Source organism: Paenarthrobacter sp. NPDC057981, assembly GCF_042886835.1.
In the GTDB taxonomy this organism is placed as follows: Bacteria; Actinomycetota; Actinomycetes; order Actinomycetales; family Micrococcaceae; genus Arthrobacter.
The window spans coordinates 1-666,294 of the sequence record NZ_JBHVQI010000001.1 but is presented as its reverse complement, the minus strand read 5'-3'; the positions used below and the strand labels follow the sequence as shown (position 1 = coordinate 666,294).

601 protein-coding genes, 7 tRNA genes, 8 pseudogenes and 1 riboswitch are annotated in these 666,294 nt (G+C 62.1%); of the genes and pseudogenes, 277 read left to right on the top strand and 339 right to left on the bottom strand.

The window, feature by feature from the left end:
- A partial coding sequence (locus ACFVSI_RS03080; RefSeq protein ID WP_387819732.1) for a DUF6895 family protein occupies positions 1-152 on the top strand: 152 nt, incomplete at its 5' end.
- Here ACFVSI_RS03080 and ACFVSI_RS03075 read toward each other — a convergent pair.
- Both ACFVSI_RS03075 and fabG read right to left on the bottom strand, forming a co-directional pair.
- Complete coding sequence (locus ACFVSI_RS03075) at positions 128-880, bottom strand: SDR family oxidoreductase (RefSeq protein WP_387819691.1); 753 nt, start codon at positions 878-880, stop codon at positions 128-130. The two genes, ACFVSI_RS03080 and ACFVSI_RS03075, sit on opposite strands and share 25 nt — an antisense overlap.
- Before the next feature lie 116 nt (positions 881-996).
- Complete coding sequence (gene fabG, locus ACFVSI_RS03070) at positions 997-1,722, bottom strand: 3-oxoacyl-ACP reductase FabG (protein ID WP_387819689.1); 726 nt, start codon at positions 1,720-1,722, stop codon at positions 997-999.
- 153 nt (positions 1,723-1,875) lie between these two features.
- Between fabG and ACFVSI_RS03065 the strand changes: the two genes are divergently transcribed.
- Genes ACFVSI_RS03065 through ACFVSI_RS03050 form a run of 4 tightly spaced genes read left to right on the top strand, consistent with a single transcriptional unit; the run spans position 1,876 to position 3,984 of the window.
- Positions 1,876-2,379, top strand: coding sequence for a DUF3099 domain-containing protein (locus ACFVSI_RS03065; protein ID WP_387819687.1), 504 nt, complete (start codon positions 1,876-1,878; stop codon positions 2,377-2,379).
- On the top strand, positions 2,376-2,648 hold the full coding sequence (locus ACFVSI_RS03060; protein ID WP_387819686.1) for a hypothetical protein: 273 nt from the start codon (positions 2,376-2,378) through the stop codon (positions 2,646-2,648). The genes ACFVSI_RS03065 and ACFVSI_RS03060 overlap by 4 nt, the downstream gene beginning before the upstream one ends.
- Positions 2,649-3,515, top strand: coding sequence for an SURF1 family protein (locus ACFVSI_RS03055; protein ID WP_387819684.1), 867 nt, complete (start codon positions 2,649-2,651; stop codon positions 3,513-3,515).
- Positions 3,499-3,984, top strand: coding sequence for a YbaK/EbsC family protein (locus ACFVSI_RS03050; RefSeq protein WP_387819683.1), 486 nt, complete (start codon positions 3,499-3,501; stop codon positions 3,982-3,984). Before ACFVSI_RS03055 ends, ACFVSI_RS03050 begins: the two co-directional genes overlap by 17 nt.
- 14 nt (positions 3,985-3,998) lie before the next feature.
- On the opposite strand, the gene ACFVSI_RS03045 is transcribed toward ACFVSI_RS03050, so the two are convergent.
- Positions 3,999-5,597 carry an ABC-F family ATP-binding cassette domain-containing protein gene (locus tag ACFVSI_RS03045; RefSeq protein ID WP_262274984.1) on the bottom strand — a complete coding sequence of 533 codons (1,599 nt, stop codon included), beginning with the start codon at positions 5,595-5,597 and terminating at the stop codon, positions 3,999-4,001.
- A 276-nt stretch (positions 5,598-5,873) separates the two neighbouring features.
- Here ACFVSI_RS03045 and ACFVSI_RS03040 point away from each other — a divergent pair, with 276 nt between their 5' ends.
- Genes ACFVSI_RS03040 through ACFVSI_RS03030 form a run of 3 tightly spaced genes read left to right on the top strand, consistent with a single transcriptional unit; the run spans position 5,874 to position 7,889 of the window.
- Positions 5,874-6,521, top strand: coding sequence for a biotin transporter BioY (locus tag ACFVSI_RS03040; protein WP_387819681.1), 648 nt, complete (start codon positions 5,874-5,876; stop codon positions 6,519-6,521).
- 4 nt (positions 6,522-6,525) lie between these two features.
- Positions 6,526-7,263 (top strand): energy-coupling factor ABC transporter ATP-binding protein, encoded by a 738-nt coding sequence (locus ACFVSI_RS03035; RefSeq protein WP_387819679.1) that lies wholly within the window; start codon positions 6,526-6,528, stop codon positions 7,261-7,263.
- Positions 7,260-7,889, top strand: a complete 630-nt coding sequence (locus ACFVSI_RS03030; protein WP_387819678.1) for an energy-coupling factor transporter transmembrane component T family protein — start codon at positions 7,260-7,262, stop codon at positions 7,887-7,889. Before ACFVSI_RS03035 ends, ACFVSI_RS03030 begins: the two co-directional genes overlap by 4 nt.
- A gap of 4 nt (positions 7,890-7,893) precedes the next feature.
- Here ACFVSI_RS03030 and ACFVSI_RS03025 read toward each other — a convergent pair whose 3' ends face one another.
- Positions 7,894-9,087, bottom strand: coding sequence for a thiolase family protein (locus tag ACFVSI_RS03025; RefSeq protein ID WP_387819677.1), 1,194 nt, complete (start codon positions 9,085-9,087; stop codon positions 7,894-7,896).
- Entirely contained in the window at positions 9,080-10,471 is a 1,392-nt protein-coding gene (locus ACFVSI_RS03020; protein ID WP_387819676.1) for a class I adenylate-forming enzyme family protein, read from the bottom strand. The genes ACFVSI_RS03025 and ACFVSI_RS03020 overlap by 8 nt, the downstream gene beginning before the upstream one ends.
- Before the next feature lie 61 nt (positions 10,472-10,532).
- On the opposite strand from ACFVSI_RS03020, the gene ACFVSI_RS03015 reads away from it, so the two are divergent.
- Positions 10,533-11,438, top strand: coding sequence for a neutral zinc metallopeptidase (locus ACFVSI_RS03015; RefSeq protein ID WP_387819674.1), 906 nt, complete (start codon positions 10,533-10,535; stop codon positions 11,436-11,438).
- Between the two features lie 87 nt (positions 11,439-11,525).
- Here ACFVSI_RS03015 and ACFVSI_RS03010 read toward each other — a convergent pair whose 3' ends face one another.
- Genes ACFVSI_RS03010 through ACFVSI_RS02985 form a run of 6 tightly spaced genes read right to left on the bottom strand, consistent with a single transcriptional unit; the run spans position 11,526 to position 16,698 of the window.
- Complete coding sequence (locus tag ACFVSI_RS03010) at positions 11,526-11,858, bottom strand: metal-sulfur cluster assembly factor (protein ID WP_144658786.1); 333 nt, start codon at positions 11,856-11,858, stop codon at positions 11,526-11,528.
- 13 nt (positions 11,859-11,871) lie between these two features.
- Complete coding sequence (sufC, locus tag ACFVSI_RS03005) at positions 11,872-12,657, bottom strand: Fe-S cluster assembly ATPase SufC (RefSeq protein WP_262274977.1); 786 nt, start codon at positions 12,655-12,657, stop codon at positions 11,872-11,874.
- A gap of 43 nt (positions 12,658-12,700) precedes the next feature.
- Entirely contained in the window at positions 12,701-13,057 is a 357-nt protein-coding gene (locus ACFVSI_RS03000; protein ID WP_144658784.1) for a non-heme iron oxygenase ferredoxin subunit, read from the bottom strand.
- A 37-nt stretch (positions 13,058-13,094) separates the two neighbouring features.
- Positions 13,095-14,399 (bottom strand): Fe-S cluster assembly protein SufD, encoded by a 1,305-nt coding sequence (gene sufD, locus ACFVSI_RS02995; protein WP_387819672.1) that lies wholly within the window; start codon positions 14,397-14,399, stop codon positions 13,095-13,097.
- A gap of 2 nt (positions 14,400-14,401) precedes the next feature.
- Positions 14,402-15,877, bottom strand: a complete 1,476-nt coding sequence (gene sufB / locus ACFVSI_RS02990; RefSeq protein WP_144658782.1) for a Fe-S cluster assembly protein SufB — start codon at positions 15,875-15,877, stop codon at positions 14,402-14,404.
- Positions 15,877-16,698, bottom strand: coding sequence for a helix-turn-helix transcriptional regulator (locus tag ACFVSI_RS02985; protein ID WP_387819669.1), 822 nt, complete (start codon positions 16,696-16,698; stop codon positions 15,877-15,879). The genes sufB and ACFVSI_RS02985 overlap by 1 nt, the downstream gene beginning before the upstream one ends.
- A 110-nt stretch (positions 16,699-16,808) precedes the next feature.
- Between ACFVSI_RS02985 and ACFVSI_RS02980 the strand changes: the two genes are divergently transcribed.
- Genes ACFVSI_RS02980 through ACFVSI_RS02970 form a run of 3 tightly spaced genes read left to right on the top strand, consistent with a single transcriptional unit; the run spans position 16,809 to position 19,514 of the window.
- The gene (locus tag ACFVSI_RS02980) at positions 16,809-17,774 is read left to right on the top strand and encodes an ABC transporter ATP-binding protein (RefSeq protein ID WP_387819667.1); all 966 of its coding nucleotides are present in this window, start codon (positions 16,809-16,811) and stop codon (positions 17,772-17,774) included.
- Positions 17,771-18,535: an ABC transporter permease gene (locus ACFVSI_RS02975; protein ID WP_387819665.1), complete on the top strand. Its 765-nt coding sequence runs from the start codon at positions 17,771-17,773 to the stop codon at positions 18,533-18,535. Before ACFVSI_RS02980 ends, ACFVSI_RS02975 begins: the two co-directional genes overlap by 4 nt.
- 34 nt (positions 18,536-18,569) lie before the next feature.
- Entirely contained in the window at positions 18,570-19,514 is a 945-nt protein-coding gene (locus ACFVSI_RS02970) for a heme A synthase (RefSeq protein WP_387819663.1), read from the top strand.
- A gap of 99 nt (positions 19,515-19,613) precedes the next feature.
- Here ACFVSI_RS02970 and ACFVSI_RS02965 read toward each other — a convergent pair whose 3' ends face one another.
- The 3 genes from ACFVSI_RS02965 to ACFVSI_RS02955 form a co-directional block, all read right to left on the bottom strand.
- Complete coding sequence (locus ACFVSI_RS02965; protein ID WP_387819662.1) at positions 19,614-20,678, bottom strand: CU044_5270 family protein; 1,065 nt, start codon at positions 20,676-20,678, stop codon at positions 19,614-19,616.
- On the bottom strand, positions 20,644-21,237 hold the full coding sequence (locus ACFVSI_RS02960; protein ID WP_387819660.1) for an RNA polymerase sigma factor: 594 nt from the start codon (positions 21,235-21,237) through the stop codon (positions 20,644-20,646). Before ACFVSI_RS02960 ends, ACFVSI_RS02965 begins: the two co-directional genes overlap by 35 nt.
- 322 nt (positions 21,238-21,559) lie before the next feature.
- The gene (locus ACFVSI_RS02955; RefSeq protein WP_387819658.1) at positions 21,560-22,522 is read right to left on the bottom strand and encodes a heme o synthase; all 963 of its coding nucleotides are present in this window, start codon (positions 22,520-22,522) and stop codon (positions 21,560-21,562) included.
- A gap of 428 nt (positions 22,523-22,950) precedes the next feature.
- Between ACFVSI_RS02955 and tkt the strand changes: the two genes are divergently transcribed.
- Genes tkt through pgl form a run of 6 tightly spaced genes read left to right on the top strand, consistent with a single transcriptional unit; the run spans position 22,951 to position 31,183 of the window.
- A complete protein-coding gene (gene tkt, locus ACFVSI_RS02950) occupies positions 22,951-25,077 on the top strand; it encodes a transketolase (protein WP_387819656.1) in 2,127 nt (708 codons plus the stop codon).
- Between the two features lie 31 nt (positions 25,078-25,108).
- On the top strand, positions 25,109-26,227 hold the full coding sequence (tal, locus tag ACFVSI_RS02945) for a transaldolase (protein ID WP_144658776.1): 1,119 nt from the start codon (positions 25,109-25,111) through the stop codon (positions 26,225-26,227).
- A gap of 6 nt (positions 26,228-26,233) precedes the next feature.
- Positions 26,234-27,865, top strand: a complete 1,632-nt coding sequence (locus ACFVSI_RS02940; protein WP_387819655.1) for a glucose-6-phosphate isomerase — start codon at positions 26,234-26,236, stop codon at positions 27,863-27,865.
- A 15-nt stretch (positions 27,866-27,880) separates the two neighbouring features.
- Positions 27,881-29,437: a glucose-6-phosphate dehydrogenase gene (gene zwf, locus ACFVSI_RS02935; RefSeq protein WP_274257833.1), complete on the top strand. Its 1,557-nt coding sequence runs from the start codon at positions 27,881-27,883 to the stop codon at positions 29,435-29,437.
- Entirely contained in the window at positions 29,434-30,375 is a 942-nt protein-coding gene (locus ACFVSI_RS02930) for a glucose-6-phosphate dehydrogenase assembly protein OpcA (RefSeq protein ID WP_144658773.1), read from the top strand. The genes zwf and ACFVSI_RS02930 overlap by 4 nt, the downstream gene beginning before the upstream one ends.
- Entirely contained in the window at positions 30,365-31,183 is an 819-nt protein-coding gene (gene pgl, locus ACFVSI_RS02925; protein ID WP_387819652.1) for a 6-phosphogluconolactonase, read from the top strand. Before ACFVSI_RS02930 ends, pgl begins: the two co-directional genes overlap by 11 nt.
- On the opposite strand, the gene ACFVSI_RS02920 is transcribed toward pgl, so the two are convergent.
- From ACFVSI_RS02920 to ACFVSI_RS02850, 15 genes are all read right to left on the bottom strand, one after another.
- On the bottom strand, positions 31,136-31,531 hold the full coding sequence (locus tag ACFVSI_RS02920) for an RNA polymerase-binding protein RbpA (protein ID WP_387819651.1): 396 nt from the start codon (positions 31,529-31,531) through the stop codon (positions 31,136-31,138). The genes pgl and ACFVSI_RS02920 overlap by 48 nt on opposite strands.
- Positions 31,532-31,698: 167 nt before the next feature.
- Positions 31,699-31,956, bottom strand: a complete 258-nt coding sequence (gene secG / locus ACFVSI_RS02915; protein WP_144658770.1) for a preprotein translocase subunit SecG — start codon at positions 31,954-31,956, stop codon at positions 31,699-31,701.
- A gap of 36 nt (positions 31,957-31,992) precedes the next feature.
- Positions 31,993-32,808 (bottom strand): triose-phosphate isomerase, encoded by an 816-nt coding sequence (gene tpiA / locus ACFVSI_RS02910; RefSeq protein ID WP_387819649.1) that lies wholly within the window; start codon positions 32,806-32,808, stop codon positions 31,993-31,995.
- Between the two features lie 75 nt (positions 32,809-32,883).
- A complete protein-coding gene (locus ACFVSI_RS02905) occupies positions 32,884-34,110 on the bottom strand; it encodes a phosphoglycerate kinase (protein WP_387819648.1) in 1,227 nt (408 codons plus the stop codon).
- 9 nt (positions 34,111-34,119) lie between these two features.
- A complete protein-coding gene (gene gap / locus ACFVSI_RS02900) occupies positions 34,120-35,130 on the bottom strand; it encodes a type I glyceraldehyde-3-phosphate dehydrogenase (RefSeq protein ID WP_144658767.1) in 1,011 nt (336 codons plus the stop codon).
- A 271-nt stretch (positions 35,131-35,401) separates the two neighbouring features.
- Positions 35,402-36,025: a superoxide dismutase gene (locus ACFVSI_RS02895; RefSeq protein ID WP_144658766.1), complete on the bottom strand. Its 624-nt coding sequence runs from the start codon at positions 36,023-36,025 to the stop codon at positions 35,402-35,404.
- Between the two features lie 174 nt (positions 36,026-36,199).
- Positions 36,200-37,180 carry a DNA-binding protein WhiA gene (gene whiA, locus ACFVSI_RS02890; protein WP_159699763.1) on the bottom strand — a complete coding sequence of 327 codons (981 nt, stop codon included), beginning with the start codon at positions 37,178-37,180 and terminating at the stop codon, positions 36,200-36,202.
- 9 nt (positions 37,181-37,189) lie between these two features.
- Positions 37,190-38,206, bottom strand: a complete 1,017-nt coding sequence (gene yvcK, locus ACFVSI_RS02885; RefSeq protein ID WP_387819646.1) for a uridine diphosphate-N-acetylglucosamine-binding protein YvcK — start codon at positions 38,204-38,206, stop codon at positions 37,190-37,192.
- Complete coding sequence (gene rapZ / locus ACFVSI_RS02880; protein ID WP_387819644.1) at positions 38,206-39,129, bottom strand: RNase adapter RapZ; 924 nt, start codon at positions 39,127-39,129, stop codon at positions 38,206-38,208. The genes yvcK and rapZ overlap by 1 nt, the downstream gene beginning before the upstream one ends.
- Positions 39,130-39,244: 115 nt before the next feature.
- Entirely contained in the window at positions 39,245-41,260 is a 2,016-nt protein-coding gene (gene uvrC, locus ACFVSI_RS02875) for an excinuclease ABC subunit UvrC (protein WP_387819643.1), read from the bottom strand.
- Between the two features lie 59 nt (positions 41,261-41,319).
- The gene (locus tag ACFVSI_RS02870) at positions 41,320-41,988 is read right to left on the bottom strand and encodes a lysophospholipid acyltransferase family protein (protein ID WP_387819642.1); all 669 of its coding nucleotides are present in this window, start codon (positions 41,986-41,988) and stop codon (positions 41,320-41,322) included.
- On the bottom strand, positions 41,975-42,691 hold the full coding sequence (locus ACFVSI_RS02865) for an HAD hydrolase-like protein (RefSeq protein WP_387819640.1): 717 nt from the start codon (positions 42,689-42,691) through the stop codon (positions 41,975-41,977). The genes ACFVSI_RS02870 and ACFVSI_RS02865 overlap by 14 nt, the downstream gene beginning before the upstream one ends.
- A gap of 62 nt (positions 42,692-42,753) precedes the next feature.
- Positions 42,754-45,681, bottom strand: coding sequence for an excinuclease ABC subunit UvrA (gene uvrA / locus ACFVSI_RS02860; protein ID WP_387819639.1), 2,928 nt, complete (start codon positions 45,679-45,681; stop codon positions 42,754-42,756).
- A gap of 65 nt (positions 45,682-45,746) precedes the next feature.
- Complete coding sequence (locus ACFVSI_RS02855; RefSeq protein ID WP_387819637.1) at positions 45,747-46,127, bottom strand: GntR family transcriptional regulator; 381 nt, start codon at positions 46,125-46,127, stop codon at positions 45,747-45,749.
- A 145-nt stretch (positions 46,128-46,272) separates the two neighbouring features.
- On the bottom strand, positions 46,273-47,052 hold the full coding sequence (locus ACFVSI_RS02850) for a trans-aconitate 2-methyltransferase (RefSeq protein ID WP_387819636.1): 780 nt from the start codon (positions 47,050-47,052) through the stop codon (positions 46,273-46,275).
- Positions 47,053-47,122: 70 nt separating this feature from the next.
- Here ACFVSI_RS02850 and ACFVSI_RS02845 point away from each other — a divergent pair, with 70 nt between their 5' ends.
- Genes ACFVSI_RS02845 through ACFVSI_RS02830 form a run of 4 tightly spaced genes read left to right on the top strand, consistent with a single transcriptional unit; the run spans position 47,123 to position 52,914 of the window.
- Positions 47,123-49,657, top strand: coding sequence for a DEAD/DEAH box helicase (locus ACFVSI_RS02845; RefSeq protein WP_387819634.1), 2,535 nt, complete (start codon positions 47,123-47,125; stop codon positions 49,655-49,657).
- A gap of 11 nt (positions 49,658-49,668) precedes the next feature.
- On the top strand, positions 49,669-51,039 hold the full coding sequence (locus tag ACFVSI_RS02840) for a CoA transferase (RefSeq protein WP_387819633.1): 1,371 nt from the start codon (positions 49,669-49,671) through the stop codon (positions 51,037-51,039).
- 32 nt (positions 51,040-51,071) lie between these two features.
- Positions 51,072-51,584 carry a GNAT family N-acetyltransferase gene (locus ACFVSI_RS02835; RefSeq protein ID WP_387819631.1) on the top strand — a complete coding sequence of 171 codons (513 nt, stop codon included), beginning with the start codon at positions 51,072-51,074 and terminating at the stop codon, positions 51,582-51,584.
- Positions 51,577-52,914: an alpha/beta fold hydrolase gene (locus ACFVSI_RS02830; RefSeq protein ID WP_387819629.1), complete on the top strand. Its 1,338-nt coding sequence runs from the start codon at positions 51,577-51,579 to the stop codon at positions 52,912-52,914. Before ACFVSI_RS02835 ends, ACFVSI_RS02830 begins: the two co-directional genes overlap by 8 nt.
- A 16-nt stretch (positions 52,915-52,930) precedes the next feature.
- Here the strand turns inward: ACFVSI_RS02830 and ACFVSI_RS02825 are convergent, their stop codons facing one another.
- The 4 genes from ACFVSI_RS02825 to coaE form a co-directional block, all read right to left on the bottom strand.
- Positions 52,931-54,256, bottom strand: coding sequence for an MFS transporter (locus ACFVSI_RS02825; protein WP_387819627.1), 1,326 nt, complete (start codon positions 54,254-54,256; stop codon positions 52,931-52,933).
- Between the two features lie 27 nt (positions 54,257-54,283).
- Positions 54,284-55,312, bottom strand: coding sequence for a TerC family protein (locus ACFVSI_RS02820; protein ID WP_144658752.1), 1,029 nt, complete (start codon positions 55,310-55,312; stop codon positions 54,284-54,286).
- A 167-nt stretch (positions 55,313-55,479) separates the two neighbouring features.
- Positions 55,480-57,579, bottom strand: a complete 2,100-nt coding sequence (gene uvrB / locus ACFVSI_RS02815) for an excinuclease ABC subunit UvrB (RefSeq protein ID WP_387819624.1) — start codon at positions 57,577-57,579, stop codon at positions 55,480-55,482.
- 29 nt (positions 57,580-57,608) lie between these two features.
- Complete coding sequence (gene coaE, locus ACFVSI_RS02810) at positions 57,609-58,844, bottom strand: dephospho-CoA kinase (protein WP_387819622.1); 1,236 nt, start codon at positions 58,842-58,844, stop codon at positions 57,609-57,611.
- 22 nt (positions 58,845-58,866) lie between these two features.
- On the opposite strand from coaE, the gene ACFVSI_RS02805 reads away from it, so the two are divergent.
- Positions 58,867-59,556: an IMPACT family protein gene (locus tag ACFVSI_RS02805; protein WP_387819620.1), complete on the top strand. Its 690-nt coding sequence runs from the start codon at positions 58,867-58,869 to the stop codon at positions 59,554-59,556.
- An 87-nt stretch (positions 59,557-59,643) separates the two neighbouring features.
- Here ACFVSI_RS02805 and rpsA read toward each other — a convergent pair whose 3' ends face one another.
- The 4 genes from rpsA to polA all read right to left on the bottom strand — a co-directional run bounded on the left by rpsA (position 59,644) and on the right by polA (position 66,369).
- On the bottom strand, positions 59,644-61,119 hold the full coding sequence (gene rpsA, locus ACFVSI_RS02800) for a 30S ribosomal protein S1 (protein WP_144658748.1): 1,476 nt from the start codon (positions 61,117-61,119) through the stop codon (positions 59,644-59,646).
- 189 nt (positions 61,120-61,308) lie between these two features.
- Complete coding sequence (locus ACFVSI_RS02795) at positions 61,309-62,259, bottom strand: polysaccharide deacetylase family protein (RefSeq protein ID WP_387819619.1); 951 nt, start codon at positions 62,257-62,259, stop codon at positions 61,309-61,311.
- Positions 62,260-62,327: 68 nt separating this feature from the next.
- Positions 62,328-63,641 carry a GNAT family N-acetyltransferase gene (locus ACFVSI_RS02790; protein ID WP_387819617.1) on the bottom strand — a complete coding sequence of 438 codons (1,314 nt, stop codon included), beginning with the start codon at positions 63,639-63,641 and terminating at the stop codon, positions 62,328-62,330.
- Between the two features lie 85 nt (positions 63,642-63,726).
- The gene (polA, locus tag ACFVSI_RS02785) at positions 63,727-66,369 is read right to left on the bottom strand and encodes a DNA polymerase I (protein ID WP_387819730.1); all 2,643 of its coding nucleotides are present in this window, start codon (positions 66,367-66,369) and stop codon (positions 63,727-63,729) included.
- A gap of 160 nt (positions 66,370-66,529) precedes the next feature.
- Here polA and ACFVSI_RS02780 point away from each other — a divergent pair, with 160 nt between their 5' ends.
- Positions 66,530-66,994: a hotdog fold thioesterase gene (locus ACFVSI_RS02780; RefSeq protein WP_262274940.1), complete on the top strand. Its 465-nt coding sequence runs from the start codon at positions 66,530-66,532 to the stop codon at positions 66,992-66,994.
- A gap of 26 nt (positions 66,995-67,020) precedes the next feature.
- On the opposite strand, the gene ACFVSI_RS02775 is transcribed toward ACFVSI_RS02780, so the two are convergent.
- From ACFVSI_RS02775 to ACFVSI_RS02750, 6 genes are all read right to left on the bottom strand, one after another.
- A complete protein-coding gene (locus ACFVSI_RS02775) occupies positions 67,021-67,572 on the bottom strand; it encodes a dihydrofolate reductase family protein (protein ID WP_387819615.1) in 552 nt (183 codons plus the stop codon).
- A gap of 13 nt (positions 67,573-67,585) precedes the next feature.
- The gene (locus tag ACFVSI_RS02770; protein WP_387819613.1) at positions 67,586-68,470 is read right to left on the bottom strand and encodes a hypothetical protein; all 885 of its coding nucleotides are present in this window, start codon (positions 68,468-68,470) and stop codon (positions 67,586-67,588) included.
- Entirely contained in the window at positions 68,467-69,372 is a 906-nt protein-coding gene (locus tag ACFVSI_RS02765) for a hypothetical protein (RefSeq protein WP_387819612.1), read from the bottom strand. Before ACFVSI_RS02765 ends, ACFVSI_RS02770 begins: the two co-directional genes overlap by 4 nt.
- A 167-nt stretch (positions 69,373-69,539) precedes the next feature.
- Complete coding sequence (locus ACFVSI_RS02760) at positions 69,540-69,761, bottom strand: hypothetical protein (RefSeq protein ID WP_262274936.1); 222 nt, start codon at positions 69,759-69,761, stop codon at positions 69,540-69,542.
- On the bottom strand, positions 69,758-70,963 hold the full coding sequence (locus ACFVSI_RS02755; RefSeq protein WP_387819610.1) for an anion permease: 1,206 nt from the start codon (positions 70,961-70,963) through the stop codon (positions 69,758-69,760). Before ACFVSI_RS02755 ends, ACFVSI_RS02760 begins: the two co-directional genes overlap by 4 nt.
- Before the next feature lie 178 nt (positions 70,964-71,141).
- On the bottom strand, positions 71,142-71,651 hold the full coding sequence (locus ACFVSI_RS02750) for an HAD domain-containing protein (protein WP_387819608.1): 510 nt from the start codon (positions 71,649-71,651) through the stop codon (positions 71,142-71,144).
- A 123-nt stretch (positions 71,652-71,774) separates the two neighbouring features.
- Here ACFVSI_RS02750 and kynA point away from each other — a divergent pair, with 123 nt between their 5' ends.
- The 3 genes from kynA to ACFVSI_RS02735 are packed head-to-tail and all read left to right on the top strand — an operon-like array spanning position 71,775 to position 74,782.
- Entirely contained in the window at positions 71,775-72,644 is an 870-nt protein-coding gene (kynA, locus tag ACFVSI_RS02745; RefSeq protein WP_387819606.1) for a tryptophan 2,3-dioxygenase, read from the top strand.
- A gap of 31 nt (positions 72,645-72,675) precedes the next feature.
- A complete protein-coding gene (locus tag ACFVSI_RS02740; RefSeq protein WP_387819604.1) occupies positions 72,676-73,914 on the top strand; it encodes a kynureninase in 1,239 nt (412 codons plus the stop codon).
- 7 nt (positions 73,915-73,921) lie between these two features.
- Complete coding sequence (locus ACFVSI_RS02735; protein ID WP_387819603.1) at positions 73,922-74,782, top strand: PaaX family transcriptional regulator C-terminal domain-containing protein; 861 nt, start codon at positions 73,922-73,924, stop codon at positions 74,780-74,782.
- An 11-nt stretch (positions 74,783-74,793) separates the two neighbouring features.
- Here ACFVSI_RS02735 and ACFVSI_RS02730 read toward each other — a convergent pair whose 3' ends face one another.
- Entirely contained in the window at positions 74,794-75,516 is a 723-nt protein-coding gene (locus ACFVSI_RS02730) for a GntR family transcriptional regulator (protein WP_387819601.1), read from the bottom strand.
- Between the two features lie 128 nt (positions 75,517-75,644).
- On the opposite strand from ACFVSI_RS02730, the gene ACFVSI_RS02725 reads away from it, so the two are divergent.
- From ACFVSI_RS02725 to ACFVSI_RS02705, 5 genes are all read left to right on the top strand, one after another.
- Positions 75,645-76,583, top strand: coding sequence for an N-acetylglucosamine kinase (locus ACFVSI_RS02725; protein WP_144658734.1), 939 nt, complete (start codon positions 75,645-75,647; stop codon positions 76,581-76,583).
- Positions 76,584-76,657: 74 nt separating this feature from the next.
- Complete coding sequence (locus ACFVSI_RS02720; RefSeq protein ID WP_387819599.1) at positions 76,658-77,764, top strand: outer membrane lipoprotein carrier protein LolA; 1,107 nt, start codon at positions 76,658-76,660, stop codon at positions 77,762-77,764.
- 30 nt (positions 77,765-77,794) lie between these two features.
- Positions 77,795-78,814, top strand: coding sequence for an ATP-binding cassette domain-containing protein (locus tag ACFVSI_RS02715; RefSeq protein ID WP_387819597.1), 1,020 nt, complete (start codon positions 77,795-77,797; stop codon positions 78,812-78,814).
- Entirely contained in the window at positions 78,804-79,670 is an 867-nt protein-coding gene (locus ACFVSI_RS02710) for an ABC transporter permease (RefSeq protein ID WP_387819595.1), read from the top strand. The genes ACFVSI_RS02715 and ACFVSI_RS02710 overlap by 11 nt, the downstream gene beginning before the upstream one ends.
- A gap of 20 nt (positions 79,671-79,690) precedes the next feature.
- Positions 79,691-80,311 carry an L-threonylcarbamoyladenylate synthase gene (locus tag ACFVSI_RS02705; RefSeq protein WP_144658731.1) on the top strand — a complete coding sequence of 207 codons (621 nt, stop codon included), beginning with the start codon at positions 79,691-79,693 and terminating at the stop codon, positions 80,309-80,311.
- 26 nt (positions 80,312-80,337) lie between these two features.
- Here the strand turns inward: ACFVSI_RS02705 and ligD (ACFVSI_RS02700) are convergent, their stop codons facing one another.
- Entirely contained in the window at positions 80,338-81,363 is a 1,026-nt protein-coding gene (gene ligD, locus ACFVSI_RS02700; RefSeq protein WP_387819593.1) for a non-homologous end-joining DNA ligase, read from the bottom strand.
- 109 nt (positions 81,364-81,472) lie between these two features.
- Between ligD (ACFVSI_RS02700) and ACFVSI_RS02695 the strand changes: the two genes are divergently transcribed.
- Positions 81,473-82,138, top strand: a complete 666-nt coding sequence (locus ACFVSI_RS02695; protein WP_387819591.1) for an alpha/beta family hydrolase — start codon at positions 81,473-81,475, stop codon at positions 82,136-82,138.
- Between the two features lie 2 nt (positions 82,139-82,140).
- On the opposite strand, the gene ACFVSI_RS02690 is transcribed toward ACFVSI_RS02695, so the two are convergent.
- The 3 genes from ACFVSI_RS02690 to ACFVSI_RS02680 form a co-directional block, all read right to left on the bottom strand.
- Entirely contained in the window at positions 82,141-84,243 is a 2,103-nt protein-coding gene (locus tag ACFVSI_RS02690) for an elongation factor G-like protein EF-G2 (protein WP_387819589.1), read from the bottom strand.
- A 120-nt stretch (positions 84,244-84,363) separates the two neighbouring features.
- Complete coding sequence (locus tag ACFVSI_RS02685; protein WP_387819587.1) at positions 84,364-85,098, bottom strand: M50 family metallopeptidase; 735 nt, start codon at positions 85,096-85,098, stop codon at positions 84,364-84,366.
- Positions 85,095-85,712: a TetR/AcrR family transcriptional regulator C-terminal domain-containing protein gene (locus ACFVSI_RS02680; protein ID WP_387819585.1), complete on the bottom strand. Its 618-nt coding sequence runs from the start codon at positions 85,710-85,712 to the stop codon at positions 85,095-85,097. Before ACFVSI_RS02680 ends, ACFVSI_RS02685 begins: the two co-directional genes overlap by 4 nt.
- 157 nt (positions 85,713-85,869) lie before the next feature.
- Here ACFVSI_RS02680 and ACFVSI_RS02675 point away from each other — a divergent pair, with 157 nt between their 5' ends.
- Positions 85,870-87,327 carry an APC family permease gene (locus tag ACFVSI_RS02675; protein ID WP_387819582.1) on the top strand — a complete coding sequence of 486 codons (1,458 nt, stop codon included), beginning with the start codon at positions 85,870-85,872 and terminating at the stop codon, positions 87,325-87,327.
- Complete coding sequence (locus tag ACFVSI_RS02670; RefSeq protein WP_387819580.1) at positions 87,317-88,951, top strand: amidohydrolase; 1,635 nt, start codon at positions 87,317-87,319, stop codon at positions 88,949-88,951. The genes ACFVSI_RS02675 and ACFVSI_RS02670 overlap by 11 nt, the downstream gene beginning before the upstream one ends.
- 4 nt (positions 88,952-88,955) lie before the next feature.
- Here ACFVSI_RS02670 and hrpB read toward each other — a convergent pair whose 3' ends face one another.
- The 6 genes from hrpB to ACFVSI_RS02640 form a co-directional block, all read right to left on the bottom strand.
- Entirely contained in the window at positions 88,956-91,559 is a 2,604-nt protein-coding gene (hrpB, locus tag ACFVSI_RS02665) for an ATP-dependent helicase HrpB (protein ID WP_387819578.1), read from the bottom strand.
- Between the two features lie 92 nt (positions 91,560-91,651).
- Positions 91,652-92,695, bottom strand: coding sequence for an NAD(P)-dependent alcohol dehydrogenase (locus ACFVSI_RS02660; RefSeq protein ID WP_387819577.1), 1,044 nt, complete (start codon positions 92,693-92,695; stop codon positions 91,652-91,654).
- A gap of 106 nt (positions 92,696-92,801) precedes the next feature.
- Positions 92,802-94,046 (bottom strand): RNA polymerase sigma factor, encoded by a 1,245-nt coding sequence (locus ACFVSI_RS02655; RefSeq protein ID WP_387819576.1) that lies wholly within the window; start codon positions 94,044-94,046, stop codon positions 92,802-92,804.
- Between the two features lie 36 nt (positions 94,047-94,082).
- Positions 94,083-94,502, bottom strand: a complete 420-nt coding sequence (locus ACFVSI_RS02650; protein ID WP_144658720.1) for a YciI family protein — start codon at positions 94,500-94,502, stop codon at positions 94,083-94,085.
- A 175-nt stretch (positions 94,503-94,677) separates the two neighbouring features.
- The gene (locus tag ACFVSI_RS02645; protein WP_262278487.1) at positions 94,678-95,235 is read right to left on the bottom strand and encodes a hypothetical protein; all 558 of its coding nucleotides are present in this window, start codon (positions 95,233-95,235) and stop codon (positions 94,678-94,680) included.
- A 137-nt stretch (positions 95,236-95,372) separates the two neighbouring features.
- Positions 95,373-96,308 carry a 5'-3' exonuclease H3TH domain-containing protein gene (locus ACFVSI_RS02640; protein ID WP_387819575.1) on the bottom strand — a complete coding sequence of 312 codons (936 nt, stop codon included), beginning with the start codon at positions 96,306-96,308 and terminating at the stop codon, positions 95,373-95,375.
- Positions 96,309-96,488: 180 nt separating this feature from the next.
- On the opposite strand from ACFVSI_RS02640, the gene ACFVSI_RS02635 reads away from it, so the two are divergent.
- From ACFVSI_RS02635 to ACFVSI_RS02605, 7 genes are all read left to right on the top strand, one after another.
- On the top strand, positions 96,489-98,423 hold the full coding sequence (locus tag ACFVSI_RS02635; RefSeq protein WP_387819573.1) for an FAD-binding monooxygenase: 1,935 nt from the start codon (positions 96,489-96,491) through the stop codon (positions 98,421-98,423).
- A gap of 85 nt (positions 98,424-98,508) precedes the next feature.
- The gene (locus ACFVSI_RS02630; RefSeq protein WP_387819572.1) at positions 98,509-99,807 is read left to right on the top strand and encodes an SWIM zinc finger family protein; all 1,299 of its coding nucleotides are present in this window, start codon (positions 98,509-98,511) and stop codon (positions 99,805-99,807) included.
- On the top strand, positions 99,804-101,243 hold the full coding sequence (locus ACFVSI_RS02625; RefSeq protein ID WP_387819570.1) for a DUF5691 domain-containing protein: 1,440 nt from the start codon (positions 99,804-99,806) through the stop codon (positions 101,241-101,243). Before ACFVSI_RS02630 ends, ACFVSI_RS02625 begins: the two co-directional genes overlap by 4 nt.
- Positions 101,240-102,352, top strand: coding sequence for an AAA family ATPase (locus tag ACFVSI_RS02620; RefSeq protein WP_387819568.1), 1,113 nt, complete (start codon positions 101,240-101,242; stop codon positions 102,350-102,352). Before ACFVSI_RS02625 ends, ACFVSI_RS02620 begins: the two co-directional genes overlap by 4 nt.
- Complete coding sequence (locus ACFVSI_RS02615) at positions 102,349-104,595, top strand: DUF5682 family protein (RefSeq protein WP_387819566.1); 2,247 nt, start codon at positions 102,349-102,351, stop codon at positions 104,593-104,595. The genes ACFVSI_RS02620 and ACFVSI_RS02615 overlap by 4 nt, the downstream gene beginning before the upstream one ends.
- Positions 104,592-105,788, top strand: a complete 1,197-nt coding sequence (locus ACFVSI_RS02610; protein ID WP_387819564.1) for a VWA domain-containing protein — start codon at positions 104,592-104,594, stop codon at positions 105,786-105,788. The genes ACFVSI_RS02615 and ACFVSI_RS02610 overlap by 4 nt, the downstream gene beginning before the upstream one ends.
- An 87-nt stretch (positions 105,789-105,875) precedes the next feature.
- Positions 105,876-107,135 carry an MFS transporter gene (locus tag ACFVSI_RS02605; protein ID WP_387819728.1) on the top strand — a complete coding sequence of 420 codons (1,260 nt, stop codon included), beginning with the start codon at positions 105,876-105,878 and terminating at the stop codon, positions 107,133-107,135.
- 7 nt (positions 107,136-107,142) lie between these two features.
- On the opposite strand, the gene ACFVSI_RS02600 is transcribed toward ACFVSI_RS02605, so the two are convergent.
- Together ACFVSI_RS02600 and ACFVSI_RS02595 are read right to left on the bottom strand one after the other, a co-directional pair.
- Positions 107,143-107,496 (bottom strand): TraR/DksA family transcriptional regulator, encoded by a 354-nt coding sequence (locus ACFVSI_RS02600; RefSeq protein ID WP_387819563.1) that lies wholly within the window; start codon positions 107,494-107,496, stop codon positions 107,143-107,145.
- A gap of 6 nt (positions 107,497-107,502) precedes the next feature.
- Positions 107,503-107,985 (bottom strand): pyridoxamine 5'-phosphate oxidase family protein, encoded by a 483-nt coding sequence (locus ACFVSI_RS02595; RefSeq protein ID WP_387819561.1) that lies wholly within the window; start codon positions 107,983-107,985, stop codon positions 107,503-107,505.
- 202 nt (positions 107,986-108,187) lie between these two features.
- Here ACFVSI_RS02595 and ACFVSI_RS02590 point away from each other — a divergent pair, with 202 nt between their 5' ends.
- Positions 108,188-108,607, top strand: a complete 420-nt coding sequence (locus tag ACFVSI_RS02590; RefSeq protein ID WP_387819560.1) for a hypothetical protein — start codon at positions 108,188-108,190, stop codon at positions 108,605-108,607.
- Between the two features lie 13 nt (positions 108,608-108,620).
- Here the strand turns inward: ACFVSI_RS02590 and ACFVSI_RS02585 are convergent, their stop codons facing one another.
- Together ACFVSI_RS02585 and ACFVSI_RS02580 are read right to left on the bottom strand one after the other, a co-directional pair.
- Positions 108,621-109,235 carry a dihydrofolate reductase family protein gene (locus tag ACFVSI_RS02585; RefSeq protein WP_387819558.1) on the bottom strand — a complete coding sequence of 205 codons (615 nt, stop codon included), beginning with the start codon at positions 109,233-109,235 and terminating at the stop codon, positions 108,621-108,623.
- Positions 109,236-109,311: 76 nt separating this feature from the next.
- The gene (locus ACFVSI_RS02580) at positions 109,312-109,707 is read right to left on the bottom strand and encodes a hypothetical protein (RefSeq protein ID WP_387819557.1); all 396 of its coding nucleotides are present in this window, start codon (positions 109,705-109,707) and stop codon (positions 109,312-109,314) included.
- 84 nt (positions 109,708-109,791) lie between these two features.
- Here ACFVSI_RS02580 and arfB point away from each other — a divergent pair, with 84 nt between their 5' ends.
- A complete protein-coding gene (arfB, locus tag ACFVSI_RS02575) occupies positions 109,792-110,211 on the top strand; it encodes an alternative ribosome rescue aminoacyl-tRNA hydrolase ArfB (protein WP_387819555.1) in 420 nt (139 codons plus the stop codon).
- A gap of 50 nt (positions 110,212-110,261) precedes the next feature.
- Here arfB and ACFVSI_RS02570 read toward each other — a convergent pair whose 3' ends face one another.
- The gene (locus tag ACFVSI_RS02570; protein WP_387819553.1) at positions 110,262-111,620 is read right to left on the bottom strand and encodes a hypothetical protein; all 1,359 of its coding nucleotides are present in this window, start codon (positions 111,618-111,620) and stop codon (positions 110,262-110,264) included.
- 157 nt (positions 111,621-111,777) lie between these two features.
- On the opposite strand from ACFVSI_RS02570, the gene uvrA (ACFVSI_RS02565) reads away from it, so the two are divergent.
- Positions 111,778-114,294: an excinuclease ABC subunit UvrA gene (gene uvrA / locus ACFVSI_RS02565; RefSeq protein ID WP_387819551.1), complete on the top strand. Its 2,517-nt coding sequence runs from the start codon at positions 111,778-111,780 to the stop codon at positions 114,292-114,294.
- Position 114,295: 1 nt separating this feature from the next.
- On the opposite strand, the gene ACFVSI_RS02560 is transcribed toward uvrA (ACFVSI_RS02565), so the two are convergent.
- Complete coding sequence (locus tag ACFVSI_RS02560; protein WP_387819549.1) at positions 114,296-116,044, bottom strand: pyruvate dehydrogenase; 1,749 nt, start codon at positions 116,042-116,044, stop codon at positions 114,296-114,298.
- A 97-nt stretch (positions 116,045-116,141) separates the two neighbouring features.
- Between ACFVSI_RS02560 and ligD (ACFVSI_RS02555) the strand changes: the two genes are divergently transcribed.
- Both ligD (ACFVSI_RS02555) and ACFVSI_RS02550 read left to right on the top strand, forming a co-directional pair.
- Complete coding sequence (gene ligD, locus ACFVSI_RS02555; RefSeq protein ID WP_387819547.1) at positions 116,142-117,380, top strand: non-homologous end-joining DNA ligase; 1,239 nt, start codon at positions 116,142-116,144, stop codon at positions 117,378-117,380.
- A 46-nt stretch (positions 117,381-117,426) separates the two neighbouring features.
- Positions 117,427-118,605, top strand: a complete 1,179-nt coding sequence (locus ACFVSI_RS02550; RefSeq protein WP_387819545.1) for a cation:proton antiporter — start codon at positions 117,427-117,429, stop codon at positions 118,603-118,605.
- Here the strand turns inward: ACFVSI_RS02550 and ACFVSI_RS02545 are convergent.
- Genes ACFVSI_RS02545 through ACFVSI_RS02530 form a run of 4 tightly spaced genes read right to left on the bottom strand, consistent with a single transcriptional unit; the run spans position 118,589 to position 123,471 of the window.
- On the bottom strand, positions 118,589-118,795 hold the full coding sequence (locus ACFVSI_RS02545; protein WP_387819543.1) for a DUF2945 domain-containing protein: 207 nt from the start codon (positions 118,793-118,795) through the stop codon (positions 118,589-118,591). The genes ACFVSI_RS02550 and ACFVSI_RS02545 overlap by 17 nt on opposite strands.
- Position 118,796: 1 nt before the next feature.
- A complete protein-coding gene (locus ACFVSI_RS02540) occupies positions 118,797-119,792 on the bottom strand; it encodes an NAD-dependent epimerase/dehydratase family protein (protein ID WP_387819541.1) in 996 nt (331 codons plus the stop codon).
- Positions 119,789-122,455: an alpha/beta fold hydrolase gene (locus tag ACFVSI_RS02535; protein ID WP_387819539.1), complete on the bottom strand. Its 2,667-nt coding sequence runs from the start codon at positions 122,453-122,455 to the stop codon at positions 119,789-119,791. Before ACFVSI_RS02535 ends, ACFVSI_RS02540 begins: the two co-directional genes overlap by 4 nt.
- Complete coding sequence (locus ACFVSI_RS02530) at positions 122,449-123,471, bottom strand: 3-oxoacyl-ACP synthase III (protein ID WP_387819537.1); 1,023 nt, start codon at positions 123,469-123,471, stop codon at positions 122,449-122,451. The genes ACFVSI_RS02535 and ACFVSI_RS02530 overlap by 7 nt, the downstream gene beginning before the upstream one ends.
- Before the next feature lie 200 nt (positions 123,472-123,671).
- Between ACFVSI_RS02530 and ACFVSI_RS02525 the strand changes: the two genes are divergently transcribed.
- Complete coding sequence (locus ACFVSI_RS02525) at positions 123,672-124,484, top strand: hydrolase (protein ID WP_387819535.1); 813 nt, start codon at positions 123,672-123,674, stop codon at positions 124,482-124,484.
- A gap of 36 nt (positions 124,485-124,520) precedes the next feature.
- Here the strand turns inward: ACFVSI_RS02525 and ACFVSI_RS02520 are convergent, their stop codons facing one another.
- Positions 124,521-125,459 (bottom strand): LysR substrate-binding domain-containing protein, encoded by a 939-nt coding sequence (locus ACFVSI_RS02520; protein ID WP_387819533.1) that lies wholly within the window; start codon positions 125,457-125,459, stop codon positions 124,521-124,523.
- Positions 125,460-125,692: 233 nt separating this feature from the next.
- Between ACFVSI_RS02520 and ACFVSI_RS02515 the strand changes: the two genes are divergently transcribed.
- Both ACFVSI_RS02515 and ACFVSI_RS02510 read left to right on the top strand, forming a co-directional pair.
- The gene (locus ACFVSI_RS02515; protein WP_387819531.1) at positions 125,693-126,811 is read left to right on the top strand and encodes a PrpF domain-containing protein; all 1,119 of its coding nucleotides are present in this window, start codon (positions 125,693-125,695) and stop codon (positions 126,809-126,811) included.
- 12 nt (positions 126,812-126,823) lie between these two features.
- Positions 126,824-128,272, top strand: a complete 1,449-nt coding sequence (locus tag ACFVSI_RS02510) for an SLC13 family permease (protein WP_387819529.1) — start codon at positions 126,824-126,826, stop codon at positions 128,270-128,272.
- Positions 128,273-128,470: 198 nt separating this feature from the next.
- Here the strand turns inward: ACFVSI_RS02510 and ACFVSI_RS02505 are convergent, their stop codons facing one another.
- The 6 genes from ACFVSI_RS02505 to ACFVSI_RS02480 all read right to left on the bottom strand — a co-directional run bounded on the left by ACFVSI_RS02505 (position 128,471) and on the right by ACFVSI_RS02480 (position 135,545).
- Complete coding sequence (locus ACFVSI_RS02505) at positions 128,471-128,932, bottom strand: hypothetical protein (protein ID WP_387819527.1); 462 nt, start codon at positions 128,930-128,932, stop codon at positions 128,471-128,473.
- Positions 128,929-131,319, bottom strand: coding sequence for a molybdopterin oxidoreductase family protein (locus tag ACFVSI_RS02500; RefSeq protein WP_387819525.1), 2,391 nt, complete (start codon positions 131,317-131,319; stop codon positions 128,929-128,931). The genes ACFVSI_RS02505 and ACFVSI_RS02500 overlap by 4 nt, the downstream gene beginning before the upstream one ends.
- A 60-nt stretch (positions 131,320-131,379) precedes the next feature.
- Positions 131,380-131,805, bottom strand: coding sequence for a ChaB family protein (locus ACFVSI_RS02495; protein ID WP_387819523.1), 426 nt, complete (start codon positions 131,803-131,805; stop codon positions 131,380-131,382).
- A gap of 133 nt (positions 131,806-131,938) precedes the next feature.
- Complete coding sequence (locus tag ACFVSI_RS02490; RefSeq protein ID WP_144658689.1) at positions 131,939-132,781, bottom strand: pyruvate, water dikinase regulatory protein; 843 nt, start codon at positions 132,779-132,781, stop codon at positions 131,939-131,941.
- On the bottom strand, positions 132,782-135,181 hold the full coding sequence (ppsA, locus tag ACFVSI_RS02485; RefSeq protein WP_387819521.1) for a phosphoenolpyruvate synthase: 2,400 nt from the start codon (positions 135,179-135,181) through the stop codon (positions 132,782-132,784).
- Positions 135,182-135,350: 169 nt separating this feature from the next.
- Entirely contained in the window at positions 135,351-135,545 is a 195-nt protein-coding gene (locus tag ACFVSI_RS02480; RefSeq protein ID WP_387819519.1) for an SDR family oxidoreductase, read from the bottom strand.
- Between ACFVSI_RS02480 and ACFVSI_RS02475 the strand changes: the two genes are divergently transcribed.
- From ACFVSI_RS02475 to ACFVSI_RS02460, 4 genes are all read left to right on the top strand, one after another.
- On the top strand, positions 135,514-136,107 hold the full coding sequence (locus ACFVSI_RS02475) for a 4-hydroxythreonine-4-phosphate dehydrogenase PdxA (protein ID WP_387819517.1): 594 nt from the start codon (positions 135,514-135,516) through the stop codon (positions 136,105-136,107). The genes ACFVSI_RS02480 and ACFVSI_RS02475 overlap by 32 nt on opposite strands.
- Positions 136,108-136,168: 61 nt before the next feature.
- On the top strand, positions 136,169-136,960 hold the full coding sequence (locus tag ACFVSI_RS02470) for a DeoR/GlpR family DNA-binding transcription regulator (protein WP_387819515.1): 792 nt from the start codon (positions 136,169-136,171) through the stop codon (positions 136,958-136,960).
- A 29-nt stretch (positions 136,961-136,989) separates the two neighbouring features.
- Entirely contained in the window at positions 136,990-137,739 is a 750-nt protein-coding gene (locus ACFVSI_RS02465) for a dienelactone hydrolase family protein (protein WP_387819513.1), read from the top strand.
- Positions 137,740-137,752: 13 nt separating this feature from the next.
- On the top strand, positions 137,753-138,376 hold the full coding sequence (locus tag ACFVSI_RS02460) for a nucleoside/nucleotide kinase family protein (RefSeq protein WP_387819726.1): 624 nt from the start codon (positions 137,753-137,755) through the stop codon (positions 138,374-138,376).
- 6 nt (positions 138,377-138,382) lie between these two features.
- Here the strand turns inward: ACFVSI_RS02460 and ACFVSI_RS02455 are convergent, their stop codons facing one another.
- The gene (locus ACFVSI_RS02455; protein WP_387819511.1) at positions 138,383-139,423 is read right to left on the bottom strand and encodes an AAA family ATPase; all 1,041 of its coding nucleotides are present in this window, start codon (positions 139,421-139,423) and stop codon (positions 138,383-138,385) included.
- Positions 139,424-139,577: 154 nt separating this feature from the next.
- Between ACFVSI_RS02455 and ACFVSI_RS02450 the strand changes: the two genes are divergently transcribed.
- The gene (locus ACFVSI_RS02450) at positions 139,578-139,949 is read left to right on the top strand and encodes a hypothetical protein (RefSeq protein WP_387819510.1); all 372 of its coding nucleotides are present in this window, start codon (positions 139,578-139,580) and stop codon (positions 139,947-139,949) included.
- Here ACFVSI_RS02450 and ACFVSI_RS02445 read toward each other — a convergent pair.
- Both ACFVSI_RS02445 and ACFVSI_RS02440 read right to left on the bottom strand, forming a co-directional pair.
- Entirely contained in the window at positions 139,942-140,712 is a 771-nt protein-coding gene (locus tag ACFVSI_RS02445; RefSeq protein ID WP_387819508.1) for a phosphatase PAP2 family protein, read from the bottom strand. The two genes, ACFVSI_RS02450 and ACFVSI_RS02445, sit on opposite strands and share 8 nt — an antisense overlap.
- 2 nt (positions 140,713-140,714) lie before the next feature.
- Positions 140,715-141,338, bottom strand: coding sequence for a DedA family protein (locus ACFVSI_RS02440; protein ID WP_387819506.1), 624 nt, complete (start codon positions 141,336-141,338; stop codon positions 140,715-140,717).
- A gap of 205 nt (positions 141,339-141,543) precedes the next feature.
- Here ACFVSI_RS02440 and ACFVSI_RS02435 point away from each other — a divergent pair, with 205 nt between their 5' ends.
- From ACFVSI_RS02435 to ACFVSI_RS02380, 12 genes and pseudogenes are all read left to right on the top strand, one after another.
- The gene (locus ACFVSI_RS02435) at positions 141,544-142,275 is read left to right on the top strand and encodes a phosphatase PAP2 family protein (protein WP_387819504.1); all 732 of its coding nucleotides are present in this window, start codon (positions 141,544-141,546) and stop codon (positions 142,273-142,275) included.
- Positions 142,275-142,940, top strand: coding sequence for a DedA family protein (locus ACFVSI_RS02430; protein WP_387819502.1), 666 nt, complete (start codon positions 142,275-142,277; stop codon positions 142,938-142,940). The genes ACFVSI_RS02435 and ACFVSI_RS02430 overlap by 1 nt, the downstream gene beginning before the upstream one ends.
- A 4-nt stretch (positions 142,941-142,944) precedes the next feature.
- Positions 142,945-143,619: a response regulator transcription factor gene (locus tag ACFVSI_RS02425; RefSeq protein WP_387819501.1), complete on the top strand. Its 675-nt coding sequence runs from the start codon at positions 142,945-142,947 to the stop codon at positions 143,617-143,619.
- The gene (locus ACFVSI_RS02420; protein ID WP_387819499.1) at positions 143,612-144,601 is read left to right on the top strand and encodes a sensor histidine kinase; all 990 of its coding nucleotides are present in this window, start codon (positions 143,612-143,614) and stop codon (positions 144,599-144,601) included. The genes ACFVSI_RS02425 and ACFVSI_RS02420 overlap by 8 nt, the downstream gene beginning before the upstream one ends.
- A 194-nt stretch (positions 144,602-144,795) precedes the next feature.
- A pseudogene (locus ACFVSI_RS02415) lies at positions 144,796-146,661 on the top strand (polysaccharide lyase family 8 super-sandwich domain-containing protein); the annotation flags it as partial.
- Positions 146,662-146,744: 83 nt separating this feature from the next.
- Positions 146,745-146,810: pseudogene (locus ACFVSI_RS02410) on the top strand (hypothetical protein); the annotation flags it as partial.
- Positions 146,811-147,479 carry a polysaccharide lyase beta-sandwich domain-containing protein gene (locus tag ACFVSI_RS02405; protein WP_387819724.1) on the top strand — a complete coding sequence of 223 codons (669 nt, stop codon included), beginning with the start codon at positions 146,811-146,813 and terminating at the stop codon, positions 147,477-147,479.
- A 92-nt stretch (positions 147,480-147,571) separates the two neighbouring features.
- Positions 147,572-148,717 (top strand): substrate-binding domain-containing protein, encoded by a 1,146-nt coding sequence (locus ACFVSI_RS02400; RefSeq protein WP_387819497.1) that lies wholly within the window; start codon positions 147,572-147,574, stop codon positions 148,715-148,717.
- 137 nt (positions 148,718-148,854) lie between these two features.
- Entirely contained in the window at positions 148,855-150,168 is a 1,314-nt protein-coding gene (locus ACFVSI_RS02395; RefSeq protein ID WP_387819496.1) for an ABC transporter substrate-binding protein, read from the top strand.
- Positions 150,169-150,238: 70 nt separating this feature from the next.
- A complete protein-coding gene (locus ACFVSI_RS02390) occupies positions 150,239-151,177 on the top strand; it encodes a carbohydrate ABC transporter permease (protein WP_387819494.1) in 939 nt (312 codons plus the stop codon).
- Positions 151,174-152,088: a carbohydrate ABC transporter permease gene (locus ACFVSI_RS02385; protein ID WP_387819492.1), complete on the top strand. Its 915-nt coding sequence runs from the start codon at positions 151,174-151,176 to the stop codon at positions 152,086-152,088. Before ACFVSI_RS02390 ends, ACFVSI_RS02385 begins: the two co-directional genes overlap by 4 nt.
- Positions 152,085-153,089 carry a hydroxyacid dehydrogenase gene (locus ACFVSI_RS02380; RefSeq protein WP_387819490.1) on the top strand — a complete coding sequence of 335 codons (1,005 nt, stop codon included), beginning with the start codon at positions 152,085-152,087 and terminating at the stop codon, positions 153,087-153,089. The genes ACFVSI_RS02385 and ACFVSI_RS02380 overlap by 4 nt, the downstream gene beginning before the upstream one ends.
- 17 nt (positions 153,090-153,106) lie before the next feature.
- On the opposite strand, the gene ACFVSI_RS02375 is transcribed toward ACFVSI_RS02380, so the two are convergent.
- The 10 genes from ACFVSI_RS02375 to ACFVSI_RS02330 all read right to left on the bottom strand — a co-directional run bounded on the left by ACFVSI_RS02375 (position 153,107) and on the right by ACFVSI_RS02330 (position 164,603).
- The gene (locus ACFVSI_RS02375) at positions 153,107-154,741 is read right to left on the bottom strand and encodes a GMC oxidoreductase (protein WP_387819489.1); all 1,635 of its coding nucleotides are present in this window, start codon (positions 154,739-154,741) and stop codon (positions 153,107-153,109) included.
- Positions 154,742-154,761: 20 nt separating this feature from the next.
- Positions 154,762-156,363 carry an MFS transporter gene (locus ACFVSI_RS02370; protein WP_387819487.1) on the bottom strand — a complete coding sequence of 534 codons (1,602 nt, stop codon included), beginning with the start codon at positions 156,361-156,363 and terminating at the stop codon, positions 154,762-154,764.
- A gap of 43 nt (positions 156,364-156,406) precedes the next feature.
- Entirely contained in the window at positions 156,407-157,372 is a 966-nt protein-coding gene (locus ACFVSI_RS02365) for a fumarylacetoacetate hydrolase family protein (protein ID WP_387819485.1), read from the bottom strand.
- Positions 157,369-158,373 carry an amidohydrolase family protein gene (locus ACFVSI_RS02360; protein ID WP_387819483.1) on the bottom strand — a complete coding sequence of 335 codons (1,005 nt, stop codon included), beginning with the start codon at positions 158,371-158,373 and terminating at the stop codon, positions 157,369-157,371. The genes ACFVSI_RS02365 and ACFVSI_RS02360 overlap by 4 nt, the downstream gene beginning before the upstream one ends.
- Complete coding sequence (locus tag ACFVSI_RS02355) at positions 158,370-159,506, bottom strand: FAD-dependent monooxygenase (protein ID WP_387819482.1); 1,137 nt, start codon at positions 159,504-159,506, stop codon at positions 158,370-158,372. The genes ACFVSI_RS02360 and ACFVSI_RS02355 overlap by 4 nt, the downstream gene beginning before the upstream one ends.
- 27 nt (positions 159,507-159,533) lie before the next feature.
- Positions 159,534-160,526, bottom strand: a complete 993-nt coding sequence (locus ACFVSI_RS02350) for a cyclase family protein (protein ID WP_387819722.1) — start codon at positions 160,524-160,526, stop codon at positions 159,534-159,536.
- Between the two features lie 5 nt (positions 160,527-160,531).
- Positions 160,532-161,497: a fumarylacetoacetate hydrolase family protein gene (locus ACFVSI_RS02345; protein ID WP_387819480.1), complete on the bottom strand. Its 966-nt coding sequence runs from the start codon at positions 161,495-161,497 to the stop codon at positions 160,532-160,534.
- Positions 161,498-161,645: 148 nt separating this feature from the next.
- Positions 161,646-162,662, bottom strand: coding sequence for a VOC family protein (locus tag ACFVSI_RS02340; protein ID WP_387819479.1), 1,017 nt, complete (start codon positions 162,660-162,662; stop codon positions 161,646-161,648).
- A 109-nt stretch (positions 162,663-162,771) separates the two neighbouring features.
- Positions 162,772-163,557 carry a hypothetical protein gene (locus ACFVSI_RS02335; RefSeq protein WP_387819478.1) on the bottom strand — a complete coding sequence of 262 codons (786 nt, stop codon included), beginning with the start codon at positions 163,555-163,557 and terminating at the stop codon, positions 162,772-162,774.
- Positions 163,554-164,603, bottom strand: a complete 1,050-nt coding sequence (locus ACFVSI_RS02330; protein WP_387819476.1) for a Gfo/Idh/MocA family protein — start codon at positions 164,601-164,603, stop codon at positions 163,554-163,556. The genes ACFVSI_RS02335 and ACFVSI_RS02330 overlap by 4 nt, the downstream gene beginning before the upstream one ends.
- Positions 164,604-164,710: 107 nt before the next feature.
- On the opposite strand from ACFVSI_RS02330, the gene ACFVSI_RS02325 reads away from it, so the two are divergent.
- Positions 164,711-165,976 carry an ROK family protein gene (locus ACFVSI_RS02325; RefSeq protein WP_387819474.1) on the top strand — a complete coding sequence of 422 codons (1,266 nt, stop codon included), beginning with the start codon at positions 164,711-164,713 and terminating at the stop codon, positions 165,974-165,976.
- Positions 165,977-166,032: 56 nt separating this feature from the next.
- Here ACFVSI_RS02325 and ACFVSI_RS02320 read toward each other — a convergent pair whose 3' ends face one another.
- Positions 166,033-166,455: a hypothetical protein gene (locus ACFVSI_RS02320; RefSeq protein WP_387819472.1), complete on the bottom strand. Its 423-nt coding sequence runs from the start codon at positions 166,453-166,455 to the stop codon at positions 166,033-166,035.
- Positions 166,456-166,554: 99 nt separating this feature from the next.
- Between ACFVSI_RS02320 and ACFVSI_RS02315 the strand changes: the two genes are divergently transcribed.
- Entirely contained in the window at positions 166,555-167,577 is a 1,023-nt protein-coding gene (locus tag ACFVSI_RS02315) for a restriction endonuclease subunit R (RefSeq protein ID WP_387819470.1), read from the top strand.
- Between the two features lie 12 nt (positions 167,578-167,589).
- On the opposite strand, the gene ACFVSI_RS02310 is transcribed toward ACFVSI_RS02315, so the two are convergent.
- From ACFVSI_RS02310 to ACFVSI_RS02245, 14 genes are read right to left on the bottom strand one after another with little or no spacing between them, the layout of a single operon-like run.
- Entirely contained in the window at positions 167,590-167,976 is a 387-nt protein-coding gene (locus ACFVSI_RS02310) for an SDR family NAD(P)-dependent oxidoreductase (RefSeq protein ID WP_387819468.1), read from the bottom strand.
- A complete protein-coding gene (locus tag ACFVSI_RS02305) occupies positions 167,922-168,182 on the bottom strand; it encodes an SDR family NAD(P)-dependent oxidoreductase (protein ID WP_387819467.1) in 261 nt (86 codons plus the stop codon). The genes ACFVSI_RS02310 and ACFVSI_RS02305 overlap by 55 nt, the downstream gene beginning before the upstream one ends.
- A 12-nt stretch (positions 168,183-168,194) precedes the next feature.
- Positions 168,195-169,199: a sugar phosphate isomerase/epimerase family protein gene (locus tag ACFVSI_RS02300; protein ID WP_387819465.1), complete on the bottom strand. Its 1,005-nt coding sequence runs from the start codon at positions 169,197-169,199 to the stop codon at positions 168,195-168,197.
- A 15-nt stretch (positions 169,200-169,214) separates the two neighbouring features.
- Positions 169,215-170,378: a Gfo/Idh/MocA family protein gene (locus tag ACFVSI_RS02295; protein WP_387819720.1), complete on the bottom strand. Its 1,164-nt coding sequence runs from the start codon at positions 170,376-170,378 to the stop codon at positions 169,215-169,217.
- Positions 170,379-170,395: 17 nt separating this feature from the next.
- Positions 170,396-170,794, bottom strand: a complete 399-nt coding sequence (locus ACFVSI_RS02290; RefSeq protein WP_387819463.1) for a DUF6379 domain-containing protein — start codon at positions 170,792-170,794, stop codon at positions 170,396-170,398.
- 8 nt (positions 170,795-170,802) lie between these two features.
- Positions 170,803-171,573: a nuclear transport factor 2 family protein gene (locus ACFVSI_RS02285; RefSeq protein WP_387819462.1), complete on the bottom strand. Its 771-nt coding sequence runs from the start codon at positions 171,571-171,573 to the stop codon at positions 170,803-170,805.
- 12 nt (positions 171,574-171,585) lie between these two features.
- Positions 171,586-172,626, bottom strand: coding sequence for a sugar phosphate isomerase/epimerase family protein (locus ACFVSI_RS02280; RefSeq protein WP_387819460.1), 1,041 nt, complete (start codon positions 172,624-172,626; stop codon positions 171,586-171,588).
- An 18-nt stretch (positions 172,627-172,644) separates the two neighbouring features.
- Positions 172,645-173,748, bottom strand: coding sequence for a sugar phosphate isomerase/epimerase family protein (locus ACFVSI_RS02275; protein WP_387819458.1), 1,104 nt, complete (start codon positions 173,746-173,748; stop codon positions 172,645-172,647).
- Positions 173,748-174,140: a DUF6379 domain-containing protein gene (locus ACFVSI_RS02270; protein WP_387819457.1), complete on the bottom strand. Its 393-nt coding sequence runs from the start codon at positions 174,138-174,140 to the stop codon at positions 173,748-173,750. Before ACFVSI_RS02270 ends, ACFVSI_RS02275 begins: the two co-directional genes overlap by 1 nt.
- A gap of 49 nt (positions 174,141-174,189) precedes the next feature.
- Positions 174,190-175,752 (bottom strand): GMC oxidoreductase, encoded by a 1,563-nt coding sequence (locus tag ACFVSI_RS02265; protein WP_387819456.1) that lies wholly within the window; start codon positions 175,750-175,752, stop codon positions 174,190-174,192.
- The gene (locus ACFVSI_RS02260; RefSeq protein WP_387819454.1) at positions 175,749-176,525 is read right to left on the bottom strand and encodes a TIM barrel protein; all 777 of its coding nucleotides are present in this window, start codon (positions 176,523-176,525) and stop codon (positions 175,749-175,751) included. The genes ACFVSI_RS02265 and ACFVSI_RS02260 overlap by 4 nt, the downstream gene beginning before the upstream one ends.
- A gap of 44 nt (positions 176,526-176,569) precedes the next feature.
- Positions 176,570-177,406, bottom strand: a complete 837-nt coding sequence (locus ACFVSI_RS02255) for a carbohydrate ABC transporter permease (protein ID WP_387819452.1) — start codon at positions 177,404-177,406, stop codon at positions 176,570-176,572.
- A 2-nt stretch (positions 177,407-177,408) separates the two neighbouring features.
- A complete protein-coding gene (locus ACFVSI_RS02250; RefSeq protein WP_387434738.1) occupies positions 177,409-178,368 on the bottom strand; it encodes a carbohydrate ABC transporter permease in 960 nt (319 codons plus the stop codon).
- A gap of 55 nt (positions 178,369-178,423) precedes the next feature.
- Positions 178,424-179,710: an ABC transporter substrate-binding protein gene (locus ACFVSI_RS02245; RefSeq protein WP_387819451.1), complete on the bottom strand. Its 1,287-nt coding sequence runs from the start codon at positions 179,708-179,710 to the stop codon at positions 178,424-178,426.
- 187 nt (positions 179,711-179,897) lie between these two features.
- On the opposite strand from ACFVSI_RS02245, the gene ACFVSI_RS02240 reads away from it, so the two are divergent.
- Positions 179,898-180,839: a LysR family transcriptional regulator gene (locus ACFVSI_RS02240; protein ID WP_387819449.1), complete on the top strand. Its 942-nt coding sequence runs from the start codon at positions 179,898-179,900 to the stop codon at positions 180,837-180,839.
- Positions 180,840-180,905: 66 nt separating this feature from the next.
- On the opposite strand, the gene ACFVSI_RS02235 is transcribed toward ACFVSI_RS02240, so the two are convergent.
- From ACFVSI_RS02235 to ACFVSI_RS02200, 8 genes are all read right to left on the bottom strand, one after another.
- On the bottom strand, positions 180,906-182,387 hold the full coding sequence (locus ACFVSI_RS02235; protein ID WP_387819447.1) for a DUF6379 domain-containing protein: 1,482 nt from the start codon (positions 182,385-182,387) through the stop codon (positions 180,906-180,908).
- Positions 182,388-182,412: 25 nt separating this feature from the next.
- Complete coding sequence (locus ACFVSI_RS02230) at positions 182,413-183,705, bottom strand: DUF6379 domain-containing protein (protein ID WP_387819445.1); 1,293 nt, start codon at positions 183,703-183,705, stop codon at positions 182,413-182,415.
- A gap of 94 nt (positions 183,706-183,799) precedes the next feature.
- A complete protein-coding gene (locus ACFVSI_RS02225) occupies positions 183,800-185,515 on the bottom strand; it encodes a thiamine pyrophosphate-binding protein (RefSeq protein ID WP_387819443.1) in 1,716 nt (571 codons plus the stop codon).
- Between the two features lie 85 nt (positions 185,516-185,600).
- Entirely contained in the window at positions 185,601-186,545 is a 945-nt protein-coding gene (locus ACFVSI_RS02220) for a LysR substrate-binding domain-containing protein (protein WP_387819439.1), read from the bottom strand.
- Between the two features lie 29 nt (positions 186,546-186,574).
- The gene (locus ACFVSI_RS02215; RefSeq protein ID WP_387819718.1) at positions 186,575-188,119 is read right to left on the bottom strand and encodes an ATP-dependent acyl-CoA ligase; all 1,545 of its coding nucleotides are present in this window, start codon (positions 188,117-188,119) and stop codon (positions 186,575-186,577) included.
- A 50-nt stretch (positions 188,120-188,169) separates the two neighbouring features.
- Entirely contained in the window at positions 188,170-188,487 is a 318-nt protein-coding gene (locus ACFVSI_RS02210; RefSeq protein ID WP_387819437.1) for a zinc ribbon domain-containing protein, read from the bottom strand.
- Positions 188,484-189,623, bottom strand: coding sequence for a thiolase family protein (locus tag ACFVSI_RS02205; RefSeq protein WP_387819435.1), 1,140 nt, complete (start codon positions 189,621-189,623; stop codon positions 188,484-188,486). The genes ACFVSI_RS02210 and ACFVSI_RS02205 overlap by 4 nt, the downstream gene beginning before the upstream one ends.
- Positions 189,624-189,666: 43 nt before the next feature.
- Entirely contained in the window at positions 189,667-191,001 is a 1,335-nt protein-coding gene (locus ACFVSI_RS02200; RefSeq protein ID WP_387819433.1) for an MFS transporter, read from the bottom strand.
- A 298-nt stretch (positions 191,002-191,299) separates the two neighbouring features.
- On the opposite strand from ACFVSI_RS02200, the gene ACFVSI_RS02195 reads away from it, so the two are divergent.
- Entirely contained in the window at positions 191,300-192,109 is an 810-nt protein-coding gene (locus ACFVSI_RS02195) for a cyclase family protein (RefSeq protein WP_387819431.1), read from the top strand.
- Here the strand turns inward: ACFVSI_RS02195 and ACFVSI_RS02190 are convergent.
- Positions 192,106-193,488 carry a M20/M25/M40 family metallo-hydrolase gene (locus ACFVSI_RS02190; RefSeq protein WP_387819429.1) on the bottom strand — a complete coding sequence of 461 codons (1,383 nt, stop codon included), beginning with the start codon at positions 193,486-193,488 and terminating at the stop codon, positions 192,106-192,108. The genes ACFVSI_RS02195 and ACFVSI_RS02190 overlap by 4 nt on opposite strands.
- Before the next feature lie 113 nt (positions 193,489-193,601).
- Here ACFVSI_RS02190 and ACFVSI_RS02185 point away from each other — a divergent pair, with 113 nt between their 5' ends.
- Both ACFVSI_RS02185 and ACFVSI_RS02180 read left to right on the top strand, forming a co-directional pair.
- The gene (locus ACFVSI_RS02185; protein ID WP_387819427.1) at positions 193,602-195,059 is read left to right on the top strand and encodes an aminotransferase class I/II-fold pyridoxal phosphate-dependent enzyme; all 1,458 of its coding nucleotides are present in this window, start codon (positions 193,602-193,604) and stop codon (positions 195,057-195,059) included.
- A gap of 246 nt (positions 195,060-195,305) precedes the next feature.
- The gene (locus ACFVSI_RS02180) at positions 195,306-195,971 is read left to right on the top strand and encodes a GAF and ANTAR domain-containing protein (RefSeq protein WP_387819425.1); all 666 of its coding nucleotides are present in this window, start codon (positions 195,306-195,308) and stop codon (positions 195,969-195,971) included.
- A 26-nt stretch (positions 195,972-195,997) separates the two neighbouring features.
- Here the strand turns inward: ACFVSI_RS02180 and ACFVSI_RS02175 are convergent, their stop codons facing one another.
- From ACFVSI_RS02175 to ACFVSI_RS02165, 3 genes are all read right to left on the bottom strand, one after another.
- Positions 195,998-196,219, bottom strand: coding sequence for a hypothetical protein (locus tag ACFVSI_RS02175; RefSeq protein ID WP_387819423.1), 222 nt, complete (start codon positions 196,217-196,219; stop codon positions 195,998-196,000).
- A gap of 78 nt (positions 196,220-196,297) precedes the next feature.
- Complete coding sequence (locus ACFVSI_RS02170) at positions 196,298-197,017, bottom strand: GAF and ANTAR domain-containing protein (RefSeq protein ID WP_387819421.1); 720 nt, start codon at positions 197,015-197,017, stop codon at positions 196,298-196,300.
- A 235-nt stretch (positions 197,018-197,252) separates the two neighbouring features.
- Entirely contained in the window at positions 197,253-197,990 is a 738-nt protein-coding gene (locus tag ACFVSI_RS02165; RefSeq protein ID WP_387819419.1) for a GAF and ANTAR domain-containing protein, read from the bottom strand.
- A gap of 206 nt (positions 197,991-198,196) precedes the next feature.
- On the opposite strand from ACFVSI_RS02165, the gene ACFVSI_RS02160 reads away from it, so the two are divergent.
- The 7 genes from ACFVSI_RS02160 (at position 198,197) to ACFVSI_RS02130 (ending at position 206,169) form a co-directional block, all read left to right on the top strand.
- The gene (locus ACFVSI_RS02160) at positions 198,197-198,889 is read left to right on the top strand and encodes a histidine phosphatase family protein (RefSeq protein WP_387819417.1); all 693 of its coding nucleotides are present in this window, start codon (positions 198,197-198,199) and stop codon (positions 198,887-198,889) included.
- Between the two features lie 24 nt (positions 198,890-198,913).
- The gene (locus tag ACFVSI_RS02155; protein ID WP_387819415.1) at positions 198,914-199,465 is read left to right on the top strand and encodes a DUF3090 domain-containing protein; all 552 of its coding nucleotides are present in this window, start codon (positions 198,914-198,916) and stop codon (positions 199,463-199,465) included.
- A complete protein-coding gene (locus tag ACFVSI_RS02150; protein ID WP_387819413.1) occupies positions 199,465-200,232 on the top strand; it encodes an SCO1664 family protein in 768 nt (255 codons plus the stop codon). Before ACFVSI_RS02155 ends, ACFVSI_RS02150 begins: the two co-directional genes overlap by 1 nt.
- 305 nt (positions 200,233-200,537) lie before the next feature.
- Positions 200,538-201,464 (top strand): EAL domain-containing protein, encoded by a 927-nt coding sequence (locus tag ACFVSI_RS02145; protein WP_387819411.1) that lies wholly within the window; start codon positions 200,538-200,540, stop codon positions 201,462-201,464.
- 240 nt (positions 201,465-201,704) lie between these two features.
- The gene (locus tag ACFVSI_RS02140) at positions 201,705-202,655 is read left to right on the top strand and encodes a helix-turn-helix domain-containing protein (protein WP_387819410.1); all 951 of its coding nucleotides are present in this window, start codon (positions 201,705-201,707) and stop codon (positions 202,653-202,655) included.
- 140 nt (positions 202,656-202,795) lie between these two features.
- Positions 202,796-205,015, top strand: a complete 2,220-nt coding sequence (locus ACFVSI_RS02135) for a catalase (RefSeq protein ID WP_387819408.1) — start codon at positions 202,796-202,798, stop codon at positions 205,013-205,015.
- Between the two features lie 149 nt (positions 205,016-205,164).
- Entirely contained in the window at positions 205,165-206,169 is a 1,005-nt protein-coding gene (locus tag ACFVSI_RS02130; RefSeq protein WP_387819406.1) for a hypothetical protein, read from the top strand.
- 20 nt (positions 206,170-206,189) lie between these two features.
- On the opposite strand, the gene ACFVSI_RS02125 is transcribed toward ACFVSI_RS02130, so the two are convergent.
- The 6 genes from ACFVSI_RS02125 to ACFVSI_RS02100 form a co-directional block, all read right to left on the bottom strand.
- Positions 206,190-206,522 carry a DUF6510 family protein gene (locus ACFVSI_RS02125; RefSeq protein WP_387819404.1) on the bottom strand — a complete coding sequence of 111 codons (333 nt, stop codon included), beginning with the start codon at positions 206,520-206,522 and terminating at the stop codon, positions 206,190-206,192.
- Positions 206,519-207,256, bottom strand: coding sequence for a ferredoxin reductase (locus ACFVSI_RS02120; RefSeq protein WP_387819403.1), 738 nt, complete (start codon positions 207,254-207,256; stop codon positions 206,519-206,521). The genes ACFVSI_RS02125 and ACFVSI_RS02120 overlap by 4 nt, the downstream gene beginning before the upstream one ends.
- 10 nt (positions 207,257-207,266) lie before the next feature.
- Positions 207,267-207,857, bottom strand: a complete 591-nt coding sequence (locus ACFVSI_RS02115) for a molybdopterin-dependent oxidoreductase (RefSeq protein WP_387819402.1) — start codon at positions 207,855-207,857, stop codon at positions 207,267-207,269.
- A 117-nt stretch (positions 207,858-207,974) separates the two neighbouring features.
- The gene (gene lepB, locus ACFVSI_RS02110; protein ID WP_387819400.1) at positions 207,975-208,469 is read right to left on the bottom strand and encodes a signal peptidase I; all 495 of its coding nucleotides are present in this window, start codon (positions 208,467-208,469) and stop codon (positions 207,975-207,977) included.
- The gene (locus tag ACFVSI_RS02105) at positions 208,466-210,076 is read right to left on the bottom strand and encodes a multicopper oxidase family protein (protein WP_387819398.1); all 1,611 of its coding nucleotides are present in this window, start codon (positions 210,074-210,076) and stop codon (positions 208,466-208,468) included. Before ACFVSI_RS02105 ends, lepB begins: the two co-directional genes overlap by 4 nt.
- 114 nt (positions 210,077-210,190) lie before the next feature.
- Entirely contained in the window at positions 210,191-210,700 is a 510-nt protein-coding gene (locus ACFVSI_RS02100) for a hypothetical protein (protein ID WP_387819396.1), read from the bottom strand.
- 189 nt (positions 210,701-210,889) lie between these two features.
- Here ACFVSI_RS02100 and ACFVSI_RS02095 point away from each other — a divergent pair, with 189 nt between their 5' ends.
- The 7 genes from ACFVSI_RS02095 (at position 210,890) to ACFVSI_RS02065 (ending at position 219,883) form a co-directional block, all read left to right on the top strand.
- Positions 210,890-213,172: a fibronectin type III domain-containing protein gene (locus tag ACFVSI_RS02095; RefSeq protein ID WP_387819394.1), complete on the top strand. Its 2,283-nt coding sequence runs from the start codon at positions 210,890-210,892 to the stop codon at positions 213,170-213,172.
- A 269-nt stretch (positions 213,173-213,441) separates the two neighbouring features.
- A complete protein-coding gene (locus ACFVSI_RS02090; RefSeq protein ID WP_387819393.1) occupies positions 213,442-214,773 on the top strand; it encodes a response regulator in 1,332 nt (443 codons plus the stop codon).
- 15 nt (positions 214,774-214,788) lie between these two features.
- Positions 214,789-216,180 (top strand): sensor histidine kinase, encoded by a 1,392-nt coding sequence (locus ACFVSI_RS02085; RefSeq protein ID WP_387819392.1) that lies wholly within the window; start codon positions 214,789-214,791, stop codon positions 216,178-216,180.
- A gap of 245 nt (positions 216,181-216,425) precedes the next feature.
- Positions 216,426-218,000 (top strand): sensor histidine kinase, encoded by a 1,575-nt coding sequence (locus ACFVSI_RS02080; RefSeq protein WP_387819390.1) that lies wholly within the window; start codon positions 216,426-216,428, stop codon positions 217,998-218,000.
- Positions 217,985-218,707: a response regulator transcription factor gene (locus tag ACFVSI_RS02075; protein ID WP_387819388.1), complete on the top strand. Its 723-nt coding sequence runs from the start codon at positions 217,985-217,987 to the stop codon at positions 218,705-218,707. The genes ACFVSI_RS02080 and ACFVSI_RS02075 overlap by 16 nt, the downstream gene beginning before the upstream one ends.
- A 79-nt stretch (positions 218,708-218,786) precedes the next feature.
- Positions 218,787-219,179, top strand: coding sequence for a hypothetical protein (locus tag ACFVSI_RS02070; RefSeq protein ID WP_387819386.1), 393 nt, complete (start codon positions 218,787-218,789; stop codon positions 219,177-219,179).
- Between the two features lie 95 nt (positions 219,180-219,274).
- Positions 219,275-219,883: a hypothetical protein gene (locus ACFVSI_RS02065; RefSeq protein WP_387819385.1), complete on the top strand. Its 609-nt coding sequence runs from the start codon at positions 219,275-219,277 to the stop codon at positions 219,881-219,883.
- 64 nt (positions 219,884-219,947) lie between these two features.
- On the opposite strand, the gene ACFVSI_RS02060 is transcribed toward ACFVSI_RS02065, so the two are convergent.
- Together ACFVSI_RS02060 and ACFVSI_RS02055 are read right to left on the bottom strand one after the other, a co-directional pair.
- On the bottom strand, positions 219,948-220,781 hold the full coding sequence (locus tag ACFVSI_RS02060; protein WP_387819383.1) for an aldo/keto reductase: 834 nt from the start codon (positions 220,779-220,781) through the stop codon (positions 219,948-219,950).
- Positions 220,782-220,946: 165 nt separating this feature from the next.
- Positions 220,947-221,762 (bottom strand): IclR family transcriptional regulator, encoded by an 816-nt coding sequence (locus ACFVSI_RS02055; protein WP_387819381.1) that lies wholly within the window; start codon positions 221,760-221,762, stop codon positions 220,947-220,949.
- Positions 221,763-221,927: 165 nt separating this feature from the next.
- Between ACFVSI_RS02055 and ACFVSI_RS02050 the strand changes: the two genes are divergently transcribed.
- Positions 221,928-222,749, top strand: a complete 822-nt coding sequence (locus ACFVSI_RS02050; protein WP_387819380.1) for an Asp/Glu racemase — start codon at positions 221,928-221,930, stop codon at positions 222,747-222,749.
- A gap of 11 nt (positions 222,750-222,760) precedes the next feature.
- On the top strand, positions 222,761-224,137 hold the full coding sequence (locus ACFVSI_RS02045; RefSeq protein ID WP_387819378.1) for an SLC13 family permease: 1,377 nt from the start codon (positions 222,761-222,763) through the stop codon (positions 224,135-224,137).
- Between the two features lie 78 nt (positions 224,138-224,215).
- Here the strand turns inward: ACFVSI_RS02045 and ACFVSI_RS02040 are convergent, their stop codons facing one another.
- A complete protein-coding gene (locus ACFVSI_RS02040; protein WP_387819376.1) occupies positions 224,216-224,836 on the bottom strand; it encodes a flavin reductase family protein in 621 nt (206 codons plus the stop codon).
- 49 nt (positions 224,837-224,885) lie between these two features.
- Entirely contained in the window at positions 224,886-225,161 is a 276-nt protein-coding gene (locus ACFVSI_RS02035) for a hypothetical protein (RefSeq protein WP_387819374.1), read from the bottom strand.
- A gap of 302 nt (positions 225,162-225,463) precedes the next feature.
- Here ACFVSI_RS02035 and ACFVSI_RS02030 point away from each other — a divergent pair, with 302 nt between their 5' ends.
- The 9 genes from ACFVSI_RS02030 to ACFVSI_RS01990 all read left to right on the top strand — a co-directional run bounded on the left by ACFVSI_RS02030 (position 225,464) and on the right by ACFVSI_RS01990 (position 235,437).
- Complete coding sequence (locus ACFVSI_RS02030; RefSeq protein WP_387819373.1) at positions 225,464-226,939, top strand: NtaA/DmoA family FMN-dependent monooxygenase; 1,476 nt, start codon at positions 225,464-225,466, stop codon at positions 226,937-226,939.
- On the top strand, positions 226,936-227,823 hold the full coding sequence (locus tag ACFVSI_RS02025) for a sulfurtransferase (protein ID WP_387819371.1): 888 nt from the start codon (positions 226,936-226,938) through the stop codon (positions 227,821-227,823). Before ACFVSI_RS02030 ends, ACFVSI_RS02025 begins: the two co-directional genes overlap by 4 nt.
- Positions 227,824-228,013: 190 nt before the next feature.
- Positions 228,014-229,678 carry a TIGR04028 family ABC transporter substrate-binding protein gene (locus tag ACFVSI_RS02020; protein WP_387819370.1) on the top strand — a complete coding sequence of 555 codons (1,665 nt, stop codon included), beginning with the start codon at positions 228,014-228,016 and terminating at the stop codon, positions 229,676-229,678.
- A 1-nt stretch (position 229,679) separates the two neighbouring features.
- On the top strand, positions 229,680-230,624 hold the full coding sequence (locus tag ACFVSI_RS02015; RefSeq protein WP_387819368.1) for an ABC transporter permease: 945 nt from the start codon (positions 229,680-229,682) through the stop codon (positions 230,622-230,624).
- Complete coding sequence (locus tag ACFVSI_RS02010; protein ID WP_387819366.1) at positions 230,621-231,487, top strand: ABC transporter permease; 867 nt, start codon at positions 230,621-230,623, stop codon at positions 231,485-231,487. The genes ACFVSI_RS02015 and ACFVSI_RS02010 overlap by 4 nt, the downstream gene beginning before the upstream one ends.
- Positions 231,484-233,142 carry a dipeptide ABC transporter ATP-binding protein gene (locus tag ACFVSI_RS02005; protein WP_387819364.1) on the top strand — a complete coding sequence of 553 codons (1,659 nt, stop codon included), beginning with the start codon at positions 231,484-231,486 and terminating at the stop codon, positions 233,140-233,142. Before ACFVSI_RS02010 ends, ACFVSI_RS02005 begins: the two co-directional genes overlap by 4 nt.
- Positions 233,139-234,188 (top strand): putative FMN-dependent luciferase-like monooxygenase, encoded by a 1,050-nt coding sequence (locus ACFVSI_RS02000; protein WP_387819362.1) that lies wholly within the window; start codon positions 233,139-233,141, stop codon positions 234,186-234,188. The genes ACFVSI_RS02005 and ACFVSI_RS02000 overlap by 4 nt, the downstream gene beginning before the upstream one ends.
- Entirely contained in the window at positions 234,185-234,838 is a 654-nt protein-coding gene (locus ACFVSI_RS01995) for a CMD domain protein (protein ID WP_387819360.1), read from the top strand. The genes ACFVSI_RS02000 and ACFVSI_RS01995 overlap by 4 nt, the downstream gene beginning before the upstream one ends.
- Positions 234,835-235,437, top strand: coding sequence for an alkylhydroperoxidase domain protein (locus tag ACFVSI_RS01990; protein ID WP_387819358.1), 603 nt, complete (start codon positions 234,835-234,837; stop codon positions 235,435-235,437). Before ACFVSI_RS01995 ends, ACFVSI_RS01990 begins: the two co-directional genes overlap by 4 nt.
- 86 nt (positions 235,438-235,523) lie before the next feature.
- Here the strand turns inward: ACFVSI_RS01990 and ACFVSI_RS01985 are convergent, their stop codons facing one another.
- The 4 genes from ACFVSI_RS01985 to ACFVSI_RS01970 all read right to left on the bottom strand — a co-directional run bounded on the left by ACFVSI_RS01985 (position 235,524) and on the right by ACFVSI_RS01970 (position 239,954).
- Positions 235,524-236,555, bottom strand: coding sequence for an aldo/keto reductase (locus ACFVSI_RS01985; protein ID WP_387819356.1), 1,032 nt, complete (start codon positions 236,553-236,555; stop codon positions 235,524-235,526).
- Between the two features lie 134 nt (positions 236,556-236,689).
- Positions 236,690-238,486, bottom strand: a complete 1,797-nt coding sequence (selB, locus tag ACFVSI_RS01980) for a selenocysteine-specific translation elongation factor (protein ID WP_387819354.1) — start codon at positions 238,484-238,486, stop codon at positions 236,690-236,692.
- A gap of 3 nt (positions 238,487-238,489) precedes the next feature.
- Entirely contained in the window at positions 238,490-239,821 is a 1,332-nt protein-coding gene (selA, locus tag ACFVSI_RS01975) for an L-seryl-tRNA(Sec) selenium transferase (protein ID WP_387819353.1), read from the bottom strand.
- Between the two features lie 38 nt (positions 239,822-239,859).
- Positions 239,860-239,954 (bottom strand) — tRNA-Sec (locus tag ACFVSI_RS01970).
- 68 nt (positions 239,955-240,022) lie between these two features.
- On the opposite strand from ACFVSI_RS01970, the gene selD reads away from it, so the two are divergent.
- Positions 240,023-241,024: a selenide, water dikinase SelD gene (selD, locus tag ACFVSI_RS01965; RefSeq protein ID WP_387819716.1), complete on the top strand. Its 1,002-nt coding sequence runs from the start codon at positions 240,023-240,025 to the stop codon at positions 241,022-241,024.
- 10 nt (positions 241,025-241,034) lie between these two features.
- On the opposite strand, the gene nrfD is transcribed toward selD, so the two are convergent.
- Genes nrfD through fdh form a run of 3 tightly spaced genes read right to left on the bottom strand, consistent with a single transcriptional unit; the run spans position 241,035 to position 246,454 of the window.
- Entirely contained in the window at positions 241,035-242,126 is a 1,092-nt protein-coding gene (gene nrfD, locus ACFVSI_RS01960) for an NrfD/PsrC family molybdoenzyme membrane anchor subunit (protein ID WP_387819352.1), read from the bottom strand.
- Positions 242,123-243,133, bottom strand: a complete 1,011-nt coding sequence (locus ACFVSI_RS01955) for a 4Fe-4S dicluster domain-containing protein (RefSeq protein ID WP_387819350.1) — start codon at positions 243,131-243,133, stop codon at positions 242,123-242,125. Before ACFVSI_RS01955 ends, nrfD begins: the two co-directional genes overlap by 4 nt.
- Positions 243,134-246,454: a formate dehydrogenase gene (gene fdh / locus ACFVSI_RS01950; RefSeq protein WP_387819348.1), complete on the bottom strand. Its 3,321-nt coding sequence runs from the start codon at positions 246,452-246,454 to the stop codon at positions 243,134-243,136. It abuts the gene before it with no gap.
- Between the two features lie 224 nt (positions 246,455-246,678).
- On the opposite strand from fdh, the gene ACFVSI_RS01945 reads away from it, so the two are divergent.
- The 3 genes from ACFVSI_RS01945 (at position 246,679) to ACFVSI_RS01935 (ending at position 248,655) form a co-directional block, all read left to right on the top strand.
- Positions 246,679-247,092, top strand: coding sequence for a rhodanese-like domain-containing protein (locus ACFVSI_RS01945; RefSeq protein ID WP_387819346.1), 414 nt, complete (start codon positions 246,679-246,681; stop codon positions 247,090-247,092).
- 143 nt (positions 247,093-247,235) lie between these two features.
- Positions 247,236-248,360, top strand: a complete 1,125-nt coding sequence (locus ACFVSI_RS01940) for a glycerophosphodiester phosphodiesterase (RefSeq protein WP_387819344.1) — start codon at positions 247,236-247,238, stop codon at positions 248,358-248,360.
- Between the two features lie 121 nt (positions 248,361-248,481).
- Positions 248,482-248,655 (top strand): CsbD family protein, encoded by a 174-nt coding sequence (locus tag ACFVSI_RS01935; RefSeq protein WP_387819714.1) that lies wholly within the window; start codon positions 248,482-248,484, stop codon positions 248,653-248,655.
- Between the two features lie 73 nt (positions 248,656-248,728).
- Here the strand turns inward: ACFVSI_RS01935 and ACFVSI_RS01930 are convergent, their stop codons facing one another.
- The 7 genes from ACFVSI_RS01930 to ACFVSI_RS01900 form a co-directional block, all read right to left on the bottom strand.
- Entirely contained in the window at positions 248,729-249,565 is an 837-nt protein-coding gene (locus tag ACFVSI_RS01930) for a hypothetical protein (RefSeq protein WP_387819342.1), read from the bottom strand.
- Between the two features lie 49 nt (positions 249,566-249,614).
- Positions 249,615-251,198, bottom strand: a complete 1,584-nt coding sequence (locus ACFVSI_RS01925; RefSeq protein WP_387819340.1) for a carbohydrate-binding domain-containing protein — start codon at positions 251,196-251,198, stop codon at positions 249,615-249,617.
- Between the two features lie 33 nt (positions 251,199-251,231).
- A complete protein-coding gene (locus ACFVSI_RS01920; RefSeq protein WP_387819338.1) occupies positions 251,232-252,020 on the bottom strand; it encodes a polyphosphate polymerase domain-containing protein in 789 nt (262 codons plus the stop codon).
- Positions 252,017-252,709, bottom strand: a complete 693-nt coding sequence (locus ACFVSI_RS01915) for a DUF4956 domain-containing protein (RefSeq protein ID WP_387819336.1) — start codon at positions 252,707-252,709, stop codon at positions 252,017-252,019. Before ACFVSI_RS01915 ends, ACFVSI_RS01920 begins: the two co-directional genes overlap by 4 nt.
- Entirely contained in the window at positions 252,706-253,872 is a 1,167-nt protein-coding gene (locus ACFVSI_RS01910) for a GtrA family protein (protein ID WP_387819334.1), read from the bottom strand. The genes ACFVSI_RS01915 and ACFVSI_RS01910 overlap by 4 nt, the downstream gene beginning before the upstream one ends.
- A gap of 2 nt (positions 253,873-253,874) precedes the next feature.
- Positions 253,875-254,837 (bottom strand): phosphodiester glycosidase family protein, encoded by a 963-nt coding sequence (locus ACFVSI_RS01905; RefSeq protein ID WP_387819332.1) that lies wholly within the window; start codon positions 254,835-254,837, stop codon positions 253,875-253,877.
- 98 nt (positions 254,838-254,935) lie between these two features.
- Positions 254,936-255,325, bottom strand: a complete 390-nt coding sequence (locus ACFVSI_RS01900; protein ID WP_387819330.1) for a VOC family protein — start codon at positions 255,323-255,325, stop codon at positions 254,936-254,938.
- A gap of 366 nt (positions 255,326-255,691) precedes the next feature.
- On the opposite strand from ACFVSI_RS01900, the gene ACFVSI_RS01895 reads away from it, so the two are divergent.
- The 3 genes from ACFVSI_RS01895 to ACFVSI_RS01885 all read left to right on the top strand — a co-directional run bounded on the left by ACFVSI_RS01895 (position 255,692) and on the right by ACFVSI_RS01885 (position 258,736).
- A complete protein-coding gene (locus ACFVSI_RS01895) occupies positions 255,692-256,276 on the top strand; it encodes a hypothetical protein (RefSeq protein ID WP_387819328.1) in 585 nt (194 codons plus the stop codon).
- A 393-nt stretch (positions 256,277-256,669) separates the two neighbouring features.
- Entirely contained in the window at positions 256,670-257,599 is a 930-nt protein-coding gene (locus ACFVSI_RS01890; protein ID WP_387819326.1) for a phosphotransferase family protein, read from the top strand.
- Between the two features lie 147 nt (positions 257,600-257,746).
- On the top strand, positions 257,747-258,736 hold the full coding sequence (locus tag ACFVSI_RS01885) for a serine hydrolase (protein WP_387819324.1): 990 nt from the start codon (positions 257,747-257,749) through the stop codon (positions 258,734-258,736).
- A 73-nt stretch (positions 258,737-258,809) separates the two neighbouring features.
- On the opposite strand, the gene ACFVSI_RS01880 is transcribed toward ACFVSI_RS01885, so the two are convergent.
- On the bottom strand, positions 258,810-262,160 hold the full coding sequence (locus ACFVSI_RS01880) for a galactose oxidase-like domain-containing protein (protein WP_387819322.1): 3,351 nt from the start codon (positions 262,158-262,160) through the stop codon (positions 258,810-258,812).
- Positions 262,161-262,893: 733 nt separating this feature from the next.
- On the opposite strand from ACFVSI_RS01880, the gene ACFVSI_RS01875 reads away from it, so the two are divergent.
- Positions 262,894-263,343: an Lrp/AsnC family transcriptional regulator gene (locus ACFVSI_RS01875; protein ID WP_387819321.1), complete on the top strand. Its 450-nt coding sequence runs from the start codon at positions 262,894-262,896 to the stop codon at positions 263,341-263,343.
- Here ACFVSI_RS01875 and ACFVSI_RS01870 read toward each other — a convergent pair.
- Genes ACFVSI_RS01870 through ACFVSI_RS01860 form a run of 3 tightly spaced genes read right to left on the bottom strand, consistent with a single transcriptional unit; the run spans position 263,340 to position 267,222 of the window.
- The gene (locus tag ACFVSI_RS01870) at positions 263,340-264,761 is read right to left on the bottom strand and encodes an aspartate ammonia-lyase (protein ID WP_387819319.1); all 1,422 of its coding nucleotides are present in this window, start codon (positions 264,759-264,761) and stop codon (positions 263,340-263,342) included. The genes ACFVSI_RS01875 and ACFVSI_RS01870 overlap by 4 nt on opposite strands.
- Positions 264,762-264,773: 12 nt before the next feature.
- Complete coding sequence (locus ACFVSI_RS01865) at positions 264,774-266,183, bottom strand: aldehyde dehydrogenase family protein (RefSeq protein WP_387819317.1); 1,410 nt, start codon at positions 266,181-266,183, stop codon at positions 264,774-264,776.
- Entirely contained in the window at positions 266,176-267,222 is a 1,047-nt protein-coding gene (locus ACFVSI_RS01860; protein WP_387819315.1) for a homoserine dehydrogenase, read from the bottom strand. Before ACFVSI_RS01860 ends, ACFVSI_RS01865 begins: the two co-directional genes overlap by 8 nt.
- A 278-nt stretch (positions 267,223-267,500) precedes the next feature.
- Between ACFVSI_RS01860 and ACFVSI_RS01855 the strand changes: the two genes are divergently transcribed.
- The 3 genes from ACFVSI_RS01855 to ACFVSI_RS01845 all read left to right on the top strand — a co-directional run bounded on the left by ACFVSI_RS01855 (position 267,501) and on the right by ACFVSI_RS01845 (position 270,973).
- Positions 267,501-268,946, top strand: a complete 1,446-nt coding sequence (locus ACFVSI_RS01855; protein ID WP_387819313.1) for an amino acid permease — start codon at positions 267,501-267,503, stop codon at positions 268,944-268,946.
- A gap of 67 nt (positions 268,947-269,013) precedes the next feature.
- Positions 269,014-270,168, top strand: a complete 1,155-nt coding sequence (gene alr / locus ACFVSI_RS01850; RefSeq protein ID WP_387819311.1) for an alanine racemase — start codon at positions 269,014-269,016, stop codon at positions 270,166-270,168.
- Between the two features lie 34 nt (positions 270,169-270,202).
- Positions 270,203-270,973: an IclR family transcriptional regulator gene (locus ACFVSI_RS01845; protein WP_387819309.1), complete on the top strand. Its 771-nt coding sequence runs from the start codon at positions 270,203-270,205 to the stop codon at positions 270,971-270,973.
- On the opposite strand, the gene ACFVSI_RS01840 is transcribed toward ACFVSI_RS01845, so the two are convergent.
- The 4 genes from ACFVSI_RS01840 to ACFVSI_RS01825 form a co-directional block, all read right to left on the bottom strand.
- A complete protein-coding gene (locus ACFVSI_RS01840; RefSeq protein WP_387819307.1) occupies positions 270,967-271,728 on the bottom strand; it encodes an IclR family transcriptional regulator in 762 nt (253 codons plus the stop codon). The genes ACFVSI_RS01845 and ACFVSI_RS01840 overlap by 7 nt on opposite strands.
- Positions 271,729-271,792: 64 nt before the next feature.
- Entirely contained in the window at positions 271,793-272,521 is a 729-nt protein-coding gene (locus ACFVSI_RS01835; RefSeq protein WP_387819712.1) for a cyclase family protein, read from the bottom strand.
- 8 nt (positions 272,522-272,529) lie between these two features.
- Positions 272,530-272,976 carry a hypothetical protein gene (locus ACFVSI_RS01830; protein WP_387819305.1) on the bottom strand — a complete coding sequence of 149 codons (447 nt, stop codon included), beginning with the start codon at positions 272,974-272,976 and terminating at the stop codon, positions 272,530-272,532.
- Positions 272,977-273,105: 129 nt separating this feature from the next.
- Complete coding sequence (locus ACFVSI_RS01825; RefSeq protein WP_387819303.1) at positions 273,106-274,047, bottom strand: LysR family transcriptional regulator; 942 nt, start codon at positions 274,045-274,047, stop codon at positions 273,106-273,108.
- A gap of 119 nt (positions 274,048-274,166) precedes the next feature.
- On the opposite strand from ACFVSI_RS01825, the gene ACFVSI_RS01820 reads away from it, so the two are divergent.
- Genes ACFVSI_RS01820 through ACFVSI_RS01810 form a run of 3 tightly spaced genes read left to right on the top strand, consistent with a single transcriptional unit; the run spans position 274,167 to position 276,801 of the window.
- A complete protein-coding gene (locus tag ACFVSI_RS01820; protein WP_387819301.1) occupies positions 274,167-275,159 on the top strand; it encodes a DUF1852 domain-containing protein in 993 nt (330 codons plus the stop codon).
- Positions 275,160-275,179: 20 nt separating this feature from the next.
- Positions 275,180-276,226, top strand: a complete 1,047-nt coding sequence (locus tag ACFVSI_RS01815) for a methionine synthase (RefSeq protein ID WP_387819299.1) — start codon at positions 275,180-275,182, stop codon at positions 276,224-276,226.
- 2 nt (positions 276,227-276,228) lie between these two features.
- Entirely contained in the window at positions 276,229-276,801 is a 573-nt protein-coding gene (locus ACFVSI_RS01810) for a flavin reductase family protein (RefSeq protein WP_387819297.1), read from the top strand.
- Between the two features lie 275 nt (positions 276,802-277,076).
- On the opposite strand, the gene ACFVSI_RS01805 is transcribed toward ACFVSI_RS01810, so the two are convergent.
- A complete protein-coding gene (locus tag ACFVSI_RS01805; protein WP_387819295.1) occupies positions 277,077-277,388 on the bottom strand; it encodes a putative quinol monooxygenase in 312 nt (103 codons plus the stop codon).
- A gap of 274 nt (positions 277,389-277,662) precedes the next feature.
- Here ACFVSI_RS01805 and ACFVSI_RS01800 point away from each other — a divergent pair, with 274 nt between their 5' ends.
- From ACFVSI_RS01800 to ACFVSI_RS01775, 6 genes and pseudogenes are all read left to right on the top strand, one after another.
- Positions 277,663-278,013 carry a helix-turn-helix domain-containing protein gene (locus tag ACFVSI_RS01800; RefSeq protein WP_387819293.1) on the top strand — a complete coding sequence of 117 codons (351 nt, stop codon included), beginning with the start codon at positions 277,663-277,665 and terminating at the stop codon, positions 278,011-278,013.
- A 26-nt stretch (positions 278,014-278,039) separates the two neighbouring features.
- A complete protein-coding gene (locus tag ACFVSI_RS01795; protein WP_387819291.1) occupies positions 278,040-278,681 on the top strand; it encodes a PAS and ANTAR domain-containing protein in 642 nt (213 codons plus the stop codon).
- An 89-nt stretch (positions 278,682-278,770) separates the two neighbouring features.
- Positions 278,771-278,914, top strand: a pseudogene (locus ACFVSI_RS01790) (TetR/AcrR family transcriptional regulator); the annotation flags it as partial.
- 9 nt (positions 278,915-278,923) lie between these two features.
- Complete coding sequence (locus tag ACFVSI_RS01785; protein ID WP_387819711.1) at positions 278,924-279,319, top strand: hypothetical protein; 396 nt, start codon at positions 278,924-278,926, stop codon at positions 279,317-279,319.
- Complete coding sequence (locus ACFVSI_RS01780; protein WP_387819290.1) at positions 279,316-279,666, top strand: DMT family transporter; 351 nt, start codon at positions 279,316-279,318, stop codon at positions 279,664-279,666. The genes ACFVSI_RS01785 and ACFVSI_RS01780 overlap by 4 nt, the downstream gene beginning before the upstream one ends.
- A 1-nt stretch (position 279,667) precedes the next feature.
- A complete protein-coding gene (locus ACFVSI_RS01775) occupies positions 279,668-279,991 on the top strand; it encodes a multidrug efflux SMR transporter (protein ID WP_144658607.1) in 324 nt (107 codons plus the stop codon).
- A 36-nt stretch (positions 279,992-280,027) separates the two neighbouring features.
- Here ACFVSI_RS01775 and ACFVSI_RS01770 read toward each other — a convergent pair whose 3' ends face one another.
- Positions 280,028-280,351: an FCD domain-containing protein gene (locus ACFVSI_RS01770; RefSeq protein ID WP_387819287.1), complete on the bottom strand. Its 324-nt coding sequence runs from the start codon at positions 280,349-280,351 to the stop codon at positions 280,028-280,030.
- A 13-nt stretch (positions 280,352-280,364) separates the two neighbouring features.
- Between ACFVSI_RS01770 and ACFVSI_RS01765 the strand changes: the two genes are divergently transcribed.
- Positions 280,365-280,487 (top strand): hypothetical protein, encoded by a 123-nt coding sequence (locus ACFVSI_RS01765; RefSeq protein WP_387819285.1) that lies wholly within the window; start codon positions 280,365-280,367, stop codon positions 280,485-280,487.
- Between the two features lie 91 nt (positions 280,488-280,578).
- Here ACFVSI_RS01765 and ACFVSI_RS01760 read toward each other — a convergent pair whose 3' ends face one another.
- From ACFVSI_RS01760 to ACFVSI_RS01695, 14 genes are all read right to left on the bottom strand, one after another.
- Positions 280,579-281,211, bottom strand: coding sequence for a LysE family translocator (locus ACFVSI_RS01760; RefSeq protein WP_387819283.1), 633 nt, complete (start codon positions 281,209-281,211; stop codon positions 280,579-280,581).
- A gap of 123 nt (positions 281,212-281,334) precedes the next feature.
- Positions 281,335-282,822 carry an aldehyde dehydrogenase family protein gene (locus ACFVSI_RS01755; RefSeq protein WP_387819281.1) on the bottom strand — a complete coding sequence of 496 codons (1,488 nt, stop codon included), beginning with the start codon at positions 282,820-282,822 and terminating at the stop codon, positions 281,335-281,337.
- A 7-nt stretch (positions 282,823-282,829) separates the two neighbouring features.
- Positions 282,830-284,341 carry an alanine/glycine:cation symporter family protein gene (locus ACFVSI_RS01750; protein ID WP_387819279.1) on the bottom strand — a complete coding sequence of 504 codons (1,512 nt, stop codon included), beginning with the start codon at positions 284,339-284,341 and terminating at the stop codon, positions 282,830-282,832.
- 3 nt (positions 284,342-284,344) lie between these two features.
- Positions 284,345-285,247 (bottom strand): 4-hydroxy-tetrahydrodipicolinate synthase, encoded by a 903-nt coding sequence (gene dapA, locus ACFVSI_RS01745; protein WP_387819277.1) that lies wholly within the window; start codon positions 285,245-285,247, stop codon positions 284,345-284,347.
- 43 nt (positions 285,248-285,290) lie between these two features.
- The gene (locus ACFVSI_RS01740; RefSeq protein ID WP_387819276.1) at positions 285,291-286,676 is read right to left on the bottom strand and encodes a protoporphyrinogen/coproporphyrinogen oxidase; all 1,386 of its coding nucleotides are present in this window, start codon (positions 286,674-286,676) and stop codon (positions 285,291-285,293) included.
- Between the two features lie 228 nt (positions 286,677-286,904).
- Positions 286,905-287,636 (bottom strand): cache domain-containing protein, encoded by a 732-nt coding sequence (locus tag ACFVSI_RS01735; protein ID WP_387819274.1) that lies wholly within the window; start codon positions 287,634-287,636, stop codon positions 286,905-286,907.
- Positions 287,629-288,405, bottom strand: a complete 777-nt coding sequence (locus ACFVSI_RS01730) for a FadR/GntR family transcriptional regulator (protein WP_387819272.1) — start codon at positions 288,403-288,405, stop codon at positions 287,629-287,631. Before ACFVSI_RS01730 ends, ACFVSI_RS01735 begins: the two co-directional genes overlap by 8 nt.
- Before the next feature lie 108 nt (positions 288,406-288,513).
- Entirely contained in the window at positions 288,514-288,936 is a 423-nt protein-coding gene (locus ACFVSI_RS01725; protein WP_387819270.1) for a Dabb family protein, read from the bottom strand.
- A 7-nt stretch (positions 288,937-288,943) separates the two neighbouring features.
- On the bottom strand, positions 288,944-289,699 hold the full coding sequence (locus tag ACFVSI_RS01720) for an SDR family NAD(P)-dependent oxidoreductase (RefSeq protein WP_387819268.1): 756 nt from the start codon (positions 289,697-289,699) through the stop codon (positions 288,944-288,946).
- A 26-nt stretch (positions 289,700-289,725) separates the two neighbouring features.
- Positions 289,726-291,405, bottom strand: a complete 1,680-nt coding sequence (locus ACFVSI_RS01715) for a hypothetical protein (protein WP_387819267.1) — start codon at positions 291,403-291,405, stop codon at positions 289,726-289,728.
- A gap of 101 nt (positions 291,406-291,506) precedes the next feature.
- Complete coding sequence (locus ACFVSI_RS01710; RefSeq protein ID WP_387819265.1) at positions 291,507-293,270, bottom strand: DUF5605 domain-containing protein; 1,764 nt, start codon at positions 293,268-293,270, stop codon at positions 291,507-291,509.
- Positions 293,271-293,309: 39 nt separating this feature from the next.
- The gene (locus tag ACFVSI_RS01705) at positions 293,310-294,194 is read right to left on the bottom strand and encodes a carbohydrate ABC transporter permease (RefSeq protein WP_387819263.1); all 885 of its coding nucleotides are present in this window, start codon (positions 294,192-294,194) and stop codon (positions 293,310-293,312) included.
- Positions 294,191-295,168, bottom strand: coding sequence for a carbohydrate ABC transporter permease (locus ACFVSI_RS01700; RefSeq protein ID WP_387819261.1), 978 nt, complete (start codon positions 295,166-295,168; stop codon positions 294,191-294,193). The genes ACFVSI_RS01705 and ACFVSI_RS01700 overlap by 4 nt, the downstream gene beginning before the upstream one ends.
- Before the next feature lie 85 nt (positions 295,169-295,253).
- A complete protein-coding gene (locus tag ACFVSI_RS01695) occupies positions 295,254-296,522 on the bottom strand; it encodes an ABC transporter substrate-binding protein (protein WP_387819259.1) in 1,269 nt (422 codons plus the stop codon).
- 257 nt (positions 296,523-296,779) lie between these two features.
- Here ACFVSI_RS01695 and ACFVSI_RS01690 point away from each other — a divergent pair, with 257 nt between their 5' ends.
- The gene (locus ACFVSI_RS01690; protein WP_387819257.1) at positions 296,780-297,826 is read left to right on the top strand and encodes a LacI family DNA-binding transcriptional regulator; all 1,047 of its coding nucleotides are present in this window, start codon (positions 296,780-296,782) and stop codon (positions 297,824-297,826) included.
- A 60-nt stretch (positions 297,827-297,886) separates the two neighbouring features.
- Here the strand turns inward: ACFVSI_RS01690 and ACFVSI_RS01685 are convergent, their stop codons facing one another.
- Positions 297,887-298,630: a FadR/GntR family transcriptional regulator gene (locus ACFVSI_RS01685; RefSeq protein WP_387819255.1), complete on the bottom strand. Its 744-nt coding sequence runs from the start codon at positions 298,628-298,630 to the stop codon at positions 297,887-297,889.
- Positions 298,631-298,811: 181 nt separating this feature from the next.
- Between ACFVSI_RS01685 and ACFVSI_RS01680 the strand changes: the two genes are divergently transcribed.
- The 7 genes from ACFVSI_RS01680 (at position 298,812) to ACFVSI_RS01650 (ending at position 305,369) form a co-directional block, all read left to right on the top strand.
- Complete coding sequence (locus ACFVSI_RS01680; RefSeq protein WP_387819253.1) at positions 298,812-300,179, top strand: MFS transporter; 1,368 nt, start codon at positions 298,812-298,814, stop codon at positions 300,177-300,179.
- Positions 300,180-300,270: 91 nt separating this feature from the next.
- The gene (locus tag ACFVSI_RS01675; protein ID WP_387819251.1) at positions 300,271-302,028 is read left to right on the top strand and encodes a dihydroxyacetone kinase family protein; all 1,758 of its coding nucleotides are present in this window, start codon (positions 300,271-300,273) and stop codon (positions 302,026-302,028) included.
- Positions 302,025-302,495 (top strand): ribose-5-phosphate isomerase, encoded by a 471-nt coding sequence (locus ACFVSI_RS01670; RefSeq protein ID WP_387819249.1) that lies wholly within the window; start codon positions 302,025-302,027, stop codon positions 302,493-302,495. Before ACFVSI_RS01675 ends, ACFVSI_RS01670 begins: the two co-directional genes overlap by 4 nt.
- Positions 302,479-303,288, top strand: a complete 810-nt coding sequence (locus ACFVSI_RS01665) for a triose-phosphate isomerase family protein (protein ID WP_387819248.1) — start codon at positions 302,479-302,481, stop codon at positions 303,286-303,288. The genes ACFVSI_RS01670 and ACFVSI_RS01665 overlap by 17 nt, the downstream gene beginning before the upstream one ends.
- Positions 303,285-304,097 carry a sugar phosphate isomerase/epimerase family protein gene (locus ACFVSI_RS01660; protein WP_387819246.1) on the top strand — a complete coding sequence of 271 codons (813 nt, stop codon included), beginning with the start codon at positions 303,285-303,287 and terminating at the stop codon, positions 304,095-304,097. The genes ACFVSI_RS01665 and ACFVSI_RS01660 overlap by 4 nt, the downstream gene beginning before the upstream one ends.
- Before the next feature lies 1 nt (position 304,098).
- Complete coding sequence (locus ACFVSI_RS01655; protein ID WP_387819244.1) at positions 304,099-304,959, top strand: phosphogluconate dehydrogenase C-terminal domain-containing protein; 861 nt, start codon at positions 304,099-304,101, stop codon at positions 304,957-304,959.
- A 119-nt stretch (positions 304,960-305,078) separates the two neighbouring features.
- On the top strand, positions 305,079-305,369 hold the full coding sequence (locus ACFVSI_RS01650; protein WP_387819242.1) for a competence protein CoiA family protein: 291 nt from the start codon (positions 305,079-305,081) through the stop codon (positions 305,367-305,369).
- A gap of 93 nt (positions 305,370-305,462) precedes the next feature.
- Here ACFVSI_RS01650 and ACFVSI_RS01645 read toward each other — a convergent pair whose 3' ends face one another.
- A complete protein-coding gene (locus tag ACFVSI_RS01645) occupies positions 305,463-306,449 on the bottom strand; it encodes an SDR family oxidoreductase (protein WP_387819241.1) in 987 nt (328 codons plus the stop codon).
- Between the two features lie 93 nt (positions 306,450-306,542).
- On the opposite strand from ACFVSI_RS01645, the gene ACFVSI_RS01640 reads away from it, so the two are divergent.
- Positions 306,543-307,382 (top strand): helix-turn-helix transcriptional regulator, encoded by an 840-nt coding sequence (locus ACFVSI_RS01640; protein ID WP_387819709.1) that lies wholly within the window; start codon positions 306,543-306,545, stop codon positions 307,380-307,382.
- Between the two features lie 131 nt (positions 307,383-307,513).
- On the opposite strand, the gene ACFVSI_RS01635 is transcribed toward ACFVSI_RS01640, so the two are convergent.
- Positions 307,514-307,765, bottom strand: coding sequence for a hypothetical protein (locus ACFVSI_RS01635; RefSeq protein WP_387819239.1), 252 nt, complete (start codon positions 307,763-307,765; stop codon positions 307,514-307,516).
- A 41-nt stretch (positions 307,766-307,806) separates the two neighbouring features.
- Here ACFVSI_RS01635 and ACFVSI_RS01630 point away from each other — a divergent pair, with 41 nt between their 5' ends.
- The 3 genes from ACFVSI_RS01630 (at position 307,807) to ACFVSI_RS01620 (ending at position 309,671) form a co-directional block, all read left to right on the top strand.
- Complete coding sequence (locus tag ACFVSI_RS01630) at positions 307,807-308,412, top strand: hypothetical protein (RefSeq protein WP_387819238.1); 606 nt, start codon at positions 307,807-307,809, stop codon at positions 308,410-308,412.
- Between the two features lie 493 nt (positions 308,413-308,905).
- Positions 308,906-309,472 (top strand): hypothetical protein, encoded by a 567-nt coding sequence (locus ACFVSI_RS01625; RefSeq protein WP_387819236.1) that lies wholly within the window; start codon positions 308,906-308,908, stop codon positions 309,470-309,472.
- Between the two features lies 1 nt (position 309,473).
- Positions 309,474-309,671, top strand: coding sequence for a hypothetical protein (locus ACFVSI_RS01620; protein WP_387819234.1), 198 nt, complete (start codon positions 309,474-309,476; stop codon positions 309,669-309,671).
- 142 nt (positions 309,672-309,813) lie between these two features.
- Here ACFVSI_RS01620 and ACFVSI_RS01615 read toward each other — a convergent pair whose 3' ends face one another.
- On the bottom strand, positions 309,814-309,984 hold the full coding sequence (locus ACFVSI_RS01615; RefSeq protein ID WP_387819233.1) for a hypothetical protein: 171 nt from the start codon (positions 309,982-309,984) through the stop codon (positions 309,814-309,816).
- A 230-nt stretch (positions 309,985-310,214) separates the two neighbouring features.
- Here ACFVSI_RS01615 and ACFVSI_RS01610 point away from each other — a divergent pair.
- A pseudogene (locus tag ACFVSI_RS01610) lies at positions 310,215-310,517 on the top strand (Ohr family peroxiredoxin); the annotation flags it as partial.
- 352 nt (positions 310,518-310,869) lie between these two features.
- Here the strand turns inward: ACFVSI_RS01610 and ACFVSI_RS01605 are convergent.
- From ACFVSI_RS01605 to ACFVSI_RS01575, 7 genes are all read right to left on the bottom strand, one after another.
- Positions 310,870-311,646 (bottom strand): HpcH/HpaI aldolase/citrate lyase family protein, encoded by a 777-nt coding sequence (locus ACFVSI_RS01605; RefSeq protein ID WP_387819231.1) that lies wholly within the window; start codon positions 311,644-311,646, stop codon positions 310,870-310,872.
- Between the two features lie 40 nt (positions 311,647-311,686).
- Positions 311,687-312,676 (bottom strand): aldo/keto reductase, encoded by a 990-nt coding sequence (locus ACFVSI_RS01600; protein WP_387819229.1) that lies wholly within the window; start codon positions 312,674-312,676, stop codon positions 311,687-311,689.
- A gap of 163 nt (positions 312,677-312,839) precedes the next feature.
- Positions 312,840-313,499, bottom strand: coding sequence for a YesL family protein (locus tag ACFVSI_RS01595; protein WP_387819228.1), 660 nt, complete (start codon positions 313,497-313,499; stop codon positions 312,840-312,842).
- Between the two features lie 4 nt (positions 313,500-313,503).
- Positions 313,504-314,430 (bottom strand): carbohydrate ABC transporter permease, encoded by a 927-nt coding sequence (locus tag ACFVSI_RS01590; protein WP_387819226.1) that lies wholly within the window; start codon positions 314,428-314,430, stop codon positions 313,504-313,506.
- On the bottom strand, positions 314,430-315,398 hold the full coding sequence (locus ACFVSI_RS01585; protein WP_387819224.1) for an ABC transporter permease: 969 nt from the start codon (positions 315,396-315,398) through the stop codon (positions 314,430-314,432). Before ACFVSI_RS01585 ends, ACFVSI_RS01590 begins: the two co-directional genes overlap by 1 nt.
- Before the next feature lie 25 nt (positions 315,399-315,423).
- Entirely contained in the window at positions 315,424-316,965 is a 1,542-nt protein-coding gene (locus ACFVSI_RS01580; RefSeq protein WP_387819222.1) for a hypothetical protein, read from the bottom strand.
- Between the two features lie 520 nt (positions 316,966-317,485).
- Positions 317,486-318,298 (bottom strand): DeoR/GlpR family DNA-binding transcription regulator, encoded by an 813-nt coding sequence (locus ACFVSI_RS01575; protein WP_387819220.1) that lies wholly within the window; start codon positions 318,296-318,298, stop codon positions 317,486-317,488.
- A gap of 101 nt (positions 318,299-318,399) precedes the next feature.
- Here ACFVSI_RS01575 and ACFVSI_RS01570 point away from each other — a divergent pair, with 101 nt between their 5' ends.
- The 3 genes from ACFVSI_RS01570 (at position 318,400) to pdxA (ending at position 322,055) form a co-directional block, all read left to right on the top strand.
- Positions 318,400-319,563, top strand: a complete 1,164-nt coding sequence (locus tag ACFVSI_RS01570; protein WP_387819218.1) for an exo-alpha-sialidase — start codon at positions 318,400-318,402, stop codon at positions 319,561-319,563.
- A 147-nt stretch (positions 319,564-319,710) separates the two neighbouring features.
- On the top strand, positions 319,711-321,030 hold the full coding sequence (locus tag ACFVSI_RS01565) for a four-carbon acid sugar kinase family protein (protein ID WP_387819216.1): 1,320 nt from the start codon (positions 319,711-319,713) through the stop codon (positions 321,028-321,030).
- Positions 321,027-322,055 carry a 4-hydroxythreonine-4-phosphate dehydrogenase PdxA gene (gene pdxA / locus ACFVSI_RS01560; protein WP_387819214.1) on the top strand — a complete coding sequence of 343 codons (1,029 nt, stop codon included), beginning with the start codon at positions 321,027-321,029 and terminating at the stop codon, positions 322,053-322,055. Before ACFVSI_RS01565 ends, pdxA begins: the two co-directional genes overlap by 4 nt.
- 1,398 nt (positions 322,056-323,453) lie before the next feature.
- Here the strand turns inward: pdxA and ACFVSI_RS01555 are convergent.
- A complete protein-coding gene (locus tag ACFVSI_RS01555; protein WP_387819213.1) occupies positions 323,454-324,095 on the bottom strand; it encodes a GntR family transcriptional regulator in 642 nt (213 codons plus the stop codon).
- A 117-nt stretch (positions 324,096-324,212) separates the two neighbouring features.
- Between ACFVSI_RS01555 and ACFVSI_RS01550 the strand changes: the two genes are divergently transcribed.
- The 5 genes from ACFVSI_RS01550 (at position 324,213) to ACFVSI_RS01530 (ending at position 327,759) form a co-directional block, all read left to right on the top strand.
- Positions 324,213-324,866 carry a GntR family transcriptional regulator gene (locus tag ACFVSI_RS01550; protein WP_387819211.1) on the top strand — a complete coding sequence of 218 codons (654 nt, stop codon included), beginning with the start codon at positions 324,213-324,215 and terminating at the stop codon, positions 324,864-324,866.
- A gap of 255 nt (positions 324,867-325,121) precedes the next feature.
- Entirely contained in the window at positions 325,122-325,925 is an 804-nt protein-coding gene (locus ACFVSI_RS01545) for a transporter substrate-binding domain-containing protein (RefSeq protein WP_387819210.1), read from the top strand.
- Positions 325,926-325,987: 62 nt separating this feature from the next.
- Positions 325,988-326,641 (top strand): amino acid ABC transporter permease, encoded by a 654-nt coding sequence (locus tag ACFVSI_RS01540; RefSeq protein WP_387819208.1) that lies wholly within the window; start codon positions 325,988-325,990, stop codon positions 326,639-326,641.
- Positions 326,642-326,714: 73 nt separating this feature from the next.
- Positions 326,715-327,479 carry an amino acid ABC transporter ATP-binding protein gene (locus ACFVSI_RS01535; RefSeq protein WP_387819707.1) on the top strand — a complete coding sequence of 255 codons (765 nt, stop codon included), beginning with the start codon at positions 326,715-326,717 and terminating at the stop codon, positions 327,477-327,479.
- A 28-nt stretch (positions 327,480-327,507) separates the two neighbouring features.
- Positions 327,508-327,759 carry a hypothetical protein gene (locus ACFVSI_RS01530; RefSeq protein WP_387819206.1) on the top strand — a complete coding sequence of 84 codons (252 nt, stop codon included), beginning with the start codon at positions 327,508-327,510 and terminating at the stop codon, positions 327,757-327,759.
- 72 nt (positions 327,760-327,831) lie between these two features.
- On the opposite strand, the gene ACFVSI_RS01525 is transcribed toward ACFVSI_RS01530, so the two are convergent.
- The 7 genes from ACFVSI_RS01525 to ACFVSI_RS01495 all read right to left on the bottom strand — a co-directional run bounded on the left by ACFVSI_RS01525 (position 327,832) and on the right by ACFVSI_RS01495 (position 333,535).
- A complete protein-coding gene (locus ACFVSI_RS01525; RefSeq protein ID WP_387819204.1) occupies positions 327,832-328,164 on the bottom strand; it encodes a tRNA-binding protein in 333 nt (110 codons plus the stop codon).
- Positions 328,165-328,215: 51 nt separating this feature from the next.
- Positions 328,216-328,983, bottom strand: a complete 768-nt coding sequence (locus ACFVSI_RS01520) for an SDR family NAD(P)-dependent oxidoreductase (protein ID WP_387819203.1) — start codon at positions 328,981-328,983, stop codon at positions 328,216-328,218.
- Positions 328,980-329,957 carry a DMT family transporter gene (locus ACFVSI_RS01515; protein ID WP_387819201.1) on the bottom strand — a complete coding sequence of 326 codons (978 nt, stop codon included), beginning with the start codon at positions 329,955-329,957 and terminating at the stop codon, positions 328,980-328,982. The genes ACFVSI_RS01520 and ACFVSI_RS01515 overlap by 4 nt, the downstream gene beginning before the upstream one ends.
- Positions 329,954-330,562 (bottom strand): TetR/AcrR family transcriptional regulator, encoded by a 609-nt coding sequence (locus ACFVSI_RS01510; RefSeq protein WP_387819199.1) that lies wholly within the window; start codon positions 330,560-330,562, stop codon positions 329,954-329,956. Before ACFVSI_RS01510 ends, ACFVSI_RS01515 begins: the two co-directional genes overlap by 4 nt.
- Positions 330,563-330,597: 35 nt before the next feature.
- Positions 330,598-330,924, bottom strand: a complete 327-nt coding sequence (locus tag ACFVSI_RS01505; protein ID WP_387819198.1) for a hypothetical protein — start codon at positions 330,922-330,924, stop codon at positions 330,598-330,600.
- 5 nt (positions 330,925-330,929) lie between these two features.
- Positions 330,930-331,829, bottom strand: coding sequence for a pyridoxal 5'-phosphate synthase lyase subunit PdxS (pdxS, locus tag ACFVSI_RS01500; RefSeq protein WP_387819196.1), 900 nt, complete (start codon positions 331,827-331,829; stop codon positions 330,930-330,932).
- A gap of 239 nt (positions 331,830-332,068) precedes the next feature.
- Positions 332,069-333,535, bottom strand: coding sequence for an amino acid permease (locus tag ACFVSI_RS01495; RefSeq protein WP_387819195.1), 1,467 nt, complete (start codon positions 333,533-333,535; stop codon positions 332,069-332,071).
- Positions 333,536-333,728: 193 nt separating this feature from the next.
- Between ACFVSI_RS01495 and ACFVSI_RS01490 the strand changes: the two genes are divergently transcribed.
- The 15 genes from ACFVSI_RS01490 to ACFVSI_RS01420 all read left to right on the top strand — a co-directional run bounded on the left by ACFVSI_RS01490 (position 333,729) and on the right by ACFVSI_RS01420 (position 359,411).
- Positions 333,729-334,418, top strand: coding sequence for a GntR family transcriptional regulator (locus tag ACFVSI_RS01490; protein WP_387819193.1), 690 nt, complete (start codon positions 333,729-333,731; stop codon positions 334,416-334,418).
- Positions 334,419-334,440: 22 nt separating this feature from the next.
- The gene (locus ACFVSI_RS01485) at positions 334,441-335,601 is read left to right on the top strand and encodes a PucR family transcriptional regulator (RefSeq protein ID WP_387819192.1); all 1,161 of its coding nucleotides are present in this window, start codon (positions 334,441-334,443) and stop codon (positions 335,599-335,601) included.
- Positions 335,602-335,625: 24 nt separating this feature from the next.
- Positions 335,626-336,003, top strand: a complete 378-nt coding sequence (locus tag ACFVSI_RS01480) for an antibiotic biosynthesis monooxygenase family protein (protein WP_387819191.1) — start codon at positions 335,626-335,628, stop codon at positions 336,001-336,003.
- A 174-nt stretch (positions 336,004-336,177) separates the two neighbouring features.
- Positions 336,178-337,407: an amidohydrolase family protein gene (locus ACFVSI_RS01475; protein ID WP_387819190.1), complete on the top strand. Its 1,230-nt coding sequence runs from the start codon at positions 336,178-336,180 to the stop codon at positions 337,405-337,407.
- A 30-nt stretch (positions 337,408-337,437) separates the two neighbouring features.
- Positions 337,438-338,688, top strand: coding sequence for an MFS transporter (locus tag ACFVSI_RS01470; RefSeq protein ID WP_387819189.1), 1,251 nt, complete (start codon positions 337,438-337,440; stop codon positions 338,686-338,688).
- Positions 338,689-338,848: 160 nt separating this feature from the next.
- Positions 338,849-339,565, top strand: a complete 717-nt coding sequence (locus ACFVSI_RS01465; RefSeq protein ID WP_387819188.1) for a haloacid dehalogenase type II — start codon at positions 338,849-338,851, stop codon at positions 339,563-339,565.
- A 96-nt stretch (positions 339,566-339,661) separates the two neighbouring features.
- Positions 339,662-340,939, top strand: a complete 1,278-nt coding sequence (locus ACFVSI_RS01460; protein ID WP_387819187.1) for an aspartate aminotransferase family protein — start codon at positions 339,662-339,664, stop codon at positions 340,937-340,939.
- Positions 340,940-340,946: 7 nt separating this feature from the next.
- Positions 340,947-343,859, top strand: a complete 2,913-nt coding sequence (locus tag ACFVSI_RS01455) for an FAD-binding and (Fe-S)-binding domain-containing protein (protein ID WP_387819186.1) — start codon at positions 340,947-340,949, stop codon at positions 343,857-343,859.
- 2 nt (positions 343,860-343,861) lie between these two features.
- A complete protein-coding gene (locus ACFVSI_RS01450) occupies positions 343,862-345,322 on the top strand; it encodes an NAD-dependent succinate-semialdehyde dehydrogenase (RefSeq protein ID WP_387819185.1) in 1,461 nt (486 codons plus the stop codon).
- Positions 345,323-345,475: 153 nt separating this feature from the next.
- Entirely contained in the window at positions 345,476-346,126 is a 651-nt protein-coding gene (locus ACFVSI_RS01445) for a carboxyltransferase domain-containing protein (protein ID WP_387819184.1), read from the top strand.
- 2,700 nt (positions 346,127-348,826) lie between these two features.
- The gene (locus ACFVSI_RS01440; RefSeq protein WP_387819183.1) at positions 348,827-350,080 is read left to right on the top strand and encodes an HNH endonuclease; all 1,254 of its coding nucleotides are present in this window, start codon (positions 348,827-348,829) and stop codon (positions 350,078-350,080) included.
- A gap of 407 nt (positions 350,081-350,487) precedes the next feature.
- Complete coding sequence (locus tag ACFVSI_RS01435; RefSeq protein ID WP_387819182.1) at positions 350,488-352,191, top strand: DUF2397 domain-containing protein; 1,704 nt, start codon at positions 350,488-350,490, stop codon at positions 352,189-352,191.
- A complete protein-coding gene (locus ACFVSI_RS01430) occupies positions 352,188-353,612 on the top strand; it encodes a DUF2398 family protein (RefSeq protein ID WP_387819181.1) in 1,425 nt (474 codons plus the stop codon). The genes ACFVSI_RS01435 and ACFVSI_RS01430 overlap by 4 nt, the downstream gene beginning before the upstream one ends.
- 544 nt (positions 353,613-354,156) lie before the next feature.
- Positions 354,157-358,095: an SbcC/MukB-like Walker B domain-containing protein gene (locus ACFVSI_RS01425; RefSeq protein ID WP_387819180.1), complete on the top strand. Its 3,939-nt coding sequence runs from the start codon at positions 354,157-354,159 to the stop codon at positions 358,093-358,095.
- A 38-nt stretch (positions 358,096-358,133) separates the two neighbouring features.
- The gene (locus ACFVSI_RS01420) at positions 358,134-359,411 is read left to right on the top strand and encodes a TIGR02679 domain-containing protein (protein ID WP_387819179.1); all 1,278 of its coding nucleotides are present in this window, start codon (positions 358,134-358,136) and stop codon (positions 359,409-359,411) included.
- A 33-nt stretch (positions 359,412-359,444) separates the two neighbouring features.
- Here the strand turns inward: ACFVSI_RS01420 and ACFVSI_RS01415 are convergent, their stop codons facing one another.
- Positions 359,445-361,265: an ATP-dependent endonuclease gene (locus ACFVSI_RS01415; RefSeq protein WP_387819178.1), complete on the bottom strand. Its 1,821-nt coding sequence runs from the start codon at positions 361,263-361,265 to the stop codon at positions 359,445-359,447.
- Between the two features lie 399 nt (positions 361,266-361,664).
- Here ACFVSI_RS01415 and ACFVSI_RS01410 point away from each other — a divergent pair, with 399 nt between their 5' ends.
- Both ACFVSI_RS01410 and ACFVSI_RS01405 read left to right on the top strand, forming a co-directional pair.
- Complete coding sequence (locus ACFVSI_RS01410) at positions 361,665-365,612, top strand: hypothetical protein (protein WP_387819177.1); 3,948 nt, start codon at positions 361,665-361,667, stop codon at positions 365,610-365,612.
- Between the two features lie 1,372 nt (positions 365,613-366,984).
- Complete coding sequence (locus ACFVSI_RS01405; RefSeq protein WP_387819176.1) at positions 366,985-367,644, top strand: hypothetical protein; 660 nt, start codon at positions 366,985-366,987, stop codon at positions 367,642-367,644.
- 1,672 nt (positions 367,645-369,316) lie between these two features.
- Here the strand turns inward: ACFVSI_RS01405 and ACFVSI_RS01400 are convergent.
- The 3 genes from ACFVSI_RS01400 to ACFVSI_RS01390 all read right to left on the bottom strand — a co-directional run bounded on the left by ACFVSI_RS01400 (position 369,317) and on the right by ACFVSI_RS01390 (position 372,767).
- A complete protein-coding gene (locus ACFVSI_RS01400) occupies positions 369,317-370,474 on the bottom strand; it encodes a hypothetical protein (RefSeq protein WP_387819175.1) in 1,158 nt (385 codons plus the stop codon).
- A gap of 256 nt (positions 370,475-370,730) precedes the next feature.
- Positions 370,731-371,612 carry a hypothetical protein gene (locus ACFVSI_RS01395; RefSeq protein ID WP_387819174.1) on the bottom strand — a complete coding sequence of 294 codons (882 nt, stop codon included), beginning with the start codon at positions 371,610-371,612 and terminating at the stop codon, positions 370,731-370,733.
- 684 nt (positions 371,613-372,296) lie between these two features.
- Complete coding sequence (locus ACFVSI_RS01390; protein WP_387819173.1) at positions 372,297-372,767, bottom strand: hypothetical protein; 471 nt, start codon at positions 372,765-372,767, stop codon at positions 372,297-372,299.
- A gap of 386 nt (positions 372,768-373,153) precedes the next feature.
- Between ACFVSI_RS01390 and ACFVSI_RS01385 the strand changes: the two genes are divergently transcribed.
- From ACFVSI_RS01385 to ACFVSI_RS01370, 4 genes are all read left to right on the top strand, one after another.
- Positions 373,154-373,642, top strand: a complete 489-nt coding sequence (locus ACFVSI_RS01385; protein ID WP_387819172.1) for a hypothetical protein — start codon at positions 373,154-373,156, stop codon at positions 373,640-373,642.
- An 8-nt stretch (positions 373,643-373,650) separates the two neighbouring features.
- Positions 373,651-374,022, top strand: a complete 372-nt coding sequence (locus ACFVSI_RS01380; RefSeq protein ID WP_387819171.1) for a hypothetical protein — start codon at positions 373,651-373,653, stop codon at positions 374,020-374,022.
- A 137-nt stretch (positions 374,023-374,159) separates the two neighbouring features.
- The gene (locus ACFVSI_RS01375) at positions 374,160-375,260 is read left to right on the top strand and encodes a hypothetical protein (protein ID WP_387819170.1); all 1,101 of its coding nucleotides are present in this window, start codon (positions 374,160-374,162) and stop codon (positions 375,258-375,260) included.
- A gap of 631 nt (positions 375,261-375,891) precedes the next feature.
- Positions 375,892-376,923 (top strand): DUF4192 domain-containing protein, encoded by a 1,032-nt coding sequence (locus ACFVSI_RS01370; protein ID WP_387819169.1) that lies wholly within the window; start codon positions 375,892-375,894, stop codon positions 376,921-376,923.
- Between the two features lie 264 nt (positions 376,924-377,187).
- On the opposite strand, the gene ACFVSI_RS01365 is transcribed toward ACFVSI_RS01370, so the two are convergent.
- Genes ACFVSI_RS01365 through ACFVSI_RS01350 form a run of 4 tightly spaced genes read right to left on the bottom strand, consistent with a single transcriptional unit; the run spans position 377,188 to position 382,427 of the window.
- Complete coding sequence (locus ACFVSI_RS01365; RefSeq protein ID WP_387819168.1) at positions 377,188-378,009, bottom strand: ABC transporter ATP-binding protein; 822 nt, start codon at positions 378,007-378,009, stop codon at positions 377,188-377,190.
- On the bottom strand, positions 378,006-379,790 hold the full coding sequence (locus tag ACFVSI_RS01360; protein WP_387819167.1) for a dipeptide/oligopeptide/nickel ABC transporter permease/ATP-binding protein: 1,785 nt from the start codon (positions 379,788-379,790) through the stop codon (positions 378,006-378,008). The genes ACFVSI_RS01365 and ACFVSI_RS01360 overlap by 4 nt, the downstream gene beginning before the upstream one ends.
- A complete protein-coding gene (locus ACFVSI_RS01355) occupies positions 379,783-380,829 on the bottom strand; it encodes an ABC transporter permease (RefSeq protein ID WP_387819166.1) in 1,047 nt (348 codons plus the stop codon). Before ACFVSI_RS01355 ends, ACFVSI_RS01360 begins: the two co-directional genes overlap by 8 nt.
- 14 nt (positions 380,830-380,843) lie before the next feature.
- Complete coding sequence (locus ACFVSI_RS01350) at positions 380,844-382,427, bottom strand: ABC transporter substrate-binding protein (RefSeq protein WP_387819165.1); 1,584 nt, start codon at positions 382,425-382,427, stop codon at positions 380,844-380,846.
- Between the two features lie 314 nt (positions 382,428-382,741).
- Here ACFVSI_RS01350 and ACFVSI_RS01345 point away from each other — a divergent pair, with 314 nt between their 5' ends.
- The 9 genes from ACFVSI_RS01345 to ACFVSI_RS01305 all read left to right on the top strand — a co-directional run bounded on the left by ACFVSI_RS01345 (position 382,742) and on the right by ACFVSI_RS01305 (position 390,817).
- Positions 382,742-383,374 (top strand): RraA family protein, encoded by a 633-nt coding sequence (locus ACFVSI_RS01345; protein ID WP_387819164.1) that lies wholly within the window; start codon positions 382,742-382,744, stop codon positions 383,372-383,374.
- Between the two features lie 48 nt (positions 383,375-383,422).
- Positions 383,423-384,772, top strand: coding sequence for an MFS transporter (locus ACFVSI_RS01340; protein ID WP_387819163.1), 1,350 nt, complete (start codon positions 383,423-383,425; stop codon positions 384,770-384,772).
- Positions 384,773-384,865: 93 nt separating this feature from the next.
- Positions 384,866-385,669: a LamB/YcsF family protein gene (locus tag ACFVSI_RS01335; protein ID WP_387819162.1), complete on the top strand. Its 804-nt coding sequence runs from the start codon at positions 384,866-384,868 to the stop codon at positions 385,667-385,669.
- A 27-nt stretch (positions 385,670-385,696) separates the two neighbouring features.
- Positions 385,697-386,452, top strand: coding sequence for an allophanate hydrolase subunit 1 (locus ACFVSI_RS01330; protein ID WP_387819161.1), 756 nt, complete (start codon positions 385,697-385,699; stop codon positions 386,450-386,452).
- Entirely contained in the window at positions 386,452-387,480 is a 1,029-nt protein-coding gene (locus ACFVSI_RS01325; protein WP_387819160.1) for a biotin-dependent carboxyltransferase family protein, read from the top strand. Before ACFVSI_RS01330 ends, ACFVSI_RS01325 begins: the two co-directional genes overlap by 1 nt.
- 99 nt (positions 387,481-387,579) lie before the next feature.
- Positions 387,580-388,377 (top strand): SDR family oxidoreductase, encoded by a 798-nt coding sequence (locus ACFVSI_RS01320; protein WP_387819159.1) that lies wholly within the window; start codon positions 387,580-387,582, stop codon positions 388,375-388,377.
- A gap of 44 nt (positions 388,378-388,421) precedes the next feature.
- Positions 388,422-389,600 (top strand): pyridoxal phosphate-dependent aminotransferase, encoded by a 1,179-nt coding sequence (locus tag ACFVSI_RS01315; protein ID WP_387819158.1) that lies wholly within the window; start codon positions 388,422-388,424, stop codon positions 389,598-389,600.
- Positions 389,601-389,602: 2 nt separating this feature from the next.
- Entirely contained in the window at positions 389,603-390,211 is a 609-nt protein-coding gene (locus ACFVSI_RS01310) for a TetR/AcrR family transcriptional regulator (RefSeq protein ID WP_387819706.1), read from the top strand.
- Positions 390,212-390,229: 18 nt separating this feature from the next.
- Positions 390,230-390,817, top strand: a complete 588-nt coding sequence (locus tag ACFVSI_RS01305) for a TetR/AcrR family transcriptional regulator (RefSeq protein WP_387819157.1) — start codon at positions 390,230-390,232, stop codon at positions 390,815-390,817.
- A gap of 50 nt (positions 390,818-390,867) precedes the next feature.
- On the opposite strand, the gene ACFVSI_RS01300 is transcribed toward ACFVSI_RS01305, so the two are convergent.
- Complete coding sequence (locus ACFVSI_RS01300) at positions 390,868-391,392, bottom strand: hypothetical protein (protein WP_387819156.1); 525 nt, start codon at positions 391,390-391,392, stop codon at positions 390,868-390,870.
- 803 nt (positions 391,393-392,195) lie between these two features.
- Between ACFVSI_RS01300 and ACFVSI_RS01295 the strand changes: the two genes are divergently transcribed.
- Both ACFVSI_RS01295 and ACFVSI_RS01290 read left to right on the top strand, forming a co-directional pair.
- On the top strand, positions 392,196-392,741 hold the full coding sequence (locus ACFVSI_RS01295; protein ID WP_387819155.1) for a gluconokinase: 546 nt from the start codon (positions 392,196-392,198) through the stop codon (positions 392,739-392,741).
- A gap of 387 nt (positions 392,742-393,128) precedes the next feature.
- Complete coding sequence (locus ACFVSI_RS01290; protein ID WP_387819154.1) at positions 393,129-394,097, top strand: intradiol ring-cleavage dioxygenase; 969 nt, start codon at positions 393,129-393,131, stop codon at positions 394,095-394,097.
- 406 nt (positions 394,098-394,503) lie between these two features.
- Here ACFVSI_RS01290 and ACFVSI_RS01285 read toward each other — a convergent pair.
- Positions 394,504-394,847: pseudogene (locus ACFVSI_RS01285) on the bottom strand (pyrroline-5-carboxylate reductase family protein).
- A 53-nt stretch (positions 394,848-394,900) separates the two neighbouring features.
- Here ACFVSI_RS01285 and ACFVSI_RS01280 point away from each other — a divergent pair.
- Both ACFVSI_RS01280 and ACFVSI_RS01275 read left to right on the top strand, forming a co-directional pair.
- Entirely contained in the window at positions 394,901-395,764 is an 864-nt protein-coding gene (locus tag ACFVSI_RS01280) for a DUF4192 family protein (protein WP_387819704.1), read from the top strand.
- Complete coding sequence (locus tag ACFVSI_RS01275) at positions 395,653-395,976, top strand: DUF4192 family protein (protein WP_387819702.1); 324 nt, start codon at positions 395,653-395,655, stop codon at positions 395,974-395,976. Before ACFVSI_RS01280 ends, ACFVSI_RS01275 begins: the two co-directional genes overlap by 112 nt.
- On the opposite strand, the gene ACFVSI_RS01270 is transcribed toward ACFVSI_RS01275, so the two are convergent.
- Complete coding sequence (locus ACFVSI_RS01270; protein WP_387819153.1) at positions 395,866-396,804, bottom strand: helix-turn-helix transcriptional regulator; 939 nt, start codon at positions 396,802-396,804, stop codon at positions 395,866-395,868. The two genes, ACFVSI_RS01275 and ACFVSI_RS01270, sit on opposite strands and share 111 nt — an antisense overlap.
- A 173-nt stretch (positions 396,805-396,977) precedes the next feature.
- Here ACFVSI_RS01270 and ACFVSI_RS01265 point away from each other — a divergent pair, with 173 nt between their 5' ends.
- The 8 genes and pseudogenes from ACFVSI_RS01265 to ACFVSI_RS01230 all read left to right on the top strand — a co-directional run bounded on the left by ACFVSI_RS01265 (position 396,978) and on the right by ACFVSI_RS01230 (position 404,341).
- On the top strand, positions 396,978-397,454 hold the full coding sequence (locus ACFVSI_RS01265) for an ester cyclase (protein ID WP_387819152.1): 477 nt from the start codon (positions 396,978-396,980) through the stop codon (positions 397,452-397,454).
- Between the two features lie 585 nt (positions 397,455-398,039).
- A pseudogene (locus ACFVSI_RS01260) lies at positions 398,040-398,303 on the top strand (zinc-binding dehydrogenase); the annotation flags it as partial.
- A gap of 449 nt (positions 398,304-398,752) precedes the next feature.
- Positions 398,753-400,075, top strand: coding sequence for an MFS transporter (locus ACFVSI_RS01255; protein ID WP_387819151.1), 1,323 nt, complete (start codon positions 398,753-398,755; stop codon positions 400,073-400,075).
- Between the two features lie 34 nt (positions 400,076-400,109).
- Entirely contained in the window at positions 400,110-400,883 is a 774-nt protein-coding gene (locus tag ACFVSI_RS01250; protein ID WP_387819150.1) for an SDR family NAD(P)-dependent oxidoreductase, read from the top strand.
- Positions 400,880-401,731, top strand: coding sequence for a sugar phosphate isomerase/epimerase family protein (locus ACFVSI_RS01245; RefSeq protein ID WP_387819149.1), 852 nt, complete (start codon positions 400,880-400,882; stop codon positions 401,729-401,731). Before ACFVSI_RS01250 ends, ACFVSI_RS01245 begins: the two co-directional genes overlap by 4 nt.
- Before the next feature lie 63 nt (positions 401,732-401,794).
- Entirely contained in the window at positions 401,795-402,322 is a 528-nt protein-coding gene (locus ACFVSI_RS01240) for a nuclear transport factor 2 family protein (protein WP_387819148.1), read from the top strand.
- Positions 402,323-402,412: 90 nt separating this feature from the next.
- Positions 402,413-403,213: an N-acyl homoserine lactonase family protein gene (locus ACFVSI_RS01235; protein WP_387819147.1), complete on the top strand. Its 801-nt coding sequence runs from the start codon at positions 402,413-402,415 to the stop codon at positions 403,211-403,213.
- A gap of 717 nt (positions 403,214-403,930) precedes the next feature.
- Positions 403,931-404,341 carry a nuclear transport factor 2 family protein gene (locus ACFVSI_RS01230; protein ID WP_387819146.1) on the top strand — a complete coding sequence of 137 codons (411 nt, stop codon included), beginning with the start codon at positions 403,931-403,933 and terminating at the stop codon, positions 404,339-404,341.
- A 90-nt stretch (positions 404,342-404,431) separates the two neighbouring features.
- On the opposite strand, the gene ACFVSI_RS01225 is transcribed toward ACFVSI_RS01230, so the two are convergent.
- Both ACFVSI_RS01225 and ACFVSI_RS01220 read right to left on the bottom strand, forming a co-directional pair.
- Positions 404,432-404,947, bottom strand: coding sequence for a flavin reductase family protein (locus ACFVSI_RS01225; RefSeq protein WP_387819145.1), 516 nt, complete (start codon positions 404,945-404,947; stop codon positions 404,432-404,434).
- The gene (locus ACFVSI_RS01220; RefSeq protein WP_387819144.1) at positions 404,944-406,080 is read right to left on the bottom strand and encodes an LLM class flavin-dependent oxidoreductase; all 1,137 of its coding nucleotides are present in this window, start codon (positions 406,078-406,080) and stop codon (positions 404,944-404,946) included. Before ACFVSI_RS01220 ends, ACFVSI_RS01225 begins: the two co-directional genes overlap by 4 nt.
- Before the next feature lie 161 nt (positions 406,081-406,241).
- Between ACFVSI_RS01220 and ACFVSI_RS01215 the strand changes: the two genes are divergently transcribed.
- The 8 genes from ACFVSI_RS01215 to ACFVSI_RS01180 all read left to right on the top strand — a co-directional run bounded on the left by ACFVSI_RS01215 (position 406,242) and on the right by ACFVSI_RS01180 (position 413,352).
- Positions 406,242-407,129, top strand: coding sequence for a substrate-binding periplasmic protein (locus tag ACFVSI_RS01215; RefSeq protein ID WP_387819143.1), 888 nt, complete (start codon positions 406,242-406,244; stop codon positions 407,127-407,129).
- A gap of 62 nt (positions 407,130-407,191) precedes the next feature.
- Positions 407,192-407,848: an amino acid ABC transporter permease gene (locus ACFVSI_RS01210; protein WP_387819142.1), complete on the top strand. Its 657-nt coding sequence runs from the start codon at positions 407,192-407,194 to the stop codon at positions 407,846-407,848.
- Positions 407,845-408,510: an amino acid ABC transporter permease gene (locus ACFVSI_RS01205; protein ID WP_387819141.1), complete on the top strand. Its 666-nt coding sequence runs from the start codon at positions 407,845-407,847 to the stop codon at positions 408,508-408,510. Before ACFVSI_RS01210 ends, ACFVSI_RS01205 begins: the two co-directional genes overlap by 4 nt.
- A gap of 16 nt (positions 408,511-408,526) precedes the next feature.
- Positions 408,527-409,357, top strand: a complete 831-nt coding sequence (locus tag ACFVSI_RS01200) for an amino acid ABC transporter ATP-binding protein (protein ID WP_387819140.1) — start codon at positions 408,527-408,529, stop codon at positions 409,355-409,357.
- Entirely contained in the window at positions 409,299-410,648 is a 1,350-nt protein-coding gene (locus tag ACFVSI_RS01195; protein ID WP_387819139.1) for an NtaA/DmoA family FMN-dependent monooxygenase, read from the top strand. Before ACFVSI_RS01200 ends, ACFVSI_RS01195 begins: the two co-directional genes overlap by 59 nt.
- Complete coding sequence (locus tag ACFVSI_RS01190) at positions 410,645-411,367, top strand: GntR family transcriptional regulator (RefSeq protein WP_387819138.1); 723 nt, start codon at positions 410,645-410,647, stop codon at positions 411,365-411,367. Before ACFVSI_RS01195 ends, ACFVSI_RS01190 begins: the two co-directional genes overlap by 4 nt.
- Before the next feature lie 148 nt (positions 411,368-411,515).
- The gene (locus ACFVSI_RS01185) at positions 411,516-412,721 is read left to right on the top strand and encodes a M20 family metallopeptidase (RefSeq protein ID WP_387819137.1); all 1,206 of its coding nucleotides are present in this window, start codon (positions 411,516-411,518) and stop codon (positions 412,719-412,721) included.
- A 169-nt stretch (positions 412,722-412,890) separates the two neighbouring features.
- Positions 412,891-413,352 carry a DUF3237 domain-containing protein gene (locus tag ACFVSI_RS01180; protein ID WP_387819136.1) on the top strand — a complete coding sequence of 154 codons (462 nt, stop codon included), beginning with the start codon at positions 412,891-412,893 and terminating at the stop codon, positions 413,350-413,352.
- 106 nt (positions 413,353-413,458) lie between these two features.
- Here ACFVSI_RS01180 and ACFVSI_RS01175 read toward each other — a convergent pair whose 3' ends face one another.
- From ACFVSI_RS01175 to ACFVSI_RS01140, 8 genes are all read right to left on the bottom strand, one after another.
- Positions 413,459-414,334, bottom strand: a complete 876-nt coding sequence (locus ACFVSI_RS01175; protein ID WP_387819135.1) for a sugar phosphate isomerase/epimerase family protein — start codon at positions 414,332-414,334, stop codon at positions 413,459-413,461.
- A 308-nt stretch (positions 414,335-414,642) separates the two neighbouring features.
- On the bottom strand, positions 414,643-415,578 hold the full coding sequence (locus ACFVSI_RS01170; RefSeq protein ID WP_387819134.1) for an SMP-30/gluconolactonase/LRE family protein: 936 nt from the start codon (positions 415,576-415,578) through the stop codon (positions 414,643-414,645).
- A gap of 169 nt (positions 415,579-415,747) precedes the next feature.
- Entirely contained in the window at positions 415,748-416,296 is a 549-nt protein-coding gene (locus ACFVSI_RS01165) for a nuclear transport factor 2 family protein (RefSeq protein WP_387819133.1), read from the bottom strand.
- A 5-nt stretch (positions 416,297-416,301) separates the two neighbouring features.
- The gene (locus ACFVSI_RS01160; RefSeq protein ID WP_387819132.1) at positions 416,302-417,132 is read right to left on the bottom strand and encodes an ATP-binding cassette domain-containing protein; all 831 of its coding nucleotides are present in this window, start codon (positions 417,130-417,132) and stop codon (positions 416,302-416,304) included.
- 20 nt (positions 417,133-417,152) lie between these two features.
- Positions 417,153-418,016 carry an ABC transporter ATP-binding protein gene (locus tag ACFVSI_RS01155; protein WP_387819700.1) on the bottom strand — a complete coding sequence of 288 codons (864 nt, stop codon included), beginning with the start codon at positions 418,014-418,016 and terminating at the stop codon, positions 417,153-417,155.
- Between the two features lie 14 nt (positions 418,017-418,030).
- Complete coding sequence (locus ACFVSI_RS01150) at positions 418,031-418,615, bottom strand: ABC transporter permease (protein WP_387819131.1); 585 nt, start codon at positions 418,613-418,615, stop codon at positions 418,031-418,033.
- 368 nt (positions 418,616-418,983) lie between these two features.
- Positions 418,984-420,000, bottom strand: a complete 1,017-nt coding sequence (locus ACFVSI_RS01145) for an ABC transporter permease (RefSeq protein WP_387819130.1) — start codon at positions 419,998-420,000, stop codon at positions 418,984-418,986.
- Positions 420,001-420,050: 50 nt separating this feature from the next.
- Positions 420,051-421,619 (bottom strand): ABC transporter substrate-binding protein, encoded by a 1,569-nt coding sequence (locus ACFVSI_RS01140; protein WP_387819129.1) that lies wholly within the window; start codon positions 421,617-421,619, stop codon positions 420,051-420,053.
- Between the two features lie 394 nt (positions 421,620-422,013).
- Here ACFVSI_RS01140 and ACFVSI_RS01135 point away from each other — a divergent pair, with 394 nt between their 5' ends.
- On the top strand, positions 422,014-422,505 hold the full coding sequence (locus ACFVSI_RS01135) for a MarR family winged helix-turn-helix transcriptional regulator (RefSeq protein ID WP_387819128.1): 492 nt from the start codon (positions 422,014-422,016) through the stop codon (positions 422,503-422,505).
- Positions 422,506-422,607: 102 nt separating this feature from the next.
- Here ACFVSI_RS01135 and ACFVSI_RS01130 read toward each other — a convergent pair whose 3' ends face one another.
- From ACFVSI_RS01130 to ACFVSI_RS01120, 3 genes are read right to left on the bottom strand one after another with little or no spacing between them, the layout of a single operon-like run.
- Positions 422,608-423,843 (bottom strand): sugar ABC transporter permease, encoded by a 1,236-nt coding sequence (locus tag ACFVSI_RS01130; RefSeq protein ID WP_387819127.1) that lies wholly within the window; start codon positions 423,841-423,843, stop codon positions 422,608-422,610.
- Between the two features lie 5 nt (positions 423,844-423,848).
- The gene (locus ACFVSI_RS01125; protein WP_387819126.1) at positions 423,849-424,625 is read right to left on the bottom strand and encodes an ATP-binding cassette domain-containing protein; all 777 of its coding nucleotides are present in this window, start codon (positions 424,623-424,625) and stop codon (positions 423,849-423,851) included.
- A 52-nt stretch (positions 424,626-424,677) separates the two neighbouring features.
- Complete coding sequence (locus ACFVSI_RS01120) at positions 424,678-425,781, bottom strand: substrate-binding domain-containing protein (RefSeq protein ID WP_387819125.1); 1,104 nt, start codon at positions 425,779-425,781, stop codon at positions 424,678-424,680.
- A 572-nt stretch (positions 425,782-426,353) separates the two neighbouring features.
- On the opposite strand from ACFVSI_RS01120, the gene ACFVSI_RS01115 reads away from it, so the two are divergent.
- From ACFVSI_RS01115 to ACFVSI_RS01075, 9 genes are all read left to right on the top strand, one after another.
- A complete protein-coding gene (locus ACFVSI_RS01115) occupies positions 426,354-427,406 on the top strand; it encodes a carbon-nitrogen hydrolase family protein (protein WP_387819124.1) in 1,053 nt (350 codons plus the stop codon).
- 107 nt (positions 427,407-427,513) lie between these two features.
- On the top strand, positions 427,514-428,809 hold the full coding sequence (locus ACFVSI_RS01110) for an amidase (protein WP_387819698.1): 1,296 nt from the start codon (positions 427,514-427,516) through the stop codon (positions 428,807-428,809).
- A 52-nt stretch (positions 428,810-428,861) separates the two neighbouring features.
- Positions 428,862-429,665 (top strand): aspartate/glutamate racemase family protein, encoded by an 804-nt coding sequence (locus ACFVSI_RS01105; protein WP_387819123.1) that lies wholly within the window; start codon positions 428,862-428,864, stop codon positions 429,663-429,665.
- A 3-nt stretch (positions 429,666-429,668) separates the two neighbouring features.
- Positions 429,669-430,754: a zinc-binding dehydrogenase gene (locus ACFVSI_RS01100; RefSeq protein WP_387819122.1), complete on the top strand. Its 1,086-nt coding sequence runs from the start codon at positions 429,669-429,671 to the stop codon at positions 430,752-430,754.
- A gap of 231 nt (positions 430,755-430,985) precedes the next feature.
- On the top strand, positions 430,986-431,948 hold the full coding sequence (locus tag ACFVSI_RS01095; protein ID WP_387819121.1) for an AsnC family transcriptional regulator: 963 nt from the start codon (positions 430,986-430,988) through the stop codon (positions 431,946-431,948).
- Positions 431,949-432,312: 364 nt separating this feature from the next.
- Positions 432,313-433,725 (top strand): purine-cytosine permease family protein, encoded by a 1,413-nt coding sequence (locus ACFVSI_RS01090; RefSeq protein WP_387819120.1) that lies wholly within the window; start codon positions 432,313-432,315, stop codon positions 433,723-433,725.
- A 23-nt stretch (positions 433,726-433,748) separates the two neighbouring features.
- Positions 433,749-435,866, top strand: a complete 2,118-nt coding sequence (locus tag ACFVSI_RS01085; protein WP_387819119.1) for a hydantoinase/oxoprolinase family protein — start codon at positions 433,749-433,751, stop codon at positions 435,864-435,866.
- Positions 435,863-437,755: a hydantoinase B/oxoprolinase family protein gene (locus ACFVSI_RS01080; protein ID WP_387819118.1), complete on the top strand. Its 1,893-nt coding sequence runs from the start codon at positions 435,863-435,865 to the stop codon at positions 437,753-437,755. The genes ACFVSI_RS01085 and ACFVSI_RS01080 overlap by 4 nt, the downstream gene beginning before the upstream one ends.
- Before the next feature lie 137 nt (positions 437,756-437,892).
- Positions 437,893-439,029: an iron-containing alcohol dehydrogenase gene (locus tag ACFVSI_RS01075; RefSeq protein WP_387819117.1), complete on the top strand. Its 1,137-nt coding sequence runs from the start codon at positions 437,893-437,895 to the stop codon at positions 439,027-439,029.
- 93 nt (positions 439,030-439,122) lie between these two features.
- Here the strand turns inward: ACFVSI_RS01075 and ACFVSI_RS01070 are convergent, their stop codons facing one another.
- Together ACFVSI_RS01070 and ACFVSI_RS01065 are read right to left on the bottom strand one after the other, a co-directional pair.
- Positions 439,123-440,352: an MFS transporter gene (locus ACFVSI_RS01070; RefSeq protein ID WP_387819116.1), complete on the bottom strand. Its 1,230-nt coding sequence runs from the start codon at positions 440,350-440,352 to the stop codon at positions 439,123-439,125.
- A gap of 91 nt (positions 440,353-440,443) precedes the next feature.
- Positions 440,444-441,139 carry an NADPH-dependent F420 reductase gene (locus tag ACFVSI_RS01065; protein WP_387819115.1) on the bottom strand — a complete coding sequence of 232 codons (696 nt, stop codon included), beginning with the start codon at positions 441,137-441,139 and terminating at the stop codon, positions 440,444-440,446.
- Positions 441,140-441,499: 360 nt separating this feature from the next.
- On the opposite strand from ACFVSI_RS01065, the gene ACFVSI_RS01060 reads away from it, so the two are divergent.
- Positions 441,500-442,285 carry an SDR family NAD(P)-dependent oxidoreductase gene (locus ACFVSI_RS01060; RefSeq protein ID WP_387819110.1) on the top strand — a complete coding sequence of 262 codons (786 nt, stop codon included), beginning with the start codon at positions 441,500-441,502 and terminating at the stop codon, positions 442,283-442,285.
- A 69-nt stretch (positions 442,286-442,354) separates the two neighbouring features.
- Complete coding sequence (locus ACFVSI_RS01055; RefSeq protein ID WP_387819114.1) at positions 442,355-443,641, top strand: MFS transporter; 1,287 nt, start codon at positions 442,355-442,357, stop codon at positions 443,639-443,641.
- 88 nt (positions 443,642-443,729) lie between these two features.
- Here ACFVSI_RS01055 and ACFVSI_RS01050 read toward each other — a convergent pair whose 3' ends face one another.
- Both ACFVSI_RS01050 and ACFVSI_RS01045 read right to left on the bottom strand, forming a co-directional pair.
- Complete coding sequence (locus tag ACFVSI_RS01050; RefSeq protein ID WP_387819113.1) at positions 443,730-444,116, bottom strand: RidA family protein; 387 nt, start codon at positions 444,114-444,116, stop codon at positions 443,730-443,732.
- Between the two features lie 53 nt (positions 444,117-444,169).
- Positions 444,170-445,081, bottom strand: coding sequence for a LysR family transcriptional regulator (locus ACFVSI_RS01045; RefSeq protein WP_387819112.1), 912 nt, complete (start codon positions 445,079-445,081; stop codon positions 444,170-444,172).
- A gap of 163 nt (positions 445,082-445,244) precedes the next feature.
- Here ACFVSI_RS01045 and hpaD point away from each other — a divergent pair, with 163 nt between their 5' ends.
- The 9 genes and pseudogenes from hpaD (at position 445,245) to ACFVSI_RS01000 (ending at position 454,940) form a co-directional block, all read left to right on the top strand.
- Complete coding sequence (hpaD, locus tag ACFVSI_RS01040; protein WP_387819111.1) at positions 445,245-446,240, top strand: 3,4-dihydroxyphenylacetate 2,3-dioxygenase; 996 nt, start codon at positions 445,245-445,247, stop codon at positions 446,238-446,240.
- 110 nt (positions 446,241-446,350) lie between these two features.
- A pseudogene (locus ACFVSI_RS01035) lies at positions 446,351-447,055 on the top strand (hypothetical protein); the annotation flags it as partial.
- Between the two features lie 272 nt (positions 447,056-447,327).
- Entirely contained in the window at positions 447,328-448,113 is a 786-nt protein-coding gene (locus tag ACFVSI_RS01030; RefSeq protein ID WP_387819110.1) for an SDR family NAD(P)-dependent oxidoreductase, read from the top strand.
- A gap of 110 nt (positions 448,114-448,223) precedes the next feature.
- Positions 448,224-449,504, top strand: coding sequence for an alpha/beta fold hydrolase (locus tag ACFVSI_RS01025; protein ID WP_387819109.1), 1,281 nt, complete (start codon positions 448,224-448,226; stop codon positions 449,502-449,504).
- 6 nt (positions 449,505-449,510) lie between these two features.
- Entirely contained in the window at positions 449,511-450,329 is an 819-nt protein-coding gene (locus ACFVSI_RS01020) for an alpha/beta fold hydrolase (protein WP_387819108.1), read from the top strand.
- A 91-nt stretch (positions 450,330-450,420) separates the two neighbouring features.
- The gene (locus ACFVSI_RS01015) at positions 450,421-451,827 is read left to right on the top strand and encodes a nitrate/nitrite transporter (RefSeq protein ID WP_387819107.1); all 1,407 of its coding nucleotides are present in this window, start codon (positions 450,421-450,423) and stop codon (positions 451,825-451,827) included.
- 11 nt (positions 451,828-451,838) lie between these two features.
- Positions 451,839-452,624 (top strand): 2-oxo-hept-4-ene-1,7-dioate hydratase, encoded by a 786-nt coding sequence (gene hpaH, locus ACFVSI_RS01010; RefSeq protein WP_387819106.1) that lies wholly within the window; start codon positions 451,839-451,841, stop codon positions 452,622-452,624.
- Positions 452,609-453,412, top strand: coding sequence for an HpcH/HpaI aldolase/citrate lyase family protein (locus ACFVSI_RS01005; protein ID WP_387819105.1), 804 nt, complete (start codon positions 452,609-452,611; stop codon positions 453,410-453,412). Before hpaH ends, ACFVSI_RS01005 begins: the two co-directional genes overlap by 16 nt.
- A 19-nt stretch (positions 453,413-453,431) precedes the next feature.
- Positions 453,432-454,940 (top strand): NAD-dependent succinate-semialdehyde dehydrogenase, encoded by a 1,509-nt coding sequence (locus ACFVSI_RS01000; RefSeq protein ID WP_387819104.1) that lies wholly within the window; start codon positions 453,432-453,434, stop codon positions 454,938-454,940.
- 486 nt (positions 454,941-455,426) lie between these two features.
- Here ACFVSI_RS01000 and ACFVSI_RS00995 read toward each other — a convergent pair whose 3' ends face one another.
- Entirely contained in the window at positions 455,427-456,527 is a 1,101-nt protein-coding gene (locus ACFVSI_RS00995; RefSeq protein ID WP_387819103.1) for an alkene reductase, read from the bottom strand.
- A 49-nt stretch (positions 456,528-456,576) separates the two neighbouring features.
- Here ACFVSI_RS00995 and ACFVSI_RS00990 point away from each other — a divergent pair, with 49 nt between their 5' ends.
- A complete protein-coding gene (locus ACFVSI_RS00990; protein WP_387819102.1) occupies positions 456,577-456,960 on the top strand; it encodes a MerR family transcriptional regulator in 384 nt (127 codons plus the stop codon).
- Positions 456,961-457,322: 362 nt separating this feature from the next.
- Here the strand turns inward: ACFVSI_RS00990 and ACFVSI_RS00985 are convergent, their stop codons facing one another.
- From ACFVSI_RS00985 to ACFVSI_RS00975, 3 genes are read right to left on the bottom strand one after another with little or no spacing between them, the layout of a single operon-like run.
- On the bottom strand, positions 457,323-459,128 hold the full coding sequence (locus ACFVSI_RS00985) for a glycoside hydrolase family 3 protein (protein ID WP_387819101.1): 1,806 nt from the start codon (positions 459,126-459,128) through the stop codon (positions 457,323-457,325).
- Positions 459,125-459,490, bottom strand: a complete 366-nt coding sequence (locus tag ACFVSI_RS00980; protein ID WP_387819100.1) for an EthD family reductase — start codon at positions 459,488-459,490, stop codon at positions 459,125-459,127. Before ACFVSI_RS00980 ends, ACFVSI_RS00985 begins: the two co-directional genes overlap by 4 nt.
- A 29-nt stretch (positions 459,491-459,519) precedes the next feature.
- Positions 459,520-460,803 (bottom strand): MFS transporter, encoded by a 1,284-nt coding sequence (locus ACFVSI_RS00975; RefSeq protein ID WP_387819099.1) that lies wholly within the window; start codon positions 460,801-460,803, stop codon positions 459,520-459,522.
- A 135-nt stretch (positions 460,804-460,938) separates the two neighbouring features.
- Here ACFVSI_RS00975 and ACFVSI_RS00970 point away from each other — a divergent pair, with 135 nt between their 5' ends.
- Positions 460,939-461,559 carry a TetR/AcrR family transcriptional regulator gene (locus ACFVSI_RS00970; protein ID WP_387819098.1) on the top strand — a complete coding sequence of 207 codons (621 nt, stop codon included), beginning with the start codon at positions 460,939-460,941 and terminating at the stop codon, positions 461,557-461,559.
- Between the two features lie 57 nt (positions 461,560-461,616).
- Here the strand turns inward: ACFVSI_RS00970 and ACFVSI_RS00965 are convergent, their stop codons facing one another.
- The 3 genes from ACFVSI_RS00965 to ACFVSI_RS00955 all read right to left on the bottom strand — a co-directional run bounded on the left by ACFVSI_RS00965 (position 461,617) and on the right by ACFVSI_RS00955 (position 463,952).
- Positions 461,617-462,111: a VOC family protein gene (locus ACFVSI_RS00965; protein ID WP_387819097.1), complete on the bottom strand. Its 495-nt coding sequence runs from the start codon at positions 462,109-462,111 to the stop codon at positions 461,617-461,619.
- Positions 462,112-462,312: 201 nt separating this feature from the next.
- Entirely contained in the window at positions 462,313-462,951 is a 639-nt protein-coding gene (locus tag ACFVSI_RS00960; RefSeq protein ID WP_387819096.1) for a GntR family transcriptional regulator, read from the bottom strand.
- Positions 462,952-463,067: 116 nt separating this feature from the next.
- Positions 463,068-463,952, bottom strand: coding sequence for an arginase family protein (locus ACFVSI_RS00955; RefSeq protein WP_387819095.1), 885 nt, complete (start codon positions 463,950-463,952; stop codon positions 463,068-463,070).
- A 116-nt stretch (positions 463,953-464,068) separates the two neighbouring features.
- Here ACFVSI_RS00955 and ACFVSI_RS00950 point away from each other — a divergent pair, with 116 nt between their 5' ends.
- On the top strand, positions 464,069-464,725 hold the full coding sequence (locus ACFVSI_RS00950; RefSeq protein ID WP_387819094.1) for a TetR/AcrR family transcriptional regulator: 657 nt from the start codon (positions 464,069-464,071) through the stop codon (positions 464,723-464,725).
- A gap of 304 nt (positions 464,726-465,029) precedes the next feature.
- Here ACFVSI_RS00950 and ACFVSI_RS00945 read toward each other — a convergent pair whose 3' ends face one another.
- The 10 genes and pseudogenes from ACFVSI_RS00945 to ACFVSI_RS00900 form a co-directional block, all read right to left on the bottom strand.
- Positions 465,030-465,713 carry a GntR family transcriptional regulator gene (locus ACFVSI_RS00945; protein ID WP_387819093.1) on the bottom strand — a complete coding sequence of 228 codons (684 nt, stop codon included), beginning with the start codon at positions 465,711-465,713 and terminating at the stop codon, positions 465,030-465,032.
- A 378-nt stretch (positions 465,714-466,091) separates the two neighbouring features.
- A pseudogene (locus tag ACFVSI_RS00940) lies at positions 466,092-466,337 on the bottom strand (amidase family protein); the annotation flags it as partial.
- A gap of 274 nt (positions 466,338-466,611) precedes the next feature.
- Complete coding sequence (locus ACFVSI_RS00935) at positions 466,612-467,607, bottom strand: ABC transporter permease (RefSeq protein WP_387819092.1); 996 nt, start codon at positions 467,605-467,607, stop codon at positions 466,612-466,614.
- Positions 467,604-468,533: an ABC transporter permease gene (locus ACFVSI_RS00930; protein WP_387819091.1), complete on the bottom strand. Its 930-nt coding sequence runs from the start codon at positions 468,531-468,533 to the stop codon at positions 467,604-467,606. Before ACFVSI_RS00930 ends, ACFVSI_RS00935 begins: the two co-directional genes overlap by 4 nt.
- Before the next feature lie 83 nt (positions 468,534-468,616).
- Positions 468,617-470,137, bottom strand: a complete 1,521-nt coding sequence (locus ACFVSI_RS00925; protein ID WP_387819090.1) for a sugar ABC transporter ATP-binding protein — start codon at positions 470,135-470,137, stop codon at positions 468,617-468,619.
- 58 nt (positions 470,138-470,195) lie between these two features.
- Positions 470,196-471,275, bottom strand: a complete 1,080-nt coding sequence (locus tag ACFVSI_RS00920; RefSeq protein ID WP_387819089.1) for a substrate-binding domain-containing protein — start codon at positions 471,273-471,275, stop codon at positions 470,196-470,198.
- 330 nt (positions 471,276-471,605) lie between these two features.
- Positions 471,606-472,406 carry a sugar phosphate isomerase/epimerase family protein gene (locus tag ACFVSI_RS00915; protein ID WP_387819088.1) on the bottom strand — a complete coding sequence of 267 codons (801 nt, stop codon included), beginning with the start codon at positions 472,404-472,406 and terminating at the stop codon, positions 471,606-471,608.
- A 3-nt stretch (positions 472,407-472,409) separates the two neighbouring features.
- Positions 472,410-473,210: an SDR family NAD(P)-dependent oxidoreductase gene (locus ACFVSI_RS00910; protein WP_387819087.1), complete on the bottom strand. Its 801-nt coding sequence runs from the start codon at positions 473,208-473,210 to the stop codon at positions 472,410-472,412.
- Between the two features lie 112 nt (positions 473,211-473,322).
- Positions 473,323-474,390: a carbon-nitrogen hydrolase family protein gene (locus ACFVSI_RS00905; RefSeq protein ID WP_387819086.1), complete on the bottom strand. Its 1,068-nt coding sequence runs from the start codon at positions 474,388-474,390 to the stop codon at positions 473,323-473,325.
- 242 nt (positions 474,391-474,632) lie between these two features.
- Positions 474,633-475,022 carry a VOC family protein gene (locus tag ACFVSI_RS00900; protein ID WP_387819085.1) on the bottom strand — a complete coding sequence of 130 codons (390 nt, stop codon included), beginning with the start codon at positions 475,020-475,022 and terminating at the stop codon, positions 474,633-474,635.
- Between the two features lie 926 nt (positions 475,023-475,948).
- On the opposite strand from ACFVSI_RS00900, the gene ACFVSI_RS00895 reads away from it, so the two are divergent.
- The 3 genes from ACFVSI_RS00895 to ACFVSI_RS00885 are packed head-to-tail and all read left to right on the top strand — an operon-like array spanning position 475,949 to position 480,385.
- Positions 475,949-476,287, top strand: coding sequence for a hypothetical protein (locus ACFVSI_RS00895; protein ID WP_387819084.1), 339 nt, complete (start codon positions 475,949-475,951; stop codon positions 476,285-476,287).
- A complete protein-coding gene (gene mobF / locus ACFVSI_RS00890; RefSeq protein WP_387819083.1) occupies positions 476,284-479,847 on the top strand; it encodes a MobF family relaxase in 3,564 nt (1,187 codons plus the stop codon). The genes ACFVSI_RS00895 and mobF overlap by 4 nt, the downstream gene beginning before the upstream one ends.
- Before the next feature lie 19 nt (positions 479,848-479,866).
- Positions 479,867-480,385, top strand: coding sequence for a hypothetical protein (locus ACFVSI_RS00885; RefSeq protein ID WP_387819082.1), 519 nt, complete (start codon positions 479,867-479,869; stop codon positions 480,383-480,385).
- A 514-nt stretch (positions 480,386-480,899) separates the two neighbouring features.
- On the opposite strand, the gene ACFVSI_RS00880 is transcribed toward ACFVSI_RS00885, so the two are convergent.
- The 11 genes from ACFVSI_RS00880 to ACFVSI_RS00830 form a co-directional block, all read right to left on the bottom strand.
- On the bottom strand, positions 480,900-481,604 hold the full coding sequence (locus ACFVSI_RS00880; protein ID WP_387819081.1) for an IMP cyclohydrolase: 705 nt from the start codon (positions 481,602-481,604) through the stop codon (positions 480,900-480,902).
- A 55-nt stretch (positions 481,605-481,659) separates the two neighbouring features.
- Positions 481,660-482,403, bottom strand: coding sequence for an MOSC domain-containing protein (locus ACFVSI_RS00875; RefSeq protein WP_387819080.1), 744 nt, complete (start codon positions 482,401-482,403; stop codon positions 481,660-481,662).
- Between the two features lie 124 nt (positions 482,404-482,527).
- The gene (locus tag ACFVSI_RS00870; RefSeq protein WP_387819079.1) at positions 482,528-482,809 is read right to left on the bottom strand and encodes a hypothetical protein; all 282 of its coding nucleotides are present in this window, start codon (positions 482,807-482,809) and stop codon (positions 482,528-482,530) included.
- Positions 482,810-482,910: 101 nt separating this feature from the next.
- Positions 482,911-483,417: a single-stranded DNA-binding protein gene (locus ACFVSI_RS00865; RefSeq protein WP_387819078.1), complete on the bottom strand. Its 507-nt coding sequence runs from the start codon at positions 483,415-483,417 to the stop codon at positions 482,911-482,913.
- Positions 483,418-483,468: 51 nt separating this feature from the next.
- Entirely contained in the window at positions 483,469-484,617 is a 1,149-nt protein-coding gene (locus ACFVSI_RS00860; RefSeq protein ID WP_387819077.1) for an ArdC-like ssDNA-binding domain-containing protein, read from the bottom strand.
- Between the two features lie 83 nt (positions 484,618-484,700).
- A complete protein-coding gene (locus tag ACFVSI_RS00855; RefSeq protein ID WP_387819076.1) occupies positions 484,701-485,201 on the bottom strand; it encodes a hypothetical protein in 501 nt (166 codons plus the stop codon).
- Positions 485,201-486,898 (bottom strand): type IV secretory system conjugative DNA transfer family protein, encoded by a 1,698-nt coding sequence (locus tag ACFVSI_RS00850; protein WP_387819075.1) that lies wholly within the window; start codon positions 486,896-486,898, stop codon positions 485,201-485,203. The genes ACFVSI_RS00855 and ACFVSI_RS00850 overlap by 1 nt, the downstream gene beginning before the upstream one ends.
- Before the next feature lie 98 nt (positions 486,899-486,996).
- Positions 486,997-488,451, bottom strand: coding sequence for an ATP-binding protein (locus tag ACFVSI_RS00845; RefSeq protein ID WP_387819074.1), 1,455 nt, complete (start codon positions 488,449-488,451; stop codon positions 486,997-486,999).
- Positions 488,448-489,926 (bottom strand): SCO6880 family protein, encoded by a 1,479-nt coding sequence (locus ACFVSI_RS00840; protein ID WP_387819073.1) that lies wholly within the window; start codon positions 489,924-489,926, stop codon positions 488,448-488,450. Before ACFVSI_RS00840 ends, ACFVSI_RS00845 begins: the two co-directional genes overlap by 4 nt.
- Entirely contained in the window at positions 489,919-491,334 is a 1,416-nt protein-coding gene (locus tag ACFVSI_RS00835) for a type IV secretion system protein (RefSeq protein ID WP_387819072.1), read from the bottom strand. The genes ACFVSI_RS00840 and ACFVSI_RS00835 overlap by 8 nt, the downstream gene beginning before the upstream one ends.
- Before the next feature lie 3 nt (positions 491,335-491,337).
- Positions 491,338-491,625, bottom strand: coding sequence for a hypothetical protein (locus ACFVSI_RS00830; RefSeq protein ID WP_157372120.1), 288 nt, complete (start codon positions 491,623-491,625; stop codon positions 491,338-491,340).
- A 681-nt stretch (positions 491,626-492,306) separates the two neighbouring features.
- On the opposite strand from ACFVSI_RS00830, the gene ACFVSI_RS00825 reads away from it, so the two are divergent.
- From ACFVSI_RS00825 to ACFVSI_RS00815, 3 genes are all read left to right on the top strand, one after another.
- Complete coding sequence (locus ACFVSI_RS00825; protein WP_387819071.1) at positions 492,307-492,795, top strand: hypothetical protein; 489 nt, start codon at positions 492,307-492,309, stop codon at positions 492,793-492,795.
- On the top strand, positions 492,795-493,172 hold the full coding sequence (locus tag ACFVSI_RS00820; protein ID WP_387819070.1) for a hypothetical protein: 378 nt from the start codon (positions 492,795-492,797) through the stop codon (positions 493,170-493,172). Before ACFVSI_RS00825 ends, ACFVSI_RS00820 begins: the two co-directional genes overlap by 1 nt.
- 253 nt (positions 493,173-493,425) lie before the next feature.
- Positions 493,426-493,866, top strand: coding sequence for a hypothetical protein (locus ACFVSI_RS00815; RefSeq protein WP_387819069.1), 441 nt, complete (start codon positions 493,426-493,428; stop codon positions 493,864-493,866).
- A gap of 194 nt (positions 493,867-494,060) precedes the next feature.
- On the opposite strand, the gene ACFVSI_RS00810 is transcribed toward ACFVSI_RS00815, so the two are convergent.
- From ACFVSI_RS00810 to ACFVSI_RS00800, 3 genes are read right to left on the bottom strand one after another with little or no spacing between them, the layout of a single operon-like run.
- Positions 494,061-495,152 carry a C40 family peptidase gene (locus ACFVSI_RS00810; RefSeq protein WP_387819068.1) on the bottom strand — a complete coding sequence of 364 codons (1,092 nt, stop codon included), beginning with the start codon at positions 495,150-495,152 and terminating at the stop codon, positions 494,061-494,063.
- Positions 495,152-495,862 (bottom strand): hypothetical protein, encoded by a 711-nt coding sequence (locus tag ACFVSI_RS00805; RefSeq protein ID WP_387819067.1) that lies wholly within the window; start codon positions 495,860-495,862, stop codon positions 495,152-495,154. The genes ACFVSI_RS00810 and ACFVSI_RS00805 overlap by 1 nt, the downstream gene beginning before the upstream one ends.
- A 56-nt stretch (positions 495,863-495,918) precedes the next feature.
- A complete protein-coding gene (locus ACFVSI_RS00800; RefSeq protein WP_387819066.1) occupies positions 495,919-496,812 on the bottom strand; it encodes a hypothetical protein in 894 nt (297 codons plus the stop codon).
- A 180-nt stretch (positions 496,813-496,992) separates the two neighbouring features.
- On the opposite strand from ACFVSI_RS00800, the gene ACFVSI_RS00795 reads away from it, so the two are divergent.
- A complete protein-coding gene (locus tag ACFVSI_RS00795; RefSeq protein ID WP_387819065.1) occupies positions 496,993-497,316 on the top strand; it encodes an ArsR/SmtB family transcription factor in 324 nt (107 codons plus the stop codon).
- On the opposite strand, the gene ACFVSI_RS00790 is transcribed toward ACFVSI_RS00795, so the two are convergent.
- Positions 497,270-497,773, bottom strand: a complete 504-nt coding sequence (locus ACFVSI_RS00790; RefSeq protein ID WP_387819064.1) for a hypothetical protein — start codon at positions 497,771-497,773, stop codon at positions 497,270-497,272. The genes ACFVSI_RS00795 and ACFVSI_RS00790 overlap by 47 nt on opposite strands.
- Before the next feature lie 182 nt (positions 497,774-497,955).
- Between ACFVSI_RS00790 and ACFVSI_RS00785 the strand changes: the two genes are divergently transcribed.
- Positions 497,956-498,240 (top strand): helix-turn-helix domain-containing protein, encoded by a 285-nt coding sequence (locus ACFVSI_RS00785; RefSeq protein ID WP_387819063.1) that lies wholly within the window; start codon positions 497,956-497,958, stop codon positions 498,238-498,240.
- Here the strand turns inward: ACFVSI_RS00785 and ACFVSI_RS00780 are convergent.
- The 4 genes from ACFVSI_RS00780 to ACFVSI_RS00765 form a co-directional block, all read right to left on the bottom strand.
- Positions 498,209-499,156, bottom strand: a complete 948-nt coding sequence (locus ACFVSI_RS00780) for an alpha/beta hydrolase family protein (protein WP_387819062.1) — start codon at positions 499,154-499,156, stop codon at positions 498,209-498,211. The two genes, ACFVSI_RS00785 and ACFVSI_RS00780, sit on opposite strands and share 32 nt — an antisense overlap.
- 273 nt (positions 499,157-499,429) lie before the next feature.
- Positions 499,430-499,867 (bottom strand): hypothetical protein, encoded by a 438-nt coding sequence (locus ACFVSI_RS00775; RefSeq protein ID WP_387819061.1) that lies wholly within the window; start codon positions 499,865-499,867, stop codon positions 499,430-499,432.
- Positions 499,857-500,879, bottom strand: coding sequence for an MAB_1171c family putative transporter (locus tag ACFVSI_RS00770; RefSeq protein WP_387819060.1), 1,023 nt, complete (start codon positions 500,877-500,879; stop codon positions 499,857-499,859). The genes ACFVSI_RS00775 and ACFVSI_RS00770 overlap by 11 nt, the downstream gene beginning before the upstream one ends.
- The gene (locus tag ACFVSI_RS00765; protein ID WP_387819059.1) at positions 500,876-501,367 is read right to left on the bottom strand and encodes a hypothetical protein; all 492 of its coding nucleotides are present in this window, start codon (positions 501,365-501,367) and stop codon (positions 500,876-500,878) included. Before ACFVSI_RS00765 ends, ACFVSI_RS00770 begins: the two co-directional genes overlap by 4 nt.
- Before the next feature lie 330 nt (positions 501,368-501,697).
- On the opposite strand from ACFVSI_RS00765, the gene ACFVSI_RS00760 reads away from it, so the two are divergent.
- The 5 genes from ACFVSI_RS00760 (at position 501,698) to ACFVSI_RS00740 (ending at position 507,106) form a co-directional block, all read left to right on the top strand.
- Positions 501,698-503,047, top strand: coding sequence for an RES domain-containing protein (locus tag ACFVSI_RS00760; protein ID WP_387819058.1), 1,350 nt, complete (start codon positions 501,698-501,700; stop codon positions 503,045-503,047).
- A 243-nt stretch (positions 503,048-503,290) separates the two neighbouring features.
- Positions 503,291-504,259: an ABC-three component system protein gene (locus ACFVSI_RS00755; RefSeq protein ID WP_387819057.1), complete on the top strand. Its 969-nt coding sequence runs from the start codon at positions 503,291-503,293 to the stop codon at positions 504,257-504,259.
- Positions 504,237-504,482, top strand: coding sequence for an ABC-three component system middle component 8 (locus ACFVSI_RS00750; RefSeq protein WP_387819056.1), 246 nt, complete (start codon positions 504,237-504,239; stop codon positions 504,480-504,482). Before ACFVSI_RS00755 ends, ACFVSI_RS00750 begins: the two co-directional genes overlap by 23 nt.
- The gene (locus tag ACFVSI_RS00745; RefSeq protein ID WP_387819055.1) at positions 504,479-506,275 is read left to right on the top strand and encodes a DUF2326 domain-containing protein; all 1,797 of its coding nucleotides are present in this window, start codon (positions 504,479-504,481) and stop codon (positions 506,273-506,275) included. Before ACFVSI_RS00750 ends, ACFVSI_RS00745 begins: the two co-directional genes overlap by 4 nt.
- A gap of 567 nt (positions 506,276-506,842) precedes the next feature.
- Positions 506,843-507,106 carry a hypothetical protein gene (locus tag ACFVSI_RS00740; protein ID WP_387819054.1) on the top strand — a complete coding sequence of 88 codons (264 nt, stop codon included), beginning with the start codon at positions 506,843-506,845 and terminating at the stop codon, positions 507,104-507,106.
- A gap of 22 nt (positions 507,107-507,128) precedes the next feature.
- Here the strand turns inward: ACFVSI_RS00740 and ACFVSI_RS00735 are convergent, their stop codons facing one another.
- Entirely contained in the window at positions 507,129-508,211 is a 1,083-nt protein-coding gene (locus tag ACFVSI_RS00735; protein ID WP_387819053.1) for a tyrosine-type recombinase/integrase, read from the bottom strand.
- A gap of 134 nt (positions 508,212-508,345) precedes the next feature.
- Positions 508,346-508,427 (bottom strand) — tRNA-Leu (locus ACFVSI_RS00730).
- Positions 508,428-508,625: 198 nt separating this feature from the next.
- On the opposite strand from ACFVSI_RS00730, the gene ACFVSI_RS00725 reads away from it, so the two are divergent.
- Complete coding sequence (locus ACFVSI_RS00725; RefSeq protein WP_144658605.1) at positions 508,626-509,231, top strand: ANTAR domain-containing response regulator; 606 nt, start codon at positions 508,626-508,628, stop codon at positions 509,229-509,231.
- 119 nt (positions 509,232-509,350) lie between these two features.
- Here the strand turns inward: ACFVSI_RS00725 and ACFVSI_RS00720 are convergent, their stop codons facing one another.
- From ACFVSI_RS00720 to hisI, 12 genes are all read right to left on the bottom strand, one after another.
- The gene (locus ACFVSI_RS00720; RefSeq protein WP_387819052.1) at positions 509,351-510,253 is read right to left on the bottom strand and encodes a TerC family protein; all 903 of its coding nucleotides are present in this window, start codon (positions 510,251-510,253) and stop codon (positions 509,351-509,353) included.
- A 110-nt stretch (positions 510,254-510,363) separates the two neighbouring features.
- A complete protein-coding gene (gene pyk, locus ACFVSI_RS00715; RefSeq protein ID WP_387819051.1) occupies positions 510,364-511,857 on the bottom strand; it encodes a pyruvate kinase in 1,494 nt (497 codons plus the stop codon).
- Positions 511,858-511,912: 55 nt separating this feature from the next.
- Positions 511,913-513,370 (bottom strand): glutamate synthase subunit beta, encoded by a 1,458-nt coding sequence (locus ACFVSI_RS00710; protein WP_387819050.1) that lies wholly within the window; start codon positions 513,368-513,370, stop codon positions 511,913-511,915.
- Positions 513,363-517,976 (bottom strand): glutamate synthase large subunit, encoded by a 4,614-nt coding sequence (gltB, locus tag ACFVSI_RS00705; RefSeq protein WP_387819049.1) that lies wholly within the window; start codon positions 517,974-517,976, stop codon positions 513,363-513,365. Before gltB ends, ACFVSI_RS00710 begins: the two co-directional genes overlap by 8 nt.
- A 259-nt stretch (positions 517,977-518,235) precedes the next feature.
- On the bottom strand, positions 518,236-519,390 hold the full coding sequence (lgt, locus tag ACFVSI_RS00700) for a prolipoprotein diacylglyceryl transferase (RefSeq protein WP_387819048.1): 1,155 nt from the start codon (positions 519,388-519,390) through the stop codon (positions 518,236-518,238).
- Positions 519,391-519,411: 21 nt separating this feature from the next.
- The gene (trpA, locus tag ACFVSI_RS00695; RefSeq protein WP_387819047.1) at positions 519,412-520,224 is read right to left on the bottom strand and encodes a tryptophan synthase subunit alpha; all 813 of its coding nucleotides are present in this window, start codon (positions 520,222-520,224) and stop codon (positions 519,412-519,414) included.
- A complete protein-coding gene (gene trpB / locus ACFVSI_RS00690) occupies positions 520,224-521,600 on the bottom strand; it encodes a tryptophan synthase subunit beta (protein ID WP_387819046.1) in 1,377 nt (458 codons plus the stop codon). Before trpB ends, trpA begins: the two co-directional genes overlap by 1 nt.
- A gap of 114 nt (positions 521,601-521,714) precedes the next feature.
- Positions 521,715-522,533 (bottom strand): indole-3-glycerol phosphate synthase TrpC, encoded by an 819-nt coding sequence (gene trpC / locus ACFVSI_RS00685; protein WP_387819045.1) that lies wholly within the window; start codon positions 522,531-522,533, stop codon positions 521,715-521,717.
- A gap of 2 nt (positions 522,534-522,535) precedes the next feature.
- Positions 522,536-522,808, bottom strand: a complete 273-nt coding sequence (locus ACFVSI_RS00680; protein ID WP_144658596.1) for an HGxxPAAW family protein — start codon at positions 522,806-522,808, stop codon at positions 522,536-522,538.
- 123 nt (positions 522,809-522,931) lie between these two features.
- Positions 522,932-523,534 (bottom strand): Trp biosynthesis-associated membrane protein, encoded by a 603-nt coding sequence (locus ACFVSI_RS00675; RefSeq protein WP_387819044.1) that lies wholly within the window; start codon positions 523,532-523,534, stop codon positions 522,932-522,934.
- Positions 523,531-525,111, bottom strand: a complete 1,581-nt coding sequence (locus tag ACFVSI_RS00670) for an anthranilate synthase component I (RefSeq protein WP_387819043.1) — start codon at positions 525,109-525,111, stop codon at positions 523,531-523,533. Before ACFVSI_RS00670 ends, ACFVSI_RS00675 begins: the two co-directional genes overlap by 4 nt.
- Positions 525,112-525,170: 59 nt before the next feature.
- Positions 525,171-525,587, bottom strand: a complete 417-nt coding sequence (gene hisI / locus ACFVSI_RS00665) for a phosphoribosyl-AMP cyclohydrolase (RefSeq protein ID WP_387819042.1) — start codon at positions 525,585-525,587, stop codon at positions 525,171-525,173.
- Between the two features lie 90 nt (positions 525,588-525,677).
- Between hisI and ACFVSI_RS00660 the strand changes: the two genes are divergently transcribed.
- Positions 525,678-526,322 (top strand): TIGR03085 family metal-binding protein, encoded by a 645-nt coding sequence (locus tag ACFVSI_RS00660; protein ID WP_306840602.1) that lies wholly within the window; start codon positions 525,678-525,680, stop codon positions 526,320-526,322.
- A gap of 83 nt (positions 526,323-526,405) precedes the next feature.
- Here ACFVSI_RS00660 and hisF read toward each other — a convergent pair whose 3' ends face one another.
- The 16 genes from hisF to ACFVSI_RS00580 form a co-directional block, all read right to left on the bottom strand.
- On the bottom strand, positions 526,406-527,182 hold the full coding sequence (gene hisF, locus ACFVSI_RS00655; RefSeq protein WP_144658591.1) for an imidazole glycerol phosphate synthase subunit HisF: 777 nt from the start codon (positions 527,180-527,182) through the stop codon (positions 526,406-526,408).
- Between the two features lie 45 nt (positions 527,183-527,227).
- Positions 527,228-528,088, bottom strand: a complete 861-nt coding sequence (gene hisG / locus ACFVSI_RS00650; protein ID WP_274258216.1) for an ATP phosphoribosyltransferase — start codon at positions 528,086-528,088, stop codon at positions 527,228-527,230.
- 84 nt (positions 528,089-528,172) lie between these two features.
- Positions 528,173-528,436, bottom strand: a complete 264-nt coding sequence (locus tag ACFVSI_RS00645) for a phosphoribosyl-ATP diphosphatase (protein WP_090825350.1) — start codon at positions 528,434-528,436, stop codon at positions 528,173-528,175.
- Positions 528,437-528,557: 121 nt separating this feature from the next.
- A complete protein-coding gene (gene ribH, locus ACFVSI_RS00640; protein ID WP_144658589.1) occupies positions 528,558-529,043 on the bottom strand; it encodes a 6,7-dimethyl-8-ribityllumazine synthase in 486 nt (161 codons plus the stop codon).
- Between the two features lie 18 nt (positions 529,044-529,061).
- On the bottom strand, positions 529,062-529,769 hold the full coding sequence (gene ribA / locus ACFVSI_RS00635) for a GTP cyclohydrolase II (RefSeq protein WP_387819041.1): 708 nt from the start codon (positions 529,767-529,769) through the stop codon (positions 529,062-529,064).
- A gap of 2 nt (positions 529,770-529,771) precedes the next feature.
- Positions 529,772-530,455: a 3,4-dihydroxy-2-butanone-4-phosphate synthase gene (gene ribB, locus ACFVSI_RS00630; RefSeq protein WP_387819040.1), complete on the bottom strand. Its 684-nt coding sequence runs from the start codon at positions 530,453-530,455 to the stop codon at positions 529,772-529,774.
- Positions 530,452-531,078, bottom strand: a complete 627-nt coding sequence (locus ACFVSI_RS00625) for a riboflavin synthase (protein ID WP_387819039.1) — start codon at positions 531,076-531,078, stop codon at positions 530,452-530,454. Before ACFVSI_RS00625 ends, ribB begins: the two co-directional genes overlap by 4 nt.
- Positions 531,078-532,214, bottom strand: a complete 1,137-nt coding sequence (gene ribD, locus ACFVSI_RS00620) for a bifunctional diaminohydroxyphosphoribosylaminopyrimidine deaminase/5-amino-6-(5-phosphoribosylamino)uracil reductase RibD (protein WP_387819038.1) — start codon at positions 532,212-532,214, stop codon at positions 531,078-531,080. Before ribD ends, ACFVSI_RS00625 begins: the two co-directional genes overlap by 1 nt.
- Positions 532,211-532,903 (bottom strand): nicotinamide riboside transporter PnuC, encoded by a 693-nt coding sequence (gene pnuC / locus ACFVSI_RS00615; protein WP_387819037.1) that lies wholly within the window; start codon positions 532,901-532,903, stop codon positions 532,211-532,213. The genes ribD and pnuC overlap by 4 nt, the downstream gene beginning before the upstream one ends.
- An 89-nt stretch (positions 532,904-532,992) precedes the next feature.
- Positions 532,993-533,149, bottom strand: a riboswitch (FMN riboswitch).
- Positions 533,150-533,226: 77 nt separating this feature from the next.
- Positions 533,227-533,901 (bottom strand): ribulose-phosphate 3-epimerase, encoded by a 675-nt coding sequence (gene rpe, locus ACFVSI_RS00610; RefSeq protein ID WP_387819036.1) that lies wholly within the window; start codon positions 533,899-533,901, stop codon positions 533,227-533,229.
- 72 nt (positions 533,902-533,973) lie between these two features.
- Positions 533,974-535,554: an RsmB/NOP family class I SAM-dependent RNA methyltransferase gene (locus tag ACFVSI_RS00605; protein WP_387819035.1), complete on the bottom strand. Its 1,581-nt coding sequence runs from the start codon at positions 535,552-535,554 to the stop codon at positions 533,974-533,976.
- Positions 535,551-536,471, bottom strand: a complete 921-nt coding sequence (fmt, locus tag ACFVSI_RS00600; RefSeq protein ID WP_387819034.1) for a methionyl-tRNA formyltransferase — start codon at positions 536,469-536,471, stop codon at positions 535,551-535,553. Before fmt ends, ACFVSI_RS00605 begins: the two co-directional genes overlap by 4 nt.
- Entirely contained in the window at positions 536,468-537,040 is a 573-nt protein-coding gene (gene def / locus ACFVSI_RS00595) for a peptide deformylase (RefSeq protein ID WP_387819033.1), read from the bottom strand. The genes fmt and def overlap by 4 nt, the downstream gene beginning before the upstream one ends.
- Positions 537,041-537,091: 51 nt before the next feature.
- Positions 537,092-538,012, bottom strand: coding sequence for a cytochrome (locus tag ACFVSI_RS00590; RefSeq protein ID WP_387819032.1), 921 nt, complete (start codon positions 538,010-538,012; stop codon positions 537,092-537,094).
- 12 nt (positions 538,013-538,024) lie between these two features.
- Entirely contained in the window at positions 538,025-538,201 is a 177-nt protein-coding gene (locus ACFVSI_RS00585; RefSeq protein ID WP_387819031.1) for a hypothetical protein, read from the bottom strand.
- A 110-nt stretch (positions 538,202-538,311) separates the two neighbouring features.
- Positions 538,312-538,386 (bottom strand) — tRNA-Val (locus ACFVSI_RS00580).
- A 250-nt stretch (positions 538,387-538,636) separates the two neighbouring features.
- On the opposite strand from ACFVSI_RS00580, the gene ACFVSI_RS00575 reads away from it, so the two are divergent.
- The 7 genes from ACFVSI_RS00575 to ACFVSI_RS00545 all read left to right on the top strand — a co-directional run bounded on the left by ACFVSI_RS00575 (position 538,637) and on the right by ACFVSI_RS00545 (position 542,366).
- Positions 538,637-538,709: transfer RNA gene (locus tag ACFVSI_RS00575), tRNA-Gly, on the top strand.
- 46 nt (positions 538,710-538,755) lie between these two features.
- Positions 538,756-538,826: transfer RNA gene (locus tag ACFVSI_RS00570), tRNA-Cys, on the top strand.
- A gap of 37 nt (positions 538,827-538,863) precedes the next feature.
- Positions 538,864-538,938 (top strand) — tRNA-Val (locus ACFVSI_RS00565).
- A gap of 56 nt (positions 538,939-538,994) precedes the next feature.
- A tRNA-Gly gene (locus tag ACFVSI_RS00560) sits at positions 538,995-539,070 on the top strand.
- A gap of 175 nt (positions 539,071-539,245) precedes the next feature.
- On the top strand, positions 539,246-540,700 hold the full coding sequence (locus tag ACFVSI_RS00555; protein WP_387819030.1) for an amino acid permease: 1,455 nt from the start codon (positions 539,246-539,248) through the stop codon (positions 540,698-540,700).
- A gap of 94 nt (positions 540,701-540,794) precedes the next feature.
- Positions 540,795-541,028, top strand: coding sequence for an antitoxin (locus ACFVSI_RS00550; RefSeq protein WP_387819029.1), 234 nt, complete (start codon positions 540,795-540,797; stop codon positions 541,026-541,028).
- 120 nt (positions 541,029-541,148) lie between these two features.
- Complete coding sequence (locus ACFVSI_RS00545; protein ID WP_387819028.1) at positions 541,149-542,366, top strand: benzoate/H(+) symporter BenE family transporter; 1,218 nt, start codon at positions 541,149-541,151, stop codon at positions 542,364-542,366.
- Between the two features lies 1 nt (position 542,367).
- On the opposite strand, the gene zapE is transcribed toward ACFVSI_RS00545, so the two are convergent.
- Complete coding sequence (gene zapE / locus ACFVSI_RS00540; RefSeq protein ID WP_387819696.1) at positions 542,368-543,408, bottom strand: cell division protein ZapE; 1,041 nt, start codon at positions 543,406-543,408, stop codon at positions 542,368-542,370.
- Between the two features lie 207 nt (positions 543,409-543,615).
- On the opposite strand from zapE, the gene ACFVSI_RS00535 reads away from it, so the two are divergent.
- The 3 genes from ACFVSI_RS00535 to ybaK are packed head-to-tail and all read left to right on the top strand — an operon-like array spanning position 543,616 to position 545,556.
- Positions 543,616-544,542, top strand: coding sequence for a sulfurtransferase (locus ACFVSI_RS00535; RefSeq protein ID WP_387819027.1), 927 nt, complete (start codon positions 543,616-543,618; stop codon positions 544,540-544,542).
- A gap of 39 nt (positions 544,543-544,581) precedes the next feature.
- The gene (locus ACFVSI_RS00530; protein ID WP_387819026.1) at positions 544,582-545,040 is read left to right on the top strand and encodes a SufE family protein; all 459 of its coding nucleotides are present in this window, start codon (positions 544,582-544,584) and stop codon (positions 545,038-545,040) included.
- A gap of 18 nt (positions 545,041-545,058) precedes the next feature.
- A complete protein-coding gene (gene ybaK, locus ACFVSI_RS00525) occupies positions 545,059-545,556 on the top strand; it encodes a Cys-tRNA(Pro) deacylase (protein ID WP_387819025.1) in 498 nt (165 codons plus the stop codon).
- A 2-nt stretch (positions 545,557-545,558) separates the two neighbouring features.
- Here ybaK and ACFVSI_RS00520 read toward each other — a convergent pair whose 3' ends face one another.
- On the bottom strand, positions 545,559-546,836 hold the full coding sequence (locus ACFVSI_RS00520) for an alpha/beta hydrolase family protein (RefSeq protein WP_387819024.1): 1,278 nt from the start codon (positions 546,834-546,836) through the stop codon (positions 545,559-545,561).
- A 119-nt stretch (positions 546,837-546,955) separates the two neighbouring features.
- Between ACFVSI_RS00520 and ACFVSI_RS00515 the strand changes: the two genes are divergently transcribed.
- From ACFVSI_RS00515 to ACFVSI_RS00475, 9 genes are all read left to right on the top strand, one after another.
- Positions 546,956-547,447, top strand: coding sequence for a hypothetical protein (locus ACFVSI_RS00515; protein WP_387819023.1), 492 nt, complete (start codon positions 546,956-546,958; stop codon positions 547,445-547,447).
- A 14-nt stretch (positions 547,448-547,461) separates the two neighbouring features.
- A complete protein-coding gene (msrB, locus tag ACFVSI_RS00510; protein ID WP_387819022.1) occupies positions 547,462-547,902 on the top strand; it encodes a peptide-methionine (R)-S-oxide reductase MsrB in 441 nt (146 codons plus the stop codon).
- 153 nt (positions 547,903-548,055) lie between these two features.
- A complete protein-coding gene (locus tag ACFVSI_RS00505) occupies positions 548,056-549,423 on the top strand; it encodes a DUF6421 family protein (RefSeq protein ID WP_387819021.1) in 1,368 nt (455 codons plus the stop codon).
- The gene (locus ACFVSI_RS00500; RefSeq protein WP_387819020.1) at positions 549,423-550,148 is read left to right on the top strand and encodes an SDR family NAD(P)-dependent oxidoreductase; all 726 of its coding nucleotides are present in this window, start codon (positions 549,423-549,425) and stop codon (positions 550,146-550,148) included. Before ACFVSI_RS00505 ends, ACFVSI_RS00500 begins: the two co-directional genes overlap by 1 nt.
- A gap of 43 nt (positions 550,149-550,191) precedes the next feature.
- Positions 550,192-551,265, top strand: a complete 1,074-nt coding sequence (locus tag ACFVSI_RS00495; protein WP_387819695.1) for a threonine aldolase family protein — start codon at positions 550,192-550,194, stop codon at positions 551,263-551,265.
- 71 nt (positions 551,266-551,336) lie between these two features.
- On the top strand, positions 551,337-551,993 hold the full coding sequence (locus ACFVSI_RS00490) for a DUF3000 domain-containing protein (RefSeq protein ID WP_387819019.1): 657 nt from the start codon (positions 551,337-551,339) through the stop codon (positions 551,991-551,993).
- Positions 551,994-552,073: 80 nt separating this feature from the next.
- Entirely contained in the window at positions 552,074-553,396 is a 1,323-nt protein-coding gene (locus ACFVSI_RS00485) for an HRDC domain-containing protein (protein ID WP_387819018.1), read from the top strand.
- Positions 553,397-553,591: 195 nt separating this feature from the next.
- Positions 553,592-554,866 (top strand): thiolase family protein, encoded by a 1,275-nt coding sequence (locus ACFVSI_RS00480; protein ID WP_387819017.1) that lies wholly within the window; start codon positions 553,592-553,594, stop codon positions 554,864-554,866.
- On the top strand, positions 554,863-557,007 hold the full coding sequence (locus ACFVSI_RS00475) for a 3-hydroxyacyl-CoA dehydrogenase NAD-binding domain-containing protein (RefSeq protein WP_387819016.1): 2,145 nt from the start codon (positions 554,863-554,865) through the stop codon (positions 557,005-557,007). The genes ACFVSI_RS00480 and ACFVSI_RS00475 overlap by 4 nt, the downstream gene beginning before the upstream one ends.
- Before the next feature lie 140 nt (positions 557,008-557,147).
- On the opposite strand, the gene ACFVSI_RS00470 is transcribed toward ACFVSI_RS00475, so the two are convergent.
- From ACFVSI_RS00470 to ACFVSI_RS00435, 8 genes are all read right to left on the bottom strand, one after another.
- Positions 557,148-558,125 carry an aldo/keto reductase gene (locus ACFVSI_RS00470; protein WP_387819015.1) on the bottom strand — a complete coding sequence of 326 codons (978 nt, stop codon included), beginning with the start codon at positions 558,123-558,125 and terminating at the stop codon, positions 557,148-557,150.
- Positions 558,126-558,180: 55 nt separating this feature from the next.
- Positions 558,181-558,405, bottom strand: coding sequence for a hypothetical protein (locus ACFVSI_RS00465; protein WP_144662510.1), 225 nt, complete (start codon positions 558,403-558,405; stop codon positions 558,181-558,183).
- Positions 558,406-558,448: 43 nt separating this feature from the next.
- Positions 558,449-559,009, bottom strand: coding sequence for a hypothetical protein (locus ACFVSI_RS00460; protein WP_387819014.1), 561 nt, complete (start codon positions 559,007-559,009; stop codon positions 558,449-558,451).
- Positions 559,006-559,575, bottom strand: coding sequence for a DUF402 domain-containing protein (locus tag ACFVSI_RS00455; protein WP_387819013.1), 570 nt, complete (start codon positions 559,573-559,575; stop codon positions 559,006-559,008). Before ACFVSI_RS00455 ends, ACFVSI_RS00460 begins: the two co-directional genes overlap by 4 nt.
- A complete protein-coding gene (dxs, locus tag ACFVSI_RS00450; RefSeq protein ID WP_144662513.1) occupies positions 559,572-561,545 on the bottom strand; it encodes a 1-deoxy-D-xylulose-5-phosphate synthase in 1,974 nt (657 codons plus the stop codon). Before dxs ends, ACFVSI_RS00455 begins: the two co-directional genes overlap by 4 nt.
- Before the next feature lie 177 nt (positions 561,546-561,722).
- Complete coding sequence (gene acnA, locus ACFVSI_RS00445; protein ID WP_387819012.1) at positions 561,723-564,530, bottom strand: aconitate hydratase AcnA; 2,808 nt, start codon at positions 564,528-564,530, stop codon at positions 561,723-561,725.
- A 233-nt stretch (positions 564,531-564,763) separates the two neighbouring features.
- Complete coding sequence (locus ACFVSI_RS00440) at positions 564,764-566,140, bottom strand: class I SAM-dependent RNA methyltransferase (protein ID WP_387819011.1); 1,377 nt, start codon at positions 566,138-566,140, stop codon at positions 564,764-564,766.
- Positions 566,140-568,113, bottom strand: a complete 1,974-nt coding sequence (locus tag ACFVSI_RS00435) for an APC family permease (RefSeq protein ID WP_387819010.1) — start codon at positions 568,111-568,113, stop codon at positions 566,140-566,142. The genes ACFVSI_RS00440 and ACFVSI_RS00435 overlap by 1 nt, the downstream gene beginning before the upstream one ends.
- A gap of 114 nt (positions 568,114-568,227) precedes the next feature.
- Between ACFVSI_RS00435 and ACFVSI_RS00430 the strand changes: the two genes are divergently transcribed.
- Together ACFVSI_RS00430 and ACFVSI_RS00425 are read left to right on the top strand one after the other, a co-directional pair.
- Positions 568,228-568,899, top strand: coding sequence for a potassium channel family protein (locus ACFVSI_RS00430; protein WP_387819009.1), 672 nt, complete (start codon positions 568,228-568,230; stop codon positions 568,897-568,899).
- Positions 568,899-569,633 (top strand): potassium channel family protein, encoded by a 735-nt coding sequence (locus ACFVSI_RS00425; RefSeq protein WP_387819008.1) that lies wholly within the window; start codon positions 568,899-568,901, stop codon positions 569,631-569,633. The genes ACFVSI_RS00430 and ACFVSI_RS00425 overlap by 1 nt, the downstream gene beginning before the upstream one ends.
- Here the strand turns inward: ACFVSI_RS00425 and ACFVSI_RS00420 are convergent.
- The 4 genes from ACFVSI_RS00420 to dut form a co-directional block, all read right to left on the bottom strand.
- Positions 569,600-570,274, bottom strand: coding sequence for a DUF3159 domain-containing protein (locus ACFVSI_RS00420; protein WP_387819693.1), 675 nt, complete (start codon positions 570,272-570,274; stop codon positions 569,600-569,602). The two genes, ACFVSI_RS00425 and ACFVSI_RS00420, sit on opposite strands and share 34 nt — an antisense overlap.
- A gap of 104 nt (positions 570,275-570,378) precedes the next feature.
- Positions 570,379-570,756 (bottom strand): hypothetical protein, encoded by a 378-nt coding sequence (locus ACFVSI_RS00415; RefSeq protein ID WP_387819007.1) that lies wholly within the window; start codon positions 570,754-570,756, stop codon positions 570,379-570,381.
- Positions 570,749-571,507: a DUF3710 domain-containing protein gene (locus ACFVSI_RS00410; RefSeq protein ID WP_387819006.1), complete on the bottom strand. Its 759-nt coding sequence runs from the start codon at positions 571,505-571,507 to the stop codon at positions 570,749-570,751. The genes ACFVSI_RS00415 and ACFVSI_RS00410 overlap by 8 nt, the downstream gene beginning before the upstream one ends.
- 117 nt (positions 571,508-571,624) lie before the next feature.
- On the bottom strand, positions 571,625-572,155 hold the full coding sequence (dut, locus tag ACFVSI_RS00405; RefSeq protein WP_387819005.1) for a dUTP diphosphatase: 531 nt from the start codon (positions 572,153-572,155) through the stop codon (positions 571,625-571,627).
- Positions 572,156-572,250: 95 nt separating this feature from the next.
- On the opposite strand from dut, the gene ACFVSI_RS00400 reads away from it, so the two are divergent.
- Positions 572,251-572,748 carry a DUF3093 domain-containing protein gene (locus ACFVSI_RS00400; RefSeq protein WP_387819004.1) on the top strand — a complete coding sequence of 166 codons (498 nt, stop codon included), beginning with the start codon at positions 572,251-572,253 and terminating at the stop codon, positions 572,746-572,748.
- A 20-nt stretch (positions 572,749-572,768) separates the two neighbouring features.
- Here ACFVSI_RS00400 and ACFVSI_RS00395 read toward each other — a convergent pair whose 3' ends face one another.
- Positions 572,769-573,068: a DUF4193 domain-containing protein gene (locus tag ACFVSI_RS00395; RefSeq protein WP_387819003.1), complete on the bottom strand. Its 300-nt coding sequence runs from the start codon at positions 573,066-573,068 to the stop codon at positions 572,769-572,771.
- Between the two features lie 283 nt (positions 573,069-573,351).
- On the opposite strand from ACFVSI_RS00395, the gene sepH reads away from it, so the two are divergent.
- The gene (sepH, locus tag ACFVSI_RS00390) at positions 573,352-574,695 is read left to right on the top strand and encodes a septation protein SepH (protein ID WP_387819002.1); all 1,344 of its coding nucleotides are present in this window, start codon (positions 573,352-573,354) and stop codon (positions 574,693-574,695) included.
- Here sepH and ACFVSI_RS00385 read toward each other — a convergent pair.
- Genes ACFVSI_RS00385 through ACFVSI_RS00370 form a run of 4 tightly spaced genes read right to left on the bottom strand, consistent with a single transcriptional unit; the run spans position 574,692 to position 580,103 of the window.
- The gene (locus ACFVSI_RS00385; RefSeq protein WP_387819001.1) at positions 574,692-575,429 is read right to left on the bottom strand and encodes a thymidine kinase; all 738 of its coding nucleotides are present in this window, start codon (positions 575,427-575,429) and stop codon (positions 574,692-574,694) included. The genes sepH and ACFVSI_RS00385 overlap by 4 nt on opposite strands.
- On the bottom strand, positions 575,422-576,636 hold the full coding sequence (locus ACFVSI_RS00380) for an alkaline phosphatase family protein (RefSeq protein WP_387819000.1): 1,215 nt from the start codon (positions 576,634-576,636) through the stop codon (positions 575,422-575,424). The genes ACFVSI_RS00385 and ACFVSI_RS00380 overlap by 8 nt, the downstream gene beginning before the upstream one ends.
- Positions 576,633-577,358 carry a DUF5998 family protein gene (locus ACFVSI_RS00375; RefSeq protein WP_144662524.1) on the bottom strand — a complete coding sequence of 242 codons (726 nt, stop codon included), beginning with the start codon at positions 577,356-577,358 and terminating at the stop codon, positions 576,633-576,635. The genes ACFVSI_RS00380 and ACFVSI_RS00375 overlap by 4 nt, the downstream gene beginning before the upstream one ends.
- 57 nt (positions 577,359-577,415) lie before the next feature.
- A complete protein-coding gene (locus ACFVSI_RS00370) occupies positions 577,416-580,103 on the bottom strand; it encodes a GNAT family N-acetyltransferase (protein ID WP_387818999.1) in 2,688 nt (895 codons plus the stop codon).
- Positions 580,104-580,158: 55 nt separating this feature from the next.
- Here ACFVSI_RS00370 and ACFVSI_RS00365 point away from each other — a divergent pair, with 55 nt between their 5' ends.
- The gene (locus ACFVSI_RS00365; RefSeq protein ID WP_387818998.1) at positions 580,159-582,675 is read left to right on the top strand and encodes a DNA topoisomerase (ATP-hydrolyzing) subunit A; all 2,517 of its coding nucleotides are present in this window, start codon (positions 580,159-580,161) and stop codon (positions 582,673-582,675) included.
- Positions 582,676-582,743: 68 nt separating this feature from the next.
- Here the strand turns inward: ACFVSI_RS00365 and ACFVSI_RS00360 are convergent, their stop codons facing one another.
- Positions 582,744-583,127 carry a VOC family protein gene (locus ACFVSI_RS00360; protein WP_387818997.1) on the bottom strand — a complete coding sequence of 128 codons (384 nt, stop codon included), beginning with the start codon at positions 583,125-583,127 and terminating at the stop codon, positions 582,744-582,746.
- Positions 583,128-583,255: 128 nt separating this feature from the next.
- Here ACFVSI_RS00360 and ACFVSI_RS00355 point away from each other — a divergent pair, with 128 nt between their 5' ends.
- Positions 583,256-583,774: a DinB family protein gene (locus tag ACFVSI_RS00355; RefSeq protein WP_387818996.1), complete on the top strand. Its 519-nt coding sequence runs from the start codon at positions 583,256-583,258 to the stop codon at positions 583,772-583,774.
- Here ACFVSI_RS00355 and ACFVSI_RS00350 read toward each other — a convergent pair.
- Genes ACFVSI_RS00350 through ACFVSI_RS00335 form a run of 4 tightly spaced genes read right to left on the bottom strand, consistent with a single transcriptional unit; the run spans position 583,771 to position 590,929 of the window.
- On the bottom strand, positions 583,771-584,781 hold the full coding sequence (locus tag ACFVSI_RS00350; RefSeq protein WP_387818995.1) for a GNAT family N-acetyltransferase: 1,011 nt from the start codon (positions 584,779-584,781) through the stop codon (positions 583,771-583,773). The two genes, ACFVSI_RS00355 and ACFVSI_RS00350, sit on opposite strands and share 4 nt — an antisense overlap.
- Positions 584,782-584,790: 9 nt before the next feature.
- Entirely contained in the window at positions 584,791-588,216 is a 3,426-nt protein-coding gene (cydD, locus tag ACFVSI_RS00345; protein ID WP_387818994.1) for a thiol reductant ABC exporter subunit CydD, read from the bottom strand.
- Between the two features lie 7 nt (positions 588,217-588,223).
- The gene (gene cydB / locus ACFVSI_RS00340) at positions 588,224-589,306 is read right to left on the bottom strand and encodes a cytochrome d ubiquinol oxidase subunit II (RefSeq protein WP_387818993.1); all 1,083 of its coding nucleotides are present in this window, start codon (positions 589,304-589,306) and stop codon (positions 588,224-588,226) included.
- Between the two features lie 18 nt (positions 589,307-589,324).
- A complete protein-coding gene (locus tag ACFVSI_RS00335) occupies positions 589,325-590,929 on the bottom strand; it encodes a cytochrome ubiquinol oxidase subunit I (protein ID WP_387818992.1) in 1,605 nt (534 codons plus the stop codon).
- A gap of 281 nt (positions 590,930-591,210) precedes the next feature.
- Between ACFVSI_RS00335 and ACFVSI_RS00330 the strand changes: the two genes are divergently transcribed.
- Positions 591,211-591,597, top strand: a complete 387-nt coding sequence (locus tag ACFVSI_RS00330; protein ID WP_011774471.1) for a BlaI/MecI/CopY family transcriptional regulator — start codon at positions 591,211-591,213, stop codon at positions 591,595-591,597.
- A gap of 5 nt (positions 591,598-591,602) precedes the next feature.
- On the top strand, positions 591,603-592,589 hold the full coding sequence (locus tag ACFVSI_RS00325) for a M56 family metallopeptidase (RefSeq protein ID WP_387818991.1): 987 nt from the start codon (positions 591,603-591,605) through the stop codon (positions 592,587-592,589).
- Positions 592,590-592,610: 21 nt separating this feature from the next.
- On the opposite strand, the gene ACFVSI_RS00320 is transcribed toward ACFVSI_RS00325, so the two are convergent.
- Positions 592,611-593,147: a Chromate resistance protein ChrB gene (locus tag ACFVSI_RS00320; protein WP_387818990.1), complete on the bottom strand. Its 537-nt coding sequence runs from the start codon at positions 593,145-593,147 to the stop codon at positions 592,611-592,613.
- A 33-nt stretch (positions 593,148-593,180) separates the two neighbouring features.
- On the opposite strand from ACFVSI_RS00320, the gene ACFVSI_RS00315 reads away from it, so the two are divergent.
- Positions 593,181-594,383 carry an MFS transporter gene (locus ACFVSI_RS00315; RefSeq protein WP_387818989.1) on the top strand — a complete coding sequence of 401 codons (1,203 nt, stop codon included), beginning with the start codon at positions 593,181-593,183 and terminating at the stop codon, positions 594,381-594,383.
- Positions 594,384-594,395: 12 nt separating this feature from the next.
- Here the strand turns inward: ACFVSI_RS00315 and ACFVSI_RS00310 are convergent, their stop codons facing one another.
- Positions 594,396-596,504 (bottom strand): type IIA DNA topoisomerase subunit B, encoded by a 2,109-nt coding sequence (locus tag ACFVSI_RS00310; RefSeq protein WP_387818988.1) that lies wholly within the window; start codon positions 596,502-596,504, stop codon positions 594,396-594,398.
- A 254-nt stretch (positions 596,505-596,758) separates the two neighbouring features.
- Here ACFVSI_RS00310 and ACFVSI_RS00305 point away from each other — a divergent pair, with 254 nt between their 5' ends.
- Entirely contained in the window at positions 596,759-596,980 is a 222-nt protein-coding gene (locus tag ACFVSI_RS00305; RefSeq protein ID WP_018778705.1) for a hypothetical protein, read from the top strand.
- 230 nt (positions 596,981-597,210) lie between these two features.
- Here the strand turns inward: ACFVSI_RS00305 and ACFVSI_RS00300 are convergent, their stop codons facing one another.
- From ACFVSI_RS00300 to ACFVSI_RS00285, 4 genes are all read right to left on the bottom strand, one after another.
- Positions 597,211-598,521 (bottom strand): RNA polymerase sigma factor, encoded by a 1,311-nt coding sequence (locus ACFVSI_RS00300; protein WP_387818987.1) that lies wholly within the window; start codon positions 598,519-598,521, stop codon positions 597,211-597,213.
- Positions 598,522-598,765: 244 nt separating this feature from the next.
- Positions 598,766-600,049 carry a DUF4192 domain-containing protein gene (locus ACFVSI_RS00295; RefSeq protein ID WP_387818986.1) on the bottom strand — a complete coding sequence of 428 codons (1,284 nt, stop codon included), beginning with the start codon at positions 600,047-600,049 and terminating at the stop codon, positions 598,766-598,768.
- Positions 600,050-600,125: 76 nt separating this feature from the next.
- Entirely contained in the window at positions 600,126-601,481 is a 1,356-nt protein-coding gene (locus tag ACFVSI_RS00290) for a nitrate/nitrite transporter (protein WP_387818985.1), read from the bottom strand.
- Between the two features lie 34 nt (positions 601,482-601,515).
- On the bottom strand, positions 601,516-602,454 hold the full coding sequence (locus ACFVSI_RS00285; RefSeq protein ID WP_387818984.1) for a proteasome assembly chaperone family protein: 939 nt from the start codon (positions 602,452-602,454) through the stop codon (positions 601,516-601,518).
- Positions 602,455-602,730: 276 nt separating this feature from the next.
- Between ACFVSI_RS00285 and ACFVSI_RS00280 the strand changes: the two genes are divergently transcribed.
- From ACFVSI_RS00280 to ACFVSI_RS00265, 4 genes are all read left to right on the top strand, one after another.
- On the top strand, positions 602,731-604,254 hold the full coding sequence (locus tag ACFVSI_RS00280; RefSeq protein WP_387818983.1) for a leucyl aminopeptidase: 1,524 nt from the start codon (positions 602,731-602,733) through the stop codon (positions 604,252-604,254).
- A 294-nt stretch (positions 604,255-604,548) separates the two neighbouring features.
- Positions 604,549-605,931 carry a dihydrolipoyl dehydrogenase gene (gene lpdA / locus ACFVSI_RS00275; RefSeq protein WP_144662542.1) on the top strand — a complete coding sequence of 461 codons (1,383 nt, stop codon included), beginning with the start codon at positions 604,549-604,551 and terminating at the stop codon, positions 605,929-605,931.
- 113 nt (positions 605,932-606,044) lie between these two features.
- Complete coding sequence (gene sucB / locus ACFVSI_RS00270) at positions 606,045-607,793, top strand: 2-oxoglutarate dehydrogenase, E2 component, dihydrolipoamide succinyltransferase (protein ID WP_387818982.1); 1,749 nt, start codon at positions 606,045-606,047, stop codon at positions 607,791-607,793.
- A 138-nt stretch (positions 607,794-607,931) separates the two neighbouring features.
- Positions 607,932-608,285, top strand: a complete 354-nt coding sequence (locus ACFVSI_RS00265) for a hypothetical protein (protein ID WP_387818981.1) — start codon at positions 607,932-607,934, stop codon at positions 608,283-608,285.
- A 111-nt stretch (positions 608,286-608,396) separates the two neighbouring features.
- Here ACFVSI_RS00265 and ACFVSI_RS00260 read toward each other — a convergent pair whose 3' ends face one another.
- Positions 608,397-608,780, bottom strand: coding sequence for a VOC family protein (locus tag ACFVSI_RS00260; RefSeq protein WP_387818980.1), 384 nt, complete (start codon positions 608,778-608,780; stop codon positions 608,397-608,399).
- A gap of 133 nt (positions 608,781-608,913) precedes the next feature.
- On the opposite strand from ACFVSI_RS00260, the gene ACFVSI_RS00255 reads away from it, so the two are divergent.
- Entirely contained in the window at positions 608,914-609,342 is a 429-nt protein-coding gene (locus tag ACFVSI_RS00255) for an OsmC family protein (RefSeq protein WP_018778715.1), read from the top strand.
- A gap of 101 nt (positions 609,343-609,443) precedes the next feature.
- Here the strand turns inward: ACFVSI_RS00255 and ACFVSI_RS00250 are convergent, their stop codons facing one another.
- On the bottom strand, positions 609,444-612,944 hold the full coding sequence (locus ACFVSI_RS00250) for a S41 family peptidase (protein WP_387818979.1): 3,501 nt from the start codon (positions 612,942-612,944) through the stop codon (positions 609,444-609,446).
- Between the two features lie 85 nt (positions 612,945-613,029).
- Between ACFVSI_RS00250 and ACFVSI_RS00245 the strand changes: the two genes are divergently transcribed.
- Positions 613,030-613,944 (top strand): TIGR01777 family oxidoreductase, encoded by a 915-nt coding sequence (locus tag ACFVSI_RS00245; protein ID WP_387818978.1) that lies wholly within the window; start codon positions 613,030-613,032, stop codon positions 613,942-613,944.
- Here ACFVSI_RS00245 and ACFVSI_RS00240 read toward each other — a convergent pair.
- Positions 613,937-615,529, bottom strand: coding sequence for a serine/threonine protein kinase (locus ACFVSI_RS00240; protein ID WP_387818977.1), 1,593 nt, complete (start codon positions 615,527-615,529; stop codon positions 613,937-613,939). The two genes, ACFVSI_RS00245 and ACFVSI_RS00240, sit on opposite strands and share 8 nt — an antisense overlap.
- A 153-nt stretch (positions 615,530-615,682) precedes the next feature.
- On the opposite strand from ACFVSI_RS00240, the gene lipB reads away from it, so the two are divergent.
- The 3 genes from lipB (at position 615,683) to ACFVSI_RS00225 (ending at position 618,219) form a co-directional block, all read left to right on the top strand.
- Positions 615,683-616,351, top strand: coding sequence for a lipoyl(octanoyl) transferase LipB (gene lipB / locus ACFVSI_RS00235; protein ID WP_387818976.1), 669 nt, complete (start codon positions 615,683-615,685; stop codon positions 616,349-616,351).
- Positions 616,348-617,355, top strand: a complete 1,008-nt coding sequence (lipA, locus tag ACFVSI_RS00230; protein ID WP_387818975.1) for a lipoyl synthase — start codon at positions 616,348-616,350, stop codon at positions 617,353-617,355. The genes lipB and lipA overlap by 4 nt, the downstream gene beginning before the upstream one ends.
- Positions 617,356-617,457: 102 nt before the next feature.
- On the top strand, positions 617,458-618,219 hold the full coding sequence (locus ACFVSI_RS00225; protein ID WP_387818974.1) for a DUF4191 domain-containing protein: 762 nt from the start codon (positions 617,458-617,460) through the stop codon (positions 618,217-618,219).
- Between the two features lie 86 nt (positions 618,220-618,305).
- Here ACFVSI_RS00225 and ACFVSI_RS00220 read toward each other — a convergent pair whose 3' ends face one another.
- Positions 618,306-618,743 (bottom strand): RDD family protein, encoded by a 438-nt coding sequence (locus tag ACFVSI_RS00220; RefSeq protein ID WP_387818973.1) that lies wholly within the window; start codon positions 618,741-618,743, stop codon positions 618,306-618,308.
- 311 nt (positions 618,744-619,054) lie between these two features.
- Here ACFVSI_RS00220 and glnA (ACFVSI_RS00215) point away from each other — a divergent pair, with 311 nt between their 5' ends.
- Positions 619,055-620,479: a type I glutamate--ammonia ligase gene (gene glnA, locus ACFVSI_RS00215; RefSeq protein ID WP_387818972.1), complete on the top strand. Its 1,425-nt coding sequence runs from the start codon at positions 619,055-619,057 to the stop codon at positions 620,477-620,479.
- 70 nt (positions 620,480-620,549) lie between these two features.
- Here the strand turns inward: glnA (ACFVSI_RS00215) and ACFVSI_RS00210 are convergent, their stop codons facing one another.
- The 4 genes from ACFVSI_RS00210 to glnA (ACFVSI_RS00195) form a co-directional block, all read right to left on the bottom strand.
- A complete protein-coding gene (locus tag ACFVSI_RS00210) occupies positions 620,550-620,900 on the bottom strand; it encodes a hypothetical protein (protein ID WP_387818971.1) in 351 nt (116 codons plus the stop codon).
- Between the two features lie 75 nt (positions 620,901-620,975).
- Positions 620,976-621,506, bottom strand: coding sequence for a GNAT family N-acetyltransferase (locus ACFVSI_RS00205; protein WP_387818970.1), 531 nt, complete (start codon positions 621,504-621,506; stop codon positions 620,976-620,978).
- Between the two features lie 34 nt (positions 621,507-621,540).
- On the bottom strand, positions 621,541-624,552 hold the full coding sequence (locus ACFVSI_RS00200; protein WP_387818969.1) for a bifunctional [glutamine synthetase] adenylyltransferase/[glutamine synthetase]-adenylyl-L-tyrosine phosphorylase: 3,012 nt from the start codon (positions 624,550-624,552) through the stop codon (positions 621,541-621,543).
- A 9-nt stretch (positions 624,553-624,561) separates the two neighbouring features.
- Positions 624,562-625,902 carry a type I glutamate--ammonia ligase gene (gene glnA, locus ACFVSI_RS00195; RefSeq protein WP_262278186.1) on the bottom strand — a complete coding sequence of 447 codons (1,341 nt, stop codon included), beginning with the start codon at positions 625,900-625,902 and terminating at the stop codon, positions 624,562-624,564.
- A 190-nt stretch (positions 625,903-626,092) separates the two neighbouring features.
- Here glnA (ACFVSI_RS00195) and panB point away from each other — a divergent pair, with 190 nt between their 5' ends.
- Positions 626,093-626,998 carry a 3-methyl-2-oxobutanoate hydroxymethyltransferase gene (gene panB / locus ACFVSI_RS00190; RefSeq protein WP_387818968.1) on the top strand — a complete coding sequence of 302 codons (906 nt, stop codon included), beginning with the start codon at positions 626,093-626,095 and terminating at the stop codon, positions 626,996-626,998.
- A 41-nt stretch (positions 626,999-627,039) separates the two neighbouring features.
- Here panB and ACFVSI_RS00185 read toward each other — a convergent pair whose 3' ends face one another.
- The gene (locus ACFVSI_RS00185; RefSeq protein ID WP_144662557.1) at positions 627,040-627,204 is read right to left on the bottom strand and encodes an SPOR domain-containing protein; all 165 of its coding nucleotides are present in this window, start codon (positions 627,202-627,204) and stop codon (positions 627,040-627,042) included.
- Positions 627,205-627,313: 109 nt separating this feature from the next.
- Between ACFVSI_RS00185 and map the strand changes: the two genes are divergently transcribed.
- From map to ACFVSI_RS00170, 3 genes are all read left to right on the top strand, one after another.
- Positions 627,314-628,192 (top strand): type I methionyl aminopeptidase, encoded by an 879-nt coding sequence (gene map / locus ACFVSI_RS00180; protein WP_387818967.1) that lies wholly within the window; start codon positions 627,314-627,316, stop codon positions 628,190-628,192.
- Positions 628,193-628,264: 72 nt separating this feature from the next.
- The gene (gene ppgK, locus ACFVSI_RS00175) at positions 628,265-629,068 is read left to right on the top strand and encodes a polyphosphate--glucose phosphotransferase (RefSeq protein ID WP_144662628.1); all 804 of its coding nucleotides are present in this window, start codon (positions 628,265-628,267) and stop codon (positions 629,066-629,068) included.
- 7 nt (positions 629,069-629,075) lie between these two features.
- Entirely contained in the window at positions 629,076-629,843 is a 768-nt protein-coding gene (locus ACFVSI_RS00170; RefSeq protein ID WP_387818966.1) for an SDR family oxidoreductase, read from the top strand.
- A 60-nt stretch (positions 629,844-629,903) separates the two neighbouring features.
- Here the strand turns inward: ACFVSI_RS00170 and nrdR are convergent, their stop codons facing one another.
- The 3 genes from nrdR to ACFVSI_RS00155 all read right to left on the bottom strand — a co-directional run bounded on the left by nrdR (position 629,904) and on the right by ACFVSI_RS00155 (position 632,478).
- Complete coding sequence (gene nrdR, locus ACFVSI_RS00165; protein WP_262278181.1) at positions 629,904-630,407, bottom strand: transcriptional regulator NrdR; 504 nt, start codon at positions 630,405-630,407, stop codon at positions 629,904-629,906.
- 174 nt (positions 630,408-630,581) lie between these two features.
- Entirely contained in the window at positions 630,582-631,940 is a 1,359-nt protein-coding gene (gene hisD, locus ACFVSI_RS00160; protein ID WP_387818965.1) for a histidinol dehydrogenase, read from the bottom strand.
- A gap of 4 nt (positions 631,941-631,944) precedes the next feature.
- A complete protein-coding gene (locus tag ACFVSI_RS00155) occupies positions 631,945-632,478 on the bottom strand; it encodes a hypothetical protein (protein ID WP_387818964.1) in 534 nt (177 codons plus the stop codon).
- Between the two features lie 109 nt (positions 632,479-632,587).
- On the opposite strand from ACFVSI_RS00155, the gene ACFVSI_RS00150 reads away from it, so the two are divergent.
- Positions 632,588-633,088, top strand: a complete 501-nt coding sequence (locus ACFVSI_RS00150) for a flavin reductase family protein (protein WP_306844882.1) — start codon at positions 632,588-632,590, stop codon at positions 633,086-633,088.
- Between the two features lie 25 nt (positions 633,089-633,113).
- Here ACFVSI_RS00150 and dnaE read toward each other — a convergent pair whose 3' ends face one another.
- The 24 genes from dnaE to ACFVSI_RS00030 all read right to left on the bottom strand — a co-directional run bounded on the left by dnaE (position 633,114) and on the right by ACFVSI_RS00030 (position 660,668).
- A complete protein-coding gene (gene dnaE, locus ACFVSI_RS00145) occupies positions 633,114-636,671 on the bottom strand; it encodes a DNA polymerase III subunit alpha (RefSeq protein ID WP_387818963.1) in 3,558 nt (1,185 codons plus the stop codon).
- Positions 636,672-636,740: 69 nt separating this feature from the next.
- The gene (locus ACFVSI_RS00140) at positions 636,741-637,667 is read right to left on the bottom strand and encodes an RluA family pseudouridine synthase (RefSeq protein WP_387818962.1); all 927 of its coding nucleotides are present in this window, start codon (positions 637,665-637,667) and stop codon (positions 636,741-636,743) included.
- Positions 637,660-638,259 carry a signal peptidase II gene (gene lspA / locus ACFVSI_RS00135; protein ID WP_387818961.1) on the bottom strand — a complete coding sequence of 200 codons (600 nt, stop codon included), beginning with the start codon at positions 638,257-638,259 and terminating at the stop codon, positions 637,660-637,662. Before lspA ends, ACFVSI_RS00140 begins: the two co-directional genes overlap by 8 nt.
- Before the next feature lie 118 nt (positions 638,260-638,377).
- Entirely contained in the window at positions 638,378-639,067 is a 690-nt protein-coding gene (locus ACFVSI_RS00130; protein ID WP_387818960.1) for a DivIVA domain-containing protein, read from the bottom strand.
- Between the two features lie 155 nt (positions 639,068-639,222).
- Positions 639,223-639,510, bottom strand: coding sequence for a YggT family protein (locus tag ACFVSI_RS00125; protein ID WP_144662566.1), 288 nt, complete (start codon positions 639,508-639,510; stop codon positions 639,223-639,225).
- Between the two features lie 108 nt (positions 639,511-639,618).
- Positions 639,619-640,155, bottom strand: coding sequence for a cell division protein SepF (locus tag ACFVSI_RS00120; protein ID WP_144662567.1), 537 nt, complete (start codon positions 640,153-640,155; stop codon positions 639,619-639,621).
- An 85-nt stretch (positions 640,156-640,240) separates the two neighbouring features.
- Positions 640,241-641,005 carry a YggS family pyridoxal phosphate-dependent enzyme gene (locus ACFVSI_RS00115; RefSeq protein WP_387818959.1) on the bottom strand — a complete coding sequence of 255 codons (765 nt, stop codon included), beginning with the start codon at positions 641,003-641,005 and terminating at the stop codon, positions 640,241-640,243.
- Positions 640,998-641,711 (bottom strand): polyphenol oxidase family protein, encoded by a 714-nt coding sequence (locus tag ACFVSI_RS00110; protein ID WP_387818958.1) that lies wholly within the window; start codon positions 641,709-641,711, stop codon positions 640,998-641,000. Before ACFVSI_RS00110 ends, ACFVSI_RS00115 begins: the two co-directional genes overlap by 8 nt.
- 26 nt (positions 641,712-641,737) lie before the next feature.
- Positions 641,738-642,955, bottom strand: coding sequence for a cell division protein FtsZ (gene ftsZ / locus ACFVSI_RS00105; RefSeq protein WP_387818957.1), 1,218 nt, complete (start codon positions 642,953-642,955; stop codon positions 641,738-641,740).
- Positions 642,956-643,171: 216 nt separating this feature from the next.
- Entirely contained in the window at positions 643,172-644,131 is a 960-nt protein-coding gene (locus ACFVSI_RS00100) for an FtsQ-type POTRA domain-containing protein (RefSeq protein ID WP_387818956.1), read from the bottom strand.
- Positions 644,124-645,494, bottom strand: a complete 1,371-nt coding sequence (gene murC, locus ACFVSI_RS00095) for a UDP-N-acetylmuramate--L-alanine ligase (RefSeq protein WP_387818955.1) — start codon at positions 645,492-645,494, stop codon at positions 644,124-644,126. The genes ACFVSI_RS00100 and murC overlap by 8 nt, the downstream gene beginning before the upstream one ends.
- Positions 645,491-646,606 carry an undecaprenyldiphospho-muramoylpentapeptide beta-N-acetylglucosaminyltransferase gene (gene murG, locus ACFVSI_RS00090; RefSeq protein ID WP_387818954.1) on the bottom strand — a complete coding sequence of 372 codons (1,116 nt, stop codon included), beginning with the start codon at positions 646,604-646,606 and terminating at the stop codon, positions 645,491-645,493. Before murG ends, murC begins: the two co-directional genes overlap by 4 nt.
- Before the next feature lie 6 nt (positions 646,607-646,612).
- Positions 646,613-647,914, bottom strand: a complete 1,302-nt coding sequence (gene ftsW, locus ACFVSI_RS00085; protein WP_387818953.1) for a putative lipid II flippase FtsW — start codon at positions 647,912-647,914, stop codon at positions 646,613-646,615.
- Positions 647,915-647,916: 2 nt separating this feature from the next.
- A complete protein-coding gene (murD, locus tag ACFVSI_RS00080) occupies positions 647,917-649,506 on the bottom strand; it encodes a UDP-N-acetylmuramoyl-L-alanine--D-glutamate ligase (protein ID WP_387818952.1) in 1,590 nt (529 codons plus the stop codon).
- Positions 649,488-650,597 (bottom strand): phospho-N-acetylmuramoyl-pentapeptide-transferase, encoded by a 1,110-nt coding sequence (gene mraY, locus ACFVSI_RS00075; protein WP_144662576.1) that lies wholly within the window; start codon positions 650,595-650,597, stop codon positions 649,488-649,490. Before mraY ends, murD begins: the two co-directional genes overlap by 19 nt.
- Positions 650,594-652,084 (bottom strand): UDP-N-acetylmuramoyl-tripeptide--D-alanyl-D-alanine ligase, encoded by a 1,491-nt coding sequence (gene murF, locus ACFVSI_RS00070; RefSeq protein ID WP_387818951.1) that lies wholly within the window; start codon positions 652,082-652,084, stop codon positions 650,594-650,596. Before murF ends, mraY begins: the two co-directional genes overlap by 4 nt.
- Before the next feature lie 6 nt (positions 652,085-652,090).
- Positions 652,091-653,722, bottom strand: coding sequence for a UDP-N-acetylmuramoyl-L-alanyl-D-glutamate--2,6-diaminopimelate ligase (locus tag ACFVSI_RS00065; protein WP_387818950.1), 1,632 nt, complete (start codon positions 653,720-653,722; stop codon positions 652,091-652,093).
- A gap of 101 nt (positions 653,723-653,823) precedes the next feature.
- Positions 653,824-655,620, bottom strand: coding sequence for a peptidoglycan D,D-transpeptidase FtsI family protein (locus ACFVSI_RS00060; RefSeq protein WP_387818949.1), 1,797 nt, complete (start codon positions 655,618-655,620; stop codon positions 653,824-653,826).
- Between the two features lie 42 nt (positions 655,621-655,662).
- Positions 655,663-656,325, bottom strand: coding sequence for a hypothetical protein (locus ACFVSI_RS00055; protein WP_387818948.1), 663 nt, complete (start codon positions 656,323-656,325; stop codon positions 655,663-655,665).
- The gene (gene rsmH / locus ACFVSI_RS00050; protein ID WP_387818947.1) at positions 656,322-657,350 is read right to left on the bottom strand and encodes a 16S rRNA (cytosine(1402)-N(4))-methyltransferase RsmH; all 1,029 of its coding nucleotides are present in this window, start codon (positions 657,348-657,350) and stop codon (positions 656,322-656,324) included. The genes ACFVSI_RS00055 and rsmH overlap by 4 nt, the downstream gene beginning before the upstream one ends.
- A gap of 134 nt (positions 657,351-657,484) precedes the next feature.
- Positions 657,485-657,916: a division/cell wall cluster transcriptional repressor MraZ gene (gene mraZ, locus ACFVSI_RS00045; RefSeq protein ID WP_026542500.1), complete on the bottom strand. Its 432-nt coding sequence runs from the start codon at positions 657,914-657,916 to the stop codon at positions 657,485-657,487.
- Between the two features lie 520 nt (positions 657,917-658,436).
- Positions 658,437-658,805 (bottom strand): DUF3040 domain-containing protein, encoded by a 369-nt coding sequence (locus ACFVSI_RS00040; RefSeq protein WP_387818946.1) that lies wholly within the window; start codon positions 658,803-658,805, stop codon positions 658,437-658,439.
- Between the two features lie 238 nt (positions 658,806-659,043).
- On the bottom strand, positions 659,044-660,306 hold the full coding sequence (gene dinB / locus ACFVSI_RS00035) for a DNA polymerase IV (RefSeq protein ID WP_387818945.1): 1,263 nt from the start codon (positions 660,304-660,306) through the stop codon (positions 659,044-659,046).
- 92 nt (positions 660,307-660,398) lie between these two features.
- Entirely contained in the window at positions 660,399-660,668 is a 270-nt protein-coding gene (locus ACFVSI_RS00030; RefSeq protein ID WP_387818944.1) for a hypothetical protein, read from the bottom strand.
- Here ACFVSI_RS00030 and ACFVSI_RS00025 point away from each other — a divergent pair.
- Positions 660,667-660,957, top strand: a complete 291-nt coding sequence (locus ACFVSI_RS00025) for a hypothetical protein (protein ID WP_387818943.1) — start codon at positions 660,667-660,669, stop codon at positions 660,955-660,957. The two genes, ACFVSI_RS00030 and ACFVSI_RS00025, sit on opposite strands and share 2 nt — an antisense overlap.
- Positions 660,954-662,048, top strand: coding sequence for a polyprenyl synthetase family protein (locus tag ACFVSI_RS00020; protein WP_387818942.1), 1,095 nt, complete (start codon positions 660,954-660,956; stop codon positions 662,046-662,048). Before ACFVSI_RS00025 ends, ACFVSI_RS00020 begins: the two co-directional genes overlap by 4 nt.
- 120 nt (positions 662,049-662,168) lie before the next feature.
- Here ACFVSI_RS00020 and ACFVSI_RS00015 read toward each other — a convergent pair whose 3' ends face one another.
- Positions 662,169-662,522, bottom strand: a complete 354-nt coding sequence (locus ACFVSI_RS00015; protein WP_387818941.1) for an Rv2175c family DNA-binding protein — start codon at positions 662,520-662,522, stop codon at positions 662,169-662,171.
- Positions 662,523-662,779: 257 nt separating this feature from the next.
- On the opposite strand from ACFVSI_RS00015, the gene ACFVSI_RS00010 reads away from it, so the two are divergent.
- Together ACFVSI_RS00010 and pknB are read left to right on the top strand one after the other, a co-directional pair.
- Positions 662,780-664,117 (top strand): LysM peptidoglycan-binding domain-containing protein, encoded by a 1,338-nt coding sequence (locus tag ACFVSI_RS00010; protein ID WP_387818940.1) that lies wholly within the window; start codon positions 662,780-662,782, stop codon positions 664,115-664,117.
- Positions 664,118-664,195: 78 nt separating this feature from the next.
- Positions 664,196-666,247, top strand: a complete 2,052-nt coding sequence (gene pknB / locus ACFVSI_RS00005) for a Stk1 family PASTA domain-containing Ser/Thr kinase (RefSeq protein WP_387818939.1) — start codon at positions 664,196-664,198, stop codon at positions 666,245-666,247.
- Positions 666,248-666,294: the final 47 nt, after the last annotated feature.

Sequence of the window (666,294 nt, the reverse complement as noted above, 5' to 3'; positions counted from 1 at the left end):
GGGGCGCCCGCCCCGAGGGCCTGCCGGAGGAGATCGCGAGCTACCTCACCACCTGGCTGCCGGTGTGGACGGACATCTGGCGCGAGGTCGCCCAGTGGGACCTGGTCGCCGAGCTGATGATCAGAGTCTATTCAGCGCTCTTGCTGAAGTAATCCGAGCCGCCGACATACTCGGTGTGGCCCGACTCAACGTCAGCGGTCACCATTTTGGCAACCTCGGCGGCGAATTCTTCCACCGAGTACAGCTTGCCCGCTTCGGCCCGGCGGGCCTCAATGGCGCCCGGGTTCGACCGGTCAAGAAGCGTCGCCGTCACGGTCCCTTCGATCATGTCGCCGGAAACGACCACCAGCGAGATGCCCTTTTCCGCCAGGCTGGGCAGCAGTGCGCGCAGAGCGTCCTCCCCCGCGCGCTTGCTCTTGGCTACGGGCTCGTACTCAGGCATCGTGGGGACAGTCTCCACGAAGTGTGCCTGGTGGCTGGTCACGAAGACCACGCGCGAACCTTCGGGCATCAACGGCACGGCGGCGTTGAGCATGTTGATCTGCGCATCGCGGTTCAGCTTGAGGGCGTAGCCCTCCTCCATGCCGGTTTCCATGCCACCGGAGGCATTGAGCACCAGGACATCAAGGGATCCGAACTGCTCCATGGCCGTGCTGGCCAAGGCGTGTACGCCCTCGTCAGTGGTGAGGTCGGCTCCTACGGCTGCTGCGCGGCCGCCGGCAGCCTGGATTTCAGCTACAACCTTGTTGGCGCGGGGCGCCTTCTGGCGGTAATTGACGACGACGGCGGCACCCTCGCCAGCGAGGATCTTGGCAACTTCAGCGCCGATTCCGCGGGAAGACCCAGTGACGATCGCGGTCTTGTTATCCAGCGTTCCCATTCGTGCTCCTTTTGTTCAGTCCATCCAAATTCCGAGGGATCGGATTCCATCATGCCAGCGGCGGCGAAGAAATCCGTTGTAGGCCCCGGACAATAAGTACTGCTTCGGGTAGTGGGTCAGTGGCCCATTCCGAGGCCGCCGTCGACGGGAATGACGGCACCGGAGATGTAGGCGGCTTCGTCACTGGCAACCCAGCGCACCACGTCGGCCACTTCCGACGCCTCCGCGAAGCGCCCCGCGGGAACGCTGGCGAGGTAGGACTTCTGGGTCCCTTCGGGCAGTTCGGCTGTCATGTCCGTGTTGATGAACCCGGGCGCCACCACGTTGGCGGTGATGCCACGGCTCCCGAGCTCGCGCGTCAATGACCGTGCGATGCCCACCATGCCAGCCTTGGAGGCGGAGTAGTTGATCTGGCCCGGTGCGCCATAAAGGCCGGAGACCGAGGAGATCAGGACCACGCGGCCCTTGCGGAGCCTGATCATTCCCTTGGAAGCGCGCTTGATCACACGGAAAGCCCCGGTCAGGTTGGTGTCCAGCACCGAGGTGAAGTCGTCCTCGCTCATCCTCAAAAGCAGCGTGTCCTTGGTGATGCCTGCGTTTGCCACGAGGACTTCGACCGGGCCGTGCGCCTCTTCAACGATCTTGAACGCTGCGTCAATCGAAGCCTCATCCGTGACGTCTGCCTTGACCCCCAGGATTCCTTCAGGCAGCTCTGTTTCACTCCGGTAGGTAACTGCCACCTTGTCACCGTTGGCGAGGAAGGATTCGGCGATGGCCAGACCAATGCCCCGGTTGCCGCCGGTAATCAGGACGCTTCGACCGGTGGATACTGCTTCAGACATACGTTCGCTCCAGGTTCTGCGGTCATCAAAGACCGTTGTGAAGAGGGATTTTCCTGTTTCGATCTTATCCGCCGGCTAAAGCAACCCGCGGGTAACCGGCTCTCTGCGCGGTTTGGGCCGTCAGGGCGTTGGTGAGAGAATTGGAAGAGGCCTTTGGAGCGTGATGATTCAGTTGTGACACGAGAGAACAGTCCCCTGCAGCGGGTGCCCGGGGAACCGGACGCTGTTTCCGGCGACCCCGAAGTCCACAGCATCACCGACGCCGCTGCTGCCCACTCCGAGGACATGCGCGAACGGATGATCAAGTACGCAGTCGCCATGGGCATCCGCATGGTGTGCATCATCCTGATTTTCGTCGTGGACGGCTGGTTCAAAATCATCGCCATCGCAGGCGCTGTCTTCCTCCCATGGTTCGCCGTGGTCATTGCCAACGGCAACGACAAAGCCGAGGCCCCGAGCGATTCCCTCCTCGACTACGTTGCGGTTCCTGAAATCGAACGTTCGGATGAGCCCGCGGATGACCCGGATGATGGGGCGCCCACGGTGCTTCAGGGCGAGCTGGTTGATGACACGCCAGTTGACGGCGAAGCGGAACCAAAGATGGAAAACCATGCAGGAGAGGCCGGACACCCCGGCGACGAACGGGCGGCTTCATGAATATCTTCAACCTTGGCGGCACAGGTTTGGCCGGCCAGGAGTCGGCGCGTGCCACCGGCGCGGCCATGTGTTCCAGGAAGGGGTGCCGCCTGGATGCCCAGTGGCAACTCCTGTGGAACAACCCGCGCATCCACACTCCGGAGCGGCGCAAGGTGTGGCTTTCCTGCGGTCACCACAGGGAATGGCTTGAAGAGTATCTGCAGACCCGAGGCCTCTGGAAAGAGACCGTGCCCTTCGCGGATGATTCAACAGCGAACGAGGCTCACTGAATGTATCGGTTCCTTTTCTCCAGCAAATGGCTGGGGTACTTCGTTCTGGCCGTGATCTTCGCTACTGCCTGCGTGTTCCTGGGCCGCTGGCAGATGGACCGCCGGGCTGAAACACTGGCCGAAATCAACCGGGTTGTCAGCAACTATTCGGCGACACCGGTCCCCTACGCCGAAATCAAGGACCAGTTCGACGCACTGGATCCTGAACGGGAGTGGACCCGGGTCCAGCTTCGGGGCACCTACGACACCGAAGGGCAGCGGGTAGTGCGCAACCGTCCGTTGAATGGCCAGCCAGGTTACGACGTCGTCGTGCCCTTCCGCCTTACTACCGGCCAGGCCGTGGTGATCGACCGCGGTTGGCTGCCGATCGGCAACAACACACCTGGCCGTCCCGACGTCGTCCCCGCGCCGCCCGCAGGCGAGGTCACCGTCATCGCGCGCTTGAAGCCGGCGGAGCCAAAGCTGGACCGTGGAGCGGTGGAGGGCCAGCTCGCGTCCATCGACCTGGCAAGCTTTGCCACGGAACTGCCCTACCCCATCGCCCACGGTGCTTATGGGCAGCTTGCCAGCGAAGACCCTGCCGTGCAGCCCATGCCCACGCCCTTTCCGAAGCCCGCTACCGAAGAGGGCACCCATCTCTCGTACTCCCTGCAGTGGTTCGCGTTCGGGGTTCTGATGTTTATCGGGTTCGGCTACGCCGCACGCCAGCAGGCGCGCAACGCAGCCATCGATGCCGAGGACGAGGAAGACGAGCAGATCGTGGCTGCTGGCGCCGTTTCGCGCAAACGTGCTCCGGCACCCCGGAGGGGCAAACGGCCAACGTCCGAAGAAGAGGAAGACGCCATCCTGGATGCCCAAGGCTACTGAGAACATTCCTGCTCCCGTCCTGAACGTGAAGTCGGCGTTGACCACAGCGGGAGTTGAAGACACCGTCCGGATTTTCGAGACGCACGTGCCCACTGCCGCTGCAGCCGCGACGGTCCTGGGATGCGACGTCGCTGCCATTACCAATAGCCTGATCTTCGAGGTCGACGGCGGTCCGCTGCTCATCCTTGCCAGCGGAGCGGCCAAAGTGGACACGGCGCTAGTGGCGACCCAATTGGGGACGGCAAAGATCCGCCGAGCCACGCCGGACTTTGTCCTGCAGCACACCGGCCAGGAAGTGGGCGGAGTTGCACCTGTGGGCCATCCCAGACCTCTGAGAACAATTCTGGACGACTCGCTTCAGGAACACCCGTTGCTGTGGGCAGGCGCAGGAGACCACCACTCGATGTTCTCGATCACCTACCGGGAATTGGCCCGGATTACCGGCGCGGAAGAACTCCGCGTCCGGTAGCCCCGGCGCTGCGGCTAGGCCAGCGTGATGAGGTCCAGGTAGTCCTCGTTCCAGTGGTCCTCGACTCCATCCGGAAGCAGCACAACGCGCTCCGGGTTCAGCGCTGACACAGCACCTTCATCGTGGCTGACCATGACGACGGCGCCGGTATAGTTCTTGAGCGCACCAAGAATTTCGGCGCGGCTGGCCGGGTCAAGGTTGTTGGTGGGCTCGTCCAGGAGCAGCACGTTGGCACTCGATGCCACGATCGTGGCCAGGGCCAGGCGCGTCTTCTCACCACCGGACAGAACGCCTGCAGGCTTGTCGACGTCGTCTCCGGAGAACAGGAACGAGCCCAGGATTCCACGGACTTCGGCATCCTTCATGTCCGGTGCCGAGGACCGCATGTTTTCCAGTACGGTGCGCTCGTGGTCAAGGGTTTCGTGCTCCTGGGCGTAGTAGCCCACCTTGAGACCATGGCCCGGGATGATGTCTCCGGTATCGGGTTTGTCGACGCCGGCCAGCATGCGCAGCAGGGTGGTCTTGCCGGCACCGTTTAGCCCGAGGATAACCACCTTTGAACCACGGTCGATGGCCAGGTCCACATCCGTGAAGATTTCCAGGGAACCGTAGGACTTGCTCAGGCCCTCCGCGGTGAGCGGCGTCTTGCCGCACGGTGAAGGATCCGGGAAGCGCAGGGCCGCGACGCGATCGTTTTCGCGAACCGCCTCGAGTCCGCCGAGCAGCCGTTCAGCGCGCTTGGCCATGTTTTGGGCCGCAACGGCCTTGGTGGCTTTGGCGCGCATCTTGTTGGCCTGGTCGATCAGGACCTGGGCCTTCTTCTCTGCGTTGGCACGCTCGCGCTTGCGGGCGCGCTCGTCGGTTTCACGCTGCTGGAGGTAACGCTTCCAACCCATGTTGTAGTAATCGATCTGTGCCCGGTTGGCATCCAGGTGGTAGACCTTGTTAACGGTTGCCTCCAGCAGTTCCACGTCGTGGCTGATGACGATGAGGCCGCCTTGGTGGTCCTTCAGGAAGTCGCGAAGCCAGGTGATGGAATCCGCGTCCAAGTGGTTGGTGGGTTCATCGAGCAGCAGTGTCTCAGCGGACGAATAGAGGATGCGGGCGAGCTCTACACGGCGGCGCTGACCACCGGAGAGGGTCTTCAACGGCTGGTTGAGGATGCGCTCAGGGAGCGCAAGGTTGGAAGAGATCGCGGCAGCTTCGGCTTCGGCGGCGTATCCGCCACCGGCCAGGAACTCGGCTTCGAGGCGGTCGTACCGGCTCATGGCTTTGCGCTGGACATTCGCGTCCTCGCTGGCCATCTCCTGCTGGGCTTTCTTGAGTTTGCCCACGACAACATCCAGGCCTCGTGCCGAGAGGATCCGGTCCCGTGCAAGCTGCTCCATGTCCGGGGTCCTGGGATCCTGGGGCAGGTAGCCGATTTCACCGCTGCGGGTCACTTTCCCGCCGGCAGGCAGGCCCTCTCCGGCCAGAACGCGCGTGAGGGTTGTTTTGCCGGCACCGTTGCGTCCGACAAGCCCGATCTTGTCGCCCTTGTCCACCCTGAAGTTGACCTGGTCCATGAGCAGGCGTGCGCCGGCGCGGAGTTCGAGTTCCTGGACGGTAATCAATTCGGGTGATGCCTTTCAATGGGGAACGCCTGCGGGGCCGGTGGGCCCAATGACTGCGGCGGGGTATGGCTGTGAGAACAGCCTGTCCAAGTCTACCGGCACCCTGGACGCGGGCCGACATCGTCCTCCGGCAGCGGAACTTGTGCCAACATCCAAAGAACCACCGAACACCCTTGTAGGGAGGCTCCAAAATCCCCTGCGCCCAGCGTCCGTATTCTCGAAGCCAGGGGAAACATCCACATGTCATCGCACCACTTTGATCCGTTAGGACCTGTCATGAGCAAGACCGACTCCGCCACAGCCGCCGACGCCACAGCCGCCGACGCCACTGTTCAGCGGCCCGCCGCCTCACGCAAACGCTGGAACGCTACCGATCTCGGCCTCATCGCCGTTTTTGCCGCCCTCGTGGCGGTGTCGTCGATTGTTCCAGGCATCCCGGTAGGGGCACTTGGCGTGCCAATCACGTTGGCGACCCTGACGGTCATGCTGAGCGGACTGGTTCTTGGCGCTGGCCGCGGTTTTGCCGCCGTCGGGCTTTATGTCCTCCTGGGCCTGGCAGGCCTGCCCATCTTCAGTGGCGGCCGCAGCGGATTGGGCATCCTTGCGGGCCCATCGGCGGGGTACATCGTTGCTTTTCCGCTGGCTGCCGCAGCTACCGGCTACCTTGCCGCCGTCGTGATCCGCAGGACGGTCAAGTACCGGGGACTTTGGCTCTTTGCGGCCACTATGGTGAGCAGCATCGTGATCGTTCACGGTCTGGGCATTCTGGGAATGATGGTCAACGCGAAACTGGACTTTGGCAAGGCACTCCTGGCCGATCTGCCCTTCCTTCCAGGAGATACCCTGAAGAACGTTCTGGCTGTGGTCATCGCTGTGGCCATCCACAAAGCTTTCCCCGACGTCCTGGTACGTCGGGTCAAGTAGGGACATGGGCGCCATCAGTTTCAGCGGAGTCTCGGTGCGGGTTGCCGTCGACTCCAGTGATCGACCCAAAACCCTGCTGCAGGACGTTTCCCTGGAGCTCACCGAGCGCCGGATTGGCGTCATCGGTGCCAACGGCTCGGGCAAGTCCACCTTTCTGCGCCTCCTGAACGGCCTGGTGGAGCCCTCCGATGGAAGCGTCGTGGTGCATGGTCACAACACGCGTTCAGACGTCCGGCGGGTCAGGGCGAACGTTGGTTTCGTCTTCACCGACCCTTTGTCCCAACTGGTGATGCCCACTGGCCGGGAAGACGTTGAGCTGTCCCTACGCCGCTCCATCAAGAACTCCAAAGAACGGGCCACGCGTGCTGAAGAGGTCCTGGACCGCTTTGGCCTTCTCCGGGTGGCAGACCAGAGCATCTACGAGCTCTCGGGCGGAGAGCGGCAGTTGTTGGCCCTCGCTGCGGTACTGGCCGTGAATCCTGGGGTTCTGGTCCTCGACGAGCCTTCAACCCTGCTGGATCTGCGCAACCGCGAACTCCTGCGCCGGACCATCGCTGGACTTGGGCAGCAGGTCATCATGTCCACGCACGACCTCGACTTGGCCCAAGACATGGACCGGATCCTGGTGGTGGAGGACGGCCGTATTGTGTTCGACGGCGGAGCGGCCGAAGGCGTCGACCGTTACCGTGCATTGTGTGCGGCTACCGTCGATAGGCTGCCGTTGGAAGGGACACCGCAATGAGGGGCCATGGCTTCCTGTTGGCGAACCATATTGCAGGAAACTCCCTTCTCCACCGCACTCCCCTTTGGCTGAAGTTCCTGGTGGTCGTGGCCTGCGGGACGGCCTCATTCCTGATTGTGGACTGGGCCGTGTCCCTGGCAGCCTTTGTGCTCATGTCTTTGCTGTTCCTTCTCAGCGGCGCAGGCATCAAGCGATTGCTGCGCACCCTCTGGACAGTAGCGCCGATACTGCTGGCCATAGGCCTCTTCCAGTGGTGGCAGCTGGGCGGTCCCACGGCGGCCCGCATCGTGCTCAACGTGCTCGTCTGTGTGGTGGCTGCATCCTTACTGACAGTCACCACACCCGTGCAGGAACTGTTGGACGGAGTGGTTTCCCTTTCCAAACCGTTCCGCAGGTTCGGCGCAGACCCGGAACGCTTCGCCCTGACCATCGCCGTGATGCTCAGGAGCATTCCCTTCATTGCCGGAGCCTTCGCAGACGTGCGGGATTCAGCCCGCGCCCGCGGCCTTGAGCGGAACCCGCGGGCTTTGGTCCTGCCGGTCTTCATCACCACCGTGGCGTACGCCCGCCAGGCCGGCGATGCCTTGGCCGCCCGTGGATTGGGAGAGGCAGAGGAGATACCGTGAGGGACTACAACCGGGTGTAGCGCAGGAGGCTGGCGGTGCCCATGCCACCGGCGATACTGATCATCGCCAATCCGAGGGCAGCTGTTCCTGTCTCTTGGTACAGTGCGCGGGCCTGCGCCAACAGGCGGGTTACCAATACCGCGCCGGACGCACCATAACCATGGCCCAGGGCCAGCGCACCGCCCTCCAGGTTGGCCTTCACAGGATCAACGCCAACGTGCTCCAGACACGCGATGGTCTGCGAGGCGAACGCCTCATTGAACTCAACCAGGTTCAGCGCTTCGGCTGACATCCTGTGGCTGGCGAGCAGCCGTTCGGCGGCGTAGGCCGCCCCGATCCCGAGCAGTTCCGGATCGACTCCAGCGGTATCGTTGGCGAGTACTTCCAAGCCGTCCACGGCACCCGCAGCGCGTGCCCGTGCAAGGGACGTCACGACGACGGCGGAGGCGGCGTCCGCGTCGAAGCAGGAGTTCGCCGCCGTGACGGTTCCGCCGGGGACGAAAGCGGCGGGGAACCGTCCCATGAGGCCGGGCCGCAGCGACGCCTTGGGGCCGTCGTCGGCAGTTACCGGCGCACCCGTGCCAGCCAGCGGGACGATCTCGTCGGTGAACTTGCCCGTCGCCGCAGCCTCGACGGCGCGGCGATGGCTGCGCAGGGCATACTCATCCTGCTGTTCGCGAGTGACGGTAAAGGTCCTGGCGACGTGCTCCGCAGCGACACCCATGTCCGGGTCGCCGAACTGTTGCGGCACAAAGGTGGCCCGTGAATAGAAGTCCAGGCCGCCGTCGTCGTTCCTGTTGGCCCGAGCGGGGGCCGTACTGATGCTTTCGACGCCGCCGGCAAGGAACACCGGATCACCGCCGGCAGCCACCAGCCTTGATGCCAGTGCGATGGCGTCCAGGCCCGAACCGCACTGACGGTCCACGGTCAGTCCCGGCACGGTGACGGGCAAACCGGCCTCGAGCGCGGCAAACCTGGCGAGGTTGCCGCCTCCGCCCACTGCATTGCCGATGATGACGTCGTCAATGTCCGCGGGGTCCAATCCCGTAGTTTCCAGCAGCGCACCAAGCACCGGCGCCAGCAGTTCAGGCGCGGTGAGGTGTTTGAGTTGTCCGTTGGCCCGGCAAATCGGCGTCCGGAGCGCAGCGATGATGACCGGCCGGCGGGACGGGTCGGTTACCGGCGTTGCGCTAGCCAAGGACTTGCGCCCGTGGGTCGTGGTTCTTGATCCAGTCCAGGAGCACCTTCCGGCTCACCTTGCCGCGGTCGGTCATCGGCAGCTCGGAGAGCAGGAAATACTGCAGCGGCCACTTGTCCCGCGCCAAGAGGCCGTCGAGACCCGTGCGGAGCTGCGTGGCTGTCACGGCACCATAGGCAGGAACCACGCCGGCGATCACCTTTTGGCCGCGGACATCGTCAGGTGCGCCGGCAGCGACCGCAACCTCGATGCCCGGAACAGAGGCCAGGGCCAGTTCCACCTCATGGGGATACACGTTCTTCCCGGACGTGACGATCATGTCCGATCGGCGGCCAAGTATGTGGAGCACTCCATCCTGCAAGTAGCCCTGGTCCCCTACGGTGTACCAGCCGTCGAGGCATCGCAAAGCATGCCCGTCGTCGCCCCAAAGGTAACCGTTGCTGACCATACCGCTGCGTACGCTGATGTTGCCGTGCGCCCCGTCAGGCAAGACGTGACCGGCATCGTCAAGGATGCGCAGTTCCACGCCGGGAAACGGGCTTCCGATACCGGTGCCCCCGGCATCGAGCGGCTCACCGGCGGACAGGCGGGTTCCGGAAACAAAACTCAGCTCCGAGGCGCCGTAGTACTCATAGATGGCGGCATGGGGAGCCCACCGACGGGCGGCCCCCAGGGTGCGCGCGTCCAGCTTGGAGCCGGCACAGATGATGCTGCGGATTCCCGAGGCATCCACGTCACCGGCCAAGCCCCTTTCGCTCAGCAGGCGGAGCATGGTGGGTGCCAGCACCAAGCGGGTGATGCCGTCATGGCTGATGGCGGCGTGCGCGTCCCCCACATCGAATGAGTCAAGAGTGTGGAAGGCGGCGCCGGCATAGAGGCACTCGGACAAGGCATAAAGATTGAGGCTTGCCGAGAGAGGCCCAGGGGCCAGTGTGTGGTCATCTGGAGAGAGTCCGAAGAACTCAATGGAAGCTTCGAACGAGACCTGCCAGGAGCGCCGGGACCGGGTAAAGGCTTTGGGCACGGAAGTGGTGCCTGACGTCAGGCCAACCAGGAAGGTGCTCGAAGGATCTCCGTCCACAAGACCTACGCCCACAGCAGTCCCGGAGTCCGCGATACGGGAGGCAACTTCCTCAATCATGGGTGCGGGCCAGTGAGGGTCAAGGACAGCGCAGCGCCGCTCCCCCGCGACGGCGGCGGCATATCGCTCAACGAAGTGAACCGAGTTGGGCTCGGCAAGTACTGTGGTGGTTCCGGTGGCACCCAAGAGCTGCGTGGCTGCGTCTCGAAGTCCGGCCCAGGTAATCCGGCTGCTGCCCACGACGACGGCGGTGTCGTGCGGGCGCTCATCAGCCCAGAGGTGAAGTTTGTCCAGGAAAGGCATCCAGCCAATTTTACGGCAGTGTCCGGCGCCGGGCAGCAAAAGTGACGTCTATTCTGGCTGTATGAGTTTCAATGATGGCGCGCAGCTTGACCCGTCCCAAGTGGAGGACCGACGTGGCAGTGGTATGGGGAGGGGGACCAAGATCGGTGGTGGCATCGGTGGAGGCATCGTGGTGCTGCTCCTTGCACTCTTCGGTATCAACCCCAATATCCTGGGGGACCTTGGCGGTGGCGGAACAGCGCCTCCTGCCATCGAAAGCGGCAGTGGTTCCGGAGGTGTGCAGGAATGCAAGACCGGGGCCGACGCCGACAAACGTCTCGACTGCCGGATCACCGGAACGGTCAACAGCCTGAACGCCTTCTGGCCCGATTACCTCGCCCAGTACAACGTCAAATACTCCAAGCCGGGGACTGTCATCTTCGATCAGGTGACCAGCACCGGATGCGGACAGGCCACAACCGCTGTCGGGCCCTTCTACTGCCCGGCCGACGTCAAGGCATACTTCGATCCCGGGTTCTTTGACGAACTGGTGACCCGTTTCGGATCCTCCGGCGGCCCGCTGGCCCAGGAGTACGTCGTGGCGCATGAATTCGGCCACCACATCCAGAACATCCTTGGCAACCTCGACCGCGCACAGCAGGATCCACAGGGTCCCCAGTCCGGTGGAGTGCGGGTGGAGCTGCAGGCAGATTGCTACGCCGGCCTCTGGGTGCGCTACGCCTCGACGCAGGCCGATCCTGCAACCGGCAAGCCCTTCCTGGATCCCATCACGCAGCAGGATCTGCAGGACGCGTTGTCCGCAGCTTCCGCCGTGGGCGACGACAGGATCCAGCAGGCCGCAACCGGGCGGGTTTCGCCCGAGTCCTGGACCCATGGCTCCAGTGCGCAGCGTCAGAAATGGTTCTCACAGGGTTACAGCACCGGTGACATCAACAAGTGCGACACCTTCGGGGTTGCCACGCCATAAGGCCTACTGTCTCCATAAACAGAAAGGGTTCCGGGCGCAATGCCCGGAACCCTTCCTGTTGTCCGCATGAGCGGACGAAATTCCTGATCAGATGTTGAAGCCGAGGGCCCGCATCTGGTCCTTGCCGTCGTCGGTGATCCGTTCCGGACCCCATGGCGGCATCCATACCCAGTTCAGGCGCCAGTCATCGACGATGCCGTCCAAGGACTTGCCGACCTGTTCTTCCAACACGTCCGTCAGCGGGCAGGCCGCCGTGGTGAGGGTCATGTCGATCAGGAGGGCGCCGTCGTCGTCGGAGTACTTAAGGCCGTACAAAAGGCCCAAGTCAACGACGTTCACCCCAAGCTCGGGGTCGATGACGTCCTTGAGCGCTTCCTCGACGTCCTCGAGGCTGGTGCGCGCAGCGTTGATTTCGGTCATAAGGCGATCCTAACTAGGCCTGTGCGGCAGGAGCAACAGCGACGCCGGCACCTGCGGCGTAACGGTCGTAGCCTTCTTCTTCGAGGCGGTCTGCAAGCTCCGGTCCGCCCTCTTCAACAACCTTGCCGTCGACGAAGACGTGAACGAAGTCCGGCTTGATGTAGCGGAGGATGCGGGTGTAGTGGGTGATGAGCAGGGTACCCATGTCGCCTTCGGCGTGCGCGCGGTTGACGCCTTCGGAGACAATCTTGAGGGCGTCGACGTCGAGGCCGGAGTCGGTCTCGTCAAGGACAGCAAACTTGGGCTTGAAGAGTTCGAGCTGGAGGATCTCGACGCGCTTCTTCTCGCCACCGGAGAAGCCTTCGTTGACGTTGCGCTGGGCGAAGTCGGCATCGATGCGCAGCTGCTGCATGGCTGCCTTGACGTCCTTGGTCCACGTACGCAGGGCAGGTGCCTCGCCGTCGATCGCGGTCTTGGCGGTCCGCAGGAAGTTGGTCATGGTGACGCCCGGAACCTCTACCGGGTACTGCATGGCCAGGAAGACGCCGGCGCGTGCACGCTCGTCGACGCTCATCTCCAGGACATCTTCACCGTCCAGGGTGATGCTGCCGCTGGTGACCGTGTAGCGCGGGTGGCCGGCGATGGTGGAAGCAAGGGTGGACTTGCCGGAGCCGTTGGGGCCCATGATCGCGTGGGTCTCGCCTGTCCTGATGGTCAGGCTGACGCCCTTCAGGATCTCCTTGGTGCCCTGCTCCGTCTCGATGCTGACGTGCAGGTCCTTGATCTCAAGAGTAGACATGCTCTTCTTTCTTTCCGTTCGTAAGTCTGGCGGTACTTGGCGCTCAGTAATTGTTGACGGGAGCGCCGTTCACAACGTTGGTCACGTCCACGTACACGTCTTCGCCGTCGATGGTGACGGCGAAAACGGGGACGGGGTCGTAGGCAGGCAACTGGAGGGGCTGGCCGCTGCGCAGGTCGAACTGGGAACCGTGTCCCCAGCATTCGATCGCGCAGCCCTCGACCTCTCCCTCGGACAACGAGATGTCAGCGTGCGAGCAGGTGTCTCCGACGGCGTGGATCTCGCCCATCGAGTCCTTGACGATGGCTACGGGGTAGTCATCGATCAGGACGCGCAACGCCTGCTTGACCTTGATGTCGTTGGCGTTGCACACCAGTTCGCCCTTGATGTGATCACTCATGCTTGTCCTGTTGGCCTGTCCTGGTTGTTGATGGACGTTAGTTGTCGGTTTCGGCGAGCTCGCGCTCAACGGCGTCGGTCAGTCGTTCTTCGATGGCCGGTACCTTGATCTTCTGGATGATCTCGTTGAGGAAGCCGCGGACTACCAAGCGACGGGCGACATCTTCCGGGATACCGCGGGCCATCAGGTAGAACAAGTGCTCGTCGTCGAAGCGGCCCGTGGCGCTGGCGTGGCCAGCTCCCTCGATGAGGCCCGTTTCGATCTCCAGGTTGGGAACGGAGTCCGCGCGGCAGCCATCGGTCAGGACCAGGTTCTGGTTCTTCTCGTAGCTGTCGGTGCCTTCGGCGTTCTTCTGGATGAGGACGTCACCAACCCACACGGTGTGAGCACCCTTGCCCTGCAGTGCGCCCTTGTAGAGCACGTTGGAGACGCAGTTGGGTTGCCCATGGTCAACATAGGTGCGGTGCTCAAGGTGCTGTCCGGCGTCCGCGAAGTACAGGCCAAAGAGCTCCACTTCGCCGCCGGGTGCTGCGAAGCGGGCCGTCGGCGTGACGCGGACGAGGTCGCCACCGAGGCTGACCACAATGTGCTTGAACTTGGCGTCGCGGCCGATCTTGGCCTGCTGCGAGGACGCGTGGACGGAATCGTCGTTCCATTCCTGCAGCGACACAACGGTCAGCTCGGCGCCGTCCTCAAGGACGATCTCCACATTCTCGGAAACAACCGCAGAACCTTCATGGCCCAGGACCAGGACGGCTTTGGAGAACTTCTCAGCCACAACCACAACGTGCTGGGCGGCGGCATCCGTACCGACACCCGAAAGGGTTACGGTGATCTCCGACTCAAGGGACGTCTCCGAGGGAACCGTGATGACGGTGGCTTCCTTGAAGTTCGCCCAGGCGTTCGCGGAGACGCGGTCCTCGGGAATACCTGCCTGGCCGATGCGCTTGTCATCGCGGCCGACAGTCTCAACCGTCACACCCTCGGGAGCGTTGACGGACACAGTGGGAGCAGCGCCGGTCAGGGCTTCGCTGTGCAGCCCGCGAAGGCGGCGCAGCGGGGTGAACCGCCAGTCCTCTTCCAGGCCGGTCAGTGCCTTGAAGTCCTCAACGTTGTATGAGGTGAGGCGGCCGGCGCGGGAGCTGTCCGGGACGCCAACGCCGCCACCGTGCGAGTGTCCCTTCGCCGAAGCGCCGGCGAGAGGACCGCTGGAGGGCTGTGCCGCCGTCGAGCTGTCCGCGTTGATGGGCGAGAGGTTCTCGCCTTCTTCGGTGAAGCCGTCGATAAAGGGCTGTGCTGAGGGCGCGCCTATGCGTGCTTTTTCAGTAGTGATATCAGTCATTGTTAACCGACGGATCCTTCCATCTGAAGTTCAATCAAGCGGTTGAGCTCGAGGGCGTATTCCATGGGCAGTTCACGGGCGATTGGCTCGATGAAGCCGCGCACGATCATGGCCATTGCCTCGTCCTCCGGCATGCCGCGGGACATCAGATAGAAGAGCTGTTCTTCGCTGACGCGGGAAACGGTTGCCTCGTGGCCCAGTACGACGTCGTCCTCGCGGATGTCGATGTAGGGGTAGGTGTCCGAACGCGAGATGGTGTCCACCAGGAGCGCGTCACAACGGACCGTGTTGGCAGAGTGCTTGGCACCTTCGCGGACCTGGACCAGGCCACGGTACGCTGCACGGCCACCACCACGTGCAACCGACTTGGAGATGATGGAGCTCTTGGTGTTCGGTGCAATGTGCACCATCTTGGAACCGGTGTCCTGGTGCTGCCCTTCGCCCGCGAACGCGATGGACAGCGTCTCGCCCTTGGCGTGCTCGCCCACGAGGTAGACGGCCGGGTACTTCATGGTCACCTTGGAACCGATGTTGCCATCGACCCATTCCATGGTGGCGCCCTCTTCGCAGATGGCGCGCTTGGTGACCAGGTTGTACACGTTGTTGGACCAGTTCTGGATGGTGGTGTAGCGGACGCGGGCGCCCTTCTTCACGATGATTTCCACAACTGCAGAGTGCAGCGAGTCCGAGGTGTAGATCGGAGCCGTGCAGCCTTCGATGTAGTGCACGTAGGAGTCTTCGTCAGCGATGATCAGCGTGCGCTCGAACTGGCCCATGTTTTCCGTGTTGATACGGAAGTAGGCCTGCAGCGGGATGTCCACGTGGACACCCTTGGGAACGTACACGAACGAGCCACCGGACCAAACGGCGGTGTTCAGCGAAGCAAACTTGTTGTCGCCCACGGGGATGACGGTGCCGAAGTACTCCTGGAAGATTTCCGGGTGTTCCTTCAAAGCGGTGTCGGTGTCCAGGAAGATTACGCCCTGGGCCTCCAGGTCTTCGCGGATCTGGTGGTAGACAACCTCGGACTCGTACTGGGCCGCGACGCCGGATACCAGGCGGCTGCGCTCAGCTTCCGGGATACCCAGCTTTTCGTAGGTGTTCCGGATGTCCTCGGGAAGGTCTTCCCACGTGGCTGCCTGCTTCTCGGTGGAGCGTACGAAGTACTTGATGTTGTCGAAGTCGATGCCCGAGAGGTCTGCACCCCAGGTGGGCATGGGCTTGCGGTCGAAGTACTTCAGACCCTTGAGGCGCAGATCGAGCATCCATTCGGGCTCGCTCTTCTTGTCGGAGATGTCACGGACAACCTCCTCGTCGAGGCCACGACGGGCGTTGGCGCCAACGTCGTTCTTGTCGGCCCAGCCGTACTCGTAGTTTCCGATACCGTGCAGCTCGGGATTCTTCTCCAGAATCTCCGAGATCACAGTGCCGTCAGCTACCGCCTTCTCTGCTGTTCCTTCAGCTAATTGACCCGTCATCACGGCCTTTCTTGCTGGTTGTTTGATTCCTGGGACAGGCTTGCGGTCTGCTCTGCCGTACCTGGGGGTACAGTGGCAGCCGGTCGCCCGGTAGGTATGTGGGTGGTGCAGACGTGACCGCCTTGCGCCAATGTGGACAGCCGGCGGACATCGACGCCGACCAGCCGGGAAAACACCGCGGTTTCGGTATCGCAGAACACCGGAAACTGGGCTGCGAGCTGCTGGATCGGGCAATGTCCCTGGCACAGCTGGACACTGGACAAAGCCGCGGGCAAGGGAGCCTTGGCTTCGATTGAATGCGCGGAGGCGACGAAACGGTCCCGGCTCAAGGCCTTGGACAATGCCATTGCGCGGGCCGTGATGTCATCTCCGGCCGCCTGGACCTCAGGAGCGTACCGGCGTTCCATCTCCGCGAAACGCTCTTCGGCGTATTCCCGGACAGCGTCTTCGCCTGCAAGCTCCTGCAGGCGCTTCAGGGCCGAGCTCGCGATGTTCAGGTAATCATCGCCCAGCTTGGACTGCCCTTGGGAACTGAGCACGTAGCGGCGGGCAGGGCGACCAGCGCCTGAACCGGCTTTGGCGACCCTTTTGACTTCAATGACGCCACTGCGCTCCAGGTGGTCCAGGTGCCTGCGGACGGCGGCGGGGGTGAATCCGAGAAGATCCCCCAATTCGGCCGCGCTGACAGGACCATTCTCGAGCACGGCACTGAGGACACGGTCACGGGTGCGGTCATCCGCGTCCGGCAGCGAGGGCGAGGCGCCAAGGGCCTCTGCCGCTGCAGCATGCCGCTTTGGAGGCATGGATAATGGACTGCTCATGGAATACACAACACAATCATGTCGTAATTTGTTTCATGCATCCAGTAAGGCAAGACTGACCTTGGCTTCGCCGCAAAGTGTGACCGTACTACTTCACGTAGAATACTTTGGTGCGATCACCCGAATCTCCCGTCCTCATCATAGATGGACTCATCAAGGACGTAGGCCCGCTTGCTTCCCTCGACGGCAAAATGCTGCGGGTTGTCAGTGGACTTTCCCTGGTAGCTGAGCGCGGCCAGGTCACCGCCCTTCTTGGTGCCAACGGAGCCGGAAAGACCACCACCCTCGAATGCGCCCAAGGCCTGCAGAAACGGACAGGTGGCTCCATTTCCCTTCTGGGGGCGGACCCGGACACTGCAGGTGCTCAGTTGCGCGCCCGGGTAGGTGTGATGCTCCAGGACGGTGGCCTGCCGCCGTCGGCCCGTCCCATCCCGCTGTTGCGTCACGTCGCGGGCATGTACAGCAACCCCATGAATGTCGACGCCTTGGTCGAACGGCTGGGCATCAACCAGTTCAGCAGAACCGGTGTGCGGCGGCTGTCGGGCGGCCAGAAACAGCGGCTGGCTTTGGCTGCAGCACTGGTGGGAAACCCTGAGATCCTGTTCCTCGATGAGCCCAGTGCCGGCCTGGATCCGCAGTCCAGGCAAATGGTCTTCGACCTTATTGCCGAACTGCGCGACGCCGGGATGGGGATTGTGCTTACTACCCACCTCATGGACGACGCCGAACGGCTGGCGGACTACGTCTACATCATCGACGGCGGCCATAACGTGGCCGAGGGTACCGTGGCTGAACTGCTGCGGCATGACCACTCCGCTGACCCGGCGTCATCGGACCGCACCCTTTACTTTGATGCCCCGGCCGGACTGGACTTCACTGGTGTTGTTGGCGGCGCGCTCCGGGTCACCGAATCGCGCTCCGGAAGTTATTCCATTACGGGCGCCATCACCCCCACTGACCTGGCGAGCCTGACGGCCTGGTGGGCAGAACGGAACATCATGCCGGCCTCGTTGCGATTGGAAGCACGAAGCCTCGAAGACGTGTTCCTCGACATCTCCGGAAGGGATCTCCGATGAGCGGGCTTCTCACTCCCAACGCAGGGCCGGCTTCCCTGCCGCGCCGGATCATGCAGCAGGGGCGGTACGAAACTGTCACCATGCTTCGCAACGGTGAACAACTGATCCTGGCCATTGTCCTGCCGCTCATGGCCTTGGTGGGCCTGGTGGTCACTCCCCTGCTGGACGGCCTCGGTCCATCCCGCGTTGACACTGCCACGCCTGGCATCCTGGCGCTGTGCGCGATGTCCACGGCGTTCACCGGACAAGGCATCGCCACGGGGTTTGATCGGCGGTATGGGGTTCTTCGGTTCCTTTCCACCACGCCTTTGGGCAGGGGCGGCCTTATCGCCGGGAAGATCCTCGCCGTGCTGGTGGTCCTTTTCCTTCAGGTGGTGGTTGTGGGAGTGGTGGCCGGTTTCCTCGGATGGCAGCCCCGTCCGGAAGCCTGGCTTCCCGGGTTGGGCCTGCTGATCCTTGGCGCTGCAGCCTTCACTGCCTTGGGATTGCTCGTCGCCGGAACTGTTCGGCCCGAGGCCACCCTAGCCATCACCAACTTGCTCTGGATCCTGCTGGGTGCGCTGGGCGGAATCGTTGTTCCGGCCGACCGTCTCCCGGCCTTGCTGCAGGGCATTGTGCATTTCCTGCCTTCGGGCGCCTTGGGCCAAGGTCTGCGCGATGCGTTCTTGCTTGGCACCGTATCCCTGCCCGCTGTCCTTGTCCTTCTGCTGTGGACTGTCGTGGCCGGCGCAGCAGCCATCCGCTGGTTCAAGTGGAACTAAGCAAATCCGAGCAGAACAAAGAAGCGAGAAAACTGTGAGCACGGCATCGCGCCTCCCGAAAACCGTCCAGCAATGGACGTCAAAGCTGCCCACCGAAGTCAATGCGGCCGTACGCCGGCTGGCGTTGCTGTCCCTCATCGGGCAGACCATCCTGGTGGTAACAGGAGGTGCAGTGCGGCTCACTGCGTCGGGCCTGGGTTGCCCGACATGGCCCCGCTGCACCAGCGATTCCCTGGTGAATACGCCCGAAATGGGAATCCACGGTTTCATCGAGTTCGGCAACCGCTTGCTGACGTTCGCCCTGGCCGCCGTCGCCGCGCTGATGCTCGTGTATCTGTGGAACCTCCGCAAGCAGCGTCGTGATCTCTTCCTGCTTGCGCTCGGCCTCCTTGCCAGCATCCCCGCACAGGCCGTTATTGGCGGGATCACCGTCCTGTCCAACCTGAACCCCTGGGTAGTTGGGCTACACTTCCTGGTCTCCATGGCGTTGGTGGTCTTTGCGACCCTGCTGGTCAACCGGGCTTACGGGCGCACAGGCCGTTTCATGAATCGGACACTGCCCGCACTGCCCGCTGTAACGCGGCCCGTGATGCTGGCGGTTGCCGTTTTCTCAGCGCTCTCGGTGATGCTCGGCGTCGTAGTTACAGGTGCCGGCCCGCACGCAGGGGACGCCGATGCTCCGAGGAACGACCTTGACTGGGACCTCTTTTCCCACATCCACGCGATTCCTGCGTACCTCATCACAGCCGGTACATTGTTCGCCGTTTTCCTGGTTGTCCGGCGCAGGATCAGCGGCCCGTTCCGCACTGCTGCCTACCTCTTGTTGGGCGTCACTTTGCTTCAGGCCGCCATCGGATTCACCCAGTACTACAACGGGATTCCGGCGCTTTTGGTGGGCGCGCACATGCTTGGTGCTGCACTCCTGATGAGCGCAGCCACGAATGCAGCGGATGTGGCCAAGCACAGTCCGGCCGGCTAGCCGCGCACGTTCGTGTAGGCGGAGTTTGTCCGATTGCCGTGGTTCGGTTGGCCGCCATAAGGTGGCCAACCGAACCACGCTGCGTTCTGACAGCGCTTCTTAAGGCGCCGAGTCCACCACTGACGTCCTCACAGACGTCCATGCCGCAGCCGTGTTGGCCGGAATGCCGGATTCGGCTACCAAATACACCGTTCGCTCGCCGATCAGCTGTCCCGTTTCGGGGTCGACAATGATGTCATCGCGGAATTTGCCGTCGGCAAAATATACTCCGAGGGCAACTCCCTGCTGCCCGTCAAGGGTTGCTTGTTTGTCCGCCACCACGATGCCGGGAATCAACGCTGCGGCCTTGTACATTGCTGCCCTCAAATCGGCGGGGATGACGCCGGTGCGAAGCGCCGACGCTATCGTCGTCAAGGCTTCGCTCTCAGCTGATGGGCCCTTGCCCTTGGTCCTGTCGTATATCAGTTGCAGGAGCTTTTCGGGCTCGCGCGGTAAGGTCTCGAAGGCTTCTGCAAGTGGTGTACCAAGAATCTGCTCTGGACTGCCGCCATAGAACCCCCCTGCCTTCCCCCGCAGAATTCCCACGAGTTGGGGGGCTTCGAGAACCGGACCGTCCTGGAGAGCAGACTGTTTGTCTGCCTCGGCGCGCGACTCTTCGCCGAAAAAAGTTGTGGGTATCCGAGGCTCCCGTTTCCATACCCATTCGCCGGTAATATCGGCCGGAATGTACATCTGACCACCAGTGGTCTCGAGCCATGACACAGCTGTTCCGTCATCCCTTCCGACGGTGCTGGCGTAGACCGCTTTGGTATCTACTTTCAAGTACTGCCCTGGTCCTATGGAGGGATCGGACGTCCGGATTGTCGCCAGCGCGGCGTTGTTCAGGATCTCTGCCGCTTCGGCCGTAGCTCCCGGAGTGGGGCGGACGACATCTGCCACGACTAATCCGCCCACGACCAAGGCGGCGGCCGCTGAAGCCAGCAGGACACGGCGGCGGAACTGGAGCTGGCTGACGCTTCTCTCCGAGGTGTCGACGGCTTGAACCCCGACGTCGACCACATTGCCGATATTGGCCATGACTCTGGTCCGACCCCTGGCCAAGGTGGCCGCCGGGGCTGAGCCGATGTCGCTACGCATTTCGCGGAGCAGCTGCAAGTCGTCCATTGTCGTTCTCCGTTTCGTCAAGAGTGAGGTCGAGTTGTGATCGGAGGGTCCGGCGCGCACGGTTCAGGCGTGACCGCACTGTCCCCACGGGAACCTTCATGGCGAGGGCGATCCCCTCGTAGGTCAGGTCCGCCCAGGCGTAGAGGAGCAGGGTTTCCCGGTCAATGGCGGCCATGCTTTTCAGGGCGCGGGCGATTTGCCTGGCAGCCACCGTGGCGTCCACCTGGGCGGCAATCCGGTCGGTGTCGTCGGAAAGCCCCTCCCGGGATGACGCTTTTGCAACGGTTTTCAGCATCCTGGCTTCTGCGCGGTGGTGACGCCGCAATAGATTCGTCGCGATCCCGAAGAGCCAGGGCCGGGCATCCTCCCGGGCATGGTCGTAGCTTCCGAGTTGCTGCCACGCGACCAGAAACGTTTCCGATGTGACGTCCTCGGCTACGAAGTCGCCAGCCCTTCTAGCGGCGAACCGGTAAATGATGGGCGAATGTCGGTCATACAGCTCCCCGAAGGCTTCGGGGCTTTCCCGGCACCGCCTGATGATGTCGTTGTCTGTGCTCACACTCTGTATTGCCCGCTTGGCGCTCATGAGTTCACGGGACTGCCTTCCCTGTGTTTGTCTGTATTCCACCGAAGCGTACTTTGCTACGGATGATGCCGACCCACAGTGGACGCCGCCCACCGAGTACCCTCGCTGGCAATTGAACGAGCGTGGGCGGGAAGCGGGAGGGACGTGATTGGGCGTTGGGGGGAAGCGGGAGGGATGTGATTGAGGGGCGGGTCCAAGCGGTAGGGATGTGAGCGAGGGTGGGTAAACGGAACGACGTCGGCACCCGAGTGAGTGCCGACGTCGTCGGATGTTACTGCGCTTGTGAACGCCGGGGTCAGCCGCCGATAAGCGGCGAGCCGATGAACGGATCCACGGCCAACGCGATGAAGAGCAGTGTGAGGTAGCTGATGGAGCCGTGGAAGACCTTCATGGCTCCCTTGTTGGAGACGTCGCCACCCTGGGCCCGCTTGTAAAGGGCGTGGCTTTCGTAGAGGAACCATGCACCGGCAGCAACCGCGACGATGGTGTAGACCCAACCGGCCCCACCGACCGGAATCATCAGCAGTGAGCAGGCGACCATGGCCCAGGCGTACAGGACCACCTGCACCGAAACCACCTTGGCGCCGGCGATGGCTCCGAGCATGGGAACGTTGGCGTTGCGGTAGTCCTCGCCGTAGCGCATGGACAGCGGCCAATAGTGCGGGGGCGTCCAGAGGAAGATCACCATGAACAGGACGATCGCGGGCCACTCAACAGTGTTGGTCACCGCAGCCCATGCAATGAGCACAGGGAAGCAGCCGGCGGCGCCGCCCCACACGATGTTCTGTGCCGTGCGGCGCTTGAGGATCATCGTGTAGATGACCACGTAGAACACAATGGCACCCAGGCCGAGCCATGCCGACAGCGGGTTGGCGCCGAACCACAGGATGGCGATGGACGCGGCACCCAGGATCCAAGCGAACACGAGGGCTTCGCGCGGTGTTACTTCACCTGTCACCAAGGGGCGCTTTTCCGTGCGGTGCATCAGTTTGTCGATGTCGCGGTCGATGTAACAGTTAAAGACGCCGGCGCTGCCCGCTGCGAACGCTCCACCGACGAGGGTCGCGAGGATGAGTCCGATGGAGGGAAAGCCGCGCTGGGCGAAGATCATGGTGGGGAGAGTGCTGACCAGGAGGAGCTCGATCACGCGGGGTTTGGTCAGTGCCAGATACGCCTTCAGCTTACGGGAAGTTCCGATGCTCCCCCGGGCCGGGGAGGCGTTCACGGGCGTATCAGTTGTGCTCACGGCGGCAGTCACTCTGTTCTATGCTCTGGGGTTCTCGCAGCGGATGTTCGTCCCGGTCGTTGAAGCAAACGCGGGCCCATGAACCGCTGGTGGCCTCCAAATATCATACCGTGGACGGAAGTGGCCCGATGTCCCCAAAAAACGCCAATGTTTCCGAATCTTCACTGCCGACGGAGGCAATCGTGATTCATATAAGGGAATTTCTGTCCAGTTAGTGGGATTCCCTGAGTTCCACGACACGTTTGGGGCTAAGCTGTTGACCAGAACAGCACACGTTGATCATCCGGGAAACCGTATTCTCGGATATCCGTGGGTCTGGATGAGAGATCAACGTTTCAATGGTGAACGGCTGGTAGACACATTGCAGCGGGCGCCATCCTGTGCTTCCTGCGTGCCGTGTCCATACGCCTGCCGTCAGCACAGAGAGGGGCTCGGTTTTCGTGCCACATTTGGAAGAGCAAGAACTGTCTTGGACCGATCTGGACAAGAAGGCTGTTGACACCGTTCGCGTGTTGGCTGCCGACGCCGTGGAGAAGGTCGGTAACGGCCACCCTGGTACGGCGATGAGCTTGGCTCCGGCAGCATACTTGCTGTTCCAGAAGCTGATGCGCCATGATCCGAAGAACCCGGACTGGCTTGGTCGTGACCGGTTCATCCTGTCCCCTGGTCACACCTCGCTGACCCTTTACATCCAGTTGTTCCTCTCCGGCTACGGCCTGGAGCTGAAGGACCTTGAAGCGCTGCGTACCTGGGGTTCGCTGACCCCGGGCCACCCGGAGTACAAGCACACCGCTGGTGTGGAAATCACTACCGGCCCGCTGGGCCAGGGCCTGGCATCCGCGGTCGGGTTCGCGTACTCGCAGCGCCGCCAGCGTGGCCTGTTCGACGCCGATGCTCCCGCCGGCGAGTCGCCGTTCGACCACACCATCTGGGTCATCGCCTCCGACGGCGACCTTCAGGAAGGCGTCACCTCCGAAGCCTCCTCGCTGGCCGGGCACCAGGAACTGGGCAACCTCGTAGTGATCTACGACGAGAACCACATCTCCATCGAAGACGACACCGACATCGCGTTCACCGAGGACGTCCTGAAGCGGTACGAGGCCTACGGTTGGCACACCCAGCGCGTTGACTGGACCAAGACCGGTGACTATGTCGAAGACGTCCAGGAACTGTACTCGGCACTGCTCGCAGCCAAGGCCGAGACGGACAAGCCCTCGATCATTTCCCTGCGCACCATCATCGGTTACCCGGCCCCGAAGAAGCAGAACACCGGCAAGATCCACGGTTCGGCCCTCGGCGCCGAGGAAGTTGCCGCGCTGAAGACGGTGCTCGGCTTCGACCCCGCGAAGTCTTTCGACGTGGACGAAGACGTTCTGGCCCACGCCCGCAAGGTCCTTGACCGCGGAGCCGAGTCACGCGCCGCGTGGCAGGAGTCCTTCGAGGCCTGGCAGTCCGCCAACCCGGAGGCAGCAGCCCTGCTGGAGCGTGTGGAAGCAAAGAAGTTGCCGGCCGAGCTTGACGCCGCACTTCCGGTCTTCGAAGCAGGCAAGGACGTCTCCACCCGCGCAGCCTCCGGCAAGGTCCTGAACGCGATCGGTCCTGTTCTTCCCGAACTGTGGGGCGGTTCGGCGGACCTGGCCGAGTCGAACAACACCACCATCGAGGACTCGCCGTCGTTCATTCCGACGTCACGTTCGACGGACGCCTGGAAGGGCAACCCGTACGGTCGTGTCCTGCACTTCGGTATCCGTGAGCACGCAGCGGCGTCGATCGTGAACGGAATTTCCCTGCACGGCCGGACCCGTGCGTTCTCCGGCACGTTCCTGATCTTCAGCGACTACCAGCGCCCCGCCATCCGCCTTGGCGCACTGATGGGTGTTCCGTCGCTGTACGTTTGGACGCACGATTCCATCGGCCTTGGTGAAGACGGCCCGACCCACCAGCCCGTGGAGCAGCTCGCTTCCTTGCGGGCCATTCCGGGCCTGGACGTCGTCCGCCCCGGCGACGCGAACGAGGTCGCTGCAGCGTGGAAGACCATGCTGGAGAACCACGAGAACCCCGCCGGTATCGTGCTGACCCGTCAGAACATTCCCACCTACGCCCGCGGTGAAGGCGACGCCACCGGCGACACCTTCGCATCCACCGCCGGTGTGGCCAAGGGCGGCTACGTCCTGGCCGAAGCCTCCAAGGACGGCGAAACCGTTGACGCGCAGGTCATCCTGATCGGCACCGGCTCCGAAGTCCAGCTCGCTGTAGCAGCCCGCGAAGCACTGCAGGCCGAAGGCATCGCTGCCCGCGTTGTTTCCATGCCGTGCGTTGAATGGTTCAAGAAGCAGGACGAGGCCTACCGCGAATCCGTCCTGCCCGCAGCAGTGAAGGCCCGCGTTTCCGTGGAAGCCGGCCTGGCTCTGGGGTGGCGTGAATTCGTGGGCGACGCCGGCCGTTCCATCTCCCTCGAGCACTTCGGCGCCTCGGCAGACTACAAGCGGCTCTTCAACGAATTCGGCATCACCGCCGAAGCCGTTGCGGCCGCCGCCAAGGACTCCCTCGCAGACGCCACCGCGTAACAGCCTGATACCTCACAACAGGAGAAATCACATGTCTACAACTCCCACGCAGCAACTCTCCGACGCCGGCGTTTCGATCTGGCTCGACGACCTCTCCCGCACGCGCCTGGAAACGGGCACCCTGCAGAAGCTCATCGACGAGAAGAACGTCGTTGGCGTTACCACCAACCCGTCGATCTTCCACGCCGCCATCACGGCCGGCACGGACTACGACGCAACCATCGCAGCCAAGGCCGCAGCCGGTGCCAGTGTCGAAGAGACCATCTTCGAAATCACCACCACGGACGTTGCCGACGCCTGCGATCTCTTCGCACCGGTCGCCGCAGCCACCAACGGTGTGGATGGCCGCGTTTCCATCGAGGTGGACCCCCGCCTCGCCTGGGACACCGAGGGCACCATCGCCGAGGCCAAGAACCTCTACGCGAAGGTCAACAAGGACAACGTCCACATCAAGATCCCCGCTACCCTCGAGGGCCTCGAAGCCATTACGGCCACGCTGGCGGAAGGCATCAGCGTCAACGTGACGCTGATCTTCTCCCTGGAGCGCTACCGTGCGGTCATCAATGCCTTCCAGTCAGGCTTGGAGCAGGCCAAGGAGAACGGCCACGACCTCTCCAAGATCCACTCCGTAGCTTCGTTCTTCGTCTCCCGCGTTGACACCGAGATCGACAAGCGCCTCGATGCCATTGGAAGCGAAGAGGCCAAGGCGCTCAAGGGCAAGGCGGGCGTTGCCAACGCCCGCTTGGCCTACCAGGTCTACGAAGAACTCTTCTCCACCGAGCGCTGGGCAGTGCTGGCCGAGGCCGGCGCACTCCCCCAGCGTCCGCTGTGGGCCTCCACCGGTGTCAAGGATCCGGCTTACCCCGACACGCTGTACGTCACCGAGCTCGTTGCCGCTGGCGTGGTCAACACCATGCCGGAGAAGACCCTTGACGCGACGTTCGACCACGGCGTGGTCACCGGTGACACCATTACCGGTACGTACGACGAAGCAAACGAGACCCTCAACGCCCTTGAGGCACTCGGCGTCTCCTACAACGACGTCGTGAAGCTCCTTGAGACCGAAGGCCTTGAGAAGTTCGTTGCTTCCTGGAAGGAACTCCTCGCCGACGTCGAAGGCGCCCTCGCCACCGCACGGAAGGCTTCCTAACCCACCATGAGCACACTCAGCTACGACGCCAGCGGTGCTGCGCAGCAGGCCATCGCCAAGCACATCGACAACCTGGTCGAAGACAGGATCGCTACCCGCATCTTCGCAAAGGACCACACCTTGTGGGGTCCCGAGGCCGAGTCCGAGTCGGCAATCCGCCTCGGCTGGGTGGAGGCCGCTACGGTCTCCCAACCGCTGGTTGCGGACATCCTGAAACTTCGTGATGCCCTCCGTTCCGAAGGCGTCTCACGCATTGTCCTCTGCGGCATGGGTGGGTCCTCCTTGGCCCCGGAGGTCATTGCCGGGACTGCTGGCGTCGAGCTGACTGTGCTGGACAGTACGGACCCCGATCAAGTCAGCGCCGCTTTGGCTGACCGCTTGGCTGAAACGGCCATCGTTGTTTCCTCCAAATCCGGTTCCACCGTGGAGACAGACTCGCAGCGACGCGTTTTCGAAAAGGCGTTCAACGACGCCGGTATCGATGCCAAGAGCCGCATCATCATCGTCACCGACCCCGGTTCGCCGCTGGACAAGGCCTCCCGCGAGGCCGGCTACCGCGCCGTTTTCAACGCTGATCCCAACGTTGGCGGCCGCTTTTCGGCACTGACGGCCTTCGGCCTTGTCCCGAGCGGGCTTGCCGGGGTGGACATTCAGGCCTTCCTCGATGAGGCCGAAGAAGCAGCAGAAATCCTGAACGACGATTCAACGGACAACATCGGTCTGGCCTTGGGCATCGCCCTCGGCGGTACAAGCCCGCTCCGGAACAAAATCGTCATAGCGGAGGACGGTTCCGGAATCGTTGGTTTCGCGGACTGGGCTGAGCAGCTCATCGCCGAGTCGACGGGCAAGCTCGGCACCGGCGTCCTTCCGGTCGTCGCAGGTCCGGACTCCCCCGAAGCCCTCGGAGGGGCTGACGATGTCCTGGTCGTCCGGCTGGTTGGTGCGGATTCCGACGTCGAACTGCGCGAAAATGAAGTCGCCGTTGCCGGCGGCCTGCCATCGCAGATGTTCCTCTGGGAGTTCGCTACCGCAGTTGCGGGACGCCTCCTGGGCATCAATCCCTTCGACCAGCCCGACGTCGAAGCTGCCAAGGTTGCAGCCAGAGGTTTGCTGGACGCCCGCCCGGAACCCACTCCTGCGGCGTTCACCGACGGTGCCGTAGAGGTTCGTGGTGGCGACTGGCTCGGTTCCGCTGCCTCGGTGACTGAAGCTGTCCAAGCTCTGCTGGGCCAGCTTGGCACCGACGGCTACCTCAGCGTCCAGGCATACCTTGACCGAATCTCCCACGCCCCCCTTGAAGGGATCCGCGAAGAACTCGCAGCAGTCAGCGGGCGTCCGGTCACCTTTGGCTGGGGTCCGAGGTTCCTGCACTCCACCGGGCAGTTCCACAAGGGTGGCCCCGCCATTGGCGTGTTCCTGCAGATCACTGCGGCGTCATCGACCGACCTTGAGATTCCCGAGCGTCCGTTCACCTTCGGGCAGCTCATCGCTGCCCAGGCATCCGGTGACGCACAGGTCCTCGAAGGCCACGGACGCCCGGTGCTGCGCCTTCACCTCACCGAGCGCGCTGCAGGCGTAGCTCAGCTTCAGGAAGTCGTCGCTGCGTTGGCCGGCAAGGCCAGCACACTCGAAAGCTAAGGCACTTAGACAAACATGCCAGAAACTGAAAACGGCAGGAAGAACGGGGCCCTGCGGAATCCTTTGAGGGATCCGCGGGACCGCCGCCTGAACCGCATTGCAGGGCCGTCCTCGTTGGTGTTCTTCGGAGTCACCGGCGACCTTGCCCGTAAGAAACTCATGCCTGCGGTCTATGACCTGGCCAATCGTGGTTTGTTGCCGCCGAGCTTTGCCTTGGTCGGTTTCGGGCGCCGCGATTGGGACAACGCGGACTTCGCGGCCGAGGTCAAGGAAAATGTCAAAGCGCACGCGCGGACCAAGTTTGATGAAGCGGTCTGGGAGCAGCTCGCTTCCGGGATCCGTTTCGTCCAGGGCGAGTTCGACGACGACGACGCTTTCGAGCGTCTTGGCGACGTGCTTGATGAGCTGGATGAAACCCGCGGCACGCGTGGTAATCATGGTTTCTACTTGTCCATCCCCCCGAAGGCCTTCGAGCAGGTGTGCCGGCAGCTGTCCAAGCATGGTCTGGCGCAGGCCCAGCCTGGCCAGTGGCGGCGTGTGGTGATCGAGAAGCCGTTCGGGCACGACCTCGAGTCCGCGCGCCAGCTCAACGACATCGTGGAGTCGGTGTTCCCGCCGGACGCTGTGTTCAGGATTGACCACTACTTGGGCAAGGAGACGGTCCAGAACATCCTGGCTCTTCGCTTTGCGAACCAGTTGTTCGAGCCGCTCTGGAACGCCAACTATGTGGACCACGTACAGATCACCATGGCCGAGGACATCGGTACCGGTGGTCGGGCAGGCTATTACGACGGCGTGGGTGCTGCCCGCGATGTCATCCAGAACCACCTGTTGCAGCTTCTTGCCTTGACGGCAATGGAGGAGCCGATCTCGTTCAACGCCGATGACCTGCGCGCTGAGAAGGAAAAGGTCCTGGCTGCGGTCAAGCTGCCCGATGACCTGTCCACGCACTCGGCACGTGGTCAGTTCACCGGGGGTTGGCAAGGCGGCGAGGAAGTCCTGGGCTACCTGGACGAAGAAGGCATCCCGGCGGATTCGAAGACCGAGACCTATGCTGCCATCCGCGTGGACATCAATACCCGCCGTTGGAACGGTGTTCCGTTCTATCTTCGCGCCGGCAAGCGATTGGGCCGCCGCGTGACCGAGATTGCCGTGGTCTTCAAGCGTGCACCGAACCTGCTCTTCCGGGACCATGGCGAGGACGATTTTGGTCAGAACGCCGTGGTGATCCGTGTCCAGCCTGATGAGGGTGCCACGATCCGTTTCGGCTCCAAGGTCCCCGGTACCCAGATGGAAGTCCGTGATGTAACCATGGACTTCGGTTACGGTCACTCCTTCACGGAGTCCAGCCCCGAAGCGTATGAGCGTCTTATCCTTGACGTGCTCCTGGGCGAGCCGCCGCTGTTCCCCCGGCACCAGGAAGTCGAGCTGTCCTGGAAGATCCTGGACCCGTTCGAGGACTACTGGGCCGGACTTGATGAACAACCGCAACCGTATGCACCCGGCAGTTGGGGACCGGCGTCGGCCGATGCCCTGCTGGCCCGTGACGGACGAACCTGGAGAAGGCCATGATCGTAGATCTTCCCAACACCACGACTTCCAAGATCTCCAAGAAAATCATGTCCCTGCGCGAGCAGGGCGGCGTGATCGCTTTGGGCCGGGTCCTGACCCTCGTGGTGGTGACCAAGTCCGGGCTGGAAGAAGAAGCCATCGAAGCGGCCAACGAGGCCAGCCGTGAGCACCCCTGCCGGATCATCGTCCTCGCGGACGCCGGCGTTGAGGGCCCGGACCGCCTTGACGCGCAAATCCGGGTCGGTGGTGACGCCGGGGCCTCAGAGGTCATCGTGCTCCGCGGCCATGGCCATATGGCCCACGAAAGCGAATCGTTGGTAGCGGCACTGCTCCTGCCGGATGCCCCGATCGTGGCCTGGTGGCCGCACGGAGCCCCGGAGAGCGCCTGCGAAACCTCGATCGGACGCATCGCCCACCGACGGATCACGGACTCCGCCAACGAACCCGATCCCCGCCTGGCCCTGGAGAACATCCGCGCCACCTACAAGGCAGGCGATACGGACCTCGCGTGGACCCGCCTGACCAACTGGCGCATGCAGCTGGCCGCTGTCTTCGACCAGATGGACGGCGATCCCGTATCCGCCATCGCCGTCGAAGGCGCCTCCGACTCCCCCAGCACGCTGCTGCTGGCGGCATGGTTGAGCATGGCTTTGCAGGCACCGGTTACGATCGTTGCCGACCCCGCAGGCACAGGCATCCGCCGAGTGAGGCTTACCAGGGCCAGCGGTGATGTCCAACTGTTCCGTCCCGGTTTGTCCGTGGCGGAGCTGACCCAGCCTGGCCAGCCGGCACAGCGCATCACCCTCCCCCGCCGCAGCCTCAAGGATTGCCTCGCCGAGGAACTCCGCCGGCTCGATCCGGACGAAGTCTTCGGAGAAGTGATTACTATGGGACTGCCACTTACCAGCCAGAGGAGAGTCCAAACCAGTGCACGCTGACCCAAGAGTAAGCATCCACCCCGACTCAAAGGTGCTGATGGCCGCCATTGCGGCCAGGCTCATCACCAAACTGGTGGATGTCCAGGACAAGCACGGCGAGGCCACGGTGGTCCTCACAGGCGGAACGGTGGGCATCGGCACACTCAAAGCCGTGGCCGACTCTGCCGCAGCTCCAGCCGTGGACTGGTCCAGGGTCAACTTCTGGTGGGGTGACGAACGGTTCGTAGCCGCAGACAGCGACGACAGGAACACACGCCAAGCCCACCAGGCGCTGCTGTCCCACCTGCAGGTGGACCCTGCCAGGGTCCACGAACCCGGGTCAGCGGATCAGTTCGCCACCGCGGCTGAAGCTGCTGCTGCCTACGAGGAAGAGCTCCGGGCAGCCGCGGAAGCCGAACACGCCGCGGACATGTCAGACGACCGGCCTGATACACCCGGAAAGCTCCCGCGGTTCGACGTTCTGTTGCTCGGTGTCGGGCCGGATGCGCACGTTGCTTCGCTCTTCCCGGAGCAGGCGGGGATCCGCGAGAAGAGCCGGACAGTGGTTGGCGTCGAAAACTCGCCCAAGCCGCCGCCGTCGCGCATTTCCTTGACGCTGCCGGCCATCAACACAGCCCAGGAAATCTGGATGGTGGTGGCAGGCGAGGACAAGGCTGGTGCCGTAGGCCTGGCCTTGGCCGGAGCCAATCCCGTTCAGGTTCCGGCAGCTGGCCCTGTGGGCCGCTCCAGAACTTTGTGGCTCATCGACGAAAATGCGGCCTCACGTGTCCCCCAGCAACTGGTCCGAAAGGATCCCGCGGGCGCGTAACCGCTCCAACGCTCCGGCCAGGACAGCTTCGGCGTCTTGGCTGGAGCGTCTTTCTTTAACGTAGTCCAGATGGGACTTGAAGAGCTCTTCATCCGCCCGAGGAGCAGCAGGGCGGCCGGGATCCCGCGATGCCTGCATCCCGCACTTGGGGCAGTCCCAGGTTTGCGGTATCTGTTCGTCGGGAAGCTTAAGAAAAACAAGCCGCGTTTCGTGGCCCTTTGAACACCAATAGGGAACGCGAATACGCGGCAGCTGATCGCCCTGGCCGTGGTCACTGTGATTTCTTGCCTCGGATCCTTGGGCCACTCCTACACGGGTGCCCCGATAACCAGGCGTGCCATGAACCATCTTTGAACCCCTAACGACTCAGTGGTCGGCCGTCACGGCCCTGGAGGCTTTGCAGCCAACAGGGTCAGTCTAATGCTGGGGGCCCGACGGCGGCACTGGTTGTTGGGTGCGATCGGAACATAAAAATGGGGAGGCTCCCGTAAGGGAACCTCCCCGCCCTGCGGAGACTAGGAGTCGCCGCCGGAGCTGAAGCGCATGATGAGTCCCAACCCGATGATGACAACGCCCCATGTAATACCAAGAATGATGGTGAAGCGGTTCAGGTTGCGCTCGGCCACGCCGGAGGAACTCAATCCCGAGCTCATTCCGCCACCGAACATGTCGGACAAACCGCCGCCACGTCCCTTGTGCAGGAGTATGAGCAGCGTCAGCAGAAGGCTGGTGATGGCCAGCAGAATCTGCAGGATGATTTGAAGAACGTCCACGACGGCCTTTCGAAGAAGCGGAAAACGGGAGCCGGACTAGTCCGTGACGAGGTGGCTCTCGAACCTGACAATGTTAGCAAATTCAGCGGGGTCCAGGCTGGCGCCACCCACAAGAAGGCCATCTACGTCTGTTTCAGCCATGATAGCGGCCGCGTTGTTGGCTTTGACGGACCCTCCGTAGAGCAAGCGCGTCTTGGCGGCGACGGTGTCATTGAACAGAACTGCGAGTTCCGCGCGGATGGCCGCACACATTTCCTGTGCGTCCCCCGGGCCGGCTACTTCACCGGTGCCGATGGCCCAGACTGGCTCATAGGCCACCACGAGTTCAGCGGCCTGTTCGTCAGTCAGTCCATCGACTCCGGCGCGCAGCTGGGCGAGAGTGTGCTCCACGTGGGTTCCCGCCTGCCGGATGTCGAGGCCTTCCCCAACGCAAAGGACCGGGGTGACTTCATGACGGAAGGCGGCCTTCACCTTGGCGTTGAGGACCTCGTCTGATTCGTTGTGGATGGTGCGGCGTTCGCTGTGGCCCACCAGGACGTAGGAGCAGCCGAGCTTGTTAAGGAACTGGCCGGAGATGTCGCCGGTGTAGGCTCCCGAGTCGAACTGGGACAGATCCTGTCCACCATAAACGACATCGAGCTCGTCACCCTGGACCAGCGTCTGGACACCACGGAGGTCGGTGAACGGCGGGAACACGGCAACCTCGACACGGGTGTAGTCGTGGTTCGCGTCGGACAAGGTCCAGGCGAGCTTCTGCAGCAAGGTGATGCCTTGCACGTGGTCCATGTTCATCTTCCAGTTACCGGCGATGAACGGCCTGCGGACAAAGTTGCCGTTGGCGGAGGTAGTCACATGTACTCCAAGGGAATGCGTCGGGATGTTGAACGGCCGGCAGAACGCATTGGCGTCCTGCCGGCCGGTTGGTGCTTAGCGGTCCAGGACGCTCAGGCCGGGAAGGTCCTTGCCTTCAAGGTATTCCAGGCTGGCGCCGCCACCGGTGGAGATGTGGCCGAACTGCGAATCGTCGAACCCGAGGGTACGGACGGCTGCCGCGGAGTCGCCACCACCGACCACAGTGAAGGCCACCGTGTCCGTCAGCGCCTGCGCGATGGCACGGGTGCCATCGGCAAACGCTTCGAACTCGAAGACCCCCATGGGGCCGTTCCAGAAGACGGTCTTGGCGCCTTCGATTTGCGCGGCGAAAGCGGACGCTGATTCGGGTCCGATGTCCAGGCCGATGCCGGACGCGCCAAATGCGCTGTCCTCGATGGCATCTGCCTTGACGACCTCGTGCTCTGCATCCGCGGCGAAGCGGCTGGCAACAACCACGTCAGTGGGAATCACGAAGGATGTGCCTGCGTCGGCGGCACGCTTGAGGTAGTCCTGGACGACCGGAATCTGGTCTTCTTCGAGGAGGCTGCCAGCCACCTTGTGCCCTGCGGCTGCAAGGAAGGTAAACAGCATGCCTCCACCAACAAGAATGGTGTCAGCCTTGCCCAGCAGGTTGTCGATGACAGCCAATTTGTCGGAGACCTTGGAGCCGCCGAGAACCACCACGTAGGGACGCTGGGTGTCCGTGGTGAGCTTCCGCAGGACCTCTACCTCAGTATGCACAAGGTCACCAAGGTAGGAGGGCAGCCGCTTTGCGACGTCGAAGACGCTCGCGTGCTTGCGGTGGACCGCTCCGAAGGCGTCGTCCACGTACGCTCCGTTGCTGCCCGTGAGGGCAACCAGCTCGTCAGCGAAGGTGCCGCGCTCGGCGTCGTCCTTGCTGGTCTCCCTGGCATCAAAGCGGACGTTCTCCAGGACGAGGACTTCACCGTCCTGCAGAGCAGCAGCGTGTTCCTTGGCGGAGGCGCCAACGGTGTCCGCAGCAAGCTGGACCTTGAAGTCCGCGAGTTCCGCGAGGCGCTCGACAGCGGGCCTCAATGAGTACTTTTCTTCGGGTGCGCCCTTGGGGCGTCCGAGGTGGGCTGTTACGAGCACACGGGCACCGGCGTCCGAGAGCTTCTTGAGGACCGGGAGGGAGGCCTTGATGCGGCCGTCGTCGGTCACTGTAGAGCCGTCGAGCGGCACATTCAGGTCACTTCTGACCAGAATGTACCGCCCGCGGACACCTTCAGCGATGAGTTCGTTGAGGGTGTGAGATGTCATGTGTCTACCCTAGCCCAGCTTGGATGCAACGAGCTCCGTGAGGTCTACGAGGCGGTTGGAGTAACCCCACTCGTTGTCATACCAGGAAACAACCTTGACCTGGTTGCCGATGACCTTGGTCAGGCCCGAGTCAAAGATGGACGACGCGGGGTCCCCAACGATGTCGGAGGAGACGATCGGCGCGTCGGTGTAGGTGAGGATGCCGGCCCACTGCTCGGACTCGGCCGCGGCCTTGACGGCTGCGTTGACTTCCTCAACCGTGACCTCGCGGGAAACGGTAACCGTGAGGTCCGTGGCGGAGCCGGTGGGGACGGGAACGCGGATGGCGTAACCGTCGAGCTTGCCCTTGAGCTCCGGAAGGACCAGGCCGATGGCCTTGGCTGCACCGGTGGAGGTGGGAACCATGTTGATGGCTGCCGCGCGTGCACGGCGGAGGTCGCCGTGGGGCCCGTCCTGCAGGTTCTGGTCAGCCGTGTAGGCGTGGACCGTGGTCATGAGGCCACGCTCGATACCGAAGGCGTCGTTGACTACCTTGGCCAGCGGGCCGAGGCAGTTGGTGGTGCAGGAGGCGTTGGAGATGATGTTGTGCGCTGCGGGATCGTAGAGATCCTGGTTGACACCCATGACGATGGTGATGTCTTCATCGCTGGCAGGAGCGGAGATGAGGACCTTCTTGGCGCCGGCGTCGATGTGCTTCTGGGCTGCTGCGGCCTTGGTGAAGAAACCGGTGGATTCGATCACGATGTCCACGCCGAGGTCGCCCCAGGGGAGGTTGGCGGGATCGCGCTCTGCAAGGACCTTGATGGACTTGCCGTCGACTACCAGGTTTCCATCGACAACTTCCACGGTCTGGGTGAGGCGTCCACCGACGGAGTCGTACTTCAGGAGGTGGGCGAGGGTCTCAGGGCTGGTGAGGTCGTTGACTGCAACGATCTCAAGGTCAGCGCCCTGGGCCAGTGCTGCGCGGAAGTAGTTACGGCCGATGCGGCCGAAGCCGTTGATACCAATACGGGTGGTCACTATGTGTCAATCTCCTTGGTGCTCTTGCAAGCACGCCTAGTGAGTCGGATCAAATATTTCCAACTAACAGACCCCGCACGTCGTTGGGCAGAGGTGATTATCAGATCGGAGGGCGACCAGCCACGTTGCTGAAGGCTAACCGCCTTCCGTGATCCATCTTACGTTTAACTAAGCCTGCCCCCGCAACTGCGGAGGCAGGCTTTTCAGCATTTCGGCCCAATTCACGCAAAAAGTGACTTTTGTTACATCCGCGTGAACCGGAACTCACCAACTACAGGACGATAAGGCCCGTTGCGTTGGTACGGGCTGCTTCAAAACGCTTGGCGACGTCGGCCCAGTTGGCGATGTTCCAGAACGCCTTGACGTAGTCAGCCTTGACGTTGACGTAGTCCAGGTAGAAAGCGTGCTCCCACATGTCCAGCATCAGCAGCGGGGTGGTGCCGACAGCTACGTTGCCCTGCTGATCGTAGAGCTGCTCGATGACCAGGTTTCCACCAATGGGCTCGTAAGCCAGGAAGGCCCAGCCGGAGCCCTGGAGTCCGAGAGCTGCTGCGGTGAACTGTGCGCGGAAAGCATCGAACGAGCCGAAAGCGTCGTCGATGGCGGCGGCCAGTTCGCCTTCGGGCTTGTCGCCGCCATCCGGGGAGATGTTGTTCCAGAACACGGAGTGGTTGATGTGGCCGCCGGTGTGGAACGCGAGGTCCTTGGAGAGGCGGTTGATGTTGGCGAAGTCACCCTTGTCGCGGGCTTCGGCGAGCTGGGCGAGGGCGTTGTTGGCGCCTGCAACATAGGCCGCGTGGTGCTTGCTGTGGTGCAGCTCCATGATCTTCGCCGAAATGTGCGGCTCGAGTGCTGCGTAGTCGTAGCCGAGCTCGGGCAGAACGTACTCTGTCACGAAATCCTCCAATGTAATGGACTAGCGTCCGGTTTGGTAACTCTCGTTATGTTCATCCGGCCGGCGGGCCAACCGGAAATCCTTGGGGAAGAAGCTGCTCTTGCCTCCCCCGGGAACAACCCGCGGGTGCCTCACAGTATTTCCTCCCTGCTGTCCCGATTCTATGGGTGCTTACTACTCGTCCATCATTTCGGGAGTCACATTTGCCTCAGTCCCGGGAATTCCGAGGTCCATGGCGCGCTTGTCAGCCATGGCCAGGAGCCGGCGGATACGGCCCGCAATCGCGTCCTTGGTCATGGGTGGGTCGGCAAGGCGGCCGAGTTCGTCCAGGCTGGCCTGCTTGTGGGCTACGCGGAGTTCGCCGGCGTACTTGAGGTGGTCCGGGACGTCGTCGCCCAGAATCTCAAGGGCACGGTCCACCCTGGCGCCGGCTGCCACAGCGGCCTGGGCCGAGCGGCGAAGGTTGGCATCGTCAAAGTTGGCCAGCCGGTTGGCGGTGGCCCTGACTTCCTTCCGCATGCGCCGTTCCTCCCAGACCATGAGCGCGTCATGGGCACCCATCCTCGTCAGGAGGGCCGCGATGGTGTCACCGTCCCGGATGACCACACGGTCTACCCCACGGACCTCACGTGCCTTTGCCTGGATCCCAAGACGGCGGGCGGCGCCCACCAGCGCGAGTGCCGATTCCGGCCCCGGGCAGGTTACCTCAAGGGAGGAGGAACGCCCCGGTTCGGTGAGGGAACCGTGGGCAAGGAAAGCTCCACGCCATACGGCTTCGGCGTCAGCGGCAGAGCCGTTGACCACCACCGACGGGAGTCCGCGCACCGGACGCCCACGGCCATCCAACAGGCCTGTCTGGCGCGCCAGGGCTTCCCCATCGCGTACAACGCGGACCACGTATCGGCTTCCGCGCCGCAAGCCGCCACCTGAAACGACGATGATCTCGCTTTGGTGGCCGTAGACCTCGGCAATTGCGGCACGCAGACGTCGTGCCGTGGAGGCGAGGTCGACCTCAGCCTCAATAACGATCCGGCCGGAAATGATGTGCAGTCCGCCGGCGAAGCGCAGCATTGCAGAAACCTCCGCTTTGCGGACCGAAGATTTCTTGATGTCCAGCCGGGACAGTTCGTCCTTGACCGACGCAGTAAGTGCCATCGCGTGTTCCTAACTGTTCCCGAAAATATCGTGGTAAGCCGCTGCCAGCAGCAATGGGTCATGGACTGGGCGGCGCCTCGACGCCCCTACTCTACCCAACACCACTTCAGCCCCGATCATCCCGGCAGCCTTTTCGAAGGCCTTGACGTCCTGGACCGCTGCGGGGTCGGCCAGGACCACATCCACGCTGAATTCAGGAGCGTAGCGCCGCAGTACGTCAAGATGATCGGCAGCGGTCATGCCGGAGGTCTCTTTGGTTTCAACGTCCAGGTTCATGGTCAGGCAGCGTTTGGCTGCCGTGTCACCAAGAGCCTGACGCAGCTCAGGCAACAGCAAATGGGGCAACACAGAGGTGTACCAGGAGCCAGGACCAAGGATGACCCAGTCAGCGAGCTCTATGGCCGTCAAGGCTTCCGTGCAGGCAGGAGCGTCCTCGGGAATCAGCTTGACCTCCTCAAGTTTGCCCGCGACCGCGCACTTCGCCTGCCCGCGAACGGTATGCAGCTCATACCCGCCGTCCGGCAGCTCCTTGCGGGCCTTGCCTTCGATGGTCAGAGGGATGCTGGACATCGGCAGCACTTGGCCACGCGCGCCCAAGAGTGCCCCGGCCCACTTCAGGCCTGCGACGGTGTCCCCCAGAAGCTCCCAAAGTGTGACGATCAGAAGGTTGCCCATGGCGTGGTGGTCCAAGGACCCGCCCTTGGCCGATCCCGGCTTGAAGCGGTGCTGCATGACGTCGCGCCACGTGCGGCCCCAGTCGGTGTCATCGCACAGCGCGCTGAGCGCCATGCGCAGATCGCCGGGCGGGAGGACGCCGTACTCCTCGCGCAGACGCCCGGAGGATCCGCCGTCGTCCGCTACTGTGACGACGGCGGTCAGCTCCGAGGTGAGCAGTCGCAGGGCCGACAGCGAAGCCGCCAGGCCGTGCCCGCCGCCCAGGGCAACCACCGACGGACTCTTCTTCTGTTGGCTGCCGGGGACGCCCTTGGGTGGTATGAGGGGCAGCGGGCCCGTCAGGACACCCACTACTCGCGTCCCAGGTCGCGGTGGGCGGTGGTAACGGTCACGCGGGGATACTGGGCAAGCCGTTTGGAAAGCTCGACGGCGACAGCTACCGAACGGTGTTTGCCGCCAGTACAGCCCACGGCCAGGGTGGCGTAGTGCTTGTTCTCCTGGCGGTAGCCATCCAGGACAGGCTCCAACGCCTTGACGTACCGGTCCACGAACTCCTGGACGCCGCTGGCGCCCAGCACGTAGTCGCTGACGTCGTCGTCAAGGCCCGTATGCGGGCGGAGCTGGGGAACCCAGTGCGGATTGGGAATGAAACGCGCATCGGCGACGAAGTTTGCGTCCACCGGCAGGCCGTATTTGAAGCCAAAACTCATGACATTCAGGCGCAGGGTCACCGGTCCCGTGTCGCTGAAGAGCTCCGTGATGGCAGTGGCAAGGCCATGGACGTTGAACTCGGAGGTGTCCAGAACCACGTCGGCGTGCTCGCGCAGTTCCCGCAGGACCTCACGCTCGATGCCGATACCGTCCAGGATCCGGCCACCACCCTGCAGCGGATGCGGCCGGCGGCCCTGCTCGAAGCGGCGGACCAGGACGTCGTCTTTCGCGTCGAGGAAGAGTACCCGGAAGGTAATGCCGCTGGCGCTCAAGGCACCCAAAGCCGTCTGGATGTCCGTGAACAGGTCCTTGCTGCGTACATCCACCACCACGGCGAGTTTGGGAATGGACTTCGGGGCATGGGAGACGATCTCAGCCAGAGCGCCCAGCATCTGCGGCGGCAGGTTATCCACTACGTACCAGCCGTGGTCCTCCAGGGCATCGGAGGCAGTACTGCGGCCCGCACCGGACATGCCGGTAACGACCAAAAGCTCCGCCTCCGGTGGCTTAACGGGCGTCAGGCCGTCCTGCTCCGTGCCGGACCCAGCCGTTGCCTCATCCATCAGTTGTCCCCGTTTCCTCGGAAAATTTCATAGCTGCCTCTTTCCCCGCCGGACACGACAAAGTACGCGTGGTCCCCGGCGCCGGAATGCGGCAGCGGCCAAGTTCTTACCCTAGCTAAGATTCGATGATTTCGCCGGTGGTCATATTCACTGCGGGAGCGGTTTCGCCGTCGTCGGCCGCGGAACCCAGATGCTGGACCACGGCAGCGGCCAAGGCGGGACCAATCCCCTTTGCGGACGTCAGCTCCTCGACTGAGGCAGCCTTGATCTTTTTAAGTGACCCAAAATGTGCCACCAGTGCCTTGCGTTTGGCCTCGCCGAGCCCAGGGACGCCGTCCAGGACCGATACCGTCATGGCTTTGCCCCGCTTTTGGCGGTGGAAGGTGATGGCGAAACGGTGGGCTTCGTCACGGATGCGCTGAAGAAGGTACAGACCTTGGGAGGTCCGGGGCAGGATGACCGGGAAGTCGCTGTCCGGAAGCCATACCTCTTCCAGGCGTTTAGCCAACCCCACGACGTAGACGTCGTCGATCCCGAGGTCCGCGAGGGCGCGTGCAGCGGCATTGACCTGCGGCTGGCCGCCGTCGACCACCACGAGATTGGGCGGGTACGCAAATTTGGCCTTCGGTGCCGGTGAGGTGCCGTCCGACGGCGATGCTTCCGCGACGCCGCTGGACGCCGATCGCGTCGGGTTGACGATTTCCCCGGAGACGACCGGGACCTGGGCAGCTTTGTCCGTCAGGTAATGCCTGAACCTCCGGGTCAGGACGTCGTGCATCGCCGCTGTGTCGTCAGCCGCGGCAGCGCCTGTAATGGAGAATTTGCGGTAGTCGGCCTTCTTGGGCAGCCCGTCCTCGACCACAACCATGGAGGCAACCACATTCGTTCCCTGCACGTGGGAGATATCAAAACATTCGATGCGCAGCAAAGGGACCGGGATGTCCAGGGCCTCCTGGAGTTCCTGGAGCGCCAGCGAACGTACGGTGATGTCCCCCGCTCGGCGGGTCTTGTGAAGCTTGAGGGCTTGCTCGGCATTCTCACGCACAGTGGACATCAACGCTGCCTTGTCGCCGCGTTGGGGAACCCGGATATCCACCTTGGCGCCACGCAATCCCCCAAGCCATTGCGTGAGTTCGGCATGGTTGCTGGGGTTCTCCGGCACCAGGACTTCCCGGGGGATCCTGCCCTGTACCTCGCTGTCCTCCCCATAAACCTGTTGCAGCAGGTGCTCGATGAGTTCCGGAGTGGTGGCGTCCTCGACCTTCTCCACAACCCAGCCACGCTGCCCACGGACCCGGCCTCCACGGACGTGAAAGACCTGGACGGAGGCTTCCAGTTCGTCATCGTGCAGGGCGAAGACGTCGGCATCAGTGTCCTCCGCAAGGACCACGGCGTTGCGCTCAAACACCTTGCGCAGGGCGATGATGTCGTCCCTCAGCCCCGCAGCTTTCTCGTAGTCAAGCTCAGCCACGGCCGCTGCCATGTCCTTCTCCAGCCTGCTGATGAAGCGTTTGGCTTCTCCACCCATGAAGGAACAGAAGTCTTCCGCCAGAACCCGGTGCTCGTCAGGAGTAACCCGTCCCACGCAGGGTGCCGAGCACTTGTCGATGTAGCCCAGCAGGCAGGGGCGGCCACTGGCCTGCGCCCGCTTGAAAACTCCTGCACTACAGCTGCGCACCGGGAAAACCCTGAGGAGCGTGTCCATGGTTTCCCTGATGGCACCGGCGGTATACGGGCCGAAGTAACGTGTGCCTTTCCTGCGTTCCCCACGCATGACCTGCACCCGGGGAAACTTTTCCCCCATGGTCACTGCCAGGTACGGATAGGTCTTGTCGTCGCGGAACACCACATTGAAACGAGGCTTGAATTCCTTGATCCACGTGTACTCGAGCTGCAAGGATTCCAGCTCACTCCCAACCACCGTCCACTCAACGCTGCTGGCTGCATGAACCATGGCATGGGTCTTCGGGAGCAGCCCAGCGGGGTTGGCGAAGTAGGAGTTCAGCCTGGAACGGAGGTTCTTTGCCTTGCCCACATAGATGACCCGGCCATGGGGGTCACGGAAACGATAGACGCCCGGGGTGGTGGGAATTTCACCCGTGCGGGGCCGGTAACTTGATGGATCTGCCACATGTCCAGTCTAGTGAACCGGACCGACTCCCAATTGCGCGGGCGGCGTGCGTCCGAGCCCTAGTCCACCGTCTTGCTCTGGTTGTAGCTCCCGGAACGTTCCTGGCCGCTGAGCAAGGCAATGGCGTCCATGATCTTGTCCGTGACCTCCCGTCGCGCCGGCAAGGAATGGTCCGGCCCTGTCTTCTCGAAGTACAGGGGCTCGCCCACCTTCATGGTGAAGTGCTGGGGCCGCACCGCGTTCTTGTCCGCCGGCTGTAGTTTCTCTGTACCGATGAGACCGACGGGAATAACTGGCGCTCCAGTGGTCAGTGCCAGCCAACCGACGCCTGTCCGGCCCCTGTAAAGAATCCCATCCCGGGACCTGGTGCCCTCGGGGTAAATGCCAATGCCTTTTCCGGATTCGAGGATATCCAGGAGGGTCTTGAGGGCCTGCACACTGGCAGCCTGCTCACCGCGCTCCACGGGGATGGACCCTACAGCCTCAAAAAACGACTTCATTACGGCGCCTTTGACGCCCTTGGTGGTGAAGTACTCGGCCTTGGCGAAGAAAGCAACAGGTCGCGGCATGAGTGCTTGCACGATCACGCTGTCCAGAAAGGAAAGATGGTTCGGCGCCACAATGAAAGGCCCGCTTTTGGGGACGTTTTCCAGGCCTATGACCGTTGGCCGGCAGGTGGAGGAAATCAATCCACGGGTTGTCCACCGGATCGCATCAAAGACTGCCATCGTTTTGTACCTCACTAAGGGCCGTCGCGCGGACAGCATCAAGTTCTTCAATTCGCGTACGCAGTTCCAAAGCAGTCTGTACTACCGCCACAGCGCCGGCATCTTCGAGCTCCCCGTCAGGTGCAAAGCCCCAGCTGACACCAATGCAGTCCAAGCCGTTGGCCATGGCGCCGGCAACATCCTGATACCGGTCCCCTACCATGACTGCTGGCTGGGACTGCAGGTCGGCGAGTGCCGCGCCAACTATTTCGACCTTCCCCGGAGCTGTATTTGCTCCAACGGACTCGTCATCGGCCGCGCCTCTGATCGAAACAAAGAAATCCGCAATCCGATGGTGCGCCAGAACCAGGCGCGCTATGGACTGCGGTTTCTGCGTCGCTACCGCCACCGGGCGACCGGTTTCGGCAAAGTACTCAAGGAGTTCGAAGACTCCCGGGTAGAGCTTGCTTTGCCCAATACCGGTTTCTTTGTAATGGCGTCGGTAGCGATCAATGGTTTCATCCACCACATCGGCCGGAACGCCGGCCAGATTCAAAAGGGAATCGCTGAGCTTGGGACCCACCATCGAATTCAGGACGGCTTGTTCCGGAACGGGAAGGCCCATTTCACGGAGGGCGGCCGAAATGCCCCCGGTGATACCGCCGGCAGGATCGACAAGGGTGCCGTCCAGATCGAATATTACGGGCACCTTTGTTTGAGTCACGAGGGTTAGTTTCTCACGAGTAGCGGCATGCCTGAAACTCGCATGCCGCTACCGGAATACTTCTAGCCCAGAATTTCCGCGAGGAAAGTCGCGGTGTGGCTCTCGGTGGATTTGGCGACTTGCTCGGGCGTTCCGGTCGCAACAATTCGTCCGCCGCCGGATCCGCCGTTGGGACCGAGGTCCACGATCCAGTCCGCCGACTTGATGACATCCAGGTTGTGCTCGATGGTGATGACGGTATTGCCCTTGTCCACCAGGCCCTGGAGAACCATGAGCAACTTCCTGATGTCTTCGAAGTGCAAACCGGTTGTGGGCTCGTCCAGAACGTAGATGCTGCGGCCATTGGAACGTTTCTGGAGCTCTGCTGCGAGCTTCACACGCTGTGCCTCGCCACCGGAAAGCGTGGTGGCAGGCTGGCCGAGCCGGACATAGCCGAGCCCCACATCCACCAGCGTGTTCAAATGCCGTGCGATCGGCGTGAAGGCAGCAAAGAATTCCGCGCCCTCTTCGATCGGCATGTTGAGAACGTCCGCAATGGTCTTGCCTTTGTAGTGGACTTCCAGGGTCTCGCGGTTATAGCGTGCGCCGTGGCAGACCTCGCACGGAACATAGACATCCGGCAGGAAGTTCATCTCAATCTTCAGTGTGCCGTCGCCTGAACATGCTTCGCAGCGGCCACCCTTGACGTTGAACGAGAACCGGCCTGGCTGGTAACCACGCACCTTTGCCTCGGTGGTCTCCGCGAAAAGCTTACGGATGTTGTCAAAGACGCCGGTGTAGGTTGCCGGGTTGGAACGCGGTGTGCGCCCAATAGGACTCTGGTCGACGTGCACTACCTTGTCCAGGTGCTCAAGGCCCGCTACTGAACGGTGGCGTCCTGCCACCTGCTTGGCTCCGTTGAGCTTGTTGGCAAGGACTTTGTAGAGAATCTCGTTGACGAGGGTGGATTTGCCCGAGCCGCTGACCCCTGTCACAGCCGTGAAGAGCCCCAAGGGGAAAGTAGCGTCAACGTTGTTGAGGTTGTTCTCGCGGGCGCCAACAACCTTCAGCTCGCGCTTTTTGTCATACTTGCGGCGTTTGGCAGGAACATCGATCTTTCGACGGCCGGAGAGGTAGTCGCCGGTCAGGGACTTCGTGTTGTCGAGGAGTTCCTTATAGGTGCCGGAGTGCACCACCTGGCCGCCATGCTCGCCGGCCCCGGGTCCGATGTCAACCACCCAGTCAGCCTCATGAATGGTGTCTTCGTCGTGCTCGACCACGATGAGCGTGTTGCCAAGGTCCCGAAGTCGGGTCAATGTCTCAATGAGCCGGCGGTTGTCGCGCTGGTGCAGCCCGATGGAGGGCTCATCCAGGACGTAAAGGACGCCCACCAGTCCCGACCCGATCTGGGTGGCAAGACGGATACGCTGTGCCTCGCCGCCGGAGAGCGTACCGGAAGGCCGCTCGAGGTTGAGGTACTCCAAGCCGACGTCAAGAAGAAACGTCAGGCGGGCCTGGATTTCTTTCAACACCTGGTTGGCGATCTGCGCTTCCCTGTTTGTCAGGGTCAGGCTGCCCAGGAATTCTGCACACTCCCGCATCGGAAGGGCAGCAACTTGGGCAATCGACTTTCCGTTGATCAAGACGGACAGCGATGCCGGGTTCAGACGGGCACCGTTGCACTCCGGGCACGGAATCTGGCGCATGTATTCTTCGTACCGGTCGCGGGCCCAATCGGAGTCCGTTTCACCATGCTTGCGGTGAACATACTGGATGGCGCCTTCGAAACCGGTGCTGTACTTCCGCTCGCGTCCAAAACGGTTGCGGTACTGGACGACAACCTTGTGGTCCTTGCCATGCAGCACCGTGTTCCTGACGTCCTTGGGAAGCTTTTCCCACGGCGTCTTCATGGAGAAACCGAGCTCCTGCGCGAGACCTTCCAGCAGACGATTCCAGTACTCAGTGGTGGCCGTGCCCAGTGACCACGGTGCGATGGCACCTTCACCCAAGGAAAGCTCAGGGTTGGGGACAATCAGTTCTTCATCAACCTCAAGTTTGGTTCCAATGCCGCTGCAGGCGGAGCAGGCACCGAAGGGGTTGTTGAAAGAGAAGGACCGGGGCTCGATTTCATCGATGGCCAGGGGGTGTTCGTTCGGGCAGGCCAGATTTTCCGAGAAGGCCCTGATTCGTGCCGGGTCCTCGGCATCGAGATCAACGAATTCCACCAGGACGCGGCCTTCGGCCAGTCCGAGGGCGGTCTCGACAGAGTCGGTGAGGCGCTGGCTGATCTCATCCTTTACCACCAGGCGGTCAACTACGACCTCGATGGTGTGCTTGAACTGCTTGCCCAATTTGGGGGGATCGCTCAGCTGGACCAGCTCGCCGTCCACCCGGGCACGGGAGTAGCCCTTGGCTGTCAGCTCCTTGAAGAGGTCGACAAATTCTCCCTTGCGGCCACGAACCACCGGGGCAAGAACCTGGAAGCGGGTACCGGCTTCCAGTTCAAGCAACTGGTCAACGATCTGCTGGGGCGTTTGCCGCGTAATGGGCTCGCCACAAACGGGGCAATGCGGGCGTCCAACACGGGCCCACAGCAACCGCATGTAGTCGTAGATTTCGGTGATGGTGCCCACAGTGGATCGCGGGTTCTTGCTGGTGGACTTCTGGTCGATGGACACTGCCGGCGAGAGGCCTTCGATGAAGTCGACATCGGGCTTGTCCACTTGGCCCAGGAATTGGCGGGCGTAGGCGGACAATGACTCGACGTACCTGCGCTGGCCTTCGGCAAAAATGGTGTCGAACGCCAGGGACGACTTGCCCGAGCCGGAAAGTCCGGTAAAGACGATCATGGCGTCGCGCGGGAGGTCCAGATCCACATTGCGCAGATTGTGTTCCCGGGCGCCCTTGACCACCAGCCGGGAGAGATCCGGCTTGGCTGGCTTGTTATCAGAAACGACGGAAGCGCTGTTCAGGGAATCGATGGCTGCATCTTCAGCTAAGGCTTTGGGCACCCACCAATGCTAATCGAAAACTTCTTCGAATTTCCATGTCGTGCCTCACATGCTACCGATCGGTATCAATCGGCGTCGTAAGCAGCGGCAAAAAGCTGCACGGCTTCCGCGAAAGAAGCGCCCTGGGCCTTGGCGGCGGCCGCGTATTGCGCCGCGACCTCAGCCAGTGCGCCCCAACGGTCGTCCCTGGCGCAGACCACCGTTCCGTTACGGCCGTGCGTCGCAACAACCCCGGCGGCTTCAAGTTCCTTGTAGGCGCGCGCCACCGTGTGCGGGGCCACGTCGAGTACGCCTGCCAGGTTCCGGACCGGTGGAAGCTTCGATCCCACCGCCAGGGCCCCTGAGTCAGCGAGTTCGATGATCCGGAGCCTCAACTGCTCAAAGAGCGCCACAGCGCTTCCGGCATTGGGCCGCCAATTTCCCGGGAACTCCCCTGCGGGAGTCACAAGGAGCTCCCGGCAGGCGTTGGAGCTAATGGTGGCCGATCTGGATTGCGTCCTTGGTCCATGCCGAGAATTAGACCAGCGCCATCCCCGCGGAACAAGCCAGGCCGGCGTACGGACCTCTTCAGGACCACAAATGATTGACCACTCACGGGTTCTTCCTCGCAACCGCGAATATTCGACGGAAGGGATACACCGTTCCGTGGCCTGTGGGCGGATACGCCTTTCGAAGCAATGCCGCGTACTCCTTTTCGAAGGCGGCCGCATCAGGATCCGTCAAGGCTGCCAGGACAGGTCGGAGTCCTGTCCCCCTGACCCATTCCAGCACCGGGTCCTCGCCCTGCAGCACCTGCTGGTAGGTGGTCTCCCAAGCGTCAGCCGAGCAACCGGCGTCGAGCATTATGCCCAAGTAGTCCGCGGGACTACCGACAACGCCGTCGTGGCGCAGGACACCTGCCAGTTGCTGCCTCCAACGCGGGGTTTCGGCCAATTCGCGCATCAGCGAGTGGGAGGCTGAGCTGAAGTTCCCCGGAACCTGCATGGCGAACCAGGCGCCGGGCTTTAATGCCGAGAGCCAACTGCCAAGCATTTCCTGGTGTCCGGGAACCCATTGAAGGGCCGCATTGGTGACCACGACGTCGGTACTGCCGTCCGGGCTCCAGTCGGCGATATCGCCCTGCCTGAACTCCAACCCGCCAAACTTTTCTGCCAGCGGGGCTGCCTTGGCGAGCATTTCACCGGATGAATCGAGGCCCACAATGCGCGCCTGGGGCCAACGTTCTGCCAAGGTTGCTGTCAGGTTCCCGGGACCGCACCCAAGATCCACCACCTGTTGGGGATCCGTTGCCTGGATTCTCCCAACGAGGTCCTGAAACGGCCGGTCCCGATGGTTGCCGAACTCCGCATACTTGGACGGATCCCACTTCACAAAAGCCTCCTCGAGCCGGGCATCGCTGCTGGGCTGAGCCTAAACCGTCCGGGCACTAAGCTGGAAACCAATGAAACTTCTTGAGCAGCTTCCCGGTCCCACCGGCACAGGTCCCTTGGACCCGGACGAGATCTACACACGCTTCGTGGAGTGGACAGAGAGCCGCGGGCTGCAGCTGTACCCCGCCCAGGACGAGGCGATCATGGAGCTCGCCTCCGGCGCCAACGTCATCCTTGCCACCCCTACCGGGTCCGGCAAGTCGCTGGTGGCCATTGCCGCGCATTTCGAGGCCATGGCCCGCGGGCAACGCAGTTACTACACGGCGCCGATCAAGGCACTGGTGTCGGAGAAGTTCTTCGCTTTATGCGAGATCTTCGGTGCCGAAAACGTGGGCATGATCACCGGTGACTCGGGCGTGAACCAGGATGCCCCGATCATCTGCTGCACGGCGGAGATTCTCGCCAACATCGCTTTGCGCGAAGGCTCAACTGCCGAACTCGGCTCAGTGATCATGGATGAGTTCCACTTCTACTCCGATCCGCAGCGCGGGTGGGCGTGGCAGGTGCCGCTCCTGGAACTCCCCCAAGCCCAGTTCCTCCTGATGTCGGCAACCTTGGGCGATGTCACCCGCTTCGAAACCGGCCTGACTGAGCTGACTGGTCGTCCCACGACGACGGTGAGCTCTGCCGAGCGGCCCATTCCGCTCCACTACTACTATCACCTCACCCCGGTCCACGAGAGCCTGGAAGAGTTGCTCGCCACCAAACAGGTTCCGGTCTACGTGGTGCACTTCAGCCAGGCCGAGGCCATCGAGCGCGCCCAGAATCTCATGAGCATCAACATGTGCAGCCGCGACGAAAAGGACCGCATTGCCGAGTTGATCGCAGGATTCCGATTTGCCGCGGGATTTGGAAAGACGCTGAACAGGCTTGTCCGGCACGGTATCGGCGTCCACCACGCCGGAATGCTCCCCAAATACCGGCGGTTGGTTGAGCAACTGGCTCAAGCAGGCCTGCTGAAAGTCATCTGCGGCACGGACACCTTGGGCGTTGGCATCAATGTGCCGATCAGGACAGTGCTGTTGACCGCCTTGAGCAAATACGACGGCGTACGCACCAGGTCGCTTAACTCCCGTGAGTTCCACCAGATTGCCGGCCGTGCCGGACGTGCTGGATACGACACCGCCGGCACCGTGGTGGTCCAGGCACCTGAGCACGTCGTGGAGAACACCAAGGCCATGGCAAAGGCAACCGCCAAGTTCGGTGATGACCAGAAGAAGCTCCGCCAGGTGGTGAAGAAGAAGCCGCCTGAAGGATTCGTCTCCTGGGGCGAGCCGACGTTCAAGAAGCTCGTCGAGTCCATTCCTGAGCCGCTCACCTCCAGTTTCACGGTGACACATGCCATGCTGCTGAATCTCATGGAACGTCCCGGTGACCCCTTCCAGGCCACCCGACGGCTGCTCAGCGAAAACCATGAGAGCCGGCCTTCCCAGCTCAGGTTGATGAAGAAGGCCCTGGGGATCTACCGCGAGCTGCTCGCGGCCGGCGTGGTGGAACGCATTCCGGAGGAAGAGCAGGCGGCTGAAGGACGCTCAGTGCGGCTGACAGTGCACTTGCAACCCAACTTCGCCCTCAACCAGCCGCTGTCTCCCTTTGCCCTTGCTGCCCTGGAACTGCTGGATCCCGAGTCGCCCTCCTACGCCTTGGACGTGGTGTCGGTGATTGAGTCGACCCTGGAGAAGCCACGGCAGATTCTCTCCGCGCAGCAGAAGAAAGCCCGTGGGGAAGCTGTTGCCGCCATGAAGGCTGACGGCATCGAGTATGAGCAGCGCATGGCCATGCTGGATGAAGTGACATATCCCATGCCGTTGGCGGAGATTCTTGGCGAGGCCTTCGAGGTCTACCGGAAGGCTGCGCCGTGGGTTGGGGACTTCGAGCTCGCCCCCAAATCCATCATTCGGGACATGTATGAGCGTGCCATGAATTTTGGCGAGTTCGTCCAGTTCTATGGACTGGCACGCTCGGAAGGTATCGTCCTGCGCTACCTCGCCGACGGATTCCGCGCACTCCGGCAGACCGTTCCCCAGGACTTGTTGCGGGACGATCTTGAAGACCTGATTGCGTGGCTGGGAGAGCTGGTGCGCCAGGTTGACTCCAGCCTCCTCGATGAATGGGAGGAACTGACCTCCGGGCTGGCCCCCACCCCCCATGACGCACCACCTCCCCCGCCTCCACTGCTGACGTCCAACATCCGGGCCTTCCGGGTGATGGTCCGGAACGAGATGTTCCGCAGGGTGGAACTGTTTGCTGACGAGGATTCAGCCGCTCTGGGTGAACTGGATGCCGAGGCCGGCTGGGATGCGGAGCGGTGGGAGGACGTGCTGGATGACTACTTCGACGAACATGACGACATCGGCACAGGACCGGACGCCCGTGGGCCCGGATTGCTCATCATCACGGAGGAACCAGGGCTGTGGAAGGTCCGGCAGATCTTCGACGACCCGGCCGGAAACCATGACTGGGGCATCTCGGCCGAGGTGGACCTCGCGGCATCCGATGACAGTGGTACAGCTGTGGTGCGCGTGACCGACGTCAACAGGCTCTGACCGGTCGAGCCATGGACGTCCCGGACCTGGCCAGCAGCCTGCGGAGCCTTGAGGCGCTGCGGGCGGTAACCCCAACCGCGACGACAGGACTGCGAAAGTGGTGGCACGGTGCCCTGGATGTGGAGGGCCTTGCCCTGGGATCGGTGCAGGCCGCAGCAACCGCCCTTGAAGCCCTGACCGGCTCCACCGGGCGCTATTCAGTGTCATCCGGGCCAGTTGCTGCCTCCTTCGATTCACTGGGGCACCTGAGGATCAACGGGGCCAAACCCCAAGGGTTCGCGCCGGCGTCGGGCTTCCGGCGCACCGCTGACGGCTGGATCCGCCTGCATGCCAACTATCCGCACCACGCAGCGCGGCTCATGGAAGCGCTGAACGCCAGCACACAGCAGGATGTGGACGAGGCTTTGCTCTCCATGACGTCCGCGGCCGCGGAGAATGCCATCAACGGCAACGGCGGCGTCGCGGCTGCCGTCCGAACCCGCGCTGACTGGCTCGCGTCCCCCATGCATGCAGTAATCAGCTACGATCCATGGATCGCTTTCGAGCCCTCGTTGGGTTCGCCTGCCCCGGGTCGCTCCAGTAAGTGGCGACCGTCCAGGGAGCCGTTCCGGCCCCTCTCCGGACTGAGGGTCCTGGACCTGACGCGCGTCATCGCGGGCCCAACGGCCACCAGGTTCCTGGGAGCCCTTGGGGCCGACGTTCTGCGGATCGACGCACCGCGGTTTCCGGAATTGGAGGAGGCTTTTGTCGACGGCGGTTTCGACAAACGTTCCGCCGTGGCTGATGTGGACGATCCAGCCCAGCTGGAGGTCATCCGGGGCCTGATAGGCACCGCGGATGTCGTGGTGTCGGGCTATCGCAACGGAAGCCTGGACAGATTCGGTCTTGGAGCTGAGGCTCTGTTGGCCGATAAGCCTGATCTGGTGGTGGCAACACTGTCCGCCTGGGGAAGGGCCGGTCCTTGGCAGCAACGACGGGGCTTCGACAGCCTGGTGCAGGCGGCTTCCGGCGTCGCTGAGGTTTACGGTCAAGAGGACGACGGCGGGTGGAAGCCTGGAGCGCTGCCGGTCCAGGCCCTTGACCACGCCACGGGCTACGGAGTGGCCGCAGCCGTCCTGGCGCTTTTGGCCGAACGGCTCGGGACGGGTACCGGAGGAATCGCCGCGCTCTCGTTGGCGCGGACTGCCGAGGAACTCTTCAGTTTGCCCGCTGCTGACGGAGCGGATGCAGCAGGCTTCTTGCAGCCTCCGGATGAACGGGAGTGCGCGAGCCCTTATGGACCGCTCCGTTTCGTGTTGCCGCCCTTGGTGGTGGATGGCGTTCAACTGCACTATCGGCGGCCTCCCGTGCTCTACGGATCCTCCACCCTGGCATGGCGCTAAGACACCTCGCTGCTGCTAGTAAGCTCGGATGCATGAGTGTAATCCGCCACGCTACCGCTGAAGACGTCCCTGCAATCCTGCGTATGATCCACGATCTTGCGATCTACGAAAAGGAGCCGGATGCCGTCAAGAACACACCGGAGAAGCTCACTGAAGTGCTCTTTGGCGAGAACCCGCGGGTCTACGCCACGATCGCGGAAAACGCAGCCGGTACCGTGCAGGGATTTGCCCTGTGGTTCCTGAACTACTCCACTTGGGAAGGCGTCCACGGGATCTACCTTGAGGACCTCTACGTCGAACCCGACGCCCGTGGCGAAGGACACGGCAAGGCACTCCTGCAGCACCTGGCCGCGACCGCCGTCGAGCGTGGCTACGCCCGCGTTGAATGGAGCGTCCTGAACTGGAACGAGCCCTCCATCAACTTCTACAAGAAGCTTGGCGCTTTTCCCATGGAGGAATGGTCCACGTTCCGCCTCACCGGAGAGGCCTTGGAATCGTTTGGGGCTACGACCGTCCAGGCTCAGGAGTCGTTTGCCCGTGGCTGAGACGCACTCATCCACTCCGGAGCACACCATCCGGGCCCGCCACGAATTCCGCGGTGTGCGCACGGCAGAGCACTATTTCACAGTGCCCTTGGTGCATTCACCCGCCAACAATGGGGAAAGCGGCGAAACGATCACAGTCTTCGCCCGGGAGTACTCCTCCACGGCACACACGGCGGAGGAAGCGGCAAAGCTTCCGTGGTTGTTGTTCCTGCAAGGTGGTCCGGGCGGCAGGGGGAACCGGATCACGTCCCTGGCAGGCTGGATGAAAGCCGCGGCAAGGGATTTCCGCATCCTGATGCTCGATCAACGAGGCACAGGTCTTTCGACGCCTGTTGAGCAGCGGTCGCTTGAGCTTCGCGGAGATGCCGCAGCCCAGGCGGAGTATTTGGCCCACTTCCGCGCCGATTCCATAGTTGCCGATGCCGAATTCATCCGCGGCGTCCTCGGCTCAGGTCCCTGGAGCGTCATGGGCCAGAGCTTTGGCGGGTTCTGCGCATTGACGTATCTGTCCTTCGCCCCTGCCGGCTTGCGCGAAGTCCTCATCACCGGCGGCCTGGCCCCGCTGGAGGGACCTGCAGACCGCGTTTATCAGGCCACATTCAAACGCGTAGCCGCCCGTAATGCCGAGTATTTCCAGTGGTACCCGGAAGACCGTGAAAAGGTCACAAAGATCGTCCGGCACTTGGAACAGACACCGGAGTTCCTCGCCAGCGGTGAAAGATTGACCCCGGAACGGTTCCAAATGGTGGGTTCGTTCCTGGGTGGCAACACCCGGGTGGATTCGCTGCATTACCTCCTGGAAGATGCCTTCATCGAGACCCTGGACGGTCAACGGCTTTCAGAAACGTTCCTTGAGCAGGTACGCAGCCTCGTCAGCCGGGCCGGCAACCCACTGTACGCCGTGCTGCACGAATCAATCTACGGCCAAGGCGAAGCCACCAACTGGGCTGCATGGCGGGTTTTGGACGAATACCCGGAATTCGAGCCGGGAGCCGAGCAGCCCCTGCTCACAGGAGAGATGGTCTATCCCTGGTACTTCGAGCAGGATCCGGCCCTCGTGCCCCTGCGTGACGTTGCAGAGCTTCTCGCAGCCCGCAAAGACTGGAAGCCTCTGTACGACACAGCGGTGTTGGCCACGAACACTGTTCCTGTTGCTGCCGCCGTCTACCAGGACGACATCTACGTGGACCACGATCTATCCCTTGAAACCGCGGCGGCCGTCCGCGGACTCCAAGCATGGGTCACCTCGGAGTTCCACCACGACGGTATCGCGGAGGACGGCGAAGGGATTTTCAAGCGGCTCCTTGGCATGGTCCGCAACGCGCACTGACTGAGGCCAGGGTTCCTCAGTGGCTGATTACGCTGGCACGCCCCCGGAGGGCCACAACGAGTGCCAGGACCAAAACCGCCGCGACCACGACGCTGGACGCCACGTTGAGTCCCTGGTAGCCGATCCAGGCCAGAAGAAGACCGGAGGTTGCGCCGCCGAGCGCTCCCGCGGCACCCATCAAGGTGTCCGAAACTCCTTGGACGGTGACCCGGGCATCGGGACTCACGCTCTCGGCAAGCAGCGTGGAACCCGCAATGGTTGCCGCCGACCAACCCAGCCCCAGCAGGACCAACCCCGCAGTCACCAGCGCGGGTTGGTTCTGCCCCAAGCCCGCGATAAAGACTGCCAGCAAAAGCATGCCGTGGCCCATGGCAATTGTCTGAAGCCGCCCTGCCCTGTCCGTCAGCCAACCCCACAGCGGGGACAGAGCGAACATACCGGCTATGTGAAGCGAGATGGTAATCCCGATAACCACCAGCGCATCCGTGTCGTCGGTGCTTCCCCCATGGTGGCCGGCGTGTGATCCTGCCACCAGCTGCTGAAGGTGAAGTGGCGTCATGGACATGACGGCCACCATCACTCCATGGGCGGCGACTACCGCCACGAGCGACAACACAGCCTGCCGGGACGCACGAACCGCGCGCAAACCGGACGCCACCGTTCCCCTTGGAGTGGGACCACCGGAGTCATCGCCGTTTGCAGCTGTCGCCAGCCTTCGGGCAAGCAACAAAGGGTCCGGCCTCAAACCCAGGAACAGGAGGACCGAGGCCAACAGCAGGCCGGCAGCCGAAAAGACGAAGGGACCGGCGATGGGAGGCAGGCCCAGGGCCTGCCCCACAACAGCGCCGGGCTGAATGAGGTTTGGCCCGGCAACGGCTCCGATGGTTATTGCCCAGACCACCGTGGACAACGACCTGCCCCGACGTTCCGGCTCTGCGAGGTCCACGGCAGCAAAGCGTGCCTGGAGGTTCGCCGCCGTGCCCAGACCCAGTAACGCGGCACCCAGGACCAGGATGGGGAAGGACCTGGTCATCACGGCGACGATGAAGAGCAGAGCTCCCATCATTGCCGCGACCAGTCCAGTGACCAGACCCACCCGTCGCCCGCGGGCCTCCGCCAGCCGCGCCAAGGGAAGGGCAGCGACCGCTGCCGCCAGGGTCAGCATCGTCGTGATGGAACCTGCCCACGCTTCAGATCCGGAGAGGTCGACGGCGAGCAAAGAGCCGATGGACAGGGTGGCGCCGTTCCCGACACCGCTGAGCAATTGGGACGCACTGAGCAGGAAAACAGTACGGCGCTGGACCCGGTGTGGGTCCAGCGCCGTAGTTGAGGAGGTAGTCACGTGATGAGACTACAACTTCCGCTGAACTTACTCTGCTTCGCTCATGCTCTTTCGTGCGTCTTCTTCCAGCCGGGCGTCCAGCTTGGCCTGGCGGGCCGCCGGGCTGAGCAGGCTTGCGACGACTGCCACGACGATCGTTCCGACGATGACCGCGAGCGACACATAGGTGGGAATCTCCGGCGCCCATTCGATGTGGTGTCCGCCGTTGATGAAGGGAAGTTCGTTGACGTGCATGGCGTGCAGGACCAGCTTGACGCCGATGAACGCCAGGATCACCGACAACGCGTGCTTCAGGTACACAAGACGGGTCATGAGACCGCCGAGCAGGAAGTACAGCTGACGGAGGCCCATCAGGGCGAAGATGTTGGCCGTAAAGACGATGAAGGCGCTCTGCGTGAGGCCGAAGATCGCGGGGATCGAATCGACGGCGAACAGGAGGTCGGTCAGGCCGATGGTCACGAAGACGATCAGCATGGGGGTGAAGACCTTCTTGCCGTCAACAGTGGTCCGCAACTTGCCGCCGTCGAACTTTTCGGACATCGGAAGAACCTTGCGGAGGCGTCCGATCAAGGGGTTTTCGGCACCCTCTTCTTCATCCTCGCCGGAGTCCTTGGCCTGCTTCCAGGCGGTCCACAACAGGAAGGCACCGAAGATGTAGAACACCCAGCTGAACTGCTCGATGACCACGGCACCGAGGGCGATGAAAATGCCGCGGAGAACCAACGCGATGATGATGCCCACCATCAGCACTTCCTGCTGGTACTTACGGGGCACAGCGAAGCGGGCCATGATGATGATGAAGACAAACAGGTTGTCGATGCTGAGACTGTACTCAGTGACCCAGCCCGCAATGAACTGGCTGCCGTACTCGGGACCCGTGAAGTAGAACATGGCTCCGGCGAACACCATGGCCAGGGCCACGTAGAAGGCGACCCAGAGGCCGGCTTCCTTCATTGAGGGTTCGTGAGGGCGCTTGACCACCAAAAGCAGGTCGATCAGCAGGATAATTCCGAGGACGACGAACGAGCCGACCTCGAACCAGACAGGGAGCTCCATTAAAGGGCCTTTCGCAGGGTACGGGAAAACGGTGTAAGTCTCTCCGGCCACCGCGGAGCGTTTGATGCTCTGACATGGTGACCCGCTAGGCCCGGCGAGGCAACCATGCCTTGCGTGCTGACGAACCTAGCGCTTGGGATACTCCCCTACGTGGCTTAAACCATACCCTAGGCGTGGCCAGCGGTTTGCATCTGGCGTAATTCGCGCTTCAACTCCTTGACTTCGTCACGGATCCTTGCAGCTACTTCGAATTGCAATTCGGCAGCGGCACCATGCATTTGTTCCGTGAGCTGTTCGATAAGGCCCACCAGGTCCTCGGCAGGAGCAGCGGCGAGGCCGTCCTGACGGACAGTGGCGGCACCCTTGGCAGCGGACTTGCCACGTTTGCCGCCCTTGGCCAGTCTGTTGTTGTTGAGCAGCTCCTGGGTATCAGCGTCTTCCTTGGCCAATTGGTCGGTAATGTCGGCGATCTTCTTGCGCAGCGGCTGGGGGTCGATGCCGTGTTCCGTGTTGTATTTGACCTGGATGGCACGGCGACGGTTCGTCTCATCAATGGCGTGCGCCATCGAGTCGGTGATTTTGTCAGCGTACATATGGACCTGGCCTGAAACGTTACGGGCGGCACGGCCGATGGTCTGGATCAGGGAGGTGGAGGAACGCAGAAAGCCTTCCTTGTCGGCGTCGAGGATGCTCACCAAGGAGACTTCGGGCAGGTCCAAGCCTTCCCTCAACAGGTTGATGCCCACGAGGACATCAAAGACGCCCATCCGGAGCTCACGGAGCAGCTCCACGCGCCTCAACGTGTCGACGTCGGAGTGCAGGTACTCAACCTTGATGCCATGGCCCACCAGGTAATCGGTGAGGTCTTCCGCCATCCGCTTGGTCAGTGTGGTCACGAGGACACGCTCGTTCTTCTCCGTACGGATCCGGATCTCGCCGAGAAGATCGTCGATCTGGCCCTTGGTGGGTTTGACCACGACCTCCGGGTCGATAAGTCCGGTGGGACGGATGATCTGCTGGACGTAGCCATCGGCCTTGCCGAGCTCGTACTTGCCGGGCGTCGCCGAAAGGTAGACCGTCTGGCCGATGCGCTCCAGGAATTCATCCCATTTCAGCGGACGGTTGTCCATGGCCGAAGGCAGGCGGAAACCGAAGTCCACAAGGTTGCGCTTGCGGGACATGTCGCCTTCATACATTGCACCGATCTGGGGAATGGTGACATGCGATTCGTCGACCACCAGCAGGAAGTCATCGGGGAAGTAATCGAGGAGGCAGTGCGGTGCCGTGCCGGGATCGCGGCCGTCAATGTGCACCGAGTAGTTTTCAATGCCGTTGCAGAAGCCCATCTGCTGCATCATTTCGAGGTCATAGGTGGTTCGCATCCGCAGGCGCTGTGCTTCCACCAGCTTGTTCTGGGCTTCAAGGACCTTCAAGCGGTCGGCGAGTTCGTCTTCGATCCGCTTGATGGCCCGGGCCATCCGCTCTGGACCCGCGACATAGTGCGACGCTGGGAACACGTACATCTCTTCCTCGTCCCGGATGACCTCGCCGGTCAGGGGGTGGAGTGTTTGGATGTTCTCGATCTCATCGCCGAAGAATTCGATCCTGATGGCAAGTTCTTCGTACATGGGAATGATCTCCACGGTGTCGCCACGAACCCGGAACGTTCCCCGGTGAAAGTCCATATCATTGCGGGCGTACTGCATGGAGACGAACTTCCTCAGGAGATGGTCGCGGTTCATCTCCGCCCCCTTGCGCAGCGTCACCATGCCCGCAATGTACTCCTCGGGCGTACCCAGACCGTAGATGCACGACACCGTGGCCACCACGATGACATCCCGTCGGGTCAACAAGGCGTTGGTTGCGGAGTGGCGCAAGCGTTCGACTTCCTCGTTGATGGAGGAGTCCTTTTCGATGAACGTGTCAGTCTGCGCTACGTAGGCTTCCGGTTGGTAGTAGTCGTAGTACGACACGAAGTACTCAACCGCATTGTTTGGCAGCAGCTCCCGGAATTCGTTGGCCAGCTGCGCGGCAAGGGTCTTGTTCTGGACCATCACCAGCGTTGGCCGCTGAACCTGCTCTATGAGCCAGGCCGTGGTGGCGCTCTTACCCGTTCCGGTGGCGCCCAGGAGGACTACGTCCTTCTCACCGTTCTTGATGCGTTCGGTCAGCTCTGCGATGGCGGTTGGCTGATCACCGGCAGGCTTGTAGTCACTGACAACTTCAAAGGGCGCGACGACACGGTTGATTTCCTGGGCAAGGCTCATGCATCAAATCTACCCCCGCCCCAGGACAGCTACTGTCCGCGTTTGCGCACAGCGGAAGATGAGTACGACGGCGGTGTCCAGCCGGTGCGCGCGGCCCACTCTTCCATGGCGGGCCAGGCCACATTGGTAAACCACGGTTCCTTGGCCCCGGCGTACGCAGCCGTTCCGTTGTCGCCGGAATGGGCGGCCGCCAACTGGCTTTTGAGGGCTTCGTACTGCGCCATGGCTGAAGGATCCCCGCGCAACCAATCGCGGAACAGCAACGCGTACTGCCAACCGGCTGACCCGACCGCACGGACATGCAGATTAACGGGCCTGCCTGGATCAGCATTGGCATGGAACCGCTTCTGCCACGACGCCGGATCAGGGTCCGAGGGCTTGGGAGTGTCCTCCCTGACCCCGGGAACCTCCGGAAAGCCGGCCGTAGCCAGCAAGGGCGTGATCCTGTCCGCGGTTGCCAGGTCCGGCACAGCCAGCTGGAGGTCCAGGACGTCCTTGGCCGGCAAGCCCGGCACGGAGGTCGAGCCGATGTGGTCGACGGCCAAAGCTTCGGGAACGGCAGCCGAGATGCGCTCCGCCAGACGCTGGGCTTGCGCTGCCCAGTCCCCCGCCGGCTTCACCATCACCGGACCAGCGGTCCGGGGTGCCCTGACACCGCGCTTGATGTTGTCCGCAAAAGGCGCCAATCGTTGCTCCCAAAGTGCATCGACCGAAGCCAGCAGCTGGTCAGGGCTTCCTGCATTGTCAAGAATGACGTCCGCGGCGGCGTTCCGTTCTGCCCGACCAGCCTGTGCCGCCATGCGGGAACGGGCGTCTTCGGGGTCCATTCCCCGGAACTCCACCATGCGCTGGACGCGCACGTCTTCGGGCGCGTCAACTACAACCACCAAGTGGAAGTTGCGGCCCTGCCCGGTCTCCACCAGGAGCGGGATGTCCTGCACCACGATGTCGCCGGTGCAGGCGCTGTCCATGATGGCTGCTGCCGCCCTGCGGACCAGCGGATGGACGATGCCGTTCAGGACCTCGCGTTGCGCCGGATCTCGAAACACGATGGAGCCCAGCCTGGGCCGGTCCAGCCGGCCATCCGGGTCCAGGATGTCGGTGCCAAATGCTTCGACGAGCTGCTCCAAGCCTGGCGTCCCGGGTTCCACCACCTGCCGGGCAAGGACATCAGCGTCTATGAGGACGGCCCCCAGCTCCTGCAGCCTTGAGGACACCAACGATTTCCCTGAGGCGATGCCGCCCGTCAGTCCGATTTTCAGCACCCCTCAACACTAGACTGAAGCGGTGGAAATTGAGGACGAAAGCCGGGCTACCAGATACACCACACTCGCCTCAGGACCCGATTTCCGGCATGAACTCGAGATACGTCGATCACGTTTCATCACTGTCATGCGCCGGTCGGGCGATGAGCACACCGCGCGGGATCTCGTGGCGGGGCTACGACGGGAGTTCCATGACGCGCGGCATCACTGCTCTGCGTTCGTGATCGGCCCGGATCGGATGATCCAACGATCCAGCGACGACGGTGAACCGTCAGGCACTGCGGGCATACCGATGCTTGAAGCACTCATCAAGCGGGAGTCATCGCCAGGGGTGACGGACCTCAGCGACGTCGCCGTCGTCGTCGTCCGCTATTTCGGCGGCATTCTCCTGGGTGCCGGTGGCCTGGTCCGTGCCTACTCTGAATCGGTCTCAGCGGCGCTGGACCTCGCTCCCCTGGTTCAGCGCCGGCGGCTGCGTTTGTGCGCCATTGAGGTTTCCCACGCGGATGCAGGCCGTCTGGACAACGAACTCCGCAATGCTGGCTACGTCATGGCAGAAACGCGGTACGAGGCCCGGCACGCCGTCCTCCGGATAGCGGTTGCAGATGAACCGCAGGTTATCGCGGAGGCCCACGCGCGGGTGGCGGCACTGACGGCGGGGAGCTCGCTCCTCAGACCTGAAGCCACCGAATGGATTGATGTTCCTGCCTGAAGAGTAGCGGTTAAAGCACAAAGGACCCCTGCCCGAAGGCAGGGATCCTTTGTTGGCTATTCAGCACATCCCGTGAGGGAGGCGGAATTAGTTGCCGGTCAGCTTCTCGCGCAGTGCGGCGAGGGCTTCGTCGGATGCCAGGGTGCCGGCGTTCGACTCAGCTGCAGCCGGCTCCGAGGAGTAGCTGGTAGCGCCGGAATCGCTCTCACCGGACGTTGCAGCTGCAGCGTCGTCGGCAGCGTGCTGGGCAACCTGCTTCTTGTGGGCTTCCCAGCGGGTCTGGGCGTCAGCGTACTGCTGCTCCCAAGCGGCACGCTGTGCTTCGTAGCCTTCGAGCCATTCGTTCGACTCGGGGTCGAAGCCCTCGGGGTACTTGTAGTTGCCCTCTTCGTCGTACTCAGCGGCCATGCCGTACAGAGCGGGATCGAACTCGGTGCTGTCTGCGTCAACGCCCTCGTTGGCCTGCTTGAGGGAGAGGGAGATGCGGCGACGCTCGAGGTCGATGTCGATGACCTTGACGAACAGTTCGTCGCCAACGGAGACAACCTGCTCGGCGAGTTCAACGTGGCGAACAGCCAGCTCGGAGATGTGAACGAGGCCTTCGATGCCGTCTTCGACGCGAACGAACGCACCGAACGGAACCAGCTTGGTGACCTTACCCGGAACAACCTGGCCGAGGGCGTGGGTGCGGGCGAAGGTCTGCCACGGGTCTTCCTGCGTAGCCTTGAGCGACAGGGAGACACGCTCGCGGTCCAGATCCACTTCGAGGACCTCGACGGTGACTTCCTGGCCAACCTCGACAACCTCGGACGGGTGGTCGATGTGCTTCCAGGAGAGCTCGGAAACGTGGACGAGGCCGTCTACGCCGCCAAGGTCCACGAATGCACCGAAGTTGACGATGGAGGAAACAACGCCGGGGCGGACCTGGCCCTTTTCCAGCTTGTTGAGGAACGTGGAACGGACCTCGGACTGGGTCTGCTCGAGCCATGCACGGCGGGACAGAACAACGTTGTTGCGGTTCTTGTCGAGCTCGATGATCTTGGCTTCGATCTGCTGACCGATGTACGGAGCCAGGTCGCGGACGCGACGCATCTCGACGAGGGATGCGGGCAGGAAGCCGCGCAGGCCGATGTCCAGGATGAGGCCACCCTTGACAACCTCGATGACGGTACCGGTAACGACGCCGTCTTCTTCCTTGACCTTCTCGATGTCGCCCCAGGCACGCTCGTACTGAGCACGCTTCTTGGAGAGGATCAGACGGCCTTCTTTGTCTTCCTTGGTGAGAACCAGGGCTTCGACCTGGTCGCCAACAGCAACAACTTCGCCGGGGTCGACGTCGTGCTTGATGGAAAGCTCACGGGAAGGGATGACACCTTCGGTCTTGTAACCGATGTCGAGCAGAACTTCGTCGCGGTCGACCTTAACGACGGTACCTTCGACGAGGTCTCCGTCGTTGAAGTACTTGATGGTGGCGTCGACAGCTGCGAGGAAGTCCTCAGCGGTACCGATGTCGTTAATCGCGACTACGGGGGTACCGGGCTTCTCGGTGGAGGTGATGGTCATGTAGTAGGGGCTCCGTTGTGGATAGTTAGTCGGTCAGGCAAACCGCTGCCGTCCGGGTCCGGGCGGCAGACACGGCACATCGCCGGGTCGTCCTGATTTGTGGATTAGTACAAAATGGATGCATGCACGTAGTACACGCCCGTTTATTCTAGTCGCAAGGGCAAAGCAGGGTCAAAAGCAGTGATATGGCTACAGCACGTCCCCCAGGCGAGCAAAGGAAATACCCTTGTCCAGCAGCCGTGGGAGGATGCGCGCGTAGCCTTCCGCAGTCGCACCCGCCGGCCTGTTGAAGTGTGAAATGACGATGTCCCCGGGGCGGACCCGGCCCACCTCGGTGGCGACGGTGGCCGCCGGAAACGTTGCTCCGCCGTCGCCATTGATCGTGAAATTCACCGGCAACATTCCGAGCCTGCGTGTCATGGCCGCCGTGACGTCGTCGTAAAACGCAGTCCCGGGGCGGAAGAACCGTGGCGTCTTCCCGAAAGTGTCGTACATGGATTGCTGGTTGCCGGCGAGTTCGTCATACGCCGCCGAAACATTGGCTGTTCCGACGATGCCGTAAGCGGACCTCCCGTTCACGGATAACGGCAGGTGCGAGGTGCCGTGGTTGGCAAGTTCGAACAACGGATCCGCCGCCAACTCGGCGGAGAGTGCTTGATTGGTGCGGATCCAGCGGCTGTTGACGAAGAGGGTCGCGGGAACATTGAGCCGACGCAGGGTCCGCAGCAGTTCGTGATCGCAGTCCGAACCACCCGGGCCGCCGCAGGCATCGAACGTCAGCGCGGCCTGCTTGGAAGGAGCGTCGTTGACGACGCCTGTGACATGGAGCCCCCATTCCTGGGGTTTCCTGCCCGCGAACTCCGCCACGACTGTCCCTTTGTTGGGCAGGACCAGCGGCCTTGGCGTCGGCTGTGCCCGTGCGGCAGCGACCTGCTCGCTGGACTTGGCGGCAATGGAGGGTGGCGGCGTGGCAGGTCCTGAAGGCCGCCGGTGGTCAGCTGCCACATCTTGTTCCGGAGCGGGTGGGACGGTTCCGGTTCCCCCGTCGGCGCATCCCGCCAGAACAGCAGTCGCCAAGCCTGCCATTCCAAGCAGCACCGATCGCCGGCCGGCCAAAGCCCGCCGCTTGGAATCCCCCATGGATGTCCTTACTGACGTTGTTGCCATGTGACTTTGATGTGAAGCAGCACCGACTCCAGGTGCCGCCGTTAGAAGTGTGTCAGACAGTGGGCCGGGCGTTCCACTGTGAACAATTGCTGCGCCCGGAAGGCAGAGCCTGGTGTGTGCTCGCGGATACGGCCGGCGGCGGCGAGCGTCACCGGCGAGACCGCGCCCAGGTAGATGGAAGCGAGGTCGGCTACGTCCAGGCTGAGGTCGGGCGCAGTTCCGGTGGCGTCATTGACGACGGCGGCAGCACCGCCGTCGGACTCCAGAACCCAGGTGCCCTCCGCCAAGCCCAGGGAGTCCGTAACCTGCATTACCAAGCGGTCGGAGACGGGAAAGCTTCTGGCTTCCAACGCTGCCTTGGCATCGAGGATCCTGAGCCACAGCATGTCACGGACGTCAGAGGACTCGATGCACCGGGGATCGTCAAGCGCCCACGCCAAAGGATCGTCCACGGGAGCTTCGATCCAGGTCACCTGCTCGATGAGGTCGATGCTTCCCAGGAAACGCCAGAGGTCGAGGTACGCCGCATTGCTTGCCGCCACGAGATCCACTATTTCCATGGTGTACGGCTTGTGGTCCCAGCCCTTGAACCGGTACGAGACATAGCCATCCAAGGTCCCGGAGGCGTCGTAGTGCAACGCTGAACGAACGGAGAGGTCGGGCTTGCCGTCATGGCCAATCGATCCCGCGGCAAGCAGCCGGTAATACTCCTGCCGGTCCACGGAACCCGGCGAAAGGTGGTGAACCCTGGCAAAGACCTGCGGTGCTACGTCCAGGAGGACTGAGGGGTCCGCTACTTCGACTGTTCCAGAAGACCGGCCTTTGAGCCGGAAGCGCGGGCCTGTGTCCACCGTGATGCTGCGTTCAAAGGTGGCGACACCGAACCCGAAGCGCCCATAGATGGAACCTTCGGAAGCAGTCAGTGCCGCCATGGCAAGGCCGTCATCCTTGGCGCCTTCCAGGTCCGCGGTGATCATTCCCCGCAGGATTCCGTTGCGTCGGTGGGTGCCGCGGACCGTCACGGCGGTAATCAGGTTGGACTCCAGCGTGCGCCCAAAGCCAATGTTCAGCGTCTTGCGCATAGTGGCGTACGTTGCCACAGGAACGTCGGCAGCGAGCGAATGCTCAGGCACCTGACCTGTGAGGTAGACGCCGGTCAGCTCACGCTTGTCTGTTTGGTAAGCCGCCAAGGTCTTGGCGAGGTAGTCGTCGTCCCGCCGCTGCTGGTGGAACCCGTGGGACACTGCCTGCACCCAGCGGGTTGAACGGCTGTACGCCGCATCATTGCGATCAGCAACAACGGGGAATCTCTGGACGGAATATTTTGCGGTGTTGTCTTCCTTGGGATCAGCCACGCCTTCGAGCCTAGCCAGACACCTGGGGGCGCGCTACCATCACGGCGGCGCGCCCCCAAGCGATCAAGGAATTGCTTGACGGAGATTAGTGCCCGGCCTCGTACCAGCTGGAACCGACGCCGATCTGGACATCGAGGGGAACCGACAGGTCCGCTGCCGAACCCATCTGCTCGATGACCAGTTTCTCCACGGCCTCCCGCTCCCCGGGAGCCACTTCGAGCACGAGTTCGTCATGGACCTGCAGCAGCATGCGTGACTTGAGTCCCTGGCTGGCGAGCTCAGCCGACACGCCCAGCATGGCGCGCTTGATGATGTCTGCAGCGGAGCCCTGGATGGGTGAGTTCAGGGCGATACGTTCGGCTGCTTCGCGGGCCTGGCGGTTGGTGCTGGTCAGGTCCGGGAGGTAGCGCCGGCGGCCTTCGATGGTGGCGGTGTAGCCATCGATCCGCGCCTGGTCCCTGACGCCGTCCAGGTATGCGCGAACGGCTCCGAAACGGTCGTAGTAGTCCTTCATGAGGGTCCTGGCCTCATCCACGGAGATTTCCAGCTGCTTGGAAAGCCCAAAGGACGTGAGGCCATAGGCCAAACCATATGACATCGCCTTCACTTTGGAGCGCATGGCGCTGGTGACTTCCGCAGGCTCGACGTTGAAGATCCGCGATCCCACGAAGCGGTGCAGGTCTTCCCCATCCCGGTAAGCCTGGATCAACGCTTGATCGCCGGACAGGTGCGCCATGATGCGCATTTCGATCTGGGAATAGTCAGCGGACAACAAGCACTCATAGCCCTCACTGACCATGAAGATACTGCGGACGCGTCGACCTTCTTCACTGCGAACGGGGATGTTTTGCAGGTTGGGGTTGTTCGAGGAGATGCGGCCCGTGGCGGCGATGTTCTGCGCGTAGGTGGTGTGGATCCGTCCGTCGTCGGCGACCGACTTTTTCAGGGTCTCCACCATTTGTGCCAGCTTGGAAGACTCCCGGTGTGCCATGAGCTGGACGAGGAATTCGTGACCGGTCTTTTCCAGCAGCGCCTTGAGTGAGGCGGCGTCAGTGGTGTAGCCGGACTTGATCTTCTTGGTCTTGGGCAGTCCCAGTTCCTCGAACAGGACAGTCTGCAGCTGCTTGGGCGAGCCCAGATTCACTTCATGGCCGATCGCCGCGAAGGCCTGCTCCTGGGCGCTTTCGATCACCTTCGTCAGATCAGCCAGTTGCTCATCCATGCGCTCCTGGGAAACGAAGATGCCTGTCAGTTCCATCTGCGCGAGGACGCGCGCCACCGGAAGCTCCAGGGTGGTCAGGAGGGCGTCGGCGTTGCGGTCCGCCAGCTCCTTTTCGAAGTGCTTGCTGAGGGCCTGCACGACGGCGGCATGCTGCACCAGCGCTGCGGCGGCGGCTTGGTCCGTTTCGCCGGACAGGTCCAGTTCCAGTTGTCCGGACTGGGCGACGGCGGGGCCGAGGGTGATCTTGAGGTGAACCTGTGCGAGTTCTGCGAGATCGTAACTGCGGCGGTCCGGCTGGATCAGGTAGCCGGAGACCGACGTGTCATCCACAACGCCTTCGAGGCCCAGGCCGCGGTTGTGCAGCGCCTTGAGCGCCGATTTGAACTCGTGCAGGACCTTGGCTTCTTCGGGGTCGCGCAGCCAGCGGGCCAGCACGTCCTCAGCCGCGGCATCCAGGCCGGTCAGCTCAATGTAGGCCGCACCGTTGGTGCGGACGACTGCCAGGGCACTGGCGTCATCGCCGATGCGGCCCGGGACAAGCTGGACGGCAAGGGCGGACCGCACCCCGGAACCGGCAGCGAAAAACGCCTCCAGTTCCTGGGCACCCGTGAGGGTGGCGAACTCCGGGGCATCGATGGTGTCCGGCGCAGCCCCGGCAGTGTCATCGCCGTAAAGGTCGAACAGCCTTGTGCGAAGGGTCCGGAATTCAAGCTCCTCAAAGAGTTCCTCGATGGCCTGGCGATCGGGGCGCGGCTCATGGAGGTCTTCCAGGGTTATCGGAAGTTCCAGGTCGGTGAGCAACTGGTTCAGCCTCCGGTTGCGCTTGACGTTTTCCAGGTTCTCCTTGAGCGCCCCGCCAACCTTGCCCCCGATGGAATCAAGGTTTTCCAGGATCCCTTCGAGGCCGCCGTAGAGGTTGATCCATTTGGCAGCTGTCTTGGGTCCGACGCCGGGCACGCCGGGCAGGTTGTCGGCGGACTCTCCCACGAGCGCGGCGAGGTCCGAGTACAGGCCAGGCTTGACGAAGTACTTTTCCTCAATGGCTGCTGCGTCCATCTTGGGGATGTTGCTCACGCCTTGCTTAGGGTAAAGCACAAATACGTTGTCGTTGATCAGCTGGAAGGCATCCCGGTCGCCGGAGACCAGAAGGACCTCGAAACCGGCAGCGTCCGCCTGCGAAGCCAACGTCGCCAGGACGTCGTCAGCCTCGTACCCGGGCATGGCGATGGTCTTGATGCCCCAGGCCTCCATCACCCGGGCGATGAGGCCGATCTGGCCGGCGAACTCCGCGGGCGTGGCATTGCGGCCGCCCTTGTATTCGCTGTACTCCGCCTTCCGGAAGGTCGTGTCGTCCGAGACGTCGAAAGCGACGGCGACGTGGGTCGGCTTCTGGTCTTTGATCAGGTTGATCAGCATCGACGTAAAACCATGCACGGCGTTGGTGTGCTGGCCACGGGCCGTGGAGAAGTTCTCGGCAGGAAGGGCGTAGAAGGCCCGGAAAGCCATGGAGTGGCCGTCCAGGACCAGCAACCTGGGCCGGCCCTCCCCCGTGACGCTGCTGGAGGTCGTGGCAGTGGGGGCGGGTGCTGTAGCAATGGCAGCAGCCTGGGCCGTTGGAATCTGGTCCGGTTTGGTTGTTTCACTCACAGGTGCCAGCCTAGTTGGCATGATGGACAATTTCACGCCGAACAGCTTTGTGGACCAACTCAACGAGGCCGGAGTACCGGAAGAGTTCCACGATTGGCTTTCCGCGCACGGAGTGGGGACGCTCGTGGTGAAAATGGGAATCCGTTTCACCGAAATGAGCGCAGAACGCATGGTGGCTACCATGCCGGTCGAGGGAAACACGCAGGTGGCGGGCATACTCCACGGCGGGGCCCACGTTGTGCTGGCCGAAACCCTGGGGTCTTTCGCAGCATCGTTGCACGCGGGAAGGGGACGCCACGCTGTGGGCATTGAGGTGGGTGCCACACATCACCGCTCCATAGCCACGGGCATCGTGACAGGCACCTGCACGGCAATCCACCTGGGCGGCACCCTGGCCACCCATGAGATTGTGATCACTGACGAGAAGGGCCGCAGGCTTTCAACCGCCCGCATCACCAACATGATCAGGGACAACCGCCACTGAAGTACGGCCCCGGCCGGACCCGGCGGTCAGCGCGGACGCCGCGGCAGCCTGTAATGCAACTCTGCCGCGGCCCCGCCCAGAATCCTGGACGAGACCAACTCAAGCGGCGCCGTCGGGCCCTTGAGCGGCAGGAGCGGCTTCCCCGCGCCCAAAACGACCGGCACGACGGTGACGATGATGTCATCGAGCAGGCCGGCATCGGCGAACTGCGCCACGAGGTCCCCGCCACCGAGCAACCAGACATTCTTGGCACCGGCGTCCTTCAGCAGGTCCGGGGCGAACTCCGTGACATCGCCCCGGACGAAGGTGATGTCCGCGCCAGCGGGTGCGGAGTACTCGTGATGCGTAAAGACCCAGCATGGGATGTCAGGGTAGGGCCACGTGTCCGGTTGGTGGTCCATGAGCCACCTGTAGGTGTCCCCGCCCATGGCGATGCAGCCTACGCCGGCCATGAACGACTCGATGCCCTCATTCACGCCGTCAACGCTTTCGAACTGCAGGAGCCAGCCGAGGTCGTCATCCGGTGATGCGATGAAACCGTCGATGGTGGAAGCAACGTAGTACTGGAAGGTCGACATGGCCCCAGACTAGTCAGTCCGAAGCAGGGTTCCCATACTCCACGCGCACGCTGCCGTTGTCCGGAAGAACCACTACCCGGCCCCTGTCGAGCGACCATCCGTCGTTCAGCAGGAAGATCCGTCCGCCGCTGACCACCAGCAGGCGAAGGCCGGTGTACCGGTACAACGGGGCTGCTTCCGTCCCGGCCGCCTCTTCCTTGACGTTCGGCACCGTGACGGCCAACCGCTCTTTGCTGTACACGACGGCGGTGGGCAGCAGGTGGGCACGTTCCTGGTAGTCGATGGCCGCTCCCCTGCCCAGCGCCTGCGCGTAGTCGGACGTGCCCCAGAACAGAAGCAGCGTGACCAGGACAAACACCAGCCACCCTTCAATTCCCCGCCGACCGGCATAGCCGCCCTGTACGGCCAACCCGGCCGCCCGGCGTCGAACGCTAAGGCCCCAAGACCCCACCACCAGTCCGGCCGCGATCAGAAAGGGCGCATAAAGCCCGCTCTGTCCAGGGCGTGCCGTCACAACGATCCACATCACGGCGGCAAAGATGAAACCCAGAAGGAGAACCACCGTAGCGGACAACATCACCAGCTTCCTGTGCCGGGAAGACTCGAGGACGCGCGCCACAGCACGGTCGAGCATGAGCCAGAGCAAGCCAATCACTGCCAGCCACGCCAGCGGCTGGAACAAGGATTGGATGCTCCTCAAAATGAAATCCTGGACGGTATAGCCAAACAGGCTGACGTCCAATCCCATGGCCTTGGCTTGAGCATCGGTGCGCGCCCACCCGAAGTAGACCAGCAAGGCCGTGACCACCGTCAGAGGCGGACCGACCACCGAGAGCACCTCGAGGGTGCGCTTCCAGCGGGCATTGCTGCCATCGGGGGCCGCGGGGACCTCGCTCACGGTGATGCCATGGAGGAAGATTCACCAGCCGACGTCGAAGGCTGGTTTGAGGGGGTTGGCTCTCCGGCCGTCGGGGTACCGGTTCCCGCCGTACCGGCAGGCGGTGAGGCGTTGTCATAGAAGAAGGTGACTGCGCCCGCAATGTCCACTGTGTCTGTCACCGAGATCCGAATGGACGAACGTCCATTCGCAGGCGGCATGCGCAAATACACCGTCCCGTAATCTTCCCTGTCACCCACGAACTCGGCGTCTGCAGGCACACCGTCGAACAAGACCTCGCCAATGCGGACGTAGTAGCCGTCAAGGCGGACAATGGTGCCCCCCGTACTGGGACCGGACGCGCGGGGTGTTCCCGGCACTGGCCTGAACTGTTCGTCCACCACGGTCAAACCGCGCAGTTGACGGGGACATGCTTCGCCCACGCCAGGTTCGACCTTGAGAGCGGTGGGGCTGCTGCGGTGTTGGGCCACCATCATGGCCGACATGGCCGCAACCCTGAACTCGAGGCACTGGTTTTCCGGGATCCGGGGGGTGGCTGAAACAGCATTCGATGCTCTTTCCCAATCCTCGGCCTTGCCGCTTTGAACAGCGCGGCAGACGGCGGCACCTGCCAGCCAGACAGCGTCGTCCCCGGCGCCCTCCACGCTCCGGGCCAAGGCATCACACTGGAACTGCTGGAGCAGGAGGTACCGCTGGCCGGATGTGGGGTCGTTGGGCCCTACCGGCCCTACGGGGATCCACCGAACCACCGGGGCGTTTTCCTGCGGGACTCCCGGGCCGGCCGGACCAGCTGGCTGGACCGCGGTGGGGGCGCCGATGGTGGAGGTGTTCCTGCCCGGAGTGCCGGTTGTTTGCGGGCTGGCACCTGGTTGCGGGGACAGTCCCTCGGAAGAGGGTGGCAAGCACGCTGCAAGGGCCAGCACCAGCACTGGCGCCAGTCCAAAAACTCTGCTTCGGGAAGGGCACCTCATGACAGCCCCATATCTGCCGGATCACACAACCACGCAGCCACACGCATGGCTACACAGCTGATTATTCTCCCGAATGGACGTTGCTGCCAGAGACAGCGCTACTTTCCGAAGTACGGAACTATCAGGTAAATGCCGAACAACACGGCGACGCCGCACAGGCCAAAGCAGACGTACGCCAGGGAGCGCACCAGGGCAGGTGACTTGTGCTGGATGTCGCCGGCTATCGCAGTGAGCCGGACTCCCAGCGAGTAGAGGACCACAAGCGTCACGGCGGCCACGAGGGTCACGCCTGCTACCTGCAGCAGTTCCAACCATTTCATCGCTGCACGTCCTTGCTCGGGGCGGTCTTTTGTGACTTCTTCTTCTTGCGGAACCGGACGGCGTGGCCGGCTTCTTCAACCTCGACGGCGTTGTGGTGTCCGACGTGCGATTTACGGGATACAACGAACATGAACAGGATGGCTGCCGTTCCGACAACCGCGGCGATAATCACACCCACGGTGCCGGTTCCTACAAGCAGGGCTGTCAGCGCACCGACGATCGCCGAGGCCGGAAGCGTGAACAGCCAACCAAGCGCGATCTTGCCGGCGGTGCCCCAGCGGACTGAGGTACCTTTTCGGCCGAGTCCGGAGCCGATCACCGAACCCGAGGCAACCTGGGTAGTGGAGAGAGCAAAGCCGAGGTGCGAAGAGGCGAGGATCGCGGAGGCGGTGCTTGTTTCTGCGGAGAACCCCTGAGCAGGCTTGACCTCCGTCAGACCGGATCCCATGGTGCGTATGATGCGCCAGCCGCCCGCGTAGGTACCGATCGCGATGGCGAAGGCACATGCTGCGATGACCCAGAACTGCGGTCCGCTGCCTGGGGCCTGCGTTCCACCCGCGATGAGGACCAAAGTGATGATGCCCATGGTCTTCTGGGCGTCGTTGGTACCGTGGGCCAGGGCCACGAGGCTGGAGGTAAAGATCTGGCCGGTCCGGAAACCGCCACGCTTCTGGGTGAGCTTGTCGCCGGTTTCAGGATCATGCCTGGAAGTAAGCGCATAGGCCAGCCGGGTACAGATGTACGCCACGCCACCGGCAATGAGCGGTGCAAAGACCGCGGGAAGGATGACCTTCTGCAGAACTGTTTCGAAGTTGATGGAGTGGAAGCCGATGCCCACTACCGCGGCGCCGATAAGGCCGCCGAAGAGCGCGTGCGAGGAACTCGACGGCAGGCCCTTGAGCCAGGTGATCATGTTCCACAGGACGGCGCCCATAAGGCCGGCAAAGATAATGTCCGGCGTGATGTGGATTCCGTCAGAACCTTCCCGGATCAGACCGCCGGAAATGGTCTTGGCCACTTCCGTTGAGAGGAAGGCACCCACGAGGTTGAGGACCGCAGCCAAGGCAACGGCCGTTTTGGGCTTGATCGCCCCCGTAGCGATAGGCGTGGCCATCGCGTTGGCTGTGTCGTGAAAGCCGTTGGTGAAGTCAAAGAATAGGGCCAACGCTATTACCAGCGCGACCATGAAGGTGATATCCACCTGTTGCCCAATCTGCAGAGTCGACGTTCAGCAGTTCCACTTCCCCATACCTGCCATCCACAGCATAGTTCAGCAAGTGTTCAACTGACCCTGCTTGCGGGATTCACTCTGGCGGGCTTGAAACCTTAAGAATCCTACGTGCCATACACCGAGGGGCCAAACGACTGCGGCCATCAATTCAGCCGAGGTAGCTGCGCACCGCCGCAAGTTCGGCGCGGCTCAACCCCTTGCGGGGATCGGGTGAGATGCACAGCACACGGTCCTGCTGGTATTCCGCCCACGAGCGGGCATCGGACTCCTGGCTAAGCTGGTCATCGACCCAGGCAAAGCGTTGGCTCCCGCTGGCCGCCAAATCCTTCTGGAGCGCCACCAGCTTCCACCATTCCGGCCCCTCATCCCAGCCTTGGCTGGACAATACTGGCCAATGCTGGCCGTTGAGACCGATTGCCGGGCACAGGAACTCCGGCGCCAGGCGCTCCCATGTCGTCAGCCATACAAAGCGGGCGGCCGGATGTTCGGCGAGGGCGTTGAGCTCGGCGACGGCCTCGGGTGCAAAGGCCACCTCCAGGATGCCGGCGTCAGCGATGCTCCATTCGCTGCCCCAGTCGGTGGTGCCCATCGGACTGAAGGGGTTCACCACGCCGTCGACGTCCAGATAGATGGATACCGGTGTCACGGTGCCCTCCATGGAATCCTCATGCGTCCCCTTCCCCAACGGTTGAAGCCAGCCTACGGGAAGGTGGCTTTGCCGAGTGGCAACAGCGGCAAATCAATCTCTTGACGTTCGTCATGCAAATGATATTCTCGATGCATGGAAAAGCCCGCAGTCCATCCCTCACGTAACGTCCGCGACATCGAGGACTCCGTCCGCACTGATTTCCGGCACGCCATGTCCTACGGCGGATACCTGGACCTTGACCGCCTGCTCACTTCGCAGCATCCTCTGAGCAAGCCGGAACACCACGACGAATTGCTCTTCATCATCCAGCACCAGACCAGTGAGCTCTGGCTCAAACTGGTGCTCCATGAGCTGCTGGAAGCACGGCGGCTTTTCGACGCCGACAACCTGGGCAAAGCGCTCAAATGCATTGCGCGCGTCAAGGCCATCCAACGCACCATGACCGAGCAATGGTCGGTCCTGGGTACCCTGACCCCTCGCGAATATGCCCAGTTCCGTGGATTCCTGGGCAGTTCGTCGGGCTTCCAGTCGTATCAGTACCGCGGAGTGGAATTCCTGCTGGGCAACAAGAACCGGGGGATGCTGCGGGTCTTCGAAAGCGAACCGGAAGCCCATGCCTTGCTCGGCACGCTCCTGGAAGAACCCACGCTGTACGACGCTTTCCTGGCCGTGTTGGCCCGGGCAGGCTATGACATTCCCGCCGACATCCTCGAGCGGGACACCAGCGAGCCCTGGACCTTCCGTGCGGACCTGGTCCCCGTCTTCCAGAAGATCTACGAGTCCGACGACACTCCGTGGGGGCTCTATGAGGCCTGCGAGGACCTCGTGGACATCGAGGACAACTTCCAGGCCTGGCGTTTCCGCCACCTGAGGACAGTCCAGCGCACCATCGGATTCAAGGTGGGCACGGGAGGGTCCTCCGGGGTGGACTTCCTCAAACGTGCTTTGGACCTGACTTTCTTCCCCGAGCTCTACGCCGTCCGTACCGAGATCGGCAATTAGCAGCGTGCCCCACACTTCCGCAGGAGAAATGATGACCACCGAACAGCAGACCCAATGGCCGACGTCGGCAGAACTGGACGCCGCGGATCCTCTCGCCGCCCAGCGTGAAGCCTTTTACGCGCCCGACGCCGACCAGCTCACCTCTTACCTGGACGGCAACTCGCTGGGCAGGCCACTCAAGGCGACGGCGGAGAACCTCGCCTCATTCGTTCATGATGCCTGGGGCAGCCGCCTCATCCGTGGATGGGACGAACAGTGGATGGACGAACCGACACTGGTCGGAGACCGCATCGGTGAGGTCACGCTTGGCGCGGCCCCCGGACAGGTCACGGTAGGTGACTCGACCTCCGTCATGCTGTACAAAATGATCCGCGCGGCAGTGGATGCCCAGCCTGGCCGGGACGAGATCATCATTGATCGCGACAACTTCCCGACAGACCGTTTCATCATCGAAGGCATTGCACAGGAACGCGGGGCCACGATCAAGTGGATCGCGGCCAACCCCACCAGCGGCGTCCGCGCCGCTGACCTGGACGGCCTCCTTGGCGAGCGGACCGCCGTCGTGGTCCTCAGCCACGTTGCCTACCGCTCGGGGTTCCTTGCCGACGCCGAGGGGATCACGGCCAAGGTGCACGAGGCCGGTGCACTGATGCTGTGGGACCTGTGCCATTCCGTGGGATCGGTACCCATGGAGCTGGACGCCTGGGGCGTGGACCTTGCCGTGGGCTGCACCTACAAGTACCTCAACGGCGGCCCGGGCTCCCCCGCCTTTGCTTACGTCAATGCGTCCCGGCAGGAAGGCTTGCAGCAGCCCATCTGGGGCTGGATGGGCGCGGACAATCCTTTCGGGATGACGGATGCGTATCGCCCGGCGCAGGGCATCCGGCGCTTCATCACAGGCACGCCGCCCGTCCTGGCCATGCAGCCGTTAAAGGACATGGTGGAACTGATCGCCTCCGTGGGGATGGACGCCGTCAGGGACAAGTCCGTCAGGCTCACTGAGTACGCCATTGCCCTCTCCGAGGAGCTCCTGGTCCCTCTGGGTGCCCGGATTGTGAGCCCGCGTGAGGCCTCCGAGCGTGGTTCCCACATCACTGTTGACCATCCGCTCTTCGCCGACGTCACGGCAAGGCTCTGGGAGAAGGGCGTGATCCCCGATTTCAGGCCTCCGCACGGCCTGCGCATCGGGCTTTCACCGCTGAGTACGAGCTACGCCGAGGTCGAGCTGGGGGTTTCAGCCATCCGGGACGTCCTCACCGAACTGCTGTGAGCCGGAAGTGAGTGCCGTCCTCGACGACATGGACTCCCGGCCCGGGAGTACACCGTCCATGCTGCGAACAGTCATCGGGCTGTACTTGCGCGATGTTGGTGGCTGGATGTCCACCAAGGACATCGTGGCGCTGATGGATGCCCTGGGGACATCGGCAACCGTGACGCGGACAGCCTTGAGCCGGCTGCGGAAGAAGGACGTCCTGAGCCTGGAGAACCGCGAAGGAGCTCCGGGCTTCACCCTGACGCAAGGTGCTGCGTCCATGCTGGCCCGCGGTGACCGGCGCATCTACAACCCCAGGAGCATGTCCCCATCCGACCCTTGGTGTTTGATCTCTTTCTCCATCCCGGAGACGGAGCGGGAGAAGCGACACCAACTGCGGCGCAGACTCCACTGGATTGGCTGTGGAACGGTCGCCGCCGGCTTGTGGATTTGCCCGGACTCCCTTCGGGTGGAAGTGGAGGAAATTCTTGCCGACCTCGAGCTGCGGGACATGGTGACGATCTTTGTTGCCGGTACGCCGCTTGTGGGTGGGAGCCTCCAGGAGGCAGCGTCGGCTTGGTGGGATCTGGACGCCGTAGCCGAACTCCACAGGGACTTCATCCGCGAGCACGCCGGCGCGGTCCTTGATGCCGGACAGGAAGTGGAACCGGGCGCAGCGGCCTTTGCCGGCTACGTCCAGTGCATCGACCGGTGGCGCATCATCCCCTACCTGGATCCCGGGCTGCCCTCGACCTTCCTCCCTGAGGACTGGCCAGGCGCTGAAGGCGCCCGGCTGTTTGGGCGGATTGTCGCCGCCTACAAGGAGCCCAGTGCCAAATTCGTGCGGCACACAGTCCAAGGCGTCCGCGTCGCCACGGCCTCATGAAAAGTGACGGGTCAGCTTTCCGCCTTGACCCGTGACACGAAGCGGAATCTGTCCCCACGGAAGGTGCTGTGCGTCCATTCGACCGGCACACCGCCGCTGTCCTTGGCCAGCCGATGCACCACCAGCAGCGGCGCCCCCATTTCGATGCCAAGCAGCTCAACATCACCTGGACCGGCCAAAGCGGTTTCGACAGTATCCTCAACCTCGGCGATATGTATCCCATACACATCCTTGAGCGCGGCATACAGGGAGCCGGACTTGGCGAGGTTGGCCTTGAACCGGGGAAGCTTCCCCGGGAGCCAAGCTACTTCGTGGGCCAGCGGCGCCCCCTCGATCAACCGGATGCGTTCCAGCCGGGTAACGGAGTCTCCTTCAGCCAACGCCAGGTGGGCTGCGACATCCTGGTTGGCTTTGACGACCTCCAGCGCCAACAGCGTGGAGCCAGGGTTGAGGCCCTGGGTCCTTGCGTCGTCGGAAAACGACGTCAGTTGCCTGACATGGGTCACTTTGGGAGGAGCCACAAACGTTCCGTGGCCCTGGATCCTGCCGAGCTTCCCCTCCGCGACAAGTTCACTGATGGCCATGCGGACAGTAGTTCGGGAGGTCGCAAAGCTCTGCGCGAGGGCCCGTTCCGTGGGGATGAGGGTGCCTGGCCGGAGACCCGCCATGAGGGCCAGTATTGCGGTCTTGACGACATAGTATTTGGGCGTTGCACGCTTGATGTCAGCAGGCATAAGGAAAACGTACCTGTAGACAAGGCGATTGGTCTATGCCAATCTTGCAAGGGGCCACAGTCGCAAGGGGCCAAACTTGCAGGCGGACGCTGGCCCCAGCCAGCCGATCCGGGACGAAGGGACGTCACATGCAGCAGTCCGGCGAAAACGGGGGCCCAGCAGCCGCTCCCGTCGTTCTGGGCCTCCACATCGGTGGATCCAAAACCCACGCCGTCCTTTCCAGCGGCGCAGGACAGTCCGGGGCCGACAACGAGGCCGGCCTGGAGATCACCGAAGCACGCGCGAATCTGTCCTCCGTTGGGCACCAGGGAGCCGATGCCGTGCTGCGGCGGATTGCCGCACGCGTCGGGGGCGGTGTCCAAGCGGTGTGTGCCGGGGCGGCCGGCGCGGACACCCCTGCGAGCCGCGCAGTTTTGTCGGCGCTTCTCGCCGAACATTTTCCCGGCGCAAGGATCGACGTCGTCCATGACACCCGAATCATCCTTGCCGCGGCGGGGCTCGAGGCGGGCGTGGTCCTGGTAGCGGGAACCGGCTCGGTCGCTTGGGGCAGGAACCGGGAAGGCCGCGAAGCCCGCAGCGGTGGGTACGGCTATCTGCTCGGCGACGAAGGCGGCGGCTACTCGGTGGTTCGCGACGCCGTTCGCGAAGCACTGCGCGAATACTATGCCGGCCTTGAACCGGGGCCGCTGGTCCAATCCCTGATGGCAGCCACCGCCAGCGTCGACGCGTTGCAGCTCATGGACTTCTTCTACGCCAAGCCGGAGCCGGACCATTGGGCGGGATTGGCCCCGCTCGTCCTCGACATGGCCAATGACGGCGATCCGGCGGCCTTGCGGATCCAGGCCGAAGCAGCGCATTCCCTGGCCTCCTTGGCCCGGCAAGTGCTGGGCGAACTCGGCTTGGACCTCCCACTCGTGATGGCTGGCGCACTCCTGGTCAACCAGAGCCAGCTTGCTGCCGCAGTAGCCAGGAAAATGTCGTTGGAAGATCCCTCGCTGGTTCGAATCCTCTCCCAGTCCCCCGTCTTCGGGGCGGTCAAGCTCGCACGTCAACTGATCGGGCAGTGACGCACCACAGGTGATCCACGCCGGCAACGGGAGTAGTCTGGATCCATGCCTTCCATCCGCGGCGGCGGGTAAAAATGTCCCGGGCCAGGCAGCGGTGGCTGCCCGCGTTCTTGATCTGCCTTGCCATGGGCATGGCGGTATTGTTCGGTGCCGTGCAAGCGGGTGCAAGCAGTCCCCTGCCACCCAAGACCGCGGACGAGGTGCTCGCGATGGTCGCAAACACCCAGGTCCGCGAACTCAGCGGCGCGGTGGAACAAAACGCTGAGCTGGGACTTCCGGATATCCCCACAACAGGTCCGGGCGTCGCTCCAGGCGCCGCGTCCACCCTGGAATTCCTGACGGGTTCGCACACAGCCCGCGTCTACCTCGATGCGCCCGCCAAAGCGCGCCTGCAGATCCTGGACCGGATGGCTGAGCGTGACCTCGTGGTGAACGGAAGCGATGCGTGGTTCTACAACTCCGCGGACAACAGCGCGACGCACCTGCGTGCTCCCTCGCCGTCGACGGGAACTACCAACGGATCCTTGCCCCCTGCTGCTCCGCACCCGGAGGTGCCAACACCCGCGTCCATGGCATCGCGTTTCCTCGCAGCCATTGACGCCGGCACCGAAGTGAGCGTGGACAATTCCTCCACAGTGGCCGGCCGCAGCGCCTACCGCCTCCTCTTGAACCCCCGCAGTTCCGATACGTTAGTGGATTCGGTGGCGATCGACGTCGATTCTGAAACCGGCCTGCCGCTGGGCGTCGAGGTCAAGGCCAATGGACAGGCCGAGCCCGCCTACTCCTTGGCTTTCACGCAGGTGGAGTTGAGCGCACCGGATGCCGCGATGTTCGAGTTCACCCCACCGGCTGGGGCAACGGTCAGTGAGAAGGCCCTTCCCGCAGCACCGGCGAAGTCCACGCCGCTGCCCTCTCCGCAGGCCACCGACGAACATCATGGTGTGTCGGCCACCGGCAAGGGATGGGACGCCGTGCTCTCTCTGCCCGCGGGAACCGCTCCTGCCGGCCTCACGGCCGACCCACTCCTTTCCCAGGCGCTTCAGCCGGTTCCTGGTGGCCACGCCTTGACGACGTCCTTGGTCAGTGTGCTGATTCTCGACGACGGCCGCGTCTTCGCGGGCATGGTTCCGTTGGAGCGGCTACAGTCAGCTGCCCTTCAGTCGCCGGCACCAACCCAGTGACGGACACAACCCCGTGACGGAAACCGCCCTGTGACAGAGGCCGCCGACGAGGAAAGCCGCCCGGAGGCCGGGCTTGCCATCAGAACACGCGGCCTCGTGAAGCGCTTTGGGCATAGGGCTGCTGTCAATGGAATTGATCTGGCGGTACCCCGGGGAGCAGTCTTTGGCTTCCTCGGACCGAACGGTTCGGGAAAAACCACCACCATCCGCGTGCTGCTTGGCTTGGCCACAGCCAATGGCGGAACCGTCAGTGTCCTGGGCAAGCCAATGCCTGAGTCTCTGGCTTTGGTGCTGCCCGAGGTTGGCGCCTTGGTGGAGGGGCCGGGCTTTTATCCGTTCCTGACCGGCGCGGCAAACCTCATACGCTTGGACTCAGCCGACCGCCATGCGGCGAGGTCAACCAGGAGGCAACGGGTCCACGATGCCCTGGATCGAGTGGGCCTGGGCCACGCTGCCGGCAAGAAGCTCCGTGCCTACTCCTTGGGCATGAAGCAACGCCTCGGCTTGGCCAACGCGCTCCTGCGCCCCCGGGAACTCCTGGTCCTGGACGAGCCCACCAACGGCCTGGATCCCCAAGGCACGCGGGAAGTCCGCAATCTGGTTCGTTCCCTCGCTGCCGGGGGGACCACTGTTTTCGTTTCCAGCCATCTCCTGGCCGAGGTGGAACAGATGTGCACCCACGCCGGCATCATGAGCGCCGGACGACTCGTGGCGCAGGGTCCGCTCGAGGAACTGCGCTCGGCCGGTGAGCCGCGCGTCCTCCTGCAAACGCCCGACGTCGGCAAAGCCTTGGGTGTTTTCTCACGCCTGGGCCTGGTCACCGGAGAGGCGAAGGAGCACGGTGGTCCGCTTGAGGCCCGGCCGCTGCGGGAACGGACACACGATGTTTGGACGGTAGCAGCCACCGGGCTCAACGGCGTGGTCCCGGAGGCCATCGTTGCCGCCTTGGTAGCCGAGGGCGTCCGGGTCCGCGGCTTCACCGTTGAGAACCCGAGCCTGGAAGAACGCTTTGTCTCCTTGACCGGAGAGGGGTTCGACGTTGCCGGCTGAAACCGTTGGGGCCTCTCCCACCCGCACTGCCCTTCACGGGGCCGGGTGGGCGCTGCTCGCTTCCGAACTGTCGGTACTGTTCCGCAGGCTGCGTACATGGGCCATGCTGATCGCATTGGCCGCCGTGCCTGTCTTGATCGCGATAGCGGTCAAGTTGTCGTCCCGGCCCGCCACGCCCGGCCGGGGTCCGCTGTTCCTGGACCGCATCACACAGAACGGGCTTTTCGTGGCGGTCACCGCGTTGGTGGTCTGCGTGCCGTTGTTCCTGCCCCTGACCGTCGGGGTGGTGGCCGGAGACACGATAGCGGGGGAAGCCAACCTCGGCACCTTGAGGTACCTGCTGCTGGCCCCAGCCGGCCGCATCCGGCTTCTCCTGGTCAAATACGCCGGTGCCGTCGCTTTCTGTTGCACCGCGACTGCGACGGTGGCAGCGTCCGGCGCCTTGGCCGGCGTCGTACTTTTTCCCGTCGGTCCCGTGACGCTCCTGTCAGGCGACACCATCAGTGTGGGCGAATCAGCCGTGAGATCGCTTCTGATCGCCGCCTACATCACAGTCTCCTTGTTGGGACTCTCCGCCATCGGGCTTCTGATCTCCACCTTCACGGATGTGCCGGTCGGGGCCATGGCGGCAACCATTGTCCTGTCAGTCGTCTCCCAGGTGCTGGATAACCTTCCGCAACTGGAGTGGCTGCACCCGTGGCTGTTCAGCCACCATTGGTTGGGATTCGCCGACCTGCTCAGGCAGCCGGTCGACTGGACCTCGTTCGCCGACAACGCACTGCTCCAGTGCGGATACGTGGCGGTCTGCGGCGCACTGGCTTATGCGAAATTCTCCAACAAGGACGTGTTGTCGTAGCGATGTCGTAGGCTCTTCCCATGGCCAGATTCTTTGATGTGCATCCGGAGGACCCCCAACCACGTGCCATCGGCCAGGTGGTCAATATGCTGCGGGACGGCGGGTTGATCGCCTACCCCACCGACTCGTGCTACGCCCTGGGTGCGCAGATCGGGAACAGGGAAGCGCTGGACCGCATCCGGACGATCCGCCACTTGGACGACAAACACCATTTCACGCTCGTCTGCAAGGACTTCGCCCAGATGGGGCAGTTCGTCATGTTGGACAATGACATTTTCAGGAGCATCAAAGCTGTTACTCCGGGCAGCTACACCTTCATCCTTCCAGCCACGCGTGAGGTACCCAAGCGGCTGCTGCACCCCAAGAAGAAGACTGTCGGGGTCCGCATCCCGGACCACAGGGTGGTTCAGGCCCTTCTGGCGGAGCTGGGAGAACCTCTGCTGTCCAGCACCCTCCTGCTTCCGGACGAGGAGGAGCCGCTGACCCAGGGTTGGGAAATCAAGGAGCGCCTGGACAATCAAGTGGACGCGGTCATCGATGCCGGGGACACGGGTTCCGAACCCACGACGGTCGTCGACTTCTCCAGTGGAGTGGCAGAAGTGGTGCGTCGCGGGACGGGCGATCCCTCCCGCTTCGAATAGGAACTTCAGCCACAGGCCCTGGGCGCCTATTCCTCGGGCTTGCGGGCCCGGCTTGGTTGAACGCGCATGGGCTCGCCGGGCATCTTGGGGAACTCCGGTGGGAACGGCATCTCGCCCTGGCCATTTTTGACGTCACGGTCCCACCACTGGAGCAGGACATCGATGTCACCGGGGTGCTCGTGCATGGCTGCCCACGGATCCCCGATCTTTTTCAAACGGTCAGGGACTGTGGCGATGGTGTACTTGGCGGGATCGGCGTTCTCCAACTCCTCCCAGGACAACGGGCACGAAACTTGTGCTGTGGGTACGGCCCGTGGACTGTACGCCCCGGCGATGGTCCGGTCCCTGTTGGCTTGGTTAAAATCGACGAAGATCTTCGTTCCGCGTTCCTCTTTCCACCAGGCGGTGGTGACCTTGTCCGGCATACGGCGCTCAAGTTCCCTCCCTGCCGCGATCACGGCGTGACGGACCTCGAGGAACTCGTGCTTGGGATTAATCGGGGCATAGACGTGCAGCCCCCGGTTGCCGGAGGTCTTGATGAACGATTTCAGTCCGGCCTCTTCCAGGACGGAACGAAGCTCCAGCGCGGCAGGAATGGCGTCGTCGAAGTCCGTTCCGGGCTGGGGATCCAGGTCGATCCGCAGTTGGTCGGGGTTGTCGGGATCATTGGCCCTGGAAGCCCAGGGGTGGAACACCACCGTGTTCATTTGGGCAGCCCACACAGCGGCTGCCGGTTCGTCAATGACCAGCTGTGGGTGCGCCCGCGCGCTGGGATAGGTCACCGTGACGGCACGGACGTAGTCCGGCGCTCCCTTGGGCGGATTCTTGGAAAAGAACATGTCGCCGTCGATGTTTCCCGAATACCTCTGGAGACTGACAGGACGGTTTCCGTTGGCCGTGAGAAACGCTTCGCCAACGTCGATCAGGTAGTTGGCGAGATCGAGCTTGGTCAGTCCGGCATCCGGCCACATCACCCTGCTGGGGCTGGAAATGCGGACCTCGCGGGGTCCGTGGGGACCGGGCACGGTAACAGTGGTTGCTTCACTCGCCATGGGCACAAGCTACCCCGGAATTGACCCGCGCGTCAGCATCCCGGGCGAAATCACGGGGTGTTTCACCGAGGGCTCCTGTGTTGTCCTCCCTGTAGGCAATGATGGGTACATGCCCGCTAACGAAGAACCATTGACCATCGCTGTTGGGGAGACCACGGTTTCTGCCCTGTTACTCCGTCCCGAAAACCCGTGGGCCACACTGGTGGTGGCCCACGGCGCAGGCGCCGGGATGGAACATCCGTTCCTGCAGGGTTTTGCTTCAGCCATGGCCGATGAAGGCGTGGCTACGCTTCGCTTCAACTTTCCCTACCGTGAAGCCGGGCGTCGATTCCCGGACCGGCCGCCGCTTGCCATCGCTACGTGGCGGGCCGTCATGGAGGCCGCAGCCGGGCTGTCGGACGGCGGGCCGCTGTGGGCCGCAGGCAAATCCTTCGGTGGCCGCATGGCGTCCATGGCTGTGGCCGAAGGCATGCCGGCGCAGGGGCTTGTTTATCTGGGCTATCCGCTGCACGCCCCAGGCAAACCCGAGAAGCTCCGTGATGAGCACCTGTATGGAATCACTGAGCCGATGCTGTTCCTGCAGGGCACCCGCGATACCTTTGCCACCCCCGGAATCCTGGAGAAGGTAGTGGCTGGAATTGGTCCGACGGCGACGCTCCAATGGTGTGAAGGCGGTGACCATTCATTCGCTGTCAAGGGAGTGAAGCGAAGCGCGGCGGAATCCGGGGCGTCCCTGGCACCTGAGGTGGCGGCGTTTATGAAGTCCAGCGACTGAGGCTACTTCGGCAGGGGCTCGTGCCGAAGGTAGGATCTCCTGAAATGTCCGGTGCCGGCTGTGAGGGCCCGAAGTTCGACGGCATAGCGAAGCAGCTCCTGGTCGGGCACCTCGGCCAGGATCTCTGTACCTTCGCCTTCAGCCGCGTTCGTGCCGTTCACCCGGCCCCTTCGGCCTGAGAGGTCACTCATGACCGCCCCCACGTATTCCTCCGGAACACTAATGACCACTGATGACACCGGTTCAAGGAGCTGGATCTTCGCGGCAGCTGCGGCCTCCCGTAGAGCCAGTGCACCGGCCGCCTGGAAGGCAGCATCCGAGGAATCCACGCTGTGGGTCTTGCCTCCCACCAACGTGACCTTGATATCCACCACAGGGAACCCCGCAGAGACGCCTTTGAGCATTTGCGCCCGCACCCCCTTTTCCACGGACGTGACAAACGTAGCCGGTATGGCACCCCCGAAGATCCTGTCCGTGAACTCGAAACCCCCACCCCTCGCCAGCGGCTCCACCTCAATATCGCAGATGGCGAATTGGCCGTGGCCGCCTGATTGCTTGACGTGGCGCCCGTGGCCGCTTGCCTTGCCGGCGAACGTCTCGCGCAGAGGGGTGATGATGTCCACCGTCTGCAACTTGACCCCCTGGTTCCGCAGGCGGTCCAGGATCACCTCGGCGTGCGCCTCCCCCATGCACCACAGGATGAGCTGATGCGTATCCGGGTTGCGCTCGAGCCTGAGCGTCGGATCCGCAGCTGCCACTCTTCCGATGCTCTTGGCCAGGGCGTCCTCATCGCTGCGGGAGATACCCTCGACGGCGATGGGCATCAACGGTTCAGGCATGTTCCATGTCTCGATCAGGAGCGGAGCCTCGCGGTCCGAGACAGTATCGCCTGTCTCGGCACTTGCCAGCTTGCTGATCGCGCAGATGTCGCCGGCAATGCATCGTGGAACGGCTTTCAGGCTGGAACCCACCGGCGAATAGAGATGCGTGATGCGTTCATCGGCGTCGTGGTCTTCGTGACCCCGGTCAGCCAGCCCTCGGCCGCCGATATGGATGGACGAATCCTCCCGCAGGGTTCCGGAGAAGACCCGGACGAGGCACACCCGGCCAAGGAAAGGATCCACCGTTGTCCGCACGACCTCACCGGCCAGGCGCCCGGAGGGATCACACTCCAAACGTTTCAGTACCGAACCATCAAGGGTCATGGCCGCAGGCGGGATCCGTTCAAGGGGCGAGGGCAGGGCATCGGTCAGCAAGTCCATCAACTCCGCCAGGCCCAGGCCTGTTTCGGCAGCTGTTGGCATGACCGGGAAGAAACCGCCCCGCGCTACGGCCTTCTCGAGGTCCGCTACGAGAGCGGCCAACGGCAGTTCTTCGCCGCCGAGGTACCGGTCCATCAGGGTTTCATCTTCACTTTCGGCGATGATGCCCTCCAACAGGGGCCCCCTCGCCCCTTCAACGTCCGAATCCGGGACGAGCCCGCCCGGCGCGCCGTGGAGCACACCGACGAGTCCGGCGTTTCCCGGGGCAGGCAGATAGAGCGGCAGTACCGATGCTCCGAAGGCTTGTTGGCAACGCTCGACGGCGGCGCTGAAGTCGGCGCGGGGATGGTCCAGTTTGCTGACAACCACGACGCGTGGAAGGCGGATCTTTTCGCACTCGCCCCAAAGGGCCACGGTGGCGCCGTCGATCCCGTCCACAGCGGAGACAACAAAAAGGGCCGCGTCGGCGGCCCTCAATCCAGCTCGTAATTCGCCGGTGAAGTCGGTGTAACCCGGGGTGTCGATCAGATTAACCTTGGTATCGCCCACGAGGATGGGGGCCACTGACAGTGTCACCGACCGTTGTTGATGGACGGCGGAGGGATCGGAATCACTGACCGTGGTTCCGTCGCTGATGGATCCCATTCGGCTGATGGCACCCGTGGCGGCGAGCAGTGCTTCCACCAGCATCGATTTGCCGGATCCCGAATGCCCAACCAGAGCGATATTGCGTATCTTGGTGGGGTCCTGGGCCATCAAGGCCGCGCCGTTCTCCCCGCGCCTTGCCTCGTTGGCCGCGGGGCCAGACCCTTTTGCCGCTTCGCGCGTGCCCTTGGCAGACATGGGCGCCTCCTGGTGTCTCCCGGCATGGAGTCCGAAAGCTAGGGGTTTCGGACCCGGACATCCGAATCCTTAACCAGATTGGACACCCTGGGGCGGCCACTGGGCAAGGGCTTGCACCCGCTAAACGCTGAGCATCCCCCACAGCAACCACAGGGATGCCACGGCGCAGGCGGCGATGACAACGGTGAATCCCGAGAACCACACAAATGCGGGGACTCCAGTGGTGCGGCCGAGGATGTAGGCGTCGGAGGCTGCCAAACGATTGCGACGCTTCGTGTGGACGCCTGCGAGTTTGAGGAGGTCACGGACAGCTCCCACGGACAGGGCTACTCCAAGGGCCAACACCACGTAATTAATGGCTGCTGGCGTGGCGAAGAGTAGAAGTGCCTGTGCGATGACGGCGCTGGCAACAGCAACCACTATCCCGGTGAAGTTTCGCAGGAAAACCAAGGACAGCAGAAGAACCAGGGCACCAATCGACATGGCTGCCCCCGAGCGACCCGCATGGACTGCGGCAATCAGGCTCAGACCAACAACGGCCGGAGCGGGATAGCCCCAAAAACCCGACCAAGCGGCACCAAAGGAGCTCCGCCCGCTGCTGACCAGCCGTCCGGAGTGGTCAAGTCCGATCCGCAGTCCATGAACGAATCTTCCCGTCATCAGGGCTGCATAGGCGTGCCCGAGTTCGTGGACAAACGTGACGTACAAGCCGAACCAGCGCCAAGTGGCCCGTGGGATGCTGAGGATCACTGCACAGGCGAGGATGCCCAGCAGGGCGGGCAGCGGGACCGCCGTCGTGTAGCCCTCGGTGAAGCCGCGCGCAACCGCGTCCCACCATGTTTCCAGCAGGTTCACCGCGCTGTTGTCCGGAGCCGGGAATGCAGGCCGGCGACGAGAATCTCCAACCCGAGTTCGAAGGCAGCCTCGCCGCGCTCTTCGGCAGGCGCCGCATTGTCCAACGCGCTGCTAAGCGCCGGGAATCCCTGAGCGGGTGGTGCCCAGACTACGTCGGGAGCGGCCAGGTCCAAGGCGAAGCCCAGCGCGAAGCTGTCGATGGTGGAGATCGCGGACAGGACATCCCGGCCGCGGAAGCCGGCAGTTTGGAGGGCCACCGCGAGGCTTTCGTAAAGGGCAAGGACCTGGTGGTCCTGCACGGTCTGGAGTACCAGAAGGGGCGCAAGCCTCGGGTGCCGGGCAAAGGCGTCCCGGTAGCTGCGCACAATGGTCCGAAGGGCAGCCTCCCAGTCCTGGTCGTCATTGAGCGTGTAGGGGCTCTCGGAGATGATGCGGCCACGCATGAGCTCAAGGATCTCTTCGCGTCCACTGACGTGGTTGTAGATGGACGATTGGCTGACGCCAATCCGCTTGGCCAGTTTGGGCAAGCTGAAGTCCCCTGCCTCGTCCACCAGTTCCAAGGCGGCAGTGACGAGGGCGTCGACGGAAATCAGCGGGACCAGCGGGCGTGCCATACGGGGTACTCCATTCACGGTTGATGTTACGACTCTAGCCAGAAGTTGGAGCCAAGGTATTGTGCCGCCGGTCACAAGGCCCTACGATAAACGAAAGCCTTTCGCTTATCTCTCCTTCTCCCCCTGAAAACCTCCCCCACACCCCCATAGGATCCCCATGTCTGACCTAGAAACCCGACCTCCGGCAGCCGAGGCCGGAAATGGGCTGAAACGGAACGCCATCGGCACCGGCGGAATCGCCTTTCTGGTGATTTCCGCAGCAGCCCCCTTGACCGTCATGGCCGGCGTGGCCCCGGTAGCCATTGGTATCGGGGGCATTGGCGCCCCCATGGGTTATGTCATCGCCGGTGCAGTGCTGCTGGTTTTTGCCATTGCCTTCATGGCGATGACCAAGCACGTCAAAGCCGCCGGCGGCTTCTACACCTACATCACGCTGGCCATGGGCAAGACAGTTGGTCTTGCCTCGGCAATCCTCGCGATTGTCTCGTACAACTGCCTGCAGATCGGCGTTTACGGGCTCTTCGCTGTCCAGACCCAAGCCATGCTCCAGACTCTTTTTGGCTTGGACGTTCCCTGGCCCGTGGTAGCACTGGCTGCCATTGCTGCCGTCTGGTTCCTTGGGTACCGCGGAATTGATGTCGGAGCCAAGGTCCTGGGCGTCCTGCTCATCGCTGAAACGGCGATCCTCGCCATCATGGGCGTGGGCATCCTCGCCCGTGGTGGCGCCGAGGGCATCAGCTTCGACTCCTTCTCCCCGGAGCACGCGTTCACGCCCGGCGTACTGGCCATCCTCGCCATCTGCTTCGCAGCATTCATGGGCTTCGAATCAACGGTGCTCTACCGGCGGGAAGCCCGCAACCCGGACAAATCCGTCCCGCGGGCCACCTACATCGCGGTGGGATTCATGTCTGTTTTCTACGCCTTCATTGTCTGGACAGTGATCCAGGCCTACGGAAACGGAAACGTCGTAACTGCCGCCGGCGAACTTGCCGACGGGATGTTCTTCGCCACCATCAACCAGTACGTGGGCCCTTGGGCAGAGGTGGTCATGTACCTGCTGATCGTTACGAGCGTGTATGCCTCGCAACTGGCCTTCCATAACGCCATCAACCGTTATGTCTACATGCTCGCCAAGGACGGCATCCTTCCCTCGTTCCTGGGCAGGACCCACCCGAAGTACAAGTCCCCGCACCGTGCAGGGCAGATCCAGACTGTCCTGGCCGCCGTCGTCATCCTCATCTGCGCCATCGCCAACGCCGACCCGTACAAGCACCTGTTGATCTGGGTCAACACGCCTGGAATCGTGGGCATCGTGGCCCTGCAGGGGCTGGTGTCGGTAGCCGCTTTCATGTACCTTCGCCGGAATCCCGGCGCCGTGACCAACCGCCTGCTTGTTCCCGTCAGCATCGCTTCGGCCGTCCTGCTGTTCGGGGTGGTGGCGTTGATCGCCATCAACATCGAACTCCTCACCTTTGCAGATGCCCTTACCAACACGATCCTCCTGACCGTTACCCCAACCGTTTTCCTTGCGGGCCTGCTGATCGCCCGCCGCCTTCGGATTGCCCGCCCCAACGTCTTTGCCCGGATTGGAAGCTTTGAAACCCATGACTCCTGACCTCATCGTCCTCGCCGAAACCATCCACACACTCGATGACCAGGATCGGGGCGAACCCATCCAAGCCGTCGCCGTCACTGACGGAACCATCACCGCCGTCGGTAGCCGTGAGGACGCGCAAGGCTGGCGCGGTTCGGGAACCCGCGTGGTGGACCTCGGCAGCGCGACGCTGACGCCGGGCCTGGTGGATTGCCACATCCACCCGGTGTTTGGCCTGGACCTCACCGTGGGCGTCGACCTTTCCGGCGCTTCAACGCTTGATGACGTCCGCTCGCTTCTCCGCTCACAGGCAGGGAACGACGACGACTGGTTGCGTGGGTGGGGCCTGAACCCGAACGCTTTCGGAACGGTGCCCATGAATCGCGGTGTGCTCGATGACGTCAGCGGCGGCAAACCGGCGCTGATCCGCTTGTTCGACGGCCATTCCGCGATCGCCAACAGCCGGGCGTTGGAGCTTGCAGGCGTGCACGGCAGGCACGAATTCGAGCAGGCTTCGGAAGTGGTGTGTGACGCTGACGGAGTTCCCACCGGCTTGCTGCTCGAAGCCGCGGCCATGGAACTGGTGCAACGCCACATTCCCCAGGAGTCCTTCGAGCGGCGCAAAGCCAGGCTGAGTGAACTGTTCCGGGACTTCGCGAGGTCAGGACTCACCGGCGGCCACATCATGGACCACAGCGAGGAATCCTCAGAACTGTTCCGGGCGTTGGAGGCCGAGGGCGAGTTGCCCCTGAGGTTGCGGTCTGCCCCCTGGTGCATGCCGGGCACCAACGAAGACGATTGGAAGGATCTCGCACGGAGCATCGGCTCCGGCGGACGCCGCTGGTCCGTTGAGGCCATCAAGCTCTTCGTTGACGGAACGGTGGACAACGGAACCGCCTGGCTCCATGAACCTGACCTCTATGGCGAATCCACCGCGCCGTTCTGGCCGCGGCCCGAGGAATACTCGGACGCCGTCCATTACTTCGCGGCCCGGGGAATCCCGACGGCGACCCACGCAATCGGCGATGCCGGGGTAAGCCATGTACTCGATGCTCTGGAAAGCCTTCGGGCAACTGTTCCGGCCGACGTCCTGAACCGGACCGTCCACAGGATCGAGCACATCGAAACCGTCCCCGACGAGCTTGTAGCGCGCTTCAAGGGTTCGGGAGTGGTAGCGAGCATGCAACCGACCCATTGCACCCACTACTCACTGGCAGACCACAGCGACAACTGGTCCACCCGGCTTGGTCCAGCCCGCGCTGACCGTGCGTGGAGGTGCAGGGACCTTCGAGAGCAAGGCGTGGTACTTGGCATTGGCTCGGATTGGCCGATCGCCCCGTTCCAGCCCTTGCCGATCATGGCAGATGCCCGCCTGCGTCGCCGTTCGGGACACCCCGAGCAGGAGCCCATTGCACCCGCCCAGGCCCTGACGGCGCTCCAAGCGTTGGAGGGTTACACCTCCCACGCAGCGAAAGCCGCGGGATTGTGGGATGTCTCAGGCTCCATCACTGTAGGCAAGCGGGCTGACTTCACAGCCTTCGAACTGGACCCGCTCAGTGCAGCGCCGGATGAGTTCGCTGCGAGCAGCGTGCTGGCAACATTCGTGGACGGGGACATCCAGTTCCTTCTGGACCGGACGGCCTAGCTGCTCACATCCGGTTCTTGGTCCTGGCCGTGGCAGGCGCGGTCCATGGGTCTTCGGGCCAGGGATGCTTGGGGTAGCGTCCACGCATCTCTGCCCGGACCTGGGAATAAGGCCCCGACCAAAATGACGTGAGGTCGTCGGTGACGGCCAGCGGCCGTCCGGCCGGGGACAACAAGTGGAAAAGAACGGGCACCCTGCCATCGACCAGCCGTGGTGTGCTGTCCCAGCCGAAACACTCCTGGAGTTTTACCGCCACAACGGGACGGCCGCCGTCGTCATCCGCGTCCGGATAGTCAAGGCGTATCAGCGAACCGCTCGGTACCTCGAGGCGTTCGGGCACAAGCGCTTCCATGCGGCCGGCCTCCGGCCAGGGAAGCAGACGGCGCAGTGGTTCGGCAAGGCTGATGGCCGACGCAGCGGTTCCGCTGGCCATTGCTTCCAGTTCCGCCGCCAGCCACTCCTCCAGCCTGGACAGCAAAGCAGCCTCCCCGACATCAGGCCAGGGAGCACCAAGTTCCCGGTGCAGCAACGCCATGCGCCGGCGCAGCGCATCAGCGGCGGGAGACCAGCTGAGCGTGGAGAGTCCTTTTGTCGCCAAGACATCGGCGACGGCCTTGCGTGCGGAGTTGGGGTCCGCGCGGACCGGAGTGGAGGACAGCACGATGGCACCCAGCTTCCGCTCTTGGCGGGCAGTCACCCGGCCGTGGTCAAAAGTTGCGGTGACCTCGCGGGTCAAGAGATGGGGAGCCGCGGTTTCGGCCAGTTCCGCCGCCAGCGGTGCAGCAGCGCGGATCACCGCTCCCGTGCCCGCAGTGTCGCGGCCCTGGGCACGTGACACTTCAGCAACTGCCAACCATTCATGGCCGGACAGGGGACTTCCGGCCGGCAGTCCCGCCCGCGTACCCGAGGTCAGCAGGTAACTGGCCGGGCCGTCGCCGGGAACACGCTTGGCGATGCGGTCCGGGTACGCCAGTGCAACCACGAAACCAGGCGCTTCGCCTGCCGTGATCCGGTGGCCTTCCTCAAGAGGCACGACGGCGGCTGCCTCCTGCCGGGCGATGGAATCCATCCGCTTCAGGTCCTCGGCGAAGCGCCGGGCGGCGGGATCAGTTCCGGAACGCAGGGTCGACAGGAGTTTGGTGATATCCGCCCCGGGTGCCCGCTGGTCGCCGGCAACGAGTGCTACCGTTTCAGCCGCAGCCCGCCTGCCAACAGCTGCGGATCCATCGAGCAGGGCCCGGGCCAGACGGGGGTCTGCGGGGACGCGGGCCAACACTTTGCCCAAGGCGGTGGCGCTGCCATCGTCCGCGACGGCACCCAATTCCCTCAGCACTTCCATGGCGTCCGTCATGGCGCCAGCTGGCGGGGCGTCAGGCAAGGCAAGACCACTGCCTCCGGGCGCACCCCAACAAGCAAGTGCCAATGCAGCGCCCGTCAGGTCGGTGGCCAGGATTTCCGGGGTCTGGTGCGCAGGGGCCGCGGCGAGGGACCGTTGGTCATAGCACCGGACCACGACCCCCGGTCCCTGACGGGCCGCCCGGCCGGCACGTTGGGCCGCCGACGCTTGGGAGCACGATACAGTCACCAGGCCGGACATCCCGCGGGCGGCGTCGCGTCGCGGTTCGCGGGACAACCCCGAGTCGATGACCAGCCGGACACCCGGGACGGTCAGCGAGGACTCGGCCAGGGACGTGGAGACGATGATACGAGGTGCCCCTCCAGGCTCGCGTCCGGAAACTGCCCGGTCCTGCGCCGCCGGGCCCACCTGGCCGTGCAGCTCAAGAACCTCAACGTTCCCTGAAACCACTGCACGCAGGCGGGAGGCGACGTCGGATACTTCACGGACACCGGGTAGGAAGACCAGGGCATCGACGTCAGGGTTGTCGGACAAGGCCGCCTCGTGGGCCGCCGCAGCGGTCCGGGCGACGTGATCCAGGAAAGAACGCGACACACCCCGGTCGTCCAAGCGTTGTTCGCGGGCGGGCTGCCACCGGACATCCAGGGGGTGCAGGGCGGAAGGGCAGTCGACGACGGGGGCCGGCCCGCCGTCGTGCGCGGCACCCAGCAAAGCGGCGAACCGCTGGGCGTCGAGCGTCGCGGACATGGCAACAAGCGTCAGGTCTCCGCGAAGCTCACGCACCTCCGCGAGCATACCCACGAGAAGATCGGATTCGAGGCCCCTCTCGTGGACTTCGTCGAGGATCACTGCGTGGACGCCCTCCAGGCCTGGGTCATTGAGCAGACGGCGCAGGAGAATCCCCGGCGTGACGAACTCGACCATTGTCTGGGCGCTGGCCTTGTTCTCGCCCCGGACCGTGTACCCGACCCGGCCTCCGAGGGGGGTCCCGTCCAAGGACGCGAGGCGGCGCGCGGCAGAACGGGCAGCTACTCGGCGCGGTTGGGTGACGAGCACGCGTGGCTGGCCGGGATGCCGTTGGTCGATGAGATTCACCAGCAGCGGGGGCACCAAGGTGGTCTTCCCCGTACCGGGAGGGGCCTGCACGACCACCGCACCGCCGTCGCCCTGCTTTGTCAGCTGCGCCGCAAGGTCTTCGATGGAGTCAGCGAAGACCAAGCCCCGGCCGATGGTGTCCAGTCTGAAAGTCACTACACCATTGTCCCTTTTCCGGGATGAACGAAGTCCGGGGAAACGGAAAGGCCGCGCCCTTGAAGGGGCGCGGCCATTCGGGTAGTTGAGCCTTAGCCGATGGTTGAGGCGTCGATGACGAAACGGTAGCGGACGTCCGAGGCAAGAACTCGCTCGTAGGCATCGTTGATCTTGTTGGCCGGAATGAGCTCGATCTCGGCACCCAGGCCGTGCTCGGCGCAGAAGTCCAGCATTTCCTGGGTTTCGCGGATGCCGCCGATCATGGAACCCGCAAAGCGACGGCGGCCACCGATCAAGGCGAAAGCGTTCACCGGCAGCGGTTCTGCAGGAGCGCCGACGTTGACCAGCGTTCCGTCGAGCGTCAGCAACTGAAGGTAGGCGCTGATGTCGATGGATGCGCTGACCGTGTTGATGATCAGGTCAAAAGTACCGGCCAGCCGTTCAAAGGTGGCAGGATCGCTGGTCGCGTAGTAGTGGTCCGCACCAAGCTTGAGGCCATCCTCCATCTTCTTCAGCGACTGCGAGAGGACGGTCACCTCCGCACCCATGGCGTGGGCGATCTTGACGCCCATGTGGCCCAGGCCGCCCAAACCTACGATGGCCACCTTCTTGCCCGGGCCCGCACCCCAGTGGTGCAGAGGGGAAAACGTCGTGATGCCGGCGCAGAGCAGAGGAGCGGCGACGTCGAGGTCCAACCCTTCCGGGATCGTCACTACGAAGTCTTCGTTCACCACCACGTTGCTGGAGTAGCCGCCCTGGGTGATGGTGCCGTCGCGGTCCACCGCACCATACGTTCCGACATTGCCCTTGAGGCAGTACTGTTCCTCGCCGGCCAGGCAGTTCTTGCACTCCTTGCAGGAGTTCACCATGCACCCGACGCCGACGCGGTCGCCGACCTTGTGCTTGGTGACCTCGGTGCCAACCTCCGTGACGATGCCAGCAATCTCATGGCCAGGGACCAGAGGGTACTGCTGGGGACCCCAGTCACCGCGAACAGTGTGGATATCTGAATGGCAAATGCCGGCGAACTTGATGTCGATGTGGACGTCGTTCGGGCCAACCTCGCGTCGTTCAATGGTGGTCAGGGTCAGGTCGCCCGTGGCCGAGGGTGAAGCAAAAGCGGAAGCGGTAGGCATGTTTCTCCTGCGTGTTGGACTAAATCTGATATTTACATCTAACACTCTCTGGCTGGGCGTTAGGAGTTAACGCTGTTAGGGGTACTGGCAGGGACCCCCTTGGCACTCACAAAAGTGCGATTTTCCGCTCCAGAGCAGTCCGTTCGGCGGCGTTCGAACAAAGATCGAGTGCTGCCTTCAATGCCTCCACGGCCTCCGCACGACGGCCCAGCCTGGCCAGCAATTCGCCGCGTACCGTCGGCAGAAGATGCGATCCTGCCAGCTCGCCCCTGCCCGCCAGCGAATCCACGAGCTCCAGGCCGGCAGCTGGCCCGGAAGCCATGGCCAAAGCCACTGCACGGTTAAGCTCGACGACCGGTGACGGTGCCAGGGAACCCAATGCCTCATACAGAATGGCGATACGCTCCCAATCCGTCTCCGCCGCCGTCCTTGCCGCCGCATGGCATTCGGCAATGGAGGCCTGCAAGCCGTAGGCACCCAATCCCCGCCCCGCCGCGACCGCCGTCGAAAGTGCCGCGCGGCCGCGCCGTATCGCGGACTGGTCCCACCGCCGTCGGTCCTGGTCTTCAAGGAGGACAGGATTCCCGGCAGCGTCGACCCTGGCAGGGAACCGGGCGGCCGTCAATTCCATCAAGCCCAGCAGACCGAAGACTTCCGGTTCAGGACTCAGCCGGACAAGGACACGGACAAGCCGCCGGGCTTCGGCAGCAAGCTCCGTCCTCATCCAGGAATCCCCCGCTGAGGCAAATGACCCCTCAGTAAAGATGAGGTAGAGCACCTGGAGCACGGATCCCAGCCGCTGGGGAATTTCTTGGCGCTCCGGAACGGCGAAAGGTATGTGGGCTGCTGCGAGGGTCTTCTTGGCACGCGTGATGCGGGCCTGGATGGTGGGAACAGAAACCAGGAAGGCCTTGGCTATTTCGTCGGTGCCCATGCCCCCTACAACCTTCAACGTCAGGGCAATGCGTGCTTCCTTGGACAGCACCGGATGGCACGAAATGAACATCAGCGCCAGGACGTCGTCATCGATCGCGTCAGGGTTGAACAGTGTGTCCGTGCCCGGTACCTCCTCGGAAAGACCGTGGGCCAGCAGCGCGTACTTTTCGTCCTGGACCGACCTTCTCCGGAACGTATCGATGGCTCGGCGCTTACCAGCCGTCATCAGCCAGCCTGCAGGCTCGCGGGGAATGCCGTTGACGGACCATGACACGATCGCTTCCGCGAGTGCCTCCTGGGCAAGGTCCTCAGCAAGGGCGAAGTCACCGGTGTAGCGGGCAAGGGCGCCGACGACGCGGGCAGATTCACTGCGCCATACCGCTTCGACGGCGGCCCTTGCCTCGTTACTTCTCACGTCCGTCGCCGTTGCCTAAGCCAAGCGGCCAGATGCTCAGAGTTGTCCGGTCTGCTCACGCCAGGCGCGTTCCTTCTGAATCCACTCGTTGTCCTGCGGGAACTCATCGATGCTGGTGACGCGGCGGATCTCGGTCTTGGTTCCGGCCGTCATGGGCGCCCGTTTGGCCCATTCCACGGCTTCCTGCTTGGAGGCGACGTCGAGGATGTAGAAGCCGCCGAAGAGTTCCTTCGTCTCCCCGTAGGGGCCGTCCGTGACAACCGGGGTTTCACCCGTGAAGTCCACCACCACTGTTTCTTTGGCGTCGTCCAGGCCCTCAGCGGCGAGCAGCACCCCTGCCCGGATCAGTTCGTCGTTGAATTTGCCCATCGCTTCAAGGACGTCGTTGAAGTCGATGTTCTCAAACTTGGCGTAGGAATCGTCATCTGCCCGCATGATCAACATGTACTTTGCCATCTGGATCAATCTCCTGTGTCGTGGAAAGCCGCCCTTCGACCTTCTCACCCATAGGTCGAACAGTGCGAGGACAAATCGACAACGCGTTCGAAAAACTTTTTCACGGCAACGCAAAGGATCCCTTGGATGCTTCCAAGGGATCCTTTATGCCCGCCCACAGAGGGGTCAGAGTCGGCTAGCGGCCGCCGCCTCCAATGACGCCGGCCTCAACGGCCTTGGTCACGGCATCAGCCTCTGCCTGGGTGAGTTTTCCGTCCGTTACGGCCTTGTCGAGCCGGGTCTTAAGTGCGGCGGCACGTTCAGCCTGACCCTCGGAGCGGATTTCCTGCAAAGCGGTGGTGACCTTGGCTTCGTCAACACCCAGTGCTGATGCGAGCGACTTGGCCAATGCAGCCTCGTGTGCCGATGGGTCCGGCTTGGTGCCCTCGGTTCCTTCGGTCGGCGGCGTGGTCGGCTTGTTGGCTTCACGGAAAGCCTTCAGGGCGTCAGAGACCTTGGTCTCGTCGACGCCGAGCTTGGTCGCGAGTTCCTGAGCGATCTTTCCGCCGTCGCGCCCGTGACCGTGACCGCCCGGCTTTCCGGCGTGGTCGGATGGCGTGGTGGCATCGGCAGAGGATGTGGCGCTCGGTGTTGGCGTTGTGGCTGCTGTAGCCATGCTGGTCACGCCCAGTCCGGCGCCCAAGGCCAGCGCTCCGGCTGCGACGCCCAGGGTGATTCTCTTGGTTCTCGACATGTACCTCTCCTCGATCCGTTGCTACGGGTGTTGTCTACGGGACGGCCCAGTGCACCGTCCTCTTAACACGTTGAGGGACCAACCCCAGACTTGGCTGTCCGAAAGCTATGACCAAGCTGTGAATCGAACCGAGGCAATCAGCGGAAGCGGTCAAAGGCTTCAAGAAGCCTGGCGACGGAGCCGCCCAGGTTCCATTCGCTTGCGAGCCGTTCCAGTTCGGAGCGCGCGTCGCCCGTAATGGGCCTCAATTCAGCCCCTGCCTCGTCGAGGCTCGGCACCTTCAGGTCACGGACGACATTGACGACGGCGGGTGCCACCTTCAGGTAGTCGGCCGCCCCTGAGAGTTTGGCGCGGATTGAAGCCGACAACCCGCCGTCGGGATCTTCTGCCGCCTCCAGCAGCCCCTCCAGCGAGCCATGCTCCCCAAGCAGGGCGGCCGCCGTCTTTTCCCCGATACCCGCCACCCCGGGAAGCCCATCGGAGGCGTCTCCGCGGAGGGTGGCGAAGTCAGCGTACTGCTGGGGCAGGACCCTGTATTTGCCGACAACGACGACGTCGGTGACCACTTCGAGGTTCTTCATGCCCCGTGCCGTGTAGATGACCCTGACATCACGCTGGTCATCCACGAGCTGGAAGAGATCACGGTCGCCTGTCACGACGTCGGTGGGGATCGTGGCGAGACTGGCGTAGGTGCCCACCACATCATCAGCTTCATGTTCGTCCGCGCCCACCACGGCTATCCCTGCCAGATCCAGGACTTTGCGGATCAGGGGGATTTGCGCCTCGAGCGGGTCGGGGACTTCTTCGACGTCGGGACCGTTCGGCACGAATTCCGCAACGCGGTGCGCCTTGTAGCCGGGGATCAGGTCAACACGCCACTGGGGGCGCCAGTCGTTGTCCCAGCAGGCCACAAGGTGCGTGGCTTCGTAGTCGGTCACGAGGCGGGCGATCATGTCCATCAAGCCACGCACGGCGTTGACGGGAGTCCCATCGGCGCGCTTGATGGAATCGGGTACACCGTAGAAGGCACGGAAGTACAGAGAGGCAGTATCCAGGAGCATCAGTCGCGGCATACCTGATCCTGACACGCTTCGGAACAAATCCGCAGGAAGTGAAGGCTGTTGGGGCTAACCCGCGGGCTGGCTTGAACCGTGGTGTGAGCCGCATTACGATAATACGAGCGATAATAGAACAGGTTGTTCTATTATCGAACACATGCTAGCCATCAGCCCACAAAGAAGTGAGGAAAGCCCGTGCAGTTCCACCACCACGGTTATGTTTCAGGTGACCCGCGGGTCGAGCCCGCTGCCGGCGTCGGAATTAACCGACCAACCGAGCTCCCGGACGAAGTCGACGTCCTCATCGTGGGCACCGGCCCTGCGGGGATGCTGACGGCCGCCCAGCTGGCTCAGTTCCCTGACATCACCACCCGCATCGTTGAACGGCGGCCCGGCCGGCTGGCCATCGGGCAGGCTGACGGGATCCAGGCCAGGAGCGTGGAGACGTTCCAGGCCTTCGGTTTCGCTGAGCGGATTATTGCGGAGGCGTACCGCATCACGGAGATGGCGTTTTGGAAGCCGGACCCGGCGGACCACTCAAAGATCGTGCGCAGCGCCCGCGCGGTGGATGACCCTGCCGGGATCAGCGAGTTCCCGCACTTAATCGTGAACCAGGCCCGCGTGCTGGACTACTTCGCCGAGTTCGCGGCCAACTCCCCGGCCCGGCTCAAGCCGGACTACGGTTACGAATTCGTGGGTTTGACGGTCACTGGCGAGGGCGAATACCCCGTGGAGGTAACCCTCCTTCACACCGCCGGGCCCCTTGAGGGGCAAGAGCGCATGGTCCGTGCCAAGTACGTCGTCGGCGCCGATGGCGCCCGCAGCAAGGTCCGTGAATCCATCGGCTGCCACCTGGCCGGAGACCAGGCCAACCATGCCTGGGGGGTCATGGACGTCCTGGCAGTGACTGATTTCCCGGACATCCGGACCAAGTGCGCCATCCAGTCAGGCTCCGGCGGCAGCATTTTGCTGATCCCCCGCGAGGGCGGGCACCTGTTCCGGATGTACGTGGACCTGGGCGAAGTCGCCCCCGATGACCACGGGGCGGTTCGGAAAACCACGATCGAGCAGATCATCGCCAAGGCCAACGACATCCTGCACCCCTATACCTTGGATGTTCGCAACGTCGCGTGGCACAGCGTGTACGAGGTCGGGCACCGCCTCACGGACAGGTTCGACGACGTCCTGCCCGAGGAGCGCGGAACCCGCACCCCCCGGGTGTTCATCACCGGCGACGCCTGCCATACCCACAGCGCGAAGGCCGGGCAGGGCATGAACGTGTCCATGCAGGACGGGTTCAACATCGGGTGGAAGCTCGGCCACGTCCTGGAAGGCCGGTCCCCGGAATCGCTGCTGGACACCTACTCCGACGAACGCCAGGTGGTCGCGAAGAACCTGATCGACTTCGATAAGGAATGGTCCACCCTCATGGCCAAGAAACCTGAGGAGTTCAAGGACCCCACCGAACTGGAAACCTTCTACACCAGCACCGCGGAGTTCCCCGCCGGGTTCATGACCCAGTACGCACCCTCCATGGTCGTCGCCGAAGCTGCACATCAGGTGCTCGCCACAGGGTTCCCCGTAGGCAAACGCTTCAAATCCGCACCAGTACAGCGGGTCTGCGACACCAACCCCATGCACCTGGGCCACCACGCCAAAGCCGACGGCCGCTGGCGCATCTACGTCTTCGCCGACGCCGCCCCCGCAGGCGTCGCCGGCCCGGTTGCGGACTTTGCTGAGTGGCTGGCTTCCGCAAGCGATTCGCCACTGGCAGCGACGCCGTCGAGCCTTGACCGCGACGCCTGGTTCGACGTCAAAGTCATCTACCAGCAAGACCACACCGGCGTGGACATCAACGCCGTTCCCGCTGTCTTCAAACCCACCGTCGGCCCGTTCAAACTCACCTACCTCGAAAAAGTCTTCGCCACAGACCCCGGCAACGACATCTTCGACGCCCGCGGCCTCAGCCGCGACGGCGTCATAGTCGTGGTCCGCCCTGACCAGTACGTCGCCAACGTCCTGCCGCTGACAGCGACGGCTGAACTCGGCGAATTTTTCGCGGGGCTGCACTCAACGGCGCGGCCCGAAGCCGCACCAGCGCAGGCAAGCCTGGTGAGTAACCAAGCGTGAGTTCCTGATACATGCCGGGGAACCTTTTGAGGGTTCCCCGGCATGTGGCGTTAAAGTGTCGGAGCCGTCAGGCAGAATGAACCTCATGGGGCGTTGGAGCGAAGAGAGAGTCATCAGTGCCGCTCCTGACGCATCATCACTGGCTGCTGCGCGCAAGCTCGCGCACCCCGGGCCGTGGTCGGAGTCGGGCAGCAGCGATGTTTTGGTGTGGGGCAAATGCCAGGGCAGCGGCAAAACGCCCTATCAGGTGAGCGTTGACGTTGTTGCCCCTGCCTACCGGTGTTCATGCCCGAGCCGTAAATTCCCCTGCAAGCACGCCTTGGCGCTGCTTCTGCTGTGGGCCCGCGGCGAGGCAGCCGGGTCCGGAACCGACACCGCCGATTTTGCCCAGGAATGGGCAGCGCAACGGGCCGACAGGGCATCGGCCAAGGAGCGGCGACAGACCGGTCAATCTACGGATCCCGAGGCACAAGCCAAACGCCTTGCAGCACGGCTGGAGCTGATGGATGCCGGGATGGCCGACTTTGCCCTCTGGCTGACCGATGTCGTGAGAACCGGACTTGCGGCAGCACGGAAGCAACCGTATTCGTGGTGGGACGGCGTGGCGGCACGCCTGGTGGATGCCCAGCTCCCCGGAGTGGCCGAACAAGTGCGGCAGATGGCTTCGGATGTTCATGGGAGAACTGATTGGGCTGATCATCTGCTGACGACCCTCGGGCGCTGGTGGGCCCTGACCAAGGCATGGGCGAAGAAGGACAGTCTTGCCCCCGATGAGTTCGCCGATCTCAGGGCAGCAGTCGGCTGGGCCACCCCATCGTCCGAAATCCAGGAGTCGGAGTCCTTGCCGGGACCGTGGCTCGTCCTGGGTGCGCACAGAAGCGACGACGGCCGCCTCCAGCAGCAGCGGACCTGGCTGAGGTCACCCGAGGGAACTGTCGTCGTCGTTCTTGATTTTGCAGCGCAGGGCCAAGGCCTTGCCACCCCGCAACTCTCCGGCGCCCTTCTCGAGGCGACAGTGGCCCGCTACCCGGGTTCGGCACCTCAACGCGCCATGTTCACCAGCCCAATCAACCCCCGGGGTGTGGCAACAACGCTAGGCGATGGCTGCACCATCGCCCAAGCCCTTGAGAACGAGTCCATCGCGGTGGCAGCTTCGCCCTGGCGGCTCCGTCACCCGGTGCTGTTGGCCGGCGTGAAGGTCAGTCCGGAAGGCAGCGGCTGGATCTACGACTCCCCTGGCCATGCCCTTCCGTTGGTTGACGCCCCACTTGATGCGCTCCTGGCTCTTACGGGGGGCCAGGAAGTGGACCTTTTTGGCGAGCTGGAGGACGGACGGATCCGTCCGTTGACCGTCGTGGTGAATGAGACGGTGGTGACACCGTGAACTGGACTGACGAGCTTCGAACAACTGCACTGGTGGGAACCGGCCGCCATGAGGCTCCCGACCTGCCCGCTGAACTTGGTGTCGGTGCCCCTGAAGGCTTGTCACGGGAAGAAGCCCTACTTGGCCAGGCCGCGCTGGCGGACATGGTGAGCCGGGCGGCACGGACGCCGGCCCCCTTGGCGTCCGGGCTTCAGGTGGTTCCGGCCCCACCGGACGACGAGCCGCAAGCAACAGGCGAAGCGGCACGGCTCTTGGAACTGCTGCTCAATCAGCCCCCGGTGGGACTCGAGCTCAGGAACCAGCTGCTGGTGGACTGGCTGCGCCTCGCAGCACAAACACGACGTCGGGTCCCCCACCGATTGCTTCCGGCGCTGTTCACGGTGGCCGGAAACACGTCGTCGGTCTTCAGAGTATTGGAGCCTGCCATTGGGACACGAGGGCGTTGGCTTCAAGACGTCAGCCCATCGTGGTCCGCACGGTCGGAACCACGACAACCCCCGCGCGCTGACCCCTTGGCGGACCCCGCGACGGATACCCCAGGGGACCCTGTGGCCACAGCCCGCGAGCAACTGTCCACGCAATGGGGTGCTGTCAGTGCCCGGACGCGCGCGAACCATATGAAACTCCTTGCCGTCGACCTACGCGCGGAGGACGAGGCACTGTTGGAGAAGGGCTTGGACGACAAAGCCAAAAGCGTGCGGGAAGTTGCCGCAGAGCTGTTGGATCGGCTGCCACACAGTGCCCGTGCCCACCGGATGGCCACCAGGCTCCGGTCGTTGCTGCACCTCAAGGGATTGCTCAACAAGCGCTTCGACATCGACCTTCCACCGGATCCGGATGCATCAGCGGTGCGGGACGGAATCGCGCCGAATCCACGCAATGGTGAACCCGACCGCTTGGGAAGGCTGGAGACCATCATTCGGGGTGCACCGTGGGATGTATGGACTGCGGTTTCGGGCCGGGGTCCGGAAGCGACGGCAGCCCTCCTCAAAGACGAGCCGCGGATTCTGGAAGCACTGACCTCAGCCGCCGCCGTCCGCAAGGACCTGGAGTGGGTCCGGGCCCTGCTCACTGTCAGGACCGATAGCCGGTTGCTGCATTGCCTGCCTGCCGGGGAGCGGGAACGCTGGCTGGAACGGCATATCCAAGCAGGCGGAGAAGAGCCCGTCGCCTTGGCCTCTTTACTGCGCGCCCTCCCCCAGCCATGGGGTACTTCGTTGGCAGAGGCAGTACTCACGGTTGTCTCCGGCAAGGAGGGCGGCCGTTTGGCGTCGATGCTCTCCGATGTCCTCCCCACGGCACTGCCTTCAGAGTCCACCGCGACGTGCCGGCGCTTGTTGGAGCGGACTGACGACGACGCCGGCCGGCGTCGGGTTCTCCGCGACGCCGTCCAATACCAATCATTCAGACAATCCTTGACGGAGGCCTTCCGATGACAGATCCACAGAACGGAACCGATGTTCTTCGCGCCCACGCAGAGAACGCGTTCGCAGATGAACTCAGCGCATTGGCCGCTGTTGACGACCGCCCCCGGCCGCCCAGCTGGCAGCTCTCGCCATGGGCTGTCACCAAGTACATCCTGGGTGGAACACTGGCCAATGGGACGCAGATCACCCCGAAATACCTCGGTTCTGAGCGACTCGTGGAAGTCGCCGTGGCGTCGCTGGCAACCGACCGGGCCCTCCTGCTGCTCGGCGTTCCGGGAACGGCCAAGACCTGGCTCGGGGAGCATCTGGCGGCAGCAATCTCCGGTTCGTCGACGCTGGTGGTTCAGGGCACCGCTGGAACACCGGAAGAAGCATTGCGTTATGGATGGAACTACGCGCGTTTGCTGGCCGAAGGCCCATCCAGGGCCGCGATGGTAGCGGGACCGGTCATGAGGGCCATGGAAACGGGAAGCCTGGTGCGGGTGGAAGAATTGACGCGCATTCCCTCCGATGTACAGGACTCCCTGATTACCATCCTCAGCGAAAAGACCCTGCCTATCCCGGAACTGAATGAAGAGGTACAGGCCCGGAAGGGCTTCAACGTCATCGCCACAGCGAATAACCGGGATAAAGGCGTCAACGACCTCTCGTCGGCACTTCGACGCCGGTTCAATACCGTGGTTTTGCCGCTACCGGACAGCATCGACCAGGAAGTGGAAATCGTCACCACACGCGTCCGCAGCCTGGGCGAGGCACTGGAACTGCCCGCGGATCTGGCTGCATTGTCGGAGATCCGGCGGGTTGTCACTGTGATGCGGGAATTGCGGGCAGGTGTGACGCAGGATCAGCGGACCACCATCAAGTCGCCATCAGCCACACTGTCCACGGCCGAAGCGATCTCCGTGATGACCAACGGACTCTCCCTGGCAGCACACTTCGGTGACGGCACGGTCAGGGCCGACGACGTTGCGGCAAGCCTTGTGGGCGCCGTCGTCAAGGATCCCGTTCAAGACCGTGTGATCTGGCAGGAGTATCTGGAAACCGTCGTCCGCAACCGGCCCGAGTGGAAGGACCTCTACCGGGCCTGCCACGACCTCGAATCCGCCCGCCGGACATGACAGACGTCCACATCCTGGGTATCCGGCACCACGGACCAGGTTCGGCCCACTCGGTGTCCGAGGCCTTGGGATCGCTGCGCCCTGACCTGGTGCTGGTGGAAGGGCCGCCGGAACTCGACCAGGTCATTCCCCTTATCAACGACCCCGACATGCTTCCGCCTGTTGCAGGGCTTATCTATGCGGTGGACGAGCCCCGGTTGGCTTCGTATTACCCCATGGCCGCCTTTTCGCCGGAGTGGGTGGCCATCCGTTGGGCCCTGTCCACAGGCACGTCTGTCCGCGCGCTGGACCTGCCTGCCGCGAATTCCTTGGCCTTGAGGGCCGCTTCCGAAGCAGAAGCCGTCAGCCCGGCAGAGCAGGGGTACCGCCCCGACGCCATCGGAATTCTGGCAAACGCAGCCGGCTACAGCGATGCGGAGCGTTGGTGGGAAGACGCTGTGGAGCACCGCAGTTCAGACGCTGCCGAACGCTTTGAGGCGCTCATCGAGGCGATCAAGGAGATCCGGGCACTGGATGATCGCCCGGAAGACCATCCGGACGTCGTCGAAAACAACCGTCGGGAAGCGGCCATGCGACGTATTCTGCGGGCCGCCATGCGGGAGGGCCATGAACGGATCGCCGTCATCTGCGGTGCCTACCATGCCCCTGCCCTGGTACCGGCGGACTTCCCGTCCTCCGCAGCAGACAACAAGGTCCTGTCCGGCCTCCCCAAAATCAAGGTGTCTGTCACATGGGTTCCCTGGACCTCGGACCGGCTCAGCCTGGACAGCGGATACGGAGCAGGTGTTGCAGCACCAGGGTGGTACCAGCACCTGTTCTCCCATTGGATGTCCAAGGATCTTGCCGGCGATGTCGCCACCACCTGGCTGGTCCGGGTAGCCCAGGCCTTGCGGGAGCAAAACCTGGATGCCTCCACCGCGTCGGTGGTGGAGGCCAGCCGCATGGCCACAGCATTGGCGGCAGTCCGTGGCAGACCGAGCCCTGGACTCCCCGAACTGGACGACGCCGCGCAGGCAGTCCTCTGCGACGGCTCTGCTCTTCCTCTGGCCCTTGTACACCGGGACCTCACCGTTGGATCCGAGCTGGGAAGCGTTCCTGACTCCGTTCCCACGCTTCCTCTGTTCGCCGACCTCACCGCCAACCAGCGGAAGCTGCGCATGAAGCCAAGCGCAATCGAGGAGGTCATGGTCCTCGACCTCCGCAAACCGAACCAACTGGCCCGTTCGGTGCTGCTGCATCGCCTGGCACTAGTGGGAGTGGCGTGGGGCGTGCCGACAGAAACTGGCAGGACCACAGGCACTTTCAAAGAGGCGTGGAAGCTTCAGTGGAGGCCCGAGCTTGCCGTTTCGCTGGTTGAAGCGAGCAGATACGGCACCACCGTTGCCTCCGCCGCGGCAGCTTTCGTCTCCGAACAAGCCCAGGCCGCGGAAGGCCTGCCTGCAATGGGTGCCTTGCTGGAAGCGTGCCTCCTGGCCGATCTCCCCGATGGCATAGCCGGGGTCGTCACCGCCTTGGCCGCCCGCACGGCACTCCAACAGGACGTCCCGCCCCTGCTGGAGACCATCGCTCCCCTGGCCCGCACCTGCAGATACGGAAATGTGCGTGGTGTCGATATCAGGGATGTCCGGAAGATCCTTGAGGCCACCGTGGTACGGGCCTGCGTGGGACTGCCGACAGCATGCGCCGGGCTCGACGACGACGCCGCTGCCACAATGCGTCAAGCCATCGATTCGGCCCAGGACGGCATGACACTGGTACCTGAACTGTCGATGGTCGATTGGCATGCTGCCTTGGGCGCCGTAGCGCACTCGGACAAAATCCACGGTTCCGTAGCCGGTCGCGCCACCCGCCTGCTGATGGATGCCGGGTTGCTGGGCGGGGAGGATGTCGCGGCGGGCCTGAGCCGGCGTCTGTCCGTCGCGACGCCTGCACCGGAGGCTGCCGCGTGGCTGGACGGGCTGCTGTCCGGTGACGCCACGTTGCTGATCCACGACCCGAGGCTGCTGAAGCTGGTGGATCAATGGGTGGAAGGAGTCCGTGACGACGTCTTCGAGGACGTGCTGCCGCTGCTGCGCAGAACATTTTCAGCTTTCAGCCGTCCAGAACGCCGGGAAATCGGCGAGCAAATAAGCCGCGGTACTCCCTCGGGGAACGATGTCCGCGATGGCGTCATGGACTTGGCCGCGGCGCGGCCCGCACTGGAGACGATGGCGCGAATCCTGGGTTGGGAGGCCGTAGCGTGAACGATGTTTCGAACCACGCTGTTGAGGCCCGCGATCGGTTGAGCCGGTGGCGGTTGGTGCTGGGCGGTGATGACGCGGACGGGATCTCAACGGACGACGGCGGACAGGTCCAGTTATCGGACGATGACGCCCGACGCGACCAAGCCTTGGAGGCTCTCTACGGCGATGGCTCCGGCCGGCGGGGCGGCATGGCTTCTTCGAGTCCGCGGGTAGCCCGCTGGCTCGGGGATATCCGTGGCTATTTCCCATCTTCGGTGGTCCAGGTGATGCAGGCTGACGCCATGGACCGTCTTGGACTCCGGCACTTGCTCCTGGAACCGGAAATGCTCCGTACCGTGCAAGCGGACATCAACCTTGTCAGTACCTTGGTGGGCCTTGGCAAGGTCATCCCGGAAGCGTCAAAGGAAACTGCGCGGTCAGTGGTACGCCAGGTCACCAAGGAACTGGAGGACCGGCTCCGCGCCAAGACCGTTCAAGCAGTTTCGGGAGCGTTGAACCGCTCGGCCCGGACCCGCAGGCCACGGCACCGGGACATCGACTGGAACAGGACCATCGCGGCCAACCTCAAGCATTACCAAGCCGAATACCGGACAGTAGTGCCGGAACGGCTGCTCGGTCATGCCAGGCGCAGCACTGAGATCCAGCGGGAGATCATCCTTTGCATCGACCAATCCGGCTCCATGGCCGAATCGGTGGTGTATTCAAGTGTTTTCGGCGCAGTGCTTAGTTCGCTTCCCGCGGTGAACACACGGTTGGTTGTCTTCGATACCGAGGTTGTTGACCTGACAGACGATCTCGACGATCCCGTGGATGTTCTTTTCGGTGTGCAGTTGGGTGGCGGCACGGACATCAACAGGGCTCTGGCGTACTGTCAGGGGCAGATCACGAAGCCCACAGAAACCATTCTCGTGCTGATCAGTGATCTTTACGAAGGCGGCATAGCCGAGGAGATGCTGCGTCGAGCGGCGTCAATTGTCGGCGGCGGAACCACCATGATCGCCCTGCTGGCGTTGAGCGACAGTGGTCACCCGTCATTCGATTCCCAACACGCTGCGGCGCTGGCCGGCATCGGAGTCCCGGCTTTCGCCTGCACGCCGGACCTGTTTCCCGAAATGATGGCAGCCGCCATCGAACGCCGGGATATCGGCGAGTGGGCCGCCTCCCAGGACATCCCGACAAGCCACGAAGCGTAAACAGCAACCACGGATCTGGCGGCGGCAGGCAATCGGCGCGAGAATGGGCACGTGGTCCTTCCACGTGCCCGCGGGACCGGCGACACCATGAACCAGGCCGCCCGTAAGATTCAACGCGTCTACCTGACGTTGACGCTGGGCAATACCGTTGCGGCGTCGTTCATTTGGGGCATCAACACCCTGTTTCTCTTGGACGCCGGCCTGAGCAACCTGGAGGCATTTGCCGCCAACGCTTTCTTCACCGCAGGCATGGTCCTCTTCGAAATCCCTACTGGCGTGGTGGCCGATGGCTGGGGACGGCGTGCTTCCTTCCTTCTGGGCACAGTGACGCTCGCGGCATCGACGTACCTGTACTACCTGTTATGGCAGACGTCGGCGCCCTTCTGGATGTGGGCGGTGGTTTCCGTTCTCCTTGGTCTTGGATTCACGTTCTTTTCCGGCGCCGTGGAGGCGTGGCTGGTTGATGCCCTGCGGTTCTCCGGCTACGAAGGCGGGCTCGAATCCGTACTTGGCCGCGGACAGATGGTCCAGGGAGTCGCTATGCTGCTGGGTTCCGTGGCTGGCGGCGTCATAGCCCAGGCAACCAACCTGGGCGTGCCTTTCCTCCTGCGGGTCCTGGTGCTGCTGGCCATGTTCGCTGTCGCCTTTGGGCTGATGCACGACGTCGGCTTCTCGCCTGAGCGCTCGACGCATCCACTGCGGGCGACCCGTGCGGTGCTCACCGCCTCGATCGAGAGCGGCTTGAAAAACCCGCCCGTGCGGTTCGTGATGCTGGCCGCCCCCTTCAGCGCCGGCGTCGGAATCTATGTCTTTTACGCCCTGCAGCCCTACCTTCTGGACCTGTTCGGCGACCCGCAGGCTTATTCGATCGCCGGGCTGGCGGCAGCCATTGTTGCCGGTTCACAAATTTTGGGCGGTTGGCTGGCCCCCCACGCCCGGAGTCTTTTCCACAAACGCACATCCGTACTGATTCTGGGCGGAGTCGGCGGGTCAGTGATCCTGCTTGTCCTCGGTTTCACCCATAGTTTCTGGATAGCCCTGCTGCTGTTGGCACTGTGGGGCGTAGTGGGGTCCGCTGTCATGCCGGTCAGGCAGGCCTATGTGAATGACATGATCCCGTCCAAGCAGCGGGCCACTGTGCTGAGCTTTGATTCGTTGATGGGTTCAAGCGGAGGGGTGGTGATTCAACCGCTCCTGGGCCGTGGCGCCGACCTCTACGGTTATCCGGCGTCCCTTGCCATGGCTGGCGTCGTCGAGCTTCTTGCGGTGCCCTTCCTGTTGGCGAGCCGCAAGCACGGTGCGGCAGCCGATGGTGCCGCCACAGCCAACGCGGGGCAAAACAACTGAACGCCCGCTACCGACGCCCCGAGGCATGGACCACGCAGTACGGCGTCCAGGGCCTGGCTTCCAGCCGACCTTCCGGAATGTCTATCCCACAGATTTCGCAATGACCATAGGCGCCCGCTTCGATCCTGACCAGTGCGGCATCGATCTGTTCGAGACCTTCCCTGCTCTGGCCGAGAAGGGCAGCGGCCTGAGAAAGCTCAAAGGCTATGGTGCTGCCCTCGGGATCGTGCTCGTCGTCGACATTGGAGTCCAGCCGTGCCTGGCTCACCGAAGTGATGTCGTTTCGAAGCGCCGAGAGCAGCACCAGCCTCCTGTCACGCTCCTGCTCAAGGAGGACCCGGAACCGCTCTGTGTCAACCATGGAAGCTCACAGTTCCACGGTACCGCTTTCGCCGACACTGAACCGGGAGTTGGTGACTTTGGATTTGACCCATTGCAGCACCGTAGCTGCGGTGCCGCCCGGGCTTGTCCAATATTCAGCGGAGTCGGAATCCACGTGGATCAGGCAAACCTCCGGGGTGTCCGGACCGTCAGGGAACCAGGCTTCCACCACCTGGTTCCACATGTCGTGGATCTTCGCACGGTCTGTCACCACTTCGGCGGTGCCGGCAACGGAAACCCATTCCGTGTTCTTGCCAAACGAGACATTGACGCGGGGATCCTGCCGGATGTGTGCAACCTGGGAGGTTCCCAGTCCCGTAAAGAACCACATGTCGCCGTCGTCCTTCACTTCCTGGACGGCAAGCGGCCGGCTGACCAAGGCCCCTTCTTCGTTGATGGTGGTCAACATCCCTATTTTGGAATCGTTGATGATGTCCGTGACCTTGCTGATGCCCTGCTCTTCAGTCATGTTCTGCACCACTTCCTTTTTTCGCTGGGACGTTCCCACCCCGACAGCCTAATAGTAAGCTTCCTTATTTACTAGGCGGTCAAGCGAAACTGCGCCGAAGGGAATCATGAGGGCGCGCCAACCGTTCTACTGATGCGTGGCCTGCCGAGTGCGGGCCTGCCCACGTCGGGCAAGCATCGCACGAGGAAGTTTGGGGACTGCCATGATGTTGAATGAAACCCTTGCCCACCTCCGGGCCGCTCACTTGATGGTCCGGGATGCCGAAGAATGGGATGCGCTGTCGGCGGCTCTGGCCGAGGCCTACAGTGCAAACGACGACGACCTCGTAGAGCAGCTATTGCCCCAGTATCTTCAGTCTTGGCGGACCGTCACGCGCTATGTTCTGCGTGACACCTTCGACAACGCCGGCATCACCGTCGCCGATGCAACCGACCCTTGGGGAATTGCCGTCCTGACCTCGCGCGGGATAATCGCAGAGCCGCTTCTTTGCCTTCCGGCGGCAGGTGGTTTCGAGAACCAAGGGGCCTCTCCCATGGAGGGCCGACGCCTGTTGACCTTCCCGGAAACAATGGACCACTATGCGCAAACGTTGGCGCCGTTCTTCACCACGCAGGACACCTAGAAGCCACTGCCAGCTATGGCCGCCCTAACGGAGCATCGATAACCCGCGGAACGTACTCCAGCAGTTGGAGCCGGCTGTCAAAGATACGGCTGTCCACCATGTCCAAGGCGACATCCGGGTAACCGTCATAGATCCTTTCGCTGCCCGTTTTTCCCGTGATGACCGGGAAGATGACCAGGCGGTAGCGGTCCACCAGTCCTGCCGACAGCAGAGACCTGCTCAGGCTCAAACTTCCCAGGGTACTCAGGGTCCCGGTCCGGGTTCGCTTCAGCTCCTTGACGGCTTCCACGGCATCTCCGGAGATCAACTCGGAGTTGGGCCAGGCCAGGGGCTCTTGCAGCGTCGAAGAGAAGATAATCTTGGGCACCGCGGCCAGGCCTGCCAAAGAGTCCCCTTCTTCCTTGGAGAAACCGGAATCTTCCTCACTCGCCTGTCCCGACATGCCGGACATGAGACGGTAAGTGTTTGCCCCCATCAGCAGGGTGACCTCCTTCGTGGCTTCTTCAGCCAGCCACGAGAGGTATTCCGGACCCTCCAATCCCCACCAGCCCGGCCACCCCTCGGCTGAGGCATAGCCGTCAAGCGAAATGATCAGATCCACCATCAGGGGTGCAGTCGTCCCATTCATTGAAATCCTCCGCCTCGGGCGTCGCATCAGCCCGCGCGCACATGGTAGCCCCTGCCATATTTGGCTTTCAAGGGGGCTACAGCGCTACGAGCACCAGTCCGCCCAGCGCGCTGACGATGCCGACACCGGTGAGAATCCACCCAAGAATCAGCACCGTGTGATCGTAGCGTGGAGGCTCAAGGGAGCACCGCGACGGGTGGCATGCATCGTAATGGACCACAACGCTGCCGCTCGCCGTGCCGCCCTCCGTTGCGGCGATATCGAGCAGAACCTTTCGTTCCTCGTGGTCCAGGTCCACCCAGCGAAGTCCCAGGAAGCCGCCCGCCGCGAACTGCTCGCCATCGGCAGTGACCCATTGGCACCTCCGGCGGGCGATGACCCACGCCCACACCAAAAGGGGCACGCCCGGGACGAACCCCACCCAGGTCATCATTTCCAGTATGGGGCCCAGAAAATCCACGAATCCGGCCATAGCTTTGATCCTAAAGGCGCCAGGCGAACATTGGACACCCGGAGTCTGCCCGGATGGCGGCGCATGACGTGCAAGGCTTGTTCCATGGACTTGGATATCCCACCTTCGCTGAAGATTCCGGCATCGGAACTCAGCTGGAGGTTCTCTCGCTCCTCTGGACCAGGTGGCCAGCACGTCAACACCACCGACACCCGGGCAGAGCTGAGCTGGAATATCGTCAATTCAGCAGCACTGAGCGATGAGCAGCGGCAACTGTTGCTGCAACGACTCGGACGGCGCCTGGTCGCCGGTGCCCTGACAGTGACAGCCTCCGAGGAGCGCTCCCAGCTAAGGAATCGGGAGCTCGCCCTGGCCAAGCTTGCCGGTCTCATAACCGCCGCGCTTGTACCGGAAACCGTTCGCCGTGCGTCCAAGCCGACCCGCGGTTCAGCACGCCGTCACCGCGTCGCCAAGGAACGACGCTCGCTCACCAAGCAACAACGACGTCGGCCCGCCGCCGAGTGAAAAGCCCTCGCCTCAGGCGCGGCGTGCTGTCGCTGGGCCTGGGGCGGGGGTCAGCCCTTGAACGTCACCTTGCCACTTGCGCCGAACCACGCAATGCTTCCGCCTTGGAAGTCTTGAACTACAGCGCCGTTTGTTCGATACTCGTCCGTCGTGGGATAGCCGAGGGCGCCCTTCTCGAATCCTTGTTGGCCCCACAGTGAGCGGATAGCACCCATGCTGACATGGGCTCCTGTCGCGGGCGTGAAATAGATCGAGCCACCCTCGTACGCTTGGCCAATGCCGCCTTTGGCCATGCCCCGGATCTCGTCAGTAGTCGGATAACCCAGGAAGCCTTTCTCGTATCCCGTCGAACCCCAGGCAGCGCGGATGGCGCCCATACTTACGTGGGCACCCGTACTTCCACCCCAATAGATGGATCCGTTCTGGTAGGCCTGGCCCACGGCACCCCTGCTCAGGGGCATCTCATCCGAAGCCGGATAGCCAAGGACCCCGTTCTCATAGCCTGTCGATCCCCACTTCCCCCGGATTACGCCCGTGCTGAAGAACGTCCCGGACACAGGAGAATGGTAAATAGAGCCAAACTGGAAGGCTTGGCCCGCACCGCCGTTCTTGAGTCCATACATCTCGTTGCTCACAGGGTTACCGGCATAGGCCGGCCCACCCAGCGCTGCATATTTATTGGTGATCGCTCCAAAAGGCGAGCTGCTGTAGGGGGTGAAAATGTCGTCCACCGCGCCCATGATGATGCGATCGCCAGGCCGGTTGGTTTTGAGGAGCTGGACCACCGTGCCAAGGTTCGTGGAAATGCACCCGGCACTGGGAACGTTCCCGGCGTGGAAAAAGATGGCAAAGGAGGCACCTTGCACAGTGGGCATGTCCGGGTACCGGTTCCAATTAATGACGGCGGCTTGCTCATAAAACCCTTGGTTCATGTACGTCCAGAGGTTCTCGTCCGATTCGCCACCAATTCCCTCAAAGTATTGGTTGTAATTGGGGCCGCGTTCGCCTCCCCATCGGGAGTAGGGGTTCAAGGTGTAGTACTTCAGCGTGGTTCCCGGGTTGGACCTTCCCAAGGCTTCGGTGAAACTGAAGCTGCCTGTTGGCGACTTCCACGTGTCTTCCCACGCCATGTTCTGGGCCGAAAACCCCTTTGACCCGGCAAATCCTGTGGTTTGCCATTCCTGCGCATACCCACTTCCGGACCTGACACAACCTGTGATGACCACAGCCGACTGGGAGCGGTCCACCGCCGTCGCAAACGTGACCCTGTTGGCCCCATACGACGGATACTTCACCTGCCCGGCGCTTAGACGCTGGCACGGGTTGTAGACCTGTGCAGCCGCTTCGGCCGTCGTCGGTGCCGAGACGGCTGCCAGCGCCAACGTCACCGCAAGTACCCCAGCTGACACTATTCTTCTGATCACAAGTCTTCCCCCAACCCGACGAACACCACAAGACAAGCCAGCAAAGGGTCCGGCCCCCTTAGTAGGTTAGGGGAACGAGAGGGCAATCGCGGCAAGGCCTGCCGATGCGACCCGACGCCCGACGCCCGATAGAGTCGTGTAAATGGACAGTGACCTGACTATCGCCAACCACCCCGTGCCCGGTAACGCGGGTCGGACCTCCGACGACCTCGATGACGGCATGGTCAAAGTGCGTGGGGCTAAGGAAAACAACCTCCGCAACGTCAGCGTGGACGTTCCACGGGACTCCATCGTGGCTTTCACCGGAGTCTCCGGATCGGGGAAGTCTTCTTTGGCATTCGGCACCATCTTTGCCGAAGCGCAGCGGCGCTACTTCGAGTCCGTTGCACCGTACGCCAGGCGCCTCATCCAACAGGGCCACAACCCCAAAGTGGAGTCAATCACCGGCCTGCCACCCGCCGTCGCACTTCAACAACGGCGCGGAACCGCCACTGCCCGATCCAGCGTCGGCACGCTCACGACGCTCTCCAACTCCCTCCGGATGCTCTACTCCCGCGCAGGCAAATATCCGGCAGGGGCCAGCCAACTCGATTCCGATGCCTTCTCCCCCAACACCGCTGCCGGCGCATGCCCCGAATGCCACGGCTTGGGCGTGGCTCATACAGTGACAGAGGGGTCCTTGGTTCCCGACCCGGCCCTTACCATCCGCGAGGGTGCCATCGCGGCGTGGCCCGGCGCCTGGCAAGGAAAGAATCTGCGGGACATCCTCACCCACCTGGGATACGACGTCGATACTCCTTGGAAGAAGCTTTCCGCAAAGGATCGCCACTGGATCCTTTTCACCGACGAACAACCAGTGGTGGAAGTGACGCCACAAAGGGACAGGGTGGCCAAACCGTACAAGGGTCGGTTCTGGAGCGCGAAACGGTACGTCCTGCATACCTTGGCGGATTCCAAGAGCAACACAATGCGGGAGCGCGTGCTGCGCTTCATGGAAACTGGGCGATGCCCCGTGTGCGGGGGCAGCGGGCTCCGGCCCGAGGCGCTCGCCGTTACCTTCGCGGGCAAGACGATCGCCGAACTCAACGCTCTGCCGATGTCGGACCTCGCCGATCTTCTCCGTCCCACGGCAGGGCTGAAGACCGCCGGCACTGCCTCCCGTACCCAGACTTCCGGCGAAACCAACGAAGTTGCCATCGCCATCACGCGTGATCTCCTCAGCCGGATCACGGTTCTGCTGGATCTCGGGCTGGGCTACCTCGCGCTGGGCCGGCCAACCCCAACCCTTTCCCCCGGCGAAATGCAGCGTCTACGGATCGCCACCCAGCTGCGGTCGGGGCTCTTTGGCGTCATCTACGTGCTGGATGAACCATCTGCGGGCCTTCACCCAGCTGACGCCGAACCGCTCCTGGCAGTGTTGGAGACCTTGAAACACTCCGGCAACTCCGTGTTTGTGGTCGAACACAACATGGATGTCGTTCGTGCCGCCGACTGGCTCGTGGATGTTGGACCGCACGCCGGAGAGGGCGGCGGCAAGGTGCTCTACAGCGGCCCCGTGGAAGGCTTGGCGTCGGTGCGGGACTCAATCACCAGACCATTCCTGGTCGCGGACAAGAGCCATGCCGCTCGAAAGCGCGAAACGACCGAAGGCCCGCGGGAACCCATGGGCTGGCTTAACCTTCGTAACGTCAACCAGCACAATCTGCGCGACCTCGAGGTTGATTTCCCGCTGGGAGTGTTGACGGCGGTGACGGGTGTGTCCGGTTCCGGCAAATCGACCCTGGTCAGCCGGGTCCTGGCCGGCGCGGTGGAAGGCGGGCTCCATCCGGAGTCTTCCACGGAGCCCCATGCCCTGGTATCCGGACTTGGAGGTCTCGACCGCCTCGTACAGGTAGACCAAAAGCCAATCGGCCGCACGCCCCGTTCGAACCTGGCCACCTACACCGGGCTGTTCGATGGAGTCCGGAAGGAATTCGCCGCTACCGGCGACGCCCGGACCCGAGGATTTGGAGCAGGGCGGTTTTCGTTCAACGTCCCCGGAGGACGTTGCGAAACCTGCCAGGGTGAAGGCTTCGTAGCCGTGGAACTGCTGTTCCTGCCTGGAAGCTACGGTCCGTGTCCGGAGTGCCACGGCACGCGTTTCAACCCAGAAACCCTGGAGGTCACGTACCGGGGAAAGAACATTGCTGATGTCCTCGGGATGACCGTGAAGGCCGCGTCGGCGTTCCTTAAGGATCTGCCGTCGGTCTCCCGCAGCCTCCAAACACTGCAAGAGGTTGGCCTTGGCTACCTGAGGCTGGGCCAGCCTGCGACCGAACTCTCCGGTGGTGAAGCCCAGCGCATCAAACTGGCCACCGAACTGCAACGCATTCAACGCGGGCACACCCTGTACCTGTTGGACGAGCCAACCACCGGCCTGCATCCTGCCGACGTCCAGCTGTTGATGGCCCAGCTCCGCAGGCTGGTGGAGGCGGGGAACACGGTTGTGGTGGTCGAACACGACATGGACGTGGTCGCGGGAGCGGACTGGGTGATCGATCTAGGCCCCGGAGGCGGCGACGCCGGCGGTACGGTCATGGCGGCTGGCCCGCCGGCCGTCGTCGCGCATTCCAACGACAGCCGGACCGCTCCTTACCTTGCCGCCGCCCTGGCGCGGTAGCCTACCGCCGGGGAATGTTCCGGAGATTACTGCGTGCCATGCTCACAGCTTCTCCGGCTCCCCTGTTCAGGACCACTTTGGACATGGCCGTGGCGAAACCGATGACCTGCGACCCGGAAATCTTCGGCGGGATGGACAATGCATTCGGGTCCGTAATGAGTTCCACCAACGCCGGACCCGGGTGGGCGAAAGCCGCCCGGTAGGCTCCCTCGATGTCCGCCGGATCGGTGACCCGTATGGCATGGAAGCCCAACGCATTGGCGACCTCCGCATAGTTGGCGTCAGGCACGTCCACGCCAAAGTCGGGAAGTCCGTCCACCAGCATTTCCAGCTTGACCATGCCCAAGGTGGAGTTGTTGAACACCACTACCTTGACCGGCAGCTGGTGCGCTGCCACTGTGATGAGTTCGCCCAGGAGCATCGAGAGGCCACCGTCGCCGGACACGGACACCACCTGGCGCCCGGGATACGCCACTTGGGCACCGATGGCGTGCGGGAGCGCATTCGCCATGGACCCATGGAGGAAGGACCCAATCAGGCGCCGGGTTCCCAAAGGATTGATGTAGCGTGCCGTCCAGACGTTGCACATGCCGGTGTCCGCGGTGAAGATCGCATCCTCGGCGGCAAGCTGGTCCAGCAACGAGGCCGCGTATTCAGGGTGGATGGGCTGCTTTTTCTCCACCTTGCGGGTGTAGGCACCCACGGCCTTGTTCATGAGGCGGTCATGCTTCTTCAGCATCTGGTCGAGGAAACGGCGGCTCTTCTTGGGCTTCACCAGCGGCAGCAGGGCCGTCAGCGTAGACAGCACGTCGCCATGGACGGCAATGTCGACGTCGGTGCGTCGCCCCAGCCGCTCTGCAGCCCGGTCAACCTGGGCGGTGCGGGTTTCGGGAAGGAATTGGTCGTAGGGAAAGTCGGTGCCAAGGAGGATCAGCAGGTCCGCGTCCTCGATACCCTCAGCCGCCGCCCCGTAGCCGAGCAGGCCCGTCATACCGATATCAAACGGATTGTCGTACTGGACGAAGTCCTTGCCCCGCAACGAGTGGCCGATGGGAGCGTTGATCAAGCCAGCCAGCGACATCAGTTCGTCATGGGCGCCCTCAACGCCCGCACCGGCAAAAATGGCGACCTTTCCGGCGTCGTTGATAGCCTCGGCAAGTTCGCGGACGCTTGCGGTGTCCGGCACCATGCTCGCCGGACGGAATGTGGCCGGCAAAGGCGTCGGGGCGGCAGCCTCGAGACCAGCGATATCGCCCGGAAGGGTAACCACCGCAACCCCTCCGAGGCCAATCGCATTTTGGATGGCGCTGTGCATGACCCGGGGCGCCTGCTCGGCGGTGCTGACCAGTTCCGAATAGACGGAGCACTCGTTGAAAAGCCGGTCCGGATGGGTTTCCTGGAAGAAGCCGCTGCCAATCTGCCTGCTGGGAATATGGGAAGCGATGGCTAGCACGGGGGCGCCGGTGCGGTTCGCGTCATAGAGTCCATTGATCAAGTGCAGATTTCCGGGGCCACACGATCCCGCGCACACTGCCAGCTTTCCGGTCAGTTGCGCATCAGCCGCTGCCGCAAATGCGGCCGCCTCTTCATGGCGGACGTGAATCCAGTCAATGCCCCCGTTTTTCGAGCCTCCCGTCTGGCGGACGGCGTCAACGATGGGATTGAGGCTATCGCCCACAATCCCATAAATCCGCTGCACACCGGCAGCCTGGAGTTGTTCGATGAGTTGGGTGGCAAGTTCCTTGGCCATTGTGTGCAGGCTCCCTCAGTTGTGGTGGTGGGCTGACATGGCCAATATAGTCGGCCAACCTCTGGTTGGATCCGATGTTCATTGCTAGCGTGACCGCATGAGCCCCTCCAAGACACCGGCGGAAGTACTCGACGTCGGCGGCGAAGAAGTCCGGATCTCCAACCCGGACAAAGTGGTATTTCCGGAACAGGGTGTCAGCAAGCTCGATCTGGTCAACTACTACCTCTCAGTCGCCGACGGCGCCCTCCGTGGGGCGGGCGGCAGGCCTATGGTGCTCAAGCGATTCCCCAAGGGCATCGACGCCGAACCCTTCTTCCAGAAACGGGTTCCGGAGAACCACCCCGCATTCATTCACACGGCAACACTTCACTATTCATCCGGCACCTCCGCAGAGGAGACGGTCATCCGGGATGCCGCCGGCTTGGCGTGGGTTGTGAATCTGGGGTGCCTTGACCTCAACCCGCATCCTGTGAGGGCCGAAGACCTGGACCATCCCGACGAACTCCGTGTGGACCTGGACCCCATGCCCGGCGTCGACTGGTCCCAGATCGTGGACACCGCCTATGTCGCGCGGGAAGTGCTGGGTGACGTCGGTCTTGTGGGATGGCCCAAGACCAGCGGCTCCCGGGGGCTCCACATTCTGGTGCGGATCGCGCCCCAATGGTCATACCGCGACGTCCGCCTGGCTGCAGAGACCCTCGCCCGCGAAGTGGAGAACCGGGCACCCGGCCTTGTCACAGCCCGATGGTGGAAGGAAGAACGGGGTGAGAGTGTCTTCGTGGACTTCAACCAGAACGCCAAGGACAGGACCGTAGCTTCGGCCTACTCCGTCCGGTCGCGGCCCGATGCCCGGGTCTCCATGCCGCTTACGTGGGACGAGGTACGTTCCGCCCGGCCTGAGCAGTTCACGGTTCTGACGGTGCCCGAGCGGTTCGCGTCGGGTGGTGATCCCCATTCCGGGATCGACGACGAGACCGGCTCGCTGGAGCGGTTGCTCGCTTTGGCCGCCGAACTCGGCCCCGCTGAGAAGGCCCCACGGTCAGGAGATGGCTCCGGGCGTCGGACTTCCTCCATGCCGCTCATAGAAGTGGCGCGTACCAAGACCAAGCCAGAGGCACTGGCAGCGTTGGAGGAATGGAAGAATCAGCATCCTGATGTCGTGCCCAAACTGCACCTGGCCGACATTCTGATTGATGGGATGCGCGGATCGAGTTCCCTTTGGTACCGCGTCAGGGTCAACCTCCAGCATGTCCCCGAGCACGAACGGCCGCAGCAGGAGGCGCTGATTGCGGACTACGATCCCTGGGCTGGCAGGGAATGGCCCGGGCATCCCTGACGGGCGGTTCTCCCCGGCAGCAAGCCGGTAGGCGGAGGTTTCGGTGATGGAAAGCTTGTCCGTGTCGCTGGTCCTCATCGCCGCCATGGCCGTTGCGGCTCCCCTTGCTGCCCGCGTTGTGGAGCCGATAGCGAAGATCCCCATCGTGGTGTTCGAGATCGTCCTTGGGATACTGCTCGGACCCAGCGTCCTGGGGTGGGTCCAGTCCACGCAGTTCACCGATACTTTGGCGGATTTTGGGCTTGCCATGTTGTTCTTCGTCGCGGGCAACGAAATCGATTTTGGGGCCATCCGTGGCCGCCCCATCATCCGGGCCTCTGTTGGCTGGGTCATCTCGCTGGCCGCCGGTATAGCGGCCGGATTCGCGCTGGTGTCTGCAGTGGAAGCAGCGGTGATCATCGGCGTCGCCCTGTCCTCCACTGCCCTGGGAACACTGTTGCCCATCCTCCGGGACGCAGGCCAGGCCAAGAGCCCCATCGGCATTGGGGTGGCCGCTTTGGGCGCGGTGGGCGAATTCGGCCCGCTCATTGCCATCTCCCTGTTTTTCAGTGGCAAGCAACTGGGCACGGCATCGGGGGTCCTTCTTGGCTTCGTTTTGCTGACGGTTGTTGCGATCTTGCTCGCATCACGTTCCCGGCACATCCTGTTTCATCAGCAGGTGACCCGGACCCTCCACACAAGCGGCCAGTTCGCGGTCCGGTCCATCATGTTGATCCTCAGCTCGCTCGTCGTCCTGAGCATGCTTCTGGGACTGGACATGCTGTTGGGTGCTTTCGCTGCCGGCGTCTTGTGGAAGGTAGCGATTGCCAGGGCGCCTGAAGCAGACAGGATCGTCATCGACAGGAAAATTGATGCCATCGCTTTCGGCTTCCTGGTTCCGGTCTTCTTCATCGATACAGGGATAGATTTCGAGCTCAGCGCTTTGACGTCCAGTCCCCTGGCCCTGGCGATGGTTCCCCTGTTCCTGGTCCTGCTCCTGATTGTCCGTGGCCTGCCGTCGCTGCTCGCAGCTCCAGCAGGCTCCTCAGCCCGGGGAAAGCGAGCCATCGTGCTTTTCGGGGCAACCGGATTGCCGGTGATTGTGGCCGTCACGGGCATCGGCCGTGACCATGACCTGATATCCAGCGGCATAGCCTCCGCCCTCGTGGGCGCAGGCATGCTCTCCGTCCTGTTGTTCCCCTTGTTCGCGCTTCGCCAGCTGCAGGGCGCTACTTCTTCTCGGTGAGCGCCGACTCCTTGTGTGCAGCACGGGCTCCCGTTTTCCCGGATTCCACCACGTATTGCGGCTCGTCCTCGCTGGCCCGGTGGGTGTTGCCGTCGAGTTCGAAGTCGCTGGTTTTCTTCTCGATGACCTTGCCGTGGGTTTTGCCCTGCGGGGTGTTCCACTCCACATGGGCTCCAGGTTTCAATGCCATGTCAGTCCTTCGGTGTCAGCTCGCTTCTACTGCCTTTGTAGTACTCTGCCAGCCGGGCCAGGCCCTCATCAAGGGTGACCACTGGCGACCAATCGAGAAGCCGCCGCGTCTGGCGTTGGTCGAACCAGTGCGCGGTGGAGAGCTGCTCGGCGAGGAACCTCGTCATCGGGGGCTCCTCGCTGCGCCGCGACCATGTCCAGACTTTTTCCACCACGGAGCCGGCGAACCTCGCAACGACGCCCGGCACAGCCCAGCTGGGCGCCTGAACTCCCCCGGCCGCACAAATGTCAGCCAGCAGCTCGCCAATGGGGCGGGGCTCGCCATTGCTCACCACCAGCGCTATACCCCGAACATGGTCCATCCGATGCAGGGCCGCAACTATCGCCGACGCAGCATTGTCCACATATGTAGTGTCGATCAGCGCTGCCCCGGCGTCGAGAAGCGGCAGGCGGTGCTGCGCAGCCCGCGCCAGGACCCTTTCCACCAATTGGGTATCACCGGGGCCCCACACGATGTGTGGCCGTACCGCGGCGACCCTGAACTCCGGGGAATCGGATGCCAGGGCCAACAGTTCCGCTTCAGCCTTGGTTCGCGAATAGTGGCCGTGCGCCCGAAACGGGTCGGCCGGTTCTGCCCCAAGGCCGGCAATGGCCTGGCCGGAGTTCGCGACCGACGGAGAGGAGACAAACACCGTGTCGCGCACTCCGGCGGCACGGGCCGCTTCGAGCAGACGGCGGGTTCCTTCGACATTGACGCTGTGAAAGTCCGCTGCACGGCCTGCAAAGGAAACCTTCGCTGCCAGATGGATGATTGCTTCCATGCCGTCCACCGCCCGCAGGACATCGGCGTCGTCGGTCACCGAACCGCAAACGTCCGCGGCCCCGTCAACTCCCGAGCGCCTCCGCTGAAAGGTGGTGACCTCGTGGCCCTGGCGCACCAGAACGCGGGCAACCTCACTCCCCAGGAGCCCGCTGGCTCCGGTAACGAGGACCCTCATGGCTTCCCCGGGCGGCCGCCGGCCAGTACGCGGTTGGCCCACCGGGCCAGGCGGGTTCTGTCGATCTTGGCGTTGTGCCGGATATCCGTGGGCTGCGCCGGCACCTGCAGCACAGCCGAAACCTGGACGCCGGCCGCCAACGCGGCGCGCCGGACACTGGCGGCAAGCTGTGGCGCCGCCAACCCCGCCTTGGGGGCGGGCGGTACGGTCTCGACGACGGCGGCAACGGCTTGGGTGCCGCGCGGCCCCACTCCAACAATGGCCGCAAGACGGACGCTTTCCAGTTGCTCAATGGCTTGTTCTGCACCTACCGGCGTCACCACCGCGTTGGGCGCAGTGATGACATGGACGAGGCGACCCTCCACCCACAGACGACCTTCGGCGTCGAAATGGCCGACGTCGCCGGTACGGTGCCATCCCGATGGATCGACGCTTTCCTGTTGGGTCACCCACAGCCTGTCGTAGGCCTGCTTGACGTGTGGAGCGCTCACCAGAATTTCCCCTGTGACGGCGGCCTCGGTTACCGGAGACGAACCGGATGCCTTGCCGTGCTCGTCCAAGGGGATGACCGCCAAGCGTGCCCCCTGCACGGGCGTCCCCACGCAAACACCGTTACCCGCACCGAGACAGTTGCCGGTTGCCGCGTCAGCTGCCGCCGTCTGGATCTGCTCAAGGCTGATATCGGTGACCGGGAGCGCTTCGGTCATGCCATAAGGGGTCCTCAAGGATGCGTGCGGCAAGAGTTTCTGGACACGGGACAGCAGTGGCTCCGGCACCGGCGCGCCGGCGGACAACAGCAAGCCAACTTTCCCCAACGCCTCCCGACCCGGTCCAGTCAGGACGTCACCGGTAGCCACCACATTGCGCAACGCAGCTGGCGCGGCGAAAACCACCGTCGCGTCGATGGCTGCCACTGCGTCCGCGAGGGCCCCGGCAGTCAAAGTGCCTGGCGCTGTAACGTCCATATCCGGGGTCACGGAGACCGCACCGAGCGCCGGCCCAAGCAGAGCGAACGGAGCAAAGCCTGCCACAAGCTTGGAACCGGCTTGGATGCCGAAGGTTCCACCGACTGTGTCGCGCATCGCTGTCAGCTGCCGGTGCGTGTAGAGGACACCTTTCGCGGGGCCGGTAGAGCCGGAGGTGAAGAGAACTGCCGCGGGCGCGTCAGGTTCGACGTAGTCCGCTTGTGATCGGTACGCACTTGCTGCGCCTTCCCTCGCCAAGGCATCCAGCGAGGTTTCCGCCCCAAGCATACGACGGCGGCCCGCCGGAAGGTCGCGCACGCTGAACCGACGCCCCGGCCAGCCAAACAGTGAGGCCGCGACCAAGGCCTTGTCGATGCCAATGATGACATCGGGGGTTGCGCCCTTTACCGCCCGGCTGAGTCCTTTGGCTCCCAGCCCGGCGTCGGCTACCACCACGACGGCGCCCAACCGCAAACAGGCGTAGAGCGTCACAGTGAGGTCCACTCCCGGGGGAACCATCAGGCTCACGCGCGTGCCGCTGCCCACGCCAGCCCTGTGGAGTCCTTCCTGGAGATCCAGGATGTTCCGGTGCAGCTGCTGCCAGCTCAGCGAGCGGCTTATCTTGCGGTCGCTGCCCATTTCGGCGACAGCCGTTTCCAGGCCGGCGGTTCCGCTGGCCAGCGTCTCCACGGAATCCCAAAACGGGCGAAAGGGCTCCTCCCGGGTTTGTCCGGGCGGGAGACTGTCAGCGCCACGGCCGCCAGCAGGTTCTTCGCGGCCAGCGAGCCACTGGAAGAGCGGCGTGGCGATATCCCTGTCCTCCGCCACCAGATGACCTGCTCCTTCGAAGCGATGCACGTCCGCCTGCGGAAGCCGTTCCACCAGGTCCTTGAGGTACCTGTCGGAAAAGATGGGGTCCTTGGGGCCCCACAGCATCAGAGCCGGCACCTCAAGTTCGCGCAGGCCCTCCGCGATATCCTGGAGCGCCGTGAAGCTGGGGTGGGTTTCATCCACCGGAATGTCAGCGACGAAGTTTCCCACGCCCGAGCGGCGCTGCACGCCTCGATAGGGGGCCATATAGGCCTTCCGGACATCGGGCCGTAATGGTGGGTGGGCCAGGGAATGGGTCACTCTGAGGAAGGCATCCGAGGTGGTGGTGCCCCAGCTGTGCACCGCTGGGTGCAAGGCCAGCTGCAGTGCCGGCGGAATATGGGAACCCGAGGGCTGGTGGACGGCCGTGTTGGTGAGAACCACGCCCGCAAGATTGTCCCGATGAGCCAGCGCCCAGCCGAGGCTGATGACGCCACCCCAGTCATGGCCTACCGTGATGACGGGGCCGTCCAGGCCCAAGGCGTCGCTGAGATCGCCAAGGTCGTTGACCCGGTCCTGCAGACGACGGAAGGTGCCGGTCCGTTCCGAAAAGCCCATGTCCAGTTGGTCCACTGCGATGACGCGCCAAGGGCGGGCTGCATCGGATCCAGCCGTCAGCAGTGTCCGCCAAAGATAGGACCACGTGGGGTTCCCATGGACACACAGCAGCGTGCCGACAGGAGCCAGGCCGCGCCGTTCGAGTTGGGGCCCGTTATCCAGGATGTGCCAGCGGTGCGTTGTGCCAGATGCGTCAACTGCCGACGTCGACCTGACTCGAACTATCCGTGACCATTCAGGGTCGACGCCAGGCCAGCTGGTGGCTACCAAACGATCTCCACCATCCCTGCGTTCAAGCCTGAACCGACACCCATGCACAGGACCCTGTCTCCGGAATTCAACGATTGGGCCTCAGCAGCGAGGGTCATCGGGAGCGAGGCAGGGCCCACGTTGCCCCAGTGCGGGAACGTAATGGGGACCTTCTCTGGGTCCAGGTCGATGGCATCGATGATTGCCTGGGTATAGGCATTGCTGACTTGGTGGGTGACATAGCGGTCCATTGCTGCCCAATCCCACTCGGGCTGGGCCTCATGCCAGGCGTCCACCACCAGCTGAAGGCCACCATCCAGCAGGCCTTTGGTGTCGGTGGTCATGCCATCGATGCCGCCTACGCACAATTCGTGGTGCTCGGTGCCGGCCCGCATCACTCCCCCGACGAGGCGATGCGCGCCCGGGTGCTCGTTCGCGGGTCCGAGGACTGCGGCCGCAGCGCCGGAACCCAACGTGAGCGTGGCAAATTCCCGGTTGAAATCATCCCGCGTGGTTTCGGGCCGCTGCAGTCGTTCCAAGGTTGCTTCCTGGGTGCTTTGGGCGTCCTCGCCGTTGACAATCACCGCGTACTTGATTTGACCGGAATCAATCATGTTCGCAGCCAGGATCATGCCGTTGACGAACCCGAGGCAGGCATTGGCGAGGTCGAAATTCAGTGCCGACGACGGCAGGCCCAGTTCATGGTGGATTTTGACCGCCACTGATGGTTCCAGGTTTCGCCTGGTCACCGAAGTATTGATCAGCAGACCGATGTCAGAAGCTTCCACGCCTGCCTCCGCCATGGCTTTGGCCCCTGCATCCACCGCGGCGTCGTCAAAGGATGTTCCCGCTGCCCACCATCTGCGGTGGGTGATGCCTGCTACGCGCTCCAGCAGACGGGGTGGAAACTTCAGACGCTTCAGGGTGGATGCGAGCCTGTGGTCAAAGTCCGTCGAGCTCACAATTCTCGGAGCTTCGACGCTGCTCACCGAGAGCAGTGCGGTGTTGCTGTGCCGGAAGGTTGCATTCCCTGCCAAAGTCGAGCCCCTGTTCATTTCCGTGCTGCATTCTTGCGGTGACTGTACCCATCAATGCAAGCCCAAGACATTAACTATGCAGGGGAAATCCCCGTCATGCCTATTTGGCCCTAAGCCACCCGGGGCAGGAACGCCCCGATTTCGCTTCCGGGTGAATTTCTTTTGTCATAGTCTGGGCAAATGCCTGGAAGGAACAATCAATGCTGATCTGCGCAGCCTGCGCCGTAGAACGCGATGAGCCCGTACCCGCTTCCTGTCCCATCTGCACTGATGAACGACAATACGTTCCCTTGGATGGGCAAGCTTGGCTCACACTGGAGGCGCTGGAGCAGGCAGGCCAACAGGCACCATTGAAGGAGAACGAGCCGGGACTCCTCGGCATCAGCACCGCCCCGAAGGTAGGGATCGGACAAACCACGCAGCTGGTGGTGACGCCTCAAGGTTCATTGCTGTGGGATCCAATCGGCTACGTCGATGACAACCTCGTGCGCTCCGTGCTGGAGCATGGTCCCGTGCTGGCCATCGCTTCGAGCCATCCACACATGTTCGGAGTCCAAGTGGAGTGGTCGCGTCGGCTTGGGGGCGTCCCCGTGTTCGTTGCCGCAGCCGACCGCGGCTGGCTTGGGCGGGAGGATCCCATGATTACCTACTGGTCGCAGAGCTTGCAGCTTGCGGAAGGACTGGTCCTTCACCAAACCGGGGGCCATTTCCCGGGCAGCGCCGTGGCCCACTGGGCAGCGGGAGCACAGGGACGAGGTGTCCTGCTCACCGGTGACAGCGTCTTTCCCAATCCGGACCGTCGCTCCATAGCGTTCATGCGCAGCTACCCGAACCATCTTCCGCTCTCTGGTGATGTAGCTTTGCGGATCGCCGCCCAGCTGGGAGAACTCACCTTCGACCGGATCTACGGCAACTTCAACAACGTCATCAGTACTGACGCCCGGGAGATTTTGCGCCTATCGGCTGCACGGCACGCTGCGTGGGCACGTGGTGATTTCGACCATCTGACCTGAGCCGGGCCTGCGGTTTGGCAGGCCCGCCATCCGGAGTCAGAGGTAATCGCCGCCGCGTTCGCGCGCAATTTCCAGAAGGGTGGTGTGAAAAGCCACCTCGGCCGGTGCATAGACCTTATCCTGGCGTTGCGCGAGCAGCACGCGGCGAAGCGGGGCCGCGGAGCCAAGGCTCAGGACCCTGACATCGGGGTGTTGCAACGCTACAGCTGTCTTCGGCACCATGGCCACGCCCATGCCGACACTCACCATGGCCTGCGCTTCCTGGTAGTCATTGGCCAGGAAGCCGATGGTCGGTTCAAAGCCGGCGTCGTGCGCAGAGCGCTGGAGAACCTCCACTACGGGATGGGCTTCCGCGCGGACGATCCACGATTCTTTGCGGAGCTCGTTCATGGACACTTCGTCGCGACCTGCCAGAGGATGGCCCTTCGCCACCAGGATGACGGTACTCTCCTGGAAAACCTCAGTGGTCCTGATCGATTCGTCTTCGAAGCGATTCCACGGGTAGTCCCACAAGAGGCATAGACCGGTAACTCCCGACTCCAGGTCCGACACCAACTCATCGAACCGGGCACTGCGAACGGACAGGCCGATGGCCGGGTAGCGCTTTTTGAAGGCCCTGATCACAACCGGGAGAAAAGAGCCCGCCAAGGTGGGAAAGGTGCCGATGGTCAGAGAGCCCCGCCGGAGGCCCGCGATTTGGTCTATATCGGATTGGGCTGCACGGATTTGTCCCAGGATCTTACGCGCGTGGCCCGCCAGTACCTGGCCAGCCTCCGTGGGCACTACTCCCCGCGAGCGTCTGTTCAGGAGCGGCTGGCCTACCTCTTGCTCGAGTTTGCGTAACTGCTGGGACACGGCGGAAGGGGTGTACATCATGGTGTCAGCTGCTGCAGTGATCGAACCTTGCTCCACCACCTCGACCAACAGAGCAAGCCTGCGGATGTCGTATAAATTTTGGGCTTCATCGTTAAGCAATTGTGCACCCTTCTGCGAATTTGGTTAATCCTATACATGGACCGCGGGACATCAACCATCCACCAGCTCACTTCGTACCTCCAACAGCTAGCAAGAGTTTCATTTGACCCCCGCACGGCAGTGAATGAAGCATTGCTACACCCTCCCTCAATTATCGCACATTGTCTTCATGTGTGATCCGGCTCATGCTGAATGAAGAGCCCGCCGGGAACGGCAGAAGGAGTGCAGGACTGATGAAGATTGAAGCGGAATGGATGCGCGGAGGAACCAGCAAGTGCTGGGTCTTCGAAACCGAAAACCTCAACGAAACCAGCATTGACCTGGACCAACTGCTGCCACGCCTCTTCGGAAGTCCGGATTCCCGGCAAATCGACGGTGTGGGAGGGGCGACCTCGACCACCAGCAAGGCGATGATCCTCCGCCGCCCGTCGGATCCCTCCGTTGACGTGGAGTTCACCTTTGCCCAAGTAGGCATCGAGGAAGCAACCGTCGACTGGGGCAGCAACTGCGGAAACTGCTCAGCCGTAGTAGGTCTCTACGCCATCGAAAAAGGGTGGGTCACCCCTCAAGGCGACACCACGCGTATTGTCACCCGCAATACCAATACCGACCAGCTCATCATCCAGCAGGTTGCAACTCCCTCCGGCGCCTTGCCGATCGTCCCCGACGCGCAGATGCCGGGCGTCACCTTTCCCGGATTCAAAGTGGGCCTCGGCTTCCAGGATCCTGCCGGCAAGACAACCGGACAGCTGCTGCCAACGGGCGCTGCAAGTGACACCGTGTTGGCCGGGGGAAAGTCCTGGACGGTATCAATGGTTGATGCCGGGGCTCCTGTGGTTATTGTCCGCGCCGAAGATCTTGGATTGGACACAGCACACTACGACTCGTGGAAGGAAGGTGTGGAACAGCACCTGGACACCCTGGACGTCATCCGGCGCCAGGGAGCAGTCCGGATGGGGATGGCCCCGACTCCCGGACAGGCGGCACGGGCCGTGCCGAAGCTGGCCATCGTCGGCCCGCCCAACGGCGCGAACCCCGACTCCGATGTTAACGTCATGATGCTTTCCATGGGCAAGCCGCACCCGGCCCTGGCCATCACTGGAAGCATCGCCCTGACGCTTGCCGCCCGGACGCCGGGCACCGTGATCAACGACATCACGGGCGGAGCCGCCGGCGCAGCGCTGAAACTGAAGACACCCGCCGGCGTCATCGAAACATGGAGCGAGGAACACCACGGTTCCGTCCTTGTCGGCGTCGACCGCACGGCCCGCACCATCGCCACCAGCATCATCCACCTCCCGGAGACTCTCGGCAACGCCGTCGAAGCCTCACTGGAAACAGCCACTCGATGAGGAGAGAAAACCATGGCTAAGACTATTTACCAACCAGCACCCGAGGCAGAGCGCGACATTCAGGACGAGCGTTCCAAGCGTCCCACCACACGCCGCCGTATCCTGCTGGTAACGGTTGCCGCTACCGTCATCCTGGGCCTGGTGGCCATCCTGTTCGGGGGTGCCATCTTCAACCCGGCGGCCACCCCGGAATCGGAGCCGACCATGACCGCCACGCAGATCATCCCGCTGGTCATCCTGGTGGTGATGTTCGTCGTCGCCACCAAGTGGCCGCTCAACATCGGCGTGATGGGGCTGGTGGCCTCCTTCGGCGTCGGCTACTTCGTCCTCGGCATGACCGACAAGCAGATTCTCGAAGAATTCCCCGCCAGCATCGTCCTGACGATCATCGGAGTCACCTACTTCTTCAGCATGGCGCAGAGGAACGGTTCCATCGACATCATCGTTCAAAGTTGCGTCAGGATGGTCAGGGGCAAGACCATGCTCCTGCCGTGGGTCTTTTTCCTCATGGCCGCCGCCCTCACCTCGCTGGGCACCTTCAGCCCTGCCGCCGTTGCGCTGCTGGCACCCGCCGCCCTGGGCCTTGCTTACGAATCCCGCATCCACCCCGTCCTCATGGGCGCCTTCGTCATCAACGGAGCCCATGCAGGTGGCTTCTCGCCCCTGTCCGTAGCGGGCGTCCTCGTCCACGACATCGCACACAAGAACGACTTCCCCATCGACCAGGGCGCGTTGTTCCTGGCCAGCTTCGCCCTGAACTTCATTCTGTCGGCCCTGACGATCGTGCTCTTCGCCCTCATGGGCAAGCTGCGCGACAAGCACTCCAACGAGTACGCCGGACTCGACACAGCCCGAATCGGACGTCCCAGCGGCCAGCAGATCCTCACCCTGGCACTCATTCTGGCGATCCTCGTGTGCACCCTCGGCTTCCGCATGCCGATCGGCTTCGTGGCCCTGTCGGCAGGACTGTTGTTGGCCCTGGTCAACATCAAGGAGCACAAGACCTTCATCGGCGGCATCTCCTGGTCCACTGTCCTGCTGGTTGCCGGCATGATCACCTACGTTTCCTTGCTTCAGCACGTCGGCGTGATTGACACCCTCGCGGAGATGGCATTGGCACTTGGTGCGCCGCTGCTGATCGCACTGGTCCTCTGCTACGTGATCGGTGTCGGCTCGGCCTTCGCGTCCTCCACCGCCCTCCTCACCGCTTTCATCCCCTTGGCCGGCCCCCTGCTGGCGACCAGTTCCCTCAGCGCCTCAGGTACCGTAGCGGCGCTGGCCATCGCAGCAACCGTAGTGGACGTATCGCCCTTCTCCACCGATGGAGCCCTGGTAGTGGCCAACGCCCGCGACGAGGACCGCCAGCGCGTGTACAAGCAGCTCATGGCATACGCGGGCGGTGTTGTCCTGGTGGCGCCGGCCCTGGCGTGGGCGCTGCTGGTCCCCACCGGAATCATGTAAGGGCGCAGCGCTTCGAAAAGTCGCCGGGAGCAGTCTTCCCGGCGGGCGCTTGGGAATCGCATTCTGCACACCATCGCAACAGGTAGCCCGAAAGACGGGCGCAGGAAGGGATGCCAGCGCAGCTTGGGCAGGGTCACCACATGGTGGCCCTGCCCACGTCATGTCCGGACGGGTGTCGACGGAAATACGCAAGACAGGCTATTCGGCCACCAGCAAGGCCTGGGGCGAGGCCTGCTTGATGCGGGTCCTCAACCACCGCAACTGTCCTTGGGTCTCTGCCCGGGACTGCCCGACGACAGACAGCAGCTCCTCGTCCCGGAGCGCCTGGCCGGCTTGCTCCACGACGGTCCAGGTGATGTCCACGAGACTGGCCAGAACAAACACGTCCTGAAGGTCGCGCAACAGCCCTACGGGACCGCTTCGCGTCGTCGAAAGCCCTTGGGCGTGGAGCCGCTCCGGCTCCCGTTCGTTGCCGGACCCACCGTAACGCTGAATAACCGGATCCAGGAGTTCCCAGTGATGGTCCGACTGCCTGGCCAGGCTTTGGCAGATGAAGTGAACATCGGGTTCCGCACCGTGGCCATCGGCAACCTGCCTCAACGACCCCGCAAGGGTTTTCTCGCTGTTGGCCAAGAGTCCCAGATAGACATCCAGATTCATGCCCGCCTCCCTTCCGGCCGGGAGGCCGTGGTGTTCGGGGCCGGTGCCGGTCCCGTACCGTCGCCGATCCTCTCAACCTTCACAGCGGCATTCTTGAAGACGGGTTGCTTGGACACGGGATCCCATTCGGTGAGTGTCAGCTCATTGGCTGCGGTTGCCCGGGGTTCAAGGGTCTCCCCGCTGCGCGGCCTGTCCCAGTAGCCGTAGTGGAAGGGCGCGAACACAGTACCGGGCCGCACGCCGCTGATCCGCGCCGGAGCCTCGATACGACCCCTCCGCGATGACACCCGCACCAGGTCACCTTCGCTGATCCCCAGACCCGAGGCATCCTCGGCGGACAATTCGACCCACATTCGGGGGGCCGCGGCATTTAGCTCCCGGGAACGGGCCGTCTTGGTACGGGTGTGAAAGTGGTAGGCCGTGCGGCCCGTGGTGTACCGCAAAGGATACTCGTCGTCGGGCTCCTCATGAGGCGGGTGATAGGCGGTAGTTTTAAGCCAGGCACGTCCGTTGGGTGCCATCGCCCGATAAGCCTCGGACCCCACCTCAGCCCCGGTCAAGAGGTCGTGACCATAGTTCTCGCAGTAATCCGAAGTGCTGGGAAAGACACCGTCACTGTAGAGCCGGGTGATTCCCTCCGGGTGATCCTCTGTGCAGGGCCAGGGAATTCCGCTGCCGCCGCGGAGCCTGGCGTAGCTGAGGCCGGTGTAATCGCATGGCCGTCCACGCGAACATTCCTTCCACGCTTCAAAAACCTCTTCGGGCCCTTTCCATTCAAGCAGGGGCCCACCGTCAACGGTGGAGAAGCCCATCCGCTGGGAGTAATCGAGGAAAATATCCAGGTCCGCGCGGGCGTCGCCCGGCGGCTCCACGGCCTTTTCGGAAAGGTGAACCACGCGCGATGCGTTGGTGAAAGTCCCCACCTTTTCCCCCCAGGCGGCAGCAGGAAGGACGACGTCGGCCAGCGCCGCCGTTTCGGTCAGGTAGAGATCCTGAACCACGAGGAAGAGGGCCGGCTTGGCCAGGATCCGCCGAATCCTCGCCAGTTCAGGCAGGGATACTGCAGGGTTCGTAGCCGATACCCAGAGAAAGTTGATGGAGCCCTGCTCGGCGTAGCGGAAAATCTGCATCGCGTGGGTGGGCGGTGCCCAATGCGGGATAACACCCGGGTCCACATTCCACAGCTTGGCCAATTCCTCGACGTGATCCTTGTTGCTCCAGTTACGGAAGCCCGGCAGGTCGCCGTCGGCCCCGCATTCCCTGTTGTTTTGGGCGGTGGGCTGCCCGTTCATCTGAAGCAGCCCCGCGCCTGGCCTGCCCAGCATGCCCCGCAAAAGGTGCAGATTATTCACCTGGCATGCCGAGGCCGTGGCCTGGGATGACTGATAAAAGCCCTGCAGGACGGTGGAGAGCACGTTCGGCGCCGTTCCGAAGATCCGGGCGGCCATCATGATGTCGTCCGCACTGACACCACAGACCTCGGCAGCAGCCGCCGGGGTCCATGGTTCAACGGTCTGCTTCAGTTCTTCGAAGCCAAGAGTGTGCTCATTGACGTACTGGTCGTCGAACCAGCCTTGGTGAATGACCTCACGGACAAGGGCATGCATCAGGGCGAGGTTTGTTCCCGGGCGGAGCGCCAGGTGCACATCCGCATAACGCGCTGCCTCGGTGTTCCGGGGGTCGATGCACACCAGTTTGGGTGGTGTCGGTCCCGTCAGCCTGTCCAAGACACGGGACCACAGGACGGTCTGGGTCTCGGGCATGTTGTGGCCATAGAGAAAGATGGCGTCGCAGCTGTCGATGTCCTCATATGCTCCGGGCTGGCCATCGGCCCCGAAGGTCTCTTTGAGCGCAGTCGCCGCGGTAGCCGTACACAGCCGGGTATTGCCATCCATGTGCGGAGTTCCAATCCCCGCTTTCCCGATCACCGCCAGTGCGTAGTACTCCTCCAAGAAGAGCTGCCCGCTGGTATAGAAGCCATGGCTCAACGGACCTTTCGTGTCCAGGAGCTCCTTGCTCCGGTTGACGATGCGGCCCATTGCCGTTTCCCAGTCGGTCTCCACCAATCGCCCACCCTCTCGGATCATGGGCCGGGTCAGGCGATCCCGATTGGCTACGCCCTGCCAGCTGGCAAAGAGACCCTTCGGCCCGAGTCGGCCTTTGTTGATCCGGTCTTGGGAGCGGCCGCGGACACCAACCATGACGCCATCCTTGACAGCGATGTCGCAACCGCAGCCGTTGCTGCAGAGAACACAGGCGGATTGGACCCAGCGGTCCACCTCGCCTTCAGGGAGTCCCTCTTCAAGGGCGAGGTCCACGCGGACCGGCCATTCCTGCCCTGCCGGAAACGGCGTCCGTGGTCCCCAGATGTCGGTGATGCGATTCATCCTCGTGCGCCTCCTCGAATCCAAAGTGCATGCACTGCTCAACCCCGGGTCGCGGAGGAATCAGCCTTTCCGTGCCCTCCGGGTGGCTGCGTCATTGGCCTTTTGCAGCGCCTCTACGAGCTCGTCCTTGTTCATTTTCGAGCGGCCTTTGATGCCAAGCTGCTGGGCTTTCCCGTAGAGATGTTCCTTGGATGCATTGGCGTCCACTCCCCCGGCTGTCGGCGAGGTTGAGTCCGCACCTTCTTCGGCGCGCGCATCGGAAGGACCGCGCTCGTCCTTGGGTTCCCAGTGGTCCCCGACTTTCTCGTAGCTGTGCTTCAGCGAAGCAAACGCAGTGCGTGCCGCCCGGCTGGAATCGTTGTCGTAGGATTCCATGGCCGAATCGTAGGTCTTGGCGAACGTGTCCTGGGCCTTCTGCTCCGAACGCTGCAATGTCGACGGCAGTTCGTTCTTGCGGGCGTGATCATTCTTCCCGGTCTTGGGCATGACGCCTCCAATTGTCGGGCCCCAGCAAGCCGGGCCGTTTCAATTAGCTAAGCATGCTTACTACATAGGAACAAGGTGCCCAACGAACTGAGCCCTACCGGGTCTTGAGGGACAGGGTAGGGCCAGCCCAGTCTCAGTGGTGCAGTTGCATCCGCTGGAGTACTGTGGCCGAGATTTCCTCAACGGACATGGACGCAGAGTTCACGTACGGGATGTTGTTGGCCCGATACATATCCTCGGCGTTTCGGAGTTCAAAGGTGCATTGGTTCAACGACGCATAGCTGCTGCCTGGCCGGCGTTCCTGGCGGATCTGGCTCAACCTGACAGGTTGCGACGTCAGACCGAAGCATTTGTCCGCGAAAGGCAACAAGGGCTTCGGGAGCGCCAGGACCTCGAAATCCTCTTCGACCAGGGGGAAGTTGGCGGCCAGGATGCCATGCTGCAGGGCAAGATACATGGTGGTGGGCGTCTTGCCGCAGCGGGAAGGCGCGATGAGGATCAGCTCGGCGCGCTCCAGCGCGCGCAGGGACTGGCCGTCGTCGTGTTCGATGGCATATTCGACGGCGGCCATGCGGGACTGGTAGCGGACTGCATCCCCCACTCCGTGGGCCTGGCCGGGCTTGCCGTTGGCCGCAGAGCCAAGGGTTTGTTCAAGTTGCCCGATGTGGGTACCGAACAAATCGAAGAACTGCCCGCGGCTTTGGGAGAGCACGGCACGGATGTCCTGCCCGACAGCAGTAGAAAAGATGATCGGCACGGGACCTGACGCCGCCACTTTGTCGATCACGGCCACCACCTCGCGTGCTTGCTCAATGGTGGTGATGAACGGGATGGTCCGGCGCTCCAGCCGCTGCCCGGGAAACTGGGTCAGCAGGGTGTTGCCAAGGGTTTCAGCAGTAATCCCGGTGCTGTCCGAAAGAAAGAACACCGTGGGGGCGGGCGCGGAGCCCGCCCCCACGGTTGCGTGATCCGTCATTTAGACCGGTGTGCTGGTGGTGCGGGCCAGGCGCAACCAGGTCTCGGTGACGGCGTCCGGGTTCAGCGAAATCGAGCTGATGCCCTGTGCCAGCAGCCATTCGGCGAAGTCCGGGTGGTCGCTGGGCCCCTGGCCGCAGATTCCCACGTACCGTCCCTTGGCCCGGCACGCGGTGATGGCCAACTCCAGAAGCTTGGTCACCGCCGGGTTTCGCTCGTCAAAGCCATCAGCGACCAAGGCGGAGTCACGGTCAAGGCCCAAGGTGAGCTGGGTGAGGTCGTTGGATCCGATGGAGAACCCGTCAAAGTACTCCAGGAACTCATCAGCCAGGAGGGCGTTGGCCGGCAGCTCGCACATCATCACGATCTCCAGGCCGTTCTCGCCGCGACGCAGCCCGTTGGCTGCGAGCAGGTCAATGACGCCGCTTGCCTCCTCCAGGGTGCGCACGAACGGGACCATGAGCTTGATGTTGGTCAGGCCCATCTCGTTGCGGACGTACTTCAGGGCCTCGCACTCAAGTTCGAACGCCTGCCGGAAGGACTCGGAGAGGTACCGGGAAGCTCCGCGGTACCCGATCATCGGGTTCTCTTCCTCAGGTTCGAAGGCGGGGCCGCCGATCAGGTTCGCGTACTCGTTGGACTTGAAGTCCGAAAGCCGGATGATCACCGGTTCAGGGGCGAACGCCGCCGCGATGGTCGAAATTCCCTCGGCCAAACGCCTCACGTAGTAATCGCGCGGGCCATCGTAAGCTGCGGTTTTCTCCTGGATTTGCCGGACCGTGTAGTCATCCAGTGCTGCCGGGCGCTCAATCTCACCAGCGACAGCCAACAAGGCGTTGGGGTGGACACCGATCTGCCGGTTGATGATGAATTCCAGGCGGGCCAGGCCCACGCCGTGGTTGGGGAGCTTGGCAAAGCTGAAGGCCTGCTCCGGGGTCCCGACGTTCATCATGATCTTCACGGGAGCTTCAGGCATGGTGTCGAGGCTTGTCTCCTGGAGGGAGTACTCCAGCAGCCCTTCGTACACCAGCCCCGCTTCGCCTTCGGCGCAGGAGACGGTCACCGGGGTGCCGTCCTTGAGGATCTGGGACGCGTAGCCGGTTCCCACGACGGCGGGAATGCCCAGTTCGCGGGCGATGATCGCCGCGTGGCAGGTCCGTCCGCCGCGGTCGGTGACGATCGCGGCGGCCTTCTTCATGATCGGTTCCCAGTCGGGGTCGGTCATGTTGGCCACCAGGACATCGCCCTCCTGGAACGAGGCCATCTGCTCGATCGAGGACAGAACCCGGACCTGGCCGGCGCCGATGCGCTGACCGATCGCACGGCCTTCCACCAACACCGTTGAACGCTCGGTGAGCGTGTACCGGGAGGTTACACCCGCGGCTTTGCGGGATTCCACGGTTTCCGGGCGGGCCTGGAGGATGTACAGTTCCCCGTCCACTCCGTCCTTGCCCCATTCGATGTCCATGGGCCGTCCGTAGTGGCGCTCGATGGCAACGGCGTGACGCGCAAGCTGCTCCACCTCGGCGTCACTGAGGCTGAAGCGGCTCCGCGACTCCTGCGGCACCGGGATGAAGTCAACAGTCTTGCCAACTTCTTCGGTCTCCGTGTACACCATCTGCACGGCCTTCTCGCCCAGACCTCGCTTGAGCACCGCCGGGCGCCCGGCAGCCAGCGCAGACTTGTAGACATAGAACTCATCGGGGTTCACGGCACCCTGGACCACGGCTTCGCCAAGGCCATAGGAGGACGTGATGAACACCGCGTCCGTAAAACCGGTCTCGGTGTCCATGGTGAACATCACCCCCGAGGCGCCGACGTCGGAGCGCACCATGCGCTGCACACCCGCCGAAAGCGCGACCTCGGAGTGCGTGAAACCGTGGTGGACGCGGTAGGCGATGGCCCGGTCGTTGTACAACGAGGCGAAGACATCCTTGATCGCGAGCAGGATGTTGTCAATCCCCCGGATGTTCAGGAAGGTCTCTTGCTGTCCGGCAAAGGAAGCATCAGGAAGGTCTTCGGCCGTGGCGCTGGATCGGACCGCCCAGGACACGTCAGCGCCGTGTTCCTCGGTGAGGCGCCGGTACGCCGAGCGGATTTCCTCTTCGAAACCGGCAGGGAACGGCGTCTCGCGGATCAGGGACCGGATTTCCCCGCCAACCTTGGCCAAGGCGGCCACATCGCCGCTGTCCAAGCCCTCCAAGATACTTTCAATCCGGGCGTCAAGGCCCGACTCCGCCAGGAAGCGCCGGTAGGCGTCCGCCGTCGTCGCAAAACCACCTGGAACCTTCACCCCCGCCGAGGCGAGATTTCGCACCATCTCACCGAGTGAAGCGTTTTTGCCTCCGACCTGGTCAAGGTCGGACAGGCCAAGCTCCGAAAACCAAAGAACGTTAGTCATAAATTGTGTCCTCCATTGGGCACGCTCTGACAAGCGCTGAAAAAAACTAGGTCTTGCAAGGATCAAGGGCACAGAGCCAGGATGCAAACAAATGTGACCCGTTCAACAGAACGAAGCAGTAATTGGAGGACATTGGGCCGTGACTTGACAGAATGCTGAACCCGCTCAACTACAGAGAGGCTCCTCCGCAGATGACGTAGTTCTGGCCTGTGATGGACTTGCCGTGCGGACCCAGCAGGAACGCGGCGAGGGCTGCGACGTCTCCCGGATCCACCAAGGCTCCGAGTGCCGGCATTTTCACGGGAGTGGCAGCTCGGCCGGGATCGTTCAGCATGGGCGTGTCAGTAGGCCCTGGCGACAGCACGTTCACGGTGATTGCCCGCGGCGCCAGTTCCTGCGCCCATGTCCTTCACGTCACTACCCACATCGGACTGGCCGATGCCATTCGCAAGATTGAGCCCGGATTGGTGGAGCGCACCATCCGCCGCGGACACGAAGCCCTGGTCCGGGCCGGAGTGCCCGAACCCAAAATCGGGGTTTGCGCCATCAATCCACACGCCGGGGAGAATGGACTCTTCGGCCAGGGCGAGGAAGCTGAAAAGATCGAGCCCGGTGTCAAGGCCGCGCAGGCTGATGGAATCAATGCTGTCGGACCGTTGCCCGCCGACACACTGTTTTTCCTGGCCGGACGTGGAGACTACGACCTCGTGGTGGCGATGTATCACGACCAGGGTCACGGGCCCGTCAAAGTTCTCGGGATCGAAGCCGGCGTCAACATCACAGTGGGCCTGCCTGTCATCCGTACCTCGGTGGACCACGGTACCGCTTTCGACATTGCCGGAAAGGCAATTGCGGATTCCCGCAACATGGTCGAAGCACTGCACCAGGCCGCCGAGATGGCAACCCGCCCCAGCATGGCTGTGTAACCGCTCGTGCCCGGTGTGGCGGTTAGCATGGGTAGCACCGTCACGGTAAGGAGACCTAAGAATGCTCTCGGCAAGTGCAAGGCGCGAGGAGATCTACCACCTTGCCGTAACCACGGGCCTGGCGTCGGTGGAAGAACTGTCGGCGCGGTTCGACGTCACCGCCTCAACCATCCGACGGGACCTGGCGTTGCTGAACTCGCAGGGCCGCCTTGCGCGAACCTACGGCGGGGCCATGGCACTCGGGGCGCATCCCGAACCCTCACTACGGCAGCGCACCGGCGAAGCGTTCGAGCAGAAGCACGCAATTGCGCGCGGGGCGGCGGCTGAAGTCCGGGCTGGTGAGAATATCCTTCTTGACGCCGGCTCTACGGTTGGCGCTCTGGCTCACGAACTGCGGGGGTTCGGCCCGTTGTCCGTGACGACTCCGGGCATCAACACCTTGCAGGAATTGGCTGATTCCGAAGGCATCGAGGTGGACTGCCTTGGTGGCCGTCTTCGCACTCTCAGCCAAAGCTTCGTGGGCCCCTTGGCGGAAGTGGCCTTGGAACGAATGAGCTTTGACAGAGTCTTCCTTGGCGCTGATGCCGTCACTGCCGAGGACGGAATCTGCGAGGCAGACCATTCCCAGACCCGGCTCAAGGAACTCATGGCACGGCGGGGCAGCAGTGTCTACGTATTGGCCGATTCGTCCAAGCTTGGGCTCCGTCCTTTCCATGCCTGGGCCCGGCTCGCCGCACCGTGGACGCTGGTGACCGACGACGGCGCCGACCCGAAGGAGCTCGGTAAGTTCGTCAGCGCAGGTGTGAAAGTACAGGTGGTAGCTGTGTCCAACGATGCCGTAGTTGGCGCCTGAGTCCCGGATACTTTCGGTACTGTAAGCAGATGCTCATCGAAATACCTGCCGCTGACGGCATCGCCGAGGCCCTGCTTGTCCGCCCGTCCACAGCGAAGGGCACATTCCCGGGAGTTGTCTTCTACATGGACGCCTTCGGTGTGCGTCCCCGCATTGAAGAGATGGCCCAACGCATTGCGGATTGGGGGTACGTGGTGCTGGTCCCGAACGTCTTCTACCGGGAAGGCTCCATAGCCGATCTCGCCCCGGCGGGCGACATGACCACCACCGAAGGCAGGGAAGCCGCGGGCAGGGACGCATTTCCACGGGTAGGTCTCCTGACATCGGACAAGGCGCTGCCCGATATCAAAGCATGGGTCACCGCAATCACCGGGATGGATGGTGTGGCGCCCGGGCCCATCGGGACCACTGGCTATTGCATGGGCGCCCGTTTGGCCGTCCGCACCGCCACTTCGCACCCTCAGGTGGTGGCAGCGTGCGGCGGATTCCATGGAGGCGGCCTCGCGACCGACGCTGCGGACAGTCCCCACCTGGGCCTGTCCGATGCCCGTGCCGGATTCGTCTTTGGACACGCCGACCATGATCCCAGCATGGCTCCCGAGGCAGTCGCGCGACTCGGTGCCGCTTTGGACGATGCCGGGCTCGAGGCTTCCAACGAAATTTACGCTGGGGCGCCGCATGGCTACTCCATGGCCGACACGTCCGCCTACCATCCCCAGGCCACAGAGCGGCACTTCGAAGAATTGCGGGCCCTGTTCGCCGACACTCTCAAGGTTTAAGCCATTGCAGCCTATGCACCCTGGCGATACCGCACGACTTGCGGAGGACCTGCACCGCAGGGCCGCATCGGGGAACCGCTTGATCGTTGGGCTTGCCGGTCCCCCGGGCGCCGGAAAGTCGACCATTGCCGAAGGCCTCAGCCGGCATCTTGGGCACGAATGCGCCATCGTGCCGATGGACGGCTTCCACTTGGCAAACACCATTATCGAGGGTACTGATCTCAGGTCACGCAAAGGCGCCATCGATACGTTCGACGTCGGCGGTTACCTCTCGCTCCTGGCAAGACTTCGGCTCAATGAGGAAAATGTCATCTACGCGCCGACGTATCGTCGCGGACTCGAGGAACCCATTGCGGCGTCCATAGCGGTGCCAAGATCGACCAGGATTGTCATCACGGAAGGCAACTACCTGCTCGCAGACGAAGGGCCGTGGGGTCGGGTCCGCAATTACCTGGACGAGGCCTGGTTCATGGAACTGCCAGCGGAAACCCGCATATCGCGGCTTATCCAACGGCATGTGGATTCCGGGATGGAACCTGCCGCGGCCGAAGCCTGGGCGCAAGGCCCTGACGAAGCCAACGCACGGTACGTCGAGGCGACGAAGGCCTCCGCTGATCTGATCATCACCTGTTCGTAAACGGGGTCAGGCCAGCCAGCGCCACCAGCGCGGCTGGGCCGGTTCCGGCGTCGTACCAGGTTCCGGCTCCGGCTCCTCACCCAGGGCCAGTGCGGCCTCCGCTATGTCCTCCGCAGTTAGGGTCATCACCGCCTCACGGTCAAGCATGTCCAGGCTTTGCTTTTCGTCGCGGGACAACCGCAGCGCCTGACGGTTGAGTGCCTGCTCGAACAATGTGCGCGCGAAGCGTGCGTTGCCCGAATCTTCTCCTGCGTGCAGACCGGTAAGGATCCGCCGAAGCATCTGGTCCGCATCCGGCTCCAATACGTACTCGTGCTGGGAGAGCATCTGGTGGAAGATCGTGTCGAGTTCGTCCACGGAATAGTCCGGGAACGTGATCTCACGGGCAAACCGGGAGCGCAGACCGGGGTTGGAGAGCAAAAAGGCTTCCATGAGGCGCGGATAACCTGCCACGATCACCACCAAGCGGTGCCGGTGGTCCTCCATCCGCTTGAGCAGCACCTCGATCGCCTCAGGGCCAAAGTCCATCCGGCCCTCTTCCGGGGCCAGGGCGTAGGCCTCATCGATAAAGAGAACCCCGTCCAACGCACGCCGAATCACCCGATCGGTTTTGATGGCTGTGGCCCCCACATATTGGCCCACCAGACCGGAGCGGTCCACCTCCACCAGGTGACCCTTCTGCAGCAAACCAACGGCACGGTACATCTCTGCCAGTAGCCGGGCTACCGTCGTTTTACCAGTACCGGGATTCCCGAGGAACACAAGATGCTGGGACGTAGCCACCTCAGGCAGGCCGTGCGACTTACGCCGTGCCTGAACCTGCAGCAAAGCAACCAGGGCACGCACCTGTTCCTTGACGGTTTCGAGTCCGACGAGCGCGTCGAGTTCAGCCTGCACCTCGGACAGCGGGCGGGCCGGACCCGGGCGGGGACCGACCAGGTCGCCTACAAGGTCGTCCATTCGCTCGGAACCTGGCAGCTTGAGCTGGTTGGCCAGATGACCGATTGTCTCGCGCAGATCATCAAGTGGGTTACGGCTGGCAGCCATGTTAGCTCGGCAGCTCCAACTGGAAGCCGCACTGGCACCGAAGCACCTTGGTTCCTACGTTGACCACCGAGGCGTCTTCATTGGGCTCATCGGTGGACAGAGGCGCGTAGATGCTTTTAATGTTCGAGCCCATTAGCGACATCGGCTCTCCGCAGTGGAAGTATTCTCCAGCGAATCGGAGCAAGCCATCCAGCGAACGCGTCCTGTTCAGGACCGCTGCGACATCACGGAACCGGGCCGCGTGCAGGTAATTGCCTTGGCACTTCCGGCACACGTAACCTACCTGGACCTGCAGCTCGCCCGGATGTGGCGGCAGCGACTCGATGGATTCGATGGCGACGTTCTCATTGGTTCCGCAGTGCAGGCACCCGAGGGGGCGCATGTCCTGCGTCAGTCGCGGAAGGCTTGGGCCACCAATTCCTTGCATGGCATCTCCGAGGAGTCGGCGGGGCTGGCCGGTCAGCGTCCGGTCAGCGGAACGAAGGTTTCATCCCGATATAAGGACACCACTACTAAGGCTACTTAGCAATACCGTCGTCTTTTTTCGTTACCTCTTCGCCAGGAATCCGGGCGGTGCGCCAGGTGTCCACGGCAATCACCGCCCCCAGCACCACCAGGGACAGGGACACCGACGCGACAGCGTCAGTAAACCAGTGGTAACCGAGGTAAATGCGGCTGACAGCGGCGAGCAATACACCGGCTATGGCGACAGCAAAGCTGACGACGGCGGCCCTCGGGTTACGGTAGCGGGAGAACACCAGGAAGGTCGTCACGAGCAGGAAGTCCGAGGCGCCGAGGACATGCCCGGACGGAAAAGAGAAAGTCGTGTCCACGCCGAAGAGCATCTGGCTGACCGGCGGGCGCTGCCGTTCGACCGACCGTCCGATGATCTGCGCCAGGGCCACACCCGTCAGCATCGCAGCGGCCAGCAGCATCGGACGCCAGGCATGCTTGGCAAGCAGGCCCCACAGGAGCGTGAAAACCAGGACAATGATGGGCAGCGCTATCGGCCCGAAGATGACAGCAACCACGATCATGACCAGCGTCAGCTGTTCGGAGCGCATCCCCAACAGCGCATGCTCAGCCACGGCATCGTCCAGGGCCAGGCCACCATGCTGCAGGACTCCCGCGAGCGTAATGAGGAAAGCAGTCAAGCCAGCTGCGGCCAAGACGGCTGAGGTCACATAAAGAGCCTTCCTGGCTCGGGGTTCCATGAAGCGCTCCTCCACAACGAACTTCTCATGGAATATGCGCCCCCAACCCTTTGTCGGCTCAGTTATTCCTGGCATGTTCAGCTCCCCAGTGCATCGCGTCGCTTCCTGCGGGCGGACCGGACCCGCCAGATCACCACCGCTACCAACGCAAGGGCAACGGCGACGGCGGTGATGTCCCTGCCCACGATCTTTGCAACGACATCGTAGGAATTCCCCGCCAGGTAGCCGAGCAGTACAAAACCGATGCCCCAAACCAGACCGCCGGCAGCATTGAAGGCGAGGAAACGGGGATAGTGCATCCGGGACGTGCCGGCCAATGCCGGCATCACGGCCCTGAAGAAAGCGACGAAACGGCCAAGGAAAACAGCGGCTCCCCCGCGCCGCCGCAGGAACTCCTGCGCCTTGCCGAGTTTCTCCCGATGACGTTTGAGTGCACGGCTTTTCAGCAGGCGGGTCCCTGCATGCCTCCCGACCTCGTAGCCGACGGTGTCGCCGATGATCGCGGCCAGCACCACCAGGGCCATCATCCACCCGAGCTGCACCTCCCCGCGACTGGCAATCACACCGCCAAGAACTGCCGCCGTTTCTCCCGGGATAACGAAACCGAGGAAGAAGGCGTCTTCAGCAAACACGAGCAGCGCAACCAAGGTGTAAGCGAGCGCCGGGCTGACGCTCAGAAGGCCATCAATGAATCCACCCACAGGCACCACCACCTTCCCCGTTTACCGAGCACCCTGGCTTCCTCACCGGGCCTGTCTCCAGTGTGTGCCAGGGATCGAAAGAAAACATCAAGATTGATCGATGGCCGGCGCCAACTTGGTCAGCGGCATTCCCACTTTTTCTTAAGGAGTTCTTAAAGTCCTCCGCCCAGAATCGAATAAATAGTTCGTCCTGCCGAAGGTAGCCATGTTTCTGCAATCCACGCCACGCCCTCAGCCTGTTCAACAGCTGCCGGTACCCAAGCACTGGTTGATGCTGGGGCTGGTTCTCTCGGCGGCTGTGATCTGCGCCGGCTTGACGTTGAGGTTTGTCCCCGGGCTTACTGAAGCCGAATTGGCGGTCAATGAGGACTTCAGCACGCACCACACCGCAGTTCTTACGGGCATGGCTTTGGCCCTCAACGTTATGTTCAGCCCGGTGGCCGGCGGACTGATGGTGATGGCCGGCAGTATCTATCTCCTGCTGGTTCGGCGGTCCCTCCCCAGGGCGGCCTTGTTCGCCGCCACGGTGGCATCGGGCTGGCTGACCTGCCAGGTGTTCAAAGTGGTGATCGGCAGGGTCCGCCCCGACCCCGCCATGCTGTTTGATCCGTTGGTGCCGGAGCCGGTGTCCAACAGCTTCCCCAGCGGACACACATCGTTGGCAGTCGCCCTCACTTTGGCGGTATTCGTTACTCTTCGGGGAACGCGATGGGCCAAACCGTCCCTCTGGGCAGGCATGTGCGTGGCGGCGGTGGTCGGCTGGTCCCGAGTCTACATAGGGGCCCACTACCCGTTGGACGTAGTTGCGTCCTTTCCGGCGACCATCGCCGCCGTCCTCATCATGGCCGGAATGTGGAACCGATACGCACCGGGCCTCCTGACCAAGATTCAGTACCGGCTCACCTCCCAACGTACTCTCCAGCGAAAGAAGCCCTGATGAACGCCCTCGTCTTGGAGTCTGTAAGTCACACCGAGCTGATACCTGCTTTGGACCCAGCCGCCCTGCTGCAGGGCCTTGGGCCAGCAACCTTGGCCGTAGTGGCACTAATGGTCTTCATCGAATCCGGAGTCCTGTTCCCGTTCTTGCCGGGTGACTCGCTGTTGTTCACCGCGGGCCTCCTTCACCAACAATTGAACCTTACGTTGCCTGTGCTGATAATTGTCGTGACCGCAGCCGCGATTGCCGGTGACCAAGTCGGCTATCTGCTGGGGCGCCGCTTTGGGCGCCGGTGGTTCTCCGACGATGCCCGGGTCCTGAAGACCTCGAATCTGGCAAAGGCCGAAGACTTCTTCCAACGCAGAGGCGGCCCCGCGCTGATCCTTGCCCGTTTCGTACCGGTTGTGCGCACGTTCGCTCCCCTGAGTGCCGGCATGGCCCGGTATCACTACAAGTCATTCGCCCTGTGGAATATCACTGGCGCAATACTTTGGGCCGGCTCCGTCACACTGCTTGGCTCCTGGCTGGGTCACTTCGAGGTTGTTGCAAAGAACATCGACGTCATAGCAGTAGCCATGGTGCTGGTCTCCGTGCTGCCGTGGGGCATCGAATACCTCAAACGCAGGCGCGCCCGCATGGCAAAGTCTTCCTCCACGCAAGAATAGATCCGTGACCACTGATGCCAAACTGTCGCTCTTGCTGGTGGAGGACGACCCTGCCCTCGGACCACTGATAGCCGAACTCCTCCAGCCCGACTACTACGTCCATGTTGCCGTAGATGGCCGCGAAGGACTGCAGCAAGCCTTGGCACGGAATTGGGATGTCATGGTGATTGACCGGGGACTGCCGGCAATGGACGGCATCGCCTTGATCGCGGCTCTGCGCTCCAAGGGGATCGCCACCCCCATCCTCATCCTCACCGCCCTTGGGGCCGTTGACGAAAAGGTGCGGGGCCTCGACACCGGCGCCAACGATTACATGACCAAACCCTTCGACGCCATGGAGCTCGCCGCCAGGCTCAGGGCGCTGACCCGCAGCTACCGCCAGGTTCCCAGGACCATCCCCATCGGAGACTGGGAACTGGATCCGGCGAACAGGTCCATACGCTCGCTTCACGGTTTCCTTGCCTCTCTGACCGCCACTGAGTCGGAGTTGCTCTTGGTCTTGTCCTCCGAGCCGGATCGCGTATTCACCAGGGAAGAACTCCTGGTGGCCACACACAGCCAAGGCGAACTCCCCGGCGTCGTTGACACCCATGTCCATCACCTTCGCCGGAAGACGGCCCGATCAATCGTCAGGACCATTCATGGCGTGGGGTATCAGATAGGCGAAGCTGATGACTGAACATTCATTGCCCTCACAACAGGACCAAGCAACCCTTCGCAAGGCCTCGCAAAAGATCGCTTTGCGCATCAGCGCCGCCTGCGCCCTTCTTGTCCTTTGCCTCCTCGCAGCCGCCACAATCTATCTGCTGAACCAAGCCGGACAACCGGAACCCCTGGAAGCAGGGGCTGTCTACGCCTACCTCGATACCCAGGACTTGATCAAGGCCATGGTCATCGCCGGCGTCGCAGGAGTCGCCTTGGCCGGTGGCGTTGGTTGGCTCAGCGCCCGGAGCGCCATCCGCCCCCTGGGCGAAGCACTGGCCCTCCAACGACGCTTTGTCCAGGACGCAAGCCATGAGATGCGAACCCCCTTGGCCATTCTCGATGCACGCATCCAGCTGGCACAACGCAGCACAACTCCCGATTCGCCCTACGGTCAGCAACTGTCCAGCATCCGGTCCGACACCGCTGCCCTGACCCACATCGTCAACGAACTCCTGGAGTCAGCTACGGGGTCCGCCCACGAACCGCTGGCCGTCCCAACGAACGTCGCCGCTGTTACGCAGGACGTCGTCGAGAGCCTGAGTCACTTGGCCGCCGGGCGCGGTATCCGTCTGGAATATACAAGCCGCGGACAGCCCCAGGCCCTCGTTGCCCCGCAACGGCTCCACCGCGCGATTCTTGGGTTGGCCGAGAACGCGCTGGCCCACACGCCCGCTGGAGGGCACATCGCCGTCGTCGCAGCCGCCGATAAACATCACGCGACCATCACTGTGACCGACACCGGCCCAGGTATCACGGGCATAAACCCGGACCGGATCTTCGACCGCTTTGCGCGAACATCAGAGCAGCGCGCGGGGAACCAGCCACGCAGCTTTGGCATCGGATTGTCGTTGGTCCGCGAGATCGCCGTCGCCGCGGGCGGCTCCGCGGAAGTCCTCTCAACCGGACCGCAAGGTACCTGCATGCGAATCATGTTGCCGGCAGTCACCTCCCGCTGATCCAGCACACTGAATCAGGGCGGCGCCAACCTGATCTGTTCATTACTGTTCAGCTCAACATCATTTGCTTGACCCGCTGACTCCCGTGGCCTTTCATGGAACCAACCTGATCCGGGGCTGCCCCAAGCCGTCCGGATCACACCCCCTACAACTCCCCCGCCGCACTTCGCTGCGCCCGGAATCAAAGGTGAACCATGGATGCAACTCCCTCGACAGGCCCGGCACTAACCGGCAAATCCTTCAGCCGGAGGTCCTTGCTCCTCGCGGGATCGGCTGCAGCCGCTTTGCTCGCGAGTCTTCAGGCCGCACCGTCCAAGGCCGCCGCCAACGACGATCCGTTCGCCGTGGCCAGGCAGGCGTGGAAGGCAGGGATCGTCGGCGCCGGATACGACCCCTCAGATCCTCCTATAGCATCGCGGCTGGCCTCTGTGGCCTCAACGGCCACGAAATGGCAATCATCAATGATCACCGGGACGCCACGGACTTCCTTGTGGGCAGATTTGCCGTTGGGCGCCAAATCCGCGAACGTCACTTCACATGCCCGTCGACTCCGCGACATGGCCATCGGGTGGGCCGCTGAGGGGTCCCCGGCTTACCGCAACAGCGGACTGCGTGCTGCCATTATCGATGGCCTCGACTGGTTCACCTCCCACGCCTACACTGCCAACTCTGCGCCCTACGACAACTGGTATGAGTGGATGATTGCCACTCCTCAGGCGTTGAACGATACCGCTGTCCTCATGTTTGAGCAGCTCGCGCCAGCGCAGATCACCGCGTGCGCCGCCGCCCAGGAAAAGCAGGTGCCGGAGATGCCGACCACGGGCACCAAAGCCGCTGCCGCCAACCTGGCGCTCATTGCCGATGGCTTCAGCGGGCGCGGAGTCCTGGCTGGGGAGCTGGACACCGTGAAAGCCGCATTGGCCAGCCTGGCATCCATCTTGTCCTATGCCCAACCTGTCGGGGGGACGGTGGGTCTGCTGCATGGCGGTAACGTCGGCGCCATCAACGGTGGTCCCGACGAGGCAGCCTTCTTCAGTCACGATGGTTTCTATCCTGACGGTTCTTTCATACAACACGGTCAATTCCCGTACGTCGGCGGCTACGGTTCCAGCTTCCTCAGTTCGCTGGTGGCGACCATTACCCGCACGGCAGCATTGGGCACACCCATCGACACCTCGATTGTCTACACCTGGATCCACGAGGCTTTCGAACCATTCCTCTGGAACGGCCTGGTCATGGACACAGTCAGGGGACGCAATGTTGCCTTCTCGGCCGGTGGCGACCACGACAGCGGCCATGGCATCCTTGCCGCCTGCCTGCCCCTTCTTGCCAGCGCCTCCGGGGCCGAACGACAACGTTTGGCTTCCATGCTGAAGCAGGAGCTCACTGCGGATACGGCCCACGATCCCACTTCTGCGTTTTCCCTCGCCTCGCTGGTCGGCGCAAGGACGCTACTGGCCGACACTTCCGTTTCGACCAGGGGCCCGCTGGTGAAGACGCAGGTTTTCGGCGCCATGGACCGCGTTCTTCACCGCACAGAAAGCTATGCGGCAGCTGTGGCCATGCACTCCCTGCGGATCTCGAACTATGAAACGGGTAACAGCGAAAACCTCGCCGGTTGGTACACCGCGGACGGGGCCTTGTATTTGTATACGAATGACCTCACCCAGTTCGACAACGGGTACTGGTACACCGTGGACCCCTACCGGATTCCCGGAACGACCGTGGACCGGGTGGAAAGGACCTATGCCAACGTCCCCTGGCGGGCCGAATACCACAACCCCGACTATTGGGCAGGTGGTGTGACTGCCGGCACCTGGGGTGCGGCGGCGTTCCGTTTGAAGGCGGAACAGCCCTCATCCCTGAGGTGCCGTAAGTCCTGGTTCTTCTTCGGCGAGGAGATCCTGTGCCTGGGGGACGGTATCACTGCCGCCGCAGGGCGAACTGTCGAAACAGTCCTGGAGAACAGGCGTTCGACGTCGACGGCATCTGCCGGCGTTACCGTTGACGGGCGCGCCGTGGCGGCCGTCGAAGGAACAACCGACGCAGTACCCGGCGCCCGCTGGGCGCATCTTGAGGTGTTGCCGGCTTTGTCTTTCCAACCCCTACCGACGTCCGCGCACTCCGCCAAGGCCGGACCGGAAAGCTGGCCGACATCAGCCCCAACCGTGCATCCCCTGCAGTCAGCAACACTTTCTCCACCCTTTGGCTGGACCACACGGCTTCCGGGTCGGATGCGTACTCATACATCGTCCTGCCAGGAGCAAGCGCCGTTGCAACAGCCCGCATAGCTGAACAATCACCGCTTCGTGTCATCGCCCGGACCGGCGTTGTGCACGCGGCCCGGCATGAGACCACCGGGCGATGGGCCGCGGCCTTCTTCGATGCCGGAACCGCGTCATTCGTGACCGCTTCCCAACCCTGTGCCGTTGCTGTAGAAGAACTGGCGGACCAGCTGGTGGTGACCCTCAGTGACCCCACCCAGTTGTCCTCGTCCATCGTGCTGGAACTGGACATCAAGCCCAGTTCGGTTTTGTCGGCAGACCCGGGCTTGGACGTATCCCGGCAGAACGGCAGGACACGGATCACGGCGGACGTGAACGGAACCCAGGGAGCAAGCAAATCGGTCAGGCTGCGCTATGTCCTCACACCGGAGCTGGTGTCGGAACGACTTAAGGACATGAACAAGGCAGGCTTGCTGGGCAAGGAGCCTTACAAACAGTTGGATGAGATCCTTACGCGAATCATCACACCGGCACGAACAAGCACGGGGGCCTCGTTCCTGACAACTTTGGAGGGCCTCAAGGCCGTGGTTGACACCACAACGTACGCGGAACTGCAAGATCTGGGCTCCCGCCTGCTCGCACGGTTGCCCTGAGTTCCAGCCGGATCGGGAAACCAATGCTTACACTTGAACACAAAGGAACATAATGAACACCTTCTAGTGCACACCGCGAGAGGCCGGTCCGGATGCTGTCGGAAAACCGCAAACACCTCATACTCAGGGAACTGGCGCTGAAGGGCTCCCTCAACGCCTCCGAGTTCGCCGCCCAGATCGGGACCTCCGGCATGACGGTCCGCCGCGACCTTGCCATGCTGGAGAAACGGGGACTCGTGGAACGGGTGCATGGAGGGGCGGTTGCCGTTCCCGACGCCTCCGTTTCGCAGCAGGCGCCGCAGGTGCCTGCCAACGGGGCCCCGCAACGCGGCTCGGTCGCCACCATCGGGATGATCGTTCCCTCTGCTTCCTACTACTTCAGCGGCGTCATTCGAGGTGCTGAAACCGCGGCAAGGGAGGCCGGCGTTCGTTTGATTCTTGGGGTCTCGAACTACTCCAGCGCCGAAGAACAACGGCAGCTTCAGAGAATGTTCGATCTCGGCGTCGATGGGATCCTGGTGACGCCAAGCGAGGCATCACTCTCCGACACGGACACGCTGGATCTGCTGGCAGCTGCTGCGGTTCCGATCGTCGTAGTGGAGCGATCCATTGAAGACACACTCGATCGCGGTAATTTCGAATGCGTACGCAGTGATCACGCGCAAGGTGCCCGCATCGCCGTCGCCCATCTCCAGGAGCTGGGGCACCGTCGGATCGCCCTGTGCCTCCGGGAGAACAGTCCTACAGCACCGCCCCTCATGGAGGGCTTTGGTCAAGCAATGGAAAAGGGAGGACTGGACACCCAACCGGCATCCAGCTTGGTCCGTACGATGTCCCGCGCCCGGAACGATCCCCAGGCCCATCATGAGCTGGTTGCCGACATCCTCGATTGGTGCATACGGGAAAAGGTCACCGCCGCCATCGTGCACACCGATGAAGACGCCCTGCAGTTCGCCAGCGTGTGCCAGGAGCGTGCAATAAAGGTGCCTGAGGACTTCGCGATCATCGCCTACGACGACGAGATCGCGGCGCTGGGGACCACGCCCCTGACTGCCGTAGCACCACCCAAATTCGACGTTGGACACCAAGCGTTGATGATGTGCGCCAACCGGGTCATCTCCCGACGCCCTGGCCCCGCCGCGCGGCAGCGCGTCAACCTGTCCCCCACCTTGGTTGTCCGCAATTCGACGCTGCCTGAGGGAGCAGAGCTGGGTCTGGCTGAGCTCTCCCAAGGTTAACCCGCGTAAACGTTGGCACTTTGTTCATTCCTGTTTACTTTGTAGCCTCTTGTTCATCTCTGTTGATTCAATGGAGTTAGTCGAGTGCAGCACCCGCACTCCCCGACTTCGCATCGTGAACTTCAAAGGAGAACAGAATGAAGCGACGCCAGCTTCTGTTGGGAGCCGCCAGCCTCATGGTCAGCGCGGCCCTGGTGTCAGGTTGCGCCAGCACACCGGCCGCAAACCCCGCTCCCACTCCCACGGAGGACCCCAGCGGCACCATCACCTTCTGGTCTTCCCTGGCCGGCATGGACAAGGTAGCCGCAGCCTTCAACGCCAGCCAGGGCAAGATCAAAGTAAATTTCGAAACCGTTCCCAACGGCGCTGGCGGCGGTTACGCCAAATTGTCGACGGCGATCACGGCCGGCAACGGCCCGGATGTTGCCACCATCGAATACCCCCAACTGCCGCAGTTCGTCAGCAACGGCCAGCTGCAGCCCTTGGACGGGTTCATCGACAAATCAGCCACAGTGGACAAGCTCAGCGACGGCACAAAAGCCCTGGTGCAGTTCGGTGACCAAACCTATGCGCTGCCCTACGATGCCGCGCCAATGATCATGTGGTACCGCAAGGATATGTTGGACAAGGCAGGCGTGGGCGTCCCGAAAACCTGGGAAGACTTTGAGAATGCAGGCAAGAAGCTGAAGGCAGTGGCGCCCGACGCCCACTTGGCCAGCTTCAATCCGAACGAGGCCTCGCTGACCGCGGCCCTGTCCTGGCAGGCAGGTGCCAAGTGGTTCGGCACCGAGGGTGACAGCTGGAAGGTCGGTGTGGATGATGAAGCAACGCAGAAGGTAGCAACGTACTGGCAAAAGCTCATCGACCAAAAGATCGTCAAGGTCCAGCAGTCCTTCAGCGACGAATGGTCGGCAGACCTGGCCAGTGGCGCCGTCGTGGGTGTCCTCGGGGCCAACTGGAGCGCCACCGGCATCCAGAAGCGCACCGAAGCCAGTGGCCAGAAGGGCCAGTGGATCGCCGCGGAGGTGCCCAATTGGGGTACGCCGGCCGATGCCTTTTACGGTGGGTCCAGCTTCAACATCACCAAGAGCAGCAAGAACCCCGCGGCGGCCGCCAAGTTCATCGAGTACTTGTCGACCAACCCCGAAGCCATCCAGGCCCGCGGGAACACTGGCTCGGCCTTCCTTGCCTTCCCGGGATTGACGCCCGTGGCCCAGAAAGCCTTCGACGCCAGCTACTTCGGAAATGATATTTACCAAGTCTTCGACACGGCGTACGCCACCATCACTCCAGGGTGGCAATGGGGACCCAACTGGGACATCACCAACACCGCCCTCAAGGACGCGTACGGCAAGCTGACCACCGGTGGGAAAGTCAAAGACGCGGTTGAGGCAGCCCAGGACGCGACCGTAGCCGGACTCAAGCAGAGCGGTCTCTCCGTCAAGGAGTAGGCCCGCATGGCAGGTGGCCCGGGACCCAAACCCGCCCGGGCCACCCTGCCACGGAGGAGAAAACACCATCATGGCACTGACCAAGGCGCCCCCCAGCACGCACAACCAGCGCAAAACCCGATCCATGTCCGGAACCGGCGGCCGCACCGCGGCGTTGTTCCTGACTCCCTTTTTCGCCGTCTTCGCCCTTGCGATGGTGGCACCCGTTATCTACTCGATCGTCCTCAGCTTCTTCGCGCAGCAGAAGTCGGGCCTGGGCTTCGGCCAAGCCAAAACCTCGTTCGTAGGGGTAGAAAACTATATCCAGGTCCTCCAGTCCGAGAGCTTCGCAGCAGGCCTCGGGCGGCTGGCCCTGTACTGCGTCATCTATATCCCGTGCATGGTCGGAGGTGCCCTGGCATTCGCGCTCCTGCTGGACGCCACCGTCGCAAGGGCAAGGAAGCTCTTCCAGCTGCTGGTCTTTCTTCCCCACGCAGTCCCGGGCGTGATCGCTGCCCTGATTTGGGCATATCTCTACACCCCCGGCGTCAGCCCCATCGTTTCGGTCCTGGAGGGCGGAGGCATCTCGCTGAACTTCCTGGATAACCACATGATCCTGCCCTCCATCGTGAATATCGCGGTGTGGGAGTGGACAGGCTACAACGTCATCATTTTGTTCACTGCCCTCCAAGCTGTCTCCAGGGAGGTCTTGGAAGCCGCCCGCGTGGACGGTGCCGGGGAAATCCGGACAGCCTTCAGCATCAAGCTGCCCCTGATCCTCCCGGCCCTCAGCGTCATCATGTTGTTCACCGTCATAGGCACGTTGCAGCTGTTCACCGAGCCGTCCATCATCGGCAAAGCCACAGCCTCCGTGACCAGCACCTGGGTCCCCAACATGTGGGCCTACGATGCCGCCTTCAACCGGCACAACCTGAACCAGGCGGCCGCCGCATCCATCATCATCGCCCTTGTCGCAGCTGTGCTGTCCTGGGTCGTCACCCGTTTGAGCTCAAGGATGAACAAAGCATGAGCACCCCAACACTGACCAGGGCCGGGAAGGTCCCACGGCAACTTGCTCCCCACGGAAAGGGCAGCGACAACCACTCGCGCGGGTTCGCCGGCAAGTTCACCGTCAACGCACTCCTGATCCTGGGTTGTGCCTATATGGTTTTTCCCGTCCTGTGGCTGTTCTTCGCCTCCACGAAAAGCGCCTCCGACCTTTATGCCACAGGTGCCTACGCCCTTGGACACCCGGCGTTCTTTGAGAACGTCACAGCAGTCCTCAACCAGGACGGCGGTATGTTCCTGCGCTGGATGGCCAACTCCATGTTCTACGCAGCTTTCGGTGCCATTTTCGGAGGCCTGATCTCCGTCATGGCGGGCTACGCGTTCGACAAGTTCCAATTCCGCGGGAAAGATTCATTCTTTGGGGTGGTCCTGGTGGGAGTGCTCATTCCCAATACGGCCACCGTCCTGCCGATGTACTTGCTGGCCTCGGTTTTCGGACTGACCAACACCGTGTGGGCCATCCTGATCCCGGTCCTCTGCAATCCGTTCGGCGTCTATTTAGCCAGGGTGTATTCGGCGGCCTACGTCCCCTCGGAGACCTTGGAAGCCGCCCGCGTCGACGGCGCCGGCCCGGTCCGGTCCTTCTTCTCCTTGGGTCTGCCGATGATGCTCCCGGGCTACGTCACCATAGCCCTCTTCCAATTCGTCGGCGTGTGGAACAACTTCATGCTCCCCTTGGTGATGCTGCAGGACCAACAGCTGCTCCCGGTCAGCGTGGGTATCTCCATCTGGCAGGGATACTCGCTCCCCCAACCGGAATTCACGCCCATGGTAATCACCGGCTCGCTGCTCTCAGTGATCCCGCTCCTCGTCGCGTTCATCCTGCTGCAGCGTTTCTGGAAGTCCGGCCTGACTGCAGGGAGTGTCAAATGACCTTGAACATCGCCCTGGCCATGCCCGAAAACACCGCCCGCGGAGTGTTCCCCTCGCGCAGCCTGGACCCTCTGGAGCCCAGCCTTAAGATCCTGAGCCGCGATCCGATCCAGGATTTCCATTCCCCCGAAGGACGCGCCTTGGTCAGCGAGGCCGACGTTCTCCTCACCGGTTGGGGCTGTCCGGTGATCGACGAAGCTGTGCTTGATGCGGCACCACGGCTGAGATATGTGCTCCATGCCGCAGGCAGCATAAAGCACCACATTGGCGAAGCCTGTTGGGAACGCGGAATCCAGGTCAGTTCCGCTGCGGATGCGAACGCCATCCCGGTCGCCGAATACACCGTTGCCATGATTATTCTGGCCAATAAACGCGTCCTCCAGATCGCGCGGACCCTTCATACCAGTCGTATGGAGGTTCTGCCGGAGCAACTCTTCCCCGACATGGGGAACTACCGCAAGCGCGTTGGCATCATCGGTGCCTCAAGGATCGGCAGGCATGTCATCAGGCTGCTTGCCCCCTATGACCTCGATATCGTTGTCGCCGACCCCTTTCTCTCCCAGGAGGAGGCTTCGGCCTGGGGAGTCGGGCTGGTCGACCTGGAGCGGCTCATAACGGACAGCGACATCATCAGCCTGCACGCGCCGTCGTTACCGTCCACAAAGAACCTCATCAACGGCGATCTGATCCGGGGCATGCGACCCGGTGCCACCTTCATCAACACTGCCCGCGGCGAACTCGTGGACCAGGATGCCCTTCTCGCCAGGGTTGAACAGGGCGATCTGTACGCGATCCTGGATGTCACGACTCCTTGGGTACTGCCCTCAGACTCGCGCTTTTACACGAACCCCAACGTTCTCCTCACCCCGCATGTGGCGGGTTCCTTGGGAAACGAACTGGAGCGCATGGCAGCATCCGCCGTAAACGAGGCGCTGCGGCTTTCCCGCGGCGAACCACTGCGATTTCCGGTGCGCGCTGAAGACCTGGTCTTTACCGCCTAGGCAACCGGGCGTCCTCCCTAGCCGCTGACCCTGACGGCGTCCTGAACCGGCGTCACCTGCTCGGCTGCGGAGATCACATCCCGGACCACGCGCCAGGCGCCCCGAACGGCAATGGCGACGCTCATCAGGGTTGGGTTCATTGCCGTCGCCGTGGGGATCAAGGCGTTGCCGCCCACCACCAGGTTTTCGTAGCCCCACACGCGTGACCATGGATCGGCAACCGAAGTGCCGTCGTCGGAATCCCCCATCCGCAAGGTGCCCTGGTAGTGGAGGCTGGAACCGTTCGGCATCAAGCGGGGCTCAGCCACGAACTCGCCGAGCGCCTCGCCTGCGCGGCGGAGACGGGCGGTGGCATCCTCGATCTCGGCAGTTTCACGGTCCGTCAGAGCGTAGCTGATGGTCATGTTCGGGAAGCCACGGTAGTCCAGCTCGTTGTCGTCAAAGACCACGCCGTCCTCGAAACGAGGGTGCTTTCGCATGCCATAGCCCATGTTGACGTAGCCCCAACGGTTCTGCGCGCGGGGCGAATCTGCCGGCATCGGGAACGGGGTGGTCTCCGAGTACATCACCTGGACGGAGAAGGGATGGTCCGGCTCGGAGAAGGGGATGCGGTTGACGGCGGCAACCGGGTCGGCGGGATTCTGGGCACGGCGCGCGAGTTCCGCGTCCAAGTCCGACTCAGTGGCGAAGCGTTCCATCTTCTCCGCGTCGAGGGCCACCGTGGAGATCACCACGGGGTGCTCCGTCAGGTAGTGGCCCAGCGCGCTGGGACGAATGCCGGAGGCCCACAGCAGCTGCGGAGAGCGGAACGCATCAGCGGCAACCACCACGACGTCGGCTTCCACAAAGGACGATTCCCCGGTGCGGAGGTCCTCCACCGTGACACCGGTGGTCCGGTTCCCCTCGGTTTCCACCCGGCGGACCAGCGTCAGGTCGCGGAGTTCGAACCGCTGGGACAGTGGCGATGCCGGGTCGACAAGCGGCCCGAGAACAACGTCCGCCCCGGCCCAGCGCATGGAGCCATCGGGTTGAGGGTCGCCGGCCACGGGAAGCGTACTTACCCCGTAGCCTTCGGGCAGCTCACCGGCAAATTCCTCCGACAGGAGGGACCTGATGGCAGAGCCAACGCCCGAGTCGGCAAACGCCGCGCTCTGGACGTGCAGGAGATCCTTGGCTTGGCCAATGAGGTTGTCCCACTCGGCGTCGTCGATGAACGGGATCTTCTCGCTGAAGGCGGGCGACGGCGTGGCGCAGGTCCAGTGGGCTCCCTGGCCGCCGACGTTGGTTGCCGCAGCCGCCGCCGGGAAGGTCTCCGCGTGCGCCGACCCCACACCCCCGAAGTCTAGGAGGTGCGTGCCCTGGCGTGCGGTGAACATCCCTTCAGTCACGGTTCCGGCCGGGATGCCGAGCGACTCGCGGAAGGCACCCGCCTGCGGGCCTTGAGACATCTCCCGGGCGCGGGCCTTCGCATCGGCATCGGCGATATTGCGCACGCTTTCGCCGGGGCGGTCCGACAATTGCGGGCCCGCCTCGAACATGATGACCTTGGCGTCCGGGATGCCCTCCACCAGCAAGCGCGCATAGGTGGAGCCGATCGGCCCGCTGCCGACGACGGCGACGGTCGGTTTAGCGGACAAGTGCTGTGAAGTCATGGGTTTCTCCTTCGTGGAGGTCAGGCCGAAAGGGACTCGGCGGGTTCTGGAGTGGCAGTGTGCGGCTCATCCGACAAGCGCCCGTGCGGGAGCAGGAGGGCAGCGATGATGCCGATTGCATAGGTGGTCGCGAGCGCAATGAAGATCGGCGTGAATACCTGGCCGTAGATTTCGGCGACCGTCCCCTGGGTGGCCGCCGATGCTTGGTGGACTGCGTGGGGAGTCAGGGACGCGGGGTCCAGTCCGGCAGGCAGCAGCCGGGCAACGCCGAAGGCGATGCTGCCGCCGATGATGGCCGTGGCAATCGTGGACCCCACCTGGCGCGCCAGGTTGATGGACGCCGTGATCGCCCCGGTTTGGTTGTCCGGCGCGGCACTCTGGACCACGGCGACGATCAGGCTCATGAAGGAACCGGTTCCCATTCCCACCACGGCCATGACGAGCATGGGCACCCAGAGCGGGAGCCCGCCTGGCAGGCCCGCCATCAAGAACAGGCCGGCCGCGCCCATGCACGTGCCGATGATGGGAAAAATCCGGTACCGTCCGGTGCGGCTCGCGAGCCACCCCGTCACGAGGTTGCTCACGAGCATGCCCAGGACAGTTGCTATGGGAACCAGTCCGGAGACCGTTGCACTGACCTGGTACGCCATCTGGAAAAACGTGGGCAGGTAGGCGGTAATGGAGAAGAGCCCGACGCCGATGATCGCCGAGAGTGCCGTGCCGGCGGCAATGGTCCGGTTGGCAAAGAAACGCAGGGGAACCATCGGCTCCGGTGCCCGGACCTCGATAACGAAGAACGCGAAAAGCGCTATCGCCGCTACCACCAATGCAGCAACCGCCTGGACTCCGCCACTGCGTTCAGAGGCCCACGTGACGCCGATGACCAAGGACACCAGCCCCAGCGTGAAGGCTGCGGCACCGGCGACGTCGTAGTGGCGGGGAATCACTCCGCGCCCAAGCCGAGGGACCGCCACGAAGGCAAAGGCCAAGGCAACAAGGCCCACGGGGATGTTGATCCAGAAGACCCAGGACCACCCCCAGTAATCGGTGATGGCTCCCCCGAGGACCGGACCTACCAGGATGGCGATCGGGAAAGCGGCGCCGATGATGGCCATGTACCGCGGCCGTTCCCGGGGAGTGGTCACCTTGGCAATGATGGTTTGGGACATGAGCTGCAGCCCGGCTGAGCTCATGCCCTGGACCACGCGGGAAACCACCAGCCAGGTCATGTCCTGCGCGAACCCGCAGGCGAGCGACGCTACGAGGAAAAGAAGCAGGGAGACCAGGAAGACCCTGCGCGGGCCAAGGACATCCCCGAGTTTTCCAAGGACGGGCAGGAGGACGGTGCTGGCCAGGGTGTAGCCCACCACCACCCAGCCCATGAGTTCCAGGGCCCCGAGTTCGCCGGCGATGGTGGCGAGCGAGGTGGAAACGACCGTGTGGTCAAGTGCCCCGAGGAAGGACACGGTCAGCAGTGATGCGACCAGGAAGCGAAGTCTTAAGGGTGAGAGTGGCATGGTGTTCTGCCCGAACGATCGGGCCGTCGACGCGACGGGTTGTGCCCCGGCAGCATCCTCACTGCCGGGAACGGATCCTTGGAGGGATCCCGACGCCACTCTCATTCTAAGATGACTTTAGTCTAAAAGCAACAAAAGATTGATGCTTTTAGACTCTGGCCCGCGCGCGGCTGCGGTTGCGTGCCCGGGGAACGGCAGGACCCACGACGGCGGCACCCACGGTAGCTGTCAGCTCACCGAGGCCTTCCACCACCATGCGGACCGCATCACCCTGGCCCAGGGGCGCGGGCGTCAGTTCCCCGCGCCTGCCCCACAACTCGCCAAGGCAACCGCCGTTGCCGACGGTTCCGGAGCCGAGGACGTCGCCGAAGACTACTTTGGAGTTCCTGGACGCGTAGGACACCAGCTCAGGGAAGGTCCAGCCCATATTGGACACGAGGTCCTCCCCCACGAGTTCCCCGTTGACGAAGACCTGGGCCAGCACGGCCAGGAATCCGTCGTCATCCAGATAGGGTTCCAGCTCATCGGCCGTCACGATCCACGGACCCAGGCTGGTCCCGAAGTCCTTCCCCTTGGCGGGACCAAGACGCACCTTCATCTCGCGCGACTGGATATCGCGTGCGGACCAGTCGTTCATGATGGTGTAGCCGAAAATTGCCTCTTCGGCTTCCCTGGCAGACAGGTTGGAGCCTCCCGACCCGCCAACCACGGCAGCGATCTCGAGCTCAAAGTCCAAGCGCTGCGTTACCGGCGGAATGACGGGCTCTCCCGGCCCCAGCACAGTGTGTGGATTGGTGAAGTAGAAGGTGGGTGCCTCGTACCATTCCGGCACCACCTCACTCTTTCCATCCACCGACGCAGAGACCCCTTCGACGTGTTCTTCGAAGGCCACGAAATCCCTGATCGCCGCCGGAACCAACGGTGCCAGCAGGCGGACAGCGCCAAGCGGCCGCCCGGCGTCGTGGTTCAACCGTCCGTACAGCTCCCGGGCGCCGGCCAAACCACGCGCCAGAACCTCGGCCACCCGCAGGCCATTGGGAAACGGCACCACCGTGCCGTCAACCACGAAACCCTCGCCCACCTCGGCGCCGTCCTGCCAGCGCGCGACTTTCATGCCCGGACCCTTTGCGAGAGCAGGGCTGCTGCGTTGCCGGACAGGATCGCTTGCGTTACGTCGGAGGGCAGCCCGGCCGCACGCACCTCGGCAACCGGATCCTCCGGCCCCATGTCGAACGGGAAGTCGCTACCCATGAGGACCTGGGACGGTCCCGCGACCTCCACGAGGTGACGCAGGGCCGAAGGATCGTGGACCACGGTGTCGAACCAGATCCGGCGCAGGTAGCTGGAGGGCTCCTCGGCACAGCCGTGGGCCTCCGGCCGGACCCGCCACGCGTGGTTGGAGCGGCCGATCGCGGTGGGCAAGTAGCCGCCGCCGTGGGCAGCCAGGATTTTCAGGCCGGGGTGGCGGTCCAGCACGCCGGAGAAGATCAGGTGCGAGAGCGCCACGGCATTTTCGGCGGGCTGGCCCACCGTGTTGGACAGGTAGTAGCGGTCCAGGCGCTCATCCAGGCTGCACCCGAAGGGGTGGAGGAACACGACGACGCCGAGTTCCGCCACGCGGCTCCAGAAGGGTTCAAGTCGCTCGTCGGACAGTTCCACGTCACCGGCGACGGACGAAATCTCGATGCCTGCAAGGCCCCGGCCGAGGATGGCGTCGTCGACGCATTCCACGATCCGCTCGGGGTGTTGAAGGGGCACCAGGCCCAGCCCGGTCAGGCGCTCCGGTGCTTGGGCAACGTGTTCGGCCACCAGGCGGTTGGCCTCCGTGGCAGTCCATACGGCAAGACCTTCTTCGGCCCACGGATAGAAATGGTTCGGCGAGGCGCTGACCCACTGGTGGTCGACCCCCTGCGCGTCCATGGCAGCCAGGCGAGCCCGGACATCTGTGAGTTTGGGAAACCGCTCGCCAATCATGCGGCCCGAGGCTGCCAGGCTCGCCGGACCGTTGCGTCGTGCTTCAAGTTCGGCCGCTGCCTTGAAAGCCTCCGGCGCGCGCCGTTCCACCTCGGCCTGGAGCGATGGAAGCAGCACGTGGGCGTGGACATCGATGCTCATGCGGGGACCGCCATCTTCTGGGCAATGCCGAATAGCAGGCCCGGAGCATCCGCGTCCTTCTTGCCCTCGATCTGCCACTCGCCGAGCTGGACGGAGGCGTCGACCACAGCCTGGACGCGCGGGATCCGGCGCTCGTGGAAGCTGTCCCAGAGCTTCTCGCTGAGCTCGTCCGAGCCCACGAGGAGTTCGGCAAGAACCACGGCATCTTCGAGGGCCTGGGCGGCGCCCTGGGCAATCGTGGGCGGGCAGCTGTGCGCGGCATCGCCGATGATCACCACCGGTCCGCGGTTCCAGCGGCCTGGGACCAAATGCTTGGTGAACCAGGTGTAGTTGACCTTGGCTCCCTGGTTCAGGTTCTCGCGGATGGAATTCCACGGGCCGCCGTAGGCCATGGATTCGCCCAGCATGATTCCCGTTGCCTCCGCGTCAGAGACCCCGAAGCGATCCTGGGCTTTTTCCACCAGGAACGCGTACATGGTGTCCTCACCGGTGGGCGTGTAGCCGGCAATGTACACCGGACCGCCGTAGTAGAGCTCGCTGTGTTCCACGTCCTTGGGACGCGAAACGAAGGCCCGCCAAATGCCCATGCCGGTGCTCTCCGGGGTGGTGTCGATCCCCATGAGACTCCGCACGGAGGAATTCACCCCGTCCGCGCCAATCAGGAGATCGTAGGTTCCTGCCGAGGCCTCGTTGACGAAGACCTCCACTTTGTTGTCGCCGGTGACGTTGAAGCCGGACACCGTGGAACCGAAAGACACCTTCGCGCCGGCCTTCTCCGCGTGCTCCAGCAGGATCTTGGCAAGGTCGGGACGGTACATGCCCATGCACGCCGGGTAGTCCGGGCCTCCGGTCTTGACCTCGGGAAGCTGCGCGATCACCGGAGCGTCCGGGCCCGGTGCGCGGAGGGTCAGGCCTTCGAAGGCCATGCCCTTTTCCCGTACGTCTTCCCACACGCCCAGGGCATCGAATACGCGGAGGGCATTGCCCTGAAGCGTGATGCCCGAACCGAGCGCGCTCAGTTCCGGCTTCGCTTCGAAAACCTCGACGGCGACTCCCGCCTTGGCGAGCTGGATGGCCGTCGCCATGGCAGCCACGCCGCTGCCGGCTATAGCCACTTTCTGTACTGCAGTCATGATGACCCCTTGTTTGTCTCGGGTGAATTAGAGGATCGCGACGGGATTGATGGGCGAACCCACCGCACCCGTGATCGGCAACGGCGCCGCTACCAGGAGGAACTCGTAGCGACCCTTGGCCCGGCACTTGACGGCGAGCGCGTCCAGGTCCCACAGTTCACCCACGGTGAGTCCCATGTTCGGGATGACCACTTGGTGGAGTGGTTGAAAGGCCGGTACGTCGAACTCGTTGGGACGCACTTCGAAGCCCCAGGTGTCCGTGGCGATGGCGGCGATTTCCGTGCGGTGGAGCCAGCCCGCCGTCGTCAATGAGAGCCCGGGCGCCGGGCCGCCGGCGTAATCGCCCCAGCCCTCACGCTTGGCGCGGGTGAGCTGGCCGGTGCGCACCAGGACTATGTCTCCCGGGCCTGCCGTGCTGGTGGCCCCTTGGGCTTCGATGCAGGCTTCCAGGTCGGCGGTGGTGATGGCGTAGCCGTCAGGGAGCTCGCCCGTTTCAGGGTTGAGGTGGCGGCCAAGGTCCAGCAGGACACCGCGGGACACCGGCGCAGCGGCAGCGTGTTCGATGCCGGTAACGAGGTCGCCGTCGCTGGTCACCACGTCCCCCGCACGGCGGCCGTTCCAAGCGGCACCGTGATCGAAGATGTGCCCCAAACCGTCCCATTGCGTTGAGCATTGGAGCGGCATGGTGATGACATCGTCCGCTCCGCCCAGGCCGTGCGGGAAACCTTGGGTGCCTCGTTCTGCATCCGTTCCCGTGTCCAGCATGGTGTGGACGGGGTTGGTCCGGCGGCGCCAGCCCCTTTGGGGGCCGTTCATGTCGAAGGGCTGCGAGAGCGAAATGACCTCGCCGTCCCGCACCAGAGACGCGGCCTGCTTGCGCTTGGCGGCGTCGATGAAGTTCAGGGTGCCGAGGACGTCGTCGTCACCCCAGCGGCCCCAATTGCGGTAGGCCTTGCCGCGGCGGGCGATTTCGCCGTCGGGATCGTTACGGTCCAGGAGGTCCGGGCTTTCCAGGTTCATGGTGGTCATGACTTTTCCGCTACGCAGCGGACCACTTGGGTACCCAGGCCCTGGATGCTGCCGGTCATCACGTCGCCGTCGCGCAGCAACCTGCCCCAGTGGGCTCCGTTGCCGGCCGGGCTTCCGGTGAGCAGCAGGTCGCCGGGCAGCAGCGGCATGTTCTGCGATGCGGCCGAGACGAGTGCTGGAATGTCGAAAAGGAGGTCATCCGTGGTGGCGTCCTGCATGACGTCACCGTTGAGTTCCAGCCTCACCTTGAGTTTGGCGGGGTCCACGAGCGGCGCAGGCACCAGGAAGGGTCCCGTTGGAAGGAAGCCGGGGGCGTTCTTTCCGCGGTACCAGTCCGTCCCGATTTCCTTCATGTCGCGGCGGAAGACAAGGTCTCGGGTGGTGATGTCATTAACGATCGTGTACCCGGCAACGTGGTTCATCGCGTCTTCCTTGGACACCCGGAAGGCTTCGGTGCCAATGACGACGGCGAGTTCCAGTTCCCAGTCATGCTTTTGGCTGTAGTCCGGGAGCACCAGGGGTACGTCGTCGCCCACCACACAGGCAGGCAGGCCAATGAAGAAGTAGGGCTCTCCGTTCGCCTGGCGGTCGTCCATCATCTTCCCGGCCCATTCGCGGGCTTCTTCCGGGGAGCGCGGGTCATCCTTGGCCAGCCCGGCCACCACCAGGTCGATAACGTGCGTGCGGTAGTTCGCGCCCGTCTGCAGTACCTGCCGTGGTTCCACGGGAGCGGTGAGCGTAACGCTGTCCAAGGGCAGCCAAGGTCCGTCTTGTGCGGCCAGGTCTTCGAGGCGGTCCCAGTCGGGGGCAGCCAGGAAGTCATTAAGGTCGGCGGCACCGAGCTCCTGCGGACCCAGCGGGCGGATCCGATCGCCGGCGATTAGTCCCAAGCTGACGGTATCCCCGTCGCGGTAGCGGGCGATGGCAAATGGCGCTTCCAGTTGTCCTGACGTCGTCGTCAACGTAACTCCCCTCGTGGACCGTTCGCGGCCCACATTCATTTAATGTCGGAAATCGACATAAGTAAATCAGTTTGTGGTTATACAAGGCATCACCGGCCTAGATACCCCTGCCGGTGATGCCTTCGAGTGCTTGGCCCTGCCTGTTTCTCTAGCCCTGGCCTTGGCGTGCGTAGGGGTTGAAAAGCGCTTCCTTGATCTCGTCCGGGACGCCTTCTTCCGTGGCGCTGGGGCCGTCGGCGGGCGGGAAGGACTCGGTCATGGACATTGGCATGGCTCCGTTGCGATACATGTTGTTCGAACCCAGGGACGGGGTCCAGGTGTTGGGCTCCCAGTCCGGGACGTAGTTGCGGTAGCCCCCGGTGTTGAGCTCGATGCGCAGGCTGGACGGTTCGCGGTAATAGAGGAAATTCTGCTCCCCAATGCCGTGGATGGAAGGGCCGTATTCAATTGGGACGCCGTTCTCGATCAAGGTGTCGGCAGCGATCAGGAGTTCCTCGCGGGTGTCCACCCAGAAGGCGTAGTGGTTGATGCGGCCTGCGCGGGAGGAGCCATCGAGCACAACGCCGAGGTCATGGGACTTTTCGTTGGTGGTCAGGACGGAGAACACCGAGATGGGAGCCTCGTCCAAGACCGTCCTGGCCATGATGCGGAAGCCGAGGACGTCGTTGTACCACTTGGCGAAGCCGTCAACGTCGGACGTCGCGATGGTGACGTGGTCCAGCTGGCGCGGGGCGCCGGCAACCATGCTGCGGCGGGCCGGACGGTCCGGGTAGGTGGAGAGTTCGCTGCCCTCGGCCTGGTAACGGGTGACGTCCCAGTGCAGGGTCATGCTGTGGCCCCACGGACCCGTGAAACGGTAGGCCCGCCCGATGCCGTGAACGTCGATCCATTCACCGGTGACGCCTGCGGCCTCGATCCTGCTGGCCGCTTCCTCCAGCGCCTCGGCACTGGAGGTACGCCATGCCATGGTCTCCAAGGCCGGCTCGTCGCCGGGAACAACCACAACGCTGTAGCGGTAGTAGTCGCCCCAGCACCGCAGATAGACGGCGCCGTCGACGCGGTCAACAACCTTGAGCCCTACCTGCTTGACGTAGAAGTCAACGGAGGCTTCGACGTCGGGCGTGGTGATGGCCACGTAGGAGAGGTGGGAGAGAAGCTTGATCATCTTCGATCCTTTCAATAATTCGTCTGGCGACTGGTTCTGTGAAGCTGCCCACATCAAGTCTCTGGCCCGTCCGGTACATCAGGGAAGACGATATTGCCTATGCCGAAGATCAGCCTTGCTTATGCTCAGGTAGGAGTTCGGCAAGGATTTCCTGGTCCTCCAGCAGCTCGGTCAGGTCAGGCAATGGACACGCGGCGGCCACGGCTTCGAGGGCGCGGCGGAGGGCCAGCCGGGCGGATCCCTCATAGCGGACAGCAGATGTGGTGGATCCGTCTGCCGAAGCCGTCGTAAACCGGACTCCTTGCCCCGCAGCGTCCGATTCGACCACCGACCGGACCTCGCCCAGCGCCGCTACCCGGAGCATGGGAGCGGCCGCCTCTTGGGACCATCGCGTGGTCAGCACCGTCACTGGGAGGTGCCCGGAGGGCGGCGTGGCTTTAAGCAGGGCCATGCCACCTCCGGACCCGATGCGCTCCAGTGGCCCACCTGCCAGCGTCGTTGCCCAGCGCAGGCCGTCGCGCAGGGGGGACGCCAAGCCGCCAGGGGCCGCGGCGCATTCGATGGTCACCAGCGTCGCCGGGCTGCCGGCGCGGGCGGACGCGGCAGCAGCAACGTCGTCCTGCCTCGCGAACGGCCGCTCGACCACCACAGGGATGGACAGCAGGCCGCGGAGGGTCGCCACCGCTTCCGCCGGAACCCTTTGCGGATTACCGACGACGGCGGCCACGGCACCGTTGGCTTCCGCTTCCAGCAGCGCGGTCCACCATTGCCCTTCGCCGGGGACCACAACCACCGCACCCCGGGCCGCTTCCGTTTGCCGGGCGCCCATGGGCAGTTCCGCAACCGCGGCACGGTAGCCCGCAGTCGTGGCGAAGACAGGAACGGCGGCGCTCATGGGCGGGCTCCTGCTGCTGCGGCCCCGGACATCATGGTTGCGAAAACCCGCTCGGCCAGCTCGGTCGGATACAGGACGTCAGCCAGGATAAGGTCATAGTCAACGGGACGCGAGCCGTCCACTAGCTGCGCGAAATGCTGCCACTCCGCTTCATAGCCATCAAGCGGCGACGGCGCGTGCTGTGTCACGGAGCCATCGGCGTTACGTGTGGTGACCGAACCGCTGCCGGCATGCACGAACGGCGGCGGGTAGTCCAGGTCAAGCCGCAGGCTCTCCGTAAAGAAGGTCATCCGCCAGAGGGAATCCGGTCCACCCGGGAGCATGGTGAGGGCAAGCTGGATGTCGATCCCGCTGGCCGTATACCCCACGGCGTAGCCGATGGGTGGGACAAAGCGTGCGTACTGCACAGCCTCGATGTCCGGCGCGAAATGCCGGATTGCCGGGAGGTCGTGGATCGCAAGGCCTGCGATCAGTTGCTTGACGATGGCAGCGGCGACGGCAGGATTCTTCGTGTCCGGCCGCCCACGGGACGGAGCTACGAACGGCCCTCCATCGAAAACCACCTCGTGGTAGCGGCCATTGGGAGGCAGCGCCAGAGTGACGGCGATGGATTGCACCGGCTCGCTTTGCCGTTCAAGCAGTTGGCGGGCTCGGAGCCAACCGGGGTCATGGAGATGATTGGTGCCCACCATCAGCGCAACTCCGGCATCGCGGCATGCGGATACGACGGCGGCAGCCGCTTCCCGGGTAGTGGCGAGCGGCTTCTCGCAGAAGATGGCCTTCTTGCCGGCACTGAGCGCGGCATGTATCTGCCGTTCGTGTTCAGAGGGCGGGGTACAGATGGCCACGACATCGACGTCGGGATCGGCAAGCAGCTCCCGGTCGCCCGACGACCACCGTGCACCTAATGGCCCGGCCAGCCGCTCCGCCCTGCCGCTGCCTCCATCGGCAACGTGTCCCACCCGGAACCCGCTCCCGAGGCGGCGCACCGTAGGAAGGTGCAGCGCCCCGACACCCGGTCCTGCGCCCAGAAATCCTATGTTCACAACACCCCTCCATACTTTTGTCAGTATTATTCATAAGTAAATGTATTTCTGGCTATAGTTGCGGTTTTCCGCACCTTAGTGCCGTTCCTGTGGAAGAATCTGGAGGTATGACCACAGATTCGACGCTCCGGTTCGGCGCACAGACGGACGAAGTCACGAGCCTGCTCCGCATCGTCAACCTCGTCCGCACAGGCGAAGCAACGACCCGCCCCGAGATTGGCCGCGTCACGGGCCTGGGCCGCGGCGTCGTCACCCAGCGCGTTGACCAAGCGATCCAGATGGGCTTCCTGGGCGACGGCGAGTTCGGCGCCTCATCAGGCGGCCGGGCACCCCGCACGCTTCGCTTCCAGTCGGAACGGGGACGCATCATCGTCTGCGCCCTCGGCGCTCTCCACATCCGGGTCGGTTACGCCGAACTGGATGGCGACATCGTGGAGCAAAAGCACCGCGAGTGGGACATCGCCCGCGGACCCGCGGAAACACTCAAGGCAGCCATGGAACTCCTGGACGACTTACTCAAGGACGCCGAGGAGAAGCCAGTGTGGTCAGTGGTGATCGGTGTGCCAGGACCGGTGGACTTCAGCACCGGCCAGCCGGTGGCCCCGCCCATCATGCCGGGGTGGAACGGCTTCGACATCCGCACGCCGTTCGAGGAACGCTTCGACGCCCCCGCCTGGGTAGATAACGACGTCAACCTGCTGGCCTTGGGCGAACGCGCCCGGCGCAGGGACGCCTACGCGGACCTGATCTTTTGCAAGATCGGCTCCGGAATCGGGGCCGGCCTGCTCTCCCAGGGACGCATCCACCGCGGAGCCAACGGCGCTGCCGGGGACATCGGCCACGTCCGCGTGCCGGATTCGGATGCCCTGTGCCGCTGCGGCAAGGTTGGCTGCCTTGAAGCCGTCGCCGGCGGTTGGGCCCTGATCCGCGATGCAGAGTTGGCCATCAAGGAAGGCGCCACCGGACCGCTCGCCACCTCAGTAGAGAAGGGGAACCCGCTCTCCCCCGAGGCGATAGCCCTGGCCGCGGTGAACGGCGACGCCCTCGCTGTCCGATTGCTGCAGAACTCTGCGCGCGTGGTTGGCGAGTCGATCGCCGCACTCGTGAACATGTTCAACCCCGGCATCATCGTGATCGGCGGCGCCATGGCCTCCGCCGGAGAGGTCTACCTGGCGGAGGTGCGGCAGCGCGTCTACGAGCTTTCCCTCCCCCTGGCCACAAGGGACCTGCGGATCCTCCTGTCGGTTAACGACGAGCGTGAACCGCTCCGTGGCGGCGTCGAACTGGCACGGGAGCAACTCTTCGAAGCAACCTTCCCGCGCTGGTTCGCGCAGGGCAAGCCGGGACCGGTCAAGACCCTGGCGGCATCCTAGCGGTCGGACTGCTCCCACAAACCGCCCCACGTGGCCAGCCAAGACTGCCCGGCCCGTCAGGCGACGTCGCGGGAGACTCCGGCGGGTCTGGCGCGGGAAACCGGGAGCTTCGCTTCCAGGTGGAAGGGCAACACCAGCGGCCCATCTCCGCCCGCCTGAAGATAAGGGACCATGAGCTCGAAATCGACCGAGACATCACGCCTCTCAAGACCCTCCCCTGGCCACGTGGCTGGAAACGCCAGCACCAGCCGGTCCTGGATGAACCACCAGCCGGGCTCGTCCGCCAGGGCAGCGGCAGGCACAGATCGTTCGCCGAGGTTGACTGTCAGCTGCTCGCCGACCGGCCGTCCGGCCAGCTCCACCGCCAGCCCCGAAACGCTGGACAGCGGCATGGATCGTATCCAGGGCAGGCCAATCCGCAGCTCATATCCCTCCGGAACCACCGTCAACGCGTCCTCGCGCAAAGTGTTTTGCAGCATCAGCCACTCCCTTTCCCAGGCATCTTTGACCTACTAGTGATTTTTGTCTGATTCTGACATAAGTTTGGCAATAACATACTTATTTGGAAAGGCCCTCCCATGGATTCCACCCTTCCCGCCGGCTGGACGCTCGCCGCCAGCGCCTTCAACTGGACTCCGCAGGTCATCGAGGCCCGCCGGACCAGCACGGAGATCGTGACGGACATAGCCCGGGACAACGTCGCGAAAATCGTCGAGGTGGAGCCAGGCCTGCTCTGGCGGACGTTCCCCGCCCCGCAGAACCACGAGGTTGATGCCTTCCGTGAGGCGCTCCATGCCGCAGGAGGCCGGGTCAACACGGTTGGTTGCAGTTTGGATGACTACACGACGGCGGCTGGTCGCCGCACCACCGGGCAGCGCCTTGAGTTCCTGGTCCCCCAGCTCGACGCCGCCCACCGCGTGGGTGCCACCGGCGTACGGCTCCCGATCGGGCAAGCGGGGCCCGAGCTCCTGGGCCTGATCCAGCCCGTGCTCCACGATTTGGACCTGGTGCTGTTCGAGGAAATCCAAGGGCAACAGGACCCGCTCAATCCCCAGGTACGCCCTGCCCTGGACCACATCGCGGTGCTGAACGATCCGCGGATCCGGGTACTCGTGGACATCAGCATGCTCATGCCAGCGCTGCCCGTGAGCTACCTCGAGGAACTGGGACGCGGCGGCGTCTCACCCGTGCTGTGCAGCAGGCTGGAGACGGAGTGGAAAGATCCTGCCACCAACCAGGCGGTGCTGGCTGCCCTGCGTTCCGGGACCGTGCCGGGGCGAATCCACACTTTGTTCATGAACCTGCTGATCCGGTTTGGCCGCAGCGACGCCGCGGACCTTCGGGACATCCTGCCGCTGGTTGGCGCCTTCCACTTGAAGTTCTGGGACCTGGATGATTCGGACCGGCGGGTCTCCCGGCCGATCGAGGAGCTGGGCCGGCTGTTGGCGCAGCAAGGCTTCGCCGGAACGCTCACCAGCGAGTGGGGCGGCCACGAATGGCTCAGGGACGATCCTTCGGAGATGACCCGCCGCCATCTGGCGCTGGCGGAAGCATCGCTCGCAGCGGGCGCGGCGCGCGAACCTGCGCGGCAAGTCCGCTAGCCCGCGCGGGCGTCAGCCTGGCAGCACGGCGGACCAACCGCCGTCGATCATCAGGTTGGCGCCCGTCACGTAGGAGGCCTCATCGGAGGCAAGGAACAGGGCGCACCGCGCCACCTCGTCCGGTGTGCCGATGCGCCCCAGGGGTATGTGCTGGGCGATGGCGTTCATGGGATGCCCCGGCGCGAGCAGGTCGCCCTCGGTGGCGGAGGTCCGGATCATGCCGGGGCTCACGGCATTGACGCGGATTCCCAGGGGCGCGCCCTCGGCGGCCAGCTGCTTGGTCATCGCAACAACGGCACCTTTGGTGGCAGTGTGGGCGAGGCGTCCGTTGGTCACCGAACCGGTCACTCCGGCAGTGGAGCCAACAAGCACGACGGCGGAGCTCCCGGCCGCTGCCACGTGAGATCCACGCGGGTACTGCTGGCCTGGCCACCGGCCCTCCGCACCAGGTCCACGGTGGCGGCAGCACCGTCGTCGTCCATGTCACAACCCACCACGACGGCACCTTCGTCGGCGAACGCCAAAGCGGCCGCGCGGCCCTGGCCGCTGGCGATGCCGGTGATAACGGCAGTCTTGCCCTCGAGCCTGGGTCTGCGCGACCGCATGACGTCTAACCCTTATTTGGTGCTGAAGGCGGCGTCGAAGGCCGCAGCGGAAGGTTGGTACGTGGAGAGCTTGCGGACAAAGCCCAGGGCCTCCGGTGCACCCACCAAGCGGTCCATTCCGGCATCCTCCCACTCCACGGACAACGGCCCGGTGTAGTCGATCGCGTTCAGCATGCGGAACGCGTCCTCCCACGGAACGTCCCCATGCCCCGTGGAGATGAAGTCCCAGCCGCGGCGCGGGTCTGCCCATGCCAGGTGCGAGGACAACCTGCCGTTGCGGCCGTTGCCGAGTCGCTTCTTCGTGTCCTTGCAATGCACGTGGTAGATGCGTTCCTTGAAGTCCCACAGGAAGCCGACGGGATCAATGTCCTGCCAGACCATGTGGCTCGGGTCCCAGTTCAGGCCGAAGGCCTCACGGTGGCCAATCGCTTCCAGCGCCCGGTGGGTGGTCCAGTAGTCATACGCGATCTCGGACGGGTGGACTTCATGGGCGAAGCGGACGCCCACCTCGTCGAAGACGTCCAGGATGGGGTTCCACCGGTCCGCGAAGTCTTGGTAACCGGCGTCGATCATCTTCTCGCTGGCCGGCGGGAACATCGCCACGTACTTCCAGATGGCCGAGCCCGTGAAGCCGGTGACTGTCTTGACTCCGAGCTTCGCGGCCAGTCGGGCCGTGTTCTTCATTTCCTCGGCAGCGCGGCGGCGGACTCCTTCCGGGTCGCCGTCGCCCCAGACGACATCCGGCAGGATGTCCCGGTGGCGCTGGTCGATGGGGTCATCACAAACAGCCTGGCCTTTGAGGTGGTTGGAGATGGTCCACACCCTGAGGCCGTTCCGCTCCAGGATGTGGAGCTTTTCCTGGATGTAGGCGTCATCGTCCCAACGCCAGGGATCAAGGTGGTCGCCCCAGCAAGCGATTTCAAGCCCTTCGTAGCCCCACTTTCCAGCGAGCCGGGCCACCTCTTCGAACGGCAGATCGGCCCACTGTCCCGTGAACAGGGTGATTGGTCGTGCCATGTTGTGTTCCTCCTTCTATGCCTTCAGCGGGACGTCCGCTGCAACACGCGTCCACACCGAGTCATTCTCCGAGCTGCGTTCCACCGCTTCGAGGACGCGCTGGACACGGAGACCATCGGCAAACGTGGGGTGCGGGTCCGTCTTCCGTACGATGCCTTCCACCAAGTCCTTGACCTGGTGGGAGAAGCCGTGTTCGTAACCGAGCATGTGGCCTGCCGGCCACCACGCCGAGACATAGGGGTGAACCGGTTCGGTGACCAGGATCTTGCGGAAGCCCTGGAGGTCTGCCGGCGCTGTGCGGTCGTAGAACTGGATGCTGTTGAGGTCTTCCAGGTCGAACGCCAAGGCGCCCTTATCCCCGGAAACCTCAATGGACAGCGCATTCTTGCGGCCGGTGGCAAAGCGGGACGCCTCGAAGGATGCCAAGGCCCCCGAAGCCAAGCGACCCGTAAAGATGGCGATGTCGTCCACAGTCACTTGTCCGTAGCCCGCCGCAGCCTTGCCCGACAGACCAGTGCCGCTGCCCTGGAGCGGGCGTTGCTTGACGATCGTGTCCAACACTCCGGACACCCGTTCGACGTCCATGCCGGTCACATACTCCACCAGGTCGATCGCGTGGGCTCCGATGTCCCCCAAGGCACCGGACCCCGCGTGTTCCTTTTGGAGACGCCACGCCAAGGGCATCTCCGGGTCCACCAGCCAGTCCTGGCGGTAGGACGCGCGGACGTGGGCGATCCTGCCCACCACGCCCTCGGCGATGAGCTGGCGCAGGAACGTCACGGCCGGGACCCTGCGGTAGGTGAAGCCGACCATGGCCTTGATGCCACGCTCGGCGGCCCGTTCCGCGGCTGCCGCCATCGCTTCGGCTTCGGCCACCGTGTTGGCCAGCGGCTTTTCACACAGGACGTGCTTGCCGGCCTCCAGGGCCGCGATGGCGATCTCTGCGTGGGAGTCACCCGGGGTCACGATGTCCACGATGTCGATGTCATCGCGGGCAATAGCCTCCCGCCAATCGGTGGCAGCTTCGGCCCAACCCCACTTGGTGGCCGCTGTTTTCACAGCCGCTGCATCACGGCCCACGATCACGGCCATCTCGGCCTCCGCTGGAAGGCCAAAGACCCGCGGGGCCGTGCGCCAGCCCTGTGAATGGGCGGCACCCATGAACCCGTAGCCGATCATGGCCACGCGCAGGGTTTTCACGCCAGCACAACTTTGCGTTCGACGGCCACGCGGTTGCCGACGTAGTGCATGGGTGCGATCTGCATGTACAGCAGGCGGAGGGTCAGGACAACCTCGACGTCGATCTCCTCACCGGCGTCGGGGACGCGGTCAAGCGGGATGATGACGTCCGGCTTGTCCGCCACGAACCACAGCGTCTCCCACTGCTCCGGGAGTTCGGCAATGCTGTAGGACTTGCCCTGGAGTTCGAAGCGAAGCGCTGACTTGGGGATGTCAACGCCGTTGACGGTGGCCGCAACGTCATCGACGGCGGACAGCCACAGGCTGCGATACCACGGCAACTGCACCGAAACGGAAATGCCTTCGGGGTGCCGGCGGACGTCAGCGTCCTGGAAAAGGGAGTTGTGCGTTGCCATGATGATCCTTACTCGAAAGTCTCGACGAAAGTCTGGTGGGGAACCGGCGGCTGCGGCTCCAGGGTTTGCCGTGTTGACGGGCTGTAGGGGTGGTATTCGGCCGGTACGGGCTCGTCGGCGGGCGGCATGAAGACCGGTTTGCCGTCGTCGCCGAAGTACATGAGGTCCAGGGCGAAGGCGTGCTGGTTCTTCTCCGCGAAGCTGATCCAGTTTTCCTCGAAGGGTGCCCGGAGGAGTTCGTAGCAGCGGAACTTCCAGATCTTCCATTCACCGTCCTGGCGGAGGAAGTCCACGGCATACTTGCACCAGACCCAGTGCGCCCACACCTTCTTGCCCTGCACTTCCCCGGGCGAATACATGTAGTCCGGGCTTTCCCTGGCCACTTCCGGATCGGTCAACCCGGATTCGTTTCCGGTCATGATCCACACGCCCTTGGCGGTTTCGCCGTCGGCCGCCACCTCGATCACCGGGGTGGTGGTGTAATGCAGGATCAGCTTGCCCACGGGAGTCGGCCGGCCCTGGTGGTAGCCGATCACACTGTCGTAGTCCGTGTACTGCCCGGCGTTCGTGTACCTGGCCCTGATTCCGGGAGTGCCCGGCTTCACCCAGAGCGGGATGATCTGCTCATCCTGGAAGGCGTTGTGCAGGTACATGTAGCGGTTGAACAGGTTTTCAATGTCACCGCGGTCGTTTGCACGGCGGGCCAGTCGCTGGGTTTCCTTCAGCTCGGCCCGGAGCTGCTGGATCTCAGCTTCGAGATCGGTGTCAATTGCGGACATGTGGGTCCTCCCCTAAGCCGTAACGACGGATTCGCCGGCGCGGGCTTCTTCGATGGCGCTCCGCATCAGGGCGTGCTGCTTCTTGACCAGCTCGATCGGATCCGACTCGCCCAGGTCGGCGAAAGCGTGGCCTTCCCATTCGCTGGAGAGGAAGCCCTTGTAGCCACCCTTGACGAACTGGCGCACGATCCTCGGGATGTCCATGGCGGGCTCATTGCCGTCCTGGTCAATGTCGTAGAACTTCGCGTGCACGTGGAATATCTGCGGCATGATGTCCAGCCATTCCTCCGGAGCCACCAGGCCGTGCATGTTGAATGCCAGGCGGGTGAACGGACCGAGGTTGGCGGGGTCGAAGTTGTTGGAGCGCAGGTAATCCTCGAACTCCTGGTTGCGTTCCTGCATGGGCAGGGGCTTGCGCCAGATGTCCTGCATGACCGCGAAGTGTTCCTCCGGCAGGCCCATCTGGGTCAGCGTGCGGTACAAGGTGGGCGACAGGCTGTGCATCGTGGAGCTGAAGTCTGCCGTGAAGCCCAGGCGTTCGCTGCCCAGCTCCTCATACATCTCGCGGATCTGCAGGATCTTGGGGTCGTTCGGACCCTGCGGAGCGTGGATTTCGTAGCCCAGCTTCTGGTCGTACTTCTCGGCCAGCGGCAAGAGGCGGCGCAGCAGTTCCTTGCCGGCGGAGCGGATCACGATCTTGTTGAAGCCCAGGGTGTTCGCCGTCTTAAGCTGGCGGGCGAAGAAGTCGTATTCCTCGTCCGGGGTCATGTCGCGTTCCTTGCGGCGGCCCATGTCCAGGTTGGTGCCTACCGCGCTGGGAGTGAGCCCGTAGCGGTCCATGCTGTCCCGCCAGAGCTTGACGAAGTCGTCGTCGACGTCCGGGTACGTGCGCAGCATCTGCGCGATGTTGAACTCGACGCCGGGTCCCAGGCCTTCATCGGCGACTGCCTTGATGAGGGTTTCCGGGGTGTAAAGACCGGCCGCGAATTCGGAGGTCAGTGAGTAAAGGGTGATGCCAAGCTCGATGCCCGAGCCCGCGATTCCGTTTGACATGGTGGTATCCGTTTCTTCTTAGCCGAGGACCGGCTGGGCGAGGTGGCTGTTGAGGATGCGGCGGGCTTCGGCGGGATCGGTGATCATGGCCGAGCCTGCCTTGGAGGCTGCAGCGCGCTGGACCGCTTGTTCCCCGCGGATGATCTCGAAGGGGTCCTGCCAGTTGTTCCAGTGCCAACCTTCGTATTCGCTGGAGATGGCACCGGAGTAGCCGTTCTCCACGAGTTGGCGGACCAGGTCCCGCACCGGGACCGAGGGCTCTTCGCCGTGCTCGTCGATGCCAAAGAACTTGCCGTGTACGTGGCGCACGAATGGCATGATTTCCAGCCAAGTATCGATCGGTGCGGGCCCGAAGAGTCCCGTGCCGTTGATGGCGAAGTCGATGCCGAGGTCCGGACGGCCGTTGCGGGCAGCGAGTCCAATGAAGGCGCCGAAGCGTTCGCCGTGGACTTTCTGGGTGTTGGGCGGCCCTTCGGCGTGGAAGCCGTTCCACAGTTCCACTACCTGCTGGAGCAGCTCCTCCGAAGCGCCCCGGCGCCGGTAGGCCTCAATGAGGGACGGCGCGAAGCCGCTGACGGTTGCGCCCCAGTCGGCGGTAAACCCGAGAAGCGGCGAATTGAGTTTCTCGTAGCGGTCGCGCAGGGCAAGGACGCGCTCGTGGGCGCCGTGCTGGTCTGCGTGGACCTCCAGGGCCAGGGTGACCCCGTACTTTTCGGCTACGGGCAGGAGGCTTTCCATGGCGTCCGGAGTCAAGGAGATCTGGACACGGGCGATCGGGAAGCCGAGCCTGGAGGCCACTTCGATCTGCGTCCGCATGTACTCGACGAGTTCGTCGTGGTTCATGAGGCGGTCCCTGCGGATTCCGGTATCCACGTTGACGGCCAGGGAGGTGGGCACCAGATCCACTTCGGCCACGAGATCCCGGAAGTGGCCGACGAACGAGTCGTCGATCTTGTCCGGGAACCCACGAAGGCTGGAGAAGCCGATGATTTCCAGTCCGGGGCCGAATCCTTCCGCGGCCACCTTGCGGATGAGGCCGTCCAGATCATACTGCCGGCCATGGAATGCGCGGGTGAAGCTGTAGAGCGTTACGCCCTGGATGGGAGTGCCGAGGCCGGTCATCACTGTCCTACCTTCATGGTCTTGGTGCAGTTCTCTTCAATGTGCAGGACACCGTGGTCCGTAATGATGTACGGGATGTAGAGCTTCAGGTCTACGCGGACCTCGTGCTCAGCCGCCTTGTCGGCCAGCGGCAGCTCTCCGGAAAGGACAGCCGAATCCAGTGGGTACCACCACTCCCCCGTCTCTTCCACGAGCTCATCGAAACTGAAGGTGCGCTCATTCATGGTCCAGCGCAGCGACTCCTTGGGCGCAGCCACACCGTCGATGGTGAGCGACGCGCCCGCGATGCACGAGCCCGGGAGCGCCCGGTACCACGGGATCCGGACTTCGACGGCGGTCCGGTCGCCTTCTGTTGTGAGCGTTCCCTGCTCGATCATGCGGTCGGCAATCATCGGGACTCCTTGTCTTGCCCGCGGCACCAGTGCCGGCGGGACTTTTTCCTTATTTCGTAATTCTATTGTCTGATTCTGACATAAGTAAAGAGCTGTCCAGCTCCGAAGCGATTTTTCGGGCCCCCCGCACTGCCAAAGCAACGGCCGTCAACGTGGGGTTGCACGCTGTGGGGGTCGGGATGACGCCGTTTCCTGCCACGAACAGGCCAGCCACTGCCCACACCTCACTGTCGGGTGAGCACACGCTCTCTCCGTCATCGGCAACTCCCATACGGGTGGAGCCCTGGTAGTGCAACGACGCGCCGGGCGGAAGCACAAACGGACGCTCATCAAGCGGGTGGCCAACAGCTTTGCCCAAGCGAACGATCTCGGCCTTGGCCCGTTCAATGACCTCGTGGTCCTTGGCCGTCAGCTTGTAATGGATACGCATGGCCGGCATGCCGTAGGCATCCCGGACGTCCTCGTCGAAAGCAACGCGGTCCTCGCGCTGCTGGTCCTTGGCGCAGAACAGGCCCAACCCCACGATCGATCCGGGCACCACCGGATCATCGTCCGCAAGTGGTACGGGGGAAGCGTCCAATTGCATGATCTGGCCGTGGAACGGGACGTCATCGGTGTACGGAATCCAGGCAACACCGCTTTGCTGGGCCAACGCCCCGCCAGCCCGCGGCTCCACAGGCTTAGGAGCCGTGACACCTTCGAGCCTGCTGGCGAAAACCACCTGCGGCTGGTCGTTGAGGTAGCGTCCCAAGGCCTCGGGTCGGATGCCCGAGGCCCAGAGCAGCTGCGGTGTCCGCAGCGCGTCCGCGGCCACCACCACAAAGCGGGCGGCGACACGATGACTCCGCCCGGTCCGGCGGTCCTGGACTTCGACGCCGGTGGCCGTGCCGCCGTCGTATGTCACCTTGGTGACCAGCGACTCGTCGAAGAGTTCGAAGCGCGGATTCTGCCGGGTCGCCTCGCCCATCACGACGTCGGCTCCAGACCACAGGAGGCGGCCGTCCGGCTCGCGATGGACAGCGAGCGGCATGGGCTGCACCCGCAAGGCGCCTTCGCGGCCTTCGTCCACGGCGGCCGAGAGGCGGTCATGGACGATGTCGGAGAAGGGGGCGCCGTCGAACGCGTGCGTCGTCACGCCGAGGAGGCGCTCCGCGTCGGTCAACAGCGCATCCATGTCCGGCACGAAATCGATGCGCTCCTTGCCGGAGGGACGCGGGCACGCAGCCGTCCAGTGTGCGCCCATTCCACCGACGTTGCTGGACATCGCAGCAACCGGCAGACCATCCTCGCCCGGGAAGGCGTAGCCCTCGCCCAGCAAATACGTGCCGGGCCGTGCCCTGCGTTCACCACTCTTGACGGCACCGGGCGAGTTGACCGTGGCTGCTCCTGCGCCCGGGCCCTCTGAAGCGCGCTGGGCCAAGGTCCGGCGCTCCTCGTCCGCGATATTCTTCACGTGCGCGCCCGGCGGATTGCTGACCGTGGGGCCCACCTCGAACATGGCGATGGTGGCGCCGGGCGCTTCTTCGCTGAGGATCCGCGCGTATGCCGACGCCGTGGGACCACTTCCCACGATGGCGACATCAACAGAGAAAGGATAGGACCGCTGGCTCACCGGGAGGCCACCAGTTCCTGGATGCGCCGCACCGACTTGGCAGACTCGATGGTCGGGTAGTACTCAAGGCCCACAGGGCCGGTATAACCGCTGGCCTGCAGGTCGTTGAGGCGCGCCGCCCAATCGATAGATCCCGAACCCGGCTCGCCGCGGCCAGGTGCGTCGGCGATCTGGACGTACTTGACCAGGCTGCCGGCGTTGGCCAGTTCGGCAGCCACGTCCTCGCCCTCCACGGTGGAGTGGTAAAGGTCGTACAGGATGCCGAAATCAGGCGAGTCCACGCCGCGGGCAATGTAGACGGCCTCGGAGGTGCGGTCCAGCAAGGCACCGGGGTGGTCGACGCGGATGTTGACCGGTTCCAGGACCAGGGTGATTCCCGAGCCGTGGATGTGGTTGATGCCCCTGGTGAAGATCTCGATGAGTTCATCCAGCTGGTCCTGGCGCTTCCGGCCGCCGAAGCCCGTGCCACTGCCCACGACGATACGCGGGCAGCCCAGTTCCTGGGCCACCTTCACTCCGGCGTCGAGCCCCTCATAGAAGGGTTCGTGATTCTTGGGCGGAATCATGAACTGCATCCGCGGTTCGGCGAGCTGCGCCGTGAGCTGGACGCCCGTCTCCTCAAGGGCTGCCTTGAGTGCCGGGATGTCCTTGCCTGTTGGCCCCCACATTTCGGCGGCGTCAAAACCGGCGGCCGCCGCGGCCCGGACACGGTCAGCGGCACTTTCGCCAGCTTCAGAGAACAAAAGGTCAATATTAGGCGCAAGTTGGAACATGGCTGTCTCCTGGAAAGTCGATGGGTTTGTTGAATGAGCTGGGTCTAGCCCTTGAGGCCGCCGGAGAAGCCTTGGATGAAGCGCTTCTGGGCGAAGAGGAACAGGGCGAGAATCGGAATCATGGACACGATCACGATCGCGAAGATGGAGTTCCACTGGGAGACCAGGGAACCGATGAAGTAGTACATGGCCACGGGAAGCGTCTGGTTGCTGGAGCCACCCAGGAAGATGAGCGACGTGAAGAAGTCGTTCCACACGATCAGGCCGGCAAAGATCGTCACCGTTCCCGTGGCCGGGGCCATCATGGGGAAGACCACCTTTGAGAAGATCTGCGTCTTAGTGGCACCGTCAATGGTGGCCGCTTCCTCGTAGTCCGTTCCCAGCCCGCGGAAGAAGTTGGAGTACAGGAAGATCGAGAGCGGCAGCAGCATCCCGGTGTACAGGACGATCAATCCCCAAGCCGAGCCGGTCAGGCCCAGGCTGCGCGCACCCATGTACAGCGGAACGGCTCCCAACTGTCCAGGCAAGATGATGGCGACGAGGAAGAGATAGTAGGCCAATTTGCTCCAGCGGCGGGTGTGCCGCGAAATCACGTAGCCCGTGATGGAGCCCAGGGCAATGAGGCCCACGATGCTGCCGGCCGTGATGATCAGGCTGTTCACCAGGCCAAGCACCACATTGGAGTTGCCGGTGGCGGTCAGGACCGCGGTGAAGTTGCTGAAATCAGGGCTCGACGGCGGTGCCAGCGGCGACGTCGTGTAAATTTCGCTGCTGGACTTCAGTGCCGTGGTGACCAGGAAATAGAAGGGAGAAAGGAAGAGGAGAGCCAGCGCCCACAGTCCGACTTCGCGGAGAAGGGTGAGTTTCGTGTAACGGAACATGGTCAGTCCTCGGGGTTCGAGCGGGTCAGCCGCTGCTGGATGACGGCGAAGAACAGGATGATGACGGCCAGCACCAGAGCCAAGGCAGCGCCGCCGCCGAAGTTCCCCAGGGCAAAGGCCTGCTTGTAGACCTGGGTGGCCAGGGTTTCGGTTGCCCCTGCCGGGCCACCGCCGGTGAGGGCCATGATGGGGTCGAAGACACGGAGGCCCTGGACGATTCCCAGCGTGGTGGCGATGGCGACGGCCGGGCGGATCGCCGGAAGCGTGACATTCCAGAAGCGCTGCCACAGGTTGGCGCCATCGATTGCTGCGGCTTCCTCGATTTCCACGGGAACGCTGGCCAGGCCTGCCATGAAAATCACCATCGCGAAGCCTGTGCTGCCCCAGACCAGGACCACCAGGACTGTCCAGATGGCCCACTGCGGATCGGCGAGCCACGGCTTGGCAAGGTCTTCGGCTCCGATGGACCGGAGGAACACGTTGATGGGGCCATCGAAGTCAAAGATGTACTTCCAGATGTACGCGGTTGCCAACGGGCTCAGCACCACGGGCATGAAGAACAGAGTCCGCAGGATGTAGCGCGTCTTCAGCACGCGGTTCAGGCCCAGCGCGATGAACAGGCCAGCAACGTTGCCGATGAACACCGAGGAGAAGGCGAGGAACAACGTGTTCATCAGGGCCCCGAGCTTGGTGGGATCCTTGAAGATGGCCTCGAAGTTGGCCAGTCCCACTACCTTGAAGGCACCTATTCCGGTCCAGTTGGTGAAGGCGAAGAACCCACCGATGCCGGTTGCCACGTAGTGGATGGCGATCACCAGGGCAATGCCCGGAAGGGCCCACCACCAGTGTCCGAACTGCAGGGACCCGCCCCGGGAACGGACCTTTCGGACCGTTCCCGGAGTGCGCCTGCCTCGCCGGGAAGCGTCAGCTGCTTCGGTCTTGGATTGCATCGTCGCAGTCATGGTAATCCTTGCTTATCCCTTGGAGTAGAGCGAACGGTGGTGGTGGGAAGCCGGCTTATCCCCAGGCCGAATCCATGGCCTGAAGGACCTGGTCAACGGACTTCTGGCCGGTCAACAGTCCCTGGACTCCCGTGGCGAGGGCGTCGTAGACGGCGGAGTTGGGCCACTGGCTGTTGGGAAGCGGACCGTACTTGCCATCCTTGATGAGGTCCCCGACGTTCTTGTAGGCGCCGGAGGCGTAGTCATAGCTGTCCAGCCCGCTGACCGGGAGGGCGCCGTCGATCTCGGCGAACGCCTTGGTCTGCTCAGGCTCAGCGGCCCAGTCGAGGAAGGCCTTTGCGGCGTCCTTGTTCTTGGACGCGGCGTTGATGGAGAAGGAATAGTTGGCGCTGGCGTAGACGAAGCCCTTGTCTCCGCTTTGCTCAGAAGGAAGGGCACGGACTGCGAAGTCGGAAGCGGCAGCCGCAGTCTTGAGCTGCTTCCATGACGGCGCGGGCATGAAGCCGGCCATGGACGTGCCGCTGGCGAGGCCCTTGGTGATGGCATCGAAGCCCGCACCTGCGGCACCCTTCTGGAAGCAACCGGCGTCGTTCAGCTTCTTGACTGCTTCGAGGGAGTCTTTCCAGCCTTGGGAGTCAGCGAACTTGGTCTGGTTGCCGGCGCGCTTCTCGTTCCACTTGGGGTCTTCGGCGTACACACGGGAGGCGGCCAGGGACATCGCCATGAGCCCCGTGTTGGGTGCGGCGGAGCCAGCCAAGGCGAAGAATGACTTGTTCGCGGAGCCGAGGGCGGAGCACTGCTTCTCAAGACCAGCGAAGTCGGCGGGGAAATCGGAGACGCCGGAGGCCTTCGCTGCGGTTTCGTTGACCACCAGGCCAACCACGGTCATCTCGGCAGCCTGGCCGTACACCTTGCCGTCCTTGCCGAACAGCGCTTCGCTGCCGACAGGCACGAGATTCTTCGCGGAGTCGTCCAGGGGTTCGAGGAAGTTGGCCTCGACCAGCGGGAGAATGCTTCGGCCGGTTCCGGAACCCGGCGAGGTGACGATGACGTCGGACGCGTTGCCGGCCTGCAACTGCGTGCGCACCGTCTGGTCGTAGGAATCGTTGGGCTGCGCGTTGAACGTGATCTTCACGTCGGGGTGGGAGGCCATGTACTGCTCGCCCAGCTTTTGGAAGGGGCTTTCTATGGTGTTGGAGGTGGCGAACGTCAGGGAGAATTCCTTGGAGCCACCGTTGCTGCCGGCGTTGGTCGCGCCCGAGCAGCCTGTCAGTGCGAGTGCAGCAGCGGTTGGGATAGCGAGGACGCTGAACTTCAGTCCCCGGAAGCGGTGCTGTGTCATGGTCAGCCTTTCTGACTTCTTTGTCTGGCGGGGTACCGTGACCCCGGTCACTCACCAGTATGCATGGCATTTGCCAGAAAGACACATAAGTATTTCGGATACCGCACATAAGTCTGACCGCTCGTGGATAGACTGGTTTAAGTACGCTCTGAATGCGGCCAATTTTCCCTATGGAAGGATGTCAGTAGTGACGGACCACGCCCTGCTCTCCAGGCTCGACCTCAACTTGCTGACGTCCCTGGATGCGCTCATTACAGAGCGCAGCGTGACACGCGCGGCCGAGCGGCTGCACTTGAGTCAACCTGCGTTGAGCGCCTCCTTGGCGAGGTTAAGGAACCACTTCGGCGACCCCATTCTGGCCAGGCGCGGCAACACCTACGAGCTCACGCCGTTTGCCTTGCGGCTGGCTGAACACACGACCTTGGCTTTGGACGCTGCCCGTCGCGTCTTCGAAAGCCAGGCCAGCTGGGAGCCGAACGAATCGGCCCGTGAGTTCTCCATCTACGGCTCTGACTACGGCTTCACCACCGTTGGCCGGGTGGTGTCGGAATTGGCTGCCGAGCGCGCACCGGGCGTCCGCTTCCGGTTCATGCTTCACAACCCTGTGGTCGTCGAAGACGCAGCCAACCGGCTCCGCGCAGCTGACGGCATGGTGATCCCCCACGGCATCCTGACGGGACTGCCGTTCGTCGATCTCTGGCGGGACGACTGGCTGGCCGTCGTGTCGGACGGCAATCAGGACGTGGGCGATGAAGTATCCATGGACAACATTGCCCAGCTGCCTTGGGTCATGACCTACCAGTCCCGCTCAGCCTTCACCTCGGCCGAACGGCAGATCCAGCAGCTGGGAATCGAGCCACGCGTGGAGGTTGTGGTGGAGAGCTTCCAGGCACTCCCCCACTTCATCGCCGGGACCAACCGGATCGGCCTGATCCAGGCAGCTTTGGCTCCCATTGCCCGGAAGCTCGGGGGCGTCCGCACGCTGCGTCTGCCATTTCCAGCAACGCCCCTGGTCAACGCCCTGTGGTGGCACCCGGTGCACAATGCGGACTCTGAGCACATTTGGATGCGCGGGCTGTTCGAAGAGGCAGCTGCCATCGTGGCAGCCGGGACAGAATCCAACAACTGATAGCACCCCAACACCGCAAAGGGCCTGGCCGGAGTTCCGGCCAGGCCCTTGTGTTGTGGCGCAGCGTCAGAGGGCGGCGGCTACAGCCGCGCGCATGCTGCGCCTGATCAGGTCGTGCTGCTTCCGGACCAGCAACAGGGGGTCCACTTCGCCCAGTTCGGCAAAGGCGTGCCCTTCCCACTCGCTCGACCAGTAGCCACGGTAGCCGCCGTCCACGAAGACCCGGACCAGTTCGGGGTAGTCGATGGCAGGCTCGTTCCCGTGCTCATCGATGTCGTAGAACTTCGCGTGAACGTGCATGATCTGCGGCATGATGTCTGCCCAGTCGCGGGGATTGACATGCCCGTGCATGTTGAAAGCAAGATGCGCGAACGAGCCCAGCCTTGCGGGGTCGAAGTCCCTGCTGCGGAGGTAGCCGATGAACTCCTCTTGGCGCTCCCGCATGGTGGCCTCCGTGGACCAGATGGCTTGCAGGCGTTCCAACGCCTCGCTGTCCAGGCCCGCCCGCGAGACTGCCCGCAACAACGTGGGTGACATGCCGTGCATGGTGGAAGAGAAGTCAGCGACGAAGCCCAGGAGGGGCGAGTCCAGTTCGGCATAGACGTCCCGGACTTTCATGATCTCGGCCGAATTCGGGCCCAAGGGCGCGTGGATTTCATAGGCGAGCTTGAGTTCCAGCTCTTCCGCCAACGGGAGGAGCCGCCGCAGCAAGGCCGGCTTGGCACTTTGAATCCTCACCAGCGGGAAGCCGAGCTTCTTTGCCCCGTGAAAGAGCGTCTCGGTGAAGTCGTACTCCTCATCCGGGGTCATGTCCCTGTCGCGCCGCCGACCCATGTCCAGGTTCGCCCCAAAGGAACTGGCGACAAAACCATGCTTGTCGAACGCGGCCTGCCAGGATGCTGCGAAGTCATCGCCGACCACCGGGTACGTGGGCAACACCTGTGAGGCGACAATCTCGATGCCTGGGCCGATGCCCAGCTCCGCCACCCGGTTCAGCAGTCCGTCGAAGTCGTACCAACCGGCCCGGAATTCCGCGCTGGCGGAGTAGAGCGTCAGCCCAAGGTGGAACGGGTCGTCCTCCGCCTTCGGCGGCGCCGGCGTGACCGCCGTCGTGGTTTGCGGGGCTGGCGCCTCCGACTCCACCACCGTCAGTTCGAGGCTTTGGTTAACGAAATTGGGCACGTACATCCCCGGCCCACCGTCCTGGCCGGGGGCGATCTGCATGTAGGGCAGGCGAAGTTCGCCGACGATCTGGACTGAGTGCTGCTCGCCCGGCTTTACGGGTTCGGATCGTCGGGCGACCAGCAAGGGGTGTTCCTGCAGGAACCAGAGCGTCTCAGCCTGCTCGGGCAGCTCGGGCAGGTAGTACTTGGCGCCACCGAACTCCAGTGACAGGTCTTCTTGGGCGACCTCCTCGCCGTCCACTGTGAGTTTCAGGGTGGACACGGAGGACAACCACAGGCTCCGGTACCAAGGCAGGGTCAGCGATACCGCCAATCCGTCCGGATGTGCGCGGAGGCTGTCTTCGTGAATCAGTCCGTTGGGCATTGTTCTTCTCTAACTGTGAGGGTGGTCAGGTGAGCTCGGAGGTGATCTTGCGGATCAGCGAATGTTGGCGACGCACCTGTTCAATAGAGCGCCAAGGCGTGCGTTCACCTTCGTATTCACTGGAGAGGTAGCCGTCGTATCCGGCGTCCTTCAGTGCTTTGAGCACCGGCTTCCACGGAATTTGCTGGTCTTCCAACTGTTCATCGATGTCATGGAACTTGGCCTGGACGAACACCACGTACTTCGCAACCTCGGCGAAATCGGCGGGGTCCACGCCAATGCCATCCAGGAAGGCCGGCCGCGTTTCCCTCGTCTCGCCGGCGCGGAGCGGAATAGGCCGGTCCTGGAAGATCCCCGTATCGATCAGCAGCCCGAAGTTCTTGGTTCCGGTGCGCTCAATGAGGTTGATGTAGTCATCCACCACGGGGTGTTTGATGGGAGTCGGCGAATGGATTTCGGGGCAGATCACCACACCCAGCTCGTGGGCGAGGTCCAGGGAACGCTCCACGGATTCGGTCCAGATGGGGTCAGGCACGAGGTCGCTGGAAACGACGCCGATCTTGGGCCGTACGAGGCCGAAGCCCAAGCGATTGGCCAGCCTGAGGTCCCGCTGCAGGGCGGAGGCACCCTCCTGTGCGGTCATGCTCTTGCCGGGCCGGAGCCGGGTATCGATCCAGGAGCCATAGTTCGTGGGCTCCAAGGAATACTTCTCAAGCAGACCGAACCACCGGTCGATCCAATCCGTAGTGGGTTCCGGATAGCCCGGTACGTGGCCTTCACCGAGGATTTCGACGCCGGTGGCGCCGGTGTCCGCAACCGCCGCCAAAGCGGTCTCCAGGTCCAGGACGGTACCGAAGTCGTGCATGAAGCTGTAGAGGGAAACGCCGTAGCGGAACACGCCGTCCCCGCCCTCAGGACCCAACGTGATCCACCGGGACTCCTTGTAGGTGGACGGCTGGTGCTCCACAGGGATGTAGGACATGCGCAGCTTCAACTCGATCTGGAGTTCGTGGGCGCCCTGCGGCAACCCACCTTCCAGGGGCACCGTCACGGTGGCCGCCTCGCCCAGTTGCCAACGAACGCCTTCGCTGGCCCAGAGTTCCTGCAACGTGAACGTCTTGCCTTGGAGCGTCCAGGACGGCACGTCGGCCGCAACGTCGACGAGGTTGCCTACCCGGACGGCAATTCCGTCGATTAATGACCCTGCCATGCCTCGATAGGACGGCATCCGAACCCGGAATTGGAAGCCTGTGACCCGGTTTCCGTCCCGGACATTGCGGAAACCGGTGGCTTGGATGAGGTCTCGTTCAAGCAGCATCTTTGCTCTTTCGTTGAAGTGGGTAGTTAGAGCATAGCCCACTTATGTTCGATTTCAACGAAAGATAGAGCTAATGATGCATTAGGGGCTGGGCTCAGTGCCCCTTAAAGGCTTCTGCCAGCCACCATGATCCCCCGTCAGAAGCAATCCGGGCGTCGATTACCAAGGGATTCGTACGCGGGCCGTCCAGCCACGACTTCACGGCTTCCAGGTCCGCGACGCTGCGGACTGTGACGGCCGACGCCCCGTAGCCGCGCGCAATGGCCGCAATGTCGGTCATCGGGAACTTGACCACTTCCAAATCCTTGTCACTGGCATCGAAGTGATGCACTTCAGCCCCATAGCTCGAGTCGTTGTACACGATGGCCACCAAGGGAATCCGCTCGCGGACGACGGTCTCCAGTTCGGAAATGCTCATGAGGAATCCACCATCGCCGGCCCCGAGCACCGGCAATCTGTCCGGCCTCGCTTTTGCTGCCCCGATCGCGGTGTAAAGCCCCAGCCCGATTGCCTGGAAGGCCTGGGTGAAACAGAATCCGAATTCGTCCGGAACGGACAGGTAGGCGCTGGGGTAACCCATGAAATTACCGGAATCGACGGCGACGATCCTCTGGGCAGGAAGGATCCTGTCCAATTCACGACTGAGAACCCTGGGGTCGATGGAGTCTTCCGTGGAAAGGTCTTCGGTGACCTCGGAGTTCCAGCGGGCGTGCGCGGCGATCTGCTGAGCCATGACGCCGGTACGCAGCCCCGTCACCGAATGACCCATGTCGTGAAGTCGGCCGACGACTGCCTTGGCCGTCTCCGCAACGTCGCCAAGAACTCCCAGGTCGATTGCACGGTTGGCGCCCAGGGCGGAGTCCTCCAGGTCCACCTGCACAACCTTCGCGCCCGGGCCGATCAACGAGCCATGACGCATGGTCCACATATTCAAAGCACAGCCCCAAGCTACGATCAAATCGGCATCCGCAATGGTCCGTGCCGTGAACGGCGAGGAAAAACCGCCGGAGATCCCTAGACTGTAAGGCTCGCCGTGGAACAGACCGTGGGCGACGGCGGAGGTCGCCAACAGCGCTCCGCTCGCCTCTGCGAGAGCACTGACTTCGGCACGCGCGCCCCGGCCACCCCGGCCGACAACGAAAACCGGGCGCCGCGCGCTGCGAATGAGTTCAGCCAGCTGCCCAACAGCCCCGTCCGAGGCCACGACCTTTTGCGCAGGAGGGAGCTGCTCGCGCGGAATGACAACGCCTGAAACCGCAGCAGCTTGAATGTCCGTGGGCAGCGACAAGACTACTGTCCTCCGTTCATTGACTGCCTTTCGGTAAGCGCGAACCGTATCGGCAACTGCACTGTCAACCGAGTGCACGCGTTCTGCCACTGCCCCTACACTCCGGGCAAGTCCGTCCTGGTCAATCCTGAAATTGGAACGAACAGCGGACGCAGCGGTGTCAGCCGTGACCACGATCATGGCTGTCCGGCTCTTGGCTGCCTCCCCGATCCCAGTGATAGCGTTGCTCAGCCCGCAGCCTTGATGCGTGGAGACGACACCCACCTTTCCTGACATCCGCCCGTAAGCATCGGCCATGGTGGCCGCCCCTCCCTCATGGCGGGCTGCGGTGTAGGGAACCCCCGCAGCCCTCAAGGCATTTGTCACTGCGAAATTTCCGCTTCCGACGACGCCAAAAACATGGCCGACCCCCAGTCGGGCAAGGGTGAAACCGACCAGCTCGCTGACATTCCGGGGTTCGGCACGTGTGGTGGCGGAGATGGATTGCCCGGCCTCAGCGGCCCAGTTGGCTGTTATTGTCATGGTTTTGTCTCCTTGAAATGCGTGGTCAAGCGCGTCGGAGAGTCCGGTGTCCCGCTTGATGAGGTTGATCTGCCTTTTGCGATGCTTACGCAGGATCCTCGAGGTCCTGCTTTATTTCAGCCCCTACTTCCTGCAGCTTCTTGACCAGGAGCGCAGCGCTGAGGGCCAGGGGCCGGTCTGCATGGAGCAGCAGCCCGACCTGCTGGGCCAAGCCGGAAAGGTGCAACTCCAGCATCTGCAAGCCACCCTCGGCCACGGCCATGGACTCCGGCATGAGAGCCAAGTAGCCGGCTTCCGCCACAAGTGTCCGCAGTGTCGCCGGCGTCGAAGATTCAACACGCTGCACCGGCGAAGCCAGTCCGGCAGCCCTGAAGTTGTCCTCCAGTTCGTCCCTCAGGGGCGTGTTAGCCAAGGGGAGCACCCATGGGTACTCCACCAAATCCTGCAGTCCGACGTGGGAAACCCCGTGCGCCGGATGCCCCGGAGCGGCAACGATACGGAAATCCTCCCGATAGAGTGGCACCAGCTTCAGCCGTGAGGTGCTGGGGTGATCTGTTACCCGGCCTACCAGCAAATCCAAATCACCATTGCCGAGTTCCTGGATGAGGGTTTCCGGCGGCGCTTCCCGCAGCCGGACCTCAACCATGGGCCGCTCGGCTGTGAACCGGGCGATGGCCCTTGGTATGAGCAGGTTGGCACCGGTCACGTGGGCCCCTATGCGCACCAGGCCGACATTCGGATCCGTGAGTTCCTCCACCCTGCGGCGGAGCGTACCCAGGTGCCCTACGATGGCTTTGGAATGCTCAAGGTAGGCCAGCCCGGCGGGGGTAGGGACCATTCTTTTGCCCGTCCGCTCGAACAATGCAGCTCCGACTGCGCGTTCGGCCTCACTGAGGGCCCGGCTGAGCGCGGGTTGGGTCAGGTACAGCTCCTCCGCTGCGCGGACCAGGCTGCCATGCTCGGCGATAGCGAGAACGATCACCAAATGGCGCAATTTCAGATGAGTCGTCAGCAGCCCCCGGAGGTCCATCTCCATATCCTACGTGTGGGCTATCCACGTCAACGGGCACCGGCTGTGGCCTTCCGGCGCGGTACCGCAATGTCCCGATCCCACGCTGCGACCTCCCGGCCGGCAGCCTTGAGAACATGCTTTTTCACCTTGCCGTTCTCCGTTTGGGGCAACTCGTCCACCACACGAAAGAAGCGTGGAATGGCAAACGATGCCAACCGTGGCGCGCAGAACTCCGTCAGCTCTACGAAGTCAACCGGCCCGCGCATTACCAGGGCTGCCATGACTTCGTCCTCGCCAAGTTCGGAATCAACGGCGTATACCGCGGCGTCCAGGACTGCCGGGTGCTGCTTGAGAACATGTTCGACTTCCATTGACGAAATGTTCTCCCCTCTCCGACGGATAACATCCTTAATGCGGTCCACGAACCTCACCCAGCCGTCGTCGTCGACCGTCACCCTGTCGCCGCTGTGGAACCACAGATCCTGCCAAGACGCTGACGTTGCCTCGGGCATCGCGTGATAGCCAGTGGCTACGGCGTAGGGCTGGTCGCTACGGATCAGGAGTTCCCCGGGAACACCGTCAGGCACAGGTACCCCGTCAGCGTCCACGACACGGATTGAAAAACCGGGCCGGACCTTACCCATGTAGCCGGCGCGCCACTGCTCGGGAGTGGAACCGATGACGGAGTTCGTTTCCGTCGATCCGTAGCCATCCAGAAGTTGGATGCCGAACCGCTCGCGGAAAGGCCCCACCAGTTGGGCCGGGGTCGCAGGTGAGAGAGCCAGGCGAATGCGGTGTTGACGATCAGCCTGACTTGCTTCCTTGCCTGCAAGGATCCCCACCATGGCCCCCAGCAAGTAGGTCACGGTAGCGCCTGCCGCCGAGGCGTCAGCCCAAAAGCGGGAAGCAGAGAAGTGCGGCCCCAGGACATATTCGCCACCGCACTCAATTGCCTGCATAAAAGCGTTGAGCGCATTGGTGTGGAAAAGCGGCAAGCAGGTGTAGAGGACATCATCGGAGCGCAGGCCGAGCTGCTCTGACATGTTGACCGCCCACCAATAAAACTGGCTCTGCGGACATAGGACGCCTTTGGAAACCCCGGTGGTGCCCGACGTGTACAAGATGGCCGCGGTTGCTGAAGGAGCAGCATCGACGGGCTCGACATAGACCGCCGTGACTGGAAGAGGCGCAATGCTGAAACTATGGTCCCGCTCCTCGGCAGTGCCATCGACAAGCCACACCGTGCTGACGGTGTCCGGGGCCACAGCGGCCAGGTGTGGCAGGAAGGCCGCCTCGGCGATGACCAACCGTGCCTGGGAATTTTCCAGAACGTGGCGCAGCTGTTCACCGCGGCTCGCTGTGTTGATCGGAACTGCCACCGCTCCTATCCACGCGCAGCCCAGAATCAAGTCGAGAAGTTCAGGCCTGTTGGAGCACATAAGGGCCACAGTTTGCCCCCGCTCAATTCCTGCATTCCGCAACATGCCACCTGCAACGCCGACCGCTTGCACCATTGCGCGGCTGTCGCGGCTCACATCACCGCAGCGCAAGAGTGGCGAAGAGGGTGCCTTGCTTGCCCGGTCAACGAGCATTTCGGGGATCGTTAGCGGCCGCATCGGCCGGCCCGGCGTGGCAAGAAATGTCATGGTTGGTCTTCCTTCAAGTAGCTCGGGTTGGGTACGAAGGCCGCAGCGCTATCCGCCCCGTAGGGGTCATTGGTCAGTGCGACTCTTTGTCCGCGCGCGGTTTCGGTGCCCGTCAGGCGCGCAATGACACGCAGCCCACTGTCGAAGCGCAGGGTGGCCAGAATGCCGCCACTGGCGAGCATGGTGGTTTCCTCGATGGTTGCCTGGTCCTGGTAAACGTCGGAGAATCCGTCGTTGCCACAGACCGGACAGAACAGCCGGGCGGGAAACAATTCGGTGCGGCAACTCCGGCATTGCTGGATCAACACACTCACTTGGCTGCCTCCAAAATCGAGACTGCGGCGCAGGCCCCGTATCGATAGAGCACCATGCCGTAACCGCTGACTACGGCATGCCGGGCAGTCACCTGCCGTGCCCCGGCAGTGCCGATGAGCTGGGCAGCTGCCTCCGTCAACCCATGCATTCCACCGGAAGCGCCGGCCTGACCTGCCGAAAGCTGGCCCCCGGAAGTGTTGACCGGCAATTCATGGGTGGCGACGCGACGCTTGATGAAGACCGACGGATCCTCACCGGCGGGAAGGATCCCGAGATCGGCCAACTGGGCGACAACCATTGCGGGGTAGTCGTCATAGACGCAGGCCACATCAACGCTGGCTGGATCGAGTCCGGATTCCGCCCAGGCCCCAGGGGCGATCAGGCGCAACCCGGTGGAAAGTCCGTCACCGTCCTGTTGATCCGCGTTGTAGGAAGCACGCACTGAAAGGATCTTTGCCCGCGGTGTACCGGCCCTGGTGTCGGCCATGAGGACAACAGCGTCGGCGCCCGTCACGGGAGGTACACAGTCAAACCGTCCGAGGGGTGCAGCCACCATGGGCGCTGCGAGATATTCATCCATGGTGAGGGGCTTGCGGTACACAGCACCCGGGTTCAGTTCTGCCCACTCGCGCTGGGCGATGGCTATGCGGCCGTAGTCCTCGCGGGTGAGGCCCAATGAATCCATCTGCCTGGTGGTGAGCATCGCAAACAAGGCGTTGGGACCGTGCATGGGCAACGGTGCCAGGTGGTCCTGCGTTGCCCTGTTGTAGTTCGCCACCAGGTCTGAGAAGGCATTTCCGTCCATCAGATCGCCGGCCGCAAGGACAATCACTGAGGCGTCACCTGCTTCGATGGCCCGCACAGCGTGCTGGAGCATTCCGCCGGCGCTGGCACCACCGTTGGTGTCCTGCATCAACCATGTCAGCTTCAACCCCATTTTCCAGGCGAGGTCGATGGCGTGGTCCGGTCCCAGCGTGAAGCTGGAAACCGCAAGGCCGTCGACGTCGGACGGCTTGAGTCCTGCTTCCTGCAAGGCGTTTCGTACGGCATGGGCAATGACTCCGGCTGTGGTTGTTCCCGGGGCTGGATGGCGGGTGTAGTTGGATTGCCCGGTACCGATAATGGAGACCGTCATGTCGGTCCTTTCGTGAGTGTTGCGGAACGAACGTGGGCGGCCTCTAGGAGACGGTCTCCGGCGTCGTGATTTTGCTGTGGCCCTGTGCCCCTAAGCCGCGCTTCCTGCCCGAAGCGAGCACAGCGACCAGCGTGATCAACACCATCGCGATGACGTAGACGGACACGGGCGTTGAGGAATTGAAATTCAGGAGCAGCGCCGTGGCAACCAAGGGCGCGATCCCGCCCGCGAATACTGCAGCGACCTCATGGGCTATCGCCATGCCGGAGTACCGCACTTCGGCTGAGAACAATTCATGGAAGAACGCCGGCTGGGTACCGATCATCGCGCCGTGGCACAGGCCGTTGGCAAGGAGGAAGGCGAGGATCACGATCGCTGGCGTGTTGGCGTCGATCATCGCAAAGAACGGGAAAGCGATCAGCCCCATGCCGATCGCACCCATCGCATAGACGGCCCGGCGACCGATGAGGTCGGAGAGATACCCGAAGAAGATATACGTACCGAAGGACGCGAGCATGGACACCGCGACAGCCAGGAGAAGGAGCCCTTTGTCGACGCCGACGTGGACGCCATACACGATGGAGAAGGACAAAAATATGTAGGACCCACCATTCTCGGCAACACGAAGGCCCATGGCGATGAGGATCTCCCGGGGGTGGGCGCGCAAAGCCTCGATGGCAGCAAGCCGGTGTTGCGGACGGGTTTCGCGTGCTTCGCTGAATTCCTTGGATTCGGGCAGTTTGAACCGGATGTAGGCGCCAACGCCGAGCAGCAGCACGCTGACGAGGAACGGGACACGCCAGCCCCATGCCAGGAAGTCGGGTTCGGGCATGAGTTGGACCATGAAAAAGGCCAGTGAAGACAAGACAAAGCCGAGCGAAATGCCACCTTGGCTGAAGGCGGACAGCATACCGCGCCGTTTGCTGTGGGCGTTTTCACTGATCAGCAGGACCCCACCGCCCCATTCGCCGCCGGCTGCAATTCCCTGCAGGACGCGAAGAAGGATGAGCAGGGCAGGTGCGAGCAACCCGACTTGGGCGTAAGTAGGCAGCAGGCCCATAAGGGCTGTGCTGATGCCCATGATGGACAACGTCAAGACCAGCGAGCGCTTACGGCCCAGACGGTCGCCGATATGACCAAAAATAAGGCCGCCCAAGGGTCGGGCCGCAAATCCGACAGCAAAGCCGGCGAAAGCAGCCATTGTACCGACCAGTGGATCGGTATCGGCCGGGAAGAACAACCGTCCGAACACAACGGCCGAAGCCGTGGCGTACAGGAAGAAGTCGTACCACTCGAGCGCGTTGCCAACCAGTGAGGCGACAACGTATCGGGCTACCCCGGGACGTTGCCCCGGTGAACGGAGTTGATGATCGGACATTGGTGCTCCTTTATTGCTGAACATTGTCGCCACTGGGAGGACCCTTCATCGCGCCCTGACGGCCAGTGGATCGAACATGCACCCCACGGTGGAAGCTGACGGATGTGACGCCGGTTACGGCTGTTCTCCCAGTCTCCCTCCCGTTCCCGGGACCGTCGAATGCCTAACCCGGCAAGGGCTATGCAGGTTCCGGTAAGTCGGGGATTTTGGTGGCAACTGCGCTTACAGGCCGAACGGGCGGGTGCTAACGTCGCTGCCACTGGCCAGGGGCGGAAACGACACAACAGAAGGAGCTCTCATGGAATCACGTGTTGAAAAGCAAACTGGAGGATCCGGAGTGGCCCGGCTGCTCGATGACTTGTGGTCCTTGCGCACAAGGATCGTTGACCTCACCACGCCGCTTTCCAGCAGCACTCCCACGTTGGAGCTGCCTGAGCCATTTGCCAACCTGATCGACTTCTCCCTTGAGGAAGTCTCCGCGTACAACGAACCGGGCCCCCACTGGAAGCACCACAACATCCACACCGGTGAGCACATCGGCACCCACCTGGATGCGCCCACCCACTGGGCGACCGGGCAGAATGGCAAGGACGTGTCCCGGATCGAGCCCGCCAGGCTTATGGGCCCGGCGCTGGTCCTCGACGTCGCCGCGGAAGCCGACGCCGACAACGACTTCCTGGTCGACGTCCAGCACCTGCGCGCCTGGGAAAGCGAGCATGGACAACTGCCCGACGGCGGTTGGCTGCTGATCCGGACTGGCTGGGAGGAACGGTCCGGGAACAAGCGGCAATTCCTCAACAACGACGCCGACGGCACCCCTCACTCCCCCGGGCTCACCGTGGAGTGTGCCCGCTGGATCGCCGAGGAAACCGCGTTGTCCGGAATAGGGGTGGAGACCGTAGGCATCGATGCCGGCACCGCTGCCGGCCAACAACCGCCCTTCCCTGCCCATCATTACCTGTTGGGCAATGACAAGTACGGCATCACCTCGCTTCGCAATCTGGGGGAGCTGCCTCCGGTGGGCGCGGCTTTGATCGTTGCTCCGCTGCCGATTGTCGGGGGAACCGGCAGTCCGGCACGAGTGCTTGCGTTGGTTGAGGACAGTTAGCGGCAGGAGAAGTGCAGTTGCGCCAAGAAGAGCGCCTCTGCCACGATCGCATTCCGGAGTTCGCCGAGGTGCACGGATTCGTTCGCCCCATGGGCGCGTGTATCAGGATCTTCCGCCCCGGTGATCAGGACGGAGCAGCCTGGCTGCTGCTCAGCCAGCGCCGCCGCGAAGGGTATGGAACCACCGACACCCATCATGACCGCGTCAGCGTTCCATGCTGTCTTCAGGGACCATAGCGCTGCCTCAACCATCGGATCGTTGGGCGCTACGCTGAAGGGTCGGCTCCGCGCTCCGGGGACGAACTCCAGTTCTGCACCGAACGGCGCATGCTTCGTGGCGTGTCGCCTCACTGCTTCCATTGCATCGTCGGGGCTAGCGCCGGGCGGTATCCGGAGACTGAATTTCACGGACGCTTCAGCTAACAGGACATTGCCGGCGGTCGCTGTGGATTGGGCATCCAGGCCCACGAAGGAAAGGGCCGCCGTAGCCCAGAGCCTCGACGTCAGCGAACCGCGGCCAGCCAATTTCAGACCAGGCAGCACGCCTGCGTCCCTCCTGAAGACCTGCTCATCCATCTCAAGCTTCGGGCCGGACGCCGCCAACAACCCCTCCACGGCAACGGAGCCGTCGTCGTCGTGGAAACTGGCCATGAGCCGCGCCAGAACGGTCAGCGCATCCAGGACCGGACCACCATAAGTGCCGGAATGCAGAGCATGGTCCAGGACACGAACCCGGATGATCCCGTCCACCAATCCCCTCAGGCTTGAGGTCAGGGCAGGAGTTCCGATTTCCCAGCTCCCGGAGTCAGCCACGATGGCTGCGTCCGCACGGAGCGCCTGTCCATACTCCGCGAAAATACTGTGAAGCGTAGGCGAGCCGGCTTCCTCCTCCCCCTCGATGAACACGCTGAGCCCGAGACCGTGTGCTGGCCCAAGAGCCATGTCCAACGCGTGAATGGCCGCCAGATGCATGACGATACCGGCCTTGTCATCAGCGGCGCCCCGCCCAAAGATCCGGCCTTCGCGCTCCGTTGCTTCAAAGGGCGGAGTGGCCCACGCCTCAGCTGGCCCGGCGGGTTGCACGTCATGGTGGGCGTAGAGCAGGACGGTCGGAAATCCGGGTGATGCGGTTCGCCGGGCCAGCACTGCGGGTGCCCCGGGCATCCTGTCGGGCCCTTCGCCGCGAATGATCGCAGCATTGGGAAGACCCCCGTTTTCGAAGAGCTTGCGGACCTCGGCGGCACTGCGCTCCAAGTGCTCGGGATCAAACCCCGGCCACGCCACTCCCGGTACCTCGACGAGATTCGAAAGAATCCCGCGGTGCCGGTCCAGAGCCGAGTCCACAGCTGCGGCAATCCGCGCGATTGTGGATCGTGGCAAGTCCGGCAAAACCTTCATGGACGATTCACCTTGCGTCTTGAGGGGTACGGAAAAGATGACGGGGATGACTTGATTGTCAGCTTACTTACTTCTAGCGCAAGGACGGAATGGCAATGGACCAGAATGTAGCACCCCTGCTGGAGGCGCTGGCCGAGTACCACCGCCTTGACCGCTACGGCTTTACCCCACCCGGGCATCGCCAGGGAAGGGGCGCCGACCCCCGCGCCCTGGACATTTTGGGAGCCGATCCCTATAGATCCGATGTCCTTTCCACGGCGGGCATCGACGACCGCAAGTCCTCCGGCAAGTACCTGAGCAAGGCCGAGGAACTCATGGCTGAAGCAGTCGGGGCAGAGAAGGCCTTCTTTTCCACCTGCGGGAGTTCACTCTCGGTGAAGGCCTCGATCCTCGCCGTCACCAAGGGCAACGGTGATCTGCTGATCGGACGTGACGCACACAAATCAGTGGTGGCCGGAATTATCCTCTCCGGCCTCCAGCCTCGCTGGATCCGCCCCCAGTGGGACCGCGAACTCCACATCGCGCATCCGCCATCCCCTGAAGAAGTGGAAAAGATGTGGCAGCGGTACCCGGACGCCGCCGCGGCGTTCATCACGAGCCCAACCCCGTACGGGACCTGTGCGGATATCGCAAAGATTGCCGAAATCTGCCACTCCCGTGGAAAGCCACTGATCATTGATGAAGCCTGGGGCGCGCATTTGCCCTTCCATGACCGCCTTCCGACGTGGGCCATGGACGCGGGAGCAGACATCTGCGTGGTCAGCGTGCACAAAATGGGCATGGGCTTCGAGCAGGGTTCCATTTACCATCTCCAAGGCAACCTGGTGGATCCGGTACGACTTAGCCAGTGTGCCGACCTGCTCTCAACGACCAGCGCGAATGTGATGATCTATGCCGCAATCGATGGTTGGCGACGACAGATGGTGCAGGAAGGCCGGAAGCTGCTGGAGAATGCCCTTACTCTCGCAGACAGAGTCAGAATCGAGATCGACGCCATGGACGGCCTCCACGTCCTGGGATCTGAGTTGACCAGGGCAGAAGCATCTCATGACTTTGACCCACTTCACGTCCTGATCGACGTCGGAGAGCTGGGGATCAGCGGCTACCAGGCAGCAGACTGGCTGCGTGCGACGCACCGGATCGACGTCGGACTCAACGACCACCGGCGCATAGAGGCAACGTTGTCCCAGTCCGACAACGAAGAAACCACCGAACGACTCCTGACAGCTCTGCGGGACCTCATCTATGCTGCCCGGGAGCTGCCAACGCCACCAAAGGTCCAGGTCCCGGAACCGGAGGATCTGGAGATGGAAACGGTCATGTTGCCCCGGGACGCTTTCTTCGGTCCGGCGGAGGAAGCAGCTGGCCGCATTGCGGCCGAGCAGATCACCCCCTATCCCCCGGGTGTTCCGGCGATCCTCCCCGGCGAAAGGATCAACGCGGCGGCGGTCAACTACCTGCGCAGCGGCTCCGCTGCCGGAATGGTGCTGCCGGATCCATCGGACCCCTCAGTGAGCACTATTCGCGTGGTGGCGCACCAGCGGGACCAATGATCAGGGCCGATCAGCTGTTGCGCGCTCCAGGCCCTTAACTGATGGGTGTGCATTGCGTTTTTGAAGCGTAGCGTTAACGGCAACGGAGCATTGCAGGCCTGGTGGCCTGCCGGGTACATCTAAGGACAGCCTGACCATCCGCGTGTTTTGAATCGGGGCGACATGGCCGATTACGCGGGACCAACCGCGGAACAACTGCAGGACTTACTGCTGGAGAATTCGGGGTTTGCAGACTTTCTCCTGGGGTTGACCACAATCTCAGCCTCACTTCTCGGAACCCGGGATCCAATGTTGTGCGCCATCACCGTCGAAAGGGATACTTCTCCCGCCACCGTGGCCAGCAGTAGCGACAAGGCCCGGAGACTCGACGAAAAGCAATACGCGCTCGACGACGGACCTTGCCTCACCGCCCTACGGCACCAACGCACTGTCCTCATAGAGGATCTCAGCGAGGATGGTGGATGGCGGAAATACGCCGAGCGAATAGCGGGCGAAGGAGTCAGGTCTGTTCTGGCCGTACCAATTAAGAGCGACGGCGCCTCGCGGGCCGCACTGAATTGCTACGCATTAACCCTGGGGGTTTTCGATAAGCGAACGGTTGCAGCGGTCCAGGCGCACGCCGTTTCGATCTCGAAAACACTGCGTCTGGCTCTTAGGCTGCACGCGGACCCGGAAGTGCCGGAGGACGTTAAATCAGCCCTGCAGTCACGAGCCGTCGTGGACGCGGCCGTATCGTTGATCATGGTTCAGAACCTTTGCAGCCGCGAGCAGGCCATGGACCTCCTCCGCGCCGCTGCAGTCAACAACAATCGCAGGATCCGCGAGATTGCGACGGAAATCCTCAGGGGTTCGACTTCGGCAGGAATACCATCACACATGCAGCCCGGTGCGCTCGATGACGATGAATCCTGATAAATAGCGGCACCACAAGGAGATTACTACCCCTCAGCGTCATTCTCCCCACCCAAGGTGTCGTGCCCATAGCTGGCCCGCCTGCCATTATCGCCGCGTGCATCCAACGTCTCGTTCAGCGCATGGGCCAGCAAATCACGCTCCAGCGGCGGCAAGCTGAGAGCGCCGTAGTAGTACGCCTGAATTTCGACAAGGCCCGACGCGCCACCGATGCCGAAGTAGGCCATCCAGACCTGCTCCAGGGTCAAGTCAGTATCTTCCAACGCCAAGCGAAACTGGTGCCGTTGCAACTCCTCACCACTCGCAAAGCTCATAGTCTCCCCCGGTCAATCAGCGGATCCCGGCACGTTGTCAATGACTTCACGCGCCAACTCATGCAGCCGACGCTTCTCCTTGTTGGACCGTGCGATCAAATGCAGCACAGCCTCCTGCTCCCCAAGGCCCAGCGTGGCCATGGTGATGCCCTTGGCCGTTGCAATCAGGTCGCGGTGCGCCAGGGACGATTTGAGCTGGTCACTGAGCGCCGAGACTCTCTCCTTGGCAAGTGCGTTGACCAGGAAGATCGAGGCCTGCGAAGCAAAGGCTTCCAACAGGTGGATCAGTCGAGGCGAGGCGGTTCCCGGCGCCTCCCAATAGACCTTAATGGCCCCAAAGGCCAGATCACCGGAGAGCAGCGGCACACTGACGCAGGAACGCACTCCCAGATCCGCCGCTGCCTGCCCCCATTGAATCCACCGGAGATCCGTACGAATGTCCTCCGAATCCACGGGCTTGCCCGAGGCCCAGGCGGTCAGGCAGGGCCCTTGCCCCAGCTCGTATTGCAGTGCGTCCGCGGCGGCCACAAGCGTCGAGGTGGAGGCCGCACTGCTGCGCCTCCCATCGGCTTCCATCAACGACACTCCTGCACCCACGGCGTCATCGACGGCAAGCACGGCCGCTTCTGTAATCAATGCGAGGGCATTCGACACCGTTTCTTCAGTAAGCAGCATGTTCGAGGCCCGCGCGAACATCACAGCCAGCTCATCCGTCAGGGGCAGCTCATTCACCGGTAACACCACATCTTCCGCGTCGCCATCCTTCGCGGGGCCGATCCACATCATTCCCAGCCATCATTCTTGACCTTTCCGCGCCGCTCCACAGTCCACGAAGAACCGACGTTGATAAGTATCCTTATTATAGTAAGGATTGAAGGCTCAGAACAGCGCACCACGATAGTCCACCGCACAGATCGTTAGTTCGCAACGCGCCCCGCCGGACGCCGCCCGCCTCCGGAGCACAGCCCTAGTCCTGAAAAAACGTCTTCGTGGCTTCCTGCGGTTCGGAAATCCCCGCGATAATGCCTTCCGCGACATCATGCAGTTTTTGGTTCCTGTTCTGGGATGCCTGCTGCAAAAAAGCGAAGGCTTCGCTCTGGGTGCAGCGGCTTTGGGCCATGATCATGCCGCATGCAAGGTCGATGGCAGTCCTCCGGGCCATGGCCGCTTTCAGGTCCTCGGCCAAAAGGTCAGCTGTTGAAATACGCAGGGCGAGCCGCAGCGCCTGGGCGGCTATGTCCGCGAACACTGCGGCTTCGCGGACAGCGTCTTCCGTGAACTTTCCGGCCTCGGAAGCAAAGAAGTTCAGCGCCGCTGCCGAGTCCACTCCCAAAGACAACGGAACCCCTAACGCACTTTCAAACCCTGCCGAGGCAAGGTCCTTGCAGTACTCAGGCCATCTAGGGTCAGTCGTCGCGTCTGCAAGCAGCACAGGTATTGACATCTCCAAGGCCTCCTGCGCAGGACCGCTTCCGATGGCCTGCTCGATACCATCCAGCAGAAGCGCATTTTCGCTGCTTGCGGCAACGGTGACCGCACGCTTACGCCTCCACAACGTCACGGCACACTCCACACGCACCCCGGCGGCCCGGCTCAGCGTCGTGGCGGCATACTGCGTCATGCCGTCCAGGAAATCCCTGACGTCTCCAGCAGCAATCAACTGATGGAGGTTCTTGAAGTCTTCGTTTTGTTCCCGGGTTTCCATGTCAATCTCCCGAGAGGAACTGACGGTGGGCAGGGGGGCGCATCAAACCTCCGCGGTAAAGCGAAAAGGGCGCCGGGCTTCTTCAGCGAAATTTTGAGTCCACTATGCCGCATTTAAGTGGCTTCTTTCAAACCCTCAGTTTCCCACGTGTTCCTTTCCGTATAAATGGTTCACAACACCCCGGATCAGGTGGTTAGGCTGGGTGAATGGCGACAGTTATCCTCGTACGGCACGGCCGCACCACGGCCAATGCAACCGGACTGCTGGCCGGGCGGGCCGCGGGAGTGAGGCTGGACCAGACCGGGCGGGAGCAAGCGATCCGGGCCGCAGACCGCCTCACTGCCGTACCTCTTGCGGGAGTAGTCTCCAGCCCTCTGGAACGTTGCCGGGAGACGGCTCAAGTCATCCTTGATCGGCAGGCCGGCAGTCCGCACGCGCCGGTCGAGGAGGATCTCACCGAGTGCGATTACGGCCAATGGCAGGGCCGCGCCCTCAGCGAACTCGCCACGGAGCCATTGTGGCCCACAGTCCAAGCGCAACCATCCGCCGTCGTCTTCCCCGGCGGTGAGTCCATGGCCGGGATGCAGGCACGGGCCGTAGCCGCGATCCGGCGCCACGATGCCGCGTTCGAAGCGGAGTTCGGCCCGGGAGCCGTTTGGGTGGCAGTGAGTCACGGCGATGTCATCAAGTCGGTCCTCGCCGACGCCCTCGGCATGCACCTGGACTTGTTCCAGCGGATCAATGTCAGTCCCGCCTCCGTATCCATCGTGCACTATGGCGCCCACCGACCGAGCGTTTACGCCACGAATACGGACGCCGGTGATCTGTCGTGGCTGGCGAACGGCGTTGCTTCCGGGGATGCGCAGGTCGGCGGCGGCGCAGGGCAGAAGACGCCGTGAGGCGCATGTGCATAAAATACTGACATGCCTACGCGTGTTCACGAGTTTGCCTGGCCGGACCGGGTTGTCATTGGCACCATTGGCCTACCAGGAGCCCGCACGTTCTATCTGCAGGTGCGCGCGGGGACGCAGATCGTGAGTGTTGCCCTTGAGAAGCAACAGTCCGCACAGCTGGCAGAGAAGATCGACGAACTCCTGGACCAGCTCAGCACCGTAAAGGACAACCCCTTCAGCGTCCCGTCGGGCAGCCCTGTTGAGCTGGACGACAATGAGCCGCTCGAGTCTCCCGTGGAGCAGTTCCGCGCTGGCGCCATGAGCCTGGGTTGGGATCCCACCACCGCACAAGTCGTCATAGAGGCTTATCCGATCGATGCCGACGTTGACGACCTCGATGAACCGCTCGAAAGCAACGGGCCCGAGGACACCGAGATGCTCCTGGTGCGCATGCCGGTGGGCACTGCCCGCGCGTTCACCAAGCGCACCCATGAAATCGTCGCAGCCGGCCGGCCCAGCTGCGCCATCTGCGGATACCCCATAGACCCCGAAGGCCATAGCTGCAGGCTTCCTGAGGTCTGATGGCAGAACCGGACCTGGTCGCCGACGAGATGACGCTTACCGGACGCATCACGACGGCGTCGAACGCTACGTTTCTAGGAAGCATCGGCGAGGTGACTGTCGTCTACAAGCCGATAGCGGGTGAGAGCCCGCTGTGGGATTTTCCGGACGGTACGCTGGCGCACCGGGAGGTAGCCTCCTATCTGGTATCCCAGCTCCTCGGCTGGAACATCGTGCCGCGAACGTGGCTGCGGGACGGTCCCCTGGGGACCGGTATGGTGCAGTTGTGGAAGGAGCAGGACCCCGGGCAAAACCCGGTGGACCTGGTCGCGACGGACCTTGTGCCGGATGCGGGTTGGAAAGCCGTTCTTGAGGGCCAGGACGACAACGGGCGAATGGTCGCCCTGATCCACGAAGACTCACCCACCCTCCGACGGATGGCCGTGTTCGACGCCGTCGTCAACAACGCTGACCGTAAAGGCAACCACATCCTTGCCATGCCTGACGGGCACCGGCACGGGGTGGACCACGGGCTGACCTTTAATAGCGAACACAAGCTGCGCACGGTCCTTTGGGGATGGCTGGGAGACTTCTTGACCGACGAGGAACGTGAAGGCGTCGAGCGTGTCCGCGAAGGACTGGACGGCGACCTGGGGCGCGACTTGGCCGGGTTGCTCACCGCCGAGGAAATCGCAGCGCTTCATGCGCGTTGCTTACGATTGTGTACTGCCGGACGGTTTCCTGCGCCGCAGGGCGGTATGCCGGCCGTCCCGTGGCCGCTGTTCTAGCTGTACATCCAGCAGAGCGGGAATCCCAACGGTTTCGACGACGGCGGTAAGGTCCCCGCCCCGCCCAGCGACTTGGGGGATGGCCGGGCGGGACAGGAACGTTGACAAGCCTAGCCGCCGATCCCGGAGCGAACGAGCGGCTCGATACTGAAGCGTGCAAAATTTCCTGCCTGGGCACTCAATCCGTGCAGTGAGCCGGAGGGCCTTTTCCGCTTTGCACGAAATGTAATGCCCCGAGAGCAACACTGCACAGAGTGATACAGCTGCACGCCCTTCCCTCCGCACGGGAACCATAGTGTTTTGCAATGGTGATCTTCACAGCCATCACACAGTCAGTGCGCAGCGGTGCACGCCGCAAAGGTGCCGGGCCGGATGTCTTTTTCGCGGGCGCGGCAACAGGAATTATTTCGTCGGTGCTGGTTCAGCTCGCCTTCAAGGCCACCGGCCCCAAGGGTACCGCCGAGCTGACAGCCCCTGGGAGCGGTGCAGGCCTGGCCGATGAAAGGCTGAGCGCCCAGGTGCAGGACATCATCAGCAGCCGGGCCGTGTCAACGGCTTTTCAGCCAATCCATTACTTGGAAACCGGCGAGGTCACCGGAGTCGAAGCGCTGACCCGCTTCTCCGGTTGGCCCATCCAGGCACCTGACGCTTGGTTTGCCGACGCCGCCTCCGCGGGATGTGTACTTGAGCTCGAGTTCCTGGCGTTGGAGAGTGCACTCGCGGCCGCCGCGGCACTCCCGGACCATCTCTACGTTTCTCTGAATGTGTCTCCACAGGCATGTTGTGATCCGCGCATGGACGCCATTCTTCAGGGCTCATCGTTGCCTGCTGAACGAATTGTCCTGGAGCTGACCGAACACAGTCCAGTGACGGACTACCCATCTCTCTGCGCAGCCCTGGCGCGAGCACGCGCGCTTGGTTTACGGATCGCGGTTGACGATGCCGGCGCCGGGTTTGCATCGATGCGCCACATCCTTCACGTGCAGCCCGACGTGATCAAGCTGGATCGGGACCTCGTCTCCGGAATTGAAGGGAACCAGGCCAAAAAGGCCCTCGGAGCGGCCATGGTGACGTTCGCTGCGGGTATTGGAGCGACCTTGGTTGCCGAAGGAATCGAGACCGAGGAAGAACTGGCAGCAGTAAGGGAGCTGGGAGTGACCGCAGGGCAGGGATATCTGCTCGGGCATCCCGCCGTCGAACCGGAGGTGTGGCGGACATGGCAAGAGCTGTGATGTCCACCACTGGTGACCACGTGTGCCCTGCACTGTACCTAGACTTGTAACTTCCCATCGCATGAGCGCGCTGCACTGAAGTTCAGCAGAAATGCTCAGCAGAAACACGGCTGCCAGGCAGCCATAAGGCCATACCCCATGAAATGCACCCCCTCGACCAGCCCCGATCATTCATCGCCCGATTCCCGCACACCGCGTGGTGAAGGGATCAAACGTTACGCCGTCCCAACGGGGCTGAATTTGGAGGAAAGGTTTGAGCACTGGCGGTGCTGGTATGGCAGCGCCATTGACACCCCGGCACGCCTGGAAAAGACCGAACGCCAGATCCGGCCGGGCTTCAATCCAACGGCCGTGAGCCTCGAGGGACCCGGCTTCAGCCTGGTGGACGTAGTTAACGAACCGGCCATCTGCCACTGGAGGGCCCCGGCTCCTGCTCAAAACTGGCTGGTGTACTTCCGAAGTTCATGCGCGGGATTCAGTTTCTCCGGACGATCCGAGGAGATTGCCCAAGGCACCGTCAGGTTCCTCGACCACTCCTCCGCCGGCAGTTTCCACGCACCAAAGGGCCTCAGTGCAGTCAGGTTGCATTTTGACCGTCACCTGTTGGGCCTGAACGACACATCGATCAAGCGGTTGGAAGGCTTGGGCGATATCAGGGATCACCCCTTGGTCCGCGGGTTGATGGTTCCGGCGTTATCCAGCTGGCAGGACGCAAACGTGGAGCGGGAAGTTGGCCGCCTGCAGCCTGTTTTCCGATCCATGATGACCGGCTTGGTCGGCTCCTTGCTGGAAGCACGCGTCGATGACGCTGAGGTGAAACCGGCGCGCATAGCCGCGATCAAGAAGTTCATGAGGAGGAACTACCGGAATCCGGACTTGAACGTTGAGCAGGTGGTGGCCTATTCGCATCTCTCCCGCCGGGCTCTCTACTACCTTTTTGAAGCCGAAGCCCTGCAAGTGAACAAGTTCATCCGTGCCTTGAGGACTGTGGAAGCCTTGGAACTCCTTTCCGACACAGATTCCTGGATGCGGTCGCTCGCGAATATTGCCGAGGCCAGTGGGTTCACAAATCTGCAAGCCATGCGCCGCGCCGTCAAGGACGTCACCGGACTCTCGCTCGGTGACGTGCAGGAGCAACCTGGACTCGCACAAGTACACGCCGCCGGTATACGAAAGCTCCTGGGGCCGTAGCGCTTCATTCTCCACGCTGGGACCGAATTTAATTTGCAGTGTTGAACAACATTCCCTAGGGTACAAAACATGCTAAGCATGCTTAGCATCTCGCCCCATCGGTAGAACACTGCTGGTTTACCCATTCTGAGGAGAATTTCATGGCGGACAAGAAGCGCGACATCAGCATCCCCGGAGTCTCTGGCAGCGAGCCGGCCAGTTTGGAAGAGCCCACCACTCCCCGCGAACCCCTGCCGCCCAAGCCGGACCAGCGCGCGCCCGAGGCTGTCTCTCCAACGGGTACTCCCACCGGGGCGCCGGCCACTGCACGTGCCCAGTCCGGCCAGTACCTGACCACAGCACAAGGACTTCGCCTGGCCGATACCGACCATTCCCTGAAGGCCGGCCCGCGTGGCCCCATCCTGCTGCAGGACCACCACCTGCGGGAGAAGATCACGCACTTCGACCACGAGCGCATCCCTGAGCGCGTAGTCCACGCCCGCGGAGCCGGCGCCCACGGAGTATTCCGTTCCTACGGCACCGCAGCCAACCTCACCCGCGCCGGGTTCCTGGCCAAGGACGTGGAGACCCCCGTCTTCGTCCGTTTCTCCACCGTGCTGGGCTCCCGCGGTTCAGCCGATACGGTCCGTGACACCCGTGGCTTCTCAACGAAGTTCTACACGGACGAGGGCACCTACGACCTCGTGGGAAACAACATTCCTGTCTTCTTTATCCACGACGGCATCAAGTTCCCCGACGTCGTGCACGCAGCGAAGCCCCACCCGGACCGCGAGATTCCGCAGGCACAAAGCGCTCACGACACTTTCTGGGATTTCGTCTCCCTCCACACCGAGGCCCAGGCGCACACGATGTGGAACATGTCCGACCGTGGCATCCCCCGCTCCTACCGGACCATGGAAGGCTTCGGCGTTCACACCTTCCGGTTCGTGAACGCGGAGGGGCGCACCACCTTGGTGAAGTTCCATTGGAAGCCGAAGCAGGGTGTCCATTCCCTCGTCTGGGAAGAAGCCCAGATCATCAACGGCATGGACCCCGACTTCCACCGCCGGGACCTGGCCGACGCCATCGAAGCCGGCGCCTACCCCGAGTGGGAACTCGGAGTCCAGACGTTCCCGGACACCGAGGACCAGATGTTCGAAGGCATCGACCTCCTTGATCCCACCAAGTTCGTGCCCGAGGAACTGGCCCCGGTCCAACCCATCGGCGTCATGACCCTCAACGCCAATCCCACCAACTACTTCGCCGAAACCGAGCAGGTGGCCTTCCACCCCGGCCACCTGGTCCCCGGAATCGACGTCACCAATGATCCCCTGCTGCAGGTCCGGCTCTTTTCGTACTTGGACACCCAGATCTCGCGTCTCGGTGGCCCCAACTTCGGCCAGATTCCCATCAACCGCCCGCAGGCTCCGGTCAACGACATGCTGCGCGACGGGATGCACCAGCAGGCAGACCACAGCGGAGTCGCCCCCTACCGCCCCAACTCCCTCGACGGCGGTTGTCCCTTCCACGCCGGCCAGGACGTCGGAGCGTTCATCGATGTCCCGGAAGAACTCGCCGCGTCCCTCAAAGAGCGCCGCAACCCGGCGACCTTCGACGACCACTACAGCCAGGCGAGGCTCTTCTTCCGCAGCCTGAGCCCCATCGAGCGGGACCACGTGATCCAGGCCTACACGTTCGAGCTGGGCAAGTGCTACGAAAAATCCATCCGGGAACGCCAGCTCGCCTCTTTGGCCAACATGGACGCCGATCTGTGCGCCGAAGTGGCCAAGGGTCTGGGCCTTCCAGCACCTGCCGCCACCGTGGAGGTGCCGGATTCCGAATCCAGCCCTGCCCTGTCGCAGGTGGGGAAAACCTGGCCCGTCACCGGCCGCATCGTGGGAATTCTGGCCGATCAGGAAAGCGATCTGCCCGCCGTGGAGGCGGCTCGAAAGGCTCTGGATGCCGAGGGCATCGTTCCGCTGGTCATCGCACCGGAAGGCGGCTTCCTCGGTGCGGAGGACGACGGCGGGATCCCCGTCCAGCGGACTTATCTCACCGCCCGTTCAACTGAGTTTGATGCGGTCATTGTGGCAACAGCTCCCGCCCCGGCACCTGACGCAGCACCCGGGCTCGATGCCAAGGCCGGCGCTCCCGGTGGCGAGTTGGATCCTCGAGCAGTATTGCTTCTGACCGAGGCTTTCCGGCACGCGAAAGCCATTGCCACCTTGGATGGCGGCTCAGCGGCGCTGGCTGCGGCCGGCATTCCGGAAGGCACGCCGGGCATTGTGACCGGGAAGAACGGTGAATCCCTGGTCCAGGACTTGGTCGGGCTGCTGGCAGCCCACCGGGTGTGGGAGCGGTTCGCGCCGGCATCGGCCTAACAGTCTGCCTGCCCGGAAAACCCGGAAACAAGTGGGGTCGCCCCCAGCGGCATCCAATCAAAGCCTGCCTGCCAAAGAGTTCGGTTGAAGGCAGGACATTGGCCGCCGGTGGGGTCGGCTCCACTGCCGTTTTGTGGTAGGTTGCCGTGATGAAGCCGCTTCAGGTCGGCCTTATGGCCGACCCCGCCGCGCCCACACAGCTTGCACACCGACTGTGTGACCTCAAGCCGCCAGGCGGCAAGGGCCACCCGGAGTGGAACATTGAGGTAGTCAGTGAGCCCTTCAGCATGGGCTCCGAGGATGTCGACACCGCCTTGGCGCGACTTCGGGATCACGCCCGCGACCATAAATGGGATGTGGTCATCGGGCTGACCGAGCTTCCCTTCCGCGACGAAGATGACGGCCGGTACCTGCTGGCTGAGACCGACCCTGGACAACGCGCGGCCGTATTGTCACTGCCGGCCCTCGGCGGAATACGCATGCACCGGCGCGGCCGGCACGCAGTACGGTCACTTGTCAGCGGAATGGACGGTACGGCGCAAGACGAGGAAAGTGTGCCTCTCCCCCGCTTCACCAGCCGCTTCAGGTTGCTGGTGGGAATGGTCCTGGCGAATCGGCCCTGGCTATTGGTGCCCGGGCTCAAATCCGCTCTCGTCGCGGCACTGGCTACGGGAGCGGTCGCGACGATTAACTCGACGGTTTGGCTGTTGGCTGGCTCTCTCTCGCCCTGGCGCCTCATAGTTGCCATGCTCGCTTCCATTGCCCTGGTGGTTGGCTGGCTCGTCGTCGATGCCGGACTGTGGGATAAGGCTGAGGACAATTCTGACGCCACCAAGGAACGGTCCCGCCTCTATAACACGTCCACCCTGATCACCCTCACCATTGGGGTGGTCATCTGCTATCTGGCACTCTACGTAGTGAATCTGGCGTGGGCCCTGTTTGTGCTCGACCCTGCCGTTATGGGGGGCTACCTCAAAGCATCCCTCGACTACGGCGACCTGTTCATACTGACGTGGTTTGTCGCCTCAGCGGCCACTGTCGGCGGGGCCCTTGGCAGCGGACTGGAGTCCGAGGAGGCAGTCCGCGCGGCCGCGTATTCCAAACGTGAGGAGCAACGGCGCAACACGCTTGCGGACGAGGGAGACGACAAATGAGCGGGCCGTATTGCAGCGGGCTACTCCCCTCGGTCAATCTCCAGGTAGCTGAGCCCGCTCAGATCCAGCCAGTATCGGGTTGGCGTCTGCACAAGCCGCAGCAGGACGCCCTGGCAATCGCGGCAGCGCACCACGATGCCAGGAGCATCGGTGAAGACCATGGCCGCCCCGAAAGCGCGCACTGAGCCGCAGTGCCGGCAGCGTCCAAGCGCGGCAATGATGTCGATGCGGAAGATTTCAGACAGGGCGCCTGCCGCCGCGTTCCCGTCCACGTAAGGGATCGGGTCATGCGGTGCCGCGGCAATGTCCTGATCCTCGGGTTCGGGGAAAGCCACGTCATGGGCGCCGTTCACTGGATGCCTCCCGTTCCGCCAAACCGTTCGGTCTTTATGGACTCCGGCGAATAGCCGGCCATCACCAACCAGTCCGCGACTGCCTCAACGAAAACGGTCTGACCGCACACAAACACATCCGGGTTCTCATCAGCCGGGAAAATTCTGGCCAGAAGTGTCTCCGACGTCAGGCGGGCCGGCAGCGACGGCCAGGCCTCCGGCGTCGAGCGCGTATAAACGTAGTCCACCGTCAACGAGTCCGATTCGCGGTCCAAACGCTCCAATTCGTCGCCGTAGAGCGCGGTATCGGGCGATTTAAGTGAGTACAACAGCCGGAAAGGCGATGTGCTGCCGGACGCCTGATGTGCGCGGATCATGGACATCAAAGGCACCACGCCCGAGCCTCCTCCGATCAGCTGAACGGGGTTGACGTTGCTGGGCCGCCAGACAAACCAGCCGCCCACGGGTCCCCGGATTTCCAGGCGGTCCCCCACCATCAGGTCCCGGACAAGGTAAGGCGACACTTCGCCGTCGGGCAGTTCGTCAACGGTGATCTCCAGTTGCCCGTCCGCGGCGGCGGAGGCCACAGAGTATGAGCGGATGGCGGTGTAACCGTCCTCGGCGGTCAGCCGGATGTCGATATGCTGTCCCGCCAGATGTCCCATCAGGCCCTCCACCCTGAGCCGGATGGTCCTGGCAGTGGCGTTCTCGTCCATCCCCCCGACCACTTCCGCGACTTGCCATACGGAGCTCACGGCACCTGCCTCATGAGTACCGCTCCTCCCGCCACGGGTTGCCGTGAACGTGATAGCCGTTCGATTCCCAGAAACCGGGACGATCTTCCGCTGTCAGCTCAAGGCCATGAATCCATTTGGCGCTCTTCCAGAAATACAAATGGGGCACCAGAAGCCGTGCCGGGCCGCCATGGGCCCGCGCCAGCGGCTCGCCGTCGAATTCCCACACCACCCATGCCTTGCCGCCCAACAGATCCCACAGAGGAACATTCGTGGTGTAGCCGCCGAACGAGTGTGCCGTGGCGAAGTCGCTGGTTGTCTCAACGTTTTGGAAAAAAGCATCCACCGACACTCCGCGCCACACTGTTCCCAGTTTCGACCAGCTGGTCACGCAGTGGATGTCCTGGGTAATTTCCTCCTGCGGCAAGGCCATGAAGTCGTCCCAGGACCAGGAATGCCGTTGGCCTTGTTCCGTGGCGATGAAAAACTCCCAGGAGTCCAGGGCGATCAGCGGGGCCGGCCCGGCCGTCAGCACTGGAAAGTCCTGCGTTAGGTGCTGGCCGGGAGGCAAGGCGGGATCCCCGGACCGGCGTCCACGGAAACCGGACGAAATGATACCCATGATGCACCTCCACGACGGAGCCCCACCCGGCTTTTGGCCGCTGATGCCCTCACCATAGGTCAAGGATGGGCCCGGGTCCAGAGATCTTCCGTCAGCTGCACTCCCACGGCACTTCGGCTAGAGGCAGCACTGGTGTCGGCCAGTCATGATGGCGCCGCGGACGGCGGTAAGGGGCACGGCACCGTAGTCCCGGGAATCGATGGACACACCCCTGTTGTCGCCCAGCACGAAGATCTTCCCCGTTGGAACAGTCAACGGCCCGAAGTACGTTGCATCGATGCGGCTGTGATCGATGAGGGGTTCCCTTACGTATTGCCCGTCCACGTAGAGCTCCGCGTCGCGGATGGCTACAACCTGCCCTTCAAGGGCAATAACCCGTTTGATGGTGGTGTTGCCGTCTTCCGGGTCGGCGAAGGCTACTACAACACCTCTGCGGACCAAGCCCGAAGCTACAGCTGGTTTGTACAACAGCACCACCGAACCCTTGTCGATGGCTGGTTCCATGCTGTCCGAGGACACCGTGAACGGTTCAACCAGCCACGCCCTGGCGGCAAGGATGACCACGAGCGGGACGATTGCCGCCGAGAGGCCGCGAAGGGCACGCGTACTCATTCCTTCACGTCATCCCACTCAGCCTTCGCCGCAGTCATGGGGTCGTTGACATCCACATCCGACTCTTTGAGACCCACCCGGAACTGGACCATCATGTCGTGATCCTCATGGGGAAGGTTATGGCAGTGCATCATGTAGAGGCCGGCGTGGGGTGTGAACTTCATGAGGAGACGGACCTTCTCGTCCTCACCCACGTACACTACATCCTTGGGCCCCCTTTCGTGGGCGAACGGTGCCTGACCGTTGCGGCTGAGGATCTGGAAATCGACCAAGTGAATGTGGACCGGGTGGAACCAGCCCCCTGATTTGTTTTCGATCTCCCAGATCTCCACAGAGTTCAGTGCGGGGTCTGCGGCAACCTTCTTGTAGCCGCTCGCTATGACGTCCTGCCAACTGTCATCGTTGATGGTCCACATATTTGTGCTGTCGCTGCGCTTGACACGAAAAGCTCGGGTTTTCACCGCTTGGCTGGCCTTCAACGACATCGCCTCACTGCCTGTCAACGTGGTGGGGATACGGTTCCAGGTGGGGTCGGTCAAGTCCACGGCATCGTCAGTGACGTCGAAGGCCATGATCTTGTTGGTGTAGTCGTAGTCCACGTTGTTCTTGTTGGAAAGGTTTCTTAGTTCAATCCGCTGGCCCGTCTTGTACTTGCGAAAATCGATCAGGACTTCATAACGCTCCGCGCCGCCATGCCGATAGCTTGCCACGCTCTGGGAGGTCGGCATCAGGCCGCCGTCGGTTCCCACCACTATCAAGGGATCTCCGGTACTGAGGGTGGGCCGCAGGGAGCGGGAGATGGAGGCGTTCAGGATTCTGAAGCGGTAAACACGCTTCTGCACTTTCATGACCGGCCACGGCTTGCCATTGACCAGTATCACGTCACCCCACAGTCCGGAGTGGGAGTTGTCGTCGTAGCCGAGTGAGCCGTCGGAGGCGAACATGACATCGTTGATGGTCAGGGCCACATCGTAGCGATTCTGCGGGAGCAACTGGCGTTCGATGGGGTCGTGCAAGTGGTACTGCGCTGCGAGGCCGGAGTATGCGTTGAGGGCCGTGAAGTGGACACCGTGGTCGTGGTACCAGAGCGTGCGTGCGGGCTGAAAATTGGGGTAGTGGTAATCCTTGTAAAAGCCGGGGTGCGTGATGTCGGACGCGTAGCCGTCATATTGCGGCAACGAGGCCGAGCCGTGCAGATGGGTGGACGTGGACAGCGCGTGTCCGTCCAACGCGTGCTGGGCAGGGAGCTGGTTACGGACCCGCAGCACGGCTTTGGTGCCTTGGTCCAGGCTGATGGTAGGGCCGGGGAACACGCCGTTGTATCCCAGAATGGGAGTTGTCAGTCGAGGAAGGATGCGGGCTGTGTCGGCCTTTTCGGTCACCCTGTAGTAGTTGACCGGCAACCCGTCAGCGGGATCGGTGCCTGTTGCATAGGGCGCGAGCATCGGCGCCTGGACAAAGTCTGCCTGGAACGGTCGTGGCATCTCGTTATCACTGATGCGGCTGGCAGATTTGGCCTCCACCGAACCGGTCGGGAACATCGCGGCTCCTGCCCCGAGGACTCCCAGCCCTCCGACCAACAGAACCTGGCGGCGTGACATGGACATCAGGTACCTCCTTTGCTCAATACCCAGACTCTGCCGTGTCCAGCTTGGGGATTCCCTGCCCGATCTACTCACTTCTTGGGAAAATCTTGGATGCCCGGACGCGGACCGATGTGGTCACTTGGGCCGGTGATGCCCGGCCCCAAGGGAAAGTCCCGCGCCGCCAGGCACCTCGAGGATCAGGTCCACTGCACGGTCCGGAAGCTCGAAGACCAGCGTGGCGTCGAGGCTCTCGCCTTGCTTGACGAGAGCAGGCCCGGGCGCTGCCCAGACAGGTTGCCAGGTGCCGCTGCCCAGGGCCGAGACGGAGTACAGGGATGGGTCAAAGGTGATGCCATCTTTCTCCATGGCGGTGAACTCCACGAGAATGCGGACGCGATGCATTTCCTGGGCCGGCGGGCCGGCGAGCGCCACCGTGTCTGTTGGGGGCCTCCAGTCGTCGACTTCAAGGGGAATGACGCCATTGATGCGTCCCAGCCCGCCCTCGAGGCTTCCGGAGGCACCCAGCATTGCCGGGGGTTTCCTGGGTGCCGCCGTCACGACAACCGCTACCAGCACCCCTACGAGCATCAGCAGGACGAGCGGAACAAGGACCCTCATGCGCCTGGTGGTTGCAATCCATGCCATGGCGCCCAGTGTCGCCGCCATTTCTAGGGAAACCCTTGGGGTCCTGGCGGACTGACCATTCTGCCGGCACCGACTTGGAATGGCTTTCCTGCCAACTCCCAGCAGGACAGCCTTTCCGCAAGGTCGCCTTCCTAGTGTCAGGTCACGCGTGAACAACGCGCTCAAATACCCAGGACCAGTGAGGTTGTCATGAATTCAAAACTGCACGAGCCGGGAGGGCCGCGGTTACGCGTCGGGTACGGGAGGGCCGGTACCATCGCCGGCGTCTCCGCAGTCCTTTGCGCCACGTCCCTGATGGCCACTCCCTCCGCCAACGCGGCCGTACCCACTTTCCCGGACAACCTGGTGGTTTTTCCCGACCGGGACTTCATCACCATCGAGGGCTACCAGGACCGTGTGGGGCAGACCGCTCTGGTGGAAGTGACCCGGAAAGGAGCAGGGGTTATCGGGTCCGCCCAGGGCGTTGTCACCGCCGGGGACGTGGCCTTCGAAATCAACCACCCCGGTGGGTACTGCTGGGGCGCCGGCACCGGCCTGAACGTCACCCCGGACATACAACCCGGCGACGTCGTCTCCATTAAGTTCAATGGCGCCGAAGCGGGGGCTACCTCCGTCCAGGACGCCTACGTCACCGAACATTCGTCTCTGTCCGGCACCACGCTGACTGTCAGGGGCCACGCCGGCGCCGGCGTCAACCCCGCCCAAATGGAGCAACGGATCGTCGAACCCGCACTCAAGGACACCAGCGTTGGCCGCCGCGATATCCGTGCGGTTCCCGGTCCGCTCACCGCAGCAGACGGCTACAGCTCAAGCCTTGTCTTCGGCAATGACGGTACATTCACGGCCACCTACGAATTCAACGACGCAGCCACCGCCGGAATCGCAGCCGCAGCATCCGGGGAGCGCGCCATGGCGTGGGAAGTCGAAGATGCCGACGCCAACCGGCAAGGCCTCACCATCGCCGAATTCGGGGAGTTGGGCGGCCCGGGAATGGGCGGCTGTCCCAACGGCCCGCTGCAGTCAGGTCCCGTAGGACCCACCGACGTCAAAGTAGCCAAGGTCAATGGCGACGTGAAGGTCAACTGGACCCCGGCTCAAGCAATCCCCGGAACTCCCGCCATCACCGGGTACCGTGTCACCGCCGTCGGCCGCACCGTCACCGATCATGAGCAAAGCGAGGCGGGGGTAAGGATCAGCGATCCCAAGGCCTCCAGCACCACCATCAAAGGCCTCCCTTCAGGGGAGGATTACGATGTCTACGTAGTGTCGGTAAGCGCAGCCGGTGAAACATTCCCCGCTGTTCCGTTCATCGCTGAAACAGATACGACACAGCCAACTGTGACGGCATCGCCTGATGGGGGCACGTTCTCGACGGCCCAGAAATTAACGCTGACCGCGAACGAACAGGGCTGCGACATCTTTTACACGGTGGACGGGAGCGACCCCATCGGCAGCGGCGGCGTAGCCGCGGAGGGAGCCACCCTTTACAAAGACCCGGTTCCTGTAACTGACTCCGGCAAATTCACCTTCGCTGCCATCGACCCTTCGGGTAACGTCTCAGACAAGGGCAGCGTTGAGTTCATCATCACCAACGACCCCGTACCGGATGCCCCGGCCTTCACCGGAGCTCCGGTGGCGGGCAAAGGCAGCGCCACCGTCTCATGGTCGGCACCCAACCCAGGCTCCGAAGGATTGACCATTTCGGGCTACACTGTCCAGGCCTTCACCGAGGATGGTGTAGCCTTTGGGTCCGGCAAGAAGGTGGCAGGGGACGTGACCAGCCTCGTTTACGAGGGACTCGCCGGAGACACCCAATACCGCTTCACGGTAAGGGCGACAAACATCAACGGAGACGGCCCCGAATCCCCCATGAGCGATCCGGTCACTGTCCAGGGTGAAACAGTGGCCAACGCCGGACCCGACCAAAACGTCAACCGGGGCACGACGGCGACCACCGTGACGCTTGACGGCACAGGCTCAACCACCGCTGGTGCCACCTACCAATGGCGGCAGGTCCTGGCCAGCCCTACAGACCCGGATGCGGTTACGTTGGCTGGCAGCACCACGCTGCAGCCCACGTTCAGCCTTCCTGTTTACAAGTACCCCATGACCAACAAACCACTCACGTTCGAACTTACAGTCACCGCTGGCGGTGGCGCGAAGACCGACGTCGTCGCTGTAACTCCTGTCCCGGACCGGGTTACCGCGGGCCAAGCGCAGTGGAAGAGCCGCGACTTCCGGGTCACTGGTACCAGCAGCGCCGTGGGCGGGACAATCAGCATCCGCGTTGGCGGGCCCGGGGGCACTGTGATCGGCACGGCGCCAGTTAACGCCGCAGTGGCGCCTGAGACCGGGGGCGTCTTCACTCTTCGGCTGCGGGACGGGAACGCACCGGCGACCAACCCCGGCACCATCTGGGTCGAATCCACGCTCGGGGGTACGGCTGGTCCCATCACCGTTGTGAACAAGTAGCCGCGCCACACCCGGCAAGGGCCCGGCATCCTTCGTTGGGAAAGGAGGATGCCGGGCCCCTGCTCGTGCGCGGTGCGGAATGCCGGGACGGAAGCCGTGAAAGGCGCCTTCTTCTGCGCGGCGGGTAGTGGCCGGAAGTGAAACCGAGTACTTGAACCGCCGAACCAAGTAGCCGCGCGATTCAAAGCAAGTATCCACCACTGTTGTTCGGGCCTCCGCCGGTGGATTGAATGGAATGGACGCGTTGGAACTACCCAATGGAACACCTAGTGAGCACTCTCAACCTGGCCAACCTGCTGGTCCCCTCGGCACCAGAAACGACGCCTGCAGCCCGCGGTCCCAAGCTTCAAATAAGAATGTTCGGTCCACTGGCCGTCCATCGCGGCGATACTGAACTGAGCGCCAACGACCTCGGCGGACCGAAACCCCGGCAGGTCCTGGAAATTCTTCTGCTTAATTTCGGTGTTGCAGTCTCGAAAGCCCGGCTAATGGATCTGCTGTGGGAGGGCAACCAGCCAGCTGTCGCCCTGCCTACGCTCGAAAGCTACGTCAGTGTCTTGCGCCGTCACCTCCAGCCCGGTACTGGAAGGTCCGGACCCATACGCACTGTCACCGGCGGGTACGCCATCGACACAACCATGGTGGACTTGGACTTGGACCGCTTTGGAACCCTGACCAAGCAGGCCGGCAAAGCTCCACCAGTACGCGCCCTAGCCCTGCTCACGGAGGCTCTCGAGATCGCGTCGGCACCCTTACTCGGCGACGAACTCCTGCCTGCTTGGGCGGAGGAGGAACGGGCACTGCACGCGACGCGCGTCGCAGCCGCCAAAGTGAAGGCTTCCGAGCTTGCCCTCGACCAAGGGGAACTGGGCCAGGCAATAGCCATGAGCGAGTCGGTCACGAGGCTGGATCCACTAAATGAACGGGCCTGGACCACCCTGATCCTCGGACTCGAACGCAATGGCGATGCGGTCGCGGCCCTTACGGCCTTTGACCGCTGCCGCAAAGTCATGGCCAGCGAACTGGGCTGCACACCGAACAAGGCACTGGCAGAGGCTCAAGCCAGGCTACTGGCACGCACGGCCGCCGGGCACGTCTCACCAGGGCCGAATCCGCTTGGCTCCGAGGCTGGCAACCAGCAATCTGCCCGGCCCGGCACCGAACGCCTGCGGATACTCATCGTCGATGACCACACGACCTTCTCCGACCTTCTGGCCGGCGCGCTGGACAGGGAACCCGACCTACGGAGCGTAGGGGCCGCCAGATCCGCTGCCGCGGCGGTGACGATGTATCAAGAAACCCGGCCTGATGTGGTGCTCATGGATCTCTACCTCACTGACGGTTCAGGGCTGAGTGCAGCTGAACGCATTCTTGCCCTTGATCCTGGTACTCGGATCGTCATGCTTACGGGCAACCCGTCCCAGGAAGCACTGCGCGAAGCGGCGGGCATGGGAATCTGTGCCTTCCTTCCCAAGGACGGATCCCTCGGCGTGATGCTGGATACCCTGAGGCATGCGCGGACGGGCAACATGATTGTCCACCCGTCATTGGTGGCCGGACTGGGCAACAGCCCGGCGCCATCTGGGCGCCCGGGACACTAACCGGGAAGCTGCAGCGTGGATCAGCCACCATACACACCAGAACCCAGCACTGTTGCGCGCAGGGAAGTCCAGACAGCGGTAGCGCGCTTCCTCACTGCAGGGTTCGTGGCTCTCATTCTGGTTGCAACTCCCGTTATCTTCTGGATCCGTGCCGAGGCAGAACAGCACGCGCTTGCCAACGCCCGCGACATGACGCAGCGCCTGGCCGACAACGTTGTAGGTCCCCTCATCACACCTGAACTCCTGGCCCGGGATCACAACGCTTTGGACCTGCTCGATAAGCAGTTGGCCCCATGGGTAACCACCGGAACGCTCACCAGAATCAAAGTATGGGACGAACACGGCACTGTGGTCTATTCGGACATGGAGTCATTGATTGGACAACGGTTCGAGCAGGAAGACTGGGCCCGCAAACTCCTGGAGGGCGGACCGGCAACTGCAACCCTGGAAAAGCAAACCGAGCAGGAAAATGTCTACGAATCGGGTGCGGGGGAACTGGTGGAAGTGTACGCCCGGTCACGTTCGGTCAGCGGGGCAGCGATGATTTTTGAAACCTACTCCCCGGGTGAGAACGTCCGCCGGGAGCAACACGCGGTACTGATGAGCATGATCCCGCCGATAATCCTGTCGCTGGCGGCACTTCAGCTTGCCCAACTGTTTCCTGCGGTCCGACTTGTTCGAAGAATACAAGGACATCAGGCCTCAAAGCACGCCCTCATGCAATACGCCGTCGAAGCCTCCGACCAGGAACGCAGACAGATCGCGAGCGAACTTCACGACGACGTCATCCAAGACCTCTCGGGATTGGCCTACGCCCTTGAATCCGAAGAGCGGCAGGGACCGCCGGACCTGAGGCCCGTCTTCAGCAACGCCCGGTTGATGCTTCAAGAAACTGTACGGACCCTGCGGGCGATGACCCACGAACTGTATCCTCCCAACTTGGAACGGTTGGGCCTCAAAGGGGCTCTCACACAGCTCGCCGCTCCACTGCTGGCCAAGGGCATAGCCCTCACCATGGAACTTCCCGAGCAACTGATCGCAGACCGAGACAGGGCCGCCTTGATATACCGGGTGGTACGGGAAGCGTTGGTAAACGCAACGAAGCATTCTGCTGCCACGTCCGTACATATCCGGATCACTCAATCCGATCGAGTCACGAAGATCACAGTTACCGACAACGGGCACGGCTTTGACCCCTACATGGGGAGCAATGAAGGCCACTACGGTCTGAGGATTCTCAGCGATACCATCGGGCACGCCGGCGGCACCCTCGACATCAGATCCTCCCCAGGTGCCGGAACCATCATTCATGTGACTTTGGCCGGCCCGTCGCAGTCTGGCCGACAACAGCCGGGACGCCCGAAGGAACCGCAGGAGGTTGGCCGCAGGCGTAGCAGCCGGTGGTGACTCCTTCTGAGGATTGAGCTCCTCTGCCTGCTGCTGAAGTCGCCTGATCTCTATCCCAGGTCGCGCAGCCTTGAAGAGGCTGGGGGAATGTTGGAAAAAGCCTGCGCGGTTTCTTTGGATTCGGTATTGACGGTGCCAAAGGATTTCCCAAGCCCGTGCCAGTACGTTGGCTGAAACAGCGCAGCACGGCAGGGCAAGCAACACCCGGCCCGCCGAAACCAGCCTGAAGTCGATCGGAGCGCCACATGGAACCGCGCACAAACCCCGCCGTTGCTCCTGCCGAGGGAACACGGTCAGGTTTCCAGATCTCCTTTCGGGGTGCGGCCAGGGCAGGCTGGCTGGTAGCACGGGCAAAGTTGCGGACCCTCCGGGCAGCGATGCAGACCGTCCGGGTCCGGGTTTTGGCCACCGTCCTGGCCTTCTTGGCGGTAGGACTGTTCGTTGCCGGAACCACCACACTGACGCTGGACCTTCGGGAGCTCAACAGCCGGGTCAGCGAGGACCTGCTCCACCAGTCCTCACGCCTCCAGGACATCGCGAGCCAAGGCAGTCCGAATGGCCGACCTTATGCTTCCTTGGATGACGTCTTCACAGTCTTCCTCGGTGGCGGCACGCTTGGACGCTACGAATCCGTGATGGCCACCACTGCCGGAGGGAACACATTCCTGCCCGCTGGAGCACAGGCCCGCACACTGGGCCACCCCCACGTCCTCGAAACCGTCCTCGCCATGCCCCTGAAGGACTCCACTGTCTTGCGGGACGTCAACGTGGACGGCCGCACGCTCCGGCTGGCCGTCACCCCCGTTTCGCTGGACGGAAACCCCACCGAGGGCATTTTGGTGGCAGGGAACGAGATCGGCCAGCAACGGGACCAAATGGTGGCCTCCTTCGGAACCTTCGCCGCTGTATCCGTAGCCATCTTGCTGCTGGCAGGTGGCGTGGGATACGCGGTAACGGGCCGTCTCTTTGTTCCCATCCGGCGGCTGCGCCAAGCAACGGAAACTACCACCTTCGAGGACGTGAGCAGCCGCGTTTCGGTGCCGCCCGGCGACGACGACGTGTCCCAGCTGGCCACTGACTTCAACCGTATGCTGGACCGCCTTGAGGCGGGTATTGAGGACCAGCGCCAGTTCGTGGACGACGCCAGCCACGAACTTCGAACGCCCCTGACCATCATCGGCGGCCACCTTCAGCTCCTCCAGCCCTCAGACGCCGCCGACGTCGCGGAAACCAGGGTTCTGCTTCTGGAGGAGGTGGACCGGATGCAGTCCCTTGTCAACGAACTCCTCGTCCTTGCCCGCAGTGGCCGGCCCGATTTTATCCGTCCGGACTGGGTTGACGCCGATTCATTTCTTGAAGCTGCCATGGAACGGGTCCGCGTCCTGGGAGACCGGCATTGGCAGATTGAACAACTGCCGGGAGGCTGGTTCCAGGCAGACCGCAGCCGCCTCACCCAGGCCATTGAACAACTCGCGGCCAACGCCGTTCAATCCACCGAACCCGGGGACATCATCTCCATCGGCGCAGCATGGGTCGCTACAGAGGGCGGCGCTTTCGGCGACAGGCATCACGAGCCCACCATCGAAATCTGGGTAGCCGACACCGGTTGCGGCATCAGCGCCACGGACCAGGATAGGATTTTCGACCGGTTTGCACGCGCCGGGATGTCCCGGAGCTCCGATGGATCCGGCCTGGGATTGCCCATTGTTAAAGCAATCGCCGAGGCGCACGGAGGTTCGGTCCGGCTTTCATCACGTGTCAACGTGGGAAGCAGGTTCGTCCTGTCCTTGCCGGCGGGTACATCGTGGCTCGCATCCTGATCGCAGACGACGAACCACGGATCGCCGGCTTCATTGCCAAAGGTCTTACCGCGGCCGGCCACACCACCACCTCGGTCGCTGACGGCATCCGGGCGCTTGACTACGGCAGTTCCGGTGAATTCGACCTGCTGATCTTGGACATCGGGATGCCCCGTATGGACGGATTCAAGGTGCTCTCCGCCTTGCGCGCCATGAACTGCTCCGTACCGGTTATCGTCCTGACGGCACGGGATTCACTTCCGGACACGCTCGCGGCGCTCGACGGCGGCGCAGATGACTATATGAGCAAGCCCTTCCGTTTCGAGGAGCTGCTCTCGCGCATCCGACTCAGGTTGCGGGACAACCCGGCAGTGCAGGAGGACACGGCTCCTGCAAGCGGCGACGTCAGCCTGGACGTGGACCTGCGCAGCGCCATCGTCCGTGGCCGCTCGGTCCAACTTTCCGCCCGTGAGTTCGCCATGGCACGCGTATTCGTGGACAACGCAGGCAAGCTGCTGAGCCGTGAACAGCTGCTTAGCCGGGTCTGGGGCTACGACTTTGACGGGGCATCAAACGTGGTGGACGTCTACGTCGGATATCTCCGTGCCAAGCTTGGTCCGGAGCACTTCCAGTCAGTCCGCGGAGCCGGCTACCGGTTCACTCCCGTTCCTGCCGGCACAACAGGGCCTGACGCGGAGTCCGGAAGCACCACCCTGCACAATGGATGAGAGGTCCCTCATGGAAGTTTCATTTCCCTTTCACAGCGGCAAGGAAGAGTGGTAGCACCAGCAAACGAAAGGAAGACCGATGTCAAAGATCTGGTACCTCCCACTCGCCGCCGTTCTCGGCACCGCGAGCATGTCCGTCTGGATTCAAGCAAATGCCGGGCCGCCTCCCGCAGTCTCCCCCGGCGTCGTGATCCCCAACGCCAACTCCAGTACGAAGCCCGCCACGGTTGAAGATTCATCGAAACCCGACTATTCGCCCTCCGCCGTTCCTGGACCTACAGCGAGCATGACGGCGACGCCTGGGCAGGCCCCGGCGACCCACATCATCCCGGCCGAACCGGTGACATTGCCTCCGGTTCAGGTAGACGACAAGGGCGGACTCCGCGCACCGGGCGTCACCGACGACGGCGCCACCCACGACCTCAACGACGACAAAGGTGGACTCCGTGACCGCGACGCTTCCGACGACTGAAGACCGGTTGCGCGAGCGGAATAGTCACCGCCCGCCACGGGTTGTGCTGATGACGAAAGCAACCCCTCCCTACAGGAAAGCACCCAATCATCACCATGAACCCATCACCCGCGAAGAGCTTGTCCGAACTGATGGCCGACGCTGACACCGCAGGCCATGACCATGCAGCCACGGAGAAGAACAGCGGCCTTCGGCACATCCACAACCATGCAACAGGGGCGATTGTGTGGTTTCCCACGTGGCAGACCTTCCGCCAGACCAGCGACTGGGAGGATGCCGTCGCGGAGCAGGAGACCCGACTCAAAGCCTCAACGGCTGAAGGTACCCCTCTCCAGAATGCGGTCGCAGACCTGCTGACGGAACGGCTTGACTCCCTGCTGGAACGGGCTGCCCAGTCTCCGGACGCCAATGTCTTTGTGCAGGAGAACCTCACTGAGCACCTGACGGAGACCTGGGCCATCGCCGACGCCACGGGGCGGGCCTCCGGTGCCGACCTCCCCACAGGGACACCACCCGCCGCCTTTGCGGGCTATCCATATAATGTCTACGCCCAGGATGGCGGATCCTTTGCCACGGCGCTCTGGAATGATGTGATCGATGCCCGTCGCCATCGCGCCATCGCCGAAGAGGCTGCCCGCAAAGCCCTCAAGCCCGTGTCCCGCAAGGCCCTGAAAAATGCCGCAAGGAAGGCTGCACGGCGCTGACGGCGCGAATATTGGAGACGCCCGAGCCTGAAGGCGGCAGCGGCTTGCTGCACGGGGTGGCCGCCTAAATCATCTCAAGCGGGACTTTGCGGGCGGGCGGAGGATGGGCATGATCCAGGTCAGCCAGGTTGCTTGGCGTGAGCTGGATGTCCAGGGATCGCTGGCACTCCTGGACGTGGTGCGGACTCGAAGCCTTGGGAATGGCGACAACCAGTGGCTGCCTGAGCACCCAGGCCAGTGCAATCTGCGCGGGACTGGTGCCGTGTTCGTCGGCGAGGCGGAGCAGCACGGGATCATTCAGCATCCGCCCCTGTTCCAGCGGCGAGTATGCCATCACCGGGATTCCGCTGCCGACACATTGGGGCAACAGATCGAATTCGATGCCCCGGCGAGTCAGGTTGTACAACACCTGGTCAGTGGCGGCTTTCCGCCCTCCGGGCAGGCGCCCAAGTTCATCCATGTCTGCCACATCGAAGTTGCTGACGCCCCAATGCCGGATCTTCCCGGCCTGCTGCAGGTGTTCGAAAGCTTCGAGCGTCTCGAACAACGGCACAGAGCCGCGCCAATGCAGCAGGTAGAGATCGATACTGTCCGTTCCAAGGCGGCGCAGGCTACCTTCGCAAGCAGCAATTGTTCCGCGCAAAGTGGCGTGATGCGGCAGGACTTTGGTGACCAAGAACGCTTCGTTCCGCCGTGAGGCCAGCGCTTTTCCGACGAGTTCCTCGGCGGCGCCGTTGCCGTACATCTCCGCTGTATCAACTACGGACATTCCCAAGTCGAGGGCCGTACGGATCGCCGCTGTTTCGCGTGCGGCGTTGCCGGGGTGCTCGCCCATGCCCCACGTTCCGATTCCGAGCGCCGGAACGGCCTCACCGGATGGAAAAGATACCTGGCGCAACGCAACTCCTGTCGACAAGAGCCCGTTCCCGTTACCGGATGCACCGAGTCCGAACTTTTGCCGATTGGACGTCGGTAAAACGCGCCGTGTTGTTCCAAACTACTCCACGGCGGGAGGACATGGCAGGCAACGCACTGCCCGCCACATTTTCGGCCAAGGAGTATGTCAGGAGTTGGTTTTGGCTGTCCGGGGAGTCTTCTCCCAGTCCCCCAAGCCTTGGTAGCCAAGGGCATAACTGGCTTCCCGCCCCGCCTGGGCTACCACTGGCCCCAACCGTTCAACATCAGCGGGCCCAATCCGCTGAGTGGGAAACCCCAGACCCACGGCACATGCGAGACGGCCAGTATGGTCGAAGACCGGCGCACTGATGGAGCCGACATCCTGGTTGCGTTCCCCAAAGGCTGCGTAGAATCCCTGCCGGCGTGCCACCTCCGCCTGCTCGTTGAGCAGCTGAAGAGACACCGGGGTATCGGGAGTAAAGCCCTCAAGCGCCTGCTCGTCCAAAGCATCCCAGGCCCCGGGGTCGAACGCCAGGAAGATCTTGCCGGGGGCGCCGGCGTGCAGAGGCATGACCATCCCTACCATGAAGGGACGCATCACAACGTGGCGTGTCTCGGCCACTGCGACGACGGTCCGGAATGCACCGTCGCGGACGTACAGGCAGGCGCTTTCACCGGTTTCGTCACGCAACCGCTGCAAAACCGGCTTAACCAGCCGAACGACGTCGAGCCCAAAAGTTCCGGGAGTAGCCCAGCGGACCAGGCCTATGCCGATCCGGTACCGGTCGCCGTCGCGGTCCAGGAAACCCTCACGGAGCATGTTTTGGACCAATCGCTGGCAGGTGCTCGACGGCAGCCCGGTCTTGCGGATGATCTGCTGCAGCGTCGGCTCCGGCTCATCTACGGAGAAACAGTCCAGGATCTCCGCCACCTTATGCAGGACCAAGAGGGGCGAAGCCCCTGCTCCGGGTTCTTTTACCACTGTCCATTACCCCTAACTCTTCTCCGCAAGCATGCACCAGCTTAGTGATGCCCCGGGCAATGAAGAATGTGATCCATTTGACACCACAATGACGTGACCCACATTATGAGATACGAACCCACTCTATGGGTTCTACTCGCCCCAGCACAACGATGTGGAGAATCCATGAGCAACATCACCACCAGCACCTGCGAAACCGCTCCCGAGGCCAAGCGCCCCGGGAGCAGCCGCGTGGGATTGATCGTCCCCAGCTCCAACACGACCATGGAGACGGAATTGCCGGAGTTGTTCCGACGCCAAGCCGAGGCGACCGGACACAAGTACACCTTCCACTCCGCCCGCGCCGGGATGAAAAAGGTCACCACGGAGGAACTGCTTGCCATGGTGGGCAAGGCAGCCCAGTGCGCCGAAGCAGTTTCCGACGCCGATGTGGATGTCATCGCCTACGCCTGCCTCGTCGCCGTCATGGCTCAAGGTCCCGAAGCCCATGAGGGTTCCGAAAAGGTCATTGCTGACGCTGCCTCCGGCAACGGACACCCGGCCCCGGTTACGAGCAGCGCCGGCGCCCTGGTCCGAACCCTGCATGAAATCGGCGCCAACAGAGTCGCCATGATCACCCCGTACATGAAGCCATTGACCAAGATGGTGGTGGACTACATCGAAGGATCGGGCATCACGGTGTTGGACGCCATCAGCCTCGAAGTAGCGGACAACCTTGAAGTCGGTTGCCTTGACCCGCAGAACCTGCCCGCACTGGCCCGCAGCCTGCAGCGCGAAGGCGCCGACGCCGTCGTTCTGTCCGCCTGCGTCCAGATGCCCTCCCTCGCCGCCGTCCAGGCAGTCGAGGACGAGCTGGGACTCCCTGTCATCACGGCAGCTACAGCCACTACGTACGAGATTCTCAAGGCACTGGGCCACAAACCGGCCATCAGCGGCGCGGGCAGTCTGCTGTCCGGTGCCGGGGTGCTCGCCGCGGCGAAGGCGTAGGCGGCGGGCAAATGTCGCTCTCACTCATCGCATTCCTGGTGCTCGTAGCGGCTTTCGCCGCCGGCTCGTTCACCAAGATCAACGCCGGACTTCTGGCCACCATAGCTGCGTTCGGCGTGGGCACCCTCCTGGCTGGGATGTCGGTCAAGGATGTCATCGGGCAGTTCCCCGCCGGACTCTTCTTCATCCTGGTGGGCGCCACCCTGCTCTTCGCCATCGTACGGATCAACGGCACTATCGACCTGCTCGCCTACTGGGCTGAACGGCTCGCCGGCAACCGCAAGGTCCTGGTTCCCATCCTCATGTTCCTGCTGACGGCAGCCTTGGCCTCCGCCGGCGCCTTCACGCCCGCCGCCATCGCCATCGTCGCTCCGGTTGGCCTGGCACTGGGCATGCGGTTCGGCATCAGCACCTTGGCCATGGGCCTGGTGATCGTCCAAGGCGCCAATGCCGGCGCCTTCTCCCCCGTCAATCCCTTCGGCGTCCTTGGCAACAAGATGTTGGACGCAGCCGGGGCCGGTGACGATTCATTGAAGCTGTATGCGTACTGCTTCATCTTCAACGCCGTCCTGGCCGTGGTCGCCTATGTTCTGGTCCAGGCCATCATGAAGCGCCGGACCACGAAGACGGCGCCGCGGCTCGGCGGGGACACTGCCATACATTACGACGGCGGACCCGCCACCCCGGCGACCGATGGCGTGGGAGGATCGGGCACAGCCGTGCTTACGGCCCCGGCGCGGACTTCGGTTGCGGGGCAACATGCCAGCGGATCCGCCCCGGTCAAGGTAGCCGCCACCCCCATGCGGATCCTCACACTCGCGGGCATTGCGTCGCTGCTGGTTCTCACCACCGTCCTGGGCATGGATGTGGGAGTAGCCTCGCTGGTCATCGCCGGGGTCCTGATCATCCTCGACTCCAACGTGCAGAAGCCAGCGCTGGAAAGCATGCCATGGTCAGCCATCATCCTGGTCACCGGCATCGTCACCTACGTGGGCATGCTGGAGAAAATGGGCGCATTGAAGGAACTGCAGGAAGGCATCGCCGGTCTGGGCAACAGTTCCCTCGCGGCGTTGATCGCCAGCTACGTGGTGGCGATCGTTTCAGCCTTCGCCTCCACCACGGGAACCCTGGGCGTCATCAGCCCCGTGGTTGCCCCCATCGCCATGGACCCGCTGCTCACTCCTGTGGGCGTGGTGACGGCCATCGCCATCAGTTCCTCCGTGGTTGACGTCAGCCCCATGTCCACCAGCGGAGCCCTGCTGATGGCCAGCGCCCAGCCGAAAGACGAGCGGATGTTCTTCCGTGCGCTGTTGCTGTGGGCCATCGCAATGATCGGCGTTGTACCGCTTCTGGCCTGGTTCTTGTTTGTCCAGCTCGGCATTGGCTAGGAGCTACAGGCTAAAACAAAAGGGACGTCCCGCTTGGGACGTCCCTTTTGTTTGCCTCGGATTGACGGCCAGCCGGCCCTAACCCTTGGGAGCGAAATCTCCCGGCCAGTCCCCGAGCCGGATACGGCTACGGCTCCGGACGGCTCCGAGCGTTCCCCACTCGTCCAGCCCCAACCTGGCCAGCGGCTCGAGCAGGTCGATCCGCGGGTGACTGCCGTCCAGCACAGCACTACTCACGGCAGCATGTGTTACCTCGCCGAAAACCACAGTCGAGTCCCCGATCGGCAGCACGGAATGGAGCCGGCACTCGAGAACCGCCGGCGATTCTTTAACGCGCGGCACTGCCACCGTCAGGCTCGGCTCACGAGTCAGCCCTACGGCATCAAACTCACTGACCTGCGGCGGGAAGTTGGTTCCAGTGGCGTTGACCTCTTCCAACAGCGTCGCCGGAGCGAGGTTGATGACGAATTCTCCCGACGCGGTGATGTTGCGCAGCGAATCCTTCTCGCCCACCGACGTGAACTGCACAATCGGCGGATTGGTTGATGCAACGGTGAAGAAGGAATGGGGTGCAACATTGTCGGTTCCTGCCGGAGAGACGGTCGAAACCCAGGCGATCGGCCGGGGAACCACCACTGCGGTCAAAAGCCGGTAAAAGTCACGGGCGGACGTGGCCGAAGGGCTGAAATCGTTTCGCATACTGCCAGCCTAGCGATCAAAAGAGTGGGTCAGTTGAGCCGCCAGGGCTTTAGGCTGCCGTCGAAAGCGTGACGTAGCGTCCTTCAACGGCCCGGTTGGCAACGACGGCGGCATTGGCCACCGTCACGTACCTGCCGCGGGCGGCAGCCGGCAGATTTCGGCTGCCCGGGAGGGTGACATAGGACCCCTCAGTACGCGCCTGCGGGATACCCGCGGGCAGAGTCACGTAGCTGCCACCGCGCGATTCGGTGCTGACGGCACCGACCTCGGTAACGCTCTCAGGGGTGGTTTCGATGGTTACGGGGCGTTCGGCAAGCAAAGTCATTGATACTCCTTGGGATTCAGGATCATGGCCAGTTAGGGACTCCAGTACCGCTCAAGCGGAAGGGATGCGGATTGTGGCGCTCGCCCTGCCGGCCCGGGAGTGTTCACCGGTGCGGTAGTCAAGGGCTGCTCTGGCCTGTACTCAAGTCTAACTTCTTATTCTGAGCTACTCAAAATAAGGTGGCAGGACTCACTTCCCACAGGTGCTGACCGGGATGAACCACAGTGACCTGACGTGACACCGCACTAACGCATGTGAAGTCTCATTGGGAGCCCTGCCCGGACAGCTCCTAAGTTCGGCGCATGACAAACAACTCCACGCATTCCGAAGCCAACGACAGAGGAACCACCAAACGCAAGCACATCATCATCGGGGCCATGTTCCGGGCCGTCGGCGCCTACCCCAGCGGCTGGCGCTACCCGGGAGCCCACCACGATCCCCATGACGATCCGGAGGTAATCCGCGCCACTGCATTGGAAGCCGAGGCAGCTGGCCTCGACTACATCTTCTTCGGCGACTGGCTGGCAACAGGACCCGATCTGGAGTTCAGGGATCCCTACCTGGCCGCCCGCATCGAACCACTGAGCGCAGTAGCTTTCCTGGCCGGGATCACCTCCAGGATCGGCCTCATTGCGACGGTCAACACCACCTACTCCGATGCCTACACCCTGGCCCGCATCAGTGCCTCCATCGACAGACTCAGCGGTGGACGCCTCGGCCTGAACATTGTGACAGGGGCCGAACCACGGGCAGCTGCCAATCACGGCCGGGATGCGCACTGGGGCAACGAACAGCGCTACGACTCCGCCGAAGAACTCATCGACGCCTTGAGGCTGCTGTGGGACAGCTGGGGCGACGGCGCCTTGGTCGCCAATCAGGAATCGGGGCACTACCTGGACCCCTCCAAGCTGCACCGGGCTGACTTCAGGGGCGCGCACCATCCCGTGGCCGGTCCCTTGAATGTGCTCCGACCCATCCAGGGGCATGTTCCGATGGTCCATGCCGGCACGTCCCAGCGCTCCCGGCACCTTGTTCACACACGCGCTGACCTGGCCTTGCTGGCGCTGCCGGGCATCGCAGAGGCAGCCGCAGAGACGAAGACCCTCCGCACGGAAGCCGCGGCGAACGGCAGGAATCCAGACCACGTCAAGAGTCTCACTCCTGTGCTGCCCATCATTGGGTCAACCTTCGAAGAGGCCTGGGAGATTCACGATTTCCTGGCCTCCCGGGTGCCTGTATCACCGGGACCGCACGACGACAGGGAGGGATTCCCTGCCACCCGAAGCTTGGCTGTCCTGGGCGAAGCGATTGGGCTCGATCTGGCCCAAGTCGAGCTCGAGGCGGAAGCCACCGTTGACGATGCTGCCCGCTTCAACCAACACGGCGAGCACCTGCTTGACCTGACACGGCAGCGCTCAGGGAGGATACCGGGCACGGCCCGGCCCGTGCGATGGCGGGACATTCTTGTCAACCACTTGGTGCCTTACAGCGTGGTGGTCGGCACTGCCGCACATATAGCCGATTACCTCCAGGCCTGGCATGAGGAAGGCGGTGTGGACGGCTTCAACATCCTCACGCCTTTCCTCGGGGAGCAATTTGAACGCTTCACCCGCGGAGTGATCCCTGAATTGCGCTCGCGTGGTTTGTTCCGGGAGGCCTACCAGGGAAGCACGCTGCGCGATCATCTGGGACTCACCGTTCCTGTGAACCTCCACGAGGCCACACCGGTTGAAAGCACGACGGCGGCAGGTCCGGTCGGAGCCGGAGCCCGGGCATGAGCACAGAGGCCACACCCATACGGGACACGGAACTGGATGAACTACGCAATGCGCATTTCATCGAAGCGGCCGAACTGGCCCGTCAGCTCGCCGAAGGAGCGGCACCGGTCCTGCTGGACATCCGGTTCAGACCCGGCCTCGCCCAACCGGAAGCAGAATACGACGCCGGCCACTTGCCGGGGGCTCATTACGTCCACCTGCCCACGGTCCTTGCGGACTCGGGACCACACAGGCCCGCAGTGGACGGAGCACTCCCCCTTCCGTCAGCAGGTGCTCTGCAGTGCGCCCTGCGCAGCTACGGGATCAACAATGACACGGCCGTGGTGGTCTACGACAACCGGCACGGACTGTCCGCGGCCAGGGCCTGGTGGGTCCTGAAGTGGGCCGGACTGGTCAATGTAAGGGTCCTCGACGGTGGCTATGGCTATTGGCAGAGCCTGGGCTTGCCGACCACGACACAACGACCGGACACCGGGGCCGGCTCAATAACGCTGAATGCCGCACTGTCCCCGGCGAGCGGCAACCTTGCAACCATCGCGACCGACGAAGCGGCGGCCTTTCCACACGGCGGCATCCTGCTTGACGCCCGGGAAAGAGAACATTTCGTCGGGACTCCCGGGGACCCGCCAGCCCACATTCCCGGAGCGCTCAGCCTTCCCAGCAGCAGCACCTTGGACGAAAACGGGCTGCTGCTTCCCCCTGAGGTGCTCCGCGCGCAGGCCGAGGCAACCGGACTGACTCCGGGAGCCGCCGTCGGAACCTATTGCGGCGCCGGCGTCCTGGCCGCCCACAAAGTCCTCACCCTCGCCACCCTGGGCATTGAAGCGGCACTGTACGTCGGGTCCTGGTCAGCATGGTCGGCTGCCGCGGCAGAAAGGAAGTAGTTGAGGGCAAAAGCTGCCGGATTGTTGCGGCGCGTGAAGCGCTTTTTCGCCATGCGAACTGGAGTGACCGTTGATGTCGGCCCGGTTCGGACAGGCTTTCGCACCCTCCTACAGTGATGTCCAGACGTCCTTCCATCACCATCTTCCGCGCAGCGCCGCGGGCTCCACTCCATCCGAAAGAGGCATCCCCATGATCTTCCCCAGACCCGTCCGCGCCATCTATGCAGGCGTGGCTGCGCTTGCGCTCGCCACGGTGCTGGCCGCGTGCGGCGGCGCAGAAACGGCGAAGCAAGCCGACGACGGCGGCGCGCCGGTTACCGGGGGCACGCTGGTTTACCTGGAGCAACAGGCTCACACGAACCTGTATCCACCATCGGGCGGCTTCTACCCCAACGGCGGCATCCTGAACCAGATCACGGACAAGCTGACATTCCAAGACCCCGAGACGCTCAAGATTGAGCCGTGGCTCGCCGAGTCCTGGACCAGCAACCCCGAGTTGACCCAGTACACGTTCAAGCTGCGCAGCGGCGTCACATTCTCCGACGGCACGCCCGTGGACGCAGCAGCAGTAGCACGCAACTTCGACACGTACGGCCTGGGAAACAAAGCCCTGAACCAGCCCGTCTCCGAAGTCATCAACAACTATGACCACAGTGAGGTTGTTGATCCGCTCACCGTCAGATTCCACTTCAAGAAGTCCTCGCCAGGCTTCCTGCAGGGCACGGCCACCATCGGTTCCGGCATCGTCTCCATCAGCACACTGGACCGGAAGTTCGACGAACTTGGCGATGCCCGCAACATCATCGGCAGCGGTCCGTTCACTGTCGCCAGCGAAGTGCTCGGCAAGGAGCTCGTCCTGGAGGCCCGCAAGGACTACAACTGGGGACCAGCCACTGCAAAGCACCAGGGACGGGCCTACCTGGACACCGTAAAGATCGTCGTGACCCCTGAGGACAGCGTGCGTACAGGCTCTCTTCTTGCCGGGCAGGGCGACCTGATCCGCCAGGTCCAGGCCTATGACGAGAAGCAGGTAGCAGGGCAGAACTTCACGATCCACGCTCCAGGCACCCGCGGAGTCAATGACAGCATCGTTTTCCGTCCGGACAATGCGCTCGTCTCCGATGTGCGGGTCCGGCAGGCACTCCTGAAAGCTACGGACGCCCATGAAGTGGTGGACACGATTTTCTCGGAGAACTACCCCGTGGCCACCTCCGTCCTGGCCAAGGACGCCCAGGGCTACGTTGACCTTTCGGACAAGCTCCGCCACGACCAGGACAAAGCCAAACAACTCCTGGACGAGGCCGGCTGGAAGGTTGGAGCCGATGGCATCCGGACCAAGGACGGAGCGCAACTGTCCCTGACCATTTATGAGTCCCTGCCACAGCCGCAGAACAAGGCCGTGCTTCAGCTCGTGGCCCAGCAGTGGCAAAAAGTAGGCGTGAAGCTCAATGTCCTCGCCGGTGACTCCGGAAGCAAGACCGTTGACAGCCTGGATCCTGAGAAGACCCCTGTTTCCGTTGCCATGGTGGGTCGCGCTGATCCGGACGTGATCAAGAGCCAGTTCTACCCGAAGAACCGCGACGCCCTGCTCCAGTTGGGTGGCAGCAGCCAGAAGGTAAAGAGCTTCGTCGATGAAAAGCTCAATGCCCTCCTGGAAGCAGAAACGGCCCGCACTGACCCGCAGCAGCGCCTCAAGGACGTAGCCGACATCCAGAACCACCTCATCGACCAGGCCCTGGTGATCCCGATCTTCGAAGAACCGCAGGTCTTCGCTTCGGCTCCTTACCTGCACGGCCTGTCCTTCGAAGCTGTAGGCCGGCCGAGCCTGTACGGCGTCTGGCTCAACAAGGGCTGACATGCAGCGTTATCTCCTGAACCGTATCGGCCAGGCGGTACTGGTCCTCTGGGCAGCGTTTACGATCGCCTTCGTGCTGTTGCAGGCGCTGCCCGGGGACGCCCTCCTGATCAAGTACCAGAATCCCGACATGGGCCTGAGCCCTGCAGAGATCGCCGACATCCGGAACTCGTACGGTGCAGACACTCCACTGTTCCTGCAATACCTGAATTCCCTCGCCGGCTTCCTCACGGGGAACCTCGGTTATTCAGTGCAGGCCGGGGTGCCCGTTGTTGACCAACTCGCGGCCAATGTACCCTCGACCCTGGCACTTGCCGGGCTTGGATTCCTGGCCGCTGTCATCCTGGCGGCTGCCATCGCGTTCCTCGCCAGCCTCGCTCCCTTCGCATGGTTGCGCAACGCCATCGAGTCCCTGCCGTCGCTGTTGGTCTCCGTTCCGGTGTTTTGGCTTGGCATCGTGCTGATCCAGATCTTCTCCTTCCGGCTCAAGCTCATTCCCGTGATCAACCCGCCAGAGGCCCTGGGCCTGATCCTGCCGGTGGCGACGCTCGCCGTCCCGATCTCCGCTCCCCTGGCCCAAGTGCTGATCCGCAGCATCGATGACGTGCGCACCCAACCGTTTGTCGCCGTCGCCCGTTCACGCGGCGGCAGCAACGCCTGGGTCCTCAGCCATCACGTGGCCCGAAACGCGGTGTTGCCGGCCTTGACCATCGCCGGCGTTCTCCTCGGCGAACTCATCGGCGGCGCCGTGGTGACTGAGACGGTATTCGGGCGCAACGGCGTCGGACAGTTGACCCAGCAGGCCGTCAACAACCAGGACGCCGCAGTATTGCAGGCCGTTGTGGTTCTCGCCGCGGCTGCCTTTGTGCTGGTCAACCTTGCCGTGGATCTGCTCTACCCCGTCCTGGATCCCCGGCTCAAGCAAAAGACAGGAGCGCTCACATGAGCCAGGCAACCGTGGTCCCCGCCACGCAACCGGACGTCCCGCCCAAGGGCCGGGAACGACGAGCAATTCCCCGGATCCAGCCAGGGCTCTTGCTGGCTTGGCTGGTCCTGGGAATCGTTGCGCTGTGGACCATCGCGCCGGGCCTCTTCACCGGCCACAACCCCACGTCAGGCAAAGCACGGGACAAGCTCCTTCCACCAAGCAGCGAGTACCTCCTCGGCACGGACGAACTGGGCCGCGACCTCTTGTCGAGGATGATCCACGGTTCCATCAACTCAGTAACTGGTGCGCTCGTGGCCGTCGGGGTGGGGCTCGTGGTGGGAACCCTCCTGGGACTGCTCGCAGGTTCCCTGGGTGGAGCAACCGACAACGTGGTGATGCGGGTGGTGGATGTGCTGCTGTCCATCCCAAGCCTCCTGCTCTCGCTGAGCATCATCATCATTCTTGGGTTCGGCACGGTGAATGCCGCGATAGCCGTTGGCGTGGGTTCCATTGCCAGCTTCGCCAGGCTGTCTCGATCCGAAGTCCTGAGGGTCCGCCGGAGCGACTTCGTGGAAGCGGCCTTCGGAAGCGGCGGCACTTTCGGTTCGGTATTGCGGCGCCACATCCTGCCCAACTCGGCCGGACCGGTGCTTGCACTCATTGCCCTGCAATTCGGCAGTGCGATCCTTGCGATCTCCACGCTTGGCTTCCTTGGCTACGGCGCTCCCCCACCGACACCTGAATGGGGGCTGTTGATCGCAGAGGGCCGCAACTACGTGGCCACATCCTGGTGGCTGACCACCTACCCGGGCCTGGTTGTGGTGGCCGTGGTCCTGTCAGCCAACCGCATCAGCCACTCGATCCGAAAGGTACAACCGTGAGCGACGTCCTTACAGAGACGGCTGCGGCGGCAGCGGGGCAGAACACACCGTTGCCTGTCCTGGAACTGCGGAACCTGTCGGTGTCCTACGCCGACAAGCACCGAACGCACCGCAGGGTGGTCCACGACGTCTCCCTGCAGATCTCCCCCGGCGAGGTCCTGGCCCTCGTGGGTGAATCAGGTTCCGGAAAATCCACCACAGCACAGGCGGTCATCGGCCTCCTCGCCGGCAACGGACGCGTGGACGGCGGCAGTATCCTGCTCAACGGCACGGACATTGCCGGTTGGTCGCAAAAGCGCCTCGAATCGATCCGCGGCGCCAAGATCGCCTTGATTCCACAGGATCCGACGAGTTCGCTGAACCCCGTGCTCACCGTGGGAGCCCAGGTCGAGGAGGTGCTCCGGCTTCATACCAAGCTGCCCAAGACTGAACGAAGGCGGCGCGTCCTGGAACTCCTGGAGCGGGTAGGCATACCGGAGCCGGAACGCCGGGCAGGTCAGTACGCCCACGAACTCTCGGGTGGCATGAAACAGCGAGTGCTCATTGCCGCCGCCATTGCCCTGGAACCGCAACTGATTATCGCCGATGAGGCCACCAGCGCACTCGATGTCACCGTGCAGCGCCGTATCCTGGACCTGATCGACGAACTCCGTGCCGAGACAGGGACGGCGGTCCTTTTCGTCACCCACGACCTCGGAGTTGCCGCTGACCGGGCAGACCAACTGGTGGTGCTCAAAGACGGCAGGGTCCAGGAACAAGGCCCGACCACACAGGTTTTGGCCAATCCCGCCAGCAGCTACACGAGGCAATTGCTGGCTGATGCTCCGTCCATTTCGCCGGCCGTGGCCCGCCCGGCACCTACCCCTGGCCGCGAGGTCACTGTTGCGGTGTCAAACCTCGTGCAGGAGTTCGAAACCGGGCGCAACCAGCCGTCCTTCCGGGCCGTGGATGACGTGAGCTTCCAGGTGTACCGCGGCAGCACGCACGCCATTGTCGGCGAGTCCGGATCAGGCAAGACCACCACGGCCCGTGCCCTCGCGGGATTCCAGCGCCCCACTTCAGGCAGCATCACCATCAGCGGGCACGAGTTGTCAGGCCTGGACGCCAAAGGCCTGCGGCAGTTCCGCAAACACGTCCAGCTGGTCTACCAAAACCCCTTCACATCTTTGGATCCGCGCCAGAGCATCGAACGGATCATCGAGGAGCCCCTCCTGAACTTTGATCCCGTTCCGCGTCCGGAGCGGGAATGGATCGTCCGCGAATTGCTTGATCGCGTGCACTTGCCCGCCAATCTGTTGCCCAAGCACCCGCGTGAACTCTCGGGAGGCCAGCGCCAGCGCGTCGCGATTGCCAGGGCGCTGGTGCTCAATCCGGAGGTCCTGATCCTGGACGAGGCCGTCTCGGCGCTCGATGTCACCGTCCAGTCCCAAATCCTCGCCCTCCTGGAAGAACTCCAGGCGCAGCTGGATCTGACGTACATCTTCATCACCCATGACCTGGCAGTAGTCCGCCAGATTGCCGACACCGTGTCAGTAATGAGCGCCGGCCGGCAGGTCGAGGCCGGAACCGTCACCGACGTGTTCGACCATCCACAGCATGCATACACCCGCGAATTGATCGAAGCGATCCCGGGCAACCGAAAGGCACGGCCATGACCCAGCACCCGCAAGGATCCAAGCGGATCGGCTTCTTTACGCGTCTGCTCGACGACGCCGGACCGGCCGAGCGTTACAGGCTCGCCTTGGAGCAAATACAGACTGCCGAGGCTGAAGGGTTCGATACCGCCTGGGTGGCGCAACACCACTTCAATGAAGCCGAGGGCGGCCTGCCTGCACCGTTGGTCTTCCTCGCCTATGCCGCTGCCCGCACCTCCCGGATCCGCCTCGGCACCGGAATCATCACACTGCCACTGGAAGATCCCGTACGCGTTGCCGAGGACACGTCGGTTCTTGACCTGCTGTCCGGGGGCCGCCTCGAAGTCGGTGTTGGGACCGGCGGTACCGCTTCCTCGTTCGCAGCTTTCAGCCTGGACAGCGAACAGCGCCGCTCCCTCCACGCTGACAAGCTCCAGATCCTGACCGAAGCCTGGGGAGGAAAAGAAGTTCGCTCTTCAGCCAATTCCCTCTATCCTGCAGCTCCGGGGTTGCTGGAACGGCTCTGGCAGGCAACGTTCTCCGTCAGCGGCGGCGAGCGCGCCGGCCGTGCAGGCGATGGGCTCATGCTCTCCCGTACCCAGCCGCGCGACTCATCGCAACCCCATGCTCCCCTTGAGGCCCTGCAGAACCCCATCATCGATGCCTACCTCCAGGAGCTTCCGTCCGGAGCAACACCACGGATCCTGGCTTCCCGGACCTTATTCGTCGCTGATGACCGGGCAACTGCCCTCCGCTTCGCTGAAACGGGTCTGAGAAGGATCGTCCCGCACTTCGAGCGCCAGGGTCATGTGTTCGCCAGCGACACAGTGGAGGACCTTATTGCGGCCACGGACTCGCACGTTGGCTCGGTTGAGGACGTCATCGAATCGCTCAGCCGTGACAGCGTCCTGGAGCGGGCCACCGATGTGACGTTCCAGGTCCACTCCATCGACCCACCGCACGAGCACATCCTGCGTTCCATCAAGCTCGCAGCGACAGAGGTCGTTCCGCGACTCGGCTGGAAGCCTGTCCCAACACCCGTACCCGCCCTGCAAGGAGAGAAATGAGCAACACCTTCACTGACGCCGTCGACGACATACTGGGAGTCATCCCGGGCTCGCCGCTGGACCAGCTGCGCCGCCGCCGACCGGTTACCCGCGACAACACGCAAGCGAGCTACCTCGCGCTGTTCCGCAGCGGGCAACTGGACGACGCCGGCGCAAGCGAGCGTTACGCCGTCGCCCTGTTCGTGGCGCTCCTTCACGACAACCACGCCGCCGCTGACTTCTACTCAGCCGGACTCGTGCAGGCAGGTGCCTCGCCGGCAGTTACGTCAGCTGTTCGGGACGCGGCGCAGTCCGCTGCAACCGAAGGTCCTTACGGGACGTACCGCGAACCGGGTCTGCAGGGCGAGAACAAGCCCGGACTCCAGTGGGTTGCCGGGCAGGAACTGCGGGATGCGCTGGGTCCCCGACTCACAGCAGCACTGGAACACACCCACCTGCTGGTCTTCCGGCCCCGGGAGGCCTCTCCGGCAGCACTTCAGACCTTGCTCTCCGCAGGCTGGACAACTACGGGAATCGTGACCCTGTCCCAACTTGTCGCGTTCCTTTCCTACCAGCTCCGGATTATTACAGGGCTGGGGCTGCTCAATGCCCAGCCGACTGCTGAAGAAGCCGAGCTCGCCGAAGCACAGAACGAAAGGATCTACTCATGAGCGATTCGGTTACTACCTACCCTGGGCTGAGCCGCCCCGAGGCCTTCACGCAGGACCAGCTGGGCTGGGTGCCGTGGCTTGAGGCCCCGGCCTCCGAGGACCTGACCGAACGGCAGTACGAGGGCTTGGTTGACCGGTCGCGCGCTTCGAGTGACTACTTCCGGCTGCTGGCCCGTGACCCTGACATCCTCGGCGCCAGGACCAGGACAGACAAGGACATCTTCTACAACACCAAGGAAGGTCTCCCCCGGGCCGAACGCGAGCTCGCCGCGACGGCCGCTTCACGGGAGAACGGCTGCGTTTTCTGCGCCTCGGTCCACTCGCGGTTCGCGTCCCACTACTCAGAACGGCACGACGACGTCCAGCGCCTTCTCGACGACGGCACCTCCGCGGATCTCGGCCCGCGATGGAACGCCATTACCGCTGCCGCCGCAGCCCTTGCCCACACTCCATCGCGGCTCAACGCCAGCCACATCGCCGCTCTTGAGGATGCCGGACTGGATATTTTGGAAATCTCCGATGTCATTCATGGCGCAGCCTTCTTCAACTGGGCGAACCGGCTGATGCTGTCCCTCGGAGAGCCGGAGGCGGCCAGCTGAAGCAGTAATACTGCTGGCATTCACAACAGCCTCACGACAGACGGCGCCGGCCTTGGGCCGGGGCCGTCTGCATTCGGCTTGTCAGACTACCTGCCGCCTTCGATCTTGCGGCTGCGTTGCTGGATTGCCATGGGGCCATAGGGATATACACCCGAACGCGGCTGGCTCGCCTGAGTGAGTAGCTCTGCTTCCTCTGGGGTGAGTTCGAGGTCCGCAGCGGCAAGGTTGTCTGCCAGTTGCTCCACACTGCGGGCACCAAGAATAACGGATGTTACCGCCGCCCTGTCCGCCAGCCATGCCAACGCTACCTGCGAGGCACTCGCGCCATGGTCAGCCGCAATCTTTTCCACGGCTTCGATGATGTCCCACGTTCGGGGGTCGTCATTGCGGGCTTGCCATGCTTCCATGCCCCGGGTTGGATTCTCACCGAGCCGGGTTGCGCCAACGGGCGGTTCGTCCCGCTTGTACTTGCCGGAGAGCCAGCCGCCGCCCAGGGGCGACCACGGCAGCAGACCCACGCCCGCATCCAGGGACGCCGGGACGACTTCCCACTCGATCTCACGCACCAGCAGGCTGTACTGCGGCTGCAGGGTGACGGGCGCACTCCAACCATGGGCTTTGGCCAAGTGAACCGCCTTGGTCACCTGCCAACCCAGGAAGTTCGAGAATCCGTAGTAGGCGATCTTGCCGCTGGTGACTGAGTCGTGGAGGAATCGGAGTGTCTCCTCCAGTGGCGTGATGGGGTCCCAGGCATGCATTTGGTAGAGATCAATCTGCTCCACTCCGAGGCGGCGGAGGGAATCGTCCAGGGCTTTGGTCAAGTGGCGGCGGGAGGTGCCTACATCGTTGGGAGCCTGGCCCATCGGGAAGCGCCCCTTGGTGGCCAGTACAACCTTGTCCCTTTGATCCGGCCGGTCCGAGAGCCAGCGTCCGATGATCTCCTCCGATACGCCGGCGCTGTAAACATCCGCCGTGTCGATGAAGTTGCCGCCCGCGGCAACATAGTCATCAAGGATGGCGTGGGACGTTTCCTCGGTGGCTTCAGCCCCGAACGTCATGGTTCCGAGCGCATAGTTCGATACGACGGCGCCGCTGTTGCCCAGTGTGCGGTATTGCATAGCTCTCCTCAGTTCTCTCATCGAGGTGGTCCTGTTGGAGTTGACGATACGCACATCGCGGGGCATGGTCAGCAGGTTTTCCTGCCCCTGTTCTTCCTAGGACGCGGAGTCCTACCCTTTCCGAAGTCCGGACGTCAGCGCACCACTGTGCGGTGGCCGGCATCCAGGCGGTTGGTCCAGCCGCGCGAATCGAGATATTCCAGCAACGGAACCGCAACCCGGCGTGTTGTGTTGAGTGCCTGGCGTGCTTGGCTCGTGGTGAAGGGCTGGTCGAGGCGGGCGAGCGTTCGCATCGCAAGGGCCGGCGCGGTTGGCAGCAGCACCACACCGTCCCGCAGCCGCAGCACACGACCCGCGCGTTCGGCAGCAGCGAGTTCCCGGGCACCGAGCCCCAGTTCTGCCAGCTCATCGGCTTCGGGGGCCCGGAATGCCGCGGTCTTCAGCCTTCCCTCCAACGTGGCAATGGACGGTTCGATGGGGCCAAGGTTCTCATGGCTGCCCGGCAGGTGAATGTGTCCGCCGTCCTGTTCCAAGGCGGCCCCTCGGATAACGTGAGGAAGGAGCTTTCCGTCGGGCAGCTTGAGCAGGTCCTGCGCCGCGCCCATGGAGACACCGGGGGCCAAGGGATCGCGTTCCTGCATATCTTCGACGGCGGTGTGCAAGCGATGCTGCCATGCCTCGAGGACCGGCACATGTACCCACCAATCCTCGATGGCTCTCACGCCGGCAGGGGCGTCCGGGCCGGGCCCGGCCAGGAGTCCAAGTTTGAGTAACTGATCTACATGGACCGCTCCGCGGGCTGATACCTCGCCGAGTACGTCACCGCCGGGATCCATGCCAGCAAGCCGTTTCGCCCAGCGGGCGCCATCACCGCGCCGCCGCAGGGCTGGCGGATCGGCGTCGAGGACGAGCGCACCGCCCAGCACCGAGCGGCTTCCCGGGTCCCGCAGCACCAACCGGTCTCCGGGAACCAGGGGCAGGCTTCTGTCGAGGACGAGGCGGGCGTGGTCAACACCGAACGGACGCAACCGTGCGGGCACTGATGCAGTGCCGACATGCACCGTGAGCTGCTCCGGCACTTCCGGATAGGCCACACCCGTGGTGCGCCGGATGCCGAGGACCGCAGTGGTGGGCCAAGCACCCGGGGTAACCAGAGCGTCTCCTCGCCGGACATCCGCTGCGGCGATGTCGCGAAGGTTCAATGCCACCCGGCTGACCGGCTCCACCGAGGCACAGGCCGTGTCACGGCTCTGGAGGCCGCGTACCGTGACGGGCCGGGAATTTTCATGGCCGAGCAACTCCAGCCGCTCCCCTTGGGTGAGCGTGCCTGCAGCCAGCGTTCCGGTCACCACTGTTCCCGAGCCGGTAATGGTGAACGAGCGGTCTACCCACAAGCGAACACGCCCGGTCAGGGCAGGGGCAGGCACCCGCGCGAGGACATCGCCCAAGGCCGAACGCAAGTCATCCAGCCCAGTCCCGACGACGGCGGAGACGGTTACTGCGGGCGCGTCTTGCAGACCGGTCCCAGCCAGCTCGGTCCGGGTCCGCGAGAGCACCTCTGCGATCCTCGGGCCCGATGCCCTGTCCGCACGGCTGAGGACTACAACCCCGTACTCAATGCCGAGAGCGGCCACTGCATCCCGGTGATCGCTTGATTGCGCCTGCCAGCCTTCGTCGGCGGCAACGACGAAGCAGACCACCGGCGCCGGTCCGATGCCGGCAAGCATGTTCCCCAGGAATCGTTCGTGTCCCGGTACGTCCACAAACGCCATATCCTGTCCGGAGGGCAACGTGGTCCATGCATAGCCCAGGTCAATGGTCAGCCCGCGGCGGCGTTCCTCTTCCCAGCGGTCCGGCTCCATGCCGGTGAGGGCGCGGACCAGGGTGCTTTTGCCGGAGTCGACGTGCCCCGCGGTGGCAACGACGTGCACTGCTCAGTCCGACCCGGCTGGAACGTGTCCAGCCCGGAGCGTGAGCGCCTGCTGCACCGCCACAAGAATCAAGTGGTCATCCGCAGCAGGAACGCAGCGAAGGTCAATGAGGCACGAGCCGTCGTGGACACGCGGCAAGACAGCGGGATTTCCGGTGCGCAAATGAACTGCGAGATCCTCAGGAAGCTGCAGCGCCCACCCCGGCAGCGGAACACCGGGAGCACCCCCGCCGCCAACCCGGCCGTCGTGCGACACGACGGGTACACCGAGCGCTTCTGCCAGCTCGTCCGTGCGGCGACGCAACTGCCCGACGTCGGCATGCAGCGCCTGGACCACCGGTGGCGGTCCGCCCGCAAGAGTCGCCTCGAGGGCAGCGAGCGCAAGTTTGTCCGCACGCACGGCACGGGCGAGGGGATGGCGGGCCAAACGTTGGATGATGTCCTTGCGCCCCAGCAGCAAACCGGCTTGGGGGCCGCCCAGCAGTTTGTCACCGCTGGCGATAACGACGTCGGCCCCTCCTTCCAGAGCCGAGGCAACATCGGGTTCATCGGGCAGGTGGGGGTCGGGGGCGAGCAGCCCGCTGCCGAGGTCGGCCACCAGTGGAACGGCGTTTGCCCTGGTCACGGGGCTCAGGTCCTCAAGCGCTACCGCAGATGTGAATCCTTCTACCCGGAAGTTGCTCGGGTGGACCTTGAGCACGCAACCGGTGTCCGGACCCAGGGCGTTCTCGTAGTCGCGCAGGTGGGTCCTGTTGGTCGTGCCAACCTCGCGAAGCCTGGCGCCCGTGGACTCAATCAGGTCGGACAGACGGAAGCCGGCACCGATCTCAACAAACTCCCCACGGCTCACCACCACCTCCCGGCCCGCAGCGAGGGCCGTGGTGGCCAGGACCAGCGCCGCCGCACCGTTATTGACCACCAGGGCGTCCTCAGCGGCAGGGCAGGCACGGAGCAACGCGGCCCTTGCACCTGCTCCGCGGCGGGACCGGCCGCCACTGGCCAGATCGAGCTCCACGTCGACGTAGCCGCTGGCGCCAACAACGGCGTTGACCGCATCCGCAGACAGGGGTGCTCGTCCGAGGTTCGTATGGACAATGACCCCGGTGGCATTCAGGACAGGGCGAAGGCTTGTCGCTCTGTGGTCAGCTACGGCCGCCAGCAGGGTCGGCTCCACGCGGGAGGGAGGGAGCTCGCCGCGCCGGGCCTGGTCCTGGATGTCCCGGACCAGACCGCGGATGACGTGCCCACTCATTCGTGTGCGGGCTTCAAGGACGGCCGGTAGGGCCAGGAGGTCATCAGTGCGGGGAATCAGCCGGCGGGGATCGACCTTGTCCACAGCGCCTCCTCGTCTCACGGCATCTGCACGCCGTTGCCTGGCGGTGGCGGACGGGAATCGAACCCGCCAGGCCGAGATGCTCGGCCTCACCGGTTTTGAAGACCGGGGGGCCCACCAGGACCCGGACGCCACCGCGCCTCAATATAGCAGGTTGCTTTTGGGGGTTACCCTGAACGGATGAATGAGACCCAGGCAACAATCATGGAATCCGATGGTGCCACCGAGCCCGCGATCCGTCTGACCGACTTCGCGCACGGCGGAGGCTGCGCCTGCAAGATCCCGCCTGGAGAACTCGAAGATGCGGTGCGCGGGCTGATCGGCCAGCCGGACGCGAAGGTCCTGGTCGGCCTGGACAATGGCGACAACGCGGCAGCGGTCCTCGTGCGCAACGATCTGGCGGTTCTGTCCACTGCTGATTTCTTCACCCCGGTGGTCAACGACGCCTTCGACTGGGGCCGGATTGCAGCCGCGAACGCCCTATCGGACATCTATGCCATGGGTGGGCAACCCGTCACGGCCATCAACTTGGTCGGCTGGCCCCGGGGCGTGCTGCCGATGGAATTGTTGACCGAAGTACTCCGCGGGGGCCTGAGTGTCGCGTCCCAAGCGGGGTGTCCCGTGCTGGGCGGCCATTCCATCGACGATCCCGAGCCTAAGTACGGTATGGCGGTGACCGGCGTCGCCCATCCGGACAGACTGCTCCGCAACGATGCCGCGCAGCCGGGGTTGCCCATCACTCTGACCAAGCCACTCGGCGTCGGACTCCTCAACAACCGCCACAAGAAGACGGGTGACGTTTTCGCGGAGGCGGTAGAGACGATGGCTGCCCTGAACCGCGAAGCGTCCGAAGCGGCGGTGGCCGCGGGTCTTCGGGCCGCCACCGATGTGACAGGTTTCGGATTGCTCGGCCATCTGCACAAGATGGTCCGCGCCTCTGGCGTTGGCGCGGTAATCGATCTGAAAGCGGTGCCACTCCTCGATGGTGCCCTGGAAGCACTGCGGGACGGCTTTGTATCCGGCGGCACCCGACGCAACCTCGAATGGGTTCAGCCGCATGTGGTGTCGGCGCCCGGCGTCACCGAGGACGATCTGCTGCTTCTGGCGGACGCACAGACTTCAGGTGGCCTGTTGGTGATCGGAGAACTGCCGGGGTACCCAGTGATCGGCCACACCACCGCAGGCCAAGGAATCGAGATCCGCTAGGGCGGCGGTTTCAGCTGCCGGTAGTGATGGCGTCGTTGGTTACTCCGGCAGCACGCCGGGCAGCCAAGCGGTTCTTTTGCGGTTCGATCGTGTAGCGCGGATCCCGTGCCGAGGCCAGGCCCGCCTCGAACACCCCGAACCGTGTAAGGGCCGAGGCGGCCAGCAACGCGAGCCCCGAAGCCGCGGCGACCGCGCGGTTGCGACCGGCCAGCAGCGCGCCGAGGCCACCGGCAACCGCCAGACGCTCGCTCCATGTGAGCATCGTCCCGGCTTTGCCCTGGTGCAGTGGCTCGGCCGCTACCGGGTCCATCCGCCGTTCCATCACCTTCATGGCTGCCACATCACCCAGGACGCCCAACACGGCAAGCTTCCTGGCGGGACCTGCCTCGTGTACGGGCGTGGTGACCATGGCAAGTCCGGCTGAGGCAAGGCAGGCCGAACTCACGAAGACAAACGGCAACTCCTCGTGCGCGGCGTTCCAGGTGGGCGTGGCGGTGTCGCCCAGAAGGACAGCCGTGTATGCCGCGAGCGGACCTGCAAACACTGCCGCCTCAAACCCGGCCGGTCCCTCAACTGCCCGCAGCACCGTCCGCAACGGACCCAAAGGCAGCTTGGACCCCGTCATCCGGTCAATCTCCGCTACCGCTGTGACGGCCGTACCCGCTGTGAACGCACTGAGGATCCAGGAACCAACGCTCATCGGCGAGGTCACCTTGAAGGTCCGCAGCATGTTCAGGAAGCGCTCGGGCCTGCCCAGGTCCTTCACCAACGCCACTGCGCCCACACTGATTGCAGCCAGAGCACCCAGCCGGGCATTCCGGCGCAGCATCGGGCGCCCGGTCAGTTGCCCACCAAGGCCAAGCAGGGCAGAACCCCCGGCGACGCCGCCAAGAAACAAGTAGACTGCAACGTCCTCGCCCCAAGGGGCTGGCTTAACCACGGGACGGCCATAGTAAGAGGTGAACTCCGCCTCGGGAACCATGGGCATTTCCCGTGAGCCGTCCCCATTGTCCCGACGACGGCGCGTGCCTGGTTTGGCGTCCTGACGCCGTCGGCGGGCAGGCTCTGTCGGCCGCACATTGTCGAATTCCGAAAGCGTCATGCACGTCCTCCCAGGAAGGCCACCACAGCCGCCGCCGCCATACCAGCTACGGCCATGCCGGCCCGCCGGTACATCTTCGGCAGATCAGCTGTCGGCACCCTGGGGTCCGGCGGAAGCCCATAGACTTCGGGTTCGTCCAGTAAGAGGAAGACCGATCCTGTTCCGCCAACGCCGTCGTTTTCATTGGCGCCGTACAGCCTGGCTTCCGTCAGGCCTTTGGAATGCAGCTCGGCCACTCGTTCCTTGGCTGTCTCCACCATGTCGTCGTGGTCGCCGAACTTGATGGAGGTCGTCGGGCATGCCTTGGCACAAGCGGGCGTCTCGTCGTCGACCAGCCGGTCGTAGCACAGGGTGCATTTCTGGGCGATGCCGGCATTCGGTACCGAGGGATGTCCGGCGTGCTGGTCGTCCCTGTTGGTTGCCACTTTGACCGTGCCGTTGCTTCGGCGTTCGATGACTCCGAACGGGCACCCCGCCACGCAGGTTCCACAGCCGTTGCACACGTCGTCCTGCACCACCACAGTCCCGAATTCAGTGCGGAACAGAGCTCCGGTGGGGCAGACATCAAGGCAACCCGCGTGCGTGCAGTGCTTGCACACATCGGAAGACATCAGCCACCGGAAATCTGCTGTGTCCGGCGGGCTGGTGTCCGCCTCGGCGAGGTCTATGTCCGCTGCCGCTGCAGGTGTCGGAGGACCGATCCTTGGCATCCCCAGGTTGACCAGGGCCCGGCCTGATTCGCGCGCTTCGACGATGCGATCCTGTCCCTGCTCGATGAAGGCGACATGCCGCCAGGTGTTGGCGCCAAGTGATCCGGTGTTGTCATAGGAGGATCCGAGCAGTTCGAGGTTTCCGTCCTGCGGATTGTGGTTCCACTCCTTACAGGCGACTTCGCAGGCCTTGCAGCCGATGCAGATCGATGTGTCCGTGAAGAACCCCTTGCGGGGATGGTTGTGCTCCCAGTGGGCATCGGTGGTGGGGTCGGTCGGTCCGGACAACTGGCCCATCTAGTCCTCCAACGTCGTTTCGGTAGCAGGGTCAATGCCTTCGGCCTCCGGGTCGGTGACGGCGGCGTTGCCGGTCGCGATGGTCACTCCGGCCCGCTGCCGGTACTCGGCAACCAAGGCAAGAAGGTCCTCTCCGCGCGGCCGGCGGCCCGGACGGATGTCGCAGGAGGCAACCTTCGATTCCTGGATCTGGACGTTCGGATCAAGGGTTACGCCCAGGAGGTCATTGGCCGCATCACCGCTGACAACGGCGTTGCTGCCGACACCCCAGTGGTAGGGCAGCCCGATCTGGTGCACCGTGTGGCCGCCGACTTTCAGCGGCGCCATCCGGTCGGTGACCAGCACCTTCGCCTCGATGGCGGAGCGCGGCGAAATGATCGTGGCCCAGCCATAAGGCTCCAGCCCCCGTTCAGCCGCCAATTCAGGTGAGACCTCGCAGAACATTTCCGGTTGCAGTTCGGACAGGTACGGCAACCACCGGCTCATCCCGCCCGCAGTATGGTGCTCGGTGAGGCGGTACGTGGTGAAGACGTAGGGGTAGACCTCCGCGCCGGATGTTCCCGCGCTCGGGGCACTGGGGTTATCGGCGCGGGGGAACACCAGCCGCGCGGGGTTTTGCTGCTGCGGGTAGAGCGCATTGGCCACCGGCGATTCCTGGGCCTCGTAGTGGGTGGGCAACGGCCCATCCAACAGGCCCTTGGGAGCAAACAGCCAGCCCTTGCCGTCGGCCTGCATGATGAAGGGATCGTCACCGCCCAGTGCTTCGGGACCACCCACGGAGGGATCAGGATGGCTGCCCGGAGCACGGTCGAGCGGGAAGTCGGGAACATCGTCACCGATCCATTTGCCCTGGTCCTGATCCCACCAGATGTATTTCTTGCGCTCGCTCCACGGTTTACCAGCGGGGTCCGCCGACGCGCGGTTGTAAAGGATCCTGCGGTTCGCCGGCCATGCCCAACCCCATTCCGAAGCGGCCGGACCCTGTTCCTGTCCTGGTTTACGGTTGGCGGCATGGTTGAAGCCGTCAGCGTACACACCGGTATAGATCCAGCAACCTGCCGCTGTGGAACCGTCGGCACGAAGTTCGGTGTAGGCGGAGAGGGGTTGTCCGGCGTCGGGCCCGGCGAGATGACTGCCGTTGATCTCCGCCAGTACCGCCTCCGCGTCCGGGTCGCCGTGCTCGTCCGTAGGATAGTCCCAGGTCAGGTCGAGCAGCGGCCGGTCCCGTTCGTCGTCGGAACCGGCAAGCTTCTCCCGAATTCGTTGGCCGAGCTCGAAGAAGAACTGAAGCTCGCTTTGGCACTCCCCTGGCGGCGCCACAGCCTGGTGCCGCCACTGAAGCAGCCGCTGGGTCTGCGTAAAGGACCCTGCCTTCTCCACATGTGTTGCTGCCGGCAGGAAGAACACTTCTGTTTCAATGTCCTCGGTCCGCAGCTCCCCGGATTCGATCTCGGGGCTGTCCTTCCACCAGGTCGCTGACTCAATGAGGTTCAGATCGCGAACCACCATCCACTTCAAATGCGCCATGGCCAAGCGCTGCATGCGGCCGTGGGCCGAGCCCACTGCCGGATTCTGTCCGAGCACGAAGTAGCCTTCCACGTCGTCCTCGAGCATGCCCATGACAGTCTCGTAGGTTCCGTGTGCTCCGGTCAGCCGGGGCAGGTAGTCATACGCCCAGTCGTTGTCCGCGCTCGCGGCCTCTCCCCACCAGGCCTTGAGCAGGCTGATGGTGTACGCGTCGGCGTTGGCCCAGTAACCCTTCTGCTGTTTGGAGCCGATGGTGGACAGATAGTCATCCAGCGTGTCGTGGCGGCCAGCGCTCGGCATGGGCAGATAACCGGGAAGCAGGTTGAACAGGGTGGGAATGTCAGTGGAGCCTTGGATGCTGGCATGGCCACGCAGGGCCATGATTCCACCGCCTGGGCGCCCCATGTTTCCCAGCAGCAGTTGCAGGATGGCGGCGGCGCGGATGAACTGCGCGCCCAGCGAGTGCTGTGTCCAACCGACGGCGTAGGCGAAGCAGGTGGTCCGGTCGCGTCCCGAGTTTTCCGTGATGGCACGGGCCAAATACTCGAAGTCCGCCACGCTGATGCCGCACACGTCCTGCACCATGTCCGCTGTGTACCGGGCATAATGCCGCTTCACGATCTGGAAGACGGTCCGGGGATCCTGCAAGGTGTCGTCGCGCTCAACCTCCGCGTGCTCCAGGGGCGGGCCGCCACTGCCATACGCGTGGCCCGCAGCCCGGTCGGTCGCATCGGCACCGTGTTCTGAACCGCCGCCTGGTTCGTCGATGGTTCCATCGCCCCGTTCGGAATATGCCCACGAGGACATGTCGTACGCACCCCTCTCCGGATCGAAGCCGGAGAACAGCCCGCCGAGGTCCTCTGCGTCGCGGTAATCGTGGTGCACCAATGTGGCGGCGTTGGTGTAGGCGCTGACGTACTCCTTGAACCAGAGGTCGTTGGAGAGGACGTAGTTGATCAGGGCACCCAGAAGTACCACATCGGAACCAGCCCGGATGGGGATGTGCTTGTCCGAGACGGCCGAAGTCCGCGTAAACCGTGGATCAACGTGGATGACCTTGGCTCCACGGGCCTTGGCCTCGGCAACCCACTGATAGCCGACGGGATGGCACTCGGCCATATTGGAACCCTGGATAACGATGCAGTCAGCGTTGGCCATGTCCTGCAGCGATTGCGTAGCACCGCCGCGTCCAAAGGAGGCTCCCAAACTGGGAACCGTGGCGGAGTGTCATATGCGGGCCTGGTTCTCTACCTGCACCGCCCCTGCAGCTGTGAACAGCTTCTTGATGAGGTAGTTTTCCTCGTTGTCCAAGGTGGCACCGCCCAAAGAGGCTATGCCCATGGTGCGGCGCAGCAGCCGGCCTTGGTCGTCGTGCTGTTGCCATGTCCGGCGGCGCGTCTCGATGAACCTGTCCGCGATCATCTCGACGGCGGTGCCGAGGTCCAGGCGCTCCCATTCGGTGGACTTCGGCGCACGGTAGAGCACTCTGGTCTGGCGGCCGGGAGAGTTAACCAGCTGTTCGCTGGCTGAGCCTTTGGGACACAAGCGGCCGCGGGAAATCGGCGAATCCGGATCGCCCTCAATCTGGATGACTTTCTCATCCTTGACATAGACCCGCTGTCCACACCCAACGGCGCAATAGGGACAGACGCTTTGCACCACTCGGTCGGCAGTAGCTGTTCGTGGTGTCGTTGCCTTGGTCTTGGCCGACGTCACCGCCGGCCCGCGGCCCAAGAGGTCGCCCGTACTCAGTTGACGGACGACCGGCCATTGAAGAAAACTTCGCGGCGCCATTTGTGGAGCATAACCCAAACCACTGCGGCAGCAACAGGACCACCGGTTCGTGTCCACCCCGGCGATGGCGGATGGACGACGGCGGGTGCGCGGCCGCCGTCGTCGGCTTCCTCTAAGGTGACGGGCGTCAGGGCGCCGTTCCCGGGAAGTACTCACCGCTGGCCGCATTTCTTTCGTTTAATGGTGGAAGGACCGACGAACCGGCAGCCACAGGGAGGAACATCATGACGCAACGGGACAGCACCGACGGCGGCCCTGGGTTCCTGACGATCGACCAACTGCTGGCTGAGAGCCGCATCGGGCTGCATCGTGTTCAACCGGCGGACTTGGAGCGGGTCGTCGAAGACGGCGCCCTTGTCGTTGACACACGACCGGTGGAGCAACGGGACCGCGACGGCGGGCTTCCTGGAGCGGTCATCATTGACCGGAACGTTCTCGAATGGCGGCTCGACCCCTCGAGCCCCCACCGCATCCCAACCGCTGGCGACGCATCCCGGCGGATCGTGATCGTCTGCAACGAGGGCTACAGTTCCAGCCTTGCCGCGCACACCTTGCAACGACTGGGGCTGCCCCATGCGACGGACCTCGTTGGCGGTTTCCAGGCCTGGGCGGCACTGAAGCGTACCGAATCCGACTAGCTCCGAAGGGCCGGTTCGGACGGACCCCACCTGCTCGTCACTTCGTGTTCACAAAGCCACACCCGGGCGTTAATTACCAGTCAGTAACACTTGGAGGGCGCTTCACAGCGCCCCCCTTCACAGACGAAAGACTGGATCCCCCCATGCCTCATTTCCAGGCAAAACACAGAATCATCCGACATGGCGACGCATACGCAAAGCTGCTGACCGCGGCTGCCATCACCGCCGGCCTCGCCCTGGGAACACCCCTCCCGGCCCAGGCTGCGGACACCAACCCCAACGGCACCGACAATCATTTCGACGTGCAGGCACACCGTGGCGGCATCGGACTGACCGTCGAATCGACGTTGGCCTCCTTCGCCAAGGGCATCGAGACAGGCGTCAGCACCCTGGAGATGGACCTGCAGATCACCAAGGACGGCCGCGAGGTCATCACGCATGACCGGAAGATCAGCGGCCAGAAGTGCAAGGACACCGCACCCGTTGTCCCGGGCGACCCTTCCTACCCCTACGTAGGCAAGTACATCAAGGACCTCACCTTCGACCAGGTCCGAAGCCTGGACTGCGGGTCCCAAACGCTGCCTCAGTTCCCGGGACAGCAAGCTTCTCCCGGCGCCAAGATGCCAACCCTGGCAGAGGTCTTCGACGTGGCCAACCGCTACCGGGCCAGCCAGGTCAAGTTCAATATCGAAACGAAGGTAGAGGCCGGCGCTCCTGAACAGACGGCCCCGCGTGAACAGTTCGTCGATGTCGCCCTGCGCGAAATCAACGCCGCACACATGGCTGAACGGGTCTCCATCGAGAGCTTCGACTGGGGTTCGCTGCGCCTGGTGAAGGAACGCCAGCCCGGCATCCGCACTGTGGCCCTGACGAACAAGGACTTCCTTCAGGCCGGACAGCCGGGCAAGTCGCCTTGGCTGGGCGGCATCGACGCGGACGACTTCGGCGGGGACCTGGTGGACGCTGCCGCTTCCCTTGGCTTCGACGCCGTCTCGCCCGTCCACGGCACACCGCAGAGCGGCACCGTCACGGATCCTGGCTATGTCCCCTACGTGACAGCCGCGATGGTGAATCGTGCCCACGCCAAGGGCATGCAGGTCATCCCGTGGACCGTCGATGACAAACCGACCATGCGCAAGCTCATGGACGACGGCGTCGACGGCATCATCACCGACTATCCGGACACGCTGCGGGAAGTCGTGGCGGAGCGGGGCCTGAAGCTGCCCAAGCAGTACACCCTGGAACCGGGCAATTCAGCTGCCGAATAGTACGTCAGCGCCCGTTAGGTGCCCTTGACTTCTGCCTCCAAGACTTGCCAACCGGATACTAAGCATGCTTAGTATGAAAGCAGGCCGAATGCGAACGGCTGCCAACCAGAGGAGGAACACCATGGGACTGGGCGACAAGATTGAGAACGCTGCCGAAAAGGCAGGCGGCAAGGGCAAGGAAGCTGCCGGCAACGCCACTGATGATGAGAGCCTGAAGGCTGAAGGCCAGGCCGATCAAGCCAAGGGCGATGTGAAGCAGGCCGGCGAGAAGGTCAAGGACGCTTTCAAGCACTGACCGAGGTTTGCGGGAAAGGCGCGCTCAGCGAACGGGGCGCGCCTTTTCGTGCCCGCGTGAGCGCCCGGCCGGATCAGTTGAAGGTGAAAAAGCTCCGTTCCTGGAGGTCGATCATGGCGGTCCGGAGCTCCGGGTTGTCATGCCAAGACGGCAATGCCCTGATGATGCTGGAACTGATGAAGTCGATCATCTCATTGATGGTAAAAAGTCCTACGCCTTGAGGGGACCAGCGCAGCTCGTTCGTGATCGGCGGGTTGTGGCTGGAACCCATGCCCGGCAGAGGGGTGGTATTCATTCCGAGTATTGGTACCACTCGCTGAACCCCCGGGAGGGTCATGAAGCGGCGGGCGCCGTCGACCAGGCCTTCATGGTTACGGCTGTAATATGCCTTGGGACCGAGGCCGTACCGGCCGTTCCCCTTTTGCGTCCACCGCAGGGAATCGCGGGGCCAGTAAAGGGCGTTGGGGTCGATCAGGTAAACGGTGGAGCCATGCAGGACAGCGTGCTCAATGGGGAACTTGGTGTTCAGGGGTTTCCGCGGTGTGCCGGGAGCCCGGAGTCGGTGGAAGACGGTGACCCCAGGGATCACGGTCAGCATATTGATAAGCGCTGCGCTCATCCAGATGTTGCTGACACTGCTGTCACCGCTTCCCCGGCCCCATGGGGAGGTAACTTGGCGGTCACCGTAGACGCGCTGCCCCGAGGCTGTAGCGCGGGTTTCATAACGGCTGTAGTCGGCGGTCCTCCATGCCCAGGTTTCCGGGTGGAAGTTGTACTTCGGCAGTTGCTTTTCGAGGCTGTAAGGGTCGGCAGCGCCGTGCTTTGCCAAGGTGATCCTCTCGTCAGTGCGGGCGCGGGAGTCCGTACGGGCAGCGGCTTTCACGGCCAGTTCCTCCGTCCATCCAACCATGTGGAGGAGTCCACCCCCATCCCGTTGCCAAGGACGGACTCCCCCGGATCTACCGGCGCCCGCCTGGGCCTTGCGATTGCGTGTACTGGCCCGCGGTCACCGTACCCATGGATTCTGCTCCTTCAATCGAACCAGTAGTCAGGCCCGCCTTGGCATCTGCTGTGCCGCCGGTGTAGATCGTATAGCTCTGGCCGTCCACGATTGCCGAGGACGAATAGACGAGTGAGGCGATGGTCTTGGTGGTCACGAAGGTGGCCACTACCTTGCCGGAGGAGTCGACAATGAGGATCGGCGTGTCGGCAGCCACGTTCGAGTTGAACGTCAGCTGGACGCCTGACTGGGTGGACGTTGTCCCGGGTGTGACTGCCATGCCTGCACTGCCGGATGCTGCGACGGTTCCGCCGGTAACGGTCAGGTCGCCGTTCACATCCAGTGCACCGTTGCCGTCGTTGGTGGGTCCGTTGACGACGACTGTGCCGCCCGAGATCGTGGCGCTGCCGTTGGAGTCAAGGCCATCACCTTCGGAGTTGACGGTGAGTGTTCCGCCGGAGACATCCACGGTGTAGTCCCCGACCTCCATGGAGCCTCCGCCCATGCCCCCGCCCGGGCTGCCCATGCCGCTGGTGTCGCCACCGGAAGATGATGCGCCTCCCGCAGCGTTAACGCCGTCATCGTTGGACGTCACCGTCGTGTCACCGCCGGAAATCACGATGTGCTGGGCTTCCAGCCCTTCCTCGGACTGGGACACCGCGACGGCTCCGCCGGAGATGGTGAGCGTGTTGTATGCCTTCACTCCGTCGTCGCCGGCTTTGACGTCCAGCATCCCGCCACTGACCAGCAACCAACCGCGGCCTTCGTCGGAATCGTTGTCGGATTTCACGCCGTCGTCACCGGCAGTCACGTCATACTTGCCGTCCAGCAGCGCGAGGTAGTCCTTGCCGCGGATTCCGTCATCCGCCGCCTCCACGCTGACATTGCCCGAGGCCAGGACCAGCCCGTCCTTGGACACAATGCCGTCCTTGTACTTTCCGTTGACGCTCAGGGAGCCTGAACCCGCGATGGTCAGGTCGGCCATGGAGAAGAGGGCGGCGTTAGGCGCGTCCTCGCCCTGGTCTGTATATGTGGTGGCGTCAGCCAAGGTGTTGCTGGTGGCGTCAGCCAAGGTGTTGCTGGTGCCGTCCTGCAGGTAAAGGATTGCCTCGTCGGCGCTTTGCACCACGAACGGCGAGCCTGTTGAGTTAGCCAACTCCACGCCGTCGAGGATGATCCGCACGGTGTCTGAATCACCGGCGGCCACCACGATCCTGCCGTCGGTCAATGAGCCGCTCAAGCGGTAGGTGCCGGCCGCACTGATGGTCACGGCATTGCCGTCCACAGCGACTCCTGTGGAGGACGACGACGTTACTTTACTGCCGCCGTCGGACAGGCTGACTTTCACCTCGGACGCGGCGTCCCACGTGAGGTCGTCGCTGTCGAAGTGGGTACTTTCGGCGATGGTGTCCGCGGTGACCACCTGCTGAACGGACGTTGTGTTGCCTGTGCCGGCTGACGTATTCGCTGCAGTTGAGCAGCCGGCCAGCGACACGGCGAGGGCGACGGCGGCGACGGACAGGCTGGTTCGGAGGGAGCGCATGGTGTGTTCCTAAACTGTGGGAAGGGTGGAAGGTCAGTTGGCCGGCCGCAATGGCAGGCGACGGCGGAGGGTCTGGTTCCAGCGGTTTGCCGGGAGTTCGGGGTGGAGGGCTGCCATGCCGGTGGCGAACTTCGAGATCCTGCAGGGGCGGACACCGTGGGCCCAGAGATGCTTGTCCAAGGGGCCCGGGGCTGAGCCGGATTTCGTTTCGACCACTACGGCGTTGTCCAGGACCCACGGTGTGCCGTCGGGCCGCTGCCAGGTGACGTCCGTATCGATCGTGGCGCGGCTTACGGATCCGGGGAGGTACAGGGTGGTGCGGTCATAGCGCGTGGACAGAACCGGTTCCAGGGGGCCAAATTCGACATCCCCTATCGCCGCCGCAAGCGTTTCATTGACGTACGCCAGTCCATCTTCCGTCAGCCTGTCCCGGTCACGGGGTTCATACGGAATCCGTTCCTTGACCGTGGCTTCGCGGGCTCCTTCGGTCTTCACTTCGAGGAAGCTCACACCGCTGTCCACGTAGGTCCGCGTCCGTACCTTGAACCGACGGCGCCTCCCGTGGGCCGCCAACATGTAGCTGTCCAACGTGGGCGTATCGAAGTACACCGAGTCGTATTCGAAGGTCCTGTTCCCATCCATCTCCAGCACCCGGGTATCGGTGCTGAAGCTTGCGAAGATGCGGCGGGCCGTGGCCGATGGCACCAGATACTTGCGGTCCACCCGGGTCAGCAACGCCGCTTCCGTGGTGAGCTCTTCGAGCCCGACGGCGGGAAGCTGGCTAAGGTGCGGGATAACGGGAGCCGTGTCCGGGCTACTCATGCGACGCCTGCCGGGGTGTACTGCTGGGATGCCGGGGCAGCCTGGGGCGCTTCCTGGGAAGCTAATTCGCGCGGTGCGGGAGCCAAGGCGCCGGACGGCCTGTCGAAGCCGAGCTGTGCGTTGGCGTCAACGTGCCGTGCCTGGCCGGGCCTGACGGCATAGCGGACATCCACGATCGTCTTGTCATTGACCAGGTCCAGTTCCTGGATGGTGGCCGAGTGGACGGTGCCGTTGAGGACCTCCTCCAACCGTGCAGTGAGTTGGTTCTCGTCGCTGATGGCCCGGTCCAGGACCACGGTTTGGTGGCGGTAGGCGGGAAGGACTGCGGGGTTGTCTCCAATGAACATGACCAGCAGGACCAGGGCCATGAGGGACAACGTGAGCCACAGTGGTTGGACACCGATGCCGGCGATCAAGCCCAGGGCAAGGGCGGAGAAGTAGTAGGCCACCTCGTGCTGGGCGAGCTCCGTAGAGCGGAGACGGATGATCGAGAGCACACCGAAGAGCCCCAGGCCAAGTCCGACGCCGGCAGCTGAGCCGGACAGTGCCGTGGCTACTGCGAGGACTCCCACGTTCATACCGAGGTAGGAAACCACCAAGTCACGGCGCCGGTGGCGGCGGAGGTAGAGGGCCAGGGTGAGGACAGTGATGGCGATGAGGTCCGCCGCTATGAGGATGATGGTGTTCATCGGATTCTCCGGAATCTGTTGGTGGGCTGGTTTCCACGATTCCCGGTGGTGCTGTGCTGAAACTGTGCCGGGACCAAGGCGGAGATATGACTTTCGACGGCGGCGGTGCGGCTTGCGCTCGCGGGTGCCGTTGGCGCATTCCGGACCCTTCCCGTAAAGAGGAAGCGCCGTTGGATGGCGTAGCTTACGCCGAGCAGGGCCAGCTCCGTGGCGAGCTTGGCGGGCAGCTCGGGCACGGCGAGGGAGGTCAGCGACCACATGATGGCGTAGTTGGCCGTGAGCAGGACCAGCACCAAAGCCACGTAGCCGGTGATCGCGGAACGGAGGGATCTTTCCTTGCCGTGTTCAAACACCAGGCTGCGGTTCACCATGAAGTTCACGGCTGCGCTGATGGCCCTGGCTCCAACCACCGCCAGCAGGAGGGAATCTGTCAGCGCGCTCAGGAGCAGGAACATCACCGTGTCCACCAGGAAGGCCGAGAACGATGATCCCAGGAACTTCAGCAAGGGAGCATAGATCCGGACCGAGTCGGCCACGGGCCTGAAATGGGATCCCGAGTTGTGGTCCAGGTAGACGGTGGCGATCTCCACGGTGTCTATGCCGTAGCCCGCCTGCTTGGCTTCAAGCAGCAGGTTGAGTTCGTACTCGTAGCGTTGGCCGCGGACGGTCAGCAGCCACGGAATCATGTCCGCCCTGTAGCCCCGGAGTCCTGTTTGCGTGTCCGGGACGCTTTGCCCTGTGGCCAGCTTGAACAGACAGCGCGTCACGGTGTTGCCGAACTTGCTCCTCGCAGGAACATCGCCTCCGAATGAACGGCAACCAAGGACCATGGACGCTGTGACGCCCCGGACACGGTCCGCCACGGCCAGGATGTCCGCCACGCCGTGCTGGCCGTCGCTGTCGGCACACACCACGTCATGGCCGGGGAACCGCCGGGCGATGAACTCGAAGCCGCTCTTAAGGGCGTGCCCCTTCCCGCCGTTCACGGCGTAACCGAGCACGTGGCACCCCAGGCGGGTAACGGCGTCGAACACGTCCTGGAAGGCGGGCCCGGAACCGTCATCAACCACAACGATGGTGGTCCACGGATCGGAGTCCCGAAGGTCGCGGACAAGGGAAATGAGCTGTTGGTCCGGCTCGTAGGCCGGTATCAGGATGATCATGGCTACTGGGCGATGTAGAGGATGTCAGAGGTGCCGCGCTCTTTGTTCTCGCCGAGCGGGTTGTTCACGAGCGATCCGTTGAAATACATGGTGGAGGAACCACCGCCGTCGATGTTGTATGCGGTGATGGCGCCCAGGTCCTTCATGATCTGCGCCAGGCCAGTCATGGTGACGCCGGCCGAATAACCGGGGCTGCGGCCGTCCACCACCACGAACACCAAGTGGTTTTGGTCGATCACCCCGACTGCCGTGCGCGGCTGCTCACCCTGAATGGAGTGGTTGCCGAAGTTGGTATCCACCTCCACGTCCTCGATCCCGGACGCGATCTCGCCATTGTTCAGTAGCGAAGGGCCGAAGGAGAGGGTGTTCCACGCGCCGTCCGCAATGAGCTGGTCCGCGGTGGTGGTGGTCTCGTCATAGACCTTGACGGTGCCGTCCTTGTAGAACGCGAGTCCCTGGCGCGCGCCCTCGTCACGGTAGACCACGCCATTCCGGATCACGATGCCCGTGTCCCGGAAACCGTAATAATCGCCGTTGATGGCAAAGATCGCGTCGTGGTCTTGGGCAATCGCGGACGTTGTCTCCGTGATGTTCTCACCATAGGTGTCCTTCGCGAACGCGGACTTCAGGGCAGTCGCGTCACTAAGTACGACGTCGGCAACATAGTAGGTGACGGTGCTGTCGCCGCTGCCGGTGGTCACCGTGGAGATGGTGACGCCGGTGTCACCCTGGGTGTAGCTGGTGTCCGTGACGACGGCGCTCGCCGAACTGTCCGAGGTGGTAGTGGTGCCAGCCTGGCTTGCCTCATATTCGGAAACATTGGTGATCTGGGCATGCGGGATGACGAAGCGGTCCAAGGCCCATGCGGCCGCACCTCCTGCGGAGAGGCTGACCGCCAGGACGGCGGAAACGACGGCGCGCCGGGTCCGGCCGCCCTTACGGTGTTGGGTCTGAGGAGGAGTCATGCCTCTTTTTTACGGAGGCAGGCTACGCCGGAGGTTTGCCTGACGTATGCGGGGGCTGTGAAGGATACTTCTTGGCTGTGAAACGTGGCGTTGCCAATTCAGACCGTTCCCGGCTCGTAGGACCCTGCGCTCCACTCACATCCCTGCGGATCAAGTACCCTGCACCTGCGTGAGCCCCACTCCGTGTCCTCGGGTTCAATCACGCCGGTGGCCCCGGCGTCCACCGCTCTGCTGTAGAAACGGTCGACATCTTCGGTCAGCAAGTACAGCCCCTGCCCCGTGGACCTGCCCACCAGGGGTGGCCGCTGATACTCGGCGTCGTCGCTTGCCACCATGATCACAGCCTTCCCGAACCGGACTTCGGCATGAATCACCGCCCCATCAGCTCCGTCTTGGCGCCGGACAACCGTGAAACCAACCTGCTTCAACCAGTCCAGCGCTGCAGGAGCATCTACATAACTGACGTAGGCAAACAACCTCGGGTCCATGAGGCGGATGCTACTCCAGTGCGGCTGAGCGGGCGAGCCTCCACATGCCTGCCGGGCATGTGCTTGAATCCGCCCGAGGTTGGCCGGCTTCCCGTGGTCGTTGATCTACGTTATGCGCACGGTGTGACCTGCCTGTCACTGTGGCAGTTGAATTTGTCATAAAAGTCTGGTGTTACTTGGAATAACTGAGAGAGGCCTGTCACGTGAAGCAGAAGTTAATCTTTTGTCACCGTTTACATCGTCCCTTGTCGCACACCTCCCCCACTGATACTCTTTCGCTGGCAGGACGCATGGGGGGTGCAGTCTTTTGGCTGCTCGAATAATTTGCAATTGGCAGAATTTACATAACTCGTCCCGAGGAAGAAAATGAAAAAGACCATCGCAACACTAATGCTTTCGGGAGTTGTTGTTTTCGCTGGCGTTACGCCGGCCGTGGCCAGCACCTACCCCGCGCCGGGCAACGAGCAAGGGACCGTTTCCGACGGCAACATTGACCGCGGTGAATCCATCACCTTTTCCGGCACCGGATACTTCCAGGGCGAGACCGTCAACGTCACCTTCGAGAAGAGGGGCGGCCCCAAGGGCAGCGCTCCGGCGAACTTCAGCGTTGTGGCCGACAGCAAGGGCACCATCTCCACCAGCATCACCTTTGAAAACGCTGGCCAATACCAGATCGTTGCTACCGGGGCCAGGTCGGGCAATGTTCGCTCCGCACGGGTCGGCGTCAACAACGGCAACCACGGGCGCGGCAACAACGGCAATGGAAAGGGCGGGACCAATCTGGTTTCCGTGTCCAGCGTTACTGACGCCGGCACTGCGGCTACGCCGACAAACACGGCCGCCGAACCAGGCCTGATCGCATGGGCGCTGGTGGGCGCCAGCGTCCTGGCAGCAGGCACCGCATCAGTGGTGGTCGCGCGCAGGCGTGCAGGTCTCAACGCCCCTAAGTAGTAACAAGCCATGAGGGCAGGGTGGGTGTTTCCTTGGGGGGACATCCACCCTTCTGCACGGTGATATTTTTTAAGTATTGTGCGTTATAGCCTGGCAAATTTTAAATATAAGCCACCCGCATTTGTGCGCCGTAAATACTGTCAATTTATTTCGAGCTTGTAAAGTACGCAGAGTAACGCGGTGCACCTGTCCCTGTGCAACGTATGGTCGACGCGGCGCAGCTGCGGTTGACTGTCCGGTTCCGGAAGAAACTTTCGTGAATCAACGTTCATTCAGCACTTCCCACGTAACATCACGTCGCTGGCTCCAAGCAGGAGTTGTTGTTGGGCCATCGGAACCCGACGTCACACTAGTTCGATGCACCGACCAACCTCCAGCGCCTAGGCTTAGTAGGTGGACTTTTCCCATTTGGGCGCGCCGATCGGGCCGATGACTCGCGTCCAAGGCGGGTTCGCCAACCGGATGTACCGGCTCGACACGGTTCAGGGGTCGTTTGCTGTTAAGGCGCTGAACCTCGACAACCGGCGTGGAACCTATCCTATGGAGGACGTGTTCAGGTTTGAGCGGACAGCCTTCGCTGCCGGCATTCCAATGCCGGAGCCGATCTCGGCCGGCCACGATATCATCGTTCACCGCTGGGTCGACGGCGAGAAAGTGCCTGAAGCGCCGGTGCCGGCGTCGTACGCGTTTGAGATAGGTGCGATCCTCGCGCGCACCCATTCACTCCACAGTCCTTGGAACCATCAGCCAATCCCGGACCACTCACCGAGGGACTGGTCCTTGCTGGCAAAGCGGGCGAAAGCAACGGGACAGCCCTGGGCCGAAGAGCTCTCCTCTCACGTCGAGACCTTCCTCGCGATCACCAACTTCGTCGACACCTGCCGACTTCCAGGTCCTGTCGTGCTGACCCACAGGGACATCCAGCCATGGAACTTGCTGGCTCAAGACGGGCGGCCGGTGGTGCTCGACTGGGAGCTCTCGGGGATGCTCGACCTTTCCGGTGAACTTGGCTCGACCGCACTGTCCCTCGCGAAGGGACCAGGCTTGGACGGGATCAAGCCCGAAATTTTCCATTCGGTTCTCGACGGCTACGTCACAGCCGGGGGTGCTCTGCCACCGCCGGGTCCAAGCTGGTTCGCCTACGTGATCAGCGCGTGGCTGGCGCACACGAGGTGGAACATCCTCAGGTGCCTCGACGGTGTCGAGACGATCACTGGCCCCGACCTCGCGTTGTCGCATGAGACCGTGAAGAACGGGGTCCATGGCCTCCCTGAGCTGTTCGACCGGCTTCCGGAGCTCGAGGCGCTGCTCCTGCGGCACTGACCTACGTTGTTGCTGGATCAGCCCCCGCATTCGACGCCGAGGCCCACCTTCACGGACGAGGTTCCCGGCTCGTATCCAATTCGGAGCTGATCACAAAAACAGTTGAATCAAAGCTGCGGCATAGGTTCCACTCTTAGCGTTGCGGACGTGGACGAAAGCAACCTGGAGCAGCCTGAGCCAAAGACCTGCACGATCGGCCGTGCCCGCCGCCGTTCGCGCGCCATTCACCGAAAACGTGCGCTCTTCATAGGGGCTTGCGCGCTCCTTCTGGCCATGGCGGTGCCGGTCAGCGTCCACGCTGCGACCCAGGCCCGCGCTACGTCCAACGCCGCATCGAAGACGACTTCGGTGCAACAATCGCCTCCACCCGCGGCAGCTCTTTCACTGCCGACAGCTGCGCCCTCTGCGCAAGGGGTGACAGCGGCCGACTCGATCAATGACCCGACCCTGGAGCGCGAAATCAACGACGTTATCGACGCCTACCCGCAATATCAGATCGGGGTGGCGCTCCTGGATGTGACAGGCGGGGGTGAGGACAAGGAAGTCCACGATTACGGTGTCGAGGAACCCTTCGAGGCGGCGAGCACCGCCAAGGTACTGGCAGCCGAAGCGTATTACCACCTTGTTGAAACCGGTGCGGCATCACTCGACGAGCCACTGGGAGCCTATCCGGCATCCTTTCAACTGCAGGCAATGATCCAGCAGAGCGACAACGACTCCTGGTCACTGATCATGGAAGCCATCGGCTTCCAGGAGCTGAGCGATTACGCGGACTCCTTGGGCGTGCAATACGACCCGGAAACGAACACCCTTACCCCAGCGGACATGGCACACGTCCTCGGCCGGCTCTACTCAGGGAGCCTGCTCAACGCCAAAGATACAACGCGATTATTGTCCACGATGCAGAACACCAACGATGAAACACTCATCCCGGCCGCGGTCCCCGCAGACGTCACGGTCTACCACAAGTACGGGGAGCTCGGCGGGGAGCTGCACGATGCCGCGATATTGGACAAGGGTGGCCACGCAGTTGCCTTGGTTGTCTACACCAAGGGTGAAGACATAGGCAGCGTTACAGAACGCACCAACATCATCCACAAAGTGACGCAGGTCGTGGCGGCCGCCCTGTTCCAGTAGGAGAGCCTGAAAACGGTTTAGGCCTTACTTCATTCGCTTGGCAGCTCACGGCTGAACGCGGACGCGCCCAAGGCTAGGGTGCCGCAGGAACTTCAATAATGGCGAGGTTCCAACGGTCCGTTGTTGGGGACGTGTCGTTGATGGTCACGGACGTCCCGTTCGTGGGTGTGGCGGAGTTCTGTCGTTGGACCCAGTAGGTGTCTCCCGCTGGCGCCAGGAACTGGTCGACGAGTATTTGGTTCGACCCAGGCGTGCGCGCTATGGGGTTGGACCAGTCCGTACCGACGCCCCATACCCAGGAGCCGGCCCTCGTCGTGGTGAGAGTGGCAGTTGGTGCTCCTGAGGAGGCATTCGCACCCAATGTTGCACCCGTGGTGCTGTCCGCCCCGCGGAAGGCGACCACGGTCATGGCGGCTTGCCAGCTGCCCGAGGCCTGTGTGGCCGTGACGGTCACGTTGGACAGCGGGCCCGGGGCGACGGCTTGCCAGATCTCGGCAGTGCCTGGCTGCGTGTTGGATCTTTGCCGCAGCGTCCAGGTGAGCCCGCCGCCGGTCACGGTGGCGATCCGGGCAGAACCTGCTGAGTTCGGCCCGTCCGAACTGATGAAAGCAAGGAGAAGTTCGTTGGAGCCGGTGGTCGTCACGCCAGGGGCGCTGATCGTCGTCGTGCTGGTGCCTTGGTGGACCGAGACCATCTTGTCGACCGTGACGCCGGGAGGCGCTGCGACGGCTTGCGCCGAGGCACTGTTCGACGGCGGGCTGACGTTGCCTGCCGCGTCAAGGGCTGCGACTGTGTAGGTGTAAGTCGTCCCGGCGACCACCGAGCCGTCAGAGTAGCTGGAAGATGGCGAGGTCCCGATCAAGGCTCCGTCGCGGGTAACCCGGTAGGAGGTGACACCCACGTTGTCTGTACTGGCCGTCCACGTCAGAGCGATCTGCCCGGCAGAAGCCGAGGCAACCAGGCCCGTGGGAGCCGTTGGAGGGGTGGTGTCCTGACCCGGCACCGGCAACCTGATCATTCCAGCCGTGGAGGGAACACCATTGCCGTCTACGATAGAGAGCAGGTAGTACCCGGGAGGGGCGTAGTTGCCGTTGACAGGCATTTGGACGTTGAGGCCGCCGGCGGCCTGGGAGAAGTTCAGGTTCATGGCCCGGGCGTTCTCGTCGAAGGCGTGGGTCACGGATCCTGTCTTGATCAGTGACACGGATTGAATCCGGGACGCATCCGGTGTTCCAATGAACGCCGTCGAACCGTATTGTGCGCTGCCCGGCACGCTGGAGATGCTCGGCCGCGGTCCTTTGAAGAGGTACGGCGGTGAGTAGATCTGGTAGCTCTTCTGGTCTGTGACCCCTTCGTCCCCGCCGCTGCCGGAGACGAAGACCCGACCGTCCGGGAGCAAAACGGCAACCGAATGGTACAGGCGGGGAACAGACATCGGCGCCATGGTGCTCCACGTTCCCGATGACGGTTGCCACAGCTCGGCCTGCATCACGGCTTTGGTGACATCCTGACCCGATTTGTCAGTGCCTCCTCCTGTAGCAAGAACTGTGCCATCGGGCAGGTTGGTCAAGTTCACGAAGCTACGGGGAAACGCCATTGCTGCCGTCGCCTGCCATGCCGGGCTTTGCGAATTCATATCCAGGGTGTAGGCGGTGTTGGTGGACAGGCCCGTGAATCCACTGTCGGAAGCGGATCCTGCCTTGATGAATTTGCCCGGAGCGAAGTTCGCGATAGAGGCGCCGTCCAGGACACGGGAGTCCACGGTGGTCCATTGCTGCGTCGACACATTCAGCGCCAGGGTCGAGGTGGCTTGTTCGGACGCCCCTGACTGGAGGACACGGCCATCAGGCAGCTGATACATGAAGGGGTAGTACGGGATTGTCCGGCTCGCACCCGTCAAGTCGGTCCACGAGTTCGTGGTGGGCGAATAGATCTCCGGGATGGGCACGAGGTCGGACAAGTTGGTGTTCGAACCGGAGGTCACCAAAACGCGCCCGTCGGCCAACGTCGTCGCTGTTGGATACCACCGCGGGTGGTTCATGGGCGCCAGGGTTTGCCAGGTTTCCGAGGCAGGGTCGAAGGCAGTCACAGTGCGGATACCCAGCCCGCCGCTTGTTGAGGTCCCGCCGACAACGAGGATGCGGCCGTCGGGCAGGACCGCTTGACCTGCGCAGAAGAGGTCGGCGGCAGCGCTCGGCACCTGGATGTAGTTGCCTGTCGCGGGATCAAGCAGGTACTGCTGGCCGCCTTGGGAGAAGTCGCCCTGCCAGGTGAGAACTTTCCCGGTCGGTGTCAGGGCAGCGTGAATGGACACCTCCGGCCACGCCACGACAGGACCCCACGAGCCGACTACCGCCGGGTCCGTGCCGGAACCGCCGCCCGCGGTGGTGAAGGTCGCGTCCGCCGAGACAGCAACATTGCTTGCAGCATCAGCGGATTTCACCCGGTAGTGGTAAAGGGTGCCTACCGAGAGCCCGGCCAGAGGCTCCGAGTGCGCGGTCTGAAGCGTCGAGTTTTGAACCGTGCTCTGGCCATATGCAGTGGTGGTGCCGTATTCCACTTGCGAGGTGGAATTTTCGTCCGTGGTCCAGGTGATGGTTGCTCCACTGGCACCGGGCGTGCCGGCAGACACAGCGGAGATCACGGGTGCGGTGGTGTCCCCTGTTGCCGCAGACGCCGGAAGAATTTCAATGACGGAGAGGTTCCATTGGTCAGACGTAGGCGCCGTGTCGTTGATCGTCACGACGGTGGGAGGTGCCGCCGTCGTTATTGCGCTCTGGCGCTGGACCCAGAACGTATCGCCTTGGCTCGAGAGGAATTCGTCGACCTTCGCCTGTCCGGTGCCGGCAGTGCGGGCGGTGGCCCTGTCCCAGTCATTTCCCAATCCCCACACCCATGAGCCGGCACGTGTTGTCGTCAGGGAAGCGCTGGGAGCCCCTGTGGCGGCGTTACCTGTTCCAACAGCGCCGTCAATGCCCAGGTCCGCGCCGACAAAGGTCGCCACCGTCATCGACGATTGGTAGGCACCCGAGTTGGTGGCCGTGACATTAACGTTCGTCAGCACGGTCGGTGCCACGGCCTGCCAAATCTCCGCTGTGCCGTACTGGGCATTGGTCCGTTTGCGCAATCGCCAGGAGAGGCCTCCACCTGAAACCGACGAGAAGGAGGCTGCTCCGGTGGCTTTCGGTCCGTCGGATGAGAGGAAGACAAGAAGGAGTTCGTTCGTCTGGCTTGTCGTGAAGGCGGGCGAGACGATTCGCGTCGAGGCGGCACTTTGATGCGTGCTGACAATCCGGTCTGTGGCCAAAGGAACGGCTGCCGCGGCGGGCGCGGCCGCCGGGAGCAGAGTCATGATGGACCCGGCGACTGCAAGGGAGAAGCTCGCAAGGAGTATGAGGGCACGTGAAGAAACGATGCGTTGCATGACTGGTCCTTCGATTCGAATGGCCGTCCAAGGCCAGAATCCGCAGGTATGGAAAACCAAGGCGCCACATTCGACAAACGAACATGGTCTCGTCGCTCGGCGACAAAGAAGGACGGAAACTCAGCAGACTCCCACTGGCCGCCCAGCACAGGGAATGCCCGCAGGCAAAGCTACTGCTTCAGGACGCCTGATGATGGACTATTACGAACACGGTGATCTCCTCACAGTCCTGCAGAGAAACGCATCACCCATTGGGCGGAGACCATGCGTTGGTTAGGCGGTACGGGTGAACCCTGACGGCGGCACTTATGCCGTCCGAAACGCCGGGCCGGATTCGGCGGCTGATGGACCAGACCATCCTCGGTGCGGCTTGGGCACGCAGAGAAGGGTAATCGCCCGGGAGCTTATCCCCGTCACGACCCGCTGGCACGGTCAAGTCCACACTCGAAGAATAACCGGTCCTGAGGTGTCCCATCAACGAAAATCGCCAAGATCACCCCACCGAGATGCCTATTGACTACTGACGAGCGCCCGCGCGAATCCCCATTCCGCGTGGTGGGTCCGATAATGCTTGACGGCCCAGCGCGCCAACGTGCCGTCCATGTCGAAAAGGATGCACGTGGATCCCCCGCAGCTGGCTCGCGGAGCAGTCGACGTATCATTTCTTCTTGGGCCTTTCGGTCAAAGCAGGCGCTGTACTTTGCGCCTGTGTGCATATTTGTGGATGGGACGCATGGAACGACCAGGCCTGGACGGTATTGATCAAAGCATCCTCGCGGAGTTGACCAGGAACGCCCGGGTCCCCCACGCGGTCCTTGCCAGCAAGGTGATGCTGTCAAGGAACGCGGTGCGGCAGCGGATCGAAAGGATGGAGCGGCACGGCTACATCCAGGGCTACACAGTGGTGGCCGGTGGCGACGGCCAAGACTCCGTCTCGGCATTCCTCATGGTTTACCGCAAGGACCGCATGCGCGGAGCTGATGTCCTGGCTGCGCTCCGCGCCATCCCCGAGGTAGTCCTTTGTGATGTCCTCAGCGGCGACTTTGACCTGATTGTCCGCCTCGAGGCCCGCTCCTTGGGCCGTGTCCAGGAGATCTGGGAGGAGATAGCCGCCATCCCAGGCGTGGCCGACACCGTTACGGCCATGACGCTCTCCAATGTGATCCGCAGGGGTTCCGTTTAAGGTGTCGCAGGTCCGTCCGGCACCCGCGGAGTAAGACCCGCGGCGTCGTCCATGATGATCCTGGCCGATTTCCCATCCAAGAACCCCATTGAGGTGACCGCCTCCAGCACGGGCGAGTTGTCCCGCAAGGCACGCTTCGCGACCGATGCTGCAGCTGCATATCCGATCACCGGGATGAAAGCCGTGGCCAGGCCGGCCGAGCTTGCCACCCTTGACTGAAGCAGCTCCTCATTCGCTTCAATGCCCTCGACGCAGTGGGTCCGGAGGATACGCGCTCCGTTGGTCAACCAGGACAATCCCTGAAGCAGTACGTGCCCAATCACCGGTTCGAAGGCATTGAGTTGAAGTTGGCCGTTGTCTGCGGCCATGGTGACGGTTGTGTCCGCGCCTGCGACGGCGAAGGCGATCTGGTTGAGGGTTTCGGGAATGACCGGGTTGACTTTGCCTGGCATGATCGACGAGCCTGCTTGCCGCGCCGGCAGCCGCAGTTCACCCAAACCATTTTGTGGCCCGCTGGAAAGCAATCTGAGGTCGCTGCTGATTTTAGACATCTTGACGGCGGAGCGCTTGAGCATTCCGGACAAGTGCATAAACACACCCACATCGGAGGTGGCCTCTACCAGGTTTGCGGCCGGCACCAATCGATAACCGCTGATCACTGCCAGCGCGTCCACTACCCGCTCCCGGTAACCGGCCGCGGCCGTGATTCCAGTTCCAACGGCCGTAGCTCCCAAGCTGCACTCAAGGAGGAGTGCAGCAGACTCCTCGAGCCGTTGCCGGTCCTCAGCGATGGTGTCCGCGAAAGCCTGGAACTCCTGGCCCAGGGTCATGGGGACCGCATCCTGCAGCTGCGTGCGCCCCATTTTCACGATGCCCGCGAATGCCCTCCCCTTTCCGTGGAAGGCACCGGCCAGCTTGTCGAGTTCCTGGCACAGGTCCTGAACGGCCCCTGCCAGGGCCAGTTTGAGGGCCGTCGGATAGACGTCGTTGGTGGACTGGCAGCGGTTGACATGGTCTATGGGGTGGAGCAACTCGTAGCTGCCGAGAGGGTGCCCCAGGGTTTCCAGGGCAATGTTGGCGATCACCTCGTTGGCGTTCATGTTGGTGCTGGTGCCGGCACCTCCCTGGATGACGTCAACGCAGAACTGGTCGTGGAAGCGCCCGGCCTCGATGGCTTCGCAGGCTTCGCCGATGGCTGCCGCCGTGGCGGCATCAATGACGCCGAGCCGTCCGTTGGTGACGGCAGCGGCCCTTTTGACCATGGCCAGGGCCGTGACGAGCCGGGTGTGCTGTGCCAGGCTTGTGCCGCTGATGGGAAAGTTCTCCAAGGCCCGGGCCGTGTGGGCTCCCCAGTAGGCGTCGGCCGGCACCTCGATGCGGCCAAGGGAGTCTTCCTCCACCCGATAGTGCTTGTGCAAGGTTGTCCTCCCTCAGTTCTTGATGCAGATGACCTTGGGCTGGGTCATGTCCTCGTAGGCGAAGCGGACTCCTTCGCGGCCCAGGCTGCCGTACTTGAAGCCGCCGAACGGCATGCCGTCGAAGCGGTAGTCGGAGGAATCGTTGATCATCACGCCACCTGCCTCGATCTGCTTGGCTGCGCCCATGGCATTGCCGAGTGAGGACGTGAAAATGCCTGCATGGAGACTGAAATCGATTGAGTTGGCAACGTCCACGGCTTCCTGCAGGGAATCTACCGGCCGCAGCATTACGAGTGGCCCGAAGGCTTCCTCCTGCCACAGCCGGCTGTCTTCGGGAACTGCTTCGGCCACGGTGGGCTGGACCAGGTTTCCAAAGTTCTTGCCACCGGCCAGCAGGACTGCACCGGCGTCGACGGCCAGGCGAATCTTGTCCATGAGTGCGGCGGCGGCCCCGGCGGTGATCATCGGTCCGACGTCGGTCATCCCGTCACTTGGGTCGCCCACCACCAGCGCCGCCGTTTCGGTCAGGAACTTGGCCTTGAACTCCTGGTAGACGGAGCTGTGAACCAGGATGCGCTGGACTCCCACGCAGTTCTGGCCGGCTGCCCAGAACGCCCCGGAGACGCAGGACTCGACCGCTTTCTGCAGGTCGGCGTCGTCCATGACGATGACGGGAGCATTGCCGCCAAGGTCCATGGCCAGCTTCTTGAGTCCCGCCGTCCTTGCGATGTCCTCCCCTGTTGAGAAGCCGCCGGTGAAGGACACCATGCGTACGTCGGGGGCGGACAGGATCTTCCGGGCAACCTCGCGACCGCCGTGGACGAGGGTCAGTACGCTGTCCGGAAGTCCCGCTTCGAACAAGGTTTGAGCCAGCAGTTGCGCGGACAGTGGAGTCAGCGCCGAAGGCTTAAGGACGACGGCGTTGCCTCCAGCGATTGCGGGCCCCACCTTGTGGGCTACCAGGTTTAGGGGATCGTTGAAGGGCGTGATGGCCAGGATGATCCCCAGCGGTTCACGGGAGAACCAGCCGTGCCGGTCCTCGGATCCTTCGTACGCGTCAAAGGGGATGACTTCACCGGCATTGCGCCGGGCCTCCGCAGCTGACAACCGCAGGGTGTTGACTGCCCTCAGGACCTCTTTGCGCGCCTGACGGATGGTCTTGCCTGCTTCATCGACGATGGTCCGGGCAAAGATTTCCGAGCGATCCTCGATGCACTGCGCGGTGCGGTCCAGGATTCTGCCTCGGTCGTTACGGGAGAGTGCTGCCGATGCCTTGGCTCCGGCACGTGCAGTGGCAAGGACATCTGCTACATCGTCGGGGTTAGTGAGTTTGATGCTGCCCACTGTGCGGTGGTCGAAGGGACTTGTGACGTCCTGGACCGCATTTTCGGTGGGAAGCTCTGCGGTGAGGGGCTCAGGCATGGGAAGCAACTTTCTTGGCGGCGTGCATGGCGATGATGTCAGAGAGCAGTGCATAGGCGGTCTCAACCCGTCCGGCGCCGGGGCCGGAGATCGTTACCGGGCCCAACAGGTCTGTGGTGAAGGAGACGGCGTTGGTGGCACCGGAGATGCCGGCCAGGCCGTGGTCCAACGGCAGGGCCACCGGTTTCACTGAAGCAGTCACGGTTCCGTCGGTGTCCCTGCGTGCTGATCCGATCAGCTTCCATCGACGCCCGCCCGCCTCCGCCTTTGAGATGTCTGCGGGGGTTAGGGAGGAGATGCCTTCGCGGCTGACGTCCTTAAGCGTGATTCCGGCGCCCAACAGTTCATTGGCCAAGATCAGTACCTTGAGTTGGACGTCGAAGCCTTCGATGTCTGCGGTGGGGTTGGCTTCTGCGTAGCCGAGTTCCTGCGCTTCACGAACGGCAGACTGCAGGTCGAGGCCTGCTTCCATTCGGCCGAACACATAGTTGCTGGTGCCGTTCAGGATGCCCTCGAACCCGTCGATGGCGAGGCCGGTGAACATTTGCTTTGCAAGCCTGATGACGGGGGTGCCGCTCATGACAGCGCCTTCAAACTCGAACCTGGCTCCGTTAGTTTCGGCCAGGCGGGTCAGTTCCGGTCCTTGGAGTGCTACGGGGCCCTTGTTGGTGGTGCAGACGCTCTTCCCGGATTCCAGTGCCCAGCGGACGTGGGATACGGCGGGTTCCCCATCTTCGGGGTTGGTGAAGGTGGCTTCACATATGATCCCGGCCGTGCAGTTGCGGATAACGTCCTCGTTGTTGGTGTCCTTGGATCCCCCGTGGTCTGCAAACGTTTCACCGGCCGGGAGGTTCAGGGCCATCCCGAGGTCGATTCCGCCCGGAACCATCAGCGAGCCCAGCCGAAGGTCTGTGATTGCGACAATGCGCAGGCCGAACCCAAGGTCCGCGCGGAGTTCTTCACCGCGTTCGTGGACGATTTCGGCTAGCGTGCGGTTGACTCCGCCGAAGCCAATGAGGGCGAGATCGTAGGTGGTCATGGTGCTCCTTTTAGGTGGGGTGGTTTGATGACTCAATCCTGCGGTGGCCCGGTGTCAGTTCAGCCATGTCGATTCGGCAAAAGACGTGGTCTTTGTGACTATTCGACGGACATTTAGGCCTGAGCCATCCCCGATACGTGCGCTATACGCATTCACACTTGCGTTTAATGACTATTTGGCAGCAGTATGTGTTACCTTCATCACTACGGACTTCAACGGGCAATAAACAGCCCGCCCGCCTCTTCCCCCTTCGCATCCGTCATCGACCGGAGAATCACATGGAATCTTCAACACACCTGCAACTGGACCCACGGTCCGAGACACCCGGCGCCGAAGCTGCCCAAAACGGACTTCGCCGATCAATGGGCACCAGGCATCTGATCATGATCGCGATGGGAGGCGTGATCGGGTCAGGGCTCTTCCTGAGCTCCGGGTACACGATCTCCCAGGCAGGGCCGCTTGGCGCTGTCATTGCTTACCTGGTGGGCGCGTTCGTCGTGTGCCTGGTGATGGCCTGCCTTGGCGAACTTGCCATTGCCTATCCGGTCTCCGGGGCGTTCCACATCTACGCCGCGAGATCAATCGGACCGGCAACGGGATTCACCACCGCTTGGTTGTACTGGCTTTGCTGGGCCGTTGCCATCGGTTCGGAGTTCACGGCATCAGGATTGTTGATGCAGCGCTGGTTCCCCGACGTCGAGGTTTGGGTCTGGTGCCTTGTCTTCGCGGCAATCCTCTTCGGATTCAACGCGGTCTCTTCACGGTTCTTCGGTGAATCCGAGTTCTGGTTTGCCATCATCAAGGTGGGCGCCATCATTGGCCTCATCATCCTCGGTGGTGCAGCGCTCTTTGGCTTTCACCCTTTGTCCGCTTCGGGCAACCATCCCTTCCTCTTTGAGAACTTCAACACTTCCGCCGGCCTCTTCCCCAACGGATTCACCGGCGTCCTGGTAACTGCCCTAGCGGTCTTCTATGCCTTCTCAGGATCCGAACTGATCGGCGTCGCGGCAGGAGAAACGGCCGATCCGTCCCGCAACATTCCCAAGGCGATGAGGAGCACCGTCGTTCGTTTGCTGATCTTCTTCGTGGGCGCAATCGCCGTAATTGCGGCTACGGTCCCCTACGACCAGGTAGGCCTGGACGAGAGCCCCTTCGTTACGGTGTTCTCTTCTGTGGGAATTCCTTTTGCGGCAGACGTCATGAACTTCGTTATCATCACCGCCCTGCTGTCTGCCGGCAACAGCGGACTGTTCTCTTGCGCCCGCATGCTCTATTCGCTGGCCGACGAGGGCCACGCGCCGCAAGCCTTCAAGAAACTGACCAGCCGGGGCATTCCCCTGATCGCGCTTTCCGTGAGCATGCTGGGTGGCCTCGCGTCCCTCATCAGCAGCGTCGTGGCACCTGAATCCGTCTATCTGGCTTTGGTGTCCGTGGCAGGTTTTGCCGTGGTTGGCGTATGGATGTCGATTGTGGCCTCCCACTTCTTCCACCGCCGCGCGTTTGTCCGCAATGGCGGGAAGGTGGCGGACCTCCCCTACAAGGCTCCCCTGTTTCCGTTGGTGCCCATCCTTGCCTTCGTCCTGTGCTTGGTTTCCCTCATTGGCATTGCCATGGACCCGTCCCAGATCGCAGCCCTGTACTTCGGAGTTCCGTTCGTGGCTGCCTGCTACCTGTTCTTCCGCCTCCGGTACGGCGGCCGGACCCGCAAGGACGAGTCGGCCTGATCCCCATCCATCCTCCGCGGCCGGGCATTAACTGCCCGGCCGCGGAGCCGTTTCAAAGGAAGCCAACATGTTGCCTCCGGGTCCCCCTGCACCTCCCACCGACAATCTCGCCAGCTGGGTGGAAGTAGACGGGGAAGCTTTCGAGTCCAACGTCCGCGCAGTGCAGGAACTCTTGCGAGACCGTGCCCGGCTCTGTGCTGTCATTAAGTCCGACGCGTACGGGCACGGGGCGGAGCTCTTGGTGCCTTCGCTCGTCCGGTCAGGCGTCCCTTACATCGGCGTCGGCTCCAACAGGGAAGCCTGCATTGCCCGCAGCCAGGGGTATGCCGGCAAGCTGCTGCGGGTCCGCGCCGCAGCACCGCAGGAGATCGCAGCCGCCGTCGGCTATGGCGTCGAAGAACTGGTCGCCGACCCGCAAAGCGCGTGGGAAATCAGCCGGATCGCAGCTGCTGCCGGGCGGGCGGTCCGTATCCATCTGGACATCAACTCATCGGGCATGAGCCGTCATAGCCTTGACGTCTCCAATGCATTGGGACGGGCCAGCGCAGCGGGAGTACTGGGTCACCGGAACCTGGAACTTGCCGGGATCATGACGCATTTCCCGCTGGACGACGTTCGGGACATCGAAGCAGGCCTGGGCCGCTTCCTGGAGCAGGCAATGAACATCCTGCGGGCGGCCAGGATCCCGCGTGAGCAGGTCCTGCTGCATGCAGCAAATTCCTACGCAACGCTCAACGTCCCCGCCACGTGGCTGGATATGGTCCGGACGGGTGCGTTGCTCTACGGAGACTCTGACCTGAGTCACCCCTGTTACCGGCGTTGCCTGGCCTTCAAGGCCAGAATAGGCTCGGTGAACAGTTATCCCGCTGGAAGCAAAGTGGGGTACGGCCACCTGCACACGCTGCGCTCCGAGGCACGGCTGGCCACCGTCACCGCCGGGTACGGCGACGGCTACAGGCGTGCGCTGGCGATGGGAGGCCGTGTGCTTGTCCGGGGACAACGGGTTCCCGTGGTGGATGCGGTATCCATGAACTCGATGGTGGTGGACGTTTCCGGCATCGAGGACGTCTGCCCGGGTGACGAGGTGGTCCTCTTCGGCCGCCAAGGCAGCCAGGAGATCACTGTCAATGAGCTGGAGTCGGCCAACGGGAACATCCTGGCCGATCTGTACACGGTGTGGGCGGGCGGCTCCCGGGTCCTCGCCCCGGAGGCCGCCATGTGAGAATGGCTTGAGCTTACTGAAAGGAGCCCGATCCGTGGAAGTACCATCCGAAGCTTCCTCCTTGGCCCAGGGCCTTCGACTGGTGCGATTGGTGGCGGACCGGGAAAAACAGGGCAGACAACTGCTGGGAGTCTCACAAATGGCAGCCGAACTGGACATGGAACAGAGCCGCGTGTCCCGACTTGCCCAGGAGCTGTGCGACCTCGAACTTTTGGAGCGGGAAGACCGGGGACCCTTCCGGGTAGGCCGGCGCTTCTTCGCCCTGGCTGGTTCCCTCAATCGGAACTGGGTCCACGAGTCCAAGGCCGAGTTGGAAGAACTGGTGGCTGGTTTTGGTCTTCGGGCCCGGCTGTCCGTGCGGGACGGTGTGCGGGTCCAGCTCCTGCGTTCCTCAAGCAACAACGCCGCTTTCGGCGGTTTTGCCAGGCCCGGAATGGTGACGCCGGTCTGGTGCACAGGAGCTGGCAGGGCCCTGCTGTGGGATCATGACGGCGGCGCCTTGGAGTCGTTGCTTAGGGACGTGAATTTCATCGGCGTGGGTGGACCGGCCGCCGCCCACGCTCCAGCCGAGGTCCAGGCACTGATGGAGCGCGACAAGCTGGCGGGATACGTCTTGGCGACCGAAGAATACGAGCACGACGTATGGGAACTGGGAGTCCCTGTGCGCTCACCCCGTGGCGAAATCCTGGCTGCACTCAGCGTGCTGGGCAGCCGATCCGGGGCCGAGCCGGACATTGCAGTGGTGGCTGATGCCGTGCAGGCAGCGTCCAAACGGTTGGGCTCCGCACAGGGGCAGGATTACTGACTTCCCCCGACCCGGGTTTCGAGCCAGTCGCGCCACGAAGCCAGTACCAGGGCATGATGTTCCCGCCGAGGCTCCAGCCGTGCTTTCGGGCCAACAATCTGCAGCGCTGCAGCCACGTCACCTTTAAAGTCGCGGATCGGCGCAGAGAGCGAATAAAGTCCCGGTTCAGCCTCCTCATCGACGATGGAGTAGCCCCTGCTCCGGGCACTTTCCAAGCGCTGAAGAAAGTCCTCTACCGACGTGGGCGTGTTGGGTCCGTGCCGGACGAACTCCACGTTCTGGAAGATCCTCCGCACCTCCTCTTCGGGCGCGTCCCACAGCAGGGCCTGGCCGGCGTCACTGCAGTACGCAGGGTAAGGGCGTCCCAGCCAGGAACCAACGAGGTTGGCAGCGGGAGGTACGTGCTCGGCAATGGTGACGGTGCTGTTTCCGCTCAGGACGCCCAGGAAGCAGGCCTCGGTGGTCTCCGCCGCCAAGCCCTCCAACGCTGCCAGCCCGTCAGTCCGGAGCCGTTGTTCCGTTACCAGTTGCGCATCGGTGAGGAGCGACCAATCGAGGCAGTATGCCCTGTCCGGCGTGCGCGCCAGGAACCCTTCCTGGAGTGCGCCTTTGAGGCTGCGGGAGACCTGGCTGCGGTCTTTGTCCAGTCGGGCCGCAACTTCGGCGACCGTACCGCCGTCGTACCCTTCGGTGTGACGCTCGCCGACGGCGAGGACGGCCATCATGCCGCGGCCCATGCTGGAGGTCTTTGACATTTCTCGATTCTAGCCAGTCAGAGGCCAAGGTCGCCGCAGGCACGTACGACGGCGACCCGCCGCCTCAGTGGATCGCGAAGACTCGGGCGGGGAATCCGCTTCCGGCCAGTGGTTTGGCCCAGGTGGCTATGACTGCCGCGCCGGACTCCGGCAGTCCGTCCAGGTTGGCGAGCAGTTCAATCTGCCACTTGTCCTGGGCCAGGATGTACGTTTCAAGGCTGAAGTCCTGACGGGATGTGGCAAGGCCGGGGTCGGTATCGGTCTGTTCATGTCCGATCGCCGCAACGTTGCGTTCTTCGACCAGGAACTCCAGAACTTCCCGCGACCATCCCGGCGTGTGGCTCATGCCCGCCGAATCACGGTTGGCCATCGCTTGGGCATTGGGCCAACGATGGCTCCAACCCGTGCGCAGCGCAACGAAGGATCCTGCGGGGATCTTGCCGTGGCGCTCCTCCCAGGCTTCGACGTCGGCGCGTATGGGCGTTGCGTCATTGTCGACTGAGGCGCGGCTGGTGATGTCCAGGACCACCAGCGGCAGCACCATGTCCTGGACCGGCAGTTCGTCCAGTGTGCGGCCGTCGCGGATGAAGTGCGACGGCGGATCGACGTGGGTACCCCACTGGCCGACTATCGAGTACCTGTGTGCGGTGAACCCGTCGCCTTTGTCCATGTCGAAGAGGGCTTCGCGTTGCTCATCGGGAAATGCCGCGAAGTGCGGCTGGCCCGGGTGGAAGGCGTGGGTCAGGTCGGTAAAGGTCCTGTTGGCGAGCAGCGGCGCCAGTTGTTGCCACATCGGTGCGTTCACGAGGCCATCCTTTCCTGAAGGATGTTCGCGGCGCTGGTGGATACGCTGAGCGGCCCGGAGACTTCAATGACGGGAACCTCCCATGGATGGATTTCCACGATGCGCTGCACCAGTAGCCGGACGGATGGCTCGTCCAAGGCGGCATCGAAGTACGACGTGAAGACAAACGTGGGCGAGATGGTCCGCTGGCCTACGTTGCCCAGCGTCGGATTTGCGCCCTCCGCGACGGTGAAGCCCTCAAAACCGGCCGAGGACTCAAAGACGTGGTGGTAGTTCCCGAACCCACCGAGCTCAGGGGAAGCCTTGAGCGTGTCCAGAAGTCGGACGATACCGGCGTCTGCTTCCAGGGCGTTGGGTTCACCTTGGCCAAGACGGGTCATCGTCTCCACAGAGATGGGCCAGTGGATGCGCAGCTTCCGAACGCTTTTGAGTTCTATATTCACGGGTTAGTTCCTTGCTCGAGAGTGGATGCCAAGGATCATCGTGTCATAGGTGTTTGTGCATTACAAGCAATTCAAGATGTTCATACTGCACATCAATTGGGTGAAGCGTTTGTTGCTACACAATTGCAGTCAGTCCAGTAGCGCCACGCCGAACTCAGCGACAACGGCCCGCAATTCTTTGAGGTAGCGCTGGGCTTGGTCGGTGAGCGGAATTGCGGCGTGGCCGATCCAGCCGATCTCGATGCGTTCGTCAACGTCGAGCGGGATGGCGACGATCTCCGGGTCGAGCTCGCCGCTGATGATGCCCGTTGAGATCGTGTAACCGTGGAGCCCGATCATGAGGTTGAAGATCGTCGCGCGGTCAGAGACCCGGATCTCCTGCTTGCTGGACAAAGTGGAGAGAATCTCCTCGGCGAAGTAAAAGGAGTTGTTCGCACCCTGATCGAACGTGAGCCGCGGCAAACCGGCGAGGTCAGCGAGGGCCGCACGCTCCTTCGAAGCGAGCGGGTTGTTCCGTGCAACGAAAATGTGCGGATCGGCGAGGAAAAGCGGAGTGAACGCGAGCCCGGATTCCCGGAGCAGCTTGTCGATGACCTTCCGGTTGAAATCATTCCGGTAGAGGATGCCTATCTCACTGCGCAGCGTCCGGACATCCTCGATGATGTCCCAGGTACGGGACTCACGCAGCGAGAACTCGTATTCGGCCACCTCAGTGCCCTTGACCATCCGGACGAAGGCGTCCACCGCGAACGAGTAGTGCTGCGTCGACACCCCGAGCAGACGTCGCGTCGGTGGCCTACCAAGGTAGCGCTGCTCGAGGAGAGCGAACTGTTCCACGACCTGCCTCGCATAACCGAGGAACTCTGCCCCGTCAGCGGTCAAGGTGACCCCGCGGGCGGAGCGAACCAGGAGCGCACGTCCCACCCGGGACTCAAGGTCCTTCATCGCTGCGGACATTGTCGGTTGCGCTACGTAGAGAAGATCGGCTGCCGCGGAGATGGACCCCTCAGCTGCAACTTCTATGAAGTATCGGAGCTGCTGCAGGGTCAGTCCGCTCGAAAGCTGTGCCATAGGAAAAGTCTATATGAATGCATAGTAACGCCTAGTTACCCGATACCCCCGGGAAGGTTGCACCATGGATACATCATCTTCTGAAGGCCGTCTCCGGCCATCATCAACGGATTGGCATCATGGCAGACGACTTTACCTTCAGCATTAGCACCACCCGCTTCGACGAGGACTACTCGCCGTCGGAAGGCTCCCGGATCACGACGAATTTCGCCAACCTGGCACGGGGCGAGCACCGCCAGGAGAACCTCAGCAACGCCTTGACCATGATTCGGCGCCGCTTCAACGACCTCGCAGACTGGGACAACCCCGACCGGAACCGTTACACGCTCGAGCTTGAGATCGTCTCCGTGCAGATAGAGTTCACTGCCGAAGGCACGGACCGACAGTTCCCGCTGTTCGAGGTTCTCGACATCCAGATCATCGACCAACTGAACGGGATCCGCCACCAAGGAATCGTGGGGAACAACTTCTCCTCCTACGTCCGCGACTTCGACTTCAGCGTCGTACTGCCAGCGGCCGCAGGGGACTCAGGGAAGCCCACCGTCCCCCAGGACTTCGGCGACCTTCACGGCAAGCTGTTCCAGCACTTCCTCGATTCCCCGGCGTGCCAGGAGCGCTTCCCGCAGCCGCCAGTGGTGTGCATCAGCGTCTCGACCAGCAAGACGTACCGGCAAACGGAGAACCGTCACCCGGTCCTGGGTGTCGAGTACCAGCAGGACGAGTTCTCGCTGACGGACGCATATTTCGCAAAGATGGGAATGCAGGTCCGCTACTTCATGCCACGCGGCAGCGTTGCGCCGCTCGCCTTCTATTTCCGCGGCGACCTGCTCAACGACTATTCCAACCTGCAGCTCATCGGCACCATCAGCACCATGGAGACGTTCCAGAAGATCTACCGCCCTGAGATCTACAACGCGAACTCCGCCGCCGCCGCGATCTACCAGCCGAGCCTGGGAGAGCAGGATTACTCGCGGACCCAGATCGCTTACGACCGCGTCGAGCGCAGTCAGCTCGCGGTCACTCAGGCGAAGTACACGGAGGAACACTTCATCACGCCCCACAAGGATCTGTTGGACCGGTGGACCGCCAACTACCCTGCTCTCGTCAACTGACCCACGGAGAATCGCCCATCATGAACACACTTTTGCCCACAACCCTTGTCGGAAGCCTGCCGAAACCGTCGTGGCTCGCCCAGCCGGAGACCCTTTGGTCCCCGTGGAAGCTCGAGGGAGATGCGCTGGTCGAGGGCAAGCAGGATGCGCTGCGCATCGCCATCCACGAACAGACCCGACGCGGGATCGACATCGTCAGCGACGGTGAGCAAACCCGCCAGCACTTTGTCACGACCTTCATCGAGCATCTCACCGGGGTCGACTTTGAACAGCGCAAGACCGTGCGCATCCGCGATCGCTACGACGCGAGCGTGCCGACCGTCGTCGGACCTGTGCGCCGCGAGCGGCCGGTATTCGTCGAAGACGCAAAGTTCCTCCGTAAAACCACTGACCAGCCAATCAAATGGACTCTTCCCGGCCCCATGACGATGGTGGACACGCTCTACGATGACCACTACAAGAGCCGCGAGAAGCTGGCCTGGGAGTTCGCTGCGATCCTGAACGAGGAGGCGAAAGAACTGGAGGCGGCCGGCGTTGACATCATCCAGTTCGACGAGCCCGCGTTCAACGTCTTCCTCGACGAGGTCAAGGAGTGGGGCGTGGCTGCGCTTGAGAGAGCGGCAGAAGGACTCCGTGTGGAGACCGCCGTGCACATCTGCTACGGCTACGGGATCAAGGCGAATAATGACTGGAAGGCGACGCTCGGCTCACAGTGGCGGCAGTACGAGGAAACGTTCCCCCTGCTGCAGAGCTCCAGCATCGACATCATCTCGCTGGAATCCCAGAACTCCCACGTGCCCATGGACCTTATCGAGCTCCTCCGGGGCAAGAAAGTCATGCTCGGAGCAATCGACGTCGCAAGCGAGACCATCGAGACCCCGGAGGAAGTCGCCGACACTCTCCGCAAGGCCCTGAAGTTCGTCGATGCGGACAAGCTCATCCCCAGCTCCAACTGCGGCATGGCACCATTTCCCCGGGACGTCGCACTGGCCAAGCTGAGTGCTCTCAGCGCAGGGACGAACATCGTTCGCGAGGAACTCGCCCGCTCCGCCGCCAAGGTGTCATAGCGATGTTTCATGCCTACCCCACAGACACGTGGCTTGAGGCTCCGCAGCAAGGCTTCCCGTCTTCCCTCACGGCCGACGAATTCAAGGCACTGTTCCGTGGCCACCCGGGAGGTGTCGCCGTCGTCACGGCGGATGCCGGCGAAGGTCCGGTGGCACTGACGGTATCGTCGGTCGTCTCGGTGAGCGCGGATCCTCCGTTGCTGATTTTCTCGGTCTCGGCGCTGTCCTCTGCGTCGAAAGTGCTTTCGCGCGCCGAGACCGTCGTCGTGCACCTGCTGGACGCGCACGACGTCGATCTGGCCAAGTTTGGAGCGACCCCCGGCGTCGACCGCTTTGACCAGACGCACCGGTGGTCGGCCCTTGCAACCGGTGAGGCGGTATATGACGATGTCCGCGCCTGGGTGCGCTGCGCCGTCATCAATCGCATGGAGGTGGGGACCTCCACAATCATTGCCGTTCACGCCCTGGAGTCCCGCGTCATGCGTGACGTCCAAGCGGGCGAACCCGGCGACGCTCTGGTCTACCACAACCGTTCATGGCATCGTCTGGGCGAGCACTCCAGGCTCGAAGGCTGAGCGGCGCGCGAAGTCCGGGACCGAAAGCCTAACGGCTCCCGACGGCGGGAGGATGACTCCCGCCGTCGGGGGGCAAAGAAGCTGTCATCGAACTCATGTAGCAGGAGCACGCATGATAAGGCCGCCTTCGCCGCGGATCCCCGATCCACGGCTTCCTGCGCCTCCACTGACGAACGGCGTCGAGGCAAACGGAAGCCGTGTCCTCGCCGCGGGCTCCAGCCAAATTAATGCGGAAAGCAGCCTTGTGGTGCTGTGTCAGCGGGTCAGCCGAAGCTTTATACGCTTTCACCGGGCAGCTTGAAGGCGAGCACGTCGAGGTTCTGAATGTTGGGTTCGACGCTGAACAGCTCTGCCCCCTGAGCGGCAAGAGCTTGCCCGACACCCCCCGACAGGTGGGTCTGGCGGGCTTCGTCATCAGGGAAGACGTCGAAGACTCCGAAAGTCGACTCGTCGAACTGAAGTGCAAACCATGCGCGCGTGCCTTCCTCTTGTTCAACAATGGAGCGCGCGCTGCGAAGAAATTCCGCGACTTCCTTTTCCTTGCCGGCCCTGGCTTTCAGGGTCACCAACAATGCAACTTCAATCATTTTCCTGCACCTTCCGAATCTGGACGATTTCCTACTGCACGACGATTCTCATGACGAGTCATCGTGGAACGGTATTGCTGCGAAGGTGGTGCATGGCCTCCCAACTTATCGAGGGAGCGGCAAGACGATCTGCCCAGTGTCCCAGTGATCGCTGGTCACTACAAGACACACTGGGTGAACGAGTCAATGCGGATGGACGGCATCATCGCAAACTGGAACTGAGGGGCATGTCGGGACTATTGACCCGGAGCGGGCGTCAAGATAGCTTGACACCATGACTGACGGGCCGGAGGCAATCCAGCGGGATCTCGACAAGCCCGACATCCACGACCCACTCAAGCTCTGGGAAGACTTCACCGCAGACGAAGCCACACGCGAAGTATCCGCCCTGGAGGCCTTGCGGGTGAATGCACGAGCTGTTGAACGGCTTACCGCCAGGCGCTGGTACGTCATGAAAGCAGCCCGGGAGGCCGGCGCGACGTGGTCCCAGATCGGTCAGGCGCTCGGGGTCACCAGACAAGCGGCCTATGACTTCTACCGCCGAAAAACGGAAGAGCAGGAGAAGTGTGCGCCCGATCCTACAGACTCCGCAGCCGCCCGTGCTGTTCTCGAAAGCGATCTTTAGACGGGAAGGATGTGTCGGTGGCGGTCATGGCTGAAAGGGATATCCGGGTGTCAGAGGGACGCGTCTCGTACGGATTTCCGCTGCCCGACGGCGAGGTGTGCCCCACAGGCTCGTTTCGGCTCTCGGTGCAGACGGGCAAGTGCAAGTGGTCCGATGGATTGTTCCGGATCCACGCCTACTCCCGGGGTGAAGTGGTCCCCACGAAGGACCTGATCCTGGCGCACAAGCACCCGGAAGACCGGGATGCGTCCAGGCAGTTTATCGCGACACTGGCCCGGGACGGCGGGCAGGGATCGAACTTCCACCGCATCATCGACAGCAAAGGTAAGGAACACCGGGTCCTGACCGTTGCCGAGGCCGACCGGAACAAGGACGGGCAGGTCGCGTCCATCCACGGGCTCATGATTGACCTGACGCGGGCGCTGGCGATTGAAAGTGGTCATGCTGCCGCGGCCGCCCTGGTCAACGCCTACGCCAGCCGGGGAGTCATCGAGCAAGCCAAGGGCATCCTCATGGCCAGCTTCAACGTCGGCCCGTCAGCGGCATTTGACCTCCTCTCTCGATACAGCCAGAACACCAACACGAAACTCGCTGTACTCGCCGCCGGACTCGTTGCCGCTGCTGAACAAGGACGCATCCAGGAGGTTCTACGCGGGTGGGCCACCTAGAGCTCCCCTCGTCTGACGGGACCTTCTCTCTATAGGCCGCCCGTCCGCCCCGGCCCAAACTTTACCGTCCGGATGGTACAGTAACGAGCGTGCGCGAGAACCAACGGCCACGAATACTGGAGGCCGGACTAAGAGTGGCCGGCACCCTCGAGGGTGCCGCTATAACGCTGGACAAAGTGGCCAGGGAGGCGGGCGTCAGCAAGCCTGGGCTCATGTATCACTTCCCAACCCGGGAGGCCCTCATGAGCGGCTTGGTTGAACACGCAGCCCTTCAAGTTATCCAACGGATGTCAAAGTTCCTTGCCATTGAGCCTCATAAGGCTTCCTTGACCGAACGCTACGCCGCCTATATCAAGACCGCCGCCGAAGGGCAGAACGCCCGGGCCGAATGGGCTTTATGGTCGCACTCGGCTTACATTCCGCAATTGCAAGAAGCATGGAAACGCCACTTGGGCCCAATGCTCGACCTTCCCCCCGAGACACCACATGAGCAGCGCATAAGACTGAATACAGCCAGGTTGGCAGCCGAAGGGCTCTGGGCGGCACAGGCCAGTGGCGTTCTTGCCCCCAACGAAGAGGACAGAAAGGCTGTTGTTGCGCACTTGCTCGCCTTGACACAGGGAAGTGGATTGACATGAACAAGTGGCTGTTTTTGGTGATTGCAATCTTCAGTGAGGTCAGCGCATCGCTGGCCCTAAAGGCAGCTCTTGAAGCACCCGCTTGGTATGCCGTGGTTGTTTGTGGCTACGCGGGAGCATTTGCCCTTCTCACGGTTTGCCTGCGCCTCGGCATGTCGATCAGCGTGGCCTATGGCGTTTGGGGCGCCGGCGGGGTCACCATGACAGCCCTGGCATCCGCTTTACTCTTCGGCGAGGACCTCACTTGGCTCATGGGCCTGGGCATGGCGCTGATTCTCGCTGGTGTTTTCGCCGTTGAAATTGGTTCCCATCAGCCCGAACGCATCGCCGCTCCGGAGGAACAATAAAATGGCGTGGCTTTATCTCTTCTTGGCCATCTTCACCGAAGTTGCTGCGACGATGTCTTTACGTGCCTCTGAAGGGCTCAAGAAGAAGCTGTGGGCCATCCCCGTGGTGGCAGGCTACACCAGTGCCTTTGCCTTTCTTAGCCTGACTTTGGCCGAAGGTTTTCCCCTTGGCGTGGCCTACGGCATCTGGGTAGCTTGCGGGGTTGCACTCACTGCTGTTTCGGCCCGGATCCTTTTCAAGGAGCCGCTTACTCCCCTGATGGCCGCGGGCATGGTGTCCATAGGAATCGGAGTACTTCTCGTGGAACTCGGCTCACATCACTGAGCCACTCAGTTTCCGTGATGATCCTGCCGGGTCGGTTTAGTGTCTATTCATGGCATGGATGTGCTGGGCGAGGTAGCTCAATCCGTCTTCCATTTTTGACTGCCAGCTCAGGGTCGCTGCCCGGAGGTCAGCGGCATCGATGGCTTCGAAGATGGCGGTGTTCTGTTCCAGGATCTTGTTCGGTGAAAAGGTATACCTCGCGCCGAGGACAGCGAAGTGCATGAACGCCTGCTTGGTGAGGGTCTCCATGATCGCCGGTATCCTGCTCAGGCCGGAGGACTCGAACAATGCAGTCTGGAAGTCCATATCCAGGTGGTGGGCCCTCGCGACGTCGTTTCGGCGAACACTGTCTTCCAGCACTTCGAGGTGTTTCTTGACCCGGGACCTGGACGAGGACATCAAGAAGCTCCGCGAAAACGGCACCATCAAGAAGATCCTCGAGAAGTACGGGATCGACCCCTCCGTCGGCGAGCCGGGAGAACCCAGCCTGCTCTGACAGCAGCACCCCAAACAAGACAAAAGGAACGACGCCGGGCCACCACCCGGCGTCGTTCCTTTTGTTCAGCGTCGGTCGCGGACCCAGGGCGTCAGCTCTTCGAGCCGGCCAGCACAAGCGTTCCGCCGAGCCCGATCATCATAACGCCGCCGGCTCCGGAGAGCGTAGAGATCCGGCGCGGTGACTTGGCAAACCAATCACGCGCTGTTCCGGCGGCGAGGGCCCACACACTGTCGCAGGCAAGGGCCAGAGCCTGGAAGATGAGTCCGAGGAGCAGCAGCTGGGCGTAGACCGCACCAGCGCCGGGATCGACGAATTGCGGAAGGACAGCCACGAAGAACGCGATGGTTTTTGGGTTGGAGACTCCGACGATGAAACCCTGTCGAAGGAGTTTCCACGAGGATGCCGGTGCGCGCGAAGCGCCGTGCGCGTGGGTATGCCGGTGACGTATGGCTTGGACCCCCAAGTAGGCAAGGTAGATGGCACCCGCGATCCTGATGACAGTGAACGCGACAACCGATGACGCGACGATCGCGCCCACCCCGAATGCCACGGCGACGACGGCTGGCACTGTCCCGAGGGCGTTTCCGAGAACGCTTAGCAGCCCCGCGCGGCGTCCGAGGGCAATCGACCGACCGATGACGAAGAGGACGCTCGGACCCGGAACCACGATGATGAGCACGGATGCCACGGCAAACGCCAGGAGATTATCGATCGGAACCATGACGGGACAGTACTCCGAAACGTCGCGCTGTTCCAGCTGTTCGCCCAAAAAGCCCACCGAACCGAAAAAAGCGCGCACCCCGGACAGTTCCGGAGTGCGCGCCCTCTTGAGTCAGCGAAGAAATCAGCCGCGGTTGTACATCACGTGCTTGGTGCGGGAGAAGTCCTCCAGGGCGTAGATGGAGAGGTCGCGGCCGTAGCCGGATCCTTTGAATCCGCCCCAGGGAACCTCGCTGGCAATCACCAGGTGCGAGTTAACCCAGACCGTGCCAAAGTCGAGGCGACGCGGAACGGAAAGAGACCGCGAGGCGTCCGTGGTCCATACCGACGCGGCGAGCCCGTACACAGTCTCGTTGGCGCGCGCGATGGCTTCCTCGTCCGTGCTGAAGGTCTCCACGGACACCACCGGTCCGAAAATCTCCGTGTAGGTAATCGGAGCGCCGGCCGGAACGTCGGTCACCACGGTTGGTTCGATGAAGTAGCCCGGTCCCTCCAAGGCGTTGCCGCCGACGGCGATCGTGTGGCCGTCCTTGCGGATGTCCTCCAGGGCAGCGAGGACGCGCTCGTAGTGGGACTTGGAGATCATGGACCCGATTTCGGCGTCCGAACCCGGCGCACCAACACTAATGGCTTTGATTTCGTTGACGAGGAGCTCGGTGAACTTTTCTGCAACGGATTCGTGCACCAGGACGCGGCAAGCGGCGCCACACTCCTGGCCGGCGTTCCAGAACCCACCCGAGCGGACGCCTTCGGCAGCTGCCTGCAGGTCGGCGTCGTCGAATACCACCACGGGTGCCTTACCGCCCAACTCGAGGTGGACGCGCTTGACCGTCGAAGCGGCGTTCGCGGCCACCTTCTGTCCGCTCCCGACGCTTCCCGTGATGGCCACGAGGTCGACGTCGGGATGCTCGGACAGGCGGTTGCCCACCACCCGGCCGGGACCGGTGACAATATTGACGACGCCGGCAGGAACCTCGCCTGCGATCAGCTCGGCAAGCTTCAGCGTGGTCAGCGGAGTCTGCTCGGACGGCTTGAGCACCAACGTGTTGCCGGCGGCCAGGATCGGCGCGATCTTCCAAACCGCCATCAACAGCGGATAGTTCCACGGGGTGATTACACCCACGACGCCAACCGGTTCACGGAACACCACGGAGGTGTGGTTTTCGGCGTAGTCGTCGGCACCCAGCGCTGTGAAGGCACGCGCGGCACCGGCCGAGAACCGGAAGGTGTCGATGGCGCTGGAGATGTCATCTTCGGCGACGGCGGCAGTCTTACCCGTGTTGGCAGCCTCGAGGTTCTCCAGGATTTCCCCGTTCTCCTCAACGATGTCCGCAATCCGAAGCAGCACCGCGGAGCGTTCCTTCGGGGTCTTGGCCGCCCACTCCGCCTTCGCCGCGACGGCAGCCGCCACGGCGGCGTCGACGTCCTCCAGGGAGCCGGCCGGCACCTTGGTGATGGTTTCCTCGGTAGCCGGATTGACGACGTCGACCGTCTCGTCCGAGGTGGAAGGCACGAAGCTGCCGCCAATGAACTGCCCAAAAGGCGGCAGTTGCGGCGCTGGAAGGGATCCGTCGCGGCGGACAGAGAACGGGGACGTTTCTGTGGTTGTCATGGTGTGCTCAGTTCCTTTGCGATTGGGTCTGTTTGACGACGGCGGCGGTGGACTTTTCGGTCTGGTTCTCCCAGAAGTCGGCGCCTTCGATGCCCAGCGCCTTCGGGTCGAAGACGGGGTCGAGGCCGAGCTTCCGTTGGCGCTCGTAGTCCCGGTAGATCTTGCGGACCAGCGGGAACAGGAAGACCAGGCAGATGAGGTTGACCCAGGCGATGAGGCCCAAGCCGATGTCGCCTGCGGCCCACATGAGTTTGGCGTTGACGATGGATCCGATGAACACGATGGCCATGGTTCCGATCTTCAGGACGTTCTTCCACCCGGTTCCGGTCCGGCCGTCCAGCAAGTAGAGAAGGTTGGAGTTCGCTACGTAGAAGTAGGCCAGGAGGCACGTGAACCCAAAGAGCAACACAGCGACGGCGACGAAGCCGGCTCCCCAGCCTGGGATCATGGTGTCGATGGCTTCCTGGACCCAGTTGGCGCCGACAGGGACGCCCGGGATGTTGTTCACGAGGAATCCGCCGGCGCCGTCGCTGACGTTGTACTTCCCCGATACCACCATCATCAGGCCCGTGGCCATGCAGATCAGCAGAACGTCGATGTAGATGCTGAACGTCTGGACCAAGCCCTGCTTCCCGGGGTGGGACGTCCGGGCTGCGGCTGCCGCAAAGGTCGCTTCGCCCAAGCCATTGGAGGAGGCGAACACGGCCCGGCGTACGCCCCAAGCAACAGCTGCGCCAGCGATGCCACCAAGGACGGGGTGGATGCCGACAGCGGACTGGAAGATGAGGACGACCGCTTCGGGTACCTTGTCCACGTTGATGGCAATGACTGCCAGTGCCAGGAGGAGGTAGCCGATGGCCAGGACAGGGACGAGGCCTTGGGTCACCTTCACCACGCGGGTGGTGCCGCCGATGATTACCAAGCCGATCAGGACGGTGACCAGGATGGCCGGAGCCCACGTGGGGAGGCTGAAGGCCTTCTCGGCACTGGCTGCGATGGTGTTGACCTGAAGTCCGGGGAAAACGAAGCCGTAGCCGATGACGCCGAGGACGGCCACGATCGCGCCGACCTTCGGCAGCTTCAGTCCGTACTTGATGTAGTAGGGCATGCCGCCAATGTCCTCGTTGGCCTTACGGCGGTCCTCATCGAGGACCTGCCGCTTGAAGGCCTGGGACAAGGCCGCCTCGGCGTAGCCGACGGTGCAGCCAACGAGGCCCGTGATGGCCATCCACACCAGTGCGCCGGGGCCGCCGGCGCTCACCGCGGTCGCCACGCCGGCGATGCTGCCCACGCCCACCCGGCTTGCCAGCGCCAGGACCAGGGCCTGGAAGGATGAAAGCCCTCCATCGCCGTGTTCAGTCTCTTTCAGTTGGCGCAGCATGTCCGGGATCCGCCGAAACTGGATGCCCTTGGTTGCCACTGAGTAGGCGATACCGAGGCCCAGGACCACGTAGGCCATGGGCGCCCAGATAGCGTCGGAAACACTGGACAGGAACTCCGCGAAGTCGAAGTCGGCCATGGGTTATCCGATGTTCTGCTTGATCGAGGACAGCTTCGCCAGCGCCTGCTCCACCTTGGCGAGGCTGTCGCCGTCGAGGTCTGCGGTGGGTCGGCGCGGCGACCCCGCCGGGAGGCCCTGGAGGGTGAGGCCCGCCTTGACCGCGGGGATGAACGGGACGGTGAGCAAGGTGTCGATAACCGGGTAAACGGCCTTCCACAGCTCGAGCGCACCGGCGAGGTCGCCGTCGTTGATCCGGCGGGTGACCGCCACGATCTCGTCCGGAACCACGTTCGCCGTGCCCGCCATGACTCCGGCCGCGCCTTCCACGAGGGCGCTGTACAGGTAGGCGTCCCAACCGATGAACGTGCCAATGACATCGCTGTGGTGGTGGATGAGCTGCAAGGCCTGCTCCCAGTTGGCGCTGGAGTCCTTGATGTAGCGGATGTTCTCCACTTCCTCGGCCAAGGAACGGACAGTTTCCGGGTCCAGGTTGACGCCGGTGACCGGCGGGATGTTGTAAAGCATCACCGGGATGGTGACCGAGCGGGCCACGTCCTTGATGTAGGTGACGGTTTCTTCCAAGGTCAGCGGCTCGTAGTAAGGAGTGATGAGCATGAGCACGTCGGCGCCCAACTGCTCCGCGGCCTTGGAGAGGCGGATGGCCTCGGCGGTGGAGGTGGCGCCGGTGTTGGCGATGACCGGAACGCGGCCGTTGGCCTGGTCGATCACAGTCTTGATCAGGAGCAGGCGTTCCTCCGATGAGAGCGCGCCGACTTCTCCGGTGGAGCCGGCAGCAACAACACCGTCGACGCCTGCATCGATGGAGCGGTCGACGATCTTGCGCAGGGTTTCGACGTCGATCGTCTCGTCCTGGTTGAAGGGCGTGGAGAGTGCGGTCAGGACGCCGCGAAGTTCCTTGGACATGAATTTCCTCGTTTCAGTACGTGTGTTTTAGGGATTCGGGGGCTCAGGCGACAACCGAAAGGCCCGTGGCCGGGGGTGCCTGGCGGTGGGTGGCGAGGACGCTTGCGGCTTCCTGCGCCGCGGAGAAGCCGGTCGTGATGGAGCTTTCGGTGTAAAGGGTTCCCAGGTAGTCACCGGCCAGGAACACGCGGTTGGTGCCGCGCATCAGGGTGGACTGCAGCTTCGCCCGGCCCGGGAAGCAGTAGGGGGAAGCGACCCGCCAACGGTCGGTCTGGGCTTCAACCACGCTGTCCGCGAAGCCTCCGCCAAGCACCTGGTCCAGGTCGGCGAGATGGGTCTTGATGACCTCGTCGTCGCTCTTGTCCAGCAGCGCCTTGCCGAGGCTGGCCGGTGAGAATGTCATGAAGCTGCCGCCGGGCTTGCGAACGGTTTCCGTTCCGCGGACGATGCTGGCCTGGTTCAGAGCGATGGCGAAGGAACGCTTGGGGGCCGCGATGGCGTAGATGTCATCCCAGGGGCGTGCAGACGTCTCGTTGGTCAAGAACGCAGTGCTGACGTGCGGACCGTACTTGATCTGGCTCAGCGCACCGCGGAGTTCTTCGGGAAGGTCCACGCCGATTTTGTTGGATACGTCGGCCGTGGTGGCGAGCACCACCGTGCGGGCTTCCACTTCACGGTCCACTCCGCCCTGGGTGTAACGGACCAGCACGGAATCCTGCTTGTGGACTACCTCGTTGACGGTGGCGCCGAGTTGGACGCGCTCGCCCAGTGCTGCGGCGATCGATTCCGTAAGCGTGGACGGGCCACCGACGATTCCCTGGCTCAGGCCTTGCCCGATTCCAAGGACCAGGCTGAAGTATCCGATGCCTGCACCCGCCGAGATCTGGTCCATGTCCCCTGCCGAACGGGTCACGGTGGTCTTGAAGAGGGCTGCGGCGTCCTCTGACAGGTCGCCGATGAAGTCCTGGAAGGAGGTGTTGTTCTCAAAGTCGTAGATACGCTGCTGGCGCATGGCACCGGATTCGCCCGCACGCTTGCGCACCACGCCGGTGTACTTCGCCACTCCGCTGACCACCTTGAGGCCCGCCTTGAGAGTGTCGACGCGGGAGGACAGCGACATCGGGATGCGGAACGGGTAGGTGGCGATGTGCCCCTTCTTGATGAACTTGCCGTTCATGGACAGCGCCTGGAGCGATCCCGGAATCTGCACCGCGGTGACGCCAACTTCGTTGAGCAGCGAGTCCGTGGAAGAGCCGGCACCGGCGAAGACGTGGCCGCCCCAGTTCAGCCAATAGTTCCCGCGTCGTTCGGAACGGATGCGACCGCCTACCCGGTGTTCGGATTCCAGAACCAAGGTGTCCCAGTGCCGCAGCCGCCATGCCGCCGAGAGTCCTGCGAGGCCGCCGCCAACGATTACTACGTCTTTCATGGGTTGAACTTCCTTAATCGGGGATCACGATGAGCGGACCCGCTGCTGCCGTCCTCGGCAGCTGAAGGGGGTGACGCCTGCTCGAAAAGCTTGGTATGAGGTGTATCCCAGGGCGCTGTGCGCCCGGTCACATATAAAAGATACATCATTGTATGATTAATGCAATAGGTCTTTCGGGTAAAAAAATACCCGCCAGCAGAAATCTGCTGGCGGGCTACGCGTTCTTGGCTAGTTCTTCAGGCTGATGAGTCTCCATGGCAGCTTGGACGGACTCCCCGCAGGAATCTCCACGGAGGTGTCCACGCGCTCGAGATCCTCGTCCTGAAGCAAGGTCCCTGACGCGATGCGGGCATCATTGGAGGCGATGACGCGGTTGTTCGGCCCCAAAAGGATTACGGACGGCTCTTGAAGTTGCAGTGCCCGCAGGAACACGCCCTCCAGCTTGGCCAGTGTCAGATCGCAGCCAAGCACATGCGTGCCCTGCGGCGTAAGCGCCGGAACGCACAGAGTGATGATATTGACGTTGATCCCACCGATATCAACGTACGGTCCCACGGCTACAGGGCTGCCGCTCTCCGACGGCGCCGTAAACCACTCCCGCCTGGTGTAGTCGTAATAATTCAGCGACTCCTGATTGAGGTCGTGGGTGACAAACCGCGGCTCCCCCAAACCCTGCGGGGCCCTCCACCATTCAAGCCACAAGGGCGCCTCAGCCAGGCTACCTGGGGCATAGGCAATCCCCGCACCGACGATAAGCGCCTGATGCCGCGCAATAAATTCAGCCAGTTCCTTCTTGAGGAACATGAACACGCTCCGACGAGGTGGCTCCTGACCCGCACGCGCCACGGCCGAAACCCTGTCGGCTATCTTTTCGAGATCCTGGAAGACATCGCCGATCTGCGAAGCGATCGCTTCTGCGGTGCGGGCGAGGGTAGTCTCCGTTTCGCTTGCCTTATGCACTGTCGCCGGACTCCATCGTCAATTTGAGGTGCTGTGCTATCAGATACTCCGTGCCGGCACGACTGTGCGCTTCGGCCAGGGTGGCGGCCTTATCGGCATCCCGGTTGCGGATGGCATCGACGATGGCTTCATGCTGCTCCACTAACGCGTCCGCGTTTGCGGGCAAGTCTTCATGGCTCCACCAGAGCGTCATCAATTCGGCTTCCAACTGCAAAGAGGCCGAAGTCAGCCTGCTTGATTGGGCCGCCACACTGATCGCCACATGGAAGCGGCCGTCCACGCGGCGTTTGGCGCGCACATCCCGCGTATCCCGATGCCGCTGTACAAGTTCCTCAAGATGCGCAACATTCTGGGCATCCGCTCGACTGGCAGCAAGACGGGCGGACATGGAAGATATGGCCGCCCCAAGATCACCCAGGTCACGGAGGGATTCGGTGCTGGCGTCCCTGAGCTTTCGCTGCAGCTGGCCATCGGTGGGATCGATCTGACCACGGATTACACTCCCCCCACTCCGACCTCGGCTGGTCTCGATCAGGCCTTTAGTGCGCAAAGCGGCCAGGGATTGCCGCAAGGTGATGGGAGAAATTCCGAGTTCCGCGGCGAGAACCGACTCGGTCGGGAGCCTGTCCCCTTCTGTGAGGATGCCCATGAGGATGGCGGTCTCGATCTGGTAGGAAACCTGGTCAGCGCGCCCAAGCCCCTCAGGTTCACTTCCACGGAGCAAAAGGAGCAGGTCCAGGGCCCGGGTTGAGAGCGCCGTACTCTCCATAAGTCGGACCCCTCCTGTGGTTGAATGTGTCCCACTGAGAAGACCCATTAGCTATTTCGTTAAATCTTTTCATATTTGTTCAGTGTTGGTAAGTCCCCTCACCACGGGTCACCCGTGCTTTACGGGAAAGTCAAAGACGAGAACGCCGTTTGGCTGCAGATGCGGACCAACGAACTGCTTGAACTCGTGGTGCGCTCGGTCATAGCAATCAGGATCGGTGATCAGTGGCTCGCCAAGATAATAGTTTCTATCTCCTTCTGAGCCGAACGTGACGATGAAACCCTGCTCGAGCCCGCGGTGAAGGCCTTCTGGGCTGTTCTGGGGGCCGGACTCGATACTGAGGATGTACGTCTGTCCGCCCCTGGTGGATGTCCGCAGGGCATGAAACCGGTCTTCGATCTCCTGACGCTGGGCCTGGGATGTTGTCTCACGGAACTGGAACAGGACAATGTGCTTGATCACGCCTGGCCGATAATGGGGCGCAGTGATGACGGCGTCACGTGGGGCTTCCGGGGTTGATGCTTCTGTCAATGCATTCCTACTTTGCTGTCAGTCCGCCGTCGATTGTAAAGATGCCACCGGTAGCGTAAGCGGAATCGTCGCTGGCCAGGTAGACCATAATGCCTTCGACGTCCGCGGCGGTGCCAGCCCGCCCGAGCATGGTGGAGTCTACGAGGCCTGCGCGCTGTTCGGGGTCATCGGCGATGGTTTGAACGAGGGGGGTTTCGGTGTAGCCGGGCACAACCGTGTTGACCCTGATGCCTTCGGAGGCGTAATCGGCCGCCACGACGCGGGCGAGGCCGTGGACGCCCGCTTTGGAGCTGGTATAGGCGGTGAAGGTTCCACCGCAGGCGACGACGGCGGTAGGGCTACCGGTGCAGATAATGGAACCTCCTCTACCGGCGAGGGCGCGGACTGCGTGTTTGAGGGTCAGGAACGCCCCGCGCTGGTTGATACGGACGGTCTTTTCCCAGACGTCCAGATCCAGATCGCCGACGCGGGCGTCCTGGCCGAACAGCTGGACTCCGGCGTTGGCCACGACGATGTTGACGGGACCGTCTTCGAGGGCGGTGGCGTAGGCCGCTTCGACGCTGGTCTCGTCGGAGACATCCATGAGGAGGGCCCTGGCTGCTGATGATCCGGTTTCTTTGGCCGCTGTGACGGCGGCCTCGTAGTTAAGGTCGGCGAAGTAGACGGTGGCGCCTTCAGCGACGAAGCGGGAGGCGACGGCGCGACCGATACCGGACGCGGCTCCGGTGACGAGTGCGGTCTTGCCTTCAAGTCTCTGGGACATGGTGTTCCTTTCGGTTTTGGGAAGATTCAGGGCAGGAGGATTTTGGAGGTCTGCCATGGAGCGAGGCTCACGTCGGTCGGTATCCCGGTGGGGCTTATTACGCGGACCGTGACCATATCGGCCGTCAGGTTGGCCATGTAAGCGACTATTCCTGACGGTGTTCTTACCGGATAAATGGCAATAGTTTCGGGTTCGGTGTCCGTGGCCAGAACTTCACTCCCGCGATGTTCGCAGAGTTGAAGCAACAGCTCACCTGCCGGGCTTCCAAGTTCTGCAAGCGAGGCGTAGCTGATAGAGGCGGTGCCGAGGCCGGTGAGGGCGGTGACGCTGCCCAGGAGCCATGCTGCAGCGAAGGGCGTCTTCTGCAGGGCGTCGACTGCAGGGAGTTCTTCGGTCAGCGGCGGCTGGGTGGCGACGGCGTTGAACCTCGGCACCAGAGTGACCGGGCCGATATGCAGTGGCCTGCCGTTGCTGATAACCAGTGCATCGTCAGCGGTGAGGGTTTGCATGGGCAGGGTCTCAATGATCGCGGCCGGCTCAGTGGCGTGCATTTGGGGCGTGATGGAGTAGGTGACGGCATCTGCGTCCTGGCGGGCGCTGTGCTGGTTCCGGTTCAGCTCGGTAAAGTGGCTCCGCGCTCCGGCGAGCAGCTCGCCCCGGTGCCCCAGTTCCTTGGCTTCAGCGGTGACCGCATCCCACAAGCTGTCTTCCGTGATGTGGCTCGTTCTGCCGTAGACGCCTAGACGCGCGGTCCGGTCCAAGGGAAGAGCGCGTAATACCGCGACTGCGTCCTCAGGCGTGTCGGCGACGATCCGGGCGTCAAGGCTGACGTTGAAGTTCCTCGCCAGGGCGGCGGCCTCGGCAGCAGTCATCAGTCCGCTGCCGGGGATTGCGTCGATGGCCACCTCGCAGAGCAGGGGCGCGAACTCTGCGGGAAGGGAAACCACTGGGCAAGGCGCTTGACTTGACGAGCTCACAGCTGACGTTCCCAGGGCTGGGACCTTGCCGGATGGCTCGTCAAGTACGTGGATGAGCCGGCGGGCGGTGAGCCGAATGCTTTGGCGGACGCTGTCGCCGCTCCGGTGGGTGACCGGGAAGGGTTCGGAGAGGGGGGTGCTGTAGGTCTTGAAGGAGGCGTCGGTCCAGTTCCGCTGGTCCTCGGTTTCGAATACGTCGCCTTCGAAGTCGAGGCGATACGCGACCTGCTCGCGTTCCCATTCAAGGGCGGCGATGTCCCTGAACGGCTGATGGGCGCTGATGCGCGTGGGGAAGACCGCATCGCTGAGGCTTCCGTCAGGTGCGGTCACCGTGACTGGGCGTCCGGCGTCGTCCGGGCGGTGCAGGACAACAAGCCCAATGCGGTTGGAGGCGAACTCCTCCACAGCAGCGCCCTGAAAGGTGACGGTGATGCTTTCCGATTGGAACAGTAACGTCACCCGTCCGGCGTATCTGGCGGCGTAGCCCTTCCATGCCACGTCGAGGATCAGCCGCAGCGATTCGGCCGTTTCGTGCGTGTGGGAGGACATGATGCTGGGTGTCAGTGTGAGCCAGTTGTGGTTGCGGACAACTGCGCGCAGCCCCCGCAGGACGGGCAGGCCCCGGTGCCGGATCTGGACGAGTTCGTCAGCTCGTAGTTCGGCTGACCACGGTCCGAAGTTAAGGTATTTGGTGGTGGCCCGCAGGCGTGATTCTGCTGTCGCGCTCACGGGATGGTCCTTAGGGTCATCGGGCTTCGTCTCCACTGTCCAAGACCAGGGCCGTGCCGTGCAGGATCTGACACGTCCTGCACGGCACGGCTTGTGGCCTATTACTCGTTTCCTGTTTTCACTGCCCGCAAGCGCAGAGCTACGTATTGGCGGCCGGGAAGCTCCACCCTGAAGCGGCCGGAGAACGTGCCCGGGAGTGTTTCCACCGTCATGTTCCAGGTATCGATCACGTCGATCTCGAAGGTGATGTGCTGGGGTTTTACGAACCGGCGGTACGTGGGCTGGAAAAAGCCGAAATAGATGAGTTCATACTCGTTCTCCAAGCCAGCGCTAGTCACGTCCCAGTGACCGGCGAGCGGTTCGAGGCGCCCGCCGGGCGCTTCTTCCTGGATGCGGCGGAGGAAGCCGATCCGCTCGGGGCTCGATCCCTTGAAGGACCCTCCCTTGGCCCACCACAGCACATCTTCAGGGTCCATATAGGTCTCGCCGTGTCCTACGTAGCCGCCGCGCAGGGCGCCTTCCCAGAAACGGCGCGTCATTTCTTCGCCCGTGATGTTGCCCCAGCCTTGGTCGATGTTGCCCTCGTAGGCGCATTCATCAATGACGATCGGTTTGCCGTACTGTTCGCGCCATTCGGTGGTCATTTCGGCGGTCTTGTAGATGTCCCGGCGCTGGATGCTGCAATGGGTCACCCATGGGCGACTGTGGTCGTAGAACTCGCGGCAGTTGTGGATGGAGAGCAGGTGGGCGTTCGGATCGTTCGCGGTGACAATACCAGCGAAGCGTTCCCAGTCCTCAGTGGACTTCTCGAACATGAGGTCGTATTCATTGGCCAGGGACCACCAGATGTTCCGCTTGGAAGCCAGCCGAGCCACGGCGTACTTCACAAACAAGTCGTCCTGGTCCCGGCTCATGGTAGAGAAACCCCAACGGTCGTAGGCGTGGAACAGGATCAGGTCCGCTTCGATGCCCAGTTCCTCCAGCTGGTCGATGCGGCGCTCCAGGTGTGCCCAGAAAACAGGGTTGGGACGCAGGTAGTCGAAGCCTTCGGCAACTGATCCCTCGTACGGGTAGATCTCCGGTTCGTTCTCGTTGAACAGGTACGACTTCGGGAAGACGCACATGCGCATCTTGTTGAACGGGCCCTTGGCCAGCGTGGTCAGCGTCTCCTGCTCCAGGGCGTCGCCCTGGTGGGTCCACACGTAGGAAGTGGTGCCGATCGGCAGGTAGGGGGTGCCGTCGTCGTAGGCGAAGTGGAATTGCTCGGCGACCCGCACCAGACCGCGCGAAGCGGCCTGACCGGCGTCGAACGTTCCACCGATGCCGTTCAGCGAACGGGCGTTGCTGCGGGTCGTGAAGGTCCACTGCCCGGTTTCCGGGACCAGCAGGCGGATCCGGTAGGTGCCGTTGCCGTCGTAGAAACCGGCAACGGTGAGCTTGGTGCCGGCGGTGGCGAAGTCCGCAAAAAGTTCGACGTCGGTGAACGGGTTGCCGTGTTCGGGCCCCTTGAGCTCCACTTCGAACGGCGACCATTTCGCGGCCGTCGCGGCGAAGCTGACCTTCGCGCTGCCCTCCGTGGTGCTGTCCGCTTCATAGTCCGGCTGCGGGAGGGACACGTTCGACGACGGCAGGGCGGGAGTCTGCGACGGGTCGATCGCTGTGATCCTGGCCAGGATGTCGGCCCGCCGCACGGCATCGTCCCGGAGGCGCTCTTCGGTGCCCAAGATGAGCCCAAGCGGGTAGTGGTACAGGGTGTGCAGGATCGGGTTGCTGGCCAGTTCGGGGATCTCCGCGTAGATGATCCGATGCGCGGAGGCGTCGCGCATCACATCGAAGAGCGGGGTTTCTGGGGTGAAGGTAGACATGGTTCCTTTCAGGATTCCGGGTGGTTCAGGTGCCGGCCGTCAGCCCTTGACGGCGCCGCTGAACATGCCTTGAACGAAGTAGCGCTGGAAGAGCAAGTAGATGATCAGGACGGGGAGGATGGACATGATGGTGAAAGCGTTCAGGGGCCCGTAGGAGCTGGTGAACTGGGATTGGAACGACTGGATGGCCAGCGGCACGGTCTGCGAAGCCTTGTTCTGCAGGACCACCAGGGCGATCGCGTATTCGTTCCATGTCGCTACGAAGTCCAGGATGAACAACGCGGCCAGGGCCGGCTTGGACAGCGGCAGGATGAACTGCAGGAAGAGCCGGATGTTGCCGCCACCGTCAACGCGGACGCTTTCGTCGATTTCCTTGGGCACCTGGCTGAAGAAGCCGTGCAGGATGAACACTTGCATGGGCAAGCCGAAGCCGATGTACGGCAGGATGACGCCCACGGGGTTATTCAGCAAACCCATGTCCAGGATGGTCTTGAATAGCGGGCCAAGTGCTACTTGGATGGGGACCATGGAGCCCAAGGCGAAGGCACCGAGGATCAGGGTGTCGTACTTGAACCGGATCCGGGAGAGCGCGAAAGCGGCCGCGGCGGCGATGAACAGGCCAACGGGTACTTTCACCAAGGCGATGAGAAGGCTGTTGCCGCCGGCTGTCAGCAGATTGCCCGTTGCCAAAGCCTCGGCATAGTTTTCCCACTCGGGGGCACTGGGGATTGCGAACGACGAGGTGGAGAAGATGTCGGCTTCGCTCTTGATGGAGGTCAGGAAGACAAAAACCATGGGCATGGCCCACAGGACCATCACGATTGCCAAAGCGATCCAGAGACCGATCCGGACATAGTCGCGCGGGTTCGCGGGCAACTTGGTGCTTCTGGCGGAACGGGCGCGGGAAAGGGTTGCGGTGCTCATCGGTGGTCGTCAGCTCCTTTGGTGGACCAGATCAAGTAAGGAACCACGAGAATGAGGGTGACCACCAGCAGCACGGTTGCCACTGCGTTGCCGAGGCCGAAGTCGTGGTTGAGGAAGGACTGGGTGTAGGACCAGAGGGCCAGCACCTGCGAGGACTGGGCTGGGCCACCGCCGGTCATGCCGACGATCAGGTCGAAGACCTTGATGGAGTGGACGATCGTGAGGACCATGACGATCACTACCGTTGGCCGCAGGGCCGGGAGGGTCACGTTCCTGAAAACCTGCCAGTTGTTGGCCCCGTCCAGCCGTGCGGACTCCACCAGTTCCTTGGACACACCCTGCAGGCCTGCAAGGAAGAGCACCATATTCAATCCCGCGACCTGCCAAACGAACGCGGCGAACACTGCGTAGATGGCTACCTTGGGATCGCTGAGGAACGTCACCCCCGAGCCGTCACCGATGTGCAGGTTCTTGGCGATCTCGCTGAAGACGCCATAGTTGGGGTTGTACATCCAGCGCCACATGTTGGCCACCGCGATGGGTGCCAGGACGCCGGGAATATAGAACACGGAACGGAAGAGGTTCCGGCCCACCAAGGGCTGGTTCAGGGCAAGGGCCATGACGAGGCCCAACGAGGTGGGGATGATGATGGACAGGATCACCCAGATGACGGTGTTCTGGACCGACGTCCAGAACACCGGGTCCTGGGTGAAGAGCCGCACGTAGTTCTTGAAGCCGACAAATACTTGGGGGTCGGTGTTGTAGCCGGACCATTGGTAGAGGCTGAGACGGACGGCGCTGATCATCGGTGCGATGACAAAGACGACGTAGGCAGCCAGTGCCGGTGCGAGGAACGGCAGGGAAGCAATGAAGCCACCCTTGCCGATGCGTTGTACCAGGTTCTTCTTCTGGTGTGGACGGCTTCGCGGTGCCGGCGACTGGGCGGTGAAGCGCGTTTCTGTGAGCTTTGTCAAGGGATTTCGCCTTTGATCTCTTGTCTGAAAGGTGGTCGATGTGGCCACCGGGAGGAGAACCGGCGGCCACACCGCGGGAGCCGTTTTACTGGCTGGAGTCCAGGAACTTCTGCATGTCAGCGCCCGCCTGCTTGGGGTCCAGGCCGCCGGTTGCCACGAGGTTCTGGATCCGCCAGTATTCGCGGGTCTGAGACTGGTTCAGGTTCTGGTCATTGTTCATGTACAGACCCTTGGCGTCTTTGAAAATGCCGTCCCAAGCGGTGGTCAAAGGGGTTGCCTTCGCCGCGTCGGGGGTGACTTCCTTATTGACGGATTGGACCGCGAACAAGCCAAGCGTTTCCTGCTGTACGGCCTTGGAGGTGAAGTAGTCCAGGAACTTCGCCGCTGCATCCTTGTTCTTGCTGTCCTTGGTGATGTACTGGGCCTGCTCAAAGCCGTACAAGCGGTTGGTGCCGGTGGGAAGGCTGAAGACTCCAACATCGTCCAAGTTCATCTTCTGGCCTTCGATGCTGGCATTGAACCAGTCACCTTCAAGGGCCATGGCAGCCTTGCCGCCGTAGAACAGAGCCGAGGACTCGTCGTTGTTGATTCCGATGAAGCCGGAGTTGAAGTAGTCCTTGGACCATTTCTGAAGTTCGGTGAAGGAGTCCGTGACGCACTGCTCCTGGCCCCAGTTGGCCTGCTTTGTGACCAGCTTGTCGAACTTCTCCGAACCGCACTTGCCTTCCAGGAAAGTGTCCAGCAGGCGCATGACGTGCCAGTTGACCGTGCCACCGAACTGGATCGGGGTAATACCGGCGTCCTTGAGCTTCTTGGCTGCGGCGTCCAGTTCGTCGAGGGTCTTCGGCGTTTCCGTGATTCCTGCCTGGGCAAAGAGCTTCTTGTTGTAGTAGATCGCCTCACCGTTGAGCTTCCACGGGACACCGTGGTATCCGCCGTACTGGGTCACCGGCGCCAATGCGGCCTCGGAGAACCGCTCGTCCCACTTGTACTGCTTGTAATACTCGGTGAGGTCCGCGCTGGCGTTGGCTTTGACCAGTTCACCGCCGAGTCCCGGGCCCGCCCAATAGTCGTAGATGTCCGGTGCTGCGGACGTTCCGATCGCGGTGCGGAGCGCATCCTTGTGCGCGTCGACGGCACGGGGCGTCAGCTTGATCTTGATGTCCGGGTTCTCTTTTTGGAAGTCGGCAATGATCTTGTTCACCGCTTCGTTGGCTGCCGGGGCCGTCAGGTTGATGGTCCACCACTCGAGCGTGGTGGTTCCGCCGCCGGAAGCACTGGAACCGCCACCGCTGCATCCTGCGAGAAGTGCTACCGCCGCGACGGCGGCAGCCGCCTTTGCGAACAAACGCATCTTCGCGTCCTTTCGTAGTTTGGGTTGAGGGTGCTGAAGTCACTGTGTGATCTAGCCCATAACGAGTATGTGGGTTTACGATAACTTACGTCAACCGGTTGACCAATATTAATTTGGTTGGGACCTACTCCACTCAGTAAATGAGCCGAAATCGAGCACCGTCCGCGAGCTGCCTCGCCCTTAGCCGACTCCCCCGGGCAAGTGATCGTAAACTTGTTGTGATCAGCAATCTGACTGATCCTGAACAGGAGTGAAACATGGCAAAGTCACGAGCCGGTGCAAGGCCCAGCATGGCCGACGTCGGGCGGCTCGCCGAAGTGTCCGCCCAGACCGTCTCGCGGTACTTCACCGGCGTCGGCTACGTCAGGGCCGAGACTCGGGCGAAGATTACGGCAGCCATTGAGGAACTCGGATATGTGCCCAACCAGTCTGCCCGCTCCCTCCGCACCAGCAGGACCAACTCCGTGGGCGTTCTAACCATGGGCGCCTTCAACTATGGCAGCTCCGAGACCCTGACCGGATTGGGATTCGCAGCCCGCAAGGCCAACGTCACCCTGAGCATCGCCGCACTGGACGTGGACTTCGAAGCAGCCGAGTGGGAATCCGACGCGACGCGGGCCTTGGAGCACTTCAAGTCCATCCAAGTAGACGGCGTGATTGTCTCCACCCCGCTCCCGGGAGTCGAGAAGCTGATCTCCGACTGGGACCAGTCACTCCCCCTGATCACTATCTCCGAACTTCAATCGGCAGAAGGCTCCGCCGGAACGGACTCGCACGCGGCAGGCTGGGGAGCCACCAGGCACCTCATCGAACTCGGGCACAGGGACATCATCCACATCGCCGGTCCGGGTACCCGCAATGAGGCCCTCGAACGCGAGCGCGGCTACCGTGACGCTATGCAAAGCGCCGGCCTGCGTCCCCGCGTGCTCTCGGCTGCCAAGGACTGGTCTTCCGACTCCGGGTACCTCGCGGGCGAGCTGGCCGACCCGGGAGCTTTCACGGGCGTTTTCGCCAGCAACGACGAGATTGCCCTGGGTTTCATGAGCTCCATGGAACGGCGCGGAGCCCGGGCACCCCGGGACTTCTCCATTGTTGGCGTGGACGACATGCCGGCAGCTGCCTACTTCTCTCCACCGCTAACCACCATGCGCCTCGATTTCCGGGCATTGGGGATGGCCACCTTCACGATGCTCCATCATCAGATCCTCACCGGGGAACGGGCGCAGCACCACGTCGTCAAACCAGAACTCGTGGTTCGCGATTCAACATCCCGCGTCGAACGGACCTCGCGAGTTGGCATTTGATGACAATGCCTGGGCCAAACATTGTCATCAAATGCCATCTCGCGAGGGGCGGAAGGTGATTTAGTGGGCGGCGTCGAAACCGGCCAGCAGGCGCCGCGAGGCAGTGGCCATATGCGAGCGCATGGTCGCCGAGACGGCTGAAGTGTCGCGGGCCACGAGTGCTTCGTAAATAGCCGTGTGTTCGCGCAAGGCGGCCTCGGCGTGGCCTTCATCAGTCAATGCGCGGTCCACCCAGATCCGCAGCAGGGAACGGATGCTCTGAAGAAGTTCCTCCAGGACCGTATTTCCGGAGGCAGCGGCGATCTCCCGATGGAATGCCGCATCGGCCTCGACGAAGGCTGCCAGATTGTCCAAGTTCTTTTCCATGGCGTCGAGGTTGGCACGCATGCGGTCCAGGGCTTCATCGGCGACGCGCGCGGCAGCCAACTCCACTGCCTGGACTTCCAATCCGCTGCGCAGTTCCACGAGCTCCCGCGTCCTGGGCTCCCCCAGCATGAGGCCCCAGCTGAGCGTCCGCGGCAAGAGTTCGGAGACGCCGTCGCGCAGGTACGTCCCTGAGCCCGGCCGAACAACAACGATGCCGAGAATCTCCAAAGCCGCCAAGGCCTCGCGCACTGCCGACCGCCCGACGCCCAAGGATGCTGACAGTTGACGCTCCGCGGGAAGGCGCGTCCCGGGCGCGATGTCGCCGCTGGTGAAGTACGCAAGCAGTCGCTCGGCTACTTCGGACACCACGGAACCTTGCTCCATGGGGGCCAAGGCTGCCGTCATATGGGCCGCTGTGGCGGCAGGGTTTACAGGCATCTTCACAGCGTAACAACCGGATGACCAATTGGTACTCATCAACCGGTTGACCAATTTAGCTTCGCGGCCTATGGTTTAAATCACAAGCTTCGTCAAGCCGCATCGCAGGCGGCCCATCGCATGAGTCAGCCCCTCGAATCCAACGCAGGATCACTGGGGATACCAACATCTAGGAGTCAATGTGGACACCACACAATCGGTGGTAGAGAAATCCGCAATCAAGAAGGTGGCTATCCGGCTGGTGCCGTTCGTCGCCTTGATGTTCTTCATCAATTACCTGGACCGGACCGCCATCTCCTTCGCCGGCCCCAACGGCATGAACCAGGACCTCGCCCTTTCAGCCGCCCAATTCGGCTTCGCGTCCGGCGTCTTCTTCATCGGCTACATCCTGCTGGAAGTCCCCAGCAACCTGGCCCTCCACAAGTTCGGTGCGCGCCGCTGGCTGGCCCGCATCATGGTCAGCTGGGGCATCGTCTCCCTGCTCTTCACCTGGGTGGGCAACGTTGAGCAGCTCTACATCCTGCGCTTCATTCTGGGTGTTGCCGAGGCCGGCTTCTTCCCCGGCGCCATTCTCTTCCTGAGCCTCTGGGTTCCGTCCAAGCACCGCAGCAAGATCCTTGCCCTCTTCTACTTGGCCCAGCCGCTGACCACCGTAATCGGTGCTCCCCTGGCCGGTGCACTCATCCAGCAACACGGCGTGTTCTTCGGCCTCGAAGGCTGGCGCTTCATGTTCTTCGGTGTTGCCGTTCCGGCAATCGTCATCGGCGTCATCGCCTGGTTCTACCTCGCTGACAACCCCGCCAAGGCCAAGTGGCTCACCGCCGAGGAAAAGACCTGGCTGACTGGTGCCTTGGAGAAGGAAAAAGCCCAGACAGCCGCCAGCAACAAGCACGTCAGTGTCCGCACCGTGTTCGGCAACGGCCGCGTCTGGATGCTCTCCCTGATCTACTTCGGTTTCATCTATGGCCTCTACGCCCTTGGCTTCTTCCTGCCCACCATCATCGCGGGCTTCGAAGGCCTCTACGGTGCCAAGTTCGACGTGTTCCAAAAGGGCCTGATCACGGCCATCCCCTACTTGCCGGCAGCGTTCGCCCTGTACTTCTGGTCCAAGGACGCCACCAAGCGCGGCGTCAAGACCTGGCACATTGCCCTCCCGGCACTCATCGGTGGCCTCAGCATCCCGCTGGCCCTGTTCGCAGGTTCCCCTGCCGCGACCATCGCCGTCATCACCATCACGGCAATGTCCATCTTCGCGGCCCTGCCGAACTTCTGGACCGTTCCTACCCAGTTCCTCACCGGTGCGGCAGCGGCCGCGGGCATCGCCTTGATCAACACCGTAGGCAACCTGGCAGGCTTCAGCGCCGGCTACATCACGGGCTGGCTCAAGGACTGGACCGGCAACTACACGGTTCCCATGTTCGTGGTCGGCGGCTTCATGTTGCTCTCCTCGATCCTCATGGTGATCCTCAGCCGCCAGGGCAAGGCCTCTGCCGGCATCACTGCCGAGGCCCTGGATCCCCAGGGCGCCGGACACCACGTCGAACCGTAACCCTCCCACAAGCCGGGGCGCCCTCCCGTAGGGCGGGCGCCCCTCTCCAACCGCACGCATTTTCCAGACCAAGAGCTCCAGGAGCCCCCGCATGACCCGCTTGTTCAATGAACCCGCAGCTTTTGCCGACGAGATGATCGAAGGTTTCGTCGCATCGCACAGCCGGTGGGTCCGCCGCGTCAACGGCGGGGTCGCCAGGAGCACACGTTCGACGCCGGACACGGTCGCCTTGGTGATCGGCGGCGGCTCGGGGCACTACCCGGCATTCGCTGGCTTGGTGGGCCAGGGCCTGGCCCACGGCGCGGCGATGGGCAACCTCTTCGCTTCCCCGTCCGCGCAGCAGGTGTACAACGTGGCCAAGGCAGCGGACAACGGCGCGGGTGTTTTGCTCGGTTACGGCAACTACGCCGGCGACGTCCTGCACTTCACCCAGGCCCAGGACAAGCTCCGGGCCGATGGCATCGATTGCCGCAGCATCGCCGTCACGGACGACATCTCCTCGGCACCACTCGGGGAGAAGCACAAGCGCCGCGGGATCGCCGGTGACCTGACCGTCTTCAAGGTGGCGGCCGCGGCTGCCGAGGCGGGCTATTCCATGGACGCCGTGGTGGAGATCGCCCGGCGCGCCAATGACCGGACCCGTTCCTTCGGTGTCGCCTTCACCGGCTGCACCCTGCCCGGGGCCCCCGAACCGCTCTTCTCCGTTCCCGAGGGGCGCATGGCGGTAGGCATGGGCATCCATGGCGAACCGGGCATCGGCGAAACGGACATTCCGACCGCGGATGAGCTCGCCGAGCTGCTGGTCAAGGACCTCCTGACGGAAGTACCTGACGGCCTCTCGGTGGAGGGTGCCCGGGTGGTGCCTATCCTCAACGGCCTGGGCAGCGTGAAGTACGAAGAACTTTTTGTGGTCTACCGCCGCGTGGCCCAGCTGTTGGCGGAAGCCGGGATCGAAGCCGTGGACCCGCAGGTCGGCGAACTGGTGACCAGCTTCGACATGGCCGGGACCTCCCTGACCCTGTTCTGGCTCGACGCCGAACTCGAGGAACTGTGGCTGGCCCCGGCGGATGCACCGGCCTTCCGCCGGGGTGCAGTGACGGCCCAGGCGCTCGACGCCGAGGAACTCGCCTTTGACGCTGAGCCGCTGGCCGTGATCCCTGAGGCCACGGACGAATCCCGCTCCGCCGCCAAGTCCGTGCTGGCGGCCCTGGATGCAGCCAAGGCCGTAATCGACGCGAACGTGGCCGAACTGGGCAGGATCGACGCGATCGCCGGCGACGGTGACCACGGCATCGGCATGGAACGCGGCATCCACGCCGCAGCAGCCGCCGCGGCAGACGCCGTCGTACGCGGTGCCGGTGCCGGCACCGTTCTGAACCTTGCCGCCGATGCCTGGGCCGACAAGGCCGGTGGCACCTCGGGCGCGCTGTGGGGCATGGCCCTGCGCGCTGTCGGCGCTGCCGTCGGTGATAACGATGCACCGAACGCCGCCGCGGTGGCCGCCGGTGTGGCCGAGGCGAAGCGCTCCATCATGGACTTCGGCAAGGCCAAGGTGGGCGACAAGACCCTGGTGGACGTGCTGGCCCCCTTCAGCGACGCACTCACCACGGCAGTGAACGACGGCGGCTCCCTCCGGGACGCGTGGGGCGCTGCCGCGACCATTGCCGAACAATCCGCCGAAGCCACAGCGAACCTGCTGCCCCTCATGGGCCGCGCCCGCCCGCACGCGGAAAAAAGCCTGGGAACCCCTGACGCCGGCGCCATCTCCATGGCGCTGATCGTCCGGGCCATCCACAACACACTCATTGGTGAAACCGCCGCTAATAACACTGTTAAGGAGAACGCATGAGCGCCAAACTGCGCCTGGTCATCGGATCGGACGACGCCGGATTCGAGTACAAGGAAGCCCTCAAGGCCGACCTGGAAGCGAACCCGCTGGTCGAGTCCGTGACCGACGTCGGGGTGGACGCGACCTCCCACACCCCCTACCCGTCCGTGGCCATCGCCGCCGCCGAACTCGTCGCCGCGGGCAACGCCGACCGTGCCCTGCTGATCTGCGGCACCGGACTCGGTGTTGCGATCGCCGCGAACAAGGTCCCCGGCATCCGCGCAGTCACCGCCCACGACTCCTTCTCCGTGGAGCGCTCCGTCCTCTCCAACAACGCCCAGATCCTCACCATGGGCCAGCGCGTCATCGGCCTCGAGTTGGCCCGCCGCCTGGCCAAGGAATGGCTCACCTACACCTTCGACGAAAGCTCCGCCTCGGCAGAGAAAGTCACACTGATTAAGGACTACGAAGGTGTCACGTCCTGCTAACCCTGCTGCCGCCAAGGCGGTGATCGGCGTGAGCCTGAAAATGTACTTCGGGTACCAGCGCTCAGTGGACTACTGCCGCGACATCGCCACGATCGCCTACAAGCACCCGGCTGTGCAGAACGGGGACATTGAGCTGTTCGTCCTCCCGGTCCTTCCGGCACTCCCCGAGGCCGCCCGCATCCTGGGTTCTGCACACGTGGGCACAGGAGCGCAGGACATCTTCTGGGAAGACGAAGGCGCCTACACCGGCGAAGTCGGCGGCAAGACCGTCGCTGAGCTTGGCGGACGCTACGTGGAAGTGGGGCACGCGGAACGACGCCGGATCTTCGGCGAGGACGATCGCGTGATCGGACTCAAGACCGCGGCGGCCTACCGCAACGGCCTCACCCCGGTGCTCTGCGTCGGCGAACTGACCGAAGGTTCCCCAGAGGAAGCCGTCTCCCAATGCACGGCCGAAATCGACGCAGCGATCAACCGCGCCGGATCCCTCGGCCCCACTGGCCGGACCATCGTAGCCTACGAGCCGCAATGGGCCATCGGCGCCCCCAAGCCAGCCACCCCGGAATACATCAGCGCCGTCGTCCGTGGCCTCGACGCGCACCTGCGTTCGTTGCCCGGCCAGGAAAACAGCCGGGTCATTTACGGCGGCAGCGCCGGACCGGGCCTGATCACTGAACTGGACACCGCCGTCGCCGGTTTGTTCCTGGGCCGCTTCGCGCACGACCCCGCAGCGTTGAAGACCATCCTGGACGAAACCGCCGCGCGCCTCGCCGCGCAGGAGGTGGCAGCATGAACGGCGGTTCCCAAAGCAAAATAGGACTCAGCAGTTACGCCTTCTTCTGGCAACTCTCGGACCAGGTCAGCAATCCGCTGAGCATCCACGACGCCCTTCGCCGGGCTGCGGAGATGGGTGTGGACCTCTTCCAAATCTGCGACTACGCACCGCTGGAAGACATGAACGACGCCGACCTCGCCGCCGTCCGCACGACGGCCGACGAACTGGGCATCACCCTGGAAGTCGGGACCAAGGGCATCCGTCCGGAGCACCTGCGGAAGTTCCTGCACATCGCGCAGGTGCTCGGCTCGGACCTGCTGCGGACCATGTTCAACGTCCCCGGCCACACCCCGGACAACGAGGAAGCCGTGGGGATTTTCACGGACGTGCTTCCCGAGTTCGAGGCAGCCGGAGTGCGGATCGCCGTCGAGACCTACGAACAGGTCCCCACGGAACGGATCCTCGACGTCGTCAAGCGCGTCGACAGCCCGTACCTCGGAATCTGCAGCGACCCCGCCAACACCGTCGCTGCGCTGGAGATGCCGCGTGAGGTGATTGACGCCGTCGGGCCTTATGTCCTGAACATGCACATCAAAGACTTTGCGTTCAGCCGCAAGCAGGGATGGGTCGGGTTCACGTACTCGGGCGCACCCCTCGGCGAGGGCCTTCTCGACTACGAGTACATGGTCGAGAAGATCCAGCCCAAAACCAGAAACATCAACCAAATCGTCGAGCACTGGCTGCCCTGGCAGGACTCCGAAGCGGAGACCATCCGCCTCGAAAACCAGTGGACCCAACAAAGCCTCGATTTCCTAAGGAGCAAGTGAAATGTCAGCAGAAACTTTGACCGTCGCCGTCATCGGAGCCGGAGGAAAGATGGGGATGCGCGTTTCCCGGAACCTCCAGAAGTCCAACCACACTGTCTTTTACAGCGAGAACTCCCCCGCCGGCCAGGAGCGCGTCCAGGCTGAAGGCCGCCAAATCACCGCCACCGATGACGCCGTCCAGGGCGCCGACGTCGTGATCCTTGCTGTCCCGGACACCGTCCTGGGCGTCGTCTCCGAAGGTGTGGTCCCGCAGATGAAGGCAGGCGCGATCCTCCTGACCCTTGACCCGGCCGCCGCCTACGCCGGCCTCCTGGCCAAGCGCGAGGACGTTGTCCAGGCCGTCGCTCACCCGTGCCACCCGTCCGTGTTCCTGGAGCGCACCACCAAGGAAGAATGGGCCGACACCTTCGGCGGCGAAGGTGCACCGCAGAACGTGGTGGCAGCCATCGACGACGACGCCCCCACCGCAACCCGTGACGCAGCCGAAGCCGTCATCCGCACCATCTACGCGCCCGTCATCGACGTACACTGGGTCACCGTCTACCAGCTCGCCGTCCTCGAACCCACCCTCGTGGAAACCGTGGCCTGCATGATCGGCACCCTGCTCAACGAAGCACTCCACGAGACCGTGCACACCGTCGGCGTCCCGGAGGCAGCCGCCAAGGCCATGCTGTTCGGCCACGTCCAGATCGCTCTCACCAACGCCCTGCGCGGTTCCAACCCGTTCTCCGAAGCCTGCGAAATCGCCATCCAGTACGGCAAGGACACAATCATCAAGGACGACTGGAAGAAGATCTTCGACGACTCCGAACTCGACAACGTCATCGCCAAGATGCTGAAGCTGGACGCCGTCAAGCGCTGATAGTGCCCATCCAGACGTAAAAAGAGCGGGCCGCGGCGATTGCTACGGCCCGCTCTTGAAGTCCCCACGATGGTCAGCTGAGTTTCGGGTGAGGAACTGCGCGAGGAGGCACCTTGTATATGGCAAAAAGCGTTCTGGATGGCACCGAATGGACCGCAACAGAGTTCGCAGGACTCCTTCCGGAAGAACAGAGAACAAATCGTCCGGAATTGGTGTGCCTGGCTTGTGACGGGCGCGCCGTGTTCCGAGCAGGACAGAGCCGTCAGCCCTCTTTTGCAGCCCGCCACCGGCAGGACTGCCGTTTGGTTTCGAGGCCATGGAGCGCCTTCAAATTCCTTGCAGCAGCAGGACAGGGTTCCCAGCTGTATTCCGCCGGAGTTCAATCCCCGGCGGTGAGTCCGCCAGCATGAGGGCTCGGGAACCCGGTTGCCGGGCTGCGGCGCAAGCCATCTTCTTGTCATGACCTAGCAGTCTTGACCCGAACCTGCCACGGTCCTGGCTACTCACGTCAAGGGAAGCGGGGCCTTCGTGAGTTCTCGCGTCAGCTCCCAGATTCGCCGCCCGTCTCCAGGGCTTCGCAGGCTGGAAAAAAGTTTCCGTTCCACAGGCAATCCGCCAAGCCCCCCGATGCCCCGCGGGCCGAAGAGTTTGCCACCTTGTTCGCCCGGTGTAGTGGCGGCCATCAGGGCGGACTGGTCGGCGCTCACAACTGTGCCCAGGATGCCGAGTCGGGAGAGAGCGCTGATGAGCCGGCGTGCGGGCACAGCGTCAACGCGGCCGATCTCGGGGCGGGCGGCGAGCAGGTTGGTGGGAGCGACTCCAGGGTGGGAGAGGTTCGCGGTTATGCCCCAGCCCTCGGCTTTACTGCGTCGGTCCAGTTCCAGGCCGAACAAGCCATAGGCAATCTTCGAGTGAGAATAGGCGGCCATGCCGTCGTAGCAGTGCTCCCCATTCAGGTCGTCCCAGTTCACCGCACCGCCGTTAGCGGCGATGCTGAGCTGCAGCGTGACGCGCGCGCGTCCTTCTTGGAGCAGCGGCAGGAGATGGCCGATCAGCGCTGCATGGCCTAGATGGTTGGTGCCGAACTGCAGCTCGAACCCATCGACGGTGGTCTGCCGGACGGGCGGATTCATGACACCGGCGTTGCCGATGAACACATCGATTGGCTTGCCTTCCTCACGCAGCGTTGCACCCAGTGAGGCAACGGATTCGAGCGAGGAAAGGTCCAAGGAGCGAAGTGAGACATCGGCTTGCGGAGCCCACACACGGATAGCTGCGAGGGCTGCCTCGCCCTTTTTGGGGTTCCGGACAGGAAGGACGAGTTCGGCTCCTGCAGCGGCGAGCCGGGAAGCAATGGAGAGTCCCATGCCGTCGCTGCCGCCGGTGAGGACGATGCGTTTGGCGCTGAGGTCGGGGACGGTGATGTCGTTGGGACGGCGTACCACGATGGCTTGCTCCTTTTTCCAGGTAAAGAGGTCTGCACCCAGCATCAGGCATACCTCCTGAACCTATCCACGGCCTGACGATCCGTGGCTCAGAGTCATTGGCTACGGTACAAAGGGTGTAATAAGGAGGGGCATATGCTGATCGATAGGGCCGGGCTGGCGGCGTTCCTCCGCCACCGACGTGCGGCACTTCAACCTGAAGACGTCGGGCTTCCTCGCGGGCAGCGCCGGCGAGTCGAGGGACTGCGTCGCGAGGAGATGGCGGCGCTGTGCCACATGTCGACCGACTACTACGCCAGACTCGAACGCGGCCGCGGCCCACAACCCTCCGAACAGATGATGGCAGCGATCGCCCTGGGTTTGCATCTCGGGCTCACCGAACGTGACCACCTGTTCCGGCTGGCTGGGCATTTGCCGCCGGTCCGCGGTGCATCGCGGGAGGAATACATTGCCCCGGGGTTGCTGCGAATCCTCGACCGCCTCGACGACACACCGGCTGAGATCGTCACAGAGCTCGGTGAGACGCTGCGCCAAACACGGATGGGGGTTGCCCTCACCGGCGACCTGACCAGCTTCCGTGGCCCGGCCCGAAGCCTGGGCTACCGATGGTTCACCGACCCATCCACCCGAGACCGGTACGCGCCAGACGACCATGACCAGCTCTCACGGGTTTTCGCGTCGGGGCTGCGTGAGATCGTCGCCAAGCGGGGTACCCGATCGCAAGCGGAACGCCTCGCAGGACTGCTGCTCAAGGAAAGCGAGCTGTTCCGCAGATACTGGGATCTGCAGGAAGTGGGGGTCCGGCCTTCGAAGGGGAAGCGCTTCCTTCATCCGGAGGTAGGACTGCTCGAACTGGAGTGCCAGACACTCCTTGACCCCGACGAATCCCACACCTTGCTCGTCTACACCGCAGAGCCCGGCGGCGACAGCTACGAGAAGCTCCAACTCCTCTCCATCATTGCGGGCTCCCTGCCCTGAGCCACACCGATGCGGTGGGGGTTAGCTTCCTTGGGCATCCTGCCGGGCTGTCCCGGCCTCTGAAGTCCAAGCTGCTCCCAAGCGGCCCGCTGCTGTCATGCGCGGTCTCTACGGCGACATTCACCTGCCCGTCAGGCTGGTGGCGCTCCGGTGGGCGGGGTTCCACCCGATCCGCCGCCTGGTGGCATTCCCCCACTTGGGGCGCCGCCAGCGCTTGGGGTGGTGGCTGTATCTACGGCGGCGGTGAGTGCGACGTGGTAGCCGGAAGAGGTGTCGCCGGTAACCTGCGCGAGTTGCAGCGCACCCCCATCGTCGCCGAAGACGTTGTCCGAGGTCAGGCTTACCTGGGAAAGGTTCGAGCTTGAACCCTTGTATTCAGGCAACGCGTACACCTTTTCGCTGATGTCCTGGGGCAACGCGACCAATGCTCAGCACAAAGAATTACCCCGCCGTTCCGGAGATTCTGAAGCTCGTCGCGGACTTTCAATTCCCGCACCTCCGCGACCAGCTCATGGCCGACTTCCCCGGCATCGACGAACAACCGGAACACGTGCTCTTCGCCCTAACCAATACAGGACCAAGCTGGTCACGCATCGAATGGGCCAAGGACCTGCTCCCTCACACATACATACGGACCAGCCCCGAACACGCAGCGCCCATCCTCACCACGATCGGCTACATCAACTGGTGGGAAGGCAGGGGGTCCAAAGCCCATCAATATCTCCAGCTCGCCCTGGACACCGCCCGGCTACCGCTTCGCACGCCTCACCGACCACATGCTCGGCGTCGGCATCATCGCCGGCTGGAACACCACCAAAAACACGGCCTACCGCAACAACGTCGACATGCCGTGACTCCTCGGCAAGGCGGCGTCAACCGATTTTCCGTGCGTTCCTCCCTGCGATCAGACGCTGTTCCGGTCCGACGTATCGTCCAGATGAGGCGGCTGTCGGCGGCCATCGGGACACCCCTGTCAAGACGGGCCGTCGAAGACATAGTGGGAACTTCGGCGGCCCACCGCACCGGCTAGAGCCGGACGGTGGACCACGCCTGATCGTAGATGTCCAGGGCCGCTTCGATTTCTTCGGCAGAGACGAGACGGCGGGTGGGCAGCAAATCACCGGACTCTGCCGATTCCGCTCACCGTCTGGCGTTCGCGGGGAAGACCAGGACAGGGCGTTCAGGATGCGGCTACGCCCCGGAAACCCCGCCAGCTAAAACGGATTGCGCTCGTCCGACCCGGCGCCGTTCTGGTCCGCTGCCGGGCGTCATGCCTGCTACGTCGGCGGACTTCGTATTTCATCTCAGCAGGTAGCTCGTCTGCCCTCCTGACGTCTTGGACCGGAACCTTCGAGAACCACGCTCGTGAAGCGTCACGCCACGACACTTGACGGCACTAAAAGGTAGCGAACTATCAAAGTTCGCCGCCGAAGAGACCGCCGATACAGACCATCAAGCCGCCTACGGCTCCGACGCCAGTACGGCGGCGCTCCGGCACCTGAAACACACGGAATGAGGAAAAGATGCGGGGAACGAACAGTTTCAGCAAGAAGGTGCTGTTCGCAGGCCTGGGCTTCCTGCTGGCTTCGGCGCTGATGGCTCCGGTGCCGGCAATGGCTGCCACGCATGAGGCCATATCTGCAGGGGAATCCCGAGCCAAGGCTTCCAACGACGGCACCGCTTATCTCTCCTCGTCCATGGAGACGATCCAGGGCCAAAAAGTCATTCGATTGAGCGCTATCCGCGCAAAGTTCGACATAGCCGCAGACGGGACGCTGCTCGCAAGAGATGCCCGGGGCCATGTTCTGGAAAGGACCGGCGTCAAGGCTAGTGTGGCCGGCGTCGACTACACGTTGTCGTTCGAGCTCTCATCGAACCGGAAACAAGTAGATGTCTATTTTCACCCCGCGAATGGCGCATCCCCTGCAGTCCCAACGCTCAGGATAAATCAGGGATGTGCTTTCAATAACCTCCTCTGGGGGTTGGGTACTGGGGCGCTCACCGGGGCCGGCGCGGGAATCCCTGGGATGTTTATCGGCGGTTTGACCGGAGCGATCTTCTCTGGAATTCAAAGTGCAACAAGCTGCTGAGATGTCCGACCGCAACACGAAGGCAGCGAAACAGCGAGCGCTCTGGCTTGGTTGCGGGCTCCTCGTGGGACTAATAAGCCTTGGAATCCGATACCTGCTCGGGGACTCTCAGAACACGCTCAGCGCCACAATAACTGTGCTGATTCCCGTAGTCGCTGCGCTCTTCGCGTCGTTCATCGTGAGGAACACCGACCGCTAGAAGCATTGTTTGCCATCGGCCCGCCAAACAACAACAGGAAGCGGTGCTGCCCGGCCGATGACGCCGGGGAGCATGGCTTTCTGCCGTGACTCACCCGATCGAAGGCGCCATCTATTCAATGGCTAACCACACAAAGAAAGATCTACACCGTTGGGGAAGTTCTGCCATTGGCGTCGAGCAACCGCTTGAGGGTCTCGGCTTCAGAATGGGAGACGAAAGTCAGGCCTTGGGCCTTGTGTGTTTTGGGGCCCCGCCAGCGGACCATGAAGGACTGAGAACCGTCCTTTTTGGTGCGTGTGGAGATGCTGGGCATGCACAGAACGCTACGCCGCTGTACACACTTTTAGGGGTTTTGTACACAGTCAGGGGCCATATAGGCCCCTGACCTGCAACAATACAGTGCCCGAGGTGGGAGTCGAACGCGATTCCCGGCCTCGGGAATGCTGGTAAGTCGCGGAAACATGCGTAATCCGGGGCAGTCCGGTGGCTGTATGGGGCAGTCCGGGGTGAAAAGTGTGGACATGTCCACACACTTCTTTTGCTCAGGGCACCAACCCGGAACAGCTCTTCGGGGTGGGGTACGCGGCCTGCTTTCACTCAGCTCAACGTGTCGTGGCGGACAAGGCAGAGGCCGACCTGAGGGATTCAGCAGTTGCGGCAAAGGTGCATCTTGGGCAACTGGACAACGCTGCTTATGGGCTGGCCGCCGAACTTGAGGTCGCCTTGCCAGCACTTGACCTGGCTACGGCCGAGGCACTGGTCGCGGAGGACCACGAAATTTGCCCCTACTCGAACGCCGCCCGTGGCAACACGATCGTGGATATCAGCGTTCTGGAGTATGCCTAGAGCTGCGGCTTGTAGGCCCAAGAGACGAGACGAGCAATCGCCCGCTGGCTTCGCACCCAGGTCCAACAGACCTCCCACGCAACCTAACGTCAAACCGGCCGGCACTTCCGCTCCCTAGGGTGACGGAACGTCCATATTCGGCGCTTCAAACGAGGCAGGGGGCTTGAGAGGAGCGGAAGTCGGCGTCGAGGAGGTATCGCGCCCATAACCAGAGAATCCGAAGCTCTGCATGGCCAGACGGAGCGCCATGCGTAGCCACGACGTCGCATCGCGGTGCAGGCATTGGTGGCCGTTGTTCATCGGCTTGACGGCATCAACACGGCTACATCCCGGATGGTCCCGCTGTCTGGGATTAGTCCTGCGAGGTTGCGGCGTCGAGGTGGGACTTGGCAATCTGTTCCAAGTGCGTCAGGTCCGAGGCGATGGTAGTGAAGGTGTAGCCCTGCGCCAGGCGCTGGGCAGCGACGGAACCTGCGGGTGTGTGGATGCCGGCGGCGATGCCTGCGGACGCTGCGGCTTCGGCGATGGTCTCGAGGGCGGCGTTGAATTCGGTTTCGACTGCCGGGTCCCCGGGGAACGCGCCCCCGACGGCGATGGCCAGGTCGGAGGGGCCCACGTAGATGCCGTCCAAACCGGGCGTGCCGCAGATTTCCTTGACGTTGGCCAGCCCCTCGGGTGTCTCGATCATGGCAAATACCATCGTGGTGGCGTTGGCTTCGGAGGGCTTGGGTCCCACCCGCAGGGCTGAACGCATGGGTCCGTAGGAACGGCCACCCAGCGGCGGGTACTTGGCTGCCGCCACGGCCGCGGCGGCATCGTCGGCGTCGTTGACGAGCGGGACGATGACACCAACAGCCCCGGCGTCCAGCGCCTTACCTATCGCTGTGAAGTCGTTGGCCTCCACCCGGACCATCCCGACGGCGGTGTGACCGGCGTCGATGGCCATCAAACCGTTGAGGACACCCGAATAGCCCAGCAGGCCATGCTGGGCATCCAGGGCCACGTAGTCGTAGCCGAGCCGGGCGATACGTTCGGTGGCCACGGGCGCATCCAGAACTACCCAGTAGCCCACCGCCTGCTCACGGGCGCGGATCTTGCGGGCGAATTCGAGGGCCAGTTCGGAGGTCATCAGAGTCCTTCAGTTCGTGATTAGCGGTTTCGGTAGGAAGTCAGCGGTTGTAGGCGGGCATCGGGCCGCGCAGCGAGGTGCCCACGGCGTCACAAGCTTCCACCACATCGGCCGGCAACGGCCCGTTGGCTACGGCGGCGATGTTGGCGCGGAGCTGTTCCACTTTGGAGCCGCCCAGCAGCATGGAGCCGACACCATTGCGGTAGGCGAGCCAACGTAGGGACAGCTCGGCCAGCAGCATCCCGGCGTCGGAGGCGATACGGGACAGTTCGCCAATGGCATCGAACAGCTGCTTGTTCCAGTACCGCTGCGTGTACATTGCGGCGAGCTTGGAGTCGCCGTAGCGGCCCTCGGTGGGCTTGGCCTCGAAGCTGTGCTTGCCAGTGAGCAGGCCACCGCCGAGCGGGTTGTAGACCATGGTGTGCACATGGTGGGTGGTGGCGAATTCGAGGTATTCCTCTTCCAGCCGGCGAGCCACCAGGTTGTAGAGCTGCTGCGCAACGACGGGACGCGGAGCCCCGACCTCACGGGCTGTGTGCACCACGTCGGCGATCTGCCACGCGGCGAAGTTGGACACGCCCAGCGCACCGATCTTTCCCTCGGCCACCAATTCGGCAACGGTGCTCAGAGTGTGGTGCAACGACGCTGCCCGGTCCGGCTGGTGCAAGTAAAACAGGTCGATGCTATCCACGCCCAAGCGACGCAGGCTGCCTTCGACGCTTGCACGCAGCCCCTCCGGCGAGAGCGGCGAATGGGAGCCGTGGTCCGCGTGCGGCATGCCGGCCTTGGAAGCCAGGATGACCCCGTCGTGCTTGCCCTTCAAGAGCCGGCCGAGCATCTCCTCGGTGACGCCGCCGACGTAGGCATTGGCAGTGTCGATGGTGGTGATGCCGGCATCGAGTGCTTCCTCCACCATGCGGCCTGCGGTGGCTTCGTCAGCGGTGTCGCCGAACGTCATGGTTCCCAGGACCAGCCGGGAGATGGGGAGTTTCAGGCCGTCCACCTGGGAGCCTTCGGGCTGGATGCTCATGCTTACATTCCTCGTGTCCGGTTGATTGCTTGTCCAGGAAAGGGGTGGTGCCTGTGCGTGGCGTTTCGAAGTGGGCATACGGTCCCGATTTTGTGCGATGTTGCATAGTCGCTTGTTGGGCGGCTTCTGCCTAAGACGTCACGGACGGGGACTCCGCTGACGTTCAACGGTTTTGCCGTTGGATTGCGGCCGAAAAGGTTCGCAGGTCCAGCATCGTGGTCACCAGGGCCAGGGGGCTGAGCGAGGCGAAAAAGAGAAGTGCTGGTGCTGTTGCCTGAAGGTATGACAACCCGATGAAAACGGCTGCGATGGCCAGCGTCGCGAAGGGCTGGGCCAGTGCCAGCATCCATGCGGCTCGTATGAGCCGGATCCCGCCCGCCTCGACATGAGCGGCAACAAAGGGCAGATGGATGAGCATCGCACAAAACATTGATGCCACGATGACCATGCCGTAGAAGGCCACGGATCCGGCAATGCCCGGCAGTGCACTGCTGATCCACAATGCATAGGCGAGGAGGGCCGCGACCACAGCGAGGGCCCAGCCCAGGGCGTTGGCTCGCCAAAAGCCGTTGCGCCAGGCTGCGGTCATGGCGCGAATCGAGGACTGGTCGCGTGTCTCAGGGTGGACAAACCACTTTCGCATCACGATGTACACCGCACTGGTTGCGGGGAACAGGCCGAAGACCACTCCCCCGGCAAGGGTAAGTCCGATCCAGAGCAGGTTGAGAAGGGACAGGCGCCAGATCCACTCAATGACGGGGTTCGCCAGGGAAGTGGCTGCCTTGAGGCCGGAATGGCGGGTGGACTGAGTTTGGAGTGCCATGGCTTCAGCCCTTGATCGCACCGACGAGGATGCCCTGCTGGAAGTAGCGCTGGGCATAGGGATAGAACGCGAGGATGGGCACGATGGCGAAGACCATGGTGACCGCCGCGATGTTCTGGGGCACCAACTGGTGTCCGCCCATTGTGATCTGCTGGAAGGACGTGGCATTCGTGTCAGTGTTCAGCAGCAACCGGTAGAGAACGAGTTGGATCGGGGCCAGTGTCTTGTCCTGCAGATAGATCAGTGGGACGAGGAACGAGTTCCATATTTGGACCGCGTAGAAGATGCCGATTGTTCCGAGCAGGGGCCGGGAGAGCGGTAGATAAATCCGCCACATGGTCTGCCAATCGTTGGCACCATCAATCACCGCGGACTCTTCGAGTTCGATGGGAATGTTCTTCAGAAAGGTTATCGAAATCAAGAGCAGGAACGTACTGAACCCGAAAGGGATCACCATGGCCAGCCAGTTGTTAACGAAGCCGAGCTGGGAGTTGATCACGTACGTCGGAACGATGCCGGCGTCGAAGACCCAGGTGATGAGGAACAGCATGACGATCGCCCCTGCCCCGCCAAGCCTGGTCTTGGAAAGGGGGTAAGCGGTGAGGTAGGTGATCGCCACAGAGAACGCGACACCGACTGAAGTATACAGAAGCGAGTTCAGCAGAGAACGCAAGATCCCGAGGCGTTCGTTCGTCAGGACGTACTTGTACGTCTCAATGTTGATGGCCTCGGGCACGAGCACCACTTTGCCCGCGTTGACTGCGGAACCGTCCGAGAGTGAGACAGCAAGGATGTACACGAAGGGATAAATGCAGGCCGCGACAATGGCAAACAGAACGGCCAGGTTCACGATGTCGAACGCCGTCAGCTTCCGTCGGCGCCGCGTCCGAAGGCTGGAAGGCTGCTTGTTGGGGCGGAGGGTGAGAGTCATTAGAAGAGCCCCGATCCGGTGAGTCGCTTGGTGATCCGGTTCGTGCCGAGCACGAGGATGAATGCCACGATTCCTTGCAACAGGCTCACTGCCGCCGCGTAGCTGTACCTTGGGAAGCCCTCTGAGGCGAAGGCGAGGCGGTAGACGTAGGTCTGGAGCACGTCGGCTGTGGAGTAGGTGTTGGGGTTGTACATGAGAAGAATCTTGTCCACGTCCACGGTCAGCACCTGGCCCAATGCCAGGATCAGCATGACGACCATCATGGGAACCAGTGCTGGTAGCGTCACGTAACGCATCTTGCCGAATCGGCCGACGCCGTCCATCTCCGCGGCCTCGTAAAGGGACGTGTCGATGGCAGTCATGGCTGCGAGGTAGATGATGGTTCCGTATCCGAACGTTTGCCAGACATTGAGCCCAATGTAGAGGGGCCGGAACCATGCTGGGTCGGTGAGGAAGGAAATGGGTTGGCCTCCGAAGTTCTTAATGATTTCGTTGACCAGGCCGCCTTGCGGGGAAAGCAGGGTGTAGAGGATTGAGACCAGAACTGCGGATGAGATGAGGTAGGGGACAAAGCTCATGGTCTGGATGAACTTGCGGGCGAAAGTGAGTCGGACTTCGTTGAGGAAGAGCGCGAAGATGATCGGCGCGGGGAAGCTGAAAATCAAGGTTCCGAGCGCCAGAGTCAGGGTGTTGCCGATGAGCCCGGGGATCTGTGGGTCGTTGATGATGGCCTGAAACTGTTGCAGTCCAACCCAGGGGCTGCCCCACAGGCCAAGGAATGGGCTGAAATTCTTGAAAGCGATAACAAGGGCAGTTACTGGCGCTATCTTGAAGACCGCCAGGTGGATAAGGCCGGGGACAAGCATGAGATAGAGCCACTTGTTCCGGAGGAGGCTGCGCTTGCCGCGCCGACGGCTCTTTGCTGGAGCCGTCGGCGGAGCGACGCGTTTTCGATCGAGAAGAGTCATGATGGTGCCTGGTCCGTCTCTGGCTTCACTTCTGCAAAGCTTCATAGGCGGCCTGATCAATGGCCACAATGTCCTTGTAGCCCTTCGCCGTGGCCTCGTCCAGGAAGGAGTTCCACTGGTCCATGCCTTGCTTGCCCTGCACGAACTGCGCAATCTGGGCGGTTACGAAGGGGTCGACGGCTGCTTTGAGTGAAGTCCGCTTGTCGAGTTGTTCTGCGGTGTACGTCAACGTCGGAACAACCTTCACAGAGTTGTTGAAGTATTCAGGGGCGAAGGATTTGGTCTGCGGGTCCATCCACTGCTGGTATGCCTCGTCATCCGCCGGTGTCGGGAACGTGAGTCGTTCCTGAAGGAAGTTCCATGCCGGTGTTCCTACAGGCTTGTTACCTTCGGTGGTGAAGTCGGCCGTGTATTGGGGTTTTCCGTCCACCAGTTTGTAGGACTGCCCTTCGACCCCATAGTGCATGGTGGTCTGTCCGTCCGGGCTGTACAGGTAGTCAAGGAATTTAAGAACCTGCGGGGCCTTGTTTGACTTCGCGCTAACGGCCAGGACCCGGTTGGTCTGGTAAATGCTGGTCGGACGCTGACCGGGTTGGCCATCGCTGGTGGTGAAAGCCGGCAGGACATCGACTGCATATGCGGGGTCGTTCTTGGGACCGCCGTTCTGCATGAACCATTGCGGGCGGGTGAAGAAATCATCTGCGACGGATGCCTTGCCGGTGAGCATCTTTTCCTGCCAGGAATCCTCTGTATTCGAGCCGTTCACCCACTCGGGGTCGACAAGACCACGCGAGTACAGGTCCCGGTACCACTCGATTTCCTTCTTGAAGTTCGGAGAGAAGAGATCCTGTGCGGAGCCACTGTTGTAGGCGCCGTGAACCTTGCCGTCTACGATGCTGTCCTCAGCCCCGAAGGCATAGTTGAACTTGAGGAAGGAATCGCGGCCAGAGAGCGGATAGTAGTTCGGAACTTTCTGTCCGTAGAAGTCCTTGAGCTTCTGTAGCTGCTCCGTGAATTCCTCAATGTTCACTGAATCCCCCGGCGTGACACCTGCTGCTTTGTACATGTCGGACCGGTAGAAGGTGACATGCGAGAGTTTAGGCTGCTCTGCCATGAGGCCGAAGATCTGGCCACTGGAGTTCGTGACCAGGTTGCGGTACTCGGGGTTCGAGTCGAGGTACTTCTGAATGTTCGGGGCGTCCTGCTTGATAAGAGGGGCAAGGTCCTGGAAGGCGCCCTGTGCGCCGTAGACCTGCGACTGGGCGTAGGAGGAAATCACCGCGTCCTGCACATCGCCGGAGGTCATGGCCAGGTCGAGCTTCTGGTAATAGCTGTCGTTGGCGCCGCCGTCGACAAGGTCAACATTCACGCCGGACTGCTTCTGTGCAGCCGGGAACCATTCGAGGTCCTTAAGCCAGTCCTGGTACTGAGTAGCAAGCCGGTATGAGAAGCCCCCGCCGCTGGCGCTCGAGTTGCCATCCGACGCCCCCGGGGTGCACGCGGCGAGCGCCGCAAGGAGGGCGGCCGACCCGGCAACCGCGGCCATTTTCTTGATTGAAGTCTTCAACGCACGTCCTTGTGTTGGGGGAGGTTCGTTTCTACGCATTGCGTGTCAACGTGTGAGTGGAACCACTCTAAGTCAATAAAGTGCGTGTTGCAAGCAATCCTGCTTGCATGATTCGCGCAACTCGGGGATCTGGTGGACAGCTCGCACGGAAGCTCCTGCGAAATCCGCGCGTCCGCGGGGCCGCCACTGCCTAAACGTCCAACACCACAGCAGATGCACATCGCGGGCAGTCTGGTGCCGGCGATGTGGATATCGAAGCAACGCCTGCCGGGCGAACGGCGACCATGCGCGGGCTGGTTCGCAGCAGGGGCACGGGACAACGGGCATGCGGCGGCTATGGCCTTCAGGAAGCGGCAAGCGTCCCTCATCCATGGAGAAGTCAGCGGTTAGCGCCGGGGATTGCCGACCGTTCGCCGTTTGAGGCTGTCCGTCGTTGTCCAGGTGGACAGCCTCCGTCTTTATGGATCCTCTTGGACCGGGCTATTACGCGGCATGCGCATTATGAAGACTGATCCCGGACCTACGGCGCAGGAACGACTTCCACGTTGACGCCCTGCCCGCGAAACTCGCTGAGCACGTCAGGAGCGGCCGTCCAATCCGTGACGATGGTCCAGTCGCTGTTGTCGAAGCGCGCCGAGTACCGATACGTCCTGGTTCCCAGCTTGCTTGCATGCACAAGCACGTAGACCCTCCTGGCACGCCGTGCCATCACCTCTTTGAGGCGGGTCTGGGCAAGGTCGGCCTCGATAACCTCGCCCGTAGGAAGTACGCTGTCGGCCCCCAGGAAAGCGATATCGAATGACATTCTTTCGAGTGTGGTCTCTGTCAGCGGACCAATGAAGGAATCGCTCGTGGGTCGCAGGTGCCCGCCGAGGCAGAACACATCCAGGTCTGCCCTGGCATGTATGTGGTTCAGTGCAACAAGACTCGGGGTGGTAATGGTCAGGCCTGAGTCCGCCGGCAGTGAGCGCGCGACTAAAGCGCACGTTGAACCGGCGTCAAGGAGGACGCTGTCTCCCCGGCCGATTTGTCCCACAGCCCAGGAAGCGATAGCGGCTTTCTGGTCGTAGGCTTCGCGGCTGCGGGCGGCGAGGCTGCTCTCCACTTGGCCGACCGTGGCGATTGCGCCGCCATATGTCCTCGCCAAGCGGCCGCTGCTGCTCAGGAGGGCAAGGTCGCGGCGGACGGTGGATGGCGTGACGTTGAACCTGCGGGCGATGGCGGCGACATTTGCGACGCCCATCTCGCCGGCGAGTTGCACAATGCGTTCACGTCGTTCGCGTGCGGACAGCGACTGCATGTCACGCTCTCCGTCATTTCTGTCTTCTGTCACTACTGTTCCATTTTCTTTCACATGATTAGTCTAGGGTCACCATTGTTGCGCAAAACGCGCTACTATGACTGGACACAACGCGCACTTAGGGAGCAAGCATCATGCATAGCCAAGATCTAGCCAGCGGTACCTCCTCGGAAGCCACGCAAGTACTGGCCTCCGAGCTGCTTCCAACCTCAGCGCGGGAGAACCATGCGTCCTTTATCACCGGGCTTGGCGGCGGCACCCTGGCATGCGTCTGGTTTGGCGGAAGCGCCGAGGGAAAACCAGATGTCGACATCCTCATGTCAACGCTCGACCCCGACGGTAGCTGGGCGGAAGACCGGGTCGCAGCAGCAACACCCGGACGATCCGACCAGAACCCTGTCCTCTTTGCGAGCCCCACCGGCGAACTGATCCTCTTGCAGACAGCGCAGGTCCTGGGAGCTCAGGACACCTCGCGAGTCCTTCTCCGTCGATCCAACGACCGCGGCGCTTCTTGGTCAGACCCGGTCGAGATGCCGGGCGATCCCGGCCTGTTCATCCGCCAAGCAGTCGTCGCCATCTCTCCCACGCGCTGGCTGCTGCCTGCCTTCCGCTGCCTGACACTTCCAGGTCGACAATGGCGCGGATCGGCGGATGTGACCGTTGTTCTCATCACCGACGATGCCGGGAAGACCTGGCGCGAAGTGGAGGTTCCGGAGTCCACAGGGCTGGTACACATGGCCGTAGTGCAGCGATCCGGCGGTCGGCTCGTAGGCTTTTTCAGAAGTCGCTGGGCCGATTGGATTTACCGGACCACTTCCGATGACCAAGGCGAGACTTGGTCTGTACCGTCGCCGACGGAGGTGCCGAACAACAATTCATCGATCGCCGTTGACTCCCAAGGCGCCTCCAGTCCGCTGCTTCTCGTCGCTAACCCGGTTTCGGCTCCCGACGAAGCCCACGAAGGTGACGATGATGAGCAGTTCACCGAGGGAAAGTACACGGCACCCGGATCGCGGCAGCCACTGACAAGACATGCCGTGTGGGGAACCGCCCGGCTTCCCCTGACTCTGCTGCGCTCAGACGATGAGGGGCTATCGTGGCGTCCAGTCCTCAACCTGGAAGACAGCCGGACGCTCGCTGCTGCCGGAATAGCCGAAACCGAAGGTGAATACCGCGGCCTCGAGGTGTCTTACCCCAGCATCTACATCGACGACGCCGGGACGGCCCACGTGACCTACTCGTACCGACGAAACGCGATCAAATACGTAAGCGTTCCAGCCAACGTGTGGGGGCAGTGAACTCCCGGCTTTGCCCAATCACTCACCCTCAGGTAGCGCGTAACACGCAGTCTCTGTATCCCGTTTAGCGCAAAGATGTCATGATAACTCCAAGACCTAACCGGCATGGAAAACCAAACCAGCCGACCGCTCGCTGAGAGGAGCAATGTGGCAACCGTGTATGTCCAGGCCGACGATTTCTCCGGCGCCGCCGAGGTGGGCTCCTGTTTTGCCGAGCACGGATTCTCAGCGCAGGTGCTACTGGGCGTCCCAGATGTCGGGCGCACCAGTTCCAGGCCGGCCCCCCAGGTGATCGTCGCCGACACGCACTCCCGAAGGCTTCCCGCAGCCGCGGCTGAGGCGCTGGTGAAGAACGCTTTCTCCAGCCCCGAAGCCACCGGCGCTCCGGTGCTCTTCAAGAAAATAGACTCCCTGTGGCGCGGCAACGTCCGCGCCGAAGCTTCCGCGCTGACCAGCCTGGGTTTTCACGCCGTCGTCGCAGGCGCACTCCCCCAGCTACAGCGTTCAATCGTGGCCGGCCGGGCACTCATCGCCGGCACCCCCCTGCCTCAAACGAACCTTTGGCAGGCAGAGGCTTCCCCTCCGCCTGCTGATGTTGCCTCTCTATTGCGCCCGCAGAATCCCGATTCGGTGAAAACACTGGATCTGGCCAACGTCCGGTCCCGCTCACTGTCCACCACGCTGGCCGGGCTCCTGAACTACGATCAGCCCCAACTGGTAGTGGCTGACGGCGAAACAGTGCAGGACCTGGCGCACGTGGTGGACGCCCTCGTTGAACTGCATTTCCACGCCGGCGGACGCCGGGTAGTACTGGTGGGAACCGGCGGCGCTGCCACGCTCCTCGCAATACGCCTGACAAAAACTGCGCAACCGGCGCTAGAGGTGCCAGCAGCGGATCCAGCCACGATAGAACCGCAAGCATCCGCAAGACCGGTACTCGCCGTCGTCGGCTCCGCCTCCACGACTGCACAATCCCAACTGGCCCAGCTGGAAAACCGTGGCTTCACAGTAGTCCGGCTCCTGGTCCACGGCGGCGCCACGGATGCAGATGGACCCCAACTAACCCTGGCTTCGGCCACGCTGAAGGCCGGCAACCATGTCGCCGTCACGGTATCGGAAGCCCAGATAGTCCCGGCGAAAGCACCAAGCATTGTCAAGGCCCTTTCGCAGTTCGCCGCGGAGGCTACAAAGGCAACCCCAGCTGACTTGATCCTCACAGGCGGCGAGACAGCCAGGGAAGTCCTGAACACCATAGGCCGCACCAGCATGGTCCCACTCACAGCCGTGCAGCACGGCGCGGTGCTGGGCCGCGCCGATGACGGGACGCTGGTGGGCACCAAGCCCGGCAGCTTCGGCGATGACCTGGCACTCGTGCAGCTATATGACGCCATCCTCCGCTACCGACCGCCGAACCCACACGCTTCCCTCATCCCTACCAAACTTCCCACGAACCTGGAGCAACAATGACCGAGGAAACAAACGAAAACCTGACACTGCCCTACGTGGCCGTGACCATGGGCGACGGCGCCGGCATCGGCCCGGAAGTCATCGTGCCTGCCGTCCTTGACCACGGGATCCTGCAGGAATGCCGGCCGGTCGTGATCGGCGACCTGTTGCGACTGCGGCAGGCCGCGGACATCCTTGGCATCGATGCCGACATACAGGCGATCGAAAACGTGGAGGACGCGGAATTCACTCCGGGCCGGGTGAACGTGATCGACCTGGCATTGCTGCCCGAGGACCTGAAATGGGGCCAGCTCTCCCTCTTGGCCGGGCATGCCGCATACGAATACATCCGAGTGGCCAGTGAACTGGCAATGACCGGAAAGGTGCAGGCCATTTGCACCGCGCCGCTGAACAAGGAGGCCCTGCACGCCGCCGGTCACATCTACCCCGGGCACACCGAACTTCTGGCTTCGCTCACAGGCACCGAAGAAGTGTCCATGATGCTCTCCACGCCCAAGATCCGAGTGATCCACGTGACCACGCACATCGGCTTGGCCGACGCCATCCGAAAAATCAACCCTGACCTGGTGCAGCGCACCATCCGGCGAGGCTACGAAGCGCTGGTCCGGGCAGGCATCCCAAACCCGAAAATCGGTGTATGCGCCATCAATCCCCACGCGGGCGAGAACGGCCTGTTCGGCCAAGGAGAAGAAGCGGAAAAAATCGAGCCTGGGGTACAGGCAGCGCAAGCAGAGGGAATCAATGCTGTAGGCCCACTCCCGGCGGATACGCTCTTCTTCCTGGCCGGTCGGGGCGACTACGATCTGGTAGTTGCCATGTATCACGACCAGGGACACGGCCCAGTGAAGGTGCTGGGCATCGAAGCCGGAGTGAACATCACCGTAGGCCTGCCCGTCATCCGCACGTCGGTAGACCACGGCACCGCCTTCGACATCGCAGGCAAGGCAATCGCCGACTCCCGTTCCATGGTTGAAGCCCTCCATCAGGCCGCAGAGATGGCCACCCGCCCATCCATGGCAAGGTAACTGGCTAATTCACGCCTACACCATAAACAGACTGGTCCCGGGCACGATCGCGAACGCGAACACTCTACCGGGCAGTTGTGCCGCGCCGGTTTCCGCATAGCAAGCACAGCTATGACCGCCACCGCCGACGTGTAAATGTCCCACACAAAACAAAGGCCCAGCGGCGCATCTGTGACAGCTTCGAACACCCTCGGCTGTCGCAGGCGCCAACTTTTGTCACTTGACGCATCCCGGACGAACGTGACGGTGCACTGCCCTCTCGATCAGGACGCAACCCGCCATGAGTCCGAAGCCGTCAAGAATGGCGACCATCGGCTTCGGCCTGGCCACAGACCTGGAGAGCCTGCGGCAGGTTTTGAGATCGAAACCTTCGCCGGTCAGCGCAAACTCGCCGAGTCAAGACGGAAACCACCAAATGGAGTCGCAACAACAACCGCAATGGATCCCCATTACCAACACCCACGAGCCGCCAAACCATGGCATCTACGTGCTTGCAGTCATCTCGAATAGCCAGTCCCGGGTCTACGCCCTGGTAAACCGGAGGCAAGCACGAACATTCCCGCTAGCAAATGGATGGCAGCACTTCCCAAGCTGACAGGAGGTGCTAAAACACCACGGAGAAGACTACGCCCAATGCGTGCGGTGAAGGCTCGCGAGCCAGACCGTAGCACTTCCAGAGACATTGATACGCCAGGTCTCTCCTTGTTGGCCCGATCCGAGACGGCCCCTTCTTGTCGTTGTGAATGACGCGCTCCTATGAAGCTGCGCGAGCAAGAATTGCGGAGCAGCCCTACCCCGCCGAAAAGCAGACTTAAGTGAGCACATGTTCACACGCACTTTGAACGGCCAAATACGACGCGCCGGCTTGCGGCAGGGAACAAAAACGAACCGGCCCACGAAAAATATTCATAGGACTTTTCTGAAAGTCATGTCATCGGCACACATGCTTCAACCATGAAGAAGTGATCGGCACCAGGGACCGACGACACACCAGGAAGGAACGCACGAATGACCCCACATCCCCGCAAGCGGAGCGCCCACACGCCAGGACGCTAACCCCGCTCCCCCACCCAAACTGAACAGGCCGCACCCGGCGGCCAAGCACTATCCGGGACGATGACGCAGAGGCTCACGCCAAGCTTTGTCCACACTTAAAAGCAAAAACCCCCTCTGACGAGGGGGTATGCCGTGCCCGAGGTGGGACTCGAACGCGATTCCCGGCCTTGTCATTGCTGGGAAGTGGCGGAAACATGCGGAATCCGGTCCAGTCCGGCGGCTGTACGAGGCAGTCTGAGCTAGAAGGTGTGGACATCGTCCACACCTTCAGTTCCGCTGCTGCACCTGGAGGGAACGACACTTAGCGGCGTGGCACGGGAGCGGCTTGCCTCGTCGAACCAGCTAATTCGACAGGTGGCGATGGAATGCCGCCCTCAGCTCAACCATGGCTCCCACTGCGATCAGGTCTGCCATCACAGCATGGTGAGTCACTGAGTTCGGAGTTGGGTAAGCCTGTTGGAGGTTGGTCATGCAGATCATCGATTCGGTGGCCAAGGTTGCGTAGGCACGAAGTAGGCGCGAGTTCCCAGGCGCGGCGACAAGAGCGGTGTGGAACTCAAGGTCCAGCCTCTGCACGCGTGCCCAGTCGCCCTCTTCTGCTGCTTGGGAAAGGCTGGAGGCAATGGACAGGAGCTTGTCCGCTACCCATTTCCGCTGTGGAGCGGGTCGGGCAATTATCAGCTCGGCTGCACCGAGCTCGAGGATCTCGCGAACACCGAAAATCTCATCAACATCCTTGGGCGTGAGTTCGACGACGAACACCCCGCGGTTTGGTTTGCTTACCAGCAGGCCCTCCTGACTCAGCCGCTGCAAGGCTTCACGAAGGGGGCCACGGGAGAGGTTCAGCTGAGTGGAGACGTGCGTTTCGTTGATTTGCTGGCCGGGCGCGAAGTAGCCATCGATGATTCGTTCGCGGAGTTGGGCAGCGATTTTTATGGACGTCGACTGCGGGGTCATGGGCGCAATACCAGCCGGATCTTTCATCAAGCTTCCTTCCTGCCAACAGTCCCGTGGTCGCAATCTACAGCAATTGTAAATCGTCAACAATCTACTTTCTTACAAACCCTAGGTTTCTCGGTATAGCTGTTATACAGTTTCGGTGTGATCATCGACACAGTGACCGTTGCGGACGCCGTCCGCTCGCGCTTGGAGCGGAGCCTCCTTGCCGGGGATTATCCCGCCGGAGCAGAAGTCAGAGACACCCACGTCGCTCAGCAGCTCGGGGTGGCACGACCGACTGCTCGGGTGGCGGTTCAGGCGCTGATCGCCGACGGATTCCTCGTTCGGGAAAGCGGTAAGAGTGCCAGGGTGCGCAGTTTCACCCCGGAGGACGTCGCCGACATCTTCCGCGTTCGACGGCTCATCGAGTTCGACGCGGTTGTCAGCGTCTGTAGAGACGGCGACACCGCCGGCATCGCCGCCTCCTTGGAAAAGTTCGCCGCCGTCAAGAACGACCAGGATTGGGAATCGGCAGCGCAGGCCGATATGTGCTTCCACTCCGCAGTGGTTGCCGCAGCCCAATCCCCCAGGCTCAGCAGCTTGTTTCAAACCATTTCCACGGAAATCCGGCTGCTCATGGCTCTGCTTCGCACCCATTACCCGCGCATTTCTACACTGCGGGATGAGCATGCCGGGCTTCTGGAAGCGTTGAACGCTCGAGATCCCGGGCTCGCCCTCCGGCTGTGGGCGGTGCACTTGGAGGACGCAGAAACGTTCCTCAGCCAGCGAATCGGCGAAACCATGCTTAGCACCTAACCCGCTGCCAGTTCCCCGCAGCGGGACCTCAGGTCGGAGCCTCACAGCACGTTCATCACCTCCTAGGCCGCCCTCGAGGCAGCCACTCCCCTCACAACGCTTCTCGTTGTGTTCCATCATGTCCCCGCGAATCCTTGACCGGGGCTGACTCGTTGCGCCCCTTTCATAGGCCGCTACGCCGCGAGGCTGACGGGCTGATTTGTGCTGCCCAGAAACCCCGAACACCGTTTCATCCATCACACCGGAAGGCACTCCATGAAATTCACCACCCAGGCGACCCGCCGCACCGTTCTCTCCGCGGCAGCTGTCGCGGCAGCACTGGCATTGTCGTCCTGCAGCGGGGCGACCACCGCTTCTACAGCCGGCGGCAAGAAGACCATCACCATCGGCATTGGAGAGGAAGCCCCCTTTGCATTCACTGATCCGGCCAGCAGCAAGCTCGCTGGTTTGGACGGGGAAATGCTCCGGGCCGTCGCAGAATCCAAAGGATGGGAGATCAAAACGTTCGTCACCGACTTCGCCACCCTGATCCCGGCCCTGAATGCCAAAAAGGCCGACATCATCGTCGATGGCATGTTCATCACCGACAAGCGCAAAGAACAAGTCAACTTCACCGACCCGCTCTACCTGCAGCCCGAAGGAATGATTGTCCCTGCAGGCTCGACCCTTGCCTCCAAGGAAGACGTCAAAGGTAAGGTCATCGGCGCGCAAACCGGCACCGTGTACGGCGAATGGGTCAAAACCCTGGGCGGCAGTGACGTGAAGTTCGTCGACACCCAAGCAGCCCTCATCACCGCCGTCGAGAACGGCCAGGTCGACGCCGCGTTCACCGACTCCGCGGTCATCGGCTACAGCTTGGTCCAAAAGCCCAACTCCAAGATCAAGCTCGTTACCCCTTACGAACCGCACTTCCAAGGCATCATCGGCGCCGGCGTACGCAAGGAAGACACCCAACTGCTCACCGACCTGAACGCCGGCCTTACGGAATTGAAACAGTCTCCGCAGTACCTGGAGATCCTCAAGAAGTACGGCCTCGGCGAAACCAACGCAGCCAAGTAGTCCGCCAGGGGTGGCCGGCAACGGCGCCGGCCACCCCAGCAACCAACAGATCTGGATTACCAATGGATTTCATTACCCGTACGCTCTCTGTGTTCCCCCAGTTGATCTCGGCCGTCCCTGTCGTGCTGCAACTGGCCTTCGGTGCCATGGCCCTGGCCCTCGTTCTTGGCTTGCTCATCGCCCTGGCACGGCTTTCCACCTCGGCCCCGCTCAAAGCCATCGCGACCACCTTCGTTGAAGTCATGCGAGGCACGCCGTTGCTCGTGCAACTGGTGTACATCTTCTTCGTCCTGCCAAGCCTCGGCGTCGAGATCCAGCCCGTCCCCGCCGGAATCCTCGGCCTGGGGCTGAACTATGCGGCCTACCTCTCCGAAGTGTTCCGCTCGGCAATCCTATCCGTGGAACACGGCCAGACCGAGGCCGCCCTCTCCCTGGGATATACCCCGACCAGCACCTTATGGAAAGTGGTCATCCCACAGTCGTTCGTGGTCTCCCTGGCCCCAATCGGCAACTACTTCATCTCCCTGATCAAAGACACAGCCCTGACCTCCGTGATCGCAGTCGCCGAAATCCTCAAGACCGCGAACATGATCAACAGCCAGACCTTCCAGACCACGGAAATCTACACTGCCGCAGCCCTCATGTACCTGATCATCAGCCTTCCCCTTTCCAGGGCCGTGGTTGTACTCGAAAGGAAGGTTCGCGCCAATGCCTGAACCAACAGTCATCAGCATCAACGACGTGCACAAAACCTACGTCGTCGGATCCAAAGCCACACTCTGGCAGAAAATGACATCCAGGCGTCCGGTCCAGAGGCGCCTTGAGGTCCTCAAAGGCGTCGACCTGGACATCCGCCGTGGAGAGACCGTCGTCATTTTGGGTTCCAGCGGCTCGGGAAAGAGCACCCTTCTGCGCTGCATCAACAAACTCGAAACCATCGACGGAGGCCGGATCCTCGTCAACGGCCACATGATCGGCTACGAAGACCGCGGCGGAAAACTGGTCAGCGAGAAACCTTCCATCACAGCCAAAAAGCGCACCGATGTCGGCATGGTTTTTCAACACTTCAACCTGTTCCTGAACAAGACCGCCCTGGGCAACGTGATGGCGCCCTTGCGCGACGTTAAAGGAATGACCGCCAAACAGGCCCGCGAAGTCGCACTCCCCCAGCTTCGCCTCGTCGGACTCGCGGACAGGGCGGAAAACTACCCCAGCCGTCTCTCCGGTGGACAGAAACAGCGCGTCGCCATAGCACGCGCCCTGGCCATGGAACCAAGCGTCATGCTCTTCGACGAACCCACCTCGGCATTGGACCCCGAACTTGTCGGTGAAGTCCTGAATGTCATCAAGAAGATTGCTCAGCAGGGCACGACCATGGTGATCGTCACCCACGAGATGCAGTTCGCCCGCGACATCGCAGACCGCATCGTCGTCATGGACCAAGGCGTCATCGTCGAGCAGGGGCCGCCCGAGGTCATTTTCACGCACCCCACACACGCCAAAACACGGGCGCTGTTGAGCCGTTCGGGCGTGCTGCCCAGCCCCTCAGCGTAAGGAATAATACTGAAATGAACCAACGATAATGGACGCCATCCCGCTCAGAACCTTGGATCTGACCGTCGAGCCCGGTCAGGACCTCAACGGGCTTCTTGATGCAGCAGTGCAGCAGTTGATGACGGCAGCGATCGCAGAAAAGGCAGGTATCCAGGTTGTCCGCTCCGCCGTCGGAACCTACACTGCATCTGTATCGGCTGAGGTTCCTTTCGGGACAACCATGGAGTCCTGGGAACCGCCGCAGACCGCAGCCGCCCCTCTCGCCCACTTCACCCCGTAGGAGCAACACAAGAACTGCCCTGGGCACGATAAATTTCGTGCCCAAGGCAGTTTGTGTGGCCTGTCCGGGCCTCTAATACAGCTGGCCGCCGACAGGCACTGCCTTACCCGGGACGACCAGGACGCATTCTCCATCTGCATCAGGAACGCCCAGGGTCAGAACCTCCGAGAGGACGGGTCCGATTCGCCGGGCGGGGAGGTTGACGACACACATGACGCGTGTGCCTGCCAACTCATCGAGGGTGTAGTTGGCCGGTAGCTGGGCGCTGGAGCGCTTGACGCCGAGCTCTGGACCCAGGTCGATCCACAGCTTGTAGGCTGGCTTGCGGGCTTCGGGAAATTCTTCGGCTTTGACGATTTCCCCGACACGGATGTCAACTTTTTGGAAGTCTGCAAATTCGATCATGGGTCTCTCCTGTGTTAGCGGCAGTTTCAACTGCTCGGCGGTTTGGGTTCTTCAGGTGGCGGTGTAGCCGCCGTCGACCGGTAGCGAGATTCCGGTCAGGTATGCGGCAGCGTCCGAGGCCAGATAGACCACAGCGCCGGCCACGTCGCGGGCTTCGGCTACACGGCCCAGGGGTATTCCGGCTGCGGCTCTTTGGGCGGCCTCGGCGGGGTCATCTTGTTCAGCCGTCCAGGCTTCGAACAGGGGGGTCCTGGTCATTCCTGGCGCGATCGCGTTGACCCTGATGTTGTGGGGGGCGAGTTCCACGGCTGCGGATCTTGTCAGGGCCAGCACGGCTCCTTTGGACGCTGCGTAGATGGACATGGATGGGACTCCAATGGAGGCCAGCCGGGAGGTGATGTTGATAATCGATCCACCGCCGAGTTTCTTCATGAGAGCACCTGCTGCCTGCAGCATCGCCAGGGATGCAAAGGTGTTGGTCTCAAAGACAGCCCGGACGGTCTCCATGGGTGTCGTGAGCAGGTCGCCGGTGTGGTCGATGCCGGCGTTATTGACCAGGACGTCCAAGCCGCCGCCAAAAGCGTAAGCGGCGCGGACGATGTGCTGTGCTGAGTCTGAACTGGTCAGGTCCGCTGCCACAAACCGAGCACGCGGGCCAAGGTCCGCAGCGAGGGCTTCCCCGGTAGGAAGCGAGCGGCCGGTCAGCAATACGTTGTATCCGGCCTCGTAAAGGGCCCTGGCAGTGGCGTCGCCGATGCCCGAGGTAGCTCCGGTGACAATCGCTGTCGGCGGCGGAACGTTTTCTCGAGGAGCGGTCACGATGCTGCACGCGTCCCGGCCGGCTGCCCTGCCGGCAAAGCGGTTTCTGCCGACGCCGGCTTTGGACGACGTTTGGTGGGCGCGACATTCACCAAAACCAGTCCCGCAATGACGAGCGGGAAACCGAACCAGCCCTCGGGCCGGAACGCTTCGCCGATGATGAGGACGGCCAGTACGGTGGCCACAACGGGCTCCAGAACCGTATAGAGGGTTGCGGTTGAGGCTTTCATCCGTCCAAGACCGAAAGCGAACAGTGTGTGCCCCAGCGCGGTGGGAATGACCGCCAAATACAGGAGGACAGCCCAAACAGGGGTCGTGAACGTGTTCTCACCGGTAAAGGCCAAGAGCCCAAGCATGGGTAGCGCGGCGGTCCCCTGAATGGCTGCGACCACTGTCCGATGTGCCATTCCCTCGGGACGGTTGGCGCATGGCTGAATGAGCCGGCCGGTCGCAAAGGCGTACAGCGCGTAGGTTATGCCTGCAACGAGGCCCGCTACGATACCTGGGACCAAGCCGGCCGCGTCGCCGGTGCCATGGTCTTCGCGGGCAGCCAGCAGAATTCCTGCGCCCGCGACCGTCACCAGCATCGCAGCCGTCCAGGTAATGGTCACTCGTTTGCCGTCCACAACCCATTCGAGCAGGCCCGCGAAGAGCGGACCTGAGCCAATGGAAATGATGGTCCCCAAGGCGGCGCCGGTCAGGGACACCGACACGTAGAACAGGGGCATGTACATCATCAGCCCCAAGGCCCCGAGCAGGATGTACCGTGTTGCGCCGCGGGTCCTGAAGGACTTGAGCACAGCCTTCAGGGAAATCAGCCCCAGGATTATCCCTCCGACACCGACGCTGGCTGCTCCTACCGCTACGGGATTTTCCTGCGGGATAAGCACTGCTGCAACTCCTGTGGTTCCCCAGAGCGTGGCCGTGGTGATGATTGCCGGGGCGCCCCAGCGGGTGGGCTGGATCGCGGTCACAGCGCGGCCACCAAGTCCTTGGCCATGCTGCGTGCCTCCGCCAGGCACTCATCATTGCCTTCCAGCCCTGCCCTAGCCATGGCCCCTTCGAGGAGGAAGGAAAGCTGCCGCGCGGTTGCGGCGTTCCGCGCACCACGCTGCGGAGCAATTTCCGTCAGATGGCCGGCCAGGAGGCCTTCAACCTCTTCCTTGTGAACCTTCACGATGTTCCGGCCGGGGTCCCCTACGGGAAGTTCGGCAGCGGCGTTAAGTAGCCCGCATCCGCGGAAGCCCCGCTCGTATTCGAAGTGTGCGTGGTCGGTGTAGGCGTCAAAGACGGCCAGCAGCCGATCGATGGGCGTCCGGGCGGCGTCCCGCCGGCGCCGATAGAGGCCCAGCCATTCCTCGTGCCGTTCGTTCAAGTACGCGGCCACAAGATCGGCTTTGGAAGCAAAGTTGTTGTAGAGGCTCATCTTGGCTACTCCAGCGTCTGCTGTCACGGCGTCTATGCCGGTGGAGGCAAGCCCATCTGCGTAGAAGAGCTTCGCTGCAGATTGCAGCAGCTTCTCTCTGGCGGGACGCCTGCGTCCGGAAGCCTCGGTGTTGTGGTTGTTGGTTGTTTTCATGGAACCACCTTAATTAGGTAGACCAGTCTACCTAATCAATGCGTTACCCCACAAGACGTAATGCCCAGCCAGTTCTCCGATTTCCACACCTTGCAGCCTTCTTCTTCGAACACCGCAGCGCGGCCCCCTCCGCCGTCCACCCAGAGCCAGAAGAGTGAGGCATCGTTGGCTACAGCGTCGATGAATCCGGCGTGGACACGCCCGTCGGGAAGTTGAACGACGACGCGGTCCCCTGCATTCAAAAAGACCCAGTCATATAGGCGCATCGGGTTCTCCTCCGGAACCGCCAGCGCTTCGGGCAACACTTGCGCCGAAACCGGTGCCGGCCCTCCGGGATGGGCGGACATCCTTACCTCGCTCATGGCCCCTACCACCCGCGCTCTGCGAGGCGGTGGGGTTCGGGGATTTCGTCGACGTTGATGCCGACCATGGCTTCGCCCAGGCCGCGGGAGACCTTGGCGATCACGTCAGGGTCGTCGTGGAAGGTGGTGGCCTTGACGACGGCGGCCGCGCGCTCTGCGGGGTTGCCGGACTTGAAGATACCGGAACCGACGAACACGCCATCCGCACCCAGCTGCATCATCATCGCCGCATCAGCCGGGGTCGCGATGCCACCGGCGGTGAACAACACCACCGGAAGCTTGCCCGTGGCAGCAACTTCCTTCACCAACTCGTACGGGGCCTGCAACTCCTTGGCCGCAACATACAGCTCGTCCTCGGGAAGAGCCGAAAGCTTCGCGATCTCAGCACGGATCTTACGCATGTGACCGGTCGCGTTGGACACATCACCGGTACCGGCTTCGCCCTTGGAACGGATCATCGCAGCACCTTCGTTGATGCGGCGCAGCGCCTCACCCAGGTTGGTGGCACCACAAACGAACGGAACAGTGAAGTTCCACTTGTCGATGTGGTTGATGTAGTCCGCCGGGGTCAACACCTCGGACTCATCGATGTAGTCCACACCCAACGACTGCAGGACCTGGGCCTCGACGAAGTGGCCGATACGGGCCTTGGCCATCACCGGGATGGACACCGCGGCAATGATCTGATCGATCATGTCGGGATCGGACATGCGGGACACGCCACCCTGGGCGCGGATATCAGCCGGAACACGCTCCAGCGCCATGACAGCCACGGCACCGGCATCCTCGGCCATGCGGGCCTGCTCGACGTTAACGACGTCCATGATGACGCCGCCCTTGAGCATCTCCGCCATGCCCCGCTTAACGCGGCTGGAGCCGGTGGTGGTTGGGGTCGTGTCAGTCATGGGAGTTCCTTCTTTTGCGTCGGGATTGGAAGGCGGTGGGCTGGGGCAGGAACCGCCACTGAACGGCAGCACCGTTCAGTGGCGGCATCAGGTCACCGCGATGAAGCGTGATGCGTACCCGCGGTTCCGGGATGGATTCCCAGATTCCGAGGGTGGGACAGTGGCTGCCGGTTTCGGCGAGCCTATCTTCGCGCCGCATCAGGCGCGTCCCGGCGCGTGGCCTCAGGTCCTGCTGGTTCTTAGCCAACTTCTTGCCGTTCACGCAGAGCCAGCCGGCGGGGGCTGTTGGGGTTCAGGAGAGAGTTTTTGCGACCGTAGAACCAGTAGACGATGAGCCCGATGATGAGCCAGCCGCCGAAACGGACCCAGGTGTCCCAGTGCAGCTGCAGCATCAGGAAACCGGAGGCAAGCAGGCCGAAGATCGGAACGATGGGCATGAACGGGATCCGGAACGTGCGGGGTGTGTCCGGGCGGGTCTTGCGCAGGACGATGACGGCGGCGCAGACGACCACGAAGGCGGCGAGGATGCCGATGTTGGTCAAGTCGGCGACCAGACGAATGGGGAAGACTCCGGCCAGGAGAGCCGAGGCGATGCCGGCGATCCAGGTGACACGCAGCGGCACGCCGCGCTTACGGTCGGTCTTGGCGAACCAGCCCGGCAGCAGGCCGTCGCGGCTCATGGAGAACCAGACACGGGTGACGCCGAGCATGAAGGTGAGCATCACAGTGAGGATGGAGACAACGGCGAAGGCGGAGATGATGGTGGCGATCGTGGGCATGCCGACCGAGTCAAAGGCCGACGCGAAGGCGCTCTGCGGGTTGATTTCCGTGTATTTCTGCATGCCGGTCAGCACGAGAGTCGCCAGGACGTACAGGGCCATGGCGATGGCAAGGGACAGCAGAATCGCTTTGGGCATGTGCTTCTTGCCGTCAACTGCTTCTTCGGCGGCGGTGCTCATGGCGTCGTAGCCGAAGACGGCGAAAAAGACCGTGGCCGCTCCCGCCATGGCCGGCTCAAAGCCGTTGGGCATGAAGGGCACGAAGTTTTCGGTGTGTATATGGAAGATGCCGATCCCGATGATGGCCAGAACGACGATGATCTTCAAGCCGACGGCCACGAGTTCGAAGCGTCCGAAGCTCTTGGAGCCGCGGCTGAGTATCCACGTGACCAGCAGGCAGGTCAGGATCGCAGGCAAGTTGATGATGCCATCGGGGGTCTCGGGGGTGTGGGCGTAGGCGAGAGCTGCGGGCAGTTCGATGCCGATGCCGCCCAGGAACGCTGAGAAGTAGCCGGAGATGCCAATAGCGACGACCGAAACGATCGCGGTGTACTCGAGCAACAGGTCCCAACCGATGAACCATCCGACGATTTCACCCAGGGCGACATAGCCATAGGTATAGGCCGATCCGGCGCGTGGGATCATCCCGGCGAACTCGGCGTAGGACAGCGCGGCAGCAGCGCTGGCAAGCCCGGCGATGAGGAAGGAGATGACAACCGCTGGCCCAACAGCCGGATTGACTGCGTCACCGCGGGCCACCACGCCCGCCAGCGTGAAGATGCCGACACCGATAATGCCTCCTACACCAATGGCGGTCAGTTGCCACAGACCCAAAGCCTTCTTGAGTCCGGAACCGTGACCATCCTCCCCTCCGACCTCATCAATAGGTTTGCGACTGAGCACGGAATAGCGCGCAGGACTGGACATAAAGCTCCTGAGTTAGTGGTTAGCCTGCCGTGGGCACTGCTGTGGGCACCAGGCGGCGGTGACGTGGGTAACAAGGATTCTGGTTCACCGAACGTAGGATTGTCAACAATCAGAGAATTAGCACTAGCCGTTTATCGGCGTGAGCAGTACGATTGTTGACAATCATCCGATACTTCGATAGTCGAGGAACCTCATGAAACGTACCGAAGGGTTCCAGCCGATCAGCCAGGAGTCCACTCCTGCGCTGATCGCTGCCCAGTTGCGAGAGCACATCAGCCGTGGCTCCATGGCCCCCGGCGCCCAGTTGGTGGAGATGGAAATTGCCAGTGCTCTCGGCGTCAGCCGCGGGCCAATCCGCGAAGCCATCCAGCGGCTGACGCAGGAAGGGCTGTTGGTCAGCATCCGCAACAGGGGCGTGTTCGTCGCTGAATTCGGACCGGACGACATTCGCGACATTTATGAGGCCCGCACGGCCGTGGAAAAGGCTGCGGCCGGGATCCTCGTTAGCGGTGACCACGCTCTGGCCGGCAAAGAACTGCTGCTCAAAGTGGACGACATGGATGCCGCCCGGATGAAAAACAACTCCGAGGCCATGTCCGCCGCAGATGTCGCCTTCCATGAACGCCTCGTCGAGATGGCAGCCAGTCCGCGACTGTCACGCATGCACGGCACCCTCCTGACCGAGACCCGCATGTGCCTGAACCGGTTGGAGGGCCGCTACTTGGACGAATCGGTCAGGGTCGCTGAACACCGTCACATCGCCGAGGCGCTCAGCAACGGCAACGCGAACGGGTTGATGAAACTGCTCGACGCCCACAAGGACGACGCTCTGGCCCGCCTACTGACTGAGAAGCCTTCAAGCGCCAGTCTCCAGACTGCCTAGAAAGTCCCGGCCGTGATGCATCATGTTCGATGATCTTCAGCGACGGGTCAACGAGGTCGCCCGACGGGTAGGACTACCGGTCTCGCTGACAACACCCGATCTGGACTCCATCGTTTTCAGTCCCCACTCCGGGCTCATCATAGACGCCGTGCGATCCAAGTCCCTCCTCAGCCGGGGCACCGAAGAATGGGTGGTCCGGTGGTTCCGGCAGGCGGGGGTCGGTGGTTCCCTTGAGCCGACGTTCGTTCCCGGAATACCGGCGAAGGAAGCAATGTCCCGGTGGGTGGTACCGGTCCATACTGGCGGCGTCATCCTCGGCTACCTGGCGATCCTTGATCCGGAAGCCATCTGCGATCCAGAAACCCTCGAGGCCGTGGAGGAGCAGGCCGCCGACATCGCACGCATTATGGTCGATTCCGAGGAGTCGGCCAGCCTGGCCAAGGACAGGCTCCGGCGGGTCCTGACCGGGCATGGCACCGACCAGGCTGCGGCCACCGAGGAACTTTGGGACCAGCTCGACAGCCGCGTCCACCAGTGGATGATCGCGGCCGCGACGTCCGTGGACGCTGCCGCGCACAAGGTTGAGAGACGACCCAAAGCGCAGGTGCAGCGCGGGTCACCGTCCCTAGGGGCACTCACTGTCGAATGCGCCTTCGAGGATCATCACGTGCTTCTCCTTGCCGGCGACTCAACTCTGGACCCGGATGCCCTTGCCGACCTCATCCCCTGCTGCCCGACGCCTTTAATTGGCGCGGGCGGACCGGTCGAGGAAGCGACCAGCCTTCCCCGCTCCTACCGGCAAGCCCTCGGAGCGCTCCGGACCGCCACGGCCAGGGAACCTGCTCCCGACAGGACCATCCGCTGGACCGAACTGAGTCCCATCAAGGTTCTGGCCCTTCAGGATCCGGACACCCTGGCCGACACCGTGCCCCCGACCATCGCCGCCCTCGGATCGGAAACCGAACTCCTCGAAACCGTAGACCACTACTTGGACCACGGGCGCAAACCCGACCTCGTCGCCGACAGCCTCCACATCCACCGAGGCACCCTGTACTACCGCCTGCGGAAATTTGAGGACGCCACGGGCCTGGACCTGGAGTCCGGCAAAGACCGACTGACGATTCAGCTCTCCCTGGAAGCACTCAAACTCCTGCGGGCACCCAAATGGCACCACGCCCACTAATCGCCGCTCAACGAAAAGAAGACCATGATCTGCACCTACCTGCTGTTACGCCCCGCGCCCGAGTCCCTGGAAGCGCTCGTCACCTACTACCGCGACCATGACGTCATTGGCGCTGCCCTCCCCTACGGGCTGCGAAAGGGAGAGCTCGGACACCCCGTACAAAACGCCACCACAGTCGCTGTCGTTTCTCTCTGGGACTCGCAGGACGCCTACCTCGGATGGTTGAAAGCGCCGGAGCGTAAAAGCCTCATTGCCGGCATGATGCCGCTTCTCGATGGCGCAGACTCCATCACTGGCTGGAGCAAGGAAACGGACGCCGTGTCGAGCGTGGACTTCTCGGTCCTCTTCGGCGAACGACCCGTTTCCATCAGGATCCGCACCGGGGCAGACACTGCGCCCTGAGCCTGTGCCCACCGCTACCACTGCCTTGGAACAGAGGTTGAACCGGCGTTGGAACCGAAGTTGAACGGCAGTTGAACCAGCGGCGACGAACACTAATCCCGCGTCCATAGTCCCCAAGTGACCCCGGTCATAGGCTTTAGTCAACAATCCGACAAAAGCCTGAAAGCGACCGACATGTCATCCACACTTATTTTGGCCAATGCCACGGTCATCACCGCCGACGGAACCGACCCCATCCAGAACGCGTTCATCCGCGTGGACGGCACCCGGATCTCACGGGTCTCACGCACCGCTATCCAGAGCACCGACGCCAAGGTCATCGACTGCACCGGCATGACCGTCATACCGGGCCTCATCGACGCCCACACACACATTTCCGCAGGAGACTACCTGAACAAGGTCCACCTCCTGCCGACGGCGGTGAACGCCGCCCGTGGCTTCCGGGCCCTGAGCGAATGCCTCGACTACGGCATCACCACCATCCGCGACGCCGGGTTTACCGACTACGGCTTCAAGCAAGCCGTCCTCGAAGGCAGCGCCGAAGGACCGCGCATGCACCTGGCCATCGCTCCGCTCAGCCAGACCGGAGGCCACAGCGACTTCCGCACCCGGGAAGAAGACGACTACCGCCGGGCGGACGGGGTCTACCACCCCGGCTTGGTCGCCGACGGCCCCGACGGATGCCGGCGTGCCGCCCGCGAAGTGTTGCGCCGCGGCGCGGACCAGATCAAGATCATGGCCAGCGGGGGCTGCACCTCCCCTACCGACAGCGTGGACCACACCCAGTTCACGGATGAGGAGATGCGGGCCATCGTCTACGAGGCCCGGGCCCAGGAAAAATACGTCATGGCCCACGCCTACACCCCGCAATCCATCCTGGCCTGCGTCGCAGCAGGCATTCGCAGCATCGAACACGGCAACGGCGTGGACGAGGAGGCAGCGGATGCCATGCGCGAGTCGGGCACCTTCGCAGTCCCCACCGTCGCGACCTACGAACTGCTCCTGCGCGACGGCCTCGCCGGAGGCATGCCCGAAGACCAAGTCACGATGGTCAAGAAAGTCCTTGGAACCGCCTACGAGGCGTTGGAAATCCTCAAAGACCGCGGCGTCAAAATCGCCTCAGGTTCGGACGTACTGGGGCCCCACCAGGGCTACAAGACCTACGAACTCGAATTGAAGGCGCGGGTGCTCGGCGCACTGGGCACCCTCGAAGCAAGCACCCGCACCAATGCCGAGCTGATCGGCATGGATCATGACCTCGGCACCATCGCCGAAGGCAAACTCGCCGATCTGGTGGTTCTCTCCCGCGACCCGCTGGCCGACATCACCACGCTGCAAGACAAAACCACCTTCCAGCTGGTCCTGAGCGAAGGCCGGATTTTCCGCGACCGCCGCAACGCCTAACCCACTCCCTCAACAACAAGGAACACTGACATGCAAAGTCAAAGCACCGCGATTTCCCCTCCGGAAGCGCACGAACAAAACCAGGCGAAGAAGGCCTACGTCGCCGCCGGCATCGGCTGGGGCCTGGATGGCCTAACCTGGACAATCTACGGCTTCGCTCTCACTGCCGTCGGACCGGTCCTCGGGTTCACCTCCGCCACCGCGGGCTGGATCACCGCCATCAGCATCGTCGCCTCAGCTGTCGGCGGCGCCCTCGGCGGCGTCCTTGCAGACCGTTTCGGCCGCGTCCGGACCCTGACCTGGGTCATCCTCGGGTACTGTCTCTTCACCGGTCTGACCGCCACGTCCCAGGACGTCACCCAGTTCGCCATCTGGCGCGTCCTCGAAGGCCTCGCCTTCGGCGCCGAATGGGCCGTAGGCGCAGCTCTCGTCTCCGAATACGCACCTGCCCACAAACGCGGCCGCATCCTCTCTGCCATCCACAGCTGCTACGCCCTCGGCTGGGCACTGTCCACCGCCATCTACCTCTGGGTCTTCTCCATCGCCGATCCGGCCGTCGGCTGGCGCTACCTGTTCTTCATCGGCGTCATCCCCGCCATCGTCGCCTTCTGGATCCGCCGCACCGTCAAGGACAAAGTCCAGGTCACCAAAAAGCCCAAGGGCACCAAGCTTCCCCTAACGATGCTCTTCAGCCGCTCCCAAATCCGCACCACCCTCCTGGCCACCCTTATGGGCATGGGCGTCCAGGGCATCTACTACTCCGTCTTCGTCTTCCTTCCCTCCTTCCTTAAAACCGAGCGGGGAATGAGTGTGGTCGGCACCGCTGGCTACACCTGGGTTGTCATCGCCGGATCCTTCCTCGGCTACCTGATCTCCGGCCACATCCACGACCGGTTCGGCCGCCGCCCAACCTTCGCTTTCTTCTTCCTCGCCTCCATCGCCTCCATCGTCCTTTTCGTGCTGACACCGGTGGCGCAGCCGTTCATCGCCCTGCCCATCTGCTTCCTGCTCGGCTTCTTCGCCTCCGGCCAGGCCGGCGGCCTGGGCGCCTTCCTGGCCGAACTCTTCCCGACTGAAATGCGCGCCACCGGACAAGGATTCGCCTACAACGTAGGGCGCGGCGTGGCCGCATTCGGCCCCCTGTCCATCGGCCTGTTCTCCGCCTCCATCGGGCTGGGAAACTCCATCATGACCGTAGGTGCAATCGGGGCAACCCTGGCACTGCTCGCCGTCTGGGCGCTTCCGGAAACAAAGAACAAGGACATCCTCACCACCCACTAATATTTTTTCGTATGATTGTTGACAATCGTGATGTGGACGATCATTATTGATGCAGGTGGTCAGCGCCACATCCTGACCCGGCGGAGACGCTTCCGCAAACAGCGAGACACCAGCGCAAGCCCCGACCGGGGCCATCAACGACAAACAAAAGGGAATGAACATGTTCGAAGAATTCGACGCCCTTAGCTTCGACTGCTACGGCACTCTGATTGACTGGGAAGCAGGCATCGCCGCCGTTCTCGGACCCTGGGGCCGCGCAGCTCGTCCCGAACTGACCGACGAGGACCTTCTGCTCGCCTACGCAGACGAAGAAGCCCGCATCGAAAAGGAACACCCGACCACCCTCTACCCGCAGGTCCTGGCCGAAGCGTTCCGCGCAACCGGCGCCAAGCTGGGCATCCCGGTCTCCGACGCAGACGCCGAGAAGCTCGGCTCCTCGGTTCCGGAATGGCCCGCCTTCCCGGATTCGGTCGAGGCACTGCGCAAGCTCAAGACCCGCTTCAAGCTGATCATCCTCTCCAACATCGACAATAAGAGCTTCGAAGGCAGCAACGCCCGCCTCGGAGTCGAATTCGACCGGATCATCACCGCCGAAGAGGTCGGCAGCTACAAGCCGAACCAGCGCAACTTCGGAGCCCTCAACGCCTACGTCGACAGCGAAGGCCTCAAGGTCCTGCACGTGGCCCAGAGCCTGTTCCACGATCATGTTCCCGGCAAGGCAGCAGGCCTGAAGGGCGTCTGGATCAACCGCCGCCACAACGCTCCGGGCTGGGGCGCGACCCCCGACCCCGGCGCTGAAGTCAGCCCCGACTGGACGTTCAACTCCATGGCCGAATTCGCTGACGCCGCCGTCCCGCAGACGGTCGCATCGAACTAAGCTCCGGCTTACCAGATCCGCGGCCAGCACCCCGAGACCCCCTAGCGGCGGTACCGGGTGCTGGCCGCACCACTATCCAAACGATTGGTACATCCGATGACTTCCCTTAGCCCCATCCTCAAGCAAGCCACCCCCGTCGTGGTGGACCACGCTCTCGGCAGCTGGATCTACGGCACCGATGGCCGGGAGTACCTGGACTTCACGACCGGCATCGGCGTGACCAGCACCGGCCACTGTCACCCGAAGGTCGTCGCCGCCGCCCGCGAACAGGTCGGCAAGATCATCCACGCCCAGTACACCACTGTCATGCACCAGCCCCTGCTGGAACTGACCGAGAAGCTCGGAGAGGTCCTCCCCGCCGGGCTGGACTCCGTCTTCTACGCCAACTCCGGGTCCGAAGCAGTCGAGGCTGCGATCCGTCTGGCCCGCATGGCCACCGGACGACCCAACATCGTCGTCTTCCAGGGTGGTTTCCACGGCCGCACCGTCGCCGCCGCATCCCTGACCACCGCCGGCACCAAGTTCTCCGCCGGATACGCACCGCTCATGGCCGGCGTGCACATGTCCGCTTTCCCGTACGCCTACCGCTACGGCTGGGACGAAGCAACCGCCGTCGAGTTCGCCCTCCAGGAACTGGACTACCTCCTCAAGACCCGCACCGCACCCAACGACACCGCCGCGTTCCTCATCGAACCAGCCCTCGGCGACGGCGGCTACCTGCCCACCCCGCCGGCGTTCATGGAAGGCCTGCGCGAACGCGCCGACCTGCACGGCATCAAGCTGATCTTCGATGAAGTCCAAGCGGGCGTAGGCCGTACCGGTAAGTTCTGGGGCCACCAGTACTCCACGGCGACACCGGACATCATCATCACCGCCAAGGGCATCGCCTCCGGCTTCCCGATCTCCGCGATCGCTGCCTCCACCGAGACCATGTCCAAGGCATGGCCCGGTTCCCAGGGCGGAACCTACGGTGGCAATGCCGTTTCCGCGGCCGCCGGTGTGGCAACGCTCGGTGTCGTCGAAGAAGAAGGCCTCGTGGAGAACTCCCGCGTCCGTGGCTTGCAGCTGCAGGCCGGCCTGAAAGCCATCCAGTCCCGCTTTCCGGTGATCGGCAACGTCCGTGGCCTGGGCCTGATGCAGGGCATCGAATTCACCACCCCCGAAGGCACCCCGGATGCGGCAACGGCCGCCGCCGTGCAGCAGGCCACCACCGATCAGGATCTGCTGACCCTGACCTGCGGACCAGAAGGCAACGTGGTCCGCCTCATCCCTGCCCTCGTCGTCACCGAAAGCGAAATCGAAGCCGGACTCCAGCGCTTCGAAGCAGCAGTCGGCGCCGTCGTCGGCGCAGTACCGGCAACTGCCGGAGTCTAGGTACGTCATGACCCACGATGTTCTCTCCGCCCCGGAGCGCGCTCCAATCCTCGCCAGGCTTGAAGCCTCAGGCGTACCCGTGGACTCCTCAGGCCACCGGGTGGCCGCGTACTCCTACGATGCGTCCAACTACCGGGTACCGCCCATCGCCGTCGTCTTTCCACGCACCGTGGAGGACGTCGTCGAGGTTGTTAACGTCTGCCGTGAAACGGCAACGCCGCTGATCAGCAGGGGCGGAGGAACATCGATGGCCGGCAACGCCATCGGACCCGGCATCGTGTTGGACTTTTCCCGGCACATGGACCGGATCCTGTCCATTGACGAAACCGCGGGGACCGCGGACGTCGAAGCCGGCGTCATCCTCTCCCACCTGACCCGGGAGACGGAAAAGGCGACCGGCGGCAAGCTGACCTTCGCCCCCGACCCCTCCTCGAAGAACCGTGCCACCATCGGCGGTTCCATCGGCAACGACGCCTGCGGCAACCACTCCGTACGCTACGGCCGCACCTCCGACCATGTCGCGGAGATCGATGTCATCACCACCGATGGCGCCCAGCTGACCGCTACCGCCACCGGGCTGCGGGCCACCGACCCCACCAACGCCCGCTCCGTCGCGCGTGCCTTCGAACTCGGCGAACAGCTCAAGCAACTCGCCCAGGACCACCTGGCCGCGTTCCGTGTCGAACTCGGTCGCATCCAACGTCAGGTCTCCGGCTACCACCTGGCCAACCTGCTGCCCGAAAACGGCCTGAACGTCGCCCGGGCCCTCGTCGGCACCGAAGGCACCTGCGCCGTCGTGGTGCGCGCCCGGATGAAGCTCGTCCCAAAAGCGCCCAGCGCCCTGCTGGTATGCCTGGGTTACGCGGACGTCGTGGACGCCGCCAAAGACATCGAAACCATCCTCGAATTCTCCCCAGCCGCGGTTGAAGGCATCGACGAGGCCATCGTCGACACCATGCGGATGCGCCGGGGCGAGGACTCCGTGCTCGGGCTGCCCAACGGCAAAGCCTTCCTGTACGTGGATCTGGACGGGGAGAACCTCGAAGACGTCGCCGCCGAAGCCGACCGGCTCATTGACCGGCTTGCCGCCAACGGTCGCCTCGTGGACGGCCGTGCCGTCGCGGACACCACCGAACGGGCCACCCTGTGGCGTGTCCGCGAAGACGGCGCCGGGCTCTCCTCTCGTCCTGCCAGCGGTGGAGAATCCCAAGCCGGATGGGAAGACTCCGCCGTGGCACCGGAAAACCTCGCCGCCTACCTGGCAGACTTTAGAGAATTGCTGGCCGAGTATGGCCTGACCGGCATCATGTACGGACACTTCGGTGCCGGCTGCATGCACATCCGCATCACCTACGACCTGCGCAGCGACGCAGGCCGCACCGTGTTCAGCAAGTTCACCCAGGCTGCCGCCGAACTCGTCGTCCGACACGGTGGTTCGCTCTCCGGCGAGCACGGCGACGGGCGCGCCCGCTCGGCCATGTTGCCGGTGATGTACTCCCCCGAAATGATCTCTGCGTTCGGTACCTACCGGAAGCTGTGGGACCCGGCCGGGCTGTTGAACCCCGGTTCCATCACCGAACCTGATGCCATCGAAGACAACCTTGCCCTCGAAGGGATACCGGACCGTGAATGGCGGACCCACTTCGAACTCCGGCCCGTCGAAACTGCCGCCGCAGGCGCTGACCCGTGGGTGCACGCCGTCCAAGCCTGCATCGGCGTAGGGCGTTGCCGGTCCGACGCCGGCGGCGTCATGTGCCCCAGCTACCGGGCCACCGGCGACGAAAAAGACTCCACCCGGGGACGTTCCCGCGTGCTCCAGGACATGGTCCGCGGTGCACGCAGCATCGACGAAGGCTGGAAATCAGAGGACGTCCGCGAAGCACTGGACCTGTGCCTGGCATGTAAAGCCTGCTCCAACGACTGCCCCGCCGGGGTGGACATGGCCACATACAAGTCGGAGTTCTTCTCCCACTACTACGAGGGCAAACTCCGGCCTATGTCGCACTTCTCCCTCGGCTGGTTGCCGCGCTGGCTGAAACTAACCACCCTGATCAGCCCGCTCGTAAACCTGGTCCTGGCCAGCCCACTCGGGAAAGTAGTCGCAGCCGCTGGCGGTTTGACCACACACCGGAAAATGCCGAAGTTCGCCTCCCGCGCCATGCTCCGCAAAGAACTGGCACCCTACGCGAATCCAACCACCCGGGCTGACGCTGTCCTGTTCGTTGATTCGTTCACCAAGGGTTTCAGGCCTGAAGTGGCCGGTGCGGCGGCCCGGGTCATGGAAAGCACTGACCGCACCGTCGGCTGCGAATCCGATGCCTGCTGCGGTCTGACCTGGATTTCCACCGGCCAACTGGACACCGCCAAGAAGCTCATGGGCAAAGCAGTAGCAAAGCTCGATGACGGAACCGACGCACCCATCGTCGTCATCGAACCGAGCTGCGCCGCAGCGTTGAAGAAGGATGCCCCCGAACTGCTCGGCACCGAAGCGGCCGAGCGTGTCTCCCACAGGATCCGCAGCTTCGCCGAAGCCGTGAAGGAATGGGTCGACAGCGGCTGGACACCCCCTGCCGTGCCGACAGAGGTGACCGTGCAAACACACTGTCACGAATACTCCACCTTCGGCGCCACCGTCCAACGCAAGGCCCTGGCCGCCCTCGGCGTCGCCAACGTCAACGAAGCCACCGGTTGCTGCGGCGTCGCCGGGAACTTCGGCTTCGAAGCCAACCACTACGACACCTCCATGAAGGTCGCCGAACAAGCCCTGGTACCGGCCCTGGCCAAAACAGCTGCCGACGTCCCCGTCCTCGCCGATGGCTTCAGTTGCGCCATGCAGGTCAAACAGCTCGAACCCGACCGCAAAAGCCTGCATCTTGCAGAACTCCTCGACCCCCAGACCACCCACAAGACTGAAGGATGACCATGACCACCACCGCGCAGGCCCCCGTAGGGCTGAAGACCGAACTGTTCATCAACGGACGCTGGGAAGAGCTTCCCGACCGTCCCCGCATCCAGGTGCACAACCCCGCCACGGGTGAGATCATCGCCGAAATCCCCGACGCCAGCCCCGAAGACGGACGCCGTGCAGTAGATGCCGCCAACGCCGCCCAGGACGCCTTCGCAGCCCTGTCCTCCCGTGCCCGGGCCGACATCCTCCTCAACGCACACAAACTGCTGCTGGAATCCAAAGAGGAACTCGCCACGATCATGACCGCGGAGATGGGCAAGCCCCTCGCTGAAGCCCGCGGCGAGATCGACTACTCCGCCGGCTACCTGCAGTGGTACGCCCAGGAAGGGGTCCGGGTCCAGGGTTCCCACGCCGAATCCCCCAGCGGCCGCGGACAAATCGTCCTCTCCCGCGAACCCATCGGCGTCTCCCTCCTCATCACCCCATGGAACTTCCCGCTGGCCATGGGCGCACGCAAGATCGCCCCCGCCATCGCCACCGGCTGCGCCGTCGTCGTCAAGCCCGCCGAGAAGACCCCGCTGACCATGCTGTTCCTGGCGAAGATCTTCGAAGAAGCCGGCGCCCCGGCCGGAACAATCAACGTGGTCACCACCTCCACCTCCAGCGCACTGGTCGCTCCCCTGCTCGCCGAAGGGCTCGTCCGTCACCTCTCCTTCACCGGATCCACCTTCGTCGGCTCCAAACTGCACGGCCAGTGCTCGGACCACATGATCCGCACCTCGCTCGAGCTCGGAGGCAACGCCCCGTTCATCGTCTTCGAAGACGTCGACCTGGACCAGGCCGTCACCGAGATCACCGCGGCGAAGATGCGCAATATGGGCGAGGCCTGCACCGCCGCCAACCGCGTGCTGGTGCACGAAAGCATCGCCGAGGAACTCACGGCCAAACTGGCCGAACGGTTCGCCGCCTTCCGGGTCGGCAACGGCCTTGAAGAAGGCACCGAGATCGGGCCCATGATTGATCAGACCAGCGTCGAACGGATCCAGGCCCTCGTCAACGACGCCGTCGCACGCGGCGCCGAAGTCCGCGTCGGCGGGGCCATCCACGAAGGCCCCGGATCGTTCTACCCGCCCACCGTGCTGGCGAACGTGGCCCGCGATGCCCGACTGACCCAGGAAGAGATCTTCGGGCCGGTCGCCCCCATCATCACCTTCACCGACGAAGACGACGCCGTTGCCCTCGCCAACGACACCGCCTACGGACTGGCCGGATACCTGATGACCAATGACCTCGGCCGCGCCCACCGCGTAGCACGCCGTTTGGAAGTCGGTATGGTCGGTATCAACTCCGGCATCATCTCCGACGTCGCAGCGCCGCTCGGGGGCGTAAAGGCTTCGGGCATCGGCCGTGAAGGCGGCGTACTCGGCATCGACGAGTTCCTCGAGTACAAGTACACCTTCATCCCCTACCAGTAACCACGCATCCGGAGACACCCCTCTCCGGTCAAAGGGCCCAAGGCCCGTTACGGCCCAACTGGGCCGCCCAAAAACCGCGGACCGTACCGACTGCACATGGCACTGTGTTCAACCGGTACGGTCCGCACCCATCACGAGGGAAGGACGGACCCGATGACAACCACTCAGGAAATCACCTTCCCCACCGCCCGCCCAGGAAACCTCCTGATGCGGGTCGCTCCCGCCCGCGACAACGGATACCTCGTCGCCTTCCGGGACATGGTCGAATCCCTCTCACTGCTCGGAATTACGCGCATCCGATCCCTTAAGGACGGGCTTTACATCTCCTACGACTCCCGGATCGTGGACGGGGCTGACCTTCAAGCCATGCTTGTCGCAGCGGACGCCGCCGTTCGCTTCGCCCGCGGAACCCACACTCCCCGAAACCACACCCTTCCGGTGACGTTCGAGGGACCCGGTAGCACCGATCTCTCGATGGCCGGTTTACTGCTCGATACCACAGAAACAGGGCTGATCCGCCGGATCTGCCGAACGGGCCACATGGTCTCCGCCCTGACCGCACCCGCAGCCGCGCCGGTGCTTGCCGTTACGGCCAGCCAAGGCATGTCGTCCCGGACGCCCGCGTGCGGCCCCGTGAAACCCGTCACGCCAGGGACACTCCTGCTCTCCGACGTGGGCCTGACGCTCGCGACCCAACACAGCCATAGCAATGAACTCCAAGTCGGCCGAGTCGCCGAACGCGGCGCCGCTGCGCCCCGGCTCCACATCGGTGACATCGTCAGATTTCAGCAAATACCTGCCTAGACACCCAATGCCCCCATGCAGCGAGGTCAACGTGCCTTCGCACTCGGATAGCTTTGCTCATAGATGCAGCCTATGTGTCCTCGTCAGCAGAGAGAAGCACAGGACCCATGCGCGCTTTTCGGGCATGTCAGCACGGCACCAAGCTTGTCGATGCGTGAGGGCGAGGGAACCCCCAGCAATCTGTGCCAAGCCGGCTACGTCGATCAGTAAGCAACTCGCCCGGCAGCTGCCCGCACCCGTCAAACGGTTTTGCCCGCACGTTGCGTCCACGCCCCGGCTGTGGAAAAGAGGCGCCTTCAATCCCCGATCAAGGTAGAGGCCTGGACTTGCAGGGCGTGGACCCACCTATAGCCATGCCCCTGTTGGGAACGAGGTCATGTTGCCACGAACTCAGAGAGCCAATGAAGAGGTGAATCCCCCGAAAATCAAGCCAGGAGGGGTCAAATGTTATCTGCTTTAAGTGTGGACACTGTCCACACCCCATTGGCAGGACAAACCAGAACCGACCACCACGCAACGCGCCACGGGCGAGATCGAAGCTAAAAGAAATATCCAGCGCGATTTCCGGAAAAGTCATGTCGACACCACAACTACTGCCCGTGAACAAGTGAGCGGCCAACAGGGGCCGCCGGTACCCCATAGGAAAGGACGCCGAATGACCACACAACCCAGTAAGCGGAGCGCGCACACGCCAAGACGCTGACCCCGCTCCCCCCAAACTGAACAAGCCGCACCCGGCGGCCAGGCACCACCCGGGCCAACTAATCAGAGGCACATATCAAGCTTTGTCCACACTTAAAAGCAAAAACCCCTCCGAAGAGGGGTCATGCCGTGCCCGAGGTGGGACTCGAACGCGATTCTGGGCCTTGTTATTGCTGGGAAGTCGCGGAAACATACGGAGTCCGGGCCAGTCCGGTGGCTGTACGGGCAAGTCCGGGGTAGAAGGTGTGGACATTGTCCACACCTTTCTTTTCGCTCGTGCGTTAGTCGACGGAACGACCGGCCCCTGGCTGGGGAAAGGCAAAACACTTCGCAGCAAAAGCGAAGCGCACGCTGGTTGCTCGCAGAGCCAACCGGCGCTGAGCAAGACTGTTCATCAGGTTCCCTCGCATCACCTCATCCGTTGCGTCTCCGGTCAGGTGCGAGATGACGCATAACCCAACGCGGCCCTGATGGTAGTGATCTTGGCCCCGTTAACCGCATTGAAGACGTGTCGGCTGCAGGTCAGGCCGCCTTGTAGGCCGCGAGCACTTTCGGTGATGCCGCCGCTGCTGGAGCGATCCGGATTGAATGACCAGGATTGATGCCTTGATCTATGACTCCTTTATCGGTCGCATGGGCTGTTCCAGCTCAAGGTAACGCCCGCTAGATCATCCGCGCCGCCGGGTGTGGCGCCGCCGGCCACAGCAAAGTTCGGGTCGCTCCGTCCAACGGCAACCCTGCGCTGGCACGAATTCTGCTGCCGATAGTCAGAGAGACAGCACTCCACGGAGCCTCGTATTCGTCTCGATTGTCCGTGCTCGGCTGATGACCATTCCCTGCTAGTCGGTATGCAATTACATGAGGGTCAATGGTGTCGACAGAACGGTGCCTCGGGGCAGCGAAGCCATATGGAGAACGGACGATGTGAACCCACTTCGCGATACGAGCCCTGCCTTTTCCACGGTAGGGACGCCCTACCCGCCGCTGTTCAGCTTGGTCGAATTCTGGCCAAGATGGACCAGGACCCGCGCAGCTTGACCGTGACCCGGCCAACCGACGCGCGATCAAAGTCCCCCTGAAACTTTGACGCCAACGCAGTGCCATCGGCCGCAAGCAGCTCAGGTTCGTTGCATCGAACCCATCGCGCCTAGCCAGCAATCGGATAACCATCCATTCCATTTTGACGGATTGGACGCCGTCAAGGAGCAGGAGATAGGTACAGGTCACCCCGGACTTCTGGCCGAGCAGATCCTCCTTAGGTTTCTCTATCGGCGCGTACCGCCCACGGCTCATTCTGAGGGTGATCCCTAGATCCTAGGCCTTCAGCCGCACGCCGGATCATCAGCCGCTGCAGCCTCTGGCGCTCACCTTTTCCACGGACCTCCCTGTCCACCCGAACCCCGACCGAGATGAGGCCTCAGCCAAAAGGATGACTTCCCAGCAGCAGGGAGCAAAAGAGCGGCGGACCAAAGACAAGGGAGCAGGTCATGCCCACCCGTCTTCCACGTTGGAGACAAGGGCCTGCGCTCAATGCCCGCGTTGGTTCCTGAGGTCCCGCTCCGACAAACCTCGACGGATCACCACCCGGTCTGCTTCCTGCGGCTCCCCACCTAAGAATGGACAATTAAATCCGCTTGGTTTCGCGGCACGGAGGGTAACAGTAGTGACAAATCGTCACGAAGGTTGGCATTATATCTGCAATGTGAAGTTATGTATATACTCGTACACTTTTCTTAACTGAAAAGTTAAGATAGTGTCACCACAGCGTCCGCGATAGCGGGACTCCTATCGGTCTGATACCTAGCAAGAATGGAATGACTGGAACAACATGACAGAGCCTCGCTGTGGACGAAAATGCAACATCACGAGGGCCGAATTTCTGCGGTGCGTCGAAGAAATAGCCAGGACCGCGGGTGTGTGGGAGCGTTGGAGTAAAACCGTCCGCACACCCAGGACCGTCAACTGCACTCATTGCATCGACACCAGCAAGGGGTCAAAATGACAGGTCCAGACGGGAGTACATGCCGGATTGGTGGGGATAGTTGCACACCTGGACAGCTGTATAGCGACGGCGCATGTGGCAAACACCACAGACGCATGCGGCTTTACGGAAGCTATGAGTTGTTGTGCTCGGTTGGAAAAGAAGAATGTGGACCACAAGCACGTCTACACAAGGGCATGTGCCGCCACCACAGGTTCTATGCGAACGCGACCCCCTGCATAGAGCTCGATTGTGACGTAGTCCCGACCGAGTCCGCCAACAAGTTCGTCGGAGGGCGGTGCCCCATGCACGATCAGCGCTTCCGAAAAGCACAGCAGCGTGCTCAAGAAGGCGTAAAACTTTGCCGCGTCAACATGGACTGCGGCCTTCAGAACAAGTTATATGAGGGGCTTTGCCGCAAACACTGGGCACTTTGGGATGCCTACGGGACTTTTGAACCGCCGACATGTTTGTTCGAGGGCTGTTCCGTTACCCCGGAAAATGACCCGAGCCGGGCATTCAAAGCGGGCCGCTGCAATATGCACTATTTACGGTTCACTCGCGCTATCGCCCGGGCCAACGAACTTGGAATCCGACTTTGTCCACATTGCGGCGCGGACATGTCAAAGGCACGCCGAAATTCAAAATATTGCAGCCAGAAATGCACCCAGAGTGCCAGCGCTGCCCGCAACATCGTAAGCATCCGTCTTCGAACTCGACTCGGACAGGCCCTACGAAAAGCGCTAAAACTGAACAATCCGGGTAGTCTTCCATTCTCCGTTAGTGACTGGCTCGAGTTGGTCGAACGGCTCGAGTATCGGTGCACCTACTGTGGAAGAGTCACGGAGCCAGAAAATCTTCACATGGATCACATCGTCCCCCTGCACTTCTCAAGCGGAGGGCCCCATGCCTTTCACAACATCACACCGGCATGCTCAAGCTGCAATTCCTCCAAAAAGCATCGGCCACTTCTGATCGCCTGGGCACCCCCACTCCTTGGAGGGAAACCACGGTGGGAAAAATCGGCCCCCAGAGGCAAGAAAGGAAACCCTTGGGTGCCTTCGCAGTGGCGCGACGAGAACGGTCCGCTACCCTCAGTTTGGGAGACCGCCCACGCGCACGCGGAACTGAGTAGGGCAATCCAGGTCAGCGAGGATTTCTACCGTGAGAAGAATCTTTCGGCCGCAGGTTTGAGATCCCTGCAAAGTCTAGCCAGTGGATTCAAACCTGACGACGAAGCACCAGAGCCATGCTCCGACTCGTTGTACTGACCAGGAACAAACCATCCGTCACTCGGCTAACCAACCGCCCTGGGCAGTGCAACTAGTCGCGATGAGTTTGTGGAACACGCAGGAGGTCCTAGCGATCCGTGGCGGTAATCGACAGCGCCGAAACAACGCCCGAACTGACCAACAACGAGTGGGTAAACCGGTGATCCCGGAGAGGCTCCATCGATTGGGGAGCGCTACCGAAGCTCGAATTCATCACCAGAACACTAAGGCTCAGTGCGAGGTGCGGCAGCTACATCCCCGATCGCAGCCAAAGGTAGGGACGCTATCTAGCGCAGGATGATGCCGAACTACGGACGCGGATACCCAAGGCCAGGTAGGAAAGAATCGGGCCTTTAACCATTCGCTGTCAGTGGGTCAGCCTAGGATATGCCGAAAGGAGGTAACCAATGCCGATCCACGACCCCGAGACAGCGTCAGGTGCTCCGCATGAGGACTTATGGAAAGCCATCGGCCTTCCGGGCGTCATGCGCGTCGCGAGCTACCTCACCGAAAGCCTGGCGCCGATCTACCGACTAATCGTCGACGTAATGCTCGAGCACCAGCCGCAGTTTCTAAGTGGGATCCCGCACGACCAACTCGAAATGCTGATTCGAGAGCGCCTCGCCGGGCATTTGGCCGGCGACGACCAGACCCTCGCCGCCGCCCTCGCCCCGGACACTCTCAACCTCGACAACCGCCTGGCGCAACTCGCCGGTTGGGGCGTCATCGTCATGTGGGAGGACAAGGTTCGGTCCGACGAGGACTTTACCCGGCACCGCGGTCGCTACCAGCTCTCCGAAGAAGCCGCTCATTTGCACCGAGCGGTTCGCTCTCTCGGTGCCGAGAGCAGCTCCGCAATGGCCGCGACACTGGCGCCGCCGGTCATCTCGGCCCAGCTTACACAGCTGCGCGCGACCATCGAGAGCGACCCTGCGGCCGCCGCTGCCGCGTGGGGCGTGATCACCCCAACGATGCGGAATATGTCTGAGGCCGCTAACGGCTGGCAGGCCCGCCTTGCGGCCGCCTTGTCTGGAAGCCCGGACGCGGACAAGATTGCCGCGCTCAACGACACGCTGTCCAGTTACGTGTCGATGTGGGGCGCTGGCATCGATATTTACTCTGCCGACATCAGTCGCGATGCCCGGGCAGTTCTTGCGGTCCCCGACACCGCGCTGCGGCACATCGCGCTCCACATCGCAGGGCCTGACGTTTCCGAGGACATTCTCGGACGCGTCGTCTTTGAGATCCTGGCCGTATTGGGACGCGTTCTGTCCTGGTTCGACGGCGAGACCAGCCAGGCCGGGTTGTTACGCCGGCAGATGCGCGACACCATCGTGCCGATGGTGCGCGGCAAACGCGCGCTCGCCGCGGTCGGCGGACACGTGTCAAGGCGCAACCAGTTGCTCAACCTCGCCGAACGTCTCGACTGCACCACCGACGATGACGCAGCGTGGCAGGTATGGACCACGTACACAGGTTTATTCTCAGCGCGCCATCTGGGCCAGCCCGCACCTCACCCGGGTCACGGGTCGGACGCTCTATCGTTCTGGACGGCTGACCCGGCGCCCGTCGAGGCCCGACTACGTCGGCAGGGACCCCGGTCCGGACGCAGCGGCCCCTCGCGGATTTACGACCGCAGCGCCGGCAAGCAGGCCGCCCGTCAGGCGGCCACCGAAGCCGCGCGTGAAGAAACGAGGACTTGGGAGCGGCTGCTCGCCCTGTCTGGGAACCCGCTGTCGCAGTGGAACGACATTAGCGGCAAGGTCGCGGAGCACCTGACCGAGTTCGTCATGGTCCTCGATTCCACGATCGCCGAGATACGGCGCAGCTGCGGTCATGACCCCAGGCCCGGGACAGTTGTCCGCGCTTGCACCGGTGACGGGCTGTGGGACCTCACTGCGACCGTCCCTCCGGCCGGTACGCCCGATGCGGTCGTCAAGCTGCCCGAGGGGCGGATGGTCTACCAGGACCTGACGATCAGCGTCACGCGGGCCGTCGACGCGCTCTCCCTAACGGGCAGCATCGGTACCACATCCAGCAGCAGAGGCGACATTGTCGGCAGCACGGCTGCCCATGAGCTTGTGGTCGTCGAAGAGGGGAGAAGGCAATGACGAAGGCAACCCAGCCGGTGCCTCTGGTTCCGGAATACGCGCCAGCCCAGGCGGTATCAACGAGCGAGGAGGTACAGGCGCGGCAGACTTTCCTACGGCTGCTCTGCCGACCGCTGGTGACCGCCCATATCGACACACAGCTTTACCGTGATGCCCTACGCTACGCCAAACAGATTGATGGCTACTGCAAGCGGCTGGACTACCGGCGAGCGCACCTGGGCGGAGCCATCCGGCTCGTCCGGAATCCCATCCTCGGAACAGTGATCGCCCCGCCCCGGCCAATAGATCTGCCCCCGAATCGAGTGCTCACACTCACCGCCCTGCTCGCGGCCGCGTGTGAGGAGGTAGAAGGCGGTGTCACGCTCGTAAAACTCTCCGAGCTCGTCGCCGAGCTCTCCTCCAGCGCCGACCGGCAGCTGACTCCGTATGACCCAGACCTGCTTGCTGAACGTCGTTCGCTGGTGAAGGCGGCTGCAATCCTGGAGTTCTGGGGCGTATTGCGCAAACGAACGACCCTGGTAAGTGACGTCCAGGAGTGGACCGAGACGCGCCACGGGATCGGTGCCGGCTATGACGTTGACCGCGAAGCCCTCCTGCTATTCGTCACCCCGGACACCATCGCGCTCGCCGCACATCAGCAAGCCCAGTTCGCGCACCTCCACCGACCTGACCACGTCGACGGGGACGAGCCCGCGACACGTTCCCCAATGATCGGCCCCTCCCCCGAAGAGGATTCCCCAGATGCCATTTGGGAGTCACAGCGGCAGGCGAGCCGTGTTGTCCGCCATCTGCGCACTCTGGTCGAGACCCCTGCGTTGCTGTATGCCGATCTTCCTCCGGACGAGGCCGAGCTCGCACGAGGGCAGCGTGGCCTGCGAGCCGGCGAGGCGATCGGACTGATCGGAGGATCCATCGAAGCGCGCGCCGAGGGGCTCGTGTGGATCAGCCGCGAGGACGAGTGTCCTGCGACTGTCGTGTGGCCAACCGCAAGAACCGAGTCCTGGGCGGCGCTGATGGTGGCCGATAAGGCTGGCCGCGATGGGCACCACGACGACGACGGGTTCGTTCATCTCGCCAGCTCCGAGGTCGAAGACATTCTCGAAGACCTCACTGAGTGGAAGGGGCACTTGTTCCGAGTCGACCTCCGCAACGACCCAACACAACTTCGCATCGCAGTCGAGGACACCCTGCGATGGCTTGATCTGCTTCGTACAGACGCTGACGGATCCTGGCACCTGTCACCGGTCACCGGCCGCTACCGCGACCCTGAACTCGTCGAGCCCATGCCTGGACCCGAGCAGGCAGACTTGTCCCCCGACCCCACCAGCGACTCAATTTACTTCACATCCGGCCAGGCCGACCGTGCTGATTGCGCTACCCAAACCGCATTTGACCTTCCGGAGGACACACGTGACCAGTGAGACCGCCAACAACACCGTGAATAATCCGTTCAACGGGGGAACGGTTGGCCGCGACGAGCCGCTGACCGTAAGCCCGCTCGATGGCGCATCCATCACGCTCGATCTGACAGACGACGAGACCCTGCGCGTGTGGCGGCAGGCGGCCATCAGCGGGGGCCTGCCCGAGCCAGGCCGGGACCGATGGCAGCAGCTGCGCGCCGGAGTGGTGAACATGTGGGAGTTCGATGCCGCGGAGTACTGGACTGCGGACGGACGCGCCCAGTTCGTCGGCGGCAACGAGCAGGGCAAGTCGACGATGATGACGATGACGACCCTGACCATGCTCACCGGCGACCTGTCTCCAAGGTATGTCGACACGTTCGGGGAGTCGCACCGCACCTTTCGCTACTACCTCGAGCCGACCGACGACCCGAAGGACCGACGCCCGACCAAGGACCAGCTGAACCGCGGCTGGACCTGGGTCGAGTACGGCCGCCGCGGCGAGAATGGTCCCGAGTACTTCACCACGCTGCTGTTCGTGCAGGCACGACGGACCTCCCCAACCGTGGCGAAGCACTGGATCACCCACCGCGGACCCGAACGGATCCGGGCCGGTCTGACGCTGTTGCGGGAGCAGGCGGCTGTCCCTGCCGCCGACCTACCTACCCTGCCCGGGTTGGCCCGGCACCCGAACGGCCAAGAGTACGTCAAGACCGTCGCCTCCGTCCTGTTCGGATTCACCGATCCGCAACGCCTACGCACGGTTGTGGAGCTGCTGAAGACTCTGCGCACGCCGAAGCTCGGGAACCGGCTGAACCCTTCATGGGTCGTCGACCGGATCCGGGAGGCACTCCCACCGCTGGACACCTCCGAGATCAACGAGCTCGCAGACGGATGGGACCAGCTTGGTCAGCTCGCCCAAGACCGCGATGACGCTCGCGAGGCACAGGAGGCGGTCACTGCCTATCTGCGGTCGACGTGGAACCCTTGGGCCGACGCGCTCCTCCGCCGCGCCGCCGACGACTTGGTCTCCGCAGTCACCATCCTCGACGACGTCACCCGCGAACGCAGCCGCGCAGAACAGCAGGAGAAGAAGGCCCGCGAGGAATGCGAGGCCGCCGAGGCCGCCGAACAGGAGAACGAAGCCGACCGCAGGATCACGAACAGTCGCCGCAACACCCTCATCGCATCCAGGGCCTACCACGCCGCCGCTTCGGCCGGCCGTCAGGTCGTAGATCTAACCGAGCAGGCGAAGCGTGCCCGCAAGGAAGAGGGAGAACGCGCCAAGACCGCTAACGACGCCCGGGCAACAGCCCACCAGGCCGACGCCGACTTCGGGCGCGCTCGGGGCGACCTCGAGCAGACCAAGCAGGAGCTCACCGCCCAGGTCGAGCTAGCCACGACCGCAGGCACCGGCGCCGGCCTCCCGGGCGCAGCAGCTTGGGCGGCGGCTCACGACAGCCAGCGACTGTTGACCGCCATCCGACACCGGTCCGAGCATGTCGCGCACGCCCGCCGCCGCGCCGATAAGGTCAAGGAGGCGACCAACCGGCACGAGCGCACGCTTGCCCTGCTCGCCGACGCGGAGAGACGCGAACACCAGCGCCAGGTGGCACACCAGGCCGCCGAGGGCGGCTACGAGAGCGCCGCCCAGGCGCTCTCCGACGAGCTCGAAGTCTGGGCCGCAGCCGTCAGCCAGCTCGAGCGGGTGGCACCCCCGAACGCACCGTCCCGTGAACGGTGGCTGGCCATGGTCATCTCCGCGTGCGAGCAGCCGCGGCCAGCGCAGACACTCGCGCGCCTGGTCCGTGACGAGTGGCTAACCCCAGAGCTCGAGCCAGTCACCGCCGCTGCAATCACGTCCCACAACGCCGCCGCCGCGGCCATCGACCGGGCGGAGAAACTGAACGCCGAGGCGTCGCAGGTCGAAGCCGAGCCGGTTCCCGTTCCCACCGACCCACACCTGTGGCAGCGACGCACCCGTCCGACGTCGGGGCCAGCCGGTGCACCAGTGTGGGAACTGCTCGATCCGCTCCCCCACCTCACCGACACACAGATCGCCGGCCTCGAGGCAGCACTCGCCGGCGCCGGCCTCCTCGACGCCTGGGTGACCCCCGACGGACTCTGGGCCGCTGACCGCGACGGGCACGAACAAGTCCTCACCCTCGCCACCCCATCCGATCACCCCGACGACGACCGGCTTCGGGCGGTCCTGACGTTAGCCGAGAAGGTCCAAAATGGCCAGCCGCTTGCCGCGCTAGCCAGGACCGCAGGGTGGGTGCTCGACTCGGTAATCTGGCACAAACACACCATTAAGACGGCTGACACCCGGGCTAGTGGTACTAATCATGACGGAGCTCGGGGAGCATGTGTTCACGTTGCCAGTGATGGCTCCTGGATGACGCCGACCACGACCGGACGTGCAGTCCCTTCCGCCAACGGAGCCAGCCTGCTGGGTGCGTCCGCCCGGGAAACAGCCCGTGCTCGCCGGGTCTCCGAGCTACGAGAACAGGCGCACAAGGAGCGCGAGGACGCAGAGGAGCACACCCGGAACGCCGAACGGAACCGGGAACTTGCGGAGCGGCTGCACTTGCTCGCGCAGACTGCACCCGACGACATCGCGCTTATCGATGCCGCGCGGGCGCTGGCCTCCGCAGCCACCGAGCTCGAGGCTGCAGAGCGCGACCGATACGCCAGGAACCAGACCGCCGAGGCGGCCGAGGGCGCGAAGGACCAGGCGCAGGCCGACCTCGTCGAATACGCCGCCAAGCACAACCTAATCGTGACCCGGCTCCCAGAGACTGAAACCGCACTCCACCAAGCGCGCCTCGAGGCCGACCGGCTCGGGTTCCGCGTCTCCGAGCTGGCACGCGAGCAGCGTAACGTCGACGGGAAACAGTTGCTTGCCAACCAGTTCCGTGCCGCCGCCGACGAAGCCGAACACCTCGCCCTTGTCTCCAAGTCACGACGGGAAAACCTCGACATCGCACTACAAGCAGCCGAGGACTCGCTTGAGTCCACGGACCAAGAACTGCTCGCAAACGCTGAACGGCTCGACGCCCGAATCGAGGAGCTCGAGGACGAGCGTAAGAAGCTCAACATCCGGATTCGGGACCTTGGCAGGGAAGTCGTCAAGGCCACCAGTGTCCTCGAGACCATCGAGGACAAGCGGCGCAAGGCCGAGGAATCCCGGAGCGAAAAGCTCGCCGCCTGGTGGGTCCCGGTAGACGCAGGTTTCGCCGCCGCCCGAGGCATCGACACGGAAGATGCGACCCGGACGCTGAGTGCGGCGGTGAACCAGGTCCGCGCTCTGCGCGCCGATAGGCGTCCGCCGCGCGGCTGGCCCGACACGACCGCCGGCACCGCTGGCGACAAGGAACGAGACCAGATCCTCAACCGGCTCCGCGACCGGCTCTCCGGGCAGGACCTCGTGGCCCTGAACAACACGCTGCACCGGACCGGCGGCCGGACCGCTTTTATCGAGCACGACGAGGACACCGGCCTGCCGCAAGTTCGAGTCATGGTCGACTCCTCCGGCACGACGCTCGAGCCAGCTGCAGCGGTCCGGGCGCTGGAAGCAAAGGCCGCCGAGCTCGGCGAGCTCCATGACGAGCAAATGCACGAGGTGATGCAGGAACTGCTCTCCTCGACGTTCGTCGATCACCTGCGTGGGAAGGTGAAGGAGACCGAGAAACTGATCAATGACGTCAACGTCGTACTCTCCAAACACCCGACCGGCTCGACCCGCACCGTCGTCCGGCTGCAGCGCAAAGCGGTCCCCGAGCATGTCGGCGGTTACCAGGTTCTCCAGCGCCTCCTGACCGATGGCATCGACTCCCCCGCGGTCCAGGAGCAGGTTCAGGCCTTCCTCGCAGGACAGATCCGCGCGGCACAGGACGAGGGGCATGCGACCGGGCAGGACTGGAAGGAGCTATTGGTAGACAACCTCGACTACCGCAACTGGTTCGCAGTCGTCACGGAATGGCGGGTCCTGGCGAGTGCGAAGGAGGGCGCGTCGCAGAAGTGGACCGAGCTCACCTCCGCCCGGCACGGACAGGACTCCGGTGGCGGGAAAGTGATGACGATGGTGCAGCCGCTGCTGGCCACGCTCGCGACCCTATACCAGACGTCGCCGACCTCTCCGCGGCCGCTCTGGCTCGATGAGGCATTCGACGGTCTCGACCCAGGCAACATCTCCAGCCTACTTGGCATGCTGGTCGAGTTCGACTTCGACTTCCTCCTCGCCGGCCCGAAGACCCTAGTCGCGTCCCGGCACGTGCCCTCCGCGGCCGTGTGGATGGTCAACCGGGCGCCGGCGCCGCTGCCCGGTGTAGACCTAGGCCTATGGCTGTTCGCTGGCGGCACCCAGGAGCGCGTGCCAATGGCCCCACACACCTGGGCTCCCGTCGACAGCACTACGGCCGTGCTTGCCTCGGACGATAAGAACAGCGACGGCGTCGGCTCCGCTGACGCCCACCGCCAACATCAGGGGCTGTGGGAGTGACCGTCAGCCCCAACCAGAACAGAGCGGTGCCGGAGGCGGTGCTGCGATGGGCTCGCCGTCCCGGTTCCGCGAAGCTCTTGGCCGAGGTGCGGGAGAAGGTCGAAGCAGGCAAGACTGGTGACCGGGTGCAGGTGGCGGTCGTCGAGGACCAACGTGAAGACGTGGGACGGATGCTCGGCGTTGCGTGGGAGATCTCGAACAAGCCCGTCACGCTGCGGCTCCTGCGGGATGCACTCACCAAGGCGGGGGCGGACCTGACCGGGCTGATGACCGAGGTCAGTGGGCCGCTGCGGGACAAACCGACCGAGCGACGGCTGGTGGCCCGTGCGAAAGAGCAAACGCGCTCCAATGTCGTCGATCTGCTGGCCAACGCCGGGGTCCTTCGACCCATCGCGGAGCTGGCAGTCGTGCGTCGTTGGCTCGGCTCGGACCCGCAGACGGTCGCAGGCATCGTTGCTGCCGCCTGGTCCGCACTGCCGACACAGCCCGGCGGCTCGCACAGCCAGCTCGACACAGTTGGGCTGGCCGAGTTTGCCGGCCAGACGCTCCTCGACCCACATGCGCTCGACCGGGACCAGCCCGCAGGTCGCGCGGTCGCCCGCCTCCTCGCCGCGACGTTCGCCTGGCTCGACCAAAGCGAGGCACCCGGCGGCGGTGTCGAAGCAGTTATGAAAAAAGTGCCTGAGGACGCACTGGCAGTCGCCGCCGTCGACGCTGCGGGGTCGGTGCTTCAGGCTAAGTCGTGGCGTGGAACTTGGACGCGCGCCGGGATCACCTGCGACCAGGTGTCATCTACGGTCCTAGTGCTCAATTTGCCGCTGAATGGCATCAATCCTGCGCTCGCAGCGGTATCGGCTGTGGCTGGGGAGCCTATCTGGCTGACCGCACGAATGACCGTTGAGCCATGCCATACGGCAATGAACGGGACCAGCAAGACTGGTCTCCGGCGCTGCCAGTCCAATGGTTGGGAGCCCGACCAGCTGGTCGTGCGTGTGTGCGAGAACCCCTCGGTGATCGAGGCGGCGGCCAATCGGCTCGGAGCCTCCTGCCCGCCCCTCGTGTGCCTGTATGGACGCCCATCATCTGCGGCGTGGTCGGTGTTGTCCGCCGTCGCGGCCGCGGGAGCTCAAATCCTTCTAAGTACCGATCGGGACGTTGCCGGTGACCAAATCGCGACGGAGGTGAAAGCAGTAATTGGACAGAGGTACGGACCACTCGTACATCCTTGGTTACCCTCGGAGGACGGCATGTTCGAGGAGGAGAGATTGACGGCGTTGCTAACCGACCTGACGAACAATGCTGCAGCTCAGTCCTAGGAGCTGCTAAGAAAGCCGCGCCAACGACAATTATCAGAGCGGTGAGCGCTCGTGATCCTTCATGATCGCGCGAAGCCAGTCATCGAGCGGCTTAACCGCCTGAGGGACGGTCTTCCGTGTGGCAAGGTGCTCTCTCAGGAGAGCCGACGGCAAGTGAGGCTTAACCTTCCCCGACTTCTTGCCGGTGGAGTTCCATCCCTTCGAGCCAAGCCAAGCCGCCAACTCCCCTTTGCCTGTGGCGCCTGACGCATATCTATCCGACGCCGCTTGGTCAAACTCGTTCTCGCCCGCCGGTCCGAGCATCTCAGCGAGCTTCTTCTGACCGATCGTGTCGAGCAGCAGTCCTTCAAGATCGGATGCCAGAATGAACGCATCCCACCTTGCAAGGCCGCGATTGAGACTCGCCTGCTGCTCAAGTGCGGCCTTCAAGTTCGATACCGTTGCATCCGCCAAGCCGTGCAACGCCTGAAGCTCACTCTGCGACGGGGCGGGATCTCTGGCTTTTAGGATCTCCAGCAACACGCGCTTGCCTTGGCCGCCGGGCTTGTGCACGCCGTCTTTGTCAGTGATCACGTAGGCACGAACGCCGAAGTACTGCGCCAGACCCACGAGATGCTTGATGGTGTCGATGCCCGACGCTTCAATGACGGCGATACCCATTGCGTAGTGACCGCCCGCCCCCCCGGTGATGCGAGCGAGGAGATGGTCGATCAAGAGCTTGTCACCATGGCCCTCTACCAGAACAACCGAGTTCGCGAAGATGAGCTCACTGTTTGTTGCGTCGCAGTATCTGGTCAGCCGGCCCTCTTCAGCCTCTGTCAGCTCCTGACGACGCGCGGTGTAGTTGGTGCCACCGGAACTGAGCGGAAGCCGTACGATGCGGCGAACCGAGAATGAATCCACCAAGACAGGGCTGTGGGTAGTCACAAGGAGCTGCGCACCTGCTGAGATCTCCCGCAGGATCTTTGCCATTGCCCGTTGCGTCTGCGGATGGAGGAAGGCTTCAGGCTCCTCTATCGCGAACACTACATTTCCATCCGCCTGTTGGCTCTGAGAGGCAACATACCGAAGGATCCCGAGCACCATCGCGGACTGGAAGCCGGTACCGCGTTCAGCGATCGACACCACGACCTCGTCACGGCTGGTAATCACGGCTTCCTGGAGCATCCCTCGAAGAGCATGCTTAGAGTCAGGCAAAGTAATACCAAGCTCTCGCTCCCTAAACGGAAGCTCCGTCGCCACGGCATCAACCGACTCGCTCAGAACCCTGTGTACAAGGTCCTCAACCGGCTTGATCGCGTCCTCGAACTCCTTCTGCAGCTGAGTCTTGCGCGAGCCACCTGATCTTACGAGCACACCCTCCAGCGTCTCATACAGCCTGACCAGTGATTGGTCGTTCTCACCCTGCCCTGTTTCGCTGACGCGAACAGACGGGATCTTCACGAAGCTGAAAGACTGCAGGACCGACTTATACAGTTCACTCGCCCGCGTTGATCTTCGACTCGCGTCGTAAGTAAGGTTCCCACCCCGTGAACATGAGATTTTGATCCAGAAAGTGCCATTCTTGAGGATCGCGTCGGCGAAAAGCTCCTGCTCAGGAGCGGTCAGTCCCCCGAAATGCACCGTGATGCTGGACAGCATCCTGGGGCCTCCCTGCACGTAGTATTCGTGCAACGGCTTCAACCGCAGCAGATCCGACCCGTCCGGGTTGGCGAAAAAGGTCTCCAACACGCGGAGCAGTGATGACTTGCCGGCATTGTTAGGACCAGCAATCAGCTGGAGCTGCGGATCCACCTCAATGCTCAACTTCTCAAACCCCAGCAGCCGCTCGACGTCAACGCGATCAATATGCACGCCGGTCAGTATATAGGCGATAGAGGCGCAGCTGCCGGGAGAATGGGAGCGACGACACCGGCCGGCTGCACCACAAGCGAACCGAGGACAAACGCTATAACGACGCCCTCGTTGCCACGCCCGCCGACCGTTAACCCGATGGTGCGCGGCAGCACTCTCTACCAATCACGGCAAGCCCCAGCGGGTAGACAAGCACCATGGAACACCGTCGAGCCAGTTACGTAGGCCTCTGTCTTCGGCTTCAGTCTGGGCGCTTGGCTGTACTTGTCAAACGTGTTGGGCCTAGTCTTACGGTGATGCTTGCCTTGGATATGTGGCGCTCCCTTCATTTCGTTACGGCGAGGCAAGTTCTTGCTGGTGATCGTTCAGTGGCGGTGACCCGCCTTCTAGGAGGTGGTCGTGAGTGTGCGCGTGACGTCGACGGACCTCGATGACTGGTCTCGCCGCAAGGACTCCGAGGCGCATCTGCCGACCCTAGTGCGGCGTCTCATCATGGCCTCTTCACGACCAGATTTCATCCGGATGCCGGCCGCCGAGAGTGTCGCCCTGTCTGGGCTCGACGGTGTCGTGCATGTCCAGGACGGCGCAGCTCCTTACGTTCCTGCCGGGGACTCGGTCTGGGAGATGGGCACGAACGCCGAGAGGCTTGCGAAGGCTAACGAAGACTACGAAAAGCGCACGAAGCAGACTCCGGCGACAATACGCGCAACCACTACGTATGTATGCGTCCTAAGTCGCCGGTGGGGATCGGGCGAGGACTGGGTCAACAGCAAAGTGGCTCAGGGCGACGGTTGGAAGGACATCAGAATCCTCACGGCGGACGAACTGGCGCTGTGGATGGAGGATTACCCCGGCGTGGAGGCGTGGTTCCGCGAGCACCACGGTCTGGGCTCGCTCGGCGACACCGGCATCGGTGACTGGTTCAACAGATGGAGCCGACAGACCGACCCGAACACTCCGCCCGCCGTTCTAACATCTGGGCGGCGCCAGGACGTCATCCGCGTTCTCGATGCGTTCGACGCTGCCCCAAGTGTCGTTCCAGTTGCAGCATCGAGCGTCGAGGAATCGGTCGCATTCGTGGCCGCAGCGGTACTGCTCGGACCCGGCGCCAAATCGGACACCGCGCCCGACGGTCTAGAGGACACCGAAGTCCGCAGCCACGCCGATGACGACACAGATGACGCCGAGTCGACCGATGAACCGACGGCAGACCCTGCCATCCGGAGGCCCGAGAAGCTGGAGGCGCTGCGGGAGCGGATGATAGTAATAGAAGACGCGAACGGTTGGCGTAGGTGGAGCACCCACGCTGTCCCGCACATCCTTGTCCCGTTGTTCATCCCTGACTCGGTCGCGGATGCAGTCGACGTCGGTCACCACGTGGTGATTCCGCAACGTGCGCGGGCTGCACGTCAGACGGGTCGGCTCGCGTCGTTAGACCCCTCCGCGGCCACCGCCGCCTGGCATGAAACGGGAGTCGATTTCTACAAGGCCCAGGATTTTGCGGTCGGTTCGAGACGCAACCTGGGGTCTCTTCGGCGGCGTTTGAGCAGGTACGGACGCCGGGTCCCGACGTGGGCGGATTCCACACATGCAACGCTTCTGGCGTCGATGCTGCTTGCCGGCGGGTGGAGTGCGTCGGCACCGGGCGACCGGGAAGTCCTGATGGCATTGTCCGGGTACGAGTCTTGGCGCGCGCTGAGTAAGGTTCTGGTGCCACTAACGGTTATCGAGGACGCACCGCTGAGCGTCTTGCAGGACCGTTGGGACTTCACAGACGTAATTGACGCATGGGACTCCCTGTTGCCGATGATGACGGTCGATGACGTGACAGTATTCGCCGATGCAGTTCAGAAGGTCTTGACCGAACCGGACCCTCAGTGGGAATTGTCCGGCAAAGAGAAGTTAAAACTGCTCTTCGACGAGAACCGTCCCCGTCGCCGGTACTCCAGAATGCTTCGCCGCGGCATGGCCACGACGCTCGCCGTTCTGGGCGCGGTCGTTGGCAGGGAGTTGGTCGCCGGTCACCAGTCCGGTCAGGCGGTCGCAACCATGGCGGTGCGCATGCTGCTCACCGAGGCCGATAGGACCCGCTGGCTGACGCTCGTCGATGTGCTACAGCAACTAGCAGAGGCTGCTCCGGAAGCATTTCTCGACGCGGTGGAAGCATCGCTGCACATGGACGATCCACCGGTCATGGAGCTTTTCGTCGAGAGCGAGTCCCTGCTGGGAGATGTCCGCAGTTCGCATTCATCACTTCTGTGGGCTCTGGAGACCCTGGCGTGCGCACCTAATCTCGTCTCCAGGGTCTGCGTCGTTCTCGCGCGCCTCGCGGTCCTCGACCCGGGTGGTCGCTGGGCCAACCGCCCTAGCTCATCGCTGGTCTCAACCCTCAGCCTGATTCGGCCCGACGGCGCCATCAACGCCAGCAACCGACTCGACGTTGTAGATGCGGTCATAGCATCTGTCCCGGAGCACGCGACGACCCTGCTGAAGGAGCTCGCCGAAGACCGTGGCGGCGGCATCATCCCGTCCGGCCCGCGCTACCGTACCTGGTCCGTTGTCCGCGGACACACGACGCGTGCTGAATGGGCCGACTCGCTCAGCGCTATCTGTACTCGTCTGCTCGACGGTGCTCCTGACGGCCTCCCCGCTGCTGCAGCACTCATCGGCAAGTTCTCGCGCGCTGACTTGGCGCGGGTCCTCGACATGCTCGGCACAAGGTGGAATGACTTTGATGATACTGGCCACAGCCAGGTCATCGAAACACTGAAGGCGACCGTGAAGGACCACCGCCGGCACAGCTCTGCGGGATGGGCGATTTCGCCGCAGGAGCTGAGCCTAATTGAACGGTTCTTAGAAGATCATGGGGTCGACCTGGACGCTGACCAGGCAGCACTGCTGTTCACCTTCAGCTCCAACTACGAGGAGGAGTTCGACGCCGAACTGAACAACGTAGATGCTGAAGATCAGGAGACCTCACGTAAGCCCGTGCCGGGGAATCAGGTGCAGCCGTTGGAGGAGCGTCGTCGCGATGTCGTCCTGGGCCTGCTGTCTAACGGCCTCGAGCATGTGGCTGAGTTCGCCAGCCACGTTCAAGCCCCAGGCTACGTCGGCAAGGCACTCGCGGAGGCGACAGCAACGGTTGATGAGAGCATGCTCGATCTGCTCGGCGAGAATTCAGCAGAATCTCTGGTTGGTGGATCGTTCGTCACCGGGTTTATGGCGCAACGCACGAACGACCTCGGGTGGGTCAGGGCGCGAATCGCGGGGCGGCCCACCCTAGCGGCTCCGCTCCTTCTCTGCTCCCGGCTTGACTCTGAGGTCCTCGACATCGTCGATAAGGTAGAACCTGAGCAGCGCAAGCTTTATTGGCTGAGCATGAATCCCTACATGGCGGACGCCGCGACGGTGGAGCGTGTCTGTGCGGGACTCCTGGAGTTCGACCGGCCCTTCAGTGCGATCGTGGCCGCAGGCGTACGAGATGATCCCGGTCTGTCGGCAGAGCTCATCGTTCGGGTGCTCCGCGCTCCCATGACCGCGACGCAAGAAAAGCCAGAACTCGGTGGTCACTCCTTTGACTACATCATCGGTCGTCTCCTCAACCGGCTCGAACACCTCGGGGTATCTGACGAGGTTCTTGCGGAACTTGAGTTCTTCTACCTACCGGTGCTCGACGACCAACGCGTGCCTAGGGCCGCACACCGAGAATTGGCACGCAAGCCTGAACTCTTCGCACAGGCAGTCAGCCACTGCTACAAGCCCGACCAAGAGGATTTTGCCAACTCCGGGGGCTCAGATACCGAGGAGGCGCCGGAGTCTGTCCACCATATGGCGTCGAGTTCAGCGGCGCGGCGCTTAAGCGAAGCTTTCTTCATGCTGCTGCGCAGTTGGAATGGTCCACTCCCCGGCTCTGACGGAGGGGAATCGCCGACAGCCGAAAACGTCCAGGCTTGGGTCGACCAGGCACGGGTCGAACTTGAAAGGGTCGGCCGCGCTGGTGTCGCGTCAATGGTCATCGGCGAAGCCCTGGCCGCCCCGATCACTGATGCTGACGGGACCTGGCCGTCCGAAGCGGTCCGCGCGGTCCTCGAGCATGAGCTTGATGACAACCTCGAGAACCATCTCGCGATCCGTCGCTTCAACCAACGCGGCGTAGCCGGAAGGCATATCTACTCCGGTGGAAACCAGGAGCGCACCATCGCGGAACAGTACCACGACTGGGCTGGGAAGGTCTCCAGCAGGTGGCCTCGCGCCGGAGCTCTACTCGAAGGCCTCGCCACCGAGTATGAGGATGATGCGAGCCGAGAAGATCGCAGGGCCGAAAGGTATGTACGCGACGACACGTAGTTGGGCTGGCAACAGGTCATGACAGGCGTGCGGCTCTGACAACTGATTGTGTGAGGCGGGACGAGTTCGCCGTAGTAGTCCAACCTCCAGCTCTCAAAAGCATCGTCCCACAGCTTTTGTCCAGTATTGCCGGCGCCGCCTCCGTGAAAGTCGTACGGAACAATGAAGGTAAGTAGGGTCATCTCGTGGCGGTTGCCGGCTACTTCACTGACCCGAGTATCCCCGCTATGGGAATCAACTGCGTCCCGGCCGTTCGGCAAGTTAGCCCGATTTCGACGGCGCAGGGACGCCTGGAATCATCGATTAGTGAGTGCTTTCACGGCGCATGTTGGAACTTTGCCCGTGTGTCGAACCCAGGCGACAGGTGTCGCAGCATAGACCCCGGGCCGCCTGCCAACACATGCCGCAGCCATTATACGCTTGGAATTCTAACTAGTCAAGTTTTGTCCACAGTAAAACGTCAAAAAATCTTCTGACCTGCGGAAACACTGTGCCCGAGGTGGGACTCGAACGCGATTCCCGGGCTTCTAAACACTGGGATCCCGCGGAAACCTGCGGAATCCGGGGCAGTCCGGCGGCTGTACGGGCGAGTCCGCGGCGAAAGGTGTGCACATGGTGCACACTCCCTCTTTGCCCTGTCCTGTGGTGCCGGAACCCCTGTCGGTCCGCCGCAAAAGGCTCGAGCGTTGCAAGAAACATCCATCAACTCCGAGACGCTCCCCCAGCCCGCGGCAGGACGCTGCTAAGCCGAACCAACAGAATCGTGATCGCTACCAACTCCGTCGTGCGGGAAGTAAAGGACTCCGGGACGTTGATGTGGCCAACATCCGCAGGTCGGACTCCTGTAGCGACATCATGATGACAATAAACAATGCCGCTTGAGGCAAAGCGAGCCCTTTGCCAACTGAAATGTAACCCTTGGCCACATTCGTCTGGGCCGTCGTGTACCGAGCGACTCCAGTGAGATTCGGTCTGACTAGCAACAACGCGCTGGAATTTCGGGCGGAAACCCTGCAAACAGGCGACTCATCGGCAGCCGCGCTCGTGGACGGTTAGCGTCCTAATCCACTCCCAGTCCAATTGGTACGATTTCTGCGGCAGGCCACAAGGGAACAGCTCTGCGATGCGTCCGATTCTCGTCAGATTAGGTCCTCGCCCGAAGAGTAGGCTATACGGAAGCTCCGTCGACCGCGACTGGTCGTGATAAACATCTGTCAACTAGAACCAGCTTCACGGCAATGGGACGGCGTAGCGGCTCGGGAATGCGTAAGCTACATTAAGCAGTCCTTTTACGATGGAGAGTACGTATATGTGTGCGGCCGCGAATTGGAGCCAACGGTTTTGGCCTGACTATGAGGATCTTCCTAGGGACGTGATCGGATTCCACGTGCGTTGCAGACCGGTTTCACTGCTGATCCAGCCCGAAAGCGCGTCCGTGTCCGAGTATGTTGGGAAATTTTTTGACCAACTTGGCCTGAATAATGCCGAGGCGATTGTAGTGCCAATCGGTTCAACCACGGGCGGGCCGGGGCTGATGGACAGCATCGGACCTCTTGCCAAGCTTGCGGGGCTTCTGGGAACGGTCGTCAAACAGGTGCTGGCGTGGCGCACCAGGGCGGCAACGATTACACGTAGACGGATGCGTCCGCCAGTTATCGTGACGATCCTTGCGGATCATGTACCTTTACGACGCCAAACAGCAGACACACATCATGACACCGCATCTTTAATTGTCGGCCTCCTCCCCGACCTTCTGGGCGGATTGCAGACAGCGTACCCGTCATTCAACATATCGATCTATGTGAGAGCCAAGGGCCTTAAAATCGATCGGGTCGACGTACAAGTTGGCAACGGGTTGGAACTCACAGACCAGCACGCCTTAAGGATATTAAAGTGGCTGGGTATTGCCACGAATTCAATAACTGTCAGACACAGAGAAAACTGGCTTTCGTTTCCAACTGTGAAGCTGATCAAAGGAAGGTCGTTCACTGCGCGTCAGTTTTCGGGTAGCGCCATGATGGGGCCAGGGTAGACACTGTGGACGATTTGATAGCCCGGACAAGACGTTGCCTCCATATGAACAATGGAAGACGCTTAGAATCCCTTCTACTATCCGCTCCTCCGTCGCCGAATACAGCCGTTATCCGGGAGGAGGAACCTAATAAACAAGCCCGAAGAGTGGAAGGCAAACTGGCGGAGTGAGCACTTACCTAAGCGCAACCCTGATGAGTCTCCTCGCCGGGTGGGCCATACATCTCTTCTTCAGGGTAATTCGACGCGCAACTCTCGCGGGCGTCCATGGACAACTGCCTGCTCATCCTGGGTATCTATCGGTGTCAGACTATGTGACCACGAAGAGACGCAGGAGACTGTACTACCTATTTTTTCGGCATTTGCCACCCTTGATCGTAACGATGCTGTTGTGCGGCCTCCTGAACAAGCTTTACCCAGAACTATGGACCCTCCCGTTCCTACTTCTCGCAACTTTCTCATCCGTGGCATTGGGTAGCTTGCGAGCATCGTTCAAAAAAGGTCTATTCTTTTCCGAGCGGATAATCCACCTCTACAATGTAGCGGTCGTAAATCTCACTGCGCTCGCGACACAGCTAGCCAGTCACTCGACCTGGCTAGCAGCCGTCACGCCTTCGCTAGAAGGCATTGTGGACAACATCTGGTCATCGCTATTCGTAAGCCTCATAGTTGTGGCTTTCATCGAGTCCTCTCAGAGGGGCCCAATGGACGTACAGCGAGAGAGAGAACTCGTAGCTGAGCATTTCGTTGAAAGCTCCTTGAACAAGATCGAACAACGTTTCGGGCAGCAGATAGATGAACTCTGCGGGCCGGATCGATTACTTAGTCGACTGCTTCGTGCGATTTTAGTATTTGAAGATATGAATCGCCCATTTTGGGTTCGTGCTATCGAACGCTGGGTCGTGCGACTTACAGGCATGGAGTTAACGGTCGGGATTGCCCAAGTCCGTTCGCAAAGACCCCTTTCAGACGTTGAGTCGATAACCGAGGCACATGGGCTCCTTACTCGCGGTCCCGATCAGACGGACTCAGAGCAGGCGCCGGAACGACTGCTCAATTTGATCCGCAGATACAACGATGACGCTCGATATTGCGAGAATGTCAGCTTTGTATATTCCCGTCTACCGACTTTTTGACTTCGTAGAGCAGACTACAGTTCGTCTGCATAGCACTTTTTGCGAGGGCAACTACACGTTCCAAAGGCGCGCCACTCGGATCTACCATTCCGAGCGTAATTCTGCCTCCGACTTCACGGCCACATCTCCGAAACCGCTTGATGAACCTCCTGAGCTTCTGCGCGCTGCCGACGATGCAAGAACTGGCAGGCCGCCGCGCAAAGCAGATCCACCTCGCTTGAGGGGGGACGACTGGATGACGCGCTGGACTGCAGAAGGGAAGCCAATTGCCCCCGAGCCCGATTCATTGGATCCAACAGCTGTCGTGCGACCCCCTTGAGTACCCGTGAGGGGAATTACGTCATTGTAATTACTTTACCCTTCGTAGGCGTGCTGAATCTGCCCACGGTGCTCTCGGCGCTAATGTTCGCCTCAAGTTCAAGGGGGTAGAGTCGCCCGCCCGCCCAGAAGAGGCCCCGGCGCTTGACTGAGGACAACATGGGCGAGTTAGGTTACGCCAGGGGGCCGGGCATGTCTTCTCAGCCCGCGGACCTATGCTCAAGCATTCCTACGTTTCCTTGCCGGACTCTTCTCATTAATATGGCGGACATGCGACATGGCCAGTCCACCCTCCGCAGGACCCATCACATATGAAAAACTAATTGGACGACCAGTCCTTCTATCAACTAATAAAGATCCCCCGTTGTACAGCCAGCGATCGTAGAAATCGGTGTTGCCGCCCAGGAGCGATCTAAAGTAGTACTGACGCAATGGAATTACAATCCGCCCACCGAACGCTGAGTTCTTTTGGTAGGACCGAGCTTTGATACCGGCTATGCGGATAGGAGGAGCATCTAAGTACGCTGTCCCAATTTGGGCAATAATTGAAGCAACGTCGAGTAACTGTTCATTGATAAGGCGCATCCTTTTTGCGGACTGAATGTGCTCAACATCCAGGTCGAAGGGGTTTGAGCCTTCGTTCCAAGCCAAGCTACGGCGATCAAACATTCCCTCCGCCCTGTTGCCGCCAGACAAGTACGCAATGATTCCCAAGGACCCATAACGAAATACTACGATCGGCATCTGCTGGTGGCCGTCGCCATAGTAGAAGTCTGGCTCCACGGTAGACTGACATCTGAACGTAAAGACGGATCCCAGTTCTTCCATCGTGGCTTCCTCAGGATCAGCAATAAAGTTAGCTAGATGTGCCTGTATGTTGTCCAGAATGGCAATGTGGTCCGGCATGTGGGTCAGCTTGCCATGAGTGGGATCGTTGATACGCCTCGGGTCATCTGCGAAGGACATCCCGGCAAAAGAATTTGCGTAGTAAATCTTAGCCAACCACAAGAGCATTAGATGCCGATGCTCCGTTCGTAGGTCGCCTTGGCGAGCCACACTCAAGATGTCCTTAACCAGCGGCTCCAAGCTCTTAGAGAGAGCATTGTTACACGTGAGACAGCAGTCGACTTTAGATCTCAGAAAACTTCTTAAAGACGTGCCTTTCTCAAAGTTTGGAAGCTGCATGCCCCCTTTAGTGAGATCGAGTTGTCGTATCAGCCATTGCGGAACGATGTGTTCGGCCGATAGATCTACCCCTGGCTCGACCTGCTTTCCGCAAGCGAAGCAAAAACGGTCGCGCCCCAACTTATACAAGACCGCCAGATCGGCAGCCGAACGCAAAGGAAGGCTATCGATCGACCCCATCATCTCTGTCAAAATCTAACTCCTATGTCTTCACCCCTTTACGCACGGGACCGAGGCTAGATCAAACCACTCAACTCGCTTCACTCATAGTATCGACGGATCAGCTCGTGCCCAGCAGTAGGACGTTCGTTTGCCTCGAGTTTTCCTGCTGGTCCAGGTGGCTATACTCACGACTGCCTGAGTCGCCGATAACGGCGCATATGACCGAACTAAACTACTCGTACTGCTCCTCATGGGCACATGCAGCGTGACCACGAGTACTAACGTTCTACGCTACCCACTCATCTCCAACGTATCGTCGCGGGTCCTTGCCGACCTCGTCGGCGATTGCTGCTGAAAAAGCAAGCTTGACTCTCACGAAATCTGCAAATGACTCACTAGTCACAACATCAATATCGAAGACACCGTTGACCGACCTGCTTTTTAGTTCTCGACGTGTGGTCACCCACGGCTTCTTTGCGACTTCAGGAGTATCGGCCGAAGCATCGACAACAAACAAATCAGCACTGATGAGTACGACCGGGAAGCACAGATCGAGCATGACCCATTTATCTCGATGACCCCCAACTCCGGAGTAGTACTCGGTAGTGACCGCACCTTTCTGAGTCGCTCTAAGTGCCTTGGCCAGAGGATAAACCAGAGATGTGAATATGCCGCTGTTGTTCGCACTCCAGGCGCCACCTTTTACGCGGTCGAGTCGTGTAAGTTGCGTCGCTCGAAAGTGATCTTCACCGTGTTCACGTGCGACGCTGTCGAACCCAAGGGCCCCCCAAGCCGGCGCGTAAGTAGTCGTGTTTCCTTCACGTTGAACTGGGAAGTTCTGCACAGGCAAAACATGCTGAGTTGGGTTTCTCTGCAAGTGGTGCTCAGGCAGCACATGGCCTATGGCCGCATATGGTTGGCTACTTTGCTTGCATTCAACCAGAAACGTGACTCCAACGATGATTTTGTTTGCCTCATCGCGGAGCATCTGCCTGTACGCCCAAACGTCCAATTCTCGCGAGACGGCGGGGTCGTCGGCGTCTTGATAGGCCCATCCAGACCTTGGGTGAGCCTCATGTTCCTTGAGGACTCGCAATGCGTGCTGTTCTAGCAGCCAGCCTGCGGACTCTACTGCAGACAGCAACTCTTCGTTGGTAGGTGAGCTCATTAGATAATGGTATTTGGAGAATCATCAGGTTACATATGCCGCCGGTACACGCTCTTGCCGGCTGGCTCAGGTTTCGTTACAGCGAGGAGCAGCATTCTCATCGTAATGGCCGTTTCTCTGACAGACTTGCTTCCGGTCCAAGCTGGATAAACGCGTTGAAATTTGGTGGCCGGCGTCATATCGCTGCGTTTAGCACGATGCATGGAAGGCCAGAGTAACAAGGGCTGTTTGTCATTCTCATACCCGATCATCGCTGGCAGGATTTTCCGCGCAACCTAGGCGCCAAGGGCGCTGGCCCGCACCGTAAACTTCGCTCGACGCTCCTTCGCCGATCTTTCCTCCCAGGCTCTTTCCGGCCCTGCCTGGTCGTCCAAGTATTCCAATCATCGCCGGCCGGGAGCCTCTCGCAACCAGGGTGCACACGCCGGAACTGATCCAGAAACTTCACTCGGCGCTCCTGTGCCGGATCAGCTTGCATCGGCTGCAACTTGATGGAGCGCGATTAGTGTCAGTCCCTATGGCTAGAGTCGCGTGTGTCGGCGCAACCGCGTCCGGCGCCGCGAGATCCTCTGTGCGAGTACCAGCAGAAATTGGTAGTCATCCGGTGGGTCCAATTCAGGAAAGGAGCCAGAAATGGCACCCTCAGTCCCCACCATTACCTGCCCGTATTGCCGTCACACGTTTTTAGGCGTGAAGGTAGTCAGTCATGGACTTGTCCGCTGCAGCAAGTGCGGAAAGACCATGAAGGTCTAGCTCGGATCCGTTTGGGGTGGTGAATATAGTCATCACCCCAAACGATTGATCTGCCACGTCAGCTGTCCGTTGGCCTGCCCGGCTTCGGTCCACAGCCGGATGGGAAGACATGCCGGCTTCCGCGCTGCTCCAGAAGGACGCGCGCAATCTCTCAGCGGGCTTGTCGGTGAGCGCAAGGTCGCCGAGACGGGCTTCGAGGCAGGAGACATTTATTAGCGCGCCGGGTTCACCCTTGAGGTGTGCGAACGGGACGATCGCCGCGCCGCGGGCGGCATTCCCTGCGTGTTCCCGCAATTCGCTGACGAGGTCGCGAAGCTCATGAGCAAACTTCGACTGTCCCGCGCGGCCGCTTTGGCGGCCACTTGCATCGCGACAGCGAAGAACTGGGGTTGCCCGCGACATTCAAACTAGTCTTCGCCGTGGGTGGGAGCTGTCGGCTCTGACAGCGGCCGCATTCGGGAATCCGCTTAGGAGGATTGTCGCAACCATGCCAGCGCCTACATTTCCGGCGAGTGCCGAGAACCAGTCAGTGATAACGGCCATAGGGCCACCTTTCCCAGAGTCATTGCGGACAGATACATAGAGTGCAAGTCCGAACGAGACCAAAATCAGAATGATGGCAACGACAATCCCCCACGGCCCCGTGGATGCGAGGTCTGAGAAATCTACTATTAGACAACCACAACCTCCATGCAAACTCGCATAAGACCACGCCGACGGCCGCAAAAAAAATCCGCGGATGGGGTGGTCTTTCAGGCCTGTCGTGCTCTCTCACTAATATCTGAATCATGACCTTCAACTACACGTCCGCGGTTCTGGCTCAGATCGCCGCCAACATTCCAAACCAGGCCAGCGCCGCCGGCTTGGCGATCATTCCCGGGATCGACATCATTCGGGAAACAGATGTGCGGATCTACGCGTATGAAGCTGAAATCGGCGACGCTCTCCGAGTGGCGGTCATGGCGAACGCTCCCTTTATCACGGTGGAGACAGAAACATTCTGGACGAGCAGGATACGGAGCACCGAAGGTTACGTGAAACTGCCGCTCAAGGCCGAACGCCTGCTAGAGGCAGCTGAGATCCACAATGATTTGCTCATGTCGGTGACAGTCAAATGGGTAGCTAGCGGACTCGTGTATGAATGGACGGCTCAGACTGAATGGATTGCTCCGTTGCTGACGGAAATCGATGAAGCGGTTCAAGCCGCGCAAAATGAGGACGACGCCGTAGAGGACGCCCGCACAGAAGTTCATTACGCCAAACTAGGGCCGCGGTAGATGCCCTAGTGGAGTCGCCCAAGTACCGCCGGGAGCAGGTAAACAAGCGTCGTCACATCGCCCCTGCCATTCTCACCGAAGCCGGCCTGGGCGAGATCAATGACGTGCTGCTTACTCACCAGGTCCTGCCCGACGCCAACAGGATCGTGAACGCCAAGGCCATGGAGTTTGAGGACGACTTCCGAGCCCGAAAGCGTGAATTGGCCGGCGAGCTATCAAGTGTCCCCGACTTCTATATGCAGAACACCAAGGCTGGCAAAAAGCTAGTCGCCATCGATTTTCTTACCGAGAAGGCTGACGGCTACAGGTTCCTCAACAGTCATTTTGCGGTGGAACTTAGCGACGCGGCGTCCGTGCCTCGAAACATCCGCCACCTCTAGCCGTGATCAAGAATTCGACCGGATTTCCACCCGAAGTCGGATTCGCGGCCGTTAAAGGTCTGTGCTGGAAACGCGGGATTAGTGGAAGCAACGTCTTTCCCAAAGAGCGCGTACCGGTGTGGGCTAGTGTCGAAACCATGAGCGGAAAAAGCGCTAAATTACAGCGTCAGCAGGACAGGACGGCAGCTAGGACCGACTGGGCGGCGTTGGATCTGCGCATGCTCCGGGATGACGTCAACTGGATCGCGTCGTTGGGTGAGGCTAGCCAAGCAAACGCGCAGTGGCAAGGAATCATCGGTTTAGCCCTAACACCCCACATGGCACGGATCGTCCATGAAGGAATGGACCTCCTTGGGCGTCGCCGACCGACGCAGGTCGGAGCAGTCACCGTGAAGTTTGCGACCGAAATTGAAGCGGCCAGACACACCGTCAAGCTCCTGGACGACACCCAGAAGCTATTCGACGGGGTGATCCAAGATTTCGAACGTATCGACGGGGAGCACTCCAAAGCCTGGGCTCCCCGTCGAAACTTCGGCATGGCTGTCACGGATGGCCGAGTCTATTCGACAAGCCGTTCAGCAGAGTTCCAACGATCAGGGCGGCTTTCGGAGCGGACAATCGTCCTGAATGAGTACTCCAACCGCCTCGGTTATGACATCGGACGGGCAGCAGCGGCGATCGTCCGGCAATTTGGTCATGCCCCAGAGTTCACGCCGTTGCCTGTGGATCGGTGGGGCGAGGCACCATCGGCAGTAACGCTCGACCGCGCAGACTATTACACAACGCGCTTCGAACCTGAGTTCCCGGCCGCACTCAAAGATGTCCTTTGCGTCATCGAAGGATCGGTCAATAGCTGCCTGCGCGCCTTCAAACCAGTCGAAGGGCCTTTCACCAAGCCGGTCTTCCGGGTCCAGTTCGTCACCGTCTCCCACGCCCTCAACGCGCTGGATGAAGTGCGCAACAAATATTCTCAGCTAGCCGATACTCCGGGTATGACCAGGATCAGTAGCGTGATTGATTCGCCCCAAGCGGTAAACCTCCGTTCCCTTCGGAAACTCCGCAACAGGTGCATGCACTACCTCATCCCGCCCACGCTGATGGGGCTCGGAGACCACCTGCCTATGTATGGGCTTGTGGAATCGACATCGCCGGGACTCAGCTACGAGATCGTCAACGCGGAGCTGCAGCAGGTGCTCGCAGCCCTATCCGACGCACTATATAGCTGGAAACAAGCGTAAGTCGCATGGAATCAAGCCCACCGCGTTGAACCATGCAGACACAAATCGTGTGCCTGTCCGCTGCGGTTACCCCAAATCGGGCAATTCGAGAAGCTCAACCACCTGCCAGTCCTCTTTGGTTGTCGGAGCGTTGAGAAACATCTGAGGGTCGTCCGCTGGGCCAACGCCACCGTCCGGCGTTGGTAGAGCGCCGGAATTCTGGCCTTCACCGCCACCGCTTGCTTCAGCGAGCATCGCCGATACGGCGCATATGTCGGGACTGAAAGCAGTCCCCCGGACCATCCGGCGCAGCGGCCCCGCCAAGAGATGCCACATGCCGAAGACTAGGGCCGCTCAGTCATGACGATGCACATCGGCCTGCCCATGAATAGGCAGAAGCAACAACGCTGTTTGTCATTCTGATATCCCAATCATCGCTGGGTGGCCCTTCGTGCAGCCAGGGCGCTACCGCGCCGGACCCGAACCGGAATTTCGCTGGGCGCACCTACGTCGCCTATCTCCTCTTGAAACTTCCGACCCTGTCCCGGTACCCCAAGTTGCTCCAGCCTTCCCCAGCGCACAGGTCTCCTATCAGAACGACCCACAGGACCAACGGCCACAGACTCACCAATAAGGGCAAAGGAACGGGACAATGAATGCGCTCACTATTAGTGACCCAGCAGACTTACTGAGCTTCATCGGGCACACCCTCGGCTTTTGGCCGAACGAGAGCTTAGTCTGCATCACCCTGGACAAGGGCAAGGTCGGGGCGACCCTCCGCATCGATCTCCCCCGACAACCAGGAACAGAACTCCCCTACGCCAGGACTGTCAGCAGTTACCTCACCAGTGACACCACCGCGACGAGCATCGTCTTCGCCCTCTACACCTCACAACACTGCGAACCAGGCCACCCCAAACCACACGCAGCCACAATTGCAGCACTCACCGGCGTCCTTGCCGAGAACGGCATCAGCATCCGCGACGGTATCTTCGTCAGCGACGACACTTACTCCCCCTACGACAGCGAACCCGGACAAGATATCAGCCTGCCCATCAGCACCACTGAATACAGCCGCGTCAACGCTGAATTCATCTACCGCGGCAGCACTATCGAACCCACCAACCAAATAGTCCTCCCTGCGCCAGCCGAGGAAGCAGCGCAAGCAATCGCAGTTGATGATCGCATGGCCATCATCAGGGCGCTGCCCCTTGGTGTAGCCGCAGAACAAGCCAGCCAACTCTGGTCGACCATGCTGGAGTCAAGCGACTTCCCGACCGACGAGGACTGCACCACCCTCATCGCAAACTTTCAATTCCCGCACATCCGCGACCGGCTCATGGCAGACATCCCCGGCATCAACGAGCCACCCCAACACATCCTCTTCGCCCAAACCCAGACCGCGCCGAAGTGGTCACGGGTCGAATGGGCGCAACAGCTCCTCTTCCATGCCTACACCAGAACCAGCCCGCAACACGCAGCACCAATTCTCACCACGATCGGCTACATCAACTGGTGGGAGGGCCGGGGATCAAAAGCGCACCAGTACATGCAACTCGCCCTCGACACGGACCCCGGCTACAGGTTCGCACGACTTACCGACCAAATGCTCGGAGCCGGGATCATCGCCGGCTGGAACACCAACAAAGACACCGCCTACAAAACCCGACTCGACATGCCCTAACAAGGGAGGCGGCCGCGCTCCCACGCCACTGGCCGGACTAGTCCCTTCTTACCGTCCACGGGGTAACGGTCATCATCGAGCCGCCGCCAGTCCGCCGCTGCATCTCCCTAAGTTCCTCGGCCACTTCTCGGAGAGCACGCTCACGGGTTCCAGGCTCCCGGCTCCGAGCTGGAGACTTTTTCCTGCGCTGCCTCGGAAACCCGCTTGAAGAAGTTACAGCATCAGCCAGAGGATCGTGGAACAAGCCGCGAGTCACATCCTGCCTCAACCGACTGCCACCCTCCGTTCCCCGATATTAAACCCAGGCCCGCCGGGCACGGAGTCAATGAGGCGCCGGGTGTACGGATGCTGCGGATTGCCGTACACGGCATCCACGTCGCCGTGTTCCACCACCTCGCCGTGGAAGAGTACCAGGATTTCATCGCTGACGTGGTGCACAACGTCCAGGTCGTGCGAGATGAAGGCCATGGTGAGGTCCAGTTCCTTCCGGAGCCGACCGATGAGGTTCAGGATTTCAGCCTGCACCGAGAGGTCCAAGGCAGAGGTGATCTCGTCGGCGATGATCAGTTTCGGCTGCACGGCCAATGCGCGGGCAATTGCGATGCGTTGCCGCTGTCCGCCGGAAAACTCGTGCGGATAGCGTTCGGCCACGTCAGGATCCAGCCGGATGGTTGAGAGCCAGTAGGAGATCTTCTCGCTGTGTTCCTTGGGGTTGGCACGCAGGGGATCGATCGCCTCGGCAAGGGTTTGGCCGATGGTCCGCCGGGGGTTGAGTGATGAGTAAGGGTCCTGCGGCACCATTTGCACGGCTCGCCGCATGCGGCGGCGCTCGGCCCCGGACATTTTCGTCACGTCCCGGCCGGAGAACGAGATCACTCCGTCGCTCGGTTTCACCAGGCCTACGATCGCTTTGGCCACGGTGGATTTGCCCGAACCCGACTCCCCCACGATGCCCAGGGTCTTGCCGGCATGGATGCTGGCGTTGACCCCTTTGAGGACGGTGGCGGCCGAACGTCCGGAACCGAACGTGACCTTGACGTCCTTCAGCTCCAACACCGGCTGATTCTGGGTTGCTGCAGCGCTCATTGAGCGGTCTCCTTGCTGCCTGGGCTGTTGGTGACGTCCCCGCCATCGGAGGCGTCGTCGTCGAAAACTTCATCCAAGGCGAAGTCCTTCGCCGAAACCGTGACGAGTTCGGCCTTTCGTTCGGCAATGGACGGCGTCGCGGCCAGAAGTGCCTTCGTGTACGGATGCTTAACCTTGCCGGCGGCGAGCTGTTCGCCAGTGAGTCGCTCCAGGATCTTGCCGCCGTTCATCACGATGACCTTGTCGCACAGCGCCTGCACCACCCCGATGTCGTGGGAGATGAACAGCATTGCCGTGCCCATTTCACGATTGATGGTGCGGAACTGCCGGAGAACATCGGCCTGGACCGTCACATCCAGGGCGGTGGTGGGCTCATCCGCGATGATCAGGCGCGGGTCCGTGACCAAGGTTGAGGCGATCATGGCACGCTGCAGCATGCCGCCAGAGAGTTCATGCGGGTGTTGTTTCATGCGTTTCTCAGGCTGCGTAATCCGAATGTCCGCCAAGGCCTTGACCATCCGACCAAACGCCGTGTTGCGGGACTGGCCCAGATGCACGCGGCTCACCTCGGTCAGCTGCGATCCGATGCGCAGGGCCGGGTTGAAGCTGGTTCCGGGATCTTGGTAGACGAGTCCAATGGAGGTTGCCAATTCCCGCGGGTTGTTCTTCTTCAGGAGGTCCAGCTCGCCAAGGCGCATGGTCTTTGCGGTGACGCCGAGTTCCTCCGGCAGCAACCCGGCAATGGACATGGCGGTGAGGGATTTTCCGGAACCGGACTCCCCCACCAGCCCCACCACTTCGCCAGCGTGGATGCTCAAGGACACGCCCTTGACCAGCGGAACTCCCGACGGCGTTGTGACGGTCAGGTTGTCCACCTCAACAAGCGCTTCGGTATCGGCGCGCAATGATGCGGGAACCTCGGATGCCTTTCGGAGGCTGCCGAACTTCCGGCCGCCCCGGGGGTCAGTGGCCGCTGCCAGGCCATCGCCGATCAGCATGGCACTGAGTCCGGTCACGGTGATCATGATGGATGGCATCACAGCCTGGAGCGGCTGCGAGTAGATATTGACGAGTGCTTCGTTCAAAAGGCGGCCGAAATCATACTCAGGGTTCTGTACGCCAAGACCAATGAAGGACAAGCTGGACAGGTCGATCAGCGTGGTGGCGAAGACCGTAGCCGTCAGCACCAGGAGCGGCTCAGCCATGTTCGGCAACAGGTGCCGCGTGATGATGTGCGGCCCGGAGACACCGAGCAACCGCGCGCTGGAGACGTAGTTCCGCTGGGAAATCGAGGCAGCCATATTGGCCGTCAGACGAGCGAAGGCAGGAATGCTGGCAATGGAGATGGCCAACACCGCGGACCACGTGCCTTGGCCCAGGATGGCGGCGATCAGCAGCGAGAAGATGAGGCTCGGGTAGGCAACGGCAGCCTCGATGACACGCAAGACGGCGGCGCGAATGCGGCGCGGCGCCAGCCAGACGGCGGTGCCGATCGCTATACCGGCGACGACGGCAATCGCTGTGGTTGCCGCCGTCATCAGAAGCGTCAGGCGGGTGGCGACCAAAGATCTGGCCAGCACGTCGCGGCCAAAGTCGTCCGTTCCGAGCCAGTGCTCGGCGCTTGGCCCTTGGGAAGCTTCTGGGGTGAGTTTCTCGGCGGCGTCGCCCAGGAACATCGGAGCAATCACGGCCGTGAGGACCATGATGGACATCATCACGATGCCGACTATGAGGCCGGTGGTCCAGCGGAACCTGCGGCGGGGACGGGCTGTCTCAGCCATTGGACTTTCCTCCGAGCGTACGGGGGTCGATGAGGCCGAGGATGACGTCGACCAATAGATTCAGCACGATGGCCAGGAAGCCAAGGACCAGGATGATCCCCTGAATGACGGGGTAGTCCTTGTTGACGATGGCAGTGACGATCTCGCGGCCCAAGCCGGGCCAGTTGAAGACGTTCTCAACAATGATGGCGCCGCCAAGCATGCCAGCGAGGATTAGCCCGGCCAACGTGAGGGCTGTGGTCAGCAGGTTGGGCAAGGCGTGCCGGGCGTACAGACGCAGGGATGGTAACCGCCACCCCCGGGCTGTCCGCAGGTAGTCCTGCTCCAAAACAGTGGACGTCTCCCGACGAACCACACGCGCAATGGAACAGGTAGGGGCAATCGACAGGCCAATCACCGGCAAGATGAGCGCACTGAGCGAAGCTGCTCCGGCTGCAGGCAGGACCTTCAGGATGATGGCGAAGACCACCACCAGCATGGTGGAGACCACGTACTGCGGAACGGCTTGGAAGAAGCCGGTCAGCATGCCGAAAGACACGTCGAGCCACTTCTTACGGCCGCCGCGCGTAAGGATGCCCACCAGCATGCCGGCAGGAACAGAGACCAAAAGCACCAGAATGATGCCGAGGACGGCAAGTTCTGCGGTGAAGGGCAACTTGGTGGCGATGATCTGCGAGACCGACGTGCTGTAGGCGAAGGACTCTCCAAGGTCACCGGTGAAGAGCCCGCCAACATAGTTGATGAACTGGAGGTAGAGGGGATCGTTGAGGCCGAGGCTGTTGCGGATGGCCTCGATTTGCTCGGTGGTGGCGTCCGCGCCGGCTACAGCCACTGCCGGGTCACCCGGGATGAGCGGCACCATGAAGAAGGTCACGACGACGAGCAAGGCGACCGAGAGAAGGACACCGCCGGCGCGGCGAAGGGCGTAGTCTGCCCAGGGCGAGAGGCTCAGGGCCCGGCCCCGGGGGCCCTTGGCGGCCCCCGGGGTTTGGCTCTCAAGGATCTGGACTTCCTTGGAGAGCATGGTGGGTTCAGTCATCGTGAAACCTCTGCTTACTTAGTGATGCGCATGGTGGCGTAGTCGACGATTCCCGACGGTGCCTGGATGGAGAATCCGGAACGCTGGGCGACGATCTGCGGCTCACCCACGAACGGAACGATGTCGTTGTCGCTCAGGATGCTCTTCTGTGCCTTGGTGTACGCGTCGCAGCGGGCTGATTCGTCAGTGGCTGCCTGGGCTGTGGCAATGTCGGCGAGGATGTCCGCATTTTCGCCGCCACCGATGTTGCGACCGCCCTTTTCCGTGGGAACACCGGCAACGCGGGTCAAGGAGGCGGCCACGGTGCCTACGAAGTTGGCGTCGCCCTGCACTGTCAGGTCCCACGTTTCGGGCTTGGTCTGGGTCATGGTGGCCCATGTTCCGTTGTCCACGAGCTGGAGATCCACTGTGGCGCCGGCCGCGCGGAGTGCTTCCTGGACGTAGGTGCTGCCCGCACCGTTCGGGCCGATGCTGGTGGTTCCCACCATTTTGAAGGTCTTGCCGGCGAGCACTGCCTTGGCTGCTGCTGCGTCTTCCTTAGTGAGGCTGGAGTTGTCCGGCAGGACACATGGCACGGTCGGGGCAACGATCGAGTTGTAGGTGATGCCCTTGCCTGCGTAGGCGGCGGCGTTGAAGGCCTGCTGGTTCATCAGCTGGGCCACGGCTTTGCGGAGGGCCGGGTCAGTGAAGGGGCTACCGGGGCGTTGGTTGAAGAGCAGGAAGATCCCGGCAAAAGGAACAGAGGTTACGGTGTAGTCCTTGTTGCCCTCGAAGCGCTGGACGTCGGCCGGAGCGATGTCCGAAACATCCATTTCACCGGTAAGGAGCTGGTTGGCCACCGTGGTCTTGTTGACGCCGGGGAAGAAGCGGACCGTCTTGGCCGGGGTTCCTTCCAAGGGCTTGGAGTACTTCGGCCAAACTTTGTAGTCCTCGCGGAGCGTCATGTCGTAGCTGACGCCGTGGCTGGCTTTGGTCAGCGTGTAGGGGCCGGAGAAGGCACCCTTGACAGCGCCCTTCGCCAGGCCGTCGAGGTCGGCGAGACCGGCCGGGCAGATGATGCCGGTCTGGGCAAGGGTCAATCCGCCAATAAGTTCGGACCAGGGTTGGGCGAGCTTGATGTCCACGGTTCCGGCGGCGTCGTCACCGGTGATGGTGGGCTGCCCCGGACCGAACACGAGCTTGCCGAAGTTGTTCTTGGTGGCCGGGTCTGCGAAGTAGCTGAGGGACTTGGCCACGATGGTTGGCGTGATGTGTGTGCCGTCCGCGCAGGTGGCGTCTTTTCGGATGGTCAGCATGGCGTTGGTGGCGGTGGACTTCCATTCGCTGGCGAGCCCGCCGATGAATTTGCCGTCCGCGTCCCGCCTGACAACGGTGTCATACAGGAAGCGGGCCACCTCGTAGTCGTCTTTGGCGTTCGCCTTTGCAGCATTGAAGGTAGTGGGGTCGGCATTGAGGGCGGTCCTGATGGTGTCCGTGGACATGGCCCCGCCGCTGGCGTTTCCAGCGGCGGCCTGGCCGCCGGTAGTGCAACCGGTCAGGAGAAAAGCGGCAGCTGTGACGGATGCCGCGGCGGCCATGAAAGTGGAACGTCCTTGCATAGGGGGTAAACCTCCTGCTCGCCTTCGGGGGCGCTTTCCACGGCGGATGCGGTGCACCGTTGGCCGGCTGGGACCCGAAGGATGTGAAGTGCGATAACTTTCGCGAATGAGAAGAGATTCACACATCACTGGAATGAAGTCAACGCTTTTTGTGAGGTCGCCCACAGGGACCGCCCGAGTGCGCCAACCTTTTACATGCCCGAAACATCGAGGGCTTGACGGGTGAAGAAAAAAACGCGAAACTTTTCTCATATGTGATTGGCGTCTCAACCTTGCCAGCGCATCCGAACCCGGACCAACCAAAGGTGGAACACATGGCAACGACTCTTGAGCTCACTGTCCGGAAGGCTCAGTGGACCCGACCGCCGCGGGAACTGGTCCGCGCTTTCGAAGCTTTCCCCGTGGCCAACATCGGCGATGCCATGGAACGGCTTGGCCTGGTGGATGGCAACATCAACCCCGTATGGGCCGGCGCCAAGTGCGTAGGTTCAGCCTTGACCGTCCTCGGGGCAGCAGGCGATAACGCCGCCGTCATCGAATCCCTCAACTACATCGAACCCGGCGATGTAGTGGTGATCAACGGCTTCGGCCACGAGCACCGTGCACTGGTCGGTGAACAGCTCTCCCAGCGCTTCGAAGCCGCCGGCGCAACCGGTGCCGTCATTGACGGTTACATCCGCGACCGAGCAACCATCACCGAGATCAAGTTCCCGGTCTTCGCACGCGGCACAACCCCCGCCGGCCCCTTCAAGAACGGTCCCGGCGTCATCGGCGAGCCCGTGGCCATCGGCGGCATTGTTTGCTCCGCCGGTGACATCGTCGCCGCAGACGATGACGGCGTCGTCATCATCCCCCAGGCCCGCGCCGCGGAAATCTTGGAGCTGGTCAAGGCAGTCGCGGTCCACGAGGCCGAAATGACCGCCGAGATCACCCGCGAATACAGCTAACCCCTTCTCCCCTCCCCCACAGCGGGACCTAAACTAAGAGAACCACCAATGTCTAGTTCATCGACGGAATCAGTGGATCTGAACACCGCACAGGTAAAGGTCGTCACGGCTGACGGCAAGATGGTGCGCAAGGCTACTATTGCGGGCACCATGGGCTCCTTCGTGGAGTGGTACGACTACGGCATTTACGGGCTTCTGACCACGTACCTTGCCATCAACATCATGGGCTCCAAGGACATCGGGTCCCTGCTGCTCACCAACGTGGGCTTCCTCGTCAGCTTCCTGGCCCGCCCCTTCGGAAGCGTCATTTGCGGCTACCTCGGCGACAAGCTGGGCCGCAAAAACCTGCTCTCCATGCTCCTGCTCCTCATCTCAGGAGCCACGGGCTGCATCGGCCTCATCCCGTCCTCCTCGGTGATCGGCTGGGCCGCGCCGGCCCTGTTGATCCTGCTGCGCATCCTGCAGGGCTTCTCCGCAGGCGGGGAAGTGGCAGGCGCCATGGCCTTCGTGGGTGAATACGCCCACAACAAGCACCGCAACTTCTCCATGAGCTTCATCGCCGTGGGTTCCTTCTGCGCCTTGCTCTTCGGCAGCGGATTCTCGGCGGTCCTGATCACCACGCTGGGCGACTCCACCATGGAATCCTGGGCTTGGCGCATCCCGTTCCTCTTCGCCGTGCCCCTGGGCTACGTGGGCTACTACATCCGCTCCAAGATGGAAGACACCCCGCACTTCGAAGCACTCCGCGAACGCAACGAGGTAGAGCGCAACCCGCTGCGCGCCGTTTTCACGTCCAAGCGCCACCTTAAGGCGATCGCCCTGACCATCTTCCTCCCGGCAGTCAACGGCCCCGGCTACTACCTGCTTTTCGCCTACATGCCGACCTACCTGAAGACGCAGCTGGGCTCCGGCAACAACTTCACAATGCTTCAGGCACTGACGGTGACGGCCTTCAGCCTGGTTGCCATCATCATCGCCATCCCGCTGATGGCCCGCTTGTCCGACCGGATCGGCCGCAAGCCCGTCCTGGCCCTCTCCGCGGTCCTCATGGCCGTGGTGTCCTACCCGATGTTCGCCATGATCACCACGGGCAACATGCTCATGGCCTGCATCGCCACCGTGGTCATGGCCATCGCCTTCTCCGGTCACGCAGCCGTGGTGCACACGGTCCTGACGGAAATGTTCCCCACCACCGTCCGGTACAGCGCCTACAGCATCGGCTTCAGCCTGAGCACCATCATCTTCGGCGGCAGCGCCCCGTTGGTCATGACCGAGATCATCAAGGCCACCGGCAACAGCATGGTCCCGGCCTACGCCTCGATCGGCACCGCCCTCATCACACTGGTTTCGATCTACTTCCTGAAGGAAACCAAGGGCCAGCCGCTGGCCACCCACTAACAAAACCCGGTACGACGGCGGCCTGCCGCCATTGCTGCGAGGCCGCCGTCGTTGGACCATAAAGCAAGACAACAAGAACCATAGGGAGTCACCTTGGGCATCAACTCAGTCGCCGTCGTCGCAGACCTCGGCGAAAGCTACGGCAACTACACCATCGGCGATGACGACGCCCTGCTGGGCCTGGTCACTGCCTCCAACATCGCCTGCGGCTTCCACGCCGGGGACCCCCGCGTCATGGACGCCACGGTCAAAGCCTGCGTTGAACGCGGCATCGAACTCGGCGCACACCCCGGTTACCCCGACCTGGTTGGATTCGGCCGCCGCCTGATCGAGGCCAGCGAAGAGGAAATCCGCACTGATGTGCTCTACCAGATCGGCGCACTGGATGCCTTTGCCCGCATCCACGGCGGCAAGATCAGCCATGTGGCACCGCACGGCCGTATGGGAAGCATCGCCCAGACCGACGCCAAGCACGCCCGGGCCATCACCGACGCCATCAAGGCCTACGATCCGTCCTATATCGTGATCTGCCAAAACGGCCTGCTCGCTGAAGAGTCACGCAAGCGCGGCCTCGAAGTCGGCTACGTGTTCCTGGCAGACCGCGGCTACGGCGAGGACGGCATGCCGGTCTCCCGCAACACCGAAGGCGCACTACTCCACGACCCTGAGGAGATCGGCCGCCGGGTTGTCCAGGTTGTCACCGAGGGCACCGTCCGCGCAGTCACCGGCAAGGTTATCCCGCTCGGCCACGATGCCGACGTCGTGCTTCTCCATGGCGACCACCCGCAGGTGCTGGAGAACGGCACCGCCCTCCGCGCAGCCCTGGACAAGGCCGGAGTCAAGGCCACCGGACTGCAGGAAGTCCTGGCCGAGAAGGCCAAGCTGGCTGCCGTCTGACCCACCCCACAAACAAGCCAAGGACACATGAGTACGCACCCAGCGCCCGGGCACACACCGGAGATCAAGGCCGTTCCCTTCGGGGATTCGGCATTGATGGTCAGCGTCGCCTCTGACATTGACGAGGAACGCCAGTCCGGAAGCCGGACGCTTCGCGAGATCCTCCTGGAGGTGCGTCCGGTGGGCCTGCTGGACGTGGTGGCCGGCGTCGACTCCCTGCTGGTGGAATTCGACAACCTCGCCATCAGCCACGGCCAGCTGGCCCAGACCATCCGGCTGGCCGCGGCAGGCGGTAGCTTCGAAGCCAACCGGCCCTCCCGGGACGGCAAACGCTTTGTGATCCCCATGGTGGTCAACGACGTCTTTGCCCCGGATCTCTCCGAAGTGGCAGACGAACTCGGGATCAGCCGGGAAGCGGTTCTGCAGCATCTGGAGGACTCCGAGTTGAGCATCAACCTGCTGGCCTCTGCCATGGCTCCCATGATGGGCCGGGTGCAGTTCCCCGGAGCTGTCAGCCGGTGCAGGGAACCACGCACCAACGTGGATCCAGGCTCGGTGATGGTTGCCGGAACCAACGCCATCATCCAGCCTTTCCCGGGCCCGACGGGGTGGAAGGTCATAGGACGGACGCCGCTGGTGATCTGCGACATCCATGAGGACCCACCCACCTCGTACAAACCCGGGGACAGCGTCCGGTTCAAGGTCGTGCCAGAGAGCGAATGGGAACGGCTCTCGGGCCGGTTCCTGCTTGCCGATACTTACACATACGAAGGGGAACACTGATGCCGGCGGTTGAGCGGAGCGTCACCATCAAGATCCGCGAAACGGCATGGCTGGCTACTTTCCAGGACCTGGGCCGGCAGAACTCGGAAGCTCTGGGCGTTCCCTGCGGCGGCGCCGCGGACCAGCACTCGGCAGCAGTGGCGAACATTCTGGTGGGCAATGACCGCACGGCGACCCTGCTGGAACTCATGGGTGGCCGGTTCACGTTCACCACCTCCAAGCCGGTGCTCATCGCCGTCACGGGAGCACCTGCCGATGTCACCGTCAACGGCAGCAAGGTGTCCATGTGGGAGCCGGTCTGCGTTCCCGCCAAAGGACAGGTGGTGATCGCGAACGCCCGGGGCGGCATGCGGAACTACCTCGCCTTCAGCGGAACCCTCGCCGCGGATCTCTTCATGGGCAGCGCTGCCCCCGAAGCCCGCATGGGCTTCCCTCAGCAGATTGTGGCCGGGCAGCACCTGGAACTCCGGAGCTCCTACACGGGGTTCGAGCACCCATACCTGACCCAGCCACTCTTCCGGCTTCCCGTGCCGGTGCCATCGTTCGAGCATCCCTTGTGGACCATCGACATTACTGAAGGCCCGGAAACGGATGCGGCATTGGGGATCCGGGAACTGTTGTCCTCCCGTGAGTACACGGTGACCGCCAAATCCAACCATGTGGGGCTGCGCCTGGACGGTCCAGTGGTACACCCGGAGGGCCTGGGCGAAATCGTCTCCCATGGCGTCCCCATCGGCGCTTTCGAGATCCCGCACGGCGACGAACTCATCATCTTGGGCCGCTACCGGACCCTCACAGCCGGTTATCCCATCGTGGCCTTTGCCACCAAGGCATCCTTGCCCATGTTGGGGCAAGCCCGTCCCGGCCAGCGGATGACCTTCCGCTGGGTCAGCCACGAACAGGCCGTGGCGGACCACCACGAGGCCCAACGCCTGTTGGGTGTGCTGGAAGAGCGCGTGAAAAGCCTGTTCTCCGCAATCGATCTCCCACACCATTCACGCCAAGTGCCCGCGAAGGCGGCAGCCTGAGCACCAACTGCCGCAGGGCACTTGACCGGCACCCTTCGCAAATGAGAAACTTTTCGCATATGTGACAGTTGTCGCAGCACAAACCAGAGGAACGGAACCATGGGACTTCTTGAAGGCAAAGTCGCGGTCATCACCGGCGCAGGAACGGGGATGGGCCGCTCAACGGCGGAACTTCTCGCCGCCGAAGGTGCCCACGTGGTGCTGGTGGGCCGCCGGCTCTCCGTCCTGGAGGAAGTCGCCGCAGCGATTGCCTCCGACGGCGGCACCGTCCACCCGCGGGCCGCGGACATCGCGTCCAAGGACGACGTCGACGCCCTGGTCGCGTGGGTTTCCGAAACCCTCGGCCCTGTAGACATCCTGGTCAACAACGCCGGCAGCGCCAGCAAGGTCCTCAACGTCCGGTGGATCAGCCAGGAGGAATGGAACAGCGTCCTGGACGTCAATCTCAATGCCGTCTACCTGCTGACCCAGGCCGTCCTTCCGGGCATGCTCTCACGGAACACAGGCACCATCATCACCGTTTCCTCGCTCGCGGCCGTGAACCCGAACCTGCTCGGTGGCGCAGCCTACGGTGCGGCGAAGGCAGCGGTGCGGAACTTCATGACCTACCTGCACAACACCTTCCGCAACGAGGGCCTGCGGGCGGTCACCGTCCTTCCTGGCGAAACGGCAACACCCATCCTGGACAACCGGGCCAGGCCACCCAAGTCCGAGGAACGCGAGGCCATGGTCCAGCCCGAGGACGTCGCCCGGGCCATCCATCTCGTCGCGACCCTGCCCCAGCGGACCGTGGTGCAGGAACTGGTGATCGCCCCGACCGTCCAGCGCGATACCTCCGGGGACATAGAAATCAGCCGCTGGGCAGGCGCCCCGGCAGAAGACCTCCCCCAGCTGTAGTACGCCACCAAACTTCCCTCCCGACCAGCCAGAGCAGGATTGCCATGACCCTCGAACCATCCACCGCCGTCGCAACCTTCCAGCCTTCCGAGGCCGTACAGCGGGTACAGCGCACCTCGTTGCGCGTCCAGCAGCCGCAGTCGAAGGGCGACCTCGTCTCGCTTGCGATGGGCGAGCCGGACTTCGACACCCCCGAACAGGTACGTGCCGCAGCCGCCCGCGCCCTGGAAGAGGGACACACCCACTACTCGCCGTTGCTCGGCGAGCTGGTGCTTCGCGAGGAGCTGGCTGCCCGTATCGGCCAGCTCCTCGGCGAGGTGGCCAGCCCCAGCGACGTGCTCATTACCCAAGGCGGAACGGCCGGTCTTTCCGCCGCTATCCTGGGCATCGTCAACCCGGGCGACAAGGTGGTCATCCCCGACCCCACCTACTCCCTGTACGCGGATCTGGTGAGCATGGCCGGGGGCGAGATTGTCCCAGTCCCGCTGGCCGAGGACCTGCACTGGGACCTTGAGGCACTGGCCACAGCCCTTCGGGGCGCCAAGATGTTCGTCTTCTGCAATCCGTCCAACCCCACGGGCATCGTCCATTCCCGCGCGGAGCTCGAGGCCCTGGCCGACATGGTGGCCGGCACGGACACCTTGGTCCTCTCCGACGAGGCATACAGCGACCTCGTCTACACCGCAGAACCGTTCACCTCTGCCCTGGAAATCCCGGGCCTTGCCGGCAGGACGATCTACTGCCAGACCTTCTCCAAGAGCTACGCCATGACCGGGTGGCGGGTGGGCTACCTTTGGGGCCCGTCCGAGGTGATCGCCTCGGCAGCACGCGTGCACAACACCTTCAACGGCTCCATGAACACCGCCGTACAGTTGGCCGCCCTGACCGCACTAAAGACCTGCGGCCCGGACATCAAGCGTATGCACGCCTCCTACGCCCAACGCCGCGAGCTGATGTTTGAAGGACTCAGCAAGATCCCCGGCCTTACGGTCAGCTCCCCCGAAGGCGCCTTCTACCTCTTTCCCAAATACGACGTGGACGTTCCGGCGGCGCAGATGGTGGCGCACCTGCGTGAATTCGGCGTCGCCGTCCGTCCGGGCAGCGAATTCGGCCGCAACGGCGAACACCACCTACGGCTCTCCTACGCCGCCAGCGCCGAAGCGATCACCGCCGGCGTCGAACGGATCGCCGCCAGACTCGCAGCACTCAGGCAGGGCAAGTGACAATGCTCGATCCGCCGCCCGGGCTCCGCGTCGACATGCAGCGGAACCGGACGCTTTTGGTGGACGCGGCCGGCCGGCTCTTCGGAGCCGGCCGTTCGGCTACCATGACACAGATCGCCGCGGAGGCCGGGATCTCCCCCGCCACGGCGTACCGCCACTTCGCCTCAGTGGACGACGTCTTGGCCGCCTACCGCTTCGAAGTGGGCCGCGAGCTCCTGGAGTTCAGCCGCGCCCAACACTCCGAGGGGCTGCAGCTGCTGGAATCCGTGTGCGCCAAATGGGTGGAACTGGTGGTCAGGCACGGTGAGTCCATGATCCACACCCGCTCGGCCGAAGGGTACCTGGCCCGCGTCAAAGCCGGAGCCTACTACCTGACGGTCCAGGCCGACGCCCTCGCCAGGCCACTCGAAGAGGCCGCACGCGAACTTGGCATCGAACACCCCGGGGACGAAGCACTGTTTCTCTGGAACGGCTTCTTCGACCCCCGCGAAATCAACGACCTCATCCACAGCCTCCAGCTCACAGCCCAGGAGGCCTCCGCTCGATTGGTCCGGACCTTTACGGCAGCCCTGGCAGGGTGGTCCGCTTCAAAGGACCTAAGCTTGAACTGACGAAAGGGTGCCCAACAAATGCGTAGTGACACACAGCGCAACCGCAGACAACTGGTTAAGGCCGCGGGACAGCTCTTCGCGTCCCGTCGCGGCCCCATCAGCATGACCGACGTCGCCAAGCAGGCCGAAATCTCGACGGCCACCGCCTACCGGCACTTCGCCTCAGTCGAGGACATCCTTGCGGAGTACCGCTTCGGTGTCGGCGAGAAGCTGCGCGACTACAGCCTCAAGCAGCAGGAAGCATCCGGCGTCGAACTTCTGACCATGGTGAGCCGTAAATGGGTGGACCTCGTCACCCGCCACGGCGGTGCGATGCTGTATACCCGTTCGGGCGAAGGATACTTGGCCCGTTTGCGCAGCGGTGCCTACTACCTGACCGTTCAGGCTGACGCACTGGAGCGTCCTTTGCGCGAAGCCGTCGAAGAGCTGGGGCTTCCCGCTGTTGGCGATGAAGCGATGTTCCTGTGGAACATCCTGTTCGACCCCCGCGAAATTCTGGACCTGATCAATACCGTGGGCCTGACCAAAGACCAGGCGACGGTGCGCCTGATATCTGCCCTGAAGGGTGCCCTTGCGGGTTGGAGCGAAGACCGCGCACGGACGTAGGTTGCTGGCGCAGAAAGACGGGCTCCAAGGCCCGGCGTTCCCCTCAGCGCTTAGCCGGTCGCTCGGATCAACTCACGGATCCGATCCGCAGGCAGCGCCGTCAAGGCTGCCACCCTGAAGATGTCCATGCGACCGCTTTCCAGTCCTTCCAGAACGTCAACCCGGAGCCTTTCCACACCGCGCTCTTTATCCTGAAGGGCGTCCTCCAGTTGCCGGACGATCGCCGCAAGACCGGACAGATGCCATTCCGGCTGCACCCCCGAGAAGTGGAGGTCCTGATACGCGCCCCCGAGCCTCTTGACGTCCGTGGCGCGGATCCCCACGACGGCAGAAACTGCAGCAAGGGATACTTTGTCGGCCAATGCTGCAGCAATTGCCTCGTTCCGGCGGCCGAGGAGCGTGCGGACGTGGCTGTCGATCCTGGCGCGGGAGACCCTGGACCCGGTCAGCCGCAGTTCCAGTGAACTCAACCGGGGCCTGTGGGCTGCGGGCCGCCTGCGCAGCCTGGCTTCAGCTACGTAGGTCACGGTGCGTAAGGCCCTGGACCAAGTGCCAAACAACTGCTTCGTTGCCATGTGTAGGCATGATGCTGCCCTCCAGCACCTGCAGGCCTGGGCCTGCCTTGCCTACGGGGGTCCACATGCCGCTAACCGGACAATGGCTCCCGGTGCCGGCAACGTAGCGGCAACGGTGTGCATGGCCGACTGAGTGTTCTCCAACGATGCGTCGCATCACAGGCCTCCGAGGGTTGGGAGTTCGCTTGGAAACTCGGGAAATCTGATGCTTTAAGCCTATGTCGCAGGTCACTTTAAAGCAAGAAACTTTTCTCATTTGTTTAAAGTTTCTCATCCGTTTCGGACGCCTCACTGCAGGTATCTGAATGCCGTCCAGGGGCCGGCGAGGATTGCGCAACCCGCCTTATGCCGCGAGCCGAATGCGGGCGTCTTCTTTTTGGAGGGAGCCCTGCAGAAGGCCGGTGACCCGCACCCCAGGCAAATGAGGCCCCCGGGCTTACTCTTACGCCACGAAGGGTCACGCTGATCGAATTCTGAGGCATGCCAATCCCGACCGTCCACCGAGCTACGCGCCCACTTCATGCAGCCACCAGGCCCGCCCCGCGCCCCAGGCGGGCAGAAATCCAGCGGACTCTGTCCGCCTCTGCAGCGTGACGCATTCTCTTGACTGCTCCATAGGCGGGCTTCCTCCAGTCGCAAGTCCACGAGTTGATATGAGAAACTTTTCTCATATCAACTCGTGTGCGTCAAGGGGGTTCACATCACAGGAAGCTCTTGACCGCCACTTCTTGCATATGGGAATCTTTTCTCAAATATGATTTGATACGCCCGTCCGCAATGGTGCGACTAGAAGGAACCTCAACATGAACCCCACTCCCCGGCCTCCCCTTGTTGTCATGGGCGTCTCCGGATGCGGAAAGTCCACCATCGGCTCGCTCCTGGGCGAACGGCTTGGCATGCCGTTCCAGGATGGGGACGCCCTGCACCCGGCCGCGAACAAAGCGAAGATGGGCGCAGGTATCGCCCTGGACGATTCCGACCGCAAACCGTGGCTTGAAGAGATCGGGCGAACGCTCCGGGCCTCAGTGGGCCAGGGCACCCCGGCGATCATTGCCTGCTCGGCACTGAAGCGCAGCTATCGCGACCTGCTGCGTTCGCACGTCCCCGACGTCGTATTCGTCCACCTCAACGGTGACCGCGGAACCCTACTGGAGCGGATGAACGCCCGCAACCACGAGTTCATGCCGCCCAGCCTCCTTGACACCCAACTGAGCACCCTCGAACCCCTTGAGCAGGACGAAAAGCACATACTGGCAGACATCACGCTCGCTCGCACCTCACTAGTGGAGAGCATCTGCGGTCTCCTTCCCATAGGGAGCTTGACCGTTGGGGCCAGCGTTCAAGAGTGACAACTCAGTACGGCTGTCTCCCGTAGGCGCCTGCGACTGAACTCACCGTCCAAGTCTTGCCTGTACTACGAGCACAAAGGAAGAACACCTACTCCCCTGTGATCAGCCAGGACTGCCAGAGGCGCGTGAGCTTGGCAACGGTTTTGTTGACCTGGTTGAGGCCTGGGTCCTACGAAGGTCTATATCACGCGGTAGACGATATGCCTGTTGTGGGTCAGGACGTGCCAATCACTTTCACCGTGCCTGATGGGCCTCAGCTGGTACTGCGCCCGTTGCCTCGTGCAGGCATGTCTTGCTCTCTAAGGTTCCTCATAGCTGGGACTTAGCGTCGTATTGGGCGTGTCCGTGATGCTGGAAACATACCGTACGACGATTGAGCGAGGCAACATGAGTAGGATCCCAGAACCTGTGAACACTCCGAACGGACCGGCCTATGAAGGCCGGCTTCTCGACCGCCGGAATGAAGAGATCGTCGATCAGGGGGTTGCTTTCGACATCGGAACCCTGGTCAGCCGCCGTTCCATGTTGGGCATTTTCGGTGCAGGCATGGGGGCGTTCGCCCTCGCTGCTTGTTCACCCGCCGCTACGGAAAGCGCCGCCACCTCAGGCGCCACGACCGGCACCACCTCGACAGCCTCTGCTCTGGCCGAAATTCCCGACGAGACGGCAGGACCGTACCCAGGGGATGGCTCCAACGGAGCTGATGTCCTCGAGAAGTCAGGCATCGTGCGCAGTGACATCCGCTCCAGTATTGATGGCACCGCGACAGCCACCGGTGTGCCGATGGCACTGACTCTCACAATCCTTGACATGGCAAACGGCAATGTGCCTTTCAAGAATGCCGCCGTATACGTGTGGCACTGCGATGCCGCAGGCGGCTACTCCATGTACTCGGACGGCATTGAAAACGAAACCTATCTCCGAGGAGTTCAGGTCGCTGATACCAACGGCGAAGTGAAGTACACGTCCATATTTCCCGCCTGCTATACAGGTCGCTGGCCGCACATCCATTTCGAGGTTTACTCCGCGGTTGACGAGATCACAGACTCTACATTCGCCATCGCCACTTCACAGGTAGCCCTGCCTCAGGATGTTAGCGAAACGGTGTACGCCCTCTCCGGTTACGAGGGCTCCACCTCAAACCTCTCCCAGGTGAGTCTGGATACAGACAATGTCTTCAGCGACGACGGCGGCGCCCTTCAGCTCGCGACCGTGACCGGAGACGCCACCTCCGGCTATCAAGTGTCCCTTACAGTGGGCGTAGATACCAGCACCACACCCACTGCCGGCCCCGCACCCGGAGGCGCGGGTGGCACACCTCCACAAGGCGGCCCAGGGGGAACACCCCCCAACTAGAGGCTCCACCGCAAAACATTGTGTGAGGACGGTCGGTAACCGTTAGCGGCAATCGTCAGCGCTCCGGCCGCTCCGAGCCGGCAAGTCAGGGACTGGACAGCCCGAGCCAGTACCGTGATGTGTTCACCCCAGTGGTGGTCTGTGATAGGCCTTCACCGCTTTGGGGTGGTTGGTGTTGAGGTCGAGGATTTCCCGATGGTGATGATCCCCTTCCACTGTTTGAGTACAAAGGCTACTCCAGGCCTGGGAATCAAACGCCAGAACTTGCCTTGATAGCGGGGGCGCTTGAGGAACTGGATGGAGCGAGCCTTTCCAATCGAAAACGGGACAGGTCCCGGCCCGGGCCGATGGCGGCTAATGAGCACGGTGAGGAGGCCGAAGGCGAAGGCTCTGGTTCAGAACCTCATCAACGCTGACAGCGGTGAACCATGGACGACTCGACGGCCAATTCAGCGGATCGCTCACGGGCGGCGTCGGTGGCTTGTTTGAAGACCTCCCCTATCTGGGAACACTCCAGAATAGAGGGCGCTGCGGCAGTCGTGCCGTTGAGACTCGTGACCTGCTCGCAAAGTTCCCGGGGTGACTTGCCGGATACGGACAGAAGGCTGCACGCCGCCCGAAAGTTTCATTGACCAGAAGGGCCGATTGTTGCAATGTCAGACCTTGATGCTGTGCCGGCGCAGTTAATTGCTCGTTCAGGAAGACGACGTAGGCCGGGCCCGAACCCGAGATACTCGTGACGGCGTCGATCTTTCCTCTTTGACTAAGACAACTTCGCCAACTGTTTCGAAGACTCGTCGAGCCTGCTCCTTTACGTCACCCTAGACAACAACGTCGGCGCCACGCTGCGCATTGATCTCGCCCTTCATCCCGGCCACGAAATCCTGTTCGCTCAAACCGTCGCCAGCTACCTCACCAACGACGCGAAGGCGACAAGCATGGTCTTCGCTCTCTACAGCGGCGCCAAGTGCGACCCAGGACAGCCCAAACCGCACGCCGCAACCATGGCTGAACTCACCGGAGTTCTCGCGGAAAATAAAATCACCATCCGCGACGGAATCTTCGTAGGCAACGATACGTACTCCCCCTACGACACCGACCCCGGCGAAGACATCACCCTTCCGATCAGCACCACCGAGTTCAGCCAAGTCAACGCCGAATTCATCTACCGCGGCAGCGCCATCGAACCTACCAACAAGAACACCATGCCACCACGAACGCAGGCGGCCCATGAAGCCACCGTCGTCGAAAACCAGATGACCGGTATTACGGCACTGCATCCCCAGAAAGCTTTTCTGCAAGCACACGAACTCTGGACTCATATGTTGGAGAGCAACGACTACCCCGCAGAAAACGACACCATCGCGCTCATTGCCTTCTTCCAGTTCCCACACATCCGCGACCAACTCATGGCCGACATCCCGGCATCGGCGAACCACCACAACACATCCTCTTCGCCCAAACTCACACGCCACCCCGATGGTCACGCATCGAGTGGCCCCAACAACTGCTCCTGCACGCGTACACCAGAACCAGCCCCCAATGCGCGGCCCCCATTCTCACCACCATCGGCCACATCAACTGGTGGCAAGGCCGAGGCTCCAAAGCACACCAATACCTCCAACTCGCCCTCGACACCGACCCCGGCTACCGCTTTGCCAGACTGAGCGACCAAATGCTCGGAGCCGGCATTGTCGCCGGCTGGAACACAAACAGAGACACCGCCTTCAAACCCACCTCGACATGCCATGATCCACGGCGTGTGCCCCTAAGAGGACGGCGACTGGTTTTTATTGGACGGAATCGTGTCCCGTTTCTTGACCTTTCGAGACTCCAGGTCGGATACCGCATCGTCCTCCGCCGTCCAGCTAGCGAGTAAGGTTAGGGCCTCGGCGGAATCTGAGCCGGGTTTGGCTGTGTAGAGGCATATGCTTTGGTCCAAGTCGGCTGGAAGAACCAGAGTCTCGTGATAGAGCGTTAATTCTCCGGTCAACGGATGCAAAAATCGCTGTGAGCCGTGGGCGCACTGATCAACGTGAAAACTTGACCACATGGCACGGAGGGCCGAGGACTTGACACTGAGTTCGCCAATGAGTTCATTGAGCTTCGGATCGTCAGGATGACTGCCTGCAGCCAAACGTAGGTTCGCGATCGTCACGCCGGCAACTTCCTCCCAATCCGCGTAAAGCCTGCGGGCTTCAGGGTCCAAGAGGATGAAGCGTGCCAGGTTCCTGGATTCGGGAGGCGCCCTGTGGAAGTCGGCTATGAGAACGCGCACCAAGTGATTCGAAGCGAGCACATCCTGTCGATGATTTAGGACCATCGCCGGAGTATTGTGGCCTATAGTCTCCAGCACGCGCTGCAATTCGGGTCGTACGTTCTGAGAAGCTAGGGGCACGGGCCGCACCTTTGCCCGAGCAAGATCGATGAGGTACCTACGCTCGACATCATCCAGGCGCAAAGCGCGGGCCACCGCGGTCAGAACCGACTCGGACACGTTAGGATGGCGACCCTGTTCAAGCCTCGCGTAGTAGTCGGCGCTCACGCCGGCTAACTGGGCTACTTCCTCGCGGCGCAATCCTGGCACCCGTCTGGTGTTCACGGTGGGCCTGAACCCCACGTCCGTGGGATTCAGTCGCCCACGCCTGGCACGCAGGAATTTCCCCAAATCCATGTTGTGTTCCACCACTCCAGTATCCCAGCCCATGTTGGGCAGATTCTCGGTCAGGGTAGCCCAGTTAGACCTAGGTTCAGCTGGGCGAGATCCACGTACTTCTTGAGTTGAAACGGTTGCGAGACTGGATTAAGACCACACGCGGTGCCGGCAACCCGGACGGCGGCGATGCGCACCACCGCGCTACTTGAGAGGAACCCAACGATATGACCGACGCAAAAGCCCACCGCAACATCGTGAATGCGAAACTGCTCCTAGAAGACGCAATGCCCCACGGAAACTTCGACCAAATCCGCTCATTGGTAACGTCGGATGCTCCGATCAGGCGCGCAGGTTTCGCGGACCTGTATGCACTCACAGGCGATGACATTCCCCAGCACGGCAACTTCGTCGAGTGGCTCGAAGCAGGGTGGAAAGTGCTGTCAGCCGCGCTTACTGAGCAGACGTCAGAGACGGCAAGCATCGTCGGCGATGGCGACACTGTTGTCCTCCAATTCCATATGACCGCTTTGCACACTGGGACTTTCGCGGGTGCCGCGGCAACCGGAAAGCGCGTGGAGTGGGACGAGGTTGGCGTCCTGCAATTCAACGAGGAGGGTTTGATTACGAGCCTATGGTTTATGTGCCAGGAGCTCAGCCTTGCCCAGCAGATCGGCTACAAGCCGCAGATGGCGTCCCGTTAGTCCCGCTCGCTCGACAAGAGGAGCAATACAAATGAAGGCACTAGTTACTGAACAGCTCGGTCGACCACCCGCCATGCGCGTAAGGGGACGCACCAAACCAACTTTTCGTCCTGGGCACACCTTAGTGCGCATGCACGCTGCGACGATCAACCAACTCTCGAACAATATTCGTCTTGGCGACTTTGACGCTCAAGTAGCACCCATCGTTCTGGGCAACGAAGGGTCAGGAATCGTTGAAAGAAAGCGATTCGTTCCCCCGGGGCGCAAAAGTGGCAGTATGTGGGGGCGGGGAGCTGGGAGTAACAGGTGACGGCTTCTACCAGCAGTGGGTCCTCGTTGAGGATGAGCGCTTACTCATCCTTCCTGAAGGCGTTGGCCTCGACGAGGGAGCCGCCCTTACGGTGAACTACTTGACGGCCTTTGGAGCCCTAACATCTGCCGACCCGCTGGTTCCCGAGCAGCATGTATTGGTCTCTGGGGCCACGGGTGGAGTCGGGCACGCTCTGATGCAAACGGCCACGACTCTTGGCGCAAGGCCTATCGCCCTAGTCTCTTCCGCCGAAAAGGCCGAGCGAGCTCGTCAAACTCGGCACACCAGCCGCCATTGACCTCGACTCTGAAGATTTACTATCCGAGGTCAAACGAATTACTCAGGGCGAAGGGGTGCGGCTCGCGTTGGATCCGGTGGGAGGAGACTACGTGGGCAACTTCTTAGCCTCCTTGAAGCCGGGAGGAACTCTGGTGGCCATCGGCTTCACCGGTGGCCGACGTCCCTTTCCTGGACCTCATGGACATAGTCGCAAAGGAGAGGAAAATCCAGGGATACGCCCTCCGCGCACAGAGCTATGACAAAACGTCTCACGACATGGCAGCAGTAGCTCGCTAGGCCGCAGACGGACAACTAAAACCGACCATCGACAGCCGATTCCGTCTCGAAGATTTCGAAGAGGCTTACAGTCGGCTGTCGTCGCGGAAGGCCATTGGCGCCATACTCCTAGACCTACAGGATCATAGGTCCTTGCCAGCGACCTCGCGGAACTTCGTCGAAGTCGCAGATCGAGGGGTCGGTTTTACCTGTCGATCACCCAAAGATTTGATAACAGATCATCGAATATCTATTGACCGGGTATCGAATCGAACTTAGGCTAGTACACATCCTCGGCGAGTCGGTCGCTGTGGAATGTGCACCCGTAGAAGGGACACAGCAATTTCCCAACTCGACCCCAGACCGGAAACCGGCCGGCGCCGCATATAGGGCGTCGACGTACACGGGGCCAACCATGACCAATGGAGTGTTCATGACCACCGAGACACCTGCCGCTACGCGCGCCGCTAGCGACAAACTACCGAGGAAGGCGTTCTACGCCTCCCTCCTGGGCAGCACCCTTGAGTACTACGATTTCTTCATCTATGGGTCAGCCGCGGCCCTGGTTTTCAATCACATCTTCTTCTCTTCCGACAACCCTGCGGCTGCGACCATCGCTTCCTTGTTGACATTCGGTGTTGCTTACATAGCCCGCCCGCTCGGAGGCATTATTCTCGGCCACTTTGGTGACCGGATCGGCCGCAAGCGCATTCTCCTCTTCACAGTCGTACTGATGGGCGTAGCTTCGACCGGAATTGGCCTCCTTCCGACCTACGATCAAATCGGGATCTGGGCCCCGGTCCTACTGACCCTCTTGCGCATCGTTCAGGGCATAAGCGCCGGCGGAGAGTCGGCGGGCGCAACTTCTCTGACGCTCGAGTACGCACCCGATCACCGCCGCGGTTTGTTCACCAGCTCGGCAGTAATGGGCTCACAGTCGGGTATTGCGCTCGGTACCTTGGTCTTCATTCCCGTAGCTGCACTACCCGAGGACCAACTGCTCGCGTGGGGCTGGCGGATTCCCTTCCTCATCAGCGTAGTTGTATTGCTCTTGGCCTATTGGTTCAGGCGGGCCTTGGAGGAGACTCCTGAGTTTCAAAAGACCGTCGCAAAGGACGAAATTAAGGAGCTACCCGTCGTTACAGTTCTTCGTACCAATTGGCGCAGCGTCGTGCGTGTAACGATTGCGCAGAGCTGGTCTGCGATGGGGACCATGTTCAGCGTGTTTATGCTCGCCTACGCGACGAGTAAGGCCGTGGGCATCGATCGTCCATTGATGCTCACTATCAGCACCGTCGCTGTGGGCCTCGCCGTGTTCACTATCCCGCTGATCGCAATGGTCTCGGACCGAATCGGTCGAAAGCCCGTTTTGATTTTCGCTACGCTCGGTGCGATTGCCACCACTTACCTCCTCTTCTGGTCGTTTGGCACAGGAAATATGTGGCTCATAGCGGCGGCTTCGTTTGTCTGCTATTCAATCTTCATGGCGGCCTGGAACGCAGTATGGCCCGCATTCTTCGGGGAGATGTTCTCCACCCCCGTCCGTTATACGGGCATCGCGATGGGAACACAGTTTGGCCTACTGATCGTAGGGTTCACGCCGGCGATCCTGGGGCTGATAGTTCCGGCCGGCTCGGTTGACTGGCTACCAGCAGCGATTTTCATGACGATCGTTTTGGTTATTGCAGGCATCGCGATCGTCACTGCGAAAGAGACCGCAAAGGTCTCCACAGAACAGCTCGGCCGGAACCGATGATCCACAAAGCCAGCAACGAAAGGAGAACAGTCTGATGCCACTCACGCACACCGTACAGATCGTGACCGGTGCGGGATCAGGCCTCGGTTGTCGCACCGCCGAACGCTTTGCCAAGGAGGGCGCGAAAGTTATATGCGCCGATCTGGACATGAAGACAGCGGAGAAGACGGCGAGCACGATACGCACAGCAGGCGGAGAAGCCCTGGCCCTCGAGGTGGATGTCGCAGATTGGACTTCTACTCAAGAAATGGCAGAAGCTGCCTTGAAGCACTACGGTCGGATCGACGGAGCCTACGCAAACGCGGGGCTCCCTGGAGCCGGTTCCGCCCTTGACGTAGCGCTCGAGACTTGGTCACGCACCCTCTCGGTCAACCTCACAGGTGCCATGCTCACAGCTAGAGCTGTAATCCCGGCCATGATTGAATCCGGGAGGGGCGCCATTCTATTCACCGCAAGTAACTCCGCATTGAAGGCATTTCCCAATCAAGCGGCGTATGCCGCCAGCAAGGGAGGCGTAATCTCCTTGGCCCGCCAAATGTCCCTGGACTTCGCAAAACACGGCATCCGCGTCAATAGCATCTGTCCCGGAATGGTCGTAACGCCACTCGTCGAGGATATGTACCGTAAACGAGAGGAGTTTACCGGAGTACCGATGAAAGAAGCACTTGAGGCCACCGCAGCTCGTTACCCAATGGGGCGCACAGGCACTCCCGACGATATCGCGGCGATGGCCGCGTTCCTGCAGAGCGATGAAGCCAGTTGGATTACCGGCCAGGCTTTCACGGTAGACGGAGGGATCTCGGCATGACCACGGCCGCGATGCAGTCCCCACCTAATGAGCGGCTGTCCCGCGCCTCAATAGCGGCTACAAATTTCGGGTTCCTATGGACGGAGGGCCTCGGCGAAGGACTCGGCCGCATTGCGCAAGCTGGGATCACCCGCACCGAACTGATGGTGTCCCTTCCGCATGTGGATCTGCGGCAGTCGCGGAGCAAACTGGCTCATGACATCAACGACGCAACTAGGCGAAATGGTTTGGCCCTTACATCGCTCAACCCCGTTGACATGAATCTGGTGAGCGCGAACGGTGCCATCGCTGAAGAATCACTGGAACAGTTACTGCTGACCATTGATTTGGCTGAAGATGTGGGCGCGCCCATCGTTGTCGTGGTGCCTGGCAAATACAGCGCGCTCGTCCCGATGAACGAACAGCACGCTTTAGAAACGTTCCGCCGCAGTGTAGAGATCATGCTCCCGCGTGCCGCAGAGCGAGGGATCAAACTCGCGTTCGAGAACGTACCCTTTGGCTTCCTCGAATCACCAAATGGGCTTTGGACAGAACTGAAATCCTACGAGACCGACCTGATAGGTCTGACCGTTGATGCTGCGAACCTACATTTCGCCGGTCAGGACTTCCGCACTGAGATCGAAGCCGTGCAAAAACACATCCTCATCGTTCACATTAGCGACACCGACCGTAGCAGATTTAAGCACGGACACATTGGCGAAGGCGATGTTGATTTTGCCGAAGTGGCGTCCGCGCTAAAGGCTGTGGAATACCTAGGGGACATCGTTTATGAGTTGGCCACTCCCGGCGTGGACTGGGCTCGGTGGCAACAGGATCTTCTTCGTCTACGTCAACTGGGGTGGGCCTGAAGTTCCATCACACTGAGCACTGAGAACTAGGCAGCAGCCAATTAAAGTCTGGAAAGGACACCAATGATTGATCTTTCGATGCACGACCGGGTCCAGATCTGTGAAACAAAGGCGCGGTACTTTCGCTTACTCGACACACGACAGTGGGACGCACTATTTGAGGTTTTTACGGTCGATGCCCGCATTGAGGGGATGCCCGAAGCTTGGGGTCCCCTCAACTCGCCGGCGGACTTTATCACCCGTGCGAAGGAGCATTTTGGCAAGGGCGTCGTTTCTGTTCACCATGGTCACATGCCCGAAATTACTGCAACTGGCCCAAGCACAGCGCGGGGCATATGGTCCATGGAGGACTACGTTACCTGGCCTCGAGGCGACCGCAGCTACCGCGGGGTCCGTAACCCGGATCAATGGGGCATCAGGGGATTCGGTCATTACGAAGACGAACTACGCCGGGTCGATGACGGTTGGCGTATCAGCTTCCTGCGACTCACGCGGCTTCGCATTGATCCGCTCGTTGGCGATGAGGCACAGGAGCCCGGTTTCGAGATGGTCCGGCTCTCCCCGGACTGGCTCACGTCCACGGGCACCTGACACCAGGGCCGGGACGCAACACCCTATTACTACAAGGCGACCTATTATCCAGATTGGACCATCGTTTTGGCAGTTCAAATTCACTGCATAGTGACCGGAGAGGTTGAAAGCAACCTGCACGGTGCGCTGCTCAACGGGGCAGCGCACCCGGACATCAGCGACAAAGACCGAATGCCTTTCGGCTACCCGGACACCATCGTGTTACCGACTGGTGAGACGCGGACCGGCAATATGGTTCCGGCGCCCGTCTGGCTTATTCAGGGCAGTGACCGAACGATACTCATCGACACAGGGCTTGGAGATGTGGCTGAGGCGATTGCTGTTCCCGCTCGGTACGGTTCACCGTACATGGCTTCGCGCTCGGAAGAGCAAGATATCGTCGCTGGACTCGCACAGTACGGCGTTGAGCCCCAGGACATCGACACTGTAGTTCTCACTCACTTGCACTACGATCACATCGGCAACAATGAGCTCTTCAGCAATGCAACCTTCATCGTTCAAAAGGATGAACTGGATCTGGCATTGAACCCGCCAAAGTTCTGCATGTTTTACTTTCCCGAGTATGCCTACAAGCTGAGCGTAGTTGCTGACCGCCTCGTGGTTATTGACGGTGACTACGAAATCAATGACGACGTGCGCCTCATCAAGATCGGTGGTCACACCCCCGGCTGCCAGTCCGTGCTCGTGAAGATAGATGGGGCTGTCGTCTGCCTAACGAGTGATGTTATGTACAACTACAGGAACCTGGAGCTGGACTGGCCGATAGGCTCATTCTGGAACTTGAAGGAGCTGATATCGGGCTACAAGCGCATAAGAAGGGAGGCCGACATCATAGTGCCTCAGCACGATTGGCAGATTTTCGACAAGCACCCAACGGGTACCATCCGCTGAGCTCCAGAACACGCCGGTACTACCTGGCTGATCAGCATGACTGCTCGACGCGATGTCTAGACCAGACCGTCCCGAGGCAGGCTCCCAGCAAGCTGCCGTTAGGTGCCCGCGGCTCGCTAAGCAATGAGACTCGCGTGCACTTACGGCTAACCGAATCGCGGGCGGCTGGTTCGTTTCACGAGGTGACGTCAAGAACGTCTTTCGTAGTCTCCGATGCGAGAGTTCTGGATGTTGAGGTGTAACGGCTGAACGACAATCTCCACCTCAACGTGGTGCGGAAGGCCTCGGCTTCGCCATACAGATAGTGCCCAGTTTCATCTCCCCCCATGGGCAGCACGCTCTCCGGAGTCCGGTCTTCTCAGCCAGCCACGACGTCCTATGTACAGCCGCCTGAGGGTCTCGTCCAGTCTTGAGGTGCCGGAACGTCGAGGACTGCAGACGTGGACTCCCACGTCTACGAGCTGAGCCCTTCCAGGCGGCCGAGCCCGTGCGACATGGGGCCTCCTGCGGCCACCGTGATCACACCACTTGGACTGCTTTCATGATTGCCACTGTGATTCTTAGGCATAGCAAGGCGGTATGGACATCAACGAATATCAAAGGTCAGACACTGTTAGAGCAACATATGGTTTTAGCATCTGATGGTGGCGCCGTAACCCGGAATCGGGGTCACGTGTCCTACCTATGAGAAGGCCACCTTGAACCAATTAGCGGAAAGTGAACTCGGATTTGAATGCAACCCCCGAAGTAACCCGAGTAGAAGACGTCATTCGAGGCCTGGAACAGCGGCGTATCGCGGCGCTTGCCACCGAGGACTACGACGTCCTTGAGGAACTGTTCGAACCATCTGGCGTCTACTGCCACTCGTCTGGGCGAGTGGATAGGTTGGCAGACTACGTAGCCGCCCTTAGGGGTGGCTCTTCTAAGTACTCCGAACCGGCGTACGACATCCAGTCGATTGTTGCAACGGCCAGCGCCGCACACGTGTGGGGAGGCTTCTCGACCAAGGTAATCCGAGGCAATGACACCCTTGTATTGGACGTTCTAAAGGGAGTGACCTGGATATTGGTCGACGACAATTGGAGAATTGTTGCTGTGCAAACAACCCGGAAACAGCTTCAGGAGTAGCCCGACGGGCAACCCATAGAGTGTTCAAGCGTGTGATGCCCCCGGCCACGCCGTGGGCATCACTCTCCTTATGCCTGTCTGAGAACCGAGTTACGCGGTGCCTACGCTCGCTAAAGAGTGGAAACTCGACCGATGGAAAACGAGGGGTTCGCGACCGACGAATGTCCGCACCGATCGCACTTCAAAAAGCGCAACGGTATGGTCCCCTGCTACGAGTTCGGCATGGAGTTGCACTTCCAACCAGGACACTGCGCCATCGAAGAAAACCCCGCCTGTGTCAGAAACTGTGGTTGCGGCGCCATCAAATCGGTCTACATTTCTGGCCGCCAACTGTCGGCAGAGATCTCCTTGACCGTTCGCCAGCACCGAGATGCCGATTCTGCCACTGGCTTGAAGAAGCGGCCAGGTTGTGGATGCAGAATCGAATGCTACGGACACGAGGGGCGGCTCCAAAGATACAGAGGTGAAGGAACTGGCAGCCAAGCCAACTCTTACGCCGTCGACTATGGCCGCAACCGCCACTACTCCGGTCGGAAACGTTCCGTAGACGCCTCGAAGTTCCTTAGATGAAAGGATGTTGGTCATCCCCTCTTTCACGAGATTCATTTGCCAGGCCCCTGCTTTTCCCGCTCGGCAACAGCCTCCCTGACTAGCCTTAGGGTTTCGAGCTTCAGTTCGCGCTCCTCGTGGGTGTAAACCTCCGAACTGCAACCGAAGATTCGAATTCCTACGTCGTAGTAGTCCATAATCGCTTTGGCAACGGTGGCGGGTGAGCCAACGAACGATGGAACATGTTCGCCTCCCGTTACCCGACTAATCTTGGTGTACAAAGCCCTGTCGTGCCAGTCACCATCGTTTGCCACAGCCGCAAGTCTCTTGCGGCTGAGTGACTCGGGACCTGTCGCAGCGGCCGGGTCAAGGTCCAGCGTTTTAGAGCTCTGACCTTCTAGTCTCGCCGCTATGGTTTCGGCTAAATTTTGGGCCTCTTCGTCAGAGCGAGCAATGATGTGGTTCGCATTGTGCCAGTAGCTCAACTGCCGTCCATGCCTGGCAGCAGCGGTACGCACCTGATTCACCAGTTCGACAGTGCCGGAAAGGGGCTCTGCAGGCAGCGCAAACACGTCACAATGCTTCGCCGCGATGTCGAGTGCGGCAGGCGATGACCCAGCCCAGGAAACGGTCGGTTTCTCGGTCTGGTGCGCCACCAACCCGCTTTGGGCGCCTTTTACTCGATAGAACTCGCCCTCAAAGTCGAAAGGCTCTTGCGACGTCAGTTCTCGATTGAAGACCTCCAGAAACTCGTCCGCTCGTCTGTAGCGATCCTCCTTGTTCAAGAAATCGCCATCCCTTTGTTGGTCAGCATCGAGGTGGCCGGTGATCATGTGGAATGCGGCTCGGCCTCCTGACAATTGGTCGAGAGACTGGAGAAGCCGCGCCGCCGTCGTGGGTGACTGTCGACCGACCCGGTGGGCAGTCATGAATCGAAGCTTCCTAGTATGGGCCACGGCCCATCCAGCCCTCGCTGAAGCTTCGGGCCACCCACTGCGTTCTGCAACAAGTGCCCCGTCATAGCCAGAGTCCTCGAGGTATTTGCTAGTGGTCGCCAGTTCGGCAGCATCCAAAGTTACTGCTGTTAGTCCCCAGGTCTTCATGGCACTTATACGGCGTTCCAGTGCGGTTTCCTCGTCCCCTATCAAGGGAGGCGTGGTGATGTTGTTGGTGAAAAATTGGACAGGCAAGCTTGTCTCCTCCGAACGTCCCGGAAATACGATTGGTCAAAAATTACGCCAATCAACATTTCGCCCCATGTCGCCGGGGTGGCGAACATGGGCGAATACATGGCTACGATACACATCGTGCCCATCAATCGGAGGAACCCGTGAAGAACAATGTCACAAAAATGAATACAATAATGCTACGGAGGCTTGGGCTGTTTGCTGCAGCCGCCGGACTCGTGACCACGCTGGCCGGCTGCTCATCGCCTGATCCGAGCGGAAACCCCAACGCGACAGCGGCCTCGGCAGTTCTGGACTCCATCGCAGTCCCTGGTGCTGGCGCCAGTAAGACACTGGATCGCATCAAGGACAAGGGCGTACTCCGCGCAGGCGTCATAGCTGCGGCGCCGTTCTCCCTGCAAGACCCCGTCAATTCCAACTGGTATGGCCCCGCCCCAGACGTAGTGAGCGCATTGGCTCAGAAGCTGGACGTCAAGGTCGAGTGGGTCGTTACCGATTTCGACACAATCGTTGCTGGGCTTCAGGCAGACAAATATGACATCGCAACTACCAGCCTCTACGCGACAGCCGAACGCAAGAAAGTGGTTGACTTCGTCAATTACGCGAAGGCCGGCGCATGCTACGTGGCCCGCAAGGACGATGACCGAATCAGTTCGCTCGCAGATTTGAACAATTCCGACGTGAAAGTGCTGGTAGTCAGCGGATCTTCCTTCGTGACTGACTTCCCCAAAAAGTATCCAGAAGCAAACCTTTCAGCGAAGCCCTTGCCCCCAGGTGCAGGCATCTTCTTCAGCGAGGTAACCAGCAAGAGGTTCGATGTAACGCCTATCGAAAGCACTCTGGCCAAACAGGTCGCTGCGCAGCAGCCCGATCTGAAGATCCTCCCCGACGCCGAAACGTGCTTGACCAACCCGGACATCCCCCAAGACGTTGGGTTGGCAGTACGCAAGGGCGACGATGAGTTCCGTGAGCTCCTTCAGGCAACCGCAACCGCTCTACAGCCGGTAACGGACAAGTCCGTAGTCAAGTACTCGTCTGAGGCGGGAAAGTAGCCCAGCAATTAGGGTCCTGAACTGCTGGCCAGGAAAATTTTTGTCTCACCGAAAGGTACTTTGTGCAGTTCTATCTTGAGACGCTTCAGTACTGGCCATTCCTCCTTCAAGGTCTGGGATGGACAGTACTGATCAGCGTAGCGGCCATGGCCGGTGGTTTTGTACTTGGACTCATGACATCCATTTGTCGAGACCATAACAACCGGGTGTTTCGCAGAATCGCTTCAGCCTATGTCGATATTTTTCGAACTACACCCCTTTTCATCCAACTCTTGTGGATCTACTACGCGCTACCACTACTTACTGGTTGGAGCCTTTCCGGAATCCCTGCTGGAATTCTGGGCATGAGTCTTCACGCCGGCGCGTACCTCACCGAGGTCATCCGTGCGGGGATCCATTCTGTCGACTCCGGGCAAAGCGATGCGGCATTGGCACTGGGGATGAGCCGCCGGCAGGTGTTTTCGCGCGTTGTACTGCCACAAGCACTGATTAACATGCTTCCAGCAGTGGGAAATGTGTTGATCACGACAATAAAAGCCACTTCGCTATTGTCGGTCGTCGCAGTCCCGGATTTGCTGCGCAACTCGACAACCATTAGCTCATTGCTGCAACGAGACCTCGAACCGTTGACCATAGCAGCGTTCATGTATCTCTTGCTCACGTTGCCCATTAGCGCAGGCATTGGACTTGTTCAACGCCGACGAAAGGTATCTGCGTGAACAACTATCAATGGGATTTTGACGTCGTCCTGAACGCCGTTCCCTTGATCCTCAATGGATCCCTATACACGCTCCTTCTGACACTGCTCGTCTTTGTTGGCAGCGTCATACTTGGACTCGTCCTGTGCGTGCTTCGTTCCGCGAATGTAAGGCCAATTTCGTGGCTGACTGTAGGGATCGTTGACCTGCTGCGACTGACCCCGGTGCTGGTCCAAATCCTCTGGATCTATTACTGCCTGCCACTCATAGGCATAACGCTCACACCCTTTTGGTCCGGCGTCGTCGCTTTGGCTATCAACGGCGCAGCGTTCACGTCCGAAATCTTCCGAGCGGGCTTTGGCTCCGTTGACACAGGTGTTAGGGAGGCCGCTGAGGCCACCGGAATGAACCGATGGCAAGTGTTCCACCGAATCATGCTGCCGCTCGCGGCACGCAACGTCCGGCACCCGCTGGGAACAACCTGGGTCTCGACGTTTCAAGACACGTCGCTCGTGGCCGTCCTGGGCGTGACTGAACTTCTCCATTCCGCCCAGGTTATATCCACCGAAACATTGCGCCCAGTCGAAGCCTTCACCGTAATCGGCGTCGTCTACTTCCTTTTGGCGTACCCTCAGGCACGTCTCGTGGAATCTCTCCAGCGACGTGCGCGCATTCTTACCTGAAAACAAGGAACAGCTAATGCAGACCAAATTTTCTACTTCTCCCCCACCCCCCGTAGTCAGTGTTTCAGGACTTCGGAAGGCGTTCTCGGGCCAAGAGATTCTTCGTGACATTGACTTTGAAGTGGCACCGGGTGAAGTCATCGCCGTGATCGGCCCGAGCGGTTCAGGGAAGAGCACACTTCTTCGTTGTATCAACCGGCTGGAAGAACCCGACTCCGGGGTCGTTCGTATCAACGGAACAGAATTGACAGGAAACCGCCGGCAGCTCAACGCCCTCAGGCAAAACGTTGGCATGGTTTTCCAGCACTTCCACCTTTTCCCGCACATGACGGCGCTGGGGAACGTTATGGAAGGGCCCCGGACTGTCCTGCGTCTCGGTAAGGCGGAAGCGGAGGAGCGCGCCCGTGACATGCTGGCTCAGGTTGGGCTCGCCAACAAGGCTGAAGCTTTCCCGCGCACCCTATCCGGCGGCCAACGCCAACGAGTCGGTATTGCTCGGGCTCTTGCCATGAACCCGAGTTTAATGCTTTTCGACGAAGTCACGTCAGCATTGGACCCAGAGCGAGTTGCTGAGGTACTGAGTGTCATCAAGAAATTGGCCGACAAGGGGATGACCATGGTGCTGGTCACGCATGAGATGAACTTCGCCCGCCGGGTTGCCTCGCGCGTCCTCTTTCTCGACGAGGGTCGCATCATTGAGGACGCTCCACCCGAGGACATCTTTGATGCGCCCCGGAATCACAGGATACGTCGCTTTCTTAATCACCTGGAATGGGAGAACCCAATAAATGACCCAACGTACGATGCACCTGGCAATCGAAGCCTCGATATGGCACACCGAGGGTAGGTGGAGACTGCCGGGCACCTATGACCGCCACCGTTACTTTGTAGAACCCCGGCAGTGGGTGGAGATGGCCCAAATGGCTGAAGAAGGTTGCCTCGACCTCATTTTCTGGGGCGAGGGGTACGGTATAGCGTCAACGTACCAAGCCGGCACCGACGCAGCTGTTCGCTGGGGCGTGCAATGGCCACGGCACGACATGTCGACGATGATTCCGATCTTGTCCTGGGAAACGTCACACATAGGCTTCGTCCAGACACTTTCGACTACCTTTTATCATCCCTTCCATGTTGCCCGATTTGCCGCCTCAATGGACCACATCACGGGAGGGCGCTACGGACTGAACCTCATCAATTCGGCGAGAACGTCCGATTTTGCCAATTTCGGCTACAACGAGCTTCCTAGCCACGCCGATAGATACGCACGCATGCAGGAGTTCGTTGAGGTCGCCAAGGGGTTGTGGAACTCGATTGAACCTGATGCGATTCTTCTCGACCAGACATCTGGGGTATTCGCCGACCCTTCCAAGGTGCACCGGATAGACCATCAAGGGAAGTATTTTACAAGCGCCGGGCCTCTTCCGGTCTTACCCTCACCACAGGGTCGACCGCTTCTGGTGCAAGCAGGAGGTTCTCCACAGGGCACCGCCTTTGCAGCTAGGAATGTGGACGTGCAGTACTCCTCCGCGGGCGACGGGCCCGATGCTTGGAATGCGATGCGCGAGCAGCGGATTCGTTTGGATGAACAAGTGCGCCTTCAGGGCCGGTCACCGGAAGACGTAAAGCTAATCTTCGACGTCGCTCCGGTTATCGCAGACACGGAGGACGAAGCGATGGCCCTGCTCTCGTCGATGAGAGCTGTCGTGGATCCGGAGGCCGCCCTCGCCTACCTATCGCATAACAGCACCTTTGACCTTGACGAGCTGAAGGACGGCATGACCTTCGGCGAACTCGTCAACGCGGCAGAAACGCGCGGGGGCTCGCGGGGTGGTCCGTTACATAGCCTTGCAAGAAAGTACGGTTCCGATGAGAGAATCATTCGTGAAGTGTTGGTTGAGGAGGTCCGGGAAATGATCGTCCCTGGTGGATGCGTCGGTACACCTGAGCAGGTGGCCGACCGTCTCGAGGAGCTCCATGTCCGAGGGGAGGGCGATGGCTTTGCTTTACACCTGCGCCCGTCCATCAATTCTTCTGTGGCCAACTTTGTCAGAGGCGTTGTCCCACTTCTGCAAGCCCGCGGAGTCTTCCGTACCAGCTACGATGACAGCGCTACTCTCAGGGAGCGGATTGCTCGGTGACTCTTGATTCTGGACCCGTCGTCGATGAATTGGCGGACGCGATTCATGCCGAGGTCCTCAACGGTACTTTGCCGATTGGGGCCTGGCTTCGTCAAGAGACTCTTGCTGCACAGCACGGGGTTTCGAGAGGGCCGGTCCGTGAGGCGCTCAAGAAGCTGCAGGCCAGAAGAGTGGTTGAGCTTTTCCCCTACCGCGGTGCCCGGGTCTTAGGGCCAACGGTGCGGGAAAGCGGTGACGCGTTCCTGCTGCGCGCTGAGCTTGAAGGGTTCGCAGCGGTACGGGCTGCTGAGTGCATGAGCACAGAAGATCTACTGGAGTTAGCGGGAGCTGTGGACAGCCAGCGCGAAGAGCTACCTCGTCTTCGGGCGTTAGCGCCGGACGAAGGCGAGACTGGGTTCGCCCGAAACCCGTGGAATGTTGCCGACGTATATTTCCACCGCGTAATTGTGCGGGCTTCTGGACTCGAACACATTCACGAGCTGGTTGAAAGCCTACGCCGCTTTTGGCCCTGTCATTTGGCCTGGGGTTCAGCTTCCGCCCCCGGAAGCTTGGAAAAGAATCTGTCAGAGCATGAGGCCATCCTGGCGGCGTTAGAGCGCAGAGATGGGGCACTGGCCCGTCATCTTATCGAAGAACATCATCGGAGCAATGGCCGACAGGCCACAGCCTGGTTACAGCAACGCTACGAACAGCTCGGCGCAAAAGTCAGAGCCAACTAAGGAAAGTGCGGCCGTCGTAGCGGCAGCAAACCACCCTGAGTTGACTGTTCGCGCCCCTGCGTCATCTCCGGGGAAGCGGACTCAATATACATACATCGCTAGCCCGCCATGTTCTTGGTCTGGGCTGGCCCACACTGTTGGAGCAGCCATGCCCGAAATTCGAGGCCCAGTTACATCACCTGATCTAAATGCACTCTTGCAGAGTGTCGAACATGAAGTTCTGCAGTGGCGTCGACACTTTCACGCATATCCTGAATTGTCCTTCAGCGAACATGAAACTTCAGCCAAAATTGCAGACGTACTGCATCGCAAGGGACTGACTTTCTCGATGCCAACACCTACGAGTGTGGTGGTGGAGATAGCTGGGGGTCTTCCCGGGCGCACAGTTGCCATTCGAGCAGATATTGACGCTCTGCCTATCACGGAGCAGACAGGGCTCGCGTTCAGCTCCAAGAACCCCCGGGCCATGCATGCTTGCGGTCACGATGGCCACATTGCGGTTGGTCTTGGTATTGCAGGAGTTCTTGCCCAGCTTCGTGGAAAGTTTGCCGGTAACGTCCGAATCATTTTTCAGCACGCTGAGGAGCAAATGCCCAAAGGCGCCCCGGAGCTGATTGAAGCGGGCGTCCTTGACGGCGTAGATGTTGTGCTGGGGCAGCATTTCGTTGTAGATGCGCCTGTCGGAACGGTCACCATCAATAGGGGAGCTCTTCTCGCCAGCGCGGATTTATTCCATGTGCGCCTTGAAGGACTAGGCGGACATGGTGGTCTCCCCCACCAGACGAAAGATCCCATCCCTGCAACGGCGGACTTCATCCACGCCGTCCATCGAATCGCATCAAGGGAATTCCCCCCATCTGACCCGGTGATCATCTCGGTGACTCAGCTAGAAGCCGGGGATGCGTACAACGTGATTCCGCCCGAGGCTCACCTCAAAGGAACAGTCCGGGCGTTGTCACCATCAGCGCGCCAGAAGGTCACAGAGAGACTTTTTGAGACCGCACGAGGCATAGCAGCTACTCACGGCATCACGGCAAATCTCACCTACGAACAAGGCCCACCACCGCTTATTAACACCATCAAGGTGGCTGACTTCATGAGAGATGTCGCGGAAGAATGCAACTTGATTCAGAGAGTTCAGGAAATCGCCCCCCTCATGGGCGCAGACGACTACTCCTACTACTTGGATAACGTGCCGGGTGTTTACATCCTGACGGGTGCGGATCCGCAGCAAAATGGGGGCCCTGCTTACCCTCCGCACCATCCAGGCTTTGACTTCAATGAGTCCGCTTTGCCTGTCGCAACCGGCCTTCTTCTACGAGGCGCCCTGGCGCTCGCGGCCGCGCCTAGCTGAGCGCCAGGGCCCCACGTTGCCTGCTGCTCTTCTCTGGTGAGCATCCCATTTTAGTTGAAATATGCAATAATTGTTCATTCCTATATTTGCCGAAGGTCGCCAAGCCGGGCATCGGACCCGCGCCGGCCACTGACGGCCTGCAGCTCGGAACAGAGAGAGAAAGGTCTGCATGGTACTTGAGCTTAGAACCTCGTTCTTAGCTACGCTGAAGATTTTCGTGGCAGCCCCCGTGGAGATCGGATCGACTGTGGACGGGATCCGCAGAATCATCCCCATAACGGGTGGGACGGTCGATGGGCCGGGGCTCACCGGAAAAGTATTGGCAGGGGGCGCCGATTTCCAACTCCTCAAATCGGATACGCTGACGGAGCTGGAAGCGAAGTACGCCATCGAGACAGACTCCGGCGAGCGAATCTATGTCGACAACATCGGGCTACGTTCCGGCAGCCAACAGGACATAGCTCGACTTGTGCGCGGTGAAGCCGTGAACCCCAAGCGCATCTACTTCCGATGCACACCGAGGCTTCATTCCTCGGCCGAAAAATGGTCTTGGCTAAGTTCCCGAATATTCATCGGCAGTGGAGAGCGGTACAAGGACGCCGTCCACATAGATCTTTTCGTTGTCGACTAACCCTGACCTCCTGCATACTGCTGGCCGGGGACGTACTTTCATTGCTAAAGAAGGAGCCCCAAACTCCCTCTTCTTAAGGCAGTTTGGGGCTCTTCAGCACATACGACTAGACCGAAAGGAGCATTGAGCTCGCTGCTTGGAATGACCTGGTCACTTGCGCCTCCAACCCCAGCCGGCGATGTTGTTCAGACATGACTTCTACTCCCCATATACCATTCCAGCCGCTGGCTTGAATCGCCTTGATGTAACCTTCCACATTCAGCTCTCCCTCACCGCAGAGGTATCGATTGCGCACCGAATCCTGTTGCAGCGACACTTGTATATGTTGGAGGCCATCGCTTAGCTCGACACCTGACACGTAGCGGGGGTCCAGGGTCTCCAACTTCTCGGGACCAGCTCCACCATGGGAAAGATGCCACAGGTCTAGGACCAACCCCGCTCCTAAATAGTCGCTGTGATCGATCATTTGTTTGCCTTTTTCAACATCGGCAACATTCGTATGGGCCATCAGCTCAACGGCGATGCCCACTTGCAAACTTGCTGCATCTTCACATAGTGTCGCGAACTCGTCGCAGAAGCGCCCCCACTCTACCTTGTGCTCAGTTCCCGTCTGCCGCTGGCCTGCAACCTTGATGTACGCGGCGTCTAACTCATGAGCCATTTCCAGCAGCAACCATCTCATCTTGTCCGAGTCCTGCCGCCTCCGCCCCGATTCAAACCAATCGTTGAGCATCTCCAACTCCAGATGGACGATTGAATGTGCATCCATCAGGGCAGCAAGTTCAGGCAGCCCAATAGTGTCCCGCGCAAGGATCAAGTCGTCGTACACCAGCCCCATCCCTATGTAGCCTGCCTGTGCTGTCGCGGCCACTCGGTCATGGATATCGAAGCTGCTCGCTTGAACGTCATCCAGGGGACCGACGTCCCCGGCGGTTGTCCACGACACGGCGCTTAGATTCGGCGTCCTATGATTCTTGTTCATTTTTAGACCCTTCAATCCAAAGTATGGAGTCCGCCGGCGCTTCGATGTGACGCATTCGACGTCAGCTGAGAATCCTGAGAGCATTCATCGCGCAACAAATCGATGAGCCGATAATGTGATTCTTGGCGGGAAGCTCGCCCTCCACCAAGCAGATTTCTTGCAGTTTCGTTCCTCGGAGGATTGACCTGACATCAGATCAGTCCGGCATTGGCCCACGCAGCGATTGGCATCCTCGTCGATCGGCGACCCAGCGAAGACAGCGAGCCGTCGCCTCCTCGAATCGGCCAGTTCACAGTGCGAGCCGATATTTAGGTGAAAAGTGGGCGCAGCCCGGGACGCGGCCAGAGAAGGGTAGCGACCTCTCCATCCCTAAGCAGCGCGACGTAGCACTGGCGCATGTCGCTGCCACCGAAGGCGAGATTGTTCGCCATGGTGGTTCCCGCCTGGACAGTCTCCACGACGTCACCTTCAGGACTGACGACGATGAGTTGCCCAGGCCCCTCCCCGCTCATCGCCGCCACGACGATGTTCCCGCACTCTTCGACACTCATCGAGTCCAACTTGAGGTTACCTGGCAAGCTGCAGAGCACCTCCGCTTGGGGTTGACCCCCCTGGGCTTTGCGGAGTTCACCGGGTCCAGTGATAGTAAAAGCAACCAATTGCCGATGCTCCATCAACGCCACGTATAGCGTCCTGCCATCCGGGGACAAGGCGATACCGTTTGGGGCCAACACCGGGTAGACCACCTGCTTTAGATTACCCCCGTCATAGGATGCCCAATAAATACCGCCATGAGTCAGGTGCTGCTGATGATACTTTCCACAGTCCGTGAACCAAAACCCACCCCACTCATCGAAGACAATGTCATTCAGTCCGGTCAGTGGAACGTCTGCCGATCCTTCGTATAACCGTGAAATTCTGCCGTTTTTCAGATCGACACGGTCCACCCAACCCCACTCGTACCCCTCAGCTGGAAGCCGGAACGGGCCAACCTTCTCGGCAGAAACCCCTCCGTTATTAACGACGTAACATGCCCCATCAGGTCCTATGGCCGCGCCGTTGGGTCCACCTCCGACTTCAGCAACTACTGACAAATTTCCTTCGGTGTCGATACGGGAAAGCGTCCCCCGCCCCATCTCAACCAGAATTACGGTTCCGTCTCCGAGAATAATCGGTCCCTCAGGCTGTATGAGGCCACCGACATACTTGGTAGGTGTCGCCTCAAACTTTGCTTTTTGAGCCACTGGCATTTCCAAATTCGTGCATCTCCTCATTCAGTCGCTTGCACGCGGCTTTTGTATATCTGAAGCGCTATTTCAGTCTCAATTGAATCCATCTCCAGCCAGGGCGACTGAGCTCCGGAGCCGCTCGCGGTCGCGTGCGGCTCCGGAGCTCCACCCGATTTGCAAGCGGCTAATGCGCCGGGACAAGATTGTCGGTCACGCTCGCAAGCACCGCATCATGTAGAGGATTCGGAAGAATGCTGGTGATACGGCGCGACTTAAGTTTCCACACGCCGTCGTGCTTGACGAGTTCATCGGAGTAGAGACCGAAGTTGCGGATCGACAGTTCTCCGTCCTCGATGCGGAGGACAATAAAGTATGCCCTTCCGTCGCAACCCTGACCGTTCTCAGTCACATCGATGTTGAACACAAGGTGCCTCATGCCAGGCTTTGCCTCGTGGCGGATCCCCACGTGTTGTCGCAACGCCTCATAGCCAACCTTTTCCCCACCCGGGGTCTCGATCAAGCCGTCAGGGGTGTACAGGCTCGCCCAGCCATGACCGTCATTCGAGTCGAAAGTGTGGCAGGCCCGGGCGTAGAGCAGATCTATTTCGATTTTGTCTTCCGTAGTGATCATTGCGTTTACCCTCCATATGTTGTTTTTTATCTTCAACTTCGCCGCTACTGGTGATTCCCTGGCCGCGGTGGTCGCTAAAATCTGATTCGGGTTTGCCTTCATGTCTGTTAGTACATATCTGTCGGTTTAGCATCGAGAACTGGTCTCAAACCGCGTTGACGGTTGGCTCTCCTAGCCCGCTCAATCACCGGATCGGGAATTGGGACGGCATCTAACAGAGCCTTGGTGTAGTCCTCGCGAGGACTCGCGTAAACCTCGCTTACGCGGCCACTTTCAACTACTTTTCCGTGATGAAGGACGACAAGACGAGAGCAAAGGTACTTGACGACGGCTAGATCGTGAGAAACGAACAATAGTGTCAATCCCAACTCCCTTTGCATGTCTTTGAGTAGGTTGAGGACTTGCGCTTGAACTGAGACATCCAGAGCGGAAACAGGCTCATCACAGAGCAATACGCGCGGCTTCAGGACCAGTGCACGGATGATAGCGATCCTTTGCCTCTGACCACCGGAGAAATCTCTGGGATACCGATCCAAACTTGCCCGGTCGAGACCCACAACGTCCAGCAGCTCTGCCACTCTCGAGTCGCGAGCAGATCGGCTGAAAAGTCCTGCGGCCAGCATTGGCTCTTCCACGATCTCGCGTACGGTCCGTCTTGGGTCGAGACTGGAATAAGGATCCTGGAAGACAACCTGCACTTCACGCCTGAACCTTCGAAGGTCAGAAGCACCAGGGCGCAGCAGATCTATCCCGTCGTAAGAGATGGCACCGGCATCGGCAGTCTCCAAGCCGATAAGAGTTCTGACTAGAGTGGACTTGCCAGAGCCCGATTCGCCCACCAAGCCAAGAACTTCGCCTTCGTTCACTCGCAATGTCACTTGGTCGAGAGCCAGCGTAGCTTTCCTTCCGCTCCCAAACTTCTTGCTCAGATTCTCCATCCGAATAAGCGGCTCTCTCATCAAGACTTGACCTCAGTTTCTTCTAGAAAGTCCTCGACGGTTCTCAGCCGCTCGGAAGGGTCTGCATCGAGCCTCGGAACAGAGCCGATAAGCCCCTTGGTGTAGGGATGGGAGGGGTGAGAGAAAACGGTGTCCACGAGGCCGTTCTCCACGATCTGGCCTTTGAACATGACAGCGACGCGCTGAGCCAGGCCGGCGACGATTCCAAGGTCGTGGGTAATGAACAACACGCTAGCGTGTAGCTCACGGGATATTTCTTCCAGAAGGTCCAAGACTTGTTCTTGAACACGTACGTCGAGGGCTGTTGTGGGTTCGTCGGCAATCAGAAGTTTTGGCTCGCCCACGAGGGCCGCTGCCATAACAACACGCTGCCTCATACCCCCCGAGAACTGGGCGGGATAGTACTTCAACCTATCCTTGGCCCTCGGAACACGAAGCCGGTCCAGCATCTCTGCTGCCCGTTTCAGTGCCTCCTTTCGTGATACTCCTCGTTCCGTCAGCGGTTCGGCAATCTGCTGGCCAATCGTCATGACCGGGTTAAGGGCGGTAAGGGGGTCTTGGAGAATGAGCGAGATATCTGCGCCTCGAATTTCGCGCATCCTCCGCTCCGTCACGGAGAGCAGGTCCTCACCCCGCCAACTAATTGAACCTTCGAGCTTCATACGAGAATCCAGTCGAAGTATGGAACGTGCGGTTAGCGACTTGCCGGAACCAGATTCACCCACCAGTGCGAGACGCTCACCTCGGGCAATTTCAAAGGAAACGCCATCGACTAGCCTGAGGTCGCCGCGCGTGTGATCGGCTCGTTCCCGGGACGGAACTGTTACCGACAGCCCACTGACGCTAAGCAGAGCATTATCCATTGTGCCGATTCCACTCATAATGTCGCCCTGAACGACGGGTCGTTGATTCTGCGGAGTCCATCCCCCAAGAGACTGAAGGCGGCAGCTGAGACAGTGATCGCCAGACCCGGGAACAAGGCCACCCACCATCCCGTCGTGATTGACTCTTGGCCGGCCGCCACCATCGACCCCCAGTCAGCGCTGGGCGGCGGCGCCCCAACACCAAGGAAGGCTAGGCCTGACATCATGATGATGGCGCCAGAAAACTCCATGCTGGCGAAAACGTAGACCGCATCCAGTGAATTTGGCAATGCGTGGCGCAGCATCAACCGTGGCTTGCTGATTCCCATCACGTGCCCTGCCTCCATGTAGGTGCTCGTCATTGTTTCCCGCAATACATTCCTTGTGATTCTGGTTGTCGCCGGCCAGGTGACAACGGTCATGGCGATGACGATCGACCAAAGTGAAGGACCTAGGACGGCCGTTATGCCAAGGGCCATAACAAGGCCAGGGATTGCCATGAAGATGTCCGTGACCCGCATAACTGCCTCGTCCAACCAACGTGGAGCCAATGCCGCCGCGCTGGCGACTGCTACTCCAATGACGGCGGAAAGAAGCATTACCAGAAGTGCGGAGAGTATGGTCAGCGGAGCACCTGCCAAAATCCGTGAAAGAACGTCACGTCCTGCTCCGTCCGTACCAAACCAATGCACAACGCTCGGGGGCTGCATGGACTCGGCCGGCACGGCCTCGTAAGGATTATGCGGCGCCAACAGTGGACCGGCGAGTGAAACGCAAAGACATAGCACAACCACAACCACCGCGACCCGGTCCAGGAGCGGCGCTTGGGACCCACCAAGACGGCGGAGCTGCCTCGCCAAAGCCTGACCAACATTTGCGGCTGTTGATAGTGCGCCCGTTATGGCGGCCCCTCTCGGCATCTCGGCAGACGTGGCGTTATGTGTATCAGCTTTAGAAAAGGAACCGTTCATGGCTTGATCTCCGCAATCCTAACCCTCGGGTCCAGAACAATTTGAGCAAATTCCACAATCGCTGAGGCCACAACGAAAACTGCACCTACGACCAAAACACACCCGAGAACCACAAATGTGTCTTTGTTAGGTATCGATTGAACCAGGAGCGACCCCAGCCCCTGCATTGAAAAAACTACTTCCACTAGTACTGCTGCGCTCATTAGCCATCCGATCTGCATGCCAAGAATGGTTAGGGTAGATCCGAGGACTGTCTTAAATCCATGTCGGAACAACAGCCGAGATGGCCTAACACCTTTTGAGACGGCAAAAACCATGTGATCAGCTTTATAAGCACCTATCATGTTCGAGCGCACATTCCGGGCAATCGTTGAAAGAAAGGGACCCGCCAGGGCAATGGCAGGCAAAACCATGTGCCACAGCGAATCCGCAAACACCGCTGCATCAGCGAATAAGAATGAATCAACAATCGTGAAGCCGGTGACATCAGGGGGTGCCATACCGATAGTGCTGGCACCCGAGAGCGGAAACCATCCGAAAACTGAACCCAGTAGCCATCGGAGCACGATCGCAAGCCAAAACACTGGGATTGAGCCTTGAAGCACTATGATGAGACGCAGCGCCAGGTCGGATGCTTTCCCGTCTTGTCGAGAGGCGAGAATTCCCAAGGGGATCCCGACGAGGGCGATGATGACCATGACACAGAGCACCAGCTGAACAGTGCCCGGAAGCACCTGCCCGATCTCATGGCTGACCGGCTGGTGAGTGTAGGCGCTTGTCCCCAAGTCACCAGCAGCAAGCTTTGATAAGTAGGTGAAATATTGCGTCACGAGAGGTTGGTCTAGTCCGAGTTGAATTCGGATCTCGTCGACCCGCTGTTCACTCGCAAGACGCCCGGCTGCGACAACTGCTATGTCGCCCGGAATAAGCCGGGACATAAAGAACACGATTGTTGCGATACCCCATAGTGTAAGTGCAGCTAAGCCGATCCGCCTAAGTACATACTTGATCATTGTGAAGTTCTTTTCTAAATGTCGACAGAGTAAGTGCTCGATGTGTGGAGTCAGACAGCGAGAGTCAAGAGCGCCAGATCTATACCAGACAACGAAGCTGGGGAGAATTTCACTGGCCCTACTTTAGAATTCGTCACAATAACCAGCTGGGGCTCTGCAACATAGATTGCGGCGCGGTCGTCGATAATTTGCTTTTGAGCTTTCTCGAAAGAACTGCATGCAACCGCCGGGTCAGTCGCGGATCGACCCTCATCAATGAGTTCGTCGACGCTCGCATTTGAGTAGTGCCCATAGTTTGTGGGGCTACCAGAATGCCAAGTCGTTGTCAGCATCTGGCTCACAGCCGGATAGATAGCCGAATCCCACAGTACTGAGACAGTCGGTGCCGTAGCTGGGTTCTTGACCATTTCCACCAATTGCGGATATGTAACCTGCTGCACTTCCACCTTGAGTCCTATTTGGGTTAGTGCGGACTCCAAAAGCGTCCCGGCCCCCGAGTGCTCTGCGAAGATTGGTTGATACCCCAGAGTGACCTTCTTGCCTTGCGCCCCCGCATCCTTGATCAACTCCGTTGCGCGCTGAAGATTTGGCTCAATCGGATCTATGCCAACACGACAGGCCAGCCCCCGCGGAACTACTCCACTTCCGACCTGGCCATATCCCTTGAGTGTGCTCTGAACATGTCCTGCGGAATCGAACGCCAACTGCATCGCCTCCCGAACCCGCGGATCAGTTGTGACGCCTACCTGGGTATTCATGAAACCAAGGGTGACCCTCTTGGCGGACTGCTCAGTGACCGTAAACGATTTGCCTGAAGCAAAAGAGGCCACGTCCGCAGCAGGTACTGCCCAGGCCATATCCGCTCCGCCCGCCCGGAGTTCGTCCCGGATGGCACTGGGCTCTCCGATGATTCGTACCACCAAGTCACGAGGCCGCCTGCCCAGATCCATCCAATGCCCCTCGGTACGTTCGAACTCCACTTGGGCGTTGGGATTGTATACCTTCAGCTTGTAGGGACCTGAGCCGGCATCATGGTTACTGAGCCACTGTTGGCCGCGGTCCGTCCCTTCATTGGCCCGGACGAGTTCGGAGTCCAGCACAAAGATGGCACTGAGAGCCTTAGTGAAGTCAAGGTTGGGCTTCTTAAGTGAAATGACCAACTCGAGATCATTGGTAATCGTGGCACTTTTGTAGTCCGAAATGAGCGTGGCTGTGGCCTGAGCGAGAGCACTAACGCGATCGAGCGTGTAGATTACGTCTTTGGCAGTGAAGGGGTTTCCCGAATGGAACCTCACCCCCGGACGTAGGTGCAAAGTAACCTTGGTCGCATCGTCCGAGTAGGACCACTCTTGCGCCAGCGAAGGAACCACCTGCGCATCCTCGGAAACACGCAGCAGCCGATCATAGATGCCGCTGATGTATGTTTCATTGCTCCCAAACTGACTCTGGGCGGGATCGAGTGTTTCCGGCACGGATCGTGAAGCCAAGACAAGACGCTCATCCGCGTTGCCTGAGTTGTTGGCCTGCGATGACTTATCAATGGGTAGTCCGCACGATGCCACCAGGAGCGTGGTCGTTATGACGGCGACGGCGCCGATCCTCCCCGAAACTTTAAACATGAGCAATTCCTTTCTCATTGGTGATTGGACCGCGTCCGCAGCCTGTACTTTCAACATTGCTAGCGACAGTCCACCGCTCTGGCGATCGTCGTTCCCCACTCGTCTTTGAGTGCAGCTTCAACGGAAAGACACAGCCATTGCCTTGGGCGAATACAACCCATCTGGACCTATTGGCTTAAAGCCCGGGGGTTGCCCGGGCCGTTCAATAACCGTCTTCTTCGCAATGCGCGACCCTGCTGGTGGTGAGCTGGTATGCGCGAGCTGATAAATCAATGAGACATCTAATAGTTGCTAAAGTCAATGATTGCAAACAACTATCTTTGGTGGTCCACTGGCTGGCAGTAGTGTGGTGTGACGAGCCCTCGGCTCCATACCGAAAGAAGAGTGATCGACCGTGAACGCACTTGGGCAGGACACAAACGCTGCTACTTACGATTCCTCGCCGAAACTGCCCCCGAGAGTCCGGCAGAGCTCCCTAGACGGCGACATAGAGTTTCTTGCCGCGCGTGCACGGTCCGTCGGCAACGCCGCCGCTAACGGCGAGCTGGCACCGCTGGACCTGAAGGTCCGCTCGTACGCTGTTCTTGCCTTGGCAAGCACTACGGATGGCCCCTCTCAACGGGAGATAGCAGAGTATCTTTGTCTGGATCCGAGCCGAATAGTTGCAATCGTCGACGAGCTTGAGCAGCGTGATCTTGTCCGACGAACTCCGGACCCCAGGGACCGACGGACGAAGGTAGTTCGAAGCACGAAGTCAGGTCAAGCTCTATATAGGTTAGGCGCCGAAGCTGTCCGAAAGGCAGAAGAATTTTCACTCCGAGCACTCAGTTTCGATGAAAGGAACACGCTGCGCGAGCTCCTTCGAAAAATCGCCTTTACCGAATGATCGCCCGAGCTATGGAACGGCTATATACGAGTGGCCTTCGGGCATCTGGCTTTCCAGATACCCAAAGGCCACTCGAGGTTCATAGGCTAGATTCGCGCCTGATCAGACGATTTGGCCGGTGACCCTTTCAACGACGCGGTCCACCGTGACGGCAGCCACGAGCAGAGCGCCCGTCACGATCAACTGAATCTCGGAAGAAACTCCCATAAGGTTCAAACCGTTGCTCACAACGCCGATGATGAGAGCGCCCAAGAGTGCCGCCGAAGCCCTTCCTCGTCCACCAAAGAGACTGACGCCACCAATAACTGCTGCTGCAATCGCGTTGAGCAGCAGGGCGCCACCACCGATTCCACCGCCGGACAACGCAGACACGCCCAGGAGTCGTGATGCTGCGATGACTCCGGCCAAACCGGCCAGTCCCCCAGCCAAAGCAAAGCTCATTACCTTAATACGGTTGGTGTTGATACCGGTTCGTCGTGCCGCCTCCGTATTTCCACCCGTCGCGTAGACATGCAGCCCAAACCGAGTGTGGTTCAGCAGGTAGGTGCCTCCTCCAAGCAATGCAGCGAAGATAACAACCGGCATTGGTATGCCTTGATTCAGATTAAGTACAACCACCAACACCAAAGCAATGACGGCAAAAGCGAGCACCGGCACGAGTACCTGCTTGTTGAAAGCTGCATCCAGGCCTTGGGCTTGGCGCCTCCGGAAGTCGCTCAACTTGAGTCCCGCCATCAATCCAACCGCGACTAGCAGTACGATCCAGGACCCTATCCCTGAGATGTAGCTGCCTGCAACCTTTTCAATACCTGTTCCCAGAATCGAGATGTGCCCAGACTCCGGGAGTATGCCCAACTGCACACCGCTCAACAAAAGGCCAAGTCCGAGTGTTATGACGAACGTCGGCACGAGGAACCTGGTCGCCCATAGCCCGGTGAATGCTCCGAGCGCCGCGCCAAGCAGGATGGCCACAACAATGGCTATCCACGCCGGCATGCCCATCTCAACCGCCAGCTTTGACATGAAGACGGAACTGAGGCCGCTGATGCTGGCAACGGACAGATCGATCTCGCCAAGCAACAAGACAAACACAATCCCTAGGGCCAACACCCCAGTGACTACCGTCTGAACAAGCAGATTTGAGAGATTTCGACTCGACAAGAAGACATCGCTCTGGGTGGCAAAGAAGACTACGAGGAGAGCGAGAGCCAAGAGCACCGGCAGTGCACGAAGATCTCCAGCAAGGAGCGCTGCCACGTTGCGCTTTGGCGCCGGTTCAGTTGTCGCAGTTTTGGCAGTAGTGGTTAGCCGCTGTCGCTGTGTTGTTGGTTTAGTCATCTCGCTCATCGCGCCGAGTTCACCCCTTCATTTCCGCCGACCATGGCATTGACCACGATCTCACCCGTTACGGTCTTGGAGTCGAATTGCGCTGCCACCGCTCCAAGCCGGAGAACAACGATCCTGTCAGTCACTTCGAGTACGAACTGATGGATGTCATGGGATACGACAATGATGCCGAGCCCTTGGTCAGCAAGCGTGCGTATCAGTTTGCCTACCTGCGCAGCAGCTGAATGGCTCAGTGCCGCTGTTGGTTCATCCAGAAGGACAACCTTCGGTTGCCAAAGGATGGAGCGTGCAATTGCGATGTTCTGTCTCTGGCCGCCGGACATTGCACTGACCGGGCGAGTCAGGGAGATGCTATCGAGACGCATCTGCTTGAGCACCTCACGGGAACGCTTCTCTTGAGCTGCCCGCTTGATTCGCCGGCCACCGAAAACGGACCCGACCATCTCCCTGCCGAGGAAAAGGTTTTGAACGGCATCAAGGTTGTCGCACAGCGCAAGGTCCTGATAAACCGTTTGGACCCCGAGTTCCGTCACGTCGTGCGGGCCTCGGACATCAACCAGATCCCCGTTGAAGCGATACTCGCCCTCTTCGGGGCGAACAATGCCACTCAAGGTTTTGATCAGAGTCGACTTGCCGGCACCGTTGTCGCCTACGAGTCCGACGACTTCCCCCGCGTTGACGTGAATATCAATGCCGCGAAGAACCCGGATAGCGCCGTAGGACTTCACGATTCCCCTGAGTTCCAGGAGCGGAGCTGATACTGAATTTTCCATAAGACTAATAGGTCCTTGCATAGACATGGTCATTAGAAAAGATGCCTCGTTCTTACTTGAGGTTCTGAACGCAGACTGGCTGCTTTTCGGCCCCTTCGCAGATCTGCTTCCACGTCACGAGTCCGTCATCCACTACTCGCTGCAGGCTGTCGACGGTAACTGTTTCCGGTTTGACAGCGATCGAAGGAATCTTGGCAACACCGGTATCGAACTCGCCGTTGACCAGGCCCGCGGGTACTCCCTTGCCAGCGAGGATTGAGGAGGTGACTTCAGCGGCTTTGTCCGCCAGCAGCGGGATCTCTTTGTATACAGTGCTGTCCATGAGGCCTTGAGCGATGTACTGAAGTGCGCGAAGCTCGGCGTCCTGGCCGCCGGTTACGGCGACTTTTCCCTGCAGATTCTGTGTTGTGAGCGCAGCGATAGCACCACCAGCCATTCCGTCGTTCTGACTTATGACCAGTTGAATACCGTTGCCGGTCTTGGTCAAGCAGTCCTCAACAAACGACTGAGCCTTCGTGGGATCCCACCCTTGAACGTTCTGCTCACAGGCGACTTGGATTTTGCCTGAGTCAATCAGCGGCTTGAGATATTCGTCCTGCCCCTTTGTCGTGTTCACCGTTCCGAAGTCACCGGCATTGCCCATGACACGCGCGACTTTGATTCCCTGACCCGGCATTTTGTTAATGACTTCAGCCGCTCGCTTCCCTTGCTCTTGTCCGACAACCAACGAATCGAACCGGACGAAAGCGTCGGCTGTCCCGCCCTTGGCGTCGTGCTCGTAAAGCACCACTGGCACCTTGGCTTGGGCTGCTACGCCGAGCGCACCCGATGCGAGATTGGGGTCAGGCGCGACGAGCACGATCAGCGACGCACCTTTTGTGATCGCATCTTCAACCTGCTGCTGCTGCTTCGAAGCATCGCCATTTGCATTGTTGACAGAAACTTCAGCATTGGGGCTGAGCTTCTTCATGGCTGCTATGAAGCCGGGTGCGTCGCGTTCCTCGTACCTCGGTGTAGTCGAGAAGGGCAAGAGCATAAATACCTTGCCACTGCCGCCTGCATTGGTGTCTCCGGATGACGCCGGCGACGAACATGCCGTCATTCCCATGAGAGCAATAGCACCCATCGCGAGGCCGGAGATCAGTTTGTTTTTCATTTTTCTTCTCCTTTGAAGTTTGACCACGTTGGGATTGCCTCTGTCAGCCCGTTCCTGGGCCATGTGGCCCGGTCTACGACTCAGTTGGCAACCCATGCGGTTCTTCCATGTCAGGTCGGCGGTGCAAGTTTCATGGCGATAGTTGTCGGGAACCAAGGTCCTTGATCGCTGCCGGCGGTCTCCATGGATTTGTTGACCTGTGACAAAGGTAACTCCGGTGGAAGCGCCCGGCTCCACGTAATTTCCTGGCCACCTATACCGAAAACGTATGGCCCGGATCACAGTGACCTCCGACCTCAGATGGGGCCTGTCAGTGGCACGTCATACGCCCAACCCGTCGATATACATGCTGCGTATGGATGACCATCAAATTGGATGGAGCCAACGGAACGTGCGGGTTCTATGGTTTAAGACGAGGTGGAGTGTGCGGGCTCACGCAGTGGGGCGAACGCACGGCCGAGCCTTTCTGGGATTGATTTTGCAGACTCCGAAGGCCAGCCAAGCAAGGCACTGCGAGCGGATCGTTAGCTAAAACCCCGGCATCTATAGGTAAAGAAGGGACACATTCGAAGATGAGTGAATACTCAGCAAAACCCCGCGTCGCAGTAGTGCAGGCGGCCCCGGTTTGGTTGGATCTCGATGGAACAATAGACAAAACTGTGGCGCTCATTGAGGAGGCCGGCCGCGGTGGCGCAAACCTGATCGCTTTCCCCGAATGTTGGGTTCCGGGTTACCCCGAATTCTTATATACGGAGACAAACACCATATGGCCCGGGATGTATCTCAAGCGCTACTACGAGAACTCACTCGAGCTCGATAGCTCCCAAATGCGCCGCGTTCAGAGGGCGGCACAGGAGTCAGGTGTCGCTGTTGTCCTCGGTCTCAGTGAACGGAGCGGTGGTTCACTCTATATTTCCCAGGCTGTGATTGGTGCCGATGGCACACTCCAAGGACTCCGACGTAAGTTCCGGCCCACGCATGCGGAGCGTACCCTGTTCGGCGAGGGCGATGGCTCGGATTTCCGCACTTTTGACCTTGGAATCGGACGCGTCGGCGCCCTGAGTTGCTGGGAACATCTTCAGCCGCTGATCAAATACACGATGAACGCACTCGGAGAACAAATTCACGTCGCATCATGGCCCGCCGTCACCAAGCCGTACCATTACCCGTTCAGCGGGGCGGCCTTTGAGACCATCAACAACATGTACGCCATGGAAAATCAGTGTTTCGTGCTCTGCAGCACGCTCATTTTTGACGAAGCGGCCAGGGACAACATCGCAGACACGGACGCGAAGCGCGACATAGTTTTTCCAGGAGGCGGCGTCAGTCGGATATACGGACCCAGCGGGATTGAACTAGCTACGCCGCTGGCGCCTGACCAGGAAGGCCTGTTGTACGCAGACCTGGACCTCAGCGACATCATTGCAGCCAAGAACACTATCGACCAGGTGGGGCATTACTCCAGGCCTGGTATCTTCTCGTTGAATGTTAACCAGGCCAGTCCCCGTCCTGTGACATTCACAAACACCGACCAACTCAGCCATGGACGCCAATTTCCCTGGCCTCTTGAGGACGAAGAGACCTTGCTCAATTTGGACGCAAGATTTGCCGAGGGCCAGCGGTGAATGGTTTCAACGGCGACAAATCAGACGCCATTGCATATCTCAGTATCTCTCAGTTGTCAGCGGCTTACCGCACAGGGTGGATAACGCCCAGGACTGTCACCGAGCTTATGCTCGATCGGATCAAAAGACTCAACCCGCACCTTCAGTGCTATGTTCACGTGGCCGAGGAGTCAGCCTTACGAGCAGCTGATTCTGCGACGGAGGAACTTCAGCGAGGTTTCGATCGAGGCCCGCTCCATGGAGTGCCAATCTCGATCAAGGACATCTTTTTCGACAAGTCGTTCCCCACCACCGCCGGAATGTCAACCATCCCTCCTAGCTGGCGCGCGAACGACGCTATCGCAGTCGCCCGAGCGAGGGCTGCGGGAGCAATCATCCTGGGAACTACAGTCACTACGGAAGGCGTCTTCAGCGGATACCGTCCGGGACAAACACCACCCCGAAATCCGTGGCAAGACGATTTCTGGCCGGGCGCCTCTTCGTCGGGTCCTGCCGTAGCTACAGCCGCTGGTTTGTGCTTTGGTGCTTATGGCTCCGACACCGGAGGATCCGTAAGGTTTCCGGCGGCCGCAAATGGAATCACAGGTATCAAACCTACATGGGGCAGGGTACCGCGCACAGGGACAGCACCCTTGGCGCCGAGCCTTGACCATATCGGAACGTTTGGCAGAAACGTGGTCGACGCCGACATCCTGCTTTCCGTCGTCGAGGGATACCACCGCACCGACAGCACCAGCCTCCGCGAAGTGAATAACAGGCCTCCAAGCAGGCAAAATCTCTCCGGACTTCGTGTTGGAGTCGACCCCAGTCTCGAGGCAGCCTTGCCGACTGACGTCTCAGAGGCATTGCAACGCGCCGTGCAGCTGATGGAGGACTTGGGCGCGCAAGTTGTAAAAGTTGCCTTCCCCGACGTCGTCGCCGCGACACAAGCATGGGAAACCATCGCATCGGTGGAAGCAATGATCGCTCACTCAGAAACCTACCCGGCTGCGGAGGATCAGTATGGCAGTGAGCTGAAGGTTCTCTTGCGGAAGGGCAGGGAACAAACTACCGCTCAGCTGGCTGCGGCCGAAGCGCATCGCGTCATATTGAAACTTGCACTCGACGACCTCTTCAGGTCCATAGACTTCTTCGTCTGTCCTGCCTTTCCAGGCCAAATTCCCACTCTCGAGGAGTGGGACAGAGCTGCTGATGAACACAGTGGATCCATTGCCAGACTCACCGCCCCGATCAATTTGGCCGGTACTCCCACGGTGACCCTTCCGATTGAAACCGACAGTCGCTCCATGCCGATTGGTTTGCAGATTTGCGGACCAGCCGAAAGCGATGGATCTCTGGCAATCTGGGCGCAAACCATCCAGAGTCGCAGCGTTTGGCACCTTTCGCATCCCAAGACGAACTAGAGCCGGTACTGACTCTGTCGACACAGAAAAGTTGTTCCAACATAGGAGAAGAATGAAAATCTGGTATCAGTCAACTTTGGACTTCGACCACCAGCCGAACTACAAGCGCACGCTGAACCAGCTTGCCCGCCGGGCCGCGGCAGAGAGCACAGAAGTCGTCGTTCGAGGGCGCCCCCACGAGTTCGGAAACTCCGCCAGTGCCGTCAGCGCCACCGGGTCGCCGATCGCCTACCACTCGATCGTCGCTCCTGCCTTTCTCCACTCCCTCGTCGAAGCTGAGAAGCAGGGGGCCGACGTCTTCGTCGCCGCCTCCTTCAGTGAACCAATTCTTTCCGAACTCCGTTCACTGGCAACAATTCCCGTGGTGTCAATGAGCGAGGGCTGCTTTACTGCTGCCGCGTTGCTGGCACCGAAGATTGGACTCGTTACGCTCAACGAGCATGTCCCCTACTTCCTGGAAAAGTCCATCTCCCTACATAAATGGAAGGACCGGATTTCCGGCATCCATTTGTTGGCAGGATTGGTGGTCGAAGAAGACCTCGATGCCGCACTTGATCCGGAGGCAAACCCCGACCATTATCTGCAACTCATTCGGGAAGCAGGCCGCAGCGCCATTGCCTCCGGAGCCCAGGTCATTGTTCTGGCCGAAGGAGTCCTGGGTGCGCTTGCAGCGATCAATGGTCTCAGCGACATAGATGGGGTTCCCGTCATCGACGTCGTTGGTTCCACCGTACTTTACGCCGAACTGGCCGCAGCTTTGTGCATCAAGACCGGCGTGAGCCACAGCCGCAGGGCATATCCCGCCCCCGACGATCGAACCCGCGAATACATCGTGCAGCAGCTGGCGAAAGGTTGATCCGTGAAGGCCGTAGTTTTCACCGATCAGGGTGAAGTCATTGAAGACCGCCCGATCCCGAAGGTCCTCAGCGGGGAGGTTCTTGTGGAAGTCGCCTTCTGCGGAATCTGTGGGAGCGACCTGCATGCCGCTCATCCCCAGTTTCGCTCAGGAACAATCATGGGGCATGAGTTCTCCGGGACAATTGTTGAAGTGGCGTCCGACGTCGATGTTTGCAAGCCCGGGGACAGAATTGTCGTCAATCCCAATGGACGAACGTGCGGGGAATGCTCTGCCTGCACTCGCGGATTTCCTAACCTATGCGCAAAAGTCTGGGACACAAGCATCGGTTTGATCCGCAATGGAGGGCTGGCCCAGTACACAGCTGTGCCGGCCAACGTTGTCCACGTTCTTCCCGAAGAAGTTGATTTGGCATCCGCAGCCCTGATCGAACCGCTCTCTGTCGCCCTTCGTACGGTGCGGAATTCAGGTTTCGGAATCGGCCACGAGGCTATCGTCTTCGGTGGCGGCCCCATAGGTCTGTTAGTCACAGCGCTGCTTAGGGCTGCCGGGGCATCGAAAATAACCGTGGTGGAGCCGTCGGCGGCCCGACGGAAGTTGGCGCTTAAGCAAGGTGCCACTGCGGTGATTGATCCGTTCTCGACACCCGTCTTGTCCGTGTTCCCAGATCCGTTTTCGGCACCGTCATTCGCTTTCGAATGCTCAGGCGTGGCCGAGCTGGTGGGCGAGGCAGTCGCCGTCGTCCGCCCTCGCGGGACCGTAACGCTGACGGGCCTCTCCAGGCGCCCGGCCACATTCGATACAGCCGACGTCCTCCATAAAGAGATTACGCTCAAAGGCTCGTTTATCTACGTCGAAGAGTTTTCGGAAGCTATCCAACTACTGGCCTCAGGACGCATCGACGTGGACAGCCTGATCACAGGGGTTGTATCCGTGGAGGATGCTCCGGAAGCTTTTGCCCAAATGCGTAGCTCGCAGGACGTCATAAAGTATCTGATCAGCCCGTCGGCCCCCGCGGGCACTGCAGGCCAAGGCCTTGCTGGCAGCAGCGTAACAGACGCTCCGGCCCTGTCAGGAGACCCTAGATAAGGACCTGCCAAGGGTAGTAGAGACCGGGGCACGCCGCGCAGGCAGCGGCCCCGGTCTCGAAGAGGTCGTACCACTCCAAACACGCCGCGGTTTCGAGGCCGGCCCTGGTATTCCTGCACTCCTGTGCGTGCGGGGCAACCCAGGAACACCTTTACGCGCGTCTATACTCAACATGCAGGAAGGCGGGCGCTCCTAGCCCATTGCAAGCCGAGGAAACGTGAACGGGGGAACTTGAAAGATACATTTGATGCGAAGGATCACGCCCTGGTTGACCTCCTCCGTGTAGACGCCAGGGCTCCTTTTGCGCAACTCGGGGCCGGCGTGGGTTTATCCGCCGACGCGGTCAGGGTCCGCATTCACCGATTGCTCGAAGCGGGCACCATCAAGTTCGCCACGCTGATCGATCCGGCTGTTTTCGGGCTCACTCTCCGAGTGAATATCGGTGTAGAGGTGCTTGGCCCCCCTGACGAATTCGCGCGTTGGGCCTTGGAACAGGACGAGATCCTTCACCTTGTACGTGTACTTGGACCCTTCACGTTCTTTGGGGAAGTCGTGGCGAGCTCCCCTGAAGAAGCCCATTCCTTCATCTCCGGAGCCCTCGGGGGCCGACTGGAAGTTCGCCGCGTCGAATGCTGGCCGATTCTGGGCTTTGAAAAGTGGCGCGAGGACACGCACGTGTTCCTTCCTGACGACTATTCGTCGGACGGCACCTCCGCATTGCAGGAGCACGAAATCGACATGCTCCGCGAGCTTGTCGTCTCGCCAAGAATTCCGGTCCGGGATCTCGCGGCAAGTGTCGGGCGGCCATATGGGGTAGTTAGACGACGACTTGCAGACCTCTTCCAAGCTGGCGTCGCCAAGGCTACGGTCGTGACTAACGAAATTGAGTTGGAACGGCGCCAGCCTGCTGTCCTCCTGGCGCGTGCGCAGGATGCGTCCGCGCTCGATGCCCTTCGCAATCACAAAGCCGTCACTATTGTGAGCCCCACAGCCGGAACACGTCGCATTATCGCCGAGGTAGTAGCCGACTCGATGTCTCACCTCCGCGTCATCACCGATGAGCTCGCAAGCGCGGCACCATCCCTGGCAAACGTTGAACTGCTTCCATACGCCAGCGTCGACAAGCTACCCGCTTCCCTATCCATCGGTCACTACTTGTCTCGCAGGTCGTTCCCCCTCCCTACATCTAGCTAAAGTGGTCGGCGGTCCGCCCGCCATACGCCCATTGCCCGGTACTCGCTGGAGCCGCCGGGTGTTTGTCTGCAGCCTCCCCACAGCTATTCAGCCCGCCGCCACACAGGCAGGTGCGGCGGCTTTGTCATGCCCAAAATCCCTAATCGCAGCCTTCCGAGGCTCTCCTCGACACGAGGTAGAGACCCTGGCAAGAGCGATCTGACTCATGTGGGCCTCTCCCGCTGATTGCTGCTCGCGGGTGAGTCTCTCGAAACACCATCGCAACAAGCGATTTTTTCATAAAGGAAAAGTTTCACCAGCGCTATTGACAGTGATGGGCAACACAAGCGAGTGTATGTGTTACCAATCACGCAGGAGGCGCGACATGAGTGAATACTCAAACGGGACCGCGGCCAGTGCCGCCCCCGACAACGACGGGGAGTACGACGAGTACTCCAACTCCCCCGTCCCAGAGAGCGCCAAGACAATTGGCCCGCTTTCCATCTTTGGAGTGTTGTTCGGCATGTCGACAGCATTGATCTGGTTTTCGCTGGGTGCGCAACTGGTTCATGCGTTCGGTACTGTCAATTTCTTGATCGGGGCAACAAGCTCCGCACTGATTATTGGTGCGGCAACGTTCCTTTGGGCACGATTCGCCTCACGGACCGGTTTCAATTCGGACCTGGTCACCCGCGCAAGCGGGTTCGGCTACTTTGGATCCACTGTTACAGCCTTGGTCCTTGCAACAAATTGCGTTCTCTACTTCGGTTTCGAAGGCGGCATCATGATCAACGCCATGAAGGCGTTGTTTCCCACTGTTCCCGTGCTGCCGCTGCAGATCGCGTTCGGACTCATGTTCATCCCACTCACATGGTTCGGAGCCCGCTTCATCAGCCTCACGATGTGGATCACCTTGCCGGTTGTGGCGGTGTTCCTCGTCCTCGTAGCGATACATGCTGCTAACGCCCCCGGCGATATCGACTTCTGGGCTTACGCACCCGAAACCGTACAGTTCGCGGCGGCCGGCCCAGCCATCGCCCAAGTGATGGTCGCCATGTTCGGTGTCGCTGGCATTGGGGCTCAGAGTGCAGACTTCGGTCGGTTCATCCCCTCGAAACGAGCAACCGTAGGCGGAGTGTTGGTGGGGCCCGTTTTTTGCCTGGTCAGCTACGTAACACCGCTTCTATTCGGTGCTTGGCTCGGAATTCAACTAGGCGAAAGTGATCCGGCCATCTATTTCGTTGGATTATTCGGGGTCTGGGGCATGTTGTTCGTCATCATTACGCAGGCTCGGATCAATGTCAGCAACATATACACAGCGGCTGTCCAGCTTGCTTCTGTGGCATCCCGACTAGGTATCAGGCTGGCCAGAAGTTGGTGGGTCGTCATTACCTCGTTGATCTGCGTGGCTGTTCTCGTAAGCGACCTCTACAGCCACGTGACAGTAGTCCTCGGCGTATGGGGTGTCATCGTTCTGTCTTGGGTTTTCACTGTCGCATCTGACCTGCTGATCAACCGGAAGCTCCTCGGCCTGGCCCCCGCTGTTGCGTACCACTCGAAACGCGATCTCTATCCGGCAAACCCCGTGGGGCTTATTTCTCTCGGCACCGCAGTAACCGTTGGTTTGCCGCTTTCATTCGGAGCGGGCGGACCGCTGGGCTCCACTCTTGCTCCCTTCTGTGCCATCGCAATCGCCGTCATCACACCGCCAATCGTGGCCACCGTGACGAAGGGCCGGTACTACCACCGACCCACGAAAAGTCCAGTCGAACTACTGGCCGACAAGACATCGGTTTAGTAAGACCTCAAAGAAAGGCAATCATGCACAACTTTCCCGTACCACCGTTCACCATCTCAATTGATACTGGGGGAACCTTTACCGACCTGATTCTGTCTGACAGCAGCCGCGTCATCGGCTTGTATAAGGCGCCGTCAACGCCCGACGACCTCTTCCTCGGCATTTCTGCGGCAATTGAACTGGCAGCAGTTGAGAACGGGATGACACTTCCCGAACTGATGCAGCAAACCCAAGGCTTCGTGTATTCAACGACACGCTCCACTAACGCGGTTCTACAGAATAAGGTTGCGCGGACGGGCTTCATAACAACGGCCGGCTTCCGCGATGTCCTGCTCTACCGTGAAGGCGGAAAAGAGGACGCCTACAACCTTGCTACTCAATACCCAGAACCCTACATCCCGCGCCGACTCTGCTTCGAGGTGAACGAGCGCGTCCTCGCCGACGGCACCGTCGCAATCGGGCTTGATGAGGAGTCTGTGAGGAAGTCCCTGCGACGCTTGCGTGAGCTGGAAGTCGAGGCCGTCGCCGTCTGCCTTGTGTTCTCTGTCGTGAACGCAGATCACGAGGTCCGCATCGGCGAACTCATCGAGGAAGAGCTGCCTGGCGTCGCGTACTCCCTGAGCCATCAGGTGAACAATGTAGTTCGTGAGTACCGGCGAGCCTCTTCAACGGCCATCGATGCATCGTTGAAGCCTTTGATGCGGTCACATTTGCATGACCTGGAACAGCGCTTCCGTGCCTTGGGCTTCGCGGGTGAACCATTAATGGTCACCCACGTTAGCGGTGGTGTAATGAGCCTCGAGCAATTGGCGGAGCGCCCAATCCAAACCATCGACTCAGGACCGGCACTGGCTCCGGTGGCTGGAGCCCAGTACGGGGCGATCGAACCCGTCGCGCAGGATCGCGAACTAATTGTCGTGGACACGGGTGGCACCTCCTACGACGTCAGCCTGACCAACGGTCGTGACATCGCCTACACTCGCGAAAAGTGGCTTGGTCCTGAATGGGCAGGTCACATGACAGGCCTTCCAGCTGTCGACACGCGATCTCTGGGAGCAGGAGGCGGTTCGATCGCGTACATCGACGACGGCGGCCTGGTACGGGTGGGCCCCCTGAGTGCGGGAGCCGATCCGGGACCGGCATGCTATGGGAAGGGCGGCACAGAGCCGACCGTCACCGACGCGGCACTTGTCCTCGGCTATCTCGATCCAGCGAACTTCCTGGGCGGACGAATGGTCCTGGATCTTGAAGCGGCGCGACAGGCGTTCGAAACCCGTCTGGCATCTCCACTCGGTATTTCCGTTGAAGAAGCTGCCGAGGCAGTCCTGCGCATCACTTCCGAAGACATGCGCGGCTTCACAACCGACATGACCATCAGCCAAGGTATGGATCCACGCAATTGCGTGATGGTCGCCGGCGGAGGTGCAGCGGGCATGAATATCGTGCGCATCGCTCGCGACCTGGGTATCAAGCACGTCATCATCCCACGACTTGCCTCGGGCCTTAGCGCTGTAGGCGGTCAGTGTACTGACATCAGCGCCGTCGTTTCTGCCGGCCAGTACGTGGCCACCGCCGACTTTGACGCAGATCTGGCCAATAGCGTCATTGAAGACCTTGACCGAAAGCTTGAGGACTTCTTCGCAGAAGTGGACAACGACGGTGAACGCACCAGGAAGTACGTCGCCGAGGCGCGTTACGACCGGCAGATCTGGGAGATCGACGTCGACCTGGGACCCAAGCCGGATTTTTCGGACCCCGACGCCTTGACGAGCCTCCACGATGCATTCGACCGTTCCCACCTGAAGCATTTTTCCGTCAACCAGCCGGGATCGCCCATTGAAATCGTAAGCTGGCGTGCGGAGGGACGCATCAAGAGGTCGAAGCCGGATGTCGGAATGCCTTTTGAGCATGAAACCCGACACCGAGAACCCGCCTCCCGACCCATGTTCTTCCATGGACAGTTGCACCAAGGCGAAGTGTACGGAGTCCACGACCTGCACTCCGGCCTGACCATCAGCGGCCCGGCAGTGATTGAAGAGCCCACCACCACGATCGTTTTGGACCCGGGCGCTTCTGCCTCAGCACGCCCGACCCACTACCTCATCACCCTCAATTCCAACGGCGACCAGGAGACCCGATGACCACCACGATCCAGCGCATAGACCCTATCGACCTAGCGATCTACGCGAATCGCGTCGACAGCATCACCCGCGAGATGACAAACACCATGCTGCGAACGGCCCGCTCGACGACCATGGCTGCCAGGGACTTCTCGTGCTCCATCACCAGCGGTGATCACGACCTCTTGTCGGCTCCGGGAGGGATTCCCGTCCACGTCTACGGTTCCTCGTTGGTTGCACAGTCCATGGCCGAAATGCATCCGGACTTTAAAGAAGGAGATGCGTTTCTCCATAATGACCCGTACATGGGAAATACTCACGCAGCGGATCACACGCTGCTGGTTCCCGTCTTCTTCAAGGGTGAGCACGTATTCACTGCCATTGCCAAGGCCCATCAAATTGACATCGGCAACTCGCAGCCGACAACCTACATGCCTGCCGCCCGGGATGTGTACGAGGAGGGTGCGCTGATCTTCCCATGCGTCAAGGTTCAAGAAAACTTCACAGACGTGGCTGACATTATCGGTATGGCCCGGCGCCGTATCCGGGCCTTCGACACTTGGTACGGCGATTTCCTGGCCGCCCTTGGTGCCGTCCGCTTGGCTGAGAAGCGTCTCAAGGAGTTCTGCGAGTCATTCGAGAGCATCGAGCATGTTCGGGAGTTTATTCGCGAGTGGCTTGACTACAGTGAACGCATGGCAGCTGCCGGCATCGCCAAACTGCCTGCCGGCCAACGTGTCATCACGACGACGATGGACACCTTTCCCGGTCTTCCGGAATCCGGCCTTCCCCTCAAGGCCACCATCGACGTTCGCCCTGATGAAGGACGCGTGCTCGTGGATCTGCGTGAGAATCCTGACTGCACTCCCACTGGTCTCAATCTCACGGAGGCCACGGCCAAGAACAGCGCAGTAACCGCCGTACTCATGGCTTTGAATACCGACCGTCGTGCACAATCGCTGCTTGTGCCCAACAACTCAGGCAGTCACCGTCGAATTGAGGTGCTTCTTCGCGAAAACTGTGTCGTCGGTATTCCACAGCACCCCGCCTCGTGTTCCACGGCTACGCGAACAATTACCGACCGGGTCACCGGGATGCTGTTGGCTGGCATTGCAACAATGTCAGACGGAACCAGCGGAGCGGCCGAGCCGTGCCTGGGTTGCGGGCCCCAAGAAGGCGTCGTTTCAGGCAAGGACGCCCGCCGCCAGGACGAGGACTACATTCTGCAAATCTTCGCGGGAACGTCGGGGGGGCCGGCTACTGCGGAAACCGACGGTTGGCTTGCCTTCGCCAATATCATGGGGGCCGGCATTCCGCGGCTCGACTCTACCGAGATCGTGGAGCAGCGATACCCGCTCGTTGTGTGGCAGCACGCTACCGTCCGTGCAGATTCCGAGGGCGCCGGCAAATTCCGGGGCGCACCGGGAAGTTCCTGCGCCTACGGTCCTCGCTTCTCCGGGGCGGAATCCCACTATTACATGGAAGGCGTCGTCAACCGCCCCCTTGGCGTCTGTGGTGGCGGCCCTGCACTCGGTCCCGAGGCGTGGCACATCTCCGTCAATGGCTCCGCGCAGCAGGTACACGAGGCTGTGGCTGCGACACAGATCGCGCCCGGCGAGGCCGTTGCAGCCCTCACGTCAGGCGGCGGTGGGTACGGAACGCCCTTCGACCGCGACCCGGCCTTGGTTCTTGAGGATGTCGTCGATGAGTACATCTCCATCGAACGCGCCCGGGAGACGTACGGTGTGGAAATTATCGGGGATATCGACCGCTGGGAAACACTCCAGGTCGATGAAGAGGCCACTGCCGTTCGACGTTCAAGCAAGCCGGATGGAGACCTTGATGGCGGACGCCAGGCCGACATCTTGCCCGTTTGGTGGGCAGCCAATGAGGCTCCGGTCCTCGTCTAGGAAGTGGATTAAGGAGACAGTCACCACTGTCACCAATCCGCCCACGACACAAGCAACACAGCATTAAAGGCTGTGTTGCTCCAGGGCTGGCCCTGTGAAGGGGCCAGCCCCATTTTTGATGTGAAGGAAACAGAGAAATGCACGGAACTTTCAACTACGTTAACCCAGCAACAATTCATTATGGGGCCGGATCGGCATTCTGCCTGGACGAAGTTCTGGCGGCAGCGTCCATCCATCGAGTCCACATCGTCACCACCCAATCTTTAACAAAGACCAAGTCATACCGGCGTCTGCTGGAGGAGTCCAGTCGCCTTGGCGAGGCGACGACGTCCATCGTCAGTAGCCATGTTCCTATCGAAACTGTACTGAGCTCAGCCCGCGACATTCGGCGCTCCAGCGCCCAAGCCGTCGTCGCCATAGGGGGCGGTAGTGCTGCTGATGCAGCAAAGCTAGCTGCACACGGAGCGAGTTTCACGCGGCTGGACCAGGGCATCAGTCTTGACGACTTCGGAACGCTGCTGAAGAACGAACCCGAGCTCGACTCTCTCCCTGTTTACATTGTGCCGACCACTCTGTCCGCCGCTGAGCTATACGGTGATGCTGGGTATACAGATTCCTCTACCGGCCACAAGACTGGCGTGCACAACTCAAGCATGACTCCACGGGCTGTGTTCTACGATCCAGAGGTTGCGGCCGAAACTCCTCGTCAGCTCTGGGTGTCCACTGGTGTTCGTGCCATCGATCACGCGGTCGAGGCAACTTTGTCCTACGAGACCAATCCGATCTCGCGCACGCTGGCCGCCTCCGCAGTTAAAGATCTCCTCACGGTCCTTCCGCGCACCGTCGCAGGAACGGACGACGCCGATGACCGTCTGGCCGGCTTCATGGGTGCATGGAAGAGCTTCACTGCACCGCCGGAAGCAGCCGGCGGAATCAGCCACGCACTGAGCCGAATGATTGGTGCAAAAAATGGAATCGCCCACGGCGTCACTTCAGGCGTGGTGCTCCCCCAAGTCATTCGGTACCTCCACGCACATGATGAACAAGCGCGAATCCGGCTGAATGAGCTTGCGAGTGTCGCCGGTTGTGGCGACTCGGGCCTGGCCCTGGCGGAAGCCGTAGAAGAACTGGTGCGGGGGGTCGGACTGCCAGCCTTCTTCTCGGCAAACCAAATCTGTGCCGGCATCGCGGCAGAAGCAGCCCGCAAGGCTGCCCAAGAGACCGGAACCAGCATGCAGGTGGCGTCAGCCATCATGGCACAGTGCATCCGATAAACGACCCGCCGCTGTTGGTCGCCTGAGTCTCACTTCAGGACAGCAGGCCCGTGGCACGGGTGACGGGCCGTACCACGGGCCTGCTGTTTAAATTCATGGATTCATCCGGGATCCGGTCACGCACTCCGCATAGTGCTTCACGCTTCTGCGCGCCAACACTGCTTCCCGCCGCTTGGTGGCCTTTGTCCGGACAACCACCACCACAGCCACAACGGCAAGGCCAACCCAACACACCGCCGCCCAAACCACCAGAGAACGGGGCAGGTCCAGGAGGCGACTCATCCACCCCACAGCGAGGACCAGCGCGCCTGACAGCCCGTAGGCCCATGCCTGCCCTCTGCCGAAGCCGTGCCTCCATCGGCTTGGTGAGGTTGCATCACGTATGGCTGATACCCCAGCGAATTGCCCGGTCCCCTGCGAGGCACCAGCGAACACAGCAGACGCGAAGACGAAGGCGACGTTAGTGAGTAGCACAGCCGCGACAAGAAAAGTTGCAGCGCCCATACCAAGTCCCAAACTCCAGAAAGCTGTCGCGGGGACTGACTGCGACCTACACAGCATCTGTCCTGCAAAAGCAGACGCAAAAACCAAGCCGATGAGAAGCCCGGCTTGCAGCGACGTGCCGCTGCCCAGCTGTGTCTGAATAAACGAAGACCCCACACCCAAATAGATCGAACACACCGCCCCAGTCACCGTCATTACTGCAATACCAGCGGCTGAACCCAACCCAACAGGCAGCTCTGACATTCTTGGGACCGCGGCTGTCAATGCACGTCCGCGCTGAGCGGATCGACCCGGGATGGAAAGCCAGGCGAGTACGGCCGCGGACAAGAGCAACGCTGCCTGCCCGATGAAAAGCCACAGAGGATCTACGTTTGCCAGACCGATCAGCAAGCCTGTTGACAAGGGCCCGAGACAGAGCCCGGAAGATACCGCAAGGGTTGTAATTGCCGGACCGTCCAACTTTCCCATCGCCGCACGAGAGGCTGTGATTGCGGCAGCACCACAAGAAAGATAAATGCCAATGCTGACGCCGCTGCATAGCCTGGCGATGCCAAGCGCCAGAGGGTCCGCAGCTAGAGCGAACCCTACCGAGCTGACCGAGATCGACAACGCAGCAGTTGACAGCGAGATTCGCCATCCCACTCGATCAACGATCCTCCCCAGCATCAGAAGTCCCAGTAACACGCCCACTTGGTAAGCGGAAAAGAGAGTCGAAGTGGTAGCGGCATCAAATCGAAGTGATCGTTCCCACCACGCGTAGAGCGGAGCAGGCATGTTGGAAAGCATAAATACGAACACCGTGGCAAGAGTCAGCCTCACCTCGAAACCCTGGGGATAACATCCGTGACCGCGCGGCCTTTCGTTGACCTGTACCAGCTATAGATGACCAATCGATTGAGTGGGCGCAGCCTCACAGTTCGCTGTAGCGCTTTGCTTGACCCAAAGCGGCTCTTATCTGTTCACGGCTCGCGGCATGCGGAGCATGCCCGGGGGACCCTGCCGCACCGACTGGCACATATGGCTTGCTGTATGCCGGAAGGTCACGCTGGAACCGCCATCCTTCCGCGAGGCGACCGACGTCCAGAGCGTCATAGCCCAAGGAGCGCATGTAGTCCGAGACCACGCTCTTGGCATCGGCATCATCTCCCGCGATGGGAAGGGTAGCACGCCCCGCACCTTCGAAGGGGTGTCCCAGCCTGCCCAAGTTTAGGTAGTAGATATTGTTGAATGCCTTGACCACGTACGACTTCGGTAAGTGCATTTGGAGCAATTCGCTCGTGGTCGTTGCCTCGTCATCCAACTCGGCGATGAGACCATCACGGTCGGGATAGTAGTTGTTCGTATCGATGACAACCTTCCCGTCGAGCTGTTCCACCGGGACCGCCCGGTAGTCCTTGAGCGGAATGGTGACAATCACCAAGTCAGCCTTGGAAGCTGCTTCGTTCGGTGTCACTGCCGTCGCGCGGGGGCCAAGGGCTGCAACAAGGACATCCAGCGACTCCGGCGCTCTGCTGTTGCTGATGAGGACGTCGTGGCCGGCGTCCAAAGACAACCTGGCCAAGGTCGATCCTATATATCCCGCTCCGATGAGTCCGACCGTAGTCATGTTTCACGTCTCCAATTCTGATTAAACGAAGGTACTCGCCCCACCAACCTATGGGTCTGCGGATGCTTGGGTTCCTCGGAATTGGAAGGTCTCCATATCTTCGACATATACCTCCGCGGAGGGGAACTTCCTATGGCTCCAGAACAGATAGATGCTTGGGCACTATTCGATTTTTGTATAGCTGCGGATCAAATAACAGGAGCCAGCAACCACTTCTAGGGCTAGCTTTAGTGATGGCCCTCTCATTGGAGGCTCGGCATCGTAGCCGGGAAGCATGGTTCACACGAGGTTTCGTCCCCGAGACCTATCCGAAGGTGTCATGTTGGCTGATTGCGGCGCACAAAGGAGAGCGTGGAAATTATGTCTAGTGCACGTCTTGAAGGTAAGACGATCATCGTCACCGGCGGTGGCAGCGGCATCGGCGAGACCGCCGGCAAGCTGTTCGCCCAGCACGGCGCCCAAGTGGTGCTCGCCGACATCAACCCAGGCGCTGCAGAGCGCGTAGCAAAGGAAATCGACGCCGAAGGCGGCACCGCCTTTGCCGTAGGTGTTGATGTCACCAACCTCGCAGACAACGAAGCAATGATCGAAGCAACCGTAGAAAAGTTCGGCAAGATCGACGGCATCTACGTCAACGCAGGAGTCCCCGGCGGACACACCGCCCACGGCATTACCGCCGAAGAATGGCAGCACGTCATCGCTGTTAACCTCACCGGCGCCTTCTACAGCGCAAAAGCCGCCGTTCCAGTGTTCCTCAAGCAGGGCCACGGAAACATCCTCTTCCAAGCCAGCATCTGCGCAACCAGCGGCATCAAGGGAACAGTGTCCTACTCCGCTTCCAAGGCAGGCGTCGTCGGACTCACCTACCAGATGGCCATCGAATACGCAGACCAAGGCATCCGCGTCAACAGCCTCTCCCCCGGCACCACCCCCACACCCTTCGTCCAGAAGCTCTACACCGAACGCGCAGCCATCCGCGGCACCACCGCAGAAGGCGACCTCGAACGCACCGCCGGCAGCTACCCCATGAAACGCCTCGGCACCACCGAAGAAATCGCCAACCTCGCACTCTTCATGCTCAGCGACGAATCATCCTTCATCACCGGAGCCGACATCCCCGTCGACGGCGGCTTCTCCGCCGGCTAATACTGCAGACCAGGCCCTAACCCGACCAAACAGCACCGCTTAGGTGCCCTAGTTACAGAAGGGACAGCGATGACGACTGTCCAACAAACCACCGCACAAGCCAAAGACGCCAAGCTTCAGCGCAAATCATTACTTGCGATGGGTGTAGGCAACGTCCTTGAATGGTTCGACTGGACCATCTACACCGTCGCCTCCGTCTATATTGCAACTGCCTTCTTCGAGAAGGGAGATCCCCTTTCGTCATTGCTGCAAACGCTGGCGATCTTCGCGATAGGTTTTGTGATGCGTCCCCTGGGTGGCATCATCTTCGGTCGGCTCGCGGATCGAATCGGACGACGAGTCGTACTCGTCAGCACAATGTGCCTTATGGCCTTCGGCAGCATCATCATTGGGTTGACGCCAAGTTTCGAAGCCATCGGACTGTTGTCGCCGATTTTGCTCGTTGTAGCTCGCTTGATCCAAGGTTTCGCCCACGGCGGTGAATCCAGCACTTCCTACGCGTATGTGGCAGAAATCGCGCCCCGAAACCGCAGAGGTTTGTGGTCAAGTTCCATACTCGTAGCTATCGGCACTGGATCGCTTCTCGCCACCATGCTCATGGCTGGCTTGACAGCGATGCTGTCTTCAACTGACATGGCCGCATGGGGTTGGCGCATTCCCTTCCTTTTTGGAGGCGTGCTGGCCCTGTTCGCCCTCATTCTCCGCCGTGGAATGATCGAAACAGCTGGCGATCACGGTGATTCTTCACAGTCCGGTTCCGTATGGACGCGCGCCCAGGTGGTTCGCGCGGGGCTAAAGATCTTCCTCATTGAGGCTGGTTCAACTGTCACGTACTACACATGGGTGACGTCCGTTTCCGTTTACGCAATCGGAATCGTCGGGATGGCTCCGATAGATGCATTCGTTGTCAGCAGCATTGCGCAGGTCATCTGGGTTGTCACTGCTCCGCTTATCGGACGACTTTCGGACATAATCGGCCGCAAGACGAGCTATTTGATCTCATTGCTAGGCATCGCCGTCGTCGTATTCCCTCTTTATGGCCTTGTCAGCAAGGAGCCATGGACGCTCTTCGTCGCACAGCTGATCGGGATCGTGCTTGTCTCTTTCCTGACCGGTCCCAAGGGGGCAGCAATGTCTGAACAGATCCCAGCACGCTACCGGGGCACCATTTTCGGAACGGGTCTATCTCTGGCGGTTGCCGTGTTCGGGGGTACGGCCTCATATCTGACCGCATGGCTTTACGGTATCGGCTTGGGCTGGGTGTTCAATATCTACGTTATCGTTCTCAGCATCATTGCATCGGCAACCGTACTGACTTGGAAGAACAACACGGGCATTCGTCTGGAAGACGTCTGAGTCCAAACAGCGCACGGACCCAAGAGGGACGGCACCGTTTCCTTGAGAGGAAACGGTGCCGTCCCTTTGCGTCCCAGAACAGTGTTCCTCAGGTCGAAAAGACTGCCACCAAGTCGGCATGAATGAGGGCGCCACCGTCAAGAGAAGCCGCTAAGACCTGACGGGCCGGCATCGCTGCGGGATCGGGAAACATGTCCAACCACTCCCGGTTGAGAGCGGCGCGGTCACGGTAGTCGGCGAGATGGAAAGTGATCTTACCGATCTGGTCGGTCGAGCCTCCCTCGGCTTCCAGGACTAACCGAACCAGAGTGAAAATGTTGGCGCACTGTTCCTCGAGCGATTCCGGCATGTCACGTGTACGCAAATCGCGGCCAGTAAGCGCGCCCGAAAAAAGAAAGGGGCCTATTCTGCTCGCCACTGGAATAGGGTTCTTATGGGAAAAGTTTTCAAGATAAATGCTCCGGCGCTGATTCACAACGACCTTTCTGGGAGATGGTGCGGGTTGCACTTGATCAAACAGCTGAACAACTAGCCGCTTCGCAGTTTCGACATTTGATGAAGCAGCGATTGCAATGCCGGATCAACTTCAACACCGTGGCGGGTGAGGACCAACGCCCTGAGAGGTTCAGGGACCGGGTCCAGCTCCCGGACGACTACGTTAAACCGGGACAGGCTTTTACGATCAGGGTCTGGAAGAATAGCCCGCGCCACGCCCGATTCAACCAGCGGGAGTCCACCTTGGATTGTCTCAACGTAACGGTACGTCGCGGGCACTACACCATGCTCTTGGAGGTAAGCGTCCACTGTCTCCGGCAGGCTAGGGGCCGCTGCCATGCGAGGTGGCATGACCAGAGTGGAACCCTGGAACTCGCTGATAGGCAGCGGGTCGGGTGCTGACGAAAATTCTGGAGGCAGCACGGCGACAAGTGGCACTGGCCCCCAGTCCATGATGTCTAAAACGCCGCGATGGCGCGCGGCGAAAGCCTGATGATTCGAAACCATGACAGCTGCAACGTCAACACGCCTCTGTCGCAGCATATCGATAGCGACCCAAGGCGTCGGGAATGTCAGCCTTACCTCGACTCCCGGGTGGCTACGTGAATGTCGTCGAAGGAGCTGCGGCACCCGATGCCAAGTTAGAACAGGCACGGCCGCCATCGTGATGGCTCCCTCCAAACCGTCACGGAACCTCCCCAACGTCGCCACTATGTCGTCGACATCGTCAAGCAGTCTGGACGACGCATCCAGCAAGTAACCACCGGCAGTCGTCGGCTCCACCCCACGTGGAGTACGGATCAGGAGCTCGACGCCAAGTTCGGCTTCCAGCTTAGAAATCGCAACGCTCAATGGCGGTTGAGATACGTGCAAAGTCAACGCCGCTGCACTGAGAGATCCGGCTTTGACGACGGCCTGAAAGTAGCGCAATTGCCGTAGTTCCATGCCAAAACAGTACCTGATTGGTCCGGACTGGCCGGCCGCTGGGTAAGCCCTGGATAGACGAATTAGATATGGCTCCGTATGGAAACCGTGGGAAGCAAAGTCTTGCCTGACTGTAATGCTGAAGAAACAAGCGTTCTGACTCGATCAAAGGAGCTAGGTCACCATGCTGCCTACAACCAATCCCAACCCCGACTTCACGCTCACTCGGGCCAGTCACGTCGTTATGACGGTGACCGACCTGGAGAAAAGCCGGGACTTTTACCGTGACGTGATCGGCCTCGTCGTAACGAAAGAGACCGATGAAGCCGTGTACCTGCGTGGACTCGAAGAAGCCGCCCACCACAGCCTGGTACTTGAACGCAGTGACCTCGCTCAAGCACGTCGCATCGGGTTGAGGGTGCGTACTGCTGCCGACATTCTTGCCGCTGAACGCTTCTTCCGTTCAGCTAATATCCCCTTTGAGCGTTTGGAACGTGACCACCAGGGTCCAACGCTGCGCTTCCGCGACCCGGTCGGAACCTTGGTCGAGCTCACGTCAGAGATGGACGTGGTGGACCGGAAAATGCAGAATTTCGACGAGTTCCGCGCCGGCGCCCCTCAGCGCATCGATCACTATCAGGTGGTCACCTACGACGTACAGAAGGCCACTGACTTCTGGACTGGCTTGGGGATGCGAATGGCTGAATACACCGCGACTGATGGAACGGACGAACTCTGGGGAACTTGGCTTGAAGTTAAGGGAAATACGCACGATCTTGTCTTCACTAATGGCCGCGGGCCGCGCCTGCACCACTTCGCCTATACGGTCCCCGATGCGACGTCGCTTATTCATGCAGCAGATGTCGCCGGCGCCCTGGGTTTCGGCAACGAGATCGATCGTGGACCTGGCCGCCACGGACTCAGCAATGCGCTCTTTCTCTACCTGCGCGACCCGGACCAGCACCGGATCGAACTGTTCAACACGCACTACCAGTTCATCGATCTCGAAACACCGCCCATCCGTTGGGACGTCACAGATCCCCAGCGCGCCCAGCTTTGGGGCCTCCCGGCATCAAACAGGTGGTTCTTTGAGGCCAGTGAATTCTCGGATGAAAAGGTGCTGGATCCCCAGCTGACGGCAAGCCCTCAGACACTCGAGCAATACCTCGCACTTCACTAAACATCCCCGCTGTTAGCCAGATAAACAGCGAGCCAGAGATAAGGAACATCTTTGTGTTAAGTCATGAACGTCCCGTGCAGCCTGCAGCGAAGGCCGCCACGGAAGGCGGCGCCCCGGCTCCCCTGTCTTCGAGCCTGCGCGAGAAGCTACTCAAGTCTCCCGTCGCGGGTCTTTCCCAGCAGCTACGGAAGCTGGGTCTGAACAACATATCGATCGAAGGCGTGCGTGCCACCCGCCCGGGAACGAAACTTGTTGGCGTGGCCAGAACGCTGCGATTCCTCCCCAACCGAGAAGACCTCTTCCGCGAATACGGCGGCGGCTACAATGCGCAAAAGCGCGTTTTTGACTCTGTTGGCGAGGGTGAAGTCATCGTTATCGAAGCTCGCGGCGAACGCAGCACAGGCACGCTTGGTGACGTGCTGGCTTTGCGCGCTTTGGCCCTCGGCGCCGCTGGGGTCGTCACGGACGGAGGCGTGCGAGATTACGCGGCGGTTGCGGGGATTGATCTCCCAGTTTTCACACAAGGTCCCCATCCGGCTGTGCTTGGACGTCGGCACGTTCCGTGGGACCACGACCTGGCTATTTCGTGCGGAGGAGCAGCGGTTGTACCAGGAGACATCATCGTCGGTGATGATGATGGTGTCATTGTTATCCCACCGGGCCTCGCCGAAGCGGCCGCAGATGCAACGCTCTCGCAGGAATTCGAGGACGCATGGATTGCAGAGCAGGTCATCGAAGGACATCCCGTCGAAGGACTCTTCCCCATGAATGACGAGTGGCGGGCCAGGTTCAACGCCGCGCACGGAACGAGTTAGGAACTTCGTCACCGATTTGCGAAAAACCACAGACCGTGGTGCTTCCCTTCCCTGATACCTCCGGTAAGTATGCGGCCATACGACTTGGATATGGCTGGCCACCCATTTCGGGGAACCACGCCAGGCCCGCTCTGTAAGACTAAAGATTAGATCCCAGACATGGCCATGAAGCGGAAGAACGAGAATTATTAACCCTAAGATCCGGATCGAAAAAACGGATCGGGGTCAAGCCTTGGTTATCAACGAAAAGCAAGAAGCAGGAGAACCAAATTATGTCTAGTGCACGTCTTGAAGGTAAGACGATCATCGTCACCGGCGGTGGCAGCGGCATCGGCGAGACCGCCGGCAAGCTGTTCGCCCAGCACGGCGCCCAAGTGGTGCTCGCCGACATCAACCCAGGCGCTGCAGAGCGCGTAGCAAAGGAAATCGACGCCGAAGGCGGCACCGCCTTTGCCGTAGGTGTTGATGTCACCAACCTCGCAGACAACGAAGCAATGATCGAAGCAACCGTAGAAAAGTTCGGCAAGATCGACGGCATCTACGTCAACGCAGGAGTCCCCGGCGGACACACCGCCCACGGCATTACCGCCGAAGAATGGCAGCACGTCATCGCTGTTAACCTCACCGGCGCCTTCTACAGCGCAAAAGCCGCCGTTCCAGTGTTCCTCAAGCAGGGCCACGGAAACATCCTCTTCCAAGCCAGCATCTGCGCAACCAGCGGCATCAAGGGAACAGTGTCCTACTCCGCTTCCAAGGCAGGCGTCGTCGGACTCACCTACCAGATGGCCATCGAATACGCAGACCAAGGCATCCGCGTCAACAGCCTCTCCCCCGGCACCACCCCCACACCCTTCGTCCAGAAGCTCTACACCGAACGCGCAGCCATCCGCGGCACCACCGCAGAAGGCGACCTCGAACGCACCGCCGGCAGCTACCCCATGAAACGCCTCGGCACCACCGAAGAAATCGCCAACCTCGCACTCTTCATGCTCAGCGACGAATCATCCTTCATCACCGGAGCCGACATCCCCGTCGACGGCGGCTTCTCCGCCGGCTAATCCGTGCCGCCGGCCGGTGGACAGTGCAGTGTTTCAACCAGCGGCCGGCGGGCTGGGATCATAGCCTCTCGCCACCCATAAAAACTGGATCTCTACTCAAGGAGGAGCCAATGAGTCCGCAAATCCTGACTCAGGAATGGATCGAAAGCGCAGTTGAAGACGCGCTGCGCGACGGTCACTTCAGCCAACGCGTTCGGGCTTTCACAGCGTCGCTGCATGTAGCTGATGAGAAAGAAGGCTTCACGATCTCATTCCGTCCAGACGGCAAATTCCAGGTTGTCGCCAGCGAAGAAGCGATCGCCGATTTCGTCCTCAAGGGCACACGGCAACAGTGGGAATCGGCGCTGGAGTCGGCTCGCGACCTCGGCAGCGCAACTGCCAACGGGCTTACGCTTCATGGCGACCCAACTGAACTCGCCGGACATGCGGTGGCTCTGTCAAGATTGTGGCTTGCTCTGCAGGGAAACCTGGCACCGCGTAAGGCCGCCCCGGAAGAGGCAGGGACTCAGGCAACGAACCCCACTAGGGAGGTCACCGGCCGCTACGTTGATGTCAAGGGGTTTAGGACCTACTACGAGACGGCCGGGACTGGTCGCCCTATCGTCTGTATCCACTCGGGGGGTGCTGACGGGCGGGAGTATCGCCACCTTCTCCCCTTTCTGGCATCACTGGGATACGAAGCAATCGCCGTGGATTTTCCAGGTCATGGTAAGTCCTATCCAGATTTGACGAATCTTGCTCCGATTCGGGATCTGACCGAGTGGATTGACTTTCTGCTGGACTTCTCAGCCGAACTGGGCTTGGACAAGCCCATCTACGTTGGTTGCGCAATGTCCGGAAGCCTCTTGCTTGAACTGGCAGCCACCCACCCGGATGCCTCAAGGGCCATCGTCAGCACCATCGGGACGGTGGACTACACGGATGGTCTCAGTGATGAATTCCTCGACGGCCTCAATCATCCCAAGATTAATGTCTCGGACTTCCTGGAAGCCGTAACGCCCGGACTTATCGGGCCGAACTTGCCCACGCAAGCTGGAAACGAAGCCACGTGGCATAACGCTCGAAACCTCACTCCAGAAGTAATGGACGCAGACCTCCGAATCTACGCACGGCACAACGTCCGCTCCCGACTACACCAAATCAGCATCCCTGTACTTCACATCCGTACCGAATTCGATCCCTCCGTAAGGGACCAGGACGTGGAAGCCATTGCTGCTGAGGTACCGACGGCAACTTTGGTGAGCCTGCCCGGAGTTGGGCATCTACCTATGGTGGAAAACCCCGGGCTGTACAACAGCACCGTCGAAGATTACCTACGGATCCTTGACAACAGCGATCAGCTCGCTCATTCACGTCCTTCGCTCAGCGACTTCTCAACCAGCCCGGAGTAGAAAAGCATGCCCACTTTCACACGCGACGAAACTGCTATCGCCTTCACCGACACCGGAGTCCCGGCGGGTGCTCCCGATGCACAGACGATTGTTTTCGGACATGGCCTCTTCTTCGGCGGTTGGATGTACGCACACCAGATTGAAGCACTATCTCAGAAGTACCGTTGCGTCACCATCGATTGGCGCGGGCAGGGCGAGACTCCCGCAGCATCCGCTGGTTATGACATGGACAGTTTGACCGCTGACGCCGTGGGGCTGATCGAGTACCTCGAGCTCGGTCCTGTGCACTGGGTAGGACTCTCGATGGGCGGATTTGTTGGTATGCGGCTCGCAGCAAGGCACCCACAACTTCTCCGTAGCCTCACCCTGTTCAACACGTCCTCAGAACTCGATTCCCCCGAAGCCAACGCTGACAACCTCAAGATGGCGGAGACCATCAGGGGACACGGCATTGACTCCTTCAAGAAGGGCTTGGCTGATGTATTGATCGGTCCGGACCTCCGCAGCGAAACAAACGGGGAGGCGGTAGTTGAAGACTGGTTGGGGAGACTAGCGAAGGTTGATCCCAACGGGCTTGCGGATGCAATTAGAGGTGTCGTCAAGAGAGAACCGGTCACTGCCGAACTTGTTGCCATCGAGGCACCCACTCTGGTAGTTGCCGGCGCCGACGACATAGCTATTCCCGCCGTCCAGGGGCGCGCCATAGCTTCTTTGATCCCGGGCGCTCGTTTTTCCCTCGTGCCTGGAGCCGGACACGCATGCACCGTCGACAAACCCAAGGAAACAACGGAGATTCTCGAGGCCTTCCTCGAGGAAATTCACTGATCCCTACATCTCGATCGAGCGTGGGAGGGTAACCTCCCACGCTTTTTCTTCCACTGTCACAGAGAGGTGACCTATGTCTTTGGCTCCAACGATGCCGACTACCAAACGTGGTGTCTTCGCCAACAAGTACTCCCTGGGGGCGATGGTCTTCCTCTGGTTGTTGTTGGCCATCAACGACAATGCACGCTATTGGGTGACAGGCATCCTGCAGCCAGCAATCATCCAGGAATTCAACGTTGACCCAGCAACTATGGGCTGGTTCGCCGGTGGCCTAACGCTCGCGCAAGGAGTATTGGCCATACCGCTCGGTGCTTGGTCCGATCGCGGCGGGCACGGCTGGAAGCGCAAGTACCGTTACACGGCAATCGTTGTGGGGTACACCCTTTTCACGTTGCTGACAGGTATGACAGCCTTGACCAGCACGCTTCTCATGCTTTTCATTCTTCAAGCTTTCAATAAGGCGCTAAGCGGAGCAGGAGAAGCTGTCGAGATCACGAGCATTACGGAATGGTGGCCCGTCGAAAAGCGCGGTTTTGCGACAGGCATGCATCACACAGCCATTCCCTGGGGCATGTTTCTGGGCGGGCTTGCAGTAGCGGGTATCTTTACAATCGTCGGATCTGAGAACTGGCGAGTGACTCTCTTCCTTCCTGTTCTTCTAGTCATCCCCATCATCTTCTTTTGGTGGCGATTCTCCACGCGCGAAAACTACGCGAAATTTGAAGAATCTACCATTGCCGCCGGAGAAACACCCCCGTTACGGCACTCGGCAAATGAGCTTAAGACACAGCCCGGCGCCGTTCGGCGCGCACTGCGGAATCCCAATCTCGTATTCGTCTCCCTGATCACCGGTCTGAACGTTGCTGTATATGTGGGCCTGTCCACGTGGATTCCCCTTTACCTCACTTTCGTCGCGCATTACGACATAGCCCAGACAGCAGCGCTTAGCTTTGTATTCACCCTTACCGGCGGCTTGGGACAGATCTTCTGGGGACACATCTCGGACAGGATCGGCCGCAAACCCGCGCTCCTCGTCAGTTTCGTATGGACCGCAGTGGGACTAATGCTGCTCCAATACATCGGCGTCAGCATCGTCGTTCTCATCCTTGTGCAGCTGTTCCTGGGATGCACCATCAACGGTGTCTACGCGGTCCTCTACGCCTTGACCTCTGATTCGTGTGAGCCCGGAGCCCTGGGTTTGGGCCTGGGCATGAACATGACTGGCCAATTGCTAGGAGGTATCGGTCCAATCCTCGTTGGCCTGCTGATCGCCGCCGGCGGTGGATACTCGTCCGAAACCGGATTCGTCTGGGCACTCTACGCTATGGCAGCCCTCATCCTCTTGTCGGCGTTGCTTCTGGCCGTTTTCACTCGGGAAACAGTGGGCCGCTACAAGTCACTGGACCGCGGATTCTTCTCTCGCGAACGCTGCATTCCCGATTCCTCCATCCGCGAGAAGGACCTCGCAGTGGAATCCGACCTTCTTTCCACTCCATAGAAAGCAGACTCATGCTGGACCCAACATTGATTGAAGCCATAGCCGACGAACTGGTCGAAGCGGGCCGGAACCGTAAGCCGGTTCCGCGCCTGACTGCCCGCTACCCGGAGATGACGGTGGAGGATTCCTATGCCGTGCAGCAGTTGTGGCGGCAGCGGAACGAGGAAGCCGGCCGCACGTTGGTGGGGCGCAAGATCGGCCTCACGTCCAAAGCCATGCAGGCCGCTACGGGCATCACGGAGCCGGACTATGGCGCGATATTCGATGACATGGTCCTCGAAACCGGGTGTTCAGTGGAGTGGGACAAGTACACCCATCCCCGCGTTGAGGTGGAGCTCGCGTTCGTGCTGAAGGAGGGGCTGAAGGGCCCGGGCTGCACCATTTTCGATGTCCTCAACGCCACCGACTACGTGGTTCCGGCCCTCGAGATCCTGGACTCCAGGATCGAGATGGAGGGCCGGACCATCGTGGACACCATCTCTGACAACGCCGCCATGGGTGCCATGGTGGTCGGCGGACGACCGGTGAAACCAGACGCGGTGGACCTGCGCTGGGTCTCGGCGATCCTCTACAAAAACCAGACCGTCGAGGAGACCGGCGTTGCCGCAGGGGTCCTGGACCATCCGGCCAACGGGGTGCACTGGCTGGCGAACAAGATCGCTGCCCACGGGGACTCCATGAAGGCCGGGGATATCATCCTGGCGGGCTCCTTTACACGCCCGATGTGGGTGCACAAGGGCGATACCGTGCACGCGGACTACGGACCCTTGGGAGTCGTCACATGCCACTTCAACTAGACCGTACATTTAGCGATGCACTGGCCGAAGCGAATCGATCCCTTGCCGGAATGTGGGTCTGCTCCGGCAGCCCACTGGTGGCCGAAATCTGCGCCGGCTCGGGACTGGACTGGCTACTCGTCGATGCTGAGCACAGCCCCAACGGCTTGGAATCCATTCTGTCCCAATTGCAAGCCATCCATGGATACCCGGTGCACACTCTCGTTAGGCCACCAGTGAATGACACCGTGGTCATCAAGCGATACCTGGACCTCGGAGTGCAGAACCTGCTGATCCCCATGGTGAATTCCGCTACTGAAGCAGAAGCTGCAGTTGCAGCCACCCGCTATCCGCCTGCAGGTGTACGAGGTGTCGGCTCAGCACTCGCAAGAGCCGCACGGTGGAACCGTGTCCCCAACTACCTCACCAGGGCATCGGGATCCATCAGCGTTACCGTACAGATTGAATCCACTGCGGCTGTCGACGCTGTAAAGGATATCCTGCAGGTTGACGGCGTTGATGCGATCTTCGTCGGTCCCTCGGACCTTGCCGCGTCGTTCGGCCTGCTGGGCCAGCAAGAACATCCTGAGGTGAGGGCCGCCGTCGAGCATTGCTTCCAAGCCGCAAAAGCAGCCAATAAGCCCGCCGGCGTCAACGCCTTCAACCCGGACACCGCCCGCGCCTACCTGGATGCCGGTGCCTCCTTTGTCCTGGTCGGCGCCGACGTTGCCTTGCTGGCCCGCGGCTCCGAAGCACTTGCTACCGAATTCGTTAAGCCGTCGTACGACGAAACCCCTGCTAGCTACTGACAATATTGAGGAGCTCGTCATGTCCGTTTCTGCAATCTCCACTTCTATCTCACCTGAACGCGAAGCAACCCTTCTTGCCTCCGTACCTACCGGTTTGTTGATCGGTGGACAGTGGCGTGACGCCTCCGATGGTGGAACCTTCGACGTCCACGATCCTGCAACTGGAGAAATACTTACAACACTCGCCTCTGCGAGCAGTGCGGATGCACTTGCTGCGCTGGACGCGGCAGACAACGCCCAGGCCGCCTGGGCTCGAACTGCCCCACGCGTGCGCGCTGAAATCTTGCGCCGGGCCTTCGATCTCGTCACCGAACGGGCAGAGGATTTTGCCCTTCTCATGACATTGGAGATGGGCAAACCGATTGCAGAAGCCCGCGGCGAAGTCGCTTATGGTGCCGAGTTTCTGCGCTGGTTCTCGGAAGAAACTGTTCGCGACTATGGCCGCTACTTGACTTCCCCCGAGGGCAAGAACAAGATCTTGGTTCAGCACAAGCCGGTGGGGCCCTGTTTGCTCATCACGCCTTGGAACTTTCCGCTGGCCATGGCTACCCGAAAAGTAGCTCCCGCCGTCGCCGCCGGGTGCACCATGGTGCTGAAGCCAGCAAAGCTGACACCTCTCACCGCACAGCTCTTTGCCCAAACCATGCTGGATGCCGGTCTCCCCGCCGGGGTACTGAATGTCGTCTCATCATCAAGTGCATCAGGAGTTTCCGGGCCGTTGTTGGCCGATCCACGGCTGCGGAAAGTCTCGTTCACTGGCTCAACGCCAGTGGGGAAACGGTTGATGGTGGATGCAGCCCAGAACGTGCTGCGGACCTCCATGGAACTAGGTGGCAACGCTCCCTTCATTGTGTTCGAGGATGCTGACTTGGACGCAGCTGTTGAGGGCGCCATAGCGGCCAAGATGCGAAACATGGGTGAGGCTTGCACAGCCGCAAACCGCTTCCTCGTGCAAGAATCCGTCGCCCAGGAATTCACACGCAAGTTCGCAGCAGCCATGGCCGCTCTTTCAACAGGGCGGGGTACGGAGCCTGCGACGCAAGTCGGTCCACTGATCGACGCCGCTGCACGCGACGACGTGCACGCCTTGGTGAGTGCCGCCGTCGAAGCTGGGGCCACCGCAATTACAGGCGGGGCTCCCGTCGACGGGCCAGGCTACTTCTACCCGCCAACAGTCTTGGGTGGCGTACCCAACGACGCCGAAATTCTTCGACAGGAGATTTTCGGACCGGTGGCCCCGGTCACCTCGTTCGCAACTGAGGAAGACGCCATTCGCCTGGCCAATGCAAGTGAGTACGGGCTGGCCTCATACATTTATAGCCGTGACTTCAACCGCTTGGTTCGGGTAGCCGAGCAGATTGAATTCGGCATGGTCGGGTTCAATGCCGGTGTGATCTCGAATGCCGCGGCGCCTTTCGGAGGAGTCAAGCAGTCCGGGCTCGGCCGTGAAGGTGGTTCCGAAGGCATCGCGGAATACACGACCACTCAGTACATCGGGATCGCCGACCCGTATGCACAGGCTTACTGACGTCGGGAACGAGGTTAGCAGTGAAAAACAATCTCTCATTGAACGAAGTTGAATACTGGTCCACACTGACGGCCGGACAACAGGTGGAGGTGTACGACCACAGGGGCTTCGCTGTAACAACGGGAACAGTTGAGATAGCCGCCCCAGACCTCGAGATCGCTTGGATCCTCACCGAAGGCGGGGAAAGAAAGCTTCTTCACATGCACGAGGATCGTATTCGGCCATGCTGATGTGAGGAAACGCCGCCCTGGGAGAACCTCGCAACCTCCGGGGGCAAAGAGAACCGCCTACGACAAGTTCGTAGGCGGTTCTCTTCCTCGTGAAGACCCGTTGCGAGCCGACGCACCGGAGAAGGCGCAAGATTTGCGCACGCGATGACCGGCCACGCCAGCTTGTAGCAGTGGACGTCATCGCGCTGCTGGAAGCGGACCATTCAGCTATAAGCAACACCCCAGACGACTCGGCAAGTTCGAGGGATCAACGTATTCAAACCTCAGCACCAGATAGTGGGTAGTCGGTGTAGCCCTCTGCCCCGCCCACATACATGTACCGGGCGGGGAGTGGCTGGTTTATGGCAGCGCCCTGTATGTACCTTTGCACCAGGTCCGGGTTGGCAAGGAACGGTCGGCCGATTGAGACTAGATCCGCGCCTGCTGCGTGCACCTTCACAGCGGCATCGAGCCCCCCGTCCTCTGGGAACCGACCGTGGTGGGTGGGGTTAGCGATCAAAGTTGTGGACCAGTTGCTTCGCAATTTCGCCCAGACGGCGGCAGTCGGGTCCGCGAACGCAACGTGCAAGTATGACAGACTCCGTTTCGCCAACTCTTTGGCGAGTAGCGGATACAAGCCGTCAACATCGGCAGCCGATTCAATGATCCCGTTGGTCGGATTATGTGGAGATATCCGAACTCCTACCCGTTCACTGCCCACAGCCGCAACAACAGCATCCACAACCTCAATGACAAATCGTGCTCGGCGTGCCGGCGTTCCTCCATATTCGTCATTTCGCTGATTCGTGTTGGGCGCCAGGAACTGGTGTAAAAGAAAGCCATTGGCCGCGTGGAGTTCCACGCCGAGAAACCCAGCATGGACTGCACGTTTAGCTCCCTCAGCAAAGTTAATAATCGTTTGCTGGATGTCTTGCAGTGTCATTTCGCGGGGGATAACTGATGCCTCCTTTCCCTTTGGGGTATGAATAGATGTAGGCAAGGCCAAGGCCGTGGGCGCCATGGGCGTTTCCCCGTTCGTTGAGGGATGACCAATACGACCACCATGCTGCAACTGAAGGAAGGCCCGTCCGCCGGCGGCTACAAGGCTTTCGACCACCAGTCGCCAGCCCTCTCGCTGGGATTCATTGAAAATCCCTGCAATGTTCGGGTACGTCTGCCCGTCTGCGGCAGGTGCGGCAGCTTCCGCAACGATAAGACCCGCTGAGGCACGCTGGGCATAGTACTCAGCCATCAAAGGCGTCGGGACTCCAGTGGGAAGCGCCCTGTTACGGGTCATCGGAGCCATTACGAATCTGTTGGGTAGGAGGTACGGCCCCAGGGCATAGGGTCGAAAAAGAGGATGCGTCAAATAACTCATGGAACCACGTTAGGAGTTGACATCAGTGTTAAGTTCAAATTGTGAGTCGTTGGAAAAACTGCGGATAGGAGAACTGGCTTTCATCACGGGAGTCAGCACCAGATCGCTCCGATACTACGAAGGGCAACGCCTCCTGCATGCCGGCCGGACAGCCGGCGGACATCGAACTTACAGCCCTGAATCCGTTGTTCGCGTGGCATGGATACAGCGCTTTTTCGCTGCAGGGCTGTGCAGCAGCAAAATTGCGGATCTTCTGCCCTTTGTAGATGGGTGTTCACCTGAAACGGATACGGCTTCTCCAGGAGAGAAGCTGCAGTCACTGTTGGAGGTCGAGCTTCATCGGCTGGACACTGCAATACGCCAGATCACCATCTCGCGCGCGGAATTGGCAAGAATCATCGCCGAGACCCAACCTCAGCGCCGGGAATCCTAGTGCAACGGTTCATCCTCGCATCATTTGAGGGCGACCCCAGCCCGAACCGCCGTCCAACAGGCATTTCCATGGACAAATGGGCGCTGTGGCTGTGCGGCCTTTCATCGCCCAACCAGGGGTCCAGCAAACCCACCGACGCAAGGTTGCGGTTCGAAGTTTGCCAAGATCAGTACCGACGGCAGCATCATGATCGCTGCTGTCACATCCCTATGCAGTGGACCGGCTACTGAGAGCGGAGGTTTTGCTTGGTTGGATTTGCTTCACGGACGGTTTTGGGGCTCTCGAGGGCCCGGCCGCTTCAGTGAGTTCTCAATGATGCCCTTCAAGCACCTACCATTTGGTAGGTGCTTGAAGAGAACCAGTTACTCAGAGTCGATGCGCAAGCCATGTCCGAAATGCAAAGCCGGGGCAGCAGTGTCGAATGGAACATCGCTACGGCTCGCGGCCACGGCTTCCATAGATGAAGGCAGGTCGAAAGGCAGCTTGCCCTCCGGGGGACGGTTGCCAAAAATGACTTCCAGAATCGCTTTGTCTGAGGCGCCGTAGTTCGCAATGACGGCTGCCGCTTCCCCCAGGATCTCTGGTATGACAGCCGGACGGTCAAGGTAGACATCGACAATTGTGGGCACTTGACGGCAAACGCTGAGAATTCGCTCCAACGCATCCGGGTCGTAGCTCAGACTGCCGGCGTGGAAAAACTGCTCAAAAGCACCTTCTCGAGGCTCAAAGGGTGCCTTCAGCCTCAGTAGCGCAATTTCTGCGTTCGCGGGGTCTTCAACAGCGTCGCCGTACGCCAGGAGTAGCTCCGAATCTACGTTTGGTGCATAGATTCGTGGTCGCCCTCCAAGGGGCAAGACAGGCCCGTCATGGCGGCCATTAGTCAAGACCGTGATCGAGCGACACTGAGCATCAAAGCCGGCCTCAACATACTCTGGTTGCCCGACCTTGACCCTTGCGGCGGCGGGATCGACATACGGCGAGTCGAAGAGTCCGAGGACAAACTTCTCACGCAGGAGCCGTCTAGCCGATTCGTCAATCCTGGCTTCCGAGATGCGCCCCGACTGCACCAATTCTGCAACTAATTCCGGGCAGTGTTCGCCTCCAAATTGGTCGACCCCGGCAACGATGGCCTTCTCCGCACGTTCCAACGGGCTGAGATGCTCCACACCCCACGCACGAGCCGGATGGTGCTCATTCCACACAGTGCTGTCGTTGAGCAAACTCCAGTCCGCGCACACGATTCCATCGAAGCCGTAAGTTTCTCGCAGGAGGCCGGTAATGATCCCCTTGTTGAAGCCGAAACCCACTTCTTCGTAGTCGGTTCCTACAGGCATGCCGTAGTAGGGCATGATTTGGGAGGTGCCTGCTTCGAAAGCTGCTTCAAAGGGCTTGAGGTGGTAGGCCAGATTTTTGCCGGGATAGACCTGCTCACGTCCGTATTCGAAGTGTGGATCCTCGCCGTCTTTTTGAGGGCCGCCGCCGGGAAAATGCTTAGTCATGGTGGCAACACTTTGAGGGCCAATCGCTTCGGTCTGGAATCCTTTGATGTAGGCGGTCAGCATTCTGCAAGTCAGGGCGGCATCCTCACCGAATGTTCCGTTGATCCTGGCCCATCGAGGTTCAGTTGCCAGGTCCACTTGGGGATGCAGCGCTACACGTATTCCGACGGCCAGATATTCCTGGCGGGCGATGTCAGCAAACCTTTGTGTGGTTGCCTCATCATCGATAGCGGCCAGCCCGAGGCTCTCGGGCCATTGGGAGAACGGACCTGCAGTAAAGCTGGCACCAGGATTGTCAGTGAAGGCATGACGTGGGTCAGTTGACAGGGTTACTGGAATCGCCAACCGAGCAGCATGCGCCACTTCCTGCACGCGATTGTGCCACTCCGCCATGACAGCCGGGTCAGCACCGCCCATGACATTAAAGTGGGTGATGTGCTTCTCCTCCATCAACTCCCTCATGCTGGGGAGGTTGTACTCGGCACTGGCGTCGGCAAGTGATCCCCCGTTCCCGATCTCAATCATCTGATGGAACATGAGTCCGGCTTTTTCATCCAGGGTCATCTTCCCGAGAAGGTCTTCAACCCGCTCGTCAATGGTCAGCGCCGGATTGCGGTACCCGCAGACATCAATGAGGTTCGTGGCGCCACCTTTCGATATGTGGCTCATTCGTTTTCAGCCCCCGCGGCGCTCCGACGACCTCCGTAAGTACCCAACTCGTTCAATGGCATCGTCAGGACAGAGGCCCCATCCATGAAAAGGGCTGCATCTTGATCGAGCACCTTGGCCTCGGGAGAACGCCAGGCACGCTCAGCTGCCCCTGCAGATTCGAAGACATACTCAGAGAACGCAGAATACTCAATCGCGTCGTCGCCACGATAGCCAGACTTGTCGATCCGCGTCTGACGGTAGTACAGCAATTCAGGCAACTGCTCAGCCAAGGGACGGTGTATTCGGGTGTAGTGATCGAAGAATTCTTCGTAGCTGATGCCAGGTGCAGGGCGGGTTAGAAAAGCAAGTGAATAGCTCAAGGTGGGCTCCTTTGGAGAAGTGCGAATGGTTAACGTGATCCGCGTACGAACTTGACGGCCACTGCACCCAACAGCGCAAACACCGCAGCGCTCAAGTAGAGTCCAGTGAAGTTCTGACCGCCCGAGAGTGCGAAAAGCACGGCAGCGAATGCCGGGGCAACGGATTGAGGTAATGCGTTCGCAATATTGAACACACCTAGGTCCTTACCAGCCTCTTCCGTGTCGGGCAGCACGTCGGTAACCAGAGCTAAGTCAACGGACATATGAATGCCAATGCCGAGGCCGACCAGGACCACTCCCAGGTGGAAAGCATTGAGATCACCGGCAAATGCGATGATGGGAAAGCCGATAGCAGCGATGATCGTAGCCAAGGCGATAAAGAACTTGCGCCGTCCAGTTTTGTCCGAGATATACCCGCCCGCGCCGGAACCGACCAGGATACCTGCCACGAGGACCAAGGAAGCTGTTGCTACTACGGGAGCGACCGAGTTGTTGGTGTAACCGAACCGCTCGATGAGCAAGAAGGACTGGTACGTCAGCAAAGTCATCCAAGCCAGATTGATGAAGAAGCGGCTAATCCAGGCCCAGGCAAAATCAGGATTCTTTAGTGGGTTTACCCAAAAAGTCGTGAAGAAGTCGCGCAGTTCAAACTTCTTGCGTGCTGAGGTGCCTTGCGTTTCCTTCAGCAGTGGCGCGAAGGCTCCAACGAGGACCAAGCCAATTACTGCAGGCGCAAGGAACATAAGCACGGTGCTTTCCGAGAACCAAGCGGCCACGTAGGCCGCACCGGCCAAGGCGCCAAAGTTGCAAACACCGGTAATTCCGGCGGCACGGCCTCGCTGATGTTGAGGAACGTAATCTGCCAGCACTGCGGTGAGTGCCGCGATCGCGGCATTGTATGCAAGTTGGGCAGCGCACCAACCTGCCATCATGGCAGTAGTCGAGTCCGTCAGCCCTATGAACGTAACGGCAGCGGTGCCGGCCACCATTCCGCCGACGAAATACGTGCGGCGCCTGCCGAATCGCGAGCGCGATCGATCGGACAATCGACCAAACAATGGGTTGCCGACCAGGGCAAAGAGGGCTGCTACGGCCGTGATTGAGCCATACACCTGCACGGCATTGTCAGGGTCCACTTCCCTGACCCGAATGGAAACGGTGACCAAGGCAGGGGCATAGACCGCCAACCAGAGCCCAAGGTTCGCTACCGAAAGCATGGCTATGAATCCCACGCTGCGGGACGGGGCTAGGGCGATGGAGGTCGGGGATATTTGAGTCTTCAAGAGGCTTCCTTCAGGTGTGACTGCGCTCATATTCGAGCTTCGCCTCACAGAATATCCTGAATCCATACCATTTGGTAGGTGTTGGTGTCGTGTTTACACGCTGTTTACAAGTACGGTCGCGCGAACGCCGCGTTGGCCGAGTGCGGGCACGCCTATGCTTGGACTGTGACTACAGAGACGAAGACGAGAGCGAGCCGGGGCCCTTACGCCCAAGGTCTCGCAGCCCAGAAGAGAATCCTTGAAGAGGCGACTGAACTCTTCGGACGGCACGGCTTCAGGGGAACGTCATTGGATGCGATCGCCAAGGCCTCCGGGATAACAAAACAGGGCCTCCTGCATCATTTCCCAAACAAGAAGCGGCTGCTTGTAGCTGTTCTTAAGTATCGCGACACCTTGCACCTTGATGACTGGCCTGGCCCCAAAACTCTCGTAGGCACAGAAATCCTGGACCATTGGGATTGGGTAGTTGAGCGGAACCTCAGCCTCGTCGGCATCGTCAGGCTGTCACACCTATTGGCAGCTGAATCCTCGAGCGGAGATCATCCGGCGAGGGAGTACTTTCTTGAGCACTTCGATAACGGACGTAGCATGCTTGTTGACTCGTTCACTTCGGGCATCAAGGAGGGGCAGTTGAGAAAGGACATAGATCCTGAAACTATCGCGCGACAGGTCATCGGCGTCCTGGAAGGCCTCGAAAACCAGTGGTTGATTGATCCTGACAATGTCGACATAGTCAAGATTTTCCACGACTACACACGACAGCTGCGGGCGACAATCACGGCGTAACTGCCGGCCGCCAAGGCCAATCCTTGAGGATGGATCGGCATACTCGCAATGTTGAGACTACATACCCGGCCACGGTGCCGCGTAGACCGGAAATCGATCCTCTTGGATGATCTCGACCCACATACCGTCAGGGTCCGTAATGAAAAACCATTGGACTTTGCCTTCCGCTTCGCCTTCTACGCTGATCGAGTCGTCGGCAAGCCCCCGCTCCTTCAGGTCAACCAAGGCCGCATGGATGTCATCGGTCGCGAACGCCAAGTGCTTAACCCCCAGACTCTCGGGACCGTTGCCGTATCCGAGCTGAAGAGGCGGTTGTCCAGCGTTTTTCCTGAACGCAAAAAGTTCAAGAAGGTATTCACCAAGCTGTATGTGCACCAACTCTTCACCATCGAACGTGGTGCGGTTGACCACCTTGAAACCGAGGGCGCCGTAAAAGTCCAGGGAAGCATTCATGTCCCGAACAGAGACAGCGGTGTGATTCGGACGATAAGTTCTCAACTCATGTTCCTTCCAATGAAGTTGCAAGTGAACACCACCGAGGGCTGGGGGCATCAAACGCGACCACGACGTCCCACTTTTCTTTGATAGACAAGTTCTTTACTCAGTTTCATCGATGGCCGACAAAGATCGTGAAGCTCTTAGCAAATCGTATCCCGACCGTGGCCGACGGGACGGCGGCTGAACTCATCCGCAGAGCACCCGTTGTAGTCCAGCGAGCTATTGACGAACGTCTACTGAGGCAAAGTCGAAGTGCTACCGTCTCGCAAGCGCATTGAAAACGTCCACGTTCCCCATGCGGTGCTCACGGACAGCTCGTTCAAAATCCACAGAGGAGGGGCCCGTGCGAAGCAGTTCGATAAGGCCGGAGTGCTCTTCGACACCTTGAGATCCTATGTCGGGGAGCAGCGGATAGGCTGCCTCCATCAGCACTTTTGACCAGTTCCACTCATCCTTGAGCAAGTGCTCCAAGCGCTGATTGGGACATGGCAGGCACAAAGTCTCGTGAAAAGCCTGATTAAGTACTGCAAGCTTCTCCACTTCCCCCCCGACAATCGCTTTGGCCATCTCGCCATTGATCGCCTCAGCTCGAGCGATATCCGACGCCGTCTTTTCCCCGACCGCCAAGCCGGCCGCCAGCCCTTCAAGGTATGCCACGGTGGCCAACTCATCGCGCACTTTTCGGTGGTCGATTCCAACTACTTGGGCGCCGACGTTCCGTCTCGAGACGATCATGCCTTCCTGTTCCAAACGCGAAAGCGCATCCCGCACAGGCAGTGCACTGACTCCGAACTCTGCCGCCAAATCCCCCACCACAAGGCGATAGCCACTCGTATACGTCGAAGAGATGATTCGGGACTTAACAGCTTGATAAACAAGCTCCCATTTCAGCATTATCTGGGCCTCTCCCGTTCGTTGTTCACCCTCTCATTCAATCGCATTTTTGATGTGAACGCATCGGATAATTGCGCATACCTTCATTCGTCCGACCACGCCGCGGGCCATGGCCACTAGAGGAGAGGGAATCCTTCCAAGACAGTCTTCAGGCGCATCACTTGCCTTGGTATGAACTCCGCAATGGTCAGACCTACAACGTCAACCTCCTCGGAAATGTCCGCCACTACTCTCCGCGCCTGCGAGATCGTAAGCCCACCAACGTCGGCGCCAAGGCCCAGTTGAACCTCATCGGAATCGATCGTGTCGACGTCGAAGTGAATCGCAACCCGGGTCGCCCCCGTCTCCCGTAGCCAAGCAATCAATGCTGAACTGTCCGTGCGCAGTCCGTCAGGTGGAAAGACTGAAAGACCCCAGTCCTCGGCAATGGCGGGGAGGGAATCATCCGTCCAGTCGTGCATGCCCACAAGCGCGACACGAGAGGCCGGAATAATCGCGGGAAGACGGCCCAGGATCTCGCTGTCGCCGTGACCCGTAAGAGCTGACACGACCATGGCGTGGTAACCAGGGTAGGCGCTCTCACCCGTGCCCATGTCTGGGTGGGAATCTATCCACAGGATGGCTAGACTCTCTCCGTATTTCTCGATCAAGGCTGAGAACGGCGCGAGGCTCACTCCGCAGTCCCCACCAAAAGTGGTGATGCGTTCTGCATTATGCTTTCGCAAGATAGCGAATGCAGCATCAAGTTGAGCCAAGACCGCCGTCTTCGCTTCAATACCATCCCGCTTTTCCAATCCTTCATCACTCAGCGTCACTGGAACGAAGTCCGTTGGGCCATCATGAGCCGGCAAAACGGCTTGGAGAACCTGAGTACCGACCGCGTAGCCCCGCCTAGCCGTCTCAAAGGGAAACTCTGGGGCTAAGGTTCGGATGCTGTCAGTTCCCGCTCCCTGCCATTCCGGCCAGACCAGACGAAGGTGAGTCGATGGTTGCAAGTTCATTTTTCTTCTCCTCAAGAGGGACCAGGGAAGGCGAATATCTATAGCCTAGTAGGTTTTCAACGGGAGGCGCCTCTGTGAAGGTGTGATCGACATATAGTCGTTGGAGGAGGACGCTATTGAATCAACAAGCAACGGACGCCATGGAAGGGACTTATGGGCCACGTAGCCGAAAAGGGGTCAAGTACCAGCGTGGTGAACTGACCCGCCAACGAATCCTCAACAGAGCGTGGGAGGCCTTCGCAGCGCGGGGCTTCAACGGCGCCTCGATGAATGAAATTGCAAAGGCTGCTGAAGTAACGCTGGCCGGGTTGATCTTTCACTACCCCAACAAGATCGAGCTGTTCACGTCCGTACTCCGTGCTCACGAAGCAGCCGACACCGACAGTCTTCTGTCGGCGTTAGGGACAGAGCCAACCGGGTTTGAGGTTCTTGACGCATTTACGCGCACAGCGCGAGCAAATGCCGAGCGGTACCAATTTGTCCTGCTCACCCACCTCAACAATGCCGAATCAGCGTCGAGCCCGGACCACCCCGGCAGAGGGTTTGCCCAGCGTCACTACCAATTCAGCCGACAACTCGTGAAGGATGCTTTTCAACGGAGCATCGACTCCGGCGAAGTGCGCCGCGACGTTGACCCCGAGGCGATCGGCATACAAGTGGTTGCGATGAGCGAAGGAATCGAAAACCAGTGGCTGCAAGAACCCGGATGCATCGATCTGGCTGAGTCATTCAAGACTTGGGCTGAATCGCTCAAGAGCTCACTGCGTCCCTGAGACATCTGCTTTGGCCGTTTGCATCCGGTTGCAGACGCCCCTCTTGCTTCGTCACGAGCGTGTATCTACTCACCTCTGGTCAAACAGTTCTGAAGTCTTCTCCGGGCGGCACCTACAGATCTTGTGCGGGGGACTACAGATGCGCCCAGCCCTGGGATACCCCTTCTGCTGCTCATCCTTTTCAAAAGGCTGTACAGCTAGTCCACATACAGTGTGTCGTCGCGGGCTGGGGCGAATACTTCGATGGCCACCGCGACCCTGCCGGCCACCATGAAGGGGCGGGCTTCCAAATCACTCTGCAGCATCAGACGACCTCGTTGCTAAAGCGCGCCACACCTGCCCTGGTGAGGGCTTCGAGGTTCCCCAGAATGAGCAGGCGGTGTTGACGCACCGCAACTTCGAGTTCGGCCTCGTCAGCACCGCTCATAGCGAGATCCAAAATCTCGCTGTGCTGTTGAATGGTGGACTGGGGCGGCCCAGGGAGATGGGAACCTGGGAGGTGGGAGTAGGTACTCTCCAGCACGATCTGGGCAGCGTCCCGTTCACTATCGAGGATTTTCAGGAGATGTGTATTGGGGCATGCTGCGCAGAGCGCAGCATGAAACTTTTCGTTGAGCTCCGCAAAAAGAATAGGATCAAAGTTGTTCAGTGTTCGCCGTAACTCCTCGTTGATCTCCTGCGCCTCGGCGAGTTGCGCGAGACTCATATTTTTCAGTGACTTCGAGGCCGCGATCCCCTCGATGTAAGCGAGGGTCTCGATCTGCTCACGAAAAAGCAGAATGCTGACACCCGCGACCACCGCGCCGGAGTGCTTACGGATTTTCACTAGCCCGTCCGCTTCGAGCCTGGCAATCGCGTCGCGAACCGGGAGATTACTGGTACCGAATTTCCCGGCAACCTCGGAAAGCACGAGGCGATAGCCCTCCGAATACGTGCCGGAGAGAATGCGACGCTTGATTTCCCGATATATATGTTCTGATTTCAGCATGCCAGATGTTCCCCGTTCGTTCATAACATCATACGGAACATACGACCTCAGACACCGGCAGGAGCATGGTCACGAACGCCAGATTCCGCAGTCACCGCGGAATCTCCTGTGTGATTGGACGCGCCGTCAACCTTGCAATGGAGCCATTGTGTTCATCCGAGACGCCATTCCACTCATCAAAGGTCACGACCTGAACCGGGAATGCTGGGCAAATCAACGCGTCCGCCTGCTGAAAGACATCCTTGTATTCGGCTCGCAGACTAACTTCGACGGTGACAATGATCTCCCACGCAGCAGTGGCGCGTGGGAGATCACGGAACCGAATAGGGACCGCCCGCGCACCCGGTCCCTCAAAGTGCTCTACCCACTCACGACACCTCACCACGTCGTCCGGGATATTCTCCAGGAGCACCGCATCGAGTCCTCAACGCAGACCCGATAATGTCGAGAGCGAAACTGGATGTTGGGCAGGCGAGCGGAGGGTGGACGGGTCACTGGGGGCGTAACCTTCCACGGCGGCGAGCGTATCGAGCCGCCCGTGTCGGAACCGAAGGCGTCGAAGCATATGCCCATCGTTGTCGCCACCGCCGACCCACTGGATGAGGCACCTGACCAGAATTCTGGTGCCCAAGGTGTTAGTCGGTGGTATGTACCAGGAGGCCAGCGTCCGGATTGAAGCGAATGCCAGCTGACTGTCGATCACTTTACCCATTCACGCCTCCTGTGTTGCTGATCGGGCTAGCACCGTTCCTTGGTAAGTTTCTGAGTCCGGTTTATCAACGTACTGACGACCGCCCTTCGAGTGCCACTTTGAAGGGCGGCTCAACTTGAATAAACCACGTCACTCCTTAGCTTCCTAAGCGGTTGTTAAGTGCGCAGAGTTGCACGAAAGACTCTGTCAGAGTCGAAGGCTCTTCTGCCGGCCGTATAGGAGGACCATTGCCAGGAAAATCAGCCCGTAGCAGACTTGGCGCATAGCCGGGGTAAGGTCGATCGCGGTGAGGAGTGCCGTCAGCACAGTCAACATCAGTGCTCCGCTCACCGTGCCCCAAAAGCTTCCTGTCCCACCGGTGAGCGCTGTCCCACCAATAACGACGGCGGCGATACTTAGCAGGGTGTACTGACTCCCGATGGAAATACTGACTGAACCTGCGTAGCCTGCTAGGACAATTCCTCCGAGTCCGCCAGCAATGCCGGACAGGCAATACGTGAGGACCACTGTGGGATTTACCCCTATACCGGCCCATCGCGCAGCTGCCCGGTTCGCCCCTACGGAAAGAAGTTGTTTGCCAAAACGAGTACGGGTCAGCACGAATCCGACGACAACCGCTAAGGCGAGGACCGCGTAAGTCACCGCGGGCAGCCCCAGAAGGATCGGCTGCTGAACGAAATCGATCAGTGCCGGCGACGGTCCGCCAGGCGGACGACCGTTCGTCAGCACCAAAGAGATCCCGCCGAGCACCCCGCTCATGGCAAGGGTGACGATCAACGGAGGCAATTTCAGCAGGACGATGCCTACGCCTGTTAATGCTCCAACTGCAGCGCATACCACCACCGCCGCGACGATCCCGTTTACCGTGCTCTCAGACTGGCTATTCATGACCGCTGCTCCGGTGATCGCCGACAGGGTAACCAGTGCGCCAACGGATAGATCAATGCCCTCTCCCCCACTCATCACCACAAGTGTTTGGCCGAGACTAATCAGGGCGAGCAGAGTGGTGATAGTCAGGATAGAAGCGATCTGTCTCGGCGTTGTGAAGCCTGGTGCGATCAGGCCACCGAGGAAGAACAGCGCAATAGCGACCGTGAGTGCCAGCCCGGTGGGGCCAAACTGCCGCGCCAACCTTTCCCGGGGAGATACGCGGTCCGTGGCCTTCTCGAATGCTGTGATCATGAGGTTTTCACCTTACTGGTCCGGGTGACGCTTCTAAGGAGCGCGAACAGAGCGGTCCTGACTCGGCGCAGAGACAGCGCGAGCAGGATGGCAAGGCCATAGGCCAAGGGCTGCCACTGCGCGGGCAGCCCAGAAAAGGAAAGGAGCGTCTGGAGAAGCCCCAGCGCCAGAGCCGCGAAAGCAGTTCCGACAAGGCCTCCCTGCCCTCCCGAAAAGCTCGCACCTCCCACGATGACCGCAACGATAGATGGAAGGACGAGTCCGAGGCTCGCAGTGGGCTCGCCAGTTCCTGTTATGAGCAAAGCAGCTATTGCCGCCAGGCCGGCGAATACCCCGGCGATCACGTATGCACTGATACGCACTCCTTGGACAGGCACACCGCTTACATAAGCAGCTGTGGGGGAAGCCCCAGCAGAGTATAGGTAGTCGCGGTAGCGGGTCCTCATCAAGCAAGTCCACAACGCGATGAGGGCCGCGGGGATGAGTATCGCGTTTGACACGACGAGCGCGTCCTTGTTGAACCAAATGACCACGCTGAGGGGCACTTGACCACCTGACGAGGGCAGCAGAACGAGTGCTAGACCACCAAAGACGAAGCTTGTCCCGAACGTAGCAATGATGGGTTGCAGCCGGGCGAGACTGATCGCTAACGCATTGACCAGCCCACCGACGGCACAGACGACCAGCACGGCCAGCAAACCGACTAGGATTTCCATCGGACTGGACTTGGCGTTGATCATAGTGACGGCTACCGCGCTGCCCAGAGCGGCCAGCGCTCCTATCGATAGATCGATGCCTCCAGTAAGTATGACCACGGTCTGCCCCAGCGCGATTAATATGAGGGGCAACGAAGTCCTGATCGTGCCGTTGAAGGCCAGTAAGGAACCTGAGTTCGGCGCCGTGATGAGGTAGACTATGAGCAACACGCACAGAAGCAGTCCTGCCAGCGTCCATCCTGGCAGAGGACGACGCGGTTGAATGTTCCTCGGCGCTCGATGCTGGGTGAGTGTCATAGTTCGGATTCCTCCCGGACTCCCATTGATGCGGCGACCAGCGCCTGCTTGTTCAAACTGGGACCCGCGAGCTCCGCGACGACTGCGCCATCATGAAACACGAGCACCCGGTTGGCGAGCTCGAGCAGTTCCTCGTCCTCACTCGAATACAGGAGAACGCCTATGCCCTCTGCTAGCAATTCACGGAGAACAGCGTAAATGTGTCGTTTTGTCATGACGTCCACCCCCTTCGTTGGATCATCGAGGACAATGACCCGCGGCTCATTTACGAGAGCGCGGGCTAACAGCACCTTCTGCGCATTGCCACCGCTAAGCGACGAGATCGGTGCCGACAGTCCCGCGCTTTTCACTTGCAGGCGCGTTGCCCATTCGGCTGCCACCGCCTCGGTCTTTTTCTTAGGCAAGACCCAGCTCAGCCCACGGAAAGCACTGGCCAGAAGGTTTTCGGATATAGGGCGGGGTTTGAAGGCTAGTTCGGACCGGTCGCCGCCGACATATTGTATTCCTCTGTCCATGGCCTCTGAGGGAGACAGCGGAAGCAGCTGCTTGCCGTCGATCAAGATTGTTCCAACCGGCTCGGATGATTGGCCGGCGATCACCCTCAGTAGCGCAGTTTGCCCCTGCCGCTGAAGCCCGCCCAACCCAACTATCTCTCCCTGGTGGAGAGTGAATGTAGTGGGCAGGACCCCACTTGCCCCGACCCCTTGAACCTCTAGAATCGACTTTCCGGGCTTCACGATGTCGATATTGCTGGACCACTCGCTGTGAGTGACAAGTCCCTCTGCTGAACCAGTCATCGACGACACCACAGACTCACGCGTGACATCCTCGATTGGGGCGGAAAGGACGGTCTTTCCGCCCCGCACGACGCAGACTTGGTGTGCGATGGAAAACACTTCATCCATCCGGTGGGACACGAAGATGACACCCATTCCGTCCTGGCACCATTCTTCGATCAGTGATGAGAGACGTGCCACTTGGGAGCGGTCTAAGGTCGAGGTGGCTTCATCGAGAATCAGAAGCTTTGGCTTCCTGGCGACGGCCTTCAAGATTTCGACGATTTGGCTCTCGTCCGGTGACAGATCGGACACCAGCGTACGGGGGGTAACGGAATCCCGGTAGAACCCTGAGAACAAGTTCAACATCTCTGCGGCGCCGGCATTCTGCCGGTGAGCCAAGCCCTTGCCTTTAGGCAGTTCCCGACGGGCTCCAAGCCATATATTTTGAGCAATGGTCATGCCCGGTACAAGGCTCAGCTCCTGCGCAACGGCGGCGATGCCAGCGCGCTGAGCCGCTTGTGGGGACCGTGGCGTAAAAGCCGCGGAATCAAAAATGATCTCGCCGCCGTTTGATGAGGCCGCTCCGGTGAGAATTCTGGTTAGAGTGCTTTTTCCGGACCCATTGGCTCCGAGCAGGGCCACAACGTGCCCGCTGTCGACTGTGATGTCGGCAGCGGACAGGGCCATGGTTGCGCCGTAGCTCTTTCGTATTCCCGTAGCTGTCAAAAGCTGCGGCATGACATTTTCCTTTCCCGTGCTGCTCCGGGAGAAACGAGCTGCTCCCGCAATTGGAGAATCAGAACCAAAGGTTCAACGCCTGTTCTCGAGTGACCAAGTCGCCAGAATAGGTCGCGGAGTCGGGCAGATTGGCCGACTTGTCGATCAGCTGCTGATAGTTGTCATTGGTGATCTCAAGCACCGGCAGGAGCAGAGGCTTCGATTCCTTGGGCTGGCTGCCGTTTTCGAGAACCTCCATCGCAACTTGAAGCGCGGCGGAACCAATTCCCTGCGGCTGGATGAGGTTGGCCGAGTAGATATTGAAGTCGGGGTGGCTCGCTTTTGTCTTTGCCGCGAGCCGGAGCCATCCTACTGATCCCTCGCCGTTAATAGCCGGCAGCGGATTCACGTTCGCACTGAGGAGGCTCTGGAGGACGCCGTATGCGACCCCACCGCCGGATGCCCAGACACCGTCAGGCACGTTGCCGGCCGCGAGCCAGGAGGAAGTGACCTGCACGGCGGTGGCGGTATCCCAGTCTCCGTTCAGGGTGCCAGCGATGTCGACTCCAGGGTTGTCAGCACGCGCGGCGTTAACAGCATCGATGCCAAGCTGGTCCGCCGGGTAGCCGGCGATGCCGTCGACGCGCAGGAGTTTGCCCTGCCCTCCCATCTGATCCATGACCCAGCGGGCGTCCCGCTCGAAGTTTCCGCGGTAGTCGGCTCCTACGTTGATGACACCCTCAAGGTCAATGAAGTTGTCCATCACAATGACCTTGATCCCTTGAGCCATAGCTTGAGTGAGGATGGGGTTCAGTCCGGTAACTGAGGAAGCGGTCAGGACGATGCAGTCCACTTGCCGGTTCATGAGCGACTGGATCTGGCGGACCTGTCCCTGAACGTCGGTGTTTGCGACTTCCTCAACAATCGGCGCAAGCTTTCCTGCATCGATGTAAGGCTGAGCGGCCGCTTTGAGGCCTTCGAGCATCTGCACCCGCGGCTCTTGTGAAAGGAGCGTATTTGAAAAGCCGATGGTGTACGGCTTATCGTCGCCCCCGCTTTCGGGCGACACTGAGGAGCACCCTGCTGTTGCAAGAAGGGTGGTAGCGAGAACTGCCAGGGCTGTGAGCCCGCGCCGGGCTCGCTGATGCCATGCGTACATAAACTTTTTCCTAACGTACTTGCCCGGGGGCGAAAAGGGTGTGTGGGGTCTCTCAACGGAGTCGTCGTTGAACATTCGCTACCGAGAGGAGTGCCGATGCGCACACAGGGGTCGCGTCGTGGCATTACAGCGATGCGACGAAGGGGGGAGTGATTGCTGCGTCCATGTTTGCTGACGCAACCTAGCACGATGTGCTCTTAGCTCATCATACTTGTGATTTCTAGGGCTGTAAATACGTTTCTTGATACTTGTGAAGATTTTCATTTGCCTTTCTAGGTCTGCAATCAAGTGTCGACGCCCCTAAATTGGCCGGGCACGACGATGCGTTGCTCAGTCGTTGGTCTCTAAAAACCGGGTAACCGCGGTGAATAGTTCCTTGGCATAGCGACGGGGACCTATGTCATGCAGACGGTCGTTATCAGGAACCTCGAAGCTAATTGGGGTGTTGCTAGGCAAAGTTCTGAGAAAGGCTGCGAGTGGAAAGTGGCCTTGCCCGGGAGCTAGGCGTTTCGTAAACGCTTCACGGGAGAGATCAATGTCCGACCTCATGAGGCCGTCGGAAATTTGGACGTAGGGCGCTGTCTGGACGATTCGCTCGGGAAGGGCGCTGAGGTCTTCCCCCATTCGAACGAAATGAAGCGTGTCGATCAGCACGGATCCACCTGATGCCTGCGCGAGTCGTTCGGCCGCGGCAAGTGACCGCGTTTCGCTGAATATGAACGGCTCAACCATGACCATCAAGCCATACTGGCGGGCTACCGCCGCGACGGCCCCGAAGCGCTGAATTGCCAGGGCTTCATCTGCAAGTAGATTCATAGCGATGACATATTGGGCGCCCAGGGTCTTAGCAACTGAAAACAACTCGTGAAGCGAACTGATATCGAGATGGTCATCGACGCGGATCACTTCGACGTCAAGTACCTGTACGGAGAATTGGTCAAGAGTTCGCTGGACTTTTTCGAGTTCCGCTTTGTTGCCCATGAGGGGGTAGGGCAGTCGTGGGTGGGGGGCTGCAAGCCGTAAATTCACGAAATCAAAACCTGCTTCGCCTGCCACTTCGACGAAGTCGACTGGGTGAACCGGGATCATCGTGAGGCTTGCCAAACCGATGAGGCGTTGACCGATAGCCATTTCCTAGCCGAGCTTCGGGAGACGGCAGCCGAGCACGCCGCCATCGACGACAATTGTTTCGCCGTGAATGTATCGAGCTAGATTACTAGCGAGGAAGACAGCCACTCCTGCGACGTCTTCAGGTGTCCCCCATCTGCCAAGCGGGATGTCCTTCGCGTAGCGGTCATACGCTTCTCCTAGCACGCGACGGTCCATCATGGCGGTTTCGATGTGCCCTGGTGCAATCGAGTTCACCAGGATGCCATACTGCCCCAGCGAGGAAGCCACGCTCTGTGACAGCAGCTTTACTGCCCCCTTCGATGTGCTGTACGGAATGTAGTCCGCAGATCCCTTGTAGCTGGCGATACTCGCCATGTTGATGATCGATCCCCTTCGTCGGGGGATCATCACTTTTGCTGCTGCTTGCGTCGCCAGAAATACCCCTTTCACATTGATGTCCATCACCCGGTCGAACTCCTCTTCGTCCAGATTGACCCAATCCTTGCCTTCAAGAATGCCCGCGTTGTTTACAAGCACATCGAGACCACCCATGTCTTCCGCAGCTTCCACCGCTGCTTGGACTTGAACACCTTTGGTTACATTGCAGGCGACATAGGCAGCTTGCACGCCCATCTCCCCAGCTAGGTCATGGGTGGCTTCGCCTCCCTCTCGCGGATCCGGTCGAACGTCCGCGATGACTACGTTGGCTCCATGCTTGGCGTAGGCAAGGGCGATGCTCCGCCCATTGCCACTTGAACCGCCGGTTATCAGGGCGGTTCTGCCCGTGAGCAGGCCCGTCTGGGCATGGTTTCTTAGATCGTTCATCTCTCAATTCCTTCAAAAGGGGGCTTCATCGCAAGGGTTTGTACTCGTTTAGGGGCTAGGGGGAGTTGGGCGCCACGAGGCAGCCGCGGTTTTCCAGTTATTGCGGCAATGACTACTGAAGGTCGATGGAGGGAAACTCATGAAACGCTTTCTGCTCTGCCGGTGCACCGGGATAGTCACCCAACTGGACTGGAAGATCCAAGCTGTCCCTGGGCCCCTGGGTGCCGGAAAATTCAAATGACTTGGGGCTTGATTTGTCGACGTGCAGGCGAAAGATGCTCGGCCGCGAGTAGTGACCGACTTGATCGATGACATTTTTCGCAGTGAGAATGTCGCTCAAGTCGATGTCAGCGTAGAGGACGCCTTCCTCGCTCGGGGCCAGCGGCGTTGCCAGTTCTGTGCCGTCGGGGCCATAAATTCGGCTTGTACCGCCGTGGAGGTGAGCGAGTTGGCGCTTGGCGTCTGTGTCCGCCATTAGGGTGCTTCCTGCATGGTCGAAGATTGCAGTGCTGCACAGGACGAAGCACTGATTCTCCATCGCGTACATGCGGTTAATCGTTTCGTACGCCTCGGCAGTGAAGGGTTGGTAATACGGCTGAGTCACTGCGGGCCATGAAGCGACGTGAATCTGTTCTCCGAGGCCATTCATTGTGTACTTCAGGAGCGGCTGCATATGCTCCCAACAGCTGAGGGCTCCCACCCGCCCTACGCCGGGCAGATCGAACGTCAGTATGTCAGACCCATCCCCCTCTCCGAAGAGTCCGCGCTCGGCATGGGTTGGTTTGAACTTGCGACGTAGCCCTTGAATGCGGCCAGTCTCATCGATTACGACCTGTGAGATGTAAAGCGATCCCGCATTTCGCTCGCTCAGGCCGAGGACAACAGAGACCTCGTGATCCATAGCTGCCTGCTGAATCCGTCGTATCTGAGGGCTGCTGATTTCAAGGGAATTCTCGTAGTACCGCTTCACGAACCTGCTAGGCCATTCGGAGTTTGTTTCTGTCCAAAGAAAATGCGGGTAGCCAGGGATCCAGGATTCAGGGAAGCCGATCAGCTTGGCGCCCTCGCGGCCGGCTTCGCCCATCAACCTAATGGTCTTGTCGACGGTGGCGTCCGCATCAAGCCAAATGGGGGCAGCTTGAACGACGGCAACACGCGTCTTCGTGAAGTAACTAACCAAGTTGGAGTCCTTTCATTTTTGGCGGTACGGCGGCGCTATCGGCCGCCGATGGAAGCGAGGCATATGTTGTCCCCGTGTAACGCGAGAACTAGCCGGGCGGGGAACGGAACTTGCCCGAAGGAATCGTGCCCGGCGCGTTTACAAGTTTTCGCTTGGTCTGCGGCGATCCGGGGCTTCGATAAGTTCGAGCATGACTTGCATGGAGTCGACGGTGTCGAAGTAGGCAAAAGCGCCGTCGTTGTCTAGGCCGTAGCCGCTTCCGGCTTGTACCGGACGCAGCCCTCGACTTCAAGCCGGCCCAGCATCTCGACAAGCGACGGAACCAGGAAGCCAAAGTGATGTACTCCATAGCCGCGTGCTTCGATCCACTCCGCGTATACGGAGTTGCCGCTCAGAGGCTCAATGAGCTCTATCTGAGGACCTTCCCCGGCAAGTGCGATGCGGAAAGTGCAGTTTGCGGTTTGGCCGCGGTAAGTGAGATTTGGGACGACTGCGCTCGAGAAAGTGTAGATCGCCCAATTTTCCAGACCGAGCACTTCCTTGTAGGTCTGAATTCCAAGCGCGAGATCTGGGACAAGGACGCCAATCTGAGTCAGCGTCAAGCCTTGAAAAGCGTGTGGCAAGTTTGTCATGTCTCATGTCTCCAGTGTTCGACCCGCCGAGCGGTTGTGAGTTGTGGCAAGCGTTGGACAGCTGCAGCGATCCTGCCTTGCAGGGTCTCCCTTGCCTAACTTTCATGTACGGCTGATGACCCCGGCTGGCGGCCGCAAGGCGTAAGGCATCCCCGCTTGCGTGGCGGTATGAGCCAAGGTGGGGACTGGACTCGGTTAAGTCTCGCCATCCCCCAGCCTTCCCATCGAAAGCTGAGCCATTAGGATCTATCGGTGCCCAGATCCGAAATCGTATATAATCGGTGTGACAAGTCTTACAGAAGAACACCCTTATTTGTTCCTAAGTTTTGGATGCCCAGCTATACCTAATTCATATAGCTACTCCCACGTGCTTGTGGAGAGGCCGTCTGCCGAGTGCCCGCCAGTCCATGCGCGAGATTCCATATTGGCAGCACGAAGAACAGGCACTTACAGCAGTGGCTCACCAGATAATCGATGTTGCCCCTTACTGGCCCAAGTCGCATCCTGGCGGACGCGACGGAACGCTCCGTGAACACCAAGAACGCGTGGCGAAAGGTCGCCACGTTGGCGGCCCTGCCCGCAGCGACGCCGTCGTCGGCCAGGCACGGATGCAGACGCCGCCTGGGTGCAGAAGTCGGTACCCGATGTCGCTGGCGCGGCCCAGCTTGGATGGCCTACATGAGATGCATCAGGAACAAATAGGTTGCCTGCCCTAAGCCTCGTCGTTCCTTTGGACCAGTTTCTTCGCGTCCTGCTCCTGTCTGAGCCGCGTTGCTGACAGGCATCCGTCTCCATAGCCACCAAGGCAGATTCCCTCGCCTGCACGTACCATCTCCCTCGACCTGTCCCGCCGTCACCAACTTCACACCTCTGGCATCCAAGGCGATTCGTCATGCTGGCTAGCGGTGGGGCGTGTATGAAACGTTGTGAACAAGAAGAATCAACAGCCCGCAGATCAAAGGACCAGCGATTGCCAAGCACACATCGGGCGCCTTGCGACCGAACTGCGATCGCAGTCCTCGGAGCTCGACCGTCTCCACGCCATTTACGACGAGCTCGACACACGGAACGGCCTTCTCCACAACGAAGTCCTCCGCCTCAAACGAGCTCAACGGACTAACGTCCAAGACCTCGCCCACGTTGCCGCTGCCCTGGTCCACGTATCGAAGGCAAAGGGCGTAGCCCTGGACCCCACCACAGTCGGCATCCTCCGCCGTCGAGGTTGGCTGCCCAACAAGAGCAGAACGGGGGCGCTTCGTGCATGACCATGTCGATAGCTAGGCTCTCAACAAAGTCCGGGCTGAAGTACCTCTTCAAATCCACCATGCTGGACGACGTCACCATCGTTCCGAGTGACACCATCAGCTACTACACCAAGTCGGGAACTCCCCAAGGCCAGTGGGTCGGAAGCGGGCTCGACGGGATCAACCGCAAGCCCGGCGACAAGGTCACCGAGTCCGACGCCAAAGCCATCTTCGAGGACGCCACACATCCGGACACCGGCAACGCCTTAGGCAGGCCCTACAACCAACCCACCATCGCGGAAAAGGCCAGTAGCCAGGGACGTTCCAAGCAATCCGTCGCCGGCTTCGACCTCACCTTCAGCGTCCCCAAATCCGTCTCAGCACTCTGGGCTCTCAGTCCCCGGAATCTCCAAGAGCAGATCCTCAAGACCCACCTCGAAGCAGTGGACGCAGCCCTCCAATGGCTGGAGGACCTAGTCATCAACACCCGCTCGGGCCGCAACGGCATTGCCCACCTCGGAACCCGCGGAGTAGTCGCTGCAGCCTTCGACCACTGGGAATCCCGCGCCGGTGATCCGCAACTTCACACCCACGTCGTCATCGCCAACAGAGTCCAAAGAATCACCGACAACGCCTGGGTCACCCTCGACTCACGCTCCCTCTACAAAGCCGTAGTCGCGGCAAGCGAACACTACAACGGCCTCCTCTTCGACGCTCTCAAAGGCAACCTCGGCACCGACACGGACATCCGCGCACCTGCACAGAACACTCACAACCCAAGCCAGCAACTCACGGGAATCTCGGAGGAACTCATTCGCGAGTTCTCCAACCGATCCCGGCTCATTGACGTCGAAACAGATCGCCTCATCAACGACTGGATCATCCACCACGGCAGCCACCCCGCAGCCACCACCATCGTCAAGCTCCGCCAACAGGCCACGCTCACCACACGCAATCCCAAAGACTCAACGCCCACTCCCCTTCGCCAGCTCTCGGCCCAATGGCGTGAACGCGCTAAAGCCAAGGGCCTCGACCCCGAAACCGTAGTCGCCTCCACCATCCACCGCTCACGCTCACGCCCGTTTAGCGTCGGCGACTTAGCCCCGGACTGGATTGCCGCCGTCGGGCATGTCACGCGACAAAGGGTAGCCGCCAAACGATCCACCTGGAATCGCTGGAACCTGATCGCCGAGGGCGAGCGGGTTTGCGCGGAGATCCGCTGCTCCTCCCCCGCGGACCGTAACGCCATGATCGAGGCGGTAGCCACCGGAGCGGAGCGCCAGTCCGTGCCGCTCAACGAATACCGTTTCGCTCTCCCGACGGATGCCAGCGATGACCTCAGCTTTGCTGGACGCAGCGTCTTTGACTTCCACGGCGCACGCCTCTACACGGATGAGGCGACGCTCGCCTTCGAGGAAGAAGTGCTGGCAGCAGCGAACGACGACGGCGGCCCGGTCGTAGCGGTCGAGCCCACCTTCGAGCCACTCGCCTCATACTCCAGCGAGGAGGGTATGCAACTTGCTGATGACCAGCGGGCCGCAGCCTCGCAGGTCCTCGTTAGTTCTCGTCGCTTGGACGCAATCGTCGGCCCCGCCGGCACCGGGAAGACGACAACTCTCGGTGCAATCAAATCTGCCTGGGAATCCACGTTCGGCGTCGGCAGCGTGGTCGGCTTGGCTCCGGCAGCTGCGAGCGCCGAGGTGCTCGGGATTGGGCTTGGCATGGTCACAGAGAACGTGACGAAGTGGTTGCATGAGTCCGTTGGTTCGGGTGCGAGCGAAAGAGCCAGTCAGTTCTTTGCAGCGGAAGCTCGGCTGACGACGATGTCCAGTAGGGGCCGCGTCAGTGCCCGCTTTGAGCAGACGGCAGCCCGGTTAGCTGCAGAACAGAGCCAGTGGCGATTTAGGCGTAACCAACTGGTCGTAGTCGATGAGGCATCGATGGTGTCGACAATCCAGTTGGCCTCTCTGGTCAGGCAAGCGCAGGACGCTGGAGCCAAGATTGTGCTGGTCGGCGACCCTGCCCAGCTCGACTCGATCGATGCCGGAGGCGTTCTCGGTTGGCTCGACCGGCAAGGCAAGGCAGCGCGGCTGAGTACGATTTGGCGTTTCGAGCACGAGTGGGAGAAGTTGGCGTCTTTGGCGCTGCGCGATGGACGCATTTCTGCTCTCTCTGAGTACGAGCAGCACGACCGGATCAGCCGTGGCGTTTACGTGGCAATGGTGGACGGTGCGTACGCTGGGTGGCGCGATGATGTCCTCGCCGGTCGAGTGTCCGTGCTAATCGGACCCGACAACGAGACCGTCAAGATGCTCAATGAGCGAGCCCAGGCTGACCGTGTCGTATGCGGCGACGTCGATGCCGAGCACACGGTTGTGCTGAGGGACGGTCTCCGGGCGGGCCCCGGCGACCAAGTTATCGCTCGGAGGAACGACCGGACGATTCGCGACAGCCAGGGTGACTTCCTCCGCAACGGGACGTTGCTTGAAGTTACTGAGGTGGACAGCCGGAGGGGTTCACTTCGCGCCATCCGAAAAGACACCGGCGCCAGCGTTCAGTTATCGGCCGCATATGTCGAGATCGCATTGGAACTGGGCTACGCAACCACCGCCCACCGGTCCCAAGGCCTGACGGTGGACACAGCCCACACCGTCGTCACCCCCGGTCGACTGACACGAGAGCTGTTGTACGTGAGCATGACCCGTGGGCGGCACTCCAATGTTGCCTACGTCAGCGAAAACGATCCAGATGAGGAAGAGATCCTCGACCCAACTTCACGCGTCGGTTGGCGATCAGTCCTAGGCGAAATACTGACCGCTGAGGGAGCTGAGCGGACAGCCCACGAGGTCAGGGATTTCGAGCGATCCCGTGCCGACGGCCTCGAACGGCTAAGCCGGGAGTACGACTACTTAGCACAAATAGCGGCTGGCTTGGATTTGTCGAAGAGTATCGAGTCGCAGTGCGCCGGTGGCGCCGACGCGATGATGGCTTCACCTGCATGGGGCGCAGCCGTTGCGGCATGGCGCAAGGCGACCAACGTTAGTCGCCCGGGGGCACAACGCGTACTCGCTCAGGTCCTTGATGCCGATGCCACCGCAGACGACGTCACGGCCGTGGTCCACGCCCGTCTCCGCAGATTCTGTTCTCTAATGCCGGAGTTAGCTTCCGACCCACTGACAGAGAGGCTCACCGACACGCGTGAAGATCTGGCCTTCATGCTTGGACAGGTTCGACGGCGGATCGGGAACCGAACAGAACAAGTCGCCAGAACAGCGATGCTTGAGGAGCCCGAATGGAAGACAGCTCTCTTCAATGAGCTCAACCCTCATACCGAAAGCTACGAAGGAGCGTCGCTTGTTCGGAGCGTTGCCATCTATAGGGACCGCTGGGGCGTCCACGACTCGGCTTTGCCTCTTGGCGCTCGGCCCGCCGAGTGGGACTGGGAGCAAGGCAGGCAATGGCAGCAGCTCCGAGACTCACTAACGCGTGCTCGCCGTCCGTTGACTGTATCCTCGACTGCCGCAGATTACCCGTTGCTTCCGACCCAGCAAGGCCTTACCAGCAGTGGCTGGCAGCTTTAAACTGGAAAGGGAGCAAGCCATGCAGATCAACCCCGTACTCAGACCACGAGTCGCTACACCCGCTCTGATCATATTGAGCGCCGTGACAGTTGCCGTCGCCCCGATTCTGATCGGACTTACCTCCTCGATGGCGGGCTCATACCTAATGGTTGCGCCCGTTGCCGCAGTGGCCGTCATCCTCCTTGCCGCGTGGGTCCAGCGCATTCGCAGGCTCGGTCTGTGGAAATCCGCAACGAGGGAGAAATGGAGCCGACTTGAGAATCTCAAGCAGGCTGGCGCGACAACCACGGAGGTGACAGTACTGTCGGTCGATGAAGTGCAGCCCACGGGTTCATGGATCACGATCCGCTGGAACCGCCTTGACTACATCCAGCCCGCATGGATCGAGGCACTGCCAGAACCCCTCTGGCCGGGGTCGGTACTTCTCATCAAACCAGATCCTAGACAGATTCAACCAGGCAATCCCTGGCCCTCGACCTATCGAATCTTCGCTGACCAAATCCTAGCGTGGGCTCCGCTCAACTATCAGCATCGTTAGAGGAGCTCGAAACGCCAGCTTGTCTCAGCTACTCGAGCGCGCGCGGGGAATTAGCTCGCGGAGTTCAGCCAACCCCTGCGCCAGCATTTCGGCCCGGTGATCGAAGCAGGTGCTGCCGATGTCCCCAGAATTACCCCGAGAACGCCGGCCACCGCCAGACAGAACCTTGAGCGCTTCCGCAGCGAAGCGCCTTTGACATACTCTGCGGCGTCGCAGCCATCCCTGTTGCCTATGGAAATCGCACCGAATGAGACTGCACCGAGGCGGCAGCCGCCAAGCCGACAGAGTCATCTACCTCATCGCCATCTGCCGCTTCCGATACGACCACAGATCCCGGCCTACCGGGACCGGAAGAGAGCCAAAGGCCACACCTCCCCGGCTGACGCTATCCGCTGCCTCTAACGGTTCAAAGCCCGAGAAATCGACTACAGCCTCAAACGGGACCTAAGCGCATCGCCACAGCCGCCCTGGTCAGTTCGCGCTGAGAACACAGGCAACCTGCCTCGCTAGGGACTCAAGCGTTCTTGTTCTTGACCACTCCGTCGTGAAAGTTGTTGCCCTCCAACGGGAAAGCCGACACAGCGATTTTCAGGCCAGGATCGAGAGCACTCCAGACATCGGTCACCAGCGATTCCCAGCCGGACTCCACCAGTACTGCCGTGGGATTGCCGTGGGGTTTTGGGTTGTCCAGATCGCCGGAGTAAGTGGTGACGAGCTGTCCTTGGCCCGCTGCCGGGGCTTCAATATGGAGAGTTCTATGCTGGGTGATGCCGGGCCATCGTGGGTCTGAGACGGCGCCGGCGGTGACGAAGCGGCTGGCACCATCAGCGGTCAGGTCAGCAACCGCAGTGATGCGGGGCGTATAGATGGGAGGGTCCGGCTCATAAGCAATTTTTCGGTGCGCTTCATCGAATTGGACGCCGGCTTCCAGGTCGGACCAGACGTCGGAGACGTGGGTGCCGTTCCCGAGAACGATCGTCCTTGCGTTTCGCTGGGCTGCTGTGTAGTGCCTCAATTCATCGCGAGGTCCATCCGTCAGATCCTCCACGGCAATCGAGGAATCGCCCAGTTGTATACGGCGCAACTGCGAGGCGGGACTTCTTCCGGTCAGCCAATAAAGACCGAAGGCGACACCGTCAGCATCTCGTCCCAGGACAAGCCCCCGCCCGGGATAACGACGCTCAGCAATGATTGAAAGAAGTGCAGTATCCCCAGACATGGCTCAATAGTTGCACGGCCCAGAGATCCGCCGGGCCGCAGATGAACCTGGGTGACTAAGCTCCAGGAGCCTCCGGACGGCGCAGCGTGACCTTGTCTCCCACGCTAATGGTCCCAAGCTGGGCGGGGTGGGCTTGCAGACCGAACTCTGTGTTGCAGTGGGTGCCGAGAAGCCTAAGTGTTTTTGGTCCTCTGGGAACAGCGCGCTGGTCTTGGTCGATCATTAGACAGCGCGGCATACCCTGACCGAGGCGTATCAGAACGTGTTCGCCGATGGCCAGCTCCGCTCCAGCCCAATCATTTTCTTGGAATACCGGGTCGGCCCCCGTATCGATGACGATGTTGGCCCTGAACCGCCGAGCATCCACCGCCCCGCCCGAAAGCCCGGCAAGAGCAGCCAATGAAGAAGTCGTCACAACATGAAGCGGGGTCTCGTCGTGATGCTGGACGGTGGTTTCAGGCCGCAACCTCAATTGCTGCCCAAACGCGGTGGAGAGGACTTGGGAAGCAGCGGGATCGTCGGCATGGAACCGGTCCCCGTGAGGGCTCTCAAGGATTGGAATATCGCGACCTGCAGGCACTTCCGATGACCACTGCATCAGCCCCGGAACAGGTCGAAACCGCCGGGTGCGCTTTCCGCTTGCTATGCCGCCGTCCGCCGTGTAGATGGCCCACCCACGGTCATGCTGCAGTCCGCGGGAAGTCACATCAACGCTCTGCAGACCTTGACCGGCAGTGGACTTGACCGCGTAGCGATACAACGCCTGAACGGTTCCAACTGGCGTTCCCTCGGTTGTCATCTCGACATCGTCCCTCACCACGTAGAAATTCCCAAGGCACATTCAGAAACCGAAACAACCCGACCTATCGCGTCACGTTTCGAGGACTGTGAACGATTTTTCCCTTAAGGAGCTGTCTTGGAACCTAAAGCGGTCTCCCCCTCCACGACTCCGCGTCCACCCTTTTGACCTGCCCCGCCGGGAACCACTGAACGTGATAAACCCGCTGGTCGTCGACCCACTCGATCAGCCCATAAGACCTTGTGTACTTGATCGCGCGTCCGTAAATCTCGTTGATACGGACCAGGGGCTGCTTGCCCAGGGCCATTTCGATGATCTTGCCGTCGTCGGGCTTGGGGTGTTTGCTGTCGGCGTCGAGCTGGGCCATCATACGGGCAAAGGCGGCTGAGTCTTGCTTAGGTCTCATAGAATCAAGATTAGAACATATATTCGAATGATCGAACGACGACAGAAGAAAGCCCACGTCACTCTGGGAGCAGACGTGGGCAAGCAACGGCAACGAGCGGATCACATGGTCATGTCATTGGTCAGCACTCCGCCGAAAGGGGATGTCACCACCGGACCTTTCGTCGAGACGTTGTAAACAGGCCATCCGGTCGCCGTCGTGGCTTCCGGGCCTGTCGCCTCAACCACGGCCTCGGACTCGACAACGGGGCGTGCCGCCCGCTGATACGTGGCAGTTCCAAACCGAAGGTCCGGGCCGATGGTGTCAGCGATGATCCGCCGGGCTTCACGCCGTTCGCCGTCCTTGTCGTAAGCCCGGAACTCGAGTTCGCCGGAAACCATGACGGGGTCGCCCTTCTTCAGAGAAGAGGCGGCGTTCTCAGCCAGCATCCGGAACGCGGAAACGTTGTGAAACACAGGTTCGCCGTCCCGCCAGGTCCCGTCGGGGTTCTGGATCCGTTGGTTGACTGCAACGCGGAGCTTTGCGTGCGGAGTCCCCGATTCACCAATGGTGAGCTCAGGGTCTGCGACTAGATTGCCCGCAATGGTGATCAGGATCTTCGTGTTCATGATTGTTCCTTCCTTAGCCGACGAGCCGATCCCATCGGACACCTACCAAGTTCAAGGCCCAGCCAATTCGGGACCGCGCATCGACTCACCAGGTCCAGGAACGCCGGCATACGTCGGCACGTCCACGACTCGGCGGTCGGCCTCGATCATCGCGACCTTCCCGCCAAATCCAGGAGGATCCGACACCGCCAAGATGCCCTTGGTCGCCGCCGTCACGCGCCCCAAAACGGACTTGGCGATGTCCACCCGGGAGGCAGGCACTCTACTATCCAAAGCGTCGTGCCGCAGATCCTTCTCCGCGCTAATAACGGCATCAGCCCAGCCCGCCAGGTAACTCGCTGAGCGAGCGGAGCGATCGATGCCGCGGGCGCGAAGAACGGTGTAAGCAACCGACTCCGCTTCAACCTCGGCCAAGCCGCGGTGATCCACGCTGCTGCCGTAGAGCCGGCCAACGCGGTCGTCCGGCCCGTGGAGCAGCACATGCCCCAACTCGTGGGCAAGAACAGCCACGCGCTCCTCCGGGTTCATCCAGGCGCCGACGTGGATCCGGTGCTCCGCAAAGTCCGTGAATCCGCTTGTCAGCCCATACTGCGAGCGCGTGACGTCCAGCTTGAATGCATGCTGCTCAGCGACTTCGGCGAGCGAACGCCACAGTCCGTCCACATCCACGTCAGACTGCAGGCCCGCTCGAGGAACCAGCAACGGCGTCCCTTCGGTTTGCGAGACGTCGAAGACCGCCTGTCCGCGCCATCCCGTGACGACGCTCTTCTTGCCGGTCGTAACGGCGTCCGGTGGCGTAGCCTGGCTCAACGGCAGCAGCTTCCGTTGCCCGTCGGGCATACGCAATTCCTGCATCGATGCCGTCCGGGGAGCGATGATCCACAACGCATGCTCGCCTCGGAGGACAGTCCTTCCATGCCGTGCCCATTCTTTGTATCCAGCCACCAGCGAAGGTTCATCGGTCCCCCTTTGGGCCATCTGCATCATCAGGAGTGCGACGTTGCCTCCCGAATAACGCCACAGGGTCGCAGAAGCATCCAGCAAGACCTGCCACCGCGCGGGTGATTCGATGGCTTCGTCGAGGGCCGCGTGAAGCCCAGCAGTGAGGTCAGCGATACGCTCCTCGGGCGACATGCGGCCGCCACGGTTTGGTTCAGCATCCATGCCAACAGCGGGACCATCTTCAATTTGAGGGGCCACGACAGCCACCCTTCATACTTCTCGAAACGGCCTGACAAACAATCACTCATCCATGACAAATACCGCGGCGAACCGCATGACGTTCAGCCGTCCACCTGATGAGCTCCCGACTTCCAGGTCTCAAAGTCGCCGTCCAACGGCACCACACGCAGAATGGGTTCCTTGTGGCTCTGCAAACCGACGCAACCTGCGGTTCTCGTGTGGGTTCGGAGACGTTCGACGGCGTGTGGGAGCCTTTCGTGGAAGGCCAGCGGCCCGAACCCGGAATCGTCAGAGGTGAATGAAGCCAGCTCTGCCCGTTGTAGCGCATAGAGCTCTGCCACAATCTCGGAATGCCGCCACCAACAATCCGGTACAACGGACGTCGTAAGCTGGTAGGCGCCAACAAACCATCGCACCCATTCGAAGAGAGTCTGCCAAGCCCCTTCTGCCTGCTCCGAGGTCATGTCGCGCCAGCGATGCGTCACCCCCACGTTCCGATGGGACGGCTGGAACGATGACCGGAACAGCTCCGCTGTCAGTTCATCATCCAAGTCAGCTACCCGCCCCACCTCGAAATCAGCATCATCCGCCTGGGTGCTCATCAATCAGCCTCGCTGTTCATTTCTTGCCGGTTCATATGGCCGGCGGCAAGCTCTCGCTCGGTCTCCAATTTCGAACGCCCCAGCTCAGCAGCGTCCTTACGCTTATGCCAATCACGTAGATCCAAGAGAATCGGCCGTGTCCGACGGCCCAACATGAGCGCCGTACCTACCGGAAGGCGGCGGATCTCGTCCAGCCGAATCACGGGACTCTCCCGAATCTGCTCACCATCTTGCCGACCCTGCGACGACCAAGACCGTGTGTTCAAGATCAGGCTCCGCTCCCCCAGCAACCCGGCCAGCGAGCGCAGATCACGCTCGTCAGACCCACCTCCGAAAATGACTTTGATGATCGCCGAATCCCAAATCGTCGCAGCCTCTTCAATCGACCACCCACTTCGAGCCTGCGACAGGGACTGCAGTACCACCAGAGTCGAGATGCCAATTCCACCGCCGTCGGACAGCACAATCGGCAGACCGGGCCACGGCGACAAGTTCGCGATCTCGTCCAGGATGAAGGACAACGGCGGGTCCAACCGCCCGCCTGCTGACACGAAAGCCATTTCGCGAGCCGCGTTGTCGATGTCGTCGATTAGCGCAGACAGGTAGGGCCCGGCGGCCGCAGCTCCGGAGCGGGTTCCAATCAGGTAGAGAGTCCCCCGTTGCCTGATAAAGCTCTTGGGATCGAACTCCTGCTCCTCATCCTGCGGATCAAGGGCAGCCATCACCCTTGGTGAGGACAAAGGTGCAACCGCGGCCGAGACCCCAATCCAGGAGTTCGATGTGTTGCGTGGATCGTCCTCCAGGATCCCCATCAAATCCGCTTGCCAGCCACGTGCCGCCGCGGGGCTCGCAAGTACATCCAGTGCTTCACGTGCCAGAACCGGACTGGAGGACCAGCGGCGGAAGGCGGCAACCCGCCCGCCCGACAACGCGGCAGCATGCAGCAAACACTGCAAAACAATGAGCGACCGCTTCTGCCACGCGGCGTTCTCACCCTTCATCTCAGTGTCGGCAGTGATCACCAAGGCCCGGCGAGTAGCAATGTCCGGGTCGGCGCATCCTCGAACCGGTGACCAGCGAAGTGTCGACGGCAGCCCCGACATCCCCTGCGGATCGAAGACCGTGACGGGCCGCCCCTCAGACTTCCGCGCTCGCATGGTCACCACCAGGTTGTCAGCACGCGTGGAGGTCGTCACTACAGCTCCAGGCGCATCAAGGATCGCGTTGATCACTACGTACAAACCCTTGCCTGAACGCGGCGCACCTTGAATGACCATCGATTCCTCGGTCGAGACGTGGATGGTCACTCCCCGCGAGCGCCCGAGCGTCCAGGAAACGTCGTGGACGCTCGGCTTACCCAGCCCCGGGCGTGTGTACTGGCCTCGCCGTCGGACCGTCCTGGCCCCGAAGTCCCGAACAATCTCCGCTCTGCCGGCCACCCCATCCCGACTCAAAATGTCCTGTCGCAACCACGCACCCGATTGCTTCCACATCCGCCAAGTGAGAACACCCCCTACGGCGAGCGCAGCTACCATCACAAGTGCAGCGCCTACAATCCACCAGACAGCCGCGATGTCGGCGCGGCAGTCGCCTGTGGATCTCGAGATCCACTCAGGACGGCCAACCAGCAAACCCGCGCCCGCCGTCGGGTTGAAGAACGACGGCGGCCTGGGGCCGCACTTCTGCGGCGTGGTCACAGCGGCCGCCACCTGGACAAGAAAGCAAAAGGCCACGTATCCGGCCACCAACCAAAGACCCACCGAGACCATCGGACTGGTGCTTCCCGCCCGCGTTTTCACAGGTGCATCCGATCATCGGTGCCAAAGACTTCCAGCTCATCCGTGGTGACCCTATTCGCCACGATGAAGGAACGGTTCCCCACCTTCCACAGCCCAACGCCCTTCGGTAGATTCTCCACGTGGTCGCATTCCGCCTCCGTCAGACCCAGGGCTTCCTTCGTCAGTCGCATCGCATCATGCTTCTGGCGGTAGATGATGCGGGTGTCCGCTTCCGTTAGGAGACCCAGTGCCTTCTGACGATGACCGCTCGTACTGTCGCCAATCTCGTTGAGATCCGCCACTTTGTGCATGATCAACAGGTTCGCGATCCCATAAGTGCGGGCGAGCCGCCACTGCTCACTCATCTTCGCCAACATGTACGGATCGGCGAGCATCCGCCAGCCCTCGTCGTACACCACAAGCCGCTTGCCGCCGTCGGGGTTTGTCACCGCAGCCTCAAGCCAGGTGGCGCTACAGGCAGCCGCCAAGGACAGCGCCTGCTCTGAAGCACCTATCAGGGCAGAGGTGTCCATAACCATCATCGGGGCGTCGGCGTCGAACGCCACAGTGGAAGGTGCATCGAACATTCCTTCCAGGTCACCGGAGACTGTCCGTCGGAGGGAGTGGCTGACGGCAACGCCGCCTTCCTTACCCACGAGATCCAGCGTCTCTTTCGACGGGTTCAGCAAATGGTCGAGCACCATGGGAAGAGTTGGCGTTGTATTCTCGGCTGTGGTCTCCATCAAGGCCATGTCGAGAGCCGTGTGTTCCACCGGGTGCAGCGGTGTGCCTTGCCTCATCAAGGAGACAAGAGCCACGAGCAACTGCCGCCGACGCTGCCGCACCACGGCTTGCCATTGCGTGTCGCTGAGTGAGCTCGGGCGCGGTCCGGCATCAAGCGGGTTAACACGTGCGGCCCGTCCCGGTCCCACGGAGATGACTTTGCCACCTACAGCTTTGGCGACGCCGACCCACTCGCCTTTCGGGTCCGAGGCCACGGCGGCCTTGCGGCCGAGGGTGATGGAGCGCGCCACCAGCGACTTCCCGCACATGGACTTCCCCGTGCCGACTGTCCCGATGACGACAATGGACGGGCCGCTGATGATGCCCTTGTCATAAAGGATCCAGGGATCGTAGGAGAAAGCACCCGAACCGAAAACGTCCGTTCCTATGTACGTCCCCTCGTGGCCCAGGCCCGATTCCGTGATGAAGGGGTAGGCCGCGGCGAACGTCAGCGTCGATGCACGATGAGGTGCTGGCCGCAGACGGTGTGGCCCCCAGAGCGACTGAGCGTCGCGACTCCCCCAATCTCCGAAAACGCGCTCGCGGTCAGTGAGGCGCTCACGTTCTTCTGTGCTCTGCGATCGACCCCTCTCCCGACGGGGCTCCTTGCCATTGACTCGCCGCTGAGCCTTACGGTCTGCGCGCGTGCCCGACGGCGTGTAGTTCACCTCTTGGTTGTTGAGCCTCATCGCAATCCCCGGCCCAAGGGCAGTCCACCTGCAATGAACGCCGCCCACTGCTGTCCAGCAAGAAGACGCAGCTCTACGAATGCTCCCGCAGCTGCTGACTCAAGTTCATGTCGATGCCGCGCCAGGTCTTCCAACGTCGAAGCGGTAATAGTAACGAACGCCGTCGGTCGGACATCACCGTGCCCCGCGACGATCTCTTCCTCACGTTGGGACACTTCCTCCTCCTCGGCTCGCTGCTCACGGGTCGTCGGGCGATCGAATCGGGCGTTGATGCGCCGGCGGGTCTCGTGGGCTTCCTGGGCCGAACGGATGTCGCGCAGAGCCTCAAGCGTTGGAACTGCCCTGATGACCTGGGTGACCGTGTGCCTGAAGTCGCCCACGTAGACGAGTGGATGGAGAAATCCCGGGTACACCTTCTGTCGTGGCCATTCAGCGACCCAGAACGTCTGGTGAAAACCAGAATCAGTTCGAAGGTAGGTCCAGTGTTCTTCGACTGCCATCGGGCCCCAGCTATGTCGCGAGTCTGCGGCAATGCGTGGCTTGCCCTCGTTGCGAATGCCTGGTCGCTTCGATACGGTCTCCGGATCAAATGCGCCCCTGAGCACTTCGAGAAGTCGCGACTCAGACAACCACTCTTCAACTCTGACTCCATGACTGGATAGAGACGTTGTAATCGCGGCGACTTCAAGCCTCAGCAGGCGCTCGAGTCCGTTCTTCTTTCCACCGGACTCCTTGATCCGCCGTCGGGACTTGGACGTGTCGACCACCAGCGACAGCAAAACATCGTGGCTCATCGCCGACCCAGCGGCGGCGATCAGATCCTGGTACGCCATCTGGCCCCACGAGCTGCGCTCGCCGTCGGCAGCCGAAACGGTCCGATCGTAGAAGTCCTGCAGCGCAGACGAAGGATAGGGAACCGTATAGTCCTGGACGGCCATCCGCGCGATATCAGAGCGTTGAGCTAGGCCAGCTTGGACTCTGGACCACGCCTGAGCCGCCCACGCCTTGTCGTCGTCGTCCAGCAGCGCGAACGAGCGGGTGCTGCAACGGAGCACAATGACCGCTTCTCTGCCCTGCGGGTCGAGCACAACACATTCACCTCGGCTGAGCGGCTGCAGTTTGAGGTTGCCCAGTCCTCCCGGAAGCGCGAGCTGGCCGGCCTTGATGGGGCGCTCAGGTCGGACTAGGTAGGTTGTCTGCCCGAGAACACTACGAACGAAGAACAGTACGATCAGCGTGCCCCAGATCGGGTAAGGAATCCTTGAGTACTGGAGAACGCCGATAAGGACCAGCGAAAGCCAGATCGGCGCCGTGGCGGCCAGGCTTACTGGACCACCCGTTGCGGAACCGATGATCGCCGCGAGAACCCCAGTAGCCACCAACACCAGCTGGTACCACTTCAGCCCCATGAAGATGCCACGGCGTTCGTACCTTGGAAATTTGACGGGCTCGAGCGCCCTGGTTTCGTCACTCATTGGATTTGTCCGGTGGTTGTGGGTGGTAAGTCTGTTGCCGCTTGATTGGCGGCAGGTCCGACGTCGGCAGTGCGCTGCTGGGGTTTCGCACCTCAGGGACACGCGGAGCGGGATACGGTGCTGATGTTCGACCGCTGGCCTGTGGACCGGCACTGGTTCGCGATCCTGAGGCCGTTGTTATTCGGCCGCCGGTATCTGAAACAACGCGGCCCTGAATTACGTCACTGCGTGAATCTGATCTCTCATGCGAAGCCAGCCGATCGGAACCGGCGCTGCTGCCACCTGAGGTGCGTACCGCCGTCGTGCTTGTCAGGCTTCTTGGAATTGGAACGGAGGCCGGAAGGACCCGCGTCGGGATGTCCCGGCGACCGGACGGAATGGGCTTCGTAATCGCGGACCGAGCCATCAACGACGCGACCGTAAGCCTGCCGCCGAGCTGTCGGCTCACCTGGCGGGTGGCAATATTGCTACTCCTCGCGAGGACGTGCCCGCCGCCAGCGGTCTGCGCTGCCGCGGCCAGTTCTCCGCCGGCGAAGCTCACGAGTCGCAGCGCCATAAGGGGGGCTCCACAGGCCAAGACCATGCCCACCGTTCCCGCGGCCAGACCAGCGAAGGAGTGGGAATCCGCAAACAGCTTGATGGCCGTCGCCAGCACGGTCGCGGCCAAAGGCTTGGCAAGGAGCAGCGCGACGACAATTGCACACCATCGTCCTGCCCACGCCTTGGATTTCTCCCACGGCAGCATCATCAGTGCCACCGGAGCCACCGCAGCAAGTACGGCGAGGGCGAAGGTTCTGAAGATCATGGAACACATGAGGATGAATGCGAGGATCCAGACCACAATGACGGCCATGGCCGTGACGATTGCTCCGCCGACGGCGCCTCCCTGGTTTCCCGGTGCGAGCGAAATGACGTTCCATTCTCGGTCTGATCCTGCGGGGGCTCGTTCGAACCCGAAGAGGCGCATGAACACGACGTAGGGATCTGTGCCGATGGACTCGAGAAGGGCAGCCGAAGCCTCATCGCTGACTCTGGTGAGCTGCCGGACGACGTAGACGGCCGCAGCCACAAGCGGAACTGCCGCCGCTCCCCCGATCAGAGCCCGCAGAAGTCGGCGCGGTTGCTGGCTGATCAAGCCCGACAGCAGCTGGAGGATCATCACGACGACGAGTGGCGTCAGCATGACGACGACCCACCAGTTGGTGAGTCCGCCAATGGCCGTCCACTGGGAATCGTCAACGTCGGAGACCGTGAAGGCGCCAGTGATGAAGCCCCACATCCATGACGCGATGTTCTGAAGGACGTTCGCGAAGATGGCCGTGATGGAGCCTTGGACGCCTTCATTGGCTTGGGAAACGAGTCCGCATCCCGGCGGCCACCAGCCGTTGAGGTCGCAATCGACAGGCATAGCTCAGAAGCCGAGCGGGAATGCCGTCTGCGACCACAGGATGTAGCCATTGATCCCACCGAGGATGGCCGCGACCGGACCTGTCCACAGCAGAATCACTCCCCCGCCGGACGCTAGCCGTGATGATTGGCTCAGCTTGCCGGCGAGGAGCATGGCGGCTCCGATAATTGCCACGATGGCGATGACGATGAAGGCCCCGACGAGGATGCCCCCGCCGATCTGCTTCAACGACTCAAGGAAAGGGAAATTCGCGTTTGGTGTGATCCCAGGATCCACCGCTGCCAGAAACATCTGGTGCTCCGTCCAGTCGTCTTCCTATGGAATGAGCTGATTGGGCTCACGACTTCATGGGAGTGGACGGAAAGCACGACATGACCGCGAAGAGTCAACACCGAACATTCGTGCGATATGTGGACTTGGCTACGCTGGTCGCAGACGTCAGGGAAGTGATTCGTCGGTCGCGCCGCGCTCTTCGGCTATCACTGACCCACCCTGTGAGTCTTAGGGAGGCTGGTCTGGGACTGGCTGGCAGGATGAGTACAGGCCGTTCCGCCCCGATGGATGTGACTCGTGACCCAACTGACCCGCATTGTGTCCTTCCCTAGACCTGTCAGTCCATAGGGGTGGTCCGGCCGGCACCTGTCCGGCCCACCTAGGTAGCTTGATCAGAAGACTGTCCGCCCCTTTGCGGGGCGTGACCCATCACAGTGCTGTTCCTTGGTGACCTCTACCCGGACTGGTACCGGCCGGCGACGGCCATGACCATCCGTGAAGAGGAAAGGTACCAATGACCGCCATATCTATCGTCGCGCATACCCATCCATTTGTCGTCGGCGTCGACAAACACGCCCGTTTCAGTGCCAGCATTCGTTGTTGTGTTCCCGTGGCGGTTACTCTTCATCTGAAGGTGCATGTGCTGGGGGAACACAGCCGGCCCTGACTCCCCGGCCGCTCCGCACTGAAAGAAGTACCATGTCTACCGAAGTCACCCCTGAAGTAAAGCCCCCGGCCCCCAGCAAGCTCCTCATCATCATCGGTGGAGGCATCGTCGTGCTGCTGGCCATCATCGCTGTTGCCGTTTCCTCCCAGGCGATCCGGGCAAATGAAGAGGCAGCTGCCGAAGCCTCAGCCGTGGCGGAAGCCTCGAAGATGGCGGCGATTGCGGAAGCGGGCGAAAAAGCCCTGGCCGCTCAACTGGCCGAGGACGCTAAGGATGCCACGTATGTCTGCGAACAGCGGCTGTTGAAGGTACACCCGACCGCCACCGTCCAGGCCGGCAAGACTAAGTCCACTTACAAGGAGTCAGACGCAAGCTTCGACACCGTCGGCGCTTACACGGACGCCCCCAAGGGAAACACCATCCCTATGCAGTTCAAGTGCTCGTCCAAGAAGGGCAGCGGTACGAGCTGGACAGTCTTTCTGAGCAATGACGGACACGGCGACCGGATTCCCGGAACCTGATGCAGAAATTCCGCCGCGACATCCCGACCCTGGTTCTAACCCTTACCAGCGTGGCTCTGCTCGCAGTTTCGGCTCTAATCTGCCTCAAGGCTCTAGGACCCCACGGCGATCCCATGCCGAGTGTTACCGATTGGATTAGCGCCATAGGTCAGGCCGCTGGGGCACTTCTCACCGGCGGCGCTGTTATTTATGCGGCCCGTACCTACTCGAAACAGCGCCGGGATAGGCACGAGGAGGTGGAACAGAAGCGAAAAGAGCAAGCGGGAAAGATTATTGTCCGAGTAGAGCGCGGCCTTCCGGACAACAAGACTTTAGTAAACCTTACGAATCCTACGAACTTGCCGATTTTCAAGATGAACCTGTACACCATCGATTAAACAGCCCTTGTCTCGGGAAGTCGTCGTCGGGGACTATCCCGGTCACGAGTACAAGCAAACAGATAGAGTCCATAGCGCCTATGCAGAGTTTACTGACAGTGGCGGGGTCGCCTGGATTCGTACTTCCAAAGGAACGCTGGTGGAGAAAGCAAAGGAACCTGACGCCTTCGACCCCAGGGAAATGTGGCAGCCAGGTGATCCAATGCATCCCTGGGAGACTTGGTACGGCACTGATGGCGAGTGAGGGTCCGAGATGTCTGACGTAACGGACTGGGTCAGCGCTGGAGCCAACGTCGCCGCGGCCATAGGTACTGTCGGTGCCCTGTGGGTCGGGGCCGTGACGCTCCGCCGGCAGGTGAATGACCAGCACCGGGCACAGGCAGCGGCAGTCACGGTATCGGTTCAGAAGACGAAGCGAGACCAAGAGATTCTAGAGTTCATGGTGCAAAACGATAGCCCGTTGCCCATTTACGAGGTCATGCTTATAGCCAGCGACCACGGTAAAGATGTCGAACAAGTCTTTGTCGCTGCGATGCCACCCAACACGTCAAGTAGTTTCCAGCTACGGGACACATCCTTTATGGGCTGCCGTGCCACCTTCTACGACAGCTCCAGAAAACGCTGGGTTCGCGATTTCACTGGCCAGCTAAAAGACATCACCCCGAAGAAGCCCAACCTCTTCCGGCGCTTGTAGATAGGCCTATTCACTCACGATCCTAAATAGAGGGAGGTGATTTTGCTTAAGCATTGGAGGCTCATCACGGGGCCATAGTCCTAGGTGCTATTGCGGTAGTCCTCTGGGGTTCAGAGCTGCTCCAGGAGCCTACCGCGCGGAATAGTCGGGCTGGGGTGCGTGCCAGGCAAGACTCACGCACTCAGTCACGTGGGCTACCTCAGAAGGTCGAAGTACGCTGTACCGGGGTTCCAGTCGATTGGATGCAGAAGCGTCCCTGCGGACGGGTTGAGCGCGCTGTACATCATGCCCCCGCCGGCATAGATGCCCACATGTCCCCAGTTGTTCGGTCCTTGGGGATTCTGAACCACCAGATCGCCAATCTGCGGGGTATCCGTCATCCGCCCCACCCGCCATTGCTCCACGCGAGGAAGCTCAATCCCGACCTGCCGATAGATCCACTGGACGAACCCAGAACAGTCCCACGCCTTGAACGCAGTGCCGCCCCAGACATATGCGCCTCCCACCCCCATCTTAGTAAAGCGAAGAATGTCCTGGCGGATCTGACTCAAACCTTCAGCTGAGACTACGTCAGAGCTCGCGTCGGGCGCGTTCGTACATGCAGGAGCCGGCTTAACCGCACTAAGAGCGTCCACAATCGCGGCCGCTTGCGGCTCCCACCGGTCGTACAACTCCGGGAAGGCCGAAACCTGCACAGCTTGGGCAGCCTGGCTTTTGCTCATCGAGGCCCATCCCGGGATATCCAACAAGCCACGAGGGCTTCCATGGTTGGGTCCTGCCGGCCCTCCATAGAAGGCACGAGCGTTGTAGGTGACATCCATCAGCTCTTGGACGCTCCCCCAGCCAGCGGCTGGTCGCTGCTGAGCCGACCCCACGGAGTCATGGTCGCTCCCAACGCCATCATGCGGAAAGTTGAAGGATTCGGGGACGCTGGTATTGGCCAACATCCGCAGGCTCGACTCCTGTAGCGACATCATGATGGCAATGACCAAGGCCTCACGAGGCAAGCCGAGCCCCTTGCCGACCGAAACGTAAGCGCTGGCAACATGTGTCTGTGCCGCTGACAACCCGGCGATTCCACCGCCGGCGGGAAGGTCAAGTACATCACCAGCATCAGCGCCAGAGACGCAGGCGACGGCCGGCGTCGGACGATCTCCCACCAGAACAACGGCAACCGGGTTGGCGACGACAGCAAATGCGAGCGCGACAACCGCCACGAACGCTACGAGCAACCTGCAAAGCGTGCGCCGTCGAACGAGACCGACAGCAAGTCCTGATTGAGGCATCAATAAACGATTCGGTTGGATGACGCATAGAAGGCGACCATCACGCAACGATCTACACGTGCTGTCGGTGCTGGAGGACAGTTGACCATGACGCTGACCGCCGCGGAGTAAGAGTTGGTACTTGCTGAGGTGTGGTCCTCGACAGAAAGTCGCACGGTGCAGACATGCAGCCCTGGCCACGGAGCGGGCCGTTCGCGTACCTTGACTAGCTGCTCGTCACACGTCGATGACTCCAACTTCGCTTCACGGTAGGCGCCCTGGCCCATGAGAGCCGCAAAGGACCCAGCGTTGACACCCGTAGCCTCGAACTCCTGAACCAGAACAGACCATGGATTGGAACCATCCGGGAGCAATACCCATAGATCGCGGATCCGGCTGTACACCTCCGAATAGGACGAGGCCCTCGTGTCCCAGGTGTAGATGGCCTCGGCAGTGGCCGAAGCAATTGCGCGAAAGTCCGTTGGCCCCGGCGCAGGCGGAACAATCGACGGCTTCGTCGTTCCCGAGGAGCGAACAGTCGGCGGTGGCGAGGCAGTTGACGCACTCGGCGCTGGAGCCGAAGCTACAGGAGAATCCGGCGCACCGATTGCCGGCCCTTTGGACGGCAGCGCGATCAGCAACGCCAATGAGCCGACAACCAGAAGGACAGTTACTCCAAAAACCCAGCGACCCAATCGCGTCCGAATCCCGTTGGCCCTTCGAATGCTCATGGTTCACCACCTCCAAAGGCACTTGTCGCCAACTGCAAAGGAAAGTCCTCCGAGAATCAGAAAGAGGCCGCCGTGCGCACTACCCGCCAGGCGGTTTGGTAGAGACGCCTTGCAGTGCCGATCTGCACGGCAACATAGCGATCAGTGACGCCGAGCTCCCGCGCCAAACGGGCAATCGCAGCTTGCCGTTCCGGTCCGTGAATCTCGGGAAGAACGATCGCCTTGGCCACGGCGCGCAGCAGGGCACTTGGCAGGCAGTCAACTGCACGCTGACAGAGCTGTCCGATGTCGCTAATGCTGCCTGGGGTGACATCCAGTGCCAGGCTGACGGTCTTGGCAGTCTGTCGCACCGCAGTGACTGCATTCCAACGACGGCGGTCGTGCTGGGTTGGGAGAGCGTACTGCCTGGGTGCGGTGAGGCTCTCAACGGCCATACGCCACGTCGGGGCTGATACGGCCTCGCGAGTCAACTGAAGCACCATGACCGCCCACTCGTGGTCGATAATCTTCTGAGCTTCAGGGTTGTCCTGTGCTATGAGGATTGCTGAGAGCTGTCCCCAGGATCCCGAAACGTCGTCGCCAGTGGGGTCGAGCAATAGAGGCAGGGTCTTGTGGTTGAGCTCACGGCGAGCATGGGCGGCACAGATATTGGATGTCACGCCCTGCACCCATGCTTCAAACGGAACTCCGGGAAGTTGGCGGTAATGCCCCCGCGCCACTCCATCCCAGACGGCCACGCGAATATCCTGCAAAACATCGTCGACGTCGCATGCACGCCCGATATGGGCAAGGTGGGAGACGACGTATCGCCGCACCCCTTCGACGGCTCCCATCATCTGGTCAACAGATACCAACAATGTCGGATCGGGTGGACGCGTTAGGGAGATGTCTACTGCCCCTGGCCCTGACTGCAGTTCTTCGGCTTGCTCAACGTTGTCGTTCAGGCTCATCGCCCTCACCGCTTCAAATAGCTAGAGTTCACAGACGTTCGCCGCGCTGCAGCGACGTGGTCATGGCCGGCTGAACCGAACCAAAAATCAAAGCATCTAAAAAGTATTGTCGAAGATACTTTAAGTATCGTCAAGAGTGCGCTTCTTACTTTTTTCATGTTGTTCGGTAAGAATTGAGCCATGCCACGGATTACGCAGCCTCACGACGACGCTTGGTCGCCCGATGTCGAGGCAGCTGTGTCCACGTTCGGCAACAGGGCCAGAAACGAGATACTGAGGTTTCTCACGACGTTCGGCCCTGCCACGCGCGGCGACATCGTGGATTCCGTGAGCGCAGGAGAGCCCAGTGTCGCCAAGCATCTGGTCGCCCTGGAACAGGTCGGGGCCATCGTCGTCGATGTTCCCGCCGGCCGCCGCCACGGCCGTTCCCCTCGCTACTCAGCCAATCCCACTCGCATCAAGGAGTTGCTGGACGCTCACCTTCGGTATGTCCTGGAGGAGTAGCCGCTGCCCTCTCACCGTGCGGGTGGAGGTCGATGTCCCTATTCAGATACTCGGTAATTGCCCGCAAGGTTTCTGGGGAGACGTCGCCCAAGGTTCTGACGGCAAAGGTCTTCACCCGGGCCGCCCTCAAGGACTTCACAAACTCCAACTGCGAGTCAATGCGTTTCGGGATGTCGCCTTCGACGCCGTTCAGCAGGTAGGACGGATCAACGTCGAACATCTCGCAGATGGCGGTGAGCAACTGAGGATCGCTGACCAGCCGTCCCGTTCCTTCTTTCATGTAGAACCATCTGGCCCGCGAGATCTTGACGCCTCGAGCTTGAAGGCCAGTCTCAATTTCCCTGAAGGTGACCGGCGATCCCCTCTCGGCAACAACGACATCCAGCAGGAGGTTCAATCGGCGCGCGAGCGTTGCCTGCGGTAGCTCGCCATTGCGGCTAGCGTCTTTCGCCGGCATGCTCCACCTTCCGATCGCCTACCGTTTACGGATACTGCTCCTTCGCCATCAGTATTCCGCGAGCGCCATGCCGACACAATCAATTGCAGCTCCAATCTGTTGGACCCACAGCTTTGGGCGTATCCTGACTGCTGTAGACCCGTCTACAGCAATCAGTCTTCAACCTTTGAGCCGTGGTTTGCATGTCGACATCCATCCTGATGAACCGAACACGCACTCAGATTCTTCGCTTCTTGATCAGAAGTGGACCAACCACCCGCACCGTCTTGGCCTCAGAGCTCCGGAAATCCAGGGCCACAGTTCGGCGTCATCTCCTTCTACTCGAGTCAGCCGGCCTCGTTCAAGATTTAGACGGCGAGAGCTTCGCCGCCCGTTCGTCCGTCATCGAGAGCCAACTCAACGACCTGGCAGTCCAGTACTCAGTACAGTCGCCTCCTACGCCTTCGCCACCGCTCGCTCTGGATTAGCGTCAGGCAGGGCGAGGCCGCGAAACCAGTCCTCGACCGACTGCTCCCATCCACCGGGATCGGCATTCCATTCCAAAGAGTGGCCCTCCGCTTCGAACTCCACCAATCTGACGAGGTCCGGTCGGAGGCCGGCTGCCTGCTTGGACGCTTCGAATGGCGTCGTGTCGTCCTTCATTCCATGGAGGACGAGAATCGGTTGCTTCAGTTCCGCAGCCCGCGTTAGCCAATCCATTTCATCAAGATTGATCGCTTCGGCAAGGCCAGTCACCCACCGAAGGGCCTTGGTTTGCAGGACAGTGAAGCCCAGTCGGACCACTGGCCCAGGCAAGCTGGCCGCCTTCGCGTTCGTTCGCAGGGTCGTCCGCCAGTCGAAGACGGGCGCGTCGAGAACCAATCCCGAAATTCGAGAAGCATGGGATGACACGGCTGCCACTTGCAGGGCGATGGCCGCCCCCAATGACCATCCGAAGATCACAATGCGTGTAGCACCTTCCGCTACGGCGTAGTTGATGGCGGCTTCGACGTCACGCCATTCGGTTTCACCGAGTCGGTAACGCCCATCGGACGACGGCGGGGCGTCGCCGTCGTTTCGAAATGAGACAACCAGCGAAGTCAGTCCCAGACGCCGAGCGACGGGTATGCCACGAAGCGTTCCTGCCCTCCTGCCGCCCATCCCATGGATGTGGATCGCCCAGGTTCCGGCTGCGTTGGCAGCTTCCGGTGAGTCGAATCTCCAGGCCGGGGCAAGGCCACCTGCGACTGCAATCTCAACGTCTCGGTAAGGCAGGCCAAGTTGATGTGGGTCGGAGTACACATACCCGCTCCAGATACCTGCGGTGGCACGTTCAAGTTGTCCTGCGTCGACGCGCTCCACCAGACGGGTGACTGATCCTCTGTCAGGGATGCTTTCAACCACTGGACCCAGACACGCATGGCCAGTCCCCTGGTCAAACCAAAAGCTGTACCGCCCTAGAGCCATGGTGCTTTTCGTAGCCGGAAGTTCGATCAAGAGTTGGCCGTCATCACTGGATTGAACGGATCGAACGCACAGATCCTCTCGGCGGCTGAATCTCGGCACAACAACCTGGCGCGCAAAGTAAGCTGCACTACCGAAGCCGGCGAGCACAGCTAGCGACGCCATTATCAGTCCTGCACCCACAGCATTTCGTCTAGAGACCATCGGCACCGTTCATTCCTTTCGGGCTCCTCGGTCGTCTATAACCTTGCGAAGCTCCTCCAAGGTTTCCGGAGAGATCCCGTGCAGTTGCCTGGCAGCGAAATTACGCACGCGGGACTCTCGCAGACTGCGGAGTAGCTCCAATTGAGCCTCCACGAGCCTCGGTATCTCGCCTGCATCATCGAGTAGGTAGTCGCGGTCCACGCCGAAAAACTCTGCCAGATTTCGCAGCAACACGACATCGGTGGCAAGCGAACCATCCCCACTGCGCATATAAGCCCAACGGGATCGCGATAGCGGGGTCCCTCGCCGACTCATGTGTTTGCTGATCTCTGGGTAGGTCAAAGACTCAGCGCCACCCGCCTCATAGAGGTCGAGAAGCAGGTTGAGTTTCCGGGCTAACCTGGCCTGCGGCGTCTCCGAGATGCTGGTCCCTTCGTCATCCGTCATGGCCCTTGCTCCCCCTAACCCTCCGCACTGGAGTTCGATGCTCAATTGGGCCGGCCAGATAATTCTCAGCAGCACTTAGGACTCTGAGCTCACGTATATCCAAGGAAGTCGCCAATCCTGGCTCCACGAGAAGAGCATCCTGCACCTCAACAAGCATCCTATGAAGCCGTCGTGCCTGGTCCTGCTGACTCTGGGATTCGATGCTTAGTTGCAACCGAACGTCTTGCCGCTTGCCGGCGGTCTTGTCCCAGACAACCCGGAGGCCTCGAACCAGTTCGTCCTCAGTCACGGACTCCCGATGGCGAAGGACACGCCGAGCGACAGGTGGGATTGCCAGACCGACACATAGAAAGAACATGGCTGCAGCCACTGAGGCATCGTATGCGGGCGATATCGCACGCATGGTGTCCAGACGGCCTTGCAGGTGCATTATGTCCATGACCAGTACAAGGGATGCGAGCAGAACTGCTATCGCACAGCCAATTCCGATGAATGTGAATGCCACGCGGTAGTAAGGCCGAGACATTTCAGAACGGAATCGGAAACAGGTGACACCAGTAACACTGACCACGTAGCCGATGTAGACGAACTGAATGGCTGAGTACAGAGCAGCTGGGACCTGCCCGCCGTAATCCAGCATGAAGCGGGTTGAGCTGCTTTGGGTGGCAATGAGGCTGAAAGTGAATGCAAGTCCAACTGTCACGACGCCCAGGAGGACAGCACCAAACGTGTCCCGCCTTTCTCCCGCCTCATCTGGGGTTGCCGCTCGAATAATCGCCCTTGAGAGAAAGTAGATGCCGACAACCATCGAGACGTTGGCCAGGAGGTCGACGTAGTTCCGCCCACCGAGCGCTGCGTCAACGCTCGAATAAACCTGATCGATGTTGAGCGTCATAGCTACAGAAATGGTGACGGCGGCAGTCAAGACACTGTGGTCTCGTCGTCGACGAACTCCGGGCAGCAGGCATAGCACCAGCAACCAGATCAGAACCGCGGCGGCAACCTGGATCATCCGAACACATTCTCGAACGACCGCGGTTCCCTCGCGCTGTTTCTGATCGCGGCTGCGAAGAGGTCGGCGAGCGACTCCGCGGCCGCTTCTAGCTCATCAGTGAAACTGGTACGCGCCAAGACGCGACGAACCAAACCTGCGGGAAGGTTCGGAAACAGAACATTTACATAGTCCACGGGAACGACGAGTTCGTCGTGTCGCAGGACCATGTGTCCGAGTTCGTGAAGCACGAACTGCTGTCGGTGCAGTCCAGACGGGCTGACCGCGTGCAGGATGACTTCGACTTCGTCCGTCGACAGCCACAGACCACACACCGAACCGCCGTTGAGGAAGCCCGCAGCTTCAATTTCGATGGGTCGATGCCGGACACCTTCCACGACATTGACCAATCGCTCCAGGCTCAGGTGAGTCGGCAGGGCCAAAGAGTCAAAGGCATTCGCGGCCCGTTCGGCCGGCGGTTGCTTCAAGGGGTATGGATTGTTGTTCATGGGCATCCCCAGTAGTGCGCTTTGCCTCTGTTCGTTGATGACGCCAAGTCAGTTTCTCGGCCTTGAGTTAATCGGCCCCGAATCCATTGAACTCTTGAACTCTGGACATGTCCAGAGCAACTGGCGGTTCGTTCCGGGCTAGCCCTGCAAGAGGGGTGCAACGTGTTTGCTGGCGTTCGTTGAAGCACCTTAGCTGACTTCTGCAAGCTTCCAGCCGTCCTAGGCACTTCCTAACATCCGCGAGGCCCGGATCCAGATACGGTACACAAACAGCGGCTCGCTATAAGGCGATATAGGAGCGTAATAATTTCTGACTCGAATCTGATAACAATGCCGTCGCGTGCGACACTCATCCTCATGAGTGGAGCATCCGAGCTTTGGCCCGACGAGGGTGACAGTACTTTTAAGAATGTCGATGGGGCAATGTGCCGTACGCACATAACGGATGCCCACCTACTAGAGAGACTGTCAGTTTCGTCGGAAAAAAATACCGGAAGCTTGTGCGCACTTTGCTCCGATGGAGCTACCGGGGACCTAATTCCCCTCTGGGAAGTACAACGACACATAATGGAGGTATTTAGGTCCCTCTATGAGCCCGCTCAAAATGCGGGACTCATCTTGGACGACGGATGGCAGGGAGCTGATGTCTATGACCAGTGGGAAATTCTTTATCAGGTCTGCGAGAACGCGATCGAGGATAATGTCTTCGATTCGCTTGTGGATGTCTTAGGGAAAGCAATGCTTGAATATGACTGGACAGAGAATAGGCACCACGGCTCTCTCGATGCAACATACTGGGGGTGGGACCAATTTGAACTAGATGTTCGGACACGGTCCCGTTTCGTGTTCCCACCCGCCGTTGAGGACGACGCACGTGTCCAGGCGCCGGGTCAAAGAAGCGAAGCCTTCCTGCAAGGGCTCTTGCCGTACGTTGAGAACGAGGAGCTAGGCCTCGTCTCAATCGTTCCCAGGGGCACCCTCTTTTACAGAGGACGTCTGGTAAGCGACGAAAACAGCAAACTCGTCTCAGCTGCTGCACTCGGCCCGGCCCCCGCCAAGCTTGCCGCGGTTAACCGAATGAGCCCTGAGGGAATACCCATGTTCTATGGATCGGCGGCCCCGGAAACCGCGATCGAAGAGATTGCATCTCACGGCACCAGAAACTACGCCCGCATTGGAGGTTTCAGGAGCCAAAAGGACCTTAGAGTCCTCGATCTGACCCGCAATTTGAACATGCCTTCGTTGTTCGCTCCCGGGACCCTTGAAAAAATTGGGGTGCTATGGTTTTTCCGCAGATTCGCGGAAAACGTCACCGCACCCATGGGCCCCGATGACAACCCGAACCTCACGTACGTCCCCACACAGGTCCTCACCGAGTACTTCAGGTGGGTGCCTAGGACTCCAATCGAAGGCATCAGACTCAGCAGTGCACAAAACGGACAACCTACGTTTGTATTGTTTCTTGACTCGGATAGTGTGGCCGACGCAGCTGATGTAGATCGGGCCGATACATCGTCGCCCACTCCACATTCGGCGGGCTGGTTTGGCATCTCACTACCTCCCCCTGTGCTGACGTTGCACCCAGATGATGTCAGGACATACAAACTAAAACGCCACGTAACCTCCACTTTGGTCGAACCACCGGGGACTCAGGGTTTGGCAGAAGGGGAACAGACTTAGAGTCGCGTCGTTTCTAGCCCACCGTCCGCTGAGTCGCCTACTCAAGCAGGAAATTCGAGGCCACAAGCCAACGTTCGTGCCGATACTGACCTTCGCCAAGTGCCGCAGCGGTGGAATGCAGACCTAGGGATTGCTCTATCGGCTCCAATTACGCCTCTTGAGTTTCATCAGCTCCCAGCCTGCTGCCTAACACTAGGCGCGTCATGTGCCGTCACGGTATGCGTGCCTCGATAGCATGGGCCAATGGGATATCCGTATGAGGACCTCGGCGAGGCGCAGTTTGAGGCCCTCGTCGTGCAGGCCGCGAAGCTTCAATTGGGTAAGGGCGTCCAAGCTTTTGCGACGGGTGTGGATGGTGGGCGCGATGCACGATTCGAGGGACTCGCAGATGGTTTCCCGAGCTATTCGCGGCCGTGGGAAGGGATCTCAATAATTCAGGCGAAGCACACGTTCTCCTACGGCTACTTCAGCGACGCTGATTTTAGTGGAGACGCGGCAAATTCAGTCCTGACCAAGGAAATGGTTCGAGCAAAACATCTCCACGACGGAGGCATGCTCGACAACTACCTCCTCTACTCAAATCGCTTCTTGACGGCCAACGCGAACGAAACCATAGTGCAGCAGCTTTCCTCCGGCATCGGCATCTCAACCGAAAATATCCATCTCTGCGGTGTTGAAGCACTCGACGAAGCATTTCGGGCGGAACCGAGACTCGCGCAACTCGCTGGTATAAATCCTCTCGATGGCCCACTTATCGTCTCCAGCCGCGACCTAGCCGAGGTGGTCGAAGCTATCGCATTAGGCGTTGACTTCGAGTTCGCCTCGATTGATAGTCGCCCCGTAGCGCGGACCTCGCTTGCCAGGAAGAACCAACTGAACTCCATGACCGAAAAGACCTCTGAACGTCTTTTGAAGAACTACGGATCTGTCTTACGGCAAATTCAGACCTTCTTGGCTGCCCCGGGTAATTCCCGAATCCGCCAGATGTACGTCGACTGCGCCGAGGACTTTGATCTCAAAATCATCGCCCACAAGGAACAACACCACACCTTCGATGCGGTGTTTGGACGCTTGGTCGACATTCTTGTCAGCCGCGACTCGCTACTCGGTCGTAATAGGAGGCTCACGCGCGCGATCGTGTTCTACATGTATTGGAACTGTGACATAGGGGACACGGAAGGCGATCTGGATGTTATTCCCAGGCAAGCATGAGCATCCCGACCAGACCGTCATCGCCCTTGCTAGCACGATGATGAAGTACCTGGCTCGGCATCAAGTAGTGAAATACGATGTCCTATTTGAGCACTGCAACGGCAGAGGCCACCAAGCCGATTACCTGTTTACCCCCGCTCTCAACCTGCTCTATCTGCTCGGCGTCGTTGACTACTTGCCTAAGGCCGACTCCTTCGAGTGGATTAGGAAGGCATCTTCGTGAAGCTGGTCAGACTTTACTCAAATAAACCATCTCTTTTTGCGTCGATACAGTTCAACGATGGCCTTTCCGTGATATTGGCTGAGGTCAGACGCACCGAGAACCGAGGAAAGACGGTTCACAATCTCGGGAAGAGCACTGTAGCCCGTTTAGTTGACTTTTGCCTCCTCAAACGTCGACACTCCTCATTTTTCCTTTTTAAGCACGCGGAACTATTCTCCGGATTCACATTTTTTCTAGAAATAAAGCTCGGAGATGGAAGTTATCTAACCATCGCTCGAACGCTTGAGTCCCGTAACCCTATCTCAATCCTTACTTCCAAAGATGAGGTCCCGAATGCGCAGGACGTTGAGGCTGATCTTTGGGATCATATCGGCTTAGGGCTAGCTCCTGCCAAGCGTCTGCTAGACGGTCTTTTGGGATTCTCAGTCATTGCTCCATACGACTACCGCGACATCATGGGATACGTGTTGCGAGAGCAGGACGATTATGGAGATGTCTTCCACCTCAGAAAGTTCCGCGGGAAACATCAAGAGTGGAAACCCTTCTTAGCCCATCTACTGGGTCTCAACGCAAATCTCACTCTCGAACTTTATGAAGAAAACGCGCGAGCGGAGGAGCTCGACCGTTCGATGGTGCACCACAGGCGCGAGGGCGGAGCGGCAGAAGACGCCGATGTGGTCAAGATCGAAGGCATAATCGGAATCAGGCAGCGTGACCTATCTGAGCTCGAGAAGACTCTAGAAAGCTTCAATTTTTCGCAAGCGGACGCTGAAGCTAATCGGGAGCTGGTCGAGCGAGTAGAGGACGAAATCTCGAAGCGAAATGAAGAAACCTATCGGCTCTCCCAGCTCCTTACGCGACTCGATGAGTCTCTCCAGGAGGAAGCTATTCTCTTCAGTCCAGACCAAACGGCACAACTTTTTTCTGAAGCAGGGGTTGCCTTCGCTGGACAGATCAAGAAAGACTTTGAGCAGTTGGTGGCGTTTAACCGTGCAATTTCGGACGAGCGACGTGAGTACCTGCTCGCCGATCGTGCAGACACGGAGTCTAGGTTGAGCGAACTAGGTCCCCAACTCGAAGAGCTGCAGCTAGAACGAGCCAGGTTATTCGACTTCCTCGAGGGCTCGGACACCTTGAGTAAATATAAGGAGGTGTCGGGCCGAGTCATCTCGCTTCGAGCCGACATCTACTCTTTGGAGCGGCAGCGCAACGCTTTGAACGAGATAGTGCGTCTGAAACAGGATCAACGTCAGATCCAGGACCGCAAGAACCAACTGCAGACAGCTATTGAACAAGATGTCCAGGCTCAGGCCGAAGATACGTCCGGTCGGTACCGGGAGATTCAAGGGTATTTTGATGAGATCATTCATACGGTGCTCGACGAACATGCCCTCCTCTCCGTTTCCGTATCGTCAACTGGGAGTTTAGATTTTTCAGCCGAAATCGTGGATTCTACCGGAAGTGCAACGAGCGCGAGTCGCGGATTCACATTCAAGAAACTACTATGCATCGCTTTTGATCTCGCCGTTCTCCGCGCATATAGGGAAGAGCACTTTCCAAGGTTCTCATTCCATGATGGGGTGTTTGAGAGTCTTGAACCGCGGGCAAAGCGACGCCTGATCGAGGTACTTCGGAAATATGCGGAACTAGGTCTGCAACCAGTCATAACGACGCTCGACTCGGATCTACCGGACGTCATTGGCTCAAGTGGCACACTCGTTTCGGATGAAGTGGTGTGTCGGCTGCACGATGACGGCGACGCCGGCAGGCTGTTCAAGATGCGGTCGTTCTGACAGGTACACGGCTAGGTCGATTGCTTAGCCTGCAAACGGCCTGGTAGTTACCGGCAATGGTTGATGACTCCAATCGAGTCCTAAGCCGCACCGCATCCCGCAGAGGACGCCAGAGATTGCCCTAGCATTCGATGACACGGGGCCTTATGCCCGTGTGCGCGTGGTCCGGTCTCAGTCACCAACGGTGATAGGCTCCCTCGATCCGCGCCTCAATGTCGAGTTGGAGGTCCTCCTGGTAGGCCACCGCTTACAGCCGAAGACGCTTTTCTGCAGCAACGAGAACCATGATGCAATCGCCGTACGTTCTCTGCGCAGGACCAACCGAGCTCTTAGCGTGCGAGCCCGTGGCGCCGGAGTGATTCGTAGAAGCGACGGAACAGACCGGACCCGGAAATCCATAAGCAGACTGGACCATTGTCCGGCCAGTGGCGGCCCGCAACAAAGACGGTGGCGCCCAAGAGAAAGTACAAAGCCCACCCAGCTCTTGTGCTGTCGCGCTACTGTCATGTACTCACGAGCGACAATCCGAATGAATGACCAAGGTCAACGAACTAAGAGCGGACTGTCATGGACTTGGAATTCTTCGAACCTGCCGAAGCTGCAGCCCTCATGCGCTGCAGTGAAGGCTGGCTGCGGGACGGCGCTGCAGCGGGACGCTTCCCGCATGCATGCTGGGGCAAGGGGAAGATCGTCTTTACGTCAGAGCACATCGCAGAGATAGCCAGGCTAAGTGAAATCCTCCCCGGCACAGACCGGGCGGCCGCCGCAAGCGGCGGGACAACCAGCACCCGGCTCATCGGAACAAGGGCCCGCAATCGCCTCGTCTCCTGAGCACGAACAAACCACGGCATCTCTAACGCACAAACGCCGACACCGACCGTTCCGTGGCATCCGCTCCAGCTTGCAAAGCCTCCGGCATGAGGTGCCCATAAACGCCCTCTGTCGTCCTAGTCGATGCATGCCCTAGCCGCCGCGAGATCGTAAAGATTGGGACGCCATCCTGAATTAGCCACGAGGCATGCGTGTGCCGTAGATCATGAATACGTGGATTTTTCCTCAGACCGCGGTCCTGGGCCGCCTTGACGGCCGGCATCCAGTAGTGGTGCCAGTACAGCTTATGAACAATCCGCTCACCTTTGGGGGTTGTGAAGAGCAGGTCACCACCAAGGCGTCCAGCGACTAACGGAATGAGCAGGTCAACGAGCGCCGGGTTCAGCCCAATGGTCCTCTTGCCGGCGCCTGTTTTGGTCGGCCCAATATAGAACTGGTTCTGGCCATCGCGCTTCCACGCCTTGTTGATCCGAGCCGTGGCCGGCTTGCCCAGCAAATCGATGTCCGCGACCGTCAGTGCCGTGGCTTCCCCAAAGCGCGTCCCTGTCATAACCAGGAAGTTGGTGAAGTCGCGGTACCGCTCCCCCATGCCATCCATGATCAGTCCGAACTCAGCGTGGGTGAGGAACATCATTTCGTCCTCGGCCTTCTCGACGCTCGGCAGCTGCACGCCCCGGCAGGGATTGCGCGTGATGTAGCCCAGCATCTCTGCGGTGTTCATTGACGCGGATATCAAGCCATGGACATTTTTGATGGTTTTGGGCGACCGCCCCTTGGCCATCATCGACTTCACCCAGTACGCGATCATCCGGTAGTCGAGCTTGTCGACGGGGACGTGGCCGATGACCTTCTTCACATGGAGATCAAGCATCGTCTGATACGTCTTGACGGTCCCGCTCGACGGCCGGATCAGGAGGTCAATGTGTTCTTGAATGACTTCGCCAACCGTGGGTATCTTCGCCCTGTTGTCCAGCAGTGCCTGCTGTGCAATTTCGAAGGATTGGCCGTTCGCATCGAGCAACCGCTTGAGCGTTTCAGCCTCATGCGCAGAGTCGACCGTGATGCCCTGCTGCTTCCGGATCTTGGGGTCGCGCCAGACCACCATGAAGGACGAAGAGCCGTCCTTTTTGACGCGTTGCCGGATACTAGCCACATGAAAATGCTAGATCCGTGTCAACAGATTTGGGGGTTTTGTCAACAGTCAGGGGCCATATAGGCCCCTGACCTGCGACAATACAGTGCCCGAGGTGGGACTCGAACCCACACACCTTTCGATACCGCATTTTGAGTGCGGCGCGTCTGCCAATTCCGCCACTCGGGCGCGGATTACCGGGACGTTAATTCTCGCTGACTGCTCTCATTTCTGTGAGCAACGCGATCCGTTCCCAGCACGCGAAACTACTCTACATGCAGATAGGCTGATTCAAAGAACCGGACGCGCTGGTGCAACAAAAACATGCTCCACGACCGTCCCCACTAAGATGGACTTGAACCCGCCGAACCTTTCCAAGGAGATCCCGTGACCGAACAGACGGAGTCCGCACCCACAAGCCAGCCGGCCCGACGCGTTGTCGTAGCCGAGGATGAGACCCTCATCCGCTTGGACATTATCGAGATCCTGAAGGGCGAAGGGTACGACGTCGTAGGCGAGGCGGACAACGGCGAAAAGGCCGTGGAGCTGGCCGAAGAACTCAAGCCTGACCTCGTGCTGATGGATGTCAAGATGCCCGTCATGGATGGCATCTCGGCAGCTGAGAAAATCGTGAAGGCCCGCATCGCCCCCGTCGTCCTCCTGACCGCGTTCAGCCAGAAGGAACTCGTGGAGCGGGCACGCGACGCAGGTGCCATGGCGTACGTCGTCAAGCCGTTCACCCCCGCCGACCTCATCCCCGCCATCGAGATTGCCCTCTCCCGCCACGAGGAGATCAAGGCACTCGAGAACGAGGTTTCCGACCTCCAGGAGCAGTTCGCCACGCGCAAGCTTGTAGAGCGCGCCAAGAGCCTCCTGACCACCAAGATGGGCCTCACGGAGCCCGAAGCCTTCCGCTGGATCCAGAAGACCTCCATGGACCGTCGCCTCAGCATGCGTGAGGTTGCCGAGACCATCATCAACCAGGTCAACTAGCGTCCCTTAAAAAGAAGGGCGGCTTCCTTGCGAAGCCGCCCTTCTTTTTTGTTTAGGAATCCAGAACCACGGGAGCCGTGGTCACTGCTTGCCGCTATGGGAGGTCGGCCGCCCTGCCCTTATCCCAGGCCCGCGGGTTCCTGATGGCCGTCGCCCTCGACGATCCGGCCGGTTACGGGCTTGCTGGACAGACCAACTTCCCCGGCATCGGGACCTGTTGCCGTGGCTGCAGCGATAGCGTCGTGGTCATCGGCTTTGGAATAGGCGTGCCGAAGGTGGACCGGTTCGATGGCTTCGCCTGACAGTTGCTCCTGGCGGCGCTTGTAGGTCAGGTTCAGGGCTTCGACGACGATGGCGAAAGCCATCGGGCCATAGATGAGGGCTTTGTCGATCTTGACCTCGAAACCGTCTGCGATAAGGAAGGATCCAATCAACACCAGGAAGGCCAATGCCAGCATCTTGACGGTGGGGTGCCGGTTCACGAACGCGAAAATGAACTTCGCGGAGAAGAGCATGACGCTGAACGAGAGCAGGACCGCAGTGACGATGACAAGGAGGTTATCCACCATGCCAACAGCGGTGATCACCGAATCGAAGGAGAACACCATGTCCAGCAGAATGATCTGGGTCAGCACGGCGCCAAACGTCACGGTGCCAATCCGGCCAGGGCCGTGGGACGGGCGTCCTTCGAGTTTCTCGTGAATCTCGGTGACCGCCTTGTAGACGAGGAACAGGCCTCCGAAGATCAAGATCAGGTCCCTGCCGGAGAATCCCTTTCCGAAGAGTTCGAACAAATCATTTGTCAGGCTGATGATCCATGAAGCGGCGAACAGCAGCACAATCCGCATCAGCATCCCCAGGGTAAGGCCGAGGTTGCGGGCTTTGGCCTGCTGCTCCACGGGCAGTTTACTGGCCAGGATCGAGATGAAGATGACGTTGTCCACGCCCAGAACTATTTCGAGCACGAACAGGGTGGCGAATGCAATTGCAAGGTCAGGTGTCAGTTCGAATACTAAGTCCACTTACCAATCGTACCCGACGTCGTTTTCGGGCTTTTGCGCCCGGGACAATCCCAAAGGGAAACGACAACAGGCCCCGCCAAACGGCGGGGCCTGTTAGGCAAAACCAGAGACTACGCCTTGGTCTTTGACTTCTTTTCGGGCCACGGGCCAACGGGTTCCTTGCGGGAACCGTCGTCAACCTTGGATGTGTCGGCGAGGTCGCCCACCTTGTGAACCTTCAGCGAGTTCGTGGAACCGGCCTGTCCTGGAGGGGAACCGGCGGCGATGACCACGAGGTCGCCTTCGTCCACGAGCTTCATGTCGAGCAAGCTGCGGTCCACCTGGGCTGTCATCTCGTCGGTGTGGCCGACGGAGGGCACGAGTACCGGCTGGATGCCCCAGGTGAGGGCCAGCTGGTTCCACACGTGCTCAACCGGCGTGAACGCGAAGACCGGCTTGACCGGGCGCAGACGCGATAGGCGTCGTGCAGAGTCGCCGGACTGCGTGAAAGTACAAATGTACTTGGCGTCCAGCTGGTCTGCGATTTCGACGGCGGCACGGGTGATGGCGCCACCGCGGGTCTTGGGCTTCGTGCCCAGCGGGGGGACGCGCTCGAGTCCGTGGACCTCGGTGGATTCGATGATCCGCGCCATGGTCTTGACGGTTTCGATCGGGTACTGGCCCACGGAGGTCTCACCCGAGAGCATGACTGCGTCGGCGCCGTCGAGAACTGCGTTGGCGCAGTCGGAGGCTTCGGCGCGTGTCGGCCGCGGGTTGTCGATCATGGATTCGAGCACCTGGGTTGCCACGATGACCGGCTTGGCCCAGCGGCGTGCCAATTCGATGGCGCGCTTCTGGACAATCGGCACCTCTTCGAGCGGCAATTCGACGCCGAGGTCGCCACGGGCAACCATGATGGCGTCGAATGCGTCAATGATTTCGTGGAGCTGGTCCACAGCCTGCGGCTTTTCGATCTTGGCGATGACGGGAACGCGGCGGCCCTCTTCATCCATGATCTCGTGGACACGGGTGATGTCCGCAGCGTCACGAACGAAGGACAAGGCCACGAGGTCGGCGCCACGCTTGAGCGCCCAGCGCAGATCGTCCTCGTCCTTTTCGCTCAACGCCGGGACGTTGACGGCAACGCCGGGCAGGTTGATGCCCTTGTTGTTGGAAACCTTGCCACCGACGGTAACCGTGGCGACAACCTTGACGTCGTCAACCTCAATGGCCCGGAGAGCCACCTTGCCGTCGTCGATCAGCAGCGCGTCGCCAACGTTGACGTCTTCGGTGAGGCTCTTGAGCGTGGTGGAGCAGATGTCCTTGGTGCCCGGGACGTCCTCGGTGGTGATGGTGAAGGTGTCGCCAACGGCCAATTCGTGCGGACCGTCAACAAAGCGGCCAAGGCGGATCTTGGGGCCCTGGAGGTCGGCCATGATGGCCACGGGCTTGCCCAGTTGCGCCGCAGCCTTGCGGACATTCTCGTAGGTGTTGTCGTGCACGGAGTAGTCGCCGTGGCTCATGTTCATGCGAGCAACGTCGACGCCGGCCTCCAGCACCGCGAGGGTGTTGTCGAAGCTGGAGATAGCCGGGCCGAAAGTTGCCACAATTTTCGCGCGTCTCATATACCTACCCTAAGTAGTTCATGCTGATTGAGTAAAAGATCAGTTCCTGCCGGCGCTATAAGACCGCTATTGCCCGGTCGGTGGGGGCGACCGGTGCCGGGAGAATGGTGCTTCCCATCAGGAACTTGTCCACTGCGGCCGCACATGCACGGCCTTCCGCAATGGCCCACACAATCAGAGACTGGCCACGTCCGGCATCGCCGGCGACAAACACTCCCTCAGTGTTTGTCATGTAGTAGCCGTCGCGGGCCACGTTGCCCCGACCGTCGAATTCCGCACTGACCTGTTCCGTGATCCCTGCCGGCTCAGCGCCGGTAAAGCCGAGGCTCAGGAACACCAGGTCAGCCGGAATAATCCGCTCCGTACCTGCCTTGGGCAGGCGCTTGCCATCTACAAACTCTGTTTCAGCAACCTTGACGCCCGTGAGCTTGCCGTTCTCCCCCACGAACTCGACGGTGGACGCAAGGTACGTGCGTTCGCCGCCTTCTTCGTGGGCACTGGCCATCTCGAACAAGGTGGGGAAGGTCGGCCACGGCTGGTGCGCGGCACGTTCCGACGGCGGCTGCTTGCCGATCGCAAGCGTCGTCACCGATGCTGCCTGGTGACGGTGGGCGGTTCCGATGCAGTCAGCACCGGTATCGCCACCACCGAGGATGACAACGTGCTTGCCGCGGGCGTCGATGTGGTTCTCCGGGGTCTCCCCCGCTACTACGCGGTTCGCCGGGACCAGGTAATCCATGGCGAAGTGCACGCCGTCAAGATCGCGGCCAGGGATCGGCAGGTCGCGCGGGACGGTAGCCCCGGTGGCGACAACAACGGCGTCGTAACGACGGCGGAGCTGCTCCCAGGTGACATCGGTTCCCACGGCGACGCCGGTCCGGAAACGGGTGCCTTCGGCCTTCATCTGCTCGAGGCGGCGGTCAACCTGTTCCTTCTCCATTTTGAAGTCGGGAATGCCGTACCGGAGCAGGCCACCGATCTTGTCATCACGCTCGTAGACCGCAACGGTGTGCCCGACGCGGGTCAGCTGCTGCGCGACGGCCAGGCCGGCGGGACCGGAACCAACCACGGCAACCGTCTTGCCGGTGAGGCGCGTCGGCGGAAGGGGCTGGACCCAGTCGTTGTCGAACGCCTGGTCGATGATGGAGACCTCAACCTGCTTGATGGTCACAGCAGGCTGGTTGATGCCCAACACACACGATGCTTCACAGGGGGCCGGGCACAGGCGGCCGGTCCACTCAGGAAAGTTGTTCGTCGCGTGAAGACGTTCGATCGCTTCTTCACCCTTGTCCCGCCATACGAGGTCATTCCACTCAGGAATGAGGTTGCCCAGCGGACAGCCTTGGTGGCAGAACGGAACGCCACAGTCCATGCAGCGGCCGGCCTGACTCTTCAGAACACCCTTTTCCTGTGCTTCGTACACTTCCTTCCAGTCCATGATGCGGACGGGAACGGGACGGCGTGGCTGCGTTTCGCGCTGCCGGACTTTCAGAAATCCGCGTGGATCAGCCACCGGTTACCTCCAGGATTCGAGACCATACTTCTTCGCCATCGGGGTCAAGGCCCTCTTCGATGGCGTCGAGACGGGTTTGCAGGACTGCGGCGTAGTCGCGCGGCAGTACCTTGGTGATGCGGGCGGCGGTGTCGTCGAAGTTTTCGAGCAGACGGCCGGCCAGGACGGATTCGGTTTCCTCGACGTGCTTGGTGAGGAGGCCGTGGACGATGTCGCGGTCCTCAGCGTCGAGCTCCAGGAGCTGGAGTTCGCCGGAATCGAGGGCGAGCTTGTTGACGCGCTCAGGCTGCAGGTCCAGAACATAGGCGGTGCCCCCGGACATGCCGGCGCCGAAGTTGCGGCCCGTACGGCCGATGATCAGCGTCTGGCCGCCGGTCATGTACTCACAACCGTGGTCGCCAATGCCCTCGACGACGGCGGTCGCACCGGAGTTGCGGACCAGGAAGCGTTCGCCAACCTGGCCACGCAGGAACATCTCGCCGCTGGTGGCACCGTAACCGATGACGTTGCCGGCAATGACGTTGCGTTCCGCTTGGAACACATTGGTACGGTCCGGACGGACGATGATGCGCCCACCGGACAAGCCCTTGCCCACGTAGTCGTTGGAGTCACCGAACATGCGAAGCGTGATGCCCGCAGGCAGGAACGCGCCCAAGGACTGGCCGGCGGTGCCGTTCAGGGTCACATCGATCGTGTCCGTTGCCAGTACATCCGTACCGAAGGTCTTGGTCACCACGTGGCCCAACATCGTGCCCACGGAACGGTCCGTGTTGATGACGTCCAGGGTGATCTTGACAGGCATGCGGTCGCTGAGCGCCTCCTGCGCCATGGTGATCAGCCGCTGGTCGAAGTGCTTGTCCAGCTCGTGGTTCTGGCCGGTCATGTTGCGCAGCGGCACGTCGTCGTCGAATTCCAGCCCGTGCAGGATGGGATCGAGGTCCAGGCCTTCGGCCTTCCAGTGGTTGATGGCTTCCCGCGTGTCTAGCACCTCGGCATGGCCGATAGCCTCTTCGATGCTGCGGAAACCGAGCTCGGCGAGGATTTCGCGGACTTCCTCTGCGAGGAACTCGAAGAAGTTGACCACGAATTCGGGCTTGCCGGAGAACCGGGCACGGAGCTCGGGGTTCTGCGTGGCCACGCCAACCGGGCAGGTGTCCAGGTGGCAGACGCGCATCATGATGCAGCCTTCGACCACCAGCGGAGCGGTTGCGAACCCAAACTCTTCGCCACCGAGCAGGGCGGCAATGACCACGTCACGGCCCGTCTTGAGCTGGCCGTCCACCTGGACCACAACGCGGTCACGCAGGCCGTTGAGCATGAGGGTCTGCTGGGTTTCGGCCAGGCCGAGCTCCCAAGGCACACCCGCGTGCTTCAGCGAGTTCAGCGGCGAGGCGCCGGTTCCGCCGTCGTGACCTGACACAAGCACGACGTCGGCCTTCGCCTTCGTCACGCCGGAGGCCACAGTGCCGATCCCGACTTCCGAAACCAGCTTCACGTGCACCCGGGCCGAAGGGTTGGCGCGCTTGGCATCGTAGATGAGCTGCGCGAGGTCTTCGATCGAGTAGATGTCGTGGTGCGGGGGCGGGGAAATCAGACCGACGCCGGGAGTCGAGTGACGGGTCCGGGCCACCCAAGGGTAGACCTTCTGCGCCATCAACTGGCCACCTTCACCGGGCTTGGCGCCCTGTGCCATCTTGATCTGGATGTCGTCAGCATTGGTGAGGTAGAGGCTCGTGACGCCAAAGCGGCCGGAAGCGATCTGCTTGATGGCAGAGCGGCGCTCGGGATCCAGAAGGCGGTCAACGTCCTCGCCGCCTTCGCCGGTGTTGGACTTGGCGCCCAAACGGTTCATGGCGATGGCAAGGGTTTCGTGCGCTTCCTTGGAGATGGAGCCGTAGCTCATGGCTCCGGTGGAGAAACGCTTCACGATGCTGGATACGGGTTCGACCTCTTCCAGCGGAACAGCCGGGCGGACGCCGTCCTTGAACTTGAGGAGCCCACGCAGGGTCATCAGGTTCTCGGACTGGTCATCAACGCCCTTGGTGTAGGCCTTGAAGATGTCGTAACGGCGTTCGCGGGTCGCGTGCTGCAAACGGAACACCGTCTCCGGGTTGAAGAGGTGTGGTTCGCCGTCGCGGCGCCACTGGTACTCACCGCCGCCGAGCAGCGGCTGGTGCGGGTGCTCGATGCCACCCTCGGGGTACGCCATCTGGTGACGGGCAGAGACTTCCGCGGCGATGACGTCGAGGCCGACGCCACCAAGCTGGGAGTGCGTGCCGGAGAAGAATTCATCCACGAGTTCCTGGGACAGGCCCAGAGCCTCGAACGTCTGGGCACCCGTGTAGGAAGCCACCGTGGAGATGCCCATCTTGGACATGATCTTCAGGACACCCTTGCCCAGGCCCTTGATGAGGTTGTAGACGCCGTCTTCAGCAGTCACTCCCGTGACATCGCCGTTGGAGATCAGCTGTTCCACCGATTCCATGGCCAGGTACGGGTTGACCGCCGAAGCGCCGTAGCCGATGAGCACGGCAACATGGTGCGTCTCGCGGACGTCGCCGGCTTCGACCACCAACGCAGTCTTGGTGCGGTTGGCACTGCGAAGAAGGTGGTGGTGAACAGCGCTGACCAGCAGGAGCGAGGGAATCGGTGCCCACTGGGCATTGGAGTCACGGTCGGACAGCACAACGTACTGCACACCACGGTTGATCGCACCGGAAACCTGCTCGCAGATCTCCGTCAGGCGGGCGCGCAGCGCCGCTTCTCCGCCCTCGGGGCGGTAAAGGCCGCGGACCTTCATGGCGATGCGGTCGCCGTCGGGGCTTTCGATGTTCGCGATCTTGGCGAGCTGGTCGTTGTTGATCACAGGGAACGGCAACGAGATCTGCGGCTGGCGGACTTGCTTGCCATCCAACAGGTTGCCGTTGGGGCCAATGGCGCACTTCAGGGAAGTGACCAGCTCTTCACGGATGGCATCCAGCGGCGGGTTGGTGACCTGGGCGAAGGACTGCACGAAGTAGTCGAACAGCAACCGCGGGCGCTTTGAGAGCACGGCGACCGGAGTGTCCGAACCCATGGCACCCAGCGGCTCGGCACCGGTACGGGCCATCGGTCCAAGCAGGATCTTCAACTCTTCCGTGGTGTAGCCGAAGGTCCGCTGGCGGATGTTCACCGAAGCTGCCGTGTGGAGCACGTGCTCACGCTCGGGAAGCTCGTTGATGTCGATCAGGTTGTCCTTGAGCCATTCGGCCCACGGGTTGGCTGCCGCGACCTCGGCCTTTACCTCGGCGTCGTCAATGATGCGGCCGGCTTCGGTGTCCACCAGGAACATCTTGCCGGGGGCAACGCGGCCCTTCTTGACCACGTTGGAGGGCTCAACCTCGATCACGCCTACCTCGGAGGCAAAGATGATCAGGCCGTCTTCAGTGATCCAGTAGCGTCCCGGGCGCAGGCCGTTGCGGTCCAGCGTGGCGCCGACAAGGCTGCCGTCGGTGAAGGACACAGCTGCAGGACCGTCCCAGGGCTCCATAAGGAGGGAGTGGTACTCGTAGAAGGCACGGCGGGCCGGATCCATGGTGGCGTGGTTCTCCCATGCCTCCGGGATCATCATCATGATGGAGTGCGTGATGGGGCGTCCAGAGAGCCACAGGAGCTCGGCAACCTCGTCGAAGGAAGCCGAGTCAGAGGCACCCGGGGTGCAGATGGGGTACAGCTCTTCCGGGGTGTCACCCAGAAGGGGGCTTGCCAGCTGTGACTGGCGTGCACGCATCCAGTTGCGGTTGCCCTTGACCGTGTTGATTTCGCCGTTGTGCGCGATGGTGCGGAACGGCTGGGCCAGCGGCCAGGAGGGGAACGTGTTGGTGGAGAAGCGCGAGTGGACAATGGCGAGCTTGGTCTTGAAGCGCTTGTCCGAAAGGTCCGGGTAGAACGGCTCCAGCTGGGCCGTCGTCAGCATGCCCTTGTACACGATGGTGCGGGAGGACAGCGACGGGAAGTAGACGCCGAACTTGTTCTGGGCGCGCTTGCGGATCCGCCAGGCACGGGAGTCAAGTTCGTTGTGCTCAAGCTGCTCGCCGTTGGCAGCAGCGAAGAACGGCTGCGAGAAGTAGGGCATACACGCACGCGCCATGGCACCAACGAGGTCCGCCACTACGGGAACCTCACGCCAGCCAAGGACCGTCAGGCCCTCATCAGCAGCCAGTGCTTCGATGCCGGCCTTCGCCGTGGCAGCTTCCCGGGCTTCAGCAGGCAGGAATGCGGTACCCACGACGTACTGGCCGGGTGCGGGCAGTTCGAATTCGGTGACGGCCCGGAAAAACTCGTCGGGGACCTGCATGAGCAGGCCCGCGCCGTCGCCGGTTCCTTCGTCGGCGCCTACGGCGCCGCGGTGTTCGAGATTGCGGAGGGCGGTCAGTGCCGCCTCCACGATGTCGTATCCCGGTTCCCCGCGGAGCGTGGCAATAATGGCCAGGCCGCAGGCGTCCTTCTCCTTATCAGGGTTGTAAAGACCCTGGGCCTCCGGGAGCGCGGCGAAGCGCTTGAACGGAGACATGGCACCCTGCGGTTCGATATTTTCGGACCAACCGGGGTTATGAAGATGGGTCATGGGAGACGTCCTTCCTCGAGATCGTGCGTATGGAAGGGACAACGTTGGCCCCACCTTGCCTGCCCTGTGACGGGCACAACAAAGCGCTAGTTATTGGAATTGTAGGCCAGCCGATCCAACGCAACTAACAGTTACGCAGACCTCTGGCCCCGGCTTGACCAGTGAACATCGGTATGCTGCGATCCGGTTTCCGGGGTGCCACGACGCTGTGGACTGGGCCCTACGAGCGGTGACTCTGTTGCCCCTTTACCTACGGCGACTACTTGGTGTCGTCTGCCCTAGGCGAGGATCCGGGTGCTTTCCGTGCGGCGGTGGCAGCAGCTGATGTGTCCGTGGCAGACGTGGTGTCTTGAACGGTCTTCTCTGATGCGTCCCGCGGCCCGTCAACGTTGTCCGGATCACTGTGGTTATCAGGGAGATTATCACGTGAACCACTATCTGAGACAGATGCGTCCACATCATGACTGGTGACGCTCGTCACCGCTGCGGGCTCTCCGGAAGGGTCCTTTTCCGGCTCCCGCCCCGCCAAATAAGGGGTATCCGGCACCGGCCGACCACGTCGGCCCAGTACCAGGAAGATGACCAGAGCCGCTACGAAGACGAAGATGCTGGTCCACACGTTGAGACGGGTGGTGATTCCAAAGAGGGTGATCTGCTCGGCGTCGTCAATACGCAGTGCCTCGATCCAGACACGGCCCAGCGTGTAGTACATGGCGTACAGCCAGAACAGCCGGCCCCGACGGAACCTGAACTTCTTGTCCAGCAGCAACAGGATGGCTACGCCGGCAAGGTTCCAGAGCATTTCGTAGAGGAACGTCGGGTGGAACAGGGTGTCCGCCGCCATGCCCGGTGGAAAGTTTGCGTTGGACGGGTCGATCTCGAGGCCCCACGGCAAGGTTGTGGGTGCGCCGAAGAGTTCCTGATTGAACCAGTTCCCCAGCCGTCCGATGGCCTGGGCCAGGAGCAGGCCGGGAGCGGCCGCGTCCAGGAAGGCGGTCAACTTAACACCGGCCCGGCGGCAGCCGATCCAGGCACCCACCACACCAAGGACCACGGCGCCCCAGATGCCCAGACCGCCGCGCTGGATCTGAGGGATCAGCGAGAGGTCGCCCGTGCCGTCAAAGCCGGGACCAAAGTAGGCATCAGGGGAAGAAAACACGTGATACAGACGCCCGCCAATGATGCCGAACGGGATGGCCCAGATGGCAATGTCCCATAGGCTGCCCTCAGGCGCACCGCGCTGCTTCCATCGCGCCGAGGTCAGCCACAAGCCGACGATGATTCCCGCCAGAATGCAGAGGGCGTAGGCGTGGATGCGCAAAGTCCCCCACGGCAACGGAATGTCGAAACCGGACCACGAGGGGCTCGGAATACTCAGTGGGACCATTGCCGCTGCGTGGAGGACGGTCTGCATGCGCTTCGCTGTTTCCTTTTCCTAGGCTTCTGCAGCGGCACGGCCCAGGCCGGCGCTGAGGTTCTTGGTGAGTTGCCCGACGGCGTCCACGCCGCCGTCGCGGAGGGCCGCCACCAGGGCAGTGCCCACGATGACTCCATCGGCGTAGGCAGCGATCTCACGGACGTGGTCCGGATTGGAGACACCCAGGCCTACACATACCCGATCGGCGCCGGCCGCGTGGGCGCGTGCCACCACTTCCTCTGCGGCGCTGCTGACCGAAGTCCGTGTGCCGGTAACACCCATGATGGACACGGCATAGACGAACCCGCGGCTTGCCTTGACGGTCATGTCGAGCCGCTCGGGGGTGGACGAGGGAGCCACGAGGAACACGCGGTCCAGTCCGTACTTGTCGGAAGCTTCGAACCATTCAGCGGCTTCGTCAGGAACGAGGTCAGGGGTGATGAGCCCCGCTCCCCCGGCTTCTGCCAGGCGACGGGAGAACTCGTCCACGCCCATGCGCATGACGGGGTTCCAGTACGTCATCACCAGCACGGCAGCATCCGTGACTGCCGTGATGCCCGCCACCACGTCAAAGACATCTGCAACGCGGAACCCGTTGGAAATGGCTTCAGTTGTGGCTGCCTGGATGACAGGACCGTCCATGACGGGGTCGGAGTAAGGGATGCCGATTTCAATGAGGTCGGCACCGTTGCGGGCCAAGGCAATGCCTGCTTCGATGCTTTCCTTGACCGTCGGGTACCCGGCAGGCAGGTAGCCCACCAGGGCGGCGCGGCCTTCGGCGCGGGCCTTGTCGATGGCGGCAGCGGACTTGCTGGCGGTTTGGGCGTTCATCAGTTCTGGTCCTCGTTTTCATCCGCAGCAGTCCCGGACACACGGTCGGACGGCCCCTTGGGCTTACGGGTGGAGAGGGTGGTGCCCTTGACGTGCCCCTCTTCATCCAACATGTTGAACCAAGCTGCGGCGGTTTCCACGTCCTTGTCGCCACGACCGGACAGATTCACGATTACCGTGACGTCGGAAGGGTTGTCCTTGCCAACAGTTAGGCGGTGGCCAATCTTGATGGCACCGGCCAGGGCGTGCGAGGACTCGATGGCGGGGATGATGCCTTCCGTCCGGCACAGGAGGCTGAACGCATCCATGGCTTCGGTGTCGGTGACGGCCTCGTAACTGACGCGTCCGATGTCCGCGAGGTAGGAGTGTTCGGGACCCACGCTGGGGTAGTCCAGGCCTGCGGAAATCGAGTGGGACTCAATGGTCTGTCCGTCTTCGTCCTGCATGAGGTACGAACGCGCACCGTGGAGCACCCCGGGGCGCCCCAGGGAGATGGCTGCTGCGTGCCTTCCGGTTTCCACGCCCTCACCACCGGCTTCAAAGCCGTAGATCTTCACCGAAGCGTCGTCCAGGAACGCATGGAACAGGCCAATCGCGTTGGATCCGCCGCCGATGCAGGCGCAAATGGCATCCGGAAGCTTTCCGGTCTGCTCGAGGATCTGGCTCCGGGCTTCTTCGCCAATGACTTCGTGGAAGTAGCGGACCATGGCCGGGAACGGGTGGGCTCCGGCAGCAGTGCCCAGAAGGTAGTGGGTGTTCTCCACGTTGGAGACCCAGTCGCGGAGGGCGTCGTTGATGGCGTCCTTAAGTGTCTGGGAGCCGTTGGTGACAGGAACAACGGTGGCGCCCAGCAACTGCATCCTGGCGACGTTCAAGGCCTGACGGCGACAATCCTCGGCGCCCATGTAAACCACGCACTCGAGCCCCAGCAGGGCCGCTGCCGTGGCGCTGGCTACACCGTGCTGCCCGGCACCGGTTTCTGCGATGACGCGGGTCTTGCCCATCCGCTTGGCCAGCAGTGCCTGTCCCAGGACGTTGTTGATCTTGTGCGAGCCGGTGTGGTTGAGGTCTTCGCGCTTGAGGAAGATCCGTGCGCCCCCGGCGTGCGCGGAGAAGCGCTTGGCCTCCGTCAGCAAAGACGGCCTGCCGGAGTAGTTCTTGTTGAGGTCCTTCAGCTCGGCGATGAAATCAGGGTCAGCCTTGGCTTTTTCGAAGGTGTCCTGCACTTCGTCCAACGCGGCGATGAGTGACTCGGGCATCCAGCGTCCGCCGTAGCTTCCGAAGTAGGGCCCCGATGCGTTGCGCAGCGAAGGGCCACCTTGCAGGAATGCGTCTGCGGCATTCTCTTCTGAGCCGGCTGTTGGCGCGTCGACCATCAGTCTCACCGTCCTGTTCCACTTAGTTCTTTGGGTAGTTCCACGTGCCACAAGGCAGCCACGGGCATGAGCCCGGGCTGCCTTATGACTGCTCGCCGTGATTCAGTAACTGCCTCAGTTCCTGACGGCGATGGCGGCAGCTCCCGCTGCCTTGAATTCGCTAATTCGCTCGCGCGGGGTGGAATCGCTGACCAGCGCTTCACCGACCAGGATGGCGTTGGCGCCACCTTTGGCGTAATGCGCGACGTCATCGGCACCCCTGACCCCCGATTCGGCGACCACGACAGCCCCAGCCGGAATCAAGCCGGCCAGCGAACCGAAAACCGAACGGTCGACGTCGAGCGTTTTCAGGTTACGCACGTTGATGCCGATAATCCTGGCCTTCGCTGCGACAGCCCGCTCAATCTCTTCCTCGGTGTGCGTTTCCACCAGGACATTCATGCCGAGCTCGTGGCTCAAGGTGCTGAACCGGACAAGCTCTTCATCGGTCAAAGCGGCGACAATGAGCAGGATGAGGTCCGCGCCATGGGCGCGGGCTTCCCAGATCTGGTACTCATCAACCGTGAAATCCTTGCGGAGCAACGGCGTTTCGACGGCGGCACGTACGGCATCAAGGTCCGCCAGCGAGCCGCCGAAACGGCGCTGTTCGGTAAGCACGCTGATGACGGAAGCCCCGCCGTCCGCGTACTGCACTGCCAGCGATGCGGGATCGGCGATGGAGGCGAGATCACCCTTGGAAGGGCTCCGACGCTTGATTTCGGCGATGACCTTGAGCTCGCTGTGATCGGAGGAAGACCCGCCCAGGGCTGCCCAGGCATCACGCGCAGGCGCAGCAGCGGCGGCGCGCTCCTTCAGCTCCTCGAGGGACACAAGGGCACGGCGCGCCTCGAGGTCCTCCTTGACGCCAACGATGATGTCATCAAGAACGGTCACGATTAGTGGCCGTTGTTCTGCAGCTTGCTGCCGCCCACTCCGTAGCCCGCCTTGCGCATTACCAGGCCAACGATGAGGCCGATAACCATGACAACCAGGCCGCCAACGAAAATCGGGGTGCTGGCGATGACGAACGCAATGGAGGAAATCAAGGCGCCAACCAGCATGACAATCACGCAGGTCCAGGCAGCCGGGCTGTTTCCGTGACCGATGGCGTCAGCGTGGCTGGCCATCGTGGAATCAGCTTGGTTTGCGGACACTGTGGTTTTGCTCATGTGAAATCTCCTCAGGATGAATACTGCTTACATTCTGCCATTTATTGACGGCGGCCGGGGACATCGTCGTCACGCGCGGGCAACGCTGGCGCAACGTCGCACCGAAACTTTGCACTCGTGCGTCTACGTGGGGTCCTCGCCCCGCGACAAGCTGTCCCAACTGTCGATCTCGTCCACCGGTTCGCCGTCCTGCTTGCCGGCGGAACCGGCGTCGTACTTGGTCCGGGTCTTCCAGTAGCGCCCAGCCAACGGCAACACCACGGCGCACACAGCCAGCAGCGCGCCGGCAGCTATGGCCACCACCGGGAAGGCCGTGGCTGCTACCCCCGCCTGCCCACCGGCGACACCCGTCGCCGCAGCAATGGAACCTTGGGCGGCACCGAGTGGATCTGCCAGAACCGTGGCGGCAGCAAGGATGATCCCGGCGGCTGACAAGGCAATAATCACAGCAATGATCCACCGCGCCACCCTGCCTGCGATGGACGCGGCCAGGCCACCGGCCAGCGCCACCAGCGCCAGGGCGGTGACGGCGGTTGCAGCCTTGTTGCCGGGTACATGAAGGTTGCTGTTGGACACCCCTGCGGGATCCAGCTGCACCTCGATCCAGGTCTGCGTGGTTGTTCCGAAAACAGCCAAGGCAAGCATGACGGCCGCGAGGACCACGGTCGACTTGCGGGCCCAGCGGGGCGAGCGCTGTGCGGGAAGTGCGGATGCGTCGGTGCTCACGGGGCGGGCGTCCCGCCGTCGGGCAGTTCGTCCCGACCGGCATCTACCGCAATGTTCTGCAGGGAGCCCGCGGTGTGCACGGCGCGCAGCGGCGCAGCGGCCTTGTTCACCGTCTCCAAGGCTTCAGAGGGCTTGTGCGAATCCGCCACAATTCCGCCACCAGCCTGAACATAGGCACGGCCTTCGCGGAGCAGGGCTGAACGAATGGCGATGGCCATGTCCATGTCGCCTGCGAAGTCCAGGTAGCCCACCACCCCGCCATAGATACCCCGGCGGTGGGGCTCCAACTCGTCCAGGAGCCGGAGAGCGCGGGGCTTGGGGGCGCCGGACAACGTGCCCGCGGGGAAGGTAGCCTTCAGGACGTCGTAAGCCTTGGCGTGGGGAGCAAGCTCGCCCACCACCGTGGAGACCAGGTGCATGATGTGGCTGAAGCGTTCCACTTCCATGAACTGCGTGACATCGACAGTTCCGGCCACGCACACCTTGGAGAGGTCGTTGCGCGAGAGATCCACCAGCATCAGGTGTTCGGCCCGTTCCTTCTGGTCCGCCAGCAGCTCCGTCGCCAAGGCCTTGTCCGCCTCGACCGTCTTGCCGCGAGGACGCGAGCCGGCGATCGGGTGGGTGATGACTTCGTCACCGGTCACCGTCACCAGAGCTTCGGGCGAAGACCCCACGATCGAGTACTCGCGGCCGTCCGCGTCCTCCAAGCTGAAGAGGTACATATACGGGCTGGGGTTGGTGTTGCGCAGCACGCGGTAAACGTCCAGGGGGTCGGCGGCGCATTCCATCTCGAAGCGTCGCGAGATCACCACCTGGAAGACCTCGCCGTCCACGATCGCTTCCTTGCCGCGGTCGATGGCTTCCAAATACTTGGCTTCGTCCCAGCGTTCCTGCACGCTGGAGGCGAAGTCCAACGCAGCCGTATCCAGCACGGAAACAGGCTGCGGTACGGGCGTGCTGATCTGCTCCAAGAGCCCATTCACGCGGGCCACAGCGTCGTGCCAGGCTTCGTCCACGCGTTCGGTGCTGTCGTCAAAGTTGATGGCGTTGGCAATCAACAGGACCGTACCGTCGACGTTGTCGTGGACGGCCATGTCGGTGACCAGGTTCAGCGCCATTTCCGGCAAGTGCAGGTCATCCTCGGGCGGGGAGGTCAAACGCTCCCAGTGGCGCACGGATTCCCAGCCAAGGAAGCCCACCAGGCCGGAGGTGAAAGGAGGCAGACCCTCGAAGCGGTCAGTCTGCAGCGCGGAAATCGTGTCGCGGACGGCTTCGACCGGGTTGCCGGAAACGGGTACACCCACCGGAGGCTCGCCGATCCAATGTGCCTGACCGTCCTTGGTGGTCAGTGTGGCGCGGGACTTCGAACCGATAAAGGAATACCGTGACCAGGCCCCGCCGACGGCCGCTGATTCCAACAGAAAGGTTCCCGGTTGCCCCTTGGCCAGTTTCCGATAGAGCCCGATAGGGGTTTCGGCGTCGGCCAGGACTTTAAGCCGGACAGGGATGACACGGCTGTGGACGGCGAGTTCCCGGAACTCTTCCAGGCCCGGGCTGATGATTCCAAGGTCCTGCATGGCTATTGTTCTCCGCCTTTTGGTCTGAGGTGGTACGTCAGTGGAAAGTGCTGGGTGCCTTATTCGCGGTGGCCCGTAACGACGGTGAAGTCGCGACCGTCAAAGCAGGTCCGGGTTCCGGTGTGGCAGGCTGCGCCGATCTGGTCCACGCGGATCAGGAGGGCGTCGCCGTCGCAGTCCAGGGCGACTGACTTCACGAACTGTACATGTCCGGAAGTGTCGCCCTTGCGCCAGTACTCCTGGCGGGAACGAGAGTAGAACGTGACGCGTCCTGTGGTCATTGTGCGGTGGAGTGCCTCGTCATCCATCCACCCAAGCATGAGGACCTCGTTGGTGTCATGCTGCTGCACAATGGCGGCAACCAGGCCAGCGGAATCGCGCTTGAGTGCATCGGCGATCTCCTGCGGCAACGGACCCGCGGGGTCGCTGGAAAGCTCCACGGCGGGAGAGGGGCTGGGGGCGGACTGCTCTGACATCAGATCAAGTCTAGTGCCTTTGCCGGGACTGGCGATTCTGCGGCGGTTCCAGTGCGCAAGTGCGCGCCGATCGTGCTAGTTTCACAAGTGATGCATTTCGTCGATCCCTCCCGAGAAGTACTGGCCGAAACCCTGCTGGCGGCCGGACCTGACTCCCCCACGCTCTGCGAAGGGTGGCGGACACGGGACCTTGCCGCGCACTTGTATCTGCGGGAGCGGAAATTCGCTGTCGGCGTTGGCTTGCTGATCCCCCGCCTCGGCAAGGCGTCAGAGAAAGCCACCTCCAAGCTGGCCTCCCAACTGAAGACCACGGACGACTACGCAGACCTCGTCAAGACGTTCCGCTCCGGCCCACCGGCCCTTTCTCCTCTGAAGATCAAAGCACTGGACGAGACCTCAAACCTCATCGAATTCTTCGTGCACACCGAAGACATCCGTCGTGCCGGCGACCGGTGGGCTCCCCGCGCACTGGACGAGGCATATTCGGACGCCCTCTGGAATGACCTCATCAAGCGCGCAGCTTTCCTGTACCGCGGCGTGGACCTTGGCATCGTTTTGGTCAGGCCCACCGGACCCCGGCATGTTGCCAAGCGCGCTCCCGTTTCCGTAGCCATCGTTGGCGAGCCGGGCGAATTGCTGATGCATGCCCACGGCCGCACCAACCAGGCCTTGGTCACCTTCGAGGGCCAGCCGGACGCCGTCGCGCTTTTGCAGTCAGCGGACATCGGCCTCTAACAAGCAACGCGGGGTCACTTATGGCCTACCATCCCTCCGGGATGGGCCATAAGTGACCCCGCGTTGCACGTTTGCGGCGGGAATCAGCGGACTTCGAAGCCGGCCTCACGGATGGCGGTTTTGACCTGGGAGATCATGTCGTCAGGGCCAAAGTGGAACACCGACGCGGCAAGCACGGCGTCGGCACCTGCCTGGACGGCCGGCGGAAAGTGCTCAGGAGCGCCCGCCCCGCCGGAGGCAATGATCGGGATATTGACGGCCGCACGGACCAGGCGGATGAGTTCAAGGTCGAAGCCGTCCTTGGTGCCATCGGCGTCAATGGAGTTCAGCAGGATCTCCCCGACTCCCCTGTCGGCAGCTTCCTTGGCCCAGGCGATGGCGTCGATTCCGGTACCGGTCCGGCCACCGTGCGTGGTGACTTCAAAACCGGACGACGTCGGAACGTCACCTTCCCGGGTCCGGCGCGCGTCGACAGAGAGCACCAGCACCTGGGAGCCGAAGTGCCGGGTGATCTCGTCGATCACCTCGGGCCGGGCAACTGCGGCCGTATTGATGGATGCCTTGTCTGCACCAAAGCGCAGGAGCTTGTCCACCTCGGCCACGCCACGGACGCCACCACCCACGGTGAGAGGAATGAACACTTCCTCTGCGGTGCGGCGAACGACGTCGAAGGTCGTCTCACGGTTTCCCGATGACGCCGTAACGTCCAGGAAGGTCAGTTCATCTGCACCGCCGTTGTCGTACCGGTGGGCAAGTTCCACGGGGTCCCCGGCGTCGCGAAGGCCTTCAAAGTTGACGCCCTTGACGACGCGACCCGCGTCCACGTCCAGGCATGGGATGACGCGTACGGCTACAGCCATGTGCTGCTCCTCAGTTCTGCTGGCTCTACTTGATCAGTGCGTGGGTCAGATCCGGCAGGCGTGGATGCTGCTGACCAGGATGGCGCGGGCGCCGAGGTCGTACAGTTCATCCATGATGCGGTTGGTTTCCTTCTTGGGAACCATGGAACGCACGGCGACCCATTCGGAATCACGCAGCGGAGAAACCGTGGGCGACTCGAGGCCAGGGGTCAGTGCCGCGGCGTCTTCTACCAGGTCCTTGCGGATGTCGTAGTCCATCAGCACGTACTGACGCGCCACCAGAACGCCTTGGAGCCGGCGGATGAGGATGTCGATTTCCTTGGCCGTTCCATTGGCGGCACCACCGGAACCCGAACGCCGGATCAACACGGCCTCGGACTTCAGGATGGGGTCACCGAAGATTTCCATGCCGGCGGCCTTGAGGGTGTTGCCGGTTTCCACCACGTCAGCAATGGCGTCAGCAACACCGAGGCGGACAGAGGACTCGACGGCACCGTCCAGCCGGACAACCTTGGCATTGACGCCCCGCTCGGCCAGGTAGTCGCGCAGGAGGCCGTCGTAGCTGGTGGCCAGGCGCTTGCCTTCAAGCTGCTCGACGCCGGCGAAGTCACCAACAGGGCCGGCGAAGCGGAAGGTCGAGGGCGCAAAACCAAGCGGAAGCAACTCTTCGGCCTCGACCTTTGCGTCCAGCAGGAGGTCCCTGCCCGTGATACCGACGTCCAGGGTTCCCTGTCCCACATATACGGCGATATCCCGGGGACGGAGGAAGAAGAATTCAATGTCGTTGTCCGGATCAACCATCACCAGTTCGCGGGAATCGCGGCGTTGGCGGTATCCGGCCTCGGACAGCATTGCCGAGGCGGCCTCGGACAGGGATCCCTTGTTCGGGACTGCTACACGGAGCATTGGAGAGACTTTCTGTTTGGAATGGAGGTTTTAGGCACATCGGCCACGCGGCTGGCTCCGCCTGGGGCAGGCGGAGTGGCGTGGCTAGAGATGCTTGTAAACGTCTTCCAGGCTGAGGCCCTTGGCAAGCATGAGGACCTGCAGGTGGTACAGGAGCTGGGAGATTTCTTCTGCAGCAGCCTCGTCCGTTTCATACTCCGCGGCCATCCAGACTTCGGCGGCCTCTTCGACCACCTTCTTGCCGATGCCGTGGATTCCGGAGTCCAGCTCGGCTACCGTGCGCGAGCCTGCTGGGCGGGTCGCTGCTTTCTCACTCAGTTCTGCGAACAGCGTCTCGAAATTCTTCACGCCCTCCAGACTACTTGCTCCTGGGCCGCCGCCGCTCGTTGGGGCGTTGCATGACGAAGGGGATGTGAGTGAACACACACCCGCATCCCCTTCGTGCACGCTTAGCCGAAGTAGTACACGCTCAGCTGAAGTGCTTCAGCGTCACCGCGGTGGCCAGGGCAGCCGTGACGGCCTCGTGGCCCTTGTCTTCCTGTGAGCCGGGAAGGCCGGCCCGGTCCAGGCCCTGCTGTTCGGTATCGCAGGTGAGAACGCCAAAGCCCACCGGCACGCCGGTGCGGACGCTGACATCGGTAAGTCCCGACGTCGCGGCCTGGCAGACGTAGTCGAAGTGCGGGGTCCCGCCGCGGATGACGACGCCCAGGGCCACGACGGCGTCAAAGTGCGGCGCCAGCCTGGCAGCGGCAACCGGAAGCTCGAAGCTTCCAGGAACCCGCAACAGTGTAGGTTCCGCGATGCCTGCTTCCTTGGCTGCACGCAGGGCACCGTCAACCAGGCCGTCCATGATCTGGGTGTGCCAGCTTGCCGCCACGATGGCGAGCTTGAGCTGCGAGGTTTCCTCGGGGTTGAGAGTAGTGAGGTCGATGGTGGGCGCGCCGTGTCCGCTCATGGTGTGCTGTGGATCCGTTCAGTCTTGGTTGCTGTTGTATGTCTCGGGTGAAGCTGTTTTCTTGCCGTTGCTGACCGGCTCGACGTCGAGCGTCAGCAGGTGGTCCATCCGGTCCTTCTTGGTCTGCAGGTACCGGAGGTTCTGTTCCCGTGATGGCACCTCAGTGGGAACCATCTCGACAACAGTCACCCCTGCTTTGTCCAGGCGGTGCTGCTTGTCGGGGTTGTTGCTCAATAGACGGACTTCGTGGAGTCCCATCTCGGCGAGGATCTGTCCGGCCGCATCGTAAGAGCGCGCGTCAACGGGCAGGCCAAGTTGCTCGTTGGCCTCGACGGTATCGAACCCGGCTTCCTGCAGGGCGTAGGCCTTGATCTTGTTGGCCAGCCCGATCCCCCGGCCTTCCTGCCCACGCAGGTAAAGAAGCGTGCCGCCTTCTTTGTGGATGAGTTCCAGTGCGAAAGCAAGCTGTTCACCGCAATCGCAGCGGTAGGAACCAAACACATCGCCTGTGAGGCATTCCGAGTGCAGGCGGACCAATGGAGCCTGGCCACCCCGGGGCGGGTTCGGAGAGCTGACAGCGAGGTGTTCAACTCCCGTGACATGGTCCGTCCACGCCTGCGCAACGAAGTCGCCGAAAGCCGTTGGCAGCTGGACGATCGGTCCGCCGCTCACCGGGTGCGGCCCGGGGACCGCGTGCTCACTGCTGTGTGTTGTCGAAGCGGTCATCGCTACTCCTCGTCTACCCGATGCGCCGCCCGGGAATCTACCGCCTCAACATATGACACCAGGTCCTCAATGGAGATGAGGGGGCATCCATGTTCAGCGGCAAACCCGCGCAGGCTGTCCAAGCGCATCATTTCACCGTCGTCATGTACCAACTCTGCGATTACACCCACCGGGGCGAGCCCGGCCAGACGACACAAGTCCACGGCAGCTTCCGTGTGTCCCGGACGTTCTCGCACTCCCCCCTTAACGGCCCGCAGCGGAAATATATGCCCAGGACGGGTGAGTGACGCCGGAGTGCTGCCGGGATCTGCCAGGATCCGTGCCGTCAAGGCCCGGTCCGTGGCGGAAATACCCGTACTGACTCCTATCGCAGCGTCACAGGAAACAGTATAGGCAGTACCCTTAGCATCTTGGTTTATTTCCACCATTGGAGGCAGGATCAGGGCATCAGCCCGCTTACCTTCCAGAGGGACGCAGATGACACCCGACGAATACCGGATAGTCCAGCCCATCAGCGCCGGCGTGGCATGCTCAGCGGCAAAAATGATGTCGCCTTCGTTTTCCCTGTCCTCGTTGTCCACCACGATGACGGCCTTCCCGGCCGCCATGGCGGCGATCGCCGACTCCACGGAATCAAGGCCGGGCCGCTGCGCCGCTGTTGGCTCCGGCTTGGTGGTCGCGCTCATCGGGCGCCTCCCTGCGGGGCGAACGACAAAAGGCGTTCGGTGTATTTCGCCAGGATATCCACTTCCAGATTGACCCGGCCGCCTACGGATTTTGCCCCCAGCCCGGTCTCCTCAAGAGTGGTGGGAATGAGGCCGACTTCGAACCACGGTGCCGCTTCGGACGGCGCGCTGACGGCGGTCACTGTGAGCGAAACACCGTCGACGGCGATGGAACCTTTCTCAGCGATGTAGCGTGCCAACGGGGCCGGGACGCCGAATCGCAGTCGGTCCCAGTTGCCCAGCGCTTCGCGTTCAAGCAGTTCACCAACGCCATCCACGTGGCCCTGGACGACATGGCCATCCAAGCGACCACCGGCGGGAACACAGCGCTCAAGGTTCACGGTGTCTCCAGCCGTCAGCTCCCCGATCGTGGTGCGGACCAAAGTTTCGCCCATGACGTCCACACTGAAATCCTGGCCGTCGATGCTGGTTGCCGTGAGGCACACGCCGTTCACGGCGATGGAGCCACCCAGAGGCAGGTCGCCGACGGTGGTGGGAGCCTTCAAGCGCAGTGTCGCGCTGGCGTCGCCGTCGTGCTCGATGCCAAGGACGGTGCCTTGCTCTGCGACGATTCCGGTAAACATCAATGTCCTCCTGTGACATATTCCGCAGCTTCACTGTGTGAGACCACACCTGTTTGCGGAAGTGAATTCTTGGTCTTATTGGCAGTTCGTTCTGCAGGGCGAAGATGCAGCCGAAGGTCATTGCCCAGAGTGCGGACAGAGCCGCCGCTGGCCTCGTCCCACGTCCAGTGCTGGGCGTCGGCGAGGGTGCCGATGCCCAGGTCATTGAGCGCCGGAGTCCCCGCTCCCAGCAAGGTCGGGGCAAGGTAGACGATCAGCTCGTCCACCAAACCGGCAGCAAGGAAGGTGCTCAAAATGCTCGAGCCCCCTTCGACCATCACGTGACGGACACCTTCGTCGAACAGCATGCCCAGCGCCTCGGCAGGATCCCGTGTGGGCAGATGCCGGAAACGGCCGTCGTTCCCGCGTACCGCAGCCTCCTCCGGGACCTCCCTCAGGCCCATGACTGCCCTGACGGGCTGTCGCTGGGCAAGGTTCCCGTCGCGGGTGCGGGCCGTCAACCTCGGATTGTCGATAAGCACTGTTCCGGTCCCCACCAGGATGGCGTCGATGAGGCGACGCAACCCGTGGTTGTCGTCCAACGACTCCGCGCTGGAGATCCACTGGCTGGTGCCGTCGACGGCAGCGATGCGGCTGTCCAGGGTCTGGGCTATGTGCAAGGTGACGAAGGGGCGCTTGGCGGCAACGGCGTCGAACCATTCCCGGTTCAGGTCCAGTGATTCTTCGCGGCCGAGCCCTGACGTAACCTCTATGCCCGCTGCGCGCAGGGTTCTGGCACCGCCGGCGGCCGGGTCATGGGGATCGTCGACGGCGTAAATGACCTTCGCAATACCGGCCGCAATGATTGCCTGGGCACAAGGACCCGTACGGCCCACATGGTTGCAGGGCTCAAGGGTGACCACCATGGTGGCGCCCTTGATGTCGATGCCTTGGCGCCGGGCCTCTGAAATCGCGTCAGCCTCGGCATGCGCAGTTCCTGCACCGCGATGGTATCCCACGGCCAATTGCTCGCCTTCCGGGCTGAGAATGACAGCGCCGACCAACGGATTCGCTCCACGGGGGCCTGCCAGCGCGGCCGCCAGCGCCGCATCAATCGCAGCCTTTTCAGTCGGTGCGAAGGCGCCGTGCGGGGTCATCGCGCAACTCCTGCGGCAATGGGAGCAGTTTGAAGGGCGCCGCGCTCACGCTTTTCCGCCCGCCACCAAACAAAGAACCCGGCCAGCGTAAAGAATCCATAGAAAAGATACATGACAGCGCTGGCGTAGTAACCGGCGCTGAACAGCAATGGCACTCCGACGATGTCCACGGCGACCCAGATCAGCCAGAATTCGGTCCAACCGCGCGCCATGCCGTAGGTCGCCAGGAGCGAGCCCATGAAGGTCCAGGCGTCGGCCCAGACCGGCGGATAAGAACCCAAAGAGTCAAACAGGGGTGTGAGGGCTGCGGTCCCGGCTATCATGGCGCCGATCAACGCCAGGCGCACCTTATTGGAGGCCCATCCCGGGACCAGCGCACGTCCCTGAGTGCTCGTTTGACGGCCTTGCTGCCAGCGGTACCAGCCATAGACGGCCACGGCGATGAACATTACTTGCCGCCCGGCCTGCCCCCAAAGAGTGGCGGGCGCAGCGGCACCAAACACATTCCCGAGGAACACGGTGAGCAAAAGAATGTTGCCGACGATGCCGACCGGCCAAGCCCAGACTTTCCGGCGCATTCCGCCGAGGGCGCTGAGCAACCCAAAGATGTTTCCAAGCACTTCGCGTAAGACAAGGGCAGATCCTCCAACGGGGATCTGTGCTTCGAAGAGCCATCGCAGAAAGTCCATGCCGTTCCTTCCCTGTAAGCCGCGATGACTCCGGGGGTGTACGACAGCGCAATACCGGGCGTCGCTGAAGGATCGCCCACGGCATGACTGTACGTGCTTCTCCCATCCAGACTTTAACTGTCGGTACCGGAATTCCACCGGTTCAACCGTCTGCCACTGGAGTCCTGATCGCTCAGGACATCAGTGGCTCGCGGGTCGCGGACTATGACCGCCGGTTCGGACTTACACCGACCCCGGAGCACGTATGTGTGTTGTTATTGTGCCACAACTACGAGGACGGCCAGGCTATTCCCGGCCATGTTCGTAACATCGGCTGGACGCCGTCAGGCCTTTGCCGCTGTGGCGGCTTGTCCTGCAGCCCGCAGGCGCTCGATTGCCGCAGCCGGGTCCTCGTGGCCATAGACCGCCGAGCCCGCTACGAAGACGTTGGCGCCCGCTTCTGCCGCCCTGACGATGGTTTCCTCTGTGATCCCCCCATCGACCTGGATCGCCACGCCAATGCCGGAGCCTTCAACTGCCGCCCGGGCCCGCCGGATCTTGGGCAAGGTGATGTCGAGGAAGGATTGGCCGCCGAAGCCGGGTTCAACGGTCATGATCAAGAGCATGTCCAGTTCGCTGAGCATGTCCAGGTACGGCTCCACCGGCGTGGCCGGCCGCAAAGCCATACCAGCCTTGGATCCCCGCGCGCGCAATTCGCGGGCCAGCTTGACCGGTGCCATCGCCGCTTCAGCGTGGAACGTCACGGACGCGACGCCGGCGTCCGCGTAGGCAGGTGCCCAGCGGTCGGCGTCGGAAATCATCAGATGCGCATCCAGCGGAACCGGGCTGACCGCCTGAATCCGCTGCACCACCGGCAATCCGAGCGTCAGGTTGGGCACGAAGTGGTTGTCCATGACATCCACGTGGACGGCGTCGGCATTGCTGATGCGCTGCAGCTCTGCCTCAAGGTTGACGAAGTCCGCAGACAGGATGCTCGGGTTGATACAGCACTGAGACAAGGCAGCCCCTTCGGGTCGGTGTGGGTCGTGGTGGCCGCAACGGGGTCGACCCGCCGCGGCAGGAACGTGCCGCTATGGCTTTTTGCGGATAATTGCCATGAACATGGCATCGGTCTGGTGGATGTGCGGCCACAACTGGGCAGTGTGCTCATGCCCTGCGCCAAGGCTGCCTGTCAGGCTCACATGGTCCAGTGCCTGCCCGGAATCGAGCAATTCAAGGTCCGCACGTTTGCCCAGTACGTCGCTGACCACTGCTGTGGTCTCCGCCGGATGGGGCGAACACGTTACGTAGGCCACCACACCGCCGGGCTTGACCGCGTCAATCGCGGAATTCAGGAGTTCGCGCTGGAGCGGGCCGAGGTCTCCGATGTCCTTGGGTGAACGGCGCCACCGCGACTCGGGCCGCCTGCGCAGGGCGCCCAGGCCACTGCAGGGAACATCTACCAGGACACGGTCGAACGATTCGCGGTTCTCGTTGCCCACCTCGCGCCCATCACCAGTCCGCACGGTCCACGCCTCCTGCGGGACAGCCGAGAGCGCCTGCTGAACAAGCTTGGCCCGGTGTGGTGCAGGCTCGTTCGCCATGAGGGTGGCGCCGTGGCGGTAAGCCAAGGCGGCCAGGAGTGCTGCCTTGCCGCCCGGCCCGGCACAGAGATCAAGCCACTTCTCGCCCCGTGCCGGACTCTCTCCCAGATCAACACCGGCCAACGCACGTGCCACAAGCTGTGACCCGACATCCTGGACACGGGTAGTGCCGCGGCGGACCGATTCGAATCGGCCAAGGTCGCCTCCGGCGGAGAGTGCCGATCCTTCCACCAGCTCACCGGGGGTCGCGCCGTTGTCGAAGGCCTCATCGAGTTCGCCCAGTCCAGGCAAGGCCACAAGGTTTACCACCGGTGCGGCGTTGTCCGCCTCGAGCAGGGCATCGATCTCGCTCTTGGGACGTCCGTGGTTCACCAGTGATTGACGCAGTGCGCGAACGATCCATTCCGGGTGGGCATGGCGCAGGGCGGCGATTTTGGTCTCATCCGTTTCCTGTTCCAGCAGGATGTCCAGCCACTCTTCCATGGTGTGGGCCGTGACCTTGCGGAGTACAGCGTTAATGAGGGCTGACGGGCCGGCTCCGATGACTGCCCTTGCCAGACCAACAGTCTGGTCCAAGGCGGCATGCGCAGGAACGCGCATCGACAAAAGCTGGTGTGCACCGATCCGGAGGGCGTCGAGAACCGCCGGATCCAATTGATTCAGGGGCCGGTCCACGCAGAGGGCCAGAATGGCGTCGTAGGTGCCTTGTCCACGGAGAGCGCCGTAGCTCAATTCGGTGGCGAACCCGGCATCGCGCCGGTCCAAGCGGTGCTCCCGGATCCGGGCGGGGAGGACGAGGTTGGCGTAGGCGTCCTCGGAAGCTACAGCGCGGAGTACCTCAAAGGCGACCAAACGCGCGGGGTCCGCCCGGCGGGTCCGCTGAGACGGGGCATTGTTGGTGAAACCCCGCTGGGGTCCCCGATTTCGCTCCCTGCCCTGGGCGTTGCGGCGGCTTCCGCTCCCGGCCCCACGGTTACCCTGCCCGCGGTTGCCTTCCCCTTGATTGCCGTTCCCGCCGCCGCCCCGGCTGCCGCTGTTGTTCGGGCCTCGGCGGCCGGACTCGCTCATTCGAATACCACTCTCTCAGGTGCTGCCAAGCCGCGGGCCCAATCAGCCGACGACATCATCTTCTTGCCGGCCGGCTGGATGCGGCCCAGTTCAATTGCGTGGGAACCGGTTCCCACCAGGACAACCTTGCCATCCACGCGGATTGCGCCCGGTGCAAGGTCCTTGACTTCCGGCCTCAGCCCTACGGATTCCAGCTTGACCCGCTGCCCGTCCAAAGTTGTCCACGCACCGGGCTCAGGGGTGACGCCACGGGCCTGACGGCTCAAGGCCAAAGCGGGCTTCTGCCAGTCCAGGCGTCCATCATCAAGGGAGAGTTTCGGCGCGAGCGAGACTTCCCCGGTTTGGGGCTGCGGCGATACTTGCCCGGCATCGATGGCCGAGAGGGTCTGGCTCAGGAGCACTGCCCCGCTGAAAGAGAGCCGCTCCAGCAGATCGCCGGCCGTGTCGTCCGGACCGACGGCCTCAGTCAGGGTTCCGAAAACCGGCCCCGTATCCAGGCCTTCCTCCAGTTGGAACGTCACGGCTCCGGTGATGTCGTCACCTGCCATGAGCGAGCGTTGGACAGGAGCAGCCCCGCGCCAGGCCGGAAGCAGGGAAAAGTGGAGGTTGACCCAGCCATGCTTGGGAACATCCAAAGCTGCCCGGGGCACTATTCCTCCGTAGGCCACGATGGCCGCCACATCGGGCGCGTATTCGGCAATGCGTGCCGTGGTGTTGGCGTCGACCTTGGCCGCCCGGATGATCTCGATGCCCAGCTCTTCGGCCCGCGCCGCCACCGGTGATGGCGTCATGACGCGCTTGCGCCCCAAGGGAGCGTCCGGCCGGGTCAGGACGGCGACGACGTCGAACCCGGCCTTAACCAGGGCGTCCAACGACGGGACCGCAACGGCAGGGGTGCCGGCAAAGAGCACCCTCACTCGGGAACTCCAAAACTGCCGCCGCCGAAGCTGGACCCTACCGTGTTGGCACGCTTGGACGTGGTTTGTTCTGTGATGGCGTGGTAATTGGCGTTCCGGATGGCACGCAGGGCCGCCTTCCGGTCCTCGCCCTCCAGCCTGTCGGTGTACAGCACGCCGTCCAGGTGATCAGTTTCATGCTGGAAGCAACGGGCCAGCATGCCTTCCGCTTCGATGGAGACAGGTTTGCCGTTCAAGTCCACGCCTGTTGCCCGGGTGGCCCGGTAGCGACGCACGGGAAAGCCCAGGCCGGGGATGGAGAGGCAGCCCTCTACTTCATCGGGTTGGAAATCCTCGCTGTTTTCCAGAACGGGATTGATGATGTGGCCTTCCACTCCCCCGATGCGGTACGTAAAGACCCGCTGGCTGACCCCTACCTGGGGAGCGGCGAGGCCTGCGCCTTCGACATCCTCCATGGTTTCTGTCATGTCGGCGACCAGCTTGGCGAGCTCCGGACCGAAGTCGGTGACGGGGTCAGCCACGGTGCGCAGCACCGGATCCCCGATGATTCGGATACTCAAAATTGCCATGCGTTGCCTGTCCTCACGATCGTCAAACCCAAGGTCCGTGTGTTGCGGAGCCTAAGCCAGTTTAGTTGAGGCCATCGCGTTCGTTGAGGCAGCAGCTCCCCTGCTGTTCACCGGCGCGGAACCGGCAGCAGCGAACACGGGCGGCCCCACAGGAAGCAGCGCTCGTCCGGCAGCAGTGACATCCGCCGACATTTCCCATACCCGTCGAAGCGCGCAGAACTTCCACCAGTGGTGCTTGAGGATCTCGGGGTTGGCGCGCATGGGCCTTACCTCCGTTTCTCCAATAGCAACGGCGAGGAGCATGGGGTTGTCTCCGTACCTCCAGGGCTCCCACTCACCTGAGATGGGATCCACCAGGCTCTCCTCTGCCTTCATCCCGGCCGTGAGTTGCATGACCACTTTGTCATCGAGGGCTTTCACGGTTCCATCACGCGTGGTGCCTTTGGTCTTGTAGTCAATAAGGCAAATTCGCCCGTTGATTTTCGCCACCAGATCCAAGGTTCCCGCGTAGCCCACCGTGTTGTTCCACACAGTGATCTCGGGCGCCAGGGGCTCGACCCGGTACAGCTCCCACCATTCATCGAACCGGGCAGCAAAGGCCTGCTCGCCGTTGGCTGCCAAGTCTTCCCTGCACTCCTGCATCCGGTGCGGGCGCCCCAGGGCCCGCAAGGCAACCTGCTCGCAATATGTGTGGACACGGTCGCCACGGGCAGCCGCCGTGTCCCGGTAAACCTCTGCTGCCTTGGAAGCCTTATTGACGGCTTGCCGCACCCTTGCGGGGCTTCCAAGAATTGCAGGAAGCTCCGGATCCGAGGCCAGGCTGCTGGCGCCCATGTAGCTGAACCAACCGTCCAGAGTGTGGGCCTGTTGGCCGATCACTGTGGTGATCGAAGGCACGGAGAATTGCTCTGTGGTGGACCGGGCGTACATCCGCCCATAGTCAGTAGCGTGGGCAAGCAGTGGAGCAGTCATATAAAGACTGTGTCACATGGGGCCGACAGAATTCTCCGGCGGGAAGATGATTGCCAGTTGTTCCGGGGCAAGCCGGGCCAACTTTCCGGCAAGGATCGGGGCCATCCGCGCCAATTCACCCAACTGCAACGACGATTCCGGCAAGGTACTGGGCTGCTCTTCTTCTTCGCGCACGTAGGAAATGTGCATACCAGCCGGGATTCGTGACGGGGAAAGCGGCTCCAGTCCATGGGAAGAGCCCAAACTGCATGAAAAAACCCCGCCTGCACTGTTGCAAACAGTCCAAACGGGGTTCCCGGTGGTGGGCGATACTGGGTTCGAACCAGTGACCTCTTCGGTGTGAACGAAGCGCGCTACCACTGCGCCAATCGCCCGGGTGCATAGAAAACACTAACGGACCCCGGCCGGATTGCAAAACGGAAGAACGGCACCGGGAAGCCAGGGAACTACATCTGTGGAATTACAGACGTGAAACTCCCCTGAATCCGCGTAAATACAAGGATCCAGGGGTCCCGGGACGCAAAGCCAGGCAACCGATTTGGAGAATGCAGGAACCTCCTATAGAGTTTTTACTCGTCGGAAAGCGACGGAATGCCTGTCAGGGCAGCCCGTCGGAACCGCACTGCGGACGTAGCTCAGCTGGTAGAGCACCACCTTGCCAAGGTGGATGTCGCGAGTTCGAATCTCGTCGTCCGCTCGCAAGGCACTGTCAAGGCAAGAATTCCCCGGAATCCTGCTTACACGGTGGGTTGGCCGAGAGGCGAGGCAGCGGCCTGCAAAGCCGTATACACGGGTTCGAATCCCGTACCCACCTCGGTGAAAACCATGTTTTCCAGCTTTGCTGGATGCATGGGCGATTGGCGCAGCGGTAGCGCGCTTCCCTGACACGGAAGAGGTCACTGGTTCGATCCCAGTATCGCCCACCAGAACAAGGCAACTTGTTTGTTGTTGAACGTCGGAATGATTCCGGCAGGCAGCATGTGCGGACGTAGCTCAGCTGGTAGAGCACCACCTTGCCAAGGTGGATGTCGCGAGTTCGAATCTCGTCGTCCGCTCCAAAAAAAAGCAGCTCCCAGGAGCTGCTTTTTTTATGCCTTTTTTCGACTGCGACCCAATTCATCAGGAGAAGTAACTGATACCCCTCAGAAGAAGTCGCTTTATCTAATGTGATTCCCCTCGCATAATGTACTGCGAGCTCATCACCGTTCCACGCCCACCGGCAGGAGTACCCCCATGAATGTACAGACGGCTTCAAAGTCCGTCCTGAGGCGCAAGCCCATTGACGATATCGAAGAAGAAAGCAAACACAGCGGACTCTTCAAGAGTCTCGGCCTTTGGCAGCTGACGGCCATTGGCGTCGGTGGAATTATCGGCGTCGGCATCTTTTCCCTGGCCGGCCTGGTAGCCCACGGCAGCGAAGGCAACCCGGGTGTTGGCCCGGCAGTCCTCATTTCCTTCCTGATCGCCGGCCTGGCCTCCGGAGCGGCGGCGTTGTCGTACGCAGAATTTGCCGGAATGATCCCCCGGGCCGGATCGGCGTACACGTACGGCTACGTCGCCTTGGGTGAAATCATCGGCTGGTTCATCGGCTGGGACCTGCTGCTCGAATACATCGCCATTGTGGCCGTCGTCGCGATCGGTATCTCCGGCTACTTCGACGCCTTCCTCTCCGGCATCGGCATCCATATGCCCACCTGGATGACGTCCACTGTCGACGAGGGCAAGGGCGGCATCATCAACCTTCCCGCGATTCTCGTGTGCCTCTTGGTCACGTGGATTCTGAGCCGCGGAACAAAGGCTTTCGGCCGGTTCGAACTGGTAGCGGTGGCCATCAAGGTCATTCTGATCCTGTTCATCATCGGGCTTGGCATCTTCTACGTGAACACGGAGAATTACAACCCGTTCATGCCCAGCGGTTTCGGTCCCGTCGTCGCCGGCGCCGCGACCGTCTTCTTCGCAGTCTTTGGCTATGACGCCATGAGCACCGCAGCAGAGGAAGCAAAAGACGGTAAGAAGCACATGCCCAAGGCCATCATCTTGTCGCTGATCATCGCCATGTTGCTCTACGTTGCCGCCACGCTCGTGTTGACCGGCATGCAGAACTACAAGGACATCAACCCGACTGCCGGTTTTGCCTCCGCATTCACTGGTGTCGGACTGCCCGTCATTGCCACCATCATCTCGGTGTTCGCCGTGCTGTCCATCCTGACCGTCATGCTGACGTTCCTTCTGGGTGTCACCCGGGTGTGGTTCTCCATGAGCCGCGACGGGCTGCTGCCTGGCTGGTTCGCCAAGACCGACCGCCACGGCACGCCCCAACGCGTCACCTGGATCGCCGGCATCGCCTCAGCCTTCCTTGCCGGCGTCTTCCCCATCAAGGAGGTCGCCGACCTGACCAACATCGGTATCCTGGCGGCCTTCGTCGTGGTTTGTGTATCCGTGATTGTGTTCCGCTACACCAAACCCAATGCGCCCCGGACCTTCCGTCTCCCGCTCATGCCGCTGGTTCCCGCCTTCGGCGTTCTGGCATCGGCTTTCCTGATGTTCCAGCTGCACTGGGAAACCTGGCTGCGGTTCGGAGTCTGGCTTGTCATTGGCCTGGTGATCTATTTCTCCTATGGCCGCAGGCACTCCCTGATGAACCCCGACAGCCCGCGGCACAAGGTGGCCAGCAAACCATTGGCGTAGTTATCCACAGCTTGCGTTTGCAGCCTTGGCACCTCAGGGAACAGGTGTTAGGGTCGGACGCGGAGGAGCGAACTGGCTCCGCGATGGAAGGGAGGTGCCCGTGGGTTTAATTGACGACCTGAAGGGCAAGGCTCAGGGTCTCATTCAAGGCAACGAAGAAGCCATTAAGAATGGCATCGAAAAGGCCGGAGACTTCGTTGACGAAAAGACTGGCGGTAAGTTCGCAAGTCAGGTCGACGCAGTGCAGAACGCCGCTTCCGATTTCGTGGCCAAGAACGATGGCGAGCCTGACCAGGCTCCCGCCGAGGGTGAGCCTACGCAGCCGTAGCTGCCTGAGCCGCCGTACCAGATACGTCAAGGGGGCACCGGTCCCGCCGAGAGGCGCCACCGGTGCCCTTGGCGTTTAACGAAAATTGGCATTGCGTGCAGGCAAGGTACTTTGGACACTATGCCTTCCGCCCCTTCACTGACCCCCCGGAGCAAAGCCGCCAAAGAGACGCTGGGTCCCCAGCTCAGTGCCGGTATTGTCACCGCACTGGTGGGATTCACGTCGTCATTCGCCGTCGTATTGGCCGGGCTCCGGGCCGTAGGTGCCAATCAGGCCCAAGCATCCAGCGGTCTGCTGGCACTGACCCTCACTTTTGGCCTCGGCATCCTGTGGCTGTCCTGGCGCAGCAAAATGCCTGTGACGCTCGCTTGGTCCACCCCCGGCGCCGCGCTGCTGGCCACCGCGGGAACGGTCGACGGCGGCTGGCCAGCCGCCGTGGGAGCCTTCCTGATCGTGGGGGTGCTCATTGTCCTCACGGGGTTGCTTCCCGTGCTGGGAAGGTTGATGGCAAAGATCCCAACCGCCTTGGCGCAGGCCATGCTGGCCGGTGTCCTGCTCCCCTTGTGCCTGGCACCCTTCAAGTCACTGGGCTCGTCACCTCTGTTGGTTGCCCCCGTGATCCTGTGCTGGGTCATCCTCATGAAGTTCGCCCCGCGTTGGTCCGTTCCCGCCTCGCTGCTGGTGGCGCTTGGCGTCATTGGGATCCACATAGTGTCTTCCGGCATCCAGGTCCCCGGAGAGAACCTCGTGCCGCGACTGGAATGGACCACCCCGGCATTCTCCCTGGAAGCCGCGATCGGCTTGGCGCTGCCTTTGTTCATCGTCACCATGGCATCGCAGAACATCCCCGGCGTGGCCGTACTGAAATCCTTCGGTTACACCACCCCCTGGCGGCCATCAATGCTCGTCACCGGGGCTGGAACCATCGTTGGTGCGCCATTCGGAGGACACGCCATCAACCTGGCCGCATTGAGCGCCGCCCTTGCCGCGGGAGAGGAAGCAGGCAAGGACCAGAAGCGGCGTTGGATCGCCGCTTTCGTATCTGGCGTGGCCTATCTGCTGCTGGCAGCAGTTTCAGCAGCCCTCGTGACCGTGGTCGCGGCAGCGCCCGCGGGACTTCTGGAAGCAGTCGCCGGCCTCGCCCTGCTTGGAACCCTGGCGTCCTCGATCTCCTCCGCACTTGCCGTCGCCGAAGAGCGGATTCCGGCCTGCGTCACGTTCCTGCTGGCCGCCTCCGGGATCGCATTCGCCGGTATCGGGGCGGCGTTCTGGGCGCTGGCGGGCGGGATTGCAATCCGCTGGGTGTTGAAGAGCCGCGAGCCCTTGTCAAGGGCCTGACTCAGGCAGGCTCGTGGTTCTGTGCCTCGCGGGCCAGCGCCGTCAAGCGCGAAACGGCACGGAAGTACTTCTTCATGTAGCCGCCCGTCATCATCTCTTCGGTGAACAGCTTGTCGAAGGGAACACCACTGGCCAGAATCGGCACGTCTTTGTCATAGAGCCGGTCGGCCAACACCACGAACCGCAGTGCGACGGCCTGTTCCGTAATGGTTTCGACGTCGCTCCATACCACGGCTTCGATGCCGGAGATGAGTTGGCGGTACCGGCTGGGGTGCACTGCTGCGAGGTGGTTGACCAGGGTCCGGAAATCGTCCACCGCAACGGTTTTTCCGTCGAACTCGGCCCGCATCCGGTGCTTCAGTTCTTCGGTCTTGAGCGGCGCAGGCGCCGCCGGCAGGCCACGGTGGCGGAAATCCTCGCCGTCGATCCTGACGACGTCGAACTGGTCAGCCAGGACCTGGATTTCCCGCTGGAAGTCAACGGCGGCGAAGCGGCCTTCGCCCAATGAACCGGGCAGGGTGTTGGATGTGGCAGCAAGCTTCACACCGGCGTCGGCGAGTTCCCGCATCAGGCGGGACATCAGGACGGTGTCGCCTGGATCATCCAGTTCGAACTCGTCGATGCACACCAGTTTGTAGCTGCTGAGCGCTTCAACGGTCTTGCGGAACGACAAAGCGCCCACCAGGTTGGTGTACTCCACGAAAGTTCCAAAGGCCTTGGGGCCAGGAGACCTGTGCCACAGGGATGCCAGAAGGTGGGTTTTGCCCACGCCGAAGCCGCCATCGAGGTAGATTCCGGCCCTTGTTGCCGGTGCTTTCTTGGCAAACAGCTTCTTGAACAGACCTGCACTGTCACCATTGCCCACGCCGTCGGCGAATGCTGAGAGCAGTTTCACGGCATTGGCCTGGCTCGGCTGCGAGGGATCCGGCCGATAGCTGTCGAACGACACCTCTCCGAATCGGGGAGACGGGTAGAACCCCTTGAGGAGTTCCTCCACTGAGACTGCCGGCGTGCGGGCAGCCAGTTGTTCGATCTTTACCACGGTGGTCCGTTCCTTCGGCATTGGGTCCCCAGCAAGAATACCGGCAACGGACGCCATGCTTACGGACACGTGACGAAGCCCATGTTTCACCGTATGACCACGCCGGAAGCAATCCGTGCGGCCCGTGGTTAGTGTTGAGGCAAGCCGGGCCCGCACGTGCACCACCTTCAACGGCCTGGCTCCGTCCGTTGTCAGTGAAAGGCCATCATGTCCTACCCCGTTGAACAAAACGAAAAGTTCGCCTCCTACGCGAACCCTGATCGACTCGTCTCCACCGAGTGGCTCGCGGCAGCACTTGCTGACGGCGCTGTAGCCGACGGCAAGTTGGTGCTGGTCGAGTCCGACGAAGACGTCCTTCTGTACGAGACCGGGCACATCCCGGGAGCCGTCAAGATCGACTGGCACACCGACCTGAACGATGAAGTCACCCGCGACTACGTCGATGGCGCGGCGTTTGCTGCCCTCGCCGCTTCAAAAGGCATCTCCCGCGACAGCACCGTGGTGATCTATGGCGACAAGTCCAACTGGTGGGCCGCCTATGCACTGTGGGTCTTCACGTTGTTCGGCCACGAGGACGTCCGTCTCCTCGACGGCGGCCGGGACAAGTGGATCGCGGAGGGCCGTGAGCTGACCACCGAGGTTTCCCAGCCTGCTGCCGGCGATTACCCGGAGGTCGAGCGTCACGACGCCCCCATCAGGGCTTTCAAGGAGGATGTCCTGGCACACCTGGGCAACCCCCTGATCGATGTCCGCTCCCCCGAGGAATATACGGGCCAGCGCACCCACATGCCTGCCTACCCCGAAGAAGGCGCCCTCCGCGGCGGCCACATTCCGACAGCCGCCTCCGTTCCGTGGGCACGCGCTGCCGCGGAAGACGGAACGTACCGCAGCCGCGAAGAGCTCGAGGCCCTCTACCTGGGCGAAGCAGGCCTGGCCCCGGGCGACGACGTCGTGGCGTACTGCCGCATCGGCGAGCGTTCCAGCCACACCTGGTTCGCACTGAAGTACCTGCTGGGCTTCGATACCGTACGTAACTACGACGGCTCCTGGACCGAGTGGGGGAACGCCGTCCGCGTTCCCATCGTCAAGGGCGCCGAGCGGGGTTCCGTGCCTTCGTCACTCGTCCGCAACTAATAGCGCTGCAACCAACGCCTTGTGCGTAAGCTGGAAGTAATGAGTACGAACACTTTGCCTACCGCCTTGGCGGAAATCGTTGACGACTTCCAGGCGTTGACCGAACCTGAGCGCCTTCAGCTTCTTTTGGAGTTCTCCAGGGGCCTTCCGGATCTTCCGGAGCGTTTGACTGACCACCCGGAACTGCTGGAGCAGGTGGTCGAGTGCCAGTCACCGCTTTTCCTGACCATTGAGTCCGAAAAGAACGCCGACGGCGACCACGCCTACCGGCTCTTCTTCAAAGCGCCGCCGGAAGCCCCCACTACGCGGGGTTTCGCCGGGGTTCTCCATGAAGGGCTGGACGGGTTGACCGCGAGCGAAATTCTTGCTGTACCGGACGACATGCCCGAACTCCTGGGGTTGACCCGGGCCATCACTCCCCTGCGGATGCGGGGAATGACAGCCATGCTTGGCCGGATCAAACGGAAGGTTGCGGCCGCGAGCCGTTTGGAACGCTGAAAGGTACTGCCACACGGTATGGCACGGAAAATGGCTTCACAGGGAACGCCGGCTACAGCAGCACTTGCTGCGGCCGGCGTTCCCTTCACCCTGCACCCCTATGCCCACGATCCCGCTGCGGCCAGCTACGGCCTGGAAGCGGCGGAGATGCTCGGCATCGAACCTGCACGCGTCTTCAAGACGCTGATGGTGGAGGTGGAAGGAAAATTAGCCGTTGCCATCGTTCCGGTGTCCGGCAACCTCGACTTGAAGGCCACGGCTGCCGCCCTGGGCTCCAAGAAAGCCGCCATGGCAAATCCCCAAGCCGCTGAACGCCGTACAGGCTACGTGCTGGGCGGCATATCACCTTTGGGGCAACGCCAGCCCTCCCCCACGGTCCTGGACGAGTCAGCGCTTGGCTTCGAGACCATCCTCGTATCGGGGGGCCGTCGAGGCTTGGACATCGAGCTTGCCCCGGCAGACCTGCTCCGTCTTACCAAGGGGACGACCGGCCCGATCGGCACAGGAAGCGGCTGACCTCAGCCCGTAGGCATCTCCGCAACGGCGTCGCCGGATTGTCCTGGATTCTTCCGTGGCGCGAGTTGACCTTGGAGCCACGAACGCACCAATCGTTCCCAGCGCTCCGGATCAACGTTCCATTCCTTGGTATGGCGTGCACCGTGGAACGGCTCGAACGTCACCATCTCAGGGTTCTTCTCCGCGAGGCTGGCCGAGGGGCCGAAAGGGACGTAGTCGTCGTCCACGCTATGGATCAGCAGAGTCGGCGTGCGCAATTCAACGGCGCGGCTCTCCCAATCCATGGCCTTGAAGTCCACCGGCGCCGCGAGCCCGGTCAGCCTGCGCCCCAAGGGATGGCCCAGCATCAGCTGTCCGTAGCGGCCCACGTTGTAGGGGATCCTGTTCATTTCCGCGTGGTGTGCCATGACATTGACCCAATTGATCACCGGGGCGTCCAGAACGAGGGCCCGGATGACATGCCGGTATTTGGACAGGTCCGCCGCCTGGAGGCTGATGGCGCCGCCCATGGACCAACCGAAGAGCACTACCTCACGCGCTCCGTGGTCCAGCGCGTAACCGATCGCGGCCTCCACGTCCCGCCATTCCGTCGATCCCAGACCATAACGGCCATCCAGGGCAGAGGGCGCCAGTCCATCGTTGCGGTAGGAGATCAGCAAGCTGTCCAGCCCCAGGTCACGTGCGGTGCGGACGGCCCTAAGCCCTTCAAGCCGCGTGGCTCCCCTGCCGTGCACCATGATCGCCCAGGTCGGCGCCGGAGCGGATGCCTTGGCGCGGATCAACCAGGCAGGTGCCTTCCCGCCGTCGACATCTATGTCAACGTCCTCGGCCGCAAGGCCGAGCGCGGAAGGATCCGGATAAACCGCGCCACTCCACCAAGCCCGCCGGGCTTCGGTCAGGTCGCCGCTGTAGACCTCCTCCACTTCCCGGAGGACGGTTTGTTCCGCGGGCGAATAGGACACGATCCGCCCTATCCGGGCGTGTCCCTTGCCGCCGGAGAAGAAGAGGCTGAAGACGCCGTCGATGGTCGAGTCGGGGGTGGCGGCAAGGATGACCTGCAGGCCCGTGTCTCCTGTGATGACGGCAAGGACTTCCTGGTCCTCATGGCGCGCTGCCGGCGTGATGACCCGACGGGCGAAGTAAACCGCCAGTGCCGAGGAGCCGGCACCAACGAGGCCTGCAATCGTGCTGCCGGCGAGGAAGCCTGCGATGGCCCATTTGGTGCGGGGGGTCAGCGTTTTCCCGGGAGCGTCGGCCGCCGGCCTTGTCATCGATGCCATGGTTCCATTCTGCCGTGACCCGGCGGGACCCGGCGCAGGCGGTGCCGCGTGCCGCATCGCGGGCCGAATCGTGCCTGGAAACCCTGCGGACGGCGGTTCCCCGGGACTACGCTGTAGCCATGAGTGATCCCATAGTCATCCTTACTGAAGAGCCCCTTGGCCCCGACGACCGCGTGAACATTGCCAAATTGATCGACGGCGGAGACGCACCGTTGTACCTGCTGGTCCCTGCCAATACTGAGCGCCACCTGTTGGTGGACTTTTTGGAGAACCTTTCGCTGCTGGATGTGGCCAAGGCATTCAGGGAACTGACCGCGCAATCCCCGGATCCGGCAGTGGAGCGGGCGGAAGCCGCCGAGGCGTTGGCAACCTCGTTGGCGGCCCTGGATGGCTTGGGTGCCGGCGTCACCGGGGAAATCGTCGACGGCGCCGCCGTGGCAGGCTTGGTGGCGAAGGTTCGGGAAGTGGATGCGGCACAGGCCGTGGTCATTACCCGCCCACACGCAATAGCCGATACGTTCCATACGGACTGGGCCAACAAGGCCCAGGATCAGTTGGGGCTCCCGGTGCTGCACCTATACGCCGGTTCGGGATTTATCGGCGACTCGTGAGCGTTGCATAAGACATGAACACTCCTGAGAACATCAGCAAGACATCTTCTGTGCCCGTGGAGAAGAGCGACGCTCAATGGCGCGAGGAGCTGACCCCCGACGAATACCGCGTGCTGCGCCAGGCCGGCACTGAGCGCCCGTACACAGGCGAGTACTGGGACACCCACACTGAAGGCGTGTACCAATGCCGGGCTTGTGGCAGCCAGTTGTTCACCAGCAAGGAAAAGTTTGATTCCCATTGCGGGTGGCCCTCCTTCTGGGCACCGCTGGCCGAGGGTACTGTCAGGTACCTCCACGACCGCACCATGGGCATGGACCGGATTGAGGTTCGGTGCGCCAACTGCGACTCCCACTTGGGGCACGTCTTTGAAGGCGAAGGCTATGACACGCCCACTGACCAGCGCTTCTGCATCAACTCGATCTCACTTCGGCTGGTGACCCCCGGCGAGGGTTAGGGTGCCTGTGTGCCCCGAACTGGATCTCAAGGTCCAAGTTTGGGGCACATGAGCAAGAGTTTCTTATGCTCACTATGATTTTGAATTAGCGATGCTTTTCGCTTGCTACGCTCGGCCCAGAAGCAAGAACAACTTCGGAAAGGGCCGAGCACCATGACCACCATCGCCACCGCCACCCTGCCGCGTGTCACCGCTGACAACGCCGAGTGGGTAGCCCTCAAGGCCGCTGCCACCTCGCTCCAGGGCTACCAGGAGCAGGACGGATCCATCGCCGATCCCGCTGCCCACTCTGACGCAGCATCCCTGGTAGCCACCATCACCAACGCCATCACGGCCCTGGCGCCCGCTTTCGAGCACGACGCCCAGTACCTCTCGCTCTTGGTGGAAGACTTCAAGCGTTGGGTAGAGGGTGGCTTCGGCGTGCCGGACTTCCTCGACTCCCTTCAGGCATTCCAGCCGCAGAAGCAGCGCATTGACGGCCTCCAGCACATGGTCGTCTTCCCCATGTACACCCAGAACGGCAGCACCAACCGACTGGTCGAAGCCGTGTTGATCGAGGTCATTTGGCCCGAATTCATCGACGGACTCGAAGCCGGTGACTACTCGAACAAACTCTTCGTGCCCATCCGGTTCATCGATTTCACCCCCGGCTACGACACCAACTCCGCCGTGCTCTTCCCGGAGACCGTCGCCGTTCGGGAGACTCCAACGTTTACGTGGGGTGCCATCTTTGCCGATCGTGAGGCTGCCCGCTTCCGTCGCGTCCTGAAAGCCGCGGCCGAAACAACCTCCCTGGAGTTGCCCGAGGATGCCGCGCAGCTGATCGACGACCAGGAGCTCACGCAGCGTACCTTCGTCATGTGGGACCTGATCCACGACCGCACCCACATGCGCGGAGACCTTCCCTTCGACCCGTTCATGATCAAGCAGCGGATGCCCTTCTTCCTCTACTCCCTGGAGGAACTGCGCTGCGATCTGACCGCCTTCCGCGAATCCGTCCTCATCGAGAAGGACGAGAACGCCGACCCCGATGCCCGCAAGCACGCAAAGCTTGTCCAGTACGCCGTGATCTTCGATCGCATCTTCCGCTTCGCCATCACGGGCAACCGGGTCCGCAACTACGACGGCCTGGGCGGCCAACTGCTGTTCGCCTGGATGCACCAGCACCACGTACTCCACTGGACCGACAGCAAACTCGCGATCGACTGGGACGATGCCGCCGCCGTCGTGGTTGAACTCGGCGCCAAAATCGAGGAACTATACTGGCGTTCCATTGATCGTCCCAAGGCCGCGCACTGGCTGGCTGCCTACGAGCTGATCTCGAGCACCGTGACTCCCCACCCGGCTTCGGTCTGGGCCAAGGGTCCGGACGCGCTGCCCCTGGACGGCGCTCCCCGCGGGCTCACCGACCAGGTCCTGGACGACGAGTTCCCCCTGTCCATGTTCTACGAAGCCCTGGAGAAGAAGATGCGTCCTGTCATCGAATCCACCACGGGCATCACGGGCGCCACGGCGGCCTGATGTCCCCACTGACAGTTCTGGTTACGGGCGGCAGCAGCGCTTCAGGCGTCTCTGTCGCCCGGGCCTTGTCCACCGCCGGCCACCGTGTCCTGACTGTCGGTTCAGACCAGGCCCGGATTGAGGCGGCAGCCCGGGAGGCCGGCGACGGCGTGACTCCCCTGGTGTGCGATCTCGGCAGCTTGGAGTCCGTGCGCGGGCTGGCGACGACGATGACGGACCACGGCGTTGGGGGCGTCGACGGAGTGATCCACCTCGTCGGCGGTTGGCGTGGGGCTACAGGCATCGAGGACCAAACAGATGCGGACTGGGAGGCACTCGAGCGCAGTGCCATAACAACGCTGCGCAACGTATCAAGGGTCTTCTACGGCCAGCTTGAAGCTTCCCGTCAGGGCCGTTTCGCCATGGTGTCCTCGACCGCCGTCGCCAGCCCGACGGCCGCAGCTGCCAGCTACGCCGCCGCGAAAGCTGCCGCCGAGGCGTGGACGTTGGCGGTCGCGGAGGGATTCCGTCGAAGCCAATCCCTCGACGGAGACCCCAGCGGACAACACAGCGCAGCTGTAGTCCTGGTGGTTAAGGCGCTTGTGGATGAGTCCATGAGACGCGCCCATCCCGAACGACGGTTCCCCGGACATACCGACGTCGAAGAACTGGCAGCGGCCGTCGTCGGCCTTTTCGATCAACCAGCCTCCACCCTGAACGGCCAGCGGATCCTGCTGGCCAAATAGACTTGAAAGCGTGAACGAACAAGTGACAAGCACAACAGAGGCAATGCCCAGCGGGATCCAGGCTTCCGAGGCCGGCCAGCTGCACGACCCCGCGATCCGGGGTTTCGCTTCGGACAACTACTCCGGCGTCCACCCGGAGATCCTCGCGGCCTTGGCCGCCGCCAATGGCGGACACCAGGTCTCCTATGGCGAGGACGTGTACACGGCCCGGCTGCAGGCCGTCCTGGAGCAGCAGTTCGGCGAAGGCATTGAATCCTTCCCGGTATTCAACGGCACCGGCGCCAACGTCCTGGCGTTGCAGTCGCTCCTGCCCCGCTGGGGTGCAGTGATCTGTGCGTCCACCGCGCATATCAACATGGACGAAAACGGGGCTCCGGAGCGCGTCGGCGGGATCAAGCTCCTGCAGGTCCCCACCGAGGACGGGAAACTCACCCCCGGGCTCATTGACCGCGAAGCGTGGGGCTGGGGAGATGAACACCGCGCACAGCCTCTGGTCGTCTCCATCACGCAGACAACCGAGCTGGGAACCTGCTACACGCCCGAAGAAGTACGTGCCATTGCAGACCACGCCCACTCCAAGGGCATGAAGCTCCACATGGACGGAGCCCGGCTGGCCAATGCTGCCGCCCACCTCGACGTACCCCTGCGCGCTTTCACGCGGGACGCCGGCGTGGACATCCTCTCCTTCGGCGGGACCAAGAACGGCCTGCTCTTTGGCGAGGTAGTGGTGGCACTCAACCCCGAAGCGGCAGACGGACTGAAGTTCCTCCGCAAAATGAACATGCAACTGGCGTCCAAGATGCGCTTCATTTCCGCGCAGTTCATTGCCTTGCTCGACGATGGGCTGTGGCTGCGTTCAGCCGCCCACGCCAACGCCATGGCCGCCCGGCTGCGCAGCGCCGTTGAAGCGATCGACGGCGTCGAACCCACCCAGGCGACCCAGTCAAACGGCGTCTTCGCCATCCTGCCGGAGGGTGTCGCCGACCGCCTCAGGAAGTCCTTCGCCTTCTACGATTGGGACGCTGCCAGGCGCGAAGTCCGTTGGATGTGTTCATTCGACACCACCGAAGAGGACATCGATACCTTCGTCGCGGCAATCAAGCACGAGCTGGCGTAACGCTGATGCCCCTGTTGTCCGGGGCGGCGAGCCTTCACGGGATCACCGCCCCGGACACATAATCTGCCAATGTGAACGCCCTCGCACAGGTTCCCCCAGACTTTCTCTTTGCCTTGGGAACGCTTCGAAAAGCACAGTGCCGCAGCGAATTGCGGCTTGATGAAATCCCCGCCCCCGCACGTTTGGCACCCTATGCGGTCGCCCTGGGTGCTGGAGTCTTCAGCCCGACCGCCGCCACCCGCCAGGTGCCCGTCCACGGACCGGCCGCCAAAGCCTTCGCCAAAAGCCAAGGCAACAGCCCGTCCAGTGAAGAAGAGGACGAACTGGCCACGGGACGGTTTATCCTCCTCTACGATCCCGAAGGATCTGCAGTGTGGGAGGGCGAGTTCAGGATCGTTACCTACATCCGCGCCCAAATGGATGCCGAGATGGGTAATGATTCCATGCTTGGCTCCGTGGCCTGGACCTGGCTTGTGGAAGCCTTGGAACACCGCTCCGCCCCGTACAAGGCAGCAGGCGGAACAGCTACCAGGATTCTCTCGGAAAGCTTTGGGACCCTGGCCGAACGACCCGACACCATCGACATTGAACTCCGCGCTTCGTGGACGCCGTCCAGCGCCGACGTGCAATCCCACCTCGAAGCCTGGTCCGACATGGTCTGCACCTTCGCGGGGCTTCCACCCCTGCCGCCAGGGGTCACAGGCCTGCCCAACAGGAGGCTCAATTGAATACCCAGCACGCGCCGATGACTGCACTCCGGAACGCAAAAGCGTCCCGGAAGGGGACGAATCGGTAAGCTTAAGCCACCATGACCCCTGAAAACCTGGAAAACACCACAGCCGGCGATCCGGCTGCTGATACCACCACCCATATCAAGGTAGACGGCTTCGACAGCCACGTCCCTGAAGTGATCGACCTCGACACCCCACGTGAAGGGGTCCCCCTGGTCATCGACACCATGGCCGGCCTGGAACGATGCGCCGCCGCCATCGCTGCCGGTACAGGACCCGCCGGAGTAGACGCGGAGCGGGCTTCCGGATTCCGCTACGGCCAGCGGGCCTTCCTGGTGCAGATCCGGCGGGAAGGCGCCGGAACCTGGCTGATCGACCCCGAGCCATTCGACAACCTGGACATCATCAACGATGCCCTTCGGGGAGTCGAATGGATCCTGCATGCCGCAACCCAGGACTTGCCCTGCCTGTCGGAGCTGGGCATGTGGCCGGACAAACTTTTCGATACCGAACTTGCTGCCAGGCTCGCCGGACTTCCGCGCGTCGGGCTGGCGGCAGTCATTGAGCAACTGCTCGGTTTCGGTCTCGCCAAAGAACACTCCGCCGCTGACTGGTCTACACGTCCACTCCCGGAACCCTGGCTGCGATACGCCGCGCTCGACGTCGAGGTCCTGGCCGAGTTGCGCGAGGAACTCATCGAGTTGCTGGAAGCCGACGGCAAACTGGAGTACGCCGAACAGGAGTTCGCGGGCATCCTGGCCGCAGGCATTCCGGCACCGAGGGTGGATCCATGGCGGAAGACCTCGGGCCTCCACCAGATCCGGGACCGCCGACAACTGGCTGCGGTCAGGGAACTGTGGCTGGAACGCGACCAGCTGGCCCGCAAGCGCGATGTCGCCCCCGGCCGGCTCATCCCCGATTCGGCACTCGTTGCCGCCGCCAAAGCCATGCCCACCACCGTCCCCCAGCTCCTTGCGACCAAGGGATTCCATGGGAGGAGCGCCCAGCGCGAAGCTCCACGCTGGCTGCGATGCATCACGACGGCCAGGACCATGACGGATCTGCCGCCACTCCACCTGCCCACGAATGCCCCGCCGCCCCCGCGCGTGTGGGCGGACCGCGACCCCGAAGCAGCAGCACGCCTGGCGACGGCACGTCCCGCTCTCCAGGCGAAGGCCGACGAGCTCAACTTGCCCGTGGAGAACCTCCTCACCCCGGACTACCTCCGGAGAGTTGCCTGGCGGCCGCCGGCGGAAGTATCGCTGGACTCCATCTCAGAAGAATTACGAGCCCTCGGCGCAAGAGACTGGCAAATTTCCCTCGCCGCCCCGATACTGACCGAGGCATGCCTGAACCCCAAACCGCTGCCGGCCAAGGAATCGAAAGCTAAAGAACAGTAATCAGGGATTTGCGGTCCTTGCAGGGCCCGCCGCACGAACACGCGTTCGAGCGGCGGGCCTTTCGCACATCTATGTGTAACCTGACCCCACCCCATGGCCCTTGCACGCTAAGTTACTCATGAGTAACATTGCAGTAATGCCAACTGGAATCCGCTCAGCGGACAACGGTGCCATGTCTCAACGAGGAGTTATTACATGAGTCCAACACGCAATGCCCAGCGGAACGTCCGTGACGTCGTCTTCGTGGACGGGGTCCGCACACCCTTTGGCAAAGCCGGCGACAAAGGCATCTATGCGGGCACCCGCGCCGATGACCTGGTGGTGAAATGCATTCGCGAGCTCATGAGACGCAACCCTTCGCTTCCTGCCGACCGCGTCGACGAAGTAGCCATTGCCGCTACCACGCAGACCGGAGACCAAGGCCTGACCATCGGCCGTACAGCGGCGCTGCTGGCCGGCCTCCCCCGTTCGGTTCCCGGGTTCGCCATCGACCGCATGTGCGCAGGTGCCATGACGGCAGTAACGACGACGGCGAGCGGCATCGGCTTCGGCGCCTACGACGTCGTCATTGCAGGCGGCGTGGAGCACATGGGCAACCACCCCATGGGCGCAGGCGCGGACCCCAATCCGCGCTTCATGTCCGAGCGACTGGTGGATCCCGCAGCCTTGAACATGGGCAATACAGCCGAGAACCTGCATGACCGCTTCCCCGCGATCACCAAAGAGCGCACGGACGCCTACGCCGCAGCGTCCCAGGCCAAGCTGGCCGCAGCCTACGCGAACGAGCAGATCCAGCACGACCTCGTGCCTGTGGCCACCATGAAGCCGGGCCAGGGCTGGGCGCTGCACACCACCGATGAACCCCCACGCCCCGGCACCACTGTGGAGGACCTTGCCGGACTGCGCACCCCCTTCCGCGCCCACGGCCGCGTCACCGCCGGCAATGCTGCAGGGTTGAACGACGGCGCCACTGCTGCTGTCCTGGCGTCCGCGGAGGCCGCAGAAGAACTTGGGTTGCCCGTTAAGATGCGCCTGGTCTCTTACGCGTTCGCCGGCGTCGAGCCTGAAGTCATGGGCATCGGCCCTGTCCCGGCCACAGAGAAAGCACTGAAGAACGCCGGGCTCGGCATCGAAGATATCGGACTGTTCGAGATCAACGAGGCCTTCGCCGTCCAGGTACTCAGCTTCCTGGACCATTTCGGTATTTCCGACGACGACCCCCGCGTCAACCGCTACGGCGGGGCGATCGCCGTCGGACATCCGCTTGCTTCCTCGGGCGTCAGGCTGATGAACCAGCTCGCCCGGCAGTTCGAAGAAGATCCGTCCGTCCGCTACGGCATCACCACTATGTGCATCGGCCTCGGCATGGGTGCCACGGTCATCTGGGAAAACCCCCACCACGCCGATTACCAAGCTTCACTCCCTGAGCCGGCCGCTGCCGCCACCACCACCGAAGGAGCCGCCGCATGAGCGCCGCCGAATTCCAGAAGCTCGCAGCACTGTTCCCCGACGAGGTTGTCACGCACTCCTACGTCCAGGACATCGAGCTCCCCGGTGGTGCGGGAACTTTTGCCCTCATCACCCTTGACAACGGACTGGACCATTCCAAGCCCACCACGCTGGGCCCGAATACCCTGGTTGAGCTGGGCAACGTCCTGGAGGGCCTCAAGGAGCGGGCCGCGCGCGGCGAAATTGCCGGCGTCGGTGTCACGGGCAAGCCCTACTTCCTTGTCGCAGGGGCCGACCTTTCCGCTGTGAAGACACTCAAGGAGCGCGAGCACGGGCTCTGGATGGCCCAGCTCGGCCACGCCGTCTACAGCACGCTGGCGAACCTCGGGGTACCGAGCTTTGCGTTCATCAATGGCCTTGCCCTTGGCGGTGGCCTGGAGATCGCCCTTCAGTCCACGTACAGGACTGTTTCCACAGGTGCCGGTGCGCTGGCACTCCCGGAAGCCTTCATCGGCCTGGTGCCGGGCTGGGGCGGCGTCTATATCCTGCCGCGCCTCATCGGTCCGGAAAACGCGGTCAAGGTGATGATCGAGAATCCGCTCAGCAACAACCGGACACTCACGGGACCCCAGGCCTACGGGCTCGGAGTGGCCGACGCCATGTTCGAGCCCGCAGACTTCCTGGAACAGTCGCTGGCATGGGCCGCACGAGTGATTTCCGGCGATGTCACACCCGAGCGCAGCAACGCGGTGGACGCCTCTGCCGACACAGTGGCCGCCCGCTGGGCAGCAGCGGTGGCGGCGGGCCGTGAGTTTATCGAGGCCAAGACCTCCAACGCCTCACCCGCGCCGGCGAAGGTGCTGGATGTCATGGAAGCCAACCGGACCATGACGCAGCAGGAATCAGCGGAACTCGAATGCGAAACCCTCGCCGGGCTCATGCAGACCGACGAATTCCGCTCCACCGTGTATGCGTTCCTCGACCTCGTACAGAAACGATCCAAGCGTCCTGCCGGAGCTCCGGACCGTAAACTTGCACGCCCGGTGACCAAGATCGGCGTCGTCGGCGCGGGGCTGATGGCCAGCCAGCTGGCCTTGCTGTTCGCCCGCCAGCTCAAGGTGCCCGTGGTCATGACCGATATCGACCAAGCACGGGTGGACAAGGGAGTGGCGTACGTCCACGCCGAAGTGGACAAGATGCTGGCCAAGAAGCGGATCAAGCCGGACGCCGCCAACAGGACCAAGGCGCTGGTCACGGGTTCTGTCTCCAAGGCTGCCTTTGCCGACGCCGATTTCGTCATCGAGGCTGTTTTCGAAGAACTGCACATTAAGAAGCAGGTCTTCGCCGAAGTTGAGGAAATCGTCTCGCCCGAGTGCATCCTGGCGACGAACACGTCCTCGCTGTCCGTCACGGCCATGGCTGAGGACTTGAAGTATCCCGAACGCCTGGTGGGCTTCCATTTCTTCAACCCGGTGGCTGTCATGCCGCTGCTGGAGATCGTGAAGGCTCCCAAGACCGACGACGCCGTCCTGGCCACCGCGTTCGAACTGGCCAAGGGACTCAAGAAGACTGCGGTACTGGTCAAGGACGCGGCCGCGTTCGTGGTCAACCGAATCCTCTTGCGTCTCATGGGAGAGGTCATCGCAGCGTTTGACGAAGGCACCCCCGCGGAGGTCGCCGACACTGCTTTGCGTCCCATGGGCCTGCCCATGTCCCCCTTCACGCTCAGTGCCATGGTGGGACTGCCGGTAGCCCAGCACGTTCAAGAGTCCCTGCACGCAGCGTTCGGTGACCGATTCCCGGTGTCGCAGAACCTGCAGAAGTTGATCGACAACGGCGTGAAAACTCTGTGGGTCACTGGACCCGACGGACAGCCCGTCATTCCTGCGGAAACCCTGGCGATCATGTCCTTCGGCAACACCCCTTCCACGGGTGCCGAAGTCCTGCGCCGCACCCAGGATGCCCTGGCCGAGGAAATCGGCCTCATGCTCGAAGAAGGCGTCGTTGCCGGCCCGGAAGACATCGATCTCTGCGTCATCATGGGTGCCGGTTGGCCGATGTTCCTGGGCGGAATCACCCCGTACCTGGACCGTGTTGGCGCCTCGGAGCGTGTCAACGGCAAGCGGTTCCTGGCACCGGGCGTTGCATCAGCACCGGCCTAAGCCGCCGCTGAACCTCAACGCTCTTTCACATCCCGCGGCCTAAACCGGATCGCTCTCTCACCTTGGTGAGAGAGCGATCCGGTTTTAGCGCTCTTACGTGAGCGGGGGACGCCTGAGACTGGGCGGGATGTGGGAGAGGGCTAGAAAAGCGCCACCTTGGGTGACCTCGGGAAGATGCCGTCCAGTTCCTCGCGGTCCTCCTGCGTCGGAACCCAGCAGACGGCTTCTGCATTCTCGCGGATCTGCTCCGGACGGGTCGCACCGGCAATGACGCTGCTGACTCCGGTTTGGGCCGCCAGCCAGGAGAACGCCAGTTGCAGTTCGGTGATGCCTCGCTCCTTGGCGAACTGGCCGAAACGGCCCAACTGGTCCCAATCGGCGTCGTGCACCAGGTTGGTGCGCGTGTGGCTCAACCGCGAACCTTCCGGAGCCTTGCCAGCGGAGTACTTTCCCGTCAGCAGGCCATTGGCAAGTGGGAAATAGGGAAGCACTCCCAAGGAGAAGGCCTCTGCTGCCGGAAGAACCTCGAGCTCAGCCCGGCGATCCAGCAGGTTGTAGTGGTTCTGCGTCGAAATGAAGCGCACACCGCCGGCCTGGCGTCCTACGTATTCGGCCTCCGCGATCTGCCAGCCGGCAAAGTTGGAATGGCCGATATACCGGACCTTGCCACTGGATACCAGGTCATCAAGCGCGGCAAGAGTCTCGTCGATCGGTGTCCGCGGATCCGGTTTGTGAAATTGGTAGAGGTCGATCCACTCCGTGTCCAGGCGGCGCAGGGATGCTTCAACGGCTTTCACGATGTAGCGGCGTGAACCACGGGCATCGAAATCGTTTCCGTTCACCCCTCGCATGTCCATGCCGAACTTAGTGCCGACAACGACGTCGTCCCGGTGCCCCTTCAGCGCTTTGCCGAGCATCGTTTCGCTGAGTCCGGGCTCACGTCCGTAGACATCTGCGACGTCGAAAAAGGTCACCCCGGCTTCGACGGCGGCATGAACAACCGCGTTGGTGCCTTCCTGGGACTCAGTGGGCGTGTTGGCACGCCCCAGATTGTTGCAGCCCAGCCCTACAGCTGAAACGGTCAGTCCGGAATGGCCAAGGCGTCGGTATTCAGTCATGAAGCCAGCCTATCCCGCCCTCACGGCGGGATAGTCACCCTGGGCAACAAAACACTTAGTTGCCCGCAGCTCCGTAGGAGATTCCCGATTCCTCCATGGCATCCTCGAGCTGGGCAATGGCCACCGGCCCCATCCCGTGCAGTTTGGAGACCTGCCCTTCCCCATACTCGGCCAGCTGCTCCAGCGTTTCTATGCCCTGGTGGGCCAGAGCCCGCTTGGCAGGCGCAGCCAATCCCTTGGGCAGAGGTGTATGTCCGGGCCAATTGCTCTTTGACGGCATGGGGATCCTCCTGATGCGATGGAACCAGTGCTGAGGGTGCTACTTAGAGACTAAAGCCAAGACCCTGCTTGGGCGAGTGCTTGACCTTGAATGCCGTGGGATCGGTGTAGGGCGCGGCAGCCACGGTGAGCTTGGTAAAGTCCAGGTCTTCCCCGCGAACGCAGACCTTGATGGCGTTGACAGCTTTGTTGACGTCCGGGCAGAGGCAGAAGATGTTGAGGTGGCCGTTGCCGATTTCGGATCGGTCCACGACGCCCAGGCCACGCCATGCCAGCTCACCGGTCAGGGCCGTCTTGGCCTTTCGTTCAAGGTGGCGGTCACGTTCGGTGCCGTCCTTTGTCTTGAGCGCAATCTGCGCCACTACCCAGAACTGCTCAGACTCGGGAATCTCCGCGTAGCCGTCTTCCTCACATTGGGCAGCGAAGGCGGCCATCAATCCGTCAACGGAAGAGTCATCACTGACCTCGGTCTCGTTGGTCTTGCTCTGGTGCCCTACGACGCCGTGGTTGACCACAAACTGCTTGTCATCGTCGTCGTACCAGGCCTCCCGAAAGTGGAGGACACCCTCGTCGTCTGTCTTGTATGTCCGGATGATGCCGCTCACGCGCGTCCCTTCCTGAACCATTCCGCGCTCGGACTGTTCGGGTCCTGGACGTTGAACGGTGGTTGCATGGTGTGGACAGCCTCGAAAAGCGTTGCGCATTCGGCGCGCAGGGCGTCCACGATTTCTTCCGGGTAGCCCATGGCCACCCGGTGGTGCTCAAACTCGTCTTCGTCATCAACGAACACTCCATGAACTGTGGAGCGGATGACGTCCAAATCCATATCGATCATGTGGAACTCGGTGACTCCCGGCTTGATGGGAGTCCAATCGTGGCCGGTGGCAAGGTCCACGTAAATCCGGAAATCCCCCGGATAGCTGTCATCGTAGAACGTCACCACGAACTCACCTGTCCGGGGAACCAACAACAAGCAATCGGATGCGGTGTAAAAAGCCGCACCAGGCCGGGAGCAGAACTCCCCCTTGCCCTGGAAAGTCCACCAACCGTGGATGTCTTCACCGAGATAACGGCCGGGCACCACCCAGTGGGCCGTACCGTCAAATTTCCTGTTCCGCGACACAACGAGGTCGCCGGGCAGCAGCGCGCCCGGTCCGCGATCATTCCTCACAGAGTGGGCAAGCTGCCGGTTGTAGGGTGCTCCTGGCCCGGGAGAGGCCGCGCGAAGGGGACCTTTGTCCCCAAAACCTGGGCAACGACGTCGTGAGTGATCTTTTGGGCGGTGAGCCCGACGCGTTCCAGCACCTGTCCGCGGGAGCCGTGCACCAGGAATTCGACTGGCAGGCCGACTTCGTTCAGGGCGGTATCCACCCCTGCTGCCCGCATTTCCTGACGGATACGCGAACCAACGCCGCCGGCGCGGACTCCGTCCTCGATGCAGATCACCAACCGGTGCCGGGCCGCCAACGCAATGATCGACTTCCTGACGGGAAGGACCCAGCGCGGGTCAACCACAGTCGAGCTGATCCCTTGCGCGCCCAGACGGCCAGCCACATCAAGGGCCAGCTCCGACATGGCACCAACACTGACGATCAGGACATCGTTCTCGGTAGAACCCTCCGGCCTGCGGGCAAGGATGTCCACGCCATCGTGGAGCCGTTCGATGGCTTCGACTTCGGAGCCGACACTGCCCTTGGAGAAACGGACCACGGTCGGAGCGTCATTGATGGCGACGGCCTCGCGCAGTTCCTCGCGGAGCCGGGTGGCATCACGCGGGGCAGCCAGATGCAGGCCCGGGACGATTTGAACCATTGCCATGTCCCACATGCCGTGATGGCTGGGCCCATCGGGGCCGGTCACGCCGGCGCGGTCCAGGACAACCGTGACACCGGCCTTGTGCAGCGCCACATCCATGAGGAGCTGGTCGAAGGCACGGTTTAAGAATGTTGCGTACACCGCCACGACCGGATGCAGGCCGCCAAAAGCCATTCCAGCGGCCGAGGTCAGCGCGTGCTGCTCGGCGATGCCGACGTCGATAACGCGCTCCGGGTGGCGCTCTGCGAACTTGTGCAGCCCGACCGGAATAAGCATGGCACCGGTAATGCCGACAATGTCCTCACGTTCGTCGGCAATATCGGCGATCTCCTCGGCGAACACCGAGGTCCAGGACCTGGCTCCAGGAGTTTCGGTGGACTCCCCCGTCTCCGGGTCGATTATGCCGACGGCGTGGAACTGGTCCGCCTCGTTGGCCAGCGCCGGAGCGTAGCCGTGGCCTTTTTCGGTCATGGCGTGCACGATCACCGGCCCGCCGTAAGCCTTGGCGGTGTTCAGCGCATGCTCCATGGCCTGGAGGTTGTGTCCGTCCACAGGCCCGATGTACTTCATGCCGAGGTCCTCGAACATGCCCTGCGGAGCCCACCAGTCCTTGATGCCCTTCTTCATGGCATGCAGGCTCTTATAGGTGAACTGCCCGGCGGGGCCGCCGTTCTGAAGCTTCTTCTTCCACCAATCAAGCATCCGTTCGTAGGCCGGAGCCGTACGGAGAGAGTCGATGGTGGGGCGCAGTGAGGCAAGGTAGTCGGCCAAACCGCCGACGGTAGGGGCATACGAACGCCCATTGTCATTGACAACGATCACAACGCGACGCCGCTTGTCCGCGGCGATGTTGTTGATGGCTTCCCATGTCATCCCACCCGTCAGCGCACCGTCACCTACAATGGCGACGACGAACCGGTCGCCTTCGCCGGTCAGCTGGCGGGCACGGGAAATACCGTCCGCCCAGGACAGCGACGACGACGCGTGGGAACTCTCCACGATGTCGTGCTCGGACTCGGCACGATCCGGATAGCCTGAGAGGCCGCCCTGCTGGCGGAGGGTGCTGAAGTCCTGCCGTCCGGTCAGGAGCTTGTGCACGTAGGACTGGTGCCCCGTGTCGAAAATGATGCTGTCGCGCGGGGAATCGAACATCCGATGGACGGCGAGGGTAAGTTCAACCACACCCAGGTTCGGACCAAGATGCCCGCCTGTCGCCGCGACGTTGGTGATCAGGAAGGCCCTGATTTCGCCGGCCAGTTCTTCCAGCTCTTTGCCGGACAGTTTGGCCAGGTCCTGTGGATCCTTGACGGTTTCCAAAAGTCCCAACGGCCCTCCTTAGGGTGAATGACGTGCTCGTTAACTTTAGCGCGTGCCCGGAGTCCACGCGTTTCCCGGCGGCATCACCGCTGGGGCGCCAGATGTCCCTGACGCCAGCAGCCCCGGCCGGTCGGATGACCAGCCGGGGCTGCATGGCACGGAATCAGCTGTGACCAGCCGGATTCACTATGCGGAGATCTGCCGCAGGACGTACTGCAGAATGCCACCGTTGCGGTAGTAATCTGCTTCGCCCGGGGTGTCGATGCGCAGTACGGCGTCGAATGACTTGGACGAGCCATCCTCAGCCGTTGCCGTGACCTTGAGGGTCCTTGGCGTGGTGCCGTTGTTCAGCTCGGTAACGCCTTCCACGGAGAACGTCTCCGTGCCAGTGAGGCCGAGTGTCGCAGCGGATTCGTCCGCAGGGAACTGCAGCGGAAGAACACCCATGCCGATCAGGTTGGAGCGGTGGATACGCTCGTAGCTTTCGGCGATGACTGCCTTGACGCCCAAGAGGGCGGTACCCTTGGCTGCCCAGTCACGGGACGAGCCGGAACCGTACTCCTTGCCGGCCAGGACAACCAGGGGCGTTCCTGCGGCCTGGTAGTTCTGGGCAGCGTCGTAGACGTAGGCCTGAGGGGCACCTTCCTGGCTGAAGTCGCGGGTGAAGCCACCTTCGACGCCGTCCAGGAGCTGGTTCTTGATGCGGATGTTGGCGAAGGTGCCACGGATCATGACTTCGTGGTTGCCACGGCGCGAACCGTAGGAGTTGAAGTCCTTGCGCTCCACGCCGTTGGCCAGCAAGTACTGGCCCGCCGGGGTGTCCGACTTGAAGGAACCGGCCGGGGAGATGTGGTCTGTGGTGACGGAGTCGCCCAGCTTCAGGAGCACGCGGGCACCCGAAATGTCCTGGACGGGATCCGGCTGGGCCTTCATGCCCTCGAAGTATGGGGGCTTCCGGACGTACGTGGAATCCTCGGCCCAAACGAACGTGTCGCCGGCGGGCGTGTCGAGCGCCTTCCAGCGGTCGTCGCCGTCGAAGACGCCTTCGTAACCCTTGGCGAACATGCCTTCGTCGATGGAGGAGTCGATGACTTCCTGCACCTCCGTGGGGTTCGGCCAGATGTCCTTGAGGAAGACCTCGTTGCCCTCGGAGTCGGTTCCCAGGGAATCGGTGTCGAAGTCAAAGTCCATGGAACCGGCCAGTGCATAGGCGATGACCAGCGGCGGGGAGGCCAGGTAGTTCATCTTGACGTCCGGGTTGATGCGGCCTTCGAAGTTGCGGTTACCCGAGAGCACTGCAGTTACGGAGAGGTCGTTGGCCTGGATGGCTTCAGAGATTTCCGGCTCCAGCGGGCCGGAGTTACCGATGCACGTCGCGCAGCCGTAACCCACGATGTAGAAGCCCAGCTTCTCCAGGTACGGGGTCAGTCCGGACTTCTCGTAGTAGTCGGTGACTACCTTGGAACCGGGAGCAACAGAGGTCTTGACCCACGGCTTGGAAGTCAAACCCTTATCCACGGCGTTGCGGGCAAGGAGAGCAGCCGCAAGCATGACCGAAGGGTTGGACGTGTTGGTGCAGGACGTGATCGAAGCGATCGATACCGCGCCGTGGTCCAGTTCGAATTCGCGGCCATCAGCTGTGGTGACCTTGACCGGCGATGATGGACGGCCGTGCGCACCGTTGGCAGCCGAGAAAACGCGGCTCGTCTCCGTAGTGTGCGAGTCAGCGTGCGTGAAGGAGGGGGCGTCCGAAGCCGGGAAGGATTCGTCCAATGCCTCGTCAACGCTGCCGTCTTCGATGGCGACGTAGTTGTGGATGTCCTTGCGGAACTGTTCCTTCGCATCCGTGAGCTCAATGCGGTCCTGGGGACGCTTGGGGCCGGAGATGGACGGAACAACCGTGGACAGGTCCAGCTCGAGGAACTCGGAGAAACGCAGTTCACGGGAAGGATCGTGCCAGAGGCCCTGTTCCTTGGCGTATGACTCCACCAGGGCAACATTTGCTTCAGAGCGGCCGGTGAGGCGCAGGTAGTCAAGGGTGACGTCGTCGATCGGGAACATGGCGGCCGTGGAACCGAATTCCGGGCTCATGTTGCCGATGGTGGCGCGGTTGGCCAGCGGCACGGCTGCAACGCCTTCGCCGTAGAACTCAACAAACTTGCCAACTACACCGTGCTTGCGCAGCATTTCGGTGATGGTCAGGACGACGTCGGTAGCGGTGGCGCCTGCGGGGATGCTGCCGTTGAGCTTGAAGCCAACAACGCGGGGAATCAGCATGGATACGGGCTGGCCGAGCATGGCGGCCTCGGCTTCGATGCCACCGACGCCCCAGCCCAGGATGCCAAGGCCGTTGACCATGGTGGTGTGCGAGTCAGTACCAACGCAGGTGTCCGGGTAGGCGCGCAGAACGCCGTCGACCTCGCGGGTCATGACCGTGCGTGCCAAGTACTCGATGTTGACCTGGTGCACGATGCCGGTTCCCGGGGGAACAACCTTGAAGTCGTTGAAGGCTGTCTGGCCCCAGCGGAGGAACTGGTAGCGCTCACCATTGCGCTGGTATTCGATCTCCATGTTGCGCTCCAGTGCGCCGGCGTTGCCGAAGGCGTCGATCTGGACGGAGTGGTCGATGACCATTTCTGCCGGCGCCAGCGGGTTGACTCGCTTGGGGTCACCGCCGAGTTCCTTGACGGCCTCGCGCATGGTGGCGAGGTCAACGATGCAGGGAACGCCAGTGAAGTCCTGCATGATGACACGTGCCGGGGTGAACTGGATTTCCGTGTCGGGCTCCGCATTGGGGTCCCAACCGGCAAGGGCGCGGACATGGTCAGCCGTTATATTGGCGCCATCCTCAGTCCGCAGGAGGTTTTCAAGCAATACCTTGAGGCTGAACGGAAGGCTGTCTGCGCCCTCTACGGAGTTCAACCGGAAAATTTCATAGTCGGTGCCGGCTACATTCAGTACGCCTTTGGAACCGAAGCTGTCCACAGTGCTCATGGCAGGACTCCTCTCGCAACAGTTTCATCTTTGTCGCGTGGTTGGCCGCTAGCCAGTTAGGCACACCTTACTTAGCCGGGCGGCATCTTTGTTGGTCACCCCGCCCCCGGAGGCCTTCACATCCAGTTGAGCGGGACTACTAGGCCCATCGTAGTGGCTTTATCTCCGCGGAGGGCAGGAGCCACCCAAGCCGCCGCGCCCGCAGTCTCCCGCGGGCCGGGGGCCTGTCCCTCCTAGGCGGGAGGAACAATCAGGCCGACAGTTTCCACGTGGTGCGTGTGGGGGTACAGATCAAAGGCCCGCAGTGACTCAAGCCGCCAGCCACCCTGGTGGAAGTAACCCAGATCACGGGCAAAGGACGCGGGATCGCAGGACACATAGGCGATGGCGCGGGGGCCGGTGGCCATGAGTTGCTTGACCACTGACTTGCCTGCGCCGGCGCGCGGCGGATCCAGCACCAGGGAGTCGAAACTGCGGGCACGCTGATGCAACACCCGCTCCACACGACCCTGGATGATCTCTACCTGGGGTGCTCCATGGAGGTTTTTCCGTGCGTCCCGGCTGGTACCCGGGGAGCCTTCGACCGACAGAACCGAACCGGTAACCCCTACGACGTCCGCCAGAAGGGCAGTAAACAGTCCCGCACCGGCGTACAGATCGGCCACGGCAGCGCCGGGGTGCAAATACCCGCCCCCGGAAAGATAGTCGGTCACGGCGCCAGCCAGCGTGTCAGGCGCTTCTTTGTGGATTTGCCAGAAACCCTCACCCGTAACCCGGTACTCGTGGCCGGCGGCACTCTCCTGGACCCATGTCCTTCCCCGGAGCTGCTGGACCCCGCCCTTGCCGGGATCGAAAGCCGCCACGGAAATATCGTGCGGCAGTTGGGACACAATACTGTGCAACCTCTTGGGGCTGGTGCCCTCCTCCGGCGCAAGGAGCACCAGCGGCCTGGAACCATTGGAGGGAACGGCAACCTCAACCCGGGCAATGCCGGAAAGATCGACATCCCATAACCGGAGATCGTTGATTCCTTGAAGTGCCAGCGGCATCTCCTTGATGGGCAGCACCACATCCGATCGATGCGCGTGCATTCCCAAACGGCCGTTGGCGGTTACCCCGAAGCTGGCGCGCGTGCGCCAGCCGAGTCCGCCGTCGTCGGAAGCCCCGGCTGCCTCCACCTCGGTGGCGAGCTCGAGACCGGCGAGCCGCTTCAACTGCTCAGCCAGGACCTCTGCCTTCAGCTCCCGCTGCCTGGCAAGTGAGATATGCCCCAGCTCGGCACCGCCGACAGGAGGGGTGCCGCGTTTCCAGGAGGCCAGGGCGTCGGCCGGCTTCCAGAAATGGGGCACGCGATCGGGTGAGGGTTCAAGGATCTCGACGACGTCGGCACGCCAGAAGCGCGACGACTCACCAGCGTCGGTCAACCTGATACGGACCTTCTCACCGGGGATGGCATGCCGGACGAAGATGACACGGCCTTCGTGGCGCGCCACAAAATGCCCGCCGTGGGCGATGGAACCGACCGTGACGACCGCTTCATTGCCTTCCACTGCTTGGTTTCCAGGTGTATTGCTGTGCCCAGTGTGGGCGGAATTGCTGTGGGAGGTCATTAGGTATCCTGCAGTGCCTTTGCTTCTTCGGACGATTTCAATTGCCAGGGAACGCTGGCAACCATGACTCCGGGTTCAAAGTGGAGCCTCGTCTTGATCCTGAGTGCTGTCTGGTTGTGGACCAGCTGTTCCCACCACTTGCCCACCACGTACTCGGGAATGTAGACGACGATGAGGTCGCGTGGTGAATCGCGGCGCATGTTCTTGATGTAATCCATGATGGGCGTCACGGTCTCGCGGTATGGACTGGCCAAGACCGTCAGCGGAACGGGAATTTCCAGTTTCTCCCAGTCCCTGACGGTGTGTTCGGTCTCCTCGGAGTTGATGTCAACGGTTATGGCGTCCAGGCGGGAGGGCCGCGATGCCCGGGCATAGGCCAGCGCCCGCAGCACAGGCTTGCGGACGTGCGAGACCAGGAGTACAGCGTGGACACGGGTCGGCAAGGCCCGGGGAGAGGAATCCTCATCCACGGCGAGTTCTTTGGCCACGTTGTCATAATGGGCACGGATGCTCCACATGATGAGGAACAGGATGAACATGGCGAGCAGGGCGATCCAGGCTCCCTGTTCAAACTTGGTGATCAGGACAATGACCAGCACCAGCGCGGTCATGCCAAAGCCCATCATGTTGATGGTGCGGGATTTGATGATCCTGCGCCGGACAGCTTTGTCCTTGGCCAGCTTGAGCTCGCGGCCCCAGTGTCGGATCATGCCGAGTTGGCTGGCTGTAAAGGAAATGAAGACACCCACGATGTACAGCTGGATCAGTTTGGTGACATCTGCATTGAATGCCAGGATCAGCACCAGGGCTCCCGCCGCCAGGGCCAGGACGCCGTTGCTGAACGCGAGCCTGTCGCCGCGCGTCCGCAACTGGCGCGGAAGGTAGCCATCCTGGGCCAGGATGGAGCCCAGGACAGGGAATCCGTTGAAGGCCGTATTGGAGGCAAACACAAGGATGATGCCCGTGGCTGCAACCACCACATAGAAGGGTATGGAGCCGGCGCCGAAGATCGTGTCCGCAATCTGGCTGATTGCCGGCGTCTGGATGTACCCCTCGTCAAGGGGTTTTCCATCCACCAGGAACTCCCGGGCAGGATCCAGCACGATATGCACCTTGGTGGCGTTGGCCAGGTACAGGATTCCGGCCAGCATGGAGGCAGCTATCACACCAAGCAGCAGCAACGTGCTTGCAGCATTCTTACTCTTGGGCTTCTTGAAGTTCGGCACGCCGTTGCTGATGGCTTCAACACCTGTCAGGGCGGCGGCGCCCGAGGAGAAGGCACGAAGCAGCAGGAAGGCACCGGCCAGGCCAACCAGGCCTTCATCGAATCCAGGCGCGGGAACGATGGTGAAGTGTGCTGACGGCGCCTCCCCCAACTGGCCTGTCACGGCCTGGAAGATACCCACCGCGGTCATGCCAAGGATGGACGCCATGAAGATATAGGTGGGAACGGCGAACACGGTGCCGGCCTCTTTGATGCCCCTGAGGTTGACCAGCGCGAGGATGATGACACCGATCGTGGCGATGAGGGCTTGCTGCCCATGAAGGGACGGGATGGCAGTCGTCAGATAAGTGGCTGCTGAGGACATCGACACCGCAACAGTCAGGACATAGTCCACCAGCAGGGCGGACGCAACAGTCAACCCCGCGTACTTGCCAAGGTTGACGTTGGCGATCTCGTAATCGCCGCCACCGGAAGGGTACGCGTGGACATTTTGGCGATAGGACGCCACGACTGTGAGCAATACCACCATGACGGCGAGGCCCACCAACGGCGAGAACGCGACGGCGCTCACCCCTGCAAGGGCCAGCGTCAGCAGGATTTCATCCGGTGCATACGCTACGGAGGACAGGGCGTCCGAGGCGAAGATCGGCAAGGCGATGCGCTTGGGCAGCAGCGTGTGGGACAGCCGGTCGTTCCGGAAGGGCCGGCCCACCAGCACCCGCTTCGCGGCATTCAAAATTGTCAGCACTCCGCAAAGCTACTCTGAATACCCTGCGATGTCATGACGGCGAAGACGTGCTTAGCCACGTGGCAACGGTAAAGTCATACCGAGCGGCAGGGACGACACACATTAGGAGACACGGTGGCTCACTTCGTGATCATGGGTTGCGGGCGTGTTGGCGCAACCCTGGCACACACTTTGGAGGATGCAGGCCATTCGGTGGCCATCATCGATCAGGACGAGCGGGCCTTCCGGCGTTTGCGCAAGTCCTTCACCGGGCGGAAAGTCACTGGGGTTGGCTTTGACCGGGACACTCTCAAGCAAGCAGGTGTGGAGGAGGCCTATGCGTTCGCGGCGGTTTCCAGCGGTGACAACTCCAACATCCTGGCCACCCGTGTGGCCCGCGAGACCTTCCATGTCGCCCACGTGGTGGCGCGCATCTACGATCCCGGACGCGCAGAAATTTACCAGCGCTTGGGAATCCCTACAGTTGCCGCAGTGCGCTGGAGCGCTGACCAAGTCCTCCGCCGTATCCTGCCCGAACAGCATTTGGCAGGCGATTACCGCGAACCGTCCGGACGCTTGGTCCTGGCCGAAGTGGACCTTCACCCGGAGTGGATCGGCCACAGGCTCAGCTCCATCGAACAAGCCGCGGGTATCCGCATCGCTTTCCTCACCCGCTTCGGCGAGGGCTTGCTCCCCCAAGGCGGCACCGCCTACCAGGAAGGCGACACTGTCCACGCCATGCTGAACCTGGAACGAACATCCGAGATCAGCCGGATCCTCGCCAAAGCACCCGCCAAGGAGTCTTAGTGAAAGTTGTCATTGTTGGCGCAGGCAGCGTCGGCTCGTCCATCGCGCGTGAGCTCCTGGCCCATCAACACCAGATCCTGCTCATCGACCTCAAGCCCGAGGTCATTGGACGCAGCGGGCTCCGCGGCGCCCGCTGGCTGGTGGGAGACGCCTGCGAATTGAGCACCCTGCAAGACGCCAAACTTGACGATGCCGACGTCGTTGTTTCGGCCACCGGCGACGACAAAGTCAACCTGGTGGTCTCGCTCCTGGCCAAAACCGAATTCGGCGTGGGACGCACGGTAGGACGCGTTAACAACCCGAAGAACGACTGGATGTTCAACGACTCCTGGGGCGTTGACGTCGCAGTCAACACCCCGCAGCTGATGACGGCACTGGTGGAGGAAGCCGTGGAGATTGGCGACATCGTGCGCCTGCTGACTCTGCAAACCGGCGTGGCCTCCATTGTCGAGTTCACTGTTCCGCACGACTCCCATGTCATTGGAAGTACGGTAGGCGACATCGAATGGCCCGAAGATGCCACGCTTGTGGCCATCCTCCGCGACCAGGCTCCGATTACCCCTACCCGCGATGACGTCCTGGACGGCGGTGACGAACTCTTCTTCGTCACCACCATCGCAGCCGAAGACGGGCTCCGCGCCTTGTTGTCGAAAAATTCACGGGCAAGTCACGCAAGTGGCGACCACGCGGCAGAAGCCGATCAGGTCTCTGACGACGACGGCTTCGACGGCTGAACCGCCGGCTTGGTGACCAGCCAGGCAACCCACAAGCCCAGGATGTAGAGCGGGGCACCCATCAGGAGTCGGGTAGTTGCGAGTGCGGTCAGTCCGGCTTCGCCCATGAAATACAGCGGCACTTGCACCACCAGGCGCAGGGCCAACACGGCCACCACGATCCACGTGCCCAACTTGTAGGAGCGGAGCCGTTCCGGGTTCTTCCGCCATTCAAGTCCCTCGTTGCGCACAAAGCCGAAGAGCAGACCCGCAACAGGCCATTTGAGCGCGATCGAAAGCACCATGGCCGCGATGTAGGCCAGGTTGGTGAAGAAGCCCAGCACATAGAAGTCCTCGGCCTTGCCGGTGGTGTTCGCCAACCAAGCCGAAATACCGACGCCGACCACCCCCGCCAGCGCTTGTGTCAAGGGGCGCCGCTGGACCAGTCGAACGACGGTGAAGACTGCGGCGGCAGCAAGGGCCGCAATGAGCGACGGCGTCAGGTCGCGCGTGATGGTGAAGGTCACCAGGAAGAGGAGCCCCGGGAGGATGCTTTCGGCAATGCCCTGTACGCCGCCGGCCGACTTCAGCATGTCGACGTGGCCGGCGCTGTTACGGTGGAGCCCGGCTTTTTCGGCGTATCCCGCAGCGATGTCGGACATACGCGGGCCTTCGCTGGCGGGCTTGGGTACATCAGTGCGATGGGTGTCGCCCTGCTTCGGCGAGGACGACCCGCTGTCCTTGGGCTCTGATCCGTTGGCCACGGTCATAGGTGCTCCTGACGGGAAAGTATTTCGTAGCGCGGGTTGAACATGGCGGGTAAGCCGTCGAGCTGGGTCACCATGCCGTCCAGGCGAAGTTCAACGCCTGCTTCGATGCCGGGCACCCGTGTCCGTCCCAGCCAAATCACCCTTAAGCGATCGTACTGTTTCCTGGCGCCTGCAGCCGTTGGCTGGGTTGGGACCCCTGGCCGCAACGCGTCCACCACAATGGCGGAGAAGAACGGTTGCGCGCTGGGCGGCTGGTGCGTCACGGACTCGATGAAACCGGCGCACACGGCCCTTCCCCGTTCGGGAAGGTCGCGGATCCCCACGTCCCCGGGAGGTTGGGCAGCCACTCCACCCTGGCCTGGCGAGTCAGCCAATCTGGGTGGTCTCCGGGCCTCGCTCAGGCTGTTGCAAGGAAGGGGCCGACGGCGGGACGGTACCTTGGGGGGCACCGGCCTGGCCGGGTACGGCGGCATCCTTGGGCAAGCGCAGTTGCAGCAATTCCCGCGGAGGCATCGGGTTGTCACCCCGGACCACCACCACACGGCGGAACAGATCCTCGAGGCCTGCGGCAGCGTCACGCTCCAAGGCCGCCTGTCCACCCAGGACGCCTCGAAGGAACCATCGCGGTCCATCCACACCCATGAAGCGTGCGGCGCGGAAGCCCTTGCTTCCGTCAGCAGCTTCAGCAGGCAGCTTGGCCACAAGCTCTGTTCCGAACTCGCCCTGGATTTCCTCGGTCTCGCCGCCCTGGCTGGCTACGGACTGGGAGATCTGTTCCCGGATTTCATCCCACAGTCCTTCAGAGCGGGGGGCAGCAAACGCCTGAAGCTGCAGGCTGGAGCCACCCAGGTCCAGAGTCACGGCGACTACACGCTGGGTGGCCTCTTCCACCTCCAAACGGAGCTGGAGGCCTTCAGAGGGAGCGATCAGGAGGGCACCGAGGTCCACATAACCGTCGCGGCTGTCGATCTCATCAACGTCCAGCGGCCCCTTGCCGAGGCGGAAGTCGCCGGGAACGCGGTCCCCGGCGGCTGGGGTCTCCTCAGAACCTGCACCGGATTCCTCGACGGTGCCGGCAATGTCTGCCCGCTCGGCCTTGGACTTTTTACCGCGCCCAAAAAGCATTGGGTTTTCTCCTTAGTAGTGATCTATCCCCAAGTAAACCGCAAGCGCGGTGGTCCACGGTAACCAGGCCATGGCGTCAGTTGTCCGCCGGTGGCCACTGCCCCTGGCGCGACCGGCTCAGGCCTTCGGTGCGTTGAATCCTCCGGTAGACCCGAATCCTCCGGTACCACGGACCGTTTCGGACAACTGGTCAACGGCGACGAACCGTGCATACTCGACCCTCTGGATGACCATCTGGGCAATTCTATCGCCGCGTTTGAGGCTTATGGCGGTGCTTTGGTCGGTGTTCAGCAGGGTCACTGCGATTTCGCCCCGGTATCCCGCATCCACGGTTCCTGGTGCGTTGACGACGGTCAGACCGTGCTTGGTAGCGAGCCCTGAACGGGGATGGATAAGGGCGACAAAGCCGTCCGGGAGAGCAATGGAGACTCCCGTCGGTACCAGCTTGCGTTCCCCGGGAGCCAGGTGGACATCCTCGCGGGCCCGAAGATCTGCTCCGGCATCACCCGGGTGGGCGTAGGAGGGGGCTTCCAGGCCGTCGTCGAGCATTTTCAGCTGTACGTCCAAGGTCGGGGCGCCGTAGCCTGCGGTGGTCTCCGCGTCCGGGCTTACAGGGTCTTTACTGAATACTGCAGTCTCATTGCTCACAGTGGTTCATTCTACTGTTACTGGCATTTCCTGTTCTGCCCGTGGGCGTTGCCCGGACGGACATCCGGGAGCCGGGGGCCGGATAAACTGGTGGTATGCCTACGCCTGACCAGTCCTCCCCCGTGCCTGCCCGGAACAACCCCACCGCTCCTGGAGTCCTGTACACGGAGAAGTTGTGGCCGTCGTTGTGGATCTGGATTGTCGTTGTCGGACTCTCAAGCGCCGGGCTGCTGATGTTCGGCCCCATCAGCCCAGCTGCAGCCATCATCGCCGCACTTGCGTTGCTGGCGATCATGACCACCATGCTGGTCCTTTCCACTCCCACTATCACGGTCACCTCGGACACCGTACGAGTGGGCCGGGCCAGCATTGACCGTGCGTTCGTAGGCTCAGTCCAGGCGTTCAGGAAAGCGGAGGCGACAGCTGAGCGCGGGCCGCGCCTGAACGGGTTGGCCTACATGTGCTTCCGTGGGTGGATCGATCCCGTGGTCAAGATCGAGATCACGGATCCCGCCGACCGCACCCCCTATTGGCTGGCCTCCTCGCGTAGGCCTGAAGAACTCGTTGCCGCCCTGGCAGCACCCCGGCCCTGAAGCCAGCCGCCGGGTCCGGTTCAGCTCTCACATTCGGTGCAATAGAGGTGGCCGCCCCGTTCCGCGGCGATCTGGGACCTGTGCTTGACCAGGAAGCAGTTGAAACACGTGAACTCATCAGCCTGAGGAGGCATCACCTGAATCAGGAGTTCCTCTCCCGAGAGGTCGGCTCCCGGCAGTTCGAACCCGTCAGCAAGATCTGTCTCATCGACATCAACAGCTGAGGACTGCTTTCCCGACTGGCGCGTTTTGAGCTCCTCCAGGGAATCCTCGCTGACGTCTTCCTCTGTCTTCCGGGGAGCATCGTAATCGGTAGCCATGGTCTTTCCTTGTCCTCCGTCCCTGCTGTGCGTGGGATCCCGGGCAACACCCTTTCGTGCCGCCCGGTGTATGCAACACCGGGCACGTCGGATTTGTGCCCGATATCGGCCAGATTGTCCTCCGCCGCCCATCAAAAGTCCATAGCGCTTCCCTGGGCCCATAGATGCTCCCACTCTGCCCGGTTTTCTGCGGAATATCACGGCACGCCCTCCCTCCTAGTAGGAAATGCTCCCGGCTGGTGGCAGAGTTTCGAATGTCAGTTATGCCATGGTGGAGGGTGTTATGCAGGATCTACGGCTGGTAGGCGTCCACGACGACGGCGGGCATCTGCTCTTAAGCGGCCCGGGCGGTGCGATGTTCCAGCTTCCGATCGACGAGGCTTTGAGGGCGGCAGCGATCCGGACACCGGCACAGGTGGCCGCCCGCGCCTCCAACACACCCATTGCCATGTCCCCCAGGGACATCCAGGCCAGAATCCGCAGCGGTGCGACCGCAGCGGAAGTATCCGAACTGTCAGGCCTCCCGCTGGCAAACGTCCAGCGCTACGAGGGTCCCGTCCTCGCCGAGCGCGAGTACGTTGCCCGTCAGGCTCGTGGCATTGAAGTTGCCGCCCCGGCTCCGGGCCATGACGCGTATCGTTCCGCTTTCGGAGATGCACCAGCCACTCTGGGCGACATGGTGGAGCACAGGCTGTCCGCACACGGCATCGACGCGTCGACAGTGGAGTGGGATTCGTGGCGCCGCCCCGACGGTTCCTGGACTGTCGTTGCCAGGTTCGAGGCCGTTCCCGGCACGCATGGCAGTATCGGCGAGGAGCCGCCGGCGATGTGGACTTTCAGTCCCCAACGAAAGTCCTTGCAGAACGCAAACCGCTGGGCCCAGCAGCTCAGCGAACTTGAGCCGCTGGATGGCCCGGTACCTGCCCGGCGCCTCGCCGCGGTCTCCGACCGTCCCTTCGATTTTGAAACCGACGCCGAAACGGCTGCACGCGCCTCCGCCAAGGAATCGGACAGCCTCCTGGAAATGCTCCGCTCACGCCGTGGCCAGCGCCTCGGCGTCGACGAGGACGGCGACGACGCCCTGGCTGTCTTGTTGAGCAACGTGCCAGCGGCCCATCCACGACCGGGCGACGACGAGGCCGAGGTGCCGACCGAAACCGACGATGCGAACCGCGGCTCCGAGGTTTCCGTGGAAGAGGAACTTGCACGCAGGGACGGCCGGCCCTCGATGCTATCCCGGCTGAGCCTTGCGCCGCGCCACTTCGAAGCCGATGACGACGACGATTCCCTGAAGCTCCACAATGGCGTCAGCACCGATACCCGGGAGATCACCGTCGTCGCCAGCCCGCTCCGTCCTGTCACACCTCTCGTGGGCCGCAAACCGGCCGGTCTCGACGAGTTGCTGGGTGGCGGTCCGGCAGCACAAGCACCTGCAAATGACGACGGCGGCCACACTGAAGACGTCATTGGCGACGTTGCGCCGACAGAGGAAGCACCCTCGGAAGAGGGCGGCGAACCGGACGCCCGGCAACACGTCGAAGCACCGGCAGAACGCCAACCGGCACGGCCCAAGAGGTCGAGCATTCCCAGTTGGGATGAGATCGTTTTCGGAGCGCGCGGAGACTAGCCTTGAGTGCCCGGCTGGCCCTGCGTGCCGGGCTGTCCGGCTCCCGGCCAGAGGCACGCATCAATGTCGAACGGCAAGGGCTGATCGGCGCCGGCCATAAGGTTGGCGCCGTGGGCGGTGACCCTGCGCATGTAGTGGCGGCGGCACAACGTTTCATAGCCTACGACGCCGGCATCGGACCGGCCTTCGCTGTCTCCGGAGGTAGGTGCGACATCGCCCACCATGACCTGTTCGCCTTCCACCACCATGATGCCGTTGAGCGTCCGGGCGTTCTGGGTAGCCCTTCGGCCGCACCAGCACAGCGCCTCGACCTGCAGGACCTGGACCCTGTCCGCCAGCTCAATGAGCCGCTGTGAGCCGGGGAACAAGCGGGTTCTGAAATCGGACGTGATGCCAAACGCGAAGACGTCCACGTCCATCTCATCCACCACCCGTGCCAACTGTTCGACCTGGCCCGGTGAATAGAACTGGGCTTCGTCACAGATGAGATAGTCCACCCGGAGTCCGCTGGTTCGGCGGATCACTACTTCATCCCAGAAATCGGTTGCGTCTTCGACTTCCACTGCGTCGGTCTGCAGGCCCAGGCGGCTCGAAATCACGGAATCGCCGGCCCGGTCGTTTCGGCTGAACCGGACACCACCACGTCCACGGGCGCGGTGGTTGTGGTCCATTTGGAGCGCCAGCGTCGATTTTCCGCAGTCCATGGTCCCGGAGAAAAAGACCAGTTCAGCCACGTTTGCCCTTCCTGCCGGTTGCACTGAAGCACACGAGAGGCACTTCGCGCTCAGCCCGGGTCAAGGAACCATGCTGTCCCACGACTTCCAGTGAGGACGGACGCACGCGGCGGGTGTCGTACAGGGCCAGCGTATCCCTGGCCGCAATCATGACATCGCCGATCCTCGGAGCGACCGAAGGAAGAACGTCGCCGAACAGCCCGGCGGCCACGGCTTGTTCGCGCGTGAAGACCCAGATCCTCTCGCCAAACCGCCGCCTCCAGGCATCCACCAGCGAAGTACGGTGGGCATCAGTGGCATCAGGTTCCAAGTAGAGATGCACCATGCGGGGTTCTCCCGCTGTGTGCCGGACACCTGCCACCAGCGACTCATCGGCCGAGAAGTCGATCCGCTGGGAGTCCGGGACGTCCAGCATGCCGTGGTCGCCGGTCAACAGGATGGTGGTGCCTGCAGGCAGTGTCGCGGAGAGCCTCTTTATCGTGGAGTCAAGCTCCTCGATCTGGTGCTCCCAGCGGTCGGACTGGCATCCGTAGCGGTGACCGGCCTTGTCCAATTCGTTGGCGTAGAAGTACATCAGCGACCGGCCACCGCCGGACATGGCCTCGGCCGCGGCGGCGGTCCGGGCGTGCAGGGACGTCCCTCCCACGAAGCGACTCCCGCGCAGCGCTGCTTGTGTCATGGGCGAGTTGCCGAACTGGGGCAGGCTTACGGTGACAACGTCCAGCTCCTGGGCTACGCGTTCAAAGACCGTTGGATGCGGCTGCCACGTCGCAGGATCCACCTGCGCGTCCCAGTTGCCCAGAAGGTTGACAACCTTGTCCTGGGCAGGGTCCAGCACGTCATAGCCGACCATTCCGTGGTGTCCGGCCGGCAGTCCTGTGCCAAGGCTCGCCAAGGAAGCTGCCGTGGTGCTGGGAAAGGCAGCATCCAGCCATGCCGGGACGTTCCCTTGGCCTGCGGCAACAACCGAACGCAGGAACGGTGTGTGGGAGGCCTTCTGCTTGAGCAGGTTCCGTCCCAGTCCATCGGCGAGGACAACGCAGACACGCTGGGTGGACGGCAGCTGGAGCTGGTTGGTGAAACCGGGGACACCGAGGGCGGCCGCGGAACTCGTCAGAACTTCAGCGATCGATTTGGTCCCGAAGAGCGGTGGTGCCGGAAGCTCAGTTGTCGTCGTCGACGCGGGGGTCTGCGCGGTGTCGCTCAACGCTGGTGTCCGCGGCTCAGGCGGTTGCTGAAAACGCCCGAACGAGGCCTGGGGGCCGGAATACTGGAGTGCTGGACCGGGGCTGGGTTTCCCGTGTTGACTGCACGCAGGGCGCGCGCAAAGAGTTTGGCGTCCTGGACAGCCTGAAGCCCGTCAGCTTCGGCGCTGATGCGCAGCACAATGTCTTCCTGGGCGATGGTCCCGGTGTAGCCATGATCGGCCTCGCATTGGGGATCCCCACAGCTTGCCGGCCCCATGTCCAGCCGCTGCCCGCCCGACCACGCGATGGATACGGTCAGCTCCCGGACGGGATCGGAGGACTTGTAGTTTTGCGGCTGGGAGTACATGTAGCTGAGGACCACCGAGCGGATCTGGGCAACGGGCACTGACTCCGTGGAGATCTGTGCAACGATCTGCTCGCCTGCCTCGTCCAGCTGCTGGTCATCGACATGGGTGATCACCAGCATGTCTTCCGTCAGCACCAGCACGGTGATGTGGCGCCGGACCTCCGCGCGGTCGAAGTGCGTCTCCAGGTGGACCAGGTGTGACAAGCACTCGCGGCCATCCAAAGCGTCATCGACGACGTCGGCCACCAACCGGGGGTAGAAACCGGCCTGCTGCAGGGCCTGCTCCAGGCTTTGTCCCTGCGAGCTGTGGTTGTGCGCGGCGTGGTTCCCATTGTTGGACGGGCGGGACTGAGGCGTCGGAGACTGGGTGCTCATTCCCCCATTTTCACAGATCAGTTGGGGACTTCCTAACCGCCCACCGCTTGCCTGTGGCTAACTCCGCATCGCCCGGCGGGCACTGTCCGTACGCTGGGCCGCGTTGCCGATCCACACTTCGGCCCCCAGGATCTTCGCCCCTCCGGGCCCCGCAAGAACCGGGTTGAACTCCACCAGCGCAATTCCAGGGTGGTCATCCTTGAGCTTGGCAAGCCTGGCGGCGATGTCCTCAAGGGCTGCCACATCCACGGCCGGCAGGCCTTGGTACCCAAAAAGTTTCCGCGACGCCCGCGGCGACCGGATGACATCATGCAAGTCGGCAGCCGAGAGCGGCGGCACCCTGTGTGCCCAGTCGTCCAGGAGATTCACGGCGTCACCGGCCAACCCAAACGAGACCACGGGCCCCAGGAGAGGGTCCTCCATGGCACGGAATGTGCAGGCTTGCCCCACCGGAGCCATGGCTTGGACTTCCAGCGACGGTGCGCCGTACGGTTCCAGTGCGCGGCGCATCTGCGCGATGTTCTGCCGCAGGGATTGGGCGTCCTGGATGTCCAGTCGCACCCCACCCAGGTCCAGCCTGTGCCGGAGGGTCGGATCGGTCGTCTTCAACACCACCGGCCACCCCACGGCCTCAGCCGCTTCGATGGCCTCCACATCGGTGGCGAAACCAATGCTCGGCAGCACCGCAATGCCGTAGCCTGCCAGCAATGCCGCAGCTGCACCGGCGTCGAGCTTCCTGATCTTTTCGCCGGTGACACCGGCCAGCATGGCCGCCAGCCTCTCACGTGTGCCGTCGACGTCGCAGCCCTCAGGCTCGACGAAAAGTCCGTGGTCACGGTCCCGCCACTGCGCATAACGGACGATGGCAGCCAGGGCTGCTACTGCTGCTCCGGCGTTGGAGTAGCAGGGCAACGGCGGCTTCCCCGCAGCGCCCACCATCCCCTCCACATGGACAGAAGGGTCGAGGATTCCTGTAAAGGCCGCGACAACGGGCTTCCCGGCCTCCTCGGCGCATTCGGCGAGGACACCTGCGAGCGCCTCCACGGTCAAGCCGCGGGCCGGGAGGAGGGCGGCCACCACGGCGTGGACGGAGTCGTCCGCAAGGCTTTCCTGCAGGCTGGCCCGCAGCGCCGGCAGCGCAAGTGACATGCCGGCGTCGAGGTCCACCTCAGTAACCAGGCGATTGACGTCCAGGCCCAGCGGGACCGCACTGTCCGCCACCACTTTGGCCAAGGCAACAGAGTTGGAGAACACCGCCAGTCCCGGCCCTTGCGGCAGCGCCTGGGAGGAGGCGATCTGGGCGACGTCCATGAGTTGTTCGATGGTGTCGACCCGAATGACACCGGCCTGGCGCATCATGGCGTCCAAGGCAGCTGACGGCGCCTGGGTAGTCCGGACCTCATGGCCGGGCGGCAGCGTGAGGCCGGTGACGTCCGACTTGGCAACAATCACCGGCTTGTTGCGTGAGAGCCTGCGCGCCAGCCGGGAGAACTTGCGGGGGTTGCCGATGGACTCCAGATAGAGCCCGACGGCGGACGTGTCGGCGTCGTCCTCCCAGTACTGCATGACATCGTTGCCGGAGACGTCGGCGCGGTTGCCGGCGGACAGGAAGGAGGACAACCCCAGTCGACGGCGGCTGGCGGCCGCATATACCGCCACGCCGACGGCAGCCGACTGGCTGAACAAGCCCAGGCTCCCGCGCGGCGGCATGGCGGGGGCCATGGAAGCATTCAAGGAGACCGCCGGGAGCGTGTTCAGGATCCCGAGCGACTCCGGACCGATCACGCGCATGCCGTTGGCCCGCGCCCGCCGTACCAGTTCATGCTGGCGCGCCAAGCCCCGCTCACCGTCGTCGGCGAATCCCGCGGTGGCTACCACGATCCCTTTGACCCCGGCCGCCGCGCAATCGTCCACTACTTTGGGCACTTCTTCATACGGCACTGCGACGATCGCCAGCTGGACCGGGCCGGGGATCTCGGACAATTTCGAGAACGAGACCATGCCGGCAAGCTCAAACGCTTCGGGGTTGACGGCGTACACGGGTCCCCTGAAGCCCCCTTCGATGATGTGCTCAAGCAGTTGGTAGCCAACCGTTCCCCACTTTCGGCTGGCACCAATGACCGCCACTGACGACGGCGACAGGAGGTCGCGTACGCTGCGCGCCTCCGCGCGGTGCTCCCGGGACTCCATGACTGCGCGTGATTTCTCGGTGGGATCGATGTTGAACTCGACACTGACCACGCCGTCGTCGAATTGCCGCTTGAGGTCGTACCCGGCGTCTGCGAAGACCATCAGCATCTTTCGGTTGTCCGGCAGGACCTCGGCGGTGAACCGCCGGATGCCGTTCTCCCGCGCTGCGACCGCCAGGTGTTCGAGGAGGATCGAACCGATGCCCCGGCCTTGGTGGGCGTCGGAAATATTGAAGGCGACCTCTGCTTCGCTGGGGTCATCGAGGCGGTCGTAGCGCCCGATGCCCATGATTTCGCCGCCGATGGTGATCACGAACGCTACGCGGTTGATGTGGTCCACTTCCGTGAAGCGGCGCACTTCCTTCCCGGACAGCCTCGGTTTGAACGAGAAGAACCGCATGTAGATGGACGCCTGGGACTGGCCCGCATGGAAGGCCTGCAGGGCATCGGCGTCCTCGGGCCGAATGGGGCGAAGGTGGGCTGTTCCGCCGTCGCGCAGGACGACATCGGCCTCCCAATATTCCGGATAAATGCCGACGTCGGGCTGATCCACCATAGGCTTAGCCTAGCTAAAACATCCGCAGTACAACTTTCGAGGATCCACCTGCCCCATGGCCCGCAGCCAAACTTCCGCACGCAAAGCCGAACCGCTTGGCGATTTCACTGAGAACATCGTCGACATTGACGTCACTTCCGAGATGGAAGGCTCCTTCCTGGAGTACGCCTACTCGGTGATCTATTCCCGCGCCCTCCCGGACGCACGCGACGGCCTCAAGCCTGTCCAACGCCGCATTTTGTACATGATGTCGGACATGGGCCTGCGCCCGGACCGCGGACACGTCAAGAGTGCCCGCGTGGTCGGCGAGGTGATGGGTAAACTCCACCCTCACGGTGACGCCGCGATCTACGACGCCATGGTCCGTATGGCGCAGGACTTCTCGTTGCGCCTGCCGCTCATTGATGGCCATGGCAACTTTGGCTCGCTCGACGACGGCCCTGCGGCTCCGCGTTATACCGAGGCCCGCCTGGCGGCTGCGGCCTTGACGATGACCGACCACCTCGACGAAGACGTGGTGGACTTTGTCCCCAACTACGACAACCAGCTGACCCAGCCGGACGTCCTTCCGGCGGCTTTCCCCAACCTGCTGGTCAACGGCACGACCGGCATTGCCGTCGGCATGGCCACCAACATGGCGCCGCACAACCTGGTAGAGGTCATCGCGGCGGCAAGGCATCTGATCGCCAATCCCGAGGCAACCCTGGATGAGATCATGCGCTTCATCCCGGGGCCCGACCTTCCCACCGGTGGCCGCATCGTGGGACTGGATGGAATCCGCGACGCGTACGCCACCGGCCGTGGCTCCTTCAAGACACGGGCCAAGGTGGAGGTGGAGCAGTTGTCGGCCCGCCGCACGGGCCTGGTGGTTACTGAGCTTCCGTACATGGTGGGCCCGGAAAAGGTCATCGAGAAGATCAAGGATGCCGTCAACGCCAAGAAACTGACGGGTATCAGCGACGTCGTTGACCTCACCGACCGCAACCACGGGCTGCGGCTGGTCATCGAGCTGAAGAACGGCTTCAACCCGAACGCCGTCCTGCAGCAGCTCTACCGCTACTCCCCCATGGAAGACTCCTTCGGGATCAACAACGTCACCCTGGTGGACGGCCAGCCCCAAACCCTGGGACTCCTGGATCTGCTGCGGGTCTACGTGGAGCACCGGCTCACCGTGGTGCGCAGGCGCACCTCGTTCCGCCTGGGCAAGAAGAAGGACCGGCTCCACCTGGTGGAGGGCCTGCTGATCGCGATCGTGGACATCGACGAGGTCATCCAGATCATCCGCTCCTCCGATGAGGCATCGGCCGCCCGCGAACGGCTCATGTCCATCTACGACCTCACCGAGATCCAGGCCAACTACATCCTGGAGCTGCGGCTGCGGCAACTGACCAAGTACTCCCGGCTTGAACTGGAGAAGGAACAGGACGAACTTCGCCGCGAAATCGAAGCACTTGAAGCCATCCTGGCTTCCGACGCATTGCTCCGCGACCTCGTCTCCGGCGAGCTGGGTGAAATCGCCGAAAAGTACGGCACGCCCCGGCGGACCGTACTGTTGGAATCCGAGGCCGTTTCACCCACTGTCGCCGCCGCCCTCGCTGCCGCGCCAGGCCCCAAGGGGAAGGCCGCCGCACTGCCTTTGGAGATTCCCGACGATCCCTGCTGGGCCTTGCTCAGCGCCTCCGGCCAGATCGCCAGGACCTCCAACCAGGAACCGTTGGCCGAGGCAGGCCCACGCAGCAAGCACGATGTCTTCCGGTCCGTGGTCAAGACCACCGCCCGGGGCGAAATCGGTGCAGTGACCTCGCAGGGCAGGATGCTGCGGCTGCAAGTGATGGACATGCCGGTCCTGCCACCGGTCTCGGGACTGCCCAACCTGGCAGGGGGTGTTCCTGCCAAGGACTTCATTACTTTGCTCAAGGGCGAGACTTTGGTGGCCTTCGTACCCCTGGACACCATTCTCGCGCTGGGCACCGTCCAGGGTGTCGTGAAACGCGTCCAGCCGGACTACCCGCTGAACCGCGAGGATTGGGAGATCATCTCCCTGAAGGACAAGGACGCGGTTTTGGCCGTTGAGCCCGCGCAGGAGGACGACGTCGATCTCGTCTTTGTGACGCGGCAAGCCCAACTGCTGCGGTTCAGCGCCTCCAACGTCCGTCCGCAGGGGCGAACGGCCGGCGGCATGGCCGGTATCAAGCTGGCCGCCGGGGACGAAGTGATCCACTTCGGTACCGTGCGCGCCAACGACCCCGCCGCCGTCGTCGTGACCATCGCCGGGACCAACGGCGCCCTGCCGGGCACGGCACCCGGAACGGCCAAGGTAACGGCTTTCGGGGAGTATCCCGCCAAGGGCCGTGCCACCGGCGGCGTCCGGGTCCACCGCTTCCTCAAGGGTGAAGACACGCTGTTGCTTGCCTGGGCGGGGCATGGACCGGCCAAGGCCTCATCCGCGGCCGGCGTGGCCAGGGCCCTTCCCCACGAGCATGGGCGGCGGGACGGCTCCGGCGTGCCGTTGTCGCAACCAGTCGAGGCGATCGGGCCCAGCATGGCATGGGCCGATATCCCGGCAGAGTAGGCATGGCAAGGGCCGGCGGTCACCCGCCGGCCCTTGCTGCTGCAGCGGGCGTACCGCCGCTTACCGGGCTAGCCGGTTTGGTTGAGGCTCAGTATGTTTCCTTCGCTGTCGAGGAACCACGCTGCCTTCTCCCCGTCCGGCATGGTGGCAATACCGTCCTCGGTTTTCAGTCCCGGGAAGTCGTAGTCCTCAAACTTCACTCCTTTGTCCCGCAGCTCAGCCACTGTGGCTGCAAGGTCATCCACCATCCAGCCCATTTGGGTGTTCTTTGCCGTGCCCGCATTGGACGTTTGGTAGATGAAGAATCCGGTTCCATTGCCGCACCTGTACTGGAGGTTGTCATCGGCGTCAGGATTATCCGGTTCGAGGCCCAGTTTCTCGCTGTAGTAAGCGCGTGCCCGGGCTATGTCCTGTGCCGGTAGGACGGCACCAACCTGCTGATCCTTGAGCATGTTTTTCTCTTTCCGGCTCTCCTCCCGGAACGAACTTTACTCCTGGCCGTGATGGGAAGAAATCGCAAACAGTGGCGTAATTTACAGCCCTGCGAGGCAGGTGGCCGTCGGCAGCTTAGACTGGCGGCATGCCGATCATCCCTGATGAAAAAGACTGGACCTGGGTGCTCTCAAAGCCCTGCCCCGAATGTGGTTTCGACCCCGCTTCGGTGACTCCCTCGACTGTGCCCGGCACTGTCCTGAACATGCTCCCCAGGTGGCGCGCGGTCCTGCGCCGCGACGACGTCACCGTACGCCCGGACGACCACACGTGGTCTCCTTTGGAATATGCCTGCCATGTTCGCGATGTCTTCAGCCTCTTCGACCAGCGCCTGAACCTGATGCTCACCGAGGACGATGCACGCTTTGCCAATTGGGATCAGGACCAGGCCGCAATCGACGGCGACTACGGCTCGGCGGACCCCGCCACTGTGGCTGACGAACTGGAGACCGAAGGCACTGTCATCGCGGAGTCCTTTGCCCGCGTTGTGGAAGATGACTGGCAACGCACCGGAACCCGAAGCAACGGTTCCTCATTCACCGTGTTGACCTTTTCCCGGTACTTCCTGCACGATGTCGTCCACCACCTGCACGACGTCGACGGCTAAAGCATCCTCTCCCACGTCATGCTGCGGTTCACCGGGGTGTATCCCATACCCAGATAGAGCTGCAGCGCCCCAGTGGGGTTGGCAGAGTCGACATCCAGCGATGCCACGTCCATTCCGGCCATGGCGTAGCGGCGCATGGCGTCTGCAAGCAGGGCCTGGGCGATGCCGCGGCCGCGGTAGGCGCGCGGGACACCAAGGAGCTCCGTGTAGCCTTCCTTGAAACCGCGCTCGACGGCGGAATGGGGGTCGTGGCTGGTCAGTTGGTACCCGGCCACTGCCCCGGTGGAAGCATCGATCACGACGGCGCTGAGGTCGTGCCTTCCTGTGGGTTCTTCCATCGTGAAGTGCCACGATTCCTCATCCCGTGCCTCGCTGCCCCAATGGTCCCGGAACGCATCGTTGTGGGCCAACCGCACGGGCTCAAAGAGCGGGGCCTCAAAAGTCCTGAGCTCAAGCCCGTCCGGCAAGGGCGCATCAGGCAGTGGGCCCGTCAGCTCCCTGTGCATCTCGTTGAACCAGCGAACGGCGTTATAGCCGTGCCCCATCAGGAGTTTCCCCTGGTGTTCGTGCTGCTGCTCGGTCTGGATACGGATCCTGGGTGGGCTTGCCGGATGCCCAGCCGCGGCGTCGGCATCAAAGCGACTGCGGGCTTGCTGCTCCTGCCACGCAAGGACCGCCGAACCGATGCCGCGCTGCTGCCACTGCGGGTCGACACATGCCATTCCGGTCGCTTTGTCGCCGTCGGGATTCTTGGTGATACGGCCATAGGCGCGCGGCACCCCTGTGGCGTCAAAGCCCAGCAGCGTGCTCGTTTGCGGCGGGTTCTTGGTGGACTCCAGGATGTGGACCAAATCGCCACGCTTTTCGAACCAGACAGGATGTTCGACGGCGGCCGTCCGGGCGATCAGTCCGGCCCAGCCGTCGAGGTCCTCCATAGTGGCGGGCCGCCACCGGAGTCCGGTGGTTCCTGCGTCGGGAACGGCGTGGCTTGCGGCGTCGAACGTCATGCCCTCAGGCTACTGAGGGCATGACCCCGCCACCAGCTCCTCCGTGTCCTGGGCAACCGAGGGTGTCCTCCTGGCCGACAGTTCCAGCCGCGCGTCCGAAGGGTCGATGTCGTCAGGATTGTGGGTCACCAGGACCACCGTGACGTCCTTCAGCCCGGCACGAAGGATGGTCATCATTTCCCGCGCCGAAGCCGCATCCAGGTGGGCGGTGGGCTCATCCAGCAACAAGACGGAGGCGCCGGTCAGCAAAGTCCGGGCCATCGCCAACCGCTGCCGTTCGCCACCGCTAAGGAAGGAACCGCCGGGACCAATACGGGCGTCCAAGCCACCTGGAAGTGCCCTAACGAGGGCATCAAGCCCGACGGCGGTCAGCACCTTGTACATCTCGTCATCGTCCGGCTTTTGGCCGGCGGGCCGGCTGAGCAGGAGGTTTCCCCGCACCGTGGAGTCGAAGAGGTGGGCTTCCTGGGGGCACCAGGCGGCGGTACCGGTGAGCTTCGCCGTTCCCTCCGAGAGGGGGAGGAAGCCCAGGAGTACCGAGAGAAGCGTTGACTTTCCTGCTCCGGAAGGACCCGTGACAGCCAGCCAGCGGCCCGGTTCCGCAACGGCGTCGACACCAGCAAAGACGGTGGGCCCGCCAGGCCAGGCCGCGGCGGCACCGCTGAGCTCCAGCCCTTGCCTACCGGGCCGGTCAGGTAGGTGCCGCGTACTGTCGTCGTGCTCTTCCTGCGTGCCGGAACCGTCACCAGCGTCCAAAGCCCCGGACGCTGCAACCTTGTTCAGGACGTCGGCGAGCGCCGGCGCCTGACGCACGGCCGAGACCATCCCCGCGAAGGGTTCCACCAAGGCCAGGTGCATCAGAACAATGACGGCCACGAGTTCAGGGGGAACCCCGCCGTCGAGGACAGCCGGGGCACTCAGTGCTCCGGCCCATAGCGCGGACAAGCAGCATCCAAGGACAACGACCGCCTGGCCCAGGCCTTCGGCCCATGCCGAACGTTTCGCCGAAAGGGTTGCCGCCTGGTCTTTGGCCGCGAGGGAGCTGATCAGTGGTTCCCCGACATTATTGGCATGCAGTTCAGCGCGGGCGTCCAGGGCTGCGGCAATCCCCCGCAGCACCTCTGCGTGCAGGTGCTGCCCGGCCTTCGCAGCATTGCGGTCGGCCAGGACGGCGAGCAGGGGTGCCACGGCCAGGCCAAGAACGAACGTGAGCAGCACGGCAGGCAGCGCCGCCGGCAAGACGATACCTGTGGCAAGGATGGCGGCCCCACCCACGGCGATGGCGGTAACAGGAGGCAGGGCCACTCTCGGCAGGAGGTCCCGGAGTGTATCGACGTCGTCAACGATCGAGCCCAGGACATTGCCGCCTTGGAGGAGGCGCCGCAGGGACAACGCCCGGTGGCTCAGGGTAGCCCAGAGCACCCCGCGAAGACGGGTCATGGCGGCGAATACGGCGTTGTGGGTCAGCAGGCGTTCGCAGTACCGGAGGACGGCACGCCCAATGCCGAAGAACCTGACGCCTACAATCGCGCCCAGCAGATAGAGGATGGGGGGCTGCTCACTGGCCCTGATGATGAGCCAGCCCGACAGGCCGGACAATGCCACAGCAAACAGCGCCGCGAGGACCGCCACGATCCCTGCAGCGGCAAACTTCCAACGGACGGGTTTCAGGACGCCCACCAGGCGCTTCAGGCTCCCCACGCTGCTGTTCCCCGCGCTGCTGTCCGGGCGCCCTTCACCCACGGCCTGTGCGTCGTTCCCCGTTGCGGCATCCCATGCCTTGGCTGCGGATTGCTCCACCGCCCCAGCGCGGCGCCCAGCAGGCGCTGTCACCGGTCCAGGTGTTTGTCCTGGCCGCCCGAGCTGTACGAGGTGGTCAGCGAGGGCGCGGGTTGCGGCGTCGTGGGCTACGAGGATGACAGTGGCCCTGCCACGCAGCGACTCGATGGCACGGCGGACGGCCTCGGCCGACGCGTCGTCCAAGTGTGCTGTGGGCTCGTCGAGCAACAGGAGCGTCGCACCTGCTTCCACGCGCGCCAGGCCCCGGGCCAGGGCTACCCGACGCAGCTCCCCCGGGCTGAGCTCGGCGGGATGCTTTCCTGCAAGGTGGCCTGCCGAGGCGTTTCGGAGGACCCGTGCCGCGGCCAGCTCCACGTCTTCGTCGTAGCCCTGAAGGTAAAGCTCGATCTCCTGCTGGACGGTTTCACAGGCCATGACGGGATGCTGCGGAACCCAGGCGACCGTCCCGGGCCCAGCTCCGGTGACTCGTCCTGCCACGGTGGCTCCCGGGCCCTGTCCGATGAGTCCGGCGAGGACGCCCAGGACAGTGCTCTTGCCGGCGCCACTGTGGCCATCGAGGGCAGTGATGCTCCCCTTTGGGGCAATGAAAGCAAGAGGCCCGACGGCGGGAGCTGACCTACCGCGGTACGTCACTGTCAGGCCGGTCACCACAACCTCCCCGTCACCTGTGCCTGCGGCATCCGGCAATGGCTGCTGCTGCGGTGCTTCAAGCACTGCGTTGGTGGTTTCAAGGGCCGCCCGGCCGTCGTCGCTGGCGTGATGGGCGGTGCCCAACTCCCGCAACGGGAGGTAGCAGTCAGGAGCGAGGATCAGTGCCAGCAGGCCGGCTTCGAGGGCCATGTCGCCCGCCACCAACCGGACTCCGATGAAAACGGCCACGACGGCAACGGAAATGGTGGCAATGAGCTCGAGGGCGAGGGCGGACAGAAAGGCGGTGCGGAGTGTGCCCATGGTCCGGCTGCGGTACTGCTCGGAGATCTCCTCCAAAGCGGCGCGCTGTTCACTGGCGCGCCCGAGTCCCACCAAAACCGGGAGCCCCTTGGCCAGTTCCAGGATGTGGCCGGAAAGTTTTCGCAGGGTCGTCTGCGCATCCCTGACGCTGTCTTCTGTGTGCCGGCCGATCAGCACCATGAACAACGGCACCAGGGGCACCGTCAGGACGATGACCACCGCACTGACCCAATCGGCGAAGAGGATCCGGGCTCCGATCAACAACGGCACCGTGGCGCAGTTGACCAGGGCAGGCAGGTACTGGGTGTAGTAGTCGTCCAAGGCATCCAGGCCGCGGGTGGCCAGTATGGCCAGGCCGCCGTCGTTCATCCCCTCAACGGAAGACGGGCCGCCGTCGTCCAGGGACCGCCTCAGCAGCCGCGCGCGCAGTTCCTCCTTGACGCCCAAGGCGGCGTGCCGGGCCGCGATGCCTTGGCCCCAAACGGTCAAGGACCTCAGCACCGCTCCCACGGCGCCCCACAGCAGGCCGCTGTTCCATTCGGACGAGCCTGTTGCAAGGCCCGCAAGCATCACCGCCACAGCCTGCGCCATAAGGACCAGGGACAACGCCTTGAGCGCCGACATCAGTCCCAGGGCGTACAGCGCCGGGCGGGTGGCTTGTCCGGAAGGAAAGACGGGTTTCATGCGGCGGTCAGTTTCCGGGTTTCGCCGGCTTGGTGGAGGCGCCGTCCTTGGAAATGAGCACCTTTGATGCGATGGCGGGCAGGAAGCCGTGCGCTTCGGGGATGTGCGCCGCGCTGACCCGCCGCCTGAAGACCCAGTACGTCCAGGCCTGGTAGGCGATCACGAGCGGCAGACCCACGGCGGCGACAATGCTCATCAGGCCCAGTGTGTAGTCCGACGATGAAGCGCTGGAAATGGTCAGGTTGAAGGCCGGGTCGATAGTGGAGGGAATGACCACGGGGAACGCCGCACCGAAGATTGAGGCAGTGGCGCACACAATGAAGGCGCCCAAGGCCCCGAACGCGCGTCCCTCGGACCCGGCGCGGGCCAGTGTCCACGCAAGGACTACGGCAACCACTGCCACGGCTACCAGGGCCCACGTCCACGGTTTGCCGCTGAGGAACTGGACAGCCACCATCCAGCCGAACATCGGCAGGACCGCTGCCGGGACCGACCGCACAAACCAGCGGCGGGCGCGGTGCCGCACCTCGCCGTCGGTCTTCAGGGCAAGGAATGCAAGGGCGTGCACCAAGGCAAAGGCGACCACACCGAAACCGCCCAGGAGCGCATAACCACTGAACCAGGACATCGGCCCGCCGTCACGGTCTCCGTTGGCATTAATGGGAAGACCCGTAGTGGTGAGCGCGAGCGCTGCGCCAATACCGAAAGCTGCGACGAAGGACCCGACGGCGATTGCCCAGTCCCAGCGGTTCCGCCAGCGTTCCGAGTCCACCTTGCCCCGGTATTCGAAGGCGACAGCCCGGAAGATCAAGGCAACCAAAACGGCCAGGAGCGGCAGGTAGAGAGCCGAGAACAGGGACGCATACCAAAGCGGGAAGGCTGCGAAGGTGGCCCCGGCCGCGGTCAGCAACCACACTTCGTTGCCGTCCCAAACCGGGCCGATGGTGTTCAGGAGGACGCGGCGGTCAGTGTTGTTGCGTGCGAAGAGCTTCATGAGCATGCCGACGCCGAGGTCGAAGCCCTCAAGGAAGAGGTAACCGGTCCACAACACAGCGATGGCCACGAACCAGATGGTTGGCAACAGTTCCATTGTCAGTTTCCCCTGCTCCTAGTAGGCGAATGCCAGGACGTCGTCCCCGGACTTGTCCGGAGTGTCGTTGTCTTTGTCATGCCGCTGCCCGGCGTCGTCGCCGTCGTTGGCATGTGCCAGTTCCGGCATTGCGGAGGCAACTCCGCCGCGGACGTACTTGACCAGCAGCTTCACTTCCACCACCAGCAACACCGCGTAGATGGCTGTCAGCACCACCAGCGACGCCATGATTTCTCCTGCGCTGACCCCGGGTGAGACTGCTGCGGCGGTAAACATGAACACTTGGTCGATGCCGTTCATATCCGGGTTGGGGGCCACGACGAACGGCTGCCGTCCCATTTCCGTAAAGATCCATCCGGCTGCGTTGGCGCCGAATGGTGCCAGGATGCCGAAGACGGCGAGCCGCATCAGCCACTTGGAGCCGGGAACAACACCCTTGCGCGTCACCCACAGTGCCAGCAGGGCTGCGAAGGCTGCGATGCCGCCGAATCCGATCATCATGCGGAAGCCCCAGTAGGTCACTTCCATGACGGGAACGTACTGGATTTCCTGGCCTGCGCGGTCACCGTACAGCGGGTTGTCGGGCAGGTGCGTTCCGTACTTCTCCTTGTACTCGCCCAGGAGGCTGTTCACGCCCTTGACCTCGGTGGTGAAGTCTCCCTTCGCGAGGAAGGAAAGGATGCCGGGCACTTCGATGACTGCCACGATGTCGTCGCAGTTCTTTGCGCCGAGGTTGCCCACGCTGAGGACCGAGAAGCCCGTGCCGTCGTGGCAAGCGGCTTCGGCGGCAGCCATTTTCATGGGTTGCTGTTCGAACATGAGCTTGCCCTGCAGGTCACCGGTGATGGCCGTGCCGGCGAAGGAAATCATGGCTACTACGGCACCGATCCTCAGGGACTTCATCCAGACCGTGTAATCGGCCTTGTCACGCCCCGGGATGTCCTGCGCCGCGCCGGGAATGATGCGGCCGTCCTTGCCAACAGTGTCGATGCCGTCGTGCCGCCGGCGCCACAGGTGGTACCAGGCGATGCCCAGCAGGAAGGCGCCCGCGACGGCGAGTGCGCCGAACAGTGTGTGGGGCACGGCAACCAGCGCAGTGTTGTTGGTGAAGACTGCCCAGGCATCGGTCATGACGGGGCGCCCGTCCACCATCTCGACGCCCACGGGGTGCTGCATCCACGAGTTGGCCACAATGATGAAGTAGGCCGAGAAGACGGAACCGATCACCGCAATCCACAGGCAGGCCAGGTGGACCCCGCGCTTGAGTTGCTTCCAGCCGAAGATCCACAGACCCAGGAAGGTGGACTCCACGAAGAAGGCCAGCAGGGCTTCAAGGGCCAGGGGCGCACCGAACACGTCCCCTACGAAGCGGCTGTACTCGCTCCAGGCCATGCCGAACTGGAATTCCTGCACGATGCCGGTGGCCACGCCCATGATGAAGTTGATCAGGAACAGCTTTCCCCAGAACTTGGTCATGCGCAGGTACTCGGGCTTTCCCGTGCGGTACCACATGGTCTGGATGATGGCCACGACCAGACCAAGGCCGATGGTGAGGGGCACCATCATGAAGTGGTAGACGGTAGTGATACCGAATTGCCAGCGTGCGATTTCCAAAGCGTCCATGGCTGTCCTTTGTGCGGTGGACCGAAGTACGATGACGTTACTTCTACGTAGCGTAGAAAACTTCTCTTCTACACAGTGTAGAACAAATGCCGGGCAACGAAACCCATTCTTCAAGTGGCTTCCACCACGCGCAAGAGGTTGCACCCCGGGAGCGCCACGCCGATTGTTCTACCTCACGTAGAATGAACGCGGGAAAAGCGGTAGATTTATGGTGGAATGTTGGATCATCGCTCCCGACGGCAGTCACGCTGCGCCGGGATGCGGAAGGTAGGGAAGTATCGATGGCAAGTCTTGGGGAACTCGAGCGGGCAGTGATGGATCTGCTCTGGGCAGGCCAGGAAGCTGCAACCGCCAATACACTGCGTGACCTCCTGGCGCAGGATTCCGAGGCCGGGGACGGCACTGCCGGCCATCAAGGCAAAGACCTGGCAGTGACCACCGTCCTGACCGTGCTCTCACGCCTGGAGAAGAAGGGCCTGGTGGAACGTGAACGCGGAACGCGCCCGCACCGCTACCAGGCTGTTTCCAGCCGCGCAGACCACACAGCCGAGCTGATGCACGAAGTCCTGGGCTCCGCCCCGGACCGCGAGGCAGTCCTGGCCCGCTTCATTGGCTCCGTCACCGAAAGTGAAGCCGCTACCCTGCGCAAACTGCTCGGCTACAATTAGCCACTATGTTCTGGACCTCATACCTGCTTGCGGTCCTGGCATTGATTCTGGCGTGGCCGGTTCCCGTCCTGCTGTCGCGTGCGCAATGGCCGGCACGCTCCCCCTTCACGGCCATGATTCTGTGGCAGGCCATAGCCCTTGCCGGTGGACTGTCCATGATCGGCGCCATGCTCGTCTATGGCCTGGAACCTATCGGTGACAACCTCCTGGCAGGGCTCAGGAGCCTGGCCGGGATGGTCTTCAACAATGAACCAACCACCGCACTGGGCTTCTGGCACCTCTTCGCGCTCTCCGCGGCCGCGCTTCTCACGGCGCACTTGGTCTTTACCCTGCTGCTGACGTACTACAAGATCGAACGACAGCGCCGTAGGCACCGTGAGCTGCTTGCCCTCCTCGCTTCACCTTCCGACGACGGGCCAGGGACGGTGGTGATCAATCATGAGTCGCCCGTCGCCTATTGCCTTCCCGGCGGCGCCCGCTCCGTCACGGTCCTCTCCGACGGCCTGATGGCCGCACTTGATCCCGCTGAGCTCCGGGCCGTACTCATCCACGAGAATGCCCACCTTTCACAGCGCCACGATCTCCTGCTGTGGGCTTTCGCAGCCTGGCGACAGGCCTTGCCCTGGTTTCCCACCACCCGCCTGGCCCAGACAGCCGTAAACTCCCTGATCGAGATGTTGGCCGACGACGTCGCACTTCGCACCGAGAGCAAGGGAACGCTCATCAAGGCCATAGCCATCGTCGCCAGCGGAAGCTCACAGCCGGCCGTCAGCGCCGCAGCCCTCAAGGGCGGCGGGGCCGTCGTCGAGGGCGCTGGGGTCAGCGCGACCGGAGGCGCCGATTCGCCGCGAACGACGGCGTCACGCGTCAGCCGTTTGCTCTCACCCCAACCGCCACTCACCACCAGCCTAAGGGCATTGGTCCTGGCCGCCTCGGTTCTGCTGCTGGCAGTACCGACGGCACTGTTGATCGTGCCGGGGCTGCTCGGTTAGGGCCCCGGTGCTCCGACCGCCCTATTCGGGGAGCATGACCTCGTAGACCCGGGAAGAGAAGCCCTCCAGGGCTGCCCCGCACCGTGCCAGCTGGTCCGCGGCCTCCCCTGCCTGCGGAAGGTGCAATACATCGCGTGATTTCAGTTCCCGGAACCAACGCCTCAACCGCTCCAGGCTCTGTTCTTCTTCTTCGAGTTCGGCAAAAGTGAACTTTTCCTGCGCAATCTCCTTGGCAATTTCTGCCTCGAACTTCCGGCAATCGGACATGAACTCAGCCCACTCCTCCTGCCGGGCAGCTTCGTAAGCGGCCCTGAAAACGTCTTGACCCTGCTGACGCGGCATGGCATCCACCACTGTCCAGCTCCCGCCTCCCTTGGCTACGAGCCCGCCGGCACGGACCAGCCCTTCATCAAAGGCGGGGTGGGCAGGAAGGAGCCACGTACCCGGGCTCAATGGGACAGCGCCAATCCGCCGCAGCTCCCGCCAGACCGCAACACGATGCCTTGAGGGCTGGGACGGAACCTGGACCAGGATCAACAACCAACGTTCATCAATCACAACAACTAATGTAGCAGCTGTTACATTTGGTGCGTGAAGACCCCAAAGGCAGCCAGCTCTGCACGCACGACCCCCTACCACCGGTGGCCCCTCTACGCGGCAGGTTTCACTACCGCCTTCGGGGCCCACGCCGTGGCTGCCGGGCTCGGTGCCGAGAGTGCGGACATCGGGCTCAGCCTTCTTGGCTTGGGCATTCTGCTGGCCCTCTACGACATTGCCGAGGTCTTCCTCAAGCCCGTCTTTGGCGCCTTAAGCGACCGCATCGGGCCCAAGCCAGTCATCGTGGGAGGCCTCCTTGCCTTTGCTGCCGCCTCCTTGATTGGCCTCTGGGCGGACCAGCCCGCGATGCTTGCTGCCGCCCGGCTGGGACAAGGCATGGCGGCATCAGCTTTTTCGCCCGCCTCCTCCGCCAGCGTTGCCCGGCTCTCCGACGGCAAGACCGGACACTATTTCGGACGCTACGGCTCTTGGAAAGGCATCGGTTACGCGATAGGGCCGCTTCTGGGCGCCCTGGCCATTCTCGCCGGGGGCTTCGCGCTTCTCTTCGCCGTCCTGTCTTGTCTTGCCCTCGTGACAGCTGTGTGGACCGTCCTGGCCATGCCGCGTCTGGAGCCGCTACCCCGGACCCGCTACACCATTCTGGACGTGTGGCGGCAGAGCACCGAAAGGTCCTTTCTGGGGCCCACCCTGGTCCTGGCTGCGTCTACGGGAGCCCTCGGAGCTGCTGTCGGCTTCCTTCCCGCCCTCGCAGCACGGGACGGGCTGGGCACCACCGGAAGTATCGCCGTCGTCACGGCTTTGGCGGTTGCCTCCTCCACCGTGCAACCCCGTATTGGTGCCCTCCGGGACCGCGGGGTCCTCGCGGACAGGCCCGGGATGATCGTGGGACTGGGCTGCATTGCCGCCGGAACCCTCCTCGCAGCCGTCCTGCCTGGAGCGTGGTGGGTTTATGCAGCCGCTGTCCTCATCGGTCTGGGCATTGGAGTCGCTACGCCGCTCGCTTTTGCCCACCTGGCCGATTCCACCCCCAAGGAGCGACTCGGCCGGACCATGGGGTCGGCGGAACTTGGACGTGAGCTCGGGGACGCCGGAGGTCCGCTGCTGGTGGGCGGTATTGCCGTTACAGCGGGTCTTCCGTGGGGCCTCGGGGCACTGGCGGTATTGGTCGGAGCGGCATCGTTTGCCGCCCCCGCGGCTCCCGCCACACGGGGCAAGCCTGCCCGGGACCCTGGCTGACGCCGGCGTCGACTAGGCGTCGATGCGCTCCCGGTCGAGGGTTGCCGCACCGGCGATGATGAATTCCTTGCGCGGTGCCACGTCAGAGCCCATCAGAAGATCAAACACTTCCTCGGCACGCTGGGCACTGTCGATACCAACCTTCCGCAGGGTCCTGTGCCGGGGGTCCATGGTGGTCTCCGCCAATTGCTGGGCATCCATTTCACCCAGGCCCTTGTAACGCTGAATCGGTTCTTTGTACCGCTTGCCTTCCTTGACCAGCTTGGCAAGAAGCACGTGGAGCTCAGCTTCGGAGTACGTGTAGATCATCTCGTTGGCCTTCTGGCCCGGGTTGATCACTTCCACCCGGTGAAGGGGCGGCACCGCGGCGAACACGCGGCCGGCTTCCACCATGGGGCGCATGTAGCGGAAGAAGAGCGTCAACAGCAGCGTGCGGATGTGGGCGCCGTCGACGTCGGCATCGGTCATGAGGATGACTTTGCCGTACCGCGCAGCGTCCAGGTCGAAGCTGCGGCCGGAACCGGCGCCCACCACCTGGATCAGCGCCGCGCATTCAGCGTTGGACAACATGTCGCCCACCGAGGCCTTCTGGACGTTCAGGATCTTTCCGCGGATGGGAAGGAGCGCCTGGAAATCCGAGGACCTCGCGAGCTTTGCCGTTCCAAGCGCGGAGTCACCTTCGACGATGAACAGTTCCGAGCGCTCCACGTCATCCGTGCGGCAATCGGCCAGCTTGGTGGGCATGGAAGAGGTCTCGAGGGCATTCTTCCGGCGCTGGGTCTCCTTGTGGACGCGGGCCGAGATGCGCGATTTCATTTCGCTGACCATCTTCTCCAGCAGCAGCGCCGACTGGGCCTTGTCGTTACGGTTGGCCGAGTTCAGCCGTGCAGTGATTTCCTTTTCAACCACCTTTGCGACAATGGCACGAACCGCCGAGGTGCCAAGGATTTCCTTGGTCTGCCCCTCAAACTGCGGCTCAGCCAAACGAACCGTCAGGACAGCCGTCAGGCCAGCAAGGATGTCATCCTTCTCGATCTTGTCGTTGCCGGCTTTGAGCTTGCGCGCGTTTGTTTCCACGGCCTTGCGGAAGGTCTTCAAGAGGGCCGCTTCAAAGCCCGACTGGTGGGTGCCTCCCTTGGGCGTGGCGATGATGTTCACGAAACTGCGCATGGTGGTTTCGTAGCCGATACCCCACCGCAGGGCGATATCGACTTCACAGTCCCGTTCCACTTCGGCGATCTTGCTGTGCCCGTTTTCATCCAGCACGGGAACGGTTTCCTTGAACTTGCCGGATCCGTGGAGCCGCCACACGTCCGTGACGCCGGAGTCCGCAGCCAGGAATTCAACGAACTCGCTGATGCCTCCGTCATGGTGGAACACTTCCTCGTGGACGCCGTTCTCCCCCGGGGTCCCGGCGAGCTTGCGCTCATCGCGGACGGTGATGCGCAACCCCGGGACAAGGAACGATGTCTGGCGGGCACGGGCTACGAGGTCGTCGTAGGAGAACTTGGCGTCCGGGGTGAAAATCTGGCGGTCTGCCCAGTAACGTACCCGGGTTCCGGTGACACCACGCTTTGCCTTTCCCACGACATCCAACACCGAGTTCTCGACGAAGGGTTCGAAGGGGGAAGTGGGCCCGGGCTTTGATCCGGCATCGAGGAAACGGCCAGGCTCACCGCGACGGAAGGACATCTGGTAGGTCTTGCTGCCACGGTCCACCTGGACATCGAGGCGGCTGGACAACGCGTTGACCACGGAAGCACCAACACCATGGAGGCCACCGGAAGCGGTATAGGAGCCGCCGCCGAACTTTCCGCCCGCGTGCAGCTTGGTGAAGACGACCTCGACGCCGGACAGTCCGGTCTTCGGCTCGACGTCAACGGGGATGCCACGGCCGTCGTCGTGGATTTCCACTGAATTGTCCGCGTGCAAGATGACTTTGATGTCGTGGCCGAAACCGGCCAGCGCCTCATCCACGGCGTTGTCGATGATTTCCCACAGGCAATGCATGAGGCCACGTGAGTCGGTGGATCCGATGTACATGCCCGGGCGTTTGCGGACCGCTTCGAGGCCCTCCAGGACGGACAGATGCCGGGCGTTGTATTCAGAACTCGGTGCCACGTGGGGGTGTGCTCCTTCGGGTATATCTAAAGCTGGTTCCCAGCCATATTCCGCTGGTAACTCAAGGCAAACACTGCCCATACTAGGGTAGCCGCGACGGACCCTGCGTACCGGTTGCCACTCCCGGCCCGCGGCAAAAGGCCCACTTGCGTTATGGACATGTGATACGCGGACAGCGAAAGTGACCCATCCTTGCCATGGATCTGCGTCGAATGCTGGTTATATGGATGTACAGAACTACTAAGGAGGCCGACATGACAACAGCAGTTGCAGACCGCACACTGAACGCCGCTGACCGGTGCGATCGTTGCGGAGCCCAGGCGTATGTCCGCGTTGTACTCGAGTCCTCCGGCGGTGAGCTGCTTTTCTGCGGCCACCACGCACGTGCAGTTGAAGCCACGCTCCGGCCCATGACTTCCGATTGGCACGATGAGACCGAGCGCCTCAACGAAAAGGCACCCGTCCCCGTCGACTAGAAGTGCAAACCGGCAAAAGCCCGGAGTCACATCGCGCAAAAGGGCCCTTCCCCATCGGAGGGCCCTTTTTGCTGTGCCGACCCACGGTTCCGCGGTTACCGCGGGCTTGCAAGTTTGCTGCGGCCGGGCCGGCGCGTCCACGGAGGAGAACGGTCCACGCAGTGAACAAGAAGGCGGCCCAGCCGGAAATCCGACTGGGCCGCCTTCATGTGTCTTGGGTTGCGGACCGTTTAGTCCAGGTAGTCCCGCAGGACCTGCGAGCGGGACGGGTGCCGCAGCTTGGACATGGTCTTGGATTCGATCTGGCGGATACGCTCGCGCGTCACTCCGTAGACCTTGCCGATTTCGTCTAAAGTCTTCGGCTGCCCATCGGTGAGGCCGAAGCGCATGGCCACCACCCCAGCCTCGCGCTCGGACAGGGTGTCCAGCACGGAGTGCAGTTGCTCCTGCAGCAGCGTGAAGCTCACCGCGTCAGCCGGGACAACAGCTTCGGAGTCTTCGATCAGGTCGCCGAATTCCGAGTCACCGTCCTCACCAAGGGGGGTGTGGAGCGAAATGGGCTCGCGACCATACTTCTGGACCTCGACAACCTTTTCGGGCGTCATGTCCAGCTCCAGGGCCAGCTCTTCAGGCGTGGGCTCACGGCCCAGGTCCTGGAGCATCTGGCGCTGAACGCGGGCCAGCTTGTTGATGACTTCAACCATGTGGACCGGGATACGGATAGTGCGGGCCTGGTCTGCCATGGCTCGGGTAATGGCCTGGCGGATCCACCACGTGGCGTACGTGGAGAACTTGAAGCCCTTGGTGTAGTCGAACTTCTCCACTGCGCGGATAAGGCCCAGGTTGCCTTCCTGGATCAGGTCCAGGAACAGCATGCCTCGACCGGTGTAACGCTTGGCCAGCGAAACGACGAGGCGGAGGTTGGCCTCAAGCAGGTGGTTCTTGGCGCGCTTTCCATCATGGATGACGAATTCAAGCTCGCGCTTAAGCTTTGGATCCATGGATCCGTCATCTGCATTGATCTTTTCCTCGGCGAAGAGGCCGGCCTCGATGCGGAGGGCCAGGTCGACTTCCTGCTCGGCATTCAGCAGGGCAACCTTGCCGATTTGCTTCAGGTAGTCCTTGACGGGGTCTGCAGTTGCACCGGCCGACATGACCTGCTGTACAGGTGCGTCGTCGTCATCGGCGTCCGAGTAGACGAAGCCGGAGCCGGACGGGGCAGCCTTGTCCTTGGCGGCAGTTGCGCCGTCCTCGGTGTCGTCGTCGCCGACTTCGACTTCCTCCGCTGCTGCGGGGTCAAAGTCTTCGTCCTCGACGCCTGGCTCTTCAGGATCGACGGCGGAGTCGGTTGCTGCTTCAGCAGCGGCCTTGGCGCCGGGCTTGGGTCCACGCTTCTTGGGGGCAGGCTTGTCAGAGTCGCCCTCTGAAGCCTTGTTGGCAGCACGTGTCGCGGCGCGCTTTGCCGATGTGGCCGCCTTCTTTTCCTCAGCGGACAATTCGGCCAGGGCGGCGGGTTCCTTCTCGACGGAAGACGGGGTCACAGAAAACCTTTCTAGCGGCGGTCTGTGGAATCACCATACGGGCAACACCACTATGACCCTGTCAAGTCCGCGATCAATTTCAAATGCGATCGCCGCCTGCAGAGTCTTTGATTACAACTACAGACGACACTGAATTGTTCCCGGCAGCCGGGCCAATCCAAGCATTCAAACGCGGACCCAACCGGGTCTCGGCATCCATTGTCTCACGGTTTTGCCAAACGTACGCCTGTTCGATGGCTTGGAACTAAACCGGGACATTCCTTGACCCCTTCCAGGCTGAGTCAGGACGGCGCGCCCACCCACAAACCGACCCCTGTCCCATGACCCCCATCAGCAGTTCCGCCAACCGGTAGTTGCCATGGGCCTCAAGGGCCCGGCCCAGGCAAGCGTGGGCAACCGTGCCCATGCCCTTGCACCAAAAGATCCATCCTTGGAGCGTCAGTGCTGCGGCAGCCACTTCCCCTTGTTCCCCGTCGACGCCAAGTCCCGCCAGGAGCTGCTGCAGTACATCAAGGTCCTTCCAACACGGCAGCTCCGGACGCATGCCCAGCAGGACATCGCCGTAGGTGTACACGCCGAGGGGTTCACTTGATCCCGCAGCACTGCCAGCCGACGGTCCGGCCCCGGTTGCACTCCGGTCCTCGGTAGCACGAGTGTCCACGCCCACTTCGCTGGGGTCGAAGGATCCGGCGAGGGGGTCCTCTGCCTCGAAGAATCCGAACCCGGCGGCTCCTGACTTGGCAGCTCCGATGCCTGCAGCTGCCATCACCACCACGGCATCCCGCCAAGCCGGTATTTTCAGGGTGGTTCTGAGGAAGCCCATGAGTCCTGCATCATCTGAAGGCTCCAAGGGATTCCCTCGGTGGTGCCTGTCCAGCACATGACGCCACACAGCAAGTACCGAGTCAAAGCAGGCCTCGCTGCGCCACAGGGACAGGACGTTGTCGTCGAAGCCGTCTTCCGCTTCCAGCACCTGGGAGTCATGCGCTCCCGGCCGAGCCAAACGCAGTCCGCCATCCCCCTTCCCAGGGAAGGGTCCAACAGCGCTGCCCTGGTACACGAGCTCTGTGCTGAGTCGGCTCTCCTTGATCCGTTCGATCGGGAATCCCGGGATCGGGCAGCAGCCCTCATCCTCGCAATAGGCGCCGCGCCAGTACTCTGCGCCCACCAACCATGCATCGCGGACAGTAAGGCCGGCACGGTCAAGGCTGGCCCGCAGGGCATCGAGAAGTGGTGTCGTCCGGTGGATTACCGTGCCGTCATTCCACCCATCCGGGGTGTACACGGCCAGTACAACGCCATTGGCGGCCTCGTCGGAGATCAGATAGCCAAGTATTTGTTCGGCAAAGCAGGACAGTCCGTCAGCTGGGGTCAGTACGGGCAAGTCCACGCGGAGCGTGGCTCCCAGGACCTTTCCTTGCATTGTGATGGCCACGAGGCTGTCTTCAGGCCAGTAGCCCAGCATGTGGGGAATGTAGCCAAGGATGTCTTCGGGCTGGTGAATTCTGAGCGTTCTGTTGGTAGTCATGCGTCCAGCCTGCGCATTGGCGGAGGCAAGAAACAGGGAGCACTTTCCCTATGTGGAAAAGCCCCGGGAAGGGATGCTACTGCTCCCCCGCCACCTTGGAGCGTGCTTCACGCCGCCGTTCCAGGCGCTCACGCCGTTGCCTTGCGAGCGCCGTTGCCAGTGGCGGCACGTGGATCCCTTGAGCGGCCATTTGCCGGCGGACCTTGCGGCGGGTCACAACAATGAGCAGGGTTCCGATCGCGAGCAACAGGAACTGGACGCTGAGGGCAATCCGGAACGGCGCCAGTCCGTACAGCTCACCGCCGGAAAAGCCGCTGGCATTAAGGAGATCGAGCACCAGTCCAATGAGGTAAATCGCGATCAAGGCCGCGATGAAGCCGCCCACATTGACTATCCCGGTCGCGGTACCGATTCGATGCGAAGGATTGAAGGTCCGCGCGAAGTCGAAGCCGATCATGGATCCTGGTCCACCTACCGCCAGGACCACCACCAGGATGACCAGGAGCCACAGCGGGGCACGCTCGGGTAGAAGAAGCACAGCCGCCCAGGCGATGGCAGTTGCGGTGGTGATCAACAGGACCATGGCAGACCGGCGCATGGGGTGCCTGGCCACAAACCGACCGAATCCAGGCCCTGCGACAATGGCTGTGGCCACGAACAGGGCCATCAAAGCAGAGACTGTTCCGGCGTCGAGTCCCTGGGCCGAGAGCAGGAACGGGTAACCCCAGGTCATCGCGAAGAGGTTGCCGCTGAACTGCACGGTGAAATGGCTCCAGAGCCCGAGCCGGGTTCCCGGCTGCTTCCAGGCACGGGACAAGGAAACACCAGTGGCCCTGAGGCCTTGGGCCGTTACCGTAGCCGGATGCCCGGGAGGCGCGTCCCTCAAGAGGGTGAGGACCAGGACCATGGCCAACACTGACATGGACGCAAGGGTCAGGAAGGCCGGCGTCCATCCGGCCGAATGCAGCAGCAAAGCGAAGGGAACAACACTGAACAGCTGGCCCAGCTGCCCGCACATGCCGGTCAATTGGGTCACCAGCGGAACCCGCGACGGCGCGAACCACAGCGGAACCAGACGGATAACGGAGATGAAGGTCATGGCGTCGCCGGCGCCCACCAGGACCCGTCCCAAGACACCTCCGGGGATGCTGTCGGCGAAAGCCAGTTGCAGTTGTCCAGCGGCCATGAGGATGGCACCACCGGCCACCATGACCCGGGATCCAAACCGGTCCACCAGCACGCCTACCGGAATCTGGAGGCCTGCGTAGACCAACAGCTGCAGCACCGTGAAGAAGGAAATCGCCGAGGCACTGGCATGGAACCGTTCAGTTGCCTCCAGGCCCGCAACCCCGAAAGAGGTACGCTGCGCCACAGCCACGAGGTAGGCAAAGATGCCTATGGTCCAGATCAGCCATGCACGGGGACTTGTCACACCTCAATTATGCCCGTCAACCGTTAAAGCTGATTTATTGAGGCGTGTCTTTACGGGCCAGGTAGGCTTCCACAGCCGCACCGATGTCCTCGGCGTCGGGCAGTTCATCGTTCTCATAGGCAAGCAATGAACGCCGGACCATTCCCTCCGACTTCTCGTCATAGCGGGCCTCAAGGTTGGCGACGACGGCCTGCACTTCCTCAGAGGCCTCGATTTGCTCGGCGATCTGCCGGCCGACTTCCCGGCCTGCTTCCCGGAGACGGTCCGTAGGAAGCATGAGGGACGTTGCTGCCCCGAGGTATTCCAAGCCGGCGACGGCAGCCGTCGGATACTCGGCTTCGGACAGGTAGTGCGGAACATGGACAACATAGCCGGCCACGTTGCGCTCCGCCTCGGTGAGCCGGAGTTCAAGGATGTGGCCGATGGCAGCAGGAACCTCGACCGTAGGTTTCCAACTGGAAATCCCTTCGATCAGCTCAGGCCGGTTGCCGTGTACCGTCACACCGACGGGGCGCGTGTGCGGTACGGGCATGGGGATGGAGTGGATCCACGTGACGAGGTTGACGTCAAGCTTCTCCACGATGCCTACGACGGCGCGGGCGAACCGCTCCCACTGCAGGTCCGGTTCAAAACCTGCCAGCAGCAGAAACGGCTGTCCCAACCCATCCGTCAGCTTGTACAGGCCAAGTTTGGGCGCCTTGTAGTCCTGGAGGTGGTCTTCCACAAAGCTGATGTGTGGTCGGCGCGACCGGTAGTCAATGAGCTGGTCGGCATCGAACATGGCCACAACCTCGGCGTCGAGTTCATCCAGCAGTTCCGCATTAATCTGCCGGACCACGTGACCGGCGTCGGCAAATCCCGTGAATCCCATGACCATGTTCAGGCCACGGAGTTCGGGACTGTGGAAGGTCTCAATGTTGCTCGCGTAGAGAGCTTCTGGGTCCAGGAGGGTGCCGGATATCCGTTCAAACACGGCGTATTCCTTTCACGGGGCAAGTTCGGATGGTCTATATGGCTACAACGCTGCACAGGAAGCGGGCATTCCTGCTGGGGGATGTGCGGCAGATCTCATTTAATTGCTGTCCGCGGGCGCCGAGAGACTACGATCGAAACGGGCCGACGTCCGCTAACGACGCTGGGCCTGAAGACCAAGGCCGCCGTCGAATGAGGACGTCGGGCGCGTACCGGGGCAGGCCGCCAAACATGCGGCCCCGCCATGCACTGCAGAGAGAAGTGAGGACACATCCTCGTGGTCAAGACTACTGACATCAACCTGTCCATCATCGCCAAGGACCTGAAAAAGTCCCCCAGCGACGCCCTTGTGATCGGCGTTGCGCAAGGCGCTGAAGGGCCTGTGCTGCTCACCAATCCCCTGAGCGCCAAGGCTGCCGAGTCCGTTGCGGGCTCCCTGAAGTCCCTGGCAATCAGCGGCGCGGCCGACCAGGTGCACCGACTTCCCGGACTGCCGGAAACAGGCGCCGGGATCCTGGTCCTGGCCGGTGTCGGCAAACTCCAGCCCGGCGGCGGCCTCAGCGAAGAGGCGCTGCGGCGCGCAGCGGGGTCCGCTGTCCGCCAGCTCGCGGGACTGGCATCAGTGACGCTGGCATTCCCGACGCCGGCACTTGCCGACGTTGCTGCCGTCGCTGAAGGTGCCGCCCTGGGAGCCTACTCCTATACCGAGCACCGCTCCTCCACGGACGGACTGAAAGCACCGGTGGCCAAGGTCCTGGTCTTCTCCGACGTGGACGCAAAGGACGCACAGCCGGCGCTGGACCGCGCCGTTGTGCTTGCCAGGGCTGTCAACGCCACCCGAACACTGGTAAACCAGCCTCCAAGCCACCTCTACCCCGAGTCTTTTGCGGAGTCCGCCAAGGAACTCGCCAAGGGTCTTCCCGTGAAGGTCACCGTCTGGGATGAGAAGCGCCTCGAAAAGGAAGGCTTCGGAGGCATCCTCGGCGTCGGCAAGGGTTCTACCCGCCAGCCGCGCCTGGTCAAGGTGGAATACGCTCCGGCCAAGGCCAGCAAGAAGATTGCCCTCGTGGGCAAGGGCATCACCTTCGACACCGGCGGCATTTCCATTAAGCCGGCCCTCGGCATGGGCGACATGAAGAGCGATATGGCGGGCGCCGCCGTCGTACTTAACACGGTCCTGGCGCTGGCGACACTGGGCCTGCCCATCAAGGCAACCGCCTGGCTGTGCATCGCCGAGAACATGCCCTCGGGCGCCGCAGCACGGCCCGCAGATGTCTTCACCATCCACGGCGGCAAGACCGTGGAGGTCCTGAACACCGACGCCGAGGGCCGCCTGGTGATGGCCGACGGGCTCGTCGCTGCCAGCCTCGAGAAGCCCGACGTCATCATCGACGTCGCCACGCTGACCGGCGCCCAGTTGATTGCCTTGGGTCTGCGCACGGCCGGTGTGATGGGTTCGGATTCCGTCACGGCCGCGCTCAAGTCGGCAGCCGACCGCGCAGGCGAACTGGTGTGGCCCATGCCGCTGCCTGAGGAACTCCGCCCCAGCCTGGATTCGCAGGTGGCCGACATCGCCAACATCGGTGAGCGCAACGGCGGCATGATGACAGCCGCGGTCTTCCTGCGCGAATTCGTCGGCAAGGATGATGCCGGCGAGCAGATCCCGTGGGCCCACGTGGACATTGCCGGGCCGTCGTTCAACAACGGCAGCCCCTACGGCTACACCCCCAAGCAGGGCACGGGCTGCACAGTCCGCACTCTGGTTGCCTACGCAGAAGACGTTTTGGCGGTTTCCGCCTAGCGGCACGCCCCCGCTCCCTTCCGGGGTTGCGTGGTCCGTCCGGCATCCCGCCAGGGCCGCGCAACCCCGGAATTATGCGGCGTGTAGCGCTGTGTCACAAGTGAACGTGAGTCTCGACACAAGCGCTCCACAAACACCCGCAGAGGGTGGAGCATGGGTAGGTGGTTCGCTAAGGTGAACACGATAGTCACAAATGCAAGAGAACTTAGGTGCTGGCATAATCACGGCAGAACAAGTTCCAAAGACCAGATGGCACGCAGTCCCGTGTCATCATTCACGCGAGGGAGCGTTTTAGTGGCCGATCAGGCAACTGCGCAAGAATTCGACATCCTGGTACTCGGTGGCGGCAGCGGCGGCTACGCCACTGCCCTGCGGGCCGTGCAGCTTGGGTTCACCGTTGGCCTTGTGGAAAAGGCAAAGCTCGGCGGAACCTGCCTGCACAACGGCTGTATCCCCACCAAGGCCCTCCTGCACTCGGCCGAACTGGCTGACCACGCACGCGATTCCGCCAAGTACGGCGTGAACGTCACGCTCGACAGCATCGACATGTCAGCCGTGAACGCCTACAAAGACGGCATCATTGCCGGTAAGTTCAAGGGCCTCCAGGGACTCATCAAGTCCAAGGGCATCACCGTGATCGAGGGTGAAGGCAAGCTCCAGGGCAACAACACCGTCGTCGTGAACGGCACTGCCTACACGGGCAAGAACATTGTCCTGGCCACCGGTTCCTACTCGCGGTCGCTTCCGGGTCTCGAAATCGGCGGCAAGGTCATCACCTCCGACCAGGCCCTCACCATGGACTACATCCCCAAGAGCGCCATCGTCCTCGGCGGCGGCGTCATCGGCGTCGAATTTGCTTCCGTCTGGAAGTCCTTCGGCGTGGACGTCACCATCATCGAAGGCCTGCCCTCCTTGGTTCCCAACGAGGACGCCTCCATCGTCAAGAACCTCGAGCGTGCGTTCAAGAAGCGCGGCATCAAGTTCACCACGGGTATCTTCTTCCAGGGCGTCGAACAGAACGACGACGGCGTGAAGGTCACCCTGGTTGACGGCCAGACCTTCGAAGCAGACCTGCTGCTCGTCGCTGTTGGACGCGGTCCCGTCACCGCCAACCTCGGCTACGAAGAAGCAGGCATCACCATCGACCGCGGCTTCGTCATCACCAACGAGCGCCTCCACACCGGCGTCGGCAACATCTACGCCGTCGGCGACATCGTCCCGGGCGTCCAGCTCGCGCACCGTGGATACCAGCAGGGCATCTTCGTTGCCGAGGAGATCGCCGGTCTGAACCCGGCCATCGTTGAAGACATCAACATCCCCAAGGTCACGTACTGCGAGCCTGAAATCGCCACGGTCGGTTACACCGAAAAGGCAGCCAAGGCGAAGTTCGGCGACGACCAGGTGCAGACCCAGGAATACAACCTGGCCGGCAACGGCAAGAGCTCAATTCTTGGCACCGGCGGTATCGTCAAACTCGTCCGCCAGAAGGACGGCCCCGTAGTTGGTATCCACATGATTGGTTCACGCATCGGTGAGCAGATCGGTGAAGCCCAGCTGATCGTGAACTGGGAAGCCTACCCGGAGGACGTGGCCCAGCTGGTCCACGCCCACCCCACCCAGAACGAAGCTTTGGGCGAAGCCCACCTCGCCCTCGCGGGCAAGCCGCTCCACGGCTAAGTCTTTACCCAAGACAAACGGGTCGGGTGCATGCGGCGGAATCTGCCGGATGCACCCAACCCGGACCAGCAGAATTCATCCGCACAAAGATCAATAAGGAGAACGGGGACGACATGTCTGAATCCGTTAACTTGCCCGCCCTCGGTGAGAGTGTCACCGAAGGAACCGTCACCCGCTGGCTCAAGCAGGTTGGTGACCGGGTGGAGATCGACGAGCCGTTGCTCGAGGTTTCAACCGACAAAGTAGACACTGAAATCCCTTCTCCTATCTCAGGCGTCATCGAAGAAATCCTCGTCGCTGAAGACGAGACGGCTGAAGTCGGTGCACCTTTGGTCCGCATCGGCGACGGCTCCGGCTCCACCGCTGAGGCCGCCCCTGCCGAGGAAGCTCCCGCTGCCCCGGCCGAGCAGGCAGCACCGGCCGCCGAAGAGGCTCCCGCCGCCCCGGCGGAGGAAGCAACGGCACCGGCAGCTGAAGCCCCCGCCGCTTCTGGCGGCGAAGGCCACGAAGTGACCCTCCCGGCACTGGGCGAAAGCGTCACCGAAGGCACCGTTACCCGCTGGCTCAAAGCTGTCGGTGACACGGTGGAGGTTGACGAACCGCTCCTTGAGGTGACCACCGACAAGGTCGACACCGAGATTCCCTCTCCCGTTGCCGGTACCCTCCAGGAAATCCGCGTCAACGAAGACGAAACCGCTGAAGTCGGTTCCGTCCTGGCAGTCATCGGTTCCGGCGCTGCCGCCCCGGCTCCGGCCGCACCGGCTCCGGCTGCTGCTCCGGCTGCAGAGGCACCGGCCCCTGCCGCTCCGGCACCTGCCGCCGCACCCGCTCCTGCTGCTCCGGCTGCACCCGCCGCCGCACCCGCTCCTGCCGCTCCGGCTCCTTCTGCTGCTCCTGCCGCCTCTGCCGAGGCTGCGGGCTCCTCCGAGTCCGGCTACGTCACTCCCCTGGTGCGCAAGCTTGCCAACCAGCACGGCGTAGACATTGCTTCGGTCTCCGGAACCGGCGTTGGTGGCCGCATCCGCAAGCAGGATGTCCTGGCTGCCGCCGAAGCCAAGCAGGCCGCCGCTGCTCCTGCAGCACCGGCTCCTGCTGCTGCTCCCGCTGCCAAGGCTGCCGCCCCTGTCGTTGCTTCGTCCTTGCGTGGCACCACGGAGAAGGCTCCCCGTATCCGCCAGGTCATTGCCCGCCGCATGCGCGAGTCCCTGGAGGTCTCCACCCAGCTGACGCAGGTGCACGAGGTCGACATGACCAAGATCGCCAAGCTCCGCCTCAAGGCCAAGAACTCCTTCCAGGCCCAGAACGGCGTCAAGCTGACCTTCCTGCCTTTCATCGCCAAGGCTGTAGCCGAGGCACTGAAGCAGCACCCCAAGCTGAACGCTGCGTACGACGAATCCAAGCAGGAAATCACGTACCACAACGCCGAACACCTGGCCATCGCCGTCGACACCGACAAGGGCCTTCTGGTTCCGGTCATCTCCGACGCCGGCAACCTGAACCTCGCCGGTCTCGCCGGCAAGATCGCTGATGTCGCTGGCCGTACCCGCGACGGAAAGATCGGCCCGGACGAGCTCTCCGGCGGTACGTTCAGCATCACCAACATCGGCTCTGTGGGTGCCCTGTTCGACACCCCGATCATCAACCAGCCGCAGGTAGGTATCCTCGGCACCGGTGCCATCGTGAAGCGCGCTGTCGTGGTCGCTGACGAAAACGGTGACGACTCCATCGCCATCCGGTCCATGATGTACCTGTCCCTGACGTACGACCACCGCCTGGTGGACGGCGCGGATGCAGGACGGTTCCTGCAGACTCTGAAGGCACGCCTTGAAGAGGGTGCGTTCGAAGCAGACCTCGGACTCTAAGTCACTCCTTCTGCGGGCACCGCTTGCAGAGTAAGACGGGCAGGTTGCCGGGGAAACCCGGGAACCTGCCCGTTACGCTTTTAACGCCTTCGCGTGGCTTTGCTACAGGACGTAGAACCGACTGGATAAGCTAAGGCCATGAGTATTCTCTTCAACATTCTGGTGTTCTTGCACATCGTCGGCGCAGCCATGATCGTGGGCTACTGGATCGCCACCCTCCGGGAGCCAACCGTCCACCCGCGACAGCGCGACGGTGCTTTCCTCCAGCTCCTCACGGGCATCGCCATGATGGGCGTGCTGCCCATGATGCCGGATGCTGATCCCAACTACTTCAAGCTTGGTGTGAAGTTTGCCATCGGCGTGGCCGTTGCAGTCCTGGCCGTGATCGGCTCGCGCAAGGTCAAGAAGGGCGAGGCCGTCTCCACGGGCCTGGCCCACGGCGTGGGTGGACTTGCCCTGGTGAACATCGCCATCGCCACCCTCTGGCACTGACCCGACTCAGACATACCCTGACGGGCAGCATCGCAGGATCTTCCCCGATGTCCAGAGGCCGTTCCCACTGTTGCAGCACGGTGGGAACGGCCTCTTTGCCGTGTCGGTTGTCTACTCCTGGGCAATGCAGAACTCGTTGCCCTCGGGATCCTGCATCACATCCCAATGAAAGTCCGCAATGTCGTGGCCTTCCACAAAAGTAGCGCCCAGAGCCTCAGCCTTTCGTCGCAAGGCGGCTGCATCGGCGTCGTGAAGGTCCAAGTGCAGCCGACGTCGTCCCTCAGTCGGCTCAAGGACCTGCTGGAAGGCCAGCTGCGGAACACCAGGCTCAGCCGGCCGCAGCCAGATGAAGCCTTCGTGCTCCGCACTGACGGGCATGTCCAGGAGCTCAGACCAAAAAGCCGACAGGCGGACAGCATCAACGGAGTTGATCATGATTGACGCTATCCTCGGGCCGCGACCTTGATCACGCAACGCTTTTCTTTCGGTATCCATGGCGCCAGTTTAGGGGTCACAATCCACTGACAGCAGAATGGCCGTGCGGTCCGGAAGTTCAATACCTAGGATTGAACCCGGTGGCACCTGCCAAAGGCCGGTTGCCGACTCACAACGACCCTAAGGAGTGGACATGGCAGCAACACGCACCGCACACACGGTTTGGAACGGCAACCTTATTGAGGGCGCTGGAAACACCACGCTGGATAGCTCCGGCCTGGGAACGTTCGATGTCACCTGGAAGGCACGCACCGAGCAGTCCGGTGGCAAGACCAGCCCCGAAGAACTTATCGCTGCCGCCCACTCCGCCTGCTTCTCCATGGCTTTCAGCCACGCTCTCGCCGGTGAAGGCTTCACCGCTGAGGAAGTCAACACCAAAGCCGACGTCACTTTCGTTCCGGGCACCGGTATCACCGGCAGCCACCTGACCATGACCGCGAAGGTTCCGGGGCTCTCCCAGGAAGACTTCCGTCGCATCTCCGAGGACGCCAAGACTGGCTGCCCGGTCTCCGGCGCCCTCGCCAGCATCGAGATCACCCTGGATGCCACGCTCGCTGAGTAGACCCTCAGACGCAGAAGGCCCCTGGAGGCCAGAGCCCCGCCACTCCGCTTGGAGTGACGGGGCTCTTCCCGTTCTGCAGGCCGAGGTCCAGAAAGTGGCCGCTACTTCTTGAGCTGCGGACGCACGGGAAGGGGTGCCGGACGCACCGTCCTGTAGCCTTCACGCAAGGGAGGACGATCAGTGGGCAGCTCCTGGATCATTTCCTTGAGCGCGCCGATACCGTACTCCAGTTGTGGATCCGTGCCCGCCGCGTAGGCATGTGGCGGGAACAGAACCTCGATATCCGGATCCACACCGTGGTTCTCAACGTCCCAGCCGATGCCGCCGCTGAACCACGTGGCATAGCGCGGTTGGGTAACTCCGGTGCCGTCGGCAAGTGTGAAGCGGTTGTCAATGCCCACCACGCCACCCCACGTCCGCGTCCCAATGACCGGCCCAATGCCCCTGAGCTTCGAGACCTGGGTGATGATGTCGCCGTCGGATCCGGCAAATTCGTCCGCCAGGATGATCACGGGACCACGCGGAGCATGATGCGGGTACGTACGCGGCTTCTCGCCGCGCGGCATGCTCCATCCGGTCACTTTTCGACCGATCAATTCAGCGACGAGCTGGGAGGTATGTCCCCCGCGGTTGCGTCGGACATCGACAATGAGCCCGTCCAGGGCCGTCTCCGTATCCAGATCGCGGTGAAGCTGGGCCCAGCCGTTGGCCATCATGTCCGGAACGTGAAGGTACCCGAACTTGTCACCGGAAGCCTCCCGGACAGTCCTGCGGTTGGCCCGCACCCAGTCCTGGTAGCGGAGCCTTTCCTCATCGCGGATGGGAACCACAGCTACCCGCCGCTGCGATCCGGCAGCTTCGCCATGTGCCTTACCGTTCAGCAGCGTCAACTCAACCGTCCGGCCAGCTGCGCCCACCAGCTGCATCGCCGGAGTCAGTGCCGCTGAAAGCTCGACGCCGTCAATCGCCAGGAGCACATCGCCCACCTTCGCGTCGACGCCTGGTCGCGTCAAAGGCGAAGTAGCCAAGGGATCCGACGACTCGCCAGCGAGAATCCGGGTGATTTCCCAACCGCCGCCGCCGAGCTGCAGCTCCGCTCCGAGACGCCCCTGGCCATTGCGGCCCGGTTCCGTGACGGCTGCCGGACGAACGTAGGCGTGTGAGGTCCCGAGCTCGCCGTGGAGTTCCCAGAGCAGATCCACCAGGTCATCGTGCGAACCGAGCCGGTCCACGATCGGGCGGTACCGCTTGTACACGGACTCCCAGTCCTGGCCGGCCATGTCGGCGGTCCAGAAGAAGTCGCGCTGCAACCGCCAGGCCTCGTCAAAAGCCTGGCCCCAGGCAGCCACGGGGTCGAGGATGACGCGGATCCGGTTGAGATCCACTTTCACATGTTCAGCCGAGTCCTCTTCCACCTTGCTGTCCGCAGGTACGGAAATGACCTTCTTGTCCAGGACATAGACGATCCGGCTAAGGTCAGCGGACACGCGGTAGCTGTCTACTGCGGAGACGAGGGTTGTTGGCTTGCGCTTGGCGAGGTCATAGCGCACCAGGGACGGTGCCGTCTTCTTGTCCTGGAGGTTGCCTTTGCCCTCGCCGGTGACGCCGGAGAGTTCGGTATCCAACCACAACAATGCCCCGTCGCCAACAGCGAGGTCCGAGTAGTTTCCCTGGGGCACTGGCACGGCGATGACGCGGTGGGCAAGTCCCTCCGCATCAACCCGCACAGCGGGGACGTCGCCGTCGTCGGACTTCTCTGCAGCCGACGGTGCGTCCTCCAGGGTGTCCACCGAAGGCCCGAAGGGCGACGGCGTGTCTGCTGCGAGCGCCACCATGTACGGCTTGATAGGGCTCGGGAACGAAAGATCGAAGGAGTGGCCGTCGTAGACGGGGTCGAAGCTCCGGTTTGAAAGGAAAGCAAGGAACTTGCCGTCGGGTGTGAACCGGGGCCACTCGTCGCAGAACCGGCCATCAGTGATGTCAATAATCGCTCCATCGCCCTCTTCGGGACGGGCGATCCTCAGTTTGCTGCGCGAGCCGAACGACGTCACGGGTTCGGACCAGGCTAGCCACTGCGAATCACCGGACCACGAGAGTTGCTCGATGCTTCCTTCGCCCACACTAACGAGCTTGCTCAGCGTGCCGGTGGAAGTGTCGGCCACGAAGACGTCACCGAAGGACGTGCCGACGGCGACCCAGCGGCCATCCGGGCTGGCTTCCAAAGTGCTGGTGCGCGTGGGCTTGGGGAAATCGATGCGGAGCTGGCCTGCATCCTCCGGAGCAGGCTGTACTTCAGGGGCGGAAGTGCCACCGGCAGTGTCGGCCGAAGGCTCGACTGGGACCTCAACGCCGGTGCCCGAGGCAGGCACTGTCGCCGGCGACGTGGTCTGTGCCGGCGCGCCCTTCTGTCCCACCACGTTGGAGACGGATACCGGCTTCGGCAAGGAGTCGTCTTCCTTCGCCGGAGCGGGTGCCTCCACGGCCTTCAACACTTCCGCCGCCGCCAGCCGGGAGGCGATGCGCTTGATGTACAGCGCTTCCACTCCCCCGTGGTCCGCCACGTAGGCGATCCTGCCGTCGGTCAGCGGGCGGGGCAGTCGGGCACGGACTCCCGGCGTAGCTTCCACCACGCGGGAGGGCCCGTCCTTGTGTCGAAGCCAATGGATGGTGCCGTGCGATTCCACGGCGCTGGCCGTCCCGGCAGCGTTCGGGAAGACGTCACCGAGGTGTGCTGAAGCTTTCAGGGGTGCAGGACGGCGTGCCGGCGAAGCCGAGCCGAGGGAGATTTCCAGCTTGGCGGGTTGGGCGTCAGCGTCGAGGGATGGAAGAATCCACAACTCGCCGGCAGATTCGAAGATGATCCGTTTGCCATCGGTGCTGGCGTGCCGCACATAGAAATCCTCGTGGTCAGTGTGCCGGAGCAATCCGGAACCGTCGGGGAGGACCGAGTACAGATTGCCAAAGCCTTCGTGGTCCGATAGGAAAGCAATCCTGCCCTCCACCCACAAGGGGTCCGTGAGGTTGCCATCGATCTGTGGAACCAGGCGCTCAAACTCGCCGTTGCCGTCAGTATCGATCCACAGCTTGCCCGCCGTGCCTCCGCGGTACCGCTTCCACCAAGCGGGTTCACGCGAGAGTACGCTGGCCAGCACCACGGGCTTCTCGTCGCCGACCTCCGGTCCGAACGCCACGACCTCTACAGGGCCAAAGGGAAGTTCGACGGCGGCGCCACCGTCGAGCGGGAGGCTGTAGGCATGCGTGTGGCGGCTTTCGGCCTGCTGGAAAGCACTGGTAACAACCACGTGGCCGGCCGGAGTGAAACCCTTGACCTTCGTGGTGCTGTGGCCGAAATAACTCAACTGACGGTAGCCACCGCCGTCGACGTTCGCCGTCACGACTTCCGGGGACGTTCCCACCACCACTGTCCACACCAGCTGCTTTCCGTCCGGCGTAAACCGGGGGTTCCTGGCCGGAAGCTGCTGCGAAGAGACGCGCCAAGCGCGGCCTCCATCGAGCGGCGCGACCCAAACGTCGTCTTCGGCCACGAAAGTGACCAGATCGCCGTGTACATGCGGGAAACGGAGGTAGCTGGAGGAGGTCATTGTTCGATCATAGTCAAGAGGCGGCTACCGTCGGCGGCAGCGAGAGGCGTTTCCGCCAGACGTTGGCCTTATGGTGAGATGGGTCATGCGCATCGTGATGTCCGGAGCTTCAGGAATGATTGGGACCGCACTGGCCGAGCACTTGGCTGGCCGGGGTGACGAGGTGGTGCGGCTCGTGCGGCGACCCGCTGCCGCGCCCGGTGAATTTACCTGGGATCCGGCCAAGGGCGAGCTGGATGAAAGCATTCTGGACGGCGCGGATGCCGTGGTGAACCTTTCCGGTGCAGGGATCGGGGACCGTCCGTGGACTAATAAACGGCTGAAGGTGCTGCGCGATTCCCGCCTCCACCCCACACTGACCCTGGCAGGCGCCATGGGCCGACTTGGAAATCCTCCTGCCTCCTTCATCAGCCAGTCCGCTTCCGGCTACTACGGGGCTGACAGCGCAGGCGTTCTCCGCGAAGATTCGTCTCCGGGCGGCGGCGTGCTGGGGCCGTTGTGCGTCGAGTGGGAACAGGCCGCGAGGACCGCACCGGCCGGTGTCCGGGTTGTCACTCCCCGCACCGGGGTTGTACTGAGCACCTCAGGAGGTGCCTTGGCCCCTCTGCTCCCCCTGTTGAAGCTTGGGCTCGGAGGTCCCTTCGGTAACGGCCGCCAGTACTGGCCATGGATCACTCTCGCCGACGAGGCTTCCGCGTTGGCCTTTCTTATCACCTCCCGATTGGAGGGCCCGGTCAACGTCTGCGCTCCGGAAAGCGCCGACGTGAACACGATCGTCGGGGCTGTGGCGAAGGCATATCACCGGCCGTCCTTTTGCCGGGTACCCCGCCCTGCACTGCGACTGGTACTGGGAAAGCTCGCGGATGAACTGGTTCTGGCAAACCAACGCATGGAGCCTGGCAGACTCTCCGAAGCGGGCTTCCGGTGGCAGCATCCGTCCCTTGCCGAGGCTATGGTCTGGTTGCGCGGGGACGAACAACCGGGTCGGCAATTCAGTTAACCTGCCCGGTGATTTCCGAAAGCCACCAGCGTCCATCGGCGCGAACCAAGGACAATCGGAGTGCCTTGGCGGTTCCCGCCGGTTCCGTCCGGACAACGGTCCCATCTGCATCGCGTTCCTCATACTTAGAGGTGGTTGCGGTGACGTCCACTTCGACGCGGTCGGCGGCCGTGGACGGTCGAACCTCTATCGCTGACAACCGCGTGGTGAGCCCGGCAAACCTCGTGCCGGATTCGCGCAACTGGGCGCTCAACACTCGGTCCGACTCCGCTGCAGGAGATCCTTGGGCGTTAACGGCCTCGAGCAGTTCCAAGCGGCCTTCCCGCAGAGCAGAGTCGCGCAAAGCCGCGAGTGCCACCACCGCGAGTGCCGGATCCTCGGATCGAAGGGCCCCGCCCATGCCAGCTGGAAGGCCCACGGTTGGCACGGTTTCGACTAATGGATCCGGGGCGGCCAAGCGGCTGACCTGTGTGTCCTCTGTCGGGCTGCTGATCCGAAGCCATCCCGGCGACTGGTTCCAGGCCAAGTAGCCGACGAACGCGCCGGCCACCAGGACAACCACAAACAACGGGACAATCCGGGTGACCCTGGACTTTGGGGGTGGGCTTGCCTGCCGCCGGGTTCGCGGTTGGTCGCCTGCCCGGGGCGATACCGGCACCCTGAGCATGCCTTTGATCCGGTAGCTGGCGCGGCGGGGTGTACGCCCGTGGGCCTCCCGACGCGTCAGCAGCTCGGGGATAACGGAATGGTGCACGGCTCCGGACAAGTCCAGCGTCCTGGGTGCGGCACTCCTGAAAACAGCGGTGCCGAACTCCTTCGCCGTCGGACGCAGAAGGGGGTCCGGATCCAAGGCAGCCTCGAGGGCCGCCGCCAGGCTCTTGGGGACCTCAGGCACCAGCAGTGACAACGGTGGCCGCAGCTGCGTTGTTTCCGGCACGACGCCGGTCAGGCAGTACCAGCCGATCGCCGCCAACGAAAAAACATCACGTTGCGGACGGAGCTCCTGGCCGCCGTCGTCCGTAGATGGCGGGAGGAATGGATCCCTGAACCCGACGGTGCCCACATCATGGCTTTGCTCCGGGTCACCCAACCGCACGGCGAGGCCTAAATCGGCCAGCAGCGGCATGCCGACAGCGGTTAACAAGACATTTCCCGGCGAGACGTCGCCGTGCACAACGCCGCGGGAATGCAGGTATGCCAACGCCTGCGCAATAGGCGTCAGCACCGTCACCGTTTCCCCAACGCTCAATCGTCGCCTACCGGAAACAAGGTTCGCCAGGGACCCACCCGCTGCGTAGTCCATCACGATCCCCAGCGTCCCGGTACCATCAGCTGGCTTCAGGACTTCGTGGACGCGGACAACATGCTGATGGTTGAGGTGGGACAGGAGCGAGACTTCGCGGGCCGCATTTCCCAGGAGCTCCGCTTCTGCTTCCCGGCAGGGACATTTGATCGCAAACCGGGCCCCGTCGGTCAGCCGCGTGCCAAGCCATACTGTCGAGCTGCTGCCCTGGCCAAGTTGCCGGGTAATTTCGTAGCCGGGAAGAAGGGGTGCCACGGTGTCGGTAGTTGCCAGAGTTTCCATGGATAAGGTCTACCGGAGACGGCGGATATCTGCAGATGCTATCCACAGATCACGGCTGGACCTGTCCTCCACAAGCGCCAATACCGCGTGATGCGACTGAGAGCTTCACCACAAAACCATGGCCAATCTCCTGCTGGGTCTAAGCTTGAACGCATGACTCTTGAGTTTTCACAACTGGGTCTTGCCCCGGACTTCGTTGATTACATGCAGGGCTGGGACCTGCAGCGCGAGATCCACAACAAGGTTGTTGCGGGCGAGCAGAACAGCACCGTCTTGCTTCTGGAGCACGCCGCCGTCTACACGGCCGGAAAGCTCACCGAAGATCACGAGCGGCCCTTCGACGGAACCCCCGTTGTTCCCGTGGACCGAGGCGGAAAACTGACCTGGCACGGTCCGGGTCAGCTCATTGCCTACCCCATCCTCAAATTGAGGAACCGGGCTGGAATCCGCGACTACGTGGAGCGCCTCGAAGCCACAATGATCGCTGTCATGGTGGATTACGGCATCAAGGCCGTCACGGTCAAGGGCCGCGCCGGCGTCTGGGTCCTGGCTGACGACAAGGGCCCGGACCGGAAGATTGCCGCCATTGGAATCCGCGTACTGGACGGCGTGACCATGCACGGGGTCGCCATCAACTGCAGCAACGACCTGGCACCCTATGCCCAGATCATTGCCTGCGGCATCACTGACGCCAGCGTCACCACCATGTCGCTGGAAACCGGCCGGACCATCAACCCCGCCGACATCGTTGACCGCTTCGTGGAAGAATTCCGCAAGCATGAAGAAGCACTCGTTTCCACCCCCGAAGGAGCACTCCAGTGACCCTGGCACCTGAAGGCCGCAAGTTGCTGCGTGTTGAGCAGCGTAACTCGGCGGTTCCTGTTGAACGTAAGCCTGAGTGGATCAAGGCCAAGGTCCAGATGGGTCCGGAGTTCGTCGGGTTGAAGAACCTGGTGAAGAAGGAAGGCCTGCACACCGTGTGTGAGGAGGCCGGGTGCCCGAACATTTTCGAGTGCTGGGAAGACAAGGAAGCGACGTTCCTGATCGGCGGCTCTGAATGCACCCGGCGCTGTGATTTCTGCCAGATCGATACCGGCAAACCCTCCCCGCTGGACCGCTTCGAACCGACCAAGGTCGCCCGCTCCGTGCAGGCCATGCAGTTGCGCTACGCGACCGTGACCGGGGTGGCCCGTGACGACCTTGAGGACGAGGGCGTCTGGCTGTACGCCGAAACGGTCCGGAAAATCCATGAACTGAACCCCGGGACCGGGGTGGAGTTGCTGATCCCGGACTTCTCCGGCAAACCCGAACACATCGCCGCGATCTGCGATTCCCGGCCCGAGGTGTTCGCCCACAATGTCGAGACCGTGCCCCGTATTTTCAAGCGGATCCGGCCCGCGTTCCGGTATGAGCGGTCCCTGGATGTCATCACCCAGGGCCGTGACCTGGGCATGGTGACCAAGTCCAACCTGATCCTGGGCATGGGCGAGACCCGCGAGGAAATCTCCGAAGCCCTGCGTGACCTGCACGCCGCCGGGTGTGACCTGATCACGATCACCCAGTACCTGCGCCCGTCCGAACGGCACCTGCCCGTGGACCGGTGGGTCAAGCCCCAGGAGTTCGTGGACCTCCAGCACGAAGCCGAAGAGATCGGCTTCCTCGGCGTCATGTCCGGGCCATTGGTTCGTTCCTCCTACCGTGCCGGCCGGCTCTGGGCCACCGCGATGCGCAAAAAGGGCTGGGACATCCCTGAAGCTCTCGCCCACATCGAGTCCTCCGGCACCACCCGCCAGGAAGCCTCCACCATCCTCGCCGCCCACAGCTGAAAGTAGCGGCGGCAGCAATACCAGTAAGCAGTTCTGAAGGACCGGATGCCTCACGTAACGGCGTCCGGTCCTTCGGCGTACATCACGTAGAATTAAGGCACTATGGCGAAATCCCCTGATCCCAGCAATTCGACACCCTCGGCCGACGCACCCAAGCGTGGGCTGTTCCAGCGCAAGCCCAAGGAAGCCAAGGCCAAGAAGCCGAGCCAGCTGAAGCAGATCGCTGAAGTCTTCAAGATGACCCGGCGAAACGATCCGCAGGTTGTCTGGATCATGCTGCTGGCGTTCCTCGCCGTGGTTGCCGTAGCCTTCCTGATCGGTTTCCTTCTGGAGAACTGGGTCACCGGCCTCATCATCGGCATTCCGCTGGGCCTCCTCGCGGCCGTCTTCATCCTTTCCCGCAGGGCGGAGAAAGCCGCCTTCGCCCAGATCGAGAACCAACCCGGCGCCTCCGGTGCCGCGCTGGGAACCCTTCGGCGAGGCTGGGTGACACAAGACCAGCCGGTTGCTGTTAACCCGCGCACCCAGGACGCCGTGTTCATGGCAATCGGACGTCCCGGCGTCGTATTGGTCAGCGAAGGCCCCACCCACCGGGTCAAGCCGCTTGTGGAAGCAGAGCGCAAGCGCCTGGCACGCATCCTGCCCAACGTCACCATCCACGTCCTCGAATCGGGACGGGGCGAGGGACAGGTTCCGCTCAACAAGCTGGCCAAGACCATGGGCAAGCTGAAGAACGAGCTGACCAAGGTGGAGGTCAATGCGGTGTCCAAGCGCATCAACTCGCTGGGAAACCGCCTGCCGATCCCCAAGGGCATCGACCCCTACAAGGCCCGCCCAGATCGCAAAGCCGCCCGCGGCCGCTGATTTTCTGAACCAAACAAACCGCCCCCGCCTCTTGAAAAGAGGTGGGGGCGGTTTTTTGTTTGGAGGGGTTACGGCAGCCGAAGCTGTCACATTCGGATGAGAATGGTGTTCATCGCTTTGTCGTGAAGACCGCGCTGGTCCGGGTCGAAGACAACGGCCGGGATGACCAGGCACAGCAGAAGGGTGCGCACGACGGCCGCCAATGGACCTGCCGGGCCTCCGCCGAGCCGAACCACATGGATCCCGGCGATTCTGTGTCCAACGCTGTAGCCAAGCGTGCCGATCAGCAGTATTTGCTCCGCGGCGAAAATGGCGAGGGTCGCCCACTGATTTCCACCGAACGCGAAGTTGCTGATGACCAATGCGATGGTCCAGTCGATCACGATGCCCAGAATGCGACGGCCCGCGCGCGCCATGGAACCCGGACCGGACTCGGGCAGACCGAGCCTTTCACCAGGATATTTGGAGATGCCGGAGGTGTCCGGACCGCTCAACCAGGAGCCAATGTCTTTTCGATATACCACCCTCCAAGCCTAGCCGCTGGACGGTGCGCGGGCATGACGGCGACCTGCGGCCATGGGCATAAGAGGGCAGGATGTTCGACCAGCGGACCGCCGTGGACCCGACGCCGGGAAGCAGACTACCGTTTACATGACAGATGATTCTGTAACCTGCCGGAAACAATACTGACACCCCCGGGAAATCCCATCTCCCTATGGTGGTATGAGTTGCCAGCCACCATGGCAGGGGGACCTTTTTGTGTTTTCCCCGCCTCGGTCTGGGCTGCACCACGCGGCCTTCCGGGCCTGTTACTTGATATGCATAAGGAGCATAGATGTTCAAGACTGCGGACGAAGTCCTCAAGTTCATCAAAGACGAAGACGTCAAATTCGTCGATATCCGCTTCACCGACCTTCCTGGTGTCCAGCAGCACTTCAACGTGCCGGCCAAGAGCGTTGACCTGGACTTCTTCGTCCACGGCCAGCTCTTCGACGGATCTTCCATCCGCGGCTTCCAGGGCATCGCCGAGTCGGACATGCAGCTCATCCCGGATGTAACCTCGGCCTTCATCGACACGTTCCGCATCGAGAAGACGCTTGCCCTGAACTTCTCCATCGTGAACCCGCGTACCGGTGACCCCTACCACCGTGACCCCCGTGGTGTGGCAGAGAAGGCAGAAGCCTACCTGGCATCCACCGGCATCGCCGACACCGCATTCTTCGCTCCGGAAGCAGAGTTCTTCGTCTTCGACAACATCCAGTACGAATCCTCCCCGCAGGGCAGCTTCTACAAGATCGACTCCGAAGAAGCCCACTGGAACACCGGCCGCAAGGAAGAAGGCGGAAACCTCGGTTACAAGACCCCCGTCAAGGGCGGTTACTTCCCGGTGTCCCCCACCGACAAGCAGGCTGACCTCCGCGATGCCATGTGCGTTGAGCTGGACAAGGCAGGCCTTGAGGTCGAGCGCTCCCACCACGAAGTTGGCTCCGCCGGCCAGGCCGAGATCAACTACAAGTTCACCACGCTGACCGCAGCTGCTGATGACCTGCAGAAGTTCAAGTACGTCATCAAGAACACCGCTGATGCCTGGGGCAAGTCTGTAACGTTCATGCCGAAGCCGGTCTTCGGCGACAACGGCTCGGGCATGCACTGCCACCAGTCGCTGTGGAGCAACGGCGATCCCCTGTTCTACGACGAGAAGGGCTACGCCGGCCTCTCCGATACCGCCCGCTGGTACATCGGCGGCCTGCTCAAGCACTCCTCGGCCGTCCTGGCGTTCACCAACCCGACGGTGAACTCCTACCGCCGCCTGGTCAAGGGCTTCGAGGCTCCCGTGAACATGGTGTACTCGCAGGGCAACCGCTCCGCCGGTATCCGTATCCCGATCACGGGCACCAACCCGAAGGCCAAGCGCATCGAGTTCCGCGCTCCGGACCCCTCATCCAACCCGTACCTGGCCTTTGCTGCACAGCTGATGGCCGGCATCGACGGCATCCGCAACCGCATCGAACCCCCGGCACCGATCGACAAGGACCTCTACGAGCTCCCGGCCGAAGAAGCCAAGGACATCCCCAAGGCTCCGGGTTCCCTGGAAGAGGCCCTGGAAGCCCTGCGCGAGGACAACGAGTTCCTGCAGGCTGGCGGCGTCTTCACCCAGGACCTGATCGACACCTGGATCGAGTACAAGTACGAGAACGAGATCCGCCCGCTGTCGCTGCGTCCGAACCCCTACGAGTTCGAGCTCTACTACGGCGTCTAAGCCCCAGGCTCATACAAAAGAAGGCCAGCCCCTCCGAGAGGATGGGCTGGCCTTCTTTTATTCGCAGGGATTACTCGGATTTGCCTTGTTCCCGGTCCCTGAGGTTCTTGGTGATGTCATCCAGCTTCTCTTTAACGAAGCTGGCCGCCTCGGAGAGACCCTTTTCCGCACTCCCCAGGGGATCGAGCTGCAAGTAGACCTGATGGTCGATCGGCAGGTCGTACTCGTCCTTCAGGTGGGTACCGCCCCCAACGCCGTCAAGGGACAAATAAACGAGGGCTTCGGTCCGCGCAATGCCGGCAATGGTGCCAAAGACCACTGTGAAGTCATTGGGCTGAAAGCTGACCGATTGACCCACATGGCGCCGGTCCAGGTCCCCGGCATTAACTGCCTTTTCAGTCGGGCTTCCGTTGTATTCCATGGACTTTCCCTCCGATTCGAGATCAGTGACAGCTAAAGTCTATAAGGATCCTTAGTGTCGAAGGCAAAGTATGTGTCAGTGAAAGGCTTTATACATTGTCCTCTGCGGGCCTGAGTTGCCACCCAAGTACCGCCCGGAGTCCACGAAGCCCGCCCTTGTGTAAGCGGCCAGCCCCGCCGGATTGCGCTCGTTGACGGACAGTACGACGCCGGCCTGGCCACCAAAGTGCCGCGCGGTCAGTTTCCGGGCTTCTTCCACTGCGGCTTCCGCCGCCAGCTTGCCCAGCCCGCGGCCCTGCTGGCGAGAGTCAATCAGGAATCCCCGCAGAAGCCAGACCGAATGATCATCGGGCCAGCCCGCGAGAGTGGCCGCGCCGGACTGCAGGGTCAGCACACCCACAGCACTTCCCTGCGACTCAATGACGTAGGGCACACGCGACTCTTCTTCCAACGCGATCAGCATCATCCGCAGAGGCTCGCCGACGAAAGCCCGTTGGCTCTCTTCTATTGCCAACTCCGCGACTGCGCCCAACTGGATGGCCCGGGCGTCGTCGTCGAGCATTTTGAGGGGAATCAACCACACATCATCAGCAGGCATTTTCCACATCCTTCCATGGGAGTGGCACAACACGTCTCCGGGCCTAATTGGCGTAGAACATCTTCTCGAAGACGGATCTGGCCCTGCGGCTCAGCCGCAGGTAGTGCTCTTCGAAGTGCCCCGCATTACCAGGCGGGTAACCGCACCACCGCGCAACGGCTTCAAGGTCCTTGCGGGACGAAGGCAGTACATCGGAGGCGCGGCCGGTGACGATCACGTTGGCCGACCGGATACGGCTGGCCAAACGCCACGCCTCCCGCAGCAGTGCAGCGTCATCTTTGCCGATGAATCCCAGTTCCTCTGCCGCAGCAAGAGCCTCAAGCGTTGAACTCGTCCGCAGCTCCGGATGCTTGCCCGCATGCTGCAGCTGGATCAGTTGCACCAGCCATTCGACATCGCTCAGTCCGCCGCGGCCAAGCTTGACATGACGGGCAGGATCCGCGCCCCGGGGCAGCCGTTCGGACTCCACACGGGCCTTGATCCGCCTGATCTCGCGGACATCCTGTTCCTTGAGCTCCTCGGGATACCGGATGGGATCAATCAGTGCGACAAAGTCCGCCGCCAGTTCGTCCGAGCCGGCCATCGGCCGTGCACGCAGCAGGGCCTGGGACTCCCAGATGAGGGACCAGCGGCGGTAGTACTCCGCATAGGAATCCAAGGACCGCACCATGGCGCCGTTCTTGCCCTCCGGACGGAGGTCGGCGTCGACCATGAGTACCCGCTCAGCCATGATGGCAGGCTTGAGCGGCTGGGTGAGGAAGCTGGAGATCTTGGCGACGATCGCCGTCGCCTGTTCCTGAGCCTCGGCATCACTGAAGCCGGGGCGGGCACGGTGAACGTACATCACGTCGGCGTCCGAACCGTAGCCGATTTCGCGGCCTCCCTGCCTACCCATGGCAACCACCAGGACGTCCGTCTTCAGGGGGCCCGAGTCGGCGACAACAGCCTCAGCCACATGAAGGGCTCCCAGCACGGCAGCCCGGTCGGTTTCAGCCAAAGCGATCCCCACCGCATCCTGATCGAGGAGCCCTGCGCTGTCCGCAATAGCGGTCCGCAGGATCTCCCGGCGCCGGATCAAGCGGATGAGCCGCATGGCGTTCTCAGGGTCCGGGTGCCTTGAGAGCTTGGACTGGATTTCCTGCCACTGTGCACCGAAGGGCACCGGGGCCAGCTCTTTATCGCTGCCCAGCCACGCTACGGACTCGGGAGAGACTTCCAACAGGTCCGAGATCAAGCGGGAGTTCGCCAAGACCTGACACAAGCGCTCCGCTGCAGCCTGGGAATCACGCAGCAGGCCCAGGTACCAGTGCGTGGTGCCGAGGGCTTCGCTGACCCGACGGAAAGCGAGCAGACCCGCATCCGGATCAACGCCTTCGGCAAGCCAACCCAGAAGGATCGGCAGCAACTGCCGCTGCAAGGCCGCGCGGCGACTGACGCCCGCGGTCAGAGCCTCAATATGCCTCAAAGCTCCTTGGGGATCCAAGTAGCCGAGTGCTGCCAGGCGGCCCTGGGCAGCCTCCGGGCTGAGCTTTGCCTCTTCGCTGCTTAGCTTGGCCGCAGTGTTGAGCAGCGGCCGGTAGAAGATCCGCTCGTGCAGCTCGCGCACCGACTTTTTGGTTTTTTGCCAGGCACCCATCAACTGATCGGGATGGGGACGTTCCTGGGAAAAGGGCCCCAGCACGGCTTTGGCCAGGAAACGCTGGGCATCCTCAGCCACCGGCATCAGGTGCGTGCGACGCAGCTGGAACAGCTGGATCCTGTGCTCAAGCAAGCGGAGGTAGCGGTAGGCGTTGTCGAAGGCGGCGGCGTCGGAACGACCGATGTAGCCACCGGCCGACAACGCCGCGATTGCCGACGTCGTGTCCTTGCACCGTAAGGACTCATCGGACTTGCCGTGAACCAGCTGCAACAACTGCACGGTGAACTCGACGTCCCGCAGTCCGCCGCGACCAAGTTTGATCTGGCGCTGCTCCTCGGACGCTGGTATGTAGTCCGTAACCCTCCGGCGCATGGCTTGGACGGACTCGACAAAACCCTCCCGGCCTGCCGAAGACCACACCAGGGGCTCCACGGCTTTTTCGTAACGCTGGCCCAGGTCCCGGTCGCCGGCGATGGTCCGGGCTTTCAGCAGTGCCTGGAATTCCCAGCTTTCGGCCCACCGGGCGTAGTAGCTCAGGTGGGAAGCCAACGTCCGCACCAGCGGACCGGACTTACCCTCCGGTCGGAGATTGGCATCCACTTCCCACAGCCCAGGTTCGGGGGCGGAAGAAGAAATTGCCCGGGAAATGCCCGACGCCAGCGCCGTACCTATGGTCGAGGCCCTGGCATCCTCCAGCTCTTCGGACTCGATGACGTAGATGACGTCGACGTCGGAGATGTAGTTGAGCTCTCGGGCACCGCACTTGCCCATGCCGATGACTGCCAGTCCGACGTCGGCAATTTCGTCGGCGTCGTAGTGACCGGCCGCTTCGGCCCGGGATACGGCGAGGGCTGCTTCGATGGCCGCTCCTGCGAGGTCGGCCAGCTCAGCCCCAGCCGCGGGCATGAAGTCCTGTGGCGAAGCCGCGCAGAGGTCTTTGATGGCCAGTTCCGTAAGGCCCCGGCGGTACGCGGTCCGCAAAGCAGCGTAGGCCGGTTGCCCGGTGATGCCGGCCACCGGGCGATGGGCGCCGGGCTCAGCTTTCACTGAACGAAGCAGCATCGCCCGAAGATCGTCGCTGGAGGCCTGCATCGGCTCCGGGCTGACATGGGCTTCAAAGACATCCAGGTGTTCGGGCCTGCGCATAAGGAACTCCCCCAGAGCTTCGGAGGCTCCCAGCAAGCGGTAAAGGGGTTCGCTGGTGTCCGCATCCGCTCCGGCGAGCTTCTTCAAACCGGGGTTCTTCTCGATCAGCCGGACCAGTGACTGCAGGGCGGTATCGGGGCTGGCCGCCATGGAAAGCCCCGCGAACAGCGCGTCCTCGTCGATGCCCTGAAGTTCCGGGGCGGCAAGAAAGCGCTCCCCCTTCTCAAGGTCGCTGAACCCGGCCGAAATGAGCCGTCGTGCAAGGCTCACTGGCCCCGCCTACAGAATGCCGAGATTGCGCTGCAACTCATAAGGAGTGACCTGAAGCCTGTAGTCCTGCCACTCGGCACGCTTGTTCCGGAGGAAGTGCTCAAAGACCTGCTCGCCCAGGATTTCCGCCACCAGCTCGGATTCCTCCATAGCGCGGATGGCGTCGTGCAAGCTGGCCGGCAAAGGCGCGTGGCCCATGGCTTTGCGCTCCGCCGTGGTCAACGACCAAACGTCGTCCTCTGCGGCAGCGGGAAGTTCGTAGCCCTCCTCGATGCCTTTCAAGCCCGCCCCCAGCAACACTGCGTATGCCAGGTAAGGATTGGTGGCCGAGTCGATGCCGCGGTATTCGATCCGTGCCGACTGGCCCTTGCCGGGCTTGTACAGCGGAACGCGCACCAGCGCAGAACGGTTGTTGTGTCCCCAGCTCAGGTAGCTCGGCGCCTCGCCGCCGCCCCAAAGCCGCTTGTAGGAATTCACGAACTGGTTGGTGACAGCGGTGAACTCGGGAGCATGCTTCAGAATGCCCGCGATGAACTGACGTGCAGTCTTGGACAGCTGGAATTCCGCGCCTGCTTCGAAGAACGCGTTGGTGTCGCCCTCGAACAGCGAGAAGTGCGTGTGCATGCCCGAACCCGGGTGGTCTGTGAAGGGCTTAGGCATGAAGGTGGCGTAGGTGCCTTGCTGGAGCGCGACCTCCTTGATGACGGTACGAAACGTCATGATGTTGTCCGCCGTCTGGAGGGCATCTGCGTAGCGCAGGTCGATCTCGTTCTGGCCCGGTCCGCCTTCATGGTGGCTGAACTCAACGGAGATGCCTACAGATTCGAGCATGGTGACTGCGGTACGACGGAAGTCCTGGGCAACGCCACCGGGGACGTGGTCGAAATATCCGCCCTCATCCACGGGAACCGGGGCACCATCGGGGCCAAGGTCCTTGGACTTGAGCAGGTAGAACTCGATCTCCGGGTGCGTGTAACAGGTGAACCCCATGTCCGCAGCCTTGGCCAGGGTCCGCTTGAGGACATTCCGGGGGTCTGCGGCGGACGGTTCGCCGTCCGGGGTGAGGATGTCACAAAACATCCTTGAGGTCTGTTCAGTTTCTCCGCGCCAGGGCAGGATCTGGAACGTGGAGGGGTCAGGCTGCGCCAGCATGTCGGATTCAAACACGCGTGCAAGGCCTTCTATGGCGGAGCCGTCAAAGCCAAGGCCCTCCTCAAAAGCGCCTTCAACTTCGGCCGGCGCCAGTGCCACCGATTTGAGCGAACCCACGACGTCGGTGAACCACAAGCGTACGAAGCGCACGTCACGCTCTTCGATTGTCCGCAGAACGAACTCTTGCTGGCGGTCCATAGGGCCTCTTTCCCGATTCGGTGTCCATGCCGCTGGTTCCAAAGGATCGAAGCCACGGCAGCTCAGCCTTCACTCTACTAAGAGTTCACTGCTAATGCCGCAGCAGTAGCTGCGCGTAACACACCGTTTACATAAGGTGACGCTTGGCACACTGCTGGCAGCCGCCGTCGGCACCGCTTAGGCTCTATCCATGGCCCCGAACAACCTTCCTGAGTCCAGCACGCCCGCCGAAGTTCCCGCCCCCTATGGGAGTGGCCCGGGTACTGGTGCTCAGACGCCCCCGGCAGCCGGCAGGAAGCCAGTCAGCCGGATACGGATCCACCACCTCCAGCAGGCCAAGGACAACGGCGAACGTTTCGCCATGCTGACGGCCTACGAGCAGTACACGGCAGAGATTTTTGACCAGGCCGGAATCGAAGTCCTCCTGGTGGGCGACTCCGCTTCCAACAACGTCTTCGGCAATGAGACCAGCCTGCCCGTTACCGTGGACGAATTGCTTCCCCTGACACGTGCCGTAAGCCGGGCCGCCAAGCGGGCGCTGATCGTGGCAGACCTGCCGTTCGGCAGCTATGAGGTCTCCCCCGGCCAGGCCGTAGCCACCGGTGTGCGCTTCCTGAAAGAGGGCTTGGCGCATGCAGTGAAAATTGAGGGCACCGCGTACTACGCCGAGACTGTCAAAGCCATGGTCCAAGCCGGTATCCCGGTGATGGCCCACATCGGCTTCACGCCGCAGAGTGAGCATTCCCTGGGCGGCTACCGCGTCCAGGGCCGGGGCGATGACGCGAAGCGCTTGATCGATGACGCGGTTGCTCTCCAGGACGCCGGAGCGTTCAGCGTGCTCATGGAGATGGTCCCCGCGGAAACGGCGGCTGCCATTGACGCTGCCCTGAGGGTACCGACAGTGGGCATCGGCGCAGGGAACCAAACCACCGGACAGGTCCTCGTGTGGCAAGACATGGCCGGACTCCGGGGGGGAAAGATGGCGAAATTCGTCAAGCAATACGCCGACCTGCGCACTACCCTGACCGACGCCGCCGCCGCCTATGGCGAGGATGTCCGGTCCGGGCAATTCCCCGGACCGGAACACTCCTTCTAGCGGAGGGGGCACCCACGGCGCCGGGTTCGGTCAAGGCTGGCTTAATCGTCGTCCTGGGCATCCCAGGCGTCGTTGCGCGCTTTGACCTTTTCCAAGGCGTGCTCGGCTTCTTGCCGTGTCTTATATGGGCCAATCAGCTGGGTCCAATCGGACATGGCGTCCTCTTCGATCTCGTGCGTCTTGACGTTGTACCAGTACTCCGTCACGTCTCCTCCTCCTGGCCGGGGCCGCCCAACGCGTAACGTTGGCGCGGTCACAGGGACCTTGCCGCTTATTTGTTACTTACGTCTCTTGCGTGCCTTATATGATCAATCTATGCCTTCTCTTGCTTCGACTGCACCCATTGGCGCCCTCACCCCGGGAACCATCAGCCCTGAACGCTCCGTCCCCGCGTCGATTCCACGGCCCGAGTACGTCGGGAAGAAGGCACCGGCGAAGTTCACTGGATCAGAGGTCAAGTCGCCAGAGACCGTGGAGAAGATCCGGCGGGCCAGCAAGATCGCCGCACAAGCGATCGTCGAGGTAGGCAAACACATTCAGCCAGGTGTCACCACCGATCAACTGGACAAGGTCGGCCACGAGTTTCTCCTCGATCACCAGGCCTACCCGTCCACCTTGGGTTACCGGGGATTCCCCAAGTCCCTCTGTTCTTCCCTCAACGAGGTCATCTGCCACGGCATCCCCGACTCCACCGTGGTCCAGGACGGGGACATCCTGAACATCGACATCACCGCGTTCATTGGTGGTGTCCATGGGGACACCAACTACACTTTCCTGGTTGGCGACGTGGACGAAGAGTCCCGTTTGCTGGTTGAGCGTACGCAGGAGTCGCTCAACCGGGCCATCAAGGCCGTGGCTCCTGGCCGCGAAATCAACGTAATCGGTCGGGCGATCCAGTCCTACGCCAAGCGCTTCGGCTATGGCGTGGTGCGGGACTTCACTGGCCACGGCGTGGGCGAGGCCTTCCATACCGGCCTCATCATTCCGCATTACGACGCAGCCCCGGCATACAACACCGTGATAGAGGCGGGCATGGTCTTCACCATCGAACCCATGCTCACCCTCGGCACCATCGAATGGGACATGTGGGCTGACGACTGGACAGTCGTCACCCGCGACCACAAACGAACGGCCCAATTCGAGCACACGCTGCTGGTCACCGAGACCGGCGCGGAAATCCTGACCCTTCCCTAAGCTCTCCGGAAGGTCCACGCAGCCCGGCTGGCTGCGCCTTGCCCATCCCCTCCTGCCATGATCGGAAATGCATTGTCCAAGAAGGATGAGAAAACCCACAAGAACGCGCCGCTGATCGGTATCGACATCGGTGGTACCGGAATCAAGGGCGGCATCGTCGACCTGAAGAAGGGCAAGCTGATTGGTGACCGCTTCCGGGTTCCCACCCCGCAGCCGGCTACGCCCGAGGCCGTGGCCGATGTCGTTGCCGAGATCGTTGAGGAACTGTCCAAGCGCCCCGACGCGCCGGCAGCCGATTCCCCCGTCGGCGTGACTTTTCCCGGCATCATCCAGCACGGCGTGGTCCATTCAGCGGCCAATGTGGACAAGTCCTGGCTCGAGACAGACATCGACAAGAAGTTCACCCACCGCCTGGGCCGCCCCGTTGAGGTCATCAACGACGCCGACGCCGCTGGCCTCGCCGAAGCACGCTACGGCGCGGGCGAAGGTGTCGACGGAACGGTCCTGGTAATTACCCTCGGAACCGGCATCGGATCGGCTTTCATCTTCAATGGCCAGTTGGTCCCCAATGCCGAGCTCGGCCACCTGGAGGTGGACGGACACGACGCCGAGACGAAGGCATCCGCCGTCGCCCGCGAACGCGACGGCCTCAGCTGGGACGAGTACGGCGTGCTGCTCAACCGCTACCTCCAGCACGTGGAGTTCCTCTTCTCCCCCGAACTTTTCATTGTGGGCGGCGGCATCTCCAAGCGTTCGGACGAGTACTTCCCACACCTTGACCTCCGCACCAAGATCGTGACGGCGAAATTGAAGAACGACGCAGGCATCGTTGGCGCAGCCCTCGAGGTTGCCCTGCACCACAAGCTCGCCAAGTAGCCTGTCCATGGACGGGGACCCGACCACCCAGACGGGCATCGCAATCGTCACCGGGGCAAGCCGCGGGATCGGTGCTGCCGTTGCCCGGTCAGCGGCCCTGGCCGGATACGAGGTTGTCGTCAATTACTCCTCGGATGCCGCAGGCGCCAAAGCTGTAGTCCGAAGCATCCGCAACGAAGGCGGCAGGGCACACGCTGTTGAGGCTGACGTCAGCCGTCCAGCCGACGTCGAACGTTTGTTTGACGAAGCGGGCAGGCGGGGAACCGTAAGGGCCATTATCAACAATGCGGCCATCACGGGCAACCTGATTGGCCCTTTGGTGGATGTGCCCGTGGAAACAGTCCAGCGTGTATGCGACGTTAACGTGGCCGGCATGATCTATGTGTGCCAGGAAGCCGTCCGGAGGCTCTCGGTGGACTCAGGCGGCAGCGGCGGGTCGATCGTCAACATCTCGTCCACCGCCACCAAGGCCGGTTCGCCGGGAACCTGGGTCCACTATGCAGCCACGAAGGGCGCCGTGGATGTCTTGACCGTGGGACTGGCTGCGGAGGTTGCCAAGCAGGGCATCAGAGTCAACGCCGTGGCGCCCGGAAGCACGAATACCGGGCTGCACGCGGCGGCGGGAATGCCTGATCGGGTGGAGAGACTCAACCCGACTATTCCCATGGGCCGCGGGGCCGAGCCTGAAGAGGTGGCGGCAGCTGTGATGTGGCTGATGTCCACTGACGCCGGCTACATCACCGGGGCCGTGCTCCCGGTCTCCGGCGGACGCTGATCCGAGCGGGACGTGGTGCCGGTGGCGGCTGCGGCTTCCCCTCCGCGGCCGCCACCGGAGCTAGAGTTGGCTGGCCTCGGTGCCCTTGGGTTGCTTGCTCCCGGCTTTGGCCTGCCCCTCATGCTCGTGGCGGAGCAAGGAAATAGCGGACTCGAAGTCTTCCAACGATTCAAAGGCCTGGTAGACGCTGGCGAAGCGGAGGTAGGCCACTTCGTCGAGTTTGCGGAGCGGACCAAGAATGGCGAGCCCCACCTCATGGGCATCGATCTCGGCGGCGCCGGAGGAACGGATGTTCTCTTCAACTTCCTGCGCAAGCATGGCGAGATCGTCCTCGGTGACCGGGCGCCCCTGGCAGGCCTTGCGGACGCCGCTGATGACCTTGATGCGGCTGAACGGCTCGCCGACGCCTGAGCGTTTGATGACGGAAAGGCTGGTTGTTTCCACGGTCGTGAAACGGCGGCCGCACTCGGGGCACTGCCTGCGGCGGCGAATGGAAGAGCCATCGTCCGCCATTCGGCTGTCGACGACGCGGGAATCAGGATTCCGGCAGAACGGACAATACACGCTGGGCCTCCCCTGACAACTCCGGCACGTGGGCCGACCGGCAAGTCGCCGGATACGCAAAAAGGTGCCGGAAGATTCACTTCCGGCACCAGTTTACGTAGGTACCCACGATAATGACAAGCTTGTAATTACTACATGTTGTGGTGGCCACCCTTACATGTAGTGGTTGCGCCGCTACTGAAAGCGGATCCGCACGGCATCTCCGTGGCCTGGAAGGTCCTCCGCCCCGGACAAGCTGACGATGTGGCCACTGACCTGTTCCAGGGCCTCGCGGTTGTAGTTGATGACCTGCACCGCGCGCAGGAAAGTGGTCACGTTCAGCCCGGAAGAGAACGCCGCCGTGCCACTGGTGGGCAGGACGTGGTTTGATCCGGCGCAGTAATCGCCCAGGCTGACCGGGCTGTAATCCCCGACGAAGATGGCTCCGGCATTGTGGATACGGCCAGCGACCACGGCAGCGTCCGCCGTCATGATTTCCAGGTGCTCCGCGGCATAGGCGTTGCACACCGCGATTCCCTGCTCCAGATCATCCACCAAAACCACGCCCGACTGCGGGCCGGACAAGGCCTCAAGAACACGGGCGCTGTGCTTGGTCTTGAGGGCTTGCCGTTCAAGTTCACCGACGACGGCGTCAGCCAGCTCCGCGGAATCAGTCACAAGGACTGAAGCTGCTTTGGGATCGTGCTCGGCCTGGCTGATCAGGTCCGCCGCCACCAGTGAGGGCTGCGCGGTAGAGTCGGCGAGGATGGCGATCTCCGTGGTACCCGCCTCCGAGTCGATGCCCACCACACCCTTGACCAGGCGCTTTGCCGTGGCCACAAAGATGTTGCCCGGGCCAGTGACGACGTCGACGGGCTCGATGGGCAGTTCGTCCCCGGAACCCGGGATGCCGTAGGCAAACGACACGATGGCCTGGGCACCCCCAATCGCATATACCTCGTCAATGCCCAGAAGCTTGGCGGCCGCGAGGATCGTGGGATGCGGAAGTCCGCCAAAGTCCTTCTGCGGCGGTGACGCCAGGGCGATGGATTCGACGCCGGCAGCCACCGCGGGAACGACGTTCATGATGACAGAGGAGGCCAAGGGAGCGAGGCCGCCGGGCACGTAGAGACCCACCCGGCCTACAGGGATCCAGTTCTGGCTCACAACGGCGCCGTCCCCGAGGGATACGTCCACGTTGGCGGGGCGTTGGCGGTCGGCGAACTGCCGTGCCCGGCTGATCGACTCTTCCAGGGCTGCCCGTACATCTGGATCAAGCCCGGCCAGAGCCCCGTCCAGCGCTTCCGGAGACACCCGGGGGTGGGACTGTTCCACACCGTCGAACGTACTGGCCAACTCCGTCAGTGCGCTGAAGCCGCGGCTGCGGACAGCGGAAATAATGTCCTGGACCTTCTGTTCCGCGTCCGCCATGGTCTGATGGCGCGCCCTGGGAACAGCTGCACGGAGCTCCGCCAGGGACAGGCGACGGCCCCGGAAGTCAATGCTCCGGAAGTTAAGGGCGGCTGGGGCGGAAGTATCGGAGGAAGTGGTCACCCGGCTATTTTACGGGCTTCTTGGAAAGAACCCCGAACAGTGACAGGACGAAGGTGACAAAGGACGTCGCACCGGTCCACAGCAACAGCACGGCATAGGACCGGAGGGTAAAGCCGTACCCCGGGCCAAGGTTCGGGTTGGGCGGAGGACCCCACAGCTGCGCCACGAGCAGGCCGGTAAGCCATGCGGTGAGCGCACCCGCCACACCTCCCAGCAGTGCGTACACCAACCGGCGCCGCGCGGCCGCTCCTTCGAGCTTTCCGTCGAGCAGGAGCCCCACCACGCACCCGGCCACCAGCATCAGGGCCGCCAGGACCAGATCGCGCGGCAGCCACGAACCGGGGTTGTCAGGGTTCGACAAATCGGGATTTCCGGAAATGAGATTAAGACCGCCCGGAGCCATCAGCCACCACAACAGGCCGACGACAATTCCGGCAACCGCAGGCAGAGCCAGCCACAGAATGTCCCTTCCCCCACGGGATCCGGGGGCCGGAGCCGGTTGGGAAACAGTCGGAAGGTTCACGAGGGGCTCGGTCATGCAACCCAGATTAACAAAGGTTTACGCTGGCCCGGCAAAAAGAGGGAACCGGCGCCCGGGAGGAATACTCTGGGAGAAGAGTACGAGCCCACCCCAGGAGAACACCACCGTGGCAAGCGAACCATCCGGTTTTGAACAGACTTTCAGGGAAATGTTCCGCAGGCACGCCGCCGGAGTTGCCATCATCACGGCCAATCTCAACGGCAAACCGTTCGGATTTACTGCCACGTCGGTGGCGTCATTATCCGCCGAGCCACCCCGATTCACCTTCAACATGGCCAGAAGTTCCAGTTCCTGGCCGGCGGTGGCTAACGCGGAATACATCGGCGTCCACATGCTCGGACTCGAAAACCAGGCATTGGCCAACAGGTTCGCCCGCACCCGCGACCGGTTCGAAGGCGATCACTGGGAACCAGGTCCGCACGACGTACCGATCCTCAAGGACGTCAGCGGATGGCTGGTCGGCAAGATCCAGATGCGCCTGTCCTTCGAGAACAATGCAGTAGTTGTTGTGGAGGTCGTCGACGGGCAGGTCGGCGGGGACGGAGCACCGCTGCTGTACCACAGCGGTGCCTACAGCCAGCCGGCTCCGCTGGACTACGAAATCTGATCCATCGGGGCCGGCTGTCCCGCCGTCAGTTGTCCAGGCAGGCCGGCCCAAGCAGGACCTTGAGGTCTCCAAAGAGAGAAGGGCTGGGGTTCACCCGAAGGTGCACAGGCAATCCCATAACCTCCACCTTGGTGTCGCCCATCAGCTTCAGCCTGACCTCTGAATTCCCCCGGTGCGTGCGGAGGACATCCCGCAGGTCCGTGACCACTGCTTCAGTGGCTTTGAACGTGGGGATGGTGATGACCACGGGGCCGTTGACGCTTTCACTCAGATCGGGAACCGAGAGTTCCATGCAGTTCAGGGTCACTGCGCCATCGTCCCGCCGCTGCAGTCGGCCCTTGACCACCACGATCAAGTCTTCGGCCAGCACGGAGGCGATGGGCCCGTAGACCTGGCCGAAGAACATGACCTCCATTGAAGCCCCAAGGTCCTCGATCTCCGCCCGGGCATAGGCGTTGCCGCTGGCCTTTGCGATCCTGCGGCTCAAGGAGGTGATCATGCCCGCAATGGTGACGATGGCGCCGTCGTGCGGTCCGTCCTCGGCGATGATCGACGCAATGGACTGTTCCGCGTGCTGGCTCAGCACACCCTCCAGCCCCTGCAGGGGGTGGTCCGAAACGTACAGGCCCAACATGTCCCGCTCGAAGGAGAGCTTGTCCTTCTTTTCCCATTCGGGAAGGTCGGGAATCTCCGTGGTGAGCGAAGCTTCCGGTTCCTGGTCTTCAAACCCGGCGAAGAGATCGAACTGGCCGATGGCCTCGTTGCGCTTGAGGGTGATGACGGAATCAATGGCTTCTTCGTGGACCATCGCAAGGGCCCTGCGGTGGTGGCCGAGGGAATCGAAGGCGCCGGCCTTGATCAGGGATTCGATGGTCCGCTTGTTGCAGACCACGGCAGGGACTTTGAGGAGGAAGTCCTTGAAGGACGTGTACTTCCCCTCGGTTGACCGGGTGGAGACCATGGCGTCGACGACGTTGACACCGACGTTTCGAATGGCGCCCATGCCGAAGCGGATGTCCTGGCCCACCGGCGTGAAGTTCAACGACGATTCGTTGACGTCCGGCGGCAGCACGGTGATGCCCATGCGGCGGCACTCGTTGAGGTAGATCGCGGACTTGTCCTTGTCATCGCCGACCGAGGTCAGGAGCGCGGCCATATATTCCGGCGCGTAGTGCGCCTTCAGGTAGGCCGTCCAGTAAGAGATCACCCCGTACGCGGCGGAGTGCGCCTTGTTGAAGGCGTAGTCGGAGAACGGAAGGAGGATATCCCACAGGGTCTTGACGGCCTCCATGGAGTAGCCGTTGTCCTGCATGCCTTGGGAGAATCCGGCGAACTGTTTGTCCAGTTCCGACTTCTTCTTCTTGCCCATGGCACGCCGGAGGATGTCTGCCTGGCCCAGCGAGTAGCCTGCCAGCTTCTGCGCCACGGCCATGACCTGCTCTTGGTACACGATCAGGCCGAAGGTCCCGCCAAGGATCTCCTTGAGCGGTTCCTCAAGCTCAGGGTGGATCGGGATGACCTCCTGGATCCCGTTCTTGCGCAAGGCGTAGTCCGTGTGGGCGTTGGCGCCCATGGGTCCGGGCCGGTACAAAGCGAGGACTGCGGAGATGTCTTCAAAGTTGTCAGGCTTCATGAGCTTCAGCAGAGACCGCATGGGGCCGCCGTCGAGCTGGAACACGCCCAAGGTGTCGCCGCGGGCCAGAAGCTCATAGGACGCTGCGTCGTCCAACTCCAGGGTTTCGAGGTCGAGCTCGACGCCCCGGTTCATCTTGATGTTTTCCAGGGCATCCGAAATGATCGTGAGGTTTCGCAGGCCCAAAAAGTCCATCTTGATCAGGCCGAGGCCTTCGGACGTGGGGTAATCGAACTGGGTGATGACCTGGCCGTCCTGGAACCGGCGCATGATCGGAATGACGTCGATGATGGGATCCGAGGACATGATTACACCGGCTGCGTGAACACCCCATTGGCGTTTCAGGCCCTCGATGCCCAGTGCCGTCTCGAAGACCTTGGCGGCTTCAGGGTCCGTGGCGATGAGCTGTCGGAAGTCCCCAGCCTCGCTGTAGCGCTTGGCCTCGGGATTCTGGATATCCGCGAGGGGGATGTCCTTGGCCATGACGGCCGGCGGAAGAGCCTTGGTCAGCGTCTCACCCATGCTGAACGGGTAGCCAAGCACACGGGAGGAATCTTTGAGCGCCTGCTTGGTCTTGATGGTTCCATACGTCACGATCATCGCTACGCGTTCGTCGCCGTATTTCTTGGTGACGTAGTCGATCACTTCCGAACGGCGACGATCATCGAAGTCGACGTCAAAGTCGGGCATGGAAACACGGTCGGGGTTAAGGAAGCGTTCGAAGATCAGGCCGTGTTGGAGCGGGTCGAGGTCGGTGATGCGCATGGCGTAGGCCACCATGGAGCCTGCACCGGAACCGCGGCCAGGGCCGACGCGGATGCCGTTGTTCTTGGCCCAGTTGATGAAGTCAGCCACCACCAGGAAGTATCCGGGGAAGCCCATGGACGTGATGACGCCAAGCTCATAATCGGCCTGCTTGCGTACATTGTCCGGGATTCCGTTGGGGTACCGGTATTTGAGTCCCGCATCAACCTCCTTGACCAGCCAGGAGGTTTCGTCCTCTCCGGGCGGGCAAGGGAAACGGGGCATGTAGTTGGCGCCCGTGTTGAAGGACACTTCGCAACGCTCGGCGATCAGGAGCGTGTTGTCGCAGGCCTCCGGGTGGTCCCGGAACAACTCCCGCATCTCCTGCGGAGATTTCAGGTAGTAGCCACTTCCGGAGAAGGCGAAGCGCGAACCGCCGTTGTCGTACGTTGGCTCAAGCAGCGTGGAACCGGACTGGATGGCCAGCAAGGCCTCGTGCGCCTTGGCATCGTGTTCGTGGGTGTAGTGGAGGTCGTTGGTGGCGACCAGAGGGAGATTGAGATCCTTCGCCAGGCGGAGCAGGTCGCCGGTGACGCGCCTTTCAATGTCCAGGCCGTGGTCCATCAACTCACAGAAGTAGTTTTCCGCGCCGAAGATATCGCGGAACTCGGCGGCCGCTTCCACGGCCTCCCGGTAGAGCCCCAGACGCAGTTTGGTCTGCACCTCACCGGACGGGCAACCAGTGGTTGCGATGAGGCCTTCTGAGTAGGTATTGAGCAGTTCCCGGTCCAGGCGCGGCCACTTGCCGAAGACAGAATCCAGGGAGGCAATGGATGAGGCGCGGAACAGGTTCCTCATACCCACGTTGTTGTAGCTCAGCAACGTCATGTGCGTGTAGGAACCGCCACCGGAGACGTCATCCTTGCGCTGGCTTTCGTCGCCCCACCTAACGCGTTCTTTATCGCCGCGCGCCGTCCCGGGAGTCACATAAGCTTCGACGCCGATGATCGGCTTGATGCCCTTGTCCGTGGCCTTGCGCCAGAAGTCGAAGGCGCCGAAGAGGTAACCATGGTCCGTGGTGGCCAGGGCCGGCATGCCCAGGCGCTCAGTTTCGTCGAACAGCTCCCCCAGGCGGGCCGCTCCATCCAGCATGGAGTATTCGGTGTGGGTATGAAGGTGGACGAACGAATCATTGCTGGAAGTCACCACGACAGTCTACCGTCCCGCGACCGACGCAAAACGGAACCACCGCATACCTGGCACGGCAGATTTTGGCTAAGCAGAACCTGTTGCCAGAAGGTCCAGGGCATACTGGAGGTCCGCAGGATAACCGCTGACAACCTCCACCCATTCGCCCGTGCGAGGGTGCGTGAAGCCAAGCTGGCGGGCGTGCAGCCATTGCCGGGTCAATCCAAGAGTCGCGGCCAGACGGGGGTCGGCCCCGTAAGTGAGATCTCCGGCACACGGGTGGCGCAAAGCGGAGAAGTGAACCCGGATCTGGTGGGTCCGTCCCGTCTCCAGGTGCACTTCTACCAAGGTCGCCTTGCCGAAGGCCTCCAGAACCTCGTAGTGCGTGACGGACGGCCGCCCGTCCTCGATGACCGCGAAACGCCAGTCATGGCCGGGGTGGCGGCCTATGGGCGCATCAATGGTGCCGACCAAGGGGTCGGGCAAGCCTTGGACGACGGCGTGATAGACCTTGTCGACGGTGCGTTCCTTGAAGGCTCTCTTCAGCACGGTGTAGGCATGCTCGGTCTTCGCCACCACCATGACACCGGACGTCCCGACGTCCAGCCTGTGAACGATACCGGCACGCTCAGGCGCTCCGGACGTCGAGATACGGTAGCCCGCCCCCGCGAGTCCGCCTACCACCGTCGGCCCGACCCAGCCGGGAGAGGGATGCGCTGCAACTCCTACCGGTTTGTCGATGACAACAAAGTCCTCGTCGTCCAGCAGGATCTTCAGGCCTTCCACAACTTCCTCCACCACTTCCAGGGGGTCACGACGCTCGGGAACCGTAATCTCCAACACGGCGCCTGCAGTAAGCTTTGCCGACTTACCGAGGGCTGCACCGTCACTGGTGACATTGCCTTCAGCTATCAGCAGTGCCGCGGCAGACCTGGAGATGTCCAGCAACCGGGCCAAGCCGGCGTCTGCACGGAGCCCCGCCAGATCGTCAGGTACAACGACGGAGTCACTCACCTGGGCTACTCCCGCTGGCCGGCTTCCTGTCCGAGGCAGGCTTCGTGGAGGATACGTGGCGGCTGCCGTCCAAACCGATCCCCCGCAGGGTGAGCAGGCAGATGATGACGACGCCGGATACCACAGCGGAGTCAGCGATGTTGAAGATGGCGAAATTCGGCAACTGGATGAAGTCGACAACGTGGCCCATGGCAAAAGAGGGTTCCCGGAACAAACGGTCGGTCAGGTTGCCGAGGGCACCGCCCAGAAGCAGGCCCAGGGAGAGCGCCCACCAGGCGGATCCCAACCGACGAAGTTGGAAGAGAATCGCCACTGAGACAGCTGCCATGACGATGGTGAAAATCCACGTTACATTCTCGCCGATTGAAAACGCGGCGCCGGAATTCCTGATGTAGTACCAGTGCAGCAGCGGGGGCAGGACCGGGATACGCTCGCCCTCGGTCATGGTGCTGGTCACCCAGAGCTTGGTGAGCTGGTCAAACGTGTACGCGAAGGCGGCGAAGCCGGCAAAGAGCCAGAGCATGGCCGGACGCCACTTCCGCCGCGCGGTGGACGCAGGCTGCGAAGCGTCATCGCTAAGGTCGTCTGTCATAGTGCTTTCATTCGGGAGGCGTGGCGGGCTGTTTCTTGGGGCGACTGTCCGCTTTGGGCTTTAACAAGCAAAGGCCGGTGGCCGAGGAGTCCTCAGCCACCGGCTTTCAGAATACTTGCTAAACGTCTGCGGTTGCTTCGCCGACCTCAGGGGCCGCAACGGAACCACGGGCATCCAGATCGCGCAGCTGGCCTTCGATGTAGGCCTTCAGGCGTGAACGGTAGTCCCGCTCGAAGCCACGGAGCTGCTCAACCTTGCGCTCCAGGACCGAACGCTGCTGCTCGAGTGCGCCAAGGATCTTGCGGGACTTCTCCTGGGCGTCGTTGACGAGGCTGGAAGCCTCGATCTGAGCCTCGGCAATGATCTTTTCCTTCTGCTGCGCGCCATCGGCAACGTGCTTGTCGTGCATCTGCTGCGCCATGGCAAGCAGGCCGGCAGCGGATTCAGCGGAGGGAGTCACGCTGTTGCTTGCAGCCGGGGCCTTTGCCGCGGCGGCGGCCTGCTCAGCTTCCTTCTTCTTGGCAGCATCGGCAGCCTTGGCTTCGGCCTCTGCCTTTGCCTCAGCTTCCTTGTCGACCTTCACGGGAGCCGGAACCTTTTCGACGACCGGAGCCGCAGCGGTTGCAGCAGGCACAGCCGAACCAGCTTCGCCGAGCTTCTTGCGAAGCTCGTCATTCTCCTGGTTCAAGCGGCGCAGTTCCACCACGATCTCGTCGAGGAAGTCATCTACCTCGTCCTGGTCGTAGCCTTCGCGGAACTTGGTCGGCTGAAAGCGCTTGTTGACAACGTCTTCTGGCGTCAAAGCCATCTGGTCACCTCGTTGGTCTAGTTAGTCAGTAGGCCTTCCGGCCGTTCAAAACTACGGTACCTAAATATCATCTGTTTCCTCCAATTCAACACCATCGTGTTGAATTGGCGAATTTGCGGCCTGTGGACCATCGGTGGCCCTGGTTCCGCGGGCGGCTACGCCAGGTTGTTGGTTATGGCCATGGCGATACTCACGGCGATTATCAGGATCAGGAAGCCCAAATCCAAGGATATTCCGCCCAGTTGGAGTGGCGGTATCAGCCGACGGAGCCTTGCCAGGGGCGGGTCCGTGACGGAGTACACCACGTGCGCTGTTACCAATGCCACACCCCGCGGCCGCCACTGGCGGGCAAACATCTGAACCCACTCGAACACGAGGCGGATGATCAGGGCGATGAAGAACAGGAACAGCACAATATAGATAAGGCCGAAAACAATGCCCACGAGTTAGCTCAGATCTCCCACTTGTTCCGGAATGCCGATCGGTCCCTACTATTGCAACACAGATGCCAGGCAGGGTGACCCGCCTGGCATCTGCTTAACAGTTTGTTGTCAGCTCTGGTTGAAGAAGCTGGCCTGCGTTTCGCTGGCCTTCTTGTCATCTCCGATGACTTCAACATACGACGGCGACAGCAGGAAGACCTTGTTGGTAACACGCTCGATGCTGCCATGCAGGCCAAAGACCAATCCGGCGGAGAAGTCCACCAGGCGCTTAGCATCGGCTTCACCCATGTCAGTGACATTCATGATGACGGGGATGCCGTCCCTGAAGCTCTCACCGATGACCTTGGCATCGTTGTAGGAGCGGGGATGTACGGTAGTGATCTGCCTCAAGCCCGAGGCATCTTCGCGGCTGGACGCCGCACGCTTAATGGGTGTCACGGGTGCGCGGTATTCCTCTTCGACCTCAACTGGGGGCATTTCACGGACAACTTCCCGGACGGGAGCTGGCGCGCGTCGCTCTTCCCGTTCCTGTGCCTGGGGGCGTTCTTCGTCGTGGTGCGCGGCGACGGACTGCTCAGATTCGTAGTGTTCATCGCCGTCGGCGAGCCCAAGATAGATCATTGTCTTGCGCAGAGCGCCAGCCATGGTGCACTCCTATCGTTTCTGCAGTAGGCGGGCCGCCATGCCTTGACATATTGGAACCCCGGCCCGTCATTCCAATACTTTGACGCTACCCCACGGCCGGACGGGAACCGAGAATATCGGAGCCAATTCTCAGGTGTGTCGCCCCGAACTTCACGGCGGCCTCCAGGTCCTGGCTCATGCCGGCGGAAATGCCCGTTGCAGCAGGGTGGTCAGCACGCAGTTCAGTGGAAATGCCGGCCAACCTGGCGAACGACTCCTCGGGATCGGCACCCAGCGGCGCAACCGCCATGAGGCCGGACAACCTCAATCCAGGGGCCGAGTCAATCCGTTCCGCAAGGTCCCCCACCACTTCCGGCGCGGCACCGCCGCGGTGCGAACCGGCGTCGTCGTCCAGACTGACCTGGATGAAGCAGTCGAGGTCGCTCCGGCCGTTGGCCCCCTGCTCCCGTGCGATGGCTTTGGCCAAAGCATCAACCACTTGGAGCCTGTCGATCGACTGGACGGATGACGCGTACTTGGCCACGGACTTTGCCTTGTTGCTCTGCAGTTGACCGATGAAGTGCCACCGAAGGTCCAGCCCGGAAAGTTCGGCAGCTTTCGCCGCAGCTTCCTGGTCACGGTTCTCGCCGACATCGGTGATTCCCAAGGCGGAGAGCCGGCGGACGTCGTCGGCGGGATGGAACTTGGTGACTACTATCAGTCGGGGAGCTTCTGTCCGGCCGGCGGCCGCAGTGGCTGCCTGAATCCGGCGTGTAACGACGGCAAGCCGCTCCGCCAGTTGCACGGAGCGGGCGTCACCGTCCCCGGTGTTACCGTCAAGGAGGCCGCCTTCGTTGCTTGTGTCAGTCATGCGTCCATACCAATCCTGCGAAGCGGCCGGTCCGCTGATCCCGCCGGTAGGAAAACAGCGCATCGCTCTCCAAGGTGCACTCCCCCAGGTATTCCACCGCCACACCCGCCGCGTCCAACTGGGCGCGGACACCTGCCGGCAGATCCACCGAGGGCGTGCCCCAGGACGTGGAAGACCAGGTGGCCGGCACGGCGGCGGCAACCTCGGAACGCAACTGCTCTGGAACTTCGTAGCATGCTCCGCAAATGGAGGGGCCAACCCAGGCACGGATGTCCAAGGCGCCACGGTCACGCATCCCGGCAACCGTGGAGGCAACGATTCCCGAAGCCACCCCCGGGCGTCCGGCATGGGCAACCGCGATAACCGGATTAGCGCTGGAATCAGTTCCTACCAGGACCACAGGCACGCAGTCGGCCACCATCACCGCCAGCGGCTGGGGCGAACCGTTGGGGATGACCGCGGCAGAGACCATGGCATCGGCGGTGGGGCCAGTGCCGTGGGAGGCGATGAACTCGACGTGGTTGCCATGCACCTGGTCCATGAATTGAAACTTCCTGGAGCCCAGGCCTGTTGCTTCTTCCAGCTGGACACGGCGGAGGTTCACATCGTCGGGTTTGTCCCCCACGTGGAGGGCCAGGTTCCCGGCGCCCGTATCCGTGAAGGCTACGGAGACGCCGGGCAGGACTTCATCTCGCCACAAAAACACCAAGTACTGACTCTTCCGGACGCGGCTTACTTCAGGAAGTCGGGTACGTCGAGGTCGTCCGAGCGGCTGCCCGAAAGATCCGGTTCAACCACTGCGGGCAGATCGACGTCGAAACCTGAGTCGGCGGGCAAGGCGGAAGGACGCTGCTGGCCCCAGTTGCTCAGGCCGGAGGCGCCGATGCCTGCCGTGGCGTGCTGCGGAGCAGCGTTCGACGGCGCACCGGACGGCGCTGCCGGCCGGTCAGCCGGCACAGGGTTCTGGGCGGGACGGGACTGGTCCATCGACGGCGAGGTGGCCTTGACGTCGTCGAACCCTGCGGCGATGACCGTAACGCGTGCCTCGTCACCAAGGGCGTCGTCGATGACGGCACCGAAAATGATGTTGGCTTCGGGATGGGCGACTTCCTGGACAAGGCGGGCTGCCTCGTTGATCTCGAAGAGGCCAAGGTCGGAGCCACCCTGAATGGAGAGCAGCACGCCGTGGGCACCGTCAATGGAGGCTTCCAGGAGCGGGGAGGCAATGGCAAGCTCGGCAGCCTTGACAGCGCGGTCCTCGCCGCGGGCGGAGCCGATACCCATCAGGGCCGAGCCGGCACCCTGCATGACGGACTTGACGTCGGCGAAGTCCAAGTTGATCAGGCCCGGAGTGGTGATGAGGTCGGTGATGCCCTGGACACCGGAAAGAAGTACCTGGTCCGCAGAGCGGAAGGCGTCCAGGACGGAGACGTTGCGGTCGCTGATGGACAGGAGGCGGTCGTTGGGGATCACGATCAGGGTGTCGACTTCGTCGCGGAGCGCGTCGATGCCCGCCTCAGCGGAACCTGCACGACGACGGCCTTCGAACGTGAACGGACGGGTCACCACACCAATGGTCAGCGCGCCGAGGGAGCGGGCAATGCGCGCAACCACGGGAGCGCCACCGGTGCCGGTGCCACCGCCTTCTCCAGCGGTAACGAAGACCATGTCGGCGCCACGGAGAACTTCTTCGATCTCGTCAGCGTGATCCTCTGCGGCCTGCTTGCCAACCTCCGGGTTGGCGCCGGCGCCGAGACCGCGCGTCAGTTCGCGGCCGACGTCAAGCTTGACGTCGGCGTCGCTCATGAGCAGCGCCTGCGCGTCAGTATTGATGGCGATGAACTCGACTCCCCGAAGGCCGACCTCGATCATGCGGTTGACTGCGTTCACGCCACCGCCGCCGATGCCGACGACCTTGATGACGGCCAGGTAATTCTGCGGTGCTGCCACGTTTCGTGCCCCTTGCTTGTGTCCTATAGCGAAACTGATCGAGTCCAACGTGAATCTTTGGACCTTAACCCTCTAGTTGAAGGTTATAGTTATGTCAAGTAACTCTACTGCGACGGTATTTCCTCTGGTTCGCACATGCAATGACCGCTTGCGCGTGTCGTCTGAATGTCGCGAATTAAGGCTACCGGGCGCCCGCAGTGTCACTTTCGAAGCTTGTTATTTGGTGAATGGATGCCGGGGCACACTGACGTCGTAGACGCTCACGGGAACCTTGGGATCGGCCGGCATCTTAAGCAAAGCCTCAAGTGCCTTCGCCTTCAACTCCCTGTCCTCGGCATTGCCCCACACTACCGTCTTTCCGTCCACCAGTTTGAGTTCCACCGCATCCGGCGAAGCAGCGGACGCTGTGGACATCCTGGCCCGGACGTCCGCAGGCAAGGTGTCCAGAACGGCAGCGATGGCCTTGAACAGCTCCGTGCTGGTTGACGCCGCGCCCGCGTCGATCAAAGGGAGCGCCACGGCCGAAAGGTCCTTGGTAGCCCCCAGCTGCACTCCATCGACATCAACCATGATGTAGGAATCGCCTTGCTTAAGCAGAGCCACCGGGACGCGCTCGTTGACGTGAACCAGGAGCCCGGACGGTGGACGGGCCTCCATGGTCGCTGACCTGACCTGTACCAGCGGCTTGAGGAGCTCGTTGATCTCCTGCTCGCTGACCTGCGGCAGAGGCTTCCCGTCAAGGGGTGACAACGCCTTTTGGACGGCGTCGGGCGTCAGCAATGTGGTGCCGTCAACCGTAATGGACCGCACTGCCAACGCCGGGGAGAAGATGGCTCCGGCGATCAGCGCGGCAACAAGGGCAGTCACTACGGAAACGGTCCACCACACAACCCGGCGTTGGCGCCGGCGCTTGGGCTCCGGAAAGGCAATGACATTGTCCCCGGATGGCCCGGAGGACCTGGACGCCTTCCCCGCGGTCCTGGCATTGGATGATTTCGCAGACTTGCCGGCGGACTTGACCACTGCTTTGCCGCCCGATGCGGCCTCGGGTTCAAGATCACGCTGGGCACTGATGACGCCACCGGAGTCACCGCCACCCGTCCTGGGAGGGCCGGTGGCATCATCACCGCCCGTGGGGGCGGTCGGCTTGAACGTCGGCTTCCGGGTACTAGCCACCCAGCGCCTCCACGATCATGGGCCCATACGCTGTGACGTCACCGGCACCAACGGTCAGGACCACATCACCCTCGCCTGTGACCGCCACGATGGCATCCACAGCCTCAGCGGCCGCGACAAGGCGCCCGGTGGACAACTGCTCGGTAATCAACGTGCTGGTGACACCAGGAATGGGGTCCTCGCGGGCCGGGTAGATATCCAGGACCAGGGCGGTGTCCGCGGCGTCCAACGCGGAAGCAAATTCACTGGCGAATTCGCGGGTCCGGGAGAACAGGTGCGGCTGGAAGAGAACGTGCACCTTGTGCTCCCCCGCGACCGAACGTGCCGCTGAAAGGGCTGCACGGACCTCCGTGGGATGGTGGGCGTAGTCGTCATAGACCCGGACTCCACTCCCCTGTCCCTTCAGTTCGAACCTCCGGGAGGCACCCGTGAAGTGACCCAACGCTGCCGCGGCGGCAGCTGGAGCCACCCCAAGTTCAAGGGCGACGGCGAAGGCCGCTGCCGCGTTCAGCGCATTGTGGCGTCCCGGTACCTTGAGGTCGAGGCGGTGAACGTCGTCGCCAACTCCCAACGACACCTCTCCCGGTCCACCGTCATGGAGCTTAATGTCGGCGTCCTGCGATGCCCCATAGGTGAGGACACGGGTGGTTCCCGCGGCCGCGGTCCGCTGGGCGAGGGCCAGCGCACCCGGGTCGTCGGCGCACGCAAGCAGGAGTCCATCTGCGGGCAGCAGGGCTGCGAAGGCATCGAAGGATGCAAAGACCGCCTCAGGCGTCCCGTAGTGGTCCAAGTGGTCTGCTTCGACGTTTGTCACCACCGAGATCAGCGGCTGGTAGTTCAGGAACGAGCCATCGGATTCATCAGCCTCGGCCACAAAGATGTCCGAAGAACCGTGCGCCGCATTGACGCCCAGCGAAGGAACGTTTGCCCCAATGGCGAAGGACGGGTCCAGGCCCGCCTCCTTCAGGAGCACCGCAATCATGGACGTTGTGGTCGACTTTCCGTGCGTGCCTGCGACGGTGACCACCCGGTGACCGGCCATGGTCGCGGCCAGGCCTTCCGAACGGTGAAGTACTGGCAGTCCTGCGCTGCGGGCCGCGACCAGTTCCGGATTGTCAACCCGGATGGCCGAGCCCGCAACCACCGTCTGGGCATCGCCAAGATTGGCGGCGTCGTATCCGACGGCGATGCGTGCGCCGGCCGCTGCGAGGTCCCGCATGACCGGAAGGTCCTTTGCGTCGCTGCCGCTCACCGGGACCCCACGGGCCACCATGATCCGTGCGACGGCCGACATGCCGACACCGCCGATACCAATGAAGTGGACCCGGCCAAGGTTCTCGAGGGGGGCGATGCTGGTGGTCATGCGGATACCGCTTCCAGGACAAGATCAGCCATGCGCTGATCGGCGTTTCTAATACCAAGTGCTTCGGACTTCCGGGCCATATCGTTCAACCTGCTACGGTCCGAGAGCAAGGGAATCAGCTCCTGCTCCAGCCACTGCGGGCCAAGGTTCTGGTCCTCGACGAGCAGTGCCCCGCCGGCCTCCACCAGCGGGGCTGCGTTCAGGGCCTGCTCCCCGTTTCCAATCGGCAGGGGCACGAAGACTGCGGGAACGCCTACCGCAGCGACCTCGCTAACAGTTCCCGCTCCAGCGCGGGCCAGCAGCACATCGGCGGCAGCGTAGACGTTCTCCATCCCGTCCACGTACTCAACCTGGCGATAGCCGTCGCCGGTCAGCGGGCCGCCGTCGTCGTTCTTGACAGCTTTGCCGACCCCGGTGATGTGGAGGGTCTGGATGCCGGCTGCGGCGAAGGCCGGCAAAGCGGCAGCGATGGCCCGGTTGATGCTGAGTGCGCCCGACGAGCCGCCGGTCACGATTACGGCCGGACGGTCGGGATCCAGGCCGAGCAGGGCCTTGGCAGCCGGAGCGGCCGAGCCCCGCTGGAGTGTGGAGATGGCGCGGCGCATCGGCATGCCCACGTGGCGCGCGCCCTTCAGGTGTGTGCCTGCAAACGCCACGGCGACGTGGCGGCTGAACCTGGCACCCACGCGGTTGGCGAGCCCTGCCTTCATGTTGGCCTCGTGGACGACGATCGGAATGCCGAGTCTACGGGCTGCAAGATACATGGGAGTACACACGTAACCACCCACCCCCACCAGGACGTCGGCCTGCGCATCTTCGAGGATGCTCCTGGCCTGCTTGACTGCTCCGGCGAGGCGGCCCGGAAGCTTGAGCAGGTCAACGGATGGCCGGCGCGGGAAGGGAACACGGTCAATGGTGGCCAGTTGGTAACCGGCCGCCGGAATCAGCCTGGTTTCCATTCCCGACGGCGTTCCTACAGTCAGGATGGACGCATCCGGCCGTTTTTCCTTGATGGCATCGGCGATGGCCAGCAAGGGGCTGATGTGCCCGGCCGTTCCGCCGCCTGCGAGGACGACCGACAATGGCTTGGACGCGTGGGAATCAGAAGTCATGAAGTGCTAGGTACGCTTTCGTGCGGGTTTGGGTGAACGGCGCGGCAGGAATCGTGGACGTTGCTGGGGTGGCAGCTGGCCGCGGGCCAAAGACAACACTACGCCCACACCACACAAGGACATGATCAGTGCCGAACCGCCGTAAGAGATGAAGGGCAACGGCACTCCCACCACTGGAAGCAGCTGCGTGACCACCGCCATGTTCATGCTCGCCTGGCCCAGGAGCCACACCATGATCCCGCCGGCGAGTGTCCGCTGGAAGGGATCGGTCTGGCGGACCACCACCCGGAAAATCGCGATGCCCAGGATAGCGAACAGCACCAGGACCACGATGGTTCCCACCAACCCCAGTTCCTCACCGATGATGGCGAAGATGAAGTCGTTGTGGGCCTCGGGGAGCCAGTTATACTTCTGCCGGCTCTGGCCAAGACCCAGGCCTGTCCAGCTTCCCTGCGCCAGGCCGTACATGCCGTTGGTTGACTGGAAATCGAAGTCGAACTGCTCGGTGCACGACGCCGAAGCCGTGCCCAGCCAGGAAGTAATGCGGCACATGCGGTTGGAACTGCTGACTGTGGCAAGAATGGCCCCGACCACGCCCACGACGCCCGCGATGCCCAGCATCTTTCCTGGGACGCCGGCAAAGTAGAGGCCTGCCGCTGCGATGGCCGCTATGACAATGACAGTGCCGAGGTCGTTGCCAAGCATCACCAAACCGATGACCAGGCCTGCTCCAGGGACCACCGGGACAATGACATGCATCCAGCGGTTGAGGAGCTTCTGCTTCCGTGCAAGAACCGCGGCAATCCACACGCACAGGACAAGCTTGGACATCTCGGAGGGCTGGAGCGTGACACCACCGATGTCGATCCAGTTCTTGTTTCCGTTGACACTGTTGCCCATCACCTGAACCAGGGCGAGCAGCACCACGACTGCGCCAAGGGCCCACCACGACAACTTCTTCATCCAGTCAACGTTGGTCCGCGAAATGATGTACATCGCGATAAGGCCGACGACGCCAAACGCGGCTTGCTTCATGGCATCGGCGTAGGGCGACTTTCCTTCGGAAATGGCCTCGACGCTGGAAGCGGACAGCACCATCATGATGCCAATGGCCGTCAACGCCAGGGCACAGCCCAGAATGAGGTAGTACGTGGAGCTGTTGGGAGCCTTGCTTTTGCCTTCAAGGCTTTCCCAGAAGCTGCGCCAGTGCCGGCGGAGTCCTTTGGGCTGCCTGCTGCCCGGGGGCGTGGCCTTGTTCTTCCCGTCCCCTGGCTCTTTGCCGCGGGTGCGGGTGGGCGTGCTGACCATTGTTACTCCTCGGTGGTCTGTGCCTGCCCTTCCACAAGCTCGCGAACTGCCTGGACGAATGCGTCGCCACGGTGAGCGTAGGAAGAGAACTGATCCATGGATGCAGCCGCCGGCGCCATGAGGACGGTATCACCGGAGGTGGCTACGCCCGCCGCGGACGCCACAGCCTGGGCCATGACGGTCTCGCCGAAAATTGGCGAAGCTGCGTTACCGGCTGCGGTCTGCACACTCTCAGTGTCACCCTTGGGCTGGGATATCACGGGGACATCCGGCGCGTGTCGCTGGAGCGAGGCCTCAAGCTGGCCGGTGTCCGTTCCGATGAGGACCACGGCCTTGAGCCGGGGTGCGTGTTCCTTGACCAGATCGTCATAGTTGACGCCCTTGGACAAGCCTCCGGCAATCCAGACCACGTTCTGGAAGGCCGAAAGGGCCGCCGAGGCAGCGTGCGGATTGGTCGCCTTGGAGTCGTTGATCCACAGGATGTCGTTGTGCTTTGCCACCAACTGGATGCGGTGGGCGCCGGGCAGGTAGTTCACGAGGCCCTGCTTCACAGCTGATGGTTCAACACCGTAGGCCCTGACCAGTGCTGCAGCTGCCAGTGCATTGGCCACCATGTGGCGCGGGGCGACGGGACCAAGGTCCGCCATGGCAGCGAGCTCTGCCGCGGAGTCCTTGCGCTCGGCGATGAAGGCACGGTCCACGAGGAGGCCTTCCACCACGCCCACCATGCTGATGGCCGGAGTGTTGGTGGTGAAGCCGATGGCACGGCAGCCCTCCACGACGTCCGCATTCTCCACCATGCGTTCTGTTTCGATCTGCTCGGCATTGTAGATCGCGGCCTTTTGGGTGTTCTCATACACCTTGGCCTTGTCGGCCAGATAGGACGCATAGGAACCATGCCAGTCCACGTGGTCCTCGGCGACGTTGAGGCATACGCTTGCCACCGGTGACAGGGAGTGGCTCCAGTGCAGCTGGAAGCTGGACAGCTCCACCGCAAAGACATCGTAGTCAACAGGGTCCCGGAGCGCGTCCAGGATCGGTGTTCCCACGTTACCCACGGCGATTGCCTTCAGGCCGGCGGCCTGCAGCATGGATTCGGTCATTCCCACTGTGGTGGTTTTGCCGTTGGTTCCGGTGATTGCCAGCCACTCGGTCGTCTTGCGTCCTTCACGGACGCGCAGGCGCCAGGCCAGTTCGACGTCGCCCCATACCGGGATGTGTTTACGCTTGGCTGCCGCGAGCAGGGCTTGGTCCGGGCGCCAGCCGGGCGAGGTCACCACCAGGTCAGGCAAAGCGTCGTCGATCAGGGGAAGTGCGTTGACGGCGTCCTCCCCGAGGAGGACATCGACGGCACCCACGATTTTAAGGGTGTCCGCCTGGGCCTTGGCTTTATCGGTGGTTGCGGCGTCCACCACCACCACCTTGGCTCCAAGCTCGATCAGTGTGTCGGCGGCAGAGAAGCCGGACAGGCCGATGCCTGTCACGACAACCCGCAGCCCGCTCCAGTCGGCATCCCAGCTGGTGAGGTCCTTGAGCCGGTCGGAGGTGGAAGTCTTTGTCTCGGGGCTTTCGTTCACAGCAGCACCACCCATTCAGCGTAGAAGATTCCCAGGCCCGCGGCCACGAAAAGCCCGGCGAGGATCCAGAACCGCACCACCACGGTGACTTCCGCCCAGCCCTTCAGTTCGAAGTGGTGCTGGAGCGGGGCCATCTTGAAGACCCGCTTGCCGCCGGAGAGCTTGAAGAAACCGACCTGGATGATGACCGAGAGGGTAATGAGGACAAACAGGCCGCCAATGAAGGCCAGGAGCAACTCTGTGCGGGAGAGGATGGCGAAGGCTGCCACTGCTCCGCCGATGGCCAGCGAGCCGGTGTCCCCCATGAAGATCTTGGCAGGTGAAGTATTCCACCAGAGGAATCCCACGAGGGCGGCGCTGAGGATGGCGGCGAGCAGGGCGAGGTCCATGGGGTCACGTACCTGGTAACAACCGCTGCCGAATTCCCGGGGAGACCCGCAGGCCTGGTTGTTCTGCCAAATGCCCATGATCGTGTACGCGCCGAAGACCATGATGGAGGCGCCGGCGGCCAGGCCGTCCAGGCCATCAGTAAGGTTCACGCCATTGGTGGCCGCCGTGATGATCAGGTTGGACCACACAATGAACAAGATGGCACCCAGGACAGTCCCGCCGAACGCGAGGTCCAGCCAGGGAATGTCCCGCACCAGCGAGATCTGCGTCGAAGCGGGCCGGAGTCCGTCCTCGTTCGGGAACTGCAGGACCAGCACGGCGAAAATGATGCCGACAGCCGCCTGGAGAATGAGCTTGGCGCGGGCATTAAGGCCCAGGCTGCGCTTGTTGGAGATCTTGATGTAGTCATCGAGGAACCCGACAAAGCCCATGCCGACCATGAGGAACAACAGCAGCAGCCCGGACGCCGAGGGACCGGCTGAACGTGGATTCATCATCCACATGATCAGGTGGGTCACGAAGTAGCTGATGAGCACTGCCGCCACCACGACGGTTCCACCCATGGTGGGGGTGCCGCGCTTGGTGTGGTGGGAGGTGGGCCCGTCATCCCGGATGAATTGCCCGTAGCTCTTGGCTACCAGGAACCTGATGAACAGGGGTGTGCCAATCAAGGCCACCAGAAGGGCGACGCCGGCGCCGATCAAAAGTGCAATCACAGCAGCTCGTTCCCTTCGCTTGCGGCAGCTTCTGCCGCGCTTTCTCCGGTGGGCTCGGCCCGTGGAGGTAATGCTATCCGATCACCCAAGTGCCTCAGTCCAACCCCATTGGAGGACTTGAACAACACGAGGTCGCCCGGCCTGAGTTCGTTCTGCAGGAGCTCGTAGGCTTCCTCCACGGTTTCGGTGAAGGAGCACTCATCGCCCCAGGAGCCTTCCTGGATTGCTGAAACATAGAGGGCGCGTGCTTCGCGTCCAACAACCACCAGGCGGGAGATGTTCAGCCGCACTACCTGTGTGCCCACCGCCGTGTGCTCGCGGATGGAGTCCTCCCCCAGCTCAAGCATGGCTCCCAGGACAGCCCAGGTCCTCCGGCCTTGCCCGATGTCTGCCAGGGTGCGCAGTGCTGCGCGCATGGATTCAGGGTTGGCGTTGTAGGCGTCGTTGATGATGGTGACGCCATCTTCGCGTTCCGTGCGTTCCATCCGCCACCTGCTCGCGGCCTGCTGCGAACTCAAGGACGATGCGATGTCGACGGCGGGAATGCCGGCGGCGAACGCCGCGGCAGCGGCGGCAAGCAAGTTCGTCACATGGTGGGCGCCGATAAGGCGGCTGTGAACATGTACGGACGGGCCGCCGTCGGGAAGTACGAGATCAAAGCCGGGGTAACCGTCAGCGTCCACCACCACGTTGCGGGCCTCGACCTCTTCGCTGGTTGCCGGCTGGGCGGAGAATCCCAGCACCTTCGCCTTGGTCCGTGAGCGCATGGCAGCCACGCGGCCATCGTCAAGATTGAGCACAGCGGTGCCGTTTTCGCTGAGGGCTTCGACCAGTTCACCCTTGGTTTTGGCGATGTTCTCCACGCCACCGAACTCGCCGGCGTGCGCCGTACCAACCATCAGGACCACCCCGATGTCGGGTTTGACCATGCCGGCCAGGTACTTGATGTGCCCCAGGCCCGTGGCACCCATTTCGATGACCAGGAAGCGGGTCCCTGCGTCAGCTGCGAAAACTGTCAGCGGGACGCCGACCTCGCCGTTGTAGGAGCCCTGCGGAGCCACTGTGGCCCCGGCCGTGGACAAAACTCCGGCCAGGAGGTCCTTGGTGGTGGTCTTCCCGGCAGAGCCGGTAATGCCAACCACCGTGAACTTCTCGCCGCGCTGCTCACGCTCAGCCCGGATACGGCGCACGGCTTCAGCGGCCAGGGCGCCCATGGCCAGGACGGCGTCGTCCACCACGACGGCGGGATATGGGTTGCCGTCGGAGTCGGCCACTTCGCGTTCGGCCAGGGTCAGGACGGCACCACGGGCGAAAGCGGCGTCGACGAAGCTGTGGCCGTCGGCGTGCTCGCCGGGCTTTGCCACATAGAGCGAGCCGGGCGTGGCCTCCCGTGAGTCAGTGACCACAGAGGAGGGCACGATGCCCGGATCTCCGGTCAAGCGGCCATGGGTGATGTCGGCGATCTCCGCCGCAGTAAATGCAATCATCTCGGTTTAGGACTCTATCCGCTGGTCCGATGAAACGCTGAATCCCCTGGATGTCAAGGCAGCCCTCAGTTCCACCCTGTCGTCCAAGGCAAGGTTCACGCCCTTCACTTCCTGCCAGACCTCGTGGCCACGTCCGGCAATGAGGATGGTGTCCTTTGCCGTGGCCGCCTCCACGGCACGGCGGATGGCAGCATCGCGCGGGTAGGATTCGACGATTTCGCAATCCAGGTTTTCTTCCTCGCGGGCCGCGTAGGCGCCCGCCAGGACTTCCGCGCGGATCGCCGCTGCGTCCTCGTCGTGGGGGTCGTCATCGCTGACGATGACCACGTCCGCGAGCCGGGCGGCAATGGCTCCCATGGTGGGCCGCTTGCCCTGGTCTCGTTGGCCGGTCGCACCGAAGACAACGATGACCCGCGAACCTGGCTCAGGCGAGCGGACGGCTGTCAGGGCACGGGCCAGGGCGTCCGGATTGTGCGCAAAGTCAACCACTGAAGCAGGCTCCGTAGAGACGAGCTGCATGCGCCCGGGAACCGCTACGGTAAAGGGATCATGGGCGTCGAGGGCTTCCTGGAGGTGTGCTTCCTCCACGCCGGAGGCAAGGACCATGAGGGTGGCCAGCGCGGCGTTGGCCACGTTAAAGTCCCCCGGCAAGCCCGTGTGGACGCGCAGGGCCCGGCCATCCCGGTGCTTGAGCTCGAATTCCGATCCGAGACCGCGCGGGTTGACGGAGGAGACGCGCCAGTCAGCGTCACCGCTTGTAGCCGAAAGAGTAGTCACGGGGATGTCGGCCTGCCCGGCAAGCCTCCGGCCCCATTCGTCGTCCACGGTGACAACAGCCTGGCGTGCACGGGCGGCCGTGAAAAGTTCGGCCTTGGTGTTGAAGTACTCCTCCATGCTGCCGTGGAGGTCCAAATGGTCCTGGGTCAGGTTGGTGAATCCAGCTACTTCGAACATGACGGCGTCCACCCGGCGGTACGAGATCGCATGCGAAGAGACCTCCATGGAGGCGGCATCCAGTCCCCGCTCACGCATCAACGCCAGCAGCGCATGGACGTCCGTGGACTCAGGGGTGGTCAGCAGGCTCGGAATGGGCTCTCCCCCGGCCACGATTTCGATGGTCCCGATCAGTCCGGGACGCCTGCCCAACGCGCGCAACAGGGAGTTGATGAAGTAGGTGGTGGTGGTCTTGCCGTTGGTTCCGGTGACACCGAACAACGACGGGAAGGCTGCGTCCGCCGGCTGGCTGCGGTAGATCAGGGCAGCCAAAGGTCCGACGGCGGCCCGCGGCTCCTCGACGATGATGACCGGGACGGGTTGTTCGGCTGCCAGCGCAAGCTGGCGCGCACCGGCGTCGTCCGTCACCACGGCGACGGCACCGGCGTCGATGGCCTGGGGAACGAAATCGGCGCCGTGCCGGGTCGCGCCCGGCAAGGCCAGGTAGAGGTCGCCCGCTTCCACAGCGCGGGAATTCAGCGTGATGCCTGTGACGCCGATGTCCAAGCTGCCCTCAGGAGCGGCGACTCCCAGCGCACCGGCAATGGAGGCCAAGGGCACCGCAGCCACCGACGCGGGACGGAAGCCTGACCGTCCGGTGTCCGGCGTCGCAGTATTGGAAGCTGGCTCGTTGTGCTCTGACACGTAGTTCTCCGTTGGTGCTCGTGGAACGACCGGCCCAGGGCCAGCGGCGCCCGGGCCGTAGTTGTGGATCGAATGGTGCCTGAAACAGACGCCCAAAAAGCTTACTTGACGAACTGGGGCAGCCGCGCGGGAGTTCCTGTGGAAGGAGCCACGTTGTAGGTCCTAAGGACCTGTGACATCACTGAGCGGAATACCGGCCCATTGGTGATTCCGTAGATATTTCCCTTGGGCCGCTGCAGGACTACTTCCACGACGAAGCGGGGGTCATCCATGGGAGCCATACCCACCATCGATGCCGTGTAGCCGTCGAATCCCGGGAGTCCGTCTTCCCGGGGTGCCTGCGATGTACCGGTCTTGGCCCCAACCCGGTATCCGTCAATCGCAGCGTCCTTGATCTGCCCCTCGGTCACCGCGCTTTCCAGGATGTCGCGGACCTGCTGGGCTGTCTCTTTGGAGACCACCTGGCGGGAATCCTTGGCAGGGGCTTTTTGCTCTTGGCCGTCCGGATGGATGTACCCGTCAATCAACCGGGGCTGCAGCATCACACCGTTGTTGGCGATGCTTTGGAAAGCCCGGACTGTCTGGAGCGTCGACTGCGAGACTCCCTGTCCGAACAGCACCGTGTACTGCTGGCGTTCATCCCACTGGTCGGGCGTAGCGAGGATACCCGTTGCTTCGCCCGGGAGACCAATGTCCGGCTTCTCACCGATGCCGAATTTTTTCAGCCAGTCATACCGTTGCTCTTTGCTCAGGCGGCTGCCGACCATCACCGTGCCGGTATTCATGGACCAGCCAAGGATGCCCGCAAGGGTGCGTTCTTCGGTGCCGTGTTCGAAAGCGTCCGTGAATGTCTGGCCGTCAATCGTGTAGGCAGACGGGATGGTGAAGTGGTCCAGCGGGAAGGACTTGCCTTCCTCGATGGCCGCCGCAGCCGTGATCATTTTCTGAACCGATCCGGGCTCGTAGGCTGCGGTCACTGAACGGACGCCACGGTCCTTGGCGTCAACCTTGCCGGGATCGTTGGGGTCAGGGGCGTTGGTATCGGCCACAGCGATGAGGTTGCCGGTCTTGACGTCCATCACGACGATGGAACCCCACTCGGCGTTCATCTTGTTGACCTGGCTCTGGATTGCCTGTTGCGCGAAGTACTGGATGTCCGTGTTGATGGTCAACTTGACGTCGCTGCCGTCTACCGCCGGCGTCAGCTCGTCCGTGGCCACGGGGATGCGGAGACCATCTGCGCCGATCTCGAAAACACGCTTGCCTTCGGTGCCGCGAAGAACTTCGTCCTGGGTTTGCTCAATACCGGCCTGGCCCGTAGTTCCATCCTTCAGGAAACCAATCACCCCGCCGGCCACACTGCCGTTCGGGTACACCCGCTTGCTCACGCCTTCGGCGCTGAGCCCGGGGATGTACAGCTTGGTGATGCGGTCTTCCAGCTCAGGCTTGATGTCCTTGGCAACGACGAAATAGCGCTTGTCCCCCGTCAGGGACTCGCGCATCTTGGAGACATCGCTCCCCAGGAGGGCAGCAAGATCCGTGATGCCCTGGTCCCGGGTGATCTCGTCGAGCTTTTCAGTTTTCTCGTTGTACCGGTGGAATGTCGCTGTGTTGGTGTTGACGGTCTGGTCGACCACGATGTTGTACCTGATGACACTGCTTGCCAGGACGGTGCCGTTGGCATCCAGGATCTGGCCGCGCTCGGCGGGGAGGATCTGCGGGGTCAGCCGCTTGGCAAGGGCAGCCTCGGCCATCCCACCCATGTCCAGGCCCTGCACCATGAACAACTTGCCACCCACCACCAGCAGGAGGCTCAGCATGATGCCGAGCCCAACACGCAGCCGCCTACGTGCCACCGGCGTCTTCGTTTTTTTCGATGTGCCGGGGTTCTGAGCCACGTCTATTCCTTGCTGCTGGCCTTGGTTCAGTGGACGGATGGACTATTGCCCGGGTGTCTTCTGCTGCGGGGCCGGGACCGACCCTCCATGAAGATCCACCGGCGGTGTCGCTGCCGGAGAAGCGGGAGCAGCAGGCGGGGTTGCCTGTGCTGCCGGCGCTGCGGGTGTAACTGGCTTGAGGTTCTCCAGCGGATCCTTGGTAGTCACCGAAGGAACGACATCAAGGACACCTCCCACGGCGGGCGGAGCAAGAACAGCACCAGGGTTCTCGCCCTTGACTGCGGGAGTGGCCTTACCGGTCACTGTCATCGTGTTCAGGTCAATCTGGCCTTTGACGGTGGAAGGTACCATTCCCAATTCTGTAGCCTTGGCTGCCAGATTCTGGGGAGCTTCGTAGTTCTGCTTCTTCTGTGTCAGGTCCTGGTTTTCCTTGTTGAGCGTGGCAGCCTGCGCTTTGAGCTGCACCAACTGGTACTGCGCCGTGGACACGGAGATGTTCAGGACAAGGACGGTCAGGAGCGCCGCGGCCATGGCGACGAAGCACAGAACCACGAAGGGGGTCCTGCGCCGGCCCGGGGCGCTGCGTACCAGCGAGAGCGGCGTGCGGGTCCTGCGGGCACCATCAGGTTTGCCAGCGGGAGTCGGAAGGGCGCGGGCGGTGTTGCCCACCACGGAGGGCAAAGTCCTCGCTGCGGCGTTGCTCATGCGTCTCTCCTCGGTTTGATGCGTTCGACGGCCCTCAGGCGTGCAGAGGCTGCCCGGGGATTCTCGGCGATTTCGGCCGCCGTGGGCACTTCCGTTCCTTTGGTGATGGTCTTCAATTCAGGTTTGTGTTCTTCGAGCTCCACGGGGAACCCGAGCGGGGCTGAGGATTTGGAGCCTTTTTGGAACACGGATTTCACGATCTTGTCTTCCAGGGAGTGGTATGACATGACCACGACGCGTCCGCCCAGGGCCGTAGAGGCTACGGCGGCCGGAACTGCGCGCTCCAGGACATCGAGTTCTTCGTTGACCTCGATGCGCAACGCCTGGAAAGTCCGCTTGGCCGGGTGTCCCCCGCTCTTTGCCGCAGCCGCCGGGACCACGCTCCGGATCTGCTCCACCAGTTCACCGGTTGTCGCAAAGGGCTTCTCAACCCTGGCGTTGACGATCCTGTTGGCGATACGTCCGGCGAACTTTTCCTCACCCCATTTGCGGATGATGCGGACCAGGTCTTCCTCGCTGTACGTGTTCACGACGTCGGCAGCAGTCTGCCCACGGCTCGTATCCATGCGCATGTCCAGAGGAGCATCGTAGGAGTAGGCGAAACCACGTTCGCGTTCGTCCAGCTGCAAGGAAGAAACCCCGAGGTCCATCAGGATTCCATGGACCTGCGGGATGCCGAGGTCATCCAGCACGTCCTCGATTTCGTCATACACGGCGTGAACCAGGTCCGTACGCTGTGAAAAGGGATCCAAACGGGCGCCGGCCAGCGACAATGCTTCCTCATCCCGGTCGATGCCGACCAAGTGAAGATCGGGGAAGCGCTGCAGCATCGCTTCGGAGTGCCCTCCCATGCCGAGGGTCGCATCAATGGCAACGGGAGTTTCTCCCCGACTCCGTGCGGCTTCAAAGCCGGGAGCGAGCAGGTTGATGCAGCGGTCTTTCAGGACGGGCACGTGACGCTCAGATGTGGGCTTTGCCGCGTCCTGCTCTTCCACGCTGCCTCCTCTTTCCTCAGTTACGTGCATGGTGATTCTTGAATCGGATCCCCATCCGCGCCTATCGTCCGGCCGGCCTGGCTCAGGGGAAGTTGAGCCAGGAAGACTGTTCGATGGGCGGCTGGAGATCCCATTCAAGAAGCGGTACTGCTTCCACTGACCGGTTAGATGAACCCGGGCAGATTGTCGTCATCCGTTTCCGAGAAGGCTGCTTCCTTCTCGTTGAGGTACTCGTTCCAAGCTTCGGCATCCCAGATCTCGGCCCGGGTTCCGGCACCAATCACGGCCAGTTCCCGCCCCAAGCCTGCGTATGCACGGAGCGCCGGCGGAATTGTCACGCGCCCCTGCTTGTCAGGTACTTCATCCGAGGCTCCGGACAGAAAGACCCGGATGTAGTCACGTGCCTGCTTGGAGGACAAAGGCGCCTCCCGCATCGACTCGTGGATACGTTCGAATTCCTTCTGGCTGAAGACGTAGATGCAGCGCTCCTGGCCCCTTGTGAGAACCAGCCCCTCTGCCAGTTCCTCGCGGAACTTGGCGGGAAGTATGATTCGGCCCTTTTCATCCAGACGAGGTGAGTGAGTGCCCAGAAACACTGGCCCCACCGCCCCTCAGTCAAGGTGCCCGCACATACCCAACACTGCCACTACCCTCTTATGTGCTCCACTTTACTCCACAACGCCCCACAGTCAACGCAGACATCGGCGTTTCTCCACCACATTGACATTCCGCAAGGGCGGACTGGCGCGGATCTGCGGGGGTGGAGCGATGTGGAGGCCACCCGAGGGTCGGCGGCCAGCCCACCGTCGCTTCCCGACGGGAAAAGGGTCCTGGGAGCACTCGGGAGCCGCGATCGCTGCCTCACGGGAGGAAAGTGGAGGGGGTGGTGGGAAATGGAGGGATAGGAGTCCTGCCGCTTAACAGCAAAAGGACCCGCGGATGAACGGGTCCTTTGTATGAGAGGTCAGTGTTCTAAGAGGTCAGTGTTTCATGAGATCACTGTTCTGGATGGCAATGCTGAAGAGACTGGCTCTCCAGGAAGAATCTCAGGGCATGCCGAATTCGGGTTGACAATACACGCTGCGCCCTGTGCCCCGTCAGGGACGCTCAGCTGCGTCAGTGGTCGTCGCGGCGCCGTTCATCCCAGCGCTCTTCGAGGCTGCTCATGAAAGTGCTCTTGGGCTTGGACTTCGCAGGTTTTCCCTTGCCGGCCTTTCCGAAAGCTGATCCACGCAACGTAGCGAAGTACACACCAGCACCCATGACAACGAAGCCGAGGACACCCACTGGAATCGCCTGCAGCGAAACGCCGACGAGCAGGAGAAGAATGCCGGCAATCGCGCCAAGGACGCCAATGATGACATGCCGGGTTGACCAGCTGCGGATGGGATCCGAACCCATGGTGTTGGCAAACTTCGGATCGTCCTCGTGAAGTTGCTTTTCAAGTTGCTCAAGCAGCTTCTGTTCGTGCTCCGAGAGGGGCATCGCGACCTCCTTTAGTCAGCCAGCGTCTGGACACAACGCGTCCTGTGCGTCTGCTTACCCAACGATCGGACCAAGAATTCCGTTCCCAAAATACCCTCTTGGTTCAGTGGGCATCCCGGGGCCGACTGTTCAGGAAACAGTTTGTCCAGACGATCTAAATCTCTGTAATAAATAGGATAGTTTGTCCACGGCCGTTCTGAAAGACGCCCGGGACCATGCGGGACCAAGGTCACAGGGGTCAACGATCAGAGGCAGGCTTGCCTGGCTCCAGCAGTCGGGCAGGAAGCAGCGTCTTGGACCCAAACCGCTGCGAAACCCTGTCCAAGGCCTGCTCGGCGGCACGCCAGTTGTCATCCCGGCGGTCCAGGCTCAATTGCATCGACGTCTGGCCAGCCGGTTCGAGTTGCTCGGCCCTGACACCCACCAGCCGGACGCTCATTGCGCGGGACCCCAAGGACTCAAGAAGCTGCACGGCCACCTGGTAGATCAATTGGGCACTGTCGACGGGTGTGTGCAGGGTGCGGCTTCGGGAGACCGTGGAGAAATCGGCGTAGCGCAGTTTCAAGGCAACCGTCCGGGCAAGCATTCCGGAGTTCCGAAGCCGGCTGGCGGTGCGGTGGGACAACCTCAGCAACTCCCTGTGCAGCAAGGCATCATCGGCCGTGTCAACAGAAAAGGTTTCTTCAGCACCAATGCTCTTCTCAAGCCTGGTGGGCGTTACCGGCCGGGGATCGACACCCATGGAGAGCCTGTACACGTGCTCGCCACTTGCACCAAGAACCTTCTTCAGGGAGGACAGAGGGGTCGCAGCGACGTCGGCGACCGTTCGGATCCCCATACGCGCCAGAACCTCACCGGTCTTGCCGCCCACGCCCCACAGCGCACTGACGGGAAGGCTATGAAGGTACGCAAGGGTATCGTCGGCGTCGATCTGCAGGATGCCATCGGGCTTGCACCGGGTGGAGGCGATCTTGGCCACGAATTTGCTGCCAGCGATTCCCACCGAAGCCGTAATCCCGAGCTCCGAATGCACCCGTCGCCTAATCAGGTGGCCAATGTCCAACGGTGACCCCAGTCGGCGGATGGCCCCGCCTACGTCCAGGAACGCTTCATCCACGCTCAGCGGCTCCACCAAGTCCGTGATGGAGGCAAAGATCTCCATCAGCTGCGCTGAGACCTCGTAGTACACAGTGTGGCGGGGATTGATTATCACCGCGGCAGGGCACCGCCGCATCGCAATGGACATCGGCATGGCGGACTTGACCCCGGTGGCACGGGCTTCATAGGAAGCGGACAGAACCACAGACCGCTCTGCGGGGAATCCAACGATCACGGGCTTGCCGCGCAACTCGGGCCTGCTCCGGAGTTCCACGGAAACGAAGAACGCGTCCATGTCCACGTGCAGAATGCTGGTTCGCCGCAATTCCCGCAGGGCATCTCCAGCACTGCGGGCTGGACTCTTGCCGGCGCTTGACTCGCCGCCGGGTGCTTCCTGCCTCACAACGGCAATACTATGCCCGGGCACTGACTAAACTGGAGGCAATGTCCGGCTCAGCCCCAGGAAGGATACCCTGTGAAGCTCTTTGGAACTCCTCAGTCGCGAGGGTTTGCCCTGCTCGCAGTCAGTGTCGCAGTGGCGGCCTCCGCATGCACGCCATCACCCGGCAGTTCGGCCGCACCATCGCCCACCGGCGCTTCCTCGTCGACGTCTGCCCCGTCACCGTCCGCTGGTGCATCCTCGGCCAGTGCCACCCCCTCCCCCGAGACCACCGGGTTCACCGAATCCAGCACCCCGGACCCGAATGCGACGGCCACGGTCAATGCACTGGTTCCCGGATTTCCCGAGCAGCTTATTCCTGTCATGCCCAAGACCTCGGTGCGGTCCAGCAGCTTCGACAAGAATGCCTCCCTCGCGACAGTGGCACTTGTCGGGGCAATCAAAGCGCCCCCGCAGGGCGTCGTGGACTACTACAAATCCTCGCTTGAAGCCCAGGGATTCAAGCTTGTCCCCGGGCCCGAGGCGGTGGGCAATGTCACGTCCTTGGACTTCGTCCGCGGTGACGGGGAGACAGTGAACGTCTCCATCACGCAGAAGGAAGGCGTGTCCACCTTCACCATCGGCGCCAACGTGGCGGCCGGGTCCATCAAGTGACGCTTAACTCCCCCGCGGCCGCCGAGCAGGCCCATTTCATCGATGGCGTCTCAGCCAAGCTCCACGGATTCCTTTCGGAGCAGCGGGACGTCATGGCGACGGTTTCGCCGGACGTCGCCCCACTCATCGGCTCGATATCGACGCTGGTCACAGGCGGCAAAAGGCTGAGGGCACTGATGTGCTATTGGGGCTGGCGCGGTGCCGGCGGGCTCGCTGACGATGCCGACATCGTCACCGCCGGTTGCGCCCTGGAACTCTTCCAGGCAGCAGCCCTGATCCATGATGACATCATCGACCGCTCCGATACGCGTCGGGGCGGTCCAAGCGTGCACAAGCGGTTCAGCCAACTCCATGAAGCGAACGGGTGGGCCCTGGACAGCGAACACTTTGGCGACGCCGCAGCCATCTTGACCGGTGATCTCTGCCTCTCGTTCAGCGAAGAAGCGTTCACCGACATCGGATCCCGCGCAGCCTCGGGCAGCCCGGCCCGCCGGATCTTCAACGTGATGCGGGCTGAGGTCATGGCCGGTCAATACCTCGACATCCTTGAAGAGGTGGCTGGCCCGGTCCGTGACCACGCCGGCTCCGTGGACAGGGCCAGGTCCATCATTCGCTACAAGTCTGCCAAGTACTCCACAGAGCATCCGCTCGCATTGGGCGGCGCTCTGGCCGGCGCTCCCAGCGATCTGCTCGAGGCCTACTCGAGCTTTTCGCTGCCCCTCGGTGAGGCCTTCCAGATGCGCGACGACGTCCTCGGCGTCTTCGGGGACCCTGCCACCACCGGCAAACCGGCAGGCGATGACTTGCGTGAAGGCAAACGCACAGTGCTCGTGGGCTTTGCCCTGAACCAGGCCCCGGCGGCCGACGCCGCTTTTCTTGACCGCATGCTGGGCAACCCGGATCTCGGTGCGGACGACGTCGAGCTGATTCGTCGCCTGATGGTCGAGTGCGGCGCTCTGGACGCTACCGAAGCCCTGATTGCACAACTGAGCGCGGATGCCTTTGAAGCACTGGAACGGTTGCCCTTGGATGAGGTTCCGCTTTTGGCACTGGGACAGCTCGCTGAAGCGGCAGTCAGCCGCGCGGCCTGACACGGAAGCCGGCATCTGCCGGGCGGCGCCAATGAGGCGATGACATGACGACGACGGCGGTTGGGGACCGCCGTCGTCGTCGTTTTATGTCTTTGTTTTTCCTGAAATGCGCAGACGCAATTACCAGGCCAGAGACTGTGCGCGGCGCCTGATCTCTGTTTTGCGTCCCTCACGCAGGGCGTCGATGGGACGGCCGCGCAGCGATTCATCGGGAGTAAAGAGCCAGATGATCAATTCTTCGTCGCTATAGCCGGCGTCGCTGAGCACCGCGATGGTGCCCTTAAGACTGTCGACAACGTGCCCGTCTTGTATAAACAGGGCGGGGACGGAGCGGATATTCCGTTCCCCCTGCCTGATGGCGACAATCGCACGCTCATCCAACAGTCCGTGGACTTTGGTGATGGAAACGTCCAGCAGCTCGGCGACATCCGGAAGCGGCAACCACTCGGAAACAAGGCTTTCTACATTACTCACGGATCAAGGTTGCCACGCCGCCCCGCCCCTCGCCTAGCCGGGCATCCAAAGGCCCGATCCGAACGCGCCCGGATCCCCCAATTCCGGCATCAATAAATGGTTTCAGCAATCTTCCTTGACTGGATTTGTTGTGCCGGGTCAATAAGTGTGAGAGATTCACACTGATCACACTTGCACCATTGATAACATCAGTAACATTGGCAACACTGACAACAGCGTTAACAATCAACCCCGCTGTTTGAGATGAGGACTCTTTCATGACGACGACCCGCTCGCCGAAACGAACCATGAGCATGCCCGTTATCGCGGCAACCACGGCTGCGCTTCCCGCCGTGGTTTTGTCGTCGCTCGCGCTGGCTCAACCGTCCGTCGCAGCGCCCGCACCCCAACCCCGGAAGCTTCCCGCCACCCTGGTTGCTGCCATTGAGGCCCAGGCTGCCACAGCGGGTACCGTGATCCCCGCGCAGGCGGTTCCCGCTACCCTTCCCGCGGCACTCCGCCCCATGGCACCTGCGGTACCGGCCAGCTACACCGTTGTCCGCGGCGACACCATCAGTGCGATCGCCCGACGGTTCAACCTGGATACTTCCGCAGTACTCCAGCTGAACAACCTGACCCCCACGACGCTCATATATCCCGGGCAGAGCATCAAGCTCAGCGGCACGGCACCTGCGGCCCCCGCCCCCAGCGCCCCGGCCGCATCCGGCTCCACCAGCACCGCCACCGTGTACACCGTGGTCTCCGGAGATACGCTCGGCGGCATCGCGGCCAAGCACGGGGTTCCTTTGTCGAGCATTTTCAGCTGGAACAACCTCAACGGAAGCTCCATCATCTACCCCGGCCAGAAGATCAAGGTCAGCGGCGGATCAGCTCCGTCAGCGCCAGCAACTCCTGCCCCGGCACCGGTACCCGCGCCTGCTCCCCTGGCGAGCACGGGCTCCTACACCATCAAGGCCGGCGACACCCTCAGTTCCATCGCCTCGCGGTTGGGCGTCCCGCTGTCCGCGCTCATGTCGGCCAATAACGTGACCGCAAGCACGGTCATCTACCCGGGCCAGAAACTGAGCATCCCGGGTAACAGCCTGCAGCCTGCAGGCGACACAACGCCTCTGGTTCCCAGCACCTTCCTTGGCTTCACCTATCCCCCGGCCGTTGTCAGCTCGGCCAATGAAAACAAGGCACTGCTCAACGCCTCCCCTGTACCGAGCCGCGCTGAAATGAAAAGCATCGTGGCAGACACAGCACGGCGGATGGGAGTCAGCCCCTCGCTGGCACTGGCCTTTGCGGAACAGGAGTCCGGATTCGACCAGCGGGCCGTTTCCCCGGCCAACGCCATCGGCACCATGCAGGTCATTCCGTCATCGGGCCAGTGGGCCTCCGATCTGGTCGGGCGCAAGCTGAACCTGCTGGATCCCTACGACAACGCCACGGCAGGCGTCGCGATCATCCGTGCACTGGTGGCCACGAGCAAGGATCTGGATACGGCCATCGCCGGCTACTACCAAGGCCAGTACTCGGTGAGCAAGTACGGCATGTACGAGGACACCAAGCGATACGTCGAGTCCATCAAGGCACGTCAGCGCACATTCGGCTAGGCCTGTCCCGTACCTCGGAAGGGGCCCGCATCCCGTGGGGATTCGGGCCCCTTCCGCAGTCTCGATTAGGATCGTAGGGTGCAAGAACCAACGCAGGACCACCTCATCGGGACCACCGTGGACGGACGCTACGTGGTCCGCTCCCGCTTGGCAAAGGGCGGGATGTCCACCGTGTATCTGGCCACGGACAGGCGTTTGGAACGCGATGTGGCCCTCAAGGTCCTGCACCCGCATTTGGCAAATGACCAGACGTTCCTGGAACGGCTCAGCCGCGAAGCAAAAGCCGCAGCGAGCCTCTCCCACCCCCACATTGTGGGCGTCCTCGACCAAGGCGAGGACGCCCACATCGCCTACCTCGTCATGGAGTACGTGAAAGGACACACCCTCCGGGATGTCCTGAACGAACATGGAACGCTTCCGCCACGCCTGGCTCTGGCTCTCATTGATCCGGTGATCGAAGGCCTGGCGGCAGCCCACAACTCCGGGCTGATCCACCGCGACATCAAACCTGAGAACGTGCTTATCGCGGACGATGGCCGGATCAAGGTGGGCGACTTTGGCCTGGCCAGGGCAGTTTCGGCAAACACCAGCACCGGAGCGCTGATAGGTACCGTGGCCTACCTGGCTCCCGAGCTCGTCCTCGGCCAGCCGGCCGATGCCCGCAGCGACATCTATTCGGCCGGGATCGTGCTCTACGAAATGCTGACGGGCAAACAACCGTACAGCGGCGATTCCCCCATCCAGGTGGCGTACCAACATGTGAACTCAGCGGTTGGCCGTCCCTCGGAAGCCGTCCCAGGCCTTGCCGAAGACCTGGACGAACTCGTTCAGTGGTGCACCGCCGTCGATGCCGAAAAGCGGCCAGTTGATGGTTCGGCCTTACTGACGGAACTGCGTCACATCCGCACGACGCTCACCGATGAGCAACTTGACCACCGGCAGCAGCCGGCCACCACGAACCTCTCCCAGGCACCCACGGCAGCCATCGTTGCTCCAGGTCCTTACAGCAATGCCACCGAAGCGATAGCGACCACCGCTTCACCCACGGAGTTCATTTCCCAGCAGAGCAACCCGACCACCATCATGGCCGCCGGTGGGACTTCCTTGCGGGCGCCGGCCGACGCCCCAGGCGTGGACACGCGGCCACCCGGCAAAAGGGACCTGAAGCGGATCGAACGGCAGCAGGCCAAGGACCGGGCCCGGGCGGCGGCAACTCCCGTGCGGCCACTCAGGGAAGGCAACCCCCGTCGTCGTGGACTTATTTGGACCGTGGTGATCGTTATTCTTGCGCTGTTGGCGGCCAGTGCGGGCTGGTTCTTCGGCATGGGACCGGGCGCGCCGGGAACCGTCCCGGATGTCAAGAACAAGACGGTCGCCGAAGCCCAGCAGCTGCTCCGGACCGCGGGCTTCCAGTCCGAACCCCAGGACGTTTTCGACGACGACATCCTCGCCGGTCTCGCCGTGGGCACCAAACCGGAATCAGGCGCCGAAGTCCGGAAGTTTCAGCCCATCACGCTTTTCGTGTCCAAGGGAGCCCAGCTGTTCCCCCTCCCGGACCTCACCGGTGGCACCCTCGACCAGGCAAAAACTGCACTGAATGGAGCACAAATGGCCCTGGGCAATGTCACCCAGGCGTTCGATGAGAAGGTGCCGGCGGGGGTCGTCATCGCCCAGGACCCCGGCAAAGGCAAGGAAGTCCGCCACGGCACACCCGTGGCCCTGGTGGTTTCCAAGGGCCCCCAGCCCATACCGGTCCCTGATGTGCGTGGGCTGGCGCAGGACGCGGCCGTCAAGGCCATCCAGGATGCCGGGCTGAAGGCTGTCATCGCTCCGGAGACTGTCAACGACAAGAGCGTCCCCAAGGGATCGGTGGTCTCACAGGCCCCGGCCAACGGCACGCTCATCAAGGGCGGGACGGTGACGTTGACGGTCTCGAAGGGGCCAAAGATGGTCAAGGTTCCAAGCTTTATCGGCAAGCAGGCAGCGGAAGCCAAGAGAGAGCTCGAGAAGCTGGGCTTCAAGGTAGAGGTCAACAACATTCTTGGGGGGTTCTTCGGCAGCGTCCGGGACCAGAACCCCGCCAACACCGATGCTCCGGAAGGCTCGGTGGTCACGCTCACCGTGGTGTAGGTCAGCGTAACCACGCAGCAACCATAAGGGCGCGGCCCGGGGAATCC

What these genes read in the sequence shown, in the direction of transcription:
- pnuC (WP_387819037.1), bottom strand. Translation starts at nt 532,903, where the DNA reads ATGGACTTTCTGCGATGGCTCTTCGAAGCACAGATCCCCGTTGGAGGA.
- ACFVSI_RS02740 (WP_387819604.1), top strand. Translation starts at nt 72,676, where the DNA reads ATGACCACCGAACAGCAGACCCAATGGCCGACGTCGGCAGAACTGGAC.
- ACFVSI_RS00520 (WP_387819024.1), bottom strand. Translation starts at nt 546,836, where the DNA reads ATGGCATCGATGACAAGGCCGGCGGCCGACGCTCCCGGGAAAACGCTG.
- sepH (WP_387819002.1), top strand. Translation starts at nt 573,352, where the DNA reads ATGCAGGATCTACGGCTGGTAGGCGTCCACGACGACGGCGGGCATCTG.
- ACFVSI_RS02065 (WP_387819385.1), top strand. Translation starts at nt 219,275, where the DNA reads ATGAACCCATCACCCGCGAAGAGCTTGTCCGAACTGATGGCCGACGCT.
- ACFVSI_RS01080 (WP_387819118.1), top strand. Translation starts at nt 435,863, where the DNA reads ATGACCACCACGATCCAGCGCATAGACCCTATCGACCTAGCGATCTAC.
- ACFVSI_RS00960 (WP_387819096.1), bottom strand. Translation starts at nt 462,951, where the DNA reads ATGCTGAAATGGGAGCTTGTTTATCAAGCTGTTAAGTCCCGAATCATC.
- dapA (WP_387819277.1), bottom strand. Translation starts at nt 285,247, where the DNA reads ATGTCCAAGGAACTTCGCGGCGTCCTGACCGCACTCTCCACGCCCTTC.
- fabG (WP_387819689.1), bottom strand. Translation starts at nt 1,722, where the DNA reads ATGTCTGAAGCAGTATCCACCGGTCGAAGCGTCCTGATTACCGGCGGC.
- ACFVSI_RS02370 (WP_387819487.1), bottom strand. Translation starts at nt 156,363, where the DNA reads ATGAGAGTGGCGTCGGGATCCCTCCAAGGATCCGTTCCCGGCAGTGAG.
- lgt (WP_387819048.1), bottom strand. Translation starts at nt 519,390, where the DNA reads ATGCAGACCGTCCTCCACGCAGCGGCAATGGTCCCACTGAGTATTCCG.
- ACFVSI_RS00535 (WP_387819027.1), top strand. Translation starts at nt 543,616, where the DNA reads ATGTCCTACCCCGTTGAACAAAACGAAAAGTTCGCCTCCTACGCGAAC.
- ACFVSI_RS02615 (WP_387819566.1), top strand. Translation starts at nt 102,349, where the DNA reads ATGACAGACGTCCACATCCTGGGTATCCGGCACCACGGACCAGGTTCG.
- ACFVSI_RS02070 (WP_387819386.1), top strand. Translation starts at nt 218,787, where the DNA reads ATGTCAAAGATCTGGTACCTCCCACTCGCCGCCGTTCTCGGCACCGCG.
- ACFVSI_RS02220 (WP_387819439.1), bottom strand. Translation starts at nt 186,545, where the DNA reads ATGGACCTCCGGGGGCTGCTGACGACTCATCTGAAATTGCGCCATTTG.
- trpA (WP_387819047.1), bottom strand. Translation starts at nt 520,224, where the DNA reads ATGAACGCCCAAACCGCCAGCAAGTCCGCTGCCGCCATCGACAAGGCC.
- ACFVSI_RS00855 (WP_387819076.1), bottom strand. Translation starts at nt 485,201, where the DNA reads ATGAGCACCCAGGCGGATGATGCTGATTTCGAGGTGGGGCGGGTAGCT.
- gltB (WP_387819049.1), bottom strand. Translation starts at nt 517,976, where the DNA reads ATGACCCATCTTCATAACCCCGGTTGGTCCGAAAATATCGAACCGCAG.
- lepB (WP_387819400.1), bottom strand. Translation starts at nt 208,469, where the DNA reads ATGAGTACGCGTGCCCTTCGCGGCCTCTCGGCGGCAATCGTCCCGCTC.
- ACFVSI_RS01605 (WP_387819231.1), bottom strand. Translation starts at nt 311,646, where the DNA reads ATGACCTCCGAACTGGCCCTCGAATTCGCCCGCAAGATCCGCGCCCGT.
- ACFVSI_RS00865 (WP_387819078.1), bottom strand. Translation starts at nt 483,417, where the DNA reads ATGAACACGAAGATCCTGATCACCATTGCGGGCAATCTAGTCGCAGAC.
- ACFVSI_RS01470 (WP_387819189.1), top strand. Translation starts at nt 337,438, where the DNA reads ATGCAAAGTCAAAGCACCGCGATTTCCCCTCCGGAAGCGCACGAACAA.
- ACFVSI_RS00770 (WP_387819060.1), bottom strand. Translation starts at nt 500,879, where the DNA reads ATGATCCAGGTTGCCGCCGCGGTTCTGATCTGGTTGCTGGTGCTATGC.
- ACFVSI_RS02630 (WP_387819572.1), top strand. Translation starts at nt 98,509, where the DNA reads ATGGGGCGTTGGAGCGAAGAGAGAGTCATCAGTGCCGCTCCTGACGCA.
- ACFVSI_RS00305 (WP_018778705.1), top strand. Translation starts at nt 596,759, where the DNA reads ATGACAACAGCAGTTGCAGACCGCACACTGAACGCCGCTGACCGGTGC.
- ACFVSI_RS00250 (WP_387818979.1), bottom strand. Translation starts at nt 612,944, where the DNA reads ATGACCTCCTCCAGCTACCTCCGTTTCCCGCATGTACACGGCGATCTG.
- ACFVSI_RS01925 (WP_387819340.1), bottom strand. Translation starts at nt 251,198, where the DNA reads ATGCGCTCCCTCCGAACCAGCCTGTCCGTCGCCGCCGTCGCCCTCGCC.
- zwf (WP_274257833.1), top strand. Translation starts at nt 27,881, where the DNA reads ATGCCAGAAACTGAAAACGGCAGGAAGAACGGGGCCCTGCGGAATCCT.
- ACFVSI_RS01345 (WP_387819164.1), top strand. Translation starts at nt 382,742, where the DNA reads ATGGCAACGACTCTTGAGCTCACTGTCCGGAAGGCTCAGTGGACCCGA.
- ACFVSI_RS01780 (WP_387819290.1), top strand. Translation starts at nt 279,316, where the DNA reads ATGAACAAGTGGCTGTTTTTGGTGATTGCAATCTTCAGTGAGGTCAGC.
- whiA (WP_159699763.1), bottom strand. Translation starts at nt 37,180, where the DNA reads ATGGCACTTACTGCGTCGGTCAAGGACGAACTGTCCCGGCTGGACATC.
- ACFVSI_RS01650 (WP_387819242.1), top strand. Translation starts at nt 305,079, where the DNA reads ATGGCAAAAAGCGTTCTGGATGGCACCGAATGGACCGCAACAGAGTTC.
- ACFVSI_RS01340 (WP_387819163.1), top strand. Translation starts at nt 383,423, where the DNA reads ATGTCTAGTTCATCGACGGAATCAGTGGATCTGAACACCGCACAGGTA.
- ACFVSI_RS01595 (WP_387819228.1), bottom strand. Translation starts at nt 313,499, where the DNA reads ATGGCACTCCAAACTCAGTCCACCCGCCATTCCGGCCTCAAGGCAGCC.
- ACFVSI_RS00925 (WP_387819090.1), bottom strand. Translation starts at nt 470,137, where the DNA reads ATGCCGCAGCTTTTGACAGCTACGGGAATACGAAAGAGCTACGGCGCA.
- ACFVSI_RS03075 (WP_387819691.1), bottom strand. Translation starts at nt 880, where the DNA reads ATGGGAACGCTGGATAACAAGACCGCGATCGTCACTGGGTCTTCCCGC.
- ACFVSI_RS01740 (WP_387819276.1), bottom strand. Translation starts at nt 286,676, where the DNA reads ATGAAAGACGTAGTAATCGTTGGCGGCGGCCTCGCAGGACTCTCGGCG.
- ACFVSI_RS01720 (WP_387819268.1), bottom strand. Translation starts at nt 289,699, where the DNA reads ATGTCCCAGAGACTTGAAGGCAAGACCGCACTCGTCACCGGAGCCGCG.
- ACFVSI_RS02505 (WP_387819527.1), bottom strand. Translation starts at nt 128,932, where the DNA reads ATGAATCTGGATGTCTATCTGGGACTCTTGGCCAACAGCGAGAAAACC.
- ACFVSI_RS00370 (WP_387818999.1), bottom strand. Translation starts at nt 580,103, where the DNA reads ATGGTGGATCAGCCCGACGTCGGCATTTATCCGGAATATTGGGAGGCC.
- ACFVSI_RS02215 (WP_387819718.1), bottom strand. Translation starts at nt 188,119, where the DNA reads ATGCTCGTTGACCGGGCAAGCAAGGCACCCTCTTCGCCACTCTTGCGC.
- ACFVSI_RS01055 (WP_387819114.1), top strand. Translation starts at nt 442,355, where the DNA reads ATGACGACTGTCCAACAAACCACCGCACAAGCCAAAGACGCCAAGCTT.
- ACFVSI_RS01785 (WP_387819711.1), top strand. Translation starts at nt 278,924, where the DNA reads ATGAGCGGCTTGGTTGAACACGCAGCCCTTCAAGTTATCCAACGGATG.
- ACFVSI_RS01935 (WP_387819714.1), top strand. Translation starts at nt 248,482, where the DNA reads ATGGGACTGGGCGACAAGATTGAGAACGCTGCCGAAAAGGCAGGCGGC.
- ACFVSI_RS01615 (WP_387819233.1), bottom strand. Translation starts at nt 309,984, where the DNA reads ATGCCCAGCATCTCCACACGCACCAAAAAGGACGGTTCTCAGTCCTTC.
- ACFVSI_RS02380 (WP_387819490.1), top strand. Translation starts at nt 152,085, where the DNA reads ATGACCTTGAACATCGCCCTGGCCATGCCCGAAAACACCGCCCGCGGA.
- ACFVSI_RS02245 (WP_387819451.1), bottom strand. Translation starts at nt 179,710, where the DNA reads ATGACACAGCACCGCTTCCGGGGACTGAAGTTCAGCGTCCTCGCTATC.
- ACFVSI_RS00410 (WP_387819006.1), bottom strand. Translation starts at nt 571,507, where the DNA reads ATGCTTTTTGGGCGCGGTAAAAAGTCCAAGGCCGAGCGGGCAGACATT.
- ACFVSI_RS01855 (WP_387819313.1), top strand. Translation starts at nt 267,501, where the DNA reads ATGGAATCTTCAACACACCTGCAACTGGACCCACGGTCCGAGACACCC.
- ACFVSI_RS02975 (WP_387819665.1), top strand. Translation starts at nt 17,771, where the DNA reads ATGAGCGGGCTTCTCACTCCCAACGCAGGGCCGGCTTCCCTGCCGCGC.
- ACFVSI_RS01825 (WP_387819303.1), bottom strand. Translation starts at nt 274,047, where the DNA reads ATGGCACAGCTTTCGAGCGGACTGACCCTGCAGCAGCTCCGATACTTC.
- arfB (WP_387819555.1), top strand. Translation starts at nt 109,792, where the DNA reads ATGGACTTGGATATCCCACCTTCGCTGAAGATTCCGGCATCGGAACTC.
- ACFVSI_RS01535 (WP_387819707.1), top strand. Translation starts at nt 326,715, where the DNA reads ATGACATCCAGGCGTCCGGTCCAGAGGCGCCTTGAGGTCCTCAAAGGC.
- ACFVSI_RS02645 (WP_262278487.1), bottom strand. Translation starts at nt 95,235, where the DNA reads ATGTCGAGAACCAAGAGAATCACCCTGGGCGTCGCAGCCGGAGCGCTG.
- ACFVSI_RS01360 (WP_387819167.1), bottom strand. Translation starts at nt 379,790, where the DNA reads ATGGCTGAGACAGCCCGTCCCCGCCGCAGGTTCCGCTGGACCACCGGC.
- ACFVSI_RS00545 (WP_387819028.1), top strand. Translation starts at nt 541,149, where the DNA reads ATGCCTTCCGCCCCTTCACTGACCCCCCGGAGCAAAGCCGCCAAAGAG.
- ACFVSI_RS02500 (WP_387819525.1), bottom strand. Translation starts at nt 131,319, where the DNA reads ATGAATCGCATCACCGACATCTGGGGACCACGGACGCCGTTTCCGGCA.
- sufC (WP_262274977.1), bottom strand. Translation starts at nt 12,657, where the DNA reads ATGTCTACTCTTGAGATCAAGGACCTGCACGTCAGCATCGAGACGGAG.
- ACFVSI_RS02105 (WP_387819398.1), bottom strand. Translation starts at nt 210,076, where the DNA reads ATGTCCATGTCACGCCGCCAGGTTCTGTTGGTCGGAGGGCTGGGAGTC.
- ACFVSI_RS00945 (WP_387819093.1), bottom strand. Translation starts at nt 465,713, where the DNA reads ATGCTGAAATCAGAACATATATATCGGGAAATCAAGCGTCGCATTCTC.
- ACFVSI_RS01815 (WP_387819299.1), top strand. Translation starts at nt 275,180, where the DNA reads ATGAACACACTTTTGCCCACAACCCTTGTCGGAAGCCTGCCGAAACCG.
- ACFVSI_RS02465 (WP_387819513.1), top strand. Translation starts at nt 136,990, where the DNA reads ATGCTCATCGAAATACCTGCCGCTGACGGCATCGCCGAGGCCCTGCTT.
- ACFVSI_RS01590 (WP_387819226.1), bottom strand. Translation starts at nt 314,430, where the DNA reads ATGACTCTCACCCTCCGCCCCAACAAGCAGCCTTCCAGCCTTCGGACG.
- ACFVSI_RS01110 (WP_387819698.1), top strand. Translation starts at nt 427,514, where the DNA reads ATGCTCGATCGGATCAAAAGACTCAACCCGCACCTTCAGTGCTATGTT.
- lspA (WP_387818961.1), bottom strand. Translation starts at nt 638,259, where the DNA reads ATGACAGACGACCTTAGCGATGACGCTTCGCAGCCTGCGTCCACCGCG.
- ACFVSI_RS02760 (WP_262274936.1), bottom strand. Translation starts at nt 69,761, where the DNA reads ATGAAATGGTTGGAACTGCTGCAGGTAGCAGGCGTGACCCTCGTGGCC.
- ACFVSI_RS01920 (WP_387819338.1), bottom strand. Translation starts at nt 252,020, where the DNA reads ATGAGTAGCCCGGACACGGCTCCCGTTATCCCGCACCTTAGCCAGCTT.
- ACFVSI_RS01820 (WP_387819301.1), top strand. Translation starts at nt 274,167, where the DNA reads ATGGCAGACGACTTTACCTTCAGCATTAGCACCACCCGCTTCGACGAG.
- sufB (WP_144658782.1), bottom strand. Translation starts at nt 15,877, where the DNA reads ATGACGGGTCAATTAGCTGAAGGAACAGCAGAGAAGGCGGTAGCTGAC.
- ACFVSI_RS02445 (WP_387819508.1), bottom strand. Translation starts at nt 140,712, where the DNA reads ATGCCAGGAATAACTGAGCCGACAAAGGGTTGGGGGCGCATATTCCAT.
- ACFVSI_RS01355 (WP_387819166.1), bottom strand. Translation starts at nt 380,829, where the DNA reads ATGACTGAACCCACCATGCTCTCCAAGGAAGTCCAGATCCTTGAGAGC.
- ACFVSI_RS01945 (WP_387819346.1), top strand. Translation starts at nt 246,679, where the DNA reads ATGACGCAACGGGACAGCACCGACGGCGGCCCTGGGTTCCTGACGATC.
- ACFVSI_RS00840 (WP_387819073.1), bottom strand. Translation starts at nt 489,926, where the DNA reads ATGAGTGACGAAACCAGGGCGCTCGAGCCCGTCAAATTTCCAAGGTAC.
- ACFVSI_RS02325 (WP_387819474.1), top strand. Translation starts at nt 164,711, where the DNA reads ATGACCACAGATTCGACGCTCCGGTTCGGCGCACAGACGGACGAAGTC.
- ACFVSI_RS01685 (WP_387819255.1), bottom strand. Translation starts at nt 298,630, where the DNA reads ATGCCTGTAAACCCTGCCGCCACAGCGGCCCATATGACGGCAGCCTTG.
- ACFVSI_RS02000 (WP_387819362.1), top strand. Translation starts at nt 233,139, where the DNA reads ATGACCCAGCACCCGCAAGGATCCAAGCGGATCGGCTTCTTTACGCGT.
- ACFVSI_RS01030 (WP_387819110.1), top strand. Translation starts at nt 447,328, where the DNA reads ATGTCTAGTGCACGTCTTGAAGGTAAGACGATCATCGTCACCGGCGGT.
- ACFVSI_RS02985 (WP_387819669.1), bottom strand. Translation starts at nt 16,698, where the DNA reads ATGAGCAGTCCATTATCCATGCCTCCAAAGCGGCATGCTGCAGCGGCA.
- cydD (WP_387818994.1), bottom strand. Translation starts at nt 588,216, where the DNA reads ATGAAACCCGTCTTTCCTTCCGGACAAGCCACCCGCCCGGCGCTGTAC.
- alr (WP_387819311.1), top strand. Translation starts at nt 269,014, where the DNA reads ATGTTGCCTCCGGGTCCCCCTGCACCTCCCACCGACAATCTCGCCAGC.
- ACFVSI_RS00205 (WP_387818970.1), bottom strand. Translation starts at nt 621,506, where the DNA reads ATGTGGAAAATGCCTGCTGATGATGTGTGGTTGATTCCCCTCAAAATG.
- ACFVSI_RS02030 (WP_387819373.1), top strand. Translation starts at nt 225,464, where the DNA reads ATGACAAACAACTCCACGCATTCCGAAGCCAACGACAGAGGAACCACC.
- ACFVSI_RS02795 (WP_387819619.1), bottom strand. Translation starts at nt 62,259, where the DNA reads ATGGGGGATTCCAAGCGGCGGGCTTTGGCCGGCCGGCGATCGGTGCTG.
- ACFVSI_RS01155 (WP_387819700.1), bottom strand. Translation starts at nt 418,016, where the DNA reads ATGGATAATGCTCTGCTTAGCGTCAGTGGGCTGTCGGTAACAGTTCCG.
- ACFVSI_RS02455 (WP_387819511.1), bottom strand. Translation starts at nt 139,423, where the DNA reads ATGGCTGCCAGCCGTAACCCACTTGATGATCTGCGCGAGACAATCGGT.
- ACFVSI_RS02080 (WP_387819390.1), top strand. Translation starts at nt 216,426, where the DNA reads ATGGAACCGCGCACAAACCCCGCCGTTGCTCCTGCCGAGGGAACACGG.
- ACFVSI_RS03055 (WP_387819684.1), top strand. Translation starts at nt 2,649, where the DNA reads ATGTATCGGTTCCTTTTCTCCAGCAAATGGCTGGGGTACTTCGTTCTG.
- ACFVSI_RS01915 (WP_387819336.1), bottom strand. Translation starts at nt 252,709, where the DNA reads ATGAACACCATCATCCTCATAGCGGCGGACCTCATCGCCATCACTGTC.
- ACFVSI_RS00010 (WP_387818940.1), top strand. Translation starts at nt 662,780, where the DNA reads ATGACGACGACCCGCTCGCCGAAACGAACCATGAGCATGCCCGTTATC.
- ACFVSI_RS02600 (WP_387819563.1), bottom strand. Translation starts at nt 107,496, where the DNA reads ATGGTTGACACAGAGCGGTTCCGGGTCCTCCTTGAGCAGGAGCGTGAC.
- ACFVSI_RS01200 (WP_387819140.1), top strand. Translation starts at nt 408,527, where the DNA reads ATGCAGACCAAATTTTCTACTTCTCCCCCACCCCCCGTAGTCAGTGTT.
- ACFVSI_RS03010 (WP_144658786.1), bottom strand. Translation starts at nt 11,858, where the DNA reads ATGACCGAAATCAACGCTGCGCGCACCAGCCTCGAGGACGTCGAGGAA.
- ACFVSI_RS01775 (WP_144658607.1), top strand. Translation starts at nt 279,668, where the DNA reads ATGGCGTGGCTTTATCTCTTCTTGGCCATCTTCACCGAAGTTGCTGCG.
- ACFVSI_RS01075 (WP_387819117.1), top strand. Translation starts at nt 437,893, where the DNA reads ATGCACGGAACTTTCAACTACGTTAACCCAGCAACAATTCATTATGGG.
- ACFVSI_RS02130 (WP_387819406.1), top strand. Translation starts at nt 205,165, where the DNA reads ATGAAGCCGCTTCAGGTCGGCCTTATGGCCGACCCCGCCGCGCCCACA.
- selD (WP_387819716.1), top strand. Translation starts at nt 240,023, where the DNA reads ATGGAATCCGATGGTGCCACCGAGCCCGCGATCCGTCTGACCGACTTC.
- ACFVSI_RS03020 (WP_387819676.1), bottom strand. Translation starts at nt 10,471, where the DNA reads ATGCCTTTCCTGGACAAACTTCACCTCTGGGCTGATGAGCGCCCGCAC.
- ACFVSI_RS02300 (WP_387819465.1), bottom strand. Translation starts at nt 169,199, where the DNA reads ATGGCACGACCAATCACCCTGTTCACGGGACAGTGGGCCGATCTGCCG.
- ACFVSI_RS02560 (WP_387819549.1), bottom strand. Translation starts at nt 116,044, where the DNA reads ATGGCCAAGGAACTTGCCACCCAACTCATCGAACAACTCCAGGCTGCC.
- ACFVSI_RS00955 (WP_387819095.1), bottom strand. Translation starts at nt 463,952, where the DNA reads ATGAACTTGCAACCATCGACTCACCTTCGTCTGGTCTGGCCGGAATGG.
- ACFVSI_RS00055 (WP_387818948.1), bottom strand. Translation starts at nt 656,325, where the DNA reads ATGAGCAACGCCGCAGCGAGGACTTTGCCCTCCGTGGTGGGCAACACC.
- hisI (WP_387819042.1), bottom strand. Translation starts at nt 525,587, where the DNA reads ATGTCAGAGCAGTCCGCCCCCAGCCCCTCTCCCGCCGTGGAGCTTTCC.
- ACFVSI_RS02750 (WP_387819608.1), bottom strand. Translation starts at nt 71,651, where the DNA reads ATGGAGGGCACCGTGACACCGGTATCCATCTATCTGGACGTCGACGGC.
- ACFVSI_RS02255 (WP_387819452.1), bottom strand. Translation starts at nt 177,406, where the DNA reads ATGTTCCGTTACACGAAACTCACCCTTCTCCGCGAAGTCGGACTGTGG.
- ACFVSI_RS01315 (WP_387819158.1), top strand. Translation starts at nt 388,422, where the DNA reads ATGACCCTCGAACCATCCACCGCCGTCGCAACCTTCCAGCCTTCCGAG.
- ACFVSI_RS03035 (WP_387819679.1), top strand. Translation starts at nt 6,526, where the DNA reads ATGGGCGCCATCAGTTTCAGCGGAGTCTCGGTGCGGGTTGCCGTCGAC.
- ACFVSI_RS01005 (WP_387819105.1), top strand. Translation starts at nt 452,609, where the DNA reads ATGCCACTTCAACTAGACCGTACATTTAGCGATGCACTGGCCGAAGCG.
- ACFVSI_RS00985 (WP_387819101.1), bottom strand. Translation starts at nt 459,128, where the DNA reads ATGAGCCACATATCGAAAGGTGGCGCCACGAACCTCATTGATGTCTGC.
- ftsW (WP_387818953.1), bottom strand. Translation starts at nt 647,914, where the DNA reads ATGGTCAGCACGCCCACCCGCACCCGCGGCAAAGAGCCAGGGGACGGG.
- ACFVSI_RS01185 (WP_387819137.1), top strand. Translation starts at nt 411,516, where the DNA reads ATGCCCGAAATTCGAGGCCCAGTTACATCACCTGATCTAAATGCACTC.
- ACFVSI_RS01460 (WP_387819187.1), top strand. Translation starts at nt 339,662, where the DNA reads ATGACTTCCCTTAGCCCCATCCTCAAGCAAGCCACCCCCGTCGTGGTG.
- hisG (WP_274258216.1), bottom strand. Translation starts at nt 528,088, where the DNA reads ATGCTCCGTGTAGCAGTCCCGAACAAGGGATCCCTGTCCGAGGCCGCC.
- ACFVSI_RS00325 (WP_387818991.1), top strand. Translation starts at nt 591,603, where the DNA reads ATGTTCTGGACCTCATACCTGCTTGCGGTCCTGGCATTGATTCTGGCG.
- ACFVSI_RS01025 (WP_387819109.1), top strand. Translation starts at nt 448,224, where the DNA reads ATGAGTCCGCAAATCCTGACTCAGGAATGGATCGAAAGCGCAGTTGAA.
- ACFVSI_RS01530 (WP_387819206.1), top strand. Translation starts at nt 327,508, where the DNA reads ATGGACGCCATCCCGCTCAGAACCTTGGATCTGACCGTCGAGCCCGGT.
- ACFVSI_RS03040 (WP_387819681.1), top strand. Translation starts at nt 5,874, where the DNA reads ATGAGCAAGACCGACTCCGCCACAGCCGCCGACGCCACAGCCGCCGAC.
- ACFVSI_RS01305 (WP_387819157.1), top strand. Translation starts at nt 390,230, where the DNA reads ATGCGTAGTGACACACAGCGCAACCGCAGACAACTGGTTAAGGCCGCG.
- ACFVSI_RS00915 (WP_387819088.1), bottom strand. Translation starts at nt 472,406, where the DNA reads ATGGCTATCGGTCAACGCCTCATCGGTTTGGCAAGCCTCACGATGATC.
- acnA (WP_387819012.1), bottom strand. Translation starts at nt 564,530, where the DNA reads ATGAGCACTGTGGACAGCTTCGGTTCCAAAGGCGTACTGAATGTAGCC.
- ACFVSI_RS02280 (WP_387819460.1), bottom strand. Translation starts at nt 172,626, where the DNA reads ATGTCAAACGGAATCGCGGGCTCGGGCATCGAGCTTGGCATCACCCTT.
- ligD (WP_387819547.1), top strand. Translation starts at nt 116,142, where the DNA reads ATGAGCCCCTCCAAGACACCGGCGGAAGTACTCGACGTCGGCGGCGAA.
- ACFVSI_RS02010 (WP_387819366.1), top strand. Translation starts at nt 230,621, where the DNA reads ATGAGCCAGGCAACCGTGGTCCCCGCCACGCAACCGGACGTCCCGCCC.
- ACFVSI_RS02275 (WP_387819458.1), bottom strand. Translation starts at nt 173,748, where the DNA reads ATGACCGGCCTCGGCACTCCCATCCAGGGCGTAACGCTCTACAGCTTC.
- sucB (WP_387818982.1), top strand. Translation starts at nt 606,045, where the DNA reads ATGTCTGAATCCGTTAACTTGCCCGCCCTCGGTGAGAGTGTCACCGAA.
- ACFVSI_RS00170 (WP_387818966.1), top strand. Translation starts at nt 629,076, where the DNA reads ATGGACGGGGACCCGACCACCCAGACGGGCATCGCAATCGTCACCGGG.
- ACFVSI_RS02360 (WP_387819483.1), bottom strand. Translation starts at nt 158,373, where the DNA reads ATGAGCATCGATGTCCACGCCCACGTGCTGCTTCCATCGCTCCAGGCC.
- ACFVSI_RS00360 (WP_387818997.1), bottom strand. Translation starts at nt 583,127, where the DNA reads ATGCTCAAGGATCAGCAGGTTGGTGCCGTCCTACCGGCACAGGACATA.
- ACFVSI_RS00760 (WP_387819058.1), top strand. Translation starts at nt 501,698, where the DNA reads ATGCCGTCGCGTGCGACACTCATCCTCATGAGTGGAGCATCCGAGCTT.
- ACFVSI_RS00965 (WP_387819097.1), bottom strand. Translation starts at nt 462,111, where the DNA reads ATGCCCCCAGCCCTCGGTGGTGTTCACTTGCAACTTCATTGGAAGGAA.
- ACFVSI_RS01325 (WP_387819160.1), top strand. Translation starts at nt 386,452, where the DNA reads ATGCCGGCGGTTGAGCGGAGCGTCACCATCAAGATCCGCGAAACGGCA.
- ybaK (WP_387819025.1), top strand. Translation starts at nt 545,059, where the DNA reads ATGGCACGGAAAATGGCTTCACAGGGAACGCCGGCTACAGCAGCACTT.
- ACFVSI_RS01370 (WP_387819169.1), top strand. Translation starts at nt 375,892, where the DNA reads ATGAATGCGCTCACTATTAGTGACCCAGCAGACTTACTGAGCTTCATC.
- ACFVSI_RS00660 (WP_306840602.1), top strand. Translation starts at nt 525,678, where the DNA reads ATGCATTTCGTCGATCCCTCCCGAGAAGTACTGGCCGAAACCCTGCTG.
- ACFVSI_RS00830 (WP_157372120.1), bottom strand. Translation starts at nt 491,625, where the DNA reads ATGTTTCTGGCAGCGGTGGATCCTGGGATCACACCAAACGCGAATTTC.
- ACFVSI_RS01330 (WP_387819161.1), top strand. Translation starts at nt 385,697, where the DNA reads ATGAGTACGCACCCAGCGCCCGGGCACACACCGGAGATCAAGGCCGTT.
- ACFVSI_RS01430 (WP_387819181.1), top strand. Translation starts at nt 352,188, where the DNA reads ATGACGAAGGCAACCCAGCCGGTGCCTCTGGTTCCGGAATACGCGCCA.
- ACFVSI_RS01955 (WP_387819350.1), bottom strand. Translation starts at nt 243,133, where the DNA reads ATGGGCCAGTTGTCCGGACCGACCGACCCCACCACCGATGCCCACTGG.
- ACFVSI_RS01320 (WP_387819159.1), top strand. Translation starts at nt 387,580, where the DNA reads ATGGGACTTCTTGAAGGCAAAGTCGCGGTCATCACCGGCGCAGGAACG.
- ACFVSI_RS00040 (WP_387818946.1), bottom strand. Translation starts at nt 658,805, where the DNA reads ATGCCCCTCTCGGAGCACGAACAGAAGCTGCTTGAGCAACTTGAAAAG.
- ACFVSI_RS01485 (WP_387819192.1), top strand. Translation starts at nt 334,441, where the DNA reads ATGTTCGATGATCTTCAGCGACGGGTCAACGAGGTCGCCCGACGGGTA.
- ACFVSI_RS01910 (WP_387819334.1), bottom strand. Translation starts at nt 253,872, where the DNA reads ATGATCATCCTGATACCGGCCTACGAGCCGGACCAACAGCTCATTTCC.
- ACFVSI_RS01795 (WP_387819291.1), top strand. Translation starts at nt 278,040, where the DNA reads ATGGCTGAAAGGGATATCCGGGTGTCAGAGGGACGCGTCTCGTACGGA.
- ACFVSI_RS01395 (WP_387819174.1), bottom strand. Translation starts at nt 371,612, where the DNA reads ATGAGCTCACCTACCAACGAAGAGTTGCTGTCTGCAGTAGAGTCCGCA.
- ACFVSI_RS02435 (WP_387819504.1), top strand. Translation starts at nt 141,544, where the DNA reads ATGTTTCTGCAATCCACGCCACGCCCTCAGCCTGTTCAACAGCTGCCG.
- ACFVSI_RS01000 (WP_387819104.1), top strand. Translation starts at nt 453,432, where the DNA reads ATGTCCGTTTCTGCAATCTCCACTTCTATCTCACCTGAACGCGAAGCA.
- ACFVSI_RS00880 (WP_387819081.1), bottom strand. Translation starts at nt 481,604, where the DNA reads ATGTCTGGGGATACTGCACTTCTTTCAATCATTGCTGAGCGTCGTTAT.
- ACFVSI_RS02420 (WP_387819499.1), top strand. Translation starts at nt 143,612, where the DNA reads ATGACTGAACATTCATTGCCCTCACAACAGGACCAAGCAACCCTTCGC.
- ACFVSI_RS01690 (WP_387819257.1), top strand. Translation starts at nt 296,780, where the DNA reads ATGGCAAAGTCACGAGCCGGTGCAAGGCCCAGCATGGCCGACGTCGGG.
- ACFVSI_RS00825 (WP_387819071.1), top strand. Translation starts at nt 492,307, where the DNA reads ATGTCTACCGAAGTCACCCCTGAAGTAAAGCCCCCGGCCCCCAGCAAG.
- ACFVSI_RS00765 (WP_387819059.1), bottom strand. Translation starts at nt 501,367, where the DNA reads ATGAACAACAATCCATACCCCTTGAAGCAACCGCCGGCCGAACGGGCC.
- ACFVSI_RS01755 (WP_387819281.1), bottom strand. Translation starts at nt 282,822, where the DNA reads ATGACAACCACAGAAACGTCCCCGTTCTCTGTCCGCCGCGACGGATCC.
- ACFVSI_RS01930 (WP_387819342.1), bottom strand. Translation starts at nt 249,565, where the DNA reads ATGGTTGGATGGACGGAGGAACTGGCCGTGAAAGCCGCTGCCCGTACG.
- ACFVSI_RS02145 (WP_387819411.1), top strand. Translation starts at nt 200,538, where the DNA reads ATGGTGATCTTCACAGCCATCACACAGTCAGTGCGCAGCGGTGCACGC.
- ACFVSI_RS02460 (WP_387819726.1), top strand. Translation starts at nt 137,753, where the DNA reads ATGCACCCTGGCGATACCGCACGACTTGCGGAGGACCTGCACCGCAGG.
- ACFVSI_RS01490 (WP_387819193.1), top strand. Translation starts at nt 333,729, where the DNA reads ATGAAACGTACCGAAGGGTTCCAGCCGATCAGCCAGGAGTCCACTCCT.
- ACFVSI_RS01015 (WP_387819107.1), top strand. Translation starts at nt 450,421, where the DNA reads ATGCCGACTACCAAACGTGGTGTCTTCGCCAACAAGTACTCCCTGGGG.
- ACFVSI_RS01860 (WP_387819315.1), bottom strand. Translation starts at nt 267,222, where the DNA reads ATGACCACCTACGATCTCGCCCTCATTGGCTTCGGCGGAGTCAACCGC.
- ACFVSI_RS00365 (WP_387818998.1), top strand. Translation starts at nt 580,159, where the DNA reads ATGGCCCGCAGCCAAACTTCCGCACGCAAAGCCGAACCGCTTGGCGAT.
- ACFVSI_RS00835 (WP_387819072.1), bottom strand. Translation starts at nt 491,334, where the DNA reads ATGCCTGTCGATTGCGACCTCAACGGCTGGTGGCCGCCGGGATGCGGA.
- ACFVSI_RS01620 (WP_387819234.1), top strand. Translation starts at nt 309,474, where the DNA reads ATGTCCGACCGCAACACGAAGGCAGCGAAACAGCGAGCGCTCTGGCTT.
- pdxS (WP_387819196.1), bottom strand. Translation starts at nt 331,829, where the DNA reads ATGACTGACACGACCCCAACCACCACCGGCTCCAGCCGCGTTAAGCGG.
- ACFVSI_RS01695 (WP_387819259.1), bottom strand. Translation starts at nt 296,522, where the DNA reads ATGCGTTTGTTCGCAAAGGCGGCTGCCGCCGTCGCGGCGGTAGCACTT.
- ACFVSI_RS02670 (WP_387819580.1), top strand. Translation starts at nt 87,317, where the DNA reads ATGACTCCTGACCTCATCGTCCTCGCCGAAACCATCCACACACTCGAT.
- ACFVSI_RS02135 (WP_387819408.1), top strand. Translation starts at nt 202,796, where the DNA reads ATGGCGGACAAGAAGCGCGACATCAGCATCCCCGGAGTCTCTGGCAGC.
- ACFVSI_RS01455 (WP_387819186.1), top strand. Translation starts at nt 340,947, where the DNA reads ATGACCCACGATGTTCTCTCCGCCCCGGAGCGCGCTCCAATCCTCGCC.
- ACFVSI_RS01145 (WP_387819130.1), bottom strand. Translation starts at nt 420,000, where the DNA reads ATGATCAAGTATGTACTTAGGCGGATCGGCTTAGCTGCACTTACACTA.
- sufD (WP_387819672.1), bottom strand. Translation starts at nt 14,399, where the DNA reads ATGACTGATATCACTACTGAAAAAGCACGCATAGGCGCGCCCTCAGCA.
- ACFVSI_RS01195 (WP_387819139.1), top strand. Translation starts at nt 409,299, where the DNA reads ATGACCCAACGTACGATGCACCTGGCAATCGAAGCCTCGATATGGCAC.
- ACFVSI_RS02430 (WP_387819502.1), top strand. Translation starts at nt 142,275, where the DNA reads ATGAACGCCCTCGTCTTGGAGTCTGTAAGTCACACCGAGCTGATACCT.
- glnA (WP_262278186.1), bottom strand. Translation starts at nt 625,902, where the DNA reads ATGGACCGCCAGCAAGAGTTCGTTCTGCGGACAATCGAAGAGCGTGAC.
- ACFVSI_RS02870 (WP_387819642.1), bottom strand. Translation starts at nt 41,988, where the DNA reads ATGGCAGTCTTTGATGCGATCCGGTGGACAACCCGTGGATTGATTTCC.
- ACFVSI_RS00260 (WP_387818980.1), bottom strand. Translation starts at nt 608,780, where the DNA reads ATGGATACCGAAAGAAAAGCGTTGCGTGATCAAGGTCGCGGCCCGAGG.
- ACFVSI_RS02820 (WP_144658752.1), bottom strand. Translation starts at nt 55,312, where the DNA reads ATGGAGCTCCCTGTCTGGTTCGAGGTCGGCTCGTTCGTCGTCCTCGGA.
- ACFVSI_RS00350 (WP_387818995.1), bottom strand. Translation starts at nt 584,781, where the DNA reads ATGACGTTCGACGCCGCAAGCCACGCCGTTCCCGACGCAGGAACCACC.
- ACFVSI_RS00870 (WP_387819079.1), bottom strand. Translation starts at nt 482,809, where the DNA reads ATGAGACCTAAGCAAGACTCAGCCGCCTTTGCCCGTATGATGGCCCAG.
- rapZ (WP_387819644.1), bottom strand. Translation starts at nt 39,129, where the DNA reads ATGGATGAGGCAACGGCTGGGTCCGGCACGGAGCAGGACGGCCTGACG.
- ACFVSI_RS02965 (WP_387819662.1), bottom strand. Translation starts at nt 20,678, where the DNA reads ATGGACGACTTGCAGCTGCTCCGCGAAATGCGTAGCGACATCGGCTCA.
- ACFVSI_RS00755 (WP_387819057.1), top strand. Translation starts at nt 503,291, where the DNA reads ATGGGATATCCGTATGAGGACCTCGGCGAGGCGCAGTTTGAGGCCCTC.
- ACFVSI_RS01060 (WP_387819110.1), top strand. Translation starts at nt 441,500, where the DNA reads ATGTCTAGTGCACGTCTTGAAGGTAAGACGATCATCGTCACCGGCGGT.
- ACFVSI_RS01865 (WP_387819317.1), bottom strand. Translation starts at nt 266,183, where the DNA reads ATGCCTGAGCCCCTCACCGCAGAGCTTCCCACCGAAAATGCGGTCCAG.
- ACFVSI_RS01165 (WP_387819133.1), bottom strand. Translation starts at nt 416,296, where the DNA reads ATGAAGGCAAACCCGAATCAGATTTTAGCGACCACCGCGGCCAGGGAA.
- ACFVSI_RS00470 (WP_387819015.1), bottom strand. Translation starts at nt 558,125, where the DNA reads ATGACTGAATACCGACGCCTTGGCCATTCCGGACTGACCGTTTCAGCT.
- ACFVSI_RS02100 (WP_387819396.1), bottom strand. Translation starts at nt 210,700, where the DNA reads ATGGCATGGATTGCAACCACCAGGCGCATGAGGGTCCTTGTTCCGCTC.
- ACFVSI_RS02920 (WP_387819651.1), bottom strand. Translation starts at nt 31,531, where the DNA reads ATGGTTCATGGCACGCCTGGTTATCGGGGCACCCGTGTAGGAGTGGCC.
- murG (WP_387818954.1), bottom strand. Translation starts at nt 646,606, where the DNA reads ATGACTTCTGATTCCCACGCGTCCAAGCCATTGTCGGTCGTCCTCGCA.
- ACFVSI_RS01840 (WP_387819307.1), bottom strand. Translation starts at nt 271,728, where the DNA reads ATGTCAAAGACCTCCAGCATGGGCCGCGGCATGATGGCCGTCCTCGCC.
- ACFVSI_RS01630 (WP_387819238.1), top strand. Translation starts at nt 307,807, where the DNA reads ATGCTCAGCACAAAGAATTACCCCGCCGTTCCGGAGATTCTGAAGCTC.
- ACFVSI_RS00740 (WP_387819054.1), top strand. Translation starts at nt 506,843, where the DNA reads ATGGACTTGGAATTCTTCGAACCTGCCGAAGCTGCAGCCCTCATGCGC.
- ACFVSI_RS02040 (WP_387819376.1), bottom strand. Translation starts at nt 224,836, where the DNA reads ATGCGAAACGATTTCAGCCCTTCGGCCACGTCCGCCCGTGACTTTTAC.
- ACFVSI_RS00120 (WP_144662567.1), bottom strand. Translation starts at nt 640,155, where the DNA reads ATGGCTGGCGCTCTGCGCAAGACAATGATCTATCTTGGGCTCGCCGAC.
- ACFVSI_RS01660 (WP_387819246.1), top strand. Translation starts at nt 303,285, where the DNA reads ATGAACGGCGGTTCCCAAAGCAAAATAGGACTCAGCAGTTACGCCTTC.
- ACFVSI_RS00875 (WP_387819080.1), bottom strand. Translation starts at nt 482,403, where the DNA reads ATGACAACCGAGGGAACGCCAGTTGGAACCGTTCAGGCGTTGTATCGC.
- ACFVSI_RS01600 (WP_387819229.1), bottom strand. Translation starts at nt 312,676, where the DNA reads ATGAGCATCCAGCCCGAAGGCTCCCAGGTGGACGGCCTGAAACTCCCC.
- ACFVSI_RS00225 (WP_387818974.1), top strand. Translation starts at nt 617,458, where the DNA reads ATGGCGAAATCCCCTGATCCCAGCAATTCGACACCCTCGGCCGACGCA.
- panB (WP_387818968.1), top strand. Translation starts at nt 626,093, where the DNA reads ATGGCCCCGAACAACCTTCCTGAGTCCAGCACGCCCGCCGAAGTTCCC.
- ACFVSI_RS00515 (WP_387819023.1), top strand. Translation starts at nt 546,956, where the DNA reads ATGAGTGATCCCATAGTCATCCTTACTGAAGAGCCCCTTGGCCCCGAC.
- ACFVSI_RS01545 (WP_387819210.1), top strand. Translation starts at nt 325,122, where the DNA reads ATGAAATTCACCACCCAGGCGACCCGCCGCACCGTTCTCTCCGCGGCA.
- ACFVSI_RS00480 (WP_387819017.1), top strand. Translation starts at nt 553,592, where the DNA reads ATGAGTCCAACACGCAATGCCCAGCGGAACGTCCGTGACGTCGTCTTC.
- kynA (WP_387819606.1), top strand. Translation starts at nt 71,775, where the DNA reads ATGGAAAAGCCCGCAGTCCATCCCTCACGTAACGTCCGCGACATCGAG.
- ACFVSI_RS01310 (WP_387819706.1), top strand. Translation starts at nt 389,603, where the DNA reads ATGCTCGATCCGCCGCCCGGGCTCCGCGTCGACATGCAGCGGAACCGG.
- ACFVSI_RS01065 (WP_387819115.1), bottom strand. Translation starts at nt 441,139, where the DNA reads ATGACTACGGTCGGACTCATCGGAGCGGGATATATAGGATCGACCTTG.
- ACFVSI_RS00255 (WP_018778715.1), top strand. Translation starts at nt 608,914, where the DNA reads ATGGCAGCAACACGCACCGCACACACGGTTTGGAACGGCAACCTTATT.
- ACFVSI_RS01475 (WP_387819190.1), top strand. Translation starts at nt 336,178, where the DNA reads ATGTCATCCACACTTATTTTGGCCAATGCCACGGTCATCACCGCCGAC.
- ACFVSI_RS02290 (WP_387819463.1), bottom strand. Translation starts at nt 170,794, where the DNA reads ATGGCAACGCACAACTCCCTTTTCCAGGACGCTGACGTCCGCCGGCAC.
- ribH (WP_144658589.1), bottom strand. Translation starts at nt 529,043, where the DNA reads ATGAGCGGACACGGCGCGCCCACCATCGACCTCACTACTCTCAACCCC.
- ACFVSI_RS01440 (WP_387819183.1), top strand. Translation starts at nt 348,827, where the DNA reads ATGACAGGTCCAGACGGGAGTACATGCCGGATTGGTGGGGATAGTTGC.
- ACFVSI_RS01445 (WP_387819184.1), top strand. Translation starts at nt 345,476, where the DNA reads ATGACAACCACTCAGGAAATCACCTTCCCCACCGCCCGCCCAGGAAAC.
- ACFVSI_RS00800 (WP_387819066.1), bottom strand. Translation starts at nt 496,812, where the DNA reads ATGAGCCTGAACGACAACGTTGAGCAAGCCGAAGAACTGCAGTCAGGG.
- ACFVSI_RS03050 (WP_387819683.1), top strand. Translation starts at nt 3,499, where the DNA reads ATGCCCAAGGCTACTGAGAACATTCCTGCTCCCGTCCTGAACGTGAAG.
- ACFVSI_RS00585 (WP_387819031.1), bottom strand. Translation starts at nt 538,201, where the DNA reads ATGCACATTTCCTACGTGCGCGAAGAAGAAGAGCAGCCCAGTACCTTG.
- ACFVSI_RS02720 (WP_387819599.1), top strand. Translation starts at nt 76,658, where the DNA reads ATGTCCCGGGCCAGGCAGCGGTGGCTGCCCGCGTTCTTGATCTGCCTT.
- hpaH (WP_387819106.1), top strand. Translation starts at nt 451,839, where the DNA reads ATGCTGGACCCAACATTGATTGAAGCCATAGCCGACGAACTGGTCGAA.
- ACFVSI_RS00030 (WP_387818944.1), bottom strand. Translation starts at nt 660,668, where the DNA reads ATGACAGGAATAAGCTGCTCGGGAAATCCGGGAACCAGTGCATTGACC.
- ACFVSI_RS02780 (WP_262274940.1), top strand. Translation starts at nt 66,530, where the DNA reads ATGATGGACAATTTCACGCCGAACAGCTTTGTGGACCAACTCAACGAG.
- glnA (WP_387818972.1), top strand. Translation starts at nt 619,055, where the DNA reads ATGTTCAAGACTGCGGACGAAGTCCTCAAGTTCATCAAAGACGAAGAC.
- ACFVSI_RS00295 (WP_387818986.1), bottom strand. Translation starts at nt 600,049, where the DNA reads ATGACTACCAACAGAACGCTCAGAATTCACCAGCCCGAAGACATCCTT.
- ACFVSI_RS01835 (WP_387819712.1), bottom strand. Translation starts at nt 272,521, where the DNA reads ATGTGGCAACAACTGGCGCCGCTGCTCGCCAACAGGACCTTTACCGAC.
- ACFVSI_RS02495 (WP_387819523.1), bottom strand. Translation starts at nt 131,805, where the DNA reads ATGCCCAAGACCGGGAAGAATGATCACGCCCGCAAGAACGAACTGCCG.
- ACFVSI_RS02550 (WP_387819545.1), top strand. Translation starts at nt 117,427, where the DNA reads ATGGAAAGCTTGTCCGTGTCGCTGGTCCTCATCGCCGCCATGGCCGTT.
- ACFVSI_RS02690 (WP_387819589.1), bottom strand. Translation starts at nt 84,243, where the DNA reads ATGTCTGCCAAGGGCACGCGCGAAGCGGCAAAAGGGTCTGGCCCCGCG.
- ACFVSI_RS01175 (WP_387819135.1), bottom strand. Translation starts at nt 414,334, where the DNA reads ATGAACAAGAATCATAGGACGCCGAATCTAAGCGCCGTGTCGTGGACA.
- ACFVSI_RS02095 (WP_387819394.1), top strand. Translation starts at nt 210,890, where the DNA reads ATGAATTCAAAACTGCACGAGCCGGGAGGGCCGCGGTTACGCGTCGGG.
- hisF (WP_144658591.1), bottom strand. Translation starts at nt 527,182, where the DNA reads ATGGCTGTAGCCGTACGCGTCATCCCATGCCTGGACGTGGACGCGGGT.
- ACFVSI_RS01350 (WP_387819165.1), bottom strand. Translation starts at nt 382,427, where the DNA reads ATGCAAGGACGTTCCACTTTCATGGCCGCCGCGGCATCCGTCACAGCT.
- ACFVSI_RS00605 (WP_387819035.1), bottom strand. Translation starts at nt 535,554, where the DNA reads ATGAGCGAGTCCGGCCGCCGAGGCCCGAACAACAGCGGCAGCCGGGGC.
- trpB (WP_387819046.1), bottom strand. Translation starts at nt 521,600, where the DNA reads ATGGTCGACGCGCCAACAGCCGGCTCAGAAGAGAATGCCGCAGACGCA.
- ACFVSI_RS01505 (WP_387819198.1), bottom strand. Translation starts at nt 330,924, where the DNA reads ATGAGCGAGGTAAGGATGTCCGCCCATCCCGGAGGGCCGGCACCGGTT.
- ACFVSI_RS01085 (WP_387819119.1), top strand. Translation starts at nt 433,749, where the DNA reads ATGCACAACTTTCCCGTACCACCGTTCACCATCTCAATTGATACTGGG.
- ACFVSI_RS00440 (WP_387819011.1), bottom strand. Translation starts at nt 566,140, where the DNA reads ATGACCTCCCACAGCAATTCCGCCCACACTGGGCACAGCAATACACCT.
- ACFVSI_RS00335 (WP_387818992.1), bottom strand. Translation starts at nt 590,929, where the DNA reads ATGGACGCTTTGGAAATCGCACGCTGGCAATTCGGTATCACTACCGTC.
- ACFVSI_RS01265 (WP_387819152.1), top strand. Translation starts at nt 396,978, where the DNA reads ATGACCGACGCAAAAGCCCACCGCAACATCGTGAATGCGAAACTGCTC.
- ACFVSI_RS00265 (WP_387818981.1), top strand. Translation starts at nt 607,932, where the DNA reads ATGAGTATTCTCTTCAACATTCTGGTGTTCTTGCACATCGTCGGCGCA.
- ACFVSI_RS01800 (WP_387819293.1), top strand. Translation starts at nt 277,663, where the DNA reads ATGACTGACGGGCCGGAGGCAATCCAGCGGGATCTCGACAAGCCCGAC.
- ACFVSI_RS02155 (WP_387819415.1), top strand. Translation starts at nt 198,914, where the DNA reads ATGCCTACGCGTGTTCACGAGTTTGCCTGGCCGGACCGGGTTGTCATT.
- ACFVSI_RS01140 (WP_387819129.1), bottom strand. Translation starts at nt 421,619, where the DNA reads ATGTTTAAAGTTTCGGGGAGGATCGGCGCCGTCGCCGTCATAACGACC.
- ACFVSI_RS02050 (WP_387819380.1), top strand. Translation starts at nt 221,928, where the DNA reads ATGAGCAACATCACCACCAGCACCTGCGAAACCGCTCCCGAGGCCAAG.
- map (WP_387818967.1), top strand. Translation starts at nt 627,314, where the DNA reads ATGCCTTCTCTTGCTTCGACTGCACCCATTGGCGCCCTCACCCCGGGA.
- ACFVSI_RS00795 (WP_387819065.1), top strand. Translation starts at nt 496,993, where the DNA reads ATGCCACGGATTACGCAGCCTCACGACGACGCTTGGTCGCCCGATGTC.
- ACFVSI_RS01125 (WP_387819126.1), bottom strand. Translation starts at nt 424,625, where the DNA reads ATGGAAAATTCAGTATCAGCTCCGCTCCTGGAACTCAGGGGAATCGTG.
- ACFVSI_RS01090 (WP_387819120.1), top strand. Translation starts at nt 432,313, where the DNA reads ATGAGTGAATACTCAAACGGGACCGCGGCCAGTGCCGCCCCCGACAAC.
- ACFVSI_RS01435 (WP_387819182.1), top strand. Translation starts at nt 350,488, where the DNA reads ATGCCGATCCACGACCCCGAGACAGCGTCAGGTGCTCCGCATGAGGAC.
- ACFVSI_RS02475 (WP_387819517.1), top strand. Translation starts at nt 135,514, where the DNA reads ATGGGCGTGTCAGTAGGCCCTGGCGACAGCACGTTCACGGTGATTGCC.
- ACFVSI_RS01570 (WP_387819218.1), top strand. Translation starts at nt 318,400, where the DNA reads ATGCATAGCCAAGATCTAGCCAGCGGTACCTCCTCGGAAGCCACGCAA.
- ACFVSI_RS02365 (WP_387819485.1), bottom strand. Translation starts at nt 157,372, where the DNA reads ATGAAAGTCGCGCGCTGGCAGGACGGCGCCGAGGTGGGCGAGGGTTTC.
- ACFVSI_RS02195 (WP_387819431.1), top strand. Translation starts at nt 191,300, where the DNA reads ATGGAATCACGTGTTGAAAAGCAAACTGGAGGATCCGGAGTGGCCCGG.
- ACFVSI_RS01495 (WP_387819195.1), bottom strand. Translation starts at nt 333,535, where the DNA reads ATGTCCAGTCCTGCGCGCTATTCCGTGCTCAGTCGCAAACCTATTGAT.
- lipB (WP_387818976.1), top strand. Translation starts at nt 615,683, where the DNA reads ATGACTCTTGAGTTTTCACAACTGGGTCTTGCCCCGGACTTCGTTGAT.
- ACFVSI_RS02525 (WP_387819535.1), top strand. Translation starts at nt 123,672, where the DNA reads ATGCTGATCTGCGCAGCCTGCGCCGTAGAACGCGATGAGCCCGTACCC.
- ACFVSI_RS00115 (WP_387818959.1), bottom strand. Translation starts at nt 641,005, where the DNA reads ATGACTGACACAAGCAACGAAGGCGGCCTCCTTGACGGTAACACCGGG.
- murF (WP_387818951.1), bottom strand. Translation starts at nt 652,084, where the DNA reads ATGATTGCATTTACTGCGGCGGAGATCGCCGACATCACCCATGGCCGC.
- ACFVSI_RS02395 (WP_387819496.1), top strand. Translation starts at nt 148,855, where the DNA reads ATGAAGCGACGCCAGCTTCTGTTGGGAGCCGCCAGCCTCATGGTCAGC.
- pdxA (WP_387819214.1), top strand. Translation starts at nt 321,027, where the DNA reads ATGACCGAGGAAACAAACGAAAACCTGACACTGCCCTACGTGGCCGTG.
- pyk (WP_387819051.1), bottom strand. Translation starts at nt 511,857, where the DNA reads ATGAGACGCGCGAAAATTGTGGCAACTTTCGGCCCGGCTATCTCCAGC.
- ACFVSI_RS02515 (WP_387819531.1), top strand. Translation starts at nt 125,693, where the DNA reads ATGAAGATTGAAGCGGAATGGATGCGCGGAGGAACCAGCAAGTGCTGG.
- ACFVSI_RS00750 (WP_387819056.1), top strand. Translation starts at nt 504,237, where the DNA reads ATGTTATTCCCAGGCAAGCATGAGCATCCCGACCAGACCGTCATCGCC.
- murC (WP_387818955.1), bottom strand. Translation starts at nt 645,494, where the DNA reads ATGACCACCAGCATCGCCCCCCTCGAGAACCTTGGCCGGGTCCACTTC.
- ACFVSI_RS00820 (WP_387819070.1), top strand. Translation starts at nt 492,795, where the DNA reads ATGCAGAAATTCCGCCGCGACATCCCGACCCTGGTTCTAACCCTTACC.
- ACFVSI_RS03000 (WP_144658784.1), bottom strand. Translation starts at nt 13,057, where the DNA reads ATGAGTGATCACATCAAGGGCGAACTGGTGTGCAACGCCAACGACATC.
- ACFVSI_RS01705 (WP_387819263.1), bottom strand. Translation starts at nt 294,194, where the DNA reads ATGAGCACCGCAACCCTTTCCCGCGCCCGTTCCGCCAGAAGCACCAAG.
- ACFVSI_RS01180 (WP_387819136.1), top strand. Translation starts at nt 412,891, where the DNA reads ATGGTACTTGAGCTTAGAACCTCGTTCTTAGCTACGCTGAAGATTTTC.
- ACFVSI_RS00735 (WP_387819053.1), bottom strand. Translation starts at nt 508,211, where the DNA reads ATGGTGGTCTGGCGCGACCCCAAGATCCGGAAGCAGCAGGGCATCACG.
- ACFVSI_RS02490 (WP_144658689.1), bottom strand. Translation starts at nt 132,781, where the DNA reads ATGACGGATCACGCAACCGTGGGGGCGGGCTCCGCGCCCGCCCCCACG.
- ACFVSI_RS02835 (WP_387819631.1), top strand. Translation starts at nt 51,072, where the DNA reads ATGAGTGTAATCCGCCACGCTACCGCTGAAGACGTCCCTGCAATCCTG.
- ACFVSI_RS00210 (WP_387818971.1), bottom strand. Translation starts at nt 620,900, where the DNA reads ATGGAATACAACGGAAGCCCGACTGAAAAGGCAGTTAATGCCGGGGAC.
- ACFVSI_RS00355 (WP_387818996.1), top strand. Translation starts at nt 583,256, where the DNA reads ATGCCGATCATCCCTGATGAAAAAGACTGGACCTGGGTGCTCTCAAAG.
- ACFVSI_RS02775 (WP_387819615.1), bottom strand. Translation starts at nt 67,572, where the DNA reads ATGTCGACCTTCCAGTACTACGTTGCTTCCACCATCGACGGTTTCATC.
- cydB (WP_387818993.1), bottom strand. Translation starts at nt 589,306, where the DNA reads ATGGAACTGTTGCCAACCATCTGGTTCGTGGCCATCGCTGTGTTGTGG.
- ACFVSI_RS00785 (WP_387819063.1), top strand. Translation starts at nt 497,956, where the DNA reads ATGTCGACATCCATCCTGATGAACCGAACACGCACTCAGATTCTTCGC.
- ppsA (WP_387819521.1), bottom strand. Translation starts at nt 135,181, where the DNA reads ATGACTAACGTTCTTTGGTTTTCGGAGCTTGGCCTGTCCGACCTTGAC.
- ACFVSI_RS02730 (WP_387819601.1), bottom strand. Translation starts at nt 75,516, where the DNA reads ATGCCTGCTGACATCAAGCGTGCAACGCCCAAATACTATGTCGTCAAG.
- ACFVSI_RS02595 (WP_387819561.1), bottom strand. Translation starts at nt 107,985, where the DNA reads ATGACTGAAGAGCAGGGCATCAGCAAGGTCACGGACATCATCAACGAT.
- ACFVSI_RS02020 (WP_387819370.1), top strand. Translation starts at nt 228,014, where the DNA reads ATGATCTTCCCCAGACCCGTCCGCGCCATCTATGCAGGCGTGGCTGCG.
- ACFVSI_RS01020 (WP_387819108.1), top strand. Translation starts at nt 449,511, where the DNA reads ATGCCCACTTTCACACGCGACGAAACTGCTATCGCCTTCACCGACACC.
- polA (WP_387819730.1), bottom strand. Translation starts at nt 66,369, where the DNA reads ATGGCTTTCCGGGCCTTCTACGCCCTTCCTGCCGAGAACTTCTCCACG.
- ACFVSI_RS02305 (WP_387819467.1), bottom strand. Translation starts at nt 168,182, where the DNA reads ATGCGGTCGCGCAGACCCAGGCTCGAGGGCAAGACTGCCGTTATCACC.
- ACFVSI_RS02660 (WP_387819577.1), bottom strand. Translation starts at nt 92,695, where the DNA reads ATGCCTACCGCTTCCGCTTTTGCTTCACCCTCGGCCACGGGCGACCTG.
- ACFVSI_RS02165 (WP_387819419.1), bottom strand. Translation starts at nt 197,990, where the DNA reads ATGGAAACCCGGGAACAAAACGAAGACTTCAAGAACCTCCATCAGTTG.
- ACFVSI_RS02270 (WP_387819457.1), bottom strand. Translation starts at nt 174,140, where the DNA reads ATGATTGCCGACCGCATGATCGAGCAGGGAACGCTCACAACAGAAGGC.
- ACFVSI_RS01365 (WP_387819168.1), bottom strand. Translation starts at nt 378,009, where the DNA reads ATGAGCGCTGCAGCAACCCAGAATCAGCCGGTGTTGGAGCTGAAGGAC.
- ACFVSI_RS02025 (WP_387819371.1), top strand. Translation starts at nt 226,936, where the DNA reads ATGAGCACAGAGGCCACACCCATACGGGACACGGAACTGGATGAACTA.
- ACFVSI_RS01645 (WP_387819241.1), bottom strand. Translation starts at nt 306,449, where the DNA reads ATGCTGGGTGCAGACCTCTTTACCTGGAAAAAGGAGCAAGCCATCGTG.
- mobF (WP_387819083.1), top strand. Translation starts at nt 476,284, where the DNA reads ATGACCATGTCGATAGCTAGGCTCTCAACAAAGTCCGGGCTGAAGTAC.
- ACFVSI_RS01905 (WP_387819332.1), bottom strand. Translation starts at nt 254,837, where the DNA reads ATGACTCCTCCTCAGACCCAACACCGTAAGGGCGGCCGGACCCGGCGC.
- ACFVSI_RS02350 (WP_387819722.1), bottom strand. Translation starts at nt 160,526, where the DNA reads ATGAACCTGGAAAGCCCGGACCTCCTGGACCGTAACGATCCCGACGGC.
- ACFVSI_RS01625 (WP_387819236.1), top strand. Translation starts at nt 308,906, where the DNA reads ATGCGGGGAACGAACAGTTTCAGCAAGAAGGTGCTGTTCGCAGGCCTG.
- ACFVSI_RS00500 (WP_387819020.1), top strand. Translation starts at nt 549,423, where the DNA reads ATGTCCCCACTGACAGTTCTGGTTACGGGCGGCAGCAGCGCTTCAGGC.
- ACFVSI_RS02845 (WP_387819634.1), top strand. Translation starts at nt 47,123, where the DNA reads ATGAAACTTCTTGAGCAGCTTCCCGGTCCCACCGGCACAGGTCCCTTG.
- ACFVSI_RS02150 (WP_387819413.1), top strand. Translation starts at nt 199,465, where the DNA reads ATGGCAGAACCGGACCTGGTCGCCGACGAGATGACGCTTACCGGACGC.
- ACFVSI_RS00330 (WP_011774471.1), top strand. Translation starts at nt 591,211, where the DNA reads ATGGCAAGTCTTGGGGAACTCGAGCGGGCAGTGATGGATCTGCTCTGG.
- ACFVSI_RS00475 (WP_387819016.1), top strand. Translation starts at nt 554,863, where the DNA reads ATGAGCGCCGCCGAATTCCAGAAGCTCGCAGCACTGTTCCCCGACGAG.
- ACFVSI_RS02650 (WP_144658720.1), bottom strand. Translation starts at nt 94,502, where the DNA reads ATGGCAAAGTACATGTTGATCATGCGGGCAGATGACGATTCCTACGCC.
- ACFVSI_RS02640 (WP_387819575.1), bottom strand. Translation starts at nt 96,308, where the DNA reads ATGCCGCGACTGATGCTCCTGGATACTGCCTCTCTGTACTTCCGTGCC.
- ACFVSI_RS01710 (WP_387819265.1), bottom strand. Translation starts at nt 293,270, where the DNA reads ATGTCTACCTTCACCCCAGAAACCCCGCTCTTCGATGTGATGCGCGAC.
- ACFVSI_RS01375 (WP_387819170.1), top strand. Translation starts at nt 374,160, where the DNA reads ATGAGCGGAAAAAGCGCTAAATTACAGCGTCAGCAGGACAGGACGGCA.
- ACFVSI_RS02315 (WP_387819470.1), top strand. Translation starts at nt 166,555, where the DNA reads ATGGATTCCACCCTTCCCGCCGGCTGGACGCTCGCCGCCAGCGCCTTC.
- ACFVSI_RS02400 (WP_387819497.1), top strand. Translation starts at nt 147,572, where the DNA reads ATGCTGTCGGAAAACCGCAAACACCTCATACTCAGGGAACTGGCGCTG.
- def (WP_387819033.1), bottom strand. Translation starts at nt 537,040, where the DNA reads ATGGCAATTTTGAGTATCCGAATCATCGGGGATCCGGTGCTGCGCACC.
- ACFVSI_RS02840 (WP_387819633.1), top strand. Translation starts at nt 49,669, where the DNA reads ATGGACGTCCCGGACCTGGCCAGCAGCCTGCGGAGCCTTGAGGCGCTG.
- ACFVSI_RS00625 (WP_387819039.1), bottom strand. Translation starts at nt 531,078, where the DNA reads ATGTTTACCGGAATCGTCGCAGAGCAAGGCACCGTCCTTGGCATCGAG.
- ACFVSI_RS02590 (WP_387819560.1), top strand. Translation starts at nt 108,188, where the DNA reads ATGATGTTGAATGAAACCCTTGCCCACCTCCGGGCCGCTCACTTGATG.
- ACFVSI_RS01760 (WP_387819283.1), bottom strand. Translation starts at nt 281,211, where the DNA reads ATGGTTCCGATCGATAATCTCCTGGCGTTTGCCGTGGCATCCGTGCTC.
- ACFVSI_RS02375 (WP_387819489.1), bottom strand. Translation starts at nt 154,741, where the DNA reads ATGACTTCACAGCACTTGTCCGCTAAACCGACCGTCGCCGTCGTCGGC.
- ACFVSI_RS01105 (WP_387819123.1), top strand. Translation starts at nt 428,862, where the DNA reads ATGAAAATCTGGTATCAGTCAACTTTGGACTTCGACCACCAGCCGAAC.
- ACFVSI_RS02605 (WP_387819728.1), top strand. Translation starts at nt 105,876, where the DNA reads ATGAACCAGGCCGCCCGTAAGATTCAACGCGTCTACCTGACGTTGACG.
- ACFVSI_RS02205 (WP_387819435.1), bottom strand. Translation starts at nt 189,623, where the DNA reads ATGACGGTCTCCATTATCGGTACCGGGCAATCCAACTACACCCGCCAT.
- ACFVSI_RS02160 (WP_387819417.1), top strand. Translation starts at nt 198,197, where the DNA reads ATGGCGACAGTTATCCTCGTACGGCACGGCCGCACCACGGCCAATGCA.
- ACFVSI_RS02695 (WP_387819591.1), top strand. Translation starts at nt 81,473, where the DNA reads ATGCCCGCTAACGAAGAACCATTGACCATCGCTGTTGGGGAGACCACG.
- ACFVSI_RS01300 (WP_387819156.1), bottom strand. Translation starts at nt 391,392, where the DNA reads ATGGCAACGAAGCAGTTGTTTGGCACTTGGTCCAGGGCCTTACGCACC.
- ACFVSI_RS02260 (WP_387819454.1), bottom strand. Translation starts at nt 176,525, where the DNA reads ATGTTCCAACTTGCGCCTAATATTGACCTTTTGTTCTCTGAAGCTGGC.
- ACFVSI_RS02585 (WP_387819558.1), bottom strand. Translation starts at nt 109,235, where the DNA reads ATGAATGGGACGACTGCACCCCTGATGGTGGATCTGATCATTTCGCTT.
- ACFVSI_RS02225 (WP_387819443.1), bottom strand. Translation starts at nt 185,515, where the DNA reads ATGACAATAACAGCCAACTGGGCCGCTGAGGCCGGGCAATCCATCTCC.
- ACFVSI_RS02185 (WP_387819427.1), top strand. Translation starts at nt 193,602, where the DNA reads ATGGACCAGAATGTAGCACCCCTGCTGGAGGCGCTGGCCGAGTACCAC.
- ACFVSI_RS01225 (WP_387819145.1), bottom strand. Translation starts at nt 404,947, where the DNA reads ATGAATCTCGTGAAAGAGGGGATGACCAACATCCTTTCATCTAAGGAA.
- ACFVSI_RS00485 (WP_387819018.1), top strand. Translation starts at nt 552,074, where the DNA reads ATGACCCCTGAAAACCTGGAAAACACCACAGCCGGCGATCCGGCTGCT.
- ACFVSI_RS01875 (WP_387819321.1), top strand. Translation starts at nt 262,894, where the DNA reads ATGGAACGACCAGGCCTGGACGGTATTGATCAAAGCATCCTCGCGGAG.
- ACFVSI_RS00920 (WP_387819089.1), bottom strand. Translation starts at nt 471,275, where the DNA reads ATGTACGCATGGCATCAGCGAGCCCGGCGCGGGCTCACAGCCCTGGCA.
- ACFVSI_RS00530 (WP_387819026.1), top strand. Translation starts at nt 544,582, where the DNA reads ATGAGTACGAACACTTTGCCTACCGCCTTGGCGGAAATCGTTGACGAC.
- ACFVSI_RS00815 (WP_387819069.1), top strand. Translation starts at nt 493,426, where the DNA reads ATGTCTGACGTAACGGACTGGGTCAGCGCTGGAGCCAACGTCGCCGCG.
- ACFVSI_RS01805 (WP_387819295.1), bottom strand. Translation starts at nt 277,388, where the DNA reads ATGATTGAAGTTGCATTGTTGGTGACCCTGAAAGCCAGGGCCGGCAAG.
- ACFVSI_RS01750 (WP_387819279.1), bottom strand. Translation starts at nt 284,341, where the DNA reads ATGGCCGACTTCGACTTCGCGGAGTTCCTGTCCAGTGTTTCCGACGCT.
- ACFVSI_RS02390 (WP_387819494.1), top strand. Translation starts at nt 150,239, where the DNA reads ATGGCACTGACCAAGGCGCCCCCCAGCACGCACAACCAGCGCAAAACC.
- ACFVSI_RS02335 (WP_387819478.1), bottom strand. Translation starts at nt 163,557, where the DNA reads ATGAGCGCCGCCGTTCCTGTCTTCGCCACGACTGCGGGCTACCGTGCC.
- ACFVSI_RS01995 (WP_387819360.1), top strand. Translation starts at nt 234,185, where the DNA reads ATGAGCAACACCTTCACTGACGCCGTCGACGACATACTGGGAGTCATC.
- uvrA (WP_387819551.1), top strand. Translation starts at nt 111,778, where the DNA reads ATGGACAGTGACCTGACTATCGCCAACCACCCCGTGCCCGGTAACGCG.
- ACFVSI_RS01240 (WP_387819148.1), top strand. Translation starts at nt 401,795, where the DNA reads ATGATTGATCTTTCGATGCACGACCGGGTCCAGATCTGTGAAACAAAG.
- ACFVSI_RS01990 (WP_387819358.1), top strand. Translation starts at nt 234,835, where the DNA reads ATGAGCGATTCGGTTACTACCTACCCTGGGCTGAGCCGCCCCGAGGCC.
- ACFVSI_RS02545 (WP_387819543.1), bottom strand. Translation starts at nt 118,795, where the DNA reads ATGGCATTGAAACCTGGAGCCCATGTGGAGTGGAACACCCCGCAGGGC.
- nrfD (WP_387819352.1), bottom strand. Translation starts at nt 242,126, where the DNA reads ATGACGCTTTCGGAATTCGACAATGTGCGGCCGACAGAGCCTGCCCGC.
- ACFVSI_RS01160 (WP_387819132.1), bottom strand. Translation starts at nt 417,132, where the DNA reads ATGGAGAATCTGAGCAAGAAGTTTGGGAGCGGAAGGAAAGCTACGCTG.
- ACFVSI_RS01810 (WP_387819297.1), top strand. Translation starts at nt 276,229, where the DNA reads ATGTTTCATGCCTACCCCACAGACACGTGGCTTGAGGCTCCGCAGCAA.
- ACFVSI_RS00845 (WP_387819074.1), bottom strand. Translation starts at nt 488,451, where the DNA reads ATGAGGCTCAACAACCAAGAGGTGAACTACACGCCGTCGGGCACGCGC.
- ligD (WP_387819593.1), bottom strand. Translation starts at nt 81,363, where the DNA reads ATGGCGAGTGAAGCAACCACTGTTACCGTGCCCGGTCCCCACGGACCC.
- ACFVSI_RS01115 (WP_387819124.1), top strand. Translation starts at nt 426,354, where the DNA reads ATGAGTGAATACTCAGCAAAACCCCGCGTCGCAGTAGTGCAGGCGGCC.
- ACFVSI_RS00395 (WP_387819003.1), bottom strand. Translation starts at nt 573,068, where the DNA reads ATGGCTACCGATTACGATGCTCCCCGGAAGACAGAGGAAGACGTCAGC.
- ACFVSI_RS02940 (WP_387819655.1), top strand. Translation starts at nt 26,234, where the DNA reads ATGAGCACACTCAGCTACGACGCCAGCGGTGCTGCGCAGCAGGCCATC.
- ribD (WP_387819038.1), bottom strand. Translation starts at nt 532,214, where the DNA reads ATGACCCCGCACGGCGCCTTCGCACCGACTGAAAAGGCTGCGATTGAT.
- ACFVSI_RS01120 (WP_387819125.1), bottom strand. Translation starts at nt 425,781, where the DNA reads ATGAAAAACAAACTGATCTCCGGCCTCGCGATGGGTGCTATTGCTCTC.
- ACFVSI_RS01895 (WP_387819328.1), top strand. Translation starts at nt 255,692, where the DNA reads ATGAAAAAGACCATCGCAACACTAATGCTTTCGGGAGTTGTTGTTTTC.
- ACFVSI_RS00775 (WP_387819061.1), bottom strand. Translation starts at nt 499,867, where the DNA reads ATGACGGATGACGAAGGGACCAGCATCTCGGAGACGCCGCAGGCCAGG.
- ACFVSI_RS01585 (WP_387819224.1), bottom strand. Translation starts at nt 315,398, where the DNA reads ATGACTCTTCTCGATCGAAAACGCGTCGCTCCGCCGACGGCTCCAGCA.
- ribB (WP_387819040.1), bottom strand. Translation starts at nt 530,455, where the DNA reads ATGAGCGCGACCACCAAGCCGGAGCCAACAGCGGCGCAGCGGCCCGGC.
- ACFVSI_RS01880 (WP_387819322.1), bottom strand. Translation starts at nt 262,160, where the DNA reads ATGCAACGCATCGTTTCTTCACGTGCCCTCATACTCCTTGCGAGCTTC.
- ACFVSI_RS02250 (WP_387434738.1), bottom strand. Translation starts at nt 178,368, where the DNA reads ATGACTGCGACGATGCAATCCAAGACCGAAGCAGCTGACGCTTCCCGG.
- ACFVSI_RS03060 (WP_387819686.1), top strand. Translation starts at nt 2,376, where the DNA reads ATGAATATCTTCAACCTTGGCGGCACAGGTTTGGCCGGCCAGGAGTCG.
- ACFVSI_RS00555 (WP_387819030.1), top strand. Translation starts at nt 539,246, where the DNA reads ATGAATGTACAGACGGCTTCAAAGTCCGTCCTGAGGCGCAAGCCCATT.
- ACFVSI_RS00975 (WP_387819099.1), bottom strand. Translation starts at nt 460,803, where the DNA reads ATGAGCGCAGTCACACCTGAAGGAAGCCTCTTGAAGACTCAAATATCC.
- ACFVSI_RS01985 (WP_387819356.1), bottom strand. Translation starts at nt 236,555, where the DNA reads ATGCAATACCGCACACTGGGCAACAGCGGCGCCGTCGTATCGAACTAT.
- ACFVSI_RS00900 (WP_387819085.1), bottom strand. Translation starts at nt 475,022, where the DNA reads ATGACAAACTTGCCACACGCTTTTCAAGGCTTGACGCTGACTCAGATT.
- ACFVSI_RS01480 (WP_387819191.1), top strand. Translation starts at nt 335,626, where the DNA reads ATGATCTGCACCTACCTGCTGTTACGCCCCGCGCCCGAGTCCCTGGAA.
- tal (WP_144658776.1), top strand. Translation starts at nt 25,109, where the DNA reads ATGTCTACAACTCCCACGCAGCAACTCTCCGACGCCGGCGTTTCGATC.
- msrB (WP_387819022.1), top strand. Translation starts at nt 547,462, where the DNA reads ATGAACACTCCTGAGAACATCAGCAAGACATCTTCTGTGCCCGTGGAG.
- ACFVSI_RS02385 (WP_387819492.1), top strand. Translation starts at nt 151,174, where the DNA reads ATGAGCACCCCAACACTGACCAGGGCCGGGAAGGTCCCACGGCAACTT.
- ACFVSI_RS02725 (WP_144658734.1), top strand. Translation starts at nt 75,645, where the DNA reads ATGCAGCAGTCCGGCGAAAACGGGGGCCCAGCAGCCGCTCCCGTCGTT.
- ACFVSI_RS01525 (WP_387819204.1), bottom strand. Translation starts at nt 328,164, where the DNA reads ATGATCGAATTTGCAGACTTCCAAAAAGTTGACATCCGTGTCGGGGAA.
- ACFVSI_RS02320 (WP_387819472.1), bottom strand. Translation starts at nt 166,455, where the DNA reads ATGCTGCAAAACACTTTGCGCGAGGACGCGTTGACGGTGGTTCCGGAG.
- ACFVSI_RS01555 (WP_387819213.1), bottom strand. Translation starts at nt 324,095, where the DNA reads ATGAAAGATCCGGCTGGTATTGCGCCCATGACCCCGCAGTCGACGTCC.
- ACFVSI_RS03030 (WP_387819678.1), top strand. Translation starts at nt 7,260, where the DNA reads ATGAGGGGCCATGGCTTCCTGTTGGCGAACCATATTGCAGGAAACTCC.
- rsmH (WP_387818947.1), bottom strand. Translation starts at nt 657,350, where the DNA reads ATGCACGTAACTGAGGAAAGAGGAGGCAGCGTGGAAGAGCAGGACGCG.
- ACFVSI_RS00025 (WP_387818943.1), top strand. Translation starts at nt 660,667, where the DNA reads ATGCCCAAGACCTCGGTGCGGTCCAGCAGCTTCGACAAGAATGCCTCC.
- ACFVSI_RS00130 (WP_387818960.1), bottom strand. Translation starts at nt 639,067, where the DNA reads ATGGCTTTGACGCCAGAAGACGTTGTCAACAAGCGCTTTCAGCCGACC.
- ACFVSI_RS01045 (WP_387819112.1), bottom strand. Translation starts at nt 445,081, where the DNA reads ATGGAACTACGGCAATTGCGCTACTTTCAGGCCGTCGTCAAAGCCGGA.
- ACFVSI_RS01270 (WP_387819153.1), bottom strand. Translation starts at nt 396,804, where the DNA reads ATGGGCTGGGATACTGGAGTGGTGGAACACAACATGGATTTGGGGAAA.
- ACFVSI_RS02200 (WP_387819433.1), bottom strand. Translation starts at nt 191,001, where the DNA reads ATGTCCGATCATCAACTCCGTTCACCGGGGCAACGTCCCGGGGTAGCC.
- ACFVSI_RS00935 (WP_387819092.1), bottom strand. Translation starts at nt 467,607, where the DNA reads ATGATCACAGCATTCGAGAAGGCCACGGACCGCGTATCTCCCCGGGAA.
- ACFVSI_RS02675 (WP_387819582.1), top strand. Translation starts at nt 85,870, where the DNA reads ATGTCTGACCTAGAAACCCGACCTCCGGCAGCCGAGGCCGGAAATGGG.
- ACFVSI_RS00910 (WP_387819087.1), bottom strand. Translation starts at nt 473,210, where the DNA reads ATGAACGATCTAAGAAACCATGCCCAGACGGGCCTGCTCACGGGCAGA.
- ACFVSI_RS01215 (WP_387819143.1), top strand. Translation starts at nt 406,242, where the DNA reads ATGAATACAATAATGCTACGGAGGCTTGGGCTGTTTGCTGCAGCCGCC.
- ACFVSI_RS02230 (WP_387819445.1), bottom strand. Translation starts at nt 183,705, where the DNA reads ATGCTGCTTGAACGAGACCTCATCCAAGCCACCGGTTTCCGCAATGTC.
- ACFVSI_RS01510 (WP_387819199.1), bottom strand. Translation starts at nt 330,562, where the DNA reads ATGAAAACAACCAACAACCACAACACCGAGGCTTCCGGACGCAGGCGT.
- ACFVSI_RS00805 (WP_387819067.1), bottom strand. Translation starts at nt 495,862, where the DNA reads ATGAGCATTCGAAGGGCCAACGGGATTCGGACGCGATTGGGTCGCTGG.
- ACFVSI_RS01390 (WP_387819173.1), bottom strand. Translation starts at nt 372,767, where the DNA reads ATGTCGCGGGCAACCCCAGTTCTTCGCTGTCGCGATGCAAGTGGCCGC.
- ACFVSI_RS01730 (WP_387819272.1), bottom strand. Translation starts at nt 288,405, where the DNA reads ATGGAGAGTACGGCGCTCTCAACCCGGGCCCTGGACCTGCTCCTTTTG.
- ACFVSI_RS00590 (WP_387819032.1), bottom strand. Translation starts at nt 538,012, where the DNA reads ATGACTGCTCCACTGCTTGCCCACGCTACTGACTATGGGCGGATGTAC.
- ACFVSI_RS00995 (WP_387819103.1), bottom strand. Translation starts at nt 456,527, where the DNA reads ATGAGTTATTTGACGCATCCTCTTTTTCGACCCTATGCCCTGGGGCCG.
- ACFVSI_RS01150 (WP_387819131.1), bottom strand. Translation starts at nt 418,615, where the DNA reads ATGCTTCTTTCCGCCGTCATTGGAGTAGCAGTCGCCAGCGCGGCGGCA.
- ACFVSI_RS02285 (WP_387819462.1), bottom strand. Translation starts at nt 171,573, where the DNA reads ATGTCCGCAATTGACACCGATCTCGAAGCTGAGATCCAGCAGCTCCGG.
- ACFVSI_RS02470 (WP_387819515.1), top strand. Translation starts at nt 136,169, where the DNA reads ATGCTCTCGGCAAGTGCAAGGCGCGAGGAGATCTACCACCTTGCCGTA.
- uvrB (WP_387819624.1), bottom strand. Translation starts at nt 57,579, where the DNA reads ATGAGCCTTGCCCAGGAAATCAACCGTGTCGTCGCGCCCTTTGAAGTT.
- ACFVSI_RS00505 (WP_387819021.1), top strand. Translation starts at nt 548,056, where the DNA reads ATGACCACCATCGCCACCGCCACCCTGCCGCGTGTCACCGCTGACAAC.
- ACFVSI_RS01940 (WP_387819344.1), top strand. Translation starts at nt 247,236, where the DNA reads ATGCCTCATTTCCAGGCAAAACACAGAATCATCCGACATGGCGACGCA.
- ACFVSI_RS02510 (WP_387819529.1), top strand. Translation starts at nt 126,824, where the DNA reads ATGGCTAAGACTATTTACCAACCAGCACCCGAGGCAGAGCGCGACATT.
- ACFVSI_RS01245 (WP_387819149.1), top strand. Translation starts at nt 400,880, where the DNA reads ATGACCACGGCCGCGATGCAGTCCCCACCTAATGAGCGGCTGTCCCGC.
- hpaD (WP_387819111.1), top strand. Translation starts at nt 445,245, where the DNA reads ATGCTGCCTACAACCAATCCCAACCCCGACTTCACGCTCACTCGGGCC.
- ACFVSI_RS00375 (WP_144662524.1), bottom strand. Translation starts at nt 577,358, where the DNA reads ATGAGCACCCAGTCTCCGACGCCTCAGTCCCGCCCGTCCAACAATGGG.
- ACFVSI_RS00465 (WP_144662510.1), bottom strand. Translation starts at nt 558,405, where the DNA reads ATGCCGTCAAAGAGCAATTGGCCCGGACATACACCTCTGCCCAAGGGA.
- ACFVSI_RS01675 (WP_387819251.1), top strand. Translation starts at nt 300,271, where the DNA reads ATGACCCGCTTGTTCAATGAACCCGCAGCTTTTGCCGACGAGATGATC.
- ACFVSI_RS02340 (WP_387819479.1), bottom strand. Translation starts at nt 162,662, where the DNA reads ATGATCAAGCTTCTCTCCCACCTCTCCTACGTGGCCATCACCACGCCC.
- ACFVSI_RS02580 (WP_387819557.1), bottom strand. Translation starts at nt 109,707, where the DNA reads ATGGCCGGATTCGTGGATTTTCTGGGCCCCATACTGGAAATGATGACC.
- ACFVSI_RS01900 (WP_387819330.1), bottom strand. Translation starts at nt 255,325, where the DNA reads ATGGACCCGAGGTTGTTTGCCTACGTCAGTTATGTAGATGCTCCTGCA.
- ACFVSI_RS01290 (WP_387819154.1), top strand. Translation starts at nt 393,129, where the DNA reads ATGAGTAGGATCCCAGAACCTGTGAACACTCCGAACGGACCGGCCTAT.
- ribA (WP_387819041.1), bottom strand. Translation starts at nt 529,769, where the DNA reads ATGACCGCTTCGACAACACACAGCAGTGAGCACGCGGTCCCCGGGCCG.
- ACFVSI_RS02295 (WP_387819720.1), bottom strand. Translation starts at nt 170,378, where the DNA reads ATGATCGGCTACGGGTTCATGGGTGCCGCCCATTCACAGGGCTGGCGC.
- ACFVSI_RS01450 (WP_387819185.1), top strand. Translation starts at nt 343,862, where the DNA reads ATGACCACCACCGCGCAGGCCCCCGTAGGGCTGAAGACCGAACTGTTC.
- ACFVSI_RS00790 (WP_387819064.1), bottom strand. Translation starts at nt 497,773, where the DNA reads ATGCCGGCGAAAGACGCTAGCCGCAATGGCGAGCTACCGCAGGCAACG.
- ACFVSI_RS01255 (WP_387819151.1), top strand. Translation starts at nt 398,753, where the DNA reads ATGACCACCGAGACACCTGCCGCTACGCGCGCCGCTAGCGACAAACTA.
- ACFVSI_RS00670 (WP_387819043.1), bottom strand. Translation starts at nt 525,111, where the DNA reads ATGCAGGACCTTGGAATCATCAGCCCGGGCCTGGAAGAGTTCCGGGAA.
- ACFVSI_RS01385 (WP_387819172.1), top strand. Translation starts at nt 373,154, where the DNA reads ATGACCTTCAACTACACGTCCGCGGTTCTGGCTCAGATCGCCGCCAAC.
- ACFVSI_RS02905 (WP_387819648.1), bottom strand. Translation starts at nt 34,110, where the DNA reads ATGACATCTCACACCCTCAACGAACTCATCGCTGAAGGTGTCCGCGGG.
- ACFVSI_RS02045 (WP_387819378.1), top strand. Translation starts at nt 222,761, where the DNA reads ATGTCGCTCTCACTCATCGCATTCCTGGTGCTCGTAGCGGCTTTCGCC.
- ACFVSI_RS02115 (WP_387819402.1), bottom strand. Translation starts at nt 207,857, where the DNA reads ATGGGTATCATTTCGTCCGGTTTCCGTGGACGCCGGTCCGGGGATCCC.
- ACFVSI_RS02540 (WP_387819541.1), bottom strand. Translation starts at nt 119,792, where the DNA reads ATGAGGGTCCTCGTTACCGGAGCCAGCGGGCTCCTGGGGAGTGAGGTT.
- ACFVSI_RS02355 (WP_387819482.1), bottom strand. Translation starts at nt 159,506, where the DNA reads ATGACTGCAGTACAGAAAGTGGCTATAGCCGGCAGCGGCGTGGCTGCC.
- ACFVSI_RS01540 (WP_387819208.1), top strand. Translation starts at nt 325,988, where the DNA reads ATGGATTTCATTACCCGTACGCTCTCTGTGTTCCCCCAGTTGATCTCG.
- ACFVSI_RS02035 (WP_387819374.1), bottom strand. Translation starts at nt 225,161, where the DNA reads ATGACTTTGCTTGCCGAACGCCCCGTAACCATCGAAACCACCCCTGAG.
- ACFVSI_RS01295 (WP_387819155.1), top strand. Translation starts at nt 392,196, where the DNA reads ATGAACCCCACTCCCCGGCCTCCCCTTGTTGTCATGGGCGTCTCCGGA.
- ACFVSI_RS03015 (WP_387819674.1), top strand. Translation starts at nt 10,533, where the DNA reads ATGAGTTTCAATGATGGCGCGCAGCTTGACCCGTCCCAAGTGGAGGAC.
- ACFVSI_RS00885 (WP_387819082.1), top strand. Translation starts at nt 479,867, where the DNA reads ATGCAGATCAACCCCGTACTCAGACCACGAGTCGCTACACCCGCTCTG.
- ACFVSI_RS00495 (WP_387819695.1), top strand. Translation starts at nt 550,192, where the DNA reads ATGCCCAGCGGGATCCAGGCTTCCGAGGCCGGCCAGCTGCACGACCCC.
- ACFVSI_RS02680 (WP_387819585.1), bottom strand. Translation starts at nt 85,712, where the DNA reads ATGGCACGCCCGCTGGTCCCGCTGATTTCCGTCGACGCCCTCGTCACT.
- ACFVSI_RS01655 (WP_387819244.1), top strand. Translation starts at nt 304,099, where the DNA reads ATGTCAGCAGAAACTTTGACCGTCGCCGTCATCGGAGCCGGAGGAAAG.
- ACFVSI_RS00155 (WP_387818964.1), bottom strand. Translation starts at nt 632,478, where the DNA reads ATGACCGAGCCCCTCGTGAACCTTCCGACTGTTTCCCAACCGGCTCCG.
- murD (WP_387818952.1), bottom strand. Translation starts at nt 649,506, where the DNA reads ATGGGTGGTGCTGCTGTGAACGAAAGCCCCGAGACAAAGACTTCCACC.
- ACFVSI_RS01670 (WP_387819249.1), top strand. Translation starts at nt 302,025, where the DNA reads ATGAGCGCCAAACTGCGCCTGGTCATCGGATCGGACGACGCCGGATTC.
- ACFVSI_RS00810 (WP_387819068.1), bottom strand. Translation starts at nt 495,152, where the DNA reads ATGCCTCAATCAGGACTTGCTGTCGGTCTCGTTCGACGGCGCACGCTT.
- ACFVSI_RS02705 (WP_144658731.1), top strand. Translation starts at nt 79,691, where the DNA reads ATGGCCAGATTCTTTGATGTGCATCCGGAGGACCCCCAACCACGTGCC.
- ACFVSI_RS02930 (WP_144658773.1), top strand. Translation starts at nt 29,434, where the DNA reads ATGATCGTAGATCTTCCCAACACCACGACTTCCAAGATCTCCAAGAAA.
- ACFVSI_RS02620 (WP_387819568.1), top strand. Translation starts at nt 101,240, where the DNA reads ATGACAGATCCACAGAACGGAACCGATGTTCTTCGCGCCCACGCAGAG.
- ACFVSI_RS00245 (WP_387818978.1), top strand. Translation starts at nt 613,030, where the DNA reads ATGCGCATCGTGATGTCCGGAGCTTCAGGAATGATTGGGACCGCACTG.
- ACFVSI_RS01130 (WP_387819127.1), bottom strand. Translation starts at nt 423,843, where the DNA reads ATGACTAAACCAACAACACAGCGACAGCGGCTAACCACTACTGCCAAA.
- rpsA (WP_144658748.1), bottom strand. Translation starts at nt 61,119, where the DNA reads ATGACCATCACCTCCACCGAGAAGCCCGGTACCCCCGTAGTCGCGATT.
- ACFVSI_RS00420 (WP_387819693.1), bottom strand. Translation starts at nt 570,274, where the DNA reads ATGTCCGACATCGCTGCGGGATACGCCGAAAAAGCCGGGCTCCACCGT.
- ACFVSI_RS00400 (WP_387819004.1), top strand. Translation starts at nt 572,251, where the DNA reads ATGCCTACGCCTGACCAGTCCTCCCCCGTGCCTGCCCGGAACAACCCC.
- ACFVSI_RS02015 (WP_387819368.1), top strand. Translation starts at nt 229,680, where the DNA reads ATGCAGCGTTATCTCCTGAACCGTATCGGCCAGGCGGTACTGGTCCTC.
- ACFVSI_RS02235 (WP_387819447.1), bottom strand. Translation starts at nt 182,387, where the DNA reads ATGCCCAACGGACTGATTCACGAAGACAGCCTCCGCGCACATCCGGAC.
- ACFVSI_RS01250 (WP_387819150.1), top strand. Translation starts at nt 400,110, where the DNA reads ATGCCACTCACGCACACCGTACAGATCGTGACCGGTGCGGGATCAGGC.
- ACFVSI_RS01465 (WP_387819188.1), top strand. Translation starts at nt 338,849, where the DNA reads ATGTTCGAAGAATTCGACGCCCTTAGCTTCGACTGCTACGGCACTCTG.
- ACFVSI_RS00240 (WP_387818977.1), bottom strand. Translation starts at nt 615,529, where the DNA reads ATGGAAACTCTGGCAACTACCGACACCGTGGCACCCCTTCTTCCCGGC.
- ACFVSI_RS00680 (WP_144658596.1), bottom strand. Translation starts at nt 522,808, where the DNA reads ATGAGCAAAACCACAGTGTCCGCAAACCAAGCTGATTCCACGATGGCC.